Consider the following 914560-nt stretch of genomic DNA (forward strand, 5'->3'; position numbering starts at 1 on the left):
ACGCGGCGCTCGGCGCGGACTTCGAGCGTCTGCACCCGGAGTTGCAGCGCCGGTTCGGCTTCTCCAGTGCGGACGGGATCGCCTGTGTCGGAACGGGACGGATGGATCGGATCGAGCGCGGGTCCCGGCTGCTGGTGCCGTTTCTCCGGGTGGGGGCGCGCCGCAACGTCCTGTTTCCGGAGCAGGGGCGGGACATACCGTTCACGATCGCCAATTACGCGTACCGGGACGGGTTCGGACGGGAGACGGTGACGTTCGTGCGGACGTTCCAGTTCGCCCGGCCGCGGCGGTTCGACGCGACGATGGTGGCGGCGCAGGGCCGGCCGGGGACGGTGCTCGACTATCTGGGGACGCACCAGCAGTTGGCGGTGGACCTGCGGCTGGGGGTGACGGCGCGCGGCGGGCTGGTGATCTCCTCGGGGGCGCAGCGGGTGGCGTCGTTGGTCGGGGCGCCGGTGGTGCCGGAGCTGCTGACGGGGCGGGCGGAGTTGCACGAGTGGTTCGACGACGAGGCGGGGCGGTTCCGGATCCGGGTGCGGGTGAGCAATCCGGTGGTGGGGCTGGTGCTGGGGTACCAGGGGTGGTTCACGGCGGAGTACCCGCGGGTGGGGGCGGAGGGGATTCCGCGTCATGTGCGTCCGTTGCGCGAGCGCTTCCGGATGTAGCGGATGGGTCGGGACGGCGGGCGGCGGGCGGCGACTACGCTGCGGCGCATGGGCGACACACGTGAGCGGTTGATGGATGCGGCGATCAGTGCGCTCAAGCGGCAGGGCATCTCGGGGGTCTCGGCGCGGAGCATCGCCGGGGAGATCGGGGCCAACCAGGCGCTGGTGTTCTACCACTTCAAGACGGTGGAGGGGCTGCTCGCGGCGGCGGCGCTGCGCGAGACGGGGCTGCGGTTGGAGCGGTACCGCGAGCGGTTCGCGGAGGTGCGGTCGCTGCGCGAGCTGCTGACGGTGGGCCAGGAGCTGCACGCGCGGGAGCGGGCGGAGGGGAACGTCGCGCTGCTGGGTCAGTTCCTGGCGGGGGCGACGGGGTATCCGCAGCTCGCGGACGTGTCGGCGGAGGCGCTGCGGCTGTGGACGGCGGAGATCGAGGCCGTCCTCGGCCGGCTGTTCGTCGGGCATCCGCTGGCGGAGTTCCTCGACCTGGCGGGGTTGGCGCAGGCGGTGACGGCCGGGTTCGTGGGTCTGGAGTTGTACGAGGGTGTGGACCCGGCGGGGGCGGCGGGGGCGTTCGGCGCGCTGGACCAGTTGGGGCTGCTGGTGGAGGTGGTGGACGGCCTCGGTCCGGTGGTGTCGCGGGCGGTGCGGGCGACGGTGCGCCGTCAGGTGAGGAACAACGGCACGGAGTAGTGCGGCGACCCTGCGGGGCGGGAACGCCGAACGGCCGGCCCCCTGGCAGGGGGCCGGCCGTTCGTGTCGTGTCCCGGGGCCGGGCTCGACAGCCTCAGCTGTTGGTCGGGAACCCGAGGTTGATGCCGCCGTGCGAGGGGTCGAGCCAGCGCTGGGTGACGGCCTTGCCGCGGGTGAAGAACTGGACGCCGTCGGCGCCGTAGGCGTGGCTGTCGCCGAACAGCGAGGCCTTCCAGCCGCCGAAGGAGTAGTAGGCGACGGGGACGGGGATCGGCACGTTGATGCCGACCATGCCGACCTCGACCTCGTTCTGGAAGCGCCGGGCCGCGCCGCCGTCGTTGGTGAAGATGGCGGTGCCGTTGCCGTACGGGTTGTTGTTGATCAGTTCCAGGCCCTCGTCGTAGGAGGGGACCCGGACGACCGACAGGATCGGGCCGAAGATCTCGTCGTTGTAGACGGACATGCCCGGCTTGACGTGGTCGAACAGGGTGGGGCCGAGCCAGAAGCCGTCGGTGGTGGGGGCGCCGGAGGCGTCCTCGCCGGCGATGGCGTGCTTGCGGCCGTCGACGGCGAGTTCGGCCCCGTCCGCGACACCGGACTCGACGTAGGAGGTGACCTTGTCGCGGTGCTGGCCGGTGACCAGCGGGCCCATCTCGGAGTCGCCGTTGCAGCCGGGGCCGACCTTGAGGGTGGCCATCCGCTCCTTGATCTTGGCGACCAGCTCGTCGCCGATCGGGTCGACGGCGACCAGCACGGAGACGGCCATGCAGCGCTCGCCGGCCGCGCCGAAGCCGGCGTTGATGGCGGCGTCGGCGGCCAGGTCGAGGTCCGCGTCGGGGAGCACCAGCATGTGGTTCTTGGCGCCGCCGAGGGCCTGCACGCGCTTGCCGTAGCGGGTGCCGGTCTCGTACACGTAGCGGGCGATCGGGGTGGAGCCGACGAAGGAGACGGACTTGATGTCGGGGTGCTCCAGCAGGCGGTCGACCGCGACCTTGTCGCCGTGCACGACGTTGAAGACGCCGTCGGGGAGGCCGGCTTCCCTCCACAGTTCGGCGATGAAGTTGGCGGCGGACGGGTCCTTCTCGGAGGGCTTCAGGACGACCGTGTTGCCGGCCGCGATGGCGATCGGGAAGAACCACATCGGCACCATGGCCGGGAAGTTGAACGGCGAGATGATGGCGACCGGGCCGAGCGGCTGGCGGATCGAGTAGACGTCGACGCCGGTGGAGGCCTGCTCGGTGAAGCCGCCCTTGATCAGCTGCGGGATGCCGCAGGCGTACTCGACGACTTCCTGGCCGCGGGCGAGCTCGCCGAGGGCATCGGAGTGCACCTTGCCGTGCTCGGCGACGATGATCGCGGCGAGTTCGTCCTTGCGGGCGTTGAACAGCTCGCGAAAGTTGAACAGCACCTGGGTGCGCTTGGCGATGGACGCCTTGCGCCAGGAGGCGAAGGCCTGGGCGGCGGCGGCGACCGCCTGGTCGACCTCGGCGATCTCGGCGAAGTCGACCTGGCCGGTGGTCTGGCCGGTGGCCGGGTCGAAGATGTCGCCGCGGCGGGGCGCGGTTCCGGCGGTGGCGACGGACTGGCCGCCGATCCAGTGGGTGATGTGCTTGCTCAAGGGTCTCTGCCTCCGACTGTCCACGGATGTCCCGCGCTCGTTCTCCAGTCTGCTCCGCGCATCCGGCCCGCTCAACGAGCACCCTGACGGGGAAGCGCGATTCACCCTTACAGGTCGTCGGGCGCGGCGTCGGGGGCGTCCTCGGCGCTCTCCGCGGCGTCCAGGTAGGGGTCGTGCAGGCCGTCGGCGAGTTCGGTGGTCTCCAGCAGATCGAGCCGCAGGTCCTGGGCCCAGTGCTCGGCCCACTGCCGGGTGTCGGCGGCGCCGGACGGGAGCAGCGCGGCGGCGCTCTCCAGCCGGTCGGCGAGCGTCCCTGCGGTGAACTCCTCGTCGAACGCGCCGGCCAGGGCGAGGAGTTGGCCTTCGCGCAGGCGGGCGGTGACGGCGTGCAGGGCGAACAGGTCGGCGGGCAGGGCGCGTTCGCAGAGGGTGAGGACGGCGAGCGCGGCTGCGTCGTCCAGGGCGGCGACGGGGAGCGGGGCGCCGTCGGGCAGCACGGGCGGGTGGCGCAGCGGTTCGCGCCGCAGTTCGATGCGGAGCGCCGGGCGGGCCGGGTCCGGGAGCCCGAGGCCGGCGGTGTGGCCGGCGGTGACGGCGAGTTGGTGGCGGCGGGCGGTGCCGGTGCTGTCCGCGGTGCGGTGGCCGGCGGCGCGCAGGGTCTCGGCGAGTCCGGTGGCGAGGTCGGCGAGCGGCGGGCCGTCGGCGCAGACCAGCAGCAGGTCGGCGCCGTGGCGGTGAACGGGCAGGCCGTGCAGGCGGAGTGCGTCGGCCCCGGCCAGCGCGAGGGCGTGCTGCAGGCAGTACGGCTGGGCGTCGGCGAGCAGGCGGCTGCGGTCGGTGTGCTGGTCCCGGGCGGGTGGCCCGGGGTCGGCGGTGCTGGTGTCCATGGGGACAGTGTGGTCCGCTCAGCGGGGGAAGCGCGGGCAGCGCAGGTGCGCGGCGGTGTCGTGCAGGGCCAGCGCGAGGGCGGCGGGGTCGACGAGGCGTCCGCTGCGGTGCGGGGGGATCAGCCAGTGCGGGCCGCGGCCGGGGCGGTCGGGGTGCGGGACGGCGATCCAGGTACCGTCGCCGGAGCGGCGGATGCCGGTGCCGATCCAGCGGTCGGCGGTGCCCACGGGGACGAGGAAGCCGACGGTGTCGTCGGCCGGGTCCTCCAGGACGGGTCCGCCGCCGGGCCGGTCGAGCAGCGCGGCGGCGGGGCGGCCGAGCGGGCCCGGGGCGTGCAGCACGTCCCAGCGGCGGCCGGCGGGCAGCAGGGCGAGGCCGGTGCGCTCCCAGCGGCGGCGGCAGCTGTCGGGGTCGGGGGCGGCGGCGGCCAGCCAGTGCAGGGCGCTGGGGTGGCGGGTGGTGCTCACGTGCGGTTCCTCGTCTCTCCCGGATGACACGCGGTGGGCGTTGTCATCCGGGAGAGCGGGGTACCGGCGGTCTCTTACACGGATCGCGGACCCCGGTGGGCCCGAGGCCCGGTCAGCGGTCGCCGAAGATGGTGCGGTGCCAGTCCTTGCGGGCGACCGCGGTGGTGTCGAACATGACGTGCTTGACCTGGGTGTACTCGTCGAGCGAGTACTGCGACATGTCCTTGCCGTAGCCGGAGGCCTTGTACCCGCCGTGCGGCATCTCGCTGATGATCGGGATGTGGTCGTTGACCCAGACGCAGCCGGCGGCGATCTCGCGGGTGGCGCGCAGCGAGCGGTGGATGTCGCGGGTCCAGGCGGAGGCGGCCAGGCCGTAGGGGGTGTCGTTGGCGAGCCGCAGGCCCTCCTCGTCGCTGTCGAAGGGCAGCACGACGAGCACGGGGCCGAAGATCTCGCCCTGGACGACCTCGCTGTCCTGGGTGGCGCCGGCGATCAGGGTGGGGCGGTAGTAGGCGCCGAGCGACAGGTCGGTGCCGTCGTGGCCCTTGCCGTCGGCGGGGCCGCCGGTGACCACGGTGGCGTAGGAGCGGGCGCGCTCGACGAAGCCTGCGACGCGGTCGCGGTGGGTGAAGGAGACCAGCGGACCCAGGTCGGTCTGCGGGTTCATCGGGTCGCCGAGGCGGATCGCGGCGTACAGTTCGGCGACGCCGGCCACGAAGGCGTCGTACAGCGGGCGCTGGACGTAGGCGCGGGTGGCGGCGGTGCAGTCCTGGCCGCTGTTGATCAGCGAGCCGGCGACGGCGCCGTGCACGGCGGCGTCCAGGTCCGCGTCGTCGAAGACCACGAACGGGGCCTTGCCGCCGAGTTCGAGGTGGGTGCGCTTGACGGTGGCGGTGGCGATCTCGGCGACCCGCTTGCCGACGGCCGTGGAGCCGGTGAAGGACACCATGGCGACGTCGGGGTGGCCGATCAGGTGCTCGCCGGCGGTGCGTCCGGCGCCGGTGATCACGTTGACGACGCCGTCGGGGATGCCGGCGTCGGTGCAGGCCCGGGCGAACATCAGCGAGGTGAGCGGGGTGATCTCGGCGGGCTTCAGGACGATGGTGTTGCCGGCCGCGATCGCCGGGAGGATCTTCCAGGCGGCCATCTGCAGCGGGTAGTTCCACGGCGCGATGCTGCCGATCACGCCGACCGCCTCGCGGCGCACGTACGAGGTGTGGTCGCCGCTGTACTCGCCGGCGGCCTTGCCTTCGAGGTTGCGGGCGGCGCCGGCGAAGAACGCGGTGTTGTCGATGGTGCCGGGGACGTCGAACTCGGTGGACAGCTTGATCGGCTTGCCGGTCTGCGCGGTCTCCACCCGGGCGAACTGTCCGGCCCGCTCGGCGAGGATGCCGGCCAGGCGGTTCAGCGCCTCGGAGCGGGCGCCCGGGGTGGCGCCGGACCACTCGGGGAGCGCGCCGCGGGCCGCGGCGACCGCGGCGTCGACGTCGGCGGTGGTGGCGAGCTCGACCTGCTGGACGGTGCTGCCGTCGGCGGGGTTGACCACGTTGAACGGCTCGCCGCCCGAGCCCCGGGTCAGACGGCCCGCGAGGTACTGCGCTCCGTCGTTGAAGCTGGTCAGGTCCATGAGTTGCCTCCATTGCCTACTCGACCCGGCCGACGATGCCTCGGTTCGGGGGTCGGAGGCAAGCGTCACTCAGCAACGGCCCCGGCGGGCGGTCTTACAGGCTGCAAGGCTCCGCCCGGGGCGACAGGGCGTCGCGCCCGAGCATGATTCACTTGACACCCTGAAACCCCCTGGAGGTGTCCGCGATGCTGCCCACCGTCGCCCGCGTGCTCGATCTCGACGTGATGCGGCGCGGCCTGCCCCAGGTGGTGGCCGGGGCCTCCGCGTTGGAGCGGCCGGTGCGCTGGGTGCACGTCAGCGAGCTGCCGGACCTGGCAGGGCTGCTGCACGGCGGCGAGCTGGTGCTGTCCACCGGCATCGCGCTTCCGGAGGACCGGGACGGCCTGGCCCGCTACGTGCGGGAGCTGGCCGAGGTCGGGGTGGCCGGGCTGGTGATCGAGTTCGGCCGGCGCTACTTCGACTCGCTGCCCCGGGCCCTGGTGGCGGCCGCCGAGCGGCACAACCTGCCGCTGGTGGTGCTGCGCCGGGAGCTGAAGTTCGTCGCCGTCACCGAGGCGGTGCACGCGCTGGTGGTGAACGCGCAGTTGGAGCAGCTGCGGGTGTCCGAGGCCGTGCACCAGGTGTTCAACGAGCTGGCCACCGAGGGCGCGGAGCCCGCCGAGGTGGTCCGGCAGGTCGGCCGGATGGCGGGCGCGCCGGTGGTGCTGGAGAACCTCGCGCACCAGGTGCTGGCGCACGCCACGGCGGGCCGCGGCGAGCACGAGCTGCTGGAGAACTGGGAGCACCGCTCGCGCGGCGTCAACCCGCCGGGCCGCACCGGCTACGACCCGCGCTCGGGCTGGCTGGTGACCACGGTCGGCGCGCGCGGCCAGGACTGGGGCCGGCTGGTGCTGGTCGACGAGCCGGCGCCGCTCCCCCCGGACGTGCCGCACCCGCACGCGATGCTGCTGGAGCGCGGCGCGGCCACCCTCGCGCTGAACCGGCTGGTGGTGCGCGACCGCGAGTCGCTGGAGCGGCAGACCCACCGCACCCTGCTGTCGGGCATCCTCACCCACGCGCTCACCGTCTCCGAGGTGTCGCTGCGCGCCCAGGCGCTGGGCGTCCCGCTGGAGGGCCGCCGGCTGGTCGGCGTGGTGCTGAGGCAGCGTCAAGGCCCGCTGCCCGCCGCCCTGGAGGCACAGGCCCGGCTGCGCGACTTCACCGAGCTGGCGGCCACGGCGATCCGCTCCGCCCGGCTGTCCGCGCTGGTCGGCGCGCTGGACGACGAGGGCGTGGGCGTGCTGATCGCGCTCGGCTCGCAGCAGGACGAGCACACCTCGCTGGAGGCGTTCGCCGCGGCGCTGCGCCGGCTGTCCGCGGAGGCGGGCCGGGACGGCGCGGCGGCCGAGCCGGTGATAGCGGTCGGCTCCTCGGTGGGCTCGGTCCGCGACGCCCGCCGCGCCCTGCTGGAGGCCACCCAGGTCGCCGACGCCGCCCTGCACGACGCCCCGGGCAGCCGCGCCGCGTACTACCGCCTCCCCGACGTCCGCCTGCGCGGCCTGCTCCACCTGCTGCGCGACGACGAGCGCCTGCAGACCTACGTGGAACGCGAACTCGGCCCGCTGCTGGCCCACGACGCCGAGCACGGCGGCCAGTTGGTGCAGATGCTGCGGATCTACCTGGAGCAGGGCCGCAACAAGTCCGCGGCCGCGGACGCCGCCCACCTGTCCCGCCCGTCCTTCTACGACCGCCTGCACAAGGTCGAGCGCATCCTCGGCGTCGACCTCGACCAGGTGGAGTCCTGCCTCTCCCTGCACGTGGCCCTGCTGGCACTGGACGCGGTGCGCCGCTGACGGCGTCGGCGCGGCCCGAGGCGGCCGACGCTGCGGTGACGGTGTCGACGTGCCGGCGACCGCAGCGCGAAAGGCCCCGAGCGATCGCCCGGGGCCTTCTGCCTGATGTCTCGTCAGACCGTGTGCGCGTCGGTGAGGGTGAGCACCTCGTCCAGGACGGCGAGGCCGGTCTTGGCGTCCTCCTCGCTGATGTTGCACGGCGGGACGACGTGGAACCGGTTCATGTTGGTGAACGGCCACAGGCCGCGCTGCTTGCAGGCCGCGGCGAGCTGCGCCATCGGCGCGTTGTCGGCGCCGGCCGCGTTGTAGGGCACCAGCGGCTCGCGGGTCTCGCGGTTCTTCACCAGGTCGAGCGCCCAGAACACGCCGAGGCCGCGGACCTCGCCGATCGAGGGGTGGCGCTCCGCCAGCTCGCGCAGGCCGGGGCCGAGCACGTTCTCGCCGATGTGCTTGGCGTTCTCCACGATGCCCTCCTCGGCCATCGTGTTGATGGTGGCCACGGCGGAGGCGCAGGCCAGCGGGTGGCCGGAGTAGGTGAGGCCGCCGGGGAACGCCTTCTGCGCGAAGGTCTCGGCGATCGCGCCGGAGATGGCCACGCCACCGAGCGGCAGGTAGCCGGAGTTGACGCCCTTGGCGAAGGTCAGCAGGTCCGGGGTGATGCCCCAGTGGTCGGCGGCGAACCACTCGCCGGTGCGGCCGAACCCGGCCATCACCTCGTCCAGGATGAAGACGATGCCGTACTTGTCGCAGATCTCGCGGACGCCCGCCAGGTAGCCGGCCGGCGGCACCAGGATGCCGGCGGTGCCGACCACGGTCTCCAGGATGATCGCCGCGACGGTCCCGGGGCCCTCGAACGCGAGGGTCTGCTCCAGGTGGGCGAGCGCGCGCTCGCACTCCTGGGCCTCGTTCTCGGCGTGGAAGTTCGAACGGTAGGCGTACGGGCCCCAGAAGTGCACGATGCCGGAGACGCCGGTCTCGTTCGCCCAGCGCCGCGGGTCGCCGGTCAGGGTGATCGCGTTGGCGGTGGCGCCGTGGTACGAGCGGTAGGTGGAGAGCACCTTGTGCCGGCCGGTGTGCAGCCGGGCCATCCGGATCGCGTTCTCGTTCGCCTCGGCGCCGCCGTTGGTGAAGAAGATCTTGTCCAGGTCGCCGGGGGTGCGCTCGGCGATCAGCCGGGCGGCCTCGCTGCGCGACTCCTCGGCGAAGCCCGGGGCGATGGTGCACAGCTGGGCGGCCTTCGCCTGGATCGCCGCGACCACCTTCGGGTGCTGGTGGCCGATGTTGGTGTTCACCAGCTGCGAGGAGAAGTCCAGGTAGCGGTTGCCGTCGTAGTCCCAGAAGTAGGAGCCCTCGGCGCCGGCCACCGCGAGGGGGTCGATCAGTGCCTGGGCGGACCACGAGTGGAAGACGTGCGCGCGGTCGGCGGCCTTGACGGCCTGCCCGGCGACCGAGTCAGCGGTGGGAGTGCTCATGCCCCCAGGTTAGGGAGCCGTCCGACGGCTGGGCAGCTTCATGCTGTCACAGGAGCGTCGCGTCGCCCTGACAGGGTGAAAACCAGGGGCGCGATGGAACTGCGCGCCCGGCCGTGCACTCCGCAGAGCGACGGCCGACGGCTCAGTTCCTCGCGCCCCTGCCCGTTCCGCTACCGCGTCAGATCGCGGTCATGACGTGCTTGATCCGGGTGTAGTCCTCGAACCCGTACGAGGACAGGTCCTTGCCGTAGCCGGACTTCTTGAAGCCGCCGTGCGGCATCTCCGCGACCAGCGGGATGTGGGTGTTGATCCACACCGCGCCGAAGTCCAGGCGGCGGGACATCCGCATCGCGCGGGCGTGGTCCTTGGTCCAGACCGAGGAGGCGAGGGCGAACTCGACGCCGTTCGCGTAGTCGACGGCCTGCTCCTCGTCGGTGAACTTCTGCACGGTGATGACCGGGCCGAAGACCTCGTTCTGGATGATCTCGTCGTCCTGCTTCAGGCCGGAGACCACGGTCGGGGCGTAGAAGTAGCCGACCTCGCCGACCCGGTGGCCGCCGGCCTCGACCTTGGCGTGCGCGGGCAGGCGCTCGATGAAGCCGGTGACCTGCTTCAGCTGGTTGGCGTTGTTGAGCGGGCCGTAGAGCACGTCCTCGTCGTCCACGCCACCGGTCTTGATGTCCTTGGCGGCCTTGGCGAGCGCCTCGACGAACGCGTCGTGGATCGACTCGTGCACCAGCACGCGGGTGGCGGCGGTGCAGTCCTGGCCGGCGTTGAAGTAGCCGGCGACCGAGATGCCCTCGACGGCCTCGGCGATGTCGGCGTCCTGGAAGACCACCACGGGGGCCTTGCCGCCGAGCTCCAGGTGGACCCGCTTGACGTCCTTCGCGGCGGACTCGGCGACCTGCATGCCGGCCCGGACCGAGCCGGTGATGGAGGCCATCGCCGGGGTGCGGTGCTCGACCATCAGGCGGCCGGTCTCGCGGTCGCCGCAGATCACGTTGAAGATGCCGGCCGGCAGCTCCATCTCCTTCAGCACGCCGCCGATGATCTCGGCCAGCAGCACGGTGGAGGCGGGGGTGGTGTCGGACGGCTTGAGCACCACGGCGTTGCCCGCGGCGATCGCCGGGGCGAACTTCCACACGGCCATCATCATCGGGTAGTTCCACGGCGCGACCTGCGCACAGACGCCGACCGGCTCACGGCGGACGATCGAGGTCATCCCGTCCATGTACTCGCCCGCGGCCTTGCCCTCCAGCAGGCGGGCGGCGCCGGCGAAGAAGCGCAGCTGGTCGACCATCGGGCCGATCTCCTCGGAGAGGGTCAGCGCGCGCGGCTTGCCGGTGTTGCGGACCTCGGCGTCGACGATCTCGTCGGCCCGGGCCTCGACCGCGTCGGCGATCTTCAGCAGCAGCTTCTGCCGGGTGGACGGGGTGGAGTCGCGCCAGATCGGGAAGGCGGCGGCTGCGGCGGCCATCGCGGCGTCCACGTCGGAAGCACCGGACAGCGGGGAGGTCGCGTACACCTCGCCCGTGGTCGGGTCGACGATGTCGAGGGTGCGGCCGTCCGCCGCGTCGACGAACTCACCGTTGATGTAGTTGCGCAGCGTACGAAGCTCGCTCACGGGTCTCTCCTCGGTCTGGGCCTGCCTCGTTGCATCCCCGCGCGCCAGATTACTCCGGGCCGGGGCGAACACAGCATGTCAGCGACAAGCCACGATCGGCGGTGTGCACGCTCGCGCGTGTACGTCGCCAGACTACCTCCGACACTGCCGTAATCGACATAACCCCGCCCGGAGTGCCACGCATTCCGTTCTTGATCATCGAATGCACGACGAAATCAGCAGAACCACCGCTTGCGATTCCTTCGCCCGTCGGGCACAGTGTCGGCGTGGCCAACCGTGACCGGAACGCCAGCGTTCCCCTCGACGCCGCCTCCAAGGCGATCATCGAGCAACTCCAGGAGGACGGGCGCCGTCCGTACGCCGCCATCGGCAAGGCCGTCGGCCTGTCCGAGGCGGCTGTTCGGCAGCGCGTCCAGAAGCTGCTCGACCAGGGCGTGATGCAGATCGTCGCCGTGACCGATCCCCTCACCGTCGGCTTCACCCGCCAGGCGATGGTGGGCATCCGCGTCGAGGGCGACATCGAACCGGTCGCGGACGCGCTGGCCGCGTTCGACGAGGTCGACTACGTGGTCTGCACCGCGGGCTCGTTCGACCTCCTCGCAGAGCTGGTGTGCGAGGACGACGAGCACCTCCTCGAACTGATCAACAAGCGCATCCGCGCGCTTCCCGGCGTGCGGAGCACCGAGAGCTTCGTTTACCTGAAGCTCCGGAAACAGACCTACACCTGGGGCACCCGATGACAGCCGAGCCGGCGCAGAAGGACCTTTCCAAGACCGCCTACGACCACCTGTGGATGCACTTCACCCGCATGTCGTCGTACGAGAACTCCCCCGTGCCGACGATCGTCAAGGGCGAAGGCACCTACGTCTGGGACGACAAGGGGCGCAAGTACCTCGACGGGCTCGCCGGCCTGTTCGTCGTCCAGGCCGGCCACGGCCGCGAGGAGCTGGCCGAGGCCGCTGCCAAGCAGGCCAAGGAGCTCGCCTTCTTCCCGGTGTGGAGCTACGCCCACCCGAAGGCCGTCGAGCTGGCCGAGCGCCTGGCCAACTACGCCCCGGGCGACCTGAACAAGGTCTTCTTCTCCACCGGTGGCGGCGAGGCCGTCGAGACCGCGTGGAAGCTCGCCAAGCAGTACTTCAAGCTGACCGGCAAGCCGACCAAGTACAAGGTCATCTCCCGCGCGGTCGCCTACCACGGCACCCCGCAGGGCGCCCTGTCGATCACCGGCCTGCCGGGCCTGAAGGCCCCGTTCGAGCCGCTGGTGCCGGGCACCCACAAGGCCCCGAACACCAACATCTACCGCGCCCCGTCGTTCCTGACGGCCCCCGACGGCACCGTCGACCCGGAGGCCTACGGCCGCTGGGCCGCCGACGAGATCGAGCAGGCCATCCTCTTCGAGGGCCCCGAGACCGTCGCCGCCGTCTTCGTCGAGCCGGTGCAGAACGCCGGTGGCTGCTTCCCGCCGCCGCCCGGGTACTTCCAGCGTCTGCGCGAGATCTGCGACCGCCACGACGTGCTGCTGGTCTCGGACGAGGTCATCTGCGCCTTCGGCCGCCTGGGCACCATGTTCGGCGCCGACAAGTTCGGCTACCAGCCCGACATGATCACCTGCGCCAAGGGCATGACCTCGGGCTACTCCCCGATCGGCGCCACCATCATCTCGGACCGCCTGGCCGAGCCGTTCTACAAGGGTGACAACACCTTCCTGCACGGCTACACCTTCGGTGGCCACCCGGTCTCCTCCGCGGTGGCGCTGGCCAACCTCGACATCTTCGAGCGCGAGGGCCTGAACCAGCACGTCCTCGACAACGAGTCGGCGTTCCTGGGCACCCTGAACAAGCTGCGCGACCTGCCGATCGTCGGCGACGTCCGCGGCAACGGCTACTTCTACGGCATCGAGCTCGTGAAGGACAAGGTCACCAAGGAGTCGTTCAACGACGAAGAGGTCGAGCGCGTCCTCTACGGCTTCCTGTCGAAGGCCCTGTTCGACAACGGCCTGTACTGCCGCGCCGACGACCGTGGCGACCCGGTCATCCAGCTGGCCCCGCCGCTGATCTCCGACCAGTCGACCTTCGACGAGATCGAGCAGATCCTGCGGACCAGCCTGACCGACGCGTGGGCGAAGATCTGATCAGCTGAGCTTTCTGCCCCACCCTCCACCGAAGGGCGGCCCCGACTCCTCACCGTCGGGACCGCCCTTCGGCGTACCCGGGAACGAATCTGCGGCCAACACGCCGCTTTCGCGGCGATTCCTCCCTGTTCGGGTCAGTGCGGCGCACCCGCACGGCCGTCCGATCGTTCTAATCTGACGACTGTCATATCCCCGTCGGCACCTGGATGGATCACATGTCAGCGGCCCCGCCCGACAACGACGTGCTCTGGGCCCGAGGCATCGTCAAGTCGCACCACGGCACCCCCGCGCTGCGCGGCGTCTCCCTCCGCGTCCGTGAGGGCGAGATGCTCGCCGTCACCGGCCCGCGCGGCTCCGGCAAGTCCACCCTGCTCGGCTGCCTGTCCGCCCAACTCCCGCTCGACGAGGGCGAGGTCTGGTTCCACAGCTCCCCCGTGCACACCCTCGGCCGGGCCGGACGCGAACGGCTGCGCCGCGAACGCTTCGGCTGGGTCGGCTCCGAACCGCACCTGGTCCCGGAACTGACGGCCCGTGAGAACGTCGCCCTGCCGCTGCTGCTGGCCGGCGTCGGCCACCGCGCCGCCCACCGCGCCGCCACCGAATGGCTCGACCGCCTCGACGTCGCCGACTGCGCCAAGCTCCGGCCCGCCGACCTCCCCCAGGACCGCCGCCAGCGGATCGCCGTCGCCCGCGCCCTCGCCCCCGAACCGCCCGTGGTCTTCGCCGACGACCCCACCGCGCCGCTGCACCGCGACGCCCGCGAACAGGTCCTGCGGATACTGGCCAGCGCCGCCCGCTCCCACCACCTGACGCTGGTCCTCGCCACCCACGACCCGGAACTCGCCCGCTACGCCGACCGCACCGTCCACCTGGTCGACGGCCGGATCACGGCCGAGCCCGCCGCCGTCCCCGCCGGGCACTGAGAGGGCCGACGTGTACTACCTCGGACTCGCCCGCGGCTACCGCGCCCTCGACCTGGCCCGCTGGCTGCTCACCGCCGGTGCCGCCGCCGTGGTCGCCGCCTTCCTGCTGCGCGCCCTCGGCCGGGCCCTCGCCGAACCCACCGGCGGCCCCGACCGGCTGCTGTGGTGCCTGCCCCCGCTGGCCGCCGTCGCCTGGTTCGCCGCCGTCGCCGCCCGCGCCGTCCCCGCCCAGCACCCCGAGCGGATCACCGGCCTCGCCGCCGCGGGCGTCGGACCCGGCCGGATCCGGCTGCTGATCGCCGGCGAGATCGCGCTCGCCTGCGCCCTCGGCTCCGGCCTCACCCTGCTGCTGTTCCTGGTGCTGCGGAACGACATCGCCGGGCCCTCGCTCGCCGCCGACATCGGCATGGGCATCCCGCTGCCGGTCGCCGCGCCCGTCACCCTGCTCGCCGTCCCGACGCTGGTCGCCGGCGTCGCCGCGGCCTGCGCCGTCCGCTTCCCCGACACCCTGCCCGGCCGACCCGCCGAACCCGCCCGGCCCGGCTGGAGCGCGCGACGGCTCGCCCTGCCCGCTCCCCTGCTGCTCGCCGGGATCGGCCTCGAACTGTACGGACTGCGGCCCGGCGCCACCGACGCGGAACGCACCCTCGACCTGCCCGGCGGCCTGCCCGCCACCAGCCCCGCCCTGCTGGTCGGCTGGACCCTCGCCGCCCTCGCGCTCGCCCTGTGGACCGGCCCGCTGCTCGCCCTCGCCGGGCGGCTGACGGTGATCCGCCGGCCCTCCCCGCTGCGGCTGCTGGCCGGCCGGGCGCTCACCGCCCAGGCGCCCCGCCTCGGCACGCCGCTGGCCGTGCTCACCGGCGTCGCCGCCCTGCTGCTGGTGGCCGGCCGCGAGTGGTCCCGCCACGACACCGACGTCCCCGCGCTCCTGCTGGTCGAGGGCCTGCTGATCCTGGCCTGCGCCGTCGCCGCCCTGGCCTCCCGGCTGCTGGAACTGCGCGGCGACCGCCGCGACACCCTCGCCGTCCTGGACCGCCTCGGCACCCCGGCCGGCCTGCTCACCGGCACCCTCGCCCTGCGCGCCCTCGCCGCCGGCACCGTCCTGCTGGTCACCGGCGGGCTCACGCTGGCGCTCTGCCCGCTGCGGTAGCGCCCACGGACGCGGAACGCCCCGGTGGTCCTCCCGTCACGGGGAACCACCGGGGCGTTCGTGCTGCTGGGGTCTCAGCCCGCCGCGGCCAGCTGACCGCAGGCGCCGTCGATCTCCTGACCGCGGGTGTCGCGGACGGTGGTGGGCACGCCGTGCGCCTGCAGCCGGCGGACGAACTCCCGCTCGTCCTCCGGACGGGAGGCCGTCCACTTCGAACCCGGCGTCGGGTTGAGCGGGATCAGGTTCACGTGCACCCGCTGGTTCTTGATCAGCCGGCCGAGCAGGTCCGCCCGCCACGCCTGGTCGTTGATGTCCTTGATCAGCGCGTACTCGATCGACACCCGGCGACCGGACTTCTCCGCGTAGTTCCACGCCGCGTCCAGCACCTCGGCGACCTTCCACCGGGTGTTCACCGGCACCAGCTCGTCACGCAGCTCGTCGTCCGGGGCGTGCAGCGACAGCGCCAGGCGGCAGCTCAGGCCCTCGTCGGCGAACCGGTGCATGGCCGGGACCAGGCCCACCGTGGACACCGTGATGCCGCGCTGGGAGAGCCCGAAGCCGTCCGGCGCCGGGTCGGTGAGGCGGCGGATCGCCGACAGCACCCGGTTGTAGTTCGCCAGCGGCTCGCCCATGCCCATGAACACCACGTTGGACAGCCGCGCCTCGCCACCGGCCACCGACCCGGACTTCAGGTCGCGCATGCCGGCGGCGATCTGCTCGACGATCTCCGCGGTCGACAGGTTCCGGGTCAGCCCGGCCTGGCCGGTCGCGCAGAACGGGCAGTTCATGCCGCAGCCGGCCTGCGAGCTGATGCACATCGTCACCCGGTCCGGGTACCGCATCAACACCGACTCGACCAGCGTCCCGTCGAAGAGCTTCCACAGCGTCTTGCGGGTCTCGTCGTCGTCGCACGACACGTGCCGCACCACCGACATCAGCTCGGGCAGCAGCGCCTCGGTCAGCTTGCCCCGGCTGGCGGCCGGAATGTCCGTCCAGCTCTCCGGGTCGTTCGACATCCGGCCGAAGTAGTGGTTCGACAGCTGCTTCGCGCGGAACGGCTGTTCGCCCAGCTCGGCGACGGCCTCCTTGCGCTCGGCAGGGCTGAGGTCGGCAAGGTGTCGCGGGGGCTTGGCGCCGCGCGGCGCGACAAAGGTCAGTTCTCCGGGCTTAGGCATGGTCCGTCCAGTGTCGCAGACCGCGGACGCTGCCCCGTCGCTACCGCCTGGCCGCCCGGTGCCGCTTGAGCAGCGCCGTCAGCGTCGCGTGGTCGACCCGGGCGTTCAGACCCGCCACCAGCTCGTCCGGGCACAGCTCGTACAGGTCGCCCCACCACCGCTGCGCCCGGTTGTCCCAGATCCGGTAGCCGCCCGGAACACCGCGCGCCACGTACCGCCGCCTGCCCATCGCACCCCTCCGTCACCGCAGACGGTACCGGGCGGGAACGGCGGCCTCAACCGAAAAACGGCCCCCGTCGCCGGGGGCCGTGGCATGACGGGGCCTCAGCTGCCGACGAAGACCGTGAGCAGCAGCCAGACCACCGGGGCGGTCGGGAGCAGCGAGTCGAGGCGGTCCATGATGCCGCCGTGGCCGGGGAGCAGGGTGCCCATGTCCTTGATGCCGAGGTCACGCTTGATCATGGACTCGGCGAGGTCGCCGAGGGTCGCGGTGACGGCCGCGCAGCCGCCCAGGATCAGGCCCTGCCACCAGGAGCCGCCGTCGATCACGAAGTGCATCAGCAGCGCGCCGGCGATCATCGACAGGCCGATGCCGCCCGCCAGACCCTCCCGGGTCTTGCCCGGGCTGATGGTCGGGGCGAGCTTGGTGCGGCCGAACTTGTAGCCGACGGCGTACGCGCCGGTGTCCGAGCAGATCGTCACGACCAGGAACAGCAGGATCCGCCAGGCGCCGCCGTCGGCGGACAGGATCAGCGCGACGAAGGTCGCCAGGAACGGCACGTAGAAGGCGGTGAACACGCCGGCCGTTATGTCGCGCAGGAAGTTCTCCGGCGGCGTGGCCATCCGGGCGACCATCATCGCCAGCCCGGTGAGCGCCAGGACCGCGGCCGCCCACTGACCGCCCTCGAAGTAGCCCGCCACCACCATGCCGACGCCGCCGACCAGCAGCGGGATCTGCGGGACGTGGATGTCCTTGCGCTCGGCGAGCCGACTGGTGAGCTCCCAGATGCCGACGGCGACGGCGGCGGCCACCACCACCATGAAGACCGCCTTGACCACGAACAGCGAGGCCGCGATCACCGCCCCGAGGCCGACTCCCACACCTATCGCGGCGGGCAGGTTGCGGCCGCCGCGCGGCTTGCGGGGCTGCTGGTCGGTCTGGGCCACGGAGGTCTCCTGGGCGGGGGGCATGAACTGAGTCTGTGCCGCGCCGCCCCCTCGCCATACCGGAGGCCGCCGCGCGAGTGACCCGTGTGGCGCCGGCCCGGGTCGAGCCGCGCCCCGGGCCGGGCGGACGGGCCGCCGGTCCGGGGCGTACGCGCGGGGTCTGGGGTCAGACCTCCAGCAGCTCGGCTTCCTTGTGCTTCAGCAGCTCGTCGATCTGCGCCACGAACTTGGCGGTCAGGTCGTCGAGCTCCTTCTCGCCGCGGCGGCCGTCGTCCTCGCCGATCTCCTTGTCCTTGACCAGCTTGTCGATCGCGTCCTTGGCCTTGCGGCGGACGGAGCGGACCGAGACCTTGGCGTCCTCGCCCTTGCCGCGGGCCTGCTTGATGTACTCGCGGCGGCGCTCCTCGGTGAGCTGCGGCAGCACCACCCGGATGACGGAGCCGTCGTTCGACGGGTTGACGCCCAGGTCCGAGTCGCGGATCGCGGTCTCGATGGCCTTCAGCGCGGTCTTGTCGAACGGGGTGACCATGGCCATCCGCGGCTCCGGAACGGAGAACGAGGCCAGCTGGTTGATCGGCGTCAGGGCGCCGTAGTACTCCGCGACGATCTTGGCGAACATCGCCGGGTGTGCACGGCCGGTACGGATGGCGGCGAGGTCGTCCTTGGCGACCCCGACGGCCTTCTCCATCTTTTCCTCGGCCTCGAGGAGGGTCTCGTCAATCACTGTGTGCTCCCTGTCCGGTTCATCTGCTGTTGTTCCGTACCGGTGCCCCGGACGGCTGTTGCTACTCGGCGCCCCGGCGGCTAGGCCTGGGCGGAGTCCTCGCTGATGAGTGTGCCGATCTTCTCACCCTTGACCGCGCGGGCGATATTGCCTTCGGCGAGCAGCTCGAAGACCAGGATCGGCAGGCGGTTGTCCTTGCACAGGGTGATCGCGGTCAGGTCGGCGACCTTGAGGTCGCGGGAGATCACCTCGGTGTAGTCCAGCGAGTCGAACCGGACCGCGGCGGGGTTGGTGCGCGGGTCGGAGTCGTAGACCCCGTCGACGCCGTTCTTGCCCATCAGCAGGACATCGGCGTGGATCTCCAGCGCCCGCTGCACGGCAGTGGTGTCGGTGGAGAAGTAGGGCATGCCCATACCCGCGCCGAAGATCACCACGCGGCCCTTCTCCAGGTGCCGGATGGCGCGCAGCGGCAGGTACGGCTCGGCGACCTGGCCCATGGTGATCGCGGTCTGCACGCGGGTCTCCATGCCCTCCTTGATCAGGAAGTCCTGGAGCGCGAGGCAGTTCATCACGGTGCCCAGCATGCCCATGTAGTCGGAGCGGGCCCGGTCCATGCCGCGCTGCTGCAGCTCGGCGCCGCGGAAGAAGTTGCCGCCGCCGATGACGATGGCGACCTCCGTACCCGCGCGCACCACCGTGGCGATCTCACGGGCGATGGCGTGCACCACGTCCGGGTCGACGCCGAGGCCGCCTCCGCCGGCGAACGCCTCGCCGGACAGCTTGAGCAGTACCCGGCGGCGGGTGCCGTCCGGTGCGGTCTCCTGCGTCTCCTGCATGGACTTTCCCTTCTCCGCCTGCTGGTCAGCAGATCTGCAAGTGCTACTCACGGCGCCGGACGTGCGGGCCCGGTGCCGTGCATACGAGAGGAGGCCACTGCCGCGGGAACCGGTACGGTCTCCTGCACGGCAATGGCCTCCTCTTCGTTCATGGTGCCGACGCCGCCCTCACGGGGTACTGGAGGGCTCGGTCGGCGCGTTCCTCCGTCCTTGCGGACGGGCGCTCTCCTACCTTATGTCCGGCCCGGGGCCCGACTTGGCGGGAGGAGCTGCGCGGAACGGTCTCAGGCGCCGACGCGGAAGCGAACGAAACGCTTGAGGGTGACGCCGGCCTCGTCGAGGACCTTGGCGACGGACTTCTTGTTGTCCTTGGCGAACGCCTGCTCCAGGACGGCGTTCTCCTTGACGAAGCCGGTGACCCGACCCTCGACGATCTTCGGCAGGGCAGCCTCGGGCTTGCCCTCCTCGCGAGCGGTGGCCTCGGCGACGCGGCGCTCGTTCTCGAGGTCCTCGGCCGGGATCTCCTCGCGGGAGAGGTACTTCGGCGCGAAGGCGGCGATGTGCTGCGCGACGTCCTTGGCGGTCTCGGCGTTCTCCTGGTCGAGCTCGACGAGGACACCGATGGTCGGCGGCAGGTCCGGGTCCGACTTGTGCATGTAGACGCCGACGAAGCCGTCGTTGTCGAACTGCGCGAAGCGACGGAAGACGATCTTCTCGCCCAGGGTCGCGTTGGCCTCGTCCACGAACTGCTGGACGGTCTGGCCCGGGTTGATCTCGGAAGCCAGCGCGGCCTCCAGGTCGGCCGGGGAGGTGGCGGCAACGTGCGCGGCGATCGCGTCGGCGACCTCGACGAACTTGCCACCCTTGGCGACGAAGTCGGTCTCGCAGTTCAGCTCGACCAGGACGCCGGACTTCTTGTCCTCGGCGATCAGCGCGGCGACGGCGCCGTTGGAGGCGTCGCGGCCCTCGCGCTTGGCAACGCCCTTCTGGCCCTTGATGCGCAGGAGCTCGACGGCCTTCTGAACGTCGCCCTCGGCCTCGTCCAGAGCCTTCTTGCAGTCCATCATGCCGGCGCCGGTGAGCTCACGGAGCTTCTTGACGTCCGCGGCGGTGAAGTTCGCCATCGTGTGATCTCTTCTCACGTCTCGCGTGTCTGCGTGGGAAAGTGCCGGGGCCCAGGGTTCGGGTCCCCGGCACGGGAGAGAGGGGCACCCACCGGCTCAGCCCGGCCGGTGCCCCTCGCCCTGGTGGTACGTCAGGCCTGCTCGGCCTCGGCGGCCGGAGCCTCCGCAGCGGCCTCGGCCGGGGCCTCGACAGCAGCCTCGGCGGCGGGGGCCTCGGCGGCCTTCTCGCCCTCGAGGATCTCCTTCTCCCAGGCGGCCAGCGGCTGGTCGGCGCCCGGCTCGGCCTTCGCGTCGCCCTTGGCGACACCGGCGCGGGACTTCAGGCCCTCGGCGACGGCGTCGGCGATCACGCGGGTCAGCAGGGTGACGGAGCGGATCGCGTCGTCGTTGCCCGGGATCTTGTAGTCGACCTCGTCCGGGTCGCAGTTGGTGTCGAGGATGGCGACGACCGGGATGTTGAGCTTCCGGGCCTCGCCGACCGCGATGTGCTCCTTCTTGGTGTCCACGATCCAGACAGCGCTGGGAACGCGCTGCATGTCGCGGATACCGCCGAGGGTCTTCTCCAGCTTGTCGTACTCGCGCTGGAGGACCAGGAGCTCCTTCTTGGTGAGGCCCGAGCCGGCCACATCCGTGAAGTCGATCTCGCTGAGCTCCTTGAGGCGCTGCAGACGCTTGTAAACGGTCGAGAAGTTGGTCAGCATGCCGCCCAGCCAGCGCTGGTTGACGTACGGCATGCCCACGCGGGTCGCCTGCTCGGCGATGGCCTCCTGGGCCTGCTTCTTGGTGCCGACGAAGAGGACGCTGCCGCCGTGGGCAACGGTCTCCTTGACGAACTCGAAGGCGCGGTCGATGTAGTTCAGCGACTGCAGGAGGTCGATGATGTAGATGCCGTTGCGCTCCGTGAAGATGAAGCGCTTCATCTTCGGGTTCCAACGACGGGTCTGGTGACCGAAGTGGACGCCGCTCTCCAGCAGCTCCCGCATCGTGACGACGGCCATGTGCCGTGCTCCTCTGTGTTGCCCGGCTCGCCGCGAGGCAGGTGCGCTCTGCGGGGTGCCGGAACTCTCGGTTGTCCGTGTCGGTCGGGTGACCGCCACGCCTGACGCCCCGACGTGCCAAGCCGCTCGGCCTGCACGGGGCTTGCGGCCTCGGCAGGCTCGGCGGACCGAGCGGCACTCGCACCGGCGACCGTTCCCGGAAGGGGGCGGGCCGTCGGTGGCGGGGCGTGCGAAGTCGACCCGGCAGACCGGGTCGCGTGTGAAGTGTACGGGAAGCCCCGAGCGACGGGCGACTCCGTGCGGTCCCGCCGCCCTGTTCAGCACCACTACGGGCGGGCCGCCGCCCACCGTTCACCCCTGCGGGGGACGGCAGTTGTCCACAGCCCCCGGTCTGTCCACAGCTTCCGGAATCGACGGGCGACACCGGCGCTGCGACCTGCATGGTGGGGCCACACCCGCCGAGCGGGCTTGTCGTGGTTTGTGCCGGGTGCCGGTGCTGTGCCGGTTTCGCCGTGTTGGGGCGCCGAGGACCGAGGGAGGTTGGCGTGCGGTGGTGGGGCGCGTTCTGCCGGGTGGGAGCAGTGCTGCTGGGGCTCGTCACCATGGTCGGCGGCGGGGGTGGTTCGGGAGGTCCGGCGGCGGGGGTGGTCGCGGTGGGGTTCTCTGCTGCGGGGCCCGAGGTGGTGGGGCCGGGGCCCGGGCGGGTGTGGCCGGTGGGTGATCGGTCCGCGCTGGTGCGGCGCTTCGATCCGCCTCCGGCGCGCTGGGCGGCCGGGCACCGCGGCGTGGACCTGGCGGCCGCGCCCGGGACGGCGGTGCGCGCGGCCGCGCCCGGCGTGGTGACGTTCTCCGGGCAGGTGGCCGGGCGCCCCGTCGTGGTGATCACCCACACCGGCTCGGGCACTCCCCCGCTGCGGACCACCTACCTCCCGGTGGCCGGGGCCGTCCCCGTCGGCACGGCGGTATCGGCGGGCGACCGGATCGGCGAACTGACCGCCGACTCCGGGCACTGCCCCGTCGACTGCCTGCACTGGGGCCTGCTCCGCGGCGCCCGCTACCTCGACCCGCTCGCCCTGCTCGGCACCGGCCGGGCCCGCCTGCTCCCGCTCGACTCGCCCTGACGCCGGATCAGCTTCCGCCCGAGCCCGAGCCGCAGTCCGTCCCGGCCGGGGCAGTGCCGCCCACGTCCGAGGCGCCTGTGCCCGTGCCGTCTGCGCTGCCCGACCTGAGGCCGTCCAGGGCGAACCGCACCGAGGCATCGGCGATCTCCGACGCGTCGGCGGTCTCCCGGGCCCGCTCGATCTGGCGGACCGCCGCCTCCACCACGCCCTGCAGCAGCGCGGCCGCGACGCCCGGCCTGGCATGGCCGAGTTCTTCCAGGGTGCGCACCACCATGGCGGTCAGTCCGGTGTGCGCGGCTCTGATCCGCGCCCGCGCGGCGTCGTCGAGTTCGAACTCGGCGACAGCCACCAGCGCGCGGTGCACCGGATCGGTGGCCAGCGCCACCTGCCCCCGGACGTACGCCTCGATCCGCTCGACCGCACCGTCGCAGGCCGCCATGCCGGCCTCGATCTCGGCGGCCCACAGCGGGAGGTCCACCACGCAGAGCGCTTCCACCAACTCGGACTTGGACCGGAAGTATTCGTACACCGAGGACCTGGCCAGCCCCGCACGCGCAGCGAGGGCGCCGAAGTTCAGCGCCTCCCTGCCGCCCTCCGCCAACAGGACGCGCGCGGCGTCCAGCAGCGCTGCCTGCTGCAACTGTCGATGCTCGGCCACCGTGGCCGCCCGGATTTTCGGCACACACCAACTCTACGGACGCCAACGGCCGACGGGGGCGCACACCGCGCACCCGCCGATCCGTCGGCCCAGGAGCCGTCGCTCCGCCATCACCGCCGCGCTGCTGTCGTACTGCCGTCGCGCCGCCGTCGCGCCGCCGTCGTCCTGGCTCAGCGGGCGTCGGACATCTTCGCCCGCAGCTGCAGCACCGACTTGGTGTGGATCTGGCTGACCCGGCTCTCGGTCACCCCGAGCACCTGGCCGATCTCGGCGAGCGTCAGGCCCTCGTAGTAGTAGAGCGTCACCACCGTCTTCTCCCGTTCGGGCAGCGTGTTGACCGCCGAGGCCAGCAGACGGCGCAGCTCGCGGTCCTCGGCGATCTCGACCGGGTTGTCGGCGCCGTTGTCCGGCAGCGTCTCCATCAGGGTCAGCCGGTCACCGCCTTCGCCCGCCGAGTGCAGCAGTTCGTCGAGCGCCACCACGTTGGCCAGCGACAGCTGACTGAAGATGGTGTGCAACTCGTCCAGCGCGATGCCCATCTCCGCCGCCACCTCGGGGTCGTGCGGCGTCCGCCGCAGCCGCGCCTCCAAGGTGGCGTAGGCCCGCTCGACCGCCTTCGCCTTCTGCCGCACCGACCGCGGGATCCAGTCCAGCGCCCGCAGTTCGTCGATGATCGCGCCGCGAATCCGGCTGATCGCATACGTCTCGAACTTGATCGCCCGGTCGATGTCGAACTTCTCGATCGCATCGATCAACCCGAAGACCCCCGAGGACACGAAGTCCGCCTGCTCCACGTTGGCAGGCAGCCCGACCCCGACCCGACCCGCGACGTACTTCACCAGCGGCGAGTAGTGCAGGATCAGCTGGTCGCGCAGCCCCTGGTCACCCTTCTCCTTGTACGAACGCCACAGCGCCTGAAGCGCCGACTGGTCTCCGCTCTTCGCGCTGCCTCGCGCACCTCCCTTCCCCTGGCTCGCTGCCGGTTCCTCCGCCACACCCGCGCCGCCCAACCCGACGCCCCCCGCCGAGGCCGCCACCGCCGGCGCGGCCACCGTCGCACCTGCAGACGCCCCGGGGCTGCGACCCACTCCCGCCGGACCTTCCTCCCCCTCCGGCGTCTCGGACGCGAACGACCCGGACGACACCGACGGCGGCCCCGAGGCCGGCCCGGGCAACGCGACCGGCGACCCGGCCGACTGCTGCCCACCCGGCGGCTGGGGCTGCGGCCGATGCTGCGACGCGCCCTGCTCCGGGCCCGATGCCGACGCCGATGTCGGGGTTCCCACCTTCAGGGAACGTTCCGCCTCCGGGCCACTCGCCTGCCGGCGAACCTGCGAGCTCCGCACCGGCGGCTCCCCCGGCTTGGCCTTCGACCGGGCACCGCGCCTCGACTGGCCGCGCACCGGTCGGCCGCCCGCAGGCGACGCGTCGGCGGAGGCCGCCTCGGCCGACGGCACCTCGGCCGCGCTCTCCCCGGGCCGCGGCCCACCGCCGGCCTGGCCTTCGCCGAACCGATCGCCGCTTGGCCTACTGCCGTCCGGCTGGTCGGTGTCCGGCTCGCCGGTGCCTGACCGATCGGCCTGCCGACCACCGAACGGCCCCGGCTCGTCCGGGGGGCCGCCGGTCTCGTCGCCGCGCGGCCGCGGCTGGGCCGCGGCCTTCGACGGCACTGCCTGTGGGCAGGGCAGCAGCTGGCCTGGGCGTTCGACGGAGGGGCGCGCCGAGGACTGCCGGTCCGACGGCCCCTGCGGGACGGGGGGGCGGGGAAGGGGCGAGGGCGAGGTGGGACGGGCCTGGGACTGTGGGGTCGCGGTCGGGGGGGTGCCCGACCTCGTCATTCCCACGGCTCCCGAGGACCTGGCCCGCAACTCCGCGGCGTTGCGGATCTCGGCCCCCGGCCCGTCCGGGGACCGACCGTCACCGGTCACCCTGTGTCCGGGAATGTGAGTGGCCATGCGTTGGTCTGCGCCGTTCTGCCGAGTCATGTGCTGATAGGGACGCCATAAGGGAGCGTAGCGTGACCAAGTCGCTGCACAGTGCTACCGCCACTCGGGCGTCGCTCGATCCGGTGGCAGTGCTGGGCTCCCCCGGCGCGTCGCGGCGCGGACCCTGACCGGCTGCCGGGCGTCCTGCCTCCACCAGGCCGCCGACCAGCGCAGACCCCTCCTGACACGTCGGATTCCTTGCGTCACACCCGCTCACCGATATCGCCCACCCGAGCTCAACCGTCTCGGCGCCGCTCTCAACTCACCTGGGGTTCCTTCCTGTTGACGGGATGCTCCGTTCGGTCGACCTTCCGTGTCCGCTGTTGCGCAGATCCGATCACTTGCGTCGCACCAGCCTCCAGTACGCGCCCTGCCGTTCGACGAAGCCCAGCGAGCTCAGCTCGTGCAGGTGGTGCACGGTCTCCTGCGGGGAGAGCGCGGCGTACTGGGCGAGTCGCTGCACCGGCGCACCGTCCGCGCTTGCCGGGACCGCTTCCAGGACGCGGGCCACGGGCGGTGCGAGCGCGTCACGGGGCAGGATCGGTCCGACTCGCTCCGGTGCCAGGTCGCCACCGACGGAGCCGATCAGCTCGCCCACCTCGGCGCCGCTGGTGACCAGAGTCGCGGCACCGCTCCTGATCAACGCGTGAACTCCTGCCGAGAGTTCGGACGTCACCTGGCCGGGGACGCCCATCGTGTGCCGATTCAGATCCATGGCGCGTCGCGCGGTACTGAGCGCGCCGCTGCGCGGCGCGGCCTCGACCACGACGGTGCCTCGGGTGAGCGCCGCTATCACTCGGTTGCGCAGCACGAACCTGAACCTGGTCGGGTGCATCCCGAGCGCCAGCTCGCTCACCAGCAGCCCGTCGCCCCCGATCCGGTGGATCAGCGCCTCGTTCCCTCGCGGATAGCAGATGTCAACCCCGCTGGCCAGGACCGCGATCGTCATCCCGTTGACGGCCAGCGCGCCCAGATGGGCGGCCGTGTCGACGCCGTACGCGGCGCCGGAGACCACCACCCAGCCACGCTCGGCCAGTTCCGAGCCGAGTTGACCGGCGATGTGCCGCCCGTATGCGGTGCAGGCCCGGGATCCGACGATGGCGACCGATCTCAGCGCGAGCAGGCGCAGCGACGGCAGCCGCGGCCCCGGCCGGCCTCGGATCCACAGCCCGACCGGGCGGCTGTCGCCGAGGTCGTCCAGCTGCGAGGGCCAGTCGGTGTCGCCCGGAATGATGAACTTCCCACCGAGCTTGGCGATTCGTTCAAGGTCGGTGGCCGGGTTGAACTTTCGCAACCTCTCCTGGTAAGCGGTGATCCGGTCCGCTCCGAGCCCCAGCCGACCCGGCGATGCTCCGTTGTAGAAGCCCTGCACCAGGCCGACCACACCGAGCCGCTGGATCGCCCGGCCGATGGCTGCGTCACCCGGTTCGATCAGCCTGGTGAGTGCCGCCCGAGCCACCCGCTCGGGCTCGGGCGGGTCCGGCGTGGCCGCTGGTGCGGCCCACCGGGTGGGGCGGATCAGCCGGTGATCGCCCCGCACCACCCCCACACGAGTGGCATGACCTGCGGCGACCGGTTCGGCCGTGCAGTGCCGACTCGTTACGGCGGCGTGCACAGCACGACTGGTGCTGCCCGCCGTATCCGACACTGACACGCCGGCGTCTGCCCTGTCCGGATTCGGCCGGTGGATGCCCGGCGGGCCGGCTCCCCGGATCAGGTGGCGCAAGCCGTCGTGGCTGCCCTCCGGCGGGTGGTCATCGGGCGGGCTGCCGTCCGGCGGGCGGTCGTCGGGCGGGTGGGGCGGGCAAGGTTTGTCGGGTGGGCCCGGCAGGCTGGGCTCACCCACCAGGTGAAGCCTGCCGGGCTGGGCTCGCCCGGGGCGGGCCGGGCCGTGCGAGTGTGCGGTGTCGCTGTCGTGAACCGGGCTGCCGAGTGGCGGCGTGAGCACTGCTGACGTTGTTGTCGCGGGATCGATGTCCTGCTGGGGTGCTGGAACTGCTGCGGTCACGGAATGCTCCTCCTGCGGTCGTTTGGCCAACGGGCGGGTGGGTGGGATGGGTGGGATGGGTGGGTACGGGAGCGACGCTGCGGCCCGGCGGCATGGCTGTGGCCAGCGTCTGCCGACCACACCTCTGCCAACCGCTGCCGATTGCCCGCCAGGTGATGGGTGGTCAAAGCTCGGCGCCCAGATCGGCGTCCGCGTCGTAGTACATGTCGGGTCGGCGGTCGGTCGGTCGGGTGACGCGTTGGACTCCGGTGCGGAGGGTGAGCGCGGTCTGGATGTCGGTACGGGTGGGGCGAGGCCGGCACGCCAGGTCGGCGACCGTCCAGGCGACGCGGAGGACTCGATCCAGGCCTCGTGCGGTGAGCAGACCTCGGTCGAGGTCACGCTCGGCGTCGGTGAGCGAGCCGGGTGCGAGTTGCCAGCGCGTGCGCAGTTCGTGCCCTGGCACTTCGGCGTTCGTCCGCCACGGGGTGTCGGCGAGGCGAGCGGCGGCTCGCTCGCGGGCCTGCCTCACGCGTTCGGCGACCGTGGCCGTGCTCTCCGCTTTTCCGCCTTGTTGCATCAGCTCGGCCCTGCTGACTCCGGCCACCTGAACTTGGAGGTCCACTCTGTCGAGCAGCGGCCCGGACAGGCGCGCCTGATAGCGGTTGACCATGACGGGTGTGCATTCGCAGCCTTCTCCTCTCAACGAATAGCGGCCGCAGGGGCAGGGGTTGGCGGCCAGACAGAGCAGGAAGCGGGCGGGTAGCCGCATCGAGCCCGCGGCTCTGGCGATCATCACCTCCCCCGATTCCAGGGGTTGGCGCAGGGCGTCGAGGACCCGGACCGGGAATTCGGGTGCCTCGTCGAGGAAGAGGACGCCGCGATGAGCGAGGGAGACGGCGCCAGGTCGGGGCAGACCCGTCCCGCCGCCCACGATGGCGGGCATGGTGGTCGAGTGGTGCGGTGCGCAGTAGGGCGGGGTGTCGATGAGCGGGCGGTCGGGTGGGAGTAGGCCGGCCACGGAGTGGATCGCGGTCACTTCGAGTGCCTCGGCCTGTGTGAGTGGTGGGAGCAGGGCGGGGAGCCGTTCCGCCAGCATGGTCTTGCCGGCTCCGGGCGGCCCTTTCAGGTACAGGTGGTGGCCGCCCGCGGCGGCGATCTCCAGGGCTTGCCGGGCTTCGTGCTGTCCGGCCACGTCGGCGAGGTCGGGTCGGCACGCCTGCTCCGAGGTGACGTCCCGGACGCCGAGCCCGGGGAGGAGAAGTCCGGCGAACGAGGAGTCGGGACGGCCGCTGGACGGGTCGAGTGGCTCGTCAGGGACGGGGGCGTTGGTGAGGATGGCGATGAGTTGGCGCAGGCTTCGTACGCCGAGGACGGAGACGCCGGGCACTAATTCGGCTTCGGCAGCGGTCTGTTCGGCGACCACGATCTGGCGGTAGCCGGCGTCCGCCGCGGCGAGTACTGCGGGCAGGACGCCGCGCACTGGACGTACCCGGCCGTCCAGTCCGAGCTCGCCGATGATCAGCAGGCCGTCGATCGACGCGGGGTCGAGCCGTTCGGCGGCTGCCAGTACGGCGCAGGCCACGGCCAGGTCGTACCCGCTGCCGCTCTTGGGTACGGAGGCCGGGGTGAGGCCCACGGTGAGCTTGCGCAGCGGCCACTTCTCGCCGCTGTTGGAGACGGCTGCGCGGACCCGGTCGCGGGCTTCGAGGAGGGCCTTGTCGGCGAGGCCCACCAGGCTGAAGGCCGCGAGTCCGGGTTCGAGGTCGGCCTGCACCTCGACCACGACACCGTCCACCCCGACCAGGGCGACCGAGCAGGTACGGGCGAAGGCCATCTCACACCGCCCCACGCAGGTGCTCGACCGCGGCGGCGCCCCTGAGCGGGTTGACTACGGCGACCAGGTCGATGCGCACTCCCCCTGGCGGCGGGGGCGCCGGTCCGCCCGCTGCGGCTTCACCCAAGGGCTCGCCGCCGTCGACCCGCTCGGCGGCGACCAGCACCAGCCGGGAGAAGTGCTCCGGCCAGCGTTCGGCGAGCCACCGTTCGGCGAGGTGGCGCAGCCGGTCTGCCTTGGTCTGGTCGATCGCCTCGGACGGCTGCTGGAAGCCCCGCTCGGACCTGGTCTTCACCTCGCACACCGCGAGGGTGTCCCCGTCCAGGGCGACGATGTCGAGCTCACCCTCGGCGCAGCGCCAGTTGCGCTCCAGGATGCACAGCCCGCACTCCGTGAGCCGGCGGGCGGCGACCTCCTCGCCGTAGCGTCCGAGGCCGTTGGTGGAAAACTTGTTGGGATTCTGCACGGCAATCACCTCCGGCCGGAAGGTTGCCGTCACAGCAGGGAAGTGGACCAGCGAAATCGTCAGGCCTGTGGATAACTCGAGCCTGTGGATAACTTAGCTCGCTCGTTCGAGCGACAAACTCAAAAATGCGCTGGACAATCGGCGATCTCGGCGACCAGTCTCGGTGACCCGGGCATCGCCGCAGCTCCTCAAGGTGCGGCCGCTCGGAGAGAAGGGCGCGGTCGGCCGCGCCGTTCCTCGCCCACCCCGGGCAGTCGGGCCCGGGGCGCTCCCGGGCCGGCCGTTCAGCCGCAGAACGGTCAGTTCCCGAACGCGGAGTCGTCCGAGGGCAGCTCAAGATCGCTCTTGGCCAACTCCTCGATATTCACGTCCTTGAAAGTCAGCACGCGGACCTTCCGAACGAACCGGGCCGGTCGGTACATGTCCCAGACCCACGCATCCGCCATCGCCACTTCGAAGAAGACCTCGCCCTGCACCGAATGCACCTGCAGGTCGTAGTCGTTCGTCAGATAGAAACGCCGCTCGGTCTCGATCACGTACTTGAACAGGCCGACGACATCCCGGTACTCCCGGTAGAGCTTGAGCTCCATCTCGGTCTCGTACTTCTCGAGGTCTTCGGCACTCATTCCAAGCGTCCCCTCACTCGTCACGTCCACCCCATTGTGGACCACTGGGCCAGTGCTCAGAGCCGTACTGGCGGTTCTGGCGGCCCTTCCGTCAGAACCTGCTCCACCAGCGCGGCCAGTCCGCGCGGATACACGGTCTCCTCGGTGGTCCTCAACTCCCCCACCGTCCACCAGCGGACGGCGAGCAGCAGCGCGTGCTCGTCCGCCCCGCTCTGCCGCAGTGCCACCTCGCCCCGGCCGGTGCGGGCCAGGTGGAACCACTGCTCCTGCTCGTAGTCCCTGCCCCGGAAGGAGAACTCCACCATGCCGTACGCAACCAGCGGTCCCCACTCCACCTCGGTCAGCCCGATCTCCTCGCCCAGTTCGCGCCGGGCTGCCTCGGCCGGGCTCTCGCCGGGCTCGATGCCGCCGCCCGGGGTGATCCACCAGTCGACGCCCGGCATGGCCGGATCGGTTCCGTGCAGCAGCAGGACGCGCCCGTCCGGGTCCACCAACAGCACGCGGACGGCTCTGCGACGCTCGGCCACCACCTGGTTCAGCTCCGTCCTGAGGTTCTGCGCACGTTTCCGGGCCGGCCCCGGGGTGCCACCGGCTCCCGGTTCAGGCCTTCCGCCGTCCCCCCAGCTTGCGGCCCAGCGAGACCGCCCAGCCCGCCGCCGAGGCGAGCACGATCAGGGCCGCCCCGCCGATCGCCGTCCAGCCGGCGGGCAGCAGGGCTCCCGCCTGGTGCGCACGCGGCGCACCCAGTTCGTCGAAGGCCGCGGTGCGCCCCTCCAGCCCTGCCCGGGACAGCGGCAGGATCACCGCCTCGACCCGCGCCTTCACTCCGGAGGCCGGAACAGAACCGAAGGCCACGTCCAGATGGCTGCGCGAGTCCATCGAGTTCCCGCGGAAGTCACCGAGCAGGAACAGCCGCCCCTCGGGCACCGTCACCGAGAACACGGTCGTGGGCACCGGTGTCTTCGCCAGGTAGGGCTCGTCCACCTGGTGGCCGTTCACGGTGATCCGTCCCTCGCGGTCGCCGGAGACGGTGTCGCCACCGACCGCGGCCACGCGCTTGACCAGGGTGGCATTGCCCCAATCCGGGTCCTGGAAGACCACGATGTCGCCGCGTCCGACCGACGCTCCGTCAGCGGTGTGGGCCAGGACGGTGTCGCCGATCTCCAGGGTGGGGCTCATCGACCCGGTGGGGATCTTGTAGGGCCGGTACTGGATGGCGAGCATCGCGAAACCCCCGACGAGCATCACGAATCCGATCGCGATCACCAGGCTCTGCACGATCGACGCCGAGCTTCGACGGCGGGCGGGTCTGGCCTCGGTGGGCGGTGTCCGCTCCGCGACGCTGGTCATCGGCTTCGCCCTCTCCTGGCGCTCACGCGCTCCGGGCGAGCGCTCGCTGCCTGCCCGGGAGTGGCTGTCCTGGGCTGGACAGCACTGCGGGCCGTGGCACGTGCGAGCAGACTACTCACGAGTACCACGGCCCGCGCAAGAGTCAGTCGCGGACGGTCTGGGACCGGTCAGCGCCGGCGCTTGCGCACCCACCACACGGCGGGGACGGCCAGGGCTGCACCGGCCAGCGTCGGGGCGAGCGGCCCGCCGGCCGCCAGACCCTTCTGGTCGAAGGTGTCGGGAACGGGCAGCGTCGCCCAGTCGCCGATCGGCCAGGCCACCACGAAGGCGCGGCCGACGACGTTCCCGACCGGGACGGTGCCGCCGCCCGGCTGGTCCATGTGGAAACGGGAGTCCAGGGAGTTGGCGCGGTGGTCGCCCATCACCCAGATCCGGCCGTCCGGCACCTTCACCGGACCGAACGGCTTCTCCCCGCACGGGGTGTTGCCCGGGAAGATGTACGGCTCGTCGAGTGCGATGCCGTTCACCTTGACCGGTCCGGAGCCCTGGCACTCGACGGTGTCGCCGCCGACCGCGATGACGCGCTTGATCAGGTCCTTCTCGTCGCTGGACGGCATCAGCCCGATGAAGCTGAAGACGTCCTGGACGCCGCGCACGAAGGCGTTGTTGCTGCGCTGGGCGGGCTCGTCGTTCAGCCAGCCGCCCGGGTCCTTGAAGACCACCACCTCGCCGCGCTCCGGCTCCGAGCCGAACCACGGGGTGAGCTTGTCGACCAGCACGCGGTCGCCGACCTGGAGCGTGTTCTCCATCGAACCCGACGGAATCGAGAACGCCTGGACGAAGAAGGTCTTGATCACCAACGCCAGGATCAGCGCGATGCCGACCAGGATCGGCAGCTCCTTCCAGAAGGAACGCTGCTTGGGAGCCTTCTTGGCTCCGGCCGACGCCTCCGAATCGCTCTCCTCCGCAGCGTCGGAATCGGACGCCCGCAGGGCGTCACCGTCCTCCGCGTGTCGCCCGTCGGCGTTGCCCGAAGGCTCCCCGTCGGGCTCCGGAGCACCTGAGCGGGCACCGATCACCAGATCCCCCACGACATCTCCTCCCTGCTGTGCGGACGCCTGCGCGTCCGCGCTCACCAGTGCCGCACAGCGGGCACCACACTCTGCGATCGATCGAAAACCCGCCTCTGGCTTGCCCTACCCGGGCACGCCCGACACCAGGCCGGAACCGAGCACTTCAGCACTTCTCTATCACTCCCGGTCGGCAAGCCCGTGTTTCCACGCGCCGACCAGAACGTCAGTCAGCCATCGGCCCGGCCCGCCAGGGCGCTCTCCACCGCCGAACAACAGCCGGGAGGACGCCCAACACACCCATAACGAGCGGGGGTTCCGCAGGAATCGGTCCAACGGCCGATGATCCTGCCACTTGCACCGGCAGCGAGGAGAGTGAATCAGGAACACCCAGTTGACCGAAGTGGGAGAGCGGCCATGCGACCACGAACGCACGACCGACCACGTGCGCCACCGGGATGGTCCCGGAGCCGGGGTTGCCCATGTGGTAGCGGGAGTCCGCGGACAGGTCGCGGTGGTCCCCCATCACCCACAGCCTCCCCTGAGGGACCGTCACCTTGAAGGTGATCCGTGAGGGCACGTTGCCGGGCGCGATGTACGGCTCGTCCACCGGGGTGCCGTTCACGCTCAGCCGGCCCTGGGCGTCACAGCACTCCACGGTGTCGCCGGCGACACCGATCACCCGCTTGATCAAGTCCCGCTCGTCATCAGAAGGAAGAAGTCCCGCCGCGGAGAACATCGACCTCACGTCGTGCAGCACCGACCCGTCCGTGGACGACGTGCGGTGGTTCTCCAACCAGCCGCCTGGGTCCTTGAAGACCACCACCTCGCCGCGCTCCGGCTCCGAGCCGAACCACGGGGTGAGCTTGTCCACCACGACCCGGTCGCCGACCCGCAGGGTCGGCTCCATCGAACCGGAGGGAATGACGAACACCTGGACCAGAAAGGTCTTCAGCACCACGGCGATGACCAGCGCCACCAGCACGATCACCGGCAACTCACGCAGAAAGGAGCGACGCCCCCGGCGCGCGACCCGCTTGGCGGTGCGCCGCCGCTCGGCGCGGCCCCGGACGGACCGACGACTGTCCACCGCCCCGTTCCCGCCACCTGCAGCAGCCTCCACGGCCCCCTCGCTCCCCCGCAGCAGGCCGGTTCCCCCGACTCCGTCAGCTCCCCCGGCTCCCCGGTTTCTGCCAGCTCTCCCGGTTCCGCTCGCGGCGCCGGCAGCCCCGGCGGCCTCAGCGCCATTGGGCCATACGCCGCCGTCGACCCCGATGGCCTCGGTGCCACCACCAGCTCCGCCGAAGCCCTCGGGAACGGGTGCAGGAGCAGGACCTGGCAGGTACACGGATTCCGGCGGCTGCACGGATTCCGGCGGGTCGAGGTGCGAACCGGGAGGTGGGCTCTCGGGGTGGGCCGTGCCGTCGGTGGCGGCCCGGGGTCTACCGCGGCTCCCCATGGCCACCGGTCCCCTCGATCGCGGCGAATGCCGCCGGCCGGTCGAGCGAGGTCGTCCGGCCGAGGGGGAACAGCAGCCAGTCGGCGCGTCCGATCACCCGCTTCACGGGCACGGTGCCGCCGCCGGGCTCACCGAGGTGATCCCGGGAGTCGCGGGACGCACTGCGGTGGTCGCCCATCACCCACAACTTGCCGGCGGGAACCACGATGTCGAACGGCACCGCCGACGGTGCGTCGCCGGGGAGCAGATAGGCGCTCTCGTCCAGCGGCACCCCGTTGACTCGCAGACGGCCGTCGGAGCCGCAGCAGGTGACCCGGTCGCCTCCCACCCCGATCACCCGCTTCACGTAGACCGTGTCACCGGCCGGGGCCAGTCCGGCCTCGGTCAGCAGCCGCTTCGCCCCGGACGGTTCGTCCCGGTAGGGCAGAAAGGAGCCGATGCCGTCGAAGACCACCACATCGCCCCGTTGCGGGCGCCCGTCGAAGGCATAGGCGAGCTGGTTGACCAGAACCCGGTCGCCTGGGCGCAACGTCCCTTCCATGGAGCCGGACGGCACCGCAAAGGGCCGCGCCACGAAGGCGTTCACCAGCAGCAGTGCGACCACGCACACCGCGCCGATCCACAGCAGGTCCCGCGACCACCGCCGCCCGCCGCCGTCCGCCCCGCCCTCGCCGTCCGCCGCGCCCTCGGGGCCCTCCCCGCCCTCGCCCTCCGCCGTGCTCTCGGTGCTCTCGGCGCCGCCGGAATCCTCCTCGGCATCCGGGTCGGCCGTCGCCCCGTCATCGCCCCCTGCGTCCGGGGCAGCGGACCGGTCGACGCTCCCGGTACCGCCCTCGGGGCGGGCCTCAGTGCCGACCGCTTTCCCGGTACCGGAAACGACAACGGACCGCGTCGGCGTGTCCGTACCCGTGGGTGCGGGACTGCCGTCGCGGTCCGCCGGTGGCTCGTGCGTGCTCATCGGGGGTGAGCCTATCCTCCCGGTCTAAACCGGTCGGAGGGCCTTCCCCCGTCGAGCCTGCGCGATCACGCGTCGCGCTTCTCCTTGATCTTCGCGGCCTTGCCGCGGAGGTCACGCAGGTAGTACAGCTTGGCGCGGCGGACCGCACCGCGGGTCACGACCTCGATCTTCTCGACGACCGGGGTGTGCACCGGGAAGGTGCGCTCGACACCGACGTTGAAGCTGACCTTGCGGACGGTGAAGGTCTCACCGACGCCGGCGCCGTGACGACGGATGACGACGCCCTGGAAGACCTGGACGCGCGAGCGGTTGCCTTCGATGACTCGAACGTGCACCTTCAGGGTGTCGCCGGGGCGGAAGGCGGGGATGTCGGTACGCAGCGAGGCCGCGTCGACAGCAGCGAGCTTGTTGCTCATCGTTGCTCTCCATCGCAGGCGCCACGGGCCGCCCACGGAAATTCGTCTCAACTGGGTGGTACTGCGGGTCGCTTCGGCTGACGATGAACCCCCCGTGGCGGGGGCACCGGTCCACTGACCCCCACGGAGGGAGTCGGGCGACAGACAGCAGTCGCCTATTCTTCCACAGGCTCTACCGCAGACCGAAATCGGCCGGCAGCGTCGTCCCAGGCCAGACCGAGGACGCTGAGCGCTTCGCGTTCCTTCTTGGTGAACGCGTCGCGCTGCCAACGAGCCACCAGGTCGGGCCGGTTGGCGAGGGTGCGGGCGAAGGCCTGCTCGCGCCGCCACTGGGCGATCTTCCCGTGGTGGCCGCTGAGCAGGATCTCCGGCACCTCACGGCCGCGCCACTCGGCGGGCTTGGTGTACACCGGCCCTTCCAGCAGATCGGCCATGGCGCCGGGGGCGAAGGAGTCGTCCCGGTGCGACTCGACGTTGCCGAGCACGCCGGGCAGCAGTCGGGCGATCGCCTCGACCATCACCAGGACGGCGACCTCGCCGCCGGCCAGGACGTAGTCGCCGATGGAGGCCTCGACCACGGGCATCCGGGTCGCGGCTTCCTCGATGACCCGACGGTCGATGCCCTCGTAGCGGGCAGGCGCGAAGGCCAGCCAGTTGCGGGAGGCCAGGTCCTGGGCGAGTTCCTGGGTGAACGGTCGGCCGCTGGGGGTGGGCACCACCAGGGTCGGCACCTCGCCCTCGGGGCCGGCCGCGAGGACGGCGTCCAGCGCCGCACCCCACGGTTCGGGCTTCATCACCATGCCGGGCCCACCGCCGTAGGGGGTGTCGTCCACGGTGCGGTGGATGTCGGTGGTCCACTGCCGCAGGTCGTGCAGGTGCACGTCGAGCTGACCGCGGGCCCGCGCCTTGCCGACCAGCGAGACGTTCAGCGGCTCCAGGTACTCGGGGAAGATCGTGACAACGTCGATCCGCATGTCGGTCACGCCGCACCCCCGGTCGAGCCGCCAGAGCTGCCGGAGTCGTCAGAGCCCTCGGACTCGCCCACGTCATCCACGTCTTCCTCGTCATCCGCATCGCCCGCGTCCTCGCGCGACGAGACGACCACCGCGTCGGCGGGGTCGATCAGGCCGGGCGGCGGGGTGATCACGGCACGCTGCTCGTCCAGGTCGATGGTGGGGACGATCTGCTCGACGAACGGGATGAGCACCTCGGTGCCGTCGGGGCGCAGGACGGTGAGCAGGTCCTGGTACGGGAGGTGGACCACCTCGGTGAGTTCGCCGATCAGGGTGCCGTCGGTGAGGACGACGTCCAGGCCGATCAGCTGGTGGTCGTAGTACTCGTCGGGGTCGTCGGGGGTCTCCTCCGGGTCGACCTCGGCGATCAGGAAGGTGCCGCGCAGCGCCTCGGCGGCGGTGCGGTCCTTGACTCCGGCGAAGCGCAGCAGCAGACGTCCGCTGTGCACCTTGCCGGACTCGACGGTCAGCGGTCCGATGCCGGCCGGGTCGGTGAGGAGGACCGCGCCGGGGCCGAGCCGCAGTTCCGGCTCGTCGGTGCGGACCTCGACACTGACGTCCCCTCGGATGCCGTGGGCGCGGCCGATCTTGCCGACGACGAGCTGCACGGTGATCGTTCTCCTGAGATGAGCCTGGGTGAGGCGAGCGAGGTGGTGGGTGCTGAAAGCGAGGTGGTGCGGTACTGAAAGACGAACGGGCCCGGAAAACGGGAAGGACCGGCCGGGACGGATGCGTCCCGGCCGGTCCGGAAACCCGGAGGTCGACCTGTCGATTGACGTTGCCGGTCGATCGTGGAGGTCAGCGAATGCTGTCCACATCGACCAGGTCGACCCGGACATTGCGACCGCTGAGGGCGCCGACCACGGTGCGCAGTGCGCGCGCCGTACGGCCGCCCCGGCCGATCACCTTGCCGAGGTCGTCGGGGTGCACCCGCACCTCGATGGTGTGACCGCGGCGCAGGTTCCGCGAGCGGACCTGCACCTCGTCGGGGTGCTCGACGATGCCCTTCACCAGGTGGTCGAGGGCTTCCTCGATCATGCTCAGGCCTCGGTGGAAGCGGCCTCGGCCTCGTCAGCCTTGTCCGACTTCTTGGCCTTCGGGGTGATGGCGACACCGGTGGTGGCGTCCTCGAAGCCGGCGACGGCCTTGGCGAACAGGTGCGAGAAGTCCTCGACCTTGGGCTCGGCGACCTTCAGCGGCTCCGGAGCCGGCAGGCCCTTGAACTTCTGCCAGTCGCCGGTCAGCTTGAGGATGGCGAGCACCGGCTCGGTCGGCTGGGCGCCGACGGACAGCCAGTACTGGGCGCGGTCGCCGTCGACCTCGATCTTCGAGGGGTTGTAGGTCGGCTGGTAGATGCCGATCTCCTCGATCGCGCGGCCGTCACGCTTGGTGCGCGAGTCGGCGACGACGATGCGGTAGTGCGGGGAGCGGATCTTGCCCAGACGCTTCAGCTTGATCTTGACAGCCACGGGTGTGGTTCTCCTGAGTTTTGACGTGGGTGAGCAGCGCTCCGCCGCGTGGGGCTGCGGCGCGAGGTGCCGTTCAAGGGACACGCCAGCCGTTGGGAGAGAGGGTCCTGCAATGGCTGCCGAGTACTCAGCTGTCCATTCTGCCACATCGCAGAGGTCGCCCCGACACCGCCCGGCACCGCCCGACAGGACCACCGAGCGCCACTGCAGGACCACCGAGCGGCCCGACAGAACCGCCGAGCCACACAGCAGGACCACCGAGCGCCACGGCAGCACCGCCGAGCGCCACGGCAGGGCAGCCGCGCACCGCGGCAGCCTCGCAGAAGCGGAAAAGGTCCGGAAAAAGTTGTGTCGACCGTCCCCCGAAGGGGCCGGTCGACTCACGGCCGGCCCGCGGGCACCCCCGCCCGCGGTCCGGATCAAGCGTTCTTCGACGGCAACGGCTGTCAAGCGATCTTGAACGGCTGCTGGCAGGCACCGCAGACGATCGAGGCCTGCGCCAGCACCGACGGGACGACGCGGACGTTGCGACCGCAGCCGCACACCGCCTTGACCCGCACGCCGCCGCCCGAGGAGCCGTGCCGGGCGGCCGGTCCGCGGAAGGCGCGGTGGTTGCCCTCGCCGGCGACGGCGAGCTGGTGCGCCCCGAGCGCGCGGTCGAGACGCTCGATGGTCTCGGCGTAGCGTTCGCGGGTCTCGTGCCCCATCGTCACCTGGGAGAAGCCGCTGCTGGCGTGCGGCTCGACCGGGTGGGCCAGGCCCAGCTCGGAGGCGAGCAGCAGGAAGCGGCGGTTGTGGTAGCGCCCGGCCCGCGACGTGTCGCGGATCTCCCGGGCGGCGGCCAGGCCGTGCGCGGCCTCGTGCAGCAGGCGCTCGAAGTTGAGGCGGGTGCCGCAGGCCGACGAGGACTCGCCGATCAGCGCCTCGGGCGACGCGAGGTCGGGCAGGTCCCGGTGGTGGGCCTGGATGTCGCTCCAGGCGGCGGCCAGTTCGGCCGCAAGGACGAGGGGCTGTGTCGTGCTCACGCTGTACCAACGATGGGGAGAGAGCCGATGTTCCGCCGGACCCCGGGGTTCGGGAATTCCCAGCGAACTCTCAGGAATGCACTTCCGCACGCGAATTGCGCGGTTCCGAACTGACGCAAGACCAACCCCCTGCACGTTTGGGCCCGACGCTCTCGCCAGGCTCTCGGCACCCGTCGCGGAGCCCAACATCCCCACGGCGGACGGCCCGCAACCTGTCCGAAAATTGACAGGGCCACGGGCCGTATACCGTACCGCTTGTCAGGTACTCCGGGGAGTTGACTGAGCAGTAGTCTCAACTACCAGTATGCGAACCGGGGTTCGGCCTCCACCCGGACCGTTCCGGGGCCCGGCCGGCCACTCCGCAGCTCATCGCGTTGATCACGCTCCGCACACGGTCCCCGGGCCGGCGGCCCGGGGACGCTCGCGGTGGTCGGATCAGTACGCGCGGGCGACCAGGGCGAGGTTGCCCTCCTGGTCGTCGGCGGCCGGCACGGTGCCGTCCGCGGCGATCAGGCAGCGCACCGACACGCCCTGCTCGGCCAACTTCGCCTCGCCCTCCGGGCCGAGGTCGGCCCAGGAGATCCGGCCCCAGCCGGTGGCGGCGGCCTCGACGGCCTCGTCGATGGTCTTGACGTCCACGGTGCGGGCCTCGCGGCGCTCGCGGGACTCGCGCAGCAGCTGCGCCTGGTCCTCCTCCAGGATGCCGGGGACGATCGCGGCCAGGGAGTCGACCTGGACGGGCGCCTTGCCGCCGGCGATCCGGCGGGCCAGCATCGCGGTGCCGGCCTCCAGGTCGCGCGGGCCGACCTCGATGCGCAGCGGAACGCCCTTGAGCTCCCAGTCGACGGCGCGGCGGCCGAACGGGGTGTCGGTGCGGTCGTCGACGACCACCCGGACGCCCGCGGCCTCCAGCTGGGCGCCGATCTCGCGGACCTTGGCCAGCACCGCGTCCTCGCCCTTGATGGCCAGGACCACGACCTGGACGGCGGCCAGCCGCGGCGGAACCCGCAGGCCGTTGTCGTCGCCGTGGGACATGATCAGGCCGCCGACCATGCGGGTCGAGACGCCCCAGGAGGTCTGCCAGACGAACTCGCGCTCGGCGCCCTGGAGCTGGTAGGTGGTGTTGAAGGCCTTGGCGAAGTTCTGGCCCAGCTCGTGGCTGGTGCCCATCTGCAGGGCCTTGCCGTCACGCATCATGCCTTCGAGCGTGAGGGTGTTGATGGCGCCGGCGAACCGCTCGCGGGCGGTCTTGCGACCGAGCACCACGTCGATGCCGAGCACGTTGGTCATGAAGTCGCCGTAGACGTCCGTGTGGATCCGCGAGGCGTAGTCGCGGGCGTCCTCGTAGGTGGCGTGGGCGGTGTGGCCCTCCTGCCAGAGGAACTCGGTGGTGCGCAGGAAGACGCGCGGGCGGAGCTCCCAACGGACCACGTTGGCCCACTGGTTGATCAGCAGCGGCAGGTCGCGGTGGCTCTGAACCCACTTGGAGAAGTACTCGTTGATGATCGTCTCGGAGGTGGGCCGGACGACCACCGGCTCCTCGAGCTCCTTGCCGCCGCCGTGGGTGACCACCGCGAGCTCGGGGGCGAAGCCCTCCACGTGCTCGGCTTCCTTGGTCAGGTAGGACTGCGGGATGAACATCGGGAAGTACGCGTTCTGGGCGCCGGCCTTCTTGATCCGGGCGTCCATCTCCTGCTGCATCCGCTCCCACAGGCCGTAGCCGTACGGTCGGATGACCATGGTGCCCCGCACCGGACCGTTGTCGGCCAGCTCTGCCTTGTTGATGAGGTCCTGGTACCAGCGGGGGAAGTCTTCCGCCTGGGGGGTGAGAACGGGTGCCTTAGCCATGGGCCGAATGGTACGGGGCGTGACGGCCGTACCGTGAATCCGTTTTCCCCACTGCGGCCCGCGGACGGGGCGGGGGCGCGCCCGCGCACACCCCGGGGCGCACACCCGCAGCGCACGGACACCTGCTCGCACCCCTCTGGACGACGGCGGTGACCCGCTGTTCGCTGAGAGGGGCCGGGGGGTGCCGGGCTGCGGCACGGGCAGCCGATTCCGAGGACCGATGTGGACCGATTGGGAGGCCGCGATGGCTTCAGCGCAGGTGACCGGCAGCACCGTGGACCGGGTCCGGGCGGACGGTCCGGCGGAGCGGCGCGGTCGGGCGCGGGACTGGGCGGAGATCCAGGAGCGCATGCTCGTCCCCCTCTACCAGGACGTTTACCGGCGGCTGGAGGTCGGCGCGGCGACCAGCCTGCTCGGGGTGGGGTGCCGGTCGGGCCTGGCGCTGCTGCTCGCCCAGGGGCGCGGCGCGCAGGTCGCGGGGGTGGAGCGGAACGACGAGCTGCGGGAGCTTGCGGCGGCCCGCGGGCTGCAGGTGGCGCCCGGCGGGAGCCTCACCCGTTCGGCGCACCCCGTCCCCCGGCCGGCGCACTCCCTGGTGACGGTCTTCGAGCAGCCGCCGACGCCCGCGCTGGTCGCCTGGTCGGCGCAGCGCACGCTCCCCGGCGGGCTGCTGGTGCTGGCGGTCCGGGGCCCGGCGGAGCGCTGCGAGAGCACCGCGGTGCTGGAGGTGGCGCGCCGGCACGCCCCCGCGGAGGAACCTGCCGCAGGAACGCCGGAGTCGCTGCTGGTCGCCGCCGGTCTGCGCCCGTCCGCCGCCGGCCGGGTGGTCTGCCCGTTCGCGTACGCCGAGGTGGACTCGGCGGTCCGCGGGCTGCTGGCCACCGGCCTGTTCGACCGGGCCGAGCAGCAGGCCGGAGCGGCGCTGGTGGCGAAGGAGTTGGAGGAGGCGCTGCATCCGTTCCTGCGCCCGGACGGCTCGGTGCGGATGGTGGACGAGTTCCGCTGGGTGGCGGGCGTCCGGCCGGCGGACGCTACTCGCGGCTGAGCCCGGCGGCGGCGTACGCGGCCTCCTCGTCCAGGGTCTCGGCCTCCAGGAGGGCGGTGGCGAGGGCGTCGAGGCGGTGGCGGTGCCGGTTGAGCAGGACGATCGCCTCCTCCCAGCATTCGGCGACGATCCGGCGGGCCTCCTCGTCGACCGCGTCCAGGGTGGTGGGGGCGGCGGACAGGCCGTACGGGGCCTGGCTGTCGTTGGGGATGGCGGTGACCCGGCCGACCAGGCTGCTCATGCCCCAGCGGCCGGCCATCGAGCGGGCGATGGTGGTGAGCTGTTCGAGGTCGCTCTCGGCGCCGGTGGTGACCACCCCGTACACCACCTGCTCGGCGGCCATGCCGCCGAGCGCGCCGATGATCCGGCCGCGCAGGTAGGGCTCGGTGTAGGAGTAGCGGTCGGTGTCGGGAGTGGAGAGGGTGACGCCGAGGGCGCGGCCGCGCGGCACGATGGTGACCTTGCGGACGGGGTCGGCGCCGGGCTGGAGCATGCCGAGCAGGGCGTGCCCGGACTCGTGGTACGCGGTGCGCTCGCGTTCCTGCTGCGGCATCACCAGCGGCCGCACCGAGCCGAGTTGGACCTTCTCCAGGGCCTCGGACAGGTTCTCCTGGTCGACGGCGTCCTGCTGGCGCTTGACCGCCAGCAGCGCGGCCTCGTTGACCAGGTTGGCCAGGTCGGCGCCGGTCATGCCGGGGGTGGTGCGGGCGACGACGTCCAGGTCGGTGCCCTCCACCAGCGGGACTTCGCGGGTGTGGATCCGCAGGATCTGTTCGCGGCCGGCCCGGTCGGGCGGGCTGACGGTGATCCGCCGGTCGAAGCGGCCGGGGCGCAGCAGGGCCGGGTCGAGGATCTCGGCCCGGTTGGTCGCGGCGATCACGATCACGCCCTCGGAGCCGGTGAAGCCGTCCATCTCGGTGAGGATCTGGTTCAGCGTCTGCTCGCGTTCGTCGTGGCCGCCCATGCCGCCACCGCCGCCGCGCTGGCGGCCGATGGTGTCGATCTCGTCGATGAAGATGATCGCGGGGGCGACCTTGCGGGCCTCGGCGAACAGGTCGCGGACCCGGCTGGCGCCGACGCCGACGATCATCTCGATGAACTCGGACGCCGAGGCGGAGAAGAACGGGACGTCCGCCTCCCCGGCGACCGCGCGGGCGAGCAGCGTCTTGCCGGTGCCGGGCGGGCCGGACAGCAGGACGCCGCGCGGCATCTTCGCGCCCAGTCGGCGGTAGGCCTGGGGGTTCTTCAGGAAGTCGACGACCTCGCTGAGCTCGGCCTCCACCTCGTCGATGCCGGCCACGTCCCGGAAGGTGGTGCGTCGGCCCTGACTGGTGTCCACCGGCTTCGGCGGGGCCTTGCGGCCGAGCGCGCCGCCGCCCAGGCCGCCGGCCATCCGGCGGGCCAGGAACACCCAGACCGCGATCAGCAGCAGCATCGGGGCGAGCGAGATCAGCAGGTTGGCCAGGAAACTGCGCTGCTGCACCACCGGGCGGGCGGTCACCTCGACGTTGTGCGACTGCAGGGTCGCCCAGAGCGGGTCGGTGGCGAACGCCGGGCGCTGGGTGGTGAATTCGGTGTAGTCGCCCTTGCCGCCGTCCGGCTTGGGCTGCTTGTTCCGCAGGTTGCCCTCGATGGAGTCGCCCTTGGAGTAGATCTTGGTGATGTTGTCGCTGTTGAGCTGCTTGCTGAACTCGGTGTACGAGATCGTGGTCGACCCGCCGCCGCCGAAGAAGCTCAGCAGCAGGTCGGACAGCAGGAACACCACCAGTGCGGTGAGGATCAGGCCCGTCCAGCCGCCCGGCATCTTCTTCTTCGGCGGCGCGGGCGGCGGCGCCCCCTCGGACCGCCAGGGCTGGTCGGGGGTCTGACGCGGCGGCACGGGGTTGCTCACCCGTCGGACAATACGGACGTTCCGGCCGCCGATCGGTGCGCAACGCCGACGCCCGTCAGCGCACGGGCGTCGGCCACTCCTCCGCCGTCAGCGCGAACCGCTCGTGATCGCGCCACGCGTCCTGCAGGAACAGCATCCGCGGCGTGAACCCCTCGTGCCGGAAGCCCAGCCGGCGCGCCATCGCCACCGAACGCTCGTTGTCCGGCTGCACGTTGATCTCCAACCGGTGCAGCCCCAGCCCGCCCTGCTCGGCCGACAGGAAGCACCGCTCCACCACCAACCGCATGCCCTCCGACATCCGACCCGTCCCGTCGAACGGCACGTACGAGTCGTAGCCCAGCACGCCGTTGCGGAACCGGGCCATCACGATGTTCGCCACATTGCACTTGCCGACCAGCCCGCCGCTCTCCCGATCGAGGATCAGGAACGTCCGCAGCCCCACCCCCTGACGGCTCAACAGGTCCGGCAACCCGTCCGGCTCCACCGGATTCCACCGCCCGATGTGCTCGGCGGAACGCCGCACCGCCTCGGCATAGGGGACGACGTCATCGGGGCGGGGGGCTCGGATCGTTACGCGCATGCCAGCCATCATGGCGCAGGACGAGCACAAACAGGGGCGAGGGCCGACGGGTGCGAAACCCGTGCGATGCGAAGCCGAACCCGCCTTACAGCAGGTCCTTGAACTCCTTGGGGAGCTCGAAGTCCGACGGACCCTTGCCCGGCGGGAGGCCGAACGCGTTGCCGCCGCCCTGGCCCGGCCCGAGCGCCTTGCGCTCGGCCGCGGCCGCCTCCTCCTGGGCCCGCTTGAGCGGGTTGCCGCTCTTGCGCTTGCCCTTGGCCACGGGGGCCTTCTTGCCGGAGCGCTTGCCGCCGCCACCCATGCCGGGGATGCCGGGCATGCCGGGGATTCCCTTGCCGGAGGCCATCGCGGACATCATCTTGCGGGCGTCGAAGAACCGCTCGACCAGGCTGGAGACCTCGCCGACCTGGACGCCGGCGCCCTTGGCGATGCGCAGGCGGCGCGAGCCGTTGATCAGCTTCGGGTCGGTGCGCTCGGCCGGGGTCATCGACTTGATGATCGCGCCGACGCGGTTGACGTCCTTGTCGTCGATGTTGTTGATCTGGTCCCGGATCTGGCCCATGCCGGGGAGCATGCCGAGCAGCTTGGAGATCGAGCCCATCTTCTGGACCTGCTCCAGCTGCGACAGGAAGTCGTCGAGCGTGAATTCCTTGCCGCCGCCCTGCAGCTTGGCGGCCATCTTCTCGGCCTCGGCCTGCGAGAAGGTCTGCTCGGCCTTCTCGATCAGCGAGAGGACGTCGCCCATGCCGAGGATGCGCGAGGCCATCCGGTCGGGGTGGAAGGCGTCGAAGTCGTCGACCTTCTCGCCGTTGGAGGCGAACATGATCTGGCGGCCGGTGACGTGCGCGACGGAGAGCGCGGCGCCGCCGCGGGCGTCGCCGTCGAGCTTGGAGAGCACCACGCCGGTGAAGTCGACGCCTTCGAGGAAGGCCTGCGCGGTGGTGACCGCGTCCTGGCCGACCATGGCGTCGACCACGAACAGGACCTCGTCCGGGTTGACCGCGGCGCGGATGTCCGCGGCCTGCTGCATCAGTTCGGCGTCGATGCCGAGGCGGCCGGCAGTGTCGACGATGACCACGTCGTACTGCTTCTGCTTGGCGTACTCGATGGAGTCGCGGGCGACCTGCACCGGGTCGCCGACGCCGTTGCCCGGCTGCGGGCCGTAGAACGCGACGCCGGCCCGCTCCGCGACGACGCCGAGCTGGGTGACGGCGTTGGGGCGCTGGAGGTCGCAGGCGACCAGCAGCGGGGTGTGCTTCTGGGCCTTCAGCCAGTGGCCGAGCTTTCCGGCCAGGGTGGTCTTACCGGCACCCTGGAGACCGGCCAGCATGATCACCGTCGGGCCGGTCTTGGCGTACCGGAGGCGGCGGGTCTCGCCACCGAGGATGCCGATGAGCTCCTCGTTGACGATCTTGATGATCTGCTGGGCGGGGTTCAGCGCGCCGGAGACCTCGGAGCCGAGGGCGCGGTCCTTGACCTGCTTGATGAAGGCGCGGACCACGGGGAGCGCGACGTCCGCCTCCAGCAGGGCGATCCGGATCTCGCGCGCGGTGGCGTCGATGTCCGCCTCGCTGAGACGGCCCTTGCCCCGGAGGTTCTTGAACGTCGCTGCGAGGCGGTCGGAGAGAGTGTCGAACACGTCGGTCGCGGGTCCCTTGCGGCATCGAGTACGGGTACTGTCGTCGCCCCCAAGGGTAGCCGTACGCCCGGTGGACGGTCTGCGCCCCTGCGTGAACGGGTCGTCAGCCGGTCCCCAGAGCGTCCTGCACGGCCCGTGCCACCTGCTGCGCGCGCTCCGGCGTCAACGGTCGGCCGTCCTCGGCGGTCAGGTAGAACGCGTCCACGGCCTCCGCGCCGAGGGTGGACACGTGCGCCGTGCGGACCCGTACGCCGGCGGTGTCCAGGGCGCGTCCGATCCGGTGCAGCAGGCCGGGGGCGTCGTGGGCGCGCACCTCCAGCACGGTCGCCGAACGGGACGCGGTGCCGGGGGCGACGGCGACCACCGGCGGCGGGGTGCGGATGCCGGGCCGGCGCGGGGCGGCCGCGTCGCGCTCGGCGAGTCTGCGGGTCACGTCGAGCGAGCCGTCCAGGGCGCGGCGCAGGTCGGCCCGCAGCCGGGCCGCCTCGGGGACGTCGCCGTACTCGGCGGCCACCGTCCAGCCGAGCAGCAGGACGGGGCCGGTGCCGACCGGGTCGAGTTCGCGCAGGCCGGCCTTGCGGACGGTGAGGCGGTGCAGGGCCAGCACGCCGGCCACGGTGCCGAGCAGGCCGGGGCGGTCGGGGACGGCGAGGGTGAGCTCGACGCCGACGGACTCGGTGCCGTCGGCCGCGAGTTCGGCGCGCAGGGCCAGCGCGGGGCCGCCGGTGCGGGCCGCCTCCACGGCGAGGCGCTCCTGCTCGACCGTCGGACCATCGGTGCCCGGAGCGTCGTTGCCCGGGCCGTCGCCGGCAGCCGGCGGCGCGCCGGTCAGCCGGGCGGCGGTGCGGGCGACCAGTTGGTCGACCAGCGAGGCCCGCCAGGCGGACCAGGCGGCGGGACCGGTCGCGGTGGCGTCGGCCTCGGTGAGCGCGTGCAGCAGTTCCAGGTGGGTCCGGTTGCCGACGATCCCGGCGATCAGGTCGGCGGTGGCCGGGTCGTCGGGGTCGCGGCGGGTGGCGGTGTCCACCAGCGTCAGGTGGTGGCGCACCAGCAGCGCCAGGGTGTCGGTGTCGGGTTTGTCGAAGCCCATCCGGACGGCCAGCTCGCGGACGATCAGCTCGCCGGCCTCCGAGTGGTCGCCGGGCCGGCCCTTGCCGAGGTCGTGCAGCAGGGCGGCGACCAGCAGCAGGTCGGGGCGGGCGGTGCGCCGGGTCAGCCCGGCGGCCCGCACCGCGGTCTCGATCAGGTGCCGGTCGACGGTCCAGCGGTGCACGGCGTTGCGCTGCGGGCGGCAGCGGACCTGCTCCCAGTCGGGCAGCAGCCGGCCGATCAGCCCCTCGGCGTCCAGTGCCTCCCACACCGGCAGGCAGGCCTCGCCGGCGCCGAGCAGTCCGACCAGCCGGTCCCGGGCCTCGTCGGGCCAGGGCACCGGCAGCGGCCCGGTCTCGGCGGCCAGTCGGCGCACCGTGGCGTGGCCGACGGGCAGCCCGGCCTGGGCGGCCGCGGCGGCGGCGCGCAGCGGCAGCACCGGGTCGGCGGCAGGCCGGGCGGCCCGGGCGAGCACCGCCTCGCCGTCCTGTTCGACCACGCCCTCGGCCAGCGGGCGGCGTTCGGCGGGCGCGGCTCGCCGGGTCATCCGGAAGGGGCGGCCGCGGCGGGTGCGGGCCGCGAGCACCCGATCGACGGCCCGCCAGGTGACGTCGGAGGCGTAGGCGACGGTGCGGGCGGCCCGGTAGACCTGGCGCAACAGGGTGTCGGCGTCGGGCAGGCCGAGCCGTTCGGCGACCTGGTCCTGGTCCTGCAGGGTGAGCCGGTCGGTGGCCCGGCCGGTGGTCAGGTGCAGTGCGTCGCGGACGTCGGCGAGGGTGGTGGCCGCGGTGTCCAGGCCGTCGCGGGGGGCGTCGGCGAGCCAGCTGGCGGCGACCGCGTCGAGCGCGACCAGGTCGCGCAGGCCGCCGCGGGCCTCCTTCAGGTCGGGTTCCAGCAGGAAGGACAGTTCGCCGTGGCGTTCGGCCCGGGCCCGGCCGAGGGCGCGCAGTTCGGGCAGCCGGTCGGGGGCGGCGGCGCGCCAGTCGGCGAGCACCCGGGTGCGCAGGTCGGCGGTCAGCCGGGCGTCGCCGGCCAGGTGACGGGCGTCCAGCAGGCCGAGGCCGGCCCGGAGGTCCGCGGCGGCGACCCTGCGGGCCCCGTCGGGGGTGCGGACGGCGTGGTCGAGGGCGACGCCGCTGTCCCAGACGGGGTACCAGATCCGCTCGGCGACCTCGGGGGCGAGCGGGCCGTCGTGCAGCAGCAGCACGTCCAGGTCGCTGCGCGGGGAGAGTGCGCCGCGGCCGTAGCCGCCGACCGCGACCAGGGCGGTGCCGGCGGGCGCGCCGGCTGCCCGGTACAGCCCGGTCAGCCAGTCGTCGGTGAGCCGGGCGAGCGCAGTGCGCCGCTCGCGACCGGTGCGGGCGGGGTCGGGGTCCGCCAACAGCCGGGCGCGGGCGGCGAGGTGGCCGCGGTCTCCGGGGTCGGTCGTCACGGTCAGAGCGCGTCGGGGCCGCGTTCGCCGGTCCGGACCCGCACCACGGTCTCCACCGGGACCGACCAGACCTTGCCGTCGCCGATCTTCCCGGTGCGGGCGGCCCGGACCACCACCTCGATCACCTGCTCGGCGTCCTCGTCCTCGACGAGTATGTCCACCCGGACCTTGGGCACCAGGTCGACGGTGTACTCGGCGCCCCGGTAGACCTCGGTGTGGCCGCGCTGCCGGCCGTACCCGCTGGCCTCGGTGACGGTCAGCCCGTGCACCCCGAACGCCTGCAGGGCGTCCTTGACCTCGTCCAGGCGGTGCGGCTTGATGACGGCGGTGATGAGCTTCATCGGGCGTCGACCTCGGTCTTCTCGGCGGTGGCGGTGGTGAAACTGGGGGCGGTGCGGGCCTGGCCGGCCCCGACGGCGGTGAAGTCGTAGGCGGACTCGGCGTGTTCGGCCTGGTCGATGCCGGACAGCTCGACGTCCTCGGTGACCCGGAAGCCGACGGTCCGCTGGATCGCGGTGCCCAGCAGCCAGGAGAGCACGAACGAGTACGCCAGCACGGCGGCCACGCCGAGCACCTGCCGGCCGAGCTGCCCGAAGCCGCCGCCGTAGAACAGTCCGGCCGCGCTCTGGCCGACGTGGCCGGTGGCGAACAGGCCGATCAGCAGCGAGCCGATCACCCCGCCGACCAGGTGGACGCCCACCACGTCGAGCGAATCGTCCAGCCCGAAGCGGTACTTGAGGCTGATCGCGGCGGCGCACACCGCGCCCGCGACCAGGCCGATCGCGATCGCGCCGAGCGGCGACACCGAGCCGCAGGCGGGGGTGATGGCGACCAGCCCGGCGACCGCGCCGGACGCCGCGCCGAGGGTGGTGAAGGCGCCGTGCCGCAGCCGCTCGTACGCCAGCCAGCCGAGCATCGCGGCGCCCGTGGCGACCTGGGTGTTCAGGAACGCCATCCCGGCGACGCCGTTGGCGGCCAGCGCCGAGCCCGCGTTGAAGCCGAACCAGCCGAACCACAGCAGGCCGGAGCCGAGCATCACCAGCGGCAGGCTGTGCGGGCGCATCGGGTCCCGGCGGAACCCGATCCGCCGGCCCAGCACCAGCGCCAGGGCCAGTCCCGCCGCACCGGCGTTGATGTGCACGGCGGTGCCGCCGGCGAAGTCGATCACGCCGTTGCGGTCGCCGAGCCAGCCGCCGTGCCCGCCGTCGAAGAAGAACACCCAGTGCGCGACCGGGAAGTAGACGATCGTCACCCAGAGCGCCACGAACAGGCTCCAGGACGCGAACCTGGCCCGGTCCGCGATCGCGCCGCTGATCAGCGCCGGGGTGATGATCGCGAACATCAGCTGGAACGCGACGAACGCGGTGACCGGGATGCTGCCGCTGAGCGAGTTCAGGCCGATGCCGCGCAGGCCGACGAAGTCGAGGTTGCCGATCAGGCCGGCCCCGGCGTCCGGCCCGAAGGCCAGCGAGTACCCGTAGAGCACCCAGAGCACGCTGACGATCGCCAGCGAGACGAAACTCATGGCGAGCATGTTGAGGGTGCTCCGGACCCTGACCATGCCCCCGTAGAAGAAGGCCAGGCCCGGGGTCATCACCATGACCAGGGCCGCACTGATGAACACGAAGGCGGTGTCGCCCGCGCTGAATCCGTCCGGCATCGGCATCTCCTCCGCTGTGGAGGCCGCTCCATGCCGGGACGTGTGCCCGTCCCGACATGTCGGCCTTGGGAGGAGCGTGCCGAAGCCGGGTTTCCGCCGATGCGACCCGGTGTTTCGCCGCAGTGACGTGGTCGACGCGCCCGTTACGGGCGCGTGAACCACGAGCGGCGGGCCGTCAGACCACCGAGACGAACTCCGGGATGTCCTGGACCACCCGCTCGGCGAGCCGGTCCACGCCGGGCACGCCGCGGAAGTCCCGGGTGGCCGCCTCGGAGGTCTTGCGGACCCGGGTGTTCAGCCGCTCGGAACGCACCTTGCGGGCGATGTCCACCGCCGCCTCGCAGTACTCCGCGGCCTCCTCCGGCTCGCGCTGCAGCAGCCGCACCGAGGCCATGCCGACCAGGTTGAACGCGTAGGTGCGGACGTGGTCGCCGTCCTTCCGGAACAGGTCGACCGCCTTGGTGATCATCGGCTCGGCGGCCTTGGCCATCGCGGCCGTCCGGTCCGAGGTGTACGCCAGGTCGCGGTAGGAGTGCCCGTTCTCCGCGTTGAGCTCGGCCGTCGAGAAGAACTTCAGCCAGGTAGGCGTCTCCTCGCCGGAGTTGATGTCGCTGAAGGTGTCCTCCGAGAGCCGGATCGCCCGGGCGCAGCGGTTGACCTCGCCGATGGTGGCGTACGCGCGGGCCTCCATCGCGTACAGCAGCGACTGCTGGCGGCTGCTGGCGGTGTCCCGGCTGCCGTACTGGGCCAGGTGGATCAGCTCCAGCGCGTCCTCGCCGCGGTTCAGGTGGATCATCTGCCGGCACATGTCGGTCAGCACGTGCGCGCCGAAGGGCCGGTCCCCGGCCTCCTTGGCGGCGTGCAGCGCCAGCACGTAGTACTTCTGCGCGCTCGGGTGCATGCCCACGTCGTACGACATGAAGCCCGCCAGGTGGGCGAGTTCGGCGGTGAGCCGGAACAGCCGCTTGGTGGTGGTCTCGGGGTAGGTCTCCTGCAGCAGGTCGGTGACCTCGTGGAGCTGGCCCACCACGGCCTTGCGGCGCAGGCCGCCGCCGTTCTGGGCGTCCCACTTCCGGAACATCTCGGTGGTCTGCTCCAGCAGCTGCATCTCCGGCTCGGACAGCCGCCCGGAGAACTGCTCGCCGCCGTTGGCCGCCGCCAGGATCGGGGTGGGCTCGCCGTTCGGACCCGGCGTCAGCCAGCGCTGCATCGGCTCGATCAGCGCCGCGCCGGCCGTCAGCGCCAGTGAGGTGCCCAGGAAGCCGCGGCGGTTGAGCATCAGGTCGCTGCGCGAGTACTCGCTGATCGCCTGCACCGTCTGCTGCGGGCTCCACGGCAGGTCCACTCCGCTGCCGACGGTGGTCACCGGGACGGCGGTGCGCAGGCCGAGGTCCTCGATCGACACCACCGAGCCGAAGCGCTCGGAGAACAGCTCCGACATGATCTTCGGGATCGGCTCGCGCGGCTGCTCGCCGTCCAGCCATCGGCGCACCCGCGAGGTGTCCGTGGAGACGTGGTGCGCGCCGATCTGCCGCGCCCGGCGGTTCACCTGGCGCGCCAACTCGCCCTTCGACCAACCACTGCGCGTGAACCAGGAGCCCAGCTTCTCGTTCGGCTGCTTCTCACCCATGGGACCGTCCCCATCCCGCCCCGACCCGGGGCTCCCGCTCGCCTTGACGACTCGTCATTTCGCAGACCGCTGTGACCGGCCGGCTGCATTCCGTATCCAGAACGTAGCGTCCCTCCGCCATCCGAGGGAGCAACGTCCGGGAAACGCCACCATTCGCCACCCCCACGAGTGAACTACCGGGCGCAGAGCCGCGCTTCACTGTGTGTCAGCCCGGTCAGCTCGGCATGACCCCGGCACATGCCCGGAATCCCGACGGAGGCACGCGTGCGGCAACGACGATCCGGCATCCGGAGCGCGGGTGCAAGGTTCCTGCTCGCCCGTGCCACTCGAATCGGTGTGCGCCGGTCCGCGCGCGCCTCCGGCGCACCACGCGCCACACGCCCCCCGGGCGACGCACCGTCACCATCCCGTAACCACCGGCGACCGGAACCTGTTGGGGGAGGCATGGACAAGCTGTTCGGCACCCTGCGACTCGTCGGCGGTCGTCGCCGCACCCGACCCACCCCGTTCCGGACCGCCACCGAGTACTCCGAGCGCTGGGGTTGGACGCTCGCCGCCGGCAGCCCACCACCGCACACCTCGCTCCGCTGCGAATGCGCCGTCCCACTCTGCGCCGCCCCCAACCTGCACCGGCAGGTCGGCCCGCCGATCGCTCCCGGCGCCAGTGCCGAGGAGCTCGCCGCGCGATGTCCGGCGGACGCGCCGCTGCTGCTCCCCACCGGCCACCAGTTCGACGTCCTGGACGTTCCGGCCCAGCCCGGCCTGCAGGCCCTGGTCCGGCTGGAGCGCATGGGCACCCAGGTCGGCCCCGTCCTCGCCTCCCCCACCGGCCGCCTGCTGTTCTTCGTCGCCCCGCGCACCGCCGAGCACCTCCCCGACCTGCTCTACCGGATGGGCTGGGACGACGCCTCGCTCGACCTCGCCTGCCACGGCCTCGGCTCCTACCTGGCCGCCCCGCCGGTCTCCCTCGGCGCCCTGGGCCCGATGCGCTGGCTGCGCCGCCCCACCGCGGACAACCACCCCCCGGAGGCCCGCCTGCTGCTGGGCACCCTCGCCTACGCCTGCCACCGCACCCGCGACCGGGAGACCTCCCTCGCCGGGTGAGAACCCCGGGGCGCGCGCCCCTGCACATGGAGCAAGGTCCGCCCCGGGGGAACTCCTCCCGGAACGGACCTTGTTGGGGGAACAGGCCGGCGGCTAGCCCAGCAGCGCGTCCACGAACGCCCCCGGCTCGAACGGCGCGAGGTCGTCCGCGCCTTCGCCGAGGCCGATCAGCTTGACGGGCACGCCGAGTTCGCGCTGCACCGAGATCACGATGCCGCCCTTCGCGGTGCCGTCGAGCTTGGTGAGCACGATGCCGGTGATGTCGACGACCTCGGCGAACACCCGGGCCTGCACCAGGCCGTTCTGGCCGGTGGTGGCGTCGAGGACGAGCAGGACCTCGTCGACCGGGCCGTGCTTCTCGACGACCCGCTTGACCTTGCCGAGTTCGTCCATCAGGCCGGTCTTGGTGTGCAGGCGGCCGGCGGTGTCCACCAGGACGGTGTCGACGCCGTCGGTGATGCCCTGCTTGACGGCGTCGAACGCGACGGAGGCCGGGTCGCCGCCCTCGGGGCCGCGGACGGTGTGCGCGCCGACCCGCTCGCCCCAGGTCTGGAGCTGGTCGGCGGCGGCGGCACGGAAGGTGTCGGCGGCGCCGAGCACGACCTTGCGGCCGTCGGCGACGAGGACGCGGGCGAGCTTGCCGGTGGTGGTGGTCTTGCCGACGCCGTTGACGCCGACCACCAGGACCACGGCGGGGCCGCCGTCGGTCTTGACGGAGTGGACGGTGCGGTCCAGCTCGGGGCCGATCAGCTTGATCAGCTCTTCGCGGAGCAGCCCGCGGAGCTCGTCGGGGGTGCGGGTGCCGAGCACCTTGACCCGGGTGCGCAGGTTGTCGACGAGTTCCTGGGTGGCGCCGACGCCGACGTCCGCGGTGAGGAGGGTCTCCTCGATCTCCTCCCAGGTGTCCTCGTCGAGGCGGTCGCGGGAGAGCAGGGTGAGCAGGCCCTTGCCGAGCGTGGACTGCGAGCGGGAGAGCCGCGAGCGCAGCCGCACCAGGCGTCCGGCGGTGGGTTCGGGGACCTCGATCGCGGGGGCGGCCTCCGCCTCCTCGATCCGCACTTCCTCGACGGGCTGCTCGGCCGCCGGCGCCTCGGCGGCCCCCGCCTCGACGGTCTCGGGAGCGGCGGCCTCGGGAGCCTCGGCCTCGGGAGCGGCGGTGGCCGGCGGCGCGGTGGGCTCGGCGGCCCCCTCGGTCGGCTTGGTGGGCGCGCTCGGCCGGTCGGCCGCGGGCGGCGCGGTGATCGTCGGGGTCTGGCTCGGCCTGTCCAGCTCTTTGCGTCGTCTGCCGGAAACGACGAGTCCGGTGATCGCGCCGATGGCGACCACCGCGATGACAACGGCAAGGATCACGTATTCCATAACCCGTCCAGTATCACTTAGCGCCTGCGCCGGCCCGGGTTGTGCGGGCTCCAGCCTTTCCGTCCTGTGCTGCCGTGCCTTTCTCGGGCATCCGCAGGCGCTGGCTGATCACCTGGGAGATGCCGTCGCCCTTCATGGTCACGCCGTACAGGGCGTCGGCGGATTCCATGGTGAGCTTCTGGTGGGTGATGACGATCAGCTGGGAACTCTCCCGCAGTTCTTCCATGATCGCGATCAGTCTGCGCAGATTGGTCTCGTCGAGCGCGGCCTCGACCTCGTCCATGACGTAGAACGGGCTGGGCCGCGCCTTGAAGATCGCCACCAGCAGTGCCACGGCGGTCAGCGAGCGTTCGCCGCCGGAGAGCAGCGAGAGCCGCTTGACCTTCTTTCCGGGCGGGCGGGCCTCGACCTCGACGCCGGTGGTGAGCATGTGCTCCGGGTCGGTGAGGACGAGCCGGCCCTCGCCGCCGGGGAACAGCCGGGCGAAGACGCCTTCGAACTGGGCGGCGGTGTCCTGGTAGGCGGCGGTGAACAGCTGCTCGACCCGGACGTCGACGTCACGGACGATGTCGAGCAGGTCGCGGCGGCTCTTGCGCAGGTCGTCGAGCTGTTCGCCGAGGAACTGGTGGCGGGCCTCCAGTGCGGCGAACTCCTCCAGTGCGAGCGGGTTGACCTTGCCGAGCTGCTGGTAGGCGCGTTCGGCGGCCTTGAGCCGCTTCTCCAGTTCCGCCCGGACGTACGGCCGGGGCTCCCCCGGTTCCTGGCCGTCCTCGGCCGGCGGCGCGGGGACGGGCCGGTCGGGGCCGTAGTCGGCGAGCAGTTCGGCGCCCTCGATGCCGAACTCCTCCAGCGCCTTGGCTTCCAACTGCTCGATCCGGAGCCGCTTCTCGGCGCGCAGCACCTCGTCGCGGTGCCCGGCGTCGACCAGCCGGTCGAGTTCGGCCTGGAGTTCGCGGCCGTGTTCGCGGAACTGGCGGAGTTCGCTCTCGCGGGTGGCCCGGTCGGCCTCGACGGCGGCGCGTTCGGTCTCGGCGGTGGCGAGGGTCTCCTCGATCCGGCCGAGCAGTTGGCGGGCGGCGGTGGCGACGGCTCCGGCGACGGCGGCTTCCCGGCGGGCGCGGGCGCGGCGTTCGGCGGCGCGGGCCCGGGCTTCGCGTTCGGTGCGGGCGGCGCGGTCCAACTGGTCGGCGCGGCCGGCGAGTCCGCGGACCCGTTCCTCGTGGGTGCGGACGGCGAGCCGGGCTTCCATCTCGGTCTGCCGGGCGGCCGTCCCGGAGGCGGCCAGCCGGTCGCGTTCGGCACTGTCGGGTTCGTCCTCGCCGTTGTCGGCCGACTCCTCGGCGGTGGCGAGGCGTTCGGCGAGCTCGTCGGCGGCGGTCCGGGCCTCGGCGAGGCCGCTCTCGGCCTTGGCGGCGGCGGTGGCGGTGCGTTCGGCCTCACCGGCGGCGGCACGCGCCGCGCCGCCCGAACGGCCGAGCGCCCCGGCGAGTTCGGCGCGCCGCTTCTCGCCCTGTCGGCGCTGCGCGGCCGACTCGTCGACCTCGGCGGCGAGCTCGCGACGGTGCTGCTGCGCCTCGGCGAGCCGGTGGGTCAACTCCTCGCAGCGGGTGTCGAGTTCTTCGATGCCGCGGGCGGCTTCGGCGACCGCGGCCCGGGTCTCCAGCTGACTGGGGGCGCCGGCCGAGCCGCCGTGCGCGAGGGCGGCGGAGAGCAGGTCGCCGTCCGGGGTGACGGCCGTCCACTGCGGGTGACGGTCGATCAACTTCCGCGCGGTGTCGAGGTCTTCCACCACAACGGTGCGGCGCAGCAGCAGCCGGGCGGCGGCGGCCATCGGGCCGTCGATCAACTCCCCTGCCGGGCGGGCTCCTTCGGGCGGGTCTTCGCCCGCGCCCGGCTCCGGGGCGGCGATCAGCAGCGCGGCCCGGCCGCCGTCCTCGGCGCGCAGCCGGGTGAGGGCCGCGGCGGCGGCGGCCACGTCCTCGACCGCGACGGCGTCGGCGGCGGCGCCCAGTGCGGCGGCGACGGCGAGTTCGAATCCGGGTTCGATGTGCAGCAGTTCGGCGGCGGGTCCGAGTACGCCGGGCCGGCCGAGCAGGGCGGCGCTGCCGTCCTTGCGGCGCAGAGCGAGGGCGAGGGTGTCGTGCCGGGCGGTGAGCGCGGCGCGTTCCTTCTCGGCCCCGGCGAGCGCCTCGCGGGCGGTGCCGGCGGCCCGTTCGGCGTCGGCGAGGGCGGCGCGGGCCAGGTCGTGGCGGCTCTCGGCCTCCTCGTCGCCGGCTTCGGTCCGTTCGCTGCGTTCGAGGAGTTCCCGGTGTTCGGCCTGGGCGGCCTCGGCGCGCAGCAGGGCTTCGTCGCGGGCGGTGGCGAGCCGTTCGGTCTCGGCTTCGGCGGCGGCGGCGCGGGAGCGGGCGGCGGCGGCCTGGCCCTGCAGCCGGGCCAGGCCCTCGCGCCGGTCGGCGATCGCCCGGGCGGCCGCTCTGAGTCGCAACTCCTCGGTGGCGAGGGCGCGTTCGAGCTCGGTGCGTTCCTCGACGGTTTCGGCGAGCGCGTCCTGGGCCTGCTCCAGGGCGGCTTCGAGGGCGGCTTCCTCCTCGCGGACCCGGGCGGCCTCGCGTTCCAGGTCCTCGGGGTCGCGGCCGCGCCGTTCCTCCAGCTGCCCGGCGGTGGTGGCGGCCCGGACCCGGGCTTCGGCGAGTCCGATGGTGCCGCGGGTGCGTTCGGCGAGCGCGGACAGCCGGTACCAGGTCTGCCGGGCGGCTTCCAGGGCCGGGCCGAGCTGTTCGACCTGGGCCTCCAGGACGGCTTCGCGCTGGACGGCGGCAGCGAGTTGCTGTTCGACGGTGGTGCGGCGCAGTTTCAGCGCCAACTCGTCGGCGACTTCCGCCTCGACGGCCTTGCGCAGGGCGAGCAGGTCGTCGGCGAGCAGCCGCAGCCGGGCGTCGCGCAGCTCGGCCTGGATGCCGGCGGCCCGCCGGGCGATCTTCGCCTGCCGCCCCAACGGGCCGAGCTGGCGGCGCAGTTCGGCGACCAGGTCCTGGACGCGGTTCAGGTTGGCCTGCATCGCGTCGATCTTCCGCAGCGCCTTCTCCTTGCGCTTGCGGTGCTTGAGGACGCCGGCCGCCTCCTCGATGAAGGCGCGCCGGCCCATCGGGTCGGCGTGCAGCACGGAGTCGAGCTGGCCCTGGCCGACGATCACGTGCATCTCGCGGCCGATGCCGGAGTCGGAGAGCAGTTCCTGGATGTCCAGGAGCCGGCAGACGGTGCCGTTGAGCGCGTACTCGCTGCCGCCGTTGCGGAACATCGTCCGGGTGATGGTGACTTCGGTGTAGTCGATGGGCAGCGCGCCGTCGGTGTTGTCGATGGTGAGGCTGACCTCGGCGCGGCCGAGCGGTGGGCGTCCGCTGGTCCCCGCGAAGATCACGTCCTCCATCTTGCCGCCGCGCAGCGACTTGGCGCCCTGTTCGCCCATCACCCAGGACAGTGCGTCGACCACGTTGGACTTGCCGGAGCCGTTGGGGCCGACCACGCAGGTGATGCCGGGTTCGAAGCGCAGCGTGGTCGCCGAGGCGAAGGACTTGAACCCGCGCAGGGTCAGGCTCTTCAGGTGCACCCGCCCGTCCTCCTCACCCTGTTGTGATCGCCGCCCGTGATCGCCGCCCGCGGGGGCCGTCCCGCACGGAGGCCCACCGCTGGCGACTGTATCCGGCCGGGCCGCCCGGCAGCCCTCAGGTGGGGGTTTGGCCACGCCGCGAGCGGGGCATGTTGCGGCAGAAGAAGACCGCGGACACGACGAAGGGACGTCCGCCTCGGACGTCCCTTGCAGGCTGCCATCCCCTTGTCGGGGACGCTCAGTGCGTCACAGCGTCGATCGTGAGGACCACGAGCGATCGGATGGACCGTGTCGATCAGGTGAGGGCCGGCTCGCGCTGGTCCAGGTCGATGCTGTTGAGCAACGAGTGCTCGTCAGCGACAGCGATCAGCGAGTCGTTCTCGGCCTGGAGCTTCATGAGCTCGTTCTCCAGGTCCTGGACGCGCTGCTGAAGCCGTCGCATCTCGGAGAGCATTCGCGGGTCGGGGCCGCCGACGTACCCGAGAAGCGCCTTTGCCATGATGTGTGGTCCTCCACGCTGAGTGACCGAACCGTGTACGGTGTGGGTCTTGGGGGAAGGGATACGCACGCGCCTGCGCGCCGGACGTGCTGGCTGGGCACTACGGGACTGCCGCTGGTGAGTGGCATGCTCACACGGCGGAGCCTCGCCGGTAAACTCAGACCTGTGCGCGGGTTTCCAGCGTCTCACCAAAGACGGTACGGGTCAACACGATCACCGCACGCTACCGCGCCCCTGTCACCTGCATGGCGGGGTCGTCACGCCGTCGGCCGGGGTAGTGGATCACTACGCTTGCGGAGTCAACCACGAGTCTGCCCGGATGGCAACCACACGACACCGGCAGTTGCCGGCGGCTCTCCTCCGACCGGCAACCGCGGTGTTCTCATCGGATCGCGAAGCCCTCGTACCCGTCGCCCACGGCGCTCCAGATTTCCGTGACTCCACTGACCCGACCTGGCGTTCCGGGCCCGCGAAGCGCGGCGAGCAGCCGTTCGCAGTCCTCCCGCGACCCCTCGGCGACCACCTGGACACGGCCGTCACCGAGATTGCTCGTGTAGCCCGTCAGCCCGATCTCCAGGGCCCTGGCCCTGGTCCACCAGCGGAACCCCACCTGCTGGACGCGCCCACGCACCCAGATGGTGGCGCGGACGGAACGGTGACTGTCGTGACCTTGCATGCGTCGACCATAGTCGGGCACTTCAGGGGCGCACGGAACGGACTTCACGCCCCTTCCACCGTGCCTCCCCACCGGCCCGTCCGCATTCACGCCATCGGCATCGCCGCTGTACCGCGGCATGACGAAGGGGTCAGCGGCGGGGCTCGGCCAGCCGGTGCAGCGTCCAGCCGCGGCCGGCCGGGTCCAGCGGGGCGGTGGCGGCGGTGAACAGCTCGGCGGCCCGGCGGTAGGAGAGCCGGGCCCGGCCGGTGAGCGGGCAGCGGTCGCGCTCCGGGGTGCCGGCCGGGGCGCGCCGGTCGGTGAGGAAGAGCGGACCGGCGCTGCGTCCGGCGATCAGCAGCGGCAGCAGTCGGGCGGCGCCGCCGCGCCAGCGCAGCGGGCGCTCGCCGGCGACGGGCCGGGCCTGCCGGTCGGCCGGGTCGAGCCGGTCCACGTCCAGCGCCAGCAGCCGTTCGATCGGTGCGCCGCTCTCCCGCACCAGGTGCCACAGGACCTTCTCGCGCAGTGGCGCCCGCAGCGCCAGCACGGCCCGCACCTGGGCGTCGGTGAGCGCGGGTTCGGGCGCGGCGGCGGGCAGCGGGCGCAGGCCCTCGGCGGGGTCGGCGGCCAGCCAGCCCCGCGCGCACCACCAGCGGGCGGCGGCCCGCAGCGCGGACAGCTCGCGGTTGGCGGTGCGCGCGCCGACCGCCTCGGCGCGGGCGGCGAACGCCTCGGCCACCCGCCGGGGCGCGTCCGGCCCGTCCAGCAGGGCGAGCGGCAGCACCGGCGGCGCGGCCCGCCGTCGCTCGGCGCCGACCGGCGGGGTGCGTCCGACCAGCAGCCAGGCCCAGGTGTGCAGGGCGATCCGGTAGACCCGCCGGGAGCCCTCCGACAGTCGGGCCTCCGCCAGGTAGTGCTCGGCCGCGACGGCGAACTCCACAGGTGTCACAGCCGCAGTAAATCGTGCACCCGACGAATCGTCAACACTGTGCTCCACTGCGGTAAATGCTGCGTTTACTGCGGCCGATCCGACCCCTCGCAATATTGATGCCGAGACGCTCAACTTTTTCACCGGAAGCCCTTGCCGGGCGCCTCGGCGGCGGGGCAGTCTGCCGGTCATGGTGCTGACCTCACGGCGGCTCGCCGTCCTGCGCGGGCGGGAGTTCCGCCTCTTCTTCATCGGCTTCGCCGTCTCCCTGTTCGGATCCTCGATGGCCTCGGTGGCGGTCACCTTCGCGGTGCTGGACGGCGGGGGCGGCGGCTCCGGGGTCGGCGTGGTGATGACCGCGCGGATCCTGCCGATCGTGCTGCTGCTGGTGCTCGGCGGTGCGGCCGCGGACCGGCTGGGCCCGCGCCGGGTGATGCTCGGCTCGGACGGGCTGCGCTGCGCGACCCAGGCGGCGACGGCGGTGCTGATGTTCACCGCGCACGGCCGGATCTGGGCGCTGGCCGTACTGATGGTGTTCTGGGGGCTGGCCGAGGCGGTGTTCATGCCGGCCCTGGACGCGCTGCTGCCACGGCTCGTCCCGACCGGTGAACTCGCGGACGCGAACGCCCTGTTGGGGATCGCCCGGAACGGCGCCGCGGTGGCCGGCCCGGCCCTCGCGGGTGTGCTGACCGCCGTCGCGGGCCCCGGCTGGGTGCTGCTGGTCGACGCCGTCTCGTACGCGGTCGGCGGCGTGGCGCTGGCCCTGCTCCGGCTGCCGCCCGCCGTGTCGGTGGCCGCCGCCGAGGAGTCCCTGTTCGCCGAGCTGCGGGCGGGCTGGAGCGAGTTCAGCTCCCGGCGGTGGCAGTGGGTGAGCGCGCTGCAGGCCTGCCTGTTCAACCTGCTGGTGTGGGCGCCGTTCCTGGTCCTCGGCCCGGTGGTGGCGGACGAGCGCCTCGGCGGGGCGGGCGGCTGGGGCCTGGTGATGGGCGCGTACGGGGTCGGCGCGGTGCTCGGCGGGCTGCTGCTGCTCGGCCGCCGGCCGGCCCGGCCGCTGCGGACGGCGGTCGCGGTGACGGTGGGCTGGGCGCTGCCCTCGGGTGCGCTGGCGCTGGGTTGGCCGCTGCCGCTGGTGGCGGTCGCCGCGGTCGGCGCGGGGGTCACCTCGATCGTCTGCGGCACCCTGTTCGCCACCCTGACGCAGCGGCACGTCCCGCCGGAGGCGCTGGGCCGGGTCAGCGCGTACGGGACGCTCGGCGCGTTCGCGTTCGGCCCGGTCGGGCTGGCGCTGGCGGGGCCGCTCGCGGACCGGGTCGGCGCGGCCCCGGTGCTGGGCTTCGGCGCCGCCTGGCAGGTGGCGTCCTGCGCGCTAACCCTACTGGTCCTGGGCCGCCGGGAGCCCGCCGAGCCGGTCGCCGCGGGGGCCGCCGAAGCCCCCTCCCCCGCCCGGGCATGACAGCGGCCCCCGGTCCGCGAAGGGACCGGGGGCCGGGGCAGTGGGTGATCGGACGTCAGTCGCCGAAGTCCCCGCCACCGAAGTCGCCACCGCCGAAGTCGCCGAAGCCGCCTCCGCCGCCGAAGTCACCGCCGCCGAAGTCGGCCCCGGAGAAGTCGGCGGAGTTGAACGCCGCACCCGAGTACTCGCCGGCGTCCGCGCCGCCGGTGTAGTCGGCGCCGCCGCCCTGGCCGTAGTCGCCGTGGCCGCCCGCGTAGGCGTAGCCGGGGCTGGAGATCATCGAGCCGAGCATGGTGCCGACCAGCAGGCCGGGGAGCATGCCGCCGCCGAAGTAGCCGCCCGCCCAGGGGCTGTAGGCCGGACCGGCGTTCCAGTACGGCTGGTGGCCGTGCTCGGTCTCCACGGTGCGGATGTACGGGTCCTGGCCGACGGCCAGGCGGGCCGCGTCGTCGGCGCAGGCGGGGACGGAGCGCGGCGCGCCGCCGGCCGGCGCCCACTGGACGTCGGTGGTGGAGGGTCCGTGCCGCGGGTCGAAGAAGCACGGGACGCGGCGCTCGGGCACCGGCCGGCCCTCGCGGCGGGCGGCCAGCGTGGCCAGCGCGAACCGGCCGTCCTCCAGTGCCTCGGTGACCGGGCGGACGTCGTCGGGCTTGGTGGCCTCGTCCATGGTCCGCTTGGCGCGGTCGTAGGAGTCCAGCGCCCGGGTGTAGTCGGCGCGCTGGGTGTCGTCCGCGCCGGGGGCGCCGGGGTTGAAGTCGAGCCGGTCGAGCTCCTCGCCGAACGCGGTGATGTCCTCGTCCACCACGGTGCGCAGCTGGGCGAGTTCGGCCCGGGCCTTCTCCTGCTTGCGCTTCTTGGCGCGGCGGAACAGCAGGAACACGCCGCCGCCGGCCAGCGCCAGCAGCGCCACGGGCACGACGATCCAGGCCGCGGAGGTGCTGTGCTGCGGGCCGTCGCCCTTGGTCTGCTTGACGGCCTGGTCGACGAACTCGTTGACGGTGGCGTTGATGTCGCCGCTGTTCGAGCGGAAGGACGCGCCGGCGAGCTTGGTCGCGGAGTCCTTCGACAGGGCCTTGGCGTCGGCGCGGGCGTCGAACCCGTTGCCCCGCCACACCGCGTAGACGCCGACGATGCCGACCTTGGTGCGCAGGTCGTTCATCAGGTTCTTCGGGGCGTAGGCCTGGCTGTCCGGCAGCACCGCGACGAAGATCGGCTTGTCGGCCTTCTTCAGTTTCTTCGCCAGCGCCTCGGCCTGGTCGTTGGAGAACCGGCCGGTCATCGCCGGGTCGACGTAGACCTGGCTCTTCTTCAGCGAGTCGGCAGCGTCGTTCAACCCGGCCGCCTGGGCGGGCGCGGACAGTCCGAGGACCATCAGCAGGCCGAGCAGAGCTGCCAGCACGGCGGCCGGCCCGGTGGCTCGGGAGCGGCGAAGCACAGTTCTCATACTCAGACCGTACCTGTCGCATCCCCGGATCCACGCCCTACCCGGGGACGGTCCGACCCCGAGTCTCCCCCCTACCCGGGGACGAGCCGGCCCCCGAGAACCCCCGCCGACCGGCCGGAGTTGGGCCCCGACCCACCGCGTCCGGGCGGCGAGCAGGCATAGTGGTGACGATCTTCCCTCCCGCGACAGGAGACCCCAGCGTGATCCTCGGCCTCGTCACCGCCGTCGCCGCGTCCGTCTGTTACGGCACCGGGTCGGTGCTGCAAGCCGTCGGCGCCCGGCGTTCGGCCCGGCAGGAGGCGGCCGACGGCACCGTCACCGAGCACGGCGGGCCGAGCCTCGCCTCCACTGCGAAGGCCGCCGTCACCTGGGAGTTCATCCTCGGCACGGTGCTGGACTTCATCGGTTTCGGGCTGGGCGCACTGGCCGCGCGGCTGCTGCCGCTGTTCCTGTCGCAGACCATCATCAGCGCCAACCTGGTGATCACCGCGGTGCTGTCGATCAAGCTGCTCGGGCTGAGGCTCCGTCAGCTGGAGTGGCTGTCCATCGGCGTCCTGTGCAGTGCCCTGGTGCTGCTCGCCGTCGCCGCCGGGCCGGAGGGCGGCCACCACGCCGCCCGGGAGTTCCACTGGGCGCTGCTGATCGGCTCCATGGTGCTGATCGCCGGCGGCTCGCTGATCGTCCGGCGGCTCGGCTCCAGCGGGGCGATCGTGGCCGGTCTGCTGTCCGGTCTCGGCTTCGGCGCGCTGGGCATCGGGGTCCGCATCCTGGACGGCATCGAGCCGTTCTCGATCACCGCGCTGCTCTCCGACCCGGCGCTGTACGCCATCCTGATCGCCGGCATCGGCGGCATGTACCTGCACACCGTCGCCCTCCAGGTCGGCTCCGTCAACGGCGCGACCGCCGCGCTGGTGGTCGGCGAGACCGTCGTCCCGGGCGCGGTCGGCGTCCTGTGGCTCGGCGACTCCTCCCGCCCGGGCCTGGCCTGGCTGGCCGTGCTCGGCTTCGTCCTCGCGGTGGTGAGCGCCGTCGGCGTCGCCTACTTCGGCGAGGACGGCGGGGCGATCCAGGCGGCCGCCGAGGAGGAGAAGAAGGCGAAGGCCGCCCACTGACGGGTCAGCGGGGGCGGCGCTGGCACTTCGGGCAGTAGTGGCTGGAGCGGTTCATCCAGGCGTCGCGGCGCATCGCCGTCCCGCAGCGGCGGCAGGGCTCGCCCTCGCGGCCGTAGGCGTCCAGGTCGCGGGAGAAGTAGCCGCTCTCGCCGTTGACGTTGACGTACAGCGAGTCGAAGCTCGTCCCGCCGACGGCCAGCGCCGCCGTCATCACGTCCCGGGCGTGGCCGAGCAGTTCGAGCGCGGCGGGGCGGGTCAGGGTGGCGGTGGGGCGGTCGTAGTGCAGCCTGCTGCGCCACAGCGCCTCGTCGGCGTAGATGTTGCCGACGCCGCTGATCAGCGTCTGGTCGAGCAGGGCCCGCTTCACGGTGGTGCGCTTGGCCTTCAGCGCGGTGGCGAACGCGGCGTCGTCGAAGCGCGCGTCGAGCGGGTCGCGGGCGATGTGGGCGAGCGAGAGCGGAGTGGACTCGGGGTCGTCCGGCTCGGTCTCCTCGACGGCGAGGCCGCCGAAGGTGCGCTGGTCGACGAAGCGCAGTTCGGTGCCGCAGTCGGCGAACCGGAGCCGCGCCCGCAGGTGCACCGAGTCGGCCATGTCGGCTTCCTGGACGAGCAGTTGGCCGCTCATGCCGAGGTGGCCGATCATCGACAGGCCGTCGCCGAGCGGCACCCACAGGTACTTGCCGCGGCGCTGCGGATCGCCGAGCGTGCGGCCGCGCAGCAGTGCGGTGAACTCCTCGGCGCCGCCGGCCTGTCGGCGGACGGCGCGCGGGTGCAGCACCTCGACGTCGCTGACGGTCCGTCCGGCGGCCCAACGGGCCAGACCGCGGCGGACGACTTCGACCTCGGGGAGTTCGGGCACGGCGGTCAGGCGGTCGCGGTCGGCTGGTCGCCCTCGGTGCTGCCGTCCTGCTTCGCCCTGATGGCGCGCCAGGCGGATTCGGCGGCCTTCTGCTCGGCTTCCTTCTTGGAGCGTCCGCTCCCGGAGCCGTAGTCCTGGCCGGCCACCCGGGCGGCGGCGGTGAAGGTCTTCTCGTGGTCCGGTCCGGACTCGGTGACCACGTACTCGGGAACACCGATGCCGACGGCGGCGGTGAGTTCCTGGAGACTGGTCTTCCAGTCGAGTCCGGCGCCGAGCAGCGCGGATTCCGCGATCAGCGGGTCGAACAGCTGGTGGACGAAGTCCGTCGCCGAGTCGAGGCCCTTGTCGAGGTAGATGGCGCCGATCACGGCCTCGACGGTGTCGGCGAGGATCGACGACTTGTCGCGGCCGCCGGTCCCTTCCTCACCCTTGCCGAGCCGGATGAAGGCTCCGAGGTCCAGGCCGCGGCCGACCTCGGCGAGCGCGCGGGAGTTGACCACCGCGGCGCGGAGTTTGGCGAGCGTCCCCTCGGCGACCTCCGGGTGGAGGCGGTAGAGGGTGTCGGTCACCACCAGGCCCAGCACCGAGTCGCCGAGGAACTCCAGGCGCTCGTTGGTGGGCAGCCCGCCGTTCTCGTACGCGTACGAGCGGTGGGTCAGGGCACGTACCAGAAGGGCGCGCTCAAGTGGATACCCGAGGCGCCCTTCCAGGACGTCGTATTCGGTCGAAGCCGGCCCGCCGCCCTTACCCCCGTTGGTCCCGGGGTTCGGCTTGCGAGAGGAATTGCTGCCGTCCGACATCGATCCGTGCACCCCGCCGATCAGACCGAGAGGACCTGGCGACGGTTGTACGTGCCGCAGCTCGGGCACGCGATGTGCGCGAGCTTCGGCTCGTGGCAGCGGTCGCACGCGACGAGCGCGGGCACGACGGCCTTCCAGTTGGAACGCCGGTGACGCGTGTTGCTGCGCGACATCTTCCGCTTCGGAACAGCCACGGTAAATCTCCTGGTTCTACGGCGAGACCCTCACGGGTACCGCTGTGTCTTATTCCTCGTCACCCTCGTCGCCGGGGGCGGCGGAGAGTCCCTGCAGAGCCGCCCACCGGGGGTCGGCGGCGTCGTGGTGGTGCGACGGGTCGTCGCTCAGGCGGGCCCCGCATTCGGAGCACAGACCCAGGCAGTCGTCCTGGCACACCGGCTGCAGCGGCAGTGCGAGCACCACCGCGTCACGCAGCACCGGCTGGAGGTCGAACAGGTCGCCCTCCAGACGGTAAGTCTCGTCCTCGGACTCCTCGTCGAAGTCGTCTCCCGCGATCGCGCGGTGACGCTCCTCGGACTCCGGGTAGTAGTAGAGCTCCTGGAAGTCGACCTCCAGGTCGTCCTCCAGGGGCTCCAGGCAGCGGGAGCACTCGCCGGTCACGTGGGCCTCGGCGGTGCCGGTGACCAGCACGCCCTCGACCACGGACTCCAGGCGGAGCTCCAGCTTGATCTCGCTCTTCTCGGGGACGCCGATCACATCCGCGACGCCCAGCTCCGCGGGGGCCTCCAGGGTGCGGGACACCTTGCGCAGCGAGCCGGGGCGACGGCCGAGCTCATGCGTGTCGAACACGAGCGGGTCGCGGTGGTCGAGGCGGTTCAAGGCTTCCTGACTTCCTGGTGGCGCACGCATTCCTGCGTGACGCGGACTGTAGGTTCCTGCGGTGCGCGGCCCGGACGCGGGCACGCGGCGAACCCGGCACGAGCAGGCCGGAGTGGTCAGACTACCCGAGAGTCCGGGCCGAACCCAACTCGCCCGTTCACCGGCCGCCGAGCTCCCGCAGCCGGGTCATGTCGATCATGCTGGTGTCGAAGAAGCTGGTCTCGTCCAGCCCGGCCTGCTGCTGCTGGGGCAACTGGGGCAGTTGCTGCGGCTGCGGCGGGTAGCCGTTCGGGTCGACGGGCAGCGGGTTGCCCCACTGGTCGTAGCCCGGCTGCTGGTACTGCTGCTGCTGGTAGTACGCCGGGTCGACCGGCTGTTGGTAGCCGTAGGGCTGCCCGTACGGGTCGGCCTGCGGGGCCGCCGCCGGGTCGTAGCCGCCGCCGTACGCCTCGGCGTACTGCGGGGACTGCGGCTGGCCGTACTGGTCCTCGGCGGGGTTCTGCCAGCCCGCCGCGGCCGGGGTCTGCTCCGGCCAGGTCTGCTGCTGCGGGACGTCCGCGTACCAGGACTGCTCGCCGTCGGCGTCGGCGAAGCCGGCCGCCACCGCCTCGGCGCGGTTCCTGAGCTGCTGGACCTCGTCGGCGGCGGCCAGGTAGGCGCCCAGCTCGTCGATCGGGGCCTTGCCGAGCAGCTTGTCCCGGCCCTTGCCGACCGCTTCCAGGGTCGCCGAGAGCACCGCCTCCAGGGTGGCGAGCTTCACATCGACGTACTCGTCGGCCTCCGGGCTGAGGCTGACCCGCTGCGGCTGGAACTCCTCGCCGTCCTCGGGGCCCTCGCCCTCCGGCTGGTACACCCCGGCCTCGCCGCGCAGCTTCTGCCGGCCGCGGCCGACCGCGCCGAGCGTCTTGGTGAGCACCACCTCGAAGTTGGCGAGCTTGGAGTCGACGTAGTCGTCCGCCTCGGCGCGCTTGGTGCGCTCCTCGGTGCGGGCCTCGGCGAGGATCCGGTCCGCCTCGGCCTGCGCCTTGCGCACCACCTCGGTGTCGGAGATCAGCGAGCCGCGCTCGTCGTGCGCGCCGCGGATGATCTGGTCGGCCTGCGCCTGGGCGTCGGCCACCATCTGCTGATGGTCCGCCACCACCGACTGCGCCTGGGCGAGTTCGGCGGGCATCGTGTCGCGCAGCTCGCGCAGCAGGCCGGTCAGTTCGGCACGGTTCACCACGCAGGAGGACGACATCGGCATCGCCTTGGCCTTCTCGACCACGGCGATGATCTCGTCGAGTTTCTGCTGCACGTCCACGGGTGTCTTCAGTCTTTCCGTGTGCCGCCGAGGTGCGGCGGAGGCAGTGCCACGAGGCCGCGAAACGCGGTCCCGGGGCCGGGAGTACAGACTGTACGGCCACCCACCCCGCCGCTCACAACGCCTCCGTCACTTGCGGCGTTCGGCGATCCGCTCGACCAGTCGCGCGTGCACGACTCCCGGCAGCAGGTGGGAGACGTCGCCGCCCAGCGAGGCCACTTCCTTGACCAGGCTGGAGGACAGGAAGCTGTACGTCGGCGAGGTCGGCACGAACAGCGTCTCCACGCCGCTCAGGCCGTGGTTCATCTGCGCCATCTGCAGCTCGTAGTCGAAGTCGCTGACCGCGCGCAGGCCCTTGATGATCGCCGGGATGCCGCGCGCCGTGCAGTAGTCCACCAGCAGGCCGCTGTGCGACTCCACCTGGATGTTGTCCAGGTGCGCGGTGGTCTCCTCGATCAGGGCGATCCGCTCGTCGACCGAGAACATCCCCTGCTTGCTGCGGTTCACCGCCACCGCCACGTGCACCACGTCGTACAGCTTCGAGGCCCGCTCGATGATGTCGAGGTGTCCGTTGGTGATGGGGTCGAAGGACCCCGGACAGACGGCGCGGCGCATGGATGTGCTCCCTTGTGGGGCGGGATGTTCTGCTACGAGTCTTGGTCAGCCCCGGTAGCGGCGCGACCGTACCAGAGCGTGCCCTCGCCGTACCGGCGCGAGCGCAGCCCTTCGAAGCCGTCCGGCCAGCCGAACTCGCCCCCTCGGGTGCTGCGTTCCACGGTGACGAGAACATGCTCGGACAGCCAGCCCCCGGAACGGAGTGTGACCAGCATCTCCCGCAGCACCTCGTCCTCGACCGCGTACGGCGGGTCCAGGAAGACCAGGTCGTACGGCTCGGCCGGCGGGGCGCCCGCGATCACCTTCTCCGCCTTGTCCGCCCGCACCTCCGCGCCCGGCAGCCCCAGCGTCCGGACGTTCTCCCGCACCGTCTTCACCGCGCTCGCGTCCGCCTCCACCAGCAGCGCGTGCGCCGCGCCCCGGGACAGCGCTTCCAGCCCGACCGCGCCGCTGCCCGCGAACAGGTCCAGCATCCGCGCCCCGGCGATCGGCCCGAACAGCGACTCGACGGTGGAGAACATCGCCTCCCGCGCCTTGTCGGAGGTCGGACGGGTGTTCCGGCCGGGCGGGGCGGCGAGCGGGCGGCCTCCGGCAACACCGGCGATGACGCGGGGCATGGAGTTGTCCTTTGCGGGTGGGAACAGGCAGGGGCGCGAGGAACTGCGCGCCCGACCATAGCCGACAAAAAGTGCACGGCAGATCGGAGCAGCCCCTCGCGCCCTGGTGTCTCAGCGCAGACGGTCACTCATTGGACGCCGCGCCCAGCAGGGTCGGCGACGCGTACCGGGACCAGGACAGGCAGCCGTCCGGCGGGCAGTACTCCGGGCGGCGCGGGTCGTGGCCGAGCTCGCGCAGCTTGGTGCGGACGGAGTCGGGCGTGCGGCCGTAGCGGGCGGCGATCCGGGCGATGGTGTCGCCGTCGTGGAAACGGCGGACCAGCTCCTCCTCGTGCTGCGGCACCCAGGGGGCGCCGTGGCCGGGGTAGAGCTCGCGCAGCACGTCGCGGTCGGGGATGGGCTCGGAGACGTCGGCGACGATCGCCAGCGCGCGCAGGGCGCGGTTGAGCGCGATGCGCAGCGAGGCGACGTCCTCCACCGGGAGGCGGAGCTTGCCGGAGGCGACCGGGTTGGCGGAGTTGCCCTCGCGCCAGCCGGTCAGGGTGAGGGTGACTTCGCGGTCGTCTTCGCTGGCGACCTCGATCCGGAAGACCTTGTCGCCGAGCGGGAGCTCGTTGAGGTGACGGAATGCCATGCAATGACCCCCAAGTCTCGTGCCGGGGGCGCCACTTGGAGTGCGCCCCGAACAACTACATTCTCTCCCGGGGCACTGACAATCGGTCCTGCTCGAACGGCCCTTTCAGCCCTTCTCCAGGTACTCCGCGCGGTCCTCGTCGAGCAGGCTCTCCAGGGCGGTGCGCAGTTCGGGGTGGGCGGCGAGTTCGGGGTCGACGGCGACCAGCCTGGTGGCCTCGGCGCGGGCGGTGGCGATGACGTCCTCGTCGTCGAGGACGGAGAGCACCTTGAGCGAGGACTTCACGCCGGACTGCGCCTGGCCGAGCACGTCGCCCTCGCGGCGCTGTTCGAGGTCGATCCGGGAGAGCGCGAAGCCGTCCAGGGTGCCGGCCACCGCGTCGAGCCGGGCACGGGCGGCGCTGGCCGCGGGCATGTCGCTGACCAGCAGGCACAGGCCGGCGGCGGAGCCCCGGCCGACCCGGCCGCGCAGCTGGTGGAGCTGGGAGACGCCGAACCGGTCCGCGTCCATGATCACCATGACGGTGGAGTTGGGGACGTTGACGCCGACCTCGATGACGGTGGTGGCGACCAGCACGTCGACCTCGCCGGCGGCGAAGCGGCGCATCACGTCGTCCTTGGCCTCCGGGGCGAGCCGGCCGTGCAGGATCTCCACCCGCAGTCCGGCGAGCGGGCCCTTGGCGAGCTTGTCCGCGGTCTCCACGACGGCGAGCGGGGGCCGCCGCTCCTCGCTGTCCGCGCCGCCGCCCGCGTCGACCTCCTCCGGGTCCTCCGTGCGCTTCTTCTTCCCCTTCGGCTGCTCGTCCTCGTCGCCGATCCGCGGGCAGACCACGTACGCCTGGTGGCCCTTGCCGACCTCCTCGCGGACGCGCTCCCAGGCGCGGGTGAGGAAGTTGGGCTTCTCCAGGGCGGGGACGACGTGGGTGGAGATCGGGGAGCGGCCGGACGGCAGCTGGTCGAGGACGGAGGTCTCCAGGTCGCCGAAGACCGTCATCGCGACGGTGCGCGGGATCGGGGTGGCGGTCATCACCAGCAGGTGCGGGGGCTGTTCGCCCTTGGCGCGCAGCGCGTCGCGCTGCTCGACGCCGAACCGGTGCTGTTCGTCGACCACCACCAGGCCGAGGTCGGCGAACTGCACCTTGTCCTCGATCAGGGCGTGCGTGCCGATGGTGATGCCGGCCTTGCCGGAGGCCATGTCGAGCATCGCGCCGCGGCGGGCGGCGGCGCCCATCGAGCCGGTGAGCAGGGCGACCCGGGTGCCGATCTCGGAGCCGCCGATCATGCCGGCCTCGGCGAGGTCGCCCATCATCTCGACGATGGAGCGGTGGTGCTGCTGGGCGAGCACCTCGGTGGGCGCGAGCAGCACGGCCTGGCCGCCGGCGTCGACCACGGCGAGCATGGCGCGCAGCGCGACCAGGGTCTTGCCGGAGCCGACCTCGCCCTGCAGCAGCCGGTGCATGGGGTGCTCGGTGGCGAGGTCGGCGAAGATCTCGGCGCACACCTTCTGCTGGCCGTCCGTCAGCGTGAACGGCAGTCGGGCGTCGAAGGCGTCCAGCACGCCGCCGGGGACGGCGCGGCGCGGGACGGCGGGCAGCGCGGAGTCGGCGGCCCGGCGCTGGGCGAGCGCGACCTGGAGGACGAACGCCTCGTCCCAGCGCAGCCGGTTCTGGGCGCGTTCCTTCTCCACCTGGTTCCGCGGGCGGTGGATCAGTTCGAGCGCCTCGGGCAGCGGGATCAGGTCGTGCTCGGCGCGCAGGTCGGCGGGCAGCGGCTCGCCGACGTCCCCCAGGTGCTTGGTGAGGGCGAGCTCGACGCAGAGCGAGAGCTTCCAGCTGGGCAGCTGGGCGCTCGCCGGGTAGACCGGGATGAGCCGGCCGGCGAACTGCTTCGCCGCCGACGAGCCCTCCTCGTCGTCGATCAACTGGTAGTCGGGCGAGGCGAGTTGACGCGTCCGGTTGAACATGCCGACCTTGCCGGCGAACAGGCCCTGCTGGCCGGGCTTGAGGTCCTTCTGCCGCCAGCCCTGGTTGAAGAACACCAGGGACAGCCGGGACCGGCCGTCGGTGACCACCACTTCCAGCCGGTCGCCCTTGCGGCCGCGGAACGGGATCAGCGTGACCTTCTCGATCCGGGCCAGCACGGTGACGTGCTCGTCCACCTCCAGCTCGTCCAGGCTGGTGAGTTGGCCGCGCTCGACGTACCGGCGCGGGTAGTGGTGCAGCAGGTCGCCGACCGTGCGCAGCTTGAGGGAGTCGGCCAGCACCTTCGCGGTGCGGTCGCCGACCAGGTCCTTCAGTGGTTCATCGAGAGCGCCCATCGGGTCCCATTTCACACCACCGGACCGACGTCACGGCTCACTCGACGCCGATCAGCAGCGGCGCGGCCTCCTGGCCGCCCTGGTAGGCGACGGTGTCGACCTCGGGACGGGTGCGCCTGGCGTGCGCGATCAGCCGGTCGGCGAGCTCGGCGGGAGAGTCGTCGCCGAGCACCAGGGTGACGAGTTCGCCGGACGCCGCGATCATCCGGTCCAGCACGGTGAGCGCCGTCTCGGTGAGGTCGTGGCCGATCACCGCGACGTCACCGTCGATCAGACCGAGCACGTCGCCCGCCTGGCAGACGCCGGCCATCGTCCAGGACTCGCCCTCGGCGACGGCGAGTTCGGCGTACCGGGTGGCGCCGGCGGCGGAGGTCATGGCGACCACGTCCTCGTCGAAGCGGCGGCCGGCGTCGTGCACGGCCAGCGCGGCCAGGCCCTGCACCGGCGAACGGGTCGGCAGCACGGCGATCCGCACGCCCTCCTCGCGCAGCTGGTCGGCGGCGGCGCCGGCGGCGGCCCGCAGTTCGGGGTCGTTGAGCAGCAGGATCACCTCGCGGGCCGCGCAGCGGTGCACGGCCGCGACCAGTTCGGCGCTCGCCGGGGCCCGGTCCGGATCGGCGGCCAGCACCACCGAGCCGGCCTGTTCGCACAGCTGGGCCAGTCCGCTGCCGGTCACCACGCTGAGCACGGCCCGGCCGTGCGAGACGGTCTCCTCGCGCTCGCCGGAGCGGGCCGCCGCCTCGGCGAAGTGCGTGATCCGGATCCGGTACGGCCGGCCCGCCTCGACCCCCGCCTCCACGGCCGCGCCCGCGTCGTCCACGTGCACGTGGACGTTCCACAGGCCGTCGCCGCCGCCGATCACCAGCGAGTCGCCGAGCCGCCCCAGCCGCTCGCGCAGCCGCGGCAGCTGCCCGTCCTCGGCCTCCAGCAGGTAGATCACCTCGAACGCGGGGTGGCCCGGGCCCGGCGGACGCTCATGGCCCTCGCAGCCGGCCACCACCACGGGGTCCACCTCGCGCCGCAACGCGACCGGCCCCATCGGCTGCTGTCCGGACACCGCGTCCACCAGCGCCCCCAGCACCGCGACCAGCCCCCGGCCGCCGGCGTCCACCACGCCCGCCTCCGCGAGCACCGTCAACTGGTCCGGGGTGAGCAGCAGCGCCTGCCGGGCCGCCCGGTACGCCTCCCGGGCCTGACCCGTCAGCCCCTGCGCGGCCTTAGCGGCGCCGGCGGCGGCCGCGGCGACGGTCAGCAGGGTGCCCTCGACCGGCTCCGCGACAGCCAGGTAGGCGGACCGCGCGCCGTTGTCGAGGGCCTCCCCCAGCTCCCCGCCCCCCGACAGCACCTCGGCGAGGCCGCGCAGCCACTGCGCCAGGATCACGCCGGAATTGCCCCGCGCCCCGATCAGCGCCCCGCGGGCCGCGGCGGTCGCCGCAGCGGCCAGCGCGGGCGGCTCCTCCTCGGCGAACAGCGCGTCCAGCGCCTCGGCGGCGGACTCCACGGTCAGATAGAGGTTGGTGCCGGTGTCGCCGTCCGGAACCGGGTAGACGTTCAGTGCGTCGATCTCCTCGCGGGCCTGGCCGAGGGCTGCCAGCGCGAGCCGGCACCAGGTGCGGACGGCCGCGGCGTCGAGGGTGTCCAGCACCAAATCTCCTCCGGGTGAACGCCACGAGAACGCGACGGGACGCGGTGGCGAGGGCGATGCTGGCAGGTTATCGGCCCCTGCGACGCCACCGGCGGCACCCTCCGCTGCAGGTCGCGGGAACGATCACCCCGGCAATCGTGGTAGTTTCGTTGAGCGGGAGTCACCGTTGTATGCTCTCCCGGTTGCCTGGAACACTCCGGGCTGTTCAAGTTCCTGATCTGAAGTCTTGGAGTGACTCCTGTGGCTGCCAACTGCGACGTCTGCGGCAAGGGCCCGGGCTTCGGCAACAGCATCTCCCACTCGCACCGCCGTACCCCCCGTCGTTGGAACCCCAACATTCAGACGGTGCGCGCTGTGGTTGGGCGCACGCCGAAGCGGCTCAACGTCTGCACCTCGTGCATCAAGGCCGGTAAGGTCTCGCGCTGACGCGCAGACCGGTACGCCGGTCGCCTTCTTGCTCGGTGAAAGCCGACCATGTCCCTTCGGGGATCATGGTCGGCTTTCGCTTTTTCTGCTTCAGGCTGCGAAACCAGGGGCTCGGGGCGGCGGGCCTCAGAACGGGGACCCGAAACTGCGGAACCTTTTCGCGCCCCGTTGATCACCCGCAGACACGGCCCCGCCGTTCCCCGGGCCCCTGGTGGTGCACCCCCGGGCCCCTGGTGATGGCCTACCGCTGCTGCCAGAAGTGGTCCACCGGCCCGATGCCGGAACCCAGTGCGAAGCCGTGCTCGATGGCGCCCGTCACATAGGCCTTGGCGTGGGCGACCGCGACCGGCATCGAATCCCCCTTCGCCAGCTGCGAAGCGATCGCGCTGGCGAGGGTGCAGCCGGTGCCGTGGGTGTGGCGGTTGTCGTGGCGGGGGGCCCGGTACCAGTGGGTTTCGCCGGTGGGGCCGAGGAGGAGATCGGCGGCTTCGCCTTCGAGGTGGCCGCCCTTGATGAGCGCCCAGCGGGGCCCGAGGTCGCGCAGCGCCTTCGCGGCGTCGAGCATCCGGCTCTCGTCGGTGACCTCCAGCCCGGTGAGTTGGGTCACCTCGTGCAGATTGGGGGTGACCAGCGTGGCGACCGGCAGGAGCCGCTCGCGGACGGTGGCGACAGCCTCCGCGGCGAGCAGCGCGTCGCCGTGCTTGGAGACTCCGACCGGGTCGACGACCACGGGGGCGGGGGCGTCGGCGAGGAGCGCGGAGACGGTTTCGACGAGTTCGATCGAGGCCAGCATGCCGGTCTTGATCGCCTGGACGCCGATGTCGTCGACGACGCTGCGGTACTGGGCGCGGACGGCTTCGGCGGGCAGTTCCCAGTAGCCCTGGACGCCGAGCGAGTTCTGCGCGGTGACGGCGGTGATGACGCTCATGCCGTGGACGCCGAGGGCGAGCATCGCCTTGAGGTCGGCCTGGATCCCGGCACCGCCGCCGCTGTCGGAGCCGGCGACGGTGAGCACCCGGGGCGGGGCGGTGTTGGTGGTCATGTGCCCCAACCTACCGACCGGGGGAAACGCGTCAGAGCACGGCCTCGGATTCGATCCAGCGGTCCGGCGGGACGGTCTTGAGGCGGACGACGCCGTCGGCGATCGGGGTGAGGTGGATCTCGGTGTGGCGCAGGGCGGTGAAGTGTCCGAAGGCACCCTGGTGGACGGCTTCGACGGCGTGCCAGCCGAAGCGGGTGGCGAGGACGCGGTCGAGCGCGGTCGGGGTGCCGCCGCGCTGCGTGTGGCCGAGGATGACCGGCCGGGCCTCCTTGCCGAGCAGGTTCTCCAGTTCGAGGGCGAGCCGGGTGCCGATGCCGCCGAAGGTCTGGTGGCCGAACCGGTCGACCTCGCCGTGTTCGAAGCGCAGGGTGCCGGGCAGCGGCTGCGCGCCTTCGGCGACCGCGATGATGGCGAACTTCTTGCCCCGCCGGAAGCGGTCCTCGATCATCCGGGCGACGGCCTCGATGTCGAAGGGCTTCTCGGGGACGAGGATGCCGTGCGCGCCGCCGGCCATGCCCGCGGTGAGGGTGATCCAGCCGGTGTGGCGGCCCATCAGCTCGACGACCATGACGCGCTGGTGGGACTCGGCGGTGGTCTTGAGGCGGTCGATGGCCTCGGTGGCGACGTGCACGGCGGTGTCGAAGCCGAAGGTGGCGTCGGTGGCTTCGATGTCGTTGTCGATGGTCTTGGGGACGCCGACCACCGGCAGCCCGGCGTCGCTGAAGAGTTTGGCGGCGGTCAGGGTGCCTTCGCCGCCGATCGCGATCAGGGCGTCGATGCCGAGCCGGGCGGCGAGTTCGGCGGAGTTCTCGACCGCCCAGCGGATCTTCTCGCGCTGCACCCGGGCGGAGCCGAGGATGGTGCCGCCGAGAGTGAGCAGGCCGGTGACGTCGTCGTGCGAGATCGGGCGGGCGCGGCTCTCGATCAGGCCGAGGAAGCCGTCCTCGATGCCGATGATCTCGTCGCCGTGCACGTCGGTGCCGCGGTGCACGACGGAGCGGATCACCGCGTTGAGTCCGGGGCAGTCGCCGCCGCTGGTGAGAACGCCGATGCGCATGGTGGCTGTGCTCTCCTGCTCCCGAGGGCACGGGACCCCCGCGTAGGTGGAGACCGGACCGCCGACGCCGCCGGTCCGCCCGACAGTCGCCACCCTACGCGTTGGAGGCCGTACCGAGGGGTAACGGCGGGCGGGCTACTGCTCGGCGAAGTGGTCCCATCCCGCGGTGCGGTCCCAGGGGGCGCCGTCGACCGTGACCACGCCCCCGCGGCCGGCCCGGGCAGGGCGGACCACTTCGCCGATCTGCCGCCAGCGGGCCGGGAGTCCGACGCTCTTGGGGAAGGTCGCCACGATCGCGTGGTCCTCGCCACCGGACAGCACCCACACCAGCGGGTCGACGCCGACGGCCTGGCCGATGTCGGCCATCTGCGCGGGGACGTCGAAGTCGGCGGCCCGCAGGTCGATGTCCACGCCGCTGGCCCGGGCGACGTGGCCGAGGTCGGCGACCAGCCCGTCGGAGACGTCGACCATGGCGGTGGCGCCGAGGTCGCTGGCGGCGGGGCCGGCGTGGTACGGCGGTTCGGGGCGGCGGTGCGCCTCGACGAAGGCCCGCGGGGAGCGGAAGCCGCGCTGAAGGACGGTCAGCCCGGCGGCGGACCAGCCGAGCCAGCCGGTGACGGCGACCACGTCGCCGACCTGGGCGCCGGAGCGGACCACGGGGCGGCGGCCCTGCAGGTCGCCGAGGGCGGTGATGGCCAGCGTGATGGTGTCGCCGCGGACCACGTCGCCGCCGACCACGGTGGCCCCGGCCACCTGGCACTCGTCGCGCAGGCCGTCCATCAGTTCGGTGGCCCAGGTGGTGGGCAGGTCGGCGGGGGCGACCAGGCCGAGCAGCAGGGCGGTGGGGACGGCGCCCATCGCGGCGATGTCGGCGAGGTTCTGCGCGGCGCACTTGCGGCCCACGTCGTACGCGGTGGACCAGTCGCGGCGGAAGTGCCGGCCCTCGATGAGCACGTCGGTGGTGGCCACCACCCGGCCGTCGGGGGCCTTGACCACCGCCGCGTCGTCACCGGGCCCGAGTTCCACCACCGGCGTCATCGGCAGCCGTGCGGTCAGCTCCCGGATGAGCCCGAACTCGCCGAGCTCGCCCACGGTCCCCTGCATCAGCCCGTCCTCCCGAGTCCTTCACGTGATCCGTCTGGGGTGCGCCCCCCGCGCGGCAGCGTACGCCCTCCGAGGGGGCGAAGGTCTCCCCTGTGCCGCTGTCGCGCGGTAGCGTGGTGATCAGACTGCCGGTCAGCAACTCCCCTTACCCAGCCGCCTGGAGGTCCACCGTGGTGCAGGCGTACATCCTGATCCAGACCGAGGTGGGCAAGGCCACCGCGGTCGCCGAGTCCATTGCCAAGATCCCCGGAGTGCTCACCGCCGAGGACGTGACCGGTCCGTACGACGTGATCGTCCGCGCCGAGGCGGAGTCGATCGACGAGTTGGGCCGCCTGGTGGTGGCGAGGGTGCAGCAGGTGGAGGGCATCACCCGCACCCTGACCTGTCCGGTGGTTCGCCTGTAGGGGCGCTTACCATCGACGGGTGCCTTTCCGCGACCTCCTGAACCGCCTGCCCGCGCCGGTGCGCTGGCTCGCGCCCCCCGCCGCGCTGCTCGCCCTGACGGCGGGGCTGGTCGCTTCCTGGAGCGGTGAACCCGACGTCGCCCCGCCGACGCCGAGCGCCCAGGCCGCGCAGTACTGCCGGGCCCTGGACGCGAGGCTGCCCGGCGAGGTGCTCGGCCACCCGCGCAAGGACCCGTCGCCCGCCTCGCCGTACACGGCGGCCTGGGCGTCCTCCCCGCGCACGGTGCTGACCTGCGGCGGGGACCGGCCCGACTACCTGAACGACACCCTGCGCAAGGGCCCGTGCGTCGACGAGGTCGGCTGGGGCATGAGCGAGGACGGGAGGGGCGGGTACTTCTTCGCCACCGGGCTGCGCCTCGCGTACGTCGAGGTGCACGTCCCGGCGGGCGCGTACCCGAACTACGCGGACCCGCTCTCCTCGTTCTCGCCCGCCATCCGGGCGGCCGTCCCGCGGATCGACGGGACGGCCGACTCGGACTGCCTGGACGGCAACTCCTAGCGCAGGCCCGTGGAGCGGCGCAGCGCGGCGGCCAGCAGGCGGTCGATCAGCTCGGCGTAGGGCACGCCGGTGGCCTCCCACATCTTGGGGTAGGCGGAGATCGGCGTGAAGCCGGGCATGGTGTTGATCTCGTTGACCATCCACCGGCCGTCGTTCAGCAGGAAGAAGTCGACCCGGGCCAGGCCCTCGCAGCCGAGGCCCTCGAACACCTCGACGGCCTGCCGCTGGAGTTCGGTGCGCTCCGCGTCGGTGAGCTTCGCCGGGATCTCGACCTCGGAGGAGTCGATGTACTTGGCCTCGAAGTCGTAGAACTCGAAGTCGGCGTCGACCAGCACCTCGGCGGGCACCGAGGCGCGCGGGCCGTCCTCGAACTCCAGCACGCCGCACTCGATCTCGCGGCCCTCGACGCCCTTCTCCACGATCACCTTCGGGTCGTGGCGGCGGGCCTCGTCGATCGCGGCGTCCAGGTCGGCGAGATCCTTGACCTTGGTGATGCCGATCGAGGAGCCGGCCCGGCAGGGCTTGACGAACAGCGGCAGGCCGAGCCCGGCGATCCGCTCGCGGGCGGCGGCCCGGCCGGTCTCGGACTGCCACTCGCGCGGCTTGACCACCGTGTACTCGCCCGCGTACAGGCCGAGCGACTCGATGATCCGCTTGGTGAACTCCTTGTCCATGCCGACCGAGCTGGCCAGCACGCCGGAGCCGACGTACGGCACCCCGGAGAGCTCCAGCAGGCCCTGCAGGGTGCCGTCCTCGCCCCAGGGGCCGTGCAGCAGCGGCAGCACCACGTCGACCTCGCCGAGCACCTTGGGGGCGGCTCCGGGCTCGGTCCAGACCACGTCGCGGTTGCCGGGCGCGAGCGGCAGCGCGACCTGGCCCTCGGCGGACTCGGCGACCTGGTCGACGTCGGGCATCCGGCCGTCGGTGATCGCCATCCGGGCGGGTTCGTCGCCGACCAGGGCCCAGCGGCCCTCGTGGGTGATGCCGATCGGCAGCACCTCGTACTTGCTGCGGTCGATCGAGCGCAGCACGCTGGCGGCGGTGACCACGGACACGCCGTGCTCGGAGCTCCGGCCGCCGAAGACGATCGCGACGCGCGGCTTGGCCGACTGGTTCGGGGAGGTCTGTTCGATGCTCATATCGGCTTTGAGACTACCGTCCGATTCCGGTCACCGGCGTTCCGGCTTGGCCGAACGGGCCATCAGCCCCTTCAGCACTTCCTGGGTCGGCCGGCCGTTGTGCACCACGTCGACCACGGCTTCGACGATCGGCATCTCCACGCCGTTGCGCCGGGCCAGGTCGAGCACCGACTCGCAGGACTTCACGCCCTCCGCGGTCTGGCTGGTCGCCGCGATGGTCTCGGCGACCGTCATGCCGCGGCCCAGGTTGGTGCCGAAGGTGTTGTTCCGGGACAGCGGCGAGGAACAGGTCGCCACCAGGTCGCCCATGCCCGCCAGGCCCGCGAAGGTGTGCGCGTCGGCGCCGAGGCGCAGGCCCAGCCGGGTGGTCTCGGCCAGCCCGCGGGTGATCAGGGTGGCCTTGGTGTTGTCGCCCAGGCCCATGCCGTTGGCCATGCCGACCGCCAGGCCGATCACGTTCTTCACCGCGCCGCCGAGCTCGCAGCCCACCACGTCGGTGTTGGTGTACGGGCGGAAGTACGGGGTGTGGCAGGCCTTCTGGAAGCGCTTGGCGACGTCCTCGTCGGTGCAGGCGACCACCGTGGCGGCGGGCTGCCGGTTGGCGATCTCGCCGGCCAGGTTGGGGCCGGACACCACCACGACGCGCTCCGGGCCGACCTGCGCGACCTCCGCGATCACCTCGCTCATCCGCTTCGCGGTGCCGAGTTCGATGCCCTTCATCAGGCTGACCAGCACGGTGTCAGGGGCCAGCATCGGCGCCCAGTGCGCGAGGTTGTCGCGCAGCGTCTGGGACGGCACCGACAGCACCGCGAAGTCGGCGCCGGCCAGTGCGGCGGCCGCGTCGGTGGTCGCCCGGATCGACCGGGGAAGCGTCAGACCCGGCAGGTAGTCCCGGTTGACGTGCTCCTTGTTGATGGCGTCGGCGAGTTCCTGCCGGCGGCCCCACAGGGTCACCTCGCAGCCGGCGTCGGCCAGGATCATCGCGAAGGCGGTGCCCCAGGAGCCCGTCCCCATCACGGCGCAGCGAGTCACCGGCCACCCTCCTCGGCGGCGCGCTCACGCTTGGCCTCGGCAGCCGTGGCCCGCTCCTTGGCGGCCTTGCGCATGTCGTAGCGCTCGGCAGGGGCCTGCTCGCCGCGGATTCCCTCCAGTACGGCGGTGATCGCCGCCATGATGTCGTCGGTGGCGTCGCGCAGCACCTGGGCGGTGATCTCCTGGCCCTGGTACTTGCTCAGGTCCACCGCCGGACCGGCCGCGACCGTCACCTTGTGCCGCGGGAACAGGTGGTACTTGCCCTTTCCGCCCTTCCCGTACGGCGGGATGATCTCCTGCGCGCCCCAGTGCGCGACCGGGATCACCGGCGCGCCCGTCATCAGCGCGACCCGGGCGGCGCCGCTCTTGCCGGTCATCGGCCACATGTCCGGATCCCGGGTGAGCGTGCCCTCCGGGTAGAACTGCACGCACTGGCCGCCCTTGACCGCGTCGATCGCGGCCCGGAACGCGTCGGCGGCGTCGGTGGAATCCCGGAACACCGGGATCTGGCCGGTCTTGCGCAGCATGAATCCGATGAACGGCACTTGGAACAGCGAGGACTTGCCGAGTATCCGGGGCGGGCGGCCCGAGTTGTACTGCCAGTGCCCGTAGAACACCGGGTCGATCACCGAGTTGTGGTTGACCACGGCGATGAAGCCGCCCTTCTCGGGCAGGTGCTCCCAGCCTCGCCAGTCCGTTGTCGCCAAGGCGTTTGTCACCGGCTTCACGAGCGCTGCCGCCAGGCGGTACCAGATCCCGTAGTCGGCGTTTCCGAACCTGGCGTTAGAGCGGCGGGCCACCCCAGCTCCTCCTCTTTCGCGCGGCGTCCCGCCCGGGCGGTGCCGCTGGTCTCTCTCTCCCTCGCCGGGGGCCGGGCAGCGGCTCCGAGGCGCCGACCAGTCTCACCCGCGAGGGAAGTCCGTGTCGAGCAGCCACCACCGCCACCGGCCGACCAGTGCCCCGCCGACGGCCCGAACACCCCGGAACCGCTGGCCAGGGCTCCCCGGCCGACGTCACAATGACGCCGATGACAGAGGACACCGTACGCCCAGCCACCGTCCGCCCGTCCGCCCCGGGGCCGGGCCCGGACGGTGCGGCTCCGCGGCTCGGCTGGACCCTGGTCGTCCCGGTCAAGCCGCTGGCCGAGGCCAAGAGCCGGCTCGCCGCGCTGGGTGCGCTACGGCCCCGGCTGGCCCTCGCCTTCGCGCTCGACACCGTCGCCGCGGCGCTCGCCTGCCCGACGGTCGAACGGGTGTTGGTGGTGGGACGGGATCCGCGCGCCACCGGTGCGCTGCGCGCGCTGGGGGCGACCGTCCTCGACGACGAACCCGGCGACGGGCTCAACCCGGCGCTCTCGCACGGCAGTGGCGCGGCGCACCGGCTGCACCCGCACTCCCCCGTCGCCACCCTCTCCGCGGACCTGCCGGCGCTGCGGCCCGCCGAGCTCGCCCGCGTCCTCGCCGCCGCGCTCCCGCACGGCCGGGCCTTCCTCGCGGACACCCCCGGCACCGGGACCGTCCTGCTGGCCGGCCCGCCCGGCGTCCCGCTGCGGCCGGCCTTCGGGCCCGACTCCCGGCGACGCCACGCGGCCGGCGGGGCGGCCGAACTCCGGCTCCCCGACGTGCCGTCCGTCCGGCGCGACGTCGACACCCCCGAGGACCTGGCCGACGCCCTCCGACTCGGCCTCGGCCCGGCCACCGGCGCCCTGCTCCGAAGCTCTATGCTGCTTCCCATGCAGGCCACCGCGTTCACCTTCGACCCCACGACCCGCTCCGGCTCGGTCCTGCTCGACGACGGCACTCCCGTCCCCTTCGACGCCCCGGCCTTCGACGCCGGCGGCCTGCGGCTCCTCCGCCCCGGCCAGCGCCTGCGCATCCGCACCACCGGCGAGGGCGCCGCCCGGCGCGTCACCTTCCTCACCCTCCCCACCTTCCCGGACCCCGAGTCCGCCTGACGCTCCGTCGGGAATCGCCGGGCGGACCGGACTTCGGACCGGTCCGCGGGCGAGGTGCGCCTCCGGGCGTGCTACGCCGCCGACTTGCGCAGGCAGAGCGCCATGACGGCCGGGGTGTTGAGCAACTCCAGGCGCCTCGGGGCGACTTGCAGCGGACCCGCGGCGGTGGGGACCACCCGGATCAGCCGGGTCTGGCCGAGCAGGACGAAGCTCAGCAGCAGGTGGCCGTCCCGGAGCAGGAAGCTCTCGGTGCGCTGCGCGGCGCCCGGCCCGAAGAAGTAGCGGTAGGCCTCGTACTGCGTCCAACCGAGCGGAAGCGTCCGGAGGGTGCCCCAGAGCGAGGCGAGCGCGTCGGCGAGGGAGAGGAACGAGGCCGATTCGGTGATGCCTTCGATGCTGACGGCGTATCCGGACTGCTGGCCCTTCACGGCGGCTCCTGTGGCGGGTCGAGTTCGGCCCAGACGGTGTGGGACCGGGCGGTGTGGCGATGGCCGTAGCGGTCGGCCTCGGTGAGGACGTCGAGGAGCACCAGGTGGACCTCGGCGTCCGGGTTTCCGGGGAGGGTGGCTTCGATCCGGTGGCCGCCGCCGGGGAGGCGGCGGATCCGGGCTTCGGCTCCGGTGGCGGCGGCGAGCCTGGAGGCAAGGTCGAACACCCTGGTGGTTCGCACGCCACGCCCTCTCCCCCGAAGTCGGCCGATCACGCAAAGTGAATCTAAGCCATTAGATTCCACCTGATGCATTAGATTGTCAAGCTGAATCACCCGTCCTGCCGCAATCCGGCAGGTCTCGCCTTCCGCCGGGAGATGCCAGATGCCCTCACAGGACCCGCCGTACCTCCGCATCGCGGACCACCTGCGCCGCCGGGTGGCGGACGGCGAGTGGGCGATCGGCGAGCGGCTGCCGTCCCGTGCGCAGCTGGCCGTGAGCTACGGCGTGGGCGCCAACGTGCTCCAGCGGGCGCAGGAAGTCCTCATCGCCGAAGGCCTGTTGGAGGGCCGGGCGGGTTCGGGCACGTATCTGCGCGAGCCGGTGGAGCGGCGTCCGATGCGGCGCGCCCGGACGGTCGACGCGTTCCCCGCCTCCGCTGTGCCGAACGGGAGTTGGGACGCGCACAGCGAGGCCCGGGTGGAGCCGCCGCCCGCGGTCGCGCGCCGACTGGGCATCGAGCCGGGCGAGTTGACGGTCCACACCCGCTACGAGTTCATGCTGGAGCACAGGCCGGTCCAACTCGCCGAGTCCTGGGAGCCGATGGCGATCACCGACGGAACTCCCATCCTGCTGCCGGACTTGGGTCCGCTGAGCGGGCGGGGAGTGGTGGAGCGGATGGCCTCGATCGGGGTCCGGGTGGTGCGCGCCGAGGAACGGCCGCGTCCCGGGCGGGCGACGCCGGAGCAGGCGAATCTGCTGGGGATCGGCGCGGGCGATCCCGTGATGCTGATCGAGCGGACGTATCTGGACGACTCCGGCCGACCGGTGGAGACCGCGGATCTGGTGATTCCGGATTCCCGCTGGGAGATCATCTACGAGCTGCCGGTGGAACAGCCGGAGTAATTCCGTCCGGCCCGGCGCATTTCCCGACCGGCTGCGATCGCTCGGCCGCGACCCGTCGACGGGTGCCCGAACGATCCGTCCCCCGGACGCGAAAAGGCCGCGACGGCCCCGGTCCGGGGCCTCCGGAGGTCCGGGTTCCCTGGCGTGGGGCCGTCACGGCCTGGCCGCCCCGGCGCCGGCTGATCCGGCACCGGGCTCGGTGCGACTACTTGGCGGTGGACTTGCGCGCCGTGGTCTTGCGCGCGGTGGTCTTCTTCGCCGGAGCGGTCTTCTTGGCGGCGGCCTTCTTGGTGGCGGCCGCGGTGGTGGTCTTCTTCGCCGCGGTGGTCTTGGCGGTGGTGGCCTTCTTGACCGCGGTGGTCTTCTTCGCCGCCGTGGTGGCCGTCTTCTTGGCCGCGGTGGTGGCCGTCTTCTTCGCAGCGGTCTTCTTGGTCGCCGGGGCGGCGGCAGCGGCGGCGCGCTTGGTGGCGGCGCGCTTGGCGGCCGGGGTGGCGGCCACACCGGACTTGCCCGGGGTCAGCGAGCCCTTGGGCGCCTTCTTCACGGACGGGCCGTCCTTCGGCAGCTTCTTGCTGCCGGAGACGAGGTCCTTGAAGCCCTGGCCCGGGCGGAACCGCGGCACCGCGGTCTTCTTGACCTTGACCCGCTCACCCGTCTGCGGGTTGCGGGCGAAGCGCGCCGAGCGCTCCACCTTCTCGAAGGTGCCGAAGCCGGTGACCGACACCCGGTCACCCGCCACGACGGCACGCACCATGGTGTCGAGCACTGCGTCGACGGCCTCTGCGGCAGCCTTGCGACCGCCCAGCTGCTCGGCCACCGCTTCGACAAGCTGAGCCTTGTTCACGTCTTCCCCTTCGGAAACGGGCGCCGGATGATTCCATCCGTTCTTTTCGCACGTTAGGTATGTATCTGCGGACTTTCAATTACCAAACGCGTGAATCACCCTAGTGTCGCAACGTATTTGCGCATGGAGGTGCTCACCGGGGCGGCATCCGCCCCTCGTCGAGGTCCTGCACAAAGCGACTCAACCGCCGTGCCGCCTCCGGGAGATCACGCTTGGCGGTCTCGGTGACGATCAGCAGTTGTCGGGTGAGAGCGGTCTTTGCGTCCGTCGACACGTTCAGCGCGTGAACGCGGGCGTGGGCTTGCTTCAACCGCTCGGCCACCAGTGCGTGGAGCAGGGTGACTTCCGAGTCGGCAGCACTGTCCCGACCCTCCGCGAACGCGGGTTCGCCACCCGGGTACGGCGGTTCGGGGTTGTGGTGCATGCAACGATTGTGCCATCTGTACGCAGTTGCGCTGAACCAGGGTCTATTCACGGCTGACGAACTCCCCTGCGAACAACGAAGACCCGCCCCGGAGGGGGGCGGGTCTTGTTGTCGGACCGTCAGAATGCCGTCACTCAGACGACCGGGAGGGTGCGCGGCTTGTAGGCCGGGCGCTTCGCTTCGAACGCGGCGACATCGGCCTCGTTCTGCAGCGTGATGCTGATGTCGTCCAGACCGTTCAGCAGCCGCCAGCGAACGTTGTCGTCCAGCTCGAACGGAGCGGTGATGTTCTCCGCCCGGACCTCGCGGGCCTCCAGGTCGACGGTGATCTCCGCGGTCGGGTCGGCCTCTGTCAACTCCCAGAGCCGTTCCACGGTCTCCTGCGGCAGGACCACCGTCAGCAGGCCGTTCTTCAGCGAGTTGCCGCGGAAGATGTCGGCGAACCGGGAGGAGACGACGGCCTGGAAGCCGTAGTTCTGCAGCGCCCAGACCGCGTGCTCACGGGACGAGCCGGTGCCGAACTCGGGGCCGGCCACCAGCACCGTGGCGCCCTGGCGCTCGGGGCGGTTGAGGACGAACTCCTCATCCTTGCGCCAGGCCTCGAACAGGCCGTCCTCGAAGCCGGAACGGGTGACCTTCTTCAGCCAGTGCGCCGGGATGATCTGGTCGGTGTCCACGTTCGAGCGGCGCAGCGGGACGGCGCGGCCGGTGTGGGTGGTGAACTTCTCCATGGCTCAGGCCTCCACGGCGACGTTGTTCGAGAGGTCGGAAGGTGCGGCCAGCCGGCCCAGCAGCGCGGTGGCGGCGGCGACCTGCGGCGACACCAGGTGGGTGCGACCGCCCTTGCCCTGCCGGCCCTCGAAGTTGCGGTTCGAGGTGGACGCGCAGCGCTCGCCCGGGGCCAGCTGGTCGGGGTTCATGCCCAGGCACATCGAGCAGCCGGCGTGCCGCCACTCGGCGCCCGCGGCGGTGAACACCTTGTCCAGGCCTTCCTCCACGGCCTGCAGGGCGACCCGGACCGAGCCCGGAACCACGAGCATCCGCACGCTGTCGGCGATCTGACGACCCTCCAGCACCGCGGCGGCGGCGCGCAGGTCCTCGATCCGGCCGTTGGTGCAGGAGCCGACGAACACGGCGTCGACCTTGACCTCGCGCAGCGGGGTGCCGGCCTCCAGGCCCATGTACTTCAGGGCGTTCTCGGCGGCGGTCCGCTCCTGCGGGTCCTCGAAGTCGGCCGGGTTCGGCACGTTGGCGCCCAGCGGCGCGCCCTGGCCCGGGTTGGTGCCCCAGGTGACGAACGGGGTCAGCTCGGCGGCGTCGATGAACACCTCGGCGTCGAACACCGCGTCCTCGTCGGTGGCCAGGGTCTCCCAGTAGGCGACCGCGGCGTCCCAGTCCGCGCCCTGCGGGGCGTGCGGGCGGCCCTGCAGGTAGTCGAAGGTGGTGCGGTCCGGGGCGATCATGCCGGCCCGGGCGCCCGCCTCGATGGACATGTTGCAGATCGTCATCCGGGCCTCCATGGAGAGGCTGCGGATCGCCGAGCCGCGGTACTCCAGGACGTAGCCCTGGCCGCCGCCGGTGCCGATCTTGGTGATCACGGCCAGGATCAGGTCCTTGGCGGTGACGCCCTCGGGCAGGTCGCCCTCGACGGTGATCGCCATGGTCCGGAACGGGGCCAGCGGCAGGGTCTGGGTCGCCAGCACGTGCTCGACCTGGCTGGTGCCGATGCCGAACGCCAGTGCGCCGAAAGCACCGTGGGTGGAGGTGTGGGAGTCGCCGCACACCACCGTCATGCCCGGCTGGGTCAGGCCCAGCTGCGGGCCGACCACGTGCACCACGCCCTGCTCGACGTCGCCCAGCGAGTGGATGCGCACGCCGAACTCCTCGGCGTTCCGGCGCAGCGTCTCCAGCTGGACCCGGGAGACCGGGTCGGCGATCGGCTTGTCGATGTCCAGGGTCGGGGTGTTGTGGTCCTCGGTGGCGATCGTCAGATCGGTGCGGCGCACCTGGCGGCCGGCCAGCCGGAGCCCGTCGAACGCCTGCGGGCTGGTCACCTCGTGCAGCAGGTGCAGGTCGATGTAGAGCAGGTCGGGCTCGCCCTCGGCGCGCCGGACGACGTGGTCGTCCCAGACCTTCTCTGCGAGTGTCCGTCCCATCGGATTCCCTCCAGCCGGCCGCTCTGCCGGCCTTCTCGTGATCGTCGAGGTCTTGTCCCGTGCCGCCCTGTGAGGCTCGCTCGGCATCGTGACCCGCACGCCGGACCGTCCAGCATGCGGACACCGGGGTGACGGCTCCGCGCTGGGTGTTCTCCCGGGCTGCTGACTCCAGAGTGGCGGTTTTCTCGGAAGATTGAACTTGCGTCTCGCTGATTGAGACTGCAGTATCGAGACATGGACAACACTAGCGGCGTCGGCGTTCTCGACAAGGCCGCTCTGGTGCTGAGCGCACTGGAGTCGGGCCCCGCCACGTTGGCGGGGCTGGTCGCCGCCACCGGTCTGGCCCGGCCCACCGCCCACCGACTCGCCGTCGCACTCGAACACCACCGCCTGGTCACCAGGGACATGCAGGGCCGCTTCATTCTCGGCCCCCGACTCGCCGAACTCTCCGCCGCCGCAGGCGAGGACCGTCTCCTCGCCGCCGCCGGCCCGGTGCTCACGCACCTGCGGGACGTCACCGGCGAGAGCGCCCAGCTGTACCGCCGCCAGGGCGAGATGCGCATCTGCGTGGCCGCCGCTGAACGACTGTCGGGCCTGCGCGACACCGTGCCGGTCGGCTCCACCCTCCCGATGAAGGCCGGCTCCGCCGCCCAGGTCCTGCTCGCCTGGGAGGAGCCCGAGCGCCTCCACCGCGGGCTCCAGGGCGCCCGGTTCACCGCCACCGCGCTCAGCGGCGTCCGCCGCCGCGGCTGGGCCCAGTCCATCGGCGAACGCGAGCCCGGCGTCGCCTCGGTCTCCGCCCCCGTCCGCGGCCCCTCCAACCGCGTCGTCGCCGCGGTCTCCGTCTCCGGCCCGATCGAACGCCTCACCCGCCACCCCGGCCGCCTCCACGCCCAGGCCATCATCGAGGCCGCCAACCGCCTCACCGAGGCCCTCCGCCGCAGCTGACCTCACAACCCCCCAATGCTTCGCCCGCCCCCGGCACCCGTGCCGGGGGCGGGCGCGTTTTCACGGGAGACAGCAGAGGGAGGCACCGGACACGATGACCGAGGAGACGGGGAAGCCCTGCGAGCCGGATGCGGCGAGGGCGGGCGGGGCGCCCGGTGCAGGCTCGGCCGACCGGTGCCCGTGGGGTGGTGGGCCGGAAACGCAAAAAAGCCCCGGTCTCCCGGAGCTTGATTTTCTGAGCGTTTGGCTGGGGTACCAGGACTCGAACCTAGACTAAATGAACCAGAATCACTCGTGCTGCCAATTACACCATACCCCAAAAGTACCCCCGACCGGATTCGAACCGGCGCTACCGCCTTGAGAGGGCGGCGTGCTAGGCCGCTACACAACGGGGGCCCTAGCTTGAATGAGTACCCCCGACCGGATTCGAACCGGCGCTACCGCCTTGAGAGGGCGGCGTGCTAGGCCGCTACACAACGGGGGCTTGTCTCATTCATTCTGCAATTGTCAAGAATTGCGTACCCCCGACCGGATTCGAACCGGCGCTACCGCCTTGAGAGGGCGGCGTGCTAGGCCGCTACACAACGGGGGCTTGCATCACTTGCGTGCTGCGCTGGGGTACCAGGACTCGAACCTAGACTAACTGAACCAGAATCAGTCGTGCTGCCAATTACACCATACCCCACCAGAGTTCAACCCCTGCGGGGGTCTTCCTCGGTGTCTTGCGCCTCCCTGCCCGGGCGGCGCAGAAAGAACATTACCCGACGCCCCGCCCGGCTCCAAAATCGATAACTGCAGGCAGTGCCCCGGACACCTGCGGGCCAGGTCAGCGACCTGGCCCGCAGGGGCGCCGGAGGCGGCCCCGGGGGGCCGCCGGGGGCCTCAGGAGGCCGGGAGCAGCTCCAGGGCGGCGAGCAGGCGGCGCAGCGTCTCCTCGCGGCCCAGCAGCTCCATGGACTCGAACAGCGGCGGGGAGACCCGACGGCCGGTCACCGCGACGCGGAGCGGGGTGAAGGCGAACTTGGGCTTGATGCCGAGGCCGTCGACCAGGGCCTCGCGCAGCGCGGCCTGGATCGGGTCGGGGGTGAAGTCCGTCAGTTCGGTGAGCGCCTTGACGGAGGCTTCGATCACGGGGCGGGCGTCGGCGGTGAGCACCTTCGCGGCGTCCTCCGGGTCGACCGCGAAGTCGGCGGGGGCGACGAACAGGAAGCCGGCCATGGCGACGATCTCGGAGAGGACGACCATCCGCTCCTGGGTGAGCGGCGCGACCTTGCCGAGCAGGTCGAGCTGCTCGGCGGTCGGCTCCGCCGGGAGCAGCCCGGCGGCCTGGAGGTAGGGCACCAGGCGCTGGACGAACTCCTCGGGGGCGAGCCGGCGGACGTGCTCGGCGTTGATGTGCTCGGCCTTCTTGAGGTCGAAGCGCGCCGGGTTGCCGTTGACGTCGTCGATGTCGAACGCGGCGACCATCTCGTCGATGTCGAAGATGTCGCGGTCGTCGGAGAGCGACCAGCCCAGCAGGGCCAGGTAGTTGAGCAGGCCCTCGGGGAGGAAGCCGCGCTCGCGGTACAGGTTGAGCGAGGCCTGCGGGTCGCGCTTGGAGAGCTTCTTGTTGCCCTCGCCCATCACGTACGGCAGGTGGCCGAAGCGCGGGGTGGTGCCGTTGCCGACGCCGATGTCCGCGAGGGCGGCGTAGAGGGCGATCTGACGGGGCGTCGAGGACAGCAGGTCCTCGCCGCGGAGCACGTGGGTGATCTCCATCAGGGCGTCGTCGACCGGGTTGACCAGGGTGTACAGCGGGGCGCCGTTGGCCCGGACGATGCCGTAGTCGGGGACGTCCTTCGGGTCGAAGGAGATCGGGCCGCGGACCAGGTCGTCGAAGGTGAGGGTGGTGTCGGGCATCCGGAAGCGGAGGATCGACGGGCGGCCCTCCTGCTCGTGGACGGCGATCTGGTCGGCCGTCAGGTCGCGGCAGTGGCCGTCGTAGCCGGAGGGCTTGCCGGCGGCGCGGGCGGCCTCGCGACGGGCGTCCAGCTCCTCGGTGGTGCAGTAGCAGGGGTAGGCGTGGCCGGCGGCGCGCAAGCGCTCGGCGACGTCCGCGTAGATGTCCATCCGCTGCGACTGGCGGTAGGGGGCGTGCGGGCCGCCGATCTCCGGGCCCTCGTCCCAGTCGAAGCCGAGCCAGCGCATGGCGTCGAGCAGCTGGTTGTAGGACTCCTCGGAGTCGCGGGCGGCGTCGGTGTCCTCGATCCGGAACACCAGGGTGCCGCCGTTGTGGCGGGCGTAGGCCCAGTTGAAGAGCGCCGTGCGGACCAGGCCGACGTGCGGGTTTCCGGTCGGGGACGGGCAGAAGCGGACCCGGACGTCGGGGTTCTTGTCAGCCACGGTTACTGCATCCTTCATCGCTTGACGACCTTGTTGGCGAGGGTGCCGATGCCTTCGACGGAGACGGCGACCTCGTCGCCGATGTTCAGGGGGCCGACACCCGCGGGGGTGCCGGTGAGGATGACGTCGCCCGGGAGCAGGGTCATCGCTTCGGAGATGTGCGCGACCAGTTCGGCGACCGAGCGGGCCATCTGGGAGGTGCGGCCGGCTTGGCGCAGCTCGCCGTTGACGGTGCAGGTGACGGCGAGGTCGGCGGGGTCGAGGTCGGTCTCGATCCACGGGCCGAGCGGGCAGGAGGTGTCGAAGCCCTTGGCGCGGGCCCACTGGCCCTCGCGCTGCTGCACGTCGCGGGCGGTGACGTCGTTGGCGCAGGTGTAGCCGAAGATCACTTCGGGGACCCGGTCGAGCGGCACTTCGCGGCACATCCGGCCGATCACCACGGCGAGTTCGGCCTCGTACTGGACGTCCGAGGAGAACGGCGGGTAGGCGATGGACTCGGTGGGGCCGATGACGGCGGTGGAGGGCTTGAAGAAGGTCAGCGGCACGGCCGGGACCTCGTTGCCCAGCTCGGCGGCGTGGTCGGCGTAGTTGCGGCCGACCGCCACGATCTTGCTGGGCAGCATCGGGGCCAGCAGCCGGACGTCCTGCAGCCGGTGGGTCTCCCCGGTCGGCTGGGGGGTGCCGAAGGGGTGGCCGGCGAGGGTGTGCACCACCAGCGAGTCGGGTTGCGCGGCGTCCCCCTCGATGATGCCGAAGGAGACCGAGCCCGCCGCGGGGCTCCCTTCACGGACGGAGAACCTGGCGATACGCACAGCCCTGCAACCTCTCGGTTCGTCGGCCGCCCGGACGCTCCCGGGCGGTTGCCGAGCCCGCAGTGCCGGGCCCGGCTGTACCACCAGGTTATCGGCGCGGGGGTCAGCCCTGCGGCAGGCGGGGGGCCGGTGCCGCCATCAGGACGGTGCGGCGCGGGTTGGCGGTCACGGTGGGCAGCGCGGCGGCGCACTGGGGGGCCGTGCGCTCGGCGGCGAAGCCGGGCAGCTGGGAGAAGTCCGCGACGGAGGCCAGGGTGGTGCGGCGCGGGTTGGCCGTGGAACGGGTGGCCTTCGTGGTCGTCTCGGACATTTGCTCAGCACCTTGTTTCGCTCGAACGGACTTTTGCGCGGGCCCGCCGCTGGGCAGGCTCCGGTCAACCCTGCCAGGTTAGGGAGCCCATTCCACAGTGGCCGTGACCAAAGCTATACATCCGGCTGTGAGGTTGCTCACAATTTCCGGTTCAAAGGGCGTGGAAGTGGCGATTCCGGACCAATGGAAAAAACCGCTATTGGGGATATCCCGGACATTTGCCGCACAAACTGATCTTCCTCTTAGTTGACATGACTGCGGCGAGTGTCCGAAAAGGACCGTATTCCGAGCCCGAAGCACCACGGAACGTGAGTCGCCGCACGCGGTGGGTAGCCCTGGACACCGTGTCGTAACGGCCCTTGTTGGACTTCCCCCGCTGTGCTGGAATGCCACGGAAAAACTCGACACCGCCCTCTCTCCGCCCGGCGGGGAAGGGCGCCCGGTCCAGAGGTTGCGACGCCAGTGCAGGGACGTTTCAAGAGGGGCAACGGCGCCGCGGGTGACCCGGAGTCGCGGGAGCCCGTGGCCGGCCCCCACCAGGCGGCACCGTCGCCTGGCCAGGGCGAGCGGCCGTTCGGCGCCCCCGCCGAGGTTGCCGCCGACAGCAGTGCCCCGGGCGCCGCGAGCGCGCCCCAACCGGAGGGCGGTAGCGCGCCGGCCGACAAGCAGAGCCGCCGTTCCAGACTGCGCGGCACGCTGAACCGCCGCCGTGCCACCGGCATGAGCCGCTTCGCCATGCGCAACTGGCGAATCCGCACCCGCCTGATCGCACTGCTGTTCCTGCCCGTGGTGGTCGCCCTGGTGCTGGGCGGTCTGCGCGTGCAGACCTCGATGGAGAACTCCCGCCAGCTGTCGCAGATGAGCGACCTGGCCGAACTGGCCCGCAACGCCACCGCGCTGGCCAACGCCCTGCAGTACGAGCGCGACGTCTCGGCCGGCCCGCTGGCCGCCGGCGGCAGCGCCGACAGCGACCCCGAGATCTCCGACGCGTACAAGCAGACCAACACGCTGTCGAAGACCTTCAACGCCAGCGCCGACAAGTTCGACAACCTCGACCTGGCCGGTTCCAAGACCCTGCTGCTGCAGGTCCGCAAGGACCTCAACACGCTGCCCCGGGCCCGTACTGGCGCGTTCAAGAGCCCCGAGAACATCCAGGCCACGATCACCAACTACGACGTGATCATCAAGGACCTGATCGGCGCCACCCAGGACATCGCGATCACCTCGAACTCGACCGAGCTGATCAAGACCACCCGTGCGCTGTACCAGTTCTCCACGGCCAAGGAGTACACCTCGATGCAGCGCGCGCTGATCAGCGCCGCGCTCGCGAACCCCGGCGGCCCGTCGATGTCGGCCTCCGACGAGACCTTCGGCGTCCGACTGATGAGCTCCGAGGACAACGCGCTCGCCAACTTCACCGCCATCTACGGCGAGAGCGAGGCCCGCGCGCTGCGCGCCGCGATGAGCTACAACCAGGTCGTCGCCGAGGCCGACCGGTTCTCCAAGGCCGCGCTGAACACCAACGGCATCCGGCAGGCCGACAACCCGTCCTACAAGGACTGGTTCGACAAGTCGACCGCCAAGGTCAACGCCGAGAAGACCATCGAGAACAACCTGCTCAACGTCCTCGACGGCAAGGCCCAGGCGCTGCAGTCGGACATCGACACCGAGTCCGTCATCAACGCCGCCGTGGTCGCCCTGGTGCTCGTCGTCGCCATCGCCGGCGCCGCCCTGGTGGCCCGCTCGATGGTGCGCTCGCTGACCCGTCTGCAGGCCGCCGCCGAGGACGTCGCCGAACGCCGTCTGCCGGAACTGGTCAAGACGCTCTCCGAGAGCGACCCGCACGACGTCGACGTCACCGTCGAGCCGGTCGGCGTCGACTCCGCCGACGAGATCGGCCACGTGGCGCACGCCTTCGACATGGTGCACCGCGAGGCGGTCCGACTGGCCGCCGAGCAGGCGCTGCTGCGAGGCAACATCAACGCGATGTTCACCAACCTGTCGCGCCGCAGCCAGGGCCTGATCCAGCGCCAGTTGTCGCTGATCTCCGAGCTGGAGAGCCGCGAGGCCGACCCGGACCAGCTGGCCTCGCTGTTCAAGCTCGACCACCTCGCCACCCGTATGCGCCGCAACGGCGAGAACCTCCTCGTCCTCGCGGGCGAGGACCCCGGCCGCCGGTGGACCCGCCCCGTCCCGCTGGTCGACGTGCTCCGCGCCGCCGCCTCCGAGGTGGAGCAGTACGAGCGCATCGAACTCGCCTCGGTGCCCACCGCCGAGGTCGCCGGCCGCGTCGTCAACGACCTCGTCCACCTGCTCGCCGAGCTGCTGGAGAACGCCACCTCGTTCTCCTCCCCGCAGACCCGGGTCCGGGTCACCGGTCACGCCCTGCCCGACGGCCGGGTGCTGATCGAGATCCACGACACCGGCATCGGCCTCTCCCCCGACGACCTCGCCGACATCAACGAGCGCCTGGCCAACCCGCCGGTGGTGGACGTCTCGGTGTCCCGCCGCATGGGTCTGTTCGTGGTCGGCCGCCTGTCCCTGCGACACGGCATCCGGATCCAGCTCCGCCCGTCCGACTCCGGCGGCACCACCGCGCTGGTCATGCTCCCGGTGGACGTCACCAACTCCGCCGAACGGCGCGGCAACCGGCCCGGTGCGGGCGCCGGGGCCGGCCAGGGCGGACGCCAGCAGCGCGGCGTCGCGCCGACGCCGCGTCAGCAGGGCCGCCCCGCGGGCGACCTGCCCGGCGCGCGCACCGCGCTCGGCCAGGCTCCGGCCGGCGGGCAGGGCGGCCAGGGCGGCCGTCCGCAGCTCGGCCAGGGCCCGATGGGCGGCAGCCCCGACCTCTTCACCCCGGGCGCGACGTCCGGTCCGTCCGCGCCCTCGGGCCCGGCGGGCACCGGCAGCCGGCGCGGGCCGGCCGAGGCGCCCGGGCAGGGCGGCTTCGGCCCCGGCGGTGCGTTCGGCGGCGGTGGGGCCCCGGGCGGCCGCGCCGGTGGTCTGCCGACCCGTTCGGTCGGCCAGTCGCTGCGCGAGAACCCGGCGCCGGGCGTCTCCGGCCCGTCGGCCCCGTCGGCCCCGGCCGGTCCGGGCGCGGGTGCCGGTACGGGTGCGGGCGCCGGTGCGCCGGCCGGGGGCGGGCTGCCGCCGCGGCGGGTGCCGGGTGCGTCCGGTGCGCCGGGCCTGCAGGGCGGGCCGGGCGGCCAGGGCGGACTTCCGCCGCGCCGTCCGCAGAACCCCCAGGGACCGCAGGCACCGCAGGCTCCGCAGGGACCGCAGGCTCCGCAGGCTCCGCAGGGCGGGCTTCCGCCGCGTCGCCCGCAGGCTCCGCAGGGGCCGCAGAACCCGCAGGCGCCGCAGGGCGGTCCGGAGCGGACCCGTCCGGCCGAGGGCCGTCCCGGCTTCGAGGGTCGTCCCGGCTTCGAGGGTCGTCCGGGCGCCGAGCCGACCCAGCACGGCCGGGCCGAGCAGCTGCCGACGCGCCGTCCGCTGCCGCCGCAGCAGTCGGCCGCGCCGCTGGAGGCCGCCCCCGCCGACCAGTCGGGCGGGTTCGCCCGGCCGCGGTTCGAGGCGTCCGACATCGACCCGCGCGACCCGCTGGGCCTCGGCCTGGTGGAGCCGGTGCTGCCGGACCCGGTGGGTCAGGGCGTGCCGCCGGTGCCGCAGCCGCGGCCGCAGGAGCGGCAGGCCCCGCAGCAGTTCGCGGAGCGGCCGCAGCCGATGGCGCTGCCGACCGCCGGCGAGTCGGCTGCCGCCCCGGCGCCGGCCCCTGAGCAGGTCCGCTCCCGCGGGTACCAGCCGCAGCGGCCCGGTACCAGCGCGCCCGGGTTCGGCCGGCCCCAGCCGCAGCAGTCCCGGCCGGCCCCCCAGGCCCCGCAGCCCCAGGCCCCGCAGGCTCCGGCCGCGCGGCCGCAGCAGCAGCCGCAGGCCGACCCGTTCCAGCAGCAGCGTCCGCAGGGCATGCCGCAGCGGCCGGTGCCGGGTGGCCCGCAGGGCGCCCCGCAGCGTCCGGCGGCGGAGCGTCCGGCCCCACAGCCCCAGCAGCCCCAGGCCCAGCAGCAGCCGGCCGGTCCCGGTCCGGACGCGCCGTGGCGCCCGTCCGCGAACGACGAGCGCTGGCGGCGGGCCGAGCAGATGCGCGAGCCGCAGACCGACGGCCTGACCACCTCGGGGCTGCCGCGTCGCACCCCCCAGGCCAACCTGGTCTCCGGCAGCGCCGAGGCCAGCCCGCTGACGGGTCCGCAGGTCTCGCGCAGCCCGGAGGAGGTGCGCGGCCGGCTGACCAACCTGCGCCGCGGCATCCAGCAGGGCCGCCAGGCCGGCGCGCAGCAGCCGGGCTCCGGCCGTCCCGCGCCGCAGCAGCGGCCGGGCTTCGACTTCGGCGGCACGTCCGAGGGCCACCGGGGAGCCCAGTTCGACGCCGATGGCAACAACGGCTTCGGCCCCGAGCACCAGGAGCGTTGAGTTGAGTCAGATGATGAGCCAGGCCGCCCAGAACCTGAACTGGCTGATCACCAACTTCGTGGACAACACCCCCGGGGTGTCCCACACGGTGGTGGTCTCCGCCGACGGTCTGCTGCTGTGCATGTCCGAGGGGTTCCCCCGGGACCGTGCCGACCAGCTCGCCGCGGTGGCCTCCGGGTTGACCTCGCTGACCTCCGGCGCCAGCCGGATCTTCGAGGGCGGCGACGTCAACCAGACCGTCGTGGAGATGGAGCGGGGCTTCCTGTTCCTGATGGCGATCAGCGACGGCTCCGCGCTCGCGGTGCTCGCCTCGCCGGACTCCGACATCGGCCTCGTCGGCTACGAGATGGCCCTGCTGGTCGACCGCGCCGGCGCGGTGCTCACGCCGGCCCTGCGGGCCGAACTCCAGGGCAGCCTGCTGCACTGACGGCCGGTCGGCCCCTTCGACTCCTCTGCACCACCCTCACCGTGCCGGACCCGTCAGATCCCGGGTCCGGCACACCCACCCCCAAGTCTTCCCGGCACGGTGGCTGACATCCGGTCAGCCGGCTGGCCCCGGGCTCCGGCCGCGGACGACTGCAGCACAAGGAGGACGCATGCCCCCGACACCCGCCGGCACATACGGCAACGGGTACGGAAACGGCTACGGCGGCCAGCAGTCGGACGGCTACGAGCAGCAGCCGCTGGTCCGCCCGTACGCCATGACCGGCGGACGCACCCGGCCGCGCTACCAGTTGGCCATCGAGGCGCTGATCTCGACCACGGGCACCAACCCCCCGGGCGTGCTGCTGCCCGAGCACGCGCGGATCGTCTCGCTGTGCCGTGAGGTCAAGTCGGTCGCCGAGATCTCCGCGCTGGCGGGAGTCCCGCTGGGAGTGGCCCGCATCCTCGTCGCAGACCTGGCCGAGGCCGGCCTGGTCGCCATCCACCAGCCCGCCGCGGCGGGCGAGTCGGGCGGTACGCCTGACGTGACGCTGCTCGAAAGGGTCCTCAGTGGACTTCGCAAGCTCTAACGCGGCCGCCCCCAGCCGCGCGACCACCTCCGCCAAGATCGTCGTCGCAGGCGGATTCGGCGTGGGCAAGACGACGCTCGTCGGCGCGGTCTCCGAAATCAACCCCCTGCGCACCGAAGCCGTCATGACCAGCGCCTCCGCCGGCATCGACGACCTCAGCCACGTCTCCGGCAAGACGACCACCACCGTCGCCATGGACTTCGGCCGCATCACCCTCGACGAAGACCTCATCCTCTACCTCTTCGGCACCCCCGGACAGGACCGCTTCTGGTTCATGTGGGACGACCTCGTCCGCGGCGCCATCGGCGCCGTCGTCCTCGTCGACACCCGCCGCCTCGCCGACTGCTTCCCCGCCCTCGACTACTTCGAGAACAGCGGACTCCCCTTCGTCGTCGCCCTCAACGGCTTCGACGGACACCAGCCCCACACCGGCGACGAAGTCCGCGAAGCGCTCCAGCTCAACGCGGACATCCCGATCGTCACCCTCGACGCCCGACGCCGGGACAGCGCCAAGAGCGCCCTCATCACCCTCGTCGAGCACGCCCTCCTCGCCCGCCTGCGGTGAGTGGCGGAAGGCCCGGCCGGGGGCGCGTGCCAAGGGTGGTTCGCGTCCCCCGGTAACAGTTCGAACAGACATTTGCCGGGGCTTTCTGACCGTACGTAGTCACCCGGTTCCGGTCCGCGCCAATGGCCTAGACCTTTGCGGAAGTTCCGCCGCAAATGTCCGCTTTCTGCCCCGGGCGTGCGGGTGGGGCAGCCGTTTGTCCGCTTCTCCGGCTCGTGTTGAATTCCAGCTACCCCGTAGTATCCGAGCGGGTCGCGGCCCGTCGGGGGGTAGCCGCCGGATTGATCCATGGCCGCCAGTCGGTCGAGAGGTTGTTGTCGAGTGAGGCGTAAGCAGCCAGTCACCCCGCAGCGGCGCTCCGAGCCCCGCCAGCAGGAACCGGTAAGCGGCCAGACCACCGGTCAGTTCTCCGCGTTCACCGCGGCCGAGGACCGCGGCGAGCCGCAGCGCACCGCCCCCGCCGCAGCCGGCGAGTCGGCCGAGCGGACCGGTGCCGGCAAGGAGGCCCCGCGCCGCGTCGGCAGCCGGGCCGATTTCCTTTCGCCGCTGAACTGGCGGGTGCCGACCCGTCTGGTGGCGATCCTGGTCATCCCCGTGGTGATCGCGCTGGTCTTCGGCGGCCTGCGCGTCAACACCTCGCTGGACGACTACACCAACGCCGACCACGCGGTGCGCGTCGCCAAGGTGGCGAGCGCCGCGACCAAGCTGGCCGACGCGCTGCAACAGGAGCGCGACGAGAGCCTGGTGCCGCTGCTCACCGGCCAGGGCGACCAGGGCGAGGTGAAGAAGCTCCGGGAGCGGACCGACCAGGCGCTGGCCGAGTACCGCGCCACCTTCGCCAAGATCAAGGACGACCCGACGGTCGCCCGCCGCAACGCCCAGTTCGAGTCGATGGCGCTCTCGCTGGACCACCTGCGGCAGAACGCGTACAAGAAGGAACTGTTCGCGACCGCGACCGCCAACGCGTACTCGATGATCTTCGCGCCGCTGCTGGCGATGGACAACTCGGTCGGCTTCGGCTCCACCAACGTCACCTCCAAGGGCCGCGCCATCTACGCGATGTCGCTGGCCAAGGCGTCCGCCTCGACCCAGCGCGCGCTGATGCTGCACCTGCTGGTCGGCCTCGGCGTCGGCGGCGTGGACGGCCACCAGGGCCAGGACCTGATCCAGGGCCTGATGGTCGCCTCCAAGCTGGAGCAGACCGCCCGCGACGAGTTCAACACCGCCTCCAGCGACGAGGAGGTGAAGGTCTACTCGGACGCCGAGGTCGCCCAGGCCACCGCCGACCAGCGCCTGCCGCTGCGCATGCCGGACGGCCACACCATGCCCACCATGGGCGCGCTGCTGATGGTCGGCATGAGCTACGGCAACCAGCTGGCCACCGCCGCCTCCGACCGCGACGCCGCCGCCCGCATCATCAACGCGGCCGGCACCGACGGCCTGACCCGCCCGCTGTGGGACCAGGCCACCAAGAGCCACATGAGCGCGCTGCGCGCGGCCGAGGGCGAGCTGCTCGACCAGGTCGTCGCCGACGCCCAGGCCATCAAGGACCGGGCGTTCACCGACTGGGTGCTCAACTCGCTGATCGTGATCGCCTCGCTGGTGCTGGCCGGTCTGCTCACCGGCTACATCGCCCGCTCGATGATCCTCGGCATGCGGACCCTGAACACCGCCGCGCTGGACATCGCCAACCACCGTCTGCCGGAGCTGGTCGACAAGCTCTCCAAGACCGACCCGGAGCGGGTCGACACCGCGGTCGCCCCGATCCCGCTGCACGGCAAGGACGAGATCGGCGAGGTCGCCCGCGCCTTCGACCAGGTCCACCAGCAGGCCGTCTCGCTGGCCGCCGAGCAGGCGCTGCTGCGGGGCAACGTCAACGCGATCTTCACCAACCTGTCGCGCCGCAGCCAGGGCCTGATCCAGCGCCAGCTGGCGCTGATCACCGACCTGGAGAACAACGAGGCCGACCCGGACCAGCTGGAGAACCTCTTCAAGCTGGACCACCTGGCCACCCGTATGCGCCGCAACGGCGAGAACCTCCTGGTCCTCGCGGGCGAGGAGCCCGGCCGCCGCTGGAACACGCCCGTCCCGCTGGTCGACGTGCTGCGCGCCGCCGCCTCCGAGGTGGAGCACTACGAGCGCATCGAACTGGCCGGCATCCCCGAGGCCGACGTGGTCGGCCCCGCCGTGACCGACCTCGTCCACCTGCTCGCCGAGCTGCTGGAGAACGCCACCACGTTCTCCTCCCCGCAGACCCGGGTGCTGGTCAACGCCACCGGCCTGCCGGACGGCCGGGTGCTGATCGAGATCCACGACAAGGGCATCGGCCTGACCGCCGAGGACTTCGCCGAGATCAACGAGAAGCTCGCCGAGCCGCCCACCGTGGACGCCACCATCTCCCGCCGCATGGGCCTGTTCGTGGTCGGCCGGCTGTCCCAGCGGCACGACATCCGCGTGCAGCTGCGCCCGTCGGGCGAATCGGCCGGCACCACCTCGCTGGTGATGCTGCCGCAGCAGCTCACCCGGCTGGCCCGGATTCCCGAGCCGCAGGGCGAGGAGTTCACCGTCTCGCGGATCTTCGCCGAGCAGGAGCCCACTCCCGCCGAGTGGACCTTCGACGGCCCGGAGCGCACCGCCGCGGAGCTCGGCTTCGACGACCACCTGCCCACCCCCGGCCTGCCCGCCGGCGGCAACGGCTTCTCCCCCGCGCTGGAGTCCATGCAGCGCTCGCAGCGCCTGGAGGAACGCCGCCGGGCCGCCCTGGAGATCGGTCCGGGCGCCGCCGCCGGGGAGCCGATGGAGGCGGAGCTCCTGGAGTCGCCGTACGGCGCCGAGGAGCCCCTCGCCGAGAACGGCTACCAGGCCGCGTACGCCGACGACTACCGCCGTCCGGAGTCCGACCCCTTCACGGCCCCGTACGAGCCCCAGCAGGCCGCCCAGGACGCCGGCTACGGCTACCAGGGCGCCGACTACGGCCATGAGCCGTACCCGCCCGCCGAGCAGCGCTACCAGGACGACCCGTACGCGCCCGAGCAGTACCGGGCCCCGTACGCGCCGGCCGGCTACCAGGACGACCCCTTCCAGGGCGGGCAGCAGTACGGCGACGAGTACCAGCAGCCGTACGCCGCCGGGCAGTACGCCGAGGAGCAGTACCCGGAGGCGCAGTACGCCGACGAGTACCAGCAGGAGTACGGCTACGAGGAGCCCGCCGGGCACCCGTACCCGACCGAGGAGCTGCCGGCCCTGCCGCCGGCCGGCGGGACGACCGGCAGCGGGCTGCCGCAGCGCCGGCCCGGCCAGCAGCTGGCCGGCGCGGGCGGCGGGCAGTCGGCCGCCGAGAGCCCGAACTGGTTCACCGGCGCGAAGGACACCTCGGAGCCCGTCGAGTCGCGCGGCCACGACGTGTCGGCGCTCGGCGGCTACGGGCCGACCGGCCCGACCGCGGCGCCCAGCGAGTGGGAGTCCCCCAACGACGGCGACTGGCAGCGCGCGGAGAAGCTCCGCGAGCCCTCCAGCTCCGGCACGACCCCGTCGGGCCTGCCCCGCCGGGTGCCGCGGCAGAACCTGGTCCCCGGCAACGCCAAGCCCACCCCGCAGGAGGGCCCGCAGGTCTCCCGCGACCCGAACGAGGTCCGCGGCCGCCTGACCAACCTGCGCCGCGGCGTCGAGCAGGGCCGCCAGGCCGGCGGCGACTCCGGTACCACCGGCACTTTCCGCATCGACCCCGACCAGGGGGCGTACGGTGATGGACCGCACAACAGCAGCACCGATCTCTTCGGCGGCTCGAACCAGCAGGAGCGTTGAGTTGACCCAGATGAGCCAGGCCGCACAGAACCTGAACTGGCTGATCACCAACTTCGTGGACAACACCCCCGGGGTGTCCCACACGGTGGTGGTCTCCGCCGACGGTCTGCTGCTGTGCATGTCCGAGGGGTTCCCCCGGGACCGTGCCGACCAGCTCGCCGCCGTCGCGTCCGGACTGACCTCGCTGACCTCCGGCGCCAGCCGGATCTTCGAGGGCGGCGACGTGACCCAGACCGTGGTCGAGATGGAGCGGGGCTTCCTGTTCCTGATGGCGGTCAGCGACGGCTCCGCGCTCGCGGTGCTCGCCTCGCCGGACTCCGACATCGGCCTCGTCGGCTACGAGATGGCCCTGCTGGTGGACCGCGCCGGCGCGGTCCTGACGCCCGCTCTGCGGGCCGAACTCCAGGGCAGTCTCCTGCATTGACGGTTCGTCGGATACCGTCCTGGTATTCGAAAGACCTCATTGCCCGTCCCGAGGTCGCTTCGGCGGCCTCGGGACCGGGCGTTGTACGGCCTTCGCACCACCGGCCCCGGCGCTCCTCGGCGACGCGGCCAGCTACGCACCGCCGCACCCCTTTGAGGAGATGAACCGTGACACCGCCCGACCACAGTGGCCAGTTCGGCGTCCCGTACGCGGGCTCCGGCCACGACGCTTTCGGGACTCCCGGCGTCGGCCACGGTCAGCAGCAGCAGTACGCGCCGCAGTTCAACAACGGTGGCCAGTCGTACCTGCCCCCGCAGTCCGACCCGCGCTGGCACCAGCAGCCCGGCGGATACGGCCAGGCCTACCCCGGCCAGGAGGCGTTCCCGCACGACCCCGCCGACCTGCCGCACCGTTACGAACCTCCGCACGCCGAACATCCTTACGAGGACGACGAGTTCGACGAGTACGAGGACACCGAGCCGCTGATCCGCCCCTTCGCCATGACCGGCGGACGCACCCGGCCGCGCTACGAACTCGCCCTGGAAGCACTGGTCTCCGCGTCGGTCGACCCGGCCCGGATGGCCACCCTGCTGCCCGAGCACCAGCGGATCTGCTCGCTGTGCGCCTCCGACGTCAAGTCGGTGGCGGAGATCTCCGCCCTGCTCGGCCTCCCCCTGGGGGTGGCCCGCATTCTCGTGGCGGACCTGGCCGAGGCCGGCCTGGTCGCCATCCACCAGCCCGCAGCCGGCGGTGAATCCGGCAACCAGCCCGACGTCACGCTGCTCGAAAGGGTCCTCAGTGGACTTCGCAAGCTCTAACGCGGCCGCCCCCAGCCGCGCGACCACCTCCGCCAAGATCGTCGTCGCAGGCGGATTCGGCGTGGGCAAGACGACGCTCGTCGGCGCGGTCTCCGAAATCAACCCCCTGCGCACCGAAGCCGTCATGACCAGCGCCTCCGCCGGCATCGACGACCTCAGCCACGTCTCCGGCAAGACGACCACCACCGTCGCCATGGACTTCGGCCGCATCACCCTCGACGAAGACCTCATCCTCTACCTCTTCGGCACCCCCGGACAGGACCGCTTCTGGTTCATGTGGGACGACCTCGTCCGCGGCGCCATCGGCGCCGTCGTCCTCGTCGACACCCGCCGCCTCGCCGACTGCTTCCCCGCCCTCGACTACTTCGAGAACAGCGGACTCCCCTTCGTCGTCGCCCTCAACGGCTTCGACGGACACCAGCCCCACACCGGCGACGAGGTGCGTGAGGCCCTGCAGTTGAACCCGGACATCCCGATCATCACCCTCGACGCCCGACGCCGGGACAGCGCCAAGAGCGCCCTCATCACCCTCGTCGAGCACGCCCTCCTCGCCCGCCTGCGCTGACGAAGAGGTCATGGTCACGCCCAGAAGGGGGCGTGCGGAGCCTTCCGCACGCCCCCTGGGCACTTCCTCGCACCGACCGCTACTACGGCTGCTGATCGGCCCTCAGCAGGCCGTAGGTGTACGCGTCCTCCAGCGCCACCCAGGACGCCGCGATCACGTTGTCCGCCACCCCGACCGTCGACCACGTCCCGGTGCCGTCGGTGGACTCGATCAGCACCCGGGTCTTCGAACCGGTGCCGTGCTGGCCCTCCAGGATGCGGACCTTGTAGTCCACCAGCTCCAGCTTCGCCAGCGGCGGAAAGATCGACTCCAGCGCCGCCCGCAGCGCCTTGTCCAGCGCGTCGACCGGGCCGTTGCCCTCGCCGGTGGCGACCTTCCGCTCGCCCCGCGCCCACAGCTTCACGGTGGCCTCGTTGCCCGCCCGACCCTCCGGGCCCTGCTCGCTGATGGTCCGCCAGGACTCCAGCTCGAAGAACCGCAGCCGCTCGCCGCCGTTCACCTCGTCGCGCAGCAGCAGCTCGAACGAGGCGTCCGCCGCCTCGTAGGTGTAGCCCAGGTTCTCCTGCGCCTTCACCCGGGCCACCACCCGGCCCGCCAGGTCGCGGTCGCTGGACAGGTCGTAGCCCAGCTCCTTGCCCTTCAGCTCGATCGACGCCCGGCCCGCCATGTCGGACACCAGCATCCGCATGGTGTTGCCGACCAGCTCCGGATCGATGTGCTGGTACAGGTCCGGGTCCACCTTGATCGCGGAGGCGTGCAGGCCCGCCTTGTGCGCGAACGCCGAGAAGCCGACGTACGGCTGATGGGTCGACGGGGTCAGGTTGACCACCTCGGCGATGGCGTGCGAGATCCGGGTCATCTCGGCGAGACTGCCGGCCGGCAGCACCCGGCGGTCGTACTTCAGCTCCAGCGCCGCCGTCACCGGGAACAGGTTGGCGTTGCCGACCCGCTCGCCGTAGCCGTTCGCGGTGCACTGAACGTGCGTGGCGCCCGCGTCCACCGCGGCCAGCGTGTTGGCGACCGCGCAGCCGGTGTCGTCCTGCGCGTGGATGCCCAGCCGGGCGCCGGTCTCCGCCAGCACGGTGGCGACGATCTCCCGCACGCCCGCCGGCAGCATGCCGCCGTTGGTGTCGCACAGCACGACCACGTCCGCGCCGGCCCCGTGCGCGGCCCTGACCACGGCCAGCGCGTACTCCGGGTTCGCCTTGTACCCGTCGAAGAAGTGCTCGCAGTCGATGAACACCCGGCGGCCCCGGGAGCGCAGGAACTCCACGCTGTCCCGGACCATCTCCAGGTTCTCCTCCAGCGTGGTGCGCAGCGCGAGCTCCACGTGCCGGTCGTGGGACTTCGCCACCAGCGTCACCACCGGCGCGCCGGACGCCACCAGCGCCGCCAGCTGCGGGTCCTCGGCGGCCTTCCCGCCGGCCCGGCGGGTCGCCCCGAACGCCACCAACTGGGCGTTCTTCAGCTCCAGTTCGGCCTGGGCACGGGCGAAGAACTCGGTGTCACGGGGGTTGGCACCGGGCCAGCCGCCCTCGATGAAGCCGACGCCGAACTCGTCCAGGTGGCGCGCGATGGCCAGCTTGTCCGCCACGGTGAGGTTGATCCCCTCCCGCTGGGCGCCGTCGCGGAGCGTGGTGTCGAAGACGTGGAAGCCGTCGTGCGGGCGGCTGTTGGCCTCGGTCATGGCCCTGGGTTCTCCGTTCGGTGGAGTTTTTCGTGCATTTTGCCGGGATCGGAATCCGGCTCCACTGTCCAGCATCCCGCGCGCGTCCCCGGTGTCTCCGGGCCCCTCGTGAGGGCCCGGGCCGGTCCGGGACAAAACAAAAGACCCCTCGCGGGTGCGAGAGGTCTGCGCGCGGGTCTGGACGCTGGTGGTCGCTCCGCGATCAGGGTGTTGCCACGGAAGCGGTCACTGCGGACCGGCGCGCCTGCTGCTAATAATCAGCGAAAGCGAGGACACCTTTGCAGTCTTGCACACCGTCCGCGATACGACAGACCCGTCTCGCCATCCGAAACGGCTACCCGAAGAGGTCGGCCGTGTCCAGCTCGAACCCGAACGGCTCGGGCAGCGGCAGCAGGTCCCCCGACCGGACGGTGGTCGTCATGCCGTAGTCACCACGCCCGGGGCGTTCATGGAGCACGACCTCGCGTTCCCGGAGGTCCAGCACCAGGTACCGGGCGATCCCCGCCGCCGCGTAGGACGACCGCTTGATCCTCCGCTCCCTGGCCGGCAGACGGGTGGCCACTTCCAGCACCATCACCACACCTGACGGCTTCCACCACGGTGGCTGGCCGTCCATCGCGCCGTAGTCGGTGAACACGGCATCCGGAATGAAGTGGCCTCCGGGCACCACCAGGCCCTTGTGACACCCGAGGTCGAATTCACAGCCGGCCCGGAAAACCTGTTCGACCACCCGGCTGATCGCGATCGCGTGACCGCCGTCGTGCGGCGGAGACAGCACGATCTCGCCCCCGACCAGCTCGATGCGGTAGCCCTCCGGGGCTTCCAGTGCGAGGAAGTCCTCCAGCAGATGCGGGTCTTCCGGCTCGATCGCGTACACGACGGACTCCTTCTCCCACCGAGCCCAACGCGCCGCCGCGACAGAAGTCACCGCACACCACGGGGCCCGGGCATTCCGCCATGGAATGCCCGGGCCGGTGGCGTCAGACGATCTTGTGGAGCCAGCCGTGGGTGTCCGGACGGTGGCCGCTCTGGACGGCGAGGAGGGCCTCGCGGAGCTGCATGGTGATGGGGCCGGGCTCGCCGGTGGCGACGGTCCAGTCGGCGGTGGCGGACTTGACGTGGCCGACGGGGGTGATGACGGCGGCGGTGCCGCAGGCGAAGACCTCGGTGATGGTGCCGTCGGCGTTGCCCTGCTTCCACTCGTCGGTGGAGATCTTGCGCTCCTCGGAGCGGTAGCCGAGGTCGCCCGCGAGGGTGAGCAGCGAGTCGCGGGTGATGCCGGGGAGCAGGGCGCCGGAGAGCTCGGGGGTGACGACGGTGGCGTTCTCGCCCTCGCCGACGACGAAGTAGAGGTTCATGCCTCCCATCTCCTCGACCCACTTGTGCTCGGCGGCGTCCAGCCAGACCACCTGGTCGCAGCCCTTGGCGGCGGCCTCGGCCTGGGCGACCAGCGAGGCCGCGTAGTTGCCGGCGCACTTCGCGGCGCCGGTGCCGCCCGGCGCGGCGCGGACGTAGTCCTCGGAGAGCCAGACCGAGACCGGCTTGACGCCGCCGGGGAAGTACGCGCCGGCCGGCGAGGCGATGATCATGAAGATGTAGGAGTTGGCCGGGCGCACACCCAGGCCGACCTCGGTGGCGAACATGAACGGCCGCAGGTAGAGGCTCTGCTCGGCCTGGTTCGGCACCCACGCCTGGTCCTGCTGGACCAGCAGCTCGACGGCCTCGACGAACGCCTCGACGGGCAGTTCCGGCATCGCCAGCCGGCGGGCGGAGGCCTGGAAGCGCTCGGCGTTGGCCTCCGGGCGGAAGGTCGCGATGGAGCCGTCGGCCTGGCGGTAGGCCTTCAGGCCCTCGAAGATCGCCTGCCCGTAGTGCAGGGTCATGTTGGCCGGGTCGATCTCCAGCGGCGCGTACGGTGTCAGCTGGGCATCGTGCCAGCCGCGGCCCTCGGTCCAGCGGATGGTCACCATGTGGTCGGTGAAGATCCGGCCGAAGCCGGGGTTGGCCAGTCGTGCCTCGCGCTCCGCGTCGGACAGCGGCTGCGCCGAGGGCTTGAGGTCGAACGTGATGGGCGCCTGGGTGGGCGTACTCATGGCTGTCTGTCCTTCACCGTGGGGTTTGGCTGGGCCACCGCCGGGCGGAGGAACGCATGACGGCACGGCCCACTGTCGATACTCGCATCCAGAGGGCCGTGCCGAACAGCCGGGAGGCTGTACGTATATGAACCGGCCCGTCGGCCGGAATTGTGGTCCGGCCGGTCAGCCCGATACTCGGGCGGCGAGCGCGTCGCCGACCTCGGAGGTGGACCGGGCGCCGGCGCGCTCGGTGAGGTCCGCGGCGACCGCGGCCTCGACCTGGGCTGCCTCGGCGGCGAAGCCGAGGTGCTCCAGCAGCATGGCGACCGACAGCACGGTGGCGGTCGGGTCGGCCTTGCCCTGGCCGGCGATGTCCGGGGCGGAGCCGTGCACCGGCTCGAACATCGACGGGAAGTCGCCGCTCGGGTTGATGTTGCCGGACGCGGCCAGGCCGATGCCGCCGGTGACGGCCGCGGCGAGGTCGGTCAGGATGTCGCCGAACAGGTTGTCGGTGACGATCACGTCGAACCGCTCGGGCTGCGTGACGAAGAAGATCGTCGCCGCGTCCACGTGCAGGTAGTCGGTGGTGACCTCGGGGAACTCCCGGCCGACCTGCTCGAAGATCCGGGTCCACAGGTGGCCGGCGTGCACCAGCACGTTGTTCTTGTGGACCAGCGTCAGCTTCTTGCGCGGGCGGGCCTGGGCGCGGCGGTAGGCGTCCCGGACGACCCGCTCGATGCCGAACGCGGTGTTCAGGCTGACCTCGGTGGCGACCTCCTGCGGGGTGCCGGTGCGCAGCGTGCCGCCGTTGCCGACGTACGGGCCCTCGGTGCCCTCGCGGACCACCACGAAGTCGATCTCCGGCTGCCCCGCCAGCGGCGACTGCACACCCGGGAACAGCTTGCCGGGACGGAGGTTGATGTGGTGGTCGAAGGCGAACCGCAGCTTCAGCAGCAGCCCCCGCTCCAGCACCCCGGACGGCACGCTCGGGTCGCCGATCGCCCCGAGCAGGATCGCGTCCTGCCCCTTGAGCTCCGCCAGCACCATGTCCGGCAGCGTCTCCCCGGTCCGGTGGTACAGCCGGGCCCCGAGGTCGTACTCGGTGGTCTCCAGCTTCACATCGGAGGGCAGAGCGGCGCGAAGCACCTTGAGGCCCTCGGCCACGACCTCCTGGCCGATGCCGTCACCCGGGATCACTGCGAGACGAATGGTGCGAGACATGTTTCGGACAGTACAACCGTCCCAGGCCCTGAGCACGCGCCGTCCACCATCTGGACGGGGCGTCAGCTCAGCTCGATGTCGACGGGGAACGGGTGCTCGATCTTGAGTCGGTCGTGGAAGATCCCGGTGGGGGTGTAGCGGTTGCTCGCCGGGTCCAACTCGTAGGTGTAGACGACGGGTCGGCCGTCGACGTTCTCCACCCGCCAGAAGAAGCGGATGCCGGCGGCGGCGTACTTGACGGGCTTGATCTCGCGGTCGCGGATCTTCGACTCGCCGGACACCACTTCGACCGCCAGCAGGACGTCGGCCGCAAGGCTGAAGGTCTGGCTCTGGCCCGTGTTCCCCTCTTCGGCGACCACCATGAGATCCGGCTCCGGTCGATTGCGAGTGTCGATCTTGACCGACATCTCGCGCAGGACCTCCCACCCCGAGGGGACGGCGGCGGCCAGCGCGTTCTCGAGAACGCGGAGCACGCGCATGTGGAACCTCACCTGCGGACTCACGAAAACCAGGCTCCCGTCGATCAACTCGGTGTGCGGCGGGAGGTCCGGCAGTCGGTCGAGGTCGTCGGCGGTGTAGCCGCCGACCGGCGGGCGGAGCCAGTCCGGGTACGGGTCGACGCTCATCAGTGCTCCCATGGCGGGGATTCTGGCCTGTGCTGTCAGGCTACCGGGTGGTTTCCCGCCCGGGACCACCCTTCTGAGTGAGCAGCTGGACGCGCTGCCCGACCCGGTTCAGGTGGTGGATGAGCAGGGCGTCCCGCAACGCGGTGCGGAGGGTCTCGCCGGGTCGGACGGTGTGCAGGACGGGGGTCGGGCGGGTGAGGTCTACGGGGTACGGGCCGAGGGTGGAGGGGGTCGGGTCCGGGCCGGTGGAGAGGGTGTAGTGGAGGTCGGTGGCCGGGGGGAGCGCGGCGAGGCGGACGGGGAGGAGGACGGTGTCGGAGTCGAGGAGGGCGGTGTCGGTGTCGCCCCAGCGGCCGTTCAGGGGCTGGACGTCGAGTTCGGCGCCGGTGCGGGCGTCGAGGGTGCGGGCGACGAGGACGTCGCTGCCGGGGAGGCGGTCGGCGCGGACGGTGGCGTCGGGGGTGCCGTCGCCGTCGAGGTCGAGGGAGGCGTGGAGGCCGTGCGCGCCGACGGGCGTCGCGGCGGGGGCCGACAGCACGGCGGCGAGGTGGAGCACGCCCTGGTCGTCGACGGCGGCTGCGGCGTGCCGCAGCTCGGCGGCGGGGTCACCGGCGGTGCCGCCGGGCTGCAGGACGGTGAGCAGGTCGGGCTGCGCGACGGCGAACGCGGCGGGGGTGCCGAGCGCGGTGGCGTCGGTGGCGTGGCGCGGCGCGGCGAACAGCGGAACCCGGAGCGCGGGCAGGCCCGGGTCCGCGGGGGTGAGGACGAGCCGCCCGGACAGTTCGCTCCGGTAGGTGCGGGCGTGCCCGGCCTGGACGAGGTCGAGGGTCGGATCGGGCGCCCGCCCGAGGCCGCTCCCGAGGCGCAGCGTGACGGTGACCTTCGCCGTGCCGTACGGCGGCAGCGCCACCCACGCGGGCGACAGCCCGAACGTCGCGCCGGGAACCTCCGTCGAGCCCGAGTATCCGACCCGGTAGGCGAGGTGACGGTCGCTCAGGTTACGGACGGCGACCTCGCGGGTGGCCGTGTACGCCCCGGTGGCCTCGACCACGCCGAACGAGACGCCGACCGCGCCCTCCAGCTGGGTGCCGTACGCGAGGGCGGGGGTACGGACGGCTTCGTCCACCCGGACCCGGCCGCTGCCGGTGCGTTCGGGGCCGTACACCGGCCCGGTGCGGTCGTCGTGCAGGTAGGTGTCGGTGGCCGTGTTCATCAGCGCGGCCTTGATCTCGGCGACGCTCCGTTCGGGGTACGCGGAGCGGACCAGCGCGGCCAGGCCGGCCAGGTGCGGGGTGGCCATCGAGGTGCCGTCCTCGCGTTGGCCGTCGCTGCCGGAGCCGGCCTTCGCCGACCAGACGGTCTCGCCGGGCGCGGCCAGGTCGGGTTTGACGATGCCGTCGACGCCGATGCCGCGGGAGGTGAAGGAGGCGAGGGTGTCGGTGCGCTGTGGCTGGTCCTGCGGGACAGCGCCGTGCAGCGGGTTGCCGGGGGCGGCGAGCCGGACGGTGACGGGGCCGTTCCGGGCGGCGGTCAGCAGCCGTTCGCCGTCGGCGCGGGCCAGGATCGCGGCGGGGATCCGTTCGTCGCCGGCGATCTCGCCGAGGCTGTCGCGGTCGGCGGCGTACAGCGCGCCGATCGCTCCGGCGTCGGCGGCGTGGTCGGCGCGCGGGGCGGAGCCGCAGGTCCGGTCGGCGTCCCTGGTGGTCCAGCGCAGGACCGCGATCCTCCCCCGCAGCCGGTCCGCGTCGGCCTGGTCGAACGCCGCGCAGCCGTCCGAGTCCGCTGCCGGAACCGCGAGTTCGCCGCTCACCGCAGCGGTGTCCCACTGGGTGTACCGGCCGCTCCAGTGCGCGGGGACGGTCCCGGCGAGGTCGGCGGGGGCGAGCACGGTGATGCCGTCGGCGTCGCTGTGCGGGTCGACGGAGGCGGCGGCGGTGAGCACCCGGGCGGCGGTGCCGGGGCTGCCGCCGATGCCGTACGCGTCGCCGTCGTTGCCGGCGGCGGCGACCACCACGGTGCCGAGGGCGGCGAGCCGGTCGGCGGCGAGGGCGTCGGCGTCGTCGGGGCGGCCGAAGGGACTGCCGAGGGAGAGGTTGACCACGTCGAGGCGGTCGGAGAGGTCGCCGTCGCCGTTCGGGTCGGCGGCCAGGTCGAGGGCGGCGGCGAGCCGGTCGGTGGAGCCGTGGCAGCCGAACACCTTGATGGCGTACAGCTGGGCGCCGGGGGCCGCGCCGGGGGCGACCTTGAAGTCGGCGGGGTTCAGGCCGGGCCGGTAGGGCCCGCGGTAGGGCTTGCCGTCGGTGGTGACGCCGAGGCCGGCGGCGGTGCCGGCGACGTGGGTCCCGTGGCCGTTGGCGGCGCAGTCGAGCGGGTTGTCGTCGGGGTGCGGGTCGGGCTGGTAGTGCTCGGCGGCCGGATCGGGGTCGTAGTCGTCGCCGACCAGGTCCTTGCCGCCGATCACCTTGTCGTTGGGGAACAGTCCGGCGGGCGCGGGCGCGGCGCCGTCCACGGCGCGGTAGGCGTCGGGGGTGCCGGGGCCGCCGAAGTCGGCGTGGGTGTAGTCGATGCCGGAGTCGACGATGCCGATCCGGATGCCTTCGCCGGTGTGTCCGGCGGGCCCGTCCCACACGTTCGGGGCGCCGGTGAGCGGCACCGAGTAGCCGTTGGCGGGCCGTTCGAGCGTGATGGGGTGGACGGCGCGTACGCCGGGCAGGCCGGCCAGGCGCGGGAGTTCGTCGGCGGGCAGCCGCAGGGCGAGCCCGCTGACCAGGGTGCGGGTGCGGTACAGCGGGCGGGCGTGCGGGACGGCGCGCCGCAGCGTGGCGGTGAGGGTGTCCAACGAGCGGTCGGCGGCGGCGCGTTGGGCGCTGCCGGCGGCGGCCGCGGCGCGCCTGGCCTGGTCGGGGGTGCGGAGTTCGCGCCGGGCGCTGTCCTGGGCGCGCCGCCAGGCGGTGGCGGCGGGCTCGGTCGACAACTCCAGCAGCACGGCGGTGCTGGGCCCGGGCGACCCGGCGGGGTGGGCGGGTGCGGTCGGGGCGAGCAGGGCGAGGGTGGCGAGGAGGCCGAGGGCGGTGCGCACCGCCCCAACCTAGGAGCCGCCGCGGGGCCGGGTGCGGACGTTCACCGCATGGGTGACGGTAAGTCACCCGACCGGCGCAGTAGGGCGGTTGGTGCTCAGCCCTCGGCGGGGGCGCCGTTGTCCCGGCGGTCGAGGGCGCGCTGCAGGGCGGCGGCGGTGCGCGGGTCGGCCTGGGCGCGGCGACGGCGGCGCTGGGCGACGGCAGCGGCGGCGGAGGGCGTGGTGGGGGCGGTGGTGCGGTCTGCGACGAAAGGCATACCGGGCTCCTTGATGCGGGGGCGCAGCAGCGCGCGAGTGCGAGGGTCGGTGACGGAGAGGTACGCCTGACAGGGGTCGCCTGCCGTACCGCGTACGTGCCCACGGGCCACGCGCCCCGGCGTTGCGGGGGTGGCGCACCGTATGACTACTCCACAGTACGACGGGTGGGCCGCACTGTCGTCGAAATTACTTGGATTTCCTAGTATCTGAGACGGCGACGGCCGACGGGTATGCGAACGGCCCTTCCGCCTCAAGGTCGGAAGGGCCGTTCGGGGGTACCGAAGGGACGTCAGCCCAGGTTCACCGAGCGGGCGAAGCGGGCGCCGATGGCGGCGGCGATCTCGGTCAGGACGTCCTGCGAGACCTCGGTGTCGACGGTGATCGAGGCGAGCGCGCTGTCGCCGTCGCGGGCCACCTGCATGCCGGCGATGTTGATGCCGGCGTCGCCGAGGATCCGGCCGAGGGTGCCGACCACGCCGGGGCGGTCCTCGTAGTGGAAGAACGCCATGTGGTCGGTGAGCGCCACGTCCACGTCGAAGCCGTCCACGCCGACGATCTTCTGGGTCTGCTTGTGGCCGGAGAGGGTGCCGGAGATCGACACCTCCTCGCCGTTCGCCAGGGTGCCGCGGACGGTGATCACGTTGCGGTGCTCGGGCGACTCGCTGGAGGTGGTCAGGCGGACCTCGACGCCACGCTCCTGGGCGAACAGCGGGGCGTTGACGTAGGACACCGTCTCGGCCACCACGTCCTCGAACACGCCCTTCAGCGCGGAGAGTTCGAGCACCTTCACGTCGTGCTGGGTGATCTCGCCGCGGACCTCGACATCGAGGCGGACGGCCACCTCGCCGGCCAGCGCGGTGAAGATCCGGCCGAGCTTCTCGGCCAGCGGCAGGCCCGGGCGCACGTCCTCGGCGATCACGCCGCCCTGGACGTTGACCGCGTCCGGCACGAGCTCGCCGGCCAGCGCGAGGCGCACCGACCTGGCGACCGCGATGCCGGCCTTCTCCTGCGCCTCGTCGGTGGAGGCGCCCAGGTGCGGGGTGGCGACCACGTTGTCGAAGGCGAACAGCGGCGAGTCGGTGCACGGCTCCTTGGCGTACACGTCCAGGCCGGCGCCGGCGACCCGGCCGTCCTGCAGGGCGCGCAGCAGCGCGTCCTCGTCGACGATGCCGCCGCGGGCGGCGTTGACGATCCGCACGCTCGGCTTGACCTTGTGCAGCGCCTCGTCGCCGATCAGACCGATGGTCTCCGGGGTCTTCGGCAGGTGCACGGTGATGAAGTCCGAGACCTCCAGCAGCTCTTCGAGCGAGAGCAGCTTGACGCCCATCTGGGCCGCGCGGGCGGCCTGGATGTAGGGGTCGTAGGCGACGATCTTCATGCCGAACGCGGACATCCGCTGCGCGACCAGTACGCCGATCCGGCCGAGGCCGACCACGCCGAGGGTCTTCTCGCTGAGCTCGACGCCGGTGTACTTGTTGCGCTTCCACTCGCCGTCCTTGAGCGCGGCGTTGGCGGGCGCGATGTTGCGGGCGACCGAGATCAGCAGGCCGCAGGCGAGTTCGGCGGCGGTGACGATGTTGGAGGTCGGCGCGTTGACGACCATCACGCCGGCCTTGGTGGAGGCGGCGACGTCGACGTTGTCCAGACCGACGCCGGCGCGGGCGACGACCTTGAGCTTCTTCGCGGCGGCCAGCGCCTCGGCGTCCACCTTGGTGGCGGAGCGGATCAGGATGGCGTCCACGTCGGCGATCGCGGCCAGCAGTTCGGTGCGGTCGGCGCCGTTGCAGTGCCGGATCTCGAAGTCGGGGCCCAGCGCGTCCACGGTGGCCGGCGAGAGCTCTTCAGCGATCAGAACGACAGATTTGCTCACGACAGTGTGTCCTAACTGTCCGGTTCACCCCGCCACACGGAGGTGGCGTGCACAGGGCGGGGGAAGGTGGCATGTCGCGTAGCTAGACGCACGACGCTGTGGGCCTGACGCGTATTCGGGAGTCTATCGGCGGGCCGCCGGGGGGACTGCTCCCGTCCGGCGAAATCACCCGGACGGGAACAGCCTTGTTGTACAACGGAGGTGGGGTCGATCAGGCGCTTTCGTCGACCCAGCTCATCAGCTTGCGCAGCTTCTTGCCGGTGGTCTCCAGCAGGTGGTCGGCGTCCGCGTTCTTGTACTCGTTGTACTTGGGCAGGCCGGCCTTGTACTCGGCGATCCAGGTGTTGGCGAAGGTGCCGTCCTGGATCTCGGCGAGGACCTTCTTCATCTCGGCCTTGGTGTCGGCGGTGATGATGCGGGGGCCGGTGACGTAGTCGCCCCACTCGGCGGTCTCGGAGACCGACCAGCGCATCTTCTCCAGGCCGCCCTCGTACATCAGGTCGACGATCAGCTTCAGCTCGTGGAGGCACTCGAAGTAGGCGATCTCGGGCTGGTAGCCCGCCTCGACCAGGGTCTCGAAGCCGGCCTTGACCAGGGCGGCGGTGCCACCGCAGAGGACGGCCTGCTCACCGAACAGGTCGGTCTCGGTCTCCTCGGTGAAGGTGGTCTTGATGACGCCGGCCTTGGTGCCGCCGATGCCCTTGGCGTACGACAGCGCCAGGTCGAAGCCCTTGCCGGTGGCGTCCTGCTCGACGGCCACGATGCACGGGACGCCGCGACCCTCCTGGTACTGGCGGCGGACCAGGTGGCCCGGGCCCTTCGGGGCGACCATGCAGACGTCGACGTCGGCCGGCGGCTGGATGAAGCCGAAGCGGATGTTCAGGCCGTGGCCGAAGAACAGGGCGTCGCCCGCCTTCAGGTTCGGCTCGATGGCCTCCTTGTAGACGTCGGCCTGGATCGGGTCCGGCACCAGGATCATGATGACGTCGGCCTCGGCCGCGGCCTCGGCCGGGGTGACCACGCGCAGGCCGGCCTCCTGGGCGGCGGCACGGGACTTGGAGCCCTCCAGCAGGCCGACGCGGACGTCCACGCCCGAGTCGCGCAGCGACAGCGCGTGGGCGTGGCCCTGGCTGCCGTAGCCGATGACCGCGACCTTGCGGGCCTGGATGATGGACAGGTCGGCGTCGTCTTCGTAGAACAGCTCGGCCACGGGGGCACATCTCCTTGCGTGGTGGTGTTGCCGGGGGTTCCTACCGTAGGCGCACCCGGCGGGGGTTCGGTGGTGGTGCTCAAGTGTTGATACGGCGCGCGGAGCGCGTCCTTCGAGGGTGGTGGTGGGCGGCGAGACGACCGGTGTCAGGCGCTGCGGTCGAGGGCCCGCAGCGAGCGGTCGGTGATGGAGCGGGCGCCGCGGCCGATCGCGACCAGGCCGGACTGCACCAACTCCTTGATGCCGTAAGGCTCCAGCATCTTCAGCATGGCCTCCAGCTTGTCCGAGGAGCCGGTCGCCTCGACGGTCACCGCGTCGGGCGACACGTCGACGGTCTTGGCGCGGAACAGCTGGACGATCTCGGTGACCTGGGAGCGGGTCTCGGCGTCGGCGCGGACCTTCACCAGGACGAGTTCGCGCTGGACGGCCTGGGCCTGGTCCAGCTCCACGATCTTGATCACGTTGACCAGCTTGTTGAGCTGCTTGGTGACCTGCTCCAGCGGCAGCTCCTCGACGCTGACCACGATGGTCATCCGGGAGATGTCGGGGTGCTCGGTCGGGCCGACCGCCAGCGAGTCGATGTTGAAGCCGCGGCGGGAGAACAGCGCGGCGATCCGGGCGAGCACGCCGGGCTTGTTCTCGACCAGGACGGACAGGGTGTGCTTGGACATGGTGGTCATCGCTTTCCGACTCGTCAGTCCTGGTCGTCGCCGAAGTCGGGGCGCACGCCCCGGGCGAACTGGATCTCGTCATTGCTGGTGCCGGCCGCGACCATCGGCCAGACCATCGCGTCCTGGTGGACGATGAAGTCGATGACCACCGGGCGGTCGTTGATCTCCATGGCCTGCTTGATGACCGCGTCCAGGTCCTCGGGGCGCTCGCAGCGCAGGCCGACGCAGCCCATCGCCTCGGACAGCATCACGAAGTCCGGGATCCGGGTGCCCTGGGCGGGCTGCTCGATGCCGTCGTGGCCCGGGCCGGAGTGCAGCACGGTGTTGGAGTAGCGCTGGTTGTAGAACAGCGTCTGCCACTGGCGGACCATGCCCAGCGAGCCGTTGTTGATGACCGCGACCTTGATCGGCAGGTTGTTCAGGGTGCAGGTAGTCAGTTCCTGATTGGTCATCTGGAAGCAGCCGTCGCCGTCGATCGCCCAGACCGGGACGTCCGGCTTCCCCGCCTTGGCGCCCATCGCGGCCGGCACGGCGTAGCCCATGGTCCCGGCGCCGCCGGAGTTCAGCCAGGTCGCGGGCTTCTCGAACCGGATGAACTGGCTGGCCCACATCTGGTGCTGGCCGACGCCCGCGGCGTAGATCGCGTCCGGGCCGACCAGCTGGCCGATCCGCTCGATCACCTGCTGCGGCGACAGCATGCCCGCGGGGGCGGGCTCGTGGCCGATCGGGTAGGTCTTCTTCCAGTGGTCCAGCTTGGTCCACCAGTCCGTGTAGTCGCCGCGGTGGCCGGCGTCGAACTCGGCCTGGACGGCGACGATCAGGTCGGCCAGCACCTCGCGGGCGTCGCCGACGATCGGGACGTCCGCCGGGCGGTTCTTGCCGATCTCGGCCGGGTCGATGTCGGCGTGCACGACCTTGGCGTTCGGGGCGAACGAGTCGAGCCTGCCGGTGACCCGGTCGTCGAAGCGGGCGCCCAGGGTGAACAGCAGGTCGGACTTCTGCAGCGCGGTGACGGCCGGGACCGAGCCGTGCATGCCGGGCATGCCCAGGTGCTGCGGGTGGCTGTCCGGGAAGACGCCGATCGCCATCAGGGTGGTGACCACGGGGGCGCCGGTCAGCTCGGCCAGGATCCGCAGCTCCGCGCCGGCGTTGGCCTTCAGCACGCCGCCGCCGACGTACAGCACCGGGCGCTTGGAGTTGACCAGCAGCTTGGCGGCCTCGCGGATCTGCTTGGCGTGCGGCTTGGTGACCGGGCGGTAGCCGGGCAGCGAGGCCTCGACCGGCCAGCGGAAGGTGGTGGTGGCCTGCAGGGCGTCCTTGGCGATGTCGACCAGGACCGGGCCGGGGCGGCCGGTGGCGGCGATGTGGAACGCCTCCGCGATCACCCGGGGGATCTCGGCGGGGTCGGTCACCAGGTAGTTGTGCTTGGTGATCGGCATCGTGATGCCGCAGATGTCCGCCTCCTGGAAGGCGTCCGTGCCGATCGCCTTGGAGGCGACCTGGCCGGTGATCGCGACCATCGGGACGGAGTCCATGTAGGCGTCGGCGATCGGGGTGACCAGGTTGGTGGCGCCGGGGCCGGAGGTGGCCATGCAGACGCCGACCTTGCCGGTGGCCTGCGCGTAGCCGGTCGCGGCGTGGCCGGCGCCCTGCTCGTGGCGGACCAGGATGTGCCGGACCTTGGTGGAGTCCATCAGCGGGTCGTACGCGGGGAGGATGGCGCCGCCCGGAATGCCGAAGACCGTGTCGGCCCCGACGGCCTCGAGCGAGCGAATGAGCGACTGCGCGCCGGTCATCGTCTCGACGGTCTGCTGACCCGGAGCGTGGGCGGCCGGGTGGTCCCCGCGGCGGGGGGTTGCGGCGTGCTCAGTCATCTGCCTGTCTCTTCTCGGGTTCTGCTCGGGGTGGCGCCGGCCCTGGTGGCGGTGGCTCCCGGGGCGGTCTCCGGCGGTGCCTCGATCGTCCGGATTTCGGGGGGTTGAGGCCAGGGTTCCTGCGGTGGCCGACCCGGATTCGTGCAACAAAAAACCCCTCGTGCCAAGGGCATGCGAGGGGGAGGCGCGTCAGGCTGGTCTTCAGCCGACGCGCCCGCCAAGTACGAGAATTCGGGTGGTCATGGCACCGACCTTCCTCCCACGCGGCGGTGGGTGTCAAGCTGGTGGGACCGACGTCTCACCATTCGGGCCGCCGATCGGACCGCCCACGGTGTGGCGTTGCGGCAGCTCAAGGCCGCTGTGGAGGGGTACCGGACGGGCCGCCGAGGCCTCCGAGAGGCCGCCCGTGCGGGGCTCCGGGGTGAGCAGCGGGCGCCGGCCGGCGTGGCCCTGACCGGGGCGCGGGACGGGGTAGCCGCGGCGCAGCAGGGCGCGGCGCAGCCGCAGTTCGTCGAGCGGACGGTCGAAGGCCAGGCCCTGGCCGCGCCGGCAGCCGAGCTCCTGGAGCACGGCGACCTGCCGGGGGTGGTCGACGCCGTCGGCGCCGGTGACCAGGCCGAGGTCCCGGCCGAGGCGCAGCGCGTGCCCGGCGAGCGCCCGGGTGAGGGTGGAGTCTGCGATGTCCTGGACCAGGCTGCGGTCCAGTTTGAGCGCGTCGAACGGCATCCGGGCGAGGACGCCGAGCGAGCCGCCGCCGGCGCCGAACCCGGCGAGCGCGGTGGACACCCCGAGGCGGCGGAACGCGGCCAGCCGGCGGCCGAGTTCGTCGGCGAGGGCGTCGGGGCCCATCCGGGAGACCTCCAGGACCAGCAGGTCGGGCGGCAGTTCGGTGTCCCGCAGGGCGCCGGCCAGGGTCTCGTACATGCCGGGGGCGCAGAGCCGTTCGGCGGCCAGCCGGACGGTGACCGCGACGGGCGGGGCGGCGGGGCCGTCGGCGCGGCGGCGGGCGGCGGCGGCGACCGCCTCGGTGACCAGCCAGCGGGCGAACCGGGTGGCGCCGTCGCCGGTGTCGGCGGTGCGCAGGAACTCGGCGGGGGTGAGCAGCATGCCTTCGGCGGAGCGCCAGCGGGCCTGCGCCTCGACGCCGGTGAGCCGGCCGCCGGCCAGTTCGACCACGGGCTGGTGGAGCAGCGCGAAGGAGCCTTCGCGGACGGCGGCGCGCAGTCGTTCCTCCAGTTCGCCGCGCCGGTCGAGTTCGGCGCGCATCGCGGGCGTGTAGAGCACCACCCGGCCCTTGCCGCGGGACTTGGCCTGGTACATCGCCAGGTCGGCGTTGCGCAGCAGTTCGTCGGCGGCGAGGGCGGCCAGGTGGTCGGCGCTGCGGGCCCGGGCGTCCTCGTCCTCGCCGGGGACGGGTTCGGGGACGGGCAGCGGGCTGTCGGGGCCGAACGCGATGCCGATCGAGGCGGCGACGCCGAGTTCGGCGCCGCCGATCCAGTACGGCTCGGTGAGCGCGGCGCGGATCCGTTCGGCGAGGTCGCGGACCTGCGGGTGGCCGAGCCGGCCGCGGACCAGGACGGCGAACTCGTCGCCGCCGAACCGGGCTACGGTGTCCTCGGTGCGGACGGCGGTCTGGAGCCGGCGGGCGGCCTGCACCAGGAGTTCGTCGCCGACCTGGTGGCCCGCGGTGTCGTTGACGGCCTTGAAGCCGTCGAGGTCGAGGAAGAGCACGGCGACGGCGGTGCCGGCCGGGCCCTGCGCGGAGAGCGCGGCCCGGACCCGGTGGGCGAAGAGGGCGCGGTTGGGCAGGTCGGTCAGCGGGTCGTGGAACGCGTTGTGCTGCAACTGGGCCTGCAGGCGCACCCGTTCGGTGATGTCGCGGCTGTTCAGGATCAGCCCGTCGCGGTACGGGTTGACGGTGGATTCGACGTGCAGCCACTCCCCCTCGCCGGAGCGGATCCGGCACTCCACCCGGGCGGAGGGCTCGCCGTTGTGGAACCGGGCGCCCCGGGCGCGGGCCAGGATCCGGCGCACCTCGGCCAGCACCCGGTCGACGTCCTCGGGGTGGACCAGGTTGAGCAGGTTGCCGCCGACCAGTTCCTCCGGGTCGCGGTTGTAGACCCGCAGCGCGGCGGGGCTGACGTAGGACAGCGCGCCGGACGGTCCGGCGATCATGATGACGTCGCTGGAGCCCTGCACCAGGGAGCGGAAGTGGGCTTCCTTGGTGGCGAGTTCCTGCGCCAGCGACAGGTTGTCGATCAGCATGACGCCCTGCCGGATGATCAGGGCCAGGCCGACGGTGCTGGCGGCGGCGAGCATCACCCGGTCCAGCGGGCGGCCGCCGAGCGCGTTGTAGAGGATGCCGGCAGTACAGACCGCGGCGGCGGCGTAGGGCGTGAGCGCGCTGAACGTGGAGGCGACCCGGCGGCGCGGCGAGCCCTGGGCGGACGGGTGCTCGCGGCTGGCCCGGCGGGTGTGCGACCAGGGCGCCCAGGCGAGCAGCAGGGAGCCGGCGAACCAGCCGGCGTCCAGCAGTTCGCCGGAGTGGTAGTCGCTGTGGAACTGCGGGGTGGTGAACAGCGCGTCGCACACCACGGTGACGGCGAGGCCGATCATCGCGGTGTGCACGGCGGCCCGGTTGCGGTCCCGGCCGCGGACGTTCAGGCCGACCACCAGGCTGACCAGCAGGATGTCCAGCACGGGGTAGCCGAGGCCGAGGGCGAGCTTCAGCGCGGAGTCACCGTCGCCGGCGGCGACCCGGCCGAGCGCCAGGCTCCAACTGAGGGTGAACAGCGAGCCGGCCACCAGCCAGGCGTCCAGCACCAGGCAGAGCCAGCCGGCCGGGTTGCGGGGGCGCTGGGCGAGCACCAGCAGGCCGGTGATGGCGAGCGGGGCGAACAGCAGGAACGGGTAGTCGGCGGCGGAGTCCGGCGGCAGCGGCCGGCCGAGCACCACCTCGTACCAGCCCCAGACGCCGTTGCCGAACGCCACCACCGCCGAGGAGAGCCCGAACAGCAGCCAGGCGGGACGGGTGTGGCCGCCGATCGCGACGCCGTGCGCGACACAGGACAGCGCGGCCGCGAGGGCGGCCCCGGCGAGGCCGAAGTCCCCCATCACCAGCGCGAGTTCGCACGATCCCCAGCCGATCCCGGCGCCCACCGCGTACCCGGCGCAGAGCACCGCGAGCAGCACGGCCGTGAGCCTGCGCAGGGCAGGGCGGGCAGGCAGCACCGATTCGGTGGAGTTCAATCGACATCTCCCCCTCCGGCCCGTGGCCGTACCGGTGTTCCCGCTCCGGACCCTACACCAATCCCGTCACGCACCGGCACGCCTCCTCAACTCAGCGTAATGATTGCCAGGTGGGGCGGGGGGCCTTCGGGGCGGTGTCGCCCGTTCGGCCCAGACGTCGACCCTTTCGGGAAGGGCGGCGAGGCATCGGGACCCCGATCGGACCCGCCTGACGATCCCTCAGTTCGCCCGACCCGGTGGGACGTTCGCGCCATCCCGCACGGCGGCCTTCCACCAGGCCGGGTTGTCGCGGTACCAGTCGACGGTGTCGGCCAGGCCGCGGGCGAACGGGACCTGCGGCCGGTAGCCGAGCTCCTCGCGGATCTTGCGCTCGTCCAGCGAGTAGCGCAGGTCGTGGCCCTTGCGGTCGGCGACGTGGCGCACCGCGCTCCAGTCGGCGCCGAGGTGCTCCAGCAGCCGTTCGGTGATCTGCCGGTTGGTCCGCTCGTCGCCGCCGCCCACGTTGTAGACCTCGCCGGCCCGGCCGCCGTCGAGCACCAGCTGGATCGCCCGGCAGTGGTCGTCCACGTGCAGCCACTCGCGGATGTTGGCGCCCTCGCCGTACAGCGGGACGGGCCGGCCCTCCAGCAGGTTGGTGATGAACAGCGGGACGAGCTTCTCGGGGTGCTGGTACGGGCCGTAGTTGTTGGAGCAGCGGGTGGTCGAGACGTTCAGCCCGTGGGTGCGGAAGTAGGCGCGGGCGATCAGGTCGGCGCCGGCCTTGGAGGCGGCGTACGGGGAGTTGGGCAGCAGCGGCGACTCCTCCGTCCAGGAGCCCCGGTCGATGCTGCCGTACACCTCGTCGGTCGAGACGTGCACCACCCGCTCGACTCCGGAGCGCAGCGCGGCCTCCAGGACGTTCTGGGTGCCGCCGACGTTGGTGCGGACGAACTCGGCGGCGGACTCCAGCGAGCGGTCCACGTGCGACTCGGCGGCGAAGTGCACCACCGCGTCGTGGCCGGGCGTCAGTTGGCGCAGCAGGTCGAGGTCGCAGACGTCGCCGTGCACGAAGTCCAGCCGGGGGCCGGCGGCCGGCAGGTTCTCCCGGTTGCCCGCGTACGTCAGCTTGTCGACGACCGTCACCCGGGCGCCGCGCAGGCCGGGGTAGCCGTCCGCGAGCAGCGTCCGGACGTAGTGCGAGCCGATGAAGCCGGCGCCGCCGGTGACCAGGATCCTCATGTGGTCCTCTTCCCGAAAACGACGGTGCCCGCCCCCACGTCGGGAACGGGCACCGTGCGGAGCGACAGCACTCGGGCGAGCTGCTCCGGGCTGTGCCTGCCAGTCCTTGCGCGGCGAGCCGCTCCAGGCTGTGCTCGACAGTCCTTGCGCGGCAAGCCGCTCCAGGCTGTGCTGATGGTCCTTACGCGGCAAGCCGCTCCAGGATCAGGTCCTTCACCTTCGCGGCGTCGGCCTGCCCACGGGTGGCCTTCATGACGGCGCCGACCAGCGCGCCGACGGCCTGCACCTTGCCGTCGCGGATCTTCGCGGCGACGTCCGGGTTGTCGGCGATCGCCTGGTCGACGGCCGCGCCGAGCGCGGAGTCGTCGGAGACCACGGCCAGGCCGCGCTTCTCCACGACCTGGTCCGGCTCGCCCTCGCCGGCGAGGACGCCCTCGATGACCTGGCGGGCCAGCTTGTCGTTCAGCTTGCCCTCGGCGACCAGCGCGCAGACCCGGGCCACCTGGGCCGGGGTGATCGGCTGCTCGGACAGCTCGGTGCCGGTCTCGTTGGCGCGCCGCGCGAGCTCGCCCATCCACCACTTGCGGGCCTGGTCGGCGGGGGCGCCGGCCGCGATGGTCTCGGTGATCGGCTCGACCGCGCCGGCGTTCAGCACCGACTGCATGTCCTGGTCGTTCAGGCCCCACTCGGCCTGCAGCCGGGCCCGGCGGACCCGCGGCAGCTCGGGCAGTTCGGCCCGCAGTTCCTCGACCCATTCGCGGGCCGGGGCGACGGGGACGAGGTCGGGCTCCGGGAAGTACCGGTAGTCCTCGGCGTTGTCCTTGATCCGGCCGGCCGTGGTGGAGCCGTCCTCCTCGTGGAAGTGCCGGGTCTCCTGGACGATCGTCCCGCCGTCGGTGAGGACGGTGGCGTGGCGCTGGATCTCGAACCGGGCGGCCCGCTCCACGCTGCGCAGCGAGTTGACGTTCTTGGTCTCGCTGCGGGTGCCGAAGGTCTCGGTGCCGTTGGGGCGCAGCGACAGGTTGACGTCGCAGCGCATCTGGCCCTTGTCCATCCGGGCCTCGGAGACGCCCAGCGCCTTGATCAGCTCGCGCAGTTCGGCGACGTACGCCTTCGCGACCTCGGGGGCGCGGTGGCCCGCGCCCTCGATCGGCTTGGTGACGATCTCGATCAGCGGGATGCCGGCCCGGTTGTAGTCGAGCAGCGAGTACTCGGCGCCGTGGATGCGGCCGGTGGCGCCACCGACGTGGGTGGACTTGCCGGTGTCCTCCTCCATGTGGGCGCGCTCGATCTCCACCCGGAAGATCTCGCCGTCCTCCAGCTGCACGTCGAGGTAGCCGTTGAAGGCGATCGGCTCGTCGTACTGGCTGGTCTGGAAGTTCTTCGGCATGTCCGGGTAGAAGTAGTTCTTCCGGGCGAACCGGCACCACTCCGCGATCTCGCAGTTCAGCGCGAGACCGATCCGGATCGCGGACTCCACGCCGACCGCGTTGACCACCGGCAGCGAGCCGGGCAGGCCGAGGCAGGTCGGGCAGGTCTGCGAGTTCGGTTCCGCGCCCAGCTCGGTGGAGCAGCCGCAGAACATCTTGGTCTTGGTACCCAGCTCGACGTGGACCTCAAGGCCCATCACCGGGTCGTACGAGGCGAGAGCCTCCTCGTAGGAGACCAGGCTCATGACGCTCACAGCGTCCCCTTCACTTTCGAATAGCAGGCGGAAAAACAGGATTATGACCAGATTTCGAATCAATCAGGCTTAAGGCCCGCCAGCGCCGATTCAGTCTCATGTTGCCAGAGTCGGAACGATGAAAGTCGCTCGAGGGATCGAAGATTCATTCGTTCAGCGATTAGCGGAAGATAGTCATGAGGGTCTCGTCTGGCACGCCGCTTTGTTCGACCCGCAGCAATAATATCTCGAAGCGTTCTCTTCGGATCGGATAGATCTTCGGGGTGTTCGATCTTTCCACCCTCGAAGATTTCCTTTGCATTCCATGAAGCCCCCACTACGGATTGAAGAGTCTGCCTATCCGCCAAGGCCCAACTCTCCATCTCCCGAACAGGGACGACCCTAAGAAGCAGGCGATCAGCTGGGCCGAACTCTTGCCACTCGCGGCAGAGCGGATCCCAGTACTTTCCCGATTCCCTTTCCACTACGGCCGATCCGTCATAGTGAACGAAGAGAACCGAAAGGGAAGATGCTGCCTCTCGGGCGGCGTTACAGATCGCCCGATGCCTACCGAGAGGATCACCAACATTAACCTGAAGACGCTGCACAGGAGCAACTGAGAGTTTCCTACATATCGGCAACTCTCCAAGCGCGCGCTCAAGCAGAACAGTCAAGAACGCATAGTCGGTGGGACCTTCCCCCATGAGGAAAGCATTCAGCTCGGGCCCAATCACCCTATGCCTCCAGAAGCTGCCGAGCCTCATCCGCATAAATTGCGGGATACGCTCGCCGTTCTTGCTCAGATACCACAGTGCCCACCAGGCCAAGAGGAAGCTCGTGCTGCTCGTCTGGAAGCAAGTGCCTCACCCGCGTGACCCGGCTCCTGACATTTTCTCCGTGCTCCTCAGGCCGAGTAACCCAGTCCATGACCACGATGTCCTTCTTCTGAAGCGTCAGCAGAAGAAGAGGAGAATGGCTGCTCATGATGAGCTGAGAAAGTGGTTCCCCCTCATCCAGATCCGGGGATGCAGGGTCCGTAACCAGCTCCCGCAGGTGCCCAACCAAATCCCTCAAGCGCTGCGGGTAAATGCCATTCTCGGGCTCCTCAAAACAAACCAGCCCGCGATAGTCCGGATCGTAGAGGGTGGCCAGAAGTGCGAGCACTCGCAATGTTCCATCGGACGCAACCCTCGCACTGACCCTGCCCTCGTCGCGAGTGGTCAGGTAAACCTCCCACTGCTCCTTTGCCCTATTCTCCTCCACTGTAACCTGACTGAATCCTCGAATAACGCGAGTCAGGTCGGCAGCCATGTCGTCTAGAGCACTGTGTCCCTCATCGGACGTCCTACGCTCAATACGCCGAAGCACCTTTGCAAGGTTTGCCCCACTCGGATCGAGCTGCTCCCCTCGCTGCTGCCACGAACTCGGCATCCTGAGCGACGCGGGGTCCAACTGAAGAAATCGCCAGGATTCAATCTCTTTACGCAGAGCGTAGAGCAGAGGGAAATCTGCAGCCGAGGTGATACTCGATAGGACAGTCGCCTCAGCCGCATCCGCAGAGAGCTCCCTCTTTCTTCCCTGGCGTCCTTCCTGCGCCAACTTGAACAAGGAACGCCCAGCTTCAGGAAGCTGCATGGTTTCAAGTAGAGGAGTCTGACGCTTATAGAATAGGTGCGCACGACGGAATGCCTGACTCGCACGATGCCTCTTAACCCAGACGTCGTCCGCCGCCCGAAGCGGAATTGCAGACTCCTTCACCACAAACGGCCTGACAAAACCGTCAGAGTCGCTCCGCTGTTCGATAATCAGCTCATATCGAAGTCGCGTGTGGTTAATCTCGACTTCCGCACCGAACTGGTCCGCAACCGTGGGGTCGAGCAGGACCTCAACCGCAAAAGATATGCGCGGAACTTGGGATCCATCGCCGCGACGCCGAAAAAGCTCACCCAACTCGCCACGAGCTTCAGCAAAAGCATCAAATAGCGACGGCTTGCCGACAAGCCATCTCAGCTGCTGAATCGCATCAAAGAGATTCGACTTCCCGCTCGCATTTGGCCCGAGGATTACAAGAAATGGCGAGATATCCAGACCAAAATTGGAGAACGACTTGAATCCGTCGATCTCAATCCTGGTGAGCATCCTAGATCATCCCCTGTTCTCATGGTGAAGCAGGCCACAGAGAGGTCTGGCTCAACGTTACCGTCCTGCCAGACCTCTCCATCTCAATGTCAGCCGAGCAGGACGTCGTCGTCGCCGAGCCGCTTGAGCTCGCGCACGAGGAGCGCGGTGCCGGTCACCAGGGCGGCGGCGCCGACCAGGGCGTTGATCAGCTTGAGGGTGTCGTTGTCCTCACGGGCGTGGCGGACGTCCTTGACGATGGAGATCGCCCCGAACGCGCTGGTGCCGATGGACAGCCACAGGCCGGGCTTCGAGTGCTTCCAGCCCTTGGCCTTCTCGATCTTGCTCACAGTGCCGGTGCCTCCTCCAGCAGGGTGTGACCCCACTTGTCGTTGAGCGCGGCCTCGACGGCGCCGCCCACGCGGTAGAGGCGGTCGTCCGCCATCGCGGGGGCGATGATCTGCAGGCCGACCGGGAGATTGTCCTCCGGGGCGAGCCCGCAGGGCAGCGACATGGCCGCGTTGCCCGCCAGGTTCGAGGGAATGGTGCACAGGTCGGCGAGGTACATCGCCATCGGGTCGTCCGCCCGCTCGCCGATCGGGAACGCGGTGGTCGGCGTGGTCGGGGAGATCAGCACGTCCACCCCTGCGAACGCGGCGTCGAAGTCCCGGGAGATCAGCGTCCGGACCTTCTGCGCCGAGCCGTAGTAGGCGTCGTAGTAGCCCGAGGACAGCGCGTAGGTGCCGAGGATGATGCGGCGCTTGACCTCGTCGCCGAAGCCGGCCTCCCGGGTCAGCGCGGTGACCTGCTCGGCGGAGCGGGTGCCGTCGTCGCCGACCCGCAGGCCGTAGCGCATCGCGTCGAACCGGGCCAGGTTCGAGGAGCACTCGGACGGGGCGATCAGGTAGTACGCGGGCAGCGCCAGCGTGAACGACGGGCAGGACACCTCGACGACCTCGGCGCCCAGCTCGCGCAGCAGCTCCACCGACTCGTTGAAGCGCTGCATGACGCCGGGCTGGTAGCCCTCGCCCGCGAACTCCTTGACGATGCCGATCCGCATGCCGCGGATGTCGCGCATCTTCGCGGCCTCGACCACGGCCGGCACCGGCGCGTCGATCGAGGTGGAGTCCAGCGGGTCGTGGCCGGCGATCGCCTCGTGCAGCAGCGCCGCGTCCAGCACGGTGCGGGCGCACGGGCCGCCCTGGTCGAGCGAGGACGAGAAGGCGACCAGGCCGTAGCGGGACACCGAACCGTAGGTCGGCTTGACGCCGACGGTGCCGGTGACGGCGCCGGGCTGGCGGATCGAGCCGCCGGTGTCGGTGCCGATCGCCAGCGGCGCCTCGAACGCGGCGAGCGCCGCCGCGGAGCCGCCGCCGGAGCCGCCGGGGATCCGGGTCAGGTCCCACGGGTTGCCGGTCGGGCCGTACGCCGAGTTCTCGGTGGAGGAGCCCATCGCGAACTCGTCCATGTTGGTCTTGCCGAGGATGACGACGTCCGCGTCCTTCAGACGCCGCGTCAGCGTGGCGTCGTAGGGCGGGATCCAGCCCTCCAGCATCTTCGAGCCGCAGGTGGTCGGGATGCCCTTGGTGGTGAAGACGTCCTTCAGCGCCAGCGGCACGCCGGCCAGCGGGCTGAGCTGCTCGCCCTTGGCCCGCTTGTCGTCGACCTTGCGGGCGGCGGCCAGCGCGCCCTCGCTGTCGACGTGCAGGAAGGCGTTGACCTTCTTGTCGACGGCGTTGATGCGGTCCAGGTGGGCCTGGGCGACCTCGACGGCCGAGACCTCGCCCTTGGCGATCGCGGAGGCCGTCTCGGCCGCCGTGTACTTGATCAGGTCGGTCATCTCGGTCAGTCCTCCCCGAGGATCTGCGGCACTCGGAAACGCTGGTCCTCACTCGCCGGGGCGCCGGAAAGCGCCTGCTCCGGGGTCAGCGACTGTCGCACCTCGTCCGCCCGCATGACGTTGCTCAGCGGGAGCGGGTGGGAGGTCGGCGGGACGTCCTGCCCCGCGACCTCGGAAACGCGGGCGACCGCGCCGATGATCACGTCGAGCTGCTCGGCGAAGTGGTCCAACTCCTCCGCCTGCAACTCCAGACGCGACAGCCGGGCGAGGTGGGCGACCTCCTCGCGCGTGATGCCAGGCATGCAGCGATCCTCAAGGGTGAGTTCCGGTGAGCGGGCGGCCCTGGGCGCACCCGTCCTTTTTGGTCTTGAGGGCCCATCCTATGGCCACCGAGCGCCCCGACAGGGGCGCGGGGAACCGTGCGGGCGACCCGGCAGACGTGGAGAGGTCCGCCCGAGGACGGAACTGCCCTCCTCGGACGGACCTCGCCGGCGAAGAACTACCGCGGAAGCGACGAGACCGGCGCCGCCCCCGTCCGCCGCACCTGCAGCCACGCCGTCGCCTGGTCGGCGGGCAGCGCGGCGGAGACCAGCCACCCCTGGACGGCGTCCACCCCGAGGTCGTGCAGCCGCTCCCAGGTCTCGTCGTCCTCGACGCCTTCGGCGACCACCGTCAGGCCCAGCGAGTGGGCGAGTTCGACGGAGCAGCGGACCACCGCCGCGTCGTGGTCGTCGGCGACCATCCGGGAGACGAACGAGCGGTCGATCTTCAGCTCGCCGACCGGGAGGCTGCGCAGCCGCACCAGCGAGGAGTGCCCGGTGCCGAAGTCGTCCAGCGACATCCGGACGCCGTAGCGGCGCAGTTCGGCCAGCGTGTCGGCGGCCCGCCGGCTGTCGTCCAGCAGCAGCCGTTCGGTGATCTCCAGCTGGAGCGCCTCGGCCGGGACCTGGTGCCGGGTCAGGTGGCCGGCGACCCGGGCGGCGAACCCCGGATTGAGGACGTCGCGCGGCGAGACGTTGACGGCGACCGGCACCATCAGGCCCTGGTGGCGCCAGCGGGCGATCTGCCCGACGGCGCTCTCCAGGACGTAGTCGGTGAGCCGGGGCATCAGCCCGGAGGACTCGGCGAGGCTGATGAACTCGTCGGGGGGCACCCGGCCCTGCCCGGGCCGCTCCCAGCGCACCAGCGCCTCCAGGCCGACCACCCGGCCGTCGAAGGCGACCTTCGGCTGGTAGTGCAGCGCGACCTCGTTCATCTCCAGCGCCCGGCGCAGGTCGCCGAGCAGGCCGATCCGGTACGGGGTGTCCAAGTCCCGTGCCTCGTCGTACAGTTCGACGCCGCTGCGGCTGTGCTGGGCGTGGCCCATCGCCACGTCGGCCCGGCGCAGAAGCGATTCTGCGTCCTGGGCGTGCGTCGGGTGCACACAGACCCCGGCGCTGGCCTCCAGCACCAGCAGCAGCCCGTCCAGCCGGATCGGTGCGGCGAGTTCGGCGATCAGTCCCTTCGCCATCCGCTCCAGCAGCTCGGGGCTGCCGACGCCGGGGAGCAGCACCGCGAACTCGTCGCCGCCCATCCGGGCCACCACCGGGCGCTCGCTGCGGCGGCGCACCTGCGGCGGCAGCACGGCGGCCTCCGGGTTCTGCGCGAAGCTGGTGCCGGCCCGCAGCGCCCGGTGCAGCCGGCGGGCGATGTGCACCAGCAGCCGGTCGCCGGCGGTGTGCCCGAGTGCGTCGTTCAGTGACCGGAAGCGGTCCAGGTCGAGCAGGATCAGCCCGACGCTGTAGCCGGGTTCGCCCTCGTGCGCGGCCAGCGCTTCCTGGGTGGCGATCAGCAGGGCCTGCCGGTTGGGCAGGTCGGTCAGCGGGTCGGTGAGCTGGTCCCTGGCCCGATCGCGGGCGATCCGCCAGGCGGCGACCAGCACCGCCAGCGGAACCGCGAACAACGGGAGCAGTTCGGGTTCGTAGCGGTACACCAGGACGGCCAACGGGATCAGCGGCGCGGCGCCGGCCAGCAGGACGCCGAACAGCAGCACCGCCCCCGCCATCCCCTGCGGCGGGCGCGTGGGCGCGCCACCGGTCGTACGATCCATAAGCCCAGTCCTCCGTCGGGCCCGCCCCCGCTGGGCCGCCTCACGGTGAGGCACCCCCTCCTCGGGATGCCGGTGGACGTCAGACGAGGGCGTGTCCCCGGGGCTCCGGCAGAACCGGTGCCACACACTCCTGCTGACAGTTCGTAGCGCCCAGGGTAAGCCGGGGTCCGCCGCACGGGCGCACTTTCCGGTCACCTCCGAGCGCGACGTCATATCCGCGCGCTGCTCGATGACACAATGCCCGATTTCGCTCTCGAACACCCGACTGACGCGGCATCAGGACGATAACGACCCGTCAGGAAACCTGCTCCTGCGGTACTTCTCCGGCATTTTCCCCACCGGCCTCCTCGTCGACGTCCAGCCCGAGGTGCCGACGGGCCGCGTCCGCGCCCTGGCCGAGCAGCACCTCGAAGCCCGCGTCGTCCAGCACCGGAACGCCGAGCTGCACCGCTTTGTCGTACTTGGAGCCGGGGTTGTCGCCGACCACCACGAAGTGCGTCTTCTTCGACACCGAGCCGGTGACCTTCGCGCCGCGCGAGGTCAGCGCCTCCTTCGCGCCGTCCCGGGTGTGCCCGGCGAGGGTGCCGGTGACCACCACGGTCATGCCCTCCAGCGGGCGTTCGCCCTGCTCCTCGCCGGCCTCCTCGGTGAACTGCACCCCGGCGTCCTTCCACTTCCGGAGGATCTCGCGGTGCCACTCCTCGGCGTACCACTCCTTGACGGACCGGGCGATGGTCGGCCCGACGCCCTCGACGGCGGCGAGTTCGGTCTCGTCGGCGGCGAAGATCCGCTCCAGGTCGCGGAACTCGCGGGCCAGCTCCTGTGCCGCCACCGGGCCGACATGACGGATCGACAGGCCGTTCAGGAAGCGCCACAGCGGGCGGTCCTTGGCGCCGCGCAGGTTGTCCAGCAGAACGCCGGTGTTCTTCTTCGGCGCGCCGGCGGTGGTGGCGAAGAAGGAGACCTTCTTCTCCTTGCCGGTCTTGTCGTCCAGCTTGGGCATGCCGGTCTTCGGGTCGCGGACCAGCACCTTGATCGGCAGCAGCTGCTCCTCGGTCAGGTCGAAGATGTCGCCCTCGTCCTTGACCGGCGGGTCGGCGGGCTCCAGCGGCTGGGTGAGCGCGGTCGCCGCGACGTAGCCCAGGCCCTCGACGTCCAGGCACTGGCGGCCGCCGAGGAACGCGATCCGCTCGCGGATCTGCGCCGGGCAGTGCTGGGCGTTCGGGCAGCGCAGGTCGATGTCGCCCTCGGACATCGGGCGCAGCTCGCTGCCGCACTCCGGGCAGTGGGTGGGCATCTCGAACGCCCGCTCGGCGCCGTCGCGCAGGTCGTAGACCGGGCCGAGGATCTCCGGGATCACGTCGCCGGCCTTGCGCAGCACGATGGTGTCGCCGAGCAGCACGTCCTTGGCCTTGACGATCTGCTGGTTGTGCAGCGTCGCGTACTGCACCATCGAGCCGGCCACCTTCACCGGCTCGGCCAGCACCGCGTACGGGGTGGCCCGGCCGGTGCGGCCGATGCCGATCTTGATCTCGGCGAGCTTGCCGGTGACCTCCTCCGGCGGGTACTTCCAGGCGATCGCCCAGCGCGGCGACTTGGAGGTGGAGCCGAGCCGGCCCTGCAGGGCGATCTCGTCGACCTTGACCACCACGCCGTCGATCTCGTGCTCGACGGAGTGCCGCTGCTCGCCGAAGTGCTTGATGAACGCCCGCACTTCGTCCAGCGTCCCGACGACCTTGTTGTGCTTGGCCGTCGGCAGGCCCCAGTCGTGCAGCAGCTGGTAGGCGTGCGACTGGCAGTCGATGTCGAAGCCGACCCGGGCGCCGATGCCGTGCACCACCATCCGCAGCGGGCGGGCGGCGGTGATCAGCGGGTCCTTCTGGCGGAGCGAACCGGCGGCGGCGTTGCGCGGGTTCATGAACAGCCGGATCATCGCCCGGGGCCGCTTGCCCTCCTTGGCGCGCTCCTCGTTCTCCTGCCGGCGGCGCTCGTTCTCCTCGGCGAACGAGGCGTTCAGCGCGTCGAACTCCTCGCTGGGGAAGTACACCTCGCCGCGGATCTCCACCAGCGCGGGGACGTCGCCGCCGTGCAGGCGGTGCGGGATCTCCTTGATGGTGCGGACGTTGGCCGTGATATCCTCGCCGACCCGGCCGTCACCGCGGGTCGCGGCCTGCACCAGCACCCCGTTCTCGTACGTCAGGTTGACGGCCAGCCCGTCGACCTTCAGCTCGCACAGGTAGTGGTACTCGATGCCGGCCAGCTCGCCGGCGACCCGCTCGGCCCAGGCGGCGAGCTCGTCGGCGTCCATCGCGTTGTCCAGGCTGAGCAGCCGCTCGCGGTGCTCGACCGGCGCGAACAGCACGGTCGGCGCGCCGCCGACCTTCTGGGTCGGCGAGTCGGGCGTCACCAGCGCCGGGTGCTCGGCCTCCAGCGCCTCCAACTCCCGCATCAGCCGGTCGAATTCGGCGTCGCTGACGGTCGGCGCGTCCAGCTCGTAGTACCGGGACCGGTGCTCCTCGATCTCGGTCGCCAATTCGGCGTGCCGGGTCCGCACCTCCGCCGGGATCTCCTCCCAGCCCTCCACAGCCGCCACCGCGCCGTCCTCCTCGCTCGTCACTCCGGGTTGTCCACCAGGCTCCGTGCCGCCCGCACCGCCGCGGCCAACGCCCGCCGCGCGTACGCCGGGGACGCCCCCGCGAGCCCGCACGTCGGCGTCACCACCACCCGGCGGCCCAGGAGCTCCGGTGCCAGCCCGAGCCTGCGCCACAACGTCCTGACACTCCGGACACTACCGGCCGGGTCCGACACCGCTTCTGATTGAACCGCACCGACGTCGGTTGACGGCACCACGCCGGCGAGGATCAGCGTCCCGCCCTCGATCGCCTCGCCCAGGTCGTCGTCGTGACGCTGCGTCAGCAGTCCGAAGTCCAGGCTGATCCCGGCCACCCCCGCCCGGCGCAGCAGCGGAATCGGCACCTCGGGCGCACAACTGTGCACCAGCACCGGCGTGTTCACGCCCCGGACCACGTCCCGCAGCGCCTGTTCGGCGAGCTGGCGGTCGATCGCGCGCAGCCGCTGGAAGCCGCTGGCGGTCTTCACCGATCCGGCCAGCACGGCGGGCAGCAGCGGCTCGTCCAGCTGTAGCACCACCGTCGCTCCGGGCACCCGGCGGCGGACGTCCTCCAGGTGGCGGCGCAGCCCCTCGGTCAGCGACTCCGCGATGTCGCGGCAGGCGCCCGGGTCGCTGAGCGCCTTCTCGCCGTGCTTCAGCTCGATCGACCCGGCCAGTGTCCACGGCCCGACGGCCTGGATCTTCAGCAGTCCTTCGTAACCCTGCGTGTACTCCTCCAGCGCGTCCAGGTCCTCCCCCAGCCAGGACCGGGCCCGCTTGGTGTCCCGCCCCGGGTGGTCGGTGAACCGCCACCCGCTCGGCTCGGTCTGCACGAACAGCTCGGTCAGCAGGCCGGCCCCGCGCCCGATCATGTCCGCCCCGGGCCCGCGCCCGGGCAGTTCCGGCAGGTGCGGCAGCTGCTCCAGCTCCGCCGTCACCCCCCGCGCCATCTCCCGCACATCCCCGCCGGGCATCGACCCCACGCCGGTCGCGGCCCCGGCCAGCTCTCCGAAAACGTCCACGTCAGTCACGGGACAGAGCCTACGCAGCCCCGGCCGGTCGTTCGCGCCTCAGGCGGCGTCGAGGAAGCCGGTCAGGCTGCGCACGTAGTCCTCGGGGTGCGAGACGTGCGGGACGTGGCCGGCTCCCGCCAGTTCCCGGACCTCGGCCCGGGGCAGGGCCTCGCCGAGCCTGGAGATGATGGCCGGGAACCACGGCGGGCTCTCGGTGCCGTTGGTCAGCAGGGCGGGGCCGGTGTAGTCGGGCAGCCGGGCGAGGTCGAGGAACAGCCAGTCGGGGTCGGCCAGTTCGTCGAGGAAGGTGGGGGCGTTGGTGACGAGGGCGTCCCGGAGCCAGTCCGGGAGCTGCTCCCAGTTCCCCGGGCCGAGGGCGACCTCGTCGACGAACTGCTCGGCGCCCGCGAGGTCCTCGCCCGCGCGCAGGTGTGCGCGGACGGACTCCAGCTTCTCCCCCATGGCCCGCATCAGCGGCCGGAGGTCCGGGTCCTCCGCCACGATCCCCATCAGCGGGGGCTCGTGCGCCGCCAGGCTCCGGAACAGCTCGGGGCGCCGGGCGGCCAGGCCCAGCGCCGTCGAGGCCCCGAAGGAGTTGCCCGCGACGTGCGCCGGAGCCAGGTCGAACCTCTCGATCAGCGCGGCGAGGTCCTGCTCGTCCTCGGTCCTGGACCCCTGCCCCTCGGGGCGTTCGCTCCGGCTGTGCCCCCGCCGGTCGTAGACCAGGACGCGGTACCGCTCGGCGAGGTCGGGCACCACGGAGCCCCAGGTGAGGTGGTCGCTCCACGACCCGTGGACCAGCACCAGCGGGTCGCCGTCCCCCGCCAGCTCGTAGTAGAGGCCGACGCCGTTCACCCGGGCCAGAGGCATGCGCGCACTCCTCACGCCGTGGAGCCGCGACCGCGGCCCCGTCCCTCCAGTGGACCGCAGGCGCGGGCCCCCGGCTACTGGCCGGGGCGGACGGTGATCTCGGTGATCTCCGCGTCGCGCGGCAGGTCGAGCGCGGCGAGGATCGCGGTGGCGACCGACTCCGGGGCGATCCACTTCGCCGGGTCGTACTCCTTGCCCTCCTGCTGGTGCACCTTCACCTGCATCGCGGTGGCGGTGCGCCCGGGGTAGACGCTGGTGACCCGGACCCCGTGGGCGTGCTCCTCCTGCCGCAGCGCGTCGGCGAGCGCGCGCACCGCGAACTTGCTGGCCGCGTACGAGCCCCAGGTCGGGTCGGCGCGCAGTCCGGCGCCGGAGTTGACGAAGACCACGTGGCCGCGGGCGAGCCGCAGCGAGGGGAGCAGCAGCCGGGTGATCTCGGCGGGCGCGACGGTGTTGACGTTCAGCTGCTGCTGCCACGCCTTGACGGGGGTCTCGCCGACGGTGCCGAGTTCGACCACGCCTGCGATGTGCAGCAGCGAGTCGAGTTCGACGGGCAGCGCCTGGTGGCCGAACGCCCAGGACAGCTTGGCCGGGTCGTCGAGGTCGCCGACCAGCGTCCGCGCCTCGGGGTAGCGCTCGCGCAGCTGCGCGGCACGGCGCGCGTCGCGGGCGAGCAGCCAGACTTCCTCGCCGCGGGCGGTGAGCCTGTCGGCGACGGCGGAGCCGATGCCGGAACCGGCTCCGGTGATCAGGTGGGCACCCATGGGATTCCTCAGTTCTGCTGGACGGTCGCGTGGGCGAGGGCTTCGGCGGGAGTCTGCGCGAAGGACACCAGCTCGGCGAGCGGACGCGGCAGGAACCCGTCGCGGTCCATCCGTTCGAGCTGGGTGCGCATCCCGTCGTAGAAGCCCTCGGTGTCGAGCAGCACGATCGGCTTGTCGTGCTGACCGTGCTTCTTCAGCTCCAGCACCTCGGTGACCTCGTCCAGCGTCCCGATCCCGCCGACCAGCACCACCAGCGCGTCCCCGCGGGCCAGCAACTCGGCCTTCCTGGTCGGCAGATCGGGCATCACCACCAGCTCGTCGGCGCCCTCGTACGCCTTGTGCCGCAGGAACTCCACCGACACCCCGACGAGCCGGCCCCCGGCCTCCTTCGCCTCGTCGGCCAGCAGCCCCATCAGCCCGGTGTGCGACCCGCCCCACACCAGGGTGTGCCCGGCCGCCCCGAGCAGCCGGGCGAACTCCGCCGCCGGGGCGGTGTACTTGGCATCGAGCAGGTTCGCCGAACAGAAGACCGTGATGTTCATAGTGCAACCAGTCCTATCACCGGCCGACACGCCCGGGTCAAGCCGATAATCCGCCGGGCACGCTCTAGACGCCGGGGGCCTCGACGGCCCGCTCGGTGCTCGCGATCGTCGCCGAGCCGACCACCCGGGTGCCGTCGTACAGCACCACGGCCTGGCCGGGGGCGATGCCGCGGGCCGGGGTGTCGAGGCGGACGTGCAGCTGGTCGTCCGTCAGGACGGCCGTCACGGGGACCTCTTCGCCGTGGGCGCGCAGCTGCGCGGTGTAGCGGCCTTCGCCGGTGGCGGGGGTGCCGCACCAGCGGGGGCGGATGGCGGTGAGGGCGTGCACGTCGAGGCCGCTGGCGGGGCCGACGGTGACGGTGTTGTCGACCGGCGAGATGTCGAGGACGTAGCGGGGCTTGCCGTCGGCGGCCGGGCGGCCGAGGCGGAGGCCCTTGCGCTGGCCGATGGTGAAGCCGTACGCGCCGTCGTGCTCGCCGAGCTTGGTGCCGTCGGTGTCGAGGATGTCGCCGGTGGCGGTGCCGAGGCGTTCGGCGAGGAAGCCCTGGGTGTCGCCGTCGGTGATGAAGCAGATGTCGTGGCTGTCGGGCTTCTTGGCGACGGCGAGGCCGCGCCGGTCGGCCTCCTCGCGGATGACGTCCTTGGTGGTGTCGCCGAGCGGGAACAGCGAGTGGGCGAGCTGGTCGGCGTCGAGGACGCCGAGCACGTACGACTGGTCCTTGGCGCCGTCGACCGCCCGGTGGAGTTCGCGGGTGCCGTCGGGCAGGTCGACGATCCGGGCGTAGTGGCCGGTGCAGACGGCGTCGAAGCCGAGTGCGATCGCCTTGTCGAGCAGCGCGGCGAACTTGATCTTCTCGTTGCAGCGCAGGCACGGGTTGGGGGTGCGCCCGGCGGCGTACTCGGCGACGAAGTCCTCGATCACGTCCTCGCGGAAGCGCTCCGCCAAGTCCCAGACGTAGAACGGGATGCCGATCACGTCGGCGGCGCGGCGGGCGTCCCGGGAGTCCTCCAGGGTGCAGCAGCCGCGCGCGCCGGTGCGGAAGGACTGCGGGTTGCTGGCGAGCGCCAGGTGGACGCCGGTCACCTCGTGGCCTGCTTCGACGGCCCGGGCGGCGGCGACGGCGGAGTCGACGCCGCCGGACATCGCGGCGAGCACGCGCAGGCGGCCGGTGGACGGGGTGGTCGGGGCGCCGGGGAAGTCAGTCATAAGGAGTCCAGCGTAACGGGGGCCGGGCGCTCGCCCGACGGTCAGTTCGGCACCGGGGCGGGCGGCTCGGCGGCGGCCGGGACCGGGGCGGTGCGGGCCGGCAGCGCGGTGGCCAGCAGGAAGGCCGCGAGCAGCAGCGTCGCGCCCACGCCGAAGGCCAGGTGGAACCCGTCGACGGCATTCCCGGAGCCGCCGACCAGCGCGGTGAGGACGGCGACGCCGAGCGCCGCGCCGACCTGCTGGGTGGTGTTGAGCACCCCGGAGAGCAGTCCGGCGTCCTCGGGCCGGGCGTCGGCCATGCCGAGGGCGGTGAGCGCGGTGGCGGCGAGTCCGAAGCCGGCGCCGAGCAGCATGGTGGGCAGCAGGTCGGCGACGTAGTCGAAACGGCCGGCGGGCAGCCGCACCAGCAGGGCCAGGCCGACGGTGAGCAGGGCCAGGCCGAGCAGCAGGGTGCGGCGTTCGCCGAACCGGCCGATGGCGCGGGCGGCGACCAGCAGCGAGACGGCGCCGATGGCGAGCGCGGCGGGCAGCATGGCCAGTCCGGTGTCGAGCGCGCCGTAGTGCTGGACGTTCTGCAGGTAGAGCGCCACCAGCACCTGGAAGCCGAACAGCGCGCCCAGCAGCAGGATCTGCACCAGGTTGGCGAGCGCGGTGGTGCGCCGGGCGAGGACCCGCAGCGGCAGCAGCGGGGTGGCGGCGCGGGCCTGCCGGAGGACGAACGCGGCGAGCAGGGCGAGCGCGGCGGCGGCCGGGCCCAGGGTGCGGAGGGACGTCCAGCCGTGCGGGCCGCCCTCGACGATGCTGTAGACGCCGAGCATCAGCCCGCCGGTGACCAGCGCCGCGCCGGGGACGTCCACGCCGCCCCCGGCGCCGCCGCCCGCGTCACGGGGCAGCAGGCGCAGGCCGGCCAGCAGCGCGGCGGCGCCGATCGGCAGGTTGATGAAGAAGATCCAGTGCCAGCCGAGGCCTTCGGTGAGCACGCCGCCGAGCACCTGGCCGAGCGAGGCGCCGGCCGAGCCGGTGAAGCCGACGACGCCGAACGCCTTGGCCCGGTCGGCGGGTTCGGGGAACAGGCCGACCACCATGCCGAGGCCGACGGCGGAGGCCATCGCCCCGCCGACGCCCTGCAGGAAGCGGGCGGAGATCAGCGTCGCGGGGCCGGTGGCGAGGCCGCACAGCACGGAGGCGACGGTGAAGGCGGCGATGCCGGCCAGGTAGATCCGGCGGCGGCCGAGCAGGTCGCCGAGCCGTCCGGCGAGCAGCAGCAGGCCGCCGAAGGCGATCACGTAGGCGTCCACCACCCAGGCCAGTCCGCCCGGGCCGATGTGCAGGTCGTCCTGGATGGCGGGCAGCGCGACGGTGGTGATCGAGCCGTCCAGGATCACCATCAGCAGGCCGGCGCAGACCACCGCGAGGGCCGACCAGCGGGCGCGTGACGGGTGTTCGGACATGGGTGTCTCCCTCCCCCGGGGCGCGCGGACCCGCGCTCCCTCAACAAGAGAGACCGTAACAGATGGTTTCGTAATAGACGATCCAGAACGGACCGGTTGACCGGGCCGCTACCCCTGCCGGGCCCGCCGCGGCTTCCGCACCGTGCCGCCCTCCCCCGCCATCGGGAACTCCACGTCCTTCTGCAGCCGGTCCAGCGCGTCCACGAACACCTGCCGCTCCCCGGCGGACAGCTCGCCCAGCGCCTCGCCGTGCACCCGGTCGACGATCACCTCGCCGCGCCGCACCAGCTCCTCGCCGGCCGGGGTGACCCGGATGACCTTCACCCGCCGGTCGGTCGCGGACGGGTGGCGCTCGGCCAGGCCGTCCCGCTCCAGCTCGTCGGCGGTGACCACCATGGTGGTCTTGTCCAGCCCGGCGATCGCCGCCAGCTGCGACTGGGTGCGCTCGGCCTCGATGGCGTGCAGCAGCACGCAGTGCTTGCGCGGGGAGCTGTCGATCTCGGCCAGGGCCAGCGACAGACGGGTGTTCATGGCGTGCGCGGCCTGGACCAGCAACCCGGTGAGGTCACGGACGGTGCGCTCGGGAATGGGTGCGCTCATGCCCCCAGAATACGTCCGCCAGCAGACGGTTCCGCTGCGGAACGAACCGGGTCAGCGGACGGAGCGCACCAGCCCGGCCCGCCGGGCCCGCTCCACCGCACCGGGCAGCGCGGCGGCCAGCGCCGCCACGTCCGCCCGGGTGGAGGTGTGGCCGAGCGAGAACCGCAGCGAGGCGCGGGCGAGTTCGGGGGCCACGCCCATCGCCAGCAGCACGTGGCTGGGCTGCGGGACGCCCGCCGAACAGGCCGAGCCGGTGGAGCACTCCACGCCCGCCGCGTCCAGCAGCATCAGCAGCGCGTCGCCCTCGCAGCCGGGGAAGGAGAAGTGCGCGTTGGCGGGCAGCCGGCCCGCCGGATCCGGGTCGCCGTTCAGCAGCGCGTCGGGCGCGGCCGCCCGGACCACCGCGACCAGGTCGTCGCGCAGCATGCCGACGCCCGTCGCGTACTCGGGCTGCCGCTCGACGGCCAGCTCCGCCGCCACCGCGAACCCGGCCGCACCGGGCACGTCCAGCGTCCCGGAGCGGACGTCGCGCTCCTGACCGCCGCCGTGCAGCAGCGGAACGGGCGTCGCCGAGCGCGACAGCAGCAGCGCGCCGACCCCGTACGGGCCGCCGATCTTGTGGCCGGTGACGGTGAGCGCGGTCAGCCCGGAGTCCGCGAAGGACACCGGGACCTGGCCCAGCGCCTGCACCGCGTCCGCATGCATGGGGATGCCGAACTCGGCGGCCACCGCAGCGAGTTCGCGGACCGGCTGGACGGTGCCGACCTCGTTGTTGGCCCACATCACGGTGACCAGCGCGACCGTCTCCGGAGCCCGCCCGATCGCCTCCCGCAGTGCCTCGGGGTGCACCCGGCCGACCGCGTCCACCGGCAGGTACTCGACCTCGGCGCCCTCGTGCTCGGCCAGCCAGTGCACCGCGTCCAGCACCGCGTGGTGCTCGACCGGGCTGCTCAGCACCCGGCGGCGGGCCGGGTCGGCGGCCCGCCGGGACCAGAACAGGCCCTTGACCGCCAGGTTGTCGGACTCGGTGCCGCCCGCGGTGAGCACGATCTCGCTGGGCCGCGCGCCCAGCGACTCGCCCAGCGACTCCCGGGACTCCTCGATCACCCGGCGGGCCCGCCGCCCGGCGGTGTGCAGCGAGGAGGCGTTGCCGACGACCCCGAACTGCGCCGTCATCGCGGCGATCGCCTCGGGCAGCATCGGGGTGGTGGCGGCGTGGTCGAGGTAAGCCATAGCGGGACCAGTGTAGGCGGCCCACGGGTCACGATTTGGCCATTGCACCCTCTGCAACGCGCCGTTAGCCTTCCGGCCACGCCGCTGTGAGAGGGGAGGGCCATGTCCCAGACGGTCGACCGCGCGCTGACCATCCTGGCCTCGCTCGGTGAGGGCCCGGCCTCGCTGGAGCAGGCCGCGTCCCGGATCGGGGTGCACAAGTCCACCGCCCTGCGGCTGCTGCGCACCCTGCAGGAACACGGCTTCGTCACCCGGCAGTCCGACCACCGCTACCGGCTCGGCGGCCGACTCTTCGCCCTCGCCCACCAGGCGCTGGAGGGCATCGACATCCGCCAGGTCGCCGCCCCCTACCTGGCGGTGCTGAACGAGCGGTACGGGCACACCGTCCACCTGTCGGTGCTGGAGGGCGACGAGGTGCTCTACCTGGACAAGGTCGACGCCCGCTACCCGGACACCGGCCAGGGCTGGCTGGGCGAGGACAGCCGGATCGGCCGGCGCGCCCCCGCGGTGGCCACCGCCGCCGGCAAGGTGCTGCTCGCCGACCTGCCCGCGGACCGGCTCGCCGCCTTCCTCGCCGAGGCCGAGTTCCCGGCCCGCACCCCGCAGTCCATCCGCGACCCGCAGGCGCTGCGGGACCAGCTCGCCGAGGTGCAGCGGCTCGGCTGGGCGGCCGACCAGGCCGAGTACCACGAGTCGGTGAACTGCATCGCCGCACCGATCGCCGGCACCGAGGGCACCGCGATCGCCGCCTGCTCGATCTCCGCCCCGGTCCGGGTCGCCTCGGTCGTCGAGCTCTCCAAGCTGCTGCCGGAACTGCTCTGCACGGTCGAGGCGATCTCGCTGGCGTACGGCGGCTCCCCTACTCCTCGCTGGTGCGAGAACCGTTGCGGTGCCAAGCACGCGGTGCGCGCCAGCCGTACTTGAGCGCCAGCATCCGCACCGTGAACGCGGCCACCGCCGCCAGCGCCGCGCTCACCGGGGTGAGCTGCCCGATGCCGATCAGCAGCGCCGTGATCGCCGCGCCGATCAGCGCCGGCACCGCGTAGATCTCCCGGTCCCAGCGCAGCAGCGAGGGCGGCTCCATCGCCAGCACGTCACGGACCACGCCGCCGCCCGCCGCGGTCAGCATGCCGCAGGCCACCGAGGCGACCGCGCCGAGCCCGTAGTCGTGCGCCTTGATGGTGCCGGTGACGGCGAACAGGCCGAGGCCCGCCGCGTCCAGCACCATCACCGCCCGGGTGATCCGCTCCACCTCCGGGTGCAGGAAGAACACCACCACCCCGGCCACCAACGGGGTCGGGAGGTAGCCGGAGTTGGTGAACGCCGCCACCGGCAGCGCGCCGATCACCAGGTCCCGCAGCACGCCGCCGCCCAGCGCGGTGGCCTCGGCCAGCACGCAGATGCCGAAGATGTCCATGTTCTTCCGGACCGCCATCAGGCCGCCGGACAGCGCGAAGACGAAAATGCCCACCAGGTCGAGGATCTGCTGGACGTCGTGCGGGAAGATCTCGGATGTCACCTGGTCAGTGTCCACGTCGCCCGACCGGCGCCGATCGCCGGGCGGTCAGACGAACGACTCGTGCGGCGCCGGCCCGCCCAGCGCGTTCAGCTTGGCGGGCATCCGCAGCGTCGTCATCCGCCGCCACCCGCCGGCCCGCTCGAACCCGTGCACCGCGTGGATGCCCGCCGCCAGCGCCGCCGACTTCGCCCGCGGCCAGCGCAACAGCTCCCCCAGGTGCGCCATCACCGCCAGGCTGACGTCCCGGTAGGTGCGGATCTCCGCCCGGGCGGTCTCCTGCAGGGTGTCCAGGATCAGCCGGCCGTGCCCGTGGTACGCGAGCCGCAGCAACTCCTCGTGGCAGAACGCCAGATGGTTGTCCTCGTCGTTGGAGATCATCCGCACCGCCCGGCCCAGCTCCGGGTGGTCGCCGAAGATCCGCTTCAGCATCAGCATCTGCTCGGACGCCCGCTGCTCGGTCACCCTGCTGTGCGCCAGGTACGTGATCACGTCCTGCTCGGTCAGCGGCTCGTCCCGGCGCAGCCGGGCGTGCGCCAGGCCGATGCCCTGCCGCTCCAGGATCATCGTGTAGTCGGTCTCGTCCGGGACCTCGGCCGGATCGAGGCCGCGCTTGTGCATCAGCGCCTTGAAGATCCGCCCGTGCTTGTCCTCGTCCGCGCCGTGCCGGGCCACCTTCGGCGCCAGTTCCTGATCGGGCACCAGCCGGGCGATCCGGCCGTTCTCCCAGCCGCCCTGGTCCTCCCCCTTGGCCGCGATCGAGCAGAACAGCCGGAACGCCCGGTCGTCGTCGTGGATCTCCTGGAACAGACTGCGGGCCGACAGCATGGTGGACCTACCCCTCGCGCGGGAGCCGGGACATTCCGGTCCAGCTCAAGGCACCCCCACCGCCCGGGCAACAGCTCGCGCCCCCTGCTGCGCCGGACGAAGGACGGCCTTGCCGCACTCGGACTAGCCGACCAGCCGACGCCGCCAGTCCAGGCCCGTGACCCGGATCGCCTCGTCCGGGCCGCCGTCCCAACGGACCGTCAGGCCGCACTCCTCCAGCGCCGCCACGACCTCCCGGCCGACGGCCGCCGTGGTCTCCGCCGAGTCGTCGAAGCCGCCGTACAGCAGCCACAGGTCCTGGCCGGACGCCGCGCCCTCGGTGCACTGGGAGTGGAAGTACACGAAGCCGCGCGCCTCCGGGTTCTCCGCCCGGATCTCCCCGTTGCCGCAGCTGCGGCAGCAGGTGAAGTTCTCCCGGGCCGTGATGCCGCCCGACTCCAGCGCGGCGAACGCCCGCGCCACCCGTTCCGGATCGGTCTCGCCGACCCAGCTCCGCTGCTCGGCGACCCGCTCCAGCCACATCCGGTCGACCAGCTGCTTCGCCTGGTCCTTCGTGACCGGTCGGACGCCCTTGTCGACCAGGCACTCCTCCGCGGCCTCGGCCGCCCGCGCGAGGGTCGTGTAACCCTCCACCAGCAGCCGCCGCACCTCGGCGACCAGGGTCCGCTCGTCCTGCTCGGACAGCTCCAGCGGCGCGGGCTCCGGATCCGGCCCGAAGTCGATCCGCTCCCACGCGGCCCCGACGTCCCAGCCCTCGTCCTCCCGCGCCCACCCGAGCAGCAGCGCGGCGACCTGCTCCACGTCCTCCACCTGCGTCCCGTAGTGCCGCGCGGGGCTCCCCGCCCGGTACTCCACCGTCCACGCCCCGTTCTCCGGGCACGCCTGCGCATACGTGTCCGGCAGGTCCGGCACCCGCTGCAGCACCACGAACGTCCCACTCGCGTACGCCATGTCCCGCACCGTGTCGACGAGTTCGTCCTCCGACACCCGCACCCGCACCACGTCCGCCTGGTCCCGCACCGCGATCTGAAGCATGTCCGCCACTTTCCCACCCGGCACTGTCAGGCCGGCGGGCGCCGGCCACCGCCCGTGAACGGCGAAGGTCCGCCCCGGGAGGGAACCCCCTCCCGGGACGGACCTCGGGTGTCCGACTACTCGCCTGCGTTCTCCGGGAAGTGGCACGCCACCTGGTGCCCCGGCCGCGCAGCGCTGAGCGGGGGCTCCTGGCTCGCGCAGATGTCCTGCGCCTTCCAGCAGCGGGTGCGGAACCGGCAGCCCGACGGCGGGTTGAGCGGCGACGGGACGTCACCGGTGAGCAGGATCCGCTCGCGGCGCTCCTTGCGTCGCGGGTCGGGGACCGGCACCGCGGACATCAGGGCGTTGGTGTAGGGGTGCATCGGCTCGGCGTACAGGGAGTCGCGGTCGGCGATCTCCACCACCTTGCCGAGGTACATCACGGCGACCCGGTCGGAGACGTGCCGGACCACCGAGAGGTCGTGCGCGATGATCAGGTAGGTCAGGCCGAGCTCCTTCTGGAGGTCGTCCAGCAGGTTGACCACCTGGGCCTGGATGGAGACGTCCAGGGCGGAGACCGGCTCGTCCGCGACGATCATCTTGGGGCGGAGGGCGAGCGCGCGGGCGATGCCGATGCGCTGGCGCTGGCCGCCGGAGAACTCGTGCGGGTAGCGGTTGTAGTGCTCCGGGCTGAGTCCGCAGAGCTCCAGCAGGTCCTGGACGGCCTTCTTGACGCCGTGCTCGGTCTGGACGTTCTGGAGCCGGAACGGCGCGCCGACGATGGTGCCGATGGTGTGCCGGGGGTTCAGCGAGGAGTACGGGTCCTGGAAGATCATCTGGATGTCGCGGCGGTACGGCCGCATCGCCGAGACTCCCAGGTGGGTGATGTCGGCGCCCTCGAACTCGATCTTCCCGCTGGTGGGTTCGTCGAGCCGGGTGACCAGGCGCCCCATCGTGGACTTGCCGCAACCGGACTCGCCGACCACGCCGAGCGTCTCGCCGGCCATGACCTCGAAGTCGATGCCGTCGACGGCGCGCACCGCGCCGACCTGACGCTTCAGCAGGCCCTTGGTGACCGGGAAGTGCCGGGTCAGCCCGGTGACCCGCAGCAGGGGTTCACGGTCCGGGCCGGGTGCCTGGGCGGGCACCTTCGCGGCCTGCGGGGCCGCCGTCTGGCTGTCCGTCATCGGTTGTCTCCAAGTGGGTGGTACGTGCTCACAGCCGGGGCGCGATCTCTTCGGTGAAGATCCGGTGGCGTTCGGCGATCGGCAGGTGGCAGGCGGCGTAGTGCCGGGGTACGGCTTCGGCGAGCACGGGCACCTCGCCGGTGGAGCGGCCGCCGGTGAGCTCGGCGTACGGGCAGCGCGGGTGGAACGCGCAGCCGGACGGCACGTTGATCAGGCTCGGCGGGGTGCCCTTGACCGGGATCAGCCGGTCCTGGAGCTCCCGGTCGAGACGGGGCATCGAGCCGAGCAGGCCCCAGGTGTAGGGGTGCTCGGGGGATTCGAAGATGGTCGCGGCGGGGCCGCGCTCGACGGGCTTGCCGCCGTACATGACCAGGATGTCGTCGGCGATCTCGGCGACCACGCCCAGGTCGTGCGTGATGATGATGACGGCGGAGCCGAACTCCTTCTGCAGGTCCCGGATCAGGTCGAGGATCTGCGCCTGGACGGTGACGTCCAGGGCGGTGGTCGGCTCGTCGGCGATCAGCAGCGAGGGGTCGTTGACCAGCGCCATGGCGATCATGGCGCGCTGGCGCATGCCGCCGGAGAACTCGTGCGGGTAGTTGTCGACCCGCTTGTCGGGCTGCGGGATGCCGACCCGGTCGAGCATCTCGATGGCGCGGGTGCGGGCGACCTTCTTGGAGGTGCCCGGGTGGTGGGCCCGGTAGCCCTCGATGATCTGGGCGCCGACCGTGTAGTACGGGTGCATCGCGGTCAGCGGGTCCTGGAAGATCATCGCCATCTTCTTGCCCCGGAGCTTGCGCACCTGGTCCGGGTCGGCGGAGACCAGCTCCTGGCCGTCCAGCCAGATCTCGCCGGAGATCTGCGGGGCGCCGCGCTTGGTGCCGGTGCGGTGCAGGCCCATGATCGACAGCGAGGTGACGGACTTTCCGGAGCCGGACTCGCCGACGATGCCCAGGGTCTTCCCGCGCTCCAGGTCGAAGCTCAGGCCGTTGACGGACTTGACCAGTCCGTCGTCGGTCGGGAAGTGCACCTTGAGGTCGCGGACGGAGAGGAAAGGCTTGTCAGTGTTGCTCATGCCAGCTTCACCCGGGGATCGACGACGGCGTACAGCAGGTCAACCAGGAGGTTGGCGATCACGATGAAGAACGCGGCGAAGAGCGTCACGCCCATGATCACCGGCAGGTCGCTGGAGGCGATCGACTGGACCGCCTCGTAGCCGAGCCCGCGCAGGTTGAAGGTGTTCTCGGTGAGCACCGCGCCACCCAGCAGGCCGCCGAGGTCCATGCCGAAGATGGTCAGGATCGGCGTCAGCGTGGAGCGCAGGGCGTGCTTGCCGATGACCACCGGTTCCCTGAGGCCCTTGGCGCGCGCGGTGCGGATGTAGTCCTCGCCGAGCACGTCCAGCAGGGTGGCCCGACTGAGTCGGGCGTAGGTCGCCGCGAACAGGAAGGCCAGGGTGACCCACGGCAGCACCAGTCCCTGGAACCAGGCCACCGGATCGGCGGTGAAGTCGGTGTACTTGCGTGGGAACCAGCCGAGTTGGCCGACGAAGATCGCGAGCGAGACCAGGCCGGTGAAGTACATCGGCAGCGAGACGCCGGCCAGCGCGACCGACATCGAGATGCGGTCCAGCGCGGTGCCGCGGCGCAGCGCGGAGACGATGCCGGTGGCGGTGCCGAGCACCAGCCACAGGATCGAGGCGCCGATGGCGAGCGAGAAGTCCACGCCGACCCGGTCGAGCAGCAGCGGCCAGACTTCGCGCTCGGTCTTGAACGAGTAACCCAGGCAGGGGGCGTAGCAGTGGGTGACGTCGGTACCGGCGTTGTAGGAACGGCCGACGACGATGCCCTTCAGGAAGAGCCAGAACTGTTCGACGATCGACTTGTCGAGGCCCATCTTGTGGCGGATACCCTCGACGGCCACCTTGTCCGCGATCTTGCCCACGTAGAGCAGCGCGGGGTCGGTTCCGGTGAGCTTGGGCACCATGAAGAAGATGCCGAAGGTCACCGCAGCGACCACCAGCAGCATGAGGACGACGTTGATCAGTCGCCTGAAGAGATACACGAGCACTGCGGTCGGCCCTGCCACGGGCCGGCCGGGGTTCCCCGGTAGGGGTTTCCCGGCCGGCCCGGGCAGGGCCTTCACCTGCCCTTCGGACTAGCGGTGCGAACTAAGGGAGAAGGTCAGGTCACTTGCCGTCGGAGACGCCGAGGGCCTGGAAGTCCACCTCGCCGAACGCGTCGGTGATGTAGACGTTGGTCAGGCGCGGGTTGCGCCAGTTCAGGGCCTTGTCGGCGACGATCGGCAGGTAGTAGGCGCCGTCGACGACCTTGTGGTTGATCTTCTTGTACAGCTCGGCGGCCTTGGCCGGGTCGGTCTGCGCCGCGGCCTGGTCGAACCAGCCGTTGATCTCCGGGTCGTTGATCTCGGCGTAGTTGCTGTTGCCGTTGCTCGGGATGAAGCGGCCGTCGACCAGCGGCTGCAGGTAGCCGGAGCCGGTCGGGAAGTCGGCGCCCCAGCCCATCACGATCAGGCCGTAGCCCTTGGCCTTGACCACGTCGGGCGCGCCGATCTCGGAGGCGATCAGCTTGCCGTCGTACTGCTGGACCGTGACGTCGATGTTGACGGCCTTGAGGGCGGTCTGCAGCGCCACCGCGGAGTTGACCTCCTTCGGCTTGTTGCCACGCACCGCGATGTTGGTCTTGAAGCCCTCGGGCTTGCCGCAGGCCTTCAGCTCTTCCTTGGCCTTGTCGAGGTTCGGCTTGCCCTGGGCCAGGCTGAACGGGTCGTAGTCGTCCGAGCCGAGGATGTTCGGGGGCAGCATCGAGCCGTAGAGCGAGCCGGCCACCGAGCCGCCGCGGGCGGTCTGCAGGGCGGTGGTGTCGGCCGCGTACAGGACGGCCTTGCGGCAGTGCTCGTTGTCGAACGGGGCGACCGTCGGGACGGCGGTGATGTAGCGGATGAAGCCGTTGTACGGGTCGTCCGTGTTGGCCTTCAGCGCCTGGTCCTGCAGCACCTTGACCTGCGCGGCCTGCGACAGGCCGGTCTGGGCCCAGTCGAGGTCGGCGGTGTTCGCCAGCAGCTGGGTGTCCATGTCGTCGGCGTTGGTGGTGACGGTCAGCTTGACGACGTCCGGCAGCGCCTTGCGGAACGGGTCGGAGGCGGCGTCCCAGTTCTCGTTGCGGACCAGCTCGTAGCCCTTGCCCGGCTCGGCCGACTTGAACTTGTACGGGCCGGAGGAGACCGGCTTCTGGCCGTACTGGGAGCCGGTGTCCAGCTTCTGCGGGACCGGGGCGGCGGAGCCCATGGCCAGCAGGTACGGGAAGTCCGAGTTGGGCTTGGCCAGCGAGAAGACGATGGTGTTGTCGTCCGGGGTGGTGACCGACTTCAGGCCCAGCTTGTTCGGGTCCGCGTCGGTGTAGGGGCCCTTGTAGTTCTGGCCCTGGTCGAGCTCGTTGATCAGGTAGGTCGGGCCACCGGAGATGACGTCCTGCGCGAAGATGCGCTCGACGCCGTACTTGATGTCCTTCGAGGTGATGACGGAGCCGTCCTCGAACTTCAGGCCCGGCTTCAGCTTGAAGGTGTAGGTCTTGGCGTCCGCGGAGATCTCCGGCTGGGCGGCGGCCAGGTCGGGGACCAGCTTCAGGCCCTCCTTGCCCGGCTTGCCGTCGAAGGCCAGCAGGGTGCGGGTGTAGAAGCGCTCGAAGTTCCACACCGAGGCGTAGTACGCGCGACCGGGGTCGAGCGAGTCCACGTCGGTGGTGGTCCACATGTTGAGGGTGCCGCCCTTCTTGTCGGACGGGTTCACCACCTTGTCGACGGCCGCGTTGAAGCCCGCCGCGGTGCCCTTGGTGCCACCGTCGTTCGACTCGTCCTTGCTGCCGCCGCAGGCGGTGGCGGTGAGCGCGAGAGTGGCCGCGAGGGCGGCGACCGCGAGCGTCCTGTTTCGCTTCATGGGTTGGGGAACCTCCAGAGTTGCGGGCTCAGTTGCCCTTGGGGTCGAGCGCGTCGCGCAGGCCGTCGCCGAACAGGTTGAAGGCGAGCACGGTGATGAAGATGGCGAGACCGGGGATCACCATGTAGGTGGGATCCGCCTGGTAGATCCGGACCGCGTCGGAGAGCATCTGCCCCCACGAGGCGCTGGGCGGGCGGACACCGGCCCCGAGGAAGCTGAGCGCCGCCTCGTTCAGGATGTTGGTGGGGATGATCAGGGTCGCGTAGACCAGGATCGGCGCCACCAGGTTGGGCAGCAGTTCACGGAACAGGATGTGGGCGCGGCCGGCGCCCAGGCTGCGGGCGGCGTCGACGAACTCGCGCTCGCGCAGCGACATGGCCTGGCCTCTGACGATGCGTCCGATGTAGGGCCAGCCGAAGAAGCCGATCACCAGCACCAGCACGCACACGCGCACGGTGGTGTCGCCCAGGCCGAGGACCGAGTTGGGGATCACCGACACCAGCGCGATGCTGAACAGCAGCTGCGGGAAGGACAGCAGGATGTCCATGAGCCGGCTGATGAACGCGTCCACCCAGCCGCCGAAGTAACCGGCCGTGACGCCCATGACCACGCCGATGCTGACCGACAGCAGGGCCGCGCCGAGCGCCACCAGCATCGAGATCTGCGCGCCGTAGAGGACACGGGAGAACACGTCGCGGCCGAACACCGGGTCGACGCCGAGCAGGAACTCGCTGCTCATACCGCCGAACGCGCCCTTGGGCAGGCCGAGATCGGGGTTGATCTGGTCGGCGTGCGGCTCGTTCGGCGGGTGTCCGAACAGCGCGGAGAGCACCGGCGCGAAGATCGCCGCGAGCACCAGGAGGATCACCACGACACCGCCGGCCAGCGCGACCTTGTCGCGCTTGAGGCGGTCCCAGGCGATGCGGCCCGGGGAGCGACCCTCGATCTTCTTGGCCGGCAGGTCAGTTGACGCGCCGTCAGGCTGCGCGCCGGCCGGCGGACCCGAGGTCTCGGTGGGTGTGGTCATGAGTCAGTTCGTTCCCCTCGCCGACGGTGGCCGGCCCACAGAGTCGCGTTTGGTGCGGAAGGCAGAGCGGTTGCGGTGGTGCCGGGTGCCGTTGCGGCGGTGCAGAAGTGCGTTTGGCAAGCAGGGCGTTGCGGGGTGGTGCCGTTCGACGCCGGGCGGAGTGCCCCGGCGCGCATGGTGCTGCCGCACGGAGATGCGCATCGTGCGGTTCATGCTGTGGCGGCGGCACGTTCACCTTCGTGAGGATCGTCTCGCGCTCCGCATTGGGCAGCACTCTCTGTCATGGCGAGTACCGGACGGAAGACCCTCATCCCGAAGGATGCCTAACTGTGATCTGTAGGCATGCACATTCGTTGCGCTGGTATATCGCTCTTCACACAGGTGCCGAGGGCACGTCAAGGCATGCACTGACGACACCCCGCCAGTGGCGAGGAAACGCCAGGTGGCGCGTCGGGTGGCACGCGTAGATCACGGCACAGCAAAAGACCCCCGCCGACCTCGAAAAGAAGGTTCGTACGGGGGTCCTCCTGCGTTCTGCCCGGGCGGTCTCAGCGCCCCGGATATCCCGGCCACTGAGGCTGCGGCCAGCCCGGCGCGGGCCTGGCCGGCGGTTGCGCTGCGTAACCGAAACCGGTGGGGTAGGGCCCCGGCGCGCCCTGCCGGTCGACGAACGGGCGGGCGTTGGCCCGCAGCCACATCACCACCGGGTCGAACTCGTCGGCCATCAGCACGGTCGAGACGGCCGGCCCCTCGGGGGCGTGCGCGGCGGCCCGCTGCACCAGCGCCCGGGCGGCCTCGACGGCCGGCGGAGAGGTGTCGTACAGGTCCAGCCCGATCGCCAAGTACGGCTCGCCCAGCACCGGTTGCACCCAGGCCCGCCACAGCGCGCGCAACGGGCGCACCTCGGCGGCCTGTTGGTCCAGCACGGCGAAGAACTGCGGTGCCTGCACCGCCGGTTCGGAGATCCGCAGCGGCCCGGCCGGCAGCCGGTCCAGGCCGACGGCGATCCGCCGCAGGTCGGCCCACGGCACGCCGACGCCGCCGCCCGGGCGGTGCGGGTCCAGCCACAGGCCCCAGCGGGAGCGGTACAGCGAGCCGGCGATCTCCGGCCCGGACACCACCTCGTGGCCGCGCGACCAGCCGCTGGCCGCCAGCTGCCCGGGGGACGTCACGCAGGGCGCATAGCCGTGCCCGCCGACATCCATGTTCCCGTACTGGGCGTCCGGGCTGCCCGGGCTGCCGTGCCACAGCAGCATCCAGACCTGCCCGTTCGCGAGGGCGCGCAGCAGCCCCTCGTACGCCTCCCAGCGCTCCGGTGCGACCGCTGCGAGGGCGCGCTCGATCGCGCCCGGGTCGCCGGTTGCTCCCGTCACGTCGCCGCCCTCTTTCTCGTCCACGTCCACCGCGCCGCGGTGTGCCGGGGCAACCCTATGGGGCGTGCCCGACAGCCGTCATGCCGCCGTCCCGGATCCGGGCCCGCGAAAAGACGTCCGGGGTCACGGCCGCACATAGAAGGGCTGTACCCGTCCCAGCAGCCAGTCCACCACCGGGTCGGCGACCAGGTCGAGCAGCACCAGGTGGACGCCCCAGCTCGGCGCCGCGGTTCCGAGCGCCCGGCCGAGCGCCAGGTTGACGTCGCCGGGGTCGGCGGGGTCCACCGGGTCCAGCTGGACGCCGATGTACAGCAGCGTCGACTCGCCCTCCACCCGGGCCAGCGCCCGACGGGCCGTCAGCACGCCCGGCAGGGCGGCGAGCTCCCCGGTGGCGGCGGCCAGGAAGGCGAACGGCTCCTGGTGCGGCTCGGGCTCCTTGAGCGCCACCCGGGCCCCCTCGGTGACGCCCTGTGCCTCCCACTGGTCGCCGCGCGGGCCGCGCCGCAGCTCCCCGACGCCCTCCGGCGGCACCGGGATGCCCACCGGCGCCTCCGGGTTGACCGCGATGCCGATGCCCAGTGGCAGGCCCCGGGCGAACTCCCACATCGGGGCGATCGCGAACGGGATGCCCGGCGCGTGCTGCAGGTACAGCTCCTGCGAGCTGTACACCGGCACGTAGGGCGCGCCCGCGAGTTCCAGGGTCGGCAGGTCCAGCGCGCCGGACTGCGGGTCGGCGCCGGACGGCAGCGGGATCCACACCTGGCTGCGCGCCAGCACCTCGATCACCCGGGGCGTCGCGCCCGGATCGCCCAGGGCCGCCATCAGCACCTGCTCCAGCTCGTTGGCCGGCCAGCTCCCGCCTTCCGGAACCTGACCCAGCGGGAACCCCATCTCGCCCCTCCACACTCACGGTTGCGATCAGGTTAGCGGCGTGCGCGGGCGCCCGGCGGCGACTGTCGGCGAACCCCACTCCCACCAGGGGCTCGCGGCATGCCATGATGGGCCCGCCCAAACTTCATACCGGCCGCTCGAACCCGCGCGGGAGAGCCGGAACGACCGTCACCACGGTCGCGACCGGCGCCGAAGGAGCAAGTCCTCCCCGGAATCTCTCAGGCCCCCCTACCGCCCGGGCGAGGCAGATCTGGAAAGTGGACACGGCCGCGCCGTGCGCCCACCCACGGTGCAAACCGCCATCCTGTCCGGGATGCGGTGAAGCTCTCAGGTTCGACGACAGACGGGGAGATTCGCCCCAGCCTGCCCGTTTCCAGATCCCGGGAGTCCTGTCGTGTCCCTCCGCCTGACCGCGCTCGACGCGCTGCACCGCTCGCTCGGCGCCACCATGACCGACTTCGCGGGCTGGGACATGCCGCTGCGCTACGGCAGCGAGCGCGAGGAGCACCTCGCCGTCCGCACCAAGGCCGGTCTGTTCGACCTCTCGCACATGGGCGAGATCACCGTCTCCGGCCCGCAGGCCGGCGAGCTGCTCGACCACGCGCTGGTCGGCTTCATCTCCGCCCTCGGCGTGCTGCGCGCCCGCTACACCATGATCTGCCGCGAGGACGGCGGCATCCTGGACGACCTGATCGTCTACCGCACCGCGGACGACGAGTACCTGGTGGTCGCCAACGCCTCCAACGCCCAGGTCGTGCTGGACGCCCTGACCGAGCGCGCGGCCGGCTTCGACGCCACCGTCCGCGACGACCGCGACGCCTACGCGCTGCTCGCCGTCCAGGGCCCGGAGGCGGGCGGCATCCTGGCCAAGCTCACCGACGCCGACCTGCCCGGCCTCAAGTACTACGCCCTGCTGCCCGCCACCGTGGCGGACCGTCAGGTCTGGCTGGCCCGCACCGGCTACACCGGCGAGGACGGCTTCGAGATCTTCTGCGCCCCGGCCGACGCCGAGCACCTGTGGACGTCGCTGACCGGGGCCGGCACCGCCGAGGGCCTGGTCCCGTGCGGCCTGTCCTGCCGCGACACGCTGCGCCTGGAGGCCGGCATGCCGCTGTACGGGCACGAGCTGTCCACCGAGCTGACCCCGTTCGACGCCGGCCTCGGCCGGGTGGTGCGTTTCGACAAGACCACCAACGGCGGCGAGTTCGTCGGCCGCAAGGCGCTGGAGGAGGCCGCCGCCGCGGCCGAGGCCAACCCGCCCCGCAAGCTGGTCGGCCTGGTCTCCGAGGGCCGCCGCGTCCCGCGTGCGGAGTACTCCGTCGTGGACGCCGAGGGCGCCGTGATCGGCCGGATCACCTCCGGCTCGCCGTCCCCGACCCTGGGCAAGCCGATCGCCATCGCGTACGTGGACGCCGCGCACGCCGAGCCGGGCGCCACCGTCGCGGTGGACGTCCGCGGCAAGGCCGAGCCGGTCCAGGTCGTCGCCCTGCCGTTCTACAAGCGCGCCCGCTGACCCCAGGTCGGCCCTTCACCTGCCGCGAGCAGCTCTTTCCGGTTCGTCCGCACAGCGGACGGCCGCGCCCTCCCCTCTTGCGATCCTGGAGAATGACGTCATGAGCAACCCCACGCACCTGCAGTACACCAAGGAGCACGAGTGGCTGACCGCCGCCGTGGACGGGGTGTCGACGATCGGCATCACCGCGCACGCGGCCGACGCCCTCGGCGACATCGTCTACGTCCAGCTCCCCGCGGTGGGTGACACCGTCACCGCTGGTGAGACCTGTGGCGAGCTCGAGTCCACCAAGTCGGTCAGCGACCTCTTCTCCCCCGCCACCGGCGAGGTCACCGAGGTCAACCAGGAGGTCATCGACGACCCGGCCCTGGTCAACTCGGAGCCCTTCGAGGGCGGTTGGCTGTTCAAGGTCCGGGTCGAGGCCACCGACGAGCTGCTCGACGCCGACGGCTACAACGCCCTCATCGGCGCCTGACCGGGAGTCCACCCATGACTGTTCTCAACCAGTCCCTCCACGCGCTCGACCCGGAGATCGCCGCCGCGGTCGACGCCGAGCTGCACCGCCAGCAGACCACCCTGGAAATGATCGCCTCCGAGAACTTCGCCCCGGTGGCGGTCATGGAGGCCCAGGGCTCGGTGCTCACCAACAAGTACGCCGAGGGCTACCCCGGCCGCCGCTACTACGGCGGCTGCGAGCACGTCGACGTGGTCGAGCAGATCGCCATCGACCGGGTCAAGGAGCTGTTCGGCGCCGAGCACGCCAACGTGCAGCCGCACTCCGGCGCGCAGGCGAACGCCGCGGCGATGTTCGCGCTGATCCAGCCGGGCGACACCATCCTGGGCCTGAACCTGGCCCACGGCGGTCACCTGACCCACGGCATGAAGATCAACTTCTCCGGCAAGCTCTACAACGTGGCCGCGTACCACGTCGACGAGAAGACCGGCCAGGTCGACATGGCCGAGGTCGAGCGCCTCGCCAAGGAGCACCAGCCCAAGCTGATCATCGCCGGCTGGTCCGCCTACCCCCGCCAGCTGGACTTCGCCGAGTTCCGCCGCATCGCGGACGAGGTCGGCGCCCTGCTGATGGTCGACATGGCGCACTTCGCCGGTCTGGTCGCCGCCGGACTGCACCCCTCCCCGGTGCCGTACGCGGACGTGGTCACCACCACCACCCACAAGACCCTGGGCGGCCCGCGCGGCGGCGTCATCCTCTCCAAGGCCGCGTTCGCCAAGAAGATCAACTCCGCGGTCTTCCCCGGCCAGCAGGGCGGCCCGCTGGAGCACGTCATCGCCGGCAAGGCGGTGGCCTTCAAGGTCGCGGCCTCCGACGAGTTCAAGGACCGCCAGCGCCGTACCCTGGAGGGCGCGAAGCTCCTCGCCGAGCGTCTGCTCCAGGACGACGTGACCGCCTCCGGCGTCTCCGTCCTGTCCGGCGGCACCGACGTGCACCTGGTGCTGGTCGACCTGCGCAACAGCGAGCTCAACGGCCAGGACGCCGAGGACCGCCTGCACGAGGTCGGCATCACCGTCAACCGCAACGCCGTCCCGAACGACCCTCGCCCGCCGATGGTCACCTCGGGTCTGCGCATCGGCACCCCGGCGCTGGCCACCCGCGGCTTCGACGCCGAGGACTTCCGCGAGGTCGCCGACGTCATCGCCGAGACCCTGAAGCCCGGCTTCGACGCCGCCAAGGCCGAGTCGCTCAAGGCCCGGGTCACCGCGCTCGCCGCGAAGCACCCGCTGTACCCCGAGCTGTAACCCCTCCCAGCGGCCGCCGACACCCGGCGGCCGCCCGGAACCCCCGGGGCACCGCGCACACTGGAAGACGTGCGCGCGGTGCCCCGTTCCATGCGCAGCCCCCCGTCCCACCGGACGGACCACTCCACGAGACCAGACAAGGACGTCACCCCGTGGCCATCAGCGTCTTCGACCTCTTCTCCATCGGCATCGGACCGTCCTCCTCCCACACCGTCGGCCCGATGCGCGCCGCCCGGATGTTCGCCCGCCGGCTGGCCACCGAAGGACTCCTCGACCAGGTCGCCTCGCTCCGCGCCGAGCTGTACGGCTCGCTCGGCGCCACCGGCCACGGCCACGGCACCCCGAAGGCCGTCCTGCTCGGCCTGGAGAACAACTCCCCCCGCACCGTCGACGTCGACCAGGCCGACCTCGACGTCGAGCGGATCCGCGCCGCCAAGCGCCTCAACCTGCTGGGCCGGCACGAGATCGCCTTCGACCCCGACACCGAGCTGATCCTGCACCGCCGCAAGGCCCTGCCGTACCACGCCAACGGCATGACCCTGTGGGCCTACGACGCCTCCGGCTCCGTGCTGCTCGAAAAGACCTACTACTCGGTCGGCGGCGGCTTCGTCGTCGACGAGGCGGCGATCGGCGAGGCCCGGGTAAAGCCCGACGACACCGCGCTCCGCTACCCCTTCCGCACTGGCGAGGAACTGCTCCGGCTCGCCCGGGAGACCGGCCTGTCCATCTCCGGCCTGATGCTGGAGAACGAGAAGGCCTGGCGCACCGAGGCCGAGATCCGGACCGGACTGCTGGAGATCTGGGAGGTCATGAAGGAGTGCGTCGCGGCCGGCATGTCCCGCGAGGGCATCCTGCCGGGCGGCCTCAAGGTCCGCCGCCGCGCGGCGAGCGCCGCCCGCGCGATGCGGGCCGAGGGCATCGGCCCCGGCAACGCGATGGAGTGGGTCACCCTCTACGCGATGGCCGTCAACGAGGAGAACGCCTCCGGTCGCCGCGTGGTCACCGCCCCCACCAACGGCGCGGCCGGCATCATCCCCGCCGTCCTGCACTACTACCTGAACTTCATCCCCGGCGCGGACGAGGACGGCATCGTCCGCTTCCTGCTCGCCGCCGGCGCGATCGGCATGCTCTTCAAGGAGAACGCCTCCATCTCCGGCGCCGAGGTCGGCTGCCAGGGCGAGGTCGGCTCCGCCTGCTCGATGGCCGCCGGCGGCCTCGCCGAGGTCCTCGGCGGCACCCCCGAACAGGTCGAGAACGCCGCCGAGATCGGCATCGAGCACAACCTCGGCCTCACCTGCGACCCCGTCGGCGGCCTGGTCCAGATCCCCTGCATCGAACGCAACGGCATGGCCTCCGTCAAGGCCGTCACCGCCGCCCGGATGGCCCTGCGCGGCGACGGCCGCCACCACGTCTCCCTCGACAAGGCCATCAAGACCATGAAGGAGACCGGTGCCGACATGAAGATCAAGTACAAGGAGACCTCCCGCGGCGGCCTCGCCGTCAACGTCATCGAGTGCTGACACCCGCCCCACCCCCGGCGGCGCCTACCCGGCTCCGCAGGGGGTGGGGTATGGCTAGAAGGTCCCGGGTTCGGGGACCTTCGGAGGCTGGTGACGGGAGTCCGGATTATGAGATGATCCGGAGGTCACCTGGAATCCTAAGGCCAAGTGCGACACAAACCTTGGTTTCGGCTTGTTTTTGGCATCGAGACGTGCGATAGTTATGGGTGTCGGGCGGTACCGCCCGGCCACTTCCATCCGGCGGCACGCACCCCCTTGGCTGCCGGATGACGCGCAGGGGCCCCGGACCGCGAACAACCGCGGACAGGGGCCCCGCATCGTTTTTTCAGAGGGTTCAGAGGGTTCAGGGGACTGATCGGTCGCGGGTCTTCACCTCGAACCAGACGCCCTTGCCGCGTGGCAGCAGATCCGCCCCCCAGCGGTCGGAGAGCTCGTCGACCACGCGCAGGCCGTGCCCGTTCTGGTAGCGGCCGATCTCGGGGGCGAGGATCAGGCAGGGCATCGCCCGGGAGGAGTCGCGGACCTCGATCCGCAGCCAGCCGGGGCGTCGCACCAGCTTGAGGCCGATCATGCGCCCGCCGGCGTGCCGCACGGCGTTCGCGACCAGTTCGCCGGTGAGCAACTCCCCGACCTCCAGCAGGTGGTGGAGCTTCCAGGACGCCAGGACCGAGAGCACCAGTCGCCGCGCGACGCCGGCCGACTCCGGGCGGGAGGGAAGTCGCACCTCCTCGCCGGCCTCGGGGTCACCGAGTACGCCGAGGAAGGCGCGTTCCATCTCGTTCGCGGTCATCCGTTCCAGTTCGGCGAGCACCACCGCGGCGCCGACTCCTGACGAGCCGTCACCGCGGGTGTCGACCGATGGAAGTGCCCGTTCCGCTTCGCCCCATCCCGCCATGGGGCCCATCATTGCGGAACGTGGGCGGCCGCGTACGGACAATGAGCAAACGATCACCGCTCATTTGGCATATGCCGTCAGCAACCGAACGGGCGCCCTACGACTACCACTGCGACCAGCCGAGGTTCCAACCGCCCAGTCCGTTGACCGCGTCGACCACCGGGCCCTTGGAGTTGACGACCGTGACCACGTCGCCGACCAGCGTGGAGTCGTAGAACTTGCCCGCCGGGCTGCTCGAACTGCCGGCCTCGGTGTCGGTCAGGCCGATGCAGCCGTGGCTGCCGTTGGAGCGCCCGATCACGCTGCCGCTCCAGTAGTTTCCGTGCACGTAGGTGCCGGTGTCGGTCAACCGGATGGCGTGCGGAACCACCAGATCGTATTCGTCGCCGGAACCCGACTTGGTGACGCCGGCGGAGGTCATCCGGGTCTTGCCCTCCATGCCCTCGACCACCATGGTGCCGTTCCAGGTGTCGAAGCCGGCCTTGCCCGCGGTGAACGGGATGGAGTCGGTCTGCTGGCCGTCGCGGACCACCGCCATCCGGTGGGTGTTCACGTCGGCGGTGGAGATCTGCGAGCGGCCGATGGTGAACGGCTCGTCCTTGTCGACGCCGCCGTACACGCCGGGGGCGGTCTCCACGTTCTTGAGCTTGTAGTGGATGGTGACCTTGGTGTTGGGGTTCCAGAACTTCTCGGGGCGGAAGTCCAGCCGCTTGTCGTTGAACCAGTGGCCCTTGACCACGGTGCCGTCGGCGGCCTCGAAGGTGATGCCGGCCAGCACCGCGTCCTTGTTCTTCACCGCCCGGTCGAACCGGACCGAGACGATCATGCCGACGCCGTACTGGCCGTTGTCGGCGATGTTGTCGCTGACGCCGGCGTCCTTCTCCGGGGTGAGGGTGGTGAAGGTGGAACGCGAGTTGGCGACCACGCCCTGGGAGTCCTCGGCGAGCGCGTCCACCGTGTAGGCGGTGGAGACCTTGAGGTTGTCGGACGGCGCCCACGAGGCGCCGTCGGCGGCGAGGGCGCCCTTCACCTCGACCCCGTCCGGGCCGGTGACCTTGACCGAGGTCAGCTTGCCGTTGGCGGCGGACACCTTGACCGCGCCGGACGGCTTGACGTCGGCGGTGCCGTTGGCGGGCTCGATGGCGATGGTCGCGGCCGACACCGTCGGCTTGGCCGAGCTGGGGGCCGCCTTGGGACTGTCGGCCTTGGCCGTGTCCGTGCTGCAGCCGGCCGTGGCCATCAGCACCAGGGCGCCCGCGAGCGCACCCACAACCGCGTAACCCCCGCGTATAGCCTTCACGTTCCGCTCTCCCCACGCACCTGCCTGTCGGCTGACAGGTCTTTCTGTTGATATGACGGGTCGAGTGCGGGAAACGTTGCGAGCCATGTGTCCCGGTACGGTCACGAACGGCCGACGGCCCGGCGATCGAAATCGCCGGGCCGTCGTTGCCGGTTGACCGTGCGGGTTACCACTTGCTCCACGGGATGGTCCAGCCGCTCAGGCCGTTGTCCCCGGAGACCGTCTGGCCCTTGGAGTTCACGATCTTGACCACGTCGCCGACCATCGACGAGTTGAAGAACTTGCCGGCCGCCGAGCTGTCGCTGCCGCCCTTGGCGTCGGAGACGCCGATGCAGCCGTGGCTGGCGTTCGTGGAACCGAACGCGCTGCTCCAGTAGTTGCCGTGCACGTAGGTGCCGGAGGTGGTCAGCCGCATCGCGTGCGGGACGTCCGGAACGTCGTACTCGTCGCCCTTGATGTTGGACACCGTGGCGGAGTTCATCCGGGTCATCTTTTCCTTGGTGGCGACGACCATGGTGCCGTTCCAGGACGGGTTCTGGTCGTTGCCCGCGGTGATCGGGATCACCTGGGTGTCGCTGCCGCCGCGCGAGACCGTCATCTTGTGGGTCGCGGCGTCGACCGTCGAGACCTGGTAGCGGCCGATGGTGAACGGCTCGTCCTTGTCGACGTCGCCGTACACGCCGGGCGAGACCTCGACGTTCTTCAGCCGGTACTTGACGGTCACCTTGGTGCCCGGCTTCCAGTAGTTCTCCGGCCGGAAGTCCAGCCGGGAGGAACCGAACCAGTGGCCCTTGGCCACCGTGCCGTCCGCGCCCTCGACCGTGATGCCGGCCAGCACCGCGGCCTTGTTCTGGACGGCCTTGCTGAAGTTCACCGAGACGATCATGCCCACGCCGTACTGGCCGTTGTCGGCGATGTTGTCGTTGGTGGCGATCTTCTTGGCCGGCGTCAGCGTGGTGAAGGTGGTGGTGGAGGCGGCCACCAGGCCGGCCGAGTCCACCGCCTGCGCGTTCACCGTGTACGTGGTGCCGACCGCCAGCTGCTCGCCGGGCTTCCAGCTCAGGCCGTCGGCGGCGATCTCGCCGGTGACCGCCTTGCCGTTCTTGTCGGTCACCGTGACCGCGGTCAGCTTGCCGCTGGCCACCGCCACCTGCAGGCCGTCCTTGGGCGCCACGTCGGCGGTGCCGTCGGCCGGAGTGACCGTCAGCTGAGCGGTCGACACCTTCGGCGCGGCGTCCGAGGCGGACGAGGAGCCGCCGCCCTTGGCGTCGGTCGAACCGCCGCCACTGCCGCCGCCGCTGCTGCAAGCCGTCCCGAGCAGCATGACGCCGCCCACCAGCAGGGCCGCCGCGGCCCGACGCGCACGCCGCCCGTTCCCCACCACGACTATTCCGGACTCGGCCTTCTGATCCGCCTTCACCGCGCTGCTCCCCTCCAGGTCTGCACAGCGATAACACGTGTGACGCCCGGGAATGTTCCGCCGGGTCGGATGCGCTCACCGCGCTCCCGATCAGGTCGGGCATGCGCGGGGGCAAGGATAACCGGCGAAGCTGAGTGAATCTTCGGAGGGAGCCGGGTGCCGGTTCAGTGAACTGCCGTGGCCCGCCCCACCGTCCACTGCGACCACGGCAGGTTCCAGCCGTTCAGGCCGTTGTCGGGCGAGACCCGGTCGCCGTGCGAGCCGTGCACCTGCACCACGTCCCCGACCAGGGAGTGCCGCCAGAGCCAGCCGGCCGGGGAGTCGGCGTTGCCGCCCTTGAGGTCGGCCAGGCCGATACAGCCGTGGCTGGTGTTGGCGGCCCCGAACACGGCGCGGTCGGACCAGTAGTTGCCGTGCACGAAGGTGCCGGAGGCGGTCAACCGCATCGCGTGCGGGACGTCCTGGATGTCGTACTCGTCGCCGAGGCCGACGGTCCGCGAGTTCATCCTGGTCACCTCGAAGCGCTCGGAGACCACCATGGTGCCCAGGTAGGTGGTGTGCTCGGGGCTGCCGCCGCTGACCTCCAGGGTGCGGATCAGGTGGCCGTCCTGGTGGACCGTCATGAGGTGCCGGTCCAGGTCCACGGCGGCGATCAGCGCCCGGCCGACGGTGAAGTGGACGTCCTTGCGCTGGGTGCCCAGGTAGCCGCGCGCGCCCTCCACGTCCTTGAGCCGGAGCCCCAGCGTGACCTTGGTGCCGGGCGGCCAGAAGCCCTCCGGGCGGAAGTCGAGGCGCTGGTCGCCGAACCAGTGGCCGGCGATCTCCTGCGGCGGGTCGGCGGTGACCGAGACGGCCTGCTCGACGACGGCGCGGTTCTCGATCGGACGGGAGAAGCGCAGCGAGACCGGCATGCCGACGCCGACGGTGGAGCCGTCCTCGGGGGTGAAGAAGGCGACGAAGGTGTGCTCGGGCGGCACCGTGGCGAACCCGGAGTGCTGGACCGCGCGCAGGCCGTCGGCGTCCTCGGCGGTCACGTCGAGGCTGTAGGCGGTGGCGGTGTCGAGCCGGCCGTCGGGCGTCCAGCGGGTGGCGTCGGCGGCGAGGGTGCCGGGCACCGGGACGCCCTTGCCGTCGGTCAGCCGGACGTCCAGCAGGCGGCCCCTGGCAACCGTCACCTCGACCGCGCCGTCCACCGGGACGCCCTGCGCGCCGTCGGCGGGGCTGAGCACGAGCCTGGCGCGGGAGACCGGCGGGCCGGCGTCGGCCGAGGTGAACAGGCCGGAGCAGCCGGTCAGCAGGACCAGTCCGGCCGCGGCCGCCCAGCGTGCCCAGAGCCGTGCCGCGGCGTGCATGCCGTCCTCCCGCTGTCGCGCGAAACCACCCGATGCCGGGCTCAACGACCGATCGAGTCTCCCGGACACGACCGGATGGTTTCCCCACCCGGCTCCGCGGGGCACAGGATTGGTCACGGTGCGTCACGAACCCCGGGCGAGGGTGACGCGCACCGTCGCACAGGGAACAACCGGAAGAACGGGGACGGGCCCCCGGACGGCTGGGAGGGTCGCCATGACGGCGTGGCAGGAGCTGGGTACGGGCACGCCCCGGGAGGCACGCGCGGCCGCCCGGCTGAACGGCTCGGCCCCCCGGCCCGCCCCGGCGCCGCCCTGGCCGGGCAGCTGGCAGCCGCTCGGCGCCCGGTTCCGCACCGACGGCGAGGGCGGCCGGGGCACCAACTTCGCGCTCTGGGCGCCGGGCGCGGAGGCCGTCGACCTGTGCCTGTTCGACGAGAGCGGCCGGGAGAGCCGGCACCGGCTGACCGAGCAGACCTACCAGACCTGGCACGGCTACCTGCCGGGCGTGCTGCCCGGCACCCGCTACGGCTACCGGGTGCACGGCCGGTGGGACCCGTGGACGGGCGCCCGGTACAACCCCGCCAAACTGCTGCTCGACCCGTACGCCCGGGCCGTCGACGGCGGCTGCACCACGCACGACGCGGTGAGCTCGGCGGTCCGCGGCTGGCCGGAGCGGGACGTCGCGGACACCGTCCGGGACGACCGGGACTCGGCGCCGTACGTGCCCCGGGCGGTGGTGGTGGACGACGCCGACGACTGGTACGACGACCAGCGCCCGAAGACGCCGTGGGCCGAGACGGTGCTGTACGAGCTGCACGTGCGCGGCTTCACCATGCGTCACCCCGACGTCCCGCCGGAGCTGCGCGGCACCTACGCGGGCCTGGCGCACCCGGCGGCGATCGCGCACCTGACGGGGCTGGGGGTGACGGCGGTGGAGCTGCTGCCGGTCCACCACCACGTCAGCGAGGACCACCTGCAGGAGCGCGGCCTGGTCAACTACTGGGGCTACAACACGCTGGGCTTCTTCGCCCCGCACGCCGGCTACTCGTCCTCCGGCAGCCGGGGCCAGCAGGTCGGCGAGTTCAAGCGGATGGTGCGGGCGCTGCACGCGGCGGGCATCGAGGTGATCCTCGACGTGGTGTTCAACCACACCGCCGAGGCGGGGGCGATGGGCCCGGCGCTGTCCTTCCGCGGCCTCGACAACGCCGGCTACTACCGGCTGGACCGCTCGCGCCGCGGCTACGCCGACTACACCGGCTGCGGCAACACCCTGGACACCCGCCGTCCGCAGGTGATCCGGCTGATCACCGACTCGCTGCGCTACTGGGTGGCGGAGATGGGCGTGGACGGCTTCCGCTTCGACCTGGCGGCGGCGCTGGCCCGCGGCAGCGACGCGGTGGAGATGGAGCACCCGTTCCTGGCCGCGGTGTCGCAGGACCCGGTGCTCAGCCGGGTCAAGCTGATCGCCGAGCCGTGGGACGTCGGCCCGGGCGGCTACCAGGTCGGCGGCTTCCCGCCGCTGTGGGGCGAGTGGAACGACCGCTACCGGGACACCGTGCGCGACTTCTGGCGCGGCGCCCGGCCGGACGTGCGCGAGCTGGCCACCCGGGTCGCCGGCTCCTCGGACCTGTACCAGCGCGGCGGCCGGCGCCCCTACGCCTCCGTCAACTACGTCACCTCGCACGACGGCTTCACGCTGCGCGACCTGGTCTCCTACGACCGCAAGCACAACCTGGCCAACGGCGAGGACAACCGGGACGGCACCGACGACAACCGGTCCTGGAACCACGGCGCGGAGGGCGACACCGACGACCCGGCGATCCGCGAGCTGCGGGTGCGCCAGCTGCGCAACCTGCTGACCACGCTGCTGCTGTCCAGCGGCGTGCCGATGCTGACGGCGGGCGACGAACTGGGCCGCACCCAGCGCGGCAACAACAACGCCTACTGCCAGGACAACGAGACCGGCTGGCTGGACTGGTCGCTGCTGGACGACCCGCAGTGGCGCTCGCTGACCGAGCTGACGGCCCGGCTGATCCACCTGCGTCGGGCCCACCCGGTGCTGCGGCAGCGGGCGTTCTTCTCCGGCCGCCCCGCCGGGCCGGACGGCCCGCGGGACTTGAGCTGGCTCACCCCGGACGGGCGGGAGATGACCGAGGCGGACTGGTTCGCCCCGACCCACGCGCTGGCGCTGCGGCTGTCCGGCAGCGCCATGTCCGAGCGGGACCAGCACGGCCGCCCGGTGCACGACGCCGACTTCCTGCTGCTGCTGAACGCCGGCCCCGAGCCGCGGCACTTCACCCTGCCCGGCCCGCACCGCCCGCTGGTCGACACCGCCCTGGCCGGTCCGCCGGAACCCGCCCCCGTCACCGGGGCGACCCTGACCGGCCGCTCGGCGATGCTGCTGACGGCATGACGGGGTGGCGGGACGGCGAACCGGCGGGCCGGCCGGGGCGACACGCGGGGAGGCCCGGGCGCGCGGCCCGGGCCTCCCTGTCGATCGGCCGTCAGACCCGGTCGGCGACGATCATCAGATAGTGGAAGCTGCCTTCCTTGTACGCCGTCAGGAACGGGTCCTCGATGCCGGTGGCCACCGAGGACCGGGCGCGCAGCTCCCAGTACGGGATGGTGTCGGCGGTCAGGTCGACCACGTTGATCGGCACCAGGTTGTTCGCGGCCAGTGCCTTGAAATACTGGCTGCGCGGGTGGATGTTGCAGATATAGTGCTCGTCGATCCGGCTGACGGCCTTCGAGCGCAGGCCCATCACGTCGTTGGAGCAGCCGGTGATGCAGACGTAGCGGCCGCCGGGGGCGAGCAGGCGGGAGAACTCGCCGAACGCCTCGAACAGGTCCACGTACATGGTGGTCTCGTTGGTCCAGATCGCCCGGCGGGAGGCGGTCTGGAAGCCGGTGTCCAGCATGTTGCGGAAGTGGAAGCGGACCCGGTCGGCGATGCCGCGCTCGTGCGCCTGCCCGTTGGCGAACGCCACCTGCTGCTCGGAGATGGAGACGCCGTCGACCTCGCAGCCGAACCGGTGGTTGGCCATGATGCTGGTGCCGCCGCGGCCGGAGCCGGCGTCCAGCAGCGCGTCGGTGGGCGCGATGTCGCCGAGGTGGTCGAGCAGCACGTCCGCCTGGGCGGTCTCCAGCCGGTGCATCTCCTTGATCATGCGTTCGTCGCGGGTCTCGTCCGGGCCCTCGAACACCGAGGGGTCGACCGGGCCGAGGCCGTAGTGGTGGTGGTAGAGGCCGTCGACCTCACCGAGCTTGATGTTGACCGGGTCCTTCTCCAGGTTCCAGTAGTTGGCGACCGACTTCTGGAACGCGGTCCGCAGCACGTTGGTGGCGCTCGGGACGGTGGTGGTCATGGACGCAATGCTCCTCAACTGGCGGTGAACGTGGGTCAGTCGGTCTGGTAGCGGGCGCTGCCCGCATGCCACTCGCGGTTGCCGCCGACCCAGGCCCAGGTGCCGGCCAGGAAGCGGCGCAGCTCGGGCGAGCCGGTCAGGGCGAGGGCGGAGGCCTCGGCCTCGAAGGTGTGCATCAGTTCGTCGTGGACGGCCACGCTCTGCTGGACGGCCTCCTCCAGCGAGCAGCCCTCCTCGGTGGCGATCAGCATCGGCAGGCTGAAGTCGCCGGGGTCTTCCTTGCCCATCGAGTACAGGTCGTTCATCAGCACGGTGGCGGTGCCGGCCAGGTTGAACGTGCGGCGCACCGCGGGGTTGGCGAACTCGGCCTGCGGGACCTCGTAGCCGGCGATCGCGTCGACCAGCACCATGCACGGGATGAAGGAGTTCTCGTGGCGGTGCATCAGGTACTCCCACACCGGCGGGCGGTGCCCGGTGGTGTGCCACATGCCTTCCTGGCCGTACGCGACGAACATGATCGCCAGCTCGTGCCGCAGCCGCCGGACCTGGTTCCAGCTGGCGTACGCGGCCAGGTCGCCCAGCGCGGAGCGGAGCGCCATGGCGACCGGGTCGCCCTGGACGTGCGCCTCCAGCTGGGGGGCGTAGCGCAGCGGCAGCTGGGCCTGGTCGATGACGGAGTGGCAGATCGCCAGCCGCTGGCCGATCACCTCGTGGTGCGGCTCCTCCACCTCGGCGTCCACGATGTGGTCGTCCACCGACCACTCGGACAGGCCGCACTTGGCGGCGGCGAGCAGCCGGTCGGGGTCGTCGGTCTCGGGGTGGGCGAGCATCATCAGCCGGCCGAAGTTGGCCTTGCGCAGCATGTCGGTGCGGCCGGGGTAGATGCCGATTTGCTCGGCCCACTCGATCAGCCGCTCGTTGACCAGGTCGCCGAGCGCCGGGTCGTCGCGCATCGCGGGCGGGCAGTACAGCGCGGGGGCCTTGCCGTTGGTGATCGGCCGGGCGGCGGGGGCGTCCCGGACGATGTCGCCGGTGGCCTGGTTCGGGACGGTCGGGCGGTGCGTCAGCAGGCCGCTGGTGCCGAGCCCGGTGGGGCCGGGGGCGTGCCAGGTGAGCCGGCCGGGGGCGGGGCGCCCGGGGTGGGTGAGGACGGCGGAGATCAGCGCCGCCAGCTCGTGGGTGCCCTGCGGGGCGAGCGTCCGGGTGAGCAGTGAGGGCATGTCGGTCGTCTTTCGGCGTGGGGGCGGTCAGGACCGGGGGTGGTCGACCTCGACGTTCTCCAGCACGCCCAGCGCGTCGGGGACCAGGATCGCGGCGGAGTAGTACGCGGAGACCAGGTAGTTGGCGACGGCCTTCTCGTCGATGCCCATGAAGCGGACGTTCAGGCCGGGCTCGACCTCGTCGGGGATGCCGACCTGGGTGAGGCCGACCACGCCCTGGTTGTGCTCGCCGGTGCGCATCGCGAGGATCGAGGTGCTGCCGCCGCGGACCGGGATCTTGCCGCAGGGCAGCAGCGGGACGCCGCGCCAGGCGGGCACCCGGTGGCCGTGCACCTCGGCGGTGGAGAAGTAGACGCCGCGCCGGTTGGCCTCCCGGCCGAACGCGGCGATCGCCTTCGGGTGCGCGAACAGGTAGTCGGTGTCGCGGCGCATCGCGAGCAGCTCGTCCAGGTCGTCGGGGGTGGGCGCGCCGGCGTGGGTCTGGATCCGCTGGTCGAAGGCGCAGTTGGCGAGCAGCCCGAACTCGGGGTTGTTGACGATCTCGTGCTCCTGGCGCTCGCGCAGCGCCTCGATGGTCAGCTGGAGCTGCTCCTGGGTCTGGTCCATCGGCTGGTTGTAGAGGTCGGCGACCCGGCTGTGTACCCGAAGCACCGTCTGGGCGACGCTCAACTCGTACTCGCGGGGGCCGAGTTCGTAGTCGACGAAGGCGGTGGGGAGCTCGTACTCGCCCTCGTGGCCGGCCGACATGTCGATCCGCGCCTCGCCGTGCGGGTTCTGCGCGGCGGCCTGCCCGGCCTGGAACCGGGCGATCTGCGCCTGCAGGGACGGGGAGCGGTCCACGACCTCCTGGAAGGCGGACCAGGGCAGCGACATCACGATGCCCGCGGTGGCGGCCTTCACGGTGTACGGCCAGCGCCCGTCGGCGACGTCGAGCGCCTCGTCGCCGAGGTGGTCGCCGTCGGCGTGCACGGCGAGCACGGTGTCGTCGCCGTACTTGCCGGTGCCGATCCGCTCGACCTTGCCGTGCGCGATCAGGAAGACCTCGGTGATCGGGGCGCCCTCCTGGACCAGCACCTCGCCCGCGCTGAAGCCGCGCTGGACGAAGCGCCCGGCGAGCTCGTTCAGCACCGCGAAGTCCTGGTAGCCGCGCAGCACCGGGACTTCGCTCAGGGTGGGCCCCGCCACCTTGACCTCCCGGCCGGTCTGCACGAAGGACACCCGGCCGCGGCCGACCGCGTGGCTGAGCCGCCGGTTGACCCGGTAGGTGCCGGCCGAGACCTGGACCCAGGGCAGCTTGCGCAGCAGCCAGCGCGAGCTGATCTCCTGCATCTGCGGCTTGGACTTGGTCGTGGTGGCGAGGTTGCGCGCCGCCGCGGTGCTCAGGCTCTGCTGCGCCGGGGCCTCGGCTTCGGGGACGGGCTCGGTCTCGACCGACATGCTGGTTCTCCTGGCTGCTCAGGTGATCCACCGCGATCACTTCGGCCAGATCAGACACTGCGGGGGCAGGGGGCCTGCAAGGGGGCGCTCAGAGCGGGTCGCTCGGGCAGAGTGCGCCCCTCACGCCGGCCCACAGCCGGTGTACGCCCCTGCATCGAGGGGCTCCCGCCCGCGGCGCGCGACGCCCGGAGCGACCCGAACGGCGCAACCGGGAGCGCCGCCATGGGGTGACGCCCCGTCCGGCCTGGCCGGATCTCACCGACAGGGGCAAAAAAGCAGATGAGAAATGTCAGCGCCTGCGCCTACCCTCACGGCGATGGCCGAGAACCAGAACCCCGCTCCGCCCACCCCCGCGGAATCGAACACTCCGTCAACCGGCGACACCGGAAGTTCACCCGAATCGGTACCCCGGTCGCCGGTGCGATCCTTGCTGCGCCTGTGGCCGTACGCCCGCGAGGCCCGCTGGCGGATCTTCGGCTCGATGGCCGCCGCCGGGCTCGCCTCGCTCAGCGTGCTGGCCGTCCCGATCGTGCTGCGCGGGATCGTGGACGGGCCGATCGCCCATCACGACCTGGCCGGGCTGTGGCCGCTCGCCGCCGCCCTGCTGGTGCTCGGCCTTGCCGAGGCCTGCCTGTTCGGCGTCCGCCGGATCATCGTGGCCCGCCCGCTGGCCAAGGTGGAGACCAGGCTGCGCGGCGACCTGTTCGCCAAGCTCCAGCGGCTGCCGATCTCCTTCCACGACCGCTGGCCGTCCGGGCAGCTGCTCTCCCGGGCCACCTCGGACCTGTTCGTGATGCGGCTGTTCCTCGCCTTCCCGCTGGTCTTCCTGGTGGTCAACTCCACCGTCTTCCTGACCGGCACCGTGCTGATGTTCACGCTGGACTGGCGGCTCGCCCTGATCACGCTGGTCCCGGCGGTCCCGCTGATCATCTACACCCGGCGCTTCGAGGCCGGGTACTCGGCCGCCTCCCGGCTCGCCCAGGACCAGAACGGCGACCTGGCCACCGTGGTCGAGGAGTCGGTGCTCGGCATCCGCATCCTCAAGGCCTTCGGCCGGCACCGCACCATGGCCGAGGAGTTCCGCCGGCACAGCGCCGCCCTGCGCGACACCGAACTGCGCAAGGCCGGCCTGCTCGGCAACCTCTGGGCGGCCATCGTCGGCCTGCCCGAACTCGCCCTCGGCGCCGCCCTCGCCACCGGCGCCGTGCTGGTCGCCCACGACGAGCTCTCGGTCGGGACCCTGGTCGCCTTCCTGTCCACCGCGCTCGCCCTGCGCTGGCCGGTCGAGTCGATCGGCTGGCTGCTCGGCTTCGCCGCCGAGGCCGCCAGCGCCGCCAACCGCTACTTCGAGGTGATGGACGAGCCGGAGCCCGCCGACGTGCCCCCAGCCCCAAGGGGGGCTGGGAGGTACCCCCACTCCGGCGACGCCCCCGCGGACGACCGCGGCATCCGCTTCACCGGTGTCCGCTTCCGCTACCCCGACGCCCCGGCGGGCACCCCCGACCTGCTCGCCGGCATCGACCTGCACATCCGCCCCGGCGAGACGCTCGCCCTGGTCGGCGCCACCGGCAGCGGCAAGACCACCCTCACCGCGCTGCTCCCCCGCCTGTACGAGCCCACCGCCGGCTCGATCACGCTGGACGGCACCGACATCCGCGACCTGTCGCGCGAGGAACTGCGCCGCGAGGTCGCCGTCGCCTTCGAGGAACCCACCCTGTTCTCCGCCACCGTCCGCGAGAACGTCCTGATGGGCGCCCCGAACGCCGACGAGCAGCGCCTCGCCCGCGCCCTCGACACCGCGCAGGCCGGCTTCGTCGACCGGCTCCCCGAGGGCCTGGACACCGAGGTCGGCGAGCAGGGCCTGAGCCTGTCCGGCGGCCAGCGCCAGCGCCTCGCGCTGGCCCGCGCCGTGGTCGGCGAGCCCCGCTTCCTGGTCCTCGACGACCCGCTGTCCGCGCTCGACGTGCACACCGAGGCGCTGGTGGAACGCGCCCTGCGGCAGGTCCTCTCGGACACCACCGCCCTGGTCGTCGCGCACCGCCCGTCCACCGTGCTGCTGGCCGACCGGGTCGCGCTGCTCGCCGACGGACGGATCACCGCCGTCGGCACCCACCAGGAGCTCCTGCAGTCCTGTCCCGCCTACCGGGCCCTGATGTCCGGCGAATCCGAACTGGAAGGGGCGCTGGCCCGATGACCACCGCCGTCGCGGAACCCGCCCTCGAAGAGGACGACCTGCTCCCCGCGGCCGCCGACGACCAGGACATCCCCGTCCCGCCCGGCGCCCCCCGCGCCCTGCTCGGCTCGCTGCTCGCCCCGCACCGCCGCCGGATCGCCGTCGCCGTGCTCACCGTCCTGGTCCAGCAGGCCACCCTGCAGGCCGGACCGCTGCTGGTCGCCCTCGCCATCGACCGCGGCATCCCCGCACTGCGCGACCACGACGCCGGCCCGCTGATCGCCGTCACCGCCGCGTACCTGGGCTGCGCACTCGTCGCCACCCTGCTGCAACGTTCCTTCATCCGGTACGCGGCCCGGATCAACCAGGACATCCTGCTGGACCTGCGCGGCCGGATCTTCCGGCACGCCCAGCGGCTCAGCCTGGACTTCCACGAGCGCTACACCTCCGGCCGGATCATCTCCCGCGCCACCAGCGACGTGGACACCCTGCGCGAACTCCTCGCCGAGGGCCTGCAGGAACTCCTGATGGTCTGCCTGTCGGTCGGCTACATCACGGTGGTGCTCTGCCTGATGGACTGGCGCCTGGGCCTCGCCGCCCTGGTGTCCTTCCTGCCGATGTACCTGATCATCCGCTCGTTCCGGCGCCGCTCCCAGCAGGTCTACCGCCGCTCCCGCACCGCGGTGGCCGCGCTGATCGTCCGCTTCACCGAGACCATGAACGGCATCCGCCCGGTCCAGGCGTTCCGCCGCGAGTCCGCCAACAACCGGGCCTTCGACACCGTCAACCAGCAGTCCGCCACCGCCACCGCGGACGGCCTGCTGGAGATGGCCCGGTACGTCTTCCTGTCCCGGATGACCGCCAACACCTGGATCACCGGCGTGGTCGTCCTCGGCGCCCTGCTGGTCAGCGACGGCAGCCTCGAACTCGGCGTGCTCACCGCCTTCGTGCTGTACCTGCGCCGGCTCTACGACCCGATCGACCAACTGGCGATGTTCCTGAACAGCTACCAGTCGGCCGCCGCCGCCCTGGAGAAGATGGCCGGCCTGCTGGCCCACGAACCCTCCGTCCCCGAACCCGCCGAGCCCGCCCCGCTGCCCGCCGCCACCGGCAAGGGCCGCGAAGTCGCCTTCCGCGGCGCCCGGTTCGCGTACGCCAACGGCAAGGAGATCCTGCCCGAGTTCGACCTCGTCCTCCCCGCCGGGCAGACCACCGCGGTGGTCGGCGCGACCGGCGCGGGCAAGTCCACCTTGGCCAAGCTGCTCGCCCGCTTCTACGACCCCACCGCGGGCACCGTCACCCTGGACGGCGTCGACCTCCGCGCCCTCACCACCGCCGACCTGCGGGCCGACGTGGTGATGGTCACCCAGGAGTCCTTCCTGTTCTCCGGCACGGTCGCCGAGAACATCGCCGTCGGCAAGCCGGACGCCACCCGCCCCGAGATCGAGGCCGCGGCCCGCGCGATCGGCGCGCACGAGTTCATCGCCGCCCTCCCCGACGGCTACGACACCGACGTCCGCAAGCGCGGCGGCCGCATCTCGGCCGGCCAACGCCAACTGGTCGCCTTCGCCCGCGCCCTGCTCGCCGACCCCGCCGTCCTGATCCTCGACGAGGCCACCTCCTCCCTCGACGTCCCCGGCGAGCAGGCCGTCCAGCACGCCATGCAGACCGTCCTGGCCGGCCGCACCGCCGTGATCATCGCCCACCGCCTCTCCACCGTCGAGATCGCCGACCGCGTCCTCGTCATGGACCAGGGCCGCGTGGTCGAGGACGGCACCCCGGCCGCCCTCATCGCCGGCGAGGGTCGCTTCGCGACGCTCCACCAGACCTGGAAGGACAGCCTGGTGTAGGGAGCGCTGTGAGGTGCGAATTCAGGGGCTCGTGGGGGCACCCCCGGCCCGCTGGGGCTGAGGGAGAACGGCGAGGTCGAATCTGCGGAGGGTCTACAGGGCGCGAAAAGGTCCCGTGGGTTCGGTCCCCTTCTCCGACCCTCCGCAACACGCCATCCGCTGTCCGCCACCATCCGCAGCCATGGCCTCGCCGTACTCCCCAGCCCGAGCGGGCCGGGAGACGCCCCCACGAGCCCCTGAATTTCGCACCCCTCGGCCTTCTAGAAGCGAAGTGCCCCCAGCACGGCGGCGACCCGCTCCTCCCGTCCGCCCCGGACCTCGATCCACCGCTGCCCGCTCGCGGACAGCACCTCGCGGAAGCGCTCCGTCATCCACTCCCGCAGGTGCTCCCCGTCCCGCAGCCCGTCGTCCTCGAACACGACCCCCTCGTGCGAGGTGAGGACGTACAGTTCACGCGCCGCCTGCCCGGCCACCGCCGTCCAGGTCTCCGGTGCGGTGGCCCCGCAGTAGCGCTCCTCCCAGACGGCCGTCGCCAGCAGGTCGGTGTCGCAGATCAGCACCGGCCCACCGGCCCTCGCCGCCCGTTCCTCCGCCTCCGCCTGGCGCTTTCGGACCAGCGCGAAGTCCCTTTCGTCCCAGTCGAGTTGGTCCACCGTGGGCGCAGCCGCCCCGGCCGACGCCGCCCGGCCCCGGGCGGAAGCGAGTTTCGCGGCGGTGAGTTCCCGCCCGTACTCGGCCACCCAGCCGGTGAGGGCGTGCGCGCCGCCGCGCAGTCGCATCGCGTGGGCGAGGTCGCGGGAGAGCGTGGTGGTCCCGGTGGATTCGGCGCCGAGGACGACCACCCGGCGGGCGAGTCCGGCCCGGACGGCGGGTTCGAGGTCGGCCCAGTGCGCGGCGGGGTCGGCGCGGACCTCGGTGCCGGAGACCGGGAAGGTCGCGCGGTCGACGTCGAGCACCACGGGCGCGGCGTCGAAGCGGCGGGCGAGTTCGTGCCCGTAGTCCTCGGAGGAGAACACCGCGTCGATGCTTTCGCCGGGCCGCAGTGCCGCTCGCATCAGGGCGACGTGGCCGTCCCAGATCTCCGGGTCGTCGTAGTCGACGGGGATGTTGTCGACGGTGCCGACCACCCGGACGTGCGCCTCGGCCTGCCACACCTCGCGGATCCAGTCGACCCGGTCGTCGAGCGCCATCGTCTCGCTGTCGGCGGCCATCACCACCACGGTGACGTGCTCGGCGGCGTCGGCCGCACTGCGGATCAGGAAGTGGTGGCCGGCGTGCGGCGGGTAGAACTTGCCGATCACCAGGGCGTGCCGGAACAGGCTCATGCGGCCACCGACTTCGGAGCGGGGAGGCCGAGTTCACGCTGCCAGGTGCGCAGGCCGTAGAGGCACAGGCCGAGGAAGAGCACGTACACGGCGGCGGTGGGGTACAGCCCCTTCGCGGCGTACAGCGGTATGTAGATCAGGTCGGCGGCGATCCACAGGTACCAGGTCTCGATCCGCTTGGTGTTCAGCAGCCACTGCGCGGCGAGCGAGAGCGCGGTGGTAAGCGCGTCCCAGAACGGCGCGGTGTCGTGAACGACCGTCAGCAACCAGGTGAGCAGTGCGGTGGCGGGCACCACGGCCGCGAGTGCGACGCCGATCGCGGCCGGGCCGCCGCGTCGCACCACCAGTCGTTCGCCGTCGGCGCCGCGGCGCAGCCACTGCCACCAGCCGTGGGCGGCGAGCGCCAGGAAGACCACCTGGAGTCCGGCGTCCGCGTAGAGGCCTGCGGTGGCGAACACCACCAGGAAGAAGCCGTTGTTGGCGATGCCGACCGGGAAGGTCCACACGTTGGTCCGTACCGTCAGCCATACGCAGATCGCGCCGGTGACGAACCCCAGCCACTCCGTCATGTGTGCCCTCCTCCAGGCTTTACGTCGAAGTGACGATAATCGGATCGACCCCGCCCCCACAAGCGCGTTTCCCATGACTTGGGAAAAACGGCCCACCCGACGGTTCGCGCACCGTACGCTGCCACCGCCCGCGGCCGGACCGGCTCCGCGGGCACCGCCGAAGGGGGAACTCGCATGACACGCCTGCCGGGCAGACGCCTCCGCGCCGCCCTGACCGCCACCGCCGCCGCCTTCTCGCTGACGCTGCTCGTCCCCGGCGCCGCCGGGGCCGCCACCGGCACACCGAACACCCCGACCGACCTGTACAACGCCTTCCAGCCGTGCGCCACCGATCCGGGCGCACCGCTGGTCGCCGGCAGCGACTGGGGCGGCCAGGTCAGGGGCATCACCGGCTCCACCGACCCCGCGGTCACCCGCCTGACCGCGCAGTTCCGGTACTGGCCGGTCGCCGACCCCGCGCAGGTCACCACGGTGGAGAACACCTGGGCCCGGCCCGGGTGGGAGGCGTCGGCCAAGCTCGGGCTGGCCGCCGGCGCCACCTACGCCTGGCAGGTCCGCACGGTCGACCCGGCGAACGGCGCGGCCTCCGACTGGACGGCCTCCTGCTACGTCGCCACCGACGACTCCGCGCCGTCCGCCGCCGCGGTCGTCACCACTCCCGCCTTCCCGGACGGCCAGTGGGCGCCGGGCGGCGCGCCGATCGAGTTCCGCCTCGACCCGAACGGCGTGGCCGACGTCGCCGGGTACCAGTACAGCTTCCGGGACCTCACCGTGCCCTTCACCGCGACCGACGGCGATCGCGGCATCCCGGTCCTGCACGGCCCGTACGACGTCGACCCGCCGTTCGGCGTCCGCGCCGACTTCCTCGGCGGTCCGGCCACCGTGCACCTGCTGCCGCCGGCCGGGATGTCCAGCGGGCCGGTGACGCTCTCGGTGCGCAGCCTGGACCGGGCCGGGAACCCGGGGCCGATCGTGCGTCACACGATCTACGTCAGCCCGACCGCGCCGACCGTCACCCAGCTGTCCCACAACCCGCTGTTCGGCAAGCCCGTCACCTTCCGGTTCACCCCGAACCCGGGCACGCAGGCGATCAGCCCGACGGTCAGTTACACCGTGACCAACACCAGGACCGGGAGGACCACGGTCGTCCCGGCCGGCGCCGACAGCACCGCCGAGACCACCCTGCTGCTCAACCACCCGCTGGGCGACCTCCTGGACGTCACCGCCACCAGCGCCAACGGCTGGATCAGCTCGGCCGGCCAGTGGGGCCACTACCTGGACACCACGCCGACCATCACCTCCACCGACTTCCCCGCGGACGGCGCCGGAACGGTCGGCACGCCCGGCACCTTCCACCTGGCCCCGAAGATCAGCGGCTCGGAGATCGCCAGCTGGACGTACTCCTTCGACTGGGGCGCCCACACCGTCACCGTCCCGGCCGACGCGCACGGCGAGGCCGACGTCAGCTACACCCCGACCGAGAGCGGCTGGTACGACATCGACGCCTGGGCCACCACCAAGGACGGCGTCCAACTGACTGACGGCTACTACGACTTCACCGTCAGCTGACGCACCGTCGGGCCCCGGCGCACTGCCGGGGCCCGACTGCGGGAAACCCCTCCGGGGCGATCGATCGCATGCCGTACGATTCCCCCGCGCCCGCCTTGCCGGTACGGCACGCGGGCCCTGATGGAGGGGGATCACCATGAAGGTTTCACCGGGACGCCGCGCCCGCATCGCCCTGGCCACCGGCGCCGGCCTCACCCTGGCGCTGCTCGTCCCCGGCGCGGCCGGCGCCGCCACGGGCACGCCGACCGTGCCGACCGACCTGTACAACGGGTACCAGCCCTGCGCCACCGACCCGAACGCGCCACTGGTGCTGGCCGGCCGCGGCGGTGTCACGGTCGAGGGCATCGTGCACCACACCGACCCGTCGGCCTACATGCTGACCGAGCAGTTCCGCTACTGGCCGGTCTCCGACCCGTCGCAGGTCGGCACCGTCGAGCATCCCTGGGCCCACCAGGGGCGCGAGGAGGAGGGCCGGCTCCCCGAGCTCACCGACGGCCTGACGTACGCCTGGCAGGCCCGCACCGTCGACGCGACGAACGGCGCGGCCTCCGACTGGACGGCGTCCTGCTACGTCACCGCCGACGACACCTTCCCGGACCAACCGCCGACCGTGGTCTCCCCCAACTACCCGGAGGACCAGGCTAGTCAGGGCGGCGCACCGATCCACTTCGACTTCGGTGCGAACGGCGTCCCCGACGTCCTCGGCTACCAGTTCTCCTGGACCGGCACCTTCTCGGTCAACGGCGCCGAGATCGGCGAGAACGGCATTCCGGTCTACCACGACCCGTTCGCCGACCCCGCCTCGACGGTCCGCGCGGGCGGCCTCGGCGGCGGCGCCTCGGTCGACCTGATCCCGCCGAGCGACAGCATCGGCTGGATCCAGGAGCTCTACGTCCGCAGCGTCGACCGCGCGCTGAACCCGTCGGCGACCTACCGCTTCCGGGTCCGGGTCAAGCCGGACGCCCCGAAGATCACCGCGCTGTCGCACGCCCCCGTCGGCAAGCCGATCACCTTCAAGTTCACCCCCGACCCGGGCGTGCAGGCCGCAGGCCCGGTGACCGGCTACAGCATCTGGCGGTTCGGCAGCTCGGAGCCGACCGTCGTCCCGGCCGAGCCGAGCGGCGTCGCCACCACCACCCTCGCCCTGCAGCCGGGCGAGACCCTGATGGTCGCCTCCACCAGCGCCAACGGCTGGACCAGCCAGCGCGGTTGGTGGCGCGACGACACGGACACCGGTACCACGGTGACCTCCGCGCAATACCCGATCGGCGCCTCCGGCGACGCGGTCCCGGGCACCTTCCACTTCGCCCCGAAGACCGAGCCCTCGCAGATCGCCGGCTACACGTACTCCTTCAGCTGGAGCGACCAGCCCGTCACCGTCCCCGCCGGCAAGAAGGGGGAACTCGACGTCGCCTGGGCGCCGCCGCACAGCGGCTGGTACTACCTGCAGGTGCACGCCACCACCAAGGACGGCGTCCGACTCGCCGACACCTCCTACTGGTTCGGCGTCAACTGACACCCACCGGGCCCCGGCGCACCATGCCGGGGCCCGGCCCGGCATCCACGGCGGCGGAATAATGCGTTCCGCAGATCGATCGCACACCGTACGATTCCCACCACCTGCGCGGACGGAGCATTTCCGCAGGTCATCACAGGAGGGGAATCCCGATGTCGCACACTCCGGGCAGGCGCGCCCGTGTCGCCCTGACCGCAGCCGCCGCCGTCTCGCTGGCGCTGCTCGTCCCCGGTTCCGCGGGGGCCGCCGCCGGAACTCCGACCGTTCCGACCGATCTCTACAACGCTCTCCGGGCCTGCTCGACCGACCCGAACGCCCCGTTGTTCGTCGGCAACGGCGTCGAGGTGGAGGGCATCACCCATCACACCGACCCGTCGGTCACCCGCGTGACCGCGCAGTTCCGGTACTGGCCGGTCGCCGACCCGACGCAGGTCAGCACCGTGGACCGGCCGTACGCGATACCCGGCGACGAGGCGGCCACCCGGCTCTCCTCGCTGGCCGACGACACCACGTACGCCTGGCAGATGCGCACGGTCGACCCGGCGAACGGCGCGGGCTCCGACTGGACGGCCTCCTGCTACCTCACCGTCGACAGCACCCCGCCGTCGGCCGCTCCGATCGTCACCACCCCCGGCTACCCCGACGAGCAGTGGTACCCGGGCGGTGCGCCGATCGAGGTCCGCATCGATCCGAACGGCGCGACCGATGTCGCCGGGTACCAGTTCAGCTGGCGCGGCGACTTCCCGGTGCCGACCGCGGACATCGGCCCGCACGGCATTCCGACCTACCACGGCGTGTACGACGACCCGGAGTCCGCCGTCCGCGCGGACAGCCTCGGCGCCCCGGCCACCCTGCACCTGACGCCTCCGGCCGGATGGAGCAGCGGCCCGCTCCAGCTGATGGTCCGCAGCCTGGACCGGGCCGGGCATCCGTCGCCGATCACCAACCGCATGATCTTCGTGCTGTCGACCTCGCCGACCGTCACCTCGCTGACCGCGCCGCAGTTCGGCCGGCCCGTCACGCTCAGGCTCACCCCGGACGCGGGAACCCAGGCGATCAGCCCGGTGGTCTCCTACACGGTTCACAACCTCAGGACGTACCAGGACACGGTCGTCCCGGCCGGACCTGACGGCACCGCCGAGACCACCCTGCTGCTGAAGGACCCGGACGGCGAGCGGTTGGAGGTCACCTCCACCAGCGCCAACGGCTGGAAGAGTTCGAATGCGCGCTGGAGCGCCATCCTCGACACCACCCCGACCATCACGTCCACCGACTACCCGGAGTACGAACCCGCCGGCGGCGTCGGCGTGGCCGGCACCTTCCACCTCGCCCCGAAGGTGGACGGCTCGCTGATCGCCAGTTGGACCTACTCCTTCGGGTGGGGCACCGAGCAGACCGTCCCGGCCGGCCCGAACGGCGAGGCCGACTTCGTCCACACCCCCACCGCGAGCGGCTGGACCGACATGGAGGTCTGGGCGACCACCAGGGACGGCATCCGACTGGCCAGCGGCTACTACACCTTCGTCGTCAACTGACGCCCCTCGGGCCCCGGCACGCCACCGGGGCCCGACCCGTCCCGGGCGGGCCCGAAATCGATCGACCCGCTCCGGCCGCCGCCACTAGCCTCGGTCCGTGGACGACCCGACCGCCGGCCGAGCCGGCCCCCCAGACGCCCGCAGCCCGCTCCGCTTCCTGTGGTGGCTGGTACTCAGCCAGCGCCGCCGCTCGCTGGCGGGCACCTTCTTCGGCACCGCCTGGATGCTCGGCCTGACCGTCCAGCCCTACCTGCTCTCCCGCGCCGTCGACGACGGACTGCGGCCGGGTCGCCTGGGGACGGTCCTCGGCTGGTCGGCCGCGATGCTCGGCTTCGGGCTGCTGAACCTGGTGCTGGCCTGGTGCCGGCACCGCACCATGACGCTGATCCGCAACGACGCGTCCTTCCGCACCATCGGCGTGGTGCTGCGGCACAGCGTGCGGCTCGGCGCGGCGCTGCCCCGCCAGGTCTCGGCCGGCGAGGTGGTCACCATCGGCATCTCCGACGTGTCCCGGATCGCCCTCGCGCTCACCTTCGTCGGCCCCGGCGTGGGCGCGGTGGTCTGCTACCTGACGGTCGCCGCGATCCTGCTCACCCTCTCCCCGCTGCTGGCCCTGGCCGTCCTGCTCGGACTGCCCTTCCTCGCCCTGACCCTCCGGCCCCTGATCGCCCGTCAGCAGACCGCCGAGAGCCGCTTCCGCGACCATCAGGGGCGACTGACCGCCCGGTTCGAGGACCTCGCGGGCGGGCTCCGGGTGCTGAACGGCCTCGGCGGCAAGGACGTGTACGCGGCCCGCTACCGGGCCGACTCCCAGGCGCTGCGCGCCGAGGGCTACCGGGTCGGCGCGGCCGTCAGCTGGATCCAGGCACTCGGCGGCGGCCTGCCGGTGCTGCTGCTGGCCGCCGTCACCTGGCTCGGCGCCCGGCTCGCCGTCGAAGGCCAGTTGACGCCCGGTCAGCTGGCGGCGGCGTTCGGCTACGCCGCCGTCCTGGTCGGCCCGGTGTACTTCCTGATCGAGAACAGCCAGGACATCGGCCGCGCCCTGGTCTGCGCCCGCCGGGTCACCGACTTCCTCGCCCTGACCCCCGACCCGGACCTGGGCACCGCCCGATTCCCCTCCGCCCCGGCCGAGTTGATCGACCACGAGTCGGGCGTCCGACTCGCCCCCGGCGAGCTGACGGTGCTCGCCGCGGCCCGCCCCGCCGACACCGCCGCCGTCGCCGAACGCCTCGCCCGGCTCACCCCCACCACCGCCGACTGGGGCGACACCCCGCTCGCCGACCTGCCGCTCGCCGAAGTCCGCTCCCGGATCACCCTCGCCGAGAACGAGGCGACGCTGTTCACCGGCACCCTGCGCGACACCGTCCGCGGCCGCACCGACGCCCCCGACGACACCGTGCGCGCCGCGCTGGAGGCCGCCGCCGCCCTCGACGTGCTCGGCTCGCTCGGCGGCCGGCTCGACGCCCCGATCGCCGCCGACGGCCGCAACCTGTCCGGCGGGCAACGCCAACGCCTGCGCCTGGCCCGCGCGTTGACCGCCGAACCGGACGTCCTGCTGGCCGTCGAACCGACCTCCGCGGTGGACGCCCACACCGAGGCCGCGATGGCCGCCGGACTGCGCGCCGCCCGCACCGGGCGCACCACCGCCCTCACCAGCACCTCCCCCCTGCTGCTCGACCAGGCCGACACGGTGCACTACCTGGTGGACGGCAAGGTCGCCGCCAGCGGCACCCACCGGGAGCTGCTCCGCACCCAGCCCGGCTACCGGGCCCTCGTCACCCGCGGCCCCGACTCCCCCTCCGAGGTGGCCCGATGAGCACCCTGCCGATCGCCACCGCCCGCCAGGTCCGGCAGGCCGCCACCCGACTGGTCCGCGAGGACGGCCGGGCCTTCGCCGCCGTCCTCGCCCTCAACGGCCTCGCCGCCCTGCTCGGCCTGGCCGGACCCTGGCTGCTCGGCCGGATCATCGACCGGGTCACCAACGGCGCCACCACCGCCGACATCGACCGCCTCGGCCTGCTGCTGCTCGGCTGCGCCGCCGCCCAGCTCCTGACCAACCGCCAGGCCCGCTACCTGGCACACCGGTTCGGCGAACGGGCCGCCGCCCGGGTCCGCGAACAGCTCGTCGACCGGATCCTGGCCCTGCCCGCCGCCACCGCCGAACGCACCGGCACCGGCGACCTCACCTCCCGCGGCACCACCGACGCCACCGCCGTCGGCGAGACCCTCCGGGACGCCGCCCCCGAACTCTTCGTGGCTGCCGCCCAGTCCCTGTTCATCCTCGGCGCGATCCTCACCGTCAGCCCCCTGCTGGGCAGTTGCGGCCTGCTCGGCGTCGTCGGCGTCGCCCTCGGCGCCCGCTGGTACCTGCGCCGCGCCCGCCCCGCCTACCTCGCCGACCGGGCCGCCAACGCCGGCCTCGCCGAAACCCTCTCCGCCACCGCGAACGGCGCCCGCACCATCGACGCCCTCGGCCTCCGGCAGCAGCGCCTCGACGCCGGCCACCGGGCCGTCGACACCGCCAACCGCGCCCGGCTGCGCACCCTGCACCTGCGGCTGCGCTTCTTCGCCGTCATCAACCTCTCCTACACCCTGCCCGTCGTCCTGGTCCTCCCGCTCGGCGCCGTCCTGGTCGCCCACCACGCCGTCACCCTCGGCGCGGCCGTGGCCGCCGTCCTGTACCTGCGGCGCATCGAGGAACCGCTGGACACCATCGTCGTCCTGCTCGAATCCGTCCAGAGCAGCACCGCCGCGTACGCCCGGGTCGAGGGCCTCGCCGCCACCCCCGCGACGGCGGCCGCCCCGACCGCCGACCGCGAACCCGCCGACGACCGGATCCGGGTCACCGACGTCCGCTACTCCTACCCCGACGGGCCCGACGTGCTGCACGGCCTCGACCTCGACCTGCGCCCCGGCGAACGCCTCGCCGTGGTCGGCCCGTCCGGCTCCGGCAAGACCACCCTGGGCCGCCTGCTGGCCGGCATCGACCGGCCCCGCACCGGCACCGTCACCGTCGGCGGCGTCCCGCTCGCCGACCTCTCCCCCGAACGGCTGCGCCGTCAGGTCGTCCTGGTCACCCAGGAGCACCACGTCTTCCTCGGCACCCTCCGCGACAACCTGCGGATAGCCGCCCCCGACGCCGACGACCCCACCCTCACCGCCGCACTCGACGCCGTCGGCTGGCACCACGTCCTGCCCCACGGCCTCGACACCGACCTCGGCCCCACCCACCGCCTCAACGGCGCCCAGGCCCAGCAACTCGCGCTCGCCCGCGTCATCCTGGCCGACCCCCACACCCTGATCCTCGACGAGGCCACCGCCCTCCTCGACCCCACCGCCGCCCGCAACACCGAACGCGCCCTCGCCGCCACCCTCACCGGCCGCACCGTCATCGCCATCGCCCACCGCCTCCACACCGCCCACGACGCCGACCGCGTAGCCGTCCTCACCCAGGGCCACCTCACCGACCTCGGCCCCCACGAAACCCTCGTCACCACGGACGGCCCGTACGCGAAGCTCTGGCACTCCTGGCAGGGATAGAACACCCAGGCGCTGGAGGGTGCGGATCCGGGGGCTCGTGGAGGCGCCTCCCGGCCCGCTAGGTGTACTGACCATGGAGGTTGGTGACAGGGTTCACGGTCGGGTGGTCTTGAAACGAGTGAGGGCCTTCTGGCCTGGTGTGGATTGCGACATCTGCACCGGCGACCAGAAAGGCCCTCATGCCACACCGTAACGCACCCCTGACCGAGACCGGACGCCTGCGCCTGGCCCGCTGCGTGGTCGAGGACGGCTGGCCGCTACGACGGGCCGCCGAACGCTTCCAGGTCTCACCGACCACCGCCAAGCGCTGGGCCGACCGCTACCGCGCGCTCGGCGAGGCCGGTATGGAAGACCGCTCCTCGCGCCCGCACCGCAGCCCGCGCCGGACCCCGACCCGAACCGAACGACGGATCGTCAAAGTCCGCGTCCTGCGCCGCTGGGGACCCGCCCGCATCGCCTACCTGCTGAACCTCAACCCGGCCACCGTGCACCGCGTCCTGACCCGCTACCGGCTCGCCCGCCTCGCCCACCTCGACCGCGCCACCGGCCGGGTGATACGCCGCTACGAGCACCGCGCGCCCGGCGAGCTGGTCCACGTCGACATCAAGAAACTCGGCAACATCCCCGACGGCGGAGGACACCGCGCCATCGGCCGCGAGGCCGGCCGCAGGACCCGCTCCGGCGCCGGCTACAGCTACTTGCACAACGCCGTCGACGACCACTCCCGCCTCGCCTACAGCGAGATCCTGTCCGACGAACGCAAGGAGACCGCCACCGCGTTCTGGACCCGGGCGAACGCGTTCTTCGCCCGGGCCGGGATCACCGTCCGACGCGTGCTGACCGACAACGGCGCCTGCTACAAGTCCCACCACTGGCGCGACACGCTGACCCGGGCCGGCATCACCCACAAGCGCACCCGCCCCTACCGGCCCCAGAGCAACGGCAAGGTCGAACGCTTCAACCGCACCCTGCTCGACGAATGGGCCTACGCACGGCCCTACCGCACCGAACAAGAACGCCGAGACGCCTACCCCGCCTGGCTCCACACCTACAATCACCACCGCGGACACACCGCACTCGCAGGCAAACCACCCGCCAGCCGCGTCCCCAACCTCACAGGACAGAACAGCTAGGGCTGGGGGAGAACGCTGAGGCCATGTCTGCGGAGGGTCAACGCGGCGCGAAAAGGTCCCGTGGTTTCGGGTCCCCGTTCTCCGGCCCTCCGCAACACGACCATCCGCTGTCCTCGACCGCCCGCAGACTCGGCCTCGCCGTTCCCCGAGCCCCTGGGTCCGCACCCTCCAGCGCCTGCCTCACCTGAGCACGCCTGCCTCCAGACCCCCCAGTTCCACCGGCACCGCCAACAGCCCCAGTTCCGCGATCGAGGCGAGTCGCGGATGCGCGGGAAGCACGCGCACCGTGTACCCGAACGGGCCCGTCCGCGACAGCTCCAGGTGTCCCTCGTAGCGCAGTCGTCCGTCCAGGTCGGGGCCGCCGACGGCGGGCTTCAGCGCCAGGGTCGTCGCCTCGGAGATCCGGTCGCTCTCGTCGACCCGGCCCGCGACGACCTGTACTTCGACGTCGTCCGGGCCGAGGCGTCCGAGGGCGACCTGGACCCGGAGGGCGAGTGTCACGCCGAGTTCCTGGGCCTCGCCGACGCCGTCCGCCTCGACGTGCTCCACCCGTACGGAGGGCCAGGCGTCGCGGACGGTGGCCTTCCAGGCGGCGAGGTCCTTCGCGCCGGCGTAGTCGCCGGCCCCGCCCGTCAGCCGCCGGCGGGCCGTCGCGGCGGGGACGTAGAGCCGTTCGACGTACTCGCGGACCATCCGTCCGGCGAGCACCTTGGGCCCCAGGGTGACCAGGGTGTGCCGGACCATCGAGATCCAGCGGTGCGGCAGCCCGTCCGCGGCGCGGTCGTAGAAGCGGGCGGCGACCTGGTGTTCGATCAGGTCGTAGAGGGCGGCGGCTTCGATGTCGTCGCGCCGCTCGGCCTCCTTGCTCTCCGGGTCGAGGACGCCCTCGCCGGTGCCGCCGTCGGCGGTGGGGATGGCCCAGCCGTTCTGGCCGTCGTACCACTCGTCCCACCAGCCGTCGAGGATGGACAGGTTGAGGCAGCCGTTCAGCGCGGCCTTCATGCCGGAGGTGCCGCAGGCCTCCAGGGGGCGGAGCGGGTTGTTCAGCCAGACGTCGCAGCCGGGGTAGAGCGCCTTGGCCATCGCCATGTCGTAGTCGGGCAGGAAGACGATGCGGTGGCGCACGGCGGGGTCGTCGGCGAAGGCGACGAGTTGCTGGATGAGTCGTTTGCCGCCGTCGTCGGCGGGGTGCGCCTTGCCGGCGACGACGATCTGCACGGGCCGGTCGGGGTGCAGCAGCAGGGCCCGGAGCCGGGCGGGGTCGCGGAGCATCAGGGTGAGCCGCTTGTAGGACGGGACGCGTCGGGCGAAGCCGATGGTGAGGACGTCCGGGTCGAGGACGGCGCCGGTCCAGCCGAGTTCGGCGGCGCCGGCGCCGCGCTGCTGCCAGGAGGCGCGCAGTCGCCGGCGGGCCTCGTCGACGAGTTGGGCGCGCAGGGTGCGGCGCAGTTCCCAGACCTCGGCGTTGCCGATCCGCTCCAGGCCGGTCCACTGGCCGGCGGTGCCGACGGCCATGGCTTCCTCAGCGCGTTCCTGGCCGATCTCGGTGGCGCCGAGGCGGACCACGGCGGGGTCGATCCAGGTAGGGGCGTGCACGCCGTTGGTGATCGAGGTGATGGGGACTTCGGGCGCGTCGAAGCCGGGCCACAGGCCGCGGAACATCTCCCGGCTGACGGCGCCGTGCAGGGTGGAGACGCCGTTGGCGCGCTGGGCGAGCCGCAGGCCCATGGCGGCCATGTTGAACAGCTTGGGGTCGCCGCCGACCCAGCTCTCGGCGCCGAGCGCGAGCACCTGGTCGACCGGGACGCCCGGCAGTGCTGCGTCGCCGCCGAAGTGGCGGGCGACCAGATCGCGGTCGAAGCGGTCGATGCCGGCGGGGACGGGCGTGTGGGTGGTGAACACGGTGCCGGCCCGGACGGCCTCCAGCGCGTCGGCGAAGCCGAGGCCGGGGTGGGCGGTGGTGAGTTCGGCGATCCGTTCCAGGCCGAGGAAGCCGGCGTGGCCCTCGTTGGTGTGGAACACCTCGGGTTCGGGGTGGCCGGTGAGTCGGGCGTAGGTGCGGACGGCGCGGACGCCGCCGATGCCGAGCAGTATTTCCTGCAGCAGCCGGTGCTCGCTGCCGCCGCCGTAGAGGCGGTCGGTGACGTCGCGCTCGGCGGGGCTGTTGGCCTCGATGTCGGAGTCGAGCAGCAGCAGCGGGACGCGGCCGACCTGGGCGCGCCAGACCTGGGCGGCGAGGGTGCGGCCGCCGGGCAGGGCGAGGTCGATCCGGCAGGGGGCGCCGTCGCTCTCGCGGAGCAGGGTGACGGCGAGCGCGTCGGGGTCGAGCAGGGGGTAGCGCTCCTGCTGCCAGCCGTCCCGGCTGAGCGACTGGCGGAAGTAGCCGTGCCGGTAGAAGAGTCCGACGCCGATGATCGGGACGCCGAGGTCGGAGGCGGCCTTGAGGTGGTCCCCGGCCAGGATGCCGAGGCCGCCGGAGTACTGCGGGAGGGCGGCGGCGATGCCGTACTCGGGCGAGAAGTAGGCGATGCCGGCGGGCAGGCCGCTCTCGGGGTCGGCGGCGCTCTGGTACCAGCGCGGGCCGGTGAGGTAGTCGCGCAGGTCGTCGGCGAGGTCGCCGAGCCGGCGCAGGAACCGCCGGTCGCCGGCCAGCGCGGCCAGCCGGGCCGCGGGGACTTCGCCCAGCAGTCGGACCGGGTCCTCCCCGACGGCGGCCCAGACGTCCGGGTCGACGGAGCGGAACAGCTCTCTGGTCTCGGGGTGCCAGGACCAGCGGAGGTTCAGCGCGAGCTCGTGCAGTGGCTGCAGTTGTTCGGGCAGGACGGTGCGGACGGTGAACCTGCGGATTGCCTTCACGGCTTGAAGCGTAGCCCCGCCCATGCGCCTGACGGGGCGTCAACTTGCGGTCGCTGCACCCGTTCGGAGCAGCGTTGAGATCGTTCCGGGCGCGTGGTGGCAAATCCCGGCGCACGACAGGCGCAGGCAGGTAAAACACGCGCCGTCGGGTGTGAACTCCTGGGAACGGAGGTGTTGCGGGGGCCTGTTTCGGCGCTGCACACCGGCTGAAACCGCGTGCCTACCCGGCCGTACCTCTTGCCCGCGGTGCGAGGATGCAACAAGGTCGTGGGTGCCGCTGGTGCACGATCGGACGGTCGTCCCACCGCTGCCTCCGGCCGGTGCAGGTCCGGTTTTGACGTGCCACCACACTCCTTAGCCCATTCGGCCCCAGTAGGCGTGTCTTTGCGTGTCCTCGTTCCCCGACCGGTCGTTTTCCGGTGGGCTGGGTCACGCGGGGGCGCGCACCGGGCGACGCGCGCCGGGACACGTGCGTTCGGCGCGGCGGGTCCCGCTGCGGCGGTCGGCGGGCGAGGTGTCCGGGTCCGTCGACGCGGGGCCGGCTCGGGCCGCACGTCCTTCCTCACCCAGTAGTCCTCCCGGTACTCTCCCGGCGTCGTCCGCCGGGCAGAGCTGCCGCCGATCTCGGGCAGGAGCTTGGCATGCACGGCGACACGCGGGACCAGTCCACGGTACCGACGGACCACACCCCTGACGGACCGTCGACCGGGGAGCCCCCGGTGCCGGCCCCGCGCACCGCGGCGGCCCGCAGGCGGGCGGCCGCACCGGCCGACAAACGCGCGAGCACCCCGCGCAAGGCCGCGTCGAAACGGACCACCACCGTCAGGTCCGCCGCGGCCCCGCCCGCCGGCGCCCCCTCGGCCACCGCCGCCTCCGCACCCGCCGCACCCGCCGCACCCGCCACCGGCGGCACGTCGTCCCCGCACAAATCCCCGACCCGCCCCACCCGCACCAGAACAGAGAGCGACACCGTGATCGGCCGCATCCCCGTGCTTGACGTGACCCCGCTCGTCGACGCCGGCCGGCGTCCGGCCAAGGCCGTGGAGGGCGAACGCTTCCTGGTCTCCGCCACGGTGTTCCGCGAGGGCCACGACGCGGTGGGGGCCAATGTGGTGCTGCGCGACCCGCGCGGCCGGTCCGGACCGTGGACGCCGATGCGCGAGCTGTCCGAGGGCAGCGACCGCTGGGGCGCGTACGTGACGCCGACCGCGCCGGGCCGCTGGTCGTACCTGGTGGAGGCGTGGGGCGACCCGGTGGCGACCTGGCGCAGGCACGCGGCGGTGAAGCTGCCGGCCGGGATCGACACCGCGCTGGTACTGGAGGAGGGCGCCCTGCTGCTGGAGCGGGCGGCGGGCGGGGTGCCGAAGAAGGAGGGCCGGGCCCAGGTGCTGGCCGCGGTGGACGCGCTGCGCGACTCCGGCCTGCCGCCGCTGAGCCGCTACGCGGCGGCGCTGGTGCCGGAGGTGACGTCGCTGCTGGACCGCTTCCCGCTGCGCGAGCTGCTCTCGGCGACCCGCCCGCAGCCGCTCCAGGTGGACCGCAAACGGGCGCTGTTCGGCGCCTGGTACGAGTTCTTCCCGCGCTCGGAGGGCGCGGTGGTCGACCCGAACGGGGTGGAGCCGCCGGTCTCCGGCACCTTCCGGACGGCCGCCGAGCGGCTGCCCGCGGTGGCCGCGATGGGCTTCGACGTGGTGTACCTGCCGCCGATCCACCCGATCGGCCGGGCCCACCGCAAGGGCCCGGACAACTCGCTGGAGGCCGGTCCGCAGGACGTCGGCTCGCCGTGGGCGATCGGCTCCCCGGAGGGCGGCCACGACGCCGTCCACCCGGACCTGGGCACCCTGGAGGACTTCGACCACTTCGTCGCGGAGGCCGGCGCGCTGGGCCTGGAGGTGGCGCTGGACTTCGCGCTCCAGTGCTCGCCGGACCACCCGTGGGTGCACAAGCACCCGGAGTGGTTCAGCCACCGCGCGGACGGCACGATCGCGTACGCCGAGAACCCGCCGAAGAAGTACCAGGACATCTACCCCGTCAACTTCGACCAGGACTTCGACGGGATCGTCCGCGAGACGGTGCGGATCCTGCGGTTCTGGATGGGCCACGGGGTGCGGATCTTCCGGGTCGACAACCCGCACACCAAGCCGGTGAACTTCTGGGAGAAGGTGCTGTCCGACATCGCCCGCACCGACCCGGACGTGCTGTTCCTGGCGGAGGCGTTCACCCGTCCGGCGATGATGCACACCCTCGGCAAGATCGGCTTCCACCAGTCCTACACGTACTTCACCTGGCGCAACGACAAGGCCGAGCTGACGGAGTACCTGACCGGGCTGACCGGCGAGGCGGCCGCGTACATGCGGCCGAACTTCTTCGCCAACACCCCGGACATCCTGCCCGAGTACCTGCAGACCGGCGGCCCGGCGGCGTTCGCGGTGCGGGCGGTGCTGGCGGCGGCGCTGTCGCCGACCTTCGGGGTGTACGCCGGGTTCGAGCTGTTCGAGAACGAGCCCGCGAAGCCCGGTTCGGAGGAGTACCTGCACTCGGAGAAGTACGAGCTGCGGCCGCGCGACTGGACCAGGTCGGACTCCCTCGCACCGCTGCTGACCGCCCTGAACCGGCTGCGCCGCCGGCATCCCGCGCTGCAGCAGCTGCGGGACCTGCGCTTCCACCCCGTCGACAACGAGCGGATCATCGCGTTCTCCAAGAGCGCCGTCACCGAGGACGGCCTGGAGGACCGGGTGATCTGCGTGGTCAACCTGGACCCGCACCACGTCCAGGAGGCCACCGTCACGCTCGACGTGCCGGGGCCGCTGACGGTGCACGACGAGCTGACCGGCGCGACGTACGCCTGGGGCCGTCACAACTACGTCCGGCTCGATCCCTCTACCGGGCCGGCCCACCTCCTCACGGTTCGGAGGAACCCGCAGTGACAGTCAACGAGCCCGTCCCCGACACCTTCGCCGACACCCCCGCCCGGGACCGCGACCCCGAGTGGTTCAAACGCGCGGTCTTCTACGAGGTCCTGGTGCGTTCGTTCCAGGACAGCAACGGCGACGGCGTCGGAGACCTCAAGGGGCTCACCTCGCGGCTCGACTACCTCCAGTGGCTGGGTGTGGACTGCCTCTGGCTGCCCCCGTTCATGAACTCCCCACTGCGGGACGGCGGTTACGACGTCTCGGACTACCAGTCGGTGCTCCCGGAGTTCGGCAACCTGGCCGACTTCGTGGAGTTCGTCGACGCGGCGCACGCCCGCGGCATGCGGGTGATCATCGACTTCGTGGTGAACCACACCAGCGACCAGCACGCGTGGTTCCAGGCCTCCCGCAGCGACCCGGACGGCCCGTACGGCGACTTCTACATGTGGGCCGACGACGACAAGCAGTACCCGGACGCACGGATCATCTTCGTCGACACCGAGAGCTCCAACTGGACGTACGACCCGGTCCGCAAGCAGTACTACTGGCATCGCTTCTTCAGCCACCAGCCGGATCTGAACTACGACAATCCGCGGGTGCAGGAGGAGGTGATGGCGGCCCTGCGGTTCTGGCTGGACCTCGGCATCGACGGCTTCCGGCTGGACGCGGTGCCGTACCTGTACGCCCGCGAGGACACCAACTGCGAGAACCTGCCGGAGACCCACGACTTCCTGCGCCGGGTCCGCAAGGAGATCGACGCCAACTACCCGGACACCGTGCTGCTGGCGGAGGCCAACCAGTGGCCGGAGGACGTGGTCGACTACTTCGGCGACTTCGGCTCCGGCGGCGACGAGTGCCACATGGCGTTCCACTTCCCGGTGATGCCGCGGATCTTCATGGCGGTCCGCCGGGAGTCCCGCTACCCGGTCTCCGAGATCCTGGCGAAGACCCCGGCAATCCCCTCGGGCTGCCAGTGGGGGATCTTCCTGCGCAACCACGACGAGCTGACCCTGGAGATGGTCACCGACGAGGAGCGCGACTACATGTACGCGGAGTACGCGAAGGACCCGCGGATGCGGGCCAACGTGGGCATCCGCCGCCGGCTCTCCCCGCTGCTGGAGAACGACCGCAACCAGGTCGAGCTGTTCACCGCGCTGCTGCTCTCGCTGCCCGGCAGCCCGGTGCTGTACTACGGCGACGAGATCGGCATGGGCGACAACATCTGGCTCGGCGACCGGGACGGCGTACGCACCCCGATGCAGTGGACGCCGGACCGCAATGCGGGTTTCTCGTCCGCCGACCCGGGCAGGCTCAGTCTGCCGCCCATCATGGACCCGGTGTACGGCTTTCAGGTGACCAACGTCGAGGCGCAGCAAAGCAGTTCGAGTTCGCTGCTGCACTGGACGCGTCGCATGATCGAGATTCGCAAGCTCAACCCCGCGTTCGGCCTCGGCGGCTACACGGAGCTGCCCTCCAGCAACCCCGCGGTGCTGGCCTTCGTGCGCGAGTACGAGGGCGACCTGGTCATGTGCGTGAACAACTTCTCGCGGTTCGCGCAGCCGACCGAACTGGACCTGCGGCAGTACGGGGGGCGGTACCCGGTCGAGCTGATCGGCGGCGTGCGGTTCCCCACCATCGGCGAGTGGCCGTACCTGTTGACGCTGGCCGGCCACGGCTTCTACTGGTTCCAGCTGCGCCAGTCCCCGGCGAAGGCGTCCGGGGCGAAGTAGCGGCGGGGGCCACTGCGCCACGCTCGTTCACCGAACGATCCCCAGGCCCCGACAGGCCCCGATCGGGACACCCCTTCCGCGGGCGCGCGAGTTGTTCCGCGCGCCCCCGGAGGTCTTCGCACCACCGCGTACGGAGAACAGCCCAACGGCCATCCACACGAAGGCGTGACACCGAGCCAGCGGCTCGCGTGCCGTCGCCGCCGCGCCGTCGAAATCCGGAAGAGTGAAGGGCCCGGCCACGACCCGTCGGGCAGCCGCCCGCTTCCGGGGAAAGGGAGTCATGTCCGAAACCTCCCGTTCTCAAGCCCACCTGCACCGTGATCCGTCCGCCGCCCCCGGGCCGGTCGGCACGCGGGCGCCGGGGGCCCGGAGAACCGCCGCGGGAGTCAGCGAGCTGGTCCAGGCGGCCCTGCCGCTGATCGCCGAATGGCTTCCCACTCAGCGCTGGTACGCCGGCAAGGGCCGGCCGATCGCCGCCCTGGTCCCGGTGATCGGCACGCCGCTCCAGGTCGGCGACCCGGCGCTGCTGCACCTGCTGCTGCGGGTGGAGCACGGCGGGGCGGCCGCCGGCCCCGGCGACGTCTACCAACTGCTGCTGGGCATCCGCTCGGAGCGGCCCGCGGCGGTCGGGCAGCGGGCGGTGCTGGGCCGACTGGCGGGCGGCACCTACGACGGCGCGACGCTCTACGACGCGGTGCACGACCCGGAGCTGACGGGCCGGCTGCTGGAGCACCTGGCCACCGGCGACCGGTTCGGTTCGCTGTCGTTCCGCCGCACCCCGGGCCCGGGCCTGCCCGGCAACATCCCGGGACGGGCGTCCACCGCCGAGCAGTCCAACTCCTCGGTGATCTACGACACCGCGTTCATCCTGAAGCTGTTCCGCCGGATCAGTCCCGGGACCAACCCCGACCTGGAACTGTCGCTGGCGCTGTCCCGGGCCGGCTCGACCCGCATCCCCCGGGTCGCCGCCTGGTTCGAGTGCCGGCTGGAGCGCTCCGAGCCCGCCACCCTGGGCCTGCTGCAGCGCTACCTGCCGGACGCCGAGGACGGCTGGGAGCTGGCGCTCGACCAGGTCGCCCGGCTGAAGGGCGACCCGTCGCCGGGCAACTTCGCGATCGAGGCGCACCGGCTGGGCCGGGCCACCGCCGAGGTGCACCGGGTGCTGGCCCGCTCGATGCCCACCACCCGGCTGGACCGGCCGCGGATCGCGGAGCTGGCGGGCGCGATGGCCGACCGGCTGGACGCCGCGGTCACCGCGGTGCCCGGCCTGCTGCGCTACCGCTCCGCGCTGCGCTCCGCCTTCCAGCAGCTGACGGCCGCCCACCTGGACGGGCTGCTGGTCCAGCGCATCCACGGCGACCTGCACCTGGGCCAGGCGATGCGCACCCCGCAGGGCTGGGTGCTGCTGGACTTCGAGGGCGAGCCGGCCAAGCCGCTCGCCGAGCGCCGCCTGCCGCAGCCCGCGCTGCGGGACGTCGCCGCGATGCTCCGCTCCTTCGACTACGCGGCCGCCCACCTGCTGGCCGGCGCCCCCGCCCAGGACCCGGAACTGGCCCACCTGGCCGCCGCCTGGGCGGTCCGCAACCGGGCCGCGTACTGCGCCGGGTACACCGCGGGCGGCGGCGCCGATCCGTCCGCGTCCCCGGAGCTGATGCGCGCGCTGGAGATCGACAAGGCCGTGTACGAGGTGGTGTACGAGGCACGGCACCGGCCGAGCTGGCTGCCGATCCCGCTGGCCGCGATCAACCGGCTGGCCGACTCCGCCTGACAGTCCGCCCGGCCTCCCCGGCCGGGCGGTCCGCTCTCCCGGCAGTAACCCCGACCCGTTCGCAGGAATCCAGGAGGCCTCCGCCGTGACCCCGCTCGGTCCGCTCGACCCGTCCCTGCCGGCCGACCGCCAACCGGCTGTCCCGGCCACCTTCCGGAACGGCGAGCACGGCAGGGGGGCCGGCCGGCAGTCCCCGACGAAGCCCGCGCGGCCGGCCGGCGCGGCGCCGAAGAGCCCGGCGGCGGCCGCTCCCCGAAGGGCCGAACGCCCGGCGAAGTCCCGTCCGGCACCCGCCCGGCCCGCTCCGGGCTCGGCGCTGCGCCTGCCGGAGGCGCCGCTGCCGCCCGGCGAGGTGGAGCGCCTGGTGTCCGGCGCGCACCACGACCCGCACGCCCTGCTGGGGGCGCACGCGCTGCCGACGGGCACCGCGATCCGGGTGCTGCGCCCGTTCGCCGAGCGGGTGGTGGTGGAGACCGCGCTCGGCCCGGCCGAGCTGACGCACCAGCAGGCCGGCCTGTTCACCGGCCTGCTGACGGGCCGGCGGTTCCCCGCCTACTCGCTGAAGGTGACGTACCCGGGCGGGGAGCCGCTGGAGCAGCAGGACGGCTACCGGTTCGCCCCGACGCTCGGCGAGCTGGACCTGCACCTGATCTCGGAGGGCCGGCACGAGCAGCTGTGGCACGCGCTCGGCTCGCACGTGCGCACCGTGGACGGGGTGGCCGGCACCTCGTTCGCGGTGTGGGCGCCGAACGCCGTCGGGGTCCGGCTGGTCGGCTCGTTCAACCACTGGAACGGCACCGCGCACCCGATGCGCTCGCTGGGCTCGTCCGGCGTGTGGGAGCTGTTCGTGCCGGGCCTCGGCGAGGGCGCGCAGTACAAGTACCAGATCCTGACCCGCTCCGGCCGGACGGTGGAGAAGGCCGACCCGCTGGCCCGCGCCGCCCAGTGCCCGCCGGACACCGCCTCGGTGGTGACGGTCTCCCGCTACGAGTGGCAGGACGCCGAGTGGATGGCGGCGCGGGCGCACATCGTCCACCACCGGGCCCCGATGTCGGTCTACGAGCTGCACCTCGCCTCCTGGCGGCCGGATCTGACGTCCTACCGGCAGATCGCCGAGGTGCTGCCCGGCTACCTGACCGAACTGGGCTTCACCCACGTCGAGTTCATGCCGGTGATGGAGCACCCGTTCGGCGGTTCCTGGGGCTACCAGGTGTCCGGCTTCTACGCCCCGACGGCCCGGCTCGGCACCCCCGACGACTTCCGCCACCTGGTCGACACGCTGCACCGGCACGGCATCGGCGTGCTGGTCGACTGGGTGCCCGCGCACTTCCCGAAGGACGACTTCGCACTGGCCCGTTTCGACGGCGAGCCGCTGTACGAGCCGGCCGACCCGCAGCGCGCCGAGCACCCGGACTGGGGGACGCTGGAGTTCGACTACGGCCGCACCGAGGTGCGCAATTTCCTGGTCGCCAACGCGGTGTACTGGTGCGAGGAGTTCCACGTGGACGGCCTGCGGGTGGACGCGGTCGCCTCGATGCTCTACCTCGACTACTCCCGCGAGGGCGGCGGCTGGTCGCCCAACCGGTTCGGCGGCCGGGAGAACCTGGACGCGGCGTCCTTCCTGCAGGAGATGAACGCCACCGTCTACCGGCGCTGCCCGGGCGTGCTGACCGTCGCCGAGGAGTCCACCGCCTGGGACGGCGTCACCCGGCCCACCGACACCGGCGGCCTGGGCTTCGGCCTGAAGTGGAACATGGGCTGGATGCACGACTCGCTGGTCTACATGTCCAAGGAGCCGGTGCACCGCAGGTACCACCACAACGAGATGACCTTCTCGATGGTGTACGCGTACTCGGAGAACTACATCCTGCCGATCTCGCACGACGAGGTGGTGCACGGCAAGCAGGCGCTGGTCTCCAAGATGCCCGGCGACTGGTGGCAGCAGCGCGCCAACCACCGCGCCTACCTGGGCTTCATGTGGGCCCACCCGGGCAAGCAACTGCTGTTCATGGGGCAGGAGTTCGCCCAGGGCGCGGAGTGGGAGCACGAGAGCGGCCCGCAGTGGTGGGTGCTGGACGAGGCGTGGGAGGCGCACGCCGACCACCGGGGCGTGCAGCGGCTGGTCGGCGACCTGAACCGGGTCTACCGGGACACCCCCGCGCTGTACGAGCAGGACACCGTCCCGGCCGGGTTCCGCTGGCTGGACGGCGGCGCGGCCGACGACAACGTGTTCTCCTTCGTCCGGTTCGCCGCCGACGGCGGCCCGCTGGTGGCGGTCTGCAACTTCTCCCCCGTGGTCCGGCACGGCTTCCGGGTCGGCCTGCCCCGGCTGGAGGGCGGCGAGCAGCTGTGGGAGGAGGCGCTGAACACCGACGCCGAGCGGTACGGCGGCAGCGGGATCGCCAACTCCCTGCCGGTGAAGGCGGAGGGCGCGCAGTGGAACGGCCAGCCCCGTTCGGCGGAGCTGGTGCTGCCGCCGCTGGCCACCGTCTGGCTCCGTCCGGCCCGTTGACCGCCCGACGCGCCGTCGGTCGGACACGGAGGACTTCCGGCACCCCCGGGCGGCCCTAACGGCAGTGCCGCAGCCCGGTCCGAATGTCGTACGAAGGTATGGTCAAGATGACCGCAGCCTGAGAAAGACGGACGGAGAGTTCCACCGTGGCGAGCAGCGTGTACGTGACCGGGATCGACCGGGGGGACGGCCGACAGGTCGTGGAACTCGGGGTCATGGAACTGCTGACCCGTCAGGTGGACCGGGTCGGGGTGTTCCGGCCGCTGGTGCACACCTCGGACAGCGGACAGTCGGCCACCGACCACGTGGTGGAGCTGCTGCGCAGCCGCTACCGGCTGGACCTGCCCACCACCGAGCTGTACGGGCTGACCTACGACGAGGCGGCGGCCCTGCAGGCCGCCCGCGGCCAGGACGAGCTGGTCTCCGTCCTGGTCGACCGGTTCCACCAGCTGGAGCGGCGCTGCCAGGCGGTGCTGGTGCTCGGCACCGACTACTCGGGCACGAACATCCCGGACGAGCTGGCCTTCAACGCCCGGCTGGCGAACGAGTTCGGGGCGGCCGTCCTCCCGGTGGTCGGCGGTCGGCAGGACGACCCGCAGGCCGTGGTCGCGGAGGTCCGCAACGCCCATCGGGCCTACCGCGACCTGGGCTGCTCGATCCTGGCGATGATCGCCAACCGGGTGGCGCCGGGCGTCAAGCAGCAGGTGCAGCGGGCGCTGACCGAGAAGCTCCCGGTGCCGGTGTACGTCGTCCCGGAGGAGCCGTCGCTGGCCGCGCCGACCGTGGCGCAGCTGGTCGAGGCGACCGGCGCGACGGTGCTGCTCGGCGACGCGGCCGGGCTGTCCCGGGACGTGCGGAAGTTCGTGTTCGGCGGCGCGATGCTGCCGACCTTCCTGAACGCGCTGTCCGACGGCACCCTGGTGGTCACCCCGGGCGACCGGGCGGACCTGCTGATCGGCGCGCTGGCGGCGCACGCGGCGAGCTCCCCGCCGATCGCCGGCGTGCTGCTCACGCTCGGCCAGCACCCGGGCCCGGACGTGATGGCGCTGGCCTCCCGGCTCGCCCCGGGCACGCCGGTGGCGGAGGTCGAGGAGGGTTCCTGGCTGACCGCCACGACGCTCACCCACCTGGAGGGCCGGATCGGCCCGAACAGCCCGCGCAAGGCCGAGATCGCCCTCGGCCTGTTCGAACTGCACGTCGACACCGCCGAGTTGACCAGCCGGATCGAGCTGACCCGCTCCGAGCGGGTGACCCCGATGATGTTCGAGCACGCGCTGCTGGAACGGGCCCGCGCCGACCGCCGGCACATCGTGCTCCCCGAGGGCGCCGAGGACCGGGTGCTGCGCGCCGCCGAGGTGCTGCTGCGCCGCAACATCTGCGACCTGACCCTGCTCGGCGAGCCGGAGGCGGTGCACCGCCGGGCCGCCGCGCTCGGCATCGAGTTCCCGCAGGCCGGCGACTCCGGCACCCGGCTGCGGATCGTCGACCCGGCGGCCAGCCCGCTGCGCCAGCAGTTCGCCGAGCTGTACGCCAAGGCCCGGGCGCACAAGGGCATGACGGTCGAGCGGGCGCTCGACGTGGTCACCGACGTCTCGTACTTCGGCACCCTGATGGTGCAGGAGGGCATCGCGGACGGCATGGTCTCCGGCGCGGTGCACTCGACGGCGGCGACCATCCGCCCGGCGTTCGAGGTGATCAAGACCTCGCCGGACGCTTCGATCGTCTCCTCGGTGTTCTTCATGTGCCTGGCCGACAAGGTGCTGGTCTACGGCGACTGCGCGGTCAACCCGGACCCGGACGCCCAGCAGCTGGCCGACATCGCCGTCCAGTCCGCCGAGACCGCCGCCCAGTTCGGGGTGGAGCCGCGGGTGGCGATGCTGTCGTACTCGACCGGCACCTCGGGCTCCGGCGCGGACGTGGACAAGGTCCGCAAGGCCACCGAGCTGGTCCGCGCGCTGCGCCCGGACCTGCTGGTGGAGGGGCCGATCCAGTACGACGCGGCGGTGGATGCGCGCGTCGCGCAGACCAAGCTGCCGGGCTCGCCGGTGGCGGGCCGGGCCACCGTGCTGGTCTTCCCGGACCTGAACACCGGCAACAACACCTACAAGGCGGTGCAGCGGTCGGCCGGCGCCATCGCGGTCGGCCCGGTGCTGCAGGGCCTGAACAAGCCGGTGAACGACCTGTCCCGGGGCGCCCTGGTCGAGGACATCGTCAACACCGTGGCGATCACCGCGATCCAGTCCCAGACCCAGTCCGCCGAGGGAGGCGCGCAGTGACCACCGGTACCCGTGTCCTGGTGCTGAACGCCGGGTCGTCCTCGGTGAAGTACCAGCTGATCGACATGCTGGACGGCTCCCGGCTGGCGTCCGGCCTGGTGGAGCGGATCGGCGAGGTCGAGGGCCGGCTGCTGCACCTGCCGCTGACCGGGGAGCCGCGCGAGTCGGTGCGGCGGTTCGCCGACCACGACGGGGCGCTGCGGGCGGTCGCCGACGAGCTGGCCGCGGACCTGATGGGCCTGGACTCGCCGGAGCTGGCGGCGATCGGCCACCGGGTGGTGCACGGCGGGCTGCGCTTCACCCGGCCGACGCTGATCAACGACGCGGTGGTGGCGGAGATCCGCCGGCTGATCCCGGTGGCGCCGCTGCACAACCCGGCGAACATCACCGGCATCGAGGTGGCCCGCTCGATGCGCCCGGACCTGCCGCAGGTCGCGGTGTTCGACACCGCGTTCCACGCCACCCTGCCGGAGCACGCGGCCCGGTACGCGATCGACCGGAAGACCGCCGACGAGCACCGGGTGCGCCGCTACGGCTTCCACGGCACCTCGCACCAGTACGTCTCCCGGGCGACCGCCCGGCTGCTGGGCCGCGACCCGGCCGAGCTGAACGTGATCGTGCTGCACCTGGGCAACGGCGCGTCGGTGTCGGCGGTGGCCGGCGGGGTGTGCGTGGAGACCTCGATGGGCCTGACGCCGCTGGAGGGCCTGGTGATGGGCACCCGTTCCGGTGACGTGGACCCGGGCCTGGTGTTCCACCTGCACCGGGTGGGCGGCCTGACCGTCGATCAGATCGACGACCTGCTGAACCGCCGCAGCGGCCTGCTCGGCCTGTGCGGCGACAACGACATGCGCGAGGTGGTGCGCCGCGCCCAGGACGGCGACGAGGACGCCAAGCTGGCCTTCGACTCGTACGTGCACCGGATCCGCCGCTACCTGGGCGGCTACTACGCGGTGCTGGGCCGGGTGGACGCCGTCGCCTTCACCGCCGGTGTCGGCGAGAACTCCGCGGAGGTCCGGGCGGCGGTCTGTGCCAATCTGGAGGAGCTGGGAATTTCGGTGGATCCGGAGCTGAACGCGGTGCGTTCGCGCCACGCCCGGGTGATCTCGCCGTCCTACGGCCGGGTGACCGTCGCCGTGGTGCCCACCGACGAGGAACTGGAGATCGCCCAGCAGACGTTCGCGCTGGTCCACGAGGTGTAGGGCCGACGCGGGCTGACTACCCGTCAGTATCCCATCCCTCGGAATGTTCGTTGGCGATATCTGACGATTCGAGCCGAATGCATCGATAACACGAACGGATAGACTGACGGATATGCGCCGAGCGAAAATTGTCTGCACCCTGGGTCCTGCCACGGACTCCTACGAACAGCTGAAGGCCATCGTCGAAGCGGGCATGAACGTCGCCCGACTGAACATGAGCCACGGCTCCCACGCCGAGCACGAGGACCGGTACCGCCGCGTCCGCCAGGTGTCGGAGGACACCGGCCGCACCATCGGCGTGCTGGCCGACCTGCAGGGCCCCAAGATCCGTCTGGCGACCTTCGCCAACGGCCCGGTGACCGTTGACAACGGCGACACGTTCACCATCACCACCGAGGACGTCCCCGGTGACCAGTACATCTGCGGCACCACCTACAAGGGCCTGCCCGGTGACGTGAAGCCCGGCGACCCGATCCTGATCAACGACGGCGTCATCGCCCTGGAGGTCGTCAGCGTCGACGGCCCGCGGGTGCGGACCGTGGTGGTCGAGGGCGGTGTGCTCTCCAACAACAAGGGCATCAACCTGCCCGGCGCGGCGGTCAACGTGCCCGCGCTGTCCGAGAAGGACAAGGACGACCTGCGCTTCGCCCTGCGACTGGGCGTCGACATGGTCGCGCTGTCGTTCGTCCGCAACGCCGCGGACATCGACGACGTCCACAAGGTCATGGACGAGGTCGGCATTCGTGTGCCGGTCATCGCCAAGATCGAGAAGCCGCAGGCCGTCGAGGCGATGGAGGAGATCGTCCTCGCCTTCGACGCGATCATGGTGGCCCGCGGCGACCTGGCGGTCGAGTACCCGCTGGAGAAGGTGCCGCTGGTCCAGAAGCAGCTGGTCACGCTGGCCCGCCGGAACGCCAAGCCGGTGATCGTCGCCACCCAGATGATGGAGTCGATGATCCACGCCTCGCGCCCGACCCGCGCCGAGGTCTCCGACGTCGCCAACGCGATCCTGGACGGCGCGGACGCCGTGATGCTGTCCGCCGAGTCCAGCGTCGGCAAGTACCCGGTCGAGACCGTCAAGACCATGAGCAGGATCGCCGAGAAGGCCGAGGAGGAGCTGCTCTCGCAGGGCCTCCAGCCGCTCAACCCGGGCCGCAAGCCGCGCACCCAGGGCGGCTCGGTCGCCCGCGCCGCGTGCGAGCTGGGCGACTTCCTCAACGGCCAGGCCCTGATCGCCTTCACCAAGTCCGGCGACACCGCCCGCCGGCTGTCCCGCTACCGCTCGCCGATCCCGGTGATCGCCTTCACCCCGGACGTCGCCACCCGCAACCAGCTCTCGCTGAGCTGGGGCGTCGAGGCGTACGTCACCGAGCAGGTGGCCACCACGGACGCGATGGTCGAGCAGGTCGACCGCGAGCTGCTGAAGCTGGGCCGCCTCGCCGAGGGCGACACCGTGATCGTCACCGCCGGCGTGCCGGTCGGCATCCCGGGCACCACCAACATGGTCCAGGTCCACCACCTGGGCACCCGCGGCGGCCGCTGACACCGGCGGCACCCGCACGAGAAGGCCCCCGACGGTTCGCCGTCGGGGGCCTTCTCGCAGCTGACGACGGCTCAGCCGTCGTACGGCTCCTTGTCGTTGAACAGCCGCATGCCCGGGATCTTCAGGTCGCCGCCGAACTGGCCGGCCTGCACCGCCTTGGCGCCGGTGAGCGTCAGGTCCAGCGGGATCGGCACCGCGCCCAGCAGGTCCCACAGCCACTTCGGCAGGGTGTCCGGGGTCAGCGTGATCTCGCCCAGGTCGATCGGTATCGGCAGGCCGTAGATCGCCGCCAGGTGCCCGGACAGGCTCTCCACGTACATGGTGATCGGGCCGTTGCGCATGGTGGAGGTCGATCCCTCACGGCTCTTCACGTGGAAGGTGAGGCCCGGGATCTGGATGGTCGACATGTCCAGGTTCTCGATGTCGACGCTGTCGGTGGTGAACTTCAGCACCCGCTTGGTGCCGCTCTCCGTGGTGACGTCGTAGACGCCGTTGAAGACCGAGCCGTGCAGCGCCAGCCGGGTCGAGTGCAGCACCCAGTTCTGGTCCGGCACCACGTGGCCCTTGGGCGCGGCCTTCGCCGCCAGGCCCCGGGTGCTCACCAGGCAGTTCGGGTCGGCCGACGCCGACGCCGAGGCGGACGCGGATGACTTCGGCGCCTTGGTCGACGGGGCCTTCGTGCCGGTGGCGGCCGGCTCCGACGGCCCGGCCGGGGCGTCCGGCGCGGCGGGCGCCCCGGTGGCCGGCCGCCCGGTCGCCGAGGGGCTCGGGGCGGCGGACGGCTTCGCGGTGGGGCTCGGGGTGGCGGTGGGCGCGGGGGACGCGGCCTTCGGCGCGGTCGACGGGGTGGCGGTCGCGGCGGCGCCCGGGTGGATCAGGTTGTTCCACCAGTCGTCGATGGCCCCGGCCTGCTGCACCCCGGTGCCCGCCGGAGCGCCGTTCGGCGTCACGTGGGCGGCGGACTGCACGCCGGCCGAGCCGGTGAACACCGCCGGCACCGCGGCGGCACTGCCCGCGGGCGCCTGCCCGGACTGCGCGGCCGTCGCCTGGCTCACCGAGGAGTCCGGCTGCACCGCGATCTCGCTCTTCGGGACGGGCGTCTCCTTGAGCACGGCGTCCGGGCTGCTCGCGCAGGCCCCGGACTGCGGGTCGGCCGCCACCGCCAGGGTCGGCGCGTAGGCGGCGCCGACCAGCAGCGCGGTCGGCACGGCGGCGATCGCCAGCGCCCGCCCGCGCAGCCGGGACCGCACGCCCTCGCGTGGCACCGCGTGCCGCGGACCGGGAACCGCCGGCTTCTCCGAGTCGGTCACCGCTGCTCCCCCTCCGCGTGCGCTGTCGGTGCGGCTCCGTACTCCAGCGGCTGCTCCGCCGCGGCCTGCGCGGGCAGCTGCGCGGTCGGCGCGGCGTCCTGGGGCGCGGCCGCCGTCCCGGCCGCCGTCTCGGCCGACTCCGGCCCGGCGGCCGGGAGCGGCTGCAGCGGCGCCCAGGAGACCAGCAGGCCGCCGGCGATCAGGCCGGGGATCGCGCCCATGCCGAAGCCGCCCAGGTTGGAGACCGGGATGGAGATCAGCGCCAGGATGGTGGTCGCCACCCCGCAGAACACCCGCACCACCGGCTGGAACCAGACGGTGACGCCGAGCACCATCATCAGGAGGCCGATCAGCAGCGAGCCGGCCCCGGCGGTGGTGGCCATCGCCACGGTCAGGCCGCCCAGCGTGAGGTGGGCGTACGGGAAGTACAGGATCGGGAGGCCGGCGATCACGGCCAGCAGGCCACCCCAGAACGGCCGGGTGCGCCGCCAGGCGCGGAACCCCCGCCGGCCTCGACGGACCAGGCCGGCCGGGTCCTCGGGCCAGGCTTCGACGGTTGCGCTGGACATGGTGCGACTCCTCGATGGTGGGTCCGAGGGGGAAATACGGATGGCCCCGGGTATGCCGGGGTGCGGCCCGAGGGAACGGCGCGATGCCGCCCCCTCGGACCGGTGGTCCACGGTCGGGCCCGCCTGACGGGCCGTCAGTCGCGGACTAGTAGCACTCGTTGGCGCCCTGGGTGATGTTCAGGCTCAGGCCCGGGAGCGTGAAGGTGCCCGCCGAGGTGGCCCAGGCGGTCTGCTGGACCTTCGACAGGTCCGCGGTCTTGGCGGACTGCGCGAAGCCCTGCGCGCCGGTCGGCACCTTGCCGCCGTCGTTCTTGAGCTTGTCGATGGCCGAACCCTGCAGGGTGCCGGCGTCCTGGCCGATGTTGATGCTGTGGAACTCGGCGTCGGCGTTCAGCTGGTTCATGTCGATCAGCAGCTGCTGGGCGTGAACCTGCTTGGCCTCGTCGGGGCTGTTGCCGGCCTTGAGGACCAGGGTCCACTTGCCGAGCGGGCCGAGGTCGGTGACGACCGACTGGCACAGGTTCTGCAGCCGGGCGGTGTCGAACGCCGAGATGGCGACCGGGTGCGCGGTCTTGCCGTCGGCCTGCATGTCGACGCCGCCGAACTGCGAGAAGTTCTCGCCGTGCAGCTGGTCGACGGTGACCTTGAACTGCTGGCCGGAGACCGCGAACGAGGCCGCGAGCGCCGAGTTGGCCAGGGAGACGCCGATCGCGGCGGTGGCCGCGACGCTGGGCACCATCACCAGGGCGAAGCGCTTCCAGCGGGTCTTGCCGTAAGACGTGGACATGCGAGTCCTCCTTCTAGGACGTACATCTCCGGCCGTTCCGGTGCGTCCCGCACCCGGTTCGACCCGAAATGGGAGAGAGCTACGTCCTCGGTAGCGGAGAGCGCCTGGCGCCGTGGGGACGGCATGGGCGATCACCCCGAGCGACAACCGTGCGAACGCGCGGGATGCGCGACCGCCGAGGCCAGGAACCGCCGCGTGGGATCTGCGGTTACCCCCCTGCCCTCACCCGGTGGGGACCCTCGCAGTGGAGGGACCGGGCGTCGCCGATCGTGCTCGAATACCGGGCGGAGCACAAGGGGTGCGTTACTGACGGGTAATCCAACAGTGAACGCGTTCGCTCAGGGGATCGAAGGCCCGGCTGCGCAGCGTGACGAACGACTCGGACCGTCGGGGCCGTGACCCCCGCAAACGCAGACGAAACACCCCTCCTCCGTCACGCACCGCGACGAAGAAGGGGTGTTATCAAGATTTGGTAAACCTGCCCGGTTCACCCGCGAAAGTCGTCAAATCGCCGACGACACCGCAGGTCATCCGACGTGTCACCGAGTGCCGTCAGAACAGCACCCGGGCCAGGGCCTGACGGGCCGCCACGGTGCGCGGGTCCTCGGAGCCGATCACCTCGAACAGTTCCAGCAGCCGCAGCCGCGCGGTGTCCCGGTCGTCGCCGAAGGTCTTCGCCACGGTGTCGACCAGCCGGCCGAACGCGTCCTCGACGTGCCCGCCGACCAAGTCCAGGTCGGCCGCCCGCAGTTGGGCCTGCACGTCCTTCGCGTCGGCCGCCGCGTCGGAGCGCACCTGCTGCGGGTCGAGCTTCTCCACCCGCTGCAGCAGCTGCGCCTGGGCCAGGCCGAGCTTCGCCTCGACGTGGCCGGGCCGCTCGCTCAGCACGTTCTGGTACGCCTGCACCGCGCCGCCCAGGTCGCCCCGGTCCAGCGCGTCGTGCGCGGCCTCCAGCGCCGGGTCGGCCGGCACCCGCGGCGCCGCCTCCTCGCCCGCGCCCGCACCGCCCGCGGCGGTGCCGACGATGCCGAAGCGCTGCTCGGCGACCGCGATCAGCTGGTCCAGCACCTTGCGGACGTTCGACTCGTTCTCGGCGCCCTGGAACAGCGGCACCAGCTGGCCCGCCACCACGGCCATCACGGCCGGGATCCCCTGGATGCCGAACTGCTGGGCGATCAGCGGGTTGGCGTCCACGTCGATCTTGGCGAGCACGATCCGGCCCGCGTACTCCTCGGCGAGGCGCTCCAGGATCGGGCTCAGCTGCTTGCAGGGACCGCACCACTCGGCCCAGAAGTCCACCACCACGGGGACCTCGGTCGAGCGCTGGACCACCTCCGACTCGAAGGTGTCCTCGGTGACGTCCAGCACCAGGGGGTAGTCCGCGAGCGCCGGGGCTTCGCCCGCCGCCGCCTGCCGGGCCCGCTCGGCCCGGGTCTGCTCCGCCTTCTGGGCGGCCTCTCCGGCCGCCTTCACCGCGGCGAGGTCCACCGCACCGCGCAGGGCGGAGCTGTTGAGACGCGAATTCCGTGACTGCATGGCTCTATCCTCCCCCGCCGGAGCCGGTACCGGACGCCATCCGCCCGGAAATGCCGAAACCCGGACGACCCGCCTCCCCCGGCGGAGCCCGACCGTTCGGGCGCGGATCCCCATCCACGCCCCGTGCCCGCCCGATCCCAGAGGGCAGGGCACGTTGGTTGTCGCTCTTTCGCTACTGGTCGTAGCGTATCTGCCCGACGGGCTCCCCCCGCAAGCCCCAACCGCCCTCCGGAAGCGTGAGCTGTCCCACTTTCCGACCCCGGGCGGGTGTCGGGCAGCGCCGCAGGTCGCTACCGTGGGCCCACCAAGTTACTTCTGAGTAAATTCGCTGAGGAGGCGCGGTGGCCCCCACCACCCGGCAGCCCGCCGAGCACCCGGACCCGCCGGCCGCCGTCACCCCGCCGCCCACCCGCGGCAAGGGCCGCCCCCGCAGCGCCGCCGCCGACCAGGCCATCCTGGACGCCACCCGCGAGGCACTCGCCGAACTCGGCTGGGGCGGACTCACCATGGGCGACGTCGCCCAGCGGGCCGGCGTCGCCAAGACCACCCTCTACCGCCGCTGGCCGTCCAAGAGCGAGCTCGTGGTCGACGCCATCGCCAGCCTCTTCGACCAACTGGAGTGCGCCGACCGCGGCAGCCTGCAGGCCGACATCGAGGCCGTGGTCGCCCGCTTCGCCGAGCTCCTCACCCTCCCCGAGACCCAGGCCGCCCTGCTCGCCCTGTTCGCCGAGGGCAGCCGCGACGTCCAACTCCGCCACCGCATCCGCGAACGGATCGTCCAGCCGCAGAAGGTCCTGGTCCAACTCGGCCGGGCCAACGCCCAGGCCCGCGGCGAGATGGACCCCGACCGGGACCCGGCCACCGCCGACGAGGAGATCGACATCATCTTCGACACCATCGCCGGCACCGTCGAGCACCGCCTGCTGGTGAGCGGCGAACCCGTCACCCCGGACTGGATCCACCGCTTCACCACCCTGCTCCTCAACCCCTTCCCGGGGCTGCTGCGCTGACGGCCGCTCAGCTCGGCAGCGCCAGCGCGGCCAACCGCGCCGGATCGTTCAGCACGTCGATCCGGGCCACCCGGCCGCCCACCACGGTGAACGCCATCACCGACACCGGACGGCCCTCCCGGACCGTCAGCACGCCGTAGGCGCCGTTCACCAGCACCAGCCGCGCGAACGGCGCCAGGCTCCGGAACCCGGCCGCGGAGGCGGCGATCGCCGCACCGCCGCGCAGCACCCGGGACAGCTCCACCAGCGCACCGCCGTCCGAACGCAGCACCGCGTCCGGCGCCAGCACCCGGACCAGCGCCTCGAAGTCGCCCTCCCGGGCCGCCGCCAGGAACGCCTCCACCGCGCCCCGCTGCACCGCCGGATCCCGATCGGGCTCCGGCGCCCGCTCCTTCACCCGCTTGCGCGCCCGACTCGCCGACTGCCGCACCGCCGCCGGGGACTTCTCCAACAACGGCGCGATCTCCTCGAACGGCACCGCGAACAGATCGTGCAGCACGAACGCCAACCGCTCCGCCGGCCCCAACGTCCCCAGCACCACCTGCAGCGCCATCCCCACCCGGTCCCCCAGCAGCGCCACCGCCTCCGGATCGTCCCGCTCCGGCGCGGCCAGCACCGGATCCGGCACCTGGGTGTCCAGCTCCTCCTCCCGCCGCCGCGAACGGCTGCGCAGCTCGTTCAGGCACACCCGCGACACCACCGTGGTCAACCAGCCGCCGAGGTTCTCCACCTCCTCCGCATGCCGGTCCAGCCGCAACCATGCCTCCTGCACCGCGTCCTCGGCCTCCCCCAGCGACCCCAGCATCCGGTACGCCACCGCCCGCAACCTGGGCCGCTGCGCCTCGAACCGCTCCGCGAGAAGAGCTCCCCCGCTCATCTGTCACATCCCTTTCCCGGTCGGGGTCACCACTGCAGACACCCACTGTGGCAGGCCGGACGATCACGCCGACGGCCGGAACGGAGCACACGCCATGAACATCCTCGTCACCGGCGGCACCGGCACCCTCGGCACCCTCGTCGTCCCGCAACTCCTCGAAGCCGGCTGCACCGTCCGCGTGCTCAGCCGCCGCACCCGCCCCGACAGCGACGGCGTCCACTACGTCCGCGGCGACCTGATCGCCGGCACCGGACTGGCCGAGGCACTGGACGGCGTCGACACCGTGCTGCACCTCGCCGGCGGCGCGAAGGGCGACGACACCGCCGGCCGACGCCTCGCCGACGCGATGGCCCTGGCGGGCGGCGTCCGGCACGTCGTGATGGTCTCGGTGATCGGCGCCGACACCATGCCGATCGGCTGGTTCCGCGCCAAGCGGGACGCGGAACGCGCCCTCGCCGACAGCGGCGTGCCCTGGACGGTGCTGCGAGCCGCCCAGTTCCACACCCTGGTGCGCACGATGGCGGGCAAACTCGGCAAACTCCCCGTGCTGCCCGACCCGAAGGGGCTGCGCTTCGAGCCCGTCGACCCTCGCGAGGTCGCCGACCGCCTGGTCGCCCTCACCCTCGCCGCCCCCGCCGGCCTCGTCCCCGACCTGGCCGGCCCCCGGGTGTACGCCTTCGCCGACCTCCTCCGCCCCCGCAGGACGCTGCGCGTGCCGCTCGCCGGAAAGATCGGCCGCGCCTACCGCGACGGCCGGAACCTCGCCGGGCCGGGAGCGACCCGCGGCACCCGCACCTGGGAGGCGTTCCTCCTGGAGAACAGGTAGCACCGCGGGCGCCGGGGGGGGTACCCCGGCGCCCGCGGTCCCTCAGAAGCTGGCGTTCTCCCGGTACGTGCCCCACTCGTCGCGCAGGGCGTGGCAGATCTCGCCGAGGGTGGCTTCCGCGCGGACGGCCTGGAGCATCGGTTCGATCATGTTGGCGCCGGAGCGGGCGGCGGCCAGCATCGCGTCGAGGCCGGCGCGGACGGCGGTCTCGTCGCGGTGCGACTTGCGGTCGGCGAGGACGCGGACCTGCTCGCGTTCGACCTCGTGGCTGACGCGGAGAATTTCGAGCTCGGGGGTGACGCTGCGCGGGTGGCAGTTGACGCCGACGACCTTCTTCTCGCCCTTCTCCAGGGCCTGCTGGTACTGGAAGGCGGCCTCGGCGATCTCGCCGGTGAACCAGCCCTCCTCGATGCCGCGCAGGATTCCGGAGGTCATCGGGCCGATCGGGTGGTCGGCGGCGCCCTTGTCGAGGATGCGGCGGAAGATCTCCTCGACCTGCGCCTCGATCTTGTCGGTGAGCGCCTCGACGTACCAGGAGCCGCCGAGCGGGTCGGCGACGTTGGTGACGCCGGTCTCCTCCATGATCACCTGCTGGGTGCGCAGCGCGATCTCGGCGGCCTGCTCGCTGGGGAGGGCGAGGGTCTCGTCCAGGGCGTTGGTGTGCAGGGAGTTGGTGCCGCCGAGGACGGCGGAGAGGGCCTCGACGGCGGTGCGGACCACGTTGTTGTACGGCTGCTGGGCGGTGAGGGAGACGCCGGCGGTCTGGGTGTGGAAGCGCAGCCACTGCGCCTTCTCGGTCCGGGCGCCGAAGTGGTCGCGCATCCAGCGGGCCCAGATCCGGCGGGCGGCGCGGAACTTGGCGATCTCCTCGAAGAAGTCGAGGTGGGCGTCGAAGAAGAACGACAGGCCGGGGGCGAAGACGTCCACGTCGAGGCCGCGGGAGAGGCCGAGTTCGACGTAGGCGAGGCCGTCGGCGAGGGTGTAGGCGAGTTCCTGGGCGGCCGTGGCTCCGGCTTCGCGGATGTGGTAGCCGGAGACCGAGAGCGGCTTGTAGGCGGGGATGCCGCTCGCGCAGTGCTCCATCAGGTCGCCGATCAGGCGCAGGTGGGGCTCGGGGGCGAAGAGCCACTCCTTCTGCGCGATGTACTCCTTGAAGATGTCCGTCTGCAGGGTGCCGTTGAGGACGGCGGGGTCGACGCCCTGGCGTTCGGCGGCGACCAGGTACATGCAGAAGATCGGGACGGCGGGGCCGGAGATGGTCATCGAGGTGGTGACCTCGCCGAGCGGGATGCCGGCGAACAGCACCTCCATGTCGGCGGCGGAGTCGATGGCGACGCCGCAGTGGCCGACCTCGCCGAGCGACTTGGCGTCGTCGGAGTCGTAGCCCATCAGGGTGGGCATGTCGAAGGCGACGGAGAGGCCGCCGCCGCCCGCGTCGAGGATCATCCGGTAGCGCTCGTTGGTCTGCTGCGCGTTGCCGAAGCCGGCGAACTGGCGGATGGTCCAGGCGCGGCCGCGGTAGCCGGTGGGGTGCAGGCCGCGGGTGTAGGGGTACTCGCCGGGCCAGCCGATCCGCTCGAAGCCCTCGACCGGCTGGCCGGCGGGCGGGCCGTAGACGGGCTCGACGGTCTCGCCGCTCAGCGTGGTGAAGTCGGCGTCGCGCTTGCGCGCCTTGTCGTACCGCTGCTGCCAGCGCTGCCGGCCGGCTTCGATCTGCTCGGCGTCCATCGGCTCCGACTCCGCTCCGTGCGGCCGCCCGGTGGGTGGGCGGCACAACTACTTGGATGTCCTACTAATTTACTCGGACGTCCTACTATCTGTCGATGCCCGGCGGCCGGAATCGAACACACGAAGGGCGCCCCTCCCGAGGGGAGGGGCGCCCGGCAGAGCGGTGTGCGGCGGGTCAGGCGGCGGCCGGCTCCGCGGCGATCAGCGGGGCGATCTCGCGGCTGACCTTGCGCTCGACGAAGAACACAGCGGTGGGGATGGTACCGGCCAGCAGGACCCAGGCGAGCTTGCCGATCGGCCACTTGGCCTTGGTGCCGAGGTCGAAGGCGAGCACCAGGTAGATCACGTACAGCCAGCCGTGCGCGATGCCGACCGCGGTGGTGAAGCCCGCGGCGCCCGACATGTCCAGGGCGTACTTGGCGATCACCCCGGCGGTGAGCAGGATCAGGAGGACGCCGGTGATGTAGGCCATGGCGCGGTAGCGGGTCAGCACACTCTGCTTCATGCCATCGAGGGTAACCGGCCCTACGAGTGCTCCCGGCCCGGGCCCTCCTGGTGCGGCAGGTCGAAGTCGCCGGCCGCGACCCGCAGTGGGCGGAGCAGTTCGAACACCTCGCGGCAGGCGTCCTCGTCGTAGCCCTCCAGGCCGAATTCGACGGTCATCAGGTCGCGGGTGGCGTGTTCGACGACCTGGCGGCCGCGGTCGGTGATGGCGGCGAGAACGCCGCGGCCGTCGAGCGGGTTGGGGCGGCGGGCGACCAGTCCGGCGCGCTCCAGGCGGTCGACGGTGTTGGTGACGCTGGTGGGGTGCACCATCAGCCGCTCGCCGATCTTGGACAGCGGGAGTTCGCCGGAGCGGCTGAAGGTGAGCAGCACCAGGGCCTCGTAGCGGGCGAAGGTCAGGCCGTAGGGCTTGACCACCGCGTCGACCCGGGCCAGCAGGATCTGGTGGGCGCGCATCACCGAGGTGATCGCCGCCATGGCCGGCACCTTGCCCCAGCGTCGGGTCCAGAGCTGGTCGGCGCGGGCGATCGGGTCGAAGTCGAGGGCGAGGGGCTTGGGCACGACCCCACCGTACCCGCGGGGCGGGGCGGGGGTAGCAGGTGTCCACGATGGTGGACAAGGCCCGCCTGTTGGCGGGTTCGCGCCAAACAGACGACCGCCACCGGTTGGCCGCCTTTTACACCGGATATTCCGTCACTATTCAGTGAAAACCCGGGAGTTGGGTCGAGGCCCAGCCCGCAGCGCATCGTTCGCGGTGAAACCTCCGATTTCCTGACCGTCCCATTGCCGGGCCGCTGGCGAGAGTTTGCCAATAGTTGCCGGGGCGCTGTTCCCGGATTTGAACGGTTGTCATGCTTCTGCCCAGCCCCGTTCGACACGTCGGCCCCACCCCACCGGCGTCCGTCGTTCAGACCGCACGGAGCTGCACGTCAGCACCCGTATCCGCCCCAGCAGGCACTGACCCCCGGTGCCCCGGAACGTGGTGCGACCGCGCACGCGGTTGATCCGGAAGGAACCCGTACGTGAAGCGAAAGCTCGCTGTCGGAGCCGTTCTCTCTGCCTCGGCCCTGCTGGCCGGCGCGATCCAGGTGAGTGCCGGGATCGCACAGGCCGCCCCGAACCCGGCCGCCCAGAACGCCGCCGCCCAGAACCGCGGCAACGCGCTGGCCCTGGCCGCCTCGCAGGCCCCCTCCGCCGCCAAGGCCCTGGGCCTCGGCGCCCAGGAGAAGCTGGTGGTCAAGGACGCCATCGTCGACGCCGACGGTACCCGTCACTTCCGTTACGAGCGCACCTACGACGGACTGCCCGTGCTCGGCGGCGACCTGGTCGTCCACCAGGACGCCAAGGGCCAGGTCCGCTCCTCCGACAAGGCCGTCTCCGGCAGCCTGGCCCCGGCCTCGCTGAGCCCGAAGCTGACGGCCGCCCAGGCCGCCGGCAAGGCGACCGGCGCAGTGCAGTCCACCGTCGGCATCAGCAAGGACTCCGAGGCCGCCCTCACCTCGGTCTCCGGCGCCACCGGCAACGCCGAGCTGGTCGTCTGGGCCGCCGACGGCGCCCCGCGCCTGGCCTACCGCACCACCGTCGAGGGCGTGCGGGCCGACGGCACCCCGAGCCGCCAGAAGCTGGTCACCGACGCCAACACCGGCGAGGTCCTCTCCACCCACGAGGAGATCGAGACCGCCAACGCGACCGGCACCGGCAACGGCGTCTTCGTCGGCAACGTCTCGCTGACCACCACGCTGACCGGCAGCAACTACACGCTGAAGGACGCCACCCGCGGCAACCAGTACACCACCACGCTGGCGGGCAAGACCTCCGGCAGCGGCACCCTGTACTCGAAGACCACCAACTCCTGGGGCAACGGGCTGGCCTCCAACAAGGAGTCCGCGGCCGTCGACGCCCAGTACGGCGCGGCCGTCACCTGGGACTTCTACAAGAACACCTTCGGCCGCAACGGCATCCGCAACGACGGTGTCGGCGCCTACAGCCGGGTCCACTACGGCAGCAACTACGTCAACGCGTTCTGGGACGACAGCTGCTTCTGCATGACCTACGGCGACGGCACCTCCAACACCCACCCGCTGACCGAGCTGGACGTCTCCGGCCACGAGATGAGCCACGGCGTCACCTCCAACACCGCCGGCCTGAACTACTCGGGCGAGTCCGGCGGCCTGAACGAGGCGACCTCCGACATCTTCGGCTCCATGGTGGAGTTCTACGCCAACCTGTCGAAGGACGTGCCGGACTACCTGATCGGCGAGCTGATCGACATCAACGGCAACGGCACGCCGCTGCGCTACATGGACAAGCCCTCCAAGGACGGCGCGTCCGCCGACTACTGGTCCTCCACGGTCGGCAACAAGGACGTCCACTACTCCTCGGGCGTCGCCAACCACTTCTTCTACCTGCTGGCCGAGGGCAGCGGCGCCAAGACCATCAACGGCGTCAGCTACAACTCGCCCACCTACAACGGGGCGACCCTCACCGGCATCGGCCGGTCCCAGGCCCAGCAGATCTGGTACCGGGCGCTGACCGTCTACATGACCTCCACCACCAACTACAAGGCCGCGCGCACCGCGACCCTGAACGCGGCGAAGGACCTGTACGGCGCCACCTCCACCCAGTACAACGCGGTGGCGGCGGCCTGGACCGGCGTCAACGTCAACTGACCCCCAGCGGGTAGCGCAAAAGCTCGCGGCGGTCGGGCCTCCCACGAAGAGGCCCGACCGCCGCGCACCACGTTGTGGGGTCAGGCAGCGGCCGGCTTCGCCGCGTCCAGCTCGCCGCGCTCCTCCTTGGCCAGCATCCGCTCGGCGAAGAAGCCGCCGGTGGGCAGCACCGACAGCACGAACATCAGCAGCGCGCGCTTCGGCTCCCAGCGGCGGGCCTGGTACGCCTGCACCAGGAAGACCACGTACAGCACGAACAGCACGCCGTGCACCATGCCCATCACCGGCACGCCGTTGAAGCTGGTGGTCCGCTTCAGCACCGAGCAGATCAGCAGCAGGATGAACGACAGGCCCTCAGGGCCGGAGACCAGGCGCAGGCGGTGGACGGCGGCGATGCTCTTCACGGGATTCCTCACAGGCACGGCGGGCGGCGGTGTTTGTGAACGGATGCACAAACCATGCCTATTATCACCGACCCCCGTTCCGGCCGACCCCGGACCCCCTATCCTGCTGTGCTGCGCGCGGCCTGACCGGCAGGCCCGCGAACCCACGGGGGGACGCACGACATGCTGAGGCGAGACTGGGACCGGCACACCTGTGCCCGGCGCGGCCACATCACCTACGCACCCGACGAGACCGACCTGAGGACACGGCTGCACGCGAGCACCGCCCTCGGCACCGCCTGGCGCTGCCTGCGCTGCGGCGACTTCGCCCTCGGCGAGCCGCACGGCTCCGGCCCCGCCGACGAGGCGCCGCTGGTGCCCCGCGGCAAGGCCCTGCGCGACCTGTTCATCCTGCGCTTCCTGGCCGTCGAGCGGCTGCTGCGCGGCCTGCTGATCGTGGTCGCCGCCTGGGCGGTGTGGAAGTTCTCCAACAGCCAGGACGCGGTGCACCGGATCTTCGACGAGAACCTGACCGTCTTCAAGCCCGTCACCGACCACTTCCACTACGACCTCGACCACTCGCCGATCGTCGACACCATCCGCAAGACCTTCGACTACCGGCACGACACCCTGATCTACGTCGCCGTCGCGCTCGTGGTGTACGCGGCGGTCGAGATCGTCGAGGCGTTCGGCCTGTGGTGGGGACAGCGCTGGGCCGAGTACCTGACGGTGGTCGCCACCGCCGCGTTCCTGCCGCTGGAGGTCTACGAACTCACCGAGCACGTGAGCGTGCTGAAGATCTGCACGCTGCTGCTGAACATCGCCGCGGTGCTCTGGATCATGCTCTCCAAGCGGCTGTTCGGCCTGCGCGGCGGCGTCGTCGCGTTCGAGGCCGAGCGGCACTCCGCCTCGCTGCTGGAGGTGGAGACCTCCGCCGGGGCGCTGCCGCAGGCCGCCTGACGGCCCGTCCGATGTGCCGGTTCCGTACCAGCCCGGCCCGGCCCTCTCCCCACACCGGGGCGAGGGCCGCTACATTCCGGAACGTGGCACAGTTCCGACTCCAGGGGTCCAAGGTCCTCGCCGTCGATCTCGCCGGGGACACCGTCAAGGCACGCAACGGCTCGATGGTCGCCTACACCGGACAGATGGGCTTCAAAAAGCTCACCGGCGGCGGCGACGGCCTGCGCGGCATGGTCACCCGCCGGCTCACCGGCGAACGCATGGAGGTCATGGAGGTGAAGGGGCAGGGCACCTGCTACTTCGCCGACAAGGCCACCGAAATCAATCTGGTCCGGCTGAACGGCGAAACGCTGTTCGTCGAGTCCGACAACCTGCTCTGCACCGAGGCGACGCTGCGCACCGGCACCTCCTTCACCGGCCTGAACGGGATGGCGAGCGGCAACGGCCTGTTCACCACCAAGGTCGAGGGCCAGGGCTGGGCCGCCGTCACCTCGAACGGCCCGGCGGTGATACTCCGCGTCACCCAGGGCCTGCCGCTGCGGGTCGACCCCGGCGCGTACATCGCGCACACCGGCAACCTGAACCGCGCCCTCAAGTCCGGCGCCGGCTGGACCACGCTGATCGGCGAGGGCGGCGGCGAGGCCATGCAGGTCGAGTTCACCGGCGAGGGCCTGGTCTACGTCCAGCCCTCCGAGCGCCTGACCTTCGGAGGCAACGCCTGATGGCCTTCACCCTGATCAACCACAAGATGGTCTCCGCCCAGGTGTTCCCGGGCCGGCGGATCCTGTCCCAGCGCGGCGCGATGCTCGGTTACACCGGCGAAGTCACCTTCCGGCCCAACCTGATGGGCGGCCAGGGCGGCGTGATGTCGATGATCGGCCGCCGGGTCGCCAACGAGGACACCCCGCTGATGACCGTCGAGGGCCACGGCACCGTGATGTTCGGCCACGGCGGACACCACGTCCACGTCATCGACCTGGCCGGCGACACCCTCTACGTCGAGGCCGACCGGCTGCTCGCCTTCGAGGACAGCCTCCAGCAGTCCACCATGTTCATGGGCCAGCAGGGCGGCCTGATGGGCGTGGTCCGCGGCCAGGTCACCGGACAGGGCCTGTTCACCACCCAGCTCAGCGGCAAGGGCGCCGTCGCCGTCATGGCCCACGGCGGTGTCGTCGAACTCCCGATCTCCCCCGGCCTCCCCGTCCACGTCGACCCGCAGGCCTACGTCGCGCACCGCGGCCAGGTCACCAACAAGCTCTCCAGCGCGCTCGGTTGGCGCGACATGATCGGACGCGGCTCCGGCGAGGCCTTCCAACTCGAACTCTCCGGACACGGCATGGTGTACGTGCAGGCCAGCGAGGTGAAGCTCTGATGACCTACCCGCCGATCCTTCAGACCCCCGGCGGCGACGGCCCGCAGATCTGGGACCCGCACACGCTGCCCGTCAACGACAACGTCAACCCGTACTGCTTCTCGGTGAACCTGAACGGCGCGTACTACCTGCAGAAGGGCAAGATGATCGCCTACTACGGCGAGATGCGCTTCTCCGGGATCGGCCGCGGCGTCCTCGACCGGGTCCTCGAACAGAACTTCAACTCCCCGCTGCACGCCTCCGACTGGGTGGTCGCCGAGGGCCGCGGCACGCTCCTCCTCGCCGACCGCGCGTACGACCTCAACTCGTACGACCTGGAGGACGGCAACCTGACCGTCCGGTCCGGGAACCTGCTGGCCTTCGAGCCCACCCTCCGCCTCAAGCAGTCGATCATCCCCGGGTTCCTCACCCTGATCGGCACCGGCAAGTTCGTCGCGGCCTCCAACGGGCCCGTGCACTTCGTCGAACCGCCGCTGCGGGTGGACCCGCAGGCCCTGGTCGGCTGGGCCGACTGCCCCGCCCCCTGCCACCACTACGACCACAGCTACCTGCACGGCGTCCTGGGCGGCATCCGGCACCTGACCGGGATCGGCGGCGCGAGCGGCGAGGAGCACCAGTTCGAGTTCATCGGCGCGGGGCAGGTGCTGATGCAGTCGTCCGAGACGGTGCTGGCGGAGAAGTCGGTCGGCGTCGTCGGCGAACAGTCGGCGGTCCCGCACCAGCAGCCGACCCAGGCCGCACCGGGGCTCGGCAACCTGCGGGACCTCGGCCGCCAGTTCGGGCTTTAGCAGACAGCAGAGGGCGCACCACCAGGGGCGCGTGGGGGTCCCTCACAGCCCTGGCGGGCCGGGAGGGACCCCCACGCGCCCCTGTCCTCGCGCCCACTCTCCCTCACAGCGCTGTGAACTCGACCGGGAGGGAGACGAGCGCCCGGTGGACCGGGCCCTGGCGCCAGCGGATCCGGTCGGTGGGGACGGCCAGGCGGAGGTCGGTGAGGCGGCTGATGAGGTACTCGATCGCGGTGACGGCCATCAGGACGGCGGGCTGGCGGGCTGGGCAGCGGTGCGGACCGGCGCCCCACGCGAGGTGGGCGTAGGAGCCGCCGAGGGACTCGCTCTCGGAGGCGGGGAGCGCGGCCTGCGCGTTCGCGGAGGCGTAGGAGATCAGCACGGGCTGGTCGGGGGCGATGGCGGTGCCGTGGAAGACGATGTCGTGCCGGGCGTAGTGCGGGGCGAAGTTGGACAGCGGCGGGTCGGTCCAGAGCACCTCGTTGACGGCGTCGTGCGCGCTGAGCGCGCCGCTGTGCAGGGAGCCGGCGTAGCGGTCGTCGGAGAGCATCCGCAGCAGCGCGTTGGCGGCGAGGTTGGCGGTGGGTTCGTGGCCGGCCATCAGGGTCAGGGTGATGTGCCGGACGACCTCGTCGTCGGCGAGTCGCGCCGGGTGGTTAATGAAGGCGGAGATCAGGTCGTGCCGGGGTGCGGTGCGGCGTTCGGCGACCAGGCCGGTGACGACGGCGACCAGGTCGGCGTACGCGGCGATGGCGCCGGTGGAGGACTCGAAGGAGCGGTTCATCGCGGCGCTGATCCGGTCGAGGTCCTGGTCGGGGATGCCGTACCAGGAGCAGAGGATCAGCAGCGGCAGCCGGTAGGCGTACTGGGCGAGGATGTCGGCCTTGCCGGTGTGCGCGAATTCGGCGATGAGCTGTTCGGCGACGGCGGTGGTGTCGCGTTGCAGCAGGTGGGGTTCGATGATGCCGACGCTGTCGGTGATGACCTGCCGGTAGCGGGCGTGGACGGCGCCGTCGTTGAAGAGTGCGGTGGGGCGCCAGCCGAGCATCGGCATGATCGGGGAGTCGGCGGGCTGGGTGGCCTGCCAGACGCGGGAGTCGCGGGTCCAGGTCTCGGTGTCGCGGAGGACCTCCAGGGCGACGTGGTAGTCGGTGACCAGCCAGGCGTCGACGCCGGGGGCGAGTTCGACGGGGGCGAGCGGTCCGCGGTCGCGCAGCCGGGCGTAGTGGGCGTGCGGCTGGGCGGCGAACTGCGGGCCGTAGAGGGCGGTGCGGGTCATGGGGCGGTCTCCTGGGGGAGGCGGTCCAGGACGTGCTCGGTGAGGGCGATCAGCGCGTCCAGGCAGCCTGCGCGTTCCCGGGCGTCGCACTCGATCAGCGGGGTGGCGGGGTCGAGGTCGAGTGCGGCGCGGATCTTGTCGAGCTCGATCGGCGGGGTGTCGGGGAAGCGGTTGACGGCGACCGTGTAGGGCAGTCCGGCTTCCTCGATGAGGTCCATGGCGTCGAAGGCGTCGGCGAGGCGGCGGGTGTCGGCGAGGATCAGCGCGCCGAGGGCGCCGCGGGCGAGGTCTTCCCAGAGCGGCAGGAAGCGGCGCTGGCCGGGGGTGCCGAACAGGTAGAGGACGAGGTCGCCGGCGGGCAGGGTGAGCCGTCCGAAGTCGACGGCGACGGTGGTGGCGGTCTTGCCCGGGGTCCGGCTGATGTCGTCGACGGGGACGCCGTGGGCGGTCATGGTCTCCTCGGTGTGCAGTGTCGGGATCTCCGACAGCGAGCGCACGAAGGTGGTCTTCCCGACCCCGAACGGCCCGGTGACCATGAGTTTCATCAGGATCGGGTCGGTGGCGGGGAGGTACACGGGGCTGCTGCCCGTGCTACTTGAGGGCGCGGAGTCCACTGAGGAGCCTTTCGGCGAGGTCCCGGTTGACCGGCTGGGCGGAGGGGATCGGCGCGCGCACCTTGAGGGCGCCGCGCTCGGCCAGGTCGGCGGCGATGAAGACGGTGGCGCTGACCGGGAGCCTGAGGTGGGCGGCCGCCTCGGCGACGGTCAGTGCGCCGGGGCGGACCAGCTCCCATAACTGGCGGTGTTCGCCGCCGAGTCCGGCGGGCAGGTCGGCGGCGGCGTGCAGGATGCTGAGCCGGTCGAGGCTGTGCCGGCCGGCGGCGGCGGTGCGGCCCTGGGTGGCGAGGTAGGCCGGGACGAGCCGGCGACGGGGCCCGCTGGGTGTGGTCATGTCCCGCTCGCCTCCCGGGCGGGGCTGGCGAGGGCTCTGGCGAGCGCGGCGACCTGGACCTGCATCTGGTAGGCGATGGTGCCGAGGTCGGCGCCGGGGAGGGCGAACACCGCGAGCGAGGAGTTGGCGCCCGCCGGGGTGACCACGGCGTAGCCGAGGTCGGACTCGACGACGGTCTGGGTGAGCCGGACCTGCTCGGCCTCGGTGAAGGCGACGGTGAACGCGCGGGCGGCGGCGTGCAGCGAGGCGGTCATCGCGGCGACCCGGTCGGCGTTGTCCCGGCCGAGGTCGGCGGAGTGGCCGGTGACCAGGCCGTCGCCGGTGGCGATGACGGCGTTCTGCACGCCGGGCAGGTCGAGCAGCGGGGTGAGGACCCAGGAGAGGTCCTCGGTGTGGCGGCGGAGCTGGGTGGTCACGGGGTTTCGACTCCTTCGGGTGCGGCGGGTCCGTCGGGGCCCGGGCTGTGGTGGACGGCGCTGCGGCCGGCGAGGGTGCCGGACTGCAGGGCCGACCACGCGGAGCGGGCCCGGTCGGGGGTGCTGCCCGCCGGGGACGGGAGGGCGGGCGGCGCGTCCTGCTGCGGGACGCGCGGGCTGCGGCGCTTGCGGGTGGGCAGCGCGTCGCCCTCGTCGAACACCGGTGTGGTCTGGGTGATCGGGCGGGGGGCGAGCGCGGAGAGCGGGGCGGCCGGGTCGGTCAGCGTGAGCAGGTCGGCGGGCAGCCGCAGGATGGCGCGCACGCCGCCGTACGGGGACGGCTCGACCCGGCAGCCGAAGCCGAACTGCCGACAGAGCAGGCCGATCACGGCGAAGCCGGCCTGCGGCGGGTCGCCGAGTTCGGTGAGCAGCACCTCGGCCTGGCCGCCGAGCAGGTCGCCGGCCCGTTCCAGCTGGTCGGGTTCCATGCCGACGCCCATGTCGTCGACCACCACCAGGGCGCCGGAGCTGCCCTGTTCGATGGAGACCACCACCCGGGTCTCGGGGTGCGAGTAGGCGGTGGCGTTGCCGAGGATCTCGGCGAGCGCGATGGCGACGGGTTCGGCGGCCCGGGCGGCCACCGCGAGGCGCGGTTCGCGCAGGTGGTTGGTGATCTCGATGCGGGCGTAGCCGGCCACCCGGGACTGTGCGCCGACGCAGAGTTCGGCGAGCGGCGAGTCCTCCCGGGTCATGCCGGGCCAGGCGCCGGAGAGCACCGCGAGGGACTGGACCCGACGCAGCGTCAGTTCGTTGCGGAAGTCGAGCGCCAGCAGTCGCGGGTCGTCGACGCTGAGCTGGATCTCCTCCAGCAGCGAGCGGACCTGGATCAGCAGGGCCTGGATCTTGGACGCGGCGCCGCGCAGCGCGGCCCGGGCGGCGGCGTCGGTGCGGTCGCGCTCGGCGAGCACGGCGCGGACGGCGGCGGTGAGCGCGCTCTCCAGGGCGTGCTGGAGTTCCTCGGTGCCGCCGGTGACGTCGAGCGGCCCGGGGACGGGCGTCCTGGGGTGGGTGAGCGCAGTGGTGGCGGCGGGCAGCCGCTCGTGCGCGAGGTGGCCGAGTTCGCGCACCGCGGCGGCGTACCGGGCGTCGGCGACGGTGCGGTGGGCCTCCGCGGTGCGGGCCGCGATGTCGGCGGCGTGGGTGCGTTCCTCGGCCGCGTCGGCCCGGGCGGAGGCCGCGCCGGCGCGGTCCTCCGCGGCCCGGGCGGTCGCCTCCGCCGCGCGGGCCGTGCCGTCGGCGGCGCGGGAGCGCTGCTCGGCCGCGTCGGCGCGGGCGCCCGCGGCGCGGGCCGAGGTCTCGGCGTCGCCGGCGCGCAGTTCGGCGGCCCGGGTGGCCCGGACGGCGCGGCGGAGGAGCCACAGCAGGGGCGCTGCGGCCGCGGCTGCGCCGGCCAGGACGTACACGATCACGACCATCGGATCCTCGGGGGTGTCGTCGTCGCGGGTCGGGGGTCAGGCGGTACTGGCGGCGGTCTCGGCGCCGCGCTGCCGGGCGAGGCCGGCCATCCGGCCGAAGACCTCCATCATGGCGGGCGGCTCGCTGCCGTCGAGGTGCCGGTACTCGGTCGCGATGGTGATCAGCAGCCGCTCGGGCAGGCCGAGTTCGGGGTAGCGGCGTTCGTCGATGACGGTGCGCGCGGCCTCGGCGGCCGGGACGCCGGCGGCGTGCAGGGCGTGCGCGCGGTCGCGGACGTGGCCGAGGTACTCGGCGTGGGCGCGCAGGTCGTGCCGGGTGAGCAGCGGGCCGTGGCCGGGGACGATCTTCTCGGCGCCGGTGGCGAGGATGCGTTCGACGGCGTCGATGACGTTGCCGAGCGGGCCGGCCCAGTGCACGGCGTGGTCACCGGGGCGGTCGGCGGTGGAGCCGAAGACGATGTCGCCGGTGAAGACGGTGGAGCGGGTGGGCAGGTGGACCATCAGGTCGCCGCTGGTGTGGGCCGGCGGGAGGCTGCTGACCTGCACCGGGATGTCGCCGACGCGCAGTTCGAGTTCGCCGGTGAAGACGGTGTCGGGCCGGATCGGCGGGGTGTCGGCCCAGTCGAAGCACCCGAAGTGCTCGTGCAGGTAGGAGCCGGTGTCGGTGGCCGGGTCGAGGCTCTGCAGCAGGGCGTGCTGTTCCTCGGGGGTCGGCTCGTAGGCGATGTGGTGCAGCGCCTCGTGGGTGGTGATGAGTTCGGCGTCGGGCAGGACGCCCGCGCCCCACATGTGGTCGCCGTTGGCGTGGGTGACGACGATCCGGTCGACGGTGACGCCGCGCGGGAGGACGGCGCGGGTGCGGTCGAGGAACTGGCCGGCCAGCGTGCGGTCGTACGGAGTGTCGATCCACAGTGCGGCGTTGCCGGAGGCGACCAGGCCGCAGTTGGCCAGGCCCCATCCGCGCTGCTCCGGCTGCCAGGCGTACACGCCGTCGGCTATCGAATGGAAGTTCGCGCTCCGCGTCGTCATGGGCGCGATTATGCCTAACATACCGTCACCGGCCGAGTGCGCCCCGAGAATTGAACATGCTCGTTTCAATTCGGCCAGGCGGGAGGGCGGTTGTGCGGGTACGGAGCATTCCGATCTTCGAAACGGCGACCATACACCGGCCCGCCCGTGTGAACTTGTACAAGATTGAACAACACGAGCTATACTCGGTCCCATGGATACACCTGTGACCGGAGCGCCGGCGGTCTCCCTCTCCCCCGCCGAGGAGGACACTCCGTGGCTCGACGCGCGTGAGCAGCGGTTCTGGCGCGCCCACCTGGAGGTCGGGAAGCTGCTCGAACACCAGTTGAGCCGGGAACTGCAGGCGCACAACCTCGCCATCAACGACTACGAGATCCTCGTGGTGCTCTCCGAGTCCCCCGAGCGCCGGATGCGGATGACCGACCTGGCCGCCGCCACCATGCAGTCCAAGAGCCGCCTCTCCCACCAGATCACCCGGATGGAGACGGCCGGCCTGGTGCTGCGCCAGGAGTGTCCCGGCGACCGCCGCGGCCTCTACGCGCACCTGACCGACTTCGGCTGGGAGACGCTGCGCAAGGTCGCCCCCGACCACGTGCGCAGCGTCCGCGAGCACTTCGTCGACCGCCTCACCGACGAGCAGCTGGACGCCATGTACGACGCCCTCGCCCCGATCGCCGAGCACCTGCGGGCGCTGCGCGGCCGGAGCTGATCACCGCCGCTCAGCCGGTGAGTTCGGCCACCAGCCGGTCGGCGGCCGTGTACGGGTCGAGGGTGCCCTCGGCGACCTGACCGGCCAGCGCGTCCAGGTGGCGGTCGCCGCGCAGGTCCCCGATCCGGGCGCGCAGCGCGGCCAGCGTGATCGCCTCGACCTCCTGGGCGGCCCGGCGCCGGCGGCGGGCCGCCAGCTCGCCGGTCTCGGCCAGCCAGCCGTGGTGCTTCTCCAGCGCATCGACCAGCTCGTCCACGCCTTCGCCGCGGGCGGCCACGGTCTTCACGATCGGCGGCCGCCAGTCGCCGGGCTGCCGGGACTCGCCCAGGCCGAGCATGTGGTTGAGCTCCCGGGCGGTGGCGTCCGCGCCGTCCCGGTCGGCCTTGTTGACCACGAACACGTCGCCGATCTCCAGGATGCCCGCCTTCGCGGCCTGGATGCCGTCGCCCATGCCGGGCGCGAGCAGCACCACCGAGGTGTCGGCCTGCGCGGCGATCTCCACCTCGGACTGGCCGACGCCGACGGTCTCCACCAGGATCACGTCGCAGCCCGCCCCGTCCAGCACCCGCAGCGCCTGCGGGGCCGCCCAGGACAGGCCGCCCAGGTGGCCGCGGGTGGCCATCGAGCGGATGAACACCTCCGGGTCGGTGGCGTGCTCCTGCATCCGCACCCGGTCGCCGAGCAGCGCCCCGCCGGAGAACGGCGAGGACGGGTCGACGGCGAGCACCCCGACCCGCTTGCCGAGCCGGCGGTAGGCGGTCACCAGCGCGGAGGTCGAGGTGGACTTGCCCACCCCGGGCGAGCCGGTCAGGCCCACCGTGTACGCCCGCCCGCTGTACGGGGCCAGCGCGGCCATCACCTCGCGCAGCTCGGGGGCGGCGTTCTCCACCAGGGTGATCAGCCGGGCCACCGCCCGGGGGCGGCCCTGCCGGGCCTGCTCGACCAGCGTCGCCACATCGGCCATCGGGTTGCTCCTCGCAGCAGAAAAGACGGGATCCCCGTGAGGCGGCGGCTGCCGCCTCACGGGGACTTGACGATCGGTCAGCCCTGCGCGGGGACCTTGACGATCAGGGCGTCGCCCTGGCCGCCGCCGCCGCACAGCGCGGCCGCGCCGACGCCGCCGCCGCGGCGCTGCAGCTCCAGCGCCAGGTGCAGCACCACACGGGCGCCGGACATGCCGATCGGGTGACCCAGCGCGATCGCGCCGCCGTTGACGTTGACGATCCCGTCGCTGACGCCGAGGTCCTTCATCGACTGGTGGGCGACGGCGGCGAACGCCTCGTTGATCTCGATCAGGTCGAGGTCGGCGACCTCCAGGCCCTCCTTGGCGAGGGCGTGCTTGATCGCGTTGGACGGCTGCGACTGCAGCGAGTTGTCCGGGCCCGCGACGTTGCCGTGGGCGCCGATCTCGGCGATCCAGCTCAGGCCCAGCTCCTCGGCCTTGGCCTTGCTCATCACCACGACCGCGGCGGCGCCGTCGGAGATCTGCGAGGAGGTGCCGGCCGTGATCGTGCCGTCCTTGGTGAAGGCGGGGCGCAGCCGGGCCAGGCCCTCGGCCGTGGTGTCGGCCCGGATGCCCTCGTCCTGGCTGAACAGCACCGGGTCGCCCTTGCGCTGCGGAATCGCGACGGGGACGATCTCGGCCTCGAACACGCCGTCGGCCTGAGCCTTGGCCGCCCGCTGGTGGGAGGCGGCGGCGATGGCGTCCTGCACCTCGCGGCCGATGCCCAGGCGGGTGTTGTGCTTCTCGGTGGACTCGCCCATCGGGATGTTCTCGTAGGCGTCGGTCAGACCGTCGTGCGCCATCGCGTCGAGCATCTCGATCGCGCCGTACTTGAAGCCCTCGCGGGACTTCGGCAGCAGGTGCGGGGCGTTGGTCATCGACTCCTGGCCGCCGGCCACCACGATGTCGAACTCGCCGGCCCGGATCAGCTGGTCGGCCAGGGCGATGGCGTCCAGGCCGGACAGACACACCTTGTTGATGCTGAGCGCGGGCACGCTCATCGGGATGCCGGCCTTCACGGCGGCCTGCCGGGCCGGCATCTGGCCGACGCCGGCCTGCAGCACCTGGCCCATGATCACGTACTGGACCTGCTCGCCGGTCACACCGGCCCGCTCCAGTGCCGCCTTGATCGCGAAGCCGCCCAGCTCCGCGCCGGAGAAACTCTTGAGCGAGCCGAGCAGCCGACCCATCGGCGTGCGCGCACCTGCGACGATCACAGAAGTAGTCATGGACGAGCCCCTTCGCGCGTCGGACCAGAGGGTATGGGGATGCGGTCAATGTACTGATCGGTCACCTCCGCGTCACCGCCGCGAGGATGTGATCAGCGCTACTGGCACCTTCAAGTGAACACCGTGCCAGTTCCGGGAAGTTCCACCACGGGAAACTCCGATGTGAGCAGACTCGCAAGGCGTGCCGCTGGCGTGCGGTCGCCGCGATGCGCTGCACTGAGTGCCACCCTTCACACGCCTTCGGAGGCCCCCGTGCTGACCCGCATCGACCACATCGGCATCGCCTGCTTCGACCTGGACCGGACCGTCGAGTTCTACCGGAACACGTACGGGTTCGAGGTGTTCCACTCGGAGGTCAACGAGGAGCAGGGCGTCCGCGAGGCCATGCTGAAGATCAACGACACCGGGGACGGCGGCGCGTCCTACCTGCAGCTGCTGGAGCCCACCCGGGAGGACTCCACGGTCGCCAAGTGGCTGGCCAAGAACGGCGAGGGCGTGCACCACATCGCCTTTGGAACCGCGGACGTCGACGGGGACGCCGCGGCGATCCGGGGCAAGGGCGTGCGGGTGCTGTACGACGAGCCCCGGCGCGGTTCGATGGGCTCGCGGATCACCTTCCTGCACCCCAAGGACTGCGGCGGCGTGCTGACCGAGCTGGTCACCGCCGCGGAGCCGGGCGAGCACTGACCGCAGGCCGTACGGGCCCCGGTCGGGGCCGGTACGGGGCCTGGCCGGGGGGCGAACAAGCAGTAACGAACCGGTCGGTAACTTCCGAAAAGGACCTCGCCCCCATTCCCCCCGGCACGGCTCCCACTACAATGCCCAGGTGCGCAGGTACCTCCGGTCCGCGCACCGCAGGGGAGTCCACGACGCGGGCACGGCCGAACGGTCGCCGTTCGGATCTGTCACCATTCTCCAGAGGCAACAGATCGCTCAGGAGTCCACCCGGACGGCGGAGCGATGGCAAGGACCGCCCGGTCCGGCCCCGGCACCTGCCCGGGAGCGGAACGGACCGGTCGAGGACGCGACCAGGAGATGGGCGGGACCGCGGAGTGCGGGGCTACGACCGCGTTGAGGATCACCTCTCCAAGTTCGAGGCCGAGCTGGAGAAGGCCCGCAAGGAGCGGGACAAGACGATCGAGCACGCCGACGACCTCGCCTACCAGGTGGAGGTGCTCCGGGCCAAGCTCCACGAGGCCCGTCGGCAGCTCGCCCAGCCGCGAGCCTTCGACTCCGTCTCCGGCCAGGCCGAACAGCTGCTGCGGAACGCCGAGATGCAGGCCGAGGCGCTGCGCGCCGACGCCGAGCGCCAGCTCCGCGAGTCCCAGGCCGCCACCCAGCGGATGATGGCCGAGGCCGCCGAGCGCACGGCCCAGCTGGAAGCCGAATTCAACGCCAGGCGCCGCCGGTTGGAGGAGGAACTCGCCGAGTTCCGGGCCGCCGCCGAACGCCACGTCAACGAAAACGTCAACTGGGCGGAGCAGACCCGCGCCGGAACCGAGCAGGAGGCCCAGCGCCTGCTCCAGGAGGCTCGCGCCGAGGCCGACCGGATGATGGCCGCCGTCCGCGCCGAGGCCACCGCGCTCGCCGACCAGGCCCGCGCGCAGACCGCCGCCGACGTCGACGCCGCCCGCGGCGAGGCCCAGGCCCGCGCCGAGGCCGCCCTGCTGCGGGCCCAGTCCGACGCCGAGCGCCTGCTGCGCGCCGCGTCCGAGCAGGCCCAGCAGACCGGCGCCCAGGCCGAGGAACAGCGCGTCGCCGCCACCGCCGCCGCCCAGCAGCAGCTGGCCGAGGCGCACGCCGCCGCCGAGCAGAAGCTCGCCGCCGCCGAAGCCGAGATCACCGCCCTCAAGCGGCAGGCCCTCGCCGACCAGGAGCGCGCCGAGGCCGCCCTGGTCGGCGCCCAGGCCGAGATAGAGCGGCTGCGCGCCGAGGCCCTCGCCGAGGCCGAGCGGGCCCGCACCGAGGCCGCCCGGATGCGCGAGGAGGCCCTCGCCGCCGCCGAACGCCTGCAGTCCGAGGCCACCGCCGAGGCCGAGCGCAAGGTCGCCGACGGCGACGCCGCCAGCGAACAGCGCTCGCAGACCGCCAAGGCCGAGATCGCCAAGATGGTGGCCGCCGCCACCCGCGAGGCCGAGCTGATCAAGGCCGCCGCGTCCACCGCCCAGGCCGAGGCGGACGCCGCGAAGGCCGCCGCCGCCGAGGAGAGCGAACGCCTGCGCGGCGCCGCCGAGTCGGTCGCCAACGAGCTGCGCGCCGACGCCGAGAAGGAGATCGCCGAGCACTGGACGGCCGCCGAGCGCAAGGCCGTCGAGCTCCACGAGCAGGCCGCCGCCGAAGCCGAACGCCTGCGCGCCGAGGCCGCCGAGACCGGCCGCGCCGAGGGCGCCAAGGACGCCGCGCTGCGCCTGGCCCGGGCCGCCAAGCAGGCCGAGGAGGTGCTCGCCCGCGCGACCACCGACGCCGAGGCCACCCGCCGCGAGGCCGCCGCCGAGGCCGAACGGCGGGTGGAGCACGCCAAGTCCGAGGCCGGCACGCTGCTGGAGCAGGCCCGCCAGGCCGTCGAGCAGGCGCAGAACGCCGCCATGGAGGACGCCGCCTCGATCCGCGAGCAGCTGGAGCGGATGCAGGCCGAGGCCGCCCAGGCCCGCGAGCAGGCCGAGGAGCACCGCTCCGCCGCCGCCGCCGAGGCCGAACGGGTCCGCTCCGAGGCCCGCCGGCAGGCCGCCGTGCAGATCGAGGAGTCCGCCAAGCAGGCCGAGGAACTGCTGACGGGCGCCAAGACCGACGCGGACGCGCTGCGCTCCGGCGCCGCCGACGAGGTCCAACGGCTGCGCACCGAGACCCGCGAGCAGGCCGCCGCCGTCCAGGGCCGGGCCGAGCAGACCCTGACCCGGGCCCGCACCGAGGCCGAGAAGCTCACCTCCTCCGCCGCACAGGCCCGCGACGAGGTGCTGGCCGCCGCGAAGACCGCCGCCGAGGCCACCCGCGCCGACGCCGAACGGGACGCCGCCCAGACCCGCGAGCAGGCCGAGGCCGCCGCCGCGACCGTCCGCGCCGAGGCCGACGCCACCGCCGAGGCCACCCGCGCCGACGCCACCCACTGGGCCGAACAGCACCGCGACGAGACCGAGGACGCCTGCCGGGCCGTGCGCGAGGCGGCCGAGCAGGTCGCCCGTACCGTCACCGAGCAGGCCGAGGCCGCCGCCCAGGCACTGCGCGACGAGGCCACCGCCGCCCGCGAGGCGGCCCGCGGCGACCTGGAGCGCGACCGGGCGCTGACCGCCGAGAAGCTGACCGAGGCCACCACGATCCGCGAGGCCGCCGACGGCGAGGCCGCCTCCGTCCGCAAGGCCGCCGCTCAGGACGCCCAGCGGGTCCGCGCCGAGGCCGACCAGCAGCTCACCGCCGCCCGCGCCGAGGCCGGAACGCTGGCCGCCGAAGCCGCCGCCGACCGGGCCGAGGCCGCGCAGCTGCGCGAGGACGCCGACGCCTACGACCGCGAGCTGCGGGAGACCGCCGACCGCGACACCGCCGAGCTGCGCGCCGTCGCGGACCGGGAGACGGCCGAGCTCCGCGCCACCGTCGAGCAGGAGGTCGCCGAGCTCCGCGCCACCGCCGACCGGGAGACCACCGAACTGCGCGAGCAGGCCGCCGTCTTCGACCGCGAACTGCGGGAGAGCGCGGCCGTCTTCGACCGCGAACTGCGCGCCATCACCGAGCAGGAGACGGCCGAACTCCGGACCGTCACCGAGCAGGAAGTGGCCGAGCTCCGGGCCGACGCCGAGCGGGACGTCGCCGAACTGCGCGCGGTCGCCGAGCAGGAGACGGCCCAGCTCCGCGCCACCGCCGAGCGGGACACCGCCGAACTGCGCGCCGTCGCCGACCGCGAGACCACCGAACTGCGCGAGCAGGCCGACGCCTACGACCGCGAGCTGCGCGAGACCGCCGACCGCGACACCGCGGAGCTCCGCGCCACCGTCGAGCAGGAGGTCGCCGAACTCCGCGCCACCGCCCAGCGCGAGACCACCGAGCTGCGCCGGGACGCCGCACAGGCCTCCGAGGAGTTGCGGGCCGAGGGTGCGGCGCAGGCCGCCGAGCTGGTCGCACAGGCCGAGCAGGACGCCGCCGAGGTCCGGCAGTCCGTCGCGGGCCTGCACGAGACGGCGACCAAGCAGATCGCCGCCCTGCGCGCCACCGCCGAGCAGGAGGTCGCGGAGCTCCGCGCCACCGCCGAGCGGGAGACCGCAGAGCTGCGCGAGGCCGCGGCCGCGTACGACCGCGAGCTGCGGGAGACCGCGGACCGGGAGACGGCCGAGCTCCGCGCCACCGTCGAGCAGGAGGTCGCCGAACTCCGCGCCACCGCCGACCGCGAGACCACCGAACTCCGCGAGCGGGCCGCCGCGTTCGACCGGGAGCTGCGCGAGAGCGCGGCCGCCTACGACCGCGAGCTGCGGGAGACCGCGGACCGCGACACCGCGGAGATCCGGGCCGTCGTCGCGCAGGAGGTCGCCGAACTCCGCGCGACCGCCGACCGCGAGATCGCCGAACTGCACGCCGCGGCGGCCGAGTTCGCCGAGCAGCAGCGGGCCGCGGCGGAGGCCGGGGCGCAGCGCACGCTGGCCGAGGCGGACGAGCTGGCGGCGGCCGCGCTGGCGGACGCCGAGGAGCGGTCGACGGCGCTGCGCGTCGACGCCGAGGAGTACGCGCTGGCGACCCGCACGCTGGCGGAGGAGTTCGACGCGGACATCCGGTCCCGTGCGGAGTCCTTCGACGCGGAGCTGCGGGAGGCCGCCGAGGCGTACGACAAGGCGACCCGCGAGCAGGCCAAGTCGGTGCTGGAGAAGGCGTTCACGGATGCCGAGCAGCTCGCCGAGCAGGCCCAGTCGGAGGCGCTGGCGGCGGCCGCGGCGGCCGAGGAGCAGGCCGACGCGCTGGTGACGGCGGCCCGCAAGGAGGCCGAGCGGCTGGTCGCGATCGCCGACGCGCAGGGCAAGGCCGAGGTGGAGAAGGCCCGTTCGGACGCGGACGCGCTGCTGAAGGAGGCCCGTCGGGACTCGACGGCGATCCGGGACCGCGCGGAGGAGCTGCGCGAGCGCACCGATTCCGAGATCGAGGCGCTGCACGAGCGGGCCCGCAAGGAGAACGCGCAGGCGATGAAGTCCGCCGGCGAGCGGGTGGACGCGCTGGTGACGGCGGCCCAGGAGCAGCTGACCGAGGCCGAGGAGCAGGCGCAGGCGCAGGTCGCGGAGGCCGAGGAGCAGGCGGCGAAGCTGATCGAGGCGGCCGAGACCCGGGCCTCGGACCTGACCTCGGAGGCATCGGCGGAGGCCGGCCGGGTGCGGATCTCGGCGGTGCGCAAGGCCGAGACGCTGCTGAAGGAGGCGGAGAACAAGCTCGCCGACTCCACCACCCGGGCCGAGGCGCTGATCATCAAGGCGGAGGCGAAGCTCAAGGCCGCCGAGATGGAGTCCGAGGAGAAGCTGGAGGCGGCGGCCGACGAGGCCTCGTCCCGGCTCAAGCGCGCCGACGACGAGTCGGAGAAGCGGATCCGGCGGGCCGGTTCGGACGCCGAGGAGCAGCTGCGGCTGGCCGCCGAGGAGGCGGAGCGACTGCTCGCGGAGGCAAAGGCCGAGGCGAAGCGCGTGACCGACGAGGGCCAGCGGGAGTTGGACGAGTTGGTGCGCCGCCGCAAGGACATCAACACCGAGATCTCTCGGGTCCAGGACGTGCTGTCGGCGTTGGAGGCGTTCGAGGCGCCCGCGCCGGTGGCTCAGAGCAACGGGGGCAGTAAGAAGGACGGAGGGCCCAAGGCCGGTGCCGGGGTGGGCTCTCCACGATCGGGAGGCAATCGCTCCGGGGGCGCGCCACCCGATTGAGCGGACATTGTCCGCGAACCAACGGCGTTTCGTCGTTGACACTCCGGTACCGTGTCAGGATTCCCTCAACCATCTCAGCGGTTTGACGACAGGAAGCCCAGAAATCCCATGAGCGACAGTCACTCCCCGCACGGCTTCGACCTGGTACGCCGTGGGTACGAGCGCGCCCAGGTCGACGAGCGGATCGCCAAGCTGGTGGCCGACCGAGACAGCGCGCTTTCCCGGATCAGCGCGCTGGAGAAGCGCATCGAGGAGCTCCACCTCGAGACCCAGACCGCGCAGGCCGCGGTCACCGAGGCGGAGCCGTCGTACGCCGGCCTCGGCGCCCGCGTCGAGAAGATCCTCCGCCTCGCCGAGGAGGAGGCGAAGGACCTGCGCGACGAGGCGCACCGCGCCGCCGAGCAGCACCGCGAGCTGGCCGAGGCCGCGGCGCAGCAGGTCCGCACCGAGGCCGAGAACTACGCCAAGGACCGCAAGGCCAAGGCGGAGGACGAGGGCCTGCGGATCGTCGACAAGGCCAAGTCGGACGCGGCGCAGCTGCGCGCCGAGGCCAACAAGGACGCGCAGAACAAGCGCGAGGAGGCGGACGCCCTCTTCGAGGAGACCCGCACCAAGGCCGCGCAGGCCGCGCTGGAGTTCGAGACCAACCTGGCCAAGCGCCGGGAGCAGTCCGAGCGCGACCTGGCGGCCCGTCAGGCCAAGGCGGAGAAGCGCCTCGCCGAGATCGAGCACCGCGCCGAGCAGCTCCGCCTGGAGGCGGAGAAGCTGCGCACCGACGCGGAGCGCCGTTCCCGCCAGACCATCGAGACCGCGCAGCGCCAGGCCGAGGACATCGTGGCCGACGCGAACGCGAAGGCCGACCGGGTCCGCAGCGAGTCGGAGCGCGAGCTGGCGGCGCTCACCAACCGCCGCGACTCGATCAACGCGCAGCTGACCAACGTCCGCGAGATGCTGGCCACCCTGACCGGTGCGGCGGTCGCCGCGGCCACGCTGCCGACCGACGACTCGCTGGGCGTCCCGGCGCAGCAGTCGCGCTGACGTCCCGTCGGGGCCGCTGAGGTCCGACCGACCGTGAAGGGCCCGGAGCCTGCTGCTCCGGGCCCTTTCGGCGCATCAGGAGCCGTGCTGCTTCAAGCGCTTGAGGAAGGCCCGGACGGCGGCGTTGAAGGTCTCGGGGGCCTCCAGCGAGGAGAGGTGGCCGACCGCCGGAATGACTGTCAGCTCGGCGTCCTGCAGGGCGTCGGCCATCATCCGGGCCTCGCCGAGCGGGGTGACGGTGTCGAGTTCGCCGACGATGACCGCGGCGGGCACCTCCAGCGCGGCCAGCGCCTCCAGCGAGTCGGGGCGGGCGGCCATCGCGCGCTGCGCCCAGGCGACTGCGGCCGGGTCCGCCTCGGCGATCATCCGGCGGACGGTGTCGACGAGTTCGGGATCGGTGCCGGGGGCGAGCAGGTTCTCCGCGGTGTTCTCCTCGATCAGCAGGTCGACGCTGCCGTGTTCGAGGACGGCGGCGGCGATGCGTTCGCGGTTGGCGCGGGCGGCGTCGGTGTCGGGGGTGGCCCTGGTGTCGGCGAGCACCAGGCCGGCCAGCCGTTCGGGGTGGCGGCGGGCGAAGGCCATCGCCACGTACCCGCCCATGGACAGGCCGCCGAGCACGGCCTGTTCGATGCCGAGGTCGTCCAGCAGGTGCGCCAGGTCGTCGGCGGCGGTGTCCAGGGACGGCGGCTCCTCGCCGAGCGGGGCGGCGCCGAATCCGCGCAGGTCCGGCGCGACCACCCGGGCATCGTCCCCGGCCGGACCGGGTACGCGTTCCAGTTGTCCCTCCCACATGCGCGCGGAGAGTGGGAAGGCGTGCAGCAGGACGAGCGGGGTGCCGGTGCCGTTCTCGCGGACGACCGGTGCGCTGGGGGAGGTCATGGCTCCACCGTAGGGCCCGGGGGCCGCGCCCCGGACGACGATCGTCCGAATCATCCGTTTTTTGTCCTACCCTGGCGGCAGACCTAGGAGTGGCACATGATCGAGTTGCACCATCTGACGAAGCGTTATGGCGACAAGTTGGCCGTGGACGACCTGAGTTTCCGGATTCCGGAGGGCGTGGTCACCGGCTTCCTCGGTCCGAACGGCGCCGGCAAGTCCACCACCATGCGGATGATCCTCGACCTGGACCGGCCGACGGCCGGCAAGGTGACCATCAACGGCCGCAGTTACGCCTCCGTCCAGGACCCGCTGCGCGAGATCGGCGCGCTGCTGGAGGCGAAGGGCGTGCACCCGGGGCGGACCGCCTACGACCACCTGCTGTGGATGGCGCAGTCGAACCGGATCCCGCGCGAGCGGGTCGACCAGGTGCTCGAAGTGGTCGGCCTGACCGCGGTCGCGAAGAAGCGCGCCCGGGGCTTCTCGCTGGGCATGGGGCAGCGGCTGGGCATCGCCTCGGCGCTGCTCGGCGATCCGAAGATCCTGATGTTCGACGAGCCGGTGAACGGGCTCGACCCCGAAGGCATCGTCTGGATCCGGAAGTTGATGAAGGCGCTCGCCGCCGAGGGCCGCACGGTGTTCGTCTCCTCGCACCTGATGAGCGAGATGGCGCTGACCGCCGACCACCTGGTGGTGATCGGCCGCGGCCGGCTGCTGGCGGACCTGCCGATGGCCGAGTTCATCCGGCAGAACTCGCGCTCCGCGGTGCGGCTGCGCACCCCGCAGCCGGAGCAGCTGCTGGACGCGCTGCGCGGCGCCGGCCTGACCGCCGAGCCGGGCCCGGACGGGGCCTGGGAGGTGGTCGACGGCGACCCGGCCCTGCTCGGCGACCTGGCCGCCGCGAACGGCATCACGCTGCACGAGCTGAGCCCCCAACAGGCTTCGCTGGAGGACGCGTTCATGCAGATGACCGCCGACTCGGTGGAGTACCACACCGACGTCGCCGCCACCACGGGCGCCACCGGCGCCGCCACCCCGCAGCCGGCGCAGCAGCCCGGATGGGGCGCCGGCTGGGACGCCCGCCAGGCCGGAAAGGAGAGCTGAGATGGCCGCGTTCCCCGCAGTCGTGCAGTCCGAGTGGACGAAGGTCCGCAGCATCCGCTCCACCGTGTGGACGCTGGTCCTCACCTTCCTGATCGTGGTCGCCATGGGCTTCGCGATCTCGCTGCTGACCAAGCTGAACTACGACCAGTTCACCGAGCACAACACCGCCCCGTTCGACGCGACGACCACCTCGCTCGCCGGGATCTCGCTCGGCGAGCTGGCGATCGTGGTGTTCGGCGTGCTGGCGGTCGGCAACGAGTACGCCAGCGGCATGATCCGGGTGTCGCTGGCGGCCGTCCCGCAGCGCGGCGTCCTGATGGGGGCGAAGACCGCGGTGCTGGGCGTCCTCGCGTTCCTGGTCTCGCTGGTGACGGTGTTCGTCGCGTTCTTCCTCGGGCAGGCGGCGCTCGGCCAGTACTCCACCGACCTCGGCGAGCCGCACGTGCTGCGGGCGGTGTTCGGCGCGGCCTGCTACCTGACGCTGCTGTGCCTGTTCTCGATCGGCGTCACCATGATGCTGCGCAACCAGGTGCTGTCGCTGGGCATCCTGATCCCGTTCTTCTTCCTGGTCTCGCCGATCCTGTCGATCGTCCCCAAGGTGAAGGACGTGGTCCGCTACTTCCCGGACCGGGCCGGCTCCGCGGCGCTCCAGGTCTACCCGACCGGGGACCACCCGTACGGCCCGTGGACGGGCCTGCTGATCTGCGCGGCGTGGGCGGCGGCCGCCCTGCTCGGCGGCTACCTGGTCCTGAAGAAGCGCGACGCCTGACGGTTCGTCAGTACTTCGGAGCGCCGCGGCCCCGCAGCAGGTTGGAGCCGCGGCGCTCCCGCGCTCCCCAGCACGCCCGGTGCCAGTGCCGCCGGTCGTCCACTCCGCTGCTGTGGTCCGGCCACGCCACCACGTGCCCCACGCCCGGCGGGATCTCCTGGTCGCACCCCGGGCACCGGTAGTGCCGCCCGGCCGTCCCGGCCACGGTCTGCACGACCCAGTCCTCGCCCCGGTACGACTCCACCCGTCGCAGCGACCCGCCCATCGGCGCGGCGCTCTCTCGGTCCTCGGACTTCTGGATCCGGTTGCGTCGCGGTGACACGTGACTACCCCTCGTTCCGGCGCGTTGTCCCTCCAGGGTACGGGCCGCCGCGTCACCGGTGGGCGGCCGTGGCCGGGACGTTCCGTCCCAGGGGTCACGCCCGCCACACCGGCCCCTCCTGCGCCATTAGCACGGATCACCGTCCGGCTTCAGCGATTCGACGGTAATCCACCCTTCCCTTGGGCAAATTGAGGGTTCGGCGTGCCATTGGCACATGACATGGGTTACTCACGTGGTGACACGGCGGGGCTCGCGAACCCTGCGCGCACCGAGGAGGCACGCCCCATGACGAAGACCACCGCCCGACCGCACGCCCGCTCCGAACGGCGACCGACCGGCCGAGGGGTGGCCACGGCCGCCCAGCCGGCCCCGGAGCAGGGGCCGGGGGCCGACACGGACGCGATCCGGGTCGGCGCCTTCCTGCTGTCCGCGCAGTTCCGCGGGCAGAGCCACGGGGAGGTGCTGGACCGGACCGTCTCGGCGGCGCTGACCGCGGAGCGGGTGGGCCTGGACGCGGTGTGGCTGGCCGAGCACCACTTCGTGCCGTACGGGGTCTGCCCGGACGCGGCGACGCTGGCGGGGATACTGCTGGGCCGCACCCGGCGGATCGGGGTGGGCACCGCGGTCAGCGTGCTCAGCACCCGCCACCCGGTGGCGCTGGGCGAGCAGGCGGCGCTGCTGCACCTGACCTCCGGCGGCCGGTTCACCCTCGGGGTGGGCCGCGGCGGGCCGTGGATCGACCTGGCGGTGTTCGGCGGCGGCCTGGAGGCGTACGAGCGGGGCTTCCCGGAGCGCCTGGACCTGCTGCTGCGCTGGCTGCACGGGGCCCGGGTGGGCGGCTCGGGCCCGCAGTTCGACTTCCCGGAGGTGGCGGTGGTGCCGCGGGCCGTCGAGCCCGCCCGGCGGACGGACCTGACGGGCTGGCTGGGCCTGGACGGGCCCGCCCCGGCCGCCGCGGTGATTCCGCGGCAGCGCCAGGAGCCGCCCCAGCAGCCCCAGTCGGGCCCGCCGGTGGTGATGGCGTGCACCTCCCCGGCCGGGGTGCGGACGGCCGCCGAGCGGGGCCTGCCGATGCTGCTGGGCATGCACTCGGGCGACGAGGACAAGCGGGACATGCTGGCCGCCTACCGGGCGGCCTGGCGGGCCGCGGGGCGCGGCGAGGAGCAGTTGGCGCGGGTGCAGCGGGAGCACGTGGCGGCCGGCGTGGTGCAGGTCGACGACCGGGCGGGGGCGGCCCGGGCCAGCCTGCTGCGGGCGATGCCGGACTTCTTCGCGTACGGGCTGGGCGCGCACCGCACGGTGGACGGCCGGGAGCGGTCGATGCGCGACCCCCGGGCGTACACCGAGTTGCTGTGCGACCTGCACGCGGTGGGCACGCCCCGGCAGTGCGCGGACCGGCTGCTGGCGACCGCGGAGGGCACCGGGATCCGGCGCTTCGCGCTGCTCGCCGAGGGTTCCGGGGACACCGCGGCGACGCTGTACAACCTGGACCGGATCGGCGACGAGGTGCTGCCGCAGCTGCGCTGAACGCATGCCCGCGGGCCGCCCCGGCCGGTCAGGTCCGGGGCGGCCCGGTGCCGGGCGGCGCCGAGTCGGCGTCAGCAGTCGCGCAACTCCGGCGACTGGTTGAGCAGTTGGGCCCGGACCGAGGTGAATCGGGCGAGCCGGTCGGCGGTGTCGGGGCCGGGGGCGAAGACCGCGACCCGGTGGCAGTTCTGGAAGGCCAGCTGGACGCCGAAGTGGCGCTGCAGGGCTCCACGGATGGCGTCGCTGGCCATCGCCCGGAGCAGCTGTCCGCGCTCCTGCTCACTCGGCGGGGGGACCTCGTTGTCGGCGAAGTCGGTTCCGTCGACCTTGAGTTGGGCCACCAGCGAGCTGATCATGTCCCAGGCGTAGGGCAGCGAGGTGCGGACACAGTCGACGAACTCCCGCTCGTCGACCTCGCCTCGTTCGGCCTTCTCCAACAGGGCCGGTGAGACGTCGAGCGACATGGGTTCTCCTCTCACGGTCCGCCCCGACGGATTCGACGGGGCGGTCGTACCGGGGTGCTGAGGGTGCGTTGGACGTGCGGTGGACCACGCGCGATGTTCGAATGCCGACGGCGCGACGGAGCTGGGGGATGCCGCCGCGTAATCGAGGTCCTGGCCAGGGGGTCAGACCAGCGTGTCAGTCCTTCCCGGACCCGGCTGGAGAATCCGGGGATTGCCACCCGAATCGCCGTGCCGCAGCCGAGATTGGCCGGAATCAGTTGTGCACCGACCCTGTACGCCGAGCTGGCCCGGCTCACCGGTGGTGGCCGTGCGATCACCATGTTTCGCCCCTCCCGGCCGACCCACACCCGGTCTGCGGACACTCGCTTCAAACGGCCTCCGGGCCCGCCTCCCGACAGCCGCCTGTCTCGGGAATCGCGCCCCCTCGACCCACTGCACGCCGGCGCACCCCTCCCCCTCCGCACGCCCCCTCCCTGCGCCCGCCGAAATCGAACAGGGACGGGGGCACTCCCGGCGGGCCGTAGGCTTGTCCCCATGCGTCTTGTAATCGCCAAGTGCACCGTGGACTACGCGGGCCGCCTCGCTGCACATCTGCCCTCCGCCGTGCGCCTGGTGATCGTGAAGGCCGACGGGAGCGTCAGCATCCACGCCGACGACCGGGCCTACAAGCCGCTGAACTGGATGTCCCCGCCGTGCTCCCTGAAGGAGACCGAGGGGGTGTGGACGGTCACCAACAAGGCCGGCGAGAAGCTGATCATCACCCTGGAGGACGTCCACCACGACTCCAGCCACGAGCTCGGCGTCGACCCCGGCCTGGTGAAGGACGGCGTCGAGGCCCACCTGCAGGAGCTCCTCGCCGACCGGATGGAGGTCCTCGGCGCCGGCTGGCAGCTGATCCGCCGCGAGTACCCCACCGCGATCGGCCCCGTCGACATCCTCTGCCGCGACTCCGACGGCGCCACCGTCGCCATCGAGATCAAGCGCCGCGGCGAGATCGACGGCGTCGAGCAGCTCACCCGCTACCTCGACCTGCTCAACCGCGACCCGCTGCTCGCCCCGGTCAAGGGCGTCTTCGCCGCCCAGGAGATCAAGCCGCAGGCCCGCGTGCTGGCCACCGACCGCGGCATCGGCTGCGTCGTCCTCGACTACGACGAGCTGCGCGGCATCGACGACGACAAGCTCAAGCTGTTCTGACCCCGGCGGCGACGAACCCGCGGCGGGCCCCCCGGCGGGCCGCCGCCCGCGCCCGCCTGCCAGGATCACCGCATGCCCGTGCGAAGCGCTGAACCGGTCGGCCGGTACGAGACCCATCTCACGCTGGCCCCGGCCGAGGTCGACGCACTGGCCGCATGGGCGGCCGCGCACGGCCTGGAGTTCACCCACATCCTGCTGGCCCGCGGCCGGCACCCCTCGCAGCCGATGCTGTCCTGGCAGGGCGACGGCACCCTGGCCGCCCAGCACCGCCGCGCCGCCGCCGAGACGGCCCGCCTGCGCGCCGCCGGGTTCACCCCGGTCCGGGTGAAGATCGAGGCCGCGCCCTGGACCCCGGGCGTCCCCGGCACCGACGCGGAGGCCGAACAGGCCGACGCCGCCTGCTACTTCGAGCACCACGTGAAGGTCCGACTGGCCCCGGACGTCCCTCGCGACGCCCTGGTGCGGGCCGCCGGCGGCCACCACGCCCACGTCTCCTGGAACGCCCGCCGCACCGAACCCGGCGGCCACCGCCAGTACTTCGTCACCCAGCGCTGCCACCGCCTCGGCCTGACCACCGCCGGCGCCCGCCTGGACCGCCTCACCGCCGCGCTGACCGCCGCGGGCTTCCCGCCGCTGAAGGTCACCCGCGAGTACGTGGTCCACGACTCGGCGCTCGCGCTGGACTCCGGCTGGCTCGACGACGCCCCGACCACCGCCTGATCGAGGAGCTCCCGTGACCGACCACCGCCTGCTGCCCGAAGACCGTCGCCACCGGCCGAGCACGCACCTCGCGATCGACGACCCGCGGGCCGTCCAGCCCGCGGTCTTCGACCCGGCCCTGAAGCAGTTCGACAACGCCTACCGGGCCGGCGACCCGCAGTTCACCGACCCCGACCTCACCGCCGCCTGGTACGCGGCCCGCCGCACCGCGATGGACACCGTCCTCGCCGCCGTCGCCGCCTCCGCCTGGGCCGACCACCTGGTGCTGCGCGGCTCCGTGGTGCTGAAGGCCTGGCTCGGCGACGCCGCCCGCGAGCCCGGCGACCTGGACTTCGTCGTCACCCCCGCCGACCGGATGCTCGACGACCCGCGCACCGGGGACCTGTTCGACGACCTCACCCGCGCCGTCTGCGCCACCACCGGCCCCGTCCGCTTCCTGGCCGAGCAGACCGCCACCGAGGACATCTGGACGTACGAAAGGGCCCCCGGCCGCCGCCTGGTGCTCGTCTGGACGGCCGACGGCCTGCCCGACGGCACCGTCCAGCTCGACTTCGTCTTCAACGAGGATCTGCCCCTTCCCGCCGAACCCCTGGAAGTCGCCCCCGGCGCCGTGCTGAACGTCGCCGGACGCGAACTCTCGCTCGCCTGGAAGCTCCTGTGGCTCGCCACCGACCGCTACCCGCAGGGCAAGGACCTGTACGACGCCGCCCTGCTGGCCCGCTCGACCGGCCTGCGCTACCAGGTGCTGCGGGACGTCTTCGTCACCGGCGAGGCCCACTACGCCGAGGACCCGGTGGGCCCGGACAGCGTCCCTTCCGAGACCGACTGGTCGAACTTCGCCGCCGAGTACCCGCAGTTGGCCGGCGAGGAGTCCGACCACGCCCGCCACCTGGCCGAGGCCCTCGCGCCGACCTTCGCGGAGGTCCCCGACGCCGACCGCGCAGCCTGGTGGCGCGAGGGCTGGCTCGGACCCGTCCGCCGCCTGCACGCCGAACAGGGCTTCGCCGCCGCCCAGGCCTGGCTGGCCGCCCGCCGGGCACCGCTCCAACTGGCCCACCGCCTCACCGCCGAGGCCCTCGGCCCCGCCGCCCCCGAGCACCTCGGCGCGGCCATGCTCGACTGCCCTGCCTGGTCCTGGTACGCCGACCAGGCCGCGGGCGGGCGGCTCTCCGCGGAGACCGTCGACGCCTGGCTCCGCGACTGACCCCGCCGCCCTTCCAGTGGATTTGCCCGCCCGGGACCCCCGATTCGGTTAGGCGGGCCCACGCTGCCGGAATCCCTGAACGGCAGAGGGCCGCAAGGCCCCCCCACCGAAGGGAGCCGTCAGCGTGCACCACGTCATCCGCAGGTTCGCCCCGCTCGCCGTCGCCGTCGCGACGACCGCCGTCGCGACCGTCCTTCCCGCGCCGCCCGCGCATGCCGCGCCCGCGCTGTTCGGCCCGGCGGCGCTCGGCATCCGGTTCGATCCGGACGGCGACCCGGGCCAGTGCGGCGGACGCCAGGGCGAGCAGTGGCACCCCAACGGCGAGTGGACCGACGAGATCGTCCTCGACACCGACGACCGCCCGGGCGGCTGCCTGCTCGCCTTCGGCCTGTTCGACCCGCAGAACCAGCTGGGCTCGGCCTCCGTCCGGTACGCCTGGACGACCCTGCCCGGCACCGGCCCGGGCCAGTGCGCCAACCAGGGCGACTACCGGATGCCCGCCTCGCCCACGGCCCGCGCCTTCGGCCCGTCGATCCGCATCGACACCGACAGCCGACCGGGCGGGTGCGTCCTCACTTTCATCGTGGCGGACACCCCGTCCGTCTCCCTCGACATCCAGTACGCCGGGAACGGCGACGTCCGCCAGTGCGGCGGCGCACTCCCCAACGACCGCTTCACCGCCGCCCCGGGCCACCCGGTGCCGCTCACCGTGGACACCGACAACCGCCGCGGCGGCTGCCGGCTCCAGCTCCGGCTCAACGTCTAGACGAGTAGTTCCGAAGTCAGTCAGTGGTCGTAGGCGATGAGTGAGCGGGTGACGGGTCGGCCGGTGGTGCGGTTGTGCCAGATCGCGCAGGTCATCGCCAGGAGTCGCTGGCCGACCCGGGCGCCGACGCCTTCGATGGTGCGCCCGCCGTGCTGTTCGAGGCCGAGTTGGCCTTTGAGGGTGTCGTTGACGGACTCGATCAGCTGACGGACGGACTTCAGCAGGTGTTCGCCGGGGCGTGGGGTGCTGGTCCGGTAGGACGGTCGCAGCAGTTGGGCGCCGTGCTGGTCGAGGAAGCGGTCGAGTTCGGCGGAGACGTAGCCCTTGTCGGCGAGGATCAGCAGGCCGGGCCGTTCGCGGACGAGGTCGGGTTCGGTCTCGATCAACGCGGCCAGCACCTCGCGTTCGTCGACTTTCGGGCCGGCCAGGGCCCAGGTGACGGGCAGTCCGGCCGGGGTGCACACGAGGTGGAGTTTCAGGCCCCAGAACCAGCGGGAGTGGGATCGGCTGTAGCCGTAGCCGGCCCATCCGGCGAGGTCGGAGCGTCGGACGGTGTCGCGGGAGCGGCCGCATTCGACCGGGGTGGAGTCGGTGATCCACACCGGGTCGGCCCACAGGTCGGTGGCCTTCGCGAGGTCGCGGACGGCCTGCTGGAGCAGGGGCCGGGCGGCACGCAGGCGCTTGTTGTAGGCCGGGCGCTGGGGCAGGTTCGGGAACATGCCGCGCAGGTGGGCGTGGGCGAATCGGATCCAGCGGGCCTCGGAGTGGTGGCCGAGCAGCACTTGGGCCACGGCCAGGCAGACGAGCTCGGAGTCCGTCAGCCGCGGCGGGCGGCCCAACCCCCGTGTTCGGGGCAGGTGATCGTCGATTTGCACGTAGAGTGCGGTCAGGAGGGTGTCCAGCTCTTCGGTCGTCACAACCCGAATGTTGGACACCCTTCCTGCATGCCCGGAGCAGAACCGGCAAACCCAACCGACTTCGGAACTACTCGTCTAGCCGGCGGCCGGGCTGCCCGACGGATCCGGGGAGGTCGCCGGCGCGGAGCTCGGCGGAGTGCTGGACGGCGGCGGGCTGGCGGGCTGGGTGGCCGGCTTGGTGTTCTGCGGCGGCGAACTCGTCTGCGGCGGCGAGGTCCTGGTGCTGGTCGCCGTCGCGGTCGACTTCGTGCCGGTCGGGCTGCTGCTCGGCCGGTGGGTGGCGGAGGGGCTGTCACCGGCCGACTCGGTCGGGCTCTCGGACGGCGTCGCGCTGTCGCTCGCCGACGGCCGGGGGCTGGCGCTGGGCCGGGGACTGGTGGTCGCGTCCGGCACGGGGATGTCGTCGGCGGAGCTGCCGGGCCGCTTGCCGGCGGGGGCGTCCTCGCTGCTGACGGCCACGCCGATCGCGGTGCCGAGCACGCCGAGCGCCATCACCGCGGCGCCCGCCGCCAGGGCGGTCTTCCGGGCCCCGGCAGGGGCCCGCTTGCGCAGCCGGGCCGGCACCTGGGCGATCGCCCGGATGGTGCGCCGCCCGCGCACCGGCTGGGTGTCGCCGACGGTGAGCGCCGCGGTCTCCTCCAGCCGGATCACGTCGAGCATCCGCCGCGCCACCGCCCCGCCGCGCTGGTCACCGGCGGCGGCCCGCAGCGCGAGCGCCGCCTCCAGCTCGCCGACGGCCCGCTGCGGGTTGCCGACGCACAGCGCGTACACGCCCAACTCGTGGTGGAACCAGCCCTGTTCGGCCGTCGCGCCGAGCATCCGGGCGGCCTCCAGGCCGAGTTGCAGGGCCCGCTCCCAGGCGCCCCAACGCAGCGACAGGGCGAGCGCGGGTGCGGCGGCCCGGGCCAGCCGCAGCACCTGCTCGGGGCGGTCGGCGTTCCGCTCGGCGCGCAGCACCGCGAGGATCACCTCGGCCTCGGCGGCGATCTGGCGGGTCGTCACCGAGGCGTGCCCGACCCACCAGGACAGGTGCTCGGCCGCGCCGTGCGCGACGCCGCCGGCGGCGAACGGGGCCGGCTGCCCGTCCGCGTCGGACTCCAGTTCGGGCAGCAGCACGGCCAGCACGCCCTCGGTGAGCCGGTGGTGGCCGCCCACCGACACCGCCAGGCCGTGGTCCACCAGCTCCTGCAGTGCGCTCTCGCCGAGACCGACGTCGATCAGCGCGGGCAGGTGCGGCGCGGTCGGGCACTCCCCCTCCAGCGCCAGCGCCAGCCGCAGCACCCGCCGGGCCGGCTCGCTCAGCCCCTGCACCAGCAACCGGGCCGGCGCGGCACTCTCCCCGACCGACGGCAGCGGCACCCCGGCCCGCAGCTCGGTCTCCAACTCGGCCGGATCACCCGGGAGTTCGTACTCCTGCGCGAACCCGAAGACGCTCCGCCGGTCCTCCTGCGCGGCGACCAGCGCGTCCACCGCGACGTCCCGCTGCCGCAGCAGCGCCGCCGCCCGGACGAAGCGCAGCGGCAGGCCCTCCGACTCGAACCACAGGTCCACCGCCCAGGCCCGCTCCGCCTCGTCCAGCTGACGGCCCGCCAGCCGCGCCGCGAGAGTCAGGCACGCCGGCCGCGACAGGCCCGCCACCAGGTGCTCCCGCAGCCGCGAACCGGGCGGCGACGGCGGCGCGTCCGGCGCGGTGCTGATCAGGAACGCGCACTCGGGGGCGATCGCCAGCAGCTCCTCCAGCTCCTCGCCGGACGGCTCCACATCGTCGATCACCACCACCGCGGCCACCCCGGCCAGCAGTTCGACCAGCTGCTCCCGGTCGGGCCGGAAGTCCGGCGCGTGGTGGGTCGCCGCGAACAGGTCCTGCAACAAGTCGGCGGACGTCCTGCGGTAGCCGCTCAGCCGCACCACGCCGTCCGGCGCCAACTCCCCCGCGACCTCGGCGACCGCCGCGAGCAACGCGGAGCGGCCCGACCCGGCCTGCCCGACCAGCCGCACCGAACGGCCCTCCCGGAGCTGCCCGAGCACCGCCGCGACGTCGCCGTCCCGGTCCAGCAGCGGCAGGTCTCCGGGCCCGGCCCCCAACGCGAGCGGCCCCACCGCGGCGGTCGGCCCCAACTCCGGCCGTGCCTGCACCAACCCGCGGATCCGCCGAGGCTGCGGCAGCCACTCGTCCGGACAGTGCCGCGCCTCCGACCCCTCCGGCCCCCCGACCACCACCAGCCGCTCACCGCTGACCAGTTCCCCACCCCGCGGGCGTATCCCACTCGGCTGACCCACGTCGCTGCTCCCCGCCACTCGGACACCTGACCGGAGACTTTCCCACATGACCGAACCGGGTCAACACACCGGGTAGTTGCGGGGAGAGGAGAACGCAGCCGGGCGATCAGCTCAGCGCGGGCAGCGTCGTCCCCACCGGGTCCTGAACCGCCCCCTCCACCGCCAGGATGCGGTGCAGTCGGGTCGCCACCAGCAGCCGCTGGAGTTGCATCGGCACGTCCCGCAGGACCAGTCGCCGCCCGGCCCGGCCGGCCCGGCGGTGGGTGCCCATGATGACGCCGAGGCCGGTCGCGTCCCAGGATTCGAGCCGGCCGAGGTCGAGGACGAAGTCGCCCTCGCCGCCGTCGACCGCGGCGTGCAGCAGCGCCTTGGCGTCGGCGGCGCTGCGCACGTCGAGCCGCCCTTCGACGGCCAGTCCGGTGTGGTCGCCGCTGATGCGCACGCTGTCCTCCTCCTCGGCCGTGTGCCGTTGTCCGTCCGCCGCGTTGCGCCTGCCGCCCGTCCCGTGCCCCAGGGATCGACCGCGCCATGTTCCGGGCCGGTTGTGCACCGGCCCCTTCCTGAATCTGACGGTCGACCAGTTCCGCAGGTTGCTGTCACCCGGCGGACTGTCCCTCAACTTCACCCGTCCGAGGGAATATACGCAGGAACACCTGGTACCTACGCTCGATTACCGCCCAAATCACCCGTCTGCGCGGTGCTCCGTGAGCAAACTCACCCGGAGGGTGCGGGCGGCCCGTGCGGGGCCGGTCGTGCGGTCATCTGGTCCTCCCGGGGGCACGCGGAGGGCTCGCCCGGGCCGGGCGGCACCGACCGCCCGACGGGGAGCCACATCGCTCTGCGCCGGACTCTAGTAGCAGCACGCGCCCCGTGGTGCGTTCCGACAGTGTGATCTGCACCGGAACGGGTGTGATCTGCGCCCCTCCCCCGGGTTGCGCCGTCGGCCGTCACCGCTCCCCGGGAACGGGCACTCCCCACTCCTGCGCGAGGATCGCGGCCTGCACCCGGCTGCGCTGCCCGAGCTTCGCCAGGATCCGGGTGACGTGCGTCTTGGTGGTGGCCTCCGCCGTGCCGAGCCGGTGGGCGATCTCCGCGTTGGACAGGCCCGCCCCGAGGCAGCCGAGCACCTCGCGCTCCTTGGGCGTCAGCGCGCCGAGGGCCGTCGCGTCCGCCGCCGGCGCCGCCGCGGGCCGGGCGAACGAGGCGATCAGCCGCCGGGTGACGGACGGCGCGAGCATGCCGTCGCCGCGGGCGACCGTGCGGACGCCCTCGACCAGGGTGTCCGCCTCCAGGTCCTTGAGCAGGAACCCGGCGGCGCCGGCCCGCAGCGCGCCCCACACGTACTCGTCGAGGTCGAAGGTGGTGAGCACCAGCACCTGCGCCGCCCCGGCCTCCACCACCCGGCGGGTCGCGGCGACGCCGTCCAGCCGGGGCATCTGGACGTCCATCAGGACGACGTCGGGCCGCAGTTCCAGCGCGAGCCGCACCGCCTGTTCGCCGTCCGCGGCCTCGCCGACCACCTGCAGGTCGTCCTCGGCCCGGAGGATCATCACCAGCGCCGCCCGGACGGCCGCCTGGTCCTCCGCCACCAGTACCCGGATCATTCCCGCTCCCCGCTCGCCGTCCGCGGCAGCACCGCCCGGACCCGCCACGTCTGCCCGTCCGGCCCGGCGTCGAACTCGCCGCCGAGCAGCTGGGCCCGCTCTCCCATGCCGACCAGCCCGGCCCTCGCCCCGGGCACCGCCCGGCCCTCGCCGGCCCGGTACGGGGACTCCACGGTGATCTCCAACTCCCGCTCCCCGTACCGGATGCACAGCCGGACCGGGCCGGGTGCGGCGTGCTTGACGGCGTTGGTCAGCGACTCCTGGACGATCCGGTACGCGGCGAGTTCGACCGGCGCGGGCAGTTCGCCCGGCTCGCCGTGCTGCTCCGCCCCGAACCGCAGCCCGGCCGACCGCCCGGCTGCCGCAGCCTGCTCCAGCAGCACGTCCACCGCCGCCAACCGCGGCGCGGCGTAGGGCTCTTCGGGCGTGGCCTCGCGCAGCAGGCCGATCATCCGACGCATCTCGGCGAGGCCCTGCACGCTGTTCTCCCGGATCACCGCGAGCGCCTCCACCAACGGCTCGTCCGCCGCCCGCACCTGACGGCGCGCCACCGCCTGCGCGCCGGTGGCGTGGATGGCGATCGCCGACAGGTGGTTGGCGATCACGTCGTGCAGTTCGCGGGCCATCCGGGCCCGCTCGGCGACCACCGCGCCGCGCCGGTCCAGCTCCGCGAGCAGCGCGGTCTGCTCGGCGCGCAGCCGCTCCGCCTCGGCGACCTCCCGGTGCCGGCGCAGCAGGTCCGCCGTCCACACCGGGGAGAGGAAGATCAACCCGCAGAACACGGCGACCAGCAGCGCCTCGGACAGCGAGGCGTACCGCCACGTCAGGCCGGTCAGCACCACGGTGGTGGCGGCGCCCGACAGCTGCAGGACCCGGCTCATCCGCGCCGGGCCGTACAGCACGGCCGCGTACAGCAGGTCGGTGTACAGCAGCATCGTCGGCACCAGCGAGCCGAAGTACACGGCGACGCCGAACACCACGCCGCCGACGCTGACCGTCCACACCGTCCACCGGCGGCGCACCAGCGACAGCCCGGCCATCGCCACCAGCGGCAGCACCGACGCCCACGCCGACCACCCGGGCCGCCGGTCGTACGCGCCGACCGCGATCAGCAGCAGGCCGCCGAGCAGCCCGGCCACGGCGATGGCCACGTCCTGCCCGCGCTCGGAGAGTCTCACCCGACCCATCCCAGCACCCCTTCCGGCCCGCCGGGACGACCGCTCGGACGACCCGCCGTCCGACGAACGTCTGACAGCCCGGTCCACCGGCCGGACGACGACGGCGCACCCGCGCGCGAGGAGGATCGAAGCATGGTTTCCCTGATCGTGGCCGGCGAGGCCGGCTTCTGGGTGGTGCTGGCGGCGGGGCTGCTGGCCCGCTACGCGCTGCGCCTGCGCCGCACCGGTCTGGCGTTGCTGGCGCTGTTGCCGGTGGTCGATCTGGTGATCCTCGGCGCCACCGTCGCCGATCTGCGCGGCGGCGCCACCGCCGACTGGACGCACGGCCTGGCCGCCGCCTACGTCGGCTTCTCGGTCGCCTACGGGCACCGCCTGGTCCGCTGGGCCGACGGCCACGCCGCGCACCGGCTGGCCGGCGGCCCCAAGCCTCCCGGCATGCCCAAGTACGGTGCGCCGCGGGCCCGTTACGAGTGGGGCGTGTTCCTGCTGACGCTCCTGGCCGCGGCCGTCACGGTGGCGCTGGTCGCCGCCGTCCAGTGGCTGGTCGGCGACGCCGCGCGCACCGCGGCGCTGGATTCCTGGTACCCGAAGACGGCCCTGGTGGTCGGCATCAACCTGGTCGTCGCCGCCAGCTACACGGTCTTCCCCAAGCGGGCGAAGTAGCCGGAGGTCAGCGGTTCTCGCCGGGCACCCACAGCACGTCGCCGCGCTCCTTGTTGGCCGTGCGCGCCAGGATGAACAGCAGGTCGGACAGCCGGTTCAGGTACTTCGCGGTCAGCGGGTTGATGTCGTCGCCGTGCGTCTCGATCGCCGCCCAGGTGGCCCGCTCGGCCCGCCGCACCACGGTGCACGCCAGGTGCAGGTACGCGGCGCCGGGGGTGCCGCCGGGCAGGATGAAGCTGCGCAGCTTCTCCAACTCCGCCAGGAACCGGTCGCAGTCCCCCTCCAGCCGGTCGATGTAGGACTGCTCGACGCGCAGCGGCGGGTACTTGGGGTCCTCGACGATCGGCGTCGCCAGGTCCGCGCCCACGTCGAACAGGTCGTTCTGGATCCGGGTCAGCACCGTCACCAGTTCGCCGTCCAGCGCCCCGGCGGCCAGTGCCACGCCGATCGCCGCGTTGGCCTCGTTGGTGTCGGCGTACGCGATCAGCCGCGGGTCGGTCTTGGTGGTCCGGCTCATGTCGCCGAGCGCGGTCGTGCCGTCGTCCCCGGTGCGGGTGTAGATGCGCGTCAGGTTCACCATGCCCGCAGCCTAGCGCGCACGTCGGAAGCAGTGGACGCGAGCCGCGTCACGCTCCCCCGACCGCGGCTCGGGCGAGGTCGACCCTCCCGGCCCCGCTCCAGGGGTCTCGTCGCTACGCGACGTTGACCCGCTGCCCGGGCGGGGCGGCCTCCAGCCAGGCCAGGAAGCCGGTCAGCGCGTCGTCGCTCATCGCGAGCTCCAGCGGCGCGCCCCGGTGCAGGCAGCGCAGCACCACCGAGCCGGAGAGCAGGGCGAGTTCCTCCTGCCCCTGCGGGTAGCGGCGGCCCAGCACCTCGATCTCGGTGCGCGGCAGGACCCGTCGCGGCCGGGGCGCGTAGGAGAACACCCGGAACCACTCGATGGAGTCGCCGCTGTACCGGCCGATACCAAAAACCCACCCCTTGCCGTCGGTCTGTGGGACCGGGGCCGAGGTGGGTTGGCCGTTCTCGTCGAGATCCGGCTGCGTGGAGGCGTCCGCCGGCATTTTCAAGCGGTAGGAGCAGTCGAAGGTGCCGCCCACCCGCTGGATGAGGCGGCGGCGTACCGCGAAGCCGACCAGGCCCGCGATGGCGAGGACCACTACCGACGCGCACACCACAAGGGCGAGGACCACGCTCACCTACCTCCTCGCTGCCTTCATCCCCGTTGACGGCCGACGACGGCCGCCCATTCCTACCAACTGATACGACAGTCCCGAGGACACGCTCCAGGCGTCCCCGGGACCGTCGCTGAGACCAGGCTCAGTGATGCGCCTTCAGGCCGCCGGCGGCGACCAGTCGGACCTCGGCGCGACGCTCGGCGTGCGAGTCGGCGTCGGCCTTGGCGTTCTCCAGCGCGCGCTCGGCGCGGGCGACGTCGATCTCGTCGGCCAGCTCGGCGATCTCGGCGAGGATCGACAGCTTGTTGTCGGCGAACGAGATGAAGCCGCCGTGCACCGCCGCGATGATGGTGCCCTCGGAGACGGTGCGGATGGTGACCGGGCCGGTCTCCAGCACGCTCAGCACCGGGGTGTGACCCGGCATGATGCCGGTGTCGCCGGAGGCCGTACGGGCAACAACGATGGTGGCCGCACCGGACCACACCTTGCGGTCGGCTGCGACCAGCTCGACGTGCAGCTCAGCCAACGTGGGCTCCTTGGCTCTTGCCGGGCCTCGGCCACCCGGGCGAACGGGCGGCTGAGCTCTCGGCAGTTTCGGTAAGAATAACGGTCACGCGCCCCCGGAACGAAACCAAGGGCGGGTAAATGACCGGGATCACAGCAGTTCCAGCGGTGAGGGGTGGCCCCCGACGAGAGCCGGGAACCACCCCTCAACGGTTGGGTCTGCGGTGCGACCGGTCTGCGGTTACTTCTTCAGCAGCTCGGCGGCGTTGCGCTCGAGGTCGTCGATGCCACCGCACATGAAGAAGGCCTGCTCCGGGACGTGGTCGTACTTGCCGTCCGCGATGGCGTTGAAGGCCTCGATGGTCTCCGACAGCGGAACGGTCGAGCCCTCGACACCGGTGAACTGCTTCGCCACGTAGGTGTTCTGCGAGAGGAAGCGCTCGATGCGGCGGGCACGCTGCACCGTGATCTTGTCTTCCTCGGACAGCTCGTCGATACCGAGGATCGCGATGATGTCCTGCAGGTCCTTGTACTTCTGCAGGATCCCCTTGATACGGATGGCCGTGTCGTAGTGGGTCTGCGCGATGTACCGCGGGTCGAGGATGCGGGACGTGGAGTCCAGCGGGTCGACGGCCGGGTAGATGCCCTTCTCCGAGATCGGGCGCGACAGAACGGTGGTCGCGTCCAGGTGGGCGAAGGTGGTGGCCGGCGCCGGGTCGGTCAGGTCGTCCGCGGGGACGTAGATCGCCTGCATCGAGGTGATCGAGTGACCGCGGGTCGAGGTGATGCGCTCCTGCAGGAGGCCCATCTCGTCGGCCAGGTTCGGCTGGTAACCCACCGCGGAGGGCATACGGCCGAGCAGGGTCGACACCTCGGAACCGGCCTGGGTGAACCGGAAGATGTTGTCGATGAAGAGGAGCACGTCCTGCTTCTCGACGTCGCGGAAGTACTCCGCCATGGTCAGCGCGGAGAGCGCGACGCGCAGACGGGTGCCCGGCGGCTCGTCCATCTGGCCGAAGACCAGCGCGGTCTTGTCCAGAACGCCCGAGTCGACCATCTCGTCGATGAGGTCGTTGCCCTCACGGGTGCGCTCACCGACACCGGCGAACACCGACACACCACCGAAGTTCTCGGCGACGCGGTAGATCATCTCCTGGATCAGAACGGTCTTGCCGACACCGGCACCACCGAACAGACCGATCTTGCCACCCTGAACGTACGGGGTGAGCAGGTCGATGACCTTGATGCCGGTCTCGAACATCTCGGTCTTCGACTCGAGCTCGGAGAAGTTCGGGGCCTTGCGGTGGATCGGCCACTTGACCTCGACGGAGGCCTCGAACTCGGCCTTGTCGACGTTCAGCACCTCACCGAGGGCGTTGAAGACCTTGCCCTTGGTGATCTGGCCGACCGGGACGGAGATCGCCGAACCGGTGTCGGTGACCTGCGAGCCGCGGACCAGGCCGTCGGTCGGCTGCATCGAGATGCCGCGGACCAGGCCGTCGCCGAGGTGCTGGGCAACCTCGAGGGTCAGGGTCTTCTTGCCCGAGCCGTCGGGGTTGTCCACCTCGACGTGCAGGGCGTTGAACATGTCCGGAATAGCGTCGACGGGGAACTCCACGTCGACGACCGGGCCGATGACCCGCGCGACGCGGCCCGTCGCCGTGGTCTCAACAGTGGTGGTCATATCATTCGCTCCCCGCGCTAGCGTCGGCCAGCGCGTTCGCGCCGCCCACGATCTCGCTGATTTCCTGGGTGATCTCGGCCTGACGGGCCGAGTTGGCAAGCCGCGTCAGCGACTTGATGAGCTCGCCGGCGTTGTCGGTCGCGCTCTTCATCGCACGCCGACGGGCGGCGTGCTCGGAGGCGGCCGACTGCAGGAGAGCGTTGTAGATCCGGCTCTCGACGTACCGCGGCAGCAGGGCGTCGAGGACGCCTTCGGCCGACGGTTCGAAGTCGTACAGCGGGAAGATCTCGTTCTTCGCCGGCGACTTGTCGCTGAGCTCGACCTCGTCGAGCTTCAGCGGCAGCAGTCGGGCGTCCACGGCGGTCTGCGTCAGCATCGACACGAACTCGGTCGACACCAGGTGCAGCTCGTCCACGCCACCGGTCTCCGCGGTGAAGGCCTCGATGAGGTCCGCCGCGACGGCCTTCGCGTCCCCGTAGGTCGGCTTGTCCGAGAAGCCCGTCCACGAGTTCGCGACCGCGAGGTTGCGGAACCCGTAGTACCCGACGCCCTTGCGGCCGACGATGTACGTGACCACTTCCTTGCCCTCTTCGCGGAGGCGGGCGGCGAGCGCCAGCGACTGCTTGATGGCGTTGGTCGAGTAGCCGCCCGCCAGACCGCGGTCCGCCGTCACCAGCAGCACGGCGGCGCGCGAGGCGCTCGGGTTCTCGGTGGTCAGCGGGTGCTTCGCGTTGGACCGGGTGGCCACCGCGGTCACCGCACGGGTGAGCTCATCGGCGTACGGGGTGGAGGCGGCCACCGCGCGCTGCGCCTTGACGATGCGCGACGCGGAGATCATCTCCATCGCCTTGGTGATCTTCTTCGTCGCGGTGACGGAGCGGATGCGGCGCTTGTAGACCCGAAGCTGTGCTCCCATGGGTCGTTACGTCCTTTCCCTCGCTACCGGACTCAGGCCTGCTCGGAGAGCAGCTTGCCGTCCGCCGTGGTGTAACCCTGCTTGAACGAGGTGATCGCCGCGGTCAGCGCGTCGATGGTGCCGTCCTCGAGCTTCTGGGTCTCGGCGATGCCGGTCAGGATGCCCTTGTGCTCCAGGCGCAGGTGGTCCAGGAACTCGCGCTCGAAGCGACGGATCTCGGCGACCGGGACGTCGTCCAGCTTGCCGGTGGTGCCGGCCCAGATCGAGACGACCTGGTCCTCGACCGCGAACGGCTGGTACTGGCCCTGCTTCAGCAGCTCGACCATGCGCGCACCGCGCTCCAGCTGGGCCTTGGAGGCCGCGTCCAGGTCGGAACCGAAGGCGGCGAACGCCTCCAGCTCGCGGTACTGGGCCAGGTCCAGGCGCAGGCGGCCGGCGACCGACTTCATGGCCTTGATCTGGGCGGAGCCACCGACGCGGGAGACCGAGATACCGACGTTCACGGCCGGGCGGATGCCGGCGTTGAACAGGTCGGACTCCAGGAAGCACTGGCCGTCGGTGATGGAGATGACGTTGGTCGGGATGTACGCCGAGACGTCGTTGGCCTTGGTCTCGATGATCGGCAGACCGGTCATCGAGCCGCCGCCGAGGGCGTCGTTCAGCTTGGCGCAGCGCTCCAGCAGGCGGGAGTGCAGGTAGAAGACGTCACCCGGGTAGGCCTCGCGGCCCGGCGGGCGGCGCAGCAGCAGGGAGACGGAGCGGTAGGCCTCGGCCTGCTTCGACAGGTCGTCGAAGACGATGAGGACGTGCTTGCCGTCGTACATCCACTCCTGGCCGATGGCCGAACCGGTGTACGGGGCGAGGTACTTGAAGCCGGCCGGGTCGGAGGCGGGAGCAGCCACGATGGTGGTGTACTCCAGCGCGCCGGCCTCCTCCAGGGCGCCGCGGACGGACGCGATGGTGGAGCCCTTCTGGCCCACGGCGACGTAGATGCAGCGGACCTGCTTCTCCGGGTCGCCCGAACGCCAGTTGTCGCGCTGGTTGATGATGGTGTCGACGGCGACGGCGGTCTTGCCGGTCTGACGGTCACCGATGATCAGCTGGCGCTGGCCGCGGCCGATCGGGGTCATCGCGTCGATGGCCTTGATGCCGGTCTGCAGCGGCTGCTTGACCGACTTGCGGGCCATGACGCCGGGGGCCTGCAGCTCCAGGGCGCGACGGCCGGTGGAGGCGATGTCGCCCAGGCCGTCGATCGGGTTGCCCAGCGGGTCCACGACGCGACCGAGGTAGCCGTCGCCGACCGGAACCGAGAGGACCTCGCCGGTGCGGCGCACGGTCTGGCCCTCTTCGATGCCGCCGAACTCACCGAGGATGACGACACCGATCTCGCGGGTGTCGAGGTTCAGCGCGAGGCCGAGCGTGCCGTCCTCGAACTTCAGCAGCTCGTTCGCCATGACCGAGGGCAGGCCCTCGACATGCGCGATGCCGTCCGCAGCGTCAGTGACCTTGCCGACCTCTTCCACAGAAGCGGCGTCCGGCTGGTACGACTGGACAAAGTCGGCCAGCGCGTCCCGGATCTCCTCCGGACGGATCGTAAGCTCCGCCATCAGGCTTCCCTGCTCTCCTAGTTTGCGATCCTCGGCCCGCCATTGAGGGCCGCAAGTGCTCGACTCTCGGCCGGGTCGAGTGAACCGGCCGTACGTTTTGCCGGCCCACCTGGTGTGGACCGACGCCCGACCGAGGGTCGGATAGTGCTGGTGCTCAGCCTTCGAGGCCCTGGCGAGCGCCTTCGAGGCGGCTCGCGACCGTGCCGTCGATGACCTCGTCGCCGATCTGGACCCGGACACCGCCCTGGACCTCGGGGTCCACGTCGATGTTCAGGTGCACCGAACGGCCGTGCAGGCCGGCCAGGGCAGCGGCGAGCCGCTCCTTCTGGCGGTCCGACAGCGGCACGGCGGTGGTGACCAGGGCCACCACGCGGCCACGCCGGGAGGCGGCGAGCTTGGAGTAGGACTCCAGGCCACCCTCCAGGCTACGGCCCCGGGGGACCGTGACCAGGCTGGTGACCAGGCGGACGGTGCCCGCGTTGGCCTTGCCGCCGAGGAGCTTGCGGATCAGCTCCTTCTTGGCGGCCGTGTCGGCCTTCGGCTCGGTCAGCGCGGCACGCAGCTCGTGCGAGCCCGCCACCACCCGGCCGAACCGGAACAGCTCGTCCTCGACGTCGTCCAGCGCGCCCGCCTTGTCGGCGGCGATGACCTCGGCGTACGCGGTCAGCTGCTCGGCCGCGTCGGCCAGGTCACGCGAACCCGACCAGCGCGAGCGGACCAGGCCGGAGACCAGGTCGACGGTCTCGCCGGAGACCTGACCGGCCAGCAGCGAGGTGACCAGCTGGGCCTTGTCCTGACCGGACCGGGACGGGTCGGTCAGCACGCGGCGCAGCGACACCTCGCGGTCCAGCAGCGCGGTGACGGCAGCGAGTTCCTCGGCGAGCTTGGCCGCGTCCACCGAAGTGTTGTCGGTCAGGCTCTCGAGGTTCTCGCGACCGGCGGCGAGGGCCTCGCGGCTCGCGCCGATCACTTGGACGCACCCTGGGCAGCGGCGGCCTTGGACTCCAGCTCGTCCAGGAAGCGGTCGATGACACCGCTCTGGCGGGCGTGGTCCTCCAGGGACTCACCGACGATGCGGGAAGCCAGCTGGGAGGCCAGCGAGCCCACGTCCTGGCGCAGGGCGGCGGTCGCCTGCTTCTTGTCGGCGTCGATCTGCGCGTGGCCGGCGGCGACGATGGCCTCGCGCTGACGCTGGCCCTCCTCGCGCATCTCGGCGATCAGGACAGCACCCTGCTCACGGGCGTGCTCGGTGATCCGAGCGGCCTCGTGTCGCGCCTCGGCCAGCTCGGCACGGTACTGCTCAAGCATGGCCTGGGCCTCGGCCTGAGCGGTCTCCGCGCGCTTCATGCCGCCTTCGATGGCGTCACGGCGCTCCTCCAGCACCTTCTCGATGCTGGGGAGGAGCTTCTTGCCGAGAAGACCGAAGACGATGAAGAAGCAGAGCAGGCCGATGATGACCTCGGGCCACGCGGGGAGAAGAGGGTTCATCTTCTCTTCAGCCGCGAGGAGAACCTCGGGGGTCATATCAGAACCTTTCGTCGGAATTGACTACCGGTGCGCCTGGCTCACTGGCCGTAGACGAACGGCATGACGATGCCGATCAGGGCGAGGGCCTCGGTCAGGGCGAAGCCGATGAACATGTTGGAGCGGATCAGGCCGGCAGCCTCGGGCTGACGGGCCATCGCCTGCACGCCGTTACCGAAGATCAGACCGACGCCGATGCCGGGGCCGATCGCGGCGAGGCCGTAGCCGATGGAAGCGACGGAACCGGACACAGCAGCGAGAGCGGACATCTCAGCTAATCCTTTGCGGGGATGGGATACCGGTGGGTGTTGGCCACCGGGAGTTCAGGGCGCGGCCGGGGCCGCGGGGCTCAGTGCGCCTCTTCCAGGGCACCGGCGATGTAGCTGCTGGCGAGCATCACGAAGATGTACGCCTGCAGGAACTGCACCAGCAGCTCGAAACCGGTCAGACCGACGGCCACCACGAAGGACACCGAGCCGTACAGGGCGCCGATGCTGGGGCTCAGCAGGTACCACGAAGCCACCGAGAAGACGACGATCAGCAGGTGACCGGCGAACATGTTGGCGAAGGCTCGGACCGCGAGGGTGAAGGGGCGCACGAAGATGTTCGAGAAGAACTCGATCGGCACCAGGATGAACATGACCCAGCCCGGGATGCCCGACGGCCAGCAGAGGTTCTTCATGCCGCCGACGAAGCCGTGCTTCTTGAAGGTCAGCGTCATGTAGGTGATCCACACGATCGCCGCGAGCCCGACCGGGAACGCGATGCGTGACATCACCGGGAACTGGGCGAACGGGATGATGGACATGATGTTCATGATCCACACGAAGAAGAACATCGAGACCAGCATCGGGACGTACTTCTCGCCCTTTTTGCCGATCGTCTCGAGCACGATGCTCCGCTTGACGAAGTCGTACCCGATCTCGCCGACCAGCTGGAGCTTGCCCGGAAGCAGCTTCGGCTTGGCGAACGCGGCCCAGAAGAAGCCGACCACCAGGAGTGCGCAGATGATCGACAGCAGCATCGGCTTGGTGAAGTCGACGCCACCGACCGTGAAGATCGGCTTGAAGTCGAACTCGTTCAGGCCGGGGGCCGGGAAGCCGCAGCCGGAGTTCAGGTGGCAACCGGCCTCGGAGGCGAGCTGGACGTCAGCACCCACCACAGACTCCTTCGTTCTGACGCATGGTTACGGCAACCTCGGTGTGTCGGCGTGGCCTGCGGCCACGGTGCGGCACTGGAACTAGTTGGATTTCTCGCGGACCCGACACGGCGCGTATCTCCGCCGCGGGATCTTCGAAAGCTTCGTGGAGCCGGGGGGCGATCCGTCCGATTCTCGGAGAGACCTGGCCGCATCCCGTACTCCGCCGTTGGGACGGACGATAGCAGTCCGTCAGGAGGGCATAAACACCGCCCCCCTCGCGAGGGGGACAGCCGGCCCCGCTCACGGTTGACGCCCGGATTTCGGCTTGTCGTCGGGTTCCACGTAATAGATCTTCGCCTTCAGCGCGCCCCTCACCTGGAACGCCGTCCAGATGATCGCGAGGCCGAGCAGGGTGAACCCGAAGACCTTGCGGTCGAAGAACGTCAGATGCTTGGCCACCGCGAGCAGGATGCCGATCGCGAAGATCTGGGTCGTGTAGACCAGCAGCCCGGCGGCCATCATCATCTGCGGGTTGTTCCGGGTCAGGCGGTCGAGCGCGAGTTGGCCGAAGCTGAAGAAGCCCAGCACCACCACGGTCGCGAGCAGCGCGCCGAGCAGGCCCTTCCCCTGGGCGACGGCGAAGGAGATCGCCATGGCGATCACTCCGGCGGCCGCAGTGGGAATTGCGGCGCCACGGAGGATCCGGGCGTCGTGGGACGGCATGTCGGCAGCTCCGCAGGCATGTCGGTGGCAAGGGGCAGTGAACTCAGGGCGAGAACCACGCCGCGGACCGCCCGTTTCGGCGAGCCCGTCGAGGGAGACCGACCAGGGACGGAAGTCCTCCACCTGTCAGGTCTTTCGGCGTGTTCTCGGTACTCGTGAACGGTATCACAAACTATTTGATGAGAGCTTTACCATGAACGTGTGGCACCTGTCACACCGCGGGCGCGCGAGTGCCGCCGAACGGGTGCCGCCGAACGGCCCAACGGGAGTTGACGATTCGTCAGTCCTGCCGCTCACCCCGTCGGCCGGACGCCGTCGCACCCGTCCCGATTCGTCCCAGCAGGGCCTTGTCCTCGGCCGACAGCTCGGCCATCGCGGACGCCTCGGCGACGCCCTCGGCGTCCTCGACGCCGGTCTCCGCCCCGACCGGCCCGGCGGCCCGCTCGCCGCTGCGGTAGCGGGGCGGCACGAACGGCTGGACGGCCTTCGGGGCGCGCGGGCGGAAGCGCGGCATCAGCAGCACCGCGAGGCCCGCCAGGCACAGGCCCGCCATGGCGAGGACCACCGTGCGGCCGGTGTTGGTGACCGAGACCGCGACGGTGCCGAAGGCGATCAGCGCGGCCCAGAAGTACATGATCAGCACGGCCCGGCTGTGCGAGTGCCCGACCTCCAGCAGCCGGTGGTGCAGGTGCTGCTTGTCCGCCGCGAACGGCGACTTGCCCGCCCAGGTGCGGCGCACCACAGCCAGCAGCAGGTCGGCCAGCGGCAGCGCGATCACCGTCAGCGGCAGGATCAGCGGGATGTAGATCGGCACCAGGGCATGGATGGCGCTGGTCTGCGAACCGGTCCGGGCCGAGATCAGGTCGGGGTCGACGCGGCCGGTGATGGAGATCGCGGCGACTGCCAGCATCAGGCCCAGCATCATCGAGCCGGAGTCGCCCATGAAGATCCGCGCCGGGTGCAGGTTGTGCGGCAGGAAGCCCAGGCACATGCCGATCAGCACGGCGGTGAACAGCGCGGCGGGAGCGGCGTCGTTGATCCCGTAACCCAGCCAGAGCCGGTACGAGTACAGGAAGAACGCGATCGCGGCGATGCACACCATGCCCGCCGCCAGGCCGTCCAGGCCGTCGATGAAGTTCACCGCGTTCACCATCACGACGACCAGCGTGACGGAGATGAGCATGCCCTGGGTGGGGGTGAAGGTGACGGTGCCGTAGCCGGGCACCGGGATGGAGATCACCGTGACGCCCTGCCAGACCATCACGCCGGCCGCGATCATCTGACCGCCGAGCTTCACCAGCGCGTCCACGCCCCACTTGTCGTCCAGGACGCCCAGCACGAACATGATCCCGGCCCCGGACAGCAGCGCCTTGACGTCCGCGCTCTGGACGAACAGCCGCCCCAGGTTGGTGAGTTGGGAGGCCGCCAGCAGGCCCGCCAGCAGGCCGCCGAACATCGCGATGCCGCCCAGCCGCGGAGTCGGTTCGCGGTGCACGTCACGCGCCCGCACGGCGGGCATCGCGCCGGCCGCGATCGCGAACTTCCGCACCGGGCTGACCAGCAGGTAGGTCACCGCCGCGGAGACGAACAGGACCAGCAGATACTCACGCACCACTGGCCTCCAGGGTCGCGGTCCGACGGACGAGTACGCAGGGTACTCCCGCGCAGGTTCGGGGTTCGAGGTGCGTCGCCACGCTGCACACCTTATTGACTCCGACGCCCGGGCCCCGCATCGCGGTTCGCCTCCGCGGCCGGCGAATGCTCAGCGACGCCCGGCGAAGGCCTGCGCGAGCTCCCGGACCCGGCCCCGGACCGAGGCCGGATCGGCCCCGGCGAGCACCCGTCCGAGCAGCTCACCGACCTCGCCGAGCTCCGCCTCCGCCATTCCCTGGGCGGCGCACGTCCCGGTGCCCAGCCGGATCCCGGAGGTCTCGGTGGGCGGCGCGGGGTCGTACGGAACGGCGCACCGTCCGAGCATCAACCCGGCGGCCGCGCACCGGCGTTCGGCCTCCACGCCGGTCAGGCCGAGGCCGCCGACCTCGGCGGTCACCAGGTGGGTGTCGGTGCCGCCGGTGAGCGGCGCGGCCCCGGCGGCGGCCAGCGCGGCGGCCAGCGCCCGCGCCCCGGCCACCGCCCGGCGGGCGTACTCGGCGAAGCCGGGGGTGCCGGCCTGGGCCAGCGCCACCGCCTTGGCGGCCACCTCGTTCATCGCCGCCCCGCCCTGGCAGAACGGGAACACCGCCCGGTCGATCCGGTCGGCCAGCTCGCGGGTGCACAGCAGCAGGCCGCCGCGCGGGCCGCGCAGCAGCTTGTGGGTGGCCACCACGGTGACGTCCGCGTACGGCACCGGGGAGGGCGCCAGGCCGGCCGCGACCAGGCCGGCGCTCTGCCCGGCGGTGGCGATCAGGTAGGCGTCGACCTCGTCGGCGATCTCCCGGAAGGCCGCCCAGTCGAGGTGCCGGGGGTAGGAGATGCCGCCTGCGACGATCGCCTTGGGACGGTGCTCGTGGGCCAGCCGGCGGACCTGCTCCAGGTCGACCAGGCCGTCCTCCTCGCGCACCCCGTAGCCGTGGAACTGGAACCACCGGCCGGAGAAGTTGGCCCGCGAGCCGGCGCTCAGGTGGCCGCCGTGCTCCAGCGACATCGCCAGCACCGCGTCGCCCGGCCGCAGCAGCGCCGCGTAGGCCGCCAGGACGGCCGAAGTCGCGGACCGGGGCTGGACGTTGGCGTGCGGGGCGGCGAACAGCTCACGGGCCCGGTCGACCGCCAGCAGTTCGACGGTGTCGGCGGGCGCGCAGCCGGTGTGGTGGCGGCGGCCGGGGTAGCCCTCGGCGTACTTGTCGACCAGTGGGCCGGCCAGCGCCGCCAGCACCGCGGGGGTGGCCAGGTTCTCGCCGGCCAGCAGTTGCAGGGAATCGGCCCGGCGCTCGTCCTCGGCGGTGAGCAGGTCGGCGATCAGTGGGTCCGCCGCACGCAGGGCCTCGGCGGCCTGCCAGTGGGTCTGTCGGGCATCGGCAACCGTCATGCTGCAGCTCCCGGGTGGGGGGTCCCCCCAGCCGAAGGCGAGGGGGCCGGTGCGGGCGGAGATTCCTCCAGCCTAGGTCGGCCCCGGGCGCCGGGCCCGCCCCCACGCGCGGGACTGGGCCTTTCGGCCGCGCCCCGGTCACCTGCATCTCCCGGGCACACAGGCTTCACAATTTCTCCACCGAAACTTTAGTGGAGGGCGCTCAACTCACCGGTCCACGCCGGTCAGTGCGGTCACCACCGGGTCCAGCGCGTCGAATATCTCCTCGCCGCAGTTGCGGAACATGCCGATCGGCGCCCCGTAAGGGTCCCTCAGCTCGTCCGATTCCGGTGAGGCGGCCAGCAGCCAGCCGCGCAGGGCGGCGGCCGAGCGGACCAGCGCGCGGGCGCGTTCGGTCAGTCGCGCGCCGTCCCTGGGGTCCGGCAGGGTCCGCGGATCGACCCTTTGCACCAACCGGGTGAACTCCTTCAGCGTGAAGGTGCGCAGACCCGCCGCGTGCCCCATCGAGATCACCTGCGCGCGGTGGTCCAGGGTCGCGGTCAGCACCAGGTCGGCGTCGATCACGTGCTCGTCGAGCAGCTCCCGCCCGGCGAAGTCGCCGCTGTCCGCGCCGTACTCGCCCAGCACGGTGGCCGCGTGCGCCTCCATCGGGGCGCCCTCGTGGCCCCAGGTGCCGGCGCTCTCCACCACGATCCGGCGGCCCACCCGGACGCCGAGCCGGGAGTCCAGCTCCAGCCGGGCCAGCCGCTCGGCGATCGGCGAGCGGCAGATGTTGCCGGTGCAGACGAAGAGGATCTTGAAGGTGTCCAGCGGGAGCGGCCCGGACGCCGGATACGGCGCCAGGGCGCTCCCCGCTCCGTACAAGGGGGCGGCGGTCAACTGCCGGCCTCGACGTCCGGAGCGACCTCCCTCAGCTGCTCGACGCTGATCGCGCCCGCCCGCAGCACCACCGGCACCTTGCCGGTGACGTCGACGATGGTGGAGGCCGTCGCGTAGTCGGCCGTCCCGCCGTCGAGGTAGATCGACACCGCGTCGCCGAGCTGCGCCTCGGCCGCGTCGCAGGTGGACGGCGAGGGGCCGCCGGTCTTGTTCGCGGAGGACACCGCGAGCGGGCCGGTGGCGTTCAGCAGCTCCAGCGCGACCGGGTGCAGCGGCATCCGGACCGCGACGGTGCCCCGGGTCTCGCCCAGGTCCCAGCGCAGCGACGGCTGGTGCCGGGCCACCAGGGTCAGGCCGCCCGGCCAGAACGCGTCCACCAGCTCCCAGGCCTGCTCGGAGAAGTCGGTGACCAGCCCGTGCAGGGTGGTCGGCGAACCGACCAGCACGGGCGAGGGCATGTTCCGCCCGCGCCCCTTGGCCGCCAGCAGCGCGCCCACCGCGTCCGGCGAGAACGCGTCGGCGGCGATCCCGTACAGCGTGTCGGTCGGCACCACCACCAGCTCCCCGCGGCGAATCGCCGTGGCGGCCTCACGCAGCCCGCTGGCGCGGTCCTGGGCGTCGGAGCAGTCGTATCGGCGGCTCATCGGAGCAATCCCCTTCCGGTGCTTTCAGTGGTGGTCTACAGCGAAGCGCGTCGCGCAGTCGTACTGCGCCTGATGATCACAGCGAGGCCCTTCGGGCCGCTGTGCCGCGCCTGACGTTCACAACGGCGCCCTTCGGGCCGTCGTACCGCGCCTGATGTTCACAACGACGCCCTTCGGACCGTTGTCCTGCGCCTGATGTTCACAACGACGCCCTTCGGGCCGTTGTACCGCGCTCGATGTTCACAACGACGCCCTTCGGGCCGTGGTGAAGCGGGGCCGGTTGTTCAGGTCCCGGTGGTCGGCGGCGTCCGTCCAGCCGCCCTCCTCGCGGAAGATCCACGGAACCTGGCCGCCCTGGGTGTCCGCGTGTTCGATCACCACCGCGCCGCCGGGCCGCAGCAGCCGGGCGGCGACCCGCTCGATGCCGCGGATGGTGTCCAGGCCGTCCTCGCCGGAGAACAGCGACATCTGCGGGTCGTGGTCGCGGGCCTCGGGGGCGACGTACTCCCACTCGGTGAGCGGGATGTACGGCGGGTTGCTGATCACCAGGTCGAACCGGCCGTCCCAGGCCCGGTCGTCGGCGAACGCCTTGGTGGCGTCGCCCTGGTGCAGGTGGACCCGGGCCCGGTCGGGGCTGGCCTCGACGTTGCGGCGGGTGTAGGCGATCGCGCCCTCGTCGAGCTCGAACGCGTGCACGGTGGAGCGCGGCAGTTCCTGCGCGAGGGCCAGTGCGATCGCCCCGGAGCCGGTGCACAGGTCGACCACCAGCGGCTCGGCGACGTCCATCGCGCGGACCGCTTCTATCGCCCACTCGACCACCGTCTCGGTCTCCGGCCGGGGCACGAACACCCCGGGGCCGACCTCCAGTTCGAGGTAGCGGAAGAACGCCCGCCCGGTGATGTGCTGCAGCGGCTCGCGCTGCTCACGCCGGGAGATCGCCTCCCAGTAGCGGGCGTCGAAGTCCCCGTCCGGCACGGTGTGCAGCTGGCTGCGCTTCACGCCGTGGATGTGCGCGGCCAGCTCCTCGGCGTCGAAGCGCGGCGAGGGCACGCCGGCCGCGGCCAGGCGCTGGGTGGCCTGGGCCACCTCGGCGAGCAGCAGGTTCATGCCTCGGGTTCCTTAGGCTCAGTTCTCCTGCGCGGCGGCCAGCTTGGCCGCGGCGTCGGCGTCCACACAGGACTGGATCACCGCGTTCAGGTCGCCGTCCAGCACCTGGTCCAGGTTGTACGACTTGAAACCGGTGCGGTGGTCGGAGATGCGGTTCTCCGGGAAGTTGTACGTCCGGATGCGCTCGGAGCGGTCGACCGTGCGGACCTGGCTGCGGCGGGCGTCGGACGCCTCCCGCTCGGCCTCCTCCTGCGCGGCGGCCAGCAGTCGCGAACGCAGGATGCGCATCGCCTGCTCCTTGTTCTGCAGCTGGCTCTTCTCGTTCTGGCAGGACGCGACGATACCGGTCGGCAGGTGGGTGATCCGGACCGCGGAGTCGGTGGTGTTGACCGACTGGCCGCCCGGGCCGGAGGACCGGTAGACGTCGATCCGCAGGTCGTTGGCGTGGATCTCCACCTCGACCTCCTCGGCCTCCGGAGTGACCAGCACGCCCGCGGCGGAGGTGTGGATGCGGCCCTGCGACTCGGTCGCGGGCACCCGCTGCACCCGGTGCACGCCGCCCTCGTACTTCAGCTGCGCCCAGACGCCGTGGCCGGGCTCGGCGTTGCCCTTGGTCTTCACGGCCACCGAGACGTCCTTGTAGCCGCCGAGGTCGGACTCGTTGGCGTCGATGATCTCGGTCTTCCAGCCGACCCGCTCCGCGTACCGCAGGTACATCCGCAGCAGGTCGCCGGCGAACAGCGCGGACTCCTCGCCGCCCTCACCCGCCTTGACCTCCAGGATGACGTCCTTGTCGTCGTTGGGGTCGCGCGGCACCAGCAGCAGCCGCAGCTCCTCGGTGAGCTCCCCCTGGTGCGCCTCGGACGCCTTCGCCTCGGCGATGAAGTCCGGGTCCTCGGCGGCGAGTTCGCGCGCGGCGACGATGTCCTCGCCGGCCTGCTTCCAGGCCAGGTAGGTCCGGGTGATCGGGGTCAGCTCGGCGTACCGCTTGGCCAGCTTGCGCGCGTTCGCCTGGTCCGCGTGCACGGACGGGTCGGCCAGCCTCTTTTCGAGGTCGGCGTGCTCGACGAGGAGCTCTTCGACTGCCTCGAACATCGGGTGGTCCTACTTCCGTGAGTGCCGAACAGGGGGTGCCCAGCAGGGGTGATGGGCGGGAGAGACGCGAACGGCGCCGGCCCGGACGCCCCCGTGAGTACACGAGGACGCCCGAGACCGGCGCCGTGGAAGCGCTAGGCCGACTTGTTGCCGGAAAGCTTCTTGCCGAAGCGCGCCTCGAAGCGGGCCACGCGGCCACCGGTGTCCAGAATCTTCTGCTTGCCGGTGTAGAACGGGTGGCAGTTCGAGCAGACCTCGGCGCGGATCTCACCGCTGGTCTCGGTCGAGCGAGTGGTGAACTCGTTGCCGCAGGTGCAGGTCACCTTGGTGACCACGTACTCCGGGTGAACGTTGGACTTCAACGGATTCTCCTAGCTGATCGGGAGGGCACCGGGTCGGCGGACATGGACGTCCGCACGTGAACCGGGACCGACGGACCAGTGTGCCAGCACTGCCCGCTTCTTCCCAAACCGGGAGGCGGAGCGCGCTATTCCGCGCCCCCGTGCGCCGGCACCGATCCGGGGTGCGCCGAGGCCGTTGCGGACGGCGAACCGTCCGCCGGATTGGTCGGCTGCTCGGAGACCACCGGCGTCGGCACCGGCTGGTCGACCCGCAGCGCGGCCCAGAGCTGCTGGGCCTCCGGGTTCTTCGGCAGCACCCGGTTCGGGTCGCTGGGGGCGTACGCCACGGGCAGCGTGACCATGGTCAGCTGGTCCGGGCCGATCCGCTTCAGGGTCTGCGCCAGGCCCACCAGCGAGCTCACCGAGGCCAGGTCGGAGTCGGTGGTGAGCGACCGGGTCAGCTTGTCGCCGAGGCTCCACACCGCCATCGGGTCGGTGGCCAGGCCCAGCGTGTCGATCCGGCCGAGCATGGCCTTCACCATCTGCTTCTGGAGCTCGATCCGCCCCAGGTCGCTGCCGTCGCCGACGCCGTGCCGGGTGCGGACGAACGCCAGCGCCTGCTGCCCGCCCAGGTGGTGGGTGCCGGCCGGCAGCTGCAGTCCGCTGTCCGGGTCGCTTATCGGCACCGTGGTGGTGACGTCCACCCCGCCGATCGCGTCGACCATCGAGGCGAAGCCGGCGAAGTCCACCTCTACGAAGTGGTCCATCCGCATCCCGGTGAGCTGCTCGGTGGTCTTCACCGCGCAGGCCGGGCCGCCGACCTCGAACGCCGAGTTGTACATCGCGCTGCGGACCGCCGGGACGGGCTTGCCGTCGAGGCCGGTGCAGGCGGGCCGGGCGACCAGGGTGTCGCGCGGTATGGAGACCACCGAGGCGGCCGTGTGGGTCTGGTTGACGTGCACCACCATGGCGGTGTCGGAGCGGGCGGTGTCGCCGGTGCCGCCGCCCGCCAGGTTGCCGTTGGCGCCGGCCCGCGAGTCGGAGCCGAGCACCAGCAGGTTGAACGAGCCGTCGGTGGAGGCGGGCGGGCGGGCGCTGCCCAGTTGCCCGGAGATGTCGACGCCGTGCAGGTTCCGGTTCAGCTTCCAGTAGGCGAGCCCGCCGAGCCCCGCGGCCACCAGGATGACGGCCACCAGCGCGAACAGCGTGATCCGCAGCCTGCGGCGACCCGTGGAACGGTCCTTCCGATGTTCGGCCATATCGCCTCATTTCACCTGCAGTGCGACCTTTCGAGCATAAGTGACGCACCGGTAGGGCGAACCGGTTCTGAAGCCCGCATGAGAAAAGCCCGAGACCCCGCACCGCGGGAAGCGGTACGGGGTCTCGGTGGGACTGCTGCGATCAGTCGCCGGAACCGGGGGTGTTCTTGGCGATCTGCATCAGGAACTCGGCGTTCGTCTTGGTCTGCTTCATCTTGTCCAGCAGCAGCTCGATCGCCTGCTGCGAGTCCAGGGCGTGCAGCACCCGGCGGAGCTTCCAGACGATGGAGAGCTCCTCGTGGCCGAGCAGGATCTCCTCCTTGCGGGTGCCGGAGGCGTCCACGTCGACGGAGGGGAAGATGCGCTTGTCCGAGAGCTTCCGGTCGAGCTTGAGCTCCATGTTGCCGGTGCCCTTGAACTCCTCGAAGATCACCTCGTCCATCCGCGAGCCGGTCTCGACCAGCGCGGTGGCCAGGATGGTCAGCGAGCCGCCGTTCTCGATGTTGCGCGCGGCGCCGAAGAACTTCTTCGGCGGGTACAGCGCGGTCGAGTCGACACCACCGGACAGGATGCGGCCGGAGGCGGGCGCGGCCAGGTTGTAGGCGCGGCCCAGGCGGGTGATGGAGTCCAGCAGGATCACCACGTCGTGGCCCAGCTCCACCAGGCGCTTGGCGCGCTCGATGGCGAGCTCGGCGACGGTGGTGTGGTCCTCGGCCGGGCGGTCGAAGGTCGAGGAGATGACCTCGCCCTTCACCGACCGCTGCATGTCGGTGACCTCTTCCGGACGCTCGTCCACCAGGACGACCATCAGGTGACACTCGGGGTTGTTGTGGGTGATCGCGTTGGCGATCGCCTGCATGATCATGGTCTTACCGGTCTTCGGCGGGGCCACGATCAGACCGCGCTGGCCCTTGCCGATCGGCGACACCAGGTCGATGATCCGGGTGGTCAGCACGCCCGGGTCGGTCTCCAGGCGCAGCCGCTCCTGCGGGTACAGCGGGGTCAGCTTGCCGAACTCGGGGCGGCCGCGGCCGCTGTCCGGGTCCATGCCGTTGACGGAGTCCAGGCGCACCAGCGCGTTGAACTTCTCGCGGCGCTCGCCGTCCTTCGGCTGCCGGACGGCGCCGGTGATGGCGTCGCCCTTGCGCAGGCCGTGCTTGCGGACCTGGGCCAGCGAGACGTAGACGTCGTTCTGGCCGGGCAGGTAGCCGGAGGTCCGGACGAAGGCGTAGTTGTCGAGGATGTCCAGGATGCCCGCGACCGGGATCAGGACGTCGTCGTCGCTCAGCGGGACCTCGGGGCCACCGGCGCCCTCGAAGCCGTCGCGGCGACGGCCCCGGCGGTCACGGTAGCGGCCGCGGCGGCCGCGGCGGCCGTCGCCGAACTCGTCGTCGTCGTAGCCGCCCTGCTGCTGGGCGCCGCCGCCCTGCTGCTGGCCCTGGGCCTGGCCCTGGCTCTGCTGCTGGCCCTGCTGGCGGGACTGGCCGCCGTCCTGCTGCTGGCCGCCGCCCTGCTGCCGGTCGGCGCGGTCGCGCTCGCGGCGGTTGCGGCGGTCCCGGCGGGACTCGCGGATCTCGTTGTCGCCCTCGGCCGTGCCGGCCTCGGTGCGCTCGGCACGCTCGGTGCGCTCGCCGCCCTCGCGGCGGTCCCGGCGGTCCCGGCGCTCGCGGCGCTCGGAACGGCCCTCGCCCTCGGCGGCCTGGCGCTGGCCCTCGGCCTTGGCCTCGGCGGCCGGCCGGTCCTGCTCGGCGGTGGCGGCGGCCGCGGCCGCGGCCTCGGCGGTCGGCGCACCGGCAGCGGCGGTGGCGCGGCGGCGCGGACGCTCGGTCCGGGTGGTGGCGGCCGCAGTGTCGGCGGCGGCCTGCACCGGGATCTCGATCTGCGCCTGCGGCTGCGGCTCGGTGGCGGCGGCGGTGCGGGCGCGGCGAGGTGCCCGCGGCGGAGCCGCCGATTCACCCTGCTCCTCGGCGGCCGGGGCGGCCTCGGCGGGAGCAGCCGACTTGGCGGCCTTCTTGGCGGCCGGAGCGGCGGGGGCGGAGCCGCCCGCGAGCAGCGGGTCTCCGCCGCTCTTCTCCTTGATGGCCTCGATCAACTGGCTCTTGCGCATCCGCCCGGTACCGCTGATCCCGAGGGTCGAGGCGAGCTTCTGGAGCTCGGCCAGGACCAGGCCGTCCAGGCCGGCGGCAGCGGTACGACGGCGTCGCGCCGGCGCCGCGGGGGCGGCGGCAGCGTCCGACGCCTCGGCGTCCGGGCGCGCGCCCATCAGATCGGTGGTGTCGCTCACTAAGGGTCCTTCCCTGGAGCGGACGTCGGCCTGTCTGGCACGGCGACCGGTTGTGCTGTCCTGCCCAGCATCTCTGTGCGCTGGTCAGGGGCTGGATTCCCGCGGAAGGCTGGTCCTTCCGGGGAGCTGCGAAGTGCGGTGCACTGTGGTGCGAAGTGGCGCGGACGGCCGGTACCGACCTCGCTGCGCCTGTTTGATGCCCGGGCCCCCGTCGCGCGGCGGCAGTTCGGGCCCCGCCCGGCCGGGCCTCAGTGCGGAGGCTGCGGGTGGGAGTCTGGTGCCGTCACGGCTTCGGGATGGGCCGCAGTCGCGGAGGCAGGCTGCGTACGCGGTGTGGCGGGCTCCCGGAGAATCGTGCTCCCGAGCTTCCGGCCCCCGTGACGGGGGAACGGGATCGGGATGCGTCGCACCGGTCCCCGGAGGGCATCTGGTGCAGCAATGAGGTTAACACTACCGACCCCCTGACACATTCCCCAGCCCTTTGTTTGTCAATCGTGTCCGTCTCACATGTCGAGCGGCAGCACGGTCGCGCCGGTGCGGTCGAGCTCCAGGCGGTGTGCCGCGAACTGCGGTCCTGCGAAGTTCACGAGCTTCTCCGCGCCGGCCTCGTCGGTGAGCGCGAGGACCGTCGGTCCGGCGCCCGAGATGACGGCGGGGACGCCCTCGGCGCGCAGGGCGGCGACCAGGGCGGCGCTGTCGGGCATGGCGGAGGCCCGGTAGTCCTGGTGCAGGCGGTCCTCGGTGGCGGTGAGCAGCAGCTCGGGGCGGCGGGTGAGCGCCTCGACCAGCAGCGCGGCGCGGCCGGCGTTGACGGCGGCGTCGGCGAGCGGGACGGTCTTGGGGAGGAGACCGCGGGCCGTCTCGGTGAGCACCTCGGTGGAGGGCACGAACACGACCGGAACCACCCGGTCGGCGGGGTCGAGCGTAATGGTGCGGGCGGTGCCGTCCTCGGTCCAGGCGACGGTGAAGTTGCCGCGCAGGCAGGCCGCGACGTTGTCGGGGTGGCCCTCCAGCTCGGAGGCGAGAGCGAGCAGCGCGTCGTCGTCGAGGGCGGAGGCCCCGCCGATGGTGACGGCGCGGGCGGCGACGATGCCCGCGCAGATCGCGGCGGACGAGGAGCCCAGGCCGCGACCGTGCGGTATGCGGTTGGCGCAGACCACTTCGAGGCCGCGGGGCTGCCCGCCGAGCCGGTCGAAGGCGGCGCGCAGCGAGCGGACCAGCAGGTGGCGCTCGTCGCGGGGCAGGGTCTCGGCGCCCTCGCCGGCGATGTCCACGCTCAGACCGGAGTCGGCGACCCGGACCACCACGTCGTCGTAGAGCCCCAGGGCGAGGCCGAAAGCGTCGAAGCCGGGGCCGAGGTTGGCGCTGGTCGCGGGAACGCGGACCCGGACGGCGGCGGCGCGGAACGCGGGACCGGCCATGCGGTGGACACTCCTGAAAGTGGGGGCGGCCCGGACGACGGGGCCTGCGGTGGTACGACGGCGGGAGGTCGAGGGGAGCGCGCGGCGTGGCGCGGCCCGCCGGGGTCCAGCGTATCGAAGAGAGGTTCCAGAGCGGTACACCCCGCCCGGCTCGGATCTTCCGTGTTGCCACAAGAAGCGGAAAAGCGCCGGTCGGATGACCTGAAAGCGGTGCAGAAAACCGCTGAGCGGCGGGCCCGATCAGGCCCGCCGCTCAACGGTGTTGACGCCGGATCAGCCGGGTCAGTCCAGCAGGCCCAGGCGGCGGGCGGCCGTCTCCGGGTCGATCGGGACGATCTGCGGCTGCGGCGCGCCGGCCACGGCCCAGTCCGGGTCCTTGAGGCCGTTGCCGGTGACGGTGCAGACGATCCGCTGCCCGGGGTCGACCAGTCCGGCCTCGGCCTTGGCCAGCAGGCCGGCCACCGAGGCGGCCGAGGCGGGCTCCACGAAGACGCCCTCCTGCGCGGCCAACAGGCGGTAGGCGGACAGGATCTGGCGGTCCGTCACCTTGTCGATCAGGCCGCCGGACTCGTCCCGGGCGGCCAGCGCGTAGTCCCAGGAGGCCGGGTTGCCGATCCGGATCGCGGTGGCGATGGTCTGCGGCTTGAGCACCGGGGCGCCGTCCACGATGGGCGCGGAGCCGGACGCCTGGAAGCCCCACATCCGGGGGGTCTTCGAGGAGAGGCCGTCCGCCGCGTACTCGCGGTAGCCCTTCCAGTAGGCGGTGATGTTGCCGGCGTTGCCGACCGGGAGGACGTGGATGTCGGGGGCGTCGCCGAGCATGTCGACGATTTCGAAGGCGGCGGTCTTCTGGCCCTCGATGCGCACCGGGTTGACCGAGTTGACCAGCGCGACCGGGTACTTCTCGGAGAGGTCGCGGGCGAGCGTGAGGCAGTCGTCGAAGTTGCCGTCCACCTGGAGGATCTTCGCGCCGTGCACCAGTGCCTGGCCCATCTTGCCGAGGGCGATCTTGCCCTGCGGGACGAGCACGGCGGACACCATGCCGGCCCGCACCGCGTAGGCGGCGGCGGAGGCGGAGGTGTTGCCGGTGGAGGCGCAGATGACGGCCTGGGCGCCGTCCTCCTTGGCCTTGGAGATGGCCATGGTCATCCCGCGGTCCTTGAAGGAGCCGGTCGGGTTGGCGCCTTCGACCTTGAGGTAGACCTCGCAGCCGGTGCGCTCGGAGAGCACCTGGGCGGGGACGAGCGGCGTGCCGCCTTCGAGCAGGGTGACCACGGGGGTGGAGTCGGTGACCGGGAGGCGGTCGCGGTACTCCTCGATGAGGCCGCGCCACTGGTGGGTGCGGGTGCCTCGGGCAGCGTTTTCGGCAAGGGCGTTCATGGTTGTTCCTACTCCCCTTCGACCCGCATGATGCTGGCCACGTCGCGCACGCTGTCCAGTGCGCGGAGCTTGTCGACCGTCGCCGACAGGGCGGCGTCGGTGGCGCGGTGGGTGACCACGACGAGCGCGGCGTCGCCGTCGCGACCCTGCTGGCGGACGGTGTCGATGGAGACGCCGTGCTCGGCGAAGACCGAGGCGACCTGGGCCAGCACGCCGGCCCGGTCGTCCACGTCGAGGCTGACGTGGTAGCGGGTGACCACCTCGTCCATCGGCTTGGCGGGCAGCTGGGCGTAGACCGAGTCGCCGGGGCCGGTGGTGCCGTTGACCTTGTTGCGGCAGACCGCGACCAGGTCGCCGAGGACCGCGGAGGCGGTCGGCGAGCCGCCCGCGCCGGGGCCGTAGAACATCAGTCGGCCGGCCGCCTCGGCCTCCACGAACACCGCGTTGTAGGCCTCGCGGACGGAGGCCAGCGGGTGGCTGAGCGGGATCATCGCCGGGTGCACCCGGGCGGTGACCGAGCCGCCGTCGGCGGAGCGCTCGCAGATCGCCAGCAGCTTGACCACGCAGCCCATCTGCTTGGCGGAGGCGATGTCGGCGGCGGTGACCTCGGTGATGCCCTCGCGGTAGACGTCCGCGGCGGTCACCTTGGTGTGGAAGGCGATCCCGGCCAGGATGGCGGCCTTCGCGGCGGCGTCGAAGCCCTCCACGTCGGCGGTCGGGTCGGCCTCGGCGTAGCCCAGCGCGGTGGCCTCCTCCAGCGCCTCGGAGTACCCGGCGCCGGTGGAGTCCATCTTGTCGAGGATGAAGTTGGTGGTGCCGTTGACGATGCCCAGCACCCGGTTCACCTTGTCGCCGGCCAGCGACTCGCGCAGCGGGCGCAGCAGCGGGATGGCGCCGGCCACGGCGGCCTCGTAGTAGAGGTCGGCGCCGGCCGCGGCGGCCGCGGCGTGCAGTTCGGCGCCGTCCTTGGCGAGCAGCGCCTTGTTGGCGGAGACCACCGAGGCGCCGTTCCCGAAGGCTTTCAGGATCAGCGATTTGGACGGCTCGATGCCGCCCACCACCTCGATCACCACGTCGATGTCGTCGCGGCCGACCAGGGCCTCGGCATCGGTGGTGAGCAGGTGCTCGGGCACCCCGGGGCGGGGGCGCCCGGCCCGTCGGACCGCGATGCCCGCGAGCTCGACCGGGGCGCCGATGCGCGCGGCGAGGTCGTCGGCTGTCGTCGTCATGATGCGCGCCACCTCGGAGCCCACCACACCACAGCCCAGCAACGCCACCTTCAGCGGGCGCGTACGCATCATCCGACTCCGCTCTGCATTCTTCGTCCCCGCCGGGGTGATTCGGTGTCCCCCGGGGGCTTTCCTGTCCGTACCAGTCTCCGGGACTTTCCGCACGGATCTACGGCCGGTCCACGTTATGAGACGAAAATTTCGTCAGCCGATATCGAGACGCAGGAGATCCTCTTCCGTCTCGCGTCGGACGATCACCCGGGCCGCCCCGTCCGCGACGGCCAGCACGGGGGGCTTGAGGGCGTGGTTGTAGTTGCTCGCCATCGACCGGCAGTAGGCGCCGGTCGCGGGCACCGCGATCAGGTCGCCGGGGGCCAGGTCGGCGGGCAGGAAGGCGTCCCGGACCACGATGTCGCCGGACTCGCAGTGCTTGCCGACCACCCGGACCAGCATCGGCTCGGCCTCGCTGGTCCGGGAGACCAGCGCCACCGAGTACTCGGCGTCGTACAGCGCGGTGCGGATGTTGTCGGACATGCCGCCGTCCACACTGACGTAGGTCCGCAGGCCCTCCAGCGACTTGACGGTGCCGACCTCGTACAGCGTGAACGCGGTCGGGCCGACGATCGCCCGGCCGGGCTCCACCGAGATCCGAGGGGTCGTCAACTGCGCTGCGGCGCACTCGCGTCGGACGATCTCGCCGAGCGAGACGGCGATCTCCGCGGGCTCGCGCGGGTCGTCGTCGGGGGTGTACGCGATGCCCAGGCCGCCGCCCAGGTCGATCTCCGGCAGCTCGACACCGTGCTCGTCGCGGACCTCGGCCAGCAGGCCGACCACCCGGCGGGCGGCGACCTCGAAGCCGGCGAAGTCGAAGATCTGCGAGCCGATGTGCGAGTGGATGCCGCGCAGCTCCAGGGAGGGCTCGGCCAGCACCCGGCGGACCGCCTCGGCGGCCAGGCCGCCGGACAGCGACAGGCCGAACTTCTGGTCCTCGTGCGCGGTGGCGATGAACTCGTGGGTGTGCGCCTCGACGCCGACGGTGATCCGGATCAGCACCGGCTGCCGGACGCCCTGTGCCCCGGCGATCTCCGCCAGCCGCTCGATCTCCTGAAAGGAGTCGACCACGATGTGCCCGACGCCGGCCTTCACGGCCTGCTCCAGCTCCCGCACCGACTTGTTGTTGCCGTGCAGCGCGATCCGCTCCCCCGGCATGCCGGCCGCCAGCGCGACCTGCAGCTCGCCCGAGGAGCACACGTCGACGTTGAGGCCCTCCTCGTGCAGCCAGCGCACCACGGCCTTGGACAGGAACGCCTTGCCCGCGTAGTACACGTCGGCGTGGTCGCCGAACGCGTCCCGCCAGGCCCGGGCGCGGGCCCGGAAGTCGGCCTCGTCCAGCACGTACGCGGGGGTGCCGAACTCGGCGGCCAGGGTGCGGACGTCGACGCCGCCGACGGTGGCGACGCCGTCCGCGTCACGGGTGACGGTGCGCGACCAGACCTTCGGGTCCATAGCGTTCAGGTCGGCGGGCGGGGCCTGGTAGTGGCCCTCGGGCAGCACGTCGCCGTGCCGGGGACCTGCGGGGTGTGCGGAGCGAGACATGTGCGGAACTTCCTCGACCTATGGCGAGGGGCGGCGACCGGTCTCCGTCGACCGGTCCGCCGCCCCCGCTGTGCTGCGCTTGGGGGTTGTGGTGCTCTACATCCGCTCGGGGGCGGATACGCCGAGCAGGCCGAGGCCGTTGGCGAGCGTCGTTCGCGTGGCGTCGGCGAGCCAGAGGCGGGCGTGCGTGAGGTCGGTGACCTCCTCGTCGCCCTTCGGCAGGATCTGGCAGTTGTCGTAGAACCGGTGGTAGGCCCGGGCCAGCTCTTCCAGGTACGTGGCGACGTGGTGCGGCTCGCGCAGCTCGCCGGCCTTGGCCAGGACGCGCGGGAACTCGCCGAGCTGGCCGAGCAGGTCGTTCTCCCACTCGGAGCTCAGCAGCTCCGGTTTGAAGTCCGCGCTGCGGGTGATGCCCTTCTCCACGGCGTTGCGCTGCACGGAGCACATCCGGGCGTGCGCGTACTGCACGTAGAAGACCGGGTTGTCCTTGGTCTGGCTGGTCACCAGGTCGATGTCGATGGTGATGGTGGAGTCGGTGGACTGGCGCACCAGCATGTAGCGGGCGGCGTCCACGCCGATCCAGTCGATCACGTCGTCGATCGTGATGATGTTGCCCGCGCGCTTGGAGAGTCGGACCTCCTTGCCGTCGCGCAGCATCTTCACGAACTGACCGATCATCACCTCGATGTTGCGGTCCATGTCGTCGCCCGCGCAGGCCGCGATGGCCTTGAGGCGGTTGACGTAGCCGTGGTGGTCGGCGCCGAGCATGTAGACCGAGACCTCCGCGCCGCGGTCCCGCTTGCTCAGGTAGTAGGCGGCGTCGGCGGCGAAGTAGGTGGTCTCGCCGTCGGCCTTGATCAGGACGCGGTCCTTGTCGTCGCCGAAGTCGGTGGTGCGCAGCCAGATCGCGCCGTCCCGGTCGAAGACGTGGCCCTGCTCGCGCAGCCGCTCCATGGCCTGCTGGACGGCACCGGAGTCGTGCAGCGACTTCTCGGAGAACCAGGTGTCGAAGTGCACCCCGAACTCGTTCATCGACCGCTGGATCTCGGCGACCATCAGCTTCAGGCCCTCGGTGCGGAAGGCCGGCAGCTGCTCGTCCTCCGGCAGCTCCAGGATGCCGGGCACGCCGTCGGTGACGGCCTTGGCGATGTCGGTGATGTACTCGCCGACGTAGCCGTCCTCCGGGACGGGCTGTCCGTTGGCGGCGGCCTTCAGCGACTTGGCGAACTTGGTGATCTGCACGCCGGCGTCGTTGAGGTAGTACTCCGTCGACACCTCGGCGCCGGACGCCTTCAGGACGCGGGCCAGCGAGTCGCCGACGGCGGCCCAGCGGACGCCGCCGATGTGGATCGGGCCGGTCGGGTTCGCCGAGACGAACTCCAGGTTGATGTTCAGGCCCTTGAGCGCCTCGTTGCGGCCGTACGCCTCGCCCGCCTCGACGATGGTGCGCGCCAGCTCGCCCTGGGTGGCGGCGTCCAGCGTGATGTTCAGGAAGCCCGGACCGGCGATGTCGACCTTCGCGACGCCGGTGATCTCTCGCAGGCGTGCGGACAGGATCTCCGCGACGGCTCGCGGCGGCTTGCCGGCCGGCTTCGCGAGCTGGAGGGCCACGTTGGTGGCGTAGTCGCCGTGGTCCCTGTTCTTGGGCCGCTCGACCGTCACGTGCGCGGGCACGTCGACGGTCAGCTCGCCGGCCTGGACGGCGGCGCTGACGGCGGCCTGGACTGCCTGGGAGAGTTCTGCGGGTGTCACGGGCCCAAGCCTAGGCGAGAGGGGGCGGTCGACCGCCACTCGGTTTGCCGAGCGGGACGCGCGTCGTGCCCCGCGGCGTGCTTCGTCTCGTCGGACAGCGCCGCAGACCGGCACATCTCACGGGCGTGACTCGTCCGGCGGAACAAGTTCCTGCGCGTGTTCGCCCAGGGCGAAATCTCGCAGGGTTTGGACGACCGGATGGGGCGCGCTGCCGAAGTCGTACGCGAAACGGCGCCCGGCCGCCGCTGCGGCCGGGCGGTCCATCGCCCGCAGTCGGCGCACCAGCTCGATCAGGTCCGCCGGATCGAACGGCTTCGCGAGGTAGCCGTCCACCCCCACCGACTCGCCGCGCTCCAGGTCCGCCGGCGTACAGGCGCTCACGATCGCGATCGGCAGGTGCGCGGTCTCCCAGGCGGCGCGCAACCGGGCCGCCGTCCGCAGCCCGTCCAACCGGGGCATCACCACGTCCAGCGTCACCACGTCCGGCGCGACCCGGTGGACCACCTCCAGGCACTCGGCACCGTCGGCGGCGGTCACCACCTCGAAGCCCTCCAGCTCCAGGTTGACCCTGATCAGTCGACGGATCGCCTCGCTGTCGTCCACCACGAGAACCCGCCCCGACGTCGCCGCCACCTCACCGAGGGTAGCCGCGCGCCGCCCCGCCCGTCCGGTCTTTCGGGCACTTGCCGCCCGCCGCTGACGGCCCGTCCGAACCCGCCGCCGGAAACCCGTGCACGGACCACGGAGTTTCCCTGGTAGTGTTTTCCCCGCAAGGCCGGGTGATCGCAGATCGCCCAAGGCCCCCGTAGCTCAGGGGATAGAGCACCGCCCTCCGGAGGCGGGTGCGTAGGTTCGAATCCTACCGGGGGCACCTCGTGCAGTAGGTGTGCAAGTTGGACAAAGGCCCAGGCCAGTGGATTTGATCCGCAGACCCGGGCCTTTTTGCTGTCCGCACACCGCCCCGGCCGAGGTCGAGCGGCGGGTGGCCGAGCGCCGCAAGCGCCGCTGACGGACCGTCAGTGCGGCGGGCGGCGGTGGTGGGCGCCGCGCAGGACGAGGGACGGGGTGGCGGGGTCGTAGGCGCCGCAGGCGGTGGTGGACCAGGGGGACCACTGGCGGGGGACGGCGAAGTACGGGACCAGGACGGGGCCCTTGCGGCCGGGGGCGGCCTTGGCGGGGAGCAGCGCGGGCAGCACGTCGGGGGTCTGGCCGGCCAGGATCGCGGCGCGGCAGGAGCGGCAGGCGGGTCGGCGGTCGGCGGCGGCCTCCCGGGTGGTGGTGCGGGCCCGCTGGCGGGTCTTGCGGTTCTTGGGCGGTTCGGCGGCGTTCTCGACCGGGCCGTGCAACGGGTTGTAGTAGCAGCGGACGGCGAGCGGGCCGGGCCGCTGTCCCGCGTGCAACAGGTGTGCGGCGGCGAGGCGTTCGACCGCCTGTTCGGCGAGCACCACGGCGGCGGCCAGGTCGGGCAGGTCGGTGTCGGGGTGGTCGGCGCGGTCGAGCAGCCGGCCGGCCGCCTCGTACGCCTCCAGCGCCCACTGGTAGGCCCGGCGGGCGGCGGACTCCTCGGTGGGGAGCCGGAGTTCGGCGGCCTGGAAGACCGTGCCGGCGGCGGTGACGCGTTCGGCGGCGAGCTCGCGCAGGCGGTCCCGGAGCGCTTCCCACTCCCCCAGCACCAGCGCCTTGTGCTCGCGGACCTCCCGGCGACTCGGGTGGTGCTCGGTTGTCGGGGCGGGCCTCGCGGCCTTCAGGAACCACCAGCGGCGGAACACCGCGCCTCCCCCTCGTGTGCGTCGTCGCCCCATTGTGGGTGACGCGGGAGGGGAGATTCCAGGGCCGGTCAGCTCGCGCGGGCGACCAGGTCGGCGACGGTGTGGTCGAAGTAGGCGCTGTAGGAGGTGTCCTCGGTGTCGCCGCCCTGCTGGTAGCCGCCGATGACGCCGATCACCTCGCCGGTGGCGGAGTCGACGAACGGGCCCCCGCTGGTGCCGTTGGAGAACGACGGGCAGTCGATGCGCCGCTGGAAGGTGTCCTCGCGGCTGGTGACATTGGTGCACAGGACGGGCTTCTCGGCGCTGTCGGAGTAGCCGTACAGCCGGGTCTGGACGGTCAGCGCGGCGTTGACGCCGATCGGGTTGCCGCCGACCGCGTCCTCGATCCGCAGGTTGTTGGTGGGCGCGACGGCGAGCACGGCGAAGTCCTCGTCGGGGTCGTCGCCGTTCTGCCAGCCGTCCGCGGTGTACACCTTGGTGACCTGCCAACTGCCGAACGGGGCCGTGCCGTCGCGGTAGCCGGGGACGAAGACGATGCTGCTCACGCCGGACACGCAGTGCGCGGCGGTGAGGATCAGGTTGCGGCCGGGGCTGTCGATGACGCTGGCGGTGCAGAAGTGGTTGCCCGGCGCGACGTCGCCGGTGAACAGCGCGCCGACCCGGACCGACTCGGAGTTGAGCGGGGCGGCGCCGGTGACGCCGAGCTTCACGTCCGGCGGCGCGAAGGGCGGGACCTGCCGGGTGAGGCCGTCGGTGGAGCTGCCGGCCTGCGCGACGTTCTGGGGCCCGGGCGGCTCGGCCCCCGTGCTCGCGCTCGGGCTCGCGCTCGGCGTCGCGCTCGGGGCAGCGCTGGTGACGGGGGCAGGCGTGGGGGCCGAGCCGACCGCCGCGACGGTGTCGGCGCTGGTCCGCTGCCGCGGGTCGCGCAGGTGGACGGAGAGCACCCCGGCGGCCGTTATCGCGCCGACCACGCCGACGGCGAGCACCGAACTGAGGACGACCGGCCGCAGCGAGCGGCGCTTGCGCTGCTTGGAGTGGCGTCCCATGCTGCCCCGTTCCTCCCGACCGGAGGCCGCGCCGGTGTCCACGTCGTTGCCGACCTGGACACCGGGTGACCCGAGCTGTCTCGAATATGCGTCGCCGAGCTGGAAATGCCGTGATTCCTGGCTGGGAGACTCGTGAGATTTCCGGTGGCGGACAGCAGGGTCTCATGCCGGGGGGCGGACGCGGGGACGGCGGCACCGCGCCGATCGGGTCATGCCACCGCTCTGGCCTCGCTCCGGTCGGCCCGGCCCCTGGCCTCGCCCGGGGCGGGGCGGTGGGTGATCATCACGAACGCGACCACGGCGGCCAGCAGCAGGATGCCCATCGCGACGGCGGTGGCGACCGCGTAGCCGTGCACCGCGCCCTGGGCCTGGACCAGTGGGTCGGTCGGGTTGCGGGTGGCCAGATACGTGGCGGTGACGCTGGCGGCGATGGTGTTGAGCAGCGCGGTGCCGATCGAACCGCCGACCTGCTGGGCGCTGTTGATGATGGCGGAGGCGGCGCCGGTCTCCTCCGGGGCGACGCCGAGGGTGGACAGGTTGATGGCGGGCATGAAGACCAGCCCGAGGCCGATGCCGAGCAGCAGTTCGGCGGGCAGCACCAGGCCGAGGTACGGGCTGTCCACCCGGAGCTGGGTGAGCCAGGCCATGCCGCCCGCGCCGATCAGCAGTCCGGGGACGATCAGGGCGCGGGTGGGGATGCGGGTCATCAGGCGGGAGCCGATGCCGGCCGAGCTGAGGATGATCGCACCGGTCATCGGCAGGAACGAGACGCCGGCCCGGATCGGCGAGTAGCCCTTGACGACCTGCATGTAGTACGTCAGGAACAGGAACAGCCCGTACATGGCGATCACGGCGAGGCCGACCGAGAGCGCGCTGCCGGCCCGGTTGCGGTCGCGGATCAGGTGCATCGGCAGCAGCGCGTGCGGGGTGCGCCGCTCGACCAGGGCGAACACGGCGAGCAGGGCGACGCCGACGCAGAGCGAGGTGAGCACCAGCCAGTCGCCCCAGCCGCGGTCGACGGCCTCGGAGGTGCCGTAGACGATCAGCAGCAGGCCGCCGCAGCCGAGCACCGCGCCGGGCAGGTCCAGCCGGACCCGGTGGGAGCGGTCGATGTGGTCGCGGCGCAGCAGGTAGTAGGCGGCGAGCGCGGTGGCCGCGGCGATCGGGCCGTTGACGTACAGGCACCAACGCCAGCTGAGGTACTCGGTGAGCAGGCCGCCGGTGATCAGGCCGATCGCCGCACCGCCGCCGGCCAGGGCGCCGAAGACGCCGAACGCGGTGGCCCGTTCGCGCACGTCGCGGAAGGTGATCGACAGCAGCGACAGCGCGGACGGGGCGAGCAGCGCACCGAAGCTGCCCTGCAGGGCGCGGGCCGCGAACAGCATGCCGCCGCTGACGGCGAAGCCGCCGAGGCAGGACGCCGCGGCGAAGCCGAGCAGGCCGATGATGAAGGTGCGTTTGCGTCCGAAGAGGTCGCCGATCCGGCCGCCGAGCAGCAGCAGGCCGCCGAAGGCCAGCGTGTAGGCGGTGATCACCCACTGCCGGTTGGCGTTGGAGATGCCCAGGTCGTGCTGCGCGGACGGGAGGGCGATGTTCACGATCGTCGCGTCCAGGACGATCATCAGCTGGGCGATGGCGATGACCGCCAGGGCCCACCAGCGGCGCGGATCGGCCTGCTGGGTGTCGGGGGCGTGCTGGGAGGTCACCGGAGGACCGCCTTCCGCCGAATCGGGAATGGGCCTGGGGCGCGCGCACGGCGCTCTCTCCAGCCAAACGCTCGATCCGATCACCGGCAAGGCGGTCTGTGTTCTTTTGTCACGATTTGGGACGAGGACCCGGGTGCCCGGCCGCATCGGCCACCCGGGACACTCCCTCGGTTACAGCGCGCTCAGCTCCGTCACCAGGTCGTCCAGGCCCAGCGAGCCCTGCGACAGCGCCGCCATGTGCCACGCCTTCAGGTCGAACTCCTCGCCGCGCGCCGCGGCCGCCGCCCGGGCCGCGGACCGGCCGCTCAGCCAGGCCCGCTCGCCGAGCTTGTAGCCGATCGCCTGGCCGGGCAGGCCCAGGTAGCGGACCAGCTCGCTGTCCAGGAACTCGGCGGACAGGCCGCAGTACGCGCCGAAGAACTCGCGGGCGCGCTCCGGCAGCATCGGCTCGCCGGCGGCGAACGGCGAGTCGGCCGGGAACTCCAGCTCGGCGTGCATGCCGATGTCCACGATCACCCGCAGCGCCCGCATCATCTGCGCGTTCAGGTAGCCCAGGCGGTGGCCCGGGTCGGTGAGGTAACCCAGCTCGTCCATCAGGCGCTCGGCGTACAGCGCCCAGCCCTCCATGTTGGCGCTGACGCCGCCCAGGGTGACCTGGTAGGTGGAGAGCCGGTCCGCCATGTACGTCCACTGCGCGAGCTGCAGGTGGTGGCCGGGAACGCCCTCGTGGTACCAGGTGGAGACCAGGTCCCACTCCGGGAACGCCTCCCGGCCCAGGGTGGGCAGCCAGGTCCGGCCGGGACGGGAGAAGTCCAGCGACGGCTGGGTGTAGTACGGGGCGGCGGCGCTGCCGGGCGGGGCGATCCGCGACTCCACCTTCAGCAGCGGGTCGGCCAGGTCGAAGTGCACGCCCTGCAGGTCGTCGATCGCCCGGTCCATCAGGCCCTGCAGGTACTCCTGCACCTCCTGCTCGCCGCGGATCGCCGGACCGTCGGTCTCCAGCCACTTCATCGCCTGCATCGGGGTGGCCCCGGGGCGCACCTTCTCCGCCTCGACCCGCATCTGCGCGTCCAGGTCGTGGAACTGCTCCCACGCCCAGCGGTACGCCTCGTCCAGGTCCAGGTCGGCGCCGGTCCAGTACCGCACCCAGCGGGTGTAGCGCTCGCGGCCCACCGCGTCGGGGGTGCCCTGGGTGGCCGGGCCGTACACGTCGCGCATCCAGTCGCGCAGCTTGGCGAGCGACGCGGTGGCCGCGACCGCGGTGGCGGTCAGCTGCTCCCGCAGGTGCTCGGGCGCAGGGGCGACCAGGTCGCCGAACCAGCCGCCGGGCCGCTCGGACTCGATCCACTCGCCGAACTGGCCGACCACGGTGTCCACCTGGCGCGGCGCCGAGAACAGGCCGCGCCGCAGCCCCTCCTCCAGGGTCTGCCGGTACTGGGCCATCGCCTCCGGGAAGCGGGCCAGCCGGCGCTCCAGCCGCTGCCAGTCCTGGTCGGTGTCGGTGGGCAGCAGGGTGAACATCTCGCGGGTGTTGTGCACCGGCGAGCCCAGGTTGCGGACCGTCCGGAACTCCTCGCCCGCGTCGTGCACCGCGAGCTCCGCGGTCAGCCGCTCGCGCAGCAGCCGGGCGCAGCGGCGCTCCGCCTCGTCCTCGACCGGGCCGGACGCCTCCAGCGCGTCCAGTTCGGCGAGGGTGCGGCGGGCCAGGTCGGCGAGGGCGCCGGTGCCCGCCGGGGACAGGTCGGTCAGCCGGTCGTCCTCCGGGTTGAGGCCGAGGTAGACCGCGGTCAGCGGGTCGAGGTCGGCGAGGGCGTGGACATAGGAGTCGGCGATGCGGCGCGGGGTGGGGCCGCCGATGTGACGATCGTTCAGTTCATGAGCCATCCGGCCATCCTGTCGCAGCGCCAGGCGAATTCAACCCCAATCTGGAAGTGACCCCGTCAACTGTGTCCAGCTCGCAACCGGCGCAGCGTGCGCCCCGGGTCCCAGACCGGCCGGCCGCGGGTGATCGGACGGAACGCCAGGCCGATCAGCACCGCGCAGAAGTGCCCCAGATCGGTGAACGTGCGCGAGGTGAACAGCGGCACCAGGTAGAACACCACCAGCCCGCACCCGTACACCCACCGCCAGACGCCCGCCAGGCCCCACGTCAGCACACCCTCCACACCGGCCAGCGCGTACGACACCCCGACGTCCACGGTGCGCGCCATCCTCATCGGCAGCACCTGGTGGTGCACGCCCCAGGCCACCACCCCCTGGCTGATGTACGTCGCCAGCACGTGCGCGGTCAGCGCCACCGTCAGCCAGCGCCCGGTGCCGAGCCAGCGCTCGGCCGGGACGTGGAAGAGGTGGAACATCACGAAGTAGAACAGGAAGTTCGCCTGCTCGGTCCAGATCAGGCTGGCCAGCAGCGCGTGCACCGGATGCGCGTTCAGCTGGTCGATGTTGGTGGAGCGCTTCTGCAGGAAGAAGTGCAGTGCGGCCGGGTCCTTCCGGGCCACCACGAAGCTGGTGACCGCGAGCAGCAGCAACCACACGTACGTCCCCGGCGACTTCCCGATCCACCGCCCGACCGCCCGTACCCACCGCACCGGCCGCTCCTCGTCGCACTCCGCCGACACCTGGTCACAGTCTGCGGTCGACGAGGCCGTCGCCCGGCAAGGACCCGCCGGACCTGCCCGCAGAGCGCGGACCCGCCCGGCGATTACCCTGACACCCATGGCAGCGACCCCCTCCCCCGCCGCGGCGGAGCGCCCCCGGCGCACCGGCTACCGCCGCCTGCCCGTCCAGCAGCGGCGCGAACAGCTGATCGCCGTCGCCCTCGAACTGTTCGCCGCCCGACCGCCCGAGGACGTCTCGCTCGACGACGTCGCGGAGGCCGCCGGCGCGTCCCGTCCGCTCGTCTACCGCTACTTCGCCGGCGGCAAGCAGCAGCTGTACGAAGCCGCTCTGCGCAGCGCCGCCTCCGAGCTCACCACCCGTTTCACGGTCGCCACCTTCACCGGCACCCCCACCGAACAGCTCGGCGCGGTCCTCCACCGCTACTTCGACTTCGTCGACGAACACGCCGCCGGCTACGGCGCGCTGCTGCGCGGCGGCTCCGTCGTGGAGACCGCCCGCACCTCGGCGATCGTCGACGACGTCCGCCGCGCCGCGATTCGGCGCACCCTGCGCCACCTGGGCGTCCGCGAGGCCGGCCCCCGGCTCACCCTGCTGGTCCGCTCCTGGATCTCCGTGGTGGAGGCCTCCGCGATCAGCTGGCTCGACGAGGGCCGCCAGATCCCGGTCGACTCCCTCTGCGAGTGGCTGGTCGACCAGTTCGTGGTGATGGCCGCGGCGACGGCCGTCCGCGACGACCAGACGGCGGAGGTCCTCCACCACTGGCTCCAACTGGAGACGGACGAGAGCCCTGCGGGGGTGCTCGTCTCCCGCCTGCGGGACATAGGCATGTGAGGACGGGCAGATAGGGGCGCGTGGGGGTGCAACTCCTGCGTGTGCTCAGGTTTCCCGCTGGGGGCGGTACTCGTCCTCCTCGACCCCGAACGTCCAGGCCACACCCGCCCTCGCGGTGCGGATGTGCGGCGGGACGCGCAGGTAGTAGGTGCGGAAGGTGCCGTCCGGTTCGGCGGTGGAGTTGACCACCTCGACCATCACCACCGGTTCGTCGTCGGGGAGTTGGATCCGCCACAGGACGCCGGTCGCGTCGCGGTGCAACGGTTCCGCGCCGCTCTCCGCCAGGTACCTCTCGTAGCCGAAGTGCTCCAGCATGACGCGCCGCAGTTCGGCGTTCTCCTCGGTGCGGATGCGTTCCACGGTGAGGTCGGTCAGCCGGTCGAGGAAGTTCGCGGGGACGGGCATGCCGCGCCAGGCGTACAGCGCGAAACCGTCGGCGTAGGCGAGTGCGGGGCCGTCGGCGCGGTCGAGCCGGCCGGCCTCGTCGCGGTGCAGGGCGACGGGGCGTTCGCTGAGCAGCACGGTGTTCTCGAACGGCCACCACCAGCCGGTCTGTCGGGCGACGCCGGCCAGCGCAGCGAGCGTCTCGTCGCCGGTGCCGGCGGTGTCGAAGGCCGCGAACCAGGCGGCGTCGTGCTGGCCGGCGACCGCGTCCAGCACGGTGAGGCGGACCTTGGCGCGGGTCTCGCCGGCGACCCGGCGGAGTTCCTTGTTCGCGGGGAGGCGGGACTCCTCCCAGCCGAGCGGCTCGGGTTCGGGCGCGAAGTGGTCGAGCAGCGCGGCGCGGACGCGTTCGGCGGGCAGTGCGGCGGTGGCGGCGAGTTCGGCGCCGGTCGCGCCCCACAGCTCGGCCCAGCCGGTCGGGCCGAGCGCGGTGAACGCGGCGGTGCGGGCCCGCTCCCAGGTGGCGGTGCGCACCTGCTCGCGCACGGATCGGCCGAACTCCTCGCGGTGGTCGAGCAGTTCGGTGACGGCGGCGAGCGGCGAGGGGTACCAGCGGAACTCGGTGGGCTCGGCCAGTCCGGCGGCCCGGTAGGCGGTTCGGACGGCCTGTTCGGCGGTGGCCCGGTCGGCGGGGCCGGTGGCGGCGGCGACCGCCCGCCAGTGCGCCACCGAGGCGTCGGCCGGACGGCCGGTCAGCTGCGTGCTCATCAGTTCTGTCCTCTGTCTCTTACGGGGCGGCCGGGCTCAGTCCGCGACGATCCGGACCGCGCCGGGCACGTACTCGCGCTGGCGGACCACCCGGAACCAGCCGGTGGGCAGGGCGATCGCCGCGTGCTCCTCGTGCACGACCTTGCCGCCCTCCGGCAGGTGCAGCCAGGCGCGGCCGAACGGGCCGGACTCGCGCAGCAGTTCGCCGGGGCCGACCACCGCGTGGGCGTGGCCGGTGACTTCGCCGAGGGCCAGCACCAGCCGGCCGCGGCCGTCCCGCGGCTGGCGCGGCAGGTGGGCCACCGCGGCCGGGACCGCGCCCTGCTCGACCGGCACGATCAGTACGTCTCCCTGGCGGTACACGGAGTCCTCCCGCGGTCGGGTCCGGCCGGGCGCCGGACGTCCCGACCGGAAAACTAGGCGGCCCCACCGACAACACCACGCCCGAACAATTCCCCGTGCGGGTGAACGTCGGGGGCGGCTGGTAGACAGGGTCCGGCCCCACGACGAGCAGCGAGGAGCGGCGCATGACCATCAATCAGCACATCGAGGAGTTCCACGGCCTTCCGGTCACCGACTTCCTCAAGGCCTCCGAGGAGGGGAAGTTGCCCGCGGCGGCGGCCACCGCCTGGAAGATCTGGGTGGACTGGGACGACGACACCACCTTCGCCGAGTACTGGGCGAAGTTCCTGGAGACCGTCGCGGTGGAGGAGGTCACCGCGGTGGTGATCGGCCGCTGGTTCTCCGAGGAGCCGGAGTCGCTGTCCGAGGCGCTGCCGGTGGTGCTCGCGTCCGCCGCCCGCTTCCCGGCGCTGCGGGCGCTGTTCATCGGCGACATCGTCATGGAGGAGTGCGAGATCTCCTGGATCCAGACCTGCGACATCACGCCGGTCCTGGAGACCTTCCCGCTGCTGGAGGAGCTGGTGATGCGCGGCGCCGGCGAGGACTACGACGGCAACGACCGGCTCTCCCTGAAGCCGCTGCGGCACGAGAAGCTGAAGGCGCTGCGGTTCGAGGCCGGCGGCCTGCCGGGCGTGGTGGTCCGCTCGGTCGCCGCCTGCGACTTCCCCGCGCTGGAGAAGCTGGAGCTGTGGCTCGGCGTCGACAACTACGGCGGCGACTGGACGATGGCGGACCTCGGCCCGTTCCTGTCCGGCGCCAACCTGCCCTCGCTGAGGTACCTGGGCCTGCAGAACGCCGAGCTGCAGGACCGGATCGCCGCCGAGGTCGCCCACGCCCCGGTGGTTCCCCGGCTGACCGGGCTGTCGCTGTCCATGGGCGCGCTCACCGACGAGGGCGCGGCGGCGCTGCTGGAGGGCCAGCCGCTCACCCACCTGAAGACGCTGGACCTGCACCACCACTACCTCACCGAGGGCATGCAGAAGCGCCTGCGGGACGCCCTGCCCGGCGTCGGGATCGACCTCTCCGACGCCGAGGACCCGAACGACAACTGGCGCTACGTCGCCGTCTCCGAGTAGCCGGAGGTCCTGCGTTGACGCCGCCACAGCTGGTCGTCCTGGGTTGCCCGGGCCACCGGAGAGTCACCCTGTTCGCCGCCGCGGCCCGCGCCGCGGGGCTGCCGGAGCCCGCCGTGCTGCCCTGGTCCGCGGTGCTGCGCGGACGGTACGAGCTGCCGCCCGGCGCGGTGGTCCGGGTCGACTCGCCCGGTGAGGACCCGGAGGCCGACCGGCTGCTGCGCGGCGCCGCCCTGGGCGCGGGCTACGCCGCCACCCGGGTCGAGGGCGGCCCGGCCTGGTACGCGGGCGTCACCGCCGCCCTGCGCGAGCTGGCCGCCCGGCCCGGGGTGCAGCTGCTCGGCGACCCGGAGGAGATAGCGGTGATGTTCGACAAGCGCCGCACCCACACGGCGCTGTCCGCCGCCGGGGTGCCGGTGCCCCGCGCGCTGCCCGGCGAACTCCCGCACTCCTTCGAGGAGTTGCGTGAACGGATGGCCTCCGCCGGAATGCGCCGGGCCTTCCTCAAACCGGTGCACGGCTCCTCCGCCTCGGGCGTGGTGGCCCTGGAGTTCGGCCCGCGCGGCCGGGTCCAGGCCACCACCTCCGTGGAGGTCACCCCGGACGGGCTGCACAACTCGCTGACCGTCCGGCGCTACCGCGGCGCGACCGAGGTCGCCGCCCTGGTCGACCGGCTCACCCCGGAGGGCCTCCACGTCGAGCAGTGGGTCCCCAAGTCCGGCCAGCACGGCCGCGCCGCGGACCTGCGCGTCCTGGTGGTCGGCGGCCGCGCCACCCACGTGGTGGTCCGCACCAGCCGCCACCCGATGACCAACCTCCACCTCGGCGGCGCCCGCGGCGAACTCTCGGCCGCCCGCGCCGCCGCCGGCGACACCTGGCCCACCCTGCTCGCCACCGCGGAAGCCGCCGCCGCCCGCTTCCCGCACGCCCCCATGGTCGGCGTCGACCTCCTCCCCTCCTCCCACTGGCGCCGCACCCTGGTCGGCGAGGTCAACGCCTTCGGCGATCTGCTCCCCAACCTCCCGGGCCTGCCGGACGGCCCGGCCCCGGGCCTCGACACCTACGCGGCCCAACTGGCTTCGCCGAGATACCTGAACGCCCTCCACCGGAGCACAGCGGCAGCCCCCGCCCCGCACCCGCACGCAGCGCAGGGGCAGCCCCAGTCAGTCGACGCCCCGGCGGCGTAACCCCGAAGGAACCCCCGTGCACCACGACATACCGAACATGAACGAGATCGTCGGCACCCACGATCTCCTCCTCCTCACCCTCGACACCCTCCGCTTCGACGTCGCCGAGGAACTCCTCGCCGCCGGCCGCCTCCCCAACCTCGCCCGGGTGGTCCCGAACGGCGGGTGGGAGCGCCGCCACTCCCCGGGCAGCTTCACGTACGCCGCCCACCAGGCGATCCTGGCCGGGTTCCTGCCCACGCCGGCCTCGCCCGACGGCCCGCACCCGCGCCTGTTCGCGGCGCGGTTCGCCGGCTCCGAGTCGACCGAGTCCCGGACCTGGGTGTTCGACGCGCCGGATCTGCCGACGGCGCTCGCCGCGGCCGGTTACCGCACGGTCTGCATCGGCGGCGTCGGCTTCTTCAACAAGCAGGGCCCGCTGGGCTCCGTCCTGCCCGGCCTGTTCCAGGAGAGCCACTGGGCACCGGAGTTGGGCGTCCCGTCCCCGACCTCCTTCGAGTCGCAGGTGGCGGTGGCCGAGCGGGTCGCCGCCGAGCAGCCGTCCGAGCAGCCGCTGTTCCTGTTCGTCAACGTCTCGGCGCTGCACCAGCCGAACTGGTTCCACCTGCCGGGCGCGACCCGCGAGGACGGCGACTCCCGGGCCAGCCACGCCGCCGCGCTGGAGTACGTGGACGCGCATCTCGGGCGGCTGTTCGCGGTGATGTCCGCGCGTCGGCCGTGTTTCGCGATCGTCTGCTCGGACCACGGCACGGCGTACGGCGAGGACGGTTACACCGGTCACCGGATCGGCCACGAGGTGGTCTGGACGGTGCCGTACGCGCACTTCACCCTCCCGGCCACCTCCCAGGAACCCCGATGACGACGACCCCCGAGTCCCCGTACCAGTCGTACGTCTACGCGTACCCGCACAAGACGGCGTACCGCCCGCTGCCGGACCGCCCGTCGCTGGCCGAGCTGTGGCGCGGCGAGAAGCAGGACGCCCTCTCGCTGTACCTGCACATCCCGTTCTGCGAGGTGCGCTGCGGCTTCTGCAACCTGTTCACCCGGATCGGCAGCCCGGAGGGCCTGACCACGGCGTACCTGGACGCGTTGGAGCGCCAGGCCGGCCAGGTCCGGGACGCGCTCTCCGGCACCGCCGGGTTCGCCCTCGCGGCGTTCGGCGGCGGCACGCCGACCTATCTGACGGCGGCCGAGCTGGAGCGCCTCTGCGACATCGCCGAGCACCGGATGGGCGCGGATCTGCGCGGCATCCCGCTCTCTGTCGAGGCCTCCCCCGACACCGCCACCGCGGACCGCCTCCAGGTCCTGGCCGAGCGCGGCACCACCCGGCTGAGCCTGGGCGTGCAGTCGTTCCTGGACGAGGAGGCGAGGTCGGCGGTCCGGCCGCAGAAACGGGCGGCGGTGGAGGCGGCGCTGGGCCGGGTCCGGGACGCCGGTTTCCCGGTGCTGAACATCGACCTGATCTACGGGATCGACGGCCAGACGCCCGCCAGCTGGATCAAGTCCCTGGACGCGGCGCTGAGTTGGCAGCCCGAGGAGCTGTACCTGTACCCGCTGTACGTCCGCCCGCTGACCGGTCTCGGCCGCCACGCCGACCACGCGGCCTCCCCCGAATGGGACGCGCAGCGCCTGGCGCTGTACCGGGCGGGCCGGGACCACCTGCTGGCGCACGGGTACGAGCAGGTGTCGATGCGGATGTTCCGCCGGGCCGGCGCGGCGAGCGCGAGCGCCGGCGAGTACGCCTGCCAGACCGACGGCATGGTGGGCCTGGGCTGCGGGGCCCGCTCGTACACCTCGAAGCTGCACTACTCGTTCGACTACGCGGTGGACGCCCGCGAGGTGCGCCGGATCATCGACGACTACGTCGCCGCCCCGGACTTCTCCCGGGCCGAGCTGGGCTGGGAGATGACGGACGAGGAGACCCGCCGCCGCCACCTGGTGCAGTCGCTGCTGCAGGGCGAGGGCGTCGACCTGACGGCCTACCGGGGGCGTTTCGGCAGCACGCCCGGGCAGGACTTCCCGTCCGAGCTGGCCGGGTTCGCCGCCAACGGCTGGCTGGCCGAGGACGGGGACCGCCTGCTGCTCACCCCGGAGGGCCTGGCCTGGTCGGACGCGATCGGCCCGCAGCTGTTCTCCGCCGGGGTGCGCGAGCGGATGGCGGGGTACGCGCCGAAATGAGCACCCTGACCGTCCTGTACCGGGGCCCGCTGTCCTCCTGCGACTACGACTGCCCGTACTGCCCGTTCGCCAAGCGGCGGGACACCCCGGAGCTGCTGCGCACCGACCGGGCCGCGCTGGAGCGGTTCACCGCCTGGGCCTCCGGATACGAACACGGCCGCCTGTCCGTGCTGTTCACGCCGTGGGGCGAGGGCCTGGTGCGGTCCTGGTACCGGCGGGCGATGGTGGAGCTGAGCCGACTGCCGCACCTGGAGCGGGTGGCGATCCAGACCAACGCGAGCTGCCGGACCGGCTGGCTGGCCGAGGCGGACCTGTCGAAGCTGGCGCTCTGGGTGACGTACCACCCGGGCCAGGTGACGGAGCAGCGGTTCCTCGCCAAGTGCGCCGAGCTGACGGCGCTGGGCGTGCGGTTCAGCGTCGGCGTGGTCGGGCAGCCGGAGCACCTGGCGGACGCCCGCCGGCTGCGGGCGGCCCTGCCGCCGTCCGTCTACCTGTGGGTGAACGCGGCGGACGGGCACGCCTACGACGACGCGGAGGCGGCCGACTGGACGGAGCTGGACCCGCTGTTCGGCTACAGCCGCCGCCCGCACCGCAGCGCGGGCCTGCCGTGCCGCACCGGGGAGAGCGTGGTGTCGGTGGACGGGGACGGCACGGTGCGCCGCTGCCACTTCGTCCGGCCGCCGCTGGGCAACCTGTACGACGACTCCTACCGGAGCCAACTGCGGCCCCGGGGCTGCCCGTTGGGCGAGTGCGACTGCCACATCGGCTATGTGCACCTGGAGTCGCTGCCGCTGTACGACGTGTTCGCGGGCGGGGTGCTGGAGCGCATTCCGCACCGGTGGTGACCGCACCCCGCCCGGGCGGTCAGTTCTTCGGCAGGCCGGGCGGGTTGATCTCGGAGCTCTGCACGGCCTCGTTGTCCAGTCCCCAGCGCTTCAGCACCTCGGTGTAGGAGCCGTTCCTGATCAGCTCGTCGATGGCTCCGCCGAGCGCCTTGATCAGGCCGTTGTCCTTCCTGGTGGTGGCGGCGATCTTGCCGAGGACCTGGTCGCCGGCGCCCGAGTAGGTGCCGATGATCTCGGTCTCGCCGGTCTGCGCGGCGTGGAAGGCGCCGGACGGGTTGGGGCCGAGCCAGGCGTCGATCCGGCCGGAGCCGAGGGCCAGGTAGTAGTCGGAGGAGTTCTGGTAGTACTTCACGTCCACCGGCTTGAGCCCGGCCTTGACGTTCTGCTCGTTCCAGTCGAGCAGCAGCTTCTCCTGGTTGGTGCCGGAGGCGACGCCGATGGTGTGCCCGGCGACGTCGGCCGGGCCCTTGACCTTCCAGCCGCCGCCCTTCCTGGCCTCGAAGCCGAGGATGTCGAGCCGGTAGGTGGCGAAGTCGTACTTCTCCTTGCGGGCCTCGGTGACGGTGATGTTGGTGATGCCGACGTCGAACTTGCCGCTGTCCAGGCCGACGAAGACGTTCTCCCAGGAGACCGGCGTGAGTTCGACCTTCAGGCCGAGGACGTTGCCGATCAGGTACGCCAGATCGGGTTCGGCGCCGATGATGGTGCGGTCGTCGGTGGCGTGGAAGTCCAGCGGCGGGACGGTGCCGAGGTTGTCCACCACTTGCAGGGTGCCTCTTCGGCGGATCTCCTCGGGCACCAGTGCGGCGACGGCGTCGACCTTGGGCGTGGTGACGCGGTGCTGCTCCGGCGTCAGGTTGACCTTGACGCCGTTGGGCGCGGTGCCCGCACCGGCCCCGCCCAGGTCGGCGGCGGCGGTGCCGCCGGAGCCACAGGCGGTGAGCAGCAGGACGGCGGCGAGCGCCAGGGCGGCCGGGGCGGCGGTGCGGCGGATCACGGCGGACATGGGGACGACTCCTTACGAGTGGGCGGTGTTCAGAGGACCTTGGCGAGGAAGGCGCGGGTGCGCTCGTGCTGCGGGGCGTCCAGCACCTGGGCGGGCGGGCCCTGTTCGACGACCACTCCGCCGTCCATGAACACGACCGTGTCGGCCACCTCGCGGGCGAAGCCGATCTCGTGGGTGACCACGATCATGGTGGTGCCGGTGCGGGCCAGGTCCTTGATGACGTCGAGGACCTCGCCGACGAGTTCCGGGTCGAGCGCCGAGGTCGGCTCGTCGAACAGCAGGACCTTGGGTTCCAGGGCGAGCGCCCGGGCGATCGCGACCCGCTGCTGCTGGCCGCCGGAGAGCCGGCGCGGGTACTCGTCCGCCTTGTCGGCGAGGCCGACCCGGGTCAGCAGTTCGCGGGCCCGGGCGCGGGCCTGCTCGCGAGGGACGCCGAGCGCCCCGACGGGCGCCTCGACCAGGTTCTCCAGCACCGTCAGGTGCGGGAACAGGTGGAAGTTCTGGAACACGAAGCCGAGCCGGGTGCGCTGCTTGAGCACCTCGCGTTCGGGCAGTTCGCGCAGCTTGTCGCCGACCCGCCGGTAGCCGATCAGTTCGCCGTCCACCCGGACGTACCCCCGGTCCAGCTTCTCCAGGTGGTTGACCGCCCGCAGCAGGGTGGACTTCCCGGAGCCGGACGGGCCGAGCACCACCGTGACGGTGCCGGGCCGGACGTCGAGGTCGATGCCGCGCAGCACCTCCAGCCGCCCGAACCGCTTGTGGACGCCGCGCACTTCCACCATCGCCGTGCCGCTGCTCATGTCTGCTTCTCCCGGATCTCGGTGACGGCGGCGCGCAGGCGCTGCCAGGGGGTGGGCGGCGGGGTGCGTTCGCTGCCGCGGGCGAAGTACCGCTCGACCCGGTACTGGACGAGGGACAGCACGGTGGTCAGCAGCACGTACCAGGCGGTGGCGACCATCAGCAGCGGCACCACCCGGCCGGTCCGGCCGTAGATCACCTGCGCCTGGTAGAAGAGTTCGCCGATCGCCATCACGTAGACGATCGAGGTGCCCTTGAACAGCGAGATCACCTCGTTGGCGGCGTTCGGCAGGATGCCGCGCATGGCCTGCGGCAGCACGATCCGCCAGGCCTGCCGGAAGCGCGGGATGCCGAGCGCGGCCGCCGCTTCGAGCTGCCCGGCGTCCACCGCGAGCACCCCGCCGCGGATGATCTCGGCGGCGTACGCGGCCTGGTGCAGGGCGAGGCCGAGGACGGCCGCGCCGAGCGCGCCGAGCAGGTCCATGGTGCCGAAGGAGACGAAGCTCGGGCCGAACGGGATGCCGAAGCCGATCCGCTTGTACAGGTAGGCGAGGTTGAACCAGAACACCAGCTGGACGATCAGCGGGATGGAGCGGAACGCCCACACGTACGTCCAGGCGATGGTGCGCAGGATCGGGCTGCCGGACAGCCGCAGCGCGGCGATCACCGCGCCCAGGGCGAAGCCCAGCACCGTTCCGTAGGCGGTGAGTTGGAGGGTGACGCCGACGGCGCGCAGGATGCTGTCGGAGAACACGAAGGCGCGGAAGGTCGGCCAGTCCCAGCCGGGGTTGACGGCCAGCCCGTGCAGGAACTGGGCGACCAGCACCAGCGCGGCCAGGCCGGCCACCAGGCGCCAGGGGCGGCGGTGCGGGACGATCGGCAGCTCGGCCGTCGGGTCGGCGGGTGGTCGGAGGGGCAGCTGGGCGGTGGTGGTGGTCATCGCGGGGCTCCGGGGTCAGGGGTGCTCGGGCGGGTTGATCCGGGATTCGGTGATCGCCGAGTCGGTGGTGCCCCACTTGGCCAGGATCTTCCGGTAACTGCCGTCCTGGATCAGCCGGTTGACGGCGGCCTGGAACGCGGGGGTGAGCGGCGAGCCCTTCTTGAACGCGAAGCCCACGTCGAGGCGGTGGTACTCGCCGAGGAAGCGGACGTGCGAGCCGGGCTGGGCGGCCTGGTAGCGCAGGCCGTTGATGGTGGACATCACCACGTCGAGCCGGCCCTGCTGGAGGCCGGTGGTGACGGCGCCGCTCTCGGAGAACGCCTTCACCTCGTAGGGCTTGCGGCCGGCCTGCGCGCAGACCTCCTTCTTGGCGTTCAGCGTGGCCTCGAAGGTGGTGCCCGCCCCGGTGCCGACGGTCAGTCCGCACAGCTGCGTCAGCTCGGTGACGCCGGTCAGCGCGGTGTTGTCCTCGCGCACCGCGAAGCCCTGGCCGTCGTCGATGTAGGTGACGAAGTCGACGGTCTTCAGCCGGGCCTCGGTGACGCCGAAGTTGCCGGTGCCGACGTCGTACTTGCCGCTGCCGAGCGCGGGCAGGATGGTCTCGAACGCGGCGTCCTCGCGCTGCACCGTCAGCCCGAGCACCTTGGCGACGCCGTCGACGATGTCCACGTCCAGCCCGACCGGCCGGTGCTGGGCCGGGTCCGGGTAGTACGCGCCGGGCGGGGTGCCGATCGACCCGCCGAGCTTGATGGCGCCGGCGGCCCGCACCTCGGCGGGCAGCAGGGCGGCCGCCGCGTCGTCCTTCCGCACCTGCCCGAGCACGTCCTGGTCGGGCTGCACGCCGACCGGCGCGGCCGCCGGACCCGCCGTCGGGTCGGAGCCGCAGCCGGACAGCACCAGGACGGCGGCGACGGCCGGCCCGAGCAGGAGTCGGCGCTTCGGACGGTTCGGGTGCTGCGGGTGCTTCATCGGAGCTGGGCCTTTCCGGCCGTCGGGGCGGCCAGGTCTTTCTCGAACGGCAGCAGGTGGAACTCCGCCGACTGCTCGGTGACGTCGAACAGGGGCGTGTAGCCGGTCGCCAGGTAGAGGCCCCTGGCCTCCGGCTGGAACGACCCGGTGGTGAGGAAGATCCGCCGGTAGCCCGCCGCCCGGGCGGCGGACTCCAGTTCGGCCACCACCCGGCGGGCGAGGCCCTGGCGGCGGTGCGCGGCAGCCGTCCACATCCGCTTCAGCTCGGCGGTGTGCGCGTCGTAGCGGCGGAAGGCGCCGCCCGCGACGGGCTCGCCGTCGCGCAGCAGCAGCAGGAGCAGGCCGTCCGGCGGGGTGAACTCCTCGGCGGGGTGGCCGGCCATCTCCTCCTGGCCGCCCGCGCCGTAGCGGGCGACGTACTCGTGGGTGAGCTCGCGGATCAGCGGTTCGGTGAGCGGGTCGCCGAGGACGGCCCGCTCGACGGTCAGTGTGCTCACGCGGCCCCGGCCCCCACGTTCGCGGCCGCCACGGCCTTGGCGGCGTCGCGCTTGGCGACCTCCTCGCGGACCAGCGGGATGACGTACCGGCCGAAGTCGACGGCGTCGTCGATGTGGTCGTAGCCGCGGGCCGAGAGGATCTCCACGCCGAGGTCGTAGTAGTCGAGCAGCGCCTGGGCGACCGTCTCGGGGGTGCCGACCAGCGCGTTGGAGTTCCCCGCGCCGCCGGTGGCGGCCGCGGTCGGGGTCCACAGCGCCCGGTCGTAGCGCTCGCCGGCCTCGGCGATCTCCAGCAGCCGCTGCGAGCCGGTGTTCTCCGGCTGGTGGGCGCCCGTCAGCCGGCGGCGCACCAGGTCGTTGTTCTGCCGCCGGGCCTTGATCGCGCCGACCGTGCGGTGCGCCTTCTCCCAGGCGAGTTCCTCGGTGGGCGCGATGATCGGCCGGAACGCCGCCTGGATGCGCGGGACGTCGGTGCGTCCGGCGGCCTTCGCGGCGGCCCGGACCAGCTCGATCTGCTCGGCGGTGCGGGCCAGCGGCTCGCCCCACAGGCAGTAGATGTCCGCCTCGGCGCCGCCGGCGGCGTAGGCGGCGGGCGAGGAGCCGCCGAAGGAGACCTTCGGGCGGGGCTGCTGGACCGGGAAGACGTCCGAGACGAAGTCGTTGAAGCGGTAGAACTCGCCGTCGTGGTCGAAGGGCTGGTGGCTGGTCCAGGCCCGCTTGACGATCCGGATGTACTCCCGGGTGCGGTCGTAGCGGCGGTCCTTGGGCAGGAAGTCGCCCTCGCGCTGCTGCTCGTGGTCGTTGCCGCCGGTGATGAAGTGCACGGTGATCCGGCCGTCGCTGATCCGGTCCAGGGTGGCGAAGGTCTTGGCGGCGAAGGTCGGGTAGGAGACGTTCGGGCGGTGCGCGAGCAGGATCTGCAGGGTGTCGAGCCTGGCGGCGAGGTACGCGGCGGAGGCGGCGGGCTCCGGGGAGCCGGCGCCGTAGGCGAACAGCACCCGGTCCCAGCCGTGGTCCTCGTGGGCGCGGGCGAGGCGCAGGGTGTAGTCGCGGTCGAAGGCGTGGGTGGTGCGGGCGGTGGTCTCCGAACCGTCGCCGGTGGCGGCGATTCCGAGGAACTCGACGGGCATGGCAGGCCTCTTCGGGTCGGCGCGGTTCCGCGTCCGGGCATGCCGGGGGGACGCCTCGGCGGGCGGGACGGGAACGACGGGTGGGTCGGCGGGGAGTCAGCAGGAGGCCGACCGGAATCCGGGCGGGCGGGCGGCGCGTGACGGGGCGCCGGTGGGCTCTCGGAGCGAGCGGGGACGCAGGAAAAGGGCGGCAGCGTACGCCTGTCGATCCGTCCGGACGGACGGCTTCCCGGCCCGCGACGGGGCGACCGAGGGAGGACTCCCGGAGGGAGAAGGGCCGGTCAGGCGGCCCGCTGCCGGGTCAGCCGCGACACGCGGCGGACCACACCCGACCGAAGTCGATGTGGCCTCGCGTCACCAGGGCGGGCTGTCCGGCAGTCATGTCGAACAGTTGAGCAGTGCCCCCGATGGTCCGTCAACCATCGTTCACGGGGCGAAACCTGGCCGCTCTTGACAGTGCCGCGCCGCCCGCCCGTACCATCGGGGCGGAGCGAGTACCGCCCGGGCCCGGCCGAACTGCCGCCGGGACCAGCCGCGTTGAGGGACGCGGCGCGCGTGAGTGACGGCATGCGGACACCGCCTGCCCCGCCGCCCGATGGAGCCCTCATGGCCTCGCCCGCCGCCCCGTCCACCGCCCCACCCGTTCCGCGCGCCACTGCCGCGCCGCCCACCGAGCTGCCGATCGCACCCCGCCGCCGCCCCTGGCGGTACGTGAGCGGCGGCCTGGCGCTGCTCGCCACCGCGCTGCTGCTGCGCTCGCTTGCCGGCAACCCGGCCTTCGAGTGGCCGGTGGTGGGCGCCTACCTGACCTCGTCCGCAATCCTGCGCGGCCTGTGGCTGACGCTCTGGCTGACCGCCGTCGTGATGGTCCTCGGCTTCGCCCTCGGCACCGGCCTGGCGGTGGCCCGACTGTCCGGAAACCCGGTGCTGCGCACGCTGAGCTGGGGATTCGTCTGGATCTTCCGGGCCACTCCGCTGCTGGTCCAGCTGCTGTTCTGGTTCAACATCGGCGCGCTGTACCCGCGGCTCGCGCTGAGCGTGCCGTTCGCCGGCGAGCTGTTCGCGGTGCGGACCGTCGACCTGCTCGGCCCGGCGCTCACCGCCGTCGTCGGACTCACCCTGCACGAGGCCGCGTTCGCCGCCGAGGTGGTGCGCTCCGGCGTCCTCTCGGTCGACCAGGGCCAGCTGGAGGCGGCCGCCTCGCTCGGCCTCGGGCGCGGCCGGGTGCTGCGCCGGATCGTGCTGCCGCAGGCGATGCGGGCGATCCTGCCGCCCGCCGGGAACATGCTGATCGGCACCCTCAAGGGCACCTCGGTGATCTCCGTGCTGGCCGTCCACGACCTGCTGTTCTCCGCCCAGCTGATCTACAACCGGACGTACCAGGTGATCCCGCTGCTGGTGGTCGCCACGCTCTGGTACGTGGCGGTGACCAGCCTGCTCTCGGTCGGCCAGTACTACCTGGAGCGGCACTTCGCCCGCGGCTCCACCCGCGCCGAGCCGCCGCCCACCCCGTGGCAGCGGGCCCGGGCGGCGCTGCGCCGGGTCGGCGGGCGGTGAGCCGGGTGCCGGTCCTGGTCGTCGTCGGCGCCGGTCCGCGGGGCACCGGCCTGCTGGAGCGGATCGCCGCCAACGCCCCCGAACTGCTCGCCCCCGAGACCGGGTTGGACATCCACCTGGTCGACCCGCACCCGCCCGGCGGCGGCCGGATCTGGCGGCACGCGCAGTCCCCGCTGCTGCGGATGAACTCGATGGCCGAGGACGTCACCATGTTCACCGACGAGCGGTCCACCCTGCTCGGCCCGGTCCGCCCCGGCCCGTCGCTCGCCGAGTGGGCCGCCGAGCCGGCCGCCCACCGGCCGTACCGCCCGGTCGAGGACCCGGACGTGGCCGACGAACTGCGCACCCTCGCCCCCACCGACTTCCCCACCCGGCGCGCCCAGAGCGCCTACCTGGACTGGGTGCTGCGCCGGTCCGCCGCCGAACTCCCGCAGAACGTGCGGCTGTTCCTCCACCGGGACACCGCGTGGCGGCTCACCGGCGACCCGGCGGGACCGCAGCACGTCCACCTCGGCGGCGCCGTGCTGCGCGCCGACCGGGTGGTGCTGGCCCTCGGCCACCTCGACTCCGCGCCCGGCCCGGAGACCGCCGCCACCCGTGCCTTCGCCGCCCGGCACGGCCGCACCTACGTGCCGCCCGCGTTCACCGCCGACGCCGACCTGGACGGCCTCGCCCCCGGCGAGCAGGTGGTGGTCCGCGGCCTCGGGCTGGCCTTCGTCGACCTGGTCGCACTGCTCACCGAGGGCCGCGGCGGCCGCTTCGTCGCGCACCCCTGCGGCGGCCTGCGCTACCTCCCGTCCGGCCGCGAACCGGTGCTGCACGTGGGCTCCCGGCGCGGCGTCCCGTACCACGCAAAGACCGACTACCGGCTCCGGGGCCCGCTCCCGCCACTGCCCCGCTACTTCGGGCCGGACACCGAACTCCCGGACGGGCCACTGGAGTTCCGCCGCGACCTGTGGCCCGCGATGGCCAAGGAGATCGGCTTCGGCTACTACCACGAGCTGTTCCACGGCCACCCCGGACGCACCGCCGTGCCGTGGGACGCGTTCCTCGCCGCCTACCACCCGCTCGACTGGTACAGCCCGCAGCGCGAGGCGCTGGTCGCCGCCGCCGTCCCCGACCCGGACGACCGGCTCGACCTCGAACGGCTCGACCGCCCGCTGGCCGGCCTGCGGGTCGCCGACCCCGCCGAACTCCAGCGCCACCTGCGCAGGTACCTGCGCGCCGACCTGGACCGCCGCTCCGACCCGCGGCACAGCGCCGACCTCGGCGCGTTCCACGCCCTGCTCTCGCTGTACGGCCAGCTGGTCCGGCTGCTGCCCCGGCACCCGCTCACCGCCCGTTCCACCGCCAACGAACTCGACGGCTGGTGGAACGGCTTCTTCTCCTTCTACGCGTCCGGCCCGCCCGGCTTCCGCCTCGACCAGCTGCTCGCCCTCGCCGACGCCGGACTGCTCCACTTCCTCGGCCCGGACGTGCGGGTGGACCTCGACGAACGGCACGGCGCCTTCCGCGCCTCCTCCCCCGCCCTGCCCGGCCACCACGTCCACGGCACCGCCCTGGTCGACGCCTTCCTGCCCCCGCCCTCCCTCGACCGCACCGCCGACCCGCTGCTGCACCGGCTGCTGGACGAGGGCCGGATCGACGAGGAGCACCTCACCGACCCCGACGGCCACACCTACCGCTCCGGCCTGATCCGCACCGACCCCGACGCCCGGCTGCTCGACCCCGCGCTCGGCGGCCGGCCGCACCCGCGCCGCACCGCCCTCGGCGCCCCCACCACCACCCGCGCCCCCGCCGCCTTCGCCCGGCCCCGCACCGACGCCCCGGCGTTCCGGCAGAACGACGCGGTCGCCCGGCGGCTGCTGGCGGAGCTCCAGAAGGAGGCCTGACCGCCCCACGACACCCGCCGCCGCACCGGATACGCTCCAAGCACCCCGAGCCCTCCGGAGAGTCCGCCATGGCCAAGCAGCCCCCGCACCGCGACCCCGCCCAGGACGCGCCGCACGTCGGGCCCCCGGCCCACGCCGCCGCCGGTCTGCCCGCGATCGGGCACACCCTGCGGATGGCCGCCGACCAGATGTCGCCGGGCCGGGTGCTGGCCACTCTGCGCAAGGTCAACCAGCAGGGCGGCTTCGACTGCCCCGGCTGCGCCTGGCCCGATCCGGACAAGCCGCACCTGGCGGAGTTCTGCGAGAACGGCGCGAAGGCGGTCGCCGAGGAGGCCACCGAGCGCCGAACAACCCCCGAGTTCTTCGCCGCCCACCCGGTCGCCGAACTCGCCGAGCGCTCCGGCTACTGGCTCGGCCAGCAGGGCCGCCTCACCACGCCGATGCTGCTCGACGAGGGCGCCACCCACTACGCGCCGATCGGCTGGGACGAGGCGTTCGCGCTGATCGCCGCCGAACTCACCGCGCTGGGCTCCCCGGACGAGGCCGCGTTCTACACCTCCGGCCGGACGTCCAACGAGGCGGCCTTCGCCTACCAGCTGTTCGCCCGCCGGCTGGGCACCAACAACCTGCCCGACTGCTCCAACATGTGCCACGAGTCCTCGGGTTCGGCGCTCACCGAGACCCTCGGCGTCGGCAAGGGCAGCGTCTCGCTCAAGGACCTGTACCAGGCCGACCTGATCATCGTCGCCGGCCAGAACCCGGGCACCAACCACCCGCGGATGCTCTCCGCGCTGGAGCGCGCCAAGCGGGCGGGCGCGAAGATCGTCAGCGTCAACCCGCTGCCCGAGGCCGGCCTGGAGCGGTTCAAGAACCCGCAGACCCCGCGCGGCCTGGTCGGCGGCGGCACCAGGCTCACCGACCTGTTCCTGCAGATCCGGCTCGGCGGCGACCTGGCCCTGTTCCGGGCGCTGAACCACCTGCTGCTCACCACCCCCGACGCGGTCGACGAGGCCTTCGTCGCCGAACACTGCGCCGGGTACCGGGAGTTCGCCGCCGAGGCCGCCGACCTCGACCGGCCCGCCACGCTGGCCGCCACCGGACTGCCCTGGGAGCAGATCGAGGAGCTGCACCGGCTGGTGCTCTCCTCACGGAAGATCATCGTCTGCTGGGCGATGGGCCTGACCCAGCACAAGCACTCGGTGCCGACCATCCGCGAGGTCGTCAACTTCCTGCTGCTGCGCGGCAACGTCGGCCGCCCCGGCGCGGGCGTCTGTCCGGTGCGCGGGCACAGCAACGTGCAGGGCGACCGCACCATGGGCATCTTCGAACGCCCCAGCACCGCGTTCCTGGACGCCCTGGGCAAGGAGTTCGCGTTCGAGCCGCCGCGTGCCCACGGCCACGACACCGTCGACACCATCCGGGCGATGCGCGACGGCCGAATACGCGTCTTCTTCGCGATGGGCGGCAACTTCGTCGCCGCGAGCCCCGACACCGACGCCACCGAGGCCGCGATGCGCCGCTGCCGGCTGACCGTGCACGTCTCCACCAAGCTGAACCGCTCGCACGTGATCACCGGCGCCCGCGCGCTGATCCTGCCCACCCTGGGCCGCACCGACCGGGACGTCAGCACCCTCGGCCCGCAGTTCGTCAGCGTCGAGGACTCCATGGGCATGGTGCACTCCTCGCGCGGCGGTCTGCGCCCGCCCGCGCCCGACCTGCTCTCCGAGGTGGCGATCGTCAGCCGACTGGCCCGCGCCGCGCTCGGCCCGCAGGACCCCACGCCGTGGGAGGACTTCGCCCGCGACTACGACCTGATCCGGGACCGGATCGCCCGCGTGATCCCCGGCTTCGACGACTTCAACGCCAAGGTCCGCCGCCCCGGCGGCTTCGCCCTGCCGCACGCCCCGCGGGACAGCCGCACTTTCCCCACCGCCACCGGCAAGGCCAACTTCACCGTCAACCCGCTCACCGCCCCCGACGTCCCGCCGGGCCGGCTGCTGCTCCAGACGCTGCGCTCGCACGACCAGTACAACACCACCGTGTACGGCCTGGACGACCGCTACCGGGGCATCACCGGCGGCCGCCGGGTGGTCCTGGTCAACCCCGCCGACGCCGCCGAACTCGGCCTCGACGACGGGCGGTTCGTCGACCTGGTGAGCGAGTGGAAGGACGGCGTGGAGCGCCGCGCCGCACGCTTCCGGGTGGTGCACTACCCGGTGGCGCGGGGCGGCGCGGCCGCCTACTACCCGGAGACCAACGTGCTGGTGCCGCTGGACTCCACCGCGGACATCAGCAACACCCCGACCTCCAAGGCCGTGGTGGTCCGCCTGGAGCCCACCGCCTGACCGGGCCGGACCCGCCGCTCCCCCGGCCGCGCCGTCAGTCGCCCGACGGCGTGGCCGAGCCCGAGCCGTGGGCGCTCGCCGACAGCGACGCCGGACCCGACCCGGAGGCCGGCGCCGAGCCGGATCCGGACGGCGCGCCCGAGGCCGAACCGCCCGTCGAACCGCCGGCCGACCCGCTGGGCGAGCCGCTCGAACCGGTGCTCGGCGAGCCGCTGCCGCCGGGCTCCGGCGGGGCCGTGGTGCCGGGGGTGCTGGGCTTCGGGTCCGGCGAGGCCGAACCGCCGGGCGCCGGGGTGGTCGGGGCGGGGGTGGTCGGGGCCGGCACGGGCGGCAGCGTGGACGGCTTGGCGGGCGCGATCTTCGACTCGCCGACCGGCACGTCCGGCACCTTCCACGCGCCGCCCGCGTCGTCCGCCGAGTCCTCCGGGTCGGGCCGGACGGCGCCCAGGATCGGCATCGCGCCGACCTTCGACACCTTCACCACGTCGCCGGTGCGCGGGGCCTGCACGACCAGGCCGCCGCCGAGGTACATCCCGATGTGGGTGGCGCCGCCGTAGTACACCACCAGGTCGCCGGGGCGCATCTGGTTCAGCGGCACGTGCTGGAGCTGCGCCCACTGCTCCTGGCTGGTGCGCGGAATGGCCCGGCCGGCGTGCAGCCAGGCCTGCGAGGTGAGGCCCGAGCAGTCGAACACGTCCGGGCCGGCGCCGCCCCACACGTAGTCCTTGCCGAGCTGCTGGAGCGCCCAGGCCACCGCCTTGCGGCCCATCGCGGACGGCGTGCGCTCGCCCTTGCCGAGCGCGCCGGAGGCCAGGAAGGCCAGCTGCGCCTGGTCGGCCTGCTGCTTCTCGATCGCCTCCAGCTCACTGCGCTGCGCGCCGGTGAGCGAGCCGACCAGGGTCTCCACGTCGGCCAGCTTCCTGGCGACCTCGTTCTTCTGCTGCTCCTGCTGGGCGGCCAGCGTCTGCGCGTCGGCCAGCGCCTGCTGGGCGGCCAGCTGCGCGGCGGCCAGGGTGTCCCGGTCGGCCTTCAGCCGCTCCAGGAACGCCTTCTGCGAGCGCCCGGCGGAGTCCAGCAGTTCGGCGATCACCACCGCCTCGTACGGGTCCTTGGCGAGCAGCATCTCGGCGTACCCGGATATCTGGCTGTTGCGGTACTGCGCGGACGCCAGCTGGGCGGCCAGGTCGCTGCCGGTGTCCACGGCCTCCTGCTGGCGCACCACCCGGGCGTTCAGGTCCTGGACGGCGGCCTGCTGCTCGGCGAGCCGGGCGACCGTGCCGTTGTACTGCTCGGTGGCGGCCTCGGCCTGCTGGTAGAAGGTGTGCAGCTGCTCCAGCAGCGGGCCCAGGGTCTGCTTGGCCTCGGCCAGCGGGTCGGATCCGGCGGAGACGGCGAGCGTGGCGCCCGGGTCCGGCGCCGCGTACGCGGCGGTGCCGAACGGGAGGGCCAGTGCGGCGACGGCCAGCACCGCCCCGCATCGCAGCGCGGCCCGCACCCACGGCCGCAGTCCGGTCGGTTCCGCGCGCTGCCCTGCCCCCATCGGCCGGCCCTCCCCTGGTTCTCCGTCGGCGATCGAAGCGATCCTGCCATGCGGAGGGGGGTTACCGGCAGGCCTCCCGGGGGGCGTGAAGTGAATTCTCACCCGCGCCGGAGTGTGACAACCCTCTCATCCACTGACGCGATCTCCATGGAAAACCGACGCTCCGGCAACTCCCGCGCCACTCAAGGAACCGCAACTCCGCGCCGAGTTAACCTCCCGTTCACCGAGGCTTCCTACCGTCGCCCCGGACAGCAACGTCAGTCCGACCACTTCGACGATTGTTTGGGTATGGAACACATCACGTTCCTGGTGGCCGTTGTGATCATCACGGCGCTCGCCTTCGACTTCACGAACGGCTTCCACGACACCGCCAACGCGATGGCCACCTCCATCGCCACCGGCGCCCTCAAGCCCAAGGTCGCCGTGGCCATCGCCGCGGTGCTGAACTTCGCCGGCGCGTTCCTCTCGGTGAAGGTGGCCACCACCATCTCGGGCGGCATCGTCAACGAGAAGGCCGGACTGCAACCCTCGATCATCTTCGCCGCCCTGGTCGGCGCGATCCTGTGGAACCTGCTGACCTGGCTGAAGGGCCTGCCCTCGTCCTCCTCGCACGCCCTGTACGGCGGCCTGATCGGCGCGACCGTGGTCGGCGCCGGCATCGGCGGCGTCAACTTCAGCGTCGTCGTCTCCAAGATCCTCATCCCGGCGGTGGCCTCCCCGATCATCGCGGGCGTGGCCTCCTGGGGCGCCACCAAGATCGCGTACCTGATCGCCGGCAGCAGCCCGAAGAAGAGCACCGAGAAGGGCTTCCGCCGCGGCCAGATCTTCTCCTCCTCGCTGATCTCGCTGGCGCACGGCACCAACGACGCGCAGAAGACCATGGGCATCATCACGCTGACCCTGATCTCGGCCGGCCAGCTGCACAAGGGCGACGGCCCGCCGACCTGGGTCATCGTCAGCGCCGGTCTGGCGATCGCGCTGGGCACCTACATGGGCGGCTGGCGGATCATCCGCTCGATGGGCTCCGGCCTGGCGGACATCCGGCCGCCGCAGGGCTTCGCCTCGGAGACCGCGGCCGCCACCGTGATCCTGACCTCCTCGCACATGGGCTACGGCCTGTCCACCACCCAGGTCTGCTCCGGCGGCATCATGGGCGCGGGCCTGGGCGGCCCGTCGGGCAAGCTGCGCTGGGGCATGGTCCGCCGCATGGTCTACACCTGGGGCCTGACCCTGCCGGCCGCCGCCGTGGTGTCCGGGCTGGCCGCGCTGGTCGCCGACCAGGGCAACTGGGGCGTGGCCGTGGTCGGCGTCGCGCTGGTGCTCGGCGCCGGCTCGATGTGGCTGATCTCCCGCCGCCAGCCGGTGCACGCCGACAACGTGAACGACGGCGACAGCACCACGGTCGACCTGCCGGTCGCCGGCACCACCACCGGCCAGACCACCATCGCGGCCTGAGAGGACAACGACCATGCACATCAAGTGGGCCGCTCTGGCCGAGACCGCGGGCGTCAGCCTGACCGTCACCCTCGCCGTCGTCACCGTCTTCGCCCTGGGCAACCTGGCACTCTCCCGCCGGGAGGCGGCCGTCGAGGCCGGCACCGGCAAGGGCACCCCGGCCCTGGCGGCCGCGGTCCTGTGCTTCGCCGCCTGCGCGGCGGCGGTGGGCTACGGCATCTCGCTGATCGCCGCCAAGTAGCACCGCACCCCGACGAAGGGCCCCGGCCGACCCGGCCGGGGCCCTTCTCGCACTCCCGGCGGCAGCCCGACCGACCACCGGACCCGCACCCTTGCAGCCGGGACGCAGAGCGCTCCAACCGACACCCCGCACCCTTGCGGCCGGGACGCAGAGCGCTCCAACCGGCACCCCGCCACCGCGGCGGGCCCGCCGGAAGCCCGTCCCACCCGCCGGCACGCGCCCGGTCGCCCACCAGGCCCCGACCCCCACGGCCGGGACGGCGCGCAGGCCGCCCGCAACGGCCGGCCGTCGGCAGCACCACCGCTCAGCCCAGCCCCAGCAAGGCCTCGGCGCGCCCCGCACCCGCCGCGGCCGTCCGCGCCGACGCCACACCGATGGCTGCCCGGCGGCCCGCCCGGGCCCCGATCCGACGAAGGGCCCCCGCCACCTCGGCGGGAGCCCTTCTCGCATGTCGACGCGCGGCTCAGTCGGCGACTAGCTCCACCGGCTTCGCGGCGGGCTTCTCGTCGGCGGCGGTGCGCAGCGGCACCTCGCGGATGAACAGCACCAGCAGGAAGCCGACCACGGCGAACGGGGCGGCGACCAGGAACACGGTGCCGACGCCGTGCCCGAACGCGTCGGTGACCAGCGGGACGATCCGTGCGGGCAGCTTGGACAGGTCCGGGATGCCGTCCCCGCCGCCCGCGGCGGCCGGGAGGCCGGCCTTGGCGAGGTTCTCCGCCAGGTAGGAGGCGACCTTGTGCCCGAGCAGCGCGCCGAGCGCGGAGACGCCCATCGCGCCGCCCATGGTGCGGAAGAAGGTGACCACCGAGCTGGCCGCGCCGAGCTCGTGCCGCGGGACGGTGTTCTGCACCGCGAGCACCAGGTTCTGGCTGGTCAGGCCGAGGCCGACGCCGGCGATCGCCATGTAGAGCGCGAGCAGCGCGTAGGAGGTGTCGGCCCGGGCGGTGCCCATCAGGCCGAGGCCGACGGCGAGCAGGACGGTGCCGCCGACCAGGTAGCCCTTCCACTTGCCGTACTTGGTGATGAGCTTGCCGGCCACGGTGGAGGAGACCGCGAGGCCCAGGATCATCGGCAGGGTGAGCAGGCCGGCCTGGGTGGGGGTCTTCTCCTTGGCGAGCTGGAAGTACTGGCCGAGGAAGGTGGTGGTGCCGTACATGCCGACGCCGACGAAGGCGGAGGCCACCGAGGCGAGCGCGACGGTGCGGTGGCGGAACAGGTCGAGCGGGATCAGCGGCTCGGCGGCGCGCTTCTCGACGGCGACGAACAGTCCGGCCAGCGCCAGGCCGCCGAGCACCATCACCGCGGTCTGCCAGGACACCCAGTCGTAGTTCTTGCCGGCCAGCGAGATCCAGATCATCAGCAGGCTGACCGAGGCGGTGATCAGCACCGCGCCCAGGTAGTCGATCTTCGGCTTGCGGACGGTCTGCTCGGGGAGCTTGAGGGTGCGCTGCAGCACCAGGATGGCGAGCAGGGCGAACGGGACGCCGACGTAGAAGCACCAGCGCCAGCCGAGCCAGGAGGTGTCCACGATGACGCCGCCGATCAGCGGGCCGCCGATGGTGGCGAGCGCGAAGACCGCGCCGAAGTAGCCGCTGTAGCGTCCGCGCTCGCGCGGGGAGACCATCGCGGCCAGGCAGATCTGGCCGAGCGCGATCACACCGCCGGCGCCGATGCCCTGCAGCACCCGGCAGAAGATCAGCATGCCGATGCTCTGCGACAGGCCGGCCAGCGCCGAGGAGAGCACGTAGATCACCATGGCGATCTGGACCAGCAGCTTCTTGCTGACCAGGTCGGAGAGCTTGCCCCAGAGCGGGGTGGCGGCGGTGATCGACAGCAGGGCGGCGGTGACCACCCAGGTGTAGGCGGACTCGCCGCCGTGCAGGTCGTTGAGGATCCGCGGAAGCGCGTTGGAGACGACCGTGGAGGACAGTACGGCCACGAACAGGCCGAGCAGCAGGCCCGAGAGGGCTTCGAGCACTTGACGGTGGGACATCTGGGCCTGAGGGGCGGTCGGGTGGGTCGTCGACATGCGCTTCCTTCGACTGAAGATTCGTTGCCTCAAGCAACTATACGTGGATAGTTGACTAAGGCAACTTTCTTCAAGCCCAAGTAAAGAAACCCTCCCGACGCCCCGCTCAGACCCCCTCGGTCAGCTCGTTGAACCGCTCCAGCAGCCGCGCGAACTGCTCCAGCTCACCCAGCTCCCACGCCGCCAGCGAGGCCCGGAACCGCGCCATCCGCACCTCCCGGGCCGCCGCGAACCGCCGCTCGCCCTCCTCGGTCAGCGACACCAGCGAGGCCCGCCGGTCCAGCGGATCGGTCTCCCGGTGCAGCAGGCCCAGCTCCTCGATCGCCCGGATCTGCCGGCTGACGGTGGCCTTGCCCACCCCGAAGTGCAGCCCGATGTCGGTCACCCGGGCCCGCCCGGACTCCCTGATGAAGGAGAGCAGGACGTACGCCCCGGCCTCCAGTTCCGGATGCACCAGCCGGGAGACCTCGGAGGCCCGCGCCCGGCTGCGCCGGAACAGCGTCGCCACCTCGCGCTCGACCGCGAGAAATGCCAGTTCGGAGGCGTCCGGCTGCGCCACGGGGTCGTTCATGGCGCTCAGTATCGCGCAGGCGGCGCCTCCCCCGGCGGGTAACTGTTTCATGATATGAAGTATCCGTTTTGCGTACTGGCACCGGATTGATAGGGAGATGCCCCGCATGGCAGAGCCTGCAAAGGGATTCGTCAACGACCTCAAGGACGCGGTGACACCACGCGCGTTCCTCCTGGTCGTCGCCGTCCTGCTGCTGCAGCTCGGCTTCATCACCTCGTACGTGGGCGCGCTCCACCAGCCGAAGCCGCACCAGCTGTCCATCGCAGTGGTCGCCCCGCCGGAGGTCGCGCCGAAGCTGACCGCCGCCCTGGAGTCCGTCCCGAACGAGGCGGTGCGCGCCTCCGTCGAGCCCGACGTGGAGACCGCGAAGGCCCGGATCAAGGACCAGAAGATCTACGCGGCCTGGGTGTTCGACCCGGCCGGCACCCAGGACACCCTGCTGGTCGCGGAGGCCCGCGGCCCGGCCGCGTCCGGCGCCGCCGAGCTGATCGTCACCAAGGTCGCGGCCGCCCAGCACCGCACCGTCGAGGTGCAGGACACCATTCCGCTGGCCGCCGGCGACGGCAAGGGCCTGTCGAGCTTCTACCTGGTGGTCGGCTGGTGCGTCGGCGGCTACCTGGTCGCCTCGATCCTCGGCGTCAGCGCCGGCGCCCGCCCCGCCAACACCAACCGGGCCACGGTGCGCCTGGGCACCCTGGCGCTGTACTCGATCGCCGCGGGCCTCGGCGGCACGCTGATCACCGGCCCGATCCTGAACGCGCTGCCCGGCTCGATCCTGGCGCTGACGGCCATCGGCGCACTCGTGGTGTTCTCGGTCGGCGCGGTCACCATGGCGCTGCAGTGCCTGTTCGACATCATCGGCATCGGCGTGGCCGTGCTGATCTTCGTGGTGCTGGGCAACCCCAGCGCGGGCGGCGTCTACCCGCCGCCGCTGCTGCCGACGTTCTGGCGGGCGATCGGCGAGTGGATCCCGAACGGCGCCGGCACCTCGGCCACCCGCTCCATCGCCTACCTGGGCTCCTCCGCGATGGCGCTGCCGCTGACGGTGCTGGCGGTCTGGGCCGTCCTCGGCGTCGCGGTGACCTACGTCGCGGCGGCCCGCCGACCGCTCTTCGGCCGCCCCACCCCGAACGGGGTGTGAGCGGCCGTCACGGACAGGGCGGGGGTCAGACCCGCTCGGGCTCCCGCCCCTGCTCCTGGTTGGTCACCCGGTCGGAAAGCCGGGTGAACACGAAGCGGTTCATCGCCCAGTAGCGGAACACCATCGCCACCAGGGTGCCGATGAGCATGCCGCTGACGAAGTCGGCGACTTCCTGGGTGAACTTGCTGACGTCCGGGTAGCGCAGGTCGAACACGTAGCGCGAGGCCGCCAGCGGAAGGTCGTTCACGCCGACCGCGAGGGCGCTGACCACCATGAACAGCACCGCCTCGCGCTGCTTGCCGGCCGCCCGGAAGGACCACTGGCGGTTCCACACGTACGACACCACGGTGGCGAGTGCGGTCGCGATGGTCAGCGCGATGACCGGCTTCGACTCGAAGACGGTCATCTTCAGAGCGAAGTTGATCACCATGGTGATCAGGAAGCAGGTTCCTCCGACGACGAGGAACTTGACCAACTTGCGGTGCTTGACCAGGAACGGGCGGAACTGCTCCGGGATAGCGGTCAGCGCGCGCTGTGTAGGGGACGGCATGCGGGAAGTCTGCCACGGGCCCGGATCGCCAACCACCAGGGGCCCTCGGAGTGGACACTCCGAGGGCCCCGGCCGTGCTCAGGCCGCCGCGACCAGCACCTCGGCCGGCTCCAGCGCCAGCCGCAGCACCTCCCGCACGTCGGCGACGGCGTGCACCGTCAGCCGCTCCAGCACCTCGGCGGGGACGTCGTCCAGGTCCGCCTCGTTGCGCTTCGGGATGATCACCGTGGTGACCCCGGCCCGGTCCGCGGCCAGCAGCTTCTGCTTGACCCCGCCGATCGGGAGCACCCGCCCGGTCAGCGACACCTCGCCGGTCATCGCCACGTCGGTGCGCACCTTGCGCCCCGACAGCAGCGAGGCCAGCGCCGTGGTCATCGTGATGCCCGCGCTCGGACCGTCCTTCGGCACCGCGCCGGCCGGCACGTGCAGGTGGATGCCCCGCTCGCGCAGGCCCGTCACCGGCAGCTCCAACTCGGCGCCGCGCGACCGCAGGTAGGAGAGCGCGATGTGCGCCGACTCCTTCATCACGTCGCCCAGCTGCCCGGTCAGCGTCAGCCCGGTCGAACCGGTCTCCGCGTCCGCCAGCGACGCCTCGATGTAGAGGACGTCGCCGCCGGCCCCGGTCACCGCCAGCCCGGTCGCCACCCCGGGCACCGCGGTGCGCCGCTCGGCCGGTTCCTGCGCCGCCTCCGGCACGTGGTGCGGCCGGCCCAGCAGCGCCCGCAGGTCGTCCGCGCCGACCGCGGCCGGCAGCTCGCGCTCGCCCAGCTCGGTCTGGGCCGCGACCTTGCGCAGGATCCGCGCGATCGCCCGCTCCAGGTTCCGGACGCCCGCCTCCCGGGTGTACTCGGCGGCGAGCCGGCGCAGCGCCTCCTCGTCCACCGTCAGCTGCTCCGCGGCCAGGCCCGCCTTGGCGAGCTGGCGGGGCAGCAGGTGGTCGCGGGCGATGGCGACCTTCTCGTCCTCGGTGTAGCCGTCCAGCCGGACCACGTCCATCCGGTCCAGCAGCGGCTCCGGGATCGCCTCCATGACGTTGGCGGTGGCCAGGAACACCACGTCCGACAGGTCCAGCTCGACCTCCAGGTAGTGGTCCCGGAAGGTGTGGTTCTGCGCCGGGTCCAGCACCTCCAGCAGCGCCGCCGCCGGGTCGCCCCGGTAGTCCGACCCGACCTTGTCGATCTCGTCCAGCAGCACCACCGGGTTCATCGTCCCGGCCTCCTTGATCGCCCGGACGATCCGGCCGGGGATCGAGCCCACGTACGTCCGCCGGTGGCCGCGGATCTCCGCCTCGTCCCGGACGCCGCCGAGCGCCACCCGCACGAACGACCGGCCCATCGCCCGGGCCACCGACTCACCCAGCGAGGTCTTGCCGACACCGGGCGGGCCGACCAGCGCCAGCACCGCGCCCCCGCGCCGGCCGCCGATCTGCCCCAGCCCCTGGTCGGCCCGGCGCTTGCGCACCGCCAGGTACTCGACGATCCGGTCCTTCACGTCCGCCAGCCCGTTGTGGTCCGCGTCCAGCACGGCCCGCGCACCGGCCAGGTCGTACGCGTCCTCGGAGCGCTCGTTCCACGGCAGCTCCAGCACCGTGTCCAGCCAGGTGCGGATCCACGAGCCCTCGGGCGACTGCTCACTGGAGCGCTCCAGCTTGTCGACCTCCTTGAGCGCCGCCTCCCGCACCTTCTCCGGCAGCGCCGCGGCCTCCACCCGGGCCCGGTAGTCAGCGTCTTCGAAGCCTCCGAGCCCCGCCTCGCCGTTCAGCTCGGCCAGCTCCTTGCGGACGGCCTCCAGCTGGCGGCGCAGCAGGAACTCCTTCTGCTGCTTGGCGACGCCGTCCTCGACGTCCTTGCGGATGGTGTCGTTGACCTCCTCCTCCGCGAGGTGCTCGCGCAGCAGCCCCAGCGCGTACTCCAGCCGGGCCGGCCGGTCCGCCTCCAGCAGCACCTTCAGCTTCTGCTCGGCGGTGGCGAACGGCGCGTACCCGATGTTGTCCGCGAGCTCGCCGATGTCCTCGATCGCCGCCACCCGGTCGACGATCTGCCACGCCCCGCGCTTGCGCAGCCACTTCGTGGACAGCGCCTTGTACTCCTTGGCCAGCTCGGCCGCCCGGCCCGCCACCGGCAGCCCCGGGTCCGACTCCTGGAACGGCGTGGTCTCCACCCACAGCGCCGCCCCCGGCCCGGTCGTCCCCGTGCCGATCCGCACCCGTCGCACGGCCCGCACCAGCGCCGCCGGATCCCCGTCCGCCAGCCGCCCCACCTGCTCGACCGTCGCCAGCGCACCCACCGCCGCGTACGACCCGTCCAGCCGCGGCACCAGCAGCACCTGCGGCTTCCCCCCGTTGCTCCCCGCCCTGGCCGCCTCCACGGCAGCCCTCACCTCCGGATCCGAAAGCTCCAGCGGAACCACCATGCCGGGGAGCACCACCTCGTCGTCGAGCGGCAGCACAGGCAGAGTGAGTGGAACGGACGTCGATGCCATGATCTCTCCCCAGTCAGTGAAGTTGAGTCGACCTGACTAAGGCTTGGGGCGCATCGATTGTTCCCCTCCGGCTGTTCACCCTGAGCGAAGCGGGCGCAGGCCCGCGCGGCTCAGCTCTCCACGACCGTCGCCGTCTTCCAGGCCCGCACCCGCTCCGGCCCCCGGGGCCCCTTCCCCCGCCGCAGCCACGGCCACATCGCCACGCCCAGCAGCATCGCCGCCGGATGCCCGACCGAGGTCACCAGGTCGGGATCGGTGAGCAGCTGGTGCCCGATCAGCGCCAGTCCCGCCCCGAGCGCGAGCGCCCGCCCGGGCCGCCGCAGCAGTCCGGCCAGCCCGCCCAGCGAGGCCAGCACTCCGTAGCTGACGCCGATGTCCATCGCGTCCAGCACGTCGGGCGCGGTCGCCCCGCCGGCCACCGTCGCCACCACCACTCCCTGCGAGAGCAGCGTCGCGCCGATGTGGCCGGCCCCGAAGACGCCGAGGGCACGGAGTCCGCCGGCCCGTCGTTCCAGGGGTGCGACGGTGAGGAGGAAGGCCCAGAAGTAGGGCATCCAGACCGATCCGGCGACCCACAGCCCGCTGCCGAGGAGGGAGACCACGGGGTGGACCATCAGGTTGTGCGCGTCGGTGGAGGACACCGACTGGAGTCGGTGCACCGTCTCGGGGTCGCCGAACCGGGCGTAGAGCGTGGTGCCGAGCAGCAGGGCGAGGTAACCGAGCGCGAACGGATTCGTCCGGGGGGTGGGGACGGCCCGCAGCCCCGGCCTGATCAGTCGTCGTCGCAGTTCCGCGCTGGTCATGGTGCCTCCCGAACGCCTCGTCGGGCCCACGATACGGGGGGCAGGTGAAAGGTGTCTGGGTAAGTCCTGTGAAGACCGCTGCGCGTGCATATGCCGCTCGCACACGTACCGTTACAGGTCGCAAGTGCTGCGGGTAAGGTACTGGCCCGTGCCCGTCCGAACGGGGACCTGCCAACCATGACGGTCCGCGGCCGGAATCCTCCGGTCCGCCATACCGGGCGGGGACGGCGTCCGTACGCTGCCAGGAGCAGCACCGGCGGGCGGGGCAACAGCCCACGACGGAACAAGACGACTACGAAGCGGAGCCCGCCGTCCCCACAGGCGGCCGGCCCGCAGCCCTGGGGGCGGTGGCGTGACCGTGACAGAGATTCAGCAAGAGACGATCAGCAGTGGCCCGGTGGGCACCCAGCGACGGGTGCTCGTGGTGGAGGACGAGCCGACCATCGCGGAGTCGATCGCGGCGCGGCTGGGAGCCGAGGGCTTCAAGGTGGCGGTGGCCCACGACGGGCCGGGCGCGGTGGACGGCTTCCACACCTGGCAGCCGGACCTGGTGGTGCTCGACATCATGCTGCCGGGCTTCGACGGCCTGGAGGTGTGCCGCCGGATCCAGGCCCAGCGCCCGGTGCCGGTGCTGATGCTGACCGCGCGGGACGACGAGACGGACCTGCTGGTGGGTCTCGGCGTCGGCGCGGACGACTACATGACCAAGCCGTTCTCGATGCGCGAGCTGGCGGCCCGGGTGAACGTGCTGCTGCGCCGGGTGGAGCGCGCCCAGCAGGCGGCCCGTACGCCGGCGCTCGGCAGCCTGCGCTTCGGCGAGCTGGAGATCGACCACGTGCAGCGCCGGGTCCGGCTGGGTTCGGGCGACGTGCACCTGACGCCGACCGAGTTCGACCTGCTGGCCTGCCTGGCGGCGCAGCCGCGCGCGGTGCTGACCCGCGAGCAGCTGCTGGCCGAGGTGTGGGACTGGACCGACGCGTCCGGCACCCGCACGGTCGACAGCCACGTGAAGGCGCTGCGCCGGAAGATCGGCGCCAGCTGGATCCGCACGGTGCACGGCGTGGGGTACGCGCTGGAGGCTCCGCTGTCCTGACCCGGCGCCGCCGGTCCGGGCCTCCGGGGGGCCCGCGCGGCGTTCCGGTCCGGCACGGGGGACGAGTACTGGGGACACCATGACCTTTCCGCAGCAACGCAACGGGGAAGCCGAGCCGACCCCGCAGCCCCCGCTGGTGGTGCGCGCCGCGCGCCGGGTGTGGGCCGACATCCGCCCGTTCGACCCGGTGCGCTCGGTCAAGGGCAAACTGGCGATGCTGGTGGTCGTCTCGGTGGTGCTGGCCACCGGCATGGTGGTGGTGGCGATCCGGTCGGAGACCCAGATCCGGATCATCATGATCTTCTCGCTGATCGCCTCGCTGCTGTTCATGCAGTTCCTGGCGAACGGCCTGACCGCGCCGCTCAGGGACATGACGGCGGCGGCCCGGTCGATGGCCGAGGGCGACTACAGCGCCCGGGTGGACGTGTCCTCGCGGGACGAGATCGGCGAGCTGGCCGACACCTTCAACCGGATGGCGGGCGATCTGGAAGCCGCCGACCGGCACCGCCGCGAGCTGATCGCCAACGTCTCGCACGAGCTGCGCACGCCGATCGCGGCGCTGCGCGGCCTGCTGGAGAACGTGGTGGACGGCGTGGTGAAGCCGGATCCGAAGAACCTGGGCACCGCGCTGGAGCAGACCGAGCGCCTGGGCCGGCTGGTCACCCACCTGCTGGACCTGTCGAAGCTGGACGACGGCGTGGTCCCGTTGGACTGCCGCCCGTTCCAGGTGCAGGAGTTCCTGGACGGCGTGCTGCGGGGCGTGACGGTGGACGGCGCGACGGCGGGCGGCGCGTACGCCCGGCGCGAGGACGTGCGACTGGCGCTCGACGTGCAGCCGGCCGACCTGTCGGCGGTGGCGGACGCGGAGCGGCTGCACCAGGTGGTGGCCAATCTGGTGGACAACGCCTGCAAGCACTCGCCGGCCGGCGGCACCGTGACGGTGCGGGCCCGGGCGGTGGAGGCCGGCGGGCTGCTGCTGGAGGTCGAGGACCAGGGTCCGGGCATTCCGCCCGCCGACCGGGAGCGGGTGTTCGAGCGGTTCGGCCGCAGCGGCTCGCCGACGGCGCTCGGCCCGGGCAGCGACGGCGGGACCGGTCTGGGCCTGGCGATCGCCCGCTGGGCGGTGGACCTGCACGGCGGCCGGATCCGGGTGGCGGAGGCTCCGGCCGGCTGCCGGATCGAGGTCACCCTGCCGGGTGAGAGCGTCGTCACCGCTTAGTTTGTGGCGGAACCGGTACAAACCATGTTCGAGGCCGGGCCGGGGCAGTCAACGAACCGTCCCGGACCCCCAGTTCGTCCGATTTTCACTCGATATGACAGAGATCGACCCACCCGCCGGTTCCCTGCTTTCCGGCATCTCTAACGCACAGTTCCAGCCAAAATCCGGTCCGACGATGTGATCTGGGCGACGCCTGAGCATCGGGGACTGCGCGATCACTGGTCGGAGGCGTAGCCTTAATCCCCGCTGTCCACCATCCCAAAAGGAAGCGGAAGAGGGCGGTTGCCCCGTGTCGCCACACCAAGAAACCCCCAGCTCGGCAAGCTCCACTGGCTTCGGCCCCAATGAGTGGCTCGTCGACGAGATCTACCAGCAGTACCTCCAGGACCCGGCCTCGGTCGACCGTGCCTGGTGGGACTTTTTCGCCGACTACAAGCCCGGTACCGAGGTGACTCCAGTGACCCAGGCCGCAACTCCGGTCGGCTCCCAGCCGGCCCCCGTTGCCGCTCCCGCTGCCGCTGCTCCGGCCGCGGTCGCCCCCGCCGCTCCGGTCGCCGCCCCGGCGCCCGCGCAGCCGGTGGCCGCCCAGGCCCCGCTGGCCGCCGCTCCCGCCGCCCCGCCCGCGCCGAAGGTCGCGGCCCCGGCCGCCGCCGCCGCGCCGGCGCAGGCCGCCGCCGAAGGCCCGCAGCTGATCCAGCTGCGCGGCCCGGCGAAGGCCGTGGCGTCGAACATGGATGCTTCGCTGGAGGTCCCGACCGCCACCTCGGTGCGCGCCGTGCCCGCCAAGCTGTTGATCGACAACCGCATCGTCATCAACAACCACCTGCAGCGCGCCCGCGGCGGCAAGGTGTCCTTCACCCACCTGATCGGCTACGCGCTGGTTCAGGCCGTGAAGGCCAACCCGGGCATGAACTACAGCTACAAGGTGGAGGACGGCAAGTCCTACCTGGTGAAGCCCGAGCACGTGAACCTGGGCCTCGCCATCGACCTGGTCAAGCCGAACGGCGACCGCCAGCTGGTCGTCGCGGCCATCAAGAAGGCCGAGACGCTCGACTTCTTCGGCTTCTGGCAGGCCTACGAGGACATCGTCCGCCGGGCCCGCGCCAACAAGCTGACCATGGACGACTTCACCGGCGTCACGGTCTCGCTGACCAACCCGGGCGGCATCGGCACCGTGCACTCCGTGCCGCGCCTGATGCAGAACCAGGGCACCATCGTCGGCGTCGGCGCGATGGAGTACCCGGCCGAGTTCCAGGGCTCCTCCCCGGAGACGCTGGCCCGCCTGGGCGTCTCCAAGATCATGACGCTCACCTCGACCTACGACCACCGGGTCATCCAGGGTGCGGCCTCGGGCGAGTTCCTCCGCTCGATCCACCAGCTGCTGCTGGGCGCGAACAACTTCTACGACGAGGTGTTCGAGGCCCTGCGGATCCCGTACGAGCCGGTGCGCTGGGCCACCGACGTGGCGACCACGCACGACGACGAGGTCAACAAGACCGCGCGCGTCATGGAGCTCATCCACTCCTACCGGGTCCGCGGCCACCTGATGGCCGACACCGACCCGCTGGAGTACATGCAGCGCAAGCACCCCGACCTGGACGTCACCACGCACGGCCTCACCCTGTGGGACCTGGAGCGCGAGTTCGCGGTCGGCGGCTTCGGCGGCCAGAAGATGATGAAGCTCCGCGACATCCTCGGCCTGCTGCGCAACACGTACTGCCGCACCGTCGGCATCGAGTACATGCACATCCAGGACCCGGCGCAGCGCAAGTGGATCCAGGAGCGCCTGGAGAAGCCGTACACCAAGCCGGAGCGCGAGGAGCAGCTGCGCGTCCTGCGCCGGCTGAACTCGGCCGAGGCGTTCGAGACCTTCCTGCAGACCAAGTACGTCGGGCAGAAGCGCTTCTCGCTGGAGGGCGGCGAGTCGCTCATCCCGCTGCTGGACGCCACCATCGACGCCGCCGCCGAGCACCGCCTCGACGAGGCCGTCATCGGCATGGCCCACCGCGGCCGCCTGAACGTGCTGGCGAACATCGTCGGCAAGCCGTTCGGCAAGATCTTCGGCGAGTTCGAGGGCAACCTCGACCCGAAGTCGATGCACGGCTCGGGCGACGTGAAGTACCACCTTGGCTCCGAGGGCACCTTCACCGGCCTGGACGGCGAGACCATCAAGGTGTCGCTGGCCGCGAACCCGTCCCACCTGGAGACCGTCGACCCGGTCGTCGAGGGCATCGCCCGCGCCAAGCAGGACATCCTGGACTTCGGCGGCACGACCTTCCCGGTGCTGCCGATCCAGATCCACGGCGACGCGGCCTTCGCGGGCCAGGGCGTGGTCGCGGAGACCCTGAACATGTCGCAGCTGCGCGGCTACCGCACCGGCGGCACCGTGCACATCGTGGTCAACAACCAGGTCGGCTTCACTGCCGCCCCGACCTCCTCGCGCTCGTCGATGTACTGCACCGACGTGGCCCGGATGATCGAGGCGCCGATCTTCCACGTGAACGGCGACGACCCGGAGGCCGTCGTCCGCGTCGCGCGGCTCGCCTTCGAGTTCCGTCAGGCGTTCCACAAGGACGTCGTGATCGACCTCATCTGCTACCGCCGCCGCGGTCACAACGAGGCCGACAACCCGTCGTTCACCCAGCCGCTGATGTACGACCTGATCGACAAGAAGCGTTCGGTGCGCAAGCTGTACACCGAGGCGCTGATCGGTCGCGGCGACATCACCATGGAAGAGGCGGAGCAGGCGCTCCAGGACTTCCAGGGACAGCTGGAGAAGGTGTTCGCGGAGGTCCGCGAGGCCACCGCCGCCCCGGCCCCGGCCGAGACCGGCCGCCCGGTCGCGAACTTCCCGGTGTCCATCCAGACCGGCATCTCCGCCGAGATGATCAAGCGGATCGCCGCCTCGCAGGTCAACCTGCCGGACTGGCTGACCGTCCACCCGCGTCTGCTGCCGCAGCTGCAGCGCCGCGCCGCCTCGGTCGAGGACAACACCATCGACTGGGCCACCGGCGAGGCGCTCGCCATCGGCTCGCTGCTGATGGAGGGCCACCCGGTCCGACTGGCCGGCCAGGACTCGCGCCGCGGCACCTTCGGCCAGCGCCACGCGGTGCTGATCGACCGGAACACCGGCGAGGACTACACCCCGCTGATGTACCTGACCGAGGACCAGGCCCGCTTCACCGTCTACGACTCGCTGCTCAGCGAGTACGCGGCGATGGGCTTCGAGTACGGCTACTCGCTGACCCGCCCGAACGCGCTGGTCATGTGGGAGGCGCAGTTCGGCGACTTCGTCAACGGCGCGCAGACCATGGTCGACGAGTACATCGCGTCCGCCGAGCAGAAGTGGGGCCAGCACTCCGGCGTCACCCTGCTGCTGCCGCACGGCATGGAGGGCCAGGGCCCGGACCACTCGTCCGCCCGCCCGGAGCGCTTCCTGGCGCTGTGCGCGCAGGACAACATGACGGTCGCCATGCCGACCCTGCCGTCGAACTACTTCCACCTGCTGCGCTGGCAGGCGCACAACCCGCACCACAAGCCGCTGGTCGTCTTCACCCCGAAGTCGATGCTGCGTCTGAAGGCCGCGGCGTCCTCGTCGTCCGAGTTCATGAGCGGCTCGTTCCGCCCGGTGATCGGCGACAGCACGGTGGACCCGGCGCAGGTGCGCAAGGTGGTCATCACCTCCGGCAAGTTCTACTACGACCTGGAGGCGGCCCGGACCGAGCGCGGCGTCACCGACACCGCCATCGTCCGCGTCGAGCGCCTGTACCCGCTGCCGATCGCGGAGCTCCAGGAGGAGCTGGCCCGCTACGGCGAGGGCGTCCAGTTCGTCTGGGCCCAGGAGGAGCCGGCCAACCAGGGTGCCTGGCCGTTCATCGCGATGAACCTGGTCGACCACCTGCAGGTCGTCATCGGCCGCTCCGCCAACAGTGGCGCCCGTCTGCGCCGCGTCGCCCGCACGGCCTCCTCGGCCCCCGCGGTCGGCTCGGCCAAGCGGCACGCCGCCGAGCAGGCGGCCCTGGTCGACGAGGTGTTCGCGCTCTGACGCGCTGACGCCCGCCCGGCCCTGTCGGCCCCCGTCCCCGGTCTCCGGGGACGGGGGCCGCACCCGTTCCCGGGCGGCGCACTATCCTGGGCGACGGCGTACCAGAACCACCACCGGAGCGAGTAACCGTGTACTTCACCGACCGCGGCATCGAGGAGCTGGAGAGCCGGCGAGGCGAGGAGGAGGTCACTTTCGAGTGGCTGGCCGAGCGCCTGAAGGAGTTCGTCGACCTGAACCCCGACTTCGAGGTGCCGGTGGAACGGCTGGCCACCTGGCTGGCCCGGCTGGACGACGAGGACGAGGACTGACGCACCGTCAGCAGCGCGGCCCGGAAGGCGTTTTCCGCCTTCCGGGCCGTCGTCTTTCCGGGCGGCCCCGGGGCAGCCCCTCGGGGTGGGGTCGGGGTCGGCCGGGGGTCCGGTCCGGGTCCGGATCGGGGTCGGAGCGCCTTGACTTCCGCCCGACGCGATATATCGTAAATACCAACGACAACGCGATACATCGCGTATGGGAGGACGGGGAGCCGGACATGTTCCAGCGGACGGTAGACAGCACCGAGACCATCACCTTCGACGAGACCGTGCACATCCTGCACGTCCGGGCCGTCGACGGCACCGTGAACGTGGTCCCCACCGAGGGACCGGCCCGCCTCGAAGTGGCCGCCCTGGAGGGCGAGCCGATCGAGGTCACCCTGGTCGACGGCGAGCTCACCGTCACCTACAAGGACCTCAGCTGGGCCCAGTTCGGCGAGGCCGCGAAGTCCGTGCAGACCGTGAAGTCCTACTTCTCCGGCCTGCGCCGCAAGCGCCGCGTCGAGCTCACGGTGGCCGTCCCGGCCGCCGCCGCGGTCAAGGTCGGCACGGTCTCCGCCCACGCCACCGTCTCCGGCATCGCCGGCGAGGTCGGCGTGCACGGCGCCAGCGGCGACACCACGCTCGCCGGGCTGACCGGCCTGGTCTCCGCCAACACCGTCTCCGGCGACGTGGACGCCGAAGGCCTGTCCGGCGAGCTGAAGGTCAACACGGTCTCCGGCGCCGTCACCCTGGTGGCCGGCAGCGCCACCCGGATCCGCGCCCACTCGGTGTCCGGCGCGGTCACCCTCGACCTGGACGCCGCCACCCCCACCGACATCGGCGTCACCACCGTCTCCGGCCCGGTCGGCGTCCGACTGCCCTCGTTCGCCGACGCCAAGGTCGAGGCCGGCACCACCAGCGGCACCCTCTCCAGCGCGTTCGCCGAGCTCAGCGTCGGTGGCGGCTGGGGCTCCAAGAAGCTCTCCGGCCAGCTCGGCTCCGGCGCCGGCCGCCTCCAGGTGACCACCGTCACCGGCGCGGTCACCGTCCAGCGCCGTCCCGACGCCGAGGAGGACCAGCCGGCCAAGGAACTGACCGCCGGCCCGCTCGACCTGACCAAGGAGGTCTGAGATGACCCCGGTGTTCGGCCACGGCCGGCTCCGCCTGTACCTGTTGAAGCTGCTCGACGAGAGCCCCCGGCACGGGTACGAGGTGATCCGCCTGCTGGAGGAGCGCTTCCACGGCCTGTACGCGCCCTCCGCGGGCACCGTCTACCCCCGGCTCGCCAAGCTGGAGGCCGAGGGCCTGGTCAGCCACACCACCGAGGGCGGCCGCAAGGTCTACCGGCTCACCGACACCGGGCGCGCCGAACTCGCCTCCCGCCAGGCCGAGCTGGAGGCCCTGGAGGCGGAGATCCACGACTCGGTCGGCCAGCTGGCCGGCGCCATCCGGCAGGACGTCCGGGACAGCGCCAAGGACCTGCGCGCCGAGTTCTGGCAGCAGGCCAAGGACACCCCGGCCGCCACCGGCGACCCGTTCGCCACACCCTGGCAGAACAAGGAGTCCTGGCAGCGCGCCAAGGAGCAGTTCGCCCAGCTCAAGGCCGAGGCGAAGGAACAGGCCCGCCGCGCCAAGGAGCAGGAGAAGGCGGCCCGCCAGCAGGCCAAGGCCGCCGAGGCCGAGGCCAAGCGGCTGCGCGAGCAGTCCAAGGCCGCCCGCACCGCCGCCCAGCAGGAAGCCCTGCGGCTCAAGCGCCGGATCGAGGAACAGGTCCGCGAGCACACCTCGCACGGCGACTGGTCCACCGGTCTGGCCGAGGGCCTGGCCGAACTCACCCGCGGCCTCGGCTCGCTGGCCGACGCCGCCCGCTGGGGCAGCACCGAGACACCGGCCGCGGAATCGCCGACCGCCGAATCGCCGACCGCAGCGGAAGCCGTCCGGATCGACCTCGACAAGTCCGACGCCGAGCTGCCGGACTGGGCCCGCACCGACCCGGCCGGCGACCCGGCCCGCGAGCTGGAGCGCCTGCTCGACCGCTTCCGCGACCACGTCCGCGACACCGCCCGCGACCGCGGCGTGGACGCCGCCGGCCTGGCCCGCGCCCAGCAGGCACTGGCCGCCGCGGCCGGCGCCCTGCACCGGCGCCGCTGAGCCCGAAGAGCCCCTGGCCTTCCCCCAACCCCCTCGGGGCCGGGGGAGGGCCAGGGGCTCTTCGCCTGCTCAGGGCGTCAGCACCAGCTTGCCGAACACCTGCCCGCGCTCCAGCTGCTCGAACGCCGCCCGGGCCTCCGCCAGCGGCCGCACCGAGTCGATCACCGGCCGCACCCCGGAATTCGCGCACAGCGCCAGCAGACCGGCCAGCTCCTCCTTGGAACCCATGGTCGAACCGACCACCTTCAGCTCCAGGAAGAAGATCCGGTTCAGCTCGGCGGCCTTCGGGCTCGGCCCGCTGGTCGCCCCCGAGATCACGATCGTCCCGCCCGGACGGAGCGACTTCACCGAGTGCGACCAGGTCGCCGCGCCCACCGTCTCCATCACCGCGTCCACCCGCTCCGGCAGCCGGGCGCCGCTCTCGAACGCGGCATCCGCGCCCGACTCGACCGCACGGGCCCGCTTGGCCTCGTCCCGGCCCGTCACCCAGACCCGCAGCCCCGCCGCCTTCGCCAGCACCACCAGCGCCGTCGACACCCCGCCGCCGGCCCCCTGCACCAGCACCGTGTCGCCCGGCTTCACGCCCGCGTTGGTGAACAGCATCCGGTACGCCGTCAGCCACGCCGTAGGCAGGCACGCCGCCTGCTCGAAGCTCAGCTCCTTTGGCTTCGGCAGCAGGTTCCACGTCGGCACCGCGACGCGCTGCGCGAACGTCCCCTGGTAGCGCTCGGTGAGGATCGACCGCGGCTCGTCCGGGCCCACCCCGTGACCGCTCTGCCCGATCACCGAGTGGATCACCACCTCGTTGCCGTGCTCGTCCACCCCGGCCGCGTCGCACCCGAGAACCATCGGCAACCGCTCGGCCGGCAGCCCCACCCCCCGCAACGACCACAGGTCGTGGTGGTTCAAGGTGGCGGCCTTCACCGTCACCACGCTCCACCCCGGCCGCACCTCCGGCTCGGGCACCTCGCCCAGCTCCAGCGCGCTCAACGGATCGTCAGGACTGATACGGGCGGCATAGGCAGCAAACATGCCCGGACCATAGCCCTGCAGCCGCCCGGCTGTTAACCACGACCCACTGTGAGACGACGCATATTGCGCGACGGCAGGAGAAGCGCACAACCGGCGAGCACGACCAGAGGGTGCGAACCCAGGGGCGCGGGGAACTGCGCGAAGCGGAAGGCACCCCGTCCGCAGGATCGCGACGCGGGCAATGACCTGCCGTTGGTCGCGCCCTTACGGACCGGTGTGCGCTTGTCGCGCAGTTCTCCCCCCCAGCCCCAGCGGACTGGGAGGTGCCCCCACGCGCCCCTGTTCTCACAACCGCCCGCGTTACAGCCGCGCGAGGCCCTCCGCCTTCGCCGCGTCCGCGACCGCCCGCGTGACCGCCGGGGCGACGCGCTCGTCGAAGGGGGACGGGATGACCTTCTGCGGGGTCAGTTCGTCCGCGACGACGCCCGCCAGGGCCTTCGCGGCGGCGAGCTTCATGCCCTCCGAGATCCGGCTGGCCCGGACCGACAGCGCGCCGGCGAAGATGCCCGGGAAGGCCAGCACGTTGTTGATCTGGTTGGGGAAGTCGGAGCGTCCGGTGGCGACGACGGCCGCGTAACGGTGGGCGACCTCGGGGTGGATCTCCGGGGTGGGGTTGGCCATCGCGAAGATGAAGCAGCCGGGCGCCATGGTGGCGACGGCTTCCTCGGGGACGGTGCCGCCGGAGACGCCGATGAAGACGTCCGCGCCGTTCAGGGCGTCCGCGAGGCTGCCCTTGCGGCCGGTGCGGTTGGTGAGTGCGGCGATCTCGGCCTTGGCGTCGGTCAGGTCGCCGCGGCCCTCGTACACCACGCCGCGGCGGTCGCAGACGGCGACGTCGCCGATGCCGGCGGCGACCAGCATCTTGGCGATGGCGATGCCGGCCGCGCCGGCACCGGAGATGACGGCCCGCAGGTCGCCGATCTCGCGGCCGGTGACCTTGGCGGCGTTCCAGAGGGCCGCGGTGGTGACGATCGCGGTGCCGTGCTGGTCGTCGTGGAAGACCGGGATGTCGAGCCGCTCCTGGAGCTGCTTCTCGATCTCGAAGCAGCGGGGGGCGGAGATGTCTTCGAGGTTGACGCCGCCGAAGGACGGGGCCATCCGGACGACCGTCTCGACGATCTCGTCGACCTCGGTGCAGGCCAGCGCGATCGGGACCGCGTCCACGCCGGCGAACTGCTTGAACAGGATGGCCTTGCCCTCCATGACGGGCAGCGAGGCCTCGGGGCCGATGTCGCCGAGGCCGAGCACCGCGGTGCCGTCGGTGACGACGGCGACGGTGTTGGCCTTCCAGGTGTAGTCGTTGACCAGTTCGGGCTTCTCGGCGATGGCGGTGCAGACCCGGGCGACGCCGGGGGTGTAGGCGAGGGACAGGTCGTCCGCGTCGCGCACCGGAACGGTGGCCCGGACCTCCATCTTGCCGCCGCGGTGCAGCGCGAAGACGGCGTCGACCGGGTCGTCCGTGCTCTGGGTGTCGGTGATGATCTCCGCTGCCACAATGACCTCTTCGTCATAGGCGAAGGCGCGCTTTCCGACGGACTTCGACCCGCTCGCGCGCCGATGCGCGAAGGACGGGCACGCCGTCGGTGGCGCACCCGTGGCCGGGTCGGGACGCTGCCGTCGGGCGGGCGCCCTCGGGTGAGGGTTTTCGGTGTTCTGCGCTGTTTCGTCGGGACGCCGGCATCGCACCGTTCCGCCGGGTCCGTCTTGTTCCGCGTGGCCCCCGAAGCGAGGGGTCCGCAGGCACTCGCAGGAGTGAACGCAGACACGCAAGGAAGCTGGTGCCTCGGATACGGAGCCGGTGACGGCTTCCGTTCCTGCGCACCCCGGCCCTGTGGCGAACCGGCGGTCTGAGTTCTGCGTCGGGGGTCACCCGATAGCAGATTCTGACACACCCGCCACCGGAGTCGGCCGGAGGGGATGGCAGTATCCGGTGTTCGACCACCGTTGTCCGGACGTTCCCGCGCCTTTCGGGTCCGCGTCCGGACCGCCCACCGCGCCCGGCCGCGCACAACCCGCGCACGGCGACGGAGGCCCGCACCACCTCTCCCACAGGAGCACGTCATGTCGTTGGCCACTCATTCCTCCGACTCCCCCGCAAGACAGCGGCTCGCCATCGCCGCGGCGGCCGGCTCGCTGCTGCTGCTGACCGCCTGCGGCAGCTCGTCCTCGGGCGGTTCGGCGTCCGCCGACCTGCACGGGCAGCTGCCCGATCCGGTGCGCAGCTCGGGAGTGCTGCGGGTCGGCACCGATCTGAAGTACGCCCCGATCGGGTTCAAGACCGCGGAGGGCAAGCCGGACGGCCTGGACGTGGACCTGGCGAACGCGCTGGGCCAGGCGCTGGGGGTGCGGGTGCAGTTCGCCGAGACGCCGTTCGAGCGGCTGTTCCTGGGGCTGCAGGCGCACGAGTTCGACGTGGTGATGTCGGGGATGACGGACAACCTCCAGCGCCGGGACGGCACCGACGCCAAGGGCATGAAGATGAACTCCGGCGTGGACTTCGTGGACTACTTCGTCACCGGCACCTCGATCGTGGTGGCCAAGGGCAACCCGCAGAAGGTCGGCACGCTGGACGACCTGTGCGGGCGGACGGTGGCACTGCAGCGCGGGACCGTGCAGGCGGTGCTGGCGGAGCGTCAGGCCGCGGTGTGCGACAAGGCGCACAAGAAGCTGACGGTGCAGCAGACCGACACCGACGACCAGGCGCTGGCGCTGGTGGCGCAGGGCAAGGCGGCCGCGGACCTGAGTGACACGCCTGCTGCGGCGTACGCGGCGCAGCAGGGGCGCGGTGGGGCGCAGTTCCAGCTGGTGGGCGAGCAGATGCAGGCGGGGCCGTACGGGATCGTGCTGTCGAAGGAGGACACCGAGCTGCGGGACGTCCTGGTGAAGGCGCTCGACCGGGTGATCCGCAGCGGTGAGTACGACAAGATCCTGGCGAAGTGGGGGCTGTCCTCCGGGGCGGCGCAGAACGCGGTGGTGAACGGCGGCTTCTAGCCGGCGGTGGGCGTGCCGGGGCCCGGACCGGTGGCGGTTCCGGGCCCCGGCACGCCCATGATGCATACTTATGCGTCATGTGACATGGTCAGGGTAATGGTCCGAATAGCGGACACATGGTGGTCCTGTTATCCGATTTTGATCTGATCCGAGGCCCGATCAGCCCTGCACGGTGGCAGGATTCCCCCACACATCGGATCCACCTGTCACCTCGGCGGAGGGTGGCGAGCACCGACCACGCTGTACCGCACCGCTCCCCCCAGCGGCGCAGGCCCCGTCCGACTCCCCAGGAGGAGATCCCCCTCATGACCGCTCGTACCCCGCGCACCCGGCTGATCGCCGCCGCTGCCGTCCTCGCGACCGGCTCCCTGCTCCTGACCGCGTGCGGCAGCACCACCAGCTCCTCCGGTTCGGCCGGCGCCGCGGGCCCCGCGGCCATACCGACCCAGGCCATCCCGGCCGCCTCCGCCGACCCTGCGCTGGCCGCGCTGCTCCCGGCCGACATCAAGTCCTCCGGCAAGCTCGTGGTCGCCGCCGACGCGTCCTACGCGCCCAACGAGTTCAAGGACGAGAAGGGCGCCATCGTCGGCATGGACATCGACCTCGCGGTCGCCATCGCCCAGAAGCTGGGCCTGACCGCGGACGTCCAGAACGCCGACTTCACGTCGATCATCCCGGGCATCTCCTCGAACAAGTACCAGCTCGGCATGAGCTCCTTCACCGACACGAAGGAGCGCGAGGCGACCGTCGACATGATCACCTACTTCACCGCGGGCTCCGCCGCCGCCGTGAAGAAGGGCAACCCGGACAAGATCGACCCGAAGGACCTGTGCGGCAAGAAGGTCGCGGTGCAGACCGGCACCACCCAGGCCGACGAGGTCAAGGACACCCGCAACCCGGACTGCGTAAAGGCCGGCAAGCCGACCATCCCGAACGACGGCGACAAGTTCACCCTCCAGACGGACGTCACCCAGTCCCTGATGGCCGGCCGCGACCAGGTGATGCTGGCCGACTCGCCGGTCGTCGACTACGCGCTGAAGCAGACCGGCGGCCAGCTGGAGAAGCTCGGCGACACCTACGACTCCGCCCCGTACGGCGCCATCGTCAACAAGGGCAGCCAGCTGACCAAGGCCGTCCAGGGCGCGATCACCGCGCTGATCGCCGACGGCACCTACAAGACGATCCTCGACAAGTGGGGCGTCTCCGCCGGCGCCGTCACCACGTCCGAGATCAACGCCGCCAAGAGCTGACCCTCCGCCGCCCGAGCCCCTGACGAGGTAATCACGTGAACAAGACCGACCAGGGGTCGGTGACATCGGGACGGTCTGAGGCCATCAAGGCCGTCCCGGTCCGCCACCCCGGACGCTGGGCCGGAGTCGCGGTCATCGCCGTCCTCGCCGCGATGCTGCTGCACGCCCTGATCTACAACCCCGCCTTCATGTGGGACGTGGTCTGGCGGACCATGCAGGACCAGACCGTGCTCCACGGCATCTGGGTGACCATCGAACTGACCGTCCTGTCGATGGTGATCGGCGTGATCGGCGGCGTCCTGCTGGCCGTCATGCGACTGTCCGGCAACCCGGTGCTGTCCGGCACCGCCTGGTTCTACATCTGGATCTTCCGCGGCACCCCGCTGCTGGTGCAGCTGGTGTTCTGGAACAACATCGGCTTCCTGTGGCCGAAGCTGTCGATCGGCATCCCGTTCGGCCCGTCGTTCTTCTCGGAGTCCTCCAACACCCTGGTGCCGGTGTTCACCGCCGCGCTGCTCGGCCTGGCGCTGAACGAGGCCGCCTACATGGCGGAGATCGTCCGGGCCGGCATCCAGTCGGTGGACGAGGGGCAGGCCGAGGCCGCGCACGCGCTCGGCATGTCGAAGGCCGCCACCATGCGCCGGATCGTGCTGCCGCAGGCGATGCGGGTGATCATCCCGCCGACCGGCAACGAGACCATCTCGATGCTGAAGAACACCTCGCTGGTCCAGGTGATCGCGCTGGTCGAGCTGTTCACCGCCGGTCACGACATCTACGCCCGCACGTTCCAGACCGTGCCGGTGCTGATCGCGGTGTCCATCTACTACCTGCTGATGACCTCCGTCATGACGATCGGCCAGTACTACATCGAGCGGCACTACGCCCGGGGCGCCAACCGGACGCTGCCGCCCACCCCGATCCAGCGGGTCCGCGCCCTGCTCGGCGGCACGCCCGCCCCCAAGGCCGCCCCGGTGTCGGACGAAGGGAGCCAGGCATGACCGACCTGACCAAGCCGCCGGTGACCGCCGACGTCCGTCCGATGGTCAAGGCCGAGGGCGTGCACAAGTCGTACGGCCAGGTCGAGGTGCTCAAGGGCATCGACCTGGAGGTGAAGCAGAGCGAGGTGTTCTGCCTGGTCGGCCCGTCCGGCTCCGGCAAGTCCACCTTCCTGCGGTGCATCAACCACCTGGAGAAGATCAACGCCGGCCGGCTGTACGTCGACGGCGACCTGGTCGGCTACCAGCAGCGCGGCGACCGGCTCTACGAGCTGAAGGACCGCGAGGTCGCGCTGAAGCGCCAGGACATCGGCATGGTGTTCCAGCGGTTCAACCTGTTCCCGCACATGACCGCGCTGGAGAACGTCATCGAGGCGCCGGTGCAGGTCAAGAAGGAGAACCGGGCGGCCGCCAAGGAGCGGGCGATGGCCCTGCTGGAGCGGGTCGGGCTGGCCGACAAGGCCGGCAACTACCCGACCCAGCTCTCCGGCGGCCAGCAGCAGCGGGTGGCGATCGCCCGGGCGCTGGCCATGCAGCCCAAGCTGATGCTGTTCGACGAGCCCACCTCGGCGCTCGACCCCGAACTGGTCGGCGAGGTGCTGGACGTCATGCGCGGCCTGGCCGAGGAGGGCATGACGATGATCGTGGTCACCCACGAGATGGGCTTCGCCCGCGAGGTCGGCGACGCCCTGGTGTTCATGGACGGCGGTGTGGTGGTCGAGTCCGGCCACCCGCGCGAGGTGCTCACCAACCCGCAGCACGAGCGCACCCGGGCGTTCCTGTCCAAGGTGCTCTGACCCGCTTCCGCTCCCCCGGTGCCCGTCGCACGCCCCCGCGTGCGGCGGGCACCGGCGCGTCCACGCCCACCTGTAATACCCTGGAGTCCTTGAGCCCGTTACATCCCGCCTCGGAAGGACCCCCGTGGATCTCGCCTCGTACGCCGACTTCGCCGTTCGGCTGGTCAACAGCGAGGAGCCGGACCGCGGCACCGACACCCTCACCTCGGTGGACACCGTCCGGTCCCTGTTCGGCAGCACCTCCGCCCGGGCGTCCGCACTCGCCGACGAGGCCGACCTGCCCCGGCTGCGCGGCGTCCGCACCCGGCTGCGCGGCGTCTTCGAGGCCGCCGCCGACGGCGAGGACGTCCGGGCCGTCGACCTGCTGAACAGCCTGATGGTGGAGTACCCGGTCAGCCCGCTGGTCTCCGGCCACGACGACCTGGACGACACCGGCCGCCCCAACTGGCACCTGCACCTGGCCGACAACGCGCCCACCGCGGCCGCCAACTACGCCGCGGTCGCCTGCATGGGGCTGGCCATCCACCTCACCGAGCTCGGCGTCGACCGGCTCGGCATCTGCCAGGCCGCGCCCTGCCGCAACGCCTACCTGGACACCTCCACCAACCGCTCCCGCCGCTACTGCTCGGACCGCTGCGCCACCCGCGCCAACGTGGCCGCCTACCGGGCCCGCAAGCGCCAGGAGGCGCAGCGCGCGCTGGCGGAGGCCGGCCAGGACTGAGCCGCCGTCAGAGCTCCGTCTCCACCGGCGCGCTGACGCCCAACCGCTCGGCCAGCCACGCCGGGCGGCCGCGCAGCGCGCGCTCCAGACCGCGCCCCGGGGCCAGCCAGGCCGGCCGGGGCGCCAGCCGCAGCAGCACTCGGCCGAGCACCAACTCGTCCGGCACCGCGCCGTATTCGCGGCTGTCGGTGCGCACCAGCGGGTTGTCGGAGAGCATCCACCAGCCGCCGGGGCGGCGCCCCACCGCCCGCTTCACCACCAGCAGGTCCTGCTGCAGCGGGTGCCGGAACAGCGCGATCGCGCCGGGCCGCAGCGGCGCGCCGTAGCGGACCAGCACCCGGTCGCCGTCGGACAGCAGCCGGCGCATCGACGGTCCGGCGATGTCGGCCACGCCGAGCGGTGTCCCAAATCGCACGATTCCCACTCCTTCTTTTGCCCTAGGCCCCCGGGGCGACGGCGAATTCGGCCCGTCGTGAGGGTAATGTCGGGCCCGGGAAGACGATCTAAGGAAGGACCCCCATGTTCTCTCGTCTGTTTGCTCCGCGGGTCACCGCCCACGCGCACTGCGACCTGCCCTGCGGCGTGTACGACCCCGCTCAGGCCCGCATCGAGGCCGAGTCCGTGAAGGCCACTCAGGAGAAGTACCAGGCCAACGAGGACCCGCACTTCCGTGCGCGCGCGATCGTCATCAAGGAGGAGCGCGCCGAGCTGGTCAAGCACCACCTCTCGGTGCTGCACACCGACTACTTCAAGGCCCCGCACTTCGAGGCCTACCCGGGCCTGCACGACCTGTTCAACCGTGCGGGCAAGGCCGCTTCGGCCGCCAAGGCGTCCACCGACCCGGCCACCGGCCAGGCCCTGCTGGACCTGATCGCCGAGATCGACGCCATCTTCTGGGAGACCAAGAAGGCCTGACGCTCCGTCAGCCCTCGCTCCTGCCGGAACCCGGCCGCCACTGCCCCCGCCCCGGGGCCCGGCGGCCGGGTTCCGCGTTTCCCCGGCCCCGGCCGCGGCCCGTCCGGCCCCGGGGTTTTCCCGGCTCCGTCCTGGGCATACAGCAGATTCCCGGGTGGCGGGGCTTTCCGGAAGGAGGGGGGAGATGAGTACGCTCGATCGTATGATCCGCACCGCGACTCCCGCCGACATCCCCGTCATCCACGCCATGATCCGCGAGCTCGCCGACTACGAGAAGGCCCTGCACGAGGCCCGGGCCACCGAGGAACAGCTGCACGACGCGCTGTTCGGCGAGCACCCGGCCCTGTTCGGTCTGATCGCCGAGGACGAGTCGGGCACACCGGCCGGCTTCGCGCTGTGGTTCCGCAACTTCTCGACCTGGCGCGGCACTCATGGCATCTACCTGGAAGACCTGTACGTCTCCCCCGACAAGCGCGGCGGAGGCCACGGCAAGGCGCTGCTCACCGAACTGGCCCGGATCTGCGTGGAGCGCGGCTACCACCGGATGGAGTGGTCGGTGCTGGACTGGAACGAGCCGTCGATCGGTTTCTACAAGTCGCTGGGCGCGGTCCCGATGGACGAGTGGACGGTCTTCCGGCTCACCGACGACGCCCTCGTCGAGCTGGGCTCCACGCCCCGTTGAAGGCAGCCCTGTTCGAACTCTGATCCCTCGTTCCCGTGACGGTGGACGGAGATCACGACAGACCGGCCCCGGGCGCGGTAACGTCTCGGGGCACAAGGCAGTTGAACCGATGCCAGTAGTGGTGCCGCGGGTCTCCGGGCCCCAAGCACCGAGCGTCACCCAGGAGGTGAGGGTGTCCCAGATCGACGGCGAGCCCGGAGTGAAGGACTTCGTTGAGGTCCGCCTGCCCGCGGCGGGCGCCTACCTCTCGGTGCTGCGGACGGCCACGGCCGGCCTCGCGGCACGGTTGGACTTCACCCTGGACGAGATCGAGGATCTCCGCATCGCGGTGGACGAGGCGTGCGCGATCCTGCTCCAACAGGCCGTTCCGGGCTCGATCCTGAGCTGCGAGTTCCGCCTGGTCGGCGACGCGCTGCGGGTCACCGTGTCCGCACCGACGACCGACGGACGCGCCCCGGAACGGGACACCTTCGCCTGGACGGTGCTCTCCGCGCTGGCCGGCGAGGTGGACTCCACGGTGGCCGTGGACAACACCGTCTCCATCAGCCTGCACAAGAAGCGCGGCGGGTCGCCGGGCCAGCCGTAGGTAGTGACGTGTTCTCGGAACGGAACGGGTGATCGCCGTGAGTGATCTGGACCGCACAGTTGCCGTCGTACCTCCGCAGGCCAGCGTTGCCCGCACCGCCACCCCTGACGAAGCCCTCCCGAAGGACCCCAGCCGGATGAGCCAGCCGACCGACCCGAAGCCCGAGCGGCCTGCGGCCGAGCCCGAGGAGGACGGCCCGGCGGCCGCCGCCGAGGCCGTCCGCTCGACCGTCCCGGCGCAGCACGGGCACCGCAGTGGCGCGCCCGACCGCGAGGCGGCCCGGGCGCTGTTCGTGCGGCTGTCCGAACTGCCGGAGGGATCGGCGGAGCGGGTGGAGATCCGCAACCAGCTGGTCCGGATGCACATCCCGCTGGTCGAGCACCTGGCTCGCCGGTTCCGCAACCGCGGCGAGCCGCTGGACGACCTGACCCAGGTCGCCACCATCGGCCTGATCAAGTCGGTGGACCGCTTCGACCACGAGCGTGGCGTGGAGTTCTCCACCTACGCGACGCCCACCATCGTCGGCGAGATCAAGCGGCACTTCCGCGACAAGGGCTGGGCGGTGCGGGTGCCGCGCCGACTGCAGGAGCTGCGGCTGTCGCTGACCACGGCGACCAGCGAGCTGTCCCAGCGGCACGGCCGCTCCCCCACGGTGCACGAGCTGGCCGAGCACCTGGGCATCTCCGAGGAGGACGTGCTGGAGGGCCTGGAGTCCGCCAACGCGTACTCCACGCTGTCCCTGGACGTGCCGGACAGCGACGACGAGTCGCCGGCCGTGGCGGACACCCTGGGCGCCACCGACGAGGCGCTGGAGGGCGTCGAGTACCGCGAGTCGCTGAAGCCGCTGCTGGCCCAACTCCCGCCCCGGGAGCAGAAGATCCTGGTGCTCCGGTTCTTCCGGAACATGACGCAGTCGCAGATCGCCGCCGAGGTCGGCATCTCCCAGATGCACGTCTCCCGGCTGCTGGCCCGCACCCTGGCCCAGCTCCGCGAGAAGCTGCTGGTCGAGGAGTGACCGACCCGTGCACGCGCCGCAGGGCCCGTCCCCGTACCCGGGGGCGGGCCCTGCGTCCGTCGGCGTCCGGGGCGGCTACTGCTCGCCGTACAGCACCGCGGTGACCTTCGGGTTGAGCAGCGAGACGATGCCGGCCAGGCCGAGCACCGCGATCGCGGCGCCGACGGCGACCATGCCGCCGCCGGACTGCCACATGTAGTACGCGACCGGCAGGCAGATGGAGTTGGTGAGCACGGCGGGGCTGCGGCCCCACTTCTGCCGGCGCAGCAGGGCGCGGCCGGCCAGCAGCGGCAGCAGGCCCATCAGCAGCAGCACGATGCCGCCCATCTCGGTGCGGCCGAAGGCGGCGTCCGAGCCGAGGAAGCCGGAGATCAGGTCGTAGACCCCCCAGCCCGCCATCGCCGCGCCCTCCAGCGCGGTGATGCCCGCGCCGACGAGCAGCGGGACGGGCCGGTCGGGCGCGGTGGCGGTGGCGGGAGCGGATTCAGCGGTCACCGGGCCAGGGTAACGGTCGTCCTGCCCGGGACGGGTCGTAGGCTGATCGCCATGCGCGCTCTCCTGGTCGTGAACCCGAAGGCGACCACCACCAGTGGCCGGACCCGGGACGTCCTGATCCATGCCCTGCGCAGTGACCTGAAGCTGGACGTCGCGGAGACCCAGTACCGGGGGCACGCGGGCGATCTGGCCCGGCAGGCGGCCGAGGACGGCACGGTGGACCTGGTGGTGGCGCTGGGCGGCGACGGCACCGTGAACGAGACCGTGAACGGCCTGCTGGCGCACGGGCCGGGCGAGCGGGTGCCGCGGCTGGCGGTGGTGCCGGGCGGGTCAACCAATGTGTTCGCCCGCGCGCTGGGGCTCCCGAACGACCCGGTGGAGGCGACCGGCGCGCTCCTGGACGCGTTGGAGCACCGGAGGGAGCGCGCGATCGGCCTGGGCAAGGCGCTGACCGCCGGCGAGCCGGACCGCTGGTTCACCTTCACCGCCGGACTGGGGTTCGACGCCGGCGTGGTCGGCCGGGTGGAGCGCCAGCGCCGGGCGGGGCGCAAATCCACCCACGCGCTCTATGTCATGGAGGCGCTGCGGCACTACGTCACCGAGCGTGAACACCGCCGTTCGGGTCCGATCACGCTGGAGATCAACGGCCGCGAGCCGGTTCCGGGCATGGTGATGGCCATAGTCTCCAACACCTCTCCGTGGACGTTCCTGGGCTCCCGTCCGGTCTTTCCGTCCCCCTCGGCCTCCTTCGAAACCGATCTGGACATCTTCGGCATCACTCGAATGACGGCGTTCCGCACCGCCCGAACGGTCCGTCAGATCCTGCGCCCACAACCCTCGGCGGAGGACGGCACACGCCCCGCCGGCCCGGCCGGAAAGCACGTCGTCTCCTATCACGACGTCAGGCACTTCACCTTGGTTTCACAGGAACCGGTGCCGTTTCAGGTCGACGGGGACCACCTTGGAGACAGGAGTCGCGTCAGTTTCACAGGCGTACGGCGTGCACTGCGTGTGATTGTGTGACCAGAAGGGGGTCTCTGCCTTGCACTCGAACGTGCGAGCCCCTTCACTCCATAGAAGTACCGCCTGTGAGGTAGGCGACACCGAAGAATCAAAAATTTCTTGCCGAAGGGGGTTGTATCCGGCTTCGAGGTTTGCGAACCTCTACATGGCGATCGGGACACACCGCAGACGACATCGCGGCAGAGTCCCTCGAATCGCCGAACCCCACTCAGCAAAGACCTCCCGGGCCCGGTGGGCCTTTGGTCCCTTTTGCTGTTGCGGGATTCGTGAAAGCGTTCACATTCACAAACCACACGAGTGAGTCGCGGGCCACCGCCCGTGACCGGAGGAGTTGGACGACCATGGACTGGCGCCACCGCGCTGTCTGCCGCGAAGAGGACCCGGAGCTGTTCTTCCCGATCGGGAACACCGGTCCTGCTCTGCTGCAGATCGAGGAAGCCAAGGCCGTGTGCCGCCGTTGCCCCGTCATGGAGCAGTGCCTGCAGTGGGCGCTCGAGACCGGCCAGGACGCCGGCGTCTGGGGCGGCATGAGCGAGGACGAGCGTCGTGCGATGAAGCGCCGCGCCGCCCGCAACCGCGCCCGCACCGCCTGACGCACCATCACCAGCAGTACGGATCGACCCACGATCAAGGGTTCGGCCGCATTCGGCCGGCCGAGCCTTCCCGAACGGGCCCCGCTCCAGTTGCGGGGCCGACGACGCGAGCCGCCCAGGCACTTGATACTGTTCACTTAGAGCAATATTGTGGACCTGTGGCGCTCACCGTGTGCAACACACGGGGCGAGCGTCGCGCCATCACAGAGCCCCCGTTCCGGCCGACTCCCCCCGACGGCCGGACCGGGTTGAGAGGCCCTGCCGACCCACCCCCCCGGTCGGCAGGGCCTCGTTTCTGTTCCCCCGTCAGTTCCCGCTAGCGGACGGGGATCTCCAGCACCACCTTGGTGCCGCCGCCCGGCGCGGCCACCATGTCGAAGGTGCCGCCGAGCTCACCGGTGGCCAGGGTGCGGACGATCTGCAGGCCGAGGTTGCCGGCCTGCTGCGGGTCGAAGCCCTCGGGCATGCCGCGGCCGTCGTCCTGCACGGTGATCAGCAGGTACTCCTCCGGCCGCGCCCCGCCGTTCCAGCTGTCCGACCAGCCCTTGCCGCCGACCGGGGCCCGCCCGCGCAGCGCGCTCACCTCCAGGTTGCCGGAGGCGGACGGGCCGAACGCGTGCTCCAGCGCGTTCTGCGTCAACTCGGTGAGGATCATCGCCAGCGGCGTCGCCACCTCGGCCGACAGGATGCCGAACGAGCCGCTGCGGCGGGTCGCCACCCGGCCGTCCTGGGACAGCTCCATCACCATCGCCAGCACCCGGTCGGCGATCTCGTCGAACGCCACCTGCTCGTCCAAGGCCTGCGAGAGCGTCTCGTGCACGATCGCGATCGAACCGACCCGGCGCACCGCCTCGTCCAGCGCGGCCCGACCGGCGTCGGAGTCCATCCGGCGGGACTGCAGCCGCAGCAGCGCCGCGACCGTCTGCAGGTTGTTCTTCACCCGGTGGTGGATCTCCCGGATGGTGGCGTCCTTCGTCATCAACTCGCGGTCACGACGCCGCAGTTCGGTGACGTCACGGCAGAGCACCAGCGAGCCGGTGGGCGTTCCCTTCGGCTTCAGCGGAATGGTCCGCAGGGTCACCACCCCGCCCTGCGCCTCCACCTCGGTCTGCCGGGGCGCCCAGCCGCTGGCCATCTTCACCATCGACTCGTGCACCTTGCCGCGGTTCGGCGGCACCAACTCGGCGGTGGCCCGGCCGAGATGACTTCCCACCAGGTCCGTGGTCAGCCCCAGCCGGTGGTACGCCGACAGCGCGTTCGGACTGGCGTACGTCACCACGCCCTCCGCGTCCAACCGGATCAGGCCGTCGCCGACCCGCGGCGCCGCGTCCATGTCGGTCTGCTCGGCGCCCGGGAACGGGAACGTGCCGGCGGCGATCATCTGCGCCAGGTCGGAGGCGCTCTGCAGGTAGGTGAGCTCCAGCCGGCTCGGGGTGCGCACCGTCAGCAGGTTGGTGTTCCGGGCGATCACGCCCAGCACCTTGCCGTCCCGTCGCACCGGGATGGACTCCACCCGCACGGGCACCTCCTCCCGCCACTCCGGATCACCCTCCCGGACGATCCGCCCCTCGTCGTACGCGGCGTCCAGCAACGGCCGCCGGCCGCGCGGCACCAGGTGGCCGACCATGTCGTCCTGGTACGAGGTCGGGCCGGTGTTGGGCCGCATCTGGGCCACCGAGACGTAGCGGATGCCGTCCCAGGTGGGGATCCACAGCACCAGGTCGGCGAAGGACAGGTCGGAGAGCAGCTGCCACTCCGAGACCAGCAGATGCAGCCACTCCACGTCGGCACCGGTGAGGGTGGTGTGGCGGCGGACGAGTTCGTTCAGCGAGGGCACACCGTGAGCGTATCGCCGACCACTCCGGGGCATGTTGTCCAGACCAATCGGGGTGGGGCTCTGGACAACCCGGATTGGTCTAGTCCACAATGAAAGTGCACCAAGGAGAGGCCCCCCGCGCAACTGCCCTGACCGCGCGAGGCCGCTCCGAGGTCGGAGGCGTCGTTCGAGAGTCCCGCACAACTCTCGGCCGGTCCCCGTCTCCGACATACAGCTCCGGGCTACGGTGCCGCACAGGTTGAGGGTCCTGTGTCGGCGCCGTGGCCCGTAGTGTTTTCCGGCACCCGCCCTTCGCCCCCGGTGGTGCGTCCCCCGCCCAACCGAAAGGCCGCCCCCACCCGACAGGGTGACGGCGGCCTTCGGCGTTGTCTCAGTGGGTCTCGGTGACCTTCGCGAGCGCGCGGGGCGCGTCCGGGTCCTGGCCGCGGGCGATGGTGACCTCGTAGGCGAGGAGCTGGAGCGGGAGGATCTCCAGGATCGGCTGGACCTCCTCGGGCACGCCGCCGGGCAGGGCGAAGCCGGCGCTCGCGGCGTCGACCTGGTCCTGCTGACCGATCACGACGAGGTCGGCGCCCCGGCCGCGCAGGCGGTCCAGGACGGGCTGCAGGGCCTCACCGCCGCGGCCGTCCGGGACGATCGCGATGACCGGCGAGACGTTGTCGACCATGGCCAGCGGGCCGTGCAGCAGGTCGGCGCCGGAGAACGGGGAGGCCGGGATGTAGGTGGTCTCCATCAGCTTCAGCGCCGCCTCGCGGGCGGTCGGGTAGCCGTAGCCGCGCGAGGTGATGACCAGGCGCTGGGCGAACCGGTACCGCTCGGCGAGCGCCTTGACCTCGGCCTGGCGGGCCAGGATCCCGGCGGCCAGCTCCGGCAGGACCTTCGCCGGCGAACCGTCGTTGCCGCGCAGGCCCTCGACGAAGAGGTACAGCGCGAGCAGCTCGGCGGTGTAGGTCTTGGTGGCGGGCAGCGCCTTCTCGGGGCCGGCCAGCACGTCGATGTGGAACTCGGAGACCTCGGCGAGCGGCGAGCCGGCGTTGTTGGTGACCGCCAGGGTGATCGCGCCGGCCTCGCGGGCGGCCTTGGTGGAGGCCACCAGGTCGGGCGAGCCGCCGGACTGGCTGACGGTGATGACCAGGCAGTCGGTGAGGTCCGGCTTGGCGCCGTACGCGGTGGTGGTGGACATCGAGGTGAGGCCGGCGGGCTTGCCGAGCAGGACCTCGATCAGGTACTTGGCGTAGAGCGCGGCGTTGTCGGAGGTGCCGCGGGCGGTGAGCAGGACGAACCGCGGGTTGCGGGCGGCGATCTGCGTGGCGATCTCACGGATCGCCGGCGCACCCTCGTCGAGGATGCGCTGCAGGACGGCCGGCTGCTCGGCCATCTCCGCCGACATGATCCTGCCGGGTACGGAAACAGTCTGCGGGTCGGACATCGGGGTGTGCCTCCGTGGAGAGATGGTTCTACCCCGTGGGGCGGGACGCCCGACGGGGACCTCTGGAACGGCGGCGAGTCCGCACCCTCGCTGCGTGGAACTGTGCTGTGCCGATCCTACGTGGACCGGGCCCCGCCGCACACGTCGTGACGGTGCGTCGGCGCCCGGCCCGCGGGAATCAGGACGGGTTGTTGATCAGCTGGTCGATCTGCGCGTCGGCTTCCTTGGTGGCGTCGTCGACGCTCTTGCCCTTGAAGATCGCGTCCAGCATGTTCACCAGGACGTTCTGCTTCTCGACCGCGCCCCAGCCGGGGGCGGCGGGGGTGAACCAGGCGTCCTGGACGGCGTTGGCGGCCGCGGCGGTGGCGGGCTTGTTCTTCAGCGGCGCCAGCTGGGTCAGGTTGTTGGGGAGGGTGTCCTTGTCGGCGAGCACCTGCTCGGACTTGGTGCTGGTGAACATCCGGACCCAGTCGGTGGCGACCGCGGTGTTCTGCGACTTCGCGGTGACGGCGAGGTCGGAGCCGCCGATGAAGGAGGGCAGCGGCTTGCCGTTCGGGCCGGGCATGGTGACGATCTTCAGCGAGTCCTTGAGCGCCGGGGTGCCGGTGATCGGGGCGATCGCGTCGCTCAGCTCCCAGCCGTTGGCGTAGATCAGCGCGGCCTTCTCGTGGCCGAGCACGCCGGCCTGCTTGGCCTCGTTCACCTTCAGGTCGCCCTTGTTGTACGTCCGCACCAGGTTGACGAAGTGCTGGAGGCCGGCCTGCGACTTGGGGTCGTGCAGGGTGCCGTGCCAGACGCCGCTGGAGTCGAACTTGGCGATCGAGCCGCCGTACGCGGTGACGTAGGACATCGCGGCGTACCAGTACGGGCCGGGCAGGTAGAGCGCGGAGAAGCCGGCGCTGTTCTTGTTCCGCTGGGCGACCTTGTCGAGGGCGGCGGTGAGCTCGTCCTCGTTCTGCGGGAGGTCCGCGGAGCCGGTGGCGTCCTGGAACATCTTCGCGTTGTAGACGCCGACCCGGGCGCCCGCGTAATAGGGGACGCAGAAAAGCTTCTGGTTGTACGTACAGGTGTCGGCGAGACCCTTGATCCAATTGTCGGAGTTGTCGAAAGCGGTCCGGTCGAGGCCCGCCAGCGAGCCGTTCACCATGTACTTGGTGGTCTCGGTGTTGCCGAGCTCGACCACGTCGGGCGCCTGGTTGGCGGCGATCGCGGCGTCCAGCTCGGCGATCTTGTTCTTCCAGGTGTGGTAGCTGAGCTTCAGCTCGACCTTGGGGTACTTGGCCGCGAACTGGTCGTTGACCTGCTGCACCAGCTCCGGCCAGCTCTTCTGGGCATCGTCCATCAGCCACACGGTGACGGTGCCGGTCACGTTCTTCGGGTCGACGGCGGCCGCCGGCGCGGCCGAGCCGCCGCCGGACGAGCAGCCTGCGGTGGTGGCCAGCAGGGCAGCGGTGCCGAGCGTGGCCAGAACCTGACGCTTCACGCGAATCCTCCGAATCAGGTGCGGGAGGTCTGCGCGGATGGTACAGACCAGCTTTTCGGATCCTGGCCTAGACCATTTGCAGCGTCAACGCGCGTGATGATTACAAGTCCCGCTTGTTGTCGATCCGTTGCTCATTCTGGCCCGATCACGTCAATACCTGGGCGGGTATGCCGATTAAGGCTCACTTAAGGTGCCCTTCAGGCCACGTTGAGCAACCGGAGCCGCTCGTTCCGAGGCGGTCGATTCGTCCCGCCATATCCGGATCCGCCCCCGACTTGGTCCAGTCCAACACGGCCGAGTCAAGCGTTGATAACGGCTTGTGCAGACGCTCTTCGATCCCTTGACGCTCGTCATTGGTCCATGCCAATCTCCAGGCGTTGGTCTAAACCAATGGTCTACTCCACCTCGCGGACCGGCCCGCCTGCCCCGGCAGTTCGTGTCCGTGTCATCCGGTGACGTTCCCCCCTACGGCACGACGCAGCTTCAGGGCCCCTGGCCCGGCGGCCCGGTGCCCTACCTTGCTCATCCCTCTGGAGGATGGTTTGAACCGCAAGATCGCAGCCGTGGCCGCTATCGCCACTGTGCTCGTCGCCTCGGCTTGCTCCTCGTCTTCGTCCAGCTCCGGCGGTGACAAGGCCACCCTGAGCAAGGACGGCAAGGGCAAGAAGGTCACCGTCTGGCTGATGCAGGACGCCCAGAAGGGCTGGCCGGAGGTCGTCGAGGCCGCGAAGAAGGAGTTCACCGAGCAGACCGGTGCCGAGGTCGACGTCCAGTGGCAGACCTGGACCAACTACACCACCAAGCTCGACACCGCCCTGCTCTCCGGCAACGCCCCCGACGCGCTGGAGATCGGCAACACCCAGGCCGCCAAGTACATCGAGGCCGGCTCCTTCGTCGACCTGACCTCGGTCAAGAGCCAGTTCGACAACTCGGACAAGTGGCTGGACTCGGTCGCCGCCTCCGGCCAGTCGGCCGACGGCTCCAAGACCTACGCCGTCCCGTACTACGCCGGCGCCCGCGTCCTGATCTACCGCAAGGACCTGTTCGACGCCGCCGGTGTCACCCAGGCCCCGACCACCATCGACGAGCTGAAGGCCGCCCTGACCAAGGTCAAGGCCGCCAACGCCAACGTCCCGAACTTCTCGGCGCTGTACATGCCGGGCCAGAACTGGTACTCCGCCGTCTCCTTCGGCGCGGGCCAGTTCGGCGTCAAGGGCATCATCGCCAAGAAGGACGGCGACAAGTGGACCGGTAACCTGACCGACCCGAAGTTCATCGAGGGCGTCAAGACCTGGAACGACCTGCAGAAGGAGTACTCGGTCGGCGGCACCACCACCGACGAGGCCACCCAGGACGCCCAGATGTCCAAGGGCAACATCGCCGCCATCATCGGCAACGGCTGGGAGGTCAGCGCGGTCGCCGACCCGAAGACCGGCGACCCGGCGCTGAAGGACAAGCTCGCCACCATCGCCCTCCCGGGCCTGGCGGCCGGCACCCCGACCCCGGCGTTCCTCGGCGGCTCCGACCTGGCCGTCCCGTCCAAGGCCGCCAACCCGGGCCTGGGCGCGACCTTCCTGCAGATCTACACCAACACCGCGCAGCAGACCGCGCTCGCCAAGCACGCCATCCCGAACGCCAAGAACCTGGTCGCCGCCTACAAGCAGGCCGACCCGGCGAACAAGGCGACCGGTGAGGCGGCCGAGGGCCTGACCTGGTTCATCCCGAACTCGCCGCTGTGGTCCGGCGCCGACGAGACCGCGCTGAAGAACGCCTTCGGTGCGATCGCCGCCGGTGGCGACCCGGCCACCGAGCTCAAGAAGGCCCAGGAGACCCTCGTCAAGGACCTGAACGGCTGACCCAGCTGATCCGCGGTCGGCCCGGGAGTCCGCTCCCGGGCGGACCACCGCACTGAGCGCCAGTTAGGGGGTGGGCAGTCCGCAATCACGCGGACTGCCCACCCGTGCGCCAGGACCGACCAGAATCGCGGGCCCGGGAAGGACCCTGATGAGTGTGACCACCAACGAGACCGTGAACCGGTCCGAAAAGTCGGGGCCTGCCCCGGCGGGGAAGCCGCAGCGCCGCGGATTCTTCGCGGCCGGCCAGTACATCCCCTACGCCCTCCTGCTGCCTGCCATCGTCGTGCTGGTGGGCGTTCTGGCGTACCCGCTGTTCAGACTGTTCGACCTGGCGTTCCAGAACGTCAACCGGTACGCGTACCTGGTGAACCCGTCGCTGTCGAAGTACATCGGCTTCGAGGGCTTCAGCAAGATCCTCGGCGACCACCAGTTCTGGGAGGTCGTGCTCCGCTCGATCTACTTCACCGCCGAGCTGGTCATCCTCTCGATGGTGCTGAGCATGCTGATCGCGCTGCTCCTCAACCGGGTGTCCAACTGGGCCCGGGTCACCGTCATCACCGTGATGATGTTCGTCTGGGCGATCCCGGCGCTGGTCAACGGCCAGGTGTTCCGCTGGCTGTTCTCCCCCAACGGCGGCGTCGTCGACTACCTGGCCTTCCTGGTCACCGGTGACGAGAGCTGGAAGCACTACGACTGGTTCGCCGACCCGAACGTCGGCCTGTACGTGGTCGGCGCCTCCGTCATCATCTGGGGCGCGCTGCCGTTCCTGGTCCTCGGCCTGTACGCCGCGCTGACCCAGGTCCCGGCCGAGCTGACCGAGGCCGCCCGGCTGGACGGCGCCAACGCCTTCCAGGTCTTCCGGCACGTGACCATCCCGGTCATCCGCCCGTTCCTGATGATCTCCGCCGCGCTCAGCTTCATCTGGGACTTCCAGGTCTTCGCGCAGATCTTCTCGCTGCGCAACACCTCGCCCGAGCCCGGCTACTGGACCATCGGCACCTACCTGTACATGAACGGCATCGTCCGCTCCCGCTACAGCGAGAGCTCGGTGATCTCGATCGTGATGATCCTCATGATGCTGGCGGTGCTCGTGTTCTACATCCGCCAGATGCTCAAGATCGGAGCCAACGAGCGATGACCGCGACGACCACGCACCCGTCCGGGCCGCCGGTGGCGCCCGAGGCCCCCAAGCCGAAGAAGAAGAAGGTCAAGGTCCGCACCACGGGCCAGAAGCCGGTGGTGACCGGGATCTGGAACACCCTCGCCATCGGCGTCGCCCTGGTGATGGCCTTCCCGATCTACTGGATGATCCTCACCACGTTCAAGACGAACAAGGACCTGATCGCCCAGGACCCGACCTTCTGGCCGTCGTCCTTCTCGTTCGACAGCTACAAGACGATCTTCGACGACGCCGACTTCCTGCCGTCGCTGCAGAACACCCTGATCCTCACCCTCGGCGCGGTGGTGCTCGGCCTGGTGGTCGGCTTCCTCGCCGCCGTGGCGGTGGCCCGGTTCAACTTCCGCGGCCGGAGCTTCTTCATCGTCACCATGCTGGTGGTCCAGATGGTGCCGCTGCTGGCGATCATCATTCCGCTGTTCGTGGTGATGAACAAGGCCGGCCTGACCGGCTCGCTGTTCGGTGTGATCCTCGCGTACCTGGTCTTCACCGTGCCGTACGTGGTCTGGACGCTGCGTTCCTTCATCGTGAACATCCCGGCGGAGCTGGACGAGGCCGCCATGGTCGACGGCTGCACCCAGTGGGGCGCGTTCTTCCGCGTCATCCTGCCGCTCACCCTGCCCGGCCTGATCACCACCGGCGTCTACAGCTGGATCCAGGCGTGGAACGAGTTCATCGTCGCCAACACCCTGATCAGCAGCGGCGGCGACGGCTCCAAGACCTCGATGATCTGGCTGACCTTCTACTCCACCACCCCCACCCGGGGTGCGGACTACGGCTCGCAGATGGCCGGCGGTCTGCTGGTCTCGCTGCCCGTGATCATCCTGTTCGTGTTCTTCCAGAAGAAGGTGTCGGCGGGTCTCACCGCCGGTGCGGTCAAGGGCTGAGTCCCCTTCCACACCCCAATCGCACCTGAAGCACCTCCACCCCCAGGGAAGGAACCATGGCGATGCCCGGTACGGAAAGCGCCCTGCTCATGCGCGACGCCGGAGCGGTCCTGCAGCCCGGCTTCGCCGGCCTGACCGCGCCCGAGTGGCTGCGCCGCAGACTGGGCGACGGCGAGCTCGGCGGCGTCGCCCTGTTCGGCCGCAACATCCGCACCCCGCAGCAGGTCGCCGCGCTGACCGGTGAGATGTACGCGCTCAACGGCGACGTGCTGATCGCCATCGACGAGGAGGGCGGCGACGTCACCCGCCTCGAAGTGACCAGCGGGTCCTCCTACCCGGGGAACCTGGCGCTCGGTGAGGTCGACGACACCGACCTCACCGAGCGGGTCGCCCGCTCCATCGGGTTCGACCTGGCCGCCGTCGGCGTGAACCTCAACTACGCGCCCGACGCGGACGTCAACTCCAACCCGGACAACCCGGTGATCGGCGTCCGGTCCTTCGGCGGCGACGGCGACCTCGCCGCCCGGCACACCGCCGCGTACGTCCGCGGCCTGCAGTCCGCGGGCGTCGCGGCCTGCGCCAAGCACTTCCCCGGTCACGGCGACACGGCCGGCGACTCGCACCTCGGGCTGCCCCGGATCGACCTCGCCGTCGAACAGTTCGGCCAGCACCTGCTGCCCTTCCGGGCCGCCATCGCGGCCGGCGCGAAGAGCATCATGACCGCGCACATCCTGTTCGACGCCTACGACGCCCAGCTGCCCGCGACCATGTCGCAGCGCATCCTGACCGGCCTGCTCCGCGAGGAACTGGGCTTCGACGGGCTGATCGTCACCGACGGCATCGAGATGGGCGCCATCTCCGGCACCCACGGCGTCGCGGCCGGCTCGGTGCGGGCCGTCGCGGCCGGCGCCGACACCATCTGCGTCGGCGGCGGCCTGCACGACGAGGACGCCTTCGTGTACCTGCGCGACGCGCTGGTCTGGGCGGTCCGCGAGGGCCGACTCTCCGCCGAACGGCTGCACGAGGCGGCCGAGCGCAACCGGGCGGTGGCCCGCTGGTCCGCCGCCGTGCGGGCCTCGCTCGTCGGCCGGCAGGGCGAGGTCGGCGTCGGCCTGGCCGCCGCCCGCCGGGCGCTGCGGATCACCGGCGAGCTGCGCCCGCTGGCCGGGGTGCCGCACGTGGTCGAGTTCTCCCCCGGCGCGAACATCGCGGCCGGCGAGGACACCCCGTGGGGCGTGGCCGGCCCGCTGGGCGAGCTGGTCCCCGGCACCACCTCCAGCCGGGTCTCGCCGCCGGCCACCGTCACCGAGGGCTCCGGCCTGCTGCACGTGGCGGTCGCCGCCGAGGACGCCGAGATCGACGTCGCCCCGCTGCTCGGCGCGGCGGTGGGCCGTCCGCTGGTGCTGGTGGTGCGCGACGTGCACCGCCACGCCTGGATGCGCCGGGCCGCGCTCGCCCTGGTGGAGCACCGCCCGGACGCCGTGGTGGTGGAGATCGGCACCGCCCACGGGCTGGCCGGACTGTTCGCCCCGCTCGGCGTCACCACCCTTGCCACGTACGGCGGTTCGCGGGTCTGCGCGATCGCCGCGGCGGAGGCGCTGGCCGGACTCGCGGTGACCGCGGCCGCCGTCGGCTGAGACACTCGGGTACGGGCTCGGAACGGGCGCCAGGCGCTCCGTTCCGGGCCCGTCGCATGCCGGTTTGCCCGCAGGCGCTCCCGCTTGCTTCCCCGTGCGTGCAAACATGTGCTGTTACATAGGACTTAGGGGTCCGTTAAGGACCCGTCTCCAACGAGGAGTGAGAGCTGCCATGAGTGGCGACAGGGATTCGGCGGCGCTCGCCGAGGGCTCCACGGTGCCGACCCAGACCGGCCCTGCCACCGCCACGGCCCGGGTGCCGAAGTACTACGGCCTGAAGCGGCACCTGCTGCAGCTGACCGAGACCCAGCCGGCCGGCACCCCGGTGCCCCCGGAGCGGGCGCTGGCCGCCCAGTTCGACACCTCCCGCACCACCGTCCGGCAGGCACTGCAGGAGCTGGTGGTCGAGGGCCGGCTGGAGCGCATCCAGGGCAAGGGCACCTTCGTCGCCAAGCCGAAGGTCGCGCAGGCCCTGCAGCTGACCTCGTACACCGAGGACATGCGCGCCCAGGGCATGGAGCCGACCTCCCGGCTGGTCGAGGTCGCGTACATCTCCGCCGACGAGCGGCTCGCCCCGCTGCTGGACATCAAGCCCGGCGGGCGCGTCCTGCGGATCGAGCGCCTGCGGCTCGCGAACGGCGACCCGATGGCGATCGAGGTGGCGCACCTGTCGGCCAAGCGCTTCCCCGCGCTCCGACGCAACCTCGCCAAGCACAACTCGCTGTACACCGCGCTGCGCGAGGTCTACGGCGTGACGGTCGCGGAGGCCGAGGAGACCATCGAGACCACCCTGGCCAACCCGCGCGAGGCCGGCCTGCTCGGCTCTGACCTGGGCCTGCCGATGCTCCAGCTGTCCCGGCACTCCTTCGACGCGGACGGCGCGCCGGTGGAGTGGGTGCGGTCGATCTACCGCGGGGACCGGTACAAGTTCACGACGAGGCTGCAGCGGCCCGCGTAGGCAGCCTCCGAGCGGCCCGCGTAGACAGCCTCCGGCTGGTCCGGAACAACAACAGCACGACCAGGCTGCAGCGGCCCGCGCAGGCGGCCCGAACAGCCGTCGCGGAACGATCGGTTGACAGGGTAGTGACACAAGTCACTCCCCTGCCCTACTCTCGCGGAGACCTTTCGATCACCGAAGGTACTGCTCGGCGGACGTACAGCGATGTGCGTTGCGGTGCCAGTGAGGTGACTCCTCGTCATCCCGGGAGCCGCTCGTGTCGTCGTCTCAATCGCCATCCGCGGGCGCGCTGCCCGTGGTCTCCCCCGCCCGGGTACTGGCCGGCCTGTGCCTGCTGGTGCCGATCGTGGTGGTGCTGTGGGTGCCGTCGTACAGCAAGACCGATCCGGCGCTCGGCGGCATGCCGTTCTTCTACTGGTACCAGCTGATGTGGGTGCCGCTGTCGGCGGTGTTCACCACCTCCGCGTACCTGCTGCTGCGCCGGGACGAGGCGGCCCGCAAGGCCGTCCCGTCCGTCGCGGTGCAGGTTCCGTCCCAGCCGGACGGGGGTGAGCAGTCGTGAAGCACGTGGACTGGACCGCGATGACGGTCTTCCTGCTGTTCTTCGCCGCGGTCACCGTGATGGGCTTCCTGGCGTCGCGCTGGCGCCGGGCGGACGACGCGCAGCACCTGCACGAGTGGGGTCTGGGCGGCCGCAGCTTCGGCACCTGGATCACCTGGTTCCTGCTGGGCGGCGACCTGTACACCGCGTACACGTTCATCGCGGTGCCGGCGCTGGTCTACGGGGCGGGCGCGGCGGGCTTCTTCGCGGTGCCGTACACGATCATCGCGTACCCGTTGGTGTTCCTGATCCTGCCGCGGCTGTGGTCGGTGTCGCGGGTGCACGGCTACGTGACGACGGCGGACTTCGTGCGCGGCCGGTACGGGTCGCGCGGGCTGTCGGTGGCGGTGGCGCTGACCGGCATCCTGGCGACCATGCCGTACGTGGCGCTGCAGCTGGTGGGCATCCAGGCGGTGCTGGACGTGCTGGGCGTCGGCGGCTCCGGGAACTGGTTCCTGCAGGACCTGCCGCTGTTCCTGGCGTTCGGCGTGCTGGCGGCGTACACGTACTCCTCGGGCCTGCGGGCGCCGGCGCTGATCGCCTTCGTCAAGGACACCCTGGTGTACGTGGTGATCCTGGTCGCGGTGATCTACATCCCGATGCGGCTGGGCGGCTACGGGCACATCTTCGACGCGGCGGCGCACAAGTTCACTCCGGACCCGGTGACCCACAAGGCGCCGGGTTCGCTGGTCACCGGGCCGGCCGCGCAGTGGTCGTACGCGACGCTGGCGTTCGGGTCGGCGCTGGCGCTGTTCATGTACCCGCACTCGGTGACGGGCGTGCTGGCGGCGAAGTCCCGCAACACGGTGCGCCGCAACATGGCGATCCTGCCGACGTACTCGCTGATGCTGGGCCTGCTGGCGCTGCTGGGCTTCATGGCGATCGCGGCCGGGGTGGGCAAGGGCGACAAGAAGTTCAACGCGCAGCTGGCGGTGCCGCAGCTGTTCGCGGACATGTTCCCGAGCTGGTTCACCGGGGTGGCGTTCGCGGCGATCGGGGTGGGCGCGCTGGTGCCCGCCGCGATCATGTCGATCGCGGCGGCGAACCTGTTCACCCGCAACGTCTACAAGGAGTTCCTGAGGCCGGACGCCACGCCGGCCGACGAGACCCGGGTGGCGAAGATCGCCTCGCTGCTGGTGAAGGTCGGCGCGCTGGCGTTCGTGCTGGTGATGGACAAGCAGGCGGCGATCAACATGCAGCTGCTGGGCGGCGTGTGGATCCTGCAGACCGCGGTGGCGCTGGTTGCGGGTCTGTTCACCCGCTGGTTCCACCGCTGGGCGCTGCTGGCCGGCTGGGCGGTCGGCATGCTGTACGGCACCTGGAAGGCGTACGGCATCGCGTCGCCGGCCACCAAGCACTTCGGCGGCTCGGCCGCGAAGATCCCGATGATCGGGGAGGTCGGCTACATCGGCCTGACCGGGTTCGTGCTGAACCTGCTCGTCGCGGTGGTGCTGACGCTGGTGCTGCGGGCCCTGAAGGCCCCCGAGGGGGCCGACGAGACCGCCAGGGCCGACTACTCCGCGGAGGCCGGCGACGAGGCCGTGGAGCGGGCCCCGCAGCCCACGCTGGCGCACTGACGCGTGCGGGGGCGCAACGCGCCCCCGAATGCGCCCTTGGGTCGCGCCGTTGCCTCGATCGACACTGGGGTGACGGCGCGATCATCTGTTATGACAGCCCTTTTCGGGAGAGACCGGGGAGAGACGAGCACCACCGACGCAGCACCGACAACGGGGAGCCACCGCCAATGACCGACCTCACCACGGTACGCACCGGGCACCGCACCCAGACCGACGGCGGGCGGCGGCTGCCGTCGGTCCTGATCGCCACCCGGCACGGCGAGTCCACGGCCAACGTGGAGTTCCGGCACGCGGACTCCAGCGGCGCCCTGACCGTCCCGATCACCTGCCGGGACGCCGACATCCCGCTCTCCATGCGCGGCCAGGCCCAGGCCCACGACCTGGGCCGGTGGTGGGCCGCCCGGCCGCCCGCCGACCGGCCCCGCTCGGTGTGGTGCTCGCCGTACGTGCGCACCGCGGAGACCGCGAGAATCGCCCTCGCCCAGGCGTCGGGGCTGGGCGCCGTCCCGGTCGGCCTGCCGATCCGCTACGACGAACGGCTGCGCGACCGCGAGCTGGGCGTGCTGGAGATGCTCACCAAGGCCGCTATCGAGCGCGACCACCCCGCCGAGGCCGAGCGCCGCCGGCGGATGGGCGAGCTGTACTACCGGCCGCCCGGCGGCGAGTCCTGGCTGGACGTGGCGCTGCGGGTGCGCGGCCTGCTGCGCGACCTGGGTGAGGAGGAGGCCGGGCGGCCGGTGCTGCTGGTCGCGCACGACTGCACGGTGCTGATGCTGCGTCACGTGCTGGACCGGCTGGGCGAGGAGGAGCTGTTGGCGCTGCCGCCGGTCGCCAACTGCTCGACCAGCGTGTGGCGGGCCCGCGAGGGCCGGCTGCGGCCGTCCGGCTGGAACGAGACCGCGCATCTGTCCTGATGCCCGTCAGGCGGACCGGAGCCCGGCGGTCCGCACCGGGCCGCCGTGGCCGCCGAAGGCCCGCCGGTAGGCCTGCGGGGTGGTGCCGAGGCGGCGGCCGAAGTGGTGCCGCAGGGTGGCGGCGTTGCCGAAGCCGCAGCGGGCGGCGACCGCGTCCACGCTCTCGTCGGTGGACTCCAGCAGGCGCTGCGCGAACAGCACCCGCTGGCCGGTCAGCCAGCGGTGCGGGGTGGTGCCGGTCTCCTGCTGGAAGCGCCGGGCGAAGGTGCGCGGGGACATGTGGGCGTGCCGGGCGAGGTCGTCCACGCTGGTCTCCCGGTCGAGGTGGCGGCGCATCCACTCCAGCGTGCCGGCCAGCGAGTCGCCGTCGCCCTCGGGCAGCGGGCGGCTGATGAACTGGGCCTGCCCGCCGTCCCGGTGCGGGGCGACCACCATCCGGCGGGCGATCTCCCGGGCCACCTCGGCGCCCTGCACCTTGCGGACCAGGTGCAGGCAGGCGTCGATGCCGGCCGCGGTGCCGGCCGAGGTGATCACCGGGTCGTCGTCCACGTACAGCACGTCGGGCTCGACGGTGGTCAGCGGGAAGCGCTCGGCCATCAGCTCGGCGTGCCGCCAGTGGGTGGTGCTGCGGCGGCCGTCGAGCAGGCCGGCGGCGCCGAGCAGGAAGCTGCCGGAGCAGATCGACAGCAGGTACGCGCCGCGCGCGTGGGCGGCCCGCAGCGCCTCGCACAGCGCCTCGGGGTAGTGCTCGCGGATGCCGGTGGCGGTGGCGATCACCAGGTCCGCCTCGGCGAGCCGCTCCGGGCCGTACGGGACGTGGACGTCGAAGCCGGCGTGGGTGCGCATCGGGCCGGGCCGGTCGGCGACCAGGCCGAACTCGTACACCGGCAGGCCGGTGTCGCTGCGGTCCAGGCCGAACACCTCGCAGGCCACCCCCAGCTCGAAGGGGTGGATCTCCTCCAGCACGATCACCGCGACGTTCTTCAGCATCCGCCCAGCATGGCAGTGGCAGGATTTCGCGGCAACGGTGCGTTCCTGCCACCCGTGGCGGGCGGCCGGCGCGCGGAGAGTGGGGCCATGACCTCTGCGCTCGCCCTGCTGGGCCTCCTCGCCGGCTTCGGACTCCTCGGCGTCCTGGTCGGCCGGGACCTGGACCGCAACGCCCGGCACGGCCGGGACGACCGGCCCCGGCCGACCGGCCGGCCCTTCGACCCGGACCTGGCCGACCCGCGCCGGACGCGGTCCGGCACACTGTCCGGATGCACTCCCCGATCGTCCGCCGCGCCCTCGACCACGACCTCGCCGGAGCCGGGGAGGTCAGCGTCGAAGCCTTCGTCGGCGACGGCCACACCCGTCCCGACTCCGGCTACGTCGAGCTCCTCCGGGACACCGGGCGCCGCAACCGGGAGGCCGAGCTGCTGGTCGCCGTCGACGGCGACGGGACGGTCCTCGGCTGCGTGACGTTCGCCGCAGGCGGCACCCCCTGGGCGGACATCGCGCTCCCGGACGAGGGCGAGATCCGGATGCTGGCGGTCGGCGCGGCCGCCCGCGGGCGCGGCGTCGGACGGGCGCTGGTGGGCGCGGCGATCGACCGCAGCCGGGAACTCGGACTGGCCGGGATGGCGTTCTCCACCCGGCCGGAGATGACCGCGGCGCACCGGATCTACGATGCTCTGGGCTTCCTCCGCACCCCCGAACGGGACTGGGAGGCGGCCCCCGGCATGGATCTGATGGTCTACACGATGCGGTTCTGAGGCCCCTCGGGCGCGGTTTCCGTTGTCTACGCGCGGCACCACGACGCGACACGCGCTACTACATCTGGTGCCGCCAGCTCCAGCCGCCACAACATGTATGCTCGACCTCGCTGTCGAAGCAGGGGAACCCGGTGAAAGTCCGGGACTGCCCCGCAACGGTGAGCGGGCTGTAGCGACGCCCGCACAGTCCGAGGACCTGCCGACGGTGTGCGACACGGCATCCCCGCAGACGCCATGCAGCACTGTTTTGCCGTCCGGCCTCGCGGGCGGGCCGGGGGTGGGTCTTTCGCGCGCCGTTCGATCGTTGTCGGCGTGCCGTCCTCCCCTGCCGCACGCGTGCCGTCGGACACCTCGATCCACGTCCGTCGCCGCCACAGGAGAGAGTGCGCCTTGACCGTCGCCGCCTCAGTCACCCTGCCGTCCCAGGGATCCGCCGACGCCTTCACCGACCCCGGTGCGGCGCTGCTTCGGCTGCTCACCGACCGCAGCACCGACCTCCCCCAGGTGGACCCCGGCCACGTCGCCGCCGCCGCGCTGCGCGGCCGCCACGCCGGCTCGGACTTCGCCGAGCTGCGCGGGCTGGCCGTGGAGGCCGCCGCGTCGATGATCGCCGAGGACCCGCAGTACTCGAAGCTGGCCGCCCGCCTGCTGGCCATGGAGATCGCCGACGAGGCCGCCACCCAGGGCGTCACCTCGTTCTCCGCCTCGATCGCCGTCGGCCACGCCGAGGGCCTGATCGGCGACGCCACCGCCGAGTTCGTGGCCGCGCACACCGCGCTGTTCGACTCGCTGATCGACGCCGCCGGCGACGACCGCTTCGAGTACTTCGGCCTGCGCACCGTGCAGTCCCGCTACCTGCTGCGCCACCCGATCACCCGCAAGGTGGTCGAGACCCCGCAGCACTTCCTGCTGCGCGTGGCGGCGGGCCTGGCGGTCGGCACCTCCGAGCAGTCGGTGCTGGAGGTGGCCGAGCTGTACAAGCTGATGAGCCGCCTGGAGTACCTGACCAGCTCCCCGACGCTGTTCAACTCCGGCACCCGGCACCCGCAGATGTCCTCCTGCTACCTGCTGGACTCGCCGCTGGACAACCTGGACTCGATCTACAACCGGTACGCGCAGATCGCCCGGCTGTCCAAGCACGCCGGCGGCATCGGCCTGTCCTACTCGCGGATCCGCTCCCGCGGCTCGCTGATCCGCGGCACCAACGGCAAGTCGAACGGCATCGTCCCGTTCCTGCGCACCCTGGACTCCTCCGTGGCGGCGGTCAACCAGGGCGGACGGCGCAAGGGCGCGGCCTGCGTGTACCTGGAGACCTGGCACGCCGACATCGAGGAGTTCCTGGAGCTCCGCGACAACACCGGCGAAGAGGCCCGGCGCACCCACAACCTGAACCTGGCGCACTGGATCCCGGACGAGTTCATGCGCCGCGTGAACGCCGACCAGGACTGGTCGCTGTTCTCCCCGGCGGACGTGCCCGAGCTGGTCGACCTGTGGGGCGCCGACTTCGACGAGGCCTACCGCAAGGCCGAGCTGGCCGGCAAGGCCGTGCGCACCATCCCCGCGCAGACCCTGTACGCCCGGATGATGCGCACCCTGGCGCAGACCGGCAACGGCTGGATGACCTTCAAGGACGCTTCCAACCGGGCCGCCAACCAGACCGCGCTGCCGGGCCGCACGGTGCACTCCTCGAACCTGTGCACCGAGATCCTGGAGGTCACCGACGACTCCGAGACCGCGGTCTGCAACCTGGGCTCGGTCAACCTGGGCGCGCACGTCGCCCCGGGCGCCACGGCCGACGACCTGATCAACGCCATGGACTGGGACCGCCTGGACGCCACCGTGCGCACCGCGGTGACCTTCCTCGACCGCGTGATCGACATCAACTTCTACCCGACCACCGAGGCCGGGACGTCCAACTCCCGCTGGCGCCCGGTGGGCCTTGGCGTGATGGGCCTGCAGGACGTCTTCTTCAAGCTGCGGCTGGACTTCGACTCCGCCGAGGCGAAGCAGCTGTCCACGCTGATCTCCGAGCGCATCATGCTCACCGCGTACGAGCGCTCCGCGGACCTGGCCGAGCAGTTCGGCCGCCACGAGGCGTACGGCGAGACCCGCGCGGCCCGCGGCCAGCTGCACATCGACCACTTCGGCTCGGCGGCCCCGCAGTGGACCGGCCGCTGGGAGGCGCTGCGGGCCCGGATCGCCGTCACCGGCCTGCGCAACTCGCTGCTGCTGGCGATCGCCCCGACCGCGACCATCGCCTCCATCGCCGGCGTCTACGAGTGCATCGAGCCGCAGGTGTCCAACCTGTTCAAGCGCGAGACGCTGTCCGGCGAGTTCCTCCAGGTCAACCCGTACCTGGTGCGCGAGCTGAAGGAGCTCGGCGTCTGGGACCAGCAGACCCGGGACGAGCTGCGCGAGGCCAACGGCTCCGTGCAGGACTTCAAGTGGCTGCCGGAGAACGTCCGTTCGCTGTACCGCACGGCGTGGGAGCTGCCGCAGCGCGCGCTGATCGACCTGGCCGCCGCCCGGCAGCCGTACATCGACCAGAGCCAGTCGCTGAACCTGTTCATGGCGGCGCCGACCATCGGCAAGCTGTCCTCGATGTACGCGTACGCGTGGAAGGTCGGTCTGAAGACCACCTACTACCTGCGTTCCCGTCCCGCGACCCGGATCGCCCAGGCCGCGTCGGGCGCCGCCCGCACCGCCGCGCCCGTGCCGGTGCAGACCCCGACCCTCAGCCAGGCCGAGCAGGACGCCATCGCCTGCTCCCTGGAGAACCCCGAGTCCTGCGAGGCGTGCCAGTAATGAGCTCCGAAGACCAGAAGAAGATGCTGCTCGACCCGGGCTTCGAGCTGACGCTGCGTCCGATGCGCTACCCGTCGTTCTACGACCGGTACCGGGACGCGATCAAGAACACCTGGACGGTCGAGGAGGTGGACCTGCACTCCGACGTCGCCGACCTCGCCAAGCTCTCCGAGGGCGAGCGGCACATGATCGGCCGGCTGGTCGCGTTCTTCGCCACCGGTGACTCGATCGTGTCGAACAACGTGGTGCTGAGCCTCTACAAGCACATCAACTCGCCGGAGGCGCGGCTCTACCTGTCGCGGCAGCTGTTCGAGGAGGCCGTGCACGTCCAGTTCTACCTGACGCTGCTGGACACCTACCTGCCCGACCCGGAGGACCGCAACGCGGCCTTCGCCGCGGTGGAGAACATCCCCTCCATCGCGCAGAAGGCGCAGTTCTGCTTCAAGTACATGAACGCGGTCGACCACATCGACTCGCTGCAGAGCAAGGAGGACCGGCGGGCCTTCCTGCTGAACCTGATCTGCTTCGCGGCGTGCGTCGAGGGCCTGTTCTTCTACGGCGCGTTCGCCTACGTGTACTGGTTCCGCAGCCGCGGCCTGCTGCACGGCCTGGCGACCGGCACCAACTGGGTGTTCCGCGACGAGTCGATGCACATGGACTTCGCGTTCTCGGTGGTCGACACCGTCCGCGAGGAGGAGCCCGACCTCTTCGACGACAAGATGGCCCAGCAGGTCACCGAGATGCTGGAGGAGGCCGTCGAGGCCGAGCTCCAGTTCGCCCGCGACCTGTGCGGCGAGGGCCTGCCCGGCATGAACACCGAGTCGATGCGCCAGTACCTGGAGGCCGTCGCCGACCAGCGCCTGGCCCGGCTCGGCCTGCCGATCCGCTACGGCTCCACCAACCCGTTCGGGTTCATGGAGCTGCAGAACGTCCAGGAGCTGACCAACTTCTTCGAGCGCCGGGTCTCCGCGTACCAGGTCGCCGTGGAGGGCTCGGTCTCCTTCGACGACGACTTCTAGCAGACGCCCGAGGCGTCGTCAGTGGCCAAGGGCCGCACCCCGGTTGCCGGGGTGCGGCCCTTGGCCGTGCGCCTGTTGTTCGAATACAGCCCGCCGGTCCGACGCCGCTGCCATACTGCCGCGCGTGCAGAATTCACGACGTACTTTCATGCTCGGCGGGCTCGCCGCCTCCGCCGTGGTGGCGGCCGGCGCCTCCACGGAGGCCGCCGCGGCCACCGGATCGAACACTTGGCTGAACGTCCGGGACGACCACGGGGCGAAGGGCGACGGCACGACCGACGACACCATCGCGATACAGGCGGCGATCAACGCGGGCGCCCAGGGTTCCACGGTGTACTTCCCGCCGGGCCGCTACCTGCTGAGCCGGCCGCTGCTGGTGACCGAGGGGGTGACGCTGCGCGGGGACTGGGCGCCGCACTTCGCGCCGCGCACCAGCATGACCGCCTCGTACCTGTTCCCCGGGCCCGGGTTCGACGGCTCGGCGCTGATCACCGTCAACCGCCCGACCGCCTCGGTGCCGCAGGACTACGAGAAGTCGGCACTCGGCGGCGGGGTCCGGCTGAGCGGCCTGGCCCTGAACGGCATGAAGCAGTCCAACGCGGCCGGCGGCCCGATCGACGCGGTCGTGCTGGCGGCGGACGTCCGCGACGTCGCGATGGAGCGCGTCACGGCCTGGCACTTCACCGGCAACGGCATCACCACGGGGGGCGCCGGCGGCCTGCAGTTCCACCAGGTGGTGTGTTCCACCAACGACGGGCACGGCTTCGCCACGAACGGCGGGCGGATGCTCGACGCCGACCTGCACGAGTGCTACGCGCAGGGCAACGGCGGGCACGGCTTCGCACTGACCGCCCCGAACGCGGTGGTCCTGACGGGCTGCCGCTCGGAGTGGAATGCCGGGCACGGCTACCTGGTGACCGGCGACTGCGCGTCCCTGGTCCTGGCGGGGTGCTTCACCGACCGTTCCGGTCTGGACGGCTACCACGTGGCCACCGACGCCGGCGCCCACCCGGTGCAGCTGCTGGGCTGCCTGGCCAAGCGGGACGGGAAGCTCCAGCAGGCCGGATCGGCGGGCTTCTCGGTCACCGGCGTGCCCACCGCGCCGGGCGGCGGCGCGCTGCTGACCGGCTGCTCGGTGTACACCGGCGTCGACGACGACGGCTCCGGCGTCCGCTCGCCCGCGTACGGCGTGGCCACCGCGTCGCTGGCCTCGTTCCACCTGGTGGCGGTGACCGGCGGCCAGTTCATGGGCACCGTCGCACCGTTCCGCGACCAGGCCGGATCGATGGTGCGGCACAGCGGGGCCACGGGCATCACCGACCCCGGCCCGGCGGGCGGCGGCTGGCAGCAGGACCGCTCCGACACGCACGTGCTGAACGGCGCCAAGGGCACCAACCGCGACCTGCAGTTCTGGACTCGCGGCTCGGCCCCGCGGTGGACGCTGCGGGTCGACTCCGCCCCGGAGTCCGGCGGCAACAGCGGCTCCGACCTGCGGCTGCTGCGCCACGACGACAGCGGCAACGCCCTCGACTCCCCGTTGGCCGTCGACCGCGCCACCGGCCTGGTCGCCCTCGGCCAGGGCCTGCGGGTACGGGAGGGCGCCGGCGCGCGCCTCGGCACTGTGACGCTCTCCGGCGGGCAGGCCCAGGTCAACACCACGGCGGTGACCGCGAACAGCCGGATCCTGCTGACGATCCAGCGGCCGATCGGCACCACCTCGGGCGCCGTCTGGGTGACCGACCGCGCGGCGGGCAGCTGGTTCAAGGTGCAGGGCGCGCCCGGGGACAACTCGCTGGTCGCCTGGATGATCGTCGAACCGGCCTGACCCGCACGCCGGGGGCCGCACCTTCGGGTGCGGCCCCCGGCGGAGGAACTGGCGCCGCGTCAGTCGTTGGGCACCGTGGCGTACTTCGGGGTGCCTTCGGCCATCTGCCGCAGGGCGCTCTTGCGGTCGCGCTTGGAGAGCCGGTCGATGTACAGGTAGCCGTACAGGTGGTCGGTCTCGTGCTGGAGGCAGCGGGCGAAGAAGCCGGTGCCCTCGACCCGGATCGGGTTGCCGTGCTTGTCCTGGCCGGTGACGGCGGCGTAGTCGGGGCGGGCCAGCTCCTGGTAGGCGGTGGGCACCGAAAGGCAGCCCTCCTGGCTGTCGTCCAGGGTGCGGCGGCCCGCGGGGAGCTCCTCCAGCACCGGGTTGACGACGTGTCCGACGTGGCGGACGCCCTCGTCGTCGGGGCAGTCGTAGACGAAGACCTTCAGGTCGACGCCGATCTGGTTGGCGGCCAGGCCGACGCCCTCGGCGGCGTACATCGACTGGAACATGTCGTCGACGAGGGCCGCGAGGTCGTCGTCGAAGGCGGTGACGGTCTGCGTCTCGCGGTGCAGCACCGGGTTGCCGACCACGGTGATCGGGCGGGCGGTGCCCTTGCCCGGGTCGGGCAGTTCGCCGACCACCCGCTGGACGTCGCCGTCCTGGTGCTCGTGGTCGTGCTCGTGGTCGTGGTGCTCGGCCATCGCTTGCTTCCGCTCCGTCCGCGTCCGGCTGGTGTACCGGTCCAGGGTACGGGGCGCGGCGGCGCACGGGGGTACCTCCCGGCCCCCTTACGGCCCGGGGAGGGTCAGCACACCTCTTCGAGGTCCCGGTAGGCGCGGGTGGCCGGGGACGCGGCGGCCCAACGTTCCAGCAGGGTGCGGACCAGCCCGGCGGGCGCGGCGATGCCGCATTCGCGTTCGATCTGCCAGGGGCCGCCGGCCGAGCCCTGGCTGAGGTGGCTGAGGTGGCCGGGGTGCAGCGGGTCGCCGTCGTCGTGCGGGTCGTGGTGGGCGGTGTGGCCGTCGTCGATGGCCATCCGGCTCTCCGAGCAGGTCCGGCACAGCAGCCGCACCGAGGACGTCCAGTCCTCCGCGGCGTACCCGGCGTCGGCGACGGTCTTCTCCAGCGCGTCCCGGTCGGCGGCGGTGGCGGCCTGCAGCAGCACCACCCAGGTCGGCACCGGCGAGGGCGCCCACAGCTCGATCTCGTCGAACACCGGGTAGGCGACGCCGTCGGCGACCCGCTCGCCGTGCGGCGCGCCGTCGTGCAGCACCACTTCGCCCCAGCGGCGGCCGGAGGACGGCAACGGGATGGACAGCACCTCGATCCGCGCCGGGTCGAGCCGGCGGCCCCACACCACCTCGGACTCGCCGTCCGGGGACAGCCGTACCGGCGTGGTGCCGAGGTCGAGCTCGATCGGCCCGTCCGTGCCCGGCCCGCCGGGCAGCCGCAGCCCGTACGCCTGCCAGGCGCGGCGGGCCAGCGGCCAGTCCTGCAGGGCGGTGGCGGTGATGCCGAGGTTCCACCAGTCCGGCGCGCCGTGCTGGCGGTCGAGCAGCGCGACGGCGCGCAGGCCGGCGCTGCGGGCCTGCTCCCAGTCGCGGCGGAACTTGTGCAGCAGCGCCAGGTTGAACCAGGAGTCCGACAGCCACGGCTCCAGGTCGGCCGCCATCACCAGCAGCGCCCCGGCGTCCTCGTAGCGGCCGTCGCCGATCAGCGTGAACGCACGGTCGGTGGTCTGCCGCCAGGTCGCCGACGGACGGTGCCGTGCGCGGTGGAAGATCCTCACGTTGGTCCCTTGCCGTCGGTCGTCACCGGGTCGCCCCGCCTCCGGGTCTTCCCGCCACGACCGCATCCAACCACGCCCGCCGCGGGCTGCGCGCCCCGCGCGGCCATTCAGGCCGCGGGCCGCGGGGCTCATCGGGCCGCGAACCGGCAGCGGGCCGCGCGGTGGCCGCGGCGGCCGAGCCGGGCGAGCGCGTCCAACACCACCGGGTCGTAGCCGCGGCCGGCGTCCAGCCGCAGGTGGTCGAGGGGGTCGAGGGCGCCGGCCCGGGGGCGGTCGGCGGCGGCGGTGCGCAGGTCGTCGTGCGCGTTGGCGACCCGGATGATCCGGGAGGCCAGCGGCAGGGTCGGGTCGTGCCGGCCGTCGTCGAGCCGGCACGGATCGGCGAGCCGGGCGACCTGCTGCCACACCTGCCGGGGCACGCCGGTGCGCCGGATCACCTCGCTGCCGAGCCGGGCGATCCGCTGCTGCTCGTCGTCGGGCAGCAGCGCGGTCGCCCCGCCGGGCACCGGCTCGACCAGCGACAGCTGGCCGATGTCGTGCATCAGCGCGGCATATTCCAGCAGCGTCAACTCACGGCTTCCGAGCCCGAGTTCGCGCCCCAGCGCGCACGCGGTGTCGGCCACCCGGCGGGCGTGCCCGGGCGTGGTGTAGCCGGCGATCTCGGTGGCCCGGGCGAGCGTCTCGATGGTCTGCCCGGTGGTGGCCCGCACCTCCACGGCCCGCCGGAACGAGGCCTGCGCGAGCAGCAGCGGCACGCAGAACACCGGGAGCGCCCACAGCCCGGCCTCGCCCGCCAGCAGGCTGAGCAGCAGCCCGGTGGCGACCTGCGCGGAGCCGATGCCGAGCAGCGCGTGCAGTTGGTCGTCCAGCGCGGCGCTGTACCGCAGCCCGGTGCGGGCCCGCTGCTGCCCGGCCGCCAGCACGGCGTCGCCGAGCGCGGCCAGCGCGGCGACGGCCGCCAGCAGCGCCCCGTACGCGGGTCCGGGCAGCCGGTCGGTGGCGCCGGACTCGTACAGCGGTTGGAACAGCAGTGCGGCGAAGGTGACGGTGACCAGCCGGCGGGCGGCGGCGTCCAGCCCGCCCAGCGGGCTGCGCGGCCGGCGCCGGACGGCGGCCAGCGCGGCCCGCCCGGCCAGCTGCGCGACGAGCCCGGCGGCGGTGCCGACCGCGGTGACGGCGGTGGCCTGCAGCACCCCGTGCCCGGTGGGCAGTCCGTGCAGCGGCCCGAGCAGCGCGTACGCGAGGGCGACGGCGGTGGCCACCGGCGCCGGCTCGCGGTCGCCGGGCAGCGCGGGCCCGGCGCACTGGCCGAGCGCGATCAGCGCGGCGAACGCCAGCGCCACCCGGGCCTGGTTGGTGCCGACGGCGAGGGTGTGCGCCAGCGCGCAGCCGCCGAGCAGGACGGCCGCGCCGTGCAGCAGGTCGGCCGGGCCCGGCCGCCGGACGGTCATGTCGTCCCGCCGGCCGGCAGGCCCTGGCCGGACTGCTGCGGCATCCGGGCCGGCTCGGGCACGCCGAGCGGAATGTCCGGCACCTCGCCGTCCCAGCCGCCGGGCGGCGGCGGCTCGGGCTGCCAGCCGTGTTCGGCGACGGCCTCCACCAGGGCCTGCACCATCACCGGGTCGAACTGGCTGCCGGCGCACCGCTCCAGTTCGGTGACGGCCTCCTGGACGGGACGGCCGCGCCGGTAGGAGCGGGTGGAGGTCATCGAGTCGAAGGCGTCGGCGACCGAGATGATCCGGGCGAACTCCGGGATCCGGTCGCCGGACAGGCCGTGCGGGTAGCCGCGGCCGTCGATCCGCTCGTGGTGGTGCAGGATGCCGTCGCGCCCCTCGCCGAGGAAGTCCAGCTGCCGCACCAGCTCGTGCCCGAACACCGGGTGCACCTCGACGGCCCGCCGCTCCGCCACCGTCAACGGCCCGTTGCGGCGCAGCAGTTCGGTGGCCACCGCGAGCTTGCCGACGTCGTGCAGGGTGCCGGCGAAGTGCAGGGTGCGGATCCGGTCCTCGGCGAGGCCCAGCTGGCGGGCGATCAGCACCGAGGCCCGGCCGACCCGTTCGCTGTGGCCGCGGGTGTAGGCGTCCTTGATCTCCACGGCCTGCACCAGCGCCTGCACGGTGGCCCGGTGCGCGGACCGCTCGCGGTGGCCCTGCGCGGACAGCCAGGCGGTGATGGTCAGCGGCAGCAGTCCGAGCACCGCCGCGAACGCCCCGTACGGGCCCTGCCACAGCACCGCGACCATCAGCCCGCCCGCGCCGTGCAGCAGCGCCGCGGGCGCCGCCCGGTGCAGTTTGCGGATCACGCCGTGGCCGGCCGAGCCGCAGGTCAGCCGCACCATGCCGGCCACCAGCACGCCGTTGACCAGGCAGAACGTCAGGATCGCGGCGAGCGCGCCGAGGGCCGCGCCGGGGAAGCGGGTGCCCAGCAGCAGCCGGGAGCCGCCGAGCAGCCGGAACACCTCGGCGGAGCAGGCGGCGGCCAGCGCCAGCTGGGCGGCGTTCCACACCCGGCGCAGGGCGCGCGGCTGCTGGGCCGGGCCGAGCAGCGCCCCGGGCAGCGCGACCAGGGCCGCGGCGGCGGGGGGGAGCATCAGCACGCCGGCGAACAGCACCGGGAAGAAGCCGCTGCCGCGCGGGTCCGCCGGGCTCTCCGACCCGGGCCGGCCGCGCAGCCACCGCCACACCCGGGCGCACGGCGTGCGGGCGCCCTGGGCGAGCGACTCCAGACAGAGGTGGAGCAGCGACAGCAGCGCGACTCGGGGCCAGGCGAGTCCGGGCCCGATCGCCGACAGCGGCAGCAGCGCGGCGAGCGCCGCCGTCACCACGGCGGCCAGGTAGACCATGGCCCGCCCCGGCAGGGCGATGCGCTCGCGTTCGCTGGCGATCTCGGCCTCCCCAGCCCGTACCGGGCCCTCCGACGTGAGGACTCGTCAGAGAATAGGGCCCGGCCACCCGGACGGGGCGCACGATCGCGGATTGCCGCAGCCGGAGCAGCGACAGCTCACTCGATCGAGTGAGTAATCACTCCGCAGTGGCGACGGCGGAGCCGTGACCGGCCGCGCCTTCGACCGTCATCTCCACGCCGACCGAGGACACCTCGACGGTCGGACCCTCGCCGGGGCGCTGGCTCGCGCGGATCGAGTCGATCCGGGCCAGCACCTTCGCCCGGAGGTCGGTGGGCGTGTCGTCGCAGCCGCACGAGCGCTTGATCAACGCCTTGATCGCCTGTTCGAGGCCGTACTTCTCCAGGCACGGCGAGCACTCGTCGAAGTGCACCCGCAGCTTGGCGCAGTCGCCCTCGGGCATCTCGTTGTCGAGGAATTCGTAGAGGTGGTCGAGCACCTCTCCGCACTCGGTCTCGTGCGGATCGCCGCAGCTCATGAGCCCGCGCCCTTCGCTTCGTGCCCTGCACCGGTACCGGCCGGGACCAGCCCCCGCTCGCGGGCGTAGTCCTCCAGCATGCCGCGCAACTGGCGGCGACCACGGTGCAGTCGGGACATCACCGTACCGATGGGTGTACCCATGATGTCCGCGATCTCCTTGTACGCAAAGCCCTCGACGTCCGCGAGATACACCGCGATCCGGAATTCCTCCGGGATCGCCTGCAGGGCGTCCTTCACGTCGCTGTCCGGCAGGTGGTCGAGCGCCTGCGCCTCGGCGGAGCGCAGCCCCGTCGACATGTGCGACTCGGCGCGCGCGAGCTGCCAGTCCTCGATCTCCTCGGCCGCGGTGCGCTGCGGTTCACGCTGCTTCTTGCGGTACGAGTTGATGAACGTGTTGGTGAGGATGCGGTAGAGCCAGGCCTTGAGGTTGGTGCCCTCGCGGAACTGGTGGAACGACGCGTACGCCTTGGCGAACGCCTCCTGGAGCAGGTCCTCCGCGTCGGCCGGGTTGCGGGTCATCCGCAGGGCCGCCGAGTACATCGGGTCCAGGAAACCCAGCGCGTCGCGCTCGAAGCGCGCGCGCCTGGCCGTCTCGCTCTCGCTCTCGGACACCCGGAAGGTGTCCTCGCCGATCGCCTCGGCCAGTTCGTCGCCGGTGAGCTGTTCGCCCTCCGGACGGCCCTGGTCGGTGCCTGAAGCACCAGACACGGCCGCGTCATCGGTCCCGACGACCGGACCCACCTCCTCGGTCAGCTGCACTCGGCCCACCACGGGCCGACCCGGAAGCGAGGATATCGGGCTGACCGGCTTCTCGCCCGCGGCAACCCACTGCGACCAGTCCGGTACGAGCGAAGCCCGCTCCTCGGACCGCTCGGGGCACGCGATCGAACCCATGAACCCTGCCTTTCCACCGGCGCATGTTCTGACGACTCGTGCAACCGCTCACGGCGACGAGACATTCCCGCACTCCGGACCGGGTTCAGAGCCAGCCGGCCACCGCCCCGGTGATCAGCGCCAGCGCCTCGTCCTGGCCGAGCGGCGCCTTCTTCGGCACCTTGAACGCGTGCGAGCCGTACGGCACTTCGACCAGGCGGTGGGTGTCCGGCAGGGCCGGGAACTCCTCCGGGGCGCCGAAGGTGTCCGCGCCGCCCTGCACCACCAGGGTGGGCAGGCCGGTCTCCAGCAGTTCCTCGGCGCGGCTCTTGTCCGGCCGGCCCGGCGGGTGCAGCGGGAAGGCCAGCGCCAGCACGCCCGCCGCGCCGAGCCCGGCGGAGGTGCGGCAGGCCACCCGGGCCCCCGCGCTGCGGCCGCCCGCGAACACCGGCAGCCCCTCCTCGGCCGCGGCGGCGAACTGCGCGGGCCAGCCGGCGTCGAGGGTCTTCGGCGCGGGGGCGAGCTTGCGGCCGGCCACCCGCCAGGGCTGCTCGGCCAGCACCACGGTGACGCCCGCCGCCGGGAGCGCCGCGGCGAGCGCCTGCAGGTCGGGCGCCTCGATGCCGCCGCCCGCGCCGTGCCCGAGCAGCAGGACGGCGCGCGGGGCCTCGGCCCGGAACCAGTGGAGCCGGGCGTCGCCGGCGGGGGTCTCGATGATCCGCTGCATGGCGCCGAGCGTATAGAGAGGACGGGCTCAGAACAGCGTGGTGCGGTCGTCCTCGGTGAGTCGCCTGGTCAGGCCCGGGTGGTTGTTGCGGATCGAGCCGACCTCGTCGGGCACGGCGTGGATGCGCAGCTCGCCGGGCGGCGGCGGGGTGAGGTCGGCGGTCTCGGCGTGGGGGTCGAGCCAGGCGTCCCAGCGGTCGGGGCCGAGGTACAGCGGCATCCGTTCGTGGACGGGGGCGAGCAGCGGTTCGGCGGCGGTGGTGACCACGGTGCAGGTGACCAGCCAGGCGTCGGGGTGGTCGCCGGGCACGGCCCGGTTGCGCCAGAACTCGTACAGTCCGGCCAGCGCCAGCGGGGCGCCGTCGGCGCGGGAGACGAAGTACGGGCGGCGCGGCGGCCGGGCGAGGTCGCCGGTGGGCGCGGTCTGCCATTCGTAGTACCCGTCGACGGGTATCAGGCAGCGCCGCGAGGCGAACGCCTGCCGGTAGGCGGGCTTCTCGTGGACGGTCTCCGCCCGGGCGTTGATCATCTTCACGGCGGTGTCCGGACTGCTCGCCCAGGCCGGCACCAACCCCCAGCGCAGCACCCGCAGTTGACGCACCGGCCGGCGCTCGCCGCGGGGCGCGCGGTCGAGCACGACGAAGGCGGACGCGGTCGGGGCGACGTTCCAGCTCGGGGCCAGCGTCTCGGTGGGATCCCACTGCCGGACGCCGAAGTGCCGGACCAGCTCGGCGGGGTCGGTGGAGGAGGCGAAGCGGCCGCACATGCCGTTCAGCTTGCCAGAGCAGAACCGGTCGCTGGTCGCCGCCCGTCCTTCCGTGAAACGCTGCCGGACCGAACGACGGTGATCGGAGGCCCACCGGAATGGACTTCGCACAACTCTGGGACCGGGTGACGGCCGTACAGCCCGCCCTGCCGAACTGGCTGGTGTGGGGCACCGCGGCGGCGGCGCTGCTGGCGGTGGCGATGCGCCCGGTGTGGCGGCTGAGCCGCACCGTGGTGACCATCGCGCACGAGGGCGGGCACGGCGTGATGGCGCTGCTGACCCGCCGCCGGCTCTCCGGCATCCGGCTGCACTCGGACACCTCCGGGCTGACGGTGACCTCCGGGCGGCGGACCGGACCCGGCCTGATGCTGACCTTCGCGGCCGGCTACCCGGCGCCGTCGCTGCTCGGCCTGGGCGGCGCCGCCCTGCTGGGGGCGGGCCTGACCACCGCCCTGCTGTGGATCGGCATCGCGCTGCTGGCGGCGATGCTGCTCACCCTGCGGAACGTGTTCGGCGTGCTGGCCGTGCTGGTCACCGGCGGCGCGATCGTCGCGGTGTGCCGGTACGGGAGCGCCGAGTGGCAGGGCGCGTTCGCCCACCTGGGCGTGTGGTTCCTCCTGCTGGCGGGGGCGCGCCCGGTGGTCGAGCTGTTCTCCACCCGGCGCCGCGGCGGCGCGTCCGGCTCGGACGCCGACCAGCTGGCCGGGCTGACGGGCGTGCCGGCGACGGCCTGGATGGCGCTGTTCCTGGTGGTGGCGCTGGCCTGCCTGGGGCTCGGGGCGGCCTGGCTGCTTCCCCGGTAGCGGGGCCGGGCCTCATAGACTGGGCGACATGACCGACTCCCTGTGGCCCGCTCCCGTCGCCACCGCCGCCGTGGACGCCACCGTGACGATCCCCGGCTCGAAGTCCGCGACCAACCGCGCCCTGGTGCTGGCCGCCCTCGCCGACGGCCCGGGCTGGGTGCGCCGCCCGCTGCGCAGCCGCGACTCGCAGCTGATGGCGGACGGCCTGCGGGCACTGGGCGTGACGGTCGAGGAGACGGTGAACGAGGCGTCCGGCGGCACCGGCGGCGGCGAGGCCTGGCGGGTCATCCCGGCCGAGCGGCTGCGCGGCCCGGCGCAGGTGGACGTCGGCAACGCCGGCACCGTGATGCGCTTCCTGCCGCCGCTGGCCACCCTCGCGGACGGCCCGGTGCACTTCGACGGCGACCCGCGCAGCCACGAGCGCCCGCAGCACGGCGTGATCGACGCGCTGCGCGCGCTCGGCGCCCGGATCGACGACGGCGGCCGCGGCGGCTTCCCGCTGACCGTGCACGGCGCGGGCGCGCTGGACGGCGGCCCGGTGGAGGTCGACGCCTCGTCCTCCTCGCAGTTCATCTCGGCGCTGCTGCTGTCCGGCGCCCGCTTCAACAACGGCGTGGAGATCCGCAACGTGGGCGCGACGGTGCCCTCGCTGCCGCACATCCGGATGACCGTCGACATGATCCGCAAGGCCGGCGGCCAGGTGGACGCCCCCGAGGACGGCGGCGAGAAGGACGTCTGGCGGGTCACCCCGGGCGCGCTGATCGGCCGCGACCTGGTGGTCGAGCCGGACCTGTCCAACGCCGCCCCGTTCTTCGCCGCGGCCCTCGCCACCGGCGGCCGGGTCGTCGTCCGGGACTGGCCCAAGCACACCTACCAGCCCGGCGACCAGCTCCGCGACATCTTCAGTGCGATGGGCGGCAGCTGCCGGTTTGTCAATAGGCACAGCACCGACGAGGGGCTGGAGTTCACCGGCACCGGCAAGATCCACGGGATCGAGGTGGACCTGCACGACGTGGGCGAGCTGACCCCGGTGATCGCCGCCGTCGCGGCCCTCGCCGACTCCGAGTCCCACCTGTACGGCATCTCCCACCTGCGGCTGCACGAGACCGACCGGCTCGCCGCGCTCGCCAAGGAGATCAACGACCTCGGCGGCGACGTCTCGGAGACCGAGGACGGCCTGCGGATCCGCCCCCGCCCGCTGCACGGCGGCGTCTTCCACACCTACGAGGACCACCGGCTGGCCACCGCCGCCGCCGTCCTCGGCCTGGTGGTGGACAGCGTCCTGGTGGAGAACGTGGCGACCACCGCGAAGACCCTGCCGGACTTCCCGCAGATGTGGGCCGACCTCCTCGGCCAGGGCTGACGGGGGATCACGAACATGCGCCGCTACGGCAAGGACGCCGACGAGGACGACATCCGCAGCCGCCCGGGCCGCCGGGGCTCCCGCCCCCGCACCCGCATCCGGCCCAAGCACGAGGACGCCGCCGAGGCGATGATCCTCACCGTGGACCGGGGCCGGATGACCTGCCTGGTCGACGGCGGAACCAAGGACGAACGCCTGGTCACCGCCATGAAGGCCCGCGAACTCGGCCGCAAGGGCGTGGTCGTCGGCGACATCGTCAACCTGGTCGGCGACCTCTCCGGAGCCCCCGACAGCCTGGCCCGGATCGTCCGGGTCGAGGAACGCACCTCGGTACTGCGCCGCACCGCGGACGACGACGACCCGTACGAGCGGATCGTGGTCGCCAACGCCGAGCAGTTGGCCATCGTCACCGCGCTCGCCAACCCGGAGCCCCGCCCCCGGCTGATCGACCGCTGCCTGGTCGCCGCGTACGACGCCGGGATGGAGCCGCTGCTGGTGCTCACCAAGTCCGACCTGGCGCCGGCCGACGAGCTGCTGGAGTCGTACGCGTCGCTCGGCATCGACTACGTGGTGACCCGGCACGACGAACTGGCCACCACCGGCGCGGAGGCCGTCCGGGAGCACCTGCGCGGGAAGACCACCGTGTTCATCGGGCACTCCGGCGTCGGCAAGACCACCCTGGTCAACGCGCTCGTCCCGGACCAGCAGCGGACCACCGGCCGCGTCAACGCCGTCACCGGCCGCGGCCGGCACACCACCGTCTCCGCGCTCGCCCTCCGGCTGCCCCCGCCGCCCGGCGTGAAGCCCGGCTCCCGCAAGGCCCTCGACCCGGGCTGGGTGATCGACACCCCCGGCTTCCGGTCCTTCGGCCTCTCCCACATCGACCCGTCCCGGGTCATCCTCGCCTTCCCCGACCTGGAGCCCGGCACCGAGGGCTGCCCGCGCGCCTGCTCGCACGACGAACCGGACTGCGCACTGGACGCCTGGGTCGCCGACGGCCACGCCGACCCGGCCCGGCTGTACTCGCTGCGCCGCCTCCTCGCCACCAAGGAGGCCCACGAGGAGGACTGAGAGTTCACCGCCCGACGAGTCGCCCGGCCCTGTCCACTGGGTAACGATAGGAAGGTCACACCGTCCTATCTGACAGGGAGTCAACCCGATGGCATGGGCCATGGTGATCCTCGCCGGTCTGCTGGAAACGGGATTCGCGGTCAACCTCAAGCTCAGCCACGGCTTCACCAAGCTCTGGCCCACCATCAGCTTCTGCCTCTTCGCCCTCGGCTCGTTCGGCCTGCTCACCCTGTCCCTGAAAACCCTCCCGGTGGGCAGCGCCTACGCGGTGTGGACCGGCATCGGCGCCGCCGGCACCGCGCTGTACGGAATCGTCTTCCTCGGGGAGTCCTCCTCCACCCTCAAGCTGGTCTCGGTCGGCCTGGTCATCGCAGGTGTGATCGGTCTGCAGCTCAGCGGCTCGGGACACTGAGTCCGCTAGGGTTCGGGCATGGCCGACTACCACGACGATCTCCGACTCGCCCACGTCCTCGCCGACTCGGCCGACTCGGTCACCATGGAGCGCTTCAAGGCGCTCGACCTGAAGGTCGAGACCAAGCCCGACCTGACACCGGTCAGCGACGCCGACAAGGCCGCCGAGGAACTCGTCCGCTCCGTCCTGCAACGCGCACGGCCCCGCGACGCCGTGATGGGCGAGGAGTACGGCCTGCAGGGCTCCGGCCCGCGCCGCTGGGTGATCGACCCGATCGACGGCACCAAGAACTACGTCCGCGGCGTCCCGGTCTGGGCCACCCTGGTCGCCCTCCTCGAGGAGCAGCCCGACGGCGAGTACGCCCCGGTGGTCGGCATCGTCTCCGCCCCCGCGCTCGGCCGCCGCTGGTGGGCCGCCAGGGGACTCGGCGCGTTCGCCGGCCGCAGCCTCGCCAAGGCCCAGCGCATCCACGTCTCCAAGGTCTCCCGCCTGGCCGACGCCTCGCTCTCCTTCTCCTCCCTCAGCGGCTGGGAGGAGCGCGCCCGCCTCGACGCCTTCCTCGACCTCACCCGCAAGTGCTGGCGCACCCGGGCCTACGGTGACTTCTGGTCCTACATGATGGTCGCCGAGGGCGCCGTCGACATCGCCGCCGAACCCGAACTCTCCCTCTGGGACATGGCCGCCCCCTGCATCGTCGTCCAGGAGGCCGGCGGCCGCTTCACCGGCCTCGACGGCATCGACGGCCCCTCCGGCGCGGACGCGGTCGCGACCAACGGGATCCTCCACGAAGCAGCGCTGCGCTCACTGTCGCTCTGACGGGTGCGGAAACAGGGGCGCGTGGGGGTACCTCCCGGCCCGCCAGGGCTGGGAGAGAACTGCGCGACAAGCGCAAGGCCCGTCCGTGAGGTCGCAAGCACGTGCAGGTCATTGTCCTGCGTCGCGATCTTTCCGACGGGTGCGTTCCCCTTCGCGCAGTTCCCCGCGCCCCTGGGGGTACTCCCCTACGCGGACAGTTCGGCGTTCAACGCCCCCAGCAGCCGCCCCGCCCGCTCCGCGACCTCCGCCGGTCCGTACTCCGCTGCCCGCTTGCACCAGTTCTCGGCCTGGACGGCCTCCCCCCGTCGCAGCGCGAGCAGCGCGAGCCGCAGGGCCGCGCGCCCGTGCCCGGCGTCCGCGGCGCGGGTGTACCAGAGCATCGCCTCGGCCTCGGAGTCCTGCCGGGCCAGCAGCAGGCCGAGGTTGAAGGCGGCGCTGCGGCTGCCGCCCTCCGCGGCGCGCCGGTACCAGCTCTCGGCGATCTGCAGCGCGCCGCGCTCCGCGGCCCGGACGCCCATCCGGACCTGCGCCCGCAGGTGCCCGGCGTCCGCCGCGACCGCGTACCAGTGTTCGGCGTCCGCGTCGGCGTCGCCGCGGCGGTCGAGCAGGGAGGCGAGCCGGAACGCGCCCTCCGCGGAGCCGCCCTCCGCAGCCTGCCGGTAGCGGTCGAGCGCCCCGGTGAGGTTGCCGCGCTGCTCCTGGACGACGGCGAGTTGGAGGGCGGCTTCGCCGTGCCCCTCGGCGGCGGCGCGGGCGTACCACTCCTGGGCCTGCCGGGTCTCGCCGCGGCCGGCGTGCAGCACGCCGAGGTTGAACGCGCCGTCGACGGAGCCGGCCTCGGCGGCCTTGGAGAACCAGGGCTCGGCGCCGGATTCGTCGCCGCGCTGGAGCAGCATGACGGCGAGCGCGTTGCAGGCTTCGCGGTGGCCGGCGTACGCGGCGCGGCGGTACCACTGTTCGGCCTGGGTGTCGCGGCCGACGCCGGCGCACAGCAGGCCGAGGTTGAAGGCGCCGTTGTGGTCGCCGGCGTCGAGCGCGGCGCGGTACCAGCGTTCGGCGACGGCGTCCTCGCCGCGGCCGGCGTGCAGCGCGCCGAGTGCGTTGGCCGCCGCGGCGTCGCCGGCTTCGGCGGCCTCCTGCCACCATTCGGCGGCGGCGGTGGGGTCGCCGGCGTCGCGGAGCAGGAAGCCGAGCGCGCAGGCGGCGCGGGCTTCGCCGTTCTGTGCGGACTGCCGGTACCAGCGGGCGGCTTCGTCGAGGTCGCCGCGGGCTTCGAGGAGCACGCCGAGGCGCAGCGCGGCGCGGGGGTGGCTGCGGGCGGCGGCGGTGCGGTACCAGGTCTCGGCGGTGTCCTTGTCGCCGGCGGCTTCGCGCATCCGGGCGAGGCGGTAGGCGGCTTCGCGGTGGCCGGAGTCGGCGGCGGCCTTGAACCAGCGTTCGGCACGGACGTCGCGGCGGTGTTCCATCAGGTCGCCGAGGGCGTACGCGCCGAGCGGGTGGCCCTGTTCGGCGGCGAAGTGCAGCCAGTACTCGGCGGCTTCCTCCTCGCCCTGGTCGCGCAGCTGCAGGCCGAGGGCGTGGGCGGCGGGGGCGGAGCCGGCGACGGCGGCCTGCCGCCACCACTGGCCGGCTTCGGCGCGCTGGCCCTGCTGGTGGAGCAGGACGCCGAGGTTGTTGGCGGCGGCGCGCAGGCCCGCGGCGGCGGCGGTACGCAGGTACGGTTCGGCGTCCTGGAGGTCGCCGCGGCGCAGCAGGAGGGCGCCGAGCTGGCTGGCGGCGCCGGGGTCGCCGGCGTCGGCGGAGCCGCGGTGGCGGGCTTCGAGGGCGGCCTGTTCGCGGGCGGCGAGGGCGGTTTCGAAGCTGTCGGAGCCGTCGTCGCTCTCCAGCAGGTCGCGGGCGGAGGCGGTGGCGACGACCTGGTCGGCGGTCAGGTGGACGAGGCTGTCGGGACCGTAGCCGGATGCGGCGAGGCCGCGGCCGGCGGTGTGGCGCTGTGCGGGCAGGCTGCCGCCCGGCCGGCGGGCGGGTCGGGCACCGGTGCCGGTGTCCGTGCTGCTGCTGGCCGTCGGTGGTTCTCCCGTTCCGTTCCTTCCGATGAGTTTCATGCCGACTCCAGCTCCCCCCGAGTGTCGCGGCATTCGCCCCCGGCCGTCGGCCCGGGACGGGTCCCCCAGGGGTCACGCCGGATCGGACGGCCCGTCAACGGCCGCGCCGCGTCCCCCTCGTGGTCCATCGTCGCATCACCCAGCAACCCTCGTACACCTGCTCCGTCCGTTTTGGCGGAGCGGGGCCGAAGCCCGGCGAGATTGCTTCAGCGCTTTGTCGATTTCCCGACACTGAGCCCCACAAACCCCGGCCACGCATCGTACCGGAGTCGATCAACACTCGATGCACACAAGGCCGAAGGCCCGGAGGGCGATTCCCTCCGGGCCTTCCTTCAATGGATGGTGACGACAGGTCAGCCGACGGTGAAGTCGTCCGCCTGGTAGGCGCCCTGTCCGTACCAGCCGTGCACCCAGATGGTCACCGAGGTGACCGAGGCGCCGGTGGTGAACTTGGTGGACAGCTGCCCCCACGCGCTCCCGCCGGGCGTCCAGGTCGAACTGTCCGCCCCGGAGCCGGTGACGCCCAGGTAGGTGTAGTTGCCCTTCACCCACGCGGACAGCGTGTACGTGGTGTTCGGCTTGACCGTGACGGTCTGCTGGCACTGCGCGGTGTCACCGGCGCTGGTGTTGCCCTGCAGCGCGTACGAGCCGGTGTGGCCGCCGCTGACCACGGCGCCGCCGCTGCCCGCGCAGGTCCACGGGCTGAGCGCGCCGGACTCCAGGCCGGGGTTGGCGACGATCCCGCCGCTGGGCCCGCTCGGCGAGGAGGACGGGCTGCCCGACGGGCTGCCGGACGGCGAGCCGCTCGGCGACGAGGACGGCGAGCCGCTCGCGGAGGTGGAGGGCGACGGGCTGGTGCCGCCGCTGCTGCTCGCGCTCGGCGACGGCGAGGTCGGCGGCGCGGGGCAGTTGGCGGCCGAGCCGTTGGTCGCCGTCACCAGCGGGTTCAGCAGTACCGCGTTCGGGTCGTCGTACAACGAGAACACGAAGGAGCCGCCGAGCCCGTTGCAGTGCGCATAGTCCATCTTGGCCTGGATGGACCTGGCGTTCTCGCCGGACCAGAAGTTGGTGCCGTCGTAGAAGTACGAGGCCTGCGAGGCCGGGTCCCAGTACGTGTAGCTCGCGTTGTCGACGACACCCAGCAGTTCCTTGTACATCCGCACGCCGGCGACGTTGCCGGAGTTCGGCGCGCCCTGCGCGGGCCCGCTGGCCGGCTGGAACAGCCCGTGGTTGGCGCCGGCCGCCACGCCCGTCCAGCCGCGGTAGTACAGCGGGACGCCCATGTTCAGCTTGTTGGCCGGGAAGCCGCCGGGGATGCCGTACGAGGGGTCGCCGACCGTGTACGCCTTGATCGCCTCGTCGATGGAGTACTTGGCGTTGCCCGGCGGGATGTTGTTCGACGGGTCGTTCGGGTTCTGGTAGATCCCCGTCTGGTGGTTGGTCGGGCCCTGCGCCTCCCAGCCGCCGTGCATGTCGTACGTCATCGGGTCGGCGAAGGTCAGGTACTGGGCGATCTTGTCGGTCTCGACGTACTGGATCTTGTCCTGGCCGGCCGGCAGCGCGGCGCTCAGCGCGTAGGTCTTGCCGTCGGCGGTGCCCTGGGCGTTGAGCTGGCTGCGGAACTCGGCGAGCAGCGCGGTGAAGTTCTGCTTGTCGTTCGGCGAGGAGTGGTTGCCGGTGTGGCCGCCGCCGCCCGGGTACTCCCAGTCGATGTCGAAACCGTCGAAGATGCCCTTGCCGGTGCCGGGGCCGCCGTAGCCGCCCTGGGCGGGCAGGTTGCCCTTGATGAACATGTCGACGCAGGAGGAGACGAACTTCTTGCGGGAGGCGTCGGTGGCGGCCGAGTCCGAGAAGTACTTGGAGTACGTCCAGCCGCCGATCGACATCAGCACCTTCAGCTTCGGGTACTTGGCCTTCAGCTCCTGGAGCTGGTGGAAGTTGCCGGCCAGCGGCTGGTTCCAGGTGTCGGTGGAGTTGTCGACGCTGTTGCCGTTGGCGAAGGTCTTCGCGTAGTCGGCGTAGTAGTCGCCCGCGCCGTCGCCGGCGTTCGGGTTGTTCTCGTCCTGGGAGGCCGCCGAGTTGGCCTCGAAGCAGGTCAGGTTGGTGGGGTCGATGTTGGCGAAGTCGTACAGCAGGTAGTCGAGCTTCCCGGCCATGCCGTTGGTGTCGACGTTCTTCAGGTAGTAGGCGTTCTGGTAGATCGACCACTGGTCGAAGTAGGCGACCTTCATCCCGCCGCTGGTGGCGGGGGCGCCGGTGGTGTTGGCCGGTCCGGCGGTCGCGTCGGGGGCTCCCAGCAGCGACATCGCCCCGGCGAGCAGGGTGGCGGCCGCCGCTGTGACGGCCCAGACCCTTCGGTTGTTGCGGTGCATGCGGATGTGCCTCTCCTGTCACGTGGGGATGCAGGAAACGCCGTCCGACACCCCGGTCGGGGAGAGCGGCAGACGGAAGCAGAACACGAACGATTCCCGTTGCGGGCATACGCGTTGCAGCACCACGAGGCGGGCGGTGGGGGCCGCCCGTCATGGGCATGACCCAGATTGGACTGGACCAGTGGGGGTGTCAATCGGGTCTGCACCAAGGAATGGCAAAGGCCCGGAGGCTGATGCCTCCGGGCCTTTCGCTACTGAGTAGCGGGGACAGGATTTGAACCTGCGACCTCTGGGTTATGAGCCCAGCGAGCTACCGAGCTGCTCCACCCCGCGTCGGTGAGATCACTCTAGCACGATCTCGGGGTGCCGATGCGCCACCCCGAGCAGCAACGACGAAGGCCCGGAGGCTGATGCCTCCAGGCCTTCGGCTACTGAGTAGCGGGGACAGGATTTGAACCTGCGACCTCTGGGTTATGAGCCCAGCGAGCTACCGAGCTGCTCCACCCCGCGTCGGTGAAACCACAGTAGCACGGTCGCGGAGTGGAACAGCAAATCGGTTCTCGCAGCTCAGCCGGTGGGCGACGGCGAACCGGACGGCGCCGGCGAGGCGCCGCCCGAGCCGGCCTTCGGCTCCGCCGCCACCGCGGCGTCCAGCGCCTTCTGCAGCGCCTGCTGGGCCTGCCCGTACGCCGCCCAGTCGCCGTTCTTCAGCGCGGCCTGGCCGTCGGTGAACGCCTTCTGGGCGTCCGCCAGGGCCTTGTCCAGCGCCGGGTTGACGCCCGGCGCGGGCGTGGTCGGGGCGGGCGGCGTGGTGCTGCCCGGGTCGACGGGGGCGGTCGGGGTGGTGGCCCCGCCGGCCGCCGCGCCGAGCACCTTCGCCAGCGCCTTGTCCAGGGTGTCCTCCAGCGCCACGTTGCGGTCGCCGTACACCGCCAGCACCTTCTTCAGCACCGGCACCTTCGCACCGCGGGCCACCAGGTACACCGGCTCCACGTTGAGGATGCCGCCGCCGACCGGCAGCGTGAGCAGGTTGCCGTACACCAGGTCCGAGTCGCTGCCGCTGCGCAGCAGCGTCAGCTGGCGGGCCACCTCGGTGTCGGAGTTGAACTTCGCCTGGGTCAGCGCCGGGCCGAGCGCACCCGACTCGGACGTCATCCGCAGGATCCGCAGCTTGCCGTAGTCCTCCCCCGGATCGGCGTCCGCGGTCATGAACGCCGCCAGGTTCTTCCGGCCCGAGGGCACGAACGAGGTGGTCAGCGAGAAGTTGGCCTTCTTCGCGTCCGGCATCCGCAGCGTCAGGTAGTACGGCGGCTGCACCTCGTCGGCGTTGACGGTCGGGTCGACCGGCACCTCCCAGATGTCGGTGCCGTTGAAGAACGCCGTGGCGTCCGTCATGTGGTACATCCCGAGCAGGTCGCGCTGCACCTTGAACATGTCCTGCGGGTAGCGCAGGTGCGGCAGCAGCGTGTCCGGGATGTCCGCCTTCGGCTGGACCGTGCCCGGGAACGCCTTCATCCAGGTCTTCAGCACCGGGTCGGACTCGTCCCACTGGTACAGCGTCACCTCACCGGTGTACGCGTCGACCGTGGCCTTCACCGAGTTCCGGATGTAGTTGACCTCGTTGACGGCGCTCAGGGTGCGGCCGCGCTGGTCGGTCAGCGAGTCCTTGGTGGCGTCGCCGAGCACCGTCTTGGACGAGAACGGGAAGCCGTCGGAGGTGGTGTAGCCGTCCAGCACCCAGACCAGCCGGCCGTTCTCCACCACCGGGTACGGGTCGGCGTCGATCGACAGCCACGGCGCGACCTTCTCCACCCGCTCCTTCGGGGTGCGGTCGTAGAGGATCTTCGCGCCGTCCTTGATCGCCCCCGAGTAGAGGAGCTGCGGCTCGGCGAACTTCACCGCGTACGCGGCCCGGGTCAGCGGGTTGTCCAGCGAGACGCCGCTGCCGCCGGTGTACTGGTACGTCCGGTCGGGGTCGGAGTCCCGGGTGTAGTCGATCTCGTCCATGCCCGGTCCGACGACCGAGTACGTGGTGGACTTCTCGCCGTAGTAGACCCGCTGCTGGTAGTCGCCCATCGCCCCGGTGGTCGGCAGCGACTGCTCGGTGTAGACCGGGTTGCCGTTGGCGTCCACCTGGTTGCCCTTGGCGGCGACCACGCCGTACCCGTGGGTGTACTTGAAGTGGTCGTTGATGAAGTTGTGCTGCTGAACGCCCGTCAGGTCCAGCTCGCGCACGCCCAGCACGGTGTCCTGGTCGCCGTACCGGTCCACGTCCAGGGTCTTCGGGAACGCGTAGTACTGCCGCAGCGCCTGGTTCTGCTGGAACGTCGGCGACACCACGTTCGGGTCCAGCAGCCGGATGTCCGCCACGGTCTGCGCGTCCAGCTTCAGCTTGTCCGAGTCCGGCGTGTCCTTCGGCGAGTACGGATCCACCTGCACGTCGGCGATCCCGTAGGCCTGCCGGGTCGCGTCGATGTTCTTCTGGATGTAGGGCGTCTCCTTGGCCTGCTCGTTCGGCTTGACCTGGAACTGCTGCACGATCGCCGGGTACAGCCCGCCGACCAGCACCGCCGACAGCGCCATCAGCCCGAAGCCGATCAGCGCCGGCGCCCAGGTCCGCCGCACCGGCGTCAGGAAGAACAGCACCGCGCAGATGATCGCCACGAAGAACAGGATCGTCTTGGCCGGCAGGAACGCGTTCGCGTCCACGTACCGCAGACCGGTCCAGCCCCCGACGCCCTTGTACGACTCGCTCTTCACCGCCAGCGCGTACCGGTCCAGCCAGTACGCCACCGCCTTCAGCAGCACGAACACGCCCAGCAGCACGGCCAGATGACCCTGCGCCCCGGCACTCGCCCGACGGCCCGGCCCCTGCAGCCGAAGGCCGCCGTACAGGTAGTGCACCGCGGTCGCCGCCAGCAGCGACACGATCACCGCACTGAACGCGAAGCCCAGCAGGAACTCGTACCACGGCAGTTCGAACGCGTAGAACGAGACGTCCAGGTGGAACTGGCTGTCCTTCTGCCCGAACGGCGTGCCGTTGATCCACAGCATCCAGGTCCGCCACTGCCCGCTCGCGGCCGCACCGGCCGCCAGACCGACCAGCAGCGACAGGCCGATCACCAGCCACTTGCGGAACGGCGCCACGCCCATCCGGTAGCGGTCCAGGCTCTGCTGCTCCACCGACATCGCCGCCAGCGGCGGCCGCAGCCGGTACGCCAGCCACAGGTTGAACCCGACCACCAGCGCCATCAACAGCCCGAACACCGCGAACAGGCCGATCTTCACGCCCAGTTGCGAGGTGAAGACGGAGCTGTACTTGACCGACCTGAACCACAGCCAGTCGGTCCACAGCCCGGCGAACATGACGAACAGCAGGAACAGCACCGCCAGCACGCCGACCGTCAGCAGCAGCACCTTCGCCCGGCGCGGGGGCGGCCCGACTCTCGCTCGGAAACCCGGATCGGAACGATCCGGCATCTGGAAGGTCAAGACGCCACCTCAGCTGTTGTTGTCGTTGGGGATGACAGTGCCGCGCCGTGGACGGGCGGAGACACCGGACTCCAGTGCAACTTAAACAGTCTTTACCGGAGTTCCCGGACACTGCGTCGGAGTTGGAGACGGCCCCCCCGAACATGTGAGGATGGCCCCATGTCCGACTCCCCTGACCTGACCAACGCCGCCTCCGGCATGCCCGCCGCCACCCCCCTCACCCGGGCCGCGCTGGAGATCGACGAGCACGCCGCGACCCTCGGCTGGGACAACCCCGCCCGCCTGTTCGCCCTGGTCGACAACGCCCAGATGCGCAAGGCCAACCCGCGGCTCGCCACGCAGCTCGGCCTGGACGAGAACCCGACCGGCCTCACCCCGGTCGAACAGGAGGAGATCCCCGCGGGCACCGAGCTCGACCGCTTCCTCGGCACCATCGCCTGGCCCGACGGCGTGGTCGGCTGCGCCCTGGTCGTCGAACGCCTGATGCTCCCGCCCGGCGCCGAGTCCTCCCGCCCGAAGAACGCCACCGAGCAGGAGATCAACGACTGGGTGGCCACCCACCCCCAGCGCCAGGAGGTCCGCATCACCGCCGCGGTCCTGCGCGACGGCGCCCGCGAGGTCGCCCTGCGCCTGCGCGAGAAGGACATCGCCCGCGAGGTCCTCACCGGCCCGGACCTCGTCCCCAACCTCACCCAGGCGCTGCTCGCGACGTTCCAGTAGGCGAAGGCCGGCGGGCGCGAAACCGGGGAGCGCACAGACCGGAGCGCCGGCAGCGGGCCGGGAGGTACATCCCACGTGCCCCTGGCTGTGCGCCTGTCCGCTGTCCGCGCTTCGCGCCTACTTGTTGCAGCTGGGCAGCGCCGCCTTGTCCCCGCTCCGGATGGAGTCGAGGGCCTTGACCGCCCCCGCCAGGTTGTCGACCTTGACCAGGGTGAGGCCGGAGGGCGTGCCCTTCGTCGCCTCCGAGCAGTTGTCGGCGGGGGTGAAGAAGTATTCGGCGCCCTTGTCGCGGGCGGCGATCAGCTTCATCTGGATGCCGCCGATCGGCCCGACCGTGCCGTCGTCGTCGATGGTGCCGGTGCCCGCCACGAACTTGCCGCCGGTGAGGTCCGTGGGGGTCAGCTTGTCGACGATGCCGAGCGCGAACATCAGGCCGGCGCTCGGGCCGCCGACGTCCTGCAGGCCGATGTCGATCTTGAACGGGTAGACGTGGTCGACGCCGGGCGTGATGCCGACGATGGCCCGGTCCTCGTCCGGGGCCTTGGCCGTGGTGATGGACACCTGCTCCTCGTCCGCCGGGTTCGGCGTCTGGCCGGCCTTGGCGTGCGGAACGACGGTGAAGACGGTGGTCTCGCCGGGCTTGTGCTTCGTCACCTGCTCGGCGACCTGGGTGCGGGTGGCGATCGGCACCCCGTCCACCGCGACGATCCGGTCGCCGGCGTGCAGCTTGCCCTCGGAGGGGGCCCCCGCGGTCACCGAGGAGACGATGATCTGCGTGGTGACCGGGATGTCCAGCTGCTTGAGGGCAGCGGTCTTCGCGCTGTCCTCGGAGGAGGCGAACTCCTCCGCGTTCTGCTGCTGGGCCTCCTGGTCGGTCTGGCCCTTCGGGTAGACGTTGTCGTGCGGCACCACCAGCACGTCGCCCCGCATCCAGCCGACGATCGCCGAGATCAGGCTGGGCTGGTAGTTCGCCCCGGTGACCTGGACCGTGGTCATGTTGAGGTGACCGCTGGTCGGGTAGGTCTCGCGCCCGGTGATGGTGATCACCGGGGTGCCGGTCTTGTCCTGCACGCCGAGGGTGTTGTACGTCGGCCCCGGGCTCATCTCGGTGAACGGCACCTTCATCAGGACCGAGGCACAGAGCAGGCCTATCAGCAGCAGGGTGGCGGCGAGCATCGTCGCCGATCGGCGTGGCATGGCACGACAGTACGGGAAGTCCGGGCCGCGATGCACCGCTCCGCGGCCCGCCGACGCGCCCCGCCGACGCCTCCCACCGGGCTACTTGCCGCCGGTGCGTCCGTTGCCGGTGCTGCGTTCCATCGCGGCACGGAAGCGTTCGTGCTCGGCGAGCGAGGACGGGTCGGTGATGGAGCGCGGCGGTCGTGCCGCCCATCCCGCCCACACCGAGGCCAGCAGTCCGGCCACCAAAGGAATGATCAACCAGGCAAGCGCAGCCATCTTCGAACTCCCCACAGGCTCGTCATGCGTATCAGCAGATTAACCGCCTACCGGGGGAACGGCGCGTGCGGTGTCCGAGTTACGGGACGGCGTGGCGCACGCACCGCTCCGAGATACCCCCGAACGGGGAACGAGCGGGGCACGGAGCGGACACGGGCGGTCAGCAGGAGCCCGCACCGACCCATTCCTCCTCGCCGTCCGCGAAAACCTGGTGCTTCCAGATGGGCACCTCGTGTTTGAGGTCGTCGATCAGCCGCCGCGAGGCCGCGAACGCCTCGCCGCGGTGCGGGCAGGAGACCGCGACGATCACCGCGACGTCGCCGATCTCCAGCCGACCGGTGCGGTGCACCGCCGCCAGCGCCCGGACCGGGAAGTCCGCGCAGATCTTCTCCGCGATCCGGCGCAGCTCTCGCACGGCGGTCGGATGGGCGCTGTACTCCAGCGCCGTGACCGCCTTCCCGCCGTCGTGGTCGCGCACCGTGCCGACGAACAGCGTGGTGCCGCCCGCCGCGTCGTCGCCGACCGCGGCGTGCACCTCGTCCAGGGAGAGCGGCGTCCCGCGGACGTCGAGCAGCCGGATCGGGTCGTGGTTCTCGGACATGGCCCCCATCATTGCGCACCCGGGAGCGGCGGCTGCAGAGATCCTCGCCCCGCAGGACCGACGGCCCGCGGGGCGAAGGGCGGCGGTCAGATCCGGCGGTGCTTGCGGGCCCGGCGGACCAGCGCCGCCGTGCCGATCAGCGCCACCGTGGCGCCGGCCGCGCCCAGGCTGGTGGCGGCCTCCTTGCCGCCCAGCCGGCGGCCGGCCACCGCGTGTTTGCCGGACACCTGGGCGAGCAGCTCGGCCAGCACCTCCTCGTTGGTGTGCTCGGGCCGCCAGCCCGCCTCGTGCAGCCGGCTGCCGGAGACCACCCACGGGTACATGGTGTAGGCGAGGTCGCCGGCCGGGGCCGGGGTCAGGCCGAGGCGGTGCAGACGGGCGGCGGTGCCCAGGGCCAGTGCGGCAGGCAGTTCCATCCGGCGGATCCCGGACAGCTCCTCCACGTCCTCCTGCTCCAGCCAGCCGTCGCAGCCGACCGTCACCTCGCCCTCGACCAGGCCGAGCGCCGCGTACTCCAGCGCCGAGGTCAGGTCGTCCAGGTGGCAGAACTGCCAGCACGGACGGGAGCCGGCCACCACCAGCAGGCGCGGGGCCTCGAAGTGGCGGGTCAGCACGGTGTCGATGCCCGGGCCGACCACCACGGCCGGGCGCAGCACGGTGATCTGCAGCCCGGGGTGGGCGCGCGGGGCGCGGCGGGCCAGGCGTTCGATCTCCAGCAGGTCGCCGACCAGCGAGGCCTCCTCGGTGGCCCGCAGCTCGGAGTCCTCGGCGAGCGGGACCTCGTTGTCGGCCAGTGCCCCGTAGACCATCGCGGAGGTGCACAGCACCACCCGGTGCACGCCGGCCGCCGCGGCGGCGGTCAGCACGGTCTGCGCGCCGCGCACGTTGTAGGCGCTGCGGGTGCGCGGGTCGGACTCCATGCCGAGGTCCATCGCGAGGTGCACCACCACGTCCACGCCGGCCAGCCGTTCGGCCACCGCCGGGTCGCGGACGTCCAGCACCCGCCAGTGCACGCCGGGGACCTCGCCGCGGCGGTCGTCCACCGCGAGCACCCGGCGCACGTGCGGGGACGCCACCAGGCGTTGGGCGACGCGTTCGCCGAGCACCCCCGCCGCGCCGGTGACGGCCACGGTGAGGGGCTTGCCGCCGTAGGCTGGAGACGGCGAACCGGCGTCGGCCGGCGCGTCCTCGCCCTCGGTCAGCCCAGAGCGAACGTCCGAAGGCGGGGAACTCACCGGCCATCCTCCACGGTTAGCTTAAGTGCGTGCGTACGAGTGTCACGCACTGTCCATCCTGCCCGAGGCTCAGCCCCCGCGGTGCACCCGGCGCGGTCGGCCGCGAGACCATTGAAACCGCCCGGAGCCTCCGGGCAGCAGAATTTCCCGCCACACCACCCGCGTGACGGCCGATCAGATCGAGGACCCCGTGAACGACCTCCCCTTCGGATTCGGCGTTCCCCCCGAGGAGCCCGAGGACGGCAAGAACAAGGGCAAGAAGGACGGCGAGCAGGGCGACTCGACCCCGCAGCAGCCGTTCGGCTTCGGCAACGGAAACCCGTTCGGGGCGCTGTTCGGCATGGGCGGCGCCGGCGGGGCGGGCGGCGACAACCCGTTCGCCGCGATGATGGGCGGCTTCAACCCCAACGACCTGGGCGCGGCGTTCCAGCAGCTCGGGCAGATGCTCTCGTTCGAGGGCGGCCCGGTGAACTGGGAGCTGGCCAAGAACATCGCCCGGCAGACCGTGGTCGCCGAGCAGCCCGAGGGGAAGACCAAGGACCGCTCGGTGGGCGCCGCCGAGCGCACCGCCGTCGTCGAGGCGGTCCGGCTGGCCGACCTGTGGCTGGACTCGGCGACCGAGTTCCCGTCCACCTCCTCGACGGCGGTGGCGTGGAGCCGCGCCGAGTGGATCGAGGCCACCCTGCCGGTCTGGAAGGACCTGGCGGACCCGGTCGCCGAGCGGGTCGGCAACGCCATGGGCGGCGTGCTGCCCGAGGAGATGCAGGCCATGGCCGGGCCGCTGATGGGCATGATGCGCTCCATGGGCGGTGCCATGTTCGGCACCCAGATCGGGCAGGCGCTCGGCGCGCTGGCCGCCGAGGTGCTCGGCTCCACCGACGTCGGCCTGCCGCTCGCCCCCGCCGGGAAGGCCGCGCTGCTGCCGCAGAACATCGCCGAGTTCGGCGAGGGGCTGAACGTGCCCGCCGAGGAGGTCCGGCTCTACCTGGCCCTGCGCGAGGCCGCCCACCAGCGGCTGTTCGCCCACGTGCCGTGGCTGCGGGCGCACCTGTTCGGCGCGGTCGAGGCGTACGCGCGCGGCATCAAGGTCGACACCTCGCGGATGGAAGAGCTGGTCGGCCAGCTCGACCCGAGCAACCCGGAGGCCCTCCAGGACGCGCTGGCCGGCGGCCTGCTGCAGCCCGAGGACACCCCCGAGCAGAAGGCCGCGCTGGCCCGGCTGGAGACCGCGCTGGCCCTGGTCGAGGGCTGGGTCGACGCCGTGGTGCACGCCGCCGCCACCCCGCACCTGCCGCACGCCGCCGCGCTGCGCGAGACGCTCCGCCGCCGCCGCGCCACCGGCGGCCCCGCCGAGCAGACCTTCGCCACCCTGGTCGGCCTGGAGCTGCGCCCCCGCCGCCTGCGCGACGCCTCCCGCCTGTGGGCCTCGCTCGCCGACGCCCGCGGCGTCGAGGGCCGCGACGCGCTGTGGAGCCACCCCGACATGCTGCCCACCGCCGCCGACCTGGACGACCCGGACGGCTTCGTGCACCGCGACACCACCGCCGAGACCGAGGGCGGCTTCGACTTCGACGCGCTGAACAAGCTGCTCGGCGAGGCCGCCGGCGGCACCGGCACCGGCACCGGCACCGGGAAGCCCGACCTGACCAAGGGCGACACCGGTTCCGCCTCCGGCGAGGACGCCCCCGGCAAGGACGGCTCCGAGGACGGTCGGGAGGGCGACGCCAAGTGACGTCGCTGCACACCGACGCCGTCCGTGCACTGACCGACTGGCAGCCCGACGGGGACGGCCAGCAGGAGCTGCGCCGCGACTACCTGGCGCACCTGGCGGCCCACCCCGACGGCCTGTGGCGGGCCTGCCTGCCCGGCCACATCACCGCCAGCGCGCTGGTGGTCGACCCGGCCGAGGGGCGGGTGCTGCTGACGCTCCACCCCAAGGTCGGGATGTGGCTGCAGATGGGCGGCCACTGCGAGCCCGGCGACGAAACGCTGGCCGCGGCGGCGCTGCGCGAGGCGGTCGAGGAGTCCGGCATCGCCGGGCTGGAGCTGCTCGCGGTCGACGGCCGCACCGCGCCGGTGAAGCTGGACCGCCACCACGTGCGCTGCCTGGGCAAGGACAAGCCGGAGAACATCCACCTGGACGTGCAGTACGTCGCGCTCGCCCCGGCCGGGGCGCGCGAGCTGATCAGCGAGGAGTCGCTGGACCTGCGCTGGTTCGGCTGGGAGCAGCTGCCCGCCGACACCGACCACTCGGTGCGCGACCTGGTGGCGCGGGCCCGGGCGCTGGTCTGAGACCACGCGCTCCCGACCCCTGCGGGGCCCGACGGGCCCGGCAGGGGTCGTCGCGCGTCCGGCGGGGGTCTTCACGTCCAGCGGGGGTCTTCACGTCCGGCTGGAGTCGGCGTCCGGCGGCGGTCAGGTGTTCCGGGCGCCGGGGATGTGCGGCAGGCGGGCGGCGGAGGCGACGCCCTCCAGGTAGCCGCGGGCCCGCTCGGTGCGCGGGTAGGCGTCCAGCAGCGCCCAGAACCGGGGGCCGTGGTCGGGCACCAGCAGGTGCGCGAGCTCGTGCAGCAGCACGTAGTCCACCACGTACTCGGGCATGCCCTGCAGGCGGTGGGAGAGCCGGATGGTGCGCTCGCTGGGGGTGCACGAGCCCCAGCGGGAGTTCTGGTTGGTCACCCAGCGGACCTGCTCGGGCTCGGCGCGGCCGCCCAGGTACAGCCGGGACAGTTCGGCGGCCCGGGCCTGCAGGGCCTCGTCGCCGAGCACTCGGCGCTTCTCCTGCGCGGCCAGTTTGTCGAGCATCTGCGCCACCCAGCGCTGCTCCTCGGCGTGCGACATCCGGGCCGGGATCAGCACCACCGTGCGGTCGCCCTCGCGGTAGGCGGAGACGGTGCGGCTGCGGCGGGCGCTGCGGCGGACCTCGACCTTGCTGCGGTCGAGGGCCCGTTCGGGGCCCCGGGCCCGTTCGGCCTCGGTGCTGGCATGCGCGCCGGGCGCCGCGACCGTGGATCCGGAGGCGGCCCGGGCACGCCGACGCGACGCCGACCGATGGGAGTCCCGTTCGGCTGCCATGGCACAGGACGTTACCCCGTCGCCGCGACAGAAGTCCGGCACCGAAGCGGCGCGGCCCCCGGTACCACCCGGGCGCGTTATCCACAGGCTGTGCACGGTGATGACCCGATAGTCGGCCCGGGCCTGTGGACAACGCGCTTCCCGGTACGGGAAGTCGGGGGCAAGCTGCGGTCACCAGTTGATCCGACGCCCCGACCGGAGCCTTCGACCAGGACGCCGGAGACCGACGCTTGGAGGACCGACATGCGCCCCGTGATCAAGCCCGCCCTGTCCCGGCTCTGGCGGGAGAAGCAGACCCTGCAGTTCGGCACCGTCCGACGGCACGCCCGGCTGATCGAGGGCGTCGACCGCAGGCTCGCCCTGTTCCTGGAACTCATCGACGGCACCCGGGACGGCCCCTCGGTGGTCACCGCCGGGCAGCGGCTCGGCCTGAGCGCCGAGTACTGCCAGGGCATGCTCGACTCGCTCGCCCACAGCGAGCTGCTGGACGACGCCAAGGCCCTGCACGACGTGCTGGAGCTGTACCCGGCCGCCCGCGGCGAGCTGCTCGGCCCCGAGCTCTCCTCGCTGTCCCTGGTGCACCCCGCGCCCGGCGAGGCCGCCGCCGTGCTGCGCGGCCGGGCCCGGGCCCGGGTCGAGGTGCGCGGCGCCGGGCGGGTCGGCGCGGCCGTCGGCACCGCGCTGGCCGCCGGCGGCATCGGCGAGGTCGCGGTGCTCGACCGCGGCCGGGTCGCCGCCCGGGACTGCGCACCCGGCGGCTTCCCGCCCTCCGACATCGGGCGCCTGCGCGCCACCGCCGCCCGCGAGTTGGTGCACCGCGCCACCGGCGCCCCGGTCGGCGAGCGGTACCGCCGGCCGCCCGCCACTCCCCCGCCGCCCACCCTGGTGGTGCTCGCCCCGCGGGACGGCTCCGCCGCGTACACCGGTGCCGCCGTCGACGCCCAGGAGCTGATGCGGGCCGGCATCCCGCACCTGTACACCGGGGTGCTCGAACACCTCGGCGTGGTCGGCCCGTTGGTCGTCCCCGGCGCCTCCGCCTGCGGCAGCTGCGCCACCCTGGCCCGGCGGGACCAGGACGAGGCCTGGCCCCGGCTGCTCGCCCAGCTGATCGACGAGGGCCCCGGCCGGCCCCGTGCCCCGGCCTGCGACGGCGCGGTCGCGGCCTCGGTCGCCGGGCTCGCCGCGCTGCACGTCCAGCTGTACCTGGACGGGGTTCTGCCGCCGAGTGTGGACGGCTGGTGCGAACTGTCCGCCGCCGACGGCATGGTGCGCCGGCTGCGGCTGCGCAGCCACCCCGACTGCGGTTGCCTGTGGCAGTCCGGCACGCCCCGCCAAACGGGCACAATGGCCTAGGACATGCCTTCGGGTCCGTCCGGCGCAACCCCGCCGATCCATCCGCACGCCCTGCCCGGTGCACCGCCTCCGGAGCGCGCGGGTCCCGGCGGGGAGGGGCGCCGGGCGGCCCCCGGGAGTCCGCGCACCACCGCCGGCGGGGGCCGCCGGTCGGTCCGGCTGATCTGGAGGTCCGGTGAGCGATCTACCGCGCAAGGCAGTGACCGGCACGGCGCGACCGGTCGCCCGCCCGCGCCCGGCCGCGGCCTCGCGGCGTGCGACGACGGCGGGTCGGGCGGCGACAGGTCGGGCAACGGCCTGCCGGGCGACGGCGGCCGACGCCGCCGTCCGCTCGGCCCGGACGGAGGTGGCCGATGTCTGAGATGCCGCGCAAGGCGGTCTCCCGGACGGCCCGACTGGCCGCCCTGCCGCTGAGCTTCGCCGGTCGCGCCACGCTGGGCCTGGGCAAGCGGCTCGGCGGACGGCCCGCAGAGGAGGTCGCGGCCGAGCTGCAGGCCCAGACCGCCGAGCAACTCTTCGCCACGCTCGGCAAGTTGAAGGGAGGGGCGATGAAGTTCGGGCAGGCCATGTCGGTCTTCGAATCGGCCCTCCCGGAGGACGTGGCGGGCCCCTACCGGGCCGCGCTGACCAAGCTCCAGGACTCCGCCCCGGCGATGCCGACCCGCACCGTGCACTCCGTACTGGCCTCCGACCTGGGCGACGACTGGGCGGCCAACTTCCGCTCCTTCTCCGACCAGCCGTCCGCCGCCGCCTCCATCGGCCAGGTGCACCGCGCCGTCTGGCAGGACGGCCGGGACGTCGCGGTCAAGATCCAGTACCCGGGCGCGGGCGAGGCCCTGCTCAGCGACCTCGGCCAACTCGCCCGGCTGGCCAGGATGCTGGGCCCGCTGATCCCCGGGGTGGACATCAAGCCGCTGATCGCCGAGCTCCGCGAGCGGGTCACCGAGGAGCTCGACTACCGGCTGGAGGCCGAGTCGCAGCAGCTGCACGCCCAGGAGTTCGCCGACGACGCCGACATCCGGGTGCCCCGGGTGGTCGCCCAGTCCGGGCGGGTGCTGGTCACCGAGTGGCTGGACGGCAAGCCGCTCTCCCAGGTCATCTCCGACGGCACCCGGACGGAGCGCGACCGGGCCGGCCAGCTGCTCGCCCGCTTCCTGTTCGCCGGCCCGGCCCGCACCGGCCTGCTGCACGCGGACCCGCACCCCGGCAACTTCCGACTCGTCAAGACCGGCCGGGCCGCCTCCAGTTGGCAGCTCGGCGTGCTCGACTTCGGCACCGTCGACCGCCTCCCCGGCGGCCTGCCCCGCCCGATCGGCACCTCCCTGCGGCTCGCCCTGGCGGGCGACGCCGGCGCCGTCTACGAGCTGCTCGAGCAGGAGGGCTTCGTCCGCCCCACCATCTCGCTCGACCCGGACGCGGTGCTCGACTACCTGGTGCCGATCATCGAACCCACCCGCGCCGAGCAGTTCACCTTCAGCCGCGAGTGGATGCGCACCCAGGCCGCCCGGATCGCCGACCCGCGCTCCCCCGCCTACAACCTCGGCAAGCAGCTCAACCTCCCGCCCTCCTACCTGTTGATCCACCGGGTCACCCTCTCCACCATCGGCGTGCTCTGCCAGCTCGGCGCGACCGTCCGTCTGCACGACGAACTCCTCCGCTGGCTGCCCGGCTTCGCCGAGGACGAGGGCGCCCGGTGAGCCGCTGAAGGGGGCGGTGCGGGTGACGTGGAGCGTCCGCACCGGGAACAGCCGTTCCCGGTGCGGTTCCTGATGGTCGGGGAGGGCGAGGAGGACGGCCGGCGGGCGGCGGTCAGGGGCGCTCGCTCGGCAGCGGCCCCGCGGTGGGCCAGGCGATGCGGGCGCGGGTGGCGAGGGTCGCACAGAACCGGCCGAAGACCGGGAGGGCGGTGTCCGCGTCGGCGAGCGCGGCCACGGCCCGGAGGCGGTGCAGCACGCGGCGGCGGGCGGTGGCGTTGCCCCAGGTCCAGTCCGCGTGCTGCATGCGGGCGAGCTGGTCGGCGGTGCCGCGTTGGGCCTTCGGAACGAGGGCGTCGCCACGCAGCAGCCAGCCCACGCAGGCGTCGGCGAGGTCGGCGGGGGTAGGGGCGGCGGTGCCGGTGGCGGCGCGCCAGGCGGCCCGGTAGGCCGCCTCGGCCTCGGCCAGCACGGCGGCAGGCGCGGCGGTGGAGCACCAGCAGGTGGGGAAACCGATCCGCAGGTAGGCGAATTCGGCCGCGCCCGGGCCGAGCGAGGACTGCTCGAAGTCGACGAACCGGACGCCGTCCGCGGTGTGCAGGTCGTTGCCGGGGCAGGGGTCGCCGTGCAGCAGGGCGTGCCGGACGGGGACGGCCGACAGCCGGGCGAGCAGCGCCTCGGCCTCGGCGCGGGCGCCGGGCGGGGCGGGGACGTCGAGGGTGCGGGCCAGCGCCAGGAAGCAGCCGAGGTCGCGCCCGGTCGGGCCGGTCCAGGCGGGTATGTCGGTGGCGGGCGCCGTCCCGGCGAGGTCGTCGAGATCGGCAGGGGCGCTCGCGTGCAGCCCGGCCAGCGCGGTGGCGTAGTCGACCTGCCAGTCCGGGCCGGGGGTGCGGTCCGCCACGCGTTCCAGCACCAGCATGCGGGCCGCCGGGTCGGCGCCGAGCAGCGCGGGCACCACGGGGCGGCCGGTGCGGCCGGCCCTCCTGGCGGCGAGGCCCAGCGCGGCCGCCTCGCGGGCGAAGCGGTCGTCGGCCCCGGGCGAGTCGACCAGTTGCTTCACCACCACCTGGGCGCCGGAGAGTTCGGCCCGCCAGACCCGGGAGCGCGGGCTGCTGACCAGGCGGCGGACCTTGCGCGGCCGGCCGAGTTCGGCGCGCAGCCGCTCGCCGAGCGGGAGAGAGGACCACATGCGGGTCATCCTTCCACGACCTGTTCGACCCTCGAACGCCAGTACTGGCCCCCGAAGTTGGGCGGCATGGATCCGCCGGGAGCGGGCAGGCGTGGCCCGGGGCCGAAAGCCCGGTCCGGCGGCGGCCGGACCGGAACGCGCCGATGGCCGGCTCCCCGGCGGGGAGTCGGCCATCGGCGTTCAGGGGTGTGTCACCGGCGTGGGCGCGGGGCCGGCCGGCGGGGGTGGAGCATCCGTCACATCAGGGCGACGGCAAGGGCCTTGCGGGCGCGCAGGGAGGCCTGCTCGGCCTTGCGACGCAGTCGCGTCGCGCGCATCACCCGCAGGCCGAGGCGTTGTTCCTCGGCCTCGTGGAGGCGTTCCTGCATATGCGCACGGGCCAGGGATTCTTGGAGGAGATTCATCTCGAGGGTCCTGTTCTGGATCTGAAGTTCGGTGGTCTGCTCGGAGCGGACGGTCGGATCGATGCCGGCGGGGTTCATGTGGTGGTCCTGCTCGTGGTACGTAGTCGGGAAGGGACGGGAGAGTTCGGCGTCGGCCTTGGCGGCCGCGAGGCGTACCGAGTCGCGCAGGGCGGTGTCCAGCGGGGGCTGCTCTCCCCGGCGGACGGCTGCGCCTTCGGTGCGATTCCTGGCTGCGGGGTTCACGCCATGACCTCGGTCTTGCGCGGGCGGCCACGGGGACGCTTGCGGGCGACGACGACGCCCTGGACGAAGAGCTCGCCACCCCAGACGCCCCAGGGCTCGCGGCGCTCCAGCGCACCGGTGAGACAGGCGGCCTTGACGGGGCAGGTGCCACACAGCGACTTGGCGTACTCGACGTCGGCGGGCGTCTCCGCGAAGAAGACCTCCGGGTCGAAGGCCCGGCACGGAATGGGGAGCCCGAGCGAGTCAGCCTCGTCGATGGCGGTGAGCTGCATGAGTGTTACCTCCGGGGGGTCGGCCTGGTCGGCCTTGATGGTCTTGTCGGGTACGGACGGGAGGGGCGGCGGCGTGATGACCGTGGACACTGTGGTCTTCCTCGTCTTCTTGGTGGATCCGGCCGGCTCGTTGTGCGAGTTCGGCCGGAGGCCCCGTGGGGCCTGGGTGGGTCGTGCGTACCGGACAAAACAGAAGGGCCGCGGAACCCGGTTGCTGGGTTTCCGCGGCCCTGGAGGCACCGCCCTGACGGGTTGCGTCAGGGTCGTTCGCTCCAGGGTCCAGGCCCGCGGAAAGCCTGCTTCCGGACGGCTGCGGCGCCGTCAACGGCGGCCGCGGCCAGAATGATCTGCTGCTCCTGCTCGACTCCGGCACCGACGACGGCCGCATAGCGCCCATGGGCTGCTTCTGCTGCTACTGCCTTCGGTGCCTTGGTCGGTCGCTCATCGGACAGCGAGACGCCGTCGACGAACATCGCCCAGTCACGGGACGTACCCGCCTCGACACGGGTGCCCTCAGCATTGCCACGACCACTGACAAGGCAGTGCTCGGCAACCAGCAGGACTCCGGCGTTGCCGCCGGCCACGTCGAGACCCAGACCCGGCACGAGGACGCGCGCGGGCATGGCGAGGGTGGACATCGGGTCGGTCATTTTGGTGATCGTCTTCGTCGACACTGAACTCGCCTCCTCTCGGCGTCTCGCGGTGCCCAGTCCCCCGGGCTCCGATATCTGGTTGGTGGTCAGCGCACGCAGAAACAAGCCCTCTGCGAGCGTTGCGGTCTCGTCCCCTTGACCGCTCCGGCAGGCTATTGCGCCGTACATGCGGCGCGCAAACTATTTTTCCGGCGAGTTCTCCGGTGAGTTCTCGGCCTGCTCGGCGGCCTCGTCCCCGGGTGAGTCCTGCGCCTGCTCCCCGTCGGGCTCCCCCACGAGCTCCGGACTCTCCCCCGCACACAACAAGAGCACGTCCGCGCCGTACTTGTCCAGCTTCATGGCGCCCACTCCGGAGATCCGGGAGAGCTCCGCGACGCTGCTCGGCACGTCCTCCGCGATGGCCGTCAGGGTGGCGTCGGTGAACACCACGTAGGCCGGGACGCTCTGCTCCTTGGCGCGGGCCGAGCGCCACTCGCGCAGCCGCTCGAACAGCGCCTCGTCCATCGTGGACGGGCAGCCCTCGCAGCGGCGGAGCTTGCGCTCGACGGCGTCGGTCAGGGTGCGGTCGCAGACCCGGCACTTGACCGGGCCGCGCACTCGGCGCGCGGCCGAGCGCTCCGCGCCGGGCTCGACGCCCCCGCGCCCGCCGCGGGTGCGCGTGCCGGGGCCGGACGAGCCGGGGCGCAGGCCGTCCAGGAAGCGGGTGGGCTTGCGGGAGGCGCGGCCGCCCGGCGAGCGGGACAGCGACCAGGAGAGGGTGAGGAAGCGCCGGGCCCGGGTGACCCCGACGTACAGCAGGCGGCGCTCCTCCTCGACCTGTTCGTCGGTCTTGGCGTAGATGATCGGCAGCGTGCCCTCGCTCAGGCCGACCAGGAACACCGCGTCCCACTCCAGGCCCTTGGCGGCGTGCAGCGAGGCCAGCGTGACGCCCTCGACGGCGGGGGCGTGCTGGGCGGCGGCCCGGGCGTCGAGCTCGGCGACGTACGCCGCGAGGTCGGCGCGCTCGCCGGCGGCGGCGCGGGCGGCCTCGAACTCCTCGGCGAGCCGGACCAGCGCGTTCAGCGACTCCCAGCGCTCGCGGACCGCGCCGGAGCCGGCCGGGGCGGTGGCGGAGAAGCCGCGGGTGGCGAGCACCGCGCGGACCTGGGCGGCGAGGTCGGGCGCGCCGGCGGTGAGCGGGTCGTCGGCGGCCCGGGCGGCGCCCTTGAGCAGCACCCCGGCCTCCCGGACCTCGGGCCGCTCGAAGAACCGCTCGGCGCCCTTGAGCTGGTAGGAGATGCCGAGGTCGGCGAGCGCCTGCTCGTACACCTCGGACTGGCTGTTGGTGCGGAACAGCACGGCGATCTCGCTGGCCCGCACGCCGGTGCCGAGCAGGTCGCGGATCAGCCGCGCGGTGGACTCGGCCTCGGTCGGCTCGTCCTGGTACTCGCGGTAGACCGGCTCGGGGCCGGCCTCGCGCTGGGAGATCAGCTCCAGGCGGTGCTGGGCGGCCTGGCCGCGGGCCTGCGAGAGCAGCCCGTTGGCCAGGTGCACGACCTGCGGGGTGGAGCGGTAGTCGCGCACCAGCTTGACCACCGTCGCCGCGGGGTGGCGCTGGCGGAAGTTCAGCAGGTAGTCGGGGGTGGCGCCGGTGAAGGAGTAGATGGTCTGGCTGGCGTCGCCGACCACGCAGAGGCTGGCGCCGCCGTCGCCGCCCGTCCACTGCTCCAGCAGGCGCTGCTGGAGCGGGGAGACGTCCTGGTACTCGTCGACGGTGAAGTGGCGGTACTGGGAGCGGACCTGGGCGGCGATCTCCGGCCGGTCCTCCAGGATGGCGGCGGTGAGCAGCAGCACGTCCTCGAAGTCGATCAGGCCGCGCTGGCGCTTGGTCTCCTCGTAGGCGGCGTAGACCCGGGCGATCTCGGCCGGGTCGCGCGGGGCCTCGCGGGCGGACTTGGCGACCGCGGCCGGGTAGTCGTCGGGGACGACCTGGGTGACCTTGGCCCACTCGACCTCGGCGGTCAGGTCGCGCAGTTCGGTGCGCTGGACGCGCAGGCCGCTGCGACCGGCCGCCTCGGCGACCAGCTGGACCTTGCGCTCCAGCAGCCGGGGCACGTCGCCGCCGATGGCGCGCGGCCAGAAGTACTGGAGCTGGCGCAGCGCGGCGGAGTGGAAGGTGCGGGCCTGGACGCCCTCGGCGCCGAGCTGGCGCAGCCGGCCGCGCATCTCGCCGGCGGCGCGGGCGGTGAAGGTGACGGCGAGGACCTGCGCGGGGTGGTAGACGCCGCTGCGCACGCCGTAGGCGATCCGGTGGGTGATGGCCCGGGTCTTGCCGGTGCCGGCGCCGGCCAGCACGCAGACCGGGCCGTGCAGGGCGGTGGCCACGGCGCGCTGTTCGGGGTCGAGTCCGGCCAGCACGGCGTCCGCTCCGAGGGGGGCGAAGCCGTCGGGGCCGTGCTGCTGGCTGGGGCCGCCGAGGCCGGGGAGGTCATCCTGCATGCCTTCCATCCTCGCAGGCGCGCCGGACAGTCCGGACGGTGTTGTCCACAGCCCGGCCAGGATGATCGGATCGTCCCACTGTTGTCCGTCCCGGAATGGCGGCGGCCCTTCGGACGTTTGATCCGTGGGCTGCCCGCCCAGTCCGTCGACCGAAGGAGTCCCTCACCATGTCCGGCACCGTCACGATGTACAGCACGACCTGGTGCGGCTACTGCAACCGCCTCAAGAGCCAGCTGGACCGCGAGGGCATCGCCTACACCGAGATCAACATCGAGCAGGACCCGTCCTCGGCGTCCTACGTGGAGTCGGTGAACGACGGCAACCAGACGGTGCCGACGGTCGTCGTGGTCGGCGCCTCCGGCGAGCAGAGCGTGATGACCAACCCGAGCCTGCGCCAGGTCCAGGCCGCGCTGGTCTGACCACCCGAGGGACGGCCCGGCGGCCGGGCCCCGCTCCGACTCAGTCGGCCGGGGCCCGGTCGCCGAGTTCGTAGAGCAGCCGGGCCCGGTCGGCGGCGTAGCGGGTCTCCACCACCCGGATCGGGCCGCGCCGGTCGCGGGTGACGCGGGTGTTGACCAGCAGCGGCACGCCCGGGCCGAGTTCGAACCAGGCGGCTTCGGCGGGGTCGGGCATCCGGGCGGTGAGGTGGTCGGTGGCGGCGGTCTCGGTGCGGCCGAGGTCGGCCAGCGTCCGCTCGTCGCCGCCGGGGGCGGGCAGGTCCTCCATCAGCGCGGTGCCGGCGGCCAGTCCGGGCCGGTAGTGGCTGTCCTCGATGGCGTACGGCTCCTGGGCGACGCGGCAGAGCTGACGGCGCATCATGACGCTGTCCTCGGGCCGGAGGCCGAGCCAGTCGGCGATGTCGCGGCGGGCCCGGACGGCCCACACCTCGTACTCGAAGCTGAGGTCCACCCCGGCCGCGCGGGCCTCGGCGGCGTACTCCGCGCCGCCCATCGGCAGGGCGCCGCGGCGGTGCGGCCGGGTGTAGACCCGGTGGTCGTACCGGGAGCGCCGGCGCAGGTAGGTGCCCTTGCCCTGGACGCGCACCACCCGGCCCTCGTTGACCAGGACGTCGACGGCGAGGCGGACGGTGTTGCGGGCCACCCCGTACTGCTGTTCCAGGTCGCTCTCGACGGGGAGCCGGCCGTCGCCGTCCCACTCGCCGGAGTCGATGCGGTGGCGAAGGTCGGCGGCGAGGCGCTGGTACTTGGGCGGGGTCGCGGCGGCGCGGGGATTCGTCACGCGAGCGAATGTAGTCAGGCCGTTTGTGGCATTTCAGCGGAACCCGGCAACACCGGCCGGGGCGCTGTTCGGAACACCCCGGCGATTCCGCCCCACCGGGTTCGAACACTTCCGGTCGGCGGAGCGGGACCCGGCGAGTCGGCCGGGTCGGCCGGTAGCACCGCAGGGGCGCGCGGAATGCTCCGCGCGCCCCTGCGGTGACCGTTCGCTCACCAGCGGGCGGCCGCCGGCAGCGGTTCGCCGTACCAGATCTCGACCAGGTACCGGGCGATCGAGATGCCGGACGGCGGCAGGATCTCGCCGGCCGCCATGCCCGCCCGCAGTTCCTCCCGGGTGAACCAGCGGGCCTCGGACAGCTCCTCGCCGTCCACGGTGATCCCGGTGCCGTCCGGGTGGGCCCGGCCGAGGAAGCCCAGCATCAGGCTGGACGGGAACGGCCAGGGCTGGCTGGCCACGTACTCGACCTCGGCGACCCGGACGCCGGCCTCCTCGAACACCTCGCGGCCGACCGTCTGCTCGATCGACTCGCCGGGCTCGACGAACCCGGCCAGCGTGGACCAGCGGCCCTCCGGCCAGAGCGCCTGACGGCCCAGCAGGCAGCGGTCCTCGCCGTCGGTGATCAGCATGATCACCGCCGGGTCGGTGCGCGGGTAGTGCTCGGCCGCACAGGAGGTGCAGCGGCGCAGGTGGCCGGCCCCGGCCTTCTCGGTGCGGTGGCCGCACCGGGAGCAGAAGGTGTGCAGCCGGTGCCAGTGCTCCAAGGCGACCGCGTGCACCAGCAGCCCCGCGTCCCGGTCGGAGAGCGAGCCGCCGACCTCCCGCAGCCCGGCCGGGCGGGCGTCGCCGTCCAGTCGGCCGGGCAGCGACTCGCAGTCCAGCGCGAAGTGGTGGACGCCGTCGTCGTCGGTGCCCAGGAAGTACCGGTCGCCGCTCTGCGGGGCCTCGAAGGAGGGCAGCAGCACCAGTTCGGTGCCGCTGCCGGTGTCCACCACGAACGCCTCCCCGCCGGCGATCGGCAGCACCTTGGTGGTGGGGTGGCTCCAGGCCGCGGCCAGCCACGGCTCGTCCAGCCGGCGGTGCGCCGCCCGGTCCACCCCCGCGTGGGCCAGCGCGAGGTGCTTCGTGTCAGGGGCGCTGCTCAAACTCGTCCATCCCCGTTCGCTTCGGTAGGGCAGGTGCGGCAGGTGCGGTGTCGGTTCGGGACGGGCGCTCACGGCCGGAAGTTCTCCGCGAGGTCGCCCCACAGGTACGCGGAGGTCTCGACGCCCTTGCGGAGCAGGTCGAGCTCCACCTTCTCGTTGATGGAGTGCCAGCCGTCCGAGGGCACCGAGATGCCCAGGAACAGCACCGGCGCGCCCAGCACGTCCTGCAGGTCGGCGGCCGGTCCGGAGCCGCCCTCACGGGTGAACAGGATCTTCTGTTCGAAGGCCCGGCCCATCGCCCGGACGGTGGACTGCAGGGCGGGGTGGTCCAGCGGCGTCAGGCACGGGCGGGTCGCTCCGGGGAAGACGACCTCGTACCGGATGCCCGCCGGGACCTGCTCGGAAACCCAGGCGGCGACGGACTCCCGGACCTTCTCCACCTCCATGCCGGCGACCAGCCGGAAGGACAGCTTCAGGTGCGCCTCGGCCGGGACGATGGTCTTGCCGCCGGGGCCGGTGTAGCCGCCCCAGATGCCGTTGACCTCGGCGGTCGGCCGGGCCCAGACCCGCTCCAGGGTGCTGTAGCCGGCCTCGCCCTGGGTGCCGTACGACTTGGCGACCTTCAGCCACTGCGCCTCGTCGAAGGGCAGTTCGGCGAACAGCGCCCGCTCCTCGTCGGTGAGTTCGACGATGCCGTCGTAGAAGCCGGGCACCGCGACCCTGCGGTCCTCGTCGTGCAGGCCGGCGGCGAGCGCGGCGGCCACGTCGGCCGGGTTGGGGACGGCGCCGCCGAACGAGCCGGAGTGGATGTCGCTGTCCGGGCCGTACAGGTCGATCTGGCAGTCCGCCAGGCCGCGCATGCCGGTGCACACGGTCGGGGTGGTCTCGGACCACATGCCGGTGTCGGAGATGATCACCACGTCGGAGGCGAGCCGGTCGGCCTCGCGGCGCACCAGGGCGGCGAAGTTCGGCGAGCCGGACTCCTCCTCGCCCTCGATCAGCAGCTTGAGGTTGACGGCCGGCGCGGTGCGGCCGGTGGCGGCGAGGTGGGCGCGCACGCCGAGGGTGTGGAAGAAGACCTGGCCCTTGTCGTCGGCGGCGCCGCGCGCGTACAGCCGGCGGCCGATCACGGTGGGTGTGAACGGCTCGGTGTCCCAGCCGTCCTCCTTGGCGGCGGGCTGCACGTCGTGGTGGCCGTAGACCAGCACGGTCGGCGCGCCCTCGTCGCCGGACGGCCACTCGGCGAAGACCGCGGGCAGCCCGTCCGTCTCCCACACCTCGGCGACCGGGAAACCGGTCGCACGCAGCTTCTCGACCAGCCACTCGGCGGAGCGGCGGACCTCTCCGGCCCGGCCGGGGTCGGCGGAGACGGAGGGGATGCGCAGCCAGTCGGCGAGCTCGGCCAGGAAGGCGTCCTCGTGCTGGTCGATGAAGGAGCGGACGGCGCTGTCCGGGGTTTTCGTCATACGGCCGACTTTAGTTCGCCCGGACGGGTCCGTGCCCACGGCCCACCCTTGCCGTGAGCACGGTCACCCTTCACTCCGCCGGGCCTCAGGCGGCCCGGCGGCCCAGCGCGATCCTGGACCGGGTGAGCAGCGCCGCGAGCAGCACCGCCACCACCGGCAGACCGACCACCATGGCGGCCAGTTCGGCCCACGGGATCGCGATCACCGGGTCGGGGGCCGGCTGGTCCGGCGGCAGCCAGCTCGCCCGGTCCTTCGCCTCGAAGATGCGCAGCGCGATCGACGGGACGGCGCCGCAGAACAGGCCGAGCACCGAGCCCATCGCGGCGATCACGCCGCACTGGAAGCCGGACAGCCGGCGCCGGATGCCGCCGCTCGCGCCGACCGCGGCCAGCGTGGCGAGGTCCTGCTGGGAGTCCGCGGCGGCCAGGCCGGTGGCGATGCCGGCCGCGCCGAGCGCCACCAGTCCGGCGAACACCGTCAGGCCGACGGTGATCAGGTCGACGTCCGGGTGGAAGCCCCGCTCGACCGTGAGTATCGCGTTGTCGTCCAGCTTGGCCAGCGAGCCGTTGGCCTTCTGGTACGCCTTGTCGGACGGCTCCGCGGCGGGCATCCAGAGCGAGCCGGCCGCCCGGGTGCCCAGGCCGATCTTCTCGGCGGTCTGGCGGGTCATCATGGCGTTGCCGAACGGCGTCGGGGCGTGCACCTGGACCGCGTCCGCCAGCAGGTGGCGCTCCGCCGGCCGGTAGTTGTTGTCCTCGCGCATCTTCTTCTGGTCGAACGGGTCGGTGACCAGCAGGTCGACCTTGCCGTTCTCCACGTAGTCGGGCCGGAACACCAGGATCCTGCCGTCGGCGAGGGCCTGCTCGGCGGCCTGGTCACGCACCCCGAACAGGGTGTGCAGCAGGGCCGCGTCGCCGACCAGGGTTTCGCCGAACATGGTGCTCCGGCGCTCCCCGCGGTCCCGGTTCACCGCACAGCGGGGGTCGGTGTGCAGGCGCTCGAACTCCTCGGGGGTGCGGGCCGCGTCGGCCGGGCAGCGCTTGGACTCCGGCAGTACGACCTGGACCCAGCCGCAGGGCGCGCCGGGGTTGCACTTGGCGGTCGGCGTCGCGTCCCACACGTCGGCGCGCTCGCCGAGGTCGGGGATGTTGCCCTCGACCACCTCGCGCATCATCGGCAGCCGGTTCTGGTCGGCGGTCGGCCCCCAGCCGGCGTACAGCGCGATGGTGTTCGGGGGCGCCGACGGCAGGTAGTCGCGGCGCTGCTGCTCGGTGCTGCTGGTGGTGTAGATGCCCACGGCGACGGCGCCGGCCACGGCGGCCATCACGGCGGCCACCGCCGGGGCGGTGCGGCCGCGGTGGCGCACCGAGTCGCGCAGCGCCAGGCGCGGGCTGAGCGGCAGGTGGCGGCCGAGCCGGCCGAACAGGCCGATCAGCATCGGGGTGCACAGCAGCATGCCGAGCTCGGCGATCACCGAGCCGCCGAGCAGGCCGTAGACCACGGCGGTGCCGGTGGTCGCGCAGGCCAGCGCCAGGGCGGCGCCGCCGCCGATCATGATCAGGCCGAGCACGGCGACGATCCGGCTGGGGGGCTTGGTGCCGCCGCGTCCGGTGAGCGCCACCACGACGTCCTGCCGGGCGGCCTGGAAGGCGGGCACCACGGCCGCGAGCAGGCCGGTGACCAGGCCGACCACGGCGATCGCCAGCAGGTCGAGCGGCTGCAGGTCGAAGTGGCCGAAGCGGCGGCCGGCGAACTGTTCGGCGTTGTCGCGGAACACCGCGACCAGCAGGATCGCGAGCACCAGGCCGGTCAGCGCGCCGGTCACGCCGAGCACCACTCCGCCGCCGAGCACCACGGCGCGCACGTGCCCGCGGTCGCCGCCGCCGGCGGCGAGCAGGCCGAGCTGGCGGCGCGAGCGGCGGGCGCCGACCGCGAAGGCCGGTCCGGCGAGCAGCACGATCTCCAGCAGGGCCATGCCGACCACGGTGCCGACGATCGCAATGGTCATCTTGTCGATGCCGCCGTAGGTCTGCCGCCCGGGCTGCTGGTACAGCGGCACCTCGGAGCGGGCGGGCGGGTCCATCAGGACGGCCTTGGAGCTGACCGCCAAGCCGTACTTGTTGAGCTCCAGCACCTTCGGCCAGTCCAGCGCGGCCGCTCCGGCGGGCAGCTGGACCAGCCAGGTGTCGCGGCTCTCCGGGGCGGCCGCCCGCTCCGGGTCGGCCTGCGCCAGCGGGGCGATCACGCTGCCGGGGCGGGCGAACAGTTCGACGCGCTTGAGGTCGGCGGGGATCTCGACGACGGCCGTGATGGTGAACGGCTTGGACTCCAGGCCGTGGATCGCGGTGGAGTCGCCGAGCCGCAGCCCGGACTGGTTCAGGAACTCCTGGGTGGCGGCCATCTCGTTCGGCTGGGCCGGGACGGTGCCGCGGAGCCTGTTCACCATGCCGTGCCACACCGGGTCGGACAGATCGACCTCGACGGCCTCGGCCGTCATCCGGCCCTCTTTGGTGGTGACCGTGGTGCGCGGCCCGGCGGGCATCGGCACCAGCTTGGTGCCGGCCGGGAGCAGTTCCTTGATCAGGTCGGCGGGCTCGGTGTCCGCGCTGCGCTTCTCCTCCGGGGTCTTCGTCCGCGGCTGTCCGTCGCGGCCGGGCCCGCCGACCTGGGTCTCGTCGTCGGGGTTGGGCGCCTGCAGCACGATGTCGCCGCGCTGGGCCACGCCGATCCGGGCGTCGGCGGTGCCCATCACCCGGGCGACCTTCTCGCTCGGTTCCAGCTGGGCGCTGCGGGCGACCACGTCGACGCCGGCCACGCCGAGGATCGGCAGCGCGATCATCGCCACCACCAGGGCGCTGCGGCCCTTGGCGCGCATGGCGTCGCGGCGGGCGATCCGCAGGGCTGCCCGCCAGGCGGTCAGCCTCACTGGTCCTTGCCCTTCAGCGCGTTGGCGGCGGCGGTGACCAGCAGGGTGCCGGCGTCCTGCCGGGCGGTCTCGTCGACCAGCAGGCCGTCGCGCAGGAACACCACCCGGTCCGCCCAGGCGGCGTGCCGGGCCTCGTGGGTGACCATCATGGCGGCGGCGCCGGCGTCGCAGCGGGCGCGCAGCACGGCGAGCACGGATTCGCCGGTGGTGGAGTCGAGGGCGCCGGTGGGCTCGTCGGCGAGCACCAGGCGGCGGTCGCCGATCAGGGCGCGGGCGATGGCGACGCGCTGCTGCTGGCCGCCCGACATGTCGTCGGGGAAGCGGTCGGCGAGCTCGGCGATGCCGAGCTCCTCCAACGCGGCGAGCGCCTCCTTGCGGGCGGCGCGGGCGGACACCCCGTCGAGCTCGCGGGGCAGCGCGATGTTCTCGGCGGCGGTGAGCGCCGGGATCAGGTTGTAGTCCTGGAAGACGTAGCCGACGGAGCGGCGGCGGACCGCGGCGAGCTTCTTGCGGTCGAGGCTGCCGAGCACGATCCCCTCGACCAGCACCTGGCCGCCGCTCGGGCTGTCGAGGCCGCCGGCCAGGGTCAGCAGGGTGGACTTGCCGGAGCCGGAGGGCCCCATCACGGCGACCAGTTCGCCCGGGTACACCTTCAGGTCGACGGCGCGCAGCGCGTGCACCTCGGCCGCGCCGTGGCCGTGCACCCGGCTCACCCGGTCCAGGTGCAGCACGGGCTGAGCCGGCTTGAGTTGTTCGGTCATCGCTCCCCCAGGAGTTTCAGAGGCGGCCGCGGGCGCGGCTCTTGACGGCGCGGCGCGCGGGCGGCGCGGCGCCGGGTTCGGCCGTGGCAGCGGCCTGTCGCTCGGCGTACTGGCCGAGCCGGGATTCGCAGTGGTCCAGCCAGCGGATCTCCGCCTCGGTCTGGAAGATCAGCTGCTCCAGCACCAGCAGCCAGGCCAGGTCCGCGCCGTCGCCGGTGTCGGCGGCCAGCGCCCGGCCCTTGAGCCGGGTGTAGTCCTGCAGCGCCTTCATGCTGTGCCGGCGCTGGCCCTGGACGACGCCGGTGACGTCCACTCCCGGGACGGTCACCGCCATCGCCAGCTTGATCGCCAGTTCGTCGCGCGGCGGATTGGTGCGCGGCACCGGGGTGTCGAACCAGCGGCGCAGTTCCACGCGTCCCTCATCGGTGACGGCGTAGAACTGGTGGCCCTCGTCGTCCTCGCCCGCGGACTCGACCAGGCCGTCGCGCTCCAATCGGCCCAGGGTGGTGTAGACCTGGCCGACGTTCAAGGGCCAGGTCGCCCCGGTGCGGGCCTCGAACTCGGATCGCAGCTGGTAGCCGTAGCGCGGGCCCTGGTCGAGCAGGGCGAGCAGGCCGTGACGGATCGACATACCGAGTATGTATACCCGGTATGGTCGGGCGGCTCAAGCCGCGCCCCCGCCGTTCGGGGCCGCCGTCCCGTTCACCCCCACCCGGTACGGTCGGCTCCGTGACCACTCTGCGGATCGCCACGTTCAACCTGCTGCACGGCCAGCCGGTCGCCGCCGACGGCAGCCCCGCGCCCTACCCGGTCGAGCCGGGCGCCCCGCTGGCCGATGCCGTCGCCGCGCTGGACGCCGACGTGCTCGCCCTCCAGGAGGTCGACCGCGGCCAGCGGCGCTCCGGCCGCACCGATCAGGCGGCAGTCGCCGCCAAGGCGATGGGCGCCGCCGACTGGCGCTTCGCCGCCGCGCTGCACGGCACGCCCGCCCCCTCGGCCGGCTGGGTCACCGACCCGGCCGTCCCGGGCCTCCAGGTGTACGGGCCCGCCGAGGCGGACGACGGCGCCGAGCGGCCCGCGTACGGCACGGCGCTGCTGACCCGGCTGCCGGTGCTGCACTGGCGGGCCCGCCGGTTCGCCCCCGCGCCGTTCGGGCTGCCGCTGCGGGTGGCCGGGCGGCGCGGGCTGACCGCGGTGCCGGACGAGCCGCGGGCCGCGCTGGCGGCGGTGCTGGCCGGACCGGCCGGGGAGTTCACCGTGGTCGCCGCGCACCTGTCGTTCGTGCCGGGCTGGAACGTCGCGCAGCTGGCCGCGATCCGCCGTTGGATCGCCGACCTGCCGCAGCCGTACCTGGTGCTCGGCGACTTCAACCTGATCGGCGCGGTGCCGCGCACGGTGCTCGGCTCGGCGCACGCGATCCAGCGCACCGCGGCCCGGGAGCGCGTCCGCACCGCCCGCCGCACCCGCCTGCAGGGCTGGTACGACCTGGCCCGCACCCCCACCTACCCCTCGCACCGGCCGACCGTGCAGTTCGACCACATCCTGGGCATCGGCGTGCCGCGCAGCACGGTCGGCTCGGTGTCGGCGCCGCGCACCGGGGTGTCCGACCACCGGCCGCTGGTGGTGGAGATCGACGTCCGACGGGCCGGCTAGCGGGTCCGCCCGACCGGAGCCCCGGCCTGCTGCTGGGCGGGCAGCAGCACCGGGTCGAACTGGAGCATCAGCATGGCCGCGTCGTCGCCGAGCTTGTGCCCGACGTGCCGGACCACGTCGTCGTGCAGGCGGCGCAGGACCTCGACGGGGCCGCTGTCGGCGAGCAGCGGCAGCCGGTCGGTGAGCGGGTAGAAGGCGCCGCGGTGGTCGCGGGCCTCGATGACGCCGTCGGTGTACAGCAGGATGCGGTCGCCGGGTTCGGCGGCGAGCCGCTGGAGCGGCGGGCAGACGTCGCCGGGGTCGAGCACCCCGAGCGGCGGGACGGTCTCGTCGGCGGCCAGCAACCGGGGCGCGTCCTCGCCGCGGAGCAGGACGGGCGCGGGGTGGCCGCAGTTGGCGATCTCCAGGGCGCCGTCGGGGCGGACCCCGAGCAGCACCAGGGTGACGAACTCCTCCTCCACGCCGGGGTGGTCGTTCTCGTGCAGGGCACGGTCCAGGCTGACGGCGAGCCAGCCCGCCACCCGGTCCAGCTCGGGCTCCTGGTGGGCAGCCTCGCGGAACGCGCCGAGCACGGCTGCGGCGGTCTCCACCGCGGCCAGGCCCTTGCCGCGGACGTCGCCCATCACGGCGCGCACCCCGTGCCGGGTGTTGACCACCTCGTACAGGTCGCCGCCGATCGAGGCGTGCGCGGCGGCGGCGGCGTAGCGGACCGCGGCGCGCACCGGCCCGACCCGTTCGGGTACCGGGCGCAGCAGCACCCGGCGGGCGACCTCGGCGACCAACTGGGCTTCGGCGAGGGCGAGTTCCTGACGCAGCCGGAGGGTGGCGCTGAGGTGGCCGATGCCGGCGATCAGCACGATCGCGGCGACGGTGGCGGTGTGCACGGACTGGCCGAGCACGTCGTTGTACCAGGCCATGCCGAAGGCGCACAGCTCGGCGAGCGCGCCGGTCAGCAGCGGGTACCAGGTCCGCCGGGAGACGACGGCGGCGAGGGCGGGGACGGCGGTCAGTGCGGGTTCGACGGTGACCTGGCTGTTCGTCAGCAGGTCGAGGGAGACCACCAGGGCCATGCCGATCAGCGGCAGGGCGTGCGAGGTCTTGGGCCATGTGCCGGTGACGGTGTTGGGTACCGGCCCTGGGGTGGGGCCGTGGAGGACGTCCCTGATCCATCCGGTCGCGCTCAACGTCGGTCTCTCCAGCGGAAGGTGCGGGTGCTGCGGCACCTGCGGGTCTGACGGGAGGTCAGGGGGTCGGGGCCCTGACGGCGGCCGGAGTACGGGAGGATGACCGGTTACCGACCCCACAATAGGCACGAAACGTGCAGGGCGCACAGGTTTCGCTTGATCTCGTGACGGGTTGAATGCTCTGAGTGACTCTTTTCTACCTATTCCCGATCAGAAGATCGCTCAACTCTTTTCGGCCGGGAAGTCCTGACGGTGTTTCGATCCGGCCGCTGCGCACGTAGCAGAACGAGGCCGTGACCTGCTCCACCGGAACGCCCGCCTGCTCGGCCCAGGCGAGGCGGTAGACGGCGAGCTGCAGCGGGTCGCCGCTGTCCTCCCGGCCGGTCTTCCAGTCCACCACCTCGTAGCGCGGTGACCCTGCGCCACCGTCCGCGTCCCGGTAGACCGCGTCGATCCGGCCGCGCACCACCCGTCCCGCCAGCACCAGTTGGAACGGCGCCTCGACCCGGTACGGGGTGCGGCCGGCGTACGGGCCGCGCAGGAACGCCTCCTTGAGGCGCTCCAGGTCGCGCTCGCCCTCGATCTCCTCGGCGTCCAGGCCGGGCAGCGCGTCCGGGCCGAGCAGCAGCGGCTGGTCGAAGCGGGCCTGCACCCAGGCGTGGAAGCGGGTGCCGCGGCGGGCGGCGGGCGCGGGCGGGCGGGGCATCGGGCGGGCGAGTTCGCGGGCGAAGCCGTCCGGGTCGGCGGCCAGCCGCATCAGCTCGGTGGCGGACAGCGAGGCGGGCAGCTCGACCTCCCGGACGGTGCGCCGGGAGCGCTCCAACTCGCCGAGCAGCGCCGTCAGGTCGCGGTCCCAGGAGGCCACCAGCCGCTGGTCCTCCACCCCCAGCTGCTCCGGCTCGGCTGCGGGCGCACCGGCCAGGCGGTGGCGGACCACGTCCGCGACCCGGCGGCGGGCGTGCTGCGCGGACGGGTCCAGCGGCAGCGGCCAGGGGGTCTCCACGGACACGTCGAACGCCGGGTTCTGCGCGTCGTCCGCCGGCGCCTCGGCCCACTGCTCGACCTCGCCGTTGCCGGGCCGCTCGGCGTGCGCGCGCAGCTTCAGCAGGAAGTCCGACGGTCCGCGGCGGCGCTTCTGCGAGGGCCCCCACCAGTGGCCGGAGGCCAGCAGCAGCGACCTCGGGCGGGTGAACGCGACGTAGCCGAGCCGCAGTTCCTCCACCTCGGCGTGGTGGGCCATCTCCTTCTTGAACAGGCCCATGCCCTTGGCGTTCCACGCCGGGTCGGCGGGCAGCGTGGCGGCGTCGCCGCGCAGCGCGTGCGGCAGCACCTTGCGGGTGGAGGTCCAGCGCTCCCGGCCCTGCCCGGACGGGAAGCCGCCCTTGACCAGGCCGGGCACGGCGACCACGTCCCACTCCAGGCCCTTGGACTTGTGCGCGGTGAGCACCTTGACGGTGTCCTCGCCGCCGGGCAGCCCGGCGTCCAGGCCGCGCTCGTACTCCTGGGCGGCCCGCAGGAAGGCCAGGAAGGCGGCCAGGCCCGGGTCGCCGTCCAGGTCGGCGAAGGACGCGGCGATGTCCAGGAAGGAGTGCAGGGTCTCCCGGCGGCGGGCGGCCAGCGCCAGCGGGGAGGCGGAGAGTTCGACCTCCAGGCCGGTGACGGTCAGCACCCGGTGCAGCACGTCCATCAGCGGCTCGGCCAGCGCCCGGCGCAGGTCGCGGATCTCCCGCGCGAAGCGGGCGAACCGCACCCGGGCCTCCGGGGAGAACGGCAGCTCGTCGGGCTGCTCGGCGTCCACGAAGGTCTCCAGCGCGTCGGCCAGCGACACCACCTCGGTGGGGTCGGTCTCGGCGACGGCGGCGGCGAGGGGGTCCTGGTCGCCGAGCCGGGCGGTGCGCACCAGGTCGGCGGCGCGGCGGCCGAGCAGCGCCAGGTCGCGCGGGCCGATCCGCCAGCGCGGGCCGATCAGCAGGCGCACCAGGGCGGCGTTCGCGGTCGGGTCCTGCAGCACCTCGCAGACCGCCACCAGGTCGGCGACCTCCGGGAGTTGCAGCAGCCCGCCGAGGCCGACCACCTCGACCGGGACGCTCCGCGCCACCAGCGCGGCGTGGATGTCGGGGAAGGCGGCGCCGGCCCGGCAGAGCACGGCGATCCGGCCGGGCGCGGTGCCGGTGCGCACCAGGTGGGCGATCGAGTCGGCCAGCCAGTCCACCTCCTCGGCGTGGGTGGGCAGCAGCGCGGCCCGCACGAATCCGTCGAGTTCGGCGCCGGGCGCGGGCCGCAGCGCCTCCACGCCCTCGTGCATCTCGCGTAGGTCAAAGGCCAGTTCGTTGGCGAAGGCGAGCAGCCGGCCGCCGCTGCGGCGGTTCTCGCTGAGCGCGAAGCGGTGCGCGGGGCTGCCGTCGGCCTGCGGGAAGTGGTGCGGGAAGTCGTCCAGGTTGGCGACCGAGGCGCCGCGCCAGCCGTAGATCGCCTGGCAGGGGTCGCCGACCGCGGTGACGGGGTGTCCGGCGCTCTCGGAGCCGCCGAACAGGCCGGCCAGCATCAGGCGCTGGGCGACCGAGGTGTCCTGGTACTCGTCCAGCAGCACCACCCGGTACTGCTCGCGCAGCAGCCGGCCGACCTCGGGGCGCTGCTGGGCGAGCCGGGCGGAGGCGGCGATCTGGTCGCCGAAGTCGAGCAGGCCGAGCTTCTGCTTGCGGGCCCGGTAGTCCTCGACCAGGTGCAGCAGCTCCTGCCGGCCGCGGGCGGCCTTCGGGACGGCCCGCAGGTCCTCGTTGGAGAGCTTCAGCACGGCCAGCTCGTCGAGCAGGTGCTCGTCCCAGTCCCGCAGCCGCGAAGGCTCGACCAGGTGCTCGGCCAGTTCGGAGTCGAGGGCGATCAGTTCGGCGACCAGCGAGGAGAAGGTGCCGGTGAGCGCCGGGTACGGGCCGCGGGCCTGGCGCAGCACCCGGGCGGCGAGCTGGAAGCGGGTGGCGTCGGCGAGCAGCCGGACGTCGGGCTCGATGCCCAGCCGCAGGCCGTGCTCCTTGAGCAGGGTGCCGGCGAAGGCGTGGTACGTGGAGATCTGCGGGTCGCCGAGCGCGTCGTCCTCGCGCACGCCGGCCCGCAGCAGCGAGGCGCGGACGCGTTCGGCGAGCTCGCCCGCGGCCTTGTTGGTGAAGGTCAGGCCGAGCACCTGCTCGGGGCGCACCGCGCCGGAGCCGACCAGCCAGACCACCCGGGCTGCCATCACGGTGGTCTTGCCGGAGCCCGCGCCGGCCACGATCACGCCCGGGGCCATGGGCGCGCCGATGGCCGCCAACTGCTCGGCGTTGAACGGGATGCCGAGGAGTTCGCGGAGCTGGGCCGGGTGGTTCAACGGCTCAGTCGACGACATGCCGGCCGTCCCGCTGCGCGGAGCAGCTGCCGCGGAACGCGCAGCGGCCGCAGCGCTCGCCCGCGGTGGGGGTGAACCTCTCGGCGAGCACCCGGCCGGCGGTGTCGGCGAGCAGGTTCTCGATCCACGGGTCGCCGTCGGGCGGCAGCTGCTGCTGCACCTTGGGGGCCTCCGGGTCGCCCTTGGCGGGCTCCCGCAGGTGGACCAGTTCGGCGCCGCCGGGGGCGGCGCCCTGCTCGAAGCCGGGCAGGCCGTCGAGCGCGCCGCCGCGCACCGCCAGCTGGTAGACGGCGAGCTGGCGGTGCTCGGGCAGCGACTTGTCGGTGGGGATCTGCTTGCCGGTCTTGAAGTCGACCACGTACGCGCGGCCCACCCGGTCGGCCTCGACCCGGTCCATCGAGCCGCGGATGCGCACCGCGACGCCGCCGACGTCCAGGGTGAGGTCGAAGCCGTGCTCGGTGGCGACGGTGGTGCGGTCGCGTTCCAGCACGTGCCAGCGCAGGAAACGCTCCAGGGCGGCCCGGGCCTCGGTCTTCTCCTGCTGGGACTTCCACGGCGCGTCGAACGCGAGGGCGTCCCAGACGGTGTCCAGGCGCTCCATCAGCACGGCCAGGTCGGCGGGGGTGCGGCCGGAGCCGACCTCGTCGGCGAGGGCGTGCACCACGTTGCCGAAGCCCTGGGCGGCGGAGGCGGTCCGCCCCGCCTTCACGTCCTTCTCCAGGAACCACTGCAGCGCACAGGACTCCAGCTGCTCCAGGCCGCTGCCGGACAGCCGCACCGGCAGCCCGGGCTCGCGCAGCGGCTCCGGCGCGGCGGTGGCGTCGACCAGGCCCCACCACTGGTCGGGGTGGGCGGCGGGGACCAGCGGGCGGCCCTCCTCGTCGAGCGCCCCGGCCAGTGTGGCGAGCCGCTCGGCGGCGGCCCGGCGCAGCTGCGGGGAGCGCGCCGGGTCGACGGTGACCGCGCGCAGCTCGGCGACCAGCGCGGACACCGCGAGCGGGCGGCGCGGCCGGGCGGTGACGTCGGCGACCTTCACCTGCGGGACGCGCTCCAGCACCCGGCCGGTGCGCGGATCGAGGGTCTCGCGGTACAGCTCGCGCAGGAACCGGGACGGCTCGTCGCCGTCCTCGGCGGGCGCCTTGACGGCGGTGACCACCAGGCGTTCCTTGGCGCGGGTCGCGGCGACGTAGAACAGCCGGCGCTCCTCGGCGAGCAGCGCGGCGGGCGACAGCGGCTCGGCGAGGCCGTCGCGGCCGATCCGGTCGGCCTCCAGCAGCGAGCCGCGGCGGCGCAGGTCGGGCCAGAGGCCCTCCTGGACGCCGGCCACCACGACCAGCCGCCACTCCAGGCCCTTGGAGCGGTGCGCGGTCATCAGCCGGACGGCGTCGGGGCGGTGGGCGCGCACGTGCAGGGTGTCGGCGGCGATGTCCTGGGCCTCGACCTCGGCGAGCAGGTCGAGCGCGCCGCGGTGCCCGGACACCCGCTCCTCGGCCCGGGCGGCGGTCTCGAACAGCGCGCACAGCGCGTCCAGGTCCCGGTCGGCGTTGCGGCCGACCGCGCCGCCGCGCAGCGCGGCCCGCTCCAGGCGTTCGCGCCAGCGCCGGGAGCCGTCCCACAGCTCCCACAGCGCGTCCTCGCCGGACGCGCCGCCCGCCAGCAGCTCGCGGACCTTGCGCAGCAGCACGCCGAACTCGTAGGCGCGCCGGGCGTACGGGGCGTCCAGCAGGGCGAGCAGCTCGGGCCGCTCCAGCGCCTCGCGGACGAGTTCCTCGGCGGGGCGGACCACGCCGGCCACCCCGTCCTCGGCCAGGGCCCGGCGCTCCTCCTCGCGCAGGGTGCGGCCGAGCCGGCGCAGGTCGGAGCCGTCCAGGGCGGCGAGCGGGCCGGTGAGCAGGGTGTGCGCGAGGTCGGCGCTCAGCGCGCCCTCGCCCTCGGCGCACACCCGCAGGGCCAGCAGCAGCGGGGTGACGGCGGGTTCCTCGCGCAGCGGCAGGTCGTCGCCGTCGATCTCCAGCGGCACGCCGGCGGCGGCCAGCGCGCGGCGCACGCCCGGTATCGACCGGGAGCCGGCCCGCACCAGCACCGCCATCTCGCCCCAGGGGACGCCGTCCTCCAGGTGGGCGCGGCGCAGCAGGTCGGCGACCGAGTCGAGCTCGGCGCCGGGCGTCGGATAGGTGTACACCTCGACGCCGCCGCCCTCCCGGGAGGGCAGCAGGGCGCGGTGCGCGGCGAGCTTGTCGGCGGGGAGGCGGCCCATCGGCATCCGGCGGGCGAGCTCCCGGGAGGCGGCCAGCAGCACCGCTCCGGAGCGCCGGGACACCCGCAGCACCTTGACCTCGGCGGGCCGGCCGTCGGTCTGCCGGAACGCGTCGGGGAACTCCAGGATGCCGTTCACGTCGGCGCCGCGGAACGCGTAGATCGACTGGTCGGGGTCGCCGACCGCCACCAGGTCCCGGCCGCCGCCGGCCAGCCGCTGCAGCAGCCGCACCTGGGCCGGGTCGGTGTCCTGGTACTCGTCGACGAACACCACGTCGTAGCGGTCGCGCAGCCGGTCGGCGACGTCCTCGCGTTCGGCGAGCAGCACGGCGCGGTGGACGAGCTCGGCGTAGTCGAGGACGCCGCGCAGGTCGAGCACGTCAAGGTACTCGGCCAGGAAGTGCGCGGCGGCGGCCCAGTCGGGGCGCTGGACGCCCTCCGCGAAGCGCAGCAGCTCCTCCTCGCCGAGACCGAGCTCACGGCTGCGGGCGAGCACCGCGCGGACCTCGTCGGCGAAACCGCGGGTGGTCAGGCAGGCCCGCAGGTCGAGCGGCCAGCGGATGGTCGCGGTGCCCGCCCTGGCGTCCTCGGCGCCGCCGGCCAGCAGCTCGCGGACCATCACGTCCTGCTCGGGGCCGGACAGCAGCCGCAGCGGCTCGGCGTACTCCTCGGGCGGCTGGTGGGCGCGCAGCAGGGCGTAGCAGAACGAGTGGAAGGTGGTGGCCTGCGGGACGGTGGTGCCGATCCGGGCGGTCATCCGGTCGCGCAGCTCCATCGCCGCCTTGCGGCTGAAGGTGAGAACCAGCACACGGTCGGGCGCGGCGCCCTCCGCGATCCGCCGGGCGACCGCCTCGACCAGCGTGGTGGTCTTGCCGGTGCCGGGCCCGGCGAGCACCAGCAACGGCCCCGACGCGTGCTCGACCACCGCCTGCTGGAAGGCGTCCAGCACGGGCGGTTCGGGCTGCGCGAGGGGGCTGCGCACCAGGCGGAACGGTGAGGTCACTGCGGTCCAGGGTCGTACGGCGGTTCAGTGGCGGGCGGATCGGCGAAGGACTCTCCGGGGAACGAGCCCGCCGCATCGAGCCTACGATCCTGCACCCACAGACCCCTCCGGCGCACCTTCCCCGGTCAGGCGGTCGGGCGGTCAGGCGTCCGGAGCGGTCCCGTCCCAGCGCGCCGCCCGCAGGTCGACCCGCGGCTCGCCGGCCGCCGTGCGCAGCGGGGTGCCCTCGGCGCGGTACTCGGGCAGCGCCCGGTGCTCGTGGCCGGGCAGCGGCCGCCCGTCCGCGCGGATCACCCGCCACCAGGGCACCGAACCGCCGTACATCGCCATCACCCGGCCGACCTGGCGGGGGCCGCCGCGGCCCAGGTACTCGGCGACGTCGCCGTAGGTCATCACCCGGCCCGGCGGGATCCGTTCGGCCAGGTCGAGCACGGCCTCCGCGTACGGCGGGATCTCGGGCACCTCGTCCTGCTCGGTCATCCGCCGCATTCTTCCTCATCCGGTCGATTTCCAGCACCCCGTGCGAGCGATGCGGCGCGCGGGATACTGCCCCTGGACCGCACCGGCGTTCCGGGCATGGCAGCATCTTCGGGGCAGTGCGACACGCGAGGGAACAAGACCAGATGACCGGGACGGCTGAATTGAACGTGGACAAGGGCTCCGAGGAGTCCGCCACCGACGGTTCCGCCCCGCGGGCGCAGGACGCCCCGCCGGTCGACCTGCGCCACCGGGCGCGGGACGCGCACCACACGGGGGAGGACGCGGTGGCCGCTCAGCTGCCGCCGGACGACGGGTCGGACCGTCCGGGCACACCGGACCGGCCGCCGGAGCGACCGGGCCAGCACCAGGACGAGCAACCCGGCGGGCATCCCGCCGGCGAGCGGACCGAGGAAGGGACCGAGGCCGAGGAACCGGCCGGCGACTACCTGGCGGTCGACGAACCGCTGCTGCCGCCGCGCGCCCACCGGCCCTCGGACCTGCTGCGCTTCCTCGCCGGGCTGCTCGGCATCGTCGCGGTGTTCGTGCTGGCGCAGGTGGCGGTCTCCACCACCAGCGGCATCGAGAACGACATCACGGTCAACGCCAAGCGGATCCCCGACCTGCTGTCCACCATCTCCGCGCTGGTCTCCTCGGTCGCGGTGCTGGCGGTGCCGCTGGCCTTCGCGGTGGAGCGGCTGATCAAACGCGACGGCCTGCGGGTCGCCGACGGCGTGCTGGCCTCGGTGCTCGCCTACGGCGTCTCGCTGGGCGTCGACTGGTGGGTCGCGGCCAGCGCCCCCGAGGAGATCCGCAACGCGCTGACCCAGTTCCCGCCGGGCCACGAGGAGACCCTCACCGACCCGGTGCACGGCTACCTCGCCCCGGTGATCGCTTACATGACGGCCGTCGGCATGTCGAGCCGACCGCGCTGGCGGGTCGCGCTGTGGATCGTGGTGATCCTCTCCGGCGCGACCGAACTCGTCAACGGCTACACCACCCCGCTGTCGCTGCTGCTCACCGTGCTGATCGGCTGGTCGGTCGCGTACGGCACGCTGTACGCGATCGGCTCGCCGAACATCCGGCCGACCGGGCAGCACCTGATGATCGGCCTGCGCAAGGTCGGCTTCACCCCGTCCGCCGCGCACACCGCCCCCGACGGCCCCGGCGGCACCCGCCGCTACCTGGTCGTCCAACAGCAGGGGCCGCTGCTGGACGTGCACATCATCGACCGCGAGCAGCAGGCCTCCGGCTTCTTCTACCGGGCCTGGCGGCGGCTGCGGCTGCGCTCGGTCGCGGTCCGCCGCAGCCCGCAGTCACTGCGCCAGGCACTCGAACAGGAGGCGCTGATCGCCTACGCGGCCGCCGCCTCCGGGGCCCGCGCCCCGCAGCTGGTCGCCACCTCCGAACTCGGCCCGGACGCCGCGATCCTGGTGTACGAGAACGTGGCCGGCCGCACCCTGGACGAGCTCGCCGACGAGGAGGTCACCGACGCGGTGATGGCCTCGTTCTGGACCTCGGTGTCCACCCTGCACGAACGCCGGATCGCGCACCGCCGGCTCACCGGCGAGTCCCTGCTGGTGGTGGACGACCGCACCGGCTGCCTGATCAACCTGTCCGGCGGCGACATCGCGGCCGGCGACCTGACGCTGCGCATCGACGTCGCGCAGCTGCTCACCACCTTCGCGCTGCGCACCGGCCCGGAGCGGGCGGTGGCCGCCGCCACCGAGGTGCTCGGCCCGGCCCGGGTCGCCGAGGCGCTGCCGCTGCTGCAACCGGTCGGCCTGAGCCGGCAGACCCGCGGCGACCTGCAGCGGATGACCAAGGAGCGGAAGGCCGCCGCGAAGGCGCTGGCGCTCAAGCAGGTCGCGTCGGGCGAACGCACCCAGCAGCAGGCCGAGGAGGACATCGCGCAGGCCAACGAGGACCTGCTGGCCAAGCTGCGCGGGCAGATCCTGCAGATCGCCCCCGAGGCACCGATGGCCCCGGCCAAGCTGGAGCGGCTCAAGCCGAAGACGCTGATCATGCTGGTGGCGCTGACCTTCGCCGCCTACCTGGCGCTGACCACGATCCGGCCGGACCAGTTCAAGGTCTCCCAGATGAACTGGGCCTGGGCGGCGGCCGCGCTGGCCGCCGCGGCCGCCTCGTACGTGGCGGCGGCGATGAGCCTGACCGGGTTCGTCCCGGAGAAGCTGCCGTTCGGGCGGACGGTCGCGGCGCAGGTCGCGGGGTCGTTCGTGAAGCTGGTCGCCCCGGCGGCGGTCGGCGGCATCGCGCTGAACACCCGCTACCTGCAGAAGGCCGGGATCCGGCCGGTGCAGGCCGCCGCCTCGGTGGGCGCCTCCCAGCTGGCCGGGCTCGGCGGCCACCTGCTGCTGCTGTTCGCCTTCGGCCTGATCACCGGCACCCAGACCAACGGGGACCTGGGCGCGTCCCGGGCGGTGATCATCGGGGTGCTGTCCGCCGCGGTGCTCGCCCTGGTGGTGGCCGCGGTCGCCCCGCTGCGCCGGTTCGTGGTGACCCGGGTCCGCTCGCTGCTCTTCGGCGTGATCCCGCGGATGCTCGACCTGATGCAGACCCCGCGCAAGCTGATCACCGGCTTCGGCGGCATCCTGCTGCTGACGCTGTCCTTCACGGCCTGCCTGGACGCCTCGGTGCAGGCGTTCGGCGGCGGCGGGCACGTCACCTACTCGGCCGTCGCCGTGGTGTTCCTGACCGCCAACGCGGCCGGTTCGGCGATCCCCACCCCGGGCGGCATCGGCCCGGTCGAGATCGCCCTGATCGGCGCCCTGACCGCAGCCGGCGTCCCGCTCACCGCGGCCACCCCGGCGGTGTTCCTGTACCGCCTGCTGACCTTCTGGCTGCCCGTCCTGCCGGGCTGGGTCGCCTACAACATCCTCCAGCGCAGGAGCGCGCTCTAAGGCTTGTCCGGCCCCGGGCCTTGGCCCTACGGGTACGCGGCGACGACCTGGGCGAGCATCTCGTCCCAGGGCGTCGGCGCCAGGCCGAAGGTCTCGCGGGTGGCGGTGTCGTCGAGCACGAACGGGCGCTCGAACTGGTAGGCGGTGCCCCGGGCCGAGCGGATCGTCGGGTTGACCAGCCCGAGCAGGGCCAGCACCGGGCGGGGGATGCCGGTGACCTTCACGGCGGGCCGCCCGGCGGCCGCGCACAGCTCGGCGATCACCTGCCGCTGGCTGCGCGGCGCGTTGCTCGGCACGTGCCAGGCCCGGCCCCAGGCGCGCTCGTCGGCGCCGACCACGGCCAGCAGCCGGGCGACGTCCTGCGGGGCCGTCCAGCTGTGCGGGGCGGCCGGGTCGCCGAGGACCTGCACGCTCCGGCCGGCCAGGGCGCGGGAGAACGCCCGGTCGTCGAGCACGCCCGCCGCGTTCGCCGCCAGGTAGTCGGAGCCGCGCACCTCGGTGACCCGCACCCGCCCCGCCCGGTGCGCGGCCAGCGCGTCGCGCCACATCGCGGCCCGCACCTCGCCCTTGTCGGAGACCGGCCGCAGCGGCGTGTCCGGGCTCATCGGCCCGTCCACCGCGCCGTAGCCGTACAGGTTGGAGACGGTGGCCAGCACCGCGCCGCTGCGCTCGGCGGCGGCGAGCAGCGAGGCGGCCAGCGGCGGCCACACCTCGGGCCAGCGGTGGTAGGGCGGGTTGGCGCAGTTGTAGAGCACCGCGGCGCCGTCGGCGGCCTCGGCGAGGGCCTGTGCGTCCGACGCGTCCAACCGCAGGCGGGGCACGCCGTCCAGCGGGGCGGCGGCGGAGGCGGTGCGGGTGACCACCACGACCTCCTCGCCGCGCTCGGCGAGCAGCCGTGCGGTGGCCGAGCCGACCGGCCCGGCGCCGACCACCAGGTGCCTGCCCATGGGGCTCCCCCGTCTCTCGAACGTGTGCGCCCCGACCGGCGCAGGTGTGCTGTTCCGCGCCCATGGTCACGCAAAACCGCCCGACCGGGGGAATTCCCCTGGTCGGGCGGTTCGCTGATGCTCTGTCGGGTCGATCGTCCGTCAGTAGACGGGCTTCTCCGGCTCGATCTGGTTGACCCAGCCGATCACGCCGCCGCCCAGGTGCACCGCGTCCGCGAAGCCCGCGGACTTGAGCACGGCCAGCACCTCGGCCGAGCGGACACCGGTCTTGCAGTGCAGCACGATCCGCTTGTCCTGCGGCAGGTCCTGCAGGGCGTTGCCCATCAGGAACTCGTTCTTCGGGATCAGCCGGGCGCCCGGGATGCTGACGATCTCGTACTCGTTGACCTCGCGGACGTCGATGATGTCGATGTCCTCGCCGTTGTCGATCCACTCCTTGAGCTGCTTGGAGGTGATCGTGGAGCCGAGGGCGGCGGCCGAGGCCTCCTCCGAGACGACACCGCAGAACGACTCGTAGTCGATCAGCTCGGTGACGGTCGGGTTCTCGCCGCACAGCGCGCAGTTCGGGTCCTTGCGGACCTTCACCGAGCGGTACTGCATCTCCAGGGCGTCGTAGATCATCAGTCGGCCGACCAGCGGCTCGCCGATGCCGGCCAGCAGCTTGATCGCCTCGTTGACCTGGATCGAGCCGATCGAGGCGCACAGCACGCCGAGCACGCCGCCCTCGGCGCAGGACGGGACCATGCCCGGCGGCGGGGCCTCCGGGTACAGGCAGCGGTAGCACGGGCCGTGCTCGGCCCAGAACACGCTGGCCTGGCCGTCGAAGCGGTAGATGGAGCCCCACACGTACGGCTTGCCGAGCAGCACCGCGGCGTCGTTCACCAGGTACCGGGTGGCGAAGTTGTCGGTGCCGTCGACGATCAGGTCGTAGCCGGAGAAGATCTCCATCACGTTGTCGTTGTCGAGGCGCTCCTCGTGCAGGATCACCTCGACCAGCGGGTTGATCTCCTTGACCGAGTCGCGCGCGGACTCGGCCTTGGAGCGGCCGATGTCGGACTGGCCGTGGATGATCTGGCGCTGCAGGTTCGACTCGTCGACGGTGTCGAACTCGACGATGCCGAGCGTGCCGACACCGGCGGCGGCCATGTACATCAGGGCGGGCGAGCCGAGACCGCCGGCGCCGACACACAGCACCTTGGCGTTCTTGAGCCGCTTCTGCCCGTCCATCCCCACGTCGGGGATGATCAGGTGGCGGGAGTACCGGCGGACCTCTTCTACGGTGAGCTCGGCGGCCGGCTCGACCAGGGGTGGCAGCGACACAAGGACTCCGATGGTCGTCAGTTTCTCGGTTCGACTACGCCAACAGTGTCACGTGCCGGGGGTATTCCGAGACAGCAGTTTCATTTGGTGAGACGGGTTACACCGGATGGCGAGACTTCGCACCCCGCGCCGAACCCCCTGGCCAGGCCGCGCCGGGCCGGATCAGACCCGGCAGGCGGTCTCCAGCCAGACATCCCCGAGCGACTCCTCCAATGGAACCTGTGTCCGCCATCCGAGACGGTCACGGGCGGTCCGGACGTCCGCCTGCCGCCACTGCACCGGCTCGGCGGCGGCCCGTGCCTCGACCGTCCGGGCGCCCTCCGCGGCGGTCTGCTGGGCGGGCAGCACCACCTGCCGGGCGTCCTCGCTGATCGTGCCCTCGAAACCGGACGCCCTGACCAGCAGGTGCGCCGCCTCCCGGGCCCGCACCGCGTGACCGCTGCCGATGTTGATCACGCCGGTGGCCGCGGACACCGCCGCCGCCTGGATCGCCCGCGCCACGTCCCGGACGTCCACGAAATCCCGGTAGCCGGACAGGTCCGGCATCCGCACCTGGGCCTCCTCCTGTTCCAGCGCCCGCCGCAGGCCCTCCGCCAGCCGCCCGAACAGCGAGGCCGTCGGCGAGCCCGGGCCGACCACGTCGAACACCCGCAGCACCAGCGCGTCCAGCCCCGAACTCAGCACCAGCTCGGTGCCCGCCAGCTTCGACACCCCGTACGGCCCGACCGGGCGCGGCTCCGCGTTCTCCGGGATCGGTCCGCCCGGCTGGGCCGGCCCGTACTCGGCCGCCGACCCGACGTGCACCAGCCGGGCCGGCTCCCGGCTGCGCCGGATCGCCTCGCAGACCGTCGCCACCGCCAGCGTGTTCGCCCGGATCAGCGCCCGCGACGTCCCGTAGGTGGCCCCGGCGCAGTTGATCACCACCTGCGGCGCGACCGCGTCCAGGAACCGGGCCAGCGCGCCCGGACTCCCCGCGGCCAGGTCGAACCTGATGTCGGCGGAATCGCCCCGGCCCAGCACGGTCACCTGGAGCCCCTCCTCCGCCAGCAGCCGGTCGGCGACCCGCCGGCCGATGAACCCGTCGGCTCCCAGCAACAGCACCCTCATCGGGCCCAAGTCCTTCCATCAGGCCCGGCACCGGCCGGGCAACGAGATCTGAACGACACATCCGAGTACGCGCCCGGCCGGACGCTCAGCGGCCAGGCGTACCCGGCCAGCAGAACGGCCGGGCCGAGCACGGCGGCCAGCACCGGGCCCGGCGGCGGCGCCCCGAGCCAGTGCGCGGGGCCGGGCAGCGAGAGCACGGCGGCGCCGGTCGCGGCCGTCAGCACGGCGAGCGCGGCCGCGCCGGGACGCCCGGCACCGCGGAGCACGCCGGCCGGCAGCGGCAGCACGCCGACCACCAGCAGCACGGCCCACCCGATGCCGGAGCCGCCCCCCGCGACGACCCGGCCGAGCACGGCGAGCACCGCCAGCTGCGCCAGCACGGCCAGCGGCAGCGCGGGCCGCAGCCGGGAACGGAACTCCCCCAGCGTGGCGACCGCCGTCTGCCGCTGCCCGAACCGGCGCAGCCGGGCCGCGCCCCACCGGGCGCTCACCGCACCGAGCGCGACCACCAGCGCCGAGGCGGGGGCGACGGCGCAGAGCAGGGCGAGCAGCAGTCCGCTGCCGGCCCCCTCGCCGAGCGCGGCCCACCGGCCGGCCCACCGGCCGGACCACCACCGGGACGGCCCGCGGCCCGGCGGGCCGGGCGCAGCCGGACCGTCGAGCAGCCCGTCGTCCGGCCGCCACCCGGCGACCGCGGACGGCCGCGGCGCACCGCCGCCGTCCGGTCCGGCGGCCAGCGCGTGCGCGCCCGCCCCCGCCAGCACCGCCAGCGCCCCGCCGACCGGCCCGCCGAGCGCGGCGGCCGGCAGCAGCGGCAGCAGGTGGACGAGCGCGCCGGCCGGCCCGACGATCGGCGACCGGAGCCGTCCGGCGGTGTCGGGCGGCATCGGTTCGGGTTCCGGCGGTCGGCGCGGCACCCGGGCGAACAGCTCCTCGGCGAGGCCGAAGACGTCGGCGTGCCGGTAGCGGGCGGCGCCGTCGGCGGCCAGGCCGGAGTCCTCCAGGGCGGCGGCGATCTCCAGCGGATCGACGGCCCGCTCGCACAGCTCGCGGTTGGCGTCGAGGAGTTCCCGGACCGGATCGGCGGACGGCGGCTGACTCACACCGCCTCCGCGAGCGCGGGGGCGGCGGCCGCCACCCAGTACTCGGCGGGGCGGGCGAACGGCCGGGCGGGGGCGCCGGGCCGGGCCGGGAACGCCGGGTGGCGGGAGACCAGTTCGAGGTAGATCTCGCGGAACGCGCCGACGACGGGCTCGACACCGAAGCGTTCCTGCGCCCGCAGCCGACCGGCGAGGCCCAGGCGGCAGCGGCGCTCGCGGTCGCGGAGCAGCGCCAGGCAGGCCCCGGCGAGGGCCCGCGGGCTGCGCGGCGGCACCAGCAGCCCGGTCGGGCCGAGCACCTCGCGGGCCACCCCGACCTCGGTGGCGACCACGGCGCGGCCGCTGAGCATGGCGTCGGCGAGCAGCCGGGGGCTGCGCTGGGCGAGCGCGCTGAACACCACGGCGCTGCCGGCCGCCCAGGCCGCGGCCGGGCTGCTCGGCCGCCCGGCGAACTCGACGGCCCCGGCGATGCCGAGCCGTCGGGCGATCGCCTCGCAGTGCGCGCGGTAGCCGGGGGCGCCCTCCTCGCCGTACATGGTCAGCCGGGCGTCCGGCAGTTCCGCGTGGACCTGAGCGAAGGCGTGCAGCATCAGTTCGGGGTCGCGGCCGGGCTCCAGCGCGCCGGCCCAGACCAGGGTGGGCGCCGCGGGTTCGGCGCCGGCGGCGGCCCGCCCGGTGGCGGGGGTGCCCTCGTGGACGATCCGGGTGCGGGCGGGGTCGCCGCCGCAGCGCCGCTGCCACTGGCGGTCGTAGTCGCTGCCGGGGGTGAGCACGGCGGCCTGCCGGTAGGTCTCCTCGGTGAGCTGCCGGAAGAACGACAGCAGCAGGGCGCGCACCGGCCAGCGGTAGGGCGCGGACCGGTAGCCGCGGTACTGCTCGCGCAGGTGCAGGCCGTGCTCGGTGACCACGAACGGGACGCCGTGCAGTTCGCGGGCGACCAGCGCGGGCAGCGCGGCCGGCCCGCCGCCGACCACGTGGCACAGGTCGGCCCCGCCGAGCCCGGCCGGGCCGGTGCCGTACCAGGGCGCGGACAGCGGCCGCAGGCACTGCTCCAACAGGTCGGCGGCGACCAGCACGTCGCAGACCTGCGGCTGACCCCCGGCGGTGTCGGCGCCGGGCATCCGCCAGCTCCGCTCCAGCACGCGGTGCGCGTGGCCGGAGGCGAGGAACGCGGGCAGCGCGTCGTCCTCCCGGCCGAGTGCGGCCAGCCGGTACAGCGCGGGCCCGAACCCGGCCCGCTCGCCGGGCAGCACCAGGGCGCGCACCAGTTCCTCGTACGCCCGGGCGTAGCCGCGGCGGCGCAGCGAGGTGGGCCCGCGCCCGGCCGGCCGGCGGCCCCACATGGGCAGTTCGTGGACGCCGTGCAGGCCGCGCACCCCGGTGGGCGGGGCGGAGCGGTCGGCCGGGAGCAGGCGGTGGAGCCGGAATTCGTGCTCGGGCAGGCCGTCGACCAGGCGGCCGCACCAGCCCCCTTCACCACCCTGCGCGACGGAATGACCGCCCTCGGTGAGCAGAGCTATGCGCACGACGCCTCCTGAGCAAGAGCGTTTCGACGGGTTCCGGCCCTACGACAACAGGAAGTGCGTCCGTGCTCGACGGCCGTCCGGCCGGCGCCCGCTCCCCGCGTCCGCCGCCTTCGCCGTCTCGCCCCCCCACACCTGTTCGGTCCGACAACACGACGGTAGAGCGCCGGGCCGGACCCCCCAGGGGCCCGGCCCGGCTTGCCACCTGATCGAGTGAACGGCCGTGACCTCGCGCGTCGCCGCCGCGTTCTCGGCCCGCGCCCGTGCGTGCGCCCGTGCGGGCGGGGTCAGCGGGCGGCGTCGGCCTCGGCGAGCAGCTCGCGCACCGCGCGGGCCACCGGCTCGGGGTGCTCCAGCATCGCCACGTGCCCGGACTCGGGGAGCACCAGCAGCCGGGCGTCCCGGAACGCGGCGCAGGCCCGCCGGGCGGAACGGTAGGACACCAGCTTGTCCTTGAGCCCGTAGACCAGCAGTACCGGCACCTCGACCTGCCGGGCCTGCCGCCACAGCGACTGCTCGCCGCGCTCGGTGTAGGCGGTGACGATGCCGCGCGCGGACCCGGCCAGCGCCTGCAGCGCGTAGGGCAGCGCGGTGCGGCGCCGGTACTCGGCGACGGCCCGGGCCCGGCGGTGCGCGGGGATGCCCTCGGGGTCGCCGTAGACCAGCCGCAGCAGTTCGGCGGTGGCGTTCTCCGGGGAGCTGCCGGCGCTGCGGCGGCGGAGCAGTTCGGCCACGCCGGGGACGGCCAGCATCCCGGTGGGCCAGGCGGTGCGCTGCGGGGGCAGCTCGGGCAGCGCCGGGGAGATCAGGGTGAGGCTGCGCACCAGGTCGGGGCGGAGCGCGGCGAGCCGGACGGAGACCGCGCCGCCGAGCGAGTTGCCGAACAGGTGGACCGGCCCGCGAGCGGTCTCCTCCAGGTAGCCGATGACGGCGCGGACGTGCCCGGAGACGGTCAGGTTGCCGTCCAGCGGCGGCGCGGACCAGCCGAAGCCGGGCAGGTCGACCGCTTCCCCGTCGACGTCCTCGGAGAGCTGGTCGAGCAGCTCCAGCCAGTTGTCGCCGGAGCCGCCGAGCCCGTGCACGAACAGGGCGGGCGGCAGCCCTTCGCGGGGTTCGGAGTGGCGGCTGACGGCCACGGCCGCGCCGGGCACCTCGACGGTGCGGTACGGCTCCAGGGCGGCGAGGGGGTGCTGGGCGGCGCTCATGGAGCACGATGGTAGTGAGGACGGCCCGCCACCGGTGCGATTCGGCCCGTCCCCGAACCCGGTCCCGGGCCGGTCTCGACCTGTGGACACCCCTGGTCCGGGCCGTATTGTGGGCTCCCGACAAGGGCGGTGGTGCGCTTTACTCGGCTTCATCCGCGCACACGCGGGTTACCGAAAAGTAGAATCAACACCTTGCCAGCCATCGCAGACCGTGAAGTGAGGAGCGCCGTGACGGCCATCCAGGAGGCGCAGGAGCGTCCGCGCGGCGCCCGCCTGCCGCGTAGCGCCCGCCGTGAACAACTGCTCGGAGCCGCCCAGGAGGTGTTCGTCGCCCAGGGCTACCACGCAGCTGCCATGGACGACATCGCCGAGCGGGCCGGCGTCAGCAAGCCGGTGCTGTACCAGCACTTCCCGGGGAAGCTGGAGCTCTACCTCGCGCTGCTGGACAAGCACTGCGACGCCCTGGTCGACGGCACCCGGGCGGCGCTGGAGGCGACCAGCGACAACAAGCAGCGGGTCGCCGCGACCATGGAGGCGTACTTCCACTACGTCTCCAGCGAGTCCGGCGCGTTCCGGCTGGTCTTCGAGTCGGACCTGACCAACGAGCCGGCCGTGCGCGACCGGGTCGAGCGGGCCACCGACCTGAGCGCCACCCTGGTCTCCAAGGTGATCGCCGAGGACACCGACCTGCCGGACGCGGAGGCCAAGCTGCTCGCGGTGGGCGTCTGCGGCATGGCCCAGATCACCGCCCGGTACTGGCTGTCCCAGGGGTCCGAGGTCCCGCGCGACGAGGCGGTCCGGCTGGTCGCCAGCCTGGCCTGGCGCGGCCTGAAGGGCTTCCCCATGCACCCGGTCCAGGAGGGCTCCGGCGCCGCCGGCGAGTGACCGCCGATTCGGCCCTGAGCGGACCGACCCGGGACGTTCGCCTCCCAGCGGCTCCGCTGCCTTAAGGTGAAGCCCGTACGGCGCGCCGCCCGCGAACGGCGGTTCGAGCGCGCGCGGCCAGCTACCGGAGGGACGGAAGCCGTGGAGGTCAAGATCGGCGTGCAGAACGCGAACCGGGAGATCGTCCTGGAGAGCGCGCAATCTGCCGAAGAGGTGGCGGACGCGGTCGCCAAGGCCCTGGACGGCAGCGCCAAGCTGCTCACGCTGGCCGACGAGCACGGCCGCAAGGTGATCGTCCCGGCCGACCGGCTGGCCTACGTCGAGATCGGCGAGCCGTCCGTCCGCAAGGTCGGCTTCGGCACGCTCTGACAGCACGTCACCGGCGCCCCGTTCCCCCGCTCGGGGGGACGGGGCGCCGTGCTGTGCGTACCGGCGGGTCCGGGCGGGTAGGCGGTGGGTGCCGCAGCGCCGTACAGCCCCGGGAGGCAGCCGTGTGGGAGACGATCGCGTTCGTCCTGATCGGCGTCGCCGTCGGGTTCGGCGCCGTGCTGGCCCGGCCCGCGCTGTTCCCCGGGCCGCGCGCCCTGCCGGTCGGCACCGCCCTGGTGTCCGCCGTGCTGGCCGGCCGGCTCACCCACTACGTGCTGGACGGCCACGCCCCGGCGGTGCAGCTGGCGGTGTCCGTCGTGGTGGCGGCGCTGCTGGTGTCGGTGCCGGCCCGGCCGGACCTCGCGCCCGCCCGGCGCGGCCGCCATCGCCACGCCTGACAGCCGCTCAGGACGCCAGGCCGAGCGCCGCCATCCGCTTGGTGTGGGTCTCGGTGATCCGGTTGAACATCTTGCCGACCTCGACCAGGTCGAAGCCGCGCACGTGCGCGCCGCCGACCAGCAGGTTGGACAGCGCGTCCCGCTCGGCGACCACCCGCTGCGCCTGGCTGAGCGCCTCGCCCATCAGCCGGCGTCCCCACAGCGCGAGCCGCCCGCCGACCCGCGGGTCCTCCTCGATCGCCTGCCGCACCCGCTCCACCGCGAACTCGGCGTGCCCGGTGTCGGCCATCACCCGCAGCACCAGGTCCCGGGTGTCGTCGTCCAGCCGGACCGCCACCTCGCGGTAGAAGTCGGTCGCGATGGCGTCGCCGACGTACGCCTTGACCAGGCCCTCCAGCCAGTCGGACGGCGCGGTCATCCGGTGGAAGGCCTCCAGCGGCTCGACGAACGGCTCCATCACCGCGACCGGGTCGGCGCCCACCTCGGCCAGCCGGTCGTGCAGCAGCTGGTAGTGCTGGAACTCGGCGGAGGCCATCCGGGCCAGCGCGGCCTTCTCCGCGATGCCGGGCGCGAACTTGGCGTCCTCGGCGAGCCGCTCGAAGGCGCTCAGCTCGCCGTACGCGAGCGCGCCCAGCAGGTCGAGCACCGCCGCGCGGTACTGCGGGTCGGCGGCCCGGGCCGCCCAGGGCCCGATCGAGTCGGTGATCCCGTCACCGGGTTCCTGAGTCTCCATGGCATCCGACCTTAGTGGTCCCGACGGGTCCGAGGACCGTCCGCGGCCGTCCCGCCAGCCCGGCACGGCCGGTCGGAGTATTCGCCGTCACGTGTTCGAGTCGTCGCTTGACTGTATGGTAGGTAGCGAGGCCAGGTGTGAACCCGCGCGGCCCGTCCGTTCATCGGCAGGCCGCGCAGTCGTGCCCGGCGGCGTTCCGCCGCCCGGTACACCGCATCCGGCGCTCACGTACGCGGATGCCCGGTCGGAGAGCCGATCGGCTCCGACCTGGCCCGAGCCTCGGGCCCAGGCACCGCATCAGGCCGAGCGAGGGCCGCCGCGGACCGCGCCAGGACGCGCCGGGCCGCACGACCCCGTCAACGGGACGCCCTCCCCCGCGCCGCCCGCCCGACGCGCCCCTCACCGGGCAGCGCGGGCACGGCAGGACGCGCTCGAACTCGGCCCCTCCACATGGAAGAGGCAGCACCCTGTCCACCACCGGCGAACCCATCAAGACGACCTTCCGGGACCTCGGCATCCTCCCGGAGACCGCCGAGGCCCTGGAGGCGGTCGGCATCGTCCACCCCTTCCCGATCCAGGAGATGACCCTCCCGGTCGCGCTGACCGGCCACGACGTCATCGGCCAGGCCAAGACCGGCACCGGAAAGACCCTGGGCTTCGGCCTCCCGCTGATCGAGCGCGTCGTGGTCAAGGCCGACGTCGCCGCCGGCCGGGCCACCGCCGAGCAGCTCACCGAGAGCCCGCAGGCGCTCATCGTGGTGCCCACCCGCGAGCTGTGCACCCAGGTCACCAACGACCTGCAGACCGCCGGCAAGGTCCGCAACGTCCGCGTCCTCGCCGTGTACGGCGGCCGCGCCTACGAACCGCAGGTCGAGGCCCTGAAGAAGGGCGTCGACATCGTCGTCGGCACCCCCGGCCGCCTGCTCGACCTGGCCGGCCAGCGCAAGCTCGACCTGTCCCAGGTCCGCGCGCTGGTGCTGGACGAGGCCGACGAGATGCTCGACCTCGGCTTCCTGCCCGACGTCGAGAAGATCATCACCATGCTGCCCGCCAAGCGGCAGACCCTGCTCTTCTCCGCCACCATGCCCGGCCAGGTCATCTCGCTGGCCCGCCGGTACATGAGCCAGCCCACCCACATCCGGGCCGCCGCGCCGGACGACACCGGCACCACCGTCGCCAACATCGAGCAGCACATCTTCCGTGCCCACTCGCTCGACAAGGTCGAGATGGTCTCCCGGATCCTGCAGGCCGACGGCCGCGGCCTGGCGATGATCTTCTGCCGCACCAAGCGCACCGCCGCCGACGTCGCCGACCAGCTCACCAAGCGCGGCTTCGCGGCCGGCGCGGTGCACGGCGACCTCGGCCAGGGCGCCCGCGAGCAGGCGCTGCGCGCCTTCCGCAACGGCAAGGTCGACGTCCTGGTCTGCACCGACGTCGCCGCCCGCGGCATCGACGTCGAAGGCGTCACCCACGTCATCAACTACCAGTGCACCGACGACGAGAAGACCTACCTGCACCGGATCGGCCGCACCGGCCGGGCCGGCGCCTCCGGCACCGCCGTCACCCTGGTCGACTGGGACGACATCCCGCGCTGGCAGCTCATCAACAAGGCGCTGGACCTGCCGTTCAACGACCCGGAGGAGACCTACTCCACCTCCCCGCACCTGTACGAGCTGCTCCGCATCGCCCCCGGCACCAAGGGCATCCTGCCCCGCTCCGAGCGCACCCGGGCCGGCCTGGCCGCCGAAGAGGTCGAGGACCTCGGCGAGACCGGCGGCCGCGGCCAGCGCACCGGCCGCACCGGCGGCGGACGCGGCGGACGGGGCGCTGCCGCCCCCGAGACCCCGGCTCCCGCCGAGCGTCCGGCCCGCCGCAACCGCGAGCGTCGCCGCACCCGCGGCGGCAGCTCCGCCGCCGCCGGCACCGCCACCCCGGCCCTGCCGACCACCGAGCAGCCCGCCGCCGCCCCGGCCGCTCCCGGTGAGGGCCGCAGCTCGCGCCGCCGCAACCGCAACCGTCGCAACTCCGCCGCCGCACCCGCCGTGGTCGAGACGACCGTGGTCGAGACGGCCATGGTCGAGGCCGCTCCGGCTCCGGTGATCGACGCCGCCCCGGCGGTCGTCGTGGAGCCGGTCGTCGAGACCGGGACCCCTGCGGTCCGGACTCCGCGCAAGCGCACCCGCAAGGCCCCGGCCACCGCCCCGGCGGCTGCCGAGGTCGTCGCCGAGGTCGTCGTCGAGACCGCGGTGGAGCCCGTCGCCGAGACCCCGGCCGCCCGCACCCCGCGCAAGCGCACCCGCAAGGCCGCCGCCCCGGCGGTCGAGACGGTCACCGAGACCGTCGTCGAGACGGTTGCCCCGGCGGTCGTCGCGGAGCCGGTCGCCGAGACCCCGCGCAAGCGCACCCGCAAGGCCCCGGCCGCGCCGGTCGCCGAGGTGGCCGTGGAGACGGTGGAGGCCCCGGCGCCGCGCAAGCGGGTGACCAAGAAGGCTGCCGCAGCCGTCGAGGTCGTCGCCGAGGAGGCCGCGCCGGCCCCGCGCAAGCGCGCCACCAAGAAGGCTGCCGCCGCTGTCGTCGAGACCCCGACCGAGGAGGCCCCGGCGCCGCGCAAGCGGGTGACCAAGAAGGCTGCCGCAGCCGTCGAGGTCGCCACCGAGGAAACCGCGCCGGCCCCGCGCAAGCGCGCAACCAAGAAGGCTGCGGCCGTCGAAGCCTCGGCAGAGGAGATCCCGGCGCCGCGCAAGCGGGTGACCAAGAAGGCTGCCGCAGCCGTCGAGGTCGCCGCCGAGGAAGCCGCGCCGGCCCCGCGCAAGCGCGCAACCAAGAAGGCTGCGGCCGTCGAAGCCTCGGCAGAGGAGGCCCCGGCGCCGCGCAAGCGGGTGACCAAGAAGGCTGCCGCAGCCGTCGAGGTCGTCGCCGAGGAAGCCGCACCGGCCCCGCGCAAGCGCGCTGCCAAGAAGGTCGCGGTCGAGGAGATCCCGGCCCCGCGCCGGACCCGCAAGACCGTGGAGCAGTAACCGCACCACCCTCATGCCGCCGGGGAGGGCTCGACCACCACCAGGTCGCGCCCTCCCCGGCGGCATTTCCGCCCCCCGCTCGACCCCACCTCTCGGCGTTTCCCCCGCTCCGCGCACGTCAGCCGGATTCGTGCTGCGTAGGGTGGCCCCGGGTTGTCGGGTGATCTGGTCGGAGGGCACGGAGATATGAGTACGCCGCCGTTCTTGAAGCTGCCGGGATGTGTGCGGCCGGTCCGGATGGGTGGTCTGGCGACCCTGTGGGGGGAGCCGACCGACGCCGTGCGGGGGACGGCCCTGCTGGTCCCCGGGTTCACCGGGAGCAAGGAGGACTTCATCGCCCTGCTGGAGCCGCTGGCCGGCGCCGGGTTCCGGACGGTCGCGCTGGACCAGCGCGGTCAGTACGAGTCGGACGGCCCGGACGACCCGCAGGCGTACACGGTGCGGGCGCTGGGTGCGGACGTCCTGGCACTGTCCGCGGAACTGAAGGCCGAGGGCGGGCCGCTGCACCTGCTGGGGCACTCGTTCGGCGGCCAGGTGGTGCGGGAGGCGGTCCTGTCCGCACCCGACGAGTTGCCGTGGGAGACGCTGACCCTGATGTCGACGGGCCCGGCCGCGATCGACCCGGCGGAGGCGGCGCGGACGGCGCTGCTGCTCGACGCGCTGGAGTCGATGGACCTGGAGTCGATCTGGCAGGTGATGCGACAGATGGAGGGCGAGCGGGTACCGCCGCTCGACCCGGAGATCGCGGACTTCCTGCACCGTCGCTGGCTGGCGAACCACCCCCAGGCACTGAAGGCGGCAGCCGCGCACCTGATCTCCGCACCGGACCGGGTGGACGAGCTGGCGGCCGTCCGCCTGCCGAAGCTGGTCCTGTCCGGCGAGCGGGACTACGCATGGCCGGTCGAGGAACAGTCCCGAATGGCAGACCGACTGTCCGCCTACCGCCTCACCGTGCCCGGCGCAGGCCACTCCCCGAACGCGGAACGCCCGATCGAGACGGCGGCGGAGCTGGCCGCGTTCTGGTCCTAGGACGCGGTCGCGACCGTCATCCGGCGTCGTTTCCGCACAGCGTCGCGGGTTCTATGCATGACGTCTGATCACCACGGGATTGCTGTCGAACGAGGCACCTTCGGCCTTAGCTTCGTTCGTGAAGGGAGCAGGGCCCGGCGGAATGCAGGGCGCGGCGCGGGCGGCCGGTATCGGCCGTTGTCGTCGCGAATTCCGCCACGGGGCCTGTGACTTCACATCTGCCGTCCCATCCGTGAGGGGAAATCATGCGCAAGATACGCACGTTGGCAGCAGCAGGGGTCGCCGCGGCCACGGTCATGCTCGGTGTGGTGGCCGCGTCCCCGGCGTCAGCCGCTCAGAACTGCACCTCCTGGAACGACAGCGCCACCTACGGGATTTCCTGCTCCCAGTACGACGGCTACAACTCCGTCAGGGCTGTCGCCCTGTGCACCGACGGCAACGTGGTCGCAGGTGCCTGGGTGTGGGTTGGTAGCGGAGCCACGAGCTACGCCTACTGCAGCAGCAGCAACAACTCCGGTTACGTGAGCGGCACCGTCCAGGGTGGCAACCGCTGACCGAGCGTGAAACCACCCCGAGCTGCCGGCGGGCAGCGGAGGGTTCGTCTTGAACCATGAGGGCCGGACGCTGCCGGAACTCCCGTTCGCGGGAGTCCCGGCAGCGTCTTTCGTTGTCCGCCGTCCACTGGGCGGCCGCCGCCTGTGCGTGGTTCTGGTACTCGCGGGGCGTGAGCCCGTAGACGGCTTTGAACGCCCGGGCGAAGTCCGAGGCCCGGGGCATGCCGCAGCGCAAGGCAATGGCCTGGATCGGCAAGTCGTGAACAGCCGGGTCGGCCAAGTCCCGGTCCGAATGCTCTCCATCAGGGCTCTCTGCCGGGCTTTGGGCATCAACGTGTTCTCGACGCCGAGCCCCCGGGCGAGCACGGCCGCCACCAGCCGCCAACCACCCCGCCGGATCTCGTTTCAGCACAGCGTCGCGGGTTCTATGCATGGCGTCTGATCACTGCGGGATTGCTGTCGAGCGAGGCACCTGCGGCCCTAGCCTCGTTCGTGAGGAATGCTGGGCCCGACGGAATACATGGCGCGTGCGGCCGAAATCAGCCGATGTCGTCGCGAATTCCGCCATGAGGCCTGTGACTTCACTTCTGCCATCCCATCTGTGAGGGGGATTCGTGCGCAAGATGCGCACGTTGGCAGCAGCAGGCGTCGCCGCAGCCGCGCTCATGCTCGGAGTGGTGGCCGCGGCCCCGGCGTCGGCCGCTCAGGCCTGCAGCCACTGGCAGGACGATTACACCTACGGGGCCGGCTGCTCCGAGTTCGACGGCGCCAAGTACGTCCAGGCCATGGCTCACTGCGCCAACGGCGAGACCGTCTACGGGAGCTGGGCCGTGATCGGCAGCGGGAACCTGAGCTACGCCTACTGCAGCAGCTGGGGATCCAAGCTCTCGTGGGGCGAATACCGGGTGATGTGACCGAGCGTGATCCCGCCCCGAGCTGCCGGCGGGCAGCAGCGGGTTCGCCTTGAACCATGAGGGCCGGACGCTGTCCGCCGCCTACTCGACGACAGCCGCCGCCAGCGCCCGGTTCCGGTGCTCGCGGGGCGTGAGCCCGTGCGCGGCTTTGAACGCGCGGGCGAAGTCCGAGGCCCGGGGCATGCCGCAGCGCAAGGCAACGGCTTGGATCGGCAGGGCGTGAAGAGCCGGGTCGGCCAGGTCCCGGTATGCCTTCTTGAGGCGTTGGCCACGGATGAACGCGGCGACGGTCTCGCCCTGGGAGTGGCGGGTGAAGAGGCTGTGCAGGTGGCTGAGCGAGAGGTTGTGGGCGGCGGCGATCACGGGCGGTGACAGGTCCGGGTCCTGAAGGCGGCCGCAGATGTACGTCCGGACGCCGTCCACCAGGACCTGTTGCCGGGCTTCGGGCGTCAACGCGTTCTCGGCGTCGAGTTCCCGGGCGATCACGGCCGACAGCAGATCGGCCGTCACCATCCCGAGCCTGGATGCCTCGCCCGGCTGGAGCGTGACGGCCTGCCGGCTCAGGCCGATCATGAACTGCGCCAGCAGGGCGCCCGCACCTTCCTGCCCGGACAGCTTCCGGCCGAGCAGGCCGTGCACCCGGTGCGCGGGGATCGGCACCAGCGATGCCGGCAGGTCGATGCCCACACCCTCGACGCGGGGCTGCCCCGAACCGGTGTCGGCGTCGGGGTGGCTCAGGAACCGCGTCTCGTACGGGTGCGAGCTGCTCGTCAGAACCAGGTCCCACGCTCCTACTGCCTCCACCCGGCCTGTCGTGTGGAGACCGACCTGGGCCTCGCCGGCCGTCAGCATGGTGAGGTGGTACAGCCCTTCGTCCGAATGTCGGATCATCCGTTCGGTCCGCCGGACCCGTACCGGCGGGCACGATGTCCAGCCGAAGGTCACCGGCCCCAGTTCGTGCCGGAGCGACTGCGCCGTGAAGGTGCTGCGGTCGTCACTGGTCATGTCGGCGGCCCACCTGCACCCCCACATGCGCCAGTGCTCGAAACAGCATTCCCCGGACATTTCGTCGCCCGCGGGCGCACTTTCCACCATGACCGACATCTCCGACCCCCATCGGTTTCCCCTACCGAACTCCGCGAAGCACTCCAGAGATCATCGACATTTTGTATGGACACTGCCAAGTAGCCGTTCGGCCACCTTTCGCACACCCACGACCCCCGCCGGGCCATCGCGTCGCATCGATTTGGCATCGGATCCGGGCCACTCGCAGGCATCTTGACGATCAGTCAGAAGTCGACCCCGGTTTTCGGGCGACAAGGATCGTTAGCTCGGGTAATATTTGACTCAGTCCGCAATCAGAACCGTACGACGGCCGCACCCTCCTCCGGCCGTCGAAACGACGGATTTACCCGCGGGCAACCGCCGGGTAGCAGCGTCGCGGCACAGTGAGTCGTCGAGGCATCGTCGCCTCGCCCCGCAGTGCCGCACAGCAAGTGCCGCTGAAGAAGTCCTGCTTGAGAGTGGGGGGAGCGACTGGTGACTGCACCTGCCGGACGTCCGACCCAGCCAGTGCCGACGGGCCATCGCGCGATGGCCTACCGCCGGCCGAGTCCGCCTCGGAGCCCGAGGACGGGAAGGGAGAGGCCCATGCGTTTCGAGATCCTCCGCCTGGATCACGCGGGAGCGGAGACCGATCGGCTGATCGCCGATGCGGCGACCGTCTCGGAGTACCTGAAGACCGCCGCGCAAACCGGCGAACGTCTTTACATTCGGCCGTGCAAGGCCGTGTGACCGGGCGCGGGCGAGCCGCTGAGCCGTCCGACGTTCCGATACCCGGCTGACGCCCCGTCACCGCAGGAGACCCCTGAGGCGACGGGGCGTCAGTGTGTTCGGGGGCCGCGACCTGCGGGGGTTTGGCGCCGGTTCGACCGGGACATGACCCTGCCGGACCCGGGCCGTCGCCGGGGCGGCTCGTGGCGGACTCCTTACGGGTGATCGTCCTTGACGCAGCAGTCCGGAGGGAGGACCGTTGTCGGTTATGAGGGGCGAGCCAAGCTGTCCGCGGTGTGCCGGTCGGGTCCGCGCCCCCGGTCTCTTCTCCGACACCTGGCAGTGCGACCGGCACGGTGCGGTGCACCCGATGCAGCCGGTGCTGCCCCCCAGTGTCGAGGCGTTGAACGTCGCCGTGAACCGCTCGCAGGTCCCCGTCTGGATGCCCTGGCCGCTGCCGGTCGGCTGGCTGTTCACCGGGATCGCGCACGCGGGTGACGACCTGTCAGGAGCCCGCGCCACCGCCGTCGCCTGCTCGGGGCCGGCGCCGCTCGGCGGGTTCGGCGAACTGGTGCTGGTGGCCGAGGAGCTGGGCATCGGCCTCGGCGCCCGCTACGCGGGGCTGGACGGGCCGGACCCGGGCGAGTCGGTGGCGCTGTACAAGCCCGCGGACGCCAAGCTGATGGCGGCCGGCCGGCCGACCCCGATGTTCCACGTCCCGGGCGCCCCGGACGACCGGGCGGTGTACGTCGGCGAGGCGCGCGGCCTGTGGCTGTGGGCGATCGCCTGGCCCGAGCAGTCGGCGCTGCTGATGCACGACGAACTGGTGCTGACGGACCTGCGCGACGCGGGCGCCGAACTCGGCCTGCTGCCCTGCGGGGCGCTCTCCCCGCGCCTGCTGGGCTAGGGCCTGTCGGACCCCGGGCCTGTCAGGCCCTGGAGACTCCGCGCCGACCGCTCCCTATCCTGGGCGGCATGCGTATCGATCTGCACACCCACAGCAATGCCTCGGACGGCACCGACTCCCCGGCCGAACTGGTCGCCAACGCGGTGGCCGCGGGCCTGGACGTGGTGGCGCTGACCGACCACGACACGGTGGCGGGGTACGGCGAGGCGACGGCCGCAGTGGCCGGGACGGGGCTGACCCTGGTGCCGGGCGCCGAACTCTCCTGCCAGGTGGACGGGATCAGCATGCACATGCTGGCGTACCTGTTCGACCCGGCGGAGCCGGCGTTCGCGGCCGAGCGGGAGCTGGTGCGCACCGACCGGTTCCGCCGCGGGCGGGCGATCGTGGAGCGCTGCCGGGAACTCGGCGCGCCGATCAGCTGGGAGCAGGTGCAGCGGATCGCCGGGGCCGGCTCGGTGGGCCGTCCGCACATCGCGTCGGCTCTGGTGGAGGCGGGCGTGGTGGCGAGCGTCTCGGACGCGTTCACGGCCGAGTGGCTGGCCAACGAGGGGAGGGCGGACGTTCCCAAGCACGAGACCGACCCGGCGCTCGCGGTGCGGCTCGTGCGGGGGGCGGGGGGCGTACCGGTTTTCGCTCACCCCGGAGCGGTCAAGCGCGGCCGGACGGTGTCGGACCGGGTGATCGCCGACCTGGCGGCGGCCGGGCTGGCCGGGCTGGAGATCGACCACACCGACCACGACGAATCGACCCGCTCCCGACTTCGCGAATTGGCAAGGGAGTTGGGGCTGCTGGTGACGGGCTCCAGCGACTACCACGGCAGCCGCAAGACCGTCCGGCTGGGCGAGTTCACCACCGACCCGGCGGTGTACGAAGCACTGGTGGCACAGGCGACCGGAGCCAAGCCCATCACCGGCTGAGACACCCCGGCGCGTCCCATCGCACCCGAACGACCCGAGCGCCCACAATCCCGCCATGAACGACGCCATCGACGGCAAGGTCTTCGGCTCACTGTTCGTCACGCTGTTCGTGATCATGGATCCACCGGGCATCATGCCGATCTTCCTGGCGCTCACCTCGGGCCGGACGCACAAGGCACAGCGCCGGATGGCCTGGCAGGCCACCGTGGTGGCGCTCGGGGTGATCACCTGCTTCGGACTGTTCGGGCACCAGATCCTCGACTACCTGCACGTGTCGATCCCGGCGCTCCAGGTCTCCGGCGGGGTCCTGCTGCTGCTGATCGCACTCGACCTGCTGACCGGCCGGATCGAGGAACCCACGCAGACCAAGGACGTCAACGTCGCCCTGGTCCCGCTCGGCACCCCGTTGCTGGCCGGGCCGGGGGCGATCGTCGCGGTCATCCTGGCCGTGCAGCAGGCCAGGACCGGGACGCAGCACCTGGCGCTCTGGTCGGCGATCGTGGTCATGCACGTGCTGCTCTGGCTGACCATGCGGTTCTCGCTGTCGATCATCCGGGTGATCAAGGACGGCGGCGTGGTGCTGATCACCCGGCTGTCCGGCCTGCTGCTGTCCGCGATCGCGGCGCAGCTGGTGGCCAACGGGGTGTTCGGCTTCATCGAGGGCCGTCCCAAGTGACGGGCCGGCCGGGAGTCAGTCCAGCGGGACGCCGCGGCGGTTCGGGTCGCGCAGGTCGGTGCCGTGCTTCAGCCACCGCTCCTCCAGCGCGCCCGCGCCCTGGACGCGCTTGAACGCGGCCTCGTTGGGCGTCATCGGCAGCAGCGGCAGGAAGCGCACCGCCTCGGCGGGGGCCGGGAGTTCGAGGTCCTCGACCAGGCCGCCGGGCTCGGCGGCCAGCACCGAGGTGAACGGGGCGCCGGTCCACAGCGGGGAGCCCAGGTCGAGCGAGCCGCCGGGAGCCACCACCAGGCCCTCCACCTGCGGGCTGGCGGCGAACACCACCAGCGCCCGGTGCACCTCGTCCCGCCCGCCGCGCACGGTGAGCACCAGCTCGACGCGCGGGCCGCGCACCGGGTCGGCGACCGGCGAGGACGGGTCGGCCATCGGCGCGGCGGCCATGCCGAGCGTCGCGTAGCGGACCAGGCCCTCGGCGTCCGGGCCGAAGCGCAGCACCTCGATCCGGTCCGCGCCGACGAAGGTGACCGCGGCGCGGCCGGAGGGTTCGCCGAAGGTGCTGATCAGCCGGGCCTCGACGGCGGCCAGGACGGTCTGCCGGGTCGGGCCGGCGCCGTGGCCTGCGTCGGGGTCGGAGAAGTCGCCGAAGAGCGGGAAGTCGTGCGCCATGTCGCGACCTTAGCGCGCGCGGCGGCGCACAAGCTTTGGCGCGACCTTTACCCGGCCTACGCCGAACTGCGGCTCCTCGTACGGGGAAGAGCTGTTAATGTGAGCGGTCGGCCTTGTGAATACGAACCAGGGCCGCTACGACGGCCCCCGCGCGGGCCCCGGCGTGGAGGAGGTGGTCACGGTGGACAGCAGTCGACCATGCAGTACCGGCAGCTCTCTCCGGCCCACCCCGGCCCGCCGCCTGCACGGCTGACCTGGGCTCGCACGCAGCGTGGCGTCCGGCCGGGAGAGCACCTTCCCCGGGGTCGAGCCGTCGAAACCCGCCCAGCAACGGTTTTCTGACGCACCATCGGCTCCGGCGTGTCCACCGGTGTTTCCCGCCGTCGTGTTCGCCCTGCCCTGCCTGGGCGCGCGCCGGTCCGGCCCAAGGAGCCCGCGCCATGTCGATGATCAACAACCTGCGCGCCGCAGTCGTCCGTCCGACCCGCCGCCGGACCGGTGACGAGCTCGGACTGCCCCCCGGCACCGCCCCGTCCGCGGTGGTGGACTGCGCCGTCTACCAGCAGGGCAAGCGCATCGGCGAGACGTGCAGCCCGCGCGAGGCCGCCCGGCAGGTGAAGGCGGCCCACCAGAGCGGGCCCGGCTCGTTCAGCTGGATCGGCCTGCACGAGCCCACCGGCGCCGAGTTCGAGGGCATCGCGCAGCGCTTCGGCCTGCACCCGCTGGCGGTCGAGGACGCGGTGCACGCGCACCAGCGCCCCAAGGTCGAGCGATACGACAACATGCTCTTCGCGGTCTTCAAGACCGTCCGCTACATCGAGCACGAGCAGCTCACCCCGACCAGCGAGGTGGTCGAGACCGGCGAACTGATGGTGTTCGCCGGACCGGACTTCGTGATCACCGTCCGGCACGGCGCGCACTCCTCGCTGCGCGCGCTGCGGCTGCGCCTGGAGGCCGACGCCGAGGGCAGCGGCCTGCTCGCCAAGGGCCCGGCGGCGGTGCTGCACGCGATCGCCGACCACGTGGTGGACAACTACCTGCTGGTCGCCGAGCGCCTGCAGAACGACGTGGACGAGATCGAGTACGGCGTGTTCGCCAACCGCGGCGGCAGCGGCGCGGACGTCGGCCGGGTCTACCAGCTCAAGCGCGAGGTGCTGGAGTTCAAGCGCGCCGTCACCCCGCTGCTGCGGCCGATGCTGCAGCTCGCCGAGCCGGTCGCGCGACTCGTCGACCCGGAGATGCAGAAGTACTTCCGGGACGTCGCCGACCACCTGGCCCGGGTCAGCGAGCAGGTGCAGGGCTTCGACGAACTGCTCAACTCGCTGCTCCAGGCCAACCTGGCGCAGGTCTCGGTCGCCCAGAACGAGGACATGCGCAAGATCACCGCCTGGGCGGCGATCTTCGCCGTCCCCACCATGATCACCGGCGTGTACGGCATGAACTTCGAACACATGCCGGAGCTCCAGTGGACCTACGGCTATCCGACCGTGCTCGGGGTGATCGCGACCATCTGCTTCGGCATGTACCGGGGCTTCCGCCGCAACGGCTGGCTGTGAGGTCCCGGGCGGAGCGTCAGCGGCGCTCCGCCCGGGCCACCAGCACCAGGCCCAGCAGGATCAGTCCGACGGCCGGGTAGGCCGCGACCGGCGGCCACTGGCCCAGCCACACCGCCGCGATCAGCGCCGCGCCCGGGGTCTCCAGCAGGATCGCCGTCGAGGTGATCGACGGACCCAGCGTTCGCACCACCCGGTTGCTCAGCGAGTGCCCCAGCAGCTGCGCCGTCACCATCAGCAGGAAGATCTGCCACCACGCGCCGGCCGGCCAGCCCGCCAGTCGGGTGCCCGTCAGCAGACACGCCGCCAGCAGCGCCACCGCGCAGGTCGCGTAGCAGACCAGGGTGTACGCGGTGGTCGACACGGTGCGCCGCACCTCCGCGCCCAGCAGCACGTACCCGGCCGCCGCCGCGCCCGCGCCCAGCGCCAGCCCGTCCCCGAGCAGTGCCCGCGAGGAGACCGACAGGTCCACCCCGGTCAGCACCAGCACGCCCGCGAACGCCAGCCCCACGCCCAGCCACACCAGCCGCGGCGCGCGCACCCCGAACAGCCGCATCAGCAGGATCGTCCACAGCGGAGTGGTCGTCACCAGCGCCGTCGCGGACGCCACCGAGGTCATCCGCAGGCTCGGCATCCACAGCGCGAAGTGCAGCGCCAGCAGCACGCCCGCCGCCATCGCCAGCAGCAGCGCCCGCCGCGAGATCCCGCGCAGCTCGGCCCGGTGCCGCCACAGCGCGTACGGGCCCAGCACCGCCACCGACATGCCGTTGCGCCAGAACGCGATCGCCAGCGCCGGCGCCGCCGTCGCACTGATCAGCGGCGCGGACAGCGAGATGCCCGCGATCGACACCGCCAGCAGCAGCAGGTCGGTACGCGGCAACTGCCCCCGCTGATCAACCACCGCGGGGGCGACGGGGGCGGTCGTGGTGGCGGTGGGCACGGTTCTCCTTCGGCGGACGGGCGACGGGGGCGGGATACACGGTAAGGGCTGTCCGCCCGTCATGGAACTGTCGTCCCGGGGGATGGACCGCCCCCCGGACGGCCAGGCCGTACGCTGTCCGGCATGGAGCGTACGACGACCGCGAGCGCGGCAGACTTCCTCGACCGGGCGCTGGTGGAGGAAGCCGCCAAGAAGTCCGGCCTGCTCTGGGTCCGGCCCGCCGGACAGCCGCACGCCCGCCCGCTCTGGCACGCCTGGCACGACGGCGCCGTGGTCGTCGTCGGCGACGGCGCCGAACAGCCCCTGCACGGCCTCGCCGCCGGCACCCCCGCCGCGCTCACCCTGCGCAGCAAGGACAAGGGCGGCCGCCTGGTCGCCTTCTCCGCCGCCGTCACCGCCGTCGCCCCCGGCACTCCTGCCTGGGACGGCGCCGTCGAGGAACTCAAGGGCAAGCGCCTGAACGCCCCCGACACCGACACCATCGGCGACCGCTGGGCCCGCGAGTCCCGCATCCTGCGCCTGGAACCCACCGGCCCCCTCGCCCCCCACCCCGACGGCTCCCTCGCCGCCGCCCCCGTGCCCACCCCGGTCACCACCCGCAAGCCGATCCCGGCCGGGCTCCCGAAGCTCCTCTTCAAGAAGAAGCGCAGGAGCTGAAGCGCAGGCGAGTGCGAGAACGCGCGCGGGGAACCGCGCGCCCCAGCGGTGCGCCCACCCGCTCCCGCACGCCAACCCCCGCTAAGTTTGGATGGTTATATCCCTTTCCCGGCGGGAGGCAGTCCCATGGCGGGCCCAAGCACCCGGGTCTTCATCTCCCACCTCTCCGGCGTCGCGGTGTTCGACCCGAACGGCGACCAGGTGGGCCGGGTCCGCGACGTGGTGGTCTCGCTCCGTCTCGGCGGCAACCCGCCCAGGGTTCTCGGTCTGGTGGTGGAGGTGATCGGCCGCCGCCGCATCTTCCTGCCGATGACCCGGGTGACCAGCCTGGAGTCCGGCCAGGTGCTCTCCACCGGCCTGCTGAACATGCGTCGGTTCGAGCAGCGCCCGTCGGAGACCCTGGTCCTCGCCGAGCTGCTCGACCGCACCGTCACCCGCACCAAGACCGGCGACGAGGTGACGGTGCTGGACGTCGCGATGGTGCAGACCCGCCTGCGCGAGTGGGAGATCGACAAGGTCTTCGTCCAGGTCGGCCGCCCGAGCAGGCTGCGCAAGGCGAAGGGCGAGCAGCTGCTGCTCAACTGGTCCGCCGTCACCGGTTTCTCGCTCGCCGAGGAGGGCCAGGGCGCGGCCACCCTGCTCGCCACCTTCGAGCAGCTGCGCGCCGCCGACCTGGCGAACGTCATGCACCACCTGTCCGCGAAGCGTCGCGCCGAGGTCGCGGCGGCCCTCGACGACGACCGGCTCGCGGACGTCCTGGAGGAGCTGCCCGAGGACGACCAGGTGGAGATCATCGGCAAGCTGAAGGAGGAACGGGCCGCCGACATCCTGGAGACCATGGACCCGGACGACGCCGCCGACCTGCTGTCCGAGCTGCCCGCCGAGGACGCCGAGCGGCTGCTGCGCCTGATGGAGCCCGCCGAGGCGGCGGAGATGCGGCGGCTGCTCTCCTACGAGGAGGACACCGCGGGCGGTCTGATGACCACCGAGCCGATCGTGCTGGAGCCCGACGCCACGGTCGCGGAGGCGCTCGCCCGGGTGCGGATCTCCGACACCAAGCCGGCGCTGGCCGCGCAGGTGTACGTGTGCCGCCCGCCGAACGAGACCCCGACCGGCACCTACCTGGGCACCGTGCACTTCCAGCGGCTGCTGCGCGAACCCCCGTACACGCTGGTCGGCTCGATCGTGGACGACGACCTCGACCCGCTGCCGCCGGACACCCCGCTGCCGCTGATCACCTCCTACCTGGCCACCTACAACCTGGTGGCGGCGCCGGTGGTCGACGAGGACGACCGCCTGCTGGGCGCGGTCACCGTGGACGACGTGCTGGACCACCTGCTGCCGGACGACTGGCGCGAGGGCTCGGCGCACGGCATCTCCGCCGAGGAGGTGTCCGATGGACAGTGACCGCAAGCGTCAGCACGAGACGCCGGGCCAGCGCATCCAGGGCGAGCTGCGGGAGCTGCGCCAGCTGCGCGAACTGCGCACCCGCGAGCAGCGCGGCCGGCGCGAGGAACGACGCGTCGACTCCCCGTCGTCCCGTTCCCGGCTCGACCAGCCGCGCACCGGCCGCCCGGGCCTGATCCACCTGCCCGCGTGGGACCCGGAGGCGTTCGGGAAGCTCTCCGAGCGGATCGCCCGCTTCCTGGGCACCGGCCGGTTCATCGTCTGGATGACGGTGGTGATCATCGCGTGGGTGGCGTGGAACACCCTGCTGCCGCCCACCGTCCGCTTCGACAACTACCCGTTCATCTTCCTCACCCTGATGCTGTCGCTCCAGGCCTCGTACGCGGCCCCGCTGATCCTGCTCGCGCAGAACCGCCAGGACGACCGCGACCGCGTCAACATGGAGCAGGACCGGGCCCGCAGCGACCGCAACATCGCCGACACCGAGTACCTGACCAGGGAGGTCGCGGCGCTGCGGCAGGGCCTCGGCGAGGTCGCCACGCGCGACTTCATCCGGTCCGAACTGCAGTCGCTGCTCCGGGAGATCGAGGAACGGCGGGAGCCCGCCGACCCGTTGTGACCCGCGGCACGCTACCGGCGAGTCGGGGGCGGGGCGCAGCGCCGTACCATCAACACATGGCCAACGAGACAGAGGTGGCGGCCGGGGTGACGGAGCAGTCCGTCCAGGAAGCCCTGGCGACCGTCCACGACCCGGAGATCAACCGTCCGATCACCGAGATCGGCATGGTGAAGTCCGTCGAGATCGGCGACGGCGGCGCGGTGAAGGTCGCGGTGTACCTCACCGTCTCGGGCTGTCCGATGCGCGAGACGATCACCCAGCGGGTCACCGACGCGGTGTCCGCGGTTCCCGGCGTCACCGCCGTCTCCGTCGAACTCGACGTGATGAGCGACGAGCAGCGCCGCGAGCTCTCCCAGCTGCTCCGCGGCGGCGCCCCGGAGCGGGAGATCCCGTTCGCGAAGCCGGGCACCCTGACCCGGGTGTACGCGGTCGCCTCCGGCAAGGGCGGCGTCGGCAAGTCCTCGGTGACGGTCAACCTGGCGGCGGCGCTGGCCGCGGACGGCCTGAAGGTCGCCGTGGTGGACGCCGACATCTACGGCCACAGCGTGCCCCGCATGCTGGGTGTCGAGGGTCGGCCGACCCAGGTCCAGGACATGATCATGCCGCCGGCGGCGCACGGCGTGAAGGTCATCTCGATCGGCATGTTCACCCCGGGCAACGCCCCGGTGGTGTGGCGCGGCCCGATGCTGCACCGCGCGCTGCAGCAGTTCCTGGCGGACGTGTACTGGGGCGACCTGGACGTCCTGCTGCTCGACCTGCCGCCCGGCACCGGCGACATCGCGATCTCGGTCGCGCAGCTCGTCCCGAACGCCGAGATCCTGATCGTCACCACCCCGCAGATGGCCGCCGCCGAGGTCGCCGAGCGGGCCGGCACCATCGCGCTGCAGACCCACCAGAAGATCGTCGGCGTCATCGAGAACATGTCGGGCATGCCCTGCCCGCACTGCGACGAGATGATCGACGTCTTCGGCACCGGCGGCGGCCAGACCGTCGCCGACGCCCTCACCCGCTCGGTCGGCGCGACCGTCCCGGTGCTCGGCTCCATCCCGATCGACGTCCGCCTCCGCGAGGGCGGCGACGACGGCCGCCCGGTCGTCCTCTCCAACCCCGACTCCCCGGCCGGCGCCGCCCTGCGCACCATCGCCGGCAAGCTCTCCGGCCGCCAGCGCGGCCTCTCGGGCCTCTCCCTGGGCCTGACCCCGAAGAACAAGTTCTGACGGGACCCACAAGCACCGCGAACGGCCCCGGGCGCCCGCCCGGGGCCGTTCGCTTGTCGGGAACCGAAACCGGCGGCCGGGCTGTCCGAGGGGTGTGAACAGAACGGGAATCGGGTGTCTGACAGCGGCCCTGCTGGTGGCGGCGGCGGTGCTGATGGTGTTCAGCGTGTCCGCGACGATCGAGATCGAGGGGCCGCCGGAGTTGAACCCGGGGTTCCACGACAACCGGACGGTCCTTGCGGCAGTGGTCCTCGGCACCGGGCTGTACCTGGCGCTGGCCGGCCTGGTCCTGGGGCTTCACGGCTCGGGCGGGGCGGCGGGCCGGACCGCGGTGGCGATCCTGGTGCTGCCCCTGCTGGCGTTCGGGGTGTTCCGGCTGACGGTGCTGGCCCCGATGCTGGCCTGCGACGGCACCTCGATCGCGCAAGTGGCGCCGGGCAGCTACGACTGCGAGGACATCACCTACTAGCGGCCGTCGTACGACTCCAGGTCGGGGACGGTGGTGAAGCCGATGCCGTACGCGGAGACCGAGCGGCCGTAGGCGCCGATCAGGACGCCGGGGGCCTCGCCGGCCAGTACCCAGCCGTACTCGGACTCGCGGTAGCGGAAGGGCTGCGGCACCCCGTTGACGGGGAGGGTGAGGGAGGACCAGTCGGGACCGTCCAGGTCGTCGGCCAAGTCCCAGGCGAGGGTGGACTGCTGGTCGAGCCAGTGCTGGCGCAGGGTGCGGTCGAGGTTGCCGGGCCAGGTGGCGGCGAGCAGTCCGGCGCCGGCCAGCCAGGCCGCGGAGGACGCGGAGGTGGCTTCCAGGGTGCCGGTGTTGTCGGCGCTGCGGCGGACTTCGCGGCGGGCCACCGTGACCACGACCGCGAAGCGCCGGGTGTCGCGCGGCTCGGGTCCGCGGGCGGGCTCGTCGCCGTGGCCGAGGGTGCCGTAGTCGGGGGTGTCGGACTGCGCGGCGCGCGGGTTCTGGCCGTTGCCGACCTGGCCGAGCCAGCGGCGGCCCGTCCAGCCCTCGTCCAGGCCGTACCAGGCGAAGTCGGCGGCGCGGTAGGCGGCGAGGGGGTCGGCGGCGGGCCGACGCGTGGCGGCGGGGTCTGCGGTCGTTTGCGTGGCGTCCACTGCGGGCCTCCTCGGTTGTGCTCCTGCCACGGGCGGGCTCCATGGTGGCGCACCGCGGCCCCTCCGTCCGGGAAAACCGGGTCGGACACGGCCGAGCGTGACGGACCGCACAGCGCGCGCCCTCCGGGGAGGTAGAGGACACGATAGCGGCGCGAACGACGACGCCCCGCCTGCCGGGCGGGGCGTCGTGGTCGGGCGGGGCCGGTCGGTCAGGTGGCGTCCGGGTCGAACGGCGGACGCTCGCCGACCGCGAGGGCCGGGCCGCTGCTCGCCGGGGCGGCCGGCTTGGAGAAGTCGACGGAGGCGGTCGGAGTGCGCGCCGGCTCGCCGTTCAGCGCGGACTTGATGTCGACGCTGTCCTTGAGGTCCTTCAGCCCGAGCGGGTCCTCGCCGTCGCCGAGCAGCTGCTTGCGGACGAAGGTCTTCGGGTTGAGGTCCTCGAAGTCGAAGTTCTGGAACTCCGGGCCGAGCTCGCTGCGGATGTCCTCCTTCGCGTTGTCCGCGAAGGAGCGGATCTTGCGAATGAAGCCCATGGTGTCCTGGATCAGCTTGGGGAGCTTGTCCGGACCGAAGATCACGATGGCCATGATCGCAATGGTCAGGACCTCGAGTCCGCCTATGTCTCCGAACACCTGAACTCCCAGCACCCGACAACGCTGAACCAAGGGTAAACGCGGGCGGCCGTTCCCCGGTCTCCCCCAGGTGAATCCGTGGTAAAGACCACCCGGGTGACCGACGTCGACGACGTGCCGGTGAAGGCAGGCTAGCGCAGGACCTGCCGCGGGTCACCGGTGGGCGACGGCTGCGGGCTGGCCTGCATCCGGGAACGCATCGGATAGTCCGGGGTGTCCATCTGCTGCTGCGCGTTGACGGGGACGATCGCCCCGCCGATGGGGGTGACGCTGGTGGGCTGCCGGCTGGGGCCGCCCTGACTCGCGCTGAGGCCGCCGACACCGCCGAGCGTGACCGCGGCGACCGAGAACGCCCCGGCGGCGGCGAACACCAGCCGGCGCCCGCGCGCCGGGCTCTGGCGCGGGGTGGGCAGCTCGGCGAGCGCGGCCAGCGGACGCGGCGCGGTGGACGGGCGGGAGCCGAACAGGCCGGCCCGCGGGTCGATCCCGGGTATCGGGGCGTCGGCGCCCAGCGCGCCGCCGCCGAAGCCCGCGCCCCGGCCGAAGGAGCCGCCGGTGAGCCGGCTGCCGCCGAACACGGCACCCGACGGCTCGTCAGGGTCCGATTCGTCCTCGGGCAGCGCGGCCACGGCCATCAGCCGCGCCATCAGCGCCGCGGACGGGCCGGGCATCGCCGCACTGCTGAGCGTCCGCTTGACCGCGCGGGCGCCCTCCGCCTCGGCCAGGCACTCCGGGCAGGTCGCCAGGTGGGCCTGCACCCGCTCGCGGGCGTCGTGGCCGAGTTCGCCGTCCAGGAAGGCGGTGAGGCGGTCGCCGAGATGGTGGTGCTCCTCGGCCGCCGGCTCGACCGGACGGAGCGTCACGGGCCGGAGCTCGGCCGCCGCCGGGGTCTGCTCGCCGCGGCGCAGCGGCGCCCAGCGCGAACGGTCGGCGCGCTCGGGGGCCTGATCGCTCATGACCCCCTCCGGTCGCTTCCGCCCGGTTCGGCGCCGACCGGCACGGGGTCGGCGGAGCCGCCCCGGCGCGAGCGGCCCGCGGCGGCGTTCGGCGCCCGGTGCTTGAGGGCGGCGCGCAGGTGCGAGCGGCCGCGGTGGATCCGGCTGCGGACGGTGCCGAGCTTCACCCCGAGGGTGGCGGCGATCTCCTCGTAGGAGAGGCCCTCGATGTCGCACAGCACCACGGCGGCACGGAACTCCGGGGCGAGGGTGTCCAGCGCCTGCTGCACGTCCGCGTCGAAGTGGGTGTCGCTGAAGTGCTGGGCGGGGCTGGGCTCACGGCTCGCCAGGCGCTCCGCCGCGTCCTCGGCGAGGGCGTCGAAGCGGATCCGCTGGCGACGGCGCACCATGTCCAGGAACAGGTTGGTGGTGATCCGGTGCAGCCAGCCCTCGAACGTGCCGGGGGTGTACGTGGACAGCGAACGGAACACCCGGACGAAGACCTCCTGGGTGAGGTCCTCCGCGTCGTGCTGATTGCCCGTCAGCCGGTAGGCGAGACGGTAGACCCGGGCGCTGTGCGCCTCGACGATCTCCTCCCAGCTGGGCGGCGTCCAGCTCTGCGCGTCGGGCCCCTCCGCGAAGGACGCGAGCGTGCCGGGGGCCTCGGCCACCGAGTCGTCGGCTGCGGTCGACTTGTCCAGGGGGGAGTGCACAGACTGGTTCATCACGGGCTTTGGCGTACGGGCCGACGTGGTGCCGCGGAAGTGCCGCTGCACAGGGACGTCGCCCTCGGCCACACCTCCTCGGTCGGCTCTTCTGCCCAGCAGAGCCACCACCATATCCACCTCACACGTCAAGCCCGGATAAGAGCGGTCGAACAGCGGCCGCCGCAGGTGGTCCGGCCACCCACGACAACTCAACGGCCAGCCGTCGAACGCGGTTCCCGGACGGCCAGTAGTCTGTCGCTGGAATTTGTCGACTTCCATCGACACCGGCGCTCCGGAAGAGGCAGCCATCACCGAGTTCGGGCCCCAGCGAGTGGCCCTCGCCGACACCTACGTCGGCGAGGACGCGGTGCTGACCTACGCCCGGGCGCAGTCGGCCCGCACCGGCATACGCGCGATCGGCCCCAGCGGCGGCGCGGCCCTGCGCCTGCTGGCCGCCGCGCTCGACGCCAAGGCCGTGGTCGAGATCGGCACCGGCACCGGCGTGTCCGGCGTCTACCTGCTGCGCGGCATGCGGCCCGACGGCGTGCTCACCACCGTCGACTCCGAACCCGTCCGCCAGCAGTACGCCCGCGAGGCCTACCTGGCCGCCGGGTTCGCCGCCAACCGGGCCCGCTTCATCCCCGGCCGGGCCCGCGACGTCCTGCCGCGACTCGCCGACGGCCAGTACGACCTGGTGTTCTGCGACGGCGACCCGGCCGACTCCGGCTTCCACCTCACCGAGGCCATGCGGCTGCTCCGGCCGCGCGGCGTGGTCTGCTTCGAAGGCGTCTTCCAGGAGGGCCGGCTCGCCGAACCCGACGTCGACGACCCGCAGACCCGCGCCGTGCGCGACCTGGTCGCCGACATCCGGGAGCAGGGCGACACCCTGCTGCCCGCCCTGCTGCCGGTCAGCGACGGCCTGCTCTGCGCGGTCAAGCGCTGAACCCGGACAGCGGAACGGGCCCGCTCCCCGCAACCGGGGGACCGGGCCCGTCGAACACTCCCGGAGCGACCGGGACGTGCGAGTGTCAGTACCTGCTCGGGTCAGCCGCAGGCCTTCTTCAGAGCCTCGCCCAGAGCATCCGCCTCGTCCGGCGTCAGCTCCACCACCAGGCGCCCGCCCCCTTCGAGCGGAACGCGCATGATGATGCCCCGCCCCTCCTTGGTTACCTCCAGCGGGCCGTCACCCGTCCGCGGCTTCATGGCCGCCATGCTCGTTCCCCTTCCTGCAACCGTTCAGGTACGCACCGGCAGTCCGTCCACCGCCGGTATCGAACGCATTGATCGGAAGCCATTATCCCGCATGCGACCGCTCGATGACCAACATCACTCTCTGCGCCAAGCCTCCCGAACCCGGACCGAAGCGCCGATTACCAGCCGAAAGCCGCATCACGTCGCACTCCGACACGCCCTCCCGGGGTGCGCCACCTCACACTCCCCCACCCGGCCGCACTCCGGCATGCTGTGCCCACGACAGCCCACCGCGACCCGGGAGCCCTCACCGATGTCCGACACCGTGCGCTACCACCGCGACGGCGCCCTCGCCGTCCTCACCATCGACCGCGCCGACGCCATGAACGCCCTCGACGTCGCCACCAAGGTCGCCCTCCGGGACGCCGTCACCACCGCCGCGACCGACCCCGACGTCCGCGCCGTCCTGCTCACCGGCGCCGGTGAGAAGGCCTTCTGCGTGGGCCAGGACCTCAAGGAGCACCTCGGCCACCTGCACCACCAGCAGGAGACCGGCGAGAGCGCGCTGCGCACCGTCGCCGAGCACTACAACCCGCTGGTCCGCGCCCTCGCCGGCATGCGCAAGCCCACCGTCGCCGCCGTCAACGGCATCGCGGCCGGCGCCGGCGCCTCGCTCGCCTTCGCCTGCGACTTCCGGATCGTCGCCGACACCGCCGGCTTCAACACCTCCTTCGCCGGCGTCGCCCTCACCACCGACTCCGGCGCCTCCTGGACCCTCCCCCGCCTGGTCGGCCACGCCCGCGCCACCGAACTCCTCATGCTCCCCCGCACCGTCCGCGCCGACGAGGCCCTCACCCTCGGCCTCGCCACCCGCGTCGTCCCCGCCGCCGAACTCGCCGCCACCGCCCACGAGTTCGCCCTCACCCTCGCCAACGGCCCCACCTTCGCCTACGGCGCGATCAAGGAGTCCCTGGCCTACGCCGCCTCCCACTCCCTCACCGAACTCCTCGACAAGGAAGAGGAGTTGCAGACCGCCGCCGGCAACAGCGAAGACCACCTGATCGCCGTCAACGCCTTCGTCGCCAAGGAAAAGCCCACCTTCGTGGGCAAGTAACTCCCCCACGGCACACCCCACCGGGCTCCACCACAAAACCGCGCCACCGGCAAGAGCCCGAGGCGAAGCCCGAGGCGCCGCTGCAACCCCGTGCCCCGTCAGGGGCGCGGGGAACTGCGCGAAGGGGACGGCACCCTGGGTGAGGTCCGTGGACGGCGGGCTGTGGCTGCTGGGGCGGGCTCGGCGGACTCGGCAACCAGGTGGTCGTTCACCAAAAGAACCTCAGCGGGCGTGGCAGTCCACCAAGTGGTCGTTCACCAGGCCGCAGGCCTGCATCAGTGCGTAGGCGGTGGTCGGCCCCACGAAGCGGAAGCCGTTCTTCTTCAGTGCCTTCGCGAGCGCGGTCGATTCGGCCGTCACCGCGGGCACTTCCGCCAGGGTCTTGGGGGCGGGGCGGTCCGGATCGCCGGCGTGGTTCCAGATGAGCGTTTCCAGTTCGCCCTCGCCGAGGTCGATCGCGGCTCGGGCGTTGGCGATGGTCGCGAGGACCTTCGCCCGGTTCCGGATGATCCCGGTGTCGGCCATCAGCCGCTCCACGTCGGCGTCCCCGAACTCCGCGACCTGTTCGATCGAGAAGTCCCGGAACGCGGCCCGGAAGCCTTCGCGTCGGCGCAGGATGGTGATCCAGGACAGCCCGGACTGGAACGCCTCCAGTGAGATGCGTTCGAACAGCGCCTGGTCGCCGTGGACCGGCCGGCCCCATTCGGTGTCGTGGTAGACCCGGTAGTCGTCCGCCGAGTCACCCCACGGGCAGCGCAGCAGCCCGTCCGCGCCGGGCACCGCACCGGTCACGAGCGGTCACTCTTCTCGGAGTCGGCGGAGTCGGCACCCTCGGCGGAGTCCGCCGCTCCGGCAGCGTCCTCCGACGGCTTCTTCTCCAGCACGGCCGTGAACGACTCCAGCCCGGGCAGCGGCTCCCCGGCCGCGCCGCCGGTCGCCGCGACCGAGCCGCGTACCGCGCCGACGGCCTCCAGTTCGGCGATCTTCGCGTCGCGGAGGGCGAGTTCCGTGCCGAGGCGGTCGAGGACGTCGTCGACCTCGTCCATGCGGTAGCCGCGGAGCGCCATCGGGAGGCGGAGTTCGTCGACGTCGGTCCGGCTGAGCGGACGGTCCTGCGGGAGGCGTGCGGTGAGGCGGTCGCGTTCCGCCTCGGGGAGAGTCCCGCCGCCGCCCAGTGCCACCAGTGCGGCACCGCCGACGACCACGGCCATCGCAACCACGATCACCCAGAACACGAGCTGTCCTCCGTCAGTCCCCGGCAGTTCCCGGCTGTTCCCGTTTTCCTGGCAGTTCCCGTCGGCTTCGGCCCTCTGGCGGGATCAGGTGGGATCATGGTCCCGTACAGGCCGGGGCCCATCATTGCACCCGGGAGCGCTGAGGAGGAGACACCGGTGGCACTACGCCTCGGCACGCGGGAGTTCGGTCCGGACGAGTTGGTCGTGATGGCGATCGTCAACCGCACTCCGGACTCGTTCTTCGACCGGGGGGCGACCTTCGCCGACGAGGCCGCGTTCGCCGCGGCGGACCGGGCGATGGCCGAGGGTGCGGCGATCCTGGACATCGGCGGGGTGAAGGCCGGGCCGGGTGAAGAGGTCACCGTCGAGGAGGAGTTGCGGCGCACGGTGCCGTTCGTGGCGGAGCTGCGCAAGCGGCATCCGGACGCGGTGATCAGTGTGGACACCTGGCGGCACGAGGTCGGCGAGGCGGTCTGCGAGGTCGGCGCGGATCTGCTGAACGACGCCTGGGGCGGTTTCGATCCGCGGCTCGCCGAGGTCGCGGCCCGGTTCGGCGCGGGCCTGGTGTGCACGCACGCGGGCGGCGCGGAGCCGCGTACCCGTCCGCACCGGGTGGGGTACGAGGACGTGATGGCGGACATCCTGCGGGTGACGGTGGGGTTGGCCGAGCGGGCGCTCGAACTCGGGGTGCGGCGCGACGGGTTGATCATCGACCCGGGGCACGACTTCGGGAAGAACACCCGGCATTCGCTGGAGGCGACCCGCCGGCTGCCGGAGATGACGGCGACCGGGTTCCCGGTGCTGGTCTCGTTGTCGAACAAGGACTTCGTCGGCGAGACGCTCGACAAGCCGGTGGACGAGCGGCTGCTGGGCACGCTGGCCACCACCGCCGTCTCCGCCTGGCTGGGCGCGCAGGTCTACCGGGTGCACCAGGTCGCGGAGACCCGGCAGGTGCTGGACATGGTGGCGTCGATCCGCGGCACCCGTCCCCCGGCGGTCGCCCGCCGGGGGCTCGCCTGACGGTCCGTCGGCGGCGGTCAGGCCTGGGTGCCCTGGGGCTTGCGGGCCTCTTCGAGGACCTTGAGCACCTCGGCGACGTCGTCGGTGACGTGGAACAGGTCCAGGTCGTCCGGGTTGGCCTTGCCCTGCGCGACCAGGGTGGACCTCAGCCACTCGACCAGTCCGCCCCAGTAGGCGCTGCCGAAGAGGATCACCGGGAACCGGGTGACCTTCTGGGTCTGCACCAGGGTGAGCGCCTCGAACAGCTCGTCCAGGGTGCCGAGTCCGCCGGGGAGCACCACGAAGCCCTGGGAGTACTTCACGAACATCGTCTTGCGGACGAAGAAGTACCGGAAGTTCAGGCCCAGGTCGACGTACTCGTTCAGGCCCTGCTCGAACGGCAGCTCGATGCCGAGGCCGACGCTCAGCCCGCCGCCCTCGACGGCGCCCTTGTTGGCGGCCTCCATCGCGCCGGGGCCGCCACCGGTGATCACCGCGTAGCCGGCTTCGGCGAGCGCCCGGCCGATCTCCACGCCGGACTGGTACTCGGCCGAGTCGGGCTTCGTCCGGGCGGAGCCGAACACGCTGATCGCGGTGGGGAGTTTGGCGAGCGCGCCGAAGCCTTCGACGAACTCGGAGGTGATCCGCAGCACCCGCCACGGGTCGGTGTGCAACCAGTCGGTCGGCCCGGTGGTGTCCAGCAGCGCCTGGTCCGTCGTCTTCGTCTCGACCTGGTCCCGGCGCAGCAGCACCGGGCCCTTGCGCTTCTCAGGAAAGGGCTTCCTGGCCCTGCGGACGGGTTCATCTCCGTTGGCTGTCATGACGAAACCCTACGCCTGACGAGGCAACTTTCCGAGGAACAACGGGAAACGGCTGCCCGTCCGCCAAAGGCCGTGGGGCGGCTACGCGGCGAGCCAGGCCCGCAGCCGCTCCTCGACCTCGGCGATCGCGCTCAGCGAGCAGTGCTCCTCGCGCTTGTGGGCCAGGTTCGGGTCGCCGGGGCCGTAGTTGACGGCGGGGACGCCGTGCGCGGAGAACCGGGCGACGTCGGTCCAGCCGAACTTGGCCCGCGGCTCGCCGCCGACGGCGGCCAGGAAGGCCTGCGCGGCGGGCTGGGAGAGGCCGGGCAGAGCGGCCGGCGAGGCGTCCGCGATGTCCACCTGGTAGCCGTCGAAGACCTCCCGCAGGTGCTCCTCGGCCTGCTCCAGGCTGCGGTCGGGGGCGAACCGGAAGGCGACGTGGATCCGGCACTCGTCGGGGATGACGTTGCCGGCGACGCCGCCGTCGATCCGGGTGGCGTTCAGGCCCTCGCGGTACTCCAGGCCGTCGATGACGACCCGTCGGGGCGTGTAGTCGACCAGCCGGCGCAGCACCTCGGCGGCCTTGTGGATGGCGTTGTCGCCGAGCCAGCTGCGGGCGGCGTGCGCGCGGACGCCGGTGAGCGTGATGTCGGCGCGCAGGCTGCCCTGGCAGCCGCCCTCGACGACGGCGCCGCTGGGCTCCATCAGGACGGCGAAGTCGCCGGCCAGCCAGTCCGGGTGGGTGGCGAACAGGTGGCCGAGGCCGTTGCGCTCCGCCTCCACCTCCTCGCAGTCGTAGAAGACGTAGGTGACGTCGTGGTTCGGCTCCACCACCGTGGCGGCGAGCCGCAGTTGGACGGCCACGCCGGACTTCATGTCGGAGGTTCCGCAGCCGTAGAGCAGGTCGCCCTCGACGTGCGAGGGCACGTTGTCGGCGATCGGGACGGTGTCCAGGTGCCCGGCGAGCACCACCCGCTGGGACCGGCCGAGGTGGGTGCGGGCGACCACGTTGTTGCCGAACCGGTCGACGGTGAGGTGCGGGTAGGCCCGGAGCGCGGCCTCGACCGCGTCGGCGAGAGCGGTCTCCTCGCCGCTGACGGACGGGAAGTCGACGAGGCGGGCGGTCAGCGTGCCGCCGTCGACGGTCAGGTCGAGGGGCTGGTTCGGGCTGCTCATGGCGGCCACCCTACCGAGCGGCCGGACGGCCCGGCGGGCGGGCACGCAACCGCGCGGACCCGTACGGCCGTCCGAGCGGTTACGGTGTCCGCGAGCGGTGCGGGCCCGTCACGGGCCGCTGCGACCGGACGACGACGGACGACGAGGGAGGGGCCACGGTGGCCACAGACGCCGAGTACGCGGAGGGTGGCGCGTCCGAGCGCCGTCGGCGGCCGTGGCGGCGGATCCTGGTGGGGGTGCTGGCGCTGGCGGTGGTCGGCGGCCTGGTGGTGTGGCTGAACCGCGACAAGATCACCGTCCCGGACGAGGGCTGCAAGGTCGCCACCCCGGCGGGTTCCGGAACGCTGGAGCTGGGAGCGGCGGCGAACGCGGCGACCATCACGGCGGTGGCGATGTCCCGCGGCCTGCCCGAGCGGGCGGTGACGATCGCGCTGGCGACCGCCATCCAGGAGTCCAAGCTGCGCAACCTGGAGGGCGGCGACCGGGACTCGGTGGGCCTGTTCCAGCAGCGTCCCTCGCAGGGCTGGGGCACCATCGAGCAGATCATGGACCCGGTGTACGCGACCAACAAGTTCCTGGACGCGCTGGTGAAGGTGAACGGCTACGCGCAGATGCCGCTGACCGACGCCGCCCAGCAGGTGCAGCGCAGCGGCTACCCGCAGGCGTACGCCAAGCACGAGAACAACGCGACGCTGCTGGCCACGGTGCTGATGGGCCGTGAGCCGGCGGCGCTGAACTGCGTGGTGCACCAGCTGCCGGAGCCGGACTCGGCGGCCCCGCCGGCCGCCGGCGCGGCCGACCGGGTGCGCCGGGAGTTCGGCAAGGCGGTGACGGTGGCGTCCGCCGAGAAGGCGGCCAAGGACCCGCGCGAGGTGCTGGCGTTCACCCCGCAGCCGACGGCGAGCACCGCGGGCGCGGGCGGCACCCAGCAGACCGGCTGGGCGCTGGCGCAGTGGTCGGTGGCGCGGGCGGCGGACCTGGGCATCGGGCAGGTCGCCTACGACGGCAAGGTGTGGCGGGTGGACCGGCCCAACGACGGCTGGAAGCCGCTGGCGGGCGCCCCGGCGGACCGGGTGCTGGTGACGCTGGGCGCCCCGGCGAAGAAGAAGTGACGGTGCCGACGGTGCGTTGACGCACAGGTGCGCGGGTGACGGCCCACCGGGTGATTCGCGTCAACTCCCGCTGACGGCGCGACAGTCGGCGGGCCGCCGACACGCCGGTCCGCCAGGCGGGCGGCAGGCGCCTTTCCCGCCAAGGGAAGTGACGATTCTTCAGCGATCGCATCGCGGACGATCCGCCCGGTTTGCCGGAAAGCGGATCGTCCGATCTTTGCCAACCCTTGACCTTGACCGGCCGAAACCTTCCCGGTGCTCTTGCGGTCATACACGTCGCCCGCGGGGCGAGACCGGACAGCCGTTCCGGCCGTCCGCCCGGCGGACCGTAGACCTCACCTCTTAGGAGCACCATGTCCCTCCCCCTCACGCGCCGGATCGCCCAGGCCGCGCTGCTCGTCGCCGCCACCGCGGCGCCGCTCGCGGCCGCGGGCGCCGCCTCCGCCACCGAGGTGGTCCCGCAGACCGACCTGGGCGCCGGAGTGACCAAGCTGGCCGACGTCCCCAACTCGGGCGACACGGTGCAGGGGGCGACCCACGAGCTCGGCCAGATGGTCGGCACCACCGGCAGCGCGGCCCTCGCCGCGGGCGGCCCGGCCGCCGGCGACGCGGCCGGCAACACCGTCGCGCACGCCCTGCCCTCCACCGACGACGCGCTCGGCCACCTCGGCCCGGCCGCCAAGGCCGACCAGCTGACCGGCGCGCTCGGCACGCTGTCCGACCGGGTCGTCCCCGCCGTCGAGCAGAAGGTCGGCCCCGCGGTCACCGACAAGGTCCTCCCGGCCGCCCGCAAGGCCACCGCCGCCCCGCTGCAGACCGTCGCCAAGGGCCTGCCGGTCGACCGCCTGGCGAAGAGCCTGCCGGCCGCCGAGAAGCTCGCCCCGGTGCTCTCCGCCGCCCAGTCGCTGCCGCTCACCAACACCGTCACGGGCCTGGCCGAGCACGAGTCCGCCAACCGCCTGGGCGGGACGCCCGCGCTGGGCGGCGGCAACAGCCCGCTGGGCAGCCTGCTCGCCGGCACCCCGCTCGGCGGCCTGCTCGGCGGTCACCTGCCGGTCGGCTGACCCACCGCACCGCACACGCCGAAGGGGCGGAGCCGACCGGCTCCGCCCCTTCCGCACGACTGACGCGGGCTCAGCGCTTGAGCCGCTCCACGGCGGCCGCCACCCGCTCGTCGGTGGCGGTGAACGCCACCCGGACGAATCGGTCGCCCGCCGGGCCGTAGAAGTCGCCGGGCGCCACCAGGATGCCCAGCTCGGCGAGTTCGGCCACGGTCTCCCAGCACGGCCGGTCCTGGGTCGCCCACAGGTACAGGCTCGCCTCGGAGTGCTCGATCCGGAGCCCGTACGCCTCCAGCGCGGCCCGCAGCGCGCCGCGCCGCCGGGCGTACCGCTCCCGCTGCTCGGCGACGTGCGCGTCGTCGGCGAGCGCGACCGCGGTGGCCGCCTGCACCGGCGCCGGCACGATCATGCCGCCGTGCTTGCGGATCTCCAGCAGCTCGCGGACCACCACCGGGTCGCCGGCCACGAACGAGGCCCGGTATCCGGCGAGGTTGGAACGCTTGGAGAGCGAGTGGACGGCCAGCAGCCCCTCGTGCGAGTCGCCGCACACCGACGGGTGCAGCACCGACACCGGCTCGGCCTCCCAGCCGAGTTCGAGGTAGCACTCGTCGCTGACCAGCAGCACCCGGTGCGCCCGGGCCCACTCGACGGCGCGGCGCAGCTCGTCCGCGCCGAGCACCCGTCCGGTCGGGTTGGACGGCGAGTTCAGCCAGAGCAGCCGGACCTTGCTGCCGTCCAGCTCGTCGAGGTCCCCGTACGCGACCGGCTCGGCGCCGCAGAGCAGCGCGCCGACCTCGTAGGTGGGGTAGGCGAGCTTCGGGTAGGCGACCTGGTCGCCGGGGCCGAGGCCGAGCTGGCCGGGCAGCCAGGCCACCAGCTCCTTGGAGCCGACGGTCGGCAGCACCGCCTCGGGGCCGATCTCGGCGCCCATCCGGCGGTGGAGCCAGCCGGCGATCGACTCGCGCAGGGCGAGCGGGCCCCACACGGTCGGGTAGCCGGGCGTGTCGGTGTGCGCGGCCAGCGCCTGCTGGATCAGCTCCGGCACCGGGTCGACCGGGGTGCCGACGGAGAAGTCGCACAGCCCGTCCGGGTGGCCCTCGGCGGTGCGCTTGTACGGTTCGAGCTTGTCCCACGGGAAGACCGGCAGGCGGTCGGATACGCGGCGCGCCGCCCCCGGGTGGCCCGGGAACGGCGCGTGCGTGCTGTCGTTGGTGCTCACAGCGTGGATGCCACCGATCAGTGGTCGGCGTTCTGCGGGGGCAGGGCCGCGATGAACGGGTGGTCACGCTCGATCAGGCCGAGCTTGGAGGCGCCGCCGGGCGACCCCAGGTCGTCGAAGAACTCGACGTTGGCCTTGTAGTAGTCCTTCCACTCCTCCGGAGTGTCGTCCTCGTAGAAGATGGCTTCGACCGGGCAGACCGGCTCGCACGCGCCGCAGTCCACGCACTCGTCCGGGTGGATGTAGAGCGAACGCTCACCCTCGTAGATGCAGTCGACGGGGCACTCCTCGATGCACGCCTTGTCCTTCACGTCGACACAAGGCTGCGCGATGACGTAGGTCACGCTGTCGTTCCTCCTCGGAAGGGCTGCCGCCCTACTGTTTACTCGGTCGCGCGGTGCGCGCGGCGTCGTCGATGCCCGCACCTAGTATCGCGGGTCGAGGGACGCAAATGCACAGGAGGTGCGATTGATGGCTGGCGGAGCACCCATCGAGGCCCGTCCGGAGGTCCGGATAGACCCGTCTGACGTGGGAAAACGCGTCTCGGTGCGGCGTGTTGACGGCGTGGCGGACGGACGGCCGGTATTCCGCGATGTGATCGGCGTGCTCACTGCTTGGGACGACGACGCGTTGACGGTCGAGTCCCGCGGCGGCGTGTCGGTACGCTTCGCCGCCGATCTGCTGGTCGCGGGCAAATCCGTGCCCCCGTTCCCGGCCCGGTACACCTCGATGCCCGGCATCACCCCGACCGAGCTCCAGCGCACCGCGGCCCGGGGCTGGCCCGCCGTCGAACAGCAGCCGCTCGGCGACTGGGTGCTGCGCGCCTCCTCCGGCTTCACCCGGCGCGCCAACTCGGTGCAGGCCCTCGGCGACCCCGGCCTGCCGCTGGCCGAGGCCCTCGACCGGGTCCGCGACTGGTACGCGGCCCGCGGCCTGCCCGCGCACGTCGAAGTGGTGGACGGCGCCTCGCCGCCCGACCTCACCGCCGAACTCGACCGATCGGGAGCCCCGTTGGCCCCGACCACGGTCCGCACGGCACGGCTCGGCGGACTCACCAGGGCGGCCGCGCCGGACAGCTGGCGGCAGGTCCGGCTCGCCCGCACCGCCGACCGCGACTGGCTGTCGCTGTACCGCCGGGTGGGCGACGACCCGGCCCTGGAAGCCGCCGCGCGCGCCGTCCTGCACGGCGGACCGTCGGTCTGGTTCGCCCACGTGCCCGGCCCGGACGGCGCCCCGCTGGCCATCGGCCGGATGGCCGTGGACGGCGCCTGGGCCGGCCTCTCCGCGATCGAGGTCGTCCCGGCGGCCCGCCGTCGGGGCCTGGCCACCACGCTGATGGCGGTGCTCGCCGCGCGCGCCGCCGAAGAGGGCGCCACTGCCGCCTACCTGCAGGTCGAGACCGACAACCACGGCGCGCAGGCGCTCTACGACCACCGGGGCTTCACGACCAGTCACACTTACCACTACGCCCGCCTCCCCCAGCGGTAGCGTGCACCACCTGAACCGAGCCACGACCCGCTGCCGAACCGAAGGCCGCAGTGACCGAGCAGAGCAGAACCCGCTTCCGAGCCGAGGCCCGGGCCGAACACCCCGACCCGGTGCTGCTGTGCCTGCTCGCCGCCGCCGAGCACACCCTCGGCGACCCCGGCGACAGCGCTGAACCGCCCGACCTCGACGCCGTCCTGAGCGCCTGTCGGACCGCCCTCGACCGCCACGCCGCGGCCATCCGGCAGGCCGTCGCCGAACGCCGCCCGCACGGCCCCGAGGAGACCGCCGCGCTCCTCGCGGCGGTGCTCGGCGGCCGGGAGCGCTTCCACGGCCGCCAGTCCGACTACCGGCGGCTGGAGTCCTCCCTCCTCCCGGAGGTGCTCCGCCGCCGCCGCGGGCTGCCCATCATGCTCTCGCTGGTCTGGACGGCCGTCGCCGCCCGGGCCGGCCTGACCGTCCACGGCATCGCCCTGCCCGGCCACTTCATCGTCGCCGTCGGCGACCCGGAGACCGGCCACGACTACGTCCTCGCCGACCCCTTCCACGGCGGCCGCCTGCTCGACGTCCCCGACGTCGAACGCCTCGTGGCCGCGGCCGGCCACCGCTTCACCCCCGACCTGCTCACCCCCGCCCAACCGCTCGACACCGTGCTGCGCGTCCTCGGCAACATCCGCCACTGGGCCGCCGAACGCCCCGAGCACGCCCGCACCCAGCTCTGGGCCGCGGAACTCGCCCTCCTCCTCCCCCGCCACCCTGCGCAACTCCGTCTGGAGCGGGCCGAGTTGCTGGTCAAGACCGGAGACTTCCTGGGCGGCGCCGCCGAGATGGACGCGTACGCGGAGATCCTGGACGCGTTCGACCCGGAGAGCGCGAGACGCGTGCGCCAGGAGGCGAAATCGGCGCGGCACCGCCTGAACTGAGGGGGAGCACCACCATCGGTGGCGCAGCCTCCTACAGCCAGCCCTTTTCGCGCGCGACCCGTACCGCCTCCGCGCGGTTCCTCGCCGCTGTCTTCTGGATCGCCATCGACAGGTAGTTCCGGACCGTCCCCTCGGAGAGGTGCAGTCGGGCGGCGATGTCCGCATTGACGGAGCCGTCGGCCGCCGCGGCCAGCACGTCGCGTTCGCGCGGGGTGAGCGGGTTCGCGCCGTCCGAGAGCGCGGCGGCGGCCAGTTTCGGGTCGATGACCTTCTCGCCGCGCAGCACCCGCCTGATCGCGTCGGCGAGCTCCGCGGCCGGCGCGTCCTTGACCAGGAACGCGTCCGCGCCGGATTCCATGGCCCGGCGGAGGTAGCCGGGTCGGCCGAAGGTGGTGGCGATGACGACCTTGGTCTGCGGCCGGACGCGGCGGATCTCGGCGCAGGCGTCGATACCGGTCATGCCGGGCATCTCGATGTCGAGGACGGCGACGTCGATCCGGTGCTCCGTCACGGCCGCGGCGACGGCGTCCCCGCGCGCGACCTGTGCGACGACGTCGAGGTCGTCCTCGAGCGAGAGCAGCGCGGCGAGCGCCTCCCGCACCATGCTCTGGTCCTCCGCGAGGAGTACGCGTACCTGCTGGTTGACCGTTCCGTCCGTCACGGGGCGCAGCCTATTCCCCGCTGGGGCCGGGTCGCAGGGGGACGAGGGCGCGCAGGCGGAAGCCCTTGCCGCGGTTGGCGGGGCCGGTGTCGAGGCGGCCGCCGACCTGTTCGAGGCGTTCGCGCAGGCCCGAGAGGCCGTTGCCGGGAAGGGCCTTGCCGGGGCCGGGGCCGTTGTCGACGATCTCCAGGACGGCGTAGCGGCCGTCGTCCTCCCAGGTCTCGTCGAGGTGGACGGTGCAGCGGGTGGCGCCGACGCCGTGCCGGACGACGTTGGTGACGGCTTCGCGCAGGGCCCAGGCGAGGGCGCCGGTCTCCTCGGTGCCGAGGTCGGGGCGTTCGTCGGCGAGTCGGGGGTCGGCGTCGAGTTCGATCTGGCTGGCGCTCAACGCGGTGCGGGCGGCGGCGAGTTCGACGGGCAGGGTGGGGCGGCGGAAGCCGCTGACGGCCTCGCGGACGTCGGTGAGCGACTGCCGGGCGACCTGTTCGATGTCGGCGACCTGGGCGCGGGCCTCGGCGGCTTTCTCGGCGTCCATGAAGCGGCCGGCGAGTTCGCTCTTGATGGCGATCAGCGAGAGCGAGTGGCCGAGCAGGTCGTGCAGGTCGCGGGCGAGGCGCAGCCGTTCCTCGGAGGCGGCGAGGTGGGCGACGGCGGTCCGGGCTTCGCGCAGTTCGCGCATGGTGGCGACCAGGCGCTGCATGCCGTACATGGCGAAGCCGGCCAGCAGGCAGGGCAGTCCGACGGCGACCAGGGTGGTGTGTTCGGCGCCGGTGGCGAAACCGATCAGCGCGAAGACGGCGGTGACGGCGCCGACGCCGACGAGGGCCTTGCGGCCGGGCAGGACGAGGGCGGCGCAGACCGAGGTGTAGGTGAACAGGGTCAGCCAGGCCTCGCCGAGGCCGATCGAGGTGCCGACGGCGATGCCGAGGATCAGGGCGAACGGCAGGTACTGCCTGGAGCTGCCGATCCGGCGGGTGTTGCGGATCACCACCAGCGACATGTAGGCGGCCAGGAAGACCACCAGCAGGGCCGCTCCGGCGACGGTGCCGGCCGTGGTGTGCTGACCGGTCGCCAGGTCCTGGACGGGGTACAGCAGGTAGAACGCCCAGACGGACGTCCACATCAGCTTGACGAGCAGCTGCCGGCGGGTGTCGACGGGCGCGCCCGGGTACGTGGTCCAACGGCCGTCCGGCCCGTCCTCCCCGTGCTGGTCGGGGCGGCGGGCCGGGCCGGTGCTCTGCATGCGGGCCATCATGCCTGCTGCGCGTCCTTGCGGTACAGGTAGGCCGCGGCGGCGGTGAACAGCGCCAGGAAGCCCGCCAGGGCGGCGATCGCGGAGCCTGCGACGCTCTGGCCGTGGATGAACGAGGCCAGCTGGTTGTAGTCGTAGACGGGGTTGAACCGGGCGTAGGTCTTCAGCGAGTCGCCGACCGGGAACCAGGTGCCGCCGAACAGCGCCATCAGCATGTAGACGATCATCACGACGGGCTGGACGGCGTCCGGCTGGGCGGCGTAGCCGAGGGCGACGCCGAGCGCGGCGAACACGAAGCTGCCGAGCCACAGGGCGGCGGCCAGGCCGAGCCACTGGACGGCGGTGAGGTCGACGCCCTCGATCGCGCCGATCACGAAGACCACGGCGATGGCGGGCAGGGTGGTGACGGCGCAGGCGGCGATCTTGCCGAGGGTGTAGGCCCGGCCGGGCAGGGCGGTGAGCCGCAGTTGCCGGGTCCAGCCGCTCTTGCGCTCCAGCGAGATCCGCTGCGCGGAGCCGGTGAGGACGGCGCCGACCGCGCCGAAGGTGGCCATCGAGACCATGAAGTAGGACTTGACGGAGACGCCGCCGGCCACGGTGCCGCCGCTGCCGTAGGCGCTGATGAAGAACACGTACAGCAGGGCCGGGTAGAGGACGGTGAACATCAGGTACCGCTTGTTGCGCAGGGTGCGCAGGATCTCCAGCTTGATCAGGGTGGTCATCGCGCGCTCGCCTCTGCTTCCTCGTTGCGGTCCTGCTCGCCGGTGATGGTCAGGAAGGCCTGCTCCAGGCCGAGGGTGGTGACCTCCAGCCCGCGCGGGTACAGGCCGGCCTTGTAGAGCGCGGCGACGCCCGCGTCGGCGTCGGTGGAGCGGATCCGGACGGTGTGCACGCCGTCGGCGCGGGCGCTGACGTCCAGTCCGACGGTGCCGGGCAGGGCGCGCAGCAGGGCCTCGTCGAGGGCGCCGCCGTCGGAGGGGTGCAGCTCGAAGCCGATCCGGCGGGCGCCGGCCTTGGCCTTGATCTCGGCGGAGGAGCCGTCGGCGATCAGCCGGCCCTTGTGCAGGACGAGGACGCGGTCGGCGATGGAGTCCGCCTCCTCCAGGTAGTGGGTGGCGAACAGCACGGTGCGGCCGGCGTCGGCCTGGGCGCGCATCGCGGCCCAGAACTGCCGACGGACCGAGACGTCCATGCCGGTGGTGGGCTCGTCCAGCACGATCAGGTCGTTGGCGCCGGCCACCGCGAGGGCGAACCGGACGCGCTGTTCCTGGCCGCCGGAGAGCTTGTCGACCCGGCGGTCGGCGATCTCGGTGATCCCGGCGGTCCGCAGCACCTCGTCGGGCGCGTGCCCCTTGGGGTGCACCTTGCAGGCGAGGGCGACCACTTCGCGGACCTTGACGTCGCTCATCAGGCCGCCGCTCTGCAGCATCGCGCCCACCCGGCCGGCGGTGATCGCCTGGCGGGGGGTGCCGCCGAACAGTTCGACGGTGCCGCTGTCGGGTTCGCGCAGGCCGAGCAGCAGGTCGAGGCTGCTGGACTTGCCCGCGCCGTTCGGGCCGAGCAGCGCGACCGTCTCGCCCGGTCGCAGGACCAGGTCGAGTCCGTTCACCGCCTTCACCCGGCCGTAGCTCTTGCTGACGTTCCGGAAGGCCGCGACCTCCCCCGTTCCCGTACCCATCTGTCTCTCAGTCCCTTCGGAGCCGTTTCTCTGCGACTCCTCAAGACTCCTCGGAACGGGGGTGGCGGCGGCAGTGTGCACCGTCGTGACGTCCGCATGACGGATGTCACGGGTGCGCCCGTTACGCGATGCCCAGCGCGTCCTTCAGGAACTGCACCTGGAGCAGCAGCAGGTTCTCGGCGACGTCCTCCTGCGGCGTCATGTGGGTGACCCCGGACAGCGGCAGCACGGTGTGCGGGCGGCCGGCGGCGAGCAGCGCGGTGGACAGCCGCAGGCTGTGCGCGACCACCACGTTGTCGTCGGCGAGGCCGTGCACGATCATCAGCGGCCGGCGCAGCGAAGGCGCGAGCGCCACCACCGAGTTGGCCTCGTACGCCTCGGGTTCCACCGCCGGGTCGCCGTAGTAGCGCTCGGTGTAGTGGGTGTCGTACAGGTCGTGCTCGGTGACGGGCGCGCCGGCCACCGCGGCGTGGAACACGTCGGGCTCGCGGAGCACGGCGGCGGCGGCCAGGTAACCGCCGTAGGACCAGCCGCGGATGGCGACCCGGCCGAGGTCGAGCGGGAACTCCTCGGCGAGCGCGTGCAGCGCGTCGACCTGGTCGGCGACGGTGATCTCGGCGGTGCGCCGGTTGATGGACTTCTCCCAGGCGGGGCTGTGCCCGGGGGTGCCGCGCCCGTCGGCGACGATCACCGCGAAGCCCTGGTCGGCGAACCACTGCGAGGTCAGGTGCGGGTTGTGCGCCTGCACCACGCGCTGCCCGTGCGGGCCGCCGTACGGGTCCATCAGCACCGGCAACTCCCCGTCCACGTCAGGGTCGTAGCCGGTGGGCAGCAGCACCGCGCAGGGGATCCGGCGCTCGCCGGCGAACCGGAACACCGGGCGGGCGGCCAGCAGCGGGGTGTCGGCGAAGGAGGCGATCACCAGCGGCTCGGCGCCGTCCCGCAGCACGGTGACGGTGGTCCCGGGCCGTCGCGGGTCGGCGGTGGTGAGCACGGTGGTGCCGCCGCCGCGCACGGCGCCGAGCGCGCCGTCGCCGAGCTCCCGCACGCCCTCCGGCCCGTGGGTGAAGACGCCGAGCCAGCCGGCCGGGCGACGCTCGAACTCGGCGGCACCGCAGGAGGCCGAGAACAGCACCTGCTCGCCGTCCAGGCCGAGCACCGAGCGGACGTGCAACTCGGCGTCGGTGACGGCCTGTTCGCCGACCATCAGGACCCGGGCGCCGTCGTGGTCGGCGATCCGCACCAGCTGCCCGTCGGCGCGCCGCACCGGGACGCCGGCGAACAGCTCCAGCCAGTCCTCGTCCTGCTCGGTGAGCAGCACGGTGGTCGCCCCGGTGCTCGGGTCGACCTCCAGCACCAGTTGTTCGCGCTGGTCACGGGCCTGCACCTGGATCAGCGGCGAACCGCCGGCCGACCAGTGGACCCGGGCCAGGTAGGGGTGGGCGGCGCGGTCCCAGCGGATCTCGGTGCGGGCGCCGTCCAGGCCGAGCAGCCACAGTCCGACCTCGGCATTGGGGGTGCCGGCGGCCGGGTAGGCGATCTCGACCGGCGGGCGGTCGGGGTTGGCAGGGTCGGCGATCCACCAGCGGCGCACCGGCGTGTCGTCGACCCGGGCGGCGAGCAGCGCGCCGCCGTCGGGGGCCCACCAGTGGCCGCGGTCGCGGCCCATCTCCTCCTGGGCGATGAACTCGGCCTGCCCCCAGGCGACGCCCTCCCCGTCGGGCCCGGCGAGCAGCCGGTCGCCGCTGCCGTCGAGGGCGGTCACCCGCAGCTCGCCGCTCGGCGTGGCGTACGCGACGTGCTCGCCGTCGGGGCTCGGCCGTGGGTCCAACAGCGGTGTGGCGGCGGGCAGTTCGCGGGCTTCGCCGGTCTCCACCGCGACCGCGAACAGCCGCCCGGAGAGCGCGAAGACGGCGGTGCGCCCGGCGGCGTCCAGCGCGTAGCCGACGATTCCGGCGGAGGTCTCCCGGCTGCGTTCGCGGCGGGCCCGCTCGGCGTCGGACAGTTCCTCGGCGCCGCCGCCGAGCAGCACCGCGGGGTCGGCGAGCACGGTCTCGGCGCCGCTCGCGACGTCCAGGCTCCACAGCAGGTTGGCGGGCGCCTCGACGCCCCGGGAGCGCAGGAACAGCACCCGGGCGCCGTCCGGGGTGACGGTGAACGACCGGGGCGCGCCGGTGGTGAACCGGTTGGTGCGCGCGTACTGCCGGGGGAAGGTGTCGTGCGGCTTCTCGGTGGTCATGGCGCAGACCCTAAGCCCTGCCCGCGGCGCCGATCACTCGGACGGCGCAGCCCGCCGCCGCGGCGGGGTGCGGCCGTTCGGACCGCCCCTGACCGGCGGCGCTGTGCCCGGACGGGCCTGCCGCGACACCCCCGGAGGGGTCACGGAACGTCACTCGACGGTCACCGATCGGGTATCAGTTGACCATCGTTCCGCCCGCTGCCCCGTCCCCCCGGGGCGGCGCACCCGAGGAAGGGTGTGAGCCGTCATGGCTTTGTCCGTCTCCGCCGCCGTCCTGATGCTGTTCGTGGTCTGGCTCCTGGTCCGACGTTCGGGCCTGAAACTGGGCCATGCGCTGGTGTGCGCACTGCTCGGCTTCTACCTGGCCTCCAGCTCGATCGCACCGTCGATCCAAGAAGTGACGGCCAACCTGGCCGGGATGATCAACAGCCTGCGGCTCTGACCGCCGCCAGCGCGCCGCCACGGCCTGTCCGGGAAGTCCTCCCCGGGCAGGCCGTAAGCTGCCGGACATGACCTCCGTACCTCCGGCCGACGCGCGCGGACTGCTGCTGGTGCACGCCCACCCCGACGACGAGTCGATCAACAACGGCTCCACCATGGCGCGGTACGCCGCCGAGGGCGTCCGGGTCACCCTGGTGACCTGCACCCTGGGCGAGGGCGGTGAGGTGATCCCGCCCGAGCTGGCCCACCTGGCGCAGGACCGGGACGACACCCTGGGCGCCCACCGGATCGGCGAACTGACGTCGGCCATGCGCGAGTTGGGGGTCGCCGACCACCGTTTCCTGGGCGGCGCGGGCCGCTACCGGGACTCCGGGATGATGGGCGTCCGGGACAACGACGACCCGTCCTGCTTCTGGCAGGCCGACGTGGACGAGGCGGCCGGCCACCTGGTCGCGGTGATCCGCGAGGTCCGCCCGCAGGTGCTGGTGACGTACGACGAGAACGGTGGCTACGGCCACCCCGACCACATCCAGACCCACCGGGTGGCGCTGCGCGGCTACGAGCTGGCCGCCGACCCGGCGTTCCGCCCGGAGCTGGGCGAGCCCTGGCGGATCGCCAAGGTCTACTACAACCGGGTGCCGCGCTCGGTGGTCGAGGCCGGGCTGCGCCGGACCGCCGCCGAGGCCCCGTTCAAGGGCGTCGCGCCGGTCGACCAGATTCCCGGCGTGGTGGACGACGAGATCATCACCACGACGCTCGACAACGCGGCGCACGCCGGGGCGAAGGCCGCCGCGATGCGGGCGCACGCCACCCAGATCGTGGTGGACGGGCACCACTTCGCGCTCAGCAACGACCTCGGCCAGCCGCTGCTGGCCACCGAGTACTACGAACTGGTCCGCGGCGCGCTCGGCCCGGGCGGCCCGGAGAGCGACCTGTTCGCCGGGGTGGCCCGGTGAAGCTCCTCCACCCCGTGCTCGGCAGCCGCGAGGACCGACTGGCCGAGCCGATGCCCCCGCGCAGCGCCCGGATCACCGCCTACGCGGTGCTGTTCCTGCTGGGCGCGGCCGTCTCGCTGTGCGGAGCTTTCGTGCAGGCCCTGTGGGCGCCGGTCGGCGTGCTGCTCGCCCTGCTGGCCTGCCTCGGACTGTTCTACGGCGGGCTGCGGGCGACCGGCACCAAGCTGGGCGCGGGCGCGCCGCTGGCCGGCTGGTTCCTGGTGCTGGCGGTGCTGCTGGCGCCCCGCCCGGAAGGTGACCTGGTGCTCTCCGCGACCGCGACCGCGTACGCCTACCTGTTCGGCGGCTCGGTGCTCGGCGTGGTCTGCGCGACCCTGCCGACCAGCACCGGATTCCTGTTCGGCGTACCGGCGCCGGAGCCCCGACGGGCCGTCAAGGACGGCGACCGGTAGCCCATACCGGGGGGATTCGGGCCATTGGGATCCACCGGTCGTCGGACGAGGTGGAACCGCAGTCGGTATGGTGGTGCCTCGGCGGGCCACCCCCACCGTCCGGCCCACCGGGGCAGGGCGGTACCTTCGGCACCACGCGCGTGACGGGGTGTTGCCGCAGCCGACATGTGAACAGCTGATGTCCGGCCGTTCGGCCCGCCGCACGCCGCACGCCGCCGTACGGCGGCCCGACCCGCCCCATACGCAGCGGACGGCCCAGCCGGCCCGGCCGCGAACCCGGAGCAGAGCAGCATTGAGCAGCCGCGAATCTGACAACGCCCACCCGCAGCCCCGCCGCGGCGGCCCCGACGCGTACCCGTCGGGCACTCCGCCGTACGGCACCGGTCTGCCCGGTGGGCTTCCGGACCCGGCCGCCGCACGGACCGCTCCCGGCCCGCGCGCCGACGAGGCCGAGGTGCCGAAGACGGAGACCACGCTGACCACCCGGGTGCGGATCAACATCCCCGGTTCCCGGCCGATCCCGCCGGTCGTGGTGCAGAGCAAGGTCAAGGACGAGAAGCCGGCGGAGCCGGCCGGCCCGCGCCACCGCGGCGGGGGCGGCGACCCGGTGCTCGGCGTGATGGACGCCGGCGCGGGCCGCTCCAACGGCGCCCCGCCGAACCTGCCGCCGGAGTGGCAGGAGCCGGCCGCGCCGAAGGCCTCCGAGTCGGACTCCACCGGCGAGTGGTTCAAGCCCCGCCAGAAGGGCCGCCAGGAGCCTGCCGCGGCCCCCGCGCCGGCCGCCCGGTCCGCCGCCACCCCCGCCGCCCCGGCGGCCGGTGGCCCCGCCGGTGGCCCGCAGGCCGCGCCGCTCCCGTCCGGTGCGGCGGCCTCGCCGTTCGCCCCGGCCTCGCCGTACGCCGCCGAGCAGCACCCGCAGCAGGCGTCGCTGCCCGGGCAGCAGCAGCCGACGGCGGGTCAGGACCCGTTCGCGGCGGAGCAGCAGCAGCAGCACGAGCAGTACCGGCAGCAGGCGATGGCCGCCCAGGACCCCTACGCGGCCCAGTCGCAGCAGCCCAACCCGGGCCAGGACCCCTACGCGGCCCAACCGCAGCAGCCCAACCCGGGCCAGGACCCGTTCGCGGCCCAGTCGCAGCAGCCGTCCCCCGGCCAGGACCCGTTCGCGGCGGAGCAGCAGCAGTACCAGCAGCACCACCAGCAGCAGCCGACCCCCGGTCAGGCCCCGTTCGCCGCCGAGGCCCCGGCCGCGGCGCAGCACGGCGGTCAGGCCCCGTTCGCCGCCGAGCCCCCGGCCGGCCGGGGCGGCGCCCCGGACCCGGAGCCGGAGGACACCCAGATCGGCGGCTTCGACCCGGTCACCGGCGAGGAGCCGGCCCCGGGCGGTGCGATAGCCGCTGACCCGCCGACCACCCAGCTGTTCCTGAACGCCCCGAAGTCCCCGTCCGGTCCGGCCGCGGCCGACCCCTTCGCCGCCGCCGACCGGCCCCGTCCGGCGGGCGGCAACGGCGGCGGCCGGTTCGCCGACCTGCCCGAGGCGCAGCCGTTCCCCGGCGGCCCGCGGGCGGCGACGCCCAAGCGCGAGGTGCCGAACGACCCGCCGCCGGCGGAGGAGGACTACGACGACGAGCCCTCCTCGAAGTCGGCCAAGGGCGGCGGCAAGGTCAAGAAGCTGCTGGTGACGGGCGTCGGCGGCGTGCTGTTCCTGGGCGCGGCGGCGTACGGCGCGGGCCTGATGATGAATCAGTCCGACATTCCCAAGGGCACCACGGTGCTGGGCACCGACATCGGCGGCGACTCCCGCGACCAGGCGGTGACGGCGCTGGACGGTTCGGTCGGCAAGGCCGGGCAGCAGCCGGTGCGGCTGAAGATCGGCGACCAGTCGGTGACCCTGGACCCGGCCAGCGCCGGTCTGAGCTTCGACACCACGGCCACCGTGGACGCGCTGACCAAGCACAGCTACAACCCGGTCGAGGTGCTCTCCTCGCTGACCGGCGGCGGCAAGGCCGTCGAGCCGCAGGTGCGGGTGGACAAGGCGAAGCTGAAGGCCGCGCTGGACGACCTGGCCGCGAAGTCCGGGCAGGGCCTGCAGGAGGGCTACGTCCGGTTCACCGAGACCACCGCCGAGGTGGTCCCGGGCAAGGCCGGGCAGGGGCTGGACTCCGCGTCGGCCGCCGACAAGGTCGAGCAGGCCTACCGGGACCGGGCGGCCGGCAAACCGGACGCCGAGCTGGCGCTGCCGCTGGCCGACGCCCAGCCGAAGGTCGGCCAGGACGCCCTGCAGGCGGCCGCGGACGGCCTCGGCAAGCAGGTGCTGGCCGGCAACATCACCATCAGCGCGGGCGCCAAGCAGTTCGCCTTCGGCGGCAAGACGGCGGCGAAGGCGCTGGTGCTGGCCCCGGACGCGTCCGGCCAGATCGTCCTGAAGTGGGACCTGGACGCGCTGCGCACCTCCATCGGCACCACCTTCGACAAGGTGAAGACCACCAAGAACGGCCAGTCCGCGCTGATCACCGTGCAGGACGTGGCGGACGCGATCGGCCAGACCGTCACCAAGACGGGCCGGGACCGGGCGTACAAGTTCCCCGCCTGATCCGCCGTCACCGTCCCCCCGGAGGCCGGGGCTCCGCCGTCGGAGCCCCGGCCTCCGGCGTGCTGGCGGATCCTCGCCAGTGGCGTCGCAGAACGGGACGAACCGGGCGGCGCCACAGGGTGACCACGGCGCGTTATCAAGACTTGATCGGCGACTGGTCGACAACATGTCTCGCCGGTACGCAAGATGTGCCGCGTGCCGAGACGCCCCACCCCGAGAAGTCGCCGTCCGCTCGCCCTGATCGCGTCGGTGGCAGCGCTGTCCTTCGCGCTGTGCTCCTGCGCCGCCGGCGGCTCCCCGGGCGGCGGTTCCACGGCGGTGGCGGGCGGCGAGGCCCCGCGGATGACCCAGCAGGCGCTGAACCCGAAGCCGCGCACGGCGCTGCGTCAGGGCGGCACCATGAACTGGGCGATCGACCAGTACTCGAGCCAGTGGAACCCGATCCAGGCGGACGGTTCCGAGGCGTCCACCGTCGACGTGGTCAAGGCGCTGCTGCCGACCTTCTGGCGCTCCGACGCGGGCGGCATGCAGACCCCCAACCCGGCCTACCTGACCTCGGCGAAGAGCGAGGTGCGGCAGGGCAAGCAGACCGTGGTGTGGACGCTCAACCCGAAGGCCCACTGGTCCGACGGCACCCCGATCACCTGGCGCGACCTGCAGGCCGACTGGCAGGCGCTGAACGGCCAGGACCCGGCGTTCAGGACCGCCTCCAGCAACGGCTTCGACCAGGTGGAGAGCGTGGTCCGCGGCCAGGACGACCACCAGGCCGTGATGACCTTCCGGGAGCCGTACTCGGAGTGGCAGGCGATGTTCAACAACGCCGGCAACGCCCCGCTGCTGCCGGCGAAGTACGTCGCCACGCCGGAACTGTTCAACACCTCCTTCAAGGGGGGCTTCCCGGTCACCGGCGGGCCGTTCAAGGTGGAGAAGATGGACCCGGCGACGCGCACCGTCACGGTGGTCGCCGACCCGGACTGGTGGGGCGACAAGCCACTGCTGGACCGAATCGTCTTCAAGGCGTACGACACCGGGAAGATGCCGCAGGCGTTCGCCGCCGGCGAGGTCGACTTCTACAACAACGGCCCCAACACCGAGGGCTACCGGATCATCGGGTCCACCCCGGACGGCGAGGCCCGCCGGGCCGGCGGGCCGAACCTGCGGCAGCTGGTGCTGAACGGGCGCAGCGCGGCGCTCGGCGATCCGAAGGTCCGTCAGGCGCTGATCCAGGCGATCGACCGGGCGGAGATCACCCGGACCGACCTGGCCGGCCTGGACTGGCCGTACATACCGATGAACAACCACTTCCTGGTGCCGTCCCAGCACGGCTACCAGGACAACTCGAACGGCCTGAGCCGGTTCGACCCCGACGCCGCGAAGGCGTCCCTCGACTCGCTGGGCTGGAAGCTCGGGCCCTCGGGCGTCCGCACCAAGGACGGCACGGAGCTGGCGCTGCGGTTCGTGGCGCCGGCCGGCAACAACCTGGCCGCCAACGAGAGCGCGCTGGTCACCCGGATGCTGGGGCAGATCGGGGTGAAGGTCACGGTGCAGACCGTGCCGGCCGGCGAGTTCTTCGACGGCTTCGTGTACAAGCACGACTTCGACCTCACCGCGTTCGCGTTGATGGGCACCCCGTTCCCGGTCTCCAACTCGATCAGCACCTTCCAGCAGGACTCCGGCTCCAACTGGTCCCAGGTCGGCAGCAAATCACTTGACAAGGCCATGGCGGATGCCGCCAAGGCCGGCACCGTGGACGACGAGACGGCAGCACTCAACCGGGCCGACGCGGCGGCGTGGGAGGTGGCCGGACTGGTCCCGCTGTACCAGCGCCCGGCCATTTTCGGCGTCCGCAAGAACATCGCCAACCTCGGCGCACCGGGGCTCGGCGACCTCGTCTACGAGAACATCGGGCTGCTGAAGTAACACCCGGGCGGCGAAGTCCCGCCATTGGCGGGAAATTGCCAGGCGGCCGGCGGTACGCCTGCCGCCCGAATTGGGTGACCCCTACCCACGAATTCGCTCCGGCATGCCCGAAAACGCAGGTGTCCGATTATCGGACACTCAATTGCCGCTCTCAATTCCTCTCAATGGCACCAAAACGGACACGAGGTCTACGCGCGTCGTTCAATCGGCCGCCGAACTGGCCGTCCAGATAGCGGACCTGACAGTGCATCGTTACGGACAGGTGAACGAGCCTTGATCACCTTTGTCCGGTTTTGACCGTATCGCTCAACGGCTGTCAAGAGTTCAGGAACTACGAAGTGGTTGATATTCCAGCACGAAGGAGGAAATGGGCCCTCGACAACTGAGGAACTCTTGACGTTCGATAAACGACTTGCAAGAGTCCATTCATCCAAGTTCTTACTCCTTGCTTCTGCACGGACCACGGTCGGGAGCTTTCGCACCATGACGACGCCTACTGGGGCCACGACGGACGGGGACACCCCCGGGTCCACGTCGGACCTTCCGGACAACGCCTCGGCCGACGCGCCCGCCGATCCCGGCTTCCGCGGCCTCTCCCCCGGGAAGCTGATGTGGCGCCGCTTCCTGCGCGACCGCACCGGCGTGGTGAGCGCCTGCGTGGTGCTGTTCTTCGTCCTGGTGGCGGTCCTCGCCCCGGTCATCTCGATGCTCTACGGCAACGACGCGGAGACCCACTACGGCCAGAACGACCCGACGCTGCTGACCGACTCCGGTCTTCCGGTGGCCCCCAACGGCGGCATGAGCGGCGACTTCTGGTTCGGCCTGGAGCCGGGCCTCGGCCGTGACGTGATGATGCAGCTGGTCTACGGCATCCGCACCTCGCTGATCATCGCCTTCGCCACCTCGCTGCTGACCACCGTGATCGGTGTCGCGCTCGGTATCGCCGCCGGCTACCTGGGCGGAAAGGCCGACTTCTTCATCGGCCGCGTGATCGACGTGCTCATGTCGTTCCCGTCGCAGATCTTCCTGATCGCCACCATGCCGGTGGTCACCAGCCTGCTGGTGCCGTCCGGTCAGAAGGCCCCCGAGTGGCTGCCGTTCGTCGCGGTGACCATCGTGCTCTCGCTGCTCGGCTGGATGGGCCTGGCCCGCATCCTGCGCGGCACCGCCCTGGCCCTGCGCGAGCGTGAGTTCATCGAGGCCGCCAAGGTCACCGGCGCGTCGCCGATGCGGATCATCTTCAAGGAGATCCTGCCCAACCTGTGGACCCCGATCCTGGTTCAGGCCACCCTCGCGCTCCCGGCGTTCGTCACCGCCGAAGCCGGCCTGTCCTACCTCGGCGTGGGCGTCAGCGAGCCGGTCCCCGACTGGGGCCGGATGATCGCGGGCGCGGCGGACTACCTGCGGACCGACGTCACCTACCTGCTCTTCCCGGGCATCGCCATGGTGATCTTCGTTCTCGCCTTCAACCTGCTCGGCGACTCCGTCCGGGACGCCTTCGACCCCAAGGCCAACCGCTAGCAGGCCCTCAAGACTCCGGGGGGATGGGAAAGCCAGGCCCCGGGCACCCCACTGCACATAGTCACTACACCTACCCCAGGCAGGATGAAGATGAGTTCTCGCAAGTCGCGGCTCGCCGCCGCCATCATGGTCGCCGGGGCCCTGACCGTCACCACGGCGTGCTCCAGTGGCCACTCCAACAGCGACGGTGCGAAGCCGGGTGCCTCGAAGGCCCCCATCTCCGCCACCACGATCTCGGTCGGCACCGCTGACGACTCGAAGGGCCCGGCCGTCCCGGAGCCCGGCGCGAAGAAGGGCGGCACGGTCAACATGATCGACCGCGACGACTTCTCGCACCTGGACCCGGCCATGGTCTACATGAACTACAACGCCGAGGCCTCGCTGCTGTTCACCCGTCAGCTGACCGGTTACAAGACCGCCGCGGACGGCTCGCAGAAGCTGGTCGGCGACCTGGCCACCGACACCGGTACCACCACCGATGGCGGCAAGACCTGGAAGTTCACGCTGAAGGACGGCGTGAAGTGGCAGGACGGCGCCGCGATCACCTCGGCCGACGTCAAGTACTCGATCGAGCGCACCTACGCCTCGTTCATCAAGGGCGGCCCGACCTACATCCAGCAGTGGATCTCGGGCGACGACTACCGCGGCGCCTACGCCGGTCCGTACGACGGCAAGGGCCTCGACGCGGTCACCACCCCGGACGACAAGACCGTCGTCATCCAGTTCAAGGACGTCCACACCGACGCCAACTTCACCCTGGCGATGACCGGTTACGGCATCGTGCCGAAGGCCCACGACACCAAGGAGGAGTACGACAAGAAGCCGTTCTCCTCGGGCCCGTACCAGATCACCGAGCACGTCAACGACCGCTCGCTGGACCTCGAGCGGAACCCGAACTGGGACCCGGCCACCGACCCGATCCGGAACGCGTACCCGGACAAGTGGCACATGACCTTCGGTGTCCAGGCGCAGCAGTCCACCGAGCGCTTCATCGCGGACAACGGTGACGACAAGAACGCCTTCTCGTTCCACAACCAGGTCCACACGACCTACATCGACAAGGTCAAGGGCGACGAGAAGCTCAAGCCGCGTACGCTCGAGGGCCTGACCCCGTACGTCGACTACTACTACATCAACAACACCCGCATCAAGGACCAGAAGGTCCGCGAGGCGCTGGTCAAGGCGTTCCCGCACCAGCAGACCCGCCAGCTGCAGGGTGGCACCTCCTACGGTGACTACGCGACCTCGTACATGAGCCCGACCGTGCTCGGCTTCGAGTCCTACGACCCGTTCGACGTGCTGAAGAAGCCGCAGGGCGACACCGAGGCGGCCAAGAAGCTGCTGACCGAGGCCAACGCCGTGGGCCAGACCATCGTCTACGCCTACAACAACACCCCGGTCCAGCAGAAGGTCACCGAGGCCATCCGCACCAACCTCGAGGCCGCCGGCTTCAAGTTCGTGCCGCACCCGCTGGACTCGAAGACCTACTACGACGCGATCCAGCAGGTCAACAACGAGTTCGACCTGTACTGGGGCGGCTGGGGCGCCGACTGGCCGACCGGTTACACCTCGCTGCAGCCGGTCTGGGACGGCCGCATGATCGCCGACGGTGGCCAGAACTACGCCCACGTGAACGACCCGGAGATCAACGCCGCCATGGACGCGGCGGTCAAGATCGCCGACCCGACCGCCCAGGGCAAGGCGTGGGCCGCGATCGACAAGAAGCTGCAGGACAAGGCGTACTCAATCCCGGACGTGTACCAGCGTTCGCTGAGCCTGTACGGCTCGGGCCTCGGCGGTGTCAAGTTCGACACCCTGGCCGGTCTGCAGTCGCCGCTCAACATCTACGTCAAGTAGTAGTCGTCACCGAGCAGTAGCTCACGGTGGGGCACCGGCACGATCTGCCGGTGCCCCTCCCCGATCAGGAGAGCCCGTCCGATGCTCCGATTCCTCGTCCGCCGATCACTCGGCGCTCTCGTCATTCTGGTGATCGTCTCGATGATCACCTATGCGCTGTTCTTCGCGATCCCGGCGGACCCGGCGCGGCTCTACTGCGGCAAGATCTGCACGCCCGAGAACCTCGCCTTGATCAAGCACGACATGGGCTTCGACAAGTCGCTGCCGGTCCAGTACTGGAACTGGCTGAGCTCCATCTTCACTGGCAACACCTACAACGGGGTGGACTGTTCGGCCCCCTGCTTCGGCTACTCCTTCGCCAAGAAGGAACTGGTCGGCGGCATCCTGGCCGACCGCTTCCCGACCACCCTGTCGCTGACCGTCGGCTCCGCCGTGATCTTCCTGATCTTCGGTATCGGCACCGGCATGCTGGCCGCCCACAAGCAGGGCAAGGCGCTCGACAAGATCGCCAGCTCCGCCTCGCTGGTCGTCTCCTCGATGCAGATCTACGTGGCCGGTCCGCTCGCCCTGGTCGCCCTGGTCTACAGCACCGACCTGCTGTCCCAGCCCACCTACGTGCCGTTCACCCAGGACCCGGTCGGCTGGTTCACCGGCCTGCTGGTCCCGTGGATCGTCCTGTCGCTGATCTGGACCGCCAACTACACCCGTATGACCCGCTCCTCGATGGTCGAGCAGCTGTCCGAGGACTTCGTGCGGACGGCGCGCGCCAAGGGCATGTCCGGCACCTCGGTCTTCATGCGCTACGCGTGGCGCGGCGCGATGGGCACCATCGTCACCGTCTTCGGCATCGACCTCGGCGTCCTGCTCGGCGGCGCGATCATCACCGAGACCACCTTCAGCCTGCACGGCCTGGGTGAGCTGGCGATCCACTCCTTCAACGACTCCGACCTCTCGCTGCTGGTCGGCGTCACCGTGGTGGCCGCCACGCTGATCGTGTTCTTCAACATCGTCGTCGACGCCGCCTACGCCCTGATCGACCCGCGCATCCGCCTGGCCTGACCGGCCGCACCCCAGGCCGACCCAGCAGTCCCGACCTCACGTACCGCACCGAGGAGCCCAGTCCATGACCACCCAGGCCAAGCCCGAGGAGGCCTCGTCCGCCGGCAGCGGCGGCGACAAGCCGTTCCTCTCAGTCCGCGACCTCTCGGTCCGCTTCAGCACCGAGGACGGCGTGGTCCGGGCCGTGGACAACCTCTCCTTCGACGTGTCCCCGGGCAGCACGCTCGGCATCGTCGGTGAGTCCGGTTCCGGCAAGTCGGTGACCAACCTGGCCGTCCTGGGCCTGCACAACCCGGACCGGACCGAGATCACCGGCTCGATCAAGCTGGACGGGCAGGAGCTGGTCGGCGCGTCCAACCGCGAGCTGGAGAAGCTCCGCGGCAAGACCATGTCGATGATCTTCCAGGACCCGCTGACCGCGCTGTCGCCGTACCACACCATCGGCAAGCAGATCGGCGAGACCTTCCGGAAGCACACCGGCGCCTCCAAGAAGGAGTCCCGGGACCGGGCCATCGAGATGCTGACCCGGGTCGGCATCCCGCAGCCCACCACCCGGGTCGACGACTACCCGCACCAGTTCTCCGGCGGTATGCGCCAGCGCGCCATGATCGCCATGTCGCTGGTCTGCGACCCCAAGCTGGTGATCGCCGACGAGCCGACCACCGCGCTGGACGTCACCGTCCAGGCCCAGATCCTCGACCTGCTGAAGGACCTCCAGCAGGAGATGGGCACCGCGATCATCCTGATCACCCACGACCTGGGCGTGGTGGCGCGCACCGCGCAGAACATCATGGTGATGTACGCGGGCCGGGCCGTGGAGCGCGGCACCGTCCGCGAGGTGCTGAAGGCCCCTCAGCACCCGTACACCTGGGGCCTGCTGTCCTCGATGCCGAGCCTGACCGGCGACGTGAACGTGCCGCTGCGGCCGGTCCGCGGCACCCCGCCGAGCCTGATCAACCTGCCGACCGGCTGCCCGTTCAACCCGCGCTGCGACTTCACCGAGCAGGTGATCGGCGGCGGTTGCACCTCGGAGCGCCCGCCGCTCGCCCCGGCCACCGGGCCCGCCGCCGCCTGCCACCTGAGCGCGGCGCAGCGGCAGGACATCTTCATCGACCAGATCAAGCCGCGGCTCGGCTGAGAGGGACATCATGAGCAACGAACTGACCCTCCAGAAGCCGTCCGGGGCCGCTGCCGGCTCCGGTGACCCGCTGCTGTCGATCACGGGCGTGGAGAAGCACTTCCCGGTGATGGACGGCTTCCTGTTCAAGCGCCAGGTCGGCGCGGTCCACGCGGTGGACGGCGTGGACCTGGAGGTCTTCGGCAGCGAGTCGGTCGGCCTGGTCGGCGAGTCCGGCTGCGGCAAGTCGACCCTCGGCCGGCTGGTGACCCGCCTGCTGGAGCCGACCGGCGGCCAGATCCGCTACAACGGCCAGGACATCACGCACGCCTCCCGCAAGGAGCTGGCGCCGATCCGGTCCGAGATCCAGATGATCTTCCAGGACCCGTACTCCTCGCTGAACCCGCGGCACACCGTCGGCTCGATCATCGGCGCGCCGATGGAGATCAACGGGATCAACCCGAAGGGCGGCGTCCAGCGCCGGGTGCAGGAGCTGCTGGAGACCGTCGGTCTCAACCCGGAGCACTACAACCGCTTCCCGCACGAGTTCTCCGGCGGCCAGCGCCAGCGCATCGGCGTGGCCCGCGCGCTCTCGCTGAACCCGAAGCTGATCGTCGCGGACGAGCCGGTCTCCGCGCTGGACGTCTCCATCCAGGCGCAGGTGGTCAACCTGCTCCAGGAGCTGCAGCGCGAGCTGGGCATCGCCTTCCTGTTCATCGCCCACGACCTGTCGGTGGTGCGCCACTTCTCGCAGCGTGTCGCGGTGATGTACCTCGGCAAGATCGTCGAGATCGCCGACCGCAAGTCGCTGTACGAGGCGCCCCGCCACCCGTACACCCACGCGCTGCTGTCCGCCGTGCCGGAGGCCGACCCGGACGACAACCGCGAGCGGATCCGGCTGAACGGTGACGTCCCGTCGCCGCTCAACCCGCCGTCGGGCTGCCGCTTCCGCACCCGGTGCTGGAAGGCGCAGGAGAAGTGCTCGGTGGAGGAGCCGCCGCTGGTCCAGCTGTCCGGCAACGTCGCCGGCCACCTGACCGCGTGCCACTTCCCGGAGGAGGGCTCGACCGCGGCCGTTCCCGAGCCGCGCGCCGAGGTCTGATCCCCCGTCACGCCCGAAGAGGGCCCCCACCGCTCGGTGGGGGCCCTCTTCGCGTCCGGTCAGACGTTCTCGCGTTCGCCCGCGAAGTGGCAGGCCGAGTCGTGCCGGGCCCGGCCCTCCAGCCACTCCCGGACCGTCAGCGCCGGATCCTCCCGCTCGCACTTCTCCTGCGCCTTCCAGCAGCGGGTGCGGAACCGGCACCCGGACGGCGGGTTCGCCGGGGACGGCACGTCGCCGGTCAGCACGATCCGGTCCCGGGACTCCCGCGCGGTCGGGTCGGGCACCGGCACCGCGGACAGCAGCGCCTGGGTGTACGGGTGGGTGGCGTGGTCGTAGATCTCCAGGTCGGTGCCGATCTCGACCATCCGGCCCAGGTACATCACGCCGACCCGGTCGGAGATGTGCCGGACGATCGACAGGTCGTGCGCGATGAACATGTACGACAGGTTGAACTCGCCCTGGAGGCTCTCCAACAGGTTGATCACCTGCGCCTGCACGGACACGTCCAACGCGGAGACCGGCTCGTCGCAGATGATGATCTCGGGCTTGAGCGCCAGCCCGCGCGCGATGCCGATCCGCTGGCGCTGGCCGCCGGAGAACTGGTGCGGGTACCGGTTGATGTACTCCGGGTTGAGGCCCACCACGTCCAGCAGGTCCTGAACGGCCTTGCGGCGGTCGCCCTTCGGCGCCACCTCCGGGTGGATCTCGAACGGCTCCCCGATGATGTCGCCGACCGTCATCCGCGGGTTCAACGAGGTGTACGGGTCCTGGAACACCATCTGGATGTTGCGCCGAACGGCCTTGAGCCCGGCGCCCGACAGGCGCGAGATCTCCTCGCCCTTGTACTTCACCGACCCGGTCGTCGCCGGCTCCAGGTTCATCAGCACCTTGGCCAGCGTCGACTTGCCGCAGCCGGACTCGCCGACGATGCCGAGCGTCTCCCCCTGCATCAGGTCGAAGGACACCCCGTCGACGGCCTTGACCGCGCCGATCTGCTTCTTGAACAGGATGCCCTTGGTCAGCGGGAAGTGTTTGCGCAGGTCGCGCACCTCCAGGATGGGCTCGCCGCGCTGCACCTCCTGCGCGAACGCGGCCTCCTCGGGCGTGGTCGCTCCGAGCGGCGTGGCGCCGTTAACCGTCATGGAGGGTCTCCTTCCAGAAGAAGCACGCACTGCCCCGGCCGGCCAGCGGCGTCCCGTCGTCCTCGGTCACCTCCGCCAACGGCGGCACCTTCTGCCGGCAGATCTCCTGCGCCCGCGGACAGCGCGGGTTGAACGCGCAGCCGGCCGGGATCCGCAGCAGGTTGGGCGGCAGGCCCTTGATCGCGTAGAGTTCCTGGCCCTTCTGGTCGAGGCGCGGGATGGAGTCCAGCAGCCCGCGGGTGTAGGGGTGGGCGGGTCGCGCGTAGAGCTCGTGCACGGGGGCGGTCTCGACGATCCGGCCGGCGTACATGACGGCGATCTTGTCGGCAACGTCCGCGACCACGCCGAGGTCGTGGGTGATCAGGATCAGACCCATGTGGTACTCGGCCTGGAGCTCGGCGAGCAGGTCCATCACCTGCGCCTGGACGGTGACGTCCAGCGCCGTGGTCGGCTCGTCCGCGATGATCAGGTCCGGCTCCAGGGCCAGCGCCATCGCGATCATGATGCGCTGGCGCATGCCGCCGGAGAACTGGTGCGGGTAGTCCCCCACCCGTTCCTTGGCGGCGGGGATGCGCACCCGTTCCATCAGTTCGACGGCCTTGGCCTTGGCGTCCTTGCGGTTGCTGCCGCGGTGCGCCCGGTACATCTCGCCGAGCTGGAAGCCCACCGGCAGGACCGGGTTCAGCGAGGACAGCGCGTCCTGGAAGATCATCGCGATCTTCTGCCCGCGGATCTTCCGCCGCTCCTCCTTGGACATCTTCAGCATGTCCCGGCCGCGGAACAGCAGCTCCCCCTCGGGAATCGCGGCCGGCGGCATGTCGAGGATGCCCATGACGGCCTGCGCGGTGACGGACTTTCCGGAGCCGGACTCGCCCAGCACCGCGAGCGTCTCGCCCGCGCTGACGCTGTAGTTCACGCCGTTGACGGCCCGGACCACGCCGTCCCTGGTCCGGAACTCCACGTGCAGGTTCCGCACGTCCAGCAGCGGCCCGGTGTACGGCTCCTCGCGGGCCGGTCGGCCCTGGTCGGCGACGGTGCTCATCTGCCTGCTCCCCTCGCTCAGCGCAGCTTCGGATCGAGGGCGTCGCGCACCGCGTCGCCCATCATGATGAAGGCCAGCACGGTGATGGAGAGCGCCGCGGCCGGGAAGAACAGGACGAACGGCGCCTGCCGGATCACCTTCTGCGCGGAGGAGATGTCCACGCCCCAGGAGATGGTCGGGTCCTGCAGGCCGATGCCGAGGAAGCTCAGCGTGGCCTCCGCCGTGATGTAGCCGCCCAGCGCGATGGTGGCGACCACGATCACCGGCGCGATCGCGTTCGGCAGGATGTGCCGGAACATCAGCCGCGAGGTCCCGGCGCCCAGCGCCCGCCCGGCCACCACGTAGTCGGCCTGCTTGACGGTGATCACCGAGCCGCGCATCACGCGGGCCAGCTGGGTCCAGCCGAGGAAGGCCAGCGCGATCACCACGGACCACACGGTGCGGACGGAGAACGCGTTCAGCAGCACCAGGGCGCCCAGCAGCAGCGGGATGCCGAAGAAGATGTCGGTGATCCGGGAGATCACCGCGTCCGACCAGCCGCCGAAGAACCCGGCGGCCATCCCGGCCATCCCGCCCAGCAGGGTCACCGCCAGGGTGACGCAGATGCCGACGGTGATCGAGGCCCGCGCCCCGTAGATCACCCGGGCGTAGATCGACCGGCCCTGCCCGTCGTAGCCGAACCAGGCGCCCCCGAAGAAGTCGGTCCAGTCCGGCCGGCGCAGGTAGTTGTTGATCAGGTCGGAGGCCCGCGGGTCGGTGCTGGTGAACAGCCCCGGGAAGATCGCGATCAGGATCAGCAGCACGATCAGCACCGTCGAGACGAGGAAGATCGGCCGCCGCCGCAGGTCCCGCCAGGCGTCGCCCCACAGGCTGCGCGCCTGCTCCCGTTTGACCGGGTCGGGCTCGATCAGCGTCTCCTGCTCCACCGCCAACCCCTGTTGTCCCACGTAGTCCAGGTGGTCGCTGTCGGTCGGGTTGATGTTCCGCAGCGGATCGTGGTCGTCCGGGATGGGCTCGTTCCGGTCAGGCATAACGGATCCTCGGGTCGAGGACGGCGTACAGCAGATCGACGACCAGGCTGGCGACCAGGTACACGATCACCAGCACGGTGACGATGCCGACCACCGTCGGGCCTTCCTTCTGGTTGATCGCCTTGTAGAGGACGTTGCCGACGCCGGCGATGTTGAAGATGCCCTCGGTGACGATCGCGCCGCCCATCAGCGCGCCCAGGTCGGTGCCCAGGAACGTCACCACCGGGATCAGCGAGTTGCGCAGCAGGTGCCGCCCGACGACGGTCCGCCGCGGCAGGCCCTTGGCCACCGCGGTGCGCATGTAGTCGGCGCGCAGGTTCTCGCCGATCGACGTCCGGGTCAGCCGGGCCACGTACGCCAGCGACAGGGACGCCAGCACCAGGCCGGGCAGGATCAACTGGCTGATGTCCCGGGAGTCCTGGACCGTCGCCGTCACCCAGCCCAGGTTGATCGCGAACACCGTCTGCGCGATGTAGCCGAGCACGAACACCGGGATCGAGATCACGACCAGGGTCACCAGCAGCACCAGGGTGTCCGCGATGCTGCCCCGCTTCAGGCCGGCGATCAGGCCCAGCGGCAGGCCGATCACGATCTCGAAGAAGAACGCCACCAGGGCGAGCCGGATGGTGACCGGGAAGGCGTCCTTCATGATCTCGGAGACCGGACGACCGGTGAAACTGGTGCCGAAGTCCAGGTGGAAGATGTTGTTCATGTAGTGCAGGTACTGCTTCCACAGCGGCTGATCGAGGTAGTACTGGTGCTTCAGGTGTGCCACGGTCGCCGGGTCGGCGGCCTTGTCGCCGAACATCGCGGCGATCGGGTCGCCCGGCAGGCTGTACACCATCAGGAAGATCAGCAGCGTGGCCCCGAAGAACACCGGGATCATCTGGAGCACGCGCCGCAGGACGTAATGGCCCATGGGAGCCCTCCCTCCAAAAAAGGTGACTGACGTGGCCCCGCCCTCCGTGCGGGGAGGGCGGGGCCGGCGTCGAACGGGATCAGCCCTTGACCTCGACCTGGGTCCAGGCCGGATTGCCGAAGGAGTCGAACGTCACGTTCTGCACCTTGGTGGAGTAACCGGAGTTCGTCCGGTAGTACCAGAGCGGGATGGCCGGCATGTCCGTCGCCAGCTGGGCCTCGGCCTGCTGGTAGCCGGTCGCGGTGTCCTGGATCGAGGCGGCCTGGTCGGCCTCGGTGGCGAGCTTGTCGAACTCCGGGCTGGAGTAGCCGGTGTCGTTGGAGGCCGCGCCGGTGCGGTACACGTCCGCCAGGAAGTTCGCGTTCAGCGGGTAGTCCTGCACCCAGCCGGTCCGGAACATGCCGTTGATCTGGTGCCCGGTGATCGCCGCCCGGGCGGTCTTGAAGTCGGTCTTCGGGTCACCGGAGCAGTTCACCCCGGTCGCCTGCCGGATCGAGTTGCAGACCGCGTCCACCCACTCCTTGTGGCCGCCGTCCGCGTTGTAGGTGATCTTCAGCGAGTTCCCGGGAACGCCGCCGCCCTCCTGGATCAACTGCTTGGCCTTGTCCGGGTTGTAGGTGCAGAAGTCCCCGCACGTCCCCGCCTTGTAGCCCTCCACGCCCTCGGCCACCCACGCCGACGCCGACGCCCGCGAGCCCTGCAGCACCGTCTTGGTGATGGTGTTCCGGTCGATCGCCATCGACAGGCCCTGCCGGACCTTGGCCTTGTCCGCCCCCTGCCACTCCGGCTGGTACAGCGTGAAGCCGACGTTCTGGATCGCACCCTGCGGGGCGTCGATCGCCCGGTCGCCCAGGTCGTTCTTGTAGTTCGCCAGCGCCGACGGCGGCACCTGGTCCATCACGTCCAGGTTGTTCGACTGCAGGTCCGCGTAGGCCGCCTCCGAGGTGGTGTACATCTTGAACACCACGCCGCCGTTCTTCGGCTTGTCCACACCCTGGTAGTTGGCGAACGTCTTGGTGACCACCTGCGAGTTGTGGTCCCAACTGACGAACTCGTACGGCCCGTTGCCCACCGGCTTCTGCCCGTAGCCCGCCGGGTCCTTGTAGAACCCCTCCGGCAGCGGCGAGAACGCCACGTACCCCAGCTTGTACGGGAAGTACGAGACCTTGTTGGTCAGCTTGATCGTGAAGTGCGTGTCGTCCTGCACGGTCAGCCCCGACATGGTGTCCGAGGTCGGACTGCCGCTCTGCGGGTGGACGTCCGTGTAGCCCTGGATGTCCCCGAACCACGAACTGTTGATCTGGTTGTTCTTGGTGCTCGCCGCCCAGTTCCAGGCGTCCACGAAACTCTTCGCCGTCACCGGCGTCCCGTCGTGGAACGTCCAGCCCGACTTCATCGTCACGGTGTACGTCTGCGCGTCGCTGGTGTCGATCGTGTCCGCGACCTGCATCCGCAGCTTGCCGTTGGACGGGTCGTAGTCCGCCAGCCCCTTGAACAGGTTCTGCACGATCCGCCCGCCACCCACCTCATTGGCATTGGCCGGCTGCAACGGATTCTGCGGCTCACTGCTCTGGTACGTGAACGTCTTGCTGGCGTCCGACGGACCGCCGCTCGAACTGCTGCCACCACCACAACCCGTGACCATCAGGGCCACAGAGGTCGCACTGACGACAGCCCAGCGCACACGGGTGCCTGCGGGCATGGAGCCTCCTCCTCAAGGGCGTATGACGCATCACACCCCATGAGAAGTGCCGCGTAGCGGCGACGCGACCGAGATGACTCCGGACGGCCCAAGGGCGCGCAACCGGGGAGGGCGGGCGCGAAACGCAGGTGGGCTCGAAACGCAGGCGGGCGCGAAAACAGGGGCGCGTGGTACCCCCACGCGCCCCTGTCGGTGCGCGTTATGCGGCCTGGCGCTCCTCGGCGAAGTGGCACGCCGAGTCGTGCTTGGCCCCGCCCGTGAGCAGCTTCGGGGCGGCGAGCAACGGCGACTCCGTCGCGCAGCGCTCCTCCGCCTTCCAGCAGCGGGTGCGGAAGCGGCAGCCGGACGGCGGGTTCGCCGGGGAGGGGATGTCGCCGGAGAGGATGATCCGCTCGCGGCCCTCGCGGCCGGTCGGGTCGGGCACCGGCACCGCGGACAGCAGCGCCTGGGTGTACGGGTGGGTGGCGTGGTCGTAGATCTCGGTGTCGGTGCCGATCTCGACCATCCGGCCCAGGTACATCACGCCGACCCGGTCGGAGATGTGCCGGACGATCGACAGGTCGTGTGCGATGAACATGTAGGAGAGCTCGAACTCCGTCTGGAGCTGCTCCAGCAGGTTGATCACCTGCGCCTGCACCGAGACGTCCAGCGCCGAGACCGGCTCGTCGCAGATGATCACCTCGGGCTTGAGCGCCAGACCGCGCGCGATGCCGATCCGCTGGCGCTGGCCGCCGGAGAACTGGTGCGGGTACCGGTTGATGTACTCCGGGTTGAGGCCCACCACGTCCAGCAGGTCCTGGACCGCCTTGCGGCGGTCGCCCTTCGGCGCCACCTCGGGGTGGATCTCGAACGGCTCCCCGATGATGTCGCCGACCGTCATCCGCGGGTTCAACGAGGTGTACGGGTCCTGGAACACCATCTGGATGTTGCGCCGAACGGCCTTGAGCGCGGCGCCCGACAGCCGGGAGATGTCCTCGCCCTTGTAGAGGACCTGGCCGGCGGTCGCCCGCTCCAGGTTCATCAGGACCTTGGCCAGGGTGGACTTGCCGCAGCCGGACTCGCCGACGATGCCGAGCGTCTCGCCCTTGTTCAGGGTGAAGGAGACGCCGTCGACGGCCTTGACCGCGCCGACCTGCTTCTTGAAGAGGACGCCCTGGGTGAGCGGGTAGTGCTTGACCAGGTCGCGGACCTCCAGGATGGGCTCAGCCATGGAGGGTCTCCTTCCAGAGGTGGCAGGCGCTCTTGCGGCCGGCGAGCTCGGCCCCGTCCCGGTCGGTGACCTGGTGCAGGGCGGGGATCTCGGTGCGGCACAGGTCGGTGGCGACGTCGCAGCGCGGGTTGAAGGCGCAGCCGGCCGGGACCTTGTAGAGGTTGGGCGGCAGGCCCTTGATCGCGTAGAGCTCCTCGCCCTTCTGGTCCAGTCGCGGGATCGACCGGAGCAGGCCCTTGGTGTAGGGGTGGGCGGGACGGGCGTAGAGCTCGTGCACGGGGGCGGTCTCGACGATCCGGCCGGCGTACATGACAGCGATCTTGTCGGCGACGTCCGCGACCACGCCGAGGTCGTGGGTGATCAGGATCAGACCCATGTGGTACTCGGCCTGGAGCTCCGCCAACAGGTCCATCACCTGCGCCTGGACGGTGACGTCCAGCGCCGTGGTCGGCTCGTCCGCGATGATCAGGTCCGGCTCCAGGGCCAGCGCCATCGCGATCATGATGCGCTGCCGCATGCCGCCGGAGAACTGGTGCGGGTAGTCGTTCACGCGCTGCGCGGCGGCGGGGATGCGGACCCGGTCCATCAGTTCGATGGCCTTGGCCTTGGCCTCCTTGCGGGAGGCGCCCTCGTGCACGCGGAACATCTCGCCGAGCTGGTAGCCGACGGAGAGCACCGGGTTGAGCGAGGACAGCGCGTCCTGGAAGATCATCGCGATCTTGCGGCCGCGGATCTTCCGGCGCTCCTCGTTCGACATCTTGAGCATGTCCCGGCCCCGGAACATGATCTCGCCGGCGGTGACCCGGCCGGGCGGCATGTCGAGGATGCCCATGATGGTCTGGGCCGTGACGGACTTGCCGGAGCCGGACTCGCCGAGGACGGCGAGGGTCTCGCCGGCCGCGACCGAGTAGTTGACGCCGTTGACGGCCTTGGCGACGCCGTCGCGGGTCTTGAACTCGACGTGCAGGTCGCGGACGTCGAGCAGCGGGGTGCCGGGGACCAGGCGGTCCTTCGCGGCGGTGGTCTTCTCGGGTGCGGTGGTCATGGTGCGGGCCGCCTCTCTCAGCGCAGCTTGGGGTCGAGGGCGTCGCGCACCGCATCGCCGAGCATGATGAACGCCAGCACGGTGACGCTGAGCATGCCGGCGGGGAAGAACAGCGCGAACGGCGCGGTACGGAGGACCTTCTGGGCCGAGTTGATGTCGATGCCCCAGGAGATGGTCGGGTCCTGCAGGCCGATGCCGAGGAAGCTCAGCGTGGCCTCGGTGGCGATGTAACCGCCGAGCGCGATGGTGGCGACCACGATCACCGGGGCGATCGCGTTCGGCAGGATGTGCTTGAACATGATCCGGGTGGTGCCGGCGCCGAGCGCCTTGGCCGCCGTCACGTAGTCGGCCTGCTTGACGGTGATCACCGAGCCGCGCATCACGCGGGTCATCTGGGTCCAGCCGAGGGCGACCAGGGCGAAGACCACCGACCAGACGGTGCGGGTGGTGAAGGCGTTCAGCACGACCAGCGCGCCGAGCAGCAGCGGGATGCCGAAGAACATGTCGGTGACCCGGGAGATCACCGCGTCGACCCAGCCGCCGTAGTAGCCGGCGATCATGCCGGCCAGACCGCCGAGGACGGTGACGCCTGCGGTGACGCAGATGCCGACCACCACGGAGGCGCGGGCACCGTAGATCATCCGGGCGTAGATGGACCGGCCCTGCCCGTCGTAGCCGAACCAGTCGGCCTGGAAGAAGTGCAGGTAGTTGGGCTTGCTCAGGTAGTGCAGCCGCAGGTCGCCGGCCCGCGGGTCCACCGAGGTGAACAGGCTGGGGGCGATCGCGAAGGCGATCAGCAGCACGATCAGCGCTGCCGAGATGATGAAGATCGGCCGCTTGCGCAGGTCGTGCCAGGCGTCCGAGCCGAGGCTGCGGGGCTTCTCCGGCTTGGGCTCGGTGGAGCCCGTCGCCGGGGCGGTCTTCTCGATCAGGTCAGGCATACCGGATCCTCGGGTCCAGGACCGCGTAGAGCAGGTCGACGATCAGGCTGGCGGCCAGGTACACCAGCACCAGCACGACGACGAAACCGGAGACGGTCGCGCCCTCGTTGAGGTTGATGGCGTGGTACAGCGCGTTGCCGACGCCCTTGACGTTGAAGATGCCCTCGGTGACGATCGCGCCGCCCATCAGGGCGCCGAGGTCGGTGCCCAGGAAGGTCACCACCGGGATCATCGAGTTGCGCAGCAGGTGGGTGCCGATGACCTTGCGCCGGGGCAGGCCCTTGGCGATCGCGGTGCGCATGTAGTCCGACTTGACGTTCTCCGCGATGGAGGTGCGGGTCAGTCGGGCGACGTACGCGAGGGACAGCGAGCCGAGCACGATGGCGGGCAGCATCAGCTGGCCGAGGTTCATCGAGTCCTGAACGGTCGGGGTGATCCACTTGAGCTGGATCGCGAAGACGTTCTGGAAGATGAAGCCGAGCACCGGGACCGGGATCGAGATCAGCAGCAGGGTCAGCACCAGGGTGACCTTGTCGAACGCCTTGCCGCGGCGCAGGCCGGCCAGCAGGCCGATGCCGACGCCGACCACCAGCTCGAAGACGAAGGCCAGCAGCGCCAGTCGAACGGTGACCGGCAGGGCCTCGCCGATGACGTCGATGACCTTGCGGCCGGCCAGGGTCTCACCGAAGTTTCCCCTGAACAGGTCGCCCATGTAGTTGAGGTACTGCTGCCCGATCGAGACGTCGAGTCCCATCCGGTGCTTGAACGCGGCCAGCTGCGCGGGGTCGGCGGCCTTGTCTCCCCACATTGCCGCCGCCGGGTCACCGGGCAGCATGCGGGTCATGAAGAAAATGATCGTGACCGTGCCCAGGAACACCGGGATCATCTGGAGCAGTCGCCTCGCGACAAAGCGCCCCATCGTGCCTCCAATTTGCTGCTCTGACGGGCCGTCGTCCCGATCAGAGTTCTTGGCGTGACAACGGCCGGTGCCGGTCCGCCCGGTGGGGCGGGGTACGGGCACCGGCCGTGTCGGTTCGAGCCGTGCGGTGCCGGCTCGGTTACTTCTGCTTGACCTCGACCTGGGTGAAGACCGGGTCGCCGAACGAGTCGTACTTCACGTTCTGCACGTTCTTCGAGTAACCGGCGGTGGTCTTGTAGTACCAGAGCGGGATGGACGGCATGTCCTTGGCCAGCTGCGCCTCGGCCTGCTGGTACAGCTCGGCGGTCTTCTCCACCGTGGTGGCCTTGTCCGCCTCGGCCGCCAGCTTGTCGAACTCCGGGCTGGAGTAGCCGGCGTCGTTGGCCGCGGCACCGGTGCCGTACACGTCGCGCAGGAAGTTGGCGTTCAGCGGGTAGTCCTGCACCCAGCCGGTCCGCATCAGGCCGTCGACCTTCTTGTTCTTGACCAGGTCGCGGGCCGACTTGAAGTCCGGCTTCGGGTCGCCGACGCACTCCACGCCGGTGGCCTGACGGATGGAGTTGCAGACCGCGTCCACCCACTCCTTGTGGCCGCCGTCCGCGTTGTACAGGACGGTGATCTTGTTGCCGGGGACGCCGCCGCCCTCGGTGACCAGCTGCTTGGCCTTCGCCGGGTCGTAGGTGCAGGCCTCGCCGCAGGTGTTGTCCTTGTAGCCCATGGCGCCCGGGGCGACCCAGGTGTTGGCGGGCTGGCGGGAACCGTTGAGCACCGTCTTGGTGATGGTGTCGCGGTCGATCGCCATCGACAGGCCCTGGCGGACCTTGGCCTTGTCCTGGCCCTTCCAGGAGTCCTGGTAGAGCGAGAACGAGATGTTCTGGATCGCGCCCTGGGGCTGGTCGACGGCGCGGTCGCCCAGGTCGTTCTTGTAGGAGGCGAGGTCGCTCGGGTCGACCTGGTCCAGCACGTCCAGGTTGTCGGAGACCAGGTCCTTGTAGGCGGCCTCGGGCTGCGCGTAGTTCTTGAAGACGATGCCGCCGTTCTTCGGCTTGTCGGCGCCCTCGTACTTGTCGTAGGCGGCGAGGGTGATCGCCTTGTTGTGCTCCCACGAGACGAACTTGTAGGGGCCGTTGCCGATCGGCGACTGGCCGTACTTCGCCGGGTCGGTGTAGAAGACCTTCGGCAGCGGCGAGAAGGCGGTGTAGCCGAGCTTGTACTCGAAGTACGACACCGGGCCGGTCAGCGCGATGGTGAAGTGCGTGTCGTCGACGACCTTCAGGCCGGACATGGTCTCGGCGGTCGGGTCGCCCTTGTCCGGGTGGACCGCGTCGTAGCCCTGGATGTCGGAGAACCAGTCGGAGTTGATCTGGTTGTTCTTGGTGTTGGCGGACCAGTTCCAGGCGTCCACGAAGGACTGCGCGGTCACCGGGGTGCCGTCGTGGAAGGTCCAGCCGGACTTCAGGGTGACGGTGTAGTTCTGCGCGTCGGTGGTCTCGATCTTGTCGGCGACCTGGTTGCGCAGCTTGCCGTTGCTGGGGTCGTAGTCCACCAGGCCCTTGAACAGGTTCTTGATGACACGACCGCCGCCGACCTCCATGGCGTTGGCGGGCTGGAGCAGGTTCTGCGGCTCGGAGCTCTGGTAGCTGAACGTGCCCTGGGCGTTGGCCGGTCCGCTGGAAGCGCCGTCCGACGAGCTGCTGCCGCAAGCGGTAGCGGCGAGGGCGACCGCGACGGCTGCGACAACCCACTTGGCCTGGCTGGCACCGCGCATGGGTGTGCCTCCTGAAATCGTGTTGCAGATCGCTCGCGGCCTGGCGCGCACCCCTGCGCAGAAGCCTCGACCCGAGCTCGACTGCACCCACTATCGGTCACTCTTGGATACGGAATTGACCAATACGGATTTCAATTTGGTCACATGAACGCCGCATGAATCTCAAAAATCGGACATTACAGACATAGCCAGACAGGGGCGAAACGGACAGTTGTCACGGATGACGATCGGTGACGTCCGATTAACGAACAGCCCGCCCTCGGCCACTTGTGACGGAGTGTCACCAAAAAGCCGACCGGCCGGCACCCCGAAGGGCACCGGCCGGTCGGCCGAAAACGGGCGGGCGTCAGCTCTTCTTGGCGCGCGACGCGGTGCGACCGCGCTCCTTGGCGTCCAGGACGACCTTGCGGATGCGCACGGTCTCCGGGGTCACCTCGATGCACTCGTCCTCGCGGCAGAACTCCAGCGACTGCTCCAGCGAGAGCTTGCGCGGCGGGACGATCGACTCGGCCACGTCAGCGTTCGAGGAACGCATGTTGGTGAGCTTCTTCTCCTTGGTGATGTTCACGTCCATGTCGTCGGAGCGCGAGTTCTCGCCGACGATCATGCCCTCGTACACCTCGGTGCCGGGGTCGGTGAACAGCACGCCGCGCTCCTGCAGGTTGGTCATCGCGAACGCGGTGACCACGCCGGAGCGGTCGGCGACCAGCGAGCCGTTGTTACGGGTCGTCAGGTTGCCGAACCACGGCTCGTAGCCCTCGTGGATCGAGTGCGCGATGCCGGTGCCGCGGGTGTTGGTGAGGAACTCCGTCCGGAATCCGATCAGGCCGCGGGACGGCACCACGAACTCCATCCGGACCCAGCCCGAACCGTGGTTGGACATGTTGTCCATCCGGCCCTTGCGGATGCCCATCAGCTGGGTGACGGCGCCCATGTGCTCCTCGGGGACGTCCACCGTGAGGCGCTCGACCGGCTCGTGGGTCTTGCCGTTGACCTCGCGGGTGACGACCTGCGGCTTGCCGACGGTCAGCTCGAAGCCCTCCCGGCGCATGGTCTCGATCAGGATGGCCAGCGCCAGCTCACCGCGGCCCTGCACCTCCCAGGCGTCGGGACGCTCGGTCTCCAGCACGCGCAGCGAGACGTTGCCGATCAGCTCGCGGTCCAGGCGGTCCTTGACCTGACGGGCCGTCACCTTGCGGTCGACCTTGCCGGCGGACTTGGCGTCCGCGCCCTTGCCGGAGCCGCCCTTGCCGACCAGCGGCGAGGTGTTGGTGCCGATGGTCATCGAGATCGCCGGCTCGTCGACGGTGATCAGCGGCAGCGCGATCGGGTTCTCGGTGTCGGCGAGGGTCTCGCCGATCATGATGTCGCCGATGCCGGCGACGGCGCAGATGTCACCGGGGCCGGCCACCTCGGCGGGCTTGCGGGTGAGCGCCTCGGTCATCAGCAGCTCGGAGATGCGGACGTTCTGGATCGAGCCGTCGCGCTTGATCCAGGCCACCGTCTGGCCCTTGCGCAGCTCGCCCTGCTCGACGCGGAGCAGCGCGATGCGGCCGAGGAAGTTGTCGGCGTCCAGGTTGGTGACGTGCGCCTGCAGCGGGGCGTCCTCGTCGTAGGTCGGGGCCGGGACGTGCTCCAGGATGGTGGAGAAGAACGGCTCCAGGTTCTCGGAGTCGGCCGGCACGGTGCCGTTCTCCGGCTTAGTCAGCGAGGCGACGCCGTCCCGGGCGCAGGCGTAGACGATCGGGAACTCGATCTGGTCCTCGTCCGCGTCCAGGTCCAGGAACAGGTCGTAGGTCTCGTTGATGACCTCGTCGATCCGGGCGTCCGGACGGTCGGTCTTGTTGATGCACAGGATGACGGGCAGGCGCGCGGAGAGCGCCTTGCGCAGCACGAAGCGGGTCTGCGGCAGCGGGCCCTCGGAGGCGTCGACCAGCAGGACGACCGCGTCCACCATCGACAGACCGCGCTCGACCTCGCCACCGAAGTCGGCGTGGCCCGGGGTGTCGATGATGTTGATGGTGATCGGCGCGCCGCCGTCCTTGGGGTGGTACTTGACCGCCGTGTTCTTCGCGAGAATGGTGATGCCCTTCTCACGCTCCAGGTCGTTCGAGTCCATCATGCGGTCGTCGAGCTGCTGGTGGGCCGCGAAAGCACCGGCCTGCTTGAGCATGGCGTCGACCAGAGTGGTCTTGCCGTGGTCGACGTGGGCGACGATGGCGACGTTGCGGATGTCGTTGCGCGTGGGCATGCGGCGCTGATTCTCCCGGAATCGTGGGTCACGGTGCCCGGCCCGCGTCAGCATTCACCGGTCCACCCACCGGGCACGGCACATGCCTCGGCTTCTCCCCATCGTACGGGGAAGCCCGCAATGGAGCAGAAACGGGCAGCCGGAGGAGGTTTGGATCACAACGGCCCGGCACTCGCTTCCGGTACGAACGGACGGCGGGGGCTAGAGCGCCAGCTCGAACCAGACGATCTTGCCCTTGGGGGTGCGGCGGCTGCCCCAGCGTTCGGCCAGCAGGGAGACGAGCTGCAGGCCGCGGCCGCCCTCGTCGGTCTCCTGGGCGCGGCGCTGGCGCGGTTGGGCGTAGGCGTCGTCCCAGACCTCGCAGACCATGGTCCGGTCGCGCAGCAGTCGCAGCCGGATCTCGCCGCGGCCGTGCCGCAGGGCGTTCGTCACCAGTTCACTGACCAGCAGCTCTGAGGTGTCGACGAGTTCGTCCAGGCCGCGCTCCAGCAGCCAGCCGCAGGCGGCCTCGCGGGCCCGGGCGACCGAGGTCGGCTCGGGCGGCAGCCGCCAGTCGCCGACGGAGCCCGCGGGCAGCGCGTGGACCTTGGCCATCAGCAGGGCGATGTCGTCCTCGCCGTGGTGCGGGTTGAGCTCCTCCAGCACCTGGTCGCAGAGCTCCTCCAGGCGGTCGGAGCCGTTGGTGAGGGCGGTGCGGAAGGCGTTCAGGCCCTCGTCCAACTGGTGCTTGCGGGACTCCACCAGGCCGTCGGTGTACAGGCCGAGGACGGCGCCCTCGGGCAGGTCGACGGTGACCTCCTCGAACGGCTCGCCGCCGACGCCGAGCGGCAGGCCGGGCGGCACGTCGAGCATCCGGGCGCGCTGGCCGGGGACGAGCAGCACCGGCGGGAGGTGGCCGGCGTTGGCGAAGGTGCAGCGCTGCTTGACGGCGTCGTAGACGGCGTACACGCAGGTGGCGAGGTAGACCTCGGCGCCGGAGCGGTCCGGTTCGGCGTCGTCGTTGCCGAGGCCGCGGGCGATCTCGTCGAGGGCGGAGAGCACTTCCTCCGGGTCCAGGTCGAGCATCGCGAGGGTGCGCACGGCGGTGCGCAGCTGGCCCATCGCGACGGCGGCGCGCAGGCCGCGGCCCATCACGTCGCCGATCACCAGGGCGGTGCGGCTGCCGGGCAGCGGGATGACGTCGAACCAGTCGCCGCCGACCTCGGTGTTGTTGTTGCTGGGCAGGTAGCGGCGGGCGATCTCCAGGCCGGAGGCGGCCGGGTTGCCCGGGGGCAGCAGGCTGCGCTGCAGGATCAGCGCGCGCTCGTGCTCGCGGCGGTACAGGCGGGCGTTGTCGACGCAGACCGCGGCGCGGGCGACCAGCTCCTCGGCGATCGCCACCTCGCGGGCGTCGAACGGCTCGCTGCCGATCGCCCGGGACAGCTGCACCAGGCCGAGCACCTGGTCGCGGGCGACCAGCGGCACCACCAGGGTGGAGCGCAGCAGCGGGTCGGGCCCGGGCTGCGGGACGACGCTGCGGCCGGTGCGCAGCGCGCGGGCGTGCGGGGAGCGCGGCGGGTAGCAGAGCGTGCCGCCGGCCTCGGCGACCCGGACGCCGCCGCGCTCGGCGCCGAGCACCGACGGGGCGTTGCCGACCACGCTGGAGACCGCGACCCGGCGCAGTTCGCCGTTCTCCGGGTTGGCGGTGAGCGAGGAGTCGCCGGTGAGCAGCGCGGTGTACAGGTCGACGGTGGCGACGTCGCAGAACTGCGGGACGATCACGTCGAGCAGTTCCTTGGCGGTGGTCTCCAGGTCGAGGGTGGAGCCGATGTGGGTGGAGGCCTCGTTGAGCAGGGCGAGGCTGCGGCGCACTCCGGCGGCCTCGCGTTCGGCGATGCTCCGGCTGGTGACGTCCTGGACCTGCCCGGCGACGCCGATCGGGCGCCCGCCGGCGGCGGTGAGGCGGTACAGCGAGACCGCCCAGGTGCGCTCGTCGTCGCGGCCGGCCGGGCGGCCGGGGCGGGCGGGGGCGGACATCCGCAGGTCGAGGACCGGCTCCTGGCCGGTGAGGACCTTGCGCAGGGCGAGCAGCAGCCGGTCCGCGTCGGAGGGCCGGAACACGTCGCCGGGGGCGAGGCCCTGCAGGGCGCCGGGGCTGCGGCCGAGGCCGGCCGCGAAGGCGCCGTTGACGCGCTGCAGCTTCAGGTCGGTGTCGAACAGGAAGAACCCGGTGGGGGTCTGCCGGATGACGGCCTCGGAGGCCGCCAGGTCGGTCTCGATGGCGCGCAGCCGGCCGAGGTCGACGGCCAGGCAGGTGGCCGAGCCGTCGGCGCTGTCGGGCATCGCGTAGACCTCGGCGAGGCTCTCCGCGCCGGACTGGTCCCGGTAGGGGGCGGTGCCGACCCACTCCTCGCCGGACAGGATGCGCTCCAGCCGGGCCCGGCCGCGCTGCCACAGTTCGCGCGGGACGAACGCGGTGATCGGGTCCGCGCCGACCGCGTCCGCGGCGGGCACGCCGAAGAACTTGGCGGCCCGGTCGCTCCACTGCGCGATCCGGCCGTCGGGGCCGATCGCGAAGGTGGCGACCCGGATGTAGTCGTAGATGGTGCCCGAGGAGCCCTGTTCCCAGCCGTCCGGGAGGGTGGCATGCACCGTCGGGGCACCCGGCTGCTCCGGCAGCGCGGCTCGGCCGCTGCTGCCGTGCGTCGTGTTCCGTGCCGGGAAGCTGTTCAACGGACCGACCCCTCCAACCCGCGCGCCCATCCGGTGTCGAGACGACCGAGTATTTCGATGTCCGAGTATTCATCATTCGGGCGTGGGCGCACACGCCCTTCAACGTCACAACATCGACTCGGGTGGTTGAACGTCCGAGTCTGCCAGCTCGAACCAGACGACCTTGCCCAGCCCCTCCGCCCTGGTTCCCCACCGCAGGGCGAGCCGGCGGACCAGTTCGAGACCGCGCCCGCCCTCGTCGCCGGCGCTCGCGTGCCGCTCCTTGGGCGGATCGGGCAGCGGGTCGGAGATCTCCACCAGCAGCAGGTCGCCGAGCGTCAGGCGGACCCCGATCGGGGCGCTGGCGTACCGGACGGCGTTCGTGACCAGCTCGCTGACCAGCAGCTCCGCGGTGTCGGTGAGGGACTCGACGCCCCAGTCGGCGAGGGTGTGGCGGACCAGCCGGCGGGCCCGGGAGACCGCGGTCGGCTCGGCGGGCAGCGTCCAGCCGGCGGTGGGGGCGTCCTCCCGTTCCCGGCCGAGCCGGGCCAGCAGCAGGGCCACGTCGTCGGGCTCGCGGCCCTGCTCCATGGTGTCGAGGACGGCCTCGCACGCCTGCTGGATCGAGGCGTACGGCTGTTCGAGCACGCTGATCAACCTCCCCAGTCCCACGTCCAGATCCTTGTCCCGGGACTCCACCAGCCCGTCCGTGCACAGGGCGAGCAGGCTGCCGTCCGGGATCTCCATCTCGATGGACTCGAACGGCACCCCGCCGACGCCGAGCGGCGCGCCGGAGGGCAGGTCGAGCACCTGGCCGGCGCCGCCGGGCAGCGGGCCGCCGGAGCGGGCCGGCTCGGCGTCGGCGCCGGGCACCACCAGGACCGGCGGGATGTGACCGGCCTTGGTGACGGTCAGCCTGCGCCGCGCGGGGTCGAACACCGCGTAGACGCAGGTGGCGAGCAGGGCCTCGTCGGGGCCCTGGGCGAGGTCGTCGGCCAGCTCGTGGACGTGCCGCAGGACCACCTCGGGCGCCAGGTCGAGGGCGGCCAGCACCCGCACCGCGGTGCGCAGCCGGCCCATTGTGGCGGCGGCCCGCAGGCCGTGGCCCATCACGTCGCCGACCACCAGCGCGGTGCGGTCGCCGGGCAGCGGGATGACGTCGAACCAGTCGCCGCCGACCTCGGTGCCGCTGGAGCCCGGCACGTACCGGTAGGCCACCTCGACGCCGGCCGGCTGCGGCACCTGCTGGGGCAGCAGGGTGCGCTGCAGGGTGAGCGCGGCCGTCCGCTCGCGGGCGTACAGGCGGGCGTTGTCCAGCGAGCTGCCGGCCCGGTCGGCGAGTTCGACGGTGAAGGCCAGGTCGTCGCGGTCGAAGCCCTCCCGGTAGCCGGCCCGGCTGACCACCAGCAGGCCGATCACGATGCCGCGGGCCCGCAGCGGCACCACCAGCCGGGAGTGGATGCCGAGGTCGCGGGCGGCCTCGACCTTGGGGTCGCCGGGGAAGGACAGCGCGTCCAGCTCGGCGCCGGTGAGCAGTTCGGGGACGCCGCTGCGCAGCACCCGGCCGAACGCCGACTCGTCCTCGAAGGTGATCCGGGCGCCGTGCCGGAGCATGGTCTCCACCGTCGGGCCGTCCTGCACGGAGGCGACGCCCAGCTGCAGCAGCGAGGTGCGCCGGTCGTGGCCGTGCCGGGGCAGGTCGTCACCGTGCGCGACGGCCTGCAGCAGGATCGCCGCGGCGTAGTCGGCCAGCCGCGGGACCACCGCGCCGGCCAGCTCCTGGGCGATCATCGAGGCGTCCAGCAGGTCGCCGACCCGGGAGCCGAACTCGTTGAGCAGCGAGAGCCGGCGCCGGGCGCCCTCCACCTTGGCCACCGCCCGGTAGCGCTCGGTGACGTCCATCGCGGTGCCGGAGATGCCGAGCACCCGGCCGGCCCGGTCGGTCATCCGGCTGAACGAGATCGACCGGAAGCCGGCCCGGCCGCCCGGCGAGGCCAGCGTGACGTCGATGACGGGTTCGCCGGTGGCCAGCACCTGGCGCTGCAGGGCGGTGATCTCGTCGGCGGAGCGCTCCGGCAGCGTCTCGCCGGTGGTGCGGCCGATGTGCGCCTCGGCTGGCAGGCCGTTCATCTCGGCCAGCGTGCGGTTGACGGCGGTGTAGCGCAGTTCGGTGTCCAGCACCGCGATGCCCAGCGGGGACTGCTCGAACAGCGCGTCGCGGACCGCGAGGTCGCGCTCGACGGCGCGCAGCGCGGCGGCCTCGGTGAGCGCGGCCTGCACGTACGGGGCGCCGTCGCCGTCCACCAGCAGCGACAGCCGGACCTCCACCTCGACCGGCACGCCGTACCGGTCGCTGATGCCGGTGAAGCCGTGCCAGGAGCCGCGGCGCAGCGTCTCCTGGAGGGCGGCCCGGGCCCGCTGCTGGTCCTCCGGGGCGGCCAGCAGTTCCTCCAGCGCCCGGCCGACCAGCATCTCGCTGGGCCAGCCGAGCATCTCCTCGGCGGTCGGGCTCCACAGCACCACCCGGCCCGCGGTGTCCAGGATGACGATCGCCACCCGCACCACGTCCAGCAGGCTGCCGCCCTCGGTGCGGCGGCTGGGGTGCAGGGCGGTCGGCGCGGTGTCGGAGCGGGCGGCCGGGTGCAGACCGAGCCCGCCGGGGAACGCCCGGGCGGGGCGGCCGCGGGTGCTCCGGCTGCCCGGGGCCTCCGGGGCACCCCGGGCGGGCGGCTCCGGCCCGGCGGACGGCCCCGCGGTGGGCGGCGTCGGCGGTTCGTGGCCGGGGCGGCGGCGCAGGCGGGCGCGGGCGGCCGCGCTGCCGGACCGGCCGGCGCCTATGGGCAGCGCGGAACCGCTCGACCGCCCCGGCCCGCGCGGAGGCAGGCCGGACGCCTCGCGCTCTCCCCCGCCGTCACCCGGCTTCGCCACCTACGGGGCCTCCGGCCGTCGCTGGAACGCACCGCCGGCGGGCCGTCGGGGGCGCGGGCCGCCGCCACGCCGCGCCGAACCCGGCTACTGATCGTGACGAATGCTGCCGGACACTGCCATACCCCGGGAAACGCCCAGCTATCCCGACATACGGGTCGTCTGTCCGATTGGCGTACAGAACGGGCATTTCCGGGGGCGTTCCGGCCTCAGTGCAGGTGGCCGTCGCGGTGCAGGTCGTCGAAGAGCAGCTGGTCGACCGGCGGGACGCGGTCGCGGTCGGCGTAGCCGAACCACTCCACGTCCTCGATCTCGCTGCTGGCGGCGAGGGTGCCCGTGTAGTCGGCGCGGTAGCAGGCCATCCGGACGGTGGGGCCGGACGGGTGGGCGTCGGCGTGGTAGGTGCCGACGTGGGCGACGGTGTCGGTGCGGATGGCGACGGTGAGCTCCTCGGCGACCTCGCGGGTCAGCGTCTGCAGGTCGGTCTCGTCGCCCTCGCGCTTGCCGCCGGGGATGTAGAACACGTCCTTGCCGCGGGGGCGCGCGCAGAGGATCCGGCCGCCCTCCAGGAGGACCCACGCCACCGTGTCGATCAGCTCTGCCATTGCCGCCCTGCCGCCCTTGCCGCTCGTACCGCCCGTCGGCTCCCGACCCTATGTCAGGGGCGGGGCGGCCCGGCGGCGGTGGCGAGGCGCTGGTTCTTCAGGTCGGGGCGGTCGGTGACCTCCGGCCCGAACCAGGGCGGCGGGGTGAACGCGGCGGCGTCCCGCTCGTCGGCGAACTCGACCTCGACGGTGCGCAGCCCGGCCAGCCGGCCGTGGAAGGTGTCGACCACGGCCTCGTACCGGCCGAGCTCCACCACTCGGCGGGTCTTGGCGACCCGGGCCTGCTCGGTGGCGGGCCACAGCGCCTCGAACTGCTCGGCGGTGAGCGGGGTCTCCCACTCGCCGCGGACCAGGCCGGTGCCGCGCTTGACGGTCAGTGAGCACGCCCCGCCCTGGTCCCGCACCCGGGCCTCGGCCCCGTCCGGGCCGGTCACCAGGTACCCCTGTCGGACGTCGAACTCCCGCCCGTCGGGGACGGTTTCGCCGTCCGGGACCAGGAACTTGCGCTCGATCTCCAGAGCCAACGGATGTCCTCCTCGCTCGGCACGGCCGCCCCGGCCCGCTGCTCCCGCCACGCTACGCGGCCGCGGGCGCCCGGGCCCGGACCGACTACCCGCGGCCCGCCCCGGGCTCCCCGGGCTGCGCGGGCTCCTCGGGCTCCTCGGGCTCCTCGCGTTCGACCCAGTAGAGCTGCTTGTGGCCGCGGGCCACGAACTCGGCGGCCAGGGCCTCGGCGGCGGGGCGGGTGAGGCCGCGGGCCAGCAGGAAGCGGTTGCCGTTGTCGTCCTGGCGCATCACGCGGTGGGCGGTGGGCGTGCGGTCCGGGTGTTCCTCCATGGCGCCACACGGTAGCGGTCCGGCCCGATGGGGGGCGGGCCGGACCCTGCCGTGGCCGACGGGTCGGACCGCAGCGAGCCAACTAGCTTACGCTCAACAGGAGTTCACCGTGCAGGACGGCGAACCAGGCGTCCGGATGCTCGGCCCAGCGGGGCCAGCCGGCGGCGATCCGGGCCAGGTCGGCGGGGGTGGCGAGGCCCTCGGCGAGGGCGGTGGCGGCGGTGTTGGAGTGCACCGTCCGCTCGGCCCAGCTCGCCGACCACCAGGCGCGTTCGGCCTCGGTGGCGTACGTCCAGGTGCTGGAGGACGGCCGGGCGTCGGTCAGGCCGGCGGCGTGCGCCCAGGAGAGCAGGCGGCGGCCGGCGTCGGGCTCGCCGCCGGAGACCCGGGCGGTCGCCCGGTAGAGCGCCGACCACTCGTCGAGTTCCGGCAGTTCGGGGTACCAGGCCATCGCGGCGTAGTCGGCGTCGCGGACCGCGATCACCCCGCCGGGGGCGGTGACCCGGCGCATCTCGCGCAACGCGGCGACCGGGTCGGCGAGGTGCTGGAGCACCTGGTGGGCGTGCACCACGTCGAACGAGGCGTCGGCGTAGGGGAGTCGGTACACGTCGGCGGCCTCGAAGGTCAGCCGCTGCTCCAGGCCGCGTTCGGCGGCGAGCGCGGCGGCCTGGGCGAGCACCTCGGCGGACGGGTCGACGCCGATCACCCGGCCGGTCGGGCCGAGCCGGTCGGCCAGGTCGGCGGTGATCGTGCCGGGCCCGCAGCCGACGTCCAGCAGCCGCTGGCCGGGGCACAGTTCGGGCAGCAGGTAGGCCGCGGAGTTGGCGGCGGTGCGGGTGCGGTGCGAGCGCAGGACGGCGGCGTGGTGCCCGTGGGTGTAGCCGGCCACGGTGGTTCCCCTCTCCCTCGGAGCGACCCGCCCAGCATAGAAAACCGTTCCATCGATCGGACAATTCCGTCTCATATTGTGGGACGTCGGCGGAACCCCCTCGCCCGCCGGGCCGGCCCGGGCGCAGAATCGGCGGCATGGGAAAGACCTACGAACGCATCGACGACCGGCTGCGCGCGTTCATCGACAGGCAGCCCGTGTTCTTCGTGGCCACCGCCCCGCTGTCGGGCGACGGGCACGTCAACCTCTCCCCCAAGGGCCGCTCCGGCACCCTCGCCGTCCTCGACGAACTCACCGTCGCCTACCTGGACTTCGGCGGTTCGCACGCCGAGACCATCGCCCACCTGCGGGAGAACGGCCGGATCACCCTGATGTGGTGCGCCTTCGACGGCCCGCCGACGGTGCTGCGGGTGCACGGCCGGGGCGAGCCGGTGTTCCGCGACGACCCGCGCTTCGCCGAACTGCTCGGCCGCTTCGACCCGTCCGCGGACGGCGCCGGGCTGCGCGCGATCGTCCTGGTCCGGGCGGAGCGGGTCAGCGACTCCTGCGGGTACGCCGTCCCGTTCATGGACTACCGCTCGGAGCGGGAGATCCACCGGCAGTACTTCGACCGCAAGGGCGAGGAGAACTTCAGCGCCTACTGCGAGGGCAAGGACCACGTCGCCGTCAGCATCGACGGCCTGCCCTCGCTGCCGCTCCCGCTGTCACCGCGCACCGCCGTCTGAACCGGGCTCCGCCGGGCCCGTACCGTGGGGGGCGTCGTCCTGCTGCGGTATGCCCCGAAGGAGCCCCCGATGACCACCGACCAGGAGTGGCTGCGTCGCGCGATCGAACTGTCCCGGCGCTGCCCGCCGTCCCGGACGGCGTTCTCGGTGGGCGCGGTGATCGTCGGCGCCGACGGCGAGGTGCTGGCCGAGGGCTTCAGCCGGGAGGTCGACGCGGTGAACCACGCCGAGGAGGCCGCGCTCGGCCGGCTCGCGCCCGGCGATCCGCGACTGCGCACCGCCACCGTCTACAGCACCTTGGAGCCCTGCGGGCAGCGCGCCTCCCGTCCGCACCCCTGCGCCGAACTGATCGTCGCCGCCGGGGTGCCGCGGGTGGTGGTGGCCTGGCGGGAGCCCGCGCTGTTCGTCGAGGACTGCCGGGGCAGCGCGCTGCTCACCGCGGCGGGCGTCGAGGTGGTGGAGCTGCCGGAGCTGGCCGCGGCGGCCCGGGCGGTCAACGCGCACCTGCTGGGGTGAGCTCGACGGCCCGCGGCGCAGGTTTTGTACGATTGTGGAACAAACACTCGCCCGAGGCCCCCGAGGAGCCCCGATGCCCGCCCTCACCCCGCCGGTCCGGGCCGTCCTGCTCGACATGGACGGCACCCTGGTCAACTCCGATGCCGTGGTCGAACGCTGCTGGCGCCGCTGGGCCGAACGCAACGGGCTCGACGCCGACGAGGCCATGAAGACCGTCCACGGCCGGCAGGGCCACCTGACCATGGCGCTGCTGCTGCCCGACCGCCCGATGGAGCAGAACCTCGCCGAGAACCGGCAGATGCTGGCCGAGGAGACCGCCGACACCGACGGCGTGGTCGAAGTCCCCGGCGCCCGACGGCTGGTGGAGGCGCTGGCCGGGCTGCCGCACGCCCTGGTCACCTCCGCCGACGAGGCCCTCGCCCGGGTCCGGATGGCCGCCGCCGGCGTCCCGCTGCCGCCGCTGATGATCACCGCCGAGCAGGTCGGCGCCAGCAAGCCCGACCCCGAGGGCTTCCTGAAGGCCGCCGCCGAGCTCGGCGTCGCCCCCGCCGAATGCCTGGTCCTGGAGGACTCCGAGGCCGGCATCTCCGCCGCCCGCGCCGCCGGCATGCCGGTCCTCGGCATCGGCCCGCGCGCCGCCGCCCACCGCCCCGACTTCTTCGTCAACGACCTCACCGGCGTCACCGTCACCGCCGATCCGACCGGTCGGCTGACCGTCCGACTGCCCTGACCGGCAGGCCTGTTCAGCCGCCGGCTCCCAGGAGCGCGGCGGCCACCAGGGCACGGTGCTCCGGGTGGGTACTCAGCCAGCCGCCGAGCTGGTGGTCGGCGCCCGGTAGCACGAGGCGGGTGTACGCGGCCCGGGTGCGCAGGGCCGCGTCCAACGCGTCCGTCACCTCGGCCGGGATCACCTCGTCCGACTCCGGCAGCACCAGCACCGCCCGGCCCCCGAACGCGGCCAACGCCTCGAACGCGGTACTGCTGCGCCAGCTGCCCGGGGTGCGCAGGACGGCGGTGAACTCCGGCTCCGCGAACGGCAGTTCCCGCACCTCCCGGGCGTACGCGGCCGGCGCGCCGAGCGCCACCGCCCGCACCCGCCCGCCGATGTCCGGCTCGCCCAGCAGGTCGGCGACGGTCTGGCCGCTCATCGAGAACCCGACCAGCAGCAGCGGCCCGTCCGGGGCGTACCGCTCCAGCACCGCACGGGCCTGCCGCGAGCGACGCGCCAGCGAGAGCTGCCCGAGCTCACCGGTGCTCGTACCGTGCCCCGCGAAGTCGAACACCACCGAACGGCAGCCGGCCGCCGCCAACTCCTGTGCCAGCGGCAGACATCGATGCTTCCCGCTGCTGCCCGCGCCGTGCATCAGCAACGCCGTCCCCGGACGGGCCTGCCCCGCCGGCTCGACCACCGTGCACGCCAGGCGCTCGCCGTCCGCCTCCAGCGTGACCGCACCCACCGCCGTCACTCGGGGACCGCCAGACAGAACGGGTGCCCGTCCGGATCGAGCAGCGTCACCCAGTGATCGCCACCCGCCTGCTGCTCGGGCTTCGTCGCACCCGCCGCCAGCAACTCCGCCACCGCGGGCCCCAACGCAGGCACCGTGAAATCCAGATGCGCCCGCGCCCCGTCCGCCGGCCAGTCGGGCGGACGGAACCCGCCGACCCGCTGGAACCCGATCCGCACCGGCCCGTCCCCGATGAACACGTACGCCGCACTGCGGTACGTCACCGCCCAGCCCGTCAGCCGCTGGTAGAACGCCGCCAGCCGCTCCGGATCGGGGCAGTCCAGCACCGTCGAACTCAGTGCGCCGATGGGCTGATGCACCGTTGTCTGCTGTTCCGTCACCGGGCCAGCGTGCCACGGGCTACTGACGGCGGCGTCCCGACACGGCAGGCGGCCGGGCGGCGGGTCCTCGGCGCGGCGGGAGCGATGATGCAGGGCGGGCGACAGCGCCCTGCCCCCGCTGCTCCCCCATCGCCGGCCCGGCGCATCACCCGCCCGGGGCGACGACTTCCTTGCGCGAGGCGTGCCGTGCGGCGGGCAGTGTGGCGGCCGGGAGCAGGCCCGCGGCGGCGAGTGCGGCCAGGACCGGGAGGGCGCCGTGCGGGCCGGTGCCGGAGGCGGCGGCGATGCCCAGGGTGGGGCCGATGTTCATCGCGGTCTGCTTCAGGCCGCCGACCGCGCCCGCGCAGCCCGGTGGGGCGTCGCCGACCACGCTGCCGGTGGCCGTCACCATCACCGCCGCGAACCCCGCGCCCAGCAGGGCGGCGGCCACCGCCGTCGCGAGCGGCGCCGCGCCGCCGGCGCCCGGACCGGCCAGGGCGGCAACTCCCGTCACCAGCAGGAGCGTTCCGGCGAGCGCGGTGGTGCGGGGGCCGTACCGGCGCAGCGCCTGCGCGGCGGCCGGGGCGCCCAGCACCATCAGCGCGGTCAGCGGCAGCATCCGCAGCGCGGTGTCCAACGGGCCGAGGCGCAGGGCGTCCTGGAGGCGGAAGGTGGTGCTGAACAGGGTGCCGAACAGTCCGGCGGAGGACGTCAGGAGCAGCACCAGCGAGCCGATCACCGGACGCGACCTGGCCACCGGGCGCGGCACCACCGGCTCGGGGGTGCGTCGCTCGTGGCCGACCAGCACCGCCGACAGGCTTGCGGCGGCGGCGAGTTCGACCAGGGTTGCGGTGTCGCTCCAGCCCCGGTCGGGGACCTCCGCGAGCGCGTGCACCAGGACGGCGAGCGCGGCGGCGAGCAGCGCCGCACCCACCAGGTCGAGCCGCCGGCGGCCCCGTTCGACCTCGGGCGGCCGCAGTGCGAGCGTCATGGCGGCGATCAGGACGGCGACCGGCACGTTGATCCAGAACACCGCCCGCCAGCCGAACTTCGCCACCAGCACGCCGCCGAGCAGCGGGCCCGCGCCGGCCGCGACCGCGATCGCCCCGGTCCGCACCGCGATCGCCCGGCCGAGACGCTCCGGCGGACAGCACAGCCGCAGCAGCGCGAGCGTCCCCGGTTGCAGCAGCGCGCCGAACGCGCCCTGGGCGACCCGCAGTCCGATCACCCAGCCGACCGTGGGGGCGACCGCGATCCCGGCCGAGGCCGCGCCGAACCCCAGCACCCCCGCCAGCAGCGTCCCGCGGTGCCCGTACCGGTCGCCGAGCCGGCCGGACACCACCAGCAGGGCGGCGACCGCGACCAGGTAGCCCGTGCTGGTCCACTGCAACGCGGCTGCGCCGGCCCCGAGTTCGCGCCGCATGCCCGGCTGGGCGATCAGCAGCACCGTGCCGTCCAGCGCCACCAGCATCGCGGCGGCGGCGCTCACCGGCAGCGCGAGCCGGCTCACCGCTCGCCCAGGTGCGCGGTCAGGACCGCCTCCAGCAGCGCGTCCTCCCGCCCCTCCCCCAGCATCAGCTCGACGCTCCCCCACCCCTGCAACTGCGCCAGCCCGTGCAAGTTCGCCCACAGCGCCGCCGCCACGACCGGCGCCCGCTCCCCGCCCCCGGTGCACTCCCCCACCAGCCGGACCGTCCCCCCGAACAGCGGCCCCGTCGCCTCCCGCAGCCGGGGCCCGTCCGCCTCCGCGCCGTCGCTGCTCAACAAGTCATGACGGAACATCAGCTCGAACATCCCGCGCCGCTCGGCGGCGAACGCCAGGTACTCCCGCGCCACCCCCTCCAGCCGCTCCCTGGCCCCCTCCGCCCGCACCCCCGCGAACCGCCGCCCCAGCTCCTCGAACCCCCGCCGCGCCACCGCCGACAACAACTCCCGGTGCGTCGCGAAGTACCGCCGCGGAGCCCCGTGCGACACCCCCGCCCGCCGCGCGATCTCCCGCAACCCCACCGCCCCCGACCCCTCCGCCAGCACCAACTCCACCCCGGCATCCACCAGGCGCTCACGCAGGGACGTCCGCTCGTCATCCATAGACACTGTCTACCAGCCGATCGTAGACACCGTCTACCCACTACCCTGAGCAGCATGACCTCACTGCCCGACTGGATGCGCCCGCCACGCGCGGAGGGCTGGTTCGCGGAGGATCTCGACCGCCTCCCCGAGGCGCCCCGACACACCGAACTGATCGACGGAGCACTCGTCTTCATGCTGTCGCCGCAGCGGGCGTGGCACAGCCGCGTCGTCACCGCACTCACCAACGCCCTCGCCGCCCAGGCTCCGGAGGGCATCGAAGTCGAGCGCGAGATGACCGTCCGACTGGACTCGCGCAACCGCCCCGAACCCGACCTCCTGGTGACCACCGCCCCCTACGACCCGGACCGGACCTGGCACGATCCACAGGACGTCCTCCTCGTCGCCGAGGTCGTCTCGCCCGAATCCGCCCACCGCGACCGCACCGTCAAGCTCCACAAGTACGCCGAGTCGGGCATCCCCCACTACTGGCGGATCGAGGACGAGGACGGCACCACCACCGCCCACGTCTACGAACTCGACACCCCCACCCGCAGCTACGTCCCGGCCGGCATCTTCCGAGGCGACCTCCGCCGCCCCGTCCCCTTCGCCCTCGACATCGACCTCGACCGGCTCGCCCCCCGAGCACGCCCCTGACCGGTACGACAAAAGGACCGGCCATCGGCCGGTCCCTTGTTCTGCCGTGCGACGTCAGACGTTGAAGCGGAATACTCACGACAAGGCTGTGACCTGCGAAGACGCCGATCCCGGCGACCCAAGTCAGCACAGAATCAGCACGGTGAATCGAACCCTCAGTCAGTGATCAGTAGTGGTAGCGGGCGGCCAGAACGATGATTTCCCGGTCCGTCACCAAGTAGACGAGGCGGTGCTCGTCATCGATCCGCCGCGACCAGGCGCCGGGCAAGTGGTACTTCAGCGGCTCGGGCTTGCCGATCCCGGTGAACGGGTCGCGCAGGACGTCCTCGATGAGCTTGTTGATCCGGGCGAGCATCTTGCGGTCGCTCTTGAGCCAGGAGGTGCAGTCCTCCCAGCCGGTCTCCTCGAAGACGAGCCTCACGCGGCGCCCTTCTCGCCATCCGCCGCGTCAGGGTCGATGAGCTCCCGCTCGGAAAGCCCTGTGCCGCCAAGGGCGTTCTCGTACGCCTTGAGCAAGCGGCGGGCGTTCACCGGCGAGCGCAGCAGGTAGGAGCCTTCACGCAGAGCGGCATAGTCCTCGGCCGAGACGAGTACGGCATTTCCATGCTTGGACACGATCTCAATGGCCTCGTGATCGTCATTGACCTTCTTGATCAACGGGAAGAGAGCCTTGCGCGCCTCGCTGGCAGTGATCGACATCGACTGAACTCCCTCCATGACTGGTACCACATAACGTACCACTCATGCGAGCGCGGCGGGCCGAAGAAGTCAGCACCGAGTCAGCACGGAAAAGAAGTCGGGGCCCACCTCAAGGGAGGCGGGCCCCGTACGACCTGCGCATTCGACAGATCAATCCATCTCAGAGCAATCAAACGGTCAGACGTTGAAGCGGAACTCCACCACGTCGCCGTCCTGCATGACGTATTCCTTGCCTTCGATGCGGGCCTTGCCCTTGGCGCGGGCCTCGGCGATGGAGCCGGTGGCGACGAGGTCGTCGAAGGAGGTGACCTCGGCCTTGATGAAGCCCTTCTGGAAGTCGGTGTGGATGACGCCGGCGGCCTCGGGGGCGGTGGCGCCCTGCTTGATGGTCCAGGCGCGGGCTTCCTTGGGACCTGCGGTGAGGTAGGTCTGGAGGCCGAGGGTGGCGAAGCCGACGCGGGCGAGGGTGGCGAGGCCGGGCTCGTCCTGGCCCATGGACTGGAGGAGTTCGAGGGCCTCGTCGTCCTCGAGTTCGATGAGCTCGGACTCGATCTTGGCGTTGAGGAAGATGGCCTCGGCGGGGGCGACCAGGGCGCGCTGGGTGTTCTTGAAGTCCTCGTCGGAGAGGGCGTCCTCGTCGACGTTGAAGACGTAGAGGAACGGCTTCGCGGTCATCAGGTGGAGGTCGCGGACGAGGGTGGTGTCGAAGCCGGCCTCGAAGAGGGTCTTGCCGGTCTCCAGCACGGCCTGGGCGGCCTCGGCGGCGGCGAGGACGGGGGCGGTGTCCTTCTTGAGCCGGGCTTCCTTCTGGAGCCGGGGCAGCGCCTTCTCGATGGTCTGCAGGTCGGCGAGGATCAGCTCGGTGTGGATGGTGTCGATGTCGTCCTTGGGCGAGACCTTGCCGTCGACGTGGACCACGTCGGGGTCGGTGAACGCGCGGACGACCTGGCAGATCGCGTTGGCCTCGCGGATGTTGGCGAGGAACTTGTTGCCCAGGCCCTCGCCCTCGCTTGCGCCGCGGACGATGCCGGCGATGTCGACGAAGTCGACGGTGGCGGGCAGGATGCGCTGCGAGCCGAAGATCTCGGCGAGCTTGTCCAGCCGCGGGTCCGGGACACCGACGACGCCCACGTTGGGCTCGATGGTGGCGAACGGGTAGTTGGCCGCCAGCACGTCGTTCTTGGTCAGGGCGTTGAACAGGGTCGACTTGCCGACGTTCGGCAGGCCGACGATTCCGATCGTGAGCGACATGAAGAGTGGTGTCCCGTGGCTTGGAGGGCGTCGAGTTGGCCCGGTGCGGGCCGATCCCCCAGTCTACGGGGCGTGCGGGGGGCCGAGGCCGCGCGGTGGGGCGTGCACCGGCCGGACACGGATCAATTGGTCGGGAGCCATTACACACGGTGTCGATGATCGGACCGTACGTTGGTCGGGTGGAGCAGAGCATCCGTACCCAGCCGCCAGGGCCGAGACGACGAGCGCCGGGGCGCGGCGCCGACGAGGCCGCCGTTCCGGGGCAGAGCCGACCCCCCGAGTCCCGGTTGCGGACGGCCTCCGACGGCCGGTCCGGACCCCTTGTCCAGCGGCTGCTGCACCGGCTGCTGACGGCCCGTCGGCGGCGCTCCGGCGGCCCGCCGGCCCGGCTGACCGCGGTGGGCACCGGCGTGGTCGCGGCGGCCGGGACGCTGGCGTTCGCCGGGCTGGACCGGCTGATGTTCGGGGGGCTCGGGGTGCTGTTCGGGCTCGGCTATCTGGTGGTGTGCTTCCAGCTGGCCGTGCGGGTGCGGTACCCGGACCTGCCGGCCGCGCCGATCTGCGGCCCGATCGCGTTCGCGGCGGCGCTGGTGCTGCTGCAGCCGGGCACCACCAGCGGCATCACCGGCCAGGTGGTGGCGCTGGCCGGCGGGCTGGCGCTGCGCGCGGGCTGGCTGTTCGCCGGCACCGGCCTGGCCACCGCGATCGTCACCGCGCGTTACGTCGCCCAGCGCCGCCGCCACCGGAGCCGGTAGCCGGGACCGCCCGGCTCGCGGCCATCGCCGCGCCGACGATGCCCGCGTCGTTGCGGAGCCTGGCGGGGACGACCTCGGCGCGGCGGTCCTTGAGCAGCGGCAGGAACTTCTCGTGCTTGCGGCTGACGCCGCCGCCGACGATCACCAGCTGCGGGGAGAAGAGCATCTCGACCAGGTCGAGGTACTCGTCGACCCGCTCGGCCCACTTGGGCCAGCTGAGGTCGTGGCGTTCCTTGGCAGCGGAGGAGGCGCGCCGTTCGGCGTCCTTGCCGCGCATTTCGAGGTGCCCGAGTTCGGTGTTGGGGACGAGCACGCCGTCGGAGAACAGCGCGCTGCCGATGCCGGTGCCGAAGGTGAGCAGCAGGACCACCCCCGAGCGGCCGCGGCCCGCGCCGTGGGTGATTTCGGCGAGTCCGGCCGCGTCGGCGTCGTTGACCACGGTGGCGGGCAGGCCGAGCGCCTCGCCGAACCGGGCGGCGGCGTCCAGGCCGATCCAGCCCTTGTCGACGTTGGCGGCGGTCCGGGTATGCCCGTCGACGACCACGCCGGGGAAGGTCAGGCCGACCGGCCCGCGGTGGTCGAAGTGCCGGACGACCTCGCAGACCGCGTCGATCACCGCGTCGGGGCCGGACGGGTGCGGCGTGAGCACCTTGTGCCGCTCCTGCGTGAGCACGCCCCTGTCCAGGTCGACCGGTGCGCCCTTGATGCCCGAGCCGCCGATGTCCACGCCGAAGACCGTCGTCACTGCCGTCGCCTTCCGTACCGCCGGGGACGTCCGCTGCCCGCCGGCCTTCGCACCAACGTACGGGGGCGCGGGGGCGGGCGCAGCCGTTCCCGGACGGTCGCCGCCCGCACGGCCGACGTGGGTCGGACGGCCGGTCAGAGCTTGCCGGCGGCCTCGGCGCGCAGGTCGCGGCGGAGCTCCTTGGGGAGCGAGAAGGTCAGGTGCTCCTCGGCGGTCTTGACGATCTGCACGTCCTCGAAGCCGTGCGCGGCGAGCAGCTGCAGCACGCCCTCGACCAGGATCTCCGGCACGGACGCGCCGCTGGTCAGGCCGACCGTCTGCACGCCCTCCAGCCAGCCGAGGTCGATCTCCTCGGCGAAGTCGACCAGGTGGGCGGCCTTGGCGCCGTACTCCAGGCCGACCTCGACCAGGCGGACCGAGTTGGAGGAGTTCTTCGAGCCGACCACGATCAGCAGGTCCGCCTCGGGGGCGAGCTGCTTGACGGCGACCTGACGGTTCTGGGTGGCGTAGCAGATGTCGTCGCTGGGCGGCGAGACCAGCAGCGGGAAGCGCTCCTTGAGGGCGCCGACGGTCTCCATGGTCTCGTCCACGGAGAGGGTGGTCTGGGAGAGCCAGACCAGCTTGGACTCGTCGCGGATCTTCACGTTGGCGACGTCCTCGGCACCGTCCACCAGGTGGATCCGGTCCGGGGCCTCGCCCATGGTGCCGACGACCTCCTCGTGGCCCTCGTGGCCGATCAGCAGGATGTCGTAGTCCTCGTCGGCGAACCGGCGGGCCTCCTTGTGCACCTTGGTGACCAGCGGGCAGGTCGCGTCGATGGTGGCGAGCTTGCCGGCTTCGGCCTCGTCGTGCACCGACGGGGCGACGCCGTGCGCGGAGAACACCACGATCGCGCCCTGGGGCACCTCCTCGGTCTCGTCGACGAAGATCGCGCCCTGCTTCTCCAGGGTCTGCACGACGTACTTGTTGTGGACGATCTGCTTGCGGACGTAGATCGGCGCCCCGTACTGCTCCAGGGCCTTCTCCACGGCGATCACGGCGCGGTCGACGCCCGCGCAGTAGCCACGGGGGGCGGCGAGCAGGACACGGCGCTGAGCACTGGTGGACATGGCTCCATCGTACGGGCGAGTCCCGCCCCCGTGGACGCGCGTCGCCCGGTCGGTGCGGGCCCGGACCGGTGGAATGGCGAGGGTGAGCACACAGCCAGGGACGACGGAACTGCGGCGCACGCTCGGCGTGCGCGATCTGATGGTGTACGGACTGCTGTTCATCGCCCCGATGGCGCCGGTCGGCGTGTTCGGCGTGCTGGACGCGAAGAGCCACGGCGCGGTCGCCGCGGTCTACCTGGTGGCCACCGTGGCGATGGGCTTCACCGCGCTGTCGTACGCCGAAATGGTGCGGGCGGTGCCCCGGACCGGGTCGGTGTTCGCGTACGCGCGGGCCGGGCTCGGCGAGGGGCCGGGATTCGTCGCCGGGTGGATGGCGATGCTGGACTACCTGCTGATCCCCGCCGTCGCCTACCTGTTCTCCGGCATCGCGCTCAACTCCCTGGTGCCGGACGTCTCCCGCTGGGTGTGGACGGTACTGGCGGTCCTGATCACCACCGCGCTCAACCTGACCGGGGTGCGGACGGCCGCCGTGGTCGGCTTCGCCGTGCTCGCCATGGAGATCGTGGTGCTGACGGTGTTCGTGGTCGCCGCGTCGGTGGAACTGGCGCTGCACGGGGCCGCCCGCGACTGGGGCTCCCCGTTCGGGGGAGTCGGCGGATTCTCGTTGACGGCGGTGCTGTCCGCGGTGTCGGTCGCGGTGCTCTCCTTCCTCGGCTTCGACGCGATCGCCTCCTTCGTGGAGGAAGCGGTCGGCGCCTCGGCCGCCGTCGCCCGCGCGGTGCTCTGGTGCCTGGCGGTGGCCGGCCTGCTGTTCGTCGCCCAGACCTACCTGGCCGCCGTCCTGGAACCCATGACGCCCGATCAACTGGCCGCGGACCCCGCCGCGCAGGGATCGGCGTTCTACGACACCGTCGAAGCCTCCGTCGGGCACTGGCTGCACGTGCTGATCGCCGCCTCCAAGGCCATCGGCGCGGCGTTCGCCGCACTCGCCGGCCAGGCCGCGGCCGGACGCCTGGTCTTCGCCATGGGACGGGAGGGCCGCCTGCCCCGCCTGCTCGGCGCCGTCGACGAACGCACCGCCGTCCCCCGCCGCGCCCTGCTCACGGCCGCCGTCATCACCCTGGTCGCGGCCGTCTGGGCCGCCCGCCGCGACGACGGACTCGACCAGCTCACCTCGGTGGTCAACGTCGGCGCCCTCACCGCGTTCGTCCTGCTGCACGCCTCGGTGGTCGGCTGGTACGTCGTGCGCCACCACTCCCGCGACTGGCTGCGCCACGCCGTCGTCCCGATGCTGGGCGTCGCGGTGATCGTCGCGGTCCTGGTGGAGGCCTCGCACACGGCGCTGATCGTGGGCGGGATCTGGCTGGCGGTGGGGTTGCTGATCCTGCTGACGCAGAAGCGCTGACCGGGGCGCGCGGGGGTGCCTCCACGCGCCGCTGTCCGTGCGCCCACCTGCGTGTCCCTCGCAAGAGCTAGCCTCGGGGGATGGCTAATGCGAGCAGTCCCGAAGCGCCCCTGCCCGTGGCAAAGGTCTCGGCGCTGATCGGCGGGTGGGTCGATCGGCTGGGCGAGGTGTGGGTGGAGGGGCAGATCGCGCAGCTGTCGCGGCGGCCGGGGGCGGGGATGGTGTTCCTGACGCTGCGGGACCCGGATCGGGACGTCTCGTTGACGGTGACGTGTTTCCGTTCGGTGTTCGAGCAGGTCGCGGATGCCGTGCAGGAGGGCTCGCGGGTGATCGTGCTGGCGAAGCCGGAGTGGTACGCGGCGCGCGGCACGCTCTCGTTGCGGGCGTCGGAGATCCGGCTCGTCGGGTTGGGTGAACTGCTGGCCCGATTGGAGCAGTTGAAGCGCAAGCTGTTCGCCGAGGGCCTGTTCGAGGAGGCCCGGAAGAAGCCGTTGCCGTTCCTGCCGGGCTGTGTGGGTCTGGTGACCGGTCGCGGTTCGGCGGCCGAGCGGGACGTGCTGGAGAACGCCCGGCGGCGGTGGCCGGCGGTGCGGTTCGAGGTGCGGAACGTGCTGGTGCAGGGGCCGCAGGCGGTGTCGCAGGTGTGTGCCGCGGTGCGCGAGCTGGATGCGCGGCCGGAGGTCGAGGTGATCGTGGTGGCCCGCGGCGGCGGCAGTGTGGAGGATCTGCTGCCGTTCTCCGACGAGGAGTTGGTGCGGACGGTGGCGGCGGCCCGGACGCCGGTGGTGAGTGCGATCGGCCACGAGCCGGACCAGCCGCTGCTGGATTTCGTCGCGGACCTGCGGGCGTCCACCCCGACGGACGCGGCGAAGCGGGTGGTGCCGGACGTCGGCGAGGAGCTGGCGAAGGTGCGTCAGCTGCGGGACCGGGCGCGGCGGTACGTGGTGCACCGGGTGGACCGGGAGGCGGCGGGCCTGGCGTCGGTGCGCAGCCGGCCGGCGCTCGCGGCGCCGACCGAGGCGGTGGCGGCGCGCGGTGCGGAGGTGACGGCGCTGGTGGAGCGGGCCCGCCGGGTGCTGGGGCACCGGCTGGACCACGCGCAGACCGATCTGGGCCATGCGCTGGCCCGGGTGGTGGCGCTGTCGCCGCTGGCCACGCTGGAGCGCGGGTACGCGGTGCTGCAGCGCGAGGACGGCGCGGTGGTGACGGATCCGGCGCAGGTCGCGGGCGGCGAGGCGCTGCGGGCCCGGGTGGCGGGCGGCTCGTTCGGGGTGCGGGCGGCCGAGGAGGGCTGAGGGCGGCGGTTCAGTCGGTGAGCAGCCGTTGGCGGGAGAGCGCGGTGGAGTGCTCGTGGAAGCCGAGGCTGCGGTAGAGCGCCTCGCCGCCCTCGGTGGCGTGCAGGTCGACGCGGGTGGCGCGGCGTTCGTCGAACCAGGCGATCAACGCTTCGGTGCAGGCCCGGGCGTGGCCGCGGCCGCGGTGGCCGGGGTCGGTGCAGATGTTGAAGACGAAGCCGAACAGGCCGTCGGGGTGGCCGGGGGCGGGCAGCCGCTGTTCGAGGGTGCCGACGGCGCAGCTGGCGAGTCGGCCGGGGCGGTCCGGGTCGTCGATCACGTAGGCCTGCAGGCGCCGGTCGGGTTCGGCGAGCTGACGGGCCACCAGGTCCTGTGCGGTGTGCTGCCAGTGGCCGGGGCGGGCTTCGCCCTGCATGGACTCGAACATCAGCGTGCGCAGGCGGACGAGTTCGGCGGCGTCCTCGGGGCGGGCCGGGCGTGGAGTGCTCATGTTCGGCAGCGTAGGCGGGGGTGCAAGGGGTTTGTCCGGGCCTGCCCCTACGCTGGGCGCCATGGCTGATCAGCAGGGTGCGGGCGCCGAGCAGGCGCTCGGGTACGAGCAGGCGCGGGACGAGCTGCTGGAGGTGGTCCGGCGGCTGGAGACGGGCGGGACGACGCTGGAGGAGTCGCTGGCGCTGTGGGAGCGCGGCGAGCAGCTGGCGAAGGTGTGCCAGCGCTGGCTGGACGGCGCCCGGGCCCGGCTGGACGCGGCGCTGGCGGCCGAGGAGTCCGCCGGCGAGTAGCCGCGCCGGAATGTGGCACACATCACAGGCAGGCCGGGGAATGGTTTAACTTTCATCGAAGTTGGACCGGTGTGCACGGCACCCGCCGTACCCCACCGCCCCAAGCTCTGAGGTAGGACAACGTCATGACCCTGGCCCTCGACGCCGCCGCCCAGGACCTGCTCTTCCGCGAGGCCCGCACCGCCAACACGTTCTCGGACGAGCCGGTCAGCGACGAGCAGATCCAGGCGATCTACGAGCTGGTGAAGTTCGGCCCGACCGCCTTCAACCAGCAGCCGCTGCGCATCGTCCTGGTCCGCTCCGAGGAGGGCCGCGCCCGCCTGGTGCAGCACATGGCCGAGGGCAACCAGGCCAAGACCTCCACCGCGCCGCTGGTCGCGATCCTGGCCGCCGACAACGAGTTCCACGAGGAGCTCCCGACCCAGCTGCCGCACTTCCCGCAGGCCAAGGACATGTTCTTCAGCGAGCGCTCGGTCCGCGAGTCCTCGGCCACCCTGAACGGCGCCCTGCAGGCCGCGTACTTCATCATCGGCGTGCGCGCCGCCGGCCTGGCCGCCGGCCCGATGACCGGCTACGACGCCGCGGGCATCAACAAGGAGTTCTTCGCCGACGGCGAGCACTCGGTGCTGGCCGTGGTCAACATCGGCAAGCCGGGCGAGGACGCCTGGTTCCCGCGCAGCCCGCGCCTGGCCTACGACGAGGTCGTCACCACCGTCTGAGTCCGCTCGGCCCCGTGACAGCGAAGGCCCCCGCCGTTCCCCGGCGGGGGCCTTCCGCGTGCGGCGACGTGTGACGACCGCTACTTCAGCGACTGGGCGAGCTGCGCGAGTTCCTCGTAGGAGGCGGTGCCGGTGAGCACCGTGGTGCCGGTGCTGCCGGCGGGGCGGGTCAGCGCCCGGTAGCGGTCGCCCTGCACCCGCTGCCACTCCTGGCCGTCCACCGTGGAGGTGCCGTCCGGCTTGCCGCCGGGGACGTTCTTGGCCACCACGTCGTCGGGCTTGCCGTCGCTCTGCTCGATCGCCGCGTACTGGCCGGAGGCGGTGCTGAAGCCCAGGTGCCAGACGGCGTGACCCTTGTCACTGGCGCCGTAGCTCACCGAGGTGGCCTGCCAGCCCTCCGGCAGCGGCTGCGGGCCGACCAGCGGGTACGGTGCGGCGCGCTTCGCCGACGCCAGCTCGACCTGGTACTGCACCGGGTGCACGCCGTTCTTGCCGTCCGCGCTCGGGATGCTGAAGTACGCCACCGTGACCACGATGCCGACCGCCGCCATCGACAGGACCATGTCCCGTACCGTCTGACGGCCCTTCTTGCTGCTGTTGCCTGCCACCCGCCCATGGTAGGCGGCGCTTACGGAACGGCGGTGCACGGGCCGCCCCGTCGCGGTGCGCGCGGAGTGCGCCGCAGACTCCCGTCCCACCTGCCGATACGATCGCAGCAACCCTCGAAGCAGCGCCGGTGACCCTCCGCGACCCGACGCTGACTGGCCGTCGCGTACAGAGAGGTAACGACGATGACCACGCAGTACCCGCACCACCTTCCCAGCGCCCTGGAGGTCGCGCCGGAAGCCCCCGACCGCAACCTGGCCCTCGAACTGGTCCGGGTCACCGAGGCCGCTGCGATGGCCGCCGGCCGCTGGGTCGGCCGGGGCGACAAGAACGGCGCCGACGGCGCGGCCGTGAAGGCGATGCGCACCCTGGTGTCCACCGTCTCCATGAACGGCGTGGTCGTCATCGGCGAGGGCGAGAAGGACGAAGCCCCGATGCTGTACAACGGCGAGCGGGTCGGCGACGGCACCGGCGCCGAGTGCGACGTGGCGGTCGACCCGGTGGACGGCACCACGCTGACCGCCAAGGGCATGAACAACGCCGTCGCCGTCCTCGCCGTCGCCGACCGCGGCACCATGTTCGACCCCAGCGCGGTCTTCTACATGGACAAGCTGGTCTGCGGCCCCGAGGCCGCCGACTTCGTCGACATCACCGCCCCCGCGGCCGTCAACATCCGCCGGGTCGCCAAGGCCAAGGGCTCCGCCGTCGAGGACGTCACCGTCGTCGTCCTGGACCGGCCCCGCCACAACGACCTGGTCAAGGAGATCCGCGAGGCCGGCGCCCGGATCAAGTTCATCTCCGACGGCGACGTGGCCGGCGCGATCATGGCGGCCCGCGAGGGCACCGGCGTCGACCTGCTGATGGGCATCGGCGGCACCCCCGAGGGCATCATCGCGGCCTGCGCGATGAAGTGCATGGGCGGCACCATCCAGGGCCGGCTGTGGCCCAAGGACGAGGCCGAGAAGCGCAAGGCGCTGGACGCCGGCCACGACCTGGACCGGGTGCTGCACACCGACGACCTGGTCAGCGGCGAGAACGTGTTCTTCGTCGCCACCGGCATCACCGACGGCGAGCTGCTGCGCGGCGTCCACTACCGCTCGGAGACCGCCACCACCTCGTCGCTGGTGATGCGATCCAAGAGCGGCACGATCCGGCAGATCGACTCCACCCACAAGCTGGCCAAGCTGCGGGCCTACAGCGCGATCGACTTCGACCGCGCCAACTGAGCCCGGGCGGCCGGGCCCGCGGGCACGTTCGGGGCCGCCGGGGAGATCCTCCCCGGCCGCCCCGGCCGCGCGGCCCGGCTCAGCCGGCTATCCGCGCCGTCAGTCGCCGCGCGTCCAGCAGTTCGGCCTCGCGGCGGCGCCGACGGGCGAGCACCACGCGGCGCTCGGCGGCCGTCAGCCCGCCCCAGACGCCGTACGGCTCGGGCTGGGCGAGGGCGTGCTCGCGGCATTCCAGCAGCACCGGGCAGCGGGCACAGACCCGTTTGGCCTGCTCCTCGCGGGCCAGCCGGGCGGCCGTCGGCTCCTTGGACGGAGCGAAGAACAGCCCGGCCTCGTCGCTGCGGCACGCGGCGGAAGTGTGCCAGGGGTTGTCGTCCGGATCCGGGACCGCGGGGCGGCGGGTGGCGGCGGTGGACTCGATCGGATGCAGCACGGTGACTCCTGACCAGGCTCAAAGGCTCGGGGTTGGGTCGCCTCCTGCCCGACTGCCCCGTGCTCCCTCGCCGTGGCACCGTCGCCGACCCGCGGGGTCACAGCCGTACAGGAACGATGTGCGATTGGAACTACCCCGCCACCCCCGGATTCATGCACACCGCACGCAATCGACTACCCACTGCACTCGGAACAACGACGAGTGCCGTCAAGCGAGTTGACGACCCGTGAGATCTCCGCAGGTCAGCCCTCCAGCTGGCGGCGGACCCACTCCTTGAGCTTCTTTCCGCGCTTCGGCTTGGCCTCGCAACCGCCGAACACCGCCGCACCCTTGATCCGCACCACCGGCGCGTACGGGTCCGGCGAGGTCTGCTCGCGGACGTCGAAACCACCGAAGATGCCGGCGCCGCTGCCCTGCAGCGTGACGTTCTCCGGAACCCGGATCTCGACGCCGCCGAACACCGCGATCACCTCGATGACCACCTCGGGCGACTCGAACACCGCGTCGGTCAGGTCGATCTCGACACCGCCGAACACCGCGACGGCCTTCAGGTGCGAACCCACCCGCCAGCGGCCCTTGCGGGCGGCGCCGCCGAACACCGCGAGCATCGTGGGCGATTCGGCCCGGGCCGGCGGCAGCGAGGGCTGCTGCTGCGGGGCGGGGGCCGGGGCGTCCAGCGGCGGCTTGGTCAGGTTGTGCCGGATCGGGCCCGGGTGGCTGGGCAGGTCGCGGGTGAGCGGCTCCAGTTCGCCGAACGTGCGGGCGTTGTAGGCGGCCTCGATCCGTTCGGCGTGCTCGTCGACGGTGAGCCGGCCCTCCGCGTAGGCGTCGCGCAGCAGGTCGGCGACGCGCTCGCGGTCGGCGTCGGCGGCCCGGAGCTCGCCGGCCAGGTCGGTGCCGGGGGCAGGGGCGGGAGCCGGCGTCGGCTCGTTCTTCTTCATCGGGGCGGGCGGCTGGTCCTGCGGCTGCTGAGCGGGAGAGTTGTCCACGTCACAAGCCTAGCGAGCCCGCTCACCACCCGAACGTCGGTTCGACGCAATGCGCGTGGCGTGTTCGACGCGGGGTGCGCGGCGTGCGCGGCACGGGGTGCGTGGCGTGTTCCGCGTGCGGTGCGCGGCGTGTTCCGCGTGGGGCGGGTGGGGCAGTTCGATGCGGGGTCGGCGGTGCGTTCGGTGCTGGGCGCACGGGGCCCGCGCGGGGAGCTCCGCGTGACCCGCGTCACGCAGGCCGACCTGAGCGCCGGGGGCGCGCGCCTTGCGCCTAACCTGGAGGGTGCCTCGTCGACGACGCCGAAAGAACTGAAGGATCTCCCCCATGGCTTCAGAGTTCGCCTACCGCGACCTGCTCCCGCTCGGTGCGGACACCACCCCGTACCGCAAGCTCACCTCCGAGGGCGTATCCACCTTCGAGGCCGGCGGGCGCACCTTCCTGCAGGTCGAGCCGGAGGCCCTGCGGCTGCTCACCGCCGAGGCGATGCACGACATCTCGCACTACCTGCGCCCGGCCCACCTGGCCCAGCTGCGCCGCATCCTGGACGACCCGGAGGCCAGCCCCAACGACCGCTTCGTGGCGCTGGACCTGCTGAAGAACGTCAACATCTCGGCCGGCGGCATCCTCCCGATGTGCCAGGACACCGGCACCGCGATCGTGATGGGCAAGCGCGGCCAGAACGTGCTGACCTCCGGTCAGGACGAGTCGGCGATCGCCCGCGGCGTGTACGACGCGTACACCAAGCTGAACCTGCGCTACTCCCAGATGGCCCCCGTGACCATGTGGGACGAGAAGAACACCGGCAACAACCTGCCGGCCCAGATCGAGCTGTACGCCACCGACGGGGACGCCTACAAGTTCCTGTTCATGGCCAAGGGCGGCGGCTCGGCGAACAAGTCGTACCTGTACCAGGAGACCAAGGCGATCCTCAACGAGTCGTCGATGCTCAGCTTCCTGGAGCAGAAGATCCGCTCGCTGGGCACCGCGGCCTGCCCGCCGTACCACCTGGCGATCGTGGTCGGCGGCACCAGCGCCGAGTTCGCCCTGAAGACCGCGAAGTACGCCTCCGCGCACTACCTGGACAACCTGCCGACCGGCGGCGACGCGAAGACCGGCCACGGCTTCCGCGACCTGGAGCTGGAGCAGAAGGTCTTCGAGCTCACCCAGAAGATCGGCATCGGCGCCCAGTTCGGCGGCAAGTACTTCTGCCACGACGTCCGCGTCATCCGCCTGCCCCGGCACGGCGCCTCGCTGCCCGTCGCGATGGCCGTCTCCTGCTCGGCCGACCGCCAGGCGCTCGGCAAGATCACCGCCGAGGGCGTGTTCCTGGAGCAGCTGGAGACCGAGCCGGCCAAGTATCTGCCGGAGACCACCGACGCCCACCTGGACGGCGACGTGGTCCGCGTCGACCTCGACCAGCCGATGGCCGCGATCCGCGAGCAGCTCTCCAAGTACCCCGTGAAGACCCGGCTCTCGCTCTCCGGCACGCTGGTGGTCGCCCGCGACATCGCGCACGCCAAGATCAAGGAGCGCCTCGACCGCGGTGAGGGCATGCCGCAGTACATGAAGGACCACCCGGTCTACTACGCCGGCCCCGCCAAGACCCCCGAGGGCTACGCGTCCGGCTCCTTCGGCCCCACCACGGCCGGCCGGATGGACTCCTACGTCGACCAGTTCCAGGCCGCCGGCGGCTCCATGGTCATGCTCGCCAAGGGCAACCGCTCCAAGCAGGTCACCAAGGCCTGCAACGAGCACGGCGGCTTCTACCTCGGCTCGATCGGCGGCCCGGCGGCGCGACTCGCCCAGGACTGCATCAAGAAGGTCGAGGTCCTGGAGTACCCCGAGCTCGGCATGGAGGCCGTCTGGCGCATCGAGGTCGAGGACTTCCCGGCGTTCATCGTGGTGGACGACAAGGGCAACGACTTCTTCGCCGAGGTGACGGACGGCCCGCTGATCACCAGCCTGCGGGTGCGCTCGGCGCAGTGACCCGATGAAACGGGACGAGCCCCGGCCGGTGAGGGTCGGGGCTCGTTCTGGTGATGTGGCTACGGATCACGGGCAGTTGCCGACATTCCCGAGCGGTTCGAAGGTCTCGTCGATCTTGGGGTCGACGAGCGGCTTCGGAGCGATCGTCGGCGCGGGCTCCTTCGCCAGCTCCTCCAGCGCCCGCTCGATCGCGGTCGGGTCGACCGGAGCGGCGGTGTGCTCGGTTGCGGGCTCGGCCACCGGAGCAGTCGTGATGGTGTCGTCGGCCATGGGGTGGGCCGCCTTTCAATTCAAGGATGAGGATCACCCGGACGACTCTCCCCGGGCGCCTGGCCAGTATCGTAGGGGCCGCTAAATGTCTCATAAACGTCGCACCGCGCACCCGCTTGGTGGACGTTTGCAGGCTTCCTCATAAGCTGACCCACCCACACAACCGGTGTCAGCGTGGGAAGCAGACGGTTCATCGGCCACAGGGGAGGACATGGAGCTTCAGAGCACGCGCTCCGCCGAGGCGCTGCGCTTCCAAGTGCTCGGCCCTGTCCAGGCATGGCGCGGTGACGCGCCGCTGGCCCTCGGATCACCGCAGCAGCAGGCGGTCCTGGTGGCACTGCTGCTCAGTGAGGGCCGGCCGGTGACCACCGACGATCTGGTTGACGGCATCTGGGGGGACCGGACCCCGCCGCAGGCGGTCGCCGCGCTGCGCACCTACATCTCCCGCCTGCGCTCGGTCCTGGAACCGAACCGGGCGGTCCGCAAGCCCGCCGAGGTACTGGTCTCGGTGAGTGACGGCTATGCGCTGCGGATGCCCGCCGAGTCGGTGGACCTGTCCCTGTTCGAGCAGCAGGTGGCCGCTGCGGCGAACGCCCGGACCGAGGGAAGCTTCCGTACCGCGCACGACACCCTGGTGGCAGCGCTCGACCTGTGGCGCGGCCGCCCGCTGCCGGGTGTGCCCGGACCGTACGCCGAGTCCCAGCGGGCGCGGCTGACGGAGCGCCAGTTGGCCGTCGCCGAGGAACGTTGTGCGATGGCGCTGGAGATCGGTCTGCACGCCGACGTGGTGGCCGAGCTCAACTCGCTGTCCGCCGCCAACCCGCTGCGGGAGCGGCTGCGTGAACTGCTGATGCTGGCGCTGTACCGCAGCGGCCGGCAGGCGGAGTCGTTGGGTGTGTACGCGGACACCCGCAAACTGCTGATCGAGGAACTGGGCGTGGAGCCGGGCAGCGGCCTGGCCACCATGCACGCCCGCATCCTGGCCGGCGACCCCGAACTGATGGCCGCGCTCGCCGCTCCCGCCAAAGCCGCCGCGGACGAGCCCGCGCCCTTCGTGCCACCGGCTCAACTTCCCGCCGACGTCTCCGACTTCAGCGGCCGGAGCAAGCTGGTCAACGAATTGCGGGACGTCCTGAGGGCGGGTTCCGGCCAAGCCGTGGTGGTCACCTCGCTGGCCGGTATCGGCGGCGTCGGAAAGACCACCCTCGCGGTGCACGTCGCGCATTCGCTTCGACCGGACTTCCCGGACGGGCAGTTGTACGTGGACCTGCGCGGCGCGGGCGCGGCCCCGGCCGACCCGGCAGTGGTGCTCGGCGACTTCCTGCACGCGCTCGGCGCACCGGACGCCCCCGACTCGCTGGACCAGCGTGCCGCGCTGTACCGCTCACTGCTGGCCGACAAGCGGATGCTGATCCTGCTCGACAACGCCCGTGACGCCCAGCAGTTGCGGCCGCTGATCCCCGGTGTCTCGGGCAATGCGGTGATGGTGACCAGCCGCTCCCGGCTGGCCGAGATCCCCGGCGCCCACCTGGTGGACATCGAGGAGCTGACGCCCGAGGAGGCGCTGGCCCTCTTCTCGGCGATCGTCGGCGCCGAACGGGTGGCCGCCGAGACCGAGGCGGCCCTGCAGGTGGTGACCTCCTGCGGGTTCCTGCCGCTGGCGGTCCGCATCGCCGCCGCCCGGCTGGCGAGCCGTCCGCGCTGGAGCGTCTCCGACCTGGCCCGGCGGTTAGCGGACCAGCGCAACCGGCTCCAGGAGCTCCAGCTCGGCAACCTCGCTGTGGAGACCACCCTGGGGCTCGGCTACGCCCAGTTGCAGCCAGAGGAGGCCCGCGCGTTCCGGCTGCTCGCCCTGGTGGACTCCACCGACCTGCCACTCGCAGCCGCAGCGGCGCTGCTCGGCACCGGGGAACGGGAGGCGGAGGACCTGGCGGAGGCGCTGGTCGAGGCGAACATGCTGGAGTGCTTCACGCCCGGCCGGTACCGCTACCACGACCTGCTCCGACTCTACGCACAGCGGCAGAATGCCAAGCTCGGCGACATCGCCGAGCAGCAGGCCGCGCTGCTGCGGCTGCTCGACCTGCTCTCCGCGACCATGCACAACGCCGCCCGGGTGATCGAGCCGGACGACCTGATGGCCGAACAGCTGCACGTCCCGGTCTCCGCCGGAGTACCGCTGTCGGACAGCACGACGGCCCGTCAGTGGCTGCGCGCCGAGGTCTCGCTGCTGCTGAGCGGTATCGAGGCCGGCGTGCGGGAGTCGATGACTCTGCTGCGGCCTGCGGTGGACCTGGTGATGCTGCTGCGCGCGCTGGTCGAGGACCCGACGTTCACACCCCGGGTCAGGGCCGCGCTGCTGGCCGCGTCCGGTACCGCGGAGGAGCACCGTGACACCGAGGCGCTGGCCCGGGTGCGGTACGGCACCGGGTACCAGCACCAGCAGGCGGGGGAACTCGCCGAGGCGGAGGCATCGCTGCGGCAGAGTCTCGACCTCCAGTCCTCGGAGTTGCCGACCCATCTGTGCACTTCGGTGTCGAACGCCCTCGCCATCGTGCTGACCCTGGCGGGCCGGTCGGCGGAGGCACTGCCGTTCTATCAGCAGGCCCACGCGATGAGCCGGACGCTCGGCGCACCGATCAGCGAGGCGCGGGTGCTGGCCAACATGGCCCGTTCCTACGTCGGTCTGGACCGTCACGAGGAGGCGGTGGAGTCCGCCCGTGCCGCGGTGACCGCCGCTCGTTCCTCCGGCAACATCTCGTGCCTGGCGGACACCCTCTACCAACTCGGCGTCGTCCTGCGCTCGACCGGTGAGGCCGGCGAGGCGGCCGTCCATCTCCGCGAGGCGCACCAGTTGTACCGGGCGCAGCAGCATCCGATCTGGGAGGGCTATTCGCTGGCCCGCCTGGCGGCCTGCCTGGTCGCGGACGGTCAGTTCGCCTCCGCCGCCGAGGCCGCGGAGGAGTCGTTGTCGATCGCGCAGGAGATCGAGGCGGCGTACTGCCAGGGGATGGCCAATGCCGCTCTCGGCGAGGCGCTGCTCGAACTCGGGCAGCCCTCCCGAGGACTGGCGTGTCTTCAGGAGGCGCTGACCGTGTTCACGCGGCTCGGTGTGCCCGAGGCCCAGCCGGTGCAGGACCTCATCGACTCGCGGCACACCGAGCCTTCCCCTCCCCCCGCGCCGTAGGCCTTCGCTCCCCCCGCGGTACCCCCCTGGTCCCCCTGGCGAAGGCCTGTCCCCCCGGGGCGTCAGCGTCCCCGCAGCCCCCCGGCTGCGGGGACGCTTTGACGCTTCCCCGGCGCTGAGGAAGACTCTGCCAGGCCGCGATTGACGTTCGATAAACGTCTGCGGCAACCGGATTGACGGGGTATCGGCGCAGGTCAGAGATGTGGTGCGGGCGCGCTGGGCGGCGTGCGGGGTGCTGGCGTGCTCCGTTGCGGGCGATGGTGTGCTTCCCCTGGCGGGCGATATTCGCCCAACGGCGCACGAGTTGGCCGGAAACGGACTCCACAGTGCGGTGATCGCGTTTATTCTCATAGGCCAGGGTCGGGAGTGGTGTGCGGACCACGACGGGTGGGGCAGGACGCGCGCGGGAGAGGTGCCCAGATCAGGTGACGGACGAACAGACTGCTGTCCCCGTCGACGCCGAACGGGCGTCCGCGGGTGAGGGCCGACGGGCCGAGCGGGCCGAGCAGGCCGCTGCGTTCGACGCGATGGGAGAGCGCTACCAGGAGGTGTTTCCGGCCAGGTCGGGCCAGTTGGCCTGCGCGGGGTGGCTGCTGGAGCAGCTGCCGGCCGGGGCCCGGGTGCTGGACGTCGGGTGCGGGGCGGGTGAGCCGACCGCCGGTCAGCTGGCGGACGGCGGGCTGCGGGTGATCGGCGTGGACCTCTCGGAGGGCATGCTGGCGCAGGCCCGGAAGGCCGTGCCGGCCGCGGAGTTCCACCGGTTCGACGTCGTCGACCTGGCCACCGGGAACGCCGAGCGGCTGTGGGGCGTGCCCGAGTTGGGGCCGGCCGGGGCCGGGACGTGGGACGGCGCGGCGGCGTTCTTCTCGCTGCTGATGCTGCCCCGGGCCGAGATCGCCGTGGCGCTCGGCCGGATCCGTGAACTGCTGCGCCCCGGCGGCCTGCTGGCGCTGGGCATGGTGGAGGCGGACCTGGACAACGCGCCGTTGCCGTTCCTGGAGCAGGAGATCCGGGTCAGCGGCTATCTGCGCGAGGAGCTGACGGAGCTGCTGGAGCGGTCGGGCTTCACCGTGGAGGCGGTGGACAGCCAGTCGTACGCCCCGGCGGGGTCCGCGCAGCCGCCGGAGACCCAACTGTACCTGCGCTGTCGGCGCACCGGCTGACCCGACGTCAGCCCCCGCTACGACGTCCTCCACATCTGCACAGAATCGGGCAGCCCGTGCGCGACCAACTGGAGCCCCTGGCGGGGCAGCAGCCCGCCGTACCCGTCCAGCGGCATCCGCCGCCCGACGGGCCGCCCCGGCTTGCCGAGCGCCTGGCGTACCTGGACTGTGCGGCCCGGCGGATCAACAGTTCGCTCGATCTGACGGCCACCCTGCGCAACCTGGGCCGGGTGCTGGTGCCCGAACTGGCGGACGCCCTGGTGGTGCTGGTCCGCGACCCGCTGCCGGACGTCGAGCGCGACCTCGGACGGCCGCGCGCGCTGCGGGTGCTGCACACCGCCGGGACGCGGCTGGGCCGGCGCGGCGGGCTGCGCCCGGTGCCGCCCGGCAGCGCGCTGGAGCGGGCCCTGGAGCGGCGCGCCCCGCACGGCCCGGTGGTGCTGGACGAGCAGCGCGGCGGCCTGCCCGCCGAACTGCTCGGCGCCCGGGCGCTGGGCCGGCTGCCCGCGGGGACGGCGCTGCTGGCGCTGCCGCTGCACGGGCGGCAGGCGGCGCTGGGCATGCTGCTGCTGATCCGGCGGCCGGCGGCGGACGGGCAGCCGGTGTCGTTCGACCCGGCGGACACCGCGACGGCCGCCCACCTGGCGACCCACGCGGGCCTGGCCGTGGACACCGCGCTGCGCTACACCCGCGAGTGGGAGATCGCCGACGAGTTGCAGCGCTCGATGCTGCCCGCGCACCTGCCGCAGCCGCACGGCGTGCGCCTGGCGCACCGCTACCTGCCGGGCGAGCGCGGGGCGCAGGTCGGCGGCGACTGGTACGACTCGATCCCGCTGCCGGGCAACCGGGTGGCGCTGATCGCCGGCGACGTGATGGGCCACTCGCTGACCTCGGCCGCGGTGATGGGCCAGCTGCGCACCTCCGCGCAGACCCTGGCGGGCCTGGACCTGCCGCCGCACGAGGTGCTCTACCACCTCGACGAGCAGGCCCAACGCCTGGGCCGTGAGCACCACTTGGCGACCTGCGTGTACGCGGTCTACGACCCGATCGCGGGCCGGGTGGTGATCGCCAGCGCCGGGCACGTGCCGCCGGTGCTGGTCGGCCCGGACGGCACCAGCGAACTGCTGGACCTGCCGCCGGGGGCGCCGATCGGCGTCGGCGGGGTGGACTTCACCTCGGTGGAGCTGGCCGCCCCGCCCGGTTCGGCGCTGCTGCTGTTCACCGACGGCCTGGTGGAGACCCGCCGCCGCCCGCTGGGCACCGGCCTCGAACTGCTGCGGGCCCGGCTGGAGGGCGCCCACCGGCTCACCCCCGAGCAGCTGTGCCAGGAGGCGCTGCGGATCCTGCCGCCCGGCGACCGGGCCGACGACATCGCGCTGCTGGCCGCCGCGTTCGACGGGATCCCGGCCGACGACGTCGCCTACTGGTACCTCCAGCCGCGGCACGAGACGCCGGGCCGGGCGCGCCGGCTGGCCGGGCACGCGCTGCACAACTGGGGCCTGGACCATCTGCGGGAGAACTGCGAGCTGATGGTCAGCGAGCTGGTCACCAACGCGATCCGGCACGCCACCCGCCCGGTGACGCTCCGGCTGGTGCGCACCTCGCGCCTGCGCTGCGAGGTCGGCGACGACTCCGCAGCGCTCCCCCGCACCCGCCGGGCCGGCCCGGACGAGGAGCGCGGGCGCGGCCTCCAGATAGTCGCCCGGTGCGCGGACCGCTGGGGCGCGACCCGGCTGGGCGCGGGCAAGGTGGTCTGGTTCGAGCAGCGCCTCTGACCGGCCCTCAGGCGACGAATCCCGGGTCGGCGGCGACCAGTTCGTCCAGCGCGGCGAGGACGTCCGGGCCGAGCACGGCGAGCGCCAGCGGGCGGCTGCGGCGCAGCCCGAGGACGGTGCGCAGCACGTCGGCGTGGTGGATCTCGCGCAGGGCCGCCGCGTACTCCTCGGCCTCCGCGGGGCCCGCCAGCTGCCAGGTCAGCAGCAGGGCCTTGACCACGGCGAACATCATCCGCCGGCCGCGCACCAGTTCGGGCCGCTCGTTGAGGCCGAACACCTCGATGGTGGCCTCGCCCCGGACGGTGAGCGGGTCGTACGCGCCGGAGTCCAGGTAGAGCAGCAGGTGGTCGGCCGGGTCCTCGCGGCACGGGTCGACCAGCAGGCCGTCGCCGGTGGCCGGGTCGCGCGGGAAGCGGTCGCGCTTGCGGTTGCTGTTGCAGTGCGCGCAGGCCAGCAGGTGGTTCTGCCAGTCGAAGGTCCGCAGCGGCGCCTGGGCGATCGGCTCGAAGTGGTCGATGTCGGTGCCCAGGTTGTCCCCGCAGTACATGCAGCGCTCCAGGCCGGGCGCCATCTGCCGCAGCATCAGCCGCAGTTGGGCCTTCGGCCGGACGGCCTTGCGCCACGCGGCGCGGCCGGACGCGGTGCTCGGGCCGGCCGCCCGGATGCCGGCGGTGGCCCGGTCGAGGTCGGCGGCCAGCCGCGACTGCAGGGCGGGCCGCTGGAGCGGGATCACCGGTCCCGGCCGAGCAGCCGCGCGGTGACCTCGTCGACCCGGGCGGTCAGCGAGCTGTTCAGCTTCGCCCCGAGTTCCCGGTACTCGGCGAGCTCCGCGTCGGTGGCCCGGCCCGCGTACATCTTGCGCTCCAGCCGCACCAGCAGGCGGCGTTCGGCCTCGGCGGCCGGCGAGTAGGCGCTGGGCAGCCCGAACAGCTCCGACAGCACGGTGTCCTCGCCACTGCCGTACAGCACCCGCTGCCGCAGGTCCTCGTCCAGCCGGTGCGGCGCGAAATCCTCGGCGGGGCCGGGCAGGCGGAGCAGCGCGCCCGGGTCGGCGGCCTGGCAGACGTACGGGCTGTGGGTGGCGACCAGGAACTGGGTGCGCGGGAACTGCTCGGTCAGCCGCGGGCCGAGACGCTGCTGCCACACCGGGTGCAACTGGCGGTCGACGTCGTCGATCAGCACCGGACCGGGGTGCGGGGCCGCCGCGAGTCGGCCGACCAGCCGGGCCAACGCGGCGACGCCGTCGCCGAGTTCGTCCAACGGCAGTTCCAGCTCGCCGTTCGCCACGTACTGCCGCCGCGGGTCGCTCACCCGCCAACCGGCGGGCAGCACCCCGGCCACCGACTCGGCGTCCAACGGGACGTCACGGCCCCCGGCCGGCTCCACGAACAGCGCCCGCGGCACGCCCTGTGCCACCCCGACCCGCCAGCGCGGCGCGGGCTCGGCCTCCACCCAACCGTCGCCCCAGCCCGCCGCCGAATCGCCCGGCAACGCCCCGAGCGCCACCGCGACCGCCCGCAGCAACGTGCTCTTCCCGCTCCCGTTCGGCCCCGCGACCACGTTCCACCCCGGTCCCGGAGGAACCGTCAGATCCACCGCCCGCGCCCCACGGAAGCACTTCACGCCGGACACCCTGATCCGCGACACGTACACCCGCCCACCCCCTCACCGTCTTTATGCCCAGCGCCCACCCACCCACCCACCCGTGACCCCGCCGCCGACGTGAACCCGGGGCAACTCCGCTGCGCGGGGCCGGGGCGGTGCCTCACGTGTGCTGCCACAGGCTCGCCCGCGCAGCGGTGTTTCTGCGCTCACCTTGGCGGCGGGGTCACGGGTGGGTGGGCGAGGGGCCGCCGTCAGGGCGCGATGCGGACGGGCAGGCCGCGCAGGGCGTCGCGGAGGGCCGCCCCGAAGCGGTCGTACTCCGGGGTGCGGGCGGAGCCGGGGCGGTGGGCGAGGCCGATGCGGCGGCCGGGGGTGGGGGCGGCGAAGCGGACGGCGGCGAGGCGGTCGGTGCGGCCGGTCTCGACGTCGAGGGCGGTGGCGGGGAGCAGGGTGACGCCGAGGCCGCCGGCGACCAGTTGGACGAGGGTGGAGAGTCCGGCGGCGCGGGTGCTTCCGCCGGACACCTCGGCGCCGACCTCGCGGCAGATGTCGAGTGCCTGGTCGCGCAGGCAGTGGCCTTCCTCCAGCAGCAGCACGTCCAGGTCGAGCAGGACGTCGCGCGGGACGTCGACCCGTCCGGCGAGTTCGTGCTCGGGCGGCACGATCAGCACGAAGTCCTCGTCGAACAGCGGGATTTCGGCCACCGGGACGCTGCCGCCCGCGGGCAGGGCCAGCAGCAGCAGGTCGAGGCGTCCGGTGGTCAGACCGTCCAGCAGGGAGGGGGTGCGTTCCTCGTGGACGTGCAGTTCGAGGTCGGGGTAGGCGTCGCGGACGAGTCGCAGGACGGTCGGCAGCAGGTAGGGCGCGACGGTCGGGATCACTCCGAGGTGCAGTGGCCCGGTGAACGGCCGGCGGGCGGCCTCGACCTCCTCGGTGAGGGCGTGCAGCGCGGACAGCACCTGCCGGGCGTGGACGGCGACCCGCTCCCCGAGCGGGGTGATCATGACGCGTCGGGTGGTGCGTTCGACCAGCTGTGCGCCGAGGGCCTCCTCCAGCGCGGCGATCGCGCCGGACAGCGCGGGCTGGCTGGTGCCGATCGCGGCGGCGGCCTCCCTGAAGTGCAGGTGTTCGGCGACGGCCGCGAAGGCCCGCAGCTGGGAGACGGTGGGCGTGCGTTGCGTAGGGTGCTTCACGGCTGCGCTTCCTGCGTGGGTCCGATGCTGCCACCAGTGTGCCGCACTGATCGGGATTGCCTATCAGGCAAAGCAGAAGATCCGATTTCACTGATCAGTAGCCGCTGTGCGACGCTGGACATGTCCGTAATTCGGACAACCCTCATCTCAACCCCTGGAGAAGCGACGTGCTGACGATCGGCGACAAGTTCCCCGAGTTCGAACTCAACGCCTGCGTGGACCTCGACGCCGCGAACGCCTTCGCCGAGATCAACCACAAGTCCTACGAGGGCAAGTGGAAGGTCGTGTTCTTCTGGCCGATGGACTTCACCTTCGTCTGCCCGACCGAGATCGCCGCGTTCGGCAAGCTGAACGAGGAGTTCGCCGACCGTGACGCCCAGATCCTCGGCGTCTCCGGCGACTCGGAGTACGTCCACCACGCGTGGCGCAAGGACCACAAGGACCTGCGCGACCTGCCCTTCCCGATGCTGGCCGACGTCAAGCACGACCTGATGCGCGCCTGCGGCGTCGAGGGCGCCGACGGCACCGCCCAGCGTGCGGTGTTCATCGTCGACCCGAACAACGAGATCCAGTTCGTCATGGTGACCGCCGGCTCCGTCGGCCGTAACCCCAAGGAGGTCCTGAGGGTGCTGGACGCCCTGCAGACCGACGAGCTGTGCCCGTGCAACTGGACCAAGGGCGAGGACACCCTCGACGCCCAGGCCCTGCTGGCCGGCTGACCCCGATGGCTCTCGACGAACTCAAGGCGGCCCTGCCGGACTACGCCAAGGACCTGAAGCTCAACCTGGGCTCGGTCATCGGCAACTCGGACCTGCCGGAGCAGCAGCTCTGGGGCACCGTGCTGGCCTGCGCGATGGCGACGGGCTCGTCCGCCGTGCTGCGCGAGCTGGAGCCCGAGGCCAAGTCGCACCTGTCGCCCGAGGCCTACCAGGCCGCCAAGGGCGCCGCCGCGATCATGGCGATGAACAACGTCTACTACCGGACGCTGCACCTGCTCTCCGACAAGGAGTACGGGACGATGCGGGCCGGTCTGCGGATGAACATCATCGGCAACCCCGGCGTCGACAAGGTCGACTTCGAGCTGTGGTGCTTCGCGGTCTCCGCGATCAACGGCTGCGGCCAGTGCCTCGACTCGCACGAGGGCGTGCTGCGCAAGGCCGGCGTCGAGCGCGAGGTCGTCCAGGCCTCCGTGAAGATCGCCGCCACCGTCCAGGCCGTCGCCTCGGTGCTGGACGCCGAAGCCCAGCTGGCGTAACGCACAACGCAAAGGTCCCGTCCCGGAGGAACTCCCCTCCCCGGACGGGACCTTGTCGTTTCTGCGGCTAGTGCTTGCGGGCCGCCTCGATCGCCTGGAAGACCTCCTGGCCGGCCGCGTTGCGCTGTCGCAGGTGCCCGGTGACGGTGTTGGTCACCGCGATCAGCGGCACCGCCACGATCGCGCCCGCGATGCCGCCGATGATGGAGCCCGCGGCGACGCCGAGCACCACGGCCAGCGGGTGGACCCGCACCGCCCGGCCGAGGATCAGCGGCTGCAGGATGTGGCCCTCCAGCTGCTGGACGGCGACCAGCACCACCAACGCCATCAGCGCCTTGAACGGCCCGACGGTGACCAGCGCGATCAGCACGGCGATGGTGCCGGTGACCAGCGCGCCGACCAGCGGCACGAACGCACCCAGGAAGATGATCACCGCGAGCGGCATCGCCATCGGCACCCCGAGCAGTTGGAGTCCGATGCCGATGCACAGCGCGTCGATGAACGCGACGACCACGGTGCCGCGGACGTAGGCGGTCAGCGTCGCCCAGGCCTTGGGCCCGGCGCCGGCCATCGCGTGCCGGGAGTGCCGGGGCAGGGCGCGCAGCATCCAGTTCCAGATCCGGGCGCCGTCGTAGAGCAGGAAGAAGATGGTGAAGGCGGTCAGCGCGATGCCGGTGAGCAGTTCGACGGCGATGCTCACCCCGGTGAAGCCGGCCGAGGTGAGCTGGTCGGAGTTCTTGCCGATGGACGTGGTGATCTGGTTGGTGAAGTTGTCCAGCTGGTCCTGCGTCAGGTGGAACGGCCCGTTGACCAGCCAGTCGCGCAGCGTCCGGACACCGTCCTGCGCCTTGACCGTGACCCGGTCGAGGTTGGTGGACACCTGCCAGAACACGAACCAGCCGACCAGGCCGATCCCGGCCAGGCCGGACATGAAGGTGCCGGCCGCGGCCACCGAACGCGGGACGCCGTGCCGGCGCAGCCAGGAGACGGTGGGCTCCAGCAGCGCGGAGATCAGCAGCGCGGCGAGCACCGAGAAGGCGACCAGCCGCAGCGTGTCGATGACCCGGAACACCACGTACAGCGCGACGCCGAGCAGCAGCAGGCGCCAGGTGGACTCGGCGGCGACCCGCAGCGTCCACGGCACCGCGTCCACCGGGTTGACGGGCCGGCCGAGCGGGGCCGCGGTGGGCGGTTCGGCGCTGCGCTGGGCCGGGACGGTCGGGTCGGTCCGCGCGGCCGCCCCTTCCGGGGAGGCGGCGGCGACGGCCCGGCCGTCGGCCGATCCACCACCCTGGTCGGCGAGTTGACGGGCCGTCTGCTCGACGGTGCGCAGGGCGGCCCGCTCGGCGGCGAGTTCGACGGCCTGTTCGGTGGCGAGGGCCTGCGCCTCCGCGGCGATGGCCGCACGACGGCGGCGTTCCGCGGCGGCGAACAGGCCGGCCGCGACGGCCCCTATCTTGGCGACGCCGCGCCAGCGGCCGCCGCTCGTCTCTTCCGTCACTTCCCCGGTCTCCCCCGCGTTCGTCTGCTGCGCGGCCGCGGGTCGCACGGCCGTCGGTGAGGAACGCTACCCGCCGTCGGGGCCCCGGGTCGCTGCGGTGACACGGACCGCTTCCAGGAGATTCCGGGCAAATCATCACCAATATGCCCGTTTCGTCCGCCCAGACGTGGGAAGGGGCCTCAACAGACCTTCTGTCCGCGGACCGGCCGGGAGCGGAGGAACCAGGACCCGCTCCGCTTCCCCGCGTCCGCACCGGACCGTCGCCGCCCGCTGCGCACTGGTCAGCGCCGCCCGGGCGGCACGGCCCGCCTGGAGGCCGCTGTCTCGCGGCAGCACGAAGGGCCCCGTTCTCGACCGTGCGAGAACGAGGCCCTTCGGAACGAGCCGTGGCTCAGTACCAGTGGCCTAGTACCAGTGGTGGGACTGCCAGAACGACCAGGCGCCGCAGGGGCTGCCGTAGCGGCTGTTCATGTAGTTGAGGCCCCACTTGATCTGGGTCTCGGGGTTGGTGCGCCAGTCCGCGCCGGCCGAGGCCATCTTGGAACCCGGCAGCGCCTGGACCAGGCCGTAGGCGCCGGAGGAGGCGTTGGTGGCGGTGTAGTCCCAGCCGCTCTCGCGCTTGACGATCTGGCTGAAGCACTGGAACTGGTTGGCGTCGCCGACGATCTGGAGCGCCATGTCCTGGACCGAGCCGGGGCTGACGGTGGCGAGCACGCTGCGGGCGGAGGCGCGGTTGGCCTCCTCCTTCGCACGCTTCTCCTCGGCCGCCTTGGCGGCCTTCTCCGCGTCGGCCTTCGCCTGGGCGTCGGCGGCGGCCTTCTGCCGGGCCGCCTCTTCCGCCGCCTTCTTGGCGGCGGCGTCGGCGGAGACCTGCTGGGCGTTGGCCTGGCGACTGATGCCGTCGCTGACGTTCTGGGCCTGAGCACCGGTGGGCGCGTCGGCGAGCAGGGTGGCGCTCGCGACGTCGACCGTCTGGACGGTCTTGCCCTCACTGCCAGAGGCCGCACCTACCACTGCACCGACGGCGGTCACCGCGGTGGCGGAGGCGACAGCGACTCCCCGGACCGAGATCCGAGTCACATGGTTTCCTTCCAGCGTCGCCCGGCGCGTGACCGTCCGGGCGCAATCTGCCCCTGGTCACTGGCCTCCGTCGAACTCTGGTCACGGGAGGCGCGGGCTCGGCCGTCCCCCCGGGCGAGCCCGGAGCGGCGGTGGAATCGAGCGGCGTACGGCCTTGCGGTGTTCAGTTTTCCGCCCGCCGACCGGAGTTGCCGGGCGAGGAATAGCCGTACGCGGGGCCTGACAGAACCCTCACCATGCCGCACGCGACGGTGTCTACGCAATTCCCTGTGCCGTGGCGGATCTCACAAACTTCGCCACCTGGGCGTTTGGTGGGCGAACGGCCGAGGGGTCGTCAACAGGGCTGACAGCGAAGGGGCCTGACGGTACCCGTCAGACCCCTTTGCCCCAGTGTGTCCGGTTATGCCTACGGCTGGATGTCCTCCAGCATCTCGGTCACCAGTGCGGCGATCGGCGAGCGCTCCGAACGCGTGAGCGTCACGTGGGCGAACAGCGGGTGCCCCTTCAGCTTCTCCACCACCGCGACCACGCCGTCGTACCGGCCGACCCGCAGGTTGTCCCGCTGGGCGACGTCGTGGGTGAGCACCACGCGGGAGTTCTGGCCGATCCGGGAGAGCACCGTGAGCAGCACGTTGCGCTCCAGGGACTGCGCCTCGTCCACGATCACGAAGGCGTCGTGCAGCGAGCGCCCGCGGATGTGGGTGAGCGGCAGGACCTCCAGCATGCCGCGGGAGATGACCTCCTCGATCACGTCCTGGGTGGTGACGGCGGAGAGGGTGTCGAACACCGCCTGCGCCCAGGGGCCCATCTTCTCGGCCTCGCTGCCGGGCAGGTAGCCCAACTCCTGGCCGCCGACCGCGTACAGCGGCCGGAACACCATCACCTTGCGGTGCTGGCGGCGCTCCAGGACGGCCTCCAGGCCGGCGCACAGGGCGAGCGCGGACTTGCCGGTGCCGGCCCGGCCGCCCATCGAGATGATCCCGATCTCCGGGTCGAGCAGCAGGTCGAGGGCGATCCGCTGCTCGGCGCTGCGGCCGCGCAGCCCGAACGCCTCGCGGTCGCCGCGGACCAGCCGCACCCGGCCGTCGGCGGCCACCCGGCCGAGGGCCCGGCCGCGCTCGGAGTGCAGCACCAGGCCGGTGTGGACCGGGAGTTGCTCGGCGCCTTCGACCGAGAGGGCGCGGTCCTGGCCGGCGAACAGCTCGTCCACCTGGTCGGCGGGGACGTGCAGTTCGGTCATGCCCGTCCAGCCGGAGGTGATCGCCAGCTCGGCCCGGTACTCCTCGGCCAGCAGGCCGACCGAGCTCGCCTTGATCCGCAGCGGCAGGTCCTTCGAGACCACGGTGACGTCGTAGCCCTCGGCCTGCAGGTTGCGGGCGACCGCGAGGATCCTGGTGTCCGCCTCGCCGCCGCCCGCCCGGTAGCCGGCCGGCAGGATCGACAGGTCGGAGTGGTTCAGCTCGACCCGGATGGTGCCGCCCAACTCGCCCACCGGGATCGGTTCGTCGAGCCGGCCGTGGCGGATCCGGTAGTCGTCCAGCAGTCGCAGCGCCTGGCGGGCGAAGTAGCCCAGCTCCGGGTGGTGCCGCTTGGCCTCCAACTCGGTGACCACGACGACGGGGAGGACCACCTCGTGCTCCTCGAACCGCGTCATGGCGAGAGGGTCGGCCAGGAGCACGCTGGTGTCGAGGACGTACGTGCGCCGGTCAGGTGTCCGGCGGCTCTTGGTACTGACCACTAGCCCTCCAGAGCGGGTGACGCGACGTCACCCGCGGCCCACCGGTCCCCACGGCCCCGCTGGCCGGGGGACGGTCTGAGGGAAGTCTTCCCAGGCGAGGAGGGCCGCATTCGCGCCGGAGCGAACGGCGGGAACACAACCGGTGAACGTTTTCCCGACTGGCGGACGGGTAGGGGAGACTGACCGACCGCCCACCGGCCTCACCCCCGGCGGCGCAGCCGATGTCGCAGCCCCGACTGGCGGACGGGTAGGGGAGACCGACCGCCCACCGGCCTCACCCCCGGCGGCGCAGCCGATGTCGCAGCCCCGACTGGCGGACGGGCAGGGGAGACCGACCGCCCACCGGCCTCACCCCCGACGGCGCAGCCGATGTCGCAGCCCCGACTGGCGGACGGGCAGGGGAGACCGACCGCCCACCGGCCTCACCCCCGACGGCGCAGCCGATGTCGCAGCCCCGATCGACGGGCGGGTACGACCAGCAGATGGCTGACCGACCGTCAGCGGCCCATCCGCCGGTTGCGCAACTGGTAGTCGCGCAGCGCCCGCAGGAAGTCGACCCGGCGGAAGGCCGGCCAGTAGGCCTCGCAGAAGTAGAACTCGCTGTGCGCGGACTGCCAGAGCAGGAAGCCGGACAGCCGCTGCTCGCCGGAGGTGCGGATCACCAGGTCGGGGTCGGGCTGGCCCTTGGTGTAGAGGTGCTCGGCGATGTGCTCGACGTCGAGGATTTCGGCCAGTTCCTCGATCGAGGTGCCGCGCCCGGCGTGCTCCTGGAGCAGCGAGCGGACGGCGTCGGCGATCTCCTGCCGCCCGCCGTAGCCGATGGCGACGTTGACGGTCAGGCCGTTGATGTGCGCGGTCTGCTGCTCGGCGCGCTTGAGCACCTCAGCGGTGGGGGCGGGCAGCAGGTCGAGCGCGCCGACCGGGTGGACCTTCCAGCGGCCGGCGTCGACCAGGCCCTGGACGGCGTCCTCGATGATGCCGAGCAGCGGGACGAGCTCCTCGGCGGGGCGGGCCAGGTTGTCGGTGGAGAGCATCCACAGGGTGACCACCCGGACGTCGGTCTCCTCGCACCAGCCCAGGAACTCGCTGATCTTGTCGGCGCCGCGCTGGTGTCCGTAGGCGGTGGTGCCGCCGGTGGCCTTCGCCCAGCGGCGGTTGCCGTCCAGGATCACGCCGATGTGGTGCGGGGTGTTGGCCAGGTGCACCTCGACCCGGCGGCCGTACAGCCGGTAGGCCTTGTCCAGCAGGGTGCGCAGCACCGGCGTGCGCTCCACCACATCGCGCAGACCCATCGTGAACGGCCCCTCCGTGCTGATTGCTCCGGGTGCGAAATCCCTGCGGCAGCCTACTCCGCCAGGCATTACCGGACGTAAAACCGCAGGTACCGGTCTTGTCACAGTGCGCTCCCGGGGCGGGATACGGAACGGTCTCCGAATCCTTAAACGGTCCCTAAACCGGATTCCGGGTCTTGACGCTTGCCATTGGTCTAGTCCAGCGTGTGGTCAGCACCACAGCGGACCCACCCCCACAGCGGAGCCGCCGCGACCCCCACCGCGGCGGCTCTCCCTTCCCCCGCCACGTCTGCTCTCCCCCCACACGCCCTCCCCCATCTCCTGCACTGGAGCCTGTCATGGCCCGTACCCTGCAGCAGCCGTCCCACCGGCGCCGCAACAAGTTCCCGGCGGTGCTCGCCACCGCGACCGCGCTGGCCCTGGCCGGCACCGGACTGGCCCTGTCGGCCGGCGGCGCGAACGCCGCGGTCGGCAACCTGGTGAGCAACGGCGGCTTCGACTCCGGCCTGTCGGGCTGGACCTGCACCGGCAACGCCACCACGGTCTCCACCCCCGTGCACTCCGGCGCGGGCGCGCTGGCCGCCACCCCCGGCGCCGGCGACACCGCCGAGTGCACCCAGACCGTCTCGGTGCTCCCCAACACCGCGTACTCGCTGAACGGTTGGGTGCAGGGCTCGTACGTCTACCTGGGCGCCCGCGGCACCGGCGGCACCGACCCGTCCACCTGGTCGGCGCAGAGCAGTTGGAACCAGCTGAACACCGGCTTCACCACCGGCGCCAACACCACCAGCGTCACCCTGTACGTCCACGGCTGGTACGGCCAGCCCACCTACTACGCGGACGACATCCAGCTGATCGGCCCGGGCGGCACCGCCACCCCGTCGCCGTCCGCCACCTCGGTCTCGCCGAAGCCGTCGGCCTCCGCCTCCGCGTCCCCCTCGCAGAGCGCCTCGCCGTCCGCCTCGGCCTCGCCGTCGCAGAGCGCCTCCCCGTCGGCGTCCAACTCGCCCAGCCCGTCCGGCTCGGCGACCACCCCGGCGCCCAACACCGGCCTGCCCAAGCACCTGCTGACCGGCTACTGGCAGAACTTCGACAACGGCTCGACCGTGCAGAAGCTGCGCGACGTACAGAACGCGTACGACATCATCGCGGTCTCCTTCGCCGACGCGACCACCACCCAGGGCGGGATCTCCTTCACCCTGGACCCGGCGCTCGCCACCAAGCTCGGCGGCTACACCGACGCCGACTTCAAGGCCGACATCGCCGCCAAGCACGCGGCCGGCAAGAAGGTCGTGCTCTCCATCGGCGGCCAGAACGGCGCGATCTCGGTGGGCAGTTCGGCCGCCGCGACCGCTTTCTCCGACTCGGCGTACAAGCTGATCCAGCAGTACGGCTTCGACGGCATCGACGTCGACCTGGAGAACGGCGTCAACTCCACCTACATGGCGCAGGCGCTGCACACCCTGCAGGCCAAGGTGGGCTCCGGCTTCGTGCTGACCATGGCGCCCGAGACCATCGGGATGTACTCCACCGCGGGCGCCTACTTCCAGCTGGCGCTGGCCACCAAGGACATCCTCACCGTCGTCAACACCCAGTTCTACAACTCCGGTGGCATGAACGGCTGCGACGGCAAGGTCTACACCCAGGGCACCGTCGACTTCATCACCGCGCAGGTCTGCACCCACATCCAGGGCGGCCTGCGGCCCGACCAGGTCGGCATCGGCGTCCCGGCCTCCACCAAGGCGGCGGGCGGCGGCTACGTCAACTCCACCGTGGTGAACAACGCGCTGGACTGCCTGGCCACCGGCAACCACTGCGGCAGCTTCGTCCCGCCGGCCAAGTGGCCGACCATCCGCGGCGCGATGACCTGGTCCACCAACTGGGACGCCAACAACGGCAACGACTTCTCCAACAACGTCGGCGCCTTCGTCCACAACATGCAGTGACCTTCCACCGGTGCGCCGCTCCTTGAGGGTGGGGCAGGTGCACACACAGGGGCCCGTCGTACCGCTGGGGGTACGACGGGCCCCGCCCCCTTTTTTCCGGGGCGGGACGCGGCGCGTCAGGACGTGACCAGGACCGCCGCCAGGGTGCCCAGCAGCATCGCCGGGCCGAAGGCCAGTTCGGTGCGGCGGCCGGCCCGGCGCAGCACCAGCAGGGCGACCGCCCACACCGCGGCGATCAGCCACATGTAGAGCAGACCGGCGTAGAACGTCCGCCAGCCGCCCAGGCCGAGCACCGCACCGAGCGACGGGGCGAGCTTGACGTCGCCCAGGCCCATCGGCGCGAACAGCGCCAGCAGCAGGAACAGGCCGCCGAGCGCGCCCGCCGCCAGGGCGCAGCGCAGCCACACCTCCGGGCGGTGGTCGGCGACCGGGACCAGCAGCGCCGTCCCGACCAGCAGCGGCAGGGTCAGCGCGTCCGGCAGTCGCTTCACCGCGGCGTCCACGAACCCCAGCGCCACGCCGAACAGCGCCACCCAGACCAACAGCGGCAGCCACCGCCCCGGGGCGTGCGCGGCCAGCAGCGCGCCGACGGCCGCGGCCGCCAGTTCCACCGTCAGCGGCGGCGGCCCGGGCCGCTCCCCGCAGCGGACGCAGCGGCCGAGCGGCGTCACCGCGCAGGCCCGCCACGGCTCGCCGCCGGGCACCGCGTACCGCACCACCGCCGACCGCAGCAGCACTCCGACCAGCAGCCCGAGCACCGCTCCCAGCGTTGCCAGCATCCGACGCCTCCCCTGACGGCCCGCCGCGACCCTACCGCCGCACCACCGTTCGCCCGTCCGTGTCCAGGTGGCGAACACCACTCGGAACCCGGCCCGGGCCGCCCGTAAAGTAATCGGGCATGCAGGTCATCCAGTCCAGCAAGCTCGCCAATGTCTGCTACGACATTCGCGGCCCGGTGCTCGACGAGGCGATGCGACTCGAGGAACAGGGCCACCGCATCCTCAAGCTCAACACGGGCAACCCGGCCGCGTTCGGCTTCGAAGCCCCGCCCGAGATCCTCCAGGACATCCTCCGCAACCTGTCCTCCGCGCACGGCTACGGCGACTCCAAGGGCCTGCTGTCGGCCCGCCGCGCCGTCGTCATGCACTACGAGGACCGCGGCCTGCACGGCCTGTCGGTCGAGGACGTCTACCTGGGCAACGGCGTCTCCGAGCTGATCCAGCTCGCCATGACCGCCCTCCTCGACGACGGCGACGAGGTCCTCGTCCCCGCCCCCGACTACCCCCTGTGGACGGCCTCGGTCTCGCTGGCCGGCGGCACCGCCGTCCACTACCGCTGCGACGAACAGGCCGAGTGGTACCCCGACCTGGCCGACATCGCCGCGAAGATCACCGACCGCACCCGGGCGATCGTGGTGATCAACCCCAACAACCCCACCGGCGCCGTCTATCCGCGCGAACTGCTGGAAGGGATCGTAGAACTCGCCCGGCAGCACCGGCTGGTGATCTACGCGGACGAGATCTACGACAAGATCCTCTACGACGGCGTGGAGCACGTCCCGCTCGCCACCCTCGCGCCGGACCTGTTCTGCGTCACCTTCAACGGCATGTCCAAGTCCTACCGGGTGGCCGGCTTCCGCAGCGGCTGGATGGTGCTCTCCGGCGACCGCCAGCGCGCCCGCTCCTACATCGAGGGCCTCAACGTGCTCGCCTCGATGCGCCTGTGCGCCAACATGCCCGCCCAGCACGCGGTCGCCGCGGCACTCGGCGGACGCCAGTCCATCCGCGACCTCGTCCTGCCCGGCGGACGGCTGCGGGCCTCGCGCGACGCCGCGTACAAGCTGCTCAACGAGATCCCCGGCGTCTCCTGCGTGAAACCGAAGGGCGCGCTGTACGCGTTCCCGCGACTCGACCCGCAGGTCTACAAGATCAAGGACGACGCGCAGATGGTCCTCGACCTGCTGCGCGCCGAGCGGATCCTGATCGTCCAGGGCACCGGCTTCAACTGGCCCGACCCCGACCACTTCCGCCTGGTCACCCTCCCCCATCCGGAGGACATCACGGACGCGGTCACCCGCATCGGCGACTTCCTGTCGGGCTACGTCCAGCCGTAGGACGCACGACAGGATCCGGCCGAGGACGGGACTGCCGTCTTCGACCGGATCCTGCCGTTCGGTGCTACCGCATCAGCCGAGGCGCTCGACCAGGGCCCGGTACTCGTCCCACAGCTCCTTCGGCGTGTGCTCGCCGAACATCTCCAGGTGGGCCGGGACCAGCGCGGCCTCCTGCTTCCAGATCTCGTTGTCGACCGAGAACAGCAGCTCCTGGTCGGCCGCCGGGATCTCCAGCCCGTCGAGGTCGAAGCCCTCGACCGTCGGCAGCACGCCGATCGGCGTCTCGACGCCCTCCGCGGTGCCTTCGAGGCGCTCGACGATCCACTTCAGGACGCGGCTGTTCTCGCCGTAGCCGGGCCACACGAACTTGCCGCCGGCGTTCTTGCGGAACCAGTTGACGTAGTAGATCTTCGGGAGCTTCGAGGCGTCGGCCTCGGCGCCGATCTTCAGCCAGTGCGCGAAGTAGTCGCCCATGTTGTAGCCGCAGAACGGCAGCATGGCGAACGGGTCGCGGCGCAGCTCGCCGACGGTGCCCTCGGCGGCGGCCGTCTTCTCGGAGGCGATGTTCGCGCCGAGGAAGACGCCGTGCTGCCAGTCGAAGGACTCGGTGACCAGCGGGACGGCGGTGGCGCGGCGGCCGCCGAAGAGGATCGCGGAGATCGGGACGCCGGCCGGGTCCTCCCACTCGTCGGCGATGGTCGGGCACTGCGAGGCGGGGACGGCGAAGCGCGCGTTCGGGTGGGCGGCGGGGGTGCCGGACTCGGGGGTCCAGTCGTTGCCGCGCCAGTCGGTGAGGTGCGCGGGGGCGTCCTCGGTGAGGCCCTCCCACCACACGTCGCCGTCGTCGGTGAGGGCGACGTTGGTGAAGACCGTGTTGCCCCAGAGGGTCTTGATGGCGTTGGCGTTGGTGTCCTCGCCGGTGCCGGGGGCGACGCCGAAGAAGCCGGCCTCGGGGTTGATGGCGTAGAGGCGGCCGTCGGCGCCGAAGCGCATCCAGGCGATGTCGTCGCCGATGGTCTCGACCTTCCAGCCGGGGACGGTCGGCTGGAGCATGGCGAGGTTGGTCTTGCCGCAGGCGGACGGGAACGCCGCGGCGACGTACTTCGCTTCGCCGGACGGCGGGGTGAGCTTGAGGATCAGCATGTGCTCGGCCAGCCAGCCCTCGTCGCGGGCCATGGTGGAGGCGATGCGCAGCGCGTAGCACTTCTTGCCGAGCAGGGCGTTGCCGCCGTAGCCGGAGCCGAAGGACCAGATCTCGCGGGTCTCCGGGAAGTGCGAGATGTACTTGGTGCTGTTGCACGGCCAGGCGACGTCCGCCTCGCCCTCGGCGAGCGGGGCGCCGACGGTGTGCACGGCCTTGACGAACTCGCCGTCCTCGCCGAGCTGGTCGAGCACGGCCTGGCCCATGCGGGTCATCACGCGCATCGAGACGGCGACGTAGGCGGAGTCGGTGATCTCGACGCCGTACGCGGCCAGCGGGGAGCCGACCGGGCCCATGGAGAACGGCACCACGTACATGGTGCGGCCCTTCATCGCGCCCCGGAACAGGCCCTTCTCACCCGAGAAGATCTCCCGCATCTCGGCGGGGGCCTTCCAGTGGTTGGTCGGGCCGGCGTCCTCCTCCTTCTCCGAGCAGATGAAGGTCCGGTCCTCGACGCGGGCGACGTCGGACGGGTCGGAGGCCGCGTAGTAGGAGTTCGGCCGCTTGGTCTCGTCGAGCTTGGTGAAGGTGCCCTGGGCGACGAGCTGCTCGGCGAGGCGGTGGTACTCCTCCTCGGAGCCGTCGCACCACACCACGCGGTCGGGCTGGGTGAGCTCGGCAATCTCGTTGACCCACTCCACCAGGCGCTGGTGGCGGGTGGGCGCGGACTCGGTGAGCGCAGAGATCTGAGACGACACGATCGCTCCGTTTCACACCATCTCGGCCAGGAGACGGTGTCGCGGGGGTTGAGGGTCCTTACACGGTAGACCCGCCAACCGGCCCTCCATTCATCGAAATGGCGTCATTGACGAGATCTTTACTACGGAGTGTCTGATTGGGCTGGCCGAAACCGTCCCCCGCGAGCCTCCGAGAGCCCTTGATCACACCCCTCTAACACTCCAGAACGTCTAAAAGTGAGGATCGCCACTTTCCTACGCGCCGGTAACCTACGGTTCCGTAAGATGCTGCCCATGACCGCGGAAGCCCTCGAACTCGTCAAGCCCAAGTGGCGCGGCTGGCTGCATGCCGGCATGTTCCCGGCCTCACTGGCCGCCGGAATCGTGTTGATCTGCCTGGCCGACTCGACGGCGGCGCGGGTCGCCTGCGTCGTCTACTCGGTGAGCGCCTGGATGCTGTTCGGGGTGAGCGCGGTGTACCACCGCTTCACCTGGGGGCCGCGCGGCGAGGCGGTGCTGCGCCGACTGGACCACGCCAACATCTTCCTGATCATCGCCGGCACCTACACCCCGTTCACCATGCTGCTGCTGGAGGGCGCGCGACAGCAGGTGCTGCTGTGGCTGGTGTGGGGCGGCGCGCTGGCCGGCATAGCGTTCCGGGTGTTCTGGGTCGGCGCTCCGCGCTGGCTGTACACCCCGTGCTACGTGGCGCTCGGCTGGGCGGCGGTGTTCTTCCTGCCGGACTTCCTGCACAAGGGCGGCGCGGCCGTCCTGACGCTGATCATCGTCGGCGGCGCGCTCTACACCATCGGCGGAGTGATCTACGGCCTCAAGCGCCCGAACCCGTCACCGCGCTGGTTCGGCTTCCACGAGGTGTTCCACGCCTTCACCCTCGGCGCGTTCATCGTGCAGTACGTGGGGGTCTCGCTGGTGGCGTACACCGCCGCCGGCTGACCCGCCGCCGCAACGCTCCTCCTCGGCGACGCTGCCCGACGGCAGCGCCCCTCCCCTCAGTACCGCGCCGGCTGGGCGGCCCTCGCCTCCAGCCGCTCCCGGGCCCGACGGCAGCGCTCGCAGTGCGCCGCGTCGGGCCCTTCGCCTGCCGCGCGCTGGTGCGCCCGGCCGCGGAAGCGGTACGCGACCCAGGCCATCACGGCCAGCACTTCGACCGCGGAGACCAGCCAGACCACGCGGGCTCCGCCGATCAAGTACCCGGCTATGACGGCCAGCGCGGCCAGCACACCGACCACGCCGCTCCAGAACCCGGTCGCTCCGTACTCCATTGGCAAACCTCCCACCGGCCGACAGGTTATCTGACAGATCGTCAGAGAACTCCCCACCTACAGTGACACGTTCGGCACTCAGCGCGGGCGAACGGGGGATCAACAGCGCATCAATTCCAGAAGTGGGGATCCCGCAGCACGGGCTTCGGTTGACACTTGCCATCTTTTGATAGCTACTCTCACTTGAGAGTAACCATCGGATGGGGGTTCCGTCATGTCTGCTCCACACCCGCGGCGCTGGATCGCACTTGTCGCGGTCGCGCTCGCCGTGCTCGTCATCGGCTTCGACACCACCGTGCTGAACGTCGCCCTGCCCGACCTGGCCCGACAGCTGGACGTCGGCACCGGGCAGCAGCAGTGGATCGTCGACGCCTACACCGTGGTGTTCGCCGCCGCCCTGCTGCCGGCCGGCCTGCTCGGCGACCGCTTCGGCCGCCGCCGCGCCCTGGTCGTCGGGCTCGGCCTGTTCGGCGCGGCCTCCCTGCTCGGCGCGCTCGCCTCCGGCCCCGGATCGCTGATCGCCGCCCGCGCGGCGATGGGCCTGGCCGCCGCGTTCGTGATGCCGATGTCGATGGCGGTGATCCCCGCGGTCTTCCCGCCGGCCGAACAGCGCCGCGCGACCGCACTGCTGACCACCATGACCGCGCTCGGCGTGCCGCTCGGGCCGATCGTCGGCGGGCTGCTGCTGCGCGGCTACTGGTGGGGCTCGATCTTCCTGATCAACGTGCCGCTGGTGGTGCTCGGCGTGCTGGCCTGCCTGCTGCTGCTCCCCGAGTCCGCCGACCCGGCCGCGCCCCGGCTCGACCTGCCCGCCGCCGCCCTCGCCGCGGCCGGGCTGTCCGCGCTGACCTGGGGCATCATCGAGGGCGCCGAACGCGGCTGGGGCGACGCCCTGGTGCTCGGCGCGCTGCTCGGCTCGGTGGTCGCGCTGACCGCGCTGGTGCTGCGCAGCCGTCGGCAGGACCACCCGATGCTCGACCTGCGACTGCTCGCCGAGCCGGTGTTCCGCTGGTGCGCGATCGCCGTCACCCTGGTCTCGGTCGTCCTGTTCGGCGGATTCTTCGTGCTGCCCGCCTACTTCCGGAGCGTGCTGGGCACCGACGCGCTCGGCAGCGGACTGCGGCTGATGCCGATGATGGGCGGCCTGCTGGTCGCCGCCCGGCTCGCCGAACGCCTGGTGCGCCGGTTCGCCCCGCGAGGGGTGATCTCCACCGGCCTGGCGCTGACCGCCCTCGCGCTGCTGCTCGGCAGCCGCACCGCGGTCGGCGACGGCTACGGGTGGACGGCGCTGTGGCTGTCGCTGTTCGGCGCCGGGCTCGGCCTGGTGCTGATCACCGCGACGGCCTCCGCGCTGCTCCTGCTGCCGCCCGCCGAGGCCGGGGTCGGCGCCGGGCTGGTGCAGACGCTCCGCCAGGTCGGCGGCGCGGTCGGCGTCGCCGTGTTCGGCAGCCTGCTGGCGGCCGGCTACCGCTCCGCGCTGGACGTCTCCGCGCTCCCGGCGGACGCCGCGCGCCTGGCCCGCGGCTCGGTGATCGCCGCCGACGCGGTCGCCGAACGGCTGGGCGACCCGGCGCTCGCCGGGTCCGCGCACGGCGCGTACGTGCACGGCATGGGCCTGGTGACGCTGGTCGCGGGGATCCTCGCCGCGCTGTCCGCCGCGCTGGTCGCGGCCCGGATGCCGAGCGGCGGCGACCCGGCCGCGCCGGACGCTCCGGAGCCCGCCGCGCCGGCCGCTCCCGGGCCGCGGCCGCTGGCCGCGACGGTCGGCGATCCCGGAGAATCGTCGGCATGAGCACCCCGCGCAGCGCCCGGCCCCGCCCGTCCGACGCCTCCCCCGGTTCGCTGGAGGAGCTGGTCGAAGCCCCGATGTCGCTGCGCGAGCGCAAGAAGCTGAAGACCCGTCAGGCCCTGCGCCGGGAGGCCTTCCGGCTGTTCGCGGAGCAGGGCTGGGAGGCCACCACCGTCGACCGGATCGCGGCGGCGGCGGAGGTCTCCCCGGCGACGTTCTTCCGGTACTTCCCGACCAAGGAGGATCTGGTCCTCACCGACGAGTACGACCCGCTGATGGCCGCCGCGATCCGGGCCCGGCCGGCGGACGAGCCGTTCCTCACCTCCGCCCGGGAGGTGCTGGTCGAGCTGGTCCGCCGGATCGCCGAGCAGGAGCGGGCGGAGCTGTACGAGCGGATGCGGCTGACCGCCTCGGTGCCGGCGCTGCGGGCCCGGATGCTCGACGGCGCCAACCAGCCGACCGGGATGCTGCTCGACCTGCTCACCGAACGGGCCGGACCGGACGCCCCCGCCCTCGAGCTGCGGATCACCGCCGCCGTGGTCTCCGCGACACTCACCGAGACCTCGCTGTACTGGGCCGACCGCGGCGGCCGGGACGACCTCGCCGACCTGCTCGACCGGGCCCTGCGGCACCTGCAGGAGCTCGACCGGCACTGACGGCGAGTCAGTTCACCAGCACCAGCTTGCCGGTGGTGCGGCCGGTGTCGCCGAGGGCGTGCGCCTTCGCGGCGTGCTCCAGCGGGAAGGTCCCGGCGATCTCGGCGCGCAGCAGGCCGCGTTCGGCCAGGTCGGCGACGGCGGCCATTCCGGCGTGGTCGGCCTCCACCAGCATCATCGCGGTGCGCACGCCGAGCCGGTCGGCCTCCTCGGCCAGCCCCTCGAAGGGAACGGGCAGGATCGACACCAGCAGGCCGCCCGGGCGCAGGGTGCGCAGCGACCGCAGTTGGTACTCCCCGCCGATGGTGTCCAGCACCACGTCGACGTCGCGGACCGCCTCGGCGAAGTCCGTGCTCCGGTAGTCGACCGGCTCGTCCACGCCGATGCCGCGCAGGAAGTCGTGCTTGCCGGCGCCGGCGGTGCCGATCACGTACGCGCCGCGGGCCTTGGCGATCTGCACGGCGAGGTGTCCGACGCCGCCGGCCGCGGCGTGCACCAGCACCCGGTCGCCGGCCTTCACCTGCGCGGTGTCGACCAGCGCCTGCCAGGCCGTCAGTGCGGCCAGCGGCAGCGCGCCGGCCTGGACGACGTCGACGCCGGCGGGCCGGCGCACGAACGCCCGGGCGGGGCCGGTCACGTGGTCGGCGTGGGAGCCGACGCCGTGCGGGTAGGGCAGCATGCCGAAGACCTCGTCGCCGGGCTCGAACAGGGTGACGCCGAAGCCGACCGCCTCCACCGTGCCGGCCACGTCCCAGCCGAGCACGAACGGGGGCTCGCCGAGGAACAGTCCGCTCGCCCGGTGCTTCCAGTCCGTCGGGTTCAGGCCGGCCGCCCGGACCTTCACCAGGATCTCGCTCGTGCCGGGCACGGGGCGCGGGAGTTCCACCAGCTGCAGGACTTCGGGGCCGCCCAGGACGTCCTGGCTGATCGCTCGCATCGTGTTCGTCGTCATGCCTCCAGCCTGGCCCGCCCGGGACGCCCGCGGGAGTGGCATGATGGTCACCGTCCGATGGGATCCTGCCAGGAGGGCCGAGGTGCCGAACCCCACGAAGACGCCGCCGCACCGGATCGCGGTACTCGCCCTGGAGGGCGTGTACCCGTTCGAACTCGGCATCCCCAGGCGGGTGTTCGCCGCCGCCGGGGACCGCTACGAGCTGGCCACCTGCACCGTCGACGGGCAGCCGGTGCGCTCCGACGCGGACTTCACCGTCACCGTCGCGCACGGCCCGGAGCTGCTGCGCACGGCCGACAGCGTGGTGATCCCGCCCTTCGACCTGGCGCTCGCCACCAGCGCGCCCGACCCGGCCGTGGCCGAGGCGCTGGCGATGATCCGGCCCGGCACCCGGCTGATCTCGATCTGCACCGGCGCGTTCGTCCTGGCCGCCGCCGGCCTGCTGGACGACCGGCCCGCCACCACCCACTGGGCGCTCGCCGACCGGTTCCGCGAGCTCTTCCCCAAGGTGCGGCTCGACCCGGACGTGCTGTTCGTCGACGACGGCGACATCCTCACCTCGGCCGGCGCCGCCTCCGGCGTCGACCTGTGCCTGCACGTGCTCCGGAACGACCACGGCGCGGCCGTCGCCAACCACGCCGCCCGGCTGGCCGTCGTCCCGCCGTGGCGCGACGGCGGCCAGGCCCAGTACATCGAGCAGCCCGTCCCCGCGGCCGGCGCGACCGGCACCGCCGCCACCCGCGAGTGGGCGCTGGCCCGGCTGCACCGGCCGCTGACCCTCGCCGAACTCGCCGGGCACGCCGCGATGAGCAGCCGCACCTTCGCCCGCCGCTTCCACGACGAGACGGGCCAGAGCCCCGGCCGCTGGCTCACCCAGCAGCGCGTCGCCCTGGCCCGTCACCTGCTCGAAGCCACCGACCTGACGGTCGACCAGATCGCCGGCCGGGTCGGCTTCGCCAACGCGGTGTCGCTGCGCCAGCACCTGCACTCGGCGATCGGCGTCTCGCCGCTCGCCTACCGGAGGACGTTCGCCGGGGCTTAGGCCCTGTCCGGCTCAGGCCTTTCGGCGCCGGCTGCGCACCCCGATCACCGTGCCTGCCACGGCAGTTGCGCCCAGCGCGGCGCCCGCGGTGAGCAGCGGCGCGGCGCTGCGGGATTCGGCCGGGTCGGCCTGGAAGCCGCCCGCCCTGCCGGCGGTGTCGTACGCGGAGCCGGGCAGCTTGTCGCCGTACCGCTGGTGGACCAGCTGCTGGTAGGCGGCGACGGTGACGCCGTGCGCGCCGACCGAGCGGCGGGCGGTGTCGTCGAGCGGCAGGACCCGGCCGTCCTTGAGCTCGTACCAGGCGCCGAGCTGCGGTTCGCGGAAGGCGGTGCCGCCGTCGGCGGCGGCCCGGGCCGCGTAGTCGGTCTCGTCGCTGCCGGAGGCGATGTTGACCACCCGCCAACTGCCGTTCTGCTGTGCCGTCCAGACCGAGGCGCTCTGTCCGTCGGCGGCGACGGCCTTGGTGGCGGTGAACTCGACGGTGGCGACCGGCGCGCCGGGCCGGCCGGCCACGAACCCGGCGTCGAGGGTGCGGACCGGCACCGTGTCACCGCTGAGCCGGGGTGCGGCCGCCTTCGCCGCCTGCGCCTCGTCGCTCGGGCCGATCGCCAGGGGCTGGGTCGGCGGCACTCCCCTGCGGGCGAAGAAGTGCCCCAACTGGTCGAGCACGGCAGGGTTCTGGGCGGCGGCCCGGGCGGCGGCGAGGTCGCCTGCTCCGGCCTGCTGGTCGGTGGCCTGCGCCTGCGGGGCGGCGGCGAGGCCGAGGGCGGTGGCCGCGGCGAGGGCGGCTGCGGCGCGGGCGAGTCGGACGCGGTGGCTGCTCATGACGGGGCTCCTCACGCGCCGATCCGGTACAGGGAGTGGGTCCAGGAGAACGACCCGTTGCTCACGTAGTAGTTGTAGTCGCCCCAGTTGTAGCGGTAGTTGGACGGCCACGGGTCGCCCCAGTACAGCCAGTTGTTGCCGCTGTCGTAGCCGTACAGCACGTTCATGTGGCCGCCGCCGGAGCTCCACTGGATCCGGGTCTCCACCGGCCGGCCGGCGTCGATCTCGCCCTGCACGGTGGCGTACCGCAGGTAGCCGCTGACGTACGAGCCCGGGTTGATGCCGAACGCGTACAGCGCGTTCTGCACCTCGGCCAGGCTGGCCTGGCTGTTCGGGCAGGTGGAGTTGGCGGAGCGTCCGAACGCGGCGTTGCAGAACTGGTTCTGGCTGTAGCTGTAGCCGTAGTACGCGGCGATGGTGTTGCCGCTCGCCGCCCAGCACCAGTTGCTCTGCTGCTGGGCCTGCATGGTCAGGTTGAGGGTGCGCGCGGTGCCGGCCAGGGCCGGGGCCTGCGGCTTCACGGCGACGGGCGGTATCGCGGCGGGGGTGGCGGCGGCCGCGGCGGGGGTGGTGGCGGCCGCGCTCAGGACCGGGGCGAGGACGCCCAGGGCGAGGGCGGCGACCGTCCGACGCAACCGCATCGGGGTGGGTGACATGGGGGATGTCCTCCTGGCAGAGGAGTGGGTGTGGGGGCGGCGTCCGGACGCGCTGCCGATGAGCATCCGGCCGTTGACGCCGGGCGGTCAACGGCCGGGCCGGGCCCCGGAGTCCGGGTGTGAACGTCCCCCGCCGAGGTGTGAACGCGACCTCGCTGGGCAGCGCGAATATCGACCGGGGCGGTGACAGGCCGTCCACAAGGTGTGAATATTCACGCTCAGTTGAGGAGGTGGCCTTGCAGCCGACCGCACCGCCCGAGCTGGCCCTCGCCCTGCGCACCGGACCGTTCCACCTCGCCCTGCGGGCCGCCATCGCCGCCCGCGGCCTGGCGCTCCACCGGCTGCGCCAACGCCTCGCGCAGCGCGGCGTCCAGGTCGGCGTCACCAGCCTCAGCTACTGGCAGCAGGGCCGGCGCCGCCCCGAACGGGCCGAGTCGCTGCGCGCCGTCGCCGTGCTCGAAGAGGTGCTGGAGCTGCCCGAGCACTCGCTCACCCGGCTGCTCGGCCCCCGCCGCAGCACCCCCGACCCGGCCGCGCCGCCGGTCCGCCCCTACCGCGACCTGATCACCCCCGCCGAGGCGGTGGACGGCCTGCTCGCCGTCCTCTCCGGCCCGCCCGACACCGGCCTGCACACCGTCACCCACATCGAACGGATCCGGGTCGGCGCGGACCGGCGGCTGCAGCGCCGCGACTCCCAGCACGTGCTGCGCGCCCACCGCGACGGCATCGACCGCTACCTGGCGATCTACCAGGGCGACCCCGGCTGCGACATCGACCGGGTCCGGGTCCGGGCCGAGGAGAACTGCCGGCCCGGCCGGATCCGCCGCGACCCGGCCGCGCACCTGCTGGTCGCCGAACTCCTGCTGGACCGCCGCCTGCGCACCGGCGACACCCACCTGCTGGGCTACGGCTTCGACGAATCGCCGTCGTCGCAGCCCAGCCGCGAGTACGTGCGCGGCTTCAACGCGGGCGCCGGGCAGTACGTGCTCCAGGTGACCTTCGACCCGGCCGCCCTGCCCGTCCGCTGCGACCGCTTCACCGTCCGCGCTCCCGGACAATCCCCCCGGGAGACCGAGGAGTTGACGCTCGACGGGCACCACTGCGCGCACCTGGTGGCCGAGGGCCTGCCGCCCTGCCTGCTCGGGCTGCGCTGGGACTGGGAGTGAGGGCGCTCCCTAGTTGGTGATGCGGCCGCCGGCCACGTCGACCGTCAGGCCGGTCAGCCAGCCCGCGCCGTCGGAGGACAGGAACAGCGCGGCCTCCGCCACGTCCGCCGGGGTGCCGAGCCGGCCCAGCGGGTGGGTGGCCGCGACCTTGGCCTGCACCTCGGCGGGCATCCGGGCCTGCACCTTCTCGGTCAGGATCGCCGACGGGGCCAGGCAGTTGACCCGGATGCCGTGCGGCCCCAGCTCGGTGGCCAGGTGCCTGGTCAGCATCACCACGCCCGCGTTGGCCACCCCGTACGCCAGGTTGGCGCCGCTGGGCTGCCGGCCGGCCGCCGAGGACATCGTCAGGATGCTGCCGGAGCCGCGCTCCAGCATGCCCGGCAGGAAGGCCTGCACGGTGAGGAACACCGAGGTCAGATCGGAGTCCAGCACCTCGCGCCAGCGCTGCTCGGACAGCTCCGCCGTCGGCACCGGGAAGCCCTGGCCTCCGGCGAACGCCGCCAGCACGTCCACCGCGCCGAACCGCTCCGTCACCGACCGGCGCACGCCGTCCAGCGCCCGCGCGTCCGTCACGTCGGCGACGGCGGCCGTCGCCTCGCCGCCCGCGCCGGTGATCCCCCCGACCACCGCCGCCAGCGCCGCCTCGTCCCGGCCGACCACGCACACCGACGCGCCCTGCGCGGCGAACGCCCGCGCGGTGTGCGCGCCGATCCCGCGCGAACCGCCGGTGACCACCACCGTCCGGCCCTCCAGCTCCGCGTACGTTCCGGTCATCTCGCTCAACTCCCCTGTGTCTGCGCTTCGTTCGGTCAGTGTTCGGTGCTGCGGCGGCGGGTCTTCGGCAGCAGGGCGGCCACGAACAGCAGCCACACCAGGCCGCCGAACCGGACCACCGGCAGCAGGTACATGAAGCCGTCCGCCACCAGGGCGAACAGCGCGAGCATCCCGGCGGCGGCCACCACCAGGCCGGCCCAGGTCACCGCGCGGGGCAGCAGGTCGGCGAGCATCGCCGACACCGAGACACCCGCCGCCAGCAGGCCGAAGCCGACCGCGAACGCAGGCCCGCCGGCCAGGAACGACACGTCCGCCAGCGCCCGGCCCAGCGCCGGCGGCGCGTCGGCCGACAGCCGACCGCCCGCCCACCCGGCGGCCGCGCTCAGCACCAGCGCGGACGCCGCGACCACGCCGCCGACCAGCGTGATCGCCGAGCCGGGCGCGGTGATCCCGAGCGCCCGCAGCCGCCGGTAGAGCAGCGCCGCGCACAGCGCCAGCGGCACCGCCGCGGCGAGCAGCAGCAGCGCCCCGAGCCGGGCCGCCCCGCCGTGCTCCTGCGCGTACCGCACCACTTCGGCGCCGGTGGCGTCCGGATGCGGGGTGGCGCGGTTGACCACGGTGTAGGCGATCGTCAGCGCGGTGACCGAGACGGTCGGGGCGAGCAGCGGCGGGCCGGTCTGCGGGCGGCTCTTCGACCGGCCGGCGGGAGCCGGGCGGGGCGGGGCGGTGGTGCTCATGGTTCCTCCCATGACGTCCGTGGACACGCATCCATCGATACACTCGGAATAATGATTACACGGTGGAACGATTGTCAAACGGGTACGATGTCGGCATGAGCATGGATCGAGAGGCGGACCAGCCGGACCAGGCGGACCAGCCGGACCGGCGCGGCGGCGGACCGCAGGGGCCGCCCGGCCCGGGCGGCGGAGCGGCGTTCCTGCTGGCACAGCTCGGCGCGCACGCCGCCGAGCGGTTCGCGCAGCGGATCGCCGAGCTCGACCTCACCCCTGCGCAGGCCGGCCTGCTCCGGCTGCTGGTACAGAACCCCGGCCGCAGCCAGCGCGAACTCGCCGACGCGCTCGGCATGCCGCCCAGCCGCTTCGTCCCGTTCGCCGACGGCCTGGAGCAGCGCGGCCTGATCGAGCGCCGCCGCAACGCGGAGGACCGCCGGCTGTACGCCCTGCACCTCACCGACCGGGGCCTGGCCCTGCTGGGCCGGCTGCGCGACACCGCCATGGCGCACGAGCAGGACGTCACCCAGGCCCTCGCCCCCGAGGAGCACGCCCAGCTGATCGCGCTGCTCGGCCGGATCGCCGCCCAGCAGCAGCTCACCCCCGGCGTCCACCCGGGCTACCGCACCCTGCGTCCTCGCTGAGGCCCGCACCCGGGGTCCTCGCCGAGGCCGGCACCCTGCGTCCTCGCCGGGGCCCGCGCCCTGCGTCCTCGCTGGGCCCCCGGCGCCCGGGGCATGCGAAAGGGCCCCAGAGGGTTCTCCCCGGGGCCCTTTCGTGGCGTGCTACTCGAAGGCGACCTCGGCCGCGTCGTTGACCGGCCGGTAGCCGAGCCGCTGGTAGATCGCGTTGCTGACCGGGTTGGACAGGTCCGTGTAGAGCAGCACCTCGTCCGCGCCGCGCGACTGCGCGTGCACGGTGACGGCGGCCGTCAGCGCGCTGGCGTAGCCGCGGCCGCGGTCGGCGGGCGGGGTGTAGACGGGGCCTATCCGGGACATCCCGGCGACGGCGGGGCTGGCCCCGGCGAGCGCGACCACCCGTCGGCCGTCGGTCTCCCAGAGCAGCAGGGTCTCGGCGGCGATCCGCTGGTCAGCGTCGGCGAACGGATCGGCGGGCGCCTGGAGTTCGGCCTCGACGCAGAAGTCCACCAGCCACTGGGCGACGGTCTCCCGGTCGGCGGGCGCGGCGAGCCTGGCGCGACCGGCGGGCGGGGCCGGCGGAGGCGTCAACTCGCCGAGCCGGAACAGCCGTTCAGTGTGATCCAGGCGCCAGGTGATGCCGGTGGTCCGATGCCACTCGGCGGCGAAGGCCAGGGCGGTGCCGTGCTCGCCGCCCACCGCGTCGGGGCGCTCACCGTCGGCGGCGAGCCGCCGGGCCAGTTCCTCGGCGGCGACCGCCGGCATCCGGCCGAGCCGCTGCCCGTACGGCGGGGTGCGCAGGCAGGCGCCGGCGACGGCGCCGTCCGGGCCGTGCCACCAGCCGAAGACCGGTGACCGGTCGCCGTAGGCGTGCAGGCCGTCCCGGGTGAGGCGGTCGAGGATGGTGAGCAGCACGGTGTTCTCGGCGGGGTCGGCCGCGAGGAACTCCCCGGCTGCGGTGCGGAAGTCGTCCAGTGACGTGGTGAGTGTCCAGCCCATGGCGCATCCTCCCCCACCGGCGGCGCCGTCGACCAGTGGTTTCCGGTCGACGGCACCGTTCGTTCCTCCGTCAGTGCGCGCGCAGGCGCTCCGCCAGCTCGGCGACGTCCGCGGTGGGCCGCTCGCAGGTGAAGTGCCGGCAGACGTACGCGGCGGGCTTCCCGTCCAGCAGCGGACGGTCGGCGAGCAGCGGCACCTCGGTGTCGCCGACCTCGCCGACCGCCACCGCCACGCCGGGGGCGGTCGACCGCAGCGCGGCCAGGTGCAGCGCGGCGCGCCCGGCGTCGCCGGCCGGGCCGACCACCGCGACCTCGCGCGGCCCGTCGAGCAGCGCCTCCGCGACGGCCAGTCCCCAGCCGGTGAACCGCGGCGCGCGGGCGCCGAGCGTCGAGACGATGCCGAGCGCCCGCTCCGCGGCAGTGCGGTGGCGCGCGGAGCCGGTGTACGCGGCGTACGTGAGCAGCGCCCCGGCGGCGGCCGTCCACCCGGACGGGGCGGCGTTGTCGGTGGGGTCCTGCGGGCGGCGGATCAGCTGCTCGGCGTCGTCGGCGGTGTCGTACAGCGCGCCGGACTTCTCGTCCGTGAAGTGCAGCAGCACCAGGTCGAGCAGTTCCCCGGCGAGTTGCAGCCAGGACGCCTCGCCGCCGACCGCGTACAGCGCGAGGAAGCCCTCCGCGGTGTCCGCGTAGTCCTCCAGCACGCCCGCGTTCGCGCCCGCGACACCGTCCCGCGAGGTGCGCAGCAACCGGCCCTCGGCCGTCAGGTGGACGGCGATCAGCAGGTCGGCGGCCCGCTCGGCGGCCTCCACCAGGTCGGGGCGCTCCAGCAGCGCGCCCGCCTCGGCCAGGGCGGCGATCGCCAGGCCGTTCCAGGCCGCGACCACCTTGTCGTCCCGCGCCGGGGCGGGGCGCTTCGCCCGGGCCTCGAACAGCTTCGTCCGGATCTCCCGGTACCTGGCCGAATCCGCCGGGTCGTGCGGGAGCTGCAGCACCGAACTGCCGTGCTCGAAGGTGCCGGTGACGTCGAACAGCTCCACCGCGAGGGCGGCGTCCGCCTCCCCCAGCACCTCCGTCAGCTGCTCGGGCGTCCACGCGTAGTACGCGCCCTCGGCCGTCCTCCCGGTCGCCGCGTCCAGCGAGTCGGCGTCCAGCGCGGACGCGAACCCGCCCTGCTCGGTGCGCAGTTCGCGCAGCAGGAAGTCGGCGGTCTCCAGCGCGACCCGGCGGGCCTGCTCATCGCCGGTGGCCCGCCACAGGTGCAGGTACACCCGCAGCAGCAGCGCGTTGTCGTAGAGCATTTTCTCGAAGTGCGGCACCGTCCAGGTGCCGTCCACCGCGTACCGGGCGAAGCCGCCGCCCAGCTGGTCGTAGATCCCGCCGCGCGCCATCGCCTCGCAGGTCCGCTGCACCATCTCCAGCGCGGCCTCCGAACCCGTCCGGGCGTGGTGCCGCAGCAGGAACTCCAGCACCATCGACGGCGGGAACTTCGGCGCCCGGCCGAACCCGCCCCGCCGCTCGTCGAACGACCGCGTCAACTCCACGACCGCGCCGTGCAGTTCACTCTCCCCGGGCGGCTGCCCGATGCCGCTGCCCACCGCGTACACCGAGGACCGCTCCGCGAGATCCTTGCCGATCCGCGCCGCCACCTCCCCGACCTCGGCCCGCCGCCCGGTCCACGCCTTGTCCACGCCCTCCAGCACCTGCCGGAACGACGGCATCCCGCGCCGCGGCTCGGGCGGGAAGTACGTCCCGAAGTAGAACGGCTCCTTCTCCGGCGTCAGGAACACCGTCATCGGCCACCCGCCCTGCCCCGTGGCCGCCTGCACCGCCTCCATGTACACCGCGTCGACGTCCGGCCGCTCCTCCCGGTCGACCTTCACCGCCACGAACCGCTCGTTCAGGAACCCGGCCGTCGCCTCGTCCTCGAACGACTCATGGGCCATCACATGGCACCAATGACACGCCGCGTAACCGACCGACAGGAGGACGGGCACGCCGCGCCGTTCCGCCTCCTCGAACGCCTCGGGGCCCCAGGGCCACCAGTCGACGGGGTTGTCAGCGTGCTGCAGCAAGTACGGCGAGGTCGCGCCCGCGAGCCGATTCATACCGGCATCGTCGCACGTCCCGGAGCATGCGGACCAGCATTCGAGAGGGGCGGGCCGGGCGGGCGTACGGGGGGTCACCGTTGGGCGGGCTGGGGCTTCGGCGGGGTTTCGGCGGGGGTGGCCGGGGCGGGCTTGTGGTGGTGGAGGGAGAGGCCGAGGCCGATCAGGGCGGTGATCGCCATCATGGCGCAGCAGAACAGGACGACGTGGGCGTAGGGGGCGGCGGCGCCGGGGGCCGCGGGGGCGAGGATGGCGGCCAGGGCGGCGATGCCGAGGGCGCCGCCGATCTGGCGGACCGCCATGTTGAGTCCGGTGGCGCCGGCGAACCGGGCGGGTTCGACGGAGAGGGCCGCGGCGCTGGAGACGCCCGTGCTGACGGCGCCCATGCCGAGGCCGGCGAGCAGGCCGACCGGGAGCCACATGGTCCACAGCTGGGGGTGCGGGGAGAGGGCCAGGGCCAGCCAGAGGGCGGCGGCCACCACCGCGAGGGCCCCCAGGGACACCACGATCCGCGGGTTGCGCCGGCTCAGCGTCCGGCCGACGACGCCGGCCACGATCGCCGAGAGGATCGCGCCCGGACTCATCGACAGGCCCGCCGCGATCCGCGAGTAGTGCCAGACGTCGACCAGGAAGAGCGCGCCGATCAGCATCCAGGCGTACAGCGCGGCGCCGAAGAACAGCGAGACGAGGTTGGCCAGCGCGAAGGTCCGGTTCTTCCAGAGCCCGGTCTCCACGGCAGGGGCCGGGTGGCGGCGGGAGCGGAGCAGGGCGAGGCCCAGCAGGACGGCTCCGGCCAGCAGGCAGCCGAGCACGCGGAGGTCTCCCCAGTGCCAGGTCGGGCCCTCCGTGACGCCGAGGACGAGCAGGAACACGCCGGTGGCCAGCAGCAGGGTGCCGAGCGCGTCGGGGATCCGGCCGGTGGACCGCGACTTCGGCACCACCCGGATGCCCACCAGCAGCGCGATGCCGATCGGCACGTTGATGAAGAAGACCGACCGCCACCCGACGCTGTCGATCAGGATCCCGCCGAGGCTGGGCCCGGCGGCCGCGGCCGCGGACGCGGCGGCGGCCCAGATCCCGATGGCGCCGGCCCGGCGGGCGGGCGGGGTGTCGACCAGGACGACCGCGAGCGAGGCCGGGATCATGGCCGCCGCGCCGAGGCCCTGGAGTGCGCGGGCGCCCAGCAGCACCGGCAGGTTGGGGGCGACCGCGCACAGCAGCGACATGACGGTGAAGACGCCCATGCCGGCCGTGTAGAGCGCCCGCCGCCCGATCACGTCCGCGAGTCGGCCGGCCGGCGCGAGGAAGGCCGCGAAGACGATGGCGTAGAGCGAGATGACCCAGGTGAGGTCCGTCGCGGAGGCCGTGGGGTAGCTGACGTGCATGTCCGTCACGGCCAGATTGGCGACGGTGGCGTCGAGGATGGAGAGGAAGATCGCGCCGGACGCCAGGGTCACCACCACCGGGAAACCGGGCTGTCCGGAAGGAGCCGCCGAATTCGTGGTCATGTGTTCAATTACTCCTTGAGGGCGGGCACTTCGATCAACCTTGGCAGGTTCGCGGCCCCCCCGCTGGCGGGATTCGGCCGCAGTCTTCAGCCCTGACGACCGGGTCCGAATTTCGCTGATCGGGTCGGCCGGAGACCACGCCCGGCAGCCGGGGCCAGCCGGCCGCGTCCGGGGCGTCCCGCAGCGTCGGGTCGTCCCCCACCACCACCGGGTGGCCGACGGCCCGCAGCATGGGCAGGTCCGAGCCGTGGTCGCCGTAGGCGTGGCAGTCGGCCCGGCGGATGCCGCGCTCCCGGGTGAACCTCAGGACCGCGTCCGCCTTGTCCGGGCCGATCATCGCCCTGACCAGGCCGCCGGTGTACCGGCCCTCGGCCTCCTCCGGCTCCGCGCAGATCACCGCGGTCGCGCCCAGGAGTTCGGCGAGCGGGTGCAGGCAGGGCGGGAGGGAGCCGGAGACCAGGACGATGGGGCGACCGCTGTCCGCGTGCTCCCGGAAGGCCCGGAGGGTCTGCGGCAGGAAGAGGCGGTCGCCCACCAGCTCGGAGGCGAACCAGTCGCGGCCCTGTTCGGCGACCTCCTTGACGTCGCTGCCCGCGAAGTGCCGGTAGTAGGCCTGTGACACTTCGGCCCTGGGCACGCCCCGGGCCGCCAGCGCACGGAGCTCCGCGACCGCGTCGGCGAACGCCGAGGAGGGCCGTCCCGACGCCGCGAAGTGGTGGCGCAGGAAGCGGGGCATGCTCTGGATCGCGATCAGGGTCTCGTCCACGTCGAAGAACGCGGCCCCGGCCGGGGCGGGGGTCGTCGCCGCCCCGGTCACCCCCATGCGACGGGCAGCTCCTCCCAGCCGCCCAGCGCCGCGAAGTCCTTCCAGCGGAGCTCGTGCGGGCAGACCGCCAGCCGCAGCGTCGGGAACCGCTCGAACAGGGCCCGCAGGCTGATCTCCAGTTCGGCCTTGGCCAGACCGGCGCCGATGCAGAAGTGCGGGCCCGCGCCGAACGCGATCTGCGTCCGCTCGGGGCGCCGGATGTCGCAGCGGTCCGGGTCGGGGTGGACGGCGCCGTCGCGGCTGGCGGTGCCGACCGAGGCGAGCACCGCGGAGCCCGCCGGGATGACCCGGCCCCCGAGCTCGACGTCGGTGGTGGCGATCCGGATGGAGGTGCCGCCGCCGGGGCCGTTGAGCCGGATCAGCTCCTCGACGGCGCCGGGGTAGAGCTCCGGGTCGGCCCGCAGCATGGCGAGCTGCTCGGGTTCGGACAGCAGGGTCGCCGTGCCGCCGCACAGCACCGTGACCGTGGTGTCGTGGCCGGCCAGCAGCAGCAGCACGCCGATCCCGATGATCTCGGCCTCGGAGGGCGCGCCCTCCTCGTCGTGGATCTGCACCAGGGCGCTGATCAGGTCGTCGCCGGGTTCGGCCCGCTTCTGCTTCACCAGGCCGGCGAAGTAGGCCCGCATCTCGTCGTTGGCCCGGACGATCTCCGCCGCGGAGTACTTGGTGAGCGACATGAAGTGGTCGCTCCAGGACCCGAACTTCGGGTGGTCCTCGAACGGCACGCCGAGCGCCCGGCAGACCACCCGCAGCGCCAGCGGGCGGGCGTACACGTCGGCGAGGTCGACCGGGCCGGTCATCGTCTCCATCGCGTCCAGGAGTTCGTCGGCCACCTGCCGGATGTACGGGCGCAGGCCCTCCACCCGCTTGTTCGAGAAGGCCCGGTTGGCGAGCCTGCGCAGGGCGCTGTGGCGCGGCGGGTCCATGTTGAGCAGGCTGTCCGGGTCCGGTTCGACGACCTGGGCGCGGGCGGTACCCGGGGCGAACAGCGCCTCCCGGCTGAACCGCCGGTCGGACAGCACCGTCCGGACGTCCTCGTACCGGGTCACGAACCAGGCGGCGTCCCCGGTGGCCAGGGTGATCGGGCAGACCGGTTCCTCGGCGAGCGCCTGGGCGTACTCCTCGGGCGGCCTGGTCGGGTCCTTGCGCTTCACCGGGTAGGAGAACCGCGGGGCGTCGTTCGGCACGGTGCGCAACCTCTCTGCTCAGTCGTCTTCCGGTGCGGGTGAAAGGGCGGGTCCGGGGTCACCGGCAGGACAGCGCGGCCCGCACCACGTCGTCGAGTTCCGTCGCGTCCAGCTCGGCGACGCGTTCCAGTGCGGCCGTCAGCTCCGGGGGGACGCCCGTCGCGGCGAGCTTGTCCCGGACGAGCGTCCGATGGGTCCTGCGGGTCTCGGGGCCGGCGGATCCGAGGGCGCTGTCACTGGCCGCGGTGAGGACGCGCCCGTCCCGCAGGGTGACGCGCAGCCGGGCGCCGATCGCCTTGTCGGCCTGTTCGAAGGTCTTGCTCGGCTCGTCCAGCGGGGTCGAGTCGGCGAGCGCCGGGCCGCCGGCGAAGGCGGCGAGCCAGTCCCGGGCCCGGTCGCCGGCCTGGCGCAGCGCCTCGCCGAGCGGGGCGGTGGCGGCCAGCAGGCGGCGGCTCAGCTGTTCGTCGTACTCCAGGCGGACCTTGGCGGCCAGCTCCCAGCGGACGGGGTCCGCGAGGGCCGGTTCGGCCAGGTCGGAGGGGCGGACGCTCCCGGTGACGAGGGTCGTCGCCACGTTGTAGCCGACGGACACGTTGAGCGCCATGATCGCCGACCGTTCCCGGTCGAGGTACGGGGCGCCTTCGCCGTCCATGTGGATGGTCAGCCGGGCGGCGGAGACGACGATCTCCTCGATGTCGGCCAGGTCCGCCGGCGACAGCTGCCCGTGCAGCCGCGCCGCGCAGTCGACGGCGGCGTCGACGTACGCGCCGGCCGGGTGCATCTTGATGGTCAGGCTGTCGGTGTGCCAGCGGCTGCCGAGGCCGAGCGTGACCACCTCCGGCGACGGCACCTGGGAGAACTTCGCCAGCAGGCCGCCGGGGTGTTCGAGGATGTCGGCGGCGCCGCCGATCCCGGCCGCCGCCGCGTCGCAGGCGTCCAGGGCGATCCGCACCGGCACCGCCGCCGAGAGCACCTTGGCGTCGCTGCCCAGGACGGCGCGCCGCAGCGGCCAGGGCGGCGCGGCCAGCGCCAGCCCCCACGCGTCGACCCACTGCCGGGCCGGCGCGCCCGTCACGTGCAGCCGGGCCGCGGCCGCGCCGATCAGCTGGGTGTACGAGGAGCCCTGGCCGCGCAGCGGGCCGAGGGCCGCCGCGGCGGTCACCCGGGCGGCGCACTCGCCGGAGGCGACCAGGGCGGCCAGCAGCTGCTGCCCGGTCAGTCGCCGTTCCTGCCGGTAGGCCAGCGGCACGTTGATCGACGAGTGGGTGACGTGGCCGACGTACAGGCTGTCCTCGAAGTAGAGGCAGGAGGACAGCCCGGCCAGGACGTAGGCGGCCCGGCCGGGGTCGGCGGCGGTCGGCGGGCCGAACGCGTCGACCAGTCTCCGCCCGAGCGGGTGGCCGAGGCTCGCCCGGAGCACCGCGAGGTGGGACATGAACTGGCTGGTCGCCGCGCCGACGATCCGCTCCGGCAGGTCGGCGAACCGCAGCCCGGACGCCCAGTCGGCGAGCTCCCGGGTGAGCGAGGTCTCCGTTCGCGCCACGCGGTCACCTCCCGTCTCAGCCGACTCCACGTCGGCTCTCGTCGATGGAACGGACGGCACAGGTGGCCGCCAGGACCGACGCCCGGGCGGACGCCAGCGCCTCGCGGGCCGATTCGAGTGCCTCGTCCGCGGGGGAAAGGCCGACCTGCTCCTTGGCCGACACGATCTGGAGCGCGCACTCGACCGCGGCGATGCTCGCCTCGTCGAGCGCCACGGCCCGGTCGGACGTACGGAGCAGCTCGGCGAGGGCCGCGTCGAGCATTCCGTGCACGGACGGGCTCATCACCCGGTCTCCTCTCCCGGCCCGCTCAGCGCTGCGGCGCCCGCTTGCCGACCAGGAAGCGTCCGAGGACCAGGTGGTCGATCTCGGTGCCGAGGAAGCACTGGATCGCGTCGGCCGGGGAGTTGACGATGGGCTCGCCCGCGACGTTGAACGAGGTGTTCAACAGGCAGGGCACGCCGGTCAGTTCGGTGAAGGTCCGGAGCAGTTCGGCCAGCAGCGGGTTCGACTCGTCGGTGATGGTCTGCACCCGGGAGGTGCCGTCGACGTGGCAGGCACCGGGGATGGCCTCCTGGTGCTCCGGCTTCACCGGGAAGACGAAGGTCATGTACGGCGAGGAGCTCTTCTTGCCCATCTCGAAGACCTTCGGCGCCTCGTGCTCCAGGACGACCGGGGCGAACGGCCGGAACGGCTCCCGGTGCTTGACCCGGGTGTTGATGATGTCCTTGATGTCGGGGAAGCCGGGGTTGGCCAGGATGCTGCGGTTGCCTAGCGCCCGCGGGCCGTACTCCGTGCGGCCCTGGAACCAGCCGATGACGGTCTTCTCGCTCAGCAGCTTCGCGGTCTCCCGGGCGAGGTCCGCGGGGTCGAGCTCGGTCCACTCGACGTACTCGGCCTGCTCGCGGAGCGCCGCGGTGATCGCGTCGTCGTCGTACGAGGGGCCCAGGTACGGCGTGGCGGGCGTCCGCCTCGGCCTGCGCTGCACGCCGTTGACGAAGGCCGCGGCGCCGATCGCGACGCCCGGGTCGCTGGCGCCGAAGCTGACCTGGATGTCGGTGAAGCCCGACTCCTCCAGCAGCTTGGTGTTGTTGACGCAGTTGAGCGCCAGCCCGCCCTCGAAGACCAGCCGCCGCAGGTCGGTGCGGGCCTGGAGCGCGCCGAGCTGGTGGGCGGTGACGACCTCGATCATCTCCTGGGCGTCCCGGGCCAGCCGGATCCGGAAGTCCAGCTCCTCGCGCTCGCCCTCACGGACGCCGTAGAGCTCGTCGAGCAGCCCGTAGTAGGCCCGGGTGCCGCTCGGCTCGTTGGCGAGGGCGAGCGCGTACCGGCCGTTCTCCTGCAGCTCGACGACGTGCTTCAGCAGCGGGTTGTCCGACCGCGGCCCGGTGAAGCCGGCCAGGCCCATCACCTTGTACTCGTCGTTGTTCGGCATGAACCCCAGGTAGCGGGTGATCTCGCCGAACAGCAGCGCCAGGGAGTGGGTGACGCCGACGACGGTGTTCTCGAAGACCTGGATCCGGCCGTCCCGCACCTCGCCCATGATGGACGAGAGCCGCTCGGCCCGGCCGTCGCTGATCAGGAAGGCGGTGTCCTCGCCGCCCGCCAGGTAGTGGCCGCACATCAGGTGGGCGAGGTGGTGCGGCACCAGGACGAGCTTGTCCGCCGGGATGTCGAGGCCGGTGCGCCGCCGGAGGTCGGCGAGGATCGCCTCCTTGCTCACCAGGCCGGTGTAGAGCTCGCCGAAGCGCCGCAGCCGGTCGAATTTCTGCTCGACCGTCAGGCCGGCCCCGCTGATGTCGCCGATCATGTCGGCGGTCAGTTCGGGCGAGAAGGCCCACGGGAAGGCGAAGAAATCGACGTCCTCCAGGGACTTTCCGGCGGTCTCCAGGCACCAGCGCACGGAATTCACCGGGAAGTCGGAGGTCTTCTTCTCCCGGTTGAGCCGCTCCTCCTCGACCGCGGCCACCAATTCGCCGTCCACGAACAGGGCAGCCGCCGCGTCGTGCCCCAGAATGCTGTGCCGGTCGATGCCGGTCGCCCCGTACAGCCGGCCAAACGTTTCAGCGCCGTCGGTAAAACCGTTGTACCCAATAACGATCACGGTGAGCTCCTCTGCCGACCATCACGGTCCCCGAGCGATGACTGCGCGGACCATGCTTCGGCGTCGGGCTGGCACGGCGCTGAAACGGGGCTGACACGGCCAGGTCAGCGCACCGGATTGCCGAGTCGGTCGGCCAGCGCGCGGATCACCTCGGTGCCCAGCACCGCCTGCCCGCGGGCGTTGAGGTGGATGCCGTCGCCGGACCAGATCGAGGCCTCCCGGGACGTCGGGTGGCTCTGCATGTCCAGGTACACGGCCTTCAGGCGCTCCGACACGGCCTGCATGCGCACCGAGATCGCCGCCAGCCGCTCGCGCGCCACCTCGCGGTACCTCGGGTCGAAGTGCGGGTTGCCGACGATGTCGAAGAAACCCGAGGTCACCAGCGTCGCGCCGGTGGCGCTGAGCGGCTCGAACAGCGCCGTCAGCTGCTCCTCGACGGCGTCCGGGTCGAACTCCCGGCGGAACGCGTCGTTGCCGCCGCAGAACGCCACCACCAGGTCGGGCTCGAAGTCCAGGGCCGCCTGCAGCTGGCTCTCCCGGACCTCCGCGGTGAGCAGGTTGCGCCGGCCGAGGTTGACGTGGACCAGCTCCGGCCGGACCGTGCGCAGCGCCGGCACCACCAGGTCGTACCAGGCGCCCAGCCCGTAGCCGGCGTACGGCTCGGTGACGCCCTCGGCGACGCTGTCGCCCACGATCGCCAGGCGGGTCCACGGCGCTCCGGTCAACAGGCGTCCGCCTTCGGTCGGGGAGAGCACATAGGGGTCGGTCGACTCGGACATCGTCGTGGTCCCTTCCTCGATATGAATGGCCTGGAGATCGCCGACTCACTGTCGCAGCAGGACAGCGACCGGGCTGGCGGGTTTCGGCCGTGTTCGTCCGCCGGGCGACCGGGGCGGGCGTCCCCGCCGTCCATGACCGAAAACTGCCAGCCTCCGGCCACCGGGTGGGCCACGATGGAGAGATGATTGACGACGAGAAGCGCTACCAGGCGATGCGCAGCAAGGACAGCCGTTTCGACGGCTGGTTCTTCGTCGCTGTGCGGACCACTGGTATCTACTGTCGTCCGAGTTGCCCGGCGGTCACCCCGAAGCGGGAGAACGTCCGGTTCTACTCGTCGGCGGCGGCCGCGCAGACCGCCGGCTTCCGCGCCTGCAAGCGGTGCCGCCCCGACGCCACCCCCGGCTCCCCCGAGTGGAACGTGCGCGCGGACGTCGTCGGACGGGCCATGCGGCTGATCTCCGACGGCGCCGTCGACCGCGGCGGGGTGTCCGGCCTGGCCGGTGAACTGGGGTACAGCGTCCGGCAGTTGCACCGCCTGCTGACCGAGGAGATGGGCGCCGGTCCGCTGGCCCTGGCGCGCGCCCAGCGCGCCCACACCACCCGCGTCCTGCTGGAGATGACGGACCTTCCGATGGCCGAGGTCGCGTTCGCGGCCGGCTTCTCCAGCGTGCGGCAGTTCAACGACACCATCCGGCAGGTCTTCGCCCGGACGCCCTCGGAGCTCCGGTCGCGGGCCAGCAACCTGGGCGGCTCCGACGTGGTCGGCACGATCCGGCTGCGGCTCCCGTTCCGGCCGCCGCTCGACCACGCCCGGCTGTTCGGGTTCCTCGCCGCCCGGGCGGTGCCAGGGGTCGAGGAGTTCACCGGCGGCGCGTACCGGCGGGTGCTGTCGCTCCCCCGTTCCACCGCGGTGGTCGAGCTGTCCCCCAGCGACGGGCAGCCCTTCCTGTGGGCCCGGCTGTGGCTGGACGACCTGCGCGACCTCGGCGCCGCCGTCCAGCGCTGCCGGCGCCTGCTCGACCTGGACGCGGACCCGCAGGCGGTCGTCGAGACGCTGAGCGGCTGCGCGTTACTGGGGCCCCGGGTCGCCGGGTCGCCGGGGCTGCGCTCACCCGGCGCCGTGGACGCGGCGGAGCTCGCCGTCCGGGCGCTGCTCGGCCAGCGGGTCTCGGTGGCGAGCGCCCGGACCTCGGCCGGCCGGCTCACCGCCCGGTACGGCAAGCCGCTGACCGCCCCGAACGGCGGACTCACCCACGCCTTCCCCACCCCGGAGGCGCTGGCCGCCGCCGACCCCGCCGACCTGCCCATGCCGCAGGCCCTGCACGGCCTGGCCGAGGCGCTCGCCTCCGGGCGGCTGACGATCGGCCCCGGGACGGACCGGGAGGAGAACGAGGAGCACCTGCTGACGCTGCCCGGCATCGCGCCCCGGACGGCCGGCTACATCCGGATGCGGGCCCTCGGCGACCCGGACGTCTTCCTGCCCACCGACCTGGGCATCCGGCGGGCGCTGGAGCGGCTCGGCCAGCCCGGCGACCCGCGCCACGCGCTGGCGCTGGCCCGGCGCTGGCGCCCGTGGCGCTCGTACGCCCTGCACCATCTGTGGTCCGTACTCACCCCCTGACCGAACCGATTCCAGCCGTTTCCCCGAAGGACGTTTGCTCCGTGCCGCACGCACCCGACGACCCCACCGGCCCGCAGGCCCAGGACACCCTGTTCGCGCTCCCGGCGGAGCCCCCGTCCGTCCCGCCGACGGAGTTCGCCGAGCCGCTGGACGGCCCGGTCCGGTACACGCTGAGCCCGTCGCCCGTCGAGGACCTGCTCCTCGTGGGCGACGGGCGCTCGATCCTCGGCATCTACATGACGGAGCAGCTGTACGGCCCGAAGATCGGGCCGGACTGGGTGCGGGACCCGGGGCTGTTCAAGGAGGCCGAGCGCCAGCTGGACGCGTACTTCGCGCTGGAACTGCGCGTCTTCGACCTCCCGCTCGCGCCCCGGGGCACCGCGTTCCAGCGCACCGTGTGGCGGGAGCTCACCTGCCTGCCGTACGGCGTCACCACCTCCTACGGGGCCATCGCGGCGGATCTGGGCCGGCCGTCGGCGGCCCGGGCCGTCGGCATGGCGAACGGACGGAACCCGGTGGGGATCGTGATCCCGTGCCACCGGGTGGTCGGCTCCGACGGGTCGCTGACCGGGTACGGCGGCGGCCTGCCCCGCAAGCGGCGGCTGCTCGACATGGAGCGCCGCAACCGTCACTGAGCGGGTCTGCGCTCCTCGCCGGAGCGGCGCAGCGACCAGATCTCCTTTCCGGTGCGGATGTCGGGCGCGCCCGCGGGCGGGTCCTGGATCACCGTCAGCAGTTCGGGGTTGATCAGTCCGAGCAGTGCTTCCACGATGTGCGCCGGCCAGCCCTCCTCGTCGTCGGGTGCCGGCCCGGGTTCAGGCACGGCTGAGCAGGAGCACCGCATTCTGCCCGCCGAATCCGAAGGAGTTGCTGACCGCCACCTCGACGGGGGCGGCGCGTCCCGCCCCGGCCACCACGTCGATCTCGATCTTCGGGTCCTGGCGTTCCAGGTTGGCCGTCGGCGGGATGAAGCCGTGTTCCAGGGTCAGTGCCGTGGCGACCGCCTCGATCGCGCCGGCCGCGCCGAGCGCGTGCCCGACCACGCCCTTGACGGAGGTGACGGCGGGGCGTTCGCCGAACACCCGGCGGATCAGCCGGGCCTCCGCGAGGTCGTTGAGCGGGGTGGACGTGCCGTGCGCGTTGACGTGGTCGACGTCGGCGGGGCCGAGCCCGGCGTCGGCGAGCGCCGCGCGCAGGGCCAGTTCCGCGCCCGCGCCCTCGGGGTCCGGCGCGGTCGCGTTGTGGGCGTCCGCCGAGGCCCCGTAGCCGCTGACCCTGGCCCGGATCCGCGCGCCGCGGGCCCGGGCGTCGGCCTCGCGCTCCAGCACCAGGACGGCGGCGCCCTCCGCGGGCACGAAGCCGTCCCGGTCGACGTCGAACGGGCGGGACGCCGCCTGCGGGTCGTCGCGCCCGGACAGCGCACCCATCTGGCTGAAGCCCGAGATGATCGAGGGGATCATGCAGGCCTCGGTCCCGCCGGTGATCACGATGTCGCAGGCGCCGGACCGCAGGAGTTCGCGCGCCGTGCCGATGGCGGTCGTGCCCGAGGCGCACGCGGTCGCGGTCACCAGGTTCGGGCCGCGCGCACCGCACTCCATGGCCACGTACCCGGCGGCCATGTTCACCGCCAGCATCGGGATCAGCAGCGAGGACACCTTGGTCGGCCCCTGCTCCAGCAGGACGTGGTGCTGCTTCTCCCAGGTCGCCGCGCCGCCGATCCCGCTGCCCAGGACGACGCCGACCCGGGCGCCGTCCCACCCGCTCGGGTCGAGGCCCGCGTCGGCGAGCGCCTCGGTGGCGGCGGCGACGGCAAACTGGCTGCACCGGTCGAGCCGCCAGGCCTTCCGGCGTCCCACCGCGCGGACCGGGTCGAAGTCCTCGACCGCGCAGCCGAACCGGGCCGGGAGGCCGGCGAGTTCGGGGACCGGCCCGGCCGCGGTGCGCCCGCCCTCGCAGAGCCGGTCCCAGGCGGCCTTCACGCCGGTCCCGGCCGCGGTCACCATGCCCACGCCGGTGACCGCGGCGTGGAACGGCTCGCGGTCGGTCGTCATCCGATGCTCACCGCCTTGGCGGCGATCGCCTCGGCGGCCTGGCCGATCGAGTCGGAGGAGCGGATGTCGTCGTCCTCGATCTTGACGCCGAACTCGTCCTGGGCGGCCAGGCCCAGCTCCACCAGGGCCAGCGAGTCCATCTCCAGTTCGTTGAAGGTGGTCTCCGTGGAGACCTCGTCCGGCTCGATGCCGAAGCCGCGGGTCAGCAGACCGACCAGGCGGTCGTAGACGTCGTTCATGAGCGGTCTCCTCTGTTTCGGTGAGCGATGACGTGCAAAACGTGCGATGACGTGCGATGACGCGGCGTGCGGAAGGCCGCGCGGATCAGATCGGTGTCACGTCGGGCCAGCGGACGGCGCAGGCCCCCCAGGTGATCCCGCCGCCGAAGGCGGTCATCACCACCCGGTCCCCGGGGCGCAGCGCGCCGCGCTCCACGGCGTCGGCCAGGGCGAGCGGGACGGCGGCCGCGGCGGTGTTGCCGACCCGGTCGAGGTGGACGGCGCAGCGCTCCCGCGGCAGCTTCATCCGGTCCGCGACGGCGTGCATGATCCGCAGGTTGGCCTGGTGCGGGACGAGCAGGTCCACCTCGTCCACGCTCCAGCCGGCCCGGTGGGCGACGTCCAGCGCGGAGGCCGCCATCCGTTCGACGGCGCTGCGGAAGACGGTCTTCCCGACCATCCGGAAGTACGGGTCGTAGCCGGGCCCGGTGCGGGCGGCGAACGGCTCCCGGGAGCCGCCCGACGGGACGGTGATCAGGTCGCTGCCCGTTCCGTCGCTGGCCAGGTCGAGCGGTCCGAGGGCGCCGGGCGCGTCCGGGTCGCCGGCGGTGAGCAGCACCGCCCCGGCGCCGTCGCCGAAGATCGCCCGGGTGGAGCGGTCCTGCGGGTCGAGGATGCTGGAGAACTTCTCCGCGCCGACGACCAGCACGGAGTCGACGGTTCCGGCGGCGATCAGGCCGCCGGCCACGCCGAGGCCGTACAGGAATCCGGTGCACACGGCGGCCACGTCGAACGCCGGCACGGTGCCGAGGTTCAGCCCGGTGGCGACCAGCGGCGCCGTGGCCGGGCACGGCCGGTCGGGCGTGGTGGTGGCGACCACCACGCAGTCCGCGCTCTCCCGGCCGGCCGACTTCAGGGCCCGGCGGCCGGCCTCGACGGCCAGGTCGGAGGTGGCCGTGCGGTCGTCGGCGGTGTGCCGCTGCCCGATGCCCGTCCGACTGCGGATCCAGGCGTCGTCGGTGTCCAGCTCCCGGGCGAGGTCGTCGTTGGTGACGATCCGGGGAGGCAGCCACGAGCCCAGGCCGCTGATGACCGCCGCCCTGGTCATCGGCCCGCCGCCGGCACCGGCGAGGCGTCCTGCTGCTCCAGCACCCGCACCTGGTCGCTGACGTCGCCGAGGTACTCGGAGACGTCGAGGTAGGACCTGAGCAGCCGGACCTCGACGTAGGGCAGGCCGTGGGTGAGGCAGTAGTCCTTCACCACCGGCTGCGCGCGGTGCAGGTTCCGGCGCGGCATGTTCGGGAAGAGGTGGTGCTCGATCTGGTAGTTGAGGCCGCCGTAGAAGAAGTGGGTGATCCGGCTGGGCAGCATGTTCCGGGAGGTGACGACCTGTCGGGTGATCCAGTCGAGCTCCTCCTTCTCGCCGTCGCGCACCGGCAGGCCCTTGTGGTTGGGCGCGAACAGCAGGCCCATGTAGAAGCCGAACAGCGCCTGGTGGACCACGATGAACGCGACGGCCTTGAGCGGGGAGAGCACCAGGAAGACCGCGGCCAGGTAGGCCGCCAGGTGGATCGACAGCATCAGCAGGTCGGCGCCCTTGTTGCGCTTGAGCGCGCCCCGCCTGGCCGCGACGTAGCCCGACAGGTGCAGGCGCAGGCCCTCCATCATGATCACCACGTAGAACATCCAGGACTGGTGGCGCACGATGAAGCGGCTCAGCGGAGTGGTCCGCTTGTGCCGGTCGCCGCTGTCGAAGATCACCTGGCGGCGCAGGATGTCGGGGTCGAGGGACAGGTGGTTGGGGAAGTTGTGGTGCTTGGTGTGGTGGCCGACCCACCAGCCGAAGCTGACTCCGGTCAGCAGGTTGCCGTGGATGTAGCCGATCAGGTCGCTGGCCCGGCGGGTGCGGAAGATCTGCCGGTGGCCCGCGTCGTGCCCGACCAGGTCGGTCTGCGCGAAGCAGAAGGCGAGGAACGCCGCCACCACGAGCTGGAGCCAGCTGTCCCCGAGGAACGCGAAGGCCGTCCAGCCGGCCGCGAGCAGGACCAGGTTGGAGACGATCTTGTAGACGAAGAACCACGGCTGGAGGTCCATCAGGCCGGCGTCCTTGACCACCTTGGTGATCTCGTCGTAGTTCGCCGTCGCCGCCTGTCCCCCGGCGCCGTCCAGCTGCGTCATATCGCCTCCTCCAGCCCCATGTAGGCCAGCCGGGCGCGCTGCATCCGGTCGGCCCAGGCCTGCCCGGTCGCCATCCGCTCCTCGGCCGTGGTGTCCACCAGCCGCCGCCCGGGCCAGACCTCGTAGTCGCCGAGCAGCTTCCCGTGCTCCTCGATGCCCTGCTGGAACAGCGACTCGCGCCGCTGGAGCATGTCGTGGGTGGGCAGCCGGCCCCACAGCCGGTAGCCCTCCTGGATCAGCTCCAGCACCCGCGGCTTGTCCTCCGGGTGCTTCAGCAGGTGGTCGCGGACGATGGCGCTGCCGACCGTGAGGTGGCGGATCTCGTCGATGCCGGCGCCGCGCTCGATGTCCGCGGCGGCCGGGTCGAACACCCGCCACTTGCGCTCGCTGAGCTCTGCGGACGGCGCCAGCACGCCCTCGACCAGGACGGTCAGCACCAGCACGCCGCCGATGAAGTCGCCCTCGTCGCGCAGCACCCGCAGGCCGAACTCCTCCAGCGGCACCAGCACGCCGTCCCGGTCGCGCTGCGCGAGCCGGTCGACGGACTGCCACAACTCGGCCTTCGGGATGCCGAGTTGCAGCAGGTGGCTGCGGAAGACCATGGCGTGCCTGGCCTCGTCGAGCAGCTGCGTGGAGTAGAACTCCAGGCAGTCGTTGTCGGGCGCCAGCGCGACCATGTACGCGATGGCGCGGGTGGCCTTCTCCTCCGCGATCGAGCGGAAGGCGAGCTCCATGGTGAGCGCGCTGTTGAGCGGGCCGGGCTCGCTGACCACCGACAGCGGGCGCACGTCGTCGGCGTGGCCGAGCACGTGACCGCGCAGCGTGCCCTGCGGGACGGCCGCCAGCCAGTACTTCAGGTCGGCGGAGGCCGGTGTCAGTTCGAGGTCAATGGCGCCGTCGACGAGCGACGGGGCGCGCTCCCAGTCCGCCTCTGCGGGAATGTTCTCGGACACGGTCATCAATCCCTCTCGGTGTGCAGGGTCGCTTCGGTCAGCCCGTGCAGGCCGCCCGCGTAGTTGAGCAGTGGGGCGCCGGCGCCGCGGACCGCCCGTTCCACCTGGGCCAGGACGAGTTCGTGGTCGCCCACCTCGACGGTTCCGCGGACCCGGCAGGTCAGCCAGCCGACCGCGCCGACCAGCACCGGGACCCCGTCCTCGGCCAGGTCCGACCAGGCCTCGCCCGCCAACTGGCCGACGCCCCGCGCGCGGTGGCGCCGCGCGAAGTGCCGTGCCAGGTCGGCCTGCCGGGCGCCGAGCGCGTTGACCACGAAGGTGCGGGTGCTCAGCAGCGCCTGCAGGCCGCGGCTGCCGCGCCGCAGCGCGACCGAGACCATCGGCGGCCGGCGGGACGCCAGGGTCAGGGTGCTGACCGTCACGCCCTCGACGTCCTGTGCGTCGCCGCAGGTCAGCACCGCGACGCCGGTGACGAACCGGTCGAGGATCAGCCGGTGGGCGCCGTCGGCCTCGTTCGGGCCCGCCGCGACGGACAGGTGCTGGGCGGTCGCCCCGGTCACCGGGCGCCCAGCGCCCGGGGCGGCAGCAGCTCGCCGGTGGAGGCCAGGTACTCGCTGGAGAACCGGCGGTAGGCCGGGTGGGCCTTCGGCTCGAAGTGCAGCCCGAACGGCTTGAGGAAGTTGCCGAAGATCGCGCGGTCCCCGAACAGGTGGATGGGCACGACCAGCAGGGCCCACTCCGCCCCGGCCAGCCAGATCCAGGCCAGCACGACCAGTCCCTGGGTGACCATGCTGTGCATGGTGTTGTAGAGGACGTAGTAGACCTTGGGGGTCGGGGCGTCCGGGTGCCGGTGGTAGCGGAGCGCGCCGGGCAGGTAGCCGATCACGTCGATGTACGCGAACAGCAGCACCGCCGGCAGCCAGCGGACCTCCCCGATGTGCGCGAAGAACAGCACCACGGACACCAGCAGTCCGAGCCCGTACTCGGCGCGCACCAGCCAGGCCGTGGCGCCGGTCATGAACAGGTTCTTCTGGTCCATCTCAGCCCACTTCCAGTGCGGAGTCCGGGATCTCCGCGGCGGGCTCGGCGACCGCCCGGGCCACCGCCTCGTCGCCGACCACCCGGGCCGTGCCGAACAGGCCGACGACCACCCGGGCGATGGTCTCCTTGAACACCCGCACCGCGACCGGGTCGAGGATGCCCGCGAGGCTCGGGATGCCGAAGTCGAACTCGGCGGAGAAGTGCACCCGGCACTCGCCGTCGACCTCGGCGATCCGCCAGCTGCCGGCGAACGAGTCGAAGTCGCCGTCGAGTTGGGAGAAGTCGATGGTCAGGGCGGCGAGGTCGAACCGGTCCTCCTCGGTCCAGCGGAGGATGCCGTTGCGGAAGTACACCTCCCAGTCGCTGGTCTCCTCCGCGTCGCCGATCCGGTGCACGGTCACCGCCCGTACCACCGGCACCAGTTCGGGGTAGCGGGCGAAGTCCCGCACCCGCTCGAAGACGGTGACCGGATCACCGTCGGGTACTGCGACAGTCACCTCGACGCTACGCATGGACGGTTCCACCTTCACCAGTCGGCGCGTACCGGGCAGCCTGCTTCCGGCACGCGTTGTCGAATGCCTCGTAGAGGTGATCCACCTCCGCGCGGGTCAAGATCGCCGGCGGCGTGAGCCGCAGCACCAGGTGCGAGTTGAGCGAGTGGTTCGCCACCACGCCCTGCATCACCAGCTCGATCAGCAGGTCGCCGGCGATGCCGGGCTCGGCGAACTCGAAGCCCAGCAGCAGCCCGCGGCCGCGGACCGCGGACACCGCGGAGCCGAAGTGCCGGCGGACGATGTCGCCCAGCCCGAGCCGCAGGTCGGCGCCCAGCTCGTGCGAGCGGGCGACCAGGTTCTCCTCCTCGATCGCCGCCAGCGCCCCGCGGGCCGCGGCCATCGCCAGCGGCACCCCGGAGAACGTCGAGGTGTGCAGGTACGGGTCCTTGTCGAAGACCGAGAACGCCTTCGCGGTCGCCACCACCGCCGACACCGGGACGATGCCGCCGCTGAGCCCCTTGCCCACCAGCAGGGCGTCGGGGGTGACGCCCTCCCGGTCGGCGCCGAACCAGGTGCCGAGGCGGCCCAGTCCGGTCTGGACCTCGTCGAGGACCAGGAACGCGTCGTGCCGGCGGCAGGCGACGGCCACGTCCCGCAGGTAGCCGTCCGGCGGGACGATCACCCCGGCCTCGCCCTGGACCGGCTCGATGACCACGCAGGCCCGCCCGGGCATCGTCCGCAGCAGCTCCTCCAGGGCCTGGGCGTCCCCGTACGGGACGTGGTCCACGCCCGGCAGCAGCGGGCGGAACGGGTCCTGGAACAGCGCCTTGCCGGTGAGGCTGAGCGCGCCCATGGTCTTGCCGTGGTAGCCGCCGTGGGTGGCGATCAGCCGGTCCTTGCCGTGCGTCCGGGCCATCTTGATCGCGGTCTCCACCGCCTCCGCGCCCGAGCCCGCGAAGTGCACCCGCTCCAGGCCGCTCGGCGCGACCTTGACCAGGGCGTCCGCGGCCAGCGCGGCCTGCGGCTCCAGGAAGATCCGGCTGGCCACCGGGTGCCGGTGCAGCTGCTCCTCGACGTAGCGGGTGACGATCGGGTGCCGGGCCCCCATCAGGAGCACGCCGTACCCGCCGCAGTTGAGGAACCGGCGGCCCTCGGCGGTGGTCAGCCACGCGCCCTGGGAGCCGGTCTCCACGTGCCCGCCGAACAGCTCGCCCAGCGTGGCCCGGCCCTTGTTCAGCCGCCTGCGGTACAGCCGGCCGAGCGTCTCGCGGTCGACCTCCGCGGGCTGGTAGCCGACGTCAGTCCTGTTCATCTCACTCCTCAGCTGAGCCGCAGCGGACGGCCGGCGGTGTGCTCCAGCAGGGGGCCTGCGAAGCTCGCGCGGGACGGCGGGTGGAACGACAGGCCCTGGGCGGCGGCGGTGAGGTAGGCGACGTCGGAGGACGAGATGAAGGCCATCCCGCCGAGCGCCTCGGCGGCCCGGTGGGCCGTCTCCGCCAGCGCGTCCTGCGCGCCGTAGCGGGCCAGCAGCGCCTTGCCGAGCGCCTCGTTGCCGGCCTCGCCGTCCATCACCATCCGGGCGACGCCCTCCAGCAGCAGGTTGGCGGTCTCCAGACGGGTGATCAGCTGGGCCCGGTCGGAGTCGCTGCCCCGGCCGCTGCTCAGCACCCGCTCCACCAGGCCGGTCACGATGCCCAAGTAGGAGGCGGAGATGAGCAGTTCGAACCAGATGAAGCCGACCGTCTGGAGCTGGTCGAGCTCGCCGGCGTCGCCCAGCTCGGTCCGCATCAGCTGACGCTCGTCCACGAAGACGTCGGTGAGCCGGACCTCGTCGCTCTCCGCCCCGGCCAGCGCGAAGGACGACCAGAACGGGTGCACGGTGATGCCCTCGGCCTGCCGGGGCACCAGCAGCACCGCCATGTCGCTGCCGCCGTCGGCCCGCGGCAGGGCCGTGCTCGCGGTCAGCAGGTCCATCGACTGCGAGAGGCTGCACGGCTTCTTCGAGCCGTTGATCAGGTATCCGCCCTCGGTCTCCCGGGCCCGCATGGTCGGGGCGAGGATGCCCTGGCTCGGCCGGCCCTCGGCGAACCCGGAGGCGACCAGCAGGTTCTGCGAACAGATGCCCTCCAGCAGCGCCCACTCCACGCCGCTGCTCTGCAGGCTCTCGGCCAGGGTGAACAGGGTCGCCACCGAGAAGTGGTGCATGGTGGTCGCGACGGCGAGCGACGGGGCCCGCAGGGCCAGCGCCCGGGTCACCTGCAGCGCCTGCAGCGGGTTCGCCCCGGAGCCGGAGTAGCTGGTGGGGACGACCAGCCGGGCGCCGCCGGCGGCGCGGAACAGGTCCAGGGACGAGCTGCCCGGCTGCTCCAGCTCGGTCAGCGGGACGGCGGCCAGCTTGTCCTGCAGGCCGGGCAGGAACTCCTCGCACGACGCGCGTGCGGCGTCCAGTGAGCGCATATCGGTTGTCGACTCCTTGTCGGGTTTGGGCCGGTGCACTGCTCCACGGCCGGGCGCGTCACGAGCGTTGGGCTTCCAGCGCCTTCCAGGCGTCGAAGACCGCCTCCCGGGGGCGCGAACCGGTGCTGACGCTCACGCCCTGGATGTGCGAGGTGCGCAGGATCGGGTAGTTGGCCTCGCCGAACACGCCGCCGGTCAGACCGGTGCCGCCGTGCGTGGGCAGGTAGGGCAGGAAGCCGATGTGGGAGTCGTTGACCTTCAGCAGCCCGCCGACGGTGACCCGGGCCAGGACCTGCTCGACCACCTCCGGGTCCTTGGCCCACAAGGAGTTCCGCAGCCCGTACTCGTTGGTGTTGAGGTGGCCGATGAAGCGCTCCAGCAGCACTTCGTCGGGCGCCTCCTCCGCGATCACCAGCGGCAGCAGCGGGAAGAAGGTCTCGTGCCGCACCGCGTCGATCTCCCGCGCGGACTCCAGCCCGCGGACCACCACGACGGTGGGCTCCAGGAAGATGCCCGCGGGGTCCCGCGTCTCGTCGGCCTGCATGGCGTGCCCGCCGCAGGCGAGTTCGGCGCCCTTGTCCAGCGCGTCCTGGAGGCACTGGAAGAACTTCTCGTTGCGCAGCACCGGGGTGAGCAGCACGTCCGGCTGGCTCGGGTGGCCCGGCAGGATGTGGCCGACGTGGCGGACCAGGTGCTCGATCAGCTCGTCCGCGACGGCGGGGTGGACCACGACCTGGTTGGGGATCATGCACAGCTGCCCGGAGCCGTAGAAGCTCTCGGTCAGCGCCTCGGCCGCCAGGTCGAGGTCGGCGTCCTTCCAGATCACCACGGCGTCGTTGCCGGCCAGTTCGAGGATCGGCTTCTTGCCGGCGGCGATGCAGCGCTCCTGGAACCTGATGCCGTTCTCGCTGCTGCCGAAGTACATGACGTCGTCGACGTGCGGGCTGTCCAGCCAGGCCGAGAGCATCGGCGCCGGGTCGCCGCACACCACGTTGAGCGTGCCGGGCGGCGCCCCGATCTCGTCCAGGACCGGGACCACGATCTCGTGCAGGACGTACATCACGCCGAGCGGTGCGCTGCGCGGCGCCCGGATCACCAGCGAGTTGCCGGCCATCAGGGAGGTGACGCCCAGCAGCGCGCTGGAGAGCGGCGCGTTCTGCGGCGGGTTGAGGCAGACCACGCCGTCGGGCCGGCGCCGGACCTCGATCCGGCGCTCGCCGCGGTGGAACTCCTGCAGCATCTGCGAGCGGTAGAAGCCCAACGACTCCGGGCCGAAGCACTCGAGCATGCCGGAGACCTGCCAGCGGGCCAGCGCCAGCGGGTGGCCCTCCGCCACCAGGATCTCGGTGATCTCCTGGGCCTTCTCCGCGAGCCGGGCGTGCAGCAGCTCCCCGAAGCGTTCCAGGCGGGTCTCCAGTGGGAAGGACACCCACTGGCCGGCGGCGACCGCGGCCGCCTCCAGGGCGGCGTCGACCGTCGCCCGGTCCGCCTTCGCGACCCTTCCGACGATGGCGGCCGGAAGGTTTTCCGGCCGAATTCGGCCCTGCTCGAGTTTCCTTTTCAGTGTCAGACCGGCGAACGCGTCCTCCAGCAGGGTGCCGGAGTCAATGACATAGACCCATTGATCACTCTCCAGGGTCTTTCCGTTGACATAGGAGCCATAGGTTCGCAGGGGCAGCGAAGCAGTGGACACTCTCACACTCCCTGTCCGGGCGCATTGACGCGGATATTCCGAAGCACCCGAGAACACTCTCAGCGGCACCTGAAAAAGCGCTGACAGGACGCTGAAACGGGACTCTCAGCCGCCTCCAAGGAGCCATTGCTACGTTGCTTCCCACCTGGCGGGACGAGTCGAGGGGCAGAAGCGGATGGTGCGATCCGGAAGTCGACCGGAAGGGATCTCCACAGCGGGGGACGCGGGGGTTTTGGATCGCGCATTGCCGGTTCTGGAGAAGTACGGGGAGAATGCGAGCGCCTTTCTCGCCCTCAATGCCGGGAACGAGTTCTTCACCCTGCCGGACGAGGACGGGCTGATCGCCTACCGCCGCGCGGGGCGCTACCTGGTGCAGTTCGGCGGCGTCCTCGCGGCGCCCGAGCGGCAGCCGGTGCTGCTGCGGGAGTTCCGGGCGGCGGCCGCCCGGGAGCGCCGCCGGATCGTCGGCGTGCAGCTCCAGCGGGCCGATGCCGAGCTGTACCGCGCCGCCGGGTTCACGATCAACCAGGTGGGCGCGTCGTACTCGGTGCCCCTGCCGGACTTCTCGCTGCGCGGTTCGAAGTTCGTGAAGCTGCGCAACAAGATCTCACGGGCCGGCCGCAGCGGGCTGGAGGTGCGCGAGGTGGACTTCGCCGAGTACGCGGACCGCATCGCCGCGATCGACCGGACCTGGCTGCGCGCCAAGGGCCGGCACGTCAAGGAGATCGAGTTCCTGGTCGGCCAGCTCGGCGGCCCGGCGCAGCGGCTCCGTCGGCTCTTCGTCGGCCTGCTCGACGGCGAGCCGGTCGCGTACATCTCGTACTCACCGGCGTTCGGTTCGCGGCCGGGGTGGCTGCACGACCTCAGCCGGCGGTTGCCGCAGACCGTCCCCGGTGTGATGGAGGCCGTCAACGCGCATGCGGCGGGGCGGTTCAAGGAGGAGGGTGCGGGCTGGCTGCACTTCGGCTTCACGCCGTTCACCGGCCTGGATCCCGAGCACGAACTCGCCGGGCACAGCCCGCTGACCGCGAAGTTCATGCGCCTGCTGGCCGAGCACGGCGGGGCGGTGTATCCGGCGCAGACCCAGCTCGCCTACAAGGAGAAGTGGGCGCCCGAACCGGCCCTGCCGGAGTACCTGGCGTTCGACGGAGGTGCGCGCCTCGGCGCCATCTGGCAGATCCTCCGCGTGACCAAGTCGGTCTGAGTGTGCGCCGTCGGCGGGCCGCCGCGTGGGCCTGCCGATCGGTCGGTCCGCTCAGGTGCGGGTCGGGGCGTTGTTCAGGATCTGCTGGAACTTGCGCTTCAGCCGCGGCGACGGTTCGAGGCCGAGGTCGTTGGTCAGCCGGTGCCGGGTGCGGTGGAAGACGTCGAGGGCGTCCGCCTGGCGGCCCGAGAGGTACAGGGCCGTCATCAGCTGCTCGCAGAAGCGTTCCCGCAAGGGGTGCTGGAGGCAGAGCTGCTCGATCTCCGGCACGACGATCTGGCTCTGGCCGACTTCGAGCTTGGCGTCGATCAGCAGTTCGAGGGCGACCAGCCGGGTCTCCTCCAGCCGCACGTACGCCGTCCGGCAGATCATTCCGTGGCCGGCGTCCAGCAGCGCGGGGCCGCGCCAGAGCGCGAGACCCTCGGTGAGCAGCTCGACGATGCGCTGCGGCGGCTCCCGCCGGTACCCCTCGAGGCCGGCCACGATGCGGCTGAACCGCTGGGCGTCCACGAGGTCCGGATCGACCCGCAGGACATAACCGGAGTGAGTGGTTTCGATCAGATTGCGGAGCTGGGGCTTTCCGGAACGCTCGGCAAGTATTCTGCGCAATCGTGCGACATGACTCTGGAGTGAATTCGCCGCATTGCGCGTAAGGCGCTCACCCCACAATTCGTCGATGAGTTCACTGGAGGAGACCGACATTCTCGGAGAGAGTGCCAGTGTGGCCATGATCGCCCGGAGCTTCTCGCCCGGCAGGTGGATCGATATGCCGTCGTCCGTCAACTCCAACGGCCCTAAAAGATCGACTCGCATCGCGGCTTCCCTCCCTTGGGGGGCATTTCTCGCTGTGCACTCGTGATCATTCCCGGTTGATCCTAAGCTGGGCCCCAAGCGCTGTCAACGAAAACCGGCCCGTGCGCACGCCGCTTTGACGGCTGTTATTCGATTCGACACAGTCGGCCGTGGCGAAAAATCGCCCCACGGCCAGGATGCCGTCAACTACCGATGGTATTGGTGTGATCGCATTCTGTTGCCGCACGTGCCATGCGCGTTCGCCCCCTTGGGTCGGACGCGGATCATGCGGAACCCGATCCACCCCGACCCGGGCGGCGACCCGGCGCCAACCTCTGACGACAGGAATGTGCGATGACGACGAACCGCACCCAGCCGGTCCGGTGGCAGGAGCCGCACCATCTCTCCGAGGGGAAGGTCCGTCAGCTCCTGACCTCGGCGCCCTGGGGCCGCTTCGTGGTCCTCGGCGACAGCGTCGCGGCTGGGGCGGGCGACCACTCCAACGGCTACCGGTCCGAGTACTGGGCCGACCGGGTGGCGGCGATGCTGCGCACCGCGCGGCCCGGCCTCGCCTATCTCAACCTCGGACGGCGCGGCGTCGCCGGCCCCCAGGTGCGCTCGCGGCAGCTGACCAGGGCCCTGGCCTTCCGGCCCGACCTGGCCGCGATCGCCGTCGGCCGGGACGACATGCTCGGCGGCTCGTTCGACGCCGAGATCTTCGCGGCCGAACTCAGCCGGATCATCGCCCCGCTCCGCGCCGTCGGCTGCGACGTGCTGACCTTCGGACTCTTCGACATCAGCAGGTCCAGGTCGGTGCCGCAGCACCGGAAGGCGGCGCTGCGCGAACAGGTCCGCCTGCTCTCCGAGCGCACCGAGGCCGTCGCCCGGCGGCACGGCGCCATCCACGTGGACCTCACCACGCACCCGGCCGGCGAGGATCCGGGGCTCTACAGCAAGGACGGGAACCACCCCACCGTCCGCGGGCACGCCATCGCTGCCGCCTCGGTGATCCACGAGCTGAGCAACAGCCGGAGCACCTTCTCGCTCCTTCGGCACACCTCGACGCTGGCGACCTGACGCCGGTCGGAAGCACTGCGCACATCGGGGCGTCCCGCGCCCTGCCATTGTCATGTTTCGGCCGATTTCCGCGAGGCCCGTCGGCGCCCCCGCCACTGACACGGCGATCTCAGCGGGCTTCCAGCGGCCGCTGCCAGAGTTGTCCCCGCAGCCGGGCAGCAGACGTTGGCACGGCCGGGCAGCAGGCGCTGGAACAGCCGGCCGCCGAGGAGAGGTTCCCGTAGCGGCCCAACGGGGGTCGGGCCAGGGCCCGACCCGGGCGCAAGCCCTCGCAGGTTCGAATCCTGCCCTCTCCGCACACCGGCGAAGCCCTCCGACCCGCCGTCGCGGGAGAAGAGAGAACCGATGATGGTCGCAGGCCCTTGGGCCCGCCGTGGCGTGCTCATCGCGAACCCCGTCGCGGGCCGGAAGGACCCGGCGCTCATCGACGCGGTGATCCGTCACTGCTCCCCGCTCGTCGCGGAGTTGAGCGTCGTCCTGACCTCCGGCAGCGGCGCCGCCCAGGCGACCGCCCGGGACTGCGTCGGCGACGCCGACCTGGTCGTGGTCGTCGGAGGCGACGGCACGACCCGCGAAGTCGCCTCCGGGCTCGCGCGCGCGGCCGGCGAGGACCCGGCGGCCCACCTCCCGGCGATGGTCAACGTGCCTGCCGGGACCGGGAATTCGTTCTACCGCGAGATCTGGTCCGACCGCCCGTGGCAGGAGGTGCTCAGCAGTTCGCTGAGCGGCGCCGGCCCGCGGCTGCGCAGGGTCGACATGGCCCGGATCCGCGAGACGGACACCCTGGCCCTGCTGGGCGCCTGCTCCGGGCTGGTCGCCGAGGCGCTGATCACCGCGGCCCGGCTCCCGGAGCTGGCCGGCCGGGACCGCTACCGCGAGGCGGTGGCCCTGACCCTGCGCACCTTCGAGGCGTACCCGGGCCGGGTCCTGGTCGACGGGACGGTCGTCCACGACGGCGCCGCGGTCCTGGCGAACGTCGGCGGGGGCCGCTACCGCGGCGGCCAGTTCAAGGTCCTGCCGCACTCGGTCCTGGACGACGGCCTGCTGGACGTCTGCGTCGTCGGCGGCGACCTCGACCCGCGCGAGCTGCCGGGCCTGACCGCCCGGGGCGACCACGTCGGCCGCCCCGAGGTGGTCTACGCCCGCGGTCGCCGCATCGTCATCGAGCGCACGGACGGCTCCCCCCTGACGTTCGAGCACGACGGCGAGCTGGTCCGCACGTCGGCATCCCGGTACACGATCGAGGTGCTGCCCAATGTTCTCCCGGTGCTCGCACCGTCAGGGACGGTGTGAACCCGGGCTCGGCGAGAAGGCGGAGAACTGTCCATGAATCACTCTGACGAACTCAACGAACGTGCGAAGTCCACGAGTTGGACCTTTCCGATGGCCGGCGACAACCACTTCACCTGGGACTACGACTCCGGACGCGAACGACTGCTGAATCTCTATCAGAAGGGCAAGGACAAGCAGTGGGACAGCGCCACCCGCATCGACTGGTCGATCGAGGTCGATCCGTGCGACGCGCTGGGAACGCCTGAGAAGACGCTCGCGCTCTACGGATCCCGCCAGTACGAGAAGCTGAACGCGGCGGAGCGCCGGGAGATGCGGCAGCACATGGCCGCCTGGGAGTTCAGCCAGTTTCTGCACGGCGAGCAGGGGGCGATGATCTGCTCCGCCCGCATCGTGCAGTCCGTCCCGGACATCGACTCCAAGTACTACGCGGCGACCCAGGTCATGGACGAGGCCCGGCACGCCGAGATCTTCTCCCGCTTCCTCGGCGAGAAGATCGGGCTCACCTACCCGATCAACCCGCACCTGAAGTCCCTGTTGGAGGACGCCCTCAACGACTCCCGTTGGGACATGCCCTACCTGGGGATGCAGGTGCTGATCGAGGGACTCGCCCTGGCGGCGTTCGGGATCCTGCGCGACCGCACCGACAAGCCGCTGCCCAAGCAGATCCTGGCGTACGTGATGCAGGACGAGGCCCGGCACGTCGCCTTCGGCCGGCTCGCCCTGCGCGACTACTACGCCCAGCTGTCCTCCCGCGAGATCGCCGAGCGCGAGGAGTTCGTCGTCGAGGGCTGCTACCTGATGCGGGACCGCTTCCGCATGCAGGAGGTCTGGGAGAACCTCGGCTTCGACATGAAGGAGTGCATGGAGTACATGAACCGCGGGCCCCGCATGCGGGCCTTCCGTTCGCTGCTCTTCGCCCGGATCGTCCCCTGTGTGAAGGACATCGGCCTGTGGGGCCCGGCCGTGCAGAACGCCTACGCCGACATGGGCGTCCTGGAGATGGGCAACAGCGACCTGCTCAAGCTGATGTCCGAGGACGAGGCGCAGGCCGACGAACTGGACCGGGAGCGGGCGGAGTTGCAGGCCCGCGTCAACGAGATCGACGAGGCCGTGGCACTCGGCGCGGCCGCCGAGTAGCGCCGGGAAGATCCGACGACGGGCGGTGGGACGGCGGGGGCGCCGGCCCACCGCCCGTTCCGCGTCCGTGGTGCAGGCGATGAGAAGGCCGGCGGGGGTCGCCCGCCGGCCGTGGTCGTTCCCGGTTCAGAGCAGGACGAGCGAGCGCCCGCCCTGGTGCGCCGCCAGGCGGTCGAAGGCGCCGGCGACCCCGTCCAGCGGGATCCGGTCGCTCACCAGTGCACCGATGTCCATCCGCCCGGCCCGCACGTGGTCCAGCAGCACCGGCACGTCGCGCTCGGCCGTGGCGTTCCCGTGCAGGCAGCCGACGAGCCGTCGCGCCGAGTGGAACAGTTCCAGCGCGGTGAAGGAGACCCGGTCGTCGCGGCCGCCGGCGCCGACCACCGTCACGGTGCCGCCCCGCCGCGTGCAGTCCCACGCCTGACGGACCGTCGCCGCGCCGCCGACGCACTCGATGGCGTGGTCGCAGCCGCGCCCGTCCGTCAACTCCCGTATCTCCTCCAGCAGATCGGGCGACGCGGGGAGGAAGTGGGTGGCGCCGCTCTGCCGGGCGGCCTTCTCCTTGTCCGCCGAGGCGTCGACCGCGACGATCGTTCCGGCGCCGACCAGCCGCAGGGTCTGCAGGGCGATCCGCCCGACCCCGCCGACGCCGAACACCACGGCCGACTGGCCGGGCCGCACCCGGGCGCAGTTGACGACCGCGCCGAACCCGGTCAGGGCGGCGCAGCCGAGCAGCGCGGCGACCTCGGGCGGCACGTCGGAGGGCACCTTGACGACCCCCGATTCGGGCAGCACGGTCTCCTCGGCGAAGGCCGCGACGCCCAGGCCCGGGTAGACCGGGGTCCCGTCGGCGAGCCGGCCGTACGGCTTGCGCGAGACCAGGTCGGAGTACGAGCAGAGGTAGGGCTCCCCGTTCCGGCAGAAGGCGCACGACCGGCACGGCGCCCGCCAGTTCAGCACCACGTGGTCGCCCGCCCGGACGTGCTCCACGCCGGAGCCGACCTCCGTCACCACGCCGGCGCCTTCGTGGCCGAGCACCGCGGGCGTCTTGTGCGGGAGCGTTCCGCGGTGGAGCGACAGGTCGGAGTGGCACACCCCGGCCGCGACCAGCCGGACCCGCACCTGCCCCGCGTCCGGGCCGGCCAGGTGCACGTCCTCGACCGAGAGTCCGCCGCCGGCCCCGGTGGTCACCACTGCCCGTGTCATCTACCCACTGATCCTCTCGTCGCCTGCGCGCGTCGCGGTGACGCGCGTCGGGGCCGCCACGGCCGCGCCTACAGCTGCAGGGCCTTGTGGACGGTGAACTCCTCGATCCCGGCCCGGCCGAGCTCCCGCCCGTGACCCGACTGCCGGACGCCGCCGAACGGCGCCAGCGGGTTGAACCGGCCGCCGTTGACGTCCACCTGCCCGGTGCGCATCCGCCGGGCGAAGGCCACCGCCCGCTCCTCGTCCTGCGACCACACGGCGCCCGACAGGCCGTAGGGCGTCCCGTTGGCGATCGCGACCGCCTCGTCCTCGTCGCGGTAGCGCAGCACGGACAGCACCGGCCCGAAGATCTCCTCCTGCGCGATCGACATGCCCGGCTCGACGCCGGCGAAGACCGTCGGCGTGACGTAGTGCCCCACCGGCAGGTCGTCCGGGCGCTCCGGGCCGCCCGCCACCAGCTCGGCGCCCTCGGCGACTCCGGCCCGGATGAAGCCGCGGACCCGCTCCAGCTGGGCGGCCGACGCCAGCGGCCCCAGCCGGGAGTCCGGCGAGCGCGGATCGGCCGGCCGGTAGGCCGCGGCCGCCTGCACGGCGAGCTCGACCGCCTCGTCGTAGCGGTCGGCGGAGACCAGCATCCGGGTCCAGGCGTTGCAGGACTGGCCCGTGTTGAGCATGACGCTGGAGACGCCGGCCGCCACGGCCCGCTCCAGATCGGCGTCGGGGAGGATCACGTTGGCCGACTTCCCGCCCAGTTCGAGCGAGGTGCGCTTCACCGTCCCGGCCGCGAGCGCGCCGATGCGCCGGCCGACCTGCGTCGAGCCCGTGAAGGAGATCATGTCGACGTCCGCGTGGCGGACCAGGGCCTCGCCGGCGAGCGGCCCGGTCCCCGTCACCAGGTTGAACACGCCCGGCGGGAAGCCCGCGTCGTGGACGGCCCGGGCGAGGGCGAGGGCGGTCAGCGGCGTGAGCTCGGAAGGCTTGAGCACCACGGTGCAGCCGACGGCGAGCGCCGCGGCGACCTTGGCCACCACCTGGTGCAGCGGGTAGTTCCACGGGGTGATCGCCCCGACCACGCCGACCGGCTCGCGCAGCACCAGCGAGCTGCCGGCCCGCTCGCTCAGGACCAGGTCGGGAAGCACGCCGAGGTAGGAGTCGAGCACCGCCAGCGGCAGTCCGACGTGCACCTTGCGCGCGATGCGCACCGGCGCGCCCAGCTCGGCGGTGACCGTTCCCGCCAGGTCGTCGGCGCGCTCGCCCAGCGTCTCGCGCAGCCGTTGGAGACACTTCGCCCGCACGGCCGGGTCGCTCCCGGCCCAGGACGGGAACGCCCGTACGGCGGCCGCCACCGCGGCGTCCACGTCCGCCTCGCCGCCCGCCGCCACGGCTCCGATGCACTCGCCGGTCGCCGGGTTCTCCACCTCGATCGGCGGCGCGCCCAGGACGGCCGGCCGCCAGCCGCCCTCCACGTACAAACGGTCAGTCTCGTGCACGGGAAACCTCCGGGACCCCGGGTCGGATCGCCCCACCCTCGCGCAGTCCGCTGAAACGGCGCTGACACCCCGGTCGCAGCCTCAGGCGGTGCCGGCGCCCCGCACGCGCCCGACCTCCTCGGCGAGCAGGACGTCCTGGAGGATTTCGAAGTGGTCGACCCGGCGCAGCCGGAAGGTGTCCCGGATGCCGCGCTGGCGGGCGAGGGCGTTGAGGTCGTTGAAGTTCCGCTCGTAGTGGGTCGAGAAGACCACCTTCACCCCGAGCCGGTGCCCGCGCAGCAGTTCGATCCGCTCCATGAACAGGTCGTACCGGCCGTCCGGCTCCCAGTAGTCCCACACGTCCATCGCGTGCCGCTGGATCTGCGCCAGGTTCTTGGCGCTCACCTTGTGCAGGTACTCGCTCAGGTTCTGGAACTCCACCAGCGTCTCCGGGATCCGGGCGATCCGCTTCAACTCCTCCAGCGGCGAGCCCGGGTCCAGTTGGGAGAGCCCGCGGGAGACCATCATCGTCGAGTGGTTGATGTTCGGATCGAGCAGCAGCACGCCCGACACCGCCGGCTTGCGCGAGGGGTGGTCGCGCCAGAGCTCGCCGAGCCTCAGCAGCATGTCGGCGCCCAGCGAGAACCCCACCAACGTCAGCCGCTTGTCGGGGAATTGGCGGTGCAGGTTGTTGATCGCGCCGTTCACCAGCTCCGCGTGGGTGGTGAGGCCGATCGGGCGGTAGCGGTCGTCCCTGGTCTCCCGCGCGTTGAACCCGAACAGGGTGATCCCCGCCGTGTGCTCCTCGGCGACGTGCATGTACGGCCGGAAGTCGTCGGCGTCCAGCCCGAGCCCGTGCAGCAGGACCACCAGGTGCGGGGACGAGGTCACCCGCTCCAGGTAGTGCAGCTCCCGGCCGATCACCGCCTGGTCGCTCGGCAGGTCGCTCTCGAAGTCGTCGGCCTCGATGTCGAACGAGCGCTCCACGATCCGGCGCGCCGCGTACCGCCGGTGGTCCATCAGCCCCCGGGCCTGCCAGGACAGCGCACCGGCGCTGAGCGCCGTCGCCGCCGCGAGCCCCCAGCCCGACGCGTGCTGGAAGAGCCAGGCGATCGAGCCGCGGACCTGGTCGCTGTAGATCCCGATCGCCACGCTCGCCATCGCGCCGAACACCCCGAGCGGCTTCGACCAGCGCGCCGCCACGCCGGCTCTCAGCGCGCTCCGCACACCGGTGCTCATGAACCCCCGCCCGTTCCGGGCCCGATGACGGCGGCGAGGTCGGCGCCGGCCGTCACCCGCCCGATGAAGTGCGCGTCCTCGGCGTCCGCCAGGTGCAGCGGACGAGGGTCTCCGGCGAGGTAGCCCGTCACCCGGCTGCCCTGCCGGACCAGGTCGTGGCTCGGCTCCATGCTCAGGAACAGCCCCGGGGCGGCCAACTGCCCGACGAGCTCGGCGATCAGCCGCTCGCGGACCTCCCGCTCGTACTGGTACAGCACGAAGTTGCAGGTGATCACGTTGAAGCGGTGGGTGCGCAGGAAGCCGGCCAGCTGCGCCCGGTCGAGGACGTCCAGGGCCGACAGCCGGACCTGGCCCGCCGTCGCGGCGGCGCGCTCCAGCGACCAGACCAGTTCGGACCAGCGGTCCTCGTAGTAGGCCGACGGGCCGTGGCAGGAGCCGACCCAGTCCGTCGTCGGCAGTGGCGCGGCGTCGATGCCGTGCCGGACGGCGAGCGGGATGTCGAGGTACGGCGGGCGCTGCGGGAGCCACGTCAGGTCCGCGGCGAACCGGTCGAACACCTCGCGGTTGTTCAACTGGCGGGGCAGCGCGCCCAGGCCCGTGCCGACGTCGAGGAGCCGGACCTCGTCGACGCCGAAGTGCCGCGCGAAGCCGCCGATCAGCAGCTGCGGCACCAGGAAGCGGCGCGCCCCGGTGAACGAGTTGGAGTGCGAGGTGAGCAGGTCCACCGCCTCGGTCTCGTGGCGGTCGAGCGCCGCGCCGAGCGAGCGCGAGCGCTCCGCGGGGAGGGCCCCGGGCTCGAACACGGACGCCACGTCCGGGTGCGTCGACGCGAGCTGCCGGACGGCGATGCCCAGCAGGGTGATCAGGTGGGAGTCGCTCATGCTGGGCCGCTTGTGCCGGACCGCGGCCAGGATCCGGTCCAGGGCCGGGTCGCTCGACGCCGTCAGGTCCAGCAGGGCCCGGTGGAAGGCGTTCCACCCGTGATGGCCCTGCTGGTGCCCCTGCATCGCCGCCAGCGTGCGGCTGAACGAGGCATGTCGATCACCGGTCACAACTTCCCCCTCCTGGCTTCACGGATCGCATTTCCCCAGGTGCATTGACGATGCGGCCGGTAAATCGATCAAGGAATCCCCCGCGCCCCCGCAAGTCCATCCTTAGATTCCAACCGCCGTCGCGACTCAAACGTCAGAACGAAACCTCCGGGCGCCCGATCTCGCACAGACCTGCCGGAACCCGCTGAAACCACCGGCATTCTGTGGTACCCCTGATTCCACCGAATGCGCCGACCGACGCCGACCGGCCGGCGGTCGATCATCGAACGCTCACGAGAAGGTCCGCCCCTGATGTCCTCAGCGCAATCCCTCGCACAGGTCCGTCCGCGCACGGCCGGGCCGCTCTCCTGCCTCGAACACCGGGCCGACTCCTCGTCGATCGTCGTATTCCTGCACGGCCTCGGCCTGGACGCCCACGACTTCGTCGACTATCTCGCGCACCACGAGGCACAGCACGGCATCGCCGTCACTCTGCACGGCTTCGACCCCGGGCCGCAGCAGGCCTTCCCGCCCGTCGCACTGTCCACCCACATCGCGATGACGGCCGACGCGCTCGCCGCCGTCGCGGCCGAGAATCCCGGCAAACGCATCGTCCTGGTCGGATTCTCGCTCGGCGCCGATCTCGTTCTTCAGCTCGCCGAATTCTGGGCGCAGCACCGCTCCCGCGCGGTGCCGATCGAATCCGCCGTCCTGCTCGATCCGAATGTCAATCAATCGACCATGATGATTTCCCGCCTGTTCGCGGCGGCGGACCCGGCCGATCCGAATCCGACATTCGAGCGACTACGGGAAACGGCCCAGGATCCGGACGCCGAACGCGCCCTCGCCGAATACCTGTCGAAAATCGGCTCGAAGGATTTCGCCCAGCTCCAGCAGCTCTCCCGGGACGTCCTGGCGTACTGGCCGACCAGCGGATACCGCCGGCTGGGCGAACGCCTGGCCACCGTCGCCGATTTCGCCGCGACCACCCGGGTGTTCCTGTCCGCCCCCTACGCGGAACACCTGCCCGGTATGACGGCCGCCGTCCCGTCCCCGGCCGCCACGACCGTTTCCTTCGAACTGACCGCACTCGACCACTTCGGCCTGATCAGCAACGAATCCCTCTCCGCGTTCCTCTCCCACGCCCTCTGATCCGACCCGCCCGAACGCTCCGAAGCCGCACATGCCCGACCGGGCGAGCGGCAGCCACCGCGAGGGGCCGGTGTTCACCGGGGCGGTGCGGGTCGCGGCGCCGTTCGCCGTGGATGTGGACCTCGGTACGGGGTGAGCCCGGAGGTCACTCGTCCTTGGGGTCGGGCTGCTCGGTGAAGTCGATCTTCTTGAAGCGGGCGTTCATGGACTTCAGGAGGAACCAGGTGGCGATGCCGAGGACGGCGAAGACGACGAAGCCGAGGAGGCCGGGGGTGACCTTGGTTTCGTCGAGCGCGAGGTCGGCGGCGAGCTGGGTGACGTTCACGGGGGTGCTCATTCGTCCATGGTGACCCGGCCCTACGCGGGCCGGGTCACCGGGGGGTGGTACGGGGTTACTTCCGGAGGCCGGCGAACAGGTCGGTCTCCGGGAGGTCGGTGTCGACCAGCGACTTCGCGAGTTCGTAGTCCTCGGTGGGCCAGACGTCGCGCTGGATGTCGATCGGGACGCGGAACCACGGGCCGTCGGGGTCGATCTGGGTGGCGTGGGCGATCAGCGCCTTGTCGCGGATCTCGAAGTACTCGCCGCACTCGACCCGGGTGGTGATCTCCCGCTCGGCGCGACCGGACTTCTCCCAGCCCTCGATCCACTCGCCGTAGGGCGAGTCGTGGCCGTTGTCGGTGAGGTAGGCGTGCAGGGCGCGGATGCGGCCCATCGGGAAGCCGTGGTTGTAGTAGAGCTTGAGCGGCTGCCAGGGCTCGCCGGCCTCGGGGTAGGCCTCCGGGTCGGCGGCGGCCTCGAAGGCCGCCATGGTGATCTTGTGGGTCATGATGTGGTCGGGGTGCGGGTAGCCGCCGTTCTCGTCGTACGTGGTGATCACGTGCGGGCGGAACTCGCGGATCAGCTTGACCAGGGTGCCCGCGGCCACGTCCACGTCCTCGAGGGCGAAGCAGCCCTCGGGCAGCGGGGGCAGCGGGTCGCCCTCCGGCAGGCCGGAGTCGACGTAGCCGAGCCAGGCCTGCTGGACGCCGAGGATCTCCCGGGCGGCGTCCATCTCCTTGCGGCGCACTTCGTGGATGTTCTCCTCGACCCACGGGTCGCCCTGCAGCTTGGGGTTGAGGATCGACCCCCGCTCGCCCCCGGTGCAGGTGGCGACCAGGACCTCCACCCCCTGGGCCACGTACATCGCCATGGTGGCGGCGCCCTTGCTGGACTCGTCGTCCGGGTGCGCATGCACCGCCATCAACCGCAACTGCTCGCTCAACGCCTGGGTCCCTTCCAGGTACAGGTATGTCCGCTTCCGTCGGGCCGGCTCCCCCGCCGCCTGTGGCGCGGACGTGCCCCTCCTATAGTGACGGACTGGAGGGCGCGTCCATTCCCGCGGACGGCCGAACGCTTCTCCGCGAAAGGACCGAGCCGCACCATGGACCAGAGCCCTACGCCCCAGCCGCCCCTGGCGCCCCCCGCGGGCCGCTACAGCCGGGCCGACGACCGGACCACCGACCGTCGGCTGCGGATCGCCGGCGCGGTGTTCGGCGTGCTGCTGGTGGGCCTGATCGCCTGGCTCGGCGGCTCGTACCTGCTGCGCGAGACGAAGCTGAACGGTACGGTGCCGACCTTCCAGACGGTGTCCGACAGCGAGGTGCAGCTGCAGCTGTCGGTGCGCAAGAGCGACGGCACCTCCGGGGTGTGCACGGTCCGCTCGCAGGGCGCGGACGGCGCGGTGGTCGGCCAGTCGGACTTCCAGGTCCCGGCCCAGGGCACCACCTACGACAAGGTCGTGACCCTGCGGACCACGTCCCGCGGTTCCACCGCCGAGCTGCTCGGCTGCACCCCCGACAAGTAGGGACACCCGCCGAGGGCCTTTGCTCCGCTCACCCTTTCGAGCGCATAGTCGAAGGAGCGGCACGCCCTCGGCGCCCGCGGCCCCTCCCGCCCGTGCGGAGAACTTGTTAGGCTCGTGATTTCGCCCCTTCCCTGCCGAACGGCACGGAAGCGGGCGTTGCTTTGCATCTGCCCAGAAAATCGACCACTGCTGCCGAACCACCCTCGCAGCAGCGCCAGCACCGACGAGGAGCACCCTGTGACCCAGACCAACGATGACGTGACCTGGCTCACTCAGGACCACTACAACAAGCTCAAGGCCGAGCTTGACCACCTGACCGGGCCCTGGCGCATCGAGATCGCCCAGAAGATCGAGGCCGCGCGCGAGGAGGGCGACCTCAAGGAGAACGCCGGCTACCACGCGGCCAAGGACGAGCAGGGCAAGACCGAGGCGCGGATCCGTCAGCTGTCGCAGCTGCTGGAGCGGGCGAAGGTCGGCGAGGCCCCGGCCGACTCCGGCGTGGTGGCCCCCGGCATGCTGGTGAAGGTGGCCTTCGACGGCGACCTGGACGACACCATGGAGTTCCTGCTGGCCTCCCGCGAGGTCACCGACGGCGACATCGACGTGTACTCGCCGCAGTCGCCGCTGGGCCGCGCCATCACCGGCAAGTCGGTCGGCGAGGACGCCGTCTACGAGCTGCCGAACGGCAAGAAGGCCGGCGTGAAGATCGTCGACGCCAAGCCGTTCTCCGGCTGAGCCTCGCGCCCGACGACGGACGGCCGCTCCCCCGGGTGGGGGGAGCGGCCGTCCGGTCGTTTCCGGCCCCGGAGGGTCAGCCCGCGGCGCGGCGGTACTTGCGCACCGACAGCCAGGAGAACAGCACCGTGATGATCAGCGACCAGCCGATCGACACCAGCACGGCGTGCTGCATCGGCCAGACGTCGGGGGCGAGGCCGAGCTGGTTGCCGAACAGGCTGCGGCAGGCCTGCACGGTGGCGGAGAACGGGTTCCAGTAGGCGATCGGCTGCAGCCAGCCCGGCATCGAGCTGACCGGCACGAAGGCGTTGGAGATGAAGGTCAGCGGGAACAGCCAGATCAGGCCGGCCGAGGTGGCGGCCTCGGGGCTGCGCACCGACAGGCCGATCAGCGCGCCGATCCAGGAGAACGCGTAGCCGAGCAGCAGCAGCAGGCCGAACGCGGCGAGCGCCTTCAGGAAGCCGTCGTGGATCCGCCAGCCGACCAGCAGCGCGACCAGGGCGAGCACCACCACGGTGATCGCGGTCTGCACCAGGTCGGCGAGGGTGCGGCCGGTGAGCACCGCGGCGCGGGACATCGGCAGCGAGCGGAACCGGTCGACCAGGCCCTTGGTCATGTCCTCCGCGATGCCGGCCGAGGCGCCGGCCACCGCGAAGGTGACGGTCTGCGCGAAGATGCCGGCCATCAGGTACTCGATGTACACCTCGTGGCTGGGCGTGGCGCCGGGGATGGCGATCGCGCCGCCCATCACGTACGAGAACAGCAGCACGAACATCACCGGCTGCATGAGGCCGAACACCACGATCTCGGGAATCCGGGTCATCCGGCGCAGATTGCGCTTGGCGACCACCCAGGAGTCGTGCAGCATCGCGGGCAGGCCGCGCCGGGGGGTGACGGGGACCGGGCCGATCGCCGCGTCGGGCAGTGCGGTGGTCATCTCAGGCGTCCTTCCCGTGGCCGCGGCGGCCCTTCTTCGCCGGGTGCTCGCCCTCGTCGGCGGTGTTCTCGTCCTCGGTGGCGTGGCCGGTGAGGGAGAGGAAGACGTCGTCGAGGGTGGGGCGGCGCAGGCCGATGTCGTCGATCTCGATGGAGCGGGCGTCCAGTTCGCGGATGGCGTCGGCGAGGACCTTGGCGCCGCCGCTGACCGGGACGGTGATCCGGCGGGTGTTCTTCTCGACGGCCGGGTCGCCCTTGGCGAACGGGGTGAGCGCGGCGATCGCCTCGGGGACCAGGTCGGGGCGGTGCACGACGACCTCGATGCGCTCGCCGCCGATCTGGGCCTTCAGCTCGTCGGCGGTGCCGCGGGCGATCACCTTGCCGTGGTCGACCACCGCGATGTCGTGGGCGAGGCGGTCGGCCTCCTCCAGGTACTGGGTGGTGAGCAGCAGCGTGGTGCCCTGCTCGACCAGGGTCTCGATGACCTCCCACAGTGCGAGCCGGTTGCGCGGGTCGAGGCCGGTGGTGGGTTCGTCGAGGAACATCACCGGCGGGCGGACCACCAGGGCGGCGGCCAGGTCGAGGCGGCGGCGCATGCCGCCGGAGTAGGTCTTGGCGGTGCGGTCCATCGCGTCGGAGAGGTTGAACCATTCGAGCAGTTCCAGCGCCCGCTTCTTCGCGTCGCGGGCGCTCATCTGGTAGAGCTCGCCGACCATCTGGAGGTTCTCGCGGCCGGTGAGGTACTCGTCCACGGCGGCGTACTGGCCGGACAGGCCGATCAGGCTGCGCACCCGGTTGGGGTGCTTGAGCACGTCGACGCCGGCCACGGTGGCCCGGCCGGAGTCGGGTTGGAGCAGGGTGGTCAGAACACGCACCGCGGTGGTCTTGCCGGCGCCGTTGGGGCCGAGCAGTCCGAGCACGGTGCCTTCGGGGACGTCCAGGCTCACGCCGTCGAGGGCGCGTACGTCACCGAAGGTCTTGACCAGGTTCTCGGCTTCGATGGCTGCCGCCATGGTCCTGCCTCATCTCCCTGGAGTCGGGGGGCGGAATCGGTGGACGAGTGCGTTTTGGGCGCAGATCACCCACTCTGTTACCCGAGCCCGCAGACGGCAAGCTCGCGATACATCGCAAGATGCTGCCATTCGCGATATATCGCGTCAACCCGATCGGGTGAGCCGGATTCCGGCGCCGCGGTTCAGTACCGCGGCTCAGCGCTGCGGCTCCGCGCCGCGGTTCAGTGCGAGACCACGAAGCCGTCCTCGCGCAGTTCCCCGATCACCGCCGCGCAGTGCTCCGGGCCCTTGGTCTCCAGGTGCAGGTCCACCTCGACCTCGGTCAGGCCCAGCTGCGGGTCGATCCGCACGTGCGCGACGTCCAGCACGTTGGCGTCGACCCGGGTCAGCACGCCCAGCAGGTCCGCCAGCGCGCCGGGCTTGTCGGCCAGCCGCACCCGCAGCGACAGGTAGCGGCCGGCCGCGGCCAGGCCGTGCCGCAGCACCCGCTGCATCAGCTGCGGGTCGATGTTGCCGCCGGACAGCACTCCCACCACCGGGCCCTCGAACCGGCCCGGCTCGGCCAGCAGCGCGGCGATCGGCGCCGCCCCGGCGGGCTCGACCACCAGCTTGAGCCGCTCCAGCCCGACCAGCAGGGCCCGGGACAGCTCGTCCTCGGAGACCGTCCGCACCCCGTCCGCCAGCGATTCCACCACCTCGAACGGGATGTCGCCCGGACGGCCGACCATGATCCCGTCGGCCATGGTGGAGAACCGCTCCAGCGAGACCGGGCGGCCCGCGGCCAGCGACGGCGGGTACGCCGCCGCGGCGGCCGCCTGCACGCCGATCACCCGGACGTCCGGACGCAGCGCCTTGATCGCGATCGCCACGCCGGCCAGCAGCCCGCCGCCACCGGTGCCGACCAGCACGGTGCGCACCTCGGGGCACTGCTCCAGGATCTCCAGGCCGACGGTGGCCTGACCGGTGATCACGTCCCAGTGGTCGAACGGGTGGATGAAGACCGCGCCGGTCGCGTCGGCGTACTCGCGGGCCGCCCGCAGCGCCTGGTCGACGTTGGCGCCGTGCAGCCGCACCTCGGCGCCGTACTCGCGGGTGGCGGCGACCTTCGGCAGCGGCGCGGCGAGCGGCATGAAGACGGTGGAGCGCACGCCGAGCAGCGCGGCGGCCAGCGCCACGCCCTGGGCGTGGTTGCCGGCGCTGGCGGCGACCACCCCGGCGGCCCGCTCCACCGGCAGCAGGCCGGCGATCCGCAGGTAGGCGCCGCGCAGCTTGAACGAGCCGGTGCGCTGGAGGTTCTCGCACTTCAGGTGGACGGGAGTGCCGGCCACCCCGGACAGGTACCGGCTGCTCTGCATGGGGGTGACCCGGGCCACCCCGGCGAGCATCTTCTGTGCGCCCCGGACGTCGTCCAGCGTGATCGGCCAGTTCTGCATGAAGATCAGCCTAGGTCCGGACGGTTCCGGTGCCGGCCCGGCGCGCGTACGCTGCTGGGCACGAGTCGCCCGCACCACCACGTGAGCCGCGATGAGCCCTTCCCTGCCCGACGTGCCCGACGCCCCCGATCCCGACCCCGATTGCCGACTCCCCTACCAGGTCGCGGTGTTCGCCCGGCGGCTCAGCGCCGTCGGGGAGCTCGACCGGGCCGCGTTCCTGTTGCTGGACCAGCTCGCCGCCGGCGGGCCGGCCAATGTGAAGACGCTGGCGGCCGCACTGGGCGTGGACTCCTCCACGGTGACCCGGCAGGCCGCACCGCTGCTGCGCGAACGGCTGCTGGCCCGGGTGCCGTACCCGGCGGACCGGCGGGCGGTGCGGCTCGCGCTGACCCCGCTCGGGGCCGGCCGCCTGGCGCAGGTGCGCGAGCGGCGGCGGCGGCTGATCGCCGAGTTGACGGCGGGTTGGACGCCGGACGAGCGCACGCTGTTCTGCGCACTGCTGGCGCGGTTCAACGATGGCCTGCGCGACCGGCGTTGAGCCCGGCCCGCCGCACCGCGCAGAACGGCATCGAGCCCGGGGCGGTTCAACGGCGATCCGCACGGCCGCCGTTGAACCGCCCCGGAACGGGTCAGCCGAGCGCCTGCTCCAGGTCGGCGAGCAGGTCGGCGGCGGACTCGATGCCGACCGAGATGCGCACCAGGTCGGCAGGCACCTCCAGCGGGGAGCCGGCCGCGGAGGCGTGGGTCATCCGGCCGGGGTGCTCGATCAGCGACTCGACGCCGCCGAGCGACTCGCCGAGGGTGAACAGCTGGGCGCGGTTGCACACGTCGACGGCGGCCTGCTCGCCGCCGGCCACGCGGAACGACACCATGCCGCCGAACGCCTTCATCTGCTTGGCGGCGACGTCGTGCCCGGGGTGGGTGGGCAGGCCCGGGTACAGCACCTGCGTCACCTTCGGGTGGGCGGACAGCAGTTCGGCGATCCGGGCGGCGTTGTCGGAGTGCCGGTCCATCCGGACGCCGAGGGTCTTGATGCCGCGCAGCACCAGCCAGGCGTCGAAGGGCCCGGCGACGGCGCCCATCGCGTTCTGGTGGTAGCCGACCTCCTCGGCGAGGCCGGCATCGGCGACCACCAGGGCGCCGCCGACCACGTCGGAGTGGCCGCCCATGTACTTGGTGGTGGAGTGCACGACGACGTCCGCGCCGAACGACAGCGGCTGCTGCAGGTAGGAGCTGGCGAAGGTGTTGTCGACGATCAGCCGGGCCCCGGCGGCGTGCGCGATCTCGGCGACCGCGGCCAGGTCGGTGATGCCGAGCAGCGGGTTGGACGGGGTCTCCACCCACACCGCGCGGGTGTTGGGGCGGATCGCCTCGCGGACCTTCTCCGGGTGGTGGGTGTCGGCGACGGAGAAGTCGACGCCCCAGCGGGTCAGCACCTTGGCGAACAGCCGGAAGGTGCCGCCGTAGGCGTCGTTGGGGATGACGATGTGGTCGCCGGGCTTGAGGAGGGTGCGCAGCAGGGTGTCCTCGGCGGCCAGGCCGGAGGCGAACGCGAAGCCGCGGGAGCCGCCCTCGATCGCGGCCAGGCACTCCTCCAGGGCGGTGCGGGTGGGGTTCGCGGAGCGGCTGTACTCGTAGCCCTCGCGCAGTCCGCCGACGCCGTCCTGCTTGTAGGTGGACACCTGGTAGATCGGCGTCACGACTGCCCCGGTCCGGGGGTCCGCTTCCTGGCCCGCGTGGATGGCGAGGGTCTCGAAGCCGTGGGAAAGCTGATGCTCGGTCATGCCATTGAGCCTAGTGCGGCGGACGGATCACGGGCAGCGGTTGGGCGGGTGCGTCGTGGCAGCACGTCAGGTTGCCGTTCCGTCACCTCAATCGCCTCGCAAAAGGCCAGGTCGTACCGCTACGATCTGCCAGCCGCACACATGATCGACACTTGGGGGCGCGGAATGTCCACCGAGCGCACCGGCATGCGCACATCCACCCGGGCCCTGCTGGCGGTCACGCTGCTCGCCGGGTTCTACCTGCTCGCGGCGGCCATCGTGGTCGGCCTGATCTGGCTGAACGTCGAACTGGTCGTCACCTCCGACCGCTTCCACTCGGCCATGGTCAAGCTCTGGCTGCTCAGCGCCGCCATCGCCTACCCGGTGCTGCGGGTGGTGTTCCTGACCCGCCGCAAGCGCGACGACAGCCACGACGGCCTGCCGCTGACCCGCGAGGAGCAGCCCGAGCTGTGGGCCCGGGTCGACCGGATCGCCGAGGCCACCGGCGTCCGCGGTCCGGCCGAGATCCGCCTGGTGCCGCAGGTCAACGCCGGCGTGTACGAGGAGACCAAGCTGCTCGGCCTGATCCCCGGCCGCCGCCACCTGATCATCGGCGCCCCGCTGCTGATCGGACTGACCGAGGCCGAGCTGGACTCGGTGCTCGCCCACGAGTTCGGCCACTACGCCAACAACGACGTCCGCCTGTCGGGTGTCACGGTGGCCGGCCGCACCGCCATCGGGCACACCATCGCCACCCTGCACCGCCGCGCCGACCAGCACGTGGCCGACCGGGCCGCCGAGATCGCCGACGACAACGCCTACCGGAAGGCCCGCGGCCGCAAGGCCAGCGACGAGGACGCCGGCAACGGCGGCATCGAGCGCTACCTCGCCAAGTTCTTCACCCTGTACGCCAAGCTGTACTTCCGGGTCTCCGAGTCGATCAGCCGCAGCCAGGAGTACGCCGCCGACCGGCACGCCGCCCGGATCGCCGGCCGCGACGCCACCGCCTCCGCGCTGCGCCGCCTCCCCGCGCTGGACGCCGCACAGAGCTTCTACCTGGACAGCTACGCCACCATGGGCGTGGGCGCCGGTCTGCTCCCGCTGCCCGGCCAGTTCTTCGGCGGCCTGGGCCGCCTGCTGGCCGACCCGGAGCGCCGCGAGGAGCTCGCCGAAATGGGCCTGGACCTGCCCGACGAGCAGCCCGACCCGTACGACTCGCACCCGCCGATCCGCCGGCGGGTCGCCGTGATCGAGGCCCTGCCGGACAGCCCGGGCCTGCCCGGACTCGGCGAGAACCGGCCCGCGCTGGGGCTGCTGCGCGACCCGCAGCAGCGGCTGGCCGAGCTGGAGACGCTGGCGCTGCGGCCGGAGGCCGCGCAGATGCGCCGCCTCGACTGGCCGGACCTGGTCCACGAAACGATGCTCGCCCACGCCCGCGAGAACGCCCAGCCCGTCCTGCGCGCCCTCACCGACAGCGGCCTGCACGGCACCGTCGAGGCGATGCTGGACGCACTGGACGCCGGGCGCTCGGAGGAGATCGCCAGGCGGCTGCCGCAGAGCGAGGAGGCCGCGCAGGCCACCGGCCGGGCCGCCCGCGAGTTCCACCGCCCGCTGCTGCGGAGGGCCCTGCAGTCGCTGACGGTGCTCGCCCTGGCCTCGCAGCAGCTGGCCCGCTGGGAGCTGTCCTGGGGCCACCCGGCCGCCCTGGCGCTGTCCGACGACACCGCCGAGCGGCTGCCCGTCGCACTGGACGCCGCGGTCGCCGACGCCCCGGACACCGCCCCGCTGCGCACCCTGCTCGCCGAGCTCGCCGCCCCGGCCGGCGTGCAGTCCTGACGTCCCGCCACTCCTGGAGCTGAACCACCCGATGGCCCGTCTGATCGTCATCGTCCCGCTGGTCCTGCTGGTCGGCTTCAAGCTGGCCACCTGGCTGATGGAACGCCGCACCGCCAAGCTGAAGACCGCCACCGAGGACGCGAAGGCCACCATCGCCCGGGTCGAGGAGGCCACCCGCCCGGTCATCTACCCGACCGACCACGGCATGCTCCACCGGGACGACCTGTTCGTCGACCCGGGCCTGAGCGGCCCGGACGTGGACGCCGCGCTGGCCGCGGTGAAGGACGGCGACTGGCGCCCGGCCGCCGAACTCCTCGCCGCGGCCGCGGGCGACCACGACCGCCGCCGGGGCCTGCTGCGCCGCTTCGCCGAGCCCGCCGCCGAGGACGACGCCTGGCTGCTGGCCTGGCGCGCCGAGCAGCCGGACAGCGCGGACGCCGCGCTGCTCGCCCAGGACGGGCTGATCGCCCTGGCCTGGAACGTGCGCACCAGCAAGCGCGCCCACCAGGTCACGTCGGAGCGCTGGGCCGCCTTCCGCAAGGTGCTGACCGACGCCGAGGCCGCCGCCGCCGAGGCCGTCCGGCTCGCCGACCCGACCGACCCGCTGCCGTACGTCCTGCAGATCCCGCTGGCGATGGGTCAGAGCTGGGACAACGAGCGCTTCCGGGCGCTCTGGCAGGAGATCGTCTCCCGCGACCCGCACAACTTCTCGGCCCACACCGGCGCCCTGCAGTACTGGTGCGCCAAGTGGAAGGGCAGCCACGAGCAGATGCACGCCTTCGCGGACGCCGCGATCGCCGCCGCCCCGGCGGGCAGCCTGCTGACCGCGCTCAAACTGGACGCGTACTTCGAGCAGTTCACCGGGGACAAGGACCCGTACACCTCCCCCGAGGTGCGGGCTGCCGCCGACGCGGTGATCGCCGACCTGGAACTGGCCGACCCTGCGGACCGCCACCGTGCCTACGCGCACGGCTGGCTGGTCTGGGTGCTGGCCCAGTCGGGCCGGGACGCCGACGCGATGCCGCACCTGCGCGCGCTCGGCCCGATCGTCCCCGAGCCGTGGACGTACTGGGAGAACCCGGTCGACCGGTTCGCCGACCGGCGGGTCTACATCGTCACGGCGGCCACCGCGCAGTGACCGCCGTGCCTGGCGCGGACGGCGCCGGGTCACCAGGATGGGAAGCGTCAGCCGCGCCCCCGTCGCCGAGCCCGGCGACGGGGGCACGGGGCGTTGTCGGCCGGAGGTGAGCCGTAATGGCCGGAATGATGCGGATGAGTCTGGACTCCCCCGAGGAGGTCCGCCCGTTCGAAGGCGGCAAGGGCCAGGTGGCGCTGGTGAACCTGAAGGCCGGCGGGGTCGGCCGGGGCGTGTTCGAGCCCGGCTGGCGCTGGTCGCAGCACGTGAAGCCGATCGCCGGCACGGACAGCTGCCAGGCCTCGCACGCCGGGTACGTGATCTCGGGCCGGATGCGGATCGAGATGGACGACGGCCAGGCCGAGGAATTCGGCGCCGGCGATGTGATGATCTGCCCGCCCGGCCACGACGCCTGGGTGCTCGGTGACGTGGCCTGCGTGGTCGTCGACTGGCAGGGCTTCACGGACTACGCGAAGCGGCAGTGACGATCCGGAGCGGTGAAGATCCCGAGCAGTGACGATCCCGAGCAGTGACGATCCGGAGCGGTGAACGCCCTCAGCCGGCCCGCCGCACCTCGTGCATGAAGCAGCCGAACCCGACGGCCCGCACGTGCACCACGGCGGTCTCCGGGTCGTCCAGCAACTCGGCGGCCAGCTCCGGCAGTTCGGCCGGCTCGCCGACCCGGCCGGCGAGGATCCGGCCGTCCGCGGAGTAGGCCCGCACCACCCGCTGCCCGCCGTGGAAGGCGTCCGGCCAGCCGCCGGCGAAGCCCTCGCACGGGTCGGCGTGCACGTACACCGGCCCGGTCTCCAGGTACGGGCCCGGGTCGCAGCCGGTCTCCTCGGCCCAGCGGCGCAGCGGCGCGTAGGACAGCAGGGTGATCCGCTCGCCGGCGCGGGCCCGGGTGAGGCAGCAGCGCAGCGGCGCACCGGCGTCCTCGGTGACGGTGACGGGGTGGCAGCGCCCGCTGTCGTCGAGCCGGCGCAGTTCGGCGAGCGTCCCGGCGGGGATGGCCCGCACGTCGAGGGTGGTGTCGGTGGTGTTCATGCGTCCCAGCCTGCGCCCGCCGCCCGCCGCGTTCCGGCGGATTCCGGACATCGCGTTGGAAGGCCCACGGCCCGCCGCAGCCGGGGCTGCGACGGGCCGTGGGGCGGGGCCGGGCCGACGGGGCGTCAGCCCTTGATGACGGCCGCGAAGTCCTTGATCTCCTGGAAGGACAGGCCGGCCGCGTTCAGGTTCGTGGCCTTCTCGCGGTCGACGCCGGCGGCGGCCAGCTCGGCGTACTGCGCCTCGGTCAGCGGGGCGACCGGGCCGTCGGCCCCCGCGGCGGAGGTGTCGTCGGCGGTGGCCATCTTCATGGCGATCTCCTGGAGCTTGCCCAGGTCGAGCTCGGCGGCGCCGGCGGGCGCGGAGACGGTCGGGGCGTCGACGGCGAAGCCGAGCCGCAGCGGGAGGTGCGCCGCCGGGTCGGGCTTGTCGGCGAGCTGCATCAGGTCGAAGGTGACGGCCTGCGCCTTGCCGCCCTTGATCAGCACGTCTGCGGCGAGCTTGCGGTCCGGCACCTTGGAGAAGTCGTCGGACGGGACCGGCGGGAACGCGGAGATGCCGGAGCCACCGGTGGCGCCGGTAGCCAGCTTCTCGAAGGCCTTCACCAGACCCTCGACCAGCGGACGGGCGGGCGCCGAGACCTGGATGACGTCGGCGTCACCGGACTTGCCCTTCTCCTCCACGGAGATGTTCTTCGACACCACGTCCTTGACCGACTTGCCGAAGCGCTCCAGCTCCGCCGGGTCGAAGCTCGGCACCGCGCCGAGCGCCGGGCCGTTGCCGGTGTCGGCGGACTTCTTCTGCTGCTCGCCGAGCTCCTTGGCCTTCTTCAGGTCCACCGAGACCCACTTGCCGTCGACGGCGTCCTTGAACGCCCCGGCCTCGGCGGGCAGCGAGCCGGCGAACTCGTCGACCCCCTTGGTGTCCTCACCCATGAGCTGGGCGATGCCGCGGGCGTCGACCTTCAGGTACATCTTGCCGCCGACCAGCCGGATGTCGGCGAAGGTCTTGCCGGACTTCTTGGTGCCCAGCGAGTAGGCGAGCGCCACGCCCTTGAGGTCGTAGTCGTTCACCGCGCCGAGGGAGTTGCCGGACTTGAACGCCTCGGTGTCCTTGAGCGGCTTGTCGGCGCTCATCGACACGTTCAGCGTCAGGTCGGAGAGGACGTCGGCGTCCTTCTGCTCGATCGGGTCGTCGACGGCCTTGCCGAACGCGACGATCTGGTCGGCCGTGGCGTCGACGGACAGCTGGAAGCCGACCGACTTGGCGTCGCCGAGCTTCTCGAACGCCCCGGAGAGCTTCTCGCCGGCGGTCAGCTGCTTGACGGTGCCACAGGCGGTGACGCCGGCGGCGAGGAGAACGGCGCCGGCGGTGACGGCTGTACCGGCGCGGACGGAGCGGCGAAGGGCGGTGTTGATGGCTGAACTCCTGTGCCTGAAAGCGGACGCGGGCCCGATCGGCCCTGCCGCGGAGGCAAGCTCAACACATCGACGCATCCCCCCGCATGCGAATTTTTTACCATCCGTTTAGGACATTCACCGGGCCGCCCCCACTCCCGCGCTCCGCCTCCACGGTGCGTCAGATCGCGCTGCCGGCCTTCCAGTCCGCCCAGGACATGTTCCATCCGTTCAGGCCGTTGGACGGATTCACCGTGCGGTCACCGGAGTTGACCACCTCGACCACGTCGCCGACCATCGAGCTCGCGAAGAACCGGGCCGCGCTGGTGTTCGGGTTGCTGCCGCCCTGCACGTCCTGCAGTGCGATGCAGCCGTGGCTGGTGTTGGAGTTGCCGAACTGCGAGGCCGCCGACCAGTAGTTGCCGTGGATGAAGGTGCCGGAGGTGGTGAGCCGCTGGGCGTGCGGCACGTCCGGGATGTCGTACTCGCTGCCGAGGCCCACGGTGGCGGAGTTCATCCGGGTCTGCTGGTAGCGCTCGGAGATCACCATCTTGCCGCCCCAGGTGCGGTGGTCCGGCGACCCGCCGATCACGGGGTAGGTGGCGGTGACCTTGCCGTCGGTGGTGACGGTGAGGGTGTCGGCCTTCAGGTCGGCGACCGAGACCTGGCTGCGGCCGACGGTGAAGGTGACGTTCTTGGACTGGGTGCCGTAGACGCCCTTGGCGCCGGCCACGTCCTTCAGCCGCAGCTTCAGGGTGACGGTGGTGCCCTTGGCCCAGTACTGCGCCGGGCGGAAGTCCAGCCGGGTGGAGTCGAACCAGTGGCCGACGATCTCCACCGGCGGGTCGGCGACCACGGTGATCGCCTGCTGGACGGCCGCGCGGTCGGTGATCGGCTTGTTGAAGTTGATCGACACCGGCATGCCGACGCCGACCGTGGAGCCGTCCTCCGGGGTGAAGTAGCCGACGAAGGTGTTGGCCGGGGAGGCGGTGGAGAAGCTCGCGTTGGCGTCCGCCGGACGCTTCTCCTTGTCCTCGGCGGCGGCCGCGACGGTGTACTGGGTGCCGCTGGCGAGCGCCGCGGTGGACGTCCAGCTCGCGCCGTCGGCGGCCGACTGTCCGGCTATCCGCTTGCCCGTGCTGTCGGTGACGGTGACCGAGGTGAGCGTGCCGTCGGCGACAGTGACGGTGACCGGCTCGGCGAAGGGTGCGGCGGTCGCGCCGTCGGCGGGGGTGATGGTGATCACCGCGACGGACGCCTTCGGGCTGACCGACGGGCTCTCGCCGCCGGCCGCCGGGGCGGTGCCGCCGGAGGCGGGCTTGCCGCCTCCGCCGCTCTGGCAGGCGGCCAGCAGCAGCACCGGGGCGCCGAGCAGTCCGGAGAGCACGCCGCGGCGGCTCCAGTTGCCGCCGAGCGGCCGCTCCTGCTTGTCCGCTGCGGTCACGTCCACGCTCCTCGGTGCCGAGATCACTCAAGATCACTCAAAAATGTGCAGATCATACGAGAGTACTCAACAGGCTGACAGAACGGACAAAGAAGGCCCGGTCCGGAAACTCCCGGACCGGGCCTGAGCGCGAGTCGCGCCGGGGCTCACTGCACCTCGTACTCGTCCCAGCCCTCGTCGTCCGGGTCGTAGTCGGTGGTGGCGGACTCCCAGGTGGCTGAGGCGAGCTCCACCCCGGGGACCTCGCCGAGCAGCGCCACCGGGTCGACGAAGTGGGCGAGCGAACCGGTCGGGTCCACCTCGATCGCCTCGACGGCCTGGGCGCGCTCCTCGTCGTCCAGGTACTCGTCGTCGGCGACCTGGGTCAGGGCGGCGACCTTCAGGGCCTGCTCGTCGGTGATCTCGGCGATCAGCTCGATGGTGAGGCGAACGTAGCGCGGTGCGTCCTGCTCGGGCAGGTCAGTGCTGGTCATGACTGCGAGCGTAGGGGGTCGCACGGCCATCGGGAAACGGCGGCCCGGCCCCCGCACGCGGCGAGGGCCGGCCCGGGCGTCGCCCGGACCGGCCCTGCCGCCTCCGCGTGCACTCCCCCACCCGGGAGTGCGCGGAAGCCGCGCCTCGCGACGCGTGAGCTGCCACGGGTGCCGTCGACACCCTGGGCCTGCCAGGGGCGGGACGACGGCGGCCCCCGCGGACCGGAGCCGGCGGTCGGATCAGGCCGACCGTCGGATCCCCGGTGACCGCGAAGGTCGGAGAGCCGCTCCCGCCCCCGCCGTCACCGTGTTCGGCTTCTCTTGCCGTGCCCACCACAATGCCGGAGCCGTGTTAACCCGATGCTGCGTGCTTGTGACGTCCACGTACCGGCGGGCGGGCACGGCTGACGCAACGTCAGTGGCCGGCCCGGGCGGTCAGGAAGGCCAGCAGGTCCTGGCGGGTGACGATGCCCTGCGGCTTGCCCTCCACCAGCACCACCACCGCGTCGGCCTTCTCCAGCACCGACATCAGGTTGGTCACCGACTCGCCGGAGCCGACCACCGGCAGCGGCTTGGACATCACGTTGTCCAGCGTGTCGGTCAGCTCGATCCGCCCGTTGAACAGGCCGTCCAGCAGCTCGCGCTCGACCACCGAGCCGACCACCTCGCCGGCCATGATGTCCGGGTGGCCGGCGCCCGGGGAGACCACCGGCATCTGCGAGACGCCGAAGTCGCGCAGCACCCGCACCGCCTCGGCGACCGTCTCGCCCGGGTGCATGTGCACGAACTGCGGGATGCCCTCGTGCTCCACCGCGTCCTTGCGGGCCAGCACCTCGCCGATGTGCGCCTCGTCGGCGGCGGTCGGCAGGAAGCCGTAGTCGGCCATCCAGTCGTCGTTGAAGATCTTCGACAGGTAGCCGCGGCCGCCGTCCGGCAGCAGCACCACCACGACGTCGTCCGGCCCCAGCTCGCGGGCCACCTCCAGCGCGGCCACCACGGCCATGCCGCAGGAACCGCCGACCAGCAGGCCCTCCTCCTTCGCCAGGCGGCGGGTCATCTGGAACGAGTCCTTGTCGGAGACCGCGACGATCCGGTCCGCGACCTCGCGGTCGTAGGCGGTCGGCCAGAAGTCCTCGCCGACGCCCTCCACCAGGTACGGACGGCCGGTGCCGCCCGAGTACACCGAACCCTCCGGGTCCGCGCCGACCACCTGGACCTTCCCGCCGGACGCCTCCTTCAGGTACCGGCCGGTGCCCGAGATGGTGCCGCCGGTGCCGACGCCCGCCACGAAGTGGGTGATCCGGCCGTCCGTCTGCTCCCACAGCTCCGGGCCGGTGGAGTGGAAGTGCGACGCCGGGTTCTCCGGGTTCGAGTACTGGTCCGGCTTCCAGGCGTTCGGGGTCTCACGGACCAGCCGGTCCGAGACGTTGTAGTACGAGTCCGGGTGCTCCGGGGCGACCGCCGTCGGGCAGACCACGACCTCGGCGCCGTACGCCCGCAGCGTGTTGATCTTGTCCGTGGACACCTTGTCCGGGCACACGAAGATGCACTTGTAGCCCTTCTGCTGAGCCACGATCGCCAGGCCCACACCGGTGTTGCCGCTGGTGGGCTCGACGATGGTGCCACCCGGCTTGAGCGCGCCCGAGGCCTCCGCCGCCTCGATCATCCGCATCGCGATCCGGTCCTTCACCGAACCGCCGGGGTTGAAGTACTCGACCTTCGCCAGCACGGTGGCGCTGATGCCCTCGGTGACCTTGTTGAGCTTCACCAACGGGGTGTCGCCGACCAGCTCGATGATCGAATTGTGGTACCGCACGGGGGTCCTCCCGGTCCATGGCAGCCCTGATTGCCGAAACCCCCAGCCTAGGGCCCCCTTCCCACCCACCGTGCCCATCCGTCCCATGTCTCCCACCCCACCCGAACAAACCGCTCCCGGCGGGGGTCGACACTCCGCCCCCGCCGAACAACAGCGCTCCGAGGGGGCACTCCGCCGCACAGTCTTCGGAAAGCGGGCCGGCGCCGCCCGCGGCGGGCCGGCGGCCTCGGGGCACAGCGGCTCCGGGCGGGTGGTTGGCGGAGGCGGGCGGTAGCGGATCGGGGTGAGCGGGTACGAGTGTGGGTGGAAGAGGAGAGGGGGTGGCCTGATGGCCGGCTCGCAGGCGTCGAGGGCGCGGGTGGCGCGGCGGATCGCCACCGCCGCAGCGTACGGCGGGGGTGGGCTGGGGCTGCTCGGGGTGGGGGTGGCGGGGGTGCTGCTGACCGAGAGCCGGATGGCGATCCGGGCGATCGGGAACCTGGGCGGCGATCCGCCGCGCGCGGACGGGCTGCACGGGGAGGCGTTCGCCGATCCGACGGACGGCCGGTCGCCGTTGGTGATGGCGTTCCTGGGCGATTCGACGGCCGCGGGCCTGGGCGTGCAGCGGGCGCAGGAGACGCCGGGCGCGCTGCTCGCGTCGGGGCTGGCGTCCGTCGCCGAGCGCCCGGTGCGGCTGTTGAACGTGGCGAAGTCGGGCGCCCGCTCGGGCGATCTCGCGGGGCAGTTGGAGCGGGCCCTGCCGCACTCCCCGGACATCGCGGTGCTGATGATCGGCGCCAACGACGTGACCAGGCACGCCCCGGCCGCCCGCAGTGTGCGGGAGCTGGGCGAGGCGGTGGGCCGGCTGGTCTCGGCGGGCTGCGAGGTGGTGGTCGGCACCTGCCCGGACCTGGGGACGATCAAGCCGGTGCGGCCGCCGCTGCGCTGGGTGGCGCGGCGGCTGAGCCGGCAGCTCGCGGCGGCGCAGACCATCGCTGTGGTGGAGGCCGGCGGGCGGACGGTCTCGTTGGGTTCGCTGCTGGGCCCGGAGTTCGCGACGCGTCCGGAGCTGTTCGCCGCGGACCGCTACCACCCGTCCGCACAGGGCTACGCGACGGCGTCGATGGCGTTGCTGCCGTCGGTGTGCGCGGCGCTCGACCTGTGGCCGCAGGACACGCCGTCCGCGGTGGGCGGGCCGTTGGAGCCGCAGGCGGTGCTGCCGGTGGCGGTGGCGGCCGCGGCGGCGGCGGGGCGTTCGGGCACCGAGGTGACGGCGGCGGGCCCGGCGAACGGGACGTGGCGGTGGGCGACGCTCAAGCAGCGGTTCCGGCTGGCGCTGCCCGGCGGCGAGCCGGAGCCGGAGGCGGTCGCGGAAGGCGGCCGGCCGCGGGCGATCGCGTCGGCCAATTCACATCCGGAGGCGGATGACGCCGGAGCTACCAAGCGGTAACTTTCCCGGGAGATCCACCGGATCGCGTCCCGAGGTCACTCAGCGAGGAGCCCGCCATGCCCGAAGCCGTCATCGTCAGCGCCGCCCGTTCGCCGATCGGCCGGGCCTTCAAGGGCTCGCTGAAGGACATCCGCCCGGACGACCTGACCGCGCAGATCATCGGCGCCGCGCTGGCCAAGGTCCCGCAGCTGGACCCGCGCACGATCGACGACCTGATGCTGGGCTGCGGCCTGCCGGGCGGCGAGCAGGGCCACAACCTGGCCCGGATCGTGGCCGTCCAGATGGGCATGGACTACCTGCCGGGCGCCACCATCACCCGCTACTGCTCGTCCTCGCTGCAGACCACCCGGATGGCGCTGCACGCGATCAAGGCCGGCGAGGGCGACGTCTTCGTCTCGGCCGGCGTGGAGACCGTCTCCCGGTCGATCCACGGCACCTCGGACGGCATGCCGGGCACCATGAACCCGCTGTTCGCCGACGCCCAGGCCCGCACCGCGCACCGCGCCGAGGTCGGCGGCGGCGAGTGGCACGACCCGCGCGAGGACGGCCTGCTGCCGGACGCGTACATCGCGATGGGCCAGACCGCGGAGAACCTGGCCGCGCTGAAGGGCATCACCCGGGCCGAGCAGGACGAGTTCGGCGTCCGCTCGCAGAACCTGGCCGAGGCCGCGATCAAGGCGGGCTTCTGGCAGCGCGAGATCACCCCGGTGACGCTGCCGGACGGCACCGTGGTGAGCGCGGACGACGGCCCGCGCGCGGGCGTGACGCTGGAGGGCGTGTCCGGCCTGAAGCCGGTGTTCCGCCCCGACGGCACCGTGACGGCCGGTAACTGCTGCCCGCTGAACGACGGCGCGGCCGCGCTGGTGATCATGTCCGACACCAAGGCGCGCGAGCTGGGCATCACCCCGCTGGCCCGGGTGGTCTCCACCGGCGTCTCGGCGCTGTCGCCGGAGATCATGGGCTACGGCCCGGTGGAGGCGTCCAAGCAGGCGCTGAAGCGGGCCGGCCTGTCGATCGGCGACATCGACCTGGTGGAGATCAACGAGGCGTTCGCGGCGCAGGTCATCCCGTCCTACCGGGACCTGGGCATCGACCTGGACCGGCTGAACGTCAACGGCGGCGCGATCGCGGTGGGCCACCCGTTCGGCATGACCGGCGCCCGGATCACCACCACGCTGATCAACTCGCTGCAGTGGCACGACAAGCAGTTCGGCCTGGAGACCATGTGCGTCGGCGGCGGCCAGGGCATGGCGATGGTCATCGAGCGACTGAGCTGACCGCGACGGGGACACCGTGACGGACGTCTCACCCGTCCGGAGTCACCGTCCGTAATTGAGGGCCGGATCACACTCCAGGTGCGATCCGGCCCGATTTTCTGCCTTCCGGGACCGAAATGTCGACGCACCGGATTGGATCAACTCCGCTGCGTGGAGCGGCATTACCCAACAATTTAAGGACAAGTAGGAAAGTCACTGGCAAATCGGACATCCGCCTCTGCAGTAACGGCCGCGAATACGGCAGTGTGGAGCCGTAACCCCGTTCCGCTCCTCGTTGGGAGTACGTTCCGTGAGCGTCGTCTACACCTCCCTGCTGCTGGCCCTGATCGCCCTGACCGCCGCCGTCCTGCTCCACCTCCGCGCCCTGGGGCGGAAGTTGGACGCCGCGCAGCCCACCGCGCAGCCCGCCCCGCAGCTCGACGAGGCGCTGATACGCCGCGCCGTGGCCGAGGCGCTCGCCGCCGACCGGGAGCGGGAGATCACCGAGGCCCGCGCGTTCTGGGCCGAGCAGGAGGCGCGCGCCGCCGAGGACGCGCCGCTGTTCGACACCCCGTTCACGGCCGCCGGCGAGGACTGGCCGATCTTCTTCCCGCGCCCGACCGGTCCGCAGGAGGCCGCCGACAACCACGGCGTGATGGACCCGGAGTTCGGCGAGGCGCTGCGGAACGCGCTGGAGGACCTGGTCAAGGACGGCCCTGCGGACGGCGGTTCGGCGGACGGCGGCCTGCGGGGCGGCGGCTTCCCGGCGCCCGGCGACAACAGTGACGTGAAGGCCCGCCGGGAGGCCGACCTGCTGGCCACCGGCCTGGAGGCCGGACTGCTGGACGCCGAGAGCGAGCCCGCGGCCGCGCCCGACCCGCGCCGGCACCCCTCGCACCCGGACTTCGTGCCCAGCCCGACCCCGTCCCGCGAGTGGACCGACGACCGGCTCGCCGCGCTCGCCGAGGAGCGGATCGCCCTCACCGACGTCCGCCCGGGCCCGCTCGGCACGTTGGACGTGTACGCGTTCGCCGACGGCACCACGCTGTGCGTGGCCCCCGGCGACCGGGAGGCGGCGTACCGGCTGATCGACGCCGTCCGGGCCGGCGAGGACGTCCGGCTGCTGGGCGGCTCGCGGTTCTCCGGGTCGTACTCGCTGACCTTCTCCACCGACGGCGACACCGTGTACGTGCTGGCCGACCGGGTGGTCGCCTCGATCTGAACCGCGCCCGAAGGGGCGTCGGTCCGCACGGCAGGGGGTTGCCCGGGCGGACCGGCGCCCCTTCGGTGTCCCCCCCGGCGGGCGTCAGGCGGTCAGCCGGTCGGTGTCCGCGACGTCGTCGAGCGCGGCGGCCAGCGCGTCGGGGCGGTCGGCGGCCGCGGCGGCCAGGTCGTGGCCGGTGACCGCGAGTTGGTCGCCGACGGCGAACGCCCCGCAGTCGGGGACGGGCAGCGGCGGCAGGCCCTCCAGCGCGCGGGCGGCGTCGGCCAGCCGGCCGGCCAGCGCGAGCACCGCGGCGGCCCGCGAGGGGTGGCCGGGGACGACGCCCAGCAGGCGGCTCTGCGGCATGGCCCGGAAGCGGTCGGCCAGCCGGTCCACGGCGGCGGTCAACTGGGCGGGGGCGGCGGGGTGGTGCTCGTCGGACATGGCCCCGAGGGTAGCCAAGCCGGGGCCGGAGCGAACGCGGCGGGCCCCGGAGGAGTGTTCCTCCGGGGCCCGCCGCGACTGTCCGGGCGCTGCGATCAGTCGTCGCCGCGCAGGATGGCGATCAGACGCAGCATCTCCAGGTAGATCCACACCAGCGACAGCGTCAGGCCGAAGGCGGCCCGCCAGGACTCGCGCTCGGGGGCGCCGTACCGGATGCCTTCCTCGATCTCGTTGAAGTCGAGGGTCAGGAAGAACGCGCCGAGGGCGATGCCGACCAGGCCGACCACGATGCCGAGCGGGCCGGAGCGGAACCCGAAGTCCGCGCCGAACATGGTGGCGACCAGGTTGACCAGCATCAGGATCACGAAGCCCATCGCGATCGAGACGCCGATCCGGGTGTACCGGGGGGTGACCCGGATCTTCCCGCTCTTGTAGGCGATCAGCACTGCCGCGAACACCGCGGCGGTGCCCAGCACGGCCTGGACGGCGATGCCCTGCAGCAGGGTGTTGAGGGCCTTGCTGAGCGCGCCGAGGAAGAAGCCCTCCAGGGCGGCGTAGGCCAGGATCAGCGCCGGGTTGACGCTGCGCTTGAAGCTGACCACCAGGCCGATGATCATCGCGGCGAACGCGGCGACACCGGCGATCGCGTACTTCTCGACCGGGACCACGAACCAGGCCACCGCGCCGGCGAGGACCAGCGTGAGCAGCGTCATCGCGGTGCGGGCGACCACGTCGTCCAGCGTCATCCGGCCGGTCTGGGCCGGGCCCGCGGCGGGGGCGCCGTACATCTCGGCGAGCTGCTGGTCGGTCAGCGACTGACCGCCGGGCCGGCCGTAGGCGTTGTCGGCGTACGGGTTGTTGGCGTACGGGTTGTTGCCGTACGCCGGGGCCTGCTGCCCGGCCGGCTGCGCGCCGAACCCCGCGTACTGGTTGTCGCGGGTGAAGGACCCCTCCCGCGAGAAGACCGGGTTTCTGCTTCTCATCACATTCCTTCCGGGGCGGCACAGCACCACCCATACAGAGCACAAGAGTAATGGTTTGGCAAAGTATTCCGCGTCAGCCGTGAGAAGGATCCCGTGTCGCCTGCGCGCGGACCCCTTGAGGGGGCAGGGTGGGGGACGCAACTGACACACGACCAGAAAGGCGGCCCCCCGGATGGCCGAGGAGCTGTACGCCACCCTGAAGACCAACAAGGGCGACATCGTGATCCGGCTGCTGCCGAACCACGCCCCCAAGACGGTCAAGAACTTCGTGGAGCTGGCGACCGGCGAGCGCCAGTGGATCGACCCGAACACCGGGCAGCCCAGCAACGCTCCGCTGTACGACGGCACGGTGTTCCACCGGGTCATCGAAGGCTTCATGATCCAGGGCGGCGACCCGCTGGGCAACGGCACCGGCGGCCCGGGCTACAAGTTCGCCGACGAGTTCCACCCCGACCTGGCGTTCACCAAGCCGTACCTGCTGGCGATGGCCAACGCGGGCCCGGGCACCAACGGTTCGCAGTTCTTCGTCACGGTCGGCGCGACCACCTGGCTGACCGGCAAGCACACCATCTTCGGCGAGGTCGCGGACGAGGCGAGCCAGAAGGTGGTGGACGCGATCGCCACCACCGACACCAACCCGCGCAACGACCGTCCGGTGCAGGACGTGGTGATCGAGAAGGTCGTGATCGAGACCCGCTGACCCGGGCCCGCACGGACAGCGCCGCCCGCTCCCGGTCTCCCGGGGGCGGGCGGCGCTTTCGTTCGACCGGCCGTCAGTCGGTCTTGATGCTGCTGAGGATGTCCATCCGGGAGGCCCGGCGGGCCGGCCAGAGGGCGGCGATGATGCCGACCAGCGCGGCCAGCAGGAGGAAGAGCGCCACGCTGCCGTACGGGACCGCGGTGGTCAGCCCGTTCAGGTCGGCGGCGAGCACCCGGGTGGCCGCCCAGGCCAGGAAGCAGCCGAGCCCCACGCCGATCAGGGCGCCGAACAGCGAGATCACCACGGACTCGATGCGGACCATCCGCTTGATGCCGCGCCGGTCCAGGCCGATCGCCCGCAGCATGCCGATCTCGCGCTTGCGCTCGAACACCGACATGGCCAGCGTGTTGATCACACCGAGGACCGCGACCAGCACCGCCATGCCGAGCAGGCCGTACATGATGTTCAGCATCGTCGTGATGATCCGGCTGAACTCGTCGACCTTGTCCTTCTCGGTGAGCACCTGGATCACCGGGTTGCTGCCGGTGGCCTCCTTGACGGCCTGCTTGAGCGCGGGGGTCGCGCCGTCCTTGCCCTTGACCAGGATCTCGGTGACGAAGGAGTCGGAGTCGTACTGGTCGATCAGCGTGTTGGAGGCGATGACCGGCGACAGGGCGTCGTTGCGTTCGAACACGCCGCCGACGGTGAGGTCGACCGTCTTGCCGCCGTCCACCTCGAGCTTGAGGGTGGAGCCCTGGTGGAGCTGGTGCTTCCCGGCGAACTCGTCGTTGACCAGAATCTGGCCCTGCTTGAGCGCACCGGTCGAGCCGGACGTCATGTCGACCTTCACCAGCTGGTCGAAGGCGGCGGCGTCGAAGCCCTGGACGGCCTTGCGGTCCCCGTCCATCGTCCACATCACGTTGCCGACCGGGCTGGCCGCGGTCACCCCGTTCGCCTTGGCGATCACCGGCGCGAGCTCGCGCGCCACCTCGTCGTGGTTGGCCATCGAGACCGTGTAGTCGGCCTTCATCGAGCCGGCGACGAGCCGGGTGACGGTGCTGGTGACCGAGTTGCCGATCACCGTCACGGCGGTGACCAGGGTCAGGCCGATGGTCAGCGCGGCCGCGGTGCTGGCGGTGCGGCGCGGGTTGCGGACCGCGTTGCGGCGGGCCAGCTTGCCGGGGGTGCCGAACACCTTGCCCAGCAGCGGGCCGACCAGGGCGACCACCGGCCGGGACAGCAGCGGCAGCAGGACGAACACGCCGATCAGGGTGAGCGGGGCGCCGAGCTCCAGGTAGGTCCGACCGCCGCTGCCCTTGCTGAACGCGCCGAGCAGGATCAGGGCGATGCCGCCGCCGGCCAGCAGCGCGCCGATCGAGTTGCGGACCACCAGGCCGCGCTGGGTGCTGGGCAGGTCGCCGCTGCTCATCGCCGCCACCGGGGGGATCCGGGAGGCGCGGATCGCCGGGATCAGCGCGGAGAGCACGGTGACCACGATGCCGGTCACCAGGGTGCCGATCACGGTGGCCGGGGCGATCACCAGCGAACCGGTGGGCATGCCGTCGTTCATGCTGGACAGCAGGGACTGCATGCCGGCGCCGATGCCGATGCCGAGCAGCAGGCCGGACACGGAGGCGATCACGCCGATCAGCAGCGCCTCGACCAGCACCGAGTTGGTGACCTGGCGACGGCTGGCGCCGACCGCGCGCAGCAGCGCCAGCTCCTTCAGGCGCTGCGCGATCAGCATGGTGAAGGTGTTGACGATGATGAAGATGCCGACGAACAGCGAGATGCCGGCGAACACCAGGAGCATGCTCTTCATGCCGGTGACCGACCGGGTCACCATCTTGGACTGCTCGTCCTTGAGCTGCTGGCCGGTCTCCAGGTCGAAGACGTCGGCGGGCAGCTTGGCCTTGGCCGCGTCCAGCAGCGCGCTCTCCGCGACGCCGGACTTCGCGGTCAGCGCGATCGAGCTGTAGTGGCCGGCCTCCAGCAGGCGCTGCTGGGCGGTGGCGGTGTCCATCAGCACCAGGGTGCCGCCGGAAGTGACCTGCGGGTCGTCCGAGGTGAACACGCCGGTGAGCGTGGTGTCCTCGGCGGCGCCGTTGCCGGCCACCCGGACCTTGTCGCCGACCTGGTAGCCGGCCTTGTCGGCGGCCTGCTTGTTGAGCGCGATCTCGCCGGTCGCCTTCGGGCCGCGGCCCTGCACCATCTGGTAGCGGGAGTCCTGGCCGGAGGCGTCCGGGGCGAAGTTGGAGCCCTGGGCGCCCCACGCCTCGCCGATCAGGTTGCCCTTCTTGTCGGCGACGGCGGTGAAGCCGGTGACCACGCCGCGGGCCCGCTCGACGCCCGGCAGGGCGGCGAGGTCCTTCACGGTGGCGTCGGTCAGCGCCTCGCGCTTCTTCTCGCCGGCCGCCTTCGGGCCGTTCTCGGCGCTGCGGGACCACTTGTCGGAGACCAGCACCGAGACGTCGGAGTAGCTCTTGGAGTAGCTGGCGCGGACGGCCTGGCCCATGGTGTCCGAGAACACCAGGGTGCCGGCGACGAAGGCGGTGCCCAGCATGACGGCGAGTGCCGTCATCAGCAGTCGGCCCTTGTGGGCCAGCACATTGCGCAGTGCGGTGCGATACATGGGGTCAGTCCTGGGGTGGTGTGGTCGGTCGGCTGCTGAGGGTCCGTCAGCTGGTGCGGCCCTTGGCGTCGAAACGACGCATCCGGTCGAGGACGGAGTCGGCGGTGGGGTTGGTCAGCTCGTCGACGATCCGGCCGTCGGCGAGGAACACCACGCGGTCCGCGTAGGAGGCGGCCACCGGGTCGTGGGTGACCATCACCACGGTCTGGCCGAGTTCGCGCACCGAGTTGCGCAGGAAGGACAGGATCTCGGCGCCGGAGCGGGAGTCCAGGTTGCCGGTGGGCTCGTCGGCGAAGATGATCTCCGGCTTGGAGGCCAGCGCGCGGGCACAGGCCACGCGCTGCTGCTGGCCGCCGGACAGCTGCGCCGGGCGGTGCGAGAGCCGGCCGGACAGGCCGACGGTCTCCACCACGCGGTCCAGCCAGGCCTTGTCGACCTTGCGGCCGGCGATGTCCATCGGCAGCGTGATGTTCTCCAGCGCGGTCAGCGTCGGCAGCAGGTTGAACGCCTGGAAGACGAAGCCGATCTTGTCGCGGCGCAGCTTGGTCAACTGCTTGTCCTTCAGGCCGACCAGTTCGGTCTCGCCGATGGTCGCCGAGCCGGAGCTGACCGTGTCCAGGCCCGCCATGCAGTGCATCAGGGTGGACTTGCCGGAGCCGGACGGGCCCATGATCGCGGTGAACTCGCCCTGGCCGAAGGAGACCGAGACGTTGTCGAGCGCGACGACGCGGGTGTCGCCTTCGCCGTAGACCTTGTTGAGACCGGTGGCGCGGGCCGCCGCCAGACCGGTGTGGGCTGCGTACGCGGTCGAGGTGCTCACGAAGGGGACTCCTGTCCGGGAGATGCTGGTTCGTCACTGGAGGGCGGCCCGCACGTACCGGCGACCGCTATCCCATCCTCTCCTTCGTGATCATGGAAATTCGTCGCTCCGTCGAACGGTTGCCGCCCCGCCCGCAGGCGTACGACCGCCGCCGGGCCCTCCTCCTCCGGTATGACTCAATCCCCGAGAGCGGCGGGTGGCCGAGAACCACCGAAGGGTGGCCGAAATGACAGACGCTTCGTCAGATGGCATGGAAGCATGACAACTTCCGTCCCTGGAAATATGCGAAACCGTCGCCCGGCCGACTAGGCTCAGTAATCGAGCTCAATGCGCTCCCAGGCCCAGATGGTGGAACGCAGACACGGGCAGCTTAAAACTGCTTGGCCGGAAGGCCGTGCCGGTTCGAGTCCGGCTCTGGGCACCAGCATGCATATATGCCGTGACCTGCGGTGATGGGCCGACTACCGGCCGGCCGGCCCGCTCGGCACCCCGAGCGGCGTGACACACCGTCACTTCGGCGGCCGTTCCCTCGCTTTGCGTAGCCCCGACGCGCACTCGCGCAAGGCGTCTCCGCACTCTGCGAATGAACACTTCGTTCACAACAAAGGGTTGACGTCGTCCCGTTCACCACCACATGCTGCTGCCATGACCGACACCGACCCGTTCGCTCCCCCGCACCCCGAGACCGCGCGCACCGAGCGCGTCTGGACCTCGCTGTTCCGGATCGCCGAGCGGCACGCCGCCACCGACGAACAGCGCCGCCGCCAGACCAACCCGGCGATGCTCGCCCCGCACGAGGCGGTCCGGCTGGTCGCCTTCCTGCTCAGCGGCGCCGCCCTCGCCGAGGACGGCGAACCGGAGGTGGACCGCGCCGACGTGACGGCCGCCCTCACCCTGCTCCCCCTGGTCCGGGCCGAACTCGACGAGTTGGAGGCCGGGTTGCTCACCATGGCCCGCGGCCGCGGGATGACCTGGCAGGAGATCGCGTTCGGCCTCGGCCTCGGCACCCCGCAGGCCGCCCGCCAGCGCCACGAACGCCTGAGCGACCGCACCGCGCCCGCCGACCAGGCCTGACGGCGGCCCGGAGAAGCCCGAAGGCCCCCACCCGGCGGGGGTGGGGGCCTTGGTCAACCGATTGCTGTACTCCGCCCGGCAGCAGGGCCGGCTGAGCACCACGGAGGACGTGGTCCGGCGGCGTTGCCGGGCGGAGGGCCTCCGACTCGTAACCCGAACTGGCGGGTCTGGTCGCCTACTTGCTAGAGGCGAGTTCCTTCTTCGGCTCGGCCGCGGCGGCCGGCTTCGGCGGAGCGGTCGCCTCCTGGAAGGCGTCGAACGGCTTCTCCATCTCGGAGAGACCGACGGTCTCGCGCTTGAGGAACATCGCCAGCGTCCAGTCGGTGAAGACCCGGATCTTGCGGTTCATGGTGGGGACCATCGCACCGTGGTAGGCGCGGTGGAAGTACCAGGCGAGGCGGCCCTTGAGCTTGACCTTGCCGAACAGGATCGCCACACCCTTGTGCAGGCCGAGGCCGGCCACCGCACCGAGGTTCTTGTGCTTGTACTCGGCCTGCGGGAAGCCGCGCATGCCGGCCACCACGTTGTCGCCGAGGACGGCGGCCTGACGGACCGCGTGCTGCGCGTTCGGCGGGCACCAGGCGCCCTCACCGGCGGCCAGGTCGGGGACCTGGGCGTTGTCGCCGGCCGCCCACACGTAGTCGAAGCCCTGGACCTGCAGGGTCGGCTTGGTGTCGACGTGGCCGCGCGGGCCGAGCGGCAGACCGAAGCGGTTGACGATCGGGTTCGGCTTCACGCCGGCGGTCCACACGATGGTGGAGGCGTCGAACTCCATGCCGTTCTTCAGCACCACGTGCTGGTCGACGCAGGAGTCCATCGAGGTCTCGATGTAGACCTCGATGTTGCGCTCCTCCAGGCGGCCCTTGGTCCACAGACCCAGGTCGGGGCCCATCTCGGGGAGGATGCGGTTGGCCGCCTCCACCACGACGAAGCGCATGTCGTCACGGCTGACGGTCTTGTAGATCTTGGCGGCGTCGCGCGCCATGTCCTCGATCTCGGCGACCGTCTCGATGCCGGCGAAGCCGCCGCCGATGACGACGAAGGTCAGCGCCTTGCGGCGGACGTCCTCGTCGGTGGTCGACTCGGCCTTGTCCAGCTGCGCCATGACGTGGTTGCGGAGGCTGATCGCCTCTTCCACCGTCTTCATGCCGATGCCGTGCTCCGCCAGGCCCGGGATCGGGAAGGTGCGGGAGACCGAGCCGGTCGCCACGACCAGGTACTCGAAGGGCAGTTCGTAGGACTCGCCGGCCGCGGGCTGGATGGTGGCGACCTTGCGGGCGTGGTCCACCTCGGTCACGTGACCGGTGAGCACCTCCGCCTTCTTCAGGGCGCTGCGCAGGGGCGCGACGAGGTTGCGGGGGGCGACGTTGCCGCCGGCCGCCTCCGGGAGGAAGGGCAGGTACGTCATGTACGACCGCGGGTCGACGACCGTGACGGTCGCTTCGCCGTAGCGCATCTTCTTGAGGATGCGCATCGCGGCATACAGGCCGACGTAACCACCGCCGACAATGAGGATGCGAGGACGCTCCGTGGTGCTCATATCCGAAAGTATCCACCCCCGCCTGATGGGCCGTTCGTGAGGCCCATCACAAGCTTCTGGACACCGGCTGCTACACTGCGCGCCCGCACTTTCGGCCCGTCGGCTCCCGCCGGCCCCCGCCGACCGCCCGCCGCGACCGGCGCGGCACCCAGTGCCTCGCTGAGCAGCAACGATCCTTGCGCCGCACGGGTTCCCGGGTGCACTTTCGATTTCTTCGGCGTGAACGACGGGTGGCCTGCGATCCCATGAACCACCCGCCCCGGACGCCTTCGGTCCCACATATCGGACGAACCGATCACCGCGCTGGGCCGAAAGGCCCGATCGCCATGTGAAGAAATTCACGAAGCTCGTTGTCGCGGCGCGCCGGGAGGCCCGCTCGGGGCCTCCCGGCGCGCCGGGGTCAGGCGATCGACCAGGCGATGCCGTCGAGGATGTCGTGCTCGGAGACCAGCAGTTCGGCGGCGCCGGTGCGCTCCATGATCTCCAGCAGGACCAGGGCGCCGGCCGCGATCACGTCGACCCGGCCGGGGTGCATCACGGGGACGGCGGCCCGCTCGGCGTGCGAGGAGTGCAGCAGCCACTCGGCGGTCTCCCGCACCTGCTGCACGGTCAGCACCGCGTGGTGGATCCGCTCGGAGTCGTAGCCGGGCAGCTCCAGGGCGATCCCGGCGACCGTGGTGACGGTGCCGGCCAGACCGACCAGGGTGGCGTCCCCGGTCAGCGGGACGCTCTCCGCGACGGCGTCCAGCGCGGCCCGGATGTCGGCCCGGGCGGCGGCGATCTGCTCCTCGGTGGGGTGCCCGCCCGCGAAGTGGCGCTCCGTCATCCGCACGCAGCCGATGTCCATCGAGTGCGCGGCCCGGACGTCCTGCTCGCCGAGCACGAACTCGGTGGAGCCGCCGCCCAGGTCGAACACCAGGTACGGCGGGCGGTGCGGGCCGCCGAGCAGCTCGCGGGTGGCGCCGGTGAAGGAGAGCCGGGCCTCCTCCTCGCCGCTGACCACGCTCGGGGTGACGCCGAGGATCTCCTTGACGCCCGCGGTGAACTCGGCGGCGTTCTCGGCGTCCCGGGAGGCCGAGGTGGCGACCATCCGGATCCGCTCCGGGCCGACCCCGTGCGCGGCGATGACCTCCGCGTACTCGCGGCAGGCCGCGAAGGTGCGGTCCAGCGCCTCGGGGTGCAGCCGGCCGGTCCGGTCGACGCCCTGGCCGAGCCGGACGATCAGCATCCGCCGGTCCAGGTCGACGATCTCCCCGGTCTCCGGGTCCAGGTCGGCGATCAGCAGGCGGATCGAGTTGGTGCCGCAGTCGATCGCGGCGACCCGGGTGCTGCTCACGACTCGTCACCCTCCACGGTGTCCTCGGCGTCCTCGGCGGCCTTGCGGGCGGCGGCCCGCTCGGCGGTCAGCGCCTCCTTGGCGGCGATCACCGCGGCGTGGTCCTCGGCCTTGGCGCGGTTGCGGACGACCCGCTCACCGGCGGCCTCGACCTCGGCGGGGCTGACGCACGGGCCCTTGGCCCACCAGTCCTCCAGCATGCCGATCGCCTCGTCGCCGAGCGGGTTGACGCCCTCGCCGGCCGCCAGCGAGTGGCCGACCAGCACGTGCAGGCACTTGACCCGGTCGGGCATGCCGCCGGCGCTGGGGAAGCCCTCCAGCACCTCGATGGCGTCCCGGCGGGCGATGTAGTCCTCGTGCGCGGCCCGGTAGGCGGCGGCGAGTTCCGGGTCCTCGGCGAGCCGGGCGCTCTGCTCCTTCATCACGCCGTCCGCCTCCAGGGTGCCGATCAGCGAGGCGGCCTTGGGGCAGGTCAGGTAGTAGAGCGTCGGGAATGGCGTGCCGTCGGGCAGCCGGGGCGCGGTCTCCACCACGTCCGGGTTGCCGCACGGGCAGCGGTGGGCGACGGCGCGCAGCCCGCGCGGCACCCGGCCGAGCTGGGCGGCGATGGCCGCGACGTCGTGGTCGGAGACAGGAGGGTTCTGGTTGCTCATCAGCAGTCTGTTCGTCGGATGGGGGCGGGTGGGGTGACGTGGCGTCAGGGCCGTCAGGGGACGGCGGGCGGTGCGGCGAGTGCGGTGTCGGCGGCGTCCACCGAGTCCCAGAAGGAGGAGTACCAGGGGCGGGCGGCCTTCGGGTGTCCGGTGGCGTCCGAGGCGGACTGCTTGTCGCCCGGCGCGGGCGGCGGGGCGACCGAGACGAACGGGGTCTCGCCCGGCAGCGCGTAGTGCAGCCGTTCCCGGGCCTGTGCCTTGACGTACTCCGGGTCCTGCCAGCGGGCCCTGGCCCGGCGCAGCTCGTCGACCTGCTGGCGGGCGTGTTCGGCCTTGGCCCGCTGGTCGGCGATCTCACCCCGCTGGGCGATGTACTGCCGGGCGGGGTAGGCGAGTATCGCCACCAGTGAGCACAGCACGAGCACCAGCACGGTGGCCCGGCTGGTGAAGCGCGGGCGCGCCGCCAGTCCGGGGATCCTCCACTTGGCCATCTGGTCGCCCCTCCTGCGCATGCCGGTGCCCCGGCCCACCCTACGCGGTGGAGGCCGGGGCACCGGTCACATCGAGCTCAGTGGCGGATCAGCCCTTGCTGTGCTTACTTGTCCGCAGGGCGGCTGTGCTTACTTGTCCGCAGAGCGGAAGCGCGGGAACGCGCCGCGGCCCGCGTACTCCGCGGCGTCGTCGAGGATCTCCTCGATGCGCAGCAGCTGGTTGTACTTGGCGACGCGCTCGGAGCGGGCCGGGGCGCCGGTCTTGATCTGGCCGCAGTTGGTGGCGACGGCGAGGTCGGCGATGGTGACGTCCTCGGTCTCGCCGGAGCGGTGCGACATCATGCAGCGGTAGCCGTTGCGCTGGGCCAGCTCGACGGCGTCCAGGGTCTCGGTGAGCGAGCCGATCTGGTTGACCTTCACCAGCAGCGCGTTGGCGGTGCCGGTCTCGATGCCCCGGCGCAGGCGCTCCGGGTTGGTGACGAACAGGTCGTCGCCGACCAGCTGGACCTTGTCGCCCAGCTTGTCGGTGATGGCCTTCCAGCCGTCCCAGTCGGACTCGTCCAGCGGGTCCTCGATGGAGACCAGCGGGTAGGCGGCGACCAGCTCGGCGTAGTACTCGACCAGCTCGGCGGCCGACAGGGCCTTGCCCTCGAACTGGTAGGCGCCGTCCTTGTAGAACTCGGAGGCGGCGACGTCCAGGGCGAGCGCGACGTCCTTGCCCGGGGTGTAGCCGGCCTTCTTGATGGCCTCGGTGATCAGGTCGAGGGCCTCGCGGTTGGAGTCCAGGTTCGGGGCGAAGCCGCCCTCGTCGCCCAGGCCGGTGGAGAGCCCGCGCTCCTTCAGCACGCCCTTGAGGGTGTGGTAGACCTCGACGCCCCAGCGGACGGCCTCGGAGAAGGACTCCGCGCCGATCGGGGCGATCATGAACTCCTGGATGTCGACGTTGGAGTCCGCGTGCGAGCCGCCGTTGAGGATGTTCATCATCGGGACCGGCAGCACGTGGGCGTTCGGGCCGCCCAGGTAGCGGAACAGCGGCAGGTCGCTGGCCTCGGACGCGGCGTGCGCGACGGCGAGCGAGACGCCGAGGATGGCGTTGGCGCCGAGCGAGGACTTGTCCGGGGTGGCGTCCAGGTCGAGCATGGCCTGGTCGATCAGGCGCTGCTCGGTGGCGTCGTAGCCGACCAGCTCCGGGCCGATCTGCTCGATGACGGCGAGGACGGCCTTCTCGACGCCCTTGCCGAAGTAGCGGTTCTTGTCGCCGTCGCGGAGCTCCAGCGCCTCGAAGGCGCCGGTGGAGGCGCCCGACGGGACAGCCGCGCGACCGGTGCTGCCGTCGTCGAGACCGACCTCGACCTCGACCGTGGGGTTGCCGCGGGAGTCGAGGATCTCACGGGCTACGACGACATCAATGGACGGCACGAGGCATCTCCTAGCGGAAGCGGATGTGTGGTCGTTACGCCCAGAGCCTAGCCGCAGACATGCCTGCGGCCACGCCCGGCCGGGCCCCGTCTCACCGTGTGGCCCGGCTACTCACTGGTAGTTCACCTGTTTGCCCGCCACCGGGCCGTTCCGGACGGCGCGAACTGCTCGGCGCGCGCCCGGAACGGACGGAGCGTCAGCCCGGCCGGCCGACGCTCCGCGGCGTCACATCGAGAGGACCTGCCCGGGGACGATCAGGTCGGGGTTGCCGCCGATCACGTCGCGGTTCGCCTGGAACAGCTGCTCCCAGCCACCGGACAGGTTCCGCGCGGCGGCGATGCCGGACAGCGTGTCACCGCTCTGCACGGTGTACTTCCCGGCGGCCTGCGAGGTGGTGGCCGGCTTCGGGGACTTGTGGCCCTGCTGCGGCTGCTGCGCCTTCGGGGTCTGCTGCTGCTGGGACTTCGGCGTCTTGGTCGACTGCTGCTGCTGCGTGGCCGGGCGCTGCTGCGAGCGGGAGGCGGTGTCCTGGGAGCCGCTGCCGCCGCCCTTGGTCAGGCCGGCCTTGCCCGAGCAGACCGGCCAGGCGCCGGGGCCCTGGGAGGCGAGCACCCGCTCGGCCACCGCGATCTGCTGGGAGCGGGAGGCCTGGTCGGCGCGGGACGCGTACTCGCTGCCGCCGTAGGCGCGCCAGGTGGAGGAGGAGAACTGCAGGCCGCCGTAGTACCCGTTGCCGGTGTTGATGGCCCAGTTGCCGCCGCTCTCGCACTGGGCGACGCGGTCCCAGGTGTCGGCGGGCGCGGCGGCCGCTCCGGTGGCGGACAGCAGGGGCAGGGCCAGGCCCACGGACGCCACGCCTGCGGCGGCGACGACCTTCTCGGCCTTGGTACTACGGCGGTGACGGCCGGAACCGGTGAACAGCATGGGACTTCCTCTCCGCACGCCTGCGAGGTGAGCTGTCGGGTTCGGACCGGGAGGCTGGCCCGGCCGCCGGGGAGCGGGGACGCGACTGCGTCCGCTCCCGGGCGGCTTCACCCCAAGCCGTCGGAACTGCTACGGCGTTCACACCTGGGTCCCCCGCTCCTGTCCGAATTCCTGGTCGGTGTCCCGAGGGCGCGGTGGACAGGACTCGGCGTGCCGCGTTCGGGGCCCACGGCTGCGGGCAGATCGGAGAGTAAGCAGAGCTGATGAGCAATCACAAGCTCATATCACCGGTATCACGCCGAAATTACGGACCTTCACATCTCGTGCACAAACCGTCCATGTATGTCCGCATTCGCCCGTCCGGGGGCGCACGCGCGCCCCCGGCACGACAGTTGGCGATCCCGCGCGGGAGCAGGTCGGCCGCGGTCGAAACCGGGGTCAGCGGGGCGTGAAGGAGACCGGGAGCTCCCGCAGCCCGCGCATGATCAGCCCGCCCCGCCAACGGAGTTCGGCCGGATCGGCGGCGAGCTGGAGGTCCGGCAGCCGTGTCAGCAGTGTGCCTATCGCGCGCTGCCCTTCGAGCCGGGCGAGCGGCGCGCCGATGCAGTAGTGGATCCCGTGCCCGAAACCGAGGTGCGGATTGTCCGCCCGGGCCAGGTCCAGGGTGTTCTCGTCGGAGAACCGGGTCGGGTCGCGGTCCGCCGCGGCCAGCACCACCAGCACCGGATCGCCCACCGGGATGTCCACCCCTCCGATGGTCAGCGGCCGGGTGGCGAACCGCCAGGTCGCCAGCTCCACCGGGCCGTCGTAGCGCAGCAGTTCCTCGATGCCGGTCTCCAGCAGGCCCGACTCGCCGCGGGCCAGCGAGTCCTGGAGCAGGGTGCGCTGGCCGGGGTTGCGAAGCAGGGCGAAAAGTCCGTTTCCGACCAGGTTGATGGTGGTTTCGAACCCCGCGAAGAGCAGAATGAAGGCCATCGCCGCGGCCTCGTTCTCGGTCAGGTGCTCGCCGTGGTCACCGGCCCGGATCAGGCCGGAGATCAGGTCGTCGCCGAGGTCGGCCCGCTTGCGGTGGATCAGGTCGGCCAGGTAGCCGCGGATCTGCTTGACCGCGCGGCCCACTCCCCCGCGCTTACCGCCCGTGTGTCGGATCATCATGCCGGCCCAGTCGCGCAGGTCGTCCTGGTCCTCGGCGGGGACGCCCAGCAGGTCGCAGATCGCGTAGATCGGCAGCGGGAAGGCGAACTCGTGGATCAGGTCGGCCTCGCCGCGCTCCGCGAAGGAGTCGATCAGCCGGTCGGTGAGCTGCTGCACCCGCGGTTCGAACTCGGCGACCCGGCGCGGCGTGAACGCCTTCGACACCAGGCGGCGCAGCCGGGTGTGGTCCGGCGGGTCGATGTTCAGCAGGTGGGTCATCAGGTCTGCCTGCCGCTCGCCCGGGATGCCCACCCGGCCGGTGCGGTGCGCCTGCTCGCTGTGGTGCGCCGGGTTCTTGGAGAGCCGGGAGTCGGCCAGCGCCTGCCGGGCGTCCGCGTACCGGGTGACCAGCCACGCCTCCACTCCGCTGGGCAGGGTGGTGCGGTGCACCGGGGAGTGCTCCCGCAGCCAGGCGTACGCCGGATAGGGGTCGGCCGCGAACTCCCAGGTGAAGAGTTGCGGGTGGGCGGCGTGGGGCTGATCTGGCATGTCTTGACCGTATCTGGAACCGCCGTCGCGTGAGTCTGGTCACCTGGCGGGTAATCCCTGTTGCGGAGCGTCGGGGCGAGCCTACGATCCTCCGATGAAGCACAGTGGGCGGCGTGCGGACCGCCCCGGTTTCGCTCTGAAAGGGGAGCAGGCCATGCGAGTAGCCGGTGCAGTGGTCGTCATCGCGGTGCTCGACGGGGGCGAGGGGGGCGACCTGGCCCGCCGGTTCTCCGCCGCCGGAGCCGCCGGCCTGCTCATCGCCGATCTCCGCCCCGGCGTCGCGGAGGACCTGGCGGCCGAACTCGACCGTCCCGGCTGCCCCGTGGTCGGGGTCTCCGGTGACGTCCACCACCCCGCCGACATCGCCGCGCTGGTCGACACCGCCGCCAAGCACCTCGGGCCGATCGACCTGTTCGCCGTCGCCGGCCCGGACGGCGAGCGGGTCGTCCAACTGGTCGAGCTGCCCGGTCACCTCGACCCGCTGGCCGAGGTGCTGGCCCTGGTCGGCGAGGCGATCGGCGAGGTCGTCCCGGCGCAGCGCCGCCCGGTCACGGACGTCCCGCTGGCCGGCTGACCTCCGTCAGTCCGTCTCGGGCAGGCCCTCCGCGGTCCGCACCGCCCGGCGGTAGCGCCGGGCCGCGGCCCGCAGGGCCGCGTCCACGTCCACGCCGTGGTCGTAGCCGCGCTGGGCGATCGCCAGCAGCAGGTCGCCGGCCGACTCGGCGGTGAGTTCGGCGGGCAGCTCGTACGGCGCGTCCGGCACCCCGGTGAACCGCGCGCGGCGCACCCGGGAGACCAGCTTCGCCGCGTAGGCCAGCGCGGGCAGGCCGGCCGGCACGCCGTCCAGCACCGATTCGCGCTGCTTCTCGGCGGCCTTCAGCTGCTCCCAGTTGGCCTCCGTCTCGGCGGAGTCCTCGACGCTGACGTCGCCGAACACGTGCGGGTGGCGGTACATCAGCTTCTCGACGATGTCGCCCGCCACGTCGTCGATCGAGAACGGGTCCTCGGCGTCCTCCTCGGCGATCCGGGAGTGGAAGAACACCTGGAGCAGCACGTCCCCGAGCTCCTCGCGGAGGGTCGGCCGGTCGTCCTCCTCGATCGCCTCGACCAGTTCGAACGCCTCCTCGACCAGGTACTTCACCAGGCTCCGGTGGGTCTGCTCGGCGTCCCACGGGCAGCCGCCGGGCGAGCGCAGGCGGTCCATCACCGAGACCAGGTCCAGCAGCCGGGCGCCCGGCAGGTCGTACGAACCCGGCAGCACCTCGATCTCCGGGTGCTCGCCTGCCTCCTCCACCGCGATCCGGGCCAGCGCGTCGGTCAGCCCCGGGTCGCCGTCCGGGCTCTCCAGCCACACCGCGGGGGCCTCGGCGAGCAGCTGCCGGGCCAGCGCCGGGGCGGTGCCCCGTTCGACCAGCCGGGGCTCGACGCCGGCGGCGCGCAGCGCGGGCAGCTGCGGGTGGTCGGCGACGCCGACCAGCACCACGGGCGCCGAGCGGAGGGCCTCCCAGGCCGGCCAGCCGAGCAGGCCGGGTGCGACGCGGTGGGTGGTGGTGAGCAGGATCAGCTTCGGAGTGTCCACGGCACCGAACCTACAACGACGCCGGACGGGGCGGCCGAGCGGTTTTTCCGCGCGGGGCCGGTCACCCGGCGGGCTGCAGCATGACCTGGCGGGTGACGGCCAGCAGGTCGGCGGGCGTCAGCTCGGCCAGCAGCGCGGTGGCGTGCTCGATCAGCGCGGCGGCCGCATCGGTGAGCGCGGCGTCGTCCAGCGGACGGCCCGGCAGGGCGAGGCTGTCGGCCAGCAGGCTCTGCGCGACGGTGTACAGGTTGGCGCTGGCCGCCTCCCGGATGGTCAGCGACAGGTGCGTGGACGGCGCGCCGTCCTCGGCGCGGGCCCGGTGCGCGAACCCGCGCGGCACGTACAGCACCTCGCCCGGCTGCAGGACGGTCTCCAGCAGCACCTCGCCCGGGTCGCCGTCCTCCCGGTCGGGCACCCAGTTGCCGTCGGCCGGCCCGCCGTGCACCCACCAGCGCTTGGCCCCGGAGATCTGCACCACCAGCACGTCCGCGTCGTCGCGGTGCACCGGGCGGCCCTGGGTGCCGGGCGGGGTGTGGAACCAGAACGCCTCGACCTGCCGACCGATCTCCGCGGCCAGGCCGCGGGCCAGCTCGCGCACCCCGTCGTGCCACTGGTCGACGTAGCGCAGCAGCAGCGTCGCCTGCTCGTCCCGGATCAGCGCCCGCACGGCCGCGCCGTCGGCGTACCCCCCGACCACCTCGCCGAGCACCACCCGCGGCGGGCAGAACCGCTCGACGGGCAGGTGGGCGTCGCGCTGCACCAGGCCCAGGTACGGCACCTTCAGCAGGCCGTGGTCGAGCAGTCGGTCGAGTTCGGCGGCGGGCAGCACGTCCACCGGCGGGCGCGAAGGGCGCAGCACGGCCGGGGTGGTGCGCCACAGCTCGGTGCGGAACTGCTCCTCGTCCGCGACGAAGCGGCTCAGCCAGGTCTCGGTCATGGTCGGGTCTCCTCTGAGGCTCGGGCAGCGGGGTCGGGCGGCGGGTCGAGGCAGGTGGGTTCGGGCGGCGGGTTCAGGCGATGGGTTCAGGCGGTGGGACGGCTGCTGTACGCGGCGCGGCGGGCGGCGGACACCAGCTCGGCGGGGTCGGCGGTGGCGATCCGGGTGCGCAGGTGGTCGAGCAGCTGCGCGCCGGCCTCCAGCAGGTCGTCCTCGTCGCGGGGGCGGGCCGGCAGTTCGAGCCCCTCGGCGAGCAGGGTGCGCAGTTGGGTGCGCAGGTGGACGGCGCAGGCCTCGCGCAGCGCGATCGTCAGGTGCAGCGAGGGGCCGTCCTCGGTGGCGCGGGCGGTGTGGGCGTAGCCGTTGGGCACGTACAGCACCTCGCCCGGGTGGACGACGGTGTCCAGCAGGCACGGGCCCGGGTTGTCCTCGCGGACCGGCTGCCAGCTCGGCTCGGTCGGCCCGCCGTACACCTGCCAGTGCTTGTGGCCGCTGAGCTGGATGACCAGGATGTCGCCCTCGTCGCGGTGCACCGGGCCGTGCCGGCCGGGCTGCGAGTAGAACATGAACGCCTCGGTGAGCCGGCCCAGGCTCTCGGACAGGCCGGCGGTGAGCGCGCGCACTGCCGGGTGCCAGTGGTTGAGGTAGCGCAGCTGCAGCGTGGCGTTGCGGTCCCGGATCAGCGCCCGCACCCGCTCCGGGTCGAGGCACCCCTCCAGCGTCCGGCCGGCGATCACCCGCGGCGGGCAGTACTCCTCCTGCGGCACGGTGCCCTCGACGGTGAACAGCCCCGCGTACGGGTCGCGCAGCGTCCCCTCGTCGATCAGGTCGAACAGGCTCTCCACGGTGAGCACTTCGGTGGGCGGATCGGCGGGGCGGAGCACCACCGGGCCCTGGCGCCAGTGCTTGCGCAGGAAGGTCTCGGGGTCGTCGACGCAGCGTTCCAGCCAGTCCATGGCGGTGTTCCTCTCCGGTGTCCGGGTGGGGCGGGGAAGTCGGGGGCGGACGCGGGGCGCCGGCGGCGGCAGGGCCGCCGGCACCCCGGGCGTGGTGCGTGGATCAGATGACGTCCGGGTAGCAGGCGCCGCAGCCGTCCGTGGTGGCGTGACCGGCACTCACCGACGGCGCGGTCGCGGCCTGAGCGACGGCCGGCGCGAACACCGCACCACCCACCGCAGCGGCCACCGCCACCGACAGCGCCGCCTGACGGGCCAGCGCAGCGAACTTCGAAGCGGACTCAGTGGACTGAACACCCATGACAGAACTCCTTGTTGAGAGGGGGAACCGAGGATTGGCGAGCTGGATCAGATGACGTCGGGGTAGCAGGCACCGCAGCCGTCCGTGGTGGCGTGACCGGCACTCACCGACGGCGCGGTCGCGGCCTGAGCAACGGCCGGCGCGAACACCGCACCACCCACCGCGGCGGCCACCGCCACCGACAGCGCGGCCTGACGGGCCAGCGCAGCGAACTTCGAAGCGGACTCAGTGGACTGAACACCCATGACAGAACTCCTTGGAGAGAGGTGGAACCGAGGATTGGCGAGCTGGATCAGATGACGTCGGGGTAGCAAGCGCCGCAGCCGTCCGTGGTGGCGTGACCGGCACTCACCGACGGCGCGGTCGCGGCCTGAGCAACGGCCGGCGCGAACACCGCACCACCCACCGCGGCGGCCACCGCCACCGACAGCGCGGCCTGACGGGCCAGCGCAGCGAACTTCGAGGCGGACTCAGTGGACTGAACACCCATGACGGAACTCCTTGGAGAGAGGGGGATGAATCGGTAGGAAACGGGCAGCCGGGGCGTGTTTCGGCCCGGCCGCGGGTGGTGCGGGGGTCAGGCAGTCGGGATCCGCAGGGCCAGGGGTTCGGCGCCGGGGCGGCACTGGAGGTCGCAGCTGCAGCCCGGGGGCAGCAGCAGCCAGTGGCCCGGGAGGAGCCGGACGCCCTGCCGGGTTCCGGTGTCGTCGGGTCGGACCCGACTGCCGCCGCGGTGCTGGAAGAGCAGCAGGCTGCTGTCCTCCGCCGCGGTGAGCCGCCGGACGGGCCGGCTCGGGGCGGGTTCGACGGGGCGGCCGAGGTGGTGACGCAGGGTCTCGGCCCAGTGGGCGGCGCCCGACACGTCGTCGGTCCACAGGAGTGCCGGGCCGGTGCCGAGGCGGCGGTTCAGGAAGGCGACGACCTCGCGTTCCGGATCGGCCGTACGGTTCTCGTCCTGTCCCCACTGCATGTCGTCACCTCCGCCTCCGCTGTCCCGGCGGGGCCCGGTGTGCCCCGCTGACATCAATACTGCGGGGCCGGGGGGTTGACGCACAGTCACGGGTTGTCGGTCCCCGGCGGACGGTAACGGGACCACGTGACACGCGGTCGGCGCGCGGCAGGCGACGTCAGTCGTCGAGCAGGCCGGCCTTCGCGGCGGCGACGCCGGCCTGGAAGCGGCTCTCGGCGCCCAACTCGTCCATGATGTCGGCGATGTGGCGGCGCGCGGTGCGCAGCGACATGCCGAGGCGGCGGGCGATGGCCTCGTCCTTGAGGCCGGCGGCGAGCATCCGCACGATGGTGCGGTCGAGTTCCTGGGAGACCTGTTCGAGGCCGTCCTCGGCGGCGGCGGCGAACGGGCGGGCGAGCGACCAGGCCTGCTCGAAGATGTCGCAGAGGTAGGCGAGCATCGCCTCCTGCCGGACCACCAGTGCGCCCCAGGTGCCGTCGCTGAGCGGCAGGAAGGCGAGTTCGCGGTCGAAGACGATGAGCCGGCCGAACAGCTCGTGCGCCGTGCGGTACTCGGCGCCGAGGGCGGTCGCGGCTTCCACGTAGGCCTGGCTGGGGCCGTTGAAGCGCGCGGTGTGGTGGTAGAGGGTGCGCATCCGGACGCCGCGGCCGAGCAGGGCGCGGTCGCGGCGCAGTGCCTCCTCCATCGCGTCGGGCACCCGGGAGCCGCCGCCGGGCTGGCTGGTGATGACTTCGCTGCGGCATTCGGCGGAGGCCCGGTCGAGTGCGGCGCGGACGTTCAGCAGGTCGGCGATCACCTCGATCTCGCCGGCGCCGCCGGAGTCCCGGACGGCCTGGTGGAAGGGCAGGAAGCCGGCCACCCGGGCCTGGCGTTCGGCGAGTTCGGCGCGGCTGCGCTGGATCGCGGCCTCGACGGGGGCGGCGAGGGCGGTGATCGCGGTCTGCGGGGGCATGGCCCGCCAGCGTCCGGGGTCGGACGGGTCGGGCTGGAGCAGCTGCCAGGCGGTCAGCCGGTCCAGGGCGTCGCCGGCGGTGGCCGGGTCGAGCCCCTGGCGGGTGAAGTGCCCGGCCAGTGCGGCGGGGTCGAGGCGGCCGTGCTCCAGCACCCAGGCGTAGGCCGCGGCGTCGGCCGGATCGGGTACGAACTCGGTTCCGGCGCACGGCGTTTGGGCCAACAGGTCCATTTTCGTCCCCCGGTCGTCTTGCTGCCAGAGCAGTTGGTGAGGTGGCTGCACGATGGTTCGGGCACCCCGCGCTCGCCATGCTAGTTCCAGGCGCCGGCCCCGGGATCGGGAACCGGGCACCAAGATCCGTTCTTCACCGTTCCCAGGAGGACCTGCCATGAAGCGCTTCGCCCGCACCGCCGCGTTCGCCGGTCTGCTGCTCGCCCTGGCCGGCGCGGCCCCGGCGGTGGTCGCGGCGACGCAGTCCGCGCCGTCGGCGATGGTGCGGGCCGACGGCGCGACTCCGTCCGGTGACACCTCCTGGGGCGGCAGCTGCGAGCTGCCGCTGTGCCAGCCGGGGCTGTACTAGGCAGTGTCCTGGCGATCACGAGCGGAGCCAGATGACGAGCGCGGCCGCGGTGACGGTGCCGAGGTAGACGTAGCCGCGCTTGTCGAACCTGGTCGCAACCGCGCGGAAGGTCTTGAGCTTGTTGATCGCCCGCTCGACGGTGTTGCGCTTCTTGTAGCGGTGCCTGTCGAAACCGGGCGGCCGGCCACCCGCGCGGCCGCGTCGGACCCGGCCGGCAGCCTGGTCGCGCTTCTCCGGGATGACGTGCCGGATCCCGCGTCTGCGCAGGTAGCGGCGGGTTCGACGGTTGCTGTAGCCCTTGTCCGCACTGACGCTGTCCGGCCTGGTGCGCGGCCTGCCACAGCCGAGCCTCGGCACACGGATCCCGTCCATGACCGCCTCGAACTGGGTGCAGTCGGCGCACTGCCCGGGCGTGACGACCAGCGAGAGCACCCGACAGCGGCCGTCCGCGCTCAGGTGGATCTTGGTCGTGAACCCGCCGCGCGAGCGGCCGAGCGCCTCACCTCCCGCACCACCTCCGCCAGCCGGTCGATCAGTTCCGCCCGGATCCGAGCGGCTTTGACCGCCTGGGCGAAGCCCCCTTTGAGGGCGGGCGGCGGAGCGTGCCGGGCACCGGCCGCGTGGTGATGCGCGCGCACGGACGTCGAGTCGACCGACACGTCCCAGTCGATCTCGCCCGCCGCGTCCGCCCCGGCCTGGACCCGCCGCAGGAGCATCTCCCACGTTCCGTCCGCCGACCAGCGGCGATGTCGCTCGTGCACCGTCTTCCACGGCCCGTACCGCTCCGGCAGATCACGCCACTGCACGCCCGTCCGAATCCGGTACAGCACCCCGTTCACGACCTGCCGATGATCCCGCCACCTGCCACAACGCCCGTTGCTCACCGGCAGATACGGCTCCAGCCGCTCCCACTGGGCATCCGTCAGATCACTCCTACTCCCCATAGTCATATCAACGACTCAACTGATCGCCAGGACACTGCCTAGACGGGACCGGACCGTCCGGTCAGAGCGGGCGGACGTTCATCGGCAGCCAGTTGTCGGTGGTGTCGGTGAGTCCGATCCGGGCGGCGTCCCACGTGCCGTAGCGCGGGTTGACCTGGATGTGCAGGGCGGTGCCCGCGTCCACCAGGGCCTTGCGGATCGTGGCGTCGCCGGCGGCGCCGGTCGGGTCCTGGCCGCCGGCCAGCTTGGCGAGGCCGAGCTGCTGGCGGTAGAAGTCGTCGATCCCGCCGGCCGGCACGCCCTGCTTGACCCGCAGCAGCTCGGCCAGCTTGGCGTCACCGCCCACGGTGCGGCTGTCCGCGGCCTTGGCGGCGCCGATCTCGCTCGCGTCGACCGTCAGCCGACGTTCCGTCAGGGCCCGGCCGATGACCTTGTCGAGGATCAGGTCGTTGACCGCGTGCCGGACCAGCCCGGGCTGCTCGTTCGCCGCGGGAGCGCCGGCCTGCGCACCGCCGACCTCGCGGACCGCCGACAGCCTCGCCTGCACCTGCGCGATGGTGATCCGCTCGTCGCCGACCACCGCGGCGGCGCCCTGGTGCGCCGGTGCCCCGCCGCAGGCGGAGAGCGCGGCGGCGGCGATCGCCACGCCGAGGGCGGCGCGCAGTCGTCGGACGGTGCTGGTGCGGGTCACTGGGGCCTCCTGGTCGGTGGAGCGCGTTCCGGTGGTGCGTCGCGTTCGTGGCTGGGACGAACAATAGGGAGCCCCGCCCCCGGGTGCCAGACCCCGCGCGCACGGTGGCCCGTCCGGGATCGACCGCACCGGGGGCCCGACCCCGCTCCTGATCGACCGTCAGGTCGCGTACGGGTTGGTGGTGGTGCGGTGGGCGCCGAGCTGTTCCAGGTGGGTGCGCAGCCGGCGGACGTCGGGGTGGTGGGGGCCGTGGCGGCGTTCGGTCTCCAGCAGGAGTTCCAGCAGGGTCTGCCAGCCGGTCTCGGCGTGGCCGGTGGCGGCGAGCAGGAGGCCGATGCGTTCGCGCAGCTCGGGGGCGTGCGGGGAGCCGGGCGGGAGGGCCGCGAGGACGGCCCGGTACTCGGCGAGGGCGTCGTGGGCGAGGCCGAGCTGTTCCAGGCAGCGGGCGGCGTGCCGGCGGTGGTCGAGGGCGGCCGGGTCGTGCGGGCCGCGTTCGGCGGCCGCGGCGGCGGCCAGCAGGCGCAGTTCGGGCAGCGCCTCGCCCCAGTGGCGTTCGGCGAGCAGGGTGCGGGCCCGGATGGCGCGCACGGTGTGCACCAGCGGCGCGGCCTCGCCCTGCTCGGCGACGGCCCGGGGCAGCAGCCGGGCGGACAGGTCGAGCACCTCGGTGTGCCGGCCGGCCGCGACCAGGTCGGAGAGCCGGGCGCAGGCCCCCGCCAGCGTCTCCTGCCCGGGCCGCGCGGCCGGCGGCGGGACCACCGGCGGGGCCGCGGGCACGGGCGGCGGCGGAGGCAGGACGGCCCCGCCGGCGGGCCCGGGGTGGTGGGGGTAGCGGTACGGGTCCGCCGGGTCGGGGACGACCGGCAGCAGAGTGCGCGGCCGGCCCGCCGGAACGGGCAGCAGCGGCAGCAGCAGGGCGTGCACCTCGGCCGCGTCCGCAGGCCGCCGGTCGGGCTGCTTGGCGAGCAGCCGCAGCACCAACTCCTCCAGCACGGGCGGGACTTCCGCGCGCAGCGCACGCAGCGGCTGCGGCGGGTCGTCGACCTGGCGGCGCAGCACGCCGAGCGCGGTGGGCGCGGGGAACGGGGGGCCGCCGGCCAGCATCTCGTGCAGCATGCAGCCGAGCGCGTACAGGTCGCTGCGGCGGTCGGTGTCGGTGGCCATGGCCTGTTCGGGGGCCATGTAGGCGGGGCTGCCGATCGGGCTGCCGGTGAGGGTGAGACGGGTGGCGGCGGGGTCGATGGCGGCGGCGATGCCGAGGTCGAGCAGCACCACCCGCCCGTCCGGACGGACCATCACATTGCTCGGCTTGAGGTCCCGGTGGACCACCCGCGCCCCGTGCACGGCGGCCAGCGCGGCGCACAGCTGCCCGGCCACGGCGACGGCCCGCTCGACGGTGAACGGGCCCTCCTCGGCGATCAGGTCGGCCAGGCTCAGCCCGGGCACCCGCTGCATCACCAGGTAGAGCTCGTCCCCGTCGGCGCCCGCGTCGTACACGGTGACCAGCCCGGGGTGGTCGAGGGACGCGCCGATCCGGCACTCGCGCAGGAACCGCTGCCGCAGCAGATCGCCCTGGCTGTCGCCGCGACCGGCCGGGTACGGCACCGCGTCGGTGCGCAGCAGCTTGACCGCGACCGACCGGCCCAACTGCTGGTCCCGGGCGGCCCAGACCTGCCCCATCCCGCCGTGCCCGATCTTCTCGTCGAGCAGGTACCGGCCGCCGACGGTGCGACTCACGGCTGCCCGTCCCCGGCCTGACGGCGCAACAACTCACCGAGCTCGCGCAGCTCCGCGGCCCCGGTCGCACCGGTCGCACCGGCCGCGCCGGTCGGCGGCACGGCGGGCGGCACCGGCCGGGTGACGGCCTGCGGGTGGTCGGCGTACGAGTGGTCGGCGTACGAGTGGCCTGCGTACGGGCCGGCGGCGGGGTACGTCGGGGCCGACGCCGGGTACGGCTGGTAGGCCGGGTACGGGTACGGCGCCGGGGCGTCGACCACCGGCCAGAACCGGCGCTGGTTCATCACCAGGAAGTGCACCGGCGTACCGATCCACAGCGGGATCACCAGCAGCAGCGCGACCCAGGTGTTGAGCGTCCCGCCCGTCGGGGTCAGCCCGAGCGCCACGAACATCCCCAGCTGCATCAGCCCGACGACGACCGCGCCGACCAGGTCGGCCGGCCGCCGCCGCCCGGCCGCGAGCACCGCCGACGGCACCATGCCGAGGAACCCGAGGGTCAGCACCGGCAGCGCGGCGCACAGCAGCGTCACCCAGATCCGGTACGGGCCGGACACGGCGCGGGCGGGCATGGACGCTCCTCGACGACGGCGGGGCAGGTGCTGCGCACACGCTACCTCCACCGGGAGTTGCTGCCACGGGTCGAGTCGCGGAACGGCTTCGCCGATCCCGGTCGCGGGTCAGAGCGGCTTCGCCGCTCCTGCGGCGAGGGCGTCGGTGAGTGCCCGGGTCAGGGTGCGGGTCTCGGTGGTGGCGCGGGTCAGGGCTGCCTCGTACTCGGCGAGTCGGCGGAACTCCGCGCCCAGCGCCCGCTGCTGTTCGACGGGGACGCGCGGCACCTCGACCCGCCGGATGTCCAGCCGGCTGGTGGTGGAGGCGTAGCTGCTGGCCCGGCGGCCGGCACCGGTGGCGCGCAGCTGTCCGGCCAGGAAGTCCGGGTCGAGCAGGGCCGGGTCGGGCCGCAGCAGGTGCAGCCGGGCCCCGAGCGCGGCGTCCGCGTACGGGCTGCCGGGGTGCACCGCCTGGGCGCCGTCGCCGCCCAACGCGGGCACCAGCACGTCGCCGTGACGTACCGTCACCGTGCCTTCGGCGTCCGTGGCGGCGCTCGGTGGGGCGGCGGACTGCAGGTCCTGGTCGGTGAGCAGCGGGGTGCGGCCGCCGGGGCGGGCGGGGGCGCCCTGGCCGGAGGAGTGCACCTCCAGGGCGCCGGAGCGGGCCAGTTCGCCGATGCTGACCTGCGGGGGCGCGGCCGCGCCGGTGGCGGCGAGGACGGGCAGCGCGGCGTCCAGGTCGGCGAGCCGGGCGAGTTCGGCGGCCAGGCGGGTGCGCAGGGCGGTCAGCTCGTCGGGGGCGGCCTCGGCGGGCAGCGCGGGCAGGTGGCGGGCCGGGGTGAGGTCGGTCTCGTCGTCCAGCAGGTCGAGCGCGGGGACCGCCCGGGAGCGGCCGGGCCGGTCGGCGGGCAGCGGGCCGCCGGTACGGGCGGCCCGGTCGAACGCCTGCCACGCCGTCAGGACGTCGCTCCGGAGCGCGGCGCGGTCGATCCGCTCCCGGCCGCCGTCGGCGGCGGCGTCCAGCAGCAGCAGGTGCCGGAAGTCGTCGCCGGGCTCCGGTCCGCGCAGCACCCACACGTGCAGCGGCACCCCGTACGGCGGGGCGACGCCGGCGGGCAGGGCGATCACGGCGCGCAGCGCCCCCGAGCGGACCAGTTCGGCCCGCACCCGGCGGCCGGCCCGGCGGGACGCCACGGTGGGCGGCAGCAGCAGCACGGCCGTCCCGCCGGGGCGGGTGTGCGCCAGGCAGTGCAGCACCCACGCCAGTTCGGACTCGCCGCGCGGCGGCACCACCCCACCGGGCCAGCGGCTGTCGTACTGCAACTGGTCGTGGCCCCAGTCGCGTTCGTTGTACGGCGGCCGGCACAGCACCGCGTCGGCGGCCACCCCGGGGAAGGCGTCGGCGCGCAGCGCGTCGCCCGCGCGGACGTCCACCGGCAGCGGGCCGGGGCGGTCGGCGGGGGCGGCCAGCGCGAGGCGCAGCAGTGCGACGCCGGCCAGACCGGGGTCGGCGTCCTGCCCGAGGCGCGCGGCGGGCGCGGCGGCCAGCAGCACCCCGCCGGCGCCGCACGCGGGGTCCAGCACCGTCCGGTCCTCGCCCGGCGCGCCGGCCAGCGCGGCCAGCAGGGCGGCGGTCTCGTCCGGAATCGGCTGCTGCAGACGGGGGTTGGCCTCGGTGTACCTGGTCAGCAGTTGCTCGTACGCGGCGGCCGGACCGTTCTCCGCGGCCAGTCGGGCGAGCAGCCGGGCCAGGTCCAGCTGGGTGGCGCCGGCGATCAGCGGCAGGGCGAGAGTCGCGGCCGCGTCCGGACCGAGCAGCGCCCCGGCGGCGCGGCGCAGCGTCTTGGGCAGCGCGGTGGCCAGCCGGGTGTCCGACTGCTCGGCGAGCTCCGCCCACGCGGACGGCTCACGGTGCAGCAGGAGCAGCAGCGAACCCGCCTCCACCAGCGGGGCGACGGCCGATCCGGACGGGTCGCGGAGCGTCTCCAGCTGCTGCCAGACCCGTTCCAGCAGCGGCAGTTCGGCGAGTTTCCCCTGCGCCCGCAGCCACTGCTCGACCTGGTCGAGCCGGAACGTCGGACTGGTCTCGGTGCCGCCCGCGGGCCGCGGGAAGTCGACGTGACGACGGCGCCAGTTGGACACCGCGGCCCTGCCGACACCGGCGAGCCGGGCGATCTCGGCGGCCGTGACCTCGGGACTTTCCGACATGCGCGGGCTCCTCAGCAGCGTGGTGTGGCCACACAGCATAGCCAGGCCGAAATCCGGGAGCGTTCACACGTGAACAGAGAGGTTTCGTGAATCGTCATTGACACTGTTCACAGTCGAGGCTTTACTGGAGTCGTCGCCGGAACCCCGGCCCACCGCAGAAAACCTGGGGGAGAGACCCGCCATGCTTGAGTCGTCCGTCCGCATCAGCACCCGCCGCACCGCCGCCGTCCTCCTCGGTGCCTGCCTGCTCGCCGCCGCGACCGCCTGCGGCCCCGACAACTCCGTCTCCACCACCCCCAAGAGCGCCGCCTCCGTCGCGAACACCGCCTCCGGCGACCAGGGCAAGGCCGCCGCCTCGACCGCCAAGGTCGGCGACACCATCGGCCTCAAGGGCACCGAGAAGAGCAACACCGCGGACGTCACGCTGGTGAAGGTCGCCGACAACGCCGAGGGCGCGGACGAGTACACGAAGGCCGCCGACGGCAAGCGCTTCGTCTCGGTCCAGTTCCGGATCAAGGCCACCGGCAGCGCGGCCTACGCCGACGCCCCGGCCAACAGCGCGAAGGTCATCGACGACAAGGGCCAGGGCTACGGCTCGACCGTCGCCGAGACCAAGGCCGGCCCCGAGTTCCCCGTCCCCGCGAACATCGCCCCCGGCGAGACCGCCCTCGGCTTCATCACCTTCGAGGTCCCGGCGGACGCCAAGCTCGACAAGATCCAGTTCGCGCTGGACAGCGGCTTCGCGCAGCAGACCGGCCAGTGGAAGCTGTAAACGCCGAGGGGGGACGGAACAGGGGCGCGTGGGGGCACCTCCCCCACGCGCCCCTGGTGGCGCTCTCCCCGACTACCGCTTGAGGTCGTCGAACATCGTGCTCAGGAACTCCGTGCACCAGGACAGCAGTTCACGCCCCACCAGCGGCTTGCCGCCGATCCGGCCGCCGGAGCCGGGACGGGGGACGAGGAGTTGCTGGGCGGCGGACTTGATCTGGGTGCGGGGGTAGAGCCGGTTCAGGCGGAGCTGCTGGGACTCGCGCAGGTCGACCGGGCCGAAGCGGACGAAGGCGCCCTGGAGGGTGATGTCGCCGATGCCGCAGCGCCGGGCGAACAGTCGCAGGCCGGCCACCAGCAGGAGGTTCTCGACCGGCTCGGGGAGCTTTCCGTAACGGTCCGTCAGCTCCTCGCGGACCTGGGTGATGTCGTCCTCGGAGTTGACGGCCGCGATCGACCGGTACGCCTGCAGCCGCAGCCGCTCGCCGGGCGCGTAGTCGTGCGGGACGTGCGCGTCGACCGGCAGCTCGATCTTGACTTCGAGCGGCTCCTCCTCCGGTTCGCCGCCGCCGGCCTCCAGGGACTGGCGGAAGTCGGCGACGGCTTCGCCGACCATCCGCATGTAGAGGTCGAAGCCGACGCCCGCGATGTGGCCGGACTGTTCGCCGCCGAGCAGGTTGCCCGCGCCGCGGATCTCCAGGTCCTTCATGGCGACGTACATGCCGGCGCCCATCTCGGTGTGCTGGGCGATGGTGGCGAGGCGCTCGTGCGCGGTCTCGGTGAGCGGCTTCTCCGGCGGGTACAGCATGTACGCGTAGCCGCGCTCCCGGCCTCGGCCGACCCGGCCGCGGAGCTGGTGCAGCTGGGAGAGGCCGAAGGTGTCGCCGCGTTCGACGATCAGGGTGTTGGCGTTGGAGATGTCGATGCCGGACTCGACGATGGTGGTGGAGACCAGGACGTCGAACTCCTTCTCCCAGAAGTCGACCACCACCTTCTCCAGCTGGGTCTCCCCCATCTGTCCGTGCGCGGTGGCGACCCGCGCCTCGGGCACCAGGTCCTTGAGCCGGGCGGCCGCCTTGTCGATCGACTCGACCCGGTTGTGGATGTAGAACACCTGGCCTTCGCGCAGCAGTTCGCGCCGGACCGCGGCGGCGATCTGCTTCTCGTCGTACGGGCCGACGAAGGTCAGGACGGGGTGGCGCTCCTCCGGCGGGGTGGTGATGGTGGACATCTCGCGGATGCCGGTGACCGCCATCTCCAGGGTGCGCGGGATCGGGGTGGCGGACATGGTGAGCACGTCCACGTTGGCCCGCAGCTTCTTCAGCTGCTCCTTGTGCTCGACGCCGAAGCGCTGCTCCTCGTCGACGATGACCAGGCCGAGGTCCTTGAACCGGGTCTCCGAGGAGAACAGCCGGTGCGTTCCGATCACCACGTCCACCGAGCCCTCGAACAGGCCCTCCAGGACGGCCTTGGCCTCGGTGTCGGTCTGGAACCGGGACAGCGCCTTCACGTTGACCGGGAAGTTCGCGTACCGCTCGGCGAAGGTCGAGAAGTGCTGCTGCACCAGCAGCGTGGTGGGCACCAGCACGGCCACCTGCTTGCCGTCCTGCACGGCCTTGAAGGCGGCCCGGACGGCGATCTCGGTCTTGCCGTAGCCGACGTCGCCGCAGATCAGCCGGTCCATCGGGACGGACTTCTCCATGTCCGACTTGACCTCGCCGATGGTGGTCAGCTGGTCGGGCGTCTCGGCGTACGGGAAGGCGTCCTCCAACTCCCGCTGCCAGGGGGTGTCCTGGCCGAAGGCGTGGCCGGGGGCGGCCATCCGGGCCGAGTACAGCTTGATCAGGTCGGCGGCGATCTCCTTGACGGCCTTCTTGGCCCGCTGCTTGGTCTTCGCCCAGTCCGCGCCGCCGAGGCGGTGCAGCGTCGGGGCCTCGCCGCCGACGTACTTGGTGACCTGGTCGAGCTGGTCGGTGGGCACGAACAGCCGGTCGCCGGGGTGGCCGCGCTTCGCGGGCGCGTACTCCAGCACCAGGTACTCGCGGGTGGCGCCCTGCACGGTGCGCTGCACCATCTCCACGTACCGGCCGACGCCGTGCTGCTCGTGCACCACGTAGTCGCCGGCGGCCAGCGCCAGCGGGTCGATGGCGTTGCGGCGGCGGGACGGCATCCGACGCATGTCCTTGGTGGAGGACTTCTGGCCGGACAGGTCGGTCTCGGTGATGACGGTGAGCTTGAGGGCCTCGTCGACGAAGCCGTGCTCGATCGAGCCGCAGGAGACGTACACGACGTCCCGGGTGGGGGCCTCGCCCAGGTCGGCGACCAGCCGGGCCGGGATGCCCTCGTTGCCGAGCACCTCGGCCAGCCGGGCGGCCGGGCCGTGGCCCTCCGTCACCAGCACCACGCGCCAGTCGGCGGCCAGCCGTTCCCGTGCGTCGGAGATCGCCCGCGCGGTGTCGCCGCGGTACGCCTCCACGGCGTGCATGCCGAGCGTCAACGTGTCGGCATCGAACTCCAAAATCTCCGACACCGTCGAGTCACTGGTCGCGAACGGGCTCACCGACCACCAGGGCAGCCCGATCTCGGCGGCGTGCTCGCGCACGTCGGCCAGCGACCAGAGGGACGCGGCGGAGACGTCGATCGCCTCCAGGTCGATCGGCCGGTCGGCGCCCGCGGCGGCGGCCACCCAGGACGCGGCCAGGAACTCCTGGCTGGTGGCGACCAGGTCGGCGGCCCGGGTGCGGACCCGCTCGGGATCGCAGACCACCGCGATCGAGCCGGTGGGCAGCACGTCGAGCAGCAGCTCCATGTCGTCGACCAGCACGGGGGCCAGCGACTCCATGCCCTCGACCGCGATGCCCTGCGCGATCTTGTCCAGGATCTCGCCCAACTCGGGGTGCTGGGCGGCCAGTTCGGCGGCCCGGCCGCGCACCTCGTCGGTCAGCAGCAGCTCCCGGCAGGGCGGCGCCCACAGGCCGTGCTCGGCGATCTCCAGCGACCGCTGGTCGGCGATCTTGAAGTAGCGGATCTCCTCGACGTCGTCGCCCCAGAACTCCACCCGCAGCGGGTGCTCCTCGGTCGGCGGGAAGACGTCCAGGATGCCGCCGCGAACCGCGAACTCGCCGCGCTTCTCGACCAGTTCGACCCGCGCGTAGGCGGCGGCCGACAGCTTGCGGGCGATCTCGCCCAGGTCGTGCTGCTCACCGCGCTGCAGGGCCACCGGCTCCAGTTCGGCCAGGCCCTTCACCTGCGGCTGCAGCACGCTGCGCACGGGGGCGACCACCACCTGCACCGGGCCCGCGGCCAGGTCGTCGGCGCGCGGGTGGACGATCCGGCGCAGCACCGCGAGGCGGCGGCCGACGGTGTCCGAGCGCGGGGAGAGCCGCTCGTGCGGCAGCGTCTCCCAGGCCGGGAACTCGGCGACCGCGTCGGGCGGCAGCAGGGAGCGCAGCGAGGCGGCGAGGTCCTCGGCCTCCCGGCCGGTGGCGGTCACCGCCAGGACCGGGCGGCCGCCCTCGCCGGCCCGGGCGGCCAGGGAGCGGGCCAGCGCCGCGATCGCGAACGGCCGGGCGGCGGGCGGGCCGACCAGGTCGAGGTGCTGCCTGTGGCCCGTGGCCGCCGCCTCGATCGCCTCGGCGAGGGCGGCGTCCCGTACGACGACATCGAGCAGTCCGGACAGGCTCATACGTCAAGTTCTCCACGGCGGGGAGTGGCCCGGCAGCAGACGGCGGCCGGGCAGCGCGACAGTCCCGGAACGCGGTGCGCCCGGGGGGTGTCCAGCCTACGCCGCGCGGGGCCCGGGCACGTGGCGCGGCGTCCCGGGCCGGGGGCGTCGGGTCGACTCGCCGCTATTCGTACAGACTCGTCCAGAGATCATGCAGTCGACATACTCCTGTCACTGTCCGTCCATGGTCGCCGCGCAGGATGGTGTGCAGCGCAGGCCGCATCCAACCGTGGGGGATGGCTGCGGAAGCGCGATCGCACCTCGATGGGGGTCGGGAGTGCGAAGGCCGGGCGACCCTGGGTGGGGGCGCCCGTGCCACTCACGCCGGGACTCGCGGCGTCCGCCTGGGGCGGGCGCCGCGAGATCTCGGCGTCGGCACGCCGGCCTCCGGCCACTTCCGGCGAAGCGGCCCGCGCGACGGCCGGGGCTCCGTACTCTCATGTGAAGAAGGTGTGGGGACACCGGTCTTTTCCAGGGGGTTGGGTTCGTCATGCGCATCGTCATCGCAGGTCAGGGCTATGTCGGTCTCCCGCTCGCGGTCCGCGCCGCCGAGGTGGGCCACCAGGTCGTCGGGTACGACGTGGACGAACGCCGGATCAAGCGGCTGGCGGTCGGCGAGTCGTACGTGGAGGACATCCCCGGCGAGCGGCTGCGACCGCTGCTGGACGGCGGCCGCTACCTGCCCACCGCCGACCCCGCCGACGTCGCGGACTTCGACATCGCGGTGATCACCGTCCCGACGCCGCTGCGCGACGGCGTGCCCGACCTGTCGTTCATCGAGGCGTCCGCGAAGCTGCTGGCCCGGCACCTGAAGCGCGGCGCGACGGTGGTGCTGGAGTCCACCACCTACCCGGGCACCACCGAGGAACTGCTCGCCCCGCTGCTGGAGGCCGGCTCCGGGCTGCGCGCGGGCGCCGACTTCCACCTCGGGTACAGCCCCGAGCGGATCGACCCCGGCAACCCGCAGTGGAAGCTGGAGAACACCCCGAAGGTGGTCTCCGGCACCACACCGGACGGGCTGGCCGCGGTGGCCGGCTTCTACGGCCAGCTGGTGGAGCGCACCGTGCCGGTCTCCTCCTGCAAGGAGGCGGAGCTGACCAAGCTGCTGGAGAACACCTTCCGGCACGTCAACATCGCCCTGGTCAACGAGCTGGCGATGTTCGCGCACGACCTCGGCATCGACGTCTGGGAGGCCATCGACGCGGCCTCCACCAAGCCGTTCGGCTTCCTGCGCTTCACGCCCGGTCCCGGCGTCGGCGGCCACTGCCTGCCGATCGACCCCTCGTACCTGTCCTGGCGGGTGGAGCGCGCGCTCGGCCAGTCGTTCCGCTTCGTCGAGCTCGCCAACGACGTCAACAGCCACATGCCGGACTACGTGGTCCGCCGCCTCGCCGAGGCCCTCAACCAGCGCCGCCGCAGCGTCAACGGCTCCCGGGTGCTGCTGCTCGGCCTGGCCTACAAGAAGAACACCGGCGACGCCCGGGAGACCCCGGCCGCCCGGATCGTCGAGCTCCTCACCCGCCAGGGCGCCGAAGTCCGCGCCGCCGACCCGCACGTGGTCGCCGGCGTCCACGTCGCCGAACCGCACGACGCGGGCCCGCTCGCCGCCGTCCACCGGGTCGAGGCCACCCCCGAGGAACTGGCCGCCGCCGACGCGGTCGTCCTGCTCGCCGACCACGACGAGTTCGACTACGCCGCCGTCACCGCCCACGCCCAGTACGTCCTGGACTGCCGCCACCGACTGACGGGGGCGTCCGTCGAGGTGCTCTGAGCCTCATCGGCCTCGGGACGGCCGGCGCACCAGGACGGCCACGGCCGCCACCGCCGCGACCGACAGGCCACCGGCCGCCGCCCACCACGGCCAGTCCGCGCTGTCCTGGGCGGCGGCGGGGGCGGCGGGCGCAGCCGCGGGCGTCGAGGGGCGCGCGGGCGGTTGGACGGGGGCGGTGTCGTCGGCGTTGGTGAAGGTGAAGCGGCCCTGGAGCGGCGCCCCGTCGGCCGCGACGGCCCGCCAGACGACCTGGACGGCGCCCTTCGGCAGGCGGCCGAGCTTCTGCTGCACCTGGCCGTTCAGCGCGGTCGGCGTGCCGTCGGTGTACGGCGTCCCGTCGGTGCCGAGGACCGCGACGGTGGTGTAGCCGGGCTGCACCGGGCTGTCGAAGCTCAGCGTGACCACCGTCGGCGACTCGGCCGTCACGGAGTCCGCGGCCGGGCTGGAGGCGAGCAGCTGCGCGTGCGCCTGCGCCCGCGGTGCGGGCGCCAGGACGGACAGCGCGGCCAGCAGCAGTGCGATGAGGAACGGCACCGCCGCCGGGCGGGAGGGGACTCGGGGCTTCACACGGCAGTGGTCGGCGGCGGCCCGCGGGAAGTTCCCGCGAGATGCCGGGAACTTCCGGTCCGTGCGGTCCGACCACTGCGGTAACCGCGGGACACCACCACGCCTGCGACCGAGCCGAAAGCCGATGCACGCCATGCCGACCACCACCACCGTTCCGGGCCGCTCCCCCCGTCTGCGCCGCCTCGTCGCCGCCACGGCACTCGGGGCGATATCCCTCTCCGCGCTCGTCGCCTGCGGCAGCGGCGACTCGTCGTCCTCGGCCAAGGCCTCGCCGAGCGCGGCCGTCACGGCCGACGCGGCGCCCCTGACGGTCAAGGACCCGTGGGTGAAGGCCTCCGACACCGAGATGACCGGTGTGTTCGCCACCCTGGTCAACACCACGGGCGCCAAGGTCACCGTGGTGTCCGGCACCTCGACGGTGTCGGCGAAGACCGAACTGCACGAGGTCGCGGACGTGGACGGCAAGCCGACCATGCGGCAGAAGGCGGGCGGCTTCGTCATCCCGGCGAACGCGAGCCACGAACTCAAGCCGGGCTCCGACCACGTGATGCTGATGGGCCTGACCAAGGCCGTGAAGCCGGGCGACGAAGTCACCGTGACGCTGACCCTCGACGACGGCCGGACGCTGAAGTTCACCGCCGTCGCCAAGGCGTTCGCGGGCGCCAAGGAGGACTACAACGCCGGCATGACGAAGGGCTGAGCTCCCCATGGACAGCAGCCCCACCGACCTCGTCGCACCCGCCGCCGCCGCGGTCGGTCGCCGCCGGCTGCTGGCCGGCGGCGCGCTCGCCCTCGGCGGGGCGCTGGCCGGGGCCGGCGTCGGCGCCGCTGCGGCGGACCGCGGCACCGGGGACTCCCGGCCGCAGCCGCCCGGGTACGGCGTCCAGAAGATCCCGTTCCACGGGCCGCACCAGGCGGGGATCGACACCCCCGCCCAGGCCCACGCCGTGTTCCTCGGCTTCGACCTGGACGGCGGAACGGACCGCGCGGCCCTGGGCCGGATGATGCGGCTGCTCACCGACGACGCCGCCCGGCTCACCGGGGGCGCGCCGGCGCTCGCCGACACCGAGGCCGAACTCGCCGAGCTGCCCGCCCGGTTGACCGTCACCTTCGGCTTCGGCCCGGGCTTCTTCACCGCCGCCGGGCTGGACGACCGGCGGCCCGCTTCGCTGGCGCCCCTGCCGGTGTTCTCCATCGACCGGCTCCAGGACCACTGGTGCGGCGGCGACCTGCTGATCCAGATCTGCGCCGACGATCCGCTCACCGTGGCGCACGCCCAGCGGATGCTGGTCAAGGACGCCCGCACCTTCGCCCGGCTGCGCTGGGCCCAGCGCGGTTTCCGGCGCGGGCGCGGCGTCCAGGAGGACGGCGTCACCCAGCGCAACCTGATGGGACAGATCGACGGCACCGTCAACCCGGCGCCCGGCAGCGGCGTCTTCGACGGGGCGGTGTGGGCCGAGGACGGCCCGGAGTGGCTGCGCGGCGGCACCACCATGGTGCTGCGGCGCATCCGCATGGAGCTGGAGACCTGGGACGCCGCCGACACCAGGGCCAAGGAGTTCTCGATCGGCCGGACCCTCGGCACCGGCGCCCCGCTCACCGGTGCCGCCGAGACGGACCCGCCCGACTTCGCCGCCCGGGACGCGTTCGGCCTGCCGGTCATCTCCGAGTTCGCCCACGTCCGGCGGGCCCACGTGGCGGATCCCCGGCAGCAGATCTTCCGCCGCCCGTTCAACTACGACGACGCCCCGGCCGCGGACGGCACCCCCGACACCGGTCTGCTGTTCGCGTCCTTCCAACGGGACATCGCCGGGCAGTTCCTGCCCATCCAGCGCGCCCTCGCCGCGTCCGACCTGCTCAACCAGTGGACCACCCCGATCGGCTCGGCCGTCTTCGCGATCCCGCCCGGCTGCGCGCCCGGCGGCTGGATCGGCCAGACCCTGCTGGACTGACCGCGGAGAACACACCGCCCCGCTCGGACGGCTGCCGAGCGGGGCGGTGGCGTTCCGCGGCGCGGGGCTCAGCCCCGGCGCTGGATCCGGTCGCGGTTCGGGCGGGTGTCGTGGTTCAGCCCGTCGTCGACGATGACGATCTTGGGGACGATGCGGGTCTCCGCCTCCGGCTCGGCCGCGGCCGCCGACGGGGCGGCCGGGGCAGTCGGGGCCGCCGACGGGGCGGGCGGGGTCTCGGGCTTGGGGGGCAGCGGGTCCTTGGCGAAGCTGGCGGGCTTGACGGGCGGCGCCGGGGGCTCGGCCACGGTCGGGGTGTAGGGCTTGCGCGGGTCGGCGGCCTGCGGCTTGGCCTCCGGCCGGTCCTCGACGCGGTCGAGCACGGCGGTCGGCCGGTCCTCGACACGGTCGAGCACCGCGGTCGGCCGGTCCTCGACGCGGTCGAGCACGGCGGTCGGCCGGTCGACGGCCGGCTTGGGCTTCTCGACGGCCGGCTTGGTGGCGGTGGCGACCGGGCCCTTGGTGAGGTCGGCCTTCGGCGCGCCCGGCTTCCCGTCCTCGGGCTCCTCCTCGATCGCGCCGACGGCGGCGCCGGTGAGCGAGGCCAGGGTGCCCTTGATGTGGTCGAGGTGGGTCTGGACCTTGTCGAGGCGCTTGGTGAAGTCGACCTGCTCGCGCTCGCTGGCGAGCTTGATCCGGGCGGCCTTCTCCTTGGCGGCGGCGAGCTCGGCGTCGGCCTTGGCCTGGGCCTGGGTGTCGAGGCGGCGGGCCTCGGCGAGCATCGCCTCGCGGTGCTGCTCGGCCTCCTTCACCTTGGCCTCGGCGGCGGCGGTGATCTTGGCGACGACCGCGTCCGCGTCGGCCTCGGCGGTGGCGAACCCCTCGTCGGCCTTGCGGCGGCGCTCGGCGAGGGTGACCTCGGACTGCTCGGAGGCGTCGGCGGCGGAGACCCGGATCCGGGCGGCGTGGCCGGTCGCGGCGTGCACCACGGCGCGGGCCTCGGCGTCGGCCTGGGCGCGGATCCGCTCGGCCTCGGCGCGGCTGCGCTCGTCGGTGCCCCGGGCGAACCGGTCGGCGTCCTCGCGCTGCTTGGCGGAGAACTGCTTGGCGTCCTTGGCCGCGGACTCGCCGGCCTCGTGGGCGGCGTCCCGGGCGTCCTCGCCGGAGCGCTTGGCCTTGGTGTGGATCGCCTCGGCCTCGTTCTGCGCGATCTTCAGCAGGATCGCGGCCTGCTCGCTGAGCTCGGTGAAGTCGGGGTCGGGGGCGTCCTCGGCGGCCTGCTGGATGTCGGCGAGGCGCTTCTCCATCTCACGCAGGCCGGTGCCGAGCACGCTGAGACGTTCCCAGGCCTCGTCCCGTTCGCGACTGAGCGCGGTGACGGCCGCCTCGACCTGGTCGGGCGCGTAGCCGCGCCGGGAGACGGTGAAGCCGTACTGGGACACGGCGTCGCTCATTCGGCTGTTCTCCTCGTGCTCGCGGGCTGCGCAGCCCCGCCGGGTGCGTGGTTCGGTGGGAAGGACGGTCCGTCCCATTGACCTATTTTGCGCAGATACGAACGCAAACCAAACAGGCCGCCACCGCGCGGCCGGGCGAACCGGCCGTGCGGACGGGGCGAGGAATCGTCGGACATGCCTTACAGCAGGCCGTCCCAGAGCTGTTCGACCAGGACGGCCCACCAGCTCTCGGGCGTGTGCACGGCGGCCGGATCGGCCGCCAGCAGCTGGGCCTGGAGGTCGGTGGTCCAGCGGCCGGCCTGCTCGGGCGTGAGGCCGTGTCGCAGATGCCACATCCGAGCCAGCACGGTCAGGCAGCGGACGAACTCCGGGACACCCGTGTTGACGAACCGCGGCGGCTCGGCCGGGTTCTCGATGTCCACGGCGACCACCGCGGCGGTGCCGTACTGGACGCACAGCTGCCGGCCGTAGTCGTTGCCGAGCACCAGGTAGCCGCCGAAGTCCGGGCCGGGCGGCAGTCCGCGCTCGGCGGCCAGCTCGGCCAGCGTCGGGATCGGCCGGCCCTCCTGGGCCTGCGCCCAGAAGAACGGCGGGAACTCGCGCGGCAGGCCGACCCACATCAGGGTCTGGGCCACCGCGTCCGGCACGCCCTGCCGGGCCACCGCGCGCTGCTCGAACCGGAACACGCCCGGACCGAACAGCTGGCCCAGTTCGGCGGCCAGCTGCTGCGGCACCATCGGCGGCAGCGGCGGCACCGAGCCGGGCGGCGGCAGCGGCACCCGCTGGGTGCGCGGGCGCGGCGGCGCGGACACCAGCTGGTGCAGCTGCTCGACGTGCTCGCTCAGCACCGCCATGCCGGCCTGCCGGGCCGCGGTGTCCCGGCCGTACGGGGCGGTGTGGCTGATCCGCGCGTTCGGCCAGGACGCCTTCACCATCCGGGCGCAGTAGCCGCCGGGCAGGTCGCACAGCTCCAGGTCGGTGTGCACCTCCAGCACCTGGTCGGCGGGCACGCCGATCCGGCGCAGCTCCTGCAGCGCCTTCCACTCCGGGTGCGGGGTGCCGGGCTCGGACGTCATCACCAGGCTCCGCTCGGAGCCGTCCGGCGCCCGGTAGTTGACCACGGCGGTGGTGCCGGGGCCGATGGTCGGCACACCGGGCGGCGGCAGCGGGGCGGCCGGCGCGGGGCCGGGCCCCGGCGGCGGGAAGCCCGGCCCCGGCTGCGGCGGCGGCACGGGCGCGCCCGGGAACGGCCCGGGCGCCTGCGGCGGCGCACCCTGCGGCGGACCGGGGAACGGCGGCGGGGCCTGGAACGGGGCGCCCTGCTGCGGCCCCGGCGGGAACGGCGGCGTCGCCGGACCACCCGTCGGCGGCAGCTCGATCGCCGGGGCCAGCTGGGTCGCCTGGTACGCGACCGCGGCGGCCTCGGACGCCGGGGCGGCCGGCGGCGCGAGGGGCGCACCGGCGTCGCCGCGCAGCTCCGCGGGCGCGGGCGGCGGCGGCGCGCCGGGGCCGCCACGACCGCCGGGGCCCGGCACGGGGCCGCCGCCGGGGGGCAGCAGGTCGTTCGGCGGGGGCGGCGGCGGAGCGGTCGGGCCGGACCGGCCGAGCCCGACGGGCGCGGGGCCGCCCGAGGACGGCAGCAGGTCGTTCGGCGGGGGCGGCGGCGGAGCGGTCGGACCGGACCGGCCGAGCTGCACCCCCTGCGCGGGCGTACCGGGCGCACCGGGCAGCCCCATCAGCCCGGGCGGGCCGTCGGTGGCCAGCATGGTCGGCGCGTAGTCGATCGACGGCGCGGGCGCGTCCGGCGGAACGGGCGTGCCGGGGACGGGAGTCGACGGAGCGCCCACCGGGAACGGCGGCGTCGCCCCGACCGGCGCGGGCATCGGCGGCGGCACCGGCATCCCGGACACCGGACCGGGCGGCGGCACCGGCACCCCGGGCACGGGGGTCGACGGGCCGCCCACCGGGAACGGCGGCGGCACGGGCGTGCCGGGGGCGGGCGTACCGGCCGGCGGGAAGTGGTCGGGACCCTCCCCCGGGCCGGCGGCAGCCGCCACCGACGCGGGCGGCACCGGCGCGGGCGGCACCGGCGCGGGCGGCACCGGCGGCGCGGACAGCTGCGCAGCCTCGGCGGCCACCGCGGCGGCGCCCGCGTCCTGCAGCCACTGCGGCGGGCTGAGCAGGAATGACGTCGCCTCGACCGCCCCGCGCACCGGCTTGGCGGCACCGGCCGGGTTGGGCTCGGCGGGCGTCCCGTACAGCTCCTCGAACTGCCGGACCACCTCGTTGATCGGCAGCGGCGGCCAGAGCATGCTGACGCCGCTGTCGCGGGCGATCACCAGCCGCGGCGAGCTGCCGGTCCCGCCGGCGTGCTCGCTGCCGTCCACCGCCCAGCAGACGTAGCCGAGGTCGAACTCCCGGACCCGCACCTCGCGTTGGAGCGAGCGCGGCACACCGGCGTTGATCCAGTCCTCGGCGGTCTCCTGCGCCTGCGCGTACGTGGTCACCACGTCTCGTCCCACCCCTGTCGTTCGGTCAGTTCACCGGGACGGCGCGCGCGAAGCCGCCGTCCACCATGAGTTCGGCGACGGTCTCCAGCTCCGGGGGGCTGCCCGCGAGCCGCAGCAGGAAGGCGTCGAAGCTGTCGCCGCAGGGCAGCAGCAGCCGGGCCACCCGCTGCTCCGGGGACTCGTCCGCGCCCTCGTCGCGGGCGTCGTCGTAGGGCAGGAACCAGACCGAACCGGTCTGCTCGCCGCGGACCTTGAGGGCGAGCAGGCCGCCCTGCTGGTAGGCGACCGCCAGGTAGTCCTTGGTCAGGTGGTCGCGCAGGCACTTGTTGGCGTACACCAGGTCCTGGACGCCGTACTCCTCGCTGAGGGTGAGGAACGGCTGGTCGACCAGCAGGCCGAGGTCGACGTCCAGCGCGGCGCCGACCGGGCCGCGGCCGCCGGCCAGCTTCAGGAAGTCGCGGTACACCGGCGGCAGCGGGTGGCCCAGGCGCTGCTCGGCGCGCTGCACCAGGTCCTCGGTGACGACCAGCGGGTCGCCGCCGTCCTTCGCCAGCGGGAAGTGCACGGCGCGGCGCTCCTGGAGCGGGCGGGTGCCGCGCCGGGTGTGGTCGGCGGTGGAGATCGCCAGGCCGCCGTGGTGCCGCAGCAGCGCCTTCACCTCGACCGGGACCAGCTCCATCCGCCGCCAGCCCGCGGGGGCGCGGCCGACCACGTGGTGCCACGTCCAGCCGGGCGGAGTGGCGACGGCGGTCTCCAGGTCGGCCCACAGCTCGTGGCCCTGGGTGTAGAGCGCGGCGTTCGCCGACACGTAGTCGGTGAGCCGCAGCTCGTCCACGCCGAAGCCCTCCGGCGGGTCGGCGACCTCGGCGGCGGCGGCCGCGTACGGCGAGAAGTCCGGGTACCCGTGCTCGTCGACCCGCACGCCCCCGGGGTGCCGCTCGGCCCGGACCGGGTCCGGGAACTGCACCACCTGGCCCGCGTAGGCCGCGTTGGGCACGGCGGCGGTGCCGGGCCGACCTGTCGTCATCTGGGGTCCCCCACAGCAGAAGCCGAAATCCTCGGAGACCAGGGTAGGGCAACGACCGCCCGCGTTCGGGGTCACGGGGGTACCCGACCGAAGCCCGCCCGGCCGGGTACCGACGCCACGTCAGCGACGGCGCACCGCGGCGGCCAACGTCTCCGCCACCCGCACCTGCTGGCCCTCGGTGAGCTGCGGGAACATCGGCAGCGTGAGCAACTGCCCGGCGGCCCGCTCGGTGACCGGGAACGCGCCCTCCCGGTACCCCAGCTGCCGGAACGCCGGCTGCAGGTGGACCGGCACCGGATAGTGCACGCCCACTCCGATCCCGGCCTGCTGCAACTCTGCGAGCACCCCGTCCCGGTCCCGCTCGATCCGCACCGCGTACAGGTGCCAGACGTGCTCGTTGCCGGGCAGCGTCCGCGGCAAGGTGATCCCCTCCAGCCCGGCCAACAGCTTGTCGTACCGCTCGGCGGCCGCCCGCCGGGCCTCGTTCCACGCCGGCAGCCGCCGCAACTTGCTGCGCAGCACCACCGCCTGCAGGGTGTCCATCCGCGAATTGAACCCGAACCGCTCGTGCACGTACTTCCGCGCCGAGCCGTGGTCCCCGATCAGCCGCACCGCCTCGGCGAGCTCGGCCTCGTCCGTCACCACCGCGCCCGCGTCCCCGTACGCGCCCAGGTTCTTCCCCGGGTAGAAACTCGTCGCCGAGATCCGCCCCCAACTCCCCGACACCCGCCCGTGCCGCGCCGCCCCCTGCGACTGCGCCCCGTCCTCCACCACCGGAAGTCCGTCCGCGACCTCCAGCACCCGCTCCATCGGCGCGAGTTGACCGTTCAGGTGCACCGGCATCACCGCGACGGCCCGCCGCACCCGCTCGGCCGCCTGCTCAACGTCGATCAGCAGGTGCTCCTCGTCCGCATCCACCAGCACCGGTGTCAGCCCCGCCCGCACCACCGCCTCCGCCGTCGCCACGAACGTGTTCGCCGGCAGCACCACCCCGCCTCCGGGCTCCAACTCCAGCGCCCGCAGCGCAAGTTCGAGCGCATCCGTCCCGTTCGCCGTCCCCACGGCATGCCCGACCCCGCAGAACCCCGCGAACTCCCGCTCGAACGCGGCCACCTCGGGCCCCTTGATGTAGGCCCCGCTCGCCAGCACCGCCTCGAAGCCCGCACGGACCTCGTCGGCGATCTCGGCGTGGGAGGCGTGCAGATCGACCAGGGGAATGTCGTTCACTGGGTTCACCACCAGGGGCTCGGGGGGCACCTCCCAGCCCGCCCGGGCTGGGGGAGAACTGCGAGAAGCCGGCGGACCGAGATCGGAAAGATCGCGCCGGAGAGGACGACTTGCACGTGCGGGCGCCGCGAGCGGTCAGAGCGCTCCCTTCAGCGCGGCGACGACGCGCTCCTGCTGCTCCCCCGTCAACGAGTGGAACAGCGGCAGGATCAACGTCCGCGAGGTCAGCAGTTCCGTGACGGGCAACGGCACCCGCGCCGCCCCCTTGTACGGCGTCTCCAGATGCGCGGCCATGATCCCCCGCCGCGCCGAGACCCCCTCCGCCGCCATCGCAGCCAGCACCTGCCCCCGGTCCGGCGCCTCGTCCGGCAGCAGCAGCCACAGCGACTGGAAGTTGGACGTGCCGTACGCCGGCTCGGCCACCAGCCGCCCCGCGAGCTCCGCCCCCAGCAACTCCCGGTAACCAGCCGCGAGTTCGCGCCGTCGCGCGACCATCGCCGGAAGCTTCCCGAGCTGCACCAGCCCGATCGCCGCCTGGACGTCGGTCATCCGGTGGTTGAAGCCGATCTCGTCGTACGTCTCCAGCACGGCCGCCCCGCCCGTCCCGGCGTGCCGGTCCGCGGCCGAGACGCTCATGCCGTGCTCCCGCAACCGCCGCAGTCGGGCCGCGAGTTCGCCGTCCTGGCTGGTGACCATGCCGCCCTCGCCGGTGGTGAGCAGCTTGCGCGGGTGGAAGGAGAACGCGGCGAGGTCCGCGCCCGCCCCGGCCGGGCGGCCGCGGTGGACGGAGCCCGCGGCGCAGGCGGCGTCCTCGATCACCGCGATGCCGCGCGGCCGGGCCAGCTCCTCGATGGCGTCCAGGTCGACGGGGACGCCGCCCTGGTCGACGGCGATCACCGCACGGGTGCGGTCGGTGAGCAGGGGCGCGACGGTCTCGGGGGTGAGGTTGCCGGTGGCCGGGTCGACGTCCGCGAAGACGGGGGTCGCGCCGACGTAGGTGACGGCGTTGGCGGTGGCGATGAAGGACAGCGACGGGACGACGACCTCGTCGCCGGGACCGAGGCCGGCGCCCACCAGCGCCAGGTGCAGGGCGGTGGTGCAGGAGGAGACCGCGACGGCGTGCGGCACGCCCACGGCCTCGGCGAACGCCCGCTCGAACTCGGCGACGCGAGGGCCCTGCGCGACCCAGCCCGAGCGGACGGCTTCGGCGGCGGCCCGGGCTTCTTCCTCGCCGAGCCACGGGATCATGACGGGGATGGTGGACATCGGGTTGCTCCTTCGCTGGGTCGCGCCCACGGACAGGTCACTCGCTCGGCGGCGAGCCTTCCGGCAGGTTCCTTCCGTTCCGCGCCCCCGCTGTCTCGCCCTGCCACCAGCCGACCAGCCTCCGCAGCCCGTCCGTCAGCCCCAGCTCCGGCTTCCAGCCGAGATCGCGTTCGGCGGCGGAGATGTCCGCGAGCCGCCGGACCACGCCGCCGGCGGTGTCGCGGGCGGGCCCGTGCTCGACGTGGAGGTCCGACTCCATGGCCTCCAGCAGCGCGTCCGCGAGGCCGCGCAGGGAGACTTCGGTGCCGGAGGCGATGTTGTAGACCCGGTCGGTGACGGGGGCGGTGGCGGCGAGCAGGTTGGCGCGGGCGATGTCCTCGGTGTAGACGAAGTCCATGGTCTGGGCGCCGTCGCCGAAGATCAGCGGCGGCTGTCCGGCGGCGATGCGTTCCATCCAGCGGATGAAGACCTCGGTGTAGCGGCCGTGCACGTCCATCCGGGGGCCGTACACGTTGAAGTACCGCAGGGCGACGTAGTCCAGGCCGTACATGGCGTGGAAGCTGCGCAGCAGGCCTTCGTTGAAGACCTTGGCGGCCCCGTACAGGGTGTCGTTGTGGTACGGGTGCTGGCTCTCGGGCGTCGGGAAGACGTCGGCCAGGCCGTAGACGGACGCGGTGGAGGAGGCGACGACCTTGCGGACGCCGGTCTCGGCCGCGGCCTCCACCACGTCGAAGGTCCCGTCCACCATGATCTCCAGCGCGAGCCGGGGTTCGGCCGCGCACTGGGTGATCCGGATCGCGGCGAGGTGGAACAGCGCGTCGGTGCCGGGGGCGAGGAGTTCGCGCAGCAGGGCGCGGTCGCGGATGTCGCCGTCCACCACGGTCAGTCGGCCGGGGGCGGCGAGTTCGCGGGCGCGGGCCAGGTTCTCGGTGCGGCCGCGGACGAAGTTGTCGAGCACCACGACCTCGCGGGCGCCGGCCTCGATCAGTTGGTCGACGACGGTGGAGCCGATGGTTCCGGCGCCGCCGGTGACCAGACAGCGGGATCCTTCGAGCGGAACGGCGGCGTTCATCGGACTGCGGCCCTCTCCTGGGCGAAATCGGTGACGGGGACGGGGACGGTCGCGCCGCCGAGTTCGAGGCTGAGGGAGGCGGCGTGCAGCAGGCGCAGCACGCGCAGGCCGGCCCGGCCGTCGGTGAGCGGGCGGCGGCCCTCGTCGATGGCGGCGGCGAACTCGGCCATCACGTTGCGCAGGGCTTCCTGTTCGACCAGGGCGGGGGCGACCATGTCGCCGACCCGGTAGGAGATCAGGGCGCGGTGCCGGATGGCGTCGGTGAGTTCGTCGGGCGGGGTGAGGTCGACGCCGCGGTCGTGGATCGCCAGGCGGGCCTGCGGGTTGAGGTCGTCCCAGACCAGGGTGCGGCGGGAGCCGCCGATGAGGGTGGTGCGGACCTTGGTCGGGGAGAGCCAGTTGACGTGGCAGTGGGCGAGCGCGCCGTTGGACAGGCGCAGCGTCAGGTAGGCGACGCAGGCGCGGCCCGCGCCGATCGGGTCGGCGGCCTGGGCGCTGACGCCGACGGGTTCGACGCCGGGCGGCAGGACGAAGTCGAGGATGGACAGGTCGTGCGGGGCGAGGTCCCACAGCACGTCGACGTCCGGTTGGACGAGTCCGAGGTTGATCCGGACCGAGTCGAAGAACTGGACGTCGCCGATCTCGCCCGCGTGGACCAGTTCGCGGATGCGGCGCACCACAGGGGTGTAGCAGAAGGTGTGGTCGCACATCAGGACCAGGCCGCGCTCCTCGGCGAGGGCCACCAGGTCGGCGGCCTCCTCGACGGTGGTGGTGATCGGCTTCTCCACCAGGACGTGCTTGCCGGCCTCCAGGGCGGCCCGGGCCAGGCGGTGGTGGGCGGCGGCGGGGGTGGCGATGGCGACGGCCTGCACCCGGTCGTCGGCCAGCACCTGTTCGAAGGAGGTGGTGGCGGCGACGGTGGAGTACTCGCCGAGGACCTTGCGGGAGCGCTGTTCGTCCAGGTCGCACAGCCAGTGCAGGTGCAGGGCGGCGGTCTGTTGGGCGTTGCGGACCAGGTTCGGACCCCAGTAGCCGGCTCCGACGACGGCCAGTCCGATCCGCCGGTCGGGTGCTCGGTCGGTGCTGCCCGGTGTGGGCACGTGTTCCCCAGGCGCCTCGTGCGCCACGACGTTCGACCCCATTGCAAGACCCCCCTTGCCGCCGCGTCGCTCGAACGGTACCGGCCCGGCCGGGCCCGTCGAGGCACAATCGGAAAAACCGGTGAACGCCACCAGGGGCGCGCGGTACGGCAGTTCGGCCCTCCGTACACCCCAGTGCGCCCCCGTGTCGCACCCCGGCGCGGCGAATGACGGATCGGTTTGGCAGGCTGGACGCTTCGGGGTGAGGATTCACCGTCCGTCAGCAGACCCCCGGCAGCGGAGAACTGCCGGTGCGCCGCACAACGTCGAGGAGCAGTCATGGAACGGTCGGGCCCGCCGCCCGTGTTGCGCCACCAGCGCGACAGCCTGCTGCCCGCGGTGGCCGCGGCACTGATGCTGCGCGGCGGCGAGGTGCACACGCTCGCCGGGGAGAAGTCCGACCTGGCGCCGATGCTGCACCCGCTGGTCGGCGAGTTCCTGGCCGCGCTGCCGGTCGACAGGCGCGAGCGCTTCCTCGGCCGCTGCCCGGAGCCGGCGCTGCTGTCGCAGTACCTGGGGCAGGTCGACGGGTCCCGCTCGAAGCGGGCCTCGCGCAAGCCGATGACGGTGCAGGAGGCCCGCAAGGCACTGAAGGGGGCCCGGATGACCACGGTGCGGATCCGCGAGGAGGGCGATCCCGCGCACGGCACGCACGCGCCGCCGTGCCGTTCCTGCGCTCCGCTGCTGGATCATCTGAACGTGACCGTCGTCGCGGTCGCGCCGCCCGGCCGCTGAACCCGCCCCCCGTCCCCGTCCCCGAACCACCGGAGCACGTCCTGAACGCCAGCACCGTCCGCACCCAGCCCCGTTTCCCGGCCGACGTGGCCGCCGCCCTCAAGCAGGCCGGCTGGCACCCGGGCCGGTGGGAGATCCGTCAGGCCGAGCAGTGGGCCGATGCGATGGTCGCGCACGGCGGTCCGCAGGACCCGCAGCACTCGGTGTTCCCCGCCGCGATCGAGGCCTGGGCCGAGTTCGGCGGCCTGGCCTTCGACGTCCCGGGCCCCGGCCGCACCCTGGCCCGGACCCCGTTCCTGCTCGACCCGCGCTGCGGCCTGCACGCCCCGCGCACCCTCGTCGACCTCGGCCGCGCCCTGGACACCCGGCTCGCCCCGCTCGGCGAGGAACTGTACGGGCAGGCCCTGCTGGCCATCGACGAGCAGGGCCGGGTCTACAGCCTCGACCACACCGGCGAGTGGTTCCTCGGCCACAGCGTCGACCAGGCGCTGGCCACCCTGGTGCTCGGCCTGGCCCCGCACCGGCTGCGCACCGCCGAGAGCTGACGCCCAGTCAGTTCAGCGGCTCGACGGCCAGCCGCAGCCGGGACGGCAGCACCGCCTCGACCCGGAAGCCGCCGTCGTCCTCCGGCCCGGCGTGGAACATCCCGCCCAGCGCCAGCACCCGCTCGCGCATCCCGACCAGCCCGTTGCCGCCGCTCGGCAGCGCCACCGGCACGGCCGCACCACCGGGGCAGTCGTTGGTCACCGACACCCGCACCCCGTTCGGCACGTACGCCAGCAGCACCGCCACCCGCGCCCCGCCCGCGTACTTGTGGGCGTTCGTCAGCCCCTCCTGCACCACCCGGAACGCGGTCTGCTCGGCCTCCGCGACGTACACCAGGTGCTCGCCGCTGACGGTCAGCGAGACCGCCATGCCGGCCGCCCGGGACTGCTCCACCAGCTCCGGCAGCTCCCCGAGACCGCCGACCGGCGCCTCCACCTGGTCCTGCGCCTCGGTCATCCGCAGCACCCCGAGGATCTCCCGCAGCTCGTCCAGCGCCTGCCGGCCGACCTCGCCGATCAGGTTCGCCGACTGCCGGGCCTTCGCCGGGTCCTTCGGAATGATCCGTTCCACCGCCGCCGCGTGCACCACCATCAGGCTGACCCGGTGCGCGACCACGTCGTGCATCTCCCGGGCGATCAGCGTCCGCTCCTCGACCCGGGCCCGCCAGGCCCGCTCCCGGGCCTGCTCGGCGAGCAGCGTCAACTCCGTCTCCAGGCCCTCCGCGCGGTCCCGCAACGACACCACCAGGCGGCGCCGCGCCCCCATGTACAGGCCGGTCACCACCGGGGCGACCGCCATGCCCACCGCGACGAACGCGGACACGATCACCAGCACCCACCCCGGCGGCAGCGGCTCCTGCGGCGGCGACGGGTTCGGCGCGAACATCGCCAGCAGCACCATGCCGAACGTCTCCGCCGCGGCGACCGTCGACAGCACGATCACCCGGGCCCGCCGGGACGGCCACTCCCAGGTCGCCGCCAGCGTGTACAACGACACCACCAGCAGCACCACACCGAAGAACCCCGGCACGAACACCAGCGCCACCACCACCGGCAGCACCGGCCACCGGCGCCGCACCAGCAGCGAGAGGCCGGCGAGCGCGCCGAGCACCACCGCGACCACGGCTGCCACGAGGCCCAGGTCCAACCGCACCCGGACCAGCCCGTACGCCCCGGCCGCACACTCCGTCGCCGCCGCCAGCGCCAACGCCACGTCCAACGCCGCGCTGCGCCTCCGCGCCCACCACCACAGGCCGTCCCCCGCCGGCTTCTTACTCATGGGAACACCATACGCAGTACGGGATGCCGCACAGGGGCTCGTGGGGGCACCTGCTCCCGCTCCGTGTCCGCCATCCGGCCACCTCTCCGTTCTGGCACCGGGTGCCACCTATGCTGTTGCCCGTCGGACAGCGCGGTCCGCACCCGTCACCCGCACTGCGGTGATGGCAGAGCCGTTGCCGAACACCCCACCACCACAGGGAGCCAGCCGTGACCGCTCCGGTCCCCACTTCGGCGGACAACCCATCCCCGATCGCCGACCCGGCAGACAATGCCGCGCTGCGTGCGGACATCCGCCGCCTCGGCGACCTGCTCGGAGAGACTCTCGTGCGTCAGGAGGGCCCGGAACTGCTGGGCCTGGTCGAACAGGTGCGCCTGCTGAGCCGGACGGACGGCGAGGCGACGGCCCAGTTGCTGGCGTCGATCGATCTGGACACCGCCGCGAAGCTGGTGCGCGCGTTCTCGACCTATTTCCATCTCGCGAACGTCACCGAACAGGTGCACCGCGGGCGGGAGTTCGCGTCGCGTCGGGCCCGCGAGGGCTCGGTGCTGGCGCAGACCGTCGACCAGTTGCAGGAGGCGGACCCGAAGCACCTGTCGGACACGCTGGCGAACCTCGCGGTGCGTCCGGTGTTCACCGCGCACCCGACCGAGGCGGCGCGTCGCAGTGTGCTGAACAAGCTGCGCCGGGTCGGCGAGCTGCTGGAGCGGATCCACCGCGAGCAGGCGGCGACCGGCCAGGTGGACTCGGCGCGGCAGACGTCGGCGCGCCGGCAGGCGGACCGCCGCCTCGCCGAGGTGATCGATCTGCTGTGGCAGACCGACGAGTTGCGGATCGCCCGCCCGGAGCCGACCGACGAGGCCCGCAACGCCGTCTACTACCTGGACGAGCTGTACCGCGAGGCGGTGCCGGCGGTGCTGGAGGAGCTGCACGAGGAGCTCGCCCGGATCGGGCTGACGCTGCCGGAGGGGGTGCGCCCGCTGACCTTCGGCACCTGGATCGGCGGCGACCGCGACGGCAACCCGAACGTCACCCCGCAGGTCACCTGGGACGTGCTGAACCTCCAGCACGAGTACGGCATCAAGGACGCGCTGGCGGCGATCGACGACCTGCGGGCGTCGCTGTCGACGTCGGTGCGGCTGGCGGGCGCGTCGGAGGAGCTGCTGGCCTCGCTGGAGGCCGATCTGACGCACCTTCCGGAGCTGAGCCCGCGGTACAAGCGGATGAACGCCGAGGAGCCGTACCGGCTGAAGGCCACCTGCATCCGGATCAAGCTGGAGAACACCCGTGACCGGCTGGCCGCCGGCACGCCGCACGTGGTCGGCCGCGACTACGTCGGCACCCGGGACCTGATCGCCGACCTGAAGCGGATCCAGGACTCGCTGCGCGCCCACCGCGGCGGCCTGATCGCGGACGGCCGCCTGGCCCGGGCGATCCGCACCATCGAGGCGTTCGGCCTGCAGCTGGCCACCATGGACGTCCGGGAGCACGCCGAGGCGCACCACCACGCGCTGGGCCAGCTGTTCGACCGGCTCGGCGAGGAGGCGTGGCGCTACACCGACATGCCGCGCGAGTACCGCCAGCGCCTGCTGTCGAAGGAGATGCGCTCGCGCCGTCCGCTGGCCCCGACCCCGGCGCCGCTGGACCCGGCGGGCGCCAAGACGCTGGGTGTGTTCAGCACCATCCGGCAGGGCTTCGAGCGGTTCGGCGACGAGATCGTCGAGTCGTACATCATCTCGATGTGCCAGGGCGCGGACGACGTGTTCGCGGCCGTGGTGCTGGCCCGCGAGGCGGGGCTGATCGACCTGCACGCGGGGATCGCCAAGATTGGCATCGTGCCGCTGCTGGAGACCACCGACGAACTCCAGCAGGCCGACCGGATCCTGGAGGAGATGCTGGCCGACCCGTCGTACCGGCTGCTGGTGTCGCTGCGCGGCGACGTCCAGGAGGTCATGCTCGGCTACTCGGACTCGTCGAAGTTCGGCGGCATCACCACCTCGCAGTGGGAGATCCACCGGGCCCAGCGCCGGCTGCGCGACGTCGCGCACCGGTACGGGATCCGGCTGCGGCTGTTCCACGGCCGCGGCGGCACCGTGGGCCGCGGCGGCGGCCCCTCGCACGAGGCGATCCTCGCCCAGCCGTGGGGCACCCTGGAGGGCGAGATCAAGGTCACCGAGCAGGGCGAGGTGATCTCCGACAAGTACCTGCTGCCGTCGCTGGCCCGGGAGAACCTGGAGCTGACCCTCTCCGCCACGCTGGCCGCGTCCGCGCTGCACACCGCGCCGCGGCAGGCCCCGGAGGAGCTGGCGCGCTGGGACGCGGCGATGGACCGGGTCTCGGAGGCCGCGCACACCGCGTACCGGGGGCTGGTGGAGCAGGAGGACCTGCCGAAGTACTTCTTCGCCTCCACCCCGGTCGACCAGCTGGCCTCGCTGCACCTGGGCTCCCGCCCGTCCCGGCGCCCCGACAGCGGCGCGGGCCTGGACGGCCTGCGGGCCATCCCGTGGGTGTTCGGCTGGACCCAGTCCCGGCAGATCGTCCCCGGCTGGTACGGCGTCGGCTCCGGCCTGGCGGCGGCCCGCGCGGCGGGCCTGTCGGACGTGCTCGACGAGATGCACGGGAACTGGCACTTCTTCCGCAACTTCCTGTCCAACGTCGCCATGACGCTGGCCAAGACCGACCTGCGGATCGCCCGCCACTACGTCGAGCAGCTGGTGCCGGGCGAGCTGCGGCACGTGTTCGACCAGATCGTCGCCGAGCACGATCTGACGATGCGTGAGGTGCTGCGGCTGACCGGCGAGTCGGAGCTGCTGGAGCACAACGAGGTCCTGAAGCAGACGTTCACCGTCCGCGACGCCTACCTCGACCCGATCTCCTACCTGCAGGTGGCGCTGCTGCGCCGCCAGCGCGAGGAGGTGGCGCTCGGCCGCCCCGAGGACCCGCTGCGGGCCCGCGCCCTGCTGCTGACCGTCAACGGCATCGCGGCCGGCCTGCGCAACACCGGCTGACCGGCCGGGCCCGGACGCACGACGAGGTCCGCTCCGCGGGGGGATTCCCCGGCGGGGCGGACCTCGTCCGTGCGGTGCCCGAAGGGCGTCAGGCCTTCTTGCGCTTGCGCAGCCAGGTCGCCGCGCCGCCTGCCACCACCACCAGGCCGCCGCCGACGGCGTACACGCCGGCCGAGCCGACGGAGCCGGTGGGCGGGGCGAGCTTGGCGGCGGCCGGCTCGGGGGTGACGGAGCTGACGGGTTCGGCGGCCAGCGCCGGCGAGGCGGCGAACCCCCCGGCGGCCAGGCACAGCACGGTGCCACCGACGACCTTGCCCACGCGCTTCGAGCGGATCACGCTCCATACCCCCAGTGACGGCACTTCAACCCTTGTGGATCGGGACCGACGGTATCCGATTCCGCGCGGGTTCTGACCATCAGTCAGCTTCCACGAGGCAAGCGTTGTATGAATGTTGTGTACGGAGGGTGGTCGAAGCAGGTCAGGCGTTGTAGTTCTGCTGGGCGCGTTCCAGGCCCTCGGCGAGCAGCGCCTCGACGGCGTCCGCGGAGCGGTCGACGAACCAGTCGAGGTCCTTGCGCTCGGTGGACGAGAAGTCCTTGAGCACGAAGTCGGCGACCTCCATCCGGCCGGGCGGGCGGCCGATGCCGCAGCGCACCCGGTGGTAGTCGGGGCCGAGCGACTTGGTGATCGACTTCAGGCCGTTGTGGCCGTTGTCGCCGCCGCCGAGCTTGAGCCGCAGCGCCGCGTAGTCCAGGTCGAGCTCGTCGTGGACGGCGACGATCGCGGAGGCGGGCACCTTGTAGAAGTCGCGCAGCGCGGTGACCGGACCGCCGGAGAGGTTCATGAAGCTCATCGGCTTGGCCAGGATCGCCCGCTTGCCGGAGAGGCGTCCCTCGGCGACCTGGGCGCGGCTCTTGTGCGCCTTGAACTTGGCGCCCATCCGCTGGGCCAGCAGGTCGACCACCATGAAGCCGATGTTGTGCCGGTTGCGGGCGTAGCCGTCGCCGGGGTTGCCGAGGCCCACCACCAGCCAGGGGCCGTCGTACTCGCTCATGCCGCTCCTCACGCGGGTGTCGTTGCGTCGTCCATCATCCCGGACACGCCGCTGCCCCGGCCGCCCGCTGGGAAGCGGGGCGGCCGGGGCAGCGGCGGGAAAAGATCGCGAGGATCAGGCCTCGACAGCGGCCTCTTCGCCCTCGACGGCCTCGGCGGCCTCTTCCTCGGTGGCCTCGGGGGCCTGGGCGCCGATGACCTGCAGGACGACGGCGTCGGCCTCGACGGCCAGGGTGACGCCGGCCGGCAGGGCGATGTCGCCGGCGGTGATGGCGGCGCCGGCCTCCAGGCCCTCGACCGAGACGGTGACCGACTCGGGCAGGTGGGTGGCCTCGGCCTCGATCGGGAGGGCGTTCAGCACGTTCTCGATCAGGTTGCCGCCGGGGGCCAGCTCGCCCTCGGTGTGGACCGGGATCTCGACGGTGACCTTCTCGCCGCGCTTGACCAGCAGCAGGTCGACGTGCTCGATGGAGCGCTTGATGGCCTCGCGCTGGACGGCCTTCGGCAGCACGTACTCGTCCTTGCCGTCGATCGGGACGACCAGCAGGGCGTTCGGGGTCTTCAGGGCCATCATCAGGTCGTGGCCGGGCAGGTTCAGGTGAACCGGGGCGTGGCCGTGGCCGTAGACGACACCGGGGACGAAGCCGGCGCGGCGGGCGCGACGGGCGGCACCCTTGCCGAACTCGGTACGGGACTCAGCGGCGATGCGGATCTCGGACACGACTGCACTCCTCGAAAATGCGAAGGGGTGCAGGAACGACAGAACCGCCGGGCCACACCCTCAAGTACGTTTGGGGGGACACTCGGCGGTTCGATCAAAGCGCATCGTTCTCGCGCGTCGATCACGGAGCACCGAAAACGGGCATCCCTCGCCGAGCAGTCTCCCCAGACTAACCGGGCGGTGGCGCGGACGTGAAATCGGCCCCCGGTTCCAGTGCGGAACCGGGGGCCGATCAAGGGTCCGACGAGGGGTCGGGGCCCTTTCGGGTCAGTGCACGCCCTCGAACAGGCTGGTGACCGAGCCGTCCTCGAACACCTCGCGCACGGCGGCGGCGATCGACGGGGCGATCGACAGCGTGGTGATCTTGTCCAGCTGGAGCTGGGCCGGGGTCGGCAGGGTGTTGGTGAACACGAACTCGCTGACCCGGGAGTTCTTCAGGCGGTCCGCGGCGGGGCCGGAGAGCACGCCGTGGGTGGCGGCGACAATGACGTCGGCGGCGCCGGCGTCGAACAGCGCGTCGGCGGCGGCGCAGATGGTGCCCGCGGTGTCGATCATGTCGTCGACCAGCACGCAGGTGCGGCCGCGGACGTCACCGACCACCTCGGCGGAGAGGATGGTGTTGGCCTGCGTCATGTCGCGGCGCTTGTGGATGATCGCCAGCGGGGCGTCCAGGCGGTCGCACCACTGGTCGGCGACCTTCACGCGGCCGGCGTCCGGCGAGACGATGGTCAGCTTGGACCGGTCGGCGACCCGGTCGCCCACGTAGTCGGCGAGCATCGGCAGCGCGAACAGGTGGTCCACCGGGCCGTCGAAGAAGCCCTGGATCTGCGCGGTGTGCAGGTCCACGGCCATCAGGCGGTCGGCGCCGGCCTGGCGCAGCAGGTCGGCGACCAGGCGGGCCGAGATGGGCTCGCGGCCGAGGTGCTTCTTGTCCTGCCGGGCGTAGCCGTAGAACGGGAGGATCGCGGTGATGCTGCGGGCCGACGCGCGCTTCAGCGCGTCGATCATGATCAGCTGCTCCATGATCCACTGGTTGATCGGAGCCGTGTGGCTCTGGATCACGAAGCAGTCGGCGCCGCGCGCGGAGTCCAGGAAGCGGACGTAGATCTCGCCGTTGGCGAAGTCCAGGGCCTTGGTCGGGACGAGTTCGGTGCCCAGGACGCGGGCGACCTCCTCGGCAAGTTCGGGGTGGGCTCGACCGGAGAAGAGTTTGAGCTTCTTCTCACCGGAGGTCGTGATCCCGCTCACTGCACCGTCTCCTCGTGTTATTGCCACTCAGGGTGAGTACGCCGAGGCACGGCCCAGCAGGCCCGATGGCGCACGTATGTACTTCAGGTTACGCGCCCCGGACCGCGACCGACGGCCGGGGACCTGTCATCGAAGCCCCCGGCCGCCGCGTCCCACTACTCCGCGGAGGACGCCTCGGCGGCCGCGCGGGCGGACGCCGAACCGGGCCGCTTCCGCTCAACCCAGCCCGCGATGTTGCGCTGCTGGGCCCGCGCGACGGCCAGCGAACCGGCCGGAACGTCGTTGGTGATCACGGATCCGGCGGCGGTGTAGGCCCCGTCACCCACCGTCACCGGGGCGATGAACATGTTGTCGGAACCCGTGCGGCAGTGGGCCCCGATGACCGTCCGGTGCTTGTTCACCCCGTCGTAGTTCACTGTGACCGACGCCGCACCGACATTGCTGCCCTCGCCGATCGTGGCGTCCCCGATGTACGACAGGTGCGGCACCTTGGCGCCCTCGCCGAGCTCCGAGTTCTTGATCTCCACGTAGGCGCCGACCTTCGCCTTCCGGGCCAGCACGGTGCCCGGCCGCAGGTACGCGTACGGGCCGACCGAGGCCTCCGGGCCGATCTCCGCGCGCTCCGCCGTGGTGTTGCTCACACGGGCGCCCGCGCCGACCGAGGTGGCGGTCAGCGTGGAGTTCGGGCCGACCTCGCAGCCCTCGCCCAGGTGGGTCGCGCCGTACAGCTGGGTGCCGGGGTGCACCAGCGCGTCCGGCTCGTAGGTGACCTGGACGTCCATCCAGGTGGAGGCCGGGTCGACCACCGTCACGCCGGCCCGCATCGCCCGCTCCAGCAGCCGGTCGTTGAGCAGCCGGCGGGCCTGGGCCAGCTGCACCCGGTCGTTGATGCCGACGATCTCCCGGTGGTCGGCGGCCACCACCGCGCCCACCCGGTGCCCCTCCCGGCGGAGGATCTCCAGGGTGTCGGTCAGGTACTCCTCGCCCTGCGAGTTGTCGGTGCCGACCAGCGACAGCGCGTGCGCCAGCAGCTTGGCGTCGAACGCGAACACCCCGGAGTTGATCTCGGAGATCGCCAGCTGCGCGGGGCTCGCGTCCTTGTGCTCGACGATCGCGGCGACCGCGCCGTCCGCCTCGCGCAGGATCCGGCCGTAGCCGGTGGCGTCCGGGACGAGCGCGGTCAGCACGGTGACGCCGTTGCCCTGCTCGGCGTGCGCGGCGGCCAGCGCCTGCAGCGTGCCGCCGGTCAGCAGCGGGGCGTCGCCGGTGGTGACCAGCACGGTGCCGTCCAGCTCCACGCCGTCGGCGGCCAGCGCCTGGAGGGCGGTGCGCACCGCGTGGCCGGTGCCGAGCTGCTCGGTCTGCACGACCGGACGGGCCGCCGGGCAGTGCTCGGCCAGGTGCGCCTGCACCAGCTCGCGCAGGTGGCCGATCACCACGACCAGCTGACCGGGCGTCAACTCCTCGGCGGCGGACACCGCGTGGCCCACCAACGAGCGACCGCAGATCTCGTGCAGCACCTTCGGCAGGGCCTTGGACTTCATCCGCGTACCGCCCCCGGCGGCGAGCACGATCACGGCAGCGGGCTGGTTTGCACTCACGCGGGAAGACTCCTCGGTCGATGCGGGGTGAGGGTGCACCGAGAATACCGAGACGAGATGGACGGAATGCGACCGAAACGGTCGGGAAGGGCTCCGCCGCTAGGATTCGAACCCAGACAAAGGCCTCCAAAGGGCCCTGTGCTGCCATTACACCACGGCGGAAAAGCGCGGTTGCCGCGCCCAGCACAGCCTACGGGTTGACGGCCCGTAGCTCCACCACCTTCCGCGAAGCACACGAACGACGCCCCGGCCCCCGGCGGCCGTCCGAGGGGGATCCGGCGGGCGAACACCGCGACACGTCCGTGCAGGAGCCTTCCGCCTCCCCGGGTCCGGTACCTACGATGCCGTAGGTTACGGAAACGTAGGTATCCGCTGGCACCACCCTCCTCCCCCCGGGACGCGCCATGACCATCCAGGCCGGGCAGGCGCCGCCGAGCGCCGCCGAGGACCTCATCCCCCGACTGTCCGCCACCAGGGGCGGCGAGAAACAGGGCCCCCTGGAACGCCTCACCCTCGCCCTGTTCATCGCGGTGCCGTTCCTCGCCCTGCTGGCCGCCGTCCCGGTGGCCTGGGGCCGGGGGCTGTCCTGGCTGGACGCCGGCATCGCCGTCGCCATGTACTTCCTCACCTGCCACGGCATCACCGTCGGCTACCACCGCTACTTCACCCACAGCGCGTTCAAGGCCAACCGGCGGCTGCGCCTGGGCCTCGCCGTGCTCGGCTCGTTCGCCGTCGAGGGCCCGCTGGTGCGCTGGGTCGCCGACCACCGCAGGCACCACCGGTTCTCCGACAAGCAGGGCGACCCGCACTCCCCGTGGCGCTACGGCGAGAGCCTGCCCGCCCTGCTCAAGGGCCTGTGGTGGGCGCACATGGGCTGGATGTTCGACGAGGAGCAGACCCCGCAGCTCAAGTACGCGCCCGACCTGGTCCGCGACCCGGCCATGAGGCGCATCTCCCGGCTGTTCTGGCTCTGGACGACGCTGTCGCTGGCCCTGCCCGCGGTGATCGGCGGCCTGGCCACCTGGAGCTGGCAGGGCGCGCTGTCCGCCTTCTTCTGGGGCTCGCTGGTCCGGGTCGCGCTGCTGCACCACGTCACCTGGTCGATCAACTCGATCTGCCACGCGGTCGGTTCGCGCCCCTTCAGGTCCCGCGACAAGTCCGGCAACGTGTGGTGGCTGGCCGTGCTGTCCTGCGGCGAGTCCTGGCACAACCTGCACCACGCCGATCCGACCTCGGCCCGGCACGGCGTGCTGCCCGGCCAGGTCGACTCCTCGGCGCGCGTCATCCGCTGGTTCGAGAAGGCGGGCTGGGCCACCGACGTCCGCTGGCCGGGTGCGGAGCGGATCGCCGCCCGCCGCGCCGCATGAGGCAGCGCCTACAGCATGATGGAGGGGTGAACGGGACCAACGGAGACAGCGCCGGCCATCAGCAGCCTTCTCAGCGCGGCGGGGCCGGCGGCAGGAGGAGCGGCGGCCGGGTGCGGATGACCGGCAAGCAGCGTCGCGAGCAGCTGCTGGAGATCGGCCGGTCGGTCTTCGCCGAACGCGGCTACGACGGCACCTCGGTGGAGGAGATCGCCGAACGCGCCGGGGTCTCCAAGCCGGTCGTCTACGAGCACTTCGGCGGCAAGGAGGGCCTGTACGCGGTGGTCGTCGACCGTGAGATGCAGCTCCTGCTGGACATGGTCACCGGCGCACTCACCGGCGGACACTCCCGGGAGCTGCTGGAGCAGGCCGCGTTCGCGTTGATGGACTACATCGACACCTCCACCGACGGCTTCAAGATCCTGGTCCGGGACTCGCCGGTGGCCCAGTCCACCGGCTCGTTCGCCTCGCTGATCAGCGACATCGCCACCCAGGTCGAGGACATCCTCGGCCTGGAGTTCAAGTCCCGGGGCTTCGACGCCAGGCTGGCGCCGATGTACTCGCAGATGCTGGTCGGCATGGTGGCGCTGACCGGCCAGTGGTGGCTGGAAGTGCGCAAGCCCGCCAAGGCGGAGGTCGCCGCCCACCTGGTCAACCTCGCCTGGCACGGCCTGGAGGGCCTGGAGCGGCACCCCAAGCTGGTCGGCGACCGCAAGAACTGACCGGCCCGGCCCCGCCAACGGGGCCGCCGGGCCGACACGCACGACAGGGGAACCCGTTGGCGGTCTTCCTGCTGGCCCTCGGCGCGGCCTGCTGCCTCGGGCTCGGCTTCGTCCTGCAGCAGCACGCCGCCCAGCGCGCCCCCAAGGGCGACCTGCTGCGCTGGCGGCTGCTGCTCGACCTGATGCGGATGCCCGACTGGCTGCTCGGCATCGCGTTCATGATCGCCGGCCAGGTGCTGTCCGCACTGGCGCTCAGCCAGGGCGAAGTCACCCTGGTCGAACCGCTGCTGGCCACCAACCTGGTCTGGGCGATGCTGCTGGCCCGCCGGATCACCGGCACCCGGCTCGGCCGCTCCGGCTGGATCGGCGTCGCGATGATCGCCCTCGGCGTCACCGCGTTCATCGCCGCCGGCCAGCCCCAGGGCGGCGGCCCCGGCGTCGGCCCGCTGCGCCAGTGGCTGGTCATCGGCACCGTCGCCGGCCTCGCCCTGGCGCTGGTCTCGGTGGCCCGCCGCCTCCCGCTGTTCGAGGAGGCCACCCTGCTCGCCCTGGCCGCCGGCCTGCTCTACGGCTTGCAGGACGCCCTCACCCGCGCCACCTTCGACCTGATCGACAAGCACGGCGCCACCGCCGCGTTCGCCTCCTGGCAGCCGTACACCGTGATCGGCATCGGCGTGGTCGGACTGCTCCTCGTCCAGTCCGCGTTCGAAGCCGCCCCACTGCGGATGTCCCTGCCCGCCCTCACCGCCGCCCAGCCGCTGGCCGGCATCGCCTGCGCGGTCGGCTTCCTCGGCGACCGGGTCCGGATCACCCCCGCCGCGCTGGCCTGGCAGAGCGCCGGGATGGCCGCGATCGTGGTCGGCGTGGTGGTGCTGGGCCGGCACCCGGCCCTGCCCGGCACGAAGTGACGGCCCGTCAGCTCCCCTCTGTCCCGGCTCGGTTCTTCACGGCGACCGCGAAGACCCTCCGGAACGGGAACACCGTGCCGCGCTCGGTCGCCGGGTACGCCTCGCGCAGCAGCGCCCCGTAGTCCGCCAGGAACTCCGCCCGCTCGTCCGGGTCCGGCAGCCGCTCCAGCACCGGGCGCAGCGTGGTGCCCTTGACCCACTCCAGCACCGGGTCCGCCCCCTGCAGCACCGTCAGGTACGTGGTCTCCCAGACGTCGGCGGTGCAGCCCGCGGCCAGCAGCGCCTCCAGGTAGCGGGCCGGGGCGTGGCAGGACGCGTCCGGGCGGACGGTGCCCAGTCGCCCGCGCCAGCGGGCGCCGTGCCGCAGTTCGGCGAGCAGGGTGTGGCTGGGGGCGGCGAAGTTGCCGGGCAGCTGGAAGGCGATCACCCCGCCGGGACGCAGCGCCGCCGCCCAGCGCGGCAGCAGGGCGAGGTGGTCGGCGGTCGGGGTGTCCATCCAGTGCAGGGCGGCGTTGGACGCGATCAGGTCGGGCCGCTCGGGCGCCGGGTCGTACCCGGTGACGTCCTGCTGCCGGTACTCGGCGGAGGGCTCCCCGGTGGTGCGGGCGGTCTCCAGCAGGGCGGGCGAGGTGTCCAGGCCCAGCAGGCGGGCGTCGGGCCAGCGGCGGCGGAGCACGGCGGTGGAGTTGCCGGGGCCGCAGCCGAGGTCCAGCACGGTGGGGCGGTCCGGGAGCTCGGGGACCCGGGCGAGGAGTTCGTTCAGCGGGCGGATGCGCTCCTCGGCGTAGCGCAGGTACTGGCGGGCGTCCCAGTCGGCGGGCACGGCGGACCTCCAGAAGTATCTCGACGTCAAGATATCTTTCGAGCGCCGAGCGTTCCTTTGTTATCTCTTGATGTCAAGAGACTTCACATCGACACATCCCCCGATACACTGATCGTCATGGAGGACGAGGTCGACCGCCTGGTCGCAGCATGGCGCCGAGAGCGCCCCGACCTCGACGTGGAACCCCTTGAGGTCCTCAGTCGGGTGAGCCGACTCGCCCGCCACCTGGACCGCGCCCGCCGCACCGCGTTCGCCGAGCACGGCCTCGAACCCTGGGAGTTCGACGTCCTCACCGCGCTGCGCCGGGCCGGCGACCCCTACCAGCTCTCCCCCGGCCAGCTCCTCACCCAGACCCTGGTCACCTCCGGCACCATGACCAACCGGATCGACCGCCTCACCACCAAGGGCCTGGTCGTCCGCCTCCCCGACCCCGACGACCGCCGCGGCGTCCTGGTCCGCCTCACCGACGCCGGCCGCGACAGGGCCGACCAGGCCCTGGCCGGCCTCCTCGCCCACGAACGCGAGATCCTCGCCCGGCTGGCGCCCACCCAGCGCGGTGAACTCGCCTCCCTGCTGCGACAGTTGGTCATCCCGTTCGACCGGGCCGGGTAACCGCCCGAGGGCTTTCAGGGGTGCGGGGGGACTCGCGCGAGCAGGCGAGCGTCACCAGGGGCGCGTGGGGGCACCTCCCGGCCCGCAAGGGCTGGGGGAGAACTGCGCGACAAGCGCACACCACGTCCGCAAGGTCGCAATCAAGTGCAGGTCATTCTCCCGCGTCGCGATCTTTCGGTTGGACGCCTTCCGCTTCGCGCAGTTCCCCGCGCCCCTGGTGGTGCCCCCCCTCCGGTTTCGCGCCCTGACAGCTAAAAGCCGTCCGGGTACGGGGTGGCCAGGGCCGGAGGCCGTGTCGGGGCACTCTGGTAGCCGGGGAGCAGCGCCGCCAGGCAGTCGCGGACGACGGGGTCGGCGTTCCCGGTCGCCGCCCCGTACAACGCCGTGAGACCCCCCGCCAGATCCTCGACGCCGGTGGCGTTCGCCGCGGTGGCGTAGATCCGCGGGTGGGCGGTGGGCAGCCGCTCCTCCGTGTCGGAGAACAGCGCCTCGTTGAGCTTCTCCCCCGCCCGCAGCCCGGTGTAGCGGATCTCGACCTCGTCCGCCCCCAGTTGGACCTGCTCGGCGAAGTTGTGGACCAGGTCGACGATCCGCACCGGTTCGCCCATGTCGAGGACGAAGACCTCGCCGCCCTCGGCCATCCGGCCGGCTTCCAGGACCAGTCCGACGGCTTCCTCGATGGTCATGAAGAAGCGGGTGACGTCGGGGTGGGTGACCGTCACCGGTCCGCCGCTGCGCAGTTGTTCCTCCAGGACGGAGAGCAGCGAGCCGCGGGAGCCGAGGACGTTGCCGAAACGGACGGCGGCGAACACGCCGGTGCCGAGGTTGCGGGCGTCCCGGGCGTTGGCCTGGACGATCAGCTCGGCGAGGCGCTTGCTGGCGCCGAGGACGGAGGTCGGGTCGGCGGCCTTGTCGGTGGAGATGAGGACGAAGCGTTCGACGCCGGTGGCGAGTGCGGCCTCGACCAGGTGGTCGGTGCCGAGGACGTTGGACTTGACGGCCTCACTGGGGTGGCGCTCCAGCAGCGGCAGGTGCTTGTGGGCGGCGGCGTGGAAGACCACTTCGGGGCGCAGGTCGCGGAAGATCTGCTGGATCCGCGGGCGGTCCCGGATGTCGGCGATCACCAGGGACTCGTCGGTGAGCAACGCCTCGCCCCAGATGTCGAGTTGGAGCCGGTGCAGGTTGGACTCGTCGTGGTCGAGCATGTAGAGCTCGGCCGGCCCGAACGCCTGGACCTGGCGGCAGAGTTCGCTGCCGATGGAGCCGCCCGCGCCGGTCACCAGGATGCGGCGGCCCTCGATCACGGTGCGGACGTCGGGCGAGACGACGTGCACCTCCTGGCGCCCGATCAGCCGGTTGACGTCCAGGGTGCGCAGGTCGGAGCCGACGACTTCGCGGCGCAGCGCGGACAGGAAGGACGGCAGGTAGCGGACGGCCGCGCCGGCCGCCGCCGCGGCGGTGGCGAGTTCCCGGACCCGCTGGTGCGGGAGGCCGGGGATGGCGAGGACGACCACCTGGGCGTGGTGGGCGAGGGCGAGGGCGGTGAGGTCGGCGAGCGGGCCGAGGACGGGGCTGCCGGAGACGTCCCGGCCGGCCTTGGCGGGGTCGTCGTCCAGCACCCCGACGGGGGTGAGGCCGAACTCCGGGGTCCGGTCCAGGTCGCGGACCAGGGCCGTGCCGGCCGCGCCGGCCCCGACGACCAGGGTGCGCAGGCCGGACGAGTCGGCGCGCTGCTCGGGGATGCGGGTGCGGGCTGCCTGCGGGCGTGCGGAAGTGCGGTTCGGCGACATCAGACCTCCGGTCTCGCTGACTCACGGAGTGGAACCTGCTCGGAAGGCGGGGCTCGTTCAGCCCGCGCCGGGGCCTGCGGTCGAGGCGACGGTCGGCGGTGGGGCGGGGGCGGGCACGGCGAGCGGCCCGGGCGGTTCCGAGGGGGCGATCCCGGCCCGGCGGGCGACCGCGACCGCCGCGAGCGTGGAGTGCACCCCCAGTTTGCCCAGGACGTTCTGCATGTGGGTGCGCACGGTGTGCGGGGACAGGAACAGCCGCTCGGCCACCGCCTGTCTGCCCAGGCCGGCGACCATGCAGCGCAGCACCTCCTCCTCGCGCGGGGTGAGTGCGGCGACCAGGCGTTCGCTCTCCGAGCGGTCCCGCCGGGCGGAGGTGAGTTCGCGGACCACGCCGGTCAGCAGGGCGGGCGGCAGGTGGGTCTCCTCGCGCAGCACGCCGCGGATCACGGCCATCAGCGCGCCCAGCGAGCTCTCCCGGGCCACCCAGCCGTTGGCTCCGGCCTGCAGGGCGCGGACGGCCCGCTGCGGGTCGTCGGCGGCGGCCAGCATGACGGCGCGCAGCGCCGGGTGGGCCCGGCAGGCCCGGCCGACCAGGGCGATCCCGTCGCCCGGTGGCCGCGCCGGGTCGGCGGACGGCCGGGCCGGGGCGATCGGCGGGCGGGTCAACTGCCCGGCGGCGGGCCGGTGTTGGGATGGCGGGGGGACGCGGCGGGGATGCGGCGGGCCGCCGCGGGCCGGTGGCGGCGGGGCGGCGCCGAGGTCGGCGTCGACCAGCACCACGTCGTAGGGGCGGCGTTCGGCCGCCGCCCGTTCCAGCGCGCGTTCGGCCGCCACGGCGCTGCCGGCCGCCCCGACGTCCACGTCGGGTTCGGCGGCGAGTGCCGTGGCGAGCGCCTCGGCGAAAATGCGGTGGCCGTCGACCACCAGGACGCGAATCCGCCCCATCGTCCTGCCCCCCTGCTCGTGGCCCGACCCCCACCGGTGCCTCACTCAGCGTACGGGCGGCCGCCGGTGACGCGTGGGGGTTTGGTGAAGTTCCTGTACGCAGGGACTTCAGAGGTGGAAGTCGGGCCCGGAGCGGGGCTGGTCAGGCGCGGTGGGCGAGGGTGAACTCCCAGGCGTCGGCGACGATCCGGTCCAGCTCCGGGTGGAGCGGCGTCCAGCCGAGGGCCTCCCGGGCCCGGTCGGCGGCGGCCACCAGCACCGCCGGGTCGCCCGGGCGGCGGCCGGCCACCTGCACCGGGATCTCCCGGCCGGTGACCCGCTTGACCGACTCGATCACCTCGCGCACCGAGAAGCCGGTGCCGTTGCCGAGGTTGCAGATCAGGTGCTCGCCCGGCTTGGCGGCGTCCAGCGCCAGCAGGTGCGCGGCGGCCAGGTCGGCGATGTGGATGTAGTCGCGGATGCAGGTGCCGTCCGGCGTCGGGTAGTCCTCGCCGAACACCGAGATGTACGGGCGCTGACCCAGCGCCGCCTGGAACACCAGCGGGATCAGGTGCGACTCCGGCTCGTGGCGCTCGCCGTAACGGCCGTACGCCCCGGCCACGTTGAAGTAGCGCAGGCTGACCGCGGCCAGACCGTGGGCGATCGCCTCGGAGGTGATCAGGTGGTCCACCGCGAGCTTGGTGGCGCCGTAGGCGTTGGTCGGCGAGGTGCGCGCGGTCTCCTTGATCGGCACCTCCTCCGGCTCGCCGTACACGGCCGCGGTGGAGGAGAACACCAGCTTGCCGACGCCGGCCTTGCGCATCGCCGACACCAGCTCCAGCGAGCCGGCCACGTTGTTGCGCCAGTACTTCTCCGGGTCCGCCACCGACTCGCCGACCTGCGAGGACGCGGCGAAGTGCAGCACACCGTCGAAGGACGCGTCGAGCACGTCGCCGGCGTCCTGGATCCGGCCGCGGACGAACTCCGCGCCGTCCGGCACGGCCTCCGCGAAACCGGTCGACAGGTCGTCCAGTACCGTCACCCGGTGGCCCGCCTCCAGCAGGTGCGCCGCCACCACGCTGCCCACGTAGCCGGCTCCGCCCGTGACCAGGTACTTGCTCATGCCCTCGACCTCCGCACACACTCGGGTGTTCCTCGTTCGGAGCATAGGGCACTCGGCTGAGCGGACCGGCCCGGGTCGCCGCCGGCCCCGGCTTCCGCGACCCCGCCCGCCCGATGCGCGAGTTCACCCGCACCGTCGGCGCCCCGTCCCGCACGGACCGCCGAACGCCCTTGGCCTTCAGGCGAGTTGGTCCAGCATCCCGGTCCGGGCGGCCAGCGCGGCGGCCTCCAGCCGGGACCGGGCGCCGAGCTTGGTCAGCACCCGCTGGACGTGGGTGCGCGCGGTGGACGGGGCGATCCGCATCGCGGCGGCGATCGCCGCGGTGTCCTCCCCGTCCGCGATCCTCGCCAGCACCTGCACCTCACGGCGGGTCAGCAGCCGCAGCAGCCGCACCGCCTCGTCGTCGGGCTCGGCGACCGGCCACAGCAGGTGCTCGAACGCCGCGCGCAGGACCTCCACCGCGACGGCGGCCTCCCCCGCCCGGACCCGCGCGATCGCCCGGTCCACCACCTCGATCCGCTCGTCGCTGCGGACGTAGCCCGCCGCGCCCGCCGCGAACGCGGCCGCCACCCGGCCGGGCGCGCCCAGCGGACCCAGCACCACCACGGAGATCTCCGGCCGCTCCCGGCGTAACCGGCGCAGCGCGTCGAACGAATCGTCCGACCCGCCCGCCGTCCCCAGCAGACACACCTCCGGACGGCGCCCGACCACCAGGTCCAGCACCGCACCGCACGGCGATCCCACCCCCAGCACCCGGTGGCCGCGCTGCTGCAGGGCTGTGCCGAGGGCCTCGGCCATCAGCCGGTGATCGTCCGCGACCACGAGCCGCACGCTCATCCGTCCCTCCCCGGTCCGGCCGACAGACGCACCATCACAGCGCATCCGTGCGCGGGCCGCCAGGGGACGTACCGGGCCGACCCCCGGTTTGGCGAAGAGTTGGGAAACCCGCGGAAACGCCGAAGGCCCCGCCGAGTGGCGGGGCCTTCGTCTGCTGAGCCCCCATGCGGAATCGAACCGCAGACCTTCTCCTTACCATGGAGACGCTCTACCGACTGAGCTATAGGGGCTTGTTGCTCCGGGTCCCTTGCGGTTCCCCTTGCGACGAGGAAGACATTACATGGTCCGCGGACCCCATGGGAAATCGGCTCTGCGCCGGTCAGAGGGCTAAACTGCCCGAGAAGACCCGATCTGCCGTGCAATGTCGCCCAGCAGCCGCGAAGCTCTCGTGCAGCAAAGGCGCGTGATCCCGTGTCAGCCCCCGGCCGCAGCCGCCGAACCGGCGACCGATCCTCCTGGTGGGCCCTGGCGTTGCGGCCGGCCCGGCCGCCGGTGCCGTGGCGGCAGACGGTGCGGGCGGCGGTCGGGATGGCGGTGCCGCTGGCGGCCGGCCTGCTGACCGGACGGCTGGATCTGGGAGTCTTCGCCGCGCTCGGCGCGATGCACGCCACCATGAACGACCGGGTCGAGCCGCTGCGGCTGCGCGCCCCGCGGATCGCGCTGGCGCTGACCGCCTCCACCACCGGCATGCTGATCGGCGCGGCGCTCCAGCACCACGGCGCGGGCGGGCCGGCGGTCGGCATCGCCCTCACCGTGATCGGCTTCGTCGGCGGCGCGCTGTCCGCGACCGGCCCGCGCGGCTCGGCGGCCGGGATGCTGCTGCTGGTGTCCGCCTCGCTGGGCGGCGGCATGGCGCTGCCGCACCCGTGGTGGGCGGCGCCCGCGATGATGCCGTGCGGCGCGGCGCTGGTCCTGCTGCTGGGCCTGCGCTACCGCACCGACGTCCGGACCGACCCGCGCACCGTCGCCCTCGCCGAGGCCTACCGGGCGCTCGGCGGCATGCTGGCCGCCCTCGGCACGCCGGACGGGGCAGCGGCCCGGCAGGTGCTGACGGCGCGCCTCAACCAGATGCAGGACCTGCTGCCGCCGGCCCGCCCGGGCCGCCGCGAGTCGGAGCGGCTGCGGTGGCTGCGCCGCTCCTACGAGGCCGCGCTCGGCGCCACCGAGGCCGCCGCCGGACTGCTCTGGGCGTGGCGTCCGGTGCCGCCGGGGATCGCCGGGTTCCCCGCGGAACTGGCCCGGCAGATCACCGGCGGCCCCGAGCCCGCCTACCCCGACTGGCAGCCCGACACCCCGTCCCGGACGGCGTTCGACACCGCGCTGCGGGCCGCCGCCGACACCGTCGCCGGCCGCTGGGCCCCGCTGGACACCGCCGCTCCGCCCCCGCCCGACCCGTGGCGGCTGCGCGCCCGCCTGCTCTCCCGCGGCTCGGTGCGCTACGGCCTGCGGGTCGCGCTGTGCGTGGCGGTCGCCGAGGCGGCCGTCAACGCGCTGACGCTGAGCCGCAGTTACTGGGTGCCGCTGACGGTGGCGTTCGTCCTCAAGCCGGACCTGGGCTCGGTGTTCCAGCGGGCCGTCAGCCGGGTGCTGGGCACCGTGCTGGGCATCGCCGTCACCGCGGCCCTGCTGGCCGTCACCACCGAGTCCTGGGCGCTGAGCGTCGCCGTGTCGCTGTGCGTGGCGCTGCTGCCGTACTCGACGGCCGCCCACTACGGGCTGAACACCGCCGTGATGACGCCGGTGGCGCTGATCCTGGTGCAGCTCGGCGGCGGGAGCGGCGCCGCCGGGTTCTGGCCCCGGGTACTGGACACCACGCTGGCCAGCGCCATCGTGCTGGTCTTCGGCTACCTGCTGTGGCCCGAACGCGCCCCGCACCGGATCGAGCCCGGCATCGTCACGGCCGCCACCACCGTCCGCGCCTACCTGGCCTCCGTCGCCCGGGTCGAACCCGTCGCCGAGGTCTGGCTGCGCCGCACCGCCTACCGGGCGCTGGCCGACGCCCGGAAGCAGGTCCAGCTCGGCCTGACCGAACCGCCGCCGGCCGGCCGCCTCGCCGAGCAGTGGCTGCCCGCCACCGCCGCCCTGGAACGCCTGTCCGGCGCGGTCGCCGCGTACGCCGCCCAGCTCCGCTACGGCGGACGGGAGCCCGAACCGGAGGTGATCGAGCGGGTGCTGCACTCACTGGACCGCCTCACCGACGCCGCCCGCGCCCACCGCCCGCCCTCCGGCCGCGCCGCCCGCCCGACCGGGCCGCACGACCCGACCCGCAGCGCGCTGGCCCGCGCCGCGGACGAGCTGGACGTCCTGCTCGACTGAGGACGGACCTCACCGCCCGCCGTCGGAACACACGCCGGCGCCACCCACGCAAGGGCTGACCCGCCGTCACGGCGAGGGCCGCGCACCCGTGGTGCGCGGTCCTCGCCGTGCTCAGACCTGCTCGGCCAGCTCCAGCCAGGCCAGTTCCAGCTCCTCCTTCTCCTCGCGGACCTTGCGCAGCTGCGCGTCCAGCTCGGCGACCTTGGAGAAGTCGGCGGCGTGCTCGGCCAGTTGGGCGTGCAGCTTGGACTCCTGCTGGTCCAGCTTGGCGATCTGCCGCTCCAGCTTCTGCAGCTCCTTCTTCGCCGCCCGCAGGTCCCCCGCCGACAGCCCGGAGGTCTCGGGACCGACGGCCGGAACCTGCGCGGCCGCGGCCGCGGCGGCGGCCTCCGCCATCGCGGTCCGGCGCTCCAGGTACTCGTCCACGCCGTTCGGCAGCATCCGCATCCGGCGGTCGCCGAGCAGCGCGTACGCGGTGTCGGTGGTCCGCTCGATGAAGAACCGGTCGTGGCTGATCACGACCATCGAGCCCGGCCAGCCGTCGAGCACGTCCTCCAGCTGGTTGAGGGTCTCGATGTCCAGGTCGTTGGTCGGCTCGTCCAGGAACAGCACGTTCGGCTCGTCCATCAGCAGCCGCAGCAGCTGCAGCCGGCGGCGCTCGCCACCGGACAGGTCGCCGACCGGCGTCCACTGCTTGTCCTTGCCGAAACCGAACTGCTCGCACAGCTGGCCGGCGCTCATCTCCCGGCCCTTGCCGAGGTCGACCCGGCCGCGGACCTGCTCGACCGCCTGCAGCACCCGGGTGGTCGGATCCAGCTCGGCCACCTCCTGCGAGAGGTACGCCAGCCGCACCGTCTTGCCGACCTTGATCACACCGCCCGCCGGCTGCACGTCCCCGTCCGTCGCGTACGCGGCCTGCATCGCCCGCAGCAGCGAGGTCTTGCCCGCGCCGTTGACGCCCAGCAGACCGATCCGGTCACCCGGGCCGAGCTGCCAGGTCAGCCGCTCCAGCAGCAGCTTCTCGCCCGCCTTGACGGTCACGTCCTCCAGCTCGAAGACCGTCCGGCCCAGCCGCGCGTTGGCGAACTTCATCAGCTCGGACTTGTCGCGCGGCTCCGGCACGTCCGCGATCAGCGCGTTCGCCGCCTCGATCCGGTACCGCGGCTTGGACGTCCGCGCCGGGGCGCCGCGACGCAGCCACGCCAGCTCCTTGCGGGCCAGGTTCTGCCGCTTCTGCTCCTCCGTCGCCTCGATCCGGGAGCGCTCCGCACGGGCGAACACGTAGTCCGAGTAGCCGCCCTCGTACTCCCGGACCTCACCGCGCTGGACGTCCCACATCCGGGTGCAGACCTGGTCCAGGAACCACCGGTCGTGGGTGACGCAGACCAGCCCCGAACGGCGGCCCTGCAGGTGCTTCGCCAGCCAGGCGATGCCCTCCACGTCCAGGTGGTTGGTGGGCTCGTCCAGCACGATCAGGTCCCACTCGCCGAGCAGCAGCTTGGCCAGCGCGATTCGCCTGCGCTCACCGCCCGAGAGCGGCCCGATCACGGTGTCCAGACCGTCCGCGAACCCCGGCAGGTCCAGCCCGCCGAACAGCCCCTGGATGATGTCCCGGATCCGTGCGTCGCCCAGCCACTCGTGGTCGGCCCGGTCCGCGATCACCTCGTGCCGAATGGTCGCCTTCGGGTCCAACGAGTCGTGCTGCGTCAGCACGGCCAGCTGCAGCCCCCCGGACCAGGTGATCCGCCCGCTGTCCGGCTCCTCCAGCTTCGCCAGCATCCGGATCAACGTCGTCTTGCCGTCACCGTTGCGGCCCACCACCCCGATCCGGTCGCCCTCGCTGACGCCGAGGCTCACCCCGTCCAGCAGGGCCCTGGTGCCGTACACCTTGGTGACGGACTCGATGGTGGCGAGGTTGACGGCCACGAAGCTGCGCTCCTGGGGAAAGGGGGAAGAACACCCCCAGCCTAGTGGCGGTGCGAAACCGGGGAGCGCACGACCGGGGGCCGTGGGGTGCGCGCAGCGGAAGGCGCCCACGTTCCCGCACCCACCCGCGGTTCCCGCCCGTCCGCGCCGCTACCTGGCCGCGTCCATCAGTGCCCGCTGCTCCGCCGTCAGCTCCAGGTCCAGCGCGCCCAGGCTCTCCTCCAGCTGCGCCACCGACGAAGCCCCCACCAGCGGAATCACCGGCAGCTCGCCGCCGAGCAGCCACGCCAGCACCACCTGGTTGCGCGTCGCCCCGGTCTCGCGGGCCACCGCATCGAGCGCGGCGAGGCGGGCCGGCGTCCCCGCGTGGTCGAAGGACGGGCCGAGCGGCTTGTCGTCGCGGACGTAGCCGCCGCCGAGCAGTGGGGAGTAGGCGACCAGGGTGAGCTCGGGGCTCTCCTTGAGGTAGGTGATCAGGTCGCCCTGGACGGCGGCCTGGTCGCCGTCCTGGTTGAGCAGCCCGGGCCAGTCGCCGCGCCTCCGCAGGTAGGTGTGGCCGTACTGGAGCACCTCGTACCCGGGCAGCCCGGCCCGCGCGGCGAGGTTGCGGGCCCGCTCGACCCGCCAGGACCAGTGGTTGGAGACGCCGAGCAGCCCGACCGTCCCCTCCTCGACGAGTTCGCCGAAGGCCTGCACGGTCTCGGCGAGCGGCGCCTCGGTGTCCTCGACGTGCGCGTACAGCAGGTCGAGCTTCTCGACCCCGAGACGCTTCCTGCTGGCCTCGGAGGACGCCCGGATCACCTCGGCGGACAGCCCCTCGCCGTTCTCGACGAACCCGGTGCCGGGGGCCTTCGGCCGCGCCCCGAGCTTGGTCGCGATCACCACCTCGTCGGTGATCCCCCGGCTGGCCCGCCACCGGCCCAGCACTTCTTCGCTGATGCCGCCCTGGCTGCCGTCCTGCCAGTACGCGTAGTTGTTGGAGGTGTCGATGAACGTGCCCCCGGCCTCGACGTACCGGTCCAGCACCGCGAAGGACGTGGCCTCGTCGGTGAGCGTGCCGAACAGCATCGCGCCGAGGCTGAGCACACTCACCTCGCGACGGGTGCGCGGGTCGGTTCCAATGGTGCGCTTGCGCATCCGGGTTCCCCTCGTCTCCGCGACCCGCCCGGTGCGGGCCGCGAACAGGAGTCTGGAACCCGGAGCGCGCTCCAGGTCAAGCAGAGGTCTGAACCACCTGCGCGCCTGGCACCGGGCCGTGGGTGGCGTGGGCGGTGCGGCAGGTGCCGGAGGCGCGGAGGGCGGCGGCGATGTGGGCGGCGGAGTCGGCGTCCTTGGCCAGGAAGGCGCAGGTCGGGCCGGAGCCGGAGACCAGGGCGGCGAGGGCGCCGGCCTCGGTGCCGGCGTGCAGGGTGTCGGCGAGGGACGGGCGCAGCGAGACCGCGGCGGTCTGCAGGTCGTTGCTGAGGGCGGCGGCCAGCTCGACGGGGTCGCCGTCGGCGAGGGCGGCGAGCAGTGCGGGGTCGGCGTCGGGGGTGGGGACGTCGTCGATGCCGGCGCCGGTGCCGGACTCCTCGCGCAGCCGGTCGCACTCGCGGAACACCGCGGGGGTGGAGAGTCCGCCGTCGGCGACCGCGAACACCCAGTGGAAGACGCCGGAGACGGGCAGCGCCGCCAGGATCTCGCCCCGGCCGCGGCCCAGGGCGACGCCGCCGAGCAGCGCGAACGGGACGTCGGAGCCGAGTTCGGCGGCGAGTTCCAGCAGGGTGTCGAGGGGGGTGTCGAGGCCCCAGAGGGCGTCGCAGGCGAGCAGCGCGGCCGCTCCGTCGGCGCTGCCGCCGGCCATGCCGCCGGCCACCGGGATGGCCTTGGCGATGTGCAGGTGGACGCCGGGGGCGGGCAGGCCGTGGTGGGCGGCGAGCAGGCGGGCGGCGCGGGCGGCCAGGTTGGTGTCGTCCAGCGGGACGGCGTCCGCGTCGGGGCCGGTGCAGGTCAGGGTGACGCCGTCGCCGGGCGTCGCGGTGACCTCGTCGCCGAGGGCGACGGCGAAGAACACGTTCGCCAGGTCGTGGTAGCCGTCGGGGCGGACCCCGCCGACGCCGAGCTGGACGTTGACCTTGGCGGGGACGCGGACGGTGACCATCACTGCTCCGGAGTCTTCGGCTTGTGCTCGGCGATCGAGGCGAACTGCTCCACCGTCAGCATCTCGCCGCGCAGCGTGTGGTCGATGCCCGCCCCGCGCAGCGCCTCCTCGGCGGCGGCCGGCGAGCCGGCCCAGCCCGCCAGCGCGGCCCGCAGGGTCTTGCGGCGCTGCGCGAACGCGGCGTCCACGACGGCGAACACCTCGCGGCGGGTGGCGGTGGTGGACGGCGGGTCGCGGCGGATCAGCGAGACCAGTCCGGAGTCGACGTTCGGCGCGGGCCAGAACACGTTCCGCCCGATCGCGCCGGCCCGCTTCACGTCCGCGTACCAGTTGGCCTTCACGGACGGCACGCCGTACACCTTGTTGCCGGGCTTGGCGGCGAGCCGGTCGGCGACCTCGCTCTGCACCATCACCAGCGTGCGCTCGATGCTGGGGAACGTCTCCAGCATGTGCAGCAGCACGGGCACGGCGACGTTGTACGGCAGGTTCGCCACCAGCGCGGTCGGCTCGGGGCCGGGCAGCTCGGTGACGTCCATGGCGTCGCTCAGCACCAGGTCGAAGTTGTCGGCCTTGCCGGGCATCCGGCCCTTGACGGTGTCCGGCAGGTGCCGCGCCAGCACCGGGTCGATCTCCACCGCCGTCACGTGCCGCGCGACCTCCAGCAGCGCCAGCGTCAGCGACCCGAGCCCCGGCCCGACCTCGACCACCGCGTCCTGCTCCGTCACCTCCGCCGCCCGCACGATCCGCCGCACGGTGTTCCCGTCGATGACGAAGTTCTGCCCGCGCTGCTTGGTCGGCTTCACGCCGAACGCCTCAGCCAGCGCGCGGATGTCGGCAGCGCCCAGCAGGTGGCCGTCGGGGGTGGGTTCGGTGGTGCTCACCCGCCAAGGATACGGGTCACCGCAGAACGAGCCGCTTGAGATCGATCTCGACGGGGAACGGCAGGTCGGTACGGAGCAGTCCTTCGTGCACGGCGACCGGCAGGTAGCCGCCCTGCTCCCGGTCGAGCCGGAACTCGTGCACGACAGGGATGTCGTCCTCGCCCCGTTCGATGCGCCAGTAGGACGGAACGCCGGCCTCGGCGTACTGCGCCGGTTTGCGGAGACGGTCGGCGGTGCGAGTGGCCGGAACGACCACCTCGACGGCGAGCAGCACCGACCGCAGCGGCAGGGTGTCCATGGTGCGGATGTCGAGCCCGGACTTGTCGTACACCACCGCGTCGGGTCGAACCCAGTTGCGCGGGTCGAGCACGAGCGTTGTGGGGCCCATCACGACCAGCGGTTGCACCTGTTGCCGGTCCGTGGCCACCGTCAGGCGGTCCCGCACCCGGCAGTGCCACATGTCGTTCAGCGGCACCGGGGTGATCACCCCGTCCACCAGCTCCCAGCTGAACGGAAACTCGACGTCACCGATCTCGTCGCTGGTCCAACCGCGCGAGGGCGCGTTCATCCACTTGCTCCACACGCCCTCATCGTAGCCGGACCGGCACGGTCAGTAACCGAACGCCCGTGCCGTGTTGGCCGCGATCGCCGTCGCCAACTCGTCCTCCCCGAGGGCCAGATGGGCCGCCATCGCGCGCAGGGTGACCGGGATGAGGTAGGGGGCGTTGGGGCGGCCGCGGTAGGGGTGGGGGGTGAGGAAGGGGGCGTCGGTCTCGATCAGGACGCGGTCGAGGGGGGTGGCGGTGAGGGCCTCGCGGAGGGGGTGGTTGGCCTTGTAGGTGACGGGGCCGGCGAAGGAGAGGTACCAGCCGTGTTCGGCGCAGGTCCTGGCCATGGCGGCGTCGCCGGAGTAGCAGTGGAAGATCGTGCGCTCGGGGGCGCCCTCTTCGAGGAGGACGGCGATGACGTCCTCGTGTGCCTCGCGGTCGTGGATGACGAGGGCCTTGCCGTGGCGCTTGGCGATCTCGATGTGGCGGCGGAAGGACTCCTTCTGCAGGTCGACGCCCTCGGGGCCGGTGCGGAAGTAGTCGAGGCCGGTCTCACCGACGGCGAGGACGTGCGGGAGGGCGGCGAGGCGGTCGATCTCGGCGAGGGCGGCGTCGAGCGCGGCCCGGCCGCCGGGCGTGCGCCGCTGCCCGGACCAGCCTCCCCCAGCCCCAGGGGGCTGGGAGGTGCCCCCAGGGTCGCCGAGGAAGATCCGGGGGGCCTCGTTGGGGTGCAGGGCGACGGCGGCGTGCACCTGCTCGTACTCGGCGGCGAGGTCCGCGGCCCACTGCGAGCCGGGCACGTCGCAGCCGACCTGGACGACGGTGGTGACGCCGACGGACGCGGCGCGGGCCAGTCCCTCGGCGGGGGTGCCGGACTGCATGTCGAGGTGGGTGTGCGAGTCGGCGACGGGGACGGCGAGCGGCTCGGGCAGCGGCGGCGGAGTCGAGCGGTCGTCGTTCTTCTTGGCGTTGGCGGCCATCAGGAGGCGGTCTTCTCTTCGAGGCGGGGGAACAGGACGTCGCCCTTGGTGACGAGGGCGCCGGCGGGCAGGCGTCCCCAGTCGGCGACGGTGGCGATGCGCTGGTCGGCGAGCGGGCCGAGCGCGGCCTCGGCGCCCAGGGAGTCCCAGAGCTCGGCCGCGGCGGCGGGCATCACGGGGTTGAGCAGCACGGCGGTGGCCCGCAGCGCTTCGGCGGCGGTGTAGAGGACGGTGGCGAGCCGGGCCCGGTCGTCCTCGGCGGTGGATTTGGCGACCTTCCAGGGTTCCTGCGCGGTCAGGTAGCCGTTGACGGTCTTGATGAACTCGAAGATCGCGGCGATGCCGCCCGCGAAGTCCAGCTCTTCGCCGATCCTCCGGTCGGCCTCCTCGGCGACCCGGACCAGGGCGTCCGCGACGGCCTGCTCGGCCTCGCCGTGGGCGGCGGCCGCGGGCAGCACGCCGTCGTAGTACTTGCCGACCATCGCGGCGGCCCGGGAGGCCAGGTTGCCGAAGTCGTTGGCGAGTTCGGAGGTGTAGCGGGCGGTGAAGTCCTCCCAGGAGAACGACCCGTCGGTGCCGAACGGGATGGCCCGCAGGAAGTAGTAGCGGTAGGCGTCGACGCCGAAGTGCGAGGTGAGGTCGGTGGGCGCGATGCCGGTCAGGTTGGACTTGGACATCTTCTCGCCGCCGACCATCAGCCAGCCGTTGGCGACCACCCGCTTCGGCAGCGGCAGCCCGGCGGCCATCAGCATGGCGGGCCAGATGACGGCGTGGAAGCGCAGGATGTCCTTGCCGACCAGGTGCACGGAGGCGGGCCAGAGCCGGGCGAACCGTTCGGGGTCGGCGCCGTACCCGGCGGCGGTGATGTAGTTCTGCAGGGCGTCGACCCACACGTACAGGACGTGCTTGTCGTCCCAGGGCAGCGGCACGCCCCAGTCGAAGGTGGAGCGGGAGATCGACAGGTCCTTGAGGTCCTGTTCGACGAAGCGCAGCACCTCGTTGCGGGCGGCGGCGGGCTGGATGAAGCCGGGGTTGGCGGCGTAGAACTCCAGCAGCTTCGGGCCGTACGCGGAGAGCTTGAAGAAGTAGTTCTCCTCCTCCAGCCACTCGACCGGGCGCTTGTGGACGGGGCAGAGCTTCTCGTCCACGCCGGCGCCGGGCAGCAGTTCGCCGGGGAGCTTGTACTCCTCGCAGCCGACGCAGTAGGGGCCGGTGTAGCTGCCCCGGTAGATCTCGCCCTTGTCGTACAGGTCCTGGACGAACTCCTGGACGCGGTCGGTGTGCCGCGCCTGGGTGGTCCGGACGAAGTCGTCGTTGGCGATCCCCAGGTGCTGCCAGAGCGGCTTCCAGGCCTCCTCGACCAGCCGGTCGCACCACTCCTGCGGGGTGACGCCGTGCGCTTCGGCGGTGCGCAGGATCTTCTGGCCGTGCTCGTCGGTACCGGTGAGGTACCAGACGTCCTCGCCGCGCTGGCGGTGCCAGCGGGTCAGCACGTCGCCCGCGACGGTGGTGTACGCGTGGCCCAGGTGGGGGCGGTCGTTCACGTAGTAGATCGGCGTGGTGACGTAGTACGCGTCGGTGCTGGGGTGCTCTGCGAAGGCCGCCATAGCGGGGATCCTAGTCGCCGGGCGCGCCGCGGCCCCGGACCGCGGCGGCGGTCCGGGGCCGGTGCGGGCGTCGGAGCGGGGTCAGGCGGCGCGGTGGCGGCGGAACAGCCGGTTCCACCAGTGCAGGACGCGCGGCTTGCGGGGCTTCTGCGGGCCCTCGGGTTCGGCGGTGGGGGCGTAGCCGGGGGCGACGCCGGCGGCCACCTCGGCGACCCGGCCGGCCCGCATGATCCGGACCCGTTCGCCGCCGCAGCCGGGGCAGACCAGTTCACGTAGCGGGGACGGGACCTTGACCCCGTTCGCCTTGTACTCGACCACGGTGTGTCCGTCGCGGCCGGTGTGGTGCTCGATGTCGTACGCCTGCTCCCAGCCGTAGCCGCAGTTGAGGCAGACGAAGGAGTAGGCCTCGCGGACCGTCTCCACGGGGATGCGCGGTCGGGTGGTCAGCCCGAGGCCGCTGGGCGCTCCACCGTCCAGGGGGCTGTCGATCGTGTCGCTCATGCGCCACCTCGCTTCGCTCGGAGCCCGTCGCCCGACCTGGCGGGCCCGGCGCGGGTCTTTCCATCCCAGGGAATGCCCGGGAGGGTCCGTCCGATGCCCGGCTTGCCAAGTCTTGGTTCCGAATTGGCCCTCCGCTGGGGTTGCTCATTCCAACGTACGACCGAATCCGGCCACGGGCACTCGACGGGTCAGCCGGCGTGCTTGGCGGCCACCACGGCGTCGAAGACCACGGACTTGCGCAGGCCCAGTTCGGCGGCGACCGCGGCGATCGCCTCCTTGCGGCGCTCGCCGGCCTCCTCGCGGGCGGCGACCCGGCGGGCCAGCTCGGCGGGGCCGACCTCCTCGGGGGCGGCGGGCGGGGCGCCGGCCACCACCACGGTGATCTCGCCCCTGACGCCGTCGGCGGCCCAGGCGGCGAGTTCGGCGAGCGGGCCGCGCTTGACCTCCTCGTAGGTCTTGGTGAGCTCGCGGCAGACCGCTGCGGGTCGCTCGGCGCCGAACGCCTCGGCCATCGCGGCGAGGGTCTCGGCGATCCGGTGCGGGGCCTCGAAGAACACCATGGTGCGCGGTTCGGCGGCGATCTGGGCGAGCTGCCGGGAGCGGTCGCCGGCCTTGCGGGGCAGGAAGCCCTCGAAGGTGAAGCGGTCCACCGGCAGCGCGGACAGCGCCAGCGCGGTGAGCACCGCGGACGGGCCGGGCACCGCGGTCACCTTGATCCCGGCGGCGACGGCCGCGTCGACCAGCCGGTAGCCGGGGTCGGAGACCGAGGGCATGCCGGCGTCGGTGACCAGCAGCACCCGGGCCCCGCCCTGGAGCGCGGCGACCAGTTCGGGGGTGCGGCCGACCTCGTTGCCCTCGAAGTAGGACACCACCCGGCCGGTCGGCGTCACGCCGAGCGCCTGGGTGAGCCGGCGCAGCCGCCGGGTGTCCTCGGCGGCGATGACGTCCGCCTCGGCGAGTTCGGCGCGCAGTCGGGGCGGCGCGTCCTCGACGTCGCCGATGGGGGTACCTGCCAGTACGAGAACACCAGTCACGGCACCATCCTCCCCTACCGGCGGGGGTCCTCACCGGGACGGACGCGGCCCGGTGCGGTGCGAGCCGTGCGGGGACCCCTTGTGACTTCAGCCATTGCCCCTACGATGTGGCCCGTGAGCGGCGACATGGACAGTGGTGTGGACCACCCCGAGCGGGGTGGCGTGACCGTGCTGGAATCGGCCGATCCGGCCGCCGTTCCGAGGCCGCGCGCCGAACCCGAACCGGCCTCCCGGTGGGCCCGGGCGCTGTCCGGCGCGGGCTACCGCGCGCCGCGGCGCACGCCCCTGGACGAGCAGTTGGTGCCGCCGATGCCGGACGGCCCCGGCGTCACCCCCGACGTGGTCCCGCCGTCCCCGCTGCTGGCCCGGCTCGGCATCCGGCTGCCGGACGCGCTGTGGTCGTGGCTGTGCCGCTGGTCCGGCTGGCTCGGCCCGATCGCGGTGGCGGCCTTCGCGGGCGTGCTGCGCTTCGTGAACCTCGGCGGGCCGCACGCGCTGATCTTCGACGAGACGTACTACGCCAAGGACGCGTACGCGCTCTGGCAGGTCGGCTACGAGACCAACTGGGCGGACGACGCCAACGGCCTGATCACCGCGCCGAACCCGACCGTCCCGTTCCGCACCGACCCGGCGTACATCGTGCACCCGCCGGTCGGTAAGTGGATCATCGGCCTGGGCGAGCAGATCTACGGCATGAACCCGTTCGGCTGGCGGTTCATGATGGCCGTGCTCGGCACCCTGTCGGTGCTGATGCTGGCCCGGATCGGACGGCGGCTGTTCCGCTCGACGCTGCTGGGCTGCGTGGCCGGGCTGCTGATGTCGGTCGACGGCCTGCACTTCGTGCTCAGCCGCACCGCGATCCTCGACCTGGTCGTGATGTTCTGGTTCCTGGCCGCGTTCGGCCTGCTGCTGATCGACCGGGACCGCACCCGGGCGCTGATCGCGAAGCGGCTGGACGCCGGGCTGGGCACCGACTGGTGGCAGCTCGGCCTGCGGCCCCACCGGCTGGCGGCGGGCGTCAGCCTCGGCCTGATGACGGCCACCAAGTGGAGCGGCGGCCCGGCGATCGCCGTCTTCATCCTGCTCGTCGCCTTCTGGGACACCTCGGCCCGCCGGATGGTCGGCGGGATCCGCGGCCCGGGCGGGCAGCCTATCGTCGAGGGCCTGCGGATCCTGCGGCACTGCGTGGACTGGGTCTGCTCGGCGGCCTCCCTCGGCCTCACCGCGGCGGTCACCTACCTGGTCAGCTGGACCGGCTGGATCATGTCCTCGACGGAGCCCGGCAAGGGCGGCTACTTCCGCGACTGGGCGGTGCAGCACCCGGGCGGCTTCGGCCCGGACTGGTGGCGCAGCCTGTGGCACTACCACTCCACGATGCTGGACTTCCACACCAACCTGCACAGCCCGCACACCTACCAGTCGAACCCGTGGAGCTGGCTGCTCCTCGGCCGCCCGGTGTCGTTCTTCTACGAGTCGCCGAAGAACGGCCAGGCCGGCTGCACCACCTCCGACTGCGCCCGCGAGGTGCTGGCGATCGGCACCCCGCTGCTGTGGTGGGCGGGCATCGCCGCGCTGCTGTACTGCCTGTACCGCTGGCTGATGCGCCGCGACTGGCGGGCGGGGGCGCTGCTGGCCGCCCTGGCGGCCGGCTACCTGCCCTGGTTCCAGTACCAGGAGCGCACCATCTTCCTGTTCTACGCGGTGTGCTTCGTGCCGTTCCTGGTGCTGGCGGTGACCATGATGATCGGCGCGATGCTGGGCCCGGCCCACGCCTCGCCGGACCGCAGGCTGGCGGGCGCCACCGGCGCGGGGCTGCTGGTCGTGGGCATCATGTGGAACTTCCTGTACTTCTATCCGATCTTCACCGGCCAGACGATCCCGATGCCGGACTGGAACGGCCGGATGTGGCTCAGTACCTGGATCTGATCCACACCGGAGAGCGTGTACCGGATCTGTCACAAACCGGCGGCGTGTCGTGAGTGCACGGATGGTGTCTGCCTATGGTGTCGTGGCCGCTGATTCCTGGCGGCCACGACACACCAGGGGGGACTCGACGTGAACAACGGCGCGAAGATCGGCATCGCCTCGGCCGCCACGGTGCTGCTGCTCGCCGGCGGCTACGGTGCCTACGCCCTGGTCTCCGGCGACTCCGACGGCAAGGACGCCGCCAAGAAGCCGCGCACCGTGGTCTCCGAGCCCCCCAGCCCCGAGCTCGCCGCGTCCGGCGCCAAGGCCTTCCTGGACGCCTGGGCCAAGGGCGACCTGTTCGCCGCCGCCAAGCTCACCGACGACCCGGACAAGGCGCAGGCCGCGCTGCAGGCATTCCACGACAACGTGAAGCCCTCCGCCGTCCACCTCACCGTCGGCGGCCCGACCACCGCGCCCAGCCCGGCCGCGTCCAAGTCCGCCGCGCCGTCCGCGTCGGCGTCGGCGTCCTCGGCGGCCGCCGCCGGGCCGACCGGGGTGCTGGAGAGCTTCAAGGCCTCGCTGGAGTTCGCCGAGGCCGGCTCCCCGTGGAACTACGACGGCGTGCTCGGGGTGGTGAAGATGAGCGACGGCACCGCCGCCGTGCACTGGGCGCCCACCGTGATCCACCCGAAGCTGGACGCCACCGAGACCATCGGCGTCAAGCCGGTGTTCGCCGCGCCCGCCGCCGTCACCGACCGCAAGGGCAAGCCGCTGGCCGGCTACGCCTCGCTCACCGGCCTGCTCAACCAGCTGAAGGCCGCCGCCCCGCAGGGCGGCAGCCCGGAGGACGCCGGCACCGCCGTGGTGATCTCCCCCGCGTCCGGCAACGGGCCCGCGGAGAAGGTCTTCACGCTGAAGGAGCCCAAGCCCGTCCCCAACCTGAAGCTGACCCTGGACGCGGACCTCCAGGCGGCCGCCGAGTCCGCGGTCGCCGCCCAGGGCAAGCCGGGCTCGCTGGTGGCGATCGAGCCCAGCACCGGCGGCATCCTGGCCTACGCCTTCTCGCCCACCACCGGCCAGAACCGGGCGTTCTCCGGGGCGACCGCACCCGGCTCCACCCTGAAGGTGCTGACCGCCGCCGCGCTGCTGGAGGCCGGGATCACGCCGACCACCTCGATGCCCTGCCCGGAGACCACCATGGTCACCGGCAAGTCCATCGCCAACGACTTCAAGGGCGCGCACCCCGAGTACACGCTCACCGACGCGTTCATCAACTCCTGCAACACCTCCTTCATCGAGAAGGGCAAGGACGTCCTCAAGGCGAACTCGCTGCCCTCGCTCGCCAAGGACGTGTTCGGCATCGGGCTGGTCTGGAAGACCGGCCTGTCGAACTTCGACACCGACATCCCGGTCGAGACCAGCATGGCGGGCGCGGCCAGCGAGTTCATCGGCCAGGGCAAGGTGCGCGCCAACCCGCTGGGCATGGCGTCGATCGCCGCGACCGTGCAGTCCGGGGTGTTCAAGCAGCCGATCCTGGTGCCCGGCATGGACCAGGTGAAGGCCGCCCGGACGCTCTCCCCCGACGTGCTCTCCAGCCTGCGGTCGCTGATGACGCAGACCGTGAAGTCCGGCACCGCCGCGGCCGTGAAGCCGGCCCTGCCGGCCGGTTCCGGCGCGAAGACCGGCACCGCCGAGGTCGACAACAGCGCCGACGCGAACTCCTGGTTCACCGCCTACTCGGGCGACCTCGCGGTCGCCGCCGAGTTCCAGGGCGCCGGGCACGGCTCGGCGGCGGCCGGACCGGCCTCGTCCAAGGTGCTGGCGGTGGGCAACCGCAAGTGACGCAGGCGGACGGGGCCCCGGGAGCGGGGCCCCCGTCCGCGTCTCACTGCGCGAAGCGCCGCAGCAGGTTCTCGGTGACCTGGCGGGTGAACGCGCCCGCCCGCCCGTCGATGCCGTGGATCGCGCTGCCGCCGGCCGGGCCGGTCGCCTCCAGCGACTCCACCCACCGCATGGTGCCGGTGGCGAAGACCAGCGCGCCGCTGCCCGCCGGGTACAGCGCGGTGTCGGCGAACGAGTGCCGACCCTCGCAGACCACCGGGGAGTGCGAGAGCACCTCGATGCCCTGCGGCGTCGGGTAGGACGGGTTGACCCGGTCGTACTCGACGCCGACCAGGTGCGGGAAGCTGTCGCCGGCCTTCGCGCCGGTGCCCGCGAACAGCCAGTGGCCGGGCGCGGTGACCACGTACGGGGCGTCCACCGGGTAGCCGTCGTAGATCACGCCGAGCAGCGAGGACTCCGGGTCGGCGCCGGGCGGGGAGCGGAAGTCGGTGGTCGCCGGGTGCCCCGCCCGGTAGCCCGGGTCGTCCTTCCAGGCGCCCTTCCAGCAGACCACGGTGCGGTCCGGGCCGGTCGGCGACGGCTCGTACCGCACCCGCCGGAAGCAGCAGTTGGCGCCCAGGATCGCCAGGTGGGTGCCGGCGTCGCGGGCCGCGGTGAAGTGGGCGCGCTGCTCGGGCGACCAGTACTCGTCGTGGCCGAGCGAGAGCGCCGCCTTGGCGCCGCGCAGCAGGTTCGGGTCGGCGGCGACGTCGATGCAGGTGGCGTACGACAGCGGGATGCCGAGCTTCTCGGCGAGCGCGACCAGCGGGGCCTCGTAGACCAGGAACAGGCCCGCACCGTCGTCGTACTGGTACGGCCGGTCGAAGCTGACCTGGTACGAGCGGGTGGGCAGCCCGCCGGACGGGCCGTTGTACAGGTTGTAGCCGCCCCACTCGTTGTAGGCCTGCCAGGTGGCGACCGCGTTGACCACCACGGTGGTGCCGGCGGTGCTGCGCGAACGCACGGTGAGCGGCACGTAGCGCTGCCCGGCGCCGCCCTCCGCGTCCAGCCGCAGCAGGTAGCAGCCCTCCGGCCAGCCGGTGGTGTCGACGGCGGTGGAGCGCGACCAGGAAGTGATCACCATGCGGGTGGCCTGGTCGACGGTGAACGGCTGCTGCTTGGCGCCGGGCACCCGCCCCGACCTCCACACCTGACGGGCCCGGGCGCCGCCGTACCAGCCCATCCGGTAGGCGGTGACGGTGAAGCCGGGCGCGGTGGTGGAGACGTGCAGGCCGACCTGCTCGCCGGGCAGCACGCTGGCCCGGTCCGCCCAGCCCTCGATCGCACCGGCCGGGCCGGCGTTGGTGATCGCCCAGTCGGCGTTGCCCGGTCTGGCGTTCTCCGCCGCGGTGGCGGACGGCGCGGGGCTCGGCGCGGCGGCCGCGGCGCTGCCGCCGGGTGCGGCGGAGCCGGCGGCGGTGCGGCCCGGGCCGCCCGGGCCGCAGGCGGTGAGCGAGGCGGCCGCTCCGGCGGCCAGGCCCAGGAAGCGGCGTCGTCCGGTGGCGCCCAAGATCACTCCCGTGTTCGTACGGTGTCCCGGGACACCATAGGCACGTCGGCCGCCCGGCGATGCGTCGGCCTCCGCCGGGGCACCGGAACCGGCCGCCCGGGCGCGGTCGCCAGCCGCGGCCACACCACCAGTACGGCGGGCAGCGCCAGGTAGCCGAACCGGCCGGCCGGGGCCAGCGCGAACGCCACCGTCAGGCCCACCGCCAGCAGGTCGCAGGCGGCGACCGCGGTGGCCGGCGGGCGGGTCGGCAGCCACGCCGCGACCGCCAGCGCGCCGACGGCCAGCAGGGTCAGCGACAGGGTGTGGCCGTACGGGCCGAGACCGGCCAGCACCTTGCCCGGCAGCGGGCTGCCGGCCGGGGTGTGGACGGCGGTCAGGCCCAGCGGGAAGCGCACCACCTGCTCGTACAGTTCGTGCGGGTGGAGCGCCGCGACCGGGCCGATCACCGCCCCGCCGACGGCCAGCGCCGGGACGGCGGCCCGCAGCGCCGACCGCGGGCCGTGCCGGCGGTGCAGCAGCAGCAGTGCGACCGGCAGCGCCGGCCAGGCCGTCCACTTCAGCGTGCAGGCCAGCGCCAGCACCAGGCCGGTGCGCAGCGGGTGGCCGCGTTCGGCGAGCGCCATCGCCAGGCAGCAGACGCCGGTCAGCGGCAGGTCGACGCCGCCGACGGCCAGCGCGAGCGCGACCAGCGGCGAGGCGGTGAGCACCGTCAGCGGCAGCACCGACGCCCGCAGCGGGCCGCCGGGGCGCAGCAGCCGCCACCCGGTCAGCAGGCAGGCCAGGAACGCCGCCGCGAACCACAGCCGGACGTCGCCCAGCACCCGCGCCGCCGGACCGGCCTCCCCCAGCACCACCCGGGGCAGGCCGAACAGCGCCATCGCGGGCAGGTACGGGTTGTAGTCGACGACGTGCGGCGTCTCGGTCAGGTACGGGCTGCCGGTGTGCAGCAGCAGCGCCGCCGACCGTTCCACCACCGTCACCTCGGACTGGTGGTGCCCGGTCAGCGCCAGCGCCCCGAGCGGCAGCAGCGCCGCGCCCAGCGCCGCCGCCGCGCCGGCCGCCCGCGCCGCGAGCCCGCACGGCAGCGTCAGCGTCAGCACCGCGGCGAACAGGTACCCGGGCGCCGCGAAGCGCCCCCAGGCGGCCTGGTTGGCCAGGTGCGACATCAGCGGGAACGCCGCCGCCCAGCCCGCGGCCGCCACCCACCCGCCCGCCTGCGCCACCGGATGTCCGAGCACACGCAGGGCCCGTCGGGTGCTCGCCATGGCTCGAAGGCTAGGGCGAAAGCCACGCTCTGTCGCGGGATTCGGGCCGGTTTTATCGGTTCTGTCAGGATTTCGACACCGCTCGGCCTACGGAGCGTCAGCTCGGGTCGGCGGGCCCCTCGGTGCCGGGGCGGCCGGGCCCGGGCAGCGGCGAGGGCAGGGAAGGTCTCGCGGCGGAGCGCGACGATGCCGACGGACACGGCGGTGAACGCCACCGGGGCGCCCGTCGAGGTCATGTCGGCCGGCAGCCCGAGCGGGACGACAGCGGTACCGGCCGGGACGAAGCCCCGCGGCCTGCGGCCGGCACCACAGGGTCCGCGGAGTCCCCGGCGACGGCGGCCCACGGAGCGTCAGCTGGGGTCGGCGGGCTCCTCGGTGCGGGGGGCGGCCAGGCGGGAGTGCTTGGCGCTGTAGGTGAAGTAGAGGACGGCGGCGAGGGCCAGGGCGATCGCGAAGGCGATGAAGGTGTCGCGGTGCAGCTTGGTGATCAGGTAGACGCAGAAGCCGGCGCTGAGCACGGGGGTGACCGGGTAGAACGGGACCTTGAAGCCGCGCGGGAGGTCGGGGCGGGTGCGGCGGAGCACGACGATGCCGACGGACACGGCGGTGAACGCCACCAGGGTGCCCATCGAGGTCATGTCGGCCAGCAGCCTGAGCGGGAAGACGGCGGCCAGCAGGGCGACGGCGGCGCCGACCACGACGGTGTTCCAGACCGGGGTGCCGGTGCGCGGGGAGACCCGGGTGAAGGGGCGGGGCAGCAGGCCGTCGCGGCCCATCGCGTAGAGGATCCGGGTCTGGCCGTAGATCACCACCAGGGTGATGGAGAAGATCGAGACGATCGCGCCGCCGGCGAACACCAGGGCGGGCCAGGACTGGCCGGTGACGTCCTGGAGGATCTGCGCGAGGCCGGCCTTCTGTCCGTCGAACTGCTGCCAGGGCTGGGCGCCGATCGCGGTGACGGCGACCGCGATGTACAGCAGGGTGACCACCCCGAGCGAGATCAGGATGGCCAGCGGCATGGTGCGGCGCGGCTCGCGGACCTCCTCGCCGGCGGTGGAGACGGCGTCCAGGCCGATGAAGGAGAAGAAGATGGTGGAGGCGGCCGTCTGCACGCCGCCCCAGCCGTTGGGGGCGAACGGGGTGAAGTTGCCGGCGTGGAAGCCGGTCAGGCCGATGGCCACGAAGAGCACCAGGATGGCCAGCTTGATGGTCACCATCACGGCGTTGACCTTGGCGGACTCGCCGACGCCGCGGATCAGCAGCACGGTGACCAGGGCGACCAGCACCACGGCGGGCAGGTTGAAGACGCCGTTCTCGCCGGGCGGGGCGGTGAGCGCCGCGGGCAGGTGCAGGCCGAACGCCAGGTCGGCGAACTGGTCGAGGTACTGGCCCCAGGTGACGGCGATCGCGGACGCGGAGACGCCGTACTCCATCAGCAGGCAGACGCCGACGCCGAACGCGACCAGCTCGCCCATGGTGGCGTACGCGTACGAGTAGGAGGAGCCGGCCACCGGGATGGCGGAGGCGAGTTCGGCGTAGCAGAGCGCGGTGAGGCCGGCCGTGACGGCGGCGATCACGAAGGACATCACCACGGCCGGCCCGGCCACCGGGACGGAGGTGGTGAGGACGAAGAAGATGCCGGTGCCGACGGTGGCGCCGATGCCGATGGCGGACAGCTGCCACAGGCCGATGGATCGGCGCAGGTGTCCGGCTCCGGTTCCGCCCGCTTCGGCGATCAGGGTGTCCACGGGCTTGCGCCGCAGCAGGCGGGTGGTGCTCATCGGTCGTCCTTCTGGTGGGGATCAGGCACGGACTGTATCAAATACGCCGATATGCATAGTTATGAGATCTTGGTCGCGGGTCCGGCGGTCACCGGTCGAGGACGGCCTGCATGACGGCCTTGGCGATCGGCGCGGCCAGCCGTCCCCCGGTGACGTCGGTGGCCGTGCTGTCGGCCACCACCACCGCGACGGCGACCGGCGGGGTGGCGGTGGACCCGGCGGGGCGGGCCCAGGCGATGAACCAGGCGTACGGGGTGCCGCTGTTGTCGACGCCGTGCTCGGCGGTGCCGGTCTTGCCGCCGACCTCGGCGCCCGGGATCTGCGCGTTGCCTCCGGTGCCGTTGTTCACCACGTTCACCATCAGCCGGCGCAGCTCGGCGGCGACACCGGGCCCGAACGCCTGCCGGTACAGGGCGGGGCGCATCAGCTGGACCTGGGTGCCGTCGGCCTTGGTGAGCCGGTCCACCAGCTGTGGATGCATCACCCGCCCGTCGGCGGCGACCCCGGCGGCGACCATCGCCATCACCAGCGGGGTGGCGGCGGTGTTGTACTGGCCGATCGAGGACAGCGCCAGCTGCGAGCTGTTCATCCTGGTGTCGAAGTTGGAGCGGGCGGCCCGCACCGGGACGTCGAGCTTGGCGTCGTCGAAGCCGAAGTTCTTCGCCATCGCGACCATCCGGTCGAGGCCGGTCTGCACGCCGAGCCAGCCCAGCACGCTGTTGCAGGACATCGTCATCGCCTCGTCCAGCGACAGCCCCTCCCGGTCGCAGGCGCTGGTGTCGTTGTTGAGCGTGGTGGTGGTGCCGGGCATCACGTACGGGAAGGGCGCGCCGGTGGGGGCCTGGATGTCCGTCACCGTGCCGTTGGCCAGCGCGGCCGCGGCGGTGACCACCTTGAAGGTCGAGCCGGGCGGGTAGATCTGCCGCAGCGCCCGGTTGAGCATCGGCTGGTCGGGGTCGGCCTGCAGCTTCTCCCAGGCGGCCTGGTCGGCGGCGCCGGCGCCGGCGATCGCGCCGGGGTCGTAGCTGGGGGTGGAGGCCAGCGCGAGGATCCGGCCGGTGGCGGGTTCGATCGCGGCGACGGCGCCCTGCTGGCCGCCGAGCCCCTGCATGGCGGCGCGCTGCACGGCCGGGTCGATGGTGGTGACCACGTCGCCGCCGGGCTGCTGGTTGCGGGTGATGGCGTCCCAGACCGCCCAGCCGGTCAGCCGGGGGTCGGTGCCGGTGAGCAGGTCGTCGTAGACGCCCTCCAGCTGGGTGTTGCCGTAGATCTGCGAGGAGTAGCCGGTGACGGCGGCGTACAGCGGGCCGTCGGTGTAGGTGCGCTGGTACGCCAGGCGGCCGCCGGTCGCGACCGAGCCGGTGACGGGCTGACCGGCGATCAGGTTGCCGCGCGGCTGCGCGTACCGCTGGATGGTGGCGCGCTGGTTGGCGCTGTTGTGGTCCAGCTCCTGCTTCTGGAAGACCTGCACCCGGGTGGCCTGGACGGCCAGCAGGATGATCAGCAGCATGCAGAAGGTGGCGGCCCGCCGGCCGGTGGTGGAGATGCCGGGCAGGCCCTGCGGCCCGCCGTTGGTGCCCTCGGGCCGGGTGAACCTCACGCCGCCTCCCCGGGGTCGGGACGCCGGGCGAGGTCGCTCATCCGCACCAGCAGCGCCACGATGATCCAGTTGGTGACCACCGAGGACCCGCCCTGCGCGATGAACGGCAGCGTCATGCCGGTCAGCGGGATCAGGTCGAGGACGCCGCCGGCCACCACGAACACCTGGATCGCGACCAGCGCGGCCAGGCCGATGGCGAGCAGCCGTCCGAACGGGTCGCGCAGCGCGATGCCGGTGCGAAAGCCGCGGGAGACCAGCAGCGCGTACAGCAGGAACACCGCGAGCAGGCCGGTCAGGCCGAGTTCCTCGCCGATGGTGGCCAGGATGAAGTCGGACTTGGTGGCGAAGCCGATCAGCGCGGAGTGGCCGAGGCCCAGACCGGTGCCGAGCTGGCCGCCCCAGGCGAACGCGAACAGCGACTGGGCGATCTGGTTGGCGCCCTGCCCGGCCCGGATCGACGCCAGCGGGTGCAGCCAGTCGGTGACCCGGCTGTGCACGTGCGGCGACAGCCAGCCCACCCCGACCGCGGCGACGGCCGACAGCAGCAGGCCGATGACGATCCATCCGGTGCGGGCGGTGGCCACGTACAGCATCACCACGAACAGGCCGAAGAACAGCAGCGAGGTGCCGAGGTCGGTCTCCAGCACCAGCACGCCGACGAACGCCGCCCAGATCAGCAGCACCGGCCCGAGCACCCGGCCGAGCGGCAGCTGGAACCACAGCACCCGACGGCCGGTCAGGGCGAGCGCGTCCCGGTGCCGTGCCAGGTAGGCGGCGAAGAAGATCGCCAGCAGGACCTTGGCGAACTCGCCGGGCTGGAAGGACAGCGGGCCCAGCGTGATCCAGATCCGCGAGCCGTACACCGGCGGGAAGAACACCGGCAGCACCAGCAGGACGAGGGCCACGAACGCCCCGACGTACGCGTAGCGCTGGAGCCGGCGGTGGTCGCGCAGCAGGAGCAGCACCGCGATGAACAGGCCCACCCCGAGGGTGGACCACAGCAGTTGGGTGGGGGCGGCCTCGTGGTGCGGGGTGTTCCGGTCCAGCCGGTAGATGACGACCAGCCCGACGCCGTTCAGCAGCACCGCGATCGGCAGCAGCAGCGGGTCCGCCCACTTCGCCCGCCAGCGCACCGCGCCGTGCGCGAGCAGCGCCAGGACCCCTAACGCGGCGCCGTACTGGGCGGCGTCCGGCGGCGCCTTGCCGTCGATGTCGACGCCCACCTCGACGTACCCGAACACGGCCAGCCCCACCGCGGCCACCACCAGCACCAGTTCGGTCCACCGCCGGGGCCGCCGGGCGCCGGGCGTCCAGGCCGCCGCACGGGTCGCGGAGTCAGTGGCCACCAGCCGTCCTCCCGTCCTCGCCGGCCCGATGGGGCAGGGACGGCGGGGTGCCGGCCGGCACCCCGCCCAGTACTGCCTGAGGGGGCGTCAGAGCGTGGACGCGGGGTTCGCCGCCCGGGCGATCTCCCGCAGGTGCTCCTCCTCCTCGTGGCTGAGCGAGGTCTGCAGCAGCTCGCCGCCGAACTGCGCGACCGCCGGGATCACCTTGTCCTGGGTGGCGGTGCGCACCAGCGCGAACACCGCGGCGGAGCCCGGGGCCAGCTTCTCGCCGACCTTCCGCATGAAGTCGTCGTCCACGCCGGTGTCGGTGGAGGCGCCGACGGCCGCGCCGGTCGCGCCGCCGATCGCCGCGCCGATCACCGGCATCAGGAACAGCAGGCCGATCACGCCGCCCCACAGCGCGCCGGAGGCCGCGCCCAGACCGGTGTTGGAGACCGCCTGGTGGAGCTTGATCTTCCCGTCCTCGCGGCGCTCGACCACCACGATGTCCTCCAGGTCGATCAGCCGCTGCTTCTGAAGGCCGATCAGCTCGTCCCGGACCTTCTGCGCGGTGGCGACATCGGGGTAGGCGATCGCAAACAGGTTGCTCACGGCGGGGGTTCCTTCCAGCAGGGCTTCGGGCACGTCCCCCAGCACCCTAGCCAGGATTCGCCATATTTATTCCCATCTCCTGCGGTGTGTCCGGTTCCCCGCCGCTCACTCCCCGCGGCGCACCGCGACCGCCACCGCCGCCCACCCGGCCGCCCCCGCCAGCAGGGCCGCGCCCGGCAGCGTCCACCACGGCACGGCCGTCGCGCCGTGCCGCGAACCCAGCACCAGCGCCCGCACCACCGCGTTCGCCGGCGACCCCGGCAGCAGCAGCACCAGCACCATCGCGCCCAGCCCCAGCGGCACCGCGTACTGCGCGCCGGCCACCACCGGACGGTTGCACACCGCGCCCACCGCCGCGCCCGTCAGCACGCACACCACGGTGGCCGGCAGGCCCGCCGCTACCGCCCCGCCGCCACCGCCGCTGCCCACCAGCAGCACCCCGGCCAGGCCCGCCACGCCCAGGGCCAGCCCGGCCAGCGCGGCCGCCGCCAGCGCCGACAGGTGCACCCGCCGCCAGCCCGCGGCCGCCACCAGGCAGGCCCGGGACTGCGCGGGCTCCGCCGTCACCGCCGCCCGCGCCAGCCAGCCCGTCACCGGCACCAGCAGGCCCGCCGAGAACGCCGCCGCCGACAGCGCGTCGTCGCCGCCGGACACCCCGAGACCCATCAGCACCAGGTACACCAGCCCGGGCGGCAGCCAGCGCTGCGAGCGCAGCAGCAGTTCGAGGTGGTAGCGCGTCAGCATCCGCACCGTCATGACGCCTCCTGCTGAACGGACCTGATGTGCACCGGCGGGTGCGCGGCCAGCAGGCGGCGCAGCAGCGCGTCGGAGTGCGCGGCCGGCACGTCCAGCCGGGTGGCGCCGTCGGCCAGCGGCTTGCGCTCGGGCCGGCCCGGCAGCCACTCGGGGAGCTCCTCGGCCTCGACCACCAGCGCCGTGCGCGGGCCGTCGCCGTCGACGGCCGGCAGCGGGACCTCGTGCAGCGTGCCGCCGTCGACCCGGTGGACGGCGGTGGTCAGGCCCGCCAGCCGGGTCGGGTCGTGGTCGACGAACACCACCAGGGCGCCGGCCGCGGCGCGTTCGGCGACCGCGCCGTCGAGTTCGCCGCGGGCGGCCTGGTCGAGCCCCGTCCACGCCTCGTCCAGCAGCAGCAACTCGGCCTCGGCGAGCAGCGCCTGGGCCACCGCGACCTTCTGGCAGGTGCCCTTGGAGAGCCGCCCGATCGGGGTGCCCGCGTACCCGGTGATGCCGAACCGCTCCAGCCAGTGGTCGGCCCGCCGCCGCGCCTCCCCGGCGGCCAGGCCGCGGATCCGGCCCAGGTGGCACAGGTAGTCGCGGACGTCGAACGGCAGCGCGGGCGGGAACCGCTCCGGGACGTACGCCCGGCCGTCCGGCGCCTCGACCGTTCCCCGCTCGGCGCGTTCGATCCCGGCGAGCAGCTTCAGCAGCGTCGACTTGCCGCTGCCGTTGGCCCCCTCGATCCGCACCAGGCCGCCCGGACGGAGCGTCAGTTCGACCTCCCGCAGCACCCACGGACCCCCGCGTCCGTAGCGTTTCCCGACGCCTGCCAGACGCACCGTCATGCGCTCTCCCCGCCTGCTCCGTCGACCAGTTCAGGGTACGTCGCGCTCACCACCCGCATTGGGCGATTGGAACTGACGGTCCCTAGGATGCGGCAGTGATCACCCATACCAAGAAACGACGGACGGCCCGCGGAGCCGCCCTGCTCGGGGCGCTGACAATAGTCGCCGGCACCGTGCTCGGCACGCTGCCCGCGCACGCCGACGAGCCCGGGGCACCGCCCGCCGCGACCGAAGCGCCCAAGGTCGACCTCATCTTGGACGGGTCGGGGTCGATGCGGACCGCCGACATCCAGGGCAAGAGCCGGATCGCGGTCGCCCAGCAGTCCATCAACGAGGTCATCGACGCGCTGCCCGCCGAGACCGAGTTCGGCCTGCGCACCCTCGGCGCGACCTACCCGGGCAACGACCAGAAGGAGGGCTGCAAGGACACCAAGCAGCTCTTCCCGGTCGGCAGGACCAACAAGGTCGAGGCCAAGACCGCCGTCGCCACCGTCCGCCCGACCGGCTGGACCCCGATCGGCGTGGCGCTGCGCGCCGCCGCCCAGGACCTCGGCACCGGCCCGACCACCCGCCGGATCGTGCTGATCACCGACGGCGAGGACACCTGCGCCCCGCCGGACCCGTGCGACGTGGCCCGCGAACTCGCCAGCCAGGGCATCCACCTGGTGATCGACACCCTCGGCCTGGCGCACGACGACAAGACCCGCCAGCAGTTGCTGTGCATCGCCAACGCGACCGGCGGCACCTTCACCGACGTCCGCAGCCAGGACCAGCTGACCCAGCGCGTCAAGCAGATCGTCACCCGGGCCCAGGACACCCACACCGTCACCCCCGCGAAGGTGACCGGCGCCGAGCAGTGCAGCAGCGCGCCGATCCTGACCCCCGGCGTGTACAGCGACCGCGAGAAGTTCTCCGAGCACCGCGTCTACCGGGTGCCGGTGAAGGCCGGCCAGGAACTGCGCGCCTCGGTCAGCGTCACCCCCGACCGGGCCGTCGCCCGTGACTACGGGGTCCTGCTGCAGGCCACCGACAGCAGCGGCCAGGAACTGGTCCGCGGCAGCGACGCGGGCTCCGGCCGCACCGACGTGGCGTCCACCGGCGTCCGCTGGTCCGCGCCGGGCACCGACTCCGCCACCCCCTCGCCGACCTCCGGCGCCGCGGCGAGCACCGACCGCACCGTCTGCCTGATCGTCAGCAACTCCTTCGCCGGCCAGGCCGGCGTCCAGGCCGACGCCGGCCTGCCGCTGGAGCTGACCGTCGACGTCGCCGCCGCCTCCCCCGCGCCCGACGGCCCCGCGATGGGCCTGGGCCGCGGCTGGATCCTGCTCGGTGTGCTCACCCTGGCCGGCCTGCTCGCCGGTCTGATCTTCGGCTGGCTGGCACGCTGGCGGATCGCCGTCTGGCGGGAGAACTGACCATGCGCAAGCTCTTCGCCCTCGCGGCCCCGGCCGCCGCGCTCACCGGCCTGCTCCTGCTGGCCCCGACCGCGACGGCGGCCTCGCCGTCGCCGTCCGCGAGCGGCACCGCCAAGCCGGTGCTCAACTCGGTCGGCACCAGCTTCCTCACCGCCACCACGCTGGCCGCCGGCCAGGACGCGGACGTCCCCGTCTCCACCGGTGACTACCTGTACTGGGCGTTCCCGGCCTCCGAGGGCCAGACCGCCACCGTCGAGGTCAAGGTCACCCTCCCGGACGCCGCCGACCGGCACGGCCCGCAGACCTGGACCGTCGAACTCTTCGACGGCCTGCGCCGCCGCCAGGCCTGCACCTCCGGCCCGCAGAACGGCACCGCCGCGGACAGCGCCACCACCGTGGCCCTCAGCTGCACGCTCCGCCAGATCCGCTCCTGGGCCGAGCCCTGGTCCGGCGACCCGCTGCCCGGCACCTACTACATCCGGCTCTCCACCAGCGACATCCCGCAGCAGGACCTCGGCCTCGCCTCCCAGGTCCACGTGCACGTCGCCACCAAGGGCGACGTCAACGACGCCCAGCCCGAGGGCGGTTCGCTCAAGGCCCCGCTGGTGCCGCCGGTCAACGCCGGATCCACCGCGAGCGGCTCCGCCGCTACCCCGGCCCCCAGTTCGAGCGCCGCCTACGCGGCCGCCCCCGTCGCCGAAGAGACCCACTGGTACTCGGATCTCTTCTCCGGCTGGAACACCCGCTGGTGGTGGACCGTCGCCGGCGGCATCCTCGCCGCCCTCGCCGGCGTCCTCGGCTACACCCTCACCCGCCACCCGCGCGGGCACCGGCCGCACCACCATCACCCGCACCTGTCCGAATAGGGCTGCGCAACCAGGGGCGCGTGGGGGTATCCCACGCGCCCCTGTCCGTTCACGCCCTGAGCTCTGCCAGGATCCGCATCGCCGACATCCCCAGTTCCGCCGTCACCGGGACCTCCGGGGCGAAGTGGCGCTTGAGCACGTCCTCCGAGTACCGCCGGCACTGCTGGTGCCAGTGGAGGACGGCGGCCATCCAGTCCTCCAGCTCGTGGACGTACCCGTCGAGCGCCTCCGACGCCTCGCCCTCGATTGCGAAGTCCTGCTTCAGCAGCGGCAGTTCTCCCTGCACGACGTGCTGGAACTGGCTCAGGCGGGAGCCCATCAGGTCGGCGACGATGTCCACGGCGACGGGGTAGTCGCAGGAGAAGAAGTTCTCCACCACCCGGACCAGGTTGTGGACCTCGCCCTCGTACTCGATCTCCTTCTGGTACGAGTGCAGGTCGTTGACCAGGCAGGCGTAGTCCGCCGCGGAGTTCTCGATCGCCCGCATGGTGCCGCTCCGGTACACCTCGTCGGGGATGGTCTCGCCGCGGCCGAGCCGGGACAGGCTCATCGTCAGGTCGGAGCCGAAGGTGGCGCGTCGCATCTCGATGTAGTCGACAGGGTCGGGGATCCGGTTCTGCGCGCCGTTGGCGAGCTCCCAGAGCCAACTGTCGATCATGTCGCCGACGGCCTTGCGGAACTTGGCCCGGGCGGCGGTGGAGAAGGGCACGACGGTGCGCTGCCAGAGGTCGGCGAGGCCGGCTTCGAGGGCGTTGCGCGGCTCGAAGGGGAGGCTGCCGTCGAGTGTCATCAGCGCGTACAGCCGCTCGTTGGCGAGCTTCGCGCCGGCCAGGTCGCGGGGGGCGCCGAAGACCGGGGGGTAGTAGTCGTCGGCGTAGGTGCCCCAGGTCAGCCAGGCCGAGCTGAGGTCGAGTTCGGCGGCGGTGCCGTCGGGGTCGATGCCGGCGGCGCAGAGCGGGAAGTCGTAGTCGCGGAGCTTCTGTTCGGTCCAGATGTCGGAGGCGGGGACGCCGGGTTCCGGGTCGAGCAGGCCGAACTCGTGGGACCAGCGGACGACGTACTCCCGGGAGGCGTCCACGTGCGGGTTGATCGTGACGGCGTACGGCATCGGGAAGTCGGGCAGCTTCGAGGGCCCGACCCTGCGGTGCGGGACGTGCGCGAAGCTGCGCAGGCCGCGGATGCCCGCCGCGAGGCGGATGTTGGCAGCGGAGGTGCCGAGGCCCTTGGGGCCGAAGGTGGGGGCGGCCGCGCCGCCGCCGTTCATGTAGCGGCTGGAACGCATGTGCCATTCGTGGCCGCCGGACTGCCAGTCCTGCATGCCCTTGACGTACGCCAGGACGCGGGCGATCTCCTCCGGGTCGAGCGCGTGCTCGGCGAACAGGCCGGGGAGTTCGGTGAGCGCGGTGTTCTCGAACTGCTGGAGGCGGGAGGTCAGCAGGTCGTTGACCGCGTCCGCGGCCTCCTGGGTGGAGCAGCCGAGGAAGGTCTCCAACACCAGGACGCCGTTGGAGAGTTCGCCCTCCTCCTGGATCTCGCGCTGGTACGAGAACAGGTCGTTGCGCAGGTGGACGCCGTCGGAGAAGGCGTCGCGCAGCACCCGCAGCGGCCGGGAGTACGCGACCGACTCGGGCACCTCGGCGTGCGCGGCGTACTCGATCAGGCCGGCCGACCAGGGGGCGCCGCCGACCTTGCGGCGCATCTCGATGTACTCGACGGGGTTGGAGACCCGGCCCTCGTTGATGTTGGAGAGCTCCCAGAGGGACTCGTTCAGCAGGTGCCGGGTGGACTCGGCGAACCGGGACCGCCAGTCGGCGGACATGTGCGGGACGGTGCGCTGCCAAAGGTCCGCCAGGCCCGCCTCGACCGGGTTGGTGGGATCGGGGAACCCGTCGGCGAGGTCCATCGGCATGAAGGCGGGCAGGCGGTCCAGGTAGGCCTTGCCGCCCTCGCGGTCGAGGGTGCGCTTGAAGATCTCCAGGAAGTGGTCGTCGAAGAAGAAGACCCAGGTGTACCAGTCGGTGACGAGGTCGAGCGCCTCGCTGTCGCAGTCGGGGTGGGTGTAGGAGCAGAGCAGCGCGTAGTCGTGCGAGTCGAGATCGTGCTCCTCCCAGATGCCCGATCCCTCCAGCATGCCGAAGTCGCGTGCCCACTCCTTGGTGTGCACCCGTGCCTTCTCGTAGTGCGGGTTGATGCGCGCCGGGTACGGCACGTAGAAGTCCGGCAGTTCGAACGGCTGAGCCACTGGGTCCCGCCCCTTTTCGACGACTGAAGATCGGCGCGATGCCTAACGAGCCTTCCGACCCTCGGTCACCGGAACCCAACTCCGTAGCCCACACGTCACAATCCACTCGAACGAGTGAACCCCGCCGGTGTCGTACCCCTTCGGCAGACTGTCACCGTCCTGCCCCCCGCACCGAGGAGCCCGCACATGGCGTTCACCGACGAGACCTGGCGCCTGGTGCACGGCGAGGACCTGGTCGGCGAGATCCGCATCGACGACGCCGACTTCCCCTGGCTGCACGGCGAGTTCACCCCCGGCCCGGGCTGGCCGGGGTTCGCGCCCAGGTTCGCCGAGTGCCGCGAACTGGCCGAGGCCGAGGAGTGGGACGCCTGGGGCCGGATCCACCTGACACTGGAGCAGGAACTCACGCTGCACGCCCCGGAGGGCCCGATGGCGGAGTTCCTGCTGCACATCGAGCCGCCCCGGGCCTGGTTCCGCTTCAGCGAGGAGCCGTTCGAGGACGACTGAGTCCCTGTCAGCCGCCCTGCGGCCGGAAGACCCGGACCTCCGCCGTGCCGCTGCTCCAGTCGACCTGCCAGCCGCGGCGGGCGGCCAGGACGGCGAGGCCGTCGAGGCCGATGCCCCGGTAGTAGCGCCGGCGGATCGTCGTCCTGGGCACCAGTTCGTCGCCCTTGAACTTGTAGCGGTACTTGTTGGCGTTGAACTCCTGGTTCCTCCGCACGGTGGCCAGTCCCCGCTCGATCCCGCGGTCCAGCGCCCGCCCGGCCCAGGCCTCCCACTCCTCGCGGGTGCCCTGCCGCTCCAGGCGGTAACGGCTGGGCGTGAGAACGAACTTGGCCACGCCCGGCTCGGCCGTGCCGTCGAACGCCACCGAGTTGTCCAGGAAGTCCCAGACGATCCGGAACGGCAGCCAGAACCACTGCAGGCCGAACTGGAGCCACAGCCCGGGCGCGGAGCGACGTGGCAGCGGGCCGGTGTTCAGGCCGGGCGGGGCCGGTGGGTGCCAGGTGCTCATCCGAACGCCTCCGTGATCTTCGCCTGGTCCGGCCCGGGCAGGGCGGTCGCGGGCTGCGTGCCGGGCCGGTCGTACACCACGGTCTCGACCAGGCCCGCGAGCATCGTCACGTACTCGGGGAAGTCGATCAGCATGGGCGTGCTGATGGTCATGGTGACCAGGGTGTCCGCACCCGGCACCGGGATGTACGCGGACGCCTGGGCCAGTTCGAGCTTCGCCTTGTTCCCGAACTCGTCGTCGACCTCGGCGAGCGACCCGGCGACGGCGACCACCACCGGGCCGACCGGGGCGGGCACCCGGAACACCTCGTTGGCGGGGTCGAGGGAGAGCATGTCCTGGATCGCGGCGGCGACCGTGTCGGCGTCCGCGGTGTCGGCCTGGTCGGCCTGGATGACCAGGGTGGCGACGGTGACCCGGTCGTCCTCGGTGCCGGCCAGCAGGAAGCCGGAGTAGACCGCGCCCTCCTCGCCGGCGGTGGCGGCGATGTCGCTGTACCAGGAGGCGACGGTGCTGCGCTGGAACTCGGTGCCGCCGCACCAGATCTCGGCGGCCACTTCGGCGAGGTGCGCCTCCCGCTCCTGCTCGGGCAGTTCGACGCCAAGCGAGTGGAACTGGGCCGGCACCACCCACCGGATGTCGAGCGCGTCGTCCGGGAGGATGTCGGCCGGAAGACTCTCGGCCGGGCCGTTCTGCGGGGTCGTCACGAGGTCACTTCCTGGTACAGGGTGGGCGCGTGCATGATCAGGCCACTGCCCTTCATGCCGATCTGGGTGCCGCGCGACCACCACGACTCGACCGGGAGCGAGAAGACCTTCTGGCCGTCCTCACCGAGCGAGCCGATGCCGGGCAGCTTCTTCAGCGGGGTCTTGGTGAACAGCGGAGTGAGCACCTTGTTGTGCAGCAGGCCGCCCTCCAGATGGGTGGCCTTGATGGCCTGCCCGGCTTCCATCAGCTTCGCTCCGCCGGCCGCCAGGCCCTCGCCCTTGGCGATGGCCGTGACGCCCTTGGCGGCGCCCCCGATGCCCTTGGCGGCACCGCCCACGAACGGCACCACGCCGACGCCGTCCAGCGCGATGGTGGTCCAACTGACGTCCGCACCGCCGAGTTTGGCCATCCCGTGCGCACCGAGCGCGACCGCGGACGCGCCGCCGGCCGCAACGCCGAGGGCGGCGGACAGCGGCGGGCACCACAGGGTGGCGAGGGCCGCGATGCCGAGCACCGCCGAGACGCCGCCCGCGATGTCGCCGATCTTCTTCAGCAGGTCGGCGTGCTTGGTGGCCCAGTCCTTGATCTTCTTGCCGACGCTCTTGAAGCCGTTGCCGATCTTCTCCCAGGCGCTGATCTCGGGAGCGTTCTGGTTGGCCCGGCGGAGCGCCTTCGCGGTCCGGTCGGCGTCGTCCTGGTGGTGCTCGTGCAGTTCCTTGGCCTGCTTGACGATCGCTTCCAACTCGTCCTTGATGGCCCGGAGCTCGCGGTTGGCGTCCTCCAACTGGCGTTCGGCGGTGCTGTATTCGGCGCTCGCCGCGTCGATCCGGCGCTGGGCGTCGGCGAGCGCGGCGTCGTCGTCGAACCGCTTGCCGATCAGCGCGAACGCCGGGGAGTCGGCCGCCAGGTCGAACCGTTCGACGGCGTTCTGCTTGACGTTCTCCGCGTTCTCCATCCGGCGCTTGGCCTCGGCCGCCTCGGCCTCGTAGCGCCGGGCCACCCCCTGGTACGAGACCAGCTGGTTCTTCCAGCTGTCGAGCTGGCCGGAGGCCTGCCGCATCGCGTCGACGCTGTCGGCCAGGTAGCGCGGCAGTTCGCCGACCTTGCCGGCGAACGCCTTGGCGGCGTCGCCCTCCCAGACGCTGCCGCCCTGTCCGACGGCGACCAGGGTGCGGTGGGCGCTCTCCATCGCGACGGACGCCCGGTTGAGCTTGTCGACCAGGCCGTCGACGTTCTCGGGGCTGCCGGGGGCCGGGTCGAAGCCCAGGGTGGGGAAGTCGGCCTTGCTGCTCATGCGGCGGCTCCGGTGAACATGTCCCGGATCGCCTGGTCGGTCTCCGAGTAGCCCTTGCAGGTCTCCTGGAGCTTGCCCTCCAGGGCCTCGACGCCCTGCGAGATCCGGGTGATGGCGTCCTGCCAGCTGTCGTTGAAGTCGTCGCAGGCGTGGTCCAGGTTCTTGCTCCCGGTGGTCTTCGGACCGGTGTCCTTCATCGCGCGGAGCGCCTCGCGCATGTCCTGCTGACTGCTCTTCAGCTGCTTCACCAGCCGGTCGAGTTCGCTCACTTCGACCCGGAAGTAGGCCCCCATGCTGCGCTGATCCCCTCTGGGCCCGAGCAGAGCGACGCGACGCCCACTCCCGTGGCCGTGCGCGCATTCCGCAAGGACGCCTTTGCCGTTCCTTCACATGAGGCGTCCGAGCGGTCGACGCCCCCGCGTCCGCGCCGGACCGACCTGGGTATTCGTGGAATGCGAGGCCCCGGCGCACGGTGGCGGTCTTTGCCGAACTCCGGTTCGGCGCTCGAACACCAAAGCGCAGATTACCTTCCGCCCGCGAAGGGTCGACCCGCCGGGGCGTCGGGGCAGGCTGTCAGGGCAGTGCGAGCGCGAGCGGCTGCGCGGGGCTGCGGGGGTCGAGGCGGTAGCTCCAGTCGGCGGGCACCAGCAGGCACTGGGAGGCGCGCAGGCGCAGCGTGCTGCGGCGGGCGGCGGAGCCCGGGGGCGGGCTCAGGTGGATCTCGGCGGCGGCGCGGCGCTGCACCAGCAGCACCGCGGAACGGCCGCGCTGCCACGGCCCGGCGGGCCGCTCGGGGACGGGCCGGACGGGGCGGGCCAGTTCGCGTTCCAGCGCGGCGGCCAGTGCGCCGGCCGAGCCGTCCGGCGCCGGCTCCTGTTCGGTCCACAGCAGCGCGGGGGCGGAGCGGGCGGCGGAGCCCCGCAGGAAGGCCGCCAACTCCGCGACCTGGCCGCCCGGTTCCGGGGACGGCCGGCCCTCCCCCTCGTACCACTGCACGTGCTGCCCCCTCCGGACCGGGCACCGGACCGTCTCCGGCACCGAGAACCATCCTGGGCGGGGGCGCATCTGACGGCCAGTCACGAGATCGCGCGACACCGGACCCGCGTCGCCGCACCGCAAGGGTCGTGGCCTTTGCCCCGGTTCAGTCCGGTTCGCCCCCTGGTCACTTTGCTGCCAGCGCAGTTGATGAGGTGGGCGCACGGTGGTCCCGGGGCGGTCCGCCCGGACATGCTGGGTGCAGGCCGATCAACGCCGGGCGGGCCGCCCGGCAGGCCCGCTCCCCACACCCCGCAACCGCCCTCGGAGGCCTCCATGAAGCGCGCCCTCGCCCTCGTCGCCGTCACCGCCGCCGCCCTGTTCGCGGCCGCTCCGCTGGCCTCCGCCACCGCCGTGCCCGCCCCGGCCGGGTCCGCCACGCAGCTGTCGGTCGGGCTGCCGAACACCCCGCTCGACGGCGACACCTCGTGGGGCGGCGCCTGCGAGACGCCCCTCTGCAAGCCCTGGTCCTGACCGCCCCCACCACCTCGCCCCGGGAGTCCTCCATGCACACCATCGGCATCGCGTTCAGCCGCCGCGAGCTCCAGGTCCTGCACCTGGTCGGCGAGGGCGCCAGCTACGCGACGATCGCCCGCCGGCTGGGTCTCAGCCCGCACACCGTCGACACCTATCTGCGCCGGATCCGCGCCAAGTCCGGTGTCAGCTCACAGGTCCAGCTCGCCCTGCTGGCCTCCCGACTGCCCACGCAGCCCGCGCAGGCCGCCGCCTGAGCGCAGGGGGTGCAGCTGGGTACACCCCGGCCGGGCAGGTGGCTGCAATGGCACGGGGCCGCCCGCCCGGGATCGTCATGGGTGACACGACGATCCCGACCGAGAGGCGAACTCCCGTGCAAGAACGACGACCTGGCTGGCTCGGCCCCGCCGCGCTCTTCCTGACCGCGACCGTCATGGCCTCCGGCCTGATGCTGGCCCTCCAGCCGCTCACCGGACTGCCCGGCGAGGTCCTCGAACTGGTGCAGTTCGGCCCGGCGGTGGGCGTGGCCGTGGTCGCCCTGGTGCGGCCGTCGCAGGTGCGGGGCCTGCTGACGGCCGGCGGGGCGCGCGGCCCGCGCGGGGCGGTGCTGCTGAGCGCCCTGGCGATCATCGCGGTGGCGGTGGCCGGTTCGCTGCTGCTGCACGGCAGCGTCCCGGTGCGCGACCCGAACGGGCTGGTCGCCCCGTTCTGGGTGGTGGCAGTGGCCCAGTTCGTGGGCGCGTGCGGCGAGGAGATCGGCTGGCGCTGCTTCCTCCAGCCGCTGCTGCGGACCAGGTTCGGGCCGCTCGGCTCGTCCGTGGCGGTCGGCCTGCTCTGGGGCTGCTGGCACATGCAGATCTTCGCGGCGGCCCCGGCGTACGCGGCCGGCTTCCTGGCGGCGACCACCGCCATGTCGGTGCTGCTGGGCCTGGCCTGGGAGCGGATCGGCGCCCACCGGCTGCTGGTGGCCGGCGGCTTCCACACCCTGGTGAACCTGGGCATGCTGCTGTTCCTGGACGAGGAGTCCGGCGTGGTGGAGCCGATGGTGCTGTTCGGCGTCGCCGGCGTGCTGGTCGCCCTGCCCTGGGTCCTGGCCGCCCTGCGCCCGGCCCGCACGGATAGGCTCGCGACGACATGACGGATCGACAGAAGCGTTTCCGGGGGCCGCTGGTCGCCCTCGTCCGCTGCCAACTGCTCTCGCTGGCGTCCCTGGTGACGTCGCTGCGGTCGCTCGCGGTGCTCGGCGCGCTGGCGCTGCTGCCGGTCGGCGCGGGTCTGCCGCTGCTGCCGCCCGCCGCCCGCATGCTGCGCCGCGGCAGCGACCTCGAACGCGACCGCACCGCCCGCTGGACGGGCACCGTGATCGACGCGCCCGAACCGCTGCCCACCGCGCCGACCGTCACCGGCCGGGGGGCGGCGGTGCTCGGCTCGACCGCGTTCTGGCGCGACGTGGCCTGGTGCTGCTTCGGCCCGTGGAGCACCGGCATGCTGGTCTCCGTCCCGCCGACGCTGGTCGGCTACGGCCTGTTCGGCGCCGTGGCGCAGCCGTTCCTGTGGCCGTACCTCGGCCCGGGCAACTGGTACGCCTTCATACCGGTCGAGTCCACGGCCACCGCGATCGCCGCCGCCGCCCTCGGCCTGGGCTTCGTCGCGGCGGGCCTGTGGCTGTCCGTCCCGGCGCTGGTCCGCTACGGGGAGTGGACCGGGCGGCTGCTCGGCGACCCGTACGCGGCCCGGCTGGAGCGGCGGATCGGCCAGCTGACGGACAGCCGGGCCGACGCGCTGGACACCCAGGCCGCCGAGCTGCGCCGGATCGAACGCGACCTGCACGACGGCGCGCAGGCCCGGCTGGTCGCCCTCGGCCTGACCCTCGACCAGGCCGACCGGTTGGTGGACAGCGACCCGACCGCCGCCCGCCGCCTGCTCGGCGAGGTCCGGGCCAGCTCCGAGCGGGCCCTGCAGGAACTGCGCGACCTGGTCCACGGCATCCTGCCGCCGGTGCTCGCCGACCGCGGCCTGCCCGACGCCGTCCGCTCGCTCGCCCTGGACGCCTTCCTGGACGTCGAGGTGGACGCCGAGCTGCCCGGCCGGCTGCCCGCCGCCGTCGAGGGCGCCGCCTACTTCGCGATCGCCGAACTGCTCGCCAACGCGGGCAAGCACTCCGGCGGCAGCACCGTACGGATCCGGCTGCGCTGCGCCGACGGCCTGCTGCGCGCCACCGTCACCGACGACGGCCGGGGCGGCGCCGACCCGGCCCGCGGCTCCGGCCTGGCCGGGGTGCGCCGCCGACTGGCCGCCTTCGACGGCACCCTCGCCCTGGTCAGCCCGCCGGGCGGACCGACCACCGCGACCCTGGAGCTCCCGTGCGCGTCGTCCTCGCCGAAGACCTCTTCCTCCTCCGTGACGGCCTGAGCCGCACTCTCGCCGAACACGGTTTCGAGGTCGCCGCCGCCGTCGAGACCGGCCCCGAACTGCTGCGCGCCCTGCGCGAGTTGCGGCCGGACGTGGCCGTGGTCGACATCCGGCTGCCGCCCACCCACACCGACGAGGGCCTGCAGGCCGCGCTGACCGTCCGCCGCGAACGCCCCGCCCTGCCGGTGCTGGTGCTGTCCCAGTACGTCGAGCAGCTGTACGCCCAGGAGCTGCTCGCCGACGGGCACGGCGCGGTCGGCTACCTGCTCAAGGACCGGGTCACCCACACCGCGCAGTTCGTCGACGCCGTCCGCACCGTCGCATCCGGAGGCACCGTGATGGACCCGCAGGTGATCGCCCGCCTGATGGCCCGCTCCACCGCCCGCGGCACCACCGCCGACCTGTCGCCCCGCGAACTCGACGTGCTGCGCCTGATGGCCGAGGGCCGCTCCAACGCCGCCGTGATGGCCGAACTGCACATCAGCGAGAGCGCGGTGGCCAAACACACCGCCGCGATCTTCGGCAAGCTCCGGATCGACAACACCCCCGACGCCAACCGCCGGGTACTGGCCGTCCTCGCCTACCTGAAGCGCTGACCGCCCCGCCGATACCGCAGACCCCGGCCCGCCCCCGGCGGGCCGGGTCCTCGCACACCCACGCCCGGCCCACTGACGGGCCGCCGCCCCGAACGCAAGAAGTCCCGCCCGGATCACCCGGGCGGGACTTCTGTTGGTGGAGCTGAGGGGATTCGAACCCCTGACCCCCTCGATGCGAACGAGGTGCGCTACCGGACTGCGCCACAGCCCCAACAAGAAGAACTCTATCACCCCTGAAGAGGTACTCATGACCATGGTCGCGACGGCCGGATGACAGGACGTCCGGACCGCCGGCACCGCAGCGGGGTGGGACAACGCGAACGCCCCGCGCAGGTGGCGGGGCGTTCGGGGGTGCGGGCTACTCGTTGGCGGCGCGGGGCGGGCGGTACTCGGGGGCCGACTGCTGGCCGGGCTCGCCGTACTGGTCGAACAGCGGGGTGACGGGGCGGCCGGAGTCCCAGGTGCCGGGGGCGGAGAGGTCGAGGCCCCGAGTGACCCGGGGGGCCACGGGGGCGGTGACGTAGGTGGGCAGCGGGACGGGGACGGGCTCCCAGGAGTCGGGGCCGGCCGCGGCGCGGGCCCGGACGCCGTCGACCCACTCCTCGTGCTCGGTGGCGTCGGCGAGGACGCTGGCCGGGGTCGCGGGCTCGGTCGCCACGTCGGCGGCGTGGGGTGCGGTCGCGGGCTCGGCCGCCCGGGCCCGCTCGCGCTCCCGCAGCCGCTCGGCGGCCTGCGCGGCCCGCACCCGGTCGAACTTGACCTCGTAACGCTGCCGTTCGAGCCGGCGCAGGTGTCCGATGTAAAGAGTGAGGAGGATGCCTGGCACGGCCGGCACCCAGAGGAACGCGAAACCGGCCACCGCGGCGACGACCGCGCCGAGCGCGAAGGCGAGGAAGAGCAGGGTGACCATCCGCCGCCGTCTGGCCAGCAGCCGGGCCCGCCGTTCGGCGGAGCGCCGCTCGTCCTGCTCGCCCCGGTCCCGCTCGCGCTTCCCGGCCCGGTCCGCGCCCGACTCGACAACCGGGTCCGGCTCCGCGGGCACGACGGGTTCCGCAGGCACGACGGGCTCCGCCGGGACCGCCGCGGCGGGCCTGGTGGGAACGTCCGCGGGGTCGACGGGGGCCCCGTCCGGCTCACCGGCGGGGTGCTGCTGGTCGGCGGTCTGTTCGCCGAGGACTCGGGCCGCGCGCCGTTCCATGGCCGATCGCCCGGCCAGCAGGCGGATCGCGGTACTGAAGCGTTCCGTCGGACGCGACTCGTTGAGCTCGTCCTGCCTGCGGAGCCACATCGGCACCAGATAGGCGGCCCAGGCCCCTACGATGACCGCGTAGATAAGGCCGCTGCTGCTCACGTTTCACACGGTACGGGCGCGGGGTAAGGCGCTGCAGCAATTTGGGACGGCGTGTCGTGCGATCAAGCTGATTCTCAGACTATTTTGCCGGTATTTGTGACGGCTCGCCCCGGCCCCGGCGACCCGCCGATGCCATATCGATATCTATTTTTCGAACAAATATTCAATTCCCCTGGGACGGCCCGCTCCTGAGGGCGTGCCAGCGCCGCAGCAGACCGTCGGCGGCCTCGTCGGCGGTCAGCGCGTAGACCAGGTGGTCGCGCCAGTCGCCGTCGATGTGCAGATAGCGGGGGCGCATTCCCTCCGCGCGGAAGCCGAGTTTCTCCACCACCCGGCGGCTGGGCCGGTTCTCGGGGCGGATGCACACCTCGACCCGGTGCAGCGCCAGGTCACGGAAGCAGTGGTCGACGGCGAGCGCGACGGCGGTCGGCATGATGCCGCGGCCGGCCACCGCCTCGTCCACCCAGTAGCCGACGTTGGCGGAGCACATCGAGCCCCAGGTGATCCCCCCGACGGTCAACTGGCCGACCAGGCGGCCGCGGTAGAGCACCACGAAGGGCAGCATCCGGCCGGCCGCGGCCTCCCCGCGCAGGTAGCGGACCATCTGCCGGAAGGTGGGCCGGGGCAGCGGGGCGCGACCGGCCGGGGCGGGCGGGACGGTGGCCTCCCAGCGGCGCAGCCAGTCCCGGTTGCGCCGGCTGACCTCCTGCCACTCGGCCTGGTCGCGGCGGCGGATGGGCCGCAGCACGACGTCCCCCTCGACCAGCTCGGTCGGCCATCCCGCGTTCAGTGCGCACCGCCCGCGGGGCGCGGATGGTCGCCGCCGGCCAACTGGTCGACGGCGTGCGGCAGCAGCGGGGCGAGGACGGCGAGGCCGTCCCGGACGCCGCCGGTGGAGCCGGGCAGGTTGACGATCAGGGTGCGTCCGGCGCAGCCCGCCAGGCCGCGGGAGAGCGCCGCGGTCGGCACCTTCTCGCGGCCGTACGCACGGATCGCCTCGGGGATTCCGGGGAGCTGCCGGTCGATCACCCGGGCGGTCATCTCGGGCGTGAGGTCCTGCGGGGAGATGCCGGTGCCGCCGGTGGTGAGCACCACGTCGTACCCGGCGGCGACGGCCTCGCGCAGCACGGCCTCGACGGGGTCGCCGTCGGGGACGACCGTCGGGCCGTCGACCGCGAAGCCCAGCTCGCGCAGGCCGGCGACCAGCAGCGGCCCGCCCCGGTCCTCGTACACCCCGGCCGCGGCCCGGTTGGAGACGGTGACGGCGAGCGCCTTCATCGGGCGTCCTCGCGCACCCAGTCGCCGCTCTTGCCGCCGGTCTTGCTGAGCACCCGGACGTCCTCGATGGCGGCGGCCTTGTCGACGGCCTTGACCATGTCGATGACGGTGAGCGCGGCGGTCGCGACGGCGGTGAGCGCCTCCATCTCGACGCCGGTGCGGTCGGCGGTGCGGACGGTGGCGGTGATCTCGACGGCGGTGTCGGTGACCGCCAGGTCGACGGTGGTGCCGGTGAGCGCGATCGGGTGGCAGAGCGGGATCAGGTCGGGCGTCCGCTTGGCGCCCATGATGCCGGCGATCCGGGCGACGGCGAGCGCGTCGCCCTTGGGGACGCCCTCGCCGCGCAGCAGTTCGACCACCCGGGGGGCGACCCGGACGCGTCCGGCCGCCACCGCGACCCGGGTGGTGGCGGCCTTCTCGGAGACGTCGACCATCCGGGCGGCGCCGGTGTGGTCGACGTGCGTGAGGCGGTCGCCGGGGGATGTGTCGGTCACGAATGGGCTCCAGTAACGCGGTGCGAATCTCGCGCTACCGTACCGCCCCGTCCGGGTCAGTCCGTGAGAAGGACCACATCGACGGTGCTGCCGGCCGGCAGCGCGGTGGTGTCCTCGGGCACCGTGATCAGGCAGTCGGCCTGCGCCAACGCCCCGACCAGGTGCGATCCTTCGCCGCCGACCGGGCTGACGGCGCCGTCCGCCGGACGGTACCGGCCGCGCAGGAACTGCCGTCGCCCGGCCGGGGAGCGCAGCGCGGCGGTGGTGGCGGCGCGCACCACGGGCCGGTGCACGTCGGGCGCGCCGAGCATGGTGCGGATGACGGGGCGGACGAACAGCTCGAACGAGATGTACGCGCTGACGGGGTTGCCGGGCAGCGCGAGCAGCGGCACGCCCCGCTCGCCGCCGATCCGGCCGTAGCCCTGCGGCTTGCCGGGCTGCATCCGCAGCCGCCGGAAGTCCACCCCGGCGTAGTCCGCGAACACCTCCTTGACCACGTCGTACGCGCCGACCGAGACGCCGCCGCTGGTGACGATCAGGTCGGCCCGGCCGAGCTGGTCCTCCAGCACCGCGCGCAGCGTCGCCGCGTCGTCGGGGACGCCGCCGACCCGGTAGGCGACCGCGCCGGCGGCGATCGCGGCGGCGGTCAGGGTGAAGGAGTTGGAATCGTGGATCCGGCCGGGGCCGGCCTCCTCGCCGGGCTGGACGAGTTCGCTGCCGGTGGAGAGCACCACCACTCGGGGCCGGGGGCGGACCCGGACGGTGGCCCGGCCGATCGCGGCCAGCAGGCCGAGCTGGGTGGGGCCGAGCACGGCGCCGGCCTCCAGCACGGTGTCCCCGGCGGTGACGTCGCTGCCGCGGCGGCGGATGAACGCGCCCTCCGCGACCGGGCGCAGCACCCGCACCTCGTCGCCGGGGACGCCCTCGTCGCCGCCCATCGTGTCGGCGGCCTGCCCGGTGCCGGTGCCGCCGTCGGTCCATTCGACCGGGGCGACGGCCTCGGCGCCGGGCGGGACGGGTCCGCCGGTCATGATCCGGGCGGCCTGGCCCGGGCCGACCTTGGGCAGCTCGTCGGCGCCCGCGGCGATGTCGCCGACCACCGTGAGCACCGACGGGTACTGCTCGGTGGCCCGCACGGTGTCGGCGGTGCGCAGCGCGTAGCCGTCCATCGAGCTGTTGTCGAAGGGCGGCAGGTCGGCGCCGGCCCGCACGTCCTCGGCGAGCCGGCAGCCCTGCGCGTCCAGCAGGCGGAGTTCGATCGGCGGCAGCGGGGCCGCGGCGAACAGCACGTCGGCGAGGTGCTCGTCGACGCTCCACAGGCGCGGCGAGGCCGGGGAGCCGGCGCCCTCTCCGCAGGGGTCGTGCTTCCCGGTCATCGCCTCACACTCGCCTTCGTGGTGGGTCAGCCCTGCATCTCCGCGGCGACGAACTGCCGCAGCCAGGTCCGGAATTCGGGGCCGAGGTCGTCGCGCTCGGCGGCCAGCCGGACGATCGCGCGCAGGTAGTCGGCGCGGTCGCCGGTGTCGTAGCGGCGGCCCTTGAACAGCACGCCGTAGACCGGGCCGCCGGTGTTCTCGTCGCGGGTGGCGAGTTCGCGCAGCGCGTCGGTCAGCTGGATCTCGCCGCCGCGGCCGGGCGGGGTCTCGCGCAGCACGTCGAAGACGGCCGGGTCGAGCACGTAGCGGCCGATGACCGCGTAGTTGGACGGGGCGTCGGCGGTGTCGGGCTTCTCGACCAGGTCGGTCACCTGGAAGACGTCCTCGCCGAAGCCGTTGGCCTTGACGGCGGCGCAGCCGTACAGGTGGATCTGCGCGGGGTCGACCTCCATCAACGCGACCACGGAGCCGCCGAGTTCCTGCTGCACCTCGATCATGCGGGCCAGCAGCGGGTCCCGGGGGTCGATCAGGTCGTCACCGAGCAGGACGGCGAACGGCTGGCCGGCGACGTGCTGTTCGGCGACCGAGACGGCGTGGCCGAGGCCCTTCGGGTCGCCCTGGCGCACGTAGTGCATGTTCGCCAGCTGCACGGACTCCTGGACGCGGCGCAGCCGGTCGTGGTCGCCCTTGCGGGTGAGCAGCTCCTCCAGCTCGTACGCGCGGTCGAAGTGGTCTTCCAGAGCACGCTTGTTGCGACCGGTGACCATCAGTATGTCGGACAGTCCGGCCGAGGCAGCCTCCTCCACGACGTACTGGATGGCCGGCTTGTCCACGACCGGGAGCATCTCCTTCGGCGTGGCCTTGGTGGCGGGGAGGAACCTGGTGCCGAGGCCGGCAGCGGGGACGACTGCCTTGGTGACCGGCGTGCGGGCGTGCTTGTTCGTCATGCGTCGACCTTACTAAGGCAGGGATTCCACCCTGCTGAGAGGCGGGTGAATCTACGGTCAAGGCCGGTCACCGGTCGGGCGGGGGCCGCCGGTGGTCGCGTGCGGGGTGAGGGAGTCCTCGCCGGGGCCGGGAGACACCTTACCGGGCACCGATGAAGCGCCCGGACCGCCCAACACTGGCTCGCCGGGCGGAGCGGGACGCCAGCAGTCCCCGCCGGCCGCCCGGGCCTCGGCCAGCGCGCGGTCCGCCGCCCGCAGCAGGACGGCGGCGTGCGCGCCGTCCCGGGGAAGCACCGCCAGACCGATCGCGGCGGTCAGCCCGCTGCGGGCCTCCGGGTCGGCCGGCTCGCCCGGGTGGCGGTCCGTCAGCCGGTGCCTGCGCACCGACCAGCAGAGCCGCTCGGCGACCTGGGTGGCGCCCTCCGGGGCGGTGTCCGGCAGCAGCACCAGGAACTCCTCCCCGCCGTATCGGCCCAGCGTGTCGCAGCTGCGGATCTCCACCGCCAGCCGCTGGGCGAGGTCGCGCAGCATCCCGTTGGCACGCGACCGGCCGTGCTCGGCGACCAGCCCGTCGAACCCGACCAGCTCCACCATCAGCACCGACAGCGGGCGCGGCTCGGCGGCCGTGGCCTCGGCCCGCCGGGCCCGCTCGATCTCCTGGTCCAGGGTCAGCTGGAGATGCCGGTAGTTCCACACCCCGGTGAGCGGGTCGCAGGACGCGGTCCGACGCAACTCGTCCCGTTCCGCCGCCAGTTCCGCGATCTTCGCCAGAAGTTCCGCCTCCCTCCCGCCCTGCCCGGCCCCTGCCCGGCGGCGGCGCAGCACGGTGACACCGGCCGCGACCGGGGCGGCCGCGCCGAGCACGGCCAGGGCCTGGAGCAGGAGCGGGGTGGACATGCGGCGGCCTCGACGTGTCAGGCTCGTGTCACTGTGAATGACAGAGCTGAAGGGATACGGGTGGTGTCTGCAGATCAGTTGTCCAACGACAAGGTGGCACTGAGGTCACGGCTGCTCGCCGAGCGGCGGGCCCTCACCGCCGAACAGCGGGCCGCGGCGGCCCGCGCACTGGCTGCGTACGCGACGGACCTCGTCCCGCCCGGCAGCACCGTCGCCGCCTACGTCTCGGTCGGCGCCGAACCCGGCACCCGCCCGCTGCTCGCCGCGCTGGCCGCCGCCGGCGTCCGCGTGCTGCTGCCGGTCCTGCTGCCCGACAACGACCTGGACTGGGCCCCCTACGAGAGCGAGGCCCGGCTCGCACCCGCCACCCGGGGCCTGCTCGAACCCCTCGCCCCCCGCCTCGGCCCCGACGCCGTCCGCACCGCCGACGTCGTCCTCCTCCCCGGCCTCGCCGTCGACGCCCACGGCATCCGCCTCGGCCGCGGCGGGGGCTCCTACGACCGCGTCCTCGCCCGTCTGGCCCGCGCCGACGCCCACCCCCTCCTCGCCACCCTCCTCTACCCCCACGAACTCCTCCCCGCCGTCCCCACCGAACCCCACGACCACCCCGTCCACGCCGTCATCACCCCGACCGGCATCACCCGCTTCACCGCCTGACGGAGCGAAGAACAGGACGCGAGGACAAGCCACCCGACGGAACGCGACAGGCACCGGCCAACACGCCGTCGACGGACCCGGACAGAGCCCCCGACGGAACCCGGGCCGACCGGGGCGCCTCCCGCCGGCATGGAGCGAGGACCCCGGAAAGCCCGTCCGTCACCACCGGACCGCACATCGACAGGCACCGGACGAAACCCGGTGCCAGGCCGAAGGCGGCGATCCCGCCTGCGCCGGCGGTTCGGACAGCCGGCCCGTCGACCACGCCCCGCACTTGAACCACGGCCCTCCACGGCCGGTGTCCCCCGGTTCACGGCGGGCCCGGTCCGGGCCGCAGGCGAAACCGGCCGACGAAGCTCGACACCCGGGCCCGAGGCAGCAAACACCTGCCGACGCACCAACGCCCGTCTGCGGGAAGTCCGCCGCCGGCGCCGAGCCGCAAGCGCTCGGGTTGACCGGCGTACCGCCCGCCGACACTGCCGCGCCCGCGGGAACCCGGCCCGCCGGCCCGACGAAACCCGGCCCGAAAGCAGCCACCCGACGGAGCCTGGCGCCAGACCGAAGACGGCAATCAGCCGCCCGGAGCACCGACGGCGATCCCACCTGCAGAACCGGACCACAAGCGAACCGGCCGACGAAGCTCGGCACCCGGGCTTCGGGTTGACCGGCGTGCCGCCCACCGGCACTGCCGCGCCCGCGGGAAGTCCGCCCGCCGGCCCGACGAAACCCGGCCCGACAGCAGCCACCCGACGGAGCCTGGCGCCAGACCGAAGACGGCAATCAGCCGCCCGGAGCACCGACGGCGATCCCACCTGCAGAACCGGACCACAAGCGAACCGGCCGACGAAGCTCGGCACCCGGGCCCGAGGCAGCAAACACCTGCCGACGCACCAACGCCCGTCTGCGGGAAGTCCGCCGCCGGCGCCGAGCCGCAAGCAGCCCTCGGGCCGACCGGCATACCGCCCGCCGGCACTGCCGAGCCTGCGGGAAGCCGGCCCAGAAGCAGCCGCCCGACGCGCGCGGAGTGTCGGCACGCGGCCCGGAGCGCGTCGCGACTCGCCCCGCCCCCACAAGCAGGGCGGCCGAGGTGACCCGATCCAGAAACAGCCGGATGCAGCCCCCCGCAGGGGATCCCGCCTCCCTCGCCGGGCCGAACCGCGCGTCGGCGCCGTCGGAGGCCTCCGACGGCGCTGCGGAAAACGCCGGAGGCGGACCCCCGCTCGGGGAGTCCGCCTCCGGGTGGAGCGGGTCGGGCGTCAGCCAGCGGTGAGGGTGAGGGTGTTCTTGCCGGACTTGGTGACGGTGTCCTTGGTGTAGGCCCAGGGGAGGAGTTCGCCCTTGGTCCAGAGGTCGGTCTGGTCGTTGTAGTTGGGGTGGAAGGCGTGGCCGGAGGCGCCGCCGACGTTGATCCAGCGGGAGGCGTCGAAGTCGCTGAGGTCGACAACCATGCGCATGGAGGGGATCCAGTCGACGTCGTAGCCGGCGGCGGCGTTCCAGCCGGAGGCGTTGACCGCGGCGCTGCCGCCGGAGAGCTTGTAGGGGCCCCGGTTGAGCAGCTTGCGGATCGCGGGGGACGCGATCGAGGAGTCGTCGCTGCCGAGCGTGGGCTCCTGCAGGGTCAGCTGGTGGAGGCGGCCCCAGCTCCAGGTGGAGATGTCCTTGCCGAGGCGCGAGGTGAGGTCCTGGCGGGCGTCCTTGAGGGCCTCGGCGAGCATGTTGTTCAGGCCGTGCTGCTGCTGGTGGTTGGAGTCGATGTAGTCCCACCACTGCGACTTGGGGTCGCCGAGCTGCTGGCGGACGACCTCGGTCCAGCGGTCGCCGCCGTCCGGCTGGGCCAGCGAGGGCTTGCGGGTGCCGCACTCGGTGACGGCCTGCGCGGCGCCGTTGAGGGCGTCGTCGGGGAGCGTGTTGTCGCGCTTCTGGCGGACCAGCAGGCAGTCGCCCTTCACCCGCAGGTCGGCCGGGAACTTCTGGCCGAAGGAGAGCGTGAGCAGGGCCCGCCAGACGCCGTTGTAGTACGCGGCGGCGGCGGAGTCGGCGTCCTGGTGGTAGTTCCAGTCCTTCAAAAGGTCCTGGGCCTCGCGCACGTACGGGTCGTCGATCTTGATCTTCAGCAGCAGCGGGACGAGGTCCTTGGCGAGCACGCTGGTGTTGTCCAGCTGCATGGACTGCATGTCGTTCGGGGAGATCTTGCCGCCGTTCTTCAGCTTGGCCTGGATCTGGTCGGTGATCTCCTTGGCGCGGGTGCCGTACTCCCAGTCCTTGGTGAGCATCGGCTTGTAGGTCTCGTCGACCACGGCCTGGTTGGCCGTCACGATGTAGCCCTCGGGCGGGTTGTACGCGTAGGGCAGCGACTTGAACGGCAGGAAGTCGGTCTTCCAGGCGTAGCCGGAGTCCCAGCCGGGGGCGGGGTAGCGGCCGTCGCCCTTGCCGCGGACCGGGATCAGGCCGGGGGCCTGGTAGCCGATGTTGCCCTTGGTGTCGGCGTAGATGAGGTTCTGCGCGGGGACGGCGAAGTCCTGCGCGGCGAGCCGGAACGAGGCGAAGTCGGTGGCCCGGTCGAGCTTGAAGACGGCGTCCATGGTCTTGCCGGGGACGAGCGCGGTCCAGCGCAGCGCGACGCCGTAGCCGGTGGCCCGGTCGGGGGCGGCGTTGCCGGCGGGCGCGTTGCTGCCGACCTTCTGCTCCTCGGAGGACTGGTCGGAGATCATCGGCATGCCGTCCTGCGTGGTGCGGACGGTGATGGTGCGGTCCTCGCCGCCGGCGACCTTGATGGTCTCCTTGCGGACGGTGAACTTGGTGTCCTTGCCGTCGAGCAGGTAGGTGTCGGGGCCGGTGACCTTCTCCAGGTACAGGTCGGTGACGTCGGCGCCGAGGTTGGTGAAGCCCCAGGCGATGTCCTTGTTGTGGCCGATGACGACACCGGGCATGCCGGCGAAGGTGTAGCCGGCCACGTCGTAGTTGCAGCTGCTGGAGGTGCTGCGGCAGTGCAGGCCCATCTGGTACCAGATCGACGGCATGCCGGGGCCGAGGTGCGGGTCGTTGGCCAGCAGCGGCTTGTTGGTGGTGGTGTTGGTGCCGGAGACCACCCAGGAGTTGGAGCCGATGCCCTGCCCGTTGGGGCCGAGCAGCTGCGGCAGCTCCCCCATCCTGCCGGACAGGTCGCCGAGCAGCTGCTGGGTCACGGCCCGGGCCTGCGAGGTGCTCGCGGAGGTGGCGCTGCCGGACGGGGCGGGCACGGTGGCGCCCTCACCTGGGGTGTAGGTGCCGTCGGCGCCGACCTTGCCGGTCTTCACGATGGTGCCGTTGCGGTCGTACGGGTAGTCCGGGTAGAGCTGGGCGATCTGCTCGGCGCTGAAGTTCTGCGTCAGCAGCGAGCGGTCGATCTCCTCCTGCATGTTGCCGGACAGGCTCCAGGCCATCGCCTTCAGCCAGGCCACCGAGTCGACCGGGTCCCACTTCTCGGGCCGGTAGCCGGAGTTGACGGCGCCCAGCAGCGCGTACTCGACCGAGGCGCCGGCCCCGCCGGGGTGCTCGGCGAGCCAGGCGTTGACGCCCTCGGTGTAGGCCGTCAGGTTGCGCTTGGTGTCCTCGGACAGGACGTGGTCCCACTCCTTCTGGGCGACCTGGCGCCAGCCCATGGTGCGCAGGAAGCTGTCGTTCTCCACCGCGCTGGAGCCGAACATCTCGGCGAGCCGACCCGAGGTGATGTGCCGTCGGACGTCCATCTCCCAGAACCGGTCCTGCGCCTGGACGTAGCCCTGGGCGCGGAACAGGTCGGCGTCGGTGTCGGCGTACAGCTGCGGGATGCCCTTGTCGTCGCGCACCACGTCCACCGGAGCGGACATGCCGGGCACCGAGACGGTGCCGCTGACCTGCGGGAACGACGAGCGGACGGTGTCCACCGCCCACCAGCTGCCGCCGGCCAGACCCGCCACCAGCAGCACGGCCAGCAGGATCACGATCAGACGTGCGCGCCGGAACTTCTTCGAGCGGGGCATCCGAGTCCTTGTATGAGGGAGCGTGCGGCCGTGACAGGTCACCACATTAGGGCGACGGCACCGGCAGCCGTGCACGGGGGACACCGCCAGGCTGCGGCGGTGCCGTTCGGACCCTACCGGGCCGGGAGGAAAGCGGGGACTAGCGTAAAGATCAAGTAAAATGTTAGACTGAGTAACGATCCGTCAGCCGCCCTTCCTGCCCGAGGTGCCCCTGCGTGACCGTTGACCACCTGAACGAGCTGCTTCTCGAGTCCGCCGTCATCCTGCTCGTCGCCGTCGGCGCCGTCAGGCTCTCCACCCGTACGGGACTGCCGTCACTGCTGCTGTACCTCGGCATCGGCGTCCTGCTCGGCCAGAACGGCATCGGCATAAGTTTCAACAACGCCGAACTCACCCAGGTCCTGGGCTACGCGGCCCTGGTGGTCATCCTCGCCGAGGGCGGACTCAAAACCAGCTGGAAGGCGATCAAACCGGTCGTGCCGGCAGCCGCCGTGCTCGCCACCGTGGGCGTCGCCGTCTCGGTGTTCGTCACCGCCGCCGGCGCGCACTGGCTGGTCGGCCTGGAGTGGCGCACCGCGCTGCTGCTCGGCGCGATCGTCTCCTCCACCGACGCCGCCGCGGTCTTCTCGGTGCTGCGGACGGTCCCGCTGCCCAAGCGCCTGACCGGCCTGCTGGAGGCCGAGTCCGGCTTCAACGACGCGCCCGTGGTGATCCTGGTGGTGGCCTTCGCCACCACCGGCGAACTCGACTCCTGGTACGTGCTGCTCGGCACCATCGCGCTGGAACTGGTGATCGGCGCGGCCGTCGGCCTCGCGGTCGGCAAGCTCGGCGCGTACGCGATGCGCCGGATCGCGCTGCCCTCCTCCGGCCTGTACCCGATCGCGGTGCTCGGCCTGATCGTGCTCGCCTACGCGGGCGGCGCGCTGCTGCACGCCTCCGGCTTCCTGGCCGCCTACCTCGCCTCGGTGATCCTCGGAAACTCCAAGCTGCCGCACGGCCCCGCGGTGCGCGGCTTCGCCGACGGACTCGCCTGGATCGGCCAGATCGGCATGTTCGTGCTGCTCGGCCTGCTGGTCACGCCCGCGACCATGGGCTCGGCGATCATTCCGGGCCTGGTGGCCGGCACCGTGCTGGTGTTCGTCGCCCGGCCGCTGTCGGTGATGGTCAGCATGACGCCGTTCCGGATCCCCTGGCAGGAGCAGGCCCTGCTGTCCTGGGCCGGTCTGCGCGGCGCCGTGCCCATCGTGCTCGCCACCATCCCGCTGGTGTCCGGCGCGGCCGACGCCCAGCAGCTGTTCAACGTGGTGTTCATCCTGGTCGTGGTCTTCACCCTGCTCCAGGGCCCGACCCTGCCGATGGTCGCCCGCTGGCTGAAGATCGGCGAGGGCGACCTCGGCCAGGACCTGGGCATCGAGTCCGCCCCGCTGGAGAAGCTGCACGGCCACCTGCTGTCCGTGCAGCTGGCCGCCGGCTCCCGGATGTCCGGCGTCGAGGTCTCCGAACTGCGCCTGCCCAAGGGCGCCGCGGTCACCCTGGTGGTCCGCGAGGGCTCCAGCTTCGTGCCGGACCGGATGACGGTGCTGCGCGAGGGCGACGAACTGCTGGTGGTCACCACCGACGAGGTCTCGGAGGCCGCCGAACACCGGCTGCGCGCCGTCGACCAGGGCGGCAAGCTGGCCGGCTGGCTGCACAATGCGGAGGCTTCACCTTCCGTTCCCAGAAAGAAGGCGGGCTGAGCCGCTAAGCTGAAGGCAGAAACCCCGATTCCCCCGCATCTGCCTGATGCAGAGTCGGCGCGACCGCTCGGCGGCCGGGCCCCGAGGCATTCCGCCCGGGCCCGGTAACAACCCCGGTCGACGCGCGAGAGGACGACTCTCGGCGCCGGTCCCGGTCCCATCTGCACGCCCGGTCCCGCGCTACCAGGCAGCAGAGAGGACCGACCGTGGCGGCTCGCCGACCGGTCGACGACCCCACTGGCAGCACCGGCTACGGAGCCCTGCTGCGCACCCCCCGTGCCTGGACCTTCCTGCTCCCCGCCCTGGTCGCCCGACTGCCGTACGCCATGCTCGGCCTCGGCATCGTGCTGCTGGTGCGCGACACCACCGGCTCCTACGGCCTGGCCGGCGCGGTCGCCGCGACCGCCGCCGTCGCGCAGGCCCTGATCGGCCCGCAGACCGGCCGACTCGCCGACCGGCACGGCCAGGCCGCCGTGCTGGTCCCCGCCGTCCTGGTGCACGCCGCCGCGGTGGGCGCGCTGATCGCGCTCGCCCACGGCGGCGCCCCCGACTGGACGCTGTTCCTCGCCGCCGCCCCGGCCGGCGCGTCGGTGCCGCAGGTCGGCGCCATGGTGCGGGCCCGCTGGGTGCACCGGCTGAACGAGCGGCCCGCGCTGCTGAACACCGCGTTCGCCTTCGAGTCCGTCACCGACGAGTTCACCTTCGTGGTCGGCCCGGTGCTGGCCACCGGCGTCGCCACCGCGGTGAACCCGTCCGCCGGGCTGATCGCCGAGGCCGCCCTCACGGTGCTCGGCGGCCTGCTCTTCGCCGCCCGCCGCGGCACCGCCCCCTCCCCCACCGGCCCCGCCGAACCCGGCCGCCGCCAGGCCTCCGCGCTGGCCTCCCCCGGCGTCCGCCTGCTGGCCGGCGGCTTCCTCGGCCTCGGCACCGTGTTCGGTGCGCTCCAGGTCTCCATCACCGCCTTCGCCGAGGACGCCGGCACCCCGGGCCTCAGCGGCGCGGTCTACGGCATCTTCGCGGCCGGGTCGATGGTCGCCGGCGTGCTCTACGGCCTGATCCCCTGGCGCAGCTCGGCCCGGCAGCGGATGCTCGCCTGCTACGCGCTGCTGGTGCTCGGCTGCTCCGCGCTGTGGGCGATGCCGAACCTGGTCTCGCTGTCGATCGCCGGCCTGTTCTGCGGCCTGGCCATCGCCCCCACCCTGATCACCGGCTACACCCTGGTGGAGACGCTGGTCGCAGACGGCGCCAAGACCGAGGCGTTCACCTGGCTGACCGGCGCGATCGGCCTCGGCCTGGCGGTCGGCTCCACCGCGGCCGGGCAGCTGATCGACCACTCCGGCCCCTCGCTGGGCTTCACCGTCCCGCTGATCGGCTCCGGCCTGGGCCTGGTGGCGCTCGTCACGATGCGCCACCTGCTGCTCGCCCCGGCCCCCGTCACCCGTACCGTGGCCAGGGGCGGCGCGGTCGAACAGCCCGCCGGCGCCGCCCGGCACGGCTGAGCCGCTGGACTCCACCAGCGGAATGCCGCATCATGGACCGTCGTTAGCACTCATAGCGTGAGAGTGCCAGGGGGAGTGCAGGAGGAAGCGGAAAGTGCCCACGTACCAGTACCAGTGCACCGAGTGCGGCAACGGCCTCGAGGCGGTGCAGAAGTTCAGCGACGACGCGCTGACCACGTGCCCCGACTGCCAGGGGAAGCTCCGCAAGGTCTTCTCGGCCGTGGGTGTGGTCTTCAAGGGCTCCGGCTTCTACCGCACCGACAGCCGCTCCAGCTCCAGCAGCTCGGTGGCCTCGTCCTCGTCGACCTCCGGCTCCTCGACCTCGTCGACCTCGTCGTCGGCGTCGTCCTCGTCGTCCTCGTCGAGCAGCAGCTCGGCCCCGGCCGCGAGCTGACCGTCCGAAGCATCGCCGCAGGCCCCGCCCGGTTCGACCGGGCGGGGCCTGCGGCGTCGTGCGGGGTGGTTACGCGGGTTCCTCCGGACGGTGGGGCGGGGCGGGTCACGGGGTGTGCTCCGAACGGCGCAGTGGCTCAGCCCTGCGGGTGACGGCGGTTTTCCACAGGGCGGGGTTTTCCACAGGCTGCGGATATCCGCGGGCGGGGGTGGACGGGCGGCCGCAGGATGGCTGCCGCGGCCTCGACCGGGGCCGCCGCTCCCCAGGAAGGGCCTGCCGCCATGACCGCTTTCGTGCTCCCCCCGTTGCCCGCCGCGCTGGTGCCGCCGCGCCGCGAGGTGCCCGATTTTCCGCCGATCCGGGGCACCGCGCGGGGCCGCCACCGCTTGCGGCAGGCCGTGCGCCGGCGGCCTGGCGTGTTCGCGGTGGCCTGTCTGGCGGTGGCGGCCGCGTTCACCTCGGGTCCGCTGCGGCCGGCCCCGCCGCCCGGCCCCGGGGCCGGCGAATGCCCCCGGGCGTCAACCGGAGTGCCGTGAATTCACCCGTGACCTCTGCATACGGACAGCGTTCGACGCGGCATGAAAGGCTTCAAGAATTTCCTGCTCCGCGGCAACGTGGTGGACCTGGCCGTCGCCGTCGTCATCGGCGCGGCGATCACCAACGTCGTCAACGCGTTCGTCAAGGGCATCATCAACCCGCTGCTCGGCCTGATCGGCACCAAGGACCTGAACAGCTACGCGTCCTGCCTCCGGGGCCCGTGTTCGATGGACGCCAGCGGCAACGTGACCTCCGGCATCTTCATCCTCTGGGGCTCGGTGATCAGCGCGGTGATCAGCTTCATCATCATCGCGGCCGTCGTGTACTTCCTGATCGTCCTGCCGATGAACCACTTCCTGGAGAAGCGCAAGACGCCGGAGGAGGAGGCGATGGAGGTCGAGGTGAGGGAGGTCCAGCTGCTCACCGAGATCCGCGACGCGCTGGTCCGCCGCTGACGGCTACTTCTCCCCGTGGTGCGGGGGCCGCTGGTCGAGGTACCAGCTCAGCCCCCGCCCGCCCTGCGACTCTCCCCAGCCGCGGTCGGTGTCGTCACTGGTCTGCTGCTCGAACGGGTCCTTGAAGACCAGTCGCGGCTTGGGCTTGTTCTCGTCCTGCTCGGTCATCCGTCCACTGTAGAACTGCCGGGCGCCCCCGCGGGGACGCCCGGACAGGCCCTGGCTCAGGCGGCTTCGAAGCCGGCGTGGTCGGCGATCTTCTTGAGCTCGGCCAGCGCGTGCTTCTCGATCTGGCGGATCCGCTCGCGCGTCAGACCGTGCTGCTTGCCGACCTCGGTCAGCGTCCGCTCGCGGCCGTCCTCCATGCCGTAGCGGCTGCGGATGATCGACGCGGTGCGGTCGTCGAGGCGGCCGATCAGGTCGTCCAGCTCCTCGCGGCGGAGCATCACCAGCACGGCGTCCTCCGGCGAGACGGCGCCGGTGTCCTCCACCAGGTCGCCGAACTGGGTCTCGCCCTCGTCGTCGACCGCCATGTTCAGGCTGACCGGGTCACGGGCCCAGTCCAGCACGTCCTTGATCCGCTGCTCGGTGGTGTCCAGCTCGGCGGCGATCTCGGACGGCTCGGCCTCGCGGCCCAGCTCCTTGGACTTCTCGCGCTGCACCCGGCGGATCCGGCCGAGCTCCTCGACCAGGTGGACGGGCAGCCGGATGGTGCGGGACTGGTCGGCGATCGAGCGGGTGATCGCCTGACGGATCCACCACGTCGCGTAGGTGGAGAACTTGAAGCCCTTGGAGTAGTCGAACTTCTCCACCGCGCGGACCAGGCCGGCGTTGCCCTCCTGGATCAGGTCGAGCAGCGGCAGGCCGCTTCGCGGATAGCGGCGGGCGACGGCGACCACCAGGCGCAGGTTGGAGCGGATGAAGACGTCCTTGGCGCGCTCGGCGTCGTCGGCTATCACCCGGAGCTCCTCCGCGCTGACGCCGTCGAGCCGCTCCTCCTCGTCCAGCAGGTGCTGGGCGAAGACCCCGGCCTCGATGCGCAGGGACAGCTCGACCTCCTCGGCGGCGTCGAGCAGGGGCGTCCTGGCGATCTCGTCGAGGTACATGCCGACCAGGTCGCGGTCGGCCTCGAGGTTGGTCGGTCGGGCGGTGCGGCTCCGATCGGCCCTGTCGCGTACGACGGCACGGGTGGCCATGCTTGCTCCCTCACTGACGGTGCCGGGGGCTCCGTTCCGCCGCCTGGCACAACCGTGTGGGCCATTTCCCGGCTCACACGTAACGATCCAACGCACAGAAATCGGACAACATTCCCAAGTGGCTCAGTTTTTCGTGAGCGATGCAGTATCCTGCCGATTTTCATCCGATCGATACACGCAGCGTGACACGAGTCGCACACCGCGCGTCCACCGGACGCCACCGAACCCGCGCGGGGCCTTCGCGCCACATCCGCACAACCGATGCCGAATCGCTATCGCCGGACCCCGGGTTCGCCTCCCGGCGCTGGGAAGGTCTCTGTCATGCACCAGTCCAACGATGGTTCCCCGGCGGCCGACCGCCCCCCGGCCGGCGACCGCGGCGACCGCCGCTCTCCGGTTCAACGCCGGACCCTGCTCGGTTGTGCCTGGATCGGCCTGACGAGCCTGCTGCTGTTCACGGTGCTGCTGATCCTGGTGAAAGCCGACTGGTCGCCGCTGTCCCGGCTGGACCACGGCTGGGTGGCGGCGCTGCACCGGTACGCGCTGCGGCACCCGGTGTGGACGGCCGCCATGCAGACCCTGGCCGACCTGGGCGCGCCGTGGACCATGCGCGCCCTGCTCGGCGCCGCCGCGCTGTGGCTGTGGTGCGTGCGCGCCCGGGTGCTGGCCGGGTGGGTGCTCGCGGTGTGCCTGCTGGGCTGGGCGGCCAGCGCGGGCGGCCGGGCGCTGATCGGCCGACCCCGGCCGCACTTCGTCGACCCGGTCGCGGTGGGCTCCGGCGCGGGCTTCCCGTCCGGGCACGCGATCGCTTCCGCGGTGACCTGCGGGGCCCTGCTGGTGCTGCTCCGGCCGCGCGCGGACCGGGTGGTGCGGGCGGTGGCGAGCACCGGCGCGGCGCTCACCGTGCTGGGCGTCGGCTGGACCAGGCTCGCGCTGGGCGTGCACTACCCCAGCGACGTGCTGGCCGGCTGGGCGGCGGCGGCCGTGGTGCTGACGGGGGCCACGCTGGCGGTGGAGCTCTGGCGGCCGGGCCGGCTCGGCCGGGACGTCCGCCGACTGCACTGGCGGCTGCGGTCCCGGGTGCAGCGGGTGCTGGCCGCCCCGCTGCCGGCGGAACCCGCCACGGAGCCCGACCCGGGCCGCTCCTGACGGTTCGTGAGCAACGTCACACTCCGCATCCGGGCGCTCCGGGGCGCGGGAACGGACGTGGGCGGCATTCCGCATGTTTCCGGGCGGAAACGGCGCTCGGCGGTCGACCCGCCGCCGCGCCCGGACGCCCGCCGCCACGAGCCGGGCGGGCCCCGGTCCGGCACTCGACTCCCCATCGGGTGCCGAGTTACGGCAGACTTCTGCGGCTGGGTGCACCCTGCAACCGGCAGTCGGCGGACGGACCAGACCGTTCTCCCGCACTTCTCCTGAACTTTTCCCACGCAACGCCGGACGGGCACCGATCGACGGGGGGTCCGATGACCATGCACACCGCGGACGGCCCGACCGACCCGTACGATCCGTACGCCCAGCAGCGCGGCCCGTACCCGCAGCAGGGCGGCCCGTACCTCCCGCAGGACCCGCCGACCATGCAGCTCGGCCGGATCCCCGACCAGTACGACCAGTACGAGCAGGTCGGCCACCCGCCGCCCCCGCCGCAGCCCCCGGCACCGGTGCCGCCGCCGCGGGCGGGCGAGGAACCGGCCCCGGAGCCCGAGGCCGCCAAGCCCGCCGCGTCCACCGCCCGCAACGGCCTGATCATGGCGCTGGGCTCGCTGGCGTCCCGCGCGCTGGGCTTCGTGCGCAGCGCGGTGATCGTGGCGGCGCTGACCACCGGCCCGGCCGGTGAGGCGTTCAACGTGGCGAACTCGCTGCCGAACATCGTCTACATGATGCTGATCGGCGGTGTGCTGGCCTCGGTGTTCGTGCCGGAGCTGGTGCACGCGATGCAGACCCACAAGGACGGCGGCCAGGCCTACACCGACCGGCTGCTGACCCTGTGCGGGACGATCCTGGTGGTGCTGACGCTCGGCGCCTGGCTGTTCGCCCCGCAGATCGTCGACCTGTACTCCAATTTCGACGGGGTGCAGCACGAACTGGCGGTCACCTTCGCCCGCTACTGCCTGCCGCAGATCTTCTTCTACGGCGTGTTCACCCTGCTCGGGCAGGTGCTGAACGCCCGCGACCGGTTCGGCGCGATGATGTGGACCCCGGTCCTGAACAACGTCGTGGCGATCGGCGTGTTCGGCGGCTACCTGGCGATGGGGCACCACGCGTACCAGGCCGACGAGGTGAGCAGCAGCGACGCGCTGCTGCTGGGCCTCGGCTCGACCATGGGCATCGTGGTGCAGGCCGCCGCTCTGCTGCCCTCGCTGCGCTCGGCCGGTTTCACCTTCCGGCCGCGCTTCGACTGGCGCGGCGCTGGACTCACCCGGCCGCTGCGCGCGGCGGGCTGGGCGCTGGCCCTGGTGGCGGCCACCCAGCTGTCCTTCGCGGTGATCACCAGCCTGAGCACCGGCGCGGGTCAGGCGGCGCACGACGCGGGCATCCCGGGCGGCCGCGGCTTCTCCGCCTACAACAACGCCTACGCGCTGTTCGTGGTCCCGCAGGGCGTGATCACGGTGTCGCTGGTGACGGCGCTGCTGCCGAGCATGGCGCGGTCCGCGACGGCGGGCGACTACCGGAAGATCGGCGAGGACCTGTCGGCGGTGCTGCGCTCCTCGGCCGCGATGGTGGTGACCGCCGCCGTGCTGTTCTTCGCGCTGGGCTCGCAGATCGCGATGGCCGCGTACGGCTACGGCTCCGGCAGGACCGTGCACGACGACGCCATGGTGGTGGGCCTGCTGCTGATGGCCTTCGCCATCGGCCTGCCCGCCTTCTGCGCCCAGTACGGCCTGGCCCGCGGCTTCTACGCGATGGGCGACGCCAGGACGCCGTTCTGGCTGACGCTGGTGTCCACGGGCACGAACGCCGCGCTGTGCTGGGTGGCGTACGAGACGCTGCCGCTCCAGAACAAGGTGATCGGCATGGCGGTGGCGCACACCGCGGCCGCCGTCCTGTCGGTGGTGGTGACCGGCGTCGCGCTGGGCCGCCGACTGGCGAAGGGCGCTCCCCCGGCCGCCGCGCCCGCCCCGGCGAACGCGGACCTGGACTCGACGATGGTGCTGCGCACCGACGCCTTCGCGCCGGGTGCGAACGCCACCGTGGACCTGGGCGTGCGGCGCGGGCGGCGCGGCAGCGGGCTGGAGGGCTTCCGGCTGGTCACCCTGCACCTGGGCCTGATCGTGGCGTGCCTGCCGGGCGCGTTCGCCGCGCACTGGCTGGCGGGCCGGTTCGGCGCGAGCCTGTTCGGCAGCCTGGCGGGGCTGGCGGCGGGCTCGCTGGCGGTGCTGCTGTCGCTGTTCGTGCTGGCCCGTCCGCTGGGCGTGGGAGCGTCGGTGGCGCCGTTCGCCCGCAAGCTGCGGATCCCGTACCCGACGCCGGCGCCGGCCGGCGGGGGCAAGCACCGACGGTAGGCGACGCCCTGCGGCGGCGTCGAGCCGCCGGGCCGCGTTCCGGGCCGATGGCGCCATGACGGGTGCCGCAACCGGCGAGCTCGGTGCGGGCGGGGGCGGCGACCCGTGAAGCGGCGGGGGCGACTGTCATTTTCGTGCCAGGCGGACATCTGTCACCTGCGACGAGGTCCGGCGGGGGCCGGGGTTTGTCACGCTGGAGGGATGTACGCGATCCGCCTGGAGCTGATCCCGCCGCGGCCCGTCCCGGGCCCCGCGACGGAGGCCGGAGCCGGTCCGGTGCGGCTGGCCCTGATGCAGCTGCCGCTGGACGGGGCCCAGGTGTGCCACGCCCGGGTGCTGTACGGCTCGGACGGGCTGGCCGCGGTGTGCTTCCTGACGGCCCCGTCGCTGCTGGACGCGGAGCGCGCGCTGCGGGCGGGCACGGACGCGCTGGTGGGGCCGGGCGGGCCGCTGGCCGGCTGGGCGACGGTGCGCTGCGAGGCGGATCCGTGGATCGCCCTCGGCATGCTGCCGGCCCGCGCGCGGAGCTGACCGCCCGCCCGAGCGCCGGACTGCCGGACCGGCCGGCCGCCGAACAGGTCGAGCAGCCCGACACCCCCGTCCGGGTGCCCGGCGGGCGAAACACCGCGGATCTCCCGGGCCGAAGCTGCCGGTCGGAAACAATGGGACGTCAACTCACCGCGGCGTAGGCTTCGTTGTCCGAATGCTGTCGAACGGCGCAGGCGCAGCCTTCGCCGCAGTGGAGACCGGAGACCCCGCGTGACCCCCAGCACCGCTCAGACCCCTGCCAAGGTCGACTTCTACTTCGACCCGGCCTGCCCGTTCGCCTGGATCACCTCGCGCTGGATCCTGGAGGTCCAGCAGCTCCGGGAGCTGGACCTCAGGTTCCGGGTGATGAGCCTGTACGTCCTGAACGAGAACCGGGACCTCCCCGACTGGTACCGCGAGCTGATCGACCGTTCGCTCTCCCTCACCCGGATCTGCGCCGCCGCCGCGGCTCAGCACGGCGAGGAGGTGCTCCCGGCGCTGTACACGGCCATGGGCACCCGCATCCACAACCACGACAACAAGGACTTCCGGGCCGTCGCCGTCGAGGCCCTCGCCGAGGCCGGCCTGCCCGCGGAGCTGCTCGCCGCCGCGGACACCGACCAGTGGGACGAGGCGCTGCGCAAGAGCCACCACGAGGGCATGGACCCGGTCGGCGAGGACGTCGGCACGCCGACCATCCACATCGACGGGGTGGCGTTCTTCGGGCCGGTGCTGAACTCGATCCCCCGCGGCGAGCAGGCCGTCGCCATCTTCGACGGCGCCCGGGCCCTGGCGGGCTTCCCGGACTTCTTCGAGCTGAAGCGCACCCGCACCGGGTCGCTCAACTTCGACTGACGCATCGACACCCGTATCGACCGTATCGACGAGGAAGAGGAGACCCCCTGATGGCGACCACCATGAGCGCCGGAGAGTTCCTGGCCCTGCACGATCGCCCCGAGCCCTCGGATCCGCTGGTCCTCCCGAACGTGTGGGACGCGGTCAGTGCCCGGGCGTTCGCGGACGCGGGCTTCACCGCCCTGGCCACCTCCAGCTCGGCGGTCGCCGCCGTCCTCGGCCACCGGGACGGCGAGGACACCCCCGCCGACGAGATGTTCGCGGCGGTCGGGCGGATCGTCCGCTCGGTCGACGTCCCGGTGACCGCCGACATCGAGGCCGGTTACGGGCTCGCCCCGGCCGAGATCGTCGAGCGGCTGCTGGAGGCCGGGGCCGTCGGCTGCAACCTGGAGGACTCCGTCGCCGCCACCCGGCAGCTCAAGGACCCGGACCGGCACGCCGACTGGCTCGCCCAGGTGCGGGCCGCCGCCGGCGACCGCCTGGTCCTGAACGCCCGGGTCGACACCTTCCTGTTCGGCGACCGCTCGGTGGAGTCGACGGTCAAGCGCGCCGCCCTGTACATCGACGCGGGGGTCGACGTGATCTACCCGATCCTCGCTCCCGCGGACCTGCTCCCCGAGCTGGCCGCCGGCATTCCCCGCCCGTTGAACGCCCTCTGCCACCTGGACACCACCACTCCCGCGCACCTCGGCGCCCTCGGCGCCTCCCGGGTCAGCTACGGCGGTTCGCTCCAGCAGCGCGACGCCGCCGATCTCGCCGTCCTGGCCCGGCGCATCGCCCCGCAGTAACCGCGCCCGGACGTCGCAGACCCTCCGCCCGAGCCGGGCGGAGGGCCTGCGGCGTGTGCGGCCGTCTCAGTCGTGGTCCCCGCGCGGCGCGGACAGCGCGCTGCGGGGGCGGCGGTCCGGCGCATCGGCCGCGGCGGGGAAGGCGACGAGGCGCACCTCGTCCATCACCACGGTCGCCCGGCCGGTGATCTCCGCCAGTTCGTCGAGGAAGCGTTCGATCCCGGCGGGGCTGTCGACGACGGTGACGACGATCGGGACGGCGTCCGTCAGGCTCAGCAGCCGCGTGCTGTGGAGGCGTCCGTCCGGGCCGATGCCTTCGACCGCCCGGACGGCGTGGGCGTACCCGATTCCGGCCTGCTTGGCGCGCCGGACGATCTCGTGGCCGAGCGGGGTGCGCCGCCAGAGGGTTCCGTCGGGGAAGGAGATGGTGAGGCGGGTGGCCGGCGATGTGGTCCAGGTGTTCGGGTGACCGGCGTCCTCGGCGGTCGGTTCCAACGGTCGCACAGCCCCTCCCTGCCAGCGGCCACCCTGCCGGATGCCGGAACGGTGTCTTCCATGCTTCGTCAGCCCGCCCCGGGAGGGCAAGTGCACCATGGGAGGTGCACCATCGGGCAGCTCGAAGGTGCAGGCCTCAGGTGCACCTACTCCGACGGCGCGTCCCTGGCAGAGGATCGCCGCGTGAATATCGAGATCGAACGGAAGTTCCTGGTCACTTCCCTTCCCGAGCAGGCGGCGACGGCCGACCCGGTGCCCGTCCGGCAGGGCTACCTCGCCCGCGGGACCGGCGTCGCCGAGGTCCGGGTGCGGCAGCAGGGCGCGGAGTTCAGCGTCACCGTCAAGCAGGGCAGCGGACTTGAGCGCATCGAGTACGAATCCCCGCTGACGCCGGCCCAGTTCGAGGAGCTCTGGCCGGCCACCGACGGCGCCCGGGTGGCCAAGCGGCGCAGCGCGATCGCCCTCCCGGAGGGCGTCGCCCATCTCGACGTGTTCGAAGGGCACTTGGCGGGCCTGATGACGGTCGAGGTCGAGTTCGCGGACTCCGCGGCGGCCGCGGAGTTCGTGCCGCCGGCCTGGTTCGGGCGCGAGGTCACCGGCGAGTCCGCGTACGCCAACCAGAACCTCTGCGCCGCGGATCCCCGGACGGCCGAGGACGCTCCGGCGCCCGCCGTCGAGCGGACCCTGGTCCTGCTCAAGCCGGACACCGTGACCCGCGGCCTGGTGGGCCGGATCATCGCCCGCTTCGAGGACGCCGGCCTGCGGATCGTCGGGGCGAAGATGCGGTGGATGGACGCGGATCTCTGCCGTCGCCACTACTTCGACCTGGCGGAGCGGCACGGGGCGGAGGTCTACGCGATGACGGCCCGGTTCATGCAGCAGGGGCCGGTGATCGCGCTGGCGCTCGAAGGCTTCGACGTGGTGACGACCCTGCGGAAGATGCTGGGCGGCGCCTTCCCGAGCGAGGCGGCCCCGGGCACCATCCGGGGCGACTTCTCGCACCACAGCCCGTCCGCGACGGCCGCCACCGGCAAGGGCGTCGCCAACCTCGTCCACGCGTCGGCGAACCGGGCCGAGGCCGAGCAGGAGATCCAACTCTGGTTCGACAAGGGGGAGATGTTCGACTATCCGACGGCGGCCGGAGCCTTCAGCCGCTGAGTCGGCGGCGGGCCGCCGGGAGCCCCGTGTGGATCCTGTGTCGCTCTTGCGCGTAATAACGGATGGTGTAACGATCGTCACAAGGTGGGTGTTTGACGCGAACACGCCGGGGGTGTGGCAGTGGTGGGTGTGACATGACGACTCTTCCGGTCCACCGGCCCGCAGAACTGCCGCACCAGCCCCCGCTGTCAGCCGCGAGCCCCGCCCCGTCGCGGGCATGCGCACCTCGGTCACGCATGCTCCCGACCGCCGCGCGCCGGCCCGACCGGCCGCGCGCGGGCAAGTCGCCCTGCCGAACCACCGGCCAACCACCAGTCGGCGTCCACCAAGTGCACTTACCGGAAAGCGCTTGGTCATCCCCAGGACGATGAGGGACACGTGTCTTACCCAACACCACACAACGTCCAGCCCGGGCTGGAACCGACAGGCCAGGGCGCCCCACGCGCCGGTGGCCTGTCGGTCCTCTGGCTCGCGCACGACGACATCTCCTACTACGGTCTGCCCACCCTGCTGAGACAGGTCCCGGCGATCGGCCGGGCCAGGGTGCTGCGCGGGGCGGACGAGGCACAGCACCTGCCGGACAACGAGCAGTTCGACGTCTACGTGCTGCCCCTGAGCTCCCGGGTGGACACCCTCGGGCCGGTCCTGCCGCACCACCGCAGCCGGACCAAACTGCTGATCACCCTTCCCAACGAACAGCGCGCACGCCTGATCCAGGCCATCGCCCAACCCGCGGACGGCTACCTGCTCGGCTCCGACCTCACGGTCGCCGACCTGCAGGACACCTTCGAGAAGCTGATCAGGGGCGAAATGCCGCTGCCCGCCTCGATGGCCCGTGAACTGATCGCCCAACGCGGCCGGTCCGGGAACCTCCGCAGCCCCGGCCGACTCACCGAACGCGAGCGCGCGGTCCTCACCCTCCTGGTGCAGGGGCAGGGCAACCAGCAGATCGCCAGCTCGCTCGGCATCTCCATCCACGGCGCGAAGCGCCATGTCTCCAACCTGCTGGTGAAGTTCGACTGCAGCAACCGGACCGAGATGGCCCTGGCCGCCGTCGACCTCGGCATCGTCTCGGCCCCCTGAGTCCCGGCCCGTCCCGCCTGGTGTCGGCCGTTCACAAGTGCGGCTACCAGGTGGGACGAGCCGAGACTCCGCCGTCGACGACCAGGTTGTGCCCGCTGATCCAGGCGGCGAGCGGTGAGGCGAGGAAGACGCAGGCGTTGGCCACGTCGGTCGCCCGGCCGAGCCGCCCGAGCGGTGCGGCCCGTTGCCAGCGCTCCACGCCTTCGGGCCAGTCCTCGGCGAGGCCGTCCCGGTCGATCAGCCCGGGCGAGACGCTGTTGACGCGGACTCCCGCCTCGCCGTACTCCAGCGCGGCCGCCCTGGCGTGCATGATGATCGCCGCCTTGGACGAGGCGTAGTGCGCGTGCTGCCGGGCCGGCTGGGTGCCCTCGATGGACGCGATGTGGGTGACCGATCCCCCGTCCTGTCCGCGCATGACGGCGGCAGCCGCCTGGGTGCAGGAGAAGACGCTGCTCAGATTGGTGTCCACCACGGCCCGCCAGTCGGCGAGTTCCATGCCGGCGAGGTCCTGGGTGGGTTGCAGCCCCGCGTTGTTGACCAGGGCGTCCAGTCGGCCGAACCGCTCGACCGTGGCCTGCACCAGGCGCCGGCACTCGTCCTCCCGGCCCAGGTCGGCGCCGACGGCGAACGCCTCGCCGCCGTCGTCCTCGATCGCCCGCACGACGGCTCCGGCGCCGGCCGCCGCCGTCCGGTAGTGCACCACGACCTTCGCGCCGGCCAGCGCGAACTGCCGGGCGACGGCCCGGCCGATCCCGCCCCCGGCGCCGGTCACCAGGGCGACCTGACCGCTCAGGTCGGGAAGCGCAACGGCGGGTGTCACGGGCTCAGCCCTCCGGTCCGTCGACGACGAGGTCCGGCGAGGCGTCCGCCGGGTGGCGCAGCGGCTGCCCCGGGCGGCAGAGCGCCCGGATCCGGTCGGCCAGCCGCGGGTAGCGGGCGCTGAGGTCGTCGGCCTCCCCGCCCTCGTAGTCGGCGGCGACGAACCCGGGCGCCATGGTGCAGCCGAACAGCGACCAGTCGCCGCCCGGGGCCACCGATCCGCCCATCCAGGTGCCGGCCGGGATGATCAGCTGGACCTGCTGGCCGTTCAGCACGTCCGGCCCGAGCACCGCGATTTCGGCGTCGCCGTCGGGGTGCAGGAGGACCAACTCGACCGGTGCGCCCAGGTAGTGGTGCCAGACCTCGTCGCCGGGGAGCCGGTGCATGGCGGAGAACGTGTCGTCCTCCGCCGAGAGCAGCACCATGATCGCCGACCCGGCCGCCCGCCCGTCGTCCTGCGGAGCACCGGACCAGGTGCGGCGGAAGAGGCCGCCCTCCAGTGGCATGGGGCTCAGCCGGAAGAGCTCGGCGAGCGCCGCGGCCGTGGGTTTCTGACTGTCGGTCATGCGTCCGTCCCGTGGCCGGGCCCGGCCCCGGGGCGGGGCAGGGGGGATCAGGTCAGTCGGAGATCGGGGGGCAGGTGGTCCCAGAGGTTGAGGTGGAGCAGGCGCCACCGCCCGTTCTTCCAATCCAGCGCCACGATACCGCTGTTGTAGATCTGAAAGCACGTCAGATCGGTCTGTGCGACCACCCGCAGCAGGGTCTTGATCAACCCGCCGTGGGTGACGGCCAGCACCGGGCCGCCGACCTGCCCGCTCAGCTCCGCGAGTTCGGTCAGCGCCTCCTCGGCCTGCTCCCGGAACCGGAGGTAGCGCTCCGGGAGCCGGTACCCGGCGGGCACCGGCTCGAACGGGGCCGGCGCCCGGGGCAGTTCCTCCACCACGTGGAACGGGGCCTCCGTCAGGGTGGGCTGGATCTCGACCGGCAGGTCGAGTGCCCGGGAGACGTAGCCGGCCGTCTCCTGCGCGCGCTTCAGCGGGCTGGTGCGGAGGGCGGCGACCTCCAGCCGGCCCTTGCCGTCGAGGGCCGGGTGGTCGGCGAGCCAGGCGGCGAGCAGCTGTGCCTGCCGGTGCCCGGTGTCGCTGAGCGGGGTGTCCAGGTCGTCGCTCGGTTCGAGCTGCCAGGTCGACTGCCCGTGCCGGGCCAGGTAGATCTTCATGCCGCGCCCTCCGTCCGCCCGCCGTCGCCTCAGCGGCCGCCCATGCCCAGCGCCTTGGCCGACCGCTGGTACTTGATGTCCGCGGTGACCCGGGTGTCGAACCGCGCGCAGAGGTTCTCGGAGAGGGTCTTGATCAGGTCGACCACCCGCGGGTCCTTGGCCACCTCGGGGTCGATCCGCGGGTAGATCGCCAGCTCGACCTCGCTGACCGGCTTGACCTCGCGCTCGGCCTCCGGGAGGCGCAGGTTGCTGACGAACGCCCGGTCGATGCTGCACCGGAGCGCGTCGCGCTTGTCCAGCCAGACGAAGAACGTGTACCGGTAGTCGTCCAGCTTCAGGGCCGGGAACAGCTCCTGGGGCGGGATGCCGTAGTTCTCCTCCAGGTGCCGGCCGGGGTGCTCGATGTCCGTGCGGGCCAGCAGGCGCTTGACGACGGCCACGGCCTCGGGCGAGTCGGGGGCGCTCTGGATGGTGCGCTTCTCCTCGCCGTCGAAGACGTACCGGTGGTCCTTGCGGACGTGGTTCTCGTCCTGCGCGGCCTTGAAGGCGCAGAAGGCGTGGGTGATCTTGTTGCACGAGGTCCGCAGCAGCGCGCCGGTGCGCAGGATCCGGAAGTCCTCGGTGTCGTAGTAGATCGCCGTGTTGAGCGGCGGGGTGACCCGCGCGTTCTCCTTCTCGGCGATCTGGGCGCCCGGCACCAGGTCGCCGACGGTCGCGGCCATGTCGTCCAGCCAGGCGTAGTACGCCTCGTTGGAGACGGCGTCCATCTCGATCTTCAGGGCGAGCTGGTTGAACACCACGAAGTCGCCCTTCTTCGTGTAGACGGCCTCGTTCTCCGGCATCTTGGGCGTGGTGGTCACGGTGTCACTTCCTCTGCTCGTGTCCCCGGTCTCCCGGGGAGGGGTCGTGGTGGGTCGGACATCGGTGCCTGGGGAGGTGCCTTCGGAGGTGCCTGCGGAGGTGCGTTCGGACTCGGAGGTGCTGTCGGATCAGGGGGTGCCTTCGGACTCGGAGGTGCCCGCGGATCAGGGGAGCGGCAGGCCGGTGTCCACGCCGTCGAGGGCCTTGCTGCACAGGCAGTTCCGCTCCGCGGGGAGCTCGGTCACCAGGTCGAGGATCACGGTGCGCAGGCGTTCGATGTTCTCCGAGAAGACCTTGAGGACCTCCTCGTGGGTGACCCCTTCGCCGACCTCCACGCCCGCGTCGAGGTCGGTGACCATCGCGATGGACGTGTAGCAGAGGCCCAGTTCACGGGCGAGGGTCGCCTCGGGGTAGCCGGTCATGCCGACGACCGACCAGCCCTGCGCCGCGTGCCAGCGCGACTCGGCGCGGGTCGAGAAGCGGGGCCCCTGGATGACCACCAGGGTCCCGCCGTCCTGCGGCTCCCAGCCGGCCCGGCGGGCGACCGCCACCGCCTGCTGCCGACCGGCGGGGCAGTACGGGTCGGCGAGCGGGATGTGCACGACGTTGGGACGGAGGCCGTCGGCCCGCGGCTCGCCGTCGTAGAAGGTCTGCTCGCGGCCGTACGTCCGGTCCACCAGCTGGTCGGGCACCACGAGGGTGCCGGGGCCGAACTCGGGGCGCAGCCCGCCGGTCGCGCAGGGGGCGACCACCTGGCGCACGCCCACCGCCCGCAGCGCCCACAGGTTGGCGCGGTAGTTGATCCGGTGCGGGGGGAGCGAGTGGCTGCGCCCGTGGCGCGGCAGGAAGGCCACCCGGCGGCCGGCCAGCTCCCCGATCAGCAGCTTGTCGCTCGGCGCGCCGTACGGGGTGTCGACCGCCACCTCGGTGATGCCGTCGAGGAGGGAGTAGAAGCCCGATCCGCCGATGACGCCGATCGCGGCGCCGTCACTGTCACTCATCAAATGCCCCAAGGAGTCGTCTGGAACTGTTGCGTCCGAGTCATGCGGGAATTCGCGCGGCGTCCTCCGCCTCGTCCGATTCCTGCGGGCGAGGCTTTTCCGGGACGGTCAGCGGCAGGCCCCGCCGGACGATTCTGCCGAGCCAGGCGCCCGCCGCCTGCGAGGTGACCAGGGAGAGCAGGACGAGCGCGGTGAAGAGGTTCTCGTTGATCACGCCGGCGGCGAAGGAGGTGGAGGCGAGGACGATCCCCGGGCCGCCCCGCGCATTCATGGCGATCGCGATGTTGGCCGCCGAGGAATTGTCCTGCCCGGCGAGCCGCGCACCCAGCCACACACTGATCGATTTGACGATGCAGGCGAAAGCGAGGAACCAGCAGAAGAACACCGGGTCGAGATGGCGGGCGAGATCGAGCCGCAGCCCCACGATGGCGAAATACACCGGAACGAAGAACGCCAGCGTCATTTCCCTGAGCGCCGCCCCGGAGCCCCCGCCCCCGGCCGGCAGCGGAGTCGCACCCTCCCGGGCCCCGCCGGAAGCGCAGAGCCCGGCCATCAGCGCACCGAACACGGGGTCGATCCCCAGGCCGATGGCGGCGACGCACATCACGAACACCAGGATCATGCGGAAAGCCGCAGGGGCGCGGCCCTCGATCAGGTTGAAACGCGCCGACGCCAGCCTGTCGAACAGCATTCGACCGCGCCAGGCAAACGGTAGCATGAACATCAGTGGAGCGAGCGTGAAATAAGCCATCGATTCCCCGACGGTGTCGATCCCGAGGAGTTTCGGAAGACCGTAGGAATCTCCCGTCCGGGCCTGCGCCATGCCGAGGGTGACCGCCAGGACCACATAGAGGAGAATGTCCTCCACGACCGCCACGGCGAGGACTATTCGGGCGAATGCGGTGTCGATGACGCCCAGATCGATCATGATTCGGGAAATCACCGGAATGCTCGTGATGGCCACGGCCATTCCGAAGACCAGGGCCAGCGTGGCGGGCGACCCGTGCGGCCCGGCCAGGCCGTTCAGATCGACCGCCGTGGCGACCAGCAGCCCGAAGAGGAAGGGCAGCACCAGCCCGGACACCGCCACCCAGACCACCGTCCGGCGCTCGGTCCTGGCCCGTCGTCCCCGCATCTCCGTCCCCGTCAGATAGACCAGGAGGAGCAGCCCGATGTTGTACAGGGCGCCGAGGACGCCGGGCGTCGGACCGGTGGACGGGAAGAGCCAGTGCTGCGCCCCGGGGGCCAGCTGCCCCAGGACCGTCGGGCCCAGGCACAGGCCGCCGAGGATCTCGCCGATCACCGGCGGCTGCCGGATCGCGTTGAAGAGGTACCCGCCGATGTGCGCCGCGCCCAGCAGCGCGACCAGGGCGATCAGGAGGTGCGCGACGTCCACGGTTCTCGGCGACACGGCTACTCCCCCGCGGTCGAGTCGGTGTGCTGCTTGCCCGACCGCACGGCCTGCTCGACCAGTTCGGCGGCCGCCAGCCCGTCCTCGAAGGTCGCCAGGTCGGCCCGGGCGCCGGGGGCGCCGGCCAGGCGCGGGTAGGGGCTCATGGTGGCGGGGGCGTACGTCTGCTGGGCGGTGCGCGAGCCGCCGCGGAAGGTGAGGACGGCGGAGCCGTCGCTCGGGTCGGCCACCAGGCGCGCGCTGCCGAGGCTGCCCAGCGCGAAGAGTTCGAGCCGGCGGTGGCCCGCGCTGATCCGGGACACCGCCACCCGGGCCCGGGTGGCGGACGCCCGCAGCCAGCACTGGGCGAGGTCGTCGACGTCGGTGGGCACCGGGCCGTCGGCGCCGATGCGCTGCGCGTGGAGCTGTTCGGTCCAGCCCCACTCGACCGCCCAGTCCGGGACCCCGGTGGTGAACCGCAGCAGGTCGAAGGCGTGGGTCCCGAGCTCGGCCAGCGCCCCGCCGCCGGCCAGCTCCCGGCGCTCGCGCCAGGGCGAGGCGGCCGCCGGGCTCGCCTGCGAGTCGTCGTGGAAGTCGATCTCCAGGGTGAGCAGTTCGCCCAGCCGACGGTCCGCCAGGGCGTCCCGGAGGTCGCGGACGGCGGCGTTCTCCCGCCACTGGAAGGACACGAAGGCGTCGGCGCCGCTGTCCGCGGCGCGCTCGGCGAGCTTGCGGGCCCGCGCGGCGCTCGGTGCGAGCGGCGCCTCGCAGAGGACGCCGAGACCGCGTTCCAGGGCCGCCTCGATCAGTTCGTCGTGGGTGTCGGTGGGGGTGGCGACCACGACGAGCCCCGACTCGCGGGCGGCGAGCAGGGCGGGCGCGTCGTCGGTCACCGCGGCCGCGGGGGCCAGCGCGGCCGCGAGCCGCCGGGCCGACTCCCGGTCGCCGGCGCAGGCGACGGCGGTCAGCCGGAGGTCGGGGGCGCCGACGAGCCACCGGGCATGCGTGGCGCCCCGTCGGGTCCCGAGCAGAGCCACGTCCATGGCGGGTCGACCTTTCGTCGGCGGAGGGGTCGCGGTCACGGTCAGCCGTTCGAGGTGGCGGGCCACGCCGTCGTCGCTGTTGGCAGCGGTCACCTGGCCGACCACGGCCAGTACGTCCGGGTGGGCGTTCGCGACGGCGACCGCGGTGCCCGCCCAGGCGAGCATGGGCAGGTCGTTGGGCATGTCCCCGAAGGCGACGGTCTCCCAGTGCTCGACGCCGAGCCGGCGCACCAGCCGGGTCAGCGCCGTCGCCTTGTCGACCCCCGCCCGGGTCACCTCGCAGAACGCGGCGGTGGAGACCGTCACCTCGAAGCTGCTCGGCAGCCGCTCGCGCAGCGTCCGGTAGTAGTCGTGGGCGGTGCCGGGCGCCTGGACGATGAGCTTGCCGAAGCCGCGGTCGTCCAGGACGTCCTCCAGCCGGGCGCTGCGCACGGCCTCCCCGCAGAGCGCGGGGTCCAGGTCGAATCCGTCCTCCAGGACCAGTTCGAGCCGGCGTTCGGCGCCGAACGCGACCTCCGGCAGCACCTGGCGGATCTCGGTCAGGGCCTGGGCCGCCGCCTCCCGGGAGAGCGGACGGTAGTCGACAACCTCGTCGCGGGCGAAGTCGTAGGAGATCGAGCCGTTGCCGCAGATCGCGATGGAGCGGTGCCCCAGCGCCTCGGCGACGGGCCGGACGTCGCGCACCGGGCGACCGGTCGCGACGACGAAGATGTGGCCGTCCTCGGTGACCGCCCGCACGGCGGCGTGGGTCCGGTCGGTGACCCGGCCGGCGGGGTCGAGGAGCGTACCGTCCAGATCGCTGACTATCACCAGGCGGTTCATCGGTTCATCACTTCCAGTGAGGCGGTGTCGGTCGGTACGGTCGGCCCGCGCCCCACCGTGGTCGCCGCCAGCGTGGCGACGAGCATGGCGAGGCCGGGGATGAGAAGGACGGCCCACAGGTCGACCTGCTGCCGCGTCAGTCCGGCCAGCGACGAGCCGGCGGCGTTCCCGGTGAGCACCGCCGTCACCATCCAGGCGAAGGCCTCGGTGGCGGTGCCCCGCGGGGCCACCTCGCCGATGATGGAGAACCCGCAGGTCAGGATCGGGGCGAGGAACAGTCCGGCGCAGAAGACCAGGACGGTGGTGGGCAGCGGGGGCGCGTCCACCACCAGGGGCAGGTAGCAGACCGCCGAGGCGGCCAGCAGCAGCACCAGGCGGCGCGGCACCGGCAGCGGCCAGCTCCGGGCGCCGTACACCAGGCCCCCGATCAGGGCCCCCAGCGCGTTCGCGCCGAGCAGCACGCCGGAGAGGCCGGGCCGGCCGACGTGCTCCTGGTAGGCGACCATCGCGATGTTGAGCGCCCCGAGTCCGATCCCGATGCAGCCCAGGGTGAGCAGCAGCCGCCGCAGCACCGAGGAGCGCAGCGGCCCCGCCCAGTCGGGACGGCGGGGCTCCGCCCGCCAGCGGCGCACCGGCTCGGGCAGCAGGTAGCCCGCCGTGCCCACCAGCATCGCCAGCGCCGTCAGCGGCAGCACCGCCCCGGGCGAGAGCACGGCCGAGGTCAGCACCACCAGGAGCGGGCCGCTGACGAACACCACCTCCTGGAGCGAGGCGTCCAGCGCGAAGGCGGCGGCGATCGCCCGGGGGTCGGCCAGCATGCTCGGCCACAGCGTGCGCAGGCAGGGCTCCAGCGGCGGGGAGAACAGGCCGGCCACGCAGACCGCCCCGGCCGCGGCCGCCGCGCTCCGGCCGCCCGACGCCGTCAGCCAGAGCAGGCCCGCGGCGGAGCCGAGCGCGCTGGGCGCCAGGACCGCGGGCTGGCCGAACCGGTCCACCGCCCGCCCCAGCAGCGGTCCGCCGACGGCCGTGGAGAGGCCGTACAGCGCCGTGAGCAGGCCGACCGTGCCGAAGCCGAAGTGGTGCGAGCGGAGGAAGATGGCGATGCCGAGCGGGGCCATGCCGTTGGGCAGCCGGCCCAGCAGGTTGGTGGTGAAGAGGTACTTGGCGTGCGGGCTGCCCAGGCAGTCCCGGTAGGCGTGCGTCATCGGCCGGCTCTCATCTCAGTTCGCCGCGGCCGGGCCCGGCCGGAAGTCCAGGTCGACCCCGCCGAAGCCGTCGCCGGGCGCCAGCCGGACGCCGGCCGTTCCGTGCAGCCGCCGGGCGGCCCTGCCCTCGGCCAGCCGGACCCAGAGCCAGCCGGCCTCGTAGTCCAGTGACACGACGTCACTGGCCGGGGCCCGGTGCCGCGCCGAGCTGTACGGGGACAGCCGCCGGACGGCGTCCGCCGGGAGGCCGCGGACCTCCACGTCGAGCGGGGTGCTGTCCTCCGAGAGGACCAGCACCACCGGCGCGACGAACTCCGCGGGTGACGGTTGGTCGGCGCCGGGCCGCACCGGCGGTCCGCCGACCCGCACCCGCAGCCGGCCGCGCCCCGGCTCCCACTCGACCTCGACCGCCTCGGACACCGAGCCGTTCACCACACCACCCCATAGATCTGGTACCAACGATGTGCCAGGTCCGCACACTCCCGGGCGCCCAGGTGATGGAAGCCCCGCCGGTGCGTCCTTGCGGCCAACTCCCGCACGCACAGATAGAGTTCGGCGCTCACCAGGTCGTGCAGCGGCCCGGGGAGTTCGCCCCCGTCGGGCGAGCCGCACAGCCCGGAGAGCAGGTGGAGCGAACCGCGTGCCGTCCGGCAGACGGTCAGCCCCTCGTAGGTCTCGGTGATCGCGAGGCCGGGCAGCGGCCCGGGCGGCGCGGTGCACCAGCCCGGTTCCGGTGTCAGGACCACGCTGTCGTCCTTCAGTTCGTTCAGGGCGGTCGCGTCGCACACCAGCTCGCCGGTCAGGTCGACCACCACGTCCGCCCACCGCAGCGCCTCCTGGTGGCCGAGGGTGCGGTGGCCGGCGATGGCGGCCGCGCACGCCCGGATCGGATCGGGGTCGTGCACCCCGACCGTGGCGCCCAGCGTGTGGAGCGTCGCGGCCGCGGACGGCGCCCCGCCCTCGTACCCGACGAGGAGCACCCGGGACTTCGCCACCGTCCGGGCCAGCCGGCGGCGCAGCACCGACTCCAGGCCGTGCGCCATCGCCACCCCGGCGGGCCGGCTCACCAGCGCCCCCAGCGGACTGCCCGCGGTGCGGTAGACGGGGAGCTCCGGCTGCCGGCCGGCCGCCCAGCGGTGGCGGCCGTCGCCGGGTGACGCGCCCTCGACCACTCCGCGCAGCCCTTCCCCGGGAAGGCCGGCCTCGCGGCCCGTCACCGCCTGGCCGACCGGGCCCTGGACGATCACCGGGTCCGCAGTGCGGCGCGCCGCCCGGCTCGCGTACTCGACCGCCGCGCGGCCGATGTCCGAGGGCCGCTCGGGCACCAGCAGCGGGACGTCCTTGCCGATCGCGCCGCGCACCGACGAGTCGGCGGCCGCGACGGTGGTGACCACCGCGGCCAGGTCGAGGTCCGGCGCCAGTGCCCGCAGGTGGCTGAGGAAGGAGGCGCTCTCCCCGCTCAGGTCGGCCGCGACCACCAGCCGGGCCGGGCCGGCGGGATGGGCCCGGATCACTTCGGTCAGCAGCGGCATCCGGGGTCTGGCAACCGTGCCCGGAGCGGTCGCGGCGGCCTGCGAGGCGCCGGCGCCGTCCCCGACCACCAGCACCCGGCTGCCGGGGCCCGAGCCGCGTTCCAGGTGGAACGCCGTGTCGGAGATCAGGGTTCGCGTCAACACCGGCTCCTCGTCAGGCGTGATCACACGTACTGCAGTCGGTCCAGGCCGGCGACCTGCGGCTCGCCCAGTCGGGCGGGGCGGATCTCGGCCTCGCCGTAGACCAGGTCGACCGGCTGATCCTGCACCAGGTAGCCGACGCAGCGGGCCACCGACTCGGTGGTCATCTTGAGCGGCGTGTCGTCGGCCGCCCGGTTGGCGATCGCGCCGGGGCTGAGCAGGGTGGCCCGCACCCCGTTCGGCCGCTCCTCCAGCAGCAGGGTCTCCACCAGCGCCTTGAGCGCGCCCTTGGTCGCGGCGTAGGCGAACCCGCCCTCGAACCAGCGGGTGCCGGCGTGACTGCCCATCACCACGTAGCTGCCCGAACTGGCGCGCAGCGCCGGGAGGGTGGCCTGCACCAGCCGGAACACCGAGGTGAGGTTCACTGCGACGGACTCGTCCCAGTCCTCGGCGGAGAGCTCGCCCACGGTGGCGATCCGGCGGACCACGGCGTTCGCGACGCAGACGTCCAGCCGTCCGTGGCGTTCGAGCACCTCGGCCACCGCCCGCTCCGGCGCGGCCGGGTCGGCGAGGTCGCAGATCACCTCGGACAGCCAGTCCTGCCCCGCCGGGGTGCGGTTGAGGGCCGCCACCCGGTACCCGCGCCGGTGCAGTTCCGCGGCGATCGCCAGCCCGGTGCCCCGGTTGGCGCCGGTGACCAGGGCGACCCGGTCACCGGCCGGCTGCTCAGGCGAGCTCATCCAGCAGCCTCCGCCACGCGGTGGTGATCTCCTCGGCGGACGCGCCGCGGCGGAAGAGGTCCTTGTCGAGGGAGGAGCCGTCGGCGTGCCGCAGCCGCATGCAGTCCGGCGAGATCTCCGAGATGAGGACGGGCTGTCCGCCGTCCAGGCCGAAGATCACGCAGAAGTCCCACACCTGCACCGAGTCGAGCCACTCGATCAGCGAGGCGTTCACCCCGAGCGCCAGCCGGCGGAACTCGTCGACCGGCAGGTCCAGCGCCCGCAGGTAGTCCTCGCCGATGGGCTGGTCCTCCGGGTCGACCCGGTAGTCGAACTTCACCACCGGGCGCGGCAGCGGCTCGTACTCCTCGAACAGTCCGGGGTACTTCACCAGGGTGGAGCCGACCGCGCGGTTCTTGACGATCACCTCGAACGGCGGGGCCGGGTGGTACTCGGCCAGGTAGCTGACCGGGCCCAGCCGCCGCACGAAGGCGGTGCGGATGCCGGCCTTCTCCAGCCGGGCGGCCGCCCGCTCGTAGAAGTCCAGGCGCAACGGGCCGGTCTCCTCGACCAGTTCGTCGCGGCTGTAGGTGAAGCTCCGCAGGCTGGGGATCATCTCCACCATGCACAGGCCGTCGGGGAGCAGCCAGAGCCGCTTGCTGCGCCCCTGGATGTCGGGCTCGCGCTGTTCGCGAATCGCCTGCAGTTCCTGGTCGCTCGGAAGGGCGGAGGGTTGCATCGGACCCCTTGTCCTCGGTCGTGGGTGTGGGTGCGCGCGGCGGGCGTCCGATCAGGCCGGACGGGTGTGCCGGTGGTGCGCGAGAAGGACGAGCAGCAGTGTCTTGGCGTCGGCGGCCGGCTCCCGGAGCAGCCGGTCGACCGCCTCGGCCAGGGGGAGTTCGAGGACCTCGATGTCCTCGCCCTCGGCGGCGACGCCGCCTCCCGGGCCGGTCCGGTCGTCGGCGCGGTACTCGCCGGTGAACAGGTGCAGCCGTTCGGTGCTCAGTTGGGGGGCCGGGTACACGGTGGCCAGGCGGGTGAGCTCGCCGGCCCGGTAGCCGGTCTCCTCCTCCGCCTCCCGGCGGGCCGCCTCGGCGGGGTCGGCGCCGTCGGTGAGCCCGCCGGGCAGCTCGATCAGCCGTCCGTCGCCCGGCGTCGCCGCTCCGCCGTGGACCAGCACCGGCAGGCGGAGCTGCCGGGTGAGCAGGACCGTCCCGCGGTCCGGGTCGCTGAGCAGCACCGCGGCCCGGTCGCCGCGGCCCACGCTCAGCCGGTGGAGCCGACGGGTCCCCCCGTCGGCTCCGGGCACGTCCAGCGTGTACCGGCGCACGGCCAGCCAGTCGTCGAGCACCGTCTCCACCTCGCGGACGGAGGCGGTGCCCGACGACCCGGTCACGCTCGCGCGACCGTCCGGATCAGGCATCGGCACGGGTGCGCTCGATCGTGGCCTTCAGCCGTTCCAGCTTCTCGGTGAGCTCCGGCACCGAGAACATGACGTTGCCGTTCTGGGTGTTCGTGGACGGGTACGCGGTGTTGTAGACGTTGGAGAAGGTCCGCTCCCGGGGGCCGCGCAGCACCAGGGTGCAGACCATCGCCTCCAGCGGCAGGGCCACCCGGTGGATGCGGTGGTACTGCAGGTGGTACGCGTTGCCCTGGGACTCCACCGCCTGGTCGGTCATGGTCAGCCGGGTGTCGCCGACGAACTCGTAGAAGTTGCCGACGGACGCGGTGCCCAGCTTCTCCGGGCTGTACCGGTACTGGCGGAAGTTCACCGCGCCCGGCGATTCCTGCTTGCTGAAGTTCTGCGAGACCAGCCGGCCGGTCAGGATGGTCGACCAGAAGCTGAACCGGTGGTCGTGGATCAGCTCGTCGTGGAGCTCCTTCTCGCTGTACGGCGGGCTCCACAGGTGCAGGGTCAGCCGGTAGCCGCCGTTGTCGGTGTCCACCAGGACGATCTTGTCGAAGTGGTTGACGTGGCGGTAGGAGCGGTCCGCGATCACGGCCAGCGCGGCCGGGTCGCTCAGGTAGTCCTTGAGCAGAGCGGTGATCCGCTCCGGTCGCCCGAGCTCCCGGACCAGGGCCAGGTTGTAGGTGAGCCGACTGTCGTCGTCGGCCGGGTGGAGGCCGCTCACGAGGGCATCGAGATCCGCCGGGCGAATTTCCCCGAGATCAACGTCGAGCGGCATTTCTCTGGTCAAGTCCGAACCCCCTTTGCACAAATCGGCCGGACGAATCCGGTGGTTCCGGAAACGGATTCGCCGACGCACGGAAAATCGGCCTCGTGCCGACTTGGATCACCGTCCTATCTAGCCAGCCACGCCAGACGCGCGACAAGTATTCGAAGGTGATGGCCGCCCGGGCGGTCGGTCGGGGCGGGCGCTCGGGCGGGTCGGCGGTGCGCCCGCCGGAGCCCGTCGATCGGGCCGGTCGATGGTGCACCTACGGACGTGCGCGGCCATGCCCCATGATTGGCGGAGCCGCATTCGGGCGGCTTCACCGAATTCCGCCGCGATCTACCATCGACCGAGGGAAATTACGCCGCCATGGCCATCGAGGAAATCGACGACAAACTCCGCGCACTTCTGCTGGAACGGATCACGGACGTCTTCGACCATCCGAACCCGGGCGTGGTGTTCAAGGACATCGCGCCGCTCCTCGCGGACCCCGACGCGTTCGGCCCGCTCGTCGACGTCCTCGCCCGGTTCTGCACCGCCGTGGGCGCCGACAAGGTGGCCGGCCTGGAGGCCCGCGGGTTCATCCTGGCCGCCCCGGTGGCGCTGCGCGCGGGCCTCGGCTTCGTCCCGATCCGCAAGGCCGGCAAGCTCCCCGGCCCCACCCTGACCCAGCGGTACGACCTGGAGTACGGATCCGCCGAGGTGGAGATCCAGCGCTCCGCGTTCGCCCCGGGCGAGCGCGTCGTCGTGGTCGACGACGTGCTCGCCACCGGGGGCACCGTCGACGCCGCCCTCGCCCTGCTCCGGCGGGCCGGCGCGGACGTGGCCGGCGTCGCCGTCCTCCTCGAACTCGGCTTCCTGGCGGGCCGCTCCCGCCTGGCGACCGCGCTCGGCGGGGCGCCGCTCGGGGCGGTGCTGTCGATCTGAGGGGGCCGGAGCCGGGCTAGCCGAGGCGGTCGAGGAACGACAGGTCGTAGGGCGCCGCCAGCCCCACGATCACGTGCTCGGCCCCGGCCGCCAGGAACTCCTCGATCCGGTCGACCTCGGAGACGTCCACGAACGCCGAGCGCTCGATCGTGGACGGGTCCCGGCCGACCCGCTCGCACCACTCGTCCAGCAGCTTGTTCTTCCGGCGGTAGTCGTCCGCGGGGCCGAACGCGTTCCACAGGTCCGCGTGCTCGGCGACCAGCCGGAGGGTCACCTTCTCGCCGCCGCCGCCGATCAGCGTGCGCAGGCCGGGCGCGGCCGGGTTGAGCCGGGGCAGCCGCGCCCGGATCCGGACCAGCGCGTCCCCGAACTCGCGCAGCCGGACGGCGGGGCTCTCGAAGGGGTAGCCGTACTCGACGTACTCGCGCTCGCACCAGCCCGCACCGAGGCCGAGGACCAGCCGGCCGCCGCTCAGCAGGTTGACCGTCCGCGCCATGTCGGCGAGCAGGTCCGGGTTCCGGTAGGAGACGCAGCTGACCAGCGCGCCGAACGCGGCCCGCGAGGTGTCGACGGCCATCGCGGCGAGCAGCGACCAGCACTCGAAGTTCGGGCCGTTCGGGTCGCCCGGGGACACCGGGAAGAAGTGGTCGGGCACCCAGATCGAGTCGACTCCGGCGCGGTCGAGCTCCCGCCAGGCGTCGCGCAGCGGGTCGAGTTCGGTCCGTTCGGGCTGAAGTTGCACACCCAGCTTGAAGTCCCGCATCGGGAAAGCTCCTTGAGAGTGGTGGACCCGGTCGGTCACCGGGCCAGGTGACGGGCCAGTCGCAGCGCGAGGGCGGCCATGGTGAGCAGCGGATTCCAGGATCCGCGGGTCGGGAACAGCGCTCCGCCGGTGACGTAGAGGTTGTCGAGGCCGTGCAGCCGGCCGTGCAGGTCGGTGACCGACTCCTCCGGCGACTCCCCCATCCAGAGCGTCCCGGCCTCCAGGAAGGCGAACGGCATGCGCCGGGCGGCGACCGGTTCGGACTCCCACCGGCGGTGCTCGGGCGACCAGTACTCCAGCGCCGAGTCCCCCGCGACGAGCCTCAGCACCTCGTCGGTCGTCCGGTCCAGGGCGTCCCAGGCCCTGCGGTCCGACTCGTCCAGGTGGAACGCCCCCACCGTGGCGCCGTCCGCGTCGAGGTAGACCCGGCTCGGGGAGTCGGCCGCGCGCACCCCGGCCAGCTCGGTCACGCCGTTGACGAGGAAGACCACGTGGTCGGGGTCGGTCAGCCGCTCCGGGGTGCCCTCGCCGAAGACGTCGGGGAGCAGGCGGTAGACGGTCTCCACGTCCCGGCCCGGGTCGACGGTCGCGCTCGCGCTCAGGTGGAGCACGAACTCGCGGTCCTCGGTGGCGCCGTCCAGGTACAGCGCGGCGAGTTCGGGCCGGTCCGTGGCGAGGTCCTCGAACGCCGCCCGCGGCATCCGGCAGTTGAAGAAGCTGGCGGCGTTCCCGGCCAGGTTCGAGCCCGCCAGCCGGGTGGCCGAGGGGGGCAGCGAACGCAGCACCAGCTCGGTGTTCTCGACGGTGCCCGTCGCCAGCACGATCCGGGCGCCGCCGACCGCGAGCTCGCCCCGCGTCGTGCGGACGGCGGTCACCCGGCCGTCCTCGCAGGCAAGTCCGACGACCTTGCACCGCGGCAGGATGGCGACCGAGCCGCGGTGCCCGGCCAGCGCCTCGAACAGCAGCGGGACGGCGCTGAACTTCCTGGTCGCCCCGGGTTCGGTGGTGGCCGCCATGCCGAGCGGCGCGTCCAGCAGGCTCGGGTCCGCGGGGAGGACGAGCTGCGAGTCCGGCCCGGTCCCCTCGTGGATCCGCTGCCGGAGCCGGGAGTTCAGGTTCCCGAACTCCGGGCCAAGCTCGGAGGCCCGGCGGACCCCGACGATCCGCTTCGCCTCGGCCCACTCCTCGTCCAACTCGTCGACCACGGCCTTCGGCCACCCGGCCAGCTGCTGCGCCGTCGGCTGCGGGCTGGCCCCGCTCCAGAACAGCGTCCGCCCGCCGAGGTACGGGACCTGCGAGACGAGTTCGAGATCCCCCTCGGAGCGCCAGGGGTTGGCGACCGCACGGTCCATCAGCGGCTGGAGCACCGCACCGAGGTTCTGCACGTGGTCGGGCAGCAGGTACGGGCCCTGCTCCAGGAGCAGCACCCGGGTGTCGGGGGCGAGCTGGAGCAGCTTCTTCAGCGTCACCGCCGCGGTGGCGCCGCCACCGACGACGATGACGTCGAAGTCGCCCGCGGCGGCCTCCTCGAAGGTGGCGAGGAGGATCTCCTCCAGCCCTCCGGCCGGATCCGCCTGACTGCCGGGCGCTACCATCGCGACTCCTCTCGTGACCCCCGAATCGTGATCAGGAACCTAAGGCAGCCGATGGTCACGAACCAGATGAACTTCCGACCGGTCCGACGAGGCCGCCGATCGAGCACCGCTCCCGCGCCGTTCTCCGCTACGTTGGACCGAAAGCCGCACCGAAGGAGCCACGTGGCCCATTTGACGGATCGTCAACTGCCCGAAGACGTCACCGACTTCTCGGCCCGCGACGCCGAACTGGACCAGGCGCCCCCGGAGCTCACCGACCTCCCCGGCCTGCGCCGGCTCGACCTGTCCGGCAACCGGCTGAGCGACCTGCCGCAGAGCCTGTCGGCCCTCCGCCGGCTGACCGAACTCCGGCTCGACCGGAACGCCTTCCGTCACCTGCCGCGGCCCGTCGGCGAGCTCGCCGGCCTCGAACTGCTGACGCTGTACAAGAACGAACTGGCGACTCTGCCCGACTGGATCGAGAACCTCCGCGGCCTGCGCCACCTGAACCTCGGCGACAACCGCCTCACCCGCGTACCCGAGGGCATCGGCGCGCTGAGCCGCCTGCACACCCTCGACCTGGGGCACAACGCGCTCACCGAACTGCCCGGGTCGATCGGCCGGCTGGCCGGCCTCGACCGCTACCTCTACGCGAGCAACAACCGGTTCACCAGCGTGCCGGCGGCCCTGTGCGACCTCACCCGGCTGCGCTACCTGAACCTCACCGACAACCTGCTCCAGAGCCTCCCGGAGCGCTTCGGGGACCTGGCCGCCCTGCAGGAGCTGCGCCTCTACAACAACCGGCTGGCCAGCCTGCCCGACTCGATCGGCCGACTCTCCCGCCTGCGCGAGGCCCACCTGATGGGGAACCGGCTGACCGCCCTGCCCGACACCCTGGCCGGCCTGACCGAGCTCCGCGAACTGCGGCTGACCGACAACCACCTGCTCGGCCTCCCCGAGCAGATCGGCCGCCTGGAGCGGCTGCGGATCCTCGACCTGCGCAACAACCGCGTCCGGGAACTGCCCGCCGCCGTCGGGGAGCTGACCGCCCTCACCCATCTCGACCTGCGCAACAACGCGCTGACCCGGCTCCCGGACTCGCTGGCCCGCCTCCCCCGCCTGGAGAAGCTCGACCTGCGGTGGAACCTCATCGACCCGCTGCCGACCTGGATCGCCGACCTCGAACAGCGCGGGTGCGTCGTCCTGCTCTGACCGCCGGCACCGGCCGAGAAACGGCGCAGGCCCCCCGCCCGAACGGACGAAGGGCCTGCGACCTGCGACTTCTCTGTGCCCCAGACAGGAATCGAACCTGCGACACCGGCTTTAGGAGAGCCGTGCTCTATCCCCTGAGCTACTGAGGCCCGGCCGCCGGGACACCCGACGACCGCTCACAGCCTAGCGGATCGGGCCCACCGGGTGGCCGCCGCAGCGGACGGGGCACGGGGGCGGGGCGTGGCCTTACGGTGGATTTGCTCGTTCTTGTGGCAGATCCGACCCCTCCGAAAGGCACCGGTCCCGTGACTTCCTCCCCCCAGACTCCGTTCGGCGGCCTCGGCAGGATCCTGGTGATCATCCCGACCTACAACGAGGCGGAGAACGTCGAACGGATCGTCTCCCGGGTCCGGGCCGCCGTCCCGGAGGCCCACGTGCTGGTCGCCGACGACAACAGCCCGGACGGAACGGGCAAGTTGGCGGACGGGCTGGCCGCGGACGACGAGCAGGTGAAGGTGCTGCACCGGAAGGGCAAGGAGGGCCTCGGCGCGGCCTACCTGGCCGGATTCCGGTGGGGCATCGAGAACGGGTACGACGTGCTGGTGGAGATGGACGCGGACGGCTCGCACCAGCCGGAGGAACTGCCGCGGCTGCTCACCGCACTGCACAGCGCGGACCTGGTGCTGGGCTCGCGCTGGGTGCCGGGCGGCGCGGTGGTGAACTGGCCGAAGTCGCGGCTGCTGCTCTCCAAGGGCGGCTCGACCTACTCCCGGCTGATGCTGAACGTGCCGATCCGCGACGTCACCGGCGGCTACCGGGCGTTCCGGAAGGAGACCCTGCTGGGCCTCGGCATGGACCAGGTCGCCTCGCAGGGCTACTGCTTCCAGGTCGACCTGGCCTGGCGGGCCGTCAAGGCCGGCTTCAAGGTGGCCGAAGTCCCGATCACCTTCGTCGAGCGCGAGCACGGCGCGTCCAAGATGAGCCGCAGCATCGTCGCGGAGGCCCTCTGGCGGGTCACCGCCTGGGGCGTCTCCGACCGGGTGTCCCGACTCACCGGCAAGCGCTGAGCCCGGCCGCGAAAAAGCCTCCGCGGGCCGGCGGCACCAGGTGCGACCGGCCCGCGGAGGCCTTGGAACAGTCCGGGCGGGCTCAGCCGAGGCGCAGCAGCCGGGAGCTGATGGACGGCGGGGCGAGGTCCGACCGGAGGGTCACCGGGACCTCGATCCGGTCGTCGCCGTCGCCCGCCGACAGCGTGCCGACCTGGGTGCCGGCCGGCAGGGTGTGGGCGATCTTGCCGATCGGGGTGAGGGTCAGGTGCGCGGTGATGCCGGACCAGCCCGCCACCGTGAGGTCCTTGGCGGCCACCACCGGGACCTTGCCGCCCACGCCGTCGTCGACGAAGCCGACCACGTCGCCCTGCTTGGCCAGGGTCTGCCCGGTCAGCGCGGACTGAGCGGCCACGTTGATCTTCTGGCTGACCGGCTGGGCCGCGTTCACCAGGCTCGGCTCCTCCTTGGTGGCCGGCTGGCCCAGGGTGACGCCGAGCAGGGTCCGCTTGACGCCGCCGATCTCCTTGACCGCCGCCCACATGAAGCAGGACTGCGCGGGAGTGGACGACCCGGTCTTGCCGCCGATCATGCCGTTCTTCCCGAGCACCTTGTTGGTGTTGTAGACCCGCTGGCCGTTGAACTTGGTGTCGGGCTCGGCGATGACCTGCCGGAAGATCTCGTCCTTCATCACCTGCTCGGCCAGCTTCAGCTGGTCCTTGGCCGTCGACTTGGTGTCGTTGTTGTACCCGGCCGGGTCGGCGTAGGTGGTGTTGGTCATGCCGAACTGCTTGGCGGTGTCGTTCATCTTCTTGATGAACGCCTCCTCGCTGCCGGAGTCCCAACGTGCCAGCAGGCGGGCCACGTTGTTCGCCGACGGCAGCATCAGCATCTCCAGCGCCTCGTACTGGCTGATCTGCTGACCCTCCGTCAGGGTGACCTTCGACTCGTCGGCGTTCGACGACTCCTGCGCGGCCTGCTTGTCGACCGTGAGCATCGGGCCGCTCTGGCCCTTCTTCAGCGGGTGCGCCTGCAGGATCAGGTACGCGTTCATCACCTTGGTGACGGACGCGATCGGCACCGGCGTCTGCTCGCCGGACGTGCCCAGATCACCCACCCCGACCACCTCGGCCGCGGCCTGCCCCTTGGCCGGCCACGGAATGCTCAACTGCTCGCCCTGGAAGGTGAACGAGTCGGCCAGCCCGAGCTTCGCCTTCGGCGCGGGCAGCGGACGCAGCAGCTGCACCGCCGCCAGCACGCCGAACACCACGACCAGGAAGACGCCCCAGATCACCACCCGCTTCATCGCCCGCCGGAACGGGGTCATCGGCCGGGCGCTCAGCGCCTTCAGCACCTCCAGCGCCTCGACGGTGCTCTCCGGCCCGACCGGCTCGGGTGCGGGCGCGGTGACCACCGGAGCCGCGACGGGGGCGGCCGCCGCGGGGGCGGGCTTCGGCGCGGGGGCGGGCTTCGGGGCGGGAGAAGGCTTCGGGGCGGGACTCGGCTTCGGAGCGGGCTTGGGCGTGGGCTCGTCCTTGGGCAGCCGCAGCATGACGGTCCGCTCGGGCCCGGACGACGCCTCGTCGGCCTCGTCGGACTCCTCCGCCGTCTCCGCCTTCTCCGCCTTCCCGATGCGCAGCGTCATGGTCGGCTCGGGCGCGGCCGGAACCGACTTCTCCTCCGCCTCCTCGACCTTCTCCATGCGCAGCGTCATCGTGGGCTCGGACACGGCCGGAGCGGACGCCTCCTCGGCCTCCGCCGCCTCTGCCTTCTCCGCCTTCCCGATGCGCAGCGTCATCGTGGGCTCGGGCGCGGCCGGAACCGGCTTCTCCTCCGCCTCCTCGACCTTCTCGATGCGCAAGGTCATCGTGAGCTCGGACGCGGCGGGAACCGCCTCCTCGGCCTCCGGCTCCTCGGCCTCTTCCGCCTTCTCGGCCTTCTCCGCCTTCTCGGCCTTCTCCGCCTTCTCGGCCTTCTCCGCCTTCTCGGCCTTCTCCGCCTTCTCGGCCTTCTCCGGCTCCTCGGCCTTCTCCGCCTTCTCAGCCTCGGGCTCGTCCGACTTCGCCGACTTCTCCGACTTCTCGACGCGCAGCGTCATCGTCGGCTCCGGCGCGGCCGGAACGGACTCCGCCTCGCCCTCGGGCTCGTCCTCGGCCTCGGCCGCCTCCGCCCCCTCCTCTTCCTTCCCCTTCTCCTTCTCCTCTTCCCTCGGCTTGGCGGCGGTGAGCGCGGCGCCGGCCTCCGGGAGGTCCAGGTCGGACTCGGGCGAGGTCGCGGGTTCGTCGGTGTCGCGGGCGCGGAGGTGCACGGTGGAGCCGCCCTCGCGAGGAGCTCGCTCCTCGGCCTCGGCCGGCCGCGTCCTGCCGTCGCGCGGCTCGCTCTGCGGGGACTCGCCCACGTAACCCACTCCTCCTCGTCCGCCCCGGCGGTTGCCGGTCCGATCACACAAGCTGGTTTTTTTCGGGCGGGTTCTCGACCCGCCCGGGTACCTGTACAGTCTCCGGCACCGTGGCCGTGATGGCCCGCCGCACCCCGCCCCACCGGCGGCTTTTCCTGCCTGCGCGGGCCGTTGCCGGGTCAGACGCGGGGGCGTCGGACGGCGGTTCCAGCCTGCCTGCTCAAGGTCACGATTCGGAGGCGTACTCGACAAGCCTGTGTGAGAGGCGTCACCCTGTCATTCATCCACGCGGGGAGGCTTGGATGGGCAGGAGCCGCAGAACTATTCCCGAGGAGCTGTTGCTGCTCGCACTGGACCCGGCCACGGGTACCACCGCGCAGCCGCAGACCCTCGACCTCGGACTTGCCGGGGCGCAGCTCGTCGAGCTGTCCCTGGCCGGAAGGATAGTCCCGGACGGGGACCGGATCGCCGTGGTGGTGCCACGGCCGACCGGTGATCCGACGTTGGACCATGCGTTGGAGCTGTTGCGCAGGCGCGGCAGTCCGGTGCGCGCCGCGCACTGGATCGGCGGGCCGCGCCTGGGCCTGAGGCAGACGTACCTGGCGCACCTGGAGCGGTGCGGCATGGTGACGGCGGTGCCGGGTCAGGTCTGCGGCGTGCTGCCGACGACCCGTTACCAGGCGTCGGACGACTGCACCAACGCGGCGATCAAGCAGCGGCTGGACACCGCGATCCGCACCGGCGTGCCGCCGGACCCGCGGACGGCGGCACTGGCGGCGCTGGCGCACGCGGTGGGTCTGGGCAAGCACCTGTACCCGGGCAACGAGGGACGGTCCTCACGTTCCCGGCTGCGGGACCTGATCAGGTACGACCCGCTGGGCGGGATGGTGGCCCATGCGGTGATGGACGTGCAGAACGGTCTGCCGGCCCAGCAGGGCAGGTCGGCGCCCGCGGGTTCGCGGGGTCCGGCCGGTCGGCCCGCGCCCGCGGGGCGGGGTGTGGCCAGTCGGGTGGGCGCGCGATGAGCGGCCTGCGCTGCTAGCTGGTGTGCGATGCGGTTCGAGGGCGGTCGGCCCGGTGCGATGCACCGGGCGGCCGCCCTTCACCGTTGGCGCCCCGGAGCCGACGGTCCGTCAGCTGCCGTGGGGCGCACGGGATGCCCTTTAGCGTGTGGGGCTGGTGGTCCGCAAGAGCCACTGTCCCCATTGGGTGATTTTCCGACGATCTGTTCTAACGCGCTGCCGCGATTCCCGGGCGTGGACGGCAGTTGAGGTGGCATGCTGCTCAGCGTCAGGGGGTTGGTACCAATTACCGCACTGTTGCCAGAAGTAGGGCCGGAGGTCCATGTGTCCGCCAGCGTGAATCCGACGGTCCGCCGCCGCAGGCTCGGCGCCGAGCTCCGGAGGCTGCGCGAGCTCCGCGGCATGACTGCGGAGGAGGTGGCCGGCCGTCTGATGGTGTCCCAGTCGAAGATCAGCCGACTGGAGAACGGCCGCCGCTCGATCAGCCAGCGCGATGTGCGCGACCTGTGCGACGTCTACCAGGTCGAGGACGAGCGGGTCCGCAACGGGCTGATGGAGATGGCCAAGGAGTCGCGCCAGCGCGGCTGGTGGCACGAGTTCGGGGACATCCCGTACAGCGTGTACATCGGGCTGGAGGCGGAGGCCTCGTCGATCCGGGCCTACGAGTCCTCGTTCGTGCCGGGGCTGTTGCAGACCCCGGAGTACGCGGAGGCGGTGGTCACCGGCACCCAGCCGGACACCGATCCGGCCGCCATCCGCCGCCGGGTGGAGGTGCGGCTCAAGCGCCAGCACCGGATACACGGCGAGGACCAGATCGGCAGCCTGTGGGTGGTGGTCGACGAGGCGGTGCTGCGCCGGCAGGTCGGCGGGCCGCAGGTGATGGCGGCGCAGCTGTACCAGTTGGTCGAGCTCGGTGAGCGGCCGAACATCAATCTGCAGGTCATACCGTTCAGCCACGGCGCCCATCCCGGCATGACCGGGACATTTTCCCTGATGGAGTTCCCCGAGTCAGCGGATTCCACGGTCGTCTACTTCGAAGGAGTGACGAGCGATCTCTACCTGGAGAAGGAAGCCGACGTACGCCGCTATACCAATCTGTACGACCATCTGCGAGCCGCGGCGCTGAGTGTCACGGAGAGCCGGTCGATGATCACCCAATTGGCAGAGGAGTTCATGAAATGAGCAAGGCCATCGAGACCCTGACCTGGCGCAAGAGCAGCTACAGCGGCGGCAACGGCGCGTGCGTCGAGATCGCCGTCCCGTCTTCTGCCTCGATCGCGGTCCGGGACTCCAAGGACCCGCAGGGCCCGCAGCTGCGCTTCTCCAACGCGAGCTGGGCGGCTTTCGCGGCGGCCGCCGGCGCGGGCGTCTTCGGCGAGATCTGACCCGGGCCTGATCCACGGCACCTTCGTACCACTCCGGTGCCCGTCGCCTCCCCCGCGGCGGGCACCGTCGTACGGGGTGCGTCAGCCGCCGGTGGGGTAGCGGGTGTCCCAGCCGTCGGTGCCGTGCAGGGCGGGGCCGTGCAGCAGTTCCAGCACCAGGTCGTCGGCGAGCTCCAGGATCGTGCCGCGGCCTTCGAGTTCGGCGAGCAGTTCGGGCGGGAGCGCGGTCTCGCCGTGCAGGGCGCCCAGCAGGTTGCCGCAGATGGAGCCGGTGGAATCGCTGTCGCCGGAGTGGTTGACGGCCAGCAGCAGGCCGCTGCGGACGTCCTCGGCGACCAGCGCGCAGTACAGGCCGATGGCGAGCGACTCCTCGGCGGTCCAGCCCTCGCCGAGCTCCTCGACGCGTTCGGCGGACGGCACCCCGGCCCGGACGGCGTCCAGGGCGGCGCGCAGCGCGGCGGTGGTCTCCTCGTGGCCGGGGCGCTCGGACAGCAGCGCCAGGGCGAGGTGGACGCCCTCCTCCAGGGTGCCGCCGCGGGCCACCGCGTGGACGATCACCGCGAAGGCCCCGGCGGACAGGTAGCCGGTGGGGTGGCCGTGGGTCAGCACCGAGCATTCGACGGCGAGTTGGAACACCAGGGCGGGGTCCCAGGCGGTGAGCAGTCCGAACGGGGCGGCGCGCATCACGGTGCCGCAGCCCTTGGAGTTCGGGTTGCGCGGGTCGTCGAGGGTGGGCAGCGGCCCGTCCGCGGTGCCGGCCAGGCCGGACAGGCAGGCGTTGCCGGGGGCGCGGCGTTCGTACAGCCACTCCTCGCGGCCGAGCCAGCCGAGGTCCTTGCGGCGCTCGTCGGGGCCCCAGTCCTGCTGGGTGGCGTACCAGCGCAGGTAGGCGCGGTGCACGTCGGACGGCGGGTGCCAGGCGCCGCTGTCGCGGCCGATGTGGGCGCGGATCAGGCCGTCGACGGTGAACAGGCTCATCTGGGTGTCGTCGGTGACGGCGCCGCGCCGCCCGTAGGCGGGGACGTAGCCGGTGACGCCGGTCTCGCCGTGGGCGGTGCGGATCTGCTCCAGCTGTTCGAACTCGATGCCGGCGCCGAGGGCGTCGCCGATCGCACCGCCGAGCAGACAGCCCCGCACCCGGCTGCGGAAGTCCTGCTGCTGGGCGCGTGACCACAGGGGCATCACGGATGGGGGCCTTTCGGTCGGCGGCGTCGGACAGCAGACGCACTGTATTCGAAGGCCCGCTCGAAACCGCCGGGCTCCACCGAACATCCATCCGCCCGCCGCCGGGCGGGCCCGCTACTCGAGTACGGGCAGCAGCCGGGGCAGGTGTCCGTCGGAGGCGAGGGCCGACGCGCGGCGTTCGGCGGGGACCTCGCCGTAGTCGGTGGTGCGCTGGCGGGCGGGGCGGCCGGCCAGTGCGGCGATCGCCTCCAGGTCGCGGACCGACTTGTAGGAGCCCCAACCGGAGCCCGCCATCCGGGAGATGGTCTCCTCCATCAGGGTGCCGCCCAAGTCGTTGGCCCCGCTGCGGAGCATCTCGGCGGCGCCCTCCGCGCCGAGCTTCACCCAGCTGGTCTGGATGTTGGGGATGTGCGGGTGCAGCAGCAGCCGGGCCATCGCCGTGACCGCCCGGTTGTCGCGCGCGGTCGGGCCGGGCCGGGCGATGCCCGCCAGGTACACGGGGGCGTTGGTGTGCACGAACGGCAGGGTGACGAACTCGGTGAACCCGCCGGTGCGCTGCTGGATCTCGGCCAGCAGCCGCAGGTGGCCCAGCCAGTGCCGGGGGGTGTCGACGTGCCCGTACATCATGGTGGACGAGGAGCGCAGGCCCAGTTCGTGCGCGGCGGTGACCACCTCCACCCAGGTCGCGGCGGGCAGCTTGCCCTTGGTGAGGATCCAGCGCACCTCGTCGTCGAGGATCTCCGCGGCGGTGCCCGGGATCGAGTCCAGGCCGGACTCCTTGGCCCGGGCCAGCCAGTCGCGGATCGACAGCCCGGTGCGGGTGGCGCCGTTGACCACCTCCATCGGCGAGAACGCGTGCACGTGGATGCCCGGCACCCGCTGCTTCACGGCCCGGGCGATGTCGAAGTAGGCGGTGCCCGGCAGGTCCGGGTGGATGCCGCCCTGCATGCACACCTCGGTCGCGCCGACCTCCCAGGCCTGCTCGGCCCGCTCGGCGACCTGGTCCAGCGACAGGGTGTACGCGTCGGCGTCGGTGCGGCGCTGCGCGAACGCGCAGAACCGGCAGCCGGTGTAGCAGACGTTGGTGAAGTTGATGTTCCGGGTGACGCAGTACGTCACCTCCTCGCCGACGGTGTCGCGGCGCAGCTCGTCGGCGATCCGGGTGAGCGCGTCCAGTGCGTCGCCGTCCGCCTGGAACAGCGCGAGGGCCTGGTCGTCCGTCAGCTTCGTCGGGTCGTCGGCGGCGGTGGACAGCGCGGCCCGCAGGTCGGCGGGCAGGCGGCGCGGGGCGGGGACGGCGGCCTGCTCGCGCAGCGACTCCCAGTCGCCGTACACCTCGTCGAAGTCGGAGCGGCGGTCGCCGGTGCGGCCCTCGGTGTCGACGGTGCGGAACAGGTCGGTGCGGCCGCCGCCGGTCATCGGCTCGTCGGGCTCCTGCCAGGGCAGGCCGGCCGGGCGGCGGCCCTCGACGGCCAGGCCGGTGGCCGGGTCGGCGAGCGCCCGCACGTGCGGCAGCAGGCGCGGGTCGAGCCACGGCTCGCCGCGCTTCAGGTACTCGGGGTAGATCGTCAACCGCTCGCGCAGGGCGAACCCGGCCTCGGCGGTCCGTTCGGCCAACTCTTCGATGTGCGGCCAGGGGCGTTCCGGGTTGACGTGGTCCGGCGTCAGCGGCGAGACGCCGCCCCAGTCGTCGATGCCGGCGCGGATCAGCAGCGCGAACTCGGCGTCCACCAGGTTCGGCGGGGCCTGGATCCGGGCGGCCGGGCCGAGCACCAGCCGGGCCACCGCCACCGCGGCCGCCAGCTCGGACAGTTCGGCGTCCGGCATGGCCCGCATCGCGGTGTCCGGCTTGGCCCGGAAGTTCTGCACGATCACTTCCTGCACGCCCTGGTAGGCGCGGGCCACCTTGCGGATCGCCAGCAGCGACTCGGCCCGCTCCTGGTGGGTCTCGCCGATGCCGATCAGCACCCCGGTGGTGAACGGCACGGCGCTGCGCCCGGCGTCCTCCAGCACCCGCAGCCGCACCGCCGGCTCCTTGTCCGGAGAGCCGTGGTGCGGGCCGCCGGGCTCCGACCACAGGCGGGTGGCGGTGGTCTCCAGCATCATGCCCATCGACGGGGCGACCGGCTTGAGGCGCTGGAAGTCCGTCCAGGACAGCACGCCGGGGTTCAGGTGCGGCAGCAGCCCGGTCTCCTCCAGCACCCGCACCGCCATCGCCCGGACGTACGCCAGGGTGTCGTCGTAGCCGTGCGCGTCCAGCCACTCGCGGGCCTCCGGCCAGCGGTCCTCGGGTCGGTCGCCGAGCGTGAACAGCGCTTCCTTGCAGCCCAGTTCGGCGCCCCGGCGGGCGATCTCCAGCACCTCGTCCGGGGACAGGTACAGGCCGTGGCCGTCCTTGCGGAGCTTGCCGGGCACGGTGACGAAGGTGCAGTAGTGGCAGCGGTCCCGGCACAGCCTGGTCAGCGGAATGAACACCTTGCGCGAGTACGTGACGACGCCCGGGCGGCCGGCCTGCTCCAGCCCGGCGTCCCGGATCCGCCCGGCGACCTCGCACAGCTGCTCCAGGTCCGCGCCGCGCGCCCGGAGCAGCACCGCCGCCTCCGCCGCGTCCAGCGCCACCCCGTCCCGGGCCCGGCGCAGCGCGCGCCGCATCGCGGTCGGGGTGGGGTACGAGGCTGCGGGCGCCGGAGGCTGGAGGCTCATGCGCCCGACCCTACGCGAGCCGTACGCCTGCGGGAGTACAGAACCCTGACGGCTTCTCAGGGTCGCAATGCGCCGGATACGACGGGAGACGTAGCGCGATCTGCTGCCGCGGGGCGACGCGCCGTCCGGGGCCGCGGGGCTTCAATGGACACTGACAGCAGACAAGCTCGGAAGGGGGCCGCAGTGGACCAGGAAACCACCGCAGTACAGGACTTGACGGCGACTCGGGCCGGACGGCGGCGCACCGCCGTCCGTTACGGCGTGCCGGTGGCGATCGCCGCCGCCGTCGCCACCGGCATCGGCCTGGTGCCCGCACTGGCCAGCGACGAGGCCCCGAAGCTGCCCGCCATCAGCGCCCAGGACCTGGTCGCCAAGGCGCTGTCGGCGAACACCGACACCTTCACCGGCACCGTCCGGGTCAACGCCGACCTGGGCCTGCCCACGGCGCTGACCGACGCCGCCACCGGCTCCGGCGCGATCGGCGACCTCGCCCGCAGCGCCGGCGCGCACACCGGCAGCGCCGACCCGCAGCTGAAGGCCGTCGAACTGCTCGGCGGCTCGCACACCCTGACCATCGCCGCTGACGGCCCGGACCGCCAGCGGCTCACCCTGTCCGGCCAGAAGTCCGGCTACGAGCTGGTCCACAACGGCGACCAGGTGTGGGCGTACGACCGCAGCTCCCAGCAGGCCCTGCACCTGACCGGCGCGGGCGCCGACGGCCACCGGCCGGACGCTAAGGCGGGGATCGGCTCCGTCACCCCGCAGGACATCGCCAAGCAGCTGCTGGAGCACTCCGCCGGCACCACCTCGGTGACGGTCGACGGCACCGAGCGGGTCGCCGGGCACGCCGCGTACAAGCTCAGCATCAAGCCCAAGCAGGCCGGCTCGACCGTCGCGGAGATCCGGGTCTCGATCGACGCCGAGAAGGGCCTGCCGCTGGCCGTGCAGCTGCGCACGGTGGACGGCGCGACCGCGTTCGACGTGCGCTTCGGCACGCTCTCCTACGCCAAGCCGGACGCCAAGACCTTCCAGTTCAGCGTCCCCAAGGGCGCCAAGGTGGTCGAGCGGCCCGGGGGCAAGCTCTCCGAGAACCCGATGCCGTCGATCCCGGGCCTGCCCTCGCTGCCGACCGGCGGCGGCGCGGACGGGGCCGAGGGCGGCGTCATCGGCGAGGGCTGGACGGCCGTCGCCCACGCCGAGACGGGCGCGGAAGCCGCGAAGGGCATCGCCAAGTTCACCGGCCGCCAGGTCAAGGGCGGCACCCTGGTGTCCACCCGCGTCGTCAACGCCCTGATCACCGACGGCGGCAAGGTCTACGTGGGCGCCGTCACCCCGGAGACGCTGGAGCAGGTCGCGGCCGCCGGGAAGTAACCACGATCGGTGCGCGGGGCCCCGGGGAACGTCTCCCGGGGCCCCGCGTCGTCGTTCGGGCCCGGCGCGACTCTTGACGCGGGCTCGGCCGAACCGCTGGGATGGTGGGCCGCCGCGGACCGTTCGTCCGTTGTTCGCCCGCCCGTCCGCCCGCTGGGAGCACCGTGCCGATCCGCCGCCGTTCAGTCCTGCTGGGCGGGATCGCGGTCGCCTGCGCCACCGCCCTCGCCCGCTGCGGGCCCGCCGAGGCCAGCTCCGGCAACCACCCCGCCGGGCTGCTCGAAGTGACCTGCGACTGGACCTCCGGCCCCGACCGGAACGGCCTGCAGGCGCTGCTCGCCGCGCTCAAGGGCCACGCCCCGGACGTCACCTTCGTCACCGGCGACGGCTCCACCGACGCCGACCCGCTCACCCGGCTCGCCACCGACCGCCCGCCGGACAGCCTCCGCTGCGCCGGCGGCGCCGAACTCGCCGAACTGGCCCCGCACTTGGAGCCGCTCGACGGCCTCGCCCGGCGCCGCCGCTGGACCGCGGGGCTGCCCGCCGGGCTGCGACCCCGGCTGCGGGCCGGCCGCGCACTGTACGGCGTCCCCGCGGGCGTGCGCCGCACCAACCTGCTCTGGTCGAACCCCCGGGTGCTGGCCGACGCCGCCGCCGACCCCGCCCCGGCGGACCCGGGCCTGCTCATCGCCCAGCTCCAGCGCGTCACCGCCACCGGCCGCCCCGCACTCGCCGTCGGCGGCCCCGCCGAAGTGCTCCAGCTGGCCGAGACCGCCCTGCTGGCCGCCCACGGCCCCGACGCCTTCACCGCGCTCTGGCAGCCCGACGGTCCGTGGCGCGCCCCCGCCACCACCGCCGCGCTGCGCGTCCTGGACGCCCTGCTCGCCCACGCCGCCCCCGTCACCCCCGACGCCGACTGGACGGACGCCGCCCGGCTGCTCGGCACCGGCCAGGCCGGCTACCTGCTCACCGGCGACTGGGCCGACGGCTGGCTGCGCGAGAACCTCGTCCTTCGGGCCGGCGCCGACTACCGGTGGGCCGCCGCCCCCGGCACCGCGGCCCTGTTCCAGTCCCGCGCCGACGTCTTCGTGCTCCCCCGCGGCGCCCACCACCGCGACGCCGCCCTCGCCTGGCTCGACGTCTGCGCGAGCCTCGACGGCCAGATCGCCCTCAACGGCGCCCGCGCCGCCGTCCCGGCCCGCACCGACCTGCCCGAACCCACCCGCGCCCTGTTCGGCCCCTACGCCCGCTGGTCACTGGATGAGTGGCAGCACGGCCGTCCCCTGGACTCGCTCGCCCACGGCGGCCTGCTCACCCCCCGCCGCCGAACCGCCGCGCTCGCCGCCGCCACCGCGTTCACCACCCACCGCGACAGCACCCGGCTGGCCCGCGACCTGGCGGCCGGCTAGCCCGCGACCGCCTCCGCGGGCACCGGCGCCGGCACCTGCCGCCGCTCGGCCCGCACCCGGCGCAGCGCGTCCACGCTCAGCACCACCAGCGCCACCCACACCAGCCCGAAACCCGCCCAGCGGGCCGGCGCCATCGACTCGTGGAAGACCGTCACCCCGATCAGGAACTGGAACACCGGCGCCAGGTACTGCAACAGCCCCAGCGTGGTCAGCGGCACCCGCAGCGCCGCCGCCCCGAAGCACATCAGCGGCACCGCCGTGACCACGCCGCTGGCCACCAGCAGCGCGGTGTGCCCCCAGCCGTAGTGCCCGAGACTGCCCTCGCCGCGCACCCCCAGGTACACCAGGAACCCGAGCGCGAACGGGAACATCACCGCACTCTCCACGGCCAGGCTCTCCGGCCCGCCCAGTGCGACCTTCTTCTTCATCAGCCCGTACGTCGCGAACGAGAACGCGAGCGTCAACGCGATCCACGGCAGCCGCCCGTACGCCACCGTCAGCACCGCGACCGCGGCCACGCCGACGCCGACCGCCGCCCACTGCGCGGTCCGCAGCCGCTCGCGCAGCACCAGCACGCCGAACGCGATCGTCACCAGCGGATTGATGAAGTACCCGAGGCTCGTCTCCACCACGTGCCCGGAGTTCACGCCCCAGATGTACACGCCCCAGTTCACCGAGACCGTGGCCGCCGCCACCGCGAGCAGCGCCAGCCTGCGCGGCTGCCGCAGCAGCGGGCGTATCCAGCCCCAGCGGCGGCGTACCAGCAGCAGCGCCGCGACCGCCACCAGCGACCACACCATCCGGTTCGCCAGGATGTCCACCGCCCCGGCCGGCTCCAACAGCGGCCAGAACAGCGGGAACAACCCCCACATCCCGTACGCCGCGAAGCCGTTCCACAATCCGACCCTGGCCTCCCGCGAACTCTCCGCCATGGCCTGCCCTTCACCCGCGCACGAAACGTCCTACGAAAGGTAGCGGTACGCGGGTGAAGGTGTCATCCCCAAAACATACTTTGGCTCCTGACAAGGGGCGGGCCCCTAGTCGGTCACCGTCCAGGTGCTGGATCCCGCCAGCAGGCCGGCCAGCTCGCCCCGCCCCTTCTGCTCCTCGGCAAGGGCCAGCTGGTCCGCCATCTGCACGTCGTAGACCTCCCGCCGCACGTCCCGCAGCACCCCGATCGGCGTGTGGTGCAGCAGGTCCGCATCGGCCAGCCGGGTCAGCGCGAACGCCGCTGTCGGGCTGCTCGCGTGGGCGTCGTGGACGAGCGCCGTGCCCTCGCTCCGCGGAACGATCCGCAGCTCGCCGTCCGCCCCCCGCACCACGTGCCGGTCCGCGCCGGCCAGGATCGGCTGCCCGTGCTCCAGCCGGATGAGCGCCTCGTCCCGGGTGCCGGGCTCCTTGAGGACCTCGAACGCGCCGTCGTTGAAGATGTTGCAGTTCTGGTAGATCTCCACCAGCGCGGTGCCCTCGTGCTGCGCCGCGGCCCGCAGCACCGACTGCAGGTGCTGCCGGTCGGAGTCGATGGTCCGCGCCACGAAGCTCGCCTCCGCGCCGATCGCCAGCGAGAGCGGGTTGAAGGGCGCGTCCAGCGAGCCCATCGGCGTGGACTTGGTGATCTTCCCTACCTCGCTGGTCGGCGAGTACTGACCCTTCGTCAGTCCGTAGATCCGGTTGTTGAACAGCAGGATCTTCAGATTGACGTTCCGGCGCAGCGCGTGGATCAGGTGGTTGCCGCCGATCGACAGCGCGTCGCCGTCGCCCGTCACCACCCAGACCGACAGGTCGGGGCGGGACGCGGCCAGGCCGGTGGCGATCGCCGGGGCGCGGCCGTGGATCGAGTGCATCCCGTAGGTGTTCATGTAGTACGGGAAGCGCGAGGAGCAGCCGATGCCGGAGACGAAGACGGTGTTCTCCCGGCGGATGCCGAGCTCCGGCATGAAGGACTGGACGGCGGCCAGGATCGCGTAGTCCCCGCAGCCGGGACACCAGCGCACTTCCTGGTCGGTCTTGAAGTCCTTCGCGGACTGCGGGCCGTCGGCCTTGGGGACGAGCCGCAGCGCGGGGAAGTCGGTCATCGGGTCGCCTCCGCGTCGAGCGTGCCGATCGCCGCGTGCAGCACGTCGGCGAGTTGGGCGGCCTTGAACGGCAGGCCGCGCACCTGGTTGTAGGACTGGGCGTCGACGAGGTACTTCGCGCGCAGCAGCAGGGCGAGCTGTCCGAGGTTCATCTCGGGGACGATCACCCGCTCGTAGCGGCGCAGCACCGTGCCGAGGTTGGCCGGGAAGGGGTTGAGGTGGCGCAGGTGGGCCTGGGCGACCTGGCCGCCGTCCGCCCGTACCCGGCGCACCGCGGCGGTGATCGGGCCGTAGGTGGAGCCCCAGCCGAGCACCAGGACGCGGGCCTCGCCGCTCGGGTCGTCGACCTCGACGTCCGGCACCTCGATGCCGTCGATCTTGGCCTGCCGGGTGCGGACCATGAAGTCGTGGTTCGCGGGGTCGTAGGAGATGTTGCCGGTGCCGTCCTGCTTCTCGATGCCGCCGATCCGGTGCTCCAGACCGGGGGTGCCGGGCACCGCCCACGGGCGGGCGAGGGTGTGCGGGTCGCGCTGGTAGGGGCGGAAGGTGCCGTCGGCGCCGTTCGGCTCGGTGGCGAACTCCACGCGCAGGTCCGGCAGTTCCCCGACGTCCGGGATCTTCCACGGCTCGGAGCCGTTGGCCAGGTAGCCGTCGGAGAGCAGGAAGACCGGCGTGCGGTAGGTGAGCGCGATCCGGGCGGCGTCGAGCGCGGCGTCGAAGCACTCGGCGGGCGTCGCGGGGGCCACGATCGGCACCGGGGCCTCGCCGTTGCGGCCGAACATCGCCTGCAGCAGGTCGGCCTGCTCGGTCTTGGTCGGCAGGCCGGTGGACGGGCCGCCGCGCTGGATGTCGACCACCAGCAGCGGCAGTTCCAGCGACACCGCCAGACCGATGGTCTCCGACTTCAGCGCCACCCCCGGACCGGACGTGGTGGTCACGCCCAGCGCGCCGCCGAACGCCGCGCCGAGCGCCGCGCCGATGCCGGCGATCTCGTCCTCGGCCTGGAGCGTCCGCACGCCGAAGTTCTTGTGCTTCGACAGCTCGTGCAGGATGTCGGAGGCCGGGGTGATCGGGTACGAGCCGAGGAACACCGGCAGCCCGGACCGCTCCCCCGCCGCGACCAGGCCGTACGACAGCGCCAGGTTCCCGGAGATGTTGCGGTACGTGCCGGCCGGCAGCTTGGCCGGCGGGACCTCGTAGGAGACCGCGAAGTCCTCGGTGGTCTCGCCGAAGTTCCAGCCCGCCCGGAACGCCGCCACGTTCGCCTCGGCGATCTGCGGCTTCTTCGCGAACTTCTGACGGAGGAACAGTTCGGTTCCGTGGGTGGGCCGGTGGTACATCCACGACAGCAGGCCGAGGGCGAACATGTTCTTCGCCCGCTCCGCGTCCTTGCGGGCCAGCCCGCTGTCCTTCAGCGCCTCCAGCGTCAGCGTGGTCAGCGGCACCGGGTGCAGCCGGAACGCCTCCAGCGAACCGTCGGCCAGCGGGTCCTTGTCGTACCCGACCTTCGCCAGCGCGCGCTTGGTGAACTCGTCGGTGTTGACGATGATCTCGGCGCCGGCCGGCAGGTCCGGCAGGTTCGCCTTCAGCGCCGCCGGGTTCATCGCCACCAGCACGTCGGGGGCGTCACCGGGCGTCAGGATGTCGTGGTCGGCGAAGTGCAACTGGAAGCTGGACACACCCGGCAGGGTGCCTGCGGGGGCCCGGATCTCCGCCGGGAAGTTCGGCAGGGTCGACAGGTCGTTGCCGAACGCCGCCGTCTCCGAGGTGAAGCGGTCGCCGGTGAGCTGCATGCCGTCGCCGGAGTCCCCGGCGAACCGGATGATCACCCGGTCCAGCCGTCGGATCGGCTTGGGCGCCCGCCCGGACCCGTCCTGCGGGCCCGAACGGGGCGAGGCCGGGCCCGTCCGGCGCTCGCCGCCCGGGCCGTCCACTGCCTCTGACTGATCGACCTGACTGGTCACTGCCGCGGACCTCCTCGAAGGGGAGCCAGCAGCGGGCGTGAGCCGTGTGCCCCGTCCGCCTGGCGCACCAAGGAAATCCTAAACAGCTGACGCACCGCTGATAGGCAACTCGCGAAGACCGAAAATCGCGGGTCCTGGCCGGTCACGACTCCAAATACGCCAGCACCGCGAGAACCCGCCGGTGATCCTGCTGGCTCTGTCCCAAACCCAATTTCTGGAAGATGTTCGACACATGCTTCTCGACCGCACCGTCGGACACCACCAGTTGCTTGGCTATCGCGGCGTTGGTCCGGCCCTCCGCCATCAGCCCCAGCACCTCGCGCTCACGGGGCGTCAGATTCGCCAGCGTGTCGACCTGCCGGCTGCGGCTCAGCAACTGCTGCACCACCTCCGGATCCAGCGCCGTCCCGCCCTGCGCGACCCGGGTCACCGCGTCGGCGAACTCCCGCACCTCCGCGACCCGGTCCTTCAGCAGGTAGCCCACGCCGCGGGTCGAACCCGCCAGCAGCTCACCCGCGTACTGCTCCTCCACGTGCTGCGACAGCACCAGCACACCCAGCTGCGGATACCGCTTGCGCAACTCCACGCACGCCCGCACCCCCTCGTCGGTGTGCGTCGGCGGCATCCGCACGTCCGCCACCACCACGTCCGGCAACGCGCCGCTCTCCTGCAGCCCGTCCACCGCCCGCAGCAGCGCGTCCCCGTCACCGACCCCCGCCACGACCTCCATCCCCCGGTCCGTCAGCAACCGCGTCAGCCCCTCCCGGAGCAGCACGGAATCCTCGGCGATCACCACACGCAACATGGGACGAACCCTAGCGCGAGGCGCTGCGCGAGCGGACGGGCGCGAAAGCGGGCGCGAACCCAGGGGCGCGTGGGGGTACCTCCCGGCCCGCCAGGGCTGGGGGGAGAACTGCGCGACAAGCCGTGCACCAGTCCGCAAGGTCGCGAACACGTGCAGGTCACTGTCCTACATCGCGATCTTGCGGTGGGGCGCCTTCCGCTCCGCGCAGTTCCCCGCGCCCCTGGTGGTGCTCTCCCTGCCCCTCGCACCTCACATGGTGCGGATGGCCACCGTGTCGCACAGCTCCTGCAGCGCCGCCTTCGCCGGCCCGGCCGGCAGCGGGTCGAGCAGCGCACGCGCTTCCTCGGCGTAGCGCAGCGTCTCGCGGCGCGCCCGCTCCAGCGCCGGGTGCCGGCGCAGCAGGCGCAGGACCTCGGCGTGGGCGTCGTCGTCGGACGCCAGGTCGGTGTCGAGGAGCTCGCGCAGCCGCGCGTCCTCGGGGTCGGCCGGGTCGACCGGCATCTGACGCAGCAGCAGGACGGGCAGCGTGGGGACGCCCTCGCGCAGGTCGGTGCCGGGGGTCTTGCCGGACTCGTGGCCGTCGCTGGCGATGTCGAGGACGTCGTCGGCGAGCTGGAACGCGGTGCCGATGCGCTCGCCGTACTGGGTGAGCAGATCGACGATCCAGGGCTCGGCGCCGGCCATCATGGCGCCGAAGCGGCAGGAGACGGCGATCAGCGAGCCGGTCTTGCCGGACAGCACGTCCAGGTAGTGGCGCAGCGGGTCGTCCTCGGGGCGGGGCCCCATGGTCTCCAGGATCTGGCCGGTGACCAGCCGTTCGAAGGCGTCGGCCTGGACCCGGACGGCCTCGGGGCCGAGGTCGGAGAGCACCTGGGAGGCCCGGGAGAACAGGAAGTCGCCGGTGAGGATGGCGACCGAGTTGTCCCAGCGGCTGTTGGCGCTGGGGGCGCCGCGCCGCACGGGGGCCTCGTCCATCACGTCGTCGTGGTACAGCGTCGCGAGGTGGGTCAGTTCGACCACCACCGCGGACGGCACCACCCCGGGCGCGCCGGGGTCGCCGAACTGGGCGGCGAGCATCACCAGCAGCGGCCTGAACCGCTTCCCCCCGGCCTCGATGAGGTGGCTGGCGGTCACCGTGATGAAGGGCACGTCGCACTTGACGGCCTCGATCAGGGCGGCCTCCACGGCCTCCATCCCGGCCTGGACGTCGCGGGTCAGATCGCGGTCCTGCACGCTCAGCCCGAAGGGCCCCACGACGGTCACGCTGACCACTCCTGTCCCTGGTCGATCCAGCGGGCCGGTCCCTCAGCGCCGCCGATGCACATACAAGGCAGCGTATCCGGTCCGGAGTGGATCACTGCACGGGCATGGTCCTTCCTCCCCTGGTGGCGGGAGGTGGGCCCGGGCCGGACCCGCCTCCCGCACCGGGGAACGATCAACGGATGAAGACCGAGGCCTTGGTGGCCAGGTCGAGGAAGTACTGCGGGAGCAGACCCAGGCCCAGGGTGACCAGCACGCCGAAGGCGATGGTGGTGGCGGTGAGGGCGCTGGGGACGGCGACCGCGGGGCCGGAGGGCTGGGGGTCGGAGAAGAACATCAGGACGATGACGCGGATGTAGAAGAAGGCGGCGATCGCGGAGGACAGCACACCGACGATGACCAGCGGGGCGGCGCCGCCGCCGGCCGCGGCCTGGAAGACGGCGAACTTGCCGGTGAAGCCGGAGGTGAGCGGGATGCCCGCGAAGGCCAGCAGGAACAGGGCGAACACCGCGGCGAGGAGCGGGGAGCGGCGGCCCAGGCCGGCCCAGTTGGACAGGTGGGTGGCCTCGCCCTTGGAGTCGCGGACCAGGGTGACGACGGCGAACGCGCCGAGGGTGACGAAGGAGTAGGCGAGCAGGTAGAAGAGGACGGCGGCGACGCCGCGCCGGTCGGTGGCGATCAGGCCGGTGAGGATGAAGCCGGCGTGCGCGACCGAGGAGTAGGCGAGGAGGCGCTTCACGTCCTGCTGGGTGACGGCGAGGATCGAGCCGACCACCATGGTGAGGATCGCGACGCCCCACATGACGGGCCGCCAGTCCCAGCGGATGCCGGGGAAGGCGACGTAGAACAGCCGCAGCAGCGCGCCGAACGCGGCGGTCTTGGTGGCGGCCGCCATGAACCCGCTGACGGGGGTGGGCGCGCCCTGGTAGACGTCCGGCGTCCAGGAGTGGAACGGCACCGCGCCGACCTTGAACAGCAGGCCGACGGCGAGCATGGCCAGGCCGATCAGCAGCAGCGCGTCGTTCTGGGTGGTGACGGCGAGCGCCGGGGTGACGGGGGCGGTGCCGGCGACCACGTCGGCGATCTCGCCGAGCCGGAGGGTGCCCGCGTAGCCGTAGACCAGCGCGGTGCCGAACAGGAAGAACGCGGAGGCGAACGCGCCGAGCAGGAAGTACTTGACGGCGGCCTCCTGCGAGAGCAGGCGGCGGCGCCGGGCGATCGCGCACATCAAGTACAGCGGCAGCGACAGCACTTCGAGCGCCACGAACATGGTGAGCAGGTCGTTGGAGGCGGGGAAGAGCAGCATGCCGCCGACCGCGAACAGGGTGAGCGGGTAGATCTCGGTGGTCCGCAGGCCCTCGCGGGTGGCTTCGCGTTCCTGTTCGCCGCCGGGGACGGCGGCGGCCTGCGCGGCGAACGCGTCGATCCGGTGGCCGTTGATGCGCGGCTCCAGCCGGCCCTCGGCGTAGGTGAGGACGGCGAGGACGGCGGTCAGCAGGATGACGCCCTGCAGGAACAGCGCGGGCCCGTCGATGGCGACCGAGCCCATCGCCAACAGGCCCGCCCTGGTGGAGGCGTGGCCCTGGGCGGCGAGCACCACCACGGCGACGAAGCCGCCGACCAGGCCGACCAGCGAGATGCCGAGCTGGGTGGCGGCGCGCAGCCGCCGCGGCAGGAACGCCTCGGCCAGGATGCCGACCAGCGCGGCGCCGAACACCACGAGCATCGGCGAGAGCTGGCCGTACTCGATGTGCGGGGCGGGGATGCTCGGACTGTTGCCGCCGGCGGCGGCCAGCACATGGGTGGAGATCACTTCTGCTCACCTCCGTTGGTGGCGGCGACCGGGTGGGCGGGCGCGGGATCGACGCGGTGGACCTGGCCGAGGGTGTCGTTCACGGCGGGGTTCACGATCCGGGTGAGCGACTGCGGGTAGACGCCGAGCAGCAGGGTGAGGGCCACCAGCGGGGCTACGACGGCGAGTTCACGGGCCTTCAGGTCGGGCATGCCCGTGACGGACTCCTTCACCGGGCCGGTCATGGTGCGCTGGTACAGCATCAGCGCGTACAGCGCGGCCAGCACGATGCCGAAGGTGGCGATGATGCCGATCACCGGGTAGCGGGTGAACGTGCCGACCAGGACCAGGAATTCGCTGACGAACGGAGCCAGGCCGGGCAGCGACAGGGTGGCCAGGCCGCCGATCAGGAAGGTGCCCGCCAGGACGGGGGCGACCTTCTGCACGCCGCCGTAGTCGGCGATCAGCCGCGAGCCGCGGCGGGAGATCAGGAAGCCCGCCACCAGCATCCACGCGGCGGTGGAGATGCCGTGGTTGACCATGTAGAGGGTGGCGCCGGACTGGCCCTGGCTGGTCATCGCGAAGATGCCCATGATGATGAACCCGAAGTGCGAGATGGACGCGTAGGCGACCAGCCGCTTGATGTCCTTCTGGCCGATGGCGACCAGCGCGCCGTAGACGATGCCGATCAGCGACAGCACCAGGATCGCCGGGGCGAAGGTCTTGGAGGCGTCCGGGAACAGGCCGAGGCAGAACCGGAGCATCGCGAAGGTGCCGACCTTGTCGACGACCGCCGTGATCAGGACGGCGGTTCCGGCGGTGGACTCGCCCATCGCGTTCGGCAGCCAGGTGTGCAGCGGCCACAGCGGGGCCTTCACCGCGAAGGCGAAGAAGAAGCCGAGGAACAGCGCGCGCTGCGCGGTCGGGTCGATCACCAGCTTGCCGGAGGAGATCGCGTCGGTCAGCGCGGGCAGGCTGAACGTCGCCTGCCCCTGGTCGCCGGCCACCACGTACAGGCCGATCACGGCGGCCAGCATGACCAGTCCGCCGAGCAGGTTGTACAGCAGGAACTTGACTGCCGCGTACGAGCGTTGGCGGGCCGAGTCGGGTCCGCCGGCCCGGTCGCCGAAGCCGCCGATCAGGAAGTACATCGGGATCAGCATGGCTTCGAAGAACACGTAGAACACGAACACGTCGGTGGCCAGGAAGGACACCAGCACCATCGCCTCGACGGCGAGGATCAGAGCGAAGAAGCCCTGGGTGCGGCGCTTGGACTCGAAGGAGCCCTCGGGTGCGGCCGGGTCGGCGTCGTGCCAGCCGGCCAGCATCACCAGCGGCACCAGCACGGCGGTGAGCAGCGCCAGCACGGTGCCGATGCCGTCCGCGCCGAGCGAGAAGCTGATCCCGAAGGACCGGATCCAGCTGTAGGACTCGGTCAACTGGTAGCGGGGGCCGTCGGGTTCGAAGGCTGCGGCGACCGCGATCGCCAGGCCCAGGGTGGCCGCCGAGACCGCGAGCGCGACGGCCTTGGTGGTGCGCCGCCGGGCCTCGCCGGTGCCGGCCGGGAGGGCAGCGGTGAGCACTGCTCCGGCGGCCGGGACGGCACAGGTGGCGGAGAGGAGGTAGCTCATCAGACCGACCTCATCAGGAGAGTGGAGGCGACCAGCACCAGCGTGCCGCCGAACATGGAGAGCGCGTACGTCCGGACGTATCCGGTCTGGATCCGGCGCAGCCGGCCGGACAGGCCGCCGATGGCGGCGGCCAGGCCGTTGACGAAGCCGTCCAGGCCCTTGCTGTCGAACCAGACCAGGGTGGCGGCGAGCGCCGAGCCGGGCCGGACCAGGACGGCGTGGTTGAAGTCGTCCTGCAGCAGGTCGCGGCGGGCGGCCCGGGTGAGCAGCGAGCCGACCGGCGCCTTCACCGGGACGGGGCCGCGGCCGTACATGACGTAGGCCAGGCCGACGCCGGCCAGCATGCAGACGGTGGCGATGACGCTGACCACGTACGAGTTGAACGGCGGGTGGCCCTCCTGGTGGCCGGTGACCGGCTCCAGGAACTTCAGGAAGGAGCTGCCGAGGGTGAACAGGCCGCCGGCGAACACCGAGCCGAAGGCCAGCACGATCATCGGGACGGTCATGGTCTTCGGGGACTCGTGCGGGTGCGGCAGGTTGCCGTCCCCGTCGGGCTGCCAGCGCTTCTCGCCGAAGAAGGTGAGCAGCACCACCCGGGTCATGTAGAACGCGGTGATCACGGCGCCGGTCAGCGCGCACAGGCCGAGGATCCAGCCCTCGGCGCCGCCCTTGGCGAACGCCGCGTCGATGATCTTGTCCTTCGACCAGAAGCCGGACAGCAGTGGGAAGCCGATGAGCGCGCCGGTGCCGAGCAGGAAGGTCCAGAAGGTGACCGGCATGTACTTGCGCAGCCCGCCGTAGTGCCGCATGTTCACCTCGTCGTTCATGCCGTGCATGACCGACCCGGCGCCGAGGAACAGCCCGGCCTTGAAGAAGCCGTGGGTGACCAGGTGCATGATCGCGAAGGCGTAGCCGATCGGGCCGAGGCCGGCCGCCATGATCATGTAGCCGATCTGCGACATGGTCGAGCCGGCCAGCGCCTTCTTGATGTCGTCCTTGGCGCAACCGACGATCGCACCGAACACCAGCGTCACCGCGCCGACCACCACGACGGCGGTCTGCGCGTCGGGGGCCAGGTTGAAGATCGCCGCGGAGCGGGTGATCAGGTAGACGCCGGCGGTGACCATGGTCGCGGCGTGGATCAGCGCGGAGACCGGGGTCGGACCCTCCATCGCGTCGCCCAGCCAGGACTGCAGCGGAACCTGCGCGGACTTGCCGCAGGCGGCGAGCAGCAGCATCAGGGCGATCGCGGTGAGCTTGCCCTGGCTCGCGTCGCCGGCCGCGCCGAACACCGGGCCGAAGGCGAACGAGCCGAACTCGGCGAACATCAGCATGATCGCGATGGACAGGCCCATGTCGCCGACCCGGTTGACGATGAACGCCTTCTTGGCGGCCGTCGCGGCGCTCGGCTTGTGCTGCCAGAACCCGATCAGCAGGTAGGACGCCAAGCCGACGCCCTCCCAACCGACGTACAGCAGCAGGTAGTTGTCGGCCAGCACCAGGATCAGCATGGCGGCCAGGAACAGGTTCAGGTAGCCGAAGAACCGGCGGCGGCGCTCGTCGTGCGCCATGTAGCCCACCGAGTAGAGGTGGATCAACGAGCCGACGCCGGTGATCAACAGCACGAAGACGATGGACAGTTGGTCGAGCTGGAAGGAGATGTCGGCCTGGAAGCCGTCCACCGGGATCCAGGTGTACAGCCGCTCGACGACGGCGCGGTGCTCGGCGTCACGGCCGAGCATGTCCGCGAACAGGGCGAGGCCGAAGGCGAAGGACAGCGCCGCGAGTGCGGTCGCGATCCAGTGCCCGAACCGGTCCAGGGCCCGTCCGCCGAGCAGCAGCAGGGCAGCGCCGGCCAGCGGCGCCGCGACCAGCAGCGGAATGAGAGAGTTCACTGAAGGGCCCTCCGCCTACAGCTTCATCAGGTTGCTGTCGTCGACCGAAGCGGAGTGCCTGGTCCGGAAGATGGAGACGACGATGGCGAGGCCGACCACGACCTCGGCCGCCGCGACCACCATCGTGAAGAACGCGAGGATCTGGCCGTCCAGGTTGCCGTGCAGCCGGGAGAACGTGACCAGCGCCAGGTTCGAGGCGTTGAGCATCAGCTCCACGCACATGAACAGCACGATCGCGTTGCGACGGATCAGCACGCCCGAGGCGCCGATGGTGAACAGCAGCGCGGCCAGGTACAGGTAGTTGACCGGGTTCACTCCGCCTCCTCCTTGGTCGGGGTCGGCACGGTCTCCAGTGCCTGGCGGGGCCCGGCCACCTGCGGGCGGGCGGAGGACGGCCGGCCGAGCCAGTCGGCGGTGGTCTCCTCCAGTTCGGCCATCCGCTGCAGCATCTCCTGGCTGACGTCGCGGATCTGGCCGCGCTCGCGCAGGGTGCCCATCACCGAGTCCTCGGCGACGGTGCCGTCGGGCAGCAGCGCCGGGATGTCCACCGCGTTGTGCCGGGCGTACACGCCGGGGGCGGGCAGCGGCGGCACCTGGATGTTGTCCTTGACGCGCTGTGCGGCCAGTTGACGCTGGGTCATCCGCTCGCGGATCTTCTCGCGGTGGGTCAGCACCATGGCGCCGATCGCCGCGGTGATCAGCAGCGCGCCGGTCACCTCGAACGCCCACACGTACTTGGTGAAGATCAGCTTGGCCAGGCCCTGCACGTTGCCCTCGGCGTTCGCCTCGGACAGGCCGGTGAAGTGCGACAGCTTCGCGTTCGCCAGGCCGGCGATCAGCAGCACGCCGAAGCCCACGCCGCAGAGCACGGCGGCGACCCGCTGGCCCTTCAGCTGCTCCTTCAGCGAGTCCTCCGAGGAGACGCCGACCAGCATCACCACGAACAGGAACAGCATCATGATCGCGCCGGTGTAGACCACGATCTGCACCACGCCCAGGAACACCGCGCCCTGCGCCAGGTAGCAGACCGCCAGCGACAGCATGGTCGCGGCCAGGCAGAGCGCCGAGTGCACCGCCTTCTTCATCAGCAGCATGCCGAGCGCCCCGCCGACCGCGATCACGGCCAGCACCCAGAACTGCACGGCCTCGCCGGTGGAGGTCATGACTGCGCCTCCTTGTCGCGCGCGTGCTTCTCCTGCTGCACGGTGCCCGGCGCGGCGCCGGTGATCTCGCCCCGGTAGTACGCGCCCTCGTCGGCGCCCGGGAAGATCGAGTGCGGCGAGTCGACCATGCCCTCGGTCAGCCCGACCAGCAGCTGCTCCTTGGTGAAGATCAGGTCCTGCCGGCTGGAGTCGGCCAGCTCGTACTCGTTGGTCATGGTGAGCGCCCGGGTCGGGCAGGCCTCGATGCACAGCCCGCACAGGATGCAGCGGGCGTAGTTGATCTGGTAGACCGCGCCGTAGCGCTCGCCGGGCGAGTAGCGCTCGTCGTCGCGGTTGTCGGCGCCCTCGACGTAGATCGCGTCGGCGGGGCAGGCCCAGGCGCACAGCTCGCAGCCGATGCACTTCTCCAGGCCGTCCGGGTGCCGGTTCAGCTGGTGGCGGCCGTGGAAGCGCGGAGCGGTGGGCTTCTTGCACTCCGGGTACTGCTCGGTGAGCCGCTTCTTGAACATGGCCTTGAAGGTCACGCCGAAGCCGGCGGCCGGCCCGAGGACCGACTTCTCCGAGGATTCGTCAGACATGGCTGGGCTCAGCTCCCTTCGGAATGGTCGGCCCCGTTGAGGGCGTCCTGGAGTTGCGGGGTCCGGCGACGGCGGCGCGGGACGGGCGGCAGTTCCTGACCGGGCAGCGGCGGCACCGGGTAGCCGCCGGCCATCGGGTCGAAGGCCGCGGGCGGGGCGGCGGGCGGCTCCTCGGGCTTCTTCCGCACCAGGTCGGCCACCAGTGCGATCACCAGGACCGCCGCCAGCGGGGCGCCCACGTACAGCAGCACCTTGGTGAAGTCGTAGCCCTCGTTGCGCAGCGCCCGCACCGCCGACACCATCACCAGCCACACCAGGGAGACCGGGATGAGCACCTTCCAGCCGAGCTTCATGAACTGGTCGTAGCGCAGCCGGGGCAGCGTGCCGCGCAGCCAGATGAAGAAGAACAGCAGCAGCTGGATCTTCAGCACGATCCACAGCATCGGCCACCAGCCGTGGTTGGCCCCCGCCCAGAAGGTGGAGATCGGCCACGGGGCCCGCCAGCCGCCGAGGAACAGCGTCGAGGCGACCGCCGAGACGGTGACCATGTTGACGTACTCGGCCAGCATGAACATCGCGAACTTCAGCGAGGAGTACTCGGTGTTGAAGCCGCCGACCAGCTCGCCCTCGGCCTCCGGGAGGTCGAACGGGGCGCGGTTGGTCTCGCCGACCATCGCGATGATGTAGACGATGAACGACACCGGCAGCAGCACCGCGAACCAGGTCGGCTGCTGCGAAGCGACGATCTCCGAGGTCGACATCGAACCCGAGTAGATGAACACCGCCGCGAACGACAGGCCCATCGCGATCTCGTAGCTGATCATCTGGGCGGACGAGCGGATGCCGCCGAGCAGCGGGTACGTCGAGCCGGACGACCAGCCGGCCAGCACGATGCCGTAGATGCCCACCGAGGCGGTGGCCAGGATGTACAGCAGCGCGATCGGCAGGTCGGTGAGCTGCAGCGGGGTGCGGGTGCCGAAGATCGACACCTCGTTGCCGGCCGGGCCGAACGGGATCACCGCGAACGCCATGAACGCGGGGATCGCCGCGACGATCGGCGCCAGGATGTAGACCGCCTTGTCGGCGCCCTTGACCACCAGGTCTTCCTTCAGCGCCAGCTTCACGCCGTCGGCCAGCGACTGCAGCAGACCCCACGGACCGTGCCGGTTGGGGCCGATCCGCAGCTGCATCCAGGCGACGACCTTGCGCTCCCAGACGATCGCGATCAGCACCGTCAGCACCAGGAACGCGAAGCAGAACACCGCCTTCAGCAGCACCAGCCACCACGGGTCGCGGCCGAAGAAACCGAGGGTGTCGTACGCGGCAGCGACCATCGTGGGCTGCTGCGAAGCAAAGTCCAGCATCACGATTCCTCCGCCGGAGCGATGGTGACCAGGTGGCCGAGCGTGGTGCCGAGCGTGCGGTGCGCGCCGCCGCCGGGCGTCGAGTTGAGCGGCAGCCAGACCGTGCGGTCCGGCATCGCCTCGGTGACCTCCAGCGGCAGGGTCAGCGACCCGGCCGGGCCGGAGATCCGCAGCAGCGCGCCGGTGGCGCCGATCTCGGCGGCGGTGGCGGCGGACAGCCGGGCCACCACCGGGTGCCGGGTGCCGGCCAGGTGCTGGTCGCCGTCCTGCAGCGAGCCGTTGTCGAGCAGCATCCGGTGCCCGGCCAGCACGGCCTGCCCGGTCACCGGGCGGGGCAGCGTGCCGGGGTGCGCGCCGGGCGCGGCCGGGCGGTCGCCCTGCCACGGGGCGAAACGGTCCAGCTCCAGCCGGGCCGCCCGGACGTCGGGCAGGCCGATCGGCTTCTCCAGCGCGTCCGCGACCATGGACAGCACCCGGACGTCCGAGTGCAGGTGGCGGCCCATCAGCTGGTCGGGCTTGATGGCCGGTTCGAACATCCGGACCCGGCCCTCCCAGTCCAGGAAGGTGCCGGCCTTCTCGGCGACGGCGGCGACCGGCAGCACCACGTCGGCGCGCGCCGTCACCGCGGACGGGCGCAGCTCCAGCGAGAGCACGAACTCGGCGCTCTCCAGGGCCTGTTCGGCGAGCGCCGGGTCCGGCAGGTCGTCCAGGCCGACGCCGCCGACCACCAGCGCGTCCAGTTCGCCCGCGACGGCGGCGGCCAGGATCCGGCCGGTGTCGCGGCCGGGTGCGGCGGGCAGGTCGTCGACGCCCCAGTGCGCGGCGGCCTCGGCGCGCGCGGCGGGCACCTCGACGGCCCGGCCGCCGGGCAGCAGCCCGGGCAGCGCGCCGGCCTCGACCGCGCCGCGCTCACCGGCCCGGCGCGGCACCCAGGCGAGCTTCGCCCCGGTGGTCTGCGCCAGGCCCAGCGCGGCGGTCAGGCCGCCGGCGGTCTGGGCGAGCCGTTCGCCGACCAGGATCACCGCGCCCGGGGAGCGCAGCGCGTCCGCGCAGCGGCCCGCGTCGTCGGCGAGCACCTCGTCGCCCGCGAGCGCGCCGAGCCACTCGGCCTCGGTGCCGGGGGCGGCGGGCAGCAGCGCGCCGTGCAGCTTGGCGAGGCCCCGGGTGGCGTGCGAGGCGATCGAGAACACCCGCAGTCCGCTCGCCCGGTTGGCCTTGCGCAGCCGCAGGAAGACGATCGGCGCCTCCTCCTCGGCCTCCAGTCCGGCCAGCAGCACGGCCGGTGCGGCCTCCAGCTCGCGGTACGTCACGCCGCCGCCGTCCAGGTCCACGCCCTGCCCGGCGACGGCGGCGGCCAGGAACTCGGCCTCCTCGCCGCTGTGCGGGCGGGAGCGGAAGTCGACGTCGTTGGTGCCGAGCGCGAGGCGCGCGAACTTGCCCCAGCCGTAGGCGTCCTCGACGGTGACCCGGCCGCCGACCAGCGCCGCGGCCCGCTTGCCGCGCAGCCCCTCGGCGGCCCGGGCGAGCGCCTCCGGCCAGGACACGGCGACGAGTTCGCCGTCCTGCCGGACCATCGGCGAGGTGAAGCGGTCACGCTGCTGCGCGTACCGGAACGCGAACCGGCCCTTGTCGCAGTTCCACTCCTCGTTGACCTCCGGCTCGTTGCCGGCCAGCCGCCGCATCACCTTGCCGCGCCGGTGGTCGGTGCGCTGCCCGCAGCCCGCCGAGCAGTGCTCGCACACGGACGGCGAGGACACCAGGTCGAACGGGCGGGAGCGGAACCGGTAGGCGGCGGAGGTGAGCGCGCCGACCGGGCAGATCTGGATGGTGTTGCCGGAGAAGTACGAGTCCAGCGGCTGGTCGTCGCCGGTGCCGACCTGCTGGAGCGCGCCGCGCTCGACCAGGTCGATGAACGGGTCGCCGGCGATCTGCTGCGAGAACCGGGTGCAGCGCGCGCACAGCACGCACCGCTCGCGGTCCAGCAGCACCTGGGTGGAGAGCGGGATCGGCTTCTCGTACGTCCGCTTCACGCCCTCGAACCGGGACTCCGCGGCGCCGTTGGTCATCGCCTGGTTCTGCAGCGGGCATTCGCCGCCCTTGTCGCAGACCGGGCAGTCCAGCGGGTGGTTGATCAGCAGCAGCTCCATCACGCCGTGCTGCGCCTTCTCGGCGACCGGCGAGGACAGCTGGGTGCGCACCACCATGCCCTCGGCGACCGGGATGGTGCAGGAGGCGACCGGCTTGCGCTGTCCCTCGACCTCCACGATGCACTGGCGGCACGCCCCGGCGGGGTCGAGCAGCGGGTGGTCGCAGAAGCGCGGGATCTGGGTGCCGATCTGCTCGGCGGCGCGGATCACCAACGTGCCCTTGGGGACGCTGACTTCGACGCCGTCGATGGTGAGCGTGACCAGCTCGGTCTGGGTGGAGGAAGGCTCCGTGACCGTCACGCGTGCACCTCCCTCTCGGTGGCGGACTCGTGGACGGAGGCCCGGTCGGCCCAGACGGTGGAGGCCGCCGGGTCGAACGGGCAGCGGTGTTCGTTGATGTGCTGCTCGTACTCGGCGCCGAAGTGCTCCAGCGAGGAGACGATCGGGCTGGCGGCGCCGTCGCCCAGCGCGCAGAAGGACTTGCCGTTGATGTTGTCGGCGATGTCCAGCAGCTTCTCCAGGTCGCCGGGCACGCCCTGGCCGGCCTCGATCCGCTTCAGCAGCTGGACCAGCCAGTAGGTGCCCTCCCGGCAGGGGGTGCACTTGCCGCACGACTCGTGGGCGTAGAACTCGGTCCACCGGGTGACGGCCCGCACCACGCAGGTGGTCTCGTCGAACACCTGCAGCGCCTTGGTGCCGAGCATCGAGCCGGCCGCGCCGACGCCCTCGTAGTCGAGCGGGACGTCGAGGTGCTGGTCGGTGAACATCGGGGTGGACGAGCCGCCCGGCGTCCAGAACTTGAGGCGGTGCCCGGACCGGACGCCGCCGGTGATCTCCAGCAGCTGGCGGAGCGTGATGCCGAGCGGAGCCTCGTACTGGCCGGGGTTGGTGACGTGCCCGGACAGCGAGTACAGCGTGAAGCCGGGCGACTTCTCGGTGCCCAGCGACTTGAACCAGTCCTTGCCGCGGGCCAGGATCGGCGGCACCGAGGCGATCGACTCGACGTTGTTGACCACCGTCGGGCAGGCGTACAGGCCGGCGATCGCCGGGAACGGCGGGCGCAGCCGGGGCTGGCCGCGGCGGCCCTCCAGCGAGTCCAGCAGCGCGGTCTCCTCGCCGCAGATGTACGCGCCGGCGCCCGCGTGCACGGTGATGTCCAGGTCGATGCCCTCGCCGAGGGCGTCCTTGCCGAGGAACCCGGCCTCGTACGCCTCGGCGACCGCCGCCTGGAGGCGGCGCAGCACCGGGACGACCTCGCCGCGGAGGTAGATGAAGGCGTGGTTGCAGCGGATCGCGTAGGAGGCGATCGCCATGCCCTCGATCAGCGAGTGCGGGTTGGCGAACAGCAGCGGGATGTCCTTGCAGGTGCCCGGCTCGGACTCGTCGGCGTTGACCACCAGGTAGTGCGGCTTGCCGTCGTTCTGCGGGATGAACTGCCACTTCATGCCGGTGGGGAAGCCGGCGCCGCCGCGGCCGCGCAGACCGGAGTCCTTGACCAGGGCGATCACCTCGTCCGGGGCCATCGCCAGGGCGGCCCGCAGGCCGTCGTAGCCGCCGTGGCGGCGGTAGGTGTCGAGGGTCCAGGGGCGGTGGTCGTCCCAGGACGCGGAGAGGACCGGGGAGAGCAGCTTCTCGGCCGGCTCGGCGGAGGTCATCACGCTTCCGTCCCTTCGTGCCGGGGGGAGACCACCTTGGCGCCCGGGGTGCCGGGCAGCGCCTCGCCCTTGGCCAGCCGCAGGCCGGCCAGCGAGGGCGCGCCGCCGGCCCCGGACTCGTCGACCGCGCCCTCGCGCGGGTCGGCGAAGCCGGCCAGGATCCGGGAGGTCTCCTTGAACGAGCAGAGCTTCGCGCCGCGGGTCGGCCGGACCTCTTCGCCGGCCCGTAGCCGGTCCACCAACTCCCGTGCGGATTCCGGCGTCTGGTTGTCGAAGAACTCCCAGTTCACCATCACCACGGGCGCGTAGTCGCAGGCCGCGTTGCACTCGATCCGCTCGATCGAGATGGCGCCGTCCTCGGTGGTCCGGTTGTTCTCGATCTCCAGGTGCTGCTTCAGCTCGTCGAAGATCTGGTCGCCGCCGAGCACCGCGCACAGCGTGTTGGTGCACACCCCGACGTGGTGCTCGCCGGCCGGGCGGCGGCGGTACATGGTGTAGAAGGTGGCGACCGCGGTGACCTCGGCGGTGGTGAGGTCCAACTGCTCGGCGCAGAACCGGATTCCGGTGGAGGAGACGTAGCCCTCCTCGGCCTGCACCAGGTGCAGCAGCGGCAGCAGCGCGGAGCGGGAGTGCGGGTAGCGGGCGATCAGTTCGGCGGCGTCGGCGGCCAGTCGCTGCGCGACCTCCGGCGGGTAGGGCTTGGCCGGCAGCGCCGGCAGGCCGAGTTCTGTGCTGCTCACCGGTCCACGCCTCCCATCACCGGGTCGATCCCGGCCACTGCCACGATCACGTCGGCCACCTGGCCGCCCTCGCACATCGCCGCCACCGTCTGCAGGTTGGTGAACGACGGGTCGCGGAAGTGCACCCGGTAGGGCCGGGTGCCGCCGTCGCTGACCACGTGCACGCCGAGCTCGCCCTTGGCCGACTCGACTGCCGCGTACGCCTGGCCGACCGGCACCTTGAAGCCCTCGGTGACCAGCTTGAAGTGGTGGATCAGGGTCTCCATCGAGGTGCCCATGATCTTCCGGATGTGGTCCAGCGAGTTGCCCATGCCGTCGGGGCCGACGGCGAGTTGGGCGGGCCAGGCGATCTTCTTGTCTCCGACCATCACCGGTCCGGGCCTGAGCCGGTCCAGGCACTGCTCGACGATCCGCAGCGACTGCTTCATCTCCTCCAGGCGGATCACGAACCGCCCGTAGGAGTCGCAGCTGTCGGCCGTCGCGACGTCGAACTCGTAGTTCTCGTACCCGCAGTACGGGTCGGTCTTGCGCAGGTCGTGCGGCAGCCCGGTGGAGCGCAGGATCGGGCCGGTGGCGCCGAGCGCCAGGCAGCCGGGCAGGTCGAGGAAGCCGACGTCGACCAGGCGGGCCTTGAACACCGGGTTGTCGGCGGCGAGTTTGTCGTACTCGTGGGCCCGGGAGCGGAGCAGTTTGACGCTCTCGCGGATCTTGTCGACGGCGCCGGGCGGCAGGTCCTGGGCCAGGCCGCCGGGGCGGATGTAGGCGTGGTTCATCCGCAGGCCGGTGACCAGCTCGAAGATGTCCAGGATGACCTCGCGGTCGCGCAGGCCGTAGATCATCAGGGTGGTGGAGCCGATCTCCATGCCGCCGGTGGCGAGGGCCACCAGGTGCGAGGAGATCCGATTCAGCTCCATCATCAACACCCGGATCACGGACGCCCGTTCGGGGATGTCGGCGGTGATCCCGAGGAGCTTCTCCACGGCCAGGCAGTAGGCGGTCTCGTTGAACAGCGGAGTGAGGTAGTCCATCCGCGTCACGAACGTGGTGCCCTGCACCCAGTTGCGGAACTCCATGTTCTTCTCGATGCCGGTGTGCAGGTAGCCGATGCCGCAGCGGGCCTCGGTGACCGTCTCGCCGTCGATCTCCAGGATCAGCCGCAGCACGCCGTGGGTGGACGGGTGCTGCGGGCCCATGTTGACGATGATCCGCTCGTCGTCGGCGCCCGCGACGGCCTCGGCGACCTCGCCCCAGTCGCCACCGGTGACGGTGAACACCCGTCCCTCGGTGGTCTCCCTGGAGCCCGCTTCGTATTGTGTGCTGCTCATCAGGTGTACGACCTCCGCTGGTCGGGAGCCGGGATCTGGGCGCCCTTGTACTCGACGGGGATGCCGCCGAGCGGGTAGTCCTTGCGCTGCGGGTGCCCCAGCCAGTCGTCCGGCATCATGATCCGGGTGAGCGCCGGATGGCCTTCGAAGACCAGTCCGAAGAAGTCGTAGGTCTCCCGCTCGTGCCAGTCGTTGGTCGGGTAGACGTCCACCACGGACGGGATCCGCGGGTCCGCGTCGGGCGCGGTCACCTCGATCCGGATCAGCCGGCCGTGGGTGATCGACCGCAGGTGGTAGACCGCGTGCAGCTCCCGGCCCGCCTCGCTCGGGTAGTGCACGCCGCTGACGCCCAGGCACAGTTCGAACCGCAGCGCCGGGTCGTCGCGCAGGATCCGCACCGCCTTCAGCAGGTGCTCGCGGGCGACGTGGAAGGTCAGTTCGCCGCGGTCGACGACGGTCTTCTCGATCACGTCGTCGACGTCGAGGCCCTGCTCCTCCAGCGCGCCCTCGAACTCGTCGGCCACCTCGTCGAAGTAGCCCCCGTACGGGCGCTCGCTCGGGCCGGGCAGCACGATCGGGGCGTTCAGCCCGCCGAAGCCGGAGGTGTCGCCGGTGCCCTGCGCGCCGAACATGCCCCGCCGGGTGCCGACCACCTCGACCGGGATCTCCCGCCTGGTCGCCGGGACTTCGGGCTTCTCGTTCTCGGCCTTGTCCTGCTCGCTCATCGCAGCAGCCCCCGCATCTCGCTGGTCGGGGTGGCCTGCAGCGCGAGGCGCTCGGCCTCCTCCTCGGCCCGGCGGCGGTTCACACCGAGCTTCTCGTGCTGGATCTTGTCGTGCAGCTTCAGGATCGCGTCCATCAGCATCTCCGGGCGGGGCGGGCAGCCCGGCAGGTAGATGTCCACGGGGACGATGTGGTCGACGCCCTGGACGATCGCGTAGTTGTTGAACATGCCGCCGGAGGAGGCGCACACGCCCATCGAGATGACCCACTTGGGGTTCGGCATCTGGTCGTACACCTGGCGCAGCACCGGGGCCATCTTCTGGCTGACCCGGCCGGCCACGATCATCAGGTCGGCCTGCCGCGGCGAACCGCGGAACACCTCCATGCCGAACCGGGCCAGGTCGTAGCGGCCCGCGCCGGTGGTCATCATCTCGATCGCGCAGCAGGCGAGCCCGAAGGTGGCCGGGAAGACCGAAGCCTTCCGCACCCAGCCGGCGGCGGCCTCCACGCTGGTGAGCAGAAAGCCGCTCGGCAGCTTCTCCTCGATACCCATCAGTTCCCTCTCAATGCCTTCGAGTCCGGTGGCTTGTCCGCCAGTTCACAAACGACGGCGGCGGGGCGTGGTCAGTCCCACTCCAGGCCGCCGCGGCGCCAGACGTAGGCGTAGGCGACGAACACGGTGGCGATGAACAGGAGCATCTCGACCAGCCCGAAGATCCCCAGGGCGTCGAAGCTGACCGCCCACGGGTAGAGGAAGACGATCTCGATGTCGAAGACGATGAAGAGCATCGCCGTCAGGTAGTACTTGATCGGGAACCGACCGCCGCCCACGGGCTGCGGGGTCGGTTCGATGCCGCACTCGTACGCCTCCAACTTGGCCCGGTTGTAGCGCTTCGGGCCGGTGAGCGAGGCCATCACGACGGAGCCGACCGCGAACGCCGCGGCGATGGCACCGAGTACGAGGATCGGCGCGTAGGCATTCATAGCCCCGCTCCCTCCGTCCAGTCGTCCTTGACTGCAGATCGGAACCACCAGGTCACCAGCGGTGAACCGATGATCCACTTCGTGAGATCCGGCTCCATGTGAGGCAGTTCACAAAGCCAGGTTGGAGCGCATCCTATGCCTGTCTGCTTGTGATCTGCGACACGCAGTTCCCGACGATCTTTGTGACCTTCGCCACCCGACGAACCCGGACGGAGCAGGACGGGGCACCACTGTTCGACCCAGAGCAGGCACTTGGCCACATACAGTCGCAACTCACCGCGAAGCGGCCGCCGTTTGACCACGGCCTATATCAATTCTGCGGCGGATCAAGCAAATTTCGGAGTGATCCGGTTTACGTGATAGAGGCACTCACTCGGCAGGTGGACCCCGGTCGGCACCCGCTTGACCCTTCGTTCACAAGCTCTCGGGAACGGCCGCCCGACGCCGCCCCCACTCCGTCCCGGCCAGCACCGCCAGCGCCCCCAGGACCGCGAGCGGCCCGAGCCGGTCACCCGCCAGCGCGACCCCGAACACCGCCGCCCACAGCGGCTCGGTGCCCAGCAGCAGGCTCACCCGTGACGGCGACGTGGCCCGCACCGCCCACAGCTGCACGAAGAACGCGAACAGCGTGCACAGCAGCGACAGGTACAGCAGCAGGCCCCAGCGCTGCCCGTCGAAGGACGCCGCCACCGACCACGGGGACGGCCCGGCGAACGGCGACGCCACCACGAACACCGCGGTGGCGAAAGCCAGTTGGACCCACGTCAGGGCCAGCGGGTCCACCCCGCGCACCGACCGCAGCCGAGCCGTCGCCAGCACGTTCACCGTCCGCGCACCCGCCGCGCCCAGCACCAGCAGGTCCCCTGCCGACGGCGCCCGCAGCCCGCCGTTCCCGGTCAGCAGCGCCACCCCCAGCACCGACAGGCCCGCCGCCGCCAGGAACGCCCCCGACGGCGCGCTGCGCCGCAACGCCGCCTCCGCGAGCGGCGTGAACACCATCGTCAGGCTGATCACCAGCCCCGCGTTGGTCGCCGAGGTGTGCACCGCCCCGTACGTCTCCAGCAGGAAGACCGCACCCAGCACCAGCCCCAGCAGCGCCCCGCCGCCCCACTGGCGCGCCGTGAGGACGCGCAGCCGGCCCCACGCCGCCGCTCCGAGCACCGGCAGCACCAGAGCGAACCGCAGGGCCAGTACGGCCACCACGGTGTCCGGCTCCGCGACCCGCTTCACCACCAGGAAGCTCGACCCCCACACCACCGCCACCGCCAGCAGCGGCAGATCACGCACGAGGCGGGGGCGGGCAGCAACGGATGCGACGGCCATGGCGGGACTCCCGGTGACGCGGTGGAGAGCCCGTGCACCGTCGAACGGGTCGAAGAACGCCGCACACCCTCCCGCACACGAACGGCGGCGGGCAAGCGATTTCCGCCTGCCCGCCGCCGTGTTCGGCCGCCGCCCGGATCAGGCCCGGGGAGCCACCTTCGCGAGGCCGTTGATGATCCGGTCCGCGGCGTCGCCGCCGGTCGGGTCGGTGAGGTTGGCCAGCAGCTTGAGGACGAACTTCATCAGCACCGGGTGGGTGAGGCCGCGCTCGGCGGCGATCCGCATCACCCGGTCGTTGCCGATCATCTTCACGAACGCCCGGCCGAGCGTGTAGTAGCCGCCGTAGGTGTCCTTGAGGATCTGCGGGTAGCGGGCCAGCGCCCGCTCCCGGCCCTCCGGAGTGATCCGGGCCATCGCCTGGACGATGACGCCGGCCGCGAGTTGGCCGGATTCCATCGCATAGGCGATGCCCTCGCCGTTGAACGGGTTGACCATGCCGCCGGCGTCGCCGACCAGCAGCAGGCCCCGGGTGTAGTGCGGCTGCCGGTTGAAGGCCATCGGCAGCGCGGCGCCGCGGATCGGCTCGGTCATGTTCTCCGGCGTGTAGCCCCACTCCTCGGGCATGCCGGCGCACCAGCTCTTCAGCACCTCGCGCCAGTTCAGGTCGCCGAACGCGGGCGAGGAGTTGAGGATGCCGAGGCCGACGTTGGAGGTGCCGTCGCCCATGCCGAAGATCCAGCCGTAGCCGGGCAGCAGCTTCTTCTGGCCACCGCGGGTGTCCCACAGCTCCAGCCAGGACTCCAGGTAGTCGTCGTCGTGCCGCGGCGACGTGAAGTACGTCCGGTAGGCGACGCCCATCGGCCGGGACTCGATCCGGTGCAGGCCCATGGCCAGCGACAGCCGGGTCGAGTTGCCGTCCGCGGCGACCACCAGCGGCGCGTGGAAGGCGACTTCGCGCTTCTCCGGGCCGAGCTTGGCGGTCACGCCGGTGATCCGGCCGGTGCGGTCCTGGATCGGGCCGCTGACATTGCAGTTCTCGTACAGCCGGGCGCCGGCCTTCTGCGCCTGACGGGCCAGCAGCTCGTCGAAGTCCGCGCGCTTGCGCACCAGCCCGTAGTCCGGGAACGAGGCCAGCTCCGGCCAGTCCAGCTCCAGCCGGACGCCGCCGCCGATGATCCGCAGCCCCTTGTTGGGCAGCCAGCCGTTCTCGGTGGACACGTCGATGCCCATGTCCACCAACTGCTTGACGGCGCGCGGCGTCAGACCGTCGCCGCACACCTTCTCGCGCGGGAACTCGGTCTTCTCCAGCAGCAGCACGTCCAGGCCCGCCTGGGCCAGCCAGTACGCGGTGGTGGAACCGGCCGGACCGGCGCCGACCACGATGACGTCGGCGGTGGACTCCACTGCGGTCTCGGTCATTCGGCTCTCTCCTGAGCGCGTCGGGTCACGGGTGGTCGGGTCCGGCCCCTCCGGCAACGGAAACGGTGCGGAGCGCCGAACCCTCGCAGTCTACGGGGCCTTGAAGCCGCGGTGGAGAGCCACGATCCCGCCGGTCAGGTTGCGCCACGCCACCTTCGTCCAGCCGGCCTGCTGCAACTCCGCGGCCAGCGCGGGCTGGTCGGGCCAGGACCGGATCGACTCCGCGAGGTATACGTACGCCTCCGGGTTCGACGACACCTTGGTGGCCACCGGCGGCAGCGCCCGCATCAGGTACTCGGTGTACACGGTACGGAACGGCGTCCAGGTCGGCGTGGAGAACTCGCAGATCACCACCTTGCCGCCGGGCTTGGTGACCCGCAGCATCTCGCGCATCGCGGCCTGGTGGTCCTGCACGTTGCGCAGCGCGAAGGAGATCGTCACCGCGTCGAACGACTCGTCCGCGAACGGCAGCCGGGTCGCGTCGCCCGCGGTCAGCGCCAGCTCGGGGTGACGGCTCTTGCCCTCGGTCAGCATCCCGATCGAGAAGTCGCACGGAACCACGTCCGCGCCGGCCTCCAGGAACGGCAACGAGGACGTGCCGGTGCCCGCGCCGAGGTCCAGGATGCGCTGGCCCGCGACGGCCCCCACCGCATCGGCCACCGCGCGGCGCCACAACCGGGCCTGGCCCAGCGAGAGCACGTCGTTGGTGCGGTCGTACTTGGCCGCGACGTCGTCGAACATGGCGGCGACATCGTGCGGCTGCTTGTCCAGATGGGCTCGGGTCACGCCCCCATTCTTAACCCAGCCCCACCGGCAACCGTCACCAGGGCTCACCGCAACGCGCGGCGGCCCCCCTTGCGGCGTCGACGCGACCGCTTGCCCTGGGTCAGCGCGGGCATCCCCTCGGCCGCGAACGCCACCGTGAACCCGCCCGCCGCGGCCCGCCCGTCCGCCCGCTTGAGCTGCCGGATCCGGTACAGGCACACCAGGCACAGCAGCGCCGTCAACGGAACCGTGGTCTGCGCCAACCCGACCCCCACCGGCTGCGGATACCGCTTCCCGCACACCCGCACCGCGCGCGCGTCGTCCGCCGCGTGCTCCAGGCAGATCGGGTCGCCGAGCTTCGCCTCCTCCGGCAGCCACAGGTCCGCCGCCGTCAGCCGCCGCCCGTCCGCGACGTACGCGACCTGGCTGTACGTCCCACTGCCACCCGGCAGTTGGGTCACCGTGCCCTCGATCCGCACCGGATGCGCGTTGATCCGGTCCGCCTGATCGGCCTGCCGCCACCCCAACAGACACATCGTGACGGCCACCACCGCACTCAGCACCGCCCCCACGTACCACCCCCGACCGGGCCTGGTCCGCGGACGATCGGAGGTGGCGGGTCGCATGCGTCCTGTTCCTGGCTCGGCGAAGTACTGAACCGGGATCGTATCCGCTGGTGGGGCGTCAGGTCACGGGGAGTCAGAACTTGTACGCGAACGGGCGAGGCCGACGGGTGCAAAACCAGGGGCTCGTGGGGGCACCTCCCAGCCCTGGCGGGCCGGGAGGTGCCCCCACGAGCCCCTGACGGAGCCTTCACCGTCTGCGATAGAGCAGCCGTCCGCCCAGGACTGTCGCCAAGCAGCTCGCCCCTCGCTCCACGTCCTCAAGGGTCCGCGCGTCGAACACCGCGAAGTCCGCCGCCCCGCCGACCGTCAACGCCCGGTGCACGGCGGTGCCGAGCGGCTGGCCGTCCAGTGGGTCGAGCGCCCCCGGCGTCCCGTCGCCCGGCAGCACGTGCAGGCCGGAGCGCGTCGCCGCCGTACGGACCGACGGCCGGTCGAACGGACCCGTCACGGCTGTCGCGCCGAAGGCGAGCATGCGTTGGAGCCCCCGGCGGGCGCTGCCGCCCCACCGTTCGTCGGTCAACCCGTCGGGCGGCGCCAGTGGCCGGTCCCCCGACTCCTCGCGCGGGTCCGGGTGGTAGGCGCCCTCCAGCAGCCACCGCCCGTGCCGGTTGACGAGCCCGGGCACCAGCACGCCGTCCCACTCGCGGACTCGTGCCGGGCTCCCGGCCAGCTCGGAGAAGGGCCCGATCTCCGCCACCTTCGCGTCGGCGACCAGCACCGCCCCGTCCACGAGGGGCGGGGCGGTGGGGTCGGCCAGCACCAGACGGGCCCGGTGCAGCGTCAGCACGGAGGGGCTCAGTTCGTGGACAGGATGGTCAGCTCGGGGTGCGCGGTGCCGCCCTCGATCGCGGTGGAGGCGATGTGCGAGGCGACCCGCGGGTCGACCGGGTCGTTGGCCGGGTCGTCCAGGACGCGCAGGTGCTGGTAGGTGGTGGAGCGCTGCGCCGGAACGCGGCCCGCGGTCCGGATCAGGTGGATCAGCTCGTGCAGGTTGGAGCGGTGCTTGGCGCCGGCCGCGGAGACCACGTTCTCCTCCAGCATCACCGAGCCGAGGTCGTCCGCGCCGTAGTGCAGCGACAGCTGGCCGGCCTCCTTGCCGGTGGTCAGCCAGGAGCCCTGGATGTGCGCGACGTTGTCGAGGAACAGGCGGGCGATGGCGATCATCCGCAGGTACTCGAACACCGTGGCCTGGGTCGAGCCCTTCAGGTGGTTGTTCTGCGGCTGGTAGGTGTAGGGGATGAAGGCCCGGAAGCCGCCGGTGCGGTCCTGCACGTCGCGGATCATCCGCAGGTGCTCGATCCGTTCGGCGTTGGTCTCACCGGTGCCCATCAGCATGGTGGAGGTGGACTCCACGCCGAGGCGGTGCGCGGTCTCCATGATCTCCAGCCAGCGCTCGCCGGACTCCTTCAGCGGGGCGATCGCCTTGCGCGGCCGCTCCGGCAGCAGCTCGGCGCCGGCGCCCGCGAACGAGTCCAGGCCGGCCGCGTGGATCCGGGTGATCGCGTCCTCGATGGAGACGCCGGAGATCTTCGCCATGTGCTCGACCTCGGAGGCGCCCAGCGAGTGGATCACCAGCTCCGGGAAGCGCTCCTTGATCGCGGAGAAGTTCCGCTCGTAGTACTCGACCCCGTAGTCGGGGTGGTGCCCGCCCTGGAACATGATCTGGGTGCCGCCCAGCTCGACGGTCTCCGCGCAGCGGCGCAGGATCTCGTCGAGGTCCCGCGACCAGCCCTTGTCGCTCTTCGGCGGGACGTAGAACGCGCAGAACTTGCACGCCGTCACACAGACGTTGGTGTAGTTGATGTTCCGTTCGATGATGTACGTGGCGATGTGCTCCACGCCCGCGTACCGCCGCCGGCGCACCGCGTCGGCGGCCGCGCCGAGCGCGTGCAGCGGGGCCGAACGGTACAGCTCCAGCGCCTCTTCGGCGGTGATCCGGCCGCCCTCGGCCGCGCGGTCCAGAACGGCCTGCAGCTGAGCGGCGGAAAGGTTCTGCTCGGACACCTGGCGGGCCTGCTTTCATCGTCGGAGGGGCGTCCCGCCCAGCCTACGCCAGCGCTTTTCCGCCCCTGCTCAGCCCTGCTGCTGCTTCGCCAGGTCCCCTTCCGGGTCGGTGCCGAGCTGTGCCCCGGTGACCGAGACGTGCAGGCCGCCGCCGTCCAGCAGGGTGTACGTCTGCGTCTCCGACTCCAGGCCGCAGCCGGACTGCGGGCCGTCCAGCCGTTCCCGGAGGGTGATCGCCCTGGCGTCGACCGACACCAGGGTGAGCACGCCGCGGCAGACGGTGCTGCTGAACGACGAGGCGTTGCTGGTCCGTCCGACGTCCTCGCCGACCTTCCCGGCGGTGAAGGTGGCCGTGAAGGTGGACGGGAGCGGGACCACCTTGGTGGTGATGGTGCCCTTCCAGGTGCCGAGGAACCCGCCGGGGAGCGCCTTACCCTCGCCCGTCGCAGCCGGACTCCCCGACCGGCTCCCGGACGGACTCGCCGACGGGCTCCCGGACGGACTCGCGGGCGGGCCGCCGACGGCCGGGTCCTGGGCGGCAGGGTGCGTGGCGCCCGGTTCGGGCTGCCAGGGCAGCGTCCCGGTCGCGGCCAGTGCGCCGTACAGCGCGCCCAGCAGCACCGCCCCGGCCGCCGCCGCGGTCCACGCCCGGCGCCGCCGTCCGCGTCCCCGACCTGCGGTCACCGCGTCGGCCGGCCCCCCGTCCAGTGCGGTGGGCACCCGGTCCGCGACGGCGGGCATCGCGGGGCCGGGCGCGCTGTCGGCCTCCAGGTCGAGCAGTTCGACGGCGGCGCGGCCGACGGCGGCGGCCAGCGGGCCGGGCAGCCAGGTCTCGGGGCCGACGGCGGCGGCGCCGGGGGCGAGCCGGGCCCGCAGTTCGGCGGGGGTGGGCCGGTGGGCCGGGTCCTTGGCCAGGCAGGCCGCCACCGCCTCGCGCAACTCGCCGTCCAGGACGCGCAGTTCCGGCTCCTCGTGGAGCACCCGGTAGAGCAGGACGGCGGCGCTGACGCCCTCGCCGAACGGGGCGGCGCCGGTGGCGGCGAAGGCCAGCAGGGCGCCCAACGAGAAGACGTCGCCGGCCGGTCCGACCGGCGAACCGGCGGCCTGCTCGGGCGACATGAACCCGGGCGAGCCGACCACGTACCCGGTGTGGGTGACCGAGGCGGCGGCGTCCAGCGCCCGGGCCACCCCGAAGTCGATCAGCCGGGGGCCGTCCAGGGTGAGCAGCACGTTGGACGGTTTGACGTCCCGGTGCACCAGGCCCAGCGCGTGCACCTGTTCCAGGGCTTCGGCCAGCCAGGCGCCGAGTGCGTGCACGGAAGGCACCGGCAGCGGGCCGCCGGTGTGCACGGCGGCGCCGAGCGAGGGGCCGGCGATGTAGCCGGTGGCGACCCAGGGGCGGGGGCCCTCGGTGTCGGCGTCCAGGACGGGCGCGGTCCACCGGCCGCCGACCCGGCGGGCGGCGGACACCTCCTGGCGGAACCGGGCCCGGAACTCCGGGTCGTCGGCGAGCTCGGGGCGGACCACCTTGACCGCGACGGTCCGCCCGCCCGCCGTCCGCCCCAGGTACACCCGCCCCATGCCGCCGGCCCCGAGCCGCCGCAGCAGCCGGTGCCCGCCGATCGTCGACGGGTCGTCAGCCGTCAGCCGCTCCATGACCGTTCCCCTCCGGCGCGGGCCGTCGCTCCTCGGCGGCGACGGGCCCTTCTGGACCGGTCCGATCATCCCAGGGCGGTCACCGGTCCGACACGGCCGTCCTCAGACCGCCGCGACCGGTTCCGCCGCGACCGGTTCCAGCAGCCGGATCGTCACGTCCGGTGCGAAGCCGCTGTCGTGCGCGACCCGGCGGGCGAACTCGGCCAGGCCCGCCAGCTGGCGCCCGCCCAGCGAGAAGTCCAGCGCCTCGCTGAAGTACCGCTCCAGCAGCGGCGCGTCGAACGCCTCCCAGCGGGCGGCCTGTTCGGCCACCATGGCGGCCTCGGCCAGCGAGAGGTCGCGGGACTCCAGGAACGCCCGGTGCACGGCGGCGGTCAGCTCCGGGTGCTGCTCGACGTACTCGCGGCGGGCGGCCCAGACCGCGAAGACGAAGGGCAGGCCGGTCCACTCCTTCCACATCGCGCCGAGGTCGTGCACGGCCAGCCCCTGCCGGGGGGCCTGCTCCAGCGAGGCGCGCAGCGCGGGGTCGCCGATCAGCACGGCGGCGTCGGCCTCGGCGAGCATCGCGTCCAGGTCGGGCGGGCAGCTGAAGTACTCGGGGCGTACCCCTTCGCGCTCCTCCAGCAGCAGCCGGGCCAGCCGGACGGAGGTGCGGCTGGTCGAGCCGAGCGCGACCCGGCGGCCGTCCAGTTCGGCCAGCGGGAGCTTGCTGACGATCACGCAGGACATCACCGGGCCGTCGCTGCCCACCGCGATGTCGGGGAGGACCATCAACCGGTCGGCGTTGCGCAGGTACTCCACACAGGTGATCGGGCCGATGTCGAGGTCGCCGGCCACCAGCCGGTCGCTCAGCTTCTCCGGGGTGTCCTTGGTGAGGTCGAGATCGAGCAGGTTCCCCGTGCGCGCCAGCCCCCAGTAGAGGGGAAGACAGTTGAGGAACTGAATGTGTCCGACCCGCGGCCTGACCGCCGCCGCCGGCTGTTCGGCTGCCCGACTGCTCACCGTGTACTCCCTTGCCGTTGGTGCTCTCCCGGCAGGGTATGCCTGCTGCTCCGAGGGGTCCGCACCCGGTGCCCGACACACCGTTCGGGGGCCCTCCGACACGCTCTCCGACACCTCCGTCGGCCCCTGGTCGGGGCCGCCACCGCGTGCTACCGTTCACACCAGTTGCAGTTTGATTCCCCTTGCAGTACTTGGAGCCTGCGGAGCGTGTAACCGCAGGCTTTTTGTAATTTTTCAGCAGTATCAGGCATCAATTGAGCATTGATTGAGCACTGTGCGAAAAACTCCGGACTCGTCCGGAGGCAGGGCGATCAGCGCAGCGGACCCGGGCGCCACAAGGTGTGGTGTCCACTACGTCCCTTGCAAGGAGAACGGTATGGCGACCGGAACCGTCAAGTGGTTCAACGCCGAGAAGGGCTTCGGCTTCATCGCCCAGGAGGGCGGCGGCCCCGACGTCTTCGTCCACTACTCCGCCATCAACGCGACCGGCTTCCGCTCGCTGGAGGAGAACCAGGCGGTCAGCTTCGACGTCACCCAGGGCCCGAAGGGCCCGCAGGCCGAGAACGTCGTCGCTATCTGACATCTCTCACTTCTCTGATCGCTCACGGCCCCTCGGGTCCGTATGAGTAGCAGTTCCAAGGGGGCCCGCCGATCGGCGGGCCCCCTGCCTTTTCCCGCGCATTTCCCGACCCGCCATTTCCGTCCGCATTCCGGACGGAATTCCGGGAATGCGCCGACCCCCCGCCTCGGCCGGGTCCGACCCCGCTCCCGGCGCCGCCGTCCGTCCGGGGGATCATCGAGGAATGCTCCGCGTCCGATCCGCCCACCGCGCCCTCGACCGCACGCTGCACCGGATCGGCATCGACGGCTACCTCCTGCTCCTGCTCGGCACCATTCTGCTGGCCACCGTACTGCCCGCCCGGGGCGCCGCCGCGAGCGCCGTCACCGGCGGCGTGCACCTCGCCGTCGGCCTGCTGTTCTTCCTGTACGGCGCCCGGCTCTCCCCGCAGGAGGCGCTGGCCGGGGCCCGGCACTGGCGGCTGCACCTGCTGATCCTCGGCTGCACCTTCGTGCTGTTCCCGCTGCTCGGCGAGGCCACCCGGCTGCTGCCCGACGCGGTGCTGCCGCCGGAGCTGTTCACCGGCGTGCTGTTCCTCACCCTGCTGCCGTCCACCGTGCAGTCCTCGATCGCGTTCACCTCGATCGCCGGCGGCAACGTCGCCGCCGCGATCTGCGCCGCGACCTTCTCCAGCCTGCTGGGCATCGTGCTGACCCCGCTGCTCGCCGCCTGGCTGCTCTCCGGCGCCTCCGGGGTCGCCGTCGACGGCGGCCAGGTGCTGGACGTGGTGCTGCAGCTGCTGGTGCCGTTCGTCGCCGGGCAGCTGCTGCGCCGCCGGGTCGGGCCGTGGATCGCCCGGCACCGGCTGGTGACGCAGCTGGTGGACCGCGGCTCGATCCTGCTGATCGTCTACAGCGCGTTCGGCGAGGGCGTCCGCGAGGGCAGCTGGGGCCGGGTCACGACGGGCCAACTGCTGGCGCTGGTGGCGCTGTCGACGGCGCTGCTGGCCGCCGTCCTCGGCTTCACCCACGTCGCCTCCCGCCGGCTCGGCTTCGCCCGCCCGGACCGGATCACCATCCAGTTCTGCGGTTCCAAGAAGTCCCTGGCCAACGGCCTGCCGCTGGCCACCATCCTGTTCCCGGCCGGCGCGGTCGGGCTGACGGTGCTGCCACTGATGCTGTTCCACCAGATCCAGCTGATGGTCTGCACGGTGCTCGCCCGGCGCTGGGCCCGCCAGGCCCCTGACGACTCGTCAACAGCTACGCTGCACGGGTGACTTCACTGCCGGACACCCCGCAGACCCGGGTCGGCGCGGCCGAACGCGACGCCGCCGCCGAACGCCTCCAGCAGGCCTACGCCGAGGAGCGGATCACCCACGAGGAGATGGAGCAGCGCCTGCAGCAGGCGCTCACCGCCACCACCCGCGCCGAACTCGACCTGGTCACCGCGGATCTGCCCGCCGACCCGCGCGGCGACGCCGACACCGCCACCCTCGCCGCCGGCGGCGGGCGGATCGTCCGCCGCGGCGCCTGGCGGGTACCCCGCACCCTGAAGGTCGCCTCCGCGTTCGGCAAGATCCGGCTCGACCTGTCGCACGCGGTGATCGAGCACCCGGTGGTCGACATCGAACTCGGCCTGGGCTTCGGCCGCGCCACCATCACCGTCCCGCACAACGCCACCGTCGACGTGGACGGCGTCCAGGGCGGCTGGAAGGCGGTCCGCTACCGCCCCCCGCGCCACGCCACCCCCGGCGGCCTGCACATCCGCATCACCGGCACCTCGGGCTTCGGCCGCGTCCGCATCCGCCACGCCCGCCGGCGCTGACCGGCGGGCGGCTTCAGAACTCCGAGGTGTCGAGCCGTACTCCGAACGGCTCCGGCAGTTCGATCGGCTCCCCGAACGGCAGCGGCCCGACCACCCGGGTGTACCCGAGCGGCCCCGGCTCCGCGAACAGTGTGCAGGCCCGGTCCCGGCGGTCGATCAGCAGGTAGAGCGGGGCCCCGTATTCGGCGTACCGGCGCGGCTTCACCGCCCGGTCGGTGTCGCCGTTGGAGTCGGACGTCACCTCGACCACCAGCAGGGTCTGGTCCGGGAGAAGTGTGTCGCCGTCCTTGGACAGCGAGCGGGGCACGATCGCAATGTCCGGAATGTACCAATTGCTCGACCCGGGAAGATCCAGATCGCCGGAGCCCATGATGCGGCTCAACTCGCGGGCCTTGTCCCGTAGCTGTTCGCGGACCCCGTCCACCAATGTCTCGTGCCCCCACCTCGGCACCAGCGGCTCAATGACCCCGTCGATGATCTGGACGCGTTCACCGGCGTGGTGCTGGATCGCGTACTTCAGGGCCTGTTCCGGATCGACGGAGTCGTACGACAGTTCGCCGGGCAGAGCACTCATCGCCCCCCTCCTTGCGTCGGCCCCACGCTACTGACCGGCCCAGCGCGCCCCAAGCAGTCTCACTCCAACGAGCGATGGCCCGCACCCCGGAAGGGGTGCGGGCCATCGACGTGAGCGACCGTCAGGCGGCAGCCGGCACGGCGGCCGGGCGGTCCTCGGCGAGCAGGTCACCGGTCGGACGGTTGTAGGCGGCGAGGTCGAGGGTCTTCTCGCGGGCCGAGACCAGGATCGGGACGACGACCTGACCGGCCACGTTGGTGGCGGTGCGCATCATGTCGAGGATCGGGTCGATGGCCAGCAGCAGGCCGACGCCCTCCAGCGGGAGGCCCAGGGTGGAGAGGGTCAGGGTCAGCATCACGATCGCGCCGGTGAGGCCGGCGGTGGCCGCGGAGCCGATCACCGAGACGAAGGCGATCAGCAGGTAGTCCTTGATGCCGAGGTCGATGCCGTACACCTGGGCGACGAAGATCGCGGCGAGCGACGGGTAGATCGCGGCGCAGCCGTCCATCTTGGTGGTCGCGCCGAACGGGGCGGCGAACGACGCGTACTCGGACGGGACGCCGAGGCGCTCGGTGACGCGGCGGGTGACCGGCAGGGTGCCGACCGAGGAGCGGGAGACGAAGGCCAGCTGGATCGCGGGCCAGGCGCCCTTGAAGAAGTTCAGCGGGTTGAGGCCGCCGACGAAGCGCAGCAGCAGCGAGTAGACGCCGAACATGACGATCGCGCAGCCGACGTACACGTCGATGGTCAGGGTGGTGAAGGGCTTGAGCAGGTCCCAGCCGTACAGCGCGACGGCCTTGCCGATCAGGCCGATGGTGCCGAGCGGGGCGAGCCGGATGACCCACCACAGGGCGGTCTGGACGAGTTCGAGCACGCTCTCGGAGAGCTTGCGGACCGGGGCGGCCTTGTCGCCGAGCTTCAGGATGGCCGCGCCGACGACCACGCCGAGGAAGACGATCTGGAGGACGTTCACCTTCAGGAAGGCGTCGGCGATGTTGGTCGGAATGATGCCGGTCAGGAAGTCGATCCAGCTGCCGCCCTTCTCCACGCCCTTCACGCCGGCGGTGGAGATGTTCGCGCCCTTGCCGGGGTCGGTGAGCAGGCCGAGGCCGAGGCCGACGGCGACCGCGATCAGCGAGGTGGCGAGGAACCAGAACAGCGTGCGGGCGGCCAGCCGGGCGGCGTTGGTGACGTTCCGCAGGTTGGCGACCGAGACGATGATCGCGGTGAAGACCAGCGGCGGGACGGCCAGCTTGAGCAGCTGGACGAAGGTCTTGCCGACGGTGTCGAGGGTGGTCTTCAGCCAGGACACGTCGCCGGACCGGGCGATCCAGCCGAGCAGCAGGCCGAGGACGAGGCCGCCGACGATCTGGACCCAGAACGGGGTGCGTCGGATGCGTCCCAGCAGCGTGGGCGCGGTTTCGGGCGCGGTGGACATGGGTGTGCGACTCCGGGAGAGGCAGGGGTGGGGTGGGTGCGGAGGCGGCGGCACGCCGGACGCGGGGCCGGGTGGGGAGACCCGGGGGCCGACAGCGGAGCTGTCAGGGCGTCAGGAGCGGCGTGTCGCCCGCATACAGCCGCCGGAGCGACAGCGGCACGGGCCGTCCAGGGCACCGGGCAGACGCGGGCAGCGGGACATGAGCGGAGTGCTCGTCCCTGCCTGGTGCGCGGCGTCTGCGGTGGTCATGGTCGGTAGATTAGCAGTAAACCTTTGAGATCTTCAAAGTACTTGTTTGAGGTCGTTCTCGAACGACCCTTATCTGACGGAGCATCAGCTCGAACGGCCCACACAGGGCCGCTTTGAGGTCGGCTTTGACGCCCGTCCGGTTATACGTATAACTTGAGCCTTGTCGAGACCCCCCGGAAGGACGCCCATGGGCTACGCCGCGCTGCTCCGCGCCCCGCACGTCACCCGGCTGCTGGTCGGCACCCTGATCGGACGACTGCCCGCCGGCATGACCGCGCTGGTGATCGCCCTCGCCCTGCGCGAGGCCGGCACCCCGTACAGCCGGATCGGCCTGGCCACCGCCGCGTACGCGATCGCCGCCGCGATCGGCGGCCCCGTCCTCGGCCGGATCGTCGACCTCACCGGCCAGCCCCGCGTCCTGCTCGCCTCCGCCACCCTGGCCGGCGGCGGCTACGCGCTGCTCGCGCTCGCCCCGGGCTCCCCCGTCGCCGCCCCGCTCGGCGCGGCGATCGCCGGCCTGTGCATGCCGCCGCTGGAACCCTGCCTGCGCTCGCTGTGGCCGGACGTGGTCGAGGAGGAGCAGCTCGACACCGCCTACGCCTTCGACTCCGCCTCCCAGCAGGTGCTGTACGTCGCCGGGCCGCTCGCCGTCGCCGGCATCGCCGCCGCGTTCTCGCCGTCCACAGCCCTGTGGACAGCCGCCGCGCTCGGCCTGATCGGCTCGCTGGTGGTCGCCACCACCGCCCCCGCCCGCCAGTGGCAGGCCCCGCCGCGCGCCGAGTCCGCCGGACTGCTCGGTCCGCTGCGCTCCCCCGGACTGGTCCTGCTGCTGGTCGGCCTGAGCGGCGCGGGCTGGACGGTCGGCGCACAGGCCGTGCTGTTCATCGCCTACGCCGAACGCCACCCGGGCGACCTGCCCGGCGGCGGCGGCACCCTGCTGGCGCTGGCCGCCCTGGCCGGCCTGCTCGGCGCGCTCGCCTACGGCGCGGCCTCCTGGAGGGCCGACACCGCCACCCGCACCTGGGTGCTCGCCGTCGTCATGGCGGCCGGCTCGCTGCCGCTGCTGCTCCTGCCCGGCCCGCTGCCGATGGCCGCGCTCGCCTTCGTCTCCGGCCTGGGCCTGGCCCCGCTGCTGGCCGCCGCGTTCGTGCTGGTCGCCGAACTCGCCCCGGCCGGCACCGTCACCGAGGCCTTCGCCTGGCTGGTCACCCTGTTCGCCACCGGCAACGCGGCCGGCTCCGCGACCTCCGGCCTGCTGGTCGACACCTCGCTGCAGGCCGTCGCGCTGTGCTCCGTCGCCGGCATCGCCCTCGGCGGCCTGCTGCTGCTCGCCACCCGCTCCCGGCTGCGCCCCGCCCGGGTCGTGCTGGCCGCCTGAAACCGCTCGCCGGGACGGCCCGCGGCCTGCTTGGATGCGCCGCATGACGAGCATCCAGCTGCCCGCGGGCTACACGGTCTCCACCGATCCGGCGCTCCTCGACCGGGAGTCGGTGCACCGCTGGCTCTCCGAGGACGCCTACTGGGCACTCGGCCGGCCCCGCGAGAAGCAGGACCGGGCGATCGACCACTCCCTCAACTTCGGCCTGTACGAGCAGACTTCCGGCCTCCAGGTGGGCTACGCCCGGGTGGTCACCGACCACGCCACGTTCGCCTGGCTGTGCGACGTGTACATCGCCCCGCCGGCCCGCGGCCGGGGCCTGGGCACCGCACTGACCGCCGCCGTCCGCGACCACCTGGCCGAACTGGGGCTGCGCCGCCTGCTGCTGGCCACCCGGGACGCGCACGAGGTGTACGCCAAGGTCGGGTTCAACCCGCTCGCGCTGCCGGAGAAGTGGATGGTGCTCGGCGAGCAGTAGCCGCGCTCAGGCCGGCGCGGTGGACCGCCGCACCACCAGCGAGGTCGCCAACGGGGCGGTCGGCGGCGGCAGTTCACCGCCCAGCAGGGCCACCAGGGTGGCCAGGCCGGTGCGGCCGAGCTGCTCGCCGGGCAGGTCGACGGTGGTCAGCGGCGGGCTGAGCAGCTCCGCCACCGGGATGTTGTCCATGCCGACCACCGACAGGTCGCCGGGAATCCGCAGCCCCGACTCGTCCGCCGCCTGGTACAGCCCGGACGCCACCACGTCGTCGTCGCACACCACCGCACGCGGCCGGTCCGGCCCGGCCAGCAGCTCCCGGGCCACCCGCGCCGCCTCCCGGTTGCCCTCGTTCAGGCTGACCGCCCGCTCCTGCACGACCAGCTCCGCCGACGCCGCCGCGAACGCCGCCTGCCGGACCCGGAAGGTGTACGCGGAGTGCACCGAGCGCAGGTAGCCGATCCGCCGGTGACCGAGCTCCGCCAGGTGGTCGACGGCGGCCCGCATGCCCGCGGTCAGGTCCAGCTCGACGGTGGGCCGGCCGGGGTTGGCCGCCGGATCGGCGTCCAGGAACACCGCCGCGGTGTCGGCGGGCAGGCCGCCGAGCTGCTTGTCGTCCGGGGAGCAGATCAGCAGACCGTCGAAACGGCCCGCGGCAGCGGCTTCGGCGAGCGTCGCCGCGTCCCAGCCGCTGGAGACCACCACCGAGAGACCGTGCCGGGCCGCCTCCTCGTGCACGCCCGTCAGCACCCGGCCGAAGAACGGGCCGAGCAGGTTCGGCACCGCCAGCAGCACCATGCCGCTGCGGCCCAGCCGCAGCTGCCGGCCGGCCGCCTGCGGGCGGTAGCCCAGCTCCCGGGCGGCGTCGTGGATCCGCTGCCGGGTGGCGTCCGAGACCCGGTGCCCGGCGCTGCCGGAGAACACCAGCGAGACGGTCGCCTGCGACACTCCCGCCAGCCGGGCCACGTCCCGCCCGGTCGGCCGCCGTCGCGCCCCCTCGCCGGACCCGGAGTCCGACACGCCGTCAGCCGGCCTGCGCCTGCCGGGCGGCGGCGGCCCGGGCCGCGTCGTCCGCCTCGTCCTCGGCGGCGTCCCGAACGGCGGTACGGACCTTGCGGTTCTCGATCCGGTCCGCGATCTGCGCCGACATCTCGTCGCGCTGCTTGCTCAGCACCACGTAGCTGATCGCCGCGGACGCCACCATCGCCAGCGCGAACACCAGGATCAGCCCCAGGTCACCGACCACCGGGATCACCCCGAAATGGGCCAGCAGCAGCGCGACCAGCAGGCAGGCCAGGAAGATGCTCGCCCGCAGCGAGGTGTAGCGGAGCGTCGCGTTGATCTTGCTGCTCACCGGGGATCGTCCTTCACTGCCGGGTCGCGCCACAGGGCACGAGGGGGTAATGGCCCTCCCAGTGAAGCACGACCTCACACTGTCCGGGCCTCAGGGGCTCGGAGGGTGCGCACTCAGGAGCTCGTGGGGTCACCTCCCAGCCCGCCAGGGCTGGGGGAGAACGGCGAGGCCGAGTCTGCGGTGGATCAGCAGGGCACTTTGCGTTCCGCCGTTTCTGCTCCCCGCCTTGAGACCCGCCGCAGCCAACCGCTGTCCTCGACCGTCAGCAACTCGGCCTCGCCGTTCCCCGAGCCCCTGGATGCGTGCCCGCCGCCGCCAGCGCGACACAGCACCCCACCGCCACCACGCACAACGCCCCCGCCGCGTACCAGGTCGCGTCGTAGTTCCCGAAGCTGTCCCGGGCCACTCCCGCCAACCCCGCCACGATCGCCGCGCCCACCTGGTGGGCGGCCAGCACCCACCCGAAGACGATCGGCGCGTCCGCCCCGAAGTGCCGTCGGCACAGTGCGACGGTCGGCGGCACGGTCGCGACCCAGTCCAGGCCGTAGAAGATCACGAAGGCGAGGATCGGCGGCCGCAGGCTCTCCCCGAACAGCGAGGGCAGCATCGCCAACGAGAGCCCGCGCAGACCGTAGTAGGCGATGAGCAGCCGGGTGGAGTCGAACCGGTCGGTGAACCACCCGCTGGCGATCGTGCCGACCACGTCGAAGATCCCGATCAGGGCGAGCAACGAGGCCCCGGTGGTGACGGGCATGCCGTGGTCGTGGGCGGCGGGGATGAAGTGGGTGCCGACCAGACCGGCGGTGGTCGCGCCGCAGATCGCGAAGGACGCGGCGAGCAGCCAGAACGCCCGGCTGCGGGCGGCGTCGCGCAGCACCCGCAGCGAGCGGGCGATCGCCGAGCCGTCGACCACCGGTGGCGCGGGCGCCTCGGTGGCCCCGTACGGCAGCAGGCCGAGGTCGGCGGGGCGTTCGCGCATCAGGATCAGCACGGGGACGGCGACGGCGGTGGCGGCGAGCGAGATCACCACCACCGCGGTGCGCCAGCCGTGGTTCTCCACCAGGGCGGCGAGCAGCGGCATGAAGATCAGGTTCCCGGCGGCGCCGGCGGCGGTGAGCACGCCGGTGACCAGTCCCTGCCGGGCCTGGAACCAGCGTCCGGAGATGGTGGTGGCGAACGCGCCGGCCATCGAGCCGCTGCCGAGTCCGACCAGGACGCCCCAGCAGAGGATCAGCTGCCAGGGGGCGGTCATCAGGACGGTGAGCCCGGCGCCGACGGAGATGGTGAGCAGCGCGCAGACCACCACCAGGCGGACGCCGAAGCGGTCCATCAGGGCGGCGGCGAACGGGGCGGTGAGGCCGTAGAGGGTGAGGTTGACGGAGACGGCGCTGGAGATGGTGGCGTGCGACCAGCCGAACTCGTTGTGCAGGGCGTCCATCATCAGGCCGGGCGCGGAGCGGAAGCCGGCGGAGCCGACCAGGACGACCAGCGAGACGGCGGCGACGATCCAGCCGTAGTGCAGGCGCGGGGCGGGGCGGGGCGGGGCCGGGTCGGCGACGGGCGTGGTGGTGAGTTCGTTCACCCGCCGAGTCTGCGGTTCCCGGCCCCGCCGGCACGACGGGATTTGCTGCCATCCGCCCGCAAGATCCGGACGACTTCAGTGCCCGCCGGCGACCGGTCCGGCGTCGGGGACCCGGCGCAGGCCGCGGATGGGCGGGCTGAGCAGCAGGGCGGCGGCGGTCAGCACGGTGACGATGCCGCCGACCACCAGGACGTGCTGGGCGCCGAAGGCCTCCATGGCGGGGCCGGCCAGCGCGGAGCCGAGCGGGAACATGCAGACGGATCCGGCCACTTCGTACGCGTGGATGCGGTTGAGGACCTCGCCGGGGACCTGGGTCTGCACGCTGGTGGCCCACATGACGCCCCAGAAGCTGATGCCGATTCCGGAGACCAGCATGGCCGCGCCGAGGACCGGCCAGGGCAGGTCGAAGGCGAGCGCGAACTGCTGGAGGGGAAAGACCAGGACGGCGAACGCGCCGGCGGCGAGCGGGCGGACGGGCTTGAGGCGGATCGCGATCAGGCCGCCGATCACGGTGCCGGCACCGAACATGCCGTTCAGGACGCCGAACACGGTGGCGCCGTGGGCGGGCACCACCAGCGAGCCCAGCAGCGGGGTGAGCGGGCCCCAGGAGAGCACCGTGAAGATCATCCAGATCACGATGACGCCCCACATCCAGCTGCGGGCGCGGAACTCGTGCCAGCCCTCGACCAGGTTCTTCCACAGGCTGTCGCCGGGCGGCGGCGCGGGGACCGGGCCCAGCCGCAGCGCCAGCAGCGTGCTGGCGCTGATCGCGTACATCACGCCGGCGATGACCATCACCCAGCCGGTGGAAGCGGCGGCCAGCAGGCCGGCCAGCGGCGGCCCGGCCAGGGTGGTGAGCGCCTCGGATATCCGCAGGATGCCGTTGGCGCCCTGCACGTCGCGGGCCACCAGCGGGACGGTGGAGGCGGCGCCGGGCTGGAACATGGCGGCGGCGGTGCCGGCCAGCGCGAGCAGCAGGTACAGCTGCCAGAGCTGGTCGATGCCGCGGAAGAACAGCACCGCGAGCAGGACCCGGGTGGTGAGGTTGAGCAGGTCGGCGAAGATCATCAGCCGGCGGGCGGTGAACCGGTCCGCGAGGACGCCGCCGACCAGCACCAGGCCGGCGAACGGGGCGAGCAGGAAAGCCATCGCGTAGCCGACGGTGGAGGCCGAGTGCCCGGAGGTGAGCAGTCCGGTGGTGACGGCCACGGGGAGCATCGCGTCGCTCAGCAGGCCGGCCGAGCGGGCGGTGAAGTAGAGCCGGAAGTTGCCCGACCAGATGGCGGGACCGGCGGGGATGCTGACGCGCGGGGTGGGGGCGGTGTGGAGTTCTGGTGCGGTCACGTTCGACAGTTTTGGTCCAGACCACCACTGGTTTCCAGTGATTTTGGGTCACGATGCGGCGTCCGACCGGCAACTGATCGGACGGCGGCCCGCCGTGCGCGCCCCGAGCACGGCACGGCGGGCCGCCGTCCGGGTCGGCGTCCGGGCCCTGAAGCCGTGACGCCCGGCGTTCCGATCTCGCCGAGGTTCCGGGCGGAGCGGCCAACGACCCCCTGAGTGTCGGCACCGCCCGGACTCCCTCGGCGTCCCCTCGCAACGAAACGCCGCACCCAAGAGTGATCAGTCGGATACGTCACGTCAATGGGTTGTCGGAAATTCAGATGGATCACCCGGAGCGCGAACAGCGCACACGTGGCACGCCCGGACCTGCCGACCCGCGTTCAGCGCGCCGAGGCGACCGGCTGCGCCGCCCGTTCGCACACCGCCACGGCCGGGCCGATCTCGCACCACACCCGCTTGCCGGAGCCGTCCGGGTACCAGCCCCAGCGCTCGCACAGCAGCTCCACCAGCTCCAGGCCGCGCCCGTTGGTGGCCTCCGCGTCGGCCCCGGCGTGCCGCGGGGCGGGGGCGGCGCAACTGGCGTCCGCGACCTCCACCCGGAGCCCCGGCGGGGCGTCCGGGCCGGCCGGCATCAGCAGCCGCAGCACCGCCGGACAGCCGGTGTGCACCACCGCGTTGGTGACCAACTCGGAGACCACCAGGACCAGCGTCTCGGCGACCGCCGAGTCCGGATCGAGCCCGCCCGCCTGCAGTCGGGCCCGCACCCAGCGCCGGGCCCGTGAGACCTCGGCCGGATCCGCCTGGACCGCCAGCTGTACCTGAAGTACCTGCACCGTTCCACCACCCGCACTCGGTATTCGGCCCGCTTGATCCCGCCGGTCCGGTCGGCCGCGCCTCGGGGAGGCCGCCGATCCGCACTGCCCATGGCATCGACACGAATACGCCCCAGAATGATTCCGGGACCAGGTCGCAGCAAGAGCTTCGGGCATATTCCAGCGTTCGGGGGATGTCTCGGTGCATACTGTCCCGCTCACCCTGCCGGGGTTCGCACGACCGGTCGGCGGCACCGCTGCCGCGGGTACTCCCGACCGTACTCCCCACGCCCCGTCACCACCGGGCCGCCACGAGCGGAACCACCCTTCCTACATATGTCCAGCGGCCCTCGAACAGCGCCGCCGGACACCCGCCGACCGCCCGTCAGGCGAACACCACGGTCCGGGTGCCGTTCAGCAGCACCCGCCGCTCGCTGTGCCACTTCACCGCACGGGCCAGCGCCTGGCACTCGACGTCCCGGCCGAGCGCCACCAGCTGCTCCGGCGTCACGTCGTGGGTGACCCGGGCGACCTCCTGCTCGATGATCGGGCCCTCGTCCAGGTCGGCGGTGACGTAGTGCGCGGTCGCGCCGATCAACTTCACCCCCCGGGCGTGCGCCTGGTGGTACGGCCGGGCGCCCTTGAAGCTCGGCAGGAACGAGTGGTGGATGTTGATCACCCGGCCGGACAGCTCCTTGCACAGCGCGTCCGACAGCACCTGCATGTAGCGGGCCAGCACCACCAGCTCGACCCGCTCCCGGTCGACCAGCTCCAGCAGCTGCTGCTCGGCCTGCGTCCTGGTGTCCTTGGCGACCGGCAGGTGGTGGAACGGGACGCCGTAGGACTCGGTCAGCTCCCGGAAGTCCGGGTGGTTGGAGACCACTCCGACGATCTCCACCGGCAGCGCCCCGATCCGGGTCCGGAACAGCAGGTCGTTCAGGCAGTGCCCGAACTTGGAGACCATCAGCAGCACCCGCATCCGCTCCGCGGCCTCGTGGATCTGCCAGTCCATCCGGAACGAGGCGCCGACCGCGGCGAACGACGCCCGCAGCTTCTCCGCCGACACCGGCTCCTCGGCCGAGAAGTGCACCCGCATGAAGAACAGCCCGGTGCCGGCGTCGCCGTACTGCTGGCTGTCGATGATGTTGCAGCCGGTCATGAACAGGTAGCTGGAGACCGCGTGCACGATGCCCTGCTTGTCCGGGCAGGACAGCGTCAGAACGTACTGGGAGTGGGCAGTCTCGGCCATGTCTCGGGGTCCCGTTTCTCGGCTCTGGTGCGGACGGACCGCCCAGCCTGGCACAAATCCCCCGGCCGCGCGGTCACCGCCCGCCACCCGAGACCACGCGTCCGCCCCGGCGCTCAGCCGTGCGCGGTCAGTTGCCGCAACTCGGCCAGCGTGGACGGCGGCAGGTCCGGATCGGTGCCGTCGTTGGCGGCCAGCCGGTGGTGCGCCTCGCGCGCCGCCTGCACCGCCTCCGGCCACTCCTGGTGCCCGAGGTAGACGGCCGCCGGGGCGTCCTCGCCGACCTGGTGCACGATCCGCAGCACCCGCAGCACCGCGGCGTCCACCGCGACCGCCTCCGCGGAGTCCCGGAACACCGAGCCCACGTACTTCTCCGCCGACCAGCGGTCCAGCCAGCTGTCCTCGACCAGCCGGTACACCGCGTCGGAGAGATCCCCGTAGCCGCCCTGCCCGTGCCCGTCCAACCAGGCCGTCCGCTGGAAGCCGGGGTCGGAAAGCATGTGCAACGCCGAACGGATCCGGGCGCGCCAGCGCCACCAGGGCAGGTCAGTCAGGGGCATGACGCCCATCGTGCTGGAGCGGCCGCCCGGACGAGAAGAGTTTCGGGCAGAACGGTACGGAGAATCCACGCTGTCGGACACGGGAGTCGATCGTACGTTCCTCCACCGACCCCTTTCCACACGCGTCATCACATCCACGCGCCCGGAGTTCCTTCCCCGTTGGCGGTCCGTTCACATCGCGTCCCTCTCACCGTGTGCGGCCGCGACCACCCTTGACCCGCCGAACCTGCGCAACGGAGCACGGGTCAGTCCCCGCAGTGTCCAGGGAGGAACAGCGCACCATGACGCGGACCGGAACCCCCCACCCGTCACCCGCCGTCAGCGGCCGTCGCACCACCACCGCCGCCCTCGCCGCCGGCCTGGTGCTGCCCGCCCTGCTCTCCGCCACCGCCTGCGGCGGCCCGGCCGCCGCCGACTCCACCGCCCGCGACGTCACCGTGATGACCTTCGCCCCCGCCGGCACCGGCGCCGCCGACCGGCCGGGCATGACCGCCCTCGCCGAAGCCATCGGCCGCGACCTGAACGCGCACGACGGCCTGGGCGGCCGCAAGGTCCACATCCTCACCTGCAACGAGCACGACACCACCGACGGCGCCACCGCCTGCGCCGACCAGGCCGTCAACGCCCACGCCGTCGCCGTGGTCGGCTCCGCCAGCCAGTACGGCAGCAACTTCATCCCCGTCCTGGAAGCGGCCGGCATCCCGTTCATCGGCGGCTACGGCCTCTCCACGCCCGAGTTCAGCAGCCCGCTCTCCTACCCCGTCAACGGCGGCACCCCCGCCCTCGTCGCGGGCAGCGGACGCCAGCTGATCGAAGCCGGCTGCAAGCAGATCGCCCTGATCCGCCCCGACAGCCGGGCCGGCGACGCCCTGGTCAGCTACCTCAACACCGCCGTCAAGCAGACCGGCATCAAGGTCACCGACATCAAGGCCCCCGAGAAGTCCAACGACTACTCCCCCTACACCCGACGGGCCATCGGCGACGACCGCCCCGGCAACTGCGTGCTCTCCGCCCTCGGCGCCGAACCCACCGGCAACCTGCTCGACCCCTACCGCCGCGCCAACCCCAGGAACACCCAACTCGCCTCGGTCATCGGCTCCTTCCAGCAGTCCGTGGTCGACTCCACCGGCGGCGACAACGGCCCGCTGCGCGGGGCGTACGCCACCGGCTGGTTCCCCGCCGAGAGCTCCCCCGTCTGGGACAACCTGCGCGCCACCGTCCGCACCTACGGCAACGGCACCACCATCGACGTCTCCGACCCCGGCGTCCAGACCACCTGGGTCGCCTACACCGTGCTGCGCCAGGCCGCCGGCCGCGTCGACCCGTCCCGCCCGCTCACCGCGAAGGCCCTGCAGACCGTCCTCGACAGCGGCGACCCCATCGACACCGCCGGCACCACGCCGCCCCTCGGCTGGGGCGTCACCAACATGCTCCCCACCGCCGACTCCCCCCGCCTGGTGAACACTTCCGTCACCTTCCAGCAGGTCCGCAACGGCCGCCTGACGGAACAACACCAGGGCTTCACAGACGTCCGCACGATCCTCGCGGGGTAGACACCCGGGGGGCGCTGGGGGTCCCCCCGGCGAAGCGAGGGGGCGGAACGGCGCGAAGCGCCAGGCCCGTCCGTGGGACCGCGGCGCAGGACGACGACCTGCACCTGATCGCGACCTCACGGACGGGCCTGGCGCCTGTCGCCCGATTCCCCGCGCGCCCCGCTACAGCTCGCTCGCGCCCTTGTTCGGGAGCCCCGTCTTCGACGCGATCGCGCCCCACAGCCCCGCGGCCTGCTCCTTCGCCGTCGTGGCGGAGCCGCTCGCGGTGTTGCCGTTGCGGTAGTGGTCGTTGTCCTTCGCCTTGCCCGCGTCGCACCCCGCGACCATGTCCCCGGCCCACAGGGCGTATTCGGAGTCGGCGGTGGAGGACGCCTGCCAGGCCTTCTGCAGCTGCTCCACCAGCTTGGCGCCGTCGGCGAGCTGATCGACCTTCAGGTCGCCGAGCTTCTTCAGCAGGTCCTGCCGCTGCGAGGCCGCCGCGGTCAGCGCGGCCTGCGCGTCCGGCAGGGTCTGGCACTTGCCGACGGCGGTGACGGCGTTGACGACCGAGCTGCGGCTCGCACTCGCGGTGCCGAGCAGGTCGGACATCGCCTGCGCCTGCGCCTTCATCGCGGGGCTGACCGCGCCGTCCCCGCCGCCGGCCGGTGCGGACGGCTGCTGGCTGGTCGTGGTCTTGGCCTTGGACTGGTCCTTGGCCTTGTCGTCGCCACCGCCACCGGCGAGCACGCCGATCACCACCGCGATCACCGCGACACCGGCCACGCCCGCGCCGATCAGCACCTTGGTGTTGGGCTTGCGGCGGTCGCCGCCGCCCGCGGGGCCGCCGTACCCGGGCTCCGGCGCGCTCGGGCCCGGGTACTGCTGCTGCTGGGGCGGGACCGCGCCGTACGCACCGCCGTAGCTCGGCTGCTGCGCGGGGGCGGGCGCCGGATACTGCTGCTGTCCGCCGAACGTCTGTGCGGCGTAGCCCTGTTGCGGGAATCCGAGCTGCGTCGGCGCGGCGGCCACGGACGGGTCGCCGGCCGGGTAGGGCGGCAGGTACTGGGTGGCTCCGGCGTCCTCCTGCGGAACCGGAGCCGCCGGCGCCGCGCCCCAGTACTCGGGGCTGCCGCTCTGCCCCAGCGGCGGGGCGGACTGCTGCTGCGGAACGGGGGGCTGCGGCTGCGGCTGGGCGTACGGGGGCTGCGCGGCCTGCACCGGGGTGCCCTGACCGTCCGTGGCGGGCTCCGGCCGGAACAGGTCGTCCAGATTGAAGTCGCCGGAGTTCGGATACGAGCGGCGCTGGCTCAACGCGATTACCTCACCTGTGCACGGCACCGGGATCCCGGGCCTTTCGGTTGCCCCGTCGGGGTTGCTGACGACGGACCACAACTGCGAGGCCACGCTACCGGTTCACCGGCACAGGTGACTACGCGGGCCGTTGTTCTGTGCTATTGCTTCACGAACGTCCGCCCCGCCCCGATCGTGCCGACCAGCACCGCCCGTACCCGCCCGCTACGCGGCCTCCCCGTCCATCCGGGCGTGGAACTCGCGGACCGCCCGGTGGCCCCGGTACGGCTCCAGCCTGGTGCGGAAGTCGTCCAGGTACTCCACGCCCCGGTTCGAGCGCAGCCCGCTGAGCAGCCGGACCGCCTCGGTGCCGGTCTCGCAGGCGCGTTCGAGGTCGCGCTGCTGGAGTTGGGCGGTGGCGAGCAGCACCAGGTCGACGGCGCGCCGGCGGACCCGGTGCGCGGGGTGCAGTTCGAGCGCGGTGCGGGCGTAGTGCTCGGCCCGCTCGCCCTGCTGGAGGTCCCGGTGACAGTGCGCCAACTCGTCGGCCAGGTAGGCCTCGTCGAAGTGCACGATCCAGTCCGGGTCGTCGACGGGGTTGCGGCGCTCCATCGCGGCGAGCGCCTTCGCGGCGACCGCCTCGCAGGCGTACGCGTCGCCGAGCAGGGCGTGTCCGCGGGCCTCGGCGGCGTAGAACATCGCCATCGCGGTGGGGGTGGCCACCGTGCGGGCGCCCTCCTGGGCGGCGCGGGCGAGTTGGGCGATCTCCCGGGGGTTGCCGAGGGTCGCGGCGAGGTGGCTCATCGAGGCGGCCAGCACGTAGCCGCCGTAGCCGCGGTCGTCGGCGGCCTGGGCGAGGCGCAGCGCCTGGATGTAGTAGCGCTGTGCCAGGCCGGGCTGGCCGGTGTCGACCGCCATGTAGCCGGCGAGCTCGGTCAGCCGGGCGACGGCGCCGAAGAGTTGACGGCCCGTCTCGTCGCGGTAGGAGCCGCCGAGGAAGCCGGAGACCACGCTGTTCAGGTAGTGCACCACGACGGGGCGGACGTGGCCGCTGCCGAACCGGTGGTCGAGGTCGACCAGCATCTGGGTGGTGGCCCGGATCGCCGCGACATCGGCGAGGCCGACCCGGGTGCCGCCGGTGCGGGCGACCACCGGGTCGGGCGGGGTGATCAGCCAGTCCCGGCTGGGTTCGACCAGGGCGGAGGCGGCGACGGTGGTGCCGGCCAGGAAGTCGCGCTTGCCGACGTCACTGCGCCACAGTTCGCAGATCTGCTCCAGCGCGGTGCCCAGGCTGGGCGCGAACTGGAGTCCGACGGCGGAGCTGAGGCTCTTGCCGTCGGCCATGCCGATCTCGTCCACGGTGACGCCGCGGCCGAGTTTGCGGCCGAGGGCCTCGGCGATGACGGCGGGCGCCTGCCCGCGGGGTTGTTGCCCGCGCAGCCAGCGGGCGACGGACGTCTTGTCGTATCGCAGGTCGAGCCCGTGCTCGGCTCCGCAGAGGTTGACCCGGCGGGCCAGGCCCGCATTGGAGCAGCCCGCCTCCTGGATCAGCTGCTGCAGACGTTCGTTCGGCTCTCGTGCGACGAGTGGTCTCGCGGCCATGGGATTTTTCCGCCTCCCCAACGCCGTCCGGACCCGACCGGAGGGCGACGACTGTGCAACACCATGCGGAATACCCACGGTGACGTACCCACTCCCCACGCGCCCTGATGAATGCCCCTGTGCGCCCCCTCTGCGCCCGTTACCGCCCCTGCTGCGACGGGGGGTTCCGACCAGGATCACCGTCCCGGGTGACAACGTGCGCCCCGTTCGAATCGTTCGGCGGCGGCCCGTAACCCCCACTCACGGACGGTAGTTGTGCTCCACGTGGACAACGCCCCCCAAGACCCCCAACCCGATCCGACGTCCCTGCTGGCCGAGGCCGTCCGCTGTGCCGAGGAACGCCATTGGGAGGTGGTCCCAGGAACGTGGCTGCTCGACGGCGACGGCGCGGCCGTCCGCTGCTCCTGCGGCGATCCGGGCTGCGCGCTCCCCGGCGCACACCCGGTGGGCGCGGACTGGGGGCTGGTGGCCAGCGTGGGGTCCGCGGTGGTGCGCGGGTGGTGGACGGAGCGCCCGGAGGCCTCGATCCTGCTGCCCACCGGGCGGGCGTTCGACGTGCTGGACGTGCCGGAGGTGGCGGGCTGCCTGGCGCTGGCCCGGATGGAGCGGATGGGGCTGCCGCTCGGCCCGGTGGTGGCCGCGCCGGCCGCCCGGGGGCGCAGCGGGCGGCGGCTGCACTTCCTGGTGCTGCCGGGCGCGGTCGCCAAGCTGCCCGAGCTGCTGCGGCAGATCGGCTGCACCTCGGACGGGCTGGACCTGGTGGCGCGCGGCGAGGGCGACTGGCTGGTGGCGCCGCCGTCCCGGTTCGGCGGGCACGCCACCGCGCTGTGGGCCCGGCCGCCGACGCTGCTGAACCGGTGGCTGCCGGACGCGGTGGAGCTGGTGAGCCCGCTGGCGTACGCCTGTCGGCGCGACCCGTCGGCCCCGCGCCTCGTCCAGCGGGAGACCGCCGCCGTGTGAGGCCCCGCCGACTGTTCGGAGCGTGATCTTCCGGAAACGAGTGGTCATACCCGCAGGTCAGCAGGACAAGCCCATCGATCGGGTGACGGCGCTCAAGGGTTGGCCGCGGTTGCCGAGGGGATCATCCTCAGCGTCGGCACAGGGTCGGTGGAGCGGGTCGGTGGAGCGGAAGGAGCGGTCGGGCCGAGAGCGTGGGGGGCTGCCGGGAGGGCGTTCGGTCGGGGAAGCCGAACGCGGCGGCACGGGGGGTCAGGGAGGGACGGCGGGGGATCGGGGAGGGAACGGAGGGGAGTCGGGGGGAACGCGCGGGGCCCGGTGCGGGGACACCGGGCCCCGAGGCGCGTTCCGCACTCCCGTCCCGCACCCCCGTTCCGCACTCCCCGGGCGGACGGGCCGGCTACGCCTGGGCGACGAACACGTGCGCGGCGATCTCCTTGCCGAGCTCGGCCGCGCCGTCGCCGGTGCCGACCAGCACGCCGCCGGCCGCCGGGGCGACCCGCACCGTCGCGCCGGGGCGGACGCCCGCGCGGCGCAGGGTGCGCATCAGCTCGCCGTCGGTCTGGATCGGCTCGCCGATCCGGCGCACCACCACGTCCGCGCCGTCCTTGCGGGCCACCGACTCCAGCGTCACCAGCCCGGCGTCGTAGCCCTCGCCCTCGGCCTTGGTGTCACCGAGCTCGTCCAGGCCCGGGATCGGGTTGCCGTACGGGGACTGGGTGGGGTGGCCGAGCATGGCGAGCACCTTGCGCTCGACCGTCTCGCTCATCACGTGCTCCCAGCGGCAGGCCTCCTCGTGGACCTGCTCCCACTCCAGGCCGATCACGTCCACCAGCAGGCACTCGGCGATGCGGTGCTTGCGCATCACCCGCACGGCCAGCCGGCGGCCGTCCTCGGTGAGTTCGAGGTGCCGGTCCTCGGCGACCTGGAGCAGGCCGTCGCGCTCCATCCGGCCCACCGTCTGGCTCACCGTCGGGCCGGACTGCTCCAGCCGCTCGGCGATCCGGGCGCGCATCGGGGTGATGCCTTCTTCCTCCAGCTCCAGGATGGTGCGGAGGTACATCTCAGTGGTGTCGATAAGCCCTGACATCGCCCCTGGCTCCGTTCTTCGGTGTCCTCACCGCCAATTCTGACGTACGGAGATGACAACCAGGTGCGCTGCGTCGTTGTGCCCGGGCCGCCGCGGGCCGTCGGACGCCCCGCGCGACGGTTGACAGCCGGGCGCGGCAGGGTCCACCGTGCACGCCGTAGCTTTCCCCCACCGCGGCCCGGGCCACCGGACCGCCCCCGCTCGGACGGAGCACGAGATGACCGAACTGGTCGGCCGGTACCTGGACGCCGCTGTGGCCCACCTGGAGCGGATCCGCGCCGAGGAGGTCGGGAACATCGACGCCGCGGCCGAGCTGCTGGCCGACGCGGTCGAGCACGGCCGGCGGATCTTCGCGTTCGGCGCCGGGCACTCCTCACTGGCCGCCCAGGACGTGGTCTACCGGGCCGGCGGCCTGGTGGTGATGAACCTGCTCAACGTGCCCGGAATGACCGGCGTGAACGTGATGCCCGCACACCTGGGCAGTGCGCTGGAGCGGGTCTCGGGGCTGGCCACCACCACCCTCGACCTGACGCCCGCGCGCAGCGGCGACCTGCTGTTCCTGATCTCGCTGTCCGGCCGCCAGGTGATGCCGGTCGAACTCGCCCGGCACGCCCGCGACCGCGGCCTGAAGGTGATCGGCGTGACCTCGCTGGCGTATCCGGCTGCGGTGAGCTCCAACCACCCGTCCGGCACCTACCTCAAGGACAACTGCGACGTCGTCCTGGACAGCAAGATCGCCCCCGGCGACGGCGAGCTGGACCACCCCGGCGCGGGCGCCCCGTTCGGACCGGTCTCCACCATCGTGACCAGCGCGCTGATGCAGTCCGTGATGGCGTCCGCCACCGCCAAGCTCGCCGACCGCGGCATCACCCCGCCGCTGTTCCGCTCCGGCAACGTGGACGGCGGCACCGAGTGGAACAACAAGGTGATCGCCGACAACGCGGACCGCATCTTCTACGCCTGGTGACCGCCCGCCGACCGCTCCGCGCCCCCGGCGCAACCCCGCCCATTCGGCCAACTCCAGTGCCGGTCGCGTAAGTTCGACCGGCACTGGGAAGGACTCCCGAGACCGGTGAGACGGCGCTGCGGGGGCGGGAATGGCAACTGGAGCGGGGCGTTCGATCGGTTTCGTACGGGAGCAGGACCTGCTGCCGCGGCTGTTCTGGGCCGCCGACGGCGCGTCCCTGCAGGGCCAGGCCCGGGCGGTGGCGCTGTCCCGGTGGGAGCTGCTGCTGCTGGTCGGCGCGGCCTTCGCGGGTTCCGCCGACGGCCCGCTGTGGGCCTGGCTCGCCGCCGCCGCCTACCTCGGCGCGCTGTTCATCGCCGTCACCGTCGCCTGGCAGAACCCGCAGCGGCTCTGGTACGACGGCCGGGCGGTCGCCGAGTCCGTCAAGACCCTGGTGTGGAAGTACGCGGTGCGCGCCGACTCCTACCAGCCGCCGCCCCGCAAACTCCCCGACGCCGAACGCCTGTACGACATCCAACTCGCCAACATCCTCGGCGAGTTCGACACCGACCGGGTCACCCCGGGAGTCGCCGAGGAGCTCCGCACCTGGCGCGCCCCGGCCCGGCACCCGCAGATCACCGAGACCATGGAACGGCTGCGCGACCAGCCGCTGCCGGTCCGCCGCGAGATCTACCTGCGCGAGCGGGTGCACAGCCAGCGCGAGTGGTACCAGGCCAAGGCCATCCAGTGCCGCAACGCCACCCGCCGGGTCGGCCGGCTCGCCATCGTGCTGCCCGCCGCCGGCCTGCTGCTCGCCGTACTGCGCGCACTCGGCCAGTTCAGCTTCGACGCGCTCGGCGCGATCTCCGCCGTCGCCGCCTCCATCTCGGCCTGGGCCCAGCTCCGCCAGTACCGCCCGCAGGCCGCCGCCTACACCCTCGCTGCCGCCGAACTCTCCAAGGTCGAAGCCCAGTTGGCGGCCGTCGACCTGTCCGCCCCGGACGCCGAGGAGAACTGGGCGCGACTCGCCCGGGACGCCGAGGACGCCATCTCCCGGGAGCACACCACCTGGCAGGCGCGCCGCGAGGTGCGCAGCCTGGACATTCCCAGCTGACCTGGAGGCGCCGCGTGGCCACCCGAAGGATCGACACACCGGACGGGGGCGTCCTCGCGGTGGAGACGTCCGGAGACCCCTCCGGCAGGCCGGTGTTCCTGCTCCACGGCACCCCCGGCAGCCGGGTCGGCCCCGCCCCGCGCAGCGCCGTCCTGGCCCGGATGCGGGTCCGGCTGATCTCCTTCGACCGCCCCGGCTACGGCGACTCCACCCGGCTGCCCGGCCGCCGGGTCCGCAACGCCGCCGCCGACGTCACCACCATCGCCGACGCCTTCGGCCTCGACCGCTTCGCCGTGGTCGGCCGCTCCGGCGGCGGCCCGCACGCGCTCGCCTGCGCCGCGCTGCTCCCCGACCGGGTGGTCCGGGCCGCCACCCAGGTCTGCCTCGCCCCGCGCGACGCGGACGGCCTGGACTGGTTCGCCGGCATGACCCCCTCCAACGAACGCGCCTTCCGCCAGGCCGAGTTGGGCCAACCCCGGATCGCCGGCCCGTTCCAGGTCCGCTCCCAGGTGATCCGCCGCGACCCCGCCCAGCTCATCCGCAACCTGGTCCCCGAACTCACCCCGCCGGACCGCACCGTGGTCGCCGACATCGGCATCCGCCGGATGCTCCAGTCCACCTACCGCCAGGCCTTCCGCTACGGCGCCGACGGCTGGATCGACGACGTCCTCGCCTTCATCGCCGACTGGGGCTTCGCCGTCGACGCCATCCGCATCCCGGTCCGCATCTGGCACGGCGCGGACGACAAGTTCTCCCCCGTCGGCCACTCCGCCTGGCTCGCCGACCACATCCCCGCCGCCCAGCTCTACCTGGAGCCCGGCGCCGCGCACTTCGGGTCCCTGAAGGAGATGACGGACGCGATCCGCTGGGCCGCGAACGCGTAGCAGGCGCGAAACCCGGGGGCCCAGTCCACTGGGGCCGGGGGAGAACTGCGCACAGCGGAAGGCACCCGCCGGCAAGGTCGCGACACGGGCAATGACTTGCCCGTGGTCGCGACCTTGCCGGCGTTCGCCCGCTGCCCGCGCGGCCTAGAGCGGCTGCGGCTCCAGATCCCGGTTGCTGCGCTGCCAGCTGCGGGCCGCGACGACCGACGGGTGTTCCTCGCCGAAGAGTTCGACGAGTGCGGCCACCGCCTGCATCCGCAGGCTCTCCGCCTCGCTGCGGCGGCCGGCCGCGCGGAGGGTGACGGCGAGGTTGGCCTGGCAGACCAGGGTGTCGGGGTGGGTGGCCCCGTACCTCGCGGCGAGGCCGTCGTACGCGCTGCGGCCGAGCGTCTCGGCCTCGTCGAGCTGCCGGTTCTCGGCGAGCGCGTTGGCGAGGTTGATGACGGCGTTGAGGGTGAAGGGGTGGTCGGCGCCGAGGACCCGGGTGAGTCCGTCGACGGCGGAGCGGCCGTGCTGGACGGCGCCGTCGGTGTCGCCGGAGCCGCGCAGGTAGATGCCGAGGTTGTTCTCGCAGGCGAAGGTGAAGGGGTGTTCGTCGCCGAGCAGTCGCCGGTGGCCCTCGTAGGCGTCGGTGGCGATGTCGCGGGCGGTCTCCTTGTCGCCGGCGGCGCTGAAGTCCGCGGCGAGGTTGAGCCGGCAGGCCAGTGCGTCGGGGAACTCGGGGCCGTACAGGTCGACGTAGCGTTCGTAGGTGCGTTCGGTGAGTTCGCGGGCCTCGGCGTACTGTCCGGCGCGGCGCAGCGAGACGGCGAGCGACTTCGCGTTGCGCAGTTCCTCGGGCAGGCCGGAGGCGTCGACCGCGGCGAAGGTCTCGGTGACTTCGCGGAGCAGTTCCGCGGAGCCCTTGTAGTCGCCCATTTCGCGCAGGTCGCGGGCCAGGTTGGACTTGGAGCTGAGGGTGTAGGGGTGGCGGGCGCCGAGGACGGCGGAGCGGCGTTCGACGGTGTCCTGGTCGAGGTCGCGGGCGGCGACGCTGTTGCCGACCAGGCGGTGGTCGATGGCGAGGTTGTTGGCGACCGAGAGGGTGCGCGGGTCGTCCTCGCCGAAGAGTTCGATGAACTGGTTGAAGGTGTCCTGGTCGAGGGTGAGGGCTTCCTGGAAGCGGTTGAGGTAGCGCAGGTCGGCGGCCATCGAGTTGGCGGTCATCAGGGCGTACGGGTGGTGGTCGCCGAGGAGTTCGCGCTGGCCGTCCAGGGTCTCCTGGTTGAGCGCCAGGGAGTCGTTGTAGAAGCCCTGGGAGCGCAGCACGTTGGCGACCTGGAAGCGCAGGCTGTAGATCTGGCGCCGCCACAGGCGCTGCTCGCCGGGGTCGGTCTCGGCTTCGGCCCGGCCGGTCCAGCTGGCGTCGAGCTGGCGGCCGAGTTGCAGGGCCTGGTCGAGGTCGACGCGCTTCCACAGGTACCGGACGCGGTCGATGAGCATCTCGCGGACGTCCTTCTCGTCGCAGTCCTGGGCCCGGGAGGGCGTGAGGTGCGGCCAGATGGCTTCCAGGGTGGGCCAGTTGGCGGGGTCGTCGGTGTCGCCGCGGGACGGGCGGGCGTTGACCAGGATGCGGTGCACCTGGTGCATGGCGGTGTTGCGCTCGCTGTCGCTCATGCCGCTGCGGACGACGGCCTGGACCAGCCGGTGGACCTGGAAGGAGTCGGAGCCGGCGTCGGTCTTGGCGAGGGCGTAGCGGCTGACGGCGCGCAGCACCTTGCCGAGCAGGAAGGTGTCGGTGAGTTCCTCGTCGTAGGGGTAGAGCGCGAGGCGCATCTGCTCGGAGAAGAAGAACTGCTTGAGCGAGATCGGCTCGGGGGCGAAGAACGCGCAGAGTTCCAGCAGCCGGACGGCAGCGGGGGACTGTTCGCGGAGCCGGGTGATGGAGACGTTCCAGGTGAGGCCGACGGGGGTGGGGTAGTCGACGGGGGTCTCGCCGGCGGCGAGCACCTTGGTGGCCTCGGCCTTGAGCTGGCTGACGTAGGTGTCGACGGGGGTGCGGGTGGTCTCCAGCCAGGCGGCGGCGACCTCGACGGCGAGCGGCAGGTCGCCGACGGCCTCGGCGACCCGGTCGGCGTCGGCGCGGACCAGACCGCGGACCCGGCGGGTGAGGTGGTCGACGGACTCGGTGCGGTCGAAGACGTCGACGTTGAGCACGCCGGCCTGCCCGGACCAGCCCTGGTTGCGGGAGGTGACCAGGATGTGGCCGGGGCCGTCGGGGAAGAACCGGCGGATCTCGCCGGGCTCGTCGGCGTTGTCGAAGATCAGCAGCCAGTTGGGCGTGGGCAGGCCCTGGCGGAGCGCGTCGCGGGCGGACTGGGCGGCCTCGTTGACGTTCTCGCCGACCCGCAGGCCGAGCCGTCCGGCGAGTTCGGCGAGGCCGACCGCGACGTTCTCGCTCTGCTCCGCGTCGATCCACCACACCAGGTCGTAGTGCGACATGTAGCGGTGCGCGTACTCCAGCGCGACCTGGGTCTTGCCGACGCCGCCGAGGCCGTACAGGGTCTGCGGCGGCGGCAGCACGGCGGTGGTGCCGCCGGCGAGTTGGGCGCGCAGGTCGTCGAGGACCTTGACCCGGCCGGTGAACGAGTGGTTGCGCTGCGGGACTTCCCAGTAGGTGGGCTTGGTGCCGGGGAAGCGCGGCGCGCCGGGGGTGCGGTCGGGCAGCTCGGTCTCGGTGCGGCCGAGGGCGCGCAGCAGGACGGTGGCGGCGGCCTGTTCGTCGCGGCCGATCAGGTCGACCGGGTTGCGGCTGTTGTAGGGCGCGTTGAGGCGCACGTCGGAGACCCGGACCGGGATGAGCTGGCGGCGGGCGCCGGCCGGGTCGGCGAGCACGGTGCGGTCCCACAGCGCCTGGGCCTGCGGGGACTGCAGGTAGGCGGCGGACAGCAGGGCGACGGTCCGGTACGCGGAGTCGATGCCGCGGCCGGTGGCCTCGCGCGGGTTGGCGCCGGCGCCGAGGTCGCGCGGCACGACGCGGTAGCCGGCGTCGGCGAGCAGCGCGGAGATCCAGTCCGCCCAGGCGCGGTCCTCGGGCACGTAGCTGAGGTACAGGTCGGCGGGGGCGGTGGGACGGCGGCGGGCGAAGCCGTCGAGGTGCCGCAGTCTCAGGTCCTCGGGCATCGGCGGGAGTCCGGCGACCCGGCCCTGGGTGATCTCCCGGGTGAGGCGTTCGTTGGCGGCGAGCATGGAGCCGGGCAGGCCGGGCTGGTCGCCGAACGGGGCGAGGATCTCCTCGTACGCGTAGAACGGCCGGTAGGGGATCTCCACACCGGCCCAGTAGCGGGCCAGGTCGGGTTCGCCGAAGCCGGCGGGCAGGCCGCCGAACTTGATCCGGGCGAGCGCCCGGCCGGCGTCGGCCTTCTCCTTCTCGCCCTCGTCGATGCGCATCGGGACGGGCAGGATGCGGATGTCGCGGTCGCCGTAGCGGTCCTCGATGACCCGGGCGATCCGGGAGGCGCCGTCGATGGACTGGTCGCTGAGGGTGAAGCAGACCACCAGGTCGTCGGGCATCTCTACGGTGCAGATGTCGGCGGTGTCGGTGAGTCCGGTGCGGCTGTCGATCAGCACGTAGTCGTAGCGGCGCTTCATGTCGGCGCGCAGCGACTGGATGAAGCGGCGGCCCTGGTAGCGCTCGTAGAGCAGGTCCCAGTCGAGGCGGGCGACGGAGTAGTCGCGGTTCTGCTGGCCGGCGGGGACGAGGTCGATGCGGCCGCCGCCGGGGAAGTGCGGCCAGGCGAGGGAGAGCGCGTGCGGGTGGATCCGGGCGAAGTCCTCGATCCAGTCGGGGTCGCGGTCGACCGGGCGGCGGGCCTCTTCGAGGTAGTCGGCGAACAGGTCCATGATGCCGGTGGTCGCGCCGACGATCTCGGGGTTGAGGAACGGCCGGAAGAACTGGCTCAGGCCGGGGGCCTCCAGGTCCCAGTCGACGACCAGCACCCGGTAGCCGTTGGCGGCCATGATCCAGGCGGTGTTGGCCAGCGCCATGGTGCGGCCGGTGCCGCCCTTGTACGAGTAGAAGGTGACGATCCGTCCGTGGCGGTTCTCCACGGTGGTGTCGCGACGGCGCGCCTGGATCTGCGGGCCCTTCGCCGGCCTCTCGGTCATGACGTTCCCTCCCCCGGGCCCTTGGTGCCCGTCGTGTTCCCGCACGCCGTGCCGCCGGACGGAGTTCCGACCGTCCGGCGTCCTGCTGTCCGCCCGCTCCCGTCTCCGGGCGCGGGCCTAGGGTCCGATGCTGGGTCTGCGGTCCGTGGGCCCGTCGTCGGGGCGGTCGCGGTGGTGCTGTTCGTGGGCCGTGCAGGCCCGCATGACGGCGCGTTCCATCTCGCCGCGGAACTCCTCCAGGCTGCCGGGGGCGCCGGCCGCGGCGTCGTCGCGCAGGCTGGGTTTCTGCAGGGCGCCGCGGCTGACGGCGAGCACGCTGTCGCCGAGTTCGTTGAGCATCCGTTCGTGGTCGCGGCTCTGCTGGTCCTCGCGGTTCCAGGGTTCGATGATGGCCACCGAGCCGAGGTTGCGCCGGTCGAGCCGGCGCACCGCCTCGACCCGCCGCGCGTCCAGGAACGCCCACCGGTCGACCAGCAGTACGCACGGCGCGGACGGGCGTTCGCCGGTCAGCAGGTGCTCCGCCTCCTCCTCGAACTCCCGTACGGTGGGCTGGAATCCCATGTTCCGGGCGACGTCGGCGGCGTCCTGGGCGAGCGGCCGGCTGGAGTCCGGCCGGAACGGCTGCCAGTCGGTGCGCTGTTCGCCGTACCAGGCGCCGCTGCGCTGCGGCGGCAGTTCCGGCTGGCTGTAGGAGAACACCGAGATCCGCACCTTGTCGGCGACGTCCGGCGGGTCGAACGCGGACGGCTGGGACTCGAAGTCGAAGACCTGCCCGGCCGGGATGACGGTCTGTTCGGCGACGTCGACGATCCGCTGGGCGAGCCGCCACACCGCCGTGTGGTACTGCGAGCTGAACGTGGTGATCTTCATCAGCGCGTACAGGCCCTCGGCCGCGTAGTCCTCGCCGAAACTGTCGTGGTTGAACTGCAGTTCACCGGCCACCCGGGGCAGCGGATAGTGGTCCATCGGCACCCACAGCGCCGGCACTATGCCGGTCATCCGCTCGGCCGTGGGGCGCCGCTGGTAGACCGAGCGCCGGGTGAACAGGTGCCACTCCCGGCCGCACGCCTCCGACTTGAAGTACCGCGGCGAGTACAGCGGAACGAACACCCGACAGCTCGCGAGCTCCCTCGACAGCCGCTCGGCCCACTTCTGGCCCTGGTGCATGGAGCGGTCCATGAACCCGATCGGATGCCCGGCGGGCAGGTCGGTGATCTGGAGTATCGCCTCGCACAGGTCCTGGTAGAGCTTCGCCACCCAGAGGTTCGGGTCCGCCGCGCCCCGGGAGTTCACTCTCGGGGTGTGGGCGTAGCTGAGGAAGAAGTACGGCCTCGGTGCTTCCTTCCCCCGGACCGTTGGGCTGTTCACACGCGCCTCCCCCGAGCCCGCCTGTCACCTGTTCCCGAAAGGGACTCAAGTGTAGGAACGGCTGCCGCCGGAATGGAATAGGGCCTTGATCCGATGCTCCGTCAACTCTGCCCGCTCCTGAACCACTTGTCCGCCAGATCGACCGCTTCGCGGATCTGCATCAGGTAGCAGTGCGCGTCGCCGAGCGGCCCTGACTCCAGCGCGTCGCCGAGCCCGCCGGCCAGCACCTCGCCCATCGCCGGGAAGTGCTCGTCCTGCAGCCGGACGCCGGTGAAGCTCCGCCAGCGCCGCGCACCGCCCGGGGTGCGCACCACGCACCGGTACTGCTGCGCCTGCCGGTCCGGCTGCCAGTACTCGAGCAGGTGGAGCGGGGTGCAGCACCACACCGGGACGCCGATCATCAGGCACCGCGCACCGCTCCGGTAGAGCCGCCCGGCGGGCGACTCCTCGCCGAGGTGACTGCGCAGCGGGTGGCGCTCCGTCACCTCCCGGGCCTGCGGGCCGATCGCGGTGAAGGAGGTCTGCGGGTGCCGGCTGCGCAGCGCCCCGGGCAGCAGCCGGACCTCCTCGGCGAGGTGCCCCATGGTGGGCGAGGCGGGGGTGGCGGCGGCGTCCCAGGCGGGCATGGCAGCGTGGTATTTCCGCAGCTCGGCGGGGGTGAGGCCGGCGATCGCGGCCCGGTAGTAGGAGGAGGTGCGGGAATTCTCGGGTGTAGCGGTGTACACGACCAGCGTGCCGTCCGCCCCGAGCGCCTCCCGGAGCGCCCGTACCACCCCGGATGCGCCCTCCGCGACCGGGCCGATCGCCCGCAGCGAGGCCTGGACCAGCAGCGTCTCCCCGGGTCGGACGCCGATCTTGTCGAGGTGCGTGACGAGCTCCGCAACGGAGTACATGAGGCCTCCCACAGCCACGGGTCGGAGCCGCCGACCCCCGACCGGGCGGCCGAATACACCGGATCCCTACCCGGCGTCCCGCCGGTCTCCCGGCATCAGGGGCGAATTCGGGCCACCTGCCGGTCAGTTGCCGCCGATGGCGGCCGCGCGGGCCTGCCACTGGGCGAGGTTCTCGGCGGCGGACTCGCGGGCCGCGGTCTCGGCGGCCGCGCCGACCGGGACGGTGAGCCAGGGCTCGACGGCGGTGCGCATCCCGTCGGTGAAGCGGGTGCCGAGGGGGGTGAGGGCGCCGGAGTCGGCGAGGGTGGCGATCGAGGCGACGGTGTGGGCCCGCCAGGTCGCCAACTGGACCCGGGCGGGCTGGGCGGGGCCGTTGCGCAGCCCGTCGTACGCCCGGACCCGGGTGGCCCAGAACTCGGTCACCGCCAGGTGCGCGTAGGTGCCCTGGAACAGGCCCTCCAGCGGGCGCGGGTCGGGCCGCCACGGGGCGTGGAACAGGCGCGGGTCGGCGCGGTCGTACAGGTCGTGGAAGTCCAGCACCGCGCCCAGCTTGACGTGCTGGAACTCGTGCGCGATCAGCAGCGCGAGGGTGGGCGCGGTGGCGGGCCGGGCGATGCCGACCGCGCCGAAGGCCTGCCGGGCGGCGGCGGACACGTCGCGGCCGGCCGGACCGCGCCGCAGCGGGGTGAGGGTGGACAGGCCGGCCCGGATGCCGGGCGCGTAGCCGGGCAGGTCGCGACCGATCAGCTCCCAGGCCTCGCGCAGCGCCCCGGCCCAGGCCAGGTACTCGGCGTCCGCGAGCCGCTCCTCGACCGGCCACTGGTGGCTGTCGCGCTGCGGGTCGGTGTCCTCCAGGGCGGGCGTCCAGCCGCCGGCCAGGGCGGTGCGCCGCACCGGCTGCCAGTGCGCGTCGGCGGGGGTGTCCGGGCCGATCCGGCGGCCGCCGACGGTGAAGCCGTCGGCGTCGCCGGTCAGCACGGTCTCGCCCGCGCCGCCGACCGACACCCGCCCGAGGGTGGGCAGGTGGACGGCGCCGCCGCGCACCGGCACCGGCAGCTCGAAGGCCCGCCGGGCGCGCACCGCGGCGGCGGCCGCCACCTCGGCCATCCCGCCGAGGTCCCCGCCGCCCTCGCCCTGCAGGCAGCGCACCGCCCAGGCCCGGGTGTACGGGTGGGCGAGCACCGCCTCCAGCGCGGGGGCGTCGTCGGCGTCCAGCGAAGTGACCAGCCCCCAGGCCGGGGAGGCGGCCCCCACGGCCGCCACCAGCCTTCGGGTGAGGCCGAGTTGGGCCCGGGCCAGGGTGCGGACGGTGTCGGCGCCGCCGTACCCGGCGGCGAGCTCGTCGAGCTGACGGTCGGTCAGCACGGCGCCGGGCGCGTCCTGGGCGGGGACGACGGGGGCGGGGGCCATCCGGTCGCGGATGGTGGTGATCAGTCGCATCAGGTCACCGCAGTAGACGGAGGGATTGCGGAAGCCGGAGCCGTCGCCCCGGTAGCGGTGGGCGTACAGGCCGCCGCCGCACGAGCGGACCACGGGGCAGCCGCGGCACTGCTCGGCAAGCCCGGCCAGCCCGGACTGTCGCTCGACCATGCCGGGGTGCTCGGCGACCTGGTCGAGGGTGTGCTCGAACACCGTGAACCCGGTCTCCGGGGCCCCGTCGTAGGCGGTCTTCAGGCTGTCGGCCTGCTCGAAGGAGCCGTCGGTCTCCACCACCACCAGGTCGGCGGGGTCGAGGCCGAGCGACTCGGTGAGGCTGGAGCGGCCGCGCAACGTGCGGTACACCGAGTCGAAGGTCCGCACCGGGACCGGCCGGCCGAGTTCCTCCCAGCGCCGGTGGACCGCCAGCAGCCAGTCGGCGTACGGGGTTTCGCCGAGGCCTTCGGGCCGCTTCGGCGGCTGCTCCCAGGTGGCGTGCGGGAGCAGGAAGTCCACCCGGGGCGGCTCCAGGGCGACCAGCGCGTCCAGCACCGCGACGGGGTCGTTCTCCACGTCGATGGTGCACAGCAGCCCGGCGTACAGGTGCCGGTAGGCGGGTCGGCGCAGCAGCTCGACGGCGGCGAGCACCTTGGCGTGGCTGCTGCGGCCGTCGGCGAACCGGCGGTGCCGGTCGTTGGCGGCCCTGTCGCCGTCCAGCGAGATGCCGACCTTGATGCCGTGGGCGGCGAACAGGTCGAGGAAGCGGGGGGAGAGCAGCACGCCGTTGGTGTGGATGCGCAGGTCGAGGGCGCAGTCGGCGGGCAGGGCGGCGCGCAGCAGCTCGGCGGCGCGGCCGAGCAGGGCGGGCCCGGCGAGCAGCGGTTCGCCGCCGTGCAGCACCACGTGGACGGCGGGGAGCCGGTGGGCGAGGGCGTGTTCGGCGATCCGTTCGGCGGTGCGGGCGAGCACCGCCTCGCCACTGGCGCGGGCCTTGCCGCGCCAACTGGTGTCGGCGTGTTCGTACACGTAGCAGTGGTCGCAGGCAAGATCGCACCGAGCGTGCATCTTGATCACGAACTGCGAGAACGGCACCAGCGGGCGCGGCACGGGAATCGGAGGTGACGTCGCGTCGAATGCGCTCGGTCGTCCGGTCAGATGGAGGAGTTGAAGGCGGCGACGGCCACCGGGCCGGACTCACCGCCCGGAAGGGCTCGCGAGAGCTCGGCGACGAGCTCTTCGGTACCGAGGGAGGCCAGAGCTGCCAGAGAAGGAGCGGACTCCTCGACGCGCGCGCTGTCGGCGGGCTTGGTGGCGGCGACCATGATGACTCGTTTCTGCGCCTGTCGGCGCGAGACAGGCCTCGGCGTCCTGTGCCGAGAATTTCACCCGACCTGACCTTAGCGCCGGTACCCAGGTTTCAGTGGTCCAAACCACCAACTTTTTAGCCCGTAGGAGGGGCAGGTTGCTCCAGCTGGTTGACGCGCAGGGCAACGAACTTGACATTCCGTCAGGGGCAGAGCCGCTCCACCCGCCACCCGTCGCCCTCGGCGACGAAGCGCAGCCGGTCGTGCAGCCGGTTCTCCCGGCCCTGCCAGAACTCGACGGTGCGCGGGACGACCCGGTAGCCGCCCCAGAACGGCGGCACCGGCACCCCTTCGCCCTCCGGGTACCGGGCGGCCAGGTCCGCGTAGCGCTGCTCCAGCACCGCGCGGTCGGCCACCGGGCTGGACTGCTCGCTGGCCCACGCGCCGAGCTGGGAGCCGTGCGGGCGGGTGCGGAAGTAGGCGGCGGTCTCGTCCCGGCCGACCTTCTCCACCCGGCCGCCGATCACCACCTGGCGGGCCAGGCCGATCCACGGGAACAGCAGCGAGGCGTTCGGATTGGCGGCCAGGTCGGCGCCCTTGCGGGAGCCGTAGTTGGTGAAGAACACGAAGCCCCGCGGGTCGTAGCCCTTGAGCAGCACGGTGCGCGAGGACGGCAGGCCCTCGGCGTCGGCGGTGGAGACCACCATCGCGTTGGGCTCGACCACGCCCGCCTCGACGGCCTCGTGGAACCACCGGGCGAACTGCCGGAACGGGTCCTCGGCCAACTGGTCCTCGGCCAGGCCCTCGTGCTGGTAATGCCGGCGCATCACGGTCAGGTCCGGCACCGGCCGCTCCTCGGCCGGCGTGGACAGGGCGCTGGGGTGACTGTGGCGTTCCGCGGTAGGCACGCCAACATCATCCCGTACGACAAGCGCCGAGCGCCGCTACGTCCGCGCAAACACCCGGCGATAAGGTGGCCCGCCACCGCAACCCGACCCGCTGCCCGGGGAATCGTCCGGTTTCCACCGGAGCGCCCCGGAAGATCCGCCGACGATGCCGGAGTCGACAGGGGTTCGAGCGGCCCATGGGGGAAACATCACCGTCGTGGTGTATGGCGCAATGCACTCCGTGCCTGCCACTCTGACACCGAGTGCCAACCACCATCGGTCACCGGCGTGCCGTCCCACCACGGCCGCACGCCGCGTCGGATCACTGAAGGAGCCGTTCTACATGTCGGACTTCGTACCCGGCCTTGAGGGTGTCGTCGCCTTCGAGAGCGAGATCGCCGAACCCGACCGCGAGGGCGGCGCGCTGCGCTACCGCGGGGTGGACATCGAGGACCTGGTCGGTCAGGTCTCCTTCGGCCACGTCTGGGGTCTGCTGGTCGACGGCCGGTTCGCTCCCGGCCTGCCCGCCGCCGAGCCGTTCCCGATCCCGGTCCACTCCGGCGACATCCGGGTCGACGTGCAGTCCGCGCTCGCCATGCTCGCCCCGGTGTGGGGCCTCAAGCCGCTGCTGGACATCTCCGCCGAGCAGGCCCGCGACGACCTCGCCCGGGCCGCCGTGATGGCGCTGTCCTACGTCGCCCAGTCCGCCCGCGGCCAGGGCCTGCCGATGGTCCCGCAGCGTGAGATCGACAAGGCCGGGACCATCGTCGAGCGGTTCATGATCCGCTGGCGCGGCGAGCCGGACCCGAAGCACGTCAAGGCCGTCGACGCCTACTGGACGTCCGCCGCCGAGCACGGCATGAACGCCTCCACCTTCACCGCCCGGGTGATCGCCTCCACCGGCGCCGACGTCGCCGCCGCGCTGTCCGGCGCGGTCGGCGCGATGTCCGGCCCGCTGCACGGCGGCGCCCCGTCCCGGGTGCTCGGCATGATCGAGGAGATCGAGCGCACCGGCGACGCGGCCGGCTACGTGAAGAAGGCCCTCGACAAGGGCGAGCGCCTGATGGGCTTCGGCCACCGCGTCTACCGCGCCGAGGACCCGCGCGCCCGAGTGCTGCGCCGCACCGCCAAGGAGCTCGGCGCGCCGCGCTTCGAGATCGCCGAGGCGCTGGAGAAGGCCGCGCTGGAGGAGCTGCACAACCGCCGCCCCGACCGCGTGCTGGCCACCAACGTCGAGTTCTGGGCCGCCATCATGCTGGACTTCGCCGAGGTCCCCGCGCACATGTTCACCTCGATGTTCACCTGCGCCCGCACCGCCGGCTGGTCGGCGCACATCCTGGAGCAGAAGCGCACCGGCCGACTGGTCCGTCCGGCCGCCCGCTACATCGGCCCCGGCGCCCGCAAGCCGCAGGAGATCGAGGGCTGGGACCAGATCGGCCGCTGACACCCGATCGGATGAACAACTGACGAACCGTCAGCGTCCTTGACGCCGCCACCGGGCGCGCGCACCGCCCCTGACCAGGGGAAGCGCGCGCCCCGGTGAGTGCTGTCCGGTGCCGGGAAGATCACGTCTCAGCGGCCGGACGGGCTTACAGCCGGGCAATTCGGAGCGATAGGCTGCGGGCGTGGCTCAGATTCAGATCCCCGCCGACAATCTGCCCAACGACGGCCGCTTCGGCTGCGGCCCCTCCAAGGTGCGCCCCGAGGCCCTGAGTGCCCTCGCCGCCACCGGATCCTCCCTGCTGGGCACCTCCCACCGTCAGGCCCCGGTCAAGAACATCGTCAAGCGCGTCCGCGAGGGCGTCGCCGAGCTGTTCTCGCTGCCCGAGGGCTACCAGGTGGTGCTCGGCAACGGCGGCTCCACCGCGTTCTGGGACATCGCCGCGTTCGGGCTGGTGCGCGAGAAGTCGCAGCACCTGAACTTCGGTGAGTTCTCCTCCAAGTTCGCCTCCTCCGTGAAGGCCGCCCCGTGGCTGGCCGAACCGACCGTCATCAAGACCGAGCCGGGCACCCACCCGCTGCCGGTCGCCGAGGCGGGGGTGGACGTCTACGCGCTCACCCACAACGAGACCTCCACCGGTGTGGCGATGCCGATCCGCCGCCCCGAGGGCGCGGACGCCGGCTCGCTGGTGCTGGTCGACGCCACCTCCGGCGCCGGCGGCCTGCCCGTCGACATCCGCGAGACGGACGTCTACTACTTCGCCCCGCAGAAGTCCTTCGCCTCCGAGGGCGGCCTGTGGCTGGCCACCTTCTCCCCGGCCGCGCTGGAGCGCGCCGCGGAGATCGCCGGCTCCGGCCGGTACATCCCGCCGTTCTTCGACCTGCCGACCGCGATCGACAACTCCTCGAAGGACCAGACGTACAACACCCCGGCCATCTCCACCCTCTTCCTGCTGGCCGACCAGCTGGAGTGGATGAACGGCCAGGGCGGCCTGGACTGGGCTGTGTCCCGCACCGCCGAGTCCTCCTCGATCCTGTACGCGTGGGCCGAGAAGTCCTCGTACGCGCAGCCCTTCGTCGCCAAGGCCGAGGAGCGCTCGCAGGTCGTCGGCACCATCGACTTCGACGAGTCGGTGGACGCCGCCGCGGTCGCCAAGGCACTGCGTGCCAACGGCATCGTGGACACCGAGCCGTACCGCAAGCTCGGCCGCAACCAGCTGCGCATCGCGATGTTCCCGGCGATCGACCCGGCGGACGTCGAGAAGCTCACCGGCGCGATCGACTACGTGGTCGAGCACCTGAACGGCTGACACACCCGTCGCCCCGCGAAGGCCCCGGTCCGCGGACCGGGGCCTTCGCTCATGCCGCGTTCGGGCCGAACCGGCCGAGGAAGCGGCCGGTGAACAGGTCGACGCCCTTGAACTCCGAGACCATCGCGGTGGGCGCGACAGCCGCGCCGTCCGGGTCGCGCTCACCGACGAGGGCAGCGAACTCGCCGAACGCTTCTACGCCGACGCCTGCCGCAGGATCGACGGCCTGCCCGCCGGGCTGACCGCCGAGCAGCGCGAGACGCTGGCCGCGCTGCTCGGCCGGGTGGTGCTGGACAACGAGGCCCCGGTGGTCTTCGTCGAACCCGACCGGGCCTGACGCGTCGCCTACCAGGCGTAGGCCTCCGGCGCGGGGCCGCCGCCGTTCGGGCCGGGCGGCGGGAACAGCCGGTCCAGCTCGGCCAGCAGCGCCGCGTCCAGCTCAAGGTCGAGGGCGGGCAGGGAGCCGTCCAGTTGGGCCGCCGTGCGCGGTCCGATGATCGGGCCGGTGACGCCCTCCTGGGCGAGCAGCCAGGCCAGGCCCACGTGCGCCGGGTCGGCCCCGGCCGCGGCACAGAGCTTCTCGTACGCCTCGATGGTCGCGCCGTGCTCGGCCAGTGCCGCCGCCGAGTGCCCGCTGCCGCCGCGCGCCGCCGTCCCCTCGCGCCGCTTGCGCAGCACCCCGCCGAGCAGCCCGCTGTTCAGCGGGCCCCACGGGATCACGCCGATGCCGTAGTGCCGGGCGGCGGGCAGCACCTCCAGCTCCGCCCAGCGGGTCATCAGGTTGTACCTGGACTGCTCGGCGACCAGCCCGAGGAAGTGCCGCTCGCGGGCCGCCTCCTGGGCCTGCGCGAGGTGCCAGCCGGCGAAGTTCGACGAGCCGAAGTACAGCACCTTGCCCTGCTGCCGCAGGACGCCGAACGCCTCCCAGACCTCGTCCCACGGCGTGTGCCGGTCGATGTGGTGCATCTGGTACAGGTCGATGTGGTCGGTGCCGAGCCGGCGCAGCGAGTCCTCGCAGGCCCGCCGGATGTGCAGCGCGCTCAGCCCGCCCTCGTTCGGGCGGCTGCCGGTCGGGATGTACACCTTGGTGGCCAGCACCGTCCGCTCGCGGCGCTCCGGCGAGCCGGCGAACCAGCGGCCGATGATCTCCTCGGTCGAGGTCTCCCCCGGCCGGGTGCCGTAGACGTTCGCGGTGTCGAAGAAGTTGATGCCGTGCTCGTGCGCCCGCGCCATGATCGCGTGGCTGTCCTGCTCGGAGGTCTCGGTGCCGAAGTTCATCGTGCCGAGCACCAGCCGGGACACCCTCAGCCCACTGCGGCCGAGCCGGGTGTACTCCATGGAAATCCGCCCCCTGCGTCGCGGCGGGCCCCACGGTCGGGCCCGCGTCGCGCCCCACCCTACGGATCGGCCGACCGCGAACCGGCCCCGTCGCCCGAACCGGGCGGGGCCTACTTCTGCACGAGGGCGCTGATGATCACCACGGCGAGCAGCAGGACGAACGCGCCGGTCACGATCCGCATACGGGTCTTCGGGTCCACGCTTCGAGACTAGTCGGTCGCCCGGCCTACCCCTGCCCCGGCCCCTCCCCGGCGGGCAGGGCATCGCCCCGGTACTCGCGCTGCCGGAAGACCGTCGGGGCGACGCCGACCCGGCGGGTGAACAGGCGGGTGAAGTACGCCGGGTCCTGGTAGCCGACCCGGCGGGCCACCGCGGAGACCGGCAGTTCGCTGGCCGCCAGCAGGTGCTTGGCCTCGTTCAGACGGACAGTGAGCAGGTACTCCTTCGGGCTGGTCGCGCCCTGGGCGCGCACCGCGCGACGCAGTTCCTCCACGCCCATGCCGACCCGCCGGGCGTGCTCGGCCACCGACATCGGCAGGCAGGCGTCCCGGCGCAGCACCTCCATCACCGGCGCGCCCTCCGGGCCCAGGTCGGCCCGGTGCCGGTGCAGCTCCACCAGCAGCTCGTGGACCGCCGCGGACGCCTCCGCCCCCGCCGTCGGCCCGCCCCGGCGGCAGACCGCGGCGATCCGGGCGATCACCCGCTGCGCGCCCTCCGCGGAGTCCAGCGGCACCACCTCGGCCTCCGGCAGCAGCCCCAGCTCGGCGTACCCGGCGGTGCCCGCGCCGGTGAAGTCCACGAAGGACTCCGCCCAGCCGTCCCCGTCCGGCCCGTAGTGGTGCGGCACCCCCGGCCGCAGCCACAGCACCGCGGGCGCCGCCACCGGCAGCCGCCGGCCGCCCGGCGGCGCGTACCAGCCGCGCCCCGAGCCGACCACCACCGCCACCCAGTGGTCCAGCACCCGCGGCCCGACCACCGGCAGCCGTCCGCGCTGCAGGCCCACCCCGAGGCACGCCAGGCCGGTGCGCAGCTGCGCCGGCCCGGGCGTCAGGTAGTGCCACCAGCGCTCCATCGTCCTCCGTCCTCGGATTCCTTCCCGGACAAGTCCAACACGCCGTCCCGCTTTGTCCATGGTCCGGGCCGGTGCCTTCTTGCAGGCTGGGGGCATGCTCACCTACGACTCGACCGGCTTCCGCCTCGACGGCCGCCCGCTGCGCATCCTCTCCGGCGCGATGCACTACTTCCGCACCCGCCCCGAGCAGTGGCCCGCCCGCCTCGCCGCGCTGCGCGCGATGGGGCTGAACACCGTCGAGACGTACGTGCCGTGGAACCTGCACGAGCCCTCCCCCGGCCGCTTCGAGCGCCTCGACGAACTGGGCGCGTTCCTCGACGAGGCGCACCGCCAGGGCCTGTGGACGATCGTCCGGCCCGGCCCGTACATCTGCGCCGAGTGGGACAACGGCGGCCTGCCCGGCTGGCTGACCGCCAAGGTCGGCCGCCGGGCCCGCACCAGCGACCCCGAGTACCTGGCCGCCGTCGACGCCTTCTTCGACGTCCTGCTGCCGCAGGTCGTCGACCGCCAGTGGGGACGGCCCGGCGGCACCGTGCTGATGGTCCAGGTCGAGAACGAGTACGGCTCCTTCGGCAGCGACCGGGTCTACCTCGACCACCTGGCCCGCGGCCTGCGCGAGCGCGGCGTCACCGTCCCGCTGTTCACCTCCGACGGCCCCGAGGACCACATGCTCGGCGGCGGCACCGTCCCCGGCATCCTGGCCACCGTCAACTTCGGCTCCGACCCGGAGACCGCGTTCGAGACGCTGCGCCGCCACCGCCCCCAGGACCCGCCGTTCTGCATGGAGTTCTGGAACGGCTGGTTCGACCACTGGGCCAAGCCCCACCACACCCGGGACACCGCCGACGCCGCCGACTCCCTCCGCCGCATCCTCGCCGCCGGCGGCTCCGTCAACCTGTACATGGCCCACGGCGGCACCAACTTCGGCACCACCGCCGGCGCCAACCACGAGGACGCGCCGTTCAACTCCACCGACTGGACGCACTCCCCGTACCAGCCGACCACCACCTCCTACGACTACGACGCCGCCCTCGACGAACGCGGCCTGCCCAGCGCCAAGTTCGACGCGTTCCGGCAGGTCATCGCCGACTTCGCGGCCGAGAACCCCTCGCTGGTGCACTACTTGGACGACCGGGTCGCCGAGCTGCCCGCCGCGGCTCCGGTCCTGGGCGGACGTGACGTCGCGCTCACCGAGATCGCCGAGCTGCCGTTCGGGGACGCCGTCGCCTCCCCCGTGCCGCCGCTGTTCGAGGAACTAGGGCTGGAGCAGGGCCTGGTCCGCTACACCACGACCGTGCCCGCCATCAGCGACGCCCAGCCGCTCACCGTCGAAGGCCTGCGCGACCGGGCCGCCCTCAAGGTGGCCGGCAAGCACGCCGCCTCGCTCGAACGCGGCGTCGCCGCGGAGAGCGTCACCGCGACCGGCGGCGACCAGGTCACCCTGCTCGTCGAATCGCTCGGCCGGGTCAACTACGGCCCGCTGGTCGGCGAGACCAAGGGCATCACCGGCGTCCGCCACGAACGCCAGTACCTGCACGGCTGGCACGCGCAGCCGCTCGCCCTCGACCCGCTGCCCCCCACCACCGCCTACGCGGCGGGCGACCCCGGCCCCGAGCTCCTCGCCCGCGGCACCCTCCACCTGGACGCCACCGGCGACACCTTCCTCGCCGTCCCCGACGGCGACCACGGCTACCTGTGGGTCAACGGCTTCCTCCTCGGCCGCTACGACCGCCGGGGCCCCCAGGTCACCCTCTACTGCCCGCAGCCGCTCCTCCACGAGGGCGCCAACACGCTCACCCTGCTGGAACTCGGGCAGGCGTCGCCGTCCCGCATCGAGCTCCGCGAGGCACCCAACCTGGGGTGACATCAGGTGGGCACGGGGAACTGCGCGACAAGCGCACGCCACATCCGCAAGGTCGCGATCACGTGCACGTCATTGTCCCGCGTCGCGATCTTGCGGCGGGGTGCGTTCCCCTTCGCGCAGTTCCCCGCGCCCCTGTTCTCCCATCCGCCAGCTCTCGACGACGCTGTACCGGGCCGGGCCGAACCCCGTCTCGCTGCGCATCAGGTGGATCCGTCCGGCCTCCCACTCCGTCCCCCGGAAGTGGTTCATCGCGTCTGCCATCGCCTGCATCCCGCCCGCCCGGTGATGGCTGCGGGCCAGGGTCAGGTGGGGGTGGAAGGGGTGGTCGTCCGTGATGTCGAGTGCGTCGCGGACGGCGTCGGCGAGGCGGCGCAGGGATGAGGTCTCGCCCTTCACGCCGCACCACAGGACGCGGTCGCCGAACGTCCCGCCGCCGGCCAGCCGCAGGCGGAGTCCCGGGTGGTCGGCCGCGACGGTCGCCAACTTCTCGGAGAGCTGCGGGACTTCGTCCGCGGGGACGTCGCCCAGGAAGGCCAGGGTGAGGTGCCACCCGGCCGTCTCGCTCCAGCGCAGGCGGTCCGCTCCGGGGAGTTCTCGCAGCGAAGCCGTCGCGGCGGCGAGTTCCTCGATGGCGCGGGTGGGCGGGTTCACGGCGACGAAGAGCCTCATTCCGTCATCCTGCCCTACCGTCCGATGCCCGCCACCGGATAGAACAGAGGCCATGCGTATCCGCACCGGAGGTCCCGACTCCGCTCCCGCCCTGCTCGCACTCATCGACGGCGCGGTCGCCTGGCTGACCGCGCAGGGCCGTACCGGCCAGTGGGGGTCGGTGCCGTGGTCGCAGCGTCCGGAGTCGGTGGCGCGGGCCGAGCAGGCGTGTCGTGAGCAGTTGGTCCGGGTCGCCGAGCGGGCGGCCGGCGGGGGCGACCCGCTGGGGGTGTGCGTGCTGTCGGAGGAGGCTCCGTCGTACGCCCCGCCGGCGCCGGAGCGGGAGTTGTACGTGCGCTGGCTGGTCACCGACCGGGCGCACAGCGGGTCCGGCATCGGCTCGGCGCTGATCGCGGACGCCCTGCGGGAGGCCCGGGCCCGCGGCATCGAGCTGCTGCGGGTGGACTGCTACGCGGGCGGCGACGGCCGGCTGGTCGAGCAGTACGAGCGGCTGGGGTTCACCCGGTCCGCCACGTTCACCGTCGACCAGCCGGCCGGCCCGTGGCCGGGCCAGGTGCTGGAGCAGCGCGTCCCGCGGGACTAGCAGGCGGTCGCCAGGTCGTCCTTCTGCACCACCGAGAACACCCGGCCGCGGGCCCGCACCGGGTGCAGGTCGAGCCGGAGGCGCAGGCCGCCGATCCGGCCGAGGACCAGGGCGACCACGCCGGCGGCCGCGGCGGAGACCAGGCCGCAGGCGAGCAGGCCGAGACGGGGTCCGTACTGGGCGGTGATCCAGCCGACCAGCGGGGCGCCGATCGGGGTGCCGCCGGTGAAGACCAGGACCAGCAGGCCCATGACGCGGCCGCGCATCTCGGGGTCGGTGCCGAGCTGGAGCGCCGAGTTGACCGAGGTGTTGAAGGTCAGACCGAAGATGCCGATCAGGGTGAGCAGCAGCGCGAACGTCCAGTAGCCGGGTGCGAACGCGGCCATGATCTCCAGCGCGCCGAAGGCCAGCGCCGCGAGGACCAGGCGGCGCAGCCGGGGTGCGCCGCGCCGTGCGGCGAGCAGCGCGCCGGTGAGCGAGCCGACCGCCATGGCGGTGTTGAGCAGGCCGTACGCGCCCGCGCCGACGTGGAAGGTGTCGTGCGCGAAGCCGGCGAGCAGGGTCGGGAAGTTGAACCCGAAGGTGCCGATGAAGCCGGCCAGCACCATCGGCCAGAGCAGTTCGGGCCGTTCCCGGACGTAGCGCAGGCCCTCGCGGAGCTGTCCGCGTTCGCGGGCGATCCGCTCGACGGGGCGCAGTTCGCTGCTGCGCATGGCGAGCAGGCCGCCGATGACCGCGGCGAAGGACAGTGCGTTGACCGCGAACGCCCAGCCGCTGCCGACCGCGGCGATCAGCGCGCCGGCCACGGCGGGGCCGACCAGTCGGGCGGTCTGGAAGTTGGCGGCGTTCAGGCTGACCGCGTTGGCGAGGTCCTTGGCGGGGACCATCTCGCTGACGAAGGCCTGCCGGGTCGGGTTGTCGACGACCGTGACCAGGCCGAGCAGCAGCGCGAACAGGTAGACCACGCCGGCCGTGACGGCGCCGGTGATGGTGAGCAGGGCGAGGCCGGCGGCGAGCAGGCCCATCGCGCCCTGGGTGGCGATCAGCAGGCGGCGCTTGGGCAGCCGGTCGGCGAGGACGCCGCCCCACAGGCCGAGCAGCAGCATGGGCAGGAACTGCATGGCGGTGGTGATGCCGACCGCGAAGGGGCTGCCGGTGAGGCTGAGGACCAGCCAGTCCTGGGCGATGCGCTGCATCCAGGTGCCGGTGTTCGAGACGACCTGACCGGCGAAGTAGTACCGGTAGTTGCGGATGCGCAGGGACGAGAACATCCCTCCCGGGCGGGTGAACCGGCCCGGCGAAGCGGCGGGGGTCTCCGCCGCGGTGCGTTCCTCGGGGTCGTCGTCGCCGCTGCCCGGCAGGCCCGCGGGGGCGGGCGCCTGGCTCTGCGCGGCGGGTGCGCCGGTGGGCGCGGGTTCGGCGGCGGCCGCCTCGTCGGCGAACGGCTCGTCGGTGCGCTGCCCGGTGGGACGGGCGGTGATGCGTCGGGGGTCGGTGCGGAAGTCGGTGCGGATGGTCGCGGTGCGGATCGCGGCGGCGCGGGCGGCCGGCGGTGTCACAGTGGTCTCCCCTCGACGCGCCGCGACCGTTTCGACGGCCGCGGCGCGGTGTGTGGCGCTGGTGGGTGCTGCGGTGATGCGGTTCTCCTTCGTTCGCCCTGAGACGGTGGCCGGTCGGCCTACAGGTGGGCCAGTTTGTAGAGCACGGGCGCGGCGGCTTTCAGCCGCTCCCACTCGTCCTCGTCGAGGCCCTCGGCGAGCTCCGCCAGCCAGGCGTTGCGCCGCCGACGGGACTCGTTGAGGATCTGCTCGGCCTGTTCGGTGCTGCTGACCACCACCTGTCGGCGGTCCTCCGGGTGCGGCTCGCGCCGTACCAGGCCCTTCTCCTCCAGCATCGCGATGATCCTGGTCATGGAGGGCGGCTGGACGTGCTCCTTGCGCGCCAGCTCGCCGGGCGTCGCCTTGCCGCAACGGGCAAGCGTGCCGAGCACTCCCATCTCGGTGGGGCTCAGCGACTCCTCGACCCTCTGGTGTCGCAACCGTCGGGCCAGGCGCATCGCGGACGACCGCAGCTGGCTGACCGCCACCAGGTCGTCCTCGGACATCTCGGGCATGTCCTTAGCCTACGTCATTACCAAAGCTAAAGAAAATTGATTTCGATCACGCCCGTCCGGGGGCGGTCGGGGCCGTCCCGGCGGTCAGTCCGCGCTGAGTTGGAAGGCCAGCCGGCCGAAGCGCAGGCGGTCGCCGGGGCGGACGACGGTGCTGCCGGCCAGGCGGCGGTCGTTGACGTAGGTGCCGTTGCTGGAGCCGAGGTCGTAGAGCACCCAGTCGCCGCCCTCGAAGCGCAGTTCGGCGTGCCGGCGGGAGACGGTCGCGTCGCCGAGGCGCAGGCCGGAACCGATCATCCGGCCGATCAGCAGCCGGCCGACGGCCGGGGCGGGCAGCTGCAGGCGGGTGAGCTGCTCGGCCTGCCAGGTCTGCCGCAGCCGGACGTTCAGCGCGGAGACCTTGGCGACGCTGCGCAGCAGCAGTCGGGAGACCGGGCCGTAGGTGCGCAGGTCGGCGACGACCTCGGCGAGTTCGGCGCGGCTGCGGGCGGTGAGCACCAGTTCCATCCGGCGGATGAAGGTGTCGTGGGAGAGCCGGCCGCTGCCGACGCCGTCCCGCAGGACTTCCAGCGCGCTGTCCCGCTCGCCCTGCGAGGGGCGGGCCAGTCCGGTGCCGAACTCCTGAGCGCTCATGGCGCGATTGTCGGCCGGGCGGGGCGCGACTGTCCAGCAGGTGGTGCGCCCCCGATCGTCACAGTCCTCAACTGCGCCCCCACCGGGCCTCTTTCGGCGAATTGACAGTCAACTCGCCCACCCCGCAAGGCCCCTCCTGGCAGGATCCGGCGCAGCACGATCCACCGCACGAGGGAGCACCGCCATGCCCGTGATCGCCGTGACCGGGCACATGGACCTCACCCCGGCCACCGCCCACGCGGTGCGCGCCGCCCTCGACGCCCTCCTCGCGCCTTACCCGACCGGGGAGTTGACGGGCGTGTCGTGCCTCGCGCCGGGCGCCGACACGCTGTTCGCGGACGCCGTCCTGGCCCGCGGCGCCCGACTGGTCGCCGTGCTGCCGAGTCCGTCCTACCCCGGTCCGGGGGCCGGGTCCGACTTCGCCCGGCTGCGGGCCGCCGCCGACCGGGTGCTGGTGCTGCCCGCGGCCGTGCTCGACGACGCCGCCTACGTCGCCGCCAACGTCGAACTGCTCGCGCTGGCGGACGAGTTGGTCGCGGTCTGGGACGGCGGGCCGGGCAACGGCCCGGGCGGGACGGCCGACATGGTCGCCGCCGCCCGGGCCGCGGGGATACCGGTGCGGGTGATGTGGCCGTCCGGCGCGGCCCGCGTCGGACGCTGAACCCGCCCGGGGGTTCCGGGCGGGTTCGGGCCGAACGCCGAACACCGCACGGCGAGCGCCGAACGGCGTTACGGCTAACGGCGTTACGGCTCCAGGCGGTTCGGGCCGCGGAACAGGAAGACCGCGTCCCGGATCGACGGCAGCCCGAGTGCCAGCATCAGCACCCGGCCGAGGCCCAGTCCGAAGCCGCCGTGCGGGGGCATGCCGTAGCGGAAGCAGTCCAGGTAGCGGCCGAGCGCGCCCTCCGGGCTCGCGTCCATGCCCTTCTCCCGGGCCTGCGCGACGAGTTGGCCGTGCCGGTGCTCGCGCTGCGCGCCGGTGGTGATCTCCACGCCCTTCCACAGCAGGTCGAAGGAGTCGGTGACGCCCGGGTCGTCGGCGGGCCGGCGGTGGTAGAACGGCCGTACCGAGGCCGGGAACCGGGTGACGAACACGAACTCGTGCCCGTACTCCTCGGCGACCAGCGCGCAGAGCAGCCGCTCGCCCTCCGGGTCCAGGTCCTCCCGGACGCCCTCCCGGTCCCAGCCGGCGGCCCGCAGCTTCGCCGTCGCCTGCGCCATGGTCAGCCGGGGGAAGGGGAGTTCGGGCACCACGACGCGGGTGCTGCCGCACTGCTCGATCTGCTCGCCGTGCCGTTCGGCGACCCGCTCCAGCACCCGGTGCAGCATCCGCTCAAGGAAGGACATCACGTCCTCGACGGCGTCGATCCACGCCAACTCGACGTCCACGCCGGTGAATTCGGTGGAGTGCCGGGAGGTGAAGGAGGGCTCGGCGCGGAACACCGGGCCGATCTCGAAGACCCGGTCGATGCCGGCGGCGATCGCCATCTGCTTGTAGAACTGCGGCGATTGGGCGAGGTACGCCGTCCGGTCGAAGTACCCGACCCGGAACACCTCGGCGCCGGACTCGGAGGGCGTGCCCATCAGCTTCGGCGTGTGCAGTTCGGTGCAGCCCTCCTCGGCCGCGACCTCGCGCATCGCCTGCTCGACGGTGGTCTGCACCTCGAACACCAGCCGCCGCTGCGGGCTCCGCAGGTCCAGGAAGCGCCAGTTCAGCCGCTGTTCCGGCCCGGTCCCGGCGTCGATCGGCAGGCCGGGTTCGGCGGCCGAGACCACCTCGATCCGCTCCGGCACGATCTCCAGGCCGCCGAGCTTGACGATCGGGTTGGCGACCACCTTCCCGGTGATCTCCACAGCCGACTCCGGGGTCAGGCCGCGCAGCAGCTCGTCCAGCCGGTCCCCGTCACCCCCGCGCCGGTGGGTCACCTGCACCATTCCGGTGTGGTCCCGCACCACCACGAACTGCACTCTGCTCTGCAGCCGCAGCGTGTGCACCCACCCCTTGACCGTCACCGTCGAGTCCACCGCGGACCCCAACGCACCGACGAGGGTTCGTACCATGATCAGCAACTCCCTGGGTTGCGGACGCGTTGTTCGCGCCACAAGAAGAGCGGTAAACAGCCGCCCGAGGACGCGCCCACGGTAGCCGCCCGCCCACCCGCCACACCTCCGGTTTTCCCGGCCGAGACACCTCCCCGGGCCTCCGCAGCGGCCGTAGGATGGCCCGACTCGGCTGTGGCAAGGGGGAGTTGACGGCCGACCGGCGATACGTGTGCAGCTGGGGAGGTCGCCCGATGGGCGAGGACGCATGGGACCGGCCGACGGTGCGGCCGCAGACCCTGGAAGGGCTGATCGACCTGGTCGGCCACCAGATCGAGGTGGCGACGCTGCCCCGGGCGCAGACGCCCGTCCGGCAGCTGGTGGTGTACGACCCGCTCGACCGGCCGATCGGCCGGGGCGACCTGGTGGTCGCCGCCGGCCTCGACTCGGACAGCGCCGAGGCCGAGAACCTGCTGCGCACCGCCGGGGCGGCCGAGGCCGCGGGCGTGGTGCTGCGCGAGAACCGCAACCCCGACCGCAAGCAGCAACTGGCGGCGCTCGCCGAACAGGCCGGGACGGCGCTGCTGTTCCGCGCCACCTGGATGACCTGGCCGCGACTGATCAACACCCTGGGGGCCGCCGCAGCGATCGGCCCCGTCCCCGACAGCGCCAATGTGCCGCTCGGCGACCTCGGCAAGCTGGCCCGGCTGATCGCCGCCCAGGTGCAGGGCGCGGTGACCATCGAGGACCCCGACTCCCGGGTCCTCGCGCACTACGCGGAGAGCGCCGAACTCGACCCGATCCGGATCCACACCATCTCCACCGGGCAGGTCCCCGAGGAACGGCGCCGGGCGATGACCGAGGACGGCTTCTTCAAGGAACTCTGGTCCAGCAAGAAGGTGTTGCACCGCCGCGCCACCGACCGGATCCCGGAGCGGATGGCGGTGGCGGTCCAGGTCGGCGACGAACGCCTCGGCTCGATCTGGGTCGCCGCGCTGAACGGGCGCACCCTCCAGGACAGCGCCGTCGACGCCCTGCAGGTCGCCGCCCGGCTGGCCGCCGCCCACCTGCTGCACCACCACTCCCGGCACCACGGCCACAGCGAACTGCTCGCCGAGGCCACCCGCGCGGTCCTCGACGGCCGCGGCTCCGGCGCCCTGCTCGCCCGGCACAGCGGCCTGCCCGCCGACAGCCGCTGCGCCGTCCTCGCCGTCGGCGTCGACGGCCCCCTCGACGACGACCTGCGGGTCCGGCTGGCCCGGCACGCCGGCTGGCACCCCGCCGGACCCGGCCGCAGCTCCCTGCTGCTGCCCTGCGAGCGCGGCGTGCTGATCCTGCTGGCCGGCCTCGCCGCCGACCCGCCCACCGCCGAACTCCAGGTCGCCGACTACGGCCACCGTCTGGCCGCCGACCTGACCGCCCATCTGAAGACCCGCGTCCTCGTCGGCCTCGGCCCCGTCCAGGACCGCCTCGACCACGCCTCCCGCTCCCGCGAGTCCGCCGAACTCGCCCTCAGCGGCCTGCTGTTCGGGCGCGCCGCGCTCGACCACGCCACCGTCGACGAGGTCGCCGACGCGGTGGCCCTGTGGCACGTCCTGGAGACCCTGCGCGACCTGCCGCTGCCGGTCCGGACCTCGGTGTTCCGGCTGGTCGAGGACGCCGGGCAGAAGGGCGACCGCAGCCTGTTGGACGCCCTGCGCGCCTACCTGGAGAACTCCGGCGAACTCGGCCGCGCCGCCGACTCGTTGGGCGTGGCCCGGACCACCTTCTCCGACCGCTTCCACAAGAAGGTCCTGAAGATCGCCCGCCTGAAGGTCGCCGATCCGGACGCCCGCCTGCTCGCCCACCTCCAACTGCGGCTGCTGGACCACGAGTCCGGCCGGACCACCGCGCCCTGACACCGTTTCGGACCGCCGAATCCGTGCCCGGACACCGATTCGCCCCCGCCCGCCCGCCGCCCGTCCGCCCGCACACCCCCGACCCGCCCGGACCGTCGCCCCGCACCGGCCCCACCCGAACGGGCACGGCCCGCGGTGCGCGCGCCCGTCGCACCCGCCGAAACCCGGCGCGGCGGGCACAGACACGGCGGCACCCCGAACCGCACGCTGGAACCACGGCCCGGAACGCCATCGGGCCCGGTCCCCTTCCTGCCGACCTCGCGCGGAGCGTGCCCCATGACCGACCACCAGCCCCTGATCGGCGCCGAGCGCCGCGAACTCATCCTCCGCGCCGCCGTCCGCGACGGCCTGCTCGACCCGGAGGACACCCCGCTGGCCGCCTTCCTCGACCTGGACGCCGTCACCGAGACCGTGGCCGCGCTGCACGCCGCCTTCCCCGCCCGGCTCGACGTGCTGCACGCGTTCGCCGCCAAGGCCAACCCGCTCGGACCGGTGCTGCGCCGGCTGCGCGGCCTCGGCATGGGCTGCGAGGTCGCCAGCCCCGGCGAGTTCGCGCAGGCCCTGGCGGCCGGCTTCGCACCCGACCGGATCGTGCTGGACTCCCCCGCCAAGACCCGCCGTGAACTGGCCCTCGCGCTGGACCTCGGCGTCGCCGTCAACCTCGACAACTGGCAGGAACTCGCCCGCGTCGACGAGCTGCTGGCCGGCCGCCCCACCACGTCCCGGATCGGCGTCCGGATCAACCCGCAGGTCGGCGGCGGCAGCATCGCGGCGATGAGCACCGCCACCGCCACCTCCAAGTTCGGCATCCCGCTGGCCGACCCCGGCAACGCCGACCGGCTGGTCGACGCCTTCCGCGCCCGCCCCTGGCTGACCTGGCTGCACTGCCACATCGGCTCCCAGGGCGTGGACCTGTCCCGGATGGCGGCCGGCGTCGGCGCGACCGTCGACTTCGCCGAACGCGTCAACCGGGAACTGGGCCGCCGCCAGGTCACCGGCATCGACCTCGGCGGCGGCCTGCCGGTCAACTTCGCCGACGACCGGATCACGCCCGGCTGGGACGCCTACGTCGAGCAGCTCCGGCACCACGCCCCCGCGCTGTTCGGCGGCGACTACCGGCTGGTCACCGAGTTCGGCCGGTCCGTGCTGGCCAAGGCCGGCTTCCTCGCCTCCCGGATCGAATACACCAAGACGGCCGGCGGCCGGGCCATCGCCGTCGGCCACGCCGGCGCCCAGGTCGCCACCCGCACCGTCTTCATGCCCGACAGCTGGCCGCTCCGGATCACCGCCCACTCCCCGTCCGGCGCCGCCAAGCAGGGCCCGCTCGTCCCGCAGGACGTGGCCGGCCCCTGCTGCTTCGCCGGCGACCTGGTCGCCCGCGCCCGCCCGCTGCCCCTGCTGGAGCCCGGCGACCTGGTCTGCCTCCTCGACACCGGCGCCTATTACGCCAGCCACCACTTCAGCTACAACTCCCTCCCCGAACCCCCCGTCCACGGCGCCCGCACCGACTCCACCGGCGCCGTCCGGTTCGAGACCCTCCGCCCCGCCCAGACCGTCGACGACCTGGTCACCCGCACCCTCGGCTGACCCACCGCCCGAAAGGAGAACCGTCCATGCCCCGCACCCGCCCCTCCCCGCCCGCCGACCGCACCATCCTGATCGTCGTCGTCCTCGTCCTCACCACCACCCTCCGCCTCACCGGCGACCTCGACCCCCTCCCCCTCCTCACCACCGCCGCCCTCCTCGCCCGCCGCCTCGCCCCACGCTGACCCGCCCCCGGGAGACAGCAGACGGCCCTCCCCCGCAGTCGCGGGAGAGGGCCGTCGGGCGACCTGGGGGTCAGAGCAGGCCGAGGGCCGGCATCAGGTAGTAGAAGGCGAAGACCGCGGCGACGCAGTACATCGGGATCGGGACGGTGCGGGCCCGGCCGGCCACCACGCGGAGGAGGCAGAAGGCGATGAAGCCGAAGCCGATGCCGTTGGTGATGGAGTAGGTGAACGGCATCATCGCGATGGTGAGGAAGGCCGGCATCGCGATGGTGTAGTCGGACCAGTCGATGTCCTTGATGGAGTTCGCCAGGATCAGGAAACCGACGGTGACCAGCGCGGGGGTGGCGGCCTGGGCCGGGACCATGGTCGCGAGGGGGGTGAGGAAGAGGGCGACCATGAAGAGCGCGCCGGTGACGACGGAGGCGAAGCCGGTGCGGGCGCCCTCGCCGACGCCGGCGGTGGACTCGACGAAGCAGGTGTTCGCGGAGGAGGAGGTCGCGCCGCCGGCCGCGGTGGCGATGCCGTCGATCATCAGGACCTTGTTGATGCCGGGCAGGTCGCCCTTCTCGTCGAGCAGGTGGGCCTCGTCGGCGACGCCGAGGATGGTGCCCATCGCGTCGAAGAAGCAGCTCATCAGCACGGTGAAGACGAACAGGATGCCGGTCAGCACGCCGACCTTGGAGAAGCCGCCGAACAGGCTGACCTGGCCGACCAGGCCGAAGTCGGGAGTGGCGACGGGGTTGCCGGGCCAGGCCGGGACGGTGAGGCCCCAGTGCTCGGGGGCCAGGTCCGCGAACTGCTGGATGATCACGGCGGCGGCGGTCATCACGGCGATCGAGATGAGGATCGCGCCGGGCACCTTGCGCACGACCAGCGCCATGGTGAGCAGCAGGCCGACGATGAAGATCAGGACGGGCCAGCCGTGCAGGTGGCCGCCGGCGCCGAGCTGGAGCGGGACGGTGGTGTGGGCGGCGTCCGGGATGCGGGAGACGAAGCCGGAGTCGACCAGGCCGACCAGGGCGATGAACAGGCCGATGCCGATGGCGATGGCCTTGCGCAGCCCGAGCGGGACGGCGTTCATGACGCGCTCGCGCAGACCGGTGGCGACCAGCAGCATGATCGCGAAGCCGGCCAGCACCACCATGCCCATGGCGTCGGGCCAGGTCATCTTGGGGGCGAGCTGGAGCGCCACGATGGTGTTGACGCCCAGGCCCGCGGCGAGGCCGATCGGAACGTTGCCGATGACGCCCATCAGCAGGGTGGTCAGACCGGCGGTGAGCGCGGTGGCGGTGACCAGCTGGGCGCTGCTGAGGTGGGCGCCGTTCATGTCCGTGGCCGAGGCCAGGATGATCGGGTTGAGCACCAGGATGTACGCCATGGTGAAGAACGTGGCGACACCACCGCGGATCTCACGGGGCAGCGTGGAGCCGCGCTCGGAGATTCTGAAGTAGCGGTCCAGCGCGCCGGACGAGGGCTTCGGCGCGTTCTGGGAGGGCTCGGGCGACGCGGTGGTCGACTGGGCCTGAGACATTCGGGCGTCCTCGATCGGGTGAGGCAAGGGTGGGGGGAGTTTCAGTATGGCGATCCCCGTCGTGGACGCGCCATCTTCGCGCGTAGAGCGAGGCCCTTACGATCGGCATCGATCGAATACGAAAGAGCCGCTGCCGGTCCCGGTCCGACCGGACCCCCGCCACCCGCCCGGACCCGCCCCGTACCCTAGGCGCATGCCCAAGACCGCGCTGCGCTCCGCCCCCCCGCCGCTAGAGGCGAACGACGTCGCCATTGTCGGCACCGGCACGGTGCTGTGGTTCGTCGCTTTCGTGGTGCTGCTGCCGTTCCAGGGCTGGCTTTCCGACCACGGCCACGGCAACTGGCCGTGGGTCTGCCTGTCCGGCGGCCTGCTCGGCCTGCTCGGCCTGAAGTACTGCCGGGCCCGCCGGGACGCGATCCGCCGCGCCCGCGCCGCCGAGGCGGCGCAGACCACCGACGCCACGCCGTAGGCAGCGGCCCGGGGACGGTGTGAGCTGACACTCGTCCGGCACGAAACGGCCGAGGCGGGGCGCACTGCTCAAATCGCCCACCTAGAGTCGGTGCCATGACGCACCCAGCGGAAGGCACTGCTCCTGCGAGCCCCGGCTCGCACCCCTCCGGCGCGGGCGGGGCCTACCACCCCGGCCTGACCGGGGCCGAGGTGGCGGAGCGGATCGCCCGCGGGCAGGTCAACGACGTGCCGGTGCGTTCCAGCCGCTCGGTGCGGGAGATCGTCCGCGCCAATGTCTTCACCCGGTTCAACGCGATCATCGGCGTGATGTTCGGCATCATCCTGGTGGTCGGACCGATCCAGGACGGCCTGTTCGGCCTGGTAATCGTCGCCAACACGGCGATCGGCATCATCCAGGAGCTGCGCGCCAAGAAGACCCTGGACAGCCTGGCGCTGATCGGCGAGGCCCGCCCGCAGGTGCGGCGGGACGGCGCGGCCGTCCAGGTCGCCACCGGCGAGATCGTGCTGGACGACACAGTGCTGCTCGGCATCGGCGACAAGGTCGTGGTGGACGGCACGGTCACCGAGGCGGACGGCCTGGAGATCGACGAGTCGCTGCTGACCGGCGAGCCGGACGCGGTGCACAAGCGCCCGGGCGACCACGTGATGTCGGGCTCGTTCGTGGTGGCCGGCGCGGGCGCGTTCACCGCGACCAAGGTCGGCCGGGAGGCGTACGCCGCCAAGCTCGCCGAGGAGGCCAGCCGGTTCACCCTGGTCAAGTCGGAGCTGCGCACCGGCATCGACCAGATCCTGCGGATCATCACCTACCTGCTGATCCCGACCGCGCTGGGCCTGATCGTCAGCCAGCTCGCAGTGCAGCGCAACGACTGGCAGGAGGCCGTCCGGCGGATGGTGGCCGGCATCGTGCCGATGGTCCCGGAGGGCCTGGTGCTGCTGACCTCGGTGGCCTTCGCGATCGGCGTGATCCGGCTGGGCCGCAAGCAGTGCCTGGTCCAGGAGCTGCCCGCGATCGAGGGCCTGGCCCGGGTCGACACGGTCTGCCTGGACAAGACCGGCACCCTCACCGAGGGCGGCATGGACCTGATCGACCTGCGTCCGATCGGCGACGCGTCCAAGACCCGGGTCGCCGAGGCGCTGGGCGCGATCGGCGCGGCCGACACCCGCCCGAACCCGAGCATGCAGGCCGTCATCGACGCGTACGGGCCGCCGGAGGAGGGCCGCTGGCGGGTGCTGGAGGCGATCCCGTTCTCCTCGGCCCGCAAGTGGAGCGGAGTGCAGCTGCTGGAGCCCGACGGCGCCGAGGGCAGCTGGCTGCTGGGCGCCCCCGACATCCTGCTGCCGGCCGGGCACCCGGCGCTGGCCGAGGTCGACGAGCTCGGCGCGAAGGGCCTGCGGGTGCTGCTGCTGGGCCGCAGCCCGCTGCCGCTGGACGACCCCGACCCGGCCGCGCAGCTGGAGCCGCTGGCCCTGCTGGTGCTCCAGCAGCGGGTGCGCGAGGACGCCGCGGACACCCTGCGCTACTTCCGCTCGCAGGACGTCCGGGCGAAGGTGATCTCCGGCGACAGCGCGGTGTCGGTCGGCGCGGTCGCCGCGCACCTGGGCCTGCCCGGCGCGGAGACCGCCACCGACGCCCGGACGCTGCCCACCGACCCCGAGCAGCTGGCCGAGGTCGCCGACCGCACCGCGGTGTTCGGCCGGGTCACCCCGCAGCAGAAGCGGGCGCTGGTCGGCGCGCTGCAGTCGAAGGGCCACACGGTGGCGATGACCGGCGACGGCGTGAACGACGTGCTGGCGCTGAAGGACGCGGACATCGGCGTGGCGATGGGCACCGGCTCGGACGCGACCCGGGCGGTCGCGCAGATCGTGCTGCTGGACGACCGGTTCGCCACCCTGCCGTCGGTGGTCGCCGAGGGCCGCCGGGTGATCGGCAACATCGAGCGGGTGGCCGGGCTGTTCCTGGTGAAGACCGTGTACTCGGTGCTGCTGGCGCTGCTGGTGGTGTTCACCCAGGTCCCGTACCCGTTCCTGCCGCGGCACTCGACGGTGCTGTCCTCGCTGACCATCGGCATCCCGGCGTTCTTCCTGGCGCTGGCGCCGAACAACGAGCGGGCCCGCACCGGCTTCGTGCGGCGGGTGCTGCGGCTGGCCGTCCCCGGCGGCATCATCTGCGGCACCGCCACCTTCGTGGCGTACGCGCTGGCCCGCGCCGACCACGACACGGCACTGAAGGCGGACACCTCGGTCGCCACCCTGACGCTGTTCATCACCGCGATCTGGGTGCTGGCGATCGTCGCCCGCCCCTACACCTGGTGGCGGCTGCTGCTGATCGGCACCATGGCCGGCGCGTTCTCGCTGGTGCTGGTGGTGCCGTGGCTGTCCGACTTCTTCCAGCTCCAGCTGGTCGGCTGGCGCGACCCGCTGATCGGCGTGGCGATCGCCGTGGTCGCCGGGTGCCTGCTGGAGGTCACCTCGCGGGTGTTCATCGAGAAGAAGGAGGCCGACGCGGCGGCGTAGGCCTCCCCCTCCCGGGGCGTCACTCGTAGTCGCGCGCCGCCAGCAGTTCGTAGGCCCGGTCGGGTTCGGTGAGCGCGGCGAGGATCTCGAACCGGCGGTGCCACTGCTGGACGGACCAGGCCAGGCCCGCGGCCAGGCCCTCGGGCGTGGCGGCGTGCAGCAGACCGGGCACCGGCGGGACGTCGAACTCTCCCCCAGGCCTGGCGGGCTGGGAGGTGCCCCCACCCTCGTCCCACTCCTCGACGTCCTCCGGGTCGTAGGGCAGCTCCGGCGCGGTGGCGGCGGTGTCCCAGCGCCAGTCCACCCGGGCGTCCTCGCCGTCGGGGCCGACCACCAGCAGTTCCTCGTGCTCCTCGTACACGGCGGGGCAGCCGGGGAGCAGCTCGCGGACCACCGCGGGGGTGCGGTGCAGGGTGCCCTCGGAGAGCACCCGGCCGCCGGCCACCTCGCTGGCGAGCGAGACGTGCAGGCGTTCGGCCAGGGCGGGGGCGAGCCCGGGGTGGACCGGCAGCACCGGGTGGTCGTGCAGCAGCTCGACCAGGTCGGGGGCGTCGGCGACGACCGCGGCGGTGGAGTCGACGATCACGGTGCGGTCGTCCCGGCGGCCGGTGCCGTCGTCCAGCGGGGCCAGCGCCCGCACCACGTCCAGGGCCTCCACCCGCTCGGCCGGGAGGGCCGCCAACGCGCTGTAGATGCCGTGCAGTTGACGGTGGGTGACGTCGGACAGCGGGTCGGTGAGGCGGTCGATCAGCTCCTCCGGGCCGTGCGGCTCGGCGAGCAGCGCGGCCAGCGTGGTGCGCACCCCGAGGGCGTGCAGGAACTGCGGGTCCAGGTTCGTCCGGGCCTCGTCGTACAGGCCGCGCAGCAGCGGGTCGGCGCCGGCCGCGCGCAGGCCGGCGGGCTCCCGGCCGTCCAGCACGGGGTGGTCGCGCAGCCACCAGGCGGTGTACGGCGGCAGGTCGGTGTAGGTGCCGTCGGGCAGCAGGGTGCGGACGGGCGTCACCACCGCGTCCCGGTACGGGGGGCGGGCGAGCAGCGCGAGCGCCTGAGGCCAGGCGTCGTCGGCGACCAGGTCGAGGTCGCGGACGGCGAGCAGTTCGGCGGCCACCGGCGGGACGCCCAACTCGGCCGCGTCGTCGGCGTGCAGGGACTCCAGGGCGTCCTCGCACCAGTCGGCGAGGCCGTCGGGGGCCTCGTCGATCAGGCCGGTCGGGGCGCCGCCGGCGGCGCGGTCGGCGGGGGCGGTCGGGTCGAGCCGCTCCAGGTCGTCGGGGTCGAGGACGACGTCCTCGGCGCGCACCAGGGTGAAGGCAGTGAGCACGCCGGCCGCGGCCAGCACCTCGGGGCCCCAGCGCTCCAGCAGGTCCTCGTCCACGAACGCGGCGTCGTCCTCGCCCGCCAGGTTCGCCAACGGGCTGTCGGGGAGCAGCAGTTCGCCCGCGCGGGCGAGTTCGCCCTCGTCGTCGGGGAGCGCCAGCCGGGCCAGCCACGGGTGCTCGCCGGGGGCCGGCGCGGCGGCCTTCACCAGCGCCAGCACGGCGTCCGCGAGGTCCACCGCGGCGTCGTAGTCGTCCTCGCCGAGCTCCAGCGAACGAGCGACGGCGGCCCGCAGCTCGGGGGTCTCCAGCAGGCCCGCGGGGGTGGCGGTGGCGGCGCCCAGCTTGGCCAGCAGCGGGTGCGCGGCCTCGGGGTGGGCCAGGCGCAGGTCCAGCAGGTCGAGGGCCTCGGCCAGCGACTCGGGGTAGCCCTCGAAGCCGGCCCAGTCGGCGGCGTCGGACGGCAGCAGGACCCGGCGCGGGCCGGTCACCGTACGGCCGTCGGCCAGCGGGACGGGCAGCGCGCCGAGCGCCTCCGGGTCGGCGCCGGCCAGCGCCGCGTACAGGCTCCGCCACCACGCGGGGTCGCGCTCCAGGCCGCCCAGCTGGTCGACCACCTCGGCCAGCGGGACCCGGCGCACCCGCAGCGTGCGCAGCTCGGTGCGGCGCTCCAGGCCGGCCGGCAGCAGGCCGGGGAAGATCGGTGCGAGCGCCTCCACCACCGAGTCGTCGGCGCCCTCCAGCAGCACCGCGTCCTGCGGGCGCAGCGCCGGGGTGCCCTCCTCGGTGCCGCGCGGGTGCGGCAGGAACGGCGTCCCGGGCAGGCGGTCCAGGATCGCGGTGCGCAGCGCGTTGTCGAGCGCGCCCCCGCCCAGCGGGGACGGCACCAGGTCCAGCGAGTGGACGTCCGCGCCGCGGGTGCGCAGCAGCTCGACGTACGCCTCGGCGGCGCGTTCCACCAGGAAGTCGGTCAGCGGGCCGGGCGCGACGTGCCGGCGGGTCGGGTCCAGCGGGAACGAGGCGATCAGCAGCGCCGGCACCCCGAGCGGCTCCTCGCTCGGCGTCGGCGCGTGCACCACGGCGGCGGTCCCGGGCCGCTGCGGACGCCCCTTCCCGTCCACCGGCACCGCCCAGGTCAGCGTCCACTGCGGCCGGGCCCGCTCCTCGGTGGTGCGGTCGGCCAGCAGCTCCGCCGACGCCGTGCCGGACGCGCCGACGGTCTGCCAGACGGTGCTGCGCTCCCCGTCGGTGACGGTGACGGTCGGCAGCTGTTCCGGCCGCGGCGGCTGCGCGCTGCGGGTGAGCGTGCGCACCCCGTCGGCGGTCTCCACGACCACCTCGGCCAGGCCCGGCAGGGTCAGCAGCAGCGCGTCGTCGACCGCCGCCAGCAGCCGGGCCGTCAGGTCCTCGGCGGCGCTGTCGCGCAGCGGCAGCACCACCACCGTGTGGTAGCCCTCCGGGGCCCGCCCCTCCGTCGCGAACGGCAGCCGGAGCAGCGGCACGTGCCCCTCACGGCGCGTCAGCTCCTCGGCCAGTTCCGGCCGTTCCTCGACCAGCGCGCGCGCCTCGGCCAGCGACCAGCGCACCCCGCCGGAGTGGCTCAGCACCGCGGGCTCGTCGCTGACGGCCAGCACCGCGGAGAACCCCACGCCGAACCGGCCCACCACCGGCCGCTCGTCCCCCCGCTTGGCGGACGCCCGCAGCGTGGACAGCGACTCCACCGCCTCGGCGTCCAGCGGCGCACCGGTGTTGGCCGCCGCCAGCACCCCGTCCCGCAGGGTCAGCCGGAGCCGGCCGACGACTCCCGCGCGGGCCGCCGCATCCGCGGCGTTCTGCGCCAACTCGACGATCAGCCGGTCGCGGTACCCGCCGAGCGCGAGCTCCTCCTCGGCGTTCGCGTCCTCCCGGAATCTCGCCGGTGCAGCCGTCCACGCCGCCAGCACGGTGTGCCGCAGCCGGGCCGTGTCGAAGACGTCCGGGCCCTCGGGGGACGCCGCGCTGCCGATGATCCGAGACTCCACGTGCCGAGCCGCCCTTCGTGTGGTCTGCGTAACGAGACGGCATTCTGCCAGGGGGGAAGGACGAGAGCGGGTGGGTGCGCAATCAGGGGCGCGTGGGGGTACCTCCCGGCCCGCCAGGTCTGGGAGGTACCCCCACGCGCCCCTGTCTTCGCGCCCGCCGGCCCTCGTTACGAGTGCCCGAGCTCCTCCGCGGGCGCGTCCGGTTCGACGGAGCCCGAGGTGCGGTCCGGGTGGATGTGCAGCGGCTCGACCACGGTCTCGTCGAGGATGAGCTCGGAGGGGACCGGCGGGGCCGGGAGGACCGCGGCCTCGGAGTGGGCGCCGCAGCCGTAGGCGAGCGAGACGACCTGGCCGTCGGCCGGGCCGAATTCGTTGCCGCAGACGCCGAAGGCCTGTCCGAGCGAGCCGCCGATCGGGATCAGGAAGCCGCAGGTGTTGCAGGAGGCGGGGGCGGACTGCGCCATGGGCGTCTGCGCCCCGTACGCCGTCTCCCAGCGTTCGGCGGCCTGGTGCAGGCCCTTCCGGGAGAGCACGCGGGGGCGGCCCAGGCCCAGCTCGTCGGCCACGGCGCCGATCTCGGCGCGGGCCGGCGGCGACTGGATGGCGCTCTCGGCGATCACCAGTTCCTCCTCGGCGGCTTCGACCAGCGCCGAGTTGGGGGCGGGCTCGTCCTCGCCGGTCCAGCCGGGCTCCAGGCGCAGGTCGTCCGCGCCGGTGGGGAGCAGGTCGCCGGGGCCGAGGTCGCCGGGCAGCAGGCGCTCGCTCCACGGCACCCACTGGGGGGCGAGGACGGCGTCGGCGCCCGGCAGCAGTGCCAGTTCGTCGAGGGTGACGTTCTTGGCGCGCGGGGCGCGGGCCACGGTCACCGCCCAGTGCCAGCCCCGGTAGGCCGGGTCGAGGCACTCGAAGGTGTGGGTGACCAGGCGCTCGGCGTCCGCGTTCGCCTTCACGTGGGAGCCGACGACGGACTCTCCGACGCTCTCCACAACTGCCTGGCGGGCGAGATCGACGGCCTCGGCACAGAGCCGGTCAGGGGTACGGCTTCGCATCGCAGCACTCACGGCGTCGGTTCTCTCCCAGTCCTGTCATTCTGCGGTCTGTCCCGAGACGGCCCCCGCTGGGCGGGCTCGCACCGGTTGCCGCTGCCACGTCTCCAGAGCAACCCCCGCGGACGCGGGACCGATCCATTCTGCTCGACCGGGGACCGCTCCGTGGCCGGGCCGCGCCGCCCCGGTCCGCCACCCCCTGCGCTGGCCGGGCAGGCGCGTAGTGCAGGCTACCCGCCGGTCGGCGGTGGAGCACAGTCCGGGGCCATGGGCGCGGGCGCGCCGTGCCGCGGGCAATCACTCGTACGGCGTGCGTTTGTCGGGCAGGATGGGCTTGTGGCGGAGGAGAACCCGCCGCAGCACGGACTGCGCCCCGGGCAGGACGAGAGTCGGCCGGAGCCGTCGGACGAGCCGCGGCAGCATCTCGCAGCCCCCGGCGAGCCGGAGGCGGACGAGCCGCGCCCGACGGCCGATCAGGACGGTTCGGAGCCGCCGACGGTGCGGACGCGCGGGGTGTGGGCGCGGGGCGCGTCGGCGGCGGGGGCGCGCACGGGGCGGGTGGTGCACGGCACGGGGCGGCGGATCCGGCGCGCGACGTCCGCGGAGGGCGCGGGCGAGTCGGGCCTGGCGAAGTTGATCGAGCTGCACGCGCTGAATTCGTTCGGCGACATGCTGATCACGGTGGCACTGGCGTCGACCATCTTCTTCTCGGTGCCGACCGGCGAGGCCCGCGGCCGGGTGGCGCTCTACCTGGTGATCACGATGGCGCCGTTCGCGCTGCTGGCGCCGGTGATCGGCCCGCTGCTGGACCGGCTGCCGAACGGCCGGCGTTCCGCGGTGGCGATGGCGATGCTGGCCCGGGCGGTGCTGGCGTGGGTGATGGCGGGTCTGGTGCCGGGCGGCGGGCTGGCGTTGTACCCGGCGGCGCTGGGGGTGCTGGTGGCGTCGAAGGCGTACGGGGTGGTGCGCAGCGTGGTGGTGCCGCGGCTGCTGCCGGCCCAGTTGTCGTTGGTGAAGGCGAACTCGCGGGTGACGCTGGCGGGCCTGGTGGCGACGCTGGTGGCGGGCGGGGTGGGCGGGCTGCTGCACCTGATCGGTCCGGGGTGGCCGCTGCGCGGGGCGTTCGCGGTGTTCGTGATCGGCACGCTGATGGCCTTTCACCTGCCGCCGCAGGTGGACTCGGCGAAGGGCGAGCAGCGGGCGGAGCTGCACGCGGAGCCGTCCGAGCCGCGCCCGAAGGGGGTGCTGCGGGCGGTCGGGCCGTCGGTGATCATGGCGCTGCGCGGGGTGGCGGGGCTGCGGTGGCTGGTCGGGTTCCTGGTGATGTTCCTGGCGTTCCTGATCCGCAAGAACCCGCCGAACGGCCTGCCGGAGACGGTGGCGCTGGGCATCGTCGCGGCGGCGGCGGGCCTGGGCAACGCGCTGGGCTCGGTGCTGGGTTCGTGGCTGCGCACCCGCGGCTCCGAGCTGACGGTGACGGTGATGCTGCTGCTGGCGACGCTGGCGGCGAGCGCGGCGGCGCTCTGGTACGGCGTGGTGACGGTGACGGTAGTGGCGGCGACGGCGGGCATGGCGGCGTCGTTGGCGAAGCTGGCGCTGGACGCGCTGATCCAGCGGGACGTGCCGGAGGCGGTGCGCACCTCGGCGTTCGCCCGCTCGGAGACGGCGTTGCAGCTGAGCTGGGTGGTGGGCGGCGTGGTGGGCATCTCGCTGCCGCTGAACGCGGTGCTGGGGCTGTGGCTGGCCGCGGGGGTGACGGCGGCGATGCTGCTGTGGACGTTCCGGTCGCTGCTGCGGGTCGGGCCGCACCGCTCGGCGGCGCGTCCGCGCGTGGCGTAACCTCGCGCGACTCGGGCACCCCGTTGTCATGTGATCACGGAAGGCGAGTAGCCTCTTGCGCATGAGCCTCAGCACCAGCGTCACCGCCGGACTCACCGCCGCCGCCGTCGTCGGCGCCGGTCTTGTCGGTTTCGGCGTCTTCCAGGCCGTGGACAACGGCAAGCCCCCCACGAACGAGGCCACGCTGGTCGTCGGCACCTCGTCGGTCCGCGCCGAGCCGACCTGCTACAACGGCGGCAAGGCGATCGCCGAGGCCGATCTCGCCAAGTGCGCGCAGCAGGCGGCGAAGGACTCCGAGGACAAGAAGCTCGCCAACCTGGACGTGCGGGCCAGCGACCGGGTCGGCGTGGGTGTGCCGAAGGACCTGGCGGACAAGGGCTGGTACGCGTTCACCGGCCAGGGCCAGAACCGCACGCCGATCATCGCCGGTGCCAGCGGCACCACCTACTCGCTCTCGCAGGCGGCCGCCGGCCTGATGAGCAGCGACGAGCGGACCATGGTGACGGTCGCCGCGGTCGACAAGGACACCAACGAGTACTACGCGGTGTGGTTCTTCAACATGAACAACCAGAAGAGCTGACGCACCGGTCGATGACCGCTGAGCGCCTTCCCGAGCAGTCCGGCCCCGCCGCCGGACTGCTCGTCGTCGTCGCCGTGCCCGCGGAGGCCGAGGCGGTCCGCCGCGGGCTGGGCGAGAACGCGCCGGTCGAGGTGCTGGCGGCGGGCGTCGGCCCGGCCGCGGCGGCGGCCGGCACGGCGGTGGCGCTGGCCCGCGGCCGGTTCCGGCTGGTGCTGTCGGCGGGCATCGCGGGCGGTTTCGCGCCCGCCGCGCCGATCGGGTCGCTGGTGGTGGCGGACGCCCTGGTGGCGGCCGATCTGGGCGCCGAGACCCCGGACGGTTTCGCCGACGTCGCCGAGCTGGGCTTCGGCACGGTGCGGCACGCGGTGCCGGACGGCGTGGTGAAGCTGGTCGCGGCCGCCACCGGCGGGGCGGTCGGCGAGGTGCTGACGGTGTCCACGGTGACGGGTTCGGCGGCGCGCGCCGAGCAGCTGAGGTCGCGTCACCCGCGGGCGCTGGCCGAGGCCATGGAGGGGTTCGGGGTGGCCGAGGCGGCTGCCCGTTCCGGGCTCGCGGCGGGGGAGCTGCGGGCCGTGTCCAACGCCGTCGGGCCGCGCGACCGCGCGGCGTGGCGGATCGGCGAGGCGCTGGCGGCCCTGGAGCGGGCCTTCGCGGCGCTGCCGGTGTCCCGTCTGCTCCAGGAGGTCTGACCGATGGCCGAGCCGCTGAGTGTCGCCTACTCGCCCTGCCCGAACGACACGTTCGTCTTCCACGCCTGGGCACACGGCCTGGTGGCGGGTGCGGACGCGCCCGAGGTCCGGTTCGCGGACATCGACATCACCAACGGGCTGGCCGAGCGCGGCGAACTGGACGTCCTGAAGATCTCCTACGGCCAGCTGCCGTGGGTGCTGGACGAGTACGCGCTGCTGCCGTGCGGCGGGGCGCTCGGCCGGGGCTGCGGGCCGCTGGTGCTGACTGCGGGGCCCCTCGACGCGGCCGGGCTGGCGGGGCGTCGGGTGGCGGTGCCGAGCGAGCGGTCCACCGCGTACCTGCTGTTCCGGCTGTGGGCGGCGGAGGCGGTGCCGGGCGGGTTCGGCGAGATCGTGGTGCTGCCGTTCCACGAGATCATGCCGGCGGTGCGGGACGGCCGGGTGGATGCCGGACTGGTGATCCACGAGGCGCGGTTCACGTACCAGCAGTACGGGCTGCACTGCCTGGCCGACATGGGCGAGGCGTGGGAGGCGGCGACGGGGCTGCCGATCCCGCTGGGCGCGATCGTGGCCCGGCGCTCGCTGGGCGCCGAGCGGCTGCGCGAGCTCGCCGGGACGGTGCGCTCCTCGGTGCGGCAGGCCTGGGCGGACCCGGCGGCCTCCCGGGAGTACGTGCTGGCGCACGCCCAGGAGATGGACCCGGCCGTCGCCGAGCAGCACATCGGGCTGTACGTCAACGAGTTCACCGCCGACCTCGGCGAGGACGGCTACGCGGCGGTGCGCGGGCTGCTCACCCGGGCCGCCGAGCAGGGACTCGTCCCCGCTGTCGACCCGGGCGCGCTGGCGTTCCCCTGAGCCGGGGTCACACGTCGAACTGGTCGGCGATCGCGCGCAGCACCATGGCGATCTTCTGGCCCTCGGGCTTGCTGGGGTAGCGGCCGCGCTGCAGGCCCGGCAGGACGCTGTCCAGCTTGGTGATCAGGTCCTGCACGATCGGGGCCATGTCGTCGGCGCTCTTGCGCTGGTTCGCGGCCACCGACGGCAGTGCGTCCAGCAGCGTCACATTCATCGCCTGGTCGCCGCGGTGGCCCGCGGCGATGCCGAACTCGACGCGCTGCCCCGGCCTCAGGGTGGTGACGCCCCCGGGCAGCGCCTTGGTGTGGACGAAGACCTCGCCGCCGTCGTCGCGCGACAGGAAGCCGTAGCCCTTCGTCTCGTTGAACCACTTGACCTGGCCGGTGGGCATCTCGAAAAGTCCTCGGTGTCGGGTGCGAGCGACCCCGTCGGGTCGCGGATGGATGTGCGCGGCTCGGCCGCCGGAACGGGCGGTCGGTGCCACTCAGTGCGGCAATGATCCCTCAGCGTGCGCCTCGGCGGCGACGGGATTCCGGGCCGGGGCGTGGCCGTGCCTCGCGCCTGTCGCGCCCTCCATCGGCCCACACCCCCTCATCGGCTCCGGGCGGGCATCTCGTGGACCAGCCGCTGGTCCGCCCGCGCGATGGCTGCATACCCGGGGTCCACGCGGGTCGAAACTCTTCGCGCGCACCGAGTTGCGCGCTGTGACGCCGGGCCGGTCAGGAGGGGTCGGCGAGGTGCCCGCCGAGCCAGCCCAGCGAGGCCGGGAGCATCCGCGACCAGGTGTTGAAGTTGTGCCCGCCGGTGTCCAGGGTGATCGCGGAGACGGTGGTCGCGGTGCCCTTGGCGGCGGCCCGGAACCGCTCGGTCTCGGTGAAGTAGTCGCCGTCGCCCTCCCGGCTGCCGCCCACCAGCAGCGCGGTGCCCGGGGCCGGCAGGTGCGCCAGGCGCCAGCTCAGGTCGGCCTGCTCGCGGCGCTGCGCGTCCCCGCCGAACAGGTCGCCGGTGGTCGGGTCCTCGGCCGCCCGGTAGTAGCCGGACAGCGACACCGCGGCGGAGAACACGTCCGGGTGACGCATCGCCAGCTTCAGCGCGCAGTACCCGCCGGTGGAGTTGCCGATCACGCCGAGGCTGCCCGGGCCCTGCGCGATCCGGTACGAGGAGCGCAGCGCGGACGGCACGTCCTCGCTGAAGTAGCGGTCGGACTGCGGGCCGCCCGGCACGTCCTCGCACTCGGTGTCGCGGGGCATCGCCGGGGACGGGCGCATCAGCACCAGCACCGTCGGCTTGGTCTTGTTCTCGACGGTGAGCTTCAGCTGCACCGCCGGGTAGTTCAGCTTGGTGATCAGGTTCTTGGCGTCGCCGGGGAAGCCGGTGATGGCGATCGCCGCCGGGAAGCGCTTGTCCTGGAAGGCCGCCTGGAAGTACTGCGGCGGCAGGTACACGTAGCCCTCGGTGGACAGGCCGGTGGCCGCGCCGGGCAGCCGGACCTTCTCCAACCGGCCGACCTGCGACGGGTCGCGGCCCAGCGCGCCGGTGTCGCGGACGTTCTCCGAGCTGATCCGCTCCACGCCCTTGGTGCGGCCGAGCAGCTGGTTCTGGATGGTCACCGGACCGTCGTCGTTGGTGCCCAGCAGGTCGGCCCAGCTGCTGTAGAAGGCGAAGTAGTTGTTGGCCACCAGACCCAGGGTGCACATCACGGCGAGCTGGGTGCCGACGATGGTGACCAGCCGCCCCAGCACCGCCCGCCAGCTGCGCCGGGCCAGCCGGGGCCACACCCAGACCGTGCCCGCCACCATCAGCACGGAGAACAGCGCCGACAGCGCCAGTACCTTGTGACTGGTCAGACCCATACCGCCGCGCGCCCTCGCTCCCCGCTGATTCCCCCGAAAGAATCAGCATGCCTGAGAGGTTCCTGGGAATTCTGAGCGTTCAGGTGGAACGCGTACGGCCGCGCCCCCGCCGATCGGCGGGGGCGTACGTGGGAAACTGGCACAAAGTCCGCGTGAAGGAGTGCAGAAGTGACCCGTCAGTCCCGCGATGCCGGTGAGACCCTGGTCCGCGTCGGCGGAGTGGTGTTCGTCCTCGGCACCCTCGCCACCATCGCGACGATGGTGCCGCTCTTCCTCGACCTGCCGCGGCTGCCGTCCATCGCGTGGGGGCTGTCCATGCTGATGCCGCTGGGCCTGCTGGTCGCGCTGACCGGACTGTTCACCACCGCCCGTGCCGAGTCGCGCCGCCGGCGCGCCGCCCGGGAGGCCGCCGCGAACGCCTGACGCGCCGTCAGGCCAGATGGGCGGAGAGCCAGGCGGGGAACTCGGTGAGGTCGTGCAGCACCACGTCCGCGCCCGCCGCGGCCAGTTCGGCGGCGCTGTACGGGCCGGTGGCCACGCCCACCGCGACGGCGTCGGCGGCCCGGGCGCCCCGGATGTCGCCCAGGTGGTCGCCGACGTAGACGTCCGCGCCGTGCGCGCGCAGCGCCTCGCCCTTGCCCTCCGCCCACAGGTCGCCGAGCAGCACGTCGACCTCCAGCCCGATGCCGTCCAGGTGCCGGCGCGCGTTCGGCTCCCACTTGCCGGTGATCACCAGCACCCGGCCGCCGACCGCCCGCACCGCCGCGACCGCCGCCAGCGCGCCGGGCAGCTCCAGCGACCCCGGCACCGCGTGCTCCACGTACAGCTCCCGGTAGCGGGCGACCACCGCGTCCAGCCGCTCCGGCGGGAACCAGTACCCCAGCTCCTGCGTGAGCGGCGGCCCGAGCCGGCTCACCGCCAGCTCCGAGTCGATGAAGGTGCCGGTCTCCGCGGAGAGCACGTCGTAGGTGTCCTTGATGCCCGGACGGGTGTCGAGGAGGGTCATGTCGAGGTCGAAGCCGACGGTCAGAGCCATGCCACCCAGCCTAACCAGCCCCGGTTTCCCGCCGGAAAAGCCGGACGGACGACCACATTGCGGACATACTGCTGGAGTCCGACCGTGCCACCGGAGCCGGAGGTCCCAGGTGTCGCCCCCGCTCTCCCGCCGTGCCGCCCTCGCCGGGCTGGGCGCCGTCCTGCTCACCGGCTGCGGCCCGCCCGAACTGCCCGCCGAGCCGCCCGCCGGGCCGTCCCTGCCGCAGACCGCCTCCGGGGCGCCGCCGCCCTCGCCCACCCCCAGCCCGACGCCGAGCGTCACCGTCAACGGCGCGGACGGGCCGGTGGCCGTTCCCGGCGGGGCGACCCGGGTGATCGCCCTGGACACCGCCGAGCTCGACTCCGCGATCACCCTCGGCATCCCGCCGGTCGGCGCCGCCAAGGCCCCGCTCGACCCCGGCCTGCCCGACTACTGGCCGGACTCCTGGCGGGCCCGGATCTCCGTCGTCGGCGACATCGCCGCCCCGCCGAACCCGGCCGCGATCACCCGCCTGCACCCGCAGCTGATCCTCTCCAACCGCACCCGCGACGCCGCCCACCTGGACGTCCTGCGCGGCCTCGCCCCCACCGTGCTCACCCAGACCACCGGCGCGCCCTGGAAGGAGAACTTCCAGCTGCACGCCGCCGCCCTGGACCGCCACGAACAGGCCGCCGCCGTGGTCACCGCCTACGCCCGCCACCTCGGCCAGGCCGCCCGGGCACTCGACTCCGCCGGCCTCGCCGGGCAGCACATCAGCCTGGTCCGCTTCGTCGAGGGCTCCCCCACCGTCCGCCTGTACGCCCGCCAGAACTTCCCCGGCAGCGTCCTCACCGACCTCGGCCTGCCCCGGCCCGACCCGCAGAACACCGACCAGTTCAACGTCGAGACCGCCCCCGACCAACTCGCCCACGCCGACGGCGACCTGCTCCTCTACTCCGGCTACGGCGACCCCGACGCCAACGGCCTCAACGCCGCCCTCGCCTCCCCCGCCTGGGCCGCCCTCGGAGCCGTCCGCGCCCACCGGGCCTTCCCCGTGAACGACCGACTCTGGTTCCAGGGCATCGGCTACACCGGCGCCCACTTCCTGATCGCCGACCTCCTCCACCTCCTCGGCGCGGCCTAGGCGGCAGCGAGCGCACGCCCGTCTGCGTCTCGCGCCGGCCGCTAGGCCTTGCGGCGGCGCAGCGTCATCGCCAGCAGGAACAGTGCCGTCAGTACGGCCGCCACGCGCAGGACGCCCGGGGCGGCCGCCCAGGTGGCGTGGCCGGCGTCGGTGCCGGGGGTCAGGGCGGTGCCCCAGCGGCCTTTCTCGCGACCCCAGTTCCACACCGTCAGTCCGGCGACGGTGATCAGCGGGATGCCCAGGACGGCGAACTTCTTCAGCAGGTCGGACAGTCCGCTAGACAGGTAGGCCAGGCCCCAGCCGAGCAGCATCGCCAGCAGCGAGCCGGTCGCCGCGCCGCCGATCAGCACCACCGCGCCGAGCAGCAGCAGCGGCGCGGGCCGCCGGGCCCCGCCGGCGGCGGCCGGGGCCTCCGGGGCGGGTTCGGGGGTCGGCTGCGGTCGGCCGAACAGGGCGCGCAGCGCTCGCGTCGCGAGGCCCGGGCGCGGCTCCGGGGCCGGGGGTTCCGGTTCGGGCTCCGGGTCCGGTTCGGGTGCGGCCTTCGGCTCCGGTTCCGGTTCTTCCGCCGGCAGGTCGAAGTAGACCTCCGTCCAGCCGGGGAACACCGAGGTGACGTCGGCGCGGCCGCGCCCCTCGGCCCACTGTGCGGCCCGGTCCACCTCGGCGGGGGACGGCCCGGGCGGCAGGTCGAACTCGACCTGGGGGACCGCCGGTTTGCCGAAGTCGACGGGCTGCCGGGCCGGCGGCACGCTCGGCTCCGGTGGGACGGCCGGCCGTTCCGGCGGCGGAGCGGGCACGTACACGCTCTCCCCGCTGTCCGAGCCGTCCGCCGACCCGCCCTCGCGCCACCACGAGCCGCCCGCCATCGCCCCGCCACCCGCCCTCACGTCGTACGTCCCGCCGCACCGAGACGGTACCCATCCGCACCCGCTCGAAGCGAGCCCCGGCCGGCGGTCGTCGATGCCCCCTCGGGCAGTTTCGCCGGGAGTTCTTCCCCCGTTCTGGGCCTCGGACGGGGGCGTTGACTAGGCTGGACCGGATGAGCGCACCGCAGAGCGCACCGCGCGCCACCCGCGCAGGCGCCCCCCGCACGCTGGCCGAGGAACTCCGCGGCCGGGAGGACGACGCTGTCGCCGCGCTGCTCCGGGCCCGTCCCGATCTGCTCAACCCGGTGCCGACCGACCTCACCCAGCTGTCCGCCCGGCTGTCCAGCCGGGCGTCCGTGCTGCGTGCGCTGGAGCGGCTCGACCGCTTCACCCTGCAGACGGCGGAGGCGTTGGCCGCCGCCCCCGAGGGCGCGTCCGACACCGTGGTGCGCAACCTGCTGGCCGGGCCGGCCCGGGTCAAGCCGCACTCCGGCGCGGACCCGGTGGACCGTGCCGCCGTCACGGCCGCGCTGCCGGGCGCGCTGGCCCGGCTGCGCGAACAGGCCCTGGTCTGGGGGCCGGACTCGTCGTTGCGCCTGGTCCTCGCCGTCCGTGAGGCGCTCGCCCCGAGCGCCGCCAACCCGGGCCGCACCGGTCTCGGTCCGACGCTCGCCGAGGCCACCGTCGGGATGTCGCCGGCCCGCCTCCAGCACCTGCTGGCCGGCGCCGGGCTGCCGGCCACGCCCGACCCGGTCACCGCCGTCGCCGCGCTCACCGCGCTGCTGGGCGACCGCAAGCGCCTGGCCGCGCTGCTCGACCAGGCTCCGCCCGCCGCCGTCGGACTGCTGGAGCGCCTGGTCTGGGGGCCGCCGACGGGCACCGTCCCGGACGCCGCCCGGCAGGTCACCGCCGCGGAGGCGCACAGCCCCGTCGAGTGGCTGCTGGCCCGCGGTCTGCTGCTGCCGTCCAGCCCCACCTCGGTGGTGCTGCCGCGCGAACTCGCCCTGCACCTGCGCGGCGGCCGTACGCATCGCGCCGTCGAACCCGCCCCGCCCGCCGTCGCGCCCGTCGTCGAGCGCGACCCCGCGACGGTCGACCTCACCGCCGCCGGGCAGGCCGCCGCCGCCGTCCGGATGCTGGAGGAGCTGCTCGAAGCCTGGGGCCTCACCCCGCCGCCCACGCTGCGGGCCGGCGGGCTGGGCGTCCGCGACCTCAAGCGTGCCGCCCAACTGCTGGAGAGCTCCGAGTCGGACGCCGCGTTCTGGCTCGAACTCGCCTGGACCTCGGGCCTGTTGGCCCCCGACGGCGAGATCGACGAGGTGTGGGCCCCGACGCCCGCGTACGACCAGTGGCGGCAGCAGGACACCGCCGACCGCTGGACGCTGCTGGCCCACGCCTGGCTCGCCGCCACCCGGGTCGGCCGACTGACCGGCACCCCCGACGGCAAGGGCCGGCCGCGCGCCGCGCTCGGCCCCGAGCTCGACCGCACGCTGGCCCCGTCCGTCCGCCGCGCCACCCTCACCCGGCTCGCCGAGCTGCCCCCGGGCGCCGCCGCCGGCGCCGACGCGCTGCTGCCCGTCCTGCGCTGGCACCGCCCGCTGCGCGGCGGCCCCGTCGGCCCGGACGGCCACGACCTGCGCGAGACGCTCACCGGCTGGACTCTGCACGAGGCCGAGCTGCTCGGCGTCACCGGCCGCGGCGCGCTCGCCGCCCCCGCCCGCGCGCTGCTCGCCGGCGCCGACCCGGCGCCGGTGCTCGCCCCGCTGCTGCCCGAGCCCCTCGACCACGTCATCCTGCAGCCCGACCTGACGGCGATCGCCCCCGGCCCGCTGCTCACCCCGCTCGCCCAGGCGCTCGCGCTCTGCGCCGACATCGAGTCCAAGGGCGGCGCGACCGTCTACCGCTTCACCCCGGAGTCCGTCCGCCGCGCCCTCGACGCCGGGCGCACCGCCGCCGACCTGCAGGGCTTCCTGGCGCAGCACTCCCGTACGCCCGTCCCGCAGCCGCTGGCCTACCTGATCGACGACGTCGCCCGCCGGCACGGCGTCCTGCGGGTCGGCGCGGCCTCGTCCTACCTGCGCTGCGACGACCCCCGGCTGCTCGGCGAGGTGCTCGCCGACCGGCGCGCCGCGGAGCTGCGGCTGCGGCTGCTCGCCCCGACCGTGCTGGCCGCGCAGACCCCGCCGGACACGCTGCTCGCCGTGCTGCGCACGATGGGGTACGCGCCCGCCGCGGAGTCCGCCGAGGGCGACGTGGTGATCACCCGCCCCGACGCCCGCCGCACTCCGCCGCGCACCGCGCCCGTTCCCGTGCCCGACGGTCCGGCCCGCCCCGACGACGTCCTGCTGGCCGCGGCGGTCCGCGCCGTCCGGGCCGGCGACCGGGCCGCGACCGCCCCGCGCAAGGACACCGTCGCCGGCCCCGCGGGCGCGGCCGTCCCGCGCACCGCTGCCGCCGACACCCTCGCCTCCCTGCAGACCGCCGTCCTGCTCGGCGAGCGCATGTGGATCGGCTACATCAACGCGGAGGGGCTCTCCTCGCAGCGCGTCATCGACCCGGTCAAGGTCGAGGGCGGGTTCGTCACGGCCTACGACCACCTCTCCGACGAAGTCCGGACGTTCGCGCTCCACCGCATCACCGGAGTCGCTGAAGTCGACGACTAGCCGAACGGCTCCCTGGATCCGCCCTGTGCATGATCAGTGCAAGGTTGACAGGGAACTGATGAAGACATTACTAATGTGCCGTCAGACTAGGCTTCCGAGGACGGCCCCGTGCGTGTACAACCGGGGCTCCGCACCCGGAGTTTGACGCGCCCCGCCCCTGCCCCCGCGTGCGCAGTCCGAGAGTGCGCCAGCCGAGGGCCACGTCCACGGAAACGAAACAGGTCTCCTGTCACATGCCCGGTACCGTCGCCCCCCTGCTGTCCGTCGTCATACCCATCTACAACGAGCAGGACGCGCTCCCGCTCACCGTTCAGCGCCTGCGTCCGATCCTGGACGGCATCGGGGAGAGCTACGAGGTCGTCGGGGTGAACGACGGCAGCTCCGACAACACCGCAGTGGTGCTCGCCGGACTGCAGCAGCAGTGGCCCCAGCTCCGGGTGATCCACCTGCGCCGCAACTCCGGCCACCAGGCCGCGCTGACCGCCGGCCTGCACAGCGCGTACGGCGAGTACGTGGTCAGCATCGACGCCGACCTCCAGGACCCGCCGGAGAAGATCGTCGACATGCTCGCGCTGGCCCGCGAGGGCTACGACATCGTCCAGGGCGTCCGCGACGACCGCAGCTCGGACACGATCTTCAAGCGCGGCACCGCGGCCGGCTACTACTGGCTGATGCGCCGCATGGTCGGCCGCAGCATCCCGAAGCACGCCGGCGACTACCGCCTGCTCAGCCGCGCCGCCGTGGACGCGCTGAAGTCGCTGCCCGAGACCCAGCCGGTCTACCGGCTGCTGGTGCCGTGGCTCGGCTTCCGCAGCACCGAGGTGACGTTCCAGCGCGAGGAGCGCGTGGCCGGCACCACCAAGTACCCGCTGTCCAAAATGGTCCGGCTGGCCGTCGACAGCATCACCAACTTCTCCGCCGCGCCGCTGCGCCTGGCCACCTGGCTCGGCCTCGGCAGCTTCGTTCTCGCGCTCCTGCTCGCCGCGTACAGCACCTATGAGCACATCGTCGGCCGGACCACGCCCGGCTGGTCCTCGCTCTTCATCGGCATCGTCTTCTTCGGCGGCGTGCAGCTGGTCTGCGTCGGCCTGCTCGGCGAGTACGTCGGCCGGATCTACGCCGCGGTCCAGGGCCGCCCCGCCTACTTCATCGGCTCCGACTCCGCGGAGCAGGAGCGGACGACGTTCGGGGCCACCGGGATCAGCGCCGAGGAGCTGACTCGGCCCGTCCCCGCACAGGTTGGCTGAACTGCACCGATGAGTACGGATCAACTGCAGGACCCGCACGCCGAAACCGCTGCCGAGCAGCCCGCCGCACGTCGCGGGCCGCTCGGTGCGGTGTTCCGCTGGCTGCCGGCCGGCGCCGCCCTCGCGCTGTTCTACGGCGCGTTGCTGGCGAGCCACACGTCGCCGCTCGACATCGCCAAGTACACGTTCTACGCGGTCTGGGCGGTGCTGCTGCCCGGCACCCTGGTCTACCGCTCGCTGCGCCGGACCCCGCACACCCTGATCGAGGACCTGGCGCTCGGCGCGGTGACCGGCCTGGCGCTGGAACTGGCCGCCTGGGCGCTGTTCACCGGCCTCGGCGTGCAGTCGGCCGCCATCGTGTGGCCGCTGGCCGTGGTGCTGCCCTTCGCCCTGGTGCCACGGCTGCGCCGGCACTGGCGTCCGCGCGACTACACGGCGCGGCCCTCGCTCGGCTGGTCCTGGGCGGTCGCAGGCACGGTCGCGTCCACCACCGCGTACATCTACCGGGTCTTCATGGACATGTACCCGGTGCTGCCGCCCGACGACCGGACCCGGCAGTTCGTCGACCTTCCCTACCTGCTCTCGCTGGCCGGCAACGCCAAGCACAACGTCCCGTTGACGCTCCCCCAGGTCTCCGGCGAACCGCTGGCCTACCACTGGTTCGCCTTCGCGCACATGGCGATGACCAGCAGCATCGGCCACATCGACCTGCCGGTCGTGGAGATGCGCCTGATGGTGCCTGGGCTGTGCGCCCTGCTCATGGTGGTGGCCGCGGTCGTCGCCTGGCGCGTGACCGACCGGGCCTGGGCCGGACCGGTCGCGGGCCTGCTGCTGTTCGCGATCGGCGAGTTCAACGCCGCGGGCTCGCCGCGGCTCCCGTTCGGCTCGGCCACGACCTCGGTGATGATCTGGGCCAGCCTCTCGCTGACCTACTGCCAGCCCCTGCTGCTCGCACTGATCGCCGCCGTCGGTGACGGCTTGATCGGCCGCAAGGACGGGACCAGGCGGGTCCCCGCCTGGGGCCGGGGCGGGCGCTACGCGCTGATCGCGCTGTTCGCCTTCGCGTCCAGCGCGGCCAAGGCGACCTCGCTGCCGGTCACGCTCGCCGCAGTGGCCTTCGCCGGTGTCATCATGCTGATCCGCGACCGCCGGATCCCGTGGGACGTGGTCGGCGCCGGCGCGGTGGTCGTGGCGGCCCAGTTCTTCTCGACCGCGGTGATCTTCAACTTCCAGAGCTACGGCCTGGGCGTCCACCCCCTGGTCAACCTCTCCGGCTACTGGGCCGACCCGCAGAACCAGCGCGGGCAGGTCAGCCAGGCATTCGTGATCGCGAGCGTGTGGGTGGCCTTCCTGCTCAACTCGCAACTGCGGGTCGCCGGCGCGCTCCCGCTGATGTGGCGGCGCAAGCTGCGGCTGGAGCCGGTGCAGTGGATGCTGCTGGGCGGCGCCATCGCCGGGCCGGCCGTGTTCCTGATGCTGAACGGCTGGAACTCCAGCTACTTCACCCACGCGGGCCTGCCTTTCGGCGTGCTGCTGTCGGCCTGGGGCTACTGCGAGGCCTTCGAGCGGGCGCGGCTGTCGCGCGCGGCCAAGGCCGTGCTCGCGGTCGTCTCGCTGGCCGGCGTCGCCGCTCTGACGGCGCTGCTCCACTACGGCGAGCGCCGCTGGCGGGAGACCGTCGAGAACCTGCTCTGGGGCAACCACGAGTGGCACACCTACGGCGAGCTGGTGCCGATGCTGGGCCTCGCCGCGGCGCTGGCCGCCGTCGTCCTGGTCGGCGGCCTGCTGTGGTGGCTGGCCTCCCGCCGCTTCGAGGGGCTGCGCAAGCGCGGGGGCATCGTGGTGCTGACCGGTGCGCTGCTGCTCGGCACGCCGACGCTGATGATCGACGTGATCACCCCGTACAGCGGCCTGGCCTCGTTCGGCGCCGTGCCGCTGCCGGCCTCCCGGGTGGACGCGGCCCGCTGGGTCCGCGACCACAGCAACCCGGACGACGTCCTGCTCACCAACTCGCACTGCACCACGCCGGACTACTTCCGCGAGCCCGACAAGGTGTGCGACGTGATGGACATGCAGTCGTTCTGGCTGAGCGGCTACTCCGAGCGCTCCGTGCTCATCGAGGGGTGGATCTTCGCCCCGCGCCTGCAGGGAGCCGACCTGACCTTCTGGGACCAGGACCTGCTGGCCATGAACGAGCAGGCGGTCAAGGCGCCCACCGCGCCGCTGCTGCAGCGACTGAGCGCCGAGCACCACGTGCGCTTCGTGGTCGTCGACCGCCACATCGGCCAGGAGTCCCCGGAGCTGGCCTCGCTCGCCGAGAAGGTCTACGACACCGGCAAGATGGCGGTCTACAAGCTCCGCTGAGCCCCTGCCCGGCATGACCCGGCCCGCGGATCCTCGGATCCGCGGGCCGGAGGCGTTCCCGGACGCGGCCGCCTACTTGCCGGCGTGCTGCTTCGCGTCCTCCTCGGCCTTCTGCTTCTTCGCCTGCTCCATGATCGCGTGCGGGTCCGGCATCTTCGGCTCGACGCCCGTCAGCAGGCCGGTGCCGGTGAAGACGAGGGTGCCGAGCAGGCCGCCGGGCTGGCCGACGTCCGCCACCTGGTCGAGGGCCGGGGTCTCGTCGGCGGCGTGGGCCGGCACCGCTCCGAGGGTGGTGGCGAGGGCCGCGCCGGAGAGCGCGAGGCCGGCCAGGAATCGGTTGCGCATGGTCATGGCCTGCCCAACGAGCCGGCCGCCCGACGGTCACTGCCGCGGGACCCCGGGTTCCGGTCGGATGATCCGCAGGAGCATCCCGCGGGCGGCGGTTAGACTGCCGAACGGCCGGGGTGGCAGGGTCCACCCGCGCGGAATCGGGCCTTCACCGGCCCGCGACAGGACCGGAGCCGTGACCACTTCCCCCGCTCTGCAGCCCCCGGTCGCCCATTCGGCGACGGACCGCACGTCCGGGTTCCGGCTGACCCGCCGCCGCCGTACCGTCCTGTTCACCGTGCTGAGCTTCGCGGTCTGCCTGGCGCTCGGCGTCCAGCAGTGGACCTCGCTCCAGCTGGGTGGCTTCGACCTGGGCATCTTCGACCAGGGCGTGCGCGGCTACGCGCACTTCGGGCTGCCGGTGTCGACGCTGAAGAGCGTCCACCACGAGTTCCCGCCGGGCTTCTCGCTGCTGGGCGACCACTTCTCGCCGGTGCTGGCGCTGCTCGCCCCGCTGTACTGGGTGTGGGACGACCCGCGGATGCTGCTGGTCGGGCAGGCGGCGCTGTTCGCGGCGGGCGTCCCGCTGGTGCGCCGGATCGCGAGCCGGGCGTTCGCGGGCGCCGACGCGCGGGTCCGCACCCGGGTGCTGGACGGCGCGGCGCTGGTGTACGGCCTGGGCTGGCCGCTGCTGATCTCCTCGCGCAGCGGGTTCCACGAGGTGGGGTTCGCCGTTCCGCTGTTCCTGCTGCTGTTCGAGCGGGCGGGGGCGCGGCGCTGGACGGGGGCGGCGCTGGCGGCGCTGCTGCTGTGCGCGACCAAGGAGGACCTGGGGCTCGCGGTCGGCATGTTCGGCGCGGTGCTGCTGTGGCGCGAGCGCGGCGGCACGGACCGGTGGGCGAAGGTGCTCGGCTGGGCGCTGCTGGTGGGCGGGCCGCTGGCGAGCGCGGTGGAGATCGGCTGGTTGATTCCGGCGATGGGCGGCGTGCCCGGCTACTACTGGAACTACGGCCAGCTCGGCGCGGACGGCGGCCAGGCGCTGCGGCACGTGCTCGGCAATCCGTGGCTGCTGGTGGAGTCGGCGTTCTCCAGCCCGTTGAAGCCGATGCTGCTCGGCTGGCTGCTGCTCACCACCGCGGCGCTGCCGCTGCGCTCGGCGACCTCGCTGGTCGCGCTGCCGCTGCTGGCGGAGCGGATCCTGTCCGACAACCCGAACCACTGGTCGATCGCCCGGCACTACGACGCGTTCCTGTGGCCGATCCTGGTGACCGCCGCGATCGAGACCCTGGGCGTCCTGTGGGCCCGCGGCCACTTCCGGCAGGTCCGCCGGCTGGGCGCAACCGCCGCCGTCCTCTCGCTCGCCGCGTCCGCCGCGCTCGGCGTCTACCACCTGGCGGTCCCGTACGAGTGGCAGCCCAAGCCGTCGACGGCGGCGCTGGCCCGCGCGGCGAAGCTGATCCCGGACGGCGCCACCGTGGAGGCCGACAACCAGGTCGCGCCGCGCCTGACCAACCGCACCCGCGTGATGCTGGCCGACGGCACCCCGCGCGGCCAGGAGTACGTGATCCTGCGCTACACGCAGCGCGCCTTCCCGTTCCAGCGCGACCCGGAGCAGGCCGAGTACCGCGCCTTCCTGCTGGCCCACGGCTACCAGGAGCTCTTCGACCAGGACGGCGTCACGCTGCTCCGGCACACCGGCACCGACCCCGTCCCCGGCGCCCACCTGCCCGGGCCCGGCTCCACCCCGTACCAGGAGATCATCCCGCCGGACGTCGGCCACGACTTCTTCCTCGGCTGACCGACCGGCCGGCCCGACGGCGGCTCAACTGTGCGGCGCGCCTTCGCATTTCGGGTCGCGTCCGGGATGCGGAAGGGGGGCGGAATCCGGCCGGGCGCGCGTGCTACTTTGCAGCGTGTCGACGACAGATCCCGTATCCGGCCCGGCCATCGGAACCCACGGCATTCCGCTGCCGCGCCGGGGCGCGGCCGCGCCGGGCCCCGGGCCGGGCGGCGGGCCGGTCCCGCTGCCCTCGCTGACCGGTCTGCGGTGGACGGCCGCGCTGATGGTCTTCCTGTTCCACGTGTGGATCGTCGAGTACTTCGGCGGCCGGATCGGCGGCACGCTGGGCTTCGCCTTCGGGGCCGGGAACACCGGGGTGTCGTTCTTCTTCGTGCTCTCCGGGTTCGTGCTCGCCTGGTCGACGCCGCCGGGCAGCGGCGGGGTCGTCCGGTTCTGGCGGCGCCGCTTGGCGCGGGTCTACCCGCTGCACCTCGCCACGGCGCTGCTCGCGCTGGCGATGGCGTACTTCCTGGCCGCCGGGACGCTGCCGGAGACCCGGCAGCTGTTCGCGAACCTGTTCCTGGTGCAGTCCTGGCCGCAGGACGTGAGCTTCTACCAGAGCGCCAACCCGGTCAGCTGGTCGCTCGCCTGCGAGGCGTTCTTCTACCTGCTGTTCCCGCTGATCGTCCGCCCGCTGCGGGCCACGGGCTGGCGCGGCAGCGCGGTCCTCGCGGCCGTCTCGACGGCCCTGGTGATCACCATGCCGATGCTGGTCGACGGCTGGCTGCACCCGGTGGACACCGGTTGGGCGGTCTACTACTTCCCGCTCGCCCGGCTGCCCGAGTTCCTGCTCGGCGTCGCGCTGGCCGAACTGGTCCGGGCCGACCGGTGGCAGGGCCCCGGGCTCACCGTCTCGCTCGCCCTGACCGTGGGCGGCTACTTCATGGCCTCGCAGGCGGACTACCTCTACCGCTACGCCGCCTGCACGGTGATCGGATTCGCCCTGCTGATCCCCGCCGCCGCGACGGCCGACCTGCGCGGCGAGCCCTCGCCCTGGCGCGGGCGCCTCGCCGTGCGGCTGGGCGAACTCTCCTTCGCCTTCTACATGGTGCACATCCTGGTCATCCGGACCGGCGAGAGCCTGTTCCGCCCGCACCCCAAGGAACCGTGGCCGACCGGCCTGCTGGTGAGCTGCACCGCCTTCGCGATCTCGCTGGCGGTGGCCTGGCTCCTGCACACCCTCGTCGAGGTCCCCGGCCGCCGGCTGCTGCTGCGCCCCTGGTCCGGACGCGACCCCGGGGCGCGGTAGCCCGGCACGACCGCCCGCCGATGCGGCACACTGGAGGTTTGGCCCGCGCGGAAGGGGATGCACAGGCGTGAACGGACCGCTGATCGTGCAAGCGATCAAGTCTGATTCACATACTAGTGATGTGTCGTCCCCTGCCATGCGCCCCAACGGAGTTCAGCAGGGACGGCCACGATCCCACAGTTCCTCTGCGTGGGCCGCGAACCGGCCGAACATCCCGTCCTCCTGCTGACGGCGCAGGTGCATCATCGGCGAGTCATGGCCGACGACACGGGCCAGGTGGGGCGTCACGAGCGCCTGGGAATCGAACCGGAACACGGACAGGCCGACATGGTTAGTGGCGTCGTCAGCGGCGCTGTAGCGGGCCTCCACGCCCGTCACGTCACGCAGCTTTGCCAGGTTCTCCAGCGTGATCCGGATGCGGGTGGAGACAGTCAGGGCCACGTCCTCGATCGCCTCCCGTTGCCGCGTGACTTCCCCGTCCGGATCGCCCAGAAGGAACCGGACTCGGCAACCGGCCTCCGCCTTTCGACGCAGGCTCTCGACCAGGTTGGGCTGTTCCAGCCACAGGAAGTAGTTGGTGTAGCCCGCGAAGAGGAGATCCGTCCGGGCGTTCTTGATCAGGTCCCCCCACACGGTGGACGGACAGGCGGACCGGTACGGGTAGCTCCGGATGATCTCCCGATCCGGGCCGATCTTGAGCGCATCCCGAACTGCCTTCGGCCACAGCATCGTTGAATCAACTCCCAGCACCTTGGCGGCATCCTCGCGGTTGCGGGCGTGGGGGATCAGCCGGCCGTCGGACAACCACCGCTCAACGGTCTTGCCTGACACTCCCACCCGGCCCGCCAACTGACGCGGCGAGAGGCCGGCGGCGGACATAGCCGATCGTAAGGCGGCGTTCAAGACTTCTCCCAGGGACGTTTGGGCCTTTTCCGAACCTACTGCTGCGACAGCCCAACTGTCTTACGTAAATGCCGAATTCACCCAAGAGGGCGCGCAAGTGTGGGCCGTGGACCGATCGGACGGAGGAGCAGCCCATGCCCACAACGCCCCATCAGCGCTACAGAGTGGTGCCCGCGCCGGCAGAGCCCGGCGCACTGCTCACGGATCTCTGGGGCTTGGCCGACTGCGCCGATGCCGACAGCCCCGTGACTCGACCGAACGGCGAGCCGATGGTGTTCCCGTTCTTCGGAGATGCCGTGAGGTGGGCAGATGAGCACTCCTGAGCAGTGGGAGCCTCACGAGGGCGGGACGGCCCATGACCGGCGCTCCGATCAGCCGGTGCGGGTGATGGCGGTGCACTCCTGCGGCGTGTTCGTCCGACGCCTTCGTGACGGACGAGAGAGCATCACCACGCTGGGCGAACTCGCCCCGCCGGTACATTCGGCCCCGACGCAATGACGGACGCCCTCGGCCGGGCCTGGGATGCGGCTGCCCGCTTCGTTGCTCTGACGGGTGAGCAGGTGCGGGTGTCGCAGGTGGCCGGCGGCGTACAACTCAGTTTCCGTGCAACGCCCATGGATGGTGCCCTGCACCTTGAAGTGCTTCGAGTCCTGGGTGACTCCGAGCGCTTCGGGCATGACCGGCTACCCGACGGCAACGGAGAGTTGTGGGCCACCTACCACGAGAGCCGCCCGTGACCGGCTGACCAAAAACGGCATCACACCCAGGGCGCGCGCGGCGAGCTGGGACCGGGATCGCTGAGCATTGGCCTGCCGAACTTTCGCGCCGCCCAGGCCTCGCGCCCCGATACGCCGGGGGCCATTCGGCCAGATATCGGGCAGGCGAGGAGCTTGCCCGAGATCACAGTCAGGATTACGGCTCCCGATCATGCTCGGAACCAGACCAGATGGGACGCCGGCTAAACCGCTCCGCCACCCGTGTCGCAACACGCTCTGTCCACAAGGGGCTGTGGACCATGCTGTGGATGAACCGGCGAGTGCTGTGGATTGCGCTGATCAGAGGCTGTGGGCACAAGATGTAGTGCACCTGGCTGGGCTGTGCACAACATCTTGGTGTCGCATGGTGTTTGCGAGTGTCGGTGTGTCCTGCTTCACTGAGTGCTGCTCAGAGTGAGCAGGCCCCAACGTCGGGGTCGACAAAGAGTCATGCCCACCCGGATGTTGGGGCCCGTTGCGTTGGTCGCGCGGTCGGACCCTACCCCGTCGTAGCTGGTCTACCAAGGGGGCATCCCCCGAAGGTGGTAGATGCCTCAGGAAGGAATGTCCCATGGCCGGAAGGCCCAGGACTGTGCACGTGACGCAGCGTACGGACGGCAAGTGGCAGGCGAAGGACGACACGGCGACGCGAGCGATCGTGGTTGCCGACACGCAGGCGGCGGCGGATCGCCGTGCTGCCGAGGTCGTCCGGAACTCCGGCGGCGGTGAGGTCATCCGGCATGGTCGGAACGGCACGATCGTGGACAAGCGCACGATCAAGCCCGGCAACGACCCCTACCCGCCGAAGGGTTGAGTAGCTATGGCCAAGTATTCGATCAACTCCGGGTACTCCGACTATCGGACCGTCGATGCGTGGATCTACCGGGTTGAGGGCGACTTCATTCACTTCGTGGATGAAGACAACACGCCCGTGCTGACGGTTCGAGCGGGGCAGGTCTACGTGATCGAGCGGGAGGAGCCCGTGGCCGCCTGAGTGCCGTGATCCGGACCAGACGCGGACCGGATGTAGCTGTCTGGAACTGAGCGCGGGCCTCGGGGCGGGTCATCCGAGGTCCGCGCCCAAATCCGTCAGCGGCCCGTGAGGCCGCTCATTCTGGGCCGCGCTGGGGCGGCTGGCGGCAGTCAACCTTGACGGCCGATGGCGAGTTTCCGCAGGTCATCGCAGCTTCCGGTGGCGACGCTGCTGGTTAGGTCGGTGACACGTCACTCCTGGCCGAGGTGACGGTACAGGGTCGCGCGGCTCACGCCGAGTGCCTTGGCGATGGCCGTGACGCTCTCCCCTTTCGCCTGTCGGGCACGGGCGGCGGCGAGCTTGTCGGCGTCCAGTACATTCGGCCGACCGCCGGTGCGGCCCTGTGCTTTGGCAGCGTCCAGGCCGGCCCGGGTGCGGTCCTTGATAAGGCTCCGCTCGAACTCCGCCATAGCGCCCACCACTTGGAGCATCAGGCGGCCGTCGGGCGTGTTCGGATCGATGCTCGCCAGCGCACCCGTCAGCACCTTGAAGCCGATGCCCCGGGCCGACAGCGCGTCCACCATCGTCACCAGGTCGATCAGCGAACGGGCGAAGCGGTCCAGCTTCCACACGCACAGGGTGTCACCCGGGCGCAAGTAGTCCAGGACGGCGGCAAGCTCCGGACGGTCGGTGTTCTTGCCCGACGCCTTGTCCGTGAAGATCCGGGAGCAGCCCGCTTCGGCGAGTGCATCGCGCTGGAGCTGCGCCTCCTGGTCGTCGGTGGAGACTCGCGCGTAGCCGATCAGGTGTCCCGTGTTCTTCGCCATGCCCCAACCGTCTCATAACTCGTCTCGCAACCCCAAGGGCTTTCGGCAAATTGTGAGACGGGTTTTGAACGCCTGGACGCCCCTTCTGGGGCTTGTTCTCCACTCGTCTCACAAACCATCGTTTCTGAGAGGGGCGAACGCGGTGACTCTCCGTCATACGACGGCCGGACCGGCCTGACACGGCGAAGCGGCGCAACCGGAGCACGGAGCCTCCAGCGTCCGGAGCTGCCCCGCGTGCTGGAATGGCACCTCGCAGCCGACTCTCGTTTTAGCTATAGGTTTCTATGGTCATTTGGAATTTCGATCAAAAACAACACAACAGCACTCACCGCCGATAGGCGACGGTCCGCCTTGCGATGCCGGCCGAGCCAACGGCACCTGCGCGAACGAAGAGGCCCCGCCCGACCCTGGACAGGTCGGACGGGGCTCGGCTGACTACTGCACCGGCTACAAGCCCGCGCCGCCCGCCATCTCCTCCGCCCCCACCCGCCGGATCACGGCCTCCACGTCCTTGCCCTCCGTGTCAGCCCGCCGGATCTGCCCGTCCGCGCCAAACCGGACCGCCAGCCGTGAGGCGTCGAAAGCGGGGCCGCTCTTCGTCGCGGGCGAGACCTCCACGAACGCGCCCGCGTGTAGCAGCAGGTCCCGCTTGCCCGCCGTGTCCGCCGCCTTCCAATGCTGACGGAACGTCTGCCCGGTGGGCACCTCCACCACCCCGGCGGGCCTGGCGGTGCGCTGCTTCTCCTTCAGCGAGGCGACGCGTTCTTCGAGCTTGGCGTACTGCGCGGCATAACGGTCCGCGCCGTCGTCGCCCTTGAAAAGCCCCCGGTCGTACCGGTCCTTCTCCAAGTTGGACAGTGCTTCCTGCGCCTGCCTGATCTGTGGGCGGAAGTCCTCTCCGGGCTGCTCGACCATGCGCACCACGGGCAGCTTGCCGAAGGACTCCAGGAAGCGGGCCTCCACGTGGTTCTCCATCGACTCCCCGGCGATGCTCACGCCATAGCAGTCGATCTGCTCCCCGCCCTGTCGCTTCTTCAACCGGCCGATGCACCGGTACCGGAGCCGTCCGCCCGCCACGTAGGTGTACATCCGGAAACCGCACAGCGCGCAGTGGACGATGCCCCGGAGCAGTGATGTGCCTTCGCGCCGCCGGTCGCCGGGGTTGCTGCGGCGCTCCAGTTCGTCCTGGAGGGCCTGCCAAGTGTCCATGTCCAGGATCGGCGTCCGGTTGACCAGTGGCAGGCCGTCCGTCCGCAGAATGGGCTTACCGTCCTCGATCACCTGGCCGAGCAACTGCGGGTTGGTAAGCAGGCTCCGCAGCGTGGTCGTGTACCACTTCTTCGAGTCGCTGCGCTTGCCGGTGGTCTGCCGGGAGGTGTGGCCGGGCGACGGGACTCCGGCCTTGCTCAAGTCGGCTGCGACGGTCATCAGAGAGTCCTTGGCGAGGATGCGCTCCACGATCCCGTGAACGGTCTTGGCCTCCTCCGGGTTGACCTCCAGCACCTTCCCCGGACCGTCCGGGTTGGGGGCCACGCGGTAGCCGTACGGGACGCGCCCGCCCGTATACCGGCCCTCCCGCCGCAGGTGTTCGTGGGCGCTGGAGACACGCATGCCGATGGTGTCGGACTCCAACTCGGCAAAGACCGCGATCACCTTCGCCATGGCGCGGCCCATGGAGGTGGTCAGGTCCAGTGGTTCTGTCGCCGACGCCAGCGCGACGTCCGCCGCCTCCGTGATCCGCATGATCTCGGCGAAGTCCACGGTGGAGCGGGCAAGCCGGTCGATCTTGAAGAATACGACGACGTCCAATTCGGTTAGCCTCGACAGAACCCGCTGGAGTCCGGGCCGTTCAAGCCCGCGCGAGAAGCCCGAGACGTCGATGTCCTCTTCGACGGCGACAACGGTCCACCCCCGGGCCTGGCAGAGCGCTTCACAGGCGGCGCGCTGCCGCTCGGGAGACGTCGTTTCCTCTGTCTCGCGCGATAGGCGAACATAGATGGCTGCGCGCAATCCGGTGGTGCCGGCCGGAACGCCCTTCGGGCGACGGGCACGGGGCATGGCCCGGACAGCGGCAGTTGTGGCGTCGGTCACTCGGCGATCCTAACCGTGGAGGTATGCGTGTCCTGCTTGATCGTGCAGAGCGACAAGACGCTGCTGTTGGAGATCGACCATCCGCAGGCGGCGGAGTGCCGGCGGGTGATCGCGCCGTTCGCCGAGTTGGAGCGCGCGCCGGAGCACATCCACACCTACCGGGTGACGCCGCTCGGCCTGTGGAACGCACGGGCGGCGGGGCACGACGCCGAGCAGGTGGTGGACGCGCTGGTGACGTACTCGCGCTACCCGGTGCCGCACGCGCTGCTGGTCGACGTGGCGGACACCATGGCCCGGTACGGGCGGCTGCAGCTGCAGAAGCACCCGGTGCACGGGCTGGTGCTGTCCACCACGGACCGGCCGGTGCTGGAGGAGGTGCTGCGGTCGAAGAAGATCGCGCCGCTGGTCGGGGCCCGGGTGGACCCGGACACGGTGGTGGTGCACCCGTCGGAGCGCGGCCAGATCAAGCAGGTGCTGCTGAAGCTGGGCTGGCCGGCCGAGGACCACGCGGGGTACGTGGACGGCGAGGCGCACCCGATCCACCTGGAGGAGGACGGCTGGGAGCTGCGCCCGTACCAGCGGCACGCCGTGGACGGCTTCTGGCACGGCGGCTCCGGCGTCGTGGTGCTGCCGTGCGGCGCCGGCAAGACGCTGGTGGGCGCGGCGGCGATGGCGGAGGCCAAGTCGACCACGCTGATCCTGGTGACCAACACCGTCTCGGCCCGGCAGTGGAAGCACGAGCTGATCAAGCGGACCTCGCTGACCGAGGACGAGATCGGCGAGTACAGCGGCACCCGCAAGGAGATCCGCCCGGTCACCATCGCCACGTACCAGGTGATGACCACCAAGCGGAAGGGCGTCTACCCGCACCTGGAGCTGTTCGACGCCCGCAACTGGGGCCTGGTGGTCTACGACGAGGTGCACCTGCTGCCCGCGCCGGTGTTCAAGTTCACCGCCGACCTGCAGGCCCGCCGCCGGCTCGGCCTGACGGCGACGCTGGTGCGCGAGGACGGCCGGGAGGGCGACGTGTTCTCGCTGATCGGCCCGAAGCGGTTCGACGCCCCGTGGAAGGAGATCGAGGCGCAGGGCTACATCGCGCCCGCCGACTGCTGCGAGGTGCGGGTGACGCTCTCCGACTCGGAGCGGCTGATGTACGCGACCGCCGAGCCGGAGGAGAAGTACCGGTTCTGTTCGACCACGGCGACCAAGCGCCGGGTGGTGGAGCGGCTGGTCGAGAAGCACAAGGGCGACCAGACCCTGGTCATCGGTCAGTACATCGACCAGCTGGACGAGTTGGGCGATGCGCTGAACGCCCCGGTGATCAAGGGCGAGACCTCGAACGCGCAGCGCGAGAAGCTGTTCGAGGCGTTCCGGTCGAAGGAGATCGGCGTGCTGGTGGTCTCCAAGGTCGCGAACTTCTCGATCGACCTGCCGGAGGCCACCGTGGCCATCCAGGTGTCGGGCACGTTCGGCTCCCGCCAGGAGGAGGCGCAGCGGCTGGGCCGGGTGCTGCGTCCGAAGGCGGACGGGCACGCGGCGCACTTCTACTCGGTGGTCGCCCGGGACACCGTCGACCAGGACTTCGCGGCGCACCGCCAGCGGTTCCTGGCCGAGCAGGGCTACGCGTACCGGATCGTCGACGCCGACGACCTGTAGGAGCGGCTACAGCTTGACGCCGTCGCGCCCGAGGAAGAGCACGCGCGCGGCGGTGTCGAGCACGATGCCGACGTTGCGGACGGCGGCGGCGACCGGGTTGCGGCGGCGCTCCGGGGCGCCGCCCAGCTGCGGGTTCATGCGTGTGTTCGTCATGTCTCCACGGTAGGTTCGCGGGCCGGCCCCGGGCATCAACCGGAAGGCCGTACCTGTCGGGCCGCCGGTCGTCCTCCAGGTGTAGCGACCCCTACGCCCGTCCGGGGGTGATCCCCCAGGGGCGCCCCAGGGAAAAGGATTCGCACCCGGGCGGCGGCGGGTCTAGGATCGTCCGTCTGCCCCTCCCGAACCGTGGTGCCGCCTCGGCAGCCGTGGGAGGTGCCGGCCGCTCGGAAACCGGCCGGTGTCCTTCACCGTGAGCCAAGACGAGTCCGCCGCCCGAGGATGCCGGGCGGCCGGGAAGGTCCGCCGTGCACTCCCCCACCTCCACCGACGCGTTCGCCGCCGACACCGACCCGCTGGGCCGCGAACGCTCCCACCTGGCCGCCTCCCGCGCCGCCCTGAAGGCGATGCGCGAGGACGTCGAGGCACTCGACCTGCGCGACGTCACCGGCACCTGGGTGTCCGCGCTGGTGCTGCAGAAGCAGGTCGACGAACGCATCAAGGCACTCGCCGACCTCGCGCACACCCCGCTGTTCTTCGGCCGCCTGGACTACCTGCACACGATCAGCGAGGCCGACTCCGAGGGCAGCGGCGGCGAGCAGTTCTACATCGGCCGCCGGCACGTCCACGACGCCGACGGCGACCCGATGGTGATCGACTGGCGCGCCCCGGTCTCCCAGCCGTTCTACCGGGCCAGCCGCAAGGACCCGATGGACGTCGCCAAGCGCCGTCGGTTCGGCTACACCGGCGGCGAGTTGACGGCCTACGAGGACGAGAACCTGTCCGACCCGGACGAGGGCGACACGCGCTCCGCACTCCTCGCCGCCGAAATCGAGAAGCCCCGCGTCGGCCCGATGCGCGACATCGTCGCCACCATCCAGCCCGAGCAGGACGAGATCGTCCGCGCCGACATCACCGGCACCGTCTGCGTCCAGGGCGCCCCCGGCACCGGGAAGACCGCCGTCGGCCTGCACCGTGTCGCCTACCTGCTGTACGCACACCGCGAGCGGCTCGCCCGCACCGGCACCCTGGTGGTCGGCCCGAACCGGTCCTTCCTCCAGTACATCGAGCAGGTCCTGCCCGCCCTCGGCGAGTTGGACGTCGCGCAGGCCACCGTGCAGGAACTCGTCGGGCACGTCGAGGTCCGCGGCGCCGACGCCGCCGACACCGCCCGGATCAAGGGCGACGCCCGGATGGCCCAGGTCCTGCGCAACGCGGTGCGGTCCGGGATCACCCTGCCCACCGAACCCTGCGTGGTGGTCCGCGGCTCCCGCCGCTGGCGGGTGCCCGCATACGAACTCGAAGAGATCGTCCGCGAGTTGATGGACCGCGACATCCGCTACGGGGCTGCCGCCGAGGCCCTCCCGCAGCGGATCGCGCACGCCGTGCTGGTCAAGATGGAACAGGGCGGCGAGGCCCCCGACGACCGCGTCCAGGACGCGGTGGCCCGCAACGCCGCCGTGAAGGCCACCGTCAAGGCCTGCTGGCCGGCCGTCGACCCGGTCAAACTGGTCCACCGCCTGCTGTCCGACGCCGAGTTCCTGGCCGCCGCCGCGGACGGCCTCCTCGACGCCGACGAACAGGCCCTCGTCCTGTGGTCCAAGCCGCCGCGCTCCGCCCGCACCGCGCCCTGGTCCGCCGCCGACGCCGTCCTGATCGACGAGACCACCGACCTGGTCCACCGCACCGCCTCGCTCGGCCACGTGGTCGTCGACGAGGCCCAGGACCTCTCCCCCATGCAGTACCGCGCCATCGGCCGCCGCTGCACCACCGGCTCCGCGACCGTCCTCGGCGACCTCGCCCAGGGCACCACCCCGTGGGCCACCGGCAGCTGGCAGGAAGCCCTGCACCACCTCGGCAAGGACGGCGCCCACATCGAGGAGCTCACCCAGGGCTTCCGCGTCCCCGGCGAGGTCATCGCCTACGCCTCCCGCCTCCTCCCGGCGATCGCCCCCGGCCTGGCCCCCGCGACGTCCGTCCGTGACGCGCCCGGCTCGCTGACCGTCCGCCGGGTGCCCTCCGGGCGGGACGACGCCGTCCTCGCCGCCTGCCACGACGCCCTCCGCCACGAAGGCTCCGTCGGCCTGATCGCGGCGGACGCCCGCATCCCCGTCCTCGCCGAGATGCTCGAAGCCGCCGGGCTCCCCCACCTCGCCCCCGGCACCGAGACCACCGCCGACGCCCGGCTTACCCTGGTCCCCGCCACCCTCGCCAAGGGCCTCGAATACGACTACGTCGTCCTCGACGAACCCGCCGCCATCATCACCGGCGAACCCGACCACCGCACCGGCCTGCGCCGCCTCTACGTCTCCCTGACCCGCGCGGTCTCGGGGCTGACGGTGCTCCACACGGAGCCGCTGCCGGAAGAGTTGGGGTAAGGGTTCGCCCCCGATGGCTCACGTTCCGATCAGAGTGCGCCACTCCTCGACCATCGTCGCGTCCACCGCCCCGGCCCAGCCGCCCAGCCGAACCGCTCCGCCGATGTGGAAGGCGTCGAAGCCCGCGGCGCGGAGCTCGGGGACGTGTTCGGCGCGGAGGCCGCCGCCGACCAGGATCTGCTGGCGGTAGCCGGGTTCGCCGGACTTGGCGAGTTCGCCGAGGAGGACTTCCCGGCCGGCGTCCACGCCGGCCGCGGCGCCGGAGGTGAGGAAGGTGTCGAGCCCCGGCAGGTCGGCGACGGCGGCGCGGACGTCGGAGCGGTCGGCGCTGTGGTCGATGGCCCGGTGGAAGGTCCAGTGGCAGCCGGTGACGGCGTCGGCGACGGCGCGGGTCGCGTCGAGGTCGACGGCGCCGTCGGGGGTGAGGAAGCCGAAGACGAATTCCTCGGCGCCCTCGGCGCGCAGCGCGGCGGTCCGGGCCAGCAGCAGGTCGAGGTCGCCGGGGGTGAAGCCGTCGCGGATGCGGAGCATGACGCGCAGCGGCAGGTCGACGGCGGTGCGGATCGCGGCGAAGTCCCGGACGGTGGGGGTGAGCCCGTCGGCGGCCATGTCGGTGACCAGTTCGAGGCGGTCCGCGCCGCCCGACTCGGCGGCCCTGGCGTCCTGGGGGGTCAGCGCGATCACTTCGAACATTGGTCTAGACATATCCGATAGCCTGCCACATCGACCCGCCGCGAGCGACCCCCCTCGACCGTTCGGCCCCGCGTCCTCCTCCGTTCGCGCCCCGCCGGCGTCCCGTTCGCCCGGTCGACCCTCCGTTCAGCCCATCAGGGACGCCGTCTGACGCCGCGTCGGACGGGCGGATCCGAGCAGCCGGTACCCCAGCAGCAGCGCCGTCGCGGTGCCGATCGCCCAGGGGGCGGCCCGCCACACGCCGCCGAGCTGCTCCCAGAGCGAGAACAGGCTGAAGCCGGCGGTCAGCGGCAGCACGGCGAGGCCGAGCGCGGCGGGCAGCAGCCGGTCGCGGGCGGCGAACAGCACCAGCAGCAGCGGGAGCAGCAGCAGCGCGACCGGCCACCAGCCGTCCATCAGGTTGCGGGTGTCGTAGCCGCCCTGGGCGCGGGTCACCGCGAAGCCGGCGGCCGCGCCGGCCAGGATCAGCAGCCGGTCGGTCCGGCCGTGCGCATCGGCCGGGCGGGCCGGGGCGACGGCCAGCATCAGACCGCCCAGCAGGTAGGGCACCAGGGCGGTGGTCTCGTAGGCGAAGAACCAGCCGCTCCACACCCCGCTGGGCGGCAGGCTCAGCGCGGCGTACCCGATCCGGACGGCGCCGAGCAGCGCCACCACGGTGCCCAGGAGTCGGACGGCCCGCCAGGCGCCGAGCGCGGCGGCGGCGACCAGCAGCAGCGGGATGACGGCGAGGCCCAGGACGGCGATGTTCTCGACCAGCCGGCCCCACGGCAGGTCGGTCCCGGAGCGGGCCGCGACGGTGATCCGGTACTCCCGCCAGTCGCCGACGCCGGGCAGGACGGCGAGGCCGAGCAGGGCGCCGGTCAGCAGCGGGGCGGCGGCGACCAGCAGCCGGCCGGGGAGCGCGGTGTCGGTGAGGCCGGTGCGCAGCCGCAGGCCGTACGCGGCGAGGTCGAGGGCTTCGCGGGCGGTGGCGAGGCGGCCGGAGCCGGCGGTGGTGTCGGCGAACACCTCGGCCAGTTCGGCGCCCCGGTCGCGTCGGTAGCGGGCCGGGTAGAGCGCGAGGGCGGTGCGCAGGGCGACGTTCATGCGGTGGCCCCCCGGGGACGGACGGCGCCGCCGAGGCGGCGCTGCGCCTCGGCGGCGACGGCGCGCAGCCGTTCGGCCTCGGTGGCCAGGACGCCCCGGCCGGCGCCGGTGAGGGCGTAGGTGCGGCGGGCCCGGCCGTCGACGATCTCCTCGGCGGCGACCTCGATCAGGCCCTGCTGGAGCAGCCGGTCGAGTGCGCCGTACAGGGTTCCGGTGCGGAGCTTCACCCGCCCCCCGGAGATCGCGTCGACCTCCTGGATCAGCGCGTATCCGTGCCGGGGGGCGTCCGCGAGGGCGGTGAGCAGCAGCAGGGTGGGTTCCTGCATGGCGCGTTCAGTCATACGACTACATATATCGCCGACCTGCTTATCCGCGCCATCCCGCGGGGTCGTCCCGGCGCAGCGCGCCGAGCAGGCCCGCCACCACCGGCAGCGCCAGGGCGAGCAGCCCGATGGTGGCCCACGGGATGTCGGCAGGATTCAGCACGGCGGGCGCGCCCGTCATCCCGGCCACCCGGGAACGCAGCAGGGCGTACGCGGGGACGAAGCCGCTGACGGTGCCGAGCAGCCCGCCGAGCAGGGCGATCAGTCCGGCCTGCAGGCCGGCGACGGTGCGCCGGGTGCGCGGCCGGGCGCCGATCGCGGACAGCAGGACGCGTTCGCGGCGGGCGTCGGCGGCGGCCAGCGCGGTGGAGACCACGGCCGCGCCGAGCACCACCAGGGCGGCGAAGCCGCTGAGCGCGACCTGCACCACGCTGTCCTGCGGCCGGTACCCGCGCTCCACCCCGAACTCCGAGTGCGGGGCGAGCCGGGCGACGGTGGCCGCGGCCCGCTGCTCGGCCCGGTCGGCGACCGGCGCGGTGGGCAGCCAGATCGCCCCGGCCGGCACGACCTGCAGGCCGAGGCCGCGGATCGTCGCGGGGGCTACCACCACCGGCGCGTAGCGCTGCCCGACGGGCCGGTCGACCAGGACGGCGTCGACCGTGACCTTCCTGGCCTCCATGCCGTTGCCCTGCATCTGCAGCACCGCCTTGCCGTCGTGCAGGTAGGACGGGTCGGTGACCACGGCCTTCCCGGCGAGCAGCGCCTCCTCGGCGGTGCGGTCGCGCAGCGCCAGCAGGTTGTGCAGCACCTGGGTGTCGCCGACCACGGCCGGCCCGGTCACGGTCTGGCCGTAGCGCGGCCCGCCCTCCGCGGACACCACGCTGGAGCAGCCCTCGCAGAAGACGTACTGCGCCTCGTACAGGTCGGCCCGCTCGCCGAGGTCCGGCAGGTCCTGGACCACTGCGGTGCGCAGCTGGGGCATGACGTCGGCGTCGCCGTGCAGGGTGATCCGGACGGCGCCGACGGGCTGTTCCAGCCGGTAGGAGGCGCGGTCCTGGGCCTCGGCGCCGGCGGTGTGCACGCCGACCGCGACGGCGCCGGCGACGGCGGCGAGCACGGCGGCGACCGCGGGGCCGGTGCGGGAGCGGTGCCGGGCTGCGTCGCGCAGCGCGAGCCGCGGGCCGACCGGCAGCAGGCGGGCGAGTCGGCCGAGCAGGGCGAGCAGCAGCGGGGTGAACAGCAGCAGGCCGAGTTCGGCGAGCGTCGCGCCGGTCAGCACCGACAGGGTGCGGGTCGACAGTCCGGCGAGCACCGGCATCCCGCCGGTCGGGGCGACCACCGCGCCGTACAGCGCGAGCGCGGCGCCGACCAGCACGGCGGCCAGGCCGAGCAGCGGCGTCCAGCGGGCGGAGCGGCGCACCGGGTCACGGTCCGTCAGGCCGTCGAGCACCTCGCGGCGGCCGGCCTGCAGGGCGGGCAGCAGCGCCGCCAGCAGGGCGGTGAGCATGCCGACGGCGGCGATCGCCGCGAGGTCGGACGGGCGCAGGGCGAGCTGGCCGAACCGGCTGCCGCCCCACTCCTCGATCCGGGTGCGCAGCACGGCGACCAGGGCGGCGCCGACCACGGCGCCGAGCACCGCGCCGGCCGCGCCGAGCACCAGGCCGCCGCCGAGCACCACGGCCCGGACGTGTCCGGGGCGGCCGCCGGCCGCGCCGAGCAGGGCGAGCTGGCGGCGGGCCCGCCGGGCGCCGACCGCGAAGGCGGGGCCGGCCAGCAGCGCGACCTCCAGCAGGGCCATCGCGGCGGTGGTGGCGACCGTCATCATGCGGCGTTCGCGGGCGTCCTCGGCGCCGACCGCCTCCTGCCGGGCCAGCGCGTCGGCGGGCGGGTGGGCGGCGACCTGGCGGCTCGCCAGCGTGTAGCCGTAGCGGTTGAGTTCGCGGACCTGGTCCCAGCCGAGGCTCGCCCCCGCGGGCAGTCGGACCAGCCAGGCGGCCTTCTTCGCGGCGGCCTGCTCGGCGCCCGGGCTCTGCGGGGCGAGCCCGGCGACCACCTGGGCGGCGTCCAGCTGCTGGTACAACTCGCCGGGGCGGGCGATCAGTTCGGACTTGTTCAGCTCGCCGGGACTCTCCACGGCGCCGGTCAGCGTGAACGGGGTCGACTCCAGGCCGCGGACGGTGACCCGGTCGCCGATCCGCAGGCCGGTGCCGGCCAGGAACGCCCGGGTGGCGGCGGCCTCGTGGGCGGCGGCGGGGGCCCGGCCGGAGACCAGGTTCAGCCGGCCCTGCCAGAGGTCGCCGGCCAGGTCGGCCTCGAAGGTGTCGACGGGGGCCAGGCCGTCGCGGGTCTGCACGGCCGCGACCGGGCCGGTGCGGGCGGGCGTCAGAGTGCTGCCCTTCGGGAGCAACTCACCGAGCAGCGCGGCCGGTTCGGTGATGGCGGCGCGCTTCTGCTCGGGCGTCTCGGAGCCCGGGCGCTGCGGCAGGGTGCGGACGCCGTCGGCCGGGAACACCGACTGCTCGACGCTCCGGCCCGGATCGTAGGCGCCGACCAGCGCGTCGGAGCGGCCCATCAGCCGGTCCGCGCGTTCGACGGCGGTGAGTTGACCGCTGCGGTGCACCACGTCCACGCCGGTCGCGCCCAGCACCGGCAACGCGATCATCGCGACCACCAGGGCGCTGCGGCCCTTGGCCCGCAGGGCGTCGCGGCGCGCCATCCGCAGCACCGCCCGCCAGGCGCTCATCGGCCGGCCCCGGTGCGCTGCGCCGCCTCGCGGACGATCCGGCCGTCCCGGAGGAACACCACCCGGTCCGCCCAGGCCGCATGGGTGGCGTCGTGCGTGACCATCATGGCGGCGGCCCCGGCGTCGCAGCGCGCACGCAGTACCTGCAGCACGGCTTCGCCGGTCGCCGAGTCGAGCGCGCCGGTCGGCTCGTCGGCGAGCACCAGCCGGCGCTCGCCCGCCAGCGCCCGGCCGATGGCGACCCGCTGCTGCTGGCCGCCGGACATGTCCTCCGGGAAGCGGTCGGCGAGGTGGGCGATGCCCACCTCCTCCAGCGCGACGAGCGCCTCCGCGCGGGCCTTGCGGGCCGGCACGCCGTCCAACTCCCGCGGCAGCGCGATGTTCTCCGCCGCCGTCAGGGACGGGATCAGGTTGTACGACTGGAACACGTAGCCGACCGACCGGCGCCGTACATCGGCCAGCCGCGCCCGGCTCAGGCCCTCCAGCGGGGCGCCCTCGACCAGCACCCGGCCGACCGACGGGCGGTCCAGGCCCCCGGCCAGCGCGAGCAGCGTGGACTTCCCCGAGCCGGACGGCCCCATCACGGCCAGGAACTCCCCGGCCCGCACCTCCAGGTCGATCGGGTGGAGGGCGTGCACCTCGGCCTCGCCCCGGCCGTGCACCCGGCCGACTCCCTCCAGGCGCAGCACGGCCTGCGCGCTCGATCCGGTCATGGCTCCCCCTCGGAACAGCGGAACGTCTTGCATACCGAGTATGTATAGCCTCCGAGCGACGACTACTCAAGTCTGCGTCATAAGTCGGTGAACTACATATAGTGTGGGTCACATCCGCCAGGGAGCAGAATGACCGTCATGACCGCATCGCTGTCCGAGCGCTGGCACGCCCTGCTCACCCGCTGCGGCGCCACCGTCGACCCGGAGCCGTACGCCCGCGACCTGCTCGCCCGCTGGGCCGAACCGCAGCGCCGCTACCACACCACCGACCACCTGCGGGCCGTCCTCGACCGGATCGACGAACTCGCCGGCCACGCCGAGGACCCGGACGCCGTCCGACTGGCCGCCTGGTTCCACGACGCCGTCTACCGGCCCGACCGCTCCGAGAACGAGGAACGCAGCGCCGCCCTGGCCTGCCGCGCCCTCCGCGAGGCGGGCCTGCCCGAACCCCTGGTCCACGAGGTCGCCCGCCTGATCCGACTCACCGTCACCCACCACCCGGCGCCCGGCGACCACAACGGCGAAGTCCTCTGCGACGCCGACCTCGCCGTCCTCGGCTCACCCCCCGACCACTACGTGGCCTACACCGCCGCCATCCGCGACGAATACGACTTCGTCCCCCCGGACGCCTTCCGCGAGGGCCGCACCGAGATCCTCCACCACCTCCTCGCCCTCTACCGCACCGCCGAGGCCCACGAACGCTACGACGCCCAGGCCCGGGCGAACATGCAGGCCGAACTCAGGGAGCTGGCGCCATAGTGCTCTCCCCGGCCGGTCCTCAGGCGAGCTCGCCGACCGCCGCGACGACGACGCCCTTCTTGCCGCACACCCAGTGCGGGTCCGCCCCCAGTTCCGGCTCGACGCTCAGCGCGTGCGGGTCGTCGTCCCCCGCCGCGCACGCGGAACAGAGCGGCCACCGCCCGTACGACTCCAGCAGCGCGTCCTGGACGTCCTGGGCGATCAGGCCGAGGACGAACTCGCGGCCGTCGGGCCACTGTTCGAGCCACCAGCGGCGGTGGGTGACGGCGTCCTCGACCAGCGAGACGATCGCGGCGTCGGCGACGTCCCGTGCCGTGAGGTCGGCGAGGATCAGCGCGCGGGCACTGTGCAGGGCAGATTCGATCTCGGGAGTGGCCATCCGCCCATTGTCCCAAAGCACCGCCGGGAGCCGGAAACGCCGCGAGGGCGGCCTCCCGAAGGAGACCGCCCTCACGGCGTGAGACTGGCTGAACCAACCGGAGGGGTCGGATCAGAAGTCCATGTCACCGCCCGGCATGCCGCCGCCGGCGGCCGCGGCGGCCTTCTCCGGCTTGTCGGCGATGACGGCCTCGGTGGTGAGGAACAGCGCCGCGATGGAGGCGGCGTTCTGCAGGGCGGAGCGGGTGACCTTGGCGGGGTCGATGATGCCGGAGGCGATCAGGTCGACGTACTCGTTGGTCGCGGCGTTCAGGCCGTGGCCGGCGGGCAGGTTGCGGACCTTCTCGACCACGACGCCGCCCTCAAGACCGGCGTTGGTGGCGATCTGCTTGATCGGGGCCTCCAGGGCCACGCGGACGATGTTGGCACCGGTGGCCTCGTCGCCGTCCAGCTCCAGCTTCTCGAACGCGACACCGGCCTGCAGCAGGGCGACGCCACCACCGGCGACGATGCCCTCCTCGACGGCGGCCTTGGCGTTGCGCACCGCGTCCTCGATGCGGTGCTTGCGCTCCTTGAGCTCGACCTCGGTGGCCGCGCCGGCCTTGATGACGGCCACGCCGCCGGCCAGCTTGGCGAGGCGCTCCTGGAGCTTCTCGCGGTCGTAGTCCGAGTCGGAGTTCTCGATCTCGGCGCGGATCTGGTTGACGCGACCGGCGACCTGGTCGCTGTCGCCGCCGCCGTCGACGATGGTGGTCTCGTCCTTGGTGATGACGACCTTGCGGGCGGTGCCCAGCAGGTCGACGCCGGCGTTCTCGAGCTTGAGGCCGACCTCCTCGGAGATCACGGTGCCGCCGGTCAGGATGGCGATGTCGCCCAGCATGGCCTTGCGGCGGTCGCCGAAGCCCGGGGCCTTGACGGCGACGGACTTGAAGGTGCCGCGGATCTTGTTCACGACCAGGGTCGAGAGGGCCTCGCCCTCGACGTCCTCGGCGATGATGACGAGCGGCTTGCCGCTCTGCATGACCTTCTCCAGCAGCGGGAGGAGGTCCTTGACCGAGGAGATCTTGGAGTTGGCGATGAGGATGTACGGGTCCTCGAAGCTCGCCTCCATGCGCTCCAGGTCGGTGGCGAAGTAGGCGGAGATGTAGCCCTTGTCGAAGCGCATGCCCTCGGTGAGCTCGAGCTCCAGGCCGAAGGTGTTGCTCTCCTCGACGGTGATGACGCCTTCCTTGCCGACCTTGTCCATGGCCTCGGCGATGAGCTCGCCGATCTGGGTGTCGGCGGCGGAGATGGAGGCGGTGGAGGCGATCTGCTCCTTGGTCTCCACGTCCTTGGCCTGGGCCAGCAGCTGGTCGGAGACGGCGACGACGGCCTTCTCGATGCCGCGCTTCAGGGCCATCGGGTTGGCGCCGGCGGCGACGTTGCGCAGACCCTCGCGGACGAGCGCCTGGGCCAGCACGGTGGCGGTGGTGGTGCCGTCACCCGCGACGTCGTCGGTCTTCTTGGCGACCTCCTTGACGAGCTCGGCGCCGATCTTCTCGTACGGGTCCTCGAGCTCGATCTCCTTGGCGATGGAGACACCGTCGTTGGTGATGGTGGGGGCGCCCCACTTCTTCTCCAGAACGACGTTGCGACCCTTGGGGCCGAGCGTGACCTTCACGGCGTCGGCAAGCTGGTTCATGCCACGCTCAAGGCCGCGGCGGGCTTCCTCGTCAAAGGCAATGATCTTGGCCATTAGAAGTGGTCCTCCGGGACACGGTCGACTGCTCGGACCAAGGGGGTGCCCGCGACGGACGGCCCAGGAGGGTGCGGGTCCTGTCCCCGCCGCTTCCGGGGCCTCACCGGCCCGGTCCGTTGTCACTCTCACGCTGTGAGTGCTAACGCCAATGATTAGCACTCGGGGGTGTCGAGTGCAAGCCCATTCGGCGTGCTCCGACCGCCCTCCCGGGAAACCCGCAGGCCGGGCCGGAGAACGCCGACAGGCCCGGCCCGGGACGCGTCGCGCCGGGGCCGGACCTGCCGGTCGTACTGTCGTGGGTGCGGTCTGCCGAGCCGTCAGGCGCCGGCGGCGCGGACCATGTCGGCCTGCGGACCCTTCTGACCCTGCGAGATCTCGAACTCGACCCGCTGGCCCTCTTCCAGGGTGCGGTAGCCGTCCATCTGGATCGCGCTGTAGTGGACGAACACGTCCGCTCCACCGTCGACCGCGATGAAGCCGTAGCCCTTCTCGGCGTTGAACCACTTGACGGTGCCCTGAGCCATTCCGAACTCCCCTTGTGCTGTGCTGGCCCTTCAGAGATCCGCGGACGCGGACCCGGAGGTCTGGAAGACCGGCCTGTGGGGACTCCCCCCCGCACGGCGCAGCCTCTGTCGCGGCTGAATGTATCCGGATATGCGCCCTCTGCAACAGGCCCTAATTTCACGGAAATCGCGTACGCCGCAGGGGATATGACGGGGCGAAAGGTGTACGGCGCGACAATAGCCACCGGACATAACGGACGTGTCACCGCAAATCGCCGAAAGAATTATGACGGCGGCCTGACAGGTCGAGCGGCGAACGGTCCGGCGCATGTCTCAGAGCGCGGGACGGGACGGGGCCGGCGCGAGGTGCGGAACGGGGAAAAACGAGGATTGGAACGGGCCGTGACGGGGAACGGCTCTCCCGGCACTCTACTCCTTCGCCGGTCCCCGAATTCCAGCGACCCACCGGGCCGTAAACACGGCTGCCCGAACGTCTTCGGCCGATGTGCCGAGCCGCCGCCAGGCGGCTCGGAAATCGAATTCCGAGGCCTGACGGCGGCAGGGCGAATACCCGGGGCGGCGTCAGCAGCCGCCGGCCACCGCCGGAATGATCGACACCGAGGCGCCGTCCTTGATCTCGGTCTCCAGGCCGTCGGCGAAGCGCACGTCGTCGTCGTTGACGTACACGTTCACGAAGCGGCGCAGCTTGCCGGTGTCGTCCAGCAGGCGGGCGGCGATGCCGGCGTGGTTGGCCTCCAGGTCCGCGACGACGGCGGCCAGGGTGGCGCCCTCGGCGGTCACCTCGGCGGCGCCGCCGGTGTAGGTGCGGAGGATGGTGGGGATGCGGACGGTGGCGCTCATGTGGGCACTCCTCGGAAGACGTGGGGGACGGATCAGGCGGAGACGAGACCGGCGGCGCGGAAGGACTCCAGCGTCGGGCGGATCACGGCGGTCATGCCGGAGTCGGCGACCGCGTCGAGGGTCTTCAGGCCGTCGCCGGTGTTGATCGCGACGGTCTCCTTGCTCGGGTCGAGCTGCCCGGTCTCGACCAGCTTCTTCAGCACGCCGACGGTGACGCCGCCGGCCGTCTCGGCGAAGATGCCCTCGGTGCGGGCCAGCAGCTTGATCGCCTCGACCACCTGGGCGTCGGTGACGTCCTCGACGGCGCCGCCGGTGCGGCGGGCGATGTCGAGCACGTAGGGGCCGTCGGCCGGGTTGCCGATCGCCAGCGACTTGGCGATGGTGTCCGGCTTGACCGGCTTGATCACGTCGCGGCCGGCCTTGAAGGCGGCGGAGACCGGGGAGCAGCCCTCGGCCTGGGCGCCGAAGATCTTGTACGGGCGGTCCTCGACCAGGCCGAGCTTGATCAGCTCCTGCAGGCCCTTGTCGATCTTGGTGAGCTGGGAGCCGGAGGCGATCGGGATGACGATCTGCTCGGGCAGCCGCCAGCCGAGCTGCTCGCAGATCTCGAACGCCAGGGTCTTGGAGCCTTCGCCGTAGTACGGACGCAGGTTGACGTTGACGAAGCCCCAGCCCTCGCCGGCCGGGTCGCCGATCAGCTCCGAGCAGAACCGGTTCACGTCGTCGTAGTTGCCGTCGATGCCGACCAGCTCGCCGCCGTACACCCCGGCCATCACGACCTTGCCCTGCTCCAGGTCGTGCGGGATGAACACGCAGGACTTGAAGCCGGCCCGGGCCGCGGCGGCGCCCACCGCGCCCGCCAGGTTGCCGGTGGACGAGCAGGACAGCGTGGTGAAGTCGAAGGCGCGGGCGGCCTCGATCGCGCAGGCCACCACCCGGTCCTTGAACGAGTGGGTGGGGTTGCCGGAGTCGTCCTTGATGTGCAGCTGCGCGGTGAAGCCCAGCTCGCGGCCCAGATTGTCGGCCTTCACCAGCGGGGTCCAGCCCGGGTTCAGGTTCGGCTTGTCCGCGACGTCGGCGGGGACGGGCAGCAGCGGGGCGTAGCGCCAGATGGACGCCGGCCCGGCCTCGATCCGCTTGCGCAGCTCCTCGGCGTCGTAGCCGGCGTAGTCGTAGGCGATCTCCAGCGGGCCGAAGCACTCCAGGCAGGCGAAGCTCGGGCCGAGCGGGAAGCGGGTGCCGCACTCGCGACAGGACAGCGCGGTGGCCGGACCGAGGTCGACGGCTGGGGGTACCCCCGGCCGAAGGCTGGGGGCAGGTGCGGGGGTGTCAACAGCCATGGTGGCGAGGCCCTTTCTCCTCATCTTCCCCGGGACGCGGTCGCGCCCGGGCCGGAATTGGCACCTGTCCCGCCGGGCCTGCAAGGCCGCGCGGGAGGGTTGCCGGGACTTCAACGGGCCGTTCCCTCAGTCCCTCTGGATGAGCAATGTGAAGTTGTGGTCGTACGCTGCGAACGACCCGACGTGCGAAGGTCCGGGCGCAGTACGAAGACTGTAACCGAAGGCCCGTGCCGTCCAACCCCACCGTCCGAAAACCGAGACGGACCGAGACAGGGAGCGAGATCTTGCCCGAGCAGCCCGAGCCCGGGGTCCTGCCGGAAGTGGCCGACTGGCTGCGCCGCCGGTCCTGGGCGGCCGCCGACCGACCGCTCGACCGGCTGCTCGCCGCCAAGCGCGCCGCCGGGCCGGCCGGCACCGTCAGCGTGGTGCTGCCCGCCCTGGACGAGGAGCCGACCGTCGGCGAGATCGTCACGCTGATCCGCACCGAACTGATGGAACGCGTCCCGCTGGTCGACGAACTGCTGGTGGTCGACTCCGGCTCGGTCGACGGCACCGCCGCCGCGGCGGCCGCCGCCGGCGCCCGGGTGGTCCACCGGGACGCCATCCTGCCCAGGCTGCCCGCCGCCCCCGGCAAGGGCGAGGTGCTGTGGCGCTCGCTGCTCGCCAGCAGCGGCGCGATCGTCTGCTACATCGACGCCGACCTGCGCGAATTCGACCCAGCGTTCGTCTCCGGCATCGTCGGCCCGCTGCTCACCGACCCCGCCGTGCACCTGGTCAAGGCCATGTACGACCGCCCGTTCGAGGCCGACGGGGCCGTCGTCCCGGCCGGCGGCGGCCGGGTCACCGAACTGGTCGCCCGCCCGCTGCTCAACCTGCACTGGCCGCAGCTGGCCGGCTTCGTCCAGCCGCTCGGCGGCGAGTACGCGGCCCGCCGCGGCCTGCTGGAGCGACTGCCCTTCCCGACCGGCTACGGCGTCGAACTCGGCCTGCTGGTCGACGCGTTGGAACTGGTCGGGCTGGACGCGCTGGCCCAGGTCGACGTCGGCGTCCGGCACCACCGCCACCAGGACGGCCAGGCCCTCGGCCGGATGGCCGCCACCATCTACCGCACCGCCCTGGAGCGCCTCGACCGCACCCACCGGCTCAAGGCCGACGCCGACCTGGTCCGGCCGCTGCTCACCCAGTACACCCGCACCACCGCCGGCTTCACCCCCCGCACCCACCCGGTGCCCGCCACCGAACGCCCCCCGATGATCACCGTCCCCGAGTACCGCGACCGCTGACCGCCGGCCCGCGCGTTGCCCGCCTGCCGCCCCGCACTGTTCACCCGGCCCGGCCCGCGCCGGGTGGTTTGGTCGGCTGATCACACGGCAAGGTTGGCTGTATGGCCGATCACGCGTCCGAACGCCCCACGCAGTCCGGAGCCGCCCCGATCCTGGTGGCCTCCAACCGCGGCCCGGTGTCCTTCCGCACGGAGGACGACGGCACGCTGAGCCTCCGCAGAGGCGGCGGCGGCCTGGTCTCCGGGCTCTCCGCGATCGACGACCCGAACGCCGTCTGGGTCTGCGCCGCCCTCTCCGACGCCGACCGCACCGCCGCCCGACAGGCCCCCGAAGGCCGCCTCGACCGGGCCGGCCACGACGTCGGCGGGCAGGCCGTCCGCATGCTCGACATCGACCCGGAGACCTTCGCCCGCGCCTACAACGGCGTCGCCAACTCCACCCTGTGGTTCGTCCACCACCTGCTGTACGACATTCCCACCAAGCCCGCGTTCGACGCCGACTTCCGCACCGAATGGGCCGCCTACCGGGCCTACAACACCGCGTTCGCCGAAGCCCTCGCCGCCGAAGCCGCCCCCGGCGCCGCCGTCCTGGTGCAGGACTACCACCTCTCGCTGGCCCCCGCGCTGCTCCGCGCCCTCCGCCCCGACCTGCGCATCGGCCACTTCTCGCACACCCCCTGGGCCCCGCCCGAGTACTACCGGCTGCTGCCCGACGACGTCGCCGCCGAAGTCCTCGAAGGCATCCTCGGCGCCGACCGCGCCGCCTTCCTCACCCGCCGCTGGGCCCTCGCCTTCGCCGACTGCTGCGAGCGCGTCCTCGGCGCGAGCGTCGACCGCGACGCCCTCACCGTCGCCCACGCCGGCCGCACCACCCGGCTCGGTGTCCACGGTCTCGGCGCGGACGCCGCGTTCCTGCGCGAGCGCGCCCACCGGCCCGACGTCGACGAACGCCTCGCCGCCCTCCGCGAAGCCGTCGGCGACCGGCGCACCGTCGTCCGGGTCGACCGCACCGAGCTCAGCAAGAACATCGTCCGCGGCCTGCTCGCCTACCGGCACCTGCTGCGCACCCGCCCCGAATGGCTCGACCGGGTCGTCCACATCGCCTTCGCCTACCCCTCGCGCACCGACCTCGCCGAATACCGGGAGTACACCGCCGAGGTGCAACGGCTCGCCGCCGAGATCAACGCCGAATTCGCCACCGCCGACTGGCAGCCGCTCATCCTGCACGTCGACGACGACTTCCCGCGTTCCCTCGCCGCGTACCGGCTCGCCGACGTCGCCCTGGTCAACCCCGTCCGCGACGGCATGAACCTGGTCGCCAAGGAGGTCCCCGTCGTCTCCGACCACGGCTGCGCCCTGGTCCTCTCCCGCGAGGCCGGCGCCCACGAGGAACTCGCCGACGACGCGATCACCGTCAACCCCTTCGACGTCATCGCCACCGCGGACGCCCTGGCCCGGGCCCTCGCCATGCCCCCGGCCGACCGCGCCGACCGCACCGAGCGGCTGGCCGCCGCGGCGACGGCGCTGCCGCCGCAGCAGTGGTTCCTCGACCAACTGAACGCGCTCTAGAGCCAACCGGGGCGAGCACTACCAGGGGCGCTGGGGGCACCCCTGGTGGTGCTCTCCCGGTGTCTCGCTCGCGACCGCCGTCACACCCTCAACCGCGACGCCAACTCGTTCAGCAGGTCCACCACCCCCGCCGGCCCCGCCACCACCAGGTCTGCGCGGTCGGCGAGTTCGCGGACGGGGGCCTCGCCGGTGACGGGGCCGCTGCAGACGAGGAGGCCGGGGTGGCCGTGCTTCCGCCGCTGGGAAACCTCCTCGTAGGCGGCGAGGTCGCCGAGGTCGTCGCCGGCGAACAGCACCGGCCCGGCGTCCCGTTCCGCCAGGAACTTGCGGAGGGCGACGCCCTTGTCGACCCCCGGCGGGCGCAGTTCGAGGACCATGCGGCCGGGTTCGACCACCAGGCCGTGACGGCCGGCCAGCTCGGTGAGCGGGGCGCGCAGCCGCGCCAGCGTGCCGTCGGGGTCGTCGGTGCGCCGGGTGTGCACGGCCAGCGCCCGTTCCTTGTCCTCCACGAAGACGCCGGCGGGGGCCTTCAAGTCGTCCAGCAGCAGGGGCAGTTCGGCCCGTACGGCGGCCACTCCCGGGGGTGGCGGCGCGGCGGTGACGGCGCCCGTCCTCGCGTCCCAGCGTTCGGCGCCGTAGTGGCCGAGGACGGTGAGGTGCTCCAGGCCGGGGGTGGCGGCGAAGCCGCCGTGGGCGGCGGCGGTCGCGGCGGGTCGGCCGGTGACGATGACGACCGAGCCGACCAGCGGGGCGAGTGCGGTCAGGGCGGGGACGACGCCGGGGTGGGCGCGGGCCCGTGCGGGGTCGGCGACGATCGGGGCGAGCGTGCCGTCGAAGTCGAGTCCCACGACCGCGGAGCGCGGGTCGGCGAGCAGGCCCGCCAGTCCGGTCCGTCCTGCCTGGGACGTGATCTGCTCAGCAATTCCCATGGCGTCGACGCTACCCGGCGGCGGCCGCCGGCGGGCGCCGATCGGTTCACTGCCGGGCGTCGCGCCGACTCTGCCGGACCCGGCGCAGCCGGTTGACCAGGACGGGGGCGTGGGCGAGTGCCTCCGGCCGGTCGAGCAGGGCGCCCAGCAGCTGGTAGTAGCGGGTGGCGGAGATGCCGAGCTCCTGCCGGATCGCCTGCTCCTTGGCGCCGGCGGTCCGCCACCCGCGGGATTCCAGTTCGAGTACCGCCCGGTCGCGGTCGGTCAGTTCGGCCATGCTCCCAGGCTACGGACTGGGGCTGTCAGCCCTTGCGGGCCCGGGAGGCTTCCGCCGAGGCGGCGGCCTGGAGGTCGCCGAGCACGTCCGCCGAGCCGGGTCGCACGGCCTCGCCTATGCGCTGCTTGAGCATGCTGGAGACCTTGTCCCAGGAGGGGTCGCCGAGCGGGTAGAAGTTGGCGTTGGGCAGGGCGTTGAGGAACTCGGTGAGGTCCTTGTGGGCGGGGTTGGCGGACATGTCCTCAAGGGTGTCCTGGGTGACGGGCAGCATGTTGTACTGCTCGTCGAACTTGAGGGTGTTCTCCTTCGCGTACACGAAGTTGAGGAACTTCTTGACCTCCGCCCTGTGCCCGGGCGCCTTGAACGCCATCACCCAGTCGGCGACGCCGAGGGTCGAGGGCTTGATGCCCGGGTCCTTGCGGGGGATCGCGGCGGTGCCGTACTGGATGTTCCCCGCGACGGCCTTGCTGACCAGCCCGGGGTGGCCGTTGAGCATGGCGACCTTGCCGGAGGCGAAGTCGTTGAACGCGGTCTTGCGGTCGACCTTGGACGGGTCGTCGTAGGTGAGGCGCTTGTCGACCAGGTTGCTGCGCAGCCAGGTGAAGGTGGCGCGGTTGGCCTGGCTGTCGATGGTGTAGTTGCCGGCGTTGTCGGAGAGTCCGCCGCCGCCGCTCATGGTCCAGATCATCGCCTCGCCCTGGGCCTCCTCGGGGCCGAGCGGCAGCGCGTACGGGATGACGCCGGGGACCTTGGACTTGATCAGCTCGGCGTCGCGGCGCAGTTCGTCCCAGGTGGTGGGCGGGGCGGTGATGCCGGCCTTGGCGAAGATCTCCTTGTTGTAGAAGAAGACCCGGCTGGAGGAGATGAACGGGATGCCGTACTGGCTGCCGAGCACCTGGCCGGCCTTGGCGAAGGAGTCGAGCAGGTTGACCTGGGTGCTGTTGGAGAGCACGTCGCCGGCCGGGTAGAGGCGGTCGGCGGCGACCTGGTCGGCGTAGCCGCCGGTCTGCGCGATGTCGGGGGTCTTGCCCTTGGCGATCAGGTCGGCGAGGTGCTTGTCGATGTCGTTCCAACTGACCACGTCGACGTGGACCTTGATGTCGGGGTTGTCGGCCTCGAAGCGGCGGGCCAGGTTGTTCCAGTAGATCGAGCTGGAGTTGGTCTCGTTGTCGCCGTAGTCGGCTGCGACCAGGTTGAGCGTGACACCCCCCGACATGTCCAGGGCACCGCAGCCGGTGAGCAGCAGGGACCCGACGATGGGCAGGGGGAGCAGCGCTGATCGCTTCACGAATGGACCGCCTTCAAATGGGTTACAGCGTGACCCTGACAGGCGTTTTGGCCGGTGGTCCATACCGGCAGGGGCGGAGTTATCGAAGTGTCAGATCCCGTTGCGCTCAGCGTGACTGCCCGTCAGAAAGTGTCCGGTAATGGGACGTTCACGCTGTGAGAACGGTGACCCCCGCGTCGCCGAAAGCGGCCGCCACCCGGTCGGCGACCTGGTTGTCGGTGACCAGGGTGTCCACCCGCTCCAGGCCGCAGATCCGGGCGAAGGCGCGATGGCCCAGCTTGGAGGAGTCGGCGGCCACCACCACCCGGCGGGCCCGCTCGGCGAGCAGTCGGTTGACCGCCGCCTCGCCCTCGTGGTGGGCGGTGGCTCCCTGTTCGGCGTCGATCGCGTCCACGCCGAGCACCGTGGTGTCGAGGGTGAGTTCGCCGAGCATCTGGGCGGCCAGCGGGCCGATCAGCTCGTAGGACTGCGGGCGGGCGACGCCTCCGGTGACCACGATCTTCACCTGCGGGCGGACCGTCAGCTCGTTGGCGATGTTGAGGGCGTTGGTGACCACGGTGAGGCTCGGGCCGTGCTCGGGGTGCTCGGCCAGGTCGGGGCGGACCGCGAGGGCGCGGGCCACCTCGGTGGTGGTGGTGCCGCCGTTCAGGCCTACCACCTCGCCGGGGGAGATCAGGCCGGCCACCAGGGCGCCGATGCGCTGCTTGGCGTCGGCGTTGCGGGCGGTCTTGTAGCGCAGCGGCAGGTCGTAGGAGACGCTGTGCGCCACCGCGCCGCCCCGGGTGCGGGTGACCATCTGCTGGCGGGCCAGCTGGTCGAGGTCGCGTCGGATGGTGGCGGCCGAGACGTCCAGCGCGCCGGCCGCCTCCTCGACGTCCAACTTGCCGTGCTCGGCCAGCAGTTCCAGTAGCGCGTTCCACCGCTCGTACCTGGACACCGTTCCGCTCCTTCCGCGCTCGCCACCGCGCGCCCCGCGGCCGGTCGGGACAGCTTCGCACAACCCGGTCGACGCCGATGCATTGCGCAATGCTGCGCGAAACAGCTATAAAACAATCAGATTTGCGCACACGTTGGATTGCCGCCGTCCGGAGACCGCCGAAGGAGCCGCCCCCCATGTCGCAGCACCCGTCCCTGACCGGCGAGGAGATCGCCACCCAGCCCGAGAACTGGCGCACCGCCGCGGCGCTGGCGGCGAGCGGCCCGGCCGGCCTGCCGCAGCGCGGCGAGCGCGTGGCCGTGGTCGGCTGCGGCACCTCGTGGTTCATGGCGCAGGCCTACGCCGCGCTGCGCGAGTCCGGCGGCCACGGCGAGACCGACGCCTTCGCCGCCTCCGAGTTCCCGCACGGGCGCCGCTACGACCGGGTGCTGGCGATCACCCGCTCCGGCACCACCACCGAGGTGCTGCGGCTGCTCGCCGACACCGACCTGCCGAGCACCGCGATCACCGCCTGCCCCGAGCAGCCGGTGGCCAAGGACGCCGGCCACCTGATCGACCTGGGCTTCGCCGACGAGCGCTCGGTGGTGCAGACCCGCTTCGCCACCACCGTGCTGGCCCTGCTCCGCGCCCACCTGGAGCTGGAGGAGGCCCGCCCGGCGGGCGTCGCCACCGTCGCCGAGGCCGCCGCGGACGCCGAGCGCGCCGTCGCCTGGCAGGTGCCGCAGGAGCTGGTCGAGCTGGAGCAGATCTCCTTCCTCGGCACGGGCTGGACCAACGGCCTGGCCCAGGAGGCCGGGCTGAAGATGCGCGAGGCCGCGCTGGCCTGGACCGAGGCGTACCCGGCGATGGAGTACCGGCACGGCCCGATCTCGATCACCGCCCCGGGCCGCGCCGCCTGGGCGTTCGGCGCGCTGCCGGTCGGCCTGGCGGACGACGTGGCGGCGGTCGGCGGTCGGCTGGTGGCCGACTCCGGCGAGGGCGGCCTGGACCCGCTGGCGGACCTGGTCCGGGTGCACCGGCTGGCGGTCGCGCTGGCCGCGCACCGCGGCCTGAACCCGGACGAGCCGCGCAACCTGACCCGCTCGATCATCCTGGCCTGATCACCCGCCACGAACCGGAAAAACCCCCAGGAGACTGCAAAGAGCGACAAACCTCACCTCTCAGGACCAGACCAATCGAGCAACTGGACTAGACCTCTTCGACCTGGCCAAGGGAAACTGTCCCCCGTGAAGCACGTCATCGCACTCGATGTAGGCGGCACCGGCATGAAAGCCGCGCTGGTCGCCCAGGACGGCTCCGTGCTGTACGAAGCACGCCGACCGACCGGGCGGGAGCACGGCACCGACGCCGTCGTCGCCACCATCCTCGACTTCGCCGCCGACCTGGCGCAGGAGGGCCGCACCCGATTCGGTGCCGCCCCCCTCGCGGCAGGCGTCGCCGTGCCGGGAACGATCGACGAGAGGAACGGGATCGCGGTCTTCTCCGCCAACCTCGGCTGGCGGGACCTGCCGATGCGCAAGCTGCTCGGCGAGCGCCTCGGCAACATCCCCGTCGCCCTCGGCCACGACGTCCGCTCCGGCGGGCTCGCCGAGGGCCGGATCGGGGCCGGCCGCGGAGTCGACCGCTTCCTGTTCATCGCGCTCGGCACCGGCATCGCCGGCGCGATCGGGATCCACGGCGGCATCGAGGCCGGCGCCCACGGCTACGGCGGCGAGATCGGACACGTGGTGGTCCGTCCCGGCGGCCCGCAGTGCGGCTGCGGCGCCCGCGGCTGCCTGGAGACCCTGGCCTCCGCCTCCGCGGTGTCCCGGGCCTGGGCCGAGGCCACCGGCGACCCGGACGCCGACGCCGCCGCCTGCGCGCTGGCCGTCGAGTCCGGCGACCCGGCGGCGCTCGTGGTGTGGCAGAACGCGGTGGACGCGCTCGCCGACGGCATCGTGCTGGCCCAGAGCCTGCTCGACCCGTCGACGGTGATCGTCGGCGGTGGGCTGGCCGAGGCCGGTGACACCCTCTTCACGCCGTTGCGCGCCGCGGTGACCGAGCGCCTGACCTTCCAGATGCCCCCGAAGGTCGTTCCGGCCATGCTCAAAGACACCGCAGCGTCCCTGGGCGCCGGCTTGCTCGCCTGGGATCTGCTCTCCATGGAGGTGACCGCGTGACCGCGGACCGAACTGCACTGGCCGGAGCCCGACTGGTCCTGCCCGACGGGGTGATCGAGGACGGCCGGCTCACGGTCGAAGGGGCCCGCATCACGGACCTCGGCGCCGGCCCGGCCGCGCCCGGCGACCTCGACCTGACCGGGTACACCGTCGTCCCCGGCTTCGTCGACCTGCACGTGCACGGCGGCGGCGGCGCCTCGTACGCCTCCGGCATCGCCGAGGAGGCGCTCACCGCCGCCCGCACGCACCTGGAACACGGCACCACCACGACGATGGCCTCCACCGTCACCGGCGAGATCGACGAGGTCTGCCGCCAGGCGGCCGTGCTCTCCGAACTCGTCGAGGACGGCGTCCTGGCCGGCATCCACTTCGAGGGCCCGTTCATCTCGCACAACCGGTGCGGCGCCCACCGCCCCGACCTGCTGCGCGACCCCGACCCGGCGCTGGTGCGCAAGCTCGCCGACGCCGCCCGCGGCCACGCGAAGATGTTCACCCTCGCCCCCGAGCTGCCCGGCGGCCTGGAGTCCGTCCGGATGCTCGCCGACCAGGGCATCATCGCCGCCGTCGGCCACACCGACTCCGACTACGCGGTCACCCTGGAGGCGATCGACGCCGGAGCCACCGTCGCCACCCACCTGTTCAACGCGATGCCGGGCATCCAGCACCGCGCGCCCGGCCCGATCGTCGCGCTGCTGGAGGACGAGCGGGTCACCGTCGAGCTGATCAACGACGGCATCCACCTGCACCCGTCGGTGCTCGAACTCGCCTACGGCACGGCCGGCGCCGAGCGCGTCGCGCTGATCACCGACGCGATGGGCGCGGCCGGCATGGGCGACGGCCTGTACCCGCTCGGCCCGCTCCAGGTCCGGGTCGAGAGCGGCGTCGCCCGGCTCGTCGAGGGCGGCTCCATCGCCGGCTCCACCCTCACCCTGGACGTCGCGTTCCGGCGCGCCGTCACCGTGCTCGGCCTGTCGCTCAACCAGGCCGTCACCTCGCTTTCCACCGTCCCGGCCCGGCTGATGGGCCTGGCCGACACCCTCGGCTCCCTGGAGGCAGGCAAGAACGCCGACCTGGTCGTCCTCGACTCCGACACCTACGAGCTCGCCGCGGTGATGCGCCGCGGCGAGTGGATCGTCGGCGCGGACCGCTTCACCAGGACCGGCGACCCGGCCTGACCCGGCACCGCCCGCAGGGGCGGGTCTGCACGGGGGTGAGCAGCGGAACCTGCGCCTCGTTGCTCACCCCACCCGGGAGACCCCCTTGCCGCTCGCCCCTACCCACGACCTGCTCGCCTCCGCCGCCGCCGACCGGCGCGGACTGCCCGCCTTCAACGTGATCACCCTGGAGCACGCCGAGGCCATCGCCGCCGGCGCCGAAGCCGCGGGGACCCCCGTCGTGCTCCAGCTCAGCCAGAACGCGATCGCCTACCGCGGCGGCCGCCTGCTGCCGATCGCCCGGGCCTGCGCGGAGATCGCCGCCGCCGCCCGCGTGCCCGTCTCGCTCCACCTCGACCACTGCGAGGACTTCGACCTGCTGCGCGCGGCCCCCGCCGCCGGGTTCTCCTCCGCGATGTTCGACGCCTCCGCGCTGCCGCACGACGAGAACGTCAAGGCCACCGCCGAGGCCGCCGCCTGGGCGCACCGCCACGGCCTGCACCTGGAGGCCGAACTCGGCCGGGTCGGCGGCAAGGACGGCGAGCCGCCGCTGTCCGCGCACGCCCCCGGCGCCCGCACCGACCCGGCGGAGGCCGCCCGCTACGTCGCCGACACCGGCGTCGACGCCCTGGCCGTCGCCGTCGGCTCCTCGCACGCGATGACCTCGCGCACCGCCGCCCTCGACCTCGCCCTGATCGGCGAACTGGCCGCCGCCGTCCCCGTCCCGCTGGTCCTGCACGGCAGCTCCGGCGTCCCGGACGAGCAGCTCGCCGCGGCGGTCGCGGCCGGCATGGTGAAGATCAACATCGGCACGGCGCTCAACCTGTCCTGCACCGCCGCCGTCCGCGACCACCTGGCCGCCCACCCCGCCGCCACCGACCCGCGCAAGTACCTCGCCGCGGGCCGCGACGCGATGGCCCGCACCGTCGAACAGCTGGCCCGGGTGGTCACCGGCCGCACCGACGCCTCGGCCTGACGGCACCCGCAGTGCCCCGGCGGCCCGGGCCTCCGCGGAGGCCCGGGCCGGATCACCAGCCCTGGACCTTGGAGGTGCCGTTCGGGGTGACGGCGATCTGGTCGAGCAGGAAGCCGCACTGGTTGTCGGCCTGGCAGGCCACCGAGATGGTGTGGTGGCCGGGCTGGGCGACCGTTCCGCTGACCCAGGACGAGTACCAGGAGCTCTCCGGCGCCAGGCCGGGGCTGTAGTTGTTCAGCTTTATGGGGGTGTAGGTGGGCTTGCCGTCCACCGAGACCGTCGCGGTGGCGTTCGGGCCGCTGTTGTTGAAGCGCAGCCAGATCTGGAACGAGCCGGCCGCCGGCATGTCGACGTCCCAGGAGACCGACGCGCCGACCGTGCCGAGGCCGTCGACGTACTTGCCGCCGGCCCCCTTCGCGCCCGGCACCTGGCTCGCGGCCACGCTGCCGCCGCCGAGCTTCAGGCCGGCGGCGTCGGCGATGTCCGTGCCGCCGGAGAGCGTGCTCGGGCTGGGCGCCGCGCTGGAGGGGGCCGCCGTGCCGGGGTCGGCGGGGGCGGTCGGGCTGTGCGTGTTGGTCGCGGCCTGGTTGTTCTTGCCGCCGTCCGGGTCGCCGGTGGACAGCGCCACGCCCGCGCCGATGGCGATCGCGGCGACCACCGCGACGGCGCCGATCACGGCGGCCTTGCCGCGGCCGGCCGGCCGGTCCTCGCCGGGACGGGGCCGGGAGCGCTCGGCGTAGCGCGACTGCTGCGGCAGCGCGGTGGTCTCCTGCCCGGGCGCGACCGGCGGGTGGCCGGGGCCGCCGGGCGGCGGGGCCTGCGGGTGCACGGGCCGCTCGCCGTAGGTGGCGCGGCCGACCTCCATCGGGCGGCTGTAGCCGGTGCGGGGCCGCTCGGGCGCGGGCTGCTCGCCCTCGGCGGGACGGTAGAGGTACGCGAACGGGTCGTCCTCGTCCGCGCCGTCGGGCGCGCCGCCGTTGCTGCCGGCCGTCGTCACGGTCAACTCCCCAGGACTGGATGCTCTCGTACCCAGGGCACCCTACCTGTCGTACTCGAACACGGCGTAAGCGGTTCAGCCCGCCCGGCGGTGCGAGCGCTCGCCGCGCGCGCCCCGGGCCGCGCCGCCGCGGGTGCGCTTCTCGTCGTACATCCGCTCGTCGGCGGAGTGCAGCACCTCGTCGATGCTCATGCCGCAGCCGGCCCAGCCGATGCCCAGGCTGACGCCGACCCGGACGGCCCGGTTGTCGATCCGCATCGGCGGCAGGATGGCGCTGCGCAGCCGCCCGGCGAGTTCCTTGGCCTCCTCGCGGCCGATGCCGTCGGCCAGCACCACGAACTCGTCGCCGCTCATCCGGGCCACCGTGTCGCCCTCCCGGACGACCTGCTGGAGCCGGCGGGCGATCTCGATCAGCACCGCGTCGCCCGCGTTGTGGCCGTAGCGGTCGTTGACCAGCTTGAAACCGTCGAGGTCGCAGTAGAGGACGGCGAGGCCCTTGTCCGGGCCGGGGCGGCGGTGGCCGTGCCAGAGCTCGCCGGCGGGCGGGTCGACGGGGACGACGGCGTGCACGTGGTGGACGGCGGCGCCGTCGTGGCGGAGCACCTCGCCGGCCGCGAAGGCCTCCCGGTCGCGTTCCAGGGTGCTGTCGGGGGGCGCGTAGCCGTGCGCGAGGGTGACGGGGCCGTCTGCCGTCGACGAGCCGTCCTGGACCGCGTGGTGCGGCGGGGCGGCGCCGGGCGGCAGTGCCTGGCCGGGCAGGCCGGCGGCGGGCAGCGAGGGGCGGGAACAGAGCCGGCGGGCGAGGCGGGCCCGCAGTTCGGCGCCGTTGGGCAGACCGGTGAGGGCGTCGTGGCTGGCCCGGTGGGCGAGCTGGAGCTCGTGCCGCTTGCGGTCCTCGATGTCCTCGACGTGGGTGAGCAGGAAGCTCGGGCCCTCGGTGGCGTCGGCGACCACGGAGTTGCGCAGGCACACCCACTGGTAGCCGCCGTCGCGACGGGACAGCCGCAGCTCGGCCCGGCCGCCCTCGGCGCTGGTGCGCAGCAGCAGCTCCAGGTCCTCGGGGTGGACCAGGTCGACGAAGCGCTGCTGGCGCAGGGTGGCCCGGGGGCGGCCGAGCAGCCGGCACAGGGCGTCGTTGACGCGGGTGAGCTGGCCGGTGCCGTCGCCGTGCAGTTCGGTGATGGCCATCCCGCTGGGGGCGTACTCGAAGGCCTGCCGGAAGGACTCCTCGCTGGCCCGCAGGGCCTGCTGCTCCTTCTCCAGGCGGGCCAGGGCGCGCTGCATCTCGGCCCGCAGCCGGGCGTTGCCGATGGCTATGGAGGCCTGCAGGGAGAACATCTCCAGGGCCTCGCGGGTCCACGCGCCGGGGCGTTTGCCGCTCCGCGGGCGGTCCACCGAGAGGATGCCGAGCAGGTCGCCGCCGGCGCTGTACATGGGGGCGAGCAGGACGTCGGCGGGGTGCCAGTCGTTGTCGTAGACGGGCAGCGGGCCGTCGCCGGTCCAGGTGGGGATGTCGGTGCCGATGGCCCAGCCGCGGTCGTGCGGGAGGAAGCGCAGGGTGCCCCAGTGGTCGGCGACCTGGAGCATCCGGTCCCAGGACTCGCGGGAGCCGACCTGGCCGAGCAGCACGGACGGGCCGCCGAAGGCGGTCTCCTCGATCTCCCAGACGGCGGCGATCACCAGGTCGCCGTCGGGTCGGACCAGGCTGACCGCGGCGGCGTCGAATCCGAGCCCGTGGACCGCTCCCTCGACGACCGCCTGCAGGGTTCCCGCCAGGCTCCGGGCAGCGTTGAGGTCCGCCACGACCCGGTGCAAGGTGCGGAGGGTCGCGAGGCGGACGTAGGGCTCCGACTCGGCTTCCATGCGGGGGCTCCCCGGCTGCTTCGGATAGTTCTTGAAAGGTTGTCGTCCGATTGCCAGAAGAACTGAATCACAGCGAGCACTCCGATAGGCACGCTCGGTCAGCAATAGGTTGAGAGTGTGACTCAAATCACATAATGACTAAGTGATGATCGTATTCGGAAACGGCAGGGAACGCCAGGACACCCGCCAGGCGACATCCGACGGCGCGCCGCCCGTGCGCTCGGCCCAGCGACCGACCGGACCTACGACCAGGGCCCGATACCGGCACGCCCGACCGACGACTACCGTGCGGTACGTGTACAGCTCCCCGCAATCCCCCACCACACCCAACGCCCCCACGCCCCTGGCGGAGGCCGGCGCCACTCCCGAGGAGTTCCGCGCCGCCCTCGGCCAACTGGCGGCGGGCGTCTCGCTGGTGACCGTGCACGACGCCGAGGAGGACGAGGACGCCGGCATGACCGCCACCTCGTTCCTGTCGGTGTCGCTGGAGCCGCCGCTGGTGCTGATCTCGGTGCGCGAGGACTCCCGGATGGACGACCTGCTCACCCGGGCCGACACCTGGGCGGTGTCGTTGCTCGGCGAGGAGCACCGCACGCTGGCGTCCCGGTTCGCCATGAAGGGCCGGCTCAGCGACCGTCTGCTGTTCGCCGACGCCGCCTGGCAGCGCGGCCCGCACTCCGGCGCCCCGCTGATCGACGGCGCGCTCGCCACCGTCGAGTGCCGCACCGAGCAGCGCATCCCGGCCGGCGACCACACCCTGGTGCTCGGCCGTGTCCTGGCCGCCCGGACGCCCGCCCCGGCCGCCCGGCCGCTGATGTACTTCCGGGCCGGCTACCGCCAGCTGGGCTGAGGGCCCGTCACTCCGGCTTGATCCGCCCGCGCCCCTGCTTCAGCGAGGCGCGGTGCCGCTTGTTCTCCAGCCGGCGCTCGACCATGCCGCGGCTGGGCTTGGTGGCCCGCCGGGTCTTCGGCGGCGGCGCGGTGGCCTCGCCGAGCAGCGAGGCCAGCCGGGCCGCCGCGACCTCGCGGTTGCGCCACTGCGAGCGGTGCTCGGAGGCGCGCACGACCAGCACCCCGTCGACCAGCCGGGAGGCCAGCCGCTCCAGGGCGCGCTCCTTCCACACCGGGGGCAGCACGTCGGAGGCCGCCAGGTCCCAGCGGAGCTCGACCTTGCTGTCCGAGGTGTTGACGTGCTGGCCGCCGGGGCCGGAGGAACGGGAGAAGCGCCAGACGAGCTCGGCGTCGGGGACGACCACCGAACCCCGTACGCGCACGGGCTCAGTCATGCCGCCCATCATCCCGTCCGGGCGCGGCCCCCGTCACCTGGTTAACCCGGCACAATGGCGGGCGTGATCGAGCTCGGCTACTCCCTGTCCAACCGCTTCCCCGACCCCCCGCAGACCGACTACCGCAGCGCGCCCGTCCGCGCCCTGCGGCACGACCTGTTCGCGGGGGACGTCTACCTGGAGACCGACGACGGCGCCGGCGTGGAGACCCGCTGGGGCTGGGTGCCGGTGCTGGACTTCGCCTGGGCGCTGTGCGACATCGTCGAACGCCTCGACGAGGACCCGCGCGGCAGCCGCGAGGCCCGGGTCCGCACCGAGGACCTCGACTTCACCCAGAACACCGAACTGCTGCGCTTCGCCCGCCGGTTCGGCTGGGTGGAGATCACCGCCACCTGGCGGCCGGACGACGAGCCGCTGGTCGTCCGGCACGTCGAGCTGCGCCGGGAGGCCCGGGACTTCCTGCAGGACGTGCTGGCCGACCTGACCGAGCTGCACGAGGACCTGGCCGACAATCCGAACATCTGGACCGTGCAGGGCCGGTACCCGAGAATCTGACCCCGGCGTCGGGCGGCCGATCGGGGGAGAAATCCGTCCGTCCACCAAGTGCTGGAACCAACGGCCGCCCGTCCGGCGTTCTCCGCTCAAAACCGACCGAAGGGACACCACAGACATGCCCGTGAGCCTCTCCAAGGGTGGCAACGTCTCGCTGACCAAGGAGGCCCCCGGCCTGACCGCGGTCACCGTCGGCCTCGGCTGGGACGTGCGCACCACCACCGGCACCGAGTTCGACCTGGACGCCAGCGCGATCGTGCTGAACGGCGACGGCCGGGTCTACTCCGACCGCCACTTCGTCTTCTTCAACAACACCAGCACCCCGGACAGCACCGTCGTCCACACCGGCGACAACCGCACCGGCGAGGGCGCCGGCGACGACGAGTCGATCAACGTCAACCTGGCCGCCCTGCCCGCCGACGTCACCCGGGTGACCTTCCCGGTCTCGATCTACGACGGCAACAACCGCGGCCAGAGCTTCGGCCAGGTCCGCAACGCCTACATCCGGGTGCTCAACCAGGCCGGCGGCGCCGAGATCGCCCGCTACGACCTGTCCGAGGACGCCGCCACCGAGACCGCGATGATCTTCGGCGAGCTGTACCGCAACGGCGCCGAGTGGAAGTTCCGCGCCATCGGCCAGGGCTACGCCTCCGGCCTGGCCGGCATCGCCCAGGACTTCGGCGTCAACGTCTGACCGTCCGCCGGGCACGAGAAGGGCCCCCGCTCCACCAGGAGCGGGGGCCCTTCCCACGTCGTCAGGGCCGGCCGGCCCGCAGCTCGGGCAGCTCCAGCAGCTCGGTCTCGTCGTGCGGGGTCAGGTCGACCACGTCGGCGGGCTCGGCGGGCTCGGTGTCGGACTCCGCGTGCTGGTGGCTCGGGGCCTGCTCCACCGCGCGGTGCGCGGGCTGCGCGGCGTCCACCGGCGCGGCGCCCACCACGGTGTAGCGCTCGTTGTCGGCCACCGCCTCGTCGCCCACCACGTCCGCCAGGTCGCCGACCGCCGGGGCCGGCGCGGCCGCCCGCAGCGCGGCCCGGGCACTGCCCGGCCGGCCGAAGAAGCTGAACGCCGTCGCCCGCGGCCGCTGCGGGGCCGCCTGGGCCGCCTGCTCGCCGTCCTGCGGGCGCGGACCGGGCAGCGCCGGGCCGACCGGGCGCAGCGCCGCCGAACCGGTGGCCGGCACCGGCTCCGGCATCTTCGGCCGCAGCTCGACCTGGGCCCGCTCGTCGACCGCGCGGCGCGCCTCGGCGGCCGCCGCCTGCCGCTCCAGGTGCCGCACCGCGGCCTGTGCGCGGACGAACGCGGCCGGGGTGACCGGGTGCGCCGGCCGGGTCGCCTCCACCGCCAGGCGGGCCGCCTCGGCCTCCTTCAGCGCCTGCTCGGCGACCATCACGGCGCGCTCGCGCAGCAGCCGGGCGATCTCCGTCTCGGCCTTCGCCAGCCGGGACTTCTCCGCGGTCAGCCGCCGCCCGAAGCGGGTGGCCCGCTCCTCGGCGACCTCGGCCGCGTACTCGGCCTCGGCGATCTGCTCCTCGTAGCGCTCCTCGGCGCGCAGCCGGCGCTCCATGGCGACCTCGGCGGCGGCCCGGGCGGCCCGGTCGCGCTGCCGCAGCACCAGCGCCAGGCCGACCACCGCGACCATCGCGGCGACCCCGACCGAGCGGGCCACGATCTGATCCGGACTGGCCACCAGCGCGGCCACCGCCGCGAGCACGAGCACACCGGAGGCGACCGGTGGCAGCGACCGGCCCAGGACGGAGGAATGACGGTGGCGTCCGCGAGGCATGGCTAGAAACTAGCGTGCGAATCGAGGCCCTGTCAGCCTCGCACCCCATTCCGCCCTTGACACGCCGACAGAAACACGGGCCGCACCCGAACGGTCACGCAGCGCGAGCGGATCCGGCGGGGGCGTTCAGCGCGACGAAGCGGCCGTTCCGCGCGGGTGCTCCGGGTCGTCGTGGTCCTCGGGGAGCTTGCAGATGTGCTGCAGCCACAGCGCCACCGCGATCACCGCCGCGCCGGCCAGCACCGCGAACAGCGCCGTCCCGGCCTGCGCCCGGCGGGCCGGGACCTCCAGCGAGCCGAGCAGGAACACCCCGACGCCCGCGTACACCCCGGTCACCACCGCCGACACCAGCGCACTGGCCTGCCCCAGCACCAGCGCCCGCGCCGCGTGCAGCGGATCGACCCGCTTCGCGTCCGGCCGCCGCTCCCGGATCGCCTTCAGCCGGGACCGCAGCGAGATCGCCACGGCCAGCAGCACCACGGCGATCGCCGCCAGCACGAACGGCGCGTACGAGGGCACCCCGGGCAGCGTGCCCAGCGAGTCCCACAGCCGGGCGCCGCCCCAGGAGAGCAGCCCCGTGACGGCGGCGATGCCGAGCAGCAGGCGGAGACGGAGCGGCTTCACGCGGACGGGCTTCCTTCCCAGTGGTTCGACCCCGGCCCTGCACGGCCCGGGGGTTCGGCGGGCGACCAGCCCACCGTACCGGCCGGGCCGCACCCGCAGGGTGCTACGCCCACCCCCTGCCGGAAGTTCCCGGAGCACTCACTCCGGCAGTCGCAGCTGCAGGTCCGCACGCAGCCGCACGCCCTGGCCCTCGACCCCGCCGAGGCCCGCCAGCAGCTCCGCGACCGGCCCGTGCCCGGGCACCTCGGCCTGCGGGTCGGCGTCCTGCCAGGGCGCCAGCACGAACGCCCGCTCGTGGGCCCGCGGGTGCGGCAACGTCAGCTGCGGGTCGTCGCTGCGCACGCCCTCGTAGGTGAGGATGTCGACGTCCAACGTGCGGGCGCCCCAGCGGACGGTGCGTACCCGCCCGAACGCGTCCTCCACCGCGTTGGCCCGCTCCAGCAGGTCCCGCGGCGGCAGCGAGGTGCGCAGCACCGCGACGGCGTTGAGGTAGTTGGGCTGGTCGCCGGGCCCGCCGACGGCGTCCGTCTCGTACACCGCGGACAGCGAGGTCACCCGCACGCCGGGGGTGTCCTCCAGCGCGTCGACCGCGCCCTGCAGGGTCTCCAGGCGGTTGCCCAGGTTGCTGCCGAGGGCGACCGCGGCGGTCCGCGACTCGTGCAGGGTGGACTCCACGCGGTCCACCTTGCCCTGCAGGTCGAACGTGGTCCGCGTGGCGGTCGGGTCTGTGGTGGCCATGGGAGTTCCCTCCACTCGGGCTCCACCGGGCGCCATCAGGCGCGGCCCCGGCGGATCGTGATGGTGACGTCGTCGAACGGGACGGTGATCGGGGCGTCGGGCTTGTGCACGACGACCTCGACCTCCTCGACCACCTCGTGCCGCAGGCACTGGTCGGCGATCCGCTGGGCCAGCGTCTCGATCAGGTCGACCGGGTCGCCCGCGATCACCGCGGTGACCTCCTCCGCGATCACGCCGTAGTGCGCGGTGCGGGTCAGGTCGTCACTCGCGGCGGCCGGACGGGTGTCCAGGAACAGCGTCAGATCGACGACGAAGGTCTGCCCCTCGATCCGCTCCCGCTCGAAGACGCCGTGATGGCCGCGGGCACGTAGCCCACGCAGGGTGACGCGGTCCAGCACAAGAATCACTGCTCCCAGCTGACGGCCCCGCCGGGGCGGGGACCGGCGGGCACCGTCGCCCGCCGCCCCTCGAATCTACCTTCGAGTGCCGACCGCCCCGGACCGCCTCCCCGGCCGCCCACCCGATCGGACCGGCCACCGCGGCCCTTGACGGACGCCGCTCAGTCCTCCTCGTCGTCCTCGTCGTCGCCACTGGTGAGCACCGGCGAACCGTGGTGCGACCACAGCTTCCAGCCGTCCGCGGTGCGCCGGAACAGGTTCGTCGAGACGACCTTCCCGCCGACCAGCGGCCCCAGCTCGCCCTCCTCCTCGGGCTCCCCGCCGGACAGAATGTTCTCCGTGCAGGTGACCAGCGCCACATCGCCCTGCACGTCCACCTCCACATCCGTCAGGAAGAACTGGATGTACTCGGTGTTCGCCATGATCAACATGTACGAGCGGGTCACCTGGGCCCGGCCCACCAGCGCCGGCCAGCCCGGGTGCACACAGAACACCCCGCCCTTGTCGTCCGCCTCGCCCGGCCCCAGCCAGATCGACTCGACGGCGTCCAGGTCTCCGCGCTCCAGAGCCTCGTACAGGGCCTGATTGGCCGCCAGCACGGCCTCCTCGTCCGGCTCCAGTGCCGCCGCCCGGTCGTTGCCGCTCACTGCCTCCGCCACGCCTACCCCCTCTGCTCCGCCTGCTCCCAGGCCGCGACGACTCGTACGGCGTCAGCCGTGCCCGACACGTCATGGACCCGGACCGCCCAGGCGCCCGCCTTCGCCGACAGCACCGAGACCGCCGCCGTGGCGTCGTCCCGCTGCCGCGCCGGGCGCAGCTCCCCGGTTTCCGGGTTGGCCAGCAGCGTACCCAGGAAGCGCTTGCGCGAAGCCGCGACCAGCACCGGCCGCCCGAGCGCCGTCAGCGCGTCCAGCCGGCCCAGCAGCGCCCAGTTGTGCGCGCTGGTCTTGGCGAAGCCCAGGCCCGGGTCCAGGATCAGCTGATCCTCCTTCACCCCCGCCGCGAGCAGGTCCTCCACCCGGTCGGACAGCTCCCGCACCACGTCCGCGACCACGTCGTCGTACACCGCCTGCGCGTACATGTCCGCCGACTGCCCGCGCCAGTGCATCACCACGAACGGCGCGCCGGTGTCGGCGACCACCTTCGCCATCCCCGCGTCCGCGAGTCCTCCGGACACGTCGTTGACGATCTTCGCGCCGGCCTGCACGGCGGCCCGGGCCACGGCCGCCCGCATGGTGTCCACCGAGACCACCACCCCCGCCCGGGCCAGCTCCGTCACCACCGGCACCACCCGGCGCAGCTCCTCCTCCTCCGTCACCCGCAACGCCCCCGGCCGCGTCGACTCCCCACCCACGTCGACCAGGTCCGCCCCCTGCGCCACCAGCTCCAGCCCGTGCGCGATCGCCTTCGCCGGATCCAGCCACATCCCACCGTCCGAGAACGAGTCCGGCGTGACGTTCACCACCCCCATCACCGCACAACGGTCGAGGACGGGCAGGCCAGGGAGGTTTTCGCTCATACGACCCATTATCGACGCTGAGGGGGGGCACCCGGGGAGAGCACCACCGGGAAGAGCACCACCAGGGGCGCGGGGAACTGCGCGAAGCGGAAGGCATCCACCCGCAAGATCGCGACGCAGGACAATGACTTGCCCTTGATCGCGACCTGGCGGACGTGCACTCCTTGCTCGCGCAGTTCCCCGCGCCCCTGTCTTCTTGCCCTCTCCTCCGCTACGCGGCCTTGCTGAGCTGCGCCGGAGCCTCCGGCATGAGCCCCTGGCGCTGGCGCTTGCGGCCGAAGCGCGGCATGCCCAGGGTGATGAACGCCTCGGCCTGCATCGCGGCGAAGCCGATCCGCGGGAGGTCGCGGGTGTGCTGGTAGACCAGGAAGCGGGGCTCCCAGGTGGGCTGGAACTTCGCGTTGAACTTGTACAGCGACTCGATCTGGAACCAGCGGGACAGGAAGACCAGCAGTCCGCGCCAGGCCCGCAGCACCGGTCCGGCACCGATCCGCTCGCCGCGGGCGAGCGCCGAGCGGAACATCGCGAAGTTGAGCGAGACCCGCCGGATGCCCATCGCGCCGACCTCCTGGAGGGCGGCGACGATCAGCAGTTCGTTGAGGCCGGGGTCGGCCTCCCGGTCGCGGCGCATCAGTTCCAGCGAGATGCCGTCGTCGCCCCAGGGGACGAAGTGCAGCACCGCCTTGAGGTCGTCGCCGCTCTCGCCCTCCTCGGGGGCCTTGTGCGCCGTGACGACCACGCACTCGTCGTCGCCGACGTCGCCGAAGCGGCCGAGGGCCATCGAGAAGCCGCGTTCGGTGTCGGTGCCGCGCCAGCGGGCCGCGGCGTCGGCGATCTGGCGCTTCTCCTCCAGGGTGAGGTCGCCGACCCGGCGGACCTTGCAGGAGTAGCCGTTGCGCTCGATCCGCTTGACCATCTGGCGGACGTTGCGCATGGCGCGGCCGGAGAGCGAGAAGGTGGAGGTGTCGACGATGGCCTCGTCGCCGAGTTCGAGCGCGTCCAGGTGGGCCTCGCGGGTCCAGACCTCGCCGCCGACCTCGGAGCAGCCCATGACGGCGGGCGCCCAGGCGTGTTCGCGGGCGGTGGTCATGAAGACCTTGATCGCGCCGGGCCAGGCCTCGACGTCGCCGACCGGGTCGCCGGAGGCGAGCATCACGCCGGAGACCACCCGGTAGGAGATCGCGGCCTTGCCGGTGGGCGAGAACAGCACGCTCTTGTCGCGGCGCAGCGCGAAGTAACCGAGCGAGTCGCGCTTGCCGTGCCGGGCGAGCAGTTCGCGGACCTTGAGCTCGTCCTCGGGGGTGAGCTCGGGCTCGGGCTTCTCGGGGCGCAGCGCCAGGTAGGCGGTGGTGAGCGCGGTGACCAGGCCGAGCGCGCCGAGCGAGTAGCCGACCAGGTCGCTGATCCGGTCGCTGGTGTAGTGGATCGGGCCCTCGAAGCCGAACAGGCCGTAGCCGACGTGCTCCAGCCGCTGGTACAGCGACGGGTCGCCGACCTCGTACTTCCACCGGACGGAGACGACGGCCAAGCCGATCAGCACCGAGACGACGGCGAGCACGACGAAGTTGAGCACCGCGCGCCAGCGGGTGCGCGGGTCGGCCTTGGCGTAGAACTCGCGCTGGTGGATCAGCATCACCGCGAACAGCGCCAGCGAGATCGCGGCCTGCACGAACTGGTGCCAGCGCAGCATGTGGAGCGCGGCGCCGACCGGCAGCAGCACGCACACGGCGCGCCAGGCGCGCCGCTTGCGGCGGCGCAGCGCGTGCGCGAGCAGCACCAGCAGCATGCCGACCATCAGGGTGCCGGCGGCGGCGAGCGTGGTGGTGCCGCCGGGCAGCTGGCCGGCCCAGGTGTGCATCCGGGTGGCCCGGAAGCGAGGGAAGACCGCCGAGGTGATGTCGATCAGCCCGATCGCCAGGCAGGCGTACCCGACCACGCCCGGCAGCCACTGCCGCGGTACGGCGGACGCCTGGGACCGGAGCGCCTGCAATCCCCGCCGGCGGGGCTGGTCGGACGTGGTCTCAGCGGACACGGGAGCGCTCATGGGAACCCAGCCTAGAGGCACCCGGGCGCTGCTCGCGCACCCCGGGAGCCGGGTTGTGATGAACCTTCATGACTGTTCCTTTTTCTGGCAATCCGCACGTCAAGAGGGGTCCACCGGACGGATGAAAGGGGCCCGCCCGAGGCGCAACTCGAACGGCTGCACTCATCGGACCGGGGGACACCGCGGGTACCACCGATGCCGCACCTGTGGCCGCCGGCTCGGCGGTTCGGCGCGATTCCTACCCGTGGACGCCGCATTCTAGGGCGACGGTTCCCGTTCGCGCAGTCGCCCGTTCGTACTGGTTTCCGACGCTCGGTCAGACTACCCCCACTGGCACCCGACGGTCCGTCAGACAAGGTTGAACGAGCGGGAGTCGAGGAGGGCCGGAACGCATGGAACTGACCAGCGGAACACTGGTGTACCTGCTGATCGTCGTGGGGGCGGCGGCCCTGGTCGCCACCCTCTGGCTGTGGCCGCGGCTGTCGCGGCAGCGGCCACTGCCGGTGCTGGGGCGACTCGGCCTGCTGACGGTGACTCAGGTGGCGGCGCTGTCGGTGCTGTTGCTGTCGGTGAACAACGCCTACGGCTTCTACACCTCCTGGGACGACCTGCTGCGCCCCGGCAAGGCCGCCCCGCTGGCGCTCACCTCCGGGCGCACGCCCGGCGCCGCCCCGGAGAGCGACAAGCTGGTGCAGCCGACCACCGACGGCGGGCTGGAGACGGTCAAGGACGTGCTGCCGCCCGGCCCGCCCGAACAGGTCGGCCGGGTCGACTCGGTGAGGGTGACCGGCCCCGAGTCGGGCCTGTCCGATCAGATGTTCGTCTACCTGCCACCCGAGTACTTCAATCCCCGCTACAACCGCCAGCACTTCCCGGTGCTGGTCGCGCTGGCCGGCTACCCCGGTCCCACGCTGAACCTGGTCGAGGAGCTGGAGCTGCCGCAGACCGCCGCCGAACTGCAGCGCACCGGTCAGATGGCCCCCACCGTGATCGTGATGGCCCGCCCCACCGTCGCCCCGCCGCGCGACACCGAGTGCGTGGACGTCGCGGGCGGGCCGAAGACCGAGACCTGGTTCGTCAAGGACGTGCCGACCGCGCTGCGCTCCGCGTACCGGGTCGGCCGGACCGCGGAGTCCTGGGGCGTGTTCGGCTACTCCACCGGCGGGTCCTGCGCGCTGCGCCTGGCGATGCGCCACCCCGAGGCGTACCGGAACGCGGCCGGGATGCACCCCGACTACACCGTGCCGAACGACCGCTGGACCGACGGCGACCTGTTCGGCGGCGATGCGGAAGCCGCCCACCGGTCCGACCTGAACTGGCGGCTGAAGAACCTGCCGGCGCCGTCCGCGGCCCTGCTGGTGGTCTCCACCCACGCCGAGGACGACTACCCGGCGACCGAGAAGTTCCTCGGCGCCGCCAAGCAGGCCTCCGACGACCACCCCGAGTTCCTGGTGGACTCACTGCTGCTGCCGGACGGCGGCCACTCCTTCGAGACCTGGCGCCGCGAACTGCCGGCCACCCTGGAGTGGCTCAGCGACCACCTCGCGCCCCCGCAGGACCGCGAACCGCGGCCCTGACGGAGGCGCACCCCCTGGGGCGATCAGCGGCCGATGATGAGGCTCATCGCCTCGGCCCGGGTGGCGGGGTCGCGCAGCTGGCCGCGGACCGCCGAGGTGACGGTGGTGGCGCCGGGCTTGCGGATGCCGCGCATCGACATGCACATGTGCTCGCACTCGATCACCACGATGGCGCCGCGCGGCTCCAGGATCCGCATCAGCGCGTCCGCGACCTGGCTGGTGAGCCGCTCCTGCACCTGCGGGCGGCGGGCGAACACGTCGACCAGCCGGGCCAGCTTCGACAGGCCGGTGATCTTGCCGGTCGTCGCGGGGATGTAGCCGACGTGCGCGACGCCGCGGAACGGGACCAGGTGGTGCTCGCAGGTGGAGAACACCTCGATGTCCTTGACCAGCACCATCTCGTCGTGGCCGAGGTCGAAGGTGGTGGTCAGCACGTCCTCCGGCTGCTGCCACAGGCCCGCGAATATCTCCCGGTAGGCGCGCGCGACCCGGGCCGGGGTCTCCAGCAGGCCCTCGCGGTCCGGGTCCTCGCCGACGGCGATGAGCAGTTCGCGGACGGCGTTCTCGGCCCGCTTCTGGTCGAACTCGCCGACGGGGAACTCACCGTCGAGCGTCACCGGATCGATCATGCGTGCCTCGCTGCTCGTCAAAGGGGAAACAGTGTCCGTGCAGCACGAATGCCGCGCCTCCAGGGTACAAACCCCGGAAACGCGGCATCCATTCCGAACAGGTGCTCGTCAGGTCAGCTCTCGACCTGGCCGCCGTCGGCCGGCGGGAGCTTCACGGTGTCGACCGGGCTGTCGGTGCCGGAGACGGCGCCGTTGGTCAGCGCCAGCTCCTTCGGCGACTGCACCGGCGGCCGGGTGGACGGGGTGCGGCGGGCCGAGCCGGTCCACGCCGGACGCGGGGGACGCTTGATGACCGGAGCGAAGACCTCGGCGATCTGCTCCTTGTTCAGCGTCTCCTTCTCCAGCAGTTCGAGGACCAGGTTGTCGAGCACGTCGCGGTTCTCGACCAGGATCTCCCAGGCCTCGTTGTGCGCGGTCTCGATCAGGTTCTTGACCTCCTCGTCCACCAGCCCGGCGACCTCCTCGGAGTAGTCGCGCTGGTGGGCCATCTCGCGGCCCAGGAAGGGCTCGGAGTCGGAGGAGCCGAACTTGATCGCGCCCAGGCGCTCGCTCATGCCGTACTGGGTGACCATGGCCCGCGCGGTGGCGGTGGCCTTCTCGATGTCGTTCGAGGCGCCGGTGGTCGGGTCGTGGAAGACCAGTTCCTCCGCCGCCCGGCCGCCCAGCATGTAGGCGAGCTGGTCGAGCATCTCGTTGCGGGTGGTCGAGTACTTGTCCTCGTCCGGCAGCACCATGGTGTAGCCGAGCGCGCGGCCCCGGGACAGGATGGTGATCTTGTGCACCGGGTCGGAGTAGTTGCAGGCCGCCGCGACCAGGGCGTGTCCGCCCTCGTGGTACGCGGTGATCTTCTTCTCCTTGTCGGACATGATCCGCGAGCGCTTCTGCGGACCGGCCACGACGCGGTCGATCGCCTCGTCCAGCATCAGGTTGTCGATCAGCTTCTTGTCGGAACGCGCGGTGAGCAGCGCGGCCTCGTTCAGCACGTTCGACAGGTCGGCGCCGGTGAAGCCGGGGGTGCGCTTGGCGACGGCCGACAGGTCGACGTCCGGCGCGATCGGCTTGCCCTTCTGGTGCACCTTGAGGATGTCCAGTCGGCCCTGGAGGTCCGGGCGGTCGACGGCGATCTGCCGGTCGAAGCGACCGGGGCGCAGCAGCGCCGGGTCCAGGATGTCGGGGCGGTTGGTGGCGGCGATCAGGATGACGCCGCCCTTGACGTCGAAGCCGTCCATCTCGACCAGCAGCTGGTTGAGGGTCTGCTCGCGCTCGTCGTGGCCGCCGCCGAGGCCCGCACCGCGGTGCCGGCCGACGGCGTCGATCTCGTCGACGAAGATGATCGCCGGGGCGTTGGCCTTGGCCTGCTCGAACAGGTCGCGGACCCGGCTGGCGCCGACGCCGACGAACATCTCGACGAAGTCCGAGCCGGAGATCGAGTAGAACGGGACGCCCGCCTCGCCCGCGACGGCGCGGGCCAGCAGGGTCTTGCCGGTACCGGGCGGGCCGTACAGCAGCACACCCTTGGGGATCTTCGCGCCGACCGCCTGGAACTTGGCCGGCTCCTGCAGGAACTCCTTGATCTCGTGGAGTTCCTCGACGGCCTCGTCGGCGCCCGCGACGTCCGCGAAGGTGGTCTTCGGGGTGTCCTTGGTGAGCAGCTTGGCCTTGGACTTGCCGAACTGCATGACCCGGGAGCCGCCGCCCTGCATCTGATTCATCAGGAACAGGAAGACCACGACGATGATCACGATCGGCAGCATCGAGAAGAGCAGGCTGACGAAGGTCGACTGCTTCTCGGGGCTGACGGTGTAACCGTCCGGGATCTGCCCGCCGGCGTACTTGGTCTGAAGGTTCTTGGCCAGATCGGCGGCCTGCTGGTCGCCGGTGTAGGAGGCCTGGAAGCGGGTGCCGGACGGCGCCTTGCCGTTGGCGCCCGGCTTCAGCTTCTGGCCGTCCTGCAGCTGGATCTTGATGAGGTTCGAGTCACCGGTGGTGAGCTGCGCCGACTTCACCTGGTTGTTGTCGATCGCGCTGATGACCTGACCGGTGTCCGCCGTCTTGTAGCCGCTCGAGTCCGAGACGAGCTCCATCAGCGCGAACACGGCGAGGGCGGCCAGCACGACCCACATGATCGGCGCACGGAAGTATCGCTTGACGTCCATCCATGCGGGGCGTCACCGCCCCGTCCCTCCTGCCATTCAACGGGCGCTGGTCGGCCGTGGGCCGCGGCGCATCCGATATGTGCTCGTAAGACGAGCGTTTGATTGGACCGTACCGCAGCGGCCCCCGCTCACGACGGGATCACACCACGGTGCAGCCTATTTTCCTACCCCCGCACAACGGGCGGGAACAGGGCACTGTTCCCACCCGTCGCCCGAACGGTTCAGCCCCCGTAGACGTGCGGGGCCAGGGTGCCGATGAACGGCAGGTTGCGCAGCTTCTCCGCGTAGTCCAGGCCGTAACCGACCACGAACTCGTTGGGGATGTCGAAACCGACGTACTCGACGTCGATCTCCACCTTGGCGGCGTCCGGCTTGCGCAGCAGGGTGCACACCTTCAGCGAGGCCGGGCCGCGCGAACCGAGGTTGCCGAGCAGCCAGGACAGCGTCAGACCGGAGTCGATGATGTCCTCGACGATCAGCACGTCACGGCCGGCGATGTCGGTGTCCAGGTCCTTCAGGATGCGCACCACGCCCGAGGACTTGGTGCCCATGCCGTACGAGGAGACCGCCATCCAGTCCATGGTCACCTGGCTGTGCAGGGTCCGGGCCAGGTCGGCCATCACCATCACGGCGCCCTTGAGGACACCGACCAGCAGGAGGTCCTTCCCGGCGTAGTCCTGGTCGATCCGCGCGGCCAGCTCCACCAGCTTGGCGTCGATCTCGTCCTTGCTGATGAGCACCTTCGCGAGGTCTGCGCCCATGTCGTTCTGGTCCACCGGGGATACGTCCTCAAACGTTCGGGGTCTGGGTTCGGCAGCGGCGGTACGACTCGTGTCAGCTCAGTCGCCCTGCCGCCGAAACACCAGCGTGCCACACCGACGCACGGCTTCGACGCCCCCGGGTAGGTGCAGGGGGCCCTGGCCGCGCCAGCCGGTGACCAGCAGATCCACGGTTTCCAGGTGGCGGGCGAACAGGTCGCCGGCCGGGGAGCCCGCGCGCAGCGCGGCCCGGCGCAGCACCCGGCGGCGCACCGCGGGGGGCAGTTCGGAGAGCTTGCCGACGTCGAGTGCCCCGTCCGGGCCGTGCAGGTCGCGCTCGGCGAGGGCGGCCCACTGGTCCAGTGCGTCGGCGTCGTCGCGGAACAGCCGGGCGGTGCGGGCCAGCGCCTCCACCACGCCGCCGCCGAGGTGCTTCTCCAGCACCGGCAGCACCTCGTGGCGGACCCGGGAGCGGGTGTAGGCCGGGTCGGCGTTGTGCGGGTCGTCCCAGACCGGGATGGACTGCGCGGTGCAGGCCTGCCGGGTGGCGGCCCGGTCGAGCTCCAGCAGCGGGCGGCGGTAGCGGCCCTTCTGCGCG

At 72.5% G+C, this 914560-nt stretch carries 810 protein-coding genes, 14 tRNA genes, 2 pseudogenes and 4 riboswitches (2 of these 830 only partly in view); of the genes and pseudogenes, 290 read left to right on the forward strand and 536 right to left on the reverse strand.

All coding sequences use genetic code 11. The annotated features are described in order from the left end of the window. On the forward strand, positions 1-665 hold the 3' portion of the coding sequence (locus tag ACI1MP_RS13495) for a DUF4166 domain-containing protein (protein ID WP_404868750.1). It extends 73 nt beyond the left edge of the window; 665 of the gene's 738 nt are visible here — the last part of the coding sequence; its start codon lies beyond the left edge, outside the window; it ends in the stop codon at positions 663-665. Between the two features lie 48 nt (positions 666-713). After that, positions 714-1355, forward strand: a complete 642-nt coding sequence (locus ACI1MP_RS13500) for a TetR/AcrR family transcriptional regulator (protein WP_404868751.1) — start codon at positions 714-716, stop codon at positions 1353-1355. A 94-nt stretch (positions 1356-1449) separates the two neighbouring features. Here the strand turns inward: ACI1MP_RS13500 and ACI1MP_RS13505 are convergent, their stop codons facing one another. The 4 genes from ACI1MP_RS13505 to ACI1MP_RS13520 form a co-directional block, all read right to left on the reverse strand. Further along, positions 1450-2973, reverse strand: a complete 1524-nt coding sequence (locus ACI1MP_RS13505; RefSeq protein WP_404868752.1) for a CoA-acylating methylmalonate-semialdehyde dehydrogenase — start codon at positions 2971-2973, stop codon at positions 1450-1452. Positions 2974-3080: 107 nt separating this feature from the next. Then, the gene (locus ACI1MP_RS13510; protein ID WP_380334190.1) at positions 3081-3860 is read right to left on the reverse strand and encodes a hypothetical protein; all 780 of its coding nucleotides are present in this window, start codon (positions 3858-3860) and stop codon (positions 3081-3083) included. An 18-nt stretch (positions 3861-3878) separates the two neighbouring features. Further along, entirely contained in the window at positions 3879-4328 is a 450-nt protein-coding gene (locus ACI1MP_RS13515; protein ID WP_189275681.1) for a hypothetical protein, read from the reverse strand. A gap of 112 nt (positions 4329-4440) precedes the next feature. Beyond that, positions 4441-5955 (reverse strand): gamma-aminobutyraldehyde dehydrogenase, encoded by a 1515-nt coding sequence (locus ACI1MP_RS13520; protein ID WP_404868753.1) that lies wholly within the window; start codon positions 5953-5955, stop codon positions 4441-4443. 185 nt (positions 5956-6140) lie between these two features. On the opposite strand from ACI1MP_RS13520, the gene ACI1MP_RS13525 reads away from it, so the two are divergent. Continuing rightward, the gene (locus tag ACI1MP_RS13525; RefSeq protein ID WP_043916190.1) at positions 6141-7787 is read left to right on the forward strand and encodes a PucR family transcriptional regulator; all 1647 of its coding nucleotides are present in this window, start codon (positions 6141-6143) and stop codon (positions 7785-7787) included. Between the two features lie 113 nt (positions 7788-7900). Here ACI1MP_RS13525 and ACI1MP_RS13530 read toward each other — a convergent pair whose 3' ends face one another. Continuing rightward, on the reverse strand, positions 7901-9259 hold the full coding sequence (locus ACI1MP_RS13530) for an aspartate aminotransferase family protein (RefSeq protein ID WP_043916189.1): 1359 nt from the start codon (positions 9257-9259) through the stop codon (positions 7901-7903). Between the two features lie 178 nt (positions 9260-9437). Beyond that, positions 9438-10883, reverse strand: a complete 1446-nt coding sequence (locus ACI1MP_RS13535) for a gamma-aminobutyraldehyde dehydrogenase (protein ID WP_043916188.1) — start codon at positions 10881-10883, stop codon at positions 9438-9440. 266 nt (positions 10884-11149) lie between these two features. On the opposite strand from ACI1MP_RS13535, the gene ACI1MP_RS13540 reads away from it, so the two are divergent. The 4 genes from ACI1MP_RS13540 (at position 11150) to ACI1MP_RS13555 (ending at position 15087) form a co-directional block, all read left to right on the forward strand. Continuing rightward, the gene (locus ACI1MP_RS13540) at positions 11150-11623 is read left to right on the forward strand and encodes an Lrp/AsnC family transcriptional regulator (protein WP_030458782.1); all 474 of its coding nucleotides are present in this window, start codon (positions 11150-11152) and stop codon (positions 11621-11623) included. Next, complete coding sequence (locus tag ACI1MP_RS13545) at positions 11620-13014, forward strand: aspartate aminotransferase family protein (protein ID WP_100590014.1); 1395 nt, start codon at positions 11620-11622, stop codon at positions 13012-13014. Before ACI1MP_RS13540 ends, ACI1MP_RS13545 begins: the two co-directional genes overlap by 4 nt. A 215-nt stretch (positions 13015-13229) precedes the next feature. Beyond that, complete coding sequence (locus ACI1MP_RS13550; RefSeq protein ID WP_404868754.1) at positions 13230-13937, forward strand: ABC transporter ATP-binding protein; 708 nt, start codon at positions 13230-13232, stop codon at positions 13935-13937. A 10-nt stretch (positions 13938-13947) separates the two neighbouring features. After that, a complete protein-coding gene (locus ACI1MP_RS13555) occupies positions 13948-15087 on the forward strand; it encodes a hypothetical protein (protein ID WP_100590016.1) in 1140 nt (379 codons plus the stop codon). A 74-nt stretch (positions 15088-15161) separates the two neighbouring features. On the opposite strand, the gene rlmN is transcribed toward ACI1MP_RS13555, so the two are convergent. From rlmN to rpsB, 7 genes are all read right to left on the reverse strand, one after another. Next, a complete protein-coding gene (gene rlmN / locus ACI1MP_RS13560) occupies positions 15162-16262 on the reverse strand; it encodes a 23S rRNA (adenine(2503)-C(2))-methyltransferase RlmN (RefSeq protein ID WP_043916184.1) in 1101 nt (366 codons plus the stop codon). Positions 16263-16302: 40 nt separating this feature from the next. Beyond that, positions 16303-16491 carry a hypothetical protein gene (locus ACI1MP_RS13565; RefSeq protein ID WP_043916183.1) on the reverse strand — a complete coding sequence of 63 codons (189 nt, stop codon included), beginning with the start codon at positions 16489-16491 and terminating at the stop codon, positions 16303-16305. Between the two features lie 95 nt (positions 16492-16586). Then, positions 16587-17453: a phosphatidate cytidylyltransferase gene (locus tag ACI1MP_RS13570; RefSeq protein ID WP_380334173.1), complete on the reverse strand. Its 867-nt coding sequence runs from the start codon at positions 17451-17453 to the stop codon at positions 16587-16589. A gap of 142 nt (positions 17454-17595) precedes the next feature. Further along, complete coding sequence (gene frr, locus ACI1MP_RS13575) at positions 17596-18153, reverse strand: ribosome recycling factor (protein WP_033256297.1); 558 nt, start codon at positions 18151-18153, stop codon at positions 17596-17598. An 80-nt stretch (positions 18154-18233) separates the two neighbouring features. Then, on the reverse strand, positions 18234-18989 hold the full coding sequence (pyrH, locus tag ACI1MP_RS13580; RefSeq protein ID WP_043916181.1) for a UMP kinase: 756 nt from the start codon (positions 18987-18989) through the stop codon (positions 18234-18236). Positions 18990-19273: 284 nt separating this feature from the next. Continuing rightward, a complete protein-coding gene (tsf, locus tag ACI1MP_RS13585) occupies positions 19274-20113 on the reverse strand; it encodes a translation elongation factor Ts (protein ID WP_380334169.1) in 840 nt (279 codons plus the stop codon). 131 nt (positions 20114-20244) lie between these two features. Next, a complete protein-coding gene (rpsB, locus tag ACI1MP_RS13590) occupies positions 20245-21111 on the reverse strand; it encodes a 30S ribosomal protein S2 (protein WP_043916179.1) in 867 nt (288 codons plus the stop codon). A 545-nt stretch (positions 21112-21656) separates the two neighbouring features. On the opposite strand from rpsB, the gene ACI1MP_RS13595 reads away from it, so the two are divergent. Next, entirely contained in the window at positions 21657-22232 is a 576-nt protein-coding gene (locus ACI1MP_RS13595) for a M23 family metallopeptidase (protein ID WP_380334166.1), read from the forward strand. A gap of 7 nt (positions 22233-22239) precedes the next feature. On the opposite strand, the gene ACI1MP_RS13600 is transcribed toward ACI1MP_RS13595, so the two are convergent. The 18 genes from ACI1MP_RS13600 to proS all read right to left on the reverse strand — a co-directional run bounded on the left by ACI1MP_RS13600 (position 22240) and on the right by proS (position 40399). After that, a complete protein-coding gene (locus ACI1MP_RS13600) occupies positions 22240-22914 on the reverse strand; it encodes a TetR/AcrR family transcriptional regulator (protein WP_404868755.1) in 675 nt (224 codons plus the stop codon). A gap of 146 nt (positions 22915-23060) precedes the next feature. Further along, positions 23061-23942 (reverse strand): RNA polymerase sigma factor WhiG, encoded by an 882-nt coding sequence (gene whiG / locus ACI1MP_RS13605; RefSeq protein ID WP_380334163.1) that lies wholly within the window; start codon positions 23940-23942, stop codon positions 23061-23063. A gap of 1270 nt (positions 23943-25212) precedes the next feature. Continuing rightward, on the reverse strand, positions 25213-26883 hold the full coding sequence (dprA, locus tag ACI1MP_RS13610) for a DNA-processing protein DprA (RefSeq protein WP_380334160.1): 1671 nt from the start codon (positions 26881-26883) through the stop codon (positions 25213-25215). 163 nt (positions 26884-27046) lie between these two features. Then, positions 27047-28699, reverse strand: coding sequence for a YifB family Mg chelatase-like AAA ATPase (locus ACI1MP_RS13615; protein WP_404868756.1), 1653 nt, complete (start codon positions 28697-28699; stop codon positions 27047-27049). Between the two features lies 1 nt (position 28700). Further along, on the reverse strand, positions 28701-29174 hold the full coding sequence (locus ACI1MP_RS13620) for a YraN family protein (protein ID WP_380334232.1): 474 nt from the start codon (positions 29172-29174) through the stop codon (positions 28701-28703). Between the two features lie 290 nt (positions 29175-29464). After that, complete coding sequence (locus tag ACI1MP_RS13625) at positions 29465-29791, reverse strand: DUF2469 domain-containing protein (RefSeq protein ID WP_043916176.1); 327 nt, start codon at positions 29789-29791, stop codon at positions 29465-29467. Between the two features lie 56 nt (positions 29792-29847). Then, a complete protein-coding gene (locus ACI1MP_RS13630) occupies positions 29848-30321 on the reverse strand; it encodes an NUDIX hydrolase (protein ID WP_404868757.1) in 474 nt (157 codons plus the stop codon). A gap of 70 nt (positions 30322-30391) precedes the next feature. After that, on the reverse strand, positions 30392-31141 hold the full coding sequence (gene lepB / locus ACI1MP_RS13635) for a signal peptidase I (RefSeq protein WP_380334140.1): 750 nt from the start codon (positions 31139-31141) through the stop codon (positions 30392-30394). Positions 31142-31308: 167 nt separating this feature from the next. Further along, positions 31309-32232 (reverse strand): signal peptidase I, encoded by a 924-nt coding sequence (lepB, locus tag ACI1MP_RS13640; protein ID WP_100590025.1) that lies wholly within the window; start codon positions 32230-32232, stop codon positions 31309-31311. 205 nt (positions 32233-32437) lie between these two features. Continuing rightward, positions 32438-33301 carry a signal peptidase I gene (lepB, locus tag ACI1MP_RS13645; RefSeq protein ID WP_404868758.1) on the reverse strand — a complete coding sequence of 288 codons (864 nt, stop codon included), beginning with the start codon at positions 33299-33301 and terminating at the stop codon, positions 32438-32440. A 352-nt stretch (positions 33302-33653) separates the two neighbouring features. Beyond that, entirely contained in the window at positions 33654-34628 is a 975-nt protein-coding gene (gene lepB, locus ACI1MP_RS13650) for a signal peptidase I (RefSeq protein ID WP_404868759.1), read from the reverse strand. Positions 34629-34693: 65 nt separating this feature from the next. Beyond that, entirely contained in the window at positions 34694-35044 is a 351-nt protein-coding gene (rplS, locus tag ACI1MP_RS13655; protein WP_043916173.1) for a 50S ribosomal protein L19, read from the reverse strand. A gap of 155 nt (positions 35045-35199) precedes the next feature. Next, positions 35200-36018, reverse strand: a complete 819-nt coding sequence (gene trmD / locus ACI1MP_RS13660; protein ID WP_404868760.1) for a tRNA (guanosine(37)-N1)-methyltransferase TrmD — start codon at positions 36016-36018, stop codon at positions 35200-35202. 5 nt (positions 36019-36023) lie between these two features. Then, positions 36024-36665, reverse strand: coding sequence for a ribosome maturation factor RimM (gene rimM, locus ACI1MP_RS13665; protein ID WP_404868761.1), 642 nt, complete (start codon positions 36663-36665; stop codon positions 36024-36026). A 190-nt stretch (positions 36666-36855) separates the two neighbouring features. Continuing rightward, positions 36856-37095 carry an RNA-binding protein gene (locus ACI1MP_RS13670; protein WP_404868762.1) on the reverse strand — a complete coding sequence of 80 codons (240 nt, stop codon included), beginning with the start codon at positions 37093-37095 and terminating at the stop codon, positions 36856-36858. A gap of 2 nt (positions 37096-37097) precedes the next feature. Then, positions 37098-37526, reverse strand: coding sequence for a 30S ribosomal protein S16 (gene rpsP / locus ACI1MP_RS13675; RefSeq protein ID WP_043916170.1), 429 nt, complete (start codon positions 37524-37526; stop codon positions 37098-37100). Positions 37527-37972: 446 nt separating this feature from the next. Then, positions 37973-38551, reverse strand: coding sequence for a hypothetical protein (locus ACI1MP_RS13680; protein ID WP_043916169.1), 579 nt, complete (start codon positions 38549-38551; stop codon positions 37973-37975). A gap of 435 nt (positions 38552-38986) precedes the next feature. Continuing rightward, positions 38987-40399, reverse strand: coding sequence for a proline--tRNA ligase (proS, locus tag ACI1MP_RS13685; RefSeq protein WP_100590028.1), 1413 nt, complete (start codon positions 40397-40399; stop codon positions 38987-38989). 244 nt (positions 40400-40643) lie between these two features. On the opposite strand from proS, the gene ACI1MP_RS13690 reads away from it, so the two are divergent. Next, positions 40644-41444, forward strand: coding sequence for an SAM-dependent methyltransferase (locus ACI1MP_RS13690; protein ID WP_404868763.1), 801 nt, complete (start codon positions 40644-40646; stop codon positions 41442-41444). Here the strand turns inward: ACI1MP_RS13690 and ftsH (ACI1MP_RS13695) are convergent. The 7 genes from ftsH (ACI1MP_RS13695) to ACI1MP_RS13725 form a co-directional block, all read right to left on the reverse strand. Next, entirely contained in the window at positions 41431-43335 is a 1905-nt protein-coding gene (gene ftsH, locus ACI1MP_RS13695) for an ATP-dependent zinc metalloprotease FtsH (RefSeq protein ID WP_404868764.1), read from the reverse strand. The genes ACI1MP_RS13690 and ftsH (ACI1MP_RS13695) overlap by 14 nt on opposite strands. A gap of 55 nt (positions 43336-43390) precedes the next feature. After that, positions 43391-43915: a GNAT family N-acetyltransferase gene (locus ACI1MP_RS13700; RefSeq protein ID WP_232734370.1), complete on the reverse strand. Its 525-nt coding sequence runs from the start codon at positions 43913-43915 to the stop codon at positions 43391-43393. An 85-nt stretch (positions 43916-44000) separates the two neighbouring features. Further along, positions 44001-45554, reverse strand: coding sequence for a signal recognition particle protein (gene ffh, locus ACI1MP_RS13705; protein ID WP_043916164.1), 1554 nt, complete (start codon positions 45552-45554; stop codon positions 44001-44003). A gap of 103 nt (positions 45555-45657) precedes the next feature. Continuing rightward, positions 45658-48081, reverse strand: coding sequence for a [protein-PII] uridylyltransferase (locus ACI1MP_RS13710; RefSeq protein ID WP_404870800.1), 2424 nt, complete (start codon positions 48079-48081; stop codon positions 45658-45660). Next, positions 48078-48416, reverse strand: coding sequence for a P-II family nitrogen regulator (locus ACI1MP_RS13715; RefSeq protein WP_043916162.1), 339 nt, complete (start codon positions 48414-48416; stop codon positions 48078-48080). The genes ACI1MP_RS13710 and ACI1MP_RS13715 overlap by 4 nt, the downstream gene beginning before the upstream one ends. After that, positions 48413-49735 carry an ammonium transporter gene (locus ACI1MP_RS13720; RefSeq protein ID WP_380334119.1) on the reverse strand — a complete coding sequence of 441 codons (1323 nt, stop codon included), beginning with the start codon at positions 49733-49735 and terminating at the stop codon, positions 48413-48415. The genes ACI1MP_RS13715 and ACI1MP_RS13720 overlap by 4 nt, the downstream gene beginning before the upstream one ends. Positions 49736-49910: 175 nt before the next feature. Continuing rightward, on the reverse strand, positions 49911-51365 hold the full coding sequence (locus ACI1MP_RS13725) for a hypothetical protein (RefSeq protein WP_100590033.1): 1455 nt from the start codon (positions 51363-51365) through the stop codon (positions 49911-49913). A gap of 444 nt (positions 51366-51809) precedes the next feature. Between ACI1MP_RS13725 and ACI1MP_RS13730 the strand changes: the two genes are divergently transcribed. Then, positions 51810-52469, forward strand: coding sequence for a bifunctional DNA primase/polymerase (locus ACI1MP_RS13730; RefSeq protein ID WP_380334115.1), 660 nt, complete (start codon positions 51810-51812; stop codon positions 52467-52469). A 93-nt stretch (positions 52470-52562) separates the two neighbouring features. On the opposite strand, the gene ftsY is transcribed toward ACI1MP_RS13730, so the two are convergent. From ftsY to ACI1MP_RS13755, 5 genes are all read right to left on the reverse strand, one after another. Next, positions 52563-53828 (reverse strand): signal recognition particle-docking protein FtsY, encoded by a 1266-nt coding sequence (gene ftsY, locus ACI1MP_RS13735; protein WP_404868765.1) that lies wholly within the window; start codon positions 53826-53828, stop codon positions 52563-52565. 13 nt (positions 53829-53841) lie between these two features. Further along, positions 53842-57435, reverse strand: coding sequence for a chromosome segregation protein SMC (gene smc / locus ACI1MP_RS13740; protein ID WP_404868766.1), 3594 nt, complete (start codon positions 57433-57435; stop codon positions 53842-53844). 295 nt (positions 57436-57730) lie between these two features. Further along, positions 57731-57934 (reverse strand): hypothetical protein, encoded by a 204-nt coding sequence (locus ACI1MP_RS13745; protein WP_404868767.1) that lies wholly within the window; start codon positions 57932-57934, stop codon positions 57731-57733. A 382-nt stretch (positions 57935-58316) separates the two neighbouring features. Further along, complete coding sequence (locus ACI1MP_RS13750) at positions 58317-58610, reverse strand: acylphosphatase (RefSeq protein WP_043916156.1); 294 nt, start codon at positions 58608-58610, stop codon at positions 58317-58319. A gap of 130 nt (positions 58611-58740) precedes the next feature. Further along, positions 58741-59538: a hypothetical protein gene (locus ACI1MP_RS13755; protein ID WP_404868768.1), complete on the reverse strand. Its 798-nt coding sequence runs from the start codon at positions 59536-59538 to the stop codon at positions 58741-58743. 169 nt (positions 59539-59707) lie between these two features. On the opposite strand from ACI1MP_RS13755, the gene ACI1MP_RS13760 reads away from it, so the two are divergent. Continuing rightward, positions 59708-60970: an MFS transporter gene (locus ACI1MP_RS13760; RefSeq protein ID WP_404868769.1), complete on the forward strand. Its 1263-nt coding sequence runs from the start codon at positions 59708-59710 to the stop codon at positions 60968-60970. Between the two features lie 55 nt (positions 60971-61025). Here ACI1MP_RS13760 and ACI1MP_RS13765 read toward each other — a convergent pair whose 3' ends face one another. Beyond that, complete coding sequence (locus ACI1MP_RS13765) at positions 61026-62414, reverse strand: hypothetical protein (RefSeq protein ID WP_404868770.1); 1389 nt, start codon at positions 62412-62414, stop codon at positions 61026-61028. A gap of 200 nt (positions 62415-62614) precedes the next feature. Here ACI1MP_RS13765 and ACI1MP_RS13770 point away from each other — a divergent pair, with 200 nt between their 5' ends. Continuing rightward, positions 62615-63526, forward strand: a complete 912-nt coding sequence (locus ACI1MP_RS13770; protein WP_404868771.1) for a hypothetical protein — start codon at positions 62615-62617, stop codon at positions 63524-63526. A gap of 4 nt (positions 63527-63530) precedes the next feature. Here the strand turns inward: ACI1MP_RS13770 and mutM are convergent, their stop codons facing one another. The 10 genes from mutM to ACI1MP_RS13820 all read right to left on the reverse strand — a co-directional run bounded on the left by mutM (position 63531) and on the right by ACI1MP_RS13820 (position 73149). Then, positions 63531-64385: a bifunctional DNA-formamidopyrimidine glycosylase/DNA-(apurinic or apyrimidinic site) lyase gene (gene mutM, locus ACI1MP_RS13775; protein WP_404868772.1), complete on the reverse strand. Its 855-nt coding sequence runs from the start codon at positions 64383-64385 to the stop codon at positions 63531-63533. A 5-nt stretch (positions 64386-64390) separates the two neighbouring features. Then, entirely contained in the window at positions 64391-65185 is a 795-nt protein-coding gene (gene rnc, locus ACI1MP_RS13780; protein WP_380334092.1) for a ribonuclease III, read from the reverse strand. Positions 65186-65205: 20 nt separating this feature from the next. After that, a complete protein-coding gene (rpmF, locus tag ACI1MP_RS13785; protein ID WP_035866499.1) occupies positions 65206-65379 on the reverse strand; it encodes a 50S ribosomal protein L32 in 174 nt (57 codons plus the stop codon). A 49-nt stretch (positions 65380-65428) separates the two neighbouring features. Then, a complete protein-coding gene (locus tag ACI1MP_RS13790) occupies positions 65429-66052 on the reverse strand; it encodes a DUF177 domain-containing protein (RefSeq protein ID WP_043916150.1) in 624 nt (207 codons plus the stop codon). Positions 66053-66179: 127 nt separating this feature from the next. After that, entirely contained in the window at positions 66180-67322 is a 1143-nt protein-coding gene (locus ACI1MP_RS13795; RefSeq protein ID WP_380334089.1) for a cell division initiation protein, read from the reverse strand. 129 nt (positions 67323-67451) lie between these two features. After that, positions 67452-67937 (reverse strand): pantetheine-phosphate adenylyltransferase, encoded by a 486-nt coding sequence (coaD, locus tag ACI1MP_RS13800; RefSeq protein ID WP_043916148.1) that lies wholly within the window; start codon positions 67935-67937, stop codon positions 67452-67454. A 32-nt stretch (positions 67938-67969) separates the two neighbouring features. Then, positions 67970-68554, reverse strand: coding sequence for a 16S rRNA (guanine(966)-N(2))-methyltransferase RsmD (rsmD, locus tag ACI1MP_RS13805; protein ID WP_100590046.1), 585 nt, complete (start codon positions 68552-68554; stop codon positions 67970-67972). 124 nt (positions 68555-68678) lie between these two features. After that, entirely contained in the window at positions 68679-69188 is a 510-nt protein-coding gene (locus ACI1MP_RS13810) for a hypothetical protein (protein ID WP_043916146.1), read from the reverse strand. A gap of 105 nt (positions 69189-69293) precedes the next feature. Then, positions 69294-71504 carry an ATP-dependent DNA helicase RecG gene (gene recG, locus ACI1MP_RS13815; protein ID WP_404868773.1) on the reverse strand — a complete coding sequence of 737 codons (2211 nt, stop codon included), beginning with the start codon at positions 71502-71504 and terminating at the stop codon, positions 69294-69296. Positions 71505-71541: 37 nt separating this feature from the next. After that, positions 71542-73149 carry a DAK2 domain-containing protein gene (locus ACI1MP_RS13820; RefSeq protein WP_100590048.1) on the reverse strand — a complete coding sequence of 536 codons (1608 nt, stop codon included), beginning with the start codon at positions 73147-73149 and terminating at the stop codon, positions 71542-71544. 240 nt (positions 73150-73389) lie between these two features. On the opposite strand from ACI1MP_RS13820, the gene rpmB reads away from it, so the two are divergent. Then, a complete protein-coding gene (rpmB, locus tag ACI1MP_RS13825; protein WP_073813963.1) occupies positions 73390-73575 on the forward strand; it encodes a 50S ribosomal protein L28 in 186 nt (61 codons plus the stop codon). A gap of 241 nt (positions 73576-73816) precedes the next feature. Here rpmB and thiD read toward each other — a convergent pair whose 3' ends face one another. The 3 genes from thiD to ACI1MP_RS13840 all read right to left on the reverse strand — a co-directional run bounded on the left by thiD (position 73817) and on the right by ACI1MP_RS13840 (position 76778). Then, positions 73817-74617 (reverse strand): bifunctional hydroxymethylpyrimidine kinase/phosphomethylpyrimidine kinase, encoded by an 801-nt coding sequence (gene thiD / locus ACI1MP_RS13830; RefSeq protein ID WP_404868774.1) that lies wholly within the window; start codon positions 74615-74617, stop codon positions 73817-73819. Positions 74618-74648: 31 nt separating this feature from the next. Further along, positions 74649-75674 carry an ATP-dependent 6-phosphofructokinase gene (locus ACI1MP_RS13835; protein ID WP_100590050.1) on the reverse strand — a complete coding sequence of 342 codons (1026 nt, stop codon included), beginning with the start codon at positions 75672-75674 and terminating at the stop codon, positions 74649-74651. Between the two features lie 135 nt (positions 75675-75809). Then, the gene (locus ACI1MP_RS13840) at positions 75810-76778 is read right to left on the reverse strand and encodes a thiamine-phosphate kinase (RefSeq protein ID WP_404868775.1); all 969 of its coding nucleotides are present in this window, start codon (positions 76776-76778) and stop codon (positions 75810-75812) included. Between the two features lie 170 nt (positions 76779-76948). On the opposite strand from ACI1MP_RS13840, the gene ACI1MP_RS13845 reads away from it, so the two are divergent. Further along, positions 76949-77182 (forward strand): Lrp/AsnC family transcriptional regulator, encoded by a 234-nt coding sequence (locus ACI1MP_RS13845; protein ID WP_100590052.1) that lies wholly within the window; start codon positions 76949-76951, stop codon positions 77180-77182. Positions 77183-77201: 19 nt separating this feature from the next. Continuing rightward, positions 77202-77741, forward strand: a complete 540-nt coding sequence (locus tag ACI1MP_RS13850) for a DUF3515 domain-containing protein (protein ID WP_404868776.1) — start codon at positions 77202-77204, stop codon at positions 77739-77741. On the opposite strand, the gene ACI1MP_RS13855 is transcribed toward ACI1MP_RS13850, so the two are convergent. Genes ACI1MP_RS13855 through ACI1MP_RS13865 form a run of 3 tightly spaced genes read right to left on the reverse strand, consistent with a single transcriptional unit; the run spans position 77738 to position 80712 of the window. Continuing rightward, positions 77738-78880: a D-alanine--D-alanine ligase family protein gene (locus ACI1MP_RS13855; protein ID WP_100590054.1), complete on the reverse strand. Its 1143-nt coding sequence runs from the start codon at positions 78878-78880 to the stop codon at positions 77738-77740. The two genes, ACI1MP_RS13850 and ACI1MP_RS13855, sit on opposite strands and share 4 nt — an antisense overlap. A 30-nt stretch (positions 78881-78910) precedes the next feature. After that, positions 78911-79912 carry an NAD(P)H-dependent glycerol-3-phosphate dehydrogenase gene (locus ACI1MP_RS13860; RefSeq protein ID WP_100590055.1) on the reverse strand — a complete coding sequence of 334 codons (1002 nt, stop codon included), beginning with the start codon at positions 79910-79912 and terminating at the stop codon, positions 78911-78913. After that, positions 79909-80712, reverse strand: a complete 804-nt coding sequence (locus ACI1MP_RS13865; RefSeq protein WP_363482187.1) for a lysophospholipid acyltransferase family protein — start codon at positions 80710-80712, stop codon at positions 79909-79911. Before ACI1MP_RS13865 ends, ACI1MP_RS13860 begins: the two co-directional genes overlap by 4 nt. A gap of 227 nt (positions 80713-80939) precedes the next feature. Here ACI1MP_RS13865 and cofC point away from each other — a divergent pair. Beyond that, positions 80940-81620 (forward strand): annotated as a pseudogene (cofC, locus tag ACI1MP_RS13870) (2-phospho-L-lactate guanylyltransferase); the annotation flags it as partial. 317 nt (positions 81621-81937) lie between these two features. Here the strand turns inward: cofC and ACI1MP_RS13875 are convergent. Together ACI1MP_RS13875 and ACI1MP_RS13880 are read right to left on the reverse strand one after the other, a co-directional pair. Beyond that, positions 81938-82294 (reverse strand): hypothetical protein, encoded by a 357-nt coding sequence (locus ACI1MP_RS13875; RefSeq protein ID WP_380334071.1) that lies wholly within the window; start codon positions 82292-82294, stop codon positions 81938-81940. Further along, complete coding sequence (locus tag ACI1MP_RS13880; protein WP_043916136.1) at positions 82291-82536, reverse strand: hypothetical protein; 246 nt, start codon at positions 82534-82536, stop codon at positions 82291-82293. Before ACI1MP_RS13880 ends, ACI1MP_RS13875 begins: the two co-directional genes overlap by 4 nt. A gap of 142 nt (positions 82537-82678) precedes the next feature. Between ACI1MP_RS13880 and ACI1MP_RS13885 the strand changes: the two genes are divergently transcribed. Further along, positions 82679-83419 (forward strand): GntR family transcriptional regulator, encoded by a 741-nt coding sequence (locus ACI1MP_RS13885; RefSeq protein WP_380334068.1) that lies wholly within the window; start codon positions 82679-82681, stop codon positions 83417-83419. A gap of 205 nt (positions 83420-83624) precedes the next feature. Here the strand turns inward: ACI1MP_RS13885 and ACI1MP_RS13890 are convergent, their stop codons facing one another. From ACI1MP_RS13890 to leuC, 4 genes are all read right to left on the reverse strand, one after another. After that, complete coding sequence (locus tag ACI1MP_RS13890; RefSeq protein WP_404868777.1) at positions 83625-84263, reverse strand: HU family DNA-binding protein; 639 nt, start codon at positions 84261-84263, stop codon at positions 83625-83627. Between the two features lie 133 nt (positions 84264-84396). Next, entirely contained in the window at positions 84397-84687 is a 291-nt protein-coding gene (locus tag ACI1MP_RS13895) for a hypothetical protein (protein WP_369880806.1), read from the reverse strand. Between the two features lie 134 nt (positions 84688-84821). Continuing rightward, a complete protein-coding gene (leuD, locus tag ACI1MP_RS13900) occupies positions 84822-85418 on the reverse strand; it encodes a 3-isopropylmalate dehydratase small subunit (protein ID WP_380334063.1) in 597 nt (198 codons plus the stop codon). A gap of 3 nt (positions 85419-85421) precedes the next feature. Continuing rightward, entirely contained in the window at positions 85422-86843 is a 1422-nt protein-coding gene (leuC, locus tag ACI1MP_RS13905; RefSeq protein WP_380334060.1) for a 3-isopropylmalate dehydratase large subunit, read from the reverse strand. A 234-nt stretch (positions 86844-87077) separates the two neighbouring features. Between leuC and ACI1MP_RS13910 the strand changes: the two genes are divergently transcribed. Further along, on the forward strand, positions 87078-87791 hold the full coding sequence (locus ACI1MP_RS13910) for an IclR family transcriptional regulator (protein WP_035866446.1): 714 nt from the start codon (positions 87078-87080) through the stop codon (positions 87789-87791). A 244-nt stretch (positions 87792-88035) separates the two neighbouring features. On the opposite strand, the gene ACI1MP_RS13915 is transcribed toward ACI1MP_RS13910, so the two are convergent. From ACI1MP_RS13915 to ACI1MP_RS13950, 8 genes are all read right to left on the reverse strand, one after another. Continuing rightward, positions 88036-88110 (reverse strand) — tRNA-Gln (locus tag ACI1MP_RS13915). A gap of 4 nt (positions 88111-88114) precedes the next feature. Beyond that, positions 88115-88187: transfer RNA gene (locus ACI1MP_RS13920), tRNA-Glu, on the reverse strand. 15 nt (positions 88188-88202) lie between these two features. After that, positions 88203-88275, reverse strand: a tRNA-Glu gene (locus tag ACI1MP_RS13925). A 35-nt stretch (positions 88276-88310) separates the two neighbouring features. Beyond that, positions 88311-88383: transfer RNA gene (locus ACI1MP_RS13930), tRNA-Glu, on the reverse strand. A gap of 21 nt (positions 88384-88404) precedes the next feature. Further along, positions 88405-88476: transfer RNA gene (locus ACI1MP_RS13935), tRNA-Gln, on the reverse strand. Between the two features lie 197 nt (positions 88477-88673). Then, positions 88674-90191, reverse strand: a complete 1518-nt coding sequence (gene gltX / locus ACI1MP_RS13940; protein ID WP_380334056.1) for a glutamate--tRNA ligase — start codon at positions 90189-90191, stop codon at positions 88674-88676. After that, the gene (locus ACI1MP_RS13945) at positions 90188-90985 is read right to left on the reverse strand and encodes a fumarylacetoacetate hydrolase family protein (protein WP_380334053.1); all 798 of its coding nucleotides are present in this window, start codon (positions 90983-90985) and stop codon (positions 90188-90190) included. The genes gltX and ACI1MP_RS13945 overlap by 4 nt, the downstream gene beginning before the upstream one ends. A 103-nt stretch (positions 90986-91088) precedes the next feature. Further along, positions 91089-91295 (reverse strand): hypothetical protein, encoded by a 207-nt coding sequence (locus ACI1MP_RS13950; RefSeq protein ID WP_404868778.1) that lies wholly within the window; start codon positions 91293-91295, stop codon positions 91089-91091. Positions 91296-91817: 522 nt separating this feature from the next. Between ACI1MP_RS13950 and ACI1MP_RS13955 the strand changes: the two genes are divergently transcribed. The 8 genes from ACI1MP_RS13955 to ACI1MP_RS13990 all read left to right on the forward strand — a co-directional run bounded on the left by ACI1MP_RS13955 (position 91818) and on the right by ACI1MP_RS13990 (position 102951). Next, complete coding sequence (locus ACI1MP_RS13955; protein WP_404868779.1) at positions 91818-95762, forward strand: nitrate- and nitrite sensing domain-containing protein; 3945 nt, start codon at positions 91818-91820, stop codon at positions 95760-95762. Positions 95763-95775: 13 nt separating this feature from the next. Beyond that, complete coding sequence (locus tag ACI1MP_RS13960) at positions 95776-96189, forward strand: roadblock/LC7 domain-containing protein (RefSeq protein ID WP_035873530.1); 414 nt, start codon at positions 95776-95778, stop codon at positions 96187-96189. Positions 96190-96358: 169 nt separating this feature from the next. Next, on the forward strand, positions 96359-96775 hold the full coding sequence (locus tag ACI1MP_RS13965; RefSeq protein WP_100587916.1) for a DUF742 domain-containing protein: 417 nt from the start codon (positions 96359-96361) through the stop codon (positions 96773-96775). Then, positions 96756-97340: an ATP/GTP-binding protein gene (locus ACI1MP_RS13970; RefSeq protein WP_100587917.1), complete on the forward strand. Its 585-nt coding sequence runs from the start codon at positions 96756-96758 to the stop codon at positions 97338-97340. Before ACI1MP_RS13965 ends, ACI1MP_RS13970 begins: the two co-directional genes overlap by 20 nt. 321 nt (positions 97341-97661) lie before the next feature. Continuing rightward, positions 97662-101144 carry a nitrate- and nitrite sensing domain-containing protein gene (locus ACI1MP_RS13975; RefSeq protein ID WP_380334044.1) on the forward strand — a complete coding sequence of 1161 codons (3483 nt, stop codon included), beginning with the start codon at positions 97662-97664 and terminating at the stop codon, positions 101142-101144. 10 nt (positions 101145-101154) lie between these two features. After that, positions 101155-101568, forward strand: coding sequence for a roadblock/LC7 domain-containing protein (locus ACI1MP_RS13980; protein WP_014138208.1), 414 nt, complete (start codon positions 101155-101157; stop codon positions 101566-101568). 167 nt (positions 101569-101735) lie between these two features. Beyond that, the gene (locus ACI1MP_RS13985; protein WP_083462666.1) at positions 101736-102386 is read left to right on the forward strand and encodes a DUF742 domain-containing protein; all 651 of its coding nucleotides are present in this window, start codon (positions 101736-101738) and stop codon (positions 102384-102386) included. Further along, on the forward strand, positions 102367-102951 hold the full coding sequence (locus ACI1MP_RS13990; RefSeq protein ID WP_100587920.1) for an ATP/GTP-binding protein: 585 nt from the start codon (positions 102367-102369) through the stop codon (positions 102949-102951). Before ACI1MP_RS13985 ends, ACI1MP_RS13990 begins: the two co-directional genes overlap by 20 nt. 82 nt (positions 102952-103033) lie before the next feature. On the opposite strand, the gene cimA is transcribed toward ACI1MP_RS13990, so the two are convergent. From cimA to ACI1MP_RS14135, 29 genes are all read right to left on the reverse strand, one after another. Continuing rightward, positions 103034-104638 carry a citramalate synthase gene (gene cimA / locus ACI1MP_RS13995; RefSeq protein ID WP_404868780.1) on the reverse strand — a complete coding sequence of 535 codons (1605 nt, stop codon included), beginning with the start codon at positions 104636-104638 and terminating at the stop codon, positions 103034-103036. Between the two features lie 334 nt (positions 104639-104972). Continuing rightward, the gene (locus ACI1MP_RS14000) at positions 104973-105515 is read right to left on the reverse strand and encodes a Uma2 family endonuclease (RefSeq protein WP_380334037.1); all 543 of its coding nucleotides are present in this window, start codon (positions 105513-105515) and stop codon (positions 104973-104975) included. A 103-nt stretch (positions 105516-105618) separates the two neighbouring features. Beyond that, positions 105619-106731: a branched-chain amino acid aminotransferase gene (locus ACI1MP_RS14005; RefSeq protein WP_189270899.1), complete on the reverse strand. Its 1113-nt coding sequence runs from the start codon at positions 106729-106731 to the stop codon at positions 105619-105621. A gap of 165 nt (positions 106732-106896) precedes the next feature. Further along, positions 106897-107934, reverse strand: a complete 1038-nt coding sequence (locus tag ACI1MP_RS14010; RefSeq protein ID WP_404868781.1) for a 3-isopropylmalate dehydrogenase — start codon at positions 107932-107934, stop codon at positions 106897-106899. 62 nt (positions 107935-107996) lie between these two features. Continuing rightward, a complete protein-coding gene (locus ACI1MP_RS14015) occupies positions 107997-108572 on the reverse strand; it encodes a Uma2 family endonuclease (protein WP_380334031.1) in 576 nt (191 codons plus the stop codon). A gap of 28 nt (positions 108573-108600) precedes the next feature. Then, the gene (locus tag ACI1MP_RS14020; protein WP_404868782.1) at positions 108601-111639 is read right to left on the reverse strand and encodes a S8 family serine peptidase; all 3039 of its coding nucleotides are present in this window, start codon (positions 111637-111639) and stop codon (positions 108601-108603) included. Positions 111640-111734: 95 nt separating this feature from the next. Further along, the gene (locus tag ACI1MP_RS14025) at positions 111735-111896 is read right to left on the reverse strand and encodes a hypothetical protein (RefSeq protein WP_198520578.1); all 162 of its coding nucleotides are present in this window, start codon (positions 111894-111896) and stop codon (positions 111735-111737) included. A 290-nt stretch (positions 111897-112186) separates the two neighbouring features. Continuing rightward, on the reverse strand, positions 112187-113767 hold the full coding sequence (serA, locus tag ACI1MP_RS14030) for a phosphoglycerate dehydrogenase (RefSeq protein WP_363472432.1): 1581 nt from the start codon (positions 113765-113767) through the stop codon (positions 112187-112189). Between the two features lie 211 nt (positions 113768-113978). Next, positions 113979-114977, reverse strand: coding sequence for a ketol-acid reductoisomerase (gene ilvC / locus ACI1MP_RS14035; protein WP_387998119.1), 999 nt, complete (start codon positions 114975-114977; stop codon positions 113979-113981). Between the two features lie 146 nt (positions 114978-115123). Further along, positions 115124-115648 carry an acetolactate synthase small subunit gene (ilvN, locus tag ACI1MP_RS14040; RefSeq protein ID WP_380334221.1) on the reverse strand — a complete coding sequence of 175 codons (525 nt, stop codon included), beginning with the start codon at positions 115646-115648 and terminating at the stop codon, positions 115124-115126. 23 nt (positions 115649-115671) lie between these two features. Beyond that, positions 115672-117522 carry an acetolactate synthase large subunit gene (locus ACI1MP_RS14045; RefSeq protein ID WP_380334024.1) on the reverse strand — a complete coding sequence of 617 codons (1851 nt, stop codon included), beginning with the start codon at positions 117520-117522 and terminating at the stop codon, positions 115672-115674. A 276-nt stretch (positions 117523-117798) separates the two neighbouring features. Next, a complete protein-coding gene (locus tag ACI1MP_RS14050; RefSeq protein WP_380334022.1) occupies positions 117799-120771 on the reverse strand; it encodes a putative bifunctional diguanylate cyclase/phosphodiesterase in 2973 nt (990 codons plus the stop codon). 219 nt (positions 120772-120990) lie between these two features. Further along, positions 120991-121989 (reverse strand): dTDP-glucose 4,6-dehydratase, encoded by a 999-nt coding sequence (rfbB, locus tag ACI1MP_RS14055; RefSeq protein WP_404868783.1) that lies wholly within the window; start codon positions 121987-121989, stop codon positions 120991-120993. A 181-nt stretch (positions 121990-122170) separates the two neighbouring features. Beyond that, entirely contained in the window at positions 122171-123673 is a 1503-nt protein-coding gene (gatB, locus tag ACI1MP_RS14060; RefSeq protein ID WP_404868784.1) for an Asp-tRNA(Asn)/Glu-tRNA(Gln) amidotransferase subunit GatB, read from the reverse strand. 59 nt (positions 123674-123732) lie between these two features. After that, entirely contained in the window at positions 123733-124422 is a 690-nt protein-coding gene (locus ACI1MP_RS14065) for a DUF4276 family protein (protein WP_404868785.1), read from the reverse strand. Then, entirely contained in the window at positions 124388-125791 is a 1404-nt protein-coding gene (locus ACI1MP_RS14070; protein ID WP_404868786.1) for an AAA family ATPase, read from the reverse strand. The genes ACI1MP_RS14065 and ACI1MP_RS14070 overlap by 35 nt, the downstream gene beginning before the upstream one ends. A gap of 89 nt (positions 125792-125880) precedes the next feature. Then, complete coding sequence (locus ACI1MP_RS14075) at positions 125881-126120, reverse strand: hypothetical protein (RefSeq protein ID WP_043916116.1); 240 nt, start codon at positions 126118-126120, stop codon at positions 125881-125883. After that, positions 126117-127610: an Asp-tRNA(Asn)/Glu-tRNA(Gln) amidotransferase subunit GatA gene (gene gatA / locus ACI1MP_RS14080; protein WP_100587931.1), complete on the reverse strand. Its 1494-nt coding sequence runs from the start codon at positions 127608-127610 to the stop codon at positions 126117-126119. Before gatA ends, ACI1MP_RS14075 begins: the two co-directional genes overlap by 4 nt. 5 nt (positions 127611-127615) lie before the next feature. Beyond that, positions 127616-127912 (reverse strand): Asp-tRNA(Asn)/Glu-tRNA(Gln) amidotransferase subunit GatC, encoded by a 297-nt coding sequence (gatC, locus tag ACI1MP_RS14085; protein WP_035866399.1) that lies wholly within the window; start codon positions 127910-127912, stop codon positions 127616-127618. A gap of 197 nt (positions 127913-128109) precedes the next feature. Beyond that, positions 128110-129699 carry a bifunctional diguanylate cyclase/phosphodiesterase gene (locus tag ACI1MP_RS14090; protein ID WP_308430984.1) on the reverse strand — a complete coding sequence of 530 codons (1590 nt, stop codon included), beginning with the start codon at positions 129697-129699 and terminating at the stop codon, positions 128110-128112. Between the two features lie 295 nt (positions 129700-129994). Then, the gene (gene ligA, locus ACI1MP_RS14095; RefSeq protein ID WP_404868787.1) at positions 129995-132316 is read right to left on the reverse strand and encodes an NAD-dependent DNA ligase LigA; all 2322 of its coding nucleotides are present in this window, start codon (positions 132314-132316) and stop codon (positions 129995-129997) included. Next, a complete protein-coding gene (locus ACI1MP_RS14100; protein ID WP_387998345.1) occupies positions 132313-133284 on the reverse strand; it encodes a methionine synthase in 972 nt (323 codons plus the stop codon). Before ACI1MP_RS14100 ends, ligA begins: the two co-directional genes overlap by 4 nt. Before the next feature lie 96 nt (positions 133285-133380). After that, positions 133381-134193: an alpha/beta fold hydrolase gene (locus ACI1MP_RS14105; protein ID WP_404868788.1), complete on the reverse strand. Its 813-nt coding sequence runs from the start codon at positions 134191-134193 to the stop codon at positions 133381-133383. 74 nt (positions 134194-134267) lie between these two features. Then, positions 134268-134957, reverse strand: coding sequence for an SDR family oxidoreductase (locus ACI1MP_RS14110; RefSeq protein WP_380334009.1), 690 nt, complete (start codon positions 134955-134957; stop codon positions 134268-134270). Between the two features lie 8 nt (positions 134958-134965). Beyond that, positions 134966-135499 carry a TIGR00730 family Rossman fold protein gene (locus ACI1MP_RS14115; RefSeq protein WP_404868789.1) on the reverse strand — a complete coding sequence of 178 codons (534 nt, stop codon included), beginning with the start codon at positions 135497-135499 and terminating at the stop codon, positions 134966-134968. A gap of 64 nt (positions 135500-135563) precedes the next feature. After that, a complete protein-coding gene (mnmA, locus tag ACI1MP_RS14120) occupies positions 135564-136706 on the reverse strand; it encodes a tRNA 2-thiouridine(34) synthase MnmA (protein WP_380334004.1) in 1143 nt (380 codons plus the stop codon). Positions 136707-136747: 41 nt separating this feature from the next. Further along, positions 136748-138157 carry an MFS transporter gene (locus ACI1MP_RS14125; RefSeq protein WP_404868790.1) on the reverse strand — a complete coding sequence of 470 codons (1410 nt, stop codon included), beginning with the start codon at positions 138155-138157 and terminating at the stop codon, positions 136748-136750. Positions 138158-138265: 108 nt separating this feature from the next. After that, positions 138266-138757, reverse strand: coding sequence for a MarR family winged helix-turn-helix transcriptional regulator (locus tag ACI1MP_RS14130; RefSeq protein ID WP_380333998.1), 492 nt, complete (start codon positions 138755-138757; stop codon positions 138266-138268). A gap of 51 nt (positions 138758-138808) precedes the next feature. After that, complete coding sequence (locus ACI1MP_RS14135) at positions 138809-139990, reverse strand: cysteine desulfurase family protein (protein WP_380333996.1); 1182 nt, start codon at positions 139988-139990, stop codon at positions 138809-138811. 102 nt (positions 139991-140092) lie between these two features. Between ACI1MP_RS14135 and ACI1MP_RS14140 the strand changes: the two genes are divergently transcribed. Further along, positions 140093-140914, forward strand: coding sequence for an IclR family transcriptional regulator (locus ACI1MP_RS14140; protein WP_363472454.1), 822 nt, complete (start codon positions 140093-140095; stop codon positions 140912-140914). Here ACI1MP_RS14140 and ACI1MP_RS14145 read toward each other — a convergent pair. The 10 genes from ACI1MP_RS14145 to ACI1MP_RS14190 all read right to left on the reverse strand — a co-directional run bounded on the left by ACI1MP_RS14145 (position 140850) and on the right by ACI1MP_RS14190 (position 151781). Then, positions 140850-141509, reverse strand: coding sequence for a trimeric intracellular cation channel family protein (locus tag ACI1MP_RS14145; protein WP_100588107.1), 660 nt, complete (start codon positions 141507-141509; stop codon positions 140850-140852). The two genes, ACI1MP_RS14140 and ACI1MP_RS14145, sit on opposite strands and share 65 nt — an antisense overlap. Positions 141510-141554: 45 nt before the next feature. After that, positions 141555-142334 carry a hypothetical protein gene (locus ACI1MP_RS14150; protein ID WP_100587941.1) on the reverse strand — a complete coding sequence of 260 codons (780 nt, stop codon included), beginning with the start codon at positions 142332-142334 and terminating at the stop codon, positions 141555-141557. A gap of 123 nt (positions 142335-142457) precedes the next feature. Continuing rightward, positions 142458-143369, reverse strand: coding sequence for a DUF6891 domain-containing protein (locus ACI1MP_RS14155; RefSeq protein ID WP_404868791.1), 912 nt, complete (start codon positions 143367-143369; stop codon positions 142458-142460). Between the two features lie 116 nt (positions 143370-143485). Further along, positions 143486-144535: an ABC transporter ATP-binding protein gene (locus ACI1MP_RS14160; protein WP_043916104.1), complete on the reverse strand. Its 1050-nt coding sequence runs from the start codon at positions 144533-144535 to the stop codon at positions 143486-143488. Positions 144536-144563: 28 nt separating this feature from the next. After that, the gene (locus ACI1MP_RS14165) at positions 144564-145610 is read right to left on the reverse strand and encodes an ABC transporter ATP-binding protein (protein ID WP_043916103.1); all 1047 of its coding nucleotides are present in this window, start codon (positions 145608-145610) and stop codon (positions 144564-144566) included. Beyond that, positions 145607-146605, reverse strand: a complete 999-nt coding sequence (locus ACI1MP_RS14170; RefSeq protein WP_043916102.1) for an ABC transporter permease — start codon at positions 146603-146605, stop codon at positions 145607-145609. Before ACI1MP_RS14170 ends, ACI1MP_RS14165 begins: the two co-directional genes overlap by 4 nt. A 118-nt stretch (positions 146606-146723) precedes the next feature. Next, positions 146724-148490, reverse strand: coding sequence for an ABC transporter substrate-binding protein (locus ACI1MP_RS14175; protein WP_380333994.1), 1767 nt, complete (start codon positions 148488-148490; stop codon positions 146724-146726). Between the two features lie 28 nt (positions 148491-148518). Then, positions 148519-149517 (reverse strand): ABC transporter permease, encoded by a 999-nt coding sequence (locus ACI1MP_RS14180; RefSeq protein WP_100587944.1) that lies wholly within the window; start codon positions 149515-149517, stop codon positions 148519-148521. A 548-nt stretch (positions 149518-150065) separates the two neighbouring features. Beyond that, positions 150066-150890 carry an enhanced serine sensitivity protein SseB C-terminal domain-containing protein gene (locus tag ACI1MP_RS14185; RefSeq protein ID WP_404868792.1) on the reverse strand — a complete coding sequence of 275 codons (825 nt, stop codon included), beginning with the start codon at positions 150888-150890 and terminating at the stop codon, positions 150066-150068. Between the two features lie 123 nt (positions 150891-151013). Beyond that, positions 151014-151781, reverse strand: a complete 768-nt coding sequence (locus ACI1MP_RS14190; protein WP_043916099.1) for an enhanced serine sensitivity protein SseB — start codon at positions 151779-151781, stop codon at positions 151014-151016. 138 nt (positions 151782-151919) lie between these two features. Then, positions 151920-152025: riboswitch (glycine riboswitch) on the forward strand. Between the two features lie 150 nt (positions 152026-152175). Here ACI1MP_RS14190 and gcvT point away from each other — a divergent pair. The 4 genes from gcvT (at position 152176) to ACI1MP_RS14210 (ending at position 156572) form a co-directional block, all read left to right on the forward strand. Continuing rightward, complete coding sequence (gcvT, locus tag ACI1MP_RS14195) at positions 152176-153294, forward strand: glycine cleavage system aminomethyltransferase GcvT (RefSeq protein ID WP_380333991.1); 1119 nt, start codon at positions 152176-152178, stop codon at positions 153292-153294. Positions 153295-153394: 100 nt separating this feature from the next. Then, entirely contained in the window at positions 153395-153769 is a 375-nt protein-coding gene (gene gcvH, locus ACI1MP_RS14200) for a glycine cleavage system protein GcvH (RefSeq protein ID WP_043916097.1), read from the forward strand. A gap of 14 nt (positions 153770-153783) precedes the next feature. After that, entirely contained in the window at positions 153784-155052 is a 1269-nt protein-coding gene (gene glyA, locus ACI1MP_RS14205; protein ID WP_380333990.1) for a serine hydroxymethyltransferase, read from the forward strand. Between the two features lie 152 nt (positions 155053-155204). Beyond that, on the forward strand, positions 155205-156572 hold the full coding sequence (locus tag ACI1MP_RS14210) for an L-serine ammonia-lyase (RefSeq protein ID WP_380333989.1): 1368 nt from the start codon (positions 155205-155207) through the stop codon (positions 156570-156572). 343 nt (positions 156573-156915) lie between these two features. On the opposite strand, the gene ACI1MP_RS14215 is transcribed toward ACI1MP_RS14210, so the two are convergent. The 4 genes from ACI1MP_RS14215 to ACI1MP_RS14230 form a co-directional block, all read right to left on the reverse strand. Next, positions 156916-157467: an ATP-binding protein gene (locus ACI1MP_RS14215; protein WP_229847241.1), complete on the reverse strand. Its 552-nt coding sequence runs from the start codon at positions 157465-157467 to the stop codon at positions 156916-156918. Between the two features lie 103 nt (positions 157468-157570). Beyond that, positions 157571-158737: an Ig-like domain-containing protein gene (locus ACI1MP_RS14220; RefSeq protein WP_404868793.1), complete on the reverse strand. Its 1167-nt coding sequence runs from the start codon at positions 158735-158737 to the stop codon at positions 157571-157573. Between the two features lie 196 nt (positions 158738-158933). Then, on the reverse strand, positions 158934-160187 hold the full coding sequence (locus tag ACI1MP_RS14225; protein ID WP_404868794.1) for an Ig-like domain-containing protein: 1254 nt from the start codon (positions 160185-160187) through the stop codon (positions 158934-158936). Between the two features lie 164 nt (positions 160188-160351). After that, complete coding sequence (locus ACI1MP_RS14230; protein WP_380333986.1) at positions 160352-161539, reverse strand: Ig-like domain-containing protein; 1188 nt, start codon at positions 161537-161539, stop codon at positions 160352-160354. 214 nt (positions 161540-161753) lie between these two features. On the opposite strand from ACI1MP_RS14230, the gene glgX reads away from it, so the two are divergent. After that, entirely contained in the window at positions 161754-163952 is a 2199-nt protein-coding gene (gene glgX / locus ACI1MP_RS14235) for a glycogen debranching protein GlgX (RefSeq protein ID WP_404868795.1), read from the forward strand. A gap of 91 nt (positions 163953-164043) precedes the next feature. Here the strand turns inward: glgX and ACI1MP_RS14240 are convergent, their stop codons facing one another. From ACI1MP_RS14240 to ACI1MP_RS14250, 3 genes are read right to left on the reverse strand one after another with little or no spacing between them, the layout of a single operon-like run. Then, entirely contained in the window at positions 164044-164904 is an 861-nt protein-coding gene (locus ACI1MP_RS14240; RefSeq protein ID WP_380333984.1) for a geranyl diphosphate 2-C-methyltransferase, read from the reverse strand. 35 nt (positions 164905-164939) lie between these two features. Then, the gene (locus ACI1MP_RS14245; protein WP_380333983.1) at positions 164940-166124 is read right to left on the reverse strand and encodes a family 2 encapsulin nanocompartment cargo protein terpene cyclase; all 1185 of its coding nucleotides are present in this window, start codon (positions 166122-166124) and stop codon (positions 164940-164942) included. A 27-nt stretch (positions 166125-166151) separates the two neighbouring features. Beyond that, positions 166152-167561, reverse strand: coding sequence for a family 2B encapsulin nanocompartment shell protein (locus ACI1MP_RS14250; protein ID WP_380333982.1), 1410 nt, complete (start codon positions 167559-167561; stop codon positions 166152-166154). A 316-nt stretch (positions 167562-167877) separates the two neighbouring features. Between ACI1MP_RS14250 and ACI1MP_RS14255 the strand changes: the two genes are divergently transcribed. Then, positions 167878-169755 (forward strand): ABC transporter ATP-binding protein, encoded by a 1878-nt coding sequence (locus tag ACI1MP_RS14255; protein ID WP_404868796.1) that lies wholly within the window; start codon positions 167878-167880, stop codon positions 169753-169755. Next, complete coding sequence (locus tag ACI1MP_RS14260) at positions 169752-171584, forward strand: ABC transporter ATP-binding protein (protein WP_380333980.1); 1833 nt, start codon at positions 169752-169754, stop codon at positions 171582-171584. The genes ACI1MP_RS14255 and ACI1MP_RS14260 overlap by 4 nt, the downstream gene beginning before the upstream one ends. A 260-nt stretch (positions 171585-171844) precedes the next feature. Here the strand turns inward: ACI1MP_RS14260 and ACI1MP_RS14265 are convergent, their stop codons facing one another. Further along, entirely contained in the window at positions 171845-172909 is a 1065-nt protein-coding gene (locus ACI1MP_RS14265) for an AAA family ATPase (RefSeq protein ID WP_404868797.1), read from the reverse strand. Next, positions 172906-173478, reverse strand: a complete 573-nt coding sequence (gene pnuC, locus ACI1MP_RS14270) for a nicotinamide riboside transporter PnuC (protein WP_380333978.1) — start codon at positions 173476-173478, stop codon at positions 172906-172908. The genes ACI1MP_RS14265 and pnuC overlap by 4 nt, the downstream gene beginning before the upstream one ends. Positions 173479-173652: 174 nt before the next feature. Between pnuC and ACI1MP_RS14275 the strand changes: the two genes are divergently transcribed. From ACI1MP_RS14275 to ACI1MP_RS14300, 6 genes are all read left to right on the forward strand, one after another. Beyond that, a complete protein-coding gene (locus ACI1MP_RS14275) occupies positions 173653-175047 on the forward strand; it encodes a hypothetical protein (RefSeq protein WP_404868798.1) in 1395 nt (464 codons plus the stop codon). Between the two features lie 136 nt (positions 175048-175183). After that, positions 175184-176563 (forward strand): hypothetical protein, encoded by a 1380-nt coding sequence (locus ACI1MP_RS14280; protein WP_404868799.1) that lies wholly within the window; start codon positions 175184-175186, stop codon positions 176561-176563. 152 nt (positions 176564-176715) lie between these two features. Then, entirely contained in the window at positions 176716-178098 is a 1383-nt protein-coding gene (locus ACI1MP_RS14285; protein ID WP_404868800.1) for a hypothetical protein, read from the forward strand. A gap of 97 nt (positions 178099-178195) precedes the next feature. Beyond that, on the forward strand, positions 178196-179914 hold the full coding sequence (locus ACI1MP_RS14290) for an ABC transporter transmembrane domain-containing protein (protein WP_380333974.1): 1719 nt from the start codon (positions 178196-178198) through the stop codon (positions 179912-179914). Then, positions 179911-181638, forward strand: a complete 1728-nt coding sequence (locus ACI1MP_RS14295) for an ABC transporter ATP-binding protein (RefSeq protein WP_404868801.1) — start codon at positions 179911-179913, stop codon at positions 181636-181638. The genes ACI1MP_RS14290 and ACI1MP_RS14295 overlap by 4 nt, the downstream gene beginning before the upstream one ends. Positions 181639-181817: 179 nt before the next feature. Next, positions 181818-182771: an IS481 family transposase gene (locus ACI1MP_RS14300; protein ID WP_404868802.1), complete on the forward strand. Its 954-nt coding sequence runs from the start codon at positions 181818-181820 to the stop codon at positions 182769-182771. A gap of 180 nt (positions 182772-182951) precedes the next feature. On the opposite strand, the gene glgP is transcribed toward ACI1MP_RS14300, so the two are convergent. Beyond that, the gene (glgP, locus tag ACI1MP_RS14305; protein ID WP_380333972.1) at positions 182952-185627 is read right to left on the reverse strand and encodes an alpha-glucan family phosphorylase; all 2676 of its coding nucleotides are present in this window, start codon (positions 185625-185627) and stop codon (positions 182952-182954) included. Between the two features lie 971 nt (positions 185628-186598). Here glgP and ACI1MP_RS14310 point away from each other — a divergent pair. From ACI1MP_RS14310 to pyk, 7 genes are all read left to right on the forward strand, one after another. Then, entirely contained in the window at positions 186599-188554 is a 1956-nt protein-coding gene (locus ACI1MP_RS14310) for an alpha-1,4-glucan--maltose-1-phosphate maltosyltransferase (RefSeq protein WP_380334215.1), read from the forward strand. Further along, positions 188551-190269 (forward strand): maltose alpha-D-glucosyltransferase, encoded by a 1719-nt coding sequence (gene treS, locus ACI1MP_RS14315; protein WP_404868803.1) that lies wholly within the window; start codon positions 188551-188553, stop codon positions 190267-190269. The genes ACI1MP_RS14310 and treS overlap by 4 nt, the downstream gene beginning before the upstream one ends. 280 nt (positions 190270-190549) lie before the next feature. Further along, positions 190550-192037 (forward strand): maltokinase N-terminal cap-like domain-containing protein, encoded by a 1488-nt coding sequence (locus ACI1MP_RS14320; protein ID WP_232734112.1) that lies wholly within the window; start codon positions 190550-190552, stop codon positions 192035-192037. Between the two features lie 85 nt (positions 192038-192122). Beyond that, positions 192123-194549, forward strand: coding sequence for a 1,4-alpha-glucan branching protein GlgB (gene glgB / locus ACI1MP_RS14325; RefSeq protein ID WP_404868804.1), 2427 nt, complete (start codon positions 192123-192125; stop codon positions 194547-194549). Positions 194550-194695: 146 nt separating this feature from the next. Further along, complete coding sequence (gene pta / locus ACI1MP_RS14330) at positions 194696-196825, forward strand: phosphate acetyltransferase (RefSeq protein WP_380333968.1); 2130 nt, start codon at positions 194696-194698, stop codon at positions 196823-196825. Next, positions 196822-198027 carry an acetate kinase gene (locus ACI1MP_RS14335; RefSeq protein WP_100587969.1) on the forward strand — a complete coding sequence of 402 codons (1206 nt, stop codon included), beginning with the start codon at positions 196822-196824 and terminating at the stop codon, positions 198025-198027. Before pta ends, ACI1MP_RS14335 begins: the two co-directional genes overlap by 4 nt. Positions 198028-198139: 112 nt before the next feature. After that, positions 198140-199570 (forward strand): pyruvate kinase, encoded by a 1431-nt coding sequence (gene pyk, locus ACI1MP_RS14340; RefSeq protein WP_100587970.1) that lies wholly within the window; start codon positions 198140-198142, stop codon positions 199568-199570. 71 nt (positions 199571-199641) lie between these two features. On the opposite strand, the gene ACI1MP_RS14345 is transcribed toward pyk, so the two are convergent. The 4 genes from ACI1MP_RS14345 to ACI1MP_RS14360 form a co-directional block, all read right to left on the reverse strand. Next, complete coding sequence (locus ACI1MP_RS14345) at positions 199642-200880, reverse strand: hypothetical protein (protein ID WP_404868805.1); 1239 nt, start codon at positions 200878-200880, stop codon at positions 199642-199644. Continuing rightward, the gene (locus ACI1MP_RS14350; RefSeq protein ID WP_380333966.1) at positions 200877-201449 is read right to left on the reverse strand and encodes a DUF6114 domain-containing protein; all 573 of its coding nucleotides are present in this window, start codon (positions 201447-201449) and stop codon (positions 200877-200879) included. Before ACI1MP_RS14350 ends, ACI1MP_RS14345 begins: the two co-directional genes overlap by 4 nt. Before the next feature lie 145 nt (positions 201450-201594). Further along, entirely contained in the window at positions 201595-202236 is a 642-nt protein-coding gene (locus ACI1MP_RS14355; protein WP_380333965.1) for a DUF6230 family protein, read from the reverse strand. A gap of 552 nt (positions 202237-202788) precedes the next feature. Continuing rightward, entirely contained in the window at positions 202789-203772 is a 984-nt protein-coding gene (locus ACI1MP_RS14360; RefSeq protein WP_380333964.1) for a tetratricopeptide repeat protein, read from the reverse strand. A 341-nt stretch (positions 203773-204113) separates the two neighbouring features. On the opposite strand from ACI1MP_RS14360, the gene ACI1MP_RS14365 reads away from it, so the two are divergent. Further along, the gene (locus ACI1MP_RS14365; protein ID WP_198520580.1) at positions 204114-204782 is read left to right on the forward strand and encodes a TetR/AcrR family transcriptional regulator; all 669 of its coding nucleotides are present in this window, start codon (positions 204114-204116) and stop codon (positions 204780-204782) included. 7 nt (positions 204783-204789) lie between these two features. On the opposite strand, the gene ACI1MP_RS14370 is transcribed toward ACI1MP_RS14365, so the two are convergent. Beyond that, positions 204790-205659 carry a sigma-70 family RNA polymerase sigma factor gene (locus ACI1MP_RS14370; RefSeq protein WP_380333963.1) on the reverse strand — a complete coding sequence of 290 codons (870 nt, stop codon included), beginning with the start codon at positions 205657-205659 and terminating at the stop codon, positions 204790-204792. Between the two features lie 94 nt (positions 205660-205753). Here ACI1MP_RS14370 and ACI1MP_RS14375 point away from each other — a divergent pair, with 94 nt between their 5' ends. Beyond that, on the forward strand, positions 205754-206485 hold the full coding sequence (locus ACI1MP_RS14375; protein ID WP_404868806.1) for an SDR family oxidoreductase: 732 nt from the start codon (positions 205754-205756) through the stop codon (positions 206483-206485). A 42-nt stretch (positions 206486-206527) separates the two neighbouring features. Here ACI1MP_RS14375 and ACI1MP_RS14380 read toward each other — a convergent pair whose 3' ends face one another. The 3 genes from ACI1MP_RS14380 to ACI1MP_RS14390 all read right to left on the reverse strand — a co-directional run bounded on the left by ACI1MP_RS14380 (position 206528) and on the right by ACI1MP_RS14390 (position 209278). Continuing rightward, positions 206528-208213, reverse strand: coding sequence for a methylmalonyl-CoA mutase (locus tag ACI1MP_RS14380; RefSeq protein WP_387998214.1), 1686 nt, complete (start codon positions 208211-208213; stop codon positions 206528-206530). Between the two features lie 175 nt (positions 208214-208388). Then, positions 208389-208718 carry a DUF3817 domain-containing protein gene (locus tag ACI1MP_RS14385; protein WP_100587977.1) on the reverse strand — a complete coding sequence of 110 codons (330 nt, stop codon included), beginning with the start codon at positions 208716-208718 and terminating at the stop codon, positions 208389-208391. Positions 208719-208738: 20 nt separating this feature from the next. Then, the gene (locus tag ACI1MP_RS14390; protein WP_100587978.1) at positions 208739-209278 is read right to left on the reverse strand and encodes a MarR family winged helix-turn-helix transcriptional regulator; all 540 of its coding nucleotides are present in this window, start codon (positions 209276-209278) and stop codon (positions 208739-208741) included. A gap of 461 nt (positions 209279-209739) precedes the next feature. Here ACI1MP_RS14390 and ACI1MP_RS14395 point away from each other — a divergent pair, with 461 nt between their 5' ends. Continuing rightward, on the forward strand, positions 209740-211386 hold the full coding sequence (locus ACI1MP_RS14395) for a M4 family metallopeptidase (protein WP_404868807.1): 1647 nt from the start codon (positions 209740-209742) through the stop codon (positions 211384-211386). 80 nt (positions 211387-211466) lie between these two features. Here the strand turns inward: ACI1MP_RS14395 and ACI1MP_RS14400 are convergent, their stop codons facing one another. After that, entirely contained in the window at positions 211467-211790 is a 324-nt protein-coding gene (locus ACI1MP_RS14400; RefSeq protein ID WP_189270945.1) for a DUF3817 domain-containing protein, read from the reverse strand. 165 nt (positions 211791-211955) lie between these two features. On the opposite strand from ACI1MP_RS14400, the gene ACI1MP_RS14405 reads away from it, so the two are divergent. The 4 genes from ACI1MP_RS14405 to ACI1MP_RS14420 all read left to right on the forward strand — a co-directional run bounded on the left by ACI1MP_RS14405 (position 211956) and on the right by ACI1MP_RS14420 (position 214889). Further along, positions 211956-212729: a DUF2127 domain-containing protein gene (locus ACI1MP_RS14405; protein ID WP_380334212.1), complete on the forward strand. Its 774-nt coding sequence runs from the start codon at positions 211956-211958 to the stop codon at positions 212727-212729. An 83-nt stretch (positions 212730-212812) separates the two neighbouring features. Continuing rightward, a complete protein-coding gene (locus ACI1MP_RS14410) occupies positions 212813-213451 on the forward strand; it encodes an AIM24 family protein (RefSeq protein ID WP_404868808.1) in 639 nt (212 codons plus the stop codon). Further along, positions 213451-214101 carry an AIM24 family protein gene (locus tag ACI1MP_RS14415; RefSeq protein WP_100587981.1) on the forward strand — a complete coding sequence of 217 codons (651 nt, stop codon included), beginning with the start codon at positions 213451-213453 and terminating at the stop codon, positions 214099-214101. Before ACI1MP_RS14410 ends, ACI1MP_RS14415 begins: the two co-directional genes overlap by 1 nt. Next, the gene (locus ACI1MP_RS14420) at positions 214101-214889 is read left to right on the forward strand and encodes an AIM24 family protein (RefSeq protein WP_387998221.1); all 789 of its coding nucleotides are present in this window, start codon (positions 214101-214103) and stop codon (positions 214887-214889) included. The genes ACI1MP_RS14415 and ACI1MP_RS14420 overlap by 1 nt, the downstream gene beginning before the upstream one ends. A gap of 103 nt (positions 214890-214992) precedes the next feature. Here the strand turns inward: ACI1MP_RS14420 and ACI1MP_RS14425 are convergent, their stop codons facing one another. From ACI1MP_RS14425 to ACI1MP_RS14450, 6 genes are read right to left on the reverse strand one after another with little or no spacing between them, the layout of a single operon-like run. Further along, positions 214993-216168 (reverse strand): cytochrome P450, encoded by a 1176-nt coding sequence (locus tag ACI1MP_RS14425; RefSeq protein WP_404868809.1) that lies wholly within the window; start codon positions 216166-216168, stop codon positions 214993-214995. Beyond that, complete coding sequence (locus ACI1MP_RS14430) at positions 216165-216782, reverse strand: ATP/GTP-binding protein (RefSeq protein WP_100587984.1); 618 nt, start codon at positions 216780-216782, stop codon at positions 216165-216167. Before ACI1MP_RS14430 ends, ACI1MP_RS14425 begins: the two co-directional genes overlap by 4 nt. Continuing rightward, on the reverse strand, positions 216760-217119 hold the full coding sequence (locus ACI1MP_RS14435; protein WP_043916061.1) for a DUF742 domain-containing protein: 360 nt from the start codon (positions 217117-217119) through the stop codon (positions 216760-216762). The genes ACI1MP_RS14430 and ACI1MP_RS14435 overlap by 23 nt, the downstream gene beginning before the upstream one ends. Then, entirely contained in the window at positions 217116-217535 is a 420-nt protein-coding gene (locus ACI1MP_RS14440) for a roadblock/LC7 domain-containing protein (RefSeq protein WP_043916060.1), read from the reverse strand. The genes ACI1MP_RS14435 and ACI1MP_RS14440 overlap by 4 nt, the downstream gene beginning before the upstream one ends. Beyond that, the gene (locus ACI1MP_RS14445) at positions 217532-219004 is read right to left on the reverse strand and encodes an ATP-binding protein (protein WP_404868810.1); all 1473 of its coding nucleotides are present in this window, start codon (positions 219002-219004) and stop codon (positions 217532-217534) included. Before ACI1MP_RS14445 ends, ACI1MP_RS14440 begins: the two co-directional genes overlap by 4 nt. A gap of 42 nt (positions 219005-219046) precedes the next feature. After that, positions 219047-220039, reverse strand: a complete 993-nt coding sequence (locus tag ACI1MP_RS14450) for an MBL fold metallo-hydrolase (protein ID WP_100587986.1) — start codon at positions 220037-220039, stop codon at positions 219047-219049. Positions 220040-220232: 193 nt separating this feature from the next. Here ACI1MP_RS14450 and ACI1MP_RS14455 point away from each other — a divergent pair, with 193 nt between their 5' ends. Further along, positions 220233-220748 (forward strand): MarR family winged helix-turn-helix transcriptional regulator, encoded by a 516-nt coding sequence (locus ACI1MP_RS14455; protein WP_380333954.1) that lies wholly within the window; start codon positions 220233-220235, stop codon positions 220746-220748. A 10-nt stretch (positions 220749-220758) separates the two neighbouring features. Here ACI1MP_RS14455 and meaB read toward each other — a convergent pair whose 3' ends face one another. Together meaB and ACI1MP_RS14465 are read right to left on the reverse strand one after the other, a co-directional pair. Continuing rightward, positions 220759-221712, reverse strand: a complete 954-nt coding sequence (meaB, locus tag ACI1MP_RS14460; protein WP_100587988.1) for a methylmalonyl Co-A mutase-associated GTPase MeaB — start codon at positions 221710-221712, stop codon at positions 220759-220761. Between the two features lie 77 nt (positions 221713-221789). Continuing rightward, on the reverse strand, positions 221790-222980 hold the full coding sequence (locus ACI1MP_RS14465) for an acetyl-CoA C-acetyltransferase (protein WP_100587989.1): 1191 nt from the start codon (positions 222978-222980) through the stop codon (positions 221790-221792). 252 nt (positions 222981-223232) lie between these two features. Between ACI1MP_RS14465 and mce the strand changes: the two genes are divergently transcribed. From mce to ACI1MP_RS14480, 3 genes are all read left to right on the forward strand, one after another. Then, entirely contained in the window at positions 223233-223667 is a 435-nt protein-coding gene (mce, locus tag ACI1MP_RS14470; protein WP_100587990.1) for a methylmalonyl-CoA epimerase, read from the forward strand. A gap of 365 nt (positions 223668-224032) precedes the next feature. Further along, positions 224033-228859, forward strand: coding sequence for a hypothetical protein (locus ACI1MP_RS14475; RefSeq protein WP_404868811.1), 4827 nt, complete (start codon positions 224033-224035; stop codon positions 228857-228859). A 108-nt stretch (positions 228860-228967) separates the two neighbouring features. Then, positions 228968-229897, forward strand: coding sequence for a cellulose-binding protein (locus tag ACI1MP_RS14480; RefSeq protein ID WP_043916053.1), 930 nt, complete (start codon positions 228968-228970; stop codon positions 229895-229897). Positions 229898-229972: 75 nt separating this feature from the next. On the opposite strand, the gene ACI1MP_RS14485 is transcribed toward ACI1MP_RS14480, so the two are convergent. Further along, positions 229973-230776 carry an alpha/beta fold hydrolase gene (locus tag ACI1MP_RS14485; RefSeq protein WP_380333952.1) on the reverse strand — a complete coding sequence of 268 codons (804 nt, stop codon included), beginning with the start codon at positions 230774-230776 and terminating at the stop codon, positions 229973-229975. A gap of 96 nt (positions 230777-230872) precedes the next feature. Between ACI1MP_RS14485 and ACI1MP_RS14490 the strand changes: the two genes are divergently transcribed. Both ACI1MP_RS14490 and ACI1MP_RS14495 read left to right on the forward strand, forming a co-directional pair. Next, complete coding sequence (locus tag ACI1MP_RS14490) at positions 230873-231877, forward strand: ABC transporter ATP-binding protein (protein WP_380333951.1); 1005 nt, start codon at positions 230873-230875, stop codon at positions 231875-231877. Between the two features lies 1 nt (position 231878). Then, on the forward strand, positions 231879-232646 hold the full coding sequence (locus tag ACI1MP_RS14495; RefSeq protein WP_380333950.1) for an ABC transporter permease subunit: 768 nt from the start codon (positions 231879-231881) through the stop codon (positions 232644-232646). Positions 232647-232653: 7 nt separating this feature from the next. On the opposite strand, the gene ACI1MP_RS14500 is transcribed toward ACI1MP_RS14495, so the two are convergent. Next, on the reverse strand, positions 232654-232968 hold the full coding sequence (locus ACI1MP_RS14500; RefSeq protein WP_189270958.1) for an ATP/GTP-binding protein: 315 nt from the start codon (positions 232966-232968) through the stop codon (positions 232654-232656). A 402-nt stretch (positions 232969-233370) separates the two neighbouring features. Here ACI1MP_RS14500 and ACI1MP_RS14505 point away from each other — a divergent pair, with 402 nt between their 5' ends. After that, complete coding sequence (locus ACI1MP_RS14505; RefSeq protein WP_404870801.1) at positions 233371-234495, forward strand: LLM class flavin-dependent oxidoreductase; 1125 nt, start codon at positions 233371-233373, stop codon at positions 234493-234495. 71 nt (positions 234496-234566) lie between these two features. Here the strand turns inward: ACI1MP_RS14505 and ACI1MP_RS14510 are convergent, their stop codons facing one another. Next, positions 234567-234959, reverse strand: a complete 393-nt coding sequence (locus ACI1MP_RS14510; protein WP_043916048.1) for an SCO5389 family protein — start codon at positions 234957-234959, stop codon at positions 234567-234569. Between the two features lie 534 nt (positions 234960-235493). Here ACI1MP_RS14510 and nucS point away from each other — a divergent pair. The 4 genes from nucS to ACI1MP_RS14530 all read left to right on the forward strand — a co-directional run bounded on the left by nucS (position 235494) and on the right by ACI1MP_RS14530 (position 238843). Beyond that, positions 235494-236153 (forward strand): endonuclease NucS, encoded by a 660-nt coding sequence (gene nucS / locus ACI1MP_RS14515; protein WP_043916047.1) that lies wholly within the window; start codon positions 235494-235496, stop codon positions 236151-236153. Between the two features lie 72 nt (positions 236154-236225). Next, the gene (locus tag ACI1MP_RS14520; protein WP_380333949.1) at positions 236226-236873 is read left to right on the forward strand and encodes a hypothetical protein; all 648 of its coding nucleotides are present in this window, start codon (positions 236226-236228) and stop codon (positions 236871-236873) included. A gap of 13 nt (positions 236874-236886) precedes the next feature. Further along, the gene (locus tag ACI1MP_RS14525) at positions 236887-238077 is read left to right on the forward strand and encodes a nucleotidyl transferase AbiEii/AbiGii toxin family protein (protein ID WP_380333948.1); all 1191 of its coding nucleotides are present in this window, start codon (positions 236887-236889) and stop codon (positions 238075-238077) included. Between the two features lie 124 nt (positions 238078-238201). Then, positions 238202-238843, forward strand: coding sequence for a hypothetical protein (locus tag ACI1MP_RS14530; RefSeq protein ID WP_404868812.1), 642 nt, complete (start codon positions 238202-238204; stop codon positions 238841-238843). Between the two features lie 20 nt (positions 238844-238863). Here the strand turns inward: ACI1MP_RS14530 and ACI1MP_RS14535 are convergent, their stop codons facing one another. The 5 genes from ACI1MP_RS14535 to ACI1MP_RS14555 form a co-directional block, all read right to left on the reverse strand. Beyond that, positions 238864-239760, reverse strand: coding sequence for an IS982 family transposase (locus ACI1MP_RS14535; protein WP_404868813.1), 897 nt, complete (start codon positions 239758-239760; stop codon positions 238864-238866). Positions 239761-239835: 75 nt separating this feature from the next. Next, a complete protein-coding gene (locus ACI1MP_RS14540; protein WP_404868814.1) occupies positions 239836-242040 on the reverse strand; it encodes an ATP-binding protein in 2205 nt (734 codons plus the stop codon). A gap of 106 nt (positions 242041-242146) precedes the next feature. Beyond that, entirely contained in the window at positions 242147-242482 is a 336-nt protein-coding gene (locus ACI1MP_RS14545) for an STAS domain-containing protein (protein ID WP_189270962.1), read from the reverse strand. A 505-nt stretch (positions 242483-242987) separates the two neighbouring features. Then, positions 242988-243644: a response regulator gene (locus ACI1MP_RS14550; RefSeq protein ID WP_380333945.1), complete on the reverse strand. Its 657-nt coding sequence runs from the start codon at positions 243642-243644 to the stop codon at positions 242988-242990. Next, positions 243641-244831: a sensor histidine kinase gene (locus tag ACI1MP_RS14555; RefSeq protein WP_380333944.1), complete on the reverse strand. Its 1191-nt coding sequence runs from the start codon at positions 244829-244831 to the stop codon at positions 243641-243643. The genes ACI1MP_RS14550 and ACI1MP_RS14555 overlap by 4 nt, the downstream gene beginning before the upstream one ends. Before the next feature lie 123 nt (positions 244832-244954). Between ACI1MP_RS14555 and ACI1MP_RS14560 the strand changes: the two genes are divergently transcribed. Further along, positions 244955-245485 carry a hypothetical protein gene (locus tag ACI1MP_RS14560; RefSeq protein ID WP_404868815.1) on the forward strand — a complete coding sequence of 177 codons (531 nt, stop codon included), beginning with the start codon at positions 244955-244957 and terminating at the stop codon, positions 245483-245485. Between the two features lie 7 nt (positions 245486-245492). Here ACI1MP_RS14560 and ACI1MP_RS14565 read toward each other — a convergent pair whose 3' ends face one another. The 26 genes from ACI1MP_RS14565 to ACI1MP_RS14690 all read right to left on the reverse strand — a co-directional run bounded on the left by ACI1MP_RS14565 (position 245493) and on the right by ACI1MP_RS14690 (position 273407). Beyond that, entirely contained in the window at positions 245493-246065 is a 573-nt protein-coding gene (locus ACI1MP_RS14565; protein WP_363472568.1) for a cob(I)yrinic acid a,c-diamide adenosyltransferase, read from the reverse strand. A 112-nt stretch (positions 246066-246177) separates the two neighbouring features. Further along, complete coding sequence (locus tag ACI1MP_RS14570; protein ID WP_035866161.1) at positions 246178-246678, reverse strand: DUF2550 domain-containing protein; 501 nt, start codon at positions 246676-246678, stop codon at positions 246178-246180. Between the two features lie 127 nt (positions 246679-246805). Next, a complete protein-coding gene (locus tag ACI1MP_RS14575) occupies positions 246806-247189 on the reverse strand; it encodes a F0F1 ATP synthase subunit epsilon (protein WP_189270967.1) in 384 nt (127 codons plus the stop codon). A 219-nt stretch (positions 247190-247408) separates the two neighbouring features. Beyond that, a complete protein-coding gene (gene atpD / locus ACI1MP_RS14580; RefSeq protein WP_043916037.1) occupies positions 247409-248851 on the reverse strand; it encodes a F0F1 ATP synthase subunit beta in 1443 nt (480 codons plus the stop codon). A gap of 1 nt (position 248852) precedes the next feature. After that, the gene (locus tag ACI1MP_RS14585; protein ID WP_363472572.1) at positions 248853-249767 is read right to left on the reverse strand and encodes a F0F1 ATP synthase subunit gamma; all 915 of its coding nucleotides are present in this window, start codon (positions 249765-249767) and stop codon (positions 248853-248855) included. A 32-nt stretch (positions 249768-249799) separates the two neighbouring features. After that, positions 249800-251374 carry a F0F1 ATP synthase subunit alpha gene (gene atpA / locus ACI1MP_RS14590; protein WP_043916035.1) on the reverse strand — a complete coding sequence of 525 codons (1575 nt, stop codon included), beginning with the start codon at positions 251372-251374 and terminating at the stop codon, positions 249800-249802. A gap of 154 nt (positions 251375-251528) precedes the next feature. After that, entirely contained in the window at positions 251529-252344 is an 816-nt protein-coding gene (locus ACI1MP_RS14595) for a F0F1 ATP synthase subunit delta (RefSeq protein ID WP_043916034.1), read from the reverse strand. After that, entirely contained in the window at positions 252341-252898 is a 558-nt protein-coding gene (locus ACI1MP_RS14600) for a F0F1 ATP synthase subunit B (RefSeq protein WP_043916033.1), read from the reverse strand. Before ACI1MP_RS14600 ends, ACI1MP_RS14595 begins: the two co-directional genes overlap by 4 nt. 41 nt (positions 252899-252939) lie before the next feature. Next, positions 252940-253167 carry an ATP synthase F0 subunit C gene (gene atpE, locus ACI1MP_RS14605; RefSeq protein WP_043916032.1) on the reverse strand — a complete coding sequence of 76 codons (228 nt, stop codon included), beginning with the start codon at positions 253165-253167 and terminating at the stop codon, positions 252940-252942. 80 nt (positions 253168-253247) lie between these two features. After that, entirely contained in the window at positions 253248-254060 is an 813-nt protein-coding gene (atpB, locus tag ACI1MP_RS14610; protein WP_369880280.1) for a F0F1 ATP synthase subunit A, read from the reverse strand. 279 nt (positions 254061-254339) lie between these two features. Next, positions 254340-254762, reverse strand: a complete 423-nt coding sequence (locus tag ACI1MP_RS14615) for a hypothetical protein (RefSeq protein WP_380333942.1) — start codon at positions 254760-254762, stop codon at positions 254340-254342. Between the two features lie 280 nt (positions 254763-255042). Continuing rightward, positions 255043-256374, reverse strand: coding sequence for a glycosyltransferase family 4 protein (locus ACI1MP_RS14620; RefSeq protein ID WP_380333941.1), 1332 nt, complete (start codon positions 256372-256374; stop codon positions 255043-255045). Positions 256375-256524: 150 nt separating this feature from the next. Further along, positions 256525-257787: a serine hydroxymethyltransferase gene (gene glyA, locus ACI1MP_RS14625; RefSeq protein WP_100588009.1), complete on the reverse strand. Its 1263-nt coding sequence runs from the start codon at positions 257785-257787 to the stop codon at positions 256525-256527. Positions 257788-257994: 207 nt separating this feature from the next. Next, complete coding sequence (locus tag ACI1MP_RS14630; RefSeq protein ID WP_100588116.1) at positions 257995-258630, reverse strand: protein-tyrosine-phosphatase; 636 nt, start codon at positions 258628-258630, stop codon at positions 257995-257997. A 32-nt stretch (positions 258631-258662) separates the two neighbouring features. After that, complete coding sequence (locus ACI1MP_RS14635) at positions 258663-259310, reverse strand: L-threonylcarbamoyladenylate synthase (RefSeq protein WP_043916028.1); 648 nt, start codon at positions 259308-259310, stop codon at positions 258663-258665. A 240-nt stretch (positions 259311-259550) separates the two neighbouring features. After that, entirely contained in the window at positions 259551-260417 is an 867-nt protein-coding gene (gene prmC / locus ACI1MP_RS14640; protein WP_100588010.1) for a peptide chain release factor N(5)-glutamine methyltransferase, read from the reverse strand. A gap of 18 nt (positions 260418-260435) precedes the next feature. Then, the gene (gene prfA / locus ACI1MP_RS14645) at positions 260436-261512 is read right to left on the reverse strand and encodes a peptide chain release factor 1 (RefSeq protein ID WP_100588011.1); all 1077 of its coding nucleotides are present in this window, start codon (positions 261510-261512) and stop codon (positions 260436-260438) included. Positions 261513-261646: 134 nt separating this feature from the next. Beyond that, a complete protein-coding gene (rpmE, locus tag ACI1MP_RS14650) occupies positions 261647-261874 on the reverse strand; it encodes a 50S ribosomal protein L31 (RefSeq protein ID WP_035866123.1) in 228 nt (75 codons plus the stop codon). A gap of 125 nt (positions 261875-261999) precedes the next feature. After that, the gene (locus ACI1MP_RS14655) at positions 262000-263112 is read right to left on the reverse strand and encodes an LCP family protein (RefSeq protein WP_380333940.1); all 1113 of its coding nucleotides are present in this window, start codon (positions 263110-263112) and stop codon (positions 262000-262002) included. A 142-nt stretch (positions 263113-263254) separates the two neighbouring features. Further along, the gene (rho, locus tag ACI1MP_RS14660) at positions 263255-265396 is read right to left on the reverse strand and encodes a transcription termination factor Rho (protein WP_404868816.1); all 2142 of its coding nucleotides are present in this window, start codon (positions 265394-265396) and stop codon (positions 263255-263257) included. 503 nt (positions 265397-265899) lie between these two features. Then, positions 265900-266817 carry a homoserine kinase gene (gene thrB / locus ACI1MP_RS14665; RefSeq protein WP_189270976.1) on the reverse strand — a complete coding sequence of 306 codons (918 nt, stop codon included), beginning with the start codon at positions 266815-266817 and terminating at the stop codon, positions 265900-265902. 282 nt (positions 266818-267099) lie between these two features. After that, a complete protein-coding gene (gene thrC, locus ACI1MP_RS14670; RefSeq protein ID WP_380333937.1) occupies positions 267100-268197 on the reverse strand; it encodes a threonine synthase in 1098 nt (365 codons plus the stop codon). Between the two features lie 8 nt (positions 268198-268205). After that, positions 268206-269498: a homoserine dehydrogenase gene (locus tag ACI1MP_RS14675; protein ID WP_100588016.1), complete on the reverse strand. Its 1293-nt coding sequence runs from the start codon at positions 269496-269498 to the stop codon at positions 268206-268208. Between the two features lie 132 nt (positions 269499-269630). Continuing rightward, the gene (gene lysA / locus ACI1MP_RS14680) at positions 269631-271022 is read right to left on the reverse strand and encodes a diaminopimelate decarboxylase (protein ID WP_404868817.1); all 1392 of its coding nucleotides are present in this window, start codon (positions 271020-271022) and stop codon (positions 269631-269633) included. A gap of 96 nt (positions 271023-271118) precedes the next feature. Further along, entirely contained in the window at positions 271119-272774 is a 1656-nt protein-coding gene (argS, locus tag ACI1MP_RS14685) for an arginine--tRNA ligase (protein ID WP_380333935.1), read from the reverse strand. 117 nt (positions 272775-272891) lie between these two features. Then, on the reverse strand, positions 272892-273407 hold the full coding sequence (locus ACI1MP_RS14690; protein WP_380333934.1) for a response regulator: 516 nt from the start codon (positions 273405-273407) through the stop codon (positions 272892-272894). Between the two features lie 166 nt (positions 273408-273573). Between ACI1MP_RS14690 and ACI1MP_RS14695 the strand changes: the two genes are divergently transcribed. Next, a tRNA-Arg gene (locus ACI1MP_RS14695) sits at positions 273574-273645 on the forward strand. Between the two features lie 145 nt (positions 273646-273790). Here ACI1MP_RS14695 and ACI1MP_RS14700 read toward each other — a convergent pair. The 5 genes from ACI1MP_RS14700 to ACI1MP_RS14720 all read right to left on the reverse strand — a co-directional run bounded on the left by ACI1MP_RS14700 (position 273791) and on the right by ACI1MP_RS14720 (position 279886). Further along, a complete protein-coding gene (locus ACI1MP_RS14700; protein ID WP_404868818.1) occupies positions 273791-274543 on the reverse strand; it encodes a hypothetical protein in 753 nt (250 codons plus the stop codon). Positions 274544-274611: 68 nt separating this feature from the next. After that, entirely contained in the window at positions 274612-275589 is a 978-nt protein-coding gene (locus ACI1MP_RS14705) for a trypsin-like peptidase domain-containing protein (protein WP_404868819.1), read from the reverse strand. Between the two features lie 209 nt (positions 275590-275798). Then, positions 275799-277295: an MFS transporter gene (locus ACI1MP_RS14710; protein WP_404868820.1), complete on the reverse strand. Its 1497-nt coding sequence runs from the start codon at positions 277293-277295 to the stop codon at positions 275799-275801. 171 nt (positions 277296-277466) lie between these two features. After that, on the reverse strand, positions 277467-279179 hold the full coding sequence (locus ACI1MP_RS14715) for a DUF885 domain-containing protein (RefSeq protein WP_404868821.1): 1713 nt from the start codon (positions 279177-279179) through the stop codon (positions 277467-277469). A gap of 56 nt (positions 279180-279235) precedes the next feature. Then, positions 279236-279886, reverse strand: coding sequence for a rhomboid-like protein (locus ACI1MP_RS14720; RefSeq protein WP_100588025.1), 651 nt, complete (start codon positions 279884-279886; stop codon positions 279236-279238). A 127-nt stretch (positions 279887-280013) separates the two neighbouring features. Here ACI1MP_RS14720 and ACI1MP_RS14725 point away from each other — a divergent pair, with 127 nt between their 5' ends. After that, positions 280014-280748 (forward strand): TetR/AcrR family transcriptional regulator, encoded by a 735-nt coding sequence (locus ACI1MP_RS14725; protein ID WP_380333928.1) that lies wholly within the window; start codon positions 280014-280016, stop codon positions 280746-280748. Between the two features lie 45 nt (positions 280749-280793). Here the strand turns inward: ACI1MP_RS14725 and ACI1MP_RS14730 are convergent, their stop codons facing one another. Further along, positions 280794-281900, reverse strand: coding sequence for a DUF6745 domain-containing protein (locus ACI1MP_RS14730; RefSeq protein WP_380333927.1), 1107 nt, complete (start codon positions 281898-281900; stop codon positions 280794-280796). Between the two features lie 36 nt (positions 281901-281936). After that, positions 281937-282263: a hypothetical protein gene (locus ACI1MP_RS14735; RefSeq protein WP_100588028.1), complete on the reverse strand. Its 327-nt coding sequence runs from the start codon at positions 282261-282263 to the stop codon at positions 281937-281939. Positions 282264-282427: 164 nt separating this feature from the next. On the opposite strand from ACI1MP_RS14735, the gene ACI1MP_RS14740 reads away from it, so the two are divergent. The 5 genes from ACI1MP_RS14740 to ACI1MP_RS14760 are packed head-to-tail and all read left to right on the forward strand — an operon-like array spanning position 282428 to position 287585. After that, entirely contained in the window at positions 282428-283378 is a 951-nt protein-coding gene (locus ACI1MP_RS14740; RefSeq protein WP_404868822.1) for an STM4015 family protein, read from the forward strand. Positions 283379-283392: 14 nt separating this feature from the next. Continuing rightward, positions 283393-284562, forward strand: coding sequence for an STM4014 family protein (locus ACI1MP_RS14745; protein WP_404868823.1), 1170 nt, complete (start codon positions 283393-283395; stop codon positions 284560-284562). A 37-nt stretch (positions 284563-284599) separates the two neighbouring features. Further along, the gene (locus tag ACI1MP_RS14750) at positions 284600-285421 is read left to right on the forward strand and encodes an STM4013/SEN3800 family hydrolase (RefSeq protein WP_404870802.1); all 822 of its coding nucleotides are present in this window, start codon (positions 284600-284602) and stop codon (positions 285419-285421) included. Beyond that, positions 285418-286740, forward strand: a complete 1323-nt coding sequence (locus ACI1MP_RS14755) for an STM4012 family radical SAM protein (RefSeq protein WP_404868824.1) — start codon at positions 285418-285420, stop codon at positions 286738-286740. Before ACI1MP_RS14750 ends, ACI1MP_RS14755 begins: the two co-directional genes overlap by 4 nt. Beyond that, positions 286737-287585: an STM4011 family radical SAM protein gene (locus tag ACI1MP_RS14760; protein WP_404868825.1), complete on the forward strand. Its 849-nt coding sequence runs from the start codon at positions 286737-286739 to the stop codon at positions 287583-287585. The genes ACI1MP_RS14755 and ACI1MP_RS14760 overlap by 4 nt, the downstream gene beginning before the upstream one ends. A 19-nt stretch (positions 287586-287604) precedes the next feature. Here ACI1MP_RS14760 and ACI1MP_RS14765 read toward each other — a convergent pair whose 3' ends face one another. Genes ACI1MP_RS14765 through ACI1MP_RS14790 form a run of 6 tightly spaced genes read right to left on the reverse strand, consistent with a single transcriptional unit; the run spans position 287605 to position 292925 of the window. Further along, positions 287605-288591, reverse strand: coding sequence for an ABC transporter substrate-binding protein (locus tag ACI1MP_RS14765; RefSeq protein ID WP_380333922.1), 987 nt, complete (start codon positions 288589-288591; stop codon positions 287605-287607). Positions 288592-288620: 29 nt separating this feature from the next. Beyond that, complete coding sequence (locus ACI1MP_RS14770; protein ID WP_083462656.1) at positions 288621-289391, reverse strand: amino acid ABC transporter ATP-binding protein; 771 nt, start codon at positions 289389-289391, stop codon at positions 288621-288623. Beyond that, the gene (locus ACI1MP_RS14775) at positions 289388-290329 is read right to left on the reverse strand and encodes an amino acid ABC transporter permease (RefSeq protein ID WP_380333921.1); all 942 of its coding nucleotides are present in this window, start codon (positions 290327-290329) and stop codon (positions 289388-289390) included. The genes ACI1MP_RS14770 and ACI1MP_RS14775 overlap by 4 nt, the downstream gene beginning before the upstream one ends. Positions 290330-290344: 15 nt before the next feature. Next, positions 290345-291298, reverse strand: a complete 954-nt coding sequence (locus tag ACI1MP_RS14780) for an ABC transporter substrate-binding protein (RefSeq protein WP_380333920.1) — start codon at positions 291296-291298, stop codon at positions 290345-290347. Beyond that, positions 291295-291795, reverse strand: a complete 501-nt coding sequence (locus ACI1MP_RS14785) for a GNAT family N-acetyltransferase (protein ID WP_404868826.1) — start codon at positions 291793-291795, stop codon at positions 291295-291297. The genes ACI1MP_RS14780 and ACI1MP_RS14785 overlap by 4 nt, the downstream gene beginning before the upstream one ends. Next, entirely contained in the window at positions 291792-292925 is a 1134-nt protein-coding gene (locus tag ACI1MP_RS14790; RefSeq protein WP_404868827.1) for an LLM class flavin-dependent oxidoreductase, read from the reverse strand. The genes ACI1MP_RS14785 and ACI1MP_RS14790 overlap by 4 nt, the downstream gene beginning before the upstream one ends. 606 nt (positions 292926-293531) lie before the next feature. Here ACI1MP_RS14790 and ACI1MP_RS14795 point away from each other — a divergent pair. From ACI1MP_RS14795 to ACI1MP_RS14805, 3 genes are all read left to right on the forward strand, one after another. Then, positions 293532-294482, forward strand: a complete 951-nt coding sequence (locus ACI1MP_RS14795; protein ID WP_404868828.1) for an amino acid ABC transporter permease — start codon at positions 293532-293534, stop codon at positions 294480-294482. Beyond that, positions 294479-296374 carry an FAD/NAD(P)-binding protein gene (locus ACI1MP_RS14800; protein ID WP_404868829.1) on the forward strand — a complete coding sequence of 632 codons (1896 nt, stop codon included), beginning with the start codon at positions 294479-294481 and terminating at the stop codon, positions 296372-296374. The genes ACI1MP_RS14795 and ACI1MP_RS14800 overlap by 4 nt, the downstream gene beginning before the upstream one ends. A gap of 68 nt (positions 296375-296442) precedes the next feature. After that, positions 296443-298719, forward strand: a complete 2277-nt coding sequence (locus ACI1MP_RS14805; protein WP_404868830.1) for an FdhF/YdeP family oxidoreductase — start codon at positions 296443-296445, stop codon at positions 298717-298719. Positions 298720-298753: 34 nt separating this feature from the next. On the opposite strand, the gene ACI1MP_RS14810 is transcribed toward ACI1MP_RS14805, so the two are convergent. Beyond that, positions 298754-300259, reverse strand: a complete 1506-nt coding sequence (locus ACI1MP_RS14810; RefSeq protein ID WP_404868831.1) for an NlpC/P60 family protein — start codon at positions 300257-300259, stop codon at positions 298754-298756. Positions 300260-300547: 288 nt separating this feature from the next. On the opposite strand from ACI1MP_RS14810, the gene ACI1MP_RS14815 reads away from it, so the two are divergent. Next, positions 300548-301714: an inorganic phosphate transporter gene (locus ACI1MP_RS14815; protein WP_232734114.1), complete on the forward strand. Its 1167-nt coding sequence runs from the start codon at positions 300548-300550 to the stop codon at positions 301712-301714. 13 nt (positions 301715-301727) lie between these two features. After that, the gene (locus tag ACI1MP_RS14820; protein ID WP_189271002.1) at positions 301728-301955 is read left to right on the forward strand and encodes a hypothetical protein; all 228 of its coding nucleotides are present in this window, start codon (positions 301728-301730) and stop codon (positions 301953-301955) included. A 463-nt stretch (positions 301956-302418) separates the two neighbouring features. On the opposite strand, the gene ACI1MP_RS14825 is transcribed toward ACI1MP_RS14820, so the two are convergent. Together ACI1MP_RS14825 and ACI1MP_RS14830 are read right to left on the reverse strand one after the other, a co-directional pair. After that, entirely contained in the window at positions 302419-303987 is a 1569-nt protein-coding gene (locus ACI1MP_RS14825) for an MDR family MFS transporter (RefSeq protein ID WP_232734115.1), read from the reverse strand. A gap of 106 nt (positions 303988-304093) precedes the next feature. Beyond that, positions 304094-304558, reverse strand: a complete 465-nt coding sequence (locus ACI1MP_RS14830; RefSeq protein ID WP_043915996.1) for a MarR family winged helix-turn-helix transcriptional regulator — start codon at positions 304556-304558, stop codon at positions 304094-304096. Between the two features lie 106 nt (positions 304559-304664). On the opposite strand from ACI1MP_RS14830, the gene ACI1MP_RS14835 reads away from it, so the two are divergent. Further along, entirely contained in the window at positions 304665-305699 is a 1035-nt protein-coding gene (locus ACI1MP_RS14835; protein ID WP_404868832.1) for a DUF3533 domain-containing protein, read from the forward strand. 25 nt (positions 305700-305724) lie between these two features. On the opposite strand, the gene ACI1MP_RS14840 is transcribed toward ACI1MP_RS14835, so the two are convergent. The 3 genes from ACI1MP_RS14840 to ACI1MP_RS14850 form a co-directional block, all read right to left on the reverse strand. Next, on the reverse strand, positions 305725-306249 hold the full coding sequence (locus tag ACI1MP_RS14840) for a GtrA family protein (protein ID WP_043915994.1): 525 nt from the start codon (positions 306247-306249) through the stop codon (positions 305725-305727). 78 nt (positions 306250-306327) lie between these two features. Further along, a complete protein-coding gene (lon, locus tag ACI1MP_RS14845; protein ID WP_404868833.1) occupies positions 306328-308730 on the reverse strand; it encodes an endopeptidase La in 2403 nt (800 codons plus the stop codon). A gap of 110 nt (positions 308731-308840) precedes the next feature. Beyond that, positions 308841-309533 carry a rhomboid-like protein gene (locus ACI1MP_RS14850; RefSeq protein ID WP_380333910.1) on the reverse strand — a complete coding sequence of 231 codons (693 nt, stop codon included), beginning with the start codon at positions 309531-309533 and terminating at the stop codon, positions 308841-308843. Between the two features lie 358 nt (positions 309534-309891). Here ACI1MP_RS14850 and ACI1MP_RS14855 point away from each other — a divergent pair, with 358 nt between their 5' ends. The 6 genes from ACI1MP_RS14855 (at position 309892) to ACI1MP_RS14880 (ending at position 318334) form a co-directional block, all read left to right on the forward strand. Next, entirely contained in the window at positions 309892-310626 is a 735-nt protein-coding gene (locus ACI1MP_RS14855) for a response regulator transcription factor (RefSeq protein WP_014138042.1), read from the forward strand. Between the two features lie 79 nt (positions 310627-310705). Next, entirely contained in the window at positions 310706-311845 is a 1140-nt protein-coding gene (locus ACI1MP_RS14860) for an ATP-binding protein (protein ID WP_380333909.1), read from the forward strand. A gap of 289 nt (positions 311846-312134) precedes the next feature. Beyond that, the gene (locus ACI1MP_RS14865; RefSeq protein ID WP_404868834.1) at positions 312135-315890 is read left to right on the forward strand and encodes a multifunctional oxoglutarate decarboxylase/oxoglutarate dehydrogenase thiamine pyrophosphate-binding subunit/dihydrolipoyllysine-residue succinyltransferase subunit; all 3756 of its coding nucleotides are present in this window, start codon (positions 312135-312137) and stop codon (positions 315888-315890) included. Between the two features lie 128 nt (positions 315891-316018). After that, positions 316019-316198, forward strand: a complete 180-nt coding sequence (locus ACI1MP_RS14870; RefSeq protein ID WP_043915988.1) for a DUF6104 family protein — start codon at positions 316019-316021, stop codon at positions 316196-316198. A gap of 221 nt (positions 316199-316419) precedes the next feature. Further along, positions 316420-317313 carry a DUF4097 family beta strand repeat-containing protein gene (locus tag ACI1MP_RS14875; RefSeq protein WP_100588049.1) on the forward strand — a complete coding sequence of 298 codons (894 nt, stop codon included), beginning with the start codon at positions 316420-316422 and terminating at the stop codon, positions 317311-317313. Position 317314: 1 nt separating this feature from the next. Next, positions 317315-318334, forward strand: coding sequence for a helix-turn-helix transcriptional regulator (locus ACI1MP_RS14880; protein WP_404868835.1), 1020 nt, complete (start codon positions 317315-317317; stop codon positions 318332-318334). 69 nt (positions 318335-318403) lie between these two features. Here the strand turns inward: ACI1MP_RS14880 and ACI1MP_RS14885 are convergent, their stop codons facing one another. Both ACI1MP_RS14885 and ACI1MP_RS14890 read right to left on the reverse strand, forming a co-directional pair. Continuing rightward, complete coding sequence (locus ACI1MP_RS14885) at positions 318404-319366, reverse strand: zinc-binding dehydrogenase (RefSeq protein ID WP_404868836.1); 963 nt, start codon at positions 319364-319366, stop codon at positions 318404-318406. A gap of 300 nt (positions 319367-319666) precedes the next feature. Continuing rightward, the gene (locus tag ACI1MP_RS14890) at positions 319667-320860 is read right to left on the reverse strand and encodes an NADP-dependent malic enzyme (RefSeq protein ID WP_380342816.1); all 1194 of its coding nucleotides are present in this window, start codon (positions 320858-320860) and stop codon (positions 319667-319669) included. A gap of 567 nt (positions 320861-321427) precedes the next feature. Here ACI1MP_RS14890 and ACI1MP_RS14895 point away from each other — a divergent pair. The 5 genes from ACI1MP_RS14895 to ACI1MP_RS14915 all read left to right on the forward strand — a co-directional run bounded on the left by ACI1MP_RS14895 (position 321428) and on the right by ACI1MP_RS14915 (position 326120). Continuing rightward, entirely contained in the window at positions 321428-322357 is a 930-nt protein-coding gene (locus ACI1MP_RS14895; protein WP_380342813.1) for an ABC transporter substrate-binding protein, read from the forward strand. A 305-nt stretch (positions 322358-322662) separates the two neighbouring features. Then, complete coding sequence (locus tag ACI1MP_RS14900; RefSeq protein ID WP_152645279.1) at positions 322663-323607, forward strand: ABC transporter substrate-binding protein; 945 nt, start codon at positions 322663-322665, stop codon at positions 323605-323607. 35 nt (positions 323608-323642) lie between these two features. Then, positions 323643-324605 (forward strand): amino acid ABC transporter permease, encoded by a 963-nt coding sequence (locus tag ACI1MP_RS14905; RefSeq protein ID WP_380342809.1) that lies wholly within the window; start codon positions 323643-323645, stop codon positions 324603-324605. Positions 324606-324646: 41 nt separating this feature from the next. Next, a complete protein-coding gene (locus ACI1MP_RS14910; RefSeq protein WP_043916818.1) occupies positions 324647-325399 on the forward strand; it encodes an amino acid ABC transporter ATP-binding protein in 753 nt (250 codons plus the stop codon). 124 nt (positions 325400-325523) lie between these two features. Further along, the gene (locus ACI1MP_RS14915; RefSeq protein ID WP_363472668.1) at positions 325524-326120 is read left to right on the forward strand and encodes a CGNR zinc finger domain-containing protein; all 597 of its coding nucleotides are present in this window, start codon (positions 325524-325526) and stop codon (positions 326118-326120) included. A gap of 7 nt (positions 326121-326127) precedes the next feature. Here the strand turns inward: ACI1MP_RS14915 and sodX are convergent, their stop codons facing one another. Continuing rightward, positions 326128-326535: a nickel-type superoxide dismutase maturation protease gene (sodX, locus tag ACI1MP_RS14920; protein WP_404868837.1), complete on the reverse strand. Its 408-nt coding sequence runs from the start codon at positions 326533-326535 to the stop codon at positions 326128-326130. Positions 326536-326639: 104 nt separating this feature from the next. Here sodX and sodN point away from each other — a divergent pair, with 104 nt between their 5' ends. From sodN to ACI1MP_RS14940, 4 genes are all read left to right on the forward strand, one after another. Further along, the gene (gene sodN / locus ACI1MP_RS14925; protein WP_043915979.1) at positions 326640-327035 is read left to right on the forward strand and encodes a superoxide dismutase, Ni; all 396 of its coding nucleotides are present in this window, start codon (positions 326640-326642) and stop codon (positions 327033-327035) included. 202 nt (positions 327036-327237) lie between these two features. Further along, the gene (locus ACI1MP_RS14930; protein WP_404870803.1) at positions 327238-327717 is read left to right on the forward strand and encodes a GNAT family N-acetyltransferase; all 480 of its coding nucleotides are present in this window, start codon (positions 327238-327240) and stop codon (positions 327715-327717) included. 172 nt (positions 327718-327889) lie between these two features. Beyond that, entirely contained in the window at positions 327890-328303 is a 414-nt protein-coding gene (locus ACI1MP_RS14935; RefSeq protein WP_100588057.1) for an anti-sigma regulatory factor, read from the forward strand. A gap of 136 nt (positions 328304-328439) precedes the next feature. After that, positions 328440-329318, forward strand: coding sequence for an RNA polymerase sigma factor SigF (locus tag ACI1MP_RS14940; RefSeq protein ID WP_369880299.1), 879 nt, complete (start codon positions 328440-328442; stop codon positions 329316-329318). A 75-nt stretch (positions 329319-329393) separates the two neighbouring features. On the opposite strand, the gene ACI1MP_RS14945 is transcribed toward ACI1MP_RS14940, so the two are convergent. Beyond that, the gene (locus ACI1MP_RS14945; RefSeq protein ID WP_043915976.1) at positions 329394-329813 is read right to left on the reverse strand and encodes a hypothetical protein; all 420 of its coding nucleotides are present in this window, start codon (positions 329811-329813) and stop codon (positions 329394-329396) included. 51 nt (positions 329814-329864) lie between these two features. Between ACI1MP_RS14945 and ACI1MP_RS14950 the strand changes: the two genes are divergently transcribed. After that, positions 329865-330836: a diacylglycerol kinase family protein gene (locus tag ACI1MP_RS14950; protein WP_100588059.1), complete on the forward strand. Its 972-nt coding sequence runs from the start codon at positions 329865-329867 to the stop codon at positions 330834-330836. A gap of 341 nt (positions 330837-331177) precedes the next feature. After that, positions 331178-331429, forward strand: a complete 252-nt coding sequence (locus tag ACI1MP_RS14955) for a WhiB family transcriptional regulator (protein ID WP_014138019.1) — start codon at positions 331178-331180, stop codon at positions 331427-331429. Positions 331430-331745: 316 nt separating this feature from the next. Here ACI1MP_RS14955 and ACI1MP_RS14960 read toward each other — a convergent pair whose 3' ends face one another. The 3 genes from ACI1MP_RS14960 to ACI1MP_RS14970 form a co-directional block, all read right to left on the reverse strand. After that, complete coding sequence (locus tag ACI1MP_RS14960) at positions 331746-333266, reverse strand: sensor histidine kinase (protein ID WP_043915974.1); 1521 nt, start codon at positions 333264-333266, stop codon at positions 331746-331748. A 370-nt stretch (positions 333267-333636) separates the two neighbouring features. Further along, on the reverse strand, positions 333637-334695 hold the full coding sequence (locus ACI1MP_RS14965; RefSeq protein ID WP_380342800.1) for an SIS domain-containing protein: 1059 nt from the start codon (positions 334693-334695) through the stop codon (positions 333637-333639). A gap of 178 nt (positions 334696-334873) precedes the next feature. After that, entirely contained in the window at positions 334874-336178 is a 1305-nt protein-coding gene (locus ACI1MP_RS14970) for a sugar transporter (RefSeq protein WP_380342797.1), read from the reverse strand. Positions 336179-336741: 563 nt separating this feature from the next. On the opposite strand from ACI1MP_RS14970, the gene ACI1MP_RS14975 reads away from it, so the two are divergent. From ACI1MP_RS14975 to ACI1MP_RS15010, 8 genes are all read left to right on the forward strand, one after another. Next, positions 336742-338034, forward strand: coding sequence for an extracellular solute-binding protein (locus ACI1MP_RS14975; RefSeq protein WP_232734117.1), 1293 nt, complete (start codon positions 336742-336744; stop codon positions 338032-338034). 148 nt (positions 338035-338182) lie between these two features. Then, positions 338183-339172: a carbohydrate ABC transporter permease gene (locus ACI1MP_RS14980; RefSeq protein ID WP_229847257.1), complete on the forward strand. Its 990-nt coding sequence runs from the start codon at positions 338183-338185 to the stop codon at positions 339170-339172. Further along, positions 339169-340098, forward strand: coding sequence for a carbohydrate ABC transporter permease (locus ACI1MP_RS14985; RefSeq protein ID WP_380342794.1), 930 nt, complete (start codon positions 339169-339171; stop codon positions 340096-340098). The genes ACI1MP_RS14980 and ACI1MP_RS14985 overlap by 4 nt, the downstream gene beginning before the upstream one ends. Positions 340099-340160: 62 nt before the next feature. Further along, positions 340161-341735, forward strand: a complete 1575-nt coding sequence (locus tag ACI1MP_RS14990) for a glycoside hydrolase family 3 protein (protein WP_380342791.1) — start codon at positions 340161-340163, stop codon at positions 341733-341735. 172 nt (positions 341736-341907) lie between these two features. After that, positions 341908-342693: a GntR family transcriptional regulator gene (locus ACI1MP_RS14995; RefSeq protein ID WP_100588065.1), complete on the forward strand. Its 786-nt coding sequence runs from the start codon at positions 341908-341910 to the stop codon at positions 342691-342693. A 256-nt stretch (positions 342694-342949) separates the two neighbouring features. After that, on the forward strand, positions 342950-343255 hold the full coding sequence (locus tag ACI1MP_RS15000; RefSeq protein WP_380342787.1) for a DUF3311 domain-containing protein: 306 nt from the start codon (positions 342950-342952) through the stop codon (positions 343253-343255). Between the two features lie 20 nt (positions 343256-343275). Further along, positions 343276-344871, forward strand: coding sequence for a monocarboxylate uptake permease MctP (gene mctP / locus ACI1MP_RS15005; protein WP_380342834.1), 1596 nt, complete (start codon positions 343276-343278; stop codon positions 344869-344871). A gap of 167 nt (positions 344872-345038) precedes the next feature. After that, complete coding sequence (locus ACI1MP_RS15010) at positions 345039-345785, forward strand: histidine phosphatase family protein (RefSeq protein WP_100588067.1); 747 nt, start codon at positions 345039-345041, stop codon at positions 345783-345785. A 6-nt stretch (positions 345786-345791) separates the two neighbouring features. Here the strand turns inward: ACI1MP_RS15010 and ACI1MP_RS15015 are convergent, their stop codons facing one another. Beyond that, positions 345792-346775 (reverse strand): helix-turn-helix domain-containing protein, encoded by a 984-nt coding sequence (locus ACI1MP_RS15015; RefSeq protein ID WP_380342783.1) that lies wholly within the window; start codon positions 346773-346775, stop codon positions 345792-345794. A 269-nt stretch (positions 346776-347044) separates the two neighbouring features. Between ACI1MP_RS15015 and ACI1MP_RS15020 the strand changes: the two genes are divergently transcribed. The 4 genes from ACI1MP_RS15020 to ACI1MP_RS15035 all read left to right on the forward strand — a co-directional run bounded on the left by ACI1MP_RS15020 (position 347045) and on the right by ACI1MP_RS15035 (position 353188). Beyond that, positions 347045-347539 (forward strand): GNAT family N-acetyltransferase, encoded by a 495-nt coding sequence (locus ACI1MP_RS15020; RefSeq protein WP_100588069.1) that lies wholly within the window; start codon positions 347045-347047, stop codon positions 347537-347539. A gap of 80 nt (positions 347540-347619) precedes the next feature. Further along, a riboswitch (cobalamin riboswitch) is annotated at positions 347620-347758 on the forward strand. Between the two features lie 171 nt (positions 347759-347929). Next, positions 347930-350344: a ribonucleoside-diphosphate reductase subunit alpha gene (locus ACI1MP_RS15025; protein ID WP_380342781.1), complete on the forward strand. Its 2415-nt coding sequence runs from the start codon at positions 347930-347932 to the stop codon at positions 350342-350344. Next, positions 350344-351363, forward strand: a complete 1020-nt coding sequence (locus tag ACI1MP_RS15030) for a ribonucleotide-diphosphate reductase subunit beta (RefSeq protein WP_043915963.1) — start codon at positions 350344-350346, stop codon at positions 351361-351363. Before ACI1MP_RS15025 ends, ACI1MP_RS15030 begins: the two co-directional genes overlap by 1 nt. Positions 351364-351487: 124 nt before the next feature. After that, positions 351488-353188 (forward strand): glycosyl hydrolase family 28-related protein, encoded by a 1701-nt coding sequence (locus ACI1MP_RS15035; RefSeq protein WP_380342779.1) that lies wholly within the window; start codon positions 351488-351490, stop codon positions 353186-353188. Positions 353189-353247: 59 nt separating this feature from the next. Here the strand turns inward: ACI1MP_RS15035 and def are convergent, their stop codons facing one another. The 8 genes from def to ACI1MP_RS15075 all read right to left on the reverse strand — a co-directional run bounded on the left by def (position 353248) and on the right by ACI1MP_RS15075 (position 360709). After that, a complete protein-coding gene (def, locus tag ACI1MP_RS15040; protein WP_363472697.1) occupies positions 353248-353874 on the reverse strand; it encodes a peptide deformylase in 627 nt (208 codons plus the stop codon). A 104-nt stretch (positions 353875-353978) separates the two neighbouring features. After that, positions 353979-354962 (reverse strand): tetratricopeptide repeat domain-containing protein, encoded by a 984-nt coding sequence (locus tag ACI1MP_RS15045; protein WP_043915960.1) that lies wholly within the window; start codon positions 354960-354962, stop codon positions 353979-353981. 128 nt (positions 354963-355090) lie between these two features. Beyond that, positions 355091-356413: an HD-GYP domain-containing protein gene (locus ACI1MP_RS15050; protein WP_380342774.1), complete on the reverse strand. Its 1323-nt coding sequence runs from the start codon at positions 356411-356413 to the stop codon at positions 355091-355093. Then, positions 356410-357804 carry an HD-GYP domain-containing protein gene (locus tag ACI1MP_RS15055; RefSeq protein ID WP_380342772.1) on the reverse strand — a complete coding sequence of 465 codons (1395 nt, stop codon included), beginning with the start codon at positions 357802-357804 and terminating at the stop codon, positions 356410-356412. The genes ACI1MP_RS15050 and ACI1MP_RS15055 overlap by 4 nt, the downstream gene beginning before the upstream one ends. Positions 357805-357982: 178 nt before the next feature. Then, positions 357983-358342, reverse strand: coding sequence for a mycothiol system anti-sigma-R factor (rsrA, locus tag ACI1MP_RS15060; RefSeq protein ID WP_043915957.1), 360 nt, complete (start codon positions 358340-358342; stop codon positions 357983-357985). Continuing rightward, positions 358339-359085 (reverse strand): sigma-70 family RNA polymerase sigma factor, encoded by a 747-nt coding sequence (locus ACI1MP_RS15065; RefSeq protein WP_043916813.1) that lies wholly within the window; start codon positions 359083-359085, stop codon positions 358339-358341. The genes rsrA and ACI1MP_RS15065 overlap by 4 nt, the downstream gene beginning before the upstream one ends. Positions 359086-359323: 238 nt before the next feature. After that, a complete protein-coding gene (locus tag ACI1MP_RS15070; RefSeq protein WP_404868838.1) occupies positions 359324-359944 on the reverse strand; it encodes an alpha/beta family hydrolase in 621 nt (206 codons plus the stop codon). Between the two features lie 27 nt (positions 359945-359971). Next, positions 359972-360709, reverse strand: coding sequence for an SOS response-associated peptidase (locus ACI1MP_RS15075; protein WP_380342765.1), 738 nt, complete (start codon positions 360707-360709; stop codon positions 359972-359974). A gap of 98 nt (positions 360710-360807) precedes the next feature. On the opposite strand from ACI1MP_RS15075, the gene ACI1MP_RS15080 reads away from it, so the two are divergent. From ACI1MP_RS15080 to hisN, 5 genes are all read left to right on the forward strand, one after another. Beyond that, the gene (locus ACI1MP_RS15080) at positions 360808-361512 is read left to right on the forward strand and encodes a M50 family metallopeptidase (RefSeq protein WP_100588078.1); all 705 of its coding nucleotides are present in this window, start codon (positions 360808-360810) and stop codon (positions 361510-361512) included. A 28-nt stretch (positions 361513-361540) separates the two neighbouring features. Beyond that, positions 361541-362875 carry a 3-phosphoshikimate 1-carboxyvinyltransferase gene (gene aroA, locus ACI1MP_RS15085; RefSeq protein WP_404868839.1) on the forward strand — a complete coding sequence of 445 codons (1335 nt, stop codon included), beginning with the start codon at positions 361541-361543 and terminating at the stop codon, positions 362873-362875. A gap of 15 nt (positions 362876-362890) precedes the next feature. Then, positions 362891-363946, forward strand: a complete 1056-nt coding sequence (rsgA, locus tag ACI1MP_RS15090; protein WP_380342761.1) for a ribosome small subunit-dependent GTPase A — start codon at positions 362891-362893, stop codon at positions 363944-363946. 88 nt (positions 363947-364034) lie between these two features. Then, positions 364035-364358 carry a multidrug efflux SMR transporter gene (locus ACI1MP_RS15095; RefSeq protein WP_043915951.1) on the forward strand — a complete coding sequence of 108 codons (324 nt, stop codon included), beginning with the start codon at positions 364035-364037 and terminating at the stop codon, positions 364356-364358. An 18-nt stretch (positions 364359-364376) separates the two neighbouring features. Further along, positions 364377-365174, forward strand: coding sequence for a histidinol-phosphatase (gene hisN / locus ACI1MP_RS15100; protein ID WP_404868840.1), 798 nt, complete (start codon positions 364377-364379; stop codon positions 365172-365174). 185 nt (positions 365175-365359) lie between these two features. On the opposite strand, the gene ACI1MP_RS15105 is transcribed toward hisN, so the two are convergent. The 5 genes from ACI1MP_RS15105 to ACI1MP_RS15125 all read right to left on the reverse strand — a co-directional run bounded on the left by ACI1MP_RS15105 (position 365360) and on the right by ACI1MP_RS15125 (position 373131). Beyond that, positions 365360-367279 carry a tetratricopeptide repeat protein gene (locus ACI1MP_RS15105; protein ID WP_363472716.1) on the reverse strand — a complete coding sequence of 640 codons (1920 nt, stop codon included), beginning with the start codon at positions 367277-367279 and terminating at the stop codon, positions 365360-365362. Between the two features lie 353 nt (positions 367280-367632). Further along, positions 367633-369651, reverse strand: a complete 2019-nt coding sequence (locus ACI1MP_RS15110) for a glycosyl hydrolase family 18 protein (RefSeq protein ID WP_404868841.1) — start codon at positions 369649-369651, stop codon at positions 367633-367635. Between the two features lie 259 nt (positions 369652-369910). Next, a tRNA-Met gene (locus ACI1MP_RS15115) sits at positions 369911-369984 on the reverse strand. Between the two features lie 103 nt (positions 369985-370087). Further along, positions 370088-370161: transfer RNA gene (locus ACI1MP_RS15120), tRNA-Met, on the reverse strand. 57 nt (positions 370162-370218) lie between these two features. Further along, on the reverse strand, positions 370219-373131 hold the full coding sequence (locus ACI1MP_RS15125) for a UPF0182 family protein (RefSeq protein WP_404870804.1): 2913 nt from the start codon (positions 373129-373131) through the stop codon (positions 370219-370221). Positions 373132-373302: 171 nt separating this feature from the next. Here ACI1MP_RS15125 and ACI1MP_RS15130 point away from each other — a divergent pair, with 171 nt between their 5' ends. Beyond that, positions 373303-373863, forward strand: a complete 561-nt coding sequence (locus ACI1MP_RS15130; RefSeq protein ID WP_189271028.1) for a PPA1309 family protein — start codon at positions 373303-373305, stop codon at positions 373861-373863. A 117-nt stretch (positions 373864-373980) separates the two neighbouring features. Here ACI1MP_RS15130 and ACI1MP_RS15135 read toward each other — a convergent pair whose 3' ends face one another. The 4 genes from ACI1MP_RS15135 to ACI1MP_RS15150 all read right to left on the reverse strand — a co-directional run bounded on the left by ACI1MP_RS15135 (position 373981) and on the right by ACI1MP_RS15150 (position 377157). Next, positions 373981-375060 (reverse strand): PDZ domain-containing protein, encoded by a 1080-nt coding sequence (locus tag ACI1MP_RS15135; RefSeq protein ID WP_404868842.1) that lies wholly within the window; start codon positions 375058-375060, stop codon positions 373981-373983. An 81-nt stretch (positions 375061-375141) separates the two neighbouring features. After that, positions 375142-375321, reverse strand: a complete 180-nt coding sequence (locus ACI1MP_RS15140) for a hypothetical protein (protein ID WP_043915947.1) — start codon at positions 375319-375321, stop codon at positions 375142-375144. A 160-nt stretch (positions 375322-375481) separates the two neighbouring features. Further along, positions 375482-375922, reverse strand: coding sequence for a molybdenum cofactor biosynthesis protein MoaE (locus ACI1MP_RS15145; RefSeq protein WP_380342749.1), 441 nt, complete (start codon positions 375920-375922; stop codon positions 375482-375484). Between the two features lie 86 nt (positions 375923-376008). After that, positions 376009-377157 (reverse strand): NAD-dependent epimerase/dehydratase family protein, encoded by a 1149-nt coding sequence (locus ACI1MP_RS15150; RefSeq protein ID WP_100588086.1) that lies wholly within the window; start codon positions 377155-377157, stop codon positions 376009-376011. 190 nt (positions 377158-377347) lie between these two features. Here ACI1MP_RS15150 and ACI1MP_RS15155 point away from each other — a divergent pair, with 190 nt between their 5' ends. Together ACI1MP_RS15155 and ACI1MP_RS15160 are read left to right on the forward strand one after the other, a co-directional pair. Further along, positions 377348-378889: a zinc-dependent metalloprotease gene (locus ACI1MP_RS15155; RefSeq protein ID WP_404870805.1), complete on the forward strand. Its 1542-nt coding sequence runs from the start codon at positions 377348-377350 to the stop codon at positions 378887-378889. After that, positions 378886-379449 (forward strand): NUDIX hydrolase, encoded by a 564-nt coding sequence (locus ACI1MP_RS15160; protein WP_404868843.1) that lies wholly within the window; start codon positions 378886-378888, stop codon positions 379447-379449. The genes ACI1MP_RS15155 and ACI1MP_RS15160 overlap by 4 nt, the downstream gene beginning before the upstream one ends. 123 nt (positions 379450-379572) lie before the next feature. Here the strand turns inward: ACI1MP_RS15160 and ACI1MP_RS15165 are convergent, their stop codons facing one another. Next, on the reverse strand, positions 379573-380232 hold the full coding sequence (locus ACI1MP_RS15165) for a M48 family metallopeptidase (RefSeq protein WP_380342744.1): 660 nt from the start codon (positions 380230-380232) through the stop codon (positions 379573-379575). Between the two features lie 243 nt (positions 380233-380475). On the opposite strand from ACI1MP_RS15165, the gene ACI1MP_RS15170 reads away from it, so the two are divergent. Both ACI1MP_RS15170 and ACI1MP_RS15175 read left to right on the forward strand, forming a co-directional pair. Beyond that, the gene (locus ACI1MP_RS15170; protein WP_380342741.1) at positions 380476-381585 is read left to right on the forward strand and encodes a ThiF family adenylyltransferase; all 1110 of its coding nucleotides are present in this window, start codon (positions 380476-380478) and stop codon (positions 381583-381585) included. A 353-nt stretch (positions 381586-381938) separates the two neighbouring features. Next, the gene (locus tag ACI1MP_RS15175) at positions 381939-383282 is read left to right on the forward strand and encodes an ABC1 kinase family protein (RefSeq protein ID WP_380342738.1); all 1344 of its coding nucleotides are present in this window, start codon (positions 381939-381941) and stop codon (positions 383280-383282) included. Between the two features lie 112 nt (positions 383283-383394). On the opposite strand, the gene ACI1MP_RS15180 is transcribed toward ACI1MP_RS15175, so the two are convergent. The 5 genes from ACI1MP_RS15180 to ACI1MP_RS15200 all read right to left on the reverse strand — a co-directional run bounded on the left by ACI1MP_RS15180 (position 383395) and on the right by ACI1MP_RS15200 (position 388518). Then, on the reverse strand, positions 383395-384468 hold the full coding sequence (locus tag ACI1MP_RS15180) for an aminoglycoside phosphotransferase family protein (protein WP_380342735.1): 1074 nt from the start codon (positions 384466-384468) through the stop codon (positions 383395-383397). Between the two features lie 236 nt (positions 384469-384704). Next, positions 384705-385115, reverse strand: a complete 411-nt coding sequence (locus tag ACI1MP_RS15185; RefSeq protein WP_404868844.1) for a hypothetical protein — start codon at positions 385113-385115, stop codon at positions 384705-384707. Continuing rightward, complete coding sequence (locus ACI1MP_RS15190) at positions 385112-385477, reverse strand: WhiB family transcriptional regulator (RefSeq protein WP_369880316.1); 366 nt, start codon at positions 385475-385477, stop codon at positions 385112-385114. The genes ACI1MP_RS15185 and ACI1MP_RS15190 overlap by 4 nt, the downstream gene beginning before the upstream one ends. Positions 385478-385644: 167 nt before the next feature. Further along, a complete protein-coding gene (locus tag ACI1MP_RS15195; protein ID WP_152645275.1) occupies positions 385645-386061 on the reverse strand; it encodes a hypothetical protein in 417 nt (138 codons plus the stop codon). A 159-nt stretch (positions 386062-386220) separates the two neighbouring features. Continuing rightward, entirely contained in the window at positions 386221-388518 is a 2298-nt protein-coding gene (locus tag ACI1MP_RS15200; RefSeq protein WP_369880317.1) for an ATP-dependent DNA helicase UvrD2, read from the reverse strand. A 167-nt stretch (positions 388519-388685) separates the two neighbouring features. Between ACI1MP_RS15200 and ACI1MP_RS15205 the strand changes: the two genes are divergently transcribed. Continuing rightward, positions 388686-388937 carry a mycoredoxin gene (locus tag ACI1MP_RS15205; RefSeq protein ID WP_043915941.1) on the forward strand — a complete coding sequence of 84 codons (252 nt, stop codon included), beginning with the start codon at positions 388686-388688 and terminating at the stop codon, positions 388935-388937. A 40-nt stretch (positions 388938-388977) separates the two neighbouring features. Here the strand turns inward: ACI1MP_RS15205 and ACI1MP_RS15210 are convergent, their stop codons facing one another. The 6 genes from ACI1MP_RS15210 to ACI1MP_RS15235 all read right to left on the reverse strand — a co-directional run bounded on the left by ACI1MP_RS15210 (position 388978) and on the right by ACI1MP_RS15235 (position 396683). Further along, on the reverse strand, positions 388978-389757 hold the full coding sequence (locus ACI1MP_RS15210) for a GntR family transcriptional regulator (RefSeq protein ID WP_189271037.1): 780 nt from the start codon (positions 389755-389757) through the stop codon (positions 388978-388980). A gap of 209 nt (positions 389758-389966) precedes the next feature. Next, positions 389967-390899: an NAD(+) diphosphatase gene (nudC, locus tag ACI1MP_RS15215; RefSeq protein WP_380342728.1), complete on the reverse strand. Its 933-nt coding sequence runs from the start codon at positions 390897-390899 to the stop codon at positions 389967-389969. Positions 390900-390967: 68 nt separating this feature from the next. Then, a complete protein-coding gene (locus ACI1MP_RS15220) occupies positions 390968-392365 on the reverse strand; it encodes a dipeptidase (protein ID WP_189271039.1) in 1398 nt (465 codons plus the stop codon). 85 nt (positions 392366-392450) lie between these two features. Then, complete coding sequence (locus tag ACI1MP_RS15225) at positions 392451-395291, reverse strand: FtsX-like permease family protein (protein WP_404868845.1); 2841 nt, start codon at positions 395289-395291, stop codon at positions 392451-392453. Continuing rightward, the gene (locus ACI1MP_RS15230) at positions 395288-396052 is read right to left on the reverse strand and encodes an ABC transporter ATP-binding protein (RefSeq protein WP_380342722.1); all 765 of its coding nucleotides are present in this window, start codon (positions 396050-396052) and stop codon (positions 395288-395290) included. Before ACI1MP_RS15230 ends, ACI1MP_RS15225 begins: the two co-directional genes overlap by 4 nt. Positions 396053-396068: 16 nt before the next feature. After that, positions 396069-396683: a PadR family transcriptional regulator gene (locus tag ACI1MP_RS15235; protein ID WP_380342719.1), complete on the reverse strand. Its 615-nt coding sequence runs from the start codon at positions 396681-396683 to the stop codon at positions 396069-396071. Between the two features lie 98 nt (positions 396684-396781). On the opposite strand from ACI1MP_RS15235, the gene ACI1MP_RS15240 reads away from it, so the two are divergent. Next, the gene (locus ACI1MP_RS15240; RefSeq protein ID WP_380342716.1) at positions 396782-397705 is read left to right on the forward strand and encodes an endonuclease/exonuclease/phosphatase family protein; all 924 of its coding nucleotides are present in this window, start codon (positions 396782-396784) and stop codon (positions 397703-397705) included. Here the strand turns inward: ACI1MP_RS15240 and ACI1MP_RS15245 are convergent. The 4 genes from ACI1MP_RS15245 to ACI1MP_RS15260 form a co-directional block, all read right to left on the reverse strand. Beyond that, positions 397702-398889, reverse strand: coding sequence for a PP2C family protein-serine/threonine phosphatase (locus ACI1MP_RS15245; protein WP_189271042.1), 1188 nt, complete (start codon positions 398887-398889; stop codon positions 397702-397704). The genes ACI1MP_RS15240 and ACI1MP_RS15245 overlap by 4 nt on opposite strands. A gap of 196 nt (positions 398890-399085) precedes the next feature. Beyond that, positions 399086-402268 carry a UvrD-helicase domain-containing protein gene (locus tag ACI1MP_RS15250; protein ID WP_404868846.1) on the reverse strand — a complete coding sequence of 1061 codons (3183 nt, stop codon included), beginning with the start codon at positions 402266-402268 and terminating at the stop codon, positions 399086-399088. Next, positions 402255-405527: an ATP-dependent helicase gene (locus ACI1MP_RS15255; RefSeq protein WP_380335232.1), complete on the reverse strand. Its 3273-nt coding sequence runs from the start codon at positions 405525-405527 to the stop codon at positions 402255-402257. The genes ACI1MP_RS15250 and ACI1MP_RS15255 overlap by 14 nt, the downstream gene beginning before the upstream one ends. A 141-nt stretch (positions 405528-405668) precedes the next feature. Then, positions 405669-406007 carry an MGMT family protein gene (locus tag ACI1MP_RS15260; RefSeq protein ID WP_100588103.1) on the reverse strand — a complete coding sequence of 113 codons (339 nt, stop codon included), beginning with the start codon at positions 406005-406007 and terminating at the stop codon, positions 405669-405671. 143 nt (positions 406008-406150) lie between these two features. Between ACI1MP_RS15260 and ACI1MP_RS15265 the strand changes: the two genes are divergently transcribed. Then, a complete protein-coding gene (locus tag ACI1MP_RS15265; protein ID WP_380335228.1) occupies positions 406151-408925 on the forward strand; it encodes a lysylphosphatidylglycerol synthase domain-containing protein in 2775 nt (924 codons plus the stop codon). Between the two features lie 26 nt (positions 408926-408951). Here the strand turns inward: ACI1MP_RS15265 and ACI1MP_RS15270 are convergent, their stop codons facing one another. From ACI1MP_RS15270 to ACI1MP_RS15295, 6 genes are all read right to left on the reverse strand, one after another. Then, a complete protein-coding gene (locus ACI1MP_RS15270; protein ID WP_380335226.1) occupies positions 408952-409872 on the reverse strand; it encodes an NAD-dependent epimerase/dehydratase family protein in 921 nt (306 codons plus the stop codon). Between the two features lie 141 nt (positions 409873-410013). Further along, positions 410014-411192: an adenylyltransferase/sulfurtransferase MoeZ gene (moeZ, locus tag ACI1MP_RS15275; RefSeq protein ID WP_043915930.1), complete on the reverse strand. Its 1179-nt coding sequence runs from the start codon at positions 411190-411192 to the stop codon at positions 410014-410016. Positions 411193-411354: 162 nt separating this feature from the next. Continuing rightward, positions 411355-412299 (reverse strand): NAD(P)-dependent oxidoreductase, encoded by a 945-nt coding sequence (locus ACI1MP_RS15280; RefSeq protein WP_100588105.1) that lies wholly within the window; start codon positions 412297-412299, stop codon positions 411355-411357. Next, the gene (locus ACI1MP_RS15285; RefSeq protein ID WP_404868847.1) at positions 412296-413402 is read right to left on the reverse strand and encodes a hypothetical protein; all 1107 of its coding nucleotides are present in this window, start codon (positions 413400-413402) and stop codon (positions 412296-412298) included. Before ACI1MP_RS15285 ends, ACI1MP_RS15280 begins: the two co-directional genes overlap by 4 nt. Then, a complete protein-coding gene (locus ACI1MP_RS15290; RefSeq protein ID WP_380335219.1) occupies positions 413399-414925 on the reverse strand; it encodes a DUF3492 domain-containing protein in 1527 nt (508 codons plus the stop codon). The genes ACI1MP_RS15285 and ACI1MP_RS15290 overlap by 4 nt, the downstream gene beginning before the upstream one ends. A 284-nt stretch (positions 414926-415209) precedes the next feature. Further along, positions 415210-416127 carry an alpha/beta fold hydrolase gene (locus tag ACI1MP_RS15295; RefSeq protein ID WP_380335213.1) on the reverse strand — a complete coding sequence of 306 codons (918 nt, stop codon included), beginning with the start codon at positions 416125-416127 and terminating at the stop codon, positions 415210-415212. Positions 416128-416355: 228 nt separating this feature from the next. Here ACI1MP_RS15295 and ACI1MP_RS15300 point away from each other — a divergent pair, with 228 nt between their 5' ends. The 3 genes from ACI1MP_RS15300 (at position 416356) to ACI1MP_RS15310 (ending at position 417779) form a co-directional block, all read left to right on the forward strand. Then, positions 416356-417012 (forward strand): TetR/AcrR family transcriptional regulator, encoded by a 657-nt coding sequence (locus ACI1MP_RS15300; protein WP_043915926.1) that lies wholly within the window; start codon positions 416356-416358, stop codon positions 417010-417012. 141 nt (positions 417013-417153) lie between these two features. Beyond that, positions 417154-417381: a DUF3107 domain-containing protein gene (locus ACI1MP_RS15305; RefSeq protein ID WP_043915925.1), complete on the forward strand. Its 228-nt coding sequence runs from the start codon at positions 417154-417156 to the stop codon at positions 417379-417381. Positions 417382-417503: 122 nt separating this feature from the next. After that, on the forward strand, positions 417504-417779 hold the full coding sequence (locus ACI1MP_RS15310) for a hypothetical protein (RefSeq protein WP_380335207.1): 276 nt from the start codon (positions 417504-417506) through the stop codon (positions 417777-417779). 7 nt (positions 417780-417786) lie between these two features. Here the strand turns inward: ACI1MP_RS15310 and ACI1MP_RS15315 are convergent, their stop codons facing one another. Continuing rightward, complete coding sequence (locus tag ACI1MP_RS15315) at positions 417787-418512, reverse strand: ferritin-like fold-containing protein (RefSeq protein WP_043915923.1); 726 nt, start codon at positions 418510-418512, stop codon at positions 417787-417789. Between the two features lie 581 nt (positions 418513-419093). Here ACI1MP_RS15315 and ACI1MP_RS15320 point away from each other — a divergent pair. The 4 genes from ACI1MP_RS15320 to ACI1MP_RS15335 all read left to right on the forward strand — a co-directional run bounded on the left by ACI1MP_RS15320 (position 419094) and on the right by ACI1MP_RS15335 (position 424026). After that, a complete protein-coding gene (locus ACI1MP_RS15320) occupies positions 419094-421529 on the forward strand; it encodes a DEAD/DEAH box helicase (protein WP_404868848.1) in 2436 nt (811 codons plus the stop codon). A gap of 186 nt (positions 421530-421715) precedes the next feature. Further along, a complete protein-coding gene (locus tag ACI1MP_RS15325; RefSeq protein WP_380335201.1) occupies positions 421716-422558 on the forward strand; it encodes an alpha/beta fold hydrolase in 843 nt (280 codons plus the stop codon). Positions 422559-422803: 245 nt separating this feature from the next. Then, positions 422804-423112 (forward strand): hypothetical protein, encoded by a 309-nt coding sequence (locus ACI1MP_RS15330; RefSeq protein ID WP_404868849.1) that lies wholly within the window; start codon positions 422804-422806, stop codon positions 423110-423112. A gap of 614 nt (positions 423113-423726) precedes the next feature. Then, on the forward strand, positions 423727-424026 hold the full coding sequence (locus ACI1MP_RS15335) for a hypothetical protein (protein WP_404868850.1): 300 nt from the start codon (positions 423727-423729) through the stop codon (positions 424024-424026). A gap of 81 nt (positions 424027-424107) precedes the next feature. Here the strand turns inward: ACI1MP_RS15335 and ACI1MP_RS15340 are convergent, their stop codons facing one another. After that, positions 424108-425130, reverse strand: a complete 1023-nt coding sequence (locus ACI1MP_RS15340; RefSeq protein WP_404868851.1) for a helix-turn-helix domain-containing protein — start codon at positions 425128-425130, stop codon at positions 424108-424110. Between the two features lie 546 nt (positions 425131-425676). Here ACI1MP_RS15340 and ACI1MP_RS15345 point away from each other — a divergent pair. From ACI1MP_RS15345 to ACI1MP_RS15360, 4 genes are all read left to right on the forward strand, one after another. Then, positions 425677-425820 carry a hypothetical protein gene (locus tag ACI1MP_RS15345; protein WP_167349416.1) on the forward strand — a complete coding sequence of 48 codons (144 nt, stop codon included), beginning with the start codon at positions 425677-425679 and terminating at the stop codon, positions 425818-425820. 247 nt (positions 425821-426067) lie between these two features. Continuing rightward, the gene (locus ACI1MP_RS15350; RefSeq protein WP_043915920.1) at positions 426068-426706 is read left to right on the forward strand and encodes a DUF6758 family protein; all 639 of its coding nucleotides are present in this window, start codon (positions 426068-426070) and stop codon (positions 426704-426706) included. A gap of 68 nt (positions 426707-426774) precedes the next feature. Continuing rightward, on the forward strand, positions 426775-427623 hold the full coding sequence (locus tag ACI1MP_RS15355; protein ID WP_380335185.1) for a PHP domain-containing protein: 849 nt from the start codon (positions 426775-426777) through the stop codon (positions 427621-427623). 55 nt (positions 427624-427678) lie between these two features. After that, positions 427679-428299 (forward strand): MarC family protein, encoded by a 621-nt coding sequence (locus ACI1MP_RS15360; RefSeq protein WP_100588889.1) that lies wholly within the window; start codon positions 427679-427681, stop codon positions 428297-428299. Positions 428300-428314: 15 nt separating this feature from the next. Here ACI1MP_RS15360 and ACI1MP_RS15365 read toward each other — a convergent pair whose 3' ends face one another. After that, positions 428315-428965 carry a suppressor of fused domain protein gene (locus ACI1MP_RS15365; RefSeq protein WP_100588888.1) on the reverse strand — a complete coding sequence of 217 codons (651 nt, stop codon included), beginning with the start codon at positions 428963-428965 and terminating at the stop codon, positions 428315-428317. Positions 428966-429405: 440 nt separating this feature from the next. Here ACI1MP_RS15365 and corA point away from each other — a divergent pair, with 440 nt between their 5' ends. Then, positions 429406-430521: a magnesium/cobalt transporter CorA gene (gene corA / locus ACI1MP_RS15370; RefSeq protein WP_189271056.1), complete on the forward strand. Its 1116-nt coding sequence runs from the start codon at positions 429406-429408 to the stop codon at positions 430519-430521. A gap of 16 nt (positions 430522-430537) precedes the next feature. Here corA and ACI1MP_RS15375 read toward each other — a convergent pair whose 3' ends face one another. Further along, positions 430538-431458: a DMT family transporter gene (locus tag ACI1MP_RS15375; RefSeq protein WP_404868852.1), complete on the reverse strand. Its 921-nt coding sequence runs from the start codon at positions 431456-431458 to the stop codon at positions 430538-430540. Between the two features lie 123 nt (positions 431459-431581). Here ACI1MP_RS15375 and ACI1MP_RS15380 point away from each other — a divergent pair, with 123 nt between their 5' ends. The 5 genes from ACI1MP_RS15380 to ACI1MP_RS15400 all read left to right on the forward strand — a co-directional run bounded on the left by ACI1MP_RS15380 (position 431582) and on the right by ACI1MP_RS15400 (position 435827). Then, positions 431582-432115, forward strand: coding sequence for a hypothetical protein (locus ACI1MP_RS15380; protein WP_380335176.1), 534 nt, complete (start codon positions 431582-431584; stop codon positions 432113-432115). A gap of 126 nt (positions 432116-432241) precedes the next feature. After that, entirely contained in the window at positions 432242-433522 is a 1281-nt protein-coding gene (locus ACI1MP_RS15385; protein ID WP_100588884.1) for a magnesium transporter MgtE N-terminal domain-containing protein, read from the forward strand. Next, positions 433512-434141: a DUF1003 domain-containing protein gene (locus ACI1MP_RS15390; protein WP_083462648.1), complete on the forward strand. Its 630-nt coding sequence runs from the start codon at positions 433512-433514 to the stop codon at positions 434139-434141. The genes ACI1MP_RS15385 and ACI1MP_RS15390 overlap by 11 nt, the downstream gene beginning before the upstream one ends. Before the next feature lie 56 nt (positions 434142-434197). After that, on the forward strand, positions 434198-435358 hold the full coding sequence (locus ACI1MP_RS15395) for an Mrp/NBP35 family ATP-binding protein (RefSeq protein ID WP_043915914.1): 1161 nt from the start codon (positions 434198-434200) through the stop codon (positions 435356-435358). A gap of 94 nt (positions 435359-435452) precedes the next feature. Then, positions 435453-435827 (forward strand): hypothetical protein, encoded by a 375-nt coding sequence (locus ACI1MP_RS15400; protein ID WP_404868853.1) that lies wholly within the window; start codon positions 435453-435455, stop codon positions 435825-435827. Here the strand turns inward: ACI1MP_RS15400 and ACI1MP_RS15405 are convergent. The 4 genes from ACI1MP_RS15405 to sigE form a co-directional block, all read right to left on the reverse strand. Beyond that, positions 435824-436480, reverse strand: a complete 657-nt coding sequence (locus ACI1MP_RS15405) for a hypothetical protein (RefSeq protein ID WP_380335168.1) — start codon at positions 436478-436480, stop codon at positions 435824-435826. The genes ACI1MP_RS15400 and ACI1MP_RS15405 overlap by 4 nt on opposite strands. A 209-nt stretch (positions 436481-436689) precedes the next feature. Continuing rightward, the gene (locus ACI1MP_RS15410; protein ID WP_043915911.1) at positions 436690-437112 is read right to left on the reverse strand and encodes a sec-independent translocase; all 423 of its coding nucleotides are present in this window, start codon (positions 437110-437112) and stop codon (positions 436690-436692) included. A gap of 131 nt (positions 437113-437243) precedes the next feature. Beyond that, a complete protein-coding gene (locus ACI1MP_RS15415; RefSeq protein ID WP_404868854.1) occupies positions 437244-438068 on the reverse strand; it encodes a zf-HC2 domain-containing protein in 825 nt (274 codons plus the stop codon). Then, a complete protein-coding gene (gene sigE, locus ACI1MP_RS15420; RefSeq protein ID WP_100588914.1) occupies positions 438065-438772 on the reverse strand; it encodes an RNA polymerase sigma factor SigE in 708 nt (235 codons plus the stop codon). Before sigE ends, ACI1MP_RS15415 begins: the two co-directional genes overlap by 4 nt. A 247-nt stretch (positions 438773-439019) precedes the next feature. On the opposite strand from sigE, the gene ACI1MP_RS15425 reads away from it, so the two are divergent. Continuing rightward, positions 439020-439697 carry an O-methyltransferase gene (locus ACI1MP_RS15425; RefSeq protein ID WP_369880584.1) on the forward strand — a complete coding sequence of 226 codons (678 nt, stop codon included), beginning with the start codon at positions 439020-439022 and terminating at the stop codon, positions 439695-439697. 101 nt (positions 439698-439798) lie between these two features. Here ACI1MP_RS15425 and ACI1MP_RS15430 read toward each other — a convergent pair whose 3' ends face one another. Beyond that, positions 439799-439966 (reverse strand): DUF3117 domain-containing protein, encoded by a 168-nt coding sequence (locus ACI1MP_RS15430; RefSeq protein WP_014137929.1) that lies wholly within the window; start codon positions 439964-439966, stop codon positions 439799-439801. A 292-nt stretch (positions 439967-440258) separates the two neighbouring features. On the opposite strand from ACI1MP_RS15430, the gene ACI1MP_RS15435 reads away from it, so the two are divergent. Beyond that, on the forward strand, positions 440259-441059 hold the full coding sequence (locus ACI1MP_RS15435) for an enoyl-CoA hydratase/isomerase family protein (RefSeq protein ID WP_380335163.1): 801 nt from the start codon (positions 440259-440261) through the stop codon (positions 441057-441059). Between the two features lie 222 nt (positions 441060-441281). On the opposite strand, the gene ACI1MP_RS15440 is transcribed toward ACI1MP_RS15435, so the two are convergent. Both ACI1MP_RS15440 and ACI1MP_RS15445 read right to left on the reverse strand, forming a co-directional pair. Beyond that, entirely contained in the window at positions 441282-441851 is a 570-nt protein-coding gene (locus tag ACI1MP_RS15440) for a DNA-3-methyladenine glycosylase I (RefSeq protein ID WP_404868855.1), read from the reverse strand. Further along, the gene (locus ACI1MP_RS15445) at positions 441848-442294 is read right to left on the reverse strand and encodes a DivIVA domain-containing protein (RefSeq protein ID WP_380335130.1); all 447 of its coding nucleotides are present in this window, start codon (positions 442292-442294) and stop codon (positions 441848-441850) included. Before ACI1MP_RS15445 ends, ACI1MP_RS15440 begins: the two co-directional genes overlap by 4 nt. Before the next feature lie 207 nt (positions 442295-442501). Between ACI1MP_RS15445 and folP (ACI1MP_RS15450) the strand changes: the two genes are divergently transcribed. Then, on the forward strand, positions 442502-443314 hold the full coding sequence (gene folP / locus ACI1MP_RS15450) for a dihydropteroate synthase (protein ID WP_043916791.1): 813 nt from the start codon (positions 442502-442504) through the stop codon (positions 443312-443314). A gap of 17 nt (positions 443315-443331) precedes the next feature. On the opposite strand, the gene ACI1MP_RS15455 is transcribed toward folP (ACI1MP_RS15450), so the two are convergent. Together ACI1MP_RS15455 and dapE are read right to left on the reverse strand one after the other, a co-directional pair. Further along, complete coding sequence (locus tag ACI1MP_RS15455; protein WP_100588876.1) at positions 443332-444114, reverse strand: TIGR00730 family Rossman fold protein; 783 nt, start codon at positions 444112-444114, stop codon at positions 443332-443334. Positions 444115-444195: 81 nt separating this feature from the next. Then, the gene (dapE, locus tag ACI1MP_RS15460) at positions 444196-445269 is read right to left on the reverse strand and encodes a succinyl-diaminopimelate desuccinylase (RefSeq protein ID WP_380335126.1); all 1074 of its coding nucleotides are present in this window, start codon (positions 445267-445269) and stop codon (positions 444196-444198) included. Between the two features lie 158 nt (positions 445270-445427). Between dapE and ACI1MP_RS15465 the strand changes: the two genes are divergently transcribed. Both ACI1MP_RS15465 and ACI1MP_RS15470 read left to right on the forward strand, forming a co-directional pair. Then, positions 445428-446381, forward strand: coding sequence for a hypothetical protein (locus ACI1MP_RS15465; RefSeq protein WP_380335123.1), 954 nt, complete (start codon positions 445428-445430; stop codon positions 446379-446381). A gap of 353 nt (positions 446382-446734) precedes the next feature. Next, positions 446735-447445 carry a hypothetical protein gene (locus tag ACI1MP_RS15470; protein ID WP_052509784.1) on the forward strand — a complete coding sequence of 237 codons (711 nt, stop codon included), beginning with the start codon at positions 446735-446737 and terminating at the stop codon, positions 447443-447445. A gap of 70 nt (positions 447446-447515) precedes the next feature. Here ACI1MP_RS15470 and dapC read toward each other — a convergent pair whose 3' ends face one another. Then, complete coding sequence (dapC, locus tag ACI1MP_RS15475; RefSeq protein ID WP_404868856.1) at positions 447516-448661, reverse strand: succinyldiaminopimelate transaminase; 1146 nt, start codon at positions 448659-448661, stop codon at positions 447516-447518. Positions 448662-448678: 17 nt separating this feature from the next. Beyond that, positions 448679-449005, reverse strand: coding sequence for a ferredoxin (fdxA, locus tag ACI1MP_RS15480; RefSeq protein ID WP_030061559.1), 327 nt, complete (start codon positions 449003-449005; stop codon positions 448679-448681). Positions 449006-449264: 259 nt separating this feature from the next. Here fdxA and ACI1MP_RS15485 point away from each other — a divergent pair, with 259 nt between their 5' ends. Continuing rightward, a complete protein-coding gene (locus ACI1MP_RS15485; protein WP_369880581.1) occupies positions 449265-450149 on the forward strand; it encodes a GNAT family N-acetyltransferase in 885 nt (294 codons plus the stop codon). 50 nt (positions 450150-450199) lie between these two features. Beyond that, positions 450200-451069, forward strand: a complete 870-nt coding sequence (locus tag ACI1MP_RS15490) for a transglutaminase family protein (RefSeq protein WP_380335113.1) — start codon at positions 450200-450202, stop codon at positions 451067-451069. A gap of 31 nt (positions 451070-451100) precedes the next feature. Here the strand turns inward: ACI1MP_RS15490 and ACI1MP_RS15495 are convergent, their stop codons facing one another. The 5 genes from ACI1MP_RS15495 to ACI1MP_RS15515 all read right to left on the reverse strand — a co-directional run bounded on the left by ACI1MP_RS15495 (position 451101) and on the right by ACI1MP_RS15515 (position 456899). Further along, positions 451101-451730, reverse strand: coding sequence for a response regulator (locus ACI1MP_RS15495; RefSeq protein WP_369880580.1), 630 nt, complete (start codon positions 451728-451730; stop codon positions 451101-451103). A gap of 10 nt (positions 451731-451740) precedes the next feature. Next, the gene (locus ACI1MP_RS15500) at positions 451741-452973 is read right to left on the reverse strand and encodes a sensor histidine kinase (RefSeq protein ID WP_380335109.1); all 1233 of its coding nucleotides are present in this window, start codon (positions 452971-452973) and stop codon (positions 451741-451743) included. An 8-nt stretch (positions 452974-452981) separates the two neighbouring features. Continuing rightward, a complete protein-coding gene (locus tag ACI1MP_RS15505) occupies positions 452982-453704 on the reverse strand; it encodes an ABC transporter permease (protein WP_380335106.1) in 723 nt (240 codons plus the stop codon). Beyond that, positions 453701-454660, reverse strand: a complete 960-nt coding sequence (locus ACI1MP_RS15510) for an ABC transporter ATP-binding protein (RefSeq protein ID WP_404868857.1) — start codon at positions 454658-454660, stop codon at positions 453701-453703. The genes ACI1MP_RS15505 and ACI1MP_RS15510 overlap by 4 nt, the downstream gene beginning before the upstream one ends. 121 nt (positions 454661-454781) lie before the next feature. Continuing rightward, positions 454782-456899, reverse strand: a complete 2118-nt coding sequence (locus ACI1MP_RS15515) for an alpha/beta fold hydrolase (protein ID WP_380335100.1) — start codon at positions 456897-456899, stop codon at positions 454782-454784. Between the two features lie 247 nt (positions 456900-457146). Between ACI1MP_RS15515 and ACI1MP_RS15520 the strand changes: the two genes are divergently transcribed. The 10 genes from ACI1MP_RS15520 (at position 457147) to ACI1MP_RS15565 (ending at position 469914) form a co-directional block, all read left to right on the forward strand. Further along, positions 457147-457341 (forward strand): hypothetical protein, encoded by a 195-nt coding sequence (locus tag ACI1MP_RS15520; RefSeq protein WP_043915898.1) that lies wholly within the window; start codon positions 457147-457149, stop codon positions 457339-457341. A gap of 67 nt (positions 457342-457408) precedes the next feature. Further along, entirely contained in the window at positions 457409-458296 is an 888-nt protein-coding gene (gene mshB / locus ACI1MP_RS15525) for an N-acetyl-1-D-myo-inositol-2-amino-2-deoxy-alpha-D-glucopyranoside deacetylase (protein ID WP_404868858.1), read from the forward strand. Continuing rightward, a complete protein-coding gene (locus tag ACI1MP_RS15530) occupies positions 458293-458748 on the forward strand; it encodes a DUF6113 family protein (RefSeq protein ID WP_380335093.1) in 456 nt (151 codons plus the stop codon). Before mshB ends, ACI1MP_RS15530 begins: the two co-directional genes overlap by 4 nt. Positions 458749-459040: 292 nt before the next feature. Beyond that, on the forward strand, positions 459041-461338 hold the full coding sequence (locus ACI1MP_RS15535; protein WP_404868859.1) for a peptidoglycan binding domain-containing protein: 2298 nt from the start codon (positions 459041-459043) through the stop codon (positions 461336-461338). Positions 461339-461533: 195 nt separating this feature from the next. Beyond that, complete coding sequence (locus ACI1MP_RS15540) at positions 461534-463258, forward strand: ABC transporter family substrate-binding protein (protein ID WP_404868860.1); 1725 nt, start codon at positions 461534-461536, stop codon at positions 463256-463258. Positions 463259-463741: 483 nt separating this feature from the next. Further along, positions 463742-464779 carry an ABC transporter permease gene (locus ACI1MP_RS15545; protein WP_363472861.1) on the forward strand — a complete coding sequence of 346 codons (1038 nt, stop codon included), beginning with the start codon at positions 463742-463744 and terminating at the stop codon, positions 464777-464779. Positions 464780-464869: 90 nt separating this feature from the next. Then, complete coding sequence (locus ACI1MP_RS15550) at positions 464870-466636, forward strand: ABC transporter substrate-binding protein (RefSeq protein WP_380335083.1); 1767 nt, start codon at positions 464870-464872, stop codon at positions 466634-466636. A gap of 81 nt (positions 466637-466717) precedes the next feature. Beyond that, positions 466718-467695: an ABC transporter permease gene (locus ACI1MP_RS15555; protein ID WP_363472865.1), complete on the forward strand. Its 978-nt coding sequence runs from the start codon at positions 466718-466720 to the stop codon at positions 467693-467695. 64 nt (positions 467696-467759) lie between these two features. After that, positions 467760-468833, forward strand: a complete 1074-nt coding sequence (locus ACI1MP_RS15560) for an ABC transporter ATP-binding protein (protein WP_380335080.1) — start codon at positions 467760-467762, stop codon at positions 468831-468833. Between the two features lie 10 nt (positions 468834-468843). Beyond that, entirely contained in the window at positions 468844-469914 is a 1071-nt protein-coding gene (locus ACI1MP_RS15565) for an ABC transporter ATP-binding protein (RefSeq protein ID WP_380335077.1), read from the forward strand. Between the two features lie 59 nt (positions 469915-469973). Here ACI1MP_RS15565 and ACI1MP_RS15570 read toward each other — a convergent pair whose 3' ends face one another. The 17 genes from ACI1MP_RS15570 to ACI1MP_RS15650 form a co-directional block, all read right to left on the reverse strand. Then, on the reverse strand, positions 469974-471056 hold the full coding sequence (locus ACI1MP_RS15570) for an ABC transporter ATP-binding protein (RefSeq protein ID WP_380335074.1): 1083 nt from the start codon (positions 471054-471056) through the stop codon (positions 469974-469976). After that, positions 471046-472098, reverse strand: a complete 1053-nt coding sequence (locus ACI1MP_RS15575; RefSeq protein ID WP_043915889.1) for an ABC transporter ATP-binding protein — start codon at positions 472096-472098, stop codon at positions 471046-471048. The genes ACI1MP_RS15570 and ACI1MP_RS15575 overlap by 11 nt, the downstream gene beginning before the upstream one ends. Positions 472099-472115: 17 nt before the next feature. Further along, a complete protein-coding gene (locus tag ACI1MP_RS15580; RefSeq protein ID WP_380335069.1) occupies positions 472116-473129 on the reverse strand; it encodes an ABC transporter permease in 1014 nt (337 codons plus the stop codon). After that, positions 473122-474048, reverse strand: coding sequence for an ABC transporter permease (locus ACI1MP_RS15585; RefSeq protein ID WP_043915888.1), 927 nt, complete (start codon positions 474046-474048; stop codon positions 473122-473124). Before ACI1MP_RS15585 ends, ACI1MP_RS15580 begins: the two co-directional genes overlap by 8 nt. Before the next feature lie 79 nt (positions 474049-474127). Then, complete coding sequence (locus tag ACI1MP_RS15590) at positions 474128-475750, reverse strand: ABC transporter substrate-binding protein (protein ID WP_380335064.1); 1623 nt, start codon at positions 475748-475750, stop codon at positions 474128-474130. 199 nt (positions 475751-475949) lie between these two features. After that, positions 475950-476960 (reverse strand): ABC transporter ATP-binding protein, encoded by a 1011-nt coding sequence (locus tag ACI1MP_RS15595; protein ID WP_100588855.1) that lies wholly within the window; start codon positions 476958-476960, stop codon positions 475950-475952. Continuing rightward, positions 476953-478005: an ABC transporter ATP-binding protein gene (locus ACI1MP_RS15600; protein ID WP_404868861.1), complete on the reverse strand. Its 1053-nt coding sequence runs from the start codon at positions 478003-478005 to the stop codon at positions 476953-476955. Before ACI1MP_RS15600 ends, ACI1MP_RS15595 begins: the two co-directional genes overlap by 8 nt. Positions 478006-478022: 17 nt before the next feature. Beyond that, positions 478023-478946 (reverse strand): ABC transporter permease, encoded by a 924-nt coding sequence (locus tag ACI1MP_RS15605; RefSeq protein WP_100588854.1) that lies wholly within the window; start codon positions 478944-478946, stop codon positions 478023-478025. Next, complete coding sequence (locus tag ACI1MP_RS15610) at positions 478939-479865, reverse strand: ABC transporter permease (RefSeq protein WP_100588853.1); 927 nt, start codon at positions 479863-479865, stop codon at positions 478939-478941. The genes ACI1MP_RS15605 and ACI1MP_RS15610 overlap by 8 nt, the downstream gene beginning before the upstream one ends. 139 nt (positions 479866-480004) lie before the next feature. Next, entirely contained in the window at positions 480005-481633 is a 1629-nt protein-coding gene (locus ACI1MP_RS15615; protein ID WP_404868862.1) for an ABC transporter substrate-binding protein, read from the reverse strand. A 346-nt stretch (positions 481634-481979) separates the two neighbouring features. Beyond that, a complete protein-coding gene (typA, locus tag ACI1MP_RS15620) occupies positions 481980-483884 on the reverse strand; it encodes a translational GTPase TypA (RefSeq protein WP_043915881.1) in 1905 nt (634 codons plus the stop codon). Between the two features lie 201 nt (positions 483885-484085). Further along, a complete protein-coding gene (locus ACI1MP_RS15625) occupies positions 484086-486626 on the reverse strand; it encodes a SpoIIE family protein phosphatase (protein WP_380335052.1) in 2541 nt (846 codons plus the stop codon). A gap of 75 nt (positions 486627-486701) precedes the next feature. Then, a complete protein-coding gene (locus ACI1MP_RS15630) occupies positions 486702-489503 on the reverse strand; it encodes a SpoIIE family protein phosphatase (protein ID WP_404868863.1) in 2802 nt (933 codons plus the stop codon). Positions 489504-489709: 206 nt separating this feature from the next. Beyond that, positions 489710-490105: an NUDIX domain-containing protein gene (locus ACI1MP_RS15635; protein ID WP_404868864.1), complete on the reverse strand. Its 396-nt coding sequence runs from the start codon at positions 490103-490105 to the stop codon at positions 489710-489712. A 53-nt stretch (positions 490106-490158) separates the two neighbouring features. Further along, positions 490159-490629, reverse strand: a complete 471-nt coding sequence (locus tag ACI1MP_RS15640; RefSeq protein WP_232734211.1) for a CYTH domain-containing protein — start codon at positions 490627-490629, stop codon at positions 490159-490161. A gap of 85 nt (positions 490630-490714) precedes the next feature. Then, entirely contained in the window at positions 490715-490942 is a 228-nt protein-coding gene (locus ACI1MP_RS15645) for an SPOR domain-containing protein (protein WP_404868865.1), read from the reverse strand. 82 nt (positions 490943-491024) lie between these two features. Next, positions 491025-491831 carry a methyltransferase domain-containing protein gene (locus tag ACI1MP_RS15650; RefSeq protein WP_404868866.1) on the reverse strand — a complete coding sequence of 269 codons (807 nt, stop codon included), beginning with the start codon at positions 491829-491831 and terminating at the stop codon, positions 491025-491027. Positions 491832-491968: 137 nt separating this feature from the next. Between ACI1MP_RS15650 and ACI1MP_RS15655 the strand changes: the two genes are divergently transcribed. The 3 genes from ACI1MP_RS15655 (at position 491969) to ACI1MP_RS15665 (ending at position 493802) form a co-directional block, all read left to right on the forward strand. Further along, positions 491969-492556 carry a pyridoxamine 5'-phosphate oxidase family protein gene (locus ACI1MP_RS15655; RefSeq protein WP_404868867.1) on the forward strand — a complete coding sequence of 196 codons (588 nt, stop codon included), beginning with the start codon at positions 491969-491971 and terminating at the stop codon, positions 492554-492556. Between the two features lie 69 nt (positions 492557-492625). Continuing rightward, entirely contained in the window at positions 492626-493072 is a 447-nt protein-coding gene (locus ACI1MP_RS15660; RefSeq protein ID WP_100588845.1) for a deaminase, read from the forward strand. A gap of 73 nt (positions 493073-493145) precedes the next feature. Next, a complete protein-coding gene (locus ACI1MP_RS15665) occupies positions 493146-493802 on the forward strand; it encodes an HAD-IA family hydrolase (RefSeq protein ID WP_189271091.1) in 657 nt (218 codons plus the stop codon). Between the two features lie 13 nt (positions 493803-493815). On the opposite strand, the gene ACI1MP_RS15670 is transcribed toward ACI1MP_RS15665, so the two are convergent. From ACI1MP_RS15670 to ACI1MP_RS15685, 4 genes are all read right to left on the reverse strand, one after another. Further along, the gene (locus tag ACI1MP_RS15670) at positions 493816-494529 is read right to left on the reverse strand and encodes an alpha/beta hydrolase (protein WP_404868868.1); all 714 of its coding nucleotides are present in this window, start codon (positions 494527-494529) and stop codon (positions 493816-493818) included. 5 nt (positions 494530-494534) lie between these two features. Next, on the reverse strand, positions 494535-494897 hold the full coding sequence (locus tag ACI1MP_RS15675) for a VOC family protein (protein WP_198520635.1): 363 nt from the start codon (positions 494895-494897) through the stop codon (positions 494535-494537). A 166-nt stretch (positions 494898-495063) separates the two neighbouring features. Then, positions 495064-496407 (reverse strand): MFS transporter, encoded by a 1344-nt coding sequence (locus ACI1MP_RS15680; protein ID WP_404868869.1) that lies wholly within the window; start codon positions 496405-496407, stop codon positions 495064-495066. After that, entirely contained in the window at positions 496404-496985 is a 582-nt protein-coding gene (locus ACI1MP_RS15685) for a TetR/AcrR family transcriptional regulator (RefSeq protein WP_404868870.1), read from the reverse strand. The genes ACI1MP_RS15680 and ACI1MP_RS15685 overlap by 4 nt, the downstream gene beginning before the upstream one ends. 54 nt (positions 496986-497039) lie before the next feature. On the opposite strand from ACI1MP_RS15685, the gene ACI1MP_RS15690 reads away from it, so the two are divergent. Continuing rightward, positions 497040-497621 (forward strand): Uma2 family endonuclease, encoded by a 582-nt coding sequence (locus tag ACI1MP_RS15690; protein WP_404868871.1) that lies wholly within the window; start codon positions 497040-497042, stop codon positions 497619-497621. 166 nt (positions 497622-497787) lie between these two features. Here ACI1MP_RS15690 and ACI1MP_RS15695 read toward each other — a convergent pair whose 3' ends face one another. The 3 genes from ACI1MP_RS15695 to ychF all read right to left on the reverse strand — a co-directional run bounded on the left by ACI1MP_RS15695 (position 497788) and on the right by ychF (position 499571). Continuing rightward, positions 497788-498042, reverse strand: a complete 255-nt coding sequence (locus ACI1MP_RS15695; protein ID WP_404868872.1) for a Txe/YoeB family addiction module toxin — start codon at positions 498040-498042, stop codon at positions 497788-497790. Beyond that, a complete protein-coding gene (locus ACI1MP_RS15700) occupies positions 498039-498320 on the reverse strand; it encodes a type II toxin-antitoxin system Phd/YefM family antitoxin (protein ID WP_100588909.1) in 282 nt (93 codons plus the stop codon). The genes ACI1MP_RS15695 and ACI1MP_RS15700 overlap by 4 nt, the downstream gene beginning before the upstream one ends. Before the next feature lie 177 nt (positions 498321-498497). Beyond that, positions 498498-499571: a redox-regulated ATPase YchF gene (gene ychF / locus ACI1MP_RS15705; protein ID WP_043915871.1), complete on the reverse strand. Its 1074-nt coding sequence runs from the start codon at positions 499569-499571 to the stop codon at positions 498498-498500. Between the two features lie 179 nt (positions 499572-499750). On the opposite strand from ychF, the gene ACI1MP_RS15710 reads away from it, so the two are divergent. After that, positions 499751-500326, forward strand: coding sequence for a DUF6542 domain-containing protein (locus ACI1MP_RS15710; RefSeq protein WP_380335019.1), 576 nt, complete (start codon positions 499751-499753; stop codon positions 500324-500326). On the opposite strand, the gene ppgK is transcribed toward ACI1MP_RS15710, so the two are convergent. Beyond that, positions 500280-501071 (reverse strand): polyphosphate--glucose phosphotransferase, encoded by a 792-nt coding sequence (gene ppgK, locus ACI1MP_RS15715; protein ID WP_380335016.1) that lies wholly within the window; start codon positions 501069-501071, stop codon positions 500280-500282. The two genes, ACI1MP_RS15710 and ppgK, sit on opposite strands and share 47 nt — an antisense overlap. A 134-nt stretch (positions 501072-501205) precedes the next feature. Then, positions 501206-502180: a 4-hydroxy-3-methylbut-2-enyl diphosphate reductase gene (locus ACI1MP_RS15720; RefSeq protein WP_380335013.1), complete on the reverse strand. Its 975-nt coding sequence runs from the start codon at positions 502178-502180 to the stop codon at positions 501206-501208. A 73-nt stretch (positions 502181-502253) separates the two neighbouring features. On the opposite strand from ACI1MP_RS15720, the gene ACI1MP_RS15725 reads away from it, so the two are divergent. After that, a complete protein-coding gene (locus tag ACI1MP_RS15725; RefSeq protein ID WP_363472919.1) occupies positions 502254-503585 on the forward strand; it encodes an APC family permease in 1332 nt (443 codons plus the stop codon). 80 nt (positions 503586-503665) lie between these two features. Beyond that, the gene (xseA, locus tag ACI1MP_RS15730) at positions 503666-504880 is read left to right on the forward strand and encodes an exodeoxyribonuclease VII large subunit (protein WP_100588835.1); all 1215 of its coding nucleotides are present in this window, start codon (positions 503666-503668) and stop codon (positions 504878-504880) included. Between the two features lie 10 nt (positions 504881-504890). On the opposite strand, the gene ACI1MP_RS15735 is transcribed toward xseA, so the two are convergent. Further along, positions 504891-505370 carry a GNAT family N-acetyltransferase gene (locus tag ACI1MP_RS15735; protein ID WP_043915866.1) on the reverse strand — a complete coding sequence of 160 codons (480 nt, stop codon included), beginning with the start codon at positions 505368-505370 and terminating at the stop codon, positions 504891-504893. Positions 505371-505431: 61 nt separating this feature from the next. On the opposite strand from ACI1MP_RS15735, the gene ACI1MP_RS15740 reads away from it, so the two are divergent. After that, positions 505432-505662 carry an exodeoxyribonuclease VII small subunit gene (locus tag ACI1MP_RS15740; protein ID WP_100588908.1) on the forward strand — a complete coding sequence of 77 codons (231 nt, stop codon included), beginning with the start codon at positions 505432-505434 and terminating at the stop codon, positions 505660-505662. A gap of 125 nt (positions 505663-505787) precedes the next feature. After that, positions 505788-506381, forward strand: coding sequence for a malonic semialdehyde reductase (locus ACI1MP_RS15745; RefSeq protein ID WP_043915864.1), 594 nt, complete (start codon positions 505788-505790; stop codon positions 506379-506381). 80 nt (positions 506382-506461) lie between these two features. Here ACI1MP_RS15745 and ACI1MP_RS15750 read toward each other — a convergent pair whose 3' ends face one another. Then, positions 506462-506989, reverse strand: a complete 528-nt coding sequence (locus tag ACI1MP_RS15750; protein WP_380335002.1) for a DUF4245 domain-containing protein — start codon at positions 506987-506989, stop codon at positions 506462-506464. Positions 506990-507172: 183 nt separating this feature from the next. On the opposite strand from ACI1MP_RS15750, the gene glpX reads away from it, so the two are divergent. Then, on the forward strand, positions 507173-508213 hold the full coding sequence (gene glpX, locus ACI1MP_RS15755; protein ID WP_043915862.1) for a class II fructose-bisphosphatase: 1041 nt from the start codon (positions 507173-507175) through the stop codon (positions 508211-508213). Positions 508214-508292: 79 nt separating this feature from the next. Here glpX and ACI1MP_RS15760 read toward each other — a convergent pair whose 3' ends face one another. Both ACI1MP_RS15760 and ACI1MP_RS15765 read right to left on the reverse strand, forming a co-directional pair. Beyond that, entirely contained in the window at positions 508293-508646 is a 354-nt protein-coding gene (locus ACI1MP_RS15760; RefSeq protein ID WP_380334998.1) for a WhiB family transcriptional regulator, read from the reverse strand. 242 nt (positions 508647-508888) lie between these two features. Continuing rightward, complete coding sequence (locus ACI1MP_RS15765; protein ID WP_229847274.1) at positions 508889-509635, reverse strand: DUF1707 domain-containing protein; 747 nt, start codon at positions 509633-509635, stop codon at positions 508889-508891. A gap of 325 nt (positions 509636-509960) precedes the next feature. On the opposite strand from ACI1MP_RS15765, the gene ACI1MP_RS15770 reads away from it, so the two are divergent. Continuing rightward, on the forward strand, positions 509961-511622 hold the full coding sequence (locus tag ACI1MP_RS15770) for a fumarate hydratase (protein WP_100588829.1): 1662 nt from the start codon (positions 509961-509963) through the stop codon (positions 511620-511622). Between the two features lie 66 nt (positions 511623-511688). On the opposite strand, the gene ACI1MP_RS15775 is transcribed toward ACI1MP_RS15770, so the two are convergent. Further along, a complete protein-coding gene (locus tag ACI1MP_RS15775; protein WP_043915859.1) occupies positions 511689-511892 on the reverse strand; it encodes a hypothetical protein in 204 nt (67 codons plus the stop codon). A gap of 211 nt (positions 511893-512103) precedes the next feature. On the opposite strand from ACI1MP_RS15775, the gene ACI1MP_RS15780 reads away from it, so the two are divergent. The 3 genes from ACI1MP_RS15780 to ACI1MP_RS15790 all read left to right on the forward strand — a co-directional run bounded on the left by ACI1MP_RS15780 (position 512104) and on the right by ACI1MP_RS15790 (position 518014). Beyond that, positions 512104-515076 carry a BTAD domain-containing putative transcriptional regulator gene (locus ACI1MP_RS15780; RefSeq protein ID WP_380334993.1) on the forward strand — a complete coding sequence of 991 codons (2973 nt, stop codon included), beginning with the start codon at positions 512104-512106 and terminating at the stop codon, positions 515074-515076. A gap of 425 nt (positions 515077-515501) precedes the next feature. Further along, positions 515502-516239, forward strand: coding sequence for a class I SAM-dependent methyltransferase (locus ACI1MP_RS15785; protein WP_380334990.1), 738 nt, complete (start codon positions 515502-515504; stop codon positions 516237-516239). 56 nt (positions 516240-516295) lie between these two features. Next, the gene (locus tag ACI1MP_RS15790; RefSeq protein WP_100588826.1) at positions 516296-518014 is read left to right on the forward strand and encodes an ATP-binding SpoIIE family protein phosphatase; all 1719 of its coding nucleotides are present in this window, start codon (positions 516296-516298) and stop codon (positions 518012-518014) included. A gap of 7 nt (positions 518015-518021) precedes the next feature. Here ACI1MP_RS15790 and ACI1MP_RS15795 read toward each other — a convergent pair whose 3' ends face one another. From ACI1MP_RS15795 to ACI1MP_RS15805, 3 genes are all read right to left on the reverse strand, one after another. Continuing rightward, on the reverse strand, positions 518022-518747 hold the full coding sequence (locus ACI1MP_RS15795) for an HNH endonuclease (protein WP_380334986.1): 726 nt from the start codon (positions 518745-518747) through the stop codon (positions 518022-518024). Beyond that, a complete protein-coding gene (locus ACI1MP_RS15800) occupies positions 518744-519667 on the reverse strand; it encodes an AAA family ATPase (RefSeq protein ID WP_404868873.1) in 924 nt (307 codons plus the stop codon). Before ACI1MP_RS15800 ends, ACI1MP_RS15795 begins: the two co-directional genes overlap by 4 nt. Positions 519668-519870: 203 nt before the next feature. Further along, a complete protein-coding gene (locus ACI1MP_RS15805; RefSeq protein WP_404868874.1) occupies positions 519871-520812 on the reverse strand; it encodes a LysR substrate-binding domain-containing protein in 942 nt (313 codons plus the stop codon). A gap of 167 nt (positions 520813-520979) precedes the next feature. On the opposite strand from ACI1MP_RS15805, the gene ACI1MP_RS15810 reads away from it, so the two are divergent. Further along, complete coding sequence (locus tag ACI1MP_RS15810) at positions 520980-521531, forward strand: peroxiredoxin (RefSeq protein ID WP_043915853.1); 552 nt, start codon at positions 520980-520982, stop codon at positions 521529-521531. A 5-nt stretch (positions 521532-521536) separates the two neighbouring features. Next, positions 521537-522067 carry an alkyl hydroperoxide reductase gene (locus tag ACI1MP_RS15815; RefSeq protein ID WP_100588824.1) on the forward strand — a complete coding sequence of 177 codons (531 nt, stop codon included), beginning with the start codon at positions 521537-521539 and terminating at the stop codon, positions 522065-522067. 67 nt (positions 522068-522134) lie between these two features. Here the strand turns inward: ACI1MP_RS15815 and ACI1MP_RS15820 are convergent, their stop codons facing one another. The 4 genes from ACI1MP_RS15820 to ACI1MP_RS15835 all read right to left on the reverse strand — a co-directional run bounded on the left by ACI1MP_RS15820 (position 522135) and on the right by ACI1MP_RS15835 (position 527678). Next, entirely contained in the window at positions 522135-523568 is a 1434-nt protein-coding gene (locus ACI1MP_RS15820; RefSeq protein WP_380334976.1) for an AI-2E family transporter, read from the reverse strand. A 405-nt stretch (positions 523569-523973) separates the two neighbouring features. Further along, on the reverse strand, positions 523974-524648 hold the full coding sequence (locus ACI1MP_RS15825; RefSeq protein WP_043915850.1) for a transglycosylase SLT domain-containing protein: 675 nt from the start codon (positions 524646-524648) through the stop codon (positions 523974-523976). Between the two features lie 406 nt (positions 524649-525054). Next, on the reverse strand, positions 525055-526386 hold the full coding sequence (locus ACI1MP_RS15830) for a PhoH family protein (RefSeq protein WP_043915849.1): 1332 nt from the start codon (positions 526384-526386) through the stop codon (positions 525055-525057). A gap of 497 nt (positions 526387-526883) precedes the next feature. Beyond that, the gene (locus ACI1MP_RS15835; protein ID WP_100588821.1) at positions 526884-527678 is read right to left on the reverse strand and encodes an isoprenyl transferase; all 795 of its coding nucleotides are present in this window, start codon (positions 527676-527678) and stop codon (positions 526884-526886) included. A 338-nt stretch (positions 527679-528016) separates the two neighbouring features. Here ACI1MP_RS15835 and ACI1MP_RS15840 point away from each other — a divergent pair, with 338 nt between their 5' ends. Continuing rightward, the gene (locus tag ACI1MP_RS15840) at positions 528017-529624 is read left to right on the forward strand and encodes a chitinase (protein ID WP_380334971.1); all 1608 of its coding nucleotides are present in this window, start codon (positions 528017-528019) and stop codon (positions 529622-529624) included. A gap of 116 nt (positions 529625-529740) precedes the next feature. Here ACI1MP_RS15840 and ACI1MP_RS15845 read toward each other — a convergent pair whose 3' ends face one another. Beyond that, positions 529741-530403 (reverse strand): prepilin peptidase, encoded by a 663-nt coding sequence (locus ACI1MP_RS15845; protein WP_380334968.1) that lies wholly within the window; start codon positions 530401-530403, stop codon positions 529741-529743. A gap of 119 nt (positions 530404-530522) precedes the next feature. Between ACI1MP_RS15845 and ACI1MP_RS15850 the strand changes: the two genes are divergently transcribed. Continuing rightward, a complete protein-coding gene (locus ACI1MP_RS15850) occupies positions 530523-531737 on the forward strand; it encodes a pyridoxal phosphate-dependent aminotransferase (RefSeq protein WP_100588818.1) in 1215 nt (404 codons plus the stop codon). Between the two features lie 72 nt (positions 531738-531809). On the opposite strand, the gene ACI1MP_RS15855 is transcribed toward ACI1MP_RS15850, so the two are convergent. Continuing rightward, entirely contained in the window at positions 531810-533636 is a 1827-nt protein-coding gene (locus ACI1MP_RS15855) for a phosphoenolpyruvate carboxykinase (GTP) (protein WP_404868875.1), read from the reverse strand. 264 nt (positions 533637-533900) lie between these two features. Between ACI1MP_RS15855 and ACI1MP_RS15860 the strand changes: the two genes are divergently transcribed. Next, complete coding sequence (locus ACI1MP_RS15860; protein ID WP_369880557.1) at positions 533901-534569, forward strand: hemolysin III family protein; 669 nt, start codon at positions 533901-533903, stop codon at positions 534567-534569. Positions 534570-534625: 56 nt separating this feature from the next. Here ACI1MP_RS15860 and ACI1MP_RS15865 read toward each other — a convergent pair whose 3' ends face one another. Beyond that, the gene (locus ACI1MP_RS15865) at positions 534626-534898 is read right to left on the reverse strand and encodes a hypothetical protein (protein WP_043915843.1); all 273 of its coding nucleotides are present in this window, start codon (positions 534896-534898) and stop codon (positions 534626-534628) included. 214 nt (positions 534899-535112) lie between these two features. Here ACI1MP_RS15865 and ACI1MP_RS15870 point away from each other — a divergent pair, with 214 nt between their 5' ends. Together ACI1MP_RS15870 and ACI1MP_RS15875 are read left to right on the forward strand one after the other, a co-directional pair. Beyond that, on the forward strand, positions 535113-536690 hold the full coding sequence (locus tag ACI1MP_RS15870) for an MFS transporter (protein ID WP_404868876.1): 1578 nt from the start codon (positions 535113-535115) through the stop codon (positions 536688-536690). Then, positions 536687-537343, forward strand: coding sequence for a TetR family transcriptional regulator (locus ACI1MP_RS15875; protein ID WP_404868877.1), 657 nt, complete (start codon positions 536687-536689; stop codon positions 537341-537343). The genes ACI1MP_RS15870 and ACI1MP_RS15875 overlap by 4 nt, the downstream gene beginning before the upstream one ends. A gap of 7 nt (positions 537344-537350) precedes the next feature. Here ACI1MP_RS15875 and ACI1MP_RS15880 read toward each other — a convergent pair whose 3' ends face one another. After that, positions 537351-538295 carry an NADP-dependent oxidoreductase gene (locus tag ACI1MP_RS15880; protein ID WP_404868878.1) on the reverse strand — a complete coding sequence of 315 codons (945 nt, stop codon included), beginning with the start codon at positions 538293-538295 and terminating at the stop codon, positions 537351-537353. 43 nt (positions 538296-538338) lie between these two features. On the opposite strand from ACI1MP_RS15880, the gene ACI1MP_RS15885 reads away from it, so the two are divergent. Continuing rightward, positions 538339-539337 (forward strand): GlxA family transcriptional regulator, encoded by a 999-nt coding sequence (locus tag ACI1MP_RS15885; RefSeq protein WP_404868879.1) that lies wholly within the window; start codon positions 538339-538341, stop codon positions 539335-539337. Positions 539338-539349: 12 nt separating this feature from the next. On the opposite strand, the gene ACI1MP_RS15890 is transcribed toward ACI1MP_RS15885, so the two are convergent. Together ACI1MP_RS15890 and ACI1MP_RS15895 are read right to left on the reverse strand one after the other, a co-directional pair. Beyond that, on the reverse strand, positions 539350-540162 hold the full coding sequence (locus ACI1MP_RS15890; protein WP_404868880.1) for a hypothetical protein: 813 nt from the start codon (positions 540160-540162) through the stop codon (positions 539350-539352). Positions 540163-540173: 11 nt separating this feature from the next. Next, positions 540174-540818, reverse strand: a complete 645-nt coding sequence (locus tag ACI1MP_RS15895) for a papain-like cysteine protease family protein (protein ID WP_404868881.1) — start codon at positions 540816-540818, stop codon at positions 540174-540176. Positions 540819-541054: 236 nt separating this feature from the next. Here ACI1MP_RS15895 and ACI1MP_RS15900 point away from each other — a divergent pair, with 236 nt between their 5' ends. Further along, entirely contained in the window at positions 541055-541984 is a 930-nt protein-coding gene (locus ACI1MP_RS15900; protein ID WP_198520629.1) for a hypothetical protein, read from the forward strand. A gap of 9 nt (positions 541985-541993) precedes the next feature. Here ACI1MP_RS15900 and ACI1MP_RS15905 read toward each other — a convergent pair whose 3' ends face one another. Then, positions 541994-542758 (reverse strand): SDR family NAD(P)-dependent oxidoreductase, encoded by a 765-nt coding sequence (locus ACI1MP_RS15905; protein WP_404868882.1) that lies wholly within the window; start codon positions 542756-542758, stop codon positions 541994-541996. A 35-nt stretch (positions 542759-542793) separates the two neighbouring features. Continuing rightward, on the reverse strand, positions 542794-543495 hold the full coding sequence (locus ACI1MP_RS15910; RefSeq protein ID WP_404868883.1) for a DUF4386 domain-containing protein: 702 nt from the start codon (positions 543493-543495) through the stop codon (positions 542794-542796). A gap of 95 nt (positions 543496-543590) precedes the next feature. Here ACI1MP_RS15910 and ACI1MP_RS15915 point away from each other — a divergent pair, with 95 nt between their 5' ends. Next, on the forward strand, positions 543591-544133 hold the full coding sequence (locus ACI1MP_RS15915) for a MarR family winged helix-turn-helix transcriptional regulator (RefSeq protein WP_404868884.1): 543 nt from the start codon (positions 543591-543593) through the stop codon (positions 544131-544133). A gap of 141 nt (positions 544134-544274) precedes the next feature. Here ACI1MP_RS15915 and ACI1MP_RS15920 read toward each other — a convergent pair whose 3' ends face one another. The 9 genes from ACI1MP_RS15920 to ACI1MP_RS15960 all read right to left on the reverse strand — a co-directional run bounded on the left by ACI1MP_RS15920 (position 544275) and on the right by ACI1MP_RS15960 (position 555175). Further along, positions 544275-545126: a GNAT family N-acetyltransferase gene (locus ACI1MP_RS15920; RefSeq protein ID WP_380334928.1), complete on the reverse strand. Its 852-nt coding sequence runs from the start codon at positions 545124-545126 to the stop codon at positions 544275-544277. Between the two features lie 70 nt (positions 545127-545196). Continuing rightward, a complete protein-coding gene (locus tag ACI1MP_RS15925; RefSeq protein WP_404868885.1) occupies positions 545197-547230 on the reverse strand; it encodes a thioredoxin domain-containing protein in 2034 nt (677 codons plus the stop codon). A gap of 74 nt (positions 547231-547304) precedes the next feature. Further along, positions 547305-548738 carry a DHA2 family efflux MFS transporter permease subunit gene (locus ACI1MP_RS15930; protein WP_380334912.1) on the reverse strand — a complete coding sequence of 478 codons (1434 nt, stop codon included), beginning with the start codon at positions 548736-548738 and terminating at the stop codon, positions 547305-547307. Between the two features lie 34 nt (positions 548739-548772). Beyond that, the gene (locus ACI1MP_RS15935; RefSeq protein ID WP_404868886.1) at positions 548773-549561 is read right to left on the reverse strand and encodes an HAD family hydrolase; all 789 of its coding nucleotides are present in this window, start codon (positions 549559-549561) and stop codon (positions 548773-548775) included. Further along, positions 549552-550751: a cytochrome P450 gene (locus tag ACI1MP_RS15940; RefSeq protein ID WP_380334905.1), complete on the reverse strand. Its 1200-nt coding sequence runs from the start codon at positions 550749-550751 to the stop codon at positions 549552-549554. Before ACI1MP_RS15940 ends, ACI1MP_RS15935 begins: the two co-directional genes overlap by 10 nt. A 58-nt stretch (positions 550752-550809) precedes the next feature. Next, positions 550810-552294 carry an MmgE/PrpD family protein gene (locus ACI1MP_RS15945; RefSeq protein ID WP_404868887.1) on the reverse strand — a complete coding sequence of 495 codons (1485 nt, stop codon included), beginning with the start codon at positions 552292-552294 and terminating at the stop codon, positions 550810-550812. 16 nt (positions 552295-552310) lie between these two features. After that, positions 552311-552577 carry a hypothetical protein gene (locus ACI1MP_RS15950; protein ID WP_043915828.1) on the reverse strand — a complete coding sequence of 89 codons (267 nt, stop codon included), beginning with the start codon at positions 552575-552577 and terminating at the stop codon, positions 552311-552313. 25 nt (positions 552578-552602) lie between these two features. Continuing rightward, the gene (locus tag ACI1MP_RS15955) at positions 552603-554396 is read right to left on the reverse strand and encodes a carbamoyltransferase (protein ID WP_404868888.1); all 1794 of its coding nucleotides are present in this window, start codon (positions 554394-554396) and stop codon (positions 552603-552605) included. 104 nt (positions 554397-554500) lie between these two features. Further along, positions 554501-555175: an SGNH/GDSL hydrolase family protein gene (locus ACI1MP_RS15960; RefSeq protein WP_404868889.1), complete on the reverse strand. Its 675-nt coding sequence runs from the start codon at positions 555173-555175 to the stop codon at positions 554501-554503. A gap of 182 nt (positions 555176-555357) precedes the next feature. Between ACI1MP_RS15960 and ACI1MP_RS15965 the strand changes: the two genes are divergently transcribed. Together ACI1MP_RS15965 and ACI1MP_RS15970 are read left to right on the forward strand one after the other, a co-directional pair. Further along, positions 555358-556797, forward strand: a complete 1440-nt coding sequence (locus tag ACI1MP_RS15965) for an AlkA N-terminal domain-containing protein (RefSeq protein WP_404868890.1) — start codon at positions 555358-555360, stop codon at positions 556795-556797. Between the two features lie 146 nt (positions 556798-556943). Then, positions 556944-557432, forward strand: a complete 489-nt coding sequence (locus tag ACI1MP_RS15970; protein ID WP_380335239.1) for a methylated-DNA--[protein]-cysteine S-methyltransferase — start codon at positions 556944-556946, stop codon at positions 557430-557432. Here ACI1MP_RS15970 and ACI1MP_RS15975 read toward each other — a convergent pair. The 12 genes from ACI1MP_RS15975 to ACI1MP_RS16030 all read right to left on the reverse strand — a co-directional run bounded on the left by ACI1MP_RS15975 (position 557426) and on the right by ACI1MP_RS16030 (position 567882). After that, positions 557426-557620, reverse strand: a complete 195-nt coding sequence (locus ACI1MP_RS15975; RefSeq protein WP_100588797.1) for a hypothetical protein — start codon at positions 557618-557620, stop codon at positions 557426-557428. The genes ACI1MP_RS15970 and ACI1MP_RS15975 overlap by 7 nt on opposite strands. After that, a complete protein-coding gene (locus ACI1MP_RS15980) occupies positions 557613-558848 on the reverse strand; it encodes a beta-ketoacyl-[acyl-carrier-protein] synthase family protein (protein ID WP_404868891.1) in 1236 nt (411 codons plus the stop codon). The genes ACI1MP_RS15975 and ACI1MP_RS15980 overlap by 8 nt, the downstream gene beginning before the upstream one ends. Next, the gene (locus tag ACI1MP_RS15985; RefSeq protein ID WP_043915822.1) at positions 558845-559087 is read right to left on the reverse strand and encodes an acyl carrier protein; all 243 of its coding nucleotides are present in this window, start codon (positions 559085-559087) and stop codon (positions 558845-558847) included. Before ACI1MP_RS15985 ends, ACI1MP_RS15980 begins: the two co-directional genes overlap by 4 nt. A gap of 85 nt (positions 559088-559172) precedes the next feature. Continuing rightward, positions 559173-560174: a beta-ketoacyl-ACP synthase III gene (locus tag ACI1MP_RS15990; protein WP_404868892.1), complete on the reverse strand. Its 1002-nt coding sequence runs from the start codon at positions 560172-560174 to the stop codon at positions 559173-559175. Continuing rightward, positions 560171-561244 carry a fatty acid desaturase family protein gene (locus ACI1MP_RS15995; protein ID WP_380334884.1) on the reverse strand — a complete coding sequence of 358 codons (1074 nt, stop codon included), beginning with the start codon at positions 561242-561244 and terminating at the stop codon, positions 560171-560173. Before ACI1MP_RS15995 ends, ACI1MP_RS15990 begins: the two co-directional genes overlap by 4 nt. After that, positions 561241-562203: a VlmB-like protein gene (locus ACI1MP_RS16000; protein WP_229848192.1), complete on the reverse strand. Its 963-nt coding sequence runs from the start codon at positions 562201-562203 to the stop codon at positions 561241-561243. Before ACI1MP_RS16000 ends, ACI1MP_RS15995 begins: the two co-directional genes overlap by 4 nt. Continuing rightward, positions 562203-562757 (reverse strand): flavin reductase family protein, encoded by a 555-nt coding sequence (locus ACI1MP_RS16005; RefSeq protein WP_189275876.1) that lies wholly within the window; start codon positions 562755-562757, stop codon positions 562203-562205. The genes ACI1MP_RS16000 and ACI1MP_RS16005 overlap by 1 nt, the downstream gene beginning before the upstream one ends. Next, on the reverse strand, positions 562754-563236 hold the full coding sequence (locus tag ACI1MP_RS16010) for a hypothetical protein (protein WP_043915819.1): 483 nt from the start codon (positions 563234-563236) through the stop codon (positions 562754-562756). The genes ACI1MP_RS16005 and ACI1MP_RS16010 overlap by 4 nt, the downstream gene beginning before the upstream one ends. A 1-nt stretch (position 563237) precedes the next feature. Next, the gene (locus ACI1MP_RS16015; protein WP_380334878.1) at positions 563238-563750 is read right to left on the reverse strand and encodes a type II toxin-antitoxin system RatA family toxin; all 513 of its coding nucleotides are present in this window, start codon (positions 563748-563750) and stop codon (positions 563238-563240) included. Continuing rightward, positions 563743-565044 (reverse strand): aspartate aminotransferase family protein, encoded by a 1302-nt coding sequence (locus ACI1MP_RS16020; RefSeq protein ID WP_100588791.1) that lies wholly within the window; start codon positions 565042-565044, stop codon positions 563743-563745. The genes ACI1MP_RS16015 and ACI1MP_RS16020 overlap by 8 nt, the downstream gene beginning before the upstream one ends. 8 nt (positions 565045-565052) lie before the next feature. After that, a complete protein-coding gene (locus ACI1MP_RS16025; RefSeq protein ID WP_043915816.1) occupies positions 565053-566189 on the reverse strand; it encodes an acyl-CoA dehydrogenase family protein in 1137 nt (378 codons plus the stop codon). 58 nt (positions 566190-566247) lie between these two features. After that, positions 566248-567882, reverse strand: coding sequence for an aldehyde dehydrogenase (locus ACI1MP_RS16030; protein WP_189275882.1), 1635 nt, complete (start codon positions 567880-567882; stop codon positions 566248-566250). A 232-nt stretch (positions 567883-568114) separates the two neighbouring features. Between ACI1MP_RS16030 and ACI1MP_RS16035 the strand changes: the two genes are divergently transcribed. Next, positions 568115-569086: a bifunctional lysylphosphatidylglycerol flippase/synthetase MprF gene (locus ACI1MP_RS16035; RefSeq protein WP_404868893.1), complete on the forward strand. Its 972-nt coding sequence runs from the start codon at positions 568115-568117 to the stop codon at positions 569084-569086. Positions 569087-569137: 51 nt separating this feature from the next. On the opposite strand, the gene ACI1MP_RS16040 is transcribed toward ACI1MP_RS16035, so the two are convergent. Further along, entirely contained in the window at positions 569138-569899 is a 762-nt protein-coding gene (locus ACI1MP_RS16040) for an AfsR/SARP family transcriptional regulator (protein ID WP_052509772.1), read from the reverse strand. Between the two features lie 333 nt (positions 569900-570232). Between ACI1MP_RS16040 and ACI1MP_RS16045 the strand changes: the two genes are divergently transcribed. The 4 genes from ACI1MP_RS16045 to ACI1MP_RS16060 all read left to right on the forward strand — a co-directional run bounded on the left by ACI1MP_RS16045 (position 570233) and on the right by ACI1MP_RS16060 (position 573385). Further along, positions 570233-570955, forward strand: coding sequence for an SGNH/GDSL hydrolase family protein (locus ACI1MP_RS16045; protein WP_380334870.1), 723 nt, complete (start codon positions 570233-570235; stop codon positions 570953-570955). A gap of 208 nt (positions 570956-571163) precedes the next feature. After that, a tRNA-Pro gene (locus ACI1MP_RS16050) sits at positions 571164-571251 on the forward strand. A 49-nt stretch (positions 571252-571300) separates the two neighbouring features. Then, a complete protein-coding gene (locus tag ACI1MP_RS16055) occupies positions 571301-572248 on the forward strand; it encodes a diacylglycerol/lipid kinase family protein (protein WP_404868894.1) in 948 nt (315 codons plus the stop codon). Between the two features lie 33 nt (positions 572249-572281). Continuing rightward, on the forward strand, positions 572282-573385 hold the full coding sequence (locus tag ACI1MP_RS16060) for a ferritin-like domain-containing protein (protein ID WP_189275890.1): 1104 nt from the start codon (positions 572282-572284) through the stop codon (positions 573383-573385). Between the two features lie 126 nt (positions 573386-573511). Here the strand turns inward: ACI1MP_RS16060 and ACI1MP_RS16065 are convergent, their stop codons facing one another. From ACI1MP_RS16065 to ACI1MP_RS16080, 4 genes are all read right to left on the reverse strand, one after another. Next, positions 573512-574591, reverse strand: coding sequence for a zinc-binding dehydrogenase (locus tag ACI1MP_RS16065; RefSeq protein WP_380334861.1), 1080 nt, complete (start codon positions 574589-574591; stop codon positions 573512-573514). 68 nt (positions 574592-574659) lie between these two features. Continuing rightward, positions 574660-576081, reverse strand: coding sequence for an aldehyde dehydrogenase family protein (locus tag ACI1MP_RS16070; protein WP_380334858.1), 1422 nt, complete (start codon positions 576079-576081; stop codon positions 574660-574662). An 81-nt stretch (positions 576082-576162) separates the two neighbouring features. Continuing rightward, on the reverse strand, positions 576163-577299 hold the full coding sequence (locus ACI1MP_RS16075; protein WP_404868895.1) for an alpha/beta fold hydrolase: 1137 nt from the start codon (positions 577297-577299) through the stop codon (positions 576163-576165). Then, positions 577296-578351 carry a hypothetical protein gene (locus ACI1MP_RS16080; protein ID WP_380334852.1) on the reverse strand — a complete coding sequence of 352 codons (1056 nt, stop codon included), beginning with the start codon at positions 578349-578351 and terminating at the stop codon, positions 577296-577298. The genes ACI1MP_RS16075 and ACI1MP_RS16080 overlap by 4 nt, the downstream gene beginning before the upstream one ends. Before the next feature lie 291 nt (positions 578352-578642). Here ACI1MP_RS16080 and ACI1MP_RS16085 point away from each other — a divergent pair, with 291 nt between their 5' ends. Continuing rightward, positions 578643-579482, forward strand: coding sequence for an alpha/beta fold hydrolase (locus ACI1MP_RS16085; protein ID WP_380334849.1), 840 nt, complete (start codon positions 578643-578645; stop codon positions 579480-579482). 145 nt (positions 579483-579627) lie between these two features. Here the strand turns inward: ACI1MP_RS16085 and ACI1MP_RS16090 are convergent, their stop codons facing one another. Both ACI1MP_RS16090 and mca read right to left on the reverse strand, forming a co-directional pair. Beyond that, positions 579628-579819: a hypothetical protein gene (locus tag ACI1MP_RS16090; RefSeq protein ID WP_043915807.1), complete on the reverse strand. Its 192-nt coding sequence runs from the start codon at positions 579817-579819 to the stop codon at positions 579628-579630. A 55-nt stretch (positions 579820-579874) separates the two neighbouring features. After that, on the reverse strand, positions 579875-580744 hold the full coding sequence (gene mca, locus ACI1MP_RS16095; RefSeq protein ID WP_043915806.1) for a mycothiol conjugate amidase Mca: 870 nt from the start codon (positions 580742-580744) through the stop codon (positions 579875-579877). Between the two features lie 159 nt (positions 580745-580903). Between mca and ACI1MP_RS16100 the strand changes: the two genes are divergently transcribed. Then, entirely contained in the window at positions 580904-581326 is a 423-nt protein-coding gene (locus tag ACI1MP_RS16100; RefSeq protein WP_100588780.1) for a DUF4307 domain-containing protein, read from the forward strand. A 237-nt stretch (positions 581327-581563) separates the two neighbouring features. Continuing rightward, positions 581564-582061 carry a transcription elongation factor GreA gene (gene greA, locus ACI1MP_RS16105; protein WP_100588779.1) on the forward strand — a complete coding sequence of 166 codons (498 nt, stop codon included), beginning with the start codon at positions 581564-581566 and terminating at the stop codon, positions 582059-582061. Positions 582062-582137: 76 nt separating this feature from the next. Here greA and ACI1MP_RS16110 read toward each other — a convergent pair whose 3' ends face one another. The 3 genes from ACI1MP_RS16110 to ilvA all read right to left on the reverse strand — a co-directional run bounded on the left by ACI1MP_RS16110 (position 582138) and on the right by ilvA (position 585443). Beyond that, positions 582138-582998 carry an ABC transporter permease gene (locus ACI1MP_RS16110; protein WP_404868896.1) on the reverse strand — a complete coding sequence of 287 codons (861 nt, stop codon included), beginning with the start codon at positions 582996-582998 and terminating at the stop codon, positions 582138-582140. Position 582999: 1 nt separating this feature from the next. After that, positions 583000-584010, reverse strand: coding sequence for an ATP-binding cassette domain-containing protein (locus ACI1MP_RS16115; protein WP_380334844.1), 1011 nt, complete (start codon positions 584008-584010; stop codon positions 583000-583002). Positions 584011-584231: 221 nt separating this feature from the next. Next, complete coding sequence (gene ilvA, locus ACI1MP_RS16120) at positions 584232-585443, reverse strand: threonine ammonia-lyase (RefSeq protein ID WP_380334841.1); 1212 nt, start codon at positions 585441-585443, stop codon at positions 584232-584234. 91 nt (positions 585444-585534) lie between these two features. On the opposite strand from ilvA, the gene ACI1MP_RS16125 reads away from it, so the two are divergent. Continuing rightward, complete coding sequence (locus ACI1MP_RS16125; protein ID WP_100588775.1) at positions 585535-585981, forward strand: MarR family winged helix-turn-helix transcriptional regulator; 447 nt, start codon at positions 585535-585537, stop codon at positions 585979-585981. Positions 585982-586072: 91 nt separating this feature from the next. Here the strand turns inward: ACI1MP_RS16125 and ACI1MP_RS16130 are convergent, their stop codons facing one another. Further along, the gene (locus ACI1MP_RS16130) at positions 586073-587227 is read right to left on the reverse strand and encodes a cystathionine gamma-synthase (protein WP_043915800.1); all 1155 of its coding nucleotides are present in this window, start codon (positions 587225-587227) and stop codon (positions 586073-586075) included. A gap of 165 nt (positions 587228-587392) precedes the next feature. Between ACI1MP_RS16130 and ACI1MP_RS16135 the strand changes: the two genes are divergently transcribed. The 3 genes from ACI1MP_RS16135 (at position 587393) to ACI1MP_RS16145 (ending at position 590662) form a co-directional block, all read left to right on the forward strand. Next, positions 587393-589042 carry a M48 family metalloprotease gene (locus ACI1MP_RS16135; RefSeq protein ID WP_404868897.1) on the forward strand — a complete coding sequence of 550 codons (1650 nt, stop codon included), beginning with the start codon at positions 587393-587395 and terminating at the stop codon, positions 589040-589042. A gap of 31 nt (positions 589043-589073) precedes the next feature. Then, positions 589074-590180, forward strand: coding sequence for a hypothetical protein (locus ACI1MP_RS16140; protein ID WP_404868898.1), 1107 nt, complete (start codon positions 589074-589076; stop codon positions 590178-590180). Positions 590181-590296: 116 nt separating this feature from the next. After that, entirely contained in the window at positions 590297-590662 is a 366-nt protein-coding gene (locus ACI1MP_RS16145; RefSeq protein WP_380334830.1) for a cupin domain-containing protein, read from the forward strand. A 70-nt stretch (positions 590663-590732) separates the two neighbouring features. Here the strand turns inward: ACI1MP_RS16145 and ACI1MP_RS16150 are convergent, their stop codons facing one another. The 5 genes from ACI1MP_RS16150 to ACI1MP_RS16170 form a co-directional block, all read right to left on the reverse strand. Beyond that, on the reverse strand, positions 590733-591224 hold the full coding sequence (locus ACI1MP_RS16150; protein ID WP_380334827.1) for a DUF1203 domain-containing protein: 492 nt from the start codon (positions 591222-591224) through the stop codon (positions 590733-590735). Positions 591225-591349: 125 nt separating this feature from the next. Then, a complete protein-coding gene (locus ACI1MP_RS16155; RefSeq protein WP_404868899.1) occupies positions 591350-592720 on the reverse strand; it encodes a hypothetical protein in 1371 nt (456 codons plus the stop codon). 82 nt (positions 592721-592802) lie between these two features. Next, on the reverse strand, positions 592803-594071 hold the full coding sequence (locus tag ACI1MP_RS16160; RefSeq protein WP_404868900.1) for an Ig-like domain-containing protein: 1269 nt from the start codon (positions 594069-594071) through the stop codon (positions 592803-592805). Between the two features lie 140 nt (positions 594072-594211). Next, positions 594212-594538 carry a hypothetical protein gene (locus ACI1MP_RS16165; RefSeq protein ID WP_043915795.1) on the reverse strand — a complete coding sequence of 109 codons (327 nt, stop codon included), beginning with the start codon at positions 594536-594538 and terminating at the stop codon, positions 594212-594214. Positions 594539-594953: 415 nt separating this feature from the next. Further along, on the reverse strand, positions 594954-596354 hold the full coding sequence (locus ACI1MP_RS16170) for a cystathionine beta-synthase (protein ID WP_100588768.1): 1401 nt from the start codon (positions 596352-596354) through the stop codon (positions 594954-594956). 328 nt (positions 596355-596682) lie between these two features. Between ACI1MP_RS16170 and ACI1MP_RS16175 the strand changes: the two genes are divergently transcribed. The 3 genes from ACI1MP_RS16175 to ACI1MP_RS16185 all read left to right on the forward strand — a co-directional run bounded on the left by ACI1MP_RS16175 (position 596683) and on the right by ACI1MP_RS16185 (position 600261). Further along, positions 596683-597783 (forward strand): SGNH/GDSL hydrolase family protein, encoded by a 1101-nt coding sequence (locus ACI1MP_RS16175; RefSeq protein WP_189275918.1) that lies wholly within the window; start codon positions 596683-596685, stop codon positions 597781-597783. Between the two features lie 56 nt (positions 597784-597839). Then, positions 597840-599060, forward strand: coding sequence for an acetyl-CoA C-acetyltransferase (locus ACI1MP_RS16180; RefSeq protein WP_380334816.1), 1221 nt, complete (start codon positions 597840-597842; stop codon positions 599058-599060). Positions 599061-599349: 289 nt separating this feature from the next. Next, positions 599350-600261, forward strand: a complete 912-nt coding sequence (locus ACI1MP_RS16185; protein ID WP_100588765.1) for a hypothetical protein — start codon at positions 599350-599352, stop codon at positions 600259-600261. 84 nt (positions 600262-600345) lie between these two features. On the opposite strand, the gene ACI1MP_RS16190 is transcribed toward ACI1MP_RS16185, so the two are convergent. Beyond that, the gene (locus ACI1MP_RS16190; protein WP_380334813.1) at positions 600346-600687 is read right to left on the reverse strand and encodes a hypothetical protein; all 342 of its coding nucleotides are present in this window, start codon (positions 600685-600687) and stop codon (positions 600346-600348) included. Between the two features lie 95 nt (positions 600688-600782). Next, positions 600783-601670, reverse strand: a complete 888-nt coding sequence (locus ACI1MP_RS16195) for a Bax inhibitor-1/YccA family protein (protein ID WP_189275921.1) — start codon at positions 601668-601670, stop codon at positions 600783-600785. Positions 601671-601842: 172 nt separating this feature from the next. On the opposite strand from ACI1MP_RS16195, the gene ACI1MP_RS16200 reads away from it, so the two are divergent. After that, positions 601843-602370: a peptidylprolyl isomerase gene (locus ACI1MP_RS16200; RefSeq protein ID WP_100588762.1), complete on the forward strand. Its 528-nt coding sequence runs from the start codon at positions 601843-601845 to the stop codon at positions 602368-602370. A gap of 73 nt (positions 602371-602443) precedes the next feature. Here the strand turns inward: ACI1MP_RS16200 and ACI1MP_RS16205 are convergent, their stop codons facing one another. Continuing rightward, entirely contained in the window at positions 602444-605002 is a 2559-nt protein-coding gene (locus ACI1MP_RS16205) for an ABC transporter permease (protein WP_380334809.1), read from the reverse strand. Between the two features lie 46 nt (positions 605003-605048). Continuing rightward, positions 605049-605822 (reverse strand): ABC transporter ATP-binding protein, encoded by a 774-nt coding sequence (locus ACI1MP_RS16210; RefSeq protein ID WP_043915787.1) that lies wholly within the window; start codon positions 605820-605822, stop codon positions 605049-605051. A 339-nt stretch (positions 605823-606161) separates the two neighbouring features. On the opposite strand from ACI1MP_RS16210, the gene ACI1MP_RS16215 reads away from it, so the two are divergent. Both ACI1MP_RS16215 and ACI1MP_RS16220 read left to right on the forward strand, forming a co-directional pair. Next, a tRNA-Leu gene (locus ACI1MP_RS16215) sits at positions 606162-606246 on the forward strand. Between the two features lie 221 nt (positions 606247-606467). Next, positions 606468-606896: a hypothetical protein gene (locus ACI1MP_RS16220; RefSeq protein WP_043915786.1), complete on the forward strand. Its 429-nt coding sequence runs from the start codon at positions 606468-606470 to the stop codon at positions 606894-606896. Positions 606897-607071: 175 nt separating this feature from the next. Here the strand turns inward: ACI1MP_RS16220 and ACI1MP_RS16225 are convergent, their stop codons facing one another. The 7 genes and pseudogenes from ACI1MP_RS16225 to ACI1MP_RS16255 form a co-directional block, all read right to left on the reverse strand. After that, on the reverse strand, positions 607072-608436 hold the full coding sequence (locus tag ACI1MP_RS16225) for an NAD(P)/FAD-dependent oxidoreductase (protein ID WP_100588760.1): 1365 nt from the start codon (positions 608434-608436) through the stop codon (positions 607072-607074). A 400-nt stretch (positions 608437-608836) separates the two neighbouring features. After that, complete coding sequence (locus ACI1MP_RS16230) at positions 608837-609772, reverse strand: exopolyphosphatase (RefSeq protein WP_380334806.1); 936 nt, start codon at positions 609770-609772, stop codon at positions 608837-608839. Between the two features lie 134 nt (positions 609773-609906). Beyond that, positions 609907-610425 (reverse strand): annotated as a pseudogene (locus tag ACI1MP_RS16235) (DUF501 domain-containing protein); the annotation flags it as partial. Between the two features lie 53 nt (positions 610426-610478). Then, positions 610479-610916, reverse strand: coding sequence for a septum formation initiator family protein (locus tag ACI1MP_RS16240; RefSeq protein ID WP_232734202.1), 438 nt, complete (start codon positions 610914-610916; stop codon positions 610479-610481). A 129-nt stretch (positions 610917-611045) separates the two neighbouring features. Beyond that, positions 611046-612335, reverse strand: a complete 1290-nt coding sequence (gene eno / locus ACI1MP_RS16245; protein ID WP_043915782.1) for a phosphopyruvate hydratase — start codon at positions 612333-612335, stop codon at positions 611046-611048. Positions 612336-612560: 225 nt separating this feature from the next. After that, positions 612561-613259: a transglycosylase family protein gene (locus ACI1MP_RS16250; RefSeq protein ID WP_380334801.1), complete on the reverse strand. Its 699-nt coding sequence runs from the start codon at positions 613257-613259 to the stop codon at positions 612561-612563. A gap of 3 nt (positions 613260-613262) precedes the next feature. After that, a riboswitch (cyclic di-AMP (ydaO/yuaA leader) is annotated at positions 613263-613446 on the reverse strand. Positions 613447-613697: 251 nt separating this feature from the next. Next, on the reverse strand, positions 613698-614942 hold the full coding sequence (locus ACI1MP_RS16255) for a cytochrome P450 (RefSeq protein ID WP_404868901.1): 1245 nt from the start codon (positions 614940-614942) through the stop codon (positions 613698-613700). Positions 614943-615096: 154 nt separating this feature from the next. On the opposite strand from ACI1MP_RS16255, the gene ACI1MP_RS16260 reads away from it, so the two are divergent. After that, positions 615097-615516 carry an SDR family NAD(P)-dependent oxidoreductase gene (locus ACI1MP_RS16260; RefSeq protein WP_161801121.1) on the forward strand — a complete coding sequence of 140 codons (420 nt, stop codon included), beginning with the start codon at positions 615097-615099 and terminating at the stop codon, positions 615514-615516. A 6-nt stretch (positions 615517-615522) separates the two neighbouring features. Here the strand turns inward: ACI1MP_RS16260 and ACI1MP_RS16265 are convergent, their stop codons facing one another. The 8 genes from ACI1MP_RS16265 to ACI1MP_RS16300 form a co-directional block, all read right to left on the reverse strand. Continuing rightward, the gene (locus tag ACI1MP_RS16265) at positions 615523-616521 is read right to left on the reverse strand and encodes a MazG family protein (RefSeq protein ID WP_043915778.1); all 999 of its coding nucleotides are present in this window, start codon (positions 616519-616521) and stop codon (positions 615523-615525) included. A 61-nt stretch (positions 616522-616582) separates the two neighbouring features. Next, positions 616583-617458 (reverse strand): JmjC domain-containing protein, encoded by an 876-nt coding sequence (locus tag ACI1MP_RS16270; RefSeq protein ID WP_100588753.1) that lies wholly within the window; start codon positions 617456-617458, stop codon positions 616583-616585. Positions 617459-617544: 86 nt separating this feature from the next. Then, the gene (locus tag ACI1MP_RS16275) at positions 617545-618414 is read right to left on the reverse strand and encodes a JmjC domain-containing protein (protein WP_100588752.1); all 870 of its coding nucleotides are present in this window, start codon (positions 618412-618414) and stop codon (positions 617545-617547) included. A 103-nt stretch (positions 618415-618517) separates the two neighbouring features. After that, positions 618518-618715, reverse strand: coding sequence for a hypothetical protein (locus tag ACI1MP_RS16280; protein WP_043915775.1), 198 nt, complete (start codon positions 618713-618715; stop codon positions 618518-618520). Positions 618716-618762: 47 nt separating this feature from the next. Then, positions 618763-618960 carry a hypothetical protein gene (locus ACI1MP_RS16285; RefSeq protein ID WP_043915775.1) on the reverse strand — a complete coding sequence of 66 codons (198 nt, stop codon included), beginning with the start codon at positions 618958-618960 and terminating at the stop codon, positions 618763-618765. Between the two features lie 47 nt (positions 618961-619007). Further along, positions 619008-619205, reverse strand: a complete 198-nt coding sequence (locus ACI1MP_RS16290) for a hypothetical protein (RefSeq protein ID WP_043915775.1) — start codon at positions 619203-619205, stop codon at positions 619008-619010. An 87-nt stretch (positions 619206-619292) separates the two neighbouring features. After that, positions 619293-619685: a hypothetical protein gene (locus tag ACI1MP_RS16295; RefSeq protein ID WP_380334789.1), complete on the reverse strand. Its 393-nt coding sequence runs from the start codon at positions 619683-619685 to the stop codon at positions 619293-619295. A gap of 157 nt (positions 619686-619842) precedes the next feature. Then, the gene (locus ACI1MP_RS16300) at positions 619843-620868 is read right to left on the reverse strand and encodes a response regulator transcription factor (protein ID WP_380334786.1); all 1026 of its coding nucleotides are present in this window, start codon (positions 620866-620868) and stop codon (positions 619843-619845) included. Between the two features lie 157 nt (positions 620869-621025). Between ACI1MP_RS16300 and ACI1MP_RS16305 the strand changes: the two genes are divergently transcribed. Continuing rightward, a complete protein-coding gene (locus ACI1MP_RS16305; protein WP_043915772.1) occupies positions 621026-621217 on the forward strand; it encodes a hypothetical protein in 192 nt (63 codons plus the stop codon). 15 nt (positions 621218-621232) lie between these two features. On the opposite strand, the gene ACI1MP_RS16310 is transcribed toward ACI1MP_RS16305, so the two are convergent. From ACI1MP_RS16310 to ACI1MP_RS16330, 5 genes are all read right to left on the reverse strand, one after another. Further along, positions 621233-622167, reverse strand: a protein-coding gene (locus ACI1MP_RS16310; protein WP_404868902.1) for an IS5 family transposase whose coding sequence is annotated in 2 segments (ribosomal slippage) — positions 621233-621823 and positions 621826-622167 — 933 coding nt in all. Because the reading frame shifts where the segments join, the coding sequence is not laid out codon by codon here. 55 nt (positions 622168-622222) lie between these two features. Continuing rightward, positions 622223-622852, reverse strand: coding sequence for a hypothetical protein (locus ACI1MP_RS16315; protein ID WP_380334783.1), 630 nt, complete (start codon positions 622850-622852; stop codon positions 622223-622225). A gap of 159 nt (positions 622853-623011) precedes the next feature. Continuing rightward, complete coding sequence (locus tag ACI1MP_RS16320; protein ID WP_404868903.1) at positions 623012-624589, reverse strand: protein kinase domain-containing protein; 1578 nt, start codon at positions 624587-624589, stop codon at positions 623012-623014. Then, a complete protein-coding gene (locus ACI1MP_RS16325; RefSeq protein ID WP_380334777.1) occupies positions 624586-625158 on the reverse strand; it encodes a hypothetical protein in 573 nt (190 codons plus the stop codon). The genes ACI1MP_RS16320 and ACI1MP_RS16325 overlap by 4 nt, the downstream gene beginning before the upstream one ends. Before the next feature lie 108 nt (positions 625159-625266). Next, positions 625267-627345 carry an N-6 DNA methylase gene (locus tag ACI1MP_RS16330; RefSeq protein WP_404868904.1) on the reverse strand — a complete coding sequence of 693 codons (2079 nt, stop codon included), beginning with the start codon at positions 627343-627345 and terminating at the stop codon, positions 625267-625269. A 181-nt stretch (positions 627346-627526) separates the two neighbouring features. Between ACI1MP_RS16330 and ACI1MP_RS16335 the strand changes: the two genes are divergently transcribed. Further along, on the forward strand, positions 627527-628117 hold the full coding sequence (locus ACI1MP_RS16335) for a DUF4352 domain-containing protein (protein WP_404868905.1): 591 nt from the start codon (positions 627527-627529) through the stop codon (positions 628115-628117). A 72-nt stretch (positions 628118-628189) separates the two neighbouring features. On the opposite strand, the gene mfd is transcribed toward ACI1MP_RS16335, so the two are convergent. Then, positions 628190-631798 carry a transcription-repair coupling factor gene (mfd, locus tag ACI1MP_RS16340; RefSeq protein WP_380334767.1) on the reverse strand — a complete coding sequence of 1203 codons (3609 nt, stop codon included), beginning with the start codon at positions 631796-631798 and terminating at the stop codon, positions 628190-628192. 529 nt (positions 631799-632327) lie between these two features. Between mfd and ACI1MP_RS16345 the strand changes: the two genes are divergently transcribed. Continuing rightward, positions 632328-633608 carry a nucleotide sugar dehydrogenase gene (locus ACI1MP_RS16345; protein ID WP_380334764.1) on the forward strand — a complete coding sequence of 427 codons (1281 nt, stop codon included), beginning with the start codon at positions 632328-632330 and terminating at the stop codon, positions 633606-633608. A 3-nt stretch (positions 633609-633611) separates the two neighbouring features. On the opposite strand, the gene ACI1MP_RS16350 is transcribed toward ACI1MP_RS16345, so the two are convergent. Continuing rightward, a complete protein-coding gene (locus ACI1MP_RS16350; protein ID WP_404868906.1) occupies positions 633612-634175 on the reverse strand; it encodes a copper resistance protein CopC in 564 nt (187 codons plus the stop codon). Positions 634176-634308: 133 nt separating this feature from the next. Here ACI1MP_RS16350 and ACI1MP_RS16355 point away from each other — a divergent pair, with 133 nt between their 5' ends. Together ACI1MP_RS16355 and ACI1MP_RS16360 are read left to right on the forward strand one after the other, a co-directional pair. Further along, positions 634309-634875 (forward strand): copper chaperone PCu(A)C, encoded by a 567-nt coding sequence (locus ACI1MP_RS16355; protein WP_100588741.1) that lies wholly within the window; start codon positions 634309-634311, stop codon positions 634873-634875. A gap of 7 nt (positions 634876-634882) precedes the next feature. Beyond that, entirely contained in the window at positions 634883-636127 is a 1245-nt protein-coding gene (locus ACI1MP_RS16360) for a Dyp-type peroxidase (protein WP_404868907.1), read from the forward strand. Positions 636128-636195: 68 nt separating this feature from the next. On the opposite strand, the gene ACI1MP_RS16365 is transcribed toward ACI1MP_RS16360, so the two are convergent. The 7 genes from ACI1MP_RS16365 to ACI1MP_RS16395 all read right to left on the reverse strand — a co-directional run bounded on the left by ACI1MP_RS16365 (position 636196) and on the right by ACI1MP_RS16395 (position 645822). Further along, positions 636196-637578: a hypothetical protein gene (locus ACI1MP_RS16365; protein ID WP_404868908.1), complete on the reverse strand. Its 1383-nt coding sequence runs from the start codon at positions 637576-637578 to the stop codon at positions 636196-636198. Positions 637579-637757: 179 nt separating this feature from the next. Beyond that, a complete protein-coding gene (locus tag ACI1MP_RS16370; protein WP_404868909.1) occupies positions 637758-640088 on the reverse strand; it encodes an SUKH-4 family immunity protein in 2331 nt (776 codons plus the stop codon). A gap of 25 nt (positions 640089-640113) precedes the next feature. After that, a complete protein-coding gene (locus tag ACI1MP_RS16375) occupies positions 640114-641115 on the reverse strand; it encodes an SMI1/KNR4 family protein (protein WP_380337892.1) in 1002 nt (333 codons plus the stop codon). Positions 641116-641235: 120 nt separating this feature from the next. Then, positions 641236-642342, reverse strand: a complete 1107-nt coding sequence (locus ACI1MP_RS16380) for a DegT/DnrJ/EryC1/StrS family aminotransferase (RefSeq protein ID WP_404868910.1) — start codon at positions 642340-642342, stop codon at positions 641236-641238. A 135-nt stretch (positions 642343-642477) separates the two neighbouring features. Further along, a complete protein-coding gene (locus ACI1MP_RS16385) occupies positions 642478-643608 on the reverse strand; it encodes a DegT/DnrJ/EryC1/StrS family aminotransferase (RefSeq protein WP_404868911.1) in 1131 nt (376 codons plus the stop codon). A 37-nt stretch (positions 643609-643645) separates the two neighbouring features. Beyond that, a complete protein-coding gene (locus tag ACI1MP_RS16390) occupies positions 643646-644680 on the reverse strand; it encodes an NAD-dependent epimerase/dehydratase family protein (protein ID WP_404868912.1) in 1035 nt (344 codons plus the stop codon). Then, on the reverse strand, positions 644677-645822 hold the full coding sequence (locus ACI1MP_RS16395) for a Gfo/Idh/MocA family oxidoreductase (protein ID WP_363480308.1): 1146 nt from the start codon (positions 645820-645822) through the stop codon (positions 644677-644679). The genes ACI1MP_RS16390 and ACI1MP_RS16395 overlap by 4 nt, the downstream gene beginning before the upstream one ends. Before the next feature lie 276 nt (positions 645823-646098). Here ACI1MP_RS16395 and ACI1MP_RS16400 point away from each other — a divergent pair, with 276 nt between their 5' ends. Then, entirely contained in the window at positions 646099-646554 is a 456-nt protein-coding gene (locus tag ACI1MP_RS16400) for a YwqJ-related putative deaminase (protein ID WP_189272665.1), read from the forward strand. 86 nt (positions 646555-646640) lie between these two features. After that, entirely contained in the window at positions 646641-647099 is a 459-nt protein-coding gene (locus tag ACI1MP_RS16405) for an SUKH-3 domain-containing protein (RefSeq protein WP_380337906.1), read from the forward strand. A 7-nt stretch (positions 647100-647106) separates the two neighbouring features. On the opposite strand, the gene ACI1MP_RS16410 is transcribed toward ACI1MP_RS16405, so the two are convergent. Beyond that, a complete protein-coding gene (locus ACI1MP_RS16410; protein WP_380337909.1) occupies positions 647107-648378 on the reverse strand; it encodes a sensor histidine kinase in 1272 nt (423 codons plus the stop codon). Between the two features lie 209 nt (positions 648379-648587). On the opposite strand from ACI1MP_RS16410, the gene ppc reads away from it, so the two are divergent. Then, positions 648588-651386: a phosphoenolpyruvate carboxylase gene (gene ppc, locus ACI1MP_RS16415; RefSeq protein WP_380337912.1), complete on the forward strand. Its 2799-nt coding sequence runs from the start codon at positions 648588-648590 to the stop codon at positions 651384-651386. 88 nt (positions 651387-651474) lie between these two features. Here the strand turns inward: ppc and ACI1MP_RS16420 are convergent, their stop codons facing one another. The 6 genes from ACI1MP_RS16420 to ACI1MP_RS16445 form a co-directional block, all read right to left on the reverse strand. Then, entirely contained in the window at positions 651475-651723 is a 249-nt protein-coding gene (locus ACI1MP_RS16420) for a hypothetical protein (protein WP_189272669.1), read from the reverse strand. Positions 651724-651865: 142 nt separating this feature from the next. Then, positions 651866-652441 carry an aminoacyl-tRNA hydrolase gene (pth, locus tag ACI1MP_RS16425; protein WP_380337916.1) on the reverse strand — a complete coding sequence of 192 codons (576 nt, stop codon included), beginning with the start codon at positions 652439-652441 and terminating at the stop codon, positions 651866-651868. Between the two features lie 114 nt (positions 652442-652555). Beyond that, on the reverse strand, positions 652556-653161 hold the full coding sequence (locus ACI1MP_RS16430) for a 50S ribosomal protein L25/general stress protein Ctc (protein WP_100587361.1): 606 nt from the start codon (positions 653159-653161) through the stop codon (positions 652556-652558). Between the two features lie 267 nt (positions 653162-653428). Then, positions 653429-654409: a ribose-phosphate diphosphokinase gene (locus ACI1MP_RS16435; protein WP_043915753.1), complete on the reverse strand. Its 981-nt coding sequence runs from the start codon at positions 654407-654409 to the stop codon at positions 653429-653431. Between the two features lie 155 nt (positions 654410-654564). Then, positions 654565-656010 carry a bifunctional UDP-N-acetylglucosamine diphosphorylase/glucosamine-1-phosphate N-acetyltransferase GlmU gene (glmU, locus tag ACI1MP_RS16440; RefSeq protein WP_380337921.1) on the reverse strand — a complete coding sequence of 482 codons (1446 nt, stop codon included), beginning with the start codon at positions 656008-656010 and terminating at the stop codon, positions 654565-654567. A gap of 91 nt (positions 656011-656101) precedes the next feature. Continuing rightward, positions 656102-656172 (reverse strand) — tRNA-Gln (locus ACI1MP_RS16445). Between the two features lie 242 nt (positions 656173-656414). Between ACI1MP_RS16445 and ACI1MP_RS16450 the strand changes: the two genes are divergently transcribed. The 3 genes from ACI1MP_RS16450 to ACI1MP_RS16460 are packed head-to-tail and all read left to right on the forward strand — an operon-like array spanning position 656415 to position 659004. Then, a complete protein-coding gene (locus tag ACI1MP_RS16450) occupies positions 656415-657377 on the forward strand; it encodes an acyl-CoA desaturase (RefSeq protein ID WP_380337923.1) in 963 nt (320 codons plus the stop codon). Positions 657378-657403: 26 nt separating this feature from the next. Further along, positions 657404-658096 carry a TetR/AcrR family transcriptional regulator gene (locus ACI1MP_RS16455; protein ID WP_100587364.1) on the forward strand — a complete coding sequence of 231 codons (693 nt, stop codon included), beginning with the start codon at positions 657404-657406 and terminating at the stop codon, positions 658094-658096. 56 nt (positions 658097-658152) lie between these two features. Continuing rightward, complete coding sequence (locus tag ACI1MP_RS16460; protein ID WP_404868913.1) at positions 658153-659004, forward strand: DMT family transporter; 852 nt, start codon at positions 658153-658155, stop codon at positions 659002-659004. Between the two features lie 7 nt (positions 659005-659011). Here the strand turns inward: ACI1MP_RS16460 and ACI1MP_RS16465 are convergent, their stop codons facing one another. Continuing rightward, the gene (locus tag ACI1MP_RS16465; RefSeq protein WP_404868914.1) at positions 659012-659827 is read right to left on the reverse strand and encodes a methyltransferase domain-containing protein; all 816 of its coding nucleotides are present in this window, start codon (positions 659825-659827) and stop codon (positions 659012-659014) included. A 117-nt stretch (positions 659828-659944) separates the two neighbouring features. Between ACI1MP_RS16465 and ACI1MP_RS16470 the strand changes: the two genes are divergently transcribed. Continuing rightward, a complete protein-coding gene (locus ACI1MP_RS16470) occupies positions 659945-660439 on the forward strand; it encodes a MarR family winged helix-turn-helix transcriptional regulator (protein ID WP_380337932.1) in 495 nt (164 codons plus the stop codon). Between the two features lie 251 nt (positions 660440-660690). Here the strand turns inward: ACI1MP_RS16470 and ACI1MP_RS16475 are convergent, their stop codons facing one another. The 5 genes from ACI1MP_RS16475 to ACI1MP_RS16495 all read right to left on the reverse strand — a co-directional run bounded on the left by ACI1MP_RS16475 (position 660691) and on the right by ACI1MP_RS16495 (position 665343). Continuing rightward, positions 660691-662229, reverse strand: coding sequence for a polysaccharide biosynthesis protein (locus tag ACI1MP_RS16475; RefSeq protein WP_404868915.1), 1539 nt, complete (start codon positions 662227-662229; stop codon positions 660691-660693). Between the two features lie 57 nt (positions 662230-662286). Further along, positions 662287-663174, reverse strand: a complete 888-nt coding sequence (locus tag ACI1MP_RS16480; RefSeq protein WP_404868916.1) for a LuxR C-terminal-related transcriptional regulator — start codon at positions 663172-663174, stop codon at positions 662287-662289. 142 nt (positions 663175-663316) lie between these two features. Beyond that, complete coding sequence (gene galE / locus ACI1MP_RS16485; protein ID WP_380337940.1) at positions 663317-664276, reverse strand: UDP-glucose 4-epimerase GalE; 960 nt, start codon at positions 664274-664276, stop codon at positions 663317-663319. Between the two features lie 177 nt (positions 664277-664453). Beyond that, positions 664454-665113: a LuxR C-terminal-related transcriptional regulator gene (locus ACI1MP_RS16490; RefSeq protein WP_043915745.1), complete on the reverse strand. Its 660-nt coding sequence runs from the start codon at positions 665111-665113 to the stop codon at positions 664454-664456. Positions 665114-665270: 157 nt separating this feature from the next. Next, positions 665271-665343, reverse strand: a tRNA-Thr gene (locus ACI1MP_RS16495). Positions 665344-665524: 181 nt separating this feature from the next. On the opposite strand from ACI1MP_RS16495, the gene ACI1MP_RS16500 reads away from it, so the two are divergent. Next, the gene (locus ACI1MP_RS16500; protein WP_404868917.1) at positions 665525-667429 is read left to right on the forward strand and encodes an FUSC family protein; all 1905 of its coding nucleotides are present in this window, start codon (positions 665525-665527) and stop codon (positions 667427-667429) included. Between the two features lie 111 nt (positions 667430-667540). Here ACI1MP_RS16500 and ACI1MP_RS16505 read toward each other — a convergent pair whose 3' ends face one another. From ACI1MP_RS16505 to rsmI, 9 genes are all read right to left on the reverse strand, one after another. After that, on the reverse strand, positions 667541-669355 hold the full coding sequence (locus ACI1MP_RS16505; RefSeq protein WP_100587373.1) for an ABC-F family ATP-binding cassette domain-containing protein: 1815 nt from the start codon (positions 669353-669355) through the stop codon (positions 667541-667543). Between the two features lie 150 nt (positions 669356-669505). Next, positions 669506-670492: an aldo/keto reductase gene (locus ACI1MP_RS16510; RefSeq protein ID WP_404868918.1), complete on the reverse strand. Its 987-nt coding sequence runs from the start codon at positions 670490-670492 to the stop codon at positions 669506-669508. A gap of 76 nt (positions 670493-670568) precedes the next feature. Beyond that, positions 670569-671495, reverse strand: coding sequence for a 4-(cytidine 5'-diphospho)-2-C-methyl-D-erythritol kinase (locus ACI1MP_RS16515; RefSeq protein ID WP_404868919.1), 927 nt, complete (start codon positions 671493-671495; stop codon positions 670569-670571). Continuing rightward, on the reverse strand, positions 671495-672376 hold the full coding sequence (gene rsmA / locus ACI1MP_RS16520) for a 16S rRNA (adenine(1518)-N(6)/adenine(1519)-N(6))-dimethyltransferase RsmA (RefSeq protein WP_380337954.1): 882 nt from the start codon (positions 672374-672376) through the stop codon (positions 671495-671497). Before rsmA ends, ACI1MP_RS16515 begins: the two co-directional genes overlap by 1 nt. Before the next feature lie 16 nt (positions 672377-672392). Continuing rightward, positions 672393-672959 (reverse strand): Uma2 family endonuclease, encoded by a 567-nt coding sequence (locus ACI1MP_RS16525; RefSeq protein ID WP_404868920.1) that lies wholly within the window; start codon positions 672957-672959, stop codon positions 672393-672395. Between the two features lie 27 nt (positions 672960-672986). After that, the gene (locus tag ACI1MP_RS16530) at positions 672987-673904 is read right to left on the reverse strand and encodes a TatD family hydrolase (protein WP_404868921.1); all 918 of its coding nucleotides are present in this window, start codon (positions 673902-673904) and stop codon (positions 672987-672989) included. Continuing rightward, positions 673904-675511, reverse strand: coding sequence for a methionine--tRNA ligase (gene metG, locus ACI1MP_RS16535; protein WP_404868922.1), 1608 nt, complete (start codon positions 675509-675511; stop codon positions 673904-673906). The genes ACI1MP_RS16530 and metG overlap by 1 nt, the downstream gene beginning before the upstream one ends. Before the next feature lie 81 nt (positions 675512-675592). Next, positions 675593-676012: a hypothetical protein gene (locus ACI1MP_RS16540; protein ID WP_100587381.1), complete on the reverse strand. Its 420-nt coding sequence runs from the start codon at positions 676010-676012 to the stop codon at positions 675593-675595. A gap of 188 nt (positions 676013-676200) precedes the next feature. Then, positions 676201-677046, reverse strand: a complete 846-nt coding sequence (rsmI, locus tag ACI1MP_RS16545) for a 16S rRNA (cytidine(1402)-2'-O)-methyltransferase (protein WP_100587382.1) — start codon at positions 677044-677046, stop codon at positions 676201-676203. Between the two features lie 105 nt (positions 677047-677151). Between rsmI and ACI1MP_RS16550 the strand changes: the two genes are divergently transcribed. Both ACI1MP_RS16550 and ACI1MP_RS16555 read left to right on the forward strand, forming a co-directional pair. Continuing rightward, positions 677152-678972 carry a dolichyl-phosphate-mannose--protein mannosyltransferase gene (locus ACI1MP_RS16550; protein WP_380337964.1) on the forward strand — a complete coding sequence of 607 codons (1821 nt, stop codon included), beginning with the start codon at positions 677152-677154 and terminating at the stop codon, positions 678970-678972. A 129-nt stretch (positions 678973-679101) separates the two neighbouring features. Continuing rightward, positions 679102-680796: a penicillin-binding transpeptidase domain-containing protein gene (locus ACI1MP_RS16555; protein ID WP_380337967.1), complete on the forward strand. Its 1695-nt coding sequence runs from the start codon at positions 679102-679104 to the stop codon at positions 680794-680796. A gap of 43 nt (positions 680797-680839) precedes the next feature. Here ACI1MP_RS16555 and ACI1MP_RS16560 read toward each other — a convergent pair whose 3' ends face one another. From ACI1MP_RS16560 to ACI1MP_RS16595, 8 genes are all read right to left on the reverse strand, one after another. Next, on the reverse strand, positions 680840-682351 hold the full coding sequence (locus tag ACI1MP_RS16560; RefSeq protein ID WP_404868923.1) for a N,N-dimethylformamidase beta subunit family domain-containing protein: 1512 nt from the start codon (positions 682349-682351) through the stop codon (positions 680840-680842). Then, on the reverse strand, positions 682348-683610 hold the full coding sequence (locus ACI1MP_RS16565; protein ID WP_380337972.1) for a glycosyltransferase 87 family protein: 1263 nt from the start codon (positions 683608-683610) through the stop codon (positions 682348-682350). Before ACI1MP_RS16565 ends, ACI1MP_RS16560 begins: the two co-directional genes overlap by 4 nt. A 350-nt stretch (positions 683611-683960) precedes the next feature. Next, complete coding sequence (locus tag ACI1MP_RS16570; RefSeq protein WP_380337975.1) at positions 683961-685391, reverse strand: APC family permease; 1431 nt, start codon at positions 685389-685391, stop codon at positions 683961-683963. Positions 685392-685479: 88 nt separating this feature from the next. Continuing rightward, positions 685480-686901 carry a penicillin-binding transpeptidase domain-containing protein gene (locus ACI1MP_RS16575; RefSeq protein WP_380338194.1) on the reverse strand — a complete coding sequence of 474 codons (1422 nt, stop codon included), beginning with the start codon at positions 686899-686901 and terminating at the stop codon, positions 685480-685482. 86 nt (positions 686902-686987) lie between these two features. Continuing rightward, positions 686988-688337, reverse strand: a complete 1350-nt coding sequence (locus tag ACI1MP_RS16580) for an FtsW/RodA/SpoVE family cell cycle protein (protein ID WP_404868924.1) — start codon at positions 688335-688337, stop codon at positions 686988-686990. 87 nt (positions 688338-688424) lie between these two features. Continuing rightward, complete coding sequence (locus ACI1MP_RS16585) at positions 688425-688928, reverse strand: DUF1269 domain-containing protein (RefSeq protein WP_100587625.1); 504 nt, start codon at positions 688926-688928, stop codon at positions 688425-688427. 105 nt (positions 688929-689033) lie between these two features. After that, positions 689034-689684 (reverse strand): ABC transporter, encoded by a 651-nt coding sequence (locus ACI1MP_RS16590; RefSeq protein WP_404868925.1) that lies wholly within the window; start codon positions 689682-689684, stop codon positions 689034-689036. Beyond that, on the reverse strand, positions 689681-690511 hold the full coding sequence (locus ACI1MP_RS16595) for an ATP-binding cassette domain-containing protein (RefSeq protein ID WP_404868926.1): 831 nt from the start codon (positions 690509-690511) through the stop codon (positions 689681-689683). The genes ACI1MP_RS16590 and ACI1MP_RS16595 overlap by 4 nt, the downstream gene beginning before the upstream one ends. 95 nt (positions 690512-690606) lie before the next feature. Here ACI1MP_RS16595 and ACI1MP_RS16600 point away from each other — a divergent pair, with 95 nt between their 5' ends. Beyond that, positions 690607-691926 (forward strand): VWA domain-containing protein, encoded by a 1320-nt coding sequence (locus ACI1MP_RS16600; RefSeq protein ID WP_380337985.1) that lies wholly within the window; start codon positions 690607-690609, stop codon positions 691924-691926. Between the two features lie 2 nt (positions 691927-691928). Beyond that, positions 691929-692792: a peptidase gene (locus ACI1MP_RS16605; protein ID WP_404868927.1), complete on the forward strand. Its 864-nt coding sequence runs from the start codon at positions 691929-691931 to the stop codon at positions 692790-692792. Positions 692793-692841: 49 nt separating this feature from the next. On the opposite strand, the gene ACI1MP_RS16610 is transcribed toward ACI1MP_RS16605, so the two are convergent. After that, entirely contained in the window at positions 692842-695034 is a 2193-nt protein-coding gene (locus tag ACI1MP_RS16610) for a germacradienol/geosmin synthase (RefSeq protein ID WP_380337991.1), read from the reverse strand. Positions 695035-695220: 186 nt separating this feature from the next. On the opposite strand from ACI1MP_RS16610, the gene ACI1MP_RS16615 reads away from it, so the two are divergent. Then, a complete protein-coding gene (locus ACI1MP_RS16615) occupies positions 695221-695541 on the forward strand; it encodes a hypothetical protein (protein ID WP_380337994.1) in 321 nt (106 codons plus the stop codon). Positions 695542-695548: 7 nt separating this feature from the next. On the opposite strand, the gene ACI1MP_RS16620 is transcribed toward ACI1MP_RS16615, so the two are convergent. The 5 genes from ACI1MP_RS16620 to ACI1MP_RS16640 all read right to left on the reverse strand — a co-directional run bounded on the left by ACI1MP_RS16620 (position 695549) and on the right by ACI1MP_RS16640 (position 699044). After that, positions 695549-696049, reverse strand: a complete 501-nt coding sequence (locus ACI1MP_RS16620; RefSeq protein WP_380337996.1) for a hypothetical protein — start codon at positions 696047-696049, stop codon at positions 695549-695551. Beyond that, on the reverse strand, positions 696046-696753 hold the full coding sequence (locus ACI1MP_RS16625) for a hypothetical protein (RefSeq protein ID WP_380337998.1): 708 nt from the start codon (positions 696751-696753) through the stop codon (positions 696046-696048). Before ACI1MP_RS16625 ends, ACI1MP_RS16620 begins: the two co-directional genes overlap by 4 nt. Further along, positions 696750-698048: a putative T7SS-secreted protein gene (locus tag ACI1MP_RS16630; protein ID WP_100587397.1), complete on the reverse strand. Its 1299-nt coding sequence runs from the start codon at positions 698046-698048 to the stop codon at positions 696750-696752. The genes ACI1MP_RS16625 and ACI1MP_RS16630 overlap by 4 nt, the downstream gene beginning before the upstream one ends. Then, positions 698045-698341: a hypothetical protein gene (locus ACI1MP_RS16635; protein WP_100587398.1), complete on the reverse strand. Its 297-nt coding sequence runs from the start codon at positions 698339-698341 to the stop codon at positions 698045-698047. Before ACI1MP_RS16635 ends, ACI1MP_RS16630 begins: the two co-directional genes overlap by 4 nt. Before the next feature lie 280 nt (positions 698342-698621). Next, on the reverse strand, positions 698622-699044 hold the full coding sequence (locus tag ACI1MP_RS16640; RefSeq protein WP_380338004.1) for a hypothetical protein: 423 nt from the start codon (positions 699042-699044) through the stop codon (positions 698622-698624). A gap of 315 nt (positions 699045-699359) precedes the next feature. Here ACI1MP_RS16640 and ACI1MP_RS16645 point away from each other — a divergent pair, with 315 nt between their 5' ends. From ACI1MP_RS16645 to ACI1MP_RS16665, 5 genes are all read left to right on the forward strand, one after another. Beyond that, a complete protein-coding gene (locus ACI1MP_RS16645) occupies positions 699360-699557 on the forward strand; it encodes a hypothetical protein (RefSeq protein ID WP_380338006.1) in 198 nt (65 codons plus the stop codon). A 32-nt stretch (positions 699558-699589) separates the two neighbouring features. Next, complete coding sequence (locus tag ACI1MP_RS16650; protein WP_043915720.1) at positions 699590-699814, forward strand: response regulator transcription factor; 225 nt, start codon at positions 699590-699592, stop codon at positions 699812-699814. A gap of 116 nt (positions 699815-699930) precedes the next feature. Beyond that, positions 699931-700695, forward strand: coding sequence for a CPBP family intramembrane glutamic endopeptidase (locus ACI1MP_RS16655; protein ID WP_404868928.1), 765 nt, complete (start codon positions 699931-699933; stop codon positions 700693-700695). Continuing rightward, positions 700692-701969 (forward strand): histidine kinase, encoded by a 1278-nt coding sequence (locus tag ACI1MP_RS16660; RefSeq protein WP_380338013.1) that lies wholly within the window; start codon positions 700692-700694, stop codon positions 701967-701969. Before ACI1MP_RS16655 ends, ACI1MP_RS16660 begins: the two co-directional genes overlap by 4 nt. Then, positions 701921-702565: a response regulator transcription factor gene (locus ACI1MP_RS16665; protein ID WP_043915717.1), complete on the forward strand. Its 645-nt coding sequence runs from the start codon at positions 701921-701923 to the stop codon at positions 702563-702565. Before ACI1MP_RS16660 ends, ACI1MP_RS16665 begins: the two co-directional genes overlap by 49 nt. Positions 702566-702699: 134 nt before the next feature. Here the strand turns inward: ACI1MP_RS16665 and ACI1MP_RS16670 are convergent. From ACI1MP_RS16670 to ACI1MP_RS16705, 8 genes are all read right to left on the reverse strand, one after another. Then, positions 702700-702776: transfer RNA gene (locus tag ACI1MP_RS16670), tRNA-Ala, on the reverse strand. A gap of 147 nt (positions 702777-702923) precedes the next feature. Beyond that, entirely contained in the window at positions 702924-703916 is a 993-nt protein-coding gene (gene glpR / locus ACI1MP_RS16675) for a gephyrin-like molybdotransferase receptor GlpR (protein WP_380338019.1), read from the reverse strand. Positions 703917-704079: 163 nt separating this feature from the next. Next, positions 704080-704706: a GNAT family N-acetyltransferase gene (locus ACI1MP_RS16680; RefSeq protein ID WP_043915715.1), complete on the reverse strand. Its 627-nt coding sequence runs from the start codon at positions 704704-704706 to the stop codon at positions 704080-704082. After that, entirely contained in the window at positions 704703-705194 is a 492-nt protein-coding gene (locus ACI1MP_RS16685) for a molybdenum cofactor biosynthesis protein B (RefSeq protein WP_043915714.1), read from the reverse strand. The genes ACI1MP_RS16680 and ACI1MP_RS16685 overlap by 4 nt, the downstream gene beginning before the upstream one ends. Continuing rightward, the gene (gene moaC / locus ACI1MP_RS16690) at positions 705191-705628 is read right to left on the reverse strand and encodes a cyclic pyranopterin monophosphate synthase MoaC (RefSeq protein ID WP_043916743.1); all 438 of its coding nucleotides are present in this window, start codon (positions 705626-705628) and stop codon (positions 705191-705193) included. Before moaC ends, ACI1MP_RS16685 begins: the two co-directional genes overlap by 4 nt. 116 nt (positions 705629-705744) lie before the next feature. Then, on the reverse strand, positions 705745-707064 hold the full coding sequence (glp, locus tag ACI1MP_RS16695; RefSeq protein WP_404868929.1) for a gephyrin-like molybdotransferase Glp: 1320 nt from the start codon (positions 707062-707064) through the stop codon (positions 705745-705747). Positions 707065-707090: 26 nt separating this feature from the next. Next, a complete protein-coding gene (gene galU / locus ACI1MP_RS16700) occupies positions 707091-708011 on the reverse strand; it encodes a UTP--glucose-1-phosphate uridylyltransferase GalU (RefSeq protein ID WP_043915712.1) in 921 nt (306 codons plus the stop codon). Between the two features lie 57 nt (positions 708012-708068). Further along, complete coding sequence (locus ACI1MP_RS16705) at positions 708069-708908, reverse strand: GGDEF domain-containing protein (protein ID WP_404868930.1); 840 nt, start codon at positions 708906-708908, stop codon at positions 708069-708071. 63 nt (positions 708909-708971) lie between these two features. Here ACI1MP_RS16705 and ACI1MP_RS16710 point away from each other — a divergent pair, with 63 nt between their 5' ends. Further along, positions 708972-709565: a 5-formyltetrahydrofolate cyclo-ligase gene (locus ACI1MP_RS16710; protein ID WP_380338028.1), complete on the forward strand. Its 594-nt coding sequence runs from the start codon at positions 708972-708974 to the stop codon at positions 709563-709565. A 1256-nt stretch (positions 709566-710821) separates the two neighbouring features. Here ACI1MP_RS16710 and ACI1MP_RS16715 read toward each other — a convergent pair. Next, positions 710822-713566, reverse strand: coding sequence for a penicillin acylase family protein (locus ACI1MP_RS16715; protein ID WP_404868931.1), 2745 nt, complete (start codon positions 713564-713566; stop codon positions 710822-710824). Positions 713567-713781: 215 nt separating this feature from the next. Between ACI1MP_RS16715 and ACI1MP_RS16720 the strand changes: the two genes are divergently transcribed. The 4 genes from ACI1MP_RS16720 (at position 713782) to mscL (ending at position 718187) form a co-directional block, all read left to right on the forward strand. After that, entirely contained in the window at positions 713782-715302 is a 1521-nt protein-coding gene (locus ACI1MP_RS16720; RefSeq protein WP_380338033.1) for a potassium/proton antiporter, read from the forward strand. Positions 715303-715508: 206 nt separating this feature from the next. After that, positions 715509-716801: an MFS transporter gene (locus ACI1MP_RS16725; RefSeq protein WP_380338035.1), complete on the forward strand. Its 1293-nt coding sequence runs from the start codon at positions 715509-715511 to the stop codon at positions 716799-716801. Positions 716802-716895: 94 nt separating this feature from the next. Next, positions 716896-717195, forward strand: coding sequence for an FmdB family zinc ribbon protein (locus tag ACI1MP_RS16730; protein ID WP_404868932.1), 300 nt, complete (start codon positions 716896-716898; stop codon positions 717193-717195). Between the two features lie 578 nt (positions 717196-717773). Continuing rightward, on the forward strand, positions 717774-718187 hold the full coding sequence (mscL, locus tag ACI1MP_RS16735; RefSeq protein WP_043915706.1) for a large conductance mechanosensitive channel protein MscL: 414 nt from the start codon (positions 717774-717776) through the stop codon (positions 718185-718187). Positions 718188-718190: 3 nt separating this feature from the next. On the opposite strand, the gene ACI1MP_RS16740 is transcribed toward mscL, so the two are convergent. After that, positions 718191-718355, reverse strand: a complete 165-nt coding sequence (locus ACI1MP_RS16740) for a hypothetical protein (RefSeq protein ID WP_167349413.1) — start codon at positions 718353-718355, stop codon at positions 718191-718193. Between the two features lie 56 nt (positions 718356-718411). Continuing rightward, positions 718412-719383 carry a sigma-70 family RNA polymerase sigma factor gene (locus ACI1MP_RS16745; protein ID WP_380338043.1) on the reverse strand — a complete coding sequence of 324 codons (972 nt, stop codon included), beginning with the start codon at positions 719381-719383 and terminating at the stop codon, positions 718412-718414. A 321-nt stretch (positions 719384-719704) separates the two neighbouring features. Between ACI1MP_RS16745 and ACI1MP_RS16750 the strand changes: the two genes are divergently transcribed. From ACI1MP_RS16750 to ACI1MP_RS16770, 5 genes are all read left to right on the forward strand, one after another. Further along, positions 719705-720532 carry a phosphatase PAP2 family protein gene (locus ACI1MP_RS16750; RefSeq protein WP_404868933.1) on the forward strand — a complete coding sequence of 276 codons (828 nt, stop codon included), beginning with the start codon at positions 719705-719707 and terminating at the stop codon, positions 720530-720532. A 317-nt stretch (positions 720533-720849) separates the two neighbouring features. Then, positions 720850-722886: a murein biosynthesis integral membrane protein MurJ gene (murJ, locus tag ACI1MP_RS16755; protein WP_404868934.1), complete on the forward strand. Its 2037-nt coding sequence runs from the start codon at positions 720850-720852 to the stop codon at positions 722884-722886. Positions 722887-723087: 201 nt separating this feature from the next. Next, positions 723088-723417 (forward strand): hypothetical protein, encoded by a 330-nt coding sequence (locus ACI1MP_RS16760; RefSeq protein WP_380338050.1) that lies wholly within the window; start codon positions 723088-723090, stop codon positions 723415-723417. Between the two features lie 228 nt (positions 723418-723645). Beyond that, positions 723646-724269 carry a DsbA family protein gene (locus ACI1MP_RS16765; RefSeq protein WP_100587414.1) on the forward strand — a complete coding sequence of 208 codons (624 nt, stop codon included), beginning with the start codon at positions 723646-723648 and terminating at the stop codon, positions 724267-724269. 50 nt (positions 724270-724319) lie between these two features. After that, entirely contained in the window at positions 724320-725057 is a 738-nt protein-coding gene (locus ACI1MP_RS16770) for an isocitrate lyase/phosphoenolpyruvate mutase family protein (RefSeq protein ID WP_380338053.1), read from the forward strand. 66 nt (positions 725058-725123) lie between these two features. Here the strand turns inward: ACI1MP_RS16770 and ACI1MP_RS16775 are convergent, their stop codons facing one another. After that, positions 725124-725561 carry a DUF190 domain-containing protein gene (locus tag ACI1MP_RS16775; protein ID WP_157815639.1) on the reverse strand — a complete coding sequence of 146 codons (438 nt, stop codon included), beginning with the start codon at positions 725559-725561 and terminating at the stop codon, positions 725124-725126. A gap of 675 nt (positions 725562-726236) precedes the next feature. Here ACI1MP_RS16775 and ACI1MP_RS16780 point away from each other — a divergent pair. Both ACI1MP_RS16780 and ACI1MP_RS16785 read left to right on the forward strand, forming a co-directional pair. After that, entirely contained in the window at positions 726237-726710 is a 474-nt protein-coding gene (locus ACI1MP_RS16780) for a nucleoside-diphosphate kinase (protein WP_229847615.1), read from the forward strand. A gap of 378 nt (positions 726711-727088) precedes the next feature. After that, complete coding sequence (locus ACI1MP_RS16785) at positions 727089-727793, forward strand: response regulator transcription factor (RefSeq protein ID WP_052509757.1); 705 nt, start codon at positions 727089-727091, stop codon at positions 727791-727793. Positions 727794-727836: 43 nt separating this feature from the next. On the opposite strand, the gene ACI1MP_RS16790 is transcribed toward ACI1MP_RS16785, so the two are convergent. The 14 genes from ACI1MP_RS16790 to ACI1MP_RS16855 form a co-directional block, all read right to left on the reverse strand. Then, positions 727837-728613 (reverse strand): SDR family NAD(P)-dependent oxidoreductase, encoded by a 777-nt coding sequence (locus ACI1MP_RS16790; RefSeq protein ID WP_404868935.1) that lies wholly within the window; start codon positions 728611-728613, stop codon positions 727837-727839. Positions 728614-728617: 4 nt separating this feature from the next. Further along, positions 728618-729178 carry a cupin domain-containing protein gene (locus ACI1MP_RS16795; protein WP_380338062.1) on the reverse strand — a complete coding sequence of 187 codons (561 nt, stop codon included), beginning with the start codon at positions 729176-729178 and terminating at the stop codon, positions 728618-728620. 47 nt (positions 729179-729225) lie between these two features. Continuing rightward, positions 729226-729831: a histidine phosphatase family protein gene (locus tag ACI1MP_RS16800; RefSeq protein ID WP_380338064.1), complete on the reverse strand. Its 606-nt coding sequence runs from the start codon at positions 729829-729831 to the stop codon at positions 729226-729228. Between the two features lie 29 nt (positions 729832-729860). Next, positions 729861-730691, reverse strand: a complete 831-nt coding sequence (locus ACI1MP_RS16805) for a hypothetical protein (protein WP_404868936.1) — start codon at positions 730689-730691, stop codon at positions 729861-729863. A 165-nt stretch (positions 730692-730856) separates the two neighbouring features. Next, positions 730857-731693: an S-methyl-5'-thioadenosine phosphorylase gene (locus tag ACI1MP_RS16810; protein ID WP_100587420.1), complete on the reverse strand. Its 837-nt coding sequence runs from the start codon at positions 731691-731693 to the stop codon at positions 730857-730859. Positions 731694-731733: 40 nt separating this feature from the next. After that, positions 731734-733089, reverse strand: coding sequence for a cation:proton antiporter (locus tag ACI1MP_RS16815; RefSeq protein WP_404868937.1), 1356 nt, complete (start codon positions 733087-733089; stop codon positions 731734-731736). Positions 733090-733106: 17 nt separating this feature from the next. After that, entirely contained in the window at positions 733107-734948 is a 1842-nt protein-coding gene (locus ACI1MP_RS16820) for a Cof-type HAD-IIB family hydrolase (RefSeq protein ID WP_404868938.1), read from the reverse strand. After that, positions 734945-736153: an MFS transporter gene (locus ACI1MP_RS16825; RefSeq protein WP_404868939.1), complete on the reverse strand. Its 1209-nt coding sequence runs from the start codon at positions 736151-736153 to the stop codon at positions 734945-734947. The genes ACI1MP_RS16820 and ACI1MP_RS16825 overlap by 4 nt, the downstream gene beginning before the upstream one ends. 15 nt (positions 736154-736168) lie before the next feature. Next, on the reverse strand, positions 736169-736585 hold the full coding sequence (locus ACI1MP_RS16830) for a hypothetical protein (RefSeq protein ID WP_404868940.1): 417 nt from the start codon (positions 736583-736585) through the stop codon (positions 736169-736171). Further along, a complete protein-coding gene (locus ACI1MP_RS16835; RefSeq protein WP_404868941.1) occupies positions 736582-737826 on the reverse strand; it encodes a hypothetical protein in 1245 nt (414 codons plus the stop codon). The genes ACI1MP_RS16830 and ACI1MP_RS16835 overlap by 4 nt, the downstream gene beginning before the upstream one ends. Positions 737827-737849: 23 nt before the next feature. After that, positions 737850-738566 (reverse strand): SDR family NAD(P)-dependent oxidoreductase, encoded by a 717-nt coding sequence (locus ACI1MP_RS16840; protein ID WP_363480121.1) that lies wholly within the window; start codon positions 738564-738566, stop codon positions 737850-737852. Further along, on the reverse strand, positions 738553-739284 hold the full coding sequence (locus ACI1MP_RS16845; protein ID WP_100587427.1) for a phosphoribosylaminoimidazolesuccinocarboxamide synthase: 732 nt from the start codon (positions 739282-739284) through the stop codon (positions 738553-738555). Before ACI1MP_RS16845 ends, ACI1MP_RS16840 begins: the two co-directional genes overlap by 14 nt. A 51-nt stretch (positions 739285-739335) precedes the next feature. Continuing rightward, complete coding sequence (locus ACI1MP_RS16850) at positions 739336-739941, reverse strand: NUDIX domain-containing protein (RefSeq protein WP_404868942.1); 606 nt, start codon at positions 739939-739941, stop codon at positions 739336-739338. Between the two features lie 19 nt (positions 739942-739960). Further along, positions 739961-740677 carry a hypothetical protein gene (locus tag ACI1MP_RS16855; protein WP_380338086.1) on the reverse strand — a complete coding sequence of 239 codons (717 nt, stop codon included), beginning with the start codon at positions 740675-740677 and terminating at the stop codon, positions 739961-739963. Positions 740678-741088: 411 nt separating this feature from the next. Here ACI1MP_RS16855 and ACI1MP_RS16860 point away from each other — a divergent pair, with 411 nt between their 5' ends. Beyond that, positions 741089-741646, forward strand: coding sequence for an adenine phosphoribosyltransferase (locus ACI1MP_RS16860; protein WP_404868943.1), 558 nt, complete (start codon positions 741089-741091; stop codon positions 741644-741646). Between the two features lie 16 nt (positions 741647-741662). On the opposite strand, the gene ACI1MP_RS16865 is transcribed toward ACI1MP_RS16860, so the two are convergent. Next, positions 741663-742409 carry an LLM class F420-dependent oxidoreductase gene (locus ACI1MP_RS16865; RefSeq protein ID WP_404868944.1) on the reverse strand — a complete coding sequence of 249 codons (747 nt, stop codon included), beginning with the start codon at positions 742407-742409 and terminating at the stop codon, positions 741663-741665. Between the two features lie 35 nt (positions 742410-742444). Further along, positions 742445-744004, reverse strand: a complete 1560-nt coding sequence (locus ACI1MP_RS16870; RefSeq protein WP_404868945.1) for a GMC oxidoreductase — start codon at positions 744002-744004, stop codon at positions 742445-742447. A gap of 162 nt (positions 744005-744166) precedes the next feature. On the opposite strand from ACI1MP_RS16870, the gene ACI1MP_RS16875 reads away from it, so the two are divergent. Then, a complete protein-coding gene (locus tag ACI1MP_RS16875) occupies positions 744167-745195 on the forward strand; it encodes a leucine-rich repeat domain-containing protein (protein WP_380338096.1) in 1029 nt (342 codons plus the stop codon). A 76-nt stretch (positions 745196-745271) separates the two neighbouring features. On the opposite strand, the gene ACI1MP_RS16880 is transcribed toward ACI1MP_RS16875, so the two are convergent. After that, a tRNA-Arg gene (locus ACI1MP_RS16880) sits at positions 745272-745344 on the reverse strand. A 156-nt stretch (positions 745345-745500) separates the two neighbouring features. Here ACI1MP_RS16880 and ACI1MP_RS16885 point away from each other — a divergent pair. Next, positions 745501-746262, forward strand: a complete 762-nt coding sequence (locus ACI1MP_RS16885) for a polyprenol monophosphomannose synthase (protein ID WP_380338098.1) — start codon at positions 745501-745503, stop codon at positions 746260-746262. Positions 746263-746344: 82 nt separating this feature from the next. On the opposite strand, the gene ACI1MP_RS16890 is transcribed toward ACI1MP_RS16885, so the two are convergent. Beyond that, positions 746345-748639: a D-alanyl-D-alanine carboxypeptidase family protein gene (locus ACI1MP_RS16890; protein ID WP_404868946.1), complete on the reverse strand. Its 2295-nt coding sequence runs from the start codon at positions 748637-748639 to the stop codon at positions 746345-746347. A gap of 302 nt (positions 748640-748941) precedes the next feature. On the opposite strand from ACI1MP_RS16890, the gene ACI1MP_RS16895 reads away from it, so the two are divergent. The 3 genes from ACI1MP_RS16895 (at position 748942) to ACI1MP_RS16905 (ending at position 751046) form a co-directional block, all read left to right on the forward strand. Next, positions 748942-749664 carry a GPP34 family phosphoprotein gene (locus ACI1MP_RS16895; protein WP_043915692.1) on the forward strand — a complete coding sequence of 241 codons (723 nt, stop codon included), beginning with the start codon at positions 748942-748944 and terminating at the stop codon, positions 749662-749664. Positions 749665-749985: 321 nt separating this feature from the next. Further along, entirely contained in the window at positions 749986-750843 is an 858-nt protein-coding gene (locus ACI1MP_RS16900) for a helix-turn-helix transcriptional regulator (RefSeq protein WP_100587490.1), read from the forward strand. Beyond that, the gene (locus ACI1MP_RS16905) at positions 750840-751046 is read left to right on the forward strand and encodes a DUF397 domain-containing protein (protein ID WP_043915690.1); all 207 of its coding nucleotides are present in this window, start codon (positions 750840-750842) and stop codon (positions 751044-751046) included. Before ACI1MP_RS16900 ends, ACI1MP_RS16905 begins: the two co-directional genes overlap by 4 nt. A gap of 81 nt (positions 751047-751127) precedes the next feature. On the opposite strand, the gene ACI1MP_RS16910 is transcribed toward ACI1MP_RS16905, so the two are convergent. Both ACI1MP_RS16910 and ACI1MP_RS16915 read right to left on the reverse strand, forming a co-directional pair. Continuing rightward, positions 751128-752228 carry an ADP-ribosylglycohydrolase family protein gene (locus ACI1MP_RS16910; RefSeq protein WP_404868947.1) on the reverse strand — a complete coding sequence of 367 codons (1101 nt, stop codon included), beginning with the start codon at positions 752226-752228 and terminating at the stop codon, positions 751128-751130. A gap of 117 nt (positions 752229-752345) precedes the next feature. Continuing rightward, positions 752346-754934, reverse strand: a complete 2589-nt coding sequence (locus ACI1MP_RS16915; protein ID WP_404868948.1) for a bifunctional FO biosynthesis protein CofGH — start codon at positions 754932-754934, stop codon at positions 752346-752348. Positions 754935-755117: 183 nt separating this feature from the next. Between ACI1MP_RS16915 and ACI1MP_RS16920 the strand changes: the two genes are divergently transcribed. Both ACI1MP_RS16920 and ACI1MP_RS16925 read left to right on the forward strand, forming a co-directional pair. After that, positions 755118-756305 carry a LolA family protein gene (locus ACI1MP_RS16920; RefSeq protein WP_404868949.1) on the forward strand — a complete coding sequence of 396 codons (1188 nt, stop codon included), beginning with the start codon at positions 755118-755120 and terminating at the stop codon, positions 756303-756305. Positions 756306-756469: 164 nt separating this feature from the next. Next, positions 756470-757714 (forward strand): ABC transporter substrate-binding protein, encoded by a 1245-nt coding sequence (locus ACI1MP_RS16925; RefSeq protein WP_404868950.1) that lies wholly within the window; start codon positions 756470-756472, stop codon positions 757712-757714. On the opposite strand, the gene rarD is transcribed toward ACI1MP_RS16925, so the two are convergent. The 27 genes from rarD to ACI1MP_RS17060 form a co-directional block, all read right to left on the reverse strand. Then, positions 757711-758646, reverse strand: coding sequence for an EamA family transporter RarD (rarD, locus tag ACI1MP_RS16930; protein ID WP_380338116.1), 936 nt, complete (start codon positions 758644-758646; stop codon positions 757711-757713). The two genes, ACI1MP_RS16925 and rarD, sit on opposite strands and share 4 nt — an antisense overlap. Before the next feature lie 105 nt (positions 758647-758751). Next, positions 758752-759789, reverse strand: a complete 1038-nt coding sequence (locus tag ACI1MP_RS16935) for a 2-oxoacid:ferredoxin oxidoreductase subunit beta (RefSeq protein WP_100587496.1) — start codon at positions 759787-759789, stop codon at positions 758752-758754. Beyond that, positions 759786-761753 carry a 2-oxoacid:acceptor oxidoreductase subunit alpha gene (locus ACI1MP_RS16940; RefSeq protein WP_380338120.1) on the reverse strand — a complete coding sequence of 656 codons (1968 nt, stop codon included), beginning with the start codon at positions 761751-761753 and terminating at the stop codon, positions 759786-759788. Before ACI1MP_RS16940 ends, ACI1MP_RS16935 begins: the two co-directional genes overlap by 4 nt. Positions 761754-761895: 142 nt before the next feature. Beyond that, the gene (locus tag ACI1MP_RS16945) at positions 761896-762555 is read right to left on the reverse strand and encodes a response regulator transcription factor (RefSeq protein ID WP_100587634.1); all 660 of its coding nucleotides are present in this window, start codon (positions 762553-762555) and stop codon (positions 761896-761898) included. A gap of 252 nt (positions 762556-762807) precedes the next feature. Beyond that, positions 762808-763821: a polyprenyl synthetase family protein gene (locus ACI1MP_RS16950; protein WP_387996006.1), complete on the reverse strand. Its 1014-nt coding sequence runs from the start codon at positions 763819-763821 to the stop codon at positions 762808-762810. A 172-nt stretch (positions 763822-763993) separates the two neighbouring features. Next, a complete protein-coding gene (gene nuoN / locus ACI1MP_RS16955) occupies positions 763994-765631 on the reverse strand; it encodes an NADH-quinone oxidoreductase subunit NuoN (protein WP_380338123.1) in 1638 nt (545 codons plus the stop codon). After that, positions 765628-767241, reverse strand: coding sequence for an NADH-quinone oxidoreductase subunit M (locus tag ACI1MP_RS16960; RefSeq protein ID WP_404868951.1), 1614 nt, complete (start codon positions 767239-767241; stop codon positions 765628-765630). The genes nuoN and ACI1MP_RS16960 overlap by 4 nt, the downstream gene beginning before the upstream one ends. Next, positions 767241-769136, reverse strand: coding sequence for an NADH-quinone oxidoreductase subunit L (gene nuoL, locus ACI1MP_RS16965; RefSeq protein ID WP_100587501.1), 1896 nt, complete (start codon positions 769134-769136; stop codon positions 767241-767243). Before nuoL ends, ACI1MP_RS16960 begins: the two co-directional genes overlap by 1 nt. Positions 769137-769151: 15 nt before the next feature. Continuing rightward, positions 769152-769451: an NADH-quinone oxidoreductase subunit NuoK gene (gene nuoK, locus ACI1MP_RS16970; RefSeq protein ID WP_404868952.1), complete on the reverse strand. Its 300-nt coding sequence runs from the start codon at positions 769449-769451 to the stop codon at positions 769152-769154. Beyond that, positions 769448-770299 (reverse strand): NADH-quinone oxidoreductase subunit J, encoded by an 852-nt coding sequence (locus tag ACI1MP_RS16975; protein WP_100587502.1) that lies wholly within the window; start codon positions 770297-770299, stop codon positions 769448-769450. Before ACI1MP_RS16975 ends, nuoK begins: the two co-directional genes overlap by 4 nt. Next, entirely contained in the window at positions 770296-770877 is a 582-nt protein-coding gene (nuoI, locus tag ACI1MP_RS16980) for an NADH-quinone oxidoreductase subunit NuoI (protein WP_043915676.1), read from the reverse strand. The genes ACI1MP_RS16975 and nuoI overlap by 4 nt, the downstream gene beginning before the upstream one ends. Before the next feature lie 8 nt (positions 770878-770885). Beyond that, the gene (nuoH, locus tag ACI1MP_RS16985) at positions 770886-772241 is read right to left on the reverse strand and encodes an NADH-quinone oxidoreductase subunit NuoH (RefSeq protein ID WP_404868953.1); all 1356 of its coding nucleotides are present in this window, start codon (positions 772239-772241) and stop codon (positions 770886-770888) included. Next, positions 772241-774688, reverse strand: a complete 2448-nt coding sequence (locus ACI1MP_RS16990) for an NADH-quinone oxidoreductase subunit G (RefSeq protein ID WP_380338134.1) — start codon at positions 774686-774688, stop codon at positions 772241-772243. The genes nuoH and ACI1MP_RS16990 overlap by 1 nt, the downstream gene beginning before the upstream one ends. Then, complete coding sequence (gene nuoF / locus ACI1MP_RS16995) at positions 774685-776043, reverse strand: NADH-quinone oxidoreductase subunit NuoF (protein ID WP_404868954.1); 1359 nt, start codon at positions 776041-776043, stop codon at positions 774685-774687. The genes ACI1MP_RS16990 and nuoF overlap by 4 nt, the downstream gene beginning before the upstream one ends. Further along, positions 776043-776783: an NADH-quinone oxidoreductase subunit NuoE gene (nuoE, locus tag ACI1MP_RS17000; RefSeq protein WP_043915673.1), complete on the reverse strand. Its 741-nt coding sequence runs from the start codon at positions 776781-776783 to the stop codon at positions 776043-776045. Before nuoE ends, nuoF begins: the two co-directional genes overlap by 1 nt. Next, a complete protein-coding gene (locus ACI1MP_RS17005) occupies positions 776780-778108 on the reverse strand; it encodes an NADH-quinone oxidoreductase subunit D (protein ID WP_404868955.1) in 1329 nt (442 codons plus the stop codon). The genes nuoE and ACI1MP_RS17005 overlap by 4 nt, the downstream gene beginning before the upstream one ends. Beyond that, positions 778108-778833, reverse strand: a complete 726-nt coding sequence (locus ACI1MP_RS17010) for an NADH-quinone oxidoreductase subunit C (RefSeq protein WP_100587506.1) — start codon at positions 778831-778833, stop codon at positions 778108-778110. The genes ACI1MP_RS17005 and ACI1MP_RS17010 overlap by 1 nt, the downstream gene beginning before the upstream one ends. Continuing rightward, the gene (locus tag ACI1MP_RS17015) at positions 778830-779384 is read right to left on the reverse strand and encodes an NADH-quinone oxidoreductase subunit B family protein (RefSeq protein WP_043915670.1); all 555 of its coding nucleotides are present in this window, start codon (positions 779382-779384) and stop codon (positions 778830-778832) included. The genes ACI1MP_RS17010 and ACI1MP_RS17015 overlap by 4 nt, the downstream gene beginning before the upstream one ends. A 71-nt stretch (positions 779385-779455) precedes the next feature. Next, positions 779456-779815, reverse strand: coding sequence for an NADH-quinone oxidoreductase subunit A (locus ACI1MP_RS17020; RefSeq protein WP_014137597.1), 360 nt, complete (start codon positions 779813-779815; stop codon positions 779456-779458). A 414-nt stretch (positions 779816-780229) separates the two neighbouring features. Next, a complete protein-coding gene (locus tag ACI1MP_RS17025; protein WP_404868956.1) occupies positions 780230-781138 on the reverse strand; it encodes a DMT family transporter in 909 nt (302 codons plus the stop codon). A gap of 138 nt (positions 781139-781276) precedes the next feature. Beyond that, complete coding sequence (locus ACI1MP_RS17030; RefSeq protein ID WP_100587508.1) at positions 781277-782557, reverse strand: geranylgeranyl reductase family protein; 1281 nt, start codon at positions 782555-782557, stop codon at positions 781277-781279. A 90-nt stretch (positions 782558-782647) separates the two neighbouring features. Continuing rightward, a complete protein-coding gene (locus ACI1MP_RS17035) occupies positions 782648-783343 on the reverse strand; it encodes a demethylmenaquinone methyltransferase (protein ID WP_043915667.1) in 696 nt (231 codons plus the stop codon). Between the two features lie 44 nt (positions 783344-783387). Beyond that, positions 783388-783948 carry a hypothetical protein gene (locus tag ACI1MP_RS17040; RefSeq protein WP_100587509.1) on the reverse strand — a complete coding sequence of 187 codons (561 nt, stop codon included), beginning with the start codon at positions 783946-783948 and terminating at the stop codon, positions 783388-783390. Between the two features lie 187 nt (positions 783949-784135). Then, positions 784136-784735 (reverse strand): hypothetical protein, encoded by a 600-nt coding sequence (locus tag ACI1MP_RS17045; RefSeq protein ID WP_404868957.1) that lies wholly within the window; start codon positions 784733-784735, stop codon positions 784136-784138. Between the two features lie 8 nt (positions 784736-784743). Then, complete coding sequence (mqnC, locus tag ACI1MP_RS17050; RefSeq protein WP_043915664.1) at positions 784744-785952, reverse strand: cyclic dehypoxanthinyl futalosine synthase; 1209 nt, start codon at positions 785950-785952, stop codon at positions 784744-784746. Between the two features lie 69 nt (positions 785953-786021). Further along, the gene (locus tag ACI1MP_RS17055) at positions 786022-787608 is read right to left on the reverse strand and encodes a serine/threonine-protein kinase (protein ID WP_404868958.1); all 1587 of its coding nucleotides are present in this window, start codon (positions 787606-787608) and stop codon (positions 786022-786024) included. Positions 787609-787710: 102 nt separating this feature from the next. Then, entirely contained in the window at positions 787711-788610 is a 900-nt protein-coding gene (locus ACI1MP_RS17060; protein WP_404868959.1) for a menaquinone biosynthetic enzyme MqnA/MqnD family protein, read from the reverse strand. 376 nt (positions 788611-788986) lie between these two features. Between ACI1MP_RS17060 and ACI1MP_RS17065 the strand changes: the two genes are divergently transcribed. The 3 genes from ACI1MP_RS17065 to ACI1MP_RS17075 all read left to right on the forward strand — a co-directional run bounded on the left by ACI1MP_RS17065 (position 788987) and on the right by ACI1MP_RS17075 (position 790993). Further along, positions 788987-789190: a cold-shock protein gene (locus ACI1MP_RS17065; protein ID WP_043915662.1), complete on the forward strand. Its 204-nt coding sequence runs from the start codon at positions 788987-788989 to the stop codon at positions 789188-789190. Positions 789191-789413: 223 nt separating this feature from the next. Further along, positions 789414-790445, forward strand: coding sequence for a bile acid:sodium symporter family protein (locus tag ACI1MP_RS17070; RefSeq protein WP_404868960.1), 1032 nt, complete (start codon positions 789414-789416; stop codon positions 790443-790445). Continuing rightward, complete coding sequence (locus ACI1MP_RS17075; protein ID WP_404868961.1) at positions 790442-790993, forward strand: DUF1707 domain-containing protein; 552 nt, start codon at positions 790442-790444, stop codon at positions 790991-790993. Before ACI1MP_RS17070 ends, ACI1MP_RS17075 begins: the two co-directional genes overlap by 4 nt. Positions 790994-791006: 13 nt before the next feature. On the opposite strand, the gene ACI1MP_RS17080 is transcribed toward ACI1MP_RS17075, so the two are convergent. After that, positions 791007-791567, reverse strand: coding sequence for a Uma2 family endonuclease (locus ACI1MP_RS17080; protein ID WP_404868962.1), 561 nt, complete (start codon positions 791565-791567; stop codon positions 791007-791009). A 121-nt stretch (positions 791568-791688) separates the two neighbouring features. Continuing rightward, on the reverse strand, positions 791689-793005 hold the full coding sequence (locus tag ACI1MP_RS17085; RefSeq protein ID WP_043915658.1) for a dicarboxylate/amino acid:cation symporter: 1317 nt from the start codon (positions 793003-793005) through the stop codon (positions 791689-791691). Between the two features lie 436 nt (positions 793006-793441). Here ACI1MP_RS17085 and ACI1MP_RS17090 point away from each other — a divergent pair, with 436 nt between their 5' ends. Together ACI1MP_RS17090 and ACI1MP_RS17095 are read left to right on the forward strand one after the other, a co-directional pair. After that, entirely contained in the window at positions 793442-794632 is a 1191-nt protein-coding gene (locus ACI1MP_RS17090) for an MFS transporter (protein WP_404868963.1), read from the forward strand. A 43-nt stretch (positions 794633-794675) separates the two neighbouring features. Then, entirely contained in the window at positions 794676-795110 is a 435-nt protein-coding gene (locus ACI1MP_RS17095; RefSeq protein ID WP_043915656.1) for a GNAT family N-acetyltransferase, read from the forward strand. A 6-nt stretch (positions 795111-795116) separates the two neighbouring features. Here the strand turns inward: ACI1MP_RS17095 and ACI1MP_RS17100 are convergent, their stop codons facing one another. The 7 genes from ACI1MP_RS17100 to ACI1MP_RS17130 all read right to left on the reverse strand — a co-directional run bounded on the left by ACI1MP_RS17100 (position 795117) and on the right by ACI1MP_RS17130 (position 802005). Continuing rightward, a complete protein-coding gene (locus ACI1MP_RS17100; protein ID WP_380338169.1) occupies positions 795117-796127 on the reverse strand; it encodes a LacI family DNA-binding transcriptional regulator in 1011 nt (336 codons plus the stop codon). Positions 796128-796131: 4 nt separating this feature from the next. Next, entirely contained in the window at positions 796132-796461 is a 330-nt protein-coding gene (locus ACI1MP_RS17105; RefSeq protein ID WP_157815651.1) for a DUF4229 domain-containing protein, read from the reverse strand. Positions 796462-796723: 262 nt separating this feature from the next. Next, complete coding sequence (locus ACI1MP_RS17110; RefSeq protein ID WP_404868964.1) at positions 796724-798043, reverse strand: MFS transporter; 1320 nt, start codon at positions 798041-798043, stop codon at positions 796724-796726. Positions 798044-798118: 75 nt separating this feature from the next. Then, positions 798119-799387, reverse strand: a complete 1269-nt coding sequence (locus ACI1MP_RS17115) for an MFS transporter (RefSeq protein WP_380338174.1) — start codon at positions 799385-799387, stop codon at positions 798119-798121. Positions 799388-799767: 380 nt separating this feature from the next. Beyond that, positions 799768-800220 (reverse strand): ATP-binding protein, encoded by a 453-nt coding sequence (locus ACI1MP_RS17120; protein ID WP_043915651.1) that lies wholly within the window; start codon positions 800218-800220, stop codon positions 799768-799770. Positions 800221-800584: 364 nt separating this feature from the next. Next, positions 800585-801448 carry a formyltetrahydrofolate deformylase gene (purU, locus tag ACI1MP_RS17125; RefSeq protein ID WP_380338178.1) on the reverse strand — a complete coding sequence of 288 codons (864 nt, stop codon included), beginning with the start codon at positions 801446-801448 and terminating at the stop codon, positions 800585-800587. A gap of 113 nt (positions 801449-801561) precedes the next feature. Beyond that, positions 801562-802005 (reverse strand): hypothetical protein, encoded by a 444-nt coding sequence (locus ACI1MP_RS17130; protein ID WP_229847606.1) that lies wholly within the window; start codon positions 802003-802005, stop codon positions 801562-801564. A gap of 281 nt (positions 802006-802286) precedes the next feature. On the opposite strand from ACI1MP_RS17130, the gene ACI1MP_RS17135 reads away from it, so the two are divergent. After that, the gene (locus ACI1MP_RS17135) at positions 802287-803558 is read left to right on the forward strand and encodes an ABC transporter substrate-binding protein (protein ID WP_100587524.1); all 1272 of its coding nucleotides are present in this window, start codon (positions 802287-802289) and stop codon (positions 803556-803558) included. 162 nt (positions 803559-803720) lie between these two features. Here the strand turns inward: ACI1MP_RS17135 and ACI1MP_RS17140 are convergent, their stop codons facing one another. Both ACI1MP_RS17140 and ACI1MP_RS17145 read right to left on the reverse strand, forming a co-directional pair. Beyond that, positions 803721-804848, reverse strand: coding sequence for a hypothetical protein (locus tag ACI1MP_RS17140; RefSeq protein WP_404868965.1), 1128 nt, complete (start codon positions 804846-804848; stop codon positions 803721-803723). Between the two features lie 204 nt (positions 804849-805052). Next, the gene (locus ACI1MP_RS17145; RefSeq protein ID WP_043915647.1) at positions 805053-806429 is read right to left on the reverse strand and encodes a transcriptional regulator; all 1377 of its coding nucleotides are present in this window, start codon (positions 806427-806429) and stop codon (positions 805053-805055) included. A 255-nt stretch (positions 806430-806684) separates the two neighbouring features. Here ACI1MP_RS17145 and ACI1MP_RS17150 point away from each other — a divergent pair, with 255 nt between their 5' ends. After that, on the forward strand, positions 806685-807389 hold the full coding sequence (locus ACI1MP_RS17150) for a bifunctional DNA primase/polymerase (RefSeq protein WP_380338184.1): 705 nt from the start codon (positions 806685-806687) through the stop codon (positions 807387-807389). Positions 807390-807786: 397 nt separating this feature from the next. On the opposite strand, the gene ACI1MP_RS17155 is transcribed toward ACI1MP_RS17150, so the two are convergent. After that, a complete protein-coding gene (locus ACI1MP_RS17155) occupies positions 807787-808476 on the reverse strand; it encodes a metal-dependent transcriptional regulator (RefSeq protein ID WP_100587527.1) in 690 nt (229 codons plus the stop codon). A gap of 217 nt (positions 808477-808693) precedes the next feature. On the opposite strand from ACI1MP_RS17155, the gene ACI1MP_RS17160 reads away from it, so the two are divergent. The 3 genes from ACI1MP_RS17160 (at position 808694) to ACI1MP_RS17170 (ending at position 811420) form a co-directional block, all read left to right on the forward strand. Next, positions 808694-809443 carry a sugar isomerase domain-containing protein gene (locus ACI1MP_RS17160; RefSeq protein WP_100587528.1) on the forward strand — a complete coding sequence of 250 codons (750 nt, stop codon included), beginning with the start codon at positions 808694-808696 and terminating at the stop codon, positions 809441-809443. A gap of 130 nt (positions 809444-809573) precedes the next feature. Continuing rightward, on the forward strand, positions 809574-810536 hold the full coding sequence (locus ACI1MP_RS17165; protein WP_380338188.1) for a DUF4231 domain-containing protein: 963 nt from the start codon (positions 809574-809576) through the stop codon (positions 810534-810536). A gap of 14 nt (positions 810537-810550) precedes the next feature. Next, positions 810551-811420, forward strand: a complete 870-nt coding sequence (locus ACI1MP_RS17170; protein ID WP_404868966.1) for an alpha/beta fold hydrolase — start codon at positions 810551-810553, stop codon at positions 811418-811420. Positions 811421-811564: 144 nt separating this feature from the next. Here the strand turns inward: ACI1MP_RS17170 and fxsT are convergent, their stop codons facing one another. The 6 genes from fxsT to pdxH form a co-directional block, all read right to left on the reverse strand. Then, positions 811565-815566: an FxSxx-COOH system tetratricopeptide repeat protein gene (fxsT, locus tag ACI1MP_RS17175; RefSeq protein WP_100587530.1), complete on the reverse strand. Its 4002-nt coding sequence runs from the start codon at positions 815564-815566 to the stop codon at positions 811565-811567. 117 nt (positions 815567-815683) lie between these two features. Next, entirely contained in the window at positions 815684-816934 is a 1251-nt protein-coding gene (locus ACI1MP_RS17180) for a TIR-like protein FxsC (protein WP_380339907.1), read from the reverse strand. A gap of 101 nt (positions 816935-817035) precedes the next feature. Continuing rightward, positions 817036-817827: an aminoglycoside N(3)-acetyltransferase gene (locus ACI1MP_RS17185; protein WP_380339905.1), complete on the reverse strand. Its 792-nt coding sequence runs from the start codon at positions 817825-817827 to the stop codon at positions 817036-817038. A 123-nt stretch (positions 817828-817950) separates the two neighbouring features. After that, the gene (locus tag ACI1MP_RS17190; RefSeq protein WP_404868967.1) at positions 817951-820350 is read right to left on the reverse strand and encodes an FxsB family cyclophane-forming radical SAM/SPASM peptide maturase; all 2400 of its coding nucleotides are present in this window, start codon (positions 820348-820350) and stop codon (positions 817951-817953) included. 44 nt (positions 820351-820394) lie between these two features. Then, positions 820395-820565: a hypothetical protein gene (locus tag ACI1MP_RS17195; RefSeq protein WP_380339899.1), complete on the reverse strand. Its 171-nt coding sequence runs from the start codon at positions 820563-820565 to the stop codon at positions 820395-820397. 185 nt (positions 820566-820750) lie between these two features. Further along, positions 820751-821374: a pyridoxamine 5'-phosphate oxidase gene (gene pdxH / locus ACI1MP_RS17200; protein WP_100587640.1), complete on the reverse strand. Its 624-nt coding sequence runs from the start codon at positions 821372-821374 to the stop codon at positions 820751-820753. A gap of 403 nt (positions 821375-821777) precedes the next feature. Here pdxH and ACI1MP_RS17205 point away from each other — a divergent pair, with 403 nt between their 5' ends. Together ACI1MP_RS17205 and serC are read left to right on the forward strand one after the other, a co-directional pair. Further along, positions 821778-822878, forward strand: coding sequence for a citrate synthase 2 (locus tag ACI1MP_RS17205; protein ID WP_043915640.1), 1101 nt, complete (start codon positions 821778-821780; stop codon positions 822876-822878). 181 nt (positions 822879-823059) lie between these two features. Then, positions 823060-824184 carry a phosphoserine transaminase gene (gene serC, locus ACI1MP_RS17210; RefSeq protein WP_100587534.1) on the forward strand — a complete coding sequence of 375 codons (1125 nt, stop codon included), beginning with the start codon at positions 823060-823062 and terminating at the stop codon, positions 824182-824184. A gap of 345 nt (positions 824185-824529) precedes the next feature. On the opposite strand, the gene ACI1MP_RS17215 is transcribed toward serC, so the two are convergent. Both ACI1MP_RS17215 and ACI1MP_RS17220 read right to left on the reverse strand, forming a co-directional pair. Further along, complete coding sequence (locus ACI1MP_RS17215) at positions 824530-825522, reverse strand: aldo/keto reductase (RefSeq protein WP_404868968.1); 993 nt, start codon at positions 825520-825522, stop codon at positions 824530-824532. A gap of 226 nt (positions 825523-825748) precedes the next feature. Further along, positions 825749-826594, reverse strand: coding sequence for an AraC family transcriptional regulator (locus ACI1MP_RS17220; RefSeq protein WP_404868969.1), 846 nt, complete (start codon positions 826592-826594; stop codon positions 825749-825751). 94 nt (positions 826595-826688) lie between these two features. Between ACI1MP_RS17220 and ACI1MP_RS17225 the strand changes: the two genes are divergently transcribed. Continuing rightward, a complete protein-coding gene (locus ACI1MP_RS17225) occupies positions 826689-828458 on the forward strand; it encodes a beta-galactosidase (protein ID WP_404868970.1) in 1770 nt (589 codons plus the stop codon). Between the two features lie 69 nt (positions 828459-828527). Here ACI1MP_RS17225 and thpR read toward each other — a convergent pair whose 3' ends face one another. Then, positions 828528-829127 carry an RNA 2',3'-cyclic phosphodiesterase gene (gene thpR / locus ACI1MP_RS17230; protein WP_404868971.1) on the reverse strand — a complete coding sequence of 200 codons (600 nt, stop codon included), beginning with the start codon at positions 829125-829127 and terminating at the stop codon, positions 828528-828530. A gap of 52 nt (positions 829128-829179) precedes the next feature. Here thpR and ACI1MP_RS17235 point away from each other — a divergent pair, with 52 nt between their 5' ends. Further along, the gene (locus ACI1MP_RS17235) at positions 829180-829710 is read left to right on the forward strand and encodes a GNAT family N-acetyltransferase (RefSeq protein ID WP_404868972.1); all 531 of its coding nucleotides are present in this window, start codon (positions 829180-829182) and stop codon (positions 829708-829710) included. On the opposite strand, the gene ACI1MP_RS17240 is transcribed toward ACI1MP_RS17235, so the two are convergent. The 3 genes from ACI1MP_RS17240 to ACI1MP_RS17250 form a co-directional block, all read right to left on the reverse strand. Continuing rightward, the gene (locus tag ACI1MP_RS17240) at positions 829707-831269 is read right to left on the reverse strand and encodes an MFS transporter (RefSeq protein WP_404868973.1); all 1563 of its coding nucleotides are present in this window, start codon (positions 831267-831269) and stop codon (positions 829707-829709) included. The two genes, ACI1MP_RS17235 and ACI1MP_RS17240, sit on opposite strands and share 4 nt — an antisense overlap. A 119-nt stretch (positions 831270-831388) precedes the next feature. Further along, entirely contained in the window at positions 831389-831823 is a 435-nt protein-coding gene (locus ACI1MP_RS17245; RefSeq protein ID WP_100587541.1) for a MarR family winged helix-turn-helix transcriptional regulator, read from the reverse strand. Between the two features lie 84 nt (positions 831824-831907). Continuing rightward, positions 831908-832453: a DUF1707 and FHA domain-containing protein gene (locus tag ACI1MP_RS17250; protein ID WP_100587542.1), complete on the reverse strand. Its 546-nt coding sequence runs from the start codon at positions 832451-832453 to the stop codon at positions 831908-831910. A 184-nt stretch (positions 832454-832637) separates the two neighbouring features. On the opposite strand from ACI1MP_RS17250, the gene ACI1MP_RS17255 reads away from it, so the two are divergent. Beyond that, positions 832638-833114 carry a hypothetical protein gene (locus tag ACI1MP_RS17255; protein WP_404868974.1) on the forward strand — a complete coding sequence of 159 codons (477 nt, stop codon included), beginning with the start codon at positions 832638-832640 and terminating at the stop codon, positions 833112-833114. Between the two features lie 83 nt (positions 833115-833197). Here the strand turns inward: ACI1MP_RS17255 and aspS are convergent, their stop codons facing one another. Beyond that, entirely contained in the window at positions 833198-834514 is a 1317-nt protein-coding gene (gene aspS / locus ACI1MP_RS17260) for an aspartate--tRNA(Asn) ligase (protein ID WP_404868975.1), read from the reverse strand. Between the two features lie 233 nt (positions 834515-834747). Here aspS and ACI1MP_RS17265 point away from each other — a divergent pair, with 233 nt between their 5' ends. From ACI1MP_RS17265 to ACI1MP_RS17275, 3 genes are all read left to right on the forward strand, one after another. After that, positions 834748-836391 (forward strand): helix-turn-helix domain-containing protein, encoded by a 1644-nt coding sequence (locus ACI1MP_RS17265; RefSeq protein WP_404868976.1) that lies wholly within the window; start codon positions 834748-834750, stop codon positions 836389-836391. Positions 836392-836667: 276 nt separating this feature from the next. Continuing rightward, on the forward strand, positions 836668-837978 hold the full coding sequence (locus tag ACI1MP_RS17270; protein WP_100587546.1) for a hypothetical protein: 1311 nt from the start codon (positions 836668-836670) through the stop codon (positions 837976-837978). A 26-nt stretch (positions 837979-838004) separates the two neighbouring features. Next, a complete protein-coding gene (locus ACI1MP_RS17275; RefSeq protein WP_404868977.1) occupies positions 838005-838160 on the forward strand; it encodes a hypothetical protein in 156 nt (51 codons plus the stop codon). Between the two features lie 70 nt (positions 838161-838230). Here ACI1MP_RS17275 and ACI1MP_RS17280 read toward each other — a convergent pair whose 3' ends face one another. After that, positions 838231-839691 carry an NCS2 family permease gene (locus tag ACI1MP_RS17280; RefSeq protein ID WP_043915629.1) on the reverse strand — a complete coding sequence of 487 codons (1461 nt, stop codon included), beginning with the start codon at positions 839689-839691 and terminating at the stop codon, positions 838231-838233. Positions 839692-839884: 193 nt separating this feature from the next. On the opposite strand from ACI1MP_RS17280, the gene ACI1MP_RS17285 reads away from it, so the two are divergent. Together ACI1MP_RS17285 and ACI1MP_RS17290 are read left to right on the forward strand one after the other, a co-directional pair. Then, entirely contained in the window at positions 839885-840160 is a 276-nt protein-coding gene (locus tag ACI1MP_RS17285) for a DUF2530 domain-containing protein (protein WP_404868978.1), read from the forward strand. Between the two features lie 95 nt (positions 840161-840255). Continuing rightward, on the forward strand, positions 840256-842676 hold the full coding sequence (locus tag ACI1MP_RS17290; RefSeq protein WP_404868979.1) for an HAD-IC family P-type ATPase: 2421 nt from the start codon (positions 840256-840258) through the stop codon (positions 842674-842676). A gap of 19 nt (positions 842677-842695) precedes the next feature. On the opposite strand, the gene ACI1MP_RS17295 is transcribed toward ACI1MP_RS17290, so the two are convergent. Together ACI1MP_RS17295 and ACI1MP_RS17300 are read right to left on the reverse strand one after the other, a co-directional pair. Continuing rightward, entirely contained in the window at positions 842696-846013 is a 3318-nt protein-coding gene (locus tag ACI1MP_RS17295) for a sacsin N-terminal ATP-binding-like domain-containing protein (protein ID WP_380339858.1), read from the reverse strand. 167 nt (positions 846014-846180) lie between these two features. Then, entirely contained in the window at positions 846181-847062 is an 882-nt protein-coding gene (locus tag ACI1MP_RS17300; RefSeq protein WP_363476299.1) for a DUF3027 domain-containing protein, read from the reverse strand. Between the two features lie 495 nt (positions 847063-847557). Between ACI1MP_RS17300 and ACI1MP_RS17305 the strand changes: the two genes are divergently transcribed. The 4 genes from ACI1MP_RS17305 (at position 847558) to ACI1MP_RS17320 (ending at position 851022) form a co-directional block, all read left to right on the forward strand. Then, a complete protein-coding gene (locus tag ACI1MP_RS17305) occupies positions 847558-848898 on the forward strand; it encodes an MFS transporter (protein ID WP_100587642.1) in 1341 nt (446 codons plus the stop codon). Between the two features lie 61 nt (positions 848899-848959). Further along, positions 848960-849478, forward strand: coding sequence for a hypothetical protein (locus ACI1MP_RS17310; protein ID WP_380339854.1), 519 nt, complete (start codon positions 848960-848962; stop codon positions 849476-849478). 11 nt (positions 849479-849489) lie between these two features. Next, on the forward strand, positions 849490-850167 hold the full coding sequence (locus tag ACI1MP_RS17315; RefSeq protein ID WP_404868980.1) for a futalosine hydrolase: 678 nt from the start codon (positions 849490-849492) through the stop codon (positions 850165-850167). 3 nt (positions 850168-850170) lie between these two features. Continuing rightward, positions 850171-851022 (forward strand): 1,4-dihydroxy-6-naphthoate synthase, encoded by an 852-nt coding sequence (locus ACI1MP_RS17320; protein WP_404868981.1) that lies wholly within the window; start codon positions 850171-850173, stop codon positions 851020-851022. A gap of 7 nt (positions 851023-851029) precedes the next feature. Here ACI1MP_RS17320 and ACI1MP_RS17325 read toward each other — a convergent pair whose 3' ends face one another. Then, positions 851030-851413 (reverse strand): cold-shock protein, encoded by a 384-nt coding sequence (locus tag ACI1MP_RS17325; RefSeq protein ID WP_043915622.1) that lies wholly within the window; start codon positions 851411-851413, stop codon positions 851030-851032. 328 nt (positions 851414-851741) lie between these two features. Next, positions 851742-852875, reverse strand: coding sequence for an alpha/beta hydrolase (locus ACI1MP_RS17330; protein WP_380339845.1), 1134 nt, complete (start codon positions 852873-852875; stop codon positions 851742-851744). Positions 852876-853043: 168 nt separating this feature from the next. Here ACI1MP_RS17330 and ACI1MP_RS17335 point away from each other — a divergent pair, with 168 nt between their 5' ends. Continuing rightward, the gene (locus ACI1MP_RS17335) at positions 853044-853298 is read left to right on the forward strand and encodes a hypothetical protein (RefSeq protein ID WP_043915620.1); all 255 of its coding nucleotides are present in this window, start codon (positions 853044-853046) and stop codon (positions 853296-853298) included. A 7-nt stretch (positions 853299-853305) separates the two neighbouring features. On the opposite strand, the gene ACI1MP_RS17340 is transcribed toward ACI1MP_RS17335, so the two are convergent. Further along, positions 853306-853911: an HAD family hydrolase gene (locus tag ACI1MP_RS17340; RefSeq protein ID WP_404868982.1), complete on the reverse strand. Its 606-nt coding sequence runs from the start codon at positions 853909-853911 to the stop codon at positions 853306-853308. Between the two features lie 109 nt (positions 853912-854020). On the opposite strand from ACI1MP_RS17340, the gene ACI1MP_RS17345 reads away from it, so the two are divergent. After that, positions 854021-855034 carry an ABC transporter substrate-binding protein gene (locus ACI1MP_RS17345; protein ID WP_404868983.1) on the forward strand — a complete coding sequence of 338 codons (1014 nt, stop codon included), beginning with the start codon at positions 854021-854023 and terminating at the stop codon, positions 855032-855034. Positions 855035-855075: 41 nt separating this feature from the next. Here the strand turns inward: ACI1MP_RS17345 and ACI1MP_RS17350 are convergent, their stop codons facing one another. Then, complete coding sequence (locus tag ACI1MP_RS17350; protein WP_404868984.1) at positions 855076-855900, reverse strand: hypothetical protein; 825 nt, start codon at positions 855898-855900, stop codon at positions 855076-855078. A 173-nt stretch (positions 855901-856073) separates the two neighbouring features. Between ACI1MP_RS17350 and ACI1MP_RS17355 the strand changes: the two genes are divergently transcribed. The 3 genes from ACI1MP_RS17355 (at position 856074) to ACI1MP_RS17365 (ending at position 862174) form a co-directional block, all read left to right on the forward strand. Next, on the forward strand, positions 856074-858563 hold the full coding sequence (locus tag ACI1MP_RS17355) for a helicase-associated domain-containing protein (protein WP_404868985.1): 2490 nt from the start codon (positions 856074-856076) through the stop codon (positions 858561-858563). A 233-nt stretch (positions 858564-858796) separates the two neighbouring features. Then, positions 858797-859810 carry a glycosyltransferase family 2 protein gene (locus ACI1MP_RS17360; protein WP_380339827.1) on the forward strand — a complete coding sequence of 338 codons (1014 nt, stop codon included), beginning with the start codon at positions 858797-858799 and terminating at the stop codon, positions 859808-859810. Positions 859811-859819: 9 nt separating this feature from the next. Beyond that, the gene (locus ACI1MP_RS17365) at positions 859820-862174 is read left to right on the forward strand and encodes a hypothetical protein (protein ID WP_380339824.1); all 2355 of its coding nucleotides are present in this window, start codon (positions 859820-859822) and stop codon (positions 862172-862174) included. Between the two features lie 72 nt (positions 862175-862246). On the opposite strand, the gene ACI1MP_RS17370 is transcribed toward ACI1MP_RS17365, so the two are convergent. Further along, positions 862247-862519: a hypothetical protein gene (locus ACI1MP_RS17370; protein ID WP_404868986.1), complete on the reverse strand. Its 273-nt coding sequence runs from the start codon at positions 862517-862519 to the stop codon at positions 862247-862249. Positions 862520-862697: 178 nt separating this feature from the next. Between ACI1MP_RS17370 and ACI1MP_RS17375 the strand changes: the two genes are divergently transcribed. Together ACI1MP_RS17375 and ACI1MP_RS17380 are read left to right on the forward strand one after the other, a co-directional pair. After that, positions 862698-864299, forward strand: a complete 1602-nt coding sequence (locus ACI1MP_RS17375; RefSeq protein WP_404868987.1) for a DUF2079 domain-containing protein — start codon at positions 862698-862700, stop codon at positions 864297-864299. A gap of 115 nt (positions 864300-864414) precedes the next feature. Then, positions 864415-865590: an acyltransferase family protein gene (locus ACI1MP_RS17380; protein ID WP_404868988.1), complete on the forward strand. Its 1176-nt coding sequence runs from the start codon at positions 864415-864417 to the stop codon at positions 865588-865590. 153 nt (positions 865591-865743) lie between these two features. On the opposite strand, the gene ACI1MP_RS17385 is transcribed toward ACI1MP_RS17380, so the two are convergent. Beyond that, entirely contained in the window at positions 865744-866469 is a 726-nt protein-coding gene (locus tag ACI1MP_RS17385; RefSeq protein ID WP_404868989.1) for a helix-turn-helix domain-containing protein, read from the reverse strand. A gap of 518 nt (positions 866470-866987) precedes the next feature. Between ACI1MP_RS17385 and ACI1MP_RS17390 the strand changes: the two genes are divergently transcribed. From ACI1MP_RS17390 to ACI1MP_RS17400, 3 genes are all read left to right on the forward strand, one after another. Continuing rightward, positions 866988-867230: a hypothetical protein gene (locus ACI1MP_RS17390; protein ID WP_404868990.1), complete on the forward strand. Its 243-nt coding sequence runs from the start codon at positions 866988-866990 to the stop codon at positions 867228-867230. A gap of 616 nt (positions 867231-867846) precedes the next feature. After that, complete coding sequence (locus ACI1MP_RS17395) at positions 867847-868062, forward strand: DUF2188 domain-containing protein (RefSeq protein WP_400715137.1); 216 nt, start codon at positions 867847-867849, stop codon at positions 868060-868062. A gap of 6 nt (positions 868063-868068) precedes the next feature. Then, positions 868069-868242: a hypothetical protein gene (locus tag ACI1MP_RS17400; protein ID WP_404868991.1), complete on the forward strand. Its 174-nt coding sequence runs from the start codon at positions 868069-868071 to the stop codon at positions 868240-868242. Positions 868243-868472: 230 nt separating this feature from the next. Here ACI1MP_RS17400 and ACI1MP_RS17405 read toward each other — a convergent pair whose 3' ends face one another. After that, positions 868473-869048 (reverse strand): recombinase family protein, encoded by a 576-nt coding sequence (locus ACI1MP_RS17405; protein ID WP_404868992.1) that lies wholly within the window; start codon positions 869046-869048, stop codon positions 868473-868475. A 447-nt stretch (positions 869049-869495) separates the two neighbouring features. Continuing rightward, positions 869496-871139 carry a recombinase family protein gene (locus tag ACI1MP_RS17410; protein ID WP_404868993.1) on the reverse strand — a complete coding sequence of 548 codons (1644 nt, stop codon included), beginning with the start codon at positions 871137-871139 and terminating at the stop codon, positions 869496-869498. A gap of 27 nt (positions 871140-871166) precedes the next feature. On the opposite strand from ACI1MP_RS17410, the gene ACI1MP_RS17415 reads away from it, so the two are divergent. After that, the gene (locus ACI1MP_RS17415; RefSeq protein ID WP_404868994.1) at positions 871167-872795 is read left to right on the forward strand and encodes a DNA repair helicase XPB; all 1629 of its coding nucleotides are present in this window, start codon (positions 871167-871169) and stop codon (positions 872793-872795) included. Positions 872796-872801: 6 nt separating this feature from the next. Here ACI1MP_RS17415 and ACI1MP_RS17420 read toward each other — a convergent pair whose 3' ends face one another. Continuing rightward, the gene (locus tag ACI1MP_RS17420) at positions 872802-872948 is read right to left on the reverse strand and encodes a hypothetical protein (protein WP_157815659.1); all 147 of its coding nucleotides are present in this window, start codon (positions 872946-872948) and stop codon (positions 872802-872804) included. Between the two features lie 311 nt (positions 872949-873259). Between ACI1MP_RS17420 and ACI1MP_RS17425 the strand changes: the two genes are divergently transcribed. Further along, positions 873260-875329, forward strand: a complete 2070-nt coding sequence (locus ACI1MP_RS17425; protein WP_404868995.1) for a HelD family protein — start codon at positions 873260-873262, stop codon at positions 875327-875329. Between the two features lie 18 nt (positions 875330-875347). On the opposite strand, the gene ACI1MP_RS17430 is transcribed toward ACI1MP_RS17425, so the two are convergent. The 5 genes from ACI1MP_RS17430 to ACI1MP_RS17450 form a co-directional block, all read right to left on the reverse strand. After that, positions 875348-876034, reverse strand: a complete 687-nt coding sequence (locus ACI1MP_RS17430) for a copper homeostasis protein CutC (RefSeq protein WP_380339808.1) — start codon at positions 876032-876034, stop codon at positions 875348-875350. A gap of 114 nt (positions 876035-876148) precedes the next feature. Next, complete coding sequence (locus tag ACI1MP_RS17435) at positions 876149-877108, reverse strand: hypothetical protein (protein WP_404868996.1); 960 nt, start codon at positions 877106-877108, stop codon at positions 876149-876151. Next, positions 877105-877449, reverse strand: coding sequence for a PadR family transcriptional regulator (locus ACI1MP_RS17440; RefSeq protein ID WP_043915612.1), 345 nt, complete (start codon positions 877447-877449; stop codon positions 877105-877107). Before ACI1MP_RS17440 ends, ACI1MP_RS17435 begins: the two co-directional genes overlap by 4 nt. A gap of 25 nt (positions 877450-877474) precedes the next feature. Beyond that, the gene (locus ACI1MP_RS17445; RefSeq protein WP_404868997.1) at positions 877475-880174 is read right to left on the reverse strand and encodes an FtsX-like permease family protein; all 2700 of its coding nucleotides are present in this window, start codon (positions 880172-880174) and stop codon (positions 877475-877477) included. Next, positions 880171-880887, reverse strand: coding sequence for an ABC transporter ATP-binding protein (locus ACI1MP_RS17450; RefSeq protein ID WP_404868998.1), 717 nt, complete (start codon positions 880885-880887; stop codon positions 880171-880173). The genes ACI1MP_RS17445 and ACI1MP_RS17450 overlap by 4 nt, the downstream gene beginning before the upstream one ends. Before the next feature lie 138 nt (positions 880888-881025). On the opposite strand from ACI1MP_RS17450, the gene ACI1MP_RS17455 reads away from it, so the two are divergent. After that, positions 881026-881646, forward strand: a complete 621-nt coding sequence (locus ACI1MP_RS17455) for a hypothetical protein (protein ID WP_404868999.1) — start codon at positions 881026-881028, stop codon at positions 881644-881646. Positions 881647-881665: 19 nt separating this feature from the next. Here ACI1MP_RS17455 and ACI1MP_RS17460 read toward each other — a convergent pair whose 3' ends face one another. From ACI1MP_RS17460 to thrC (ACI1MP_RS17480), 5 genes are all read right to left on the reverse strand, one after another. Then, a complete protein-coding gene (locus ACI1MP_RS17460) occupies positions 881666-882025 on the reverse strand; it encodes a hypothetical protein (RefSeq protein WP_380339794.1) in 360 nt (119 codons plus the stop codon). A gap of 111 nt (positions 882026-882136) precedes the next feature. Further along, on the reverse strand, positions 882137-883759 hold the full coding sequence (groL, locus tag ACI1MP_RS17465; protein WP_043915608.1) for a chaperonin GroEL: 1623 nt from the start codon (positions 883757-883759) through the stop codon (positions 882137-882139). Between the two features lie 320 nt (positions 883760-884079). Further along, complete coding sequence (locus ACI1MP_RS17470; RefSeq protein ID WP_014137493.1) at positions 884080-884286, reverse strand: cold-shock protein; 207 nt, start codon at positions 884284-884286, stop codon at positions 884080-884082. Positions 884287-884847: 561 nt separating this feature from the next. Next, the gene (locus tag ACI1MP_RS17475; RefSeq protein ID WP_043915607.1) at positions 884848-885126 is read right to left on the reverse strand and encodes a MoaD/ThiS family protein; all 279 of its coding nucleotides are present in this window, start codon (positions 885124-885126) and stop codon (positions 884848-884850) included. Positions 885127-885158: 32 nt separating this feature from the next. Next, entirely contained in the window at positions 885159-886466 is a 1308-nt protein-coding gene (thrC, locus tag ACI1MP_RS17480) for a threonine synthase (protein ID WP_404869000.1), read from the reverse strand. 17 nt (positions 886467-886483) lie between these two features. Continuing rightward, a riboswitch (SAM riboswitch) is annotated at positions 886484-886612 on the reverse strand. Between the two features lie 138 nt (positions 886613-886750). Between thrC (ACI1MP_RS17480) and ACI1MP_RS17485 the strand changes: the two genes are divergently transcribed. Further along, positions 886751-887749, forward strand: coding sequence for a glucosyl-3-phosphoglycerate synthase (locus ACI1MP_RS17485; RefSeq protein WP_100587569.1), 999 nt, complete (start codon positions 886751-886753; stop codon positions 887747-887749). A 101-nt stretch (positions 887750-887850) separates the two neighbouring features. Then, positions 887851-889317 carry a trehalose-6-phosphate synthase gene (locus ACI1MP_RS17490; RefSeq protein ID WP_404869001.1) on the forward strand — a complete coding sequence of 489 codons (1467 nt, stop codon included), beginning with the start codon at positions 887851-887853 and terminating at the stop codon, positions 889315-889317. A gap of 80 nt (positions 889318-889397) precedes the next feature. On the opposite strand, the gene otsB is transcribed toward ACI1MP_RS17490, so the two are convergent. The 4 genes from otsB to ACI1MP_RS17510 all read right to left on the reverse strand — a co-directional run bounded on the left by otsB (position 889398) and on the right by ACI1MP_RS17510 (position 892748). Further along, positions 889398-890246 carry a trehalose-phosphatase gene (gene otsB / locus ACI1MP_RS17495; RefSeq protein WP_380339780.1) on the reverse strand — a complete coding sequence of 283 codons (849 nt, stop codon included), beginning with the start codon at positions 890244-890246 and terminating at the stop codon, positions 889398-889400. 46 nt (positions 890247-890292) lie between these two features. Beyond that, entirely contained in the window at positions 890293-890523 is a 231-nt protein-coding gene (locus ACI1MP_RS17500; RefSeq protein WP_043915602.1) for a DUF3263 domain-containing protein, read from the reverse strand. Positions 890524-890548: 25 nt separating this feature from the next. Then, positions 890549-891811 carry an extracellular solute-binding protein gene (locus ACI1MP_RS17505; RefSeq protein WP_404869002.1) on the reverse strand — a complete coding sequence of 421 codons (1263 nt, stop codon included), beginning with the start codon at positions 891809-891811 and terminating at the stop codon, positions 890549-890551. A 148-nt stretch (positions 891812-891959) separates the two neighbouring features. Continuing rightward, entirely contained in the window at positions 891960-892748 is a 789-nt protein-coding gene (locus tag ACI1MP_RS17510) for a DeoR/GlpR family DNA-binding transcription regulator (RefSeq protein ID WP_189278252.1), read from the reverse strand. A gap of 176 nt (positions 892749-892924) precedes the next feature. Here ACI1MP_RS17510 and ACI1MP_RS17515 point away from each other — a divergent pair, with 176 nt between their 5' ends. The 4 genes from ACI1MP_RS17515 to ACI1MP_RS17530 all read left to right on the forward strand — a co-directional run bounded on the left by ACI1MP_RS17515 (position 892925) and on the right by ACI1MP_RS17530 (position 897037). Then, a complete protein-coding gene (locus ACI1MP_RS17515) occupies positions 892925-893848 on the forward strand; it encodes a sugar isomerase (RefSeq protein WP_363476255.1) in 924 nt (307 codons plus the stop codon). A 126-nt stretch (positions 893849-893974) separates the two neighbouring features. Beyond that, positions 893975-894907, forward strand: coding sequence for an ROK family protein (locus ACI1MP_RS17520; RefSeq protein ID WP_189278256.1), 933 nt, complete (start codon positions 893975-893977; stop codon positions 894905-894907). After that, entirely contained in the window at positions 894904-896082 is a 1179-nt protein-coding gene (gene nagA / locus ACI1MP_RS17525; protein ID WP_380339771.1) for an N-acetylglucosamine-6-phosphate deacetylase, read from the forward strand. The genes ACI1MP_RS17520 and nagA overlap by 4 nt, the downstream gene beginning before the upstream one ends. 85 nt (positions 896083-896167) lie before the next feature. Further along, on the forward strand, positions 896168-897037 hold the full coding sequence (locus ACI1MP_RS17530; RefSeq protein ID WP_100587577.1) for a class II fructose-bisphosphate aldolase: 870 nt from the start codon (positions 896168-896170) through the stop codon (positions 897035-897037). Positions 897038-897089: 52 nt separating this feature from the next. Here the strand turns inward: ACI1MP_RS17530 and ACI1MP_RS17535 are convergent, their stop codons facing one another. Next, entirely contained in the window at positions 897090-898034 is a 945-nt protein-coding gene (locus ACI1MP_RS17535) for a hypothetical protein (RefSeq protein WP_380339767.1), read from the reverse strand. A gap of 75 nt (positions 898035-898109) precedes the next feature. Further along, positions 898110-899897, reverse strand: coding sequence for a diguanylate cyclase domain-containing protein (locus ACI1MP_RS17540; RefSeq protein ID WP_404869003.1), 1788 nt, complete (start codon positions 899895-899897; stop codon positions 898110-898112). 295 nt (positions 899898-900192) lie between these two features. Between ACI1MP_RS17540 and ACI1MP_RS17545 the strand changes: the two genes are divergently transcribed. Continuing rightward, positions 900193-900747, forward strand: a complete 555-nt coding sequence (locus tag ACI1MP_RS17545; RefSeq protein WP_043916705.1) for a flavin reductase family protein — start codon at positions 900193-900195, stop codon at positions 900745-900747. A gap of 7 nt (positions 900748-900754) precedes the next feature. Here ACI1MP_RS17545 and arfB read toward each other — a convergent pair whose 3' ends face one another. Then, positions 900755-901183, reverse strand: coding sequence for an alternative ribosome rescue aminoacyl-tRNA hydrolase ArfB (gene arfB, locus ACI1MP_RS17550; protein WP_043916704.1), 429 nt, complete (start codon positions 901181-901183; stop codon positions 900755-900757). Between the two features lie 63 nt (positions 901184-901246). Between arfB and ACI1MP_RS17555 the strand changes: the two genes are divergently transcribed. Continuing rightward, positions 901247-901738, forward strand: coding sequence for a hypothetical protein (locus ACI1MP_RS17555; RefSeq protein ID WP_100587646.1), 492 nt, complete (start codon positions 901247-901249; stop codon positions 901736-901738). Between the two features lie 115 nt (positions 901739-901853). Continuing rightward, positions 901854-902429, forward strand: a complete 576-nt coding sequence (locus ACI1MP_RS17560; protein ID WP_100587580.1) for a TerD family protein — start codon at positions 901854-901856, stop codon at positions 902427-902429. Positions 902430-902490: 61 nt separating this feature from the next. On the opposite strand, the gene ACI1MP_RS17565 is transcribed toward ACI1MP_RS17560, so the two are convergent. The 7 genes from ACI1MP_RS17565 to ACI1MP_RS17595 all read right to left on the reverse strand — a co-directional run bounded on the left by ACI1MP_RS17565 (position 902491) and on the right by ACI1MP_RS17595 (position 908842). Beyond that, positions 902491-903519, reverse strand: a complete 1029-nt coding sequence (locus ACI1MP_RS17565; protein ID WP_404869004.1) for a hypothetical protein — start codon at positions 903517-903519, stop codon at positions 902491-902493. Between the two features lie 126 nt (positions 903520-903645). Beyond that, a complete protein-coding gene (locus ACI1MP_RS17570) occupies positions 903646-904143 on the reverse strand; it encodes a DUF3180 domain-containing protein (protein WP_100587582.1) in 498 nt (165 codons plus the stop codon). Positions 904144-904281: 138 nt separating this feature from the next. Then, positions 904282-904881, reverse strand: coding sequence for a 2-amino-4-hydroxy-6-hydroxymethyldihydropteridine diphosphokinase (gene folK / locus ACI1MP_RS17575; RefSeq protein WP_100587583.1), 600 nt, complete (start codon positions 904879-904881; stop codon positions 904282-904284). 35 nt (positions 904882-904916) lie between these two features. Next, positions 904917-905276, reverse strand: a complete 360-nt coding sequence (gene folB, locus ACI1MP_RS17580) for a dihydroneopterin aldolase (RefSeq protein ID WP_043916702.1) — start codon at positions 905274-905276, stop codon at positions 904917-904919. A gap of 164 nt (positions 905277-905440) precedes the next feature. Then, positions 905441-905938: a nuclear transport factor 2 family protein gene (locus ACI1MP_RS17585; protein ID WP_232734080.1), complete on the reverse strand. Its 498-nt coding sequence runs from the start codon at positions 905936-905938 to the stop codon at positions 905441-905443. A 2-nt stretch (positions 905939-905940) separates the two neighbouring features. Next, the gene (folP, locus tag ACI1MP_RS17590) at positions 905941-906807 is read right to left on the reverse strand and encodes a dihydropteroate synthase (RefSeq protein WP_198520554.1); all 867 of its coding nucleotides are present in this window, start codon (positions 906805-906807) and stop codon (positions 905941-905943) included. A 202-nt stretch (positions 906808-907009) separates the two neighbouring features. Further along, entirely contained in the window at positions 907010-908842 is a 1833-nt protein-coding gene (locus tag ACI1MP_RS17595) for a phosphatidylglycerol lysyltransferase domain-containing protein (RefSeq protein WP_363476235.1), read from the reverse strand. Between the two features lie 392 nt (positions 908843-909234). Here ACI1MP_RS17595 and ACI1MP_RS17600 point away from each other — a divergent pair, with 392 nt between their 5' ends. Continuing rightward, complete coding sequence (locus ACI1MP_RS17600) at positions 909235-910419, forward strand: alpha/beta hydrolase (protein ID WP_380339752.1); 1185 nt, start codon at positions 909235-909237, stop codon at positions 910417-910419. Positions 910420-910442: 23 nt separating this feature from the next. Here ACI1MP_RS17600 and folE read toward each other — a convergent pair whose 3' ends face one another. From folE to tilS, 4 genes are all read right to left on the reverse strand, one after another. Next, positions 910443-911048 (reverse strand): GTP cyclohydrolase I FolE, encoded by a 606-nt coding sequence (folE, locus tag ACI1MP_RS17605; protein WP_043915587.1) that lies wholly within the window; start codon positions 911046-911048, stop codon positions 910443-910445. A 113-nt stretch (positions 911049-911161) separates the two neighbouring features. Next, positions 911162-913204 (reverse strand): ATP-dependent zinc metalloprotease FtsH, encoded by a 2043-nt coding sequence (ftsH, locus tag ACI1MP_RS17610; RefSeq protein ID WP_100587587.1) that lies wholly within the window; start codon positions 913202-913204, stop codon positions 911162-911164. A gap of 221 nt (positions 913205-913425) precedes the next feature. Further along, positions 913426-913980, reverse strand: coding sequence for a hypoxanthine phosphoribosyltransferase (hpt, locus tag ACI1MP_RS17615; RefSeq protein ID WP_043915585.1), 555 nt, complete (start codon positions 913978-913980; stop codon positions 913426-913428). Positions 913981-914043: 63 nt separating this feature from the next. Beyond that, positions 914044-914560 carry the 3' end of a tRNA lysidine(34) synthetase TilS gene (gene tilS, locus ACI1MP_RS17620; RefSeq protein ID WP_380339744.1) on the reverse strand. Its footprint extends 626 nt past the window's final position, so the window shows 517 of its 1143 coding nt (coding positions 627-1143); its start codon lies off the right edge, out of view; the stop codon is at positions 914044-914046.

Source organism: Kitasatospora griseola (assembly GCF_044999035.1).
In the GTDB taxonomy this organism is placed as follows: domain Bacteria; phylum Actinomycetota; class Actinomycetes; order Streptomycetales; family Streptomycetaceae; genus Kitasatospora; species Kitasatospora griseola.

Bases quoted from the DNA above. Each gene is read 5' to 3' on its own strand.
- ACI1MP_RS15385 (WP_100588884.1), top strand. From the start codon at position 432,242: ATGGCGGGCCCAAGCACCCGGGTCTTCATCTCCCACCTCTCCGGCGTC.
- ACI1MP_RS14520 (WP_380333949.1), top strand. From the start codon at position 236,226: ATGCCCGTGCGAAGCGCTGAACCGGTCGGCCGGTACGAGACCCATCTC.
- ACI1MP_RS17130 (WP_229847606.1), bottom strand. From the start codon at position 802,005: ATGCCCCTGACTGACCTGCCCTGGTGGCGCTGGCGCGCCCGGATCCGT.
- thrB (WP_189270976.1), bottom strand. From the start codon at position 266,817: ATGGCCGGTCCCGCGTTCCGCGCCGCCGCCGTCCGGGTCCGCGTTCCC.
- ACI1MP_RS15140 (WP_043915947.1), bottom strand. From the start codon at position 375,321: ATGGCTGCGCTTGCCTGGTTGATCATTCCTTTGGTGGCCGGACTGCTG.
- ACI1MP_RS14280 (WP_404868799.1), top strand. From the start codon at position 175,184: ATGAAGGTTTCACCGGGACGCCGCGCCCGCATCGCCCTGGCCACCGGC.
- ACI1MP_RS15570 (WP_380335074.1), bottom strand. From the start codon at position 471,056: ATGACGGTTAACGGCGCCACGCCGCTCGGAGCGACCACGCCCGAGGAG.
- ACI1MP_RS16330 (WP_404868904.1), bottom strand. From the start codon at position 627,345: ATGTCGGAAAGTCCCGAGGTCACGGCCGCCGAGATCGCCCGGCTCGCC.
- ACI1MP_RS14065 (WP_404868785.1), bottom strand. From the start codon at position 124,422: ATGCGGATGAGGCTCGGCAGCTTCTGGAGGCATAGGGTGATTGGGCCC.
- ACI1MP_RS15430 (WP_014137929.1), bottom strand. From the start codon at position 439,966: ATGGCGGCCATGAAGCCGCGGACGGGTGACGGCCCGCTGGAGGTAACC.
- ACI1MP_RS14275 (WP_404868798.1), top strand. From the start codon at position 173,653: ATGACACGCCTGCCGGGCAGACGCCTCCGCGCCGCCCTGACCGCCACC.
- pth (WP_380337916.1), bottom strand. From the start codon at position 652,441: ATGAGCGAGTACGACGGCCCCTGGCTGGTGGTGGGCCTCGGCAACCCC.
- ACI1MP_RS16660 (WP_380338013.1), top strand. From the start codon at position 700,692: ATGACGGATCGACAGAAGCGTTTCCGGGGGCCGCTGGTCGCCCTCGTC.
- ACI1MP_RS16870 (WP_404868945.1), bottom strand. From the start codon at position 744,004: ATGGTAGCGCCCGGCAGTCAGGCGGATCCGGCCGGAGGGCTGGAGGAG.
- ACI1MP_RS15020 (WP_100588069.1), top strand. From the start codon at position 347,045: ATGCACTCCCCGATCGTCCGCCGCGCCCTCGACCACGACCTCGCCGGA.
- ACI1MP_RS13855 (WP_100590054.1), bottom strand. From the start codon at position 78,880: ATGAGCATCGAACAGACCTCCCCGAACCAGTCGGCCAAGCCGCGCGTC.
- dapE (WP_380335126.1), bottom strand. From the start codon at position 445,269: ATGAGCAGCCCGAACCAGCCCCTCGACCTGACCGTCGACGGCGGCACG.
- ACI1MP_RS14005 (WP_189270899.1), bottom strand. From the start codon at position 106,731: ATGAGTACGCCCACCCAGGCGCCCATCACGTTCGACCTCAAGCCCTCG.
- ACI1MP_RS14880 (WP_404868835.1), top strand. From the start codon at position 317,315: ATGACCCCGGTGTTCGGCCACGGCCGGCTCCGCCTGTACCTGTTGAAG.
- groL (WP_043915608.1), bottom strand. From the start codon at position 883,759: ATGGCCAAGATCATTGCCTTTGACGAGGAAGCCCGCCGCGGCCTTGAG.
- ACI1MP_RS13700 (WP_232734370.1), bottom strand. From the start codon at position 43,915: ATGCGCGTAACGATCCGAGCCCCCCGCCCCGATGACGTCGTCCCCTAT.
- ACI1MP_RS15720 (WP_380335013.1), bottom strand. From the start codon at position 502,180: ATGTCCACCAGTGCTCAGCGCCGTGTCCTGCTCGCCGCCCCCCGTGGC.
- ACI1MP_RS17010 (WP_100587506.1), bottom strand. From the start codon at position 778,833: ATGAGCGAGCAGGACAAGGCCGAGAACGAGAAGCCCGAAGTCCCGGCG.
- ACI1MP_RS14755 (WP_404868824.1), top strand. From the start codon at position 285,418: ATGACGACGACCCCCGAGTCCCCGTACCAGTCGTACGTCTACGCGTAC.
- ACI1MP_RS14980 (WP_229847257.1), top strand. From the start codon at position 338,183: ATGAGTGTGACCACCAACGAGACCGTGAACCGGTCCGAAAAGTCGGGG.
- ACI1MP_RS15610 (WP_100588853.1), bottom strand. From the start codon at position 479,865: ATGGGGCGCTTTGTCGCGAGGCGACTGCTCCAGATGATCCCGGTGTTC.
- ACI1MP_RS15165 (WP_380342744.1), bottom strand. From the start codon at position 380,232: ATGGCAGCCGAACGGGACTCCCATCGGTCGGCGTCGCGTCGGCGTGCC.
- ACI1MP_RS16365 (WP_404868908.1), bottom strand. From the start codon at position 637,578: ATGAGCGACGCCGTGTCCCAGTACGGCTTCACCGTCTCCCGGCGCGGC.
- ACI1MP_RS16300 (WP_380334786.1), bottom strand. From the start codon at position 620,868: ATGGACCTGTTGGCCCAAACGCCGTGCGCCGGAACCGAGTTCGTACCC.
- ACI1MP_RS15295 (WP_380335213.1), bottom strand. From the start codon at position 416,127: ATGAGCGCCGCCCAGCACCCCCTCGCCGCCCTGGAGCCGTACCGCACC.
- leuD (WP_380334063.1), bottom strand. From the start codon at position 85,418: ATGGAGAAGTTCACCACCCACACCGGCCGCGCCGTCCCGCTGCGCCGC.
- ACI1MP_RS14110 (WP_380334009.1), bottom strand. From the start codon at position 134,957: ATGGGTGCCCACCTGATCACCGGAGCCGGTTCCGGCATCGGCTCCGCC.
- ACI1MP_RS17370 (WP_404868986.1), bottom strand. From the start codon at position 862,519: ATGCGCAACCGATTCCTGGCCGGCCTCGCGCTCTCCGGCGCGGCCCTC.
- ACI1MP_RS14450 (WP_100587986.1), bottom strand. From the start codon at position 220,039: ATGACGACGCGGAGCGCGAACTTCCATTCGATAGCCGACGGCGTGTAC.
- atpE (WP_043916032.1), bottom strand. From the start codon at position 253,167: ATGTCCGCTCTCGCTGCTGTGTCCGGTTCCGTCGCTTCCATCGGCTAC.
- ACI1MP_RS17330 (WP_380339845.1), bottom strand. From the start codon at position 852,875: ATGGGTCTGACCAGTCACAAGGTACTGGCGCTGTCGGCGCTGTTCTCC.
- pyk (WP_100587970.1), top strand. From the start codon at position 198,140: ATGCGCCGAGCGAAAATTGTCTGCACCCTGGGTCCTGCCACGGACTCC.
- ACI1MP_RS16010 (WP_043915819.1), bottom strand. From the start codon at position 563,236: ATGGACCAGAAGAACCTGTTCATGACCGGCGCCACGGCCTGGCTGGTG.
- ACI1MP_RS14100 (WP_387998345.1), bottom strand. From the start codon at position 133,284: ATGCCCGGCGGGGATGTGCGGGAGATGGCGCGGGGGGTGACGGCGGAG.
- ACI1MP_RS15920 (WP_380334928.1), bottom strand. From the start codon at position 545,126: ATGGGCTGGACACTCACCACGTCACTGGACGACTTCCGCACCGCAGCC.
- ACI1MP_RS17405 (WP_404868992.1), bottom strand. From the start codon at position 869,048: ATGGCGAAGAACACGGGACACCTGATCGGCTACGCGCGAGTCTCCACC.
- ACI1MP_RS17225 (WP_404868970.1), top strand. From the start codon at position 826,689: ATGCTCACCTACGACTCGACCGGCTTCCGCCTCGACGGCCGCCCGCTG.
- ACI1MP_RS14165 (WP_043916103.1), bottom strand. From the start codon at position 145,610: ATGAGCAACACTGACAAGCCTTTCCTCTCCGTCCGCGACCTCAAGGTG.
- arfB (WP_043916704.1), bottom strand. From the start codon at position 901,183: ATGACTGAGCCCGTGCGCGTACGGGGTTCGGTGGTCGTCCCCGACGCC.
- murJ (WP_404868934.1), top strand. From the start codon at position 720,850: ATGACCATGCACACCGCGGACGGCCCGACCGACCCGTACGATCCGTAC.
- ACI1MP_RS15845 (WP_380334968.1), bottom strand. From the start codon at position 530,403: ATGCTGGCAACGCTGGGAGCGGTGCTCGGGCTGCTGGTCGGAGTGCTG.
- ACI1MP_RS16130 (WP_043915800.1), bottom strand. From the start codon at position 587,227: ATGACCGAGCATCAGCTTTCCCACGGCTTCGAGACCCTCGCCATCCAC.
- ACI1MP_RS13835 (WP_100590050.1), bottom strand. From the start codon at position 75,674: ATGCGCATCGGCGTTCTCACCAGCGGCGGCGACTGCCCCGGACTCAAC.
- ACI1MP_RS15885 (WP_404868879.1), top strand. From the start codon at position 538,339: ATGGTCACCGTCCGATGGGATCCTGCCAGGAGGGCCGAGGTGCCGAAC.
- ACI1MP_RS15980 (WP_404868891.1), bottom strand. From the start codon at position 558,848: ATGACGACCGACCGCGAGCCGTTCCACGCCGCGGTCACCGGCGTGGGC.
- ACI1MP_RS16840 (WP_363480121.1), bottom strand. From the start codon at position 738,566: ATGAGCTCGCCTGAGCAGCCGGCCGGTGACCGGGTCGCCCTGGTCACC.
- ACI1MP_RS14900 (WP_152645279.1), top strand. From the start codon at position 322,663: ATGACCGCTCGTACCCCGCGCACCCGGCTGATCGCCGCCGCTGCCGTC.
- ACI1MP_RS16055 (WP_404868894.1), top strand. From the start codon at position 571,301: ATGATGGTCGCAGGCCCTTGGGCCCGCCGTGGCGTGCTCATCGCGAAC.
- ACI1MP_RS14860 (WP_380333909.1), top strand. From the start codon at position 310,706: ATGACCTTTCCGCAGCAACGCAACGGGGAAGCCGAGCCGACCCCGCAG.
- ACI1MP_RS17265 (WP_404868976.1), top strand. From the start codon at position 834,748: ATGGGCGAGGACGCATGGGACCGGCCGACGGTGCGGCCGCAGACCCTG.
- ACI1MP_RS15075 (WP_380342765.1), bottom strand. From the start codon at position 360,709: ATGTGCGGCCGCTTCGCCTCCTCCACCGACCCCGCCGAGCTGGTCCGG.
- ACI1MP_RS15995 (WP_380334884.1), bottom strand. From the start codon at position 561,244: ATGACGCAGCTGGACGGCGCCGGGGGACAGGCGGCGACGGCGAACTAC.
- ACI1MP_RS13565 (WP_043916183.1), bottom strand. From the start codon at position 16,491: ATGGGCAGGCGGCGGTACGTGGCGCGCGGTGTTCCGGGCGGCTACCGG.
- ACI1MP_RS14600 (WP_043916033.1), bottom strand. From the start codon at position 252,898: ATGACCCCCGAGGTTCTCCTCGCGGCTGAAGAGAAGATGAACCCTCTT.
- ACI1MP_RS15770 (WP_100588829.1), top strand. From the start codon at position 509,961: ATGGCTTCAGAGTTCGCCTACCGCGACCTGCTCCCGCTCGGTGCGGAC.
- ACI1MP_RS17400 (WP_404868991.1), top strand. From the start codon at position 868,069: ATGGCCAAGTATTCGATCAACTCCGGGTACTCCGACTATCGGACCGTC.
- ACI1MP_RS15265 (WP_380335228.1), top strand. From the start codon at position 406,151: ATGACCGGGACGGCTGAATTGAACGTGGACAAGGGCTCCGAGGAGTCC.
- ACI1MP_RS15905 (WP_404868882.1), bottom strand. From the start codon at position 542,758: ATGACCGGAACGTACGCGGAGCTGGAGGGCCGGACGGTGGTGGTCACC.
- ACI1MP_RS16360 (WP_404868907.1), top strand. From the start codon at position 634,883: ATGGACAGCAGCCCCACCGACCTCGTCGCACCCGCCGCCGCCGCGGTC.
- xseA (WP_100588835.1), top strand. From the start codon at position 503,666: ATGGCTAATGCGAGCAGTCCCGAAGCGCCCCTGCCCGTGGCAAAGGTC.
- ACI1MP_RS15170 (WP_380342741.1), top strand. From the start codon at position 380,476: ATGCGCCCCGTGATCAAGCCCGCCCTGTCCCGGCTCTGGCGGGAGAAG.
- nuoH (WP_404868953.1), bottom strand. From the start codon at position 772,241: ATGCTGGACTTTGCTTCGCAGCAGCCCACGATGGTCGCTGCCGCGTAC.
- rplS (WP_043916173.1), bottom strand. From the start codon at position 35,044: ATGAGCAACAAGCTCGCTGCTGTCGACGCGGCCTCGCTGCGTACCGAC.
- ACI1MP_RS15350 (WP_043915920.1), top strand. From the start codon at position 426,068: ATGAGGGGCGAGCCAAGCTGTCCGCGGTGTGCCGGTCGGGTCCGCGCC.
- ACI1MP_RS15015 (WP_380342783.1), bottom strand. From the start codon at position 346,775: ATGCTGAAGAACGTCGCGGTGATCGTGCTGGAGGAGATCCACCCCTTC.
- ACI1MP_RS14725 (WP_380333928.1), top strand. From the start codon at position 280,014: ATGGCAGCGACCCCCTCCCCCGCCGCGGCGGAGCGCCCCCGGCGCACC.
- ACI1MP_RS17290 (WP_404868979.1), top strand. From the start codon at position 840,256: ATGACGCACCCAGCGGAAGGCACTGCTCCTGCGAGCCCCGGCTCGCAC.
- ACI1MP_RS15395 (WP_043915914.1), top strand. From the start codon at position 434,198: ATGGCCAACGAGACAGAGGTGGCGGCCGGGGTGACGGAGCAGTCCGTC.
- ACI1MP_RS16305 (WP_043915772.1), top strand. From the start codon at position 621,026: ATGAAGCGCTTCGCCCGCACCGCCGCGTTCGCCGGTCTGCTGCTCGCC.
- glpX (WP_043915862.1), top strand. From the start codon at position 507,173: ATGACCACGCAGTACCCGCACCACCTTCCCAGCGCCCTGGAGGTCGCG.
- ACI1MP_RS17500 (WP_043915602.1), bottom strand. From the start codon at position 890,523: ATGGCCGAACTGACCGACCGCGACCGGGCGGTACTCGAACTGGAATCC.
- ACI1MP_RS16590 (WP_404868925.1), bottom strand. From the start codon at position 689,684: ATGACGGTGCGGATGCTGACGCGCTACCACCTCGAACTGCTGCTGCGC.
- ACI1MP_RS13690 (WP_404868763.1), top strand. From the start codon at position 40,644: ATGGCTTCAGCGCAGGTGACCGGCAGCACCGTGGACCGGGTCCGGGCG.
- ACI1MP_RS15700 (WP_100588909.1), bottom strand. From the start codon at position 498,320: ATGTCGATCACTGCCAGCGAGGCGCGCAAGGCTCTCTTCCCGTTGATC.
- ACI1MP_RS13750 (WP_043916156.1), bottom strand. From the start codon at position 58,610: ATGCAAGGTCACGACAGTCACCGTTCCGTCCGCGCCACCATCTGGGTG.
- ACI1MP_RS16400 (WP_189272665.1), top strand. From the start codon at position 646,099: ATGGAACGGTCGGGCCCGCCGCCCGTGTTGCGCCACCAGCGCGACAGC.
- ACI1MP_RS17270 (WP_100587546.1), top strand. From the start codon at position 836,668: ATGACCGACCACCAGCCCCTGATCGGCGCCGAGCGCCGCGAACTCATC.
- ACI1MP_RS17280 (WP_043915629.1), bottom strand. From the start codon at position 839,691: ATGTCTCAGGCCCAGTCGACCACCGCGTCGCCCGAGCCCTCCCAGAAC.
- ACI1MP_RS17065 (WP_043915662.1), top strand. From the start codon at position 788,987: ATGGCGACCGGAACCGTCAAGTGGTTCAACGCCGAGAAGGGCTTCGGC.
- galE (WP_380337940.1), bottom strand. From the start codon at position 664,276: ATGAGCAAGTACCTGGTCACGGGCGGAGCCGGCTACGTGGGCAGCGTG.
- ACI1MP_RS14180 (WP_100587944.1), bottom strand. From the start codon at position 149,517: ATGACCACACCCACCGAGACCTCGGGTCCGCCGGCCGGCGCGCAGCCT.
- pyrH (WP_043916181.1), bottom strand. From the start codon at position 18,989: ATGCAGGAGACGCAGGAGACCGCACCGGACGGCACCCGCCGCCGGGTA.
- ACI1MP_RS14740 (WP_404868822.1), top strand. From the start codon at position 282,428: ATGACCATCAATCAGCACATCGAGGAGTTCCACGGCCTTCCGGTCACC.
- ACI1MP_RS13980 (WP_014138208.1), top strand. From the start codon at position 101,155: ATGAGCCAGGCCGCACAGAACCTGAACTGGCTGATCACCAACTTCGTG.
- ACI1MP_RS13500 (WP_404868751.1), top strand. From the start codon at position 714: ATGGGCGACACACGTGAGCGGTTGATGGATGCGGCGATCAGTGCGCTC.
- ACI1MP_RS14175 (WP_380333994.1), bottom strand. From the start codon at position 148,490: ATGAAGCGAAACAGGACGCTCGCGGTCGCCGCCCTCGCGGCCACTCTC.
- meaB (WP_100587988.1), bottom strand. From the start codon at position 221,712: ATGGCCGATGTGGCGACGCTGGTCGAGCAGGCCCGGCAGGGCCGCCCC.
- ACI1MP_RS13625 (WP_043916176.1), bottom strand. From the start codon at position 29,791: ATGAGTGCCGAAGACCTCGAGAAGTACGAGACCGAGATGGAGCTCAAG.
- ACI1MP_RS17430 (WP_380339808.1), bottom strand. From the start codon at position 876,034: ATGTCTAGACCAATGTTCGAAGTGATCGCGCTGACCCCCCAGGACGCC.
- ACI1MP_RS13885 (WP_380334068.1), top strand. From the start codon at position 82,679: ATGCCCTCACAGGACCCGCCGTACCTCCGCATCGCGGACCACCTGCGC.
- gatA (WP_100587931.1), bottom strand. From the start codon at position 127,610: ATGACCGACCTGATCAAGTACACGGCGGCCGAGACGGCCTCCGCGATC.
- ACI1MP_RS14950 (WP_100588059.1), top strand. From the start codon at position 329,865: ATGCGCGCTCTCCTGGTCGTGAACCCGAAGGCGACCACCACCAGTGGC.
- ACI1MP_RS15340 (WP_404868851.1), bottom strand. From the start codon at position 425,130: ATGTCGGTCATGGTGGAAAGTGCGCCCGCGGGCGACGAAATGTCCGGG.
- ACI1MP_RS17385 (WP_404868989.1), bottom strand. From the start codon at position 866,469: ATGTCCGCCGCCGGCCTCTCGCCGCGTCAGTTGGCGGGCCGGGTGGGA.
- ACI1MP_RS16110 (WP_404868896.1), bottom strand. From the start codon at position 582,998: ATGACCACCGCACTGCCCGACGCGGCGATCGGCCCGGTCCCCGTCACC.
- mfd (WP_380334767.1), bottom strand. From the start codon at position 631,798: ATGAGCCTGTCCGGACTGCTCGATGTCGTCGTACGGGACGCCGCCCTC.
- ACI1MP_RS17435 (WP_404868996.1), bottom strand. From the start codon at position 877,108: ATGAACGTCGCCCTGCGCACCGCCCTCGCGCTCTACCCGGCCCGCTAC.
- ACI1MP_RS17315 (WP_404868980.1), top strand. From the start codon at position 849,490: ATGACCGCTGAGCGCCTTCCCGAGCAGTCCGGCCCCGCCGCCGGACTG.
- ACI1MP_RS15455 (WP_100588876.1), bottom strand. From the start codon at position 444,114: ATGACAGCCAACGGAGATGAACCCGTCCGCAGGGCCAGGAAGCCCTTT.
- ACI1MP_RS15105 (WP_363472716.1), bottom strand. From the start codon at position 367,279: ATGAAACTCATCGGAAGGAACGGAACGGGAGAACCACCGACGGCCAGC.
- ACI1MP_RS17005 (WP_404868955.1), bottom strand. From the start codon at position 778,108: ATGAGCAGCACACAATACGAAGCGGGCTCCAGGGAGACCACCGAGGGA.
- ACI1MP_RS16470 (WP_380337932.1), top strand. From the start codon at position 659,945: ATGGAGGACGAGGTCGACCGCCTGGTCGCAGCATGGCGCCGAGAGCGC.
- ACI1MP_RS16220 (WP_043915786.1), top strand. From the start codon at position 606,468: ATGACCGACACCGACCCGTTCGCTCCCCCGCACCCCGAGACCGCGCGC.
- ACI1MP_RS15355 (WP_380335185.1), top strand. From the start codon at position 426,775: ATGCGTATCGATCTGCACACCCACAGCAATGCCTCGGACGGCACCGAC.
- ACI1MP_RS17185 (WP_380339905.1), bottom strand. From the start codon at position 817,827: ATGTACTCCGTTGCGGAGCTCGTCACGCACCTCGACAAGATCGGCGTC.
- ACI1MP_RS16960 (WP_404868951.1), bottom strand. From the start codon at position 767,241: ATGAGCTACCTCCTCTCCGCCACCTGTGCCGTCCCGGCCGCCGGAGCA.
- ACI1MP_RS13720 (WP_380334119.1), bottom strand. From the start codon at position 49,735: ATGCCGGACGGATTCAGCGCGGGCGACACCGCCTTCGTGTTCATCAGT.
- ACI1MP_RS16190 (WP_380334813.1), bottom strand. From the start codon at position 600,687: ATGTCCGACGAGCACCACCCCGCCGCCCCCGCCCAGTTGACCGCCGCC.
- ACI1MP_RS17085 (WP_043915658.1), bottom strand. From the start codon at position 793,005: ATGTCCACCGCGCCCGAAACCGCGCCCACGCTGCTGGGACGCATCCGA.
- ACI1MP_RS16280 (WP_043915775.1), bottom strand. From the start codon at position 618,715: ATGGGTGTTCAGTCCACTGAGTCCGCTTCGAAGTTCGCTGCGCTGGCC.
- ACI1MP_RS16335 (WP_404868905.1), top strand. From the start codon at position 627,527: ATGCTTGAGTCGTCCGTCCGCATCAGCACCCGCCGCACCGCCGCCGTC.
- ACI1MP_RS15030 (WP_043915963.1), top strand. From the start codon at position 350,344: ATGAGCTCCGAAGACCAGAAGAAGATGCTGCTCGACCCGGGCTTCGAG.
- ACI1MP_RS14115 (WP_404868789.1), bottom strand. From the start codon at position 135,499: ATGAACATCACGGTCTTCTGTTCGGCGAACCTGCTCGATGCCAAGTAC.
- ACI1MP_RS15985 (WP_043915822.1), bottom strand. From the start codon at position 559,087: ATGAACGACGTCTACGACCGCCTGGTCGGTCTGCTGACCCGCGGCTTC.
- sigE (WP_100588914.1), bottom strand. From the start codon at position 438,772: ATGAACCAGTCTGTGCACTCCCCCCTGGACAAGTCGACCGCAGCCGAC.
- ACI1MP_RS16650 (WP_043915720.1), top strand. From the start codon at position 699,590: ATGCACACCATCGGCATCGCGTTCAGCCGCCGCGAGCTCCAGGTCCTG.
- ACI1MP_RS14010 (WP_404868781.1), bottom strand. From the start codon at position 107,934: ATGTCTCGCACCATTCGTCTCGCAGTGATCCCGGGTGACGGCATCGGC.
- metG (WP_404868922.1), bottom strand. From the start codon at position 675,511: ATGGCGGCCTTCGCAGAGCACCCCAGCACCGACGCGTACTACGTCACC.
- ACI1MP_RS15260 (WP_100588103.1), bottom strand. From the start codon at position 406,007: ATGACCGAGCAGGACGAGGTGCCCGAGATCCCGCCGTACGCGGAGGCC.
- ACI1MP_RS16020 (WP_100588791.1), bottom strand. From the start codon at position 565,044: ATGAACAGGACTGACGTCGGCTACCAGCCCGCGGAGGTCGACCGCGAG.
- ACI1MP_RS16510 (WP_404868918.1), bottom strand. From the start codon at position 670,492: ATGCGCAAGCGCACCATTGGAACCGACCCGCGCACCCGTCGCGAGGTG.
- galU (WP_043915712.1), bottom strand. From the start codon at position 708,011: ATGACGAACAAGCACGCCCGCACGCCGGTCACCAAGGCAGTCGTCCCC.
- ACI1MP_RS13520 (WP_404868753.1), bottom strand. From the start codon at position 5,955: ATGGACCTGACCAGCTTCAACGACGGAGCGCAGTACCTCGCGGGCCGT.
- ilvN (WP_380334221.1), bottom strand. From the start codon at position 115,648: ATGTCCAAGCACACCCTGTCCGTCCTGGTCGAGAACAAGCCCGGCGTG.
- ACI1MP_RS15175 (WP_380342738.1), top strand. From the start codon at position 381,939: ATGTCTGAGATGCCGCGCAAGGCGGTCTCCCGGACGGCCCGACTGGCC.
- ACI1MP_RS14825 (WP_232734115.1), bottom strand. From the start codon at position 303,987: ATGTCGACGACCCACCCGACCGCCCCTCAGGCCCAGATGTCCCACCGT.
- ACI1MP_RS17275 (WP_404868977.1), top strand. From the start codon at position 838,005: ATGCCCCGCACCCGCCCCTCCCCGCCCGCCGACCGCACCATCCTGATC.
- ACI1MP_RS15380 (WP_380335176.1), top strand. From the start codon at position 431,582: ATGGAGCGTACGACGACCGCGAGCGCGGCAGACTTCCTCGACCGGGCG.
- ACI1MP_RS13765 (WP_404868770.1), bottom strand. From the start codon at position 62,414: ATGAGAACTGTGCTTCGCCGCTCCCGAGCCACCGGGCCGGCCGCCGTG.
- ACI1MP_RS13545 (WP_100590014.1), top strand. From the start codon at position 11,620: ATGACAGCCGAGCCGGCGCAGAAGGACCTTTCCAAGACCGCCTACGAC.
- coaD (WP_043916148.1), bottom strand. From the start codon at position 67,937: ATGCGCCGCGCCGTCTGTCCGGGGTCCTTCGACCCCATCACCAACGGA.
- ACI1MP_RS15235 (WP_380342719.1), bottom strand. From the start codon at position 396,683: ATGTCGATCCGTCACGGCCTGCTCGCCCTGCTCGACCAGGGCCCGCGC.
- ACI1MP_RS14550 (WP_380333945.1), bottom strand. From the start codon at position 243,644: ATGATCCGGGTACTGGTGGCGGAGGACCAGGCGGCCGTCCGGGCGGCG.
- ACI1MP_RS17040 (WP_100587509.1), bottom strand. From the start codon at position 783,948: ATGCGACCCGCCACCTCCGATCGTCCGCGGACCAGGCCCGGTCGGGGG.
- folP (WP_198520554.1), bottom strand. From the start codon at position 906,807: ATGGGTCGTATGAGCGAAAACCTCCCTGGCCTGCCCGTCCTCGACCGT.
- ACI1MP_RS17300 (WP_363476299.1), bottom strand. From the start codon at position 847,062: ATGCGAAGCCGTACCCCTGACCGGCTCTGTGCCGAGGCCGTCGATCTC.
- ACI1MP_RS14955 (WP_014138019.1), top strand. From the start codon at position 331,178: ATGGACTGGCGCCACCGCGCTGTCTGCCGCGAAGAGGACCCGGAGCTG.
- ACI1MP_RS15435 (WP_380335163.1), top strand. From the start codon at position 440,259: ATGTCCGACACCGTGCGCTACCACCGCGACGGCGCCCTCGCCGTCCTC.
- ACI1MP_RS15725 (WP_363472919.1), top strand. From the start codon at position 502,254: ATGGCGAGGGTGAGCACACAGCCAGGGACGACGGAACTGCGGCGCACG.
- ACI1MP_RS15875 (WP_404868877.1), top strand. From the start codon at position 536,687: ATGAGCACCCCGCGCAGCGCCCGGCCCCGCCCGTCCGACGCCTCCCCC.
- otsB (WP_380339780.1), bottom strand. From the start codon at position 890,246: ATGGGAATTGCTGAGCAGATCACGTCCCAGGCAGGACGGACCGGACTG.
- ACI1MP_RS14705 (WP_404868819.1), bottom strand. From the start codon at position 275,589: ATGGGACGCCACTCCAAGCAGCGCAAGCGCCGCTCGCTGCGGCCGGTC.
- ACI1MP_RS14810 (WP_404868831.1), bottom strand. From the start codon at position 300,259: ATGGGGGCAGGGCAGCGCGCGGAACCGACCGGACTGCGGCCGTGGGTG.
- ACI1MP_RS13910 (WP_035866446.1), top strand. From the start codon at position 87,078: ATGGACAACACTAGCGGCGTCGGCGTTCTCGACAAGGCCGCTCTGGTG.
- ACI1MP_RS15010 (WP_100588067.1), top strand. From the start codon at position 345,039: ATGACCGACCTCACCACGGTACGCACCGGGCACCGCACCCAGACCGAC.
- ACI1MP_RS15880 (WP_404868878.1), bottom strand. From the start codon at position 538,295: ATGACGACGAACACGATGCGAGCGATCAGCCAGGACGTCCTGGGCGGC.
- ACI1MP_RS14565 (WP_363472568.1), bottom strand. From the start codon at position 246,065: ATGGTGAACCTGACGCGCATCTACACCCGCACCGGGGACGACGGCACG.
- ACI1MP_RS16410 (WP_380337909.1), bottom strand. From the start codon at position 648,378: ATGAGTAAGAAGCCGGCGGGGGACGGCCTGTGGTGGTGGGCGCGGAGG.
- ACI1MP_RS15250 (WP_404868846.1), bottom strand. From the start codon at position 402,268: ATGTCGTCGACTGAGCCGTTGAACCACCCGGCCCAGCTCCGCGAACTC.
- ACI1MP_RS17460 (WP_380339794.1), bottom strand. From the start codon at position 882,025: ATGGCCACTCCCGAGATCGAATCTGCCCTGCACAGTGCCCGCGCGCTG.
- glgX (WP_404868795.1), top strand. From the start codon at position 161,754: ATGACGGCGTGGCAGGAGCTGGGTACGGGCACGCCCCGGGAGGCACGC.
- ACI1MP_RS16000 (WP_229848192.1), bottom strand. From the start codon at position 562,203: ATGACCGTGTCCGAGAACATTCCCGCAGAGGCGGACTGGGAGCGCGCC.
- ilvA (WP_380334841.1), bottom strand. From the start codon at position 585,443: ATGCAGAACTGGCCGATCACGCTGGACGACGTCCGGGGCGCACAGAAG.
- ACI1MP_RS15605 (WP_100588854.1), bottom strand. From the start codon at position 478,946: ATGCCTGACCTGATCGAGAAGACCGCCCCGGCGACGGGCTCCACCGAG.
- leuC (WP_380334060.1), bottom strand. From the start codon at position 86,843: ATGGGACGGACACTCGCAGAGAAGGTCTGGGACGACCACGTCGTCCGG.
- ACI1MP_RS15200 (WP_369880317.1), bottom strand. From the start codon at position 388,518: ATGCAGGATGACCTCCCCGGCCTCGGCGGCCCCAGCCAGCAGCACGGC.
- ACI1MP_RS14555 (WP_380333944.1), bottom strand. From the start codon at position 244,831: ATGGGTCGGGTGAGACTCTCCGAGCGCGGGCAGGACGTGGCCATCGCC.
- ACI1MP_RS16810 (WP_100587420.1), bottom strand. From the start codon at position 731,693: ATGAGTGACAGTGACGGCGCCGCGATCGGCGTCATCGGCGGATCGGGC.
- ACI1MP_RS15230 (WP_380342722.1), bottom strand. From the start codon at position 396,052: ATGACCGAACAACTCAAGCCGGCTCAGCCCGTGCTGCACCTGGACCGG.
- ACI1MP_RS16905 (WP_043915690.1), top strand. From the start codon at position 750,840: ATGAGCAAGGCCATCGAGACCCTGACCTGGCGCAAGAGCAGCTACAGC.
- ACI1MP_RS14370 (WP_380333963.1), bottom strand. From the start codon at position 205,659: ATGAGCGGGGGAGCTCTTCTCGCGGAGCGGTTCGAGGCGCAGCGGCCC.
- ACI1MP_RS16125 (WP_100588775.1), top strand. From the start codon at position 585,535: ATGAGCCCTTCCCTGCCCGACGTGCCCGACGCCCCCGATCCCGACCCC.
- ACI1MP_RS16860 (WP_404868943.1), top strand. From the start codon at position 741,089: ATGGCCATCGAGGAAATCGACGACAAACTCCGCGCACTTCTGCTGGAA.
- ACI1MP_RS16390 (WP_404868912.1), bottom strand. From the start codon at position 644,680: ATGAACGCCGCCGTTCCGCTCGAAGGATCCCGCTGTCTGGTCACCGGC.
- ACI1MP_RS14025 (WP_198520578.1), bottom strand. From the start codon at position 111,896: ATGCCTTTCGTCGCAGACCGCACCACCGCCCCCACCACGCCCTCCGCC.
- ACI1MP_RS16825 (WP_404868939.1), bottom strand. From the start codon at position 736,153: ATGACGCACGCCTACCGGGACTGCCTGGGCAGCCCGCACGCCAAGTAC.
- ACI1MP_RS13525 (WP_043916190.1), top strand. From the start codon at position 6,141: ATGCTGCCCACCGTCGCCCGCGTGCTCGATCTCGACGTGATGCGGCGC.
- ACI1MP_RS16290 (WP_043915775.1), bottom strand. From the start codon at position 619,205: ATGGGTGTTCAGTCCACTGAGTCCGCCTCGAAGTTCGCTGCGCTGGCC.
- ACI1MP_RS17155 (WP_100587527.1), bottom strand. From the start codon at position 808,476: ATGTCAGGGCTTATCGACACCACTGAGATGTACCTCCGCACCATCCTG.
- gltX (WP_380334056.1), bottom strand. From the start codon at position 90,191: ATGAAGGATGCAGTAACCGTGGCTGACAAGAACCCCGACGTCCGGGTC.
- ACI1MP_RS16865 (WP_404868944.1), bottom strand. From the start codon at position 742,409: ATGCGGGACTTCAAGCTGGGTGTGCAACTTCAGCCCGAACGGACCGAA.
- ACI1MP_RS17250 (WP_100587542.1), bottom strand. From the start codon at position 832,453: ATGAGCGCTCAGGAGTTCGGCACCGGACTGGCCCGCCCCTCGCAGGGC.
- folK (WP_100587583.1), bottom strand. From the start codon at position 904,881: ATGGCCACCACAGACCCGACCGCCACGCGGACCACGTTCGACCTGCAG.
- ACI1MP_RS16705 (WP_404868930.1), bottom strand. From the start codon at position 708,908: ATGTCCACCCCGCTCCTGCTCCAGGCCCTGGCCGTGCTCGGCGCGGCC.
- ACI1MP_RS17350 (WP_404868984.1), bottom strand. From the start codon at position 855,900: ATGGCGGGCGGCTCGTGGTGGCGCGAGGGCGGGTCGGCGGACGGCTCG.
- ACI1MP_RS15965 (WP_404868890.1), top strand. From the start codon at position 555,358: ATGATTGACGACGAGAAGCGCTACCAGGCGATGCGCAGCAAGGACAGC.
- ACI1MP_RS17020 (WP_014137597.1), bottom strand. From the start codon at position 779,815: ATGAATGCCTACGCGCCGATCCTCGTACTCGGTGCCATCGCCGCGGCG.
- ACI1MP_RS14015 (WP_380334031.1), bottom strand. From the start codon at position 108,572: ATGGGAGCACTGATGAGCGTCGACCCGTACCCGGACTGGCTCCGCCCG.
- ACI1MP_RS16175 (WP_189275918.1), top strand. From the start codon at position 596,683: ATGGCCGGCTCGCAGGCGTCGAGGGCGCGGGTGGCGCGGCGGATCGCC.
- ACI1MP_RS14140 (WP_363472454.1), top strand. From the start codon at position 140,093: ATGTCCCAGACGGTCGACCGCGCGCTGACCATCCTGGCCTCGCTCGGT.
- ACI1MP_RS14130 (WP_380333998.1), bottom strand. From the start codon at position 138,757: ATGAGCGCACCCATTCCCGAGCGCACCGTCCGTGACCTCACCGGGTTG.
- ACI1MP_RS16800 (WP_380338064.1), bottom strand. From the start codon at position 729,831: ATGAAGATCTACCTGGCCCGGCACGGGCAGTCGACCTGGCAGCTCGAA.
- ACI1MP_RS14375 (WP_404868806.1), top strand. From the start codon at position 205,754: ATGAACATCCTCGTCACCGGCGGCACCGGCACCCTCGGCACCCTCGTC.
- ACI1MP_RS16895 (WP_043915692.1), top strand. From the start codon at position 748,942: ATGGGCAGGAGCCGCAGAACTATTCCCGAGGAGCTGTTGCTGCTCGCA.
- proS (WP_100590028.1), bottom strand. From the start codon at position 40,399: ATGGCTAAGGCACCCGTTCTCACCCCCCAGGCGGAAGACTTCCCCCGC.
- ACI1MP_RS16685 (WP_043915714.1), bottom strand. From the start codon at position 705,194: ATGAAGGCGCTCGCCGTCACCGTCTCCAACCGGGCCGCGGCCGGGGTG.
- ACI1MP_RS17355 (WP_404868985.1), top strand. From the start codon at position 856,074: ATGAGCGCACCGCAGAGCGCACCGCGCGCCACCCGCGCAGGCGCCCCC.
- ACI1MP_RS13745 (WP_404868767.1), bottom strand. From the start codon at position 57,934: ATGGCAAAGGCGCTTCTCGGGTACGTCGGCGGCCCCGACCCGCGAATG.
- ACI1MP_RS14760 (WP_404868825.1), top strand. From the start codon at position 286,737: ATGAGCACCCTGACCGTCCTGTACCGGGGCCCGCTGTCCTCCTGCGAC.
- ACI1MP_RS15135 (WP_404868842.1), bottom strand. From the start codon at position 375,060: ATGCCACGCCGATCGGCGACGATGCTCGCCGCCACCCTGCTGCTGATA.
- ACI1MP_RS17205 (WP_043915640.1), top strand. From the start codon at position 821,778: ATGTCGGACTTCGTACCCGGCCTTGAGGGTGTCGTCGCCTTCGAGAGC.
- ACI1MP_RS15585 (WP_043915888.1), bottom strand. From the start codon at position 474,048: ATGGGCCATTACGTCCTGCGGCGCGTGCTCCAGATGATCCCGGTGTTC.
- folE (WP_043915587.1), bottom strand. From the start codon at position 911,048: ATGATCGATCCGGTGACGCTCGACGGTGAGTTCCCCGTCGGCGAGTTC.
- ACI1MP_RS17090 (WP_404868963.1), top strand. From the start codon at position 793,442: ATGGGCTACGCCGCGCTGCTCCGCGCCCCGCACGTCACCCGGCTGCTG.
- purU (WP_380338178.1), bottom strand. From the start codon at position 801,448: ATGGCCGAGACTGCCCACTCCCAGTACGTTCTGACGCTGTCCTGCCCG.
- typA (WP_043915881.1), bottom strand. From the start codon at position 483,884: ATGCCCACGCGCAACGACATCCGCAACGTCGCCATCGTCGCCCACGTC.
- ACI1MP_RS15890 (WP_404868880.1), bottom strand. From the start codon at position 540,162: ATGAGCAGCCACCGCGTCCGACTCGCCCGCGCCGCAGCCGCCCTCGCC.
- ACI1MP_RS17490 (WP_404869001.1), top strand. From the start codon at position 887,851: ATGGCCGATCACGCGTCCGAACGCCCCACGCAGTCCGGAGCCGCCCCG.
- def (WP_363472697.1), bottom strand. From the start codon at position 353,874: ATGGCCGAGCACCACGACCACGAGCACGACCACGAGCACCAGGACGGC.
- ACI1MP_RS14635 (WP_043916028.1), bottom strand. From the start codon at position 259,310: ATGAGCCGCCGATACGACTGCTCCGACGCCCAGGACCGCGCCAGCGGG.
- ACI1MP_RS14215 (WP_229847241.1), bottom strand. From the start codon at position 157,467: ATGGCGGGATGGGGCGAAGCGGAACGGGCACTTCCATCGGTCGACACC.
- ACI1MP_RS14420 (WP_387998221.1), top strand. From the start codon at position 214,101: ATGACCTACCCGCCGATCCTTCAGACCCCCGGCGGCGACGGCCCGCAG.
- ACI1MP_RS15505 (WP_380335106.1), bottom strand. From the start codon at position 453,704: ATGACCACCCTGATCAAGCTGGAGATCCTGCGCACCCTGCGCAACAAG.
- ACI1MP_RS15315 (WP_043915923.1), bottom strand. From the start codon at position 418,512: ATGGAGACTCAGGAACCCGGTGACGGGATCACCGACTCGATCGGGCCC.
- ACI1MP_RS14355 (WP_380333965.1), bottom strand. From the start codon at position 202,236: ATGTCCACGTCTTACGGCAAGACCCGCTGGAAGCGCTTCGCCCTGGTG.
- ACI1MP_RS16090 (WP_043915807.1), bottom strand. From the start codon at position 579,819: ATGAGCACCCCCGTGAACGTCACCCAGCTCGCCGCCGACCTCGCGCTC.
- ACI1MP_RS16075 (WP_404868895.1), bottom strand. From the start codon at position 577,299: ATGAGCACCGGTGTGCGGAGCGCGCTGAGAGCCGGCGTGGCGGCGCGC.
- lepB (WP_404868759.1), bottom strand. From the start codon at position 34,628: ATGAGCACGCACGAGCCACCGGCGGACCGCGACGGCAGTCCCGCACCC.
- ACI1MP_RS17595 (WP_363476235.1), bottom strand. From the start codon at position 908,842: ATGAGCGCTCCCGTGTCCGCTGAGACCACGTCCGACCAGCCCCGCCGG.
- ACI1MP_RS17235 (WP_404868972.1), top strand. From the start codon at position 829,180: ATGCGTATCCGCACCGGAGGTCCCGACTCCGCTCCCGCCCTGCTCGCA.
- ACI1MP_RS16635 (WP_100587398.1), bottom strand. From the start codon at position 698,341: ATGGGGGCCTACTTCCGGGTCGAAGTGAGCGAACTCGACCGGCTGGTG.
- ACI1MP_RS15840 (WP_380334971.1), top strand. From the start codon at position 528,017: ATGGCCCGTACCCTGCAGCAGCCGTCCCACCGGCGCCGCAACAAGTTC.
- ACI1MP_RS17070 (WP_404868960.1), top strand. From the start codon at position 789,414: ATGCTCCGCGTCCGATCCGCCCACCGCGCCCTCGACCGCACGCTGCAC.
- ACI1MP_RS15545 (WP_363472861.1), top strand. From the start codon at position 463,742: ATGACGACGCCTACTGGGGCCACGACGGACGGGGACACCCCCGGGTCC.
- mctP (WP_380342834.1), top strand. From the start codon at position 343,276: ATGACGGTCTTCCTGCTGTTCTTCGCCGCGGTCACCGTGATGGGCTTC.
- recG (WP_404868773.1), bottom strand. From the start codon at position 71,504: ATGGGCGCTCTCGATGAACCACTGAAGGACCTGGTCGGCGACCGCACC.
- ACI1MP_RS17600 (WP_380339752.1), top strand. From the start codon at position 909,235: ATGGAACTGACCAGCGGAACACTGGTGTACCTGCTGATCGTCGTGGGG.
- ACI1MP_RS14805 (WP_404868830.1), top strand. From the start codon at position 296,443: ATGGCCAAGCAGCCCCCGCACCGCGACCCCGCCCAGGACGCGCCGCAC.
- ACI1MP_RS13570 (WP_380334173.1), bottom strand. From the start codon at position 17,453: ATGCCCCCCGCCCAGGAGACCTCCGTGGCCCAGACCGACCAGCAGCCC.
- ACI1MP_RS14795 (WP_404868828.1), top strand. From the start codon at position 293,532: ATGGCCTCGCCCGCCGCCCCGTCCACCGCCCCACCCGTTCCGCGCGCC.
- ACI1MP_RS16630 (WP_100587397.1), bottom strand. From the start codon at position 698,048: ATGAGCAGCAAGGCCGACTTCCCCACCCTGGGCTTCGACCCGGCCCCC.
- ACI1MP_RS15325 (WP_380335201.1), top strand. From the start codon at position 421,716: ATGAGTACGCCGCCGTTCTTGAAGCTGCCGGGATGTGTGCGGCCGGTC.
- ACI1MP_RS14070 (WP_404868786.1), bottom strand. From the start codon at position 125,791: ATGCTCACCAGGATTGAGATCGACGGATTCAAGTCGTTCTCCAATTTT.
- ACI1MP_RS14150 (WP_100587941.1), bottom strand. From the start codon at position 142,334: ATGCTGTCGGCCCGCAGTCTGTTCCAGGAGATCCACGACGACGACCGG.
- ACI1MP_RS14425 (WP_404868809.1), bottom strand. From the start codon at position 216,168: ATGACCCGCACCGCCCTCTACGGCCCGCAGTTCGCCGCCCAGCCGCAC.
- ACI1MP_RS17015 (WP_043915670.1), bottom strand. From the start codon at position 779,384: ATGGGTATCGAGGAGAAGCTGCCGAGCGGCTTTCTGCTCACCAGCGTG.
- ACI1MP_RS15125 (WP_404870804.1), bottom strand. From the start codon at position 373,131: ATGCCGGATCGTTCCGATCCGGGTTTCCGAGCGAGAGTCGGGCCGCCC.
- ACI1MP_RS15510 (WP_404868857.1), bottom strand. From the start codon at position 454,660: ATGGGTACGGGAACGGGGGAGGTCGCGGCCTTCCGGAACGTCAGCAAG.
- ACI1MP_RS16100 (WP_100588780.1), top strand. From the start codon at position 580,904: ATGGACCAGAGCCCTACGCCCCAGCCGCCCCTGGCGCCCCCCGCGGGC.
- ftsY (WP_404868765.1), bottom strand. From the start codon at position 53,828: ATGGAATACGTGATCCTTGCCGTTGTCATCGCGGTGGTCGCCATCGGC.
- ACI1MP_RS14455 (WP_380333954.1), top strand. From the start codon at position 220,233: ATGGATACACCTGTGACCGGAGCGCCGGCGGTCTCCCTCTCCCCCGCC.
- rfbB (WP_404868783.1), bottom strand. From the start codon at position 121,989: ATGAGGATCCTGGTCACCGGCGGCGCCGGCTTCATCGGCTCGCACTAC.
- ACI1MP_RS16515 (WP_404868919.1), bottom strand. From the start codon at position 671,495: ATGGTCACCGTCCGCGTCCCCGCCAAGGTCAACGTCCAGCTCGGCGTC.
- ACI1MP_RS14250 (WP_380333982.1), bottom strand. From the start codon at position 167,561: ATGTCGGTCGAGACCGAGCCCGTCCCCGAAGCCGAGGCCCCGGCGCAG.
- ACI1MP_RS14490 (WP_380333951.1), top strand. From the start codon at position 230,873: ATGATCGAGTTGCACCATCTGACGAAGCGTTATGGCGACAAGTTGGCC.
- ACI1MP_RS17135 (WP_100587524.1), top strand. From the start codon at position 802,287: ATGACGCGGACCGGAACCCCCCACCCGTCACCCGCCGTCAGCGGCCGT.
- ACI1MP_RS13725 (WP_100590033.1), bottom strand. From the start codon at position 51,365: ATGGGTGAGAAGCAGCCGAACGAGAAGCTGGGCTCCTGGTTCACGCGC.
- rarD (WP_380338116.1), bottom strand. From the start codon at position 758,646: ATGGCGGAGAGTTCGCGGGAGGCCAGGGTCGGATTGTGGAACGGCTTC.
- ACI1MP_RS15390 (WP_083462648.1), top strand. From the start codon at position 433,512: ATGGACAGTGACCGCAAGCGTCAGCACGAGACGCCGGGCCAGCGCATC.
- ACI1MP_RS13895 (WP_369880806.1), bottom strand. From the start codon at position 84,687: ATGCACCACAACCCCGAACCGCCGTACCCGGGTGGCGAACCCGCGTTC.
- ACI1MP_RS16935 (WP_100587496.1), bottom strand. From the start codon at position 759,789: ATGACCGACTTCCCCGCGCTGCGGCTCGTCCCCAAGGCCGACGGCCCG.
- prfA (WP_100588011.1), bottom strand. From the start codon at position 261,512: ATGTTCGAGGCAGTCGAAGAGCTCCTCGTCGAGCACGCCGACCTCGAA.
- ACI1MP_RS14435 (WP_043916061.1), bottom strand. From the start codon at position 217,119: ATGACCACACCCAGCGGGCCCCGTCGCCGGCTCGTCCCGGCCTACCTC.
- ACI1MP_RS15660 (WP_100588845.1), top strand. From the start codon at position 492,626: ATGACCACCGACCAGGAGTGGCTGCGTCGCGCGATCGAACTGTCCCGG.
- trmD (WP_404868760.1), bottom strand. From the start codon at position 36,018: ATGCGGATCGACGTTGTCACGATCTTCCCCGAGTACCTGGAGCCGCTG.
- ACI1MP_RS15625 (WP_380335052.1), bottom strand. From the start codon at position 486,626: ATGGGCGCGCGGGTTGGAGGGGTCGGTCCGTTGAACAGCTTCCCGGCA.
- ACI1MP_RS13810 (WP_043916146.1), bottom strand. From the start codon at position 69,188: ATGGCATTCCGTCACCTCAACGAGCTCCCGCTCGGCGACAAGGTCTTC.
- ACI1MP_RS16530 (WP_404868921.1), bottom strand. From the start codon at position 673,904: ATGGCCGCCAACGCCAAGAAGAACGACGACCGCTCGACTCCGCCGCCG.
- ACI1MP_RS15775 (WP_043915859.1), bottom strand. From the start codon at position 511,892: ATGGCCGACGACACCATCACGACTGCTCCGGTGGCCGAGCCCGCAACC.
- prmC (WP_100588010.1), bottom strand. From the start codon at position 260,417: ATGAACCTGCTGCTCGCCGAGGTGGCCCAGGCCACCCAGCGCCTGGCC.
- ACI1MP_RS16570 (WP_380337975.1), bottom strand. From the start codon at position 685,391: ATGAGCACCACCCGCCTGCTGCGGCGCAAGCCCGTGGACACCCTGATC.
- ACI1MP_RS13760 (WP_404868769.1), top strand. From the start codon at position 59,708: ATGGTGCTGACCTCACGGCGGCTCGCCGTCCTGCGCGGGCGGGAGTTC.
- ACI1MP_RS17540 (WP_404869003.1), bottom strand. From the start codon at position 899,897: ATGGAAGCCGAGTCGGAGCCCTACGTCCGCCTCGCGACCCTCCGCACC.
- glyA (WP_380333990.1), top strand. From the start codon at position 153,784: ATGACTGTTCTCAACCAGTCCCTCCACGCGCTCGACCCGGAGATCGCC.
- ACI1MP_RS15960 (WP_404868889.1), bottom strand. From the start codon at position 555,175: ATGTCCGAGTCGACCGACCCCTATGTGCTCTCCCCGACCGAAGGCGGA.
- ACI1MP_RS15915 (WP_404868884.1), top strand. From the start codon at position 543,591: ATGAGCATGGATCGAGAGGCGGACCAGCCGGACCAGGCGGACCAGCCG.
- ACI1MP_RS16150 (WP_380334827.1), bottom strand. From the start codon at position 591,224: ATGAACACCACCGACACCACCCTCGACGTGCGGGCCATCCCCGCCGGG.
- ACI1MP_RS14655 (WP_380333940.1), bottom strand. From the start codon at position 263,112: ATGGCCGAACATCGGAAGGACCGTTCCACGGGTCGCCGCAGGCTGCGG.
- ACI1MP_RS14930 (WP_404870803.1), top strand. From the start codon at position 327,238: ATGATCCGCACCGCGACTCCCGCCGACATCCCCGTCATCCACGCCATG.
- ACI1MP_RS17220 (WP_404868969.1), bottom strand. From the start codon at position 826,594: ATGGAGCGCTGGTGGCACTACCTGACGCCCGGGCCGGCGCAGCTGCGC.
- ACI1MP_RS16295 (WP_380334789.1), bottom strand. From the start codon at position 619,685: ATGCAGTGGGGACAGGACGAGAACCGTACGGCCGATCCGGAACGCGAG.
- ACI1MP_RS16740 (WP_167349413.1), bottom strand. From the start codon at position 718,355: ATGACCGAGCAGGACGAGAACAAGCCCAAGCCGCGACTGGTCTTCAAG.
- rsmD (WP_100590046.1), bottom strand. From the start codon at position 68,554: ATGCCCCGCGTCATCGCCGGTGTTGCCGGAGGCCGCCCGCTCGCCGCC.
- tsf (WP_380334169.1), bottom strand. From the start codon at position 20,113: ATGGCGAACTTCACCGCCGCGGACGTCAAGAAGCTCCGTGAGCTCACC.
- ACI1MP_RS15320 (WP_404868848.1), top strand. From the start codon at position 419,094: ATGACCCTCCCGGTCGCGCTGACCGGCCACGACGTCATCGGCCAGGCC.
- rlmN (WP_043916184.1), bottom strand. From the start codon at position 16,262: ATGCCTAAGCCCGGAGAACTGACCTTTGTCGCGCCGCGCGGCGCCAAG.
- ACI1MP_RS15415 (WP_404868854.1), bottom strand. From the start codon at position 438,068: ATGAGCGATCAGGCCCCCGAGCGCGCCGACCGTTCGCGCTGGGCGCCG.
- ACI1MP_RS16770 (WP_380338053.1), top strand. From the start codon at position 724,320: ATGGCGACCACCATGAGCGCCGGAGAGTTCCTGGCCCTGCACGATCGC.
- ACI1MP_RS17245 (WP_100587541.1), bottom strand. From the start codon at position 831,823: ATGCCCGAGATGTCCGAGGACGACCTGGTGGCGGTCAGCCAGCTGCGG.
- ACI1MP_RS16155 (WP_404868899.1), bottom strand. From the start codon at position 592,720: ATGCGTCGATGTGTTGAGCTTGCCTCCGCGGCAGGGCCGATCGGGCCC.
- ACI1MP_RS15950 (WP_043915828.1), bottom strand. From the start codon at position 552,577: ATGAGCCCGTCCGTGCACGGAATGCTCGACGCGGCCCTCGCCGAGCTG.
- ACI1MP_RS14765 (WP_380333922.1), bottom strand. From the start codon at position 288,591: ATGTCCGCCGTGATCCGCCGCACCGCCGCCCCGGCCGCCCTGGCGCTC.
- ACI1MP_RS15515 (WP_380335100.1), bottom strand. From the start codon at position 456,899: ATGACCACCGAGAAGCCGCACGACACCTTCCCCCGGCAGTACGCGCGC.
- ACI1MP_RS14780 (WP_380333920.1), bottom strand. From the start codon at position 291,298: ATGAAGCACCCGCAGCACCCGAACCGTCCGAAGCGCCGACTCCTGCTC.
- ACI1MP_RS16060 (WP_189275890.1), top strand. From the start codon at position 572,282: ATGAATCACTCTGACGAACTCAACGAACGTGCGAAGTCCACGAGTTGG.
- cimA (WP_404868780.1), bottom strand. From the start codon at position 104,638: ATGACCGAGGCCAACAGCCGCCCGCACGACGGCTTCCACGTCTTCGAC.
- ACI1MP_RS16145 (WP_380334830.1), top strand. From the start codon at position 590,297: ATGGCCGGAATGATGCGGATGAGTCTGGACTCCCCCGAGGAGGTCCGC.
- ACI1MP_RS15055 (WP_380342772.1), bottom strand. From the start codon at position 357,804: ATGGTCTACCTGGCCGCCGTGGTGACGGCGGCGCTCGCCGCGCTGCTG.
- ACI1MP_RS17195 (WP_380339899.1), bottom strand. From the start codon at position 820,565: ATGGTCGCCGCCACCAAGCCCGCCGACAGCGCGCGCGTCGAGGAGTCC.
- ACI1MP_RS13670 (WP_404868762.1), bottom strand. From the start codon at position 37,095: ATGATCGAGGAAGCCCTCGACCACCTGGTGAAGGGCATCGTCGAGCAC.
- ACI1MP_RS16475 (WP_404868915.1), bottom strand. From the start codon at position 662,229: ATGTCGCCGAACCGCACTTCCGCACGCCCGCAGGCAGCCCGCACCCGC.
- ACI1MP_RS15070 (WP_404868838.1), bottom strand. From the start codon at position 359,944: ATGCAGCGGATCATCGAGACCCCCGCCGGCGACGCCCGGCTCCACTGG.
- ACI1MP_RS17160 (WP_100587528.1), top strand. From the start codon at position 808,694: ATGACCGAACTGGTCGGCCGGTACCTGGACGCCGCTGTGGCCCACCTG.
- ACI1MP_RS17165 (WP_380338188.1), top strand. From the start codon at position 809,574: ATGGCAACTGGAGCGGGGCGTTCGATCGGTTTCGTACGGGAGCAGGAC.
- ACI1MP_RS15590 (WP_380335064.1), bottom strand. From the start codon at position 475,750: ATGCCCGCAGGCACCCGTGTGCGCTGGGCTGTCGTCAGTGCGACCTCT.
- ACI1MP_RS15470 (WP_052509784.1), top strand. From the start codon at position 446,735: ATGTCCCTCCCCCTCACGCGCCGGATCGCCCAGGCCGCGCTGCTCGTC.
- ACI1MP_RS17025 (WP_404868956.1), bottom strand. From the start codon at position 781,138: ATGGCCGTCGCATCCGTTGCTGCCCGCCCCCGCCTCGTGCGTGATCTG.
- pnuC (WP_380333978.1), bottom strand. From the start codon at position 173,478: ATGACGGAGTGGCTGGGGTTCGTCACCGGCGCGATCTGCGTATGGCTG.
- ACI1MP_RS15690 (WP_404868871.1), top strand. From the start codon at position 497,040: ATGACCTCACTGCCCGACTGGATGCGCCCGCCACGCGCGGAGGGCTGG.
- ACI1MP_RS14255 (WP_404868796.1), top strand. From the start codon at position 167,878: ATGGCCGAGAACCAGAACCCCGCTCCGCCCACCCCCGCGGAATCGAAC.
- ACI1MP_RS15110 (WP_404868841.1), bottom strand. From the start codon at position 369,651: ATGCACCGCAACAACCGAAGGGTCTGGGCCGTCACAGCGGCGGCCGCC.
- ACI1MP_RS14135 (WP_380333996.1), bottom strand. From the start codon at position 139,990: ATGGCTTACCTCGACCACGCCGCCACCACCCCGATGCTGCCCGAGGCG.
- ACI1MP_RS15330 (WP_404868849.1), top strand. From the start codon at position 422,804: ATGCGCAAGATACGCACGTTGGCAGCAGCAGGGGTCGCCGCGGCCACG.
- ACI1MP_RS15870 (WP_404868876.1), top strand. From the start codon at position 535,113: ATGTCTGCTCCACACCCGCGGCGCTGGATCGCACTTGTCGCGGTCGCG.
- ACI1MP_RS14830 (WP_043915996.1), bottom strand. From the start codon at position 304,558: ATGAACGACCCCGTGGCGCAGCCGGACGCCTCCGAACTGGCATTTCTC.
- gatC (WP_035866399.1), bottom strand. From the start codon at position 127,912: ATGCCTGGCATCACGCGCGAGGAGGTCGCCCACCTCGCCCGGCTGTCG.
- ACI1MP_RS14230 (WP_380333986.1), bottom strand. From the start codon at position 161,539: ATGCACGCCGCGGCACGGCTCTGGGCACGCTGGGCGGCCGCGGCCGGA.
- ACI1MP_RS15600 (WP_404868861.1), bottom strand. From the start codon at position 478,005: ATGACCACCGCACCCGAGAAGACCACCGCCGCGAAGGACCGCCTGGTC.
- fxsT (WP_100587530.1), bottom strand. From the start codon at position 815,566: ATGACCGAGAGGCCGGCGAAGGGCCCGCAGATCCAGGCGCGCCGTCGC.
- ACI1MP_RS14895 (WP_380342813.1), top strand. From the start codon at position 321,428: ATGTCGTTGGCCACTCATTCCTCCGACTCCCCCGCAAGACAGCGGCTC.
- ftsH (WP_100587587.1), bottom strand. From the start codon at position 913,204: ATGGACGTCAAGCGATACTTCCGTGCGCCGATCATGTGGGTCGTGCTG.
- ACI1MP_RS14285 (WP_404868800.1), top strand. From the start codon at position 176,716: ATGTCGCACACTCCGGGCAGGCGCGCCCGTGTCGCCCTGACCGCAGCC.
- ACI1MP_RS15850 (WP_100588818.1), top strand. From the start codon at position 530,523: ATGCAGGTCATCCAGTCCAGCAAGCTCGCCAATGTCTGCTACGACATT.
- ACI1MP_RS16975 (WP_100587502.1), bottom strand. From the start codon at position 770,299: ATGACCTCCACCGGCGAGGCCGTGCAGTTCTGGGTGCTGGCCGTGATC.
- ACI1MP_RS15270 (WP_380335226.1), bottom strand. From the start codon at position 409,872: ATGGGCAGGCACCTGGTGGTCGGCGCCGGGCCGGTCGGCTCGGCCACC.
- ACI1MP_RS17360 (WP_380339827.1), top strand. From the start codon at position 858,797: ATGCCCGGTACCGTCGCCCCCCTGCTGTCCGTCGTCATACCCATCTAC.
- ACI1MP_RS14160 (WP_043916104.1), bottom strand. From the start codon at position 144,535: ATGACGGACAGCCAGACGGCGGCCCCGCAGGCCGCGAAGGTGCCCGCC.
- rsgA (WP_380342761.1), top strand. From the start codon at position 362,891: ATGCGCCGCTACGGCAAGGACGCCGACGAGGACGACATCCGCAGCCGC.
- ACI1MP_RS15130 (WP_189271028.1), top strand. From the start codon at position 373,303: ATGTCCGACTCCCCTGACCTGACCAACGCCGCCTCCGGCATGCCCGCC.
- ACI1MP_RS16550 (WP_380337964.1), top strand. From the start codon at position 677,152: ATGTGGCCCGTGAGCGGCGACATGGACAGTGGTGTGGACCACCCCGAG.
- ACI1MP_RS15925 (WP_404868885.1), bottom strand. From the start codon at position 547,230: ATGAATCGGCTCGCGGGCGCGACCTCGCCGTACTTGCTGCAGCACGCT.
- ACI1MP_RS16915 (WP_404868948.1), bottom strand. From the start codon at position 754,934: ATGAGCCTCCAGCCTCCGGCGCCCGCAGCCTCGTACCCCACCCCGACC.
- ACI1MP_RS16140 (WP_404868898.1), top strand. From the start codon at position 589,074: ATGGCCCGTCTGATCGTCATCGTCCCGCTGGTCCTGCTGGTCGGCTTC.
- ACI1MP_RS14260 (WP_380333980.1), top strand. From the start codon at position 169,752: ATGACCACCGCCGTCGCGGAACCCGCCCTCGAAGAGGACGACCTGCTC.
- ACI1MP_RS14730 (WP_380333927.1), bottom strand. From the start codon at position 281,900: ATGAGCACGCAGCTGACCGGCCGTCCGGCCGACGCCTCGGTGGCGCAC.
- ACI1MP_RS17080 (WP_404868962.1), bottom strand. From the start codon at position 791,567: ATGAGTGCTCTGCCCGGCGAACTGTCGTACGACTCCGTCGATCCGGAA.
- ACI1MP_RS15655 (WP_404868867.1), top strand. From the start codon at position 491,969: ATGGGAAAGACCTACGAACGCATCGACGACCGGCTGCGCGCGTTCATC.
- ACI1MP_RS16820 (WP_404868938.1), bottom strand. From the start codon at position 734,948: ATGAACCGCCTGGTGATAGTCAGCGATCTGGACGGTACGCTCCTCGAC.
- ACI1MP_RS17445 (WP_404868997.1), bottom strand. From the start codon at position 880,174: ATGAGCGCCTGGCGGGCGGTGCTGCGGATGGCGCGCCGCGACGCCCTG.
- folP (WP_043916791.1), top strand. From the start codon at position 442,502: ATGGCGATCGTCAACCGCACTCCGGACTCGTTCTTCGACCGGGGGGCG.
- glyA (WP_100588009.1), bottom strand. From the start codon at position 257,787: ATGACGGTTGCCGATGCCCGACAGACCCACTGGCAGGCCGCCGAGGCC.
- ACI1MP_RS15555 (WP_363472865.1), top strand. From the start codon at position 466,718: ATGCTCCGATTCCTCGTCCGCCGATCACTCGGCGCTCTCGTCATTCTG.
- ACI1MP_RS17470 (WP_014137493.1), bottom strand. From the start codon at position 884,286: ATGGCTCAGGGCACCGTCAAGTGGTTCAACGCCGAGAAGGGCTACGGC.
- ACI1MP_RS17565 (WP_404869004.1), bottom strand. From the start codon at position 903,519: ATGCCTCGCGGACGCCACCGTCATTCCTCCGTCCTGGGCCGGTCGCTG.
- ACI1MP_RS15745 (WP_043915864.1), top strand. From the start codon at position 505,788: ATGACCCTGGCCCTCGACGCCGCCGCCCAGGACCTGCTCTTCCGCGAG.
- ACI1MP_RS15180 (WP_380342735.1), bottom strand. From the start codon at position 384,468: ATGTGGTCCTCTCTCCCGCTCGGCGAGCGGCTGCGCGCCGAACTCGGC.
- ACI1MP_RS15560 (WP_380335080.1), top strand. From the start codon at position 467,760: ATGACCACCCAGGCCAAGCCCGAGGAGGCCTCGTCCGCCGGCAGCGGC.
- ACI1MP_RS16200 (WP_100588762.1), top strand. From the start codon at position 601,843: ATGGCCGAGGAGCTGTACGCCACCCTGAAGACCAACAAGGGCGACATC.
- ACI1MP_RS15565 (WP_380335077.1), top strand. From the start codon at position 468,844: ATGAGCAACGAACTGACCCTCCAGAAGCCGTCCGGGGCCGCTGCCGGC.
- ACI1MP_RS16605 (WP_404868927.1), top strand. From the start codon at position 691,929: ATGCGCAAGCTCTTCGCCCTCGCGGCCCCGGCCGCCGCGCTCACCGGC.
- ACI1MP_RS14675 (WP_100588016.1), bottom strand. From the start codon at position 269,498: ATGATGCGTACGCGCCCGCTGAAGGTGGCGTTGCTGGGCTGTGGTGTG.
- ACI1MP_RS16115 (WP_380334844.1), bottom strand. From the start codon at position 584,010: ATGGCGGCAGCCATCGAAGCCGAGAACCTGGTCAAGACCTTCGGTGAC.
- ACI1MP_RS17340 (WP_404868982.1), bottom strand. From the start codon at position 853,911: ATGGCTCTGACCGTCGGCTTCGACCTCGACATGACCCTCCTCGACACC.
- ACI1MP_RS16180 (WP_380334816.1), top strand. From the start codon at position 597,840: ATGCCCGAAGCCGTCATCGTCAGCGCCGCCCGTTCGCCGATCGGCCGG.
- ACI1MP_RS16620 (WP_380337996.1), bottom strand. From the start codon at position 696,049: ATGAGCACCTGGCACCCACCGGCCCCGCCCGGCCTGAACACCGGCCCG.
- ACI1MP_RS16845 (WP_100587427.1), bottom strand. From the start codon at position 739,284: ATGCAACCCTCCGCCCTTCCGAGCGACCAGGAACTGCAGGCGATTCGC.
- rpsB (WP_043916179.1), bottom strand. From the start codon at position 21,111: ATGGCCGTCGTCACGATGCGGGAGCTGCTGGAGAGCGGCGTCCACTTC.
- ACI1MP_RS16375 (WP_380337892.1), bottom strand. From the start codon at position 641,115: ATGACGACAGGTCGGCCCGGCACCGCCGCCGTGCCCAACGCGGCCTAC.
- ACI1MP_RS16135 (WP_404868897.1), top strand. From the start codon at position 587,393: ATGTCCACCGAGCGCACCGGCATGCGCACATCCACCCGGGCCCTGCTG.
- ACI1MP_RS17030 (WP_100587508.1), bottom strand. From the start codon at position 782,557: ATGACCGAGACCGCAGTGGAGTCCACCGCCGACGTCATCGTGGTCGGC.
- ACI1MP_RS13550 (WP_404868754.1), top strand. From the start codon at position 13,230: ATGTCAGCGGCCCCGCCCGACAACGACGTGCTCTGGGCCCGAGGCATC.
- ACI1MP_RS14300 (WP_404868802.1), top strand. From the start codon at position 181,818: ATGCCACACCGTAACGCACCCCTGACCGAGACCGGACGCCTGCGCCTG.
- nucS (WP_043916047.1), top strand. From the start codon at position 235,494: ATGCGTCTTGTAATCGCCAAGTGCACCGTGGACTACGCGGGCCGCCTC.
- ACI1MP_RS16385 (WP_404868911.1), bottom strand. From the start codon at position 643,608: ATGTCCACCATCCCCGTCATGATCCCGTGGCTCGGCGAGGAAGAAGCC.
- ACI1MP_RS14560 (WP_404868815.1), top strand. From the start codon at position 244,955: ATGGTTTCCCTGATCGTGGCCGGCGAGGCCGGCTTCTGGGTGGTGCTG.
- ACI1MP_RS15990 (WP_404868892.1), bottom strand. From the start codon at position 560,174: ATGACCAGGGCGGCGGTCATCAGCGGCCTGGGCTCGTGGCTGCCTCCC.
- ACI1MP_RS16750 (WP_404868933.1), top strand. From the start codon at position 719,705: ATGCACCAGTCCAACGATGGTTCCCCGGCGGCCGACCGCCCCCCGGCC.
- ACI1MP_RS14105 (WP_404868788.1), bottom strand. From the start codon at position 134,193: ATGCCTCTGGCCCGGGTGAACGGCGTCGGCCTCTACTACGAGCTGGCG.
- ACI1MP_RS14045 (WP_380334024.1), bottom strand. From the start codon at position 117,522: ATGACTGAGCACGCCGCAACCCCCCGCCGCGGGGACCACCCGGCCGCC.
- ACI1MP_RS14985 (WP_380342794.1), top strand. From the start codon at position 339,169: ATGACCGCGACGACCACGCACCCGTCCGGGCCGCCGGTGGCGCCCGAG.
- lon (WP_404868833.1), bottom strand. From the start codon at position 308,730: ATGGCATCGACGTCCGTTCCACTCACTCTGCCTGTGCTGCCGCTCGAC.
- ACI1MP_RS14715 (WP_404868821.1), bottom strand. From the start codon at position 279,179: ATGGCTCATGAACTGAACGATCGTCACATCGGCGGCCCCACCCCGCGC.
- ACI1MP_RS15365 (WP_100588888.1), bottom strand. From the start codon at position 428,965: ATGGCGCACGACTTCCCGCTCTTCGGCGACTTCTCCGACCCCGACGCA.
- moaC (WP_043916743.1), bottom strand. From the start codon at position 705,628: ATGGTCGACGTCTCCGAGAAGGCCGCCACCACCCGGGTCGCGGTGGCG.
- ACI1MP_RS15740 (WP_100588908.1), top strand. From the start codon at position 505,432: ATGGCTGATCAGCAGGGTGCGGGCGCCGAGCAGGCGCTCGGGTACGAG.
- ACI1MP_RS14995 (WP_100588065.1), top strand. From the start codon at position 341,908: ATGAGTGGCGACAGGGATTCGGCGGCGCTCGCCGAGGGCTCCACGGTG.
- ACI1MP_RS15575 (WP_043915889.1), bottom strand. From the start codon at position 472,098: ATGAGCACCGTCGCCGACCAGGGCCGACCGGCCCGCGAGGAGCCGTAC.
- ACI1MP_RS13840 (WP_404868775.1), bottom strand. From the start codon at position 76,778: ATGCAGGGGACCGTGGGCGAGCTCGGCGAGTTCGGGCTCATCCGGGAG.
- ACI1MP_RS14125 (WP_404868790.1), bottom strand. From the start codon at position 138,157: ATGTCCGAACACCCGTCACGCGCCCGCTGGTCGGCCCTCGCGGTGGTC.
- ACI1MP_RS14840 (WP_043915994.1), bottom strand. From the start codon at position 306,249: ATGCCGTCCCCTACACAGCGCGCGCTGACCGCTATCCCGGAGCAGTTC.
- ACI1MP_RS15080 (WP_100588078.1), top strand. From the start codon at position 360,808: ATGGACTTCGCACAACTCTGGGACCGGGTGACGGCCGTACAGCCCGCC.
- ACI1MP_RS17420 (WP_157815659.1), bottom strand. From the start codon at position 872,948: ATGACGAACACACGCATGAACCCGCAGCTGGGCGGCGCCCCGGAGCGC.
- lysA (WP_404868817.1), bottom strand. From the start codon at position 271,022: ATGTCTCGCTCCGCACACCCCGCAGGTCCCCGGCACGGCGACGTGCTG.
- rsrA (WP_043915957.1), bottom strand. From the start codon at position 358,342: ATGAGCTGCGGCGATCCGCACGAGACCGAGTGCGGAGAGGTGCTCGAC.
- ACI1MP_RS16345 (WP_380334764.1), top strand. From the start codon at position 632,328: ATGCGCATCGTCATCGCAGGTCAGGGCTATGTCGGTCTCCCGCTCGCG.
- ACI1MP_RS16165 (WP_043915795.1), bottom strand. From the start codon at position 594,538: ATGACCAGCACTGACCTGCCCGAGCAGGACGCACCGCGCTACGTTCGC.
- ACI1MP_RS15860 (WP_369880557.1), top strand. From the start codon at position 533,901: ATGCTGCCCATGACCGCGGAAGCCCTCGAACTCGTCAAGCCCAAGTGG.
- ACI1MP_RS16575 (WP_380338194.1), bottom strand. From the start codon at position 686,901: ATGCTGCTGATCATCCTGCTGGCCGTCCAGGCCACCCGGGTGCAGGTC.
- ACI1MP_RS16275 (WP_100588752.1), bottom strand. From the start codon at position 618,414: ATGGACTGGCTGGAACGCTGCGTCGACGACCCCGAGACCTTCCTGCGC.
- ACI1MP_RS16195 (WP_189275921.1), bottom strand. From the start codon at position 601,670: ATGAGAAGCAGAAACCCGGTCTTCTCGCGGGAGGGGTCCTTCACCCGC.
- ACI1MP_RS16480 (WP_404868916.1), bottom strand. From the start codon at position 663,174: ATGGGGCGGATTCGCGTCCTGGTGGTCGACGGCCACCGCATTTTCGCC.
- ACI1MP_RS16355 (WP_100588741.1), top strand. From the start codon at position 634,309: ATGCCGACCACCACCACCGTTCCGGGCCGCTCCCCCCGTCTGCGCCGC.
- ACI1MP_RS15865 (WP_043915843.1), bottom strand. From the start codon at position 534,898: ATGGAGTACGGAGCGACCGGGTTCTGGAGCGGCGTGGTCGGTGTGCTG.
- sodN (WP_043915979.1), top strand. From the start codon at position 326,640: ATGTTCTCTCGTCTGTTTGCTCCGCGGGTCACCGCCCACGCGCACTGC.
- ACI1MP_RS15595 (WP_100588855.1), bottom strand. From the start codon at position 476,960: ATGGCTGAGCCCATCCTGGAGGTCCGCGACCTGGTCAAGCACTACCCG.
- ACI1MP_RS14885 (WP_404868836.1), bottom strand. From the start codon at position 319,366: ATGTTTGCTGCCTATGCCGCCCGTATCAGTCCTGACGATCCGTTGAGC.
- ACI1MP_RS16745 (WP_380338043.1), bottom strand. From the start codon at position 719,383: ATGGCCACCCGTGCCGTCGTACGCGACAGGGCCGATCGGAGCCGCACC.
- ACI1MP_RS16260 (WP_161801121.1), top strand. From the start codon at position 615,097: ATGCGAGTAGCCGGTGCAGTGGTCGTCATCGCGGTGCTCGACGGGGGC.
- ACI1MP_RS15645 (WP_404868865.1), bottom strand. From the start codon at position 490,942: ATGGAGGAACACCCGGACCGCACGCCCACCGCCCACCGCGTGATGCGC.
- ACI1MP_RS14380 (WP_387998214.1), bottom strand. From the start codon at position 208,213: ATGGACGCCGAGCAGATCGAAGCCGGCCGGCAGCGCTGGCAGCAGCGG.
- ACI1MP_RS15145 (WP_380342749.1), bottom strand. From the start codon at position 375,922: ATGTCCGAGAACCACGACCCGATCCGGCTGCTCGACGTCCGCGGGACG.
- ACI1MP_RS14245 (WP_380333983.1), bottom strand. From the start codon at position 166,124: ATGCCCTCACTGCTCACCCGGACGCTCGCCCCGCAGGGCACCCACGAG.
- mscL (WP_043915706.1), top strand. From the start codon at position 717,774: ATGAAAGGCTTCAAGAATTTCCTGCTCCGCGGCAACGTGGTGGACCTG.
- ACI1MP_RS14615 (WP_380333942.1), bottom strand. From the start codon at position 254,762: ATGCCGTCCCACGACGCCCGGATCCTCCGTGGCGCCGCAATTCCCACT.
- mshB (WP_404868858.1), top strand. From the start codon at position 457,409: ATGACCTCCGTACCTCCGGCCGACGCGCGCGGACTGCTGCTGGTGCAC.
- ychF (WP_043915871.1), bottom strand. From the start codon at position 499,571: ATGTCGCTCACGATCGGAATCGTCGGCCTGCCGAACGTCGGCAAGTCG.
- ACI1MP_RS13730 (WP_380334115.1), top strand. From the start codon at position 51,810: ATGGACAAGCTGTTCGGCACCCTGCGACTCGTCGGCGGTCGTCGCCGC.
- atpD (WP_043916037.1), bottom strand. From the start codon at position 248,851: ATGACCACCACTGTTGAGACCACGGCGACGGGCCGCGTCGCGCGGGTC.
- ACI1MP_RS16450 (WP_380337923.1), top strand. From the start codon at position 656,415: ATGACCATCCAGGCCGGGCAGGCGCCGCCGAGCGCCGCCGAGGACCTC.
- ACI1MP_RS15580 (WP_380335069.1), bottom strand. From the start codon at position 473,129: ATGCCTGACCGGAACGAGCCCATCCCGGACGACCACGATCCGCTGCGG.
- ACI1MP_RS17365 (WP_380339824.1), top strand. From the start codon at position 859,820: ATGAGTACGGATCAACTGCAGGACCCGCACGCCGAAACCGCTGCCGAG.
- thpR (WP_404868971.1), bottom strand. From the start codon at position 829,127: ATGAGGCTCTTCGTCGCCGTGAACCCGCCCACCCGCGCCATCGAGGAA.
- ACI1MP_RS16205 (WP_380334809.1), bottom strand. From the start codon at position 605,002: ATGTATCGCACCGCACTGCGCAATGTGCTGGCCCACAAGGGCCGACTG.
- ACI1MP_RS14990 (WP_380342791.1), top strand. From the start codon at position 340,161: ATGCCCGGTACGGAAAGCGCCCTGCTCATGCGCGACGCCGGAGCGGTC.
- ACI1MP_RS15930 (WP_380334912.1), bottom strand. From the start codon at position 548,738: ATGACCACGAATTCGGCGGCTCCTTCCGGACAGCCCGGTTTCCCGGTG.
- ACI1MP_RS15205 (WP_043915941.1), top strand. From the start codon at position 388,686: ATGTCCGGCACCGTCACGATGTACAGCACGACCTGGTGCGGCTACTGC.
- hisN (WP_404868840.1), top strand. From the start codon at position 364,377: ATGGCCGACTACCACGACGATCTCCGACTCGCCCACGTCCTCGCCGAC.
- ACI1MP_RS15615 (WP_404868862.1), bottom strand. From the start codon at position 481,633: ATGCGCGGTGCCAGCCAGGCCAAGTGGGTTGTCGCAGCCGTCGCGGTC.
- ACI1MP_RS16015 (WP_380334878.1), bottom strand. From the start codon at position 563,750: ATGCGTAGCGTCGAGGTGACTGTCGCAGTACCCGACGGTGATCCGGTC.
- rnc (WP_380334092.1), bottom strand. From the start codon at position 65,185: ATGTCGGACGGCAGCAATTCCTCTCGCAAGCCGAACCCCGGGACCAAC.
- ACI1MP_RS15685 (WP_404868870.1), bottom strand. From the start codon at position 496,985: ATGGATGACGAGCGGACGTCCCTGCGTGAGCGCCTGGTGGATGCCGGG.
- ACI1MP_RS15050 (WP_380342774.1), bottom strand. From the start codon at position 356,413: ATGACCGTCCGGCGGCCGGGCCCGGCCGACCTGCTGCACGGCGCGGCC.
- ACI1MP_RS15345 (WP_167349416.1), top strand. From the start codon at position 425,677: ATGCGTTTCGAGATCCTCCGCCTGGATCACGCGGGAGCGGAGACCGAT.
- atpA (WP_043916035.1), bottom strand. From the start codon at position 251,374: ATGGCGGAGCTTACGATCCGTCCGGAGGAGATCCGGGACGCGCTGGCC.
- ACI1MP_RS13510 (WP_380334190.1), bottom strand. From the start codon at position 3,860: ATGGACACCAGCACCGCCGACCCCGGGCCACCCGCCCGGGACCAGCAC.
- ACI1MP_RS16565 (WP_380337972.1), bottom strand. From the start codon at position 683,610: ATGGCGAGCACCCGACGGGCCCTGCGTGTGCTCGGACATCCGGTGGCG.
- ACI1MP_RS14415 (WP_100587981.1), top strand. From the start codon at position 213,451: ATGGCCTTCACCCTGATCAACCACAAGATGGTCTCCGCCCAGGTGTTC.
- ACI1MP_RS16540 (WP_100587381.1), bottom strand. From the start codon at position 676,012: ATGAGCGACACGATCGACAGCCCCCTGGACGGTGGAGCGCCCAGCGGC.
- corA (WP_189271056.1), top strand. From the start codon at position 429,406: ATGTCGATGATCAACAACCTGCGCGCCGCAGTCGTCCGTCCGACCCGC.
- ACI1MP_RS15095 (WP_043915951.1), top strand. From the start codon at position 364,035: ATGGCATGGGCCATGGTGATCCTCGCCGGTCTGCTGGAAACGGGATTC.
- ACI1MP_RS14090 (WP_308430984.1), bottom strand. From the start codon at position 129,699: ATGGATCGTACGACCGGTGGCGCGCCCACGCGCCCGCCGCAGGGGATG.
- ACI1MP_RS16795 (WP_380338062.1), bottom strand. From the start codon at position 729,178: ATGACCGACAGTCAGAAACCCACGGCCGCGGCGCTCGCCGAGCTCTTC.
- ACI1MP_RS17145 (WP_043915647.1), bottom strand. From the start codon at position 806,429: ATGGCCGCGAGACCACTCGTCGCACGAGAGCCGAACGAACGTCTGCAG.
- ACI1MP_RS14295 (WP_404868801.1), top strand. From the start codon at position 179,911: ATGAGCACCCTGCCGATCGCCACCGCCCGCCAGGTCCGGCAGGCCGCC.
- ACI1MP_RS17255 (WP_404868974.1), top strand. From the start codon at position 832,638: ATGCCCGTGATCGCCGTGACCGGGCACATGGACCTCACCCCGGCCACC.
- ACI1MP_RS14850 (WP_380333910.1), bottom strand. From the start codon at position 309,533: ATGACCAGCGCGGAACTGCGACGACGACTGATCAGGCCGGGGCTGCGG.
- ACI1MP_RS16025 (WP_043915816.1), bottom strand. From the start codon at position 566,189: ATGCGCTCACTGGACGCCGCACGCGCGTCGTGCGAGGAGTTCCTGCCC.
- ACI1MP_RS16395 (WP_363480308.1), bottom strand. From the start codon at position 645,822: ATGGGGTCGAACGTCGTGGCGCACGAGGCGCCTGGGGAACACGTGCCC.
- ACI1MP_RS14815 (WP_232734114.1), top strand. From the start codon at position 300,548: ATGGAACACATCACGTTCCTGGTGGCCGTTGTGATCATCACGGCGCTC.
- gcvH (WP_043916097.1), top strand. From the start codon at position 153,395: ATGAGCAACCCCACGCACCTGCAGTACACCAAGGAGCACGAGTGGCTG.
- ACI1MP_RS17310 (WP_380339854.1), top strand. From the start codon at position 848,960: ATGAGCCTCAGCACCAGCGTCACCGCCGGACTCACCGCCGCCGCCGTC.
- ACI1MP_RS17320 (WP_404868981.1), top strand. From the start codon at position 850,171: ATGGCCGAGCCGCTGAGTGTCGCCTACTCGCCCTGCCCGAACGACACG.
- ACI1MP_RS16225 (WP_100588760.1), bottom strand. From the start codon at position 608,436: ATGAGCACCACGGAGCGTCCTCGCATCCTCATTGTCGGCGGTGGTTAC.
- aroA (WP_404868839.1), top strand. From the start codon at position 361,541: ATGACCGACTCCCTGTGGCCCGCTCCCGTCGCCACCGCCGCCGTGGAC.
- ACI1MP_RS14465 (WP_100587989.1), bottom strand. From the start codon at position 222,980: ATGACTACTTCTGTGATCGTCGCAGGTGCGCGCACGCCGATGGGTCGG.
- ACI1MP_RS14385 (WP_100587977.1), bottom strand. From the start codon at position 208,718: ATGAAGCAGAGTGTGCTGACCCGCTACCGCGCCATGGCCTACATCACC.
- ACI1MP_RS17450 (WP_404868998.1), bottom strand. From the start codon at position 880,887: ATGACCGGATCGAGCGCGCAGGCCGTGCTGCGCCTGGAGGGAGTCGGC.
- ACI1MP_RS16715 (WP_404868931.1), bottom strand. From the start codon at position 713,566: ATGCCCCGCTCGAAGAAGTTCCGGCGCGCACGTCTGATCGTGATCCTG.
- ACI1MP_RS14770 (WP_083462656.1), bottom strand. From the start codon at position 289,391: ATGAGCAGCGGCACGGCGATGGTGGAAGTGCGCGGCGTCCACAAGCGG.
- ACI1MP_RS13530 (WP_043916189.1), bottom strand. From the start codon at position 9,259: ATGAGCACTCCCACCGCTGACTCGGTCGCCGGGCAGGCCGTCAAGGCC.
- pdxH (WP_100587640.1), bottom strand. From the start codon at position 821,374: ATGCGCCGGCATTACCAGCACGAGGGCCTGGCCGAGGACCAGTTGGCC.
- ACI1MP_RS17055 (WP_404868958.1), bottom strand. From the start codon at position 787,608: ATGGAGCGGCTGACGGCTGACGACCCGTCGACGATCGGCGGGCACCGG.
- ACI1MP_RS14320 (WP_232734112.1), top strand. From the start codon at position 190,550: ATGTCCGAAACCTCCCGTTCTCAAGCCCACCTGCACCGTGATCCGTCC.
- ACI1MP_RS13615 (WP_404868756.1), bottom strand. From the start codon at position 28,699: ATGGCCTTCGCCCGTACCTGCTCGGTCGCCCTGGTCGGGGTGGACGGT.
- ACI1MP_RS17560 (WP_100587580.1), top strand. From the start codon at position 901,854: ATGCCCGTGAGCCTCTCCAAGGGTGGCAACGTCTCGCTGACCAAGGAG.
- ACI1MP_RS15910 (WP_404868883.1), bottom strand. From the start codon at position 543,495: ATGAGCACCACCGCCCCGCCCCGCCCGGCTCCCGCCGGCCGGTCGAAG.
- ACI1MP_RS14510 (WP_043916048.1), bottom strand. From the start codon at position 234,959: ATGTCGCTCGACGTCTCACCGGCCCTGTTGGAGAAGGCCGAACGAGGC.
- ACI1MP_RS16615 (WP_380337994.1), top strand. From the start codon at position 695,221: ATGGCGTTCACCGACGAGACCTGGCGCCTGGTGCACGGCGAGGACCTG.
- ACI1MP_RS14750 (WP_404870802.1), top strand. From the start codon at position 284,600: ATGAACGAGATCGTCGGCACCCACGATCTCCTCCTCCTCACCCTCGAC.
- ACI1MP_RS14265 (WP_404868797.1), bottom strand. From the start codon at position 172,909: ATGAGCCTGTTCCGGCACGCCCTGGTGATCGGCAAGTTCTACCCGCCG.
- ACI1MP_RS17440 (WP_043915612.1), bottom strand. From the start codon at position 877,449: ATGACTGAACGCGCCATGCAGGAACCCACCCTGCTGCTGCTCACCGCC.
- ACI1MP_RS15835 (WP_100588821.1), bottom strand. From the start codon at position 527,678: ATGGGTCTGCGCGATGTGGTGGAGCGCACGCCGGTGCTGCGCACCCTG.
- glp (WP_404868929.1), bottom strand. From the start codon at position 707,064: ATGACCGGGAAGCACGACCCCTGCGGAGAGGGCGCCGGCTCCCCGGCC.
- ACI1MP_RS15220 (WP_189271039.1), bottom strand. From the start codon at position 392,365: ATGACGAAAACCCCGGACAGCGCCGTCCGCTCCTTCATCGACCAGCAC.
- ACI1MP_RS13960 (WP_035873530.1), top strand. From the start codon at position 95,776: ATGAGCCAGGCCGCCCAGAACCTGAACTGGCTGATCACCAACTTCGTG.
- ACI1MP_RS16045 (WP_380334870.1), top strand. From the start codon at position 570,233: ATGACGACGAACCGCACCCAGCCGGTCCGGTGGCAGGAGCCGCACCAT.
- ACI1MP_RS15735 (WP_043915866.1), bottom strand. From the start codon at position 505,370: ATGAGCACTCCACGCCCGGCCCGCCCCGAGGACGCCGCCGAACTCGTC.
- ACI1MP_RS14350 (WP_380333966.1), bottom strand. From the start codon at position 201,449: ATGTCCAGCGCAACCGTCGAAGCCTGGCCCGAGGACCCGGCCGGCCTG.
- nuoF (WP_404868954.1), bottom strand. From the start codon at position 776,043: ATGACCTCCGCCGAGCCGGCCGAGAAGCTGCTCTCCCCGGTCCTCTCC.
- ACI1MP_RS16325 (WP_380334777.1), bottom strand. From the start codon at position 625,158: ATGCCCGCCCGCGCCGTGTCCGGCCCGTACCGGATCTGGGTGACGCTG.
- ACI1MP_RS14940 (WP_369880299.1), top strand. From the start codon at position 328,440: ATGAGCCAGCCGACCGACCCGAAGCCCGAGCGGCCTGCGGCCGAGCCC.
- thiD (WP_404868774.1), bottom strand. From the start codon at position 74,617: ATGACCACCAACACCGCCCCGCCCCGGGTGCTCACCGTCGCCGGCTCC.
- ACI1MP_RS16255 (WP_404868901.1), bottom strand. From the start codon at position 614,942: ATGCCAGATCAGCCCCACGCCGCCCACCCGCAACTCTTCACCTGGGAG.
- ACI1MP_RS16285 (WP_043915775.1), bottom strand. From the start codon at position 618,960: ATGGGTGTTCAGTCCACTGAGTCCGCTTCGAAGTTCGCTGCGCTGGCC.
- ACI1MP_RS16250 (WP_380334801.1), bottom strand. From the start codon at position 613,259: ATGCTGTTCACCGGTTCCGGCCGTCACCGCCGTAGTACCAAGGCCGAG.
- ACI1MP_RS14485 (WP_380333952.1), bottom strand. From the start codon at position 230,776: ATGACCTCCCCCAGCGCACCGGTCGTCCGCGAGAACGGCACCGGCACC.
- ACI1MP_RS14190 (WP_043916099.1), bottom strand. From the start codon at position 151,781: ATGGGGTTCCCGCTGGGTCAGGTTCCGGAAGGCGGGAGCTGGCCGGCC.
- mnmA (WP_380334004.1), bottom strand. From the start codon at position 136,706: ATGACTGACTTCCCCGGCGCCCCGACCACCCCGTCCACCGGCCGCCTG.
- lepB (WP_380334140.1), bottom strand. From the start codon at position 31,141: ATGACCAGCGTCGCGGAGCGGACACCGCCCACCGAGGCCAGACCCGCC.
- ACI1MP_RS17390 (WP_404868990.1), top strand. From the start codon at position 866,988: ATGACGGACGCCCTCGGCCGGGCCTGGGATGCGGCTGCCCGCTTCGTT.
- ACI1MP_RS14790 (WP_404868827.1), bottom strand. From the start codon at position 292,925: ATGCCCGTCGAGTTCCTCGGAATCGCCGCCACCGGCGACGGTTCGGAG.
- ACI1MP_RS14585 (WP_363472572.1), bottom strand. From the start codon at position 249,767: ATGGGAGCACAGCTTCGGGTCTACAAGCGCCGCATCCGCTCCGTCACC.
- ACI1MP_RS16240 (WP_232734202.1), bottom strand. From the start codon at position 610,916: ATGGCCAAGTGGAGGATCCCCGGACTGGCGGCGCGCCCGCGCTTCACC.
- ACI1MP_RS17325 (WP_043915622.1), bottom strand. From the start codon at position 851,413: ATGCCCACCGGCCAGGTCAAGTGGTTCAACGAGACGAAGGGCTACGGC.
- ACI1MP_RS14155 (WP_404868791.1), bottom strand. From the start codon at position 143,369: ATGCTTCAGATCGCGGTGCGGGACCAGGCGGACGTGGTGCGGGTGCGG.
- ACI1MP_RS16065 (WP_380334861.1), bottom strand. From the start codon at position 574,591: ATGACACGGGCAGTGGTGACCACCGGGGCCGGCGGCGGACTCTCGGTC.
- ACI1MP_RS16085 (WP_380334849.1), top strand. From the start codon at position 578,643: ATGTCCTCAGCGCAATCCCTCGCACAGGTCCGTCCGCGCACGGCCGGG.
- ACI1MP_RS14360 (WP_380333964.1), bottom strand. From the start codon at position 203,772: ATGCAGTCACGGAATTCGCGTCTCAACAGCTCCGCCCTGCGCGGTGCG.
- ACI1MP_RS17095 (WP_043915656.1), top strand. From the start codon at position 794,676: ATGACGAGCATCCAGCTGCCCGCGGGCTACACGGTCTCCACCGATCCG.
- ACI1MP_RS15895 (WP_404868881.1), bottom strand. From the start codon at position 540,818: ATGTCACCCACCCCGATGCGGTTGCGTCGGACGGTCGCCGCCCTCGCC.
- ACI1MP_RS13965 (WP_100587916.1), top strand. From the start codon at position 96,359: ATGCCCCCGACACCCGCCGGCACATACGGCAACGGGTACGGAAACGGC.
- ACI1MP_RS15815 (WP_100588824.1), top strand. From the start codon at position 521,537: ATGGCTCTCGACGAACTCAAGGCGGCCCTGCCGGACTACGCCAAGGAC.
- ACI1MP_RS14240 (WP_380333984.1), bottom strand. From the start codon at position 164,904: ATGACCACCACCGTCCCGAGCGCCACCAACGTGCTGCGGACCGCGTTC.
- ACI1MP_RS14965 (WP_380342800.1), bottom strand. From the start codon at position 334,695: ATGTCCGACCCGCAGACTGTTTCCGTACCCGGCAGGATCATGTCGGCG.
- ACI1MP_RS13715 (WP_043916162.1), bottom strand. From the start codon at position 48,416: ATGAAGCTCATCACCGCCGTCATCAAGCCGCACCGCCTGGACGAGGTC.
- ACI1MP_RS17285 (WP_404868978.1), top strand. From the start codon at position 839,885: ATGCCCAAGACCGCGCTGCGCTCCGCCCCCCCGCCGCTAGAGGCGAAC.
- ACI1MP_RS15550 (WP_380335083.1), top strand. From the start codon at position 464,870: ATGAGTTCTCGCAAGTCGCGGCTCGCCGCCGCCATCATGGTCGCCGGG.
- ACI1MP_RS15635 (WP_404868864.1), bottom strand. From the start codon at position 490,105: ATGGCAGAGCTGATCGACACGGTGGCGTGGGTCCTCCTGGAGGGCGGC.
- ACI1MP_RS16595 (WP_404868926.1), bottom strand. From the start codon at position 690,511: ATGACGGTGCGTCTGGCAGGCGTCGGGAAACGCTACGGACGCGGGGGT.
- ACI1MP_RS15520 (WP_043915898.1), top strand. From the start codon at position 457,147: ATGGCTTTGTCCGTCTCCGCCGCCGTCCTGATGCTGTTCGTGGTCTGG.
- ACI1MP_RS14480 (WP_043916053.1), top strand. From the start codon at position 228,968: ATGAGCGACAGTCACTCCCCGCACGGCTTCGACCTGGTACGCCGTGGG.
- ACI1MP_RS14835 (WP_404868832.1), top strand. From the start codon at position 304,665: ATGGCAGAGCCTGCAAAGGGATTCGTCAACGACCTCAAGGACGCGGTG.
- ACI1MP_RS17475 (WP_043915607.1), bottom strand. From the start codon at position 885,126: ATGAGCGCCACCGTCCGCATCCCCACCATCCTCCGCACCTACACCGGC.
- ACI1MP_RS14495 (WP_380333950.1), top strand. From the start codon at position 231,879: ATGGCCGCGTTCCCCGCAGTCGTGCAGTCCGAGTGGACGAAGGTCCGC.
- ACI1MP_RS14875 (WP_100588049.1), top strand. From the start codon at position 316,420: ATGTTCCAGCGGACGGTAGACAGCACCGAGACCATCACCTTCGACGAG.
- ACI1MP_RS16645 (WP_380338006.1), top strand. From the start codon at position 699,360: ATGAAGCGCGCCCTCGCCCTCGTCGCCGTCACCGCCGCCGCCCTGTTC.
- ACI1MP_RS15935 (WP_404868886.1), bottom strand. From the start codon at position 549,561: ATGGGGGTGACCGGGGCGGCGACGACCCCCGCCCCGGCCGGGGCCGCG.
- aspS (WP_404868975.1), bottom strand. From the start codon at position 834,514: ATGGTACGAACCCTCGTCGGTGCGTTGGGGTCCGCGGTGGACTCGACG.
- ACI1MP_RS14910 (WP_043916818.1), top strand. From the start codon at position 324,647: ATGGTCAAGGCCGAGGGCGTGCACAAGTCGTACGGCCAGGTCGAGGTG.
- thrC (WP_380333937.1), bottom strand. From the start codon at position 268,197: ATGAACGCCCTTGCCGAAAACGCTGCCCGAGGCACCCGCACCCACCAG.
- ACI1MP_RS15665 (WP_189271091.1), top strand. From the start codon at position 493,146: ATGCCCGCCCTCACCCCGCCGGTCCGGGCCGTCCTGCTCGACATGGAC.
- ACI1MP_RS16760 (WP_380338050.1), top strand. From the start codon at position 723,088: ATGTACGCGATCCGCCTGGAGCTGATCCCGCCGCGGCCCGTCCCGGGC.
- thrC (WP_404869000.1), bottom strand. From the start codon at position 886,466: ATGGCTGTTGACACCCCCGCACCTGCCCCCAGCCTTCGGCCGGGGGTA.
- ACI1MP_RS17515 (WP_363476255.1), top strand. From the start codon at position 892,925: ATGTCGCAGCACCCGTCCCTGACCGGCGAGGAGATCGCCACCCAGCCC.
- nuoI (WP_043915676.1), bottom strand. From the start codon at position 770,877: ATGTCTGACGAATCCTCGGAGAAGTCGGTCCTCGGGCCGGCCGCCGGC.
- ACI1MP_RS13790 (WP_043916150.1), bottom strand. From the start codon at position 66,052: ATGCGTGCGCCACCAGGAAGTCAGGAAGCCTTGAACCGCCTCGACCAC.
- ACI1MP_RS16040 (WP_052509772.1), bottom strand. From the start codon at position 569,899: ATGCGAGTCGATCTTTTAGGGCCGTTGGAGTTGACGGACGACGGCATA.
- ACI1MP_RS15360 (WP_100588889.1), top strand. From the start codon at position 427,679: ATGAACGACGCCATCGACGGCAAGGTCTTCGGCTCACTGTTCGTCACG.
- ACI1MP_RS16270 (WP_100588753.1), bottom strand. From the start codon at position 617,458: ATGACCGAGACCTGGCTGAGCCGCTTCGTCGCGGACGAGGAGCAGTTC.
- ACI1MP_RS14775 (WP_380333921.1), bottom strand. From the start codon at position 290,329: ATGACCACCACCACCGCCCAGCTGCCCCTCCGACCACCCGCCGACCCG.
- ACI1MP_RS16490 (WP_043915745.1), bottom strand. From the start codon at position 665,113: ATGAGCGTGCGGCTCGTGGTCGCGGACGATCACCGGCTGATGGCCGAG.
- ACI1MP_RS14820 (WP_189271002.1), top strand. From the start codon at position 301,728: ATGCACATCAAGTGGGCCGCTCTGGCCGAGACCGCGGGCGTCAGCCTG.
- ACI1MP_RS15280 (WP_100588105.1), bottom strand. From the start codon at position 412,299: ATGAGGGTGCTGTTGCTGGGAGCCGACGGGTTCATCGGCCGGCGGGTC.
- ACI1MP_RS16910 (WP_404868947.1), bottom strand. From the start codon at position 752,228: ATGCCCCTGTGGTCACGCGCCCAGCAGCAGGACTTCCGCAGCCGGGTG.
- ACI1MP_RS15500 (WP_380335109.1), bottom strand. From the start codon at position 452,973: ATGCAGAGCACCGGCCCGGCCCGCCGCCCCGACCAGCACGGGGAGGAC.
- ACI1MP_RS15780 (WP_380334993.1), top strand. From the start codon at position 512,104: ATGGAGCTTCAGAGCACGCGCTCCGCCGAGGCGCTGCGCTTCCAAGTG.
- ACI1MP_RS13950 (WP_404868778.1), bottom strand. From the start codon at position 91,295: ATGTCCGAGACGACCACGAAGGCCACCCGTTCCACGGCCAACCCGCGC.
- ACI1MP_RS17455 (WP_404868999.1), top strand. From the start codon at position 881,026: ATGACCGCATCGCTGTCCGAGCGCTGGCACGCCCTGCTCACCCGCTGC.
- ACI1MP_RS17215 (WP_404868968.1), bottom strand. From the start codon at position 825,522: ATGGAGTACACCCGGCTCGGCCGCAGTGGGCTGAGGGTGTCCCGGCTG.